The sequence below is a fragment of the Pseudomonas protegens genome (genome assembly GCF_013407925.2).
GTDB lineage: Bacteria > Pseudomonadota > Gammaproteobacteria > Pseudomonadales > Pseudomonadaceae > Aquipseudomonas > Aquipseudomonas fluorescens_AP.
Genome location: NZ_CP060201.1, coordinates 4,184,586 through 5,090,759, shown reverse-complemented (window position 1 = coordinate 5,090,759; position 906,174 = coordinate 4,184,586). Strand labels below are relative to the sequence as shown.

Annotated in this window: 838 protein-coding genes, 16 tRNA genes, 6 rRNA genes, 1 other RNA gene, 19 pseudogenes and 2 riboswitches (2 of these 882 running past the window's edge); of the genes and pseudogenes, 416 read left to right on the top strand and 464 right to left on the bottom strand. The window is 62.4% G+C overall.

All coding sequences use genetic code 11. From position 1 onward, the window contains the following. Positions 1 to 235, top strand: partial view of a DUF3108 domain-containing protein gene (locus tag GGI48_RS23735; RefSeq protein WP_047305628.1) — the final stretch only. Its footprint begins 479 nt before the window's first position; the window shows 235 of its 714 coding nt (coding positions 480-714); the start codon falls outside the window, past its left edge; it ends in the stop codon at positions 233 to 235. A 284-nt stretch (positions 236 to 519) separates the two neighbouring features. Next, complete coding sequence (locus tag GGI48_RS23730; RefSeq protein ID WP_016966217.1) at positions 520 to 708, top strand: hypothetical protein; 189 nt, start codon at positions 520 to 522, stop codon at positions 706 to 708. A gap of 96 nt (positions 709 to 804) precedes the next feature. On the opposite strand, the gene GGI48_RS23725 is transcribed toward GGI48_RS23730, so the two are convergent. From GGI48_RS23725 to GGI48_RS23695, 7 genes are all read right to left on the bottom strand, one after another. Further along, entirely contained in the window at positions 805 to 1,344 is a 540-nt protein-coding gene (locus tag GGI48_RS23725; RefSeq protein ID WP_016966216.1) for a DUF2058 domain-containing protein, read from the bottom strand. 26 nt (positions 1,345 to 1,370) lie between these two features. Then, positions 1,371 to 2,204, bottom strand: a complete 834-nt coding sequence (gene mazG, locus GGI48_RS23720) for a nucleoside triphosphate pyrophosphohydrolase (protein WP_042941670.1) — start codon at positions 2,202 to 2,204, stop codon at positions 1,371 to 1,373. A 24-nt stretch (positions 2,205 to 2,228) separates the two neighbouring features. After that, on the bottom strand, positions 2,229 to 4,472 hold the full coding sequence (relA, locus tag GGI48_RS23715) for a GTP diphosphokinase (protein ID WP_016966214.1): 2,244 nt from the start codon (positions 4,470 to 4,472) through the stop codon (positions 2,229 to 2,231). Between the two features lie 122 nt (positions 4,473 to 4,594). Then, the gene (gene rlmD / locus GGI48_RS23710; protein WP_047305629.1) at positions 4,595 to 5,947 is read right to left on the bottom strand and encodes a 23S rRNA (uracil(1939)-C(5))-methyltransferase RlmD; all 1,353 of its coding nucleotides are present in this window, start codon (positions 5,945 to 5,947) and stop codon (positions 4,595 to 4,597) included. Beyond that, entirely contained in the window at positions 5,947 to 6,849 is a 903-nt protein-coding gene (gene cysM / locus GGI48_RS23705; protein ID WP_016965669.1) for a cysteine synthase CysM, read from the bottom strand. The genes rlmD and cysM overlap by 1 nt, the downstream gene beginning before the upstream one ends. A 118-nt stretch (positions 6,850 to 6,967) precedes the next feature. Further along, entirely contained in the window at positions 6,968 to 8,323 is a 1,356-nt protein-coding gene (locus GGI48_RS23700; RefSeq protein ID WP_179600289.1) for a sensor histidine kinase, read from the bottom strand. Next, positions 8,310 to 9,032, bottom strand: coding sequence for a response regulator transcription factor (locus tag GGI48_RS23695; RefSeq protein WP_179600287.1), 723 nt, complete (start codon positions 9,030 to 9,032; stop codon positions 8,310 to 8,312). The genes GGI48_RS23700 and GGI48_RS23695 overlap by 14 nt, the downstream gene beginning before the upstream one ends. 219 nt (positions 9,033 to 9,251) lie before the next feature. Between GGI48_RS23695 and GGI48_RS23690 the strand changes: the two genes are divergently transcribed. The 4 genes from GGI48_RS23690 to GGI48_RS23675 all read left to right on the top strand — a co-directional run bounded on the left by GGI48_RS23690 (position 9,252) and on the right by GGI48_RS23675 (position 13,984). Continuing rightward, positions 9,252 to 12,005, top strand: a complete 2,754-nt coding sequence (locus tag GGI48_RS23690) for a response regulator (protein WP_016965672.1) — start codon at positions 9,252 to 9,254, stop codon at positions 12,003 to 12,005. Positions 12,006 to 12,068: 63 nt separating this feature from the next. Further along, complete coding sequence (locus tag GGI48_RS23685; RefSeq protein WP_016965673.1) at positions 12,069 to 13,058, top strand: 2-hydroxyacid dehydrogenase; 990 nt, start codon at positions 12,069 to 12,071, stop codon at positions 13,056 to 13,058. A gap of 87 nt (positions 13,059 to 13,145) precedes the next feature. Beyond that, entirely contained in the window at positions 13,146 to 13,583 is a 438-nt protein-coding gene (locus GGI48_RS23680; protein WP_047305633.1) for a hypothetical protein, read from the top strand. Next, on the top strand, positions 13,580 to 13,984 hold the full coding sequence (locus GGI48_RS23675) for an META domain-containing protein (protein WP_179600285.1): 405 nt from the start codon (positions 13,580 to 13,582) through the stop codon (positions 13,982 to 13,984). Before GGI48_RS23680 ends, GGI48_RS23675 begins: the two co-directional genes overlap by 4 nt. Before the next feature lie 133 nt (positions 13,985 to 14,117). Here GGI48_RS23675 and GGI48_RS23670 read toward each other — a convergent pair whose 3' ends face one another. Continuing rightward, positions 14,118 to 14,582 (bottom strand): TlpA disulfide reductase family protein, encoded by a 465-nt coding sequence (locus tag GGI48_RS23670; RefSeq protein WP_103742436.1) that lies wholly within the window; start codon positions 14,580 to 14,582, stop codon positions 14,118 to 14,120. Between the two features lie 138 nt (positions 14,583 to 14,720). Here GGI48_RS23670 and arsC point away from each other — a divergent pair, with 138 nt between their 5' ends. The 7 genes from arsC to GGI48_RS23635 all read left to right on the top strand — a co-directional run bounded on the left by arsC (position 14,721) and on the right by GGI48_RS23635 (position 21,644). Beyond that, entirely contained in the window at positions 14,721 to 15,074 is a 354-nt protein-coding gene (gene arsC, locus GGI48_RS23665) for an arsenate reductase (glutaredoxin) (protein ID WP_179600283.1), read from the top strand. Continuing rightward, on the top strand, positions 15,071 to 15,676 hold the full coding sequence (wrbA, locus tag GGI48_RS23660) for an NAD(P)H:quinone oxidoreductase (protein ID WP_179600281.1): 606 nt from the start codon (positions 15,071 to 15,073) through the stop codon (positions 15,674 to 15,676). Before arsC ends, wrbA begins: the two co-directional genes overlap by 4 nt. Then, positions 15,669 to 16,091 carry a DUF2069 domain-containing protein gene (locus tag GGI48_RS23655; RefSeq protein WP_179600279.1) on the top strand — a complete coding sequence of 141 codons (423 nt, stop codon included), beginning with the start codon at positions 15,669 to 15,671 and terminating at the stop codon, positions 16,089 to 16,091. The genes wrbA and GGI48_RS23655 overlap by 8 nt, the downstream gene beginning before the upstream one ends. A gap of 98 nt (positions 16,092 to 16,189) precedes the next feature. Continuing rightward, positions 16,190 to 16,861: a DNA-3-methyladenine glycosylase I gene (locus tag GGI48_RS23650; RefSeq protein ID WP_016965680.1), complete on the top strand. Its 672-nt coding sequence runs from the start codon at positions 16,190 to 16,192 to the stop codon at positions 16,859 to 16,861. Between the two features lie 620 nt (positions 16,862 to 17,481). Continuing rightward, entirely contained in the window at positions 17,482 to 18,003 is a 522-nt protein-coding gene (locus GGI48_RS23645) for a histidine phosphatase family protein (protein ID WP_016965681.1), read from the top strand. Positions 18,004 to 18,343: 340 nt separating this feature from the next. Next, complete coding sequence (arnT, locus tag GGI48_RS23640; protein ID WP_047305638.1) at positions 18,344 to 19,996, top strand: lipid IV(A) 4-amino-4-deoxy-L-arabinosyltransferase; 1,653 nt, start codon at positions 18,344 to 18,346, stop codon at positions 19,994 to 19,996. Positions 19,997 to 20,108: 112 nt separating this feature from the next. Next, positions 20,109 to 21,644: a glycosyltransferase family 39 protein gene (locus GGI48_RS23635; protein WP_179600277.1), complete on the top strand. Its 1,536-nt coding sequence runs from the start codon at positions 20,109 to 20,111 to the stop codon at positions 21,642 to 21,644. 59 nt (positions 21,645 to 21,703) lie between these two features. Here GGI48_RS23635 and ttcA read toward each other — a convergent pair whose 3' ends face one another. Beyond that, on the bottom strand, positions 21,704 to 22,528 hold the full coding sequence (gene ttcA / locus GGI48_RS23630) for a tRNA 2-thiocytidine(32) synthetase TtcA (RefSeq protein WP_179600275.1): 825 nt from the start codon (positions 22,526 to 22,528) through the stop codon (positions 21,704 to 21,706). A gap of 291 nt (positions 22,529 to 22,819) precedes the next feature. On the opposite strand from ttcA, the gene GGI48_RS23625 reads away from it, so the two are divergent. Beyond that, positions 22,820 to 23,422: a Yip1 family protein gene (locus GGI48_RS23625; RefSeq protein WP_016967577.1), complete on the top strand. Its 603-nt coding sequence runs from the start codon at positions 22,820 to 22,822 to the stop codon at positions 23,420 to 23,422. A gap of 149 nt (positions 23,423 to 23,571) precedes the next feature. After that, entirely contained in the window at positions 23,572 to 24,066 is a 495-nt protein-coding gene (locus tag GGI48_RS23620; RefSeq protein ID WP_179600273.1) for a SprT family zinc-dependent metalloprotease, read from the top strand. Positions 24,067 to 24,100: 34 nt separating this feature from the next. On the opposite strand, the gene GGI48_RS23615 is transcribed toward GGI48_RS23620, so the two are convergent. Then, positions 24,101 to 25,282 (bottom strand): CaiB/BaiF CoA-transferase family protein, encoded by a 1,182-nt coding sequence (locus GGI48_RS23615; protein ID WP_179600271.1) that lies wholly within the window; start codon positions 25,280 to 25,282, stop codon positions 24,101 to 24,103. A gap of 147 nt (positions 25,283 to 25,429) precedes the next feature. After that, complete coding sequence (locus tag GGI48_RS23610) at positions 25,430 to 26,761, bottom strand: dicarboxylate/amino acid:cation symporter (RefSeq protein WP_179600269.1); 1,332 nt, start codon at positions 26,759 to 26,761, stop codon at positions 25,430 to 25,432. Between the two features lie 333 nt (positions 26,762 to 27,094). Between GGI48_RS23610 and GGI48_RS23605 the strand changes: the two genes are divergently transcribed. Continuing rightward, complete coding sequence (locus GGI48_RS23605; protein ID WP_179600267.1) at positions 27,095 to 28,093, top strand: AraC family transcriptional regulator; 999 nt, start codon at positions 27,095 to 27,097, stop codon at positions 28,091 to 28,093. Between the two features lie 14 nt (positions 28,094 to 28,107). Here the strand turns inward: GGI48_RS23605 and GGI48_RS23600 are convergent, their stop codons facing one another. The 3 genes from GGI48_RS23600 to GGI48_RS23590 all read right to left on the bottom strand — a co-directional run bounded on the left by GGI48_RS23600 (position 28,108) and on the right by GGI48_RS23590 (position 30,850). Further along, positions 28,108 to 29,454, bottom strand: coding sequence for an ATP-binding protein (locus GGI48_RS23600; protein ID WP_016967572.1), 1,347 nt, complete (start codon positions 29,452 to 29,454; stop codon positions 28,108 to 28,110). Then, positions 29,451 to 30,128, bottom strand: coding sequence for a response regulator (locus tag GGI48_RS23595; protein WP_016967571.1), 678 nt, complete (start codon positions 30,126 to 30,128; stop codon positions 29,451 to 29,453). Before GGI48_RS23595 ends, GGI48_RS23600 begins: the two co-directional genes overlap by 4 nt. 119 nt (positions 30,129 to 30,247) lie before the next feature. Next, entirely contained in the window at positions 30,248 to 30,850 is a 603-nt protein-coding gene (locus tag GGI48_RS23590; RefSeq protein WP_016967570.1) for a membrane protein, read from the bottom strand. A gap of 223 nt (positions 30,851 to 31,073) precedes the next feature. On the opposite strand from GGI48_RS23590, the gene GGI48_RS23585 reads away from it, so the two are divergent. Next, positions 31,074 to 31,799 carry a 4'-phosphopantetheinyl transferase gene (locus GGI48_RS23585; RefSeq protein ID WP_179600265.1) on the top strand — a complete coding sequence of 242 codons (726 nt, stop codon included), beginning with the start codon at positions 31,074 to 31,076 and terminating at the stop codon, positions 31,797 to 31,799. A gap of 36 nt (positions 31,800 to 31,835) precedes the next feature. On the opposite strand, the gene GGI48_RS23580 is transcribed toward GGI48_RS23585, so the two are convergent. Beyond that, positions 31,836 to 33,446: an ATP-binding protein gene (locus GGI48_RS23580; RefSeq protein WP_016967568.1), complete on the bottom strand. Its 1,611-nt coding sequence runs from the start codon at positions 33,444 to 33,446 to the stop codon at positions 31,836 to 31,838. Beyond that, positions 33,443 to 34,165, bottom strand: a complete 723-nt coding sequence (locus GGI48_RS23575; protein ID WP_179602101.1) for a response regulator — start codon at positions 34,163 to 34,165, stop codon at positions 33,443 to 33,445. The genes GGI48_RS23580 and GGI48_RS23575 overlap by 4 nt, the downstream gene beginning before the upstream one ends. Before the next feature lie 756 nt (positions 34,166 to 34,921). Between GGI48_RS23575 and GGI48_RS23570 the strand changes: the two genes are divergently transcribed. Continuing rightward, positions 34,922 to 37,813 carry a ribonucleoside-diphosphate reductase subunit alpha gene (locus GGI48_RS23570; RefSeq protein WP_016967565.1) on the top strand — a complete coding sequence of 964 codons (2,892 nt, stop codon included), beginning with the start codon at positions 34,922 to 34,924 and terminating at the stop codon, positions 37,811 to 37,813. A 264-nt stretch (positions 37,814 to 38,077) separates the two neighbouring features. On the opposite strand, the gene flgE is transcribed toward GGI48_RS23570, so the two are convergent. The 6 genes from flgE to GGI48_RS23540 all read right to left on the bottom strand — a co-directional run bounded on the left by flgE (position 38,078) and on the right by GGI48_RS23540 (position 43,107). Continuing rightward, entirely contained in the window at positions 38,078 to 39,421 is a 1,344-nt protein-coding gene (flgE, locus tag GGI48_RS23565; protein WP_047305646.1) for a flagellar hook protein FlgE, read from the bottom strand. A gap of 29 nt (positions 39,422 to 39,450) precedes the next feature. Next, positions 39,451 to 40,182 (bottom strand): flagellar hook assembly protein FlgD, encoded by a 732-nt coding sequence (gene flgD, locus GGI48_RS23560; protein ID WP_047305647.1) that lies wholly within the window; start codon positions 40,180 to 40,182, stop codon positions 39,451 to 39,453. Positions 40,183 to 40,197: 15 nt separating this feature from the next. Next, the gene (flgC, locus tag GGI48_RS23555; RefSeq protein WP_011062742.1) at positions 40,198 to 40,641 is read right to left on the bottom strand and encodes a flagellar basal body rod protein FlgC; all 444 of its coding nucleotides are present in this window, start codon (positions 40,639 to 40,641) and stop codon (positions 40,198 to 40,200) included. Positions 40,642 to 40,644: 3 nt separating this feature from the next. Continuing rightward, positions 40,645 to 41,052 (bottom strand): flagellar basal body rod protein FlgB, encoded by a 408-nt coding sequence (gene flgB / locus GGI48_RS23550; RefSeq protein ID WP_016967562.1) that lies wholly within the window; start codon positions 41,050 to 41,052, stop codon positions 40,645 to 40,647. A 250-nt stretch (positions 41,053 to 41,302) separates the two neighbouring features. Next, positions 41,303 to 42,130, bottom strand: coding sequence for a protein-glutamate O-methyltransferase CheR (gene cheR, locus GGI48_RS23545; RefSeq protein WP_016967561.1), 828 nt, complete (start codon positions 42,128 to 42,130; stop codon positions 41,303 to 41,305). A gap of 44 nt (positions 42,131 to 42,174) precedes the next feature. Next, positions 42,175 to 43,107, bottom strand: a complete 933-nt coding sequence (locus GGI48_RS23540) for a chemotaxis protein CheV (RefSeq protein WP_016967560.1) — start codon at positions 43,105 to 43,107, stop codon at positions 42,175 to 42,177. Positions 43,108 to 43,182: 75 nt separating this feature from the next. Between GGI48_RS23540 and flgA the strand changes: the two genes are divergently transcribed. From flgA to GGI48_RS23520, 4 genes are all read left to right on the top strand, one after another. Beyond that, on the top strand, positions 43,183 to 43,944 hold the full coding sequence (gene flgA / locus GGI48_RS23535) for a flagellar basal body P-ring formation chaperone FlgA (RefSeq protein ID WP_179600263.1): 762 nt from the start codon (positions 43,183 to 43,185) through the stop codon (positions 43,942 to 43,944). Positions 43,945 to 44,095: 151 nt separating this feature from the next. Beyond that, positions 44,096 to 44,413 carry a flagellar biosynthesis anti-sigma factor FlgM gene (gene flgM, locus GGI48_RS23530; RefSeq protein WP_179602099.1) on the top strand — a complete coding sequence of 106 codons (318 nt, stop codon included), beginning with the start codon at positions 44,096 to 44,098 and terminating at the stop codon, positions 44,411 to 44,413. A 48-nt stretch (positions 44,414 to 44,461) separates the two neighbouring features. Continuing rightward, positions 44,462 to 44,929 (top strand): flagella synthesis protein FlgN, encoded by a 468-nt coding sequence (locus GGI48_RS23525; protein ID WP_016967557.1) that lies wholly within the window; start codon positions 44,462 to 44,464, stop codon positions 44,927 to 44,929. A 96-nt stretch (positions 44,930 to 45,025) separates the two neighbouring features. Continuing rightward, a complete protein-coding gene (locus GGI48_RS23520) occupies positions 45,026 to 45,772 on the top strand; it encodes a flagellar brake protein (protein WP_016967556.1) in 747 nt (248 codons plus the stop codon). A 58-nt stretch (positions 45,773 to 45,830) separates the two neighbouring features. Here the strand turns inward: GGI48_RS23520 and GGI48_RS23515 are convergent, their stop codons facing one another. The 4 genes from GGI48_RS23515 to GGI48_RS23500 all read right to left on the bottom strand — a co-directional run bounded on the left by GGI48_RS23515 (position 45,831) and on the right by GGI48_RS23500 (position 51,146). Then, entirely contained in the window at positions 45,831 to 47,201 is a 1,371-nt protein-coding gene (locus GGI48_RS23515) for an MFS transporter (protein ID WP_016967555.1), read from the bottom strand. A 74-nt stretch (positions 47,202 to 47,275) separates the two neighbouring features. Then, positions 47,276 to 48,517, bottom strand: a complete 1,242-nt coding sequence (locus GGI48_RS23510; RefSeq protein ID WP_177435190.1) for a glutamine synthetase family protein — start codon at positions 48,515 to 48,517, stop codon at positions 47,276 to 47,278. A 338-nt stretch (positions 48,518 to 48,855) separates the two neighbouring features. After that, entirely contained in the window at positions 48,856 to 49,545 is a 690-nt protein-coding gene (locus GGI48_RS23505; RefSeq protein WP_016967553.1) for a sensor histidine kinase, read from the bottom strand. Further along, the gene (locus GGI48_RS23500; RefSeq protein ID WP_016967551.1) at positions 49,542 to 51,146 is read right to left on the bottom strand and encodes a tetratricopeptide repeat-containing response regulator; all 1,605 of its coding nucleotides are present in this window, start codon (positions 51,144 to 51,146) and stop codon (positions 49,542 to 49,544) included. Before GGI48_RS23500 ends, GGI48_RS23505 begins: the two co-directional genes overlap by 4 nt. A 522-nt stretch (positions 51,147 to 51,668) precedes the next feature. Between GGI48_RS23500 and GGI48_RS23495 the strand changes: the two genes are divergently transcribed. The 3 genes from GGI48_RS23495 to GGI48_RS23485 are packed head-to-tail and all read left to right on the top strand — an operon-like array spanning position 51,669 to position 55,898. Then, on the top strand, positions 51,669 to 53,999 hold the full coding sequence (locus GGI48_RS23495) for a hypothetical protein (protein ID WP_179600261.1): 2,331 nt from the start codon (positions 51,669 to 51,671) through the stop codon (positions 53,997 to 53,999). Beyond that, the gene (locus tag GGI48_RS23490) at positions 53,990 to 55,231 is read left to right on the top strand and encodes a hypothetical protein (RefSeq protein WP_179600259.1); all 1,242 of its coding nucleotides are present in this window, start codon (positions 53,990 to 53,992) and stop codon (positions 55,229 to 55,231) included. Before GGI48_RS23495 ends, GGI48_RS23490 begins: the two co-directional genes overlap by 10 nt. A 7-nt stretch (positions 55,232 to 55,238) precedes the next feature. Beyond that, a complete protein-coding gene (locus GGI48_RS23485) occupies positions 55,239 to 55,898 on the top strand; it encodes a DUF1266 domain-containing protein (RefSeq protein ID WP_179600257.1) in 660 nt (219 codons plus the stop codon). A gap of 507 nt (positions 55,899 to 56,405) precedes the next feature. On the opposite strand, the gene rrf (GGI48_RS23480) is transcribed toward GGI48_RS23485, so the two are convergent. From rrf (GGI48_RS23480) to GGI48_RS23455, 6 genes are all read right to left on the bottom strand, one after another. Next, a 5S ribosomal RNA gene (gene rrf / locus GGI48_RS23480) occupies positions 56,406 to 56,521 on the bottom strand. A gap of 155 nt (positions 56,522 to 56,676) precedes the next feature. After that, a 23S ribosomal RNA gene (locus GGI48_RS23475) occupies positions 56,677 to 59,568 on the bottom strand. A 230-nt stretch (positions 59,569 to 59,798) separates the two neighbouring features. Then, positions 59,799 to 59,874: transfer RNA gene (locus tag GGI48_RS23470), tRNA-Ala, on the bottom strand. 10 nt (positions 59,875 to 59,884) lie between these two features. Beyond that, positions 59,885 to 59,961: transfer RNA gene (locus GGI48_RS23465), tRNA-Ile, on the bottom strand. 123 nt (positions 59,962 to 60,084) lie between these two features. After that, positions 60,085 to 61,623: ribosomal RNA gene (locus tag GGI48_RS23460) — 16S ribosomal RNA — on the bottom strand. Together the 16S, 23S and 5S rRNA genes with 2 tRNA genes alongside form the textbook arrangement of a ribosomal RNA operon. Before the next feature lie 631 nt (positions 61,624 to 62,254). Then, positions 62,255 to 62,331, bottom strand: a tRNA-Arg gene (locus GGI48_RS23455). A gap of 45 nt (positions 62,332 to 62,376) precedes the next feature. On the opposite strand from GGI48_RS23455, the gene GGI48_RS23450 reads away from it, so the two are divergent. Both GGI48_RS23450 and GGI48_RS23445 read left to right on the top strand, forming a co-directional pair. Then, a complete protein-coding gene (locus GGI48_RS23450) occupies positions 62,377 to 62,724 on the top strand; it encodes a hypothetical protein (RefSeq protein ID WP_179600255.1) in 348 nt (115 codons plus the stop codon). Positions 62,725 to 62,876: 152 nt separating this feature from the next. Continuing rightward, the gene (locus tag GGI48_RS23445; protein WP_179600253.1) at positions 62,877 to 63,056 is read left to right on the top strand and encodes a PA3371 family protein; all 180 of its coding nucleotides are present in this window, start codon (positions 62,877 to 62,879) and stop codon (positions 63,054 to 63,056) included. Here GGI48_RS23445 and phnN read toward each other — a convergent pair. Further along, entirely contained in the window at positions 63,031 to 63,612 is a 582-nt protein-coding gene (gene phnN, locus GGI48_RS23440; RefSeq protein ID WP_179600251.1) for a phosphonate metabolism protein/1,5-bisphosphokinase (PRPP-forming) PhnN, read from the bottom strand. The genes GGI48_RS23445 and phnN overlap by 26 nt on opposite strands. 378 nt (positions 63,613 to 63,990) lie before the next feature. Between phnN and GGI48_RS23435 the strand changes: the two genes are divergently transcribed. Then, on the top strand, positions 63,991 to 64,317 hold the full coding sequence (locus GGI48_RS23435) for an Arc family DNA-binding protein (RefSeq protein ID WP_016968184.1): 327 nt from the start codon (positions 63,991 to 63,993) through the stop codon (positions 64,315 to 64,317). Positions 64,318 to 64,428: 111 nt separating this feature from the next. Here GGI48_RS23435 and mgtE read toward each other — a convergent pair whose 3' ends face one another. From mgtE to ltaE, 8 genes are all read right to left on the bottom strand, one after another. After that, complete coding sequence (gene mgtE / locus GGI48_RS23430; protein WP_016968183.1) at positions 64,429 to 65,871, bottom strand: magnesium transporter; 1,443 nt, start codon at positions 65,869 to 65,871, stop codon at positions 64,429 to 64,431. 409 nt (positions 65,872 to 66,280) lie between these two features. After that, positions 66,281 to 66,357, bottom strand: a tRNA-Arg gene (locus tag GGI48_RS23425). A gap of 72 nt (positions 66,358 to 66,429) precedes the next feature. Continuing rightward, positions 66,430 to 66,506, bottom strand: a tRNA-Arg gene (locus tag GGI48_RS23420). Positions 66,507 to 66,613: 107 nt separating this feature from the next. Continuing rightward, positions 66,614 to 66,704: transfer RNA gene (locus GGI48_RS23415), tRNA-Ser, on the bottom strand. 62 nt (positions 66,705 to 66,766) lie between these two features. Beyond that, positions 66,767 to 66,955 (bottom strand): carbon storage regulator CsrA, encoded by a 189-nt coding sequence (gene csrA / locus GGI48_RS23410; protein ID WP_002554426.1) that lies wholly within the window; start codon positions 66,953 to 66,955, stop codon positions 66,767 to 66,769. Between the two features lie 188 nt (positions 66,956 to 67,143). Further along, on the bottom strand, positions 67,144 to 68,385 hold the full coding sequence (locus GGI48_RS23405; RefSeq protein ID WP_016968182.1) for an aspartate kinase: 1,242 nt from the start codon (positions 68,383 to 68,385) through the stop codon (positions 67,144 to 67,146). A gap of 97 nt (positions 68,386 to 68,482) precedes the next feature. Further along, positions 68,483 to 71,107, bottom strand: a complete 2,625-nt coding sequence (gene alaS / locus GGI48_RS23400) for an alanine--tRNA ligase (RefSeq protein WP_047305664.1) — start codon at positions 71,105 to 71,107, stop codon at positions 68,483 to 68,485. A 146-nt stretch (positions 71,108 to 71,253) separates the two neighbouring features. Continuing rightward, complete coding sequence (gene ltaE, locus GGI48_RS23395) at positions 71,254 to 72,258, bottom strand: low-specificity L-threonine aldolase (protein ID WP_179600249.1); 1,005 nt, start codon at positions 72,256 to 72,258, stop codon at positions 71,254 to 71,256. Positions 72,259 to 72,480: 222 nt separating this feature from the next. Beyond that, positions 72,481 to 72,651, top strand: a riboswitch (FMN riboswitch). Between the two features lie 120 nt (positions 72,652 to 72,771). Here ltaE and GGI48_RS23390 point away from each other — a divergent pair. Next, positions 72,772 to 73,281: a 6,7-dimethyl-8-ribityllumazine synthase gene (locus tag GGI48_RS23390; protein WP_016968180.1), complete on the top strand. Its 510-nt coding sequence runs from the start codon at positions 72,772 to 72,774 to the stop codon at positions 73,279 to 73,281. Positions 73,282 to 73,338: 57 nt separating this feature from the next. Here the strand turns inward: GGI48_RS23390 and astE are convergent, their stop codons facing one another. From astE to acs (GGI48_RS23320), 14 genes are all read right to left on the bottom strand, one after another. Then, complete coding sequence (gene astE / locus GGI48_RS23385; RefSeq protein WP_179600247.1) at positions 73,339 to 74,349, bottom strand: succinylglutamate desuccinylase; 1,011 nt, start codon at positions 74,347 to 74,349, stop codon at positions 73,339 to 73,341. A gap of 13 nt (positions 74,350 to 74,362) precedes the next feature. Continuing rightward, positions 74,363 to 74,650, bottom strand: coding sequence for a hypothetical protein (locus GGI48_RS23380; protein ID WP_016968178.1), 288 nt, complete (start codon positions 74,648 to 74,650; stop codon positions 74,363 to 74,365). Between the two features lie 61 nt (positions 74,651 to 74,711). After that, positions 74,712 to 76,058 (bottom strand): N-succinylarginine dihydrolase, encoded by a 1,347-nt coding sequence (astB, locus tag GGI48_RS23375; protein ID WP_016968177.1) that lies wholly within the window; start codon positions 76,056 to 76,058, stop codon positions 74,712 to 74,714. 136 nt (positions 76,059 to 76,194) lie between these two features. Next, positions 76,195 to 77,664 carry a succinylglutamate-semialdehyde dehydrogenase gene (gene astD, locus GGI48_RS23370; protein WP_179602097.1) on the bottom strand — a complete coding sequence of 490 codons (1,470 nt, stop codon included), beginning with the start codon at positions 77,662 to 77,664 and terminating at the stop codon, positions 76,195 to 76,197. Then, positions 77,661 to 78,686 (bottom strand): arginine N-succinyltransferase, encoded by a 1,026-nt coding sequence (gene astA / locus GGI48_RS23365; protein WP_016968175.1) that lies wholly within the window; start codon positions 78,684 to 78,686, stop codon positions 77,661 to 77,663. Before astA ends, astD begins: the two co-directional genes overlap by 4 nt. A gap of 85 nt (positions 78,687 to 78,771) precedes the next feature. Continuing rightward, complete coding sequence (gene aruF, locus GGI48_RS23360; protein ID WP_016968174.1) at positions 78,772 to 79,791, bottom strand: arginine/ornithine succinyltransferase subunit alpha; 1,020 nt, start codon at positions 79,789 to 79,791, stop codon at positions 78,772 to 78,774. Between the two features lie 132 nt (positions 79,792 to 79,923). Beyond that, a complete protein-coding gene (locus GGI48_RS23355; RefSeq protein ID WP_047305667.1) occupies positions 79,924 to 81,144 on the bottom strand; it encodes an aspartate aminotransferase family protein in 1,221 nt (406 codons plus the stop codon). A 352-nt stretch (positions 81,145 to 81,496) separates the two neighbouring features. Continuing rightward, positions 81,497 to 82,477, bottom strand: a complete 981-nt coding sequence (argR, locus tag GGI48_RS23350; protein WP_016968172.1) for a transcriptional regulator ArgR — start codon at positions 82,475 to 82,477, stop codon at positions 81,497 to 81,499. 112 nt (positions 82,478 to 82,589) lie between these two features. Then, positions 82,590 to 83,354: an ABC transporter ATP-binding protein gene (locus tag GGI48_RS23345; protein ID WP_011062773.1), complete on the bottom strand. Its 765-nt coding sequence runs from the start codon at positions 83,352 to 83,354 to the stop codon at positions 82,590 to 82,592. 23 nt (positions 83,355 to 83,377) lie between these two features. Beyond that, positions 83,378 to 84,490 carry a succinylglutamate desuccinylase/aspartoacylase family protein gene (locus tag GGI48_RS23340; RefSeq protein WP_179600245.1) on the bottom strand — a complete coding sequence of 371 codons (1,113 nt, stop codon included), beginning with the start codon at positions 84,488 to 84,490 and terminating at the stop codon, positions 83,378 to 83,380. A 1-nt stretch (position 84,491) separates the two neighbouring features. Beyond that, positions 84,492 to 85,190, bottom strand: coding sequence for an ABC transporter permease (locus GGI48_RS23335; RefSeq protein ID WP_016968103.1), 699 nt, complete (start codon positions 85,188 to 85,190; stop codon positions 84,492 to 84,494). After that, positions 85,187 to 85,876, bottom strand: a complete 690-nt coding sequence (locus tag GGI48_RS23330; protein ID WP_016968104.1) for an ABC transporter permease — start codon at positions 85,874 to 85,876, stop codon at positions 85,187 to 85,189. The genes GGI48_RS23335 and GGI48_RS23330 overlap by 4 nt, the downstream gene beginning before the upstream one ends. Positions 85,877 to 85,968: 92 nt before the next feature. Continuing rightward, positions 85,969 to 86,745 (bottom strand): ABC transporter substrate-binding protein, encoded by a 777-nt coding sequence (locus GGI48_RS23325; RefSeq protein ID WP_016968105.1) that lies wholly within the window; start codon positions 86,743 to 86,745, stop codon positions 85,969 to 85,971. A 613-nt stretch (positions 86,746 to 87,358) separates the two neighbouring features. Beyond that, positions 87,359 to 89,314 (bottom strand): acetate--CoA ligase, encoded by a 1,956-nt coding sequence (acs, locus tag GGI48_RS23320; RefSeq protein ID WP_016968106.1) that lies wholly within the window; start codon positions 89,312 to 89,314, stop codon positions 87,359 to 87,361. 411 nt (positions 89,315 to 89,725) lie between these two features. Here acs (GGI48_RS23320) and GGI48_RS23315 point away from each other — a divergent pair, with 411 nt between their 5' ends. The 3 genes from GGI48_RS23315 (at position 89,726) to GGI48_RS23305 (ending at position 93,049) form a co-directional block, all read left to right on the top strand. Continuing rightward, a complete protein-coding gene (locus GGI48_RS23315) occupies positions 89,726 to 89,989 on the top strand; it encodes a DUF2790 domain-containing protein (RefSeq protein ID WP_016968107.1) in 264 nt (87 codons plus the stop codon). A gap of 675 nt (positions 89,990 to 90,664) precedes the next feature. Further along, positions 90,665 to 91,912: a ribonucleotide-diphosphate reductase subunit beta gene (locus GGI48_RS23310; RefSeq protein WP_011062780.1), complete on the top strand. Its 1,248-nt coding sequence runs from the start codon at positions 90,665 to 90,667 to the stop codon at positions 91,910 to 91,912. A gap of 156 nt (positions 91,913 to 92,068) precedes the next feature. After that, positions 92,069 to 93,049 (top strand): hypothetical protein, encoded by a 981-nt coding sequence (locus GGI48_RS23305; protein WP_179600242.1) that lies wholly within the window; start codon positions 92,069 to 92,071, stop codon positions 93,047 to 93,049. Positions 93,050 to 93,089: 40 nt separating this feature from the next. Here GGI48_RS23305 and GGI48_RS23300 read toward each other — a convergent pair whose 3' ends face one another. Then, positions 93,090 to 93,905, bottom strand: coding sequence for a sulfite exporter TauE/SafE family protein (locus tag GGI48_RS23300; protein WP_179600240.1), 816 nt, complete (start codon positions 93,903 to 93,905; stop codon positions 93,090 to 93,092). A gap of 113 nt (positions 93,906 to 94,018) precedes the next feature. On the opposite strand from GGI48_RS23300, the gene GGI48_RS23295 reads away from it, so the two are divergent. Continuing rightward, entirely contained in the window at positions 94,019 to 94,810 is a 792-nt protein-coding gene (locus tag GGI48_RS23295; protein ID WP_179600238.1) for an AraC family transcriptional regulator, read from the top strand. Between the two features lie 106 nt (positions 94,811 to 94,916). Next, the gene (locus tag GGI48_RS23290) at positions 94,917 to 95,234 is read left to right on the top strand and encodes an XRE family transcriptional regulator (RefSeq protein WP_016968111.1); all 318 of its coding nucleotides are present in this window, start codon (positions 94,917 to 94,919) and stop codon (positions 95,232 to 95,234) included. 99 nt (positions 95,235 to 95,333) lie between these two features. Here GGI48_RS23290 and GGI48_RS23285 read toward each other — a convergent pair whose 3' ends face one another. Then, positions 95,334 to 96,392: an MBL fold metallo-hydrolase gene (locus tag GGI48_RS23285; protein ID WP_179600236.1), complete on the bottom strand. Its 1,059-nt coding sequence runs from the start codon at positions 96,390 to 96,392 to the stop codon at positions 95,334 to 95,336. A 203-nt stretch (positions 96,393 to 96,595) separates the two neighbouring features. On the opposite strand from GGI48_RS23285, the gene GGI48_RS23280 reads away from it, so the two are divergent. The 5 genes and pseudogenes from GGI48_RS23280 (at position 96,596) to GGI48_RS23265 (ending at position 100,751) form a co-directional block, all read left to right on the top strand. Continuing rightward, complete coding sequence (locus GGI48_RS23280; RefSeq protein ID WP_179600234.1) at positions 96,596 to 97,204, top strand: TetR/AcrR family transcriptional regulator; 609 nt, start codon at positions 96,596 to 96,598, stop codon at positions 97,202 to 97,204. 170 nt (positions 97,205 to 97,374) lie between these two features. Then, entirely contained in the window at positions 97,375 to 98,445 is a 1,071-nt protein-coding gene (locus GGI48_RS23275; protein ID WP_016968114.1) for a diguanylate cyclase, read from the top strand. A 356-nt stretch (positions 98,446 to 98,801) separates the two neighbouring features. Then, positions 98,802 to 99,527: pseudogene (locus tag GGI48_RS31640) on the top strand (PAS domain-containing protein); the annotation flags it as partial. A 12-nt stretch (positions 99,528 to 99,539) separates the two neighbouring features. Then, positions 99,540 to 100,121 carry a methyl-accepting chemotaxis protein gene (locus GGI48_RS31635; RefSeq protein ID WP_409565413.1) on the top strand — a complete coding sequence of 194 codons (582 nt, stop codon included), beginning with the start codon at positions 99,540 to 99,542 and terminating at the stop codon, positions 100,119 to 100,121. Between the two features lie 90 nt (positions 100,122 to 100,211). Next, entirely contained in the window at positions 100,212 to 100,751 is a 540-nt protein-coding gene (locus tag GGI48_RS23265) for a DUF1003 domain-containing protein (protein WP_016968116.1), read from the top strand. A gap of 5 nt (positions 100,752 to 100,756) precedes the next feature. On the opposite strand, the gene GGI48_RS23260 is transcribed toward GGI48_RS23265, so the two are convergent. Then, positions 100,757 to 101,725 (bottom strand): LysR family transcriptional regulator, encoded by a 969-nt coding sequence (locus GGI48_RS23260; protein WP_181956998.1) that lies wholly within the window; start codon positions 101,723 to 101,725, stop codon positions 100,757 to 100,759. Here GGI48_RS23260 and GGI48_RS23255 point away from each other — a divergent pair. After that, positions 101,724 to 102,443 carry a CTP synthase gene (locus GGI48_RS23255; RefSeq protein WP_179600230.1) on the top strand — a complete coding sequence of 240 codons (720 nt, stop codon included), beginning with the start codon at positions 101,724 to 101,726 and terminating at the stop codon, positions 102,441 to 102,443. The two genes, GGI48_RS23260 and GGI48_RS23255, sit on opposite strands and share 2 nt — an antisense overlap. After that, positions 102,440 to 102,820: an antibiotic biosynthesis monooxygenase family protein gene (locus tag GGI48_RS23250; RefSeq protein WP_179600228.1), complete on the top strand. Its 381-nt coding sequence runs from the start codon at positions 102,440 to 102,442 to the stop codon at positions 102,818 to 102,820. The genes GGI48_RS23255 and GGI48_RS23250 overlap by 4 nt, the downstream gene beginning before the upstream one ends. Here GGI48_RS23250 and GGI48_RS23245 read toward each other — a convergent pair. Then, on the bottom strand, positions 102,811 to 103,146 hold the full coding sequence (locus tag GGI48_RS23245; RefSeq protein ID WP_016968120.1) for a DUF2025 family protein: 336 nt from the start codon (positions 103,144 to 103,146) through the stop codon (positions 102,811 to 102,813). The genes GGI48_RS23250 and GGI48_RS23245 overlap by 10 nt on opposite strands. A 245-nt stretch (positions 103,147 to 103,391) precedes the next feature. Here GGI48_RS23245 and GGI48_RS23240 point away from each other — a divergent pair, with 245 nt between their 5' ends. Together GGI48_RS23240 and GGI48_RS23235 are read left to right on the top strand one after the other, a co-directional pair. Next, a complete protein-coding gene (locus tag GGI48_RS23240) occupies positions 103,392 to 104,519 on the top strand; it encodes a glycerophosphodiester phosphodiesterase (protein ID WP_179600226.1) in 1,128 nt (375 codons plus the stop codon). Then, positions 104,520 to 105,200 (top strand): helix-turn-helix domain-containing protein, encoded by a 681-nt coding sequence (locus GGI48_RS23235; protein WP_179600224.1) that lies wholly within the window; start codon positions 104,520 to 104,522, stop codon positions 105,198 to 105,200. Here GGI48_RS23235 and GGI48_RS23230 read toward each other — a convergent pair. Further along, positions 105,178 to 106,089, bottom strand: a complete 912-nt coding sequence (locus GGI48_RS23230; protein ID WP_016968122.1) for a sterol desaturase family protein — start codon at positions 106,087 to 106,089, stop codon at positions 105,178 to 105,180. The two genes, GGI48_RS23235 and GGI48_RS23230, sit on opposite strands and share 23 nt — an antisense overlap. A gap of 158 nt (positions 106,090 to 106,247) precedes the next feature. Here GGI48_RS23230 and GGI48_RS23225 point away from each other — a divergent pair, with 158 nt between their 5' ends. Continuing rightward, on the top strand, positions 106,248 to 106,565 hold the full coding sequence (locus tag GGI48_RS23225; protein ID WP_103740075.1) for a PepSY domain-containing protein: 318 nt from the start codon (positions 106,248 to 106,250) through the stop codon (positions 106,563 to 106,565). A gap of 71 nt (positions 106,566 to 106,636) precedes the next feature. Here GGI48_RS23225 and GGI48_RS23220 read toward each other — a convergent pair whose 3' ends face one another. The 3 genes and pseudogenes from GGI48_RS23220 to GGI48_RS31625 form a co-directional block, all read right to left on the bottom strand. Beyond that, positions 106,637 to 107,080 (bottom strand): hypothetical protein, encoded by a 444-nt coding sequence (locus GGI48_RS23220; protein WP_016968124.1) that lies wholly within the window; start codon positions 107,078 to 107,080, stop codon positions 106,637 to 106,639. Between the two features lie 109 nt (positions 107,081 to 107,189). Beyond that, the gene (locus GGI48_RS31630) at positions 107,190 to 107,894 is read right to left on the bottom strand and encodes a methyl-accepting chemotaxis protein (RefSeq protein WP_409283939.1); all 705 of its coding nucleotides are present in this window, start codon (positions 107,892 to 107,894) and stop codon (positions 107,190 to 107,192) included. 228 nt (positions 107,895 to 108,122) lie between these two features. Further along, positions 108,123 to 108,233 (bottom strand): annotated as a pseudogene (locus GGI48_RS31625) (hypothetical protein); the annotation flags it as partial. A gap of 855 nt (positions 108,234 to 109,088) precedes the next feature. Between GGI48_RS31625 and GGI48_RS23210 the strand changes: the two are divergent. Next, a complete protein-coding gene (locus tag GGI48_RS23210) occupies positions 109,089 to 110,111 on the top strand; it encodes a transporter (RefSeq protein WP_016968126.1) in 1,023 nt (340 codons plus the stop codon). 135 nt (positions 110,112 to 110,246) lie between these two features. Beyond that, on the top strand, positions 110,247 to 111,857 hold the full coding sequence (locus GGI48_RS23205) for an inorganic phosphate transporter (RefSeq protein WP_047305681.1): 1,611 nt from the start codon (positions 110,247 to 110,249) through the stop codon (positions 111,855 to 111,857). Between the two features lie 27 nt (positions 111,858 to 111,884). Here the strand turns inward: GGI48_RS23205 and GGI48_RS23200 are convergent, their stop codons facing one another. The 6 genes from GGI48_RS23200 to GGI48_RS23175 all read right to left on the bottom strand — a co-directional run bounded on the left by GGI48_RS23200 (position 111,885) and on the right by GGI48_RS23175 (position 117,653). Next, complete coding sequence (locus GGI48_RS23200) at positions 111,885 to 113,207, bottom strand: purine-cytosine permease family protein (protein WP_179600220.1); 1,323 nt, start codon at positions 113,205 to 113,207, stop codon at positions 111,885 to 111,887. Between the two features lie 111 nt (positions 113,208 to 113,318). Next, complete coding sequence (locus GGI48_RS23195) at positions 113,319 to 114,293, bottom strand: biotin-dependent carboxyltransferase family protein (RefSeq protein ID WP_179600218.1); 975 nt, start codon at positions 114,291 to 114,293, stop codon at positions 113,319 to 113,321. Continuing rightward, on the bottom strand, positions 114,290 to 115,162 hold the full coding sequence (locus GGI48_RS23190) for a 5-oxoprolinase subunit B family protein (RefSeq protein WP_179600216.1): 873 nt from the start codon (positions 115,160 to 115,162) through the stop codon (positions 114,290 to 114,292). The genes GGI48_RS23195 and GGI48_RS23190 overlap by 4 nt, the downstream gene beginning before the upstream one ends. Next, positions 115,159 to 116,532, bottom strand: a complete 1,374-nt coding sequence (locus tag GGI48_RS23185; protein WP_179600214.1) for an acetyl-CoA carboxylase biotin carboxylase subunit — start codon at positions 116,530 to 116,532, stop codon at positions 115,159 to 115,161. The genes GGI48_RS23190 and GGI48_RS23185 overlap by 4 nt, the downstream gene beginning before the upstream one ends. A 10-nt stretch (positions 116,533 to 116,542) precedes the next feature. Beyond that, positions 116,543 to 116,785 carry an acetyl-CoA carboxylase gene (locus GGI48_RS23180; protein ID WP_179600212.1) on the bottom strand — a complete coding sequence of 81 codons (243 nt, stop codon included), beginning with the start codon at positions 116,783 to 116,785 and terminating at the stop codon, positions 116,543 to 116,545. Between the two features lie 109 nt (positions 116,786 to 116,894). Further along, complete coding sequence (locus GGI48_RS23175; RefSeq protein WP_179600210.1) at positions 116,895 to 117,653, bottom strand: 5-oxoprolinase subunit PxpA; 759 nt, start codon at positions 117,651 to 117,653, stop codon at positions 116,895 to 116,897. 199 nt (positions 117,654 to 117,852) lie between these two features. Between GGI48_RS23175 and GGI48_RS23170 the strand changes: the two genes are divergently transcribed. After that, a complete protein-coding gene (locus tag GGI48_RS23170; protein ID WP_016968132.1) occupies positions 117,853 to 118,770 on the top strand; it encodes a LysR family transcriptional regulator in 918 nt (305 codons plus the stop codon). A 103-nt stretch (positions 118,771 to 118,873) separates the two neighbouring features. Here GGI48_RS23170 and GGI48_RS23165 read toward each other — a convergent pair whose 3' ends face one another. The 5 genes from GGI48_RS23165 to GGI48_RS23145 form a co-directional block, all read right to left on the bottom strand. Continuing rightward, positions 118,874 to 119,458 (bottom strand): membrane integrity-associated transporter subunit PqiC, encoded by a 585-nt coding sequence (locus GGI48_RS23165; RefSeq protein ID WP_179600208.1) that lies wholly within the window; start codon positions 119,456 to 119,458, stop codon positions 118,874 to 118,876. Further along, positions 119,455 to 121,146: an intermembrane transport protein PqiB gene (locus tag GGI48_RS23160; protein WP_179600206.1), complete on the bottom strand. Its 1,692-nt coding sequence runs from the start codon at positions 121,144 to 121,146 to the stop codon at positions 119,455 to 119,457. Before GGI48_RS23160 ends, GGI48_RS23165 begins: the two co-directional genes overlap by 4 nt. Beyond that, a complete protein-coding gene (locus GGI48_RS23155) occupies positions 121,139 to 121,753 on the bottom strand; it encodes a paraquat-inducible protein A (RefSeq protein ID WP_016968135.1) in 615 nt (204 codons plus the stop codon). The genes GGI48_RS23160 and GGI48_RS23155 overlap by 8 nt, the downstream gene beginning before the upstream one ends. Beyond that, a complete protein-coding gene (locus tag GGI48_RS23150; RefSeq protein WP_016968136.1) occupies positions 121,753 to 122,361 on the bottom strand; it encodes a paraquat-inducible protein A in 609 nt (202 codons plus the stop codon). Before GGI48_RS23150 ends, GGI48_RS23155 begins: the two co-directional genes overlap by 1 nt. Positions 122,362 to 122,549: 188 nt before the next feature. Further along, complete coding sequence (locus GGI48_RS23145; protein ID WP_179600204.1) at positions 122,550 to 122,984, bottom strand: multidrug/biocide efflux PACE transporter; 435 nt, start codon at positions 122,982 to 122,984, stop codon at positions 122,550 to 122,552. 90 nt (positions 122,985 to 123,074) lie between these two features. On the opposite strand from GGI48_RS23145, the gene GGI48_RS23140 reads away from it, so the two are divergent. Beyond that, positions 123,075 to 123,929: a LysR family transcriptional regulator gene (locus GGI48_RS23140; protein ID WP_016968139.1), complete on the top strand. Its 855-nt coding sequence runs from the start codon at positions 123,075 to 123,077 to the stop codon at positions 123,927 to 123,929. Between the two features lie 54 nt (positions 123,930 to 123,983). On the opposite strand, the gene GGI48_RS23135 is transcribed toward GGI48_RS23140, so the two are convergent. From GGI48_RS23135 to GGI48_RS23120, 4 genes are all read right to left on the bottom strand, one after another. Beyond that, entirely contained in the window at positions 123,984 to 125,234 is a 1,251-nt protein-coding gene (locus GGI48_RS23135) for an RNA polymerase sigma factor (RefSeq protein WP_179600202.1), read from the bottom strand. After that, positions 125,234 to 125,716, bottom strand: a complete 483-nt coding sequence (locus GGI48_RS23130; RefSeq protein WP_179600200.1) for an SRPBCC family protein — start codon at positions 125,714 to 125,716, stop codon at positions 125,234 to 125,236. Before GGI48_RS23130 ends, GGI48_RS23135 begins: the two co-directional genes overlap by 1 nt. Before the next feature lie 26 nt (positions 125,717 to 125,742). After that, on the bottom strand, positions 125,743 to 126,087 hold the full coding sequence (locus GGI48_RS23125; RefSeq protein WP_016968142.1) for a YciI family protein: 345 nt from the start codon (positions 126,085 to 126,087) through the stop codon (positions 125,743 to 125,745). Positions 126,088 to 126,154: 67 nt separating this feature from the next. Then, positions 126,155 to 126,589: a YybH family protein gene (locus GGI48_RS23120; protein ID WP_047305692.1), complete on the bottom strand. Its 435-nt coding sequence runs from the start codon at positions 126,587 to 126,589 to the stop codon at positions 126,155 to 126,157. 183 nt (positions 126,590 to 126,772) lie between these two features. Between GGI48_RS23120 and GGI48_RS23115 the strand changes: the two genes are divergently transcribed. After that, entirely contained in the window at positions 126,773 to 127,258 is a 486-nt protein-coding gene (locus GGI48_RS23115; RefSeq protein WP_047305693.1) for a GNAT family N-acetyltransferase, read from the top strand. A gap of 3 nt (positions 127,259 to 127,261) precedes the next feature. Here GGI48_RS23115 and GGI48_RS23110 read toward each other — a convergent pair whose 3' ends face one another. From GGI48_RS23110 to GGI48_RS23100, 3 genes are all read right to left on the bottom strand, one after another. Further along, positions 127,262 to 127,603 carry a type II toxin-antitoxin system RelE/ParE family toxin gene (locus GGI48_RS23110; protein WP_047305694.1) on the bottom strand — a complete coding sequence of 114 codons (342 nt, stop codon included), beginning with the start codon at positions 127,601 to 127,603 and terminating at the stop codon, positions 127,262 to 127,264. Beyond that, positions 127,587 to 127,856: a prevent-host-death protein gene (locus GGI48_RS23105; protein ID WP_047305695.1), complete on the bottom strand. Its 270-nt coding sequence runs from the start codon at positions 127,854 to 127,856 to the stop codon at positions 127,587 to 127,589. The genes GGI48_RS23110 and GGI48_RS23105 overlap by 17 nt, the downstream gene beginning before the upstream one ends. Before the next feature lie 93 nt (positions 127,857 to 127,949). After that, entirely contained in the window at positions 127,950 to 128,453 is a 504-nt protein-coding gene (locus GGI48_RS23100; RefSeq protein WP_179600198.1) for a GNAT family N-acetyltransferase, read from the bottom strand. A gap of 222 nt (positions 128,454 to 128,675) precedes the next feature. On the opposite strand from GGI48_RS23100, the gene GGI48_RS23095 reads away from it, so the two are divergent. Beyond that, entirely contained in the window at positions 128,676 to 128,828 is a 153-nt protein-coding gene (locus GGI48_RS23095) for a hypothetical protein (protein WP_016968146.1), read from the top strand. Here the strand turns inward: GGI48_RS23095 and GGI48_RS23090 are convergent. The 9 genes from GGI48_RS23090 to GGI48_RS23050 form a co-directional block, all read right to left on the bottom strand. Next, positions 128,807 to 129,499: a response regulator gene (locus tag GGI48_RS23090; RefSeq protein ID WP_060840642.1), complete on the bottom strand. Its 693-nt coding sequence runs from the start codon at positions 129,497 to 129,499 to the stop codon at positions 128,807 to 128,809. The genes GGI48_RS23095 and GGI48_RS23090 overlap by 22 nt on opposite strands. After that, positions 129,496 to 132,189, bottom strand: a complete 2,694-nt coding sequence (locus GGI48_RS23085) for a sensor histidine kinase KdpD (RefSeq protein ID WP_179600196.1) — start codon at positions 132,187 to 132,189, stop codon at positions 129,496 to 129,498. Before GGI48_RS23085 ends, GGI48_RS23090 begins: the two co-directional genes overlap by 4 nt. Positions 132,190 to 132,248: 59 nt before the next feature. Next, positions 132,249 to 134,321, bottom strand: a complete 2,073-nt coding sequence (gene kdpB / locus GGI48_RS23080; protein WP_016968149.1) for a potassium-transporting ATPase subunit KdpB — start codon at positions 134,319 to 134,321, stop codon at positions 132,249 to 132,251. Between the two features lie 12 nt (positions 134,322 to 134,333). Beyond that, positions 134,334 to 135,017 (bottom strand): potassium-transporting ATPase subunit KdpC, encoded by a 684-nt coding sequence (gene kdpC / locus GGI48_RS23075; RefSeq protein ID WP_016968150.1) that lies wholly within the window; start codon positions 135,015 to 135,017, stop codon positions 134,334 to 134,336. A 9-nt stretch (positions 135,018 to 135,026) separates the two neighbouring features. After that, entirely contained in the window at positions 135,027 to 136,733 is a 1,707-nt protein-coding gene (gene kdpA / locus GGI48_RS23070) for a potassium-transporting ATPase subunit KdpA (RefSeq protein WP_179600194.1), read from the bottom strand. Positions 136,734 to 136,746: 13 nt separating this feature from the next. Then, positions 136,747 to 136,917, bottom strand: coding sequence for a hypothetical protein (locus GGI48_RS23065; protein WP_162884082.1), 171 nt, complete (start codon positions 136,915 to 136,917; stop codon positions 136,747 to 136,749). Then, positions 136,901 to 136,999, bottom strand: coding sequence for a K(+)-transporting ATPase subunit F (kdpF, locus tag GGI48_RS23060; protein ID WP_016968152.1), 99 nt, complete (start codon positions 136,997 to 136,999; stop codon positions 136,901 to 136,903). The genes GGI48_RS23065 and kdpF overlap by 17 nt, the downstream gene beginning before the upstream one ends. Positions 137,000 to 137,252: 253 nt before the next feature. Next, positions 137,253 to 137,741: a GyrI-like domain-containing protein gene (locus GGI48_RS23055; RefSeq protein WP_103742200.1), complete on the bottom strand. Its 489-nt coding sequence runs from the start codon at positions 137,739 to 137,741 to the stop codon at positions 137,253 to 137,255. Between the two features lie 69 nt (positions 137,742 to 137,810). Next, positions 137,811 to 138,473: a LysE family translocator gene (locus tag GGI48_RS23050; RefSeq protein ID WP_179600192.1), complete on the bottom strand. Its 663-nt coding sequence runs from the start codon at positions 138,471 to 138,473 to the stop codon at positions 137,811 to 137,813. A 278-nt stretch (positions 138,474 to 138,751) separates the two neighbouring features. Here GGI48_RS23050 and alaC point away from each other — a divergent pair, with 278 nt between their 5' ends. Further along, on the top strand, positions 138,752 to 139,963 hold the full coding sequence (gene alaC / locus GGI48_RS23045) for an alanine transaminase (RefSeq protein WP_060840648.1): 1,212 nt from the start codon (positions 138,752 to 138,754) through the stop codon (positions 139,961 to 139,963). A gap of 96 nt (positions 139,964 to 140,059) precedes the next feature. Here the strand turns inward: alaC and GGI48_RS23040 are convergent, their stop codons facing one another. Further along, positions 140,060 to 141,412, bottom strand: a complete 1,353-nt coding sequence (locus GGI48_RS23040; protein ID WP_047305702.1) for a GntP family permease — start codon at positions 141,410 to 141,412, stop codon at positions 140,060 to 140,062. An 84-nt stretch (positions 141,413 to 141,496) separates the two neighbouring features. Next, positions 141,497 to 142,030 carry a gluconokinase gene (locus GGI48_RS23035; RefSeq protein WP_047305703.1) on the bottom strand — a complete coding sequence of 178 codons (534 nt, stop codon included), beginning with the start codon at positions 142,028 to 142,030 and terminating at the stop codon, positions 141,497 to 141,499. Between the two features lie 215 nt (positions 142,031 to 142,245). Here GGI48_RS23035 and GGI48_RS23030 point away from each other — a divergent pair, with 215 nt between their 5' ends. Continuing rightward, the gene (locus GGI48_RS23030) at positions 142,246 to 143,277 is read left to right on the top strand and encodes a LacI family DNA-binding transcriptional regulator (protein WP_016967276.1); all 1,032 of its coding nucleotides are present in this window, start codon (positions 142,246 to 142,248) and stop codon (positions 143,275 to 143,277) included. 4 nt (positions 143,278 to 143,281) lie between these two features. Here the strand turns inward: GGI48_RS23030 and GGI48_RS23025 are convergent, their stop codons facing one another. Continuing rightward, positions 143,282 to 143,899, bottom strand: a complete 618-nt coding sequence (locus tag GGI48_RS23025; protein WP_047305705.1) for a LysE family translocator — start codon at positions 143,897 to 143,899, stop codon at positions 143,282 to 143,284. A 66-nt stretch (positions 143,900 to 143,965) separates the two neighbouring features. On the opposite strand from GGI48_RS23025, the gene GGI48_RS23020 reads away from it, so the two are divergent. After that, a complete protein-coding gene (locus tag GGI48_RS23020) occupies positions 143,966 to 144,895 on the top strand; it encodes a LysR family transcriptional regulator (protein ID WP_179600190.1) in 930 nt (309 codons plus the stop codon). Here GGI48_RS23020 and GGI48_RS23015 read toward each other — a convergent pair. Then, positions 144,892 to 145,809: a LysR family transcriptional regulator gene (locus tag GGI48_RS23015; RefSeq protein ID WP_179600188.1), complete on the bottom strand. Its 918-nt coding sequence runs from the start codon at positions 145,807 to 145,809 to the stop codon at positions 144,892 to 144,894. The genes GGI48_RS23020 and GGI48_RS23015 overlap by 4 nt on opposite strands. A 122-nt stretch (positions 145,810 to 145,931) precedes the next feature. On the opposite strand from GGI48_RS23015, the gene GGI48_RS23010 reads away from it, so the two are divergent. From GGI48_RS23010 to GGI48_RS22995, 4 genes are all read left to right on the top strand, one after another. After that, on the top strand, positions 145,932 to 146,363 hold the full coding sequence (locus tag GGI48_RS23010) for a PACE efflux transporter (protein WP_016967280.1): 432 nt from the start codon (positions 145,932 to 145,934) through the stop codon (positions 146,361 to 146,363). A 98-nt stretch (positions 146,364 to 146,461) separates the two neighbouring features. Further along, the gene (locus GGI48_RS23005; RefSeq protein ID WP_179600186.1) at positions 146,462 to 147,094 is read left to right on the top strand and encodes a glutathione S-transferase family protein; all 633 of its coding nucleotides are present in this window, start codon (positions 146,462 to 146,464) and stop codon (positions 147,092 to 147,094) included. Beyond that, positions 147,072 to 147,404: a hypothetical protein gene (locus tag GGI48_RS31620; RefSeq protein WP_260620514.1), complete on the top strand. Its 333-nt coding sequence runs from the start codon at positions 147,072 to 147,074 to the stop codon at positions 147,402 to 147,404. The genes GGI48_RS23005 and GGI48_RS31620 overlap by 23 nt, the downstream gene beginning before the upstream one ends. Before the next feature lie 74 nt (positions 147,405 to 147,478). Beyond that, positions 147,479 to 147,985 carry a hypothetical protein gene (locus GGI48_RS22995; protein ID WP_179600184.1) on the top strand — a complete coding sequence of 169 codons (507 nt, stop codon included), beginning with the start codon at positions 147,479 to 147,481 and terminating at the stop codon, positions 147,983 to 147,985. Between the two features lie 60 nt (positions 147,986 to 148,045). Here the strand turns inward: GGI48_RS22995 and GGI48_RS31615 are convergent. The 3 genes and pseudogenes from GGI48_RS31615 to GGI48_RS22985 all read right to left on the bottom strand — a co-directional run. Further along, a pseudogene (locus tag GGI48_RS31615) lies at positions 148,046 to 148,474 on the bottom strand (methyl-accepting chemotaxis protein); the annotation flags it as partial. 171 nt (positions 148,475 to 148,645) lie between these two features. Then, positions 148,646 to 149,260, bottom strand: a pseudogene (locus GGI48_RS31610) (PAS domain-containing protein); the annotation flags it as partial. 627 nt (positions 149,261 to 149,887) lie between these two features. After that, positions 149,888 to 150,742, bottom strand: a complete 855-nt coding sequence (locus tag GGI48_RS22985) for a LysR family transcriptional regulator (protein WP_179600182.1) — start codon at positions 150,740 to 150,742, stop codon at positions 149,888 to 149,890. Between the two features lie 98 nt (positions 150,743 to 150,840). Here GGI48_RS22985 and gstA point away from each other — a divergent pair, with 98 nt between their 5' ends. Together gstA and GGI48_RS22975 are read left to right on the top strand one after the other, a co-directional pair. After that, positions 150,841 to 151,443: a glutathione transferase GstA gene (gstA, locus tag GGI48_RS22980; RefSeq protein ID WP_179600180.1), complete on the top strand. Its 603-nt coding sequence runs from the start codon at positions 150,841 to 150,843 to the stop codon at positions 151,441 to 151,443. Positions 151,444 to 151,738: 295 nt separating this feature from the next. Continuing rightward, on the top strand, positions 151,739 to 152,164 hold the full coding sequence (locus GGI48_RS22975) for a GNAT family N-acetyltransferase (RefSeq protein ID WP_179600178.1): 426 nt from the start codon (positions 151,739 to 151,741) through the stop codon (positions 152,162 to 152,164). A 16-nt stretch (positions 152,165 to 152,180) separates the two neighbouring features. On the opposite strand, the gene def is transcribed toward GGI48_RS22975, so the two are convergent. The 3 genes from def to GGI48_RS22960 form a co-directional block, all read right to left on the bottom strand. Then, on the bottom strand, positions 152,181 to 152,720 hold the full coding sequence (gene def, locus GGI48_RS22970; protein ID WP_047305712.1) for a peptide deformylase: 540 nt from the start codon (positions 152,718 to 152,720) through the stop codon (positions 152,181 to 152,183). Positions 152,721 to 152,722: 2 nt separating this feature from the next. After that, positions 152,723 to 153,667, bottom strand: coding sequence for a YihY/virulence factor BrkB family protein (locus tag GGI48_RS22965; protein WP_016967812.1), 945 nt, complete (start codon positions 153,665 to 153,667; stop codon positions 152,723 to 152,725). A gap of 189 nt (positions 153,668 to 153,856) precedes the next feature. After that, positions 153,857 to 154,048: a CsbD family protein gene (locus GGI48_RS22960; RefSeq protein ID WP_016967813.1), complete on the bottom strand. Its 192-nt coding sequence runs from the start codon at positions 154,046 to 154,048 to the stop codon at positions 153,857 to 153,859. 212 nt (positions 154,049 to 154,260) lie between these two features. On the opposite strand from GGI48_RS22960, the gene GGI48_RS22955 reads away from it, so the two are divergent. Beyond that, the gene (locus tag GGI48_RS22955) at positions 154,261 to 154,638 is read left to right on the top strand and encodes a hypothetical protein (protein WP_047305713.1); all 378 of its coding nucleotides are present in this window, start codon (positions 154,261 to 154,263) and stop codon (positions 154,636 to 154,638) included. 63 nt (positions 154,639 to 154,701) lie between these two features. On the opposite strand, the gene fadD1 is transcribed toward GGI48_RS22955, so the two are convergent. Next, positions 154,702 to 156,393, bottom strand: coding sequence for a long-chain-fatty-acid--CoA ligase FadD1 (gene fadD1 / locus GGI48_RS22950; protein WP_047305714.1), 1,692 nt, complete (start codon positions 156,391 to 156,393; stop codon positions 154,702 to 154,704). A gap of 340 nt (positions 156,394 to 156,733) precedes the next feature. Further along, positions 156,734 to 158,422: a long-chain-fatty-acid--CoA ligase FadD2 gene (fadD2, locus tag GGI48_RS22945; protein WP_016963048.1), complete on the bottom strand. Its 1,689-nt coding sequence runs from the start codon at positions 158,420 to 158,422 to the stop codon at positions 156,734 to 156,736. Between the two features lie 213 nt (positions 158,423 to 158,635). On the opposite strand from fadD2, the gene GGI48_RS22940 reads away from it, so the two are divergent. After that, positions 158,636 to 159,580 carry an alpha/beta hydrolase gene (locus GGI48_RS22940; RefSeq protein WP_016963047.1) on the top strand — a complete coding sequence of 315 codons (945 nt, stop codon included), beginning with the start codon at positions 158,636 to 158,638 and terminating at the stop codon, positions 159,578 to 159,580. Positions 159,581 to 159,630: 50 nt separating this feature from the next. Beyond that, entirely contained in the window at positions 159,631 to 160,101 is a 471-nt protein-coding gene (locus GGI48_RS22935; protein ID WP_011062855.1) for a MaoC family dehydratase, read from the top strand. An 85-nt stretch (positions 160,102 to 160,186) separates the two neighbouring features. On the opposite strand, the gene GGI48_RS22930 is transcribed toward GGI48_RS22935, so the two are convergent. The 4 genes from GGI48_RS22930 to GGI48_RS22915 all read right to left on the bottom strand — a co-directional run bounded on the left by GGI48_RS22930 (position 160,187) and on the right by GGI48_RS22915 (position 163,869). Continuing rightward, a complete protein-coding gene (locus GGI48_RS22930; RefSeq protein WP_016963046.1) occupies positions 160,187 to 161,053 on the bottom strand; it encodes an HlyD family secretion protein in 867 nt (288 codons plus the stop codon). A gap of 10 nt (positions 161,054 to 161,063) precedes the next feature. Continuing rightward, positions 161,064 to 161,270 carry a DUF1656 domain-containing protein gene (locus GGI48_RS22925; protein ID WP_179600176.1) on the bottom strand — a complete coding sequence of 69 codons (207 nt, stop codon included), beginning with the start codon at positions 161,268 to 161,270 and terminating at the stop codon, positions 161,064 to 161,066. Next, a complete protein-coding gene (locus tag GGI48_RS22920) occupies positions 161,257 to 163,245 on the bottom strand; it encodes an FUSC family protein (RefSeq protein WP_179600174.1) in 1,989 nt (662 codons plus the stop codon). The genes GGI48_RS22925 and GGI48_RS22920 overlap by 14 nt, the downstream gene beginning before the upstream one ends. A gap of 156 nt (positions 163,246 to 163,401) precedes the next feature. Beyond that, positions 163,402 to 163,869 carry a PA2169 family four-helix-bundle protein gene (locus GGI48_RS22915; protein ID WP_179600172.1) on the bottom strand — a complete coding sequence of 156 codons (468 nt, stop codon included), beginning with the start codon at positions 163,867 to 163,869 and terminating at the stop codon, positions 163,402 to 163,404. A 230-nt stretch (positions 163,870 to 164,099) separates the two neighbouring features. On the opposite strand from GGI48_RS22915, the gene GGI48_RS22910 reads away from it, so the two are divergent. Beyond that, entirely contained in the window at positions 164,100 to 164,336 is a 237-nt protein-coding gene (locus GGI48_RS22910) for a DUF3820 family protein (protein WP_042940571.1), read from the top strand. Positions 164,337 to 164,563: 227 nt separating this feature from the next. Here the strand turns inward: GGI48_RS22910 and GGI48_RS22905 are convergent, their stop codons facing one another. Genes GGI48_RS22905 through zwf form a run of 3 tightly spaced genes read right to left on the bottom strand, consistent with a single transcriptional unit; the run spans position 164,564 to position 167,416 of the window. Further along, positions 164,564 to 165,229: a bifunctional 4-hydroxy-2-oxoglutarate aldolase/2-dehydro-3-deoxy-phosphogluconate aldolase gene (locus GGI48_RS22905; protein ID WP_042940567.1), complete on the bottom strand. Its 666-nt coding sequence runs from the start codon at positions 165,227 to 165,229 to the stop codon at positions 164,564 to 164,566. A 17-nt stretch (positions 165,230 to 165,246) separates the two neighbouring features. Next, the gene (gene pgl / locus GGI48_RS22900) at positions 165,247 to 165,960 is read right to left on the bottom strand and encodes a 6-phosphogluconolactonase (protein ID WP_016963040.1); all 714 of its coding nucleotides are present in this window, start codon (positions 165,958 to 165,960) and stop codon (positions 165,247 to 165,249) included. Further along, entirely contained in the window at positions 165,947 to 167,416 is a 1,470-nt protein-coding gene (zwf, locus tag GGI48_RS22895; protein ID WP_179600170.1) for a glucose-6-phosphate dehydrogenase, read from the bottom strand. Before zwf ends, pgl begins: the two co-directional genes overlap by 14 nt. Positions 167,417 to 167,642: 226 nt before the next feature. Between zwf and GGI48_RS22890 the strand changes: the two genes are divergently transcribed. Beyond that, positions 167,643 to 168,503, top strand: a complete 861-nt coding sequence (locus GGI48_RS22890) for a MurR/RpiR family transcriptional regulator (protein WP_170001736.1) — start codon at positions 167,643 to 167,645, stop codon at positions 168,501 to 168,503. A 13-nt stretch (positions 168,504 to 168,516) separates the two neighbouring features. On the opposite strand, the gene GGI48_RS22885 is transcribed toward GGI48_RS22890, so the two are convergent. From GGI48_RS22885 to edd, 11 genes are all read right to left on the bottom strand, one after another. Then, positions 168,517 to 169,371: a D-hexose-6-phosphate mutarotase gene (locus GGI48_RS22885; protein WP_016963037.1), complete on the bottom strand. Its 855-nt coding sequence runs from the start codon at positions 169,369 to 169,371 to the stop codon at positions 168,517 to 168,519. Positions 169,372 to 169,501: 130 nt separating this feature from the next. Then, complete coding sequence (locus GGI48_RS22880) at positions 169,502 to 170,851, bottom strand: carbohydrate porin (RefSeq protein WP_179600168.1); 1,350 nt, start codon at positions 170,849 to 170,851, stop codon at positions 169,502 to 169,504. An 88-nt stretch (positions 170,852 to 170,939) separates the two neighbouring features. Further along, on the bottom strand, positions 170,940 to 172,097 hold the full coding sequence (locus GGI48_RS22875; protein WP_016963035.1) for an ABC transporter ATP-binding protein: 1,158 nt from the start codon (positions 172,095 to 172,097) through the stop codon (positions 170,940 to 170,942). A 3-nt stretch (positions 172,098 to 172,100) separates the two neighbouring features. Further along, entirely contained in the window at positions 172,101 to 172,946 is an 846-nt protein-coding gene (locus GGI48_RS22870; RefSeq protein WP_047305723.1) for a carbohydrate ABC transporter permease, read from the bottom strand. Then, a complete protein-coding gene (locus tag GGI48_RS22865; protein WP_011062870.1) occupies positions 172,939 to 173,847 on the bottom strand; it encodes a carbohydrate ABC transporter permease in 909 nt (302 codons plus the stop codon). The genes GGI48_RS22870 and GGI48_RS22865 overlap by 8 nt, the downstream gene beginning before the upstream one ends. A 187-nt stretch (positions 173,848 to 174,034) precedes the next feature. Next, positions 174,035 to 175,327 carry an ABC transporter substrate-binding protein gene (locus GGI48_RS22860; RefSeq protein WP_016962964.1) on the bottom strand — a complete coding sequence of 431 codons (1,293 nt, stop codon included), beginning with the start codon at positions 175,325 to 175,327 and terminating at the stop codon, positions 174,035 to 174,037. Positions 175,328 to 175,443: 116 nt separating this feature from the next. Next, on the bottom strand, positions 175,444 to 176,703 hold the full coding sequence (locus tag GGI48_RS22855) for an AGE family epimerase/isomerase (protein ID WP_179600166.1): 1,260 nt from the start codon (positions 176,701 to 176,703) through the stop codon (positions 175,444 to 175,446). 225 nt (positions 176,704 to 176,928) lie between these two features. After that, a complete protein-coding gene (locus tag GGI48_RS22850; protein WP_409284740.1) occupies positions 176,929 to 178,356 on the bottom strand; it encodes an ATP-binding protein in 1,428 nt (475 codons plus the stop codon). Positions 178,357 to 178,387: 31 nt separating this feature from the next. Continuing rightward, positions 178,388 to 179,134, bottom strand: a complete 747-nt coding sequence (locus GGI48_RS22845; RefSeq protein ID WP_181956995.1) for a response regulator transcription factor — start codon at positions 179,132 to 179,134, stop codon at positions 178,388 to 178,390. Positions 179,135 to 179,226: 92 nt separating this feature from the next. Next, positions 179,227 to 180,183, bottom strand: coding sequence for a glucokinase (locus GGI48_RS22840; RefSeq protein ID WP_179600162.1), 957 nt, complete (start codon positions 180,181 to 180,183; stop codon positions 179,227 to 179,229). Continuing rightward, complete coding sequence (gene edd / locus GGI48_RS22835; protein WP_103742182.1) at positions 180,180 to 182,006, bottom strand: phosphogluconate dehydratase; 1,827 nt, start codon at positions 182,004 to 182,006, stop codon at positions 180,180 to 180,182. The genes GGI48_RS22840 and edd overlap by 4 nt, the downstream gene beginning before the upstream one ends. Positions 182,007 to 182,228: 222 nt before the next feature. Here edd and gap point away from each other — a divergent pair, with 222 nt between their 5' ends. The 10 genes and pseudogenes from gap (at position 182,229) to GGI48_RS22790 (ending at position 193,161) form a co-directional block, all read left to right on the top strand. After that, the gene (gap, locus tag GGI48_RS22830) at positions 182,229 to 183,233 is read left to right on the top strand and encodes a type I glyceraldehyde-3-phosphate dehydrogenase (RefSeq protein WP_060844423.1); all 1,005 of its coding nucleotides are present in this window, start codon (positions 182,229 to 182,231) and stop codon (positions 183,231 to 183,233) included. A gap of 15 nt (positions 183,234 to 183,248) precedes the next feature. Next, positions 183,249 to 183,713 carry a methylglyoxal synthase gene (locus tag GGI48_RS22825; protein WP_016962957.1) on the top strand — a complete coding sequence of 155 codons (465 nt, stop codon included), beginning with the start codon at positions 183,249 to 183,251 and terminating at the stop codon, positions 183,711 to 183,713. Positions 183,714 to 183,786: 73 nt separating this feature from the next. Next, positions 183,787 to 184,305 (top strand): RNA polymerase sigma factor, encoded by a 519-nt coding sequence (locus GGI48_RS22820; protein WP_179600160.1) that lies wholly within the window; start codon positions 183,787 to 183,789, stop codon positions 184,303 to 184,305. 113 nt (positions 184,306 to 184,418) lie between these two features. Continuing rightward, on the top strand, positions 184,419 to 185,387 hold the full coding sequence (locus tag GGI48_RS22815; RefSeq protein WP_179600159.1) for a FecR family protein: 969 nt from the start codon (positions 184,419 to 184,421) through the stop codon (positions 185,385 to 185,387). Between the two features lie 122 nt (positions 185,388 to 185,509). Then, on the top strand, positions 185,510 to 188,128 hold the full coding sequence (locus tag GGI48_RS22810; protein ID WP_179600156.1) for a TonB-dependent receptor: 2,619 nt from the start codon (positions 185,510 to 185,512) through the stop codon (positions 188,126 to 188,128). Positions 188,129 to 188,240: 112 nt separating this feature from the next. Continuing rightward, positions 188,241 to 188,849, top strand: a complete 609-nt coding sequence (locus tag GGI48_RS22805) for a biliverdin-producing heme oxygenase (RefSeq protein WP_103742178.1) — start codon at positions 188,241 to 188,243, stop codon at positions 188,847 to 188,849. Positions 188,850 to 188,964: 115 nt separating this feature from the next. Beyond that, positions 188,965 to 189,366, top strand: coding sequence for a YbaN family protein (locus GGI48_RS22800; protein ID WP_042940538.1), 402 nt, complete (start codon positions 188,965 to 188,967; stop codon positions 189,364 to 189,366). A 119-nt stretch (positions 189,367 to 189,485) separates the two neighbouring features. Beyond that, a pseudogene (locus tag GGI48_RS31605) lies at positions 189,486 to 190,790 on the top strand (cache domain-containing protein); the annotation flags it as partial. 150 nt (positions 190,791 to 190,940) lie between these two features. Further along, a complete protein-coding gene (locus tag GGI48_RS31600) occupies positions 190,941 to 191,696 on the top strand; it encodes a methyl-accepting chemotaxis protein (RefSeq protein ID WP_409565412.1) in 756 nt (251 codons plus the stop codon). 109 nt (positions 191,697 to 191,805) lie between these two features. Next, the gene (locus tag GGI48_RS22790) at positions 191,806 to 193,161 is read left to right on the top strand and encodes a CoA transferase (protein ID WP_179600152.1); all 1,356 of its coding nucleotides are present in this window, start codon (positions 191,806 to 191,808) and stop codon (positions 193,159 to 193,161) included. Positions 193,162 to 193,169: 8 nt separating this feature from the next. On the opposite strand, the gene arcD (GGI48_RS22785) is transcribed toward GGI48_RS22790, so the two are convergent. Further along, positions 193,170 to 194,597, bottom strand: coding sequence for an arginine-ornithine antiporter (arcD, locus tag GGI48_RS22785; protein ID WP_047305733.1), 1,428 nt, complete (start codon positions 194,595 to 194,597; stop codon positions 193,170 to 193,172). 449 nt (positions 194,598 to 195,046) lie between these two features. On the opposite strand from arcD (GGI48_RS22785), the gene arcD (GGI48_RS22780) reads away from it, so the two are divergent. From arcD (GGI48_RS22780) to GGI48_RS22725, 12 genes are all read left to right on the top strand, one after another. After that, a complete protein-coding gene (gene arcD / locus GGI48_RS22780) occupies positions 195,047 to 196,474 on the top strand; it encodes an arginine-ornithine antiporter (RefSeq protein ID WP_179600150.1) in 1,428 nt (475 codons plus the stop codon). A gap of 52 nt (positions 196,475 to 196,526) precedes the next feature. Continuing rightward, entirely contained in the window at positions 196,527 to 197,783 is a 1,257-nt protein-coding gene (arcA, locus tag GGI48_RS22775; RefSeq protein WP_047305740.1) for an arginine deiminase, read from the top strand. Between the two features lie 77 nt (positions 197,784 to 197,860). Further along, positions 197,861 to 198,871 carry an ornithine carbamoyltransferase gene (locus GGI48_RS22770; protein ID WP_179600148.1) on the top strand — a complete coding sequence of 337 codons (1,011 nt, stop codon included), beginning with the start codon at positions 197,861 to 197,863 and terminating at the stop codon, positions 198,869 to 198,871. A gap of 62 nt (positions 198,872 to 198,933) precedes the next feature. Beyond that, positions 198,934 to 199,863, top strand: coding sequence for a carbamate kinase (gene arcC, locus GGI48_RS22765; RefSeq protein ID WP_016967334.1), 930 nt, complete (start codon positions 198,934 to 198,936; stop codon positions 199,861 to 199,863). Positions 199,864 to 199,935: 72 nt separating this feature from the next. Beyond that, complete coding sequence (locus GGI48_RS22760; RefSeq protein ID WP_016967335.1) at positions 199,936 to 200,295, top strand: DUF5064 family protein; 360 nt, start codon at positions 199,936 to 199,938, stop codon at positions 200,293 to 200,295. A 171-nt stretch (positions 200,296 to 200,466) separates the two neighbouring features. Beyond that, positions 200,467 to 201,975, top strand: a complete 1,509-nt coding sequence (locus GGI48_RS22755) for a sigma-54-dependent transcriptional regulator (RefSeq protein ID WP_016967336.1) — start codon at positions 200,467 to 200,469, stop codon at positions 201,973 to 201,975. Between the two features lie 413 nt (positions 201,976 to 202,388). Then, positions 202,389 to 202,772, top strand: coding sequence for a glycine cleavage system protein GcvH (gene gcvH / locus GGI48_RS22750; protein WP_016967337.1), 384 nt, complete (start codon positions 202,389 to 202,391; stop codon positions 202,770 to 202,772). Between the two features lie 10 nt (positions 202,773 to 202,782). After that, the gene (gcvP, locus tag GGI48_RS22745) at positions 202,783 to 205,632 is read left to right on the top strand and encodes an aminomethyl-transferring glycine dehydrogenase (RefSeq protein ID WP_179600146.1); all 2,850 of its coding nucleotides are present in this window, start codon (positions 202,783 to 202,785) and stop codon (positions 205,630 to 205,632) included. A gap of 107 nt (positions 205,633 to 205,739) precedes the next feature. Next, positions 205,740 to 207,116 (top strand): L-serine ammonia-lyase, encoded by a 1,377-nt coding sequence (locus tag GGI48_RS22740; protein WP_179600144.1) that lies wholly within the window; start codon positions 205,740 to 205,742, stop codon positions 207,114 to 207,116. Positions 207,117 to 207,154: 38 nt separating this feature from the next. Then, positions 207,155 to 208,279: a glycine cleavage system aminomethyltransferase GcvT gene (gene gcvT / locus GGI48_RS22735; RefSeq protein WP_179600142.1), complete on the top strand. Its 1,125-nt coding sequence runs from the start codon at positions 207,155 to 207,157 to the stop codon at positions 208,277 to 208,279. Between the two features lie 392 nt (positions 208,280 to 208,671). Beyond that, entirely contained in the window at positions 208,672 to 208,884 is a 213-nt protein-coding gene (locus tag GGI48_RS22730; protein ID WP_007977299.1) for a cold-shock protein, read from the top strand. 96 nt (positions 208,885 to 208,980) lie between these two features. Next, positions 208,981 to 209,472, top strand: coding sequence for an RDD family protein (locus tag GGI48_RS22725; RefSeq protein WP_016967341.1), 492 nt, complete (start codon positions 208,981 to 208,983; stop codon positions 209,470 to 209,472). Positions 209,473 to 209,535: 63 nt separating this feature from the next. On the opposite strand, the gene nadA is transcribed toward GGI48_RS22725, so the two are convergent. The 5 genes from nadA to GGI48_RS22700 form a co-directional block, all read right to left on the bottom strand. Beyond that, the gene (gene nadA / locus GGI48_RS22720) at positions 209,536 to 210,594 is read right to left on the bottom strand and encodes a quinolinate synthase NadA (RefSeq protein ID WP_016967342.1); all 1,059 of its coding nucleotides are present in this window, start codon (positions 210,592 to 210,594) and stop codon (positions 209,536 to 209,538) included. 165 nt (positions 210,595 to 210,759) lie between these two features. Next, positions 210,760 to 212,130: an ATP-binding protein gene (locus GGI48_RS22715; protein ID WP_179600140.1), complete on the bottom strand. Its 1,371-nt coding sequence runs from the start codon at positions 212,128 to 212,130 to the stop codon at positions 210,760 to 210,762. Then, entirely contained in the window at positions 212,106 to 212,771 is a 666-nt protein-coding gene (locus GGI48_RS22710; protein ID WP_047305749.1) for a response regulator, read from the bottom strand. The genes GGI48_RS22715 and GGI48_RS22710 overlap by 25 nt, the downstream gene beginning before the upstream one ends. Before the next feature lie 126 nt (positions 212,772 to 212,897). Beyond that, positions 212,898 to 213,332: a hypothetical protein gene (locus GGI48_RS22705; RefSeq protein ID WP_016967345.1), complete on the bottom strand. Its 435-nt coding sequence runs from the start codon at positions 213,330 to 213,332 to the stop codon at positions 212,898 to 212,900. A gap of 29 nt (positions 213,333 to 213,361) precedes the next feature. Continuing rightward, positions 213,362 to 214,129, bottom strand: coding sequence for a membrane protein (locus tag GGI48_RS22700; protein ID WP_016967346.1), 768 nt, complete (start codon positions 214,127 to 214,129; stop codon positions 213,362 to 213,364). Between the two features lie 371 nt (positions 214,130 to 214,500). Between GGI48_RS22700 and GGI48_RS22695 the strand changes: the two genes are divergently transcribed. The 3 genes from GGI48_RS22695 to GGI48_RS22685 all read left to right on the top strand — a co-directional run bounded on the left by GGI48_RS22695 (position 214,501) and on the right by GGI48_RS22685 (position 216,835). Further along, positions 214,501 to 215,742: a type II and III secretion system protein family protein gene (locus GGI48_RS22695; protein ID WP_179600138.1), complete on the top strand. Its 1,242-nt coding sequence runs from the start codon at positions 214,501 to 214,503 to the stop codon at positions 215,740 to 215,742. A gap of 107 nt (positions 215,743 to 215,849) precedes the next feature. Next, on the top strand, positions 215,850 to 216,575 hold the full coding sequence (locus GGI48_RS22690; RefSeq protein ID WP_179600136.1) for a tetratricopeptide repeat protein: 726 nt from the start codon (positions 215,850 to 215,852) through the stop codon (positions 216,573 to 216,575). A 2-nt stretch (positions 216,576 to 216,577) separates the two neighbouring features. Then, positions 216,578 to 216,835, top strand: coding sequence for a DUF3613 domain-containing protein (locus GGI48_RS22685; protein ID WP_179600134.1), 258 nt, complete (start codon positions 216,578 to 216,580; stop codon positions 216,833 to 216,835). A 269-nt stretch (positions 216,836 to 217,104) separates the two neighbouring features. On the opposite strand, the gene GGI48_RS22680 is transcribed toward GGI48_RS22685, so the two are convergent. From GGI48_RS22680 to GGI48_RS22600, 17 genes are all read right to left on the bottom strand, one after another. Beyond that, positions 217,105 to 217,180 (bottom strand) — tRNA-Lys (locus GGI48_RS22680). A 63-nt stretch (positions 217,181 to 217,243) separates the two neighbouring features. Continuing rightward, positions 217,244 to 217,945 (bottom strand): 7-cyano-7-deazaguanine synthase QueC, encoded by a 702-nt coding sequence (gene queC, locus GGI48_RS22675; RefSeq protein ID WP_042940611.1) that lies wholly within the window; start codon positions 217,943 to 217,945, stop codon positions 217,244 to 217,246. Position 217,946: 1 nt separating this feature from the next. Beyond that, positions 217,947 to 218,594 (bottom strand): 7-carboxy-7-deazaguanine synthase QueE, encoded by a 648-nt coding sequence (gene queE / locus GGI48_RS22670; RefSeq protein ID WP_016963208.1) that lies wholly within the window; start codon positions 218,592 to 218,594, stop codon positions 217,947 to 217,949. 165 nt (positions 218,595 to 218,759) lie between these two features. Continuing rightward, positions 218,760 to 219,584: a tol-pal system protein YbgF gene (ybgF, locus tag GGI48_RS22665; RefSeq protein WP_016963209.1), complete on the bottom strand. Its 825-nt coding sequence runs from the start codon at positions 219,582 to 219,584 to the stop codon at positions 218,760 to 218,762. 6 nt (positions 219,585 to 219,590) lie between these two features. Next, positions 219,591 to 220,088 (bottom strand): peptidoglycan-associated lipoprotein Pal, encoded by a 498-nt coding sequence (gene pal, locus GGI48_RS22660; RefSeq protein ID WP_003227510.1) that lies wholly within the window; start codon positions 220,086 to 220,088, stop codon positions 219,591 to 219,593. A gap of 53 nt (positions 220,089 to 220,141) precedes the next feature. After that, complete coding sequence (gene tolB, locus GGI48_RS22655) at positions 220,142 to 221,422, bottom strand: Tol-Pal system beta propeller repeat protein TolB (RefSeq protein WP_015636767.1); 1,281 nt, start codon at positions 221,420 to 221,422, stop codon at positions 220,142 to 220,144. A 17-nt stretch (positions 221,423 to 221,439) separates the two neighbouring features. Continuing rightward, positions 221,440 to 222,501, bottom strand: coding sequence for a cell envelope integrity protein TolA (tolA, locus tag GGI48_RS22650; protein WP_179600132.1), 1,062 nt, complete (start codon positions 222,499 to 222,501; stop codon positions 221,440 to 221,442). Then, positions 222,501 to 222,953: a protein TolR gene (gene tolR / locus GGI48_RS22645; RefSeq protein ID WP_011063015.1), complete on the bottom strand. Its 453-nt coding sequence runs from the start codon at positions 222,951 to 222,953 to the stop codon at positions 222,501 to 222,503. Before tolR ends, tolA begins: the two co-directional genes overlap by 1 nt. 13 nt (positions 222,954 to 222,966) lie before the next feature. Then, positions 222,967 to 223,662: a protein TolQ gene (tolQ, locus tag GGI48_RS22640; RefSeq protein ID WP_016963211.1), complete on the bottom strand. Its 696-nt coding sequence runs from the start codon at positions 223,660 to 223,662 to the stop codon at positions 222,967 to 222,969. Next, positions 223,652 to 224,119: a tol-pal system-associated acyl-CoA thioesterase gene (ybgC, locus tag GGI48_RS22635; protein WP_047305814.1), complete on the bottom strand. Its 468-nt coding sequence runs from the start codon at positions 224,117 to 224,119 to the stop codon at positions 223,652 to 223,654. Before ybgC ends, tolQ begins: the two co-directional genes overlap by 11 nt. Positions 224,120 to 224,257: 138 nt before the next feature. Continuing rightward, complete coding sequence (ruvB, locus tag GGI48_RS22630) at positions 224,258 to 225,316, bottom strand: Holliday junction branch migration DNA helicase RuvB (protein ID WP_016963213.1); 1,059 nt, start codon at positions 225,314 to 225,316, stop codon at positions 224,258 to 224,260. Continuing rightward, the gene (gene ruvA / locus GGI48_RS22625; protein WP_016963214.1) at positions 225,317 to 225,925 is read right to left on the bottom strand and encodes a Holliday junction branch migration protein RuvA; all 609 of its coding nucleotides are present in this window, start codon (positions 225,923 to 225,925) and stop codon (positions 225,317 to 225,319) included. It lies immediately after the preceding gene. A 114-nt stretch (positions 225,926 to 226,039) separates the two neighbouring features. After that, positions 226,040 to 226,564: a crossover junction endodeoxyribonuclease RuvC gene (ruvC, locus tag GGI48_RS22620; protein ID WP_016963215.1), complete on the bottom strand. Its 525-nt coding sequence runs from the start codon at positions 226,562 to 226,564 to the stop codon at positions 226,040 to 226,042. Between the two features lie 129 nt (positions 226,565 to 226,693). Beyond that, positions 226,694 to 227,440, bottom strand: a complete 747-nt coding sequence (locus tag GGI48_RS22615) for a YebC/PmpR family DNA-binding transcriptional regulator (RefSeq protein WP_016963216.1) — start codon at positions 227,438 to 227,440, stop codon at positions 226,694 to 226,696. Positions 227,441 to 227,550: 110 nt separating this feature from the next. After that, the gene (gene aspS, locus GGI48_RS22610; protein ID WP_011063022.1) at positions 227,551 to 229,326 is read right to left on the bottom strand and encodes an aspartate--tRNA ligase; all 1,776 of its coding nucleotides are present in this window, start codon (positions 229,324 to 229,326) and stop codon (positions 227,551 to 227,553) included. A gap of 95 nt (positions 229,327 to 229,421) precedes the next feature. Further along, on the bottom strand, positions 229,422 to 229,643 hold the full coding sequence (locus GGI48_RS22605) for an FmdB family zinc ribbon protein (protein WP_010457489.1): 222 nt from the start codon (positions 229,641 to 229,643) through the stop codon (positions 229,422 to 229,424). A gap of 187 nt (positions 229,644 to 229,830) precedes the next feature. Then, entirely contained in the window at positions 229,831 to 230,304 is a 474-nt protein-coding gene (locus tag GGI48_RS22600) for a Dps family protein (protein WP_016963217.1), read from the bottom strand. A 454-nt stretch (positions 230,305 to 230,758) separates the two neighbouring features. Between GGI48_RS22600 and GGI48_RS31345 the strand changes: the two genes are divergently transcribed. Continuing rightward, a complete protein-coding gene (locus GGI48_RS31345) occupies positions 230,759 to 231,364 on the top strand; it encodes a cold-shock protein (RefSeq protein WP_047305815.1) in 606 nt (201 codons plus the stop codon). A 65-nt stretch (positions 231,365 to 231,429) separates the two neighbouring features. Here GGI48_RS31345 and GGI48_RS22590 read toward each other — a convergent pair whose 3' ends face one another. Together GGI48_RS22590 and GGI48_RS22585 are read right to left on the bottom strand one after the other, a co-directional pair. Continuing rightward, positions 231,430 to 231,636, bottom strand: a complete 207-nt coding sequence (locus tag GGI48_RS22590; RefSeq protein WP_047305816.1) for a SlyX family protein — start codon at positions 231,634 to 231,636, stop codon at positions 231,430 to 231,432. A gap of 3 nt (positions 231,637 to 231,639) precedes the next feature. Then, a complete protein-coding gene (locus tag GGI48_RS22585; protein WP_016963220.1) occupies positions 231,640 to 232,065 on the bottom strand; it encodes an HIT domain-containing protein in 426 nt (141 codons plus the stop codon). A 933-nt stretch (positions 232,066 to 232,998) separates the two neighbouring features. Between GGI48_RS22585 and GGI48_RS22580 the strand changes: the two genes are divergently transcribed. After that, positions 232,999 to 234,318 (top strand): OprD family porin, encoded by a 1,320-nt coding sequence (locus tag GGI48_RS22580; protein ID WP_047305817.1) that lies wholly within the window; start codon positions 232,999 to 233,001, stop codon positions 234,316 to 234,318. 276 nt (positions 234,319 to 234,594) lie between these two features. On the opposite strand, the gene GGI48_RS22575 is transcribed toward GGI48_RS22580, so the two are convergent. Both GGI48_RS22575 and GGI48_RS22570 read right to left on the bottom strand, forming a co-directional pair. Further along, positions 234,595 to 235,437: a mechanosensitive ion channel family protein gene (locus tag GGI48_RS22575; RefSeq protein ID WP_016963222.1), complete on the bottom strand. Its 843-nt coding sequence runs from the start codon at positions 235,435 to 235,437 to the stop codon at positions 234,595 to 234,597. Positions 235,438 to 235,575: 138 nt separating this feature from the next. Beyond that, positions 235,576 to 236,061 carry a YajQ family cyclic di-GMP-binding protein gene (locus GGI48_RS22570; RefSeq protein WP_011063029.1) on the bottom strand — a complete coding sequence of 162 codons (486 nt, stop codon included), beginning with the start codon at positions 236,059 to 236,061 and terminating at the stop codon, positions 235,576 to 235,578. A gap of 143 nt (positions 236,062 to 236,204) precedes the next feature. Here GGI48_RS22570 and GGI48_RS22565 point away from each other — a divergent pair, with 143 nt between their 5' ends. From GGI48_RS22565 to GGI48_RS22555, 3 genes are read left to right on the top strand one after another with little or no spacing between them, the layout of a single operon-like run. Beyond that, positions 236,205 to 237,122, top strand: coding sequence for a putative 2-dehydropantoate 2-reductase (locus tag GGI48_RS22565; protein WP_179600130.1), 918 nt, complete (start codon positions 236,205 to 236,207; stop codon positions 237,120 to 237,122). A 45-nt stretch (positions 237,123 to 237,167) separates the two neighbouring features. Then, entirely contained in the window at positions 237,168 to 239,204 is a 2,037-nt protein-coding gene (locus GGI48_RS22560) for a HAMP domain-containing sensor histidine kinase (RefSeq protein ID WP_047305818.1), read from the top strand. A gap of 2 nt (positions 239,205 to 239,206) precedes the next feature. Beyond that, positions 239,207 to 239,794: a cob(I)yrinic acid a,c-diamide adenosyltransferase gene (locus tag GGI48_RS22555; protein ID WP_179600128.1), complete on the top strand. Its 588-nt coding sequence runs from the start codon at positions 239,207 to 239,209 to the stop codon at positions 239,792 to 239,794. A 99-nt stretch (positions 239,795 to 239,893) separates the two neighbouring features. On the opposite strand, the gene GGI48_RS22550 is transcribed toward GGI48_RS22555, so the two are convergent. The 3 genes from GGI48_RS22550 to secA form a co-directional block, all read right to left on the bottom strand. Then, on the bottom strand, positions 239,894 to 240,838 hold the full coding sequence (locus tag GGI48_RS22550; protein ID WP_047305820.1) for a Nudix family hydrolase: 945 nt from the start codon (positions 240,836 to 240,838) through the stop codon (positions 239,894 to 239,896). Between the two features lie 115 nt (positions 240,839 to 240,953). Continuing rightward, the gene (gene argJ, locus GGI48_RS22545; RefSeq protein ID WP_179600126.1) at positions 240,954 to 242,171 is read right to left on the bottom strand and encodes a bifunctional glutamate N-acetyltransferase/amino-acid acetyltransferase ArgJ; all 1,218 of its coding nucleotides are present in this window, start codon (positions 242,169 to 242,171) and stop codon (positions 240,954 to 240,956) included. 120 nt (positions 242,172 to 242,291) lie between these two features. Continuing rightward, complete coding sequence (gene secA, locus GGI48_RS22540; RefSeq protein WP_103741265.1) at positions 242,292 to 245,033, bottom strand: preprotein translocase subunit SecA; 2,742 nt, start codon at positions 245,031 to 245,033, stop codon at positions 242,292 to 242,294. Between the two features lie 322 nt (positions 245,034 to 245,355). Between secA and GGI48_RS22535 the strand changes: the two genes are divergently transcribed. After that, complete coding sequence (locus tag GGI48_RS22535) at positions 245,356 to 245,811, top strand: DUF721 domain-containing protein (RefSeq protein ID WP_016963228.1); 456 nt, start codon at positions 245,356 to 245,358, stop codon at positions 245,809 to 245,811. 15 nt (positions 245,812 to 245,826) lie between these two features. Here the strand turns inward: GGI48_RS22535 and GGI48_RS22530 are convergent, their stop codons facing one another. Continuing rightward, a complete protein-coding gene (locus GGI48_RS22530) occupies positions 245,827 to 247,314 on the bottom strand; it encodes a helicase HerA-like domain-containing protein (RefSeq protein ID WP_179600123.1) in 1,488 nt (495 codons plus the stop codon). 194 nt (positions 247,315 to 247,508) lie between these two features. Between GGI48_RS22530 and GGI48_RS31595 the strand changes: the two are divergent. Together GGI48_RS31595 and GGI48_RS31590 are read left to right on the top strand one after the other, a co-directional pair. Further along, positions 247,509 to 248,492: pseudogene (locus tag GGI48_RS31595) on the top strand (cache domain-containing protein); the annotation flags it as partial. 141 nt (positions 248,493 to 248,633) lie between these two features. Continuing rightward, positions 248,634 to 249,398, top strand: a complete 765-nt coding sequence (locus tag GGI48_RS31590) for a methyl-accepting chemotaxis protein (RefSeq protein ID WP_372840673.1) — start codon at positions 248,634 to 248,636, stop codon at positions 249,396 to 249,398. Positions 249,399 to 249,407: 9 nt separating this feature from the next. Here GGI48_RS31590 and GGI48_RS22520 read toward each other — a convergent pair whose 3' ends face one another. After that, positions 249,408 to 249,608 carry a hypothetical protein gene (locus tag GGI48_RS22520; protein ID WP_179600121.1) on the bottom strand — a complete coding sequence of 67 codons (201 nt, stop codon included), beginning with the start codon at positions 249,606 to 249,608 and terminating at the stop codon, positions 249,408 to 249,410. 67 nt (positions 249,609 to 249,675) lie between these two features. Beyond that, the gene (gene purU / locus GGI48_RS22515; protein WP_047305937.1) at positions 249,676 to 250,524 is read right to left on the bottom strand and encodes a formyltetrahydrofolate deformylase; all 849 of its coding nucleotides are present in this window, start codon (positions 250,522 to 250,524) and stop codon (positions 249,676 to 249,678) included. Between the two features lie 347 nt (positions 250,525 to 250,871). Between purU and mvaT the strand changes: the two genes are divergently transcribed. Next, entirely contained in the window at positions 250,872 to 251,246 is a 375-nt protein-coding gene (gene mvaT / locus GGI48_RS22510; protein WP_016963232.1) for a histone-like nucleoid-structuring protein MvaT, read from the top strand. A 104-nt stretch (positions 251,247 to 251,350) separates the two neighbouring features. Here mvaT and sbcB read toward each other — a convergent pair whose 3' ends face one another. Continuing rightward, a complete protein-coding gene (sbcB, locus tag GGI48_RS22505; RefSeq protein WP_179600119.1) occupies positions 251,351 to 252,778 on the bottom strand; it encodes an exodeoxyribonuclease I in 1,428 nt (475 codons plus the stop codon). Positions 252,779 to 252,963: 185 nt separating this feature from the next. Here sbcB and GGI48_RS22500 point away from each other — a divergent pair, with 185 nt between their 5' ends. Genes GGI48_RS22500 through GGI48_RS22475 form a run of 6 tightly spaced genes read left to right on the top strand, consistent with a single transcriptional unit; the run spans position 252,964 to position 259,730 of the window. After that, on the top strand, positions 252,964 to 253,689 hold the full coding sequence (locus GGI48_RS22500; protein WP_047305826.1) for an RDD family protein: 726 nt from the start codon (positions 252,964 to 252,966) through the stop codon (positions 253,687 to 253,689). After that, entirely contained in the window at positions 253,686 to 254,666 is a 981-nt protein-coding gene (locus GGI48_RS22495; protein WP_047305938.1) for a stage II sporulation protein M, read from the top strand. Before GGI48_RS22500 ends, GGI48_RS22495 begins: the two co-directional genes overlap by 4 nt. After that, positions 254,653 to 256,203, top strand: a complete 1,551-nt coding sequence (locus GGI48_RS22490) for a DUF4129 domain-containing protein (RefSeq protein ID WP_179600117.1) — start codon at positions 254,653 to 254,655, stop codon at positions 256,201 to 256,203. The genes GGI48_RS22495 and GGI48_RS22490 overlap by 14 nt, the downstream gene beginning before the upstream one ends. Continuing rightward, complete coding sequence (locus GGI48_RS22485; protein ID WP_179600115.1) at positions 256,200 to 257,363, top strand: DUF4350 domain-containing protein; 1,164 nt, start codon at positions 256,200 to 256,202, stop codon at positions 257,361 to 257,363. The genes GGI48_RS22490 and GGI48_RS22485 overlap by 4 nt, the downstream gene beginning before the upstream one ends. Beyond that, entirely contained in the window at positions 257,360 to 258,385 is a 1,026-nt protein-coding gene (locus GGI48_RS22480; protein WP_047305829.1) for an AAA family ATPase, read from the top strand. The genes GGI48_RS22485 and GGI48_RS22480 overlap by 4 nt, the downstream gene beginning before the upstream one ends. 13 nt (positions 258,386 to 258,398) lie before the next feature. Next, positions 258,399 to 259,730: a DUF58 domain-containing protein gene (locus GGI48_RS22475; RefSeq protein WP_016963239.1), complete on the top strand. Its 1,332-nt coding sequence runs from the start codon at positions 258,399 to 258,401 to the stop codon at positions 259,728 to 259,730. A 15-nt stretch (positions 259,731 to 259,745) separates the two neighbouring features. On the opposite strand, the gene GGI48_RS22470 is transcribed toward GGI48_RS22475, so the two are convergent. Beyond that, the gene (locus tag GGI48_RS22470; RefSeq protein ID WP_016963240.1) at positions 259,746 to 260,105 is read right to left on the bottom strand and encodes a PilZ domain-containing protein; all 360 of its coding nucleotides are present in this window, start codon (positions 260,103 to 260,105) and stop codon (positions 259,746 to 259,748) included. Between the two features lie 219 nt (positions 260,106 to 260,324). Beyond that, the gene (locus GGI48_RS22465) at positions 260,325 to 260,699 is read right to left on the bottom strand and encodes a hypothetical protein (protein WP_016963241.1); all 375 of its coding nucleotides are present in this window, start codon (positions 260,697 to 260,699) and stop codon (positions 260,325 to 260,327) included. A gap of 157 nt (positions 260,700 to 260,856) precedes the next feature. On the opposite strand from GGI48_RS22465, the gene pyk reads away from it, so the two are divergent. Beyond that, a complete protein-coding gene (gene pyk, locus GGI48_RS22460; protein WP_016963242.1) occupies positions 260,857 to 262,308 on the top strand; it encodes a pyruvate kinase in 1,452 nt (483 codons plus the stop codon). Positions 262,309 to 262,390: 82 nt separating this feature from the next. On the opposite strand, the gene GGI48_RS22455 is transcribed toward pyk, so the two are convergent. The 3 genes from GGI48_RS22455 to GGI48_RS22445 are packed head-to-tail and all read right to left on the bottom strand — an operon-like array spanning position 262,391 to position 265,206. Then, on the bottom strand, positions 262,391 to 263,140 hold the full coding sequence (locus tag GGI48_RS22455) for an enoyl-CoA hydratase-related protein (protein ID WP_179600113.1): 750 nt from the start codon (positions 263,138 to 263,140) through the stop codon (positions 262,391 to 262,393). Positions 263,141 to 263,168: 28 nt separating this feature from the next. Next, complete coding sequence (locus GGI48_RS22450; RefSeq protein ID WP_179600111.1) at positions 263,169 to 264,107, bottom strand: iron-sulfur-binding ferredoxin reductase; 939 nt, start codon at positions 264,105 to 264,107, stop codon at positions 263,169 to 263,171. After that, a complete protein-coding gene (locus GGI48_RS22445; protein WP_016963245.1) occupies positions 264,100 to 265,206 on the bottom strand; it encodes a sensor domain-containing diguanylate cyclase in 1,107 nt (368 codons plus the stop codon). The genes GGI48_RS22450 and GGI48_RS22445 overlap by 8 nt, the downstream gene beginning before the upstream one ends. 338 nt (positions 265,207 to 265,544) lie before the next feature. Between GGI48_RS22445 and GGI48_RS22440 the strand changes: the two genes are divergently transcribed. The 4 genes from GGI48_RS22440 (at position 265,545) to GGI48_RS22425 (ending at position 271,915) form a co-directional block, all read left to right on the top strand. After that, a complete protein-coding gene (locus GGI48_RS22440; protein ID WP_016963246.1) occupies positions 265,545 to 267,068 on the top strand; it encodes a fumarate hydratase in 1,524 nt (507 codons plus the stop codon). A 153-nt stretch (positions 267,069 to 267,221) separates the two neighbouring features. Then, on the top strand, positions 267,222 to 268,988 hold the full coding sequence (locus tag GGI48_RS22435; RefSeq protein WP_103741259.1) for an ATP-binding protein: 1,767 nt from the start codon (positions 267,222 to 267,224) through the stop codon (positions 268,986 to 268,988). Further along, entirely contained in the window at positions 268,982 to 270,316 is a 1,335-nt protein-coding gene (locus GGI48_RS22430; protein ID WP_047305836.1) for a sigma-54-dependent transcriptional regulator, read from the top strand. The genes GGI48_RS22435 and GGI48_RS22430 overlap by 7 nt, the downstream gene beginning before the upstream one ends. 276 nt (positions 270,317 to 270,592) lie before the next feature. Next, positions 270,593 to 271,915 (top strand): MFS transporter, encoded by a 1,323-nt coding sequence (locus tag GGI48_RS22425; protein ID WP_047305837.1) that lies wholly within the window; start codon positions 270,593 to 270,595, stop codon positions 271,913 to 271,915. An 83-nt stretch (positions 271,916 to 271,998) separates the two neighbouring features. Here the strand turns inward: GGI48_RS22425 and GGI48_RS22420 are convergent, their stop codons facing one another. Further along, positions 271,999 to 272,754 carry a hypothetical protein gene (locus GGI48_RS22420; protein ID WP_103741257.1) on the bottom strand — a complete coding sequence of 252 codons (756 nt, stop codon included), beginning with the start codon at positions 272,752 to 272,754 and terminating at the stop codon, positions 271,999 to 272,001. 385 nt (positions 272,755 to 273,139) lie between these two features. On the opposite strand from GGI48_RS22420, the gene GGI48_RS22415 reads away from it, so the two are divergent. Both GGI48_RS22415 and GGI48_RS22410 read left to right on the top strand, forming a co-directional pair. Continuing rightward, positions 273,140 to 273,631 (top strand): heme utilization protein, encoded by a 492-nt coding sequence (locus tag GGI48_RS22415; RefSeq protein ID WP_179600109.1) that lies wholly within the window; start codon positions 273,140 to 273,142, stop codon positions 273,629 to 273,631. A 164-nt stretch (positions 273,632 to 273,795) separates the two neighbouring features. Next, complete coding sequence (locus tag GGI48_RS22410) at positions 273,796 to 274,425, top strand: flavin reductase family protein (RefSeq protein ID WP_016968430.1); 630 nt, start codon at positions 273,796 to 273,798, stop codon at positions 274,423 to 274,425. 9 nt (positions 274,426 to 274,434) lie between these two features. On the opposite strand, the gene GGI48_RS22405 is transcribed toward GGI48_RS22410, so the two are convergent. Both GGI48_RS22405 and GGI48_RS22400 read right to left on the bottom strand, forming a co-directional pair. Continuing rightward, complete coding sequence (locus GGI48_RS22405) at positions 274,435 to 274,707, bottom strand: hypothetical protein (RefSeq protein ID WP_179600108.1); 273 nt, start codon at positions 274,705 to 274,707, stop codon at positions 274,435 to 274,437. A 9-nt stretch (positions 274,708 to 274,716) separates the two neighbouring features. Further along, positions 274,717 to 275,082, bottom strand: a complete 366-nt coding sequence (locus tag GGI48_RS22400) for a putative quinol monooxygenase (protein WP_016968428.1) — start codon at positions 275,080 to 275,082, stop codon at positions 274,717 to 274,719. 327 nt (positions 275,083 to 275,409) lie between these two features. On the opposite strand from GGI48_RS22400, the gene GGI48_RS22395 reads away from it, so the two are divergent. After that, a complete protein-coding gene (locus GGI48_RS22395) occupies positions 275,410 to 276,339 on the top strand; it encodes an AraC family transcriptional regulator (protein ID WP_179600104.1) in 930 nt (309 codons plus the stop codon). Positions 276,340 to 276,364: 25 nt separating this feature from the next. Here the strand turns inward: GGI48_RS22395 and GGI48_RS22390 are convergent, their stop codons facing one another. Then, the gene (locus GGI48_RS22390) at positions 276,365 to 277,813 is read right to left on the bottom strand and encodes an aldehyde dehydrogenase family protein (protein ID WP_179600102.1); all 1,449 of its coding nucleotides are present in this window, start codon (positions 277,811 to 277,813) and stop codon (positions 276,365 to 276,367) included. After that, positions 277,810 to 279,447: a 5-guanidino-2-oxopentanoate decarboxylase gene (locus tag GGI48_RS22385; protein ID WP_179600100.1), complete on the bottom strand. Its 1,638-nt coding sequence runs from the start codon at positions 279,445 to 279,447 to the stop codon at positions 277,810 to 277,812. The genes GGI48_RS22390 and GGI48_RS22385 overlap by 4 nt, the downstream gene beginning before the upstream one ends. A gap of 144 nt (positions 279,448 to 279,591) precedes the next feature. On the opposite strand from GGI48_RS22385, the gene GGI48_RS22380 reads away from it, so the two are divergent. Beyond that, entirely contained in the window at positions 279,592 to 280,473 is an 882-nt protein-coding gene (locus GGI48_RS22380; protein ID WP_042942233.1) for a LysR substrate-binding domain-containing protein, read from the top strand. A gap of 117 nt (positions 280,474 to 280,590) precedes the next feature. Here the strand turns inward: GGI48_RS22380 and GGI48_RS22375 are convergent, their stop codons facing one another. Both GGI48_RS22375 and GGI48_RS22370 read right to left on the bottom strand, forming a co-directional pair. Beyond that, complete coding sequence (locus GGI48_RS22375) at positions 280,591 to 281,205, bottom strand: NAD(P)-dependent oxidoreductase (RefSeq protein ID WP_179600098.1); 615 nt, start codon at positions 281,203 to 281,205, stop codon at positions 280,591 to 280,593. A 69-nt stretch (positions 281,206 to 281,274) separates the two neighbouring features. Next, on the bottom strand, positions 281,275 to 282,159 hold the full coding sequence (locus GGI48_RS22370) for an MBL fold metallo-hydrolase (RefSeq protein WP_016968422.1): 885 nt from the start codon (positions 282,157 to 282,159) through the stop codon (positions 281,275 to 281,277). A 114-nt stretch (positions 282,160 to 282,273) separates the two neighbouring features. Between GGI48_RS22370 and GGI48_RS22365 the strand changes: the two genes are divergently transcribed. After that, a complete protein-coding gene (locus GGI48_RS22365; protein WP_016968421.1) occupies positions 282,274 to 283,179 on the top strand; it encodes a LysR family transcriptional regulator in 906 nt (301 codons plus the stop codon). A 129-nt stretch (positions 283,180 to 283,308) separates the two neighbouring features. Continuing rightward, entirely contained in the window at positions 283,309 to 283,485 is a 177-nt protein-coding gene (locus GGI48_RS22360) for a hypothetical protein (RefSeq protein ID WP_016968420.1), read from the top strand. Here GGI48_RS22360 and GGI48_RS22355 read toward each other — a convergent pair. After that, on the bottom strand, positions 283,478 to 284,392 hold the full coding sequence (locus GGI48_RS22355) for a helix-turn-helix domain-containing protein (RefSeq protein ID WP_103741459.1): 915 nt from the start codon (positions 284,390 to 284,392) through the stop codon (positions 283,478 to 283,480). The two genes, GGI48_RS22360 and GGI48_RS22355, sit on opposite strands and share 8 nt — an antisense overlap. A gap of 467 nt (positions 284,393 to 284,859) precedes the next feature. Between GGI48_RS22355 and GGI48_RS22350 the strand changes: the two genes are divergently transcribed. Then, positions 284,860 to 286,311 (top strand): MDR family MFS transporter, encoded by a 1,452-nt coding sequence (locus GGI48_RS22350; RefSeq protein WP_409565410.1) that lies wholly within the window; start codon positions 284,860 to 284,862, stop codon positions 286,309 to 286,311. Between the two features lie 39 nt (positions 286,312 to 286,350). Here GGI48_RS22350 and GGI48_RS22345 read toward each other — a convergent pair whose 3' ends face one another. The 4 genes from GGI48_RS22345 to GGI48_RS22330 form a co-directional block, all read right to left on the bottom strand. After that, a complete protein-coding gene (locus GGI48_RS22345; RefSeq protein WP_103741457.1) occupies positions 286,351 to 287,199 on the bottom strand; it encodes a cache domain-containing protein in 849 nt (282 codons plus the stop codon). Positions 287,200 to 287,320: 121 nt separating this feature from the next. Further along, positions 287,321 to 288,160, bottom strand: coding sequence for an ATPase (locus GGI48_RS22340; RefSeq protein ID WP_016966200.1), 840 nt, complete (start codon positions 288,158 to 288,160; stop codon positions 287,321 to 287,323). 107 nt (positions 288,161 to 288,267) lie between these two features. Continuing rightward, entirely contained in the window at positions 288,268 to 289,260 is a 993-nt protein-coding gene (locus tag GGI48_RS22335) for an NAD-dependent epimerase/dehydratase family protein (RefSeq protein ID WP_179600094.1), read from the bottom strand. Between the two features lie 107 nt (positions 289,261 to 289,367). Further along, positions 289,368 to 290,267 (bottom strand): LysR family transcriptional regulator ArgP, encoded by a 900-nt coding sequence (locus tag GGI48_RS22330; RefSeq protein ID WP_047305851.1) that lies wholly within the window; start codon positions 290,265 to 290,267, stop codon positions 289,368 to 289,370. A gap of 110 nt (positions 290,268 to 290,377) precedes the next feature. Between GGI48_RS22330 and GGI48_RS22325 the strand changes: the two genes are divergently transcribed. The 8 genes from GGI48_RS22325 to GGI48_RS22290 all read left to right on the top strand — a co-directional run bounded on the left by GGI48_RS22325 (position 290,378) and on the right by GGI48_RS22290 (position 299,841). Beyond that, entirely contained in the window at positions 290,378 to 290,782 is a 405-nt protein-coding gene (locus GGI48_RS22325; RefSeq protein WP_016966197.1) for an ACT domain-containing protein, read from the top strand. A 2-nt stretch (positions 290,783 to 290,784) separates the two neighbouring features. Next, complete coding sequence (locus GGI48_RS22320) at positions 290,785 to 291,387, top strand: LysE/ArgO family amino acid transporter (protein WP_179600092.1); 603 nt, start codon at positions 290,785 to 290,787, stop codon at positions 291,385 to 291,387. A gap of 176 nt (positions 291,388 to 291,563) precedes the next feature. Further along, positions 291,564 to 292,160 (top strand): superoxide dismutase, encoded by a 597-nt coding sequence (locus GGI48_RS22315; protein ID WP_016966196.1) that lies wholly within the window; start codon positions 291,564 to 291,566, stop codon positions 292,158 to 292,160. Positions 292,161 to 292,464: 304 nt separating this feature from the next. Continuing rightward, positions 292,465 to 294,516 carry a putative bifunctional diguanylate cyclase/phosphodiesterase gene (locus GGI48_RS22310; RefSeq protein WP_016966195.1) on the top strand — a complete coding sequence of 684 codons (2,052 nt, stop codon included), beginning with the start codon at positions 292,465 to 292,467 and terminating at the stop codon, positions 294,514 to 294,516. A 161-nt stretch (positions 294,517 to 294,677) separates the two neighbouring features. Beyond that, positions 294,678 to 296,018, top strand: a complete 1,341-nt coding sequence (locus tag GGI48_RS22305; protein ID WP_179600090.1) for an imelysin family protein — start codon at positions 294,678 to 294,680, stop codon at positions 296,016 to 296,018. A 190-nt stretch (positions 296,019 to 296,208) separates the two neighbouring features. Next, positions 296,209 to 297,633, top strand: a complete 1,425-nt coding sequence (locus tag GGI48_RS22300; protein WP_179600088.1) for a di-heme oxidoredictase family protein — start codon at positions 296,209 to 296,211, stop codon at positions 297,631 to 297,633. 43 nt (positions 297,634 to 297,676) lie between these two features. Next, a complete protein-coding gene (locus GGI48_RS22295) occupies positions 297,677 to 298,741 on the top strand; it encodes an imelysin family protein (protein ID WP_016966192.1) in 1,065 nt (354 codons plus the stop codon). Positions 298,742 to 298,743: 2 nt separating this feature from the next. Continuing rightward, the gene (locus tag GGI48_RS22290; protein WP_179602095.1) at positions 298,744 to 299,841 is read left to right on the top strand and encodes a DUF1513 domain-containing protein; all 1,098 of its coding nucleotides are present in this window, start codon (positions 298,744 to 298,746) and stop codon (positions 299,839 to 299,841) included. A gap of 87 nt (positions 299,842 to 299,928) precedes the next feature. Here GGI48_RS22290 and GGI48_RS22285 read toward each other — a convergent pair whose 3' ends face one another. The 5 genes from GGI48_RS22285 to colR all read right to left on the bottom strand — a co-directional run bounded on the left by GGI48_RS22285 (position 299,929) and on the right by colR (position 303,705). After that, a complete protein-coding gene (locus GGI48_RS22285) occupies positions 299,929 to 300,153 on the bottom strand; it encodes a hypothetical protein (protein WP_016965555.1) in 225 nt (74 codons plus the stop codon). A gap of 2 nt (positions 300,154 to 300,155) precedes the next feature. After that, a complete protein-coding gene (locus GGI48_RS22280; protein ID WP_179600086.1) occupies positions 300,156 to 300,869 on the bottom strand; it encodes a lipopolysaccharide kinase InaA family protein in 714 nt (237 codons plus the stop codon). A 3-nt stretch (positions 300,870 to 300,872) separates the two neighbouring features. Further along, a complete protein-coding gene (locus tag GGI48_RS22275; RefSeq protein ID WP_042941222.1) occupies positions 300,873 to 301,553 on the bottom strand; it encodes a class I SAM-dependent methyltransferase in 681 nt (226 codons plus the stop codon). Positions 301,554 to 301,751: 198 nt separating this feature from the next. Further along, positions 301,752 to 303,032, bottom strand: a complete 1,281-nt coding sequence (locus GGI48_RS22270; protein ID WP_179600084.1) for a sensor histidine kinase — start codon at positions 303,030 to 303,032, stop codon at positions 301,752 to 301,754. Continuing rightward, on the bottom strand, positions 303,022 to 303,705 hold the full coding sequence (gene colR, locus GGI48_RS22265; RefSeq protein WP_047305857.1) for a two-component system response regulator ColR: 684 nt from the start codon (positions 303,703 to 303,705) through the stop codon (positions 303,022 to 303,024). The genes GGI48_RS22270 and colR overlap by 11 nt, the downstream gene beginning before the upstream one ends. 204 nt (positions 303,706 to 303,909) lie before the next feature. On the opposite strand from colR, the gene GGI48_RS22260 reads away from it, so the two are divergent. Continuing rightward, positions 303,910 to 305,859, top strand: a complete 1,950-nt coding sequence (locus GGI48_RS22260) for an LTA synthase family protein (RefSeq protein WP_179600082.1) — start codon at positions 303,910 to 303,912, stop codon at positions 305,857 to 305,859. Positions 305,860 to 306,011: 152 nt separating this feature from the next. Here GGI48_RS22260 and groL read toward each other — a convergent pair whose 3' ends face one another. The 4 genes from groL to GGI48_RS22240 all read right to left on the bottom strand — a co-directional run bounded on the left by groL (position 306,012) and on the right by GGI48_RS22240 (position 309,524). Continuing rightward, positions 306,012 to 307,655, bottom strand: coding sequence for a chaperonin GroEL (gene groL, locus GGI48_RS22255; protein WP_016965560.1), 1,644 nt, complete (start codon positions 307,653 to 307,655; stop codon positions 306,012 to 306,014). Between the two features lie 49 nt (positions 307,656 to 307,704). Further along, entirely contained in the window at positions 307,705 to 307,998 is a 294-nt protein-coding gene (locus tag GGI48_RS22250) for a co-chaperone GroES (protein WP_011063093.1), read from the bottom strand. A 251-nt stretch (positions 307,999 to 308,249) separates the two neighbouring features. Continuing rightward, positions 308,250 to 308,726: an FxsA family protein gene (locus GGI48_RS22245; RefSeq protein ID WP_016965561.1), complete on the bottom strand. Its 477-nt coding sequence runs from the start codon at positions 308,724 to 308,726 to the stop codon at positions 308,250 to 308,252. Positions 308,727 to 308,792: 66 nt separating this feature from the next. After that, on the bottom strand, positions 308,793 to 309,524 hold the full coding sequence (locus GGI48_RS22240) for a HugZ family protein (protein WP_016965562.1): 732 nt from the start codon (positions 309,522 to 309,524) through the stop codon (positions 308,793 to 308,795). Between the two features lie 165 nt (positions 309,525 to 309,689). On the opposite strand from GGI48_RS22240, the gene GGI48_RS22235 reads away from it, so the two are divergent. Beyond that, the gene (locus tag GGI48_RS22235; RefSeq protein WP_179600080.1) at positions 309,690 to 310,448 is read left to right on the top strand and encodes an SDR family oxidoreductase; all 759 of its coding nucleotides are present in this window, start codon (positions 309,690 to 309,692) and stop codon (positions 310,446 to 310,448) included. A gap of 82 nt (positions 310,449 to 310,530) precedes the next feature. Here GGI48_RS22235 and apbC read toward each other — a convergent pair whose 3' ends face one another. Next, positions 310,531 to 311,625 carry an iron-sulfur cluster carrier protein ApbC gene (gene apbC, locus GGI48_RS22230; RefSeq protein ID WP_047305860.1) on the bottom strand — a complete coding sequence of 365 codons (1,095 nt, stop codon included), beginning with the start codon at positions 311,623 to 311,625 and terminating at the stop codon, positions 310,531 to 310,533. 162 nt (positions 311,626 to 311,787) lie between these two features. Here apbC and metG point away from each other — a divergent pair, with 162 nt between their 5' ends. From metG to GGI48_RS22190, 8 genes are all read left to right on the top strand, one after another. After that, positions 311,788 to 313,839, top strand: coding sequence for a methionine--tRNA ligase (gene metG, locus GGI48_RS22225; protein WP_179600078.1), 2,052 nt, complete (start codon positions 311,788 to 311,790; stop codon positions 313,837 to 313,839). A gap of 131 nt (positions 313,840 to 313,970) precedes the next feature. Further along, a complete protein-coding gene (locus GGI48_RS22220; RefSeq protein WP_047305862.1) occupies positions 313,971 to 314,546 on the top strand; it encodes an Rnf-Nqr domain containing protein in 576 nt (191 codons plus the stop codon). Next, positions 314,543 to 315,748, top strand: a complete 1,206-nt coding sequence (rsxB, locus tag GGI48_RS22215) for an electron transport complex subunit RsxB (protein ID WP_179600076.1) — start codon at positions 314,543 to 314,545, stop codon at positions 315,746 to 315,748. Before GGI48_RS22220 ends, rsxB begins: the two co-directional genes overlap by 4 nt. Continuing rightward, complete coding sequence (locus GGI48_RS22210; protein ID WP_179600074.1) at positions 315,735 to 316,721, top strand: RnfABCDGE type electron transport complex subunit D; 987 nt, start codon at positions 315,735 to 315,737, stop codon at positions 316,719 to 316,721. The genes rsxB and GGI48_RS22210 overlap by 14 nt, the downstream gene beginning before the upstream one ends. Positions 316,722 to 316,723: 2 nt before the next feature. After that, the gene (locus tag GGI48_RS22205) at positions 316,724 to 317,335 is read left to right on the top strand and encodes an RnfABCDGE type electron transport complex subunit G (RefSeq protein ID WP_047305941.1); all 612 of its coding nucleotides are present in this window, start codon (positions 316,724 to 316,726) and stop codon (positions 317,333 to 317,335) included. Continuing rightward, entirely contained in the window at positions 317,328 to 317,924 is a 597-nt protein-coding gene (locus GGI48_RS22200; protein ID WP_179600072.1) for an Rnf-Nqr domain containing protein, read from the top strand. The genes GGI48_RS22205 and GGI48_RS22200 overlap by 8 nt, the downstream gene beginning before the upstream one ends. A gap of 7 nt (positions 317,925 to 317,931) precedes the next feature. Then, positions 317,932 to 318,570 (top strand): endonuclease III, encoded by a 639-nt coding sequence (nth, locus tag GGI48_RS22195; RefSeq protein WP_016965326.1) that lies wholly within the window; start codon positions 317,932 to 317,934, stop codon positions 318,568 to 318,570. A gap of 107 nt (positions 318,571 to 318,677) precedes the next feature. Next, positions 318,678 to 318,857, top strand: a complete 180-nt coding sequence (locus tag GGI48_RS22190) for a PA3496 family putative envelope integrity protein (protein ID WP_016965325.1) — start codon at positions 318,678 to 318,680, stop codon at positions 318,855 to 318,857. Positions 318,858 to 318,993: 136 nt separating this feature from the next. On the opposite strand, the gene GGI48_RS22185 is transcribed toward GGI48_RS22190, so the two are convergent. From GGI48_RS22185 to GGI48_RS22175, 3 genes are all read right to left on the bottom strand, one after another. Further along, positions 318,994 to 319,620 carry a response regulator transcription factor gene (locus GGI48_RS22185; RefSeq protein WP_016965324.1) on the bottom strand — a complete coding sequence of 209 codons (627 nt, stop codon included), beginning with the start codon at positions 319,618 to 319,620 and terminating at the stop codon, positions 318,994 to 318,996. Positions 319,621 to 320,008: 388 nt separating this feature from the next. Beyond that, positions 320,009 to 321,226, bottom strand: a complete 1,218-nt coding sequence (locus tag GGI48_RS22180) for an argininosuccinate synthase (protein ID WP_016965323.1) — start codon at positions 321,224 to 321,226, stop codon at positions 320,009 to 320,011. Positions 321,227 to 321,355: 129 nt separating this feature from the next. Continuing rightward, complete coding sequence (locus tag GGI48_RS22175) at positions 321,356 to 322,270, bottom strand: OmpA family protein (RefSeq protein WP_179600070.1); 915 nt, start codon at positions 322,268 to 322,270, stop codon at positions 321,356 to 321,358. Between the two features lie 156 nt (positions 322,271 to 322,426). Here GGI48_RS22175 and pyrC point away from each other — a divergent pair, with 156 nt between their 5' ends. Beyond that, on the top strand, positions 322,427 to 323,473 hold the full coding sequence (gene pyrC, locus GGI48_RS22170) for a dihydroorotase (RefSeq protein WP_179600068.1): 1,047 nt from the start codon (positions 322,427 to 322,429) through the stop codon (positions 323,471 to 323,473). After that, on the top strand, positions 323,470 to 324,141 hold the full coding sequence (gene rnt / locus GGI48_RS22165; RefSeq protein WP_179600065.1) for a ribonuclease T: 672 nt from the start codon (positions 323,470 to 323,472) through the stop codon (positions 324,139 to 324,141). The genes pyrC and rnt overlap by 4 nt, the downstream gene beginning before the upstream one ends. 69 nt (positions 324,142 to 324,210) lie before the next feature. Here rnt and GGI48_RS22160 read toward each other — a convergent pair whose 3' ends face one another. Continuing rightward, positions 324,211 to 324,813, bottom strand: a complete 603-nt coding sequence (locus GGI48_RS22160; RefSeq protein WP_011063111.1) for a peroxiredoxin — start codon at positions 324,811 to 324,813, stop codon at positions 324,211 to 324,213. A gap of 322 nt (positions 324,814 to 325,135) precedes the next feature. Between GGI48_RS22160 and GGI48_RS22155 the strand changes: the two genes are divergently transcribed. Together GGI48_RS22155 and bfr are read left to right on the top strand one after the other, a co-directional pair. Next, entirely contained in the window at positions 325,136 to 325,354 is a 219-nt protein-coding gene (locus GGI48_RS22155) for a bacterioferritin-associated ferredoxin (RefSeq protein WP_011063112.1), read from the top strand. 212 nt (positions 325,355 to 325,566) lie between these two features. Then, the gene (gene bfr / locus GGI48_RS22150) at positions 325,567 to 326,040 is read left to right on the top strand and encodes a bacterioferritin (protein ID WP_179600063.1); all 474 of its coding nucleotides are present in this window, start codon (positions 325,567 to 325,569) and stop codon (positions 326,038 to 326,040) included. Between the two features lie 84 nt (positions 326,041 to 326,124). Here bfr and grxD read toward each other — a convergent pair whose 3' ends face one another. After that, entirely contained in the window at positions 326,125 to 326,463 is a 339-nt protein-coding gene (gene grxD / locus GGI48_RS22145) for a Grx4 family monothiol glutaredoxin (RefSeq protein ID WP_011063114.1), read from the bottom strand. A gap of 96 nt (positions 326,464 to 326,559) precedes the next feature. Beyond that, complete coding sequence (locus GGI48_RS22140; RefSeq protein ID WP_179600061.1) at positions 326,560 to 328,668, bottom strand: molybdopterin oxidoreductase family protein; 2,109 nt, start codon at positions 328,666 to 328,668, stop codon at positions 326,560 to 326,562. 452 nt (positions 328,669 to 329,120) lie between these two features. On the opposite strand from GGI48_RS22140, the gene argF reads away from it, so the two are divergent. Together argF and GGI48_RS22130 are read left to right on the top strand one after the other, a co-directional pair. Next, on the top strand, positions 329,121 to 330,041 hold the full coding sequence (argF, locus tag GGI48_RS22135; RefSeq protein ID WP_020372525.1) for an ornithine carbamoyltransferase: 921 nt from the start codon (positions 329,121 to 329,123) through the stop codon (positions 330,039 to 330,041). After that, on the top strand, positions 330,038 to 331,147 hold the full coding sequence (locus GGI48_RS22130) for an ABC transporter ATP-binding protein (protein WP_016963979.1): 1,110 nt from the start codon (positions 330,038 to 330,040) through the stop codon (positions 331,145 to 331,147). The genes argF and GGI48_RS22130 overlap by 4 nt, the downstream gene beginning before the upstream one ends. A gap of 76 nt (positions 331,148 to 331,223) precedes the next feature. On the opposite strand, the gene GGI48_RS22125 is transcribed toward GGI48_RS22130, so the two are convergent. Together GGI48_RS22125 and ybaK are read right to left on the bottom strand one after the other, a co-directional pair. Next, positions 331,224 to 332,006 carry a PhzF family phenazine biosynthesis protein gene (locus GGI48_RS22125; RefSeq protein ID WP_179600059.1) on the bottom strand — a complete coding sequence of 261 codons (783 nt, stop codon included), beginning with the start codon at positions 332,004 to 332,006 and terminating at the stop codon, positions 331,224 to 331,226. A gap of 120 nt (positions 332,007 to 332,126) precedes the next feature. Further along, positions 332,127 to 332,597, bottom strand: coding sequence for a Cys-tRNA(Pro) deacylase (gene ybaK / locus GGI48_RS22120; RefSeq protein WP_047305870.1), 471 nt, complete (start codon positions 332,595 to 332,597; stop codon positions 332,127 to 332,129). Between the two features lie 370 nt (positions 332,598 to 332,967). Here ybaK and GGI48_RS22115 point away from each other — a divergent pair, with 370 nt between their 5' ends. The 14 genes from GGI48_RS22115 (at position 332,968) to GGI48_RS22050 (ending at position 347,335) form a co-directional block, all read left to right on the top strand. Beyond that, positions 332,968 to 333,816, top strand: coding sequence for an MIP/aquaporin family protein (locus GGI48_RS22115; protein ID WP_179600057.1), 849 nt, complete (start codon positions 332,968 to 332,970; stop codon positions 333,814 to 333,816). A gap of 76 nt (positions 333,817 to 333,892) precedes the next feature. Next, on the top strand, positions 333,893 to 335,398 hold the full coding sequence (gene glpK, locus GGI48_RS22110; RefSeq protein WP_016963983.1) for a glycerol kinase GlpK: 1,506 nt from the start codon (positions 333,893 to 333,895) through the stop codon (positions 335,396 to 335,398). Between the two features lie 95 nt (positions 335,399 to 335,493). Then, positions 335,494 to 336,249: a DeoR/GlpR family transcriptional regulator gene (locus GGI48_RS22105; RefSeq protein WP_011063123.1), complete on the top strand. Its 756-nt coding sequence runs from the start codon at positions 335,494 to 335,496 to the stop codon at positions 336,247 to 336,249. A 279-nt stretch (positions 336,250 to 336,528) separates the two neighbouring features. After that, positions 336,529 to 338,067, top strand: a complete 1,539-nt coding sequence (gene glpD, locus GGI48_RS22100) for a glycerol-3-phosphate dehydrogenase (RefSeq protein ID WP_179600055.1) — start codon at positions 336,529 to 336,531, stop codon at positions 338,065 to 338,067. Positions 338,068 to 338,432: 365 nt separating this feature from the next. Continuing rightward, entirely contained in the window at positions 338,433 to 339,347 is a 915-nt protein-coding gene (locus GGI48_RS22095; RefSeq protein WP_103741437.1) for a glutamate/aspartate ABC transporter substrate-binding protein, read from the top strand. 192 nt (positions 339,348 to 339,539) lie between these two features. Continuing rightward, positions 339,540 to 340,286 carry an amino acid ABC transporter permease gene (locus GGI48_RS22090; RefSeq protein WP_092310977.1) on the top strand — a complete coding sequence of 249 codons (747 nt, stop codon included), beginning with the start codon at positions 339,540 to 339,542 and terminating at the stop codon, positions 340,284 to 340,286. Continuing rightward, positions 340,286 to 340,957 (top strand): amino acid ABC transporter permease, encoded by a 672-nt coding sequence (locus GGI48_RS22085; RefSeq protein WP_011063127.1) that lies wholly within the window; start codon positions 340,286 to 340,288, stop codon positions 340,955 to 340,957. The genes GGI48_RS22090 and GGI48_RS22085 overlap by 1 nt, the downstream gene beginning before the upstream one ends. Further along, positions 340,954 to 341,688: an amino acid ABC transporter ATP-binding protein gene (locus GGI48_RS22080; RefSeq protein ID WP_016964662.1), complete on the top strand. Its 735-nt coding sequence runs from the start codon at positions 340,954 to 340,956 to the stop codon at positions 341,686 to 341,688. The genes GGI48_RS22085 and GGI48_RS22080 overlap by 4 nt, the downstream gene beginning before the upstream one ends. Positions 341,689 to 341,864: 176 nt before the next feature. Next, positions 341,865 to 343,766, top strand: a complete 1,902-nt coding sequence (locus tag GGI48_RS22075; protein WP_047305874.1) for a sensor histidine kinase — start codon at positions 341,865 to 341,867, stop codon at positions 343,764 to 343,766. A 44-nt stretch (positions 343,767 to 343,810) separates the two neighbouring features. Further along, positions 343,811 to 345,088, top strand: coding sequence for a sigma-54 dependent transcriptional regulator (locus GGI48_RS22070; RefSeq protein WP_233172441.1), 1,278 nt, complete (start codon positions 343,811 to 343,813; stop codon positions 345,086 to 345,088). Between the two features lie 28 nt (positions 345,089 to 345,116). Beyond that, positions 345,117 to 345,446 (top strand): GlpM family protein, encoded by a 330-nt coding sequence (locus GGI48_RS22065; RefSeq protein ID WP_169892259.1) that lies wholly within the window; start codon positions 345,117 to 345,119, stop codon positions 345,444 to 345,446. 164 nt (positions 345,447 to 345,610) lie between these two features. Continuing rightward, complete coding sequence (locus tag GGI48_RS22060) at positions 345,611 to 346,531, top strand: arginase (protein ID WP_016964656.1); 921 nt, start codon at positions 345,611 to 345,613, stop codon at positions 346,529 to 346,531. Then, positions 346,528 to 346,902, top strand: coding sequence for a transporter (locus GGI48_RS22055; protein ID WP_011063133.1), 375 nt, complete (start codon positions 346,528 to 346,530; stop codon positions 346,900 to 346,902). The genes GGI48_RS22060 and GGI48_RS22055 overlap by 4 nt, the downstream gene beginning before the upstream one ends. 31 nt (positions 346,903 to 346,933) lie before the next feature. Next, on the top strand, positions 346,934 to 347,335 hold the full coding sequence (locus tag GGI48_RS22050; RefSeq protein ID WP_016964655.1) for an EamA family transporter: 402 nt from the start codon (positions 346,934 to 346,936) through the stop codon (positions 347,333 to 347,335). A gap of 268 nt (positions 347,336 to 347,603) precedes the next feature. On the opposite strand, the gene GGI48_RS22045 is transcribed toward GGI48_RS22050, so the two are convergent. Next, entirely contained in the window at positions 347,604 to 348,470 is an 867-nt protein-coding gene (locus GGI48_RS22045) for a fatty acid desaturase family protein (RefSeq protein ID WP_016964654.1), read from the bottom strand. A 102-nt stretch (positions 348,471 to 348,572) separates the two neighbouring features. After that, positions 348,573 to 349,343: a MipA/OmpV family protein gene (locus GGI48_RS22040; protein ID WP_042940923.1), complete on the bottom strand. Its 771-nt coding sequence runs from the start codon at positions 349,341 to 349,343 to the stop codon at positions 348,573 to 348,575. 229 nt (positions 349,344 to 349,572) lie between these two features. Between GGI48_RS22040 and GGI48_RS22035 the strand changes: the two genes are divergently transcribed. Genes GGI48_RS22035 through GGI48_RS22010 form a run of 6 tightly spaced genes read left to right on the top strand, consistent with a single transcriptional unit; the run spans position 349,573 to position 356,813 of the window. Beyond that, positions 349,573 to 350,268: an HAD-IB family phosphatase gene (locus GGI48_RS22035; RefSeq protein ID WP_011063137.1), complete on the top strand. Its 696-nt coding sequence runs from the start codon at positions 349,573 to 349,575 to the stop codon at positions 350,266 to 350,268. Beyond that, complete coding sequence (locus GGI48_RS22030) at positions 350,261 to 351,655, top strand: aspartate aminotransferase family protein (protein ID WP_016964652.1); 1,395 nt, start codon at positions 350,261 to 350,263, stop codon at positions 351,653 to 351,655. Before GGI48_RS22035 ends, GGI48_RS22030 begins: the two co-directional genes overlap by 8 nt. Further along, entirely contained in the window at positions 351,652 to 352,518 is an 867-nt protein-coding gene (locus GGI48_RS22025) for an alpha/beta hydrolase (protein WP_103741435.1), read from the top strand. Before GGI48_RS22030 ends, GGI48_RS22025 begins: the two co-directional genes overlap by 4 nt. 14 nt (positions 352,519 to 352,532) lie before the next feature. Next, positions 352,533 to 353,660: a GNAT family N-acetyltransferase gene (locus tag GGI48_RS22020; protein ID WP_016964650.1), complete on the top strand. Its 1,128-nt coding sequence runs from the start codon at positions 352,533 to 352,535 to the stop codon at positions 353,658 to 353,660. After that, positions 353,657 to 355,429 (top strand): sensor histidine kinase, encoded by a 1,773-nt coding sequence (locus GGI48_RS22015; protein ID WP_016964649.1) that lies wholly within the window; start codon positions 353,657 to 353,659, stop codon positions 355,427 to 355,429. The genes GGI48_RS22020 and GGI48_RS22015 overlap by 4 nt, the downstream gene beginning before the upstream one ends. Further along, positions 355,419 to 356,813, top strand: coding sequence for a sigma-54-dependent transcriptional regulator (locus GGI48_RS22010; RefSeq protein ID WP_179600053.1), 1,395 nt, complete (start codon positions 355,419 to 355,421; stop codon positions 356,811 to 356,813). The genes GGI48_RS22015 and GGI48_RS22010 overlap by 11 nt, the downstream gene beginning before the upstream one ends. A 64-nt stretch (positions 356,814 to 356,877) precedes the next feature. On the opposite strand, the gene GGI48_RS22005 is transcribed toward GGI48_RS22010, so the two are convergent. Then, a complete protein-coding gene (locus tag GGI48_RS22005; protein ID WP_042940929.1) occupies positions 356,878 to 357,912 on the bottom strand; it encodes an alpha/beta fold hydrolase in 1,035 nt (344 codons plus the stop codon). Between the two features lie 183 nt (positions 357,913 to 358,095). Next, on the bottom strand, positions 358,096 to 360,405 hold the full coding sequence (gene metE / locus GGI48_RS22000; protein WP_179600051.1) for a 5-methyltetrahydropteroyltriglutamate--homocysteine S-methyltransferase: 2,310 nt from the start codon (positions 360,403 to 360,405) through the stop codon (positions 358,096 to 358,098). Between the two features lie 108 nt (positions 360,406 to 360,513). Between metE and metR the strand changes: the two genes are divergently transcribed. After that, entirely contained in the window at positions 360,514 to 361,431 is a 918-nt protein-coding gene (gene metR / locus GGI48_RS21995; RefSeq protein ID WP_092317061.1) for a transcriptional regulator MetR, read from the top strand. Positions 361,432 to 361,476: 45 nt separating this feature from the next. Here metR and GGI48_RS21990 read toward each other — a convergent pair whose 3' ends face one another. From GGI48_RS21990 to GGI48_RS21960, 7 genes are all read right to left on the bottom strand, one after another. Then, the gene (locus tag GGI48_RS21990) at positions 361,477 to 361,986 is read right to left on the bottom strand and encodes an N-acetyltransferase family protein (protein WP_409565408.1); all 510 of its coding nucleotides are present in this window, start codon (positions 361,984 to 361,986) and stop codon (positions 361,477 to 361,479) included. Between the two features lie 29 nt (positions 361,987 to 362,015). Then, positions 362,016 to 362,654 carry a LysE family translocator gene (locus GGI48_RS21985; RefSeq protein WP_103741432.1) on the bottom strand — a complete coding sequence of 213 codons (639 nt, stop codon included), beginning with the start codon at positions 362,652 to 362,654 and terminating at the stop codon, positions 362,016 to 362,018. Between the two features lie 30 nt (positions 362,655 to 362,684). After that, the gene (locus GGI48_RS21980; RefSeq protein ID WP_047305882.1) at positions 362,685 to 363,119 is read right to left on the bottom strand and encodes an NUDIX hydrolase; all 435 of its coding nucleotides are present in this window, start codon (positions 363,117 to 363,119) and stop codon (positions 362,685 to 362,687) included. Between the two features lie 100 nt (positions 363,120 to 363,219). Then, on the bottom strand, positions 363,220 to 364,566 hold the full coding sequence (locus GGI48_RS21975; protein WP_179600047.1) for an HD domain-containing phosphohydrolase: 1,347 nt from the start codon (positions 364,564 to 364,566) through the stop codon (positions 363,220 to 363,222). Positions 364,567 to 364,742: 176 nt separating this feature from the next. Further along, positions 364,743 to 365,015: a type B 50S ribosomal protein L31 gene (locus GGI48_RS21970; RefSeq protein WP_047305884.1), complete on the bottom strand. Its 273-nt coding sequence runs from the start codon at positions 365,013 to 365,015 to the stop codon at positions 364,743 to 364,745. Between the two features lie 101 nt (positions 365,016 to 365,116). Beyond that, positions 365,117 to 366,442: an APC family permease gene (locus tag GGI48_RS21965; RefSeq protein ID WP_047305885.1), complete on the bottom strand. Its 1,326-nt coding sequence runs from the start codon at positions 366,440 to 366,442 to the stop codon at positions 365,117 to 365,119. Positions 366,443 to 366,540: 98 nt separating this feature from the next. Next, positions 366,541 to 367,359 (bottom strand): carbon-nitrogen hydrolase family protein, encoded by an 819-nt coding sequence (locus GGI48_RS21960; RefSeq protein ID WP_047305886.1) that lies wholly within the window; start codon positions 367,357 to 367,359, stop codon positions 366,541 to 366,543. 93 nt (positions 367,360 to 367,452) lie between these two features. On the opposite strand from GGI48_RS21960, the gene GGI48_RS21955 reads away from it, so the two are divergent. The 7 genes from GGI48_RS21955 to GGI48_RS21925 all read left to right on the top strand — a co-directional run bounded on the left by GGI48_RS21955 (position 367,453) and on the right by GGI48_RS21925 (position 373,079). After that, positions 367,453 to 368,253 (top strand): helix-turn-helix transcriptional regulator, encoded by an 801-nt coding sequence (locus GGI48_RS21955; protein WP_047305887.1) that lies wholly within the window; start codon positions 367,453 to 367,455, stop codon positions 368,251 to 368,253. A 110-nt stretch (positions 368,254 to 368,363) separates the two neighbouring features. Next, the gene (locus GGI48_RS21950; protein ID WP_016968546.1) at positions 368,364 to 369,983 is read left to right on the top strand and encodes an FMN-binding glutamate synthase family protein; all 1,620 of its coding nucleotides are present in this window, start codon (positions 368,364 to 368,366) and stop codon (positions 369,981 to 369,983) included. A gap of 63 nt (positions 369,984 to 370,046) precedes the next feature. Then, positions 370,047 to 370,331: a putative quinol monooxygenase gene (locus GGI48_RS21945; RefSeq protein WP_179600045.1), complete on the top strand. Its 285-nt coding sequence runs from the start codon at positions 370,047 to 370,049 to the stop codon at positions 370,329 to 370,331. A 76-nt stretch (positions 370,332 to 370,407) separates the two neighbouring features. Further along, entirely contained in the window at positions 370,408 to 370,704 is a 297-nt protein-coding gene (locus GGI48_RS21940; protein WP_047305889.1) for a cupin domain-containing protein, read from the top strand. 80 nt (positions 370,705 to 370,784) lie between these two features. Next, positions 370,785 to 371,627 (top strand): alpha/beta fold hydrolase, encoded by an 843-nt coding sequence (locus GGI48_RS21935; RefSeq protein ID WP_179600043.1) that lies wholly within the window; start codon positions 370,785 to 370,787, stop codon positions 371,625 to 371,627. Between the two features lie 253 nt (positions 371,628 to 371,880). Continuing rightward, positions 371,881 to 372,471, top strand: coding sequence for a papain-like cysteine protease family protein (locus GGI48_RS21930; RefSeq protein ID WP_179600041.1), 591 nt, complete (start codon positions 371,881 to 371,883; stop codon positions 372,469 to 372,471). Between the two features lie 8 nt (positions 372,472 to 372,479). Next, the gene (locus GGI48_RS21925; protein WP_179600039.1) at positions 372,480 to 373,079 is read left to right on the top strand and encodes a hypothetical protein; all 600 of its coding nucleotides are present in this window, start codon (positions 372,480 to 372,482) and stop codon (positions 373,077 to 373,079) included. Between the two features lie 101 nt (positions 373,080 to 373,180). On the opposite strand, the gene GGI48_RS21920 is transcribed toward GGI48_RS21925, so the two are convergent. Then, positions 373,181 to 374,602 (bottom strand): amino acid permease, encoded by a 1,422-nt coding sequence (locus GGI48_RS21920; RefSeq protein WP_179600037.1) that lies wholly within the window; start codon positions 374,600 to 374,602, stop codon positions 373,181 to 373,183. Positions 374,603 to 375,183: 581 nt separating this feature from the next. On the opposite strand from GGI48_RS21920, the gene GGI48_RS21915 reads away from it, so the two are divergent. The 4 genes from GGI48_RS21915 (at position 375,184) to GGI48_RS21900 (ending at position 380,477) form a co-directional block, all read left to right on the top strand. Next, entirely contained in the window at positions 375,184 to 375,645 is a 462-nt protein-coding gene (locus GGI48_RS21915) for an REP-associated tyrosine transposase (protein WP_016966709.1), read from the top strand. Positions 375,646 to 375,885: 240 nt separating this feature from the next. Then, positions 375,886 to 378,993, top strand: a complete 3,108-nt coding sequence (locus tag GGI48_RS21910; RefSeq protein ID WP_179600035.1) for a transglycosylase domain-containing protein — start codon at positions 375,886 to 375,888, stop codon at positions 378,991 to 378,993. 123 nt (positions 378,994 to 379,116) lie between these two features. After that, positions 379,117 to 379,695, top strand: a complete 579-nt coding sequence (locus tag GGI48_RS21905) for a PadR family transcriptional regulator (RefSeq protein WP_179600033.1) — start codon at positions 379,117 to 379,119, stop codon at positions 379,693 to 379,695. Next, positions 379,692 to 380,477 carry a siderophore-interacting protein gene (locus tag GGI48_RS21900; RefSeq protein WP_179600031.1) on the top strand — a complete coding sequence of 262 codons (786 nt, stop codon included), beginning with the start codon at positions 379,692 to 379,694 and terminating at the stop codon, positions 380,475 to 380,477. Before GGI48_RS21905 ends, GGI48_RS21900 begins: the two co-directional genes overlap by 4 nt. A 72-nt stretch (positions 380,478 to 380,549) precedes the next feature. Here the strand turns inward: GGI48_RS21900 and GGI48_RS21895 are convergent, their stop codons facing one another. Both GGI48_RS21895 and GGI48_RS21890 read right to left on the bottom strand, forming a co-directional pair. Then, positions 380,550 to 381,218, bottom strand: a complete 669-nt coding sequence (locus GGI48_RS21895) for a Pr6Pr family membrane protein (protein ID WP_179600029.1) — start codon at positions 381,216 to 381,218, stop codon at positions 380,550 to 380,552. Between the two features lie 8 nt (positions 381,219 to 381,226). Next, entirely contained in the window at positions 381,227 to 381,457 is a 231-nt protein-coding gene (locus GGI48_RS21890; RefSeq protein ID WP_016966714.1) for a VF530 family DNA-binding protein, read from the bottom strand. Between the two features lie 265 nt (positions 381,458 to 381,722). On the opposite strand from GGI48_RS21890, the gene GGI48_RS21885 reads away from it, so the two are divergent. Then, positions 381,723 to 383,762 carry a TonB-dependent receptor gene (locus tag GGI48_RS21885; protein WP_179600027.1) on the top strand — a complete coding sequence of 680 codons (2,040 nt, stop codon included), beginning with the start codon at positions 381,723 to 381,725 and terminating at the stop codon, positions 383,760 to 383,762. A 65-nt stretch (positions 383,763 to 383,827) separates the two neighbouring features. Here GGI48_RS21885 and GGI48_RS21880 read toward each other — a convergent pair whose 3' ends face one another. Beyond that, the gene (locus GGI48_RS21880; protein WP_016964366.1) at positions 383,828 to 385,216 is read right to left on the bottom strand and encodes a PLP-dependent aminotransferase family protein; all 1,389 of its coding nucleotides are present in this window, start codon (positions 385,214 to 385,216) and stop codon (positions 383,828 to 383,830) included. 307 nt (positions 385,217 to 385,523) lie between these two features. On the opposite strand from GGI48_RS21880, the gene GGI48_RS21875 reads away from it, so the two are divergent. From GGI48_RS21875 to GGI48_RS21865, 3 genes are all read left to right on the top strand, one after another. After that, the gene (locus GGI48_RS21875; RefSeq protein ID WP_179600025.1) at positions 385,524 to 386,726 is read left to right on the top strand and encodes a benzoate/H(+) symporter BenE family transporter; all 1,203 of its coding nucleotides are present in this window, start codon (positions 385,524 to 385,526) and stop codon (positions 386,724 to 386,726) included. 225 nt (positions 386,727 to 386,951) lie between these two features. Further along, the gene (locus GGI48_RS21870; RefSeq protein ID WP_103742547.1) at positions 386,952 to 388,325 is read left to right on the top strand and encodes a carbohydrate porin; all 1,374 of its coding nucleotides are present in this window, start codon (positions 386,952 to 386,954) and stop codon (positions 388,323 to 388,325) included. Between the two features lie 117 nt (positions 388,326 to 388,442). Next, a complete protein-coding gene (locus GGI48_RS21865) occupies positions 388,443 to 390,863 on the top strand; it encodes a glucose/quinate/shikimate family membrane-bound PQQ-dependent dehydrogenase (RefSeq protein ID WP_179600023.1) in 2,421 nt (806 codons plus the stop codon). 32 nt (positions 390,864 to 390,895) lie between these two features. On the opposite strand, the gene GGI48_RS31585 is transcribed toward GGI48_RS21865, so the two are convergent. Further along, positions 390,896 to 391,147: a phospholipase D-like domain-containing protein gene (locus tag GGI48_RS31585; protein ID WP_409565327.1), complete on the bottom strand. Its 252-nt coding sequence runs from the start codon at positions 391,145 to 391,147 to the stop codon at positions 390,896 to 390,898. Between the two features lie 248 nt (positions 391,148 to 391,395). Here GGI48_RS31585 and GGI48_RS21855 point away from each other — a divergent pair. Further along, positions 391,396 to 392,233, top strand: a pseudogene (locus GGI48_RS21855) (IS5 family transposase). A gap of 238 nt (positions 392,234 to 392,471) precedes the next feature. Here the strand turns inward: GGI48_RS21855 and GGI48_RS21850 are convergent. From GGI48_RS21850 to tssI (GGI48_RS21840), 3 genes are read right to left on the bottom strand one after another with little or no spacing between them, the layout of a single operon-like run. Further along, positions 392,472 to 392,975, bottom strand: coding sequence for a hypothetical protein (locus tag GGI48_RS21850; protein ID WP_080963143.1), 504 nt, complete (start codon positions 392,973 to 392,975; stop codon positions 392,472 to 392,474). 2 nt (positions 392,976 to 392,977) lie between these two features. Beyond that, positions 392,978 to 394,735 carry a peptidoglycan-binding protein gene (locus GGI48_RS21845; RefSeq protein ID WP_179600021.1) on the bottom strand — a complete coding sequence of 586 codons (1,758 nt, stop codon included), beginning with the start codon at positions 394,733 to 394,735 and terminating at the stop codon, positions 392,978 to 392,980. 11 nt (positions 394,736 to 394,746) lie between these two features. Then, the gene (gene tssI / locus GGI48_RS21840; protein ID WP_179600019.1) at positions 394,747 to 397,179 is read right to left on the bottom strand and encodes a type VI secretion system tip protein TssI/VgrG; all 2,433 of its coding nucleotides are present in this window, start codon (positions 397,177 to 397,179) and stop codon (positions 394,747 to 394,749) included. 638 nt (positions 397,180 to 397,817) lie between these two features. Here tssI (GGI48_RS21840) and GGI48_RS21835 point away from each other — a divergent pair. The 3 genes from GGI48_RS21835 (at position 397,818) to GGI48_RS21825 (ending at position 399,354) form a co-directional block, all read left to right on the top strand. Continuing rightward, the gene (locus GGI48_RS21835) at positions 397,818 to 398,078 is read left to right on the top strand and encodes a hypothetical protein (protein WP_015636855.1); all 261 of its coding nucleotides are present in this window, start codon (positions 397,818 to 397,820) and stop codon (positions 398,076 to 398,078) included. 229 nt (positions 398,079 to 398,307) lie between these two features. Continuing rightward, entirely contained in the window at positions 398,308 to 398,601 is a 294-nt protein-coding gene (locus tag GGI48_RS21830) for a hypothetical protein (RefSeq protein ID WP_047305906.1), read from the top strand. A 105-nt stretch (positions 398,602 to 398,706) separates the two neighbouring features. Further along, positions 398,707 to 399,354 (top strand): carboxypeptidase-like regulatory domain-containing protein, encoded by a 648-nt coding sequence (locus GGI48_RS21825; protein ID WP_092310871.1) that lies wholly within the window; start codon positions 398,707 to 398,709, stop codon positions 399,352 to 399,354. Here the strand turns inward: GGI48_RS21825 and GGI48_RS21820 are convergent. After that, complete coding sequence (locus GGI48_RS21820; protein ID WP_179600017.1) at positions 399,332 to 400,990, bottom strand: hybrid sensor histidine kinase/response regulator; 1,659 nt, start codon at positions 400,988 to 400,990, stop codon at positions 399,332 to 399,334. The genes GGI48_RS21825 and GGI48_RS21820 overlap by 23 nt on opposite strands. Positions 400,991 to 401,136: 146 nt before the next feature. On the opposite strand from GGI48_RS21820, the gene GGI48_RS21815 reads away from it, so the two are divergent. Both GGI48_RS21815 and GGI48_RS21810 read left to right on the top strand, forming a co-directional pair. Further along, positions 401,137 to 401,754: a LuxR C-terminal-related transcriptional regulator gene (locus GGI48_RS21815; RefSeq protein WP_016965538.1), complete on the top strand. Its 618-nt coding sequence runs from the start codon at positions 401,137 to 401,139 to the stop codon at positions 401,752 to 401,754. 174 nt (positions 401,755 to 401,928) lie between these two features. Further along, positions 401,929 to 402,360, top strand: coding sequence for a HEAT repeat domain-containing protein (locus GGI48_RS21810; protein WP_179600015.1), 432 nt, complete (start codon positions 401,929 to 401,931; stop codon positions 402,358 to 402,360). Between the two features lie 42 nt (positions 402,361 to 402,402). Here GGI48_RS21810 and GGI48_RS21805 read toward each other — a convergent pair whose 3' ends face one another. Next, positions 402,403 to 404,745, bottom strand: a complete 2,343-nt coding sequence (locus GGI48_RS21805) for a bifunctional diguanylate cyclase/phosphodiesterase (RefSeq protein ID WP_179602090.1) — start codon at positions 404,743 to 404,745, stop codon at positions 402,403 to 402,405. 401 nt (positions 404,746 to 405,146) lie between these two features. Here GGI48_RS21805 and lon point away from each other — a divergent pair, with 401 nt between their 5' ends. From lon to cmoB, 5 genes are all read left to right on the top strand, one after another. Beyond that, positions 405,147 to 407,567, top strand: coding sequence for an endopeptidase La (gene lon, locus GGI48_RS21800; RefSeq protein ID WP_260620499.1), 2,421 nt, complete (start codon positions 405,147 to 405,149; stop codon positions 407,565 to 407,567). A gap of 159 nt (positions 407,568 to 407,726) precedes the next feature. Beyond that, positions 407,727 to 408,119 (top strand): protease inhibitor I42 family protein, encoded by a 393-nt coding sequence (locus GGI48_RS21795; protein ID WP_016965542.1) that lies wholly within the window; start codon positions 407,727 to 407,729, stop codon positions 408,117 to 408,119. 1 nt (position 408,120) lies between these two features. Then, positions 408,121 to 408,756 (top strand): lysoplasmalogenase, encoded by a 636-nt coding sequence (locus GGI48_RS21790; protein WP_179600013.1) that lies wholly within the window; start codon positions 408,121 to 408,123, stop codon positions 408,754 to 408,756. A gap of 171 nt (positions 408,757 to 408,927) precedes the next feature. After that, positions 408,928 to 409,671 (top strand): carboxy-S-adenosyl-L-methionine synthase CmoA, encoded by a 744-nt coding sequence (gene cmoA, locus GGI48_RS21785; protein ID WP_179600011.1) that lies wholly within the window; start codon positions 408,928 to 408,930, stop codon positions 409,669 to 409,671. Beyond that, a complete protein-coding gene (cmoB, locus tag GGI48_RS21780) occupies positions 409,668 to 410,624 on the top strand; it encodes a tRNA 5-methoxyuridine(34)/uridine 5-oxyacetic acid(34) synthase CmoB (RefSeq protein ID WP_179600009.1) in 957 nt (318 codons plus the stop codon). Before cmoA ends, cmoB begins: the two co-directional genes overlap by 4 nt. A 162-nt stretch (positions 410,625 to 410,786) precedes the next feature. Here the strand turns inward: cmoB and tadA are convergent, their stop codons facing one another. The 7 genes from tadA to treP all read right to left on the bottom strand — a co-directional run bounded on the left by tadA (position 410,787) and on the right by treP (position 420,195). Next, the gene (tadA, locus tag GGI48_RS21775) at positions 410,787 to 411,275 is read right to left on the bottom strand and encodes a tRNA adenosine(34) deaminase TadA (RefSeq protein ID WP_047305914.1); all 489 of its coding nucleotides are present in this window, start codon (positions 411,273 to 411,275) and stop codon (positions 410,787 to 410,789) included. After that, positions 411,275 to 412,651: a multicopper oxidase family protein gene (locus tag GGI48_RS21770; protein ID WP_103741931.1), complete on the bottom strand. Its 1,377-nt coding sequence runs from the start codon at positions 412,649 to 412,651 to the stop codon at positions 411,275 to 411,277. The genes tadA and GGI48_RS21770 overlap by 1 nt, the downstream gene beginning before the upstream one ends. Before the next feature lie 199 nt (positions 412,652 to 412,850). Further along, positions 412,851 to 413,141 (bottom strand): PTS transporter subunit EIIB, encoded by a 291-nt coding sequence (locus GGI48_RS21765; RefSeq protein WP_103741930.1) that lies wholly within the window; start codon positions 413,139 to 413,141, stop codon positions 412,851 to 412,853. Between the two features lie 2 nt (positions 413,142 to 413,143). Continuing rightward, positions 413,144 to 415,672, bottom strand: a complete 2,529-nt coding sequence (gene ptsP, locus GGI48_RS21760) for a phosphoenolpyruvate--protein phosphotransferase (RefSeq protein WP_179600007.1) — start codon at positions 415,670 to 415,672, stop codon at positions 413,144 to 413,146. 60 nt (positions 415,673 to 415,732) lie between these two features. Continuing rightward, positions 415,733 to 416,956, bottom strand: a complete 1,224-nt coding sequence (locus tag GGI48_RS21755) for a maltoporin (RefSeq protein WP_179600005.1) — start codon at positions 416,954 to 416,956, stop codon at positions 415,733 to 415,735. 89 nt (positions 416,957 to 417,045) lie between these two features. After that, on the bottom strand, positions 417,046 to 418,692 hold the full coding sequence (gene treC, locus GGI48_RS21750) for an alpha,alpha-phosphotrehalase (protein WP_179600003.1): 1,647 nt from the start codon (positions 418,690 to 418,692) through the stop codon (positions 417,046 to 417,048). Positions 418,693 to 418,752: 60 nt separating this feature from the next. Next, positions 418,753 to 420,195, bottom strand: coding sequence for a PTS system trehalose-specific EIIBC component (gene treP / locus GGI48_RS21745; protein ID WP_103741926.1), 1,443 nt, complete (start codon positions 420,193 to 420,195; stop codon positions 418,753 to 418,755). A 230-nt stretch (positions 420,196 to 420,425) separates the two neighbouring features. Between treP and treR the strand changes: the two genes are divergently transcribed. Beyond that, on the top strand, positions 420,426 to 421,130 hold the full coding sequence (treR, locus tag GGI48_RS21740; protein WP_016968314.1) for a trehalose operon repressor: 705 nt from the start codon (positions 420,426 to 420,428) through the stop codon (positions 421,128 to 421,130). 16 nt (positions 421,131 to 421,146) lie between these two features. Here the strand turns inward: treR and GGI48_RS21735 are convergent, their stop codons facing one another. The 7 genes from GGI48_RS21735 to GGI48_RS21705 form a co-directional block, all read right to left on the bottom strand. Further along, positions 421,147 to 421,668, bottom strand: a complete 522-nt coding sequence (locus tag GGI48_RS21735; RefSeq protein WP_016968315.1) for a helix-turn-helix transcriptional regulator — start codon at positions 421,666 to 421,668, stop codon at positions 421,147 to 421,149. A 5-nt stretch (positions 421,669 to 421,673) separates the two neighbouring features. Beyond that, on the bottom strand, positions 421,674 to 421,952 hold the full coding sequence (locus GGI48_RS21730) for a hypothetical protein (protein WP_042942202.1): 279 nt from the start codon (positions 421,950 to 421,952) through the stop codon (positions 421,674 to 421,676). 262 nt (positions 421,953 to 422,214) lie between these two features. Beyond that, on the bottom strand, positions 422,215 to 423,099 hold the full coding sequence (locus GGI48_RS21725) for a M24 family metallopeptidase (RefSeq protein ID WP_179599988.1): 885 nt from the start codon (positions 423,097 to 423,099) through the stop codon (positions 422,215 to 422,217). A 148-nt stretch (positions 423,100 to 423,247) separates the two neighbouring features. Then, complete coding sequence (gene guaA, locus GGI48_RS21720) at positions 423,248 to 424,825, bottom strand: glutamine-hydrolyzing GMP synthase (RefSeq protein ID WP_103741924.1); 1,578 nt, start codon at positions 424,823 to 424,825, stop codon at positions 423,248 to 423,250. A gap of 104 nt (positions 424,826 to 424,929) precedes the next feature. Further along, a complete protein-coding gene (gene guaB, locus GGI48_RS21715) occupies positions 424,930 to 426,399 on the bottom strand; it encodes an IMP dehydrogenase (RefSeq protein ID WP_179599986.1) in 1,470 nt (489 codons plus the stop codon). Positions 426,400 to 426,515: 116 nt separating this feature from the next. Continuing rightward, positions 426,516 to 427,064 carry a hypothetical protein gene (locus GGI48_RS21710; protein ID WP_016968319.1) on the bottom strand — a complete coding sequence of 183 codons (549 nt, stop codon included), beginning with the start codon at positions 427,062 to 427,064 and terminating at the stop codon, positions 426,516 to 426,518. Positions 427,065 to 427,196: 132 nt separating this feature from the next. Further along, positions 427,197 to 427,967, bottom strand: a complete 771-nt coding sequence (locus GGI48_RS21705) for a sulfite exporter TauE/SafE family protein (RefSeq protein ID WP_179599984.1) — start codon at positions 427,965 to 427,967, stop codon at positions 427,197 to 427,199. Between the two features lie 102 nt (positions 427,968 to 428,069). Between GGI48_RS21705 and GGI48_RS21700 the strand changes: the two genes are divergently transcribed. The 4 genes from GGI48_RS21700 to leuA all read left to right on the top strand — a co-directional run bounded on the left by GGI48_RS21700 (position 428,070) and on the right by leuA (position 433,254). Beyond that, positions 428,070 to 429,017: a LysR family transcriptional regulator gene (locus GGI48_RS21700; RefSeq protein ID WP_260620498.1), complete on the top strand. Its 948-nt coding sequence runs from the start codon at positions 428,070 to 428,072 to the stop codon at positions 429,015 to 429,017. Continuing rightward, the gene (gene xseA, locus GGI48_RS21695; RefSeq protein ID WP_179599982.1) at positions 429,014 to 430,393 is read left to right on the top strand and encodes an exodeoxyribonuclease VII large subunit; all 1,380 of its coding nucleotides are present in this window, start codon (positions 429,014 to 429,016) and stop codon (positions 430,391 to 430,393) included. Before GGI48_RS21700 ends, xseA begins: the two co-directional genes overlap by 4 nt. A 3-nt stretch (positions 430,394 to 430,396) precedes the next feature. Then, entirely contained in the window at positions 430,397 to 431,218 is an 822-nt protein-coding gene (locus GGI48_RS21690) for a peptidoglycan DD-metalloendopeptidase family protein (protein WP_047305957.1), read from the top strand. Between the two features lie 356 nt (positions 431,219 to 431,574). Beyond that, complete coding sequence (gene leuA, locus GGI48_RS21685; RefSeq protein ID WP_016968325.1) at positions 431,575 to 433,254, top strand: 2-isopropylmalate synthase; 1,680 nt, start codon at positions 431,575 to 431,577, stop codon at positions 433,252 to 433,254. An 88-nt stretch (positions 433,255 to 433,342) separates the two neighbouring features. On the opposite strand, the gene GGI48_RS21680 is transcribed toward leuA, so the two are convergent. The 22 genes from GGI48_RS21680 to trmJ form a co-directional block, all read right to left on the bottom strand. Continuing rightward, on the bottom strand, positions 433,343 to 433,744 hold the full coding sequence (locus GGI48_RS21680; RefSeq protein WP_179599980.1) for a hypothetical protein: 402 nt from the start codon (positions 433,742 to 433,744) through the stop codon (positions 433,343 to 433,345). Between the two features lie 89 nt (positions 433,745 to 433,833). After that, a complete protein-coding gene (locus tag GGI48_RS21675) occupies positions 433,834 to 434,625 on the bottom strand; it encodes an amidohydrolase (protein ID WP_016968327.1) in 792 nt (263 codons plus the stop codon). Next, the gene (locus GGI48_RS21670) at positions 434,613 to 435,761 is read right to left on the bottom strand and encodes a pyridoxal phosphate-dependent aminotransferase (protein ID WP_179599978.1); all 1,149 of its coding nucleotides are present in this window, start codon (positions 435,759 to 435,761) and stop codon (positions 434,613 to 434,615) included. The genes GGI48_RS21675 and GGI48_RS21670 overlap by 13 nt, the downstream gene beginning before the upstream one ends. A 187-nt stretch (positions 435,762 to 435,948) precedes the next feature. Further along, positions 435,949 to 437,421: a ribosome biogenesis GTPase Der gene (gene der / locus GGI48_RS21665; RefSeq protein WP_179599976.1), complete on the bottom strand. Its 1,473-nt coding sequence runs from the start codon at positions 437,419 to 437,421 to the stop codon at positions 435,949 to 435,951. 141 nt (positions 437,422 to 437,562) lie between these two features. Beyond that, on the bottom strand, positions 437,563 to 438,714 hold the full coding sequence (gene bamB, locus GGI48_RS21660) for an outer membrane protein assembly factor BamB (protein WP_016968330.1): 1,152 nt from the start codon (positions 438,712 to 438,714) through the stop codon (positions 437,563 to 437,565). Further along, positions 438,707 to 439,348 (bottom strand): tetratricopeptide repeat protein, encoded by a 642-nt coding sequence (locus tag GGI48_RS21655; RefSeq protein WP_016968331.1) that lies wholly within the window; start codon positions 439,346 to 439,348, stop codon positions 438,707 to 438,709. The genes bamB and GGI48_RS21655 overlap by 8 nt, the downstream gene beginning before the upstream one ends. A gap of 40 nt (positions 439,349 to 439,388) precedes the next feature. Next, a complete protein-coding gene (hisS, locus tag GGI48_RS21650; protein ID WP_016968332.1) occupies positions 439,389 to 440,678 on the bottom strand; it encodes a histidine--tRNA ligase in 1,290 nt (429 codons plus the stop codon). 23 nt (positions 440,679 to 440,701) lie between these two features. Continuing rightward, the gene (ispG, locus tag GGI48_RS21645) at positions 440,702 to 441,811 is read right to left on the bottom strand and encodes a flavodoxin-dependent (E)-4-hydroxy-3-methylbut-2-enyl-diphosphate synthase (protein ID WP_016968333.1); all 1,110 of its coding nucleotides are present in this window, start codon (positions 441,809 to 441,811) and stop codon (positions 440,702 to 440,704) included. 3 nt (positions 441,812 to 441,814) lie between these two features. Further along, complete coding sequence (locus tag GGI48_RS21640; RefSeq protein WP_179599974.1) at positions 441,815 to 442,837, bottom strand: RodZ domain-containing protein; 1,023 nt, start codon at positions 442,835 to 442,837, stop codon at positions 441,815 to 441,817. Next, positions 442,837 to 443,595, bottom strand: coding sequence for a type IV pilus biogenesis/stability protein PilW (gene pilW / locus GGI48_RS21635; protein ID WP_016968335.1), 759 nt, complete (start codon positions 443,593 to 443,595; stop codon positions 442,837 to 442,839). The genes GGI48_RS21640 and pilW overlap by 1 nt, the downstream gene beginning before the upstream one ends. Positions 443,596 to 443,607: 12 nt before the next feature. Next, positions 443,608 to 444,756, bottom strand: a complete 1,149-nt coding sequence (gene rlmN / locus GGI48_RS21630) for a 23S rRNA (adenine(2503)-C(2))-methyltransferase RlmN (protein ID WP_016968336.1) — start codon at positions 444,754 to 444,756, stop codon at positions 443,608 to 443,610. Between the two features lie 28 nt (positions 444,757 to 444,784). Beyond that, positions 444,785 to 445,210 (bottom strand): nucleoside-diphosphate kinase, encoded by a 426-nt coding sequence (gene ndk, locus GGI48_RS21625; protein WP_025129556.1) that lies wholly within the window; start codon positions 445,208 to 445,210, stop codon positions 444,785 to 444,787. Between the two features lie 94 nt (positions 445,211 to 445,304). Further along, positions 445,305 to 445,505 carry a Fe-S cluster assembly protein IscX gene (gene iscX / locus GGI48_RS21620; protein ID WP_011063212.1) on the bottom strand — a complete coding sequence of 67 codons (201 nt, stop codon included), beginning with the start codon at positions 445,503 to 445,505 and terminating at the stop codon, positions 445,305 to 445,307. A 14-nt stretch (positions 445,506 to 445,519) separates the two neighbouring features. Further along, entirely contained in the window at positions 445,520 to 445,861 is a 342-nt protein-coding gene (fdx, locus tag GGI48_RS21615; RefSeq protein ID WP_011063213.1) for an ISC system 2Fe-2S type ferredoxin, read from the bottom strand. A gap of 3 nt (positions 445,862 to 445,864) precedes the next feature. Then, positions 445,865 to 447,727 (bottom strand): Fe-S protein assembly chaperone HscA, encoded by a 1,863-nt coding sequence (hscA, locus tag GGI48_RS21610; protein ID WP_179599973.1) that lies wholly within the window; start codon positions 447,725 to 447,727, stop codon positions 445,865 to 445,867. A 51-nt stretch (positions 447,728 to 447,778) separates the two neighbouring features. Further along, positions 447,779 to 448,300 carry a co-chaperone HscB gene (gene hscB / locus GGI48_RS21605; protein ID WP_016968339.1) on the bottom strand — a complete coding sequence of 174 codons (522 nt, stop codon included), beginning with the start codon at positions 448,298 to 448,300 and terminating at the stop codon, positions 447,779 to 447,781. Positions 448,301 to 448,309: 9 nt separating this feature from the next. Then, positions 448,310 to 448,633 carry an iron-sulfur cluster assembly protein IscA gene (gene iscA, locus GGI48_RS21600; RefSeq protein ID WP_007929524.1) on the bottom strand — a complete coding sequence of 108 codons (324 nt, stop codon included), beginning with the start codon at positions 448,631 to 448,633 and terminating at the stop codon, positions 448,310 to 448,312. Positions 448,634 to 448,675: 42 nt separating this feature from the next. Next, positions 448,676 to 449,062, bottom strand: a complete 387-nt coding sequence (iscU, locus tag GGI48_RS21595) for a Fe-S cluster assembly scaffold IscU (RefSeq protein WP_003443374.1) — start codon at positions 449,060 to 449,062, stop codon at positions 448,676 to 448,678. Positions 449,063 to 449,156: 94 nt separating this feature from the next. Beyond that, positions 449,157 to 450,371: an IscS subfamily cysteine desulfurase gene (locus GGI48_RS21590; protein ID WP_016968340.1), complete on the bottom strand. Its 1,215-nt coding sequence runs from the start codon at positions 450,369 to 450,371 to the stop codon at positions 449,157 to 449,159. Positions 450,372 to 450,421: 50 nt separating this feature from the next. Further along, positions 450,422 to 450,913 carry a Fe-S cluster assembly transcriptional regulator IscR gene (iscR, locus tag GGI48_RS21585; RefSeq protein WP_011063217.1) on the bottom strand — a complete coding sequence of 164 codons (492 nt, stop codon included), beginning with the start codon at positions 450,911 to 450,913 and terminating at the stop codon, positions 450,422 to 450,424. Between the two features lie 239 nt (positions 450,914 to 451,152). Next, the gene (gene cysE, locus GGI48_RS21580; protein WP_016968341.1) at positions 451,153 to 451,929 is read right to left on the bottom strand and encodes a serine O-acetyltransferase; all 777 of its coding nucleotides are present in this window, start codon (positions 451,927 to 451,929) and stop codon (positions 451,153 to 451,155) included. Next, the gene (trmJ, locus tag GGI48_RS21575) at positions 451,929 to 452,702 is read right to left on the bottom strand and encodes a tRNA (cytosine(32)/uridine(32)-2'-O)-methyltransferase TrmJ (RefSeq protein ID WP_047305964.1); all 774 of its coding nucleotides are present in this window, start codon (positions 452,700 to 452,702) and stop codon (positions 451,929 to 451,931) included. Before trmJ ends, cysE begins: the two co-directional genes overlap by 1 nt. 246 nt (positions 452,703 to 452,948) lie before the next feature. Here trmJ and suhB point away from each other — a divergent pair, with 246 nt between their 5' ends. Continuing rightward, entirely contained in the window at positions 452,949 to 453,764 is an 816-nt protein-coding gene (gene suhB, locus GGI48_RS21570; protein WP_011063220.1) for an inositol-phosphate phosphatase, read from the top strand. Between the two features lie 134 nt (positions 453,765 to 453,898). On the opposite strand, the gene GGI48_RS21565 is transcribed toward suhB, so the two are convergent. The 6 genes from GGI48_RS21565 to queA all read right to left on the bottom strand — a co-directional run bounded on the left by GGI48_RS21565 (position 453,899) and on the right by queA (position 460,011). After that, positions 453,899 to 454,453, bottom strand: a complete 555-nt coding sequence (locus GGI48_RS21565; RefSeq protein ID WP_016968343.1) for a glycine zipper 2TM domain-containing protein — start codon at positions 454,451 to 454,453, stop codon at positions 453,899 to 453,901. Positions 454,454 to 454,575: 122 nt separating this feature from the next. Then, complete coding sequence (secF, locus tag GGI48_RS21560; RefSeq protein ID WP_016968344.1) at positions 454,576 to 455,490, bottom strand: protein translocase subunit SecF; 915 nt, start codon at positions 455,488 to 455,490, stop codon at positions 454,576 to 454,578. A 9-nt stretch (positions 455,491 to 455,499) separates the two neighbouring features. Next, positions 455,500 to 457,368, bottom strand: a complete 1,869-nt coding sequence (gene secD, locus GGI48_RS21555; protein ID WP_016968345.1) for a protein translocase subunit SecD — start codon at positions 457,366 to 457,368, stop codon at positions 455,500 to 455,502. A 62-nt stretch (positions 457,369 to 457,430) separates the two neighbouring features. Then, positions 457,431 to 457,769, bottom strand: a complete 339-nt coding sequence (yajC, locus tag GGI48_RS21550; RefSeq protein WP_016968346.1) for a preprotein translocase subunit YajC — start codon at positions 457,767 to 457,769, stop codon at positions 457,431 to 457,433. Between the two features lie 47 nt (positions 457,770 to 457,816). Beyond that, positions 457,817 to 458,932: a tRNA guanosine(34) transglycosylase Tgt gene (gene tgt / locus GGI48_RS21545; protein WP_179602086.1), complete on the bottom strand. Its 1,116-nt coding sequence runs from the start codon at positions 458,930 to 458,932 to the stop codon at positions 457,817 to 457,819. Positions 458,933 to 458,946: 14 nt separating this feature from the next. Continuing rightward, positions 458,947 to 460,011: a tRNA preQ1(34) S-adenosylmethionine ribosyltransferase-isomerase QueA gene (gene queA, locus GGI48_RS21540; RefSeq protein ID WP_179599971.1), complete on the bottom strand. Its 1,065-nt coding sequence runs from the start codon at positions 460,009 to 460,011 to the stop codon at positions 458,947 to 458,949. Between the two features lie 108 nt (positions 460,012 to 460,119). On the opposite strand from queA, the gene GGI48_RS21535 reads away from it, so the two are divergent. Then, positions 460,120 to 460,204: transfer RNA gene (locus tag GGI48_RS21535), tRNA-Leu, on the top strand. 615 nt (positions 460,205 to 460,819) lie between these two features. Then, positions 460,820 to 461,716: a polyphosphate kinase 2 gene (gene ppk2, locus GGI48_RS21530; protein ID WP_179602084.1), complete on the top strand. Its 897-nt coding sequence runs from the start codon at positions 460,820 to 460,822 to the stop codon at positions 461,714 to 461,716. Between the two features lie 95 nt (positions 461,717 to 461,811). Here ppk2 and GGI48_RS21525 read toward each other — a convergent pair whose 3' ends face one another. Both GGI48_RS21525 and GGI48_RS21520 read right to left on the bottom strand, forming a co-directional pair. After that, on the bottom strand, positions 461,812 to 462,711 hold the full coding sequence (locus GGI48_RS21525; protein WP_179599969.1) for a DMT family transporter: 900 nt from the start codon (positions 462,709 to 462,711) through the stop codon (positions 461,812 to 461,814). Between the two features lie 49 nt (positions 462,712 to 462,760). Beyond that, complete coding sequence (locus tag GGI48_RS21520; protein ID WP_179599967.1) at positions 462,761 to 463,387, bottom strand: glutathione S-transferase family protein; 627 nt, start codon at positions 463,385 to 463,387, stop codon at positions 462,761 to 462,763. Between the two features lie 80 nt (positions 463,388 to 463,467). On the opposite strand from GGI48_RS21520, the gene GGI48_RS21515 reads away from it, so the two are divergent. Both GGI48_RS21515 and GGI48_RS21510 read left to right on the top strand, forming a co-directional pair. Continuing rightward, the gene (locus tag GGI48_RS21515; protein ID WP_179599965.1) at positions 463,468 to 464,310 is read left to right on the top strand and encodes an AraC family transcriptional regulator; all 843 of its coding nucleotides are present in this window, start codon (positions 463,468 to 463,470) and stop codon (positions 464,308 to 464,310) included. Between the two features lie 51 nt (positions 464,311 to 464,361). Beyond that, positions 464,362 to 465,090 carry a hypothetical protein gene (locus GGI48_RS21510; protein WP_179599963.1) on the top strand — a complete coding sequence of 243 codons (729 nt, stop codon included), beginning with the start codon at positions 464,362 to 464,364 and terminating at the stop codon, positions 465,088 to 465,090. A 99-nt stretch (positions 465,091 to 465,189) separates the two neighbouring features. On the opposite strand, the gene GGI48_RS21505 is transcribed toward GGI48_RS21510, so the two are convergent. Both GGI48_RS21505 and GGI48_RS21500 read right to left on the bottom strand, forming a co-directional pair. Further along, complete coding sequence (locus GGI48_RS21505) at positions 465,190 to 466,530, bottom strand: ATP-binding protein (protein ID WP_260620497.1); 1,341 nt, start codon at positions 466,528 to 466,530, stop codon at positions 465,190 to 465,192. After that, on the bottom strand, positions 466,527 to 467,237 hold the full coding sequence (locus GGI48_RS21500) for a response regulator (RefSeq protein WP_016968354.1): 711 nt from the start codon (positions 467,235 to 467,237) through the stop codon (positions 466,527 to 466,529). Before GGI48_RS21500 ends, GGI48_RS21505 begins: the two co-directional genes overlap by 4 nt. 167 nt (positions 467,238 to 467,404) lie before the next feature. Between GGI48_RS21500 and GGI48_RS21495 the strand changes: the two genes are divergently transcribed. Then, on the top strand, positions 467,405 to 467,728 hold the full coding sequence (locus GGI48_RS21495; protein ID WP_047305972.1) for a hypothetical protein: 324 nt from the start codon (positions 467,405 to 467,407) through the stop codon (positions 467,726 to 467,728). A gap of 148 nt (positions 467,729 to 467,876) precedes the next feature. On the opposite strand, the gene GGI48_RS21490 is transcribed toward GGI48_RS21495, so the two are convergent. Next, on the bottom strand, positions 467,877 to 468,155 hold the full coding sequence (locus tag GGI48_RS21490; RefSeq protein ID WP_179599961.1) for a DUF3077 domain-containing protein: 279 nt from the start codon (positions 468,153 to 468,155) through the stop codon (positions 467,877 to 467,879). Positions 468,156 to 468,662: 507 nt separating this feature from the next. Here GGI48_RS21490 and GGI48_RS21485 point away from each other — a divergent pair. Together GGI48_RS21485 and GGI48_RS21480 are read left to right on the top strand one after the other, a co-directional pair. Then, entirely contained in the window at positions 468,663 to 470,591 is a 1,929-nt protein-coding gene (locus tag GGI48_RS21485) for an alkaline phosphatase D family protein (protein ID WP_179599959.1), read from the top strand. 52 nt (positions 470,592 to 470,643) lie between these two features. After that, positions 470,644 to 471,006, top strand: a complete 363-nt coding sequence (locus GGI48_RS21480) for a hypothetical protein (protein ID WP_179599957.1) — start codon at positions 470,644 to 470,646, stop codon at positions 471,004 to 471,006. Between the two features lie 9 nt (positions 471,007 to 471,015). Here GGI48_RS21480 and GGI48_RS21475 read toward each other — a convergent pair whose 3' ends face one another. The 3 genes from GGI48_RS21475 to GGI48_RS21465 all read right to left on the bottom strand — a co-directional run bounded on the left by GGI48_RS21475 (position 471,016) and on the right by GGI48_RS21465 (position 474,720). After that, positions 471,016 to 471,585: a hypothetical protein gene (locus GGI48_RS21475; protein WP_016968359.1), complete on the bottom strand. Its 570-nt coding sequence runs from the start codon at positions 471,583 to 471,585 to the stop codon at positions 471,016 to 471,018. Positions 471,586 to 471,791: 206 nt separating this feature from the next. Next, positions 471,792 to 473,840: a c-type cytochrome gene (locus GGI48_RS21470; RefSeq protein WP_179599955.1), complete on the bottom strand. Its 2,049-nt coding sequence runs from the start codon at positions 473,838 to 473,840 to the stop codon at positions 471,792 to 471,794. 214 nt (positions 473,841 to 474,054) lie between these two features. After that, positions 474,055 to 474,720 carry an ArsR/SmtB family transcription factor gene (locus tag GGI48_RS21465; protein ID WP_016968361.1) on the bottom strand — a complete coding sequence of 222 codons (666 nt, stop codon included), beginning with the start codon at positions 474,718 to 474,720 and terminating at the stop codon, positions 474,055 to 474,057. A gap of 109 nt (positions 474,721 to 474,829) precedes the next feature. Here GGI48_RS21465 and GGI48_RS21460 point away from each other — a divergent pair, with 109 nt between their 5' ends. From GGI48_RS21460 to GGI48_RS21445, 4 genes are all read left to right on the top strand, one after another. After that, a complete protein-coding gene (locus tag GGI48_RS21460; protein ID WP_179599953.1) occupies positions 474,830 to 475,339 on the top strand; it encodes a DUF2938 domain-containing protein in 510 nt (169 codons plus the stop codon). A gap of 40 nt (positions 475,340 to 475,379) precedes the next feature. After that, entirely contained in the window at positions 475,380 to 475,898 is a 519-nt protein-coding gene (locus GGI48_RS21455; protein ID WP_042942207.1) for a hypothetical protein, read from the top strand. A gap of 266 nt (positions 475,899 to 476,164) precedes the next feature. After that, positions 476,165 to 476,737, top strand: coding sequence for a DedA family protein (locus GGI48_RS21450; RefSeq protein ID WP_042942208.1), 573 nt, complete (start codon positions 476,165 to 476,167; stop codon positions 476,735 to 476,737). Between the two features lie 129 nt (positions 476,738 to 476,866). Continuing rightward, complete coding sequence (locus GGI48_RS21445) at positions 476,867 to 478,114, top strand: aspartate aminotransferase family protein (RefSeq protein WP_179599951.1); 1,248 nt, start codon at positions 476,867 to 476,869, stop codon at positions 478,112 to 478,114. A gap of 24 nt (positions 478,115 to 478,138) precedes the next feature. Here GGI48_RS21445 and GGI48_RS21440 read toward each other — a convergent pair whose 3' ends face one another. The 3 genes from GGI48_RS21440 to GGI48_RS21430 form a co-directional block, all read right to left on the bottom strand. Further along, the gene (locus tag GGI48_RS21440) at positions 478,139 to 478,723 is read right to left on the bottom strand and encodes a hypothetical protein (RefSeq protein WP_016968364.1); all 585 of its coding nucleotides are present in this window, start codon (positions 478,721 to 478,723) and stop codon (positions 478,139 to 478,141) included. A gap of 4 nt (positions 478,724 to 478,727) precedes the next feature. Next, a complete protein-coding gene (locus GGI48_RS21435; protein WP_179599949.1) occupies positions 478,728 to 479,168 on the bottom strand; it encodes a DUF3592 domain-containing protein in 441 nt (146 codons plus the stop codon). A gap of 134 nt (positions 479,169 to 479,302) precedes the next feature. Continuing rightward, the gene (locus GGI48_RS21430) at positions 479,303 to 480,133 is read right to left on the bottom strand and encodes an amidohydrolase family protein (protein WP_179599947.1); all 831 of its coding nucleotides are present in this window, start codon (positions 480,131 to 480,133) and stop codon (positions 479,303 to 479,305) included. 153 nt (positions 480,134 to 480,286) lie between these two features. On the opposite strand from GGI48_RS21430, the gene GGI48_RS21425 reads away from it, so the two are divergent. After that, a complete protein-coding gene (locus tag GGI48_RS21425; RefSeq protein ID WP_179599945.1) occupies positions 480,287 to 480,913 on the top strand; it encodes an SMI1/KNR4 family protein in 627 nt (208 codons plus the stop codon). Between the two features lie 10 nt (positions 480,914 to 480,923). Here the strand turns inward: GGI48_RS21425 and GGI48_RS21420 are convergent, their stop codons facing one another. Further along, on the bottom strand, positions 480,924 to 481,628 hold the full coding sequence (locus GGI48_RS21420; RefSeq protein WP_179599943.1) for a hypothetical protein: 705 nt from the start codon (positions 481,626 to 481,628) through the stop codon (positions 480,924 to 480,926). A gap of 246 nt (positions 481,629 to 481,874) precedes the next feature. On the opposite strand from GGI48_RS21420, the gene GGI48_RS21415 reads away from it, so the two are divergent. Then, entirely contained in the window at positions 481,875 to 482,732 is an 858-nt protein-coding gene (locus GGI48_RS21415; protein WP_179599941.1) for a DUF4087 domain-containing protein, read from the top strand. Positions 482,733 to 482,925: 193 nt separating this feature from the next. Here GGI48_RS21415 and GGI48_RS21410 read toward each other — a convergent pair whose 3' ends face one another. The 3 genes from GGI48_RS21410 to GGI48_RS21400 all read right to left on the bottom strand — a co-directional run bounded on the left by GGI48_RS21410 (position 482,926) and on the right by GGI48_RS21400 (position 486,166). Next, the gene (locus tag GGI48_RS21410) at positions 482,926 to 483,402 is read right to left on the bottom strand and encodes an HIT family protein (RefSeq protein ID WP_016966684.1); all 477 of its coding nucleotides are present in this window, start codon (positions 483,400 to 483,402) and stop codon (positions 482,926 to 482,928) included. A 111-nt stretch (positions 483,403 to 483,513) separates the two neighbouring features. Continuing rightward, positions 483,514 to 485,121: a 5-guanidino-2-oxopentanoate decarboxylase gene (locus GGI48_RS21405; protein WP_179599940.1), complete on the bottom strand. Its 1,608-nt coding sequence runs from the start codon at positions 485,119 to 485,121 to the stop codon at positions 483,514 to 483,516. Between the two features lie 124 nt (positions 485,122 to 485,245). Further along, entirely contained in the window at positions 485,246 to 486,166 is a 921-nt protein-coding gene (locus GGI48_RS21400; RefSeq protein ID WP_042941776.1) for a LysR substrate-binding domain-containing protein, read from the bottom strand. 225 nt (positions 486,167 to 486,391) lie between these two features. On the opposite strand from GGI48_RS21400, the gene GGI48_RS21395 reads away from it, so the two are divergent. The 9 genes from GGI48_RS21395 (at position 486,392) to GGI48_RS21355 (ending at position 495,119) form a co-directional block, all read left to right on the top strand. Further along, the gene (locus GGI48_RS21395) at positions 486,392 to 487,186 is read left to right on the top strand and encodes an ABC transporter ATP-binding protein (protein WP_179599938.1); all 795 of its coding nucleotides are present in this window, start codon (positions 486,392 to 486,394) and stop codon (positions 487,184 to 487,186) included. 49 nt (positions 487,187 to 487,235) lie between these two features. After that, positions 487,236 to 488,009 (top strand): transporter substrate-binding domain-containing protein, encoded by a 774-nt coding sequence (locus tag GGI48_RS21390; RefSeq protein ID WP_016966680.1) that lies wholly within the window; start codon positions 487,236 to 487,238, stop codon positions 488,007 to 488,009. A gap of 51 nt (positions 488,010 to 488,060) precedes the next feature. Continuing rightward, positions 488,061 to 488,774 carry an ABC transporter permease gene (locus GGI48_RS21385; RefSeq protein WP_047305985.1) on the top strand — a complete coding sequence of 238 codons (714 nt, stop codon included), beginning with the start codon at positions 488,061 to 488,063 and terminating at the stop codon, positions 488,772 to 488,774. A 9-nt stretch (positions 488,775 to 488,783) separates the two neighbouring features. Further along, a complete protein-coding gene (locus tag GGI48_RS21380; protein WP_016966679.1) occupies positions 488,784 to 489,488 on the top strand; it encodes an ABC transporter permease in 705 nt (234 codons plus the stop codon). A gap of 43 nt (positions 489,489 to 489,531) precedes the next feature. Beyond that, positions 489,532 to 490,713, top strand: coding sequence for a pyridoxal phosphate-dependent aminotransferase (locus tag GGI48_RS21375; RefSeq protein WP_179599936.1), 1,182 nt, complete (start codon positions 489,532 to 489,534; stop codon positions 490,711 to 490,713). Positions 490,714 to 490,930: 217 nt separating this feature from the next. Further along, positions 490,931 to 492,679 carry an amidohydrolase gene (locus tag GGI48_RS21370; RefSeq protein WP_179599935.1) on the top strand — a complete coding sequence of 583 codons (1,749 nt, stop codon included), beginning with the start codon at positions 490,931 to 490,933 and terminating at the stop codon, positions 492,677 to 492,679. Beyond that, the gene (locus GGI48_RS21365) at positions 492,676 to 493,602 is read left to right on the top strand and encodes a CobW family GTP-binding protein (RefSeq protein WP_179599933.1); all 927 of its coding nucleotides are present in this window, start codon (positions 492,676 to 492,678) and stop codon (positions 493,600 to 493,602) included. Before GGI48_RS21370 ends, GGI48_RS21365 begins: the two co-directional genes overlap by 4 nt. A gap of 127 nt (positions 493,603 to 493,729) precedes the next feature. Then, positions 493,730 to 494,227, top strand: coding sequence for a DUF6622 family protein (locus tag GGI48_RS21360; protein WP_179599931.1), 498 nt, complete (start codon positions 493,730 to 493,732; stop codon positions 494,225 to 494,227). A 190-nt stretch (positions 494,228 to 494,417) separates the two neighbouring features. Beyond that, the gene (locus tag GGI48_RS21355) at positions 494,418 to 495,119 is read left to right on the top strand and encodes a hypothetical protein (RefSeq protein WP_047305989.1); all 702 of its coding nucleotides are present in this window, start codon (positions 494,418 to 494,420) and stop codon (positions 495,117 to 495,119) included. 96 nt (positions 495,120 to 495,215) lie between these two features. On the opposite strand, the gene glyA (GGI48_RS21350) is transcribed toward GGI48_RS21355, so the two are convergent. Next, the gene (gene glyA / locus GGI48_RS21350) at positions 495,216 to 496,571 is read right to left on the bottom strand and encodes a serine hydroxymethyltransferase (protein ID WP_179599930.1); all 1,356 of its coding nucleotides are present in this window, start codon (positions 496,569 to 496,571) and stop codon (positions 495,216 to 495,218) included. A gap of 472 nt (positions 496,572 to 497,043) precedes the next feature. Here glyA (GGI48_RS21350) and GGI48_RS21345 point away from each other — a divergent pair, with 472 nt between their 5' ends. Both GGI48_RS21345 and GGI48_RS21340 read left to right on the top strand, forming a co-directional pair. After that, positions 497,044 to 497,646, top strand: coding sequence for a helix-turn-helix transcriptional regulator (locus GGI48_RS21345; protein ID WP_047305991.1), 603 nt, complete (start codon positions 497,044 to 497,046; stop codon positions 497,644 to 497,646). Continuing rightward, a complete protein-coding gene (locus GGI48_RS21340; protein ID WP_047305992.1) occupies positions 497,633 to 498,514 on the top strand; it encodes a queuosine precursor transporter in 882 nt (293 codons plus the stop codon). Before GGI48_RS21345 ends, GGI48_RS21340 begins: the two co-directional genes overlap by 14 nt. A gap of 98 nt (positions 498,515 to 498,612) precedes the next feature. Here GGI48_RS21340 and GGI48_RS21335 read toward each other — a convergent pair whose 3' ends face one another. Beyond that, the gene (locus tag GGI48_RS21335) at positions 498,613 to 499,167 is read right to left on the bottom strand and encodes a cytochrome b (RefSeq protein ID WP_047305993.1); all 555 of its coding nucleotides are present in this window, start codon (positions 499,165 to 499,167) and stop codon (positions 498,613 to 498,615) included. Between the two features lie 283 nt (positions 499,168 to 499,450). On the opposite strand from GGI48_RS21335, the gene tssI (GGI48_RS21330) reads away from it, so the two are divergent. From tssI (GGI48_RS21330) to GGI48_RS21300, 7 genes are all read left to right on the top strand, one after another. Beyond that, positions 499,451 to 501,535: a type VI secretion system tip protein VgrG gene (gene tssI, locus GGI48_RS21330; RefSeq protein WP_047305994.1), complete on the top strand. Its 2,085-nt coding sequence runs from the start codon at positions 499,451 to 499,453 to the stop codon at positions 501,533 to 501,535. Then, positions 501,532 to 502,110 carry a DUF4123 domain-containing protein gene (locus tag GGI48_RS21325; protein ID WP_047305995.1) on the top strand — a complete coding sequence of 193 codons (579 nt, stop codon included), beginning with the start codon at positions 501,532 to 501,534 and terminating at the stop codon, positions 502,108 to 502,110. The genes tssI (GGI48_RS21330) and GGI48_RS21325 overlap by 4 nt, the downstream gene beginning before the upstream one ends. Continuing rightward, the gene (locus GGI48_RS21320; RefSeq protein WP_179599928.1) at positions 502,110 to 502,952 is read left to right on the top strand and encodes a hypothetical protein; all 843 of its coding nucleotides are present in this window, start codon (positions 502,110 to 502,112) and stop codon (positions 502,950 to 502,952) included. The genes GGI48_RS21325 and GGI48_RS21320 overlap by 1 nt, the downstream gene beginning before the upstream one ends. Further along, on the top strand, positions 502,945 to 504,864 hold the full coding sequence (locus GGI48_RS21315) for a hypothetical protein (RefSeq protein ID WP_179599926.1): 1,920 nt from the start codon (positions 502,945 to 502,947) through the stop codon (positions 504,862 to 504,864). Before GGI48_RS21320 ends, GGI48_RS21315 begins: the two co-directional genes overlap by 8 nt. A 6-nt stretch (positions 504,865 to 504,870) precedes the next feature. After that, on the top strand, positions 504,871 to 505,785 hold the full coding sequence (locus GGI48_RS31205; protein ID WP_260620496.1) for a hypothetical protein: 915 nt from the start codon (positions 504,871 to 504,873) through the stop codon (positions 505,783 to 505,785). Between the two features lie 97 nt (positions 505,786 to 505,882). Further along, on the top strand, positions 505,883 to 506,098 hold the full coding sequence (locus tag GGI48_RS21305) for a PAAR domain-containing protein (RefSeq protein ID WP_233172535.1): 216 nt from the start codon (positions 505,883 to 505,885) through the stop codon (positions 506,096 to 506,098). A gap of 397 nt (positions 506,099 to 506,495) precedes the next feature. Next, positions 506,496 to 506,768 (top strand): hypothetical protein, encoded by a 273-nt coding sequence (locus GGI48_RS21300; protein WP_103740492.1) that lies wholly within the window; start codon positions 506,496 to 506,498, stop codon positions 506,766 to 506,768. 140 nt (positions 506,769 to 506,908) lie between these two features. Here GGI48_RS21300 and cyoE read toward each other — a convergent pair whose 3' ends face one another. The 7 genes from cyoE to hmpA all read right to left on the bottom strand — a co-directional run bounded on the left by cyoE (position 506,909) and on the right by hmpA (position 514,525). Further along, on the bottom strand, positions 506,909 to 507,796 hold the full coding sequence (cyoE, locus tag GGI48_RS21295; protein ID WP_016964602.1) for a heme o synthase: 888 nt from the start codon (positions 507,794 to 507,796) through the stop codon (positions 506,909 to 506,911). Positions 507,797 to 507,806: 10 nt separating this feature from the next. Next, a complete protein-coding gene (cyoD, locus tag GGI48_RS21290) occupies positions 507,807 to 508,136 on the bottom strand; it encodes a cytochrome o ubiquinol oxidase subunit IV (protein ID WP_016964601.1) in 330 nt (109 codons plus the stop codon). Next, a complete protein-coding gene (locus tag GGI48_RS21285; RefSeq protein WP_011063285.1) occupies positions 508,137 to 508,763 on the bottom strand; it encodes a cytochrome o ubiquinol oxidase subunit III in 627 nt (208 codons plus the stop codon). Between the two features lie 3 nt (positions 508,764 to 508,766). Then, positions 508,767 to 510,785 carry a cytochrome o ubiquinol oxidase subunit I gene (gene cyoB, locus GGI48_RS21280; protein WP_016964600.1) on the bottom strand — a complete coding sequence of 673 codons (2,019 nt, stop codon included), beginning with the start codon at positions 510,783 to 510,785 and terminating at the stop codon, positions 508,767 to 508,769. Positions 510,786 to 510,788: 3 nt separating this feature from the next. After that, positions 510,789 to 511,733, bottom strand: a complete 945-nt coding sequence (cyoA, locus tag GGI48_RS21275; RefSeq protein ID WP_016964599.1) for a ubiquinol oxidase subunit II — start codon at positions 511,731 to 511,733, stop codon at positions 510,789 to 510,791. Between the two features lie 795 nt (positions 511,734 to 512,528). Beyond that, positions 512,529 to 513,038 carry a disulfide bond formation protein B gene (locus GGI48_RS21270; RefSeq protein ID WP_016964597.1) on the bottom strand — a complete coding sequence of 170 codons (510 nt, stop codon included), beginning with the start codon at positions 513,036 to 513,038 and terminating at the stop codon, positions 512,529 to 512,531. Between the two features lie 305 nt (positions 513,039 to 513,343). Continuing rightward, the gene (gene hmpA / locus GGI48_RS21265) at positions 513,344 to 514,525 is read right to left on the bottom strand and encodes an NO-inducible flavohemoprotein (protein WP_179599923.1); all 1,182 of its coding nucleotides are present in this window, start codon (positions 514,523 to 514,525) and stop codon (positions 513,344 to 513,346) included. Positions 514,526 to 514,681: 156 nt separating this feature from the next. Between hmpA and norR the strand changes: the two genes are divergently transcribed. The 4 genes from norR to GGI48_RS21245 all read left to right on the top strand — a co-directional run bounded on the left by norR (position 514,682) and on the right by GGI48_RS21245 (position 518,717). Beyond that, entirely contained in the window at positions 514,682 to 516,262 is a 1,581-nt protein-coding gene (gene norR / locus GGI48_RS21260; RefSeq protein WP_179599922.1) for a nitric oxide reductase transcriptional regulator NorR, read from the top strand. Positions 516,263 to 516,446: 184 nt separating this feature from the next. Then, positions 516,447 to 517,349: a chemotaxis protein CheV gene (locus GGI48_RS21255; RefSeq protein ID WP_179599920.1), complete on the top strand. Its 903-nt coding sequence runs from the start codon at positions 516,447 to 516,449 to the stop codon at positions 517,347 to 517,349. Positions 517,350 to 517,352: 3 nt separating this feature from the next. Further along, complete coding sequence (locus GGI48_RS21250) at positions 517,353 to 517,841, top strand: GNAT family N-acetyltransferase (protein ID WP_103740496.1); 489 nt, start codon at positions 517,353 to 517,355, stop codon at positions 517,839 to 517,841. A 126-nt stretch (positions 517,842 to 517,967) separates the two neighbouring features. Then, positions 517,968 to 518,717 carry a YkgJ family cysteine cluster protein gene (locus tag GGI48_RS21245; RefSeq protein ID WP_047306003.1) on the top strand — a complete coding sequence of 250 codons (750 nt, stop codon included), beginning with the start codon at positions 517,968 to 517,970 and terminating at the stop codon, positions 518,715 to 518,717. A 38-nt stretch (positions 518,718 to 518,755) separates the two neighbouring features. On the opposite strand, the gene GGI48_RS21240 is transcribed toward GGI48_RS21245, so the two are convergent. From GGI48_RS21240 to GGI48_RS21235, 3 genes and pseudogenes are all read right to left on the bottom strand, one after another. After that, positions 518,756 to 519,811: a methyl-accepting chemotaxis protein gene (locus GGI48_RS21240; RefSeq protein WP_372840895.1), complete on the bottom strand. Its 1,056-nt coding sequence runs from the start codon at positions 519,809 to 519,811 to the stop codon at positions 518,756 to 518,758. Positions 519,812 to 520,057: 246 nt separating this feature from the next. Then, positions 520,058 to 520,339: pseudogene (locus tag GGI48_RS31580) on the bottom strand (PAS domain-containing protein); the annotation flags it as partial. A 157-nt stretch (positions 520,340 to 520,496) separates the two neighbouring features. Further along, positions 520,497 to 520,742 carry a hypothetical protein gene (locus tag GGI48_RS21235; protein WP_016964590.1) on the bottom strand — a complete coding sequence of 82 codons (246 nt, stop codon included), beginning with the start codon at positions 520,740 to 520,742 and terminating at the stop codon, positions 520,497 to 520,499. 224 nt (positions 520,743 to 520,966) lie between these two features. Between GGI48_RS21235 and GGI48_RS21230 the strand changes: the two genes are divergently transcribed. The 7 genes from GGI48_RS21230 (at position 520,967) to GGI48_RS21200 (ending at position 530,840) form a co-directional block, all read left to right on the top strand. After that, complete coding sequence (locus tag GGI48_RS21230) at positions 520,967 to 522,124, top strand: efflux RND transporter periplasmic adaptor subunit (RefSeq protein WP_179599918.1); 1,158 nt, start codon at positions 520,967 to 520,969, stop codon at positions 522,122 to 522,124. Then, positions 522,121 to 525,216, top strand: coding sequence for a multidrug efflux RND transporter permease subunit (locus tag GGI48_RS21225; RefSeq protein WP_179599917.1), 3,096 nt, complete (start codon positions 522,121 to 522,123; stop codon positions 525,214 to 525,216). Before GGI48_RS21230 ends, GGI48_RS21225 begins: the two co-directional genes overlap by 4 nt. An 8-nt stretch (positions 525,217 to 525,224) precedes the next feature. After that, entirely contained in the window at positions 525,225 to 525,902 is a 678-nt protein-coding gene (locus tag GGI48_RS21220; protein WP_179599915.1) for a heavy metal response regulator transcription factor, read from the top strand. Next, the gene (locus GGI48_RS21215) at positions 525,892 to 527,256 is read left to right on the top strand and encodes a heavy metal sensor histidine kinase (RefSeq protein ID WP_016963264.1); all 1,365 of its coding nucleotides are present in this window, start codon (positions 525,892 to 525,894) and stop codon (positions 527,254 to 527,256) included. Before GGI48_RS21220 ends, GGI48_RS21215 begins: the two co-directional genes overlap by 11 nt. 179 nt (positions 527,257 to 527,435) lie before the next feature. Continuing rightward, entirely contained in the window at positions 527,436 to 527,660 is a 225-nt protein-coding gene (locus GGI48_RS21210; RefSeq protein WP_047306008.1) for a hypothetical protein, read from the top strand. 190 nt (positions 527,661 to 527,850) lie between these two features. Then, positions 527,851 to 529,173: an OprD family porin gene (locus tag GGI48_RS21205; RefSeq protein WP_179599913.1), complete on the top strand. Its 1,323-nt coding sequence runs from the start codon at positions 527,851 to 527,853 to the stop codon at positions 529,171 to 529,173. Positions 529,174 to 529,316: 143 nt separating this feature from the next. Then, complete coding sequence (locus GGI48_RS21200; protein ID WP_179599911.1) at positions 529,317 to 530,840, top strand: diguanylate cyclase; 1,524 nt, start codon at positions 529,317 to 529,319, stop codon at positions 530,838 to 530,840. A 67-nt stretch (positions 530,841 to 530,907) separates the two neighbouring features. On the opposite strand, the gene lpxC is transcribed toward GGI48_RS21200, so the two are convergent. From lpxC to rsmI, 18 genes are all read right to left on the bottom strand, one after another. Further along, positions 530,908 to 531,819 (bottom strand): UDP-3-O-acyl-N-acetylglucosamine deacetylase, encoded by a 912-nt coding sequence (lpxC, locus tag GGI48_RS21195; RefSeq protein ID WP_011063304.1) that lies wholly within the window; start codon positions 531,817 to 531,819, stop codon positions 530,908 to 530,910. Between the two features lie 112 nt (positions 531,820 to 531,931). Next, positions 531,932 to 533,125 (bottom strand): cell division protein FtsZ, encoded by a 1,194-nt coding sequence (ftsZ, locus tag GGI48_RS21190; protein ID WP_011063305.1) that lies wholly within the window; start codon positions 533,123 to 533,125, stop codon positions 531,932 to 531,934. A gap of 72 nt (positions 533,126 to 533,197) precedes the next feature. Further along, on the bottom strand, positions 533,198 to 534,457 hold the full coding sequence (ftsA, locus tag GGI48_RS21185; RefSeq protein ID WP_011063306.1) for a cell division protein FtsA: 1,260 nt from the start codon (positions 534,455 to 534,457) through the stop codon (positions 533,198 to 533,200). A 14-nt stretch (positions 534,458 to 534,471) separates the two neighbouring features. Beyond that, entirely contained in the window at positions 534,472 to 535,338 is an 867-nt protein-coding gene (locus GGI48_RS21180) for a cell division protein FtsQ/DivIB (RefSeq protein ID WP_016966667.1), read from the bottom strand. Between the two features lie 4 nt (positions 535,339 to 535,342). Continuing rightward, positions 535,343 to 536,299: a D-alanine--D-alanine ligase gene (locus tag GGI48_RS21175; RefSeq protein ID WP_047306011.1), complete on the bottom strand. Its 957-nt coding sequence runs from the start codon at positions 536,297 to 536,299 to the stop codon at positions 535,343 to 535,345. Beyond that, positions 536,296 to 537,753, bottom strand: a complete 1,458-nt coding sequence (gene murC, locus GGI48_RS21170) for a UDP-N-acetylmuramate--L-alanine ligase (RefSeq protein ID WP_179599909.1) — start codon at positions 537,751 to 537,753, stop codon at positions 536,296 to 536,298. The genes GGI48_RS21175 and murC overlap by 4 nt, the downstream gene beginning before the upstream one ends. Then, entirely contained in the window at positions 537,746 to 538,816 is a 1,071-nt protein-coding gene (gene murG, locus GGI48_RS21165) for an undecaprenyldiphospho-muramoylpentapeptide beta-N-acetylglucosaminyltransferase (protein ID WP_179599907.1), read from the bottom strand. Before murG ends, murC begins: the two co-directional genes overlap by 8 nt. After that, positions 538,806 to 540,023 carry a putative lipid II flippase FtsW gene (ftsW, locus tag GGI48_RS21160; RefSeq protein WP_016966663.1) on the bottom strand — a complete coding sequence of 406 codons (1,218 nt, stop codon included), beginning with the start codon at positions 540,021 to 540,023 and terminating at the stop codon, positions 538,806 to 538,808. Before ftsW ends, murG begins: the two co-directional genes overlap by 11 nt. Next, complete coding sequence (gene murD / locus GGI48_RS21155; RefSeq protein WP_016966662.1) at positions 540,020 to 541,366, bottom strand: UDP-N-acetylmuramoyl-L-alanine--D-glutamate ligase; 1,347 nt, start codon at positions 541,364 to 541,366, stop codon at positions 540,020 to 540,022. Before murD ends, ftsW begins: the two co-directional genes overlap by 4 nt. A gap of 5 nt (positions 541,367 to 541,371) precedes the next feature. After that, entirely contained in the window at positions 541,372 to 542,454 is a 1,083-nt protein-coding gene (mraY, locus tag GGI48_RS21150; protein ID WP_016966661.1) for a phospho-N-acetylmuramoyl-pentapeptide-transferase, read from the bottom strand. Further along, complete coding sequence (gene murF, locus GGI48_RS21145; protein ID WP_016966660.1) at positions 542,454 to 543,821, bottom strand: UDP-N-acetylmuramoyl-tripeptide--D-alanyl-D-alanine ligase; 1,368 nt, start codon at positions 543,819 to 543,821, stop codon at positions 542,454 to 542,456. The genes mraY and murF overlap by 1 nt, the downstream gene beginning before the upstream one ends. Then, positions 543,814 to 545,277: a UDP-N-acetylmuramoyl-L-alanyl-D-glutamate--2,6-diaminopimelate ligase gene (locus tag GGI48_RS21140; protein WP_179599905.1), complete on the bottom strand. Its 1,464-nt coding sequence runs from the start codon at positions 545,275 to 545,277 to the stop codon at positions 543,814 to 543,816. The genes murF and GGI48_RS21140 overlap by 8 nt, the downstream gene beginning before the upstream one ends. Beyond that, on the bottom strand, positions 545,277 to 547,016 hold the full coding sequence (locus GGI48_RS21135) for a peptidoglycan D,D-transpeptidase FtsI family protein (RefSeq protein ID WP_016966658.1): 1,740 nt from the start codon (positions 547,014 to 547,016) through the stop codon (positions 545,277 to 545,279). The genes GGI48_RS21140 and GGI48_RS21135 overlap by 1 nt, the downstream gene beginning before the upstream one ends. After that, positions 547,013 to 547,306 carry a cell division protein FtsL gene (gene ftsL, locus GGI48_RS21130; RefSeq protein ID WP_016966657.1) on the bottom strand — a complete coding sequence of 98 codons (294 nt, stop codon included), beginning with the start codon at positions 547,304 to 547,306 and terminating at the stop codon, positions 547,013 to 547,015. Before ftsL ends, GGI48_RS21135 begins: the two co-directional genes overlap by 4 nt. Next, on the bottom strand, positions 547,303 to 548,250 hold the full coding sequence (rsmH, locus tag GGI48_RS21125; RefSeq protein ID WP_016966656.1) for a 16S rRNA (cytosine(1402)-N(4))-methyltransferase RsmH: 948 nt from the start codon (positions 548,248 to 548,250) through the stop codon (positions 547,303 to 547,305). Before rsmH ends, ftsL begins: the two co-directional genes overlap by 4 nt. Further along, positions 548,247 to 548,702 (bottom strand): division/cell wall cluster transcriptional repressor MraZ, encoded by a 456-nt coding sequence (gene mraZ, locus GGI48_RS21120; protein ID WP_011063319.1) that lies wholly within the window; start codon positions 548,700 to 548,702, stop codon positions 548,247 to 548,249. The genes rsmH and mraZ overlap by 4 nt, the downstream gene beginning before the upstream one ends. 308 nt (positions 548,703 to 549,010) lie before the next feature. Continuing rightward, positions 549,011 to 549,364: RNase P RNA component class A (gene rnpB / locus GGI48_RS21115), an RNA gene on the bottom strand. Positions 549,365 to 549,436: 72 nt separating this feature from the next. After that, a complete protein-coding gene (gene rsmI, locus GGI48_RS21110; protein WP_179602078.1) occupies positions 549,437 to 550,291 on the bottom strand; it encodes a 16S rRNA (cytidine(1402)-2'-O)-methyltransferase in 855 nt (284 codons plus the stop codon). 237 nt (positions 550,292 to 550,528) lie between these two features. Between rsmI and GGI48_RS21105 the strand changes: the two genes are divergently transcribed. The 4 genes from GGI48_RS21105 (at position 550,529) to GGI48_RS21090 (ending at position 553,987) form a co-directional block, all read left to right on the top strand. After that, entirely contained in the window at positions 550,529 to 552,343 is a 1,815-nt protein-coding gene (locus GGI48_RS21105) for a penicillin-binding protein activator (RefSeq protein WP_179599903.1), read from the top strand. Then, positions 552,343 to 552,714: a YraN family protein gene (locus tag GGI48_RS21100; RefSeq protein ID WP_060844575.1), complete on the top strand. Its 372-nt coding sequence runs from the start codon at positions 552,343 to 552,345 to the stop codon at positions 552,712 to 552,714. Before GGI48_RS21105 ends, GGI48_RS21100 begins: the two co-directional genes overlap by 1 nt. A 104-nt stretch (positions 552,715 to 552,818) precedes the next feature. Further along, the gene (locus GGI48_RS21095) at positions 552,819 to 553,412 is read left to right on the top strand and encodes a phosphoheptose isomerase (protein WP_007928463.1); all 594 of its coding nucleotides are present in this window, start codon (positions 552,819 to 552,821) and stop codon (positions 553,410 to 553,412) included. Further along, positions 553,409 to 553,987, top strand: a complete 579-nt coding sequence (locus GGI48_RS21090; protein ID WP_016966669.1) for a BON domain-containing protein — start codon at positions 553,409 to 553,411, stop codon at positions 553,985 to 553,987. Before GGI48_RS21095 ends, GGI48_RS21090 begins: the two co-directional genes overlap by 4 nt. A gap of 53 nt (positions 553,988 to 554,040) precedes the next feature. On the opposite strand, the gene GGI48_RS21085 is transcribed toward GGI48_RS21090, so the two are convergent. The 7 genes from GGI48_RS21085 to rplM all read right to left on the bottom strand — a co-directional run bounded on the left by GGI48_RS21085 (position 554,041) and on the right by rplM (position 558,912). Beyond that, the gene (locus GGI48_RS21085) at positions 554,041 to 554,454 is read right to left on the bottom strand and encodes a ClpXP protease specificity-enhancing factor (protein ID WP_016966670.1); all 414 of its coding nucleotides are present in this window, start codon (positions 554,452 to 554,454) and stop codon (positions 554,041 to 554,043) included. Positions 554,455 to 554,470: 16 nt separating this feature from the next. Further along, positions 554,471 to 555,088, bottom strand: a complete 618-nt coding sequence (locus tag GGI48_RS21080; protein WP_103740510.1) for a glutathione S-transferase N-terminal domain-containing protein — start codon at positions 555,086 to 555,088, stop codon at positions 554,471 to 554,473. Between the two features lie 151 nt (positions 555,089 to 555,239). Then, positions 555,240 to 556,019 carry a cytochrome c1 gene (locus GGI48_RS21075; protein ID WP_179599901.1) on the bottom strand — a complete coding sequence of 260 codons (780 nt, stop codon included), beginning with the start codon at positions 556,017 to 556,019 and terminating at the stop codon, positions 555,240 to 555,242. After that, complete coding sequence (locus tag GGI48_RS21070) at positions 556,019 to 557,230, bottom strand: cytochrome b (protein WP_016966673.1); 1,212 nt, start codon at positions 557,228 to 557,230, stop codon at positions 556,019 to 556,021. The genes GGI48_RS21075 and GGI48_RS21070 overlap by 1 nt, the downstream gene beginning before the upstream one ends. Then, positions 557,230 to 557,823 (bottom strand): ubiquinol-cytochrome c reductase iron-sulfur subunit, encoded by a 594-nt coding sequence (gene petA, locus GGI48_RS21065; RefSeq protein WP_047306018.1) that lies wholly within the window; start codon positions 557,821 to 557,823, stop codon positions 557,230 to 557,232. The genes GGI48_RS21070 and petA overlap by 1 nt, the downstream gene beginning before the upstream one ends. Positions 557,824 to 558,076: 253 nt before the next feature. Next, the gene (gene rpsI, locus GGI48_RS21060; protein WP_003228056.1) at positions 558,077 to 558,469 is read right to left on the bottom strand and encodes a 30S ribosomal protein S9; all 393 of its coding nucleotides are present in this window, start codon (positions 558,467 to 558,469) and stop codon (positions 558,077 to 558,079) included. A gap of 14 nt (positions 558,470 to 558,483) precedes the next feature. Beyond that, a complete protein-coding gene (rplM, locus tag GGI48_RS21055) occupies positions 558,484 to 558,912 on the bottom strand; it encodes a 50S ribosomal protein L13 (RefSeq protein WP_007928449.1) in 429 nt (142 codons plus the stop codon). Positions 558,913 to 559,159: 247 nt separating this feature from the next. Here rplM and GGI48_RS21050 point away from each other — a divergent pair, with 247 nt between their 5' ends. Further along, the gene (locus GGI48_RS21050) at positions 559,160 to 560,200 is read left to right on the top strand and encodes an NADP(H)-dependent aldo-keto reductase (protein ID WP_179599899.1); all 1,041 of its coding nucleotides are present in this window, start codon (positions 559,160 to 559,162) and stop codon (positions 560,198 to 560,200) included. 60 nt (positions 560,201 to 560,260) lie between these two features. Here the strand turns inward: GGI48_RS21050 and GGI48_RS21045 are convergent, their stop codons facing one another. After that, positions 560,261 to 561,397: an acyl-CoA dehydrogenase family protein gene (locus tag GGI48_RS21045; RefSeq protein WP_179599897.1), complete on the bottom strand. Its 1,137-nt coding sequence runs from the start codon at positions 561,395 to 561,397 to the stop codon at positions 560,261 to 560,263. Between the two features lie 243 nt (positions 561,398 to 561,640). On the opposite strand from GGI48_RS21045, the gene GGI48_RS21040 reads away from it, so the two are divergent. Further along, positions 561,641 to 562,540, top strand: coding sequence for a GlxA family transcriptional regulator (locus tag GGI48_RS21040; RefSeq protein ID WP_179602076.1), 900 nt, complete (start codon positions 561,641 to 561,643; stop codon positions 562,538 to 562,540). Positions 562,541 to 562,583: 43 nt separating this feature from the next. On the opposite strand, the gene zapE is transcribed toward GGI48_RS21040, so the two are convergent. From zapE to GGI48_RS21025, 3 genes are all read right to left on the bottom strand, one after another. After that, positions 562,584 to 563,678 carry a cell division protein ZapE gene (gene zapE, locus GGI48_RS21035; protein WP_047306022.1) on the bottom strand — a complete coding sequence of 365 codons (1,095 nt, stop codon included), beginning with the start codon at positions 563,676 to 563,678 and terminating at the stop codon, positions 562,584 to 562,586. An 88-nt stretch (positions 563,679 to 563,766) separates the two neighbouring features. Next, on the bottom strand, positions 563,767 to 565,122 hold the full coding sequence (locus tag GGI48_RS21030; protein ID WP_047306023.1) for a tryptophan--tRNA ligase: 1,356 nt from the start codon (positions 565,120 to 565,122) through the stop codon (positions 563,767 to 563,769). A gap of 24 nt (positions 565,123 to 565,146) precedes the next feature. Beyond that, entirely contained in the window at positions 565,147 to 565,776 is a 630-nt protein-coding gene (locus tag GGI48_RS21025; protein ID WP_179602074.1) for an alpha/beta hydrolase, read from the bottom strand. Positions 565,777 to 565,920: 144 nt separating this feature from the next. Between GGI48_RS21025 and GGI48_RS21020 the strand changes: the two genes are divergently transcribed. Further along, a complete protein-coding gene (locus GGI48_RS21020; protein ID WP_011063336.1) occupies positions 565,921 to 566,355 on the top strand; it encodes a YhcB family protein in 435 nt (144 codons plus the stop codon). Between the two features lie 88 nt (positions 566,356 to 566,443). Here the strand turns inward: GGI48_RS21020 and GGI48_RS21015 are convergent, their stop codons facing one another. The 4 genes from GGI48_RS21015 to GGI48_RS21000 all read right to left on the bottom strand — a co-directional run bounded on the left by GGI48_RS21015 (position 566,444) and on the right by GGI48_RS21000 (position 568,923). After that, complete coding sequence (locus GGI48_RS21015; RefSeq protein ID WP_047306025.1) at positions 566,444 to 567,190, bottom strand: OmpA family protein; 747 nt, start codon at positions 567,188 to 567,190, stop codon at positions 566,444 to 566,446. 111 nt (positions 567,191 to 567,301) lie between these two features. Continuing rightward, entirely contained in the window at positions 567,302 to 567,946 is a 645-nt protein-coding gene (locus tag GGI48_RS21010; protein ID WP_103740514.1) for an MBL fold metallo-hydrolase, read from the bottom strand. A 58-nt stretch (positions 567,947 to 568,004) separates the two neighbouring features. Then, positions 568,005 to 568,505: a methylated-DNA--[protein]-cysteine S-methyltransferase gene (locus GGI48_RS21005; protein ID WP_016963920.1), complete on the bottom strand. Its 501-nt coding sequence runs from the start codon at positions 568,503 to 568,505 to the stop codon at positions 568,005 to 568,007. A 163-nt stretch (positions 568,506 to 568,668) separates the two neighbouring features. Next, positions 568,669 to 568,923: a hypothetical protein gene (locus GGI48_RS21000; protein WP_047306027.1), complete on the bottom strand. Its 255-nt coding sequence runs from the start codon at positions 568,921 to 568,923 to the stop codon at positions 568,669 to 568,671. A 298-nt stretch (positions 568,924 to 569,221) separates the two neighbouring features. Between GGI48_RS21000 and GGI48_RS20995 the strand changes: the two genes are divergently transcribed. The 3 genes from GGI48_RS20995 to GGI48_RS20985 all read left to right on the top strand — a co-directional run bounded on the left by GGI48_RS20995 (position 569,222) and on the right by GGI48_RS20985 (position 572,382). After that, positions 569,222 to 569,896, top strand: a complete 675-nt coding sequence (locus GGI48_RS20995) for a response regulator transcription factor (protein ID WP_016963924.1) — start codon at positions 569,222 to 569,224, stop codon at positions 569,894 to 569,896. After that, entirely contained in the window at positions 569,889 to 571,226 is a 1,338-nt protein-coding gene (locus tag GGI48_RS20990; protein ID WP_179599895.1) for a HAMP domain-containing sensor histidine kinase, read from the top strand. The genes GGI48_RS20995 and GGI48_RS20990 overlap by 8 nt, the downstream gene beginning before the upstream one ends. Before the next feature lie 253 nt (positions 571,227 to 571,479). Then, on the top strand, positions 571,480 to 572,382 hold the full coding sequence (locus GGI48_RS20985; RefSeq protein ID WP_016964394.1) for a LysR family transcriptional regulator: 903 nt from the start codon (positions 571,480 to 571,482) through the stop codon (positions 572,380 to 572,382). Between the two features lie 37 nt (positions 572,383 to 572,419). On the opposite strand, the gene GGI48_RS20980 is transcribed toward GGI48_RS20985, so the two are convergent. The 5 genes from GGI48_RS20980 to GGI48_RS20960 form a co-directional block, all read right to left on the bottom strand. Next, positions 572,420 to 575,155 carry a LuxR C-terminal-related transcriptional regulator gene (locus tag GGI48_RS20980; RefSeq protein ID WP_179599893.1) on the bottom strand — a complete coding sequence of 912 codons (2,736 nt, stop codon included), beginning with the start codon at positions 575,153 to 575,155 and terminating at the stop codon, positions 572,420 to 572,422. A 308-nt stretch (positions 575,156 to 575,463) separates the two neighbouring features. Beyond that, the gene (locus GGI48_RS20975) at positions 575,464 to 576,828 is read right to left on the bottom strand and encodes a DUF1329 domain-containing protein (RefSeq protein WP_047306030.1); all 1,365 of its coding nucleotides are present in this window, start codon (positions 576,826 to 576,828) and stop codon (positions 575,464 to 575,466) included. 30 nt (positions 576,829 to 576,858) lie between these two features. Continuing rightward, positions 576,859 to 578,721: a DUF1302 domain-containing protein gene (locus GGI48_RS20970; RefSeq protein ID WP_179599891.1), complete on the bottom strand. Its 1,863-nt coding sequence runs from the start codon at positions 578,719 to 578,721 to the stop codon at positions 576,859 to 576,861. Between the two features lie 337 nt (positions 578,722 to 579,058). After that, on the bottom strand, positions 579,059 to 580,741 hold the full coding sequence (locus tag GGI48_RS20965; protein ID WP_179599889.1) for a fatty acid--CoA ligase: 1,683 nt from the start codon (positions 580,739 to 580,741) through the stop codon (positions 579,059 to 579,061). A gap of 146 nt (positions 580,742 to 580,887) precedes the next feature. Next, complete coding sequence (locus GGI48_RS20960) at positions 580,888 to 582,072, bottom strand: MFS transporter (RefSeq protein WP_047306033.1); 1,185 nt, start codon at positions 582,070 to 582,072, stop codon at positions 580,888 to 580,890. Between the two features lie 85 nt (positions 582,073 to 582,157). Here GGI48_RS20960 and GGI48_RS20955 point away from each other — a divergent pair, with 85 nt between their 5' ends. Beyond that, positions 582,158 to 582,931, top strand: a complete 774-nt coding sequence (locus GGI48_RS20955) for an AraC family transcriptional regulator (RefSeq protein ID WP_179599887.1) — start codon at positions 582,158 to 582,160, stop codon at positions 582,929 to 582,931. Here the strand turns inward: GGI48_RS20955 and GGI48_RS20950 are convergent. After that, positions 582,915 to 583,544, bottom strand: coding sequence for a LysE family translocator (locus GGI48_RS20950; RefSeq protein WP_179599885.1), 630 nt, complete (start codon positions 583,542 to 583,544; stop codon positions 582,915 to 582,917). The two genes, GGI48_RS20955 and GGI48_RS20950, sit on opposite strands and share 17 nt — an antisense overlap. An 84-nt stretch (positions 583,545 to 583,628) precedes the next feature. Between GGI48_RS20950 and GGI48_RS20945 the strand changes: the two genes are divergently transcribed. The 3 genes from GGI48_RS20945 (at position 583,629) to GGI48_RS20935 (ending at position 586,474) form a co-directional block, all read left to right on the top strand. Continuing rightward, on the top strand, positions 583,629 to 584,594 hold the full coding sequence (locus tag GGI48_RS20945; protein WP_179599884.1) for a 2-hydroxyacid dehydrogenase: 966 nt from the start codon (positions 583,629 to 583,631) through the stop codon (positions 584,592 to 584,594). 31 nt (positions 584,595 to 584,625) lie between these two features. Then, positions 584,626 to 585,624: a class I SAM-dependent methyltransferase gene (locus tag GGI48_RS20940; protein ID WP_179599882.1), complete on the top strand. Its 999-nt coding sequence runs from the start codon at positions 584,626 to 584,628 to the stop codon at positions 585,622 to 585,624. Between the two features lie 51 nt (positions 585,625 to 585,675). Continuing rightward, positions 585,676 to 585,797: riboswitch (yybP-ykoY riboswitch) on the top strand. Positions 585,798 to 585,889: 92 nt separating this feature from the next. Then, positions 585,890 to 586,474: a TMEM165/GDT1 family protein gene (locus tag GGI48_RS20935; protein WP_042940848.1), complete on the top strand. Its 585-nt coding sequence runs from the start codon at positions 585,890 to 585,892 to the stop codon at positions 586,472 to 586,474. An 84-nt stretch (positions 586,475 to 586,558) separates the two neighbouring features. Here GGI48_RS20935 and GGI48_RS20930 read toward each other — a convergent pair whose 3' ends face one another. Further along, complete coding sequence (locus GGI48_RS20930) at positions 586,559 to 587,377, bottom strand: M48 family metallopeptidase (protein WP_103741274.1); 819 nt, start codon at positions 587,375 to 587,377, stop codon at positions 586,559 to 586,561. Between the two features lie 211 nt (positions 587,378 to 587,588). Between GGI48_RS20930 and GGI48_RS31575 the strand changes: the two are divergent. Together GGI48_RS31575 and GGI48_RS31570 are read left to right on the top strand one after the other, a co-directional pair. Next, a pseudogene (locus GGI48_RS31575) lies at positions 587,589 to 588,890 on the top strand (methyl-accepting chemotaxis protein); the annotation flags it as partial. 60 nt (positions 588,891 to 588,950) lie between these two features. Further along, complete coding sequence (locus GGI48_RS31570; RefSeq protein ID WP_371261320.1) at positions 588,951 to 589,793, top strand: methyl-accepting chemotaxis protein; 843 nt, start codon at positions 588,951 to 588,953, stop codon at positions 589,791 to 589,793. A 121-nt stretch (positions 589,794 to 589,914) separates the two neighbouring features. On the opposite strand, the gene GGI48_RS20920 is transcribed toward GGI48_RS31570, so the two are convergent. Genes GGI48_RS20920 through GGI48_RS20910 form a run of 3 tightly spaced genes read right to left on the bottom strand, consistent with a single transcriptional unit; the run spans position 589,915 to position 591,029 of the window. Next, positions 589,915 to 590,535: an SOS response-associated peptidase gene (locus GGI48_RS20920; protein ID WP_047306035.1), complete on the bottom strand. Its 621-nt coding sequence runs from the start codon at positions 590,533 to 590,535 to the stop codon at positions 589,915 to 589,917. A 35-nt stretch (positions 590,536 to 590,570) separates the two neighbouring features. Further along, the gene (locus GGI48_RS20915; protein ID WP_179599878.1) at positions 590,571 to 590,831 is read right to left on the bottom strand and encodes a putative signal transducing protein; all 261 of its coding nucleotides are present in this window, start codon (positions 590,829 to 590,831) and stop codon (positions 590,571 to 590,573) included. A 15-nt stretch (positions 590,832 to 590,846) separates the two neighbouring features. Continuing rightward, complete coding sequence (locus tag GGI48_RS20910; protein ID WP_016967048.1) at positions 590,847 to 591,029, bottom strand: CPXCG motif-containing cysteine-rich protein; 183 nt, start codon at positions 591,027 to 591,029, stop codon at positions 590,847 to 590,849. A gap of 140 nt (positions 591,030 to 591,169) precedes the next feature. Between GGI48_RS20910 and GGI48_RS20905 the strand changes: the two genes are divergently transcribed. Then, complete coding sequence (locus tag GGI48_RS20905) at positions 591,170 to 592,336, top strand: 1-acyl-sn-glycerol-3-phosphate acyltransferase (RefSeq protein WP_047306037.1); 1,167 nt, start codon at positions 591,170 to 591,172, stop codon at positions 592,334 to 592,336. A gap of 66 nt (positions 592,337 to 592,402) precedes the next feature. On the opposite strand, the gene GGI48_RS20900 is transcribed toward GGI48_RS20905, so the two are convergent. Then, positions 592,403 to 592,690, bottom strand: a complete 288-nt coding sequence (locus tag GGI48_RS20900; protein WP_177431187.1) for a hypothetical protein — start codon at positions 592,688 to 592,690, stop codon at positions 592,403 to 592,405. A gap of 188 nt (positions 592,691 to 592,878) precedes the next feature. On the opposite strand from GGI48_RS20900, the gene GGI48_RS20895 reads away from it, so the two are divergent. Beyond that, positions 592,879 to 593,085, top strand: a complete 207-nt coding sequence (locus GGI48_RS20895; protein ID WP_016964398.1) for a hypothetical protein — start codon at positions 592,879 to 592,881, stop codon at positions 593,083 to 593,085. A gap of 88 nt (positions 593,086 to 593,173) precedes the next feature. Here the strand turns inward: GGI48_RS20895 and GGI48_RS20890 are convergent, their stop codons facing one another. After that, complete coding sequence (locus GGI48_RS20890; RefSeq protein WP_179599876.1) at positions 593,174 to 593,758, bottom strand: YajG family lipoprotein; 585 nt, start codon at positions 593,756 to 593,758, stop codon at positions 593,174 to 593,176. A gap of 206 nt (positions 593,759 to 593,964) precedes the next feature. Between GGI48_RS20890 and GGI48_RS20885 the strand changes: the two genes are divergently transcribed. Both GGI48_RS20885 and mqo read left to right on the top strand, forming a co-directional pair. Continuing rightward, complete coding sequence (locus GGI48_RS20885; RefSeq protein ID WP_179599874.1) at positions 593,965 to 594,198, top strand: hypothetical protein; 234 nt, start codon at positions 593,965 to 593,967, stop codon at positions 594,196 to 594,198. A gap of 736 nt (positions 594,199 to 594,934) precedes the next feature. Continuing rightward, entirely contained in the window at positions 594,935 to 596,446 is a 1,512-nt protein-coding gene (gene mqo / locus GGI48_RS20880; protein WP_047306039.1) for a malate dehydrogenase (quinone), read from the top strand. A gap of 68 nt (positions 596,447 to 596,514) precedes the next feature. On the opposite strand, the gene GGI48_RS20875 is transcribed toward mqo, so the two are convergent. From GGI48_RS20875 to GGI48_RS20860, 4 genes are all read right to left on the bottom strand, one after another. Then, positions 596,515 to 596,802, bottom strand: coding sequence for a PA4642 family protein (locus GGI48_RS20875; protein WP_060841006.1), 288 nt, complete (start codon positions 596,800 to 596,802; stop codon positions 596,515 to 596,517). A 63-nt stretch (positions 596,803 to 596,865) separates the two neighbouring features. Further along, positions 596,866 to 597,351 (bottom strand): hypothetical protein, encoded by a 486-nt coding sequence (locus tag GGI48_RS20870; RefSeq protein WP_016965965.1) that lies wholly within the window; start codon positions 597,349 to 597,351, stop codon positions 596,866 to 596,868. A 94-nt stretch (positions 597,352 to 597,445) separates the two neighbouring features. After that, the gene (locus GGI48_RS20865) at positions 597,446 to 597,919 is read right to left on the bottom strand and encodes a WbuC family cupin fold metalloprotein (RefSeq protein ID WP_016965964.1); all 474 of its coding nucleotides are present in this window, start codon (positions 597,917 to 597,919) and stop codon (positions 597,446 to 597,448) included. A 3-nt stretch (positions 597,920 to 597,922) separates the two neighbouring features. Next, entirely contained in the window at positions 597,923 to 598,480 is a 558-nt protein-coding gene (locus GGI48_RS20860) for a hypoxanthine-guanine phosphoribosyltransferase (protein WP_042941423.1), read from the bottom strand. 165 nt (positions 598,481 to 598,645) lie between these two features. Here GGI48_RS20860 and upp point away from each other — a divergent pair, with 165 nt between their 5' ends. Then, positions 598,646 to 599,284: a uracil phosphoribosyltransferase gene (gene upp / locus GGI48_RS20855; RefSeq protein WP_011063386.1), complete on the top strand. Its 639-nt coding sequence runs from the start codon at positions 598,646 to 598,648 to the stop codon at positions 599,282 to 599,284. 2 nt (positions 599,285 to 599,286) lie between these two features. Beyond that, a complete protein-coding gene (locus tag GGI48_RS20850; RefSeq protein WP_047306042.1) occupies positions 599,287 to 600,561 on the top strand; it encodes a uracil-xanthine permease family protein in 1,275 nt (424 codons plus the stop codon). Positions 600,562 to 600,620: 59 nt separating this feature from the next. Here the strand turns inward: GGI48_RS20850 and hemH are convergent, their stop codons facing one another. Together hemH and GGI48_RS20840 are read right to left on the bottom strand one after the other, a co-directional pair. After that, entirely contained in the window at positions 600,621 to 601,646 is a 1,026-nt protein-coding gene (hemH, locus tag GGI48_RS20845) for a ferrochelatase (RefSeq protein WP_016965961.1), read from the bottom strand. Positions 601,647 to 601,659: 13 nt separating this feature from the next. Then, entirely contained in the window at positions 601,660 to 602,562 is a 903-nt protein-coding gene (locus tag GGI48_RS20840) for a TIGR01777 family oxidoreductase (RefSeq protein WP_016965960.1), read from the bottom strand. Positions 602,563 to 602,756: 194 nt separating this feature from the next. Here GGI48_RS20840 and GGI48_RS20835 point away from each other — a divergent pair, with 194 nt between their 5' ends. The 12 genes from GGI48_RS20835 to GGI48_RS20780 all read left to right on the top strand — a co-directional run bounded on the left by GGI48_RS20835 (position 602,757) and on the right by GGI48_RS20780 (position 612,792). Next, a complete protein-coding gene (locus GGI48_RS20835; RefSeq protein ID WP_016965959.1) occupies positions 602,757 to 603,743 on the top strand; it encodes an NAD(P)/FAD-dependent oxidoreductase in 987 nt (328 codons plus the stop codon). Further along, complete coding sequence (locus GGI48_RS20830; protein ID WP_016965958.1) at positions 603,740 to 603,955, top strand: TIGR02450 family Trp-rich protein; 216 nt, start codon at positions 603,740 to 603,742, stop codon at positions 603,953 to 603,955. The genes GGI48_RS20835 and GGI48_RS20830 overlap by 4 nt, the downstream gene beginning before the upstream one ends. A 120-nt stretch (positions 603,956 to 604,075) precedes the next feature. Next, complete coding sequence (locus GGI48_RS20825) at positions 604,076 to 605,026, top strand: DUF523 and DUF1722 domain-containing protein (RefSeq protein ID WP_179599872.1); 951 nt, start codon at positions 604,076 to 604,078, stop codon at positions 605,024 to 605,026. Between the two features lie 3 nt (positions 605,027 to 605,029). Then, the gene (locus GGI48_RS20820) at positions 605,030 to 605,965 is read left to right on the top strand and encodes a MerR family transcriptional regulator (protein ID WP_179599870.1); all 936 of its coding nucleotides are present in this window, start codon (positions 605,030 to 605,032) and stop codon (positions 605,963 to 605,965) included. A gap of 13 nt (positions 605,966 to 605,978) precedes the next feature. Continuing rightward, positions 605,979 to 607,421 carry a deoxyribodipyrimidine photo-lyase gene (gene phrB, locus GGI48_RS20815; RefSeq protein WP_179599868.1) on the top strand — a complete coding sequence of 481 codons (1,443 nt, stop codon included), beginning with the start codon at positions 605,979 to 605,981 and terminating at the stop codon, positions 607,419 to 607,421. Then, positions 607,418 to 607,843, top strand: a complete 426-nt coding sequence (locus tag GGI48_RS20810) for a nuclear transport factor 2 family protein (protein WP_016965954.1) — start codon at positions 607,418 to 607,420, stop codon at positions 607,841 to 607,843. Before phrB ends, GGI48_RS20810 begins: the two co-directional genes overlap by 4 nt. Further along, on the top strand, positions 607,840 to 608,610 hold the full coding sequence (locus tag GGI48_RS20805; protein ID WP_047306047.1) for an SDR family NAD(P)-dependent oxidoreductase: 771 nt from the start codon (positions 607,840 to 607,842) through the stop codon (positions 608,608 to 608,610). Before GGI48_RS20810 ends, GGI48_RS20805 begins: the two co-directional genes overlap by 4 nt. Next, entirely contained in the window at positions 608,607 to 609,854 is a 1,248-nt protein-coding gene (locus tag GGI48_RS20800) for an NAD(P)/FAD-dependent oxidoreductase (RefSeq protein ID WP_179599866.1), read from the top strand. Before GGI48_RS20805 ends, GGI48_RS20800 begins: the two co-directional genes overlap by 4 nt. Further along, positions 609,851 to 610,666 (top strand): DUF1365 domain-containing protein, encoded by an 816-nt coding sequence (locus tag GGI48_RS20795; protein WP_047306049.1) that lies wholly within the window; start codon positions 609,851 to 609,853, stop codon positions 610,664 to 610,666. The genes GGI48_RS20800 and GGI48_RS20795 overlap by 4 nt, the downstream gene beginning before the upstream one ends. Then, positions 610,653 to 611,924 carry a cyclopropane-fatty-acyl-phospholipid synthase family protein gene (locus GGI48_RS20790; RefSeq protein ID WP_179599864.1) on the top strand — a complete coding sequence of 424 codons (1,272 nt, stop codon included), beginning with the start codon at positions 610,653 to 610,655 and terminating at the stop codon, positions 611,922 to 611,924. The genes GGI48_RS20795 and GGI48_RS20790 overlap by 14 nt, the downstream gene beginning before the upstream one ends. After that, complete coding sequence (locus GGI48_RS20785; protein WP_016965511.1) at positions 611,917 to 612,432, top strand: DUF2878 domain-containing protein; 516 nt, start codon at positions 611,917 to 611,919, stop codon at positions 612,430 to 612,432. Before GGI48_RS20790 ends, GGI48_RS20785 begins: the two co-directional genes overlap by 8 nt. Before the next feature lie 54 nt (positions 612,433 to 612,486). Then, positions 612,487 to 612,792, top strand: a complete 306-nt coding sequence (locus GGI48_RS20780; RefSeq protein ID WP_047306050.1) for a YkgJ family cysteine cluster protein — start codon at positions 612,487 to 612,489, stop codon at positions 612,790 to 612,792. A gap of 8 nt (positions 612,793 to 612,800) precedes the next feature. Here the strand turns inward: GGI48_RS20780 and GGI48_RS20775 are convergent, their stop codons facing one another. From GGI48_RS20775 to hemA, 6 genes are all read right to left on the bottom strand, one after another. Further along, on the bottom strand, positions 612,801 to 613,319 hold the full coding sequence (locus GGI48_RS20775) for an acyloxyacyl hydrolase (RefSeq protein ID WP_047306051.1): 519 nt from the start codon (positions 613,317 to 613,319) through the stop codon (positions 612,801 to 612,803). 113 nt (positions 613,320 to 613,432) lie between these two features. Beyond that, positions 613,433 to 614,224, bottom strand: coding sequence for a glutamate racemase (gene murI / locus GGI48_RS20770; RefSeq protein WP_179599862.1), 792 nt, complete (start codon positions 614,222 to 614,224; stop codon positions 613,433 to 613,435). After that, complete coding sequence (gene moeB, locus GGI48_RS20765) at positions 614,217 to 614,972, bottom strand: molybdopterin-synthase adenylyltransferase MoeB (protein WP_047306124.1); 756 nt, start codon at positions 614,970 to 614,972, stop codon at positions 614,217 to 614,219. The genes murI and moeB overlap by 8 nt, the downstream gene beginning before the upstream one ends. Beyond that, positions 614,966 to 615,796, bottom strand: a complete 831-nt coding sequence (prmC, locus tag GGI48_RS20760) for a peptide chain release factor N(5)-glutamine methyltransferase (protein WP_179599860.1) — start codon at positions 615,794 to 615,796, stop codon at positions 614,966 to 614,968. The genes moeB and prmC overlap by 7 nt, the downstream gene beginning before the upstream one ends. Further along, positions 615,797 to 616,879 carry a peptide chain release factor 1 gene (prfA, locus tag GGI48_RS20755; protein ID WP_016965521.1) on the bottom strand — a complete coding sequence of 361 codons (1,083 nt, stop codon included), beginning with the start codon at positions 616,877 to 616,879 and terminating at the stop codon, positions 615,797 to 615,799. It abuts the gene before it with no gap. Then, the gene (hemA, locus tag GGI48_RS20750; protein ID WP_016965522.1) at positions 616,879 to 618,153 is read right to left on the bottom strand and encodes a glutamyl-tRNA reductase; all 1,275 of its coding nucleotides are present in this window, start codon (positions 618,151 to 618,153) and stop codon (positions 616,879 to 616,881) included. The genes prfA and hemA overlap by 1 nt, the downstream gene beginning before the upstream one ends. Before the next feature lie 183 nt (positions 618,154 to 618,336). Between hemA and GGI48_RS20745 the strand changes: the two genes are divergently transcribed. The 8 genes from GGI48_RS20745 to ychF all read left to right on the top strand — a co-directional run bounded on the left by GGI48_RS20745 (position 618,337) and on the right by ychF (position 625,252). Further along, positions 618,337 to 620,061 (top strand): tetratricopeptide repeat protein, encoded by a 1,725-nt coding sequence (locus GGI48_RS20745; protein WP_179599858.1) that lies wholly within the window; start codon positions 618,337 to 618,339, stop codon positions 620,059 to 620,061. Between the two features lie 4 nt (positions 620,062 to 620,065). Continuing rightward, positions 620,066 to 620,683 carry a lipoprotein insertase outer membrane protein LolB gene (lolB, locus tag GGI48_RS20740; RefSeq protein ID WP_047306055.1) on the top strand — a complete coding sequence of 206 codons (618 nt, stop codon included), beginning with the start codon at positions 620,066 to 620,068 and terminating at the stop codon, positions 620,681 to 620,683. 6 nt (positions 620,684 to 620,689) lie between these two features. Next, on the top strand, positions 620,690 to 621,535 hold the full coding sequence (ispE, locus tag GGI48_RS20735; protein WP_179599856.1) for a 4-(cytidine 5'-diphospho)-2-C-methyl-D-erythritol kinase: 846 nt from the start codon (positions 620,690 to 620,692) through the stop codon (positions 621,533 to 621,535). Between the two features lie 37 nt (positions 621,536 to 621,572). Further along, a tRNA-Gln gene (locus GGI48_RS20730) sits at positions 621,573 to 621,647 on the top strand. 48 nt (positions 621,648 to 621,695) lie between these two features. After that, a complete protein-coding gene (locus GGI48_RS20725; RefSeq protein ID WP_003171603.1) occupies positions 621,696 to 622,637 on the top strand; it encodes a ribose-phosphate pyrophosphokinase in 942 nt (313 codons plus the stop codon). Between the two features lie 138 nt (positions 622,638 to 622,775). After that, positions 622,776 to 623,375 carry a 50S ribosomal protein L25/general stress protein Ctc gene (locus GGI48_RS20720; protein WP_016967416.1) on the top strand — a complete coding sequence of 200 codons (600 nt, stop codon included), beginning with the start codon at positions 622,776 to 622,778 and terminating at the stop codon, positions 623,373 to 623,375. A gap of 168 nt (positions 623,376 to 623,543) precedes the next feature. Continuing rightward, on the top strand, positions 623,544 to 624,128 hold the full coding sequence (gene pth, locus GGI48_RS20715; RefSeq protein ID WP_179599854.1) for an aminoacyl-tRNA hydrolase: 585 nt from the start codon (positions 623,544 to 623,546) through the stop codon (positions 624,126 to 624,128). Positions 624,129 to 624,151: 23 nt separating this feature from the next. Further along, positions 624,152 to 625,252 (top strand): redox-regulated ATPase YchF, encoded by a 1,101-nt coding sequence (gene ychF / locus GGI48_RS20710; protein WP_016967414.1) that lies wholly within the window; start codon positions 624,152 to 624,154, stop codon positions 625,250 to 625,252. A gap of 59 nt (positions 625,253 to 625,311) precedes the next feature. Here ychF and GGI48_RS20705 read toward each other — a convergent pair whose 3' ends face one another. Together GGI48_RS20705 and pobA are read right to left on the bottom strand one after the other, a co-directional pair. Then, positions 625,312 to 627,366 carry a TonB-dependent receptor domain-containing protein gene (locus tag GGI48_RS20705; RefSeq protein ID WP_179599852.1) on the bottom strand — a complete coding sequence of 685 codons (2,055 nt, stop codon included), beginning with the start codon at positions 627,364 to 627,366 and terminating at the stop codon, positions 625,312 to 625,314. Between the two features lie 202 nt (positions 627,367 to 627,568). Beyond that, positions 627,569 to 628,756, bottom strand: coding sequence for a 4-hydroxybenzoate 3-monooxygenase (pobA, locus tag GGI48_RS20700; RefSeq protein WP_179599850.1), 1,188 nt, complete (start codon positions 628,754 to 628,756; stop codon positions 627,569 to 627,571). A 191-nt stretch (positions 628,757 to 628,947) separates the two neighbouring features. Between pobA and GGI48_RS20695 the strand changes: the two genes are divergently transcribed. Further along, entirely contained in the window at positions 628,948 to 629,838 is an 891-nt protein-coding gene (locus GGI48_RS20695) for a helix-turn-helix domain-containing protein (RefSeq protein ID WP_016967411.1), read from the top strand. 68 nt (positions 629,839 to 629,906) lie between these two features. Here the strand turns inward: GGI48_RS20695 and GGI48_RS20690 are convergent, their stop codons facing one another. After that, on the bottom strand, positions 629,907 to 631,124 hold the full coding sequence (locus tag GGI48_RS20690) for an MFS transporter (RefSeq protein WP_179599848.1): 1,218 nt from the start codon (positions 631,122 to 631,124) through the stop codon (positions 629,907 to 629,909). A 326-nt stretch (positions 631,125 to 631,450) separates the two neighbouring features. On the opposite strand from GGI48_RS20690, the gene GGI48_RS20685 reads away from it, so the two are divergent. Continuing rightward, positions 631,451 to 633,508, top strand: coding sequence for a methyl-accepting chemotaxis protein (locus GGI48_RS20685; protein WP_016967409.1), 2,058 nt, complete (start codon positions 631,451 to 631,453; stop codon positions 633,506 to 633,508). 12 nt (positions 633,509 to 633,520) lie between these two features. On the opposite strand, the gene GGI48_RS20680 is transcribed toward GGI48_RS20685, so the two are convergent. After that, positions 633,521 to 634,426: a LysR substrate-binding domain-containing protein gene (locus GGI48_RS20680; RefSeq protein ID WP_179599846.1), complete on the bottom strand. Its 906-nt coding sequence runs from the start codon at positions 634,424 to 634,426 to the stop codon at positions 633,521 to 633,523. A gap of 227 nt (positions 634,427 to 634,653) precedes the next feature. On the opposite strand from GGI48_RS20680, the gene GGI48_RS20675 reads away from it, so the two are divergent. From GGI48_RS20675 to mobV, 18 genes and pseudogenes are all read left to right on the top strand, one after another. Continuing rightward, positions 634,654 to 635,772 (top strand): ABC transporter ATP-binding protein, encoded by a 1,119-nt coding sequence (locus GGI48_RS20675; RefSeq protein ID WP_179599844.1) that lies wholly within the window; start codon positions 634,654 to 634,656, stop codon positions 635,770 to 635,772. Positions 635,773 to 635,787: 15 nt separating this feature from the next. Beyond that, the gene (locus GGI48_RS20670; RefSeq protein ID WP_103741952.1) at positions 635,788 to 636,708 is read left to right on the top strand and encodes an ABC transporter permease; all 921 of its coding nucleotides are present in this window, start codon (positions 635,788 to 635,790) and stop codon (positions 636,706 to 636,708) included. Next, positions 636,705 to 637,514 carry an ABC transporter permease gene (locus GGI48_RS20665; RefSeq protein WP_016967405.1) on the top strand — a complete coding sequence of 270 codons (810 nt, stop codon included), beginning with the start codon at positions 636,705 to 636,707 and terminating at the stop codon, positions 637,512 to 637,514. Before GGI48_RS20670 ends, GGI48_RS20665 begins: the two co-directional genes overlap by 4 nt. Positions 637,515 to 637,541: 27 nt before the next feature. Continuing rightward, positions 637,542 to 638,576, top strand: a complete 1,035-nt coding sequence (locus GGI48_RS20660; RefSeq protein ID WP_179599842.1) for an extracellular solute-binding protein — start codon at positions 637,542 to 637,544, stop codon at positions 638,574 to 638,576. 70 nt (positions 638,577 to 638,646) lie between these two features. Next, positions 638,647 to 640,110, top strand: a complete 1,464-nt coding sequence (locus GGI48_RS20655; RefSeq protein ID WP_179599840.1) for an amidase — start codon at positions 638,647 to 638,649, stop codon at positions 640,108 to 640,110. Positions 640,111 to 640,187: 77 nt separating this feature from the next. After that, positions 640,188 to 640,264 (top strand) — tRNA-Met (locus tag GGI48_RS20650). Positions 640,265 to 640,432: 168 nt separating this feature from the next. Further along, positions 640,433 to 641,674, top strand: a pseudogene (locus GGI48_RS20645) (tyrosine-type recombinase/integrase). Positions 641,675 to 642,009: 335 nt separating this feature from the next. After that, on the top strand, positions 642,010 to 642,702 hold the full coding sequence (locus GGI48_RS20640) for a hypothetical protein (protein WP_179599838.1): 693 nt from the start codon (positions 642,010 to 642,012) through the stop codon (positions 642,700 to 642,702). A gap of 64 nt (positions 642,703 to 642,766) precedes the next feature. Beyond that, positions 642,767 to 643,048 carry a helix-turn-helix domain-containing protein gene (locus GGI48_RS20635; protein ID WP_260620491.1) on the top strand — a complete coding sequence of 94 codons (282 nt, stop codon included), beginning with the start codon at positions 642,767 to 642,769 and terminating at the stop codon, positions 643,046 to 643,048. 146 nt (positions 643,049 to 643,194) lie between these two features. Then, a complete protein-coding gene (locus tag GGI48_RS20630; RefSeq protein ID WP_179602070.1) occupies positions 643,195 to 643,386 on the top strand; it encodes a helix-turn-helix transcriptional regulator in 192 nt (63 codons plus the stop codon). After that, positions 643,383 to 644,063, top strand: a complete 681-nt coding sequence (locus tag GGI48_RS20625) for a hypothetical protein (protein WP_179599836.1) — start codon at positions 643,383 to 643,385, stop codon at positions 644,061 to 644,063. The genes GGI48_RS20630 and GGI48_RS20625 overlap by 4 nt, the downstream gene beginning before the upstream one ends. Then, positions 644,060 to 644,401 carry a hypothetical protein gene (locus GGI48_RS20620; RefSeq protein ID WP_179599834.1) on the top strand — a complete coding sequence of 114 codons (342 nt, stop codon included), beginning with the start codon at positions 644,060 to 644,062 and terminating at the stop codon, positions 644,399 to 644,401. The genes GGI48_RS20625 and GGI48_RS20620 overlap by 4 nt, the downstream gene beginning before the upstream one ends. A gap of 535 nt (positions 644,402 to 644,936) precedes the next feature. Then, positions 644,937 to 645,227: a DUF3077 domain-containing protein gene (locus tag GGI48_RS20615; RefSeq protein ID WP_179599832.1), complete on the top strand. Its 291-nt coding sequence runs from the start codon at positions 644,937 to 644,939 to the stop codon at positions 645,225 to 645,227. After that, positions 645,224 to 648,112, top strand: coding sequence for a DUF927 domain-containing protein (locus GGI48_RS20610; protein ID WP_179599830.1), 2,889 nt, complete (start codon positions 645,224 to 645,226; stop codon positions 648,110 to 648,112). The genes GGI48_RS20615 and GGI48_RS20610 overlap by 4 nt, the downstream gene beginning before the upstream one ends. A 146-nt stretch (positions 648,113 to 648,258) precedes the next feature. Continuing rightward, positions 648,259 to 648,447, top strand: coding sequence for a hypothetical protein (locus tag GGI48_RS20605; RefSeq protein WP_179599828.1), 189 nt, complete (start codon positions 648,259 to 648,261; stop codon positions 648,445 to 648,447). Positions 648,448 to 648,451: 4 nt separating this feature from the next. Then, complete coding sequence (locus tag GGI48_RS20600) at positions 648,452 to 649,411, top strand: RimK-like protein (RefSeq protein ID WP_179599826.1); 960 nt, start codon at positions 648,452 to 648,454, stop codon at positions 649,409 to 649,411. Beyond that, entirely contained in the window at positions 649,396 to 650,274 is an 879-nt protein-coding gene (locus GGI48_RS20595) for a hypothetical protein (RefSeq protein ID WP_179599824.1), read from the top strand. Before GGI48_RS20600 ends, GGI48_RS20595 begins: the two co-directional genes overlap by 16 nt. Positions 650,275 to 650,488: 214 nt before the next feature. After that, positions 650,489 to 651,439 carry a MobV family relaxase gene (gene mobV / locus GGI48_RS20590; RefSeq protein ID WP_179599822.1) on the top strand — a complete coding sequence of 317 codons (951 nt, stop codon included), beginning with the start codon at positions 650,489 to 650,491 and terminating at the stop codon, positions 651,437 to 651,439. Here mobV and GGI48_RS31200 read toward each other — a convergent pair. Further along, positions 651,429 to 651,650, bottom strand: a pseudogene (locus GGI48_RS31200) (RNA helicase); the annotation flags it as partial. The gene mobV and the pseudogene GGI48_RS31200 sit on opposite strands and share 11 nt — an antisense overlap. A 776-nt stretch (positions 651,651 to 652,426) precedes the next feature. Further along, a complete protein-coding gene (locus GGI48_RS20585) occupies positions 652,427 to 653,362 on the bottom strand; it encodes a helix-turn-helix domain-containing protein (protein WP_179599820.1) in 936 nt (311 codons plus the stop codon). A gap of 555 nt (positions 653,363 to 653,917) precedes the next feature. Here GGI48_RS20585 and GGI48_RS20580 point away from each other — a divergent pair. The 8 genes and pseudogenes from GGI48_RS20580 to GGI48_RS31565 form a co-directional block, all read left to right on the top strand. Then, positions 653,918 to 654,976, top strand: a complete 1,059-nt coding sequence (locus GGI48_RS20580) for a phenylacetaldoxime dehydratase family protein (protein WP_179599818.1) — start codon at positions 653,918 to 653,920, stop codon at positions 654,974 to 654,976. A 91-nt stretch (positions 654,977 to 655,067) separates the two neighbouring features. Beyond that, positions 655,068 to 655,934, top strand: a complete 867-nt coding sequence (locus tag GGI48_RS20575) for a transporter (protein WP_179599816.1) — start codon at positions 655,068 to 655,070, stop codon at positions 655,932 to 655,934. A gap of 191 nt (positions 655,935 to 656,125) precedes the next feature. Beyond that, the gene (locus GGI48_RS20570; RefSeq protein WP_179602068.1) at positions 656,126 to 657,640 is read left to right on the top strand and encodes an amidase; all 1,515 of its coding nucleotides are present in this window, start codon (positions 656,126 to 656,128) and stop codon (positions 657,638 to 657,640) included. Between the two features lie 76 nt (positions 657,641 to 657,716). Continuing rightward, positions 657,717 to 658,310, top strand: coding sequence for a nitrile hydratase subunit alpha (gene nthA / locus GGI48_RS20565; RefSeq protein WP_179599814.1), 594 nt, complete (start codon positions 657,717 to 657,719; stop codon positions 658,308 to 658,310). A gap of 41 nt (positions 658,311 to 658,351) precedes the next feature. After that, a complete protein-coding gene (gene nthB / locus GGI48_RS20560) occupies positions 658,352 to 659,014 on the top strand; it encodes a nitrile hydratase subunit beta (RefSeq protein ID WP_179599812.1) in 663 nt (220 codons plus the stop codon). Beyond that, complete coding sequence (locus GGI48_RS20555; RefSeq protein WP_179599810.1) at positions 659,011 to 660,291, top strand: GTP-binding protein; 1,281 nt, start codon at positions 659,011 to 659,013, stop codon at positions 660,289 to 660,291. Before nthB ends, GGI48_RS20555 begins: the two co-directional genes overlap by 4 nt. Beyond that, positions 660,288 to 661,238, top strand: a pseudogene (locus GGI48_RS31335) (PAS domain-containing protein); the annotation flags it as partial. The gene GGI48_RS20555 and the pseudogene GGI48_RS31335, both read left to right, overlap by 4 nt. Before the next feature lie 48 nt (positions 661,239 to 661,286). After that, positions 661,287 to 661,556, top strand: a pseudogene (locus GGI48_RS31565) (methyl-accepting chemotaxis protein); the annotation flags it as partial. Between the two features lie 69 nt (positions 661,557 to 661,625). Here GGI48_RS31565 and GGI48_RS20545 read toward each other — a convergent pair. Then, positions 661,626 to 662,618, bottom strand: coding sequence for a cytochrome-c peroxidase (locus GGI48_RS20545; protein WP_016967395.1), 993 nt, complete (start codon positions 662,616 to 662,618; stop codon positions 661,626 to 661,628). Positions 662,619 to 662,865: 247 nt separating this feature from the next. Here GGI48_RS20545 and ggt point away from each other — a divergent pair, with 247 nt between their 5' ends. The 9 genes from ggt (at position 662,866) to GGI48_RS20500 (ending at position 669,793) form a co-directional block, all read left to right on the top strand. Beyond that, positions 662,866 to 664,701 (top strand): gamma-glutamyltransferase, encoded by a 1,836-nt coding sequence (gene ggt / locus GGI48_RS20540; RefSeq protein WP_179599806.1) that lies wholly within the window; start codon positions 662,866 to 662,868, stop codon positions 664,699 to 664,701. Positions 664,702 to 664,854: 153 nt separating this feature from the next. Next, the gene (locus GGI48_RS20535) at positions 664,855 to 665,349 is read left to right on the top strand and encodes a GNAT family N-acetyltransferase (RefSeq protein WP_179599804.1); all 495 of its coding nucleotides are present in this window, start codon (positions 664,855 to 664,857) and stop codon (positions 665,347 to 665,349) included. Positions 665,350 to 665,539: 190 nt separating this feature from the next. Next, positions 665,540 to 665,857 carry a helix-turn-helix domain-containing protein gene (locus GGI48_RS20530; RefSeq protein ID WP_103741752.1) on the top strand — a complete coding sequence of 106 codons (318 nt, stop codon included), beginning with the start codon at positions 665,540 to 665,542 and terminating at the stop codon, positions 665,855 to 665,857. Positions 665,858 to 666,333: 476 nt separating this feature from the next. Continuing rightward, positions 666,334 to 666,600, top strand: coding sequence for a DUF3077 domain-containing protein (locus tag GGI48_RS20525; protein WP_016967392.1), 267 nt, complete (start codon positions 666,334 to 666,336; stop codon positions 666,598 to 666,600). Positions 666,601 to 666,715: 115 nt separating this feature from the next. Then, the gene (locus tag GGI48_RS20520) at positions 666,716 to 667,018 is read left to right on the top strand and encodes a type II toxin-antitoxin system HigB family toxin (protein WP_016967391.1); all 303 of its coding nucleotides are present in this window, start codon (positions 666,716 to 666,718) and stop codon (positions 667,016 to 667,018) included. A 5-nt stretch (positions 667,019 to 667,023) separates the two neighbouring features. Beyond that, the gene (locus GGI48_RS20515; protein ID WP_103741754.1) at positions 667,024 to 667,395 is read left to right on the top strand and encodes a type II toxin-antitoxin system HigA family antitoxin; all 372 of its coding nucleotides are present in this window, start codon (positions 667,024 to 667,026) and stop codon (positions 667,393 to 667,395) included. Between the two features lie 78 nt (positions 667,396 to 667,473). Beyond that, complete coding sequence (locus tag GGI48_RS20510; RefSeq protein WP_179599802.1) at positions 667,474 to 668,286, top strand: MerR family transcriptional regulator; 813 nt, start codon at positions 667,474 to 667,476, stop codon at positions 668,284 to 668,286. Positions 668,287 to 668,419: 133 nt separating this feature from the next. After that, the gene (locus tag GGI48_RS20505) at positions 668,420 to 669,145 is read left to right on the top strand and encodes a polyphenol oxidase family protein (protein ID WP_179599800.1); all 726 of its coding nucleotides are present in this window, start codon (positions 668,420 to 668,422) and stop codon (positions 669,143 to 669,145) included. Positions 669,146 to 669,211: 66 nt separating this feature from the next. Further along, entirely contained in the window at positions 669,212 to 669,793 is a 582-nt protein-coding gene (locus tag GGI48_RS20500; protein WP_179599798.1) for a hypothetical protein, read from the top strand. A 9-nt stretch (positions 669,794 to 669,802) separates the two neighbouring features. On the opposite strand, the pseudogene GGI48_RS31185 reads toward GGI48_RS20500, so the two are convergent. Together GGI48_RS31185 and GGI48_RS20495 are read right to left on the bottom strand one after the other, a co-directional pair. Then, positions 669,803 to 670,115 (bottom strand): annotated as a pseudogene (locus GGI48_RS31185) (gamma-glutamylcyclotransferase). Between the two features lie 100 nt (positions 670,116 to 670,215). Next, positions 670,216 to 670,695 carry a GNAT family N-acetyltransferase gene (locus tag GGI48_RS20495; RefSeq protein ID WP_179599797.1) on the bottom strand — a complete coding sequence of 160 codons (480 nt, stop codon included), beginning with the start codon at positions 670,693 to 670,695 and terminating at the stop codon, positions 670,216 to 670,218. A gap of 194 nt (positions 670,696 to 670,889) precedes the next feature. On the opposite strand from GGI48_RS20495, the gene GGI48_RS20490 reads away from it, so the two are divergent. From GGI48_RS20490 to GGI48_RS20475, 4 genes are all read left to right on the top strand, one after another. Continuing rightward, positions 670,890 to 671,699: an AraC family transcriptional regulator gene (locus GGI48_RS20490; RefSeq protein ID WP_179599795.1), complete on the top strand. Its 810-nt coding sequence runs from the start codon at positions 670,890 to 670,892 to the stop codon at positions 671,697 to 671,699. A gap of 80 nt (positions 671,700 to 671,779) precedes the next feature. Then, the gene (locus GGI48_RS20485) at positions 671,780 to 672,166 is read left to right on the top strand and encodes a cupin domain-containing protein (protein WP_016967385.1); all 387 of its coding nucleotides are present in this window, start codon (positions 671,780 to 671,782) and stop codon (positions 672,164 to 672,166) included. Positions 672,167 to 672,423: 257 nt separating this feature from the next. Further along, positions 672,424 to 673,038, top strand: coding sequence for a biliverdin-producing heme oxygenase (locus tag GGI48_RS20480; protein WP_179599793.1), 615 nt, complete (start codon positions 672,424 to 672,426; stop codon positions 673,036 to 673,038). Beyond that, entirely contained in the window at positions 673,035 to 675,269 is a 2,235-nt protein-coding gene (locus tag GGI48_RS20475; RefSeq protein WP_179599791.1) for an ATP-binding protein, read from the top strand. Before GGI48_RS20480 ends, GGI48_RS20475 begins: the two co-directional genes overlap by 4 nt. Positions 675,270 to 675,302: 33 nt before the next feature. Here the strand turns inward: GGI48_RS20475 and GGI48_RS20470 are convergent, their stop codons facing one another. Continuing rightward, positions 675,303 to 676,202 (bottom strand): LysR substrate-binding domain-containing protein, encoded by a 900-nt coding sequence (locus GGI48_RS20470; protein WP_179599789.1) that lies wholly within the window; start codon positions 676,200 to 676,202, stop codon positions 675,303 to 675,305. A gap of 102 nt (positions 676,203 to 676,304) precedes the next feature. Here GGI48_RS20470 and GGI48_RS20465 point away from each other — a divergent pair, with 102 nt between their 5' ends. Then, positions 676,305 to 677,234, top strand: a complete 930-nt coding sequence (locus GGI48_RS20465; RefSeq protein ID WP_179599787.1) for a DMT family transporter — start codon at positions 676,305 to 676,307, stop codon at positions 677,232 to 677,234. Between the two features lie 115 nt (positions 677,235 to 677,349). Here GGI48_RS20465 and GGI48_RS20460 read toward each other — a convergent pair whose 3' ends face one another. After that, complete coding sequence (locus tag GGI48_RS20460) at positions 677,350 to 677,955, bottom strand: flavin reductase family protein (protein ID WP_179599785.1); 606 nt, start codon at positions 677,953 to 677,955, stop codon at positions 677,350 to 677,352. 163 nt (positions 677,956 to 678,118) lie between these two features. On the opposite strand from GGI48_RS20460, the gene GGI48_RS20455 reads away from it, so the two are divergent. The 3 genes from GGI48_RS20455 to GGI48_RS20445 all read left to right on the top strand — a co-directional run bounded on the left by GGI48_RS20455 (position 678,119) and on the right by GGI48_RS20445 (position 680,500). Further along, on the top strand, positions 678,119 to 678,892 hold the full coding sequence (locus GGI48_RS20455) for an SDR family oxidoreductase (protein ID WP_179599783.1): 774 nt from the start codon (positions 678,119 to 678,121) through the stop codon (positions 678,890 to 678,892). A 110-nt stretch (positions 678,893 to 679,002) separates the two neighbouring features. Further along, positions 679,003 to 679,908 (top strand): LysR family transcriptional regulator, encoded by a 906-nt coding sequence (locus GGI48_RS20450; protein WP_047306094.1) that lies wholly within the window; start codon positions 679,003 to 679,005, stop codon positions 679,906 to 679,908. A gap of 58 nt (positions 679,909 to 679,966) precedes the next feature. After that, positions 679,967 to 680,500, top strand: coding sequence for a GNAT family N-acetyltransferase (locus tag GGI48_RS20445; protein ID WP_103742591.1), 534 nt, complete (start codon positions 679,967 to 679,969; stop codon positions 680,498 to 680,500). A gap of 16 nt (positions 680,501 to 680,516) precedes the next feature. On the opposite strand, the pseudogene GGI48_RS31560 reads toward GGI48_RS20445, so the two are convergent. The 4 pseudogenes from GGI48_RS31560 to GGI48_RS31545 form a co-directional block, all read right to left on the bottom strand. Continuing rightward, positions 680,517 to 680,951, bottom strand: a pseudogene (locus tag GGI48_RS31560) (methyl-accepting chemotaxis protein); the annotation flags it as partial. Between the two features lie 156 nt (positions 680,952 to 681,107). Further along, positions 681,108 to 681,833: pseudogene (locus GGI48_RS31555) on the bottom strand (PAS domain-containing protein); the annotation flags it as partial. Between the two features lie 185 nt (positions 681,834 to 682,018). Continuing rightward, positions 682,019 to 682,450 (bottom strand): annotated as a pseudogene (locus tag GGI48_RS31550) (methyl-accepting chemotaxis protein); the annotation flags it as partial. A gap of 162 nt (positions 682,451 to 682,612) precedes the next feature. Beyond that, positions 682,613 to 683,245 (bottom strand): annotated as a pseudogene (locus GGI48_RS31545) (PAS domain-containing protein); the annotation flags it as partial. Positions 683,246 to 683,549: 304 nt separating this feature from the next. Between GGI48_RS31545 and GGI48_RS20430 the strand changes: the two are divergent. Beyond that, complete coding sequence (locus GGI48_RS20430; RefSeq protein ID WP_047306098.1) at positions 683,550 to 684,044, top strand: RidA family protein; 495 nt, start codon at positions 683,550 to 683,552, stop codon at positions 684,042 to 684,044. A 22-nt stretch (positions 684,045 to 684,066) separates the two neighbouring features. On the opposite strand, the gene GGI48_RS20425 is transcribed toward GGI48_RS20430, so the two are convergent. Continuing rightward, positions 684,067 to 684,399 carry a DUF2790 domain-containing protein gene (locus tag GGI48_RS20425; protein WP_103741506.1) on the bottom strand — a complete coding sequence of 111 codons (333 nt, stop codon included), beginning with the start codon at positions 684,397 to 684,399 and terminating at the stop codon, positions 684,067 to 684,069. 331 nt (positions 684,400 to 684,730) lie between these two features. Between GGI48_RS20425 and GGI48_RS20420 the strand changes: the two genes are divergently transcribed. After that, positions 684,731 to 686,059, top strand: a complete 1,329-nt coding sequence (locus GGI48_RS20420; protein WP_016963584.1) for an OprD family porin — start codon at positions 684,731 to 684,733, stop codon at positions 686,057 to 686,059. A 176-nt stretch (positions 686,060 to 686,235) separates the two neighbouring features. Next, complete coding sequence (locus tag GGI48_RS20415; protein ID WP_179599777.1) at positions 686,236 to 686,454, top strand: hypothetical protein; 219 nt, start codon at positions 686,236 to 686,238, stop codon at positions 686,452 to 686,454. A 285-nt stretch (positions 686,455 to 686,739) separates the two neighbouring features. Here GGI48_RS20415 and GGI48_RS20410 read toward each other — a convergent pair whose 3' ends face one another. The 3 genes from GGI48_RS20410 to GGI48_RS20400 all read right to left on the bottom strand — a co-directional run bounded on the left by GGI48_RS20410 (position 686,740) and on the right by GGI48_RS20400 (position 692,536). Next, on the bottom strand, positions 686,740 to 689,877 hold the full coding sequence (locus GGI48_RS20410) for a CusA/CzcA family heavy metal efflux RND transporter (RefSeq protein WP_179599775.1): 3,138 nt from the start codon (positions 689,875 to 689,877) through the stop codon (positions 686,740 to 686,742). A 26-nt stretch (positions 689,878 to 689,903) separates the two neighbouring features. Beyond that, positions 689,904 to 691,088 carry an efflux RND transporter periplasmic adaptor subunit gene (locus tag GGI48_RS20405; RefSeq protein WP_103741503.1) on the bottom strand — a complete coding sequence of 395 codons (1,185 nt, stop codon included), beginning with the start codon at positions 691,086 to 691,088 and terminating at the stop codon, positions 689,904 to 689,906. Between the two features lie 197 nt (positions 691,089 to 691,285). Then, a complete protein-coding gene (locus GGI48_RS20400; protein WP_179599773.1) occupies positions 691,286 to 692,536 on the bottom strand; it encodes a TolC family protein in 1,251 nt (416 codons plus the stop codon). A 385-nt stretch (positions 692,537 to 692,921) separates the two neighbouring features. On the opposite strand from GGI48_RS20400, the gene GGI48_RS20395 reads away from it, so the two are divergent. Both GGI48_RS20395 and GGI48_RS20390 read left to right on the top strand, forming a co-directional pair. Next, positions 692,922 to 693,596, top strand: a complete 675-nt coding sequence (locus GGI48_RS20395; RefSeq protein ID WP_060841091.1) for a heavy metal response regulator transcription factor — start codon at positions 692,922 to 692,924, stop codon at positions 693,594 to 693,596. Positions 693,597 to 693,742: 146 nt separating this feature from the next. Next, positions 693,743 to 694,162 (top strand): lysozyme inhibitor LprI family protein, encoded by a 420-nt coding sequence (locus GGI48_RS20390; protein ID WP_179599771.1) that lies wholly within the window; start codon positions 693,743 to 693,745, stop codon positions 694,160 to 694,162. 100 nt (positions 694,163 to 694,262) lie between these two features. Here GGI48_RS20390 and GGI48_RS20385 read toward each other — a convergent pair whose 3' ends face one another. Beyond that, on the bottom strand, positions 694,263 to 694,781 hold the full coding sequence (locus tag GGI48_RS20385) for a hypothetical protein (RefSeq protein WP_016963579.1): 519 nt from the start codon (positions 694,779 to 694,781) through the stop codon (positions 694,263 to 694,265). A 168-nt stretch (positions 694,782 to 694,949) separates the two neighbouring features. Next, positions 694,950 to 696,275, bottom strand: a complete 1,326-nt coding sequence (locus GGI48_RS20380) for an MFS transporter (RefSeq protein ID WP_179599769.1) — start codon at positions 696,273 to 696,275, stop codon at positions 694,950 to 694,952. Between the two features lie 176 nt (positions 696,276 to 696,451). Here GGI48_RS20380 and panB (GGI48_RS20375) point away from each other — a divergent pair, with 176 nt between their 5' ends. Beyond that, positions 696,452 to 697,279 carry a 3-methyl-2-oxobutanoate hydroxymethyltransferase gene (panB, locus tag GGI48_RS20375; RefSeq protein WP_179599767.1) on the top strand — a complete coding sequence of 276 codons (828 nt, stop codon included), beginning with the start codon at positions 696,452 to 696,454 and terminating at the stop codon, positions 697,277 to 697,279. On the opposite strand, the gene GGI48_RS20370 is transcribed toward panB (GGI48_RS20375), so the two are convergent. Further along, entirely contained in the window at positions 697,267 to 698,652 is a 1,386-nt protein-coding gene (locus GGI48_RS20370) for a PLP-dependent aminotransferase family protein (protein ID WP_179599766.1), read from the bottom strand. The genes panB (GGI48_RS20375) and GGI48_RS20370 overlap by 13 nt on opposite strands. Positions 698,653 to 698,656: 4 nt before the next feature. Continuing rightward, the gene (locus tag GGI48_RS20365) at positions 698,657 to 698,890 is read right to left on the bottom strand and encodes a Pathogenicity locus (RefSeq protein ID WP_042940702.1); all 234 of its coding nucleotides are present in this window, start codon (positions 698,888 to 698,890) and stop codon (positions 698,657 to 698,659) included. Between the two features lie 114 nt (positions 698,891 to 699,004). On the opposite strand from GGI48_RS20365, the gene GGI48_RS20360 reads away from it, so the two are divergent. The 5 genes from GGI48_RS20360 (at position 699,005) to GGI48_RS20340 (ending at position 707,074) form a co-directional block, all read left to right on the top strand. Continuing rightward, a complete protein-coding gene (locus tag GGI48_RS20360) occupies positions 699,005 to 700,423 on the top strand; it encodes a short-chain fatty acid transporter (protein WP_016963573.1) in 1,419 nt (472 codons plus the stop codon). A gap of 195 nt (positions 700,424 to 700,618) precedes the next feature. Further along, the gene (locus tag GGI48_RS20355) at positions 700,619 to 702,319 is read left to right on the top strand and encodes an acid phosphatase (RefSeq protein ID WP_179599764.1); all 1,701 of its coding nucleotides are present in this window, start codon (positions 700,619 to 700,621) and stop codon (positions 702,317 to 702,319) included. A 191-nt stretch (positions 702,320 to 702,510) separates the two neighbouring features. Next, positions 702,511 to 704,208: a molecular chaperone HscC gene (locus GGI48_RS20350; protein ID WP_016963571.1), complete on the top strand. Its 1,698-nt coding sequence runs from the start codon at positions 702,511 to 702,513 to the stop codon at positions 704,206 to 704,208. Between the two features lie 11 nt (positions 704,209 to 704,219). Continuing rightward, a complete protein-coding gene (locus tag GGI48_RS20345; RefSeq protein WP_179599762.1) occupies positions 704,220 to 705,815 on the top strand; it encodes a J domain-containing protein in 1,596 nt (531 codons plus the stop codon). Positions 705,816 to 705,901: 86 nt separating this feature from the next. Further along, entirely contained in the window at positions 705,902 to 707,074 is a 1,173-nt protein-coding gene (locus GGI48_RS20340) for a hypothetical protein (protein WP_179599760.1), read from the top strand. A gap of 46 nt (positions 707,075 to 707,120) precedes the next feature. Here GGI48_RS20340 and can read toward each other — a convergent pair whose 3' ends face one another. Continuing rightward, the gene (gene can / locus GGI48_RS20335; RefSeq protein WP_016963568.1) at positions 707,121 to 707,765 is read right to left on the bottom strand and encodes a carbonate dehydratase; all 645 of its coding nucleotides are present in this window, start codon (positions 707,763 to 707,765) and stop codon (positions 707,121 to 707,123) included. A gap of 152 nt (positions 707,766 to 707,917) precedes the next feature. Between can and GGI48_RS20330 the strand changes: the two genes are divergently transcribed. Continuing rightward, positions 707,918 to 708,250 (top strand): serine kinase/phosphatase, encoded by a 333-nt coding sequence (locus GGI48_RS20330; protein ID WP_179599758.1) that lies wholly within the window; start codon positions 707,918 to 707,920, stop codon positions 708,248 to 708,250. Positions 708,251 to 708,353: 103 nt separating this feature from the next. On the opposite strand, the gene rimI is transcribed toward GGI48_RS20330, so the two are convergent. Next, positions 708,354 to 708,806 carry a ribosomal protein S18-alanine N-acetyltransferase gene (gene rimI, locus GGI48_RS20325; RefSeq protein ID WP_179599756.1) on the bottom strand — a complete coding sequence of 151 codons (453 nt, stop codon included), beginning with the start codon at positions 708,804 to 708,806 and terminating at the stop codon, positions 708,354 to 708,356. After that, positions 708,803 to 709,600, bottom strand: coding sequence for an energy transducer TonB (locus tag GGI48_RS20320; RefSeq protein WP_103741493.1), 798 nt, complete (start codon positions 709,598 to 709,600; stop codon positions 708,803 to 708,805). The genes rimI and GGI48_RS20320 overlap by 4 nt, the downstream gene beginning before the upstream one ends. Before the next feature lie 179 nt (positions 709,601 to 709,779). Between GGI48_RS20320 and mksB the strand changes: the two genes are divergently transcribed. Genes mksB through mksF form a run of 3 tightly spaced genes read left to right on the top strand, consistent with a single transcriptional unit; the run spans position 709,780 to position 714,594 of the window. Then, entirely contained in the window at positions 709,780 to 711,057 is a 1,278-nt protein-coding gene (mksB, locus tag GGI48_RS20315; RefSeq protein ID WP_177435206.1) for an Mks condensin complex protein MksB, read from the top strand. Next, entirely contained in the window at positions 711,047 to 711,754 is a 708-nt protein-coding gene (mksE, locus tag GGI48_RS20310; RefSeq protein ID WP_015637041.1) for an Mks condensin complex protein MksE, read from the top strand. Before mksB ends, mksE begins: the two co-directional genes overlap by 11 nt. Beyond that, a complete protein-coding gene (gene mksF / locus GGI48_RS20305; RefSeq protein WP_016963563.1) occupies positions 711,751 to 714,594 on the top strand; it encodes an Mks condensin complex protein MksF in 2,844 nt (947 codons plus the stop codon). Before mksE ends, mksF begins: the two co-directional genes overlap by 4 nt. A 152-nt stretch (positions 714,595 to 714,746) precedes the next feature. On the opposite strand, the gene GGI48_RS20300 is transcribed toward mksF, so the two are convergent. The 17 genes from GGI48_RS20300 to mrcB all read right to left on the bottom strand — a co-directional run bounded on the left by GGI48_RS20300 (position 714,747) and on the right by mrcB (position 734,177). Then, positions 714,747 to 717,050, bottom strand: coding sequence for a PqiB family protein (locus tag GGI48_RS20300; RefSeq protein ID WP_179599754.1), 2,304 nt, complete (start codon positions 717,048 to 717,050; stop codon positions 714,747 to 714,749). Next, positions 717,043 to 717,666, bottom strand: coding sequence for a paraquat-inducible protein A (locus GGI48_RS20295; RefSeq protein ID WP_103741491.1), 624 nt, complete (start codon positions 717,664 to 717,666; stop codon positions 717,043 to 717,045). Before GGI48_RS20295 ends, GGI48_RS20300 begins: the two co-directional genes overlap by 8 nt. Continuing rightward, positions 717,653 to 718,312 (bottom strand): paraquat-inducible protein A, encoded by a 660-nt coding sequence (locus tag GGI48_RS20290; RefSeq protein WP_016963560.1) that lies wholly within the window; start codon positions 718,310 to 718,312, stop codon positions 717,653 to 717,655. The genes GGI48_RS20295 and GGI48_RS20290 overlap by 14 nt, the downstream gene beginning before the upstream one ends. Positions 718,313 to 718,460: 148 nt before the next feature. Then, positions 718,461 to 718,576: ribosomal RNA gene (rrf, locus tag GGI48_RS20285) — 5S ribosomal RNA — on the bottom strand. Between the two features lie 155 nt (positions 718,577 to 718,731). Then, positions 718,732 to 721,623, bottom strand: a 23S ribosomal RNA gene (locus tag GGI48_RS20280). A 230-nt stretch (positions 721,624 to 721,853) separates the two neighbouring features. Next, a tRNA-Ala gene (locus GGI48_RS20275) sits at positions 721,854 to 721,929 on the bottom strand. Between the two features lie 10 nt (positions 721,930 to 721,939). Then, positions 721,940 to 722,016, bottom strand: a tRNA-Ile gene (locus GGI48_RS20270). Between the two features lie 123 nt (positions 722,017 to 722,139). Continuing rightward, positions 722,140 to 723,678, bottom strand: a 16S ribosomal RNA gene (locus GGI48_RS20265). A gap of 544 nt (positions 723,679 to 724,222) precedes the next feature. Beyond that, the gene (msrQ, locus tag GGI48_RS20260) at positions 724,223 to 724,843 is read right to left on the bottom strand and encodes a protein-methionine-sulfoxide reductase heme-binding subunit MsrQ (RefSeq protein ID WP_179599752.1); all 621 of its coding nucleotides are present in this window, start codon (positions 724,841 to 724,843) and stop codon (positions 724,223 to 724,225) included. Next, the gene (gene msrP, locus GGI48_RS20255) at positions 724,843 to 725,856 is read right to left on the bottom strand and encodes a protein-methionine-sulfoxide reductase catalytic subunit MsrP (protein ID WP_103741786.1); all 1,014 of its coding nucleotides are present in this window, start codon (positions 725,854 to 725,856) and stop codon (positions 724,843 to 724,845) included. The genes msrQ and msrP overlap by 1 nt, the downstream gene beginning before the upstream one ends. Before the next feature lie 63 nt (positions 725,857 to 725,919). Next, a complete protein-coding gene (gene pssA, locus GGI48_RS20250) occupies positions 725,920 to 726,777 on the bottom strand; it encodes a CDP-diacylglycerol--serine O-phosphatidyltransferase (protein ID WP_047306129.1) in 858 nt (285 codons plus the stop codon). Between the two features lie 146 nt (positions 726,778 to 726,923). After that, on the bottom strand, positions 726,924 to 727,940 hold the full coding sequence (gene ilvC, locus GGI48_RS20245; RefSeq protein WP_007959661.1) for a ketol-acid reductoisomerase: 1,017 nt from the start codon (positions 727,938 to 727,940) through the stop codon (positions 726,924 to 726,926). A 45-nt stretch (positions 727,941 to 727,985) separates the two neighbouring features. Next, positions 727,986 to 728,477: an acetolactate synthase small subunit gene (ilvN, locus tag GGI48_RS20240; RefSeq protein ID WP_016964842.1), complete on the bottom strand. Its 492-nt coding sequence runs from the start codon at positions 728,475 to 728,477 to the stop codon at positions 727,986 to 727,988. Positions 728,478 to 728,479: 2 nt separating this feature from the next. Further along, a complete protein-coding gene (locus GGI48_RS20235; protein ID WP_042940970.1) occupies positions 728,480 to 730,204 on the bottom strand; it encodes an acetolactate synthase 3 large subunit in 1,725 nt (574 codons plus the stop codon). Positions 730,205 to 730,754: 550 nt separating this feature from the next. Next, positions 730,755 to 731,090 carry a YqcC family protein gene (locus GGI48_RS20230; RefSeq protein WP_016964844.1) on the bottom strand — a complete coding sequence of 112 codons (336 nt, stop codon included), beginning with the start codon at positions 731,088 to 731,090 and terminating at the stop codon, positions 730,755 to 730,757. After that, positions 731,090 to 731,836: a tetratricopeptide repeat protein gene (locus GGI48_RS20225; protein ID WP_047289227.1), complete on the bottom strand. Its 747-nt coding sequence runs from the start codon at positions 731,834 to 731,836 to the stop codon at positions 731,090 to 731,092. The genes GGI48_RS20230 and GGI48_RS20225 overlap by 1 nt, the downstream gene beginning before the upstream one ends. Before the next feature lie 16 nt (positions 731,837 to 731,852). Beyond that, positions 731,853 to 734,177, bottom strand: a complete 2,325-nt coding sequence (mrcB, locus tag GGI48_RS20220) for a penicillin-binding protein 1B (protein WP_179599750.1) — start codon at positions 734,175 to 734,177, stop codon at positions 731,853 to 731,855. A 115-nt stretch (positions 734,178 to 734,292) separates the two neighbouring features. On the opposite strand from mrcB, the gene GGI48_RS20215 reads away from it, so the two are divergent. The 4 genes from GGI48_RS20215 (at position 734,293) to GGI48_RS20200 (ending at position 737,608) form a co-directional block, all read left to right on the top strand. Beyond that, positions 734,293 to 735,849, top strand: coding sequence for an AAA family ATPase (locus GGI48_RS20215; RefSeq protein WP_179599747.1), 1,557 nt, complete (start codon positions 734,293 to 734,295; stop codon positions 735,847 to 735,849). 92 nt (positions 735,850 to 735,941) lie between these two features. Then, positions 735,942 to 736,286, top strand: a complete 345-nt coding sequence (locus GGI48_RS20210) for a pentapeptide repeat-containing protein (protein WP_016964848.1) — start codon at positions 735,942 to 735,944, stop codon at positions 736,284 to 736,286. A gap of 229 nt (positions 736,287 to 736,515) precedes the next feature. After that, positions 736,516 to 736,788, top strand: a complete 273-nt coding sequence (locus tag GGI48_RS20205) for a TfoX/Sxy family protein (protein WP_016964849.1) — start codon at positions 736,516 to 736,518, stop codon at positions 736,786 to 736,788. Positions 736,789 to 736,801: 13 nt separating this feature from the next. Continuing rightward, positions 736,802 to 737,608, top strand: coding sequence for a Crp/Fnr family transcriptional regulator (locus tag GGI48_RS20200; RefSeq protein ID WP_179599745.1), 807 nt, complete (start codon positions 736,802 to 736,804; stop codon positions 737,606 to 737,608). Positions 737,609 to 737,837: 229 nt separating this feature from the next. On the opposite strand, the gene GGI48_RS20195 is transcribed toward GGI48_RS20200, so the two are convergent. Genes GGI48_RS20195 through GGI48_RS20180 form a run of 4 tightly spaced genes read right to left on the bottom strand, consistent with a single transcriptional unit; the run spans position 737,838 to position 741,399 of the window. Continuing rightward, entirely contained in the window at positions 737,838 to 738,701 is an 864-nt protein-coding gene (locus tag GGI48_RS20195) for a ChaN family lipoprotein (protein ID WP_179599743.1), read from the bottom strand. Positions 738,702 to 738,722: 21 nt separating this feature from the next. Continuing rightward, a complete protein-coding gene (locus GGI48_RS20190) occupies positions 738,723 to 739,490 on the bottom strand; it encodes a heme ABC transporter ATP-binding protein (protein WP_179599741.1) in 768 nt (255 codons plus the stop codon). After that, positions 739,490 to 740,473 carry an iron ABC transporter permease gene (locus GGI48_RS20185; protein ID WP_177435199.1) on the bottom strand — a complete coding sequence of 328 codons (984 nt, stop codon included), beginning with the start codon at positions 740,471 to 740,473 and terminating at the stop codon, positions 739,490 to 739,492. The genes GGI48_RS20190 and GGI48_RS20185 overlap by 1 nt, the downstream gene beginning before the upstream one ends. A 50-nt stretch (positions 740,474 to 740,523) precedes the next feature. Next, positions 740,524 to 741,399 carry a hemin ABC transporter substrate-binding protein gene (locus tag GGI48_RS20180; RefSeq protein WP_179599739.1) on the bottom strand — a complete coding sequence of 292 codons (876 nt, stop codon included), beginning with the start codon at positions 741,397 to 741,399 and terminating at the stop codon, positions 740,524 to 740,526. A 219-nt stretch (positions 741,400 to 741,618) separates the two neighbouring features. On the opposite strand from GGI48_RS20180, the gene GGI48_RS20175 reads away from it, so the two are divergent. Continuing rightward, a complete protein-coding gene (locus GGI48_RS20175) occupies positions 741,619 to 741,936 on the top strand; it encodes a Rieske (2Fe-2S) protein (RefSeq protein ID WP_103741793.1) in 318 nt (105 codons plus the stop codon). On the opposite strand, the gene sfsA is transcribed toward GGI48_RS20175, so the two are convergent. Continuing rightward, positions 741,933 to 742,646, bottom strand: coding sequence for a DNA/RNA nuclease SfsA (gene sfsA / locus GGI48_RS20170; protein ID WP_179599737.1), 714 nt, complete (start codon positions 742,644 to 742,646; stop codon positions 741,933 to 741,935). The two genes, GGI48_RS20175 and sfsA, sit on opposite strands and share 4 nt — an antisense overlap. Further along, positions 742,646 to 743,818, bottom strand: coding sequence for a pyridoxal phosphate-dependent aminotransferase (locus GGI48_RS20165; RefSeq protein WP_179599736.1), 1,173 nt, complete (start codon positions 743,816 to 743,818; stop codon positions 742,646 to 742,648). Before GGI48_RS20165 ends, sfsA begins: the two co-directional genes overlap by 1 nt. Positions 743,819 to 744,160: 342 nt before the next feature. On the opposite strand from GGI48_RS20165, the gene dksA reads away from it, so the two are divergent. From dksA to GGI48_RS20095, 14 genes are all read left to right on the top strand, one after another. Continuing rightward, complete coding sequence (gene dksA / locus GGI48_RS20160; RefSeq protein ID WP_011063504.1) at positions 744,161 to 744,601, top strand: RNA polymerase-binding protein DksA; 441 nt, start codon at positions 744,161 to 744,163, stop codon at positions 744,599 to 744,601. Between the two features lie 110 nt (positions 744,602 to 744,711). Beyond that, positions 744,712 to 745,608, top strand: coding sequence for a tRNA glutamyl-Q(34) synthetase GluQRS (gene gluQRS, locus GGI48_RS20155; protein ID WP_179599734.1), 897 nt, complete (start codon positions 744,712 to 744,714; stop codon positions 745,606 to 745,608). 77 nt (positions 745,609 to 745,685) lie between these two features. Continuing rightward, the gene (locus GGI48_RS20150) at positions 745,686 to 745,862 is read left to right on the top strand and encodes a hypothetical protein (RefSeq protein ID WP_003176118.1); all 177 of its coding nucleotides are present in this window, start codon (positions 745,686 to 745,688) and stop codon (positions 745,860 to 745,862) included. Continuing rightward, complete coding sequence (locus GGI48_RS20145; protein ID WP_161799193.1) at positions 745,846 to 748,800, top strand: sensor histidine kinase; 2,955 nt, start codon at positions 745,846 to 745,848, stop codon at positions 748,798 to 748,800. The genes GGI48_RS20150 and GGI48_RS20145 overlap by 17 nt, the downstream gene beginning before the upstream one ends. Before the next feature lie 22 nt (positions 748,801 to 748,822). Next, on the top strand, positions 748,823 to 750,250 hold the full coding sequence (locus GGI48_RS20140) for a sigma-54-dependent transcriptional regulator (RefSeq protein WP_060844656.1): 1,428 nt from the start codon (positions 748,823 to 748,825) through the stop codon (positions 750,248 to 750,250). Between the two features lie 744 nt (positions 750,251 to 750,994). Continuing rightward, positions 750,995 to 752,392: a polynucleotide adenylyltransferase PcnB gene (locus tag GGI48_RS20135; protein ID WP_047306141.1), complete on the top strand. Its 1,398-nt coding sequence runs from the start codon at positions 750,995 to 750,997 to the stop codon at positions 752,390 to 752,392. 3 nt (positions 752,393 to 752,395) lie between these two features. Next, positions 752,396 to 752,875, top strand: coding sequence for a 2-amino-4-hydroxy-6-hydroxymethyldihydropteridine diphosphokinase (folK, locus tag GGI48_RS20130; protein ID WP_179599732.1), 480 nt, complete (start codon positions 752,396 to 752,398; stop codon positions 752,873 to 752,875). 395 nt (positions 752,876 to 753,270) lie between these two features. Beyond that, complete coding sequence (gene panB / locus GGI48_RS20125) at positions 753,271 to 754,071, top strand: 3-methyl-2-oxobutanoate hydroxymethyltransferase (RefSeq protein WP_016967443.1); 801 nt, start codon at positions 753,271 to 753,273, stop codon at positions 754,069 to 754,071. After that, the gene (gene panC / locus GGI48_RS20120) at positions 754,068 to 754,928 is read left to right on the top strand and encodes a pantoate--beta-alanine ligase (RefSeq protein ID WP_179599730.1); all 861 of its coding nucleotides are present in this window, start codon (positions 754,068 to 754,070) and stop codon (positions 754,926 to 754,928) included. Before panB (GGI48_RS20125) ends, panC begins: the two co-directional genes overlap by 4 nt. Positions 754,929 to 755,397: 469 nt before the next feature. Further along, positions 755,398 to 757,062 (top strand): glucose-6-phosphate isomerase, encoded by a 1,665-nt coding sequence (gene pgi, locus GGI48_RS20115; RefSeq protein ID WP_179599728.1) that lies wholly within the window; start codon positions 755,398 to 755,400, stop codon positions 757,060 to 757,062. A 126-nt stretch (positions 757,063 to 757,188) separates the two neighbouring features. Further along, the gene (gene acs / locus GGI48_RS20110) at positions 757,189 to 759,126 is read left to right on the top strand and encodes an acetate--CoA ligase (RefSeq protein WP_179599726.1); all 1,938 of its coding nucleotides are present in this window, start codon (positions 757,189 to 757,191) and stop codon (positions 759,124 to 759,126) included. Positions 759,127 to 759,177: 51 nt separating this feature from the next. Further along, the gene (locus GGI48_RS20105) at positions 759,178 to 760,044 is read left to right on the top strand and encodes an oxygenase MpaB family protein (RefSeq protein ID WP_016968168.1); all 867 of its coding nucleotides are present in this window, start codon (positions 759,178 to 759,180) and stop codon (positions 760,042 to 760,044) included. Positions 760,045 to 760,260: 216 nt separating this feature from the next. Continuing rightward, positions 760,261 to 761,277 carry a class I SAM-dependent rRNA methyltransferase gene (locus tag GGI48_RS20100; RefSeq protein ID WP_103741797.1) on the top strand — a complete coding sequence of 339 codons (1,017 nt, stop codon included), beginning with the start codon at positions 760,261 to 760,263 and terminating at the stop codon, positions 761,275 to 761,277. A gap of 105 nt (positions 761,278 to 761,382) precedes the next feature. Beyond that, positions 761,383 to 764,301 (top strand): DUF748 domain-containing protein, encoded by a 2,919-nt coding sequence (locus tag GGI48_RS20095; RefSeq protein ID WP_047306147.1) that lies wholly within the window; start codon positions 761,383 to 761,385, stop codon positions 764,299 to 764,301. A gap of 188 nt (positions 764,302 to 764,489) precedes the next feature. On the opposite strand, the gene GGI48_RS20090 is transcribed toward GGI48_RS20095, so the two are convergent. Beyond that, positions 764,490 to 764,846, bottom strand: a complete 357-nt coding sequence (locus tag GGI48_RS20090; RefSeq protein ID WP_016968166.1) for a BON domain-containing protein — start codon at positions 764,844 to 764,846, stop codon at positions 764,490 to 764,492. A 241-nt stretch (positions 764,847 to 765,087) separates the two neighbouring features. Further along, entirely contained in the window at positions 765,088 to 765,504 is a 417-nt protein-coding gene (locus tag GGI48_RS20085) for a pilin (protein ID WP_179599724.1), read from the bottom strand. 322 nt (positions 765,505 to 765,826) lie between these two features. Here GGI48_RS20085 and GGI48_RS20080 point away from each other — a divergent pair, with 322 nt between their 5' ends. Genes GGI48_RS20080 through yacG form a run of 4 tightly spaced genes read left to right on the top strand, consistent with a single transcriptional unit; the run spans position 765,827 to position 768,739 of the window. Beyond that, positions 765,827 to 767,044, top strand: coding sequence for a type II secretion system F family protein (locus GGI48_RS20080; protein ID WP_179599722.1), 1,218 nt, complete (start codon positions 765,827 to 765,829; stop codon positions 767,042 to 767,044). 2 nt (positions 767,045 to 767,046) lie between these two features. Continuing rightward, positions 767,047 to 767,919, top strand: a complete 873-nt coding sequence (locus GGI48_RS20075) for a prepilin peptidase (RefSeq protein WP_047306150.1) — start codon at positions 767,047 to 767,049, stop codon at positions 767,917 to 767,919. Continuing rightward, complete coding sequence (gene coaE, locus GGI48_RS20070) at positions 767,916 to 768,539, top strand: dephospho-CoA kinase (protein WP_179599720.1); 624 nt, start codon at positions 767,916 to 767,918, stop codon at positions 768,537 to 768,539. The genes GGI48_RS20075 and coaE overlap by 4 nt, the downstream gene beginning before the upstream one ends. After that, on the top strand, positions 768,536 to 768,739 hold the full coding sequence (gene yacG / locus GGI48_RS20065; RefSeq protein ID WP_016968162.1) for a DNA gyrase inhibitor YacG: 204 nt from the start codon (positions 768,536 to 768,538) through the stop codon (positions 768,737 to 768,739). The genes coaE and yacG overlap by 4 nt, the downstream gene beginning before the upstream one ends. A gap of 16 nt (positions 768,740 to 768,755) precedes the next feature. Here yacG and GGI48_RS20060 read toward each other — a convergent pair whose 3' ends face one another. From GGI48_RS20060 to GGI48_RS20050, 3 genes are all read right to left on the bottom strand, one after another. After that, on the bottom strand, positions 768,756 to 768,971 hold the full coding sequence (locus GGI48_RS20060) for a hypothetical protein (RefSeq protein ID WP_016968161.1): 216 nt from the start codon (positions 768,969 to 768,971) through the stop codon (positions 768,756 to 768,758). Positions 768,972 to 769,034: 63 nt separating this feature from the next. Beyond that, the gene (locus tag GGI48_RS20055; protein ID WP_179599718.1) at positions 769,035 to 769,724 is read right to left on the bottom strand and encodes an energy-coupling factor ABC transporter permease; all 690 of its coding nucleotides are present in this window, start codon (positions 769,722 to 769,724) and stop codon (positions 769,035 to 769,037) included. After that, on the bottom strand, positions 769,721 to 770,188 hold the full coding sequence (locus GGI48_RS20050) for an FAD/FMN-containing dehydrogenase (RefSeq protein ID WP_179599716.1): 468 nt from the start codon (positions 770,186 to 770,188) through the stop codon (positions 769,721 to 769,723). Before GGI48_RS20050 ends, GGI48_RS20055 begins: the two co-directional genes overlap by 4 nt. Positions 770,189 to 770,333: 145 nt before the next feature. Between GGI48_RS20050 and GGI48_RS20045 the strand changes: the two genes are divergently transcribed. The 3 genes from GGI48_RS20045 (at position 770,334) to GGI48_RS20035 (ending at position 772,683) form a co-directional block, all read left to right on the top strand. After that, a complete protein-coding gene (locus GGI48_RS20045; RefSeq protein WP_016968159.1) occupies positions 770,334 to 770,963 on the top strand; it encodes a DUF1780 domain-containing protein in 630 nt (209 codons plus the stop codon). A 187-nt stretch (positions 770,964 to 771,150) separates the two neighbouring features. Beyond that, positions 771,151 to 771,324: a DUF3094 family protein gene (locus tag GGI48_RS20040; protein WP_016968158.1), complete on the top strand. Its 174-nt coding sequence runs from the start codon at positions 771,151 to 771,153 to the stop codon at positions 771,322 to 771,324. A 60-nt stretch (positions 771,325 to 771,384) separates the two neighbouring features. Continuing rightward, positions 771,385 to 772,683, top strand: coding sequence for an NAD(P)/FAD-dependent oxidoreductase (locus GGI48_RS20035; RefSeq protein WP_016968157.1), 1,299 nt, complete (start codon positions 771,385 to 771,387; stop codon positions 772,681 to 772,683). A gap of 62 nt (positions 772,684 to 772,745) precedes the next feature. Here GGI48_RS20035 and GGI48_RS20030 read toward each other — a convergent pair whose 3' ends face one another. Beyond that, positions 772,746 to 773,648, bottom strand: coding sequence for a proline iminopeptidase-family hydrolase (locus tag GGI48_RS20030; protein WP_047306153.1), 903 nt, complete (start codon positions 773,646 to 773,648; stop codon positions 772,746 to 772,748). Between the two features lie 89 nt (positions 773,649 to 773,737). Continuing rightward, positions 773,738 to 774,499, bottom strand: a complete 762-nt coding sequence (locus GGI48_RS20025) for a LuxR family transcriptional regulator (RefSeq protein ID WP_047306154.1) — start codon at positions 774,497 to 774,499, stop codon at positions 773,738 to 773,740. A 326-nt stretch (positions 774,500 to 774,825) separates the two neighbouring features. On the opposite strand from GGI48_RS20025, the gene GGI48_RS20020 reads away from it, so the two are divergent. From GGI48_RS20020 to GGI48_RS20000, 5 genes are read left to right on the top strand one after another with little or no spacing between them, the layout of a single operon-like run. Beyond that, a complete protein-coding gene (locus GGI48_RS20020; RefSeq protein WP_047306155.1) occupies positions 774,826 to 775,773 on the top strand; it encodes an ABC transporter permease in 948 nt (315 codons plus the stop codon). Beyond that, positions 775,770 to 776,621, top strand: a complete 852-nt coding sequence (locus GGI48_RS20015) for an ABC transporter permease (RefSeq protein ID WP_179599714.1) — start codon at positions 775,770 to 775,772, stop codon at positions 776,619 to 776,621. Before GGI48_RS20020 ends, GGI48_RS20015 begins: the two co-directional genes overlap by 4 nt. Next, positions 776,618 to 777,604: an ABC transporter ATP-binding protein gene (locus GGI48_RS20010; RefSeq protein WP_179599712.1), complete on the top strand. Its 987-nt coding sequence runs from the start codon at positions 776,618 to 776,620 to the stop codon at positions 777,602 to 777,604. Before GGI48_RS20015 ends, GGI48_RS20010 begins: the two co-directional genes overlap by 4 nt. After that, on the top strand, positions 777,601 to 778,602 hold the full coding sequence (locus tag GGI48_RS20005) for an ABC transporter ATP-binding protein (RefSeq protein ID WP_179599710.1): 1,002 nt from the start codon (positions 777,601 to 777,603) through the stop codon (positions 778,600 to 778,602). Before GGI48_RS20010 ends, GGI48_RS20005 begins: the two co-directional genes overlap by 4 nt. A 2-nt stretch (positions 778,603 to 778,604) precedes the next feature. Next, a complete protein-coding gene (locus GGI48_RS20000) occupies positions 778,605 to 780,119 on the top strand; it encodes an ABC transporter substrate-binding protein (RefSeq protein ID WP_179599708.1) in 1,515 nt (504 codons plus the stop codon). 630 nt (positions 780,120 to 780,749) lie between these two features. Here GGI48_RS20000 and GGI48_RS19995 read toward each other — a convergent pair. Further along, the gene (locus GGI48_RS19995) at positions 780,750 to 781,379 is read right to left on the bottom strand and encodes a response regulator transcription factor (RefSeq protein ID WP_016967365.1); all 630 of its coding nucleotides are present in this window, start codon (positions 781,377 to 781,379) and stop codon (positions 780,750 to 780,752) included. A gap of 330 nt (positions 781,380 to 781,709) precedes the next feature. On the opposite strand from GGI48_RS19995, the gene GGI48_RS31180 reads away from it, so the two are divergent. Both GGI48_RS31180 and GGI48_RS19990 read left to right on the top strand, forming a co-directional pair. Then, the gene (locus GGI48_RS31180) at positions 781,710 to 781,832 is read left to right on the top strand and encodes a hypothetical protein (RefSeq protein ID WP_260620487.1); all 123 of its coding nucleotides are present in this window, start codon (positions 781,710 to 781,712) and stop codon (positions 781,830 to 781,832) included. Positions 781,833 to 781,954: 122 nt separating this feature from the next. Beyond that, on the top strand, positions 781,955 to 785,260 hold the full coding sequence (locus tag GGI48_RS19990; protein ID WP_179602066.1) for a transporter substrate-binding domain-containing protein: 3,306 nt from the start codon (positions 781,955 to 781,957) through the stop codon (positions 785,258 to 785,260). 48 nt (positions 785,261 to 785,308) lie between these two features. Here GGI48_RS19990 and GGI48_RS19985 read toward each other — a convergent pair. The 7 genes from GGI48_RS19985 to rluD form a co-directional block, all read right to left on the bottom strand. Continuing rightward, positions 785,309 to 785,385: transfer RNA gene (locus GGI48_RS19985), tRNA-Pro, on the bottom strand. A 93-nt stretch (positions 785,386 to 785,478) separates the two neighbouring features. Further along, a tRNA-Lys gene (locus GGI48_RS19980) sits at positions 785,479 to 785,554 on the bottom strand. 5 nt (positions 785,555 to 785,559) lie between these two features. Beyond that, positions 785,560 to 785,636, bottom strand: a tRNA-Pro gene (locus GGI48_RS19975). 9 nt (positions 785,637 to 785,645) lie between these two features. Beyond that, a tRNA-Asn gene (locus GGI48_RS19970) sits at positions 785,646 to 785,721 on the bottom strand. A gap of 294 nt (positions 785,722 to 786,015) precedes the next feature. After that, positions 786,016 to 788,580: an ATP-dependent chaperone ClpB gene (gene clpB / locus GGI48_RS19965; protein WP_016964310.1), complete on the bottom strand. Its 2,565-nt coding sequence runs from the start codon at positions 788,578 to 788,580 to the stop codon at positions 786,016 to 786,018. A 130-nt stretch (positions 788,581 to 788,710) separates the two neighbouring features. Further along, positions 788,711 to 789,436 (bottom strand): peptidoglycan editing factor PgeF, encoded by a 726-nt coding sequence (gene pgeF, locus GGI48_RS19960; RefSeq protein ID WP_016964309.1) that lies wholly within the window; start codon positions 789,434 to 789,436, stop codon positions 788,711 to 788,713. Beyond that, on the bottom strand, positions 789,433 to 790,395 hold the full coding sequence (gene rluD, locus GGI48_RS19955; RefSeq protein ID WP_016964308.1) for a 23S rRNA pseudouridine(1911/1915/1917) synthase RluD: 963 nt from the start codon (positions 790,393 to 790,395) through the stop codon (positions 789,433 to 789,435). The genes pgeF and rluD overlap by 4 nt, the downstream gene beginning before the upstream one ends. Before the next feature lie 150 nt (positions 790,396 to 790,545). On the opposite strand from rluD, the gene GGI48_RS19950 reads away from it, so the two are divergent. The 3 genes from GGI48_RS19950 to GGI48_RS19940 all read left to right on the top strand — a co-directional run bounded on the left by GGI48_RS19950 (position 790,546) and on the right by GGI48_RS19940 (position 793,480). Beyond that, positions 790,546 to 791,568: an outer membrane protein assembly factor BamD gene (locus tag GGI48_RS19950; protein ID WP_016964307.1), complete on the top strand. Its 1,023-nt coding sequence runs from the start codon at positions 790,546 to 790,548 to the stop codon at positions 791,566 to 791,568. Between the two features lie 126 nt (positions 791,569 to 791,694). Continuing rightward, positions 791,695 to 791,928 carry a PP0621 family protein gene (locus GGI48_RS19945; RefSeq protein WP_016964306.1) on the top strand — a complete coding sequence of 78 codons (234 nt, stop codon included), beginning with the start codon at positions 791,695 to 791,697 and terminating at the stop codon, positions 791,926 to 791,928. Between the two features lie 223 nt (positions 791,929 to 792,151). Continuing rightward, positions 792,152 to 793,480: a sigma-54 dependent transcriptional regulator gene (locus GGI48_RS19940; protein ID WP_179599706.1), complete on the top strand. Its 1,329-nt coding sequence runs from the start codon at positions 792,152 to 792,154 to the stop codon at positions 793,478 to 793,480. On the opposite strand, the gene thiO is transcribed toward GGI48_RS19940, so the two are convergent. The 6 genes from thiO to pilV all read right to left on the bottom strand — a co-directional run bounded on the left by thiO (position 793,477) and on the right by pilV (position 797,139). Then, the gene (thiO, locus tag GGI48_RS19935) at positions 793,477 to 794,577 is read right to left on the bottom strand and encodes a glycine oxidase ThiO (RefSeq protein WP_179599704.1); all 1,101 of its coding nucleotides are present in this window, start codon (positions 794,575 to 794,577) and stop codon (positions 793,477 to 793,479) included. The two genes, GGI48_RS19940 and thiO, sit on opposite strands and share 4 nt — an antisense overlap. A gap of 55 nt (positions 794,578 to 794,632) precedes the next feature. Continuing rightward, positions 794,633 to 795,034, bottom strand: coding sequence for a type IV pilin protein (locus GGI48_RS19930; RefSeq protein ID WP_179599702.1), 402 nt, complete (start codon positions 795,032 to 795,034; stop codon positions 794,633 to 794,635). Positions 795,035 to 795,049: 15 nt separating this feature from the next. Further along, positions 795,050 to 795,316, bottom strand: a complete 267-nt coding sequence (locus GGI48_RS19925; protein ID WP_179599700.1) for a hypothetical protein — start codon at positions 795,314 to 795,316, stop codon at positions 795,050 to 795,052. 190 nt (positions 795,317 to 795,506) lie between these two features. Further along, positions 795,507 to 795,947, bottom strand: a complete 441-nt coding sequence (locus GGI48_RS19920) for a PilX N-terminal domain-containing pilus assembly protein (protein ID WP_179599698.1) — start codon at positions 795,945 to 795,947, stop codon at positions 795,507 to 795,509. 41 nt (positions 795,948 to 795,988) lie between these two features. Next, positions 795,989 to 796,699, bottom strand: coding sequence for a PilW family protein (locus GGI48_RS19915; protein ID WP_409565326.1), 711 nt, complete (start codon positions 796,697 to 796,699; stop codon positions 795,989 to 795,991). Further along, positions 796,696 to 797,139: a type IV pilus modification protein PilV gene (gene pilV / locus GGI48_RS19910; protein ID WP_179599696.1), complete on the bottom strand. Its 444-nt coding sequence runs from the start codon at positions 797,137 to 797,139 to the stop codon at positions 796,696 to 796,698. Before pilV ends, GGI48_RS19915 begins: the two co-directional genes overlap by 4 nt. A 386-nt stretch (positions 797,140 to 797,525) precedes the next feature. On the opposite strand from pilV, the gene GGI48_RS19905 reads away from it, so the two are divergent. After that, entirely contained in the window at positions 797,526 to 798,050 is a 525-nt protein-coding gene (locus GGI48_RS19905; RefSeq protein WP_179599694.1) for a GspH/FimT family protein, read from the top strand. Here the strand turns inward: GGI48_RS19905 and ispH are convergent, their stop codons facing one another. The 6 genes from ispH to murJ form a co-directional block, all read right to left on the bottom strand. Continuing rightward, positions 798,051 to 798,998 (bottom strand): 4-hydroxy-3-methylbut-2-enyl diphosphate reductase, encoded by a 948-nt coding sequence (ispH, locus tag GGI48_RS19900; protein ID WP_047306167.1) that lies wholly within the window; start codon positions 798,996 to 798,998, stop codon positions 798,051 to 798,053. A gap of 103 nt (positions 798,999 to 799,101) precedes the next feature. Then, a complete protein-coding gene (fkpB, locus tag GGI48_RS19895) occupies positions 799,102 to 799,554 on the bottom strand; it encodes an FKBP-type peptidyl-prolyl cis-trans isomerase (RefSeq protein ID WP_016964297.1) in 453 nt (150 codons plus the stop codon). Further along, entirely contained in the window at positions 799,547 to 800,059 is a 513-nt protein-coding gene (gene lspA / locus GGI48_RS19890; RefSeq protein WP_016964296.1) for a signal peptidase II, read from the bottom strand. The genes fkpB and lspA overlap by 8 nt, the downstream gene beginning before the upstream one ends. Then, entirely contained in the window at positions 800,052 to 802,883 is a 2,832-nt protein-coding gene (ileS, locus tag GGI48_RS19885) for an isoleucine--tRNA ligase (protein ID WP_179599692.1), read from the bottom strand. Before ileS ends, lspA begins: the two co-directional genes overlap by 8 nt. A gap of 13 nt (positions 802,884 to 802,896) precedes the next feature. Continuing rightward, a complete protein-coding gene (ribF, locus tag GGI48_RS19880; RefSeq protein WP_179599690.1) occupies positions 802,897 to 803,841 on the bottom strand; it encodes a bifunctional riboflavin kinase/FAD synthetase in 945 nt (314 codons plus the stop codon). 129 nt (positions 803,842 to 803,970) lie between these two features. Continuing rightward, a complete protein-coding gene (gene murJ / locus GGI48_RS19875) occupies positions 803,971 to 805,509 on the bottom strand; it encodes a murein biosynthesis integral membrane protein MurJ (protein WP_047306169.1) in 1,539 nt (512 codons plus the stop codon). A 251-nt stretch (positions 805,510 to 805,760) separates the two neighbouring features. On the opposite strand from murJ, the gene rpsT reads away from it, so the two are divergent. Then, positions 805,761 to 806,039: a 30S ribosomal protein S20 gene (gene rpsT, locus GGI48_RS19870; protein ID WP_016967023.1), complete on the top strand. Its 279-nt coding sequence runs from the start codon at positions 805,761 to 805,763 to the stop codon at positions 806,037 to 806,039. Between the two features lie 109 nt (positions 806,040 to 806,148). Here the strand turns inward: rpsT and GGI48_RS19865 are convergent, their stop codons facing one another. The 5 genes from GGI48_RS19865 to rplU all read right to left on the bottom strand — a co-directional run bounded on the left by GGI48_RS19865 (position 806,149) and on the right by rplU (position 809,956). Then, positions 806,149 to 806,610, bottom strand: coding sequence for a CreA family protein (locus GGI48_RS19865; RefSeq protein WP_016967024.1), 462 nt, complete (start codon positions 806,608 to 806,610; stop codon positions 806,149 to 806,151). Positions 806,611 to 806,629: 19 nt separating this feature from the next. Beyond that, positions 806,630 to 807,748 (bottom strand): glutamate 5-kinase, encoded by a 1,119-nt coding sequence (proB, locus tag GGI48_RS19860; RefSeq protein WP_016967025.1) that lies wholly within the window; start codon positions 807,746 to 807,748, stop codon positions 806,630 to 806,632. 185 nt (positions 807,749 to 807,933) lie between these two features. Continuing rightward, on the bottom strand, positions 807,934 to 809,157 hold the full coding sequence (cgtA, locus tag GGI48_RS19855) for an Obg family GTPase CgtA (RefSeq protein WP_179599688.1): 1,224 nt from the start codon (positions 809,155 to 809,157) through the stop codon (positions 807,934 to 807,936). 194 nt (positions 809,158 to 809,351) lie between these two features. Continuing rightward, positions 809,352 to 809,609 carry a 50S ribosomal protein L27 gene (rpmA, locus tag GGI48_RS19850; protein WP_003228360.1) on the bottom strand — a complete coding sequence of 86 codons (258 nt, stop codon included), beginning with the start codon at positions 809,607 to 809,609 and terminating at the stop codon, positions 809,352 to 809,354. Between the two features lie 35 nt (positions 809,610 to 809,644). Continuing rightward, positions 809,645 to 809,956, bottom strand: coding sequence for a 50S ribosomal protein L21 (gene rplU, locus GGI48_RS19845; protein WP_003228361.1), 312 nt, complete (start codon positions 809,954 to 809,956; stop codon positions 809,645 to 809,647). A 263-nt stretch (positions 809,957 to 810,219) separates the two neighbouring features. Here rplU and GGI48_RS19840 point away from each other — a divergent pair, with 263 nt between their 5' ends. From GGI48_RS19840 to GGI48_RS19830, 3 genes are all read left to right on the top strand, one after another. After that, positions 810,220 to 811,188, top strand: a complete 969-nt coding sequence (locus tag GGI48_RS19840; protein ID WP_016967027.1) for a polyprenyl synthetase family protein — start codon at positions 810,220 to 810,222, stop codon at positions 811,186 to 811,188. 123 nt (positions 811,189 to 811,311) lie between these two features. After that, positions 811,312 to 811,653 carry a zinc ribbon domain-containing protein YjdM gene (locus tag GGI48_RS19835; protein ID WP_016967028.1) on the top strand — a complete coding sequence of 114 codons (342 nt, stop codon included), beginning with the start codon at positions 811,312 to 811,314 and terminating at the stop codon, positions 811,651 to 811,653. A 204-nt stretch (positions 811,654 to 811,857) separates the two neighbouring features. Then, complete coding sequence (locus GGI48_RS19830; RefSeq protein ID WP_016967029.1) at positions 811,858 to 812,127, top strand: hypothetical protein; 270 nt, start codon at positions 811,858 to 811,860, stop codon at positions 812,125 to 812,127. A gap of 90 nt (positions 812,128 to 812,217) precedes the next feature. Here the strand turns inward: GGI48_RS19830 and GGI48_RS19825 are convergent, their stop codons facing one another. The 3 genes from GGI48_RS19825 to GGI48_RS19815 all read right to left on the bottom strand — a co-directional run bounded on the left by GGI48_RS19825 (position 812,218) and on the right by GGI48_RS19815 (position 813,891). Then, a complete protein-coding gene (locus GGI48_RS19825; RefSeq protein WP_016967030.1) occupies positions 812,218 to 812,835 on the bottom strand; it encodes an FKBP-type peptidyl-prolyl cis-trans isomerase in 618 nt (205 codons plus the stop codon). A gap of 127 nt (positions 812,836 to 812,962) precedes the next feature. Continuing rightward, complete coding sequence (locus GGI48_RS19820) at positions 812,963 to 813,268, bottom strand: DUF6482 family protein (RefSeq protein WP_016967031.1); 306 nt, start codon at positions 813,266 to 813,268, stop codon at positions 812,963 to 812,965. A gap of 134 nt (positions 813,269 to 813,402) precedes the next feature. Further along, the gene (locus tag GGI48_RS19815; protein WP_015637095.1) at positions 813,403 to 813,891 is read right to left on the bottom strand and encodes a TIGR00645 family protein; all 489 of its coding nucleotides are present in this window, start codon (positions 813,889 to 813,891) and stop codon (positions 813,403 to 813,405) included. Between the two features lie 162 nt (positions 813,892 to 814,053). Between GGI48_RS19815 and GGI48_RS19810 the strand changes: the two genes are divergently transcribed. Then, positions 814,054 to 815,886 (top strand): hypothetical protein, encoded by a 1,833-nt coding sequence (locus GGI48_RS19810; protein ID WP_179599686.1) that lies wholly within the window; start codon positions 814,054 to 814,056, stop codon positions 815,884 to 815,886. 21 nt (positions 815,887 to 815,907) lie between these two features. Here the strand turns inward: GGI48_RS19810 and GGI48_RS19805 are convergent, their stop codons facing one another. Together GGI48_RS19805 and GGI48_RS19800 are read right to left on the bottom strand one after the other, a co-directional pair. Further along, positions 815,908 to 816,231, bottom strand: a complete 324-nt coding sequence (locus tag GGI48_RS19805) for a hypothetical protein (RefSeq protein ID WP_179599684.1) — start codon at positions 816,229 to 816,231, stop codon at positions 815,908 to 815,910. 213 nt (positions 816,232 to 816,444) lie between these two features. Then, positions 816,445 to 818,883, bottom strand: a complete 2,439-nt coding sequence (locus GGI48_RS19800; protein WP_047306171.1) for a Lon protease family protein — start codon at positions 818,881 to 818,883, stop codon at positions 816,445 to 816,447. A gap of 276 nt (positions 818,884 to 819,159) precedes the next feature. Here GGI48_RS19800 and GGI48_RS19795 point away from each other — a divergent pair, with 276 nt between their 5' ends. The 4 genes from GGI48_RS19795 to GGI48_RS19780 all read left to right on the top strand — a co-directional run bounded on the left by GGI48_RS19795 (position 819,160) and on the right by GGI48_RS19780 (position 822,616). Continuing rightward, positions 819,160 to 819,648: a DUF3015 domain-containing protein gene (locus GGI48_RS19795; protein ID WP_016967017.1), complete on the top strand. Its 489-nt coding sequence runs from the start codon at positions 819,160 to 819,162 to the stop codon at positions 819,646 to 819,648. A 92-nt stretch (positions 819,649 to 819,740) separates the two neighbouring features. Beyond that, positions 819,741 to 821,594, top strand: coding sequence for a DUF4105 domain-containing protein (locus GGI48_RS19790; RefSeq protein ID WP_042941840.1), 1,854 nt, complete (start codon positions 819,741 to 819,743; stop codon positions 821,592 to 821,594). Between the two features lie 99 nt (positions 821,595 to 821,693). Beyond that, on the top strand, positions 821,694 to 822,050 hold the full coding sequence (locus GGI48_RS19785) for a hypothetical protein (protein ID WP_016967015.1): 357 nt from the start codon (positions 821,694 to 821,696) through the stop codon (positions 822,048 to 822,050). Between the two features lie 71 nt (positions 822,051 to 822,121). After that, positions 822,122 to 822,616 (top strand): GreA/GreB family elongation factor, encoded by a 495-nt coding sequence (locus GGI48_RS19780; RefSeq protein ID WP_179599682.1) that lies wholly within the window; start codon positions 822,122 to 822,124, stop codon positions 822,614 to 822,616. Between the two features lie 6 nt (positions 822,617 to 822,622). Here GGI48_RS19780 and gdhA read toward each other — a convergent pair whose 3' ends face one another. Together gdhA and ettA are read right to left on the bottom strand one after the other, a co-directional pair. Beyond that, positions 822,623 to 823,960 carry an NADP-specific glutamate dehydrogenase gene (gene gdhA, locus GGI48_RS19775; protein WP_016967013.1) on the bottom strand — a complete coding sequence of 446 codons (1,338 nt, stop codon included), beginning with the start codon at positions 823,958 to 823,960 and terminating at the stop codon, positions 822,623 to 822,625. A gap of 323 nt (positions 823,961 to 824,283) precedes the next feature. Further along, a complete protein-coding gene (gene ettA, locus GGI48_RS19770) occupies positions 824,284 to 825,948 on the bottom strand; it encodes an energy-dependent translational throttle protein EttA (RefSeq protein WP_016967012.1) in 1,665 nt (554 codons plus the stop codon). Between the two features lie 282 nt (positions 825,949 to 826,230). Between ettA and GGI48_RS19765 the strand changes: the two genes are divergently transcribed. The 5 genes from GGI48_RS19765 (at position 826,231) to GGI48_RS19745 (ending at position 834,720) form a co-directional block, all read left to right on the top strand. Continuing rightward, on the top strand, positions 826,231 to 830,079 hold the full coding sequence (locus tag GGI48_RS19765) for a bifunctional diguanylate cyclase/phosphodiesterase (protein WP_179599680.1): 3,849 nt from the start codon (positions 826,231 to 826,233) through the stop codon (positions 830,077 to 830,079). A 179-nt stretch (positions 830,080 to 830,258) separates the two neighbouring features. Further along, positions 830,259 to 831,512 carry a serine hydroxymethyltransferase gene (glyA, locus tag GGI48_RS19760; protein WP_016967010.1) on the top strand — a complete coding sequence of 418 codons (1,254 nt, stop codon included), beginning with the start codon at positions 830,259 to 830,261 and terminating at the stop codon, positions 831,510 to 831,512. Between the two features lie 354 nt (positions 831,513 to 831,866). Further along, positions 831,867 to 833,180: a C4-dicarboxylate transporter DctA gene (locus GGI48_RS19755; RefSeq protein WP_016967007.1), complete on the top strand. Its 1,314-nt coding sequence runs from the start codon at positions 831,867 to 831,869 to the stop codon at positions 833,178 to 833,180. 81 nt (positions 833,181 to 833,261) lie between these two features. Next, positions 833,262 to 833,975, top strand: coding sequence for a FadR/GntR family transcriptional regulator (locus tag GGI48_RS19750; RefSeq protein ID WP_016967006.1), 714 nt, complete (start codon positions 833,262 to 833,264; stop codon positions 833,973 to 833,975). 37 nt (positions 833,976 to 834,012) lie between these two features. Beyond that, the gene (locus tag GGI48_RS19745) at positions 834,013 to 834,720 is read left to right on the top strand and encodes a GntR family transcriptional regulator (protein WP_016967005.1); all 708 of its coding nucleotides are present in this window, start codon (positions 834,013 to 834,015) and stop codon (positions 834,718 to 834,720) included. A 23-nt stretch (positions 834,721 to 834,743) separates the two neighbouring features. On the opposite strand, the gene yjiA is transcribed toward GGI48_RS19745, so the two are convergent. From yjiA to GGI48_RS19730, 3 genes are all read right to left on the bottom strand, one after another. Then, positions 834,744 to 835,715 carry a GTPase gene (gene yjiA / locus GGI48_RS19740; protein ID WP_179599678.1) on the bottom strand — a complete coding sequence of 324 codons (972 nt, stop codon included), beginning with the start codon at positions 835,713 to 835,715 and terminating at the stop codon, positions 834,744 to 834,746. A 113-nt stretch (positions 835,716 to 835,828) separates the two neighbouring features. After that, the gene (locus tag GGI48_RS19735; protein ID WP_007937254.1) at positions 835,829 to 836,026 is read right to left on the bottom strand and encodes a YbdD/YjiX family protein; all 198 of its coding nucleotides are present in this window, start codon (positions 836,024 to 836,026) and stop codon (positions 835,829 to 835,831) included. 15 nt (positions 836,027 to 836,041) lie between these two features. Next, positions 836,042 to 838,108, bottom strand: a complete 2,067-nt coding sequence (locus tag GGI48_RS19730; protein WP_047306180.1) for a carbon starvation CstA family protein — start codon at positions 838,106 to 838,108, stop codon at positions 836,042 to 836,044. 239 nt (positions 838,109 to 838,347) lie between these two features. Here GGI48_RS19730 and GGI48_RS19725 point away from each other — a divergent pair, with 239 nt between their 5' ends. Continuing rightward, positions 838,348 to 838,716, top strand: coding sequence for a PilZ domain-containing protein (locus GGI48_RS19725; protein ID WP_016968601.1), 369 nt, complete (start codon positions 838,348 to 838,350; stop codon positions 838,714 to 838,716). Positions 838,717 to 838,732: 16 nt separating this feature from the next. Here GGI48_RS19725 and GGI48_RS19720 read toward each other — a convergent pair whose 3' ends face one another. From GGI48_RS19720 to GGI48_RS19705, 4 genes are all read right to left on the bottom strand, one after another. Continuing rightward, positions 838,733 to 839,461, bottom strand: coding sequence for a hypothetical protein (locus GGI48_RS19720; protein ID WP_409283883.1), 729 nt, complete (start codon positions 839,459 to 839,461; stop codon positions 838,733 to 838,735). A 33-nt stretch (positions 839,462 to 839,494) separates the two neighbouring features. Continuing rightward, on the bottom strand, positions 839,495 to 840,862 hold the full coding sequence (gene radA / locus GGI48_RS19715; protein WP_016968603.1) for a DNA repair protein RadA: 1,368 nt from the start codon (positions 840,860 to 840,862) through the stop codon (positions 839,495 to 839,497). A gap of 45 nt (positions 840,863 to 840,907) precedes the next feature. Continuing rightward, complete coding sequence (locus GGI48_RS19710) at positions 840,908 to 841,447, bottom strand: ankyrin repeat domain-containing protein (protein ID WP_016968604.1); 540 nt, start codon at positions 841,445 to 841,447, stop codon at positions 840,908 to 840,910. Positions 841,448 to 841,591: 144 nt separating this feature from the next. Next, on the bottom strand, positions 841,592 to 843,133 hold the full coding sequence (locus GGI48_RS19705) for a catalase (RefSeq protein WP_179599676.1): 1,542 nt from the start codon (positions 843,131 to 843,133) through the stop codon (positions 841,592 to 841,594). A gap of 287 nt (positions 843,134 to 843,420) precedes the next feature. On the opposite strand from GGI48_RS19705, the gene mscL reads away from it, so the two are divergent. Then, positions 843,421 to 843,834, top strand: a complete 414-nt coding sequence (gene mscL / locus GGI48_RS19700; RefSeq protein WP_016968606.1) for a large-conductance mechanosensitive channel protein MscL — start codon at positions 843,421 to 843,423, stop codon at positions 843,832 to 843,834. 49 nt (positions 843,835 to 843,883) lie between these two features. Here mscL and GGI48_RS19695 read toward each other — a convergent pair whose 3' ends face one another. Further along, entirely contained in the window at positions 843,884 to 844,660 is a 777-nt protein-coding gene (locus GGI48_RS19695; protein WP_179599674.1) for a ferredoxin--NADP reductase, read from the bottom strand. A gap of 214 nt (positions 844,661 to 844,874) precedes the next feature. Here GGI48_RS19695 and GGI48_RS19690 point away from each other — a divergent pair, with 214 nt between their 5' ends. Then, positions 844,875 to 845,999 carry a methyltransferase gene (locus GGI48_RS19690; RefSeq protein WP_179599672.1) on the top strand — a complete coding sequence of 375 codons (1,125 nt, stop codon included), beginning with the start codon at positions 844,875 to 844,877 and terminating at the stop codon, positions 845,997 to 845,999. 66 nt (positions 846,000 to 846,065) lie between these two features. On the opposite strand, the gene GGI48_RS19685 is transcribed toward GGI48_RS19690, so the two are convergent. From GGI48_RS19685 to GGI48_RS19675, 3 genes are all read right to left on the bottom strand, one after another. Continuing rightward, on the bottom strand, positions 846,066 to 846,233 hold the full coding sequence (locus GGI48_RS19685; protein ID WP_080963156.1) for a DUF2474 domain-containing protein: 168 nt from the start codon (positions 846,231 to 846,233) through the stop codon (positions 846,066 to 846,068). Positions 846,234 to 846,328: 95 nt separating this feature from the next. Beyond that, the gene (gene cydB, locus GGI48_RS19680; RefSeq protein WP_016965403.1) at positions 846,329 to 847,336 is read right to left on the bottom strand and encodes a cytochrome d ubiquinol oxidase subunit II; all 1,008 of its coding nucleotides are present in this window, start codon (positions 847,334 to 847,336) and stop codon (positions 846,329 to 846,331) included. Between the two features lie 3 nt (positions 847,337 to 847,339). Further along, positions 847,340 to 848,776, bottom strand: a complete 1,437-nt coding sequence (locus tag GGI48_RS19675) for a cytochrome ubiquinol oxidase subunit I (protein WP_016965402.1) — start codon at positions 848,774 to 848,776, stop codon at positions 847,340 to 847,342. Positions 848,777 to 849,339: 563 nt separating this feature from the next. Between GGI48_RS19675 and GGI48_RS19670 the strand changes: the two genes are divergently transcribed. The 3 genes from GGI48_RS19670 to GGI48_RS19660 all read left to right on the top strand — a co-directional run bounded on the left by GGI48_RS19670 (position 849,340) and on the right by GGI48_RS19660 (position 851,261). Continuing rightward, a complete protein-coding gene (locus GGI48_RS19670) occupies positions 849,340 to 850,578 on the top strand; it encodes an MFS transporter (protein WP_179599670.1) in 1,239 nt (412 codons plus the stop codon). 98 nt (positions 850,579 to 850,676) lie between these two features. Next, entirely contained in the window at positions 850,677 to 850,919 is a 243-nt protein-coding gene (locus GGI48_RS19665) for a type II toxin-antitoxin system RelE/ParE family toxin (RefSeq protein ID WP_179599668.1), read from the top strand. Between the two features lie 51 nt (positions 850,920 to 850,970). Beyond that, the gene (locus GGI48_RS19660; protein WP_016966170.1) at positions 850,971 to 851,261 is read left to right on the top strand and encodes a HigA family addiction module antitoxin; all 291 of its coding nucleotides are present in this window, start codon (positions 850,971 to 850,973) and stop codon (positions 851,259 to 851,261) included. Between the two features lie 3 nt (positions 851,262 to 851,264). Here the strand turns inward: GGI48_RS19660 and GGI48_RS19655 are convergent, their stop codons facing one another. Then, complete coding sequence (locus GGI48_RS19655; protein WP_179599666.1) at positions 851,265 to 851,816, bottom strand: DJ-1 family glyoxalase III; 552 nt, start codon at positions 851,814 to 851,816, stop codon at positions 851,265 to 851,267. A gap of 62 nt (positions 851,817 to 851,878) precedes the next feature. Further along, entirely contained in the window at positions 851,879 to 852,328 is a 450-nt protein-coding gene (locus GGI48_RS19650; RefSeq protein ID WP_016966168.1) for a DUF4879 domain-containing protein, read from the bottom strand. A 207-nt stretch (positions 852,329 to 852,535) separates the two neighbouring features. On the opposite strand from GGI48_RS19650, the gene GGI48_RS19645 reads away from it, so the two are divergent. Together GGI48_RS19645 and trmA are read left to right on the top strand one after the other, a co-directional pair. After that, on the top strand, positions 852,536 to 853,831 hold the full coding sequence (locus tag GGI48_RS19645; RefSeq protein ID WP_016966167.1) for an NCS2 family permease: 1,296 nt from the start codon (positions 852,536 to 852,538) through the stop codon (positions 853,829 to 853,831). Beyond that, positions 853,828 to 854,907 carry a tRNA (uridine(54)-C5)-methyltransferase TrmA gene (gene trmA / locus GGI48_RS19640; RefSeq protein ID WP_179599664.1) on the top strand — a complete coding sequence of 360 codons (1,080 nt, stop codon included), beginning with the start codon at positions 853,828 to 853,830 and terminating at the stop codon, positions 854,905 to 854,907. The genes GGI48_RS19645 and trmA overlap by 4 nt, the downstream gene beginning before the upstream one ends. A 233-nt stretch (positions 854,908 to 855,140) precedes the next feature. Here the strand turns inward: trmA and GGI48_RS19635 are convergent, their stop codons facing one another. The 5 genes from GGI48_RS19635 to GGI48_RS19615 all read right to left on the bottom strand — a co-directional run bounded on the left by GGI48_RS19635 (position 855,141) and on the right by GGI48_RS19615 (position 860,731). Continuing rightward, positions 855,141 to 855,758, bottom strand: a complete 618-nt coding sequence (locus tag GGI48_RS19635) for a heme acquisition protein HasA (RefSeq protein WP_179599662.1) — start codon at positions 855,756 to 855,758, stop codon at positions 855,141 to 855,143. 82 nt (positions 855,759 to 855,840) lie between these two features. After that, on the bottom strand, positions 855,841 to 858,546 hold the full coding sequence (locus GGI48_RS19630; RefSeq protein WP_179599660.1) for a TonB-dependent receptor: 2,706 nt from the start codon (positions 858,544 to 858,546) through the stop codon (positions 855,841 to 855,843). Positions 858,547 to 858,677: 131 nt separating this feature from the next. Next, complete coding sequence (locus GGI48_RS19625; protein WP_179599658.1) at positions 858,678 to 859,691, bottom strand: FecR family protein; 1,014 nt, start codon at positions 859,689 to 859,691, stop codon at positions 858,678 to 858,680. Positions 859,692 to 859,754: 63 nt separating this feature from the next. Then, positions 859,755 to 860,276: an RNA polymerase sigma factor gene (locus GGI48_RS19620; protein WP_179599656.1), complete on the bottom strand. Its 522-nt coding sequence runs from the start codon at positions 860,274 to 860,276 to the stop codon at positions 859,755 to 859,757. 122 nt (positions 860,277 to 860,398) lie between these two features. Beyond that, positions 860,399 to 860,731, bottom strand: a complete 333-nt coding sequence (locus GGI48_RS19615) for a DUF2442 domain-containing protein (RefSeq protein ID WP_313771299.1) — start codon at positions 860,729 to 860,731, stop codon at positions 860,399 to 860,401. A 288-nt stretch (positions 860,732 to 861,019) separates the two neighbouring features. On the opposite strand from GGI48_RS19615, the gene aroQ reads away from it, so the two are divergent. Together aroQ and GGI48_RS19605 are read left to right on the top strand one after the other, a co-directional pair. Next, positions 861,020 to 861,469: a type II 3-dehydroquinate dehydratase gene (aroQ, locus tag GGI48_RS19610; RefSeq protein ID WP_016967261.1), complete on the top strand. Its 450-nt coding sequence runs from the start codon at positions 861,020 to 861,022 to the stop codon at positions 861,467 to 861,469. Beyond that, entirely contained in the window at positions 861,466 to 862,320 is an 855-nt protein-coding gene (locus GGI48_RS19605; protein ID WP_179599654.1) for a shikimate dehydrogenase, read from the top strand. Before aroQ ends, GGI48_RS19605 begins: the two co-directional genes overlap by 4 nt. 121 nt (positions 862,321 to 862,441) lie before the next feature. Here the strand turns inward: GGI48_RS19605 and GGI48_RS19600 are convergent, their stop codons facing one another. The 3 genes from GGI48_RS19600 to quiC all read right to left on the bottom strand — a co-directional run bounded on the left by GGI48_RS19600 (position 862,442) and on the right by quiC (position 865,458). Then, a complete protein-coding gene (locus tag GGI48_RS19600; RefSeq protein ID WP_016967259.1) occupies positions 862,442 to 862,666 on the bottom strand; it encodes a hypothetical protein in 225 nt (74 codons plus the stop codon). Between the two features lie 99 nt (positions 862,667 to 862,765). Continuing rightward, on the bottom strand, positions 862,766 to 863,443 hold the full coding sequence (locus tag GGI48_RS19595; RefSeq protein ID WP_016967258.1) for a TetR/AcrR family transcriptional regulator: 678 nt from the start codon (positions 863,441 to 863,443) through the stop codon (positions 862,766 to 862,768). 104 nt (positions 863,444 to 863,547) lie between these two features. Continuing rightward, positions 863,548 to 865,458, bottom strand: a complete 1,911-nt coding sequence (gene quiC, locus GGI48_RS19590; protein ID WP_179599652.1) for a 3-dehydroshikimate dehydratase QuiC — start codon at positions 865,456 to 865,458, stop codon at positions 863,548 to 863,550. 526 nt (positions 865,459 to 865,984) lie between these two features. On the opposite strand from quiC, the gene GGI48_RS19585 reads away from it, so the two are divergent. From GGI48_RS19585 to GGI48_RS31535, 3 genes and pseudogenes are all read left to right on the top strand, one after another. Further along, positions 865,985 to 867,319 carry an MFS transporter gene (locus GGI48_RS19585; protein WP_047306195.1) on the top strand — a complete coding sequence of 445 codons (1,335 nt, stop codon included), beginning with the start codon at positions 865,985 to 865,987 and terminating at the stop codon, positions 867,317 to 867,319. A gap of 85 nt (positions 867,320 to 867,404) precedes the next feature. After that, a pseudogene (locus GGI48_RS31540) lies at positions 867,405 to 868,124 on the top strand (MCP four helix bundle domain-containing protein); the annotation flags it as partial. Between the two features lie 39 nt (positions 868,125 to 868,163). Next, on the top strand, positions 868,164 to 869,027 hold the full coding sequence (locus GGI48_RS31535) for a methyl-accepting chemotaxis protein (protein WP_409565406.1): 864 nt from the start codon (positions 868,164 to 868,166) through the stop codon (positions 869,025 to 869,027). 6 nt (positions 869,028 to 869,033) lie between these two features. Here GGI48_RS31535 and GGI48_RS19575 read toward each other — a convergent pair whose 3' ends face one another. The 4 genes from GGI48_RS19575 to GGI48_RS19560 form a co-directional block, all read right to left on the bottom strand. After that, entirely contained in the window at positions 869,034 to 869,912 is an 879-nt protein-coding gene (locus GGI48_RS19575; protein ID WP_016966405.1) for a DMT family transporter, read from the bottom strand. Between the two features lie 101 nt (positions 869,913 to 870,013). Continuing rightward, a complete protein-coding gene (locus tag GGI48_RS19570) occupies positions 870,014 to 870,829 on the bottom strand; it encodes a sugar phosphate isomerase/epimerase family protein (protein ID WP_179599648.1) in 816 nt (271 codons plus the stop codon). Between the two features lie 7 nt (positions 870,830 to 870,836). Beyond that, entirely contained in the window at positions 870,837 to 871,889 is a 1,053-nt protein-coding gene (locus GGI48_RS19565) for a Gfo/Idh/MocA family protein (RefSeq protein ID WP_179599646.1), read from the bottom strand. A 261-nt stretch (positions 871,890 to 872,150) separates the two neighbouring features. Then, positions 872,151 to 872,930 carry an IclR family transcriptional regulator gene (locus tag GGI48_RS19560; protein ID WP_016966407.1) on the bottom strand — a complete coding sequence of 260 codons (780 nt, stop codon included), beginning with the start codon at positions 872,928 to 872,930 and terminating at the stop codon, positions 872,151 to 872,153. 300 nt (positions 872,931 to 873,230) lie between these two features. On the opposite strand from GGI48_RS19560, the gene GGI48_RS19555 reads away from it, so the two are divergent. Continuing rightward, positions 873,231 to 874,079 carry an aldo/keto reductase gene (locus GGI48_RS19555; RefSeq protein ID WP_047306200.1) on the top strand — a complete coding sequence of 283 codons (849 nt, stop codon included), beginning with the start codon at positions 873,231 to 873,233 and terminating at the stop codon, positions 874,077 to 874,079. Positions 874,080 to 874,159: 80 nt separating this feature from the next. Here GGI48_RS19555 and pcaG read toward each other — a convergent pair whose 3' ends face one another. From pcaG to pcaQ, 3 genes are all read right to left on the bottom strand, one after another. Beyond that, a complete protein-coding gene (gene pcaG / locus GGI48_RS19550) occupies positions 874,160 to 874,765 on the bottom strand; it encodes a protocatechuate 3,4-dioxygenase subunit alpha (RefSeq protein WP_103739985.1) in 606 nt (201 codons plus the stop codon). Between the two features lie 10 nt (positions 874,766 to 874,775). Continuing rightward, complete coding sequence (gene pcaH / locus GGI48_RS19545; protein ID WP_016963847.1) at positions 874,776 to 875,495, bottom strand: protocatechuate 3,4-dioxygenase subunit beta; 720 nt, start codon at positions 875,493 to 875,495, stop codon at positions 874,776 to 874,778. A gap of 103 nt (positions 875,496 to 875,598) precedes the next feature. After that, positions 875,599 to 876,528 (bottom strand): pca operon transcription factor PcaQ, encoded by a 930-nt coding sequence (pcaQ, locus tag GGI48_RS19540; protein WP_179599644.1) that lies wholly within the window; start codon positions 876,526 to 876,528, stop codon positions 875,599 to 875,601. A 139-nt stretch (positions 876,529 to 876,667) separates the two neighbouring features. On the opposite strand from pcaQ, the gene GGI48_RS19535 reads away from it, so the two are divergent. Then, positions 876,668 to 877,558 (top strand): neutral zinc metallopeptidase, encoded by an 891-nt coding sequence (locus GGI48_RS19535; protein WP_179599642.1) that lies wholly within the window; start codon positions 876,668 to 876,670, stop codon positions 877,556 to 877,558. Further along, positions 877,559 to 878,530 (top strand): alpha/beta hydrolase, encoded by a 972-nt coding sequence (locus GGI48_RS19530; protein ID WP_179599640.1) that lies wholly within the window; start codon positions 877,559 to 877,561, stop codon positions 878,528 to 878,530. It abuts the gene before it with no gap. A 31-nt stretch (positions 878,531 to 878,561) separates the two neighbouring features. Here GGI48_RS19530 and GGI48_RS19525 read toward each other — a convergent pair whose 3' ends face one another. The 3 genes from GGI48_RS19525 to GGI48_RS19515 all read right to left on the bottom strand — a co-directional run bounded on the left by GGI48_RS19525 (position 878,562) and on the right by GGI48_RS19515 (position 880,694). Beyond that, positions 878,562 to 879,155 (bottom strand): HAD family hydrolase, encoded by a 594-nt coding sequence (locus tag GGI48_RS19525; protein ID WP_179599638.1) that lies wholly within the window; start codon positions 879,153 to 879,155, stop codon positions 878,562 to 878,564. Next, positions 879,152 to 880,021 (bottom strand): acyl-CoA thioesterase II, encoded by an 870-nt coding sequence (tesB, locus tag GGI48_RS19520; protein WP_016963843.1) that lies wholly within the window; start codon positions 880,019 to 880,021, stop codon positions 879,152 to 879,154. The genes GGI48_RS19525 and tesB overlap by 4 nt, the downstream gene beginning before the upstream one ends. Positions 880,022 to 880,124: 103 nt before the next feature. Then, positions 880,125 to 880,694: a GNAT family N-acetyltransferase gene (locus GGI48_RS19515; protein WP_016963842.1), complete on the bottom strand. Its 570-nt coding sequence runs from the start codon at positions 880,692 to 880,694 to the stop codon at positions 880,125 to 880,127. A gap of 74 nt (positions 880,695 to 880,768) precedes the next feature. On the opposite strand from GGI48_RS19515, the gene GGI48_RS19510 reads away from it, so the two are divergent. After that, positions 880,769 to 881,689 carry a histone deacetylase gene (locus GGI48_RS19510; protein WP_179599636.1) on the top strand — a complete coding sequence of 307 codons (921 nt, stop codon included), beginning with the start codon at positions 880,769 to 880,771 and terminating at the stop codon, positions 881,687 to 881,689. A gap of 587 nt (positions 881,690 to 882,276) precedes the next feature. Then, positions 882,277 to 883,524, top strand: coding sequence for a TIGR03862 family flavoprotein (locus tag GGI48_RS19505; protein ID WP_179599634.1), 1,248 nt, complete (start codon positions 882,277 to 882,279; stop codon positions 883,522 to 883,524). Between the two features lie 59 nt (positions 883,525 to 883,583). On the opposite strand, the gene GGI48_RS19500 is transcribed toward GGI48_RS19505, so the two are convergent. After that, positions 883,584 to 884,918 (bottom strand): DEAD/DEAH box helicase, encoded by a 1,335-nt coding sequence (locus GGI48_RS19500; RefSeq protein ID WP_016963839.1) that lies wholly within the window; start codon positions 884,916 to 884,918, stop codon positions 883,584 to 883,586. A gap of 273 nt (positions 884,919 to 885,191) precedes the next feature. Here GGI48_RS19500 and GGI48_RS19495 point away from each other — a divergent pair, with 273 nt between their 5' ends. The 3 genes from GGI48_RS19495 (at position 885,192) to GGI48_RS19485 (ending at position 892,388) form a co-directional block, all read left to right on the top strand. Continuing rightward, complete coding sequence (locus GGI48_RS19495; protein WP_179599632.1) at positions 885,192 to 887,621, top strand: discoidin domain-containing protein; 2,430 nt, start codon at positions 885,192 to 885,194, stop codon at positions 887,619 to 887,621. 323 nt (positions 887,622 to 887,944) lie between these two features. Continuing rightward, positions 887,945 to 891,154 (top strand): discoidin domain-containing protein, encoded by a 3,210-nt coding sequence (locus GGI48_RS19490; protein WP_179599630.1) that lies wholly within the window; start codon positions 887,945 to 887,947, stop codon positions 891,152 to 891,154. Between the two features lie 178 nt (positions 891,155 to 891,332). Continuing rightward, positions 891,333 to 892,388: an alpha/beta hydrolase family protein gene (locus GGI48_RS19485; RefSeq protein WP_179599628.1), complete on the top strand. Its 1,056-nt coding sequence runs from the start codon at positions 891,333 to 891,335 to the stop codon at positions 892,386 to 892,388. On the opposite strand, the gene yedA is transcribed toward GGI48_RS19485, so the two are convergent. After that, on the bottom strand, positions 892,389 to 893,297 hold the full coding sequence (yedA, locus tag GGI48_RS19480) for a drug/metabolite exporter YedA (RefSeq protein WP_179599626.1): 909 nt from the start codon (positions 893,295 to 893,297) through the stop codon (positions 892,389 to 892,391). A 160-nt stretch (positions 893,298 to 893,457) separates the two neighbouring features. On the opposite strand from yedA, the gene GGI48_RS19475 reads away from it, so the two are divergent. Continuing rightward, positions 893,458 to 893,910 carry an Lrp/AsnC family transcriptional regulator gene (locus GGI48_RS19475; protein ID WP_016963834.1) on the top strand — a complete coding sequence of 151 codons (453 nt, stop codon included), beginning with the start codon at positions 893,458 to 893,460 and terminating at the stop codon, positions 893,908 to 893,910. 14 nt (positions 893,911 to 893,924) lie between these two features. On the opposite strand, the gene GGI48_RS19470 is transcribed toward GGI48_RS19475, so the two are convergent. From GGI48_RS19470 to GGI48_RS19460, 3 genes are all read right to left on the bottom strand, one after another. Beyond that, a complete protein-coding gene (locus GGI48_RS19470) occupies positions 893,925 to 894,536 on the bottom strand; it encodes a PolC-type DNA polymerase III (protein WP_047306211.1) in 612 nt (203 codons plus the stop codon). A 27-nt stretch (positions 894,537 to 894,563) separates the two neighbouring features. After that, positions 894,564 to 895,043 carry an NYN domain-containing protein gene (locus GGI48_RS19465; RefSeq protein WP_016963832.1) on the bottom strand — a complete coding sequence of 160 codons (480 nt, stop codon included), beginning with the start codon at positions 895,041 to 895,043 and terminating at the stop codon, positions 894,564 to 894,566. A gap of 139 nt (positions 895,044 to 895,182) precedes the next feature. Beyond that, a complete protein-coding gene (locus GGI48_RS19460; protein ID WP_179599624.1) occupies positions 895,183 to 895,932 on the bottom strand; it encodes a DUF2076 domain-containing protein in 750 nt (249 codons plus the stop codon). A 180-nt stretch (positions 895,933 to 896,112) separates the two neighbouring features. Here GGI48_RS19460 and GGI48_RS19455 point away from each other — a divergent pair, with 180 nt between their 5' ends. Continuing rightward, on the top strand, positions 896,113 to 896,775 hold the full coding sequence (locus GGI48_RS19455) for a YciC family protein (protein ID WP_179599622.1): 663 nt from the start codon (positions 896,113 to 896,115) through the stop codon (positions 896,773 to 896,775). 87 nt (positions 896,776 to 896,862) lie between these two features. Then, a complete protein-coding gene (locus GGI48_RS19450) occupies positions 896,863 to 897,939 on the top strand; it encodes an endonuclease/exonuclease/phosphatase family protein (protein ID WP_179599620.1) in 1,077 nt (358 codons plus the stop codon). A gap of 13 nt (positions 897,940 to 897,952) precedes the next feature. Here the strand turns inward: GGI48_RS19450 and hrpB are convergent, their stop codons facing one another. After that, a complete protein-coding gene (gene hrpB / locus GGI48_RS19445) occupies positions 897,953 to 900,472 on the bottom strand; it encodes an ATP-dependent helicase HrpB (protein WP_179599618.1) in 2,520 nt (839 codons plus the stop codon). Between the two features lie 130 nt (positions 900,473 to 900,602). Here hrpB and GGI48_RS19440 point away from each other — a divergent pair, with 130 nt between their 5' ends. Beyond that, on the top strand, positions 900,603 to 901,022 hold the full coding sequence (locus GGI48_RS19440) for a hypothetical protein (RefSeq protein ID WP_047306214.1): 420 nt from the start codon (positions 900,603 to 900,605) through the stop codon (positions 901,020 to 901,022). Positions 901,023 to 901,049: 27 nt separating this feature from the next. After that, positions 901,050 to 901,946 (top strand): cation diffusion facilitator family transporter, encoded by an 897-nt coding sequence (locus GGI48_RS19435; protein WP_016963827.1) that lies wholly within the window; start codon positions 901,050 to 901,052, stop codon positions 901,944 to 901,946. Here GGI48_RS19435 and GGI48_RS19430 read toward each other — a convergent pair. After that, entirely contained in the window at positions 901,940 to 903,034 is a 1,095-nt protein-coding gene (locus GGI48_RS19430; RefSeq protein ID WP_179599616.1) for a DUF6515 family protein, read from the bottom strand. The two genes, GGI48_RS19435 and GGI48_RS19430, sit on opposite strands and share 7 nt — an antisense overlap. 413 nt (positions 903,035 to 903,447) lie before the next feature. Here GGI48_RS19430 and GGI48_RS19425 point away from each other — a divergent pair, with 413 nt between their 5' ends. Next, positions 903,448 to 903,927, top strand: a complete 480-nt coding sequence (locus tag GGI48_RS19425) for an Lrp/AsnC family transcriptional regulator (RefSeq protein WP_016963825.1) — start codon at positions 903,448 to 903,450, stop codon at positions 903,925 to 903,927. 185 nt (positions 903,928 to 904,112) lie between these two features. Then, the gene (locus GGI48_RS19420) at positions 904,113 to 904,322 is read left to right on the top strand and encodes a DUF2788 domain-containing protein (RefSeq protein WP_003228500.1); all 210 of its coding nucleotides are present in this window, start codon (positions 904,113 to 904,115) and stop codon (positions 904,320 to 904,322) included. Here GGI48_RS19420 and GGI48_RS19415 read toward each other — a convergent pair. Continuing rightward, complete coding sequence (locus tag GGI48_RS19415; protein WP_179602060.1) at positions 904,317 to 904,883, bottom strand: pseudouridine synthase; 567 nt, start codon at positions 904,881 to 904,883, stop codon at positions 904,317 to 904,319. The genes GGI48_RS19420 and GGI48_RS19415 overlap by 6 nt on opposite strands. 146 nt (positions 904,884 to 905,029) lie before the next feature. After that, positions 905,030 to 906,174, bottom strand: the 3' portion of a protein-coding gene (amn, locus tag GGI48_RS19410) for an AMP nucleosidase (RefSeq protein WP_161799194.1). 328 nt of this gene lie beyond the right edge of the window; 1,145 of the gene's 1,473 nt are visible here — the last part of the coding sequence; its start codon lies off the right edge, out of view; the stop codon is at positions 905,030 to 905,032.

Genomic DNA, 906,174 nt, shown 5'->3' with positions numbered 1-906,174 from the left:
CGATTTCCGCGTCCTGGGCTCGGAAAAAGTCGACACCAAGGCCGGCCAGATCGATGCCATCAAGGTTGAGCGCGTGCGCGACCCGACACAGAGCAAACGCATCACCGTGATGTGGTTCGCCAAGGACTGGGATTACCTGCTGGTCCGCCTGCAGCAGGTGGAAACCGACGGCAAGGAGTACAACATCATGCTCCTCAACGGCACCGTCAACGGCAAGACAGTCAAAGGCAGTTAAGCCGCAGCACGATCAAAGCCTCGCGAAAGCGGGGCTTTTTTTTGCTCGAAATGCCACTCCATGTCCGCTTGCCAGACGCCGAGGCAAGCCCTCCAAGATGAAACTTTTGTCATGAAACTTCGCCGACTGCGGCGAAATGTCACGGTTTTCGCGGGCTGCAGGATTGTCGCCAATCCTGCAAAGGTCTGTTGCAGATCCAGGCAATTTACTTAGCAAGCTAACAAAACATATAACAGAGGCCTGCACACGCCTTGCTGCAGATCAACCGAGATTGGAGCTAGCAGATGACTGTAAAAGTAACTGAACGCGACGATTCACATATGTCCCATGAAGGCGTAGCCGCGGGTGTACGGATCTGGGATGTGCATCAACAAGGCATGCTGGTGGGCATGTTCCACTCCGAGAGCGACGCCCACAGCTACAAGGCCGAACTGGAAAAACTCGAGCAGAACCGCGCGCCCCAGAGTTCCTGATTAAACCTCGACACAGCGGTGCCGGGATTCCACGCCAATCCCCCCACCCAAAAACCACCAACCCCGCCATGAGCGGGGTTGGTGGTTACTGGATGCTTACCACATCAGATCATCAGGGATCTGGTAGGCCGCGTATGGATCGTCCTCATCCGGCGCCTCGGTGGGCGTGTTCAGTTGCACGATGCGCCGCGGGTCACGCTCCTGGATCTTCAGCGCCGCCTCCCGCGGAATCACCTCATAGCCACCAGCGTGGTGGACGATGGCCAGGGAACCGCTGCTGAGCTTGTTGCGCATCAGGGTGTTCACCGACAGACGCTTGACCTTCTTGTCGTCGACGAAGTTGTAGTAGTCCTCGGTGTTCAGCTTGGGCAGGCGCGAGACTTCGATCAGTTGCTTGATCTGCGCCGCACGGGCCTTCTGCTCGGCCTTCTCCTGCTGCTGACGGTTGAGCTCCTGGTCACGCTTGACCTTCTCGGCCATGGCTTCCTGGGCTGCGCGCTGCTGGGAATCATCGAGTTCGATCTGGCCTTTATGGGCCAGTCGCTGCTGCTTCTGCTTGTCTTTGCTGACCTGCTTGGCCTGCTTTTGGTTGACCAGCCCTGCTTTGAGCAACTGGTCGCGAAGGGAAAGGCTCATGGTGCTTACTCACTTAGGCAACGGCCTCAGCCGCAGCTGGGCAAATTCTTTTCCTGACGTTTGGCTTCACCCCACAGGGCATCCAAGTCTTCGAGGGTGCAATCTTCCACGGGACGACCGGTGTCGCGCAATGCCTGCTCGATAAATCGGAAGCGCCGATCGAACTTGGCATTGGCACCGCGCAAGGCGGTTTCCGGGTCGACCTTCAAGTGCCTGGCCAGGTTGACCACGACAAACAGCAAGTCACCGATTTCCTCAGTGATGGCCGCCGAGTCGTTGTCGGCCATGGCCTCCAGCACCTCGTCCAGTTCTTCACGAACCTTGTCCACCACCGGCAGGGCGTCCGGCCAGTCGAAGCCGACCTGCGCCGCGCGCTTTTGCAACTTGGCCGCGCGGGACAGCGCCGGCAGGGCCACCGGCACATCGTCGAGCAGGGACAACTGCTGCGGAGCGTCGGACTTCTCTGCCCGCTCCTCGGCCTTGATCTGCTCCCAGCGCGCCTTGACCTGTTCTTCATCGAGCCGCGGGATATCCAGCGGCGCGTACAGATCCCCGGTAGGGAACACGTGGGGATGCCGACGGATCAACTTGCGGGTGATGCCGTCCACCACCGCGTCGAATTCGAACCGCCCCTCCTCCCGGGCCAGTTGGCTGTAATACACCACCTGGAACAACAGATCGCCCAGCTCGCCTTGCAAGTGGTCGAAGTCGCCGCGCTCGATGGCGTCGGCGACCTCATAGGCCTCTTCCAGGGTATGGGGAACGATGCTGGCGTAGTTCTGCTTGATATCCCACGGGCAGCCGTATTGCGGGTCCCGCAGGCGCGCCATCAGGTGGAGCAGGTCTTCAAGGCTGTACATCAGTTCATCCATTTCATGCGGGCATCACGGGGTTCGATTGCGCCGGGTCTCGATGATGTTCGGCAGCTGGGAGATGCGCCCCAGCAAACGCCCCAATGCATCCAGGCCCGGAATCTCGATGGTCAGGGACATCAACGCGGTGTTGTCCTCCTTGTTCGAGCGCGTATTGACGGCCAACACGTTGATCCGCTCGTTGAGCAGTACCTGGGACACGTCACGCAGCAGACCGGAACGATCGTAGGCGCGGATGATGATGTCCACCGGATAGGTGAGCACCGGCACCGGCCCCCAGCTGACCTGGATGATCCGCTCCGGCTCGCGCCCGGCCAGTTGCAGCACCGAGGCACAGTCCTGGCGGTGAATGCTCACGCCACGGCCCTGGGTGATGTAGCCGACGATCGCGTCCCCCGGCAGTGGCTGGCAGCAGCCGGCCATCTGGGTCATCAGGTTGCCGACGCCCTGGATCTGGATATCGCCACGCTTGCCTGGCTTGTAGCCGGCGGCCTTGCGCGGGATCAGCTCCAGTTGTTCGTTGCCGCGCTCGGGCTCCACCAGTTGCTGGGCCAGGTTGACCAGCTGCGCCAGGCGCAGGTCACCCGCGCCCAGGGCGGCGAACATGTCCTCGGCGGTCTTCATGTTGGCCTTGTCGGCAAGCTTGTCGAAGTCCACCTGAGGCAGGTCGAGACGGTTCAGCTCGCGTTCCAGCAGGGTCTTGCCGGCGGCGACGTTCTGATCGCGAGCCTGCAGCTTGAACCAGTGGACGATCTTCGCCCGCGCCCGGGACGTGGTGACGTAGCCCAGGTTCGGGTTCAGCCAGTCACGGCTCGGCGTGCCGTGCTTGCTGGTGATGATCTCCACCTGCTCGCCGGTCTGCAGGCTGTAGTTGAGCGGCACGATGCGCCCGTTGATCTTGGCGCCCCGGCAGTTGTGGCCGATCTCGGTGTGCACCCGGTAGGCGAAGTCCAGCGGTGTAGCGCCTTTGGGCAGGTCGATGGCGTGGCCGTCGGGGGTGAAGATGTACACCCGGTCCGGCTCGATATCCACCCGCAACTGTTCGGCCAGGCCGCCGATATCCCCCAGCTCTTCGTGCCATTCCAGCACTTGGCGCAGCCAGGAGATCTTCTCTTCGTAATGGTTGGAGCCGGACTTGACGTCGGTGCCCTTGTATTTCCAGTGGGCGCAAACCCCGAGCTCCGCTTCCTCGTGCATCGCGTGGGTACGGATCTGCACTTCCAGCACCTTGCCCTCGGGGCCGATCACCGCGGTGTGCAGCGAGCGATAGCCGTTTTCCTTGGGGTTGGCGATGTAGTCGTCGAATTCCTTGGGGATGTGCCGCCACAAGGTGTGCACGATGCCCAGCGCGGTGTAGCAGTCGCGCATTTCCGGCACCAGCACACGCACCGCGCGCACATCGTAGATCTGGCTGAACTCCAGGCCCTTGCGCTGCATTTTGCGCCAGATGGAATAGATGTGCTTGGCCCGCCCACTGATGTCGGCGTTGACCCCGGTGGCCTTCAGTTCGTTCTGCAACTGGTTCATCACGTCGCTGATGAAGCGCTCGCGATCCAGGCGCCGCTCATGCAGGAGCTTGGCGATCTGCTTGTATTGCTCAGGCTCCAGGTAACGGAAGGACAGGTCCTCCAGCTCCCACTTGATATGGCCGATGCCGAGGCGGTGAGCCAAAGGCGCATAGATGTCGAAAACCTCGCGGGCGACCCGGTTGCGCTTCTCTTCGTCGGCGCTTTTCACCGCGCGAATGGCGCAGGTCCGCTCGGCCAGCTTGATCAGTGCCACGCGCACGTCATCGACCATGGCCACCAGCATCTTGCGCAGGTTTTCCACCTGCGCCTGAGTGCCGAGTACCAGGGATTGACGAGGGCTGAGACTGGCCGTGATCGCGGCCATGCGCAGCACGCCGTCGATCAGCTTGGCCACCACCGGGCCAAAACGCTGGCTGACCGCCGGCAACTGGATCTGGCCCTCGCGGACGCCGCGGTACAGCACTGCGGCGACCAGGGAATCCTGGTCCAGCTTGAGGTCGGCAAGGATCTCCGCAATCTCCAGGCCCGTGCTGAAACTCGACACGTCCTCGGCGCTCAGACCCTTGGCGGCAATGTGTTTTAACTCTGCCTCGCGAGCGAACTCGCAGGCTTCTTTCAAGGCCTCACGGTCCAATGCCATATCGACGCTGACCGTATGATCGAGCCATGCCTCGAGATTGATACTGCCGTCGGTGTTGATCGGCTGGTGCGCTCTCACCTGTACCATCTTGCTTTACCTTCCCTACGACGCACATTCAATGCGTCAAATCGCTGACCTTCAACGCTCAGGGGCAGCTCGCGGGGCCAGCGAACCACACCTGAAGGATCAGTCGGATTAGACAAGCCATCCTAGCTCGCTTCGAATAACGCCATGGCCTCGACATGCGCCGTCTGAGGAAACATATCGAGGATCCCGGCACGTTTTAACCTGTAGCCCTGCTTGATCAATTCGACCGTGTCACGGGCCAAAGTTGCCGGATTGCATGACACGTAAACCAACCGTTTGGCACCCAGGCTCGCCAAGTGGCGAACCACCTCGAAAGCACCGTCACGGGGTGGGTCCAAGAGTACCGCAGAAAAGCCTTCATCAACCCACTCGGCAGCACTCAGAGGCTGGGATAAATCGGCTTGAAAAAAGCGCGTGTTATGCAAATTGTTGCTGGCGGCGTTGTCAGCGGCGCGCGCCACCATGGCCGCCACGCCTTCCACCGCCACCACTTCCCGCACCTGCCGGGCCAGCGGCAGGGCAAAGTTGCCCAGGCCGCAGAACAGGTCCAGCACCCGCTCCTGAGGTTGCGGCGCCAGCCACTCCAGCGCCTGGGCCACCATCGCTTCGTTGACCGCGGCGTTGACCTGGACAAAGTCCCCCGGCCGATAGGCCAGGTGCAGATCCCAGGTTTCCAGGCGATAGCCCAGCGACTGCGACGGATCAAAGGGTTGCGGCTCGCCTTCAGCGTGCAGCCACAATTGCGCCTGATGGAAATCGCAGAAGTCCTTGAGGATCGTCAGGTCGCTCTCGGACAACGGCGCCATATGACGCAACAGCACCGCCAGCGCCGAACCACTGAACAACTCCACATGCCCCAGTGCCTGAGGCTTGCTCAAGCGTCGCAGCATGGCGGGCAAGCGGCTCATGATGGGCTGCAAGGCCTGTACCAGCACCGGGCAATCGTCGATGGCGACAATGTCCTGGCTACCAGCGGCACGCAAACCCACCTCCAGTTGCTTGCCCTTGGCGTCCCAGCGCACCGCCACCCGGGCGCGACGCCGATAGCCGAACTCGGGACCGCTCAACGGCGCCGCCCAGACCTCGGGTTCAACCCCCGCGACCTTGGACAACTGCTCGGCGAGCATGCGCTGTTTCAGGGCAAGCTGTTCGGCATGGGGCAGGTGCTGCACGCTGCAACCGCCACAACGCCCGGCGTGGGCACAGGCCGCCGGGCGACGCAGTTCACTGGCGTTGAAGATGCGCTCGGTACGGGCCTCCACCACCTTGCCATGGCTGCCCAATACCCGAGCTTCGACGTCTTCACCGGCCAGAGCACCGCTGACAAACCAGGTGCGGCCATCGACAAAGGCGATGCCACGACCGTCATTGGCCAGGCGCTGGATGTTCAGGCGCTGCTTCTTGCCCACGGGAATCTGTGGAGCCCGAGTGCCGCCCGCCGGCTGGAAGCGCAGGCCTCTCTCTTGCTTAGCCATCAGTTGGGCGCATCGAAGATGCCGGTCGACAAGTAACGATCGCCACGGTCACAGATGATCGCGACCATGACCGCGTTTTCCACTTCCCGGGACAGGCGCAGCATCGCTGCCACCGCACCACCGGAAGACACGCCACAGAAAATGCCCTCTTCCCGGGCCAGACGCCGGGTCACGTCTTCGGCTTCGCTCTGGGCCATGTCGACGATGCGGTCGACCCGACTGGCCTGATAGATCTTCGGCAGGTATTGCTCGGGCCAGCGGCGGATGCCGGGAATGGCCGAGCCTTCCATGGGTTGCAGACCGACGATCTGCACCTCGGGGTTCTGTTCTTTCAAATAGCGCGAAGTGCCCATGATGGTGCCGGTGGTGCCCATCGAGCTGATGAAGTGGGTGATGCTGCCCTGGGTCTGGCGCCAGATTTCCGGACCAGTGCCGGTGTAGTGGGCCTCGGGGTTGTCGCCGTTGGCGAACTGATCCAGCACCTTGCCACGGCCTTCGGCCTGCATGCGTTCGGCCAGGTCGCGGGCACCTTCCATGCCCTCTTCCTGGCTAACCAGGATCAGCTCGGCGCCATAGGCAGTCATTGCCGCCTTGCGCTCGGCGCTGGAGTTGTCGGGCATGATCAGGATCATCTTGTAGCCCTTGATCGCCGCAGCCATGGCCAGGGCGATGCCGGTGTTGCCCGACGTCGCTTCGATCAGGGTATCGCCGGCCTGGATCTGCCCGCGCAGTTCGGCGCGAGTGATCATCGACAGTGCCGGACGGTCCTTGACCGAACCCGCTGGGTTATTGCCCTCAAGCTTGAGCAGCAAGGTATTGCTGGTGGCGCCAGGCAGGCGCTGCAAACGGACCAGCGGGGTGTTGCCGACGCAATCGGCGATGGTTGGGTACTGCAAGGTCATGGCGTATTCGCAATCCAGACTGCGGGGGCGCCTATCATACCGGCAAACGTCCAAGCGCCATATCACGCAAAGTGCGGGACTTATGGCTGATTGATCTAAGGCCGGCCAGGGCCCGCGTTCAGGCTCCCGGCAAGCGCAGATGAAGACGCAAGCCATGCGCGGTGTTCTGCGCCCACAACTGCCCGCCCTGACGCACCACCGCATTGCGCGCAATGCTCAGGCCCAGGCCAAAGCCGCCATCCCCCGGCCGCGATCCATCCAGACGGATGAACGGCGCGAAGATCCGCTCCAGATCCTCTTCGGCCACACCCGGTCCCTGGTCGTCCAGCCACAGGTGCCAATACTCGCCTTCCCGTTGCCCCGCGAGCGTGATCCGGGCGCCGGCCGGAGAATGCCGAATGGCATTGCGCAGGATGTTTTCCAGGGCCTGGGCCAGGGTATTGAGGTGGCCGCGCACCCAGCAATCGGCGTCCAGTTCACAGCGCAACTGCGCCGCCGACCAGCCGCTTTCGAAGCAGGCGTTCTCGCTGAGCATCTCCCACAGCGCCTGGACCTGGATCTGCTCCGCGGGCAATGGCCCGCGTTCGGTGTCCAGCCAGGCCAGTTGCAGGCTGTCTTCCACCAGGCGCTGCATGCCATCGACCTCCCGAGCCAGGCGCTCGCGCAATGCCCAAAGGTTCTGCTCGCTGTCACACGCCACCCGCAGACGACTCAGGGGCGTGCGCAACTCGTGGGACAGATCGCGCAGCAATTGCTGCTGCACCGCTACGGTGCTCTGCAAGCGTTCGGACATCTGATCGAAGGCCCGCCCCAGCTCTCCCAGTTCATCCTTGCGCTCAGTGGTTGCGCTGGACAGACGCACACTCAGTTGCCCGGCGCGCCAGGCATTGGCCTGCTCGCGCAGTTGGTTGAGCGGCACCACCAGCAAGCGGTACAGACCAACACACAACAAAAGGGTGAACAGGCCAGGGATCACACCATTGGTGATCACCTGCCAGAACACCCGATAGCGCCCGGGCATGAAGCGCTGCGGCAGCTCGATCACCAGGCTGCCCAGGGACGGATCCTCGGGGAATGGAATTTTCAGCCACGGCAGACCACGGCCATGCCGGCTCACCGGCCAGTGCGCGCCGCGCAGAAAGGTCAGGCGCTGGGCCTCGGCCGATGTCAGCGGCTGACTGCCCAGCGACTGCAGGTCGCTGCCAATGACGCCGACCCAGGTCTGCTCACGACCGGCCATCTGCGCAAGCCAGGCATCGACGCCGGCACTCTGGCCGCTCTTCCAGGCTTGCTCGGCCTCGACGGCGTAATGCTCCAGGGTCGCCCGGGCTTCATCGGACAGGTACAGGTTCCTCTGCTCCACATAGCGCCCCCAGGACCAGCTCAGCCAGATCATCAGCAGACAGAACGCCACCAGCAGGCAGGCCAGTTTCCAGAACAGCGAATGCCGGCCGGGCAGTTCAGGCCAGCTCATCGGCGGCACTCAAGACGTAGCCCTTGCCCCACACGGTGCGCAACTCCCGCTCGCTGTAGCCCAGCGCCTTGAGCTTGCGGCGAATCTGGCTGACGTGCATGTCCAGGCTGCGGTCATGGGCCGCGTAGCCACGCTGCAGGACATGCTGATAAAGGAAGGCCTTGCTCAGCACCTCATCGAGGTTGCGATGCAGGGTTTCCAGCAGGCGATACTCGCTGCGGGTCAACCCGGCCCACTGCCCGGCAAACAGCACATCGCACAGCTCGTCGTCGAAAACCAGGCTCTGTGCGTTGCTGTTCAGCAGCGGCGACATCGGCCGCCGATCCAGGGCCACCCGTCGCAGGATCGCCTCGATGCGCACCCGCAACTCGGCCATGCTGAAGGGCTTGGGCAAGTAGTCGTCGGCTCCGAGGCGAAAACCGCTGATGCGATCGGCCTCCGCCCCCAGGGCCGACATCAGCAGCACCGGCGTGGAATGACTCTGGCGCAAGTGGGTCAGCAGGGTGAGCCCATCCATGCCGGGCAGCAGGATGTCCATCAGCACCACATCGAAGTTCTGGCTGCGGGCCATCCCCAAGCCTTGCTGGCCGTTGCGGCACCAGGTCACGGCGAAACCGCAGCGACCCAGTTGCTCATGCACATAGGCGCCGAGCACCGGGTCATCTTCAATGGTCAGGATACGGGGGGGCTCAACAGCTACGGGAGTCATTAGCTTCTGCAAGTCATTCTCAGTTGGGCAATTATTCAAGATTGCCCGGAGCGCGGCAACCAATGCCTTGGTCGCAGCCTGGCCGCAGGCATTCGCGCCGCCGACCGCCAGGGCGCAATTTGCCAAGATCAGCCTCCGGCAAATCGTTACACTGCGCGGGTGGCGCATCACGGACGTGCCCGTAGACCTTTCAAAACAGCGTGGAAGCAGGAGAGTGGCGTGCTCAAGAAACTGGGAATCAAAGGCCGCGTACTGTTGCTGACCTTGTTGCCCACCAGCCTCATGGCGCTGGTGCTGGGTGGCTATTTCACCTGGATGCAGCTCTCGGAACTGCAGGCCCAGCTCCTGCAGCGCGGCGAAATGATTGCCGAACAACTGGCCTCGCTGGTGGCACCGGCGATGGGCAACCACAACGCGCCGATGCTCGAACGCATCGCCACCCAGGCCCTGGAACAGCAGGACGTGCGCGCGGTGTCTTTCCTGGCTCCTGATCGCACGCTGGTGGCCCACGCGGGACCGAGCATGCTCAACCCGCCACCCAGCGGCAACGGCACGCAGATGATGCAACGCAGTGGCAATGACGCGACCCGCTACCAACTGCCGGTGTTCGGCCGCCATCGCAACCTGGCCGGCGACCTGATCCCCGATGAGTCCGACCGCCTGCTGGGCTGGGTGGAACTGGAGCTGTCCCACAGCGGCATGCTGCTGCGTGGCTACCGCAGCCTGTTCGCCAGCCTGCTGTTGATTGCCGCCGGCCTGGCCGGTGCTGCCCTGCTGGCGGTGCGCATGGGCCGCACCATCAACAACCCGCTGACCCAGATCAAGCAGGCGGTGGCGCAACTCAAGGATGGCAACCTGGAAACCCGCCTGCCACCCCTGGGCAGCCATGAACTGGATGAACTGGCCTCGGGCATCAATCGCATGGCCAGCACCCTGCAGAATGCCCAGGAAGAACTGCAGCACAGCATCGACCAGGCCACCGAAGACGTGCGCCAGAACCTGGAAACCATCGAGATCCAGAACATCGAACTGGACCTGGCGCGCAAGGAAGCCCTGGAAGCCAGCCGGATCAAGTCGGAGTTCCTGGCCAACATGAGCCATGAAATCCGTACACCCCTCAATGGCATTCTCGGCTTCACCCACCTGCTGCAGAAAAGCGAGCTGACGCCGCGCCAGCTGGATTACCTGGGCACCATCGAAAAATCCGCCGACAGCCTGCTGGGGATCATCAACGAAATCCTCGACTTCTCGAAAATCGAAGCCGGCAAGCTGGTGCTCGACAGCATTCCCTTCAACCTGCGGGACTTGCTGCAGGACACCCTGACCATCCTCGCCCCGGCCGCCCACGCCAAGCAGTTGGAACTGGTGAGCCTGGTCTATCGCGACACGCCGTTGTCGCTGGTCGGTGACCCGCTGCGGCTCAAGCAGATCCTCACCAACCTGGTGAGCAACGCCATCAAGTTCACCCGCGAAGGCACCATCGTCGCCCGGGCCATGCTCGAAGAAGAGCACGAGGACAGCGTGCAACTGCGCATCAGCATCCAGGACACCGGCATCGGCCTGTCGAACCAGGATGTGCGTGCCCTGTTCCAGGCCTTCAGCCAGGCCGATAACTCGCTGTCGCGCCAACCCGGCGGCACCGGGCTGGGGCTGGTGATCTCCAAGCGCCTGATCGAACAGATGGGCGGCGAGATCGGGGTCGACAGCACCCCGGGTGAAGGCTCGGAGTTCTGGATCAGCCTGAACCTGCCCAAGACCCGCGACGACGCCGAGGACCTGCCCGGCCCGCCGCTGCTGGGACGGCGGGTGGCGGTCCTGGAGAATCACGAACTGGCCCGCCAGGCCCTGCAGCACCAGTTGGAAGACTGCGGCCTGGAAGTGACCCCGTTCAACACCCTGGAAGCCCTGACCAATGGCATTACCGGGGTGCACCAGAGCGATCAGGCCATTGACCTGGCGGTGCTCGGCATCACCAGCAACGACATGTCTCCCGAGCGCCTGAGCCAGCACATCTGGGACCTGGAACATCTGGGCTGCAAGGTCCTGGTGCTGTGCCCGACCACCGAACAGACGCTGTTCCACCTCTCGGTGCCCAACCCCCACAGTCAGTTGCAGGCCAAGCCGGCCTGCACCCGCAAACTGCGCCGGGCCCTGTCCGATCTGGTCACCCCGCGCCGGCCCCGCAGCGAACCGGAAGAAACTCTCTCCAGCCGCGCACCACGGGTGCTGTGTGTCGATGACAACCCGGCCAACCTGCTGCTGATCCAGACCTTGCTGGAAGACATGGGCGCCAAGGTGCTGGCGGTGGACAACGGCTACGCCGCGCTGAACGCGATCCAGAACGAGCCTTTCGACCTGGTGATGATGGACGTGCAGATGCCCGGCATGGACGGCCGGCAAAGTACCGAGGCAATCCGCCAATGGGAAAGCGAGCGCCACGGGACACCGCTGCCGATCGTCGCCCTGACCGCCCACGCCATGGCCAACGAAAAACGCGCCCTGCTGCAAAGCGGCATGGACGACTACCTGACCAAGCCCATCAGCGAACGGCAACTGGCCCAGGTGGTGCTGAAATGGACCGGCCTGGCGCTGCGCAACCAGGGCCCGGAACGGGCCAGCGAGCGCTCTGAAGTGAGCCTGGAGCTGCAGGTGCTGGATCAGGACGAAGGCCTGCGCCTGGCCGCCGGCAAGGCCGATCTGGCGGCGGACATGCTGGCCATGTTGCTGGCATCTCTTGAAGCCGATCGCGAGGCGATCAACGCCGCCCGGGCGGCCAACGACCATAGCGCCTTGATCGAGCGGGTACACCGTCTGCACGGCGCCACTCGTTATTGCGGGGTGCCGCAGTTGCGTGCCGCCTGCCAACGCAGCGAAACCCTGCTCAAACAGGAGGACGCCAAGGCCTTTGCCGCCCTTGACGAGCTGGACCACGCAATCGGCCGCCTGGCCGCCGAGGCGCGGATCAACGCCTGACCCAGGGCAAGACCCGAACACTGCCCGGCAGGCATGCTGGGCGCCCCGAACAAGGATGCAAGCATGCGCACGATTCTATTCAGCAGCCAGAACTACGACCGTGAGAGCTTTCTCGGCGCCAACCTGCCGGCGGGTATCGAACTGCAGTTCCAGGCCGCCCGCCTGAGCCTGGACACCGTGGCCCTGGCCGAGCGCCATGAAGTGGTCTGTGCCTTCATCAACGACGACCTGAGCGCCCCGGTGCTGGAACAACTGGCCGCCGGCGGCACCCGCCTGATCGCCCTGCGCTCGGCCGGCTACAACCACGTCGACCTGCCTGCGGCGCAGCGCCTGGGCCTGGACGTGGTGCGAGTCCCGGCCTATTCCCCGCATGCGGTGGCCGAACATGCGGTGGCCCTGATCCTGGCGCTCAACCGACGCCTGCATCGCGCCTACAACCGCACCCGCGAGGGCGACTTCACCCTGCACGGCCTGACCGGCTTCGACCTGGTGGGCAAGACCGTGGGCATTGTCGGCACCGGGCAGATCGGTGCCACCTTCGCCCGGATCATGGCGGGTTTTGGCTGCCAACTGCTGGCTTACGACCCTTTCCCCAATCCGGCCGTGGTAGCCCTCGGTGCCCGTTATCTGGAGCTGCCGCAACTGCTGGCTCAGGCGCAGATCATCAGCCTGCACTGCCCGCTCAATGACCACAGTCGCTACCTGATCAACCAGGAAACGCTGGCCCACATGCAGCCCGGGGCCATGCTGATCAATACCGGGCGCGGCGGCCTGGTGGACACCCCGGCGCTGATCGAGGCGCTGAAAAGCGGCCAACTGGGCTACCTGGGGCTGGATGTCTATGAAGAGGAAGCGCAGCTGTTCTTCGAGGACCGCTCCGACCTGCCCCTGCAGGACGACGTGCTGGCCCGGCTGCTGACCTTCCCCAACGTGATAGTGACTGCGCACCAGGCGTTCCTGACCCACGAAGCCCTGGCCGCCATCGCCGAGACCACCCTGCACAACATCGCCAGCTGGGCCGCGGGGCAAGCGCAGAATCGGGTCCTGGGCTGAAATCCGCACGGGCTGATCGAAGGTCGCCTGCCCGTAACCTGCGGCGCAGGGGCCCGTGCTAGCATACGCGGCAGATTTGGAGGACCCATGGTCGAACACGATTTCCGCTACAACCTGATGAACCCGCAACACACCCTGACCGAATGCCGCGCCCTGGTGCCCGGCCGCTATCAAGTCACCGGCAACGGTGGCTCCATCCGCACCGACGACGTGCTGCTGGTCACCCTCAAAGGCAGCAAGGACCTGTCAATGCGCCTGACGGTGGAGACTGTGCGCCACCTGATCAATCCCGTCGGCCAATGGGTCGCCGTGGCCCGCGGCCCGGTATTCGGCGAACTGGCGATTCACCAGTGGCAGGTCAACTGCGACAGCTGCGCCGCCACCCTCGACTTCGAATTCGCGGTGGATGCCAAGCTGGGCAACAAGGCCCAGAAACCCGCCGCCAGCGCGCGGATCGCCGAGCTTGGCTGGCGCAGCGAGGGTGAGCAGCACCGCTGCCCGAAATGCCAGAAGGTAGGCCAATGAAACGCCTGATGCTGGCCGCGGCACTGGGGGCCGGCCTGCTGGGCTGCGCCGCCGAGCCGCTGAAGCTGCAGCAGGACCGCAGCTATGTTCTGGAATGGATCGGTGAGCGTCCGCTGATCGATTACAGCCACCTGACCATCACCCTGGGCGAGGATGGCCGCGCCTACGGCAATGGCGGCTGCAACCATTGGTTCGCGCCGTACACCCTGGACGGCGAGAAGCTCAGCTTCGGCAAGGTCGGCAGCACGCGCAAACTCTGTGCCCCGGCCTTGATGGAGCAGGAACGCCGCTTTCTGCAGGCCCTGGAAAACGTCGAACGCTGGGATGTCTCGCCGATCGAGCAAGTGCGTTTCTGGCCTGCCGAAGGCAAGCCGTTGCGCTGGTGGCCGGAAGAAGGCTGATATTTCTATCGCGGCTGTCGAGCCTGCAGGCTGCGAACAACACCCGGGGGCCTGACTCTCCAGCGAGCTTCAGGCCCCCAGCACGCCTTCAGGGCCTTCGCAGCCTGCGACAGCCGCTACAGCCCCCACGCCCTCAATGCCCGCGCAGGGCCTGCAATTTGGCCAGCACGCCGGCGGCGGTCTGCTCGCCCAGCAATTGCTCACGCACCTTGCCCTTGTCGTCGATGATGTAGGTCACCGGCAGCGCCTCGCTGCGCGGCAGTTCGAAGCGTTCTGCGGGGTTCTGCGCCAGCACGGTGAACTTGATCCCCAGCTTCTCGCTGGCGCCCTTGAGCTCCTCTCCCTGCACATTGTCGAAATTGACCCCCAGCACGGTGGCCGACTGGCCCTTGAGCTGCTCGTTCAGGCTGTTCAATTCAGGGATCTCGGTGCGGCAAGGCCCACACCACTCGGCCCAGTAATTGAGCACCAGCCACTGCTTGTCGATACGCTCGGCGGCGACTTTCTGGCCATATTGGTCGACCCCGTAGTCATTGCCGCAGCCACCCAGCAGCAGAGTTGTAATGATCGCCAATGCCGCCGCCAATTGCCTTGCCATGCGCTGTGTCCTGTATTGAAAGATGTCTTGAATAACGCTGCCGACCCCAGGTCGCTGCGACCTATCGACTCCCAAGGTTCAGGAGAGCCCGTCGCGCGGGTAGAATAGCCGCCACCTTACGCAAGATGCGACCCGCACATGACCGATCTGACGCTTTATCACAACCCGCGCTGCTCGAAATCCCGCGGTGCGCTGGAACTCCTGGAACAACGCGGCCTGGCTCCGACCGTGGTCCGCTACCTGGAAACTCCCCTGGACGCTGCCCAGTTGCAGCGCCTGCTGGGCAAGCTCGGCATCAGTGCGCGCCAGCTGCTGCGCACCGGCGAGGAGGAGTACCAAGCGCTCAACCTGGCCGACGGCAGCCTCAGCGAAGAGCAATTGATTGCCGCCATCGCCGAACACCCGAAACTCATGGAACGGCCGATTCTCGAAACCGCCGACAAGGCCATCATCGGTCGTCCACCGGAACATGTGCTGGAGATTCTGCCTTGAGCGCGCCGTACATCCTGGTCCTCTATTACAGCCGCAACGGTTCGACCAACGAGATGGCCCGGCAGATTGCCCGCGGCGTCGAACAGGCCGGCATGGAAGCCCGCCTGCGCACCGTCCCGGGGGTTTCCACCGAATGCGAAGCCGTGGCCCCGAGCATCCCCGAAAGCGGCGCCTTGTATGCCAGCCTCGACGACCTGAAGCACTGCTCGGGCCTGGCCCTGGGCAGCCCGACGCGCTTTGGCAACATGGCGGCGCCCTTGAAGTACTTTCTCGACGGCACCAGCAACCTCTGGCTGACCGGCGCCCTGGTGGGCAAACCCGCCGGTGTCTTTACCTCCACCGCCAGCTTGCACGGCGGCCAGGAAGCCACCCTGTTGTCGATGATGCTGCCGCTGCTGCATCACGGCATGCTGATCACCGGCCTGCCCTACAGCGAATCGGCCCTGTTGGAAACCCGCGGCGGCGGCACCCCTTACGGGGCCAGCCATCACGCCGGAGCTGACGGCAAGAGCCCGCTGGACGAGCATGAAATCGCCCTGTGCCGAGCCTTGGGCCTGCGCCTGGCGAAAACCGCCCTGCAGTTGGAGAACGGCCGTGGCTAAGAAGCCGAAGATCCTGCCGACGGTGCAATGGCTGGAACCCCGGGTCCGCGGGGCCCGGGTCCTCAGCCTGGTCTGTTTCTTCGGCCTGGTGGGGCTGCTCTGCGGGTATTACCTGCTGGTGGCCGACCTGCACGGTGCCCGGCCCTGGGTGATCCTGCTGATCGAGTTGGTGCCACTGCTGCTGATGGCGCCCGGCATGCTCAGCGGCAGCGCCCGGGGACACGCGTGGATGTGCTTCGTGGTCAACCTGTACTTCATCAAGGGCGCGCTGGCGGCCTATGATCCGAATCGCCAGCTGTTCGGCCTGCTGGAAATGTTCGCCAGCCTGGCGGTGTTCACCTCGGCGCTGCTCTACGTGCGCTGGCGCTTCCAGCTCAACCGCCGGCTCGCCGGCGAAGGCGCTACCCCGGCCTGACACAGGCGCAAGTTCCCCGCCCCACGGGGAACTTGTATCGCCACCCAAGACCCCAACCCTGTTCAACCGACTCTCCGACCGCCCCTCCAGGAGCAGGCATGCACGATTACAAATGGCTGAATGAATACTGTCTCAACCGCTTCGGCTCCGCCGCAGCCCTGGAAGCCCAACTGCCAACCCCGGCAAGCAACGAGTATCTGCGTGGATTGAGCGCTGATCGCTACCTGTCGACACTGGCATTGCGGGTCTTTCGCGCAGGGCTGAAACACAGCCTGGTGGACGCCAAATGGCCAGCGTTCGAACAGGTGTTCTTCGGCTTCGATCCGGACAAGGTGGTGCTCATGGGCGCCGAACATCTGGAACGGCTGATGCAGGACACACGGATCATTCGTCACCTGGGCAAGCTCAAGAGCGTGCCGCGCAATGCGCAGATGATCCTCGACGTGCAACAACAGCACGGCAGTTTCGGCGCCTTCATTGCCGACTGGCCGGTGCAGGACATCACCGGGCTCTGGCAGTACCTGGCCAAGCACGGCAACCAGATGGGCGGCCTGTCGGCTCCACGCTTCCTGCGCATGGTGGGCAAGGACACCTTCATCCCCACCTGGGACGTAGTGGCTGCCCTGAATGCCCAGAACATCATCGACAAGGTGCCCAGCAGCAAGCGCGACCAGGCCCTGGTGCAGTCGGTGTTCAACCAGTGGCAAGAGGAAAGCGGGCGTCCCCTGTGCCAGCTTTCAGCGATGCTGGCCTATACCGTCAACCACTGATCCCCTCTCCCTCTGCCGCTCCTCCTTGACTGCTTCTGCCACGGACCGTGGCTGGAAGCAGTCTTGCATCGCCCTTCTCCCTCCTTTGGCTGACAGAACGCTGAACTGATGTGTAGTTTTTCCACACGGTTTTTTTTCTCAGCTACAGTTTCATCGGCTTGTCATAAACACCCGGAACAGCAGCGTTAAATAACCGCCATGCGCAGGTTCCCCAAGCCCGTCGGCTAGCGAATAACAACGTTTTTTCAAGCCAACAGGCTGAACAATTGCGGTCTGCTCTTAAACAGGCACGCGTCGCGCCATTCGTTTTTTTCACATTGCTTTCACCAATCCGCCACCTGGACTCCCTTAACTTGAGGCCAGTGACCACTCTGGTGCCGGTGCGCATGTCGGTCTGCTGCAGAACACTAGTTCCAACCCGAATTAAAAGTACTTCTCAAAAATAGATTCAGGTAAGCGACGTGCACAACAACAAACCAAGCAGCCCCCGAGCTGATACTGCCCGCATTCGACGCTCCAGAAAGATCATCATCGGTGCGGTCACTACTACCCTGATCGTCCTGATAAGCGGTTTTGTCTTGTGGCCGGCGACGCCTCTGGATCTCGCTGACAATCAGCAGATGCAACGCAGCGGAATCTATCAACACTGGCGGGCCGGAGAAGTCATCGCCCTGGTGCGTCACGCCGAGCGCTGTGACCGGTCGGCCAACCCCTGCCTGGGCCCCGCAGATGGCATCACCCGATTGGGCAATGCCACCGCAGCCGACCTGGGCAAGGCCTTCAGGACCATCGGCATGGAGCGGACCGATGTCATCAGCAGCCCCATGACCCGCACCCTGCAAACCGCACAGGCCATGTTCAATCAGGCCACCAGCACCCAGGATTGGTTGCTGAACTGCGCAGACAACTTCGAGAACGATATAAAGGCCCACAAGCTTCAGGGGCGCAATCTGATCCTGGTCACCCACAGCGGCTGCATCAGTGATCTGGAGAGCCGCATGGGCTTCGCCCATGCCCTGGCCACCGAGTACACCAGCTCGTTATTCCTGACACTGGGTGCCGATGGAAAACTGCAGATACTGGGAATACTGAACGCAAAGAGCTGGCCACAAGTACTTAAAGAAGCGCCGAACAATTTGTAACTTTTTTTGACAACAAAACAACAGACTTCATTCAGCCAATGGACAGACTAACAGCCCGCATTTAGTTGACTTTATTGCAACTTGCACTATTAGAGAGCAGTGCTTTTTATTAAAAGCGTTATAAAAAATGCAGCTATTAAAAGCCGGACAGACCTCATAGCTTCTCAAGCGATTTGCCGATGCCGTTATCGGCTGACCATCAATCCGCCCCGGCAACAAGACTTGCACGTTGAAATCCTTACCTGACTTCGAGGACAGAAATGCACCGCACTTTACCCACCCGGCTTATGGAACGAGCGCCACACCTTCAGGCAACACTGTGCGTGGGAGTAGCAACGGCATGATCAAGCGTTGGGCGTTGCCATTTCTGCTGTTGGCCTTCGGCCTGTTCTATCTGCTACCGCTGGCCAGCCATGGTCTGTGGATTCCCGATGAAACCCGCTACGCGCAAATCAGCCAGGAAATGCTGCTCAGCGGCGACTGGGTGGCGCCGCACTTCATGGGTGTCCGTTATTTCGAAAAACCCATTGCCGGCTACTGGATGATCGCCATCGGCCAGGCGGTGTTTGGCGACAACCTGTTCGGGGTGCGCATCGCCTCGGCCCTGAGCACCGGCTTGAGCGTGCTGCTGGCTTATCTCATCACTCGCCGGATGTGGAACGATCCGCGCAAGAGCTTCGCGGCGGCGCTGCTGTACATGAGCTTCGGCCTGATCGCCGGGCAAGCCGGATACTCCAACCTCGACCCGCAATTCACTCTGTGGGTCAACCTGAGTCTGGTGGCCCTGTGGTTCGCCCTGGACAGCCCAACCACTCGCGCGCGCCTCCTGGCCTGGGCGGTGCTCGGGGCGGCTTGCGGCATGGGCTTCATGACCAAGGGCTTTCTGGCCTGGCTGCTGCCGGTACTGATCGCCCTGCCCTATATGCTCTGGCAACGTCGCTTGGGCGAACTGCTGCGCTACGGGCCAATAGCGGTACTGGTGGCCATCGGCATCAGCCTGCCCTGGGTGCTCAGCGTTCACGCCCACGAGCCGGACTTCTGGCGCTTTTTCTTCTGGCACGAGCACATTCGGCGCTTTGCCGCCGAAAATGCCCAACACACCCGCCCCTGGTGGTTCTACCTGCCTCTGCTGGTCGTCTCCTGCCTGCCCTGGGCACTGCTGCTGCCCGGCACACTGATGCAGGCCTGGAAGGACAAGCGCCAGGCAAACAGCGGCTTTCTGCTGCTGTGGTTGCTGCTGCCGCTGGTGTTTTTCAGCCTGAGCCGGGGCAAGCTGCCGACCTACATCATGCCGTGCCTGCTGCCATTGGCGGTGCTCATGGGTAGCGCCCTGATCGACCGCATCGGTCAGCGCCAGGGCCGAGCCATTCGCCTCAACAGCCTGCTCAATCTGCTGATCGGCGCAGGGGCACTGGTGGCGTTGCTGGTGATCCAGCTCACCCGGCCGGTTTACGGTCACAACGAAATGCTCAGCCTGTCCCTGGTGTTCATCATGCTGATGGGCTGGATCATCGCCAACCTGCTGCCGGCCTCCAGGCCGCTGCAATACTGGCCCGCGCCGGCACTGGGGATCTGGCTGCTGGTGGCGCTGCTGCCCGCCGGCATGCCCGCGATGATCGTGCACAACGAGATGCCCGACCAGTTCATCAAGGAACACCTGGAAGAGCTCAAGCAGACCAAGACCCTGCTCAGCAATGACCTGGGAGCGGCCTCGGCCCTGGCCTGGCGCCTGCAACGTCCGCAGGTGTCGCTGTACAACACCGAGGGCGAACTGAAATACGGCCTGGCCTACCCTGATTCGCAGCAGCGCAAAGTGAGCATGGCCGACGTCGGCCAATGGATGACCGAGGCTCGCAAGCAGGGCTCCGTGGGCGTGGTCATGCGGGTCAAGAACGTGGTGGAGAACGAGGAAGTCGCACTGCTGCCACCCGGGGGCAAGCGCTATGAAGAGGGCAACCTGCTGATCCTGATCGTGCCACAGAGCCAGCCTTAGCCTGCCCGGTGAGCCAGCGTCAGCGTCGAGCCGTTCGGCGCTGACGTTTTTTTAGCTGTCCGGCCCTCCGGGCCACTGCAATCTTTTCGAGTCAGTCCATGGAAATCCGTCTATGAATCTCGACCACAGCGAGCGCAAGGCCCTGATCCTGCTTCTGGGCGTATCGGCCCTGATCCTGCTACTGGGCCTGGGCTCCCGCGAGCTGTGGGGCCCGGAAACCCGCTGGGCCAATATCGCGCTGCAGATGCTGCAGAGCGGCAACTACTTCGACCCGTATCTCAAAGGCGCGCCTTATTACGACAAGCCCCTGCCGTCCTACTGGCTGATCACCGCCAGTGCCTGGCTGATGGGCGGACTGGGGCACTGGTCATTGCGCCTGTCGTCGGTCCTCGCCGCCTGGCTGAGCATCTGGCTGGTGTACCTGATCGGCGAGCGACTGTTGCACAAAGGCACCGGCCTGATCGCCGGCTGGATGCTGGCCACCACCTTCTATTTCGCGTTCTGGGCGCGGGTGGCCACCGCCGACATTCTCACCGTATGCGGCGTACTGGCCTCTGTCTGGTGGTACTGGCGAGATCCGGACGACACCCGCCTGCGTCGTTACACGGTGTTCTTCCTGTTGCTGGCGGCCACATCGCTGCTCAAGGGGCTGATCGGTTTCGTCTTGCCGGGACTGATCCTGCTGCCTCACCTGCTCAGCCAGGGCCGCTGGAAACGCCACCTGAATCTGCGTCTATGCCTGGCCGTGGTGGTGTCCGGCCTGGTGTACATGGTGCCGTTCCTGCTGTCGCACCTGTACGGCGCACCGACCTACGGCCAAAGCGGCCTGGGCCTGGTGTTTCGGGAAAACGTCGTGCGCTTCTTCGACCCCTTCGACCATCAGGGGCCGATCTATACCTACCTGATCTACCTGCCGGCCTATACCTTGCCCTGGGTTCCCTGCTGGCTGCTCGGTCTGTGGGTTGCGGTGCGCCACTGGCGCCAGTTGCAGCCCAATGAGCGCTGGCTGGTCTGGGCCCTGGGCCTGCTGTTCCTGTTCTTCACCGCCAGCGGCAGCCGACGCAGCTATTACGTCTTGCCGCTGGTGCCCTTCGCCCAGCTATTGGGGGCCTGGTGGCTGAACCGGCATCTGCAGCAAAAACGCGCCAGCGGCAAGCCGAGCGATCGGCGCTGGGCCCTGGGCTTTGCCAGCGCGGCGGTGGTCCTGCTGTTGGTGCTGGGGGTCGCCTATCCCTGGAGCAATGGCGGCGGCGGCGTGATGCAGTTCGGCGCCCAGGTGAAAACCGAGGCCAGCCGGATAGCGCCCTGGAATCAATGGCGCATGGTGCTGGTAGAGGCGGACAACAAATTGCCGATGTACCTGCAGAACCAGGGAGATGCTTTCTACTACGTGCCGCAAACCGCGGATTTTCCGCGAACCGGCACTAGCGCCGACTTCATGGCCTGGCTGGACCAGACCAGCGGCCAGCACTGGGATCCACAGCGCACCTTGATATTCGTGCAGCAGGACAAGGATCAGCCCGTGCTCCTGGAATACCTGGGCCAGGACCATCAACTGATCCGCACACTGCCCACCCACGGTGAGCGCCTGGCGAAGAAATCCGCAGAGGGCAGCGTGGCCTTCGTGCCGCGGGTGCCGAGCGCCTGAAGGCCGGCCGCGGCGCCCCGGTATGGATGGCGCCGCCACCTTGGTTCAGCGATTACGGATCAGAGGTTCAGCACATTGACGAAGCGCGGCGTGGCGTTGTCATCGATGCGCAGGTTGGTGAAGTCGAACAGGTTGCGATCCGCCAGTTGCGACGGAATCACGTTCTGCAGGCCACGGAAGATGCTCTCGGTACGCCCCGGGCTCTTGCGCTCCCACTCCTGAAGCATCTCCTTGACCACCTGGCGCTGCAGGTTCTCCTGGGAGCCGCAGAGGTTGCACGGGATGATCGGGAACTGCTTGAGGTCGGAATAGGCCTGAATGTCCTTTTCGCTGCAGTAGGCCAGCGGACGGATCACCACGTTGCGCCCGTCGTCGGCCAGCAGCTTGGGCGGCATGGCCTTGAGCGAGCCGTTGTAGAACATGTTGAGGAAGAAAGTCTCGACGATGTCGTCACGGTGGTGACCCAGGGCCATCTTGGTCGCGCCGATTTCATCGGCGAAGGTGTACAGAGTGCCGCGGCGCAGGCGCGAGCACAGCGAGCAGGTGGTCTTGCCTTCCGGGATCAGCTCCTTGACCACCGAATAGGTGTCCTTCTCGACGATGTGGTACTCGATCCCCAATGCCTTGAGGTAGGCCGGCAGCACATGCTCGGGAAAGCCGGGCTGCTTCTGGTCCATGTTCACCGCGACGATATCGAACTTGATCGGCGCCACCTTCTGCAGGTGCAGCAGCACATCGAGCATGGTGTAGCTGTCCTTGCCGCCGGACAGGCAGACCATGACCTTGTCGCCCTCTTCGATCATGTTGAAATCGGCGACCGCTTCGCCCGCCAGGCGGCGAAGGCGTTTCTGCAGTTTGTTCTGGTTGACCGTAAGAGTGCCCATGGCGCTTGGAATCCGCGAGGTATGTGACGAAAAGCCGGGCATTTTAAGCAAAACCCCGGCCCCGTGAAAGCGCCGCAAGGGGCTATCCGGCCAGACGGGGGTAACAGACACGACCGCGATTACCCCAGTGTTTTACAGCGCAATTTGCTCTAAAGCCGCGCACATCTGAGGAGAACTCCTTCCTATACTGCGACATAAGGTCGCACACCCGCATAGACCTATACTGACCGTGCCAATTGGCTGTAAGCGCTCCGTTGGGGGGCGATGGCAACATTTAAGGAGTGACTGACCATGATTCATCATGTCGTAGGACTCTTCACCCACCCCGATCAGGAATGGCGAGAAATCCGTGGCGATGCCGAGGAAAGCATCAGTCACATGTACCTCACTCACACGCTGATTCTGGCGGCGATCCCCGCTGTCTCGGCCTTTATCGGCACCACCCAGGTCGGCTGGGTCATCGGCAACCGCGCGCCGGTGATGCTGACCATGGAAAGCGCCCTGTGGATGACCATCATGTCGTACCTGGCCATGCTCTGCGGCGTGGCGGTGATGGGCGCGTTCATTCACTGGATGGCCCGGACCTATGATGCCAGCCCGAGCCTGGCGCGCTGCGTGGCCTTTGCCACCTACACCGCGACTCCGCTGTTCGTCGGCGGCCTGGCGGCCCTGTATCCACACATGTGGCTGGGGATGATCATCGGCACCGCGGCAATCTGCTACACCGTGTACCTGCTCTACGTCGGACTGCCGACCTTCATGAACATCCCGTCCGACGAGGGCTTCCTGTTTTCCAGCTCGGTCCTGGCGGTGGGACTGGTGGTGCTGGTCGCGATCATGGCCTTCACCGTGATTGTCTGGGGCCTGGGCGTCGGCCCCGTGTACACCAACTGACGCCGCACCAATAATAATCCTCCATCTGCCAACACAGGCCGCCGCAAGGCGGCCTTCTTAATGGTCGATCCTGCGACCATTCGGCACCTGGACGATTCGGATTCGCCGGTCTTTGCGGCATACTCAGCCACTCTGGAGAGCCGTTAAGCATGCCCGAGCAACTCAATACCCGCGTCGAAGACTGTTTCCTACTCGCTGAATCCTTTTTCAAACGTCCTTTCAAACGCCCGGTGGTCAGCCTCAAGTTGCGCGGCCAGAAAGCCGGGGTCGCTCATTTGTATGAAAACCTGCTGCGCTTCAATCCGCAGCTGTACCGGGAAAACACCGAAGACTTCCTCAAGCAGACGGTGGCCCATGAAGTCGCGCACCTGATCGCTCACCAGTTGTTCGGCGAGCGCATCCAGCCCCATGGCGAGGAATGGCAACTGATCATGCGCGGGGTCTATGAACTGCCGCCCAACCGTTGCCACACCTATGCGATCAAACGCCGCAGCGTGACCCGCTACATCTATCGCTGTCCCTGCGCCGAGAGCGATTTCCCGTTTTCCGCCCAGCGCCACAAGCTGGTGGCGCAGGGGCGCCGCTACCTGTGCCGGCGCTGCCGGCACACCCTGGTTTACAGCGGGGAAACCCGAGTCGAATGACCGTGGGTGAAGAGCTTCGCCGGCAAGCCCGCGCCTAGCCGACGATCCCCTCGCGTCGAAGCGCCTCGATGCGCTCGGCGCTGTAGCCCAGCTCTGTCAGTACCTGCGTGGAGTGGGCCCCCAGTCGGGCGCCGATATGCCGCGGTTCGGGCAAGCCCTCGGAGAACTTCAGCGGACAGGCCATCTGCGCCTGGAGACTGCCGTCCTCACGGGGCACCTGACTGACCAGTCGCCGGGCCTGCAACTGCGGGTGCTGCACCGCCTCGGCCAGACTCAGGACCGGTTCGACACAGGCATCGAGCCCGGCGAACAGTTGGCAGAGCTCGGCGAAGTCGCGCTGTTCAAACTCGCTCTGCAAGGCCCGCTTGAGGGCCTGTTGCTGCTCCGCAACGGGCGACAAGCCCTGGGCCGCCAGCTCCGGTCGCTCCAGGGCCTGACACAACTGCTGCATGAACACCGGCTCCAGGCTGCCCACTGACAGCCAGCGACCATCCCGACTGCGGTAGTAGTCATAGAAACTGCCGCCGTTGAGCGCCTGCTGCTCCATCCCCGGCTCGACCCCACACGCCAGATAACCGGCGCCGGCCATGGCGTTCAGGCTGAACACACAGTCGGTCATGCTGATATCCAGGTGCTGGCCCTGGCCACTGTGCTGACGAGCGATCACCGCCGCCAAGAGGCCAATCACCCCGTGCAGCGAGCCACCGGCGATGTCCGCCGCCTGAATGCCCAGAGGCAAGGGCCCCTGATCGCGACGCCCGGTCTGGCTGGCCAGCCCGGCCAGGGCCAGGTAATTGATGTCGTGCCCGGCGCGGTCCTTGTAGGGCCCGGTCTGGCCATAACCGGTGATGGACACGTAAATCAGCCGCGGGTTGATCGCCTTCAAGGCTTCGTACCCCAGCCCCAGGCGCTCCATCACCCCCGGACGAAACTGTTCGAGGACAATGTCATGCTCCTGCAGCAGTTGCCGCACCACCTCCAGCGCTTCGGGCCGCTTGAGGTCCAGGGCCAGGCTGCGTTTGTTGCGATTGAGATAGGCGTGGCTGGCGGATACCCCCTGATCGTGGGGCGGCAGCACCCGCAACAGGTCCATGCGGGTCGGCGACTCGATGCGCAGCACCTCGGCGCCCATGTCCGCCAGCAGCAGCGAGGCGAACGGCCCCGGCAGCAGGGTGGAGAAATCCAGTACCTTGAGTGACGCCAACGGCCCTTGCATGTGCCCGCTCCTCTTGATCGACCGCCAGAGAGTAGGCAGCCGCAAGCCGTGCAACAATTACCACAACGCTCAGCCGGACTGACCGTTGCGCTCATGCACCAGGCAATAAAAAACCCGCCGCAGCGGGTTTCTTATGTTGAGCCAGGCTTACTTGATGCTTGGCGCCGGACCTTCGGCCACACCCAGATCATCCGTTTCGCGGGTGTCGCTGATACCGCGACCACCGGAAGCCAGTTCGACTTGCAGCTTGTCTTCGTCCAGCTCCTTGACCCACTTGGCGACCACCAGGGTGGCCACAGCGTTGCCTACCAGGTTGGTCAGGGCGCGAGCCTCGGACATGAAGCGGTCGATACCCAGGATCAGCGCCAGGCCGGCCACCGGCAGGTGACCCACGGCCGACAGAGTGGCGGCCAGCACGATGAAGCCACTGCCAGTCACGCCCGCAGCGCCTTTGGAGGACAGCAGCAGCACCAGCAGCAGGGTGATCTGGTGGGTGATGTCCATGTGGGTATCAGTGGCCTGGGCAATGAACACCGCGGCCATGGTCAGGTAGATCGAAGTACCGTCGAGGTTGAACGAGTAGCCGGTAGGGATCACCAGGCCGACCACCGACTTCTTGGCACCCAGGCGCTCCATCTTGATCAGCATGCGCGGCAGCGCCGACTCCGAAGAGGAAGTACCCAGCACGATCAGCAGTTCTTCGCGGATGTAGCGGATCAGCTTGATCACGCTGAAGCCGTGGGCGCGGCAGATCGCCCCCAGGACCACCAGCACGAACACCACGCAGGTGATGTAGAAGCAGATCATCAGTTGGCCCAGCTGCACCAGGGAGCCGACGCCGTAGGCACCGATGGTGAAGGCCATGGCGCCCAGCGCACCCAGGGGCGCCAGCTTCATGATCATGTTGATGATGTTGAACATCACGTGGGCGAAACGGTCGATGAAGTCCAGCACCGGCTTGCCATAGGCGCCCAGGCGATGCAGGGCGAAACCGAAGATCACCGAGAACATCAGCACTTGCAGGATGTCGCCGTTGGCAAAGGCACCGACGATGGTGGTCGGAATCACGTTGAGGATGAAGCCGACGATGCTCTGGTCATTGCCCGCAGTCACATAGGCCGCGACTTTCGAGGCATCCAGGGTCGAAGCGTCGATATGCATGCCGGCACCCGGCTGCACCACGTTGACCACGATCAGGCCGATCAGCAGGGCGATGGTGGAAACGATTTCGAAGTACAGCAGCGCATAGCCGCCGGTCTTGCCGACCGACTTCATGTTCTGCATGCCGGCGATACCACTCACCACGGTGCAGAAAATGATGGGGGCAATGACCATCTTGATCAGTTTGATAAACCCGTCACCCAGGGGCTTGAGGGCCACGCCGGTCTGAGGATAGAAGTGACCGAGCAGGATGCCGATGGCGATGGCAACGATCACCTGGAAATACAGGGATTTGTACAGTGGCTGACGAGTCGTCATTGCAAAGTTCCTCAAGAGCCCCGGCATGCAGCTTCCATCGATGCATGCGGTGCCTAAAGTGCGAACCCTCCTGCACTGGAGGGATTTGTTGTGTCGAGCTGCGTGCTGGCAGATCTTCCGGCTCTATCGCAAAGCCCGTGCCACCTTGCCCAAAAGCCCTGCAGGCCTTTAGACATCAAGGGGGCGGGCCGATCCTTGCATTGATTGCACCCGGCAAAGCTGGCGGATATCCGCCCATTCACCAGGTTTCGTCCTACAATTTGGCGGATATCCGCCTTGTTCCCTCATCAGGGGGCTGGCTAACATCCGCCACTCAATGGACGGACCAGCCTCATGCGCGAACGCACCATCGCCAGCCACTTTGCCCGCGCCGCCCTGGGCGGGGCGCGCCGTCGCGGTCACGATTGCGAGCCGCTGCTGCAGCGACTGGGCATCAGCCCGGAGCTGTTGAACCAACCCAAGGCACGCATCGCTCCCGAGCAGTTCACCAGCCTGCTGCAACACCTGTGGCTGGAACTGGACGACGAATACCTCGGCTTCGCCAATGGCCCCAGCAAACGCGGGACATTCGCCATGATGTGCCACGCCCTGATCCACTGCCGCACCTTGGAAAAAGCACTGCAGCGCGGCTTATTGTTTTATAGCTTGTTTCCGGAAGCTCCGCGCCTGAGTCTGACGCGTGAAGGAGAAATGGCTCGACTGAGCCTGGATGATTCTGAGTTGTGGGATCCCGAGCACTTTCTCAGCGAAAGCCTGCTGGTGATCTGGCACCGCCTGGGCAGTTGGTTGATCGGCCAGCGCATTCGCCTGGAGCAGGCCGGGTTCAGCTATCCGAAACCCGAACACGCCGCGGAATACGACCTGCTTTTCCCCTGCCCCCTGGTATTCGCCCAGCAACGCAGCAGCCTGCTGTTACACAGCCGCTACCTGGGCATGCCGCTGCTGCAGGATGAACGCACCCTCAAGCACTTCCTCGCACGCTCCCCCGCCGACCTGCTGTCGCGACCGGACGAGGGCGACAGCCTCAGCAGCCAACTGCGCCGCCTGCTCAGCCACGACCGCAAGCGCTGGCCCGACCTGGAAAGCGTCGCGCAGCACCTGCACGTCAGCCCGCAGACCCTGCGCCGACACTTGCGCGAGGAAGGCTCGAGCTTTCAGGGGTTGAAGGATGAACTGCGCCGCGACATTGCCATCTTCCACCTGGGCCGCGCCGACCTGTCGTTGCAACAGATCGCCGAGCACCTGGGTTTTTCCGAACCTTCGGCGTTTCATCGGGCGTTCAAGAAATGGACCGGCCTGACCCCGGGCGCCTATCGAGCCCAGGACCGCTAGCCCAGCGCTTCGCGCTAGAGGGCCGGGAAGTGAATGCGAAATGCCGCCCCGCCCAGGGCCGAGTCCCCGAGGGTCAACTGCGCGCCGTAACTCTCGATGATGTCCTTGACCACCGCCAGGCCAATGCCCTGCCCCGGGTGCTGGCGATCCAGACGCTCACCGCGCTGGAGAATCCGCGCCCGCTGATCCGGCGGCACGCCGGGACCGTCGTCCTCCACGCACAATTCGGCGCCGTCGAGAGTCTCGCGCACGCTGATGCGCACCGAGCCCAGGCACAGGCGGTAGGCGTTCTCCAGCAGATTGCCGAGCAACTCCAGCAAGGCACCCTGTTCGATCGGCACATAGCAGTGCTCGGGCAAATCGAATGACACCCGCACCTGTTTGTCGCGATAGACCTTGTCCAGGGTGTCGCACAGGCTTTGCAGCACCGGCCGCAGCCGCACCTGATGGCGCACCAGGCCGCTCTTGCGCAGGCTGGCCCGTTGCAACTGATAGCTGATCTGCTGGCTCATGCGCTCGATCTGCGCTTGCAGGACCCAGGCCTGCTCCCGGTCCTGAGGCCGCTGCGCCATGTCCTCGCTCACCCCTTGCAACACCGTCAGCGGGGTTTTCAGGCTGTGGGCCAGATCATCCAGGGAGTCCCGATAGCGGCTGCGCTGTTCGCGCTCGCTTTGCAGCAAACGGTTCAAGGAGCCGGTCAGGCGCAACAGCTCCCGTGGGTGTTCCTCGCTCAGGCTCTGGCGGGTGCCGCTTTCGATCTGGTCCAGCTCCTGACTCAGGCGTCGCAGGGCCTGCAAGCCCCAGGTCAGGCCCATCCAGAGCAGCGCCAGAAGCACCAGCAATGCCGCGCCAAATCCCAGGTAGAGGTTCTCCCGCACGCCTTCGAGAGTCTGCTGGTACTCGCGCACCGGCTGCAGCGCGACAATGCTGAAGGCCGCGTTCTTGCCCCCCAGCAGCTTGATCTCGACGTCGTAGACGAAGAACTCCTGGCCATTGGCTTCGCGGATCCTGGCGAACTCGTTGCCACGCCCGTCGTACCGCGGACGGTAGTTGATGTTCTCTTCCTGGGTGGCCCGGGAGCGCCAGACCAGGTGCCCCTCGCGATCAAAGATGTAGCCCAGCAGGCGGCTGTCGGCGAGATTGAAGCGCTCGTCGGGCAGCTGGGCAGGCATCTGCAGGCGATTGTTTTCGATCCGCGCCGCCGAAATCAGGGTGGTGACGTCGGAGGCCAGGCGCTGTTCGATGGAGTCCTGCAGCGCCAGGCTGAACGCGCCCTGCATGGCCGGCAGCAACGCCAGCATGAACAGCACCGCCAGGGTGGTGGCGGCCAGCATCAGCCGCAGGCGCAGCGATCGAATCATCGGCAGCGCTCGTTGAACAGGTAGCCCAGGCCACGCACCGTATCGATGGGCTTGAAGCCCGAAGGCGCTTCCAGCTTGCGCCGCAGGCGCCCCACCAGCACCTCGATGACATTCGGATCGCGCTCGTCGTCGTCCGGGTACAACTGCTCCATCAAACGGTCCTTGGCCACCACCTGCTGGTGATGGCGCATCAGGTATTCGAGGATCCGGTACTCATAGGCGGTCAGCGCCAGGGGCTGCTCATCCAGGGACGCCTGTTTGCGGTTCAGGTCCAGCAACAGCGGCCCGGCCACGATGGTCGACTGGGTAAAGCCGCTGGAGCGCCGCAGCAACGCATTGAGGCGCGCGTCCAGCTCCTCGAACTGGAAGGGCTTGACCACATAGTCGTCGGCACCGGCGGCCAGACCTTCGACCTTGTCCTGCCAGTTGCCGCGAGCGGTGAGGATGAGGATCGGAAATGCCTTGCCCCGGGCGCGCAGCTGGCGGATCAGATCCAGCCCGCCCATGCCGGGCAGGCCCAGGTCGATCACCGCCAGGTCGTGATTGAACTGCTCGGTCTGGTACAACGCCTCCTCGGCGTTCGCCACGGACTCGACCACATGACCGCTGTCGGTGAGGCGGGTTTGCAAATGATGGCGCAACAGCGCCTCATCTTCGACGACCAGCAATTTCATAACGCTCTCCCAGGCAAAATTCGACATCTCCAGGGGCGCCCCTGCGCCCTGATGATCAATGCACCAACGCCGGACCCTGCCCAAGGCATGGTCCGGCGCGGTTCAGGCCAGGCTGCTTATCAGAAAGCGTAGTTGGCCGACAGATAGGTCTGGGCGCTGCTGGTCAGGCTCAGTGAACCTTGCTTGCTGCCGCCCCGTTCGCTCATCTCGGTCCCGGCATTACTGCGCAGGTAGCGGTAGCCGAGCTCCACCGAGGTGTTCTGTGAAATCTGTTGCAGGACACCGGCCTGCACACCGACCGCGTAGCCGATGTCACTGTCGCGGCTGAAGCCCGGGGACTCCTGGGTCAGCTTGGTCAGGCCGGCCGTGCCGCCACCAAAGAGCTTGGTGGTATGGGTCACCGGCAGGAACATATCGTAACTGCCCAGCAGGTTCTGCTGACGCAACTTAATGCCGTTGTGAGAGCCGGAAACATAATCGTAAGTGGCGTAGTAGCGGCCCTGGTCGTTCTGTTGACCCAGGCGCAGGCCCCAGGTGTTGTCCTTGCCGATCACGCCATCGGCATTCGGATGACCGAGGTTGCTGTTGAGCTGGCTGGACTTTTTAACCTTGTCGCTGGTCTGGCCGAACGTCAGGCTGGCGAAGTTGCTGTCAGCGGCTTGAACGGCGGCGCTGGCGCCGAGCACGGTAAAGGCGAGGATCAGTTTTTTCAATGAAGTCATAGGAAGTTTCCTTTGCGCTATTGGCTTTTTGGGTGCCGGGCCAGAGTAAACAGCCCGCCCTGAACTCCCCCTGAACACCTCCTTAACCTCGCCTGAACCAGATCCATCCGCCTGTTTTTTACCGGTGCTTAACCCCAACAAGCGTTCCCCACAGAGCTGCACCTCCTCGCTCGGCGCCACGCAGCGCTACCCTCGAACCCGCCAACCCGGCAAACTAGCGGCCATGAATACACGCCCTTCTCTCCCCCTCTGTTGCAGCCCCCCGGAGGCCTCCTGGCCTTTGCCGGAAGCCTTGCCCGACACCCGCTGGTTGAGCACCCGGTTCGACCCCGGGCAGTTGGCCGCGGACGATTTCCAGCGCAGCGGCATTGCCGCACCGCCCAGCATCCAGCGCTCGGTCGCCAAGCGCCAGGCGGAATTTCTCGCCGGGCGCCTGTGTGCCCGGGAGGCCCTGCGACAACTGCAACAGCTGGACTGGGTCCCGCCGATCGGCGCCGACCGAGCCCCGGTCTGGCCGGAACATATCTGCGGCTCGATCACCCACAGCACCGGCCGGGCTGCCGCCATCGTCGCCGACAAGCAGCACTGGCGAGCCCTGGGCATGGATCTGGAAAAGCTCCTCGGCGACGAACGTGCAGCCAATCTGGCCGGGCAGATTCTTACTCCGGCGGAGCTGCAACGTCGCGACCGCTTGCCGGCCGACCAGCACGCCCTGGCCGTGACCCTGACCTTCTCGATCAAGGAAAGCCTATACAAGGCGCTGTATCCGCTGGTGCAGAAAAGCTTCTATTTCGAACACGCCGAAGTACTGGAGTGGACTCCCACAGGCCAGGTGCGCATGCGTCTGCTGACCGACCTGTCCGAGGAATGGCACCATGGCCGCGAATTGCTGGGGCAGTTCGTCGTCGAGGCGGGTCAGTTACTCAGCCTGATCGCCATCAGGCCCTGAACGGCGCCCCTCAACGGGGCTCCTCAACAGAGCTCCTCAACGGGGCTCTTGATGCCGCGGCCAGCTCAGGCTAAAGCAGGCGCCCCCCAGGCTGATGCTCTTGCTGATCAGGGCCCGGCCGTCGTGCCAGTGAATGATCCGCCGCACGATGGACAGCCCCAGTCCATGCCCACCAGAAGCCCGGGTGCGACTGTCGTCCAGACGCAGGAAAGGCGTGAAGATCTTTTCCCAGGCACTTTCCGGTACACCGGGCCCGTCATCCTCCACATCCACCCGGCATCGCAACTGCCCCACCTGATAACTGATGGTCACCTGGGAATGGGCGTGGCGCATGGCGTTGCTCACCAGATTCTGCAGCGCCCGATGCAGATAGCGTGGCTCGGCTTCGACCCAGGCACCGTCGCACTCGGCGGCGGACAGACACAAGCCACGATGGACCTTGAGATTGGCCCGCAACGGCGCCAGTTCGTCGATCACCTGATTGATCAGGGCATCGAGGTCGATGCGCTGGAAGTTCAGGGCCGGCGAACCCTGCTCCAGGCGGGCGTAGGTGAGCATCTCGTCCACCAGCCGATCGAGGTCCTGAATATCGTTGTCCATGCCGTCCAGGTACTTTTGCCGGGCCTGATCGGTGCTCGCCGAGGCGATCATCTCCAGGCCGAAACGCAGGCGCGCCACCGGAGTACGCAATTCGTGGGACACCGCCCGCACCAGCTCGCGCTGGATCGCCAGCAGCCGTTGCAGGTGTTCGGCCATGCCATTGAAGGCGGCCGCCAGACGCCCCACCGAATCCGCACCCCGAGCCGGCACCCGGGTTTCCAGGCTGCCCTTGGCAATCCGCGTGGCCGCCGACTCCAGACCGCTGAGGCGGCGCTCCAACTGGCGCACCAATAGATAGACGATCAACCCGATCAGGCTCAGGCCGAGCACGGCAATCAGCACCAGCCATTGCGGCGGATAGGGGTTCATCTGATACAGGGGGCCGATTTCCAGTACCCAGGGCGTGCCCACCAAACCGGCAAAGACCCGGATCGAGTCGCCGCCCTTGCCCAGGGCCATCACCGTATCGCCTTCGGCAACCCGGCGGCGCTGGTCCTCGTCCATATCCGCGGCATCCAGGGTCGCCAGGTGCATGTCGAAGCCAAACCCCTTGGCCTGCTTGAGCGCCGCCAGACGCTGTGGCTGCTCGGCCACCGGATAGCGCACCAGTTCGTCCGCCAGCAGGTAGATGGTGGCCCGGGCCAGTTGTTCGCTGATCTGCTGCACCTCGGCGCTGAGCAGCAGTTGCTCCCGCTCGCTGACCAGGCGGTAGACCCGGGCCGCGAAGGGCCCGGTCTGTTCCACCAGTGCCTGCCCGCGCAGCACCCGGCCACGCTGGCTGCTGTCCAGGTCGGTCTGGCTGAACGTCTTCAGGCTCAGCGGAATGCCTAGCAAGCGCTGCCACACCAGCAACGCCCGGCGCCGTTCGATCTCGCTCATCGGCTGCAGGTTGTCCGCCATCAGCGAGAAGGTGCCGTGGGCCAGCCGCTCGCGGTACTGCTCGCTGCGCACTTGGTTGAGCAGGTGCAGGGCCAGCACCCCCAGCAGCGCCACCAGAATCAGCGCGGCACACATGCCGCCATAGATGCGCAGGAAGATCGAGTTCACGAGGGCATGTCGGCGGCAGCTTCAGGGACGAACAGGTAACCCTTGCTGCGAATGGTCTTGATCAGCCGCGGGTGTTCCGGGTCATCGCCGATCTTGGGACGGATGCGCGAAATGCGCACATCGATGGAGCGGTCCTGGCCGTCATAACCAATCCCCCGCAGGGCATTGAAGATTTCCTCGCGGGACAGAATCCGCCCGGCGTTGACCACCAGCAGCCACAGCAGATCGAATTCGGCGCTGGTCAACTCGATACCCACGTCGCTCAGCCAGGCTTCGCGCAGGGCGCTGTCTACCAGCAAAGGTCCGAAGCGCAGGCGCCGGCTTTTCTCCGGGGCGGGCTGAGGCGCCTCGCTGCGCCGTAGCAAGGCCTGGATCCTGGCCAGCAACAGGCGTGGACGCACCGGCTTGCAGACGTAGTCATCGGCCCCCAGATCCAGCCCCATGACCTGATCCATATCATCGGTGCGGGCGGTGAGCATGAGGATCGGCCCATCGTAGCGATCGCGGACCTTGCGACAGATGCTCAGGCCGTCTTCGCCGGGCAGCATCAGGTCGAGAATCACCAGGTCCGGCTGCTCGGCGATGATCCTCTCGGCAGCCAGGGCACCATTGCCTTCGATCGCCACCTGCAGACCGTTGCTCTCCAGATATTCACGGGTCAACTCAGCCAGACGCTGGTCATCCTCAACAATCAGTACCTGCCAGGCTTCTTGCTCCACGCTCGACCTCTTCATTGCCAGCACTCATTGAAAACAAGACACCCGTCTTTTTGTCATGAAAACGGCGGATAACTTGTCGTGGAAAACGCAGTCATCGCTGCAAGGACAGCGGCGGATTGTAGCAACCGGCATGCGCCCCCGGACAAGCGACTAAAACGACTCGGTCAGGGCGATTTTTTGTGATAGGGTTCGCGCCCGCAAAAATCCGCCCAAGGCAATTTCCAGGGATAAAAAACAGTGACAAACGGTTGCATGCACTGGGACTGCGGGCTGCATGAGTTTTACCCAGTCCATACACAATTTACGCACAACCTTATCCACAGGCAGTACGTTGCAATCAGTCCCCAAAACGCATTATCTTGTAGCCCGGCGGCTAAAAATCCCTATATCTAGGGTTTTACACCAAAAACCAAACACAATTCAGACGAGAAACTCAAGCCCTTTTCTTGCCCCGTTTGGTGGAACCAATCGCTGTTTCAAAAGACCAACACCGCGCGTGCGGATGGCATCGTTTTCCACCCTGCCCAGGAGAAAGCGGTACGGGTGTTGCAGCCACAATACTGTCACCCACCAGGAATAAGGTGCCGAGCCTCTGGCTCGACGCCCAAGACTTCGGCATGGAAGCGGCGCCCATAGCCCCCTTCCTGAACTGTCCCGAAGTCGTTATGCCCGGCCTCTGCCGGCTGTAGTGCTTCAGGACGGAACGGTGGGCACCTCATTGGTGCCCAAACAAACATAGAGAACGTGGAGACACCCATGCAAACCGACACAACTCGCGAGAACCCGCAGGCCAATGCGCCGCAGGCCGCCGATTCCAATCTGGATCTGTCTGCTACCGCCCCTGGCCAATTGCGCGTGATCAAGCGTAACGGCACTGTCGTTGCCTACACCGACGACAAGATCACCGTCGCTATCACCAAAGCGTTCCTCGCAGTTGAAGGCGGCACCGCCGCTGCCTCGTCGCGAATCCACGACACCGTGGCGCGCCTGACCGAACAGGTCACCGCAACCTTCAAGCGTCGCATGCCTTCGGGCGGCACCATCCACATCGAAGAGATCCAGGATCAGGTCGAACTGGCCCTGATGCGTGCCGGCGAACAGAAAGTGGCCCGCGACTACGTGATCTACCGCGACTCCCGCGCCAAGGAACGCGCCACCCGCTCCAGCAGCGAAGAGCCGGTACAAGCCCACCCATCGATCCGCATCACTCGCGCCGATGGCAGCCTCGCGCCCCTGGACATGGGCCGCCTGAACACCATCGTCAGCGAAGCCTGCGAAGGCCTGGAAGAGGTCGACGGCGACCTGATCCAGCGCGAAACCCTGAAGAACCTCTACGACGGCGTGGCCCTGAAAGACGTCAACACCGCCCTGGTCATGACCGCCCGCACCCTGGTCGAGCGCGAGCCGAACTACTCGTTCGTCACCGCCCGCCTGCTGATGGACACCCTGCGCGCCGAAGGCCTGGGCTTCCTCGAAGTCGCCGAAAGCGCCACCCACCACGAAATGGCCGACCTGTACGCCAAGGCGCTGCCGGCCTACGTCGCCAAGGGCATCGAGTTCGAACTGCTGAACCCGGTACTGGCTGAGTTCGACCTGGAGAAACTCGGCAAGGCGATCAACCACGAACGCGACCAGCAGTTCACCTACCTGGGCCTGCAGACCCTGTACGACCGCTACTTCATCCACAAGGATGGCGTGCGTTTCGAACTGCCGCAGATCTTCTTCATGCGCGTGGCCATGGGCCTGGCGATCGAAGAGAAACAGCGTGAAGACCGCGCCATCGAGTTCTACAACCTGTTGTCGTCCTTCGACTACATGGCTTCGACTCCGACTCTGTTCAACGCCGGCACCCTGCGTCCACAGCTGTCGAGCTGCTACCTGACCACCGTTCCGGACGACCTGTCGGGCATCTACGGCGCCATCCACGACAACGCCATGCTGTCGAAATTCGCCGGTGGCCTGGGCAACGACTGGACTCCGGTTCGTGCGCTGGGCTCCTACATCAAGGGCACCAACGGCAAGTCCCAGGGCGTCGTGCCTTTCCTGAAAGTGGTCAACGACACAGCAGTAGCCGTGAACCAGGGTGGCAAGCGCAAGGGCGCTGTCTGTGCCTACCTGGAAACCTGGCACATGGACATCGAAGAGTTCATCGAGCTGCGCAAGAACACCGGTGATGACCGTCGTCGTACCCACGACATGAACACCGCCAACTGGATCCCCGACCTGTTCATGAAGCGCGTCTTCGACGACGGCAAGTGGACCCTGTTCTCGCCATCGGAAGTGCCGGATCTGCACGACCTGACCGGCAAGGCCTTCGAAGAGCGCTACGAGTACTACGAAGCCCTGACCGAGTACAACAAGATCAAGCTGTTCAAGACCGTCCAGGCCAAAGACCTGTGGCGCAAGATGCTGTCCATGCTGTTCGAAACCGGCCACCCATGGCTGACCTTCAAGGACCCGTGCAACCTGCGCAGCCCGCAGCAGCACGTGGGCGTGGTCCACAGCTCGAACCTGTGCACCGAGATCACCTTGAACACCAACAAGGACGAGATCGCGGTCTGCAACCTGGGCTCGATCAACCTGCCGAACCACATCAAGGACGGCAAGCTCGACACCGCCAAGCTGCAACGCACCGTGAACACCGCCGTGCGCATGCTCGACAACGTGATCGACATCAACTACTACTCGGTGCCGCAAGCGAAGAACTCCAACTTCAAGCACCGCCCGGTCGGCCTGGGCATCATGGGCTTCCAGGACGCCTTGTACCTGCAGCACATCCCTTACGGTTCCGACGCGGCCGTCGAGTTCGCCGACAAGTCCATGGAAGCGGTCAGCTACTACGCGATCCAGGCTTCCTGCGACCTGGCCGATGAGCGCGGCGCCTACGAGACCTTCCAGGGCTCGCTGTGGTCCAAGGGCATCCTGCCACTGGACTCGCAACAGATCCTGATCGAGGCCCGTGGCCAGAAGTACATCGATGTGGACCTCAACGAAACCCTGGACTGGGCGCCGGTACGTGCCCGCGTGCAGAAAGGCATTCGTAACTCCAACATCATGGCCATCGCCCCGACCGCGACCATCGCCAACATCACCGGCGTGTCGCAGTCGATCGAGCCGACCTATCAGAACCTGTATGTGAAATCCAACCTGTCGGGCGAATTCACCGTGATCAACCCGTACCTGGTACGCGACCTGAAAGCTCGCGGCCTGTGGGACTCGGTGATGATCAACGACCTGAAGTACTACGACGGTTCGGTACAGCAGATCGAGCGCATCCCGCAGGAGCTCAAGGAGCTCTACGCGACCGCCTTCGAAGTGGAAACCAAGTGGATCGTCGACGCCGCCAGCCGTCGCCAGAAGTGGATCGACCAGGCTCAGTCGCTTAACCTGTACATCGCCGGCGCCTCGGGCAAGAAGCTCGACGTGACCTACCGCATGGCTTGGTACCGTGGCCTGAAAACCACTTACTACCTCCGTGCCCTGGCCGCTACCAGCACCGAGAAGTCGACCATCAACACCGGTAAGCTGAACGCTGTTTCCAGCGGCGGCAACCACGGTGACGACTCGGTCCTGGCGGCTCCTGCCGGTCCTGCGCCAGTGCCGAAGGCTTGCGCCATCGACGAGCCGGATTGCGAAGCTTGCCAATAAGCTGAGCTGACAGGTGCCCGCGGGCACCTGCCACAACCCCCGATAGACCTCCGGTTTATCGGGGGTTTTCTTTTGCCCGCAACACAGTGCAGGAAGCGGCTTGCCGGCGAATAGCTCCGAAGCCTTGCACGGCTTCAGAGAGCGCCTTCGCTGGCAAGCCAGCTCCTGCGGCAGAGGCTCCTGCAGGGTAAACAGCGCCATCGAACAGGCACAAAAAAGCCCCTCAAGGAGGGGCTTTTCGTACAGCGTGTCAGCCAACCCGCATCAGGTCATCTGGATGATGGTCTGCATGATGGTGCTCTGGGTGGAGATGGTCTTGGCGTTCGCCTGATAGTTGCTCTGGGCCTTGATCAGGTTCACCAGTTCGTTGGTCAGGTTGACGTTGGACTCTTCTAGGGAGTTGGACACTACCGCGCCCAGGGTTCCGGTCTTCGGTGCGTCATAACCTGGAATACCCGACGAGTAGGTTTCTTTCCACTGGGTGCCGCCTACCGGCTGCAAGCCTTGCTCGTTGGTGAAGCTGGCCAGGGAGATCTGACCGATCGGCTTGGTCTGCTCGTTGCTGAAGTTGGCCAGCATGACGCCGGTGCCGTCGATGGTCAGGCTAGAGATCTGGCCAGTGGAGTAACCGTTCTGCGCGATTACCGAACGGTTGGTATCGCCGAATACCGAACCGGTCTTGGTCATATCGATCTTCACGCCGCCCGGTGCAGGCGCTGCACCATTGGGAACGAAGACACCATTGACCACATCACCCGGAGTCCAGGCGGTCATGGCGATATTGTTGCCATTGACGGTGAACTGGCTGACGGCCGGTGCAGCAGGCGGCGTCAGGGTCTGAAGCTTGCCCGAGGAGTCAAACTTGATAGTGATCGGCGCCTGGTTGGCCATGGTGAAAGCCGAACCATCTGGGTTGCGACCATCGATCAGGGTGTAGGTCTGCCATTCGTTGGGGTTCTGCGTCTTGATCATGTACTGATCCATGACGTGCTTGTTGCCCTGGGTGTCATACACCGGGGTACTGAACTGCTTGGTGTAGGTGGTGTTCTTGGTCGGATCGAACACATAAGCCGGAGCCGGCGCCACTGGGTTGACGTTGATCGGATCGGCATCGGAGTTCAGGTTGATCGTCGAGGAGATCGAGTCGGTTGGCTTGGGTGCCAGGTTCGAAGTATCGATCCGCAGGTCGGTCAACACACCGTTGATGATCTTGCCATTGGCATCCACGGCATAACCTTGCAGACGCGCAGTGCCGTCACTGTTGGTGATGAAGCCATCCTTGTCGGTCTTGAAAGTACCGGCACGGGTGTAGGTCAGGGAGCCATTGGTGCTGAGCACGAAGAAACCCTGGCCCTGGATGCCCATGTCCAGCACGTTGCCGGTGTTGTTGATATCACCGTTGGTGAACTGCTGGGAAACGTTGGCCAGGCGCACGCCGTTACCAATCACCTGAGTGCCGCTGCCCAGCTTGGTGGCCGAATAGACGTCGGCGAATTCCGCACGGGAGGATTTGAAACCGGTGGTGGCGACGTTGGCGATGTTGTTGCCGGTAACGTCCAGCTGTTTGTTGGCAGCGTAGAGACCGCTAAGGCCGATATTGAAAGACATATTCCACTCCTTTTGCCGGTTAGTCGGCTCTAGATACCAATGGTTTGTACTTTGGACAGGCCAATCGGACTGCTCATGCCGGCAAGGTTCAACATCAACTCGCCGCCGGTCTGGCTGATGGTGACGCTGTTGACCGTCGCTGGCAGGTAGGTGATCAGATCAGTCCCCTTGCCGTCGATGGTAGTGCTGGCCTTGAAGTTGTAGGTGCCCGGATCCGCCTTGGTGCCATCCGTCTTGGTGCCATCCCAGACAAAGCTGGCGTTACCGGCCTTCTGACTGCCCATGTCGATGGTCTTGACGGTGTTTCCATCCTTGTCGGTGATGGTCACGCTGACCGAACTCACACTGGAAGGTACGGTCACGGAACCGGTCATGCTCTTGCTGGTGTCCACCTGGGTAGAGCCGGTCTGGACGATCACCGAACGCCCCACTAGGGACGAAGCCTGCAATGCCTGAGACGACTTGTAGTTGCCCGTGATGGAGTTCACCGAGGTATTGAGGGTGGTAATCCCCTCCAGGGTGGAGAACTGCGCCAGCTGGGCAACGAATGCACTGTTGTCCTGAGGATCCAGCGGGTTCTGGTTGTTCAGCTGGGTCACCAGCAGCTTGAGGAACGCGTCCTTGCCCAGGGACTGCTTGCCAGTGGCGCTGTTGGTAGCAGCCGCCAGGCCGTCGGCACTGGACGTGGTCGTGGTTTTCTTTGACGAGTTGGCCAATACGTCCTTGAGGGACGGGCCGCTGGTGGTATCAGTAACGCTCATTGGCTTCGCCCCTTATCACTGACCGAGGGTCAGGACCTTCTGCATCATGGTTTTGGCGGTGTTCATCATTTCAGCGTTGGTCTGGAACGAGCGGCTGGCGGAAATCATGTCGGCCATTTCCTCCACCACGTTGACGTTGGGGTAGTAGACATAACCCTTGGCGTCCGCGGCCGGATGGTTAGGCTCATAGCGAGCTTCCAGATTGCTCTGGTCTTCCACCACACCCAGCACCTGCACGCCCTGGCCTGCGGCGTCCTGGTTCTGGAACAGCGAATCGCTACCGCCGCTCTGGGCACCCTGGAACATGGTGGCGAATACCGGGTGACGCGCACGATAGGTCTGATCGATGCTCGACGACACGCTCTCGGCGTTGGCGATGTTACTGGCGACGGTGTTCAGACGCGTGGTCTGAGCGCTCATGCCACTACCGGCAATATTGAAAACACTGGCGAGGGACATGGATTACTCTCCGCGCAGGGCTGCTACCAACCCTTTGAATTTGCTGTTGAGCAGCGTGAAGCTGGCCTGGAAGTCCACCGAGTTCTGCGCATAGCTCGATTGCTCCAGCTGGGCGTCCACGGTGTTCTGGTCGATCGAAGGCTGCATCGGGGTCCGATACAGCAGCGACTCGTCGCCACTGCTCAGGCCCTGGGCTTCGATGTGCCGGGTATTGGTCATGTTCAACGCGAAGGTGCCGTTCTTGACCTTTTCATTCTGCTCGGCGAGCACGGCGGAAAAGTCCAGATCCCGAGCCTTGTAGTTCGGGGTGTCGGCGTTGGCGATGTTGTTGGCCAGCACTTCGGCGCGCTTGGCGCGAAAGCCAAGAGCCTGTTCGTGGATACCGAGCGCTTTATCGAAGCTGATGCTCATGTCGGAAACCTTTGGGTGACCTGATTTTTCGTAATCTGGATATAGCAAGCTACGTGCCAAGTCCTGAAGCCCCGTAAATCAAGGCTTTGCCGACAGCGGCAAGCCGGCAATGCCAGAAAAGCGGCAATGGCCTTCCGCGAATCGCCGACAAAGCGGCAAGGGTCCTGCCGCATTTGCCACTGCGTGCAAGAAACTGACGCGTACAAAAAAGGAGGCCCTATGGCCTCCTTTTCATTGTTGCAACTGTCGATCACTTCGCCTGGTAGATGATCCCCGGACTGCATTGCACCATCTGATAATGGTCCGGCAGGCCATTGAGCGCTTCGGAAGCCCCCAGAAACAGATAACCGCCAGGTTTCAGAGTGCTATGAATGCGCATCAGGATGTCCTTCTTGACCTCGGCCGAGAAGTAGATCAGCACATTGCGGCAAAACACGACATCGAACTTGCCCAGACTGGCATAGCTGTCCAGCAGGTTGAACGAGCGAAACTCCACTCGACTCTTGATCGGTGCCTTGACCACCCAGCGTCCCGGCCCCTTGGGATCGAAATAACGCTGCAGGCGCTCGGCAGAAAGGCCACGCCCAATTGCCAGGCTGTCATATTCGCCGGTCTTGCAGTTGTTGAGCATGGTTCCGGACAGGTCGGTGGCAACGATCTGCACCCCCATCTTCAACTGGCCCATGTTGCTGCGCTCGAACTCGTCGATGGACATCGACAACGAATAGGGTTCCTGCCCTGACGAGCAAGCCGCCGACCAGATCCGCAAACGCTGGTTGGGGCTGGCCTTGATCGCTTCGGGAAGCACCTTGTTCTTCAACACTTCGAAGGGATAGGTGTCACGAAACCACAAGGTTTCGTTGGTGGTCATCGCGTCCACCACCATCTCGCGCAATCCGCTGCGCGGCTGGGTCTGAATCCGCTGAACCAGCTCACCCAAGGTTTTGAGACCTTGCTGCTCCATCAGTTTGTTGAGACGGCTCGAGACGAGATATTGCTTATTTTCCCCGAGCAAAATACCACAGGCTTTTTCCAGGAAGACCCGGAACTGTTCAAAATCCAAATTACCCGTAGACAATGCTGCCGCCTCTTAAATCTAATGTCCGCCAAGGGCTGATACCCTCAGCTGTGGTCTGCTGCTTTGATCCGGTCAACTACCCGGGAAGCCAGGTCATCAGGACGGAACTTGGCAAGGAAGTCATCGGCACCGACCTTCTTCACCATCGCCTGATTGAACACCCCTGACAACGAAGTATGCAGGATGATATGCAGCTTTTGCATGCGTGGATCGTTACGTATCTCGGCCGTGAGGGTGTAACCGTCCATTTCGGGCATCTCGATGTCGGAAATCATCATGAGGAACTCCTCTTCCGGCTTCTTGCCCTCATCCACCAGCTTGCGCAGGTAATCCAACGCTTGCCGGCCATCATTCAACGCCACGACTTCGACCCCCACCGTCTGCAGGCAGCGGGTAACCTGTTTGCGCGCCACCGACGAATCGTCGACGGTCAGCACTCGCAGGGAAACGGCCTTGTGCTGGGTTTCAAGATCCACCACGCCCGCCGAAATCGACTCCGAGGTCGGCGCAACTTCCGCCAATATCTTTTCCACGTCGATGATTTCGACTAACTGGTTGTCCACCCGGGTCACCGCGGTCAGGTAGTGATCGCGACCGGTCCCCTTGGGTGGCGGATGAATTTCTTCCCAGTTCATATTGACGATGCGTTCCACCGAGCGCACCAGAAACCCTTGGGTCTTGGTGTTGTACTCAGTGATGATCACAAACGGGCTGCTCTGATCCTTCAGTCCACCAGCACCGGTGGCCATTGCCAGATCCAGGATCGGAATGGTCGCCCCTCGAATATTCGCGACACCGCACACCACAGGATTGGATTTGGGCATCAGGGTCAGCTTGGGGCATTGCAGCACCTCGCGAACCTTGAAGACGTTGATCCCGTAGAGCTGCTCACCGTCCAGACGGAACAGCAGCAGTTCCAGGCGATTCTGCCCAACCAATTGCGTGCGCTGGTTTACCGAATCCATTACACCAGCCATGCCCAGACTCCCCAAAGCTTTAAGATCCGACGCACGCTCATTGCTAAACGGCACGGCGCTTGCTTTTTAACTGTTATGAACGCCAAAACGACATTTTCCCGACGCCTGACATCCCCCTACCGCACATTGCTCTGCGGGCTGTCGGCCTTGTGTATCTTAAACCCTGGCGGCCCTGCCGTTGCTGATTCGGTCACCCTGCCTGATCTGCTTATCGGCGTCACTCAAGGGTTTCTTGAATTCACGGTAGAAGACTACCTGGCTACCAGTCAAACGGAAGGACGCTACGAAATTCAGGTCAACCAACTGGATCCCCGTATGCGCATGCCGGCGTGCGACAAGGAATTGACAGCGAGCCTGGAAAGCCCTGCCCAGCCACTGGGCAGGGTCACGGTCAAGGTGCGCTGCGAAGGCGGCTCGCCCTGGACCGTGTTCGTCCCGGCGCAGGTCAAACTGTTCCGCGAAGTGGTTACCAGCTCACGGCCACTCAAGCGCGCCGGCATCATTGAGCCCGAAGACGTCGTGCTGCGCGAACGGGACATCAGCCAGAGCAATCAGGGCTACCTGACCTCGGTGGATCAGGCCATTGGTCAGAAACTTGTCCGACCAATGGTCGCCGACCAACTGATTACCCTGGGTCATCTGGAGCAGGCAGAGGTGGTGCGCAAAGGCGATCACGTAGTGATCTCGGCACGCAGCGGCACCTTGAATGTACGAATGCCGGGGGAAGCACTGTCCAACGGCGGCATGAGCGAGCAGATTCGGGTCAAGAACCTGAACTCGCAACGGGTGATCAAGGCTCGCGTCACCGCCCCTGGCCAAGTGGAAGTGGCCATGTAGATAACTGGCGCTCGACCCGGTCGTTCCCTAAACTGTGGCCAATCAAAGGTCGCAGATACCTGCGTTGGCTTATCGACAATCGAGCCTAAAGTTTTTCAGGGTATGGCCGAAAACATGGCAAGCGTCCAAATACCCAGAGGTTTTCTTCATCATGGTCATCGACTTCAGCCGTTTAAACAGCTCCCCTTTACTGACAGGCAGTACGCGTACCGGCACCAGCAAGGAAACCGGCGATGCCGGCACGTCCGCGCCGCCGGCAACTGCAGCCGAGACCAGCAAAAGCGGGGAATCGGTACACCTCAGCAATGAGGCTCAACAGTTGCAGAAAATCACCGACAAGCTGCGCGATCAGCCTGCTGTCGACAAGGCCCGGGTGGCCGAGTTGAAGCAAGCCATTGCCGATGGCAGCTACAAGGTCGACAGCAACCGTGTAGCCAGCAAACTGCTCAACTTCGAAGCCCAGCGCTAGCCCCAGGCTTGCGCCAGGCTTTTGGACGCTTAATCCCCAAGGCCAGCCATGCACGACACCAATCTACTGCAACTGATCAACGATGACCTTGCTCCAGCGCAACAACTGCTGGAACTGCTCAGAGCCGAATCCGTAGCCCTGCACGGCCGTGATATGCCGCTGCTGGAGGATATTCTGGCGCAGAAGCAGGCCCTGGTCATTTTGCTGGAACAGCATGGCCGCAAACGTACAGAGATCCTCGCCAGCCTGAACCTGCCAACCAATCGTGCCGGCCTCGAACAACTGGCCAGTCACTCGAGTGTGGGCGATCAGTTGCTTGAACAGGGCAGCCTGCTGACCCAACTGCTCGCCGACTGCCAGGCCACCAATGAACTCAATGGCCGCTCGATCCAGATTCAGCAGGCCACCACTGCCAACCAGTTGAAAATCCTCAACGGCGGCGAACCCCCAGCCCTTTATGACGCCCGCGGCTCTACCTCTATGCTTGCGAAGCCCCGCCCACTCAGTCAGGCTTAAACTCCAAAAATGAGCGCGTGCTACCAAGCCGTGAAACATGCTGGCAGAATGCCAGCTCCTGCGTGTAGTTGTATTTTGTCTGGAGATTGATGAACCGTGTTCAACGCCTCAAACGCGGAAGATGCTCCGCAGCCACCCAAGGTGTTCACCACTGCGTTGGAAATTTCCTCCAACTTGCGGTTGCTGCAAGAGAGCCACGACCCGCTGATCATCACTTTCCATGAGCGCAGCCAGCGTTTCCAGAGCTATCTGGTGGAAGTGGACCGCGACAGCAACATGATTGCTCTCGATGAAATGATTCCCCGCGACGGTGAGCGCTTCCTGCTGGCAGGCGAGCCATTTCGTGTTGAAGGCTTTCATGAAGGCGTGCGCATCGCCTGGGACAGCAATGGCACTCCGACCCTAGACGATTCCAATGGCGGCCGCTGCTACCGCACCACGCTGCCGGACGAAGTGGTTTACCACCAGCGCCGCAACGCTTTCCGTGCCGCACTGAAACTGGCGCAGTTGGTGGATATCGAACTGAGCGGCGAAAAACTCAAATCCCCGCTGACCGGCAAGCTGCTGGATATCTCCGCCACCGGCTGCAAACTGCGCTTCGATGGTGATATTTCCTCGCGCCTGCAACTGGGTCAGGTGTACGAACGCTTCATTGCTGCCCTGCCCTTCGGCAACATGACCGCCCCGGTCGAACTGCGTTACCTGCATCACGAAGAACGCATCGACACCACCTTTGCCGGCGTGCGCTTTCATAACATGAGCGGCCTGGTCCAGCGCCAGGTAGAGCGCTTCGTCTATCAGCTGCAGCGCGAAGCACGGCGCTTCGACAAAGACGACCTCTGATTCAACAGACACCCATGAAAACGGGCAGTGCCTTGCGGCAACTGCCCGTTTTGCGTTTCTAGGGCCTGGCCCCGCTCAGGTGATCCCGAGCACACTCCTCGGGCGGCACCTCATCCGAAGCTTGCGGCGTATCGGGCTCCGCAGCCGGCGCAGCGTCCGGCGCGGGAGCGGTCTGCATCTGGTCCTGGACCACCTGCTCGTCTACCCGCGGATCGAGAGCAGCAACCAGTGGCGAACTGGACATACTGTCCGGCATCGCCACGTGATGCAGCGGTGCATCGTCCACCTGATGCAGATTGGTCACCGCCTTCGGCCGAATCCGCCAGACCAGCACCAAGGCAAAGAAACTGAAGAAGGCATAGAGCATCTGGCTGCCGAACAACTTCATCAGCACCCCCGCCACCAACGGGCCGACGCTCGCCCCAACGCCATAGGTGACCAACAGCATCGCCGTCAGCGACACCCGTCGATCGCTTTCCACATGGTCATTGGAAAAAGCCACCGCCAGCGGATAGAGGCAGAACTGCACCAGCGAACAGAGGAATCCGAGAACGAACAGCAGCTCCAGAGGCACTGCTGGCAGGACCGCCAAGGGCAAGGCCACCACCGCCAGGAACAAGGCAAAGCAACGAATCAACAGCGCCCGATCATAACGATCGGACAACCAGCCCAGCGGCCATTGCACCACCAGCCCGGCAAAGATACAGCTGCCCATGAACAGGCCCACCTGCTCGGTGCTCAGCCCCTGCTGCGAGGCGTAGAGCGGCGCAAGACCGTAGAACGAGCCGACGATCAGGCCCGAGCCCAACACGGTACTCAAGGACTGCGGCACCCGCTTGATAAAGAAGCGCGGCTCCATCGGCGCCGGATGCAGAGGCGCCGGGTGAATACGCCGGGTCATGGCCACCGGCACCAGACACAGGGCAAAGCACAGGGCCACCAGCATCAACAGCTCCGGTCCCAGCGCCGGGTGCATGACCAGTATCAACTGCCCCAGCACCAGCCCCAGGTAAGAAGCGATCATGTAGCCGCTGAACACAAGTCCTCGCTGATTGGCGTCGGCCTGCTCATTGAGCCAGCTTTCGATGACCATGTACTGGCACATCATCCCCAGGCCGACGATCATCCGCAGCACCAGCCAGGCAGGCAGCCAATCCACCAGACCGTGCCCAAGCACGGCCGCACCGACGATCCCGGCACAGGTGGCGTAAGCACGAATGTGCCCGACCCGGGCAATCAGCCGATGCCCCAGCTTGCCCCCCAATACCAGACCGAAATAGTTAGCCGCCATCAGGGCCCCCACCCACAGGCCATCGACATGGTCGGCAGCCAGGCGCAGGGCCAGATAAGTGCTGAGCAGGCCCGAACCGATCAACATCATCAGCGAGGCGAAATAAAGCGCTCGAAAGGATTTCCAGATTTGGCGCATCGGCGTTCCGAGCGGCTCCTTGAATGAGGTGACGGGCCCCAGACAGATCGGGGCCCGTCCAGCGACGGGTGAGGTTACGCCTGGGCCGCTAACACACGCCGCTCCCAGGGAGTGATTTCATCAAAGAAGCTGGTCAACTCCATGGTCTTCGAAGCGATGTAGCCTTCGATGAACTCGGTGCCGAACAGTTCCCTGGCCAACTGACTACGTTTCAGACGCTCCAGCGCCGCATGCAAGGTACAAGGCAGGGACAAATTGTCCGGCACTTCGAACTCACCCTGGATCGCCGCGGTGGGCTCCAGCTCGTTCTCGATCCCATGCAAGCCCGCTGCAAGGCTCGCGGCAATCGCCAGATACGGGTTGGCATCCGCGCCCGGCAGGCGGTTTTCCACCCGCCGCGCCACCGGTGAGCTGGCCGGAATGCGCAACCCCGCAGCCCGATTGTCATGGGACCAGCAGGCATTGTTCGGCGAAGCGTAAGGATGGCACAGGCGCTGATAGGAGTTCACGTTAGGCGCGAACAACGCGGTGAAGTCCGCCAGGCCGGCCTGCAAGCCGCCGATGAAATGACGGAACATCGCCGTCGGTTGCCCAGCCTCGTCACTGAAGACATTACGCCCACTGCCAATCTCCACCAGACTCTGGTGGATGTGCATGGAGCTGCCGGGAGTGCGAGCCAGCGGCTTGGCCATGCAGACCACGATCAACCCATGCTTGAGCGCCACTTCCTTGAGCAGGTGCTTGAACAGGAACGTCTGATCCGCCAGCAGCAACGGGTCGCCATGCAGAAGATTGATCTCGAACTGACTCACACCCATCTCATGCATGAACGTATCGCGGGGCAGGCCCAGGGCCGCCATGCATTCGTAGACTTCCTTGAAGAATGGCCGCAAGCCGTTGTTGGAGCTGACACTGAATGCCGAATACCCCTCTTCCCGTCGACCATCCAGGCCAACCGGCGGCCGGAAGGCCTGGGAGGGATCGTCATTGGCCGCAAACACAAAGAACTCAAGCTCAGTGGCCACCACAGGCGCCAGGCCCAGGGCCGCATAACGCGAGATCACTTGCTTGAGCTGGCCCCGGGTGGACAGACGCGAGCTTTCGCCACTGAGCTCGTCCGCATCACAGATGGCCAGTGCGCGCGGCGTCTGGCTCCAGGGCAGGCGATGAATCTGCCGAGGATCGGCATTGAGCGCCAGGTCGCCGTCGTCGCTGCCGTAAAAACGCGCCGGCGGATACCCGCCCATGATGCATTGCAGCAGCACCCCCCGAGCCATCTGCAAGCGCCGCCCTTCGAGGAAGCCCTCGGCGGTCATCACCTTGCCCCGCGGCACGCCATTGAGATCCGCAGTGACGCATTCAATCTCATCAATGCCCGTCAATCGCTCGGCGAGTGAACTGTGGCCATCGGTTGTCATGACTCAATCCTTGTTGTTATACGAGCCGCGAACGGCGACCCGTACAAAATACGCATCACCCGTTCAGGATTTCAAGCAGGCAAGAATAAAATCCCGGGAGGGAACCAGCCCCCGGCGAACAACCGATAAAGTCAGGTTCGGCACGAACCCATAGAACAAAGAAAGCAGCCCCCTGCAAGCGCTACCTCCCGAGTTCATGCCTTTCAGAACGTCTTCTGCCCCGACGGACAAGACACTCAAGGCAGATAAAGCTTGAACAGCCCGCCGCCCAACGGGCCTCCGTTGCTGATCCGGGTGTGTCCGCAGACACCGTTGCGCTGGTGCAGCTGGGCGATGCGCCCGGCAAAATACAGCCCCAGCCCGGTACTGCCGCTGCTCTGGTTGATGCCCTGCACATAATCGTCCTGGCGCTCGATCAGCGCCGGCGGGTAGCCATCGCCGTCATCGTTGATGGACAGCACCACCTGCCCCTCTTCGTCGCTGACCGTGATCAACAGCGCTTGACGGGCATAACGCAACGCATTGTTGATGCAATTGGCCAGCACCGAAGCGATCAATTCTCGATCGAAAAAGCCCAGGGGGCTCAAGGGATCGACCTCATAAGTGGCCGAGATGCCGCGGCTCTTGAACACCTCCTGGTGACTCACCAACTGCGCCTCGATGAAGTCGTCCAGCTCATGGTAGGCCGGTTGCAACGGCAATTGATTGACACCCAGCTTGTACAGCCCCAGGAGCTGCACCAGCATGCCGTTGAGGTGGGCGAAGTGGTAGTCGATCACGCCCTGCTCGGGCGCCGGCTGCGCCTCGGACAGTCGAGCCTGCCACTGGTCGTGGGCCTGCATCAGCATGGCCAGGGAGTTTTTCATGTCGTGTACGGTGGAGGCGATCACCGTGGAAAAATCCAGCGCCTGTTGCTCTTCGTTCATTCGCCAAACGCCTTGCTTCGCAGCTTCTGGTAGCGCGGATAACGCGCATCGGTATCGGGCATCATGCCGACCATTTTCAGGCACGCCTGGCATTCTTCCAGGAGTGCCGCGTCTGTATTCGGGTCTGTGCCGTGCAACAGCGACTGCGCCATGTTCAGGGCAATACTGATGTTCTTGGGCTGCATGGCCAGGGCCTTGCGGAACAACTCGCGAGCCTCGCTCAGATTGCCGGCCTTGTAACTGCGCACGCCCTGGCGGTTGATGTCGGCCGCCGCATTGGACGAACTGAGAATAGTCGGATCGTCGGTGAGCTTGGCGATGTTCTGCATGACCTTCGGATCGTCGCCGTAGATCTCCGCACAGTTCTTCAACATCGTCGCGCCGGCACTGGCCTGCCCGAGCATCTGCAACTGCTTGGCCACCAGCAATGCCGCTTCCGGACTCATGAACTGCTCCATGCCGTCCAGACGCATCAGCGCCTGCTCGGTGAGCTTCTCCGCGGTTTCCGCGTCATTGAGCAGCAGACTGGTGGCTTTCATCAGACGTGCACGAATCTGCAGACCCGGGTCGGTGGGATTTTCCTTGGCCACCGCACTCAGGGTCTGATTGATCTCCAGGCGGGTGCGGGTATCCAGGCCCTTTTCGCTGCCCTTGCTGATCAGCGCATGGGCCAGGCCAAGGTTGCTTTCCGGGTCCTTGAAGCGCGATTGCGCGCCTTGGGAGACAGCCTGGCGATAGGCCCTGGAAGCACTGTCAAAATCTTCGTTGGCCATGGCCAGCTTGCCCAGCAACGCCTGACGGCGCACCGCCAGCGGCGACAGGCGCACGGCCTCTTCAAGCACGCTCTGGGCGCGCTTGGTATCACCTTCGGCCACCAGCACATCGGCCAATCCGTCGTACAGCCCCGGCATCATCGGGAATGCCTTCAGGGCTTTTTCGTACACCGCCTTGGCTTCACCTATCTGCCCACGCTTGAACAGCAAGCGGCCCAGGCCGACATAGGCCCAAGGCAGCGGCCGATCGGCCAGGATGCTGTTGTACAGACGCTCCAGGGCTTCGTTCTGATGCATGTCGCGCAGGGCATCGGCCCGGTAGCGCAGGCACAGTGGCGCGTAACGCGGGTCTTGCTTGCACAGGGCGATGCAGGCGTTGAGCACCTCCACCGGCTTGCCGCGGTCAAGGGCCTGGAGAATGGGTTTGAGCAGGGTCTTGCGCTGTTGCAGACGCTCCAGGCGCTGGGCCAGGCCGGAACGGTTGAACGGTTTGGTCAGGTAGGCGTCAGGTTCGTGCTCCAGGGCACTGAGCACCATCGCCTGACTGCTCTCGGCAGTCACCATGAGAAATACGCTCTCGTGACTGATGAGCTTTTCCAGCATCAAGTCTTCCAGCACCTGCTGGCCGTTTTTCTTGCCGTCGCCCAGGTGGTAATCCTGAAGAATGAAGTCGTAGCGCTTCTGCGCGCACATGCGCAGGGCCTGTTCGCCGGTGTCGGCGGTGTCCACGTCCTTGACGCCCAGCTCACGCAACATCGAACGCACCGAACTGCGGAAGTCCGAGAAATCATCGACGATCAAAAAGCTCTTTTGGTGGTACGCCAGCATCGAAGATTCCAGGCAAGTAAGAAGATCAATCCAGGGACAGCACGACCCGCCCGGCTTCGCAGCCTGTTTTTGGCGCGCAGATAATAGCTGCTGGCCACAGGCTATCAAGCACTTTCAAGTCGACCTGTGATGCAGGTCGCCGCTTGGGAACACAATTGTCCACTGAAGTTATCGGCCGGACTTGCCAATCCCTTATAGAGGCCCGAGAGGATTTAACAGCTGCCAGCCTAGACTGCTCCGCGCAGAAAAACAGCGTGGCTGCATGGGCAAACCTTGGATTCCGAAACACCACCTGATAGCGTGCAGCGCCTTGAAGCCTCGATCGTTTTTGGCCTGGAATACCGACGCTGCCCACAGGGTCGGCCAGAGGCAGAGGGTCTATCAGTAGCAGGCACTAACGGCAGGCTACCCGGGTGTCGAAGGATCGGCATGACACCCCAAGACAGTACCCAAGACGAGGCAATGCCGGCCCCCAGGCAGTGCATCACGGGATGCGCAGGTCATTATCAAATGGAGTTAAAGATGGCGCATGACAGCAGCGTGATAACCGGCATCGAACTGGAACAGTTCATGGACCGCCTTGAGGCGCAACAGCAGGAACAGGACAGCGATACCCTGTTGGCCCAACTGCAGGCACAGGCTCTGCGGGCCGATTCTCTGGCGTCCATCGACCGCCTGCACACCCTGTGGATGCAGGCCGGCGACTCAGCGGCGGCCCGGGCGGTGATCGAGAACGACGGCAACGCCCTGCTGCAAGCCTCGCCCGAACCGGCCCGCGCCGAGCTGCTGATGAACCTGGCCATCCTGCGCCTGCGGGTCGCCAGTTATCTGGACGACGAAGCAACCCTGCTTGAGGTCCTCGAACAGCTCAAGCAGATGGCCACGCAAACCCTGGACTTCAATGTCGAGCATTACCGTCGCTTTCGGATCTTCGACGAACTGGAGGGCGGCAACCTCGAAATCGCCTTGAAAACCATCGAAGTGCGCTACGCCCTGACCCTGGGCAACCCTGCTCGTGTGGCACTGCGCGCCTGGGATGCCGCCGATCAGTTTCAGCGCCGCGCCCGCGTCCTGGCCTATCACCAGCGTGACGAAGAAGCCCGCAGCGCCGCCCTGGAAGCGATCAATGCGCTGCGCAGCGCCGGACCTGATCAGGACGTCGACGAAGGCGACTGGCTGTGGCTGGGCAATGCGCTGATCGAGATCATCCCGTTGCGCCTGGCACTGTTCGAGCAACCCATTGCCCAGCTGACCGCCCACCTCTCCCTGCCAAGGCGTCGCGAATGGGAGGTGCGCACCGCACGCCTGGCCGCACGCGCGCTGCACGCCCAGGGTGACCTGGCCGGAGCCTTGAAGATCTGTAACGCCGCCGCCCTGAGCCTGGACTCTGACGGCGGTAGCAACTTCATCGAATACGAACTGCCCTGGCTGATGGAGGCCGGACGCATCGAGGAAGCCGGGCATCGCGCCTTCATCGATGTCTACGAGCGCCAAACCGAAATGTGGCCGGCTACCGCGCGCCTGATCCTCAACCGCTTGCAGGATCCCGAGGATCACAACCCCTGGTGGCCCATTTGCGTGATGCGCGCCTGCATCAATGAAGAGGTCCTGCAGAGCTTTCTCTCGGCACTGCCAGAGCTGGATGCCGGCGAGGCCGACGCCTCCCCGCTGCTCGCGGCACTGCAGGCAGCCATGGATGATCCGCAGCCGCTGGAAGCACTGTTTGCCGCAGCACGGGCCGAAGCCCTGCGCCGCGCCCCCGAGCACCCGTGGATCCGCCGTCTGGCCGCGGTGCATGATGCTGAACGCGGCCTGATCGACGCCGCCAGCGAAGTCAGCCAACTGCAGGCGGCCATCCAGGCCGGCCGGATGCAGGACAACCGCAGCGCCTTTTCGCTGTTTGCGGCGCAGGTCAAGAGCCTGGGTGTGATCGAGGCCCTGAAGCAGCCTAAGCCGATCCTCGCCAGTGGCATGTATGGCTACAACTACGCGGCGTTCATCGACGACCTGGTGGAAGCCGAGGCCGACAAACTGCCCAAAGAAGCCCGCGACCAGGCCTACTGGTTGCTGCGCGAAGCACAGAGAGATGCCTACGAGCAGGGCCAGGCCCATATGGAGCGCTACTTTGCCAGCGGCAGCGGTCATCCGTTCGATGCCTGTGCCCACCTGTACTCCATGCTCTGCAACAACCTGGCGATCAACTATCGCTACTACAACGAACAGAACCGCTACGAGGAGGCGATTGACCTGCACCTGCGGGGCCTCGCCGCCAGCTCGTTCGCCGAGCACTACAACGGCCTGCTCAGCGCGCGCATTCGCATGGACGACAAGCCCGGCATCGTCGAAGCCGCAGAACAGCTGTGGCACTACTCGGCGCAGTTCGGCTACAGCCGCCACGATCCAAACGACTACATCGCCTCGGTGGCCTACGCCCTGTACTCGCTGGATCGCGACAGCGAAATCCTCATCTGGCTCGAACGCCTGCTCACATGGCAGGAAGAACAAGGCGTCAGCGACCAGCAACTGGACAGCTCGGCCCTGTTTGCCCGCGTCAAGGTGGCGCGCTACCTGGCCCATGCCCACCCGGATAATGCCGACAGCCTCTGGCAGCGCTATGAGCCACTGGTGCTGGCCATGAACGAAGTCTCGGTGATGTCCTCCTCGGTGGACTTCCACCACGCCCGGGGACGCACCGCCGAAGCCATCGACTACTGCACGCGCACCCTGGCCCTGTGCAATGACGAAGACGACTACGACATCAAGTGCCGGGCCCGCACCGAGCAGCTCCTGGCGCAGCTCCAGGCTCCGGCGCAAGCCGTCGGCAAGAAAAGCTGGTGGCAGATATGGAAATAGGCACTGACCCACGCACCTCCAGCTATGCCCCGCGCAATCTGCTCAATGCCGACCAGCTCAAGGCCGGCATCGCCCAGCGCAGTCAGGGCCGGGGCGATGAAGGACCGGTGCAGAGCTGGTTGCTCAATCACTTCTACCGGCATCTGGTCGGCAACTTTGAGCCGGCACGGCGCATTTTCAGCCTGGAGCAAGCCGCTGGCGCCCTGGGCAGCGATACCTTGCCCGCCTGGGTAGCCGGGCACTTCAAGGCCGCGGCCAAAGCGCTGAGCGAAGAAAGCCCAAATGCAGTGGCGCCCTTGGTATGGATCGATCCACTGGAACCACAGCTGCTGCACCAGGAGGCTGTGCTCGTGGAGTTCCTGACGTCGCGCAGAGGCACGGCACTGGAAGGCAAACTCGATCGCATCACCTGCCCCCAGGCCCTGGCACTGTGGGAAAAAGAGCATGCGCAGATGGCCGCCCGGGTCGAACAGGGCTGGCGTCAAAGCTCGGCCGACGCCCTGGACCTGACCCTGGCCTGCGCCGATCACAACTGGGTCGAGCTGCGCCCGCAAAGCCCGTTGCTGCGGGCGGAGATGGCCTTCGAAAGCTATGTGATGCGTCACTGCCTGGGACAGTTTGCCAACCGCCGAGCCTTGACCGGCGGCTACGGCGAGCGTTACGCCGAAGCCGTGGAACAACAGAGCATGCGCGTGTTCAGCCTGCGTGATGCCCAAGGCCAGCCCCACATCACTGTCAGCCTGATCGTTCAGGAAGATGGCGCATTGACCGTCGAGCAAGTCAAAGGCAAGCAGAACCGTCCCCCCATCGAACGCTACTTTCAGGACCTGCTGCGGTTCCTCAACACACTGGACACCGACCTGCAGACCCCGGCCGACTGTATTGCCATCGGCATCGTGCGCACCGAAGCCGGCTGGCTGCGCATTGAGGAAGTCAGCGACGCCCAGACCCAGACGCGCCTGGTGGCGCGTTACCCGCAACTCTTCTACCGGCTGGATGCTCCGTCGGCCATGGTCGAATGGCTGGTGGCGGCCCGTCAGTCGGACCTGCTGCTGGAGGTGGCGCCCCAGACGCCGTCGGTCAAGTACGCCACCCGGCATATCTACAAGAAGAGCCCCTGGCCACAACCCCACGTCGACGCCCCGCCATACCGGACCGAAGGCGTGACATGGACAGATATGTCCCCGCTCCAGGCGGAGGAAATAGCGGCCTGGCAGGCCAGGAATCGGTGAACCGCAAATGATGACAGTCATAGCAGTAGCCTTCGGCGCCTGGCTGGTCTGGCGCTACTACCGAAACCAATCGCCTACCTCCCTGGTGGTGTTCACTCCGCGTAAACGCTGGGCATTGACGCTGGCGCAACCCATGGTCGACGCAACGGGGATGACGGGCTTCTTCGACCCCGAGACCACCCACTTCATGGATCAAGCGAAAAGCACGCTCAGGGCGCCACTGCTGCATCAGATCGGCTTTCGCAGCAATGCCACAGATGACGAAGTCCGTGAGCACTTGAACAACACTCTGGAACGCCAGTGGTTTCGGGTTGACCTGCACGGCCTGAACGCCAGCGACGATCCGCGAGCAGCCATGGCCTTTGCTTGCGTGCGCAGCGCCTTCTTCGTCCGCTGCGCAATGCTGATGGGCTGGATCGAAACCGAGAGCGGTTGGCGGATCCTGCTCCTCAACGCCCAGCGAGCCCAGGACTGCTTCAACGACTGGGAGGACTTCGGCCAAGCCTTCATGCTCGGACGCAGCCAGTGGGTAGCAGCATTCAGGGCCGACTCACTGGGGCAGGCGTTCAACGAAGCAAGCCTTGGCCGACTGCTGACGCCGGGTAGCGGCGCCTGGGTCGGGGTCGCCTGGCCGGGGTTGCCGGCGTTTTCGCCAGTGGCGGATTGAAATCACTCAAGTGGGCAGAGGCCCTGCCCACGCGTCATTGAATGGCATGGCAGGTCTGTTGAGTATCCTAGGGGGCGTCAGGGCGAACTCCACGCTGCTCGGAACCTTGTAGTTGGCGATGTGCTGGCGAAAACAACCGCTCAGCGCACCAGCCGCCAGGGTGGTTCCGGGGCCAGCATCACATAGGCCGCCTCCATCTTCCCCGTCGAGTATCAGCAACAACACCGCTCACCGCGACCTGAACAATCGTGGGTGACTCCATGAGTGCGTGCTGGGTGGCAATCGTCTGATCGGCCACCTGCTCGATGCGAGCGAGAAAAGCGACTCTGGTGCACTCAGTCGACCGCGCCCCTTCCTGCATCACCATGTACCTCAGTGACGGCAGAACTCGCCCCCAGTAGGGGTAGGCCGCAGTCTTGTGGCCGTCGCCTGAACCAGCAGCGCAGCTTTTCTGCGACGGAAAAACAAAACCCCAACTGCTTTCGCAATTGGGGTTTCGGAATTTAATCTTGACGATGACCTACTCTCACATGGGGAAACCCCACACTACCATCGGCGATGCATCGTTTCACTTCTGAGTTCGGGATGGGATCAGGTGGTTCCAACGCTCTATGGTCGTCAAGAAATTCGGTAGCCAGTCCGTTGCATGTGCAACGTGCCAGCGAATGGGTATGTAATAGATTTTAGTGTTTTGTGAGCCATGCAAACTTTCGGTTCGTTTCGTCTTCACACACCGCAATCTGGTCTCTTTCGAGTTCGCAAATTGCTTGGGTGTTATATGGTCAAGCCTCACGGGCAATTAGTATTGGTTAGCTCAACGCCTCACAGCGCTTACACACCCAACCTATCAACGTCGTAGTCTTCGACGGCCCTTTAGGGAACTCAAGGTTCCAGTGAGATCTCATCTTGAGGCAAGTTTCCCGCTTAGATGCTTTCAGCGGTTATCTTTTCCGAACATAGCTACCCGGCAATGCCACTGGCGTGACAACCGGAACACCAGAGGTTCGTCCACTCCGGTCCTCTCGTACTAGGAGCAGCCCCTCTCAAATCTCAAACGTCCACGGCAGATAGGGACCGAACTGTCTCACGACGTTCTAAACCCAGCTCGCGTACCACTTTAAATGGCGAACAGCCATACCCTTGGGACCGGCTTCAGCCCCAGGATGTGATGAGCCGACATCGAGGTGCCAAACACCGCCGTCGATATGAACTCTTGGGCGGTATCAGCCTGTTATCCCCGGAGTACCTTTTATCCGTTGAGCGATGGCCCTTCCATACAGAACCACCGGATCACTAAGACCTACTTTCGTACCTGCTCGACGTGTCTGTCTCGCAGTCAAGCGCGCTTTTGCCTTTATACTCTACGACCGATTTCCGACCGGTCTGAGCGCACCTTCGTACTCCTCCGTTACTCTTTAGGAGGAGACCGCCCCAGTCAAACTACCCACCATACACTGTCCTCGATCCGGATAACGGACCTGAGTTAGAACCTCAAAGTTGCCAGGGTGGTATTTCAAGGATGGCTCCACGCAAACTGGCGTTCACGCTTCAAAGCCTCCCACCTATCCTACACAAGCAAATTCAAAGTCCAGTGCAAAGCTATAGTAAAGGTTCACGGGGTCTTTCCGTCTAGCCGCGGATACACTGCATCTTCACAGCGATTTCAATTTCACTGAGTCTCGGGTGGAGACAGCGCCGCCATCGTTACGCCATTCGTGCAGGTCGGAACTTACCCGACAAGGAATTTCGCTACCTTAGGACCGTTATAGTTACGGCCGCCGTTTACCGGGGCTTCGATCAAGAGCTTCGCGTTAGCTAACCCCATCAATTAACCTTCCGGCACCGGGCAGGCGTCACACCCTATACGTCCACTTTCGTGTTTGCAGAGTGCTGTGTTTTTAATAAACAGTCGCAGCGGCCTGGTATCTTCGACCGGCATGAGCTTACGGAGCAAGTCCTTCACCCTCACCGGCGCACCTTCTCCCGAAGTTACGGTGCCATTTTGCCTAGTTCCTTCACCCGAGTTCTCTCAAGCGCCTTGGTATTCTCTACCCAACCACCTGTGTCGGTTTGGGGTACGGTTCCTAGTTATCTGAAGCTTAGAAGCTTTTCTTGGAAGCATGGCATCAACCACTTCGTCACCTAAAAGGTAACTCGTCATCAGCTCTCGGCCTTAGAACCCCGGATTTACCTAAGATTCCAGCCTACCACCTTAAACTTGGACAACCAACGCCAAGCTGGCCTAGCCTTCTCCGTCCCTCCATCGCAATAACTAGAAGTACAGGAATATTAACCTGTTTTCCATCGACTACGCTTTTCAGCCTCGCCTTAGGGACCGACTAACCCTGCGTCGATTAACGTTGCGCAGGAAACCTTGGTCTTTCGGCGTGGGTGTTTTTCACACCCATTGTCGTTACTCATGTCAGCATTCGCACTTCTGATACCTCCAGCAAGCTTCTCAACTCACCTTCACAGGCTTACAGAACGCTCCTCTACCGCATCACTTACGTGATACCCGTAGCTTCGGTGTATGGTTTGAGCCCCGTTACATCTTCCGCGCAGGCCGACTCGACTAGTGAGCTATTACGCTTTCTTTAAAGGGTGGCTGCTTCTAAGCCAACCTCCTAGCTGTCTAAGCCTTCCCACATCGTTTCCCACTTAACCATAACTTTGGGACCTTAGCTGACGGTCTGGGTTGTTTCCCTTTTCACGACGGACGTTAGCACCCGCCGTGTGTCTCCCATGCTCGGCACTTGTAGGTATTCGGAGTTTGCATCGGTTTGGTAAGTCGGGATGACCCCCTAGCCGAAACAGTGCTCTACCCCCTACAGTGATACATGAGGCGCTACCTAAATAGCTTTCGAGGAGAACCAGCTATCTCCGAGCTTGATTAGCCTTTCACTCCGATCCACAGGTCATCCGCTAACTTTTCAACGGTAGTCGGTTCGGTCCTCCAGTCAGTGTTACCTAACCTTCAACCTGCCCATGGATAGATCGCCCGGTTTCGGGTCTATTCCCAGCGACTAGACGCCCTATTAAGACTCGCTTTCGCTACGCCTCCCCTATTCGGTTAAGCTCGCCACTGAAAATAAGTCGCTGACCCATTATACAAAAGGTACGCAGTCACAGAACAAAGTCTGCTCCCACTGCTTGTACGCATACGGTTTCAGGATCTATTTCACTCCCCTCTCCGGGGTTCTTTTCGCCTTTCCCTCACGGTACTAGTTCACTATCGGTCAGTCAGTAGTATTTAGCCTTGGAGGATGGTCCCCCCATATTCAGACAAGGTTTCTCGTGCCCCGTCCTACTCGATTTCATGACTAAGAGATTTTCGCGTACAGGGCTATCACCCACTATGGCCGCACTTTCCAGAGCGTTCCGCTAATCTCAAAGCCACTTAAGGGCTAGTCCCCGTTCGCTCGCCACTACTAAGGGAATCTCGGTTGATTTCTTTTCCTCAGGGTACTTAGATGTTTCAGTTCCCCTGGTTCGCCTCTTGCACCTATGTATTCAGTACAAGATAACCATCTTATGATGGCTGGGTTCCCCCATTCAGAGATCTCCGGATCAAAGTCTGTTTGCCGACTCCCCGAAGCTTATCGCAGGCTACCACGTCTTTCATCGCCTCTGACTGCCAAGGCATCCACCGTATGCGCTTCTTCACTTGACCATATAACCCCAAGCAATCTGGTTATACTATGAAGACGACATTCGCCGAAAATTCGCAAAACTCTTAAGAGTACTCACAAATTTTACCTTAGCCTGATCCGTTACCAGTGAAAGTAACGTTCAGTCTATCTTTCTATCACATACCCAAATTTTTAAAGAACGATCTAATCAAAAGACTAGAAATCAACATTCAATGTGAATGCTCATTTCTAAGCTTTCAGAAGCAGTTTATGGTGGAGCCAAGCGGGATCGAACCGCTGACCTCCTGCGTGCAAGGCAGGCGCTCTCCCAGCTGAGCTATGGCCCCATAACAAAATTGGTGGGTCTGGGCAGATTCGAACTGCCGACCTCACCCTTATCAGGGGTGCGCTCTAACCAACTGAGCTACAGACCCAATTTCGAGCTTGTAACTGTTAGCTTGGAGCTATCAGCTTGGAGCTTAAAGCTGCTTCTATCGTCTTCTTCAATGAATCAAGCAATTCGTGTGGGAGCTTATGAAGCAGCTGATGTCGTCGATTAAGGAGGTGATCCAGCCGCAGGTTCCCCTACGGCTACCTTGTTACGACTTCACCCCAGTCATGAATCACACCGTGGTAACCGTCCCCCCGAAGGTTAGACTAGCTACTTCTGGTGCAACCCACTCCCATGGTGTGACGGGCGGTGTGTACAAGGCCCGGGAACGTATTCACCGCGACATTCTGATTCGCGATTACTAGCGATTCCGACTTCACGCAGTCGAGTTGCAGACTGCGATCCGGACTACGATCGGTTTTATGGGATTAGCTCCACCTCGCGGCTTGGCAACCCTTTGTACCGACCATTGTAGCACGTGTGTAGCCCAGGCCGTAAGGGCCATGATGACTTGACGTCATCCCCACCTTCCTCCGGTTTGTCACCGGCAGTCTCCTTAGAGTGCCCACCATAACGTGCTGGTAACTAAGGACAAGGGTTGCGCTCGTTACGGGACTTAACCCAACATCTCACGACACGAGCTGACGACAGCCATGCAGCACCTGTCTCAATGTTCCCGAAGGCACCAATCCATCTCTGGAAAGTTCATTGGATGTCAAGGCCTGGTAAGGTTCTTCGCGTTGCTTCGAATTAAACCACATGCTCCACCGCTTGTGCGGGCCCCCGTCAATTCATTTGAGTTTTAACCTTGCGGCCGTACTCCCCAGGCGGTCAACTTAATGCGTTAGCTGCGCCACTAAGAGCTCAAGGCTCCCAACGGCTAGTTGACATCGTTTACGGCGTGGACTACCAGGGTATCTAATCCTGTTTGCTCCCCACGCTTTCGCACCTCAGTGTCAGTATCAGTCCAGGTGGTCGCCTTCGCCACTGGTGTTCCTTCCTATATCTACGCATTTCACCGCTACACAGGAAATTCCACCACCCTCTACCATACTCTAGCTTGCCAGTTTTGGATGCAGTTCCCAGGTTGAGCCCGGGGCTTTCACATCCAACTTAACAAACCACCTACGCGCGCTTTACGCCCAGTAATTCCGATTAACGCTTGCACCCTCTGTATTACCGCGGCTGCTGGCACAGAGTTAGCCGGTGCTTATTCTGTCGGTAACGTCAAAACAATCACGTATTAGGTAACTGCCCTTCCTCCCAACTTAAAGTGCTTTACAATCCGAAGACCTTCTTCACACACGCGGCATGGCTGGATCAGGCTTTCGCCCATTGTCCAATATTCCCCACTGCTGCCTCCCGTAGGAGTCTGGACCGTGTCTCAGTTCCAGTGTGACTGATCATCCTCTCAGACCAGTTACGGATCGTCGCCTTGGTGAGCCATTACCTCACCAACTAGCTAATCCGACCTAGGCTCATCTGATAGCGTGAGGTCCGAAGATCCCCCACTTTCTCCCGTAGGACGTATGCGGTATTAGCGCCCGTTTCCGGACGTTATCCCCCACTACCAGGCAGATTCCTAGGCATTACTCACCCGTCCGCCGCTCGCCACCAGGTACAAGTACCCGTGCTGCCGCTCGACTTGCATGTGTTAGGCCTGCCGCCAGCGTTCAATCTGAGCCATGATCAAACTCTTCAGTTCAAACATCTTTGGGTTTTGAGAAAACCCTAAACTTGGCTCAGCAATCGTTGGTTACATCTTTGATTTCTCGCGGAGTAACTTGCGATGCTGATAATCTTTTTGACTATCAGTCTGACTCCACAAGCACCCACACGAATTGCTTGATTCAGTTGTTAAAGAGCGGTTGGTTAAGATCTTTCGTCTCAACCGAGGCGCGCATTCTACAGCAGCCTCATTTACTGTCAAGCGATTTTTTAAGAAGTTTTCGAAGATTTTCTCAACAACTTCAACCACTTGCGCTTCCGATCTCTCGTTAGCGGGAGGCGAATTCTACAGCGTTACACGCTGCTGTCAACACCTCTTTTCAACCGCTTTCGACCGAGACGATCGAATCGTTAATAAGGGGAAAAAAGCGGCCTTAATTCCACGCCCCTCGCAGCGCTCAAGAAATGAAACCAGGCTATTACGCAGGTAGCCCGCTCAAAGCAGCAACCCGATAATGACGCCCAAACCATAACATCGGGCAACATACGTGCCGCAGACATCAGGCCTGGAGAAGATAATCAGGAGGCTGGCTACAACGAGAAGCGGCGACCAACCTTAATAAAGGCGGCAGCTATAGATAGGCAGAGGGAGGGAGTCTCGGAGAATATGGTGTCCCAGGGCAGGTTCGAACTGCCAACCTTCCCCTTAGGAGGGGGATGCTCTATCCAATTGAGCTACTGAGACAAAACAGCGAGTGCCCGAGGCCGTCAGGCGCAACGAGCGGCGAGCATGTTAACGGCCAAGGCCGCGTTTGTCATGTCATCCATTGGGCTTTTTGTACGAACTGCCAGAAGCGATTTGTTAGCTGAGGATCCCCGCGTGCAAATTGCATCACCACCAAAAGCCATCCTTGCAATATGCAATGAATCGCCCTCTCACCATCAAGACAAGCCTTTATTTTTAAGGGACTTTTTTCAAGATAGACTCCTGGCACGCGAGCTGCTTGAGCAAGCGGACGAGGACTACGGAGATAACGCCCATACACAGCGCTCCACTTCTATTAAATGTGATCGCCATCATCGTGCTTGCGACTTTTCACTTTCAACCCGCAGACAACGCCAGACCTGCCGCCCTTGATTACCAAAACGGTCTTAAACCGCATCTGGCGATAATGAACACCCAGCCCGCCTTTTAGATGCGAGCCGCCCACCAATAGACAGCATCAGCAGCAACCCAGAACCACTCAAAATGTACGCTGGGCCATTTAAGAACACGCTCCAGAAGCCATCATGTCCAATGCAGCCAAAAGCCTGCTCTGTCTAACGCTACTCAGCGGCATTTCCGTCTTGCTACTACCTGACGACCCGATAGGAAATGCTGCGCTGATCATCTGCGGCTCGATGTTCGGCCTGTTCCTGCTGGCACTTCTGGTCGGGCGCAAGATCAAGTTTGACCCGGTACTGCGTTGACAACCTGCTCACGGAGTATGTCCAACAGACGCACCAGAGTGGCCTCAAGCTCACCCGAATTATCCAAGCGTATGACACGCTCTTCACCCAGCCAGGTAGCACTGACAAACTGCTGGTTGCGCTGCAGACGACGCTCAATCTCCGGCAGACTTTCCCTGGCACGACGCAGCAAACGCCGGCGCAGCACTTCGTTATCGACCGTCAGAACTATAGGAATCAGATCGGGATAGCGTTTTCGCGCCTGACGCAAATACCCTCGGGAACCATTGACCAGAACATTTTGCCCCTGTGCCAACCAAGTATCAATCTGCCTGGGAATGCCATAACCCAGACCATTGGCACGCCAGAACAAAGCAAACTCACCCAACGCCACACGCCGCTCAAATTCCTCGACCGTAACTTCGAGCGCTTCCTCGCCCACAGACTCAGCCGAGCGGGTAATGACTCTTTTTGCCACCTCACACCCCAATGTGCTGATAGGCTGCCTGGCCGCGTCAATCAAACTATCTTTGCCAGCCCCTGAGGGGCCCATCAGATAAATCACTCTACCCGGCACTGGTCGCCACCCTGGATAGCCCAACTAGTAAATCGGCCATTTGCCACTACCCTCTAACAGGTAGGGATTACGCTCTCACCCGCATAGCATGCACGTTCGCCCGTGCACTGACACTCCCCTCGGATGGGAGAATGCGGCCCACAATGCGGAGTCGGCGATCTTTTCAAACCAGTCCGCATTTCTGATAATTGGTGCTGGCATAACGCCTTTATCCAGTTCAATATTTGTCACAGAATTGACGCCAAGGATCTGGCAATTTTGAGGCATGATGCGGGCCTCTTAACAATTCAGGTTGAACATTTGGCAATACGGCTTGTCCTAAAAGACAGCCCGCGGCCAATTCCGAGAACCGCTCCCCTGAACTAACCGGTTAAATATATGCGCCCATTGAAACAGGCAATTTATTCCAGCCGTACGGCTGACAAGTTCGTCGTACGTCTACCCGACGGGATGCGTGAACGCATTGCCGAGGTGGCTCGCAATCATCACCGCAGCATGAACTCCGAAATCATCGCGCGCCTGGAACAGAGTCTTATTCAGGAAGGCGCCTTGGGTGAAGAGTTAAGCATGCGCCTGGACAGCCCAGAGCTGTCCTTGCATGAGCGCGAACTACTTCAACGTTTCCGCCAACTTTCACATCGCCAGCAAAACGCTTTGGTTTCGCTGATAGCCCACGACGCTGAAATGGCCGCAGACGCCAACTGACTATTCCCAGAATGCTCAAGCCAGCCTAGTTGCTGGCTTTTTTTTGCCTGCAATAAAAACAACGAAGCGCCATAAAGGCGCTTCGCGGGTTACCTATGCATAAAGGAAGAGTCAAAGCAGGAAGATCGTCGCCAGGCCGAGGAAGATAAAGAAACCGCCACTGTCGGTCATGGCAGTAATCATTACGCTGGCACCCATTGCCGGATCACGCCCCAGACGCGCCAGAGTCATGGGAATCAAAACCCCCATCAAGGCCGCCAATAACAGGTTCAGAGTCATCGCGGCAGTCATCACCACTCCCAACGACCAACTCCCGTAGAGCATGTAGGCAACAACACCGATCACCCCTCCCCAGACCAGGCCATTGATCAGGGCCACTGCCAGCTCCTTACGCATCAGGCGCGAAGTATTACCAGTGCTCACCTGATCCAAGGCCATGGCCCGAACGATCATGGTGATAGTCTGATTACCCGAGTTGCCGCCAATACCGGCAACAATCGGCATCAAGGCCGCCAGGGCTACCAATTTCTCGATGGAGCCTTCAAACAGGCCAATCACGCGCGACGCGACGAACGCCGTGATCAGATTGATGGCCAGCCAGGCCCAACGGTTGCGCAAGGACTTCCAGACCGAGGCGAAGATATCTTCCTCCTCGCGCAAACCCGCCATATTGAGGACTTCGGTTTCACTTTCCTCACGAATCAGGTCGACCATTTCGTCGATGGTCAAGCGACCGATCAACTTGTCATTCTTGTCGACCACAGGAGCCGAAATCAGGTCATAGCGCTCAAATGCCTGAGCCGCGTCATAGGCATCCTCATCAGGATGAAAGCTCACCGGATCGCTGGCCATCACTTCCGAGACTTGCTTATCCGGATCATTGACCAACAGCCGCTTGATCGGCAGCACACCCTTGAGCACGCCGTCATAATCCACCACGAACAGCTTGTCGGTATGACTTGGCAGCTCCTTGAGCCGACGCAAGTAACGCAGCACCACCTCAAGACTGACATCCTCGCGGATCGTCACCATCTCGAAGTCCATCAACGCACCGACCTGCTCCTCGTCATAGGACAGCGCAGAGCGAACACGCTCACGCTGCTGGCCATCGAGAGTCTCCATCAGCTCATGGACAACGTCTCGCGGCAGCTCGGGAGCCAGGTCAGCGAGTTCGTCAGCGTCCATCTCCTTGGCGGCGGCCAGGAGCTCGTGATCATCCATGTCGGCGATCAGGGTTTCACGAACGGAATCGGATACTTCAAGAAGAATGTCGCCATCGCGCTCGGCCTTGACCAATTGCCAGACGGTCAGGCGCTCTTCCAGCGGTAAGGCTTCAAGGATGTAGGCAACGTCGGCAGAGTGCAGATCATCAAGCTTGCGCTGCAACTCGACGAGATTTTGCCGGTGGACCAGGTTCTCGACCCGATCGTGGTGGTGACCTTCCTGACGATGTGTCAGGTCTTCGACCACCCGCTGGCGCTGCAGCAGCTCAACGACTTGAGCGAGGCGGTCTTGCAGGCTTTCCTGCGTTTTCTTTACTTCTACTTCGGTCATAGGCGAACTCCACTCCCAGCAGAGGAGCACGCCGGAAGGATCAATCAGTCAGTTCATGATTGTGAAAACGGGATACTGAATAACTACTGGGTAAGTCCATGGAGGTATTCCACAAGCCCCGGCGGGGCTGACGGGCGCAATGATACACCCCTTGGCAGCTTTAAACGTTAAAAAATCGTGGCAAGAACAAGCGCTTGCGACACAAACCTAAGCAGCGCCCGAGTCTATGAAACTGCGACGCCCCCGCAGAAAAAGAAAACACATGCCAAAAGAAAAAAGCTGGAGGCAGCACGCCATTTGACTGCCAGCAAACTAAGCCGTTCCAGCCACAGACCATAAGAAGAGAGATAGATGGATAAATCGCAGAAAGCAAAAAGCCCGCATCTTTCGATGCGGGCTTTCTGTTGTATGGTGCACTCGACAGGATTCGAACCTGTGACCGCTCGGTTCGTAGCCGAGTACTCTATCCAGCTGAGCTACGAGTGCATTTTGTGTTTTTAGACCAGACCACAACTGGTTGAAGCCAAGTTAACTACATCGCTGCAACTAACTCTTAAATGGTGCACTCGACAGGATTCGAACCTGTGACCGCTCGGTTCGTAGCCGAGTACTCTATCCAGCTGAGCTACGAGTGCATTTGTTGCCGCGCATTATAGGCCGTTAAATCTTTTTGTCAAGCACTTTTTCTAGTAATTTCAACAACTTACAGAAGAAGCCAGATTACAACGTACTAAGCAAATAATGGCGGAGAACGGGGGATTCGAACCCCCGACACCCTTTTGAGGTGTACTCCCTTAGCAGGGGAGCGCCTTCGGCCACTCGGCCAGCTCTCCGCAACACGGGGCGTATATTAACCAGCTTTCTCCCCGTTTGCAAACAAAAAAAACGATAAAAATTAATGGCTTGGTTCTTCGTCCTTCTCTTTCTTGATCCGCAGGTAAATTTCCTCACGATGAACCGCCACTTCTTTGGGGGCGTTGACACCAATACGCACTTGATTACCTTTGACGCCGAGCACGGTCACAGTGATCTCGCCATCACCAATGATCAGGCTTTCTGCGCACCGACGAGTCAGAATCAGCATACCTATCTCCTCACGCATTACATTTTCAGGGACTACAGTCTGCAAAAAAAAGGGTGTCGGCCTACAACCAGGGCGGCTGCAGTCCTACACGCCTAAGTATTGACTAGCACGGGCAAAAGAACAGCTTTCTCCCGCGCCGATCAAAAACACAAAGGGCGCGGTCAGACCGCGCCCCTTTCAAACACGCATTACTCGCCCTGTCGGGCCGGAGCGTCGAGCTCGAACGCAGTGTGCAGCGCACGTACCGCCAACTCCAGGTACTTCTCTTCAATCACCACCGACACCTTGATTTCAGAAGTGGAGATCATCTGGATGTTGATGCTTTCCTTCGCCAGGGCTTCAAACATACGGCTGGCTACGCCCGCATGGGAGCGCATGCCGACACCAACGATCGAAACCTTGGCAATGTCGGTATCACCGACCACTTCACGGGCACCGATTTCACGTGCGGTGTTTTCCAGCACGGTCTGGGCAGCCAGGTAGTCATTGCGGTGCACGGTGAAGGTGAAGTCGGTGGTGTTATCGTGCGAAACGTTCTGCACGATCATGTCGACTTCAATATTCGACGCGCTGATCGGGCCGAGAATCTTGAAGGCCACGCCAGGATTGTCTGGCACGCCACGGATAGTCAGCTTGGCTTCATCGCGGTTAAAAGCGATGCCGGAAATGATCGGCTGTTCCATGGATTCCTCTTCATCAATAGTAATGAGGGTGCCCGGACCCTCCTGAAAGCTGTGCAACACGCGCAGCGGAACGTTGTACTTGCCAGCAAACTCGACCGCGCGGATCTGCAGCACCTTGGAACCGAGGCTGGCCATTTCCAGCATCTCTTCGAAGGTGATCTTGTCCAGGCGCTGAGCCTTGGGTACCACACGCGGATCGGTGGTGTAGACACCGTCCACATCGGTGTAGATCTGGCACTCGTCAGCCTTCAGGGCCGCGGCCAGCGCCACCCCGGTGGTATCGGAACCGCCACGCCCCAACGTGGTGATGTTGCCGTGCTCGTCTACGCCCTGGAAACCGGCAACCACGACCACACGACCAGCCTTCAGATCGCTGCGAATCTTCTGATCATCGATCTGCAGGATTCGCGCTTTATTGTGAGCACTGTCGGTGAGGATGCGCACCTGATTCCCGGTGTAAGACACCGCAGGAATACCGCGCTTGATCAACGCCATGGCCAGCAAAGCGATGGTCACTTGCTCACCGGTGGACACGATCACATCCAGCTCACGGGGAACCGGTATGGCTTCGCCGCTGATCTGCTTGGCCAGATCGATCAGGCGGTTGGTTTCGCCACTCATCGCCGACAGCACAATCACCAGGTCATCGCCGGCTTCGCGGAACTTCTTAACCTTGTCGGCGACCTGCTCGATCCGCTCCACAGAGCCGACCGAAGTGCCTCCAAATTTCTGTACGATCAAAGCCATTTTCTAAGCCGCCTCAGCCCGTAAAGGGGCGCCCGTTAAACAATCAAACTGCACAGCGCAAGGACCCGCCACTAGACGACGGGCCCGGCTCGGCGCCTTAAATGCCCTGCTCGACAAATGGCACGGTCAGGGCCAGCGCGGCATCCAGCGCAGCAGCATCAACACCACCGCCCTGGGCCATGTCTGGACGACCACCGCCCTTACCGCCCACTGCCGCAGCGGCTTGCTTCATCAAATCACCGGCTTTGAGTTGGCCAGTCAGGTCCTTGGTTACACCGGCAACCAGTACGACCTTTTCCTCATGGACACTGCCGAGCAGGATCACTGCGCGGCCGAGTTTGTTTTTCAACTGATCCACCAGCGCCAGCAGCGCCTTGCCGTCCTGGCCGTCGAGGCGCGCAGCCAGCACCTTCACGCCCTTGACGTCTGCCGCCTGAGCGGACAGATCGTCACCGGCAGCGCTGGCAGCCTTGGCCTGCAACTGCTCGAGCTGCTTCTCCAGCAGACGATTGCGCTCCAGCACCGCCGACAGCTTGTCGATCAGATTGTCGCGGCTGCCCTTGACCAGGGTCGCCGCTTCCTTGAGTTGTTCTTCCGCAGCATTCAGATACGCCAGGGCCGCAGCACCGGTAACGGCTTCAATACGCCGCACGCCCGACGCCACGCCGCCTTCGCTGGTGATCTTCAGCAAGCCGATGTCGCCGGTACGATTGGCGTGGATACCACCGCACAGCTCCACCGAAAAATCGCCGCCCATGCTCAGCACGCGCACGCTGTCGCCGTACTTCTCGCCGAACAGCGCCATGGCGCCTTTCTTCTTGGCGGTGTCGATGTCGGTTTCTTCGGTTTCCACCGCCGTATTCTTGCGAATCTCGGCGTTGACGATGTCTTCAAGGGCCTTGATCTGCTCAGGCTTGATCGCCTCAAAGTGGCTGAAGTCGAAACGCAGACGCTGACTGTCCACCAGCGAGCCCTTCTGCTGGACGTGCTCGCCCAGCACCTGGCGCAGGGCGGCGTGCAGCAAGTGGGTGGCCGAGTGGTTCAGCGAGGTGGCGTGACGCACGTCGGCGTCGACCTGGGTTTCAACCGGAGCGCCTACGATCAGGCTGCCCTTGGCCAGCACGCCGTGATGCAGGAACGCGCCGCCGGTCTTGGTGGTGTCGCGCACATCAAACCGTGCGCCGCCGGCCTGCAGGTAACCGCAGTCGCCGATCTGACCGCCGGACTCAGCGTAGAACGGGGTCCGGTCGAGGACCACAACGCCTTCTTCGCCTTCATTGAGGATGTCTACCGACTGCCCTTCCTTATAGAGGGCAACCACTTTGGCCGAACCGCTGGTGGCCTGGTAGCCGGTGAATTCAGTGGCCACATCAACCTTGACCAGGCTGTTGTAGTCCATGCCGAAGGAGCTGGCAGAGCGGGCACGCACACGCTGGGCTTCCATCTCGCGTTCGAAACCTTCCTCATCGAGGGTCAGGTTGCGCTCACGGGCGATGTCGCCGGTCAGGTCCATCGGGAAACCATAGGTGTCGTAGAGCTTGAACACCACGTCGCCCGGGACCACCGAGCCTTCCAGCGCAGCCAGATCCTGCTCGAGGATCTTCAGGCCCTGCTCCAGGGTCTTGGCGAACTGTTCTTCTTCGGCCTTGAGCACGCGCTCGATATGCGCCTGCTGGGATTTAAGCTCAGGGAAGGCTTCACCCATCTCGGCAACCAGGGCGGCAACGATCTGATAGAAGAAGCTGCCCTTGGCCCCCAGCTTGTTGCCGTGGCGGCAAGCGCGGCGAATGATCCGACGCAGCACATAACCGCGGCCTTCATTGGACGGCAGCACACCGTCGGCAATCAGGAAGCCGCAGGAACGGATATGGTCGGCCACCACTTTCAGCGACGCCTGGGCATCGTTGGTGCAGCCAATGGCCTTGGCCGCGGCATCCAGCAGGCTCTGGAACAGATCGATTTCATAGTTCGAGTGCACGTGCTGCAGCACCGCACTGATCCGCTCCAGGCCCATGCCGGTGTCCACCGACGGTGCTGGCAGCGGATGCAGCACGCCATCGGCGGTGCGGTTGAACTGCATGAACACGTTGTTCCAGATTTCGATGTAGCGGTCACCGTCTTCTTCCGGCGAGCCGGGTGGGCCGCCCCAGATGTCGGCGCCGTGATCGTAGAAAATCTCGGTGCAAGGACCGCAAGGGCCGGTATCGCCCATGGTCCAGAAGTTGTCCGAAGCGTAAGGCGCGCCTTTGTTGTCTCCGATGCGCACCATGCGCTCGGCCGGCACCCCGACCTCTTTGGTCCAGATGTCGTAGGCCTCGTCATCGCTGGCGTAAACCGTGACCCAGAGCTTCTCTTTCGGCAGGTTCAGCCACTTGTCGGACGTCAGGAAGGTCCAGGCGAAGGTGATGGCATCGCGCTTGAAGTAGTCACCGAAGCTGAAGTTGCCCAGCATTTCGAAGAAGGTGTGGTGACGAGCGGTGTAACCGACGTTTTCCAGGTCGTTGTGCTTGCCACCGGCGCGGACGCACTTCTGGCTGCTGACAGCGCGGGTATAGGCGCGCTTTTCCTGGCCCAGGAAGCAGTCCTTGAACTGGTTCATCCCCGCGTTGGTGAACAGCAGGGTAGGGTCGTTGCCTGGGATCAAAGAGCTGGAGGCTACACGGGTGTGGCCTTGCTCTTCGAAGAAGCGAAGGAAGGCTTCACGGATTTCTGCGCTTTTCATTAGGTTCTTCCACGGAGACTGCGGCCAAAGGCCTGTGCGCAACGTCAACAGACGAAACGACGGCAAAGGGCCGCATTATATCGGCGTTAATCACTTGGTACAGCGTGTTTGTACGATACAAACAGTCAATTGGACGGAGAACACTGTCAGTTACGGGAAAACTCGGCAAAAGTGCTCACCACCTGCTCGATTTGCCCGGCATCGACATCCAGATGAGTCACCAGACGCAAGCGTGGCGCCGCGCTGAGCTTGATCCCCCGCTCGGCGGCGAACGCCTTGAGGGCTTCGGCCCTGTCCCCCATCTGCACGTACACCATATTGGTCTGCACCGGCTCGACACTGAAGCCCGCCTGGCTGAGCCCCTGTGCCAGCAACTGCGCATTGGCATGGTCATCCGCCAGGCGCTGCACCTGATGCTCCAGGGCATACAGCCCCGCCGCCGCCAGCCCACCGGCCTGGCGCATGCCACCGCCGAGCATCTTGCGCAGGCGCCGCGCCTTGCCGATCAGTTCTCGGGAGCCGCACAACACCGAGCCCACTGGCGCGCCGAGCCCCTTGGACAAGCACACCGATACCGAATCGAAGTGTTGGGTAATCATCCGGGCATCCACCCCCAGCTTCACCGCTGCGTTATACAGCCGCGCGCCATCCAGGTGCAGGGCCAGACCCCGCTCACGGGTGAAAGCTCGGGCCTGGGCCAGGTAGGCCAGGGGCAGCACTTTGCCCTGCATGGTGTTTTCCAAGGCCAGCAGGCGCGTGCGGGCAAAATGAAAGTCATCCGGCTTGATCGCCGCCGCCACCTGCTCCAGATCGAGGGAGCCATCGGCCTGCAGCTCCAGCGGCTGGGGCTGGATCGAGCCCAACACCGCGGCGCCGCCGCCTTCATATTTATAGGTGTGGGCCTGCTGGCCGACGATGTACTCCTCGCCCCGCTCGCAGTGGGCCATCAAGGCCAGCAGATTGCTCATGGTGCCGGAAGGCACGAACAGGGCCGCGGCAAACCCCAGACGCCGGGCCAGTTCGGCCTCCAACTGATTGACCGTCGGGTCTTCGCCGTAGACGTCGTCTCCGGTACGGGCGCGCGCCATGGCATCGAGCATGCCCGGGGTCGGCTGGGTCACGGTGTCACTACGAAGATCGATCACGCTCATCACATCAGGCTCCGGCTACAGGGGGACACCAGGGTCCACGCTGGGACAGGGGGAATTCCCTTTCGAAGCGAATTACTGCGGCCCCGTGGACGATTAATCAAGCAGCAACTGTAGAAAATCTCGAATCGTAGCGAGAAAAATCCGATGAACATTATCCAAAAGGCGCGATGCTTCCCCGTCAGATCTGTGTTAAAAACTCACCGCCCGGGAAAACACTCGGGCAATCGTTCTCAGGGCGGGGTGCAATTCCCCACCGGCGGTAATTGCGCGCAATGCGCATAGCCCGCGAGCGCTTGATGACACCCGTGGCGGTTCCACAGGTGCCGACAAGGTCAGCAGACCCGGTGTGATCCCGGGGCCGACGGTCATAGTCCGGATGAAGAGAGAACGGGATTGGCGCCAAAGGGCCGTTGCCGGGCAGACGTGGACTATCCACGCGGGCTCTGCGCGTACCCTTAAATCCCATTCGATTCATATACGCCCTGTTTTTCATACAAACAGGAGTCAGAACAGATGCAACCCACCGCAATCGATAGCAAAGGCAAACACCACCCCAACGAGCGCGTCGCCTTTATCCAGGCTTGCTGGCACAAGGAAATCGTCGATCAGAGCCGTCAGGGCTTTGTCGCCGAGATGCTCGCTCAGGGCTACCAGGAATCCGATATCGACTTCTTCGAAGTCGGTGGCGCCTTCGAAATTCCGCTGCACGCCAAGCTGCTGGCCAAGACCGGTCGCTACAGCGGCATCGTGGCGGCAGGCCTGGTGGTGGACGGCGGCATCTACCGCCATGAATTCGTCGCCCAGTCGGTGATCAGCGGCCTGATGCAAGTGCAACTGGAAACCGAAGTGCCGGTGTTCTCGGTCGTGCTGACCCCGCATCACTTCCATGCCGGTGAAGAGCATCAGAAGTTCTTCTTCGAGCACTTCGTGCACAAGGGTCAGGAAGCGGCGAAGACCTGCGCCGACACCCTGCACAAGCTGCGTGCCCTGCGCCGAAATGAGCAGCGTGCGGTTGCGGTTTAAGCGTTAAGCGCATTGCCAGCAAGCCGGCTCCCGCGGGGCCCGGCTTGCCGGCGAACCTCAGGCCAGGCCGTCGGCCGTGGTCGGCACGATCAGAATCCCCGCGCGCAGGCCGTTCTTCACCTTGGGATTGGGAAAAATGATCCGTGCCCCCTCCTCCTCGATCACCCAACGGGTCTGGGCGATGTCCTCGGCCAGCAGGTAACCCACTTCCAGCTCGGAAAAGTTCTCCACGTCCGCCGGCAGGTGCAGGTGGAAGCTGTCGCTGTGCTTGATGACTTCCCGCGCCACGCTGAACAGCTGCAAGCCATCGAGGCTGTCCTGCTCTTGCCCGGGCTCGCTGCCGTCGATGATCTGCTTGAGACGGGTTTCCAGGCGCTCGACATTGACCCCCTGGTTCTGCCCGAACGGCCGTGCCTTGCCCAGCTCCAGGGTGAAGGATTCAGCCCCCAGCTGATCGTAGGTGTAGGCGCTGAAGACAATGGAAGGCTTGTTCTGCAGCAGCACCGCCTCCATGCCCGCCGCCCGCAGGCGCGCCAGTTCACGGCGCGAATGCTGGCGCCCGTCTTTCCACGGATACAGGGCGAACTGTTCGATCTTCGAGCCGCGGATCGCGGTGTGCAGGTCGTAGTGCAAGCGCTGGCGATCCGGCAGGCTGAAGAAACTCGCCGCCAGACGCTCCAGCTCACAGGCACGCAGGGCTTCGACCCCACTGCTCGATTCATGCCGACCATTGAACAGCCGGTTGACGTCCTGCTCGACAAAACGCTCGCCGCGACGCATGGCCTCGGGGTTGCCGAACAGGAACAGAATGCGTGCGCGAGGCTTCAGGTCGCCCCGGGCAATGTCATGCAACAGACGGTCGAGCAGCTCGATGGGAGCCGTCTCGTTGCCATGGATACCAGCTGACAGCAGCAGGTCCAGACCGTTATCGCGAGCGTCGGGCGGCCGCACTTCCAGCGCGCCCTCGCTCAGCCAGCGCATGCGCACGCCGTCGACAGTCAGTTGAGTCTTCTCCGCCGGTTCACGGCCGGCGAGGGTCAGTTCAAGCAGTTTGCCGAGGGCAAGCATAGTGCGGACTTCCTTAGTGAGCGTGGCCGCAGTCAGGACCGTGCACGTGATCATCGTCACCGGCGTCGGCCGGCTCCATTTCCAGTTGCAGGCTGACCAGGTTGGTCGCCAATGGACGCAGCAGCAGGCTGGCGTATTCGTCATCACCCTCCTCCACGTCCACGCCGATCAGCAGTTGGCCGCGGCCGTCCTGCTGAATCCACACTTCCTTGCCCTGCCACAGCACCGCGAAACGGGTGCAGGAGGTTTGCAGTTGGGTGCCGTCGCTGTCTTCAAGGATCAGCTGCAGGGTATCGCTCATGGGGGTCGTTCTCATCTGGGGTGAAGCGGCACGCCCGGTCGAATGCGCCGGGCGCGGGCTTTCAATTGATCTGGAAGGGATAAACCGCGCCCAGTTTAAGGATTTGCGTCAGTTCATCCAGTGCCGTCCGGCACTCAAGCAGCAGCTGCGGGTCCGCCAGATCGCTTTCGCACAGGCGGTCGCGGTAGTGCTTGCCGACCCATTGGGTCAGGGTGTCGTACAACGGCGCGGTCATGATAACCCCAGGATTGACCGCCGCCAGCTCAGTTTCATTCAGCGCCACCCGCAAGCGCAGACAAGCCGGGCCGCCGCCGTTCTGCATGCTCTGCTTGAGATCGAAAACCTTCACTTCGCGGATCAGCCCGCCGGAGCTGGTGAGGCTTTGCAGGTACTGCCAGACACGCTCGTTGCCGCGGCACTCTTCCGGCACGATCAGCAGCATCGAACCATCGGCGCGGGACAGCAGCTGGCTGTTGAACAGGTAGGAGCGCACGGCGTCTTCCACCGTCACCTGCGAGCGCGGCACGCAGATCGACTGGAAGTTGCCGCCGCGTTTACCCAGCTTGCCCTGCAGTTCGGCGAGCATCTTCTCGGTCTCGAGGAAGGCGTCCTCGTGATAGAACAGCACCTCACCATTGCCCACCGCGATCACGTCGTTGTGGAACACGCCCTGATCGATCACCGCTGGATTCTGCTGGGCATAGACCACGCCCTCCTCGCTCAGGCCATGCAGACGCGCCACGGCTTGGGAGGCTTCCAGGGTCTGGCGCGCCGGGTATTTCTGCGGCGCCGGGTAACGGGTATCGAATGCGCTGCGACCGAAGACGAAGAACTCGACCCCGGCCTCGCCATAGTCACGGCAGAAGCGGGTGTGGTTGGCCGCGCCTTCATCGCCGAACTGCGCCACCGCCGGCAAGGCGGCGTGATGAGCAAAGTGCTTGTGGTCGGCGAACATCGCGCCCAGCACGCGGCTGGTGGTCGGGTGCTCGATGCTGCGGTGGTATTTGCAGTTCAAGTTGGCGGCGGTGAAATGCACGCGGCCATCGGCGGTGTCGGCACTCGGACTGACGGTCGCGGCGTTGGCCACCCACATGCTCGATGCCGAGCAACTGGCGACCAGCAAGGGCATGGCCTGCTGGGCGGCTTGCTGGATGACCTGGGCATCAGTCCCGGCAAACCCCAGGTTGCGCAGGGCTGCCACGTCGGGGCGCTCTTGCGGGGCGAGCACGCCTTGCTGAAAGCCCATTTCCATCAGCGCTTTCATTTTCGCCAGGCCTTGCAGCGCCGCTTCCTTGGGGTTGGAGCCCTGCTGGCTGTTGCTCTGGGAGGCCACGTTGCCGTAGGACAGGCCGCCATAGTTATGGGTCGGCCCCACTAGACCGTCAAAATTGACTTCATAGGATTTCATCAGCGAGGCTCCACGAATCTGTTTGTTATAGGCAATCGATATCTACACAGGGCGAACGCGGTACGCTCGTCCGTCGGCCAGCCGACTCCTATCCAAATCTGTAGGAGCCGGCTGGCCGGCGAAAAGGCCCCGCAAATCAGGACAAGCGCACACCCGGCGTCAACGCGCTCGGCAGCACCAGGCTCGGGGTTTCCAGGGACGCCACCGGGTACGCGCAATAATCCGCCGCGTAATAGGCGCTGGCCCGGTGGTTGCCCGAAGCCCCCACGCCACCAAACGGCGCGCTGCTGGCAGCGCCGGTCAACTGCTTGTTCCAGTTGACGATGCCCGCCCGGCTTTCCAGCCAGAACTGCTGGTAACGCTCGGCGGAATCCGACAACAGACCGGCAGCCAGGCCGTACTGAGTGTTGTTGGCCTCGGCGATCGCCGCATCGAAATCAGCGTAGCGGATCACTTGCAGCAACGGCCCGAACAGCTCTTCATCGGGACGCTCAGCCACCGCCGTGACGTCCAGAATCCCTGGGGTCAGCAAGGCGGCCTGAGCCTGGGGCTGAGTCATTTCCAGCAAGGCCACGGCGCCATTGGCCAACAGTTGCTGCTGTGCATCCATCAGCGCGCGAGCGGCGCCCAGGGAAATCACCGAGCCCATGAACGGCGCGGGCTGCTGGTCATAAGCACCGACATCGATGCTCGCGCTGACCGCCACCAGGCGCGCCAGCAACGCATCACCCCAGGCGCCTTGTGGCACCAGCAGGCGGCGGGCACAGGTGCAGCGCTGGCCGGCCGAAATGAAGGCCGACTGGATGATGGTGTACACCGCCGCATCCAGATCAGCGACCTGATCCACCACCAGCGGGTTGTTGCCGCCCATTTCCAGGGCCAGGATCTTGTCCGGACGCCCGGCGAACTGCTGGTGCAGATGATTGCCGGTGCGGCTGGAGCCGGTGAAGAACAACCCGTCGATCCCTGGATTGGCGGCCAGGGCGATGCCGGTTTCCCGGGCACCTTGCAGCAGGTTCAACACACCCGCCGGCAAGCCGGCTTCGATCCAGCACTGGACCGTCAACTCGGCGACTTTCGGCGTCAGCTCGCTGGGCTTGAACAGCACGCTGTTACCGGCCAGCAATGCAGGAACGATGTGCCCGTTGGGCAAGTGCCCAGGGAAGTTGTAAGGGCCGAACACCGCCACCACGCCGTGGGGCTTGTGGCGCAGCACAGCGGTGGCGTCGCCCAAGGGGCCGCTCTTCTCGCCGGTACGCTCGCGGTAGCTCTGCACCGAGATGGCGATCTTGTTGACCATGCTGGTGACTTCGGTGGCAGCTTCCCACAGCGGTTTGCCGGTTTCCTCACCGATGCAGCGGGCCAATTCGTCGGCCCGCGCCTTGAGGCTGGCGGCAAAGGCTTCGAGCACGCCGACGCGCTCTTCCAGGGAACGCTTGGCCCAGGCCGGAAACGCCTGGCGGGCGGCCTGCACGGCGCTCTCCACTTGCGCGGCCGTGGCGCCATTACCGGACCAGATGACCGCCTGCGTCACCGGATTGACCGAGGTGAAGGCTTCGCCCTGGCCAGCCAGCCATTGGCCTGCGATGTACAGCGTGCTCATTATTTCGACTCCCGAGAAGCAGACAGCGGAACCGCGCGGACCTGGTCGCCGGCGTTGAGTTGCAGGCGCTTGGCGGTCAGGGGATCGACCACCAGGGTGCCCGCGGCAAAGCGTGCGGGCGCCGCGGTGATGCGGCAGTCCTCGCGCTTGCGGTTGTGGATCAGGAACGGCGTGGCGTCGTCGCCCGGGGTGCCGATGGCCAGCACCAGCGCCTGGCTGTCACGTACCGCGCGGATCTTGCTGGTTTCGCACTCCACCGCCGGACCGGCATCGAAGATGTCGACGTAACCCTGATAGCTGAAACCTTCGCTCTTGAGCATGGCCAGGGCCGGCTCGGTGTCGGTGTGGACCTTGCCGATCACGTTGCGCGCATCCTCGGACAAAAAGCAGGTGTACAGCGGGAACTTGGGCATCAGCTCGGCGATGAAGGCCTTGTTGCCAACCCCGGTCAGGTAGTCGGCCTGGCTGAACTCCATCTTGAAGAAGTGCCGGCCCAGGCTTTCCCAGAACGGCGAGCGGCCATTCTCATCGGACATGCCGCGCATCTCGGCAATGATCTTGTTGCCGAACAGCTGCGGGAATTCGGCGATGAACAGCATCCGCGCCTTGGCCAGCATGCGGCCGTTGAGGCCGGTGCGGTAATCGGCGTGGAGGAACAGCGAGCACAGCTCGGAGTTGCCGGTCAGGTCGTTGGCCAGGAACAGCGTGGGGATCTCGCGGTAGATGTTCAGCTCCTGGGAGGCACTGACCGTCAGGCCGACCCGGAAGTTGTACCAGGGCTCACGCAAGCCGACCGCGCCGGCGATGGCGGAAATGCCCACCACCCGACCATTGTCGTCTTCCAGCACGAACAGGTAGTCCGCATCGCCACGTTCGGCTTCGCCGCGAAAGGTCTTTTCCGCCCAGCCAACCCTGTGGGTCAGGCGTTCTTCGTTGGCCGGCAAGGTGGTGAGGCCGGTGCCAGTGCTGCGGGCCAGGTCGATCAGCGCGGGTAAATCGCTGCTGCGTACGGGACGAACGATCATGCTATCTCCTCAGACGCAGGCCGCTGATGGCCTGCGCGAAACTCGCTGCTTTCCAGGCATGCTTTCCAGGTCGTGGAAGCAGGCTTTAAACCGCCACCAGACGCACGCTGGCACCTTCGCCGACGCCCAGGGCCTCGGCGGCTTGCAGATCCAGGGTCACCGGTTTGCCCGGTGCGTAATCCAGCTCCAGCAGCACCGCGCGGTAATCCTGCAACTGGCCGTTGGACACCAGGTACTGACGACCACCGCCCTTGAGCGCCTCGCCGATCTTCACCGGCACCACGCGGCTCTGGGCAATGGAGCGAATCCCCGAAACCCGTGCATGCAAGGTCGGACCACCGTCGAAGATGTCGATGTAGTGATCGGTTTCAAAACCTTCGCGCATCAGGATGTCAAAGGTGATCTGCGCCCGCGGGTGCACCTGGCCCATGGCTTCCTGGGCGGCGTCCGGCAGCAGCGGCACGTAGATCGGGTAATGCGGCATCAGTTCGGCGAGAAAGGTCCGGCTCTTCAGGCCGCACAGGCGCTCGGCCTCGGCGTAGTTGAGGTCGAAGAAGTTGCGCCCGATGGCGTCCCAGAACGGCGAATCACCGTGCTCGTCGCTGTAACCGACGATCTCGGTCACCACCGAATCGGCGAAACGCTCCGGGTGGCTGGCAACGAACAGCAGGCGGCCGCGGGAGTTGAGTTCCGACCAGGGCGAGCCCACCAGCTCCGGCACCACATAGAAACTGGTCAACAGGCTGTTGCCGGTCAGGTCGTGGCACTGGGACAGGACATGAATCTTGTTGTGGATCTTCAGCTCGCGGGACGCGTGAACGAAGGTTTCATTGCGAAAGCTGTAGAACGGCTCGGAATATCCGGCGGACGCGACGATGGCCGAACAGCCCACCAGCTTGCCGTTGTCGGTGTCTTCGAGGACGAAGAAATAGCTTTCCTCACCGTTGAAGCTCACTTCGGCGGCAAACGAAGCCTCGCTCGCGGCGATCTTGTCGCGCAGGCGATCCACATCATCCGGCAAGGAGGTGACACCAATCGGGCTGTCTGCAGCCAGACGCTGTACCTCGCCCAGATCAGCCATTTGCGCGGGGCGCATCACCAGCATGGTGTCACTCCTTACTCTAAAACAGGTCGGAAACCGTCCGACTCAGGGAAAAAAATGCCGGGACAGCCCGGCACAGGAATTAGGCTCGACGCCGGCCACTAAAGCCGGCGCCGAGAAGTACTGCAACCTGGATCAGGCTTGAGTCAGTTTCGCCACGGCGCGCTCGAAGCGGTCCAGGCCCTCATCGATATCGGCGTCTTCGATCACCAGGCTCGGGGCGAAACGCACCACGTCCGGACCGGCCTGCAGAATCATCAGGCCTTCTTTCTCGGCGGCGTTGAACACGTCCTTGGCCTTGCCCTTCCAGGCTTCGCTGAGCACGCAACCGAGCAACAGGCCCAGGCCGCGGACTTCGCCGAACAGGCCGTACTTCTCGCCGATCTGCAGCAGACGGGTCTTGAAGCGATCGTGCTTGGCTTTCACGCCATTGAGCACTTGCGGGGTGTTGATCACGTCGACCACCGCCTCGGCCACCGCACAGGCCAGCGGGTTGCCGCCGTAGGTGGTGCCGTGGGTGCCAACCACCAGGTGCTTGGCCAACGCTTCGGTGGTCAGCATCGCCGCGATCGGGAAACCACCGCCCAGGCTCTTGGCGCTGGTGAGGATGTCCGGGGTCACGCCGTAATACTGGTAGGCGAACAGCTCGCCGCTGCGGCCCATGCCGGTCTGTACTTCGTCGAACACCAGCAGCGCGTTGTGCTGGTCGCACAGCTCGCGGGCGCCTTGCAGGTAGGCCAGCTCGGCCGGCAACACGCCGCCCTCGCCCTGGACCGGTTCCAGCACCACTGCGCAGGTCTTGTCGGAAACCGCGGCTTTCAGTGCCGCCAGGTCGTTGTACGGCACATGGGTGATGCCGGTGATTTTCGGACCGAAGCCGTCGGAGTACTTCGACTGGCCACCGACGTTCACGGTGAACAGAGTCCGGCCGTGGAAGCTGTTCAATGCGGCGATGATTTCGTACTTCTCGGCACCGAAACGATCATGAGCCACGCGACGGGCCAGCTTGAAGGCGGCCTCGTTGGCTTCTGCACCGGAGTTACAGAAGAACGCGCGCTCGGCGAAGGTGGCGTCGACCAACTTGTGGGCCAGGCGCAGGGCCGGCTCGTTGGTGAACACGTTGGACACATGCCACAGCTTGTTGGCTTGCTCGGTCAGTGCCCCCACCAGCGCTGGATGGGCGTGGCCCAGTACGTTGACCGCAATGCCGCCGGCGAAATCGATCAGCTCCCGTCCCGACTGATCCCAGACTCGGGACCCCGCGCCACGCACAGGAATGAAAGCCGCAGGTGCGTAATTGGGAACCATCACCTGGTCGAAATCGGCGCGTTGCACCGGAGCTTGCTCAACGGACATCGGAGTCTCCTGAAGAGGAACACCCGCCTGGAACTGGCGAGCGATGGAGGGATTGTAAGGACAGTTTTATGCCCGGCCTTGTCGCCAAGCGACAACTTCTTATAGCGCCAACCCCGGTTTTACGCGGGTTTATGGCAATGCGACAAATAGCGTCGCAAAGGCGCAGTTTAAACTGCGCAGGGCTCTAGCGGCAGATTCACCGGGCATTTTGCCCAAGGTAATTATCCAGGTAGTTAGGCGACAACCTGTCGCATTTCTGTAGCGGCTATCGGGATCAGGCAGGCGCGGTGCACTGGGCAAATAGCGAGCGGCCGGCGCGATTGGCCGACAAGCCGGCTCCTACAGGAGCGGGTCAACCGCGTTCGGAGGGGACCGAGGAGAGTTCGAATGGGCTGCTGCTGCGCCGTTGATTGCGATCTTCGCGCGGGGTAGCGCCAAAGAAGTTGCGGTAGGCGCTGGAGAAGTGCGGGCCGGAGGAGAAGCCACAGGACAGGCCGATCTGAATGATCGACTTGCTGGTCTGCATCAGCATCTGCCGGGCCTTGTTCAGGCGCAGCTCCAGGTAGTACTGGCTGGGCACACGGTTCAGGTACTGCTTGAAGATCCGCTCCAACTGACGACGGGATACACAGACATGCTGGGCAATCTCGTCAGTGGTCAGCGGCTCCTCGATATTGGCCTCCATCAGCAGCACCGCCTGGGTCAGCTTTGGATGGCTGGAGCCCAGGCGATTTTGCAACGGGATGCGCTGGCGCTCGCCGCCTTCGCGGATGCGCTCCACCACCAGTTCTTCCGAAACCGCACCCGCCAGCTCGGCGCCGTGATCCCGCGCCAGCACCGCCAGCAACAGGTCCAGCACCGACATGCCGCCACAGGCGGTCAGGCGATCGCGGTCCCAGTCAAACAGGTGGCTGGTAGCGATGACCTTGGGAAAGCGCTCGGCGAAATCGTCCTGCCAGCGCCAGTGCACCGCCGCCCGATACCCATCGAGCAGGCCCAACTGCGCCAGCGGATACACCCCGGCCGACAGCCCGCCAATCACGCAGCCGGCACGCACCAGTTGCTTGAGCGCACTACTCAGCCCGGAGCTCATTGGCGCGGGCGGTTCGTCTGCCAGCAGGAACAGTTTCTGACAGCCCTCAAGCTTGCCCGCCCAGGGTTCGCCCGGCAGCTGCCAGGCCCCTTCGCCCGGCGCCTCGGCCTGCAGGAACGCCAACTCGTAAACCACTTCCGGATGCACCCGCTGAGCGACACGCAAGGCCTCCTCGGCCAGCGCCAGCGTCAAGGCTTTAGTGCTGGGCCAAATCAGGAAACCAATTCGATGGGCAGTCATGGCGGGCAATCCGAAACGAAAACAGTGTTAGAAGCCAAGGGCGGCAGCACCAAGTTAGACCATCTGGCGCGCGGTGCGCAGCATGACCTAATTTGGTGCATAACGGCAGTGATTACTTGAGGCTACCAGAGAGGAATTGTTGCAAACGTTCTGATTGCGGGTTCACCAGCACTTCCCGCGGGTTGCCACTCTCTTCCACCACACCCTTGTGCAGGAACACCAGCTGGTTCGACACCTCACGGGCAAAGCCCATTTCGTGGGTCACCACCACCATGGTCCGGCCTTCCTGGGCCAGGGCCTGCATGACTTTCAGCACGTCGCCCACCAGCTCCGGGTCCAGGGCCGAGGTCGGCTCGTCGAACAGCATGACTTCCGGCTCCATGGCCAGGGCCCGGGCAATCGCCACACGCTGCTGCTCACCACCGGACATGTGCCCCGGGTAGGCATCCTTGCGGTGCGCCACACCGACCTTGGCCAGGTAGTGCTCGGCCTTCTCGCGAGCCTCGGCCTTGGACACGCCCAGCACGTGCACTGGTGCTTCCATGATGTTTTCAATCGCAGTCATGTGCGACCACAGGTTGAAATGCTGGAACACCATCGACAGGCGCGAACGCATGCGCTGCAACTGCTTGGGATCGGCAGCCTTGAGCGCGCCGTCCTTGTTGGCCACCAGCTTCAACTCTTCGTTGTTCAGCAGGATCTTGCCGGCGTGAGGCTGCTCCAGCAGGTTGATGCAGCGCAAAAAGGTGCTCTTGCCCGAGCCACTGGAGCCGATGATGCTGATCACATCGCCAGCCGCGGCCTTCAGGGACACGCCCTTGAGCACTTCGTGACTGCCATAGCGCTTATGCAGGTCTTGGACTTCAAGTTTGTACATGCGGTCGGTTCTCACAAAAACAGTCAGTCGTTGAGCAAGCGCCCGTGACGCAGCGCTTCGCGCCCCGCCACCTTGGCCAGCCAGAAACCGGGTTGGGCATAACGCAGCCGCTCAACGGCGAACAACACGCCGCTGGTGCCAGCACACACCGTACTGACCCGATCGGATAGGGGATCAATCACTTCAAAAATCGGCTCGCCCACGCCCACCCAGCTCCCGGCCGGACGCAGAAAGCTCACCACACCGGGATGCGGCGCATACAGCAATTCGGTGCCTTCAAAGGGCATGGCCTCGCAGGCGTCACGCCCCGGCGCCGGCCACTCACCGGCAATCAGCCCCTGCTCGGCCAGAAACGCCAGGATGCCTTCGGCACAAGCCTCGGCCTGGGGGCGCCCGGTGTCGGCCTGACCACCCAATTCCAAGGTGGTCGCCAGGCACGCCAGGGGAATCGACGCTTCGGGAAACTGCCGCGACAGGCGCAGCCACGGCAGCGAGCAGGCTTCGTCGAACGAACTGCCGCCGGAATCTTCCGCCAGCAGGCCAACCTTCACATCCAGGTGCGCCGCCAGGGAACGCCACTGCGGCCAGTGCTGCGGCAAGGCGTACATGTGCAGCGCTGCCTCGGCATCGCAATGCAGGTCCAGCACCACATCGGCGTCGCAGGCGTGGCTCAACAGCACCCGCTGCATGCCCTGCAACTGGCTGGCTGCCGGCGGCAACTCAGCCAGCACCTCGGCCATGGCCTGACGAATCAAGCGCACATTGGCGTGCGAATCATCCCCCAGGCGCCCTTGCAGGCGCAGCGCCACGGGCGCGCTGAGCTCAACGAAATCGCGGTTGAAGTTCTTGCCGCTGCCGGCCTCGAAACGACCCTGGTGATTGCCTTGCAGCAACTGCCCCAGACCCAGCGGATTGGCCACCGGCACCAGTTCGACAACGCCGTTGAGCGCGCCCTGGGCCTCCAGCTCGGCCAGGCGCTTTTTCAGCTCCCAGGCGGTGCGCATGCCTGGCAGTTCGTCAGCGTGCAGGCTGGCCTGGATATAGGCCTTGCGCTCGCCGCTGCCGAAACGGAACACCGAGATATGCCGCTCGCTACCCAGGTGACTCCAGGGCAATGGATGATCGATGCGTTCCATATCAGTGCTTCCGCGGCGCCAGGTAGCGCAGCCAGCGGCCTTCGGCCAGCTTGAACAGGCGCACCAGGATAAAGGTCAGGCACAGGTAGAACACGCCGGCGGTGATGTAGGCCTCGAACGGCAGGTAGTACTGCGCGTTGACCGTGCGCGCCGCGCCGGTGATATCGATCAGGGTCACGATGGACGCCAGACTGGTGGTCTGCAGCATCATGATCACTTCGTTGCTGTACTGCGGCAGCGCCCGGCGCAGGGCCGATGGCAAGAGAATGCGGCGGTACATCTTGTAGCGCGACATGCCCATGGCCTTGGCCGCCTCGATCTCGCCATTGGGCGTGGCCCGCAGGCTGCCGGCGATGATTTCCGCGGTATAGGCGCTGGTGTTGATGGCAAAGGCCAGGCAGGCGCAGAAGGTTGCGCTGGACAGCCAGGGCCAGAGGAAACTCTCGCGCACCGCTTCGAACTGGGCCAGGCCGTAGTAGATCAGGAACAGCTGCACCAGCATCGGCGTGCCGCGGATCACGTAGGTGTAGAGCCAGGCCGTCATGTTCACCAGCGGTTGCTTGGAGACCCGCATCAGCCCAAGGGGCAAGGCCACCAGCAAGCCGAAGAACAACGACAGTGCCAGCAGTTTCAAGGTGGTCAGCAAGCCGCTGAAGTACAGCGGCAAGGCGTCATAGATGACGTTGTAGTCGAAGATCATAGATCAGCCGCCCTTACGCCTACCGAGTAGCGCTTCTCAAGGTGACGCAATGCCAGCAACGAGACACTGGTGATCACCAGGTACATGGCCGCCACTGCGAGGAAGAAGGTGAAAGGCTCACGGGTGGCATCCGCCGCCTGCTTGGCCTTGAACATCATGTCTTGCAGGCCCACCACGGAAATCAGCGCGGTGGCCTTGGTCAGCACCAGCCAGTTGTTGGTGAAGCCGGGAATCGCCAGGCGAATCATCTGCGGCACCATGACCCGGAAGAACACCTGGAAGCTGCTCATGCCGTAAGCCATGCCCGCCTCTGCCTGCCCCTTGGGAATCGCCATGAAGGCGCCACGGAAGGTTTCCGACAGGTAGGCCCCGAAGATGAAGCCCAGGGTGCCGATACCGGCCGCCAGCGGATTGAGGTCGATGTAATCGTCGTAGCCCAGCAGCGGGGCCACGCGGTTCAACAAGTCCTGGCCGCCGTAGAAGATCAGCAGGATCAGCACCAGATCGGGAATGCCACGGATCACCGTGGAATACAGATCGCCAAGCCAGGCCAGCCAGCGCACCGGCGAGAGACGCAGCGCGACCCCGATCAGACCCAGAACAATGGCCAGGGCCATGGACGACAAGGCGAGCTGAAGCGTCAGCCAAGCGCCATCGAGGATGACAGCCCCGTAGCCTTTCAACATGATTCAGGTCCTCGAAAATTGGGATGAAAAAATGGCGCAAACTTCAGAGATTCTGCTGCTTGCGCCATCTCGGACTGACTGTTTCGACGGTCTTACTTGCCGTAGATGTCGAAGTCGAAGTACTTGTCCTGGATTTGCTTGTACTTGCCGTTCTCGCGAATGGCAGCGATGGCAGCGTTGATCTTGTCCAGCTCGGCCTTGTCGCCCTTGCGCACTGCGATCCCTACGCCGTCGCCGAAGTACTTGACGTCGGTGAAGGCCGGACCAACGAAGGCAAAACCCTTGCCCGCATCGGTTTTCAGGAAGCCGTCATTCAACAGCGTAGCGTCGGCCACGGTGCCGTCGAGACGGCCGGCGGCCACATCCAGGTAGATTTCGTTCTGCGAGCCGTAAGGCTTGATCTGCGCGCCCAGGGGAGCCAGCACTTCGCGGGCGAAACGTTCGTGGATCGAACCACGCTGCACGCCGATGTTCTTGCCCTTGAGCTCGGCCAGGCCGTCGCTGACCTGGGTGCCGGCCTTCATCACCAGACGTGCCGGGGTGTTGTAGTACTTGTTGGTGAAGTCCACGGACTTCTTGCGATCGTCGGTGATCGACATCGACGAGAGGATGGCGTCGATCTTGCGCACCTTCAGCGCCGGGATCAGGCCATCGAACTCTTGCTCGACCCATACGCACTTGACCTTCATCTCTTCGCACAGCGCGTTGCCGATGTCGTAGTCGAAACCGACGATGCTGCCGTCCGGCGCCTTGGAGGCAAACGGAGGGTAGGCCGCTTCGATACCAATTTTCAGGGGCTTTTCATCGGCGAAAGTCGGCAGGGAGAGCACGGACAGTGCCAGGGCGCCAAGAAGCACGAGTTTCTTCATCTTAGAACTCCATCGGTAAAGGGCGAAAACGGCAGAGTGAGCGACAGCCCAATATGCGAATGGGTAAAACAGCAAAGGCGGCGCTGCGTCCTGAGAAGCCCGGAAGAGGACTCACACACAGGCAACGACGAGCGAGTGACCGGCATTCTAACGACAGGCTGGAAGCCGATATTTCCTCAATGCGACAACAAATTACAGAAGCATCGAGAATACCGGAGGAGCACATTGACAGCTCTTCAAAACTATGCAAGAGCAAATGATAGGGAACCGATCTATGCTGCAAATTGCGGGCCTATTATTGGCAAAGCCTTCTATTCCGGCAAGCGCAGCGTGATGACTTATTTTTTATAGGGATATAAACAGCCCTGAAATGGGGCTCGGCGTTTCCCATTGCCCCGAAAATGGGCGCCGGGTTACATCTTCGACGGCATCGGTAACATTCGAACCCGGCAGATGGATAAATCCGATATTTATTCGCTCGCCTGCAGTGGCAAGCGGGCCTCACAACTGGCGCGCGGAGGCTGTAGCGAGCGGCTTGCCGGCGAATCGCCCCGGCACAAAAAAGCCCCGCCCGGCGCAAGGCCGGGCGGGGCTGGATGACTCGGAACCCGCCTCAGGCGACGTTCATGGTCTTGTGGGTATCGATCAGGTGCTGCACCACGCTTGGGTCGGCCAAGGTCGAGATATCGCCCAGACCGTCGTACTCCGCGGTCGCGATCTTGCGCAGAATCCGCCGCATGATCTTCCCGGAACGGGTCTTAGGCAGGCCCGGCGCCCATTGGATGACATCCGGCGAGGCGATCGGACCGATTTCCTTGCGCACCCAGTTCTTCAGTTCCAGACGCAGGGCTTCGCTCGGCTCCTCGCCACCGTTGAGGGTCACGTAGACATAGATGCCCTGGCCCTTGATGTCGTGAGGCACGCCCACCACCGCCGCTTCGGCGACTTTCGGGTGCGCCACCATGGCGCTTTCGATCTCGGCGGTGCCCATGCGGTGCCCGGACACGTTGAGCACGTCATCCACCCGGCCGGTGATCCAGTAGTAGCCGTCCTCGTCGCGACGAGCACCGTCACCGGTGAAGTACATGCCGCGGAAGGTCTTGAAGTAGGTATCGACGAAGCGGTCGTGGTCGCGGTACAGGGTCCGCGCCTGACCTGGCCACGAATCGAGGATCACCAGGTTGCCTTCGGCGGCGCCCTCGATGATGTTGCCCAGGTTGTCCACCAGGGCCGGCACCACACCGAAGAACGGACGCGCGGCAGAACCCGGCTTCAGGGCATGCGCCCCCGGCAGCGGGCTCATCAGGGTGGCGCCGGTTTCGGTCTGCCACCAGGTGTCGACAATCGGGCAACGGGATTGGCCGACGTTCTTGTAGTACCAGTCCCAGGCTTCCGGGTTGATCGGCTCGCCCACCGAGCCCAGCAGGCGCAGGCTGCTGCCATCGGCGCCTTCGCAGGCGGCAGTGCCCGAGGCCATCATGGCGCGGATCGCGGTCGGCGCGGTGTAGAGGATGTTGACCTTGTGCTTGTCGACGATCTTCGCCACCCGGGTCACGTCCGGGTAGTTGGGCACGCCTTCGAACAGCACGGTGGTGGCGCCGTTGGCCAGCGGGCCATAGACGATATAAGTGTGGCCGGTGACCCAGCCGACGTCGGCGGTGCACCAGTAGACTTCGCCCGGACGGTAGTCGAACACCCGCTCATGGGTCAGCGATGCATAGAGCAGGTAGCCGCCGGTTGTGTGCTGCACGCCCTTGGGCTTGCCGGTGGAACCGGAGGTATAGAGGATGAACAGCGCTTCTTCGGCCCCCATCTCTTTCGGGGCGCAGACGCTGCCGGCGACCTTCATCAGGTCTTCGTACCAGATGTCGCGATGCTGGTTCCACTTGATGTCGCCACCGGTGCGCTTGCACACGATGACCTTCTGGATGCTGCTGGTTTCCGGGTTGGTCAGGGCGTCGTCGACATTGGCCTTGAGCGGCACCTTCTTGCCGGCACGGATGCCTTCGTCGGCGGTGATCACCACTTTCGAGCGGCAGTCGATGATGCGCCCGGCCAAAGCCTCAGGGGAGAACCCACCGAACACTACCGAGTGGATCGCGCCGATACGGGTACAGGCCAGCATGGCCACCACCGCCTCGGGAATCATCGGCATATAGATAGTCACCACGTCGCCACGGTGCACGTCCTGGCCACGCAAGGCGTTGGCGAACTTGCAGACTTCTTCATGCAATTCGCGGTAGGTGATGTTGCGGCTTTCGGAAGGATCGTCGCCTTCCCAGATGATCGCGATCTGATCGCCGCGCTCGGCGAGATGGCGATCCAGGCAGTTGTAGGAGACGTTCAAGGTGCCATCGGCAAACCACTTGATATCGACATGGTGATCGTCGAAGGAAGTCTGCTTCACCGTGGTAAAAGGCTTGATCCAGTCGAGACGCTTGGCCTGTTCACGCCAGAAACCGTCCGGGTTCACGACCGACTGCTGGTACATGGCCTTGTAGGTCGCCTCGTCAGTCAGCGTATTGGCCAAAACCTCGGGACGAACGGGATACAGAGAAGCCGCACTCATCTTTCTTACCTCGGTGACATAGTTGTTTTTGTATGACCCCGTTGTAGCCGGGGGGCGCCTATAGAACCATTCGACGATGGTAGTAACAACCCCCTGCGAAATACCCTGCTATTTGTCGCAACCCCTCAAAAACGCTGGTTACAGCAGCATTCACCCTCAGCAAAAATATTCAAACAGGCATCCGGACAGGCCTTTTTCGGCGATTGTTACAAAAACTGTCAAAGGTGTTTATCAAAAGTACACCTATATGACACGCAACCCCGGGCCTAAAATCTGTCTCGCCAAACAGGCAATCTGATTAACCCAGTTGCAGCCCCCACGAAGGCAGTTAATCAAACGTTTACTCAAGCTCCACACGCAGCCTCATAAAGGCTGCGTGACCCCACACGACCTTAGAAAGGTAAAACGCAAATGAAAGCTTTATTAGTTCTGGCCCTCAGCAGTCTGTGCGTTACCGCGATGGCTGATGAGATCCCGACTGATGTCGCACAGCAACAAGTACCGGTAGAGGAATACACTTACTCCACTGATCTGGATATCGCCAAAGTTATCTCCATGAGCGAAGTTCCAGAAGTATGCGAAGTTGTACCAGCGCGTATGGAATATGAAGACTCTCACGGTCAACGGCATATTCTTCAATACCGCGTAATGGGCAACGGTTGCTCTAACGGTTAATTGCCAAGTTCATTGCATAATCCTTGATGACTGCCGGCCGCAAGAAATCCCTCTTGCGGCAAAGATGCCTCGCCAGCCGCCCACTGTTCTGGAGCCGGCCAAAAGCATCGCTCCCTCGACGTGCGACCACGGCAATCGCACGCAACCTTTTCGCCCCCGCAGGGGCCAGCAACCCGCCCCTGAAGTGGCCCAATCCAGGTCGATTCGAGTTGTGTTCAAAACAGCGAAATGGCTTGCAAAAACACAACATCTAGTAAAATTGGCTATTTTTTGGCCATTTCCGGCTGATTTTTTCGAGCCCGAAAAAAAATCTTTCGCGGTCAAAGCCTTGTAAACCCGCGCTTTGCTCTCGGTCCCCTGCCTTCCTCGGCCTGCCTGCGCCCATCGGTCACCCCACGACCCGGAAAATATCCTTATAATGCGTCCTCAAAACGGGCCCGCAACATTCCCTTACCGGATGAAAACGACCTGCTGAATCCCGCGCCGGAACCGACACCCTCAGTTCCGCCCGACAGCAGCCTCAAGGCACCCGGACATATATTTCTGTTTATTGCCTGCGTTCACAGCTGCAACAAACGATTTCTATTGATTTAACGCGGCCAGTAGCGCCGTGTGAAAAGCCAACCCTTTTGTTTTCACACGGGCATCTGGCCCTCGAGCAGGAGACGACACGTCATGCTGAGCTGGGACGAATTCGACAAAGAAGAAGGCGAAGTTGCAGTCAAAGGCGCCAACGCCGGCCACGCCACTGAAGCCAACATGGACCGCCTCGACAGCGCCGGTGGTGCCGCCGCCCTGGAAGCCCGCGCCGTGACCGCCAGCGACTCCGCTGCCGTTGCCCGTGCCAAGGCGTCCCTGGACCAGCTCGACATCGCCGAAGGCCTGGCAGAACTGGAAGGCTCTTCCGCCCGCGTCGCGGTCGACGAAAAGCGCATGATCAACTGCCGCGCCGACCTCAACCAGCTGGTGCCGTTCAAATACGACTGGGCCTGGCAGAAGTACCTCGACGGCTGCGCCAACCACTGGATGCCGCAAGAGGTCAACATGACCGCCGACATCGCCCTGTGGAAAAACCCGGAAGGCCTGACCGACGACGAGCGCCGCATCGTCATGCGCAACCTGGGCTTCTTCTCAACCGCCGACTCCCTGGTTGCCAACAACCTGGTACTGGCCGTGTACCGCCTGATCACCAACCCGGAATGCCGCCAGTACATCCTGCGCCAGGCATTCGAAGAGGCGATCCACACCCACGCCTACCAGTACTGCATCGAATCGCTGGCCATGGATGAAGGCGAGATCTTCAACATGTACCACGAGATTCCATCGGTCGCGAAGAAAGCCGCCTGGGGCCTGAAGTACACCCGTTCGATCTCCGATCCGAAGTTCGAAACCGGCACCGTCGACACCGACAAGGAACTGCTGCGCAACCTGATCGCCTACTACTGCGTGCTGGAAGGCATCTTCTTCTACTGCGGCTTCACCCAGATCCTGTCCATGGGCCGGCGCAACAAGATGACCGGTGTCGCCGAGCAGTTCCAATACATCCTGCGCGACGAATCCATGCACCTGAACTTCGGCATCGACGTGATCAACCAGATCAAGATCGAAAACCCGCACCTGTGGGATGCCGAGATGAAGGAAGAAGCCACCCAGATGATCCTCCAGGGCACCCAACTGGAAATCGAATACGCTCGCGACACCATGCCGCGCGGCGTGCTGGGCATGAACGCGGCGATGATGGAGGACTACCTCAAGTTCATCGCCAACCGTCGCCTGTCGCAGATCGGCCTGAAGGAAGAATACCCAGGCACCACCAACCCGTTCCCATGGATGAGCGAGATCATGGACTTGAAGAAAGAGAAGAACTTCTTCGAGACCCGCGTGATCGAGTATCAAACTGGCGGTGCTCTGAGCTGGGATTGATTCCCGGATCAATGCGACAAACAAGAAGCCCTGACCTGTTCAGGGCTTTTTTATGGGCAATGGAAACAGACAGCGCAGCGGGCTCGTTAAAATGCGTGCAGGCTGCAAGACCTGCCGTTATAAAGACCCCTCCCCCGCTTAAGGATCAAAGCGCCCATGAAATTCGATACCGCCTACTGCATCAGCCTCGACGACAAATTGTCGATCTATGACGTGCGGGATCTGAATTTCGATGAAACCGTGGCTTTCGATTCCGCCCAGGAAAGCTTCCAGTGCCCCAACGATGACTGTCGCGCAGCGTTCGATGCCGCCAATCAGCTGGGCACCTTCAATGCCAAGAACGTCAATTACCTGCGCACCCCGCACTTCAAGAACCTGCCCGGCACGCTGCATATAGAAAGCTGCCCTTACCGGCTCGGCAAGGGTGCCGGCAGCCTCGAAGGCACATCAGCCGAGGATGAACGCGAGGAACACTTCCCTTCGGAACTGCTGCTGACCCGCCGCGAATACACGCGTCGACCCAGCAGCCCGACCGCGGCGACACAGACGCCCAGGGACAATCCGCCAGTGGCCTCGGCCCGCTCACAAAACCAGCGCGCCGAGGGCGACACCACTGCGGACAAGACCTGCGTCTTCGCCCACCCGGTGGAATGTTTCGTGTCGAATATCGACGACAAGGAACTGCTCAAGCGCATGCCGCTGAAAATCGGCGAGCACACCGCGTCCTACGCCTCGTTCTTCAAGAAGATCGAGTACCTGCTGGACAACAAGGGGCTGATCTACTGGGGCAAGATCAAGGAAATCAAGGACTACACCCAGAGCTTTCGCATCGATTTCGAGCAGAAGGTCTGGTTCAAGGCCGCTGACGAATCGAAGAAGAAGCCCTACTCGGTCAACGTCTACCTGAGCAAGAAGCTGATCGACAACTATCGCAAGCGCAAAGCCTTCCTCGAGGAGATCAAGAGCGCCATCGACAGCCAGCGCGATTTGTACTGTTTCTTCTACGGCGTCACCCCGACACTCAAGCAAGTACCGAGCAAGAAAAATCCCGAGGCGACCTTCGGGGTCTTCAGCGCCAACATCGAGAACCTCGACCACTTCCTGATCCGCGAAGCACCGGGGCTTCACGCACAGTAGTTTCAGACCCCGCCAGGTTCTGCCCGCAGCGATGCGTCTGTCACTTCAGGCACAGGCTGATCAGTACCAACAGCAGCAGGCCGATATACACCCGCGCATGCACCCGATCCGGGATACGGCCGATCCACGGCGTGGCCAGACGGATGCCCAGCAACGAGCCCAGGGACAATACCGAGAACGCCAGCAGATCCACATAGCCGATGAACCCGGGACCAAAATCGGATGGACTGAAGCGCGCCAAGGCCAGGTAGGTGGCGGTTCCGGCCAGGGCCACCGGGACGCTCAGGGGATTGGCCATGGAGGTGGCCTGGGTCATGCTCAGGCCGCAACGGCGTAACAGAGGTACAGTCATGACGCTGCCTCCCACCCCGAGAAAAGTCGCAATTACGCCTATTCCTACACCCCCCAATAGCGTTTCACCGCCCCCCAGGCGCCGAGCCTGAGCCTGGTTCACCTGCTCAAGAAAGCCGCGCCGCAGCAGGCAATCGGCAATGGTGATGCCCAGGTAGGCAATGAAGGCATAACGAATCACCTCGCCACTGACCCACATCGCCGCGGCCGCGCCGAACATTGCCCCCAGGGCGATGTAAGCGCCCAGGGGCCACAGGTAATGGCGGACCAGAGTACCGGCCCGCTGATGCCGCCAGCTGGCCACCAGAGCATTGACGATCATCACGCAGGTCGAAGTGGCCACAGCGATATGCATGGCCGAATGCCCCGCCGCCGAGTCGGCGCCCTGGCTGCTCAACAGCATCCAGTACAACAGCGGCACCACCACAAAACCGCCGCCGAAGCCGAACAGCACCGCGCTGACGCCAGTCATGCAACCAAAAACTGCCAGCAGTAGATAGAACATCGAGCCGCATCCGTCTGGGAGAGAAGCTGCGGACAATAGAAGATCGAGCCCTGGCCAACTTCAGCAGGTCAGCCAATAATGTTTGCGTTTACGCCAGCCAGGAACCTCGTCGCATGCGCAATATCTCCATCGACTCACTGGACCAAACCCCGCGTCCGGTCGTGGCCATCGGCACCGACTATGCCGACGGCCAGCTCCTGCCGCGTCACAGTCATCGCCGGACGCAACTGCTGTATGGCGCCACCGGAGTGATGCAGGTGAGCACCGCCCAGGGGAACTGGGTGGTGCCGCCGCAGCGGGCGGTGTGGATTCCACCAGGGGTAGAACATGAAGTACTGATGCTTGGGGTCAGCACTCGCAGCCTTTATATAGAACCTGGCGCCGCGCCCCTGGACAGCCACGACTGTCGGGTCGTCGGCATCTCGCCACTGCTGCGCCAACTGCTGCTGGAGGCCGTGGACATGCCCCTGGAATACGATCAGCACGGGCGTGACGGGTTGCTGGTCGGCCTGCTGCTGCACGAAATCCAGCGCTGCCCTCGCTTACCGCTGCACATTCCCTTGCCGGCCAATGGCCCACTGCTGGAATTGTGCCGGGCTTTTCTCGCTCACCCCAATGTCCATCAATCTCCCCAGCAGTGGGCTGACCGACTGCATATCAGCCTGCGCACCTTCAACCGCTGGTTTCGCCAAGAGACCGACATGAGCTTCGTGCAGTGGCGCCAACGGGCCTGCGTCATTCAGGCCCTGGCACGGTTGGCGAGCGCCGAACCGGTAACCCGGATTGCGCTGGACCTTGGCTATGACAGCCCCGGGGCGTTCTCCACCATGTTCCGCCGGGTACTGGGGCAATCCCCCAGCACCTACCTGACTCAGCAGGCTGCGTTGCCAGGTAAAACCTTGTGACCAAAGGCTCGGGGGTTGGCAGAAATTGAGTTTGATCAGTCAGCAAAACAACTGTACAAATAACCAGTATCAAGCCAACACACTGCCTAACCTCCCGGAGAAAACCATGGCCTCTGTAGCGATGAAAATAACCCTGGAACGTATCGCCCTTTATCAGTTCACTCCGCAGCACTGTGCCCAGGCCCGCGACATGCTGGGTTGGGACATGGACCGACTGTCCCGTGAGTCCAGCGTCTCGGTGCAAGCCATTCAGCGCTTTGAGGCCGGCTACGAGGTGCGTGATGTCACTCGGCTGGCCCTGGCGTTCTGCCTTGAAGCACAAGGCCTGGTGTTCTTCCCCGGCTTCACCCCTGGTCGCGGCATGAACATCCGCGGAGCAACCCCCAATCCGATGGAGCGCCCCGACTACGCCATGATCGAATGATCCACGGCCCGGGACAGCTACCGACACCGCGCCGGCACTCGCCACCGAGTCCAAAGCAGATGAATCAGGAAACTGGCCACCCTCGTGGCCAGTCCTGGTTCACGCGGACTCGATGCCCATCGGCTCCGGAACGCCATCCACCTCCAGCCACCAGGCGGCGCCCCGCTGAGGTTGCGCCAGGCTGAAGGCTTCGCCCATCTGTGGCGTGGTGATGTGGATGCTGCGTTCCCAGGCCAGGGCCAGGATACGGTCGAAGGGTTCGTGCCAGGCATGCATGGCCAGGTCGAAGGTGCCGTTATGGATCGGCAGCAGCCAACGGCCACGCAGATCGATATGGGCCTGCAGGGTTTGCTCCGGCTGCATGTGCACGTGGGGCCATTCGACGTTGTAGGCCCCAGTTTCCATCAGCGTCAGGTCGAAGGGACCGTACTGCTGGCCAATGCGCTTGAAGCCGTCGAAGTAGCCCGTATCACCGCTGAAGAAGATCCGCGTCGGCCCATCGATCATCACCCAGGAGGCCCACAGGGTCCGGTTGCCGTCGAACAGGCCACGACCGGAAAAATGCTGCGACGGCGTGGCGACAAAACGGATGCCCTCGACGTCGCACCCCTGCCACCAATCCAACTGCCGGACCTTGGTCGCCGGTACGCCCCATTTGATCAGGGTGTCGCCTACGCCCAGCGGGGTCAGAAAGTGTCGGGTCTTGTCGGCCAGGGTCAGCACCGTCTGGTGGTCCAGGTGGTCGTAATGATCGTGGGACAGAATCACCGCCTCGATCTCCGGCAGCGCCTCCAGGCTGATGGGCGGTTGATGAAAGCGCTTCGGCCCGGCCCATTGCACCGGCGAGGCCCGCTCGGCAAACACCGGGTCGGTGATCCAGAACTTGTCGCGCATCTTCAGCAGCACAGTGGAGTGCCCCAGGCGAAACACGCTGTGATTGGGCGCTGCCAGCAATTGCTCAGGGGTCAACGGCTGTACCGGAATCGCCCCGGCCGGGCGGGTATTGCGCGGTTTGTGGAACAGCATGTTCCAGAAGATCTGCAGGGTTTTGCCGAAGCCGGCACGTCGCACCGGTGCATGGTTGCGAAAGGCGCCCTGCTCCTGACGAGAAGTTGGCTGACCAGAAGCGCGGATCAGGCTGGACGAGACATTGGCCATGATTGAAAGGACTCCGTGGAACGCGGCAAGGTTCCGAGGTGGCTCTACGGGACGATCTACTGGCCAAGGCACGCAAGCATCAGCCGCCAATCATCGTTCTGAAGGAGAACTACACTACACAGTGTAGTTTCTACATTGCAACAGGATTAAGACGAAGTAGACTGCCGATTGATTTAGCCGCCCACCCTGATCGAACCCAACTTATGACAGCTCCGAAGCGCCTCACCGACCTTAAACGCAATGCCATCATCCAGGCGGCGATCAGCGAATTCCGCGCCAGCGGCTTCGACATCACCAGCATGGACAAGATTGCCGCCACGGCCGGAGTATCCAAGCGCACGGTGTACAACCACTTTCCGAGCAAGGAAGAGTTGTTCGCCGAGATCCTGCACAAGCTCTGGGCCAGTATCAGCGCCCAAGCGGAAGTCGCCTACCGCCCCGACCGGCCCCTGCGCGAGCAACTGCAAACCCTGTTGCGGGCCAAGCTGCAACTGCTGGCCGACGACAACTTCCTGGACCTGGCCCGAGTGGCCATTGCTGCCGCCATCCATTCCCCGGAGCGGGCTCAGGACATGGTGGCGCGGCTCGGTGAACGGGAGGAAGGCCTGACCCTGTGGATTCGTAGCGCCCTGGCCGACGGTCGCCTCAAGCCGCTGGACCCGGAGTTCGCAGCCCAGCAGGTGCACGGGCTGCTCAAGAGCTTCGCTTTCTGGCCGCAGATCACCCTGGGCCAACCGCCCCTGACAGCGGACATGCAGACCCGGGTCATCGAATCGGCACTGGACATGTTTCTCAGCCACTACCAGGCCTGATTCAGGTCGACCTAGCAGCATGCCCTGCCCCGGCCACCGTGAAATGGCTTCGAAGGACACTGATTATTCCTAGTGGAATAAATGACAATATTCACCAGACTGATCCGATAAACGGCAATGCCGCAAAAACACCACACGGTGTTTCAGTGCAAAATCTGGTGCAGGAATTTATGGAAAACCAACGCGGCAAAGGGCTGTCATTTGCCCGACGCATCTATTGGCCAAGGATCATCGGCCTGGGCATCGGTGGCATCAGTGTCCTCGCGGCACTCGCCCCCCTGGCGCTGCCCGACTGGATATGGGCCCTGCTGTTGTTCAACGGCCTGATCTGGCCCCACCTGGCCTATCAACTGTCCGCCCGTTCGGCGTTTCCCTACCGGGCAGAGCGGCGCAATCTGCTGTATGACTCGCTGCTCGGCGGTTTCTGGGCAGCGACCATGCAGTTCAACCCACTGCCGGCGGTAACCATCCTCTCGATGATGGCCATGAACAACGTGGCTGCTGGTGGCCTGCGCCTGTTCATTCGCGGCAGCCTGGCCCAGTGCACCGGGGTGCTGCTGTCCTGGGCCCTGTTCGGGGCCCACTTCACCGCAATTATCAGCCCGCTGCAGATCTACGCCTGCCTGCCGATGCTGACCCTCTATCCCCTGGCTGTAGGAATGGTCTGCTATCGCCTGGCGATCAAACTGTCCGAACACAAGCGCGCCCTGAGCGCCCTGAGTCGTACCGACAGCCTCACCGGCCTGCTCAACCACGGTTCCTGGAAGGACCTGCTGCACATCAAGTTCCACAAGTGCCGACAGCAGCAGATGCAAGCCTGCATCGCCCTGATCGACATCGACCACTTCAAGGCGATCAACGACACCTACGGCCACATCGTTGGCGATACCGTCCTGCGTCACTTGAGCAACGAACTGCGACGCAACCTGCGCCACGACGACCTCGCCGGTCGCTACGGTGGCGACGAGTTCTGCGTGATCCTGCCGCGCATGAGCCCGCAGCAGGCACTCGATATCATGGAACGCCTGCGCCGGGTCTTCAGCCAGTACCGGCACCCGCAAGTGAGCGAACTGAATGTCAGCCTGAGTATTGGCCTGGCCGCATTCGACGCGGGTTTCGAGGATCCGGCCACCTGGCTCAATGCCGCGGACCAAGCCCTGTACCAGGCGAAAAAAACCGGACGCAACCGGATAGCCAGCAACGATGCCAACGGCTATGCGCCACAAACGCAATTGGCATAAAATCCAAAAAACTTATACAAAAAGGGAGTAAAAAATATTTTTGTACAAGTTTATTTGGATTTATCCAGGCAATTGCCATCATAATGCCGCCACTTCGCAGTAACGAGTGCCCTCAACCGCAACCGCCGCCACCGAAGCCAATCAATCCAACTAAATCGATTCGCAGCCGCTACGTCTCCCTTGACGCGGCCACCGACACGCGCACGAAACGTGACCCGTTGCATCACTGCGAACGTATCTGTCAGTCATGGAACGCTGACATTGAGCAGATAATGCCGAGCGCCGGGGAGCATTCGGCGTACCGGCGCACTCAATAGGGATCGACGCAACGTTTCTCCCACAGAGCACCTGCCCACATGCTATTCAACCGCCACAACAAGACCATCGACTCCCTGAACCGCACCGTGGCCGAACAATCGAGCCTGCTGGAGGCCATCGAGCGCTCCATGGCGGTGATCGAGTTCGATCTGCAAGGCTGCGTATTGCGTGCCAACCAAAACTTCCTCAAGACCCTGGGCTATCGCGAAGACCAGGTAATCGGCCAGCCTCACCGCCTGTTCTGTACCCCGGAATACGCCCGCAGCAGCGACTACCAGCAATGGTGGGCGCGCCTCAGAGAAGGTCAGTTCCAGTCCGGAACCTTTGAACGAATCGGCAGCGCCGGGCAGAGCCTGTGGCTGGAGGCCAGCTACAACCCGATCCGCGACGCCTCGGGCGCGGTGTACAAAGTGGTCAAGTACGCCCTGGATGTCACCGCCCGGATCCAGGAAGAGACTGAAGCACGCAACAAGCTGGATGCCATCGACCGGGCCATGGCAGTGATCGAATTCAACCTCGATGGCAGCATCATCAACGCCAACGCCAACTTCCTCAGCCGCATGGGCTACAGCCTGGCGCAGGTCCAGGGCAAGCATCACCGGATGTTCTGCAAGCCCGAACTGGTCAACAGCAGCGCCTACCAGGACTTCTGGAATCGCCTGAACAAGGGCGAATTCTTCAACGGCCGTTTCGAACGGATCGACAAGCACGGCCGCACGCTGTGGCTGGAAGCCAACTACAACCCGGTCTACGACGCCAGCGGACGCCTGTGCAAAGTGGTCAAGTACGCCGCCGACGTTACCCAGCAAGTGGAGAAACACGAGCAGGACGCCCACAGCGCGAGCCAGGCGTATCACATCTCGGTGCAGACCCGCAAAGTCGCCGAGCAAGGCACCGACGTGATCCAGCAGGCCGCCAGTGAAATGCGCCAGATCGCCCATAACATCGAGGACTCTTCAACCCTGATCGCCCGCCTGGGCGAACGTTCCGAGCAGATTACCGCCATCGTCAACACCATCCGCGGGATTGCCGACCAGACCAACCTGCTGGCCCTCAATGCCGCCATCGAGGCCGCTCGGGCCGGAGAACAGGGTCGCGGCTTTGCCGTGGTGGCCGATGAGGTTCGCCAGCTGGCGGCGCGCACCAGCGGCTCGACCGCGGAAATCGCCAGCATGATCGACATGATCCAGAACGAAACCCTGCAAGCCATCAAGAGCATGGACGGCACCCGGGAACGGGCGGCCAAGGGCGTGCAACTGGCGGATCAGGCCGGCACCGCGATCCTGCAGATTCGCGATGGCGCCAGTGACGCGGTGCAAGCGGTGAGCATGTTCGCCAACGAACGCGATGCGTTGTGAGGGCAGGTGTTCCCGGCGTCGATAATGACGTCGGGGCACAGCCTTGAAGACTATAGTGGCCTCACGTCCCAGAGCCTGGCGGAGGCCATCATGAGTTCCAGCGACACGCCGAAGAAAACCACCCCGGTCCCCGATCACCTGCGCTTTCACCGCGCCCACGCGCACCTGGCCCCCACCTTCGGCAACGATGCCTTCGCCTTGAAGGCCGAGGCCTTTGCCCGCTTCTTCGGCACCCCGACCTTTCTCGGGGCACAAACCCTGATCGTGGTGATCTGGATCGCCCTCAACCTCAGCGGCGTCACGCAGTTCGACGTCTACCCCTTCATCCTTCTGAACCTGGCCTTCAGCCTGCAGGCGGCCTATGCCGCGCCACTGATCCTGCTGGCCCAGACCCGCCAGGCCGCCCGCGACAAGGCCCAGTCCGACGCCGACGCCCAGCACCGCGAAGCCCTGGCCATCGCCAACAGCGAACGCCAGGCCCAGGCCGAGCAAACCACCGGGCAGTTGCTGGCACTGCTGGAGCAGAACACCCGCCTCACGGAAATGACCAAGCAACTGAGCGAACGCATCGAGAACCTCACCAGCGAGATGCACGCGCACTTTGTCGGCAAGGAGCCGCCGGCCGCCTGAGGTGTTCAGGACCTGCGCAGATGACGCCCCAGCTCATCGAACAGCGTCACCACCGAACGCAGGGCCCGACAGTCCGGGCGGGTCAGCAGCCACAAGGCGGTTTGATGCTCCAGGGGTTCGCCCAGCGCCTCCAGGTCGCCACCGCCCATGACAAAGTCCGGCAAGGCCGCCACCCCCAGGCCGGCCCGCACCAGCTCGGTCGCCGCCAGCATGCTGTTGCAGCGATAACTGGGTTGCACACCGGGCCACTGCTGACGGCGCCAAACCACCGTGGGGTGGTCCGGCAGAAAGTCATCCGGGGCAATCCAGGCCACTCGCGCCAGATCGGTGCAATCGACCCGCTGCCGGTACGCCGGGCTGGTGCACACCCGATACGTCACCGCCCCCAGGCAGCGCCCCACCAGATGCTGCGCAGGCGTCGCGGTGAGGCGCACGGCGATGTCCGCATCGCGGCGGTTGAGGTTGGCGAAATCATTCGAGGTGCACAGTTCGATGACCAGCGCCGGGTACTTGGGCATGAACTGCGCCAGGGCCGGCAGCAACAGGCCCTGCAACACCGAGTCGGTACAGGTCAGGCGCACCGTGCCGCTGATCACCTCGCCGCCCTGGGCCACACCGATCCGCGCCGCCTCCAGGGCCTGTTCCGCCTGTTCCGCCTGCCGCGCCAGGGCCTGGGCCAGGCTGGTGGGCAGGTAGCCGGCACGGCTCTTGTCGAACAGTTGCTGACCGAGCCCGGCTTCCAGGCGACGCACGGCACGAAACACCGTAGAAACATCCACCTTGAGCAGGGCCGCGGCACGGGCCAGGGAGCCGCCACGGACCAGGGCCAGGACCAGCGACAGATCGGGGTATTCCAGCTGATAGTGCGCTGCTGCATTGATCACTTGGGTAAACGCCAATATTGATTGCGTGGACGCCAATCTATAGTGGCCCCAGGCAATCGACAAGCCAGCCCCCTGACCGGAGAAGCCCATGCAAGCACCCGCCTCGCCACCCACCCTGCGCATTGCCCTGGTGGGGGATCACGACCCACAGATCACCGCGCACCAGGCCATTCCCCTGGCCCTGGCTCGGGCCGCAGCCGACGCCGCCATCACCCTCGACGTGCAATGGCTGGCCACTCCTGAGTTGACCGACGAGCAGCGGCTGCAAGGCTTCGACGCCATCTGGTGCGTGCCCGGCAGCCCGTACCTGAATATCCATGGCGCGCTGCTGGCGATCCGCGTGGCCCGGGAGCAACGGCGCCCCTTCCTCGGCACCTGCGGCGGCTTTCAGCATGCGGTCCTGGAGTACGCGCGTAACGTGCTGGGCTGGGCCGATGCCGAACACGGCGAAATCGCCCCCGATGCCCAGCGCGCACTGCTCACCCCCTTGAGCTGCGCCCTGGTGGAGACCCGGAAGGGCATCGAACTGCAAGACGGCAGTCGGATCGCCGAGGCCTATGGCACCCAACGCATCGAGGAAGGCTATCGCTGCCGCTACGGCGTCAATCCGGACTTTGCCGGGCCCCTGCTCGCTGGCGCCCTGCGCGCCAGCGGCCATGACCGCCTGGGGGACCTGCGCGCCGTGGAGCTCGACGATCATCCATTTTTCGTCGCCACCCTGTTCCAGCCCGAGCGCGCGGCTCTCAAGGGCCAGACCCCGCCCCTGGTCCGCGCCCTGCTCAATGCCTGCCTGGAGGCCCGAGGATGATCGGCCAGACACCCGCCCCGCCCTACTACGCGGTGATCTTCAGCTCCCAACGCGGCGCCGCAGACCCCGACTACGATCAGGCCGCCGAGCGCATGCTGCAACTGGCGCGTCGGCAACCGGGTTTTCTCGGGGTCGAATCGGCCCGGGGCGCGGACGGTTTCGGCATCACCGTGTCCTACTGGAACAGTGAGGCGGCCATCCTGGCGTGGAAGCACCACGCCGAACACAGCGCCATCCGCGAGCGCGGACGCAACGACTGGTACCAGTACGCTCATACCCGGGTCGGCAAGGTCGAACGGGCCTACGCTGTGCGCCCTCAAGCACAGGCCCGAACCGCGGTCCACAGCGGTCCAGGCCTGCCGCCGGATCAATCCTGAGCCGTCGGCAACAGGCTGCGCACGGCCTGGATTTCCGGCAGATCGCTACGGCGCATATAGACCCGTAGCGGTTCACTGATGTTGATCCGGTCGTCGATGTTCTGGTCCAGCAACAACTGGATCTGCTCGCGTTTCAGACTCATGGCCTGATCGGACACCGGCGCCCAGACAAATTCGCTGGCCGGCACTATGGCGTCGTCGGCCACATCCATGCCGAAGGAGTCTTCGCTGAAACGCACGATGTAACGCCCGGTCTTGCGATTGAAACCGACAAAACCCTTGAGCTGGTCGGCGGCCTGGCAGATGAGTTCAGAGGTGATGCTCATGGTAAACCTCACGGTAAGTCCCGCAGGACTGGGTGATCGATGGTCTACACGCGAGGCAAGGAAAGGACTGTGTTGAGGCTTCCCTCTGCTGGGGAAACTGCGCGCCCAAGAGTACTGCAAAGCGCCGGAAAAAACCCTGACTGATGCGCATGAGAAGGATTTATATCGCCCGGGAGATAGCACAAGCGTCATTGTGTTGCTAAAAGATAGGTCCTTGTCCCCGCCTCCACGAAAGGATTTCGAGCATGCCTGCGACCTTCACTCCTTGCGCCCTGATGTTGGGCCTGATGCTCGGTTGCGGCCTGGCCCAGGCCGCTGAACAGTCGGATCCGAATGCCCTGGCGGCGCGCCTGGGCATCCCCCAGCCAGCGGTGATCGCCCACCGTGGCGCCTCGTTCGATGCCCCCGAGTCCACGGCGGCGGCCTACCGCCTGGCCCGGGATCTGGGGGCGGACTATCTGGAGCTGGACCTGCAGCGCAGCAAGGACGGCGTGCTCTTCGCCCTGCACGACAACAACCTGCTACGCACCACCGACGTGGCGCAGAAATTCCCCGAGCGCAAGGACAGCCCGCCCAATGCCTTCACCCTGGCCGAGCTCAAAAGCCTCGACGCCGGCAGCTGGTTCAACCAGGCCCACCCGGATCGCGCCCGGCCGGGCTTTGCCGGCCTGAAGATCCTGACCCTGGACGAGATCATCGACATCGCCCAAGGCAGCGCGCAGCACAAACCCGGGCTGTACATCGAAACCAAGGAGCCGCAGCTGTTCCCCGGCATCGAGCACGAACTCAAGGAAAAGCTCCAGGATCGCGGCTGGCTGAGCCCGGCGGGCTCCAAGCTGGCCAAGAGCGAGCTGGCCGTGGGCCAGGGCCAAGGCAAGGTGGTGCTGCAGACCTTCGACAAGCACAGCCTGCAACTGCTGCACAAGGAAATGCCCCAGGTGCCCAAGGTGCTGTTGCTGTGGGTCGGGGCCGGCAGCATCGAACCGGCGTCCAGCGTGACCTTCGCCGACAGCGGCGAAACCGACAAGGCGGCCTACTACGCCAAGCAGCAACCCAAGGACCCGGGCGAATTCAAGCGCTGGATCGACTACGCCAAGGCCCAGGGCGCCATTGGCACCGGTCCCTCCACGGCCCTGACGGCGGGCGGCGAGCAAAGCTACGCGGATCTGGTGCAACCCTGGATGAATCAGTACACCCACGATCAGGGCCTGCTGGTGCACGCCTACACCCTCGATGAACCGGTGGACTTCAAGAAAGCCATGGACGCCGGGGTCGACGGTATCTTCACCAACCGCAGCGCCGAGCTGCTCAAGTACTTCAAGCGTCCGGCCAACGCCAGCGTGACCCAACTGCTGGAGGCCAGCGGTTACTGAATGTCGGTCTTGCACTGGAGCGGCGAGCTCTGGCTGGGGCGTGACTTCGGCCTGATTCAAGGCGCCATGGGGCGCACCGCGCCCCATGCCCACTACGCCCATCAGTTGATCATCGCCCCCGAGCAACCGGTGACGCTGGAGCTCGACGGCATGCCCCACAGCGGGCACTTCCTGGTGATCCAGGCCCTGCAGCGGCATGCCATTGTGCAGGCGCCCAGCAACGCCTTCACGGTCTATGCCGAGCCGTTGTCGATTGCGGCCGCAGACCTGCTGGCCTGTGTCCACAAGGTGCGTCCCTCGTTGCCCACGCTTGAGGCGGCGCTGCGCGCCTGCCCGCGCCAGCCCCTGGCCGACCGGCGTGTGGCGCGGGCCCTGCAGGCCCTGGATGCCGCGCTCGCAGGCAGGGTGGTGGCGACGCAACTGGCGGCCCAGGCCCACGTCTCCCTGAGCCAGCTGGAGCGCCTGTTTGCCCGCGATGTCGGCTTGCCGGTGCGGCGCCTGGTGCTCTGGCGGCGTCTGCGCCTGGCCATGGCCCTGCTGCTCGACGGCCAACCCGTGGCCCAGGCCGCCCATGGCGCCGGCTTTGCCGACAGCGCGCACTTCTCCCGCACCCTGAAAGCGCTGTTCGGAGTCACCGCCGGTCAGGCCCTGAAAACCCTCAGGCCTCGCCTGCTGGATTGACCGACCGCCGCAACGCGGCAGGCACCTTGGGCTCGACCGCATAACGCTGGACCTTGAACGGCTCCAGCAACTGCGGCCAATACGCCAGCGGGTAGTCGGGCCTACTGCCAATACCCAGATCGCCCTGGCGCATCGAGTAGTCGTCGCGATAGAACCCGGTGCCCAACAGCCCGTCCCAGAGGTTGAAGAACAGCCCGAAATTCACATCGCCGGCGCGGCCATACTTCATATGGTGAAAGCGATGCACCGGAGCCCAGGCAAACACCCGCCGCAGCGGCCCCATGCGCATATCGACGTTGGAATGCTGCAACAGCAAGGCAATGCCGATGGCCAGGGCCAGCAGCTGCGCCACCGGCAGCGGAATGCCCAGCAGCACCAGCGGCAGCAACCCCGCCGAGGCCTCCAGCATCTGGTGCAGAGGGTGCTTGAGCAGACCGTTGAAACCGTACAGGCGCTGCACGCTGTGGTGCACCGCATGCAGGCGCCAGAGCCAGGCCCAGCGATGACTGGCGTAATGGGCCAGGCTGATCCCGCCATCGGCGATCACTATCGCCAGCAGCAACTGCCCCCAGAGCGGCCAGTCCCGGGGCCACAGGCCATCGCAGCCCAGCCATGCCACCCACCCCGGCAAGGCCAGCAACCCCAGGGCATTCAGGCTTTCATTGACCAGTGCGTGCAAGCCATCGCGCAACCGGTCGCCCTGAGAGCGGTTCCAGGCCGGCTCGTAAGGCAATGCCCATTCCGCCAGGAACGACACCAGCAGCGCCCCGGCGAACAGCACCAGCAAACCCAGCGCAGACGCCTGCCCGTCACCCATCCAATACACCCCGCCGGCGATGAATCCGCCCAGCATCAAGGGGCCATACAACCATGCCAGCATGCGTTTCATTCAAGGTGTCTCCTTAACAAGGGAGAAACCAGCTTGCCGGTGTCGCCCGGCCCCCGGCTTGAACAAACGACGCAAACACTGCGCTGAATTAAGGGTGAATTAAGTTGCACTGGCTAACCTGTGCCCATCGAAAGCCATCACGCCAAGGAATCAACACCATGAACCAGTTCTCTGCCCTGTTCGCCGCTGCCGCCCTGACCCTGACCGCCGGCCTGGCCCAGGCCGATGTCCGCCCGGACCTGATCCCGGGCCTGCTCAAGTCCGGCGCCATCATGGACCTGGAAAAACTCAACCAGGCCGCCCTGGCCCAGCACCCCGGCACCACCGCCGCCAGCATCACCGACACCGAGCTGGAACAGACCGCCACCGGCGCCTACGTCTACCAGGTGGAACTGCGCGACAGCAAAGGCATCGAGTGGGACGTGGACCTGGACGCCAAGACCGGCCAGGTCCTGAGCAACAAGCAAGATCACTAACCCGCCATACGGCACAAGGCCGCGCCCCGTTTCGGGAGCGCGGCCTTGTGCCATGGGGCATGAAAAAACAATCAGGCCGTGGTGCTGAGCAGCGACCCCGAAGCACCGCTCTCCGACTCCTGCAACGCCTGCAGCAGGGCCGCCGTCGCGGTTTGCAGGGAGGCGCTGGTGGTGGCCACCTGAGCCTGGGCCGCCGCCACCGCCGCTGCCTTGGCGTCGGCACTGTCCTGGCTGTTCTGCGCCGCTTGCAGCTGCTGTTGCTGCTCCTGCAACTGCTTTTGCAGCTCCGCGATCTGCTTGCGCAGCTCCTTCACCGTATCGCTGCTGGAATCTTCGCTGCTGGTGCTGTCCCCGCCCGCCGCGGCACCGCCCGCAGCCGGCGCCTTGTCGGCAGCGCCGACGTCGGTGGCGCTGCCGGTAGTGGTGGCGCTGCTGTCGCTGGCGCTGGCGTCAATCCGGGTCTTGCTCGGGGTGACCGGGGTCTGGCTGATGGAAATCGACGTGATGCTGACCATGGCGTGCGTCCTGGTTCGGGAAAGATAACCGGTCATCGACACCGCCCACCGCCACTTGAGAGTGATCGTGTATCGGCCTGGTAAGCCGGCCGATACAGGATGACCGGCGTCAGGCACTCAGACGCGAGGTGACCTCGTTCAACTGACCCGACAGACCATGCAGGTCACGGCTCGCCGCCTCGGTGCGCTGGACATTGTCGAGATTGGTACTGGCAATCGAGGTGATCTCGGTGAGGTTGCGCGAGATGTCCTCGGCCACCGAGGTCTGCTCCTCGGCGGCGGTGGCGATCTGCCGGTTCATGTCGCGGATTGCCTCCACGGCCTGGGTGATGCGTTCGAGCATGGCCCCGGCCTCGGTCACTTGCTGCACACTCTGCTCGCTGCGGGACTGGCCGCTCTCGATGGCCTGGGCCGCGTCCACCGCGCCGGTCTGCACGCTGTGGATGATCTGGTTGATCTCGATGATCGACGCCGCGGTGCGTTGCGCCAGGCTGCGCACTTCGTCGGCGACCACGGCGAATCCACGCCCGGCCTCACCGGCCCGGGCCGCTTCGATGGCGGCATTGAGCGCCAGCAGATTGGTCTGCTCGGCAATCCCCTGGATCACTTCCAGCACCTTGCCGATACGCCCGCTGTCGGCTTCCAGGCGACGGATCACCGTCGCGGTGTTGGCGATCTCGCTGCGCATCTGGGTGATGCTGTGGATGGTGCTCTGCATCACCTGCTCGCCCTGCTGCGCCGACTGGTCGGCATCATCCGCGGCGCGCGCGGCGTCGGCGGCGTGGCGCGCCACTTCCTGGGCAGTGGCGGACATTTCGTTCATCGCCGTGGCCACCTGATCGGTGCGGCTGAACTGTTCGTTGGTGCCCTGGGACATCAGCGTGGCGATGGCGTTGAGCTCGCCGCTGGAGCTGTCCAGGTCCGAGGCGCTGCGCTGCAGGCTGCTGAAGGTCTGAGCCAGGAAGTCGCGCAGGGTGTTGGCGGCGGCCGCCAGCTTGCCCAACTCGTCCTGACGCTCGCTGGCCACGCGCTCGGCGAACTGGCCACGGCTGAGCTGGGCCACGTAGTCGATCAATTGGCGAATCGGCTGGACCAGGCTGCGGTTGACCAGCCACAGGCTGAGCAGGCCGATCAGCAGACCCGAGCCCAGCATCACCAGAATGCCCAGCCACACCGTGCGGTCGGCGGCGGCGCTGATGTCCCGCGACTGCTGCTCACCATGCTTGCGCAATTGGGTTACCAACTCGCTCATCTGCTCGCTGGCGGCGCGGTCCACGCCCTTGACCGCGGCGTCCCCGGCACTCGGATCAGCACCACCGGCCACGAAGGCATCGCGGCCTTTCTGGTAGGCCGCACCCAACTGCCGGTGCTCATCCGCCAAGCGCTGTACCCGGCTCTTGAGGGCCGAATCCAGACCAGGAGTCTGGGCCAATTGGCCGAGAATGTTCTGCACATCCCGCTGACGATCTTCGAACTGCTGCCAGTACTTGTTCAGTTCCTGGGGCTGCTTGCCCCGCAGCAGCACGTTCTTCCATTCCTGCACCTGGCTCTTGAACTGCAGGTTGGCCTCGTCGATCAGCTGCGAACTGCGCAGCGGGCCGTCGATCAGCTCGCGGTAGCTCTGCACGCCACCGGACAGCAATTGAAAACACGCCAGGGCGATCAACAGCATCGCAATCAGGCTACCGCTCAGCAGGGCAAGAATTTGCGCTCTCAGGGATTTTTGCAAAAACATCGAGAAGATCTCATGACAGGGATAGAGCAGGCCCACCAAGGGCATGCGTAGGTCCGAACTTCCCTGTCAGGCACATTCAAAGCGGGTCGAATGCGTATTGCATGTGAGCGTGATCGGCATGCGCAATCCATTCTTGAGCGCTGCCGACCACCGGTATGGCGCCGCGGATTGTGCACGTTGAAACGTCACAAAACTGTCAAAAAGCCTTGCCATGATAGGGCCCAAGTGAACCTGTGAAATCCGCGCCAGGCACTGTCCCTCCTGCGAGACCCCATGAACCACAGCCTCGACCAGAGTCACCGCGATTCCGATCTGTTTGGCCTGCTCTACGGTTTCAGCTTTCGCCCCGGCGAACGCGGTCATGAACTGGATTCGGCCAAGGCCCTGCAAGCCCTGCAACACCCCCAGGACAGCGATGAATTCCTCTGGCTGCACCTGAACCTGGCCCACGCCGCCTGCGAGCGCTGGATGAAGGCCCACCTGCAACTGCCCGAGGAGTTCTTCGAAGCCCTGCACGAAGGCTCGCGCTCGACCCGCATCGAACATGTCGACTCGGCCCTGCTGGCGGTGGTCAACGACGTGGTGTTCAACTTCAGCAGCATGGTGTCCTCGGACATCTCCACCCTGTGGGTCTGCGTGCGCAGCAACCTGATCATCAGCGCGCGCCTGCAACCCCTGCACTCGGTGGACAAGCTGCGCTCCTCGGTCAAGGCCGGCGAACGCTTTCGCTCGCCCCTGGAACTGCTGGTGCACCTGCTGCGCGACCAGGGCGAGGTGCTGACCCAGATCGTGCGCAAGACCAGCCTCAGCGTCGACCAGATCGAAGACCAGCTCCTGGCCGCCCGGGTTTCCAGCAACCGCGCCGAACTGGGGGCCATGCGCCGGGTGCTGGTGCGCCTGCAACGCCTGCTGGCCCTGGAGCCGGGCTCCCTGCTGCGCCTGCTCAACCGCCCGCCGCAGTGGCTGCAGAAGGAAGACGTCAAGGAACTGCGCAAATCCACCGAAGAGTTCGCCCTGATCATCAACGACCTCACGGCCCTCGGGGAGCGGATCAAACTGCTGCAGGAAGAGATCGCCGCCAACCTCAACGAACAGACCAACCGCACCCTGTTCACCCTGACGGTGGTCACGGTGCTGGCGCTGCCGATCAACATTATTGCCGGTTTTTTCGGCATGAACGTCGGCGGCATTCCGTTTTCCGGCGACCCGGAGGGTTTCTGGATCCTGGTGGCGCTGGTGGCCACCTTCACCCTGATCGCCGGGCGCTGGGCCTTCCGCAAACGCCAGGACTACTGAGCACGACGACGGCGCGGGCTGGATCGGATCAACGGAACGCCTCAATCGCGCAAACCATGATCTGAGGCAGTCTGTCTGTAACATTTGGCTACGATCATGGGCGACACTCCTCTTCCGCCACAGGATTGTCCGGCAATGGCCACCCCGTCACTGACTGCCGCGTCTCCCAGCCCCGACGTCAAACCGCAACTGGATAAGAAACCCAGCCCCTTCACCCTGGTGATCTTCTTCGCCGTGCTGGCCATGGGCTTGCTGTTCACCGCCTACAGCCTGGTGCACGACATGCACGAGCTGGGCACCACGGTCACCACCTGGACCCCGTTCCTGCTGCTGGGGGTGGCGCTGCTGATCGCCCTGGGCTTCGAGTTCGTCAACGGCTTCCATGACACCGCCAACGCCGTGGCCACGGTGATCTACACCCACTCCCTGCCGCCGCAGTTCGCGGTGGTCTGGTCCGGCCTGTTCAACTTCCTCGGGGTGCTGCTGTCCAGCGGCGCGGTGGCCTTCGGCATCATCGCCCTGCTGCCGGTGGAGCTGATCCTGCAAGTGGGCTCCTCCGCCGGCTTTGCGATGATCTTCGCCCTGCTGATCGCCGCCATCCTGTGGAACCTCGGTACCTGGTGGCTGGGGCTGCCGGCCTCCTCGTCCCACACCCTGATCGGCTCGATCATCGGCGTCGGCGTGGCCAACGCACTGATGCACGGCCGCGACGGCACCAGCGGGGTGGACTGGAGCCAGGCCACCAAGGTCGGCTACGCCCTGCTGTTCTCGCCACTGATCGGCTTCGTGTTTGCCGCCCTGCTGCTGTTGGCCCTGCGCCTGTTCGTCAAGAACCGCGCCCTGTACAAGGCGCCCAAGGGTGACGCGCCGCCACCGTGGTGGATTCGCGGCCTGCTGATCCTGACCTGCACCGGGGTGTCCTTCGCCCACGGCTCCAACGACGGCCAGAAAGGCATGGGCCTGATCATGCTGATCCTGGTGGGCACCCTGCCCATGGCCTATGCGCTGAACCGCACCATGCCCGCCGACCAGTCGCTGCAATTTGCCGCGGTGGCCGAAGTCACCCAGCAAGCCCTGATCAAGAGCGCCCCGCAACCGGCCCCGGCCGATCCTCGCGCGGTGCTCTCGGAGTACATGCGCAGCAAGCAAGCGACGCCGGAGCTGATCCCCGCGCTGGCCGCCCTGACCGGCGCCATCGGTGCCGAGGTCAAGGGCTACGGCTCGCTGGCCAAGGTGCCTGCCGAAGCCATGGGCAACGTGCGCAACGACATGTACCTGACCAGCGAAGCCATCCGCCTGATGGACAAGAACCAGGTCGGCCACTTCGACCAGGACACCCGGGACAAGCTGCAACTGTTCAAGCAACAGATCGACAACGCCACCCGCTTCATCCCGCTGTGGGTGAAGATCGCCGTGGCCATCGCCCTCGGCCTGGGCACCATGGTCGGCTGGAAGCGCATCGTCGTGACCGTCGGCGAGAAGATCGGCAAGACCCACCTGACCTATGCCCAGGGCGCCTCGGCGGAAACCGTGGCCATGCTGACCATCGGCGCGGCGGACATGTTCGGCCTGCCGGTGTCGACCACCCACGTGCTGTCCTCGGGGGTGGCCGGGACCATGGTGGCCAATGGCGGCGGGTTGCAGATGCGCACCATCCGCAACCTGGCCATGGCCTGGGTCTTGACCCTGCCGGCGGCGATCCTGCTGTCCGGCAGCCTGTACTGGCTGTTCACTCAGCTGTTCTGATCAGCCAGCGCCTGCCCGGTCGCCCGCTCAGCCGGCGGCGGGCAGGCGGCTGTGCAAGCGACTGGCGAGCCCGGCCTGCAAGGCAAACGCCAGGACCCCGGTCAGCGGCGCCGAGAAACTCGCCAGGCCGCCCCCCGCCCCCATCAGCATCAGGCCCAGTGCCGTACCGCCGAACCAGGCCGTCAGCCCCACCGGGTTGAAGGCCGCCACACGATCAATCGCCGCCACATCGGTACGCCCCAGCAGGATCTGCGCCAAGGCCACGCCGACCCAGGCCACCACGAAGATCCCCTGATAGGCCAGGGCCTTGAGCAGGTAGGCGAACACATCCGCCAGCATCAGGCCGTAGACGATGATCCCCACCGCCAGCGCCCACATCAGGTAGGAACCCCGCAGGCCGAAGCGGCCGAAGAACGCCTGCATGTTCAGGGTCGCCAGGTAGTAGTTGGCGGTGTTGATCCGGGTTTGCGTGGCCCAGACGAACAACAGCCCCCAGAGCCCCATCAACTGCAGGATCGCCATCACCACCGAGACTTCATTGAGCGCGCCCTCATGGGGAATGCTGCTCACCAGGTAGATCCCCGCAGCACCGTTGAGCAGAAAGGTCACCGCGTAGAACGGCATGCCGAAGTTCCAGCGACCGTGGTAGCCGGCGTCCTCGGGCTTGCCGAAACGCGCGTAGTCGAAGGTGAACAGCATCAGGATCCACACCCCCATGTAGGCCACGAAGCAATCCCACCAGCCGGTATTGCCGGGATTGGCCGGGCCGAAATCCACCCATTGCGGCTGGTAGCCATAACGGCTGATGGACAGGCCCACGGCGAACAGCAAGCCCCCCAGGTACACCGGCAGCAGCACGCCGTTGAGCTTGTCCAGCCAGTGCTGCACGCTGCCCAGGATCAGCGGCACGCTGTACAGCACCACCAGTAAGGCCGCCAGCGGGTACAGCAATTGCGGGTACAGGTGATGGAGCGCCACGGCGATCACCGAACCTTCGAACACTGCGTAGTAGATGGCCGTGGAGAAAAAGATCAGGGTCGCCAGGCAAGCCCCGGTGCTGCCGAACAGCAACCGCGAGAACAGCGCCACCGAGAGCCCGCTGCGCATGGCGAAGCGGCTGAGCACGCTGTTCACCAGGCCATAGCTGAGCACCGACAGGAGCATGCCGATCAAGGCATTGCGGGTGCCGTAGGACAAGGCCAGGGAGGCGCCGACGACGATGTAGAACATCGCGCTGCACACCGCCCACCAGGCCATGGTCAGGGACAGTCGGCCCATGCGGGCCTCGCTGGGAAGGGCCACGTTGGCCGGGGTCTGCCCGGTTTGATTCGCTTGCGATAAAGCTGCCATATGCGTGAACTCCAGAACCGATCAAGGGTTGAAGCGCGGGCAGCCGTCACCGCACCGAAGTGCGGCGTTGGCCTACCGTTTGGCATGGCCCGCGCGATGCGGCGGGCAGAATCAGGAAGGAAACAGTTTGCTCAGACAGCTGAGCTTTTTCTTGTAGGAGCGCCGAGCCTCCAGCGCTTCTTCGAGGGTCACCGCGACAAAGCGGGCCTTCTGGTTGGGCTGCATCTGGCCGATCAGGTCAAGGTCGGCGCTGATCACCGTGCCGATCATGGCGTAGCCGCCACCGGACACCGCGTCCCGGTGCAGGACGATGGGTTCCAGCCCCGCCGGCACCTGGATCGAGCCAATCGGGTAGCAACTGTCGACGATGTTCGAAGGGTCGGAACCAGCACCGAACGGCTGCTCCCGGGGCTGGAAGCTCAAGGCGCTGCCACCCTTGAAGCGATAGCCGATGCGGTCCGCCTCCGAACCCACGGTCCAGGGTTCGGCGAAGAAGCTGGCCTTGGCCGCCTCGCTCAAGCGTTCGTAGTACAGGCCCGGCACCACCCGCAAGGTGATTTCGCCGCCCAGGGATTGGCGCAGCGCCATGGGCAGGCTGGCACCGGGTCGGCCCTTGCCGCTGGCGACGCCCACCGGCAGTTCATCTCCGGCCGCCAGACGCCGGCCCTGGAAACCACCGAGGGCGCCCAGGGCATAGGTCGAACGACTGCCCAGCACCAGCGGCACATCGATGCCACCGGCCACCGCCAGATAGGCCCGGGCCCCGGCCTTGGGAAAGTCGAAACGCAGCACTTGCCCGGCCTTGACCGCAAAGGCGGTGTCCAGGTGCATGTCCACGCCATCGAGCTTGGGGGTCATGTGGGCGCCGCAGACCGCCACCAGGGCGTCGGCGCTGAACGCAAGCTCCGGCCCGAGCAAGGTGCATTCCAGCCCGGCCGCGCCTGCCGGGTTGCCCACCAGCTGGTTGGCCGCGCTCAGGGCGTACTGGTCCAGGGCCCCGGACGGCGGAATCCCCAGGTGATAGAAACCTTCGCGACCCAGATCCTGCACCGATGTGGCCAGGCCCGGTTTGATGACCTTGATCATGCCAGCACCTCCTGCAGCGATTTGGGATAGCCGACCGGGTCGGCGAGAAAGGCATCCAGGGAAAACTCCACCTCGCGGATGCGCAGATCGAAGCGCCCGGCCTCGACCTCGACCACCGCCAGGTCATAGGTCTCACGGTCGATGGGCTTGAACTGCACGATATCCCCAGGCCGGAAGAACACCATGTGCTGCTTGAGGTAAGCCAGTTGCTGCTGCGGGTCGTAGATCGGCGCCGGAGTAACGCCGAACATCTGGTAGCCGCCGGCGCCGCGTACCGAGTAGATGCAGCCGAAACAGCCGCCATGACCCAGGGTCAGTTTCGGCGTATCGGTGCGTGGCCGCAGGTACTTGGGCACCTGCAGTTGCCGTTCACGTTCGACCATCTGGAACATGAACGGCAACCCGGCGACGAAGCCCACCATGGAGACGAACCAGGGCGCGCCGCTGTGGGCGGCAATGAACGCCTCGACGTCCGCCAGACCGTTGATCCGCGCCGCGTACTCCAGGTCCGTGGCGCTGGGGTCCTGGTGCCGGTCACGAAAGCGCATCAGGGTTTCATGGGTCCAAGGGTCGTTGTAGAGCACCGGGATCTCGATGATCCGGGTGTGCAGGCTGCGCTCGGCCACCGCCCCGGCCTCGGCCTGCTGCACCGCCTCCAGCAGGGTGTGCGGGGCGATGCGGTCCGGGTCGAAGCGGATCTGGAACGAGGCGTTGGCCAGGCACACATCCAGCACCCCGTCCAATTCCAGGCGCTGCACCGCGCGGGTCACCGCCATGCCCTTGAAGAAGGCCTCCAGGGACATGCTGTCGCTGACTTCGGCGAACAGGTGCTCGTCGGCACCAAAGCTGTAGCGGATCGGCTGGCTCATGCGACACCTCCGGCGCGGCGCGCGGCCAGCCAGGTTTCCAGGGTTCCCGTGTGAAAATCGGCCTGCTGCAACCAGGGTTCGGCCAGCAGTTCACGGTGCAGCGACAAGGTACTGGCCATGCCGGTCAGGGTGGTCTGCTCCACGACCAGCCTTGCCCGGGCCAGGGCCTCGTCGCGATCAGCTCCGTGCACGATCAGCTTGGCCAGCAGCGAGTCGTAGTAAGGCGGCACAGCATAGCCCGGGTACAGGTGGCTATCGACCCGCACTCCCGGCCCTTGCGGCCAGATCAGTTGCTCGACCCGGCCCGGGCTGGGGAAGAAATCCCGCGCCGGGTCTTCGGCGTTCAGGCGCATCTGCAAGGCCGCGCCATTGAGCTGGATATCACTCTGGCGCAACCCCAGGGGCTCGCCCCCGGCAATGCGCAACATGGCCTGGACCAGATCGATGCCGGTGATCAGCTCGCTGATCGGGTGCTCGACCTGGATCCGCGTGTTCATCTCGATAAAGAAGAACTCGCCGGTGCTGTCGTCATACAGGTATTCCAGGGTGCCAGCGCCCTGATAGCCCAGAGCTTGGGTCAGACGCACCGCGCTGCTGCACAACTGCTCGCGCTGCGCGGCGCTGAGCACCGGCGACGGCGCTTCTTCGAAGATTTTCTGCCGCCGCCGCTGCAACGAGCACTCGCGCTCGAACAGGTGCACCGCGTGCTGGCCATCACCCAGTACCTGGACTTCGATATGCCGGGCACGGCCGATGAAACGCTCCAGGTACAGCGCACCATTGCCGAAAGCGGTCTGGGCTTCGCGCTGCGCCCGAGGGAATTCCTCGGCCAATTGCGCCGCGTCCTGAGCCAGGCGGATCCCGCGCCCGCCGCCACCGGCACTGGCCTTGATCAGCAGCGGAAAGCCCACGCTTTCAGCGGCCTTGAGCGCGGCCTCCAAATCGAAGAGTTCACCTGGAGAACCCGGAACCACCGGCACCCCGGCCGCCTGCGCCGTGCGCCGGGCTTCAGCCTTGTCGCCCATGCGGCGAATGGTTTCGGCGCTGGGACCGACGAAAATCGCCCCGGCCGCGACCACCGCCTCGGCAAAACCGGCGTTCTCGGAAAGAAAGCCATAGCCCGGATGTACCGCGTTGGCACCGCTGGCCTGCAAGGCACCGAGCAGGGCCTGGACGTTCAGGTAGCTCTTGTCGGCCCGCGCCGGGCCGATGATCTGCACTTCATCGGCCAAACGTGCAGCCATGGAGTCGGCATCCGCCTCACTGCAGGCGGCAACGGTGGGAATCCCCAGGGCTTTCGCCGCACGGATGATGCGCACGGCGATCTCGCCGCGGTTGGCCACCAGCAACTTGTTGATTGCTTGAGTCATGCCCCGGCCCTCACTCTTCGAGCGTCGCGACGACCTGACCCGGTTCCACCGGATCACCGTCTTCCACCAAAAAGGCGCTGACTTGGCCCGCGCTCCCGGCGGTCAGTTCGGAAAACTGCTTCATGACTTCGATCAGGCCGATCACGGTATCGGCGCTGACGCGGTCGCCGACCTCGACGAAAGGCGCCGACTCGGGGGTGGCCTTGCGATAGAAGGTGCCCGGCAAGGGGGTGATAACACTGTGTTCGGCCATGTCTGTTCCTTTTGGAATAGTTGTAGAAAGGCAGGCAAAAATTCAAAAACCGGATGAGGCCCGCGTCTGTGCGCGGTGCTTGTTGTCGATGTGCAGGCTTTCGATGCGCTCAGCGCGGTGCGCGCACCTCGATGCCGGCCTGATCCAGCGCCGTGCGGGTGGCCTCCACCAGATCCAGGGCGCCGGGGGTGTCGCTGTGCAGGCAGATGGAGTCGAATTCGATGCTCAAGTCCTCGCCTTCGACGGTGCGCACCAGGCCGGTCTGGCAGGCGCGCAGCACCTTGGCCGCCACCGCGGCCGGGTCCAGGGCGCGTACCTGACGGGTGAAGACGATGGAACCGCTGAGGTCGTAGTCGCGGTCGGCGTAGAACTCGCGGATCACTGGCTGGCCCAGCTCCCGGGCCACCTGCCAGATCACCGAGTTGGGCATGCAATACAGCAGCAGCTCGGGCTCCAGCTGGCGCAGGTTTTCCACCAACAGCCGCGCCGCTTCCTCGTCCCTGGCCAAATGCATGTAGAGCGCGCCGTGGGGCTTGATGTGTTGCAGCTTCACGCCTTGTACCCGGGCCAGCTCACGCAGGGCGCCGAGCTGATAGAGCATGTCGTCCACCAGTTCCTGGGCCGGGGCATTGATATGCCGGCGCCCGAAACCCACCAGATCGCGAAACCCCGGGTGCGCACCGATGGCCACGCCCCGGCGCTTGGCCTGCTCGATGGTGCGGCGCATGGTGCTGGGGTCGCCGGCGTGAAAGCCGGTGGCGATATTGGCCGAACTGATAAAACCCATCAGCTCGTTGTCGACGCCATCGCCGATGGTCCAGGGGCCGAAGCTCTCGCCCATGTCCGAATTGAAATCCACTGCCTGCATCACTGTTGCTCCAACTCTTGTGACTTCGTGTCACGGAAATTAGAGCGGCCTTGACCCCTTGGGAAGATCTATTATCAGATAGAGCTTCTTCTGAAAAACAGATAAAGCTAAAGAGCAATGCCGGGTTTGGCGGCAGCGGCGTTCGCACCATCGCTTTCGCCGGCAAGCCGGCTCCTACAGGACAAGGGGGGAATGGGCCATGTCGTTGACCTTGCGCCAGGTGCGCTATTTCGTGGCCACGGCCGAGATCGGGCAGATCTCCCAGGCGGCGATTCACTTGAATATCTCGCAGTCGGCGGTGACCACCGCGATCAAGGAACTGGAGGCCATGCTCGCGGTGCAGTTGTTTGTGCGCTCGGCCCAGGGCATGAACCTGACCGATGCCGGGCGGCACTTTCTCAACCGCGCCTACGTGATTCTGCGCAGCGTCGAGGATGCGCTGAACAGCCCGTTGCCGGACTACCGGGCCAGCGGTGTGCTGCACCTGGCGGCCAGCTACACGGTGATCGGCTACTTCCTGCCGCACCACCTGCAACGCCTGGAGCACTGGCACCCGGACGTCACCATCGAGCTGCATGAACAGGAACGCCAGGCCATCGAACAAGGCTTGCTGGAAGGCCGCTTCGACATGGCGGTGGTGCTCACCGCCAACCTGACCCACCCGGACATCGTCTCGCAGACCCTGTTCAACTCCGAGCGCCGGCTGTGGCTGCCGGCCCACCATCCGCTGTGCGAGCGCACCAGCATCAGCCTGGCGGACGTGGCCCAGGAGCCGTTCATCCTGCTCACCGTCGACGAGGCCGAACAGAGCGCCATGCGCTATTGGGAACAGGCCGGCCAGCAGCCCAACGTGCGGGTGCGCACCAGCTCGGTGGAGGCGGTGCGCAGCATGGTGGCCAACGGCAGCGGCGTGGCGATTCTTTCGGACCTGGTGCACCGGCCCTGGTCCCTGGAGGGCAAGCGCATCGAGACCCTGAGCCTGAGCGACGCGGTGACGCCGATGAGCGTGGGGCTGGCCTGGCACCGCGAACGGGCCTTCACCCCGGCGATGCAGGCCTTGCGTGCCTACTTCCACGACGCCTTCCTCGCGCCCCAGCAACTCAGCGCCCGGCGCTGAACACCTTGCTTGGCGATCTCTTGCCGAACCTCCAGCGGCCTCAAGATCCACGCGTCTCCTACGGAGCCGTTCGCAGCCTGCGGCAGCGGCTACACAAACCTAGTCAGGGGCAGGTCCAGCTACGCGCCGCGCCAGCAATCTGCCCGGCCAGCAGGGCGATGGCCTGCTGGTGGGCCTGGACCAGGCTGCTCAGTTCAACACCCGCCGGCTGGCGGATCTGGCTGCTGCAGGTCAGGTTGCGGGCCGGACCGCCCTCGCCCCGCAGGCGCAGGCTCCAGACCACGTCGATCAGCGCATAGCGCCCGGGAAGCGATTCGAAACGCCGCACATCGGTCTGCAACGACAGCAGCGGACGCCCGGGCTGCTTGGGCAAGCCTTCAAGGTTGCGGGTGCCGAGCTTGTGCTCCATCTGGCTGGCCAGGGCATCGTGGAATTCGTCCACCAGCGGCGCGCTCCAGCGTTGGGTTTCGAGGATCGCCAGGCTGCCGCTGTCCTGGCGTACCACCAGTTGCGGCTGATCCACCTGCACCGGAATGCGCACCGTGGACATCTCGAACTGCAGGTCGCCAGTGCGCGCCGCAGCGCTGCCTTCGGCCACGGGCGGCATCAGGGTGTAGTAACGGGTGGGCGCCGAACTGCAGGCGGCCAGCCCCAGGGTCAGGCAGAGCAACAGGGCACGGGTTTTCATGGCTGGGCTTCCGGTACGGATTCGCGAACAGAGGAGGATGGCGACTGGTAGGCATCCGGTTGGTTGTCTTTGAGGCGCCCGCGGATCAGCGCTTCCGGATGACGCCCGAGGAAGTCGCTGAGGACCCGCACCGAACGCGCGGTACGCTGCACTTCTTCCATGGCCTGGCTGAGTTTCTGGCGCTGTGGCGAGTCCTCGGAGAAGCTCTCGTTGGCGCTGGCCAGGGTCTTCTTCGATTGCTCCAGGGTGTCGCGCATCTGCGGCAGCACCTCGCCGTTGACCTGCTTCAGGGTCTTCTGCATCTCCACCAGGCTGCCATTGAGGTTGGCGGCAATCGAGTCGATCGGCAGCTTGCTGATCTTGTCCACCACGGCCTGCAGTTGTTCCTGCAACTTGTCCATGCTGCCGGGGATGGTGGGGATTTCCAGCGGCCGCGCCGTAGCGTCATAGGCCACCGGCTTGGCGTTGGCGACAAAGTCCAGGGAGATGTACAGCTGGCCGGTCAGCAGGTTGCCGCTGCGGGGCTGGGCCCGCAGGCCGTTCTTGACGAAGGCGCCGATCAGCTGGGCCGAGCGCGCATCGTCTTCGCCGCCGGTCTGCTTCACCAGCTTTTCGTGGGCCTTGCCCAGGCGCTCGGGATAGATCACCGCGCCGACCAGGGTCGGGAAATACTTGCGCTGTTCGTCGTAGTCCAGGTCCATCGACACCACCTTGCCGATGTTCACCCCGAGGAACTCCACCGGTGCATTGATCGACAGCCCGCGCAGGGCCTGGTCGAAGCGCATGCGGATGTAATAGGGCGCGCCGTCCGGCGGCGCCAGGGCGGTGTCCTGGTCGCCGAACAGGGTGTACTCGGCGTTCTCCTCGGCCGGCTTGGCATTGGGGCTGTACTTGGGCTCGACGAAGGCAATGCCGCCGGCGAGGATCGACGACACCGACTCGGTGTTGACCTTCAGGCCATTGGCGCCGAGGGTCACGTCGACGCCGCTGGCGTTCCAGAAGCGGGTGTCGGTGGTGACGTACTTGTCGTTGGGCGCGTTGACGAAGATCTTCACGTCCACGCCCTTGCCGCCGTTGGCCAACTGGTAGGACACCACCTGCCCCACTTCGATGCGCCGGTAGTAGACCGGCGAACCGATATCCAGCGAACCCAGGTCATCGGTGTGCAGGGTGAAGCGCTTGCCCTTTTGCCCGTAGGTGATCGGCGGCGGGGTTTCCAGGCCCTTGAAGCTGTCCTTGCGCTTTTCCGACTTGCCGGCGTCGGCGCCGATAAAGGCCCCGGAGAGCAAGGTGTCGACCCCGGAAACGCCGTTGGCGCCGATCCGCGGACGCACCACCCAGAACATCGAGTCGTCGGCGGTGAAGGGTTCGGCGGACTGATCCAGCTCGACCTTGGCCAGCACCTTCTTGCGGTCGTCGCTCAAGGCGATGGCGGTCACCTTGCCGATCACCACGTTCTTGTACTTGACCTGGGTCTTGTTGGCCTCCAGGCCTTCGGCGGTCTGGAAGCTGATGGTGATTTCCGGCCCCGCCGACAGCGACTTGTGCACCACCATCGACAACCCCACCAGGGCCGCGACGATCGGCACCAGCCACACCAGCGAGACATTGAAACGCCGCGTGCGCAGCGCCGGAGCACCAGGCGCGGGCCGGGGATTTGCTGCGTTGGAACCTGGATGCTCAGACATCTTCAACCTCTGCGTCCCAGATAAGCCGGGGATCGAAACTCATGGCGGCCAACATCGTCAGCACCACCACCAAACCAAAAAACAGAATGCCCATGCGCGGATCGATCGAGCTCAGGGCACGGAACTGCACCAGCGCCGCCACCAGGGCTACCACCAGTACGTCGAGCATCGACCAGTAGCCGATCAACTCGATAAAGCGGTACAGCTTGGCCCGCTCGCGCCGGGCCCAGAGGCTGCGGCGCTGGCAGGTCACCAGCAGGGTGCCGAGGACCAAGAACTTGCTGCAGGGCACCACCACGCTGGCAATGAAGATCAGCAGGGCGATGTCCCAGGAGCCGTGTTTCCAGAACTCCACCACGCCGCTCATGATGGTGTTTTCACTGGCGCTGCCAAAGATGCTGGTGTGCATCACCGGCAGCAGATTGGCCGGGATGTAGAAGATCAGGCTGGCCAGGAGAAAGGCCCAGGTGCGCGCCAGGCTGTTGGGCTTGCGCGCATGCACCACGCTATCGCAGCGCGGGCAGCGGTGCTCGAAGTCCTGGCAGACCTGGCCGCAGGTGTGGCACAGCATCAGTTGATAGTCGCGGGCGTAGGGCGGCGCACTCATCAGTAGCGGCCCTCCAGGTCATCCCAGAGGTAGCGGATGTCCTTGCCGGAAATCAGGATGATCAGCACCGTGAGCATCGCCAGGGCCCACAGGCCCATCCCCGGGTGCACATCGAGCATGCCCGCCAGCTTGACGATGGCCACCAGGATGCCCAGCAGGCACACCTCGAGCATGCTCCAGGGGCGCAGGTGTTCCAGGGCGCGCATGCAGGCCTTGAAGCCCGGCGCCGCGCGGCCGACGTTGGCAAAGCCCAGCACCCAGCACAGCAGGATGATCTGCAGGCACGGCGCGAGAATGATGGTCAGGCCGGTGATCGCCGCGATCAGGCTGATGCGGCCCTGGGCCAGGGCCTCCACCGATTGCCAGAGGGTCGCCTCGTTGCTCAGGCCTTCGAGGCTGATCTTGATCACCGGAAACAGATTGGCGAAGACGAACAGCAACCCGGCGCTGATCGACAGGGCGAACAGCTGCTGCACGCTCAGGTGGCGGGCGCGGGCCAGCAGCGCGCCACAGCGCGAACACTGGGCGGCCTGGCCCTTGCGGAGCGGCACGGACTCGTACAGCGAATCGCAGTGCTCGCAGATGATCCAGTTGCGGGGAATAGTCATGGTCTTCAGATAGTCGGGAGGGCGGCAGGTTCAGTCACCGGAACCGGCTGGCGCATATTTTCAGAAAAACACCGGGACAGTGTCCAGTTTTGTCTGCTGCGTCGCCGCCAGCGTCTACGCCATGATAGGCGCCCCGGAGATTTTCGCCGCCCGCAGGCGAAGGCGCTCCCCCCGGAGCGCCTTGCCGTTCAATGGACCAGACGCGTTTGCAGCCACTTGTCCCGCAGCACGTCGTAGGCCCAGTGGTAGAGGCAGGTGTAGGGCAGGAAGAACAACAACACGCCGATGTCCAGGAGGAAGGCCTGCAGCAGGCTGATATCCAGCCACCAGGCAATCAGCGGCACACAGAACGCCACCAGCCCGCCTTCGAACAGCAAGGCATGCAGGACCCGGGTCCTGCCGTTGTGCTCAAGGCCCAGACGCTTGAGCAAACGATCGAACAGACCGTTGAACAGCACGTTCCAGCCCAGGGCCAGAAGGCCGATGGCGAGGGTCACCAGGCCCATGTCGGCCATGGGTTTGTCCATGATCCAGGACAGCAGCGGAGTACAGATCGACACCGCCAGCAGCTCGAAGGCTACCGCCTGGAAAATACGTTCGGTCAGGGATTTAGGCAGGCTCATTGGCGTACTCCTGGAGTGAAAGTGTTGGCGATCATCCAGGAGCAGGCCGATACTTCATAACCAATAACCATCGATCAAGGCGATAGTTTCATGGCCTCACATGAAGTGCTGCTGGCGTTCGTCCAGGCCGCCACCCAAGGCTCCTTTTCCGCTGCCGCGCGCAAGCTGGGCAAGAGTCAGTCCACCATCAGCGCGGCGGTGGCCAGCCTGGAGATCGACCTCGATGTCCAGCTGTTCGACCGCAGCAGCCGCAAGCCCGGGCTGACACCGGCCGGGCATGTCCTTCTGCAGCGCGCCGAAGAGATCCTCGCCGCCACCAGCCGCCTGGAAATGGCCGCCAGCCAACTGTCCCGGGGGATCGAGGCGAAGCTCACCATCGCCCTATCCGACACCTACCAGTCGGACCGTTTTGAAAGCGGCCTCGGCGCCTTCGAGCAGCGCTACCCGGACCTGGAGCTGGAATGCCTGATCGCCGAATGCGATGACCTGATCGCCCTGGTGCAAAGTGGCCGGGCGCAGATCGCCTTTGCCGAAAAGCAGGACGATTACCCGGCGGACCTGGAACACAAGACCCTGGATGAACGGGGTGAAATGTCGCTCTACGTGTCGCGCAACCATCCCCTGGCGGCCCTGGATCGGGTCGACGAACAAGCCCTGCGCCAGCACCGGGAACTGCGCCTGGCCACCGTGCTCAACCCCTACGAGAGCCGGAGCCAGGGCCGGGTCTGGTCGGCCCCCAGCTACCTGATGCTGCTGGAGATGGCCCAGGGCGGCTTTGGCTGGGCGCCCCTGCCACGCTGGCTGGTGGAGGGCTTCGGCGCCGGCAAGTTGCAAGAGCTGCAGGTCCGTGGCTGGCCGCGCACCGTGGCGGTGGACGCGCTCTGGTCACGCCTGCATCCGCCGGGGCCGGCAGGCAGCTGGTTACTGGCGCGGATGCTGCAATGACCGCGTTCACCGGCTCCTGACCAGCCCCCGCCGGCCACCCTGAATCGCCAGCCTCTACAAGGCGTCGAGCTGGGCCAGGCGCTGTTCGAGAAAGCGCCGCTCGGGGCCTTGCCGGACCAGGGCCAAGGCGAGTTGGTAGGATTCGCGCGCCGCACCGACCTGCCCCAGTTGCCGACAGAAATCGGCACGCGCGGCATGGGCCAAGTGGTAATCCTGCAAGTCGCCGCGGCTCAGAATGGCCTCCACTTGCGCCAGCCCGGCAGCTGGCCCATCGCGCTGAGCCAGGGCCACGGCACGGTTGAGCCGGATCACCGGTGAAGGCTGCAAGCGCAGCAGGATGTCATACAGGCCGACGATCTGCGCCCAGTCGGTCTGTTCGGCGCTCGCGGCTTCGGCATGCACCGCGGCAATCGCCGCTTGCAGGCAATAAGGCCCGGCGTGTCCGCTGCGCAGGCCGCGCTCCACCAGGGCGCAACCTTCCTCGATCATGTCCTGCTGCCACAACGAACGGTCCTGCTCGTCCAGCAGGATCAACTCGCCAGTGGCAGAGATCCGCGCCGTGCGCCGGGACTCGTGCAACAGCATCAGCGCCAGCAGGCCCATCACCTCCGCCTCGGGCAGCAGCTCCAGCAACAGGTAGCCCAGGCGGATGGCTTCGCGGGTCAGCTCATCTCGGGTCAGTTCGGCGCCCATGGAGGCCGAGTAACCCTCGTTGAATACCAGGTAGATCACCCGCAGCACGCTCTCCAGGCGCTCGGGCAATTCACTCAGCTCCGGCACCTGATAGGGAATCCCGGCGTCGCGGATTTTCGCCTTGGCGCGCACGATGCGCTGGGCGATGGTGGCCGGGCTGACCAGGAAGGCCCGGGCGATTTCCTCGGTGCTCAGGTCGCAGATCTCGCGCAGGGTCAACGGCACCTGGGCATCGGCCGCCAATGCCGGGTGGCAGCAGGTGAAGATCAGGCGCAGGCGGTCATCCTGCACATCCTCGACGCTCCAGTCGTCCTGTTCCAGTTGCTCCAACTGGCTGAGCAGCGCCGCCTGGGAAGCCGCGAAACGCGCCCGTCGGCGCAAGGCGTCGATGGCCTTGAAGCGGCCGACCGACACCAGCCAGGCCCGGGGATTGTCGGGCACGCCAGCGTCCTGCCAGCGCTCGACGGCCACGAAGAAGGCCTCGTGCAGCGCCTCCTCGGCCAGGTCGAAATCCCCCAGCAGGCGGATCAGGGTGGCGAGGATCCGCCGCGACTGCTCGCGGTAGACCTGCGCCACCTGCGCCGCTAGCGCTTCCCGGGCTGGCTCGGCCATCAGTCCGGCAGGCCCCGGGTCACCAGACGCTCCAGGCTCTGCCCCCAACCCTCATGAAACCCCATGGCTTCGTGCGCCTTGCGGTCGGCTTCGGTCCAGTGCATGGCCCGGGCGGTGTAGAGGGTCTTGTCGCCCTGCTCCTCGAAGGTCACTTCAGCGGTCATGAACGGCTTGCCCGAAGGAATCCAGCCCGGCAGGTAGGCATCGGTAAACACCAGCCGCGACGGGGCGTCGATCTCCAGGAACACCCCCATGGTCGGGTACTCGCTGCCGTCCGGGGCGCGCATCAGGGTGCGAAACTGGCCGCCGACCCACAAATCCATTTCACACTCCGGGGTGGTCATGCCGTGGGGTCCCCACCATTGCGCCAGCAAGGCCGGCTCGGTCCAGGCGCGAAACACCCGGTTGCGCGGCGCGTCGATCAATCGGCTGATGGACAGTTCATGCTCGGCGGGCTGGCGGCCCGTGGTTTGGAAAGTCATCGCCACACTCCTGCTTATCGTGGTTTTCAGGGATTCAACTCACGCACCGGCCGCACTTCGACGCTGCCGACCCGGGCGGCCGGAATATGCCCGGCAACCTGGATCGCTTCATTCAGGTCCCTGGCCTCGATCAGGTAGAAACCGGCCAGCTGTTCCTTGGTTTCGGCGAACGGGCCGTCGGTGATCGACAGCTTGCCGCCGCGCATGCGCACCGTGGTGGCGCACTGCACCGATTGCAGCGCCTCGGCGGCCAGCATCCGCCCGCTACCTTGCACCGACTCGGCATAGGCCAGGCATTCGGCGTCCTCGGGGCTGTCGGGCAGGCTGTGCAGCAAGCGCTCGTCGCTGTAGACCAGGCATAGGTATTTCATGGGCACCTCCGGACTCGGGCTGAGCAACTATGGTCGCTGTTTTGCGCTTTGGCGAACCGCTCGCTGTTCAGGGCTGCAAGTCGAACAGGGTGCTCCCGGTGCGCATGTCGAACGGCGCCGACCAGTGCTCGTGCACCACCTGCCACTGGCCCTCGCGACGTTGATAGGCCGCGCTGACGCGCATCCAGCAGGCCTTGGTCACGCCCTCGGCGTCGGTGCCGCCGCAATGGGCCAGCCAATGGGCGCAGGCCAGCTCTGCATCGGCACGCACCTGCAGTTGGTGGAACTCGAAAATGCCCGGGCCGGGGCAGACCTGCATGCATGCCTCCCAGTGCGCGCGATAGGCCGCCTTGCCCTTGAACTGCAAGGCCCCGACCGCGTCGAAGGAGGTGATGTCGTCGGCGTAATAGCTGACGATGCGTTCGATATCCCGGGCCAGCACCGCCTGCTGCCAGAGATCGATCAGGCTGCGGATCTGCGCTTCATTGGATGGATTGAGCATGGCCAAACTCCTCAAGAGTGAAATCAACCGCGGCCGAACAGCCCCTGCACACGGAGCGTTGACTGTTCGCTTCACCCTTAGTCGCCTGGCCACTCGCGCAATCGACAAGCCGCGGAAAAAATTTTACCCGCTGGGCAAAATCGCTAGAATCCGCCCCCTCCTCCCGACCGGATCGCCCTGCCCGTGACCACCCGCCTCGTGCCTTACGAACAGCTCGACAGTCAGCAGCACGCGCGTTTGCTGGAGCTTGAAGTGCGGCCCGCACAGAAGACCTTTAGCGGCGACATTCACGGCGCGCTGCACGCCCTGGTCAATGCGCCCCAGGGTGCGATCAAGGGCTTTGCCCTGCTCAGCGACGAGTGGCCGGTGGCCTTCGTGCTGCTCAAGCGCCCGCCGTGCCTGCCGGCCTGGGCCGACGCCGACAGCGCCAGCCTGCACGCCCTGCAAGTGGACCAGCGGTTCCAGGGCCGGGGCTTCGGCCAGGCCTGCCTGCAAGCCATCCCCGCCGCCGCGCGCCGACAGTGGCCCGGGCTCAGGGGCCTGAACCTGGCGGTGGACAGTGACAACCAGCCGGCCCTCAAGCTGTACCGCAAGCTGGGTTGGGTGGAGAACGGCGAGGCCTGCAAGGGCCGGATCGGTTATGAACGGCGGATGGTGCTGGCGTTCTGAGGCTCAGAGCATCAGGCAGTAGTCGATCAGTTGCTTTTCGACACTTTGACGCTGGCCGATGATCAAGGCCACAACCACCCGTTGCTCATCCGGATAGACCTCATAAAGTACCCGCTGCCCCATGCACAGGAATTCGCGAAAGTGAGTGACGCCCAACGAGGCCGCTTGTTGGCAAACCGCAAAGGTGTATGCCTGCTCACTCAAGGTCGAGGCGATCTGCCTGATCAATTGATCGACAAACTGTCCCGCCTGCTGCGGGCCGCACTGCTGGATCAGATAGTGTTCCAACGCCACTACGCCATGTTCGGCTGCCGTGGCGAACTCAACCCTATAAGTCTTCTGCATCGTCTTTCGACACTTGGCGACGCTGGGCCAGACGTTGCAGCAGATTGTCGGCGCTCACTAGCTTGCCCTGCTGCTTGTCTCGATCCGCGAACGACAACAGCTTGATCAGAGCGATGGCTTCGTCACGGCGCTTGCGCTCTTCGTAAGATTCGATCACATAGGCGGGAACACCGTTCTGGGTCACCAGCATGGGCTCGGAAAGATCCAGATCCGCAGCGTTTTTCTTCACGAAACTGATGGTTTGAATACGCATGACACATGTCCTCGGGAATGCTGGACAGGGATAGCCCGGGCCAGCAGCAGCCTAAATTTAGACTACATAAAGCCCACTCACAAGGATGGAGTGTTACGGCGCAAGACCCAACACCATCTCATGCCAGGCCATGCCGCCGTGGTCCGACTCCGACGCCTTGACGTAGACAAAACCAAAGCGCTGGTACAGCGGCACGTGGCGTTCCTTGCACATCAGGTGGATGCGCGCCTTGCCCAGCTCGCCCATGCGCGCGATGAAGGCGTGCAGCAGTTGCCGGGCCAGGCCCAGGCCCTGGAAGTCCGGGTGCACCACCACCGACATGATCACCACTTCCGAACCGGCCGGGTCGTGGCCGATCAGTTCCTTGAAGGCTTCATCGGCCATCTGCACCTCGAAGGTGGCGCCGGCGTTGATGAAGCCGGCCACCACACCGTCCACCTCGGCGACGATAAACCCCTCCGGCCAGGTGGCGATGCGGGTGGCGATCTTGTCCCGGGTCGCGGCTTCGTCGCCTTCGTAGGCCAGGGTTTCGATGGCGAAGCAGCGGTCCAGGTCGGTGGGCAGTACGGTGCGGATCAGCGGGGTCGAAGCGGTCATGGGGCAGCAACCTGAAGTCGGTGAAGGATGGCGGATTCTAGCAAGAGCGGCGCCGCGCAAAGCCTGGCGTATGCCGGGCATAGGGATCATCGGCGACGCCGTAAAGCTTTCATATAAACCCTGGCAAGCGCGGCGCCCAGGGATTATCTATCAGCTCCCCGACGCTTGCTGACTGGCCCTGTCGAGCCGGTCGTGCCGCGTCTTGCCCACAGGACCTTCCCCATGAGCAACATCCAGATCGGCCTTCTTCTGCTGTTCGGCATCGCCACCTTCGGCTGCATCACCCTGTACATCGACTTTGTGCATGAACGGCGCCGCGGCGAGAAACCCCTGAGCGGCGCCACGCGCCGGGATCAGAGCCCCACCAGGCGATAACCCACCTGCAACTCGGTGATCAGGTGCTGGGGCTGAGCCGGATCGGCCTCCAGCTTCTGCCGCAGATGGGCCATGTGCACCCGCAGGTAATGGGCGCGGTCGACATAATCCAGGCCCCAAACCTCCAGCAGCAGCTGGCGATGGGTCAGCACCCGGCTCTGGCCGCGGATCAACGCACAGAGCAGGCGGTATTCAATCGGCGTGAGGTGCACCAGTTGCCCTTCGCGGCGCACTTCATGGGTCGCCAGGTCGACCTCGATCACGCCGAAGTTGACCTTGCTGGTGGCCGCCGCCGCGCCGCTCTGGCCATGGCGGCGCAACTGCGCGCGAATCCGCGCCAGCAGCTCCGGCACGCCGAACGGCTTGACCAGGTAGTCGTCGGCCCCGGCGTCCAGGGCGGCGACTTTCTCGTCTTCCCGATCCCGGGCCGAGAGCACCAGGATCGGCACCGCCAGCCAGCCACGCAGCTCGCTGATCAACTGCTTGCCGTCGCCGTCCGGCAGGCCCAGGTCGACGATCACCAGGTCCGGCTGGCGGCTGGCGGCATGGATCAGCGCGCGCTTGACGCTGTCGGCCTCGAACACCTGGAAGCCTTCGTCCTCCAGGGCTATGCCGACAAAGCGGCGGATGTTGGCTTCGTCCTCGACGATCAGGATGCGTGGGCTGCTCATAGGGCTTCCAGGGAAGGCGGTTGTCCCGCCGGCAAGGTGATGACAAAACTCAGCCCGGCGTCGGCGTGAGGCTGGGCCTCGATCCGCCCGCCATGGGCTTCGACAATACGTTTGGCCAGGGCCAGGCCCAGGCCGATCCCGGCCACGGCGGACTCCTGCTGGCCACGGCTGAAGGCTTCGAACAGGCTGTCCGGGGAGCTGCCCTTGGGACAGCCGGGGCCGGAGTCGCTGACCTGCAGAATGATCTGCTGGTCGACCTGACGGGCGCTGATCTGCACCAGGGTGCCGGCCGGAGTGTACTTGGCGGCGTTGTCCAAGAGGTTCACCAGCACCCGTTCCAGCAGCAGCGCGTCCACTTCCACCAGGGGCAACTGCGGCGCCATGGTCACTCGCAACTGATGCTTGGCCAGGGGCTCGCGCAACTGGCGCAGGGCGCTGCCGACAATTTCCTCCAGGGAGTTCCACTGGCGCTTGAGGCGCACTCCGCGCTCCTGCATGCGCGCCATGTCCAGCAGGTTCTCGATCAGGCGCTGCATGGACGAGGCCTGATCGTGGATACCCGCCAGCAGTTGCTTGAGCGGGCCCTCGGTGGCATGGGGCAAGGCAGCGTCGGCGGCGCCGATGATGGTGGTCAAGGGCGTGCGCAGGTCGTGGGAAATCGCCGCCAGCAAGGTGTTGCGCATGCGTTCGCCTTCCATCTGCACCACAGTGCTCTGGGCCACTTCGACGTAATGCACCCGTTCCAGGGCAATCGCCAGCTGGCTCATGCAGGCTTCCAGCAGGCGCCGCTCCTCGGGTTCGGCCAGGCGTTCGGCATCCGCCAGTTCCAGCACCAGCACCCCGCGCACCCGCATCGGCGCCTTGAGCGGCAGGTAGCAGCCCTTGGCGGCCGCCAGGGTATCGGTGCCGCGCCCCGCCGGCTGGGCGTGATCATAAGCCCACTGGGCGATGCTCTCGTCGATGACCAGGACATTGGCGTTCAGGGCGCGCACTCGATTGTCGGCGTCCGGCAGCGCCAGCCCGACCCGGGCCTCGAACACTCCGCTGAAGGTGCGCAGGGCCACGGCGCAGATCTGCTCCTCGGTCAGCGCCGCCGACAGCTCCCGGGCCAGCCCGGCCAGGGAAGTGGCGCGGCGTTCGCCCTCGGCGGCGGTGCGCGCCTGATGGCGCAGGCGCGCGGTGAGCTGGCCGGTGATCAGGGCAATGCCGAGCATCAGGGCGAAGGTGAAGAAGTACTGGGTGTCGTTGACCGTGAACGACCACACCGGCTGGACGAAAAAAAAGTCGAAGCACAACACCGCCAGCATCGCCGCCCAGACGCCCGGGCCGCGTCCAAAACGCAGGGCCACCAGGACCACGGTGAGCAGGAACAGCATGACCACGTTGGCCGGGTCGAACACCTTGAGCAGCAGCGCCGCCACCGCGGTGGCGGCAAAGCACGCCAGGCTGGCCCACAGGTAGGCCGGCGCGCGGCTCGGCGGCAGCCCGGCCTCGGGCTTGTCCGCCGGCACCGGGCGCCGGCTCAAGGGGCCGTTGGCGATCACGATCTGATCGATTTCCGGGTGCTGGCGGCTGATCCGGTCGCTCACCGACTGGTGCCAGAACTGCCAGACCTTGCGCGGGTAATGGCCCAGCACCAGGCGATTGGCATTGTGCTCGCGGGCACAGGCCACCAGCGCCTCGGCCACGTCCAGGCCGGGCAGGGTCGCGGTTTCGGCGCCGAACTCGGCGGCCAGGGCCAGGGTCTTCATCGCCGCCGCATAACGGCTGGCGCCGTGGCCGCGGCGCTGCGCCGAGGCCACGTGCACCACCATCCAGTCGGCTTCGAGCTTCTGCGCCAGGCGCGCGGCCTCACGCACCAGGCGTTCGTCCGCCGGATCACCGGCCACCCCCACCAGCAAACGCTCGCGGGCCGGCCACAGGGCATTGATCGAACGTTCGCGGCGGTAGTCGCGCATCTGCGCATCGACCCGGTCGGCGGTGCGGCGCAGGGTCAGTTCGCGCAGGGCCAGCAGGTTGCCCTTGCGAAAGAAATGCCGTGAAGCCCGCTCGGCCTGCGGCCCCATGTAGACCTTGCCGTCCTTGAGGCGGCGCAGCAGGTCGTCCGGCGGCAGGTCGATCACCAGCACTTCATGGGCTTCGTCGAACAGGTGATCGGGCACCGTCTCGCGCACGCGGATGCCGATGATGCCGCTGACGATGTCGTTGAGGCTTTCCAGGTGCTGGACGTTGAGAGTGGTCCAGACATCGATCCCGGCCCGCAGCAGTTCTTCCACGTCCTGCCAGCGCTTGGGGTGACGCGAACCGGGGACGTTGCTGTGGGCCAGCTCGTCCACCAGCAGCACCGAAGGACGCCGCGCCAGGGCCGCGTCCAGGTCGAATTCGGGCAAGGCGTAGTCGCGGTGCATCAGGCGGTGACGCTCCAGCACTTCCAGGCCTTGCAAGAGCTCGGCGGTTTCCCGCCGGCCGTGGGTTTCCACCACCCCGGCCACCACGTCGCGGCCCTGGGCCACTTCATTGCGGGCGGCGGTGAGCATGGCGCAGGTCTTGCCGACCCCGGCGTTGGAACCGAAATAGATCCGCAGCTTGCCGCGCTGGGCGGCCTGTTCATCCTGTTGCAGCTTTTCCAGCAGCGCATCAGGGTCGGGACGCCCGTCGCGGGGCGGGGAACTCGCATCGAGCACAGTCATGAGCTTCCTTAAATGAACAATGCGGCGCTCCGGGGAGCGCCGCATTGTCAGTCCTTGCCTCAGACCAGGCCAAGCCCGGCCAGCAGCATGTCGATCAGCTTGATCCCGGCAAAGGGCACCAGCACCCCGCCCAGGCCATAGATCAGCAGGTTGCGGTTAAGCAGGGCCGCCGCGCCGATGGAGCGGTACTTCACCCCCTTGAGCGCCAGGGGGATGAGGAACACGATGATCAGCGCATTGAAGATCACCGCACTGAGAATCGCCGAGTTCGGGCTGGTCAGTTGCATCACGTTCAACGCGCCCAATTGCGGGTAAGTGGCGACGAACGCGGCCGGTACGATAGCAAAATACTTGGCCACGTCGTTGGCCACGCTGAAGGTGGTCAGGGCGCCACGGGTCATGAGCATCTGCTTGCCGACTTCCACCACCTCGATCAGCTTGGTCGGGTTGCTGTCCAGGTCGACCATGTTGCCGGCCTCCTTTGCCGCCTGGGTGCCGCTGTTCATCGCCACCGCCACGTCGGCCTGGGCCAGGGCCGGGGCGTCGTTGGTGCCGTCGCCGGTCATGGCCACCAGCTTGCCCTTGGCCTGGTAGTCGCGGATCAGTTGCAGCTTGTCCTCAGGACGGGCCTCGGCGAGGAAATCATCGACCCCGGCCTCCACCGCAATCGCCGCCGCGGTCAGGCGGTTGTCGCCGGTGATCATCACGGTCTTGATGCCCATGCGCCGCAGTTCGGCGAAGCGCTCCTTCATCCCGCCCTTGACCACGTCCTTGAGTTCCACCACGCCCAGGGCCTGAGCGCCGTCGCTGACCACCAGCGGCGTGCTGCCGCGCCGGGAGACTTCATCGACCTTGGCCTGCAAGGCCGGCGGGAAGCTGCCCCCCAGGGCTTCGATGTGCCGGCGAATGGCATCGGCCGCACCCTTGCGGATGCTGCGCCCCTCCGGCAGGTCGACGCCGCTCATGCGGGTCTGCGCGGTGAACTGCACGAAGCTGGCGCCCAGGGCCTCGATGTCGCGGCCACGGATGTCGAACTTCTGCTTGGCCAGCACCACGATGCTCCGCCCTTCCGGGGTTTCGTCCGCCAGGGAGGCCAGTTGCGCGGCGTCCGCCAGTTCGCTGTCCTTGATTCCCGGGGCCGGCAGAAAGGCGCTGGCCTGACGGTTGCCCAGGGTGATGGTGCCGGTCTTGTCCAGCAGCAACACGTCGACGTCCCCCGCCGCTTCCACAGCGCGCCCGGACGTGGCGATGACGTTGGCCGACATCATCCGGCTCATGCCCGCCACGCCGATCGCCGAGAGCAGGCCGCCGATGGTGGTGGGAATCAGGCACACCAGCAACGCCACCATCACCGTGGCGCTGATCACGCTGCCGGTGCCGCTCATGGCCACGGCGAAGATCGAGTACGGGCTCAGGGTGACGATCACCAGCAGGAACAGCAGGGTCAGGCCCACTAGGAGAATGGTCAGGGCCACCTCGTTGGGGGTCTTCTGGCGCTTGGCCGATTCCACCATGGAGATCATGCGGTCCAGGAACGACTCGCCGGGGTTGACGCTGATGCGCACCACCAGCCAGTCCGACAGCACCTTGGTGCCGCCGGTGACCGAGGAGAAGTCGCCCCCGGCCTCGCGGATCACCGGCGCCGATTCACCGGTGATGGCGCTCTCGTCCACCGTGGCCACGCCTTCGATGACCTCGCCATCCAGCGGCACCAGGTCGCCGGCTTCGATCAGCACCACCATGTCCTTGCGCAGCTCGCTGGCGGCCATGGGCAACCAGGCAGCGCCATGCTTGGGCTGCTGCAACAGCTTGGCCAGGGTCTGGCGCTTCATGCCCTTGAGGCTCGCGGCCTGGGCCCGGCTGCGGCCCTCGGCCAGGGCTTCGGCGAAGTTGGCGAACAGCACGGTGAACCACAGCCACAGGGTGATGCTGAGGATGAAGCCGCTGGAGGCCTCGCCTTCACCGCCCAGGGACTGGAACCACAGCAGAGTGGTGAGAATGCTGCCCAGGTAGACCACGAACATCACCGGGTTCTTCCACTGCGCCTGGGGCAGCAGCTTCTTCACCGCATCCAGGCACGCCGTCAGCAACAGCCCACGGTCGAACAACGCTATACGAGGGTTCTTACTCATGATCGGTATCTCTTACTCACTGACCGCAAGGGGCGAGGCAGGCACGGGTGCCAGGGCATCCAGCGCGAGATTGAGTTGCAGCACATTGACCCGGGGCTCGCCGAGCAGGCCGAAGGTGCGGCTTTCGCTGTGGTCCTGCAGCAGCGCCTGCAGCTCGGCCAGCGGCAGGTTGCGCAGGCGGGCCACCCGGTTCAGTTGCAGTTGGGCGTTGGCCAGGGAGATGTGCGGGTCCAGGCCGGAAGCCGAAGCGGTCACCGCGTCCACCGGCACCGGAATATCCGCCGCCAGACCGTTGAGCTGGCGATAGGCGCTGACCCGCGCGCTCACGCTGTCCACCAGCTTCTGGCTGGTGGGGCCCAGGTTGCTGGCACCGCTGGCCCCGGCGTTGTAGGGCTGGGGCACGCTCTTGCTCGGGTCCAGCGGATCGCTGCCCAGGGTCATGCTTGGCCGACCCTGGAAATACTCCGGGCGACTGAAGGACTGGCCGATCAGTGCCGAGCCCACCACCAGGCCGTCACGCTGCACCAGGCTGCCCTGGGCCTGGAACGGGAACAGCAGGTTGGCCAGCAACGTGGTCGCCAGCGGATAGGCCAGCCCGGTCAGCAGCATGAAGAACACCGCCGCCACCAGCACCGGGCGCAACAGGCCCTTGAACAGCACCACGGTGGTGCCTTGGGTTTGCATTTGCGTCGTCATCACAACCCCTTACTTGTAAGTCTGGCCGGCCAGCAACTGCAGTTGCTCCACCAGCGGGCCGAGCGCGAGGGCCGGCAGGAAAGTCAGGCCACCGACCACCAGCACCACGAACACCACCAGGAACATGAACAGCGGCGTGGCAGTGGGAATGGTGCCGGCACCGGCCGGGATGTTCTTTTTCGCCGCCAGGGAACCGGCCACGGCCAGCATCGGCAGCATGGTGAAGAAACGCCCCATGAGCATCGCCAGACCGATGGTGGTGTTGAAGAACGGCGTGTTGGCATTAAGACCGGCAAACGCCGAACCGTTGTTGGCGGTACCTGAGGCGTAGGCGTAGAGCACCTCGCTGAAACCATGGGGGCCAAGGTTGTTGAGGCTGTTCAGGGTGTCCGGCCACAGCGCCGCCAGGGCGGTGAAACCGAGGATGCAGATCGGGTGCGCGAGCACCGAGAGCATCACCAGCTTGATCTCCCGGGCCTCGATCTTCTTGCCGAGGAATTCCGGGCTGCGGCCGATCATCATGCCCACCAGGAACACCGTCAGCAGGGCGTACTGGATCAGGTTGATAAAGCCCACGCCGTCGCCACCGAACACGCAGTTGAGCATCATCTGCGCCAGGGGCACGAAGCCGCCCATGGGGGTCAGCGAGTCATGCATGGCGTTCACCGAACCGGTGGTGGCGCCGGTGGTGGTGGTGACGAACAGCGCGGTGTCGGCGATGCCGAAGCGCAGTTCCTTGCCTTCCATGTTGCCGCCACTCTGGGTTGCCGACAGTTGCTGGTCGGCGCCGGCCTGGGTCAGCAGCGGATTGCCGCCCTGTTCCGCGGTGAAGACGATGGCCAGGAAGCCGACGAACATCACCAGGAAAGTGCCGAAGAACACCCAGCCCTGACGCCGGCGCAGGAGCATGCTGCCGAAGGTGTAGGTCAGCGCCGAAGGGATCAGCAACATGCTGAGGATGTGCAGGACGTTGGTCAGCGGGGTCGGGTTCTCGAACGGGTGGGCGGCGTTCATGCTGAAGAAGCCACCGCCGTTGGTGCCGATGTGCTTGATCGACTCGAAGCTGGCCACGGCGCCGACGATCAACTGCTGCTGGGCGCCTTCCAGGGTGGTGGCCAGGGCTTGGGAGTTGAGGGTCTGGGGCATGCCCTGCCAGACATAGACCAGGGCCATGACCAGGCACAAAGGCAGCATCACCCGGTACAGGGTGCGGGTGAAGTCGACCCAGTAGTTGCCGATATCCGCCGAGCTGGAACGGCTCAGGCCGCGAATGAAACCCGCCGCGGCGACAACACCGGCGGTGGCGCCGACGAACATCAGGAAGGTGATCACCGCCATCTGGCTGAAGTTCGACAGGCTGCTTTCCCCGGAGTACGCCTGCCAGTTGGTGTTGGTGATAAAGGACACGGCGGTGTTGAACGCCAGGTCCGGGGTTTGCGCCGCCAGCCCCAGGGGGTTGAGGGGCATGACGGTTTGCAGGCGCAGCACCAGGTAGCCCAGGAGCATCATCGCCGCGTTGGACAGCAGCAGCGCCGAGCCATAGCGGGCCCAGCCCATGGTTTCGCCGGGATCGATCCCCAGCAGGCGGTAGGTGGCCCGCTCGGGCAAGGCGTGGCCGCGGCCGCTGAAGACCCGGGTCAGCCATTTGCCCATGAGTACGGCGAGCCCGGTCATTACCCCGAGGATCACCGCGTATTCCAGCACAGTACTCAACATGTCGATGCTCCGTTCAAATCTTGCCCATGGCGACGATGACCAGGGCCGTCAGTACAAAGAACCCCAGGGACAGGCCCACGAAGATCAGGTCGTACATGGCTGGTTTCCTTTCTCGAGAATGCCCGGACGGGCGAATGAAAATGCCGGGGTAGCGCTGAGTGCGGTCATCAGAATTTCTCGGCACGGATCAGCGCGTAACCCAGGTAGACAAACAGCAGCACGGCGCAGAAACCGCTGGCGCCGTAGATGAATTCCAGTGTCAGCAAGGCTTTTCCCCTTAATCCATTGAGGCCGCGCCGCAACCGCAGACAGCGGCCCGGGGCGCGACCGGTCAGGCGCCCGGCAATGGGCACCGGCAGGGAGTCGGGAACGAGTCGTCCGCCGCTCTCCTCTGCGCCACGCAGGTTAGGTGAGGGCGTATCAAGGTCGGACACTGATTGCGGGGGGCGGTATTAAGACGGCGTATAGATTGCGGCCAAGGCCGGGGGAATCGGGGGCCGGCCAGCGCCCCCGAGGGGATCATGCACTTTTGAGCGGTAGCCAGACCTCCACCACGCCGCTGCCGGTATCGGGGTTGAAATCGGCGCTGTAGCGCTCGAATTCCGGGGCATCGGCGGCCTCGCGACCGGACTGGGGCAGCCAGGTCTTCCAGATGTAGTTGAAGGTCTGGGGAAGCTCCTGCAAGGAGCCGCCGTGCTCGAACACCGCATAGTTCTGCGGCTGCACTTCGATCCAGCGATAGCGCTCGGGCAGATCGTCGAGCTTGCTGATCTCGACCCCGGCCAGGTATTCGAAGCTGCCCTGGCCATCGGGGTTGCAGCAGACGCCGTAAGTCACCTCATCCACCTGCCCCGGCACTTTGCCGATGTGGGGGATGAAGCGCTGCCAGAGCTGGCCGATGTCCTGACCGGCGCCTGGGGTAAACCGCTCGCTGAAGCCGGCGATCAGCAGAAAACGCTCTCTTTCGAAGCGCGGTTCGGGACCTGCGCCCTGTTTTTGCTCATCCATGAATGCCACTCCTGCCGCAGAAATGATGGGTACGGCAGCAAGTATAGAAGCCAATCGCCAGGGCCAGGATCAGAGCGCCGGAAGGTCGACCGACCCGGCGCCAACGATGAACTCCTGATAACCGGAGAGGATCACGTACACCGCGAAATAGCAGAAGATCGCCGCAGATGCCAGGTAGGAGTAGCGCAACAGCTTGTCGCCCAGCAACTTGCCGCCCTGGGTCGCGGCCAGGCACAGGCCCAGGGTCCAGACCAGCCCGGCGCAAAAGAAGCCGGCCAGGAACAACCCGGAATCGGCGATCGTACCGCCCCCGGATCGGGCAATCAGGGTGCCGCCCACGGCGGCGAACCAGAGGATCGCGCTGGGGGAAGACATGGCCAGGAAGATCCCGCGCAGGAACTCCTTGCGCGGCGAACCGCGGTCCGCCTCCCCGGCGGTGACCAGTGTGGCGCTGTGATGAATGGCGGCGTAGATCATCTTCGCCGCGAAATACACCAACAGCGCCGAACCGCCGAGCCACAGCACCCAGCGCACGCTTTCGTACTGCAGCAGCACGGTCATCCCGGCCAGGGCCAGCAGCGCGTAGATCAGGTCCCCCACGCAGGTCCCGAGGCCCAGGCAGAAGCCCTGGAAATAGCCGCGCTGCATGGCCAGGGTGATCATCGCGATATTGGCCACGCCAATGTCCAGGCACAGCGAAAGGCTCAGCAAAAAGCCGCTGGTAAACTCCATCATTCATCCCGTTTGATGCTGTTGTTCGAAGAGGTGCCGAGCGGCGTCAGATCCGCCCGAACGGATCAGGCAGAGGCCGGGCGCCGTCCTTGCAGGCAAAAAGCGTGCACGTTATAGCGGCAAACCCGACAGCCCGGCAAACCGCCGGCAGCGCAAAAATAATTTTTCGCGCCTCTGGACAAGCCCGCGCCAGCGCCTTTATCGTCTGCCCCGCAGGCCACCGCAGTGGCCAACGTCGCTCGGACGGTTCCGGGCGCTTACGTCTTTTCGAGGCAACAATGGCCGAACAAGGTTCGCCGCGCCGCTTTGCGCGCATCGATCGTCTCCCCCCTTACGTGTTCAATATCACTGCCGAGCTGAAGATGGCTGCGCGTCGGCGCGGCGAAGACATCATCGACTTGAGCATGGGCAACCCCGACGGCGCGACTCCGCCGCACATCGTCGAAAAACTGGTCACCGTTGCACAGCGCGAGGACACCCACGGCTACTCCACCTCCAAAGGCATTCCACGGCTGCGCCGGGCGATTTCCCGCTGGTACAAGGATCGCTACGAGGTCGACATCGACCCGGAAAGCGAAGCCATCGTCACCATCGGTTCCAAGGAAGGCCTGGCGCACCTGATGCTGGCCACCCTGGACCAGGGCGACACGGTGCTGGTGCCCAACCCCAGCTACCCGATCCACATCTACGGCGCGGTGATCGCCGGCGCCCAGGTGCGCTCGGTGCCGCTGGTGCCCGGGGTGGACTTCTTCGCCGAGCTGGAGCGGGCCATTCGCGGTTCGATCCCCAAGCCGAAGATGATGATCCTGGGCTTTCCTTCCAACCCCACTGCGCAGTGCGTGGAGCTGGATTTCTTCGAGCGGGTGATCGCCCTGGCCAAGCAGTACGACGTGCTGGTGATCCACGACCTGGCCTACGCCGACATCGTCTACGACGGCTGGAAAGCCCCGTCGATCATGCAGGTGCCGGGGGCCAAGGACATCGCGGTGGAGTTCTTCACCCTGTCCAAGAGCTACAACATGGCCGGTTGGCGCATCGGCTTCATGGTCGGCAACCCGGAGCTGGTCAGCGCCCTGGCGCGGATCAAGAGCTACCACGACTACGGCACCTTCACCCCGTTGCAGGTGGCGGCGATTGCCGCCCTGGAAGGCGACCAGCAGTGCGTGAAAGACATTGCCGAGCAATACCGGCAGCGGCGCAATGTGCTGGTCAAGGGCCTGCACGAACTGGGCTGGATGGTGGAGAACCCCAAGGCCTCGATGTACGTCTGGGCCAAGATTCCCGAGGCCTACGCGCACCTGGGCTCCCTGGAGTTCGCCAAGAAGCTGCTGGCCGAAGCCAAGGTCTGCGTGTCGCCGGGGGTGGGTTTCGGTGAGTACGGCGACGATCACGTGCGCTTCGCCCTGATCGAGAACCAGGACCGGATTCGCCAGGCGGTGCGCGGCATTCGCAGCATGTTCCGCGCCGACGGGCTGGTGCAGAAAAGCTGAGACGCCTTCAGGCACAAAAAAACCGCAGTGATGCGGTTTTTTTGTGGCCGTGCTGGCGGTTTTTCGCGGGCAAGCCCGCTCCTACAGGCGAAGCTCTTAAACCACCAGCGACAACAACAGGATAAAGATCAGGCCCACCACCGAGAGGATGGTTTCCATCGCCGTCCAGGTCTTGAACGTCTCGGCCACGGTCATGTTGAAGTACTGCTTGACCAGCCAGAACCCGGCGTCGTTGACGTGGGACAGGATCAAGGAGCCGGCACCGGTGGCCAGCACCAGCAGTTCGCGGTTGACCCCGGGAATCATCCCCACCACCGGCACCACGATGCCGGCGCCGGTGATGGTGGCCACGGTGGCCGAACCGGTGGCAATACGAATCACCGCCGCCACCAGCCAGGCCAGGAGGATCGGCGAGATCTGCGCGTTGACCGCCATATGGCCGATCACGTCACCCACGCCGCTGGTCACCAGCATCTGCTTGAAACCGCCGCCGGCACCGATGATCAGGATGATCGCCGCGGTAGGCGCCAGGCTGGCGTCGAGCAGGCCGAGGATCTGCTTGGAGCCGATGCCCTGCTTGTAGCCGAAGGTGTAGAGCGACAGCAGCAGGGCCAGCAGCAAGGCACTGATCGGGTGGCCGATCATGTCCATCCAGATGCGGAAGAAATGCCCGTCCGGCAACGCCACGTCGGCGAAGGTCTTGAGCAGCATCAGGAACACCGGCAGCAGCACGGTCAGCAGGGTCACGCTGAAGCTGGGCAGGTTCTGCGAGGTGTTTTCACGGGCCAGCTGGTCCACCAGTTCCTGGGACGGGTGGCCCGGGATGTACTTGGCGATGAATGTGCCGTAGATCGGACCGGCAATGATGGCGGTCGGCAGGGCAACGATCAGGCCGTAGAGAATGGTCTTGCCGATGTCGGCGCCGAACACGCCGATGGCCAGCAGCGGCCCCGGATGCGGCGGCACCAGGCCGTGCACCGCCGACAGGCCGGCGAGCAGCGGAATGCCGATCTTGATCAGCGACACCCCGGTACGCCGGGCGACGATGAACACCAGCGGGATCAGCAGCACGAAGCCGATCTCGAAGAACAGCGGGATGCCCACCAGGAACGCGGCGAACATCATCGCCCACTGCACCCGCTCCTTGCCGAACGAGCGGATCAGGGTCTGGGCGATCTGATCGGCGCCGCCGGACTCGGCCATCATCTTGCCGAGCATGGTGCCCAGGGCCAGGATGATGCCGACAAAACCGAGCACGCCACCAAAGCCGTCCTGGAACGCCTTGATGATCTTGTCCACTGGCATGCCCGAGGTCAGGCCGAGGAACCCCGCGGCGATGGTCAGGGCAATAAAGGGATGCAGCTTGAATCGGGTGATCAACACGATCAGGCCGATGATAGTGACCACTGCATCAACCAGCAGATAGGTCTCTTGGGACATGCCAAACATGGGATTGCCTCCGGTTTGTTGTTTTTATTTAAGCGTTAAAAACAAGGGCCGAGTGGGATAGCGCTACCTATTTCGAGCCAGCACTCAATGTGAAGGTTCAAGGCCGTGCTCCAGCCACCATTGATTGGCCAGTTCGGCCAGGCGCTGGACGCTCAGGGTGCTGGCATCCAGGGCCAGGGTGAGCGGCTCCCCCACCGGGGATTCGAGGGTGGCGAACTGACTGTCGATCAGGGTCGAAGGCATGAAATGCCCTGGCCGGTGCGCCACGCGATCGGCGGCGACTGCTGGAGTCAGTTCGAGAAAGATGAAACCCAGGCCGGGGGTGGCGGCGCGCAGGCGTTCACGGTATTTGCGCTTCAGCGCCGAGCAGGTCAGCACCGGACGCTGACCGGCGGCCAGGGTCCGACGCAACTCCTCGCAGAGGCTGTCGAGCCAGCCGGCGCGGTCGTCGTCGTCGAGAGGAATGCCGGCACTCATCTTGGCGATATTGGCGGCAGGGTGGAACGTATCGCCTTCAATGGCCGTGGCGCCGCTGCGCTGGCACAGGGCCTGACTGACGCTGGATTTGCCACAGCCGGCAACACCCATGATGACCAGGGCGGTAATTGGTTGACTCATGTAACACCTCAGCGCGCAGACAGCGCTACCTTCGCTAGTTCTAGTTCTAGTACAAAAACAGTGTCTGCCGACGCCTTCTTGTCATTTTTGTGGGTTGCCGCGTATATAGTCCGCCAAACCAAAGAGCGAGGGTCAGGCACACCTCGCTCACGCATTGCAGCTGTTTCAGGACAGCGCTACCTTAGTGACTTGAATTTTGTTTGGCAAGCCGTCTGATGACCCCTCATAAAAACGATAAAAGCTCCCGTACCACGGGGCGCCCTACCCTCAACGAAGTGGCGCGACTGGCCGGTGTCAGTCCGATCACCGCCTCCCGGGCGTTGCGCGGCGTCAGCAGCGTGGCCACCGAGCTGGTTGAGAAAGTGCAGAAGGCCGCGCAAGAGCTGAACTACGTGGTCAACTCCGCCGCCCGTGCCCTGGCCTCGGCCCAGAGCCAGTCGGTGGTGGTGCTGGTGCCGTCGCTGTCCAACCTGCTGTTCATCGAAACCCTGGAAGCCATTCATCAGGTCCTGCGGCCCAAGGGCTTCGAAGTGCTGATCGGCAACTACCACTATTCCCGGGACGAAGAAGAGAACCTGCTGCGCAACTACATGACCTACCAGCCGCGCGGGCTGCTGCTGACCGGTTTCGACCGCACCGAAAGCTCCCGGCGGATGATCGAGGCCAACAACATTCCCTGCGTCTACATGATGGATCTGGACTCCGGCGCCGGGCTCAACTGCGTGGGCTTCTCCCAGTTGAACGCGGGCGAGACTGCCGCCCGGCACCTGATTTCCCGTGGTCGCAAGCACCTGGCCTACGTCGGCGCACAGCTGGATCAACGCACCCTGCTGCGCGGCGAAGGTTTCCGCCGCGCCCTGCAGGAAGCCGGGCTGTACAACCCCGATCTGGAACTGCTGACCCCGCGTCCGTCCTCGGTCGGCCTGGGCGGTGAACTGTTCCTGCAATTGATGCAGAGCCAGCCGCAAGTGGACGCCATCTTCTTCGGCAACGACGACCTGGCCCAGGGCGCCCTGCTGGAAGCCATGCGCTGCGGGATCAAGGTCCCCGAACAAGTCGCGGTACTGGGGTTCAACGACCTGCCGTCCTCGGAGCACATGGTGCCGCGCCTGAGCAGCATCAGCACTCCCAGGGAAGCCATCGGCCGCCGCGCCGCCGAGCAGATGCTGACCCTGCTGGCCGGTAACAGCGTGACCGAGCCCGTGGTGGACATGGGCTTCGAACTGCGAATCCGGGAAAGCACCTGAGGGCTCAGGGCTGCACGCCCAGCACACTGAGCAGCAGTCCAAAGCCGATCAGCACCAGCCCGAACAGCTGATCGATACGGCGCTTGTAGCCCATCAGCCGGTCGGCAATGGCCGGCGCCGAAAAGAACAGCGCCACGGCCACGAACCACAGAACGTGGGCCAGGACGATGATCGCCCCGTAGCCGATCTGCAGCGACAACCCGGTGCCCGGCTGGATCACCTGCATGAACAGGCTGAGGACGAAAATCATCGTCTTCGGATTCAGCGCATTGGTCAGGAAACCGCTGCGCAGGGCCGCCCAGGACGACACCTGGCCACGCCCCGCCACTTCCTGCGGCCCCTGGGCGGGACTGCGCAACAAGCGGATGCCCAGGTAGATCAGGTACAGCGCCCCGGCGAGCTTCAGCCCGGTGAACCACAGCGGCGACTGCTGCAACAGCAGCCCCACCCCCAGCAGGCTGTAGCCGATATGCAGCATGACCCCGAGTCCGATTCCCACCGCGGTCAGCACGCCGTGACGGCGCGAGAGCATCAGGCTGTTACGGGTAACCAGGGCAAAATCGGCCCCGGGACTGAGTACCGCGAGAATGGTGATGGTGATTACGACTAACAGTTCTGTCACGTTGCCTACGCCTCGGTTATACAATCTGGCGCTACTGTATGGGGATCTTCAGGGGTAGGGCCAACGATGAAAACTGACACTCTTGGTGATAAAAACTCACAGACATCGCGCCGACGCCTGCCGCCCCTCGGCGCCCTGCGCTGCTTCGAAGCCGCCGCGCGCCTGGAGAGTTTCACCCTGGCCGGCACCGCCCTGCACCTGACCCACGGCGCCATCAGCCGCGCCGTGCGCAGCCTGGAAGAAGACCTGGGCACCGCTTTGTTCGAACGCCGCAGTCACCGGGTGTTTCTCACCTCGGCCGGGGCCGAACTGCTGCACAGCGTGACCCAGGCCCTGGACCTGATCGAAAACACCAGCCGCCGCCTGCGGGCACCGGACCCCGAGGCGCCGCTGGTGCTGTCCTGCGAACCGACCCTGCTGATGCGCTGGCTGATTCCACGCCTGCCGGAGTTCCAGGCCGCTCACCCGGAAATATCGATCCAGTTGCTGGCGGGTGGCGGGCCCTTCTCGTTCAACGCCGGCATCGACCTGGCGATCCGCCGCAATGATTTCGCCTGGGACCACCAGACCCAGGCCCACTGGCTGTTCGACGAAGCCATTGGCCCGGTGTGCCGCCCGGACAAACAGGCTGACTGGACGCCAGAGTCGAACCAGCAGCCGGTCCTCGCGGAGCACGCCCCGCGCCTGCACAGCGCCACCCGGCCGCAAGCCTGGGAACAATGGCTGCAATTGCGTCAGCTGCCGCTGTCGCAGGCTCCTCAGGAGCAAGTCTTCGAGCATTTCTACTTCAGCCTGCAAGCGGCGGTGGCGGGCTTGGGACTGGCCATCGCCCCCTGGCAACTGGTGCGCGACGACCTGCGCGACGGACTGCTGTGCGCCCCTTGCGGCTTCGTCGCCGACGGCAGCGCCTACTACCTGCTCTCGACCCAGGCGATCAGCGACGACTCGGCGGCCGGCCAACTGCTGCGCTGGTTGCGCCAGCAGGCCCTGGCCTAGAACCCGGGGCCGGGCGGCGGCCCCAGCGCCGGATCTTCGCCACTGAGCAACTGCACCAGGGCCAGGGCGCCCTTCTGCAGTGGCCGGCTCTTGAGCCACACCGCATGCACCGGCAACGACAGGCCGTTGTCGAGATTCTTGAACGTCAAGCGCTGCAAGCGACCTGCCGCCAGCAGCGGCTGGATCACCGACAGCGGGAAATTGCCCCAGCCGATCCCCGCCTCCACCATGTGCAGGGCCATGGCCAGGCTGTCGGTGCGCCACAGCGACTCGCCCACCAGGGGCCGGGTATCGCTGATGGGCAGGTCGCGGCTGGCCACCACCACCTGGCGAACCCGGATCAACTCCTCCAGATACAGCGCCCCCTCGCTGGCCAGGAACAGCGGATGCCGGGGTGAAATGCAGGCGATGATCCGTTCACTGCCGGCGTACTGGAAGTACTCCAGGGCATTCACGCTCAGGCCGGCAAAGGCCACGCCAACGCTGACCCGTCCGCTGTGCAGCAACTGCAGCACGTCATCCTGCGGAGCGCTGAGGACTTCCACGTCCAGCAACGGATAGAGCTCGGCCAGCAGCTTGATGGCCGCCAGCAGCCGCTGCTTGTCGATGTCATCCACCACCGCGATCGAGAGTGTGCTTTCCAGCCCCAGGGACAGCTCGATGGCATGCACCTGCAACTGCTTGAGCTGATCGGCAATCAGCCGGGCATGGGGCGCGAGCGACAACGCCAGGGGCGTCGGCACCGGCTCGCGATGACTGCGATCGAACAGGGCGTACCCCAGTTCGGCCTCAAGGTTGGCAATGCCCATGCTCACCGCCGAGGGCACCTTGCCCAGCGCGCGGGCCGCCGCGGAAAAGGAACCGCGCTCAAGCACGGCGAGAAACAACTGGATGCTGTCGCTGGAAAAATTCATGGGCGCAACCTATCAGTAAAACTGAAAGCTTCCGACTTTTTCTGTCATGGATATTGAAGCTATCTTTTGCGCCCCGTGCCAGCCCAGCCCTGGCCAGCTGCATTCAATACCGAGGAATTCCCATGCAAGGCGTGAAACGCAAACTGCTCTACGTATCCCTGTTCGAGGTGTTCGGCATGACCTTCTCGGCCCTCGGCCTGGCCCTGCTGTCCGGCACCTCGCCCAGCAGCACCGGGCCGCTGGCGGTGGTGATCACCAGCATCGCGGTGACCTGGAACTTCATCTACACCAGCCTCTTCGAGCGCTGGGAAAGCCGCCAGCCGTCGCGCACCCGCACCGTCAAGCGCCGCATCGCCCACGCCGTGGGCTTCCAATTGACCCTGATCGTGTTCCTGATCCCGCTGATTGCCTGGTGGATGGGCATCAGCCTGGTGCAGGCCTTCCTCCTGGACCTGGCACTGATCCTGTTCATCCCTTGCTACACCTTCGTCTTCAACTGGTTGTTCGACCGGGTCTTCGGTCTGCCGGCCTCGGCCTTGCCCGACCCGGCCTGAGGCGCGGACAAACACCCGCAGGCCCATTGGCCATCGCCGGGAACCAAACACACTGATAGATTCCCATGGCCCGTCTGAGCCACGAACAAGGAAGCGTCATGGGAGCCCCGTACAGAATTCTCGGCAAAGCCTCGTCCATCAACGTCAGAAAAGTCTTGTGGACCTGTGAGGAGCTGGGCCTTGCCTACCAACAGGAAGATTGGGGCAGCGGCTTCCAATCGACCCACACTCCTGAGCTTCTCGCCCTCAACCCCAATGCCCAGGTTCCGGTGCTGATCGATGACGCCGGCGCCCTGTGGGAGTCCAACAGCATCTGCCGCTACCTGGCCAACCTGCATCCCGGCAGCAGCCTGTTGCCGCTCGCCCCACGGGCCCGGGCCCTGGTGGAACAGTGGATGGACTGGCAGGCCACTGAGCTCAATCCGGCCTGGAGCTACGCCTTCATGGGCCTGGTGCGCCAGCATCCGGATTGCCAGGACAGTCGGCGCATCGACGCCAGCCTGCTGGCCTGGAACGGCAAGATGGCGATCCTTGAACGGCAGCTTGAGAGCACCGGGAACTATGTTCTCGGTGAAGACTTCAGCCTGGCGGATATCGTCCTCGGGCTCTCGGTCAATCGCTGGAAGATGACCCCGATGGCACACCCGGACTTCCCCGCCGTGGCCGCCTACTACGAACGCCTCAGCCTGCGTCCGGGCTTTCGCCTGCATGGACGCAACGGCATCCCCTAGCCTGATCTACAGCTTTAACTGCTACCGGAGATTGGGCACGGATGGCCTCAACCTATTGCTGAGCGGCGCCTGTGGCCGGACCGGCCAGGTATTCTTCCTGGGCTCGCAGGAGCGCTACCGCTTCACCCGGACCGAGCGCGTCGAACCGGACGTCGAGATTCCGGTGGACGACGCCTTCCGGGAAGCACTCGGCATCCCCATCACCTACGGAGCGCCGCCCTCGGCAAACCCGGGCGGCGCTTGCCAGAAAGCGGCAAGACTTGTCCGCCGGCGGACAGCCCGGCAGCGCCCGGCGACGCCAATCCTTTGATATTAAAGGGTGATTTTATTCGGCATGGATCTTGCTGAACTACTCGCCTAGTTCTCTCACACAGGTTCCCGATCATGTTGGTCAACGCCCAGAAATCCGTTTCGGTGCAGCCCACCTCGCGCACCGATATGGACCCGACCACTGCAGCCGCCAGCGCGCTGTACAGTGGCATGCTGCAGCAGGCCCAGAACTCCGTCACCGTGCCGACGTCCCAGTCCAGCCTGCAAGGCAATACCGTGGACGACAACGTCAATGCCGCGTTCGCCAAGACCCGCGTCCTGCTCCAGGCCACGCCGCCGACCGCGAGCACGCCACAGGCCAATAGCGCCACCGAGTCCGGCGCCCTGAGCGAATTCAAGGACTACATGAGCAAGACGCCCGAACAGCGTCTGCGCGACAGCATCCTCAAGGATATGGGCCTGACCGAAGAAGACCTGAAAGACCTGCCGCCGGAGCGCCAGCTGGCCATCAACCAGGAAATCGCCCAGCGCCTGAAAGACAAGATGCAACTGGCCAAGGAAGAGGCTGACACCAAGACCAGCGCCAAACCGATCGACGAGAAATTCCTCGCCTCGCTGTAATGGCACACGACGAAAAAGGGTTCCCAACGGGAACCCTTTTTTGTGCCTGGCCTGAGCGAGTCACTGCAACTGCAAGGTCGAATTGAACTGGCTGATGGCATCCACCACATGTCGCGAGCCTTGCTGGATCTCCAGAATCACCTCTCCGGCCTCATTGGCCAGTTCGACCCCGACACCGGTGCGACTCAGGCTCGATTGCATGCTGGTGACCGCGCTCATCGACAGGTCGTGGTTCTTGCGCACCACTTCGACGATTTCCACCGTGGCCTGACTGGTTCGCGCCGCCAGGCTGCGCACTTCGTCCGCCACCACCGCAAAGCCTCGCCCGTGCTCGCCGGCCCGAGCCGCCTCGATGGCCGCATTGAGCGCCAGCAGGTTGGTCTGGTCGGCGATTCCGCGAATGGTCTGGACAATGCTGCCGATGATCTCCGACTGCTTGCTCACCGCATCGATGCTGCGCGCCGCTTCGTTCAGATCGTGAGAAATCTGCTGGATGATCTGCACCGTCTGCTGCACCACCTGCGAGCCCTTCTGGGCGCAGGCGTCGTTCTGAACCGAGGTGCTGTGGGCGGATTCGGCGGCCGATTGCAGGCTGGTCATCTGCTGGGTGATATCGCTGGCGAACTTGACCACCTTGTACAAGCGGCCCTTGGTGTCGAACAGGGGGTTGTAGGAAGCCTCGAGGAACACCGTCTGACCGTACTTGTTTTCCCGCTCGAAACGATGGGAGTGATACTCGCCACGGTTCAACGAAGCCCAGAACTGCTTGTACTCCGATGACTCGGCTTCAGCCCGGTGACAGAACATGCTGTGGTGCTGGCCAAGGATTTCGTTCAAGGGGTACTGCATGGTCTTGAGGAAGTTGTCGTTGGCCTTGAGGATCGTGCCGTCCGGACTGAACTCGATGATCGCCATGGAACGGCCGATGGCATTCAGCAGGCTCTGGTTTTCATGTTCGACATGGATGCGTTCGGAGATGTCCGAAGCCACCTTGATCACACTCTTGACCCGGCGATCGGCATCGAACACCGGCATGTAGCTGGCTTCGAGCCAGATCTCCTCGCCGCGCTTGTTCAGCCGCAGGAAGGTGCCGCTGACCGGTTCGCCGCGCCCCAGGTCGCGCCAGAGCTTGGCGTATTCCTCGCTGCGGTAGAACTCTTCCTCGCAAAAGATCCGGTGATGCTTGCCACGTATCTCTTCAGCGGAATAGCCCATGGTCTGGCAGAAGTTGTCGTTGGCATCGAGCACGATGCCATCGGGAGAAAACTCGATCATCGCCATGGAGCGGCTGATTGCCGCCAGCTTGGCGTTGGCCTCGGCCAGCGCACAATTGAAACGTTCGATCTCTTGCAGGTCAGCCTTGTGATGTAGGTTAAACATGGTTGTATCACCTTCAACGCTGTCTTTTGATTGACGGAAGTTCCTAGTCTTTCAACTGAGCCACTACAACGTTCGATAAAACACGGCAAACACCCCCCTTCACATGAGAGAGGAATTGTCAGGTGATCAATGATGTTCAATCGGAGAGTTCATATTGCAACGCTCTTATCAAGCCATCCTTTTCTTGATGCCCTATAAACGGGCCAACCTAACAAAGAAAAGAAACTCCATCTAATTAATAACTCCCGAACCTCTGGTGCCTCTGGTTGCGCACTCTCGTCTTTGTTCATGTTCTTGGTGCCGCCCGCGGATAAACATTGCGCAATCACTCGGTACAAGGGCAAACATCGCGGGGTGAGAGGCAATGCCTGACAACGCAATCCATAGTTTTTTCACAACTGAGCATAGACAGCCGCGCCCCCTATGCAAGACCACCAGTCAGTCGGTTTTCACAACTTTTAAAATCATTGGAAGCATTCTCAATAAGTGTCCAACAAGACTTTAAGAATGTTCTGACTAACCTCACTCAAGTATCTGCACGAACGCCTGAACCATACCGCTCTGCTCACGACCCGGCGCCGCTACCAGGGCGAACCGACGCTCGATAGGGCGACTCAATGGCAACACCCGCAAGCCCTGGCGCTGCTCCGGCAAGGTGCTTTCCGGGACCAGGGTCACCCCCAGCCCTTCACGCACCAGACTGAACGCGCTGTTCCACTCCCGCACTTCGATCCGCACCTGCGCCAGGGACAAGCCGGCGTCGGCCGCCAGACTGCGGGCGTTCACCGAGCAACCGCCAGTGGCCAGGACAAAGGGCTGTGCCAGCAAGGTCGCAAGATCGATGCTCGCCGCCTGCCAGGGATGCTCCCGGGGCAATACCGCTACCCACGAGTCCAGCCCCAGCAACCACGAGCGACGCTCGGCCGCGGGGTTCAGCACCACCCCCAGGTCCACCAGTTGCGCCTCCAGCAGGGCTTCGACCTCATCGTCGCTGACCTCCAGCTGCACCACCTCGATTCCCGGGTGCAACTGCCTGAAGCGCCGCAGCAAGGGCGGCAGAACGTGCGCCAGGACCATGGGAAACCCCGCCAGGCGCAGGCTGCCGTGAGACACGCCCCGGGCCGCGTCCACCTGGCGCCGCACCTGGGCCAGCGCACCGAGCATCACCCGCGCCTGCTCCAGCACCTGCTGACCGATCGCCGTAGGCAGCGCCTGGCGACGCTCGCGGATGAACACCTGAACGCCAAGCATGTCCTCCATCTGCGCCAGGGCCTGGCTGGCCCCGGACTGGGTCATCCCCACTTGCTCGGCGGCACGGGTGATGGTGCCGCATTCGGCGATCGCCACCAGCAGCCGCCAGTGCATCAGGTTCATCATGGCAGTAGCTGTCCTTATGGCCGTTTTCTGAAAAATGAATTTTACCCATGCCAGCAGCCTCGCCGACACTGCAGCGAACCTTCACTGGAGAGCCGTCGATGAAACTCTACTACGCCCCTCAAGCCTGCTCCCTGGCCTGCCATATCGTGCTGCGGGAACTGCAACTGCCGTTCGAAGCGATCCGTGTCGACAATCGCAGCAAGCGCACGGCCCAGGGTGAGGATTTCCTCGCCATCAACCCCAAGGGCTACGTTGCCGCCCTGCAACTGGACAACGGCGACGTGCTGACCGAGGGTCCGGCGATCCTGCAGTACCTCGCCGACCTCAAGCCCGAGGCCGGTCTGGCGGCGCCCCAGGGCAGCTGGCAGCGGGTACGGCTGCAGGAAACCCTGAACTTCATCAGCAGCGAGGTTCACGGGATCATGGGCTGGCTGTTCAACTCAGCGCTGGATGACAAGGCCAAGGAGCTGTTCCGGCAAAAGCTGTTCAAGCGCCTGGCCCTGCTGGAACAGATCCTGGCGCAACAGGACTACCTGCAAGGTGGACAGTTCACCATTGCCGATGCCTATCTGTTCACCGTGCTGCGCTGGACCGCAGTGTTTGCCATCGACCTGGCCGCCTGGCCAGCCTTGCTGCAGTTCCAGGCACGCATCGAGCAGCGCCCGACGGTGCGCGAGGCACTGGCGCTAGAGCTGGCATAGAGGCGCTGGAGAGACGTCGGGACGTGCCCGAGAGCAGACAAAACCAAGCCCGCAATGCGGGCTTGGTCAAAGCGATCAATGGCCGAAGATGTTCACTTCGGTTTTCTTGGCCTTTTTCTCGGCGCGTTTCTCGTCCGCGCTCTTGGCCGGTTTCTTCTTGGCGTTTTTCTTGGCGTTCATACCTTTGGACATGACAACGACTCCACTGATGCGGGATAGGCTTCAGGTATAGCACCTATGGACCGCCAGGGTTCCTTTATAATCCGCCGCGCCCAGTCGCAACCCCGGAAACGCCATGCCCAGCCTGCAGATCGGCCCGCTCGACGAGGCCTCTCGCCCCTTGCTGAACAAGTTCTATCGCCAGCACCGCTCGTCCATGCGCGCCTCGTCCGAGGGCCAGCTGTGGGTGGTCAAACAGGGCGAGGTGATTGCCGGGATGAGCCTGGCCCCGCTGGCTCAGGGGCATTGGCTGACGGGTTTGTTCGTCGCCCCGTCCCACCGTGGCCGGGGGCTGGCGACGCAGTTGGTGCAGCGAGCCCGACAGGTGGTGCCAGGCCCGCTCTGGCTGTTCTGCCACCCGGACCTGGAAACTTTGTATCAACGCATGAGTTTCACCCGCGCGCCCCACCTGCCAGCGGCCCTGGCCGAACGCCTGGCCCGCTACCAGCGCAGCAAGCCGCTGCTGGCCATGGGCGCCCCCGCGCTCGACCCGCCCCCGTGAGCCGGGGGCTGCAAGATCAGTCGTCGGCGTTGGGATCCAGATCGGGAAACAGCACCTCAGTGAAGCCGAATTTGCTGAAATCACTGATCCGCGACGGGTACAGCCGACCGATCAGGTGATCGCATTCATGCTGCACCACCCGGGCGTGAAAGCCCGACGCCACGCGCACCACCGGCTCGCCCTTGGGGTCGAAGCCTTCGTAGCGAATGTGCTGGTAGCGCTGCACCGCTCCGCGCAGTCCGGGGACCGAGAGGCAGCCCTCCCAGCCTTCTTCCAGCACCGGGCTCAGCGGGGTGATCAGGGGATTGATGAGAATGGTCTGGGGCACGGCTTCGGCGTCCGGGTAGCGTTCGCTGTGCTCGAAGCCGAAGATCACCAGTTGCAGGTCGACACCGATCTGCGGCGCTGCCAGCCCTACGCCACCGACACTTTCCATGGTCTGGAACATATCGTCGATCAGCTCCCACAACTGCGGACTGTCGAACATCTCGGGCGGCACCGGCGGGGCAATGCGCAGCAGGCGTTCATCGCCCATTTTGAGGATTTCACGGATCATGTTCAGGCTTCGTCAGTAGAGGGACGGAGCGAGTGGTCCCGGCCCAGTCCAGAAACGTGTTGTTTATCGCCGGGCCCGTCAAAGTCCTTTTCGCCAGGTTCCTTGCCTTCGGCCGACATGTGTTCGATCACCGCGTTCATCTCCGCCCCCAGCAACAGCACGGCCGAAGAGATATAGAAGTACAGCAGCAGCACGATGATCGCGCCGATACTGCCATACATGGCGTTGTAGTTAGCAAAGGTTTTCACGTAGTAGGCGAACCCCAGGGACGCCACGATCCACACCACCACCGCCAGCACCGAACCGGGGGTGATAAAGCGGAATTTCTGCTTCACATCGGGCATCACGTAATACATCAGGGCCACGGCCACCATCATCAGCAGCACGATCACCGGCCAGCGCAGGATGGTCCACAGGGTGACGATGAACTCTTCCAGGCCCACCTGCCCGGCCAGCCAGGTCATCACCTGCGGCCCCAGCACCATCAGCGCCGCCGCGGCCAGGAGCATGCCGGCGATACCCACGGTGTAGAAGATCGACAGCGGAAAACGCTTCCAGATCGGCCGCCCCTCGACCACATCGTAGGCCGCGTTCATCGCGCTCATCATCAGGCGCACGCCCGCCGAGGCGGTCCACAGCGCGATGACGATACCCACGGAGAGCAGCCCGCCCTTGGACTGCTGCAGTTGGTCGATCACCGGGTTGACCTGCTCCAGCGCCTGGGGCGGCAACACCAGCTCCGATTGCAGGCGCAGCCAGCTGAAGAAGTCCGGCAAGTGCAAGAAACCGATCAGGGCAATGAGAAACAGGATGAAGGGGAACAGCGAGAACAGCATCTGGTAGGCCAGTGCCGAGGCGTAGGTGGACATCTCGTCCGCAATGAATTCATGCACCGTGCGAATCAGCACCCGGTGCAAGGGCAAACCTTTGAGGTCCGGAAAAATCATAGCGTCTCCTTTCGCCGCAAAAAGGTTGAAGTCGAAAGCGACTCAGGGGGCGTTTTCTACAACAAATTAGCTCAGTTGGCGAACCGCAACCATGACAACACGTGGATTGGCTGACCGCCCCACTGGGCCTGAACATAAAAACGGCCATCCTTGGATGGCCGCTGCGGTGCATCATCGATCCCGGGAGTTTCAGGCCTTGTCGATGGTTTTCTTCACAGCATCCTTGGCTTTGCCCAAGGCTTGCTGGGCTTCACCCTTCTTCTCCTGCAGCTTGCCCTCTACCTGCAGCTTGGTGTTGTCGGTGGCCTTGCCGACACCTTGCTTGACGTTGCCGATGGCTTCGTTGACCAGACCTTTTGCCTTATCTGCTGTGCTGCCCATGGTATTTCTCCGTAGAACATTCATTGATCAAACAAAGAGGATTTGCGTCGTTACCCAAGGTTGACTCGTGGCCGTTGCGCAGAGTTTCAATTATTTTTCATCGGGCATTTCATCAGCGGTGCCAGGTTGCGCTTTATGTTTGCCGGGCAACCCGGGAGAATGCTCGACCTGTTCAGGCCACGCACTGAAGATCCAATCCCCGTAGGAATGTTATGAAACTCGATAAAAAGCAGGCCATCGCCCGCAGAAACCAGGAACTGGGCGGTGCGGTGCTGGGCGTCAACAACTGCCATTTCGCGGAGCTGAACCGCAATCGCAATATCTGGTGGTTCGATATCCTGGTCACCCGCCTGGCCATCGGCCAGTACGAATGGGTCCACCTGCTGCTGCACACCCCGGACACCGACCAACTGCTGCACCTGAAGGTGCCGACGGCGTTCCTGCGGGAAAAACTCGAAGGTCTGGTGATCCGCAACCAAGGCAAGCGCAAGGCCGCCCTGAGCCTGGAGCTGAGCGCCGACAAGGACTCCTTCCTCAAGGACGTGCGCCCCGCCGGCACCGGCGTGAGTTTTGCCCAGTTCCAGCAATAAGCCGCTCCTGGCGCGAACCCATAAAAAAGCCCCGCACTGGCGGGGCTTTTTTGTGGGCGCGGCTTACTTCTTCACGCCGAGCTTCTTCAGCTCTTCGTCACGCAGTTCGCGGCGCAGGATCTTGCCGACGTTGGTGGTCGGCAGGGCATCGCGGAACTCCACGGCCTTGGGCACCTTGTAGCCGGTGACGTTGGCGCGCATGTGCTCCATCACCTGCTCCTTGGTCAGGGTCACCCCTGGCTTGGCGACGATGAAGATCTTGATGATCTCGCCGGACTTTTCATCCGGTATGCCGATGGCCGCGCACTGCAGCACGCCCGGCAGCGAGGCCAGCACGTCTTCCAGTTCGTTGGGGTAAACGTTGAAGCCCGAAACCAGGATCATGTCCTTCTTGCGGTCGACGATGCGGATATAGCCGTCCGGCTGGATCAGGGCGATGTCACCGGTCTTGAGCCAGCCTTCGCTGCTGAGGACTTCATCGGTGGCGTCCTGGCGCTGCCAGTAGCCCTTCATCACTTGCGGGCCCTTCACGCACAACTCGCCGACTTCGCCCAACGGCAGTTCGTCGCCGGCGTCGTTGATCACCCGGCACAGGGTCGAAGGCACCGGAATGCCGATGGTGCCGATCTGGATGTTCTGGATCGGGTTGACCGTTGCCACCGGGCTGGTTTCGGTCATGCCGTAGCCTTCGCAGATCGGGCAGTTGGTCACCGACTTCCAGCGCTCGGCCGCCGCCAGCTGCAGGGCCATGCCCCCGGACAGGGTGACTTTCAGCGCGGAGAAATCCAGCTTGCGGAAGGCTTCGTTGTTGCACAGGGCCACGAACAGGGTGTTGAGGCCGACGAAACCGCTGAACTTCCACTTCGACAGTTCCTTGACCATCGCCGGCAAGTCCCGCGGGTTGCTGATCAGGATGTTGTGGTTGCCCATGAGCATGATGGCCATGCAATGGAAGGTGAACGCATAGATGTGGTACAGCGGCAGCGGCGTGATGAGGATCTCGCACCCCTCATTGAGGTTGGAGCCCATCAGCGCCTTGCACTGCAGCATGTTGGCCACCAGGTTGCGGTGGGTCAGCATCGCGCCCTTGGCCACACCGGTGGTACCGCCGGTGTACTGCAGCACGGCGACATCGCCGCTGGCAGGATTGGCTTCCTGCACCGGCTGGCCGCGGCCCTTGCTCAAGGCGTCATTGAATTTGACCGCCTGGGGCAAGTGGTAGGCCGGCACCATCTTCTTCACGTACTTGACCACACTGTTGATCAGCAGGCGCTTGAGGGGCGGCAACAGGTCCGCCACTTCGGTGACGATCACATGCTTGACCCCGGTCTTGGGCACCACGCTCTCTGCCAGATGGGCCATGTTGGCCAGGCAGACCAGGGCCTTGGCCCCGGAGTCATTGAATTGGTGTTCCATTTCCCGCGCGGTGTACAGCGGGTTGGTGTTGACCACGATCAGGCCGGCGCGGATCGCACCGAATACCGCGATCGGGTATTGCAGCAGGTTGGGCAGTTGCAGCGCGATTCGATCGCCGGGCCGCAAATCGGTATGCTGCTGCAGGTACGCGGCAAAGGCACCGGACAATTCATACAACTCACCATAGGTGATTGTCTTGCCAAGGTTGCTAAAGGCCGGTTTGTCAGCGAAACGTTGGCAGGATTGTTTCAATACCGCCTGAATATTCGGATACTCGTCTGGATTGATATCGGCAGCAATCCCAGTTGGGTACTTATCCTTCCAAAAGTCTTCGATCATGGAAGCCCACTCCTCAGCAACGCGAATTCATCACCGCAGTTGATGCGATTATTATTTGTCTGTGTTTTTTATTGGTGTCTATTGTTGGTGAGTCTGGCTGTTTACTTAGGCCGAGAAGTCACAAAGCGCGCCGAGAGTAGCAGCTTTGAAAAAGGCCGCCTAGAGCCAAAGAAGGCCTGAATAGTCACCTTTATGACTCAAGACCATTTAATGGTCACTTTTAGAGTAAAAATTCTACCCCTGCGAATTCCGCTCTAGCTCGGGGCTTTGCGCCCCTGAAACGACTCGGGGGCCAGCCCGTTGCGTCAACCGGCTGGCCCCCGAGGGAGGAACTCACGAATCAGGCGATGTCACGCAACTCGCGGCGCAGGATCTTGCCCACGGGCGTCATCGGCAGCGACTCACGCAGGACAATGTGCTTGGGCACCTTGTAGGCGGTGAAGTTCTCCTTGCAGTAGGCCTTGAGCTCTTCCAGGCTGACCCCCGCTTCACGGGGCACCACAAACAGCTTCACCGCCTCGCCGGAACGCTCGTCCGGCACGCCGATCACCGCGCAGTTGGCGACCTTGGGGTGAGCCATGACCACATCTTCGATCTCATTGGGATACACGTTGAAACCCGAGACGATGATCATGTCCTTCTTGCGATCGACAATGCGCACGAAACCGTCCGGATCGATCACCGCGATATCCCCGGACTTGAACCAGCCTTCGGCGTCCAGCACCTCCGCGGTGGCTTCGGGCTTGTTCCAGTAGCCCTTCATGATCTGCGGTCCCTTGATGCACAGCTCGCCGCGCTCGCCCAGCGGCAACTCGGTGCCCTGGTCATCGATGACCTTCAAGGTGGTGCCCGGCACCGGCAGGCCGACCGTGCCCAACCGCGAGCGGTCGCCATAGGGGTTGGTGCAGGCCACCGGCGAGGTTTCGGTGAGGCCATAGCCTTCGGTGATCCGGCAGCCGGTGAGCTGCTGCCAGCGTTCCGCCGTGGCCTTGACCAGGGCCGTGCCGCCGGAGTTGGTCAGCTTGAGATTGGAAAAATCCAGGTGCTTGAATTCCGGATGATCCATCAGCGCCACGAACAGCGTGTTCAGCCCCAGCAGCGCGGAGAACCGCCACTTCTTCAGCTCCTTGATGAAGCCGCCGATGTCTCGCGGGTTGGTGATCAGCACGTTGTGGTTGCCGGTCACCATCATGCACATGCAGTTCGCGGTGAAGGCATAGATGTGGTACAGCGGCAGCGGCGCGATCATCACTTCCTGGCCTTCGCGCCACTGGGTATGGCCATCGGGCCCGTGCTGGCCGAGGCAGGCCCGGGCCTGCTGCATGTTGGCCACCAGGTTGCCGTGGGTCAGCATCGCCCCCTTGGCCAGGCCGGTGGTGCCACCGGTGTACTGCAGCACGGCGACATCCTCCAGCCCGGCCTGCAGCGGCTTGATCCCCAGGCCACGCCCGAGGCGCAAGGCACTCTTGAAGGAAATGGCCTGGGGCAGGTGATAGGCCGGCACCATCTTCTTGACCTTGTCCACCACGGTATTGACCAGCCACCCCTTGGCACTGGGCAGCATGTCGCCCATCTTGGCTTCGATCAGGAACTGGATGTCGGTGTCGCCCAGCACTTCCTGAACCTTCTGCCCGAAGATGTTCAGGTAGACCAGGGCCCGGGCCCCGGAATCCTTGAATTGATGACGCATCTCCCGCGCGGTGTACAGCGGGTTGGTGTTGACCACCACCAGGCCGGCCCGCAACGCGCCAAACACCGCGATCGGGTACTGCAGGACATTGGGCATCTGCACCGCGATACGATCCCCCGGAACCAGGTCGGTACGGCTTTGCAGATAACCGGCGAAGGCCGCGCTGTAGCGTTCCAGCTCGGCGTAGGTGAGGGTCACCCCCATGTTGCTGAACGCCGGGCGGTCAGCAAACTTCTTGCAGGAACGCTCAAACACCTCGATCACCGACTTGTAGGCCCCCAGATCGATCTCGTTGGGGACGCCGGCGGGGCGCTTATCATTCCAGAAATCAGGTTGCATTATTCTTGTCCTCTTATTGCCTGAACGGTCCGGGCCGCCACTGTAACGCTATCAGCGGCGGGGCTCCTCGGACGTTAGCAGCTATGACGATTCAGGCAAATATGCGCAAGTGTGTCATTAACTGTGTGAATCTTGCGTCCAACAGGCCGACGAATCGGACGCACACCCATTGATGCGCTATAAAGTGCAGCGTCTCCGAGCAAAGGAATCGCCATGACCCACGACACCTTCTGGTTGACCACAAGCGACCACCAACGCCTCTTCGTCAACCAGTGGCTGCCCGAGCCCCCGCTCAAGGCGGTGATCTTGCTGTCCCACGGCATGGCCGAGCACAGTGGGCGCTATGCCCGGTTGGCGGCGGCCCTGTGTGCCGCAGGTTATGGCCTCTATGCGCCAGATCAGCGCGGCCACGGCAACACCGCGCAGCACGGCGTACTCGGCCACTACGCGGACCACGGCGGCTGGAACAAGGTGGTCGGCGACCTGGCCAGCCTCAACCAGTACATCGGCCAGCAGCACCCGGGCACCCCCATCGTGCTGCTGGGCCACAGCATGGGCAGCTACATCGCCCAGGCCTACCTGCTGCACCACAGCGCCAGCCTGCATGGGGCGATCCTCAGCGGCTCGAACTTCCAGCCCGTGGCCCTGTACCGCATCGCCAGCCTGATCGCCCGTTTCGAGCGCTGGCGCCAAGGCGCAACGGGACGCAGCGCGCTGATCGAGTGGCTGTCCTTCGGATCGTTCAACAAGGCCTTCAAACCCAATCGCACCGCCTTCGACTGGCTCAGCCGCGACCCGGCGGAAGTCGACAAGTACGTGAATGACCCCTTGTGCGGCTTCCGCTGCAGCAACCAGTTATGGATCGACCTGCTGGGCGGCCTGCAGCAGATCAGCAAGATTTCCAACCTGGCGCAGATCGATCCGGGCCTGCCGTTGCTGGTGATCGGCGGTGAATGTGATCCGGTGAGCGCCGGCAAGCGTCTCAAGGATCTGGCCAGCGCGCTGCGCGAGGCCGGCAGCCAGTGCCTGCAACTCACTATCTACCCGCAAGCGCGTCATGAGCTGTTCAACGAAAGCAACCGTGACCAAGTGACCCACGACGTCCTGGCCTGGCTCGATCAGGCCCTGCTACACCGTCGCCCGCCCCGCGCGGAGTAAGGGCTGGCGCAGTCGCTACGTTCATTTATCTGTCAGAGGATTTCAGCAACATGACCCAGGTTACCAACACCCCTTACGAAGCCCTGGAAGTCGGCCAGACCGCCCAGTACAGCAAGACCGTCGAAGAGCGTGACATCCAGCTGTTCGCCGCCATGTCCGGCGACCACAACCCGGTGCACCTGGACCCCGAGTTCGCCGCCGCCACCATGTTCAAGGAGCGCATCGCCCACGGCATGTTCAGCGGCGCACTGATCAGCGCCGCGGTGGCCTGCGAACTGCCCGGCCCGGGCACCATCTACATCGGCCAGCAGATGAGCTTCCAGAAGCCGGTGAAGATTGGCGACACCCTGACCGTGCGCCTGGAAATCCTCGAAAAACTGCCAAAATTCCGCGTGCGCATCGCCACCCGCGTATTCAACCAGCGCGATGAGCTGGTGGTGGACGGCGAAGCCGAGATCCTCGCCCCGCGCAAGCAACAGACCGTCACCCTGCCGACCCTGCCCGCCATCACCATCGGCTAAGTCTCGCGCCCCCTGGAAGCCGGCTTGCCGGCGAAGGCGTTCCACGCGTCATGGCTTGCCAGTGCATTCGCCGGCAAGCCGGCTCCTAGCGCTTGCCACCCTCCTCCACCTGCACGCTGGCGGTCATCCCGGCACTCAGATTGATGCCTTCAGGCACCTTGTCGAGCTGGATCCGCACCGGTATCCGCTGGGCCAGACGCACCCAGTTGAAGGTCGGTTCGACTTCCGCCAGCAGTTGCCCGTCGGGGGTCGCGTTGCGATCGGTAATGCCCCGGCTGATGCTTTGCACGTGCCCCTGCAAGGCGTCGCCGGCGCTCATCAGCCAGACCTTCACCGGATCGCCGACGCGGATCCGCGGCAGCTTGGTTTCCTCGAAGTAGGCCTGCACGTAGAACGTCGAATCATCGATCAGCGCCATCACCGGCTGCCCGGCGTTGACATAGTTGCCCTCGGCCAGACGCAGGTTGGTGATGTGCCCATCGCGGGGCGCGCGCACCTGGCTGCGGGCCAGGTTGAGCTCCGCCACCTTGGCCTCGGCCTGGGCCTGGCGCAGTTCGCCACGGGCGATCCCGGCGTTGATCTGGGCGTTCTCCCGCAGTTCGGCACTGATGGCCTGGGGCCCCAGGGCGGCGCGGCGGCTGGCCTCGTGCTCGCGCAGGCTCAGTTGCTGCTGGCGGGTCTGCACCACCGCCTGGGCCTTCTCCAGCGCGGCCTCGAAACGCTCGCGATCAATGCTCAGCAACAACTCACCAGCCTTGACCTGCTGGTTGTCCGCCACCTTGAGCTCGCGCACCCAACCGGACACATCCGGGGCCACGATCACCACATCGGCACGGATCCGCGCATCCCGGGTCCAGGGCGTGAGCATGTAGTACTGCCACAGGTGATACCCGGCGAAGATCGCCACCGCCACCAGGCACAAGGTCACTACGACACGTACAGGTGTACGCATAATCAACTCCTTATAAAGGTCCCAGGACCGCAGTGATCAGGGTCAGGACACACACGTACAGGGCGCAATCGAACAGGGCTTCATGCCAGATCCAGCGCCCCAGTCCGGTGACTCGCACCAGCATCCGCAGGCCGGTGGTGACCACCAGGGCCAGCACCACATAAATCAGAAACGGGCTGAGCAGCACCCCGCCCAACGACCACTCACGCAGCCCCATGGCTGTCCTCCTGCTGCCGGCACCAACTGCGCCAGCTGTTGTGCAATTGCACCACCGCGCCCTTGGCCAGCTTCAAGGCGTCGCTGGGCGGCTGTTGCTCCAGGGCGGCGAGCAAGCTGGCGCTGGGCTGCGCCAGCGCTTCCTGGCGGGGGCCCGCCGGGCCCTGTTCCAGAACCCGTTGCAGCTGTTCGAAATATTCACGCTGCGCGGCACTGACCGGCACCTGGGCCACCGCCAGACTCAGGCGCAGGTGCAGCAGTTCGTCGCCGATATCCAGGCCCAGCAAACCATCGTCCCAGCGGCTGCGGGCCGGTTCCGGCAGTTCCGGATAATGCCGCGCCAGTTGCAGCAGGCGGTCGGCCATGCGCCCGCCGAACCAGCTTTCCGCGCCCCGCAGGTTACGCCGGGTCAGACGCACCAGATCGCTCAGGGTCGCGCCCAACAGCCGCCGGCCATGCCAGGCCGGGTTGCGCAGGATCAGCAGGTGAAAGGCCAGCACCGCAGCCCCCACCCCCAGCACCATGGCCTGGGCGTTATTGAAGAAACTGGCGACATCGAAACTCATGTGGTTCATCGGCGAGATCAACACGATGAAGTGCAGACAGAACGAGGTGGCCGTGGCGCCGATCTGCGGCTTGGCCATGCCCAGTGCCCCGAAGAACAGCGGCACGCCCATGGCCATGGCCAACATCGCAAAACCGCTCCACTGCGGCAGCAGGATCTGCCCCACCAGGAACGCCGCCGGAATCGCCAGGAAGATCCCGCGCATGAAACTCATGCCGATCTGCGCGCCGTTTTCACGACTGGCAAACAGGCTGCAGACCACGCAGGTCAGGAGCATGGCCCCGGAGGCGGCAGGCCAGGCCGTGGCCAGCCAGAAGCTGGCCACGGTCAGGAACGCCAAGGCACTGCGCGCACCGAACACCAGGGCCAGCGACAGGTCGCGATGAGGCGTGAGGGTCGCCGGCTGCTCCTGCGGCGCCCGCCCCTCCTGCACCGCTTCCAGTGCATTGCTGGCCGCCAGGGCGGTATCCAGCAGCAGCGCCAGACGCGCCAGGCAAAAGCTCTGCGCCGCGCTGAGCCGGGCATCATGGGAGGCCTCCAGCAGGCGCGGACGCAACGCCTGCAAGGCCTGCTTGTCGGTGCCGCCCAGGGCCTCCTGCACCGGCTCCATCCAGGGCTGCAGCTGCCGGGCCTCGTCGGCGTCCAACTGTTTCCACTGGCGGCGTACCGAACGGGAAATCCGCAACAGCATCAGCAGCTTCTGGCTCAGGCCACTGATGGCCCGGGCTCGCTGGCGACCCATCGGGCCTTCGAACCAGGCGTGTTCACGCTGGGAATCCACGGCGACAATGCGCCCGAGTATCTCCAGCAAGCCCTGGCGGGCCAGCGCATCGCCGGCCAGGGTCGCGCGGGCCGCCTGCATGCCACTGTGCCAAGCGCTGCGGGCCTGATCCGCCAATTGCCGCTCAACCCGCATCGGCCAGATCAGGGCACTGCTGGCGGTGGCGCAGATGATCCCCAGGGAGATTTCCGTGCAACGGGCCACGGCCTGATCGAACACGGTCAACGGGTGACTGATGGCGGGCAAGGCGATGATCGCCACGGTGTAGCCCGCCAGCACGAAGGAATAGGACCAGGCACTGCGCAGCAGCGTGGAACTGGCGGTGCACAAGCCCAGCCACAGGGCCAGGGCCAGCAGGAACAACCAGGGCGTCTGGGCGAACAGGCCCATGAACAGCACCGACATCAGGGTACCGACCAGGGTCCCCAACAGCCGGGCCAGCCCCTTTTGCAGGACCATTCCGGACAACGGCTGAGCGACGATGAACGCGGTCATCAGCGCCCAGGCCGGCTGCTCCAGGCCCCAGCGCAAGGCCAGCCACAGCGCCAGACCACCGCCCAACAGGGTCTTGATCGCGAACTGCAACGCGGGAAGGCTGGGAGCAAGCAACGCCTGCAAGGTAATAGGCACGAAGCGGGACTCTCGAAGGGATGAATTAACCATAGTCGGGATCGCCACAAGCGGGCGCGAGCTAATTATTAGCTAGCTAACTAAATCCCGTCCAGCATTAAATCCAAGGCATAAAAAAACGCCAGACTGGCTGGCGTTTTTGACAGGCTTTACGACTTACGAACGGGCACGGGCTTGGTTGCGCAGGGCTTTGACCTGATCGTGATTGCGTTGCACGCCGTGGTACTGGCGCTCCACCACATCACGAATCCCCACCAGGTTGTGCTTGTTGATTTTCTCCAGGGCTTCCTTGTAGGACTTCAGCGCATGATCTTCGCCGCGTTCGGCCTCGTTGAGCACCGACTCCTCGTCCTTGCCGGTCACCAGCGACTTGAGGTCGACCCAACGGCGGTGCAGGTCGCCGCTGACGCTGGTGGAGGTTTCCGGTTCGCCGCCCATGGAACGCACCACGGACTGCAGTTCGGCGGCGGCAGTCGCGCAATCGCTGGAGCGTTTGATGAACAGCGCCTTAAGCTCCGGATGCTTGATGTCTTCGGCACAGGTCTTGAACCCCTCCTGACCGTCCTTGCTGGTCTCGATCAGGCTGTTGAGTACCGAAATAGCTTCTTTATTCAAGTCAGTCATTTTCTGGTTCCTTACGGGTTGGGAGAGTTGAGTCAACGGCTGAGTTAACTGCTGAAGTAACCTTTGCACCCGTCATGCCAGACTTTGAATTTACATTTTTTTGTTATTTTTCAATAAGTTAGTAATTAGCTAAAAATCTGTCTCCGCGTTATTTGCATGATCTGTCATTTGGCCTGCATGCAGAATGCCTGTATTTTCACAGGCGTTCGAACCACCGCCAGGCGACCCCCATGACTCCTGAAACACTTGAACTGCTGGTCACCCGGGAAATGCCCTTCGGCAAATACAAGGGTCGCATCCTCGCCGACCTGCCCGGCCCCTACCTGAACTGGTTCGCCCGCGAAGGCTTCCCCAAGGGCGAACTCGGCGGCCTGCTGGCCCTAATGCAGGAAATCGATCACAACGGCCTGTCCGACCTGCTGGACCCGCTGCGCGCCAAACACGGCAAACCCAAGCCCAGGTACTGAAATACAGGCCCCCGCGCCGGAGGGTGAAGGTCCAGCACATGCTTACAGTCACTTTTGACAGCCTTTTGCACTGCCAACTCCCCCCCTGGCAGCGCCACCCACGCCGCTAGCCGATGCCCCTGCCCCTTCGGCCCGAAAGGCAACCGATTTTCTCCAGGCAAAAAAAACGGTGCACCGACCAAGCGCACCGTAAAGCCGTAGAACACACCAACGAATCAGGTAAAACGTCAGTCCAGCAGAGACAGGGCCTCGGCCGTGCACTCTTGAATCCGCGCCCAGTCGCCGTTCTTGATCCACTCGGGATCGAGCATCCAGCTACCGCCCACGCACATCACATTCTTCAAGGCCATGTAGCTCTTGATGTTGGCCGGGCCGACGCCGCCGGTCGGGCAGAATTTAACTTCGCCGAACGGGCCGCCCAGGGCCTTGATCGCCGCCACGCCACCGCTGACTTCCGCCGGAAACAGCTTGAAGCGGCGGTAACCCAGGGCATAACCCTCCATGATTCCGGAGGCGTTGCTGATCCCCGGCAACAGCGGGATCGGGCTGGCCACGCTGGCTTGCAGCAGGTCACGGGTAATCCCCGGGGTGACGATGAACTGCGAGCCGGCCGCCTCCGCCGCGGCGAGCATCTGCGGATCGAGCACGGTGCCGGCACCGGTCACCAGCTCCGGACGCTGCTCACGCAGGATCTGGATCGCCTTGAGGCCGAACTGCGAACGCAGGGTCACTTCCAGGGCCGTCAGGCCACCGGCGGCCAGGGCATCGGCCAGGGGCAGCACGTCCTGCTCCCGGGCGATGGTGATCACCGGCAGGATCCGCGCCTTGGCGCAGAGGCTGTCGATCAGGGCAACTTTGTCCGCCATGGAAACGGTCGGGGGTAGGTTTGTCATAGCGGCTGATCCTTGGCTCATGGGCACCAGTAAATCTCTAACGGGGTTTGCAGGAAGGCGCGAATCGGCATCTCGGCGACAGCGTCACCAGCCAGTGCGGCACTCAGGGTGGCCAGCTTGGACTGACCGGAAATCGACAACAGCGAATGCCGGGCCGAGGCCAGCAAGGCCCGGCTCATGCTCAGGCGCTGGTGGGGCACGCTCGGCGCCAGCATCGGCCAGCAGCGGCGAGTGCCGTCGGCCTGCAGCGCTTCGGCCAGGTTCGGGCTGTTGGGAAACAGCGACGCGGTGTGCCCGTCATCGCCCATGCCCAGTACCAGCACATCGATGCCCGGCAGTTCGGCCAGCAGGCTGTCCGCTTGCTGCGCCGCCTCTTCAAGATTGGCCGCGGCACTGTAGAGGCCGAGGAAACGCGCCTTGGCCACCGGCCCCTGGAGCAGGTAACGCTTGAGCAGACCGGCATTGCTGTCGGCATGTTCCACCGGCACCCAACGCTCGTCCGCCAGGGTGATCAACACCTTGGACCAGTCCAGTTCCTGCTTGACCAGGGCCTGGAAAAACGCCACCGGGCTGCGGCCGCCGGACACCACCAGGGTCGCCTGGCCGCGAGCGGCAATGGCCTCGCGCAGCAGCTCGGCCACGCGCAATGCCTGGCCTTCGGCCAACAGGGTCGGGCTGCGGAATTCGTGGGCCGCTACAGCCGCCGGCAGTTGCAAATCAGATATCGCCATACCAAGACCTCCCGTCCCGCGTGATCAGTGCAATGGAGCTCATCGGCCCCCAGGACCCGGCCGCATAGGGCTTGGGCGCATCACCGGATTTTTTCCACCCGGCGATCAACTGGTCACACCACTTCCACGCGGCTTCGATTTCATCTTTGCGGACAAACAGGTTCTGATTGCCGCGCATCACTTCCAGCAACAACCGCTCGTAGGCATCGGGAATCCGCGCGCTGCGATAGGTATCGGAAAAATTCAGTTGCAGCGGACCGCTGCGCAGCTGCATGCCCTTGTCCAGGCCCTGCTCCTTGGTCATCACCCGCAGCGAAATGCCTTCGTCCGGCTGCAGACGGATGATCAGCTTGTTGCTGATCTGCAGGCGCTGCTCGGGGGCGAAGATATAGTGCGACGGCTCTTTGAAGTGGATGACGATCTGCGACAGTTTTTGCGGCATGCGCTTGCCGGTACGCAGGTAGAACGGCACCCCGGCCCAACGCCAGTTGCGGATATCGGCGCGCAGGGCGACGAAGGTTTCGGTGTCGCTCTGGGTGTTGGAGTTTTCTTCCTCCAGGTAACCCGGCACCGACTGGCCCTCGCTGTGACCGGCAATGTACTGGCCGCGCACCACCTGGGTGGTCAGGCCTTCCGGGCTGATGGGCGCCAGGGCCTTGAGCACCTTGACCTTCTCGTCGCGAATGCTGTCGGCGGACAGGTCGGCCGGCGGATCCATGGCGATCAGGCACAGCAGTTGCAGCAGGTGGTTCTGGATCATGTCCCGCAGCTGGCCGGCCTTGTCGAAGTAACCCCAGCGGCCTTCGATGCCGACCTTCTCGGCCACGGTGATTTCCACGTGGGAGATGTAGTTCTGGTTCCACTGGGTTTCGAACAGGCTGTTGGCGAAACGCAGGGCGATCAGGTTCTGCACCGTTTCCTTGCCCAGGTAGTGGTCGATCCGGTAGATGCGGTTTTCCGGGAAGAACTGGGCCACCGCGTCGTTGACCTTGCGAGAGGAATCCAGGTCCGAACCTATGGGTTTTTCCAGGACCACGCGGGTGTGCTGGTTGAGCCCGACCTTCGACAGGTTCTCGCAGATCGCGCCATACACCGCGGCCGGAGTGGCGAAGTAGGCAATCAGCCGCTGTTCGCTGCCGACGCGTTCGGCCAGGGCCACGTAGTCCTCGGCCTTGAGGAAATCCACATGCAGGTAGCTCAGGCGGGCCAGGAAGGTCTTGAGAACTTCGGCATCGATGTCCTTGTCGCCGACGTACTTGCGCAGCTCGGTTTCGATGTTCGCCAGGTGCTCCTGCTCGCTGCCCGGCTCACGGGCCAGGGCCAGGATCCGCGTATCGTCGTGCAACAGACCGGCGGCATCGAGTTGGTACAAGGCAGGAAACAGCTTACGCAGCGCCAGATCGCCCAGCGCGCCGAACAAGGCAAAGGTGCAGGGTTCAACCGTAATCGAAGGCATGATGTTTGTTCTTTTATCAAGTTAAGCTACAAATACCTTTTTTCAAGGCATCACTCAAGGAAAAATGTAGTAATAAACACAACATTTTTACAAAATACAGATTCCAGGTGGTGGTCGTTCCGAGCCATCAGTAGGATAGGCCTCCTCTCAACTTCGCATTGCGGGCGCTTGTCGCGGCTCTGCCGCGGCGCCTGTCTAGCCGATCTAGGAAACTTTAATGGACCGAGTGCGAAATCTTCTGGAGCAGATCCAGAACCGCCTTGAAGAACTGAACAAAGCGGAACGTAAAGTCGCCGAAGTCATCCTGCTCAACCCGCAGCAGGCGACTCGCTTCAGCATCGCCGCCCTGGCCCAGGCCGCCTCGGTCAGCGAGCCGACGGTCAATCGCTTCTGCCGCTCCTTCGGCGTCAGCGGCTACCCGGAACTCAAGCTGCAACTGGCCCAGAGCCTGGCCAGCGGCGCGGCCTACGTCAGCCGCGCGGTGGAGGCCGACGACAACCCCGAAGCCTACACGCAAAAGATCTTCGGCAGCGCCATCGCTTCCCTGGACAGCGCCTGCCAGGCCCTGGACCCGAACCTGATCAGCAAGGCCGTCGACCTGTTGATTCAAGCCCGGCAGATCCACTTCTTCGGCCTCGGTGCCTCGGCCCCGGTGGCCATGGATGCGCTGCACAAGTTTTTCCGCTTCAACCTGGCCGTCACCGCCCACGCCGACGTGCTGATGCAGCGCATGATCGCCTCGGTGGCCCACACCGGCGAGTTGTTCGTGATCATTTCCTACACCGGCCGCACCCGCGAACTGGTGGAAGTGGCACGCATTGCCCGGGAAAACGGCGCCTCGGTGCTGGGGCTGACCGCGGAAAACTCGCCCCTGGCCAAGGCCAGTACCCTGAGCCTGAATATCCCGCTGCCGGAAGACACCGACATCTACATGCCGATGACCTCGCGGATCATCCAGCTCACCGTGCTCGACGTGCTGGCCACCGGCATGACCCTGCGCCGTGGCGTGGACTTCCAGCCGCACCTGCGCAAGATCAAGGAAAGCCTCAACGCCAGCCGCTACCCGGTGGGCGACGAGTTCAACTGAGGCCAGCCGGCACCTACCCCGCAGCCCGCGCCTGCAAGCTCAGGTGCGCCTGCTCCCCCGGCGCCAAGCACAGGCTGTCGGTGCCCCCGACAGCCGCTTCGACGCAGACAAACCGCGACACCTCATTCCAGCTCACCCCCAGCAGCGGCCGGGTGCCCGGATGCCAGACCACGGTGTCGGCGTCGTCACCGGTATCGATGCACAGCTCGCGCTGCCAGGCGTGGTCCTTGAGCTGCAATTCGCCCTCGTGCTGGAACACCCGCTGGCAACCGCCTTCGACCCGCAACTCGCCCTGCTGCTGGCAAACCTGGCGATTCAACTGGTCGTAACCCTGGGCGCCATCAAGCCCAGACAGCGCTACCTCGCCGACGTCGCCAATACGCCAGTAGGCGTGCAAAGCCTGGCTCAACTGGCAGGGTTCACTGTCTTGGTGCTCGGTGCTCAGGCGCAGGTCCATGCTCTGGCCCAGGTGCGCATGCAGGTCGACCTTCCAGTCGCACAGCTGCAATTGCCAGTGCAGGCGCACACCGTCCTCGTCGTTGCTGCTGTCCAGCAGTTTCCAGTCCAGCAGCCGCGCCCAACCGTGGGACGGCCAGGCATTTTCGCTGGGATGGCGACCGTACCAGGGCCAGCACACCGGCACCCCGCCGCGGATCGCCCCCACTTGCGGCCACTTCGAGGCGCACCACAACCAGGGCTTCTGCCCGGCCGGCTGGAAGTGCAGCAGTTGAGCGCCCTGGCGACTGAACACCGCCTGGCACAGCGGGTGATCGATCACCAGCACATCGCGCATCTGATAGCGCTCCCAGGCGAACACCGGGCGTTCGCGCAGGGATTTGAAAAAGCGTTGTAGCGGATGCTCATGCATGGGCCGCGGTCCTGAAAATCACTGCTGTCTCGATATTCATGAGGGGGCTGCGCCGACCCCACAAAAAAAAGCGGACGGCACAGGCCATCCGCAAAATGCGCACATGGAGGAGGAGCTTATCGCAACAGCTCTAGAACACCGACTGAATTTTCAGCCCGGCCACCAACGCGTTATCCACCTCATCCACACCGCCCGGATGGGTGATGTATTGCAGGTTGGGGCGCACGGTCAGCCAGTTGGTCACGTGGAAACCGTAGTTGATCTCGTAGTTGTATTCGGTGTCGCGCAGCGGCATGTACAGCGGGTTGTCGTAGTTGCTGATGCCGTTGTCCTCGTTGATCAGCTGGGCGTTCTTGCGCACATCGTCGTTGACGTGGATCCGCGCAAAACCGATGCCCACGTCATCCTTCGGACGCGCGTCGAACGGGCCCTTGTAGACGAACATCAACGACTGGTAGTTGTCGACGACGTTGGTGTCCTTGTCGTGGAAGGTGGCGTTGGCGGCGATGTTCAGGCCGCGGGAAGCATCACCGTTGTGGGTGGTGAGCTGCTGCTGCCCGACGAACCAGTAGCCGTGCTTGCTGTTGTGTACGCGATAGGCGTCGCCGCTGTCCGCGGCGTCCAGACCGTTGACGTCCTTGCGCACATCATTGGCATCGGCCGTGCTCTTGTAGTAACCGACGCGGTACTCGCCCGGCAGGCTGTTGAGCTTGGGCGACCAGACCAGTTCCACCGGCAATACCGTGCCCTTGGTGCCGCTGCCACTGAGCTTGAAGCCGTTGCCATGTTCCAGCTGCGACGGGTTCTGGTTGTAGGCGCCGATCTGCGCATACAGCTCGGGGGTGATGTGGTACTTGATGCGCAACGCCGCCTGGCTGACCGGCCAGTTGTACCAGATGCCAGTGGCCCAGTTGCCCACCTGGGAGCCGCAGAACGCCAGGTTCTGGAAGTCGCAGGGGAAGGTGTTGAAGTCTTCGCCTTCACCGAAATAACCGGCCTTGACGTCCAGCTTGCCGTCGAGGAACTGGTGCTGCACCCACAACTGGGTCAGACGCACCATGTGGCCGCGACCATAGACTTCCTGGGAGGAACTCAGGGTGCCGGCACGCGGGTCGCCGATGCGGTCGTTGGAGATGTTCTGACCGTTGCGGTTGGTCAGCTGGATCTTGGCCTGGGTGTTGTCCCAGCCCAGCAGTTTCTGCAGATCGAAGGCCACGCCCAGGCCGAACTGATCGCTGTAGCGCCCGGTCTTGTCGTCGTTGTAGCCACCCCGCAGGTTGGCGCCCATTTCCCCGACGTAGTCGGCCTTGATGTCGATCCCCTGCTCGATCAGCTTGGTGCGCTCACCGCCCCAGTCGCCGGTCATCCACTTGGAGTCGACGCTGAACGCCTCGTCGGCCATGGCATTGGCCGACAGGACCAGTGCCGCAGCCGCTGACAACTGGCAAAGCAGCCGGGTGTTGCTGTGTCGCTTTTTCATCCCTACATCCTCGTCTTTATTGTTATTAACGATCTATCCAACGTGGTTTACAGCGGGTGCGACGGATGACAGGCCATCCGCCATGGATTCAACGCCCCTTGAACTGCGCAACGTTGCCGAGGGTTTGCGTCGGCGACGCTGCGGCCGTCCCCAGGCGCTCGCCGCTCTGGGCATCGAACAGCAGCACCCGGGCCGGATCGAACTGCAGGGTCAGGGTTTGCCCGGCATCGGGCGCCTGATCCGGAGCCAGACGGCAGCAGACCTTGGTGCCATTGAGGGTGACGAACACCAGGGTGTCGGGACCGGTGGGCTCGACCACCTGGACCTCGGCGCGCAGGGTCGGCAAGCCATTGGCTTCAGTGGCGGCCAGGGCAATCTGCTCCGGACGGATGCCGAGGATCACCTCGCGGTCTTCCAGGCCCGCATCCTGCGGCCCCAGGGGCAGTTCGCAGCGAGCCTGGCCACTGTCCAGCAGCGCCAGCAGGCGGCCGTCCTTGCGTTGCAGGCGCAGGGGAATGAAGTTCATCGGCGGCGAACCGATGAAGCTCGCCACGAACAGGTTGGCCGGGTCGTTGTAGATCTGCTTCGGCGTACCGAACTGCTGGATGATCCCGTCCTTCATCACCGCCACCTTGTCGCCCAGGGTCATGGCTTCGATCTGGTCGTGGGTGACGTAGACCGTGGTGGTCTTCAGGCGCTGGTGCATCAGTTTCATTTCGGTGCGCATCTCGACCCGCAGCTTGGCGTCGAGGTTGGACAGCGGTTCGTCGAACAGGTAGATCTTCGGCCGCCGCGCCAGGGCCCGGCCCATGGCCACCCGCTGTTGCTGACCACCGGAGAGCTGGCCCGGCTTGCGGGTCAGCAGGTGTTCGATCTGCAACAGCTTGGCCACCCGCGCCACTTCCGCGTCGATCTCGGCGCTGGGCATCTTGCGGATCTTCAGGCCGAAGGCGATGTTGTCGCGCACGCTCATGGTCGGGTACAGCGCGTAGGACTGGAACACCATGGCGATGTCACGATCCTTGGGGCTCATGCCGCTGATGTCGGCGTCGTCCACCAGGATCGCCCCGCCGCTGATGTTCTCAAGGCCCGCGATGCAGTTCATCAGGGTGGATTTGCCGCAGCCGGACGGGCCGACGAGGATCAGGAACTCACCGTCGTCGATCTTCAGCTCGATGTTCTTCAGGGTGTCCGGCAGGCCGGCACCGTAGGTCTTGTTGACGTTGCGTAATTCGAGAGTGGCCATGCTTTACCCCTTGACTGCGCCGGACGTCAGCCCGCGCAGGAAATACTTGCCGGCGAAGATGTAGACCAGCAGTGTCGGCAGCCCGGCGATCATCGCCGCCGCCATATCAACGTTGTATTCCTTGGCCCCGGTGCTGGTGTTGACCAGGTTGTTCAGGGCCACGGTGATCGGTTGCGCGTCGCCGCTGGCGAACACCACGCCGAACAGGAAATCGTTCCAGATCTGGGTGAACTGCCAGATCAGGCAGACCATGATGATCGGCACCGACATCGGCAGCAGGATCTTGCCGAAGATGGTGAAGAACCCGGCGCCATCCAGGCGCGCGGCCTTGACCAGGGCATCGGGGATACTCACGTAGTAGTTGCGGAAAAACAGCGTGGTGAAGGCCAGGCCGTAGACCACGTGCACCAGCACCAGGCCGGTGGTGGTGTTGGCCAGGCCGAACTTGCCGAGGGTGAACGAGGCCGGCAGCAGCACCGTCTGGAACGGCAGGAAGCAGCCGAACAGCAGCAGGCCGAAGAACAGCTGGGAGCCGCGAAAGCGCCACATCGACAGCACGTAGCCGTTCATCGCACCGATGAAGGTGGAGATCAGCACCGCCGGCACGGTGATCTTCACCGAGTTCCAGAAGTAGCCGCCCACGGTGTCCCAGGCCTTGATCCAGCCGATGCCGTCCACCACCTGAGGCCAGCTCAGCAGGTTGCCGGTGCGGATGTCTTCCGGGGTCTTGAAGCTGGTCAGCAGCATCACCACCAGGGGAATCAGGTACACCGCCGCCGCCAGCAGCAAGGTGGCGTAGATGGCGATCCGGCTGAAATTCAGGGTCGGCTTGGCGAGGGAGTTAGTCATGGCGCTTGCCCCGCAGTTCGGAGTACAGGTACGGCACCAGGATGGTCAGCACGGCACCGAGCATCAGCATCGCGCTGGCGGAACCGATGCCCATCTGGCCGCGGCTGAAGGTGAAGGAATACATGAACATCGCCGGCAGATCGGAGGAGTAGCCCGGGCCGCCCGCGGTCATCGCCGCCACCAGGTCGAAGCTCTTGATGGCGATGTGGGCGAGGATCATGAAGGCGCTGAAGAACACCGGACGCAGGCTCGGCAGGACGATCTTCAGGTAGATGGTCGGCAGGCTCGCACCGTCCACCTGGGCGGCACGGATGATCGACTGGTCGACACCGCGCAGGCCGGCGAGGAACATCGCCATGACAAAGCCCGAAGCCTGCCAGACGGCGGCGATCACCAGGCAGTAGACCACCCGGTCCTGATCCACCAGCCAGTCCAGGCGAAAGCCTTCCCAGCCCCAGTCGCGGAGCATCTTGTCCAGGCCCAGGCCGGGGTTGAGCAGCCACTTCCAGGCGGTGCCGGTGACGATCATCGACAGCGCCATGGGGTACAGGTACACGGTGCGGATGAAGCCTTCCTTGCGGATGCGCTGGTCCAGCAGCACCGCCAGGAATACCCCCAGCACCAGGCTGATGGCGATGAACATGCCGCCGAAGACCGCGAGGTTCTTGCTCGCCACCCACCAGCGGTCGTTGTCCATCAAGCGCAGGTACTGCTGCAGGCCGACCCACTTGTAGCTCGGCATGAAGCTGGAATTGGTAAAGGACAGAATGAACGTCCAGATGATGTAGCCGTAGAAACCCACCAGCACGATCACCATGCTCGGCGCCAGCACCAGCTTGGGTAGCCAGCGCTGCAATGCGTCCAGGGGTGAGGCTTTGCTGAAAACCGCGACAGAGCTCATCGGGATAATCCAGTTGAAGGAATGAAGTCCGACGCGCCCTCCGTAGGAGCGAGCTTGCTCGCGATAGCGATCCAACCGTCGACACCCAGGGTGAATGTCAGGCCGTCATCGCGAGCAAGCTCGCTCCTACAGAAGGGGGGAAGCATCGTCAGATAAATCGCCGCAGGCAAGCCTGCGGCGTGCGCAGTCACTGCGCGGCTTTGACCGCCGAGGCCAGTTGCGCACTGGCCTTGGCCGGGTCCGCATCCTTGTCGTTCATGAAGTTGGTGACCACGTCGAAGATCGCGCCCTGCACCGCCAGGGAAGTGGCCATGTTGTGCGCCATGCTCGGCTGCAGGCCGCCGGTCTTCTCGTCCGCCAGGAAGTCCTTGGCCGAAGCCTGGGCACAGGAGTCGAAGCCCTCGGCGCTCATGTCATTGAGCATGTCGGTACGCACCGGGATCGAGCCCTTGTTGATGCTGAAGACCTTCTGGAAGTCCTTGCCCAACGCCACCTTGGCCAGGTCCTGCTGGGCGGCAATGTCACCCTTGCGATCGGCCTTGAGCTTGAACACCGCCAGCGAATCGATGTTGTAGGTGAAGGCCTTGTCAGTACCCGGGAACGGCACGCACTGGTAGTCCTTGCCGGCGATTTTCTTCGCCGCCGTCCACTCGCTCTTGGCCCAGTCACCCATCATCTGCATGCCGGCCTTGCCGCCGATCACGTCGGCGGCGGCGATGTTCCAGTCACGCCCGGCACGGTTGGGGTCCATGTAGCCGGTGATCTTCTTCAGCTCGGTGAAGGCCTTGGTCATTTCCGCGCCGGCGAGGGTTTTCTGGTCCAGGTCCACCAGGGCTTTCTTGTAGCCTTCAGGGCCCATGACCGAGAGCACCACGTCTTCGAACACGGTGCTGTCCTGCCACGGCTGGCCACCGTGGGCCAGGGCGATGAAGCCCGCGGCCTTGAGCTTGTCGCCAGCGGCATAGAACTCTTCGAGGGTGGTCGGGGCCTTGTCGATCCCGGCCTTCTTGAACACTTCAGGGTTGATCCACAGCCAGTTGACCCGGTGGATGTTCACCGGCACCGCTACGTAATCACCTTCGTACTTGACGGTATTGGCCACCTTGGACGAGAGCAGGCCGTCCCAGTTTTCCGCCTTGGCCACGTCCTTGAGGGTGTCGGTGCTGAGCAGGCCGGTGCTGCCCCATTCCTGGATGTCCGGGCCCTTGATCTGGGCTACGCCCGGAGGGTTGCCGGCCACGGCGCGGCTTTTCAGCACGGTCATTGCGGTGGAGCCGCCACCGCCGGCCACGGCACCGTCCTTCCAGGTGAAACCGTCTTTTTCCACTTGGGCCTTGAGCACATCGACAGCGGCTTTTTCACCACCCGAGGTCCACCAGTGGACAACTTCCACGGAACCTTTGGAGTCGGCGGCGAGGGCGCTCAGGGGAAACAGAGAGGCAAGGGAAATGACAGTGGCGAGGCGAGAAATCGCATTCATTTGAAGTACCTTTCTTGTTGTTATGCATGCAAGTCTGGTGCTTGCGCTGCACACGAGTCTAAACAGCCTAGTCGAACGTTCGGGTAACGAAGCGACGGTGAAATGTCACGACATGGTTACACAAGGCCCGGAACAGACGCCTGAGCCAAAGCCGAGGCCATGCTCGGCGCCAGCGGCAGGCGCGGAATCAGCACGGCTTGCCAGGCGTGATAGAGGTCCGGCTTGCCGCCCCAGATCTCGGCAGCAGGGCGATTGTCGCGACCCAGTTCGTGATGCCAACTGCCCTGTTGGCGATCGATGAAATGGGCTTCGCAGAACTCCCAGAAACGCCGGTACCAGACCTCGTACTGCTCCTGGCCGGTGCGCTTGAGCAAGGCACTGGCAGCGGCGCTGGCCTCGGCGTGGGTCCAGTGCAGGCGCTGGCGCACCACTGGCCGGTTGTCCCAGTCCAGGGTGTAGACAATGCCCGGGGCGCCATCCACGTCCCAGCCGTGGCGGCAGTTGCTGGCAAACAGACGTTGCGCATCCAGCGCCAGCCAGCCCGGGGTCAGCATCCCGGCCAGGCCGCGCGACGCCTCCAGGTGCAACAGCAGGCGCGCCCACTCGAAACCGTGGCCCGGCGTGGTGCCGAAGGGCCGGAAACCATCGGCGGGAAAGGCCCGGTTGTAGTCGCGCAGGGGCTGCCAGTCAGGGTCGAAATGCTCGATCACCATGAAGTCGTTGGCGGCGGCGTGCTGATGGATCACCCGCTCGACGATGCGCAGGGCGCGGTTGAGCCAGCGCGGGTCCTGGGTGACATCGGCCAGGGCCAGAAAGGCCTCGGTGGCGTGCATGTTGCTGTTGGCGCCGCGATAGGCTTCCTGCTCGCTCCAGTCGCGGTTGAAGGATTCGCCCATGGCGCCCTCCTCCTCGCTCCAGAAATACCCGTCGATGATGCGGATCGCCTCCTCAAGCAGCGCCTCGGCACCCGGCCGCCGGGCCACCACCGCAGAGCTGGCGGCCAGGGCGACAAAGGCGTGCAGGTAGGCGGCCTTGGCGCTGTTGCCATCCGCCTGCCCGGCCACGGCGAACCAGCCGCCGTGCTCGGCATCGCGCAACGGCCCCATGAGCGCGGCGATACCGTGATCCACCAGCCCGGCATTACCCGGCAAGCCCTGGATATGCGCCATGGCGAAGCTGTGGGTCATGCGCGCGGTGTTCATGGTTTCGGCCTGGGCACCAGTAGGCAGGCCGCCCCGCGCATCGAGGTTGCCGAAGCCCTGGGGGAGTCGTGAAGCCTTGGCGAAATCCAGCAGGCGCAGGCCTTCGGCGGCGAGCCAGGAATGGTGAGCGGGCGCGTTCAGCCAACTGCTCAATGGCAGGGAAAGACGGTTCATGGGTGACCTGTTGTTGTTTTTATCGAAGGCCTGAGTCTAATCAAGCCGCGCACAACCGCAGGTAACGAAGGACCCGCACAATGTCACCAAACCGTGACATTGCACGGCTCCACCCGTAGGAGCCGGCTTGCCGGCGAAGAGGCCCTTGGGTCCTGTGGTGCCCTTGAGGACGCCTTCGCTGGCAAGCCAGCTCCTACACAAGCCAGCGCTTACAACGGCGGCAGGTCAGTCGAAGGTCCGGGGCAGGTACAGGGTCACGCGCAGGCCGCCTTCGCGCAGGTTCTGCAGGCTGACTTCGCCACCGTGGCTGTGGGCGATGTTGCGCGCGATGCCCAGGCCCAGGCCATAGCCCTGCTGCTGGCCGGCCAGGCGAAAGTGCGGTTCGAACACCTGCTCCAGGCGCTGCTCCGGCACGCCCGGGCCTTCGTCGTCCACGTGCAGGACGAAGGCGTTGTCGTCGTCTTCGATGTACAGGTGGGCGTTCTGCCCGTACTTCAAGGCGTTGTCGATCAGGTTGCCCATGCAGCGCTTGAGCGCCAGGGGCTTGCCGGGATAGCTGGCCTGCGCCCGGCCCTGCTGGGTCACTCGGCCATTGCCGTGGGGCGCCAGGTAAGGCTCCACCAGGCAGTCGAGCACCTGGTTGAGGTCCACCGGCTCGATGTTCTCGTGTATGTCGGTGTCCTTGACGCATTGCAACGCGCCCTTGACCAGCAGTTCCAGCTCGTCCAGGTCGCGGCCGAACTTGGCTTGCAGTTGTTCGTCCTCCAGCAGTTCGACCCGCAGGCGCAGGCGGGTGATGGGGGTGCGCAGGTCGTGGGAAATGGCACTGAACAGCTGGCTGCGCTCGGTCAGGTAGCGGCTGATGCGTTCGCGCATGCTGTTGAAGGCCCGCCCCACTTCCACCACTTCACTGCCGCCGCCCTCCGCCACCGGCTCGACGTCGGCGCCCAGGGACATGTCCCGCGCGGCCCGGGCCAGGCGCTTGAGGGGCCGGCTCTGCCAGTGCACCAAGAGGCCGATGAACAGCAGCAGAAAACCGCTGGTGAGGAGGATGAACCACACCTGCTGCGCCGGCAGGCCCTGCTCTTCGAGACTGGTGTAGGGCTCGGGCAGCAGCGAAGCGATATACAGCCATTCCCCCGGGGCCATCTGGATCTGGGTCACCAGCACCGGCGGGTTCACCGGCTCCAGGGTCAGGGCGTAATGGGCCCAGGAGCGCGGCAACTCGTCGAGCTTGAGGCCGCCATTGAAGATCCGCAGGTCATCGGGGCTGACAAAGGTCACCGAGAGATCCGCGTCGTTGCCCAGGGACTGGCGCAGCACCTGTTCCACCGCCTGCAGCACCGCTTCTTTGCGTGGGGTGGCGGGCAGCACCTGCATGCCCAGGGGCTTGTCGTTGAGGGTCACGACAAAACGGGTGCCGCCCATGCTGCGCAACTGGTCGAGCACCAGGGGCCGGTACGCCACCGGCAACGAACGCAGGTAACTGACGCTGGCGGTCATCGAATGGGCCAGGCTGCGGGCGCTGGTCACCAGGCCTTCGAGCTGGGTGGCGCGCAACTGCGAAACCCAGATCACGCTGGACAGCGCCTGGGCGAACAACACCGCGAGCAAGGTCAACAGCAGCATGCGGCCCAGCAGGGAACGGGGCACCGGCATCCGTCGCAGCAGACCGCGCACGGCCTCAGAGAGCATTGCCGGCAACCACATTGGCTGCCAACTGATAGCCGCTGCCACGCACGGTGCGGATCAGCCGCGGCGGTTTTTCCGTGTCCCGCAGGCGCTGACGCAGACGGCTGACCGCCATGTCGACGATGCGGTCCAGGGGCATCAGCTCGCGGCCGCGGGTGGCATTGCCGATGGTGTCGCGGTCGAGGATTTCCTGGGGATGGTCGAGGAACAGCTTGAGCAGGGCGAAGTCGGCACCGGAGAGAATCACCTCCTCGCCGTCGTTGTGGAACAACCGGTGACTGATCACGTCCAGGCGCCATTCGTCGAAGCACAACACTTCACCGGCGACCCGCTCCTGGGCGAACTGCACCCGGCGCAGCAGCGCCTTGATCCGCGCCTGCAACTCCCGGGGGCTGAAGGGCTTGCCCAGGTAGTCGTCGGCCCCCAGCTCCAGGCCGATGACCCGGTCGGCTTCGTCGGAGCTGGCGGTGAGCATGATGATCGGCACCTGGCTGCGCCGTGGATGCTGGCGAATCCAGCGGCACAGGCTGAAGCCGTCTTCGTCGGGCAGCATCACGTCGAGGATCACCAGGTCGCTGGGCGCCTCGTTCAGGGCCTGACGAAAGCCGGCGCCATCGGCGGTCGTGCGCACCTGGAAGCCGCAACGGCTGAGGTAGGTTTCCAGCAGCTCGCGAATTTCCTGATCGTCGTCAACCAACAAGATCGACTTACTGACTGAACTCACCGGGGCCGTCCTCATTGTTGGGCAGGGAGCGCGATTATGCCTGATGGCGGGAGGCCTGTTACGGCCTCTTCGCCGGCAAGCCGGCTCCTGCGCCATGCGGCTCGGTGTCAGCCCTGGGCTTGCTCCAGGGCCACGCCGGCACCGGTCAGCCCGGAGTAGGGCGCGGTAACCAGCCATACCGGAATGCCCTTGAAGTAATCGCTCATGCAGCCCTTGTCGGCAAAACTCTTGGCAAAGCCACTCTGGATGAAGAAATCGGCAAAGCGCGGAATCACCCCACCGACGATGTACACCCCGCCCCGCGCGCCCGTGGTCAGCACGTTGTTGCCCGCCACCCGACCCAGCCAGCAGCTGAACTGCTCCAGCACTTCCCGGGCAATCGGATCGCCGGCCAGCCCGGCCGCGGTGATGGCTTCAGGGGTGTCCAGACGCGGTTCATGGCCGTCCACCGTGCAGATCGCCCGGTACACCCGGGGCAAGCCGCTGCCGCTCAAGGCCGTCTCGGCGCTGACATGGCCGATCTCGGCGTGGATGTGTTGCCAGAGTTGGGTTTCCCGCGGGCTGCTCAAGGGCAGGTCGACGTGGCCGCCCTCCCCCGGCAAGGCCATGTAGCGGCCGTCGCCGAAGTTCAACAGGGTGCCGACGCCAAGGCCGGTGCCCGGGCCGATCACCACCGCCGGACGCAAGGGCTCGGCGACGCCTTCGCAAACCACGCGAAACTCATCGGGCTGCAGACGGGTCATGCCCAGGGCCATGGCCGAGAAATCGTTGACCAGCAGCAGGCGCTCCACTTGCAGCGCCTGGCAGAACGCCTGGCGGCTCAGGCGCCAGTGGTTGTTGGTGAAACGGAACTCATCGCCGCTGACCGGACCGGCCACCGACAGGCACACCGAACCGATGGCGCCCAGGGCCAGGCCCTGGGCGTGCAGATAGGCCAGGATGGCGTCTTCCGGGCAGCGGTAGTCCGCCGTTGCCAGCACCTGAATCGCGTCCAGCTGCTGATCCTTCCACAACGCGAACCGCGCGTTGGTCCCACCGATGTCACCGACCAGGGCCAGTTTCAATTAAGCGTCTCCAGTGCAGAGGTAAAGGCGCTGGCGCCCTGCTCTGCCGAGCTGAAGGCCATGCGCATGAAAGCGAAGAGTTCGCGGCCGGTGCCGACGTTGTTGCCCAGCAGCCCCTTGGCCGGTTCCCGGGCGGCGAATTCGGCGGCGTCGACCTTGAGTTCCAGGGTGCCCTTGACCCCGTCCACGCGGATGATGTCGCCGTCCAGCACCCGGGCCAGCGCACCGCCGACCTGGGCCTCGGGGCTGACATGGATCGCCGCCGGAATCTTGCCTGAGGCACCGGACATACGTCCATCGGTCACCAGCGCCACCTTGAAGCCGCGGTCCTGCAGCACCCCGAGGAAGGGGGTCATCTTGTGCAGCTCGGGCATGCCGTTGGAGCGCGGGCCCTGGAAGCGCATCACCGCGACGAAGTCTTTCTCCAGCAGACCGGCCTTGAACGCATCGGCCAGGTCCTGCTGGTCCTGGAACACCACCGCCGGGGCTTCGACGATCTGATGTTCGGGGGCCACGGCGGAGACTTTCATCACCCCACGGCCGAGGTTGCCTTGCATGACCCGCAAGCCGCCTTCCGGGGAGAACGCCCGGGCCACCGGCCGCAGGATGTTTTCGTCGAGGCTTTCGATCGGGCCGTCGCGCCATACCAGCTTGCCGTTGTCGAGGAACGGCTCCTGGGTGTAGCGGCTCAGGCCGCGGCCGGCCACGGTGTTGACGTCTTCATGCAGCAGGCCGGCTTCCAGCAGTTCGCGGATCAGGAACGACATGCCCCCTGCGGCCTGGAAGTGGTTGATGTCGGCCTTGCCGTTGGGATAGACGTGGGACAGGGTCGGCACCACCTCGGACAGGTCGGCCATGTCCTGCCAGGTCAACTGGATGCCCGCCGCCTGGGCGATGGCCGGCATGTGCAGGGTGTGGTTGGTGGAACCGCCGGTGGCGTGCAGGGCGACGATGGAGTTGACCAGGCAACGCTCGTCGACGATTTCGCCGATGGGCATGAAGCTGCCGCTCTGCTTGGTCAGGCGCGTGACCTGCTGCGCCGCCTCATGGGTCAGGGCGTCGCGCAGCGGCGTGTTGGGGTTGACGAAGGAGGCGCCCGGCAGGTGTAGGCCCATGACTTCCATCAGCAACTGGTTGGTGTTGGCGGTGCCGTAGAAGGTGCAGGTGCCGGGGCTGTGGTAGGACTTCATTTCCGACTCCAGCAGCTCCTCGCGGCTGGCCTTGCCTTCGGCATAGCGCTGGCGCACATCGGCCTTCTGCTTGTTGGAAATCCCCGACACCATCGGCCCGCCCGGGACGAAGACCATCGGCAGATGACCAAAGCGCAGGGCGCCCATCATCAGCCCCGGAACGATCTTGTCGCAGATCCCCAGCATCAGCGCGGCGTCGAACATGTTGTGCGACAGCGCCACAGCGGTGGACAGCGCGATCACCTCACGGCTCGGCAGGCTCAGTTCCATGCCGGCCTCGCCCTGGGTCACGCCATCGCACATGGCCGGGGTGCCACCGGCGAACTGCCCCACCGAACCGATCTCGCGCAGGGCTTTCTTGATCTGCTCGGGAAAACGTTCGTAAGGCTGGTGGGCCGACAACATGTCGTTATATGACGAAACAATTGCCACGTTGGCCGCGTTCATCATCCGCAGGCTGTGCTTGTCTTCGGCGCCGCAACCGGCCACGCCGTGGGCGAAGTTCGCGCACTGCAGCTTGCCGCGCTGCGGCCCATCGCTGGCGGCACCGCGGATCAACGCCAGATAGGCCTGGCGAGTGGCGCGACTGCGAGCGATAAGCCGTTCGGTGACCTCAAGAACGCGGGGATGCATATGTAGAACTCCAGGCTAACGGATGTGGCGACCTGTTTGTCTATGCTGATCAGACGCACCGCCACTCAGAGACAGCGGAGGAGTTTCTGACCATTTGGACCAGTTGATTCAGGTCACTCGTTGTAGATAAAACAAAATATTGCCACTAAAAAGGCTTGTTTTCTATTTCTATGCGAATAATCTTGTAATTCCAACAACAAATTCAACGACAGGCGCTTGCACATGACTCTTCGAATCGCAATCAACGGTTTTGGCCGTATTGGCCGTAACGTCCTGCGCGCACTCTATACCCAAGGCTATCGTCAGGATCTGCAGATCGTCGCCATCAACGATCTGGGGGACAGCGCGATCAATGCCCACCTGCTGAAATACGACACCGTGCACGGCACTTTCGACGCCGAGGTCCAGCACGATCAGGAAAGCCTGACCGTCAATGGCGACCGCATCGCCGTCAGCGCCATCCGCAACCCGGCCGAACTGCCCTGGGCCGCGGAAAAGATCGACGTAGTCTTCGAATGCACCGGCCTGTTCACCGACCGCGCCAAGGCCGCCGCCCATCTTACTGCCGGCGCCCGCAAAGTGATCATCTCGGCCCCGGCCAAGGGCGCCGACGCCACCGTGGTCTACGGGGTCAACCACGACATTCTGCGCCAGTCGCACCAGATCATTTCCAACGCCTCGTGCACCACCAACTGCCTGGCCCCGGTGGCCCAGGTGCTGCACCGCGAGCTGGGCATCGACAACGGCCTGATGACCACCATCCACGCCTACACCAACGACCAGAACCTCACCGACGTCTACCACAGCGACCCGTACCGCGCCCGTTCGGCCACCCAGAACATGATCCCGAGCAAGACCGGCGCCGCCGAAGCCGTGGGCCTGGTGCTGCCGGAACTGGCGGGCAAGCTGACCGGCATGGCGGTGCGCGTGCCGGTGATCAACGTATCCCTGGTGGACCTGACCGTGACCCTCAAGCGCGACACCACCGCCGAAGAGGTCAACGCCCTGCTCAAGAGCGCCAGCCAGCATTCGAAGATCCTCGGCTACAACACCCTGCCGCTGGTTTCCAGCGACTTCAATCACAACCCGCTGTCGTCGATCTTCGACGCCAACCACACCAAGGTCAGCGGCGGTCGCTTGCTCAAGGTGCTGGCCTGGTACGACAACGAGTGGGGCTTCTCCAACCGCATGCTGGATAACTGCCTGGCCCTGTGCAACGCGGAATAAAACGGATATTCGTCGATGATCGGTATCAGTTTCACGCAAAAGACCATGGCGGCGCGCAAGCGCATCGCCCTGGTCGCCCACGACCACTGCAAGGTCTTTCTGCTGGACTGGGCCGAGCGGCAGAAGTCACGCCTGGCCGAACATGAACTGCTGGCCACCGGCACCACCGGGCTGCTGCTGAGCAAACGCCTGGGGCTGCCGGTGCAAAGCATGATCAGCGGCCCTCTGGGCGGCGATCAGCAACTGGGGGCGCAGATCGCCGAACAACGGGTCGACCTGCTGGTGTTCTTCTGGGACCCCTTCGAACCCCAGCCTCACGATCCGGATATCAAGGCCCTGCTGCGGGTGGCGGCGGTGTGGAACATTCCCGTGGCCTGCAACGAGTGCAGCGCCGACTACCTGCTCAGCAGTCCGCTGATGAACCAGGCCCACGAGCACCGGATTCCCGACTACCAGGCCTACCTGGCCGGCCGGGGATAATTCACACAAGGCTTGACCACTGACGCAGATGACAATCATTATCATCCGCTGAAAAAATGGATCAGGCCTTGCCGTGAGTCAATCGCACTTCAACCACGTCTTCCTCACCCAGCGCATTTCCCTGCTGCGGACCCTGGAGCGGATGGTCAACAACCACAGCACCGCCGAAGACCTGCTGCAGGAAACCTACCTGCGGGTGACCCGGGCCCTCAGCGAGCGGCCGATCACCCACCTCGAACCCTTCGTGTTCCAGACCGCACGCAACCTCGCCCTCGATCACCTGCGGGCCCGGCGCATCCAGGGCCGCACCCTGCTCGAAGACGTGCCTGCCGAGGTGCTGGAGAGCATCGCCGCCCCTGTCAGCAGCGCCGAGGACGCGGCCCACGCCGAGCAACTGCTCGAACGCCTGAACCTCAGCCTCGGCCAGCTCAGCCCGCGCCAGCAGCAGATCTTCATCCTCAGTCGCTTGCACGGCCACAGCTATCAGGAGATCGCCGACGAGCTCGGGGTTTCGCTGAGCACGGTACAAAAGGAATTGAAATTGATCATGGCCATCTGCATCGGCGTCGCCGAACGTCTCGACGGCCAGTGAGTCTCAACCGCTGAGCACAATGACTGCGTCAGCCCCGGGCCTTTGTTAACCTTGGCCGGCTTTCGCTCTCTCTTGAAAAAACAGCTGCGCACAGACGCCGCCGAGGAACACCCGTGACGGATTTTCACAGCGCCGAGCCGCCCACCCCCGCCGGCCCGCACTCAAGCACCCTGGCCATGGATCAGGCACTGGATTGGCTGATCGAGCTGGAACATCCGAACGAAGAACAACTGCGCCGGTTTCATCATTGGCTGGCGGCTTCACCGCTCAATGCCCAGGCCTTTGAAAAGGCCCGGGCGATCTGGGACGGGCCGCAAGTGGCGCAATGCGCCCTGACCCTGGCGACACCGCCGAAAGTCTCGCGCCTGGCACGCCTGCGCCCGCACTGGAAACCCCTGGCCACCGCCGCAGTGCTGCTGCTCGGGCTGTTCAGCTTCAGCAACCTGCCGCTGCGCCTGCAGGCCGACCACCTGACCCAGGTCGGCGAACGCCAGCGCCTGCAACTGGAAGACGGCTCCAAGGTGCTGCTCAACACCAACTCGGCGTTTTCCAGCGACATCAACGATCACCGGCGCGTGGCGCGGCTGTACCAGGGCGAAGCCTTCTTCGAGATCCCCGGCACCCCGGGCCTGCCCCTGGAGCTGGACGCCGGCCCGGTCAAGGCCAGCGTGGCCGACACCGCCTTCGCCGTGCGCTACCTGGACGGCATTGCCCAGGTCCAGGTGCAGCGCGGCGATATCGACCTGCGCGCCACCCACGCCGATCAGCGCATTCGCCTGAGCGCCGGCGAGAGCGTTCGCGTCGGCCCCGAAGGCTTCGGCCCACCGGCCCGACTCGATGCCGGCAAGGACCTGGCCTGGATCGACGGCCGCCTGGTGTTCGAGAACTGCCCCCTGAGCCAGGTGCTGGCGGAACTGCGGCGCTATTACCCGGGCTGGATCGTCAACAACAACCAGCAGTTGGCGAATGTCGCGGTCACCGGCAACTACCGCCTGGACCAGCCCCTGGACGTGCTGCGCTCCCTGGCCCACATCACCTCGGCACGCCTCTCGGAATACCCGGCCCTGGTCATTCTCAACTGAGAATAATTATTTTTACGCGATTGCCGCAGGTCGAACGTCTCGTTATAGCCAATGCAACTGATTCGCATTTTTGAATGCGCATCTGCACCTATAAAAGATTCGTGCGACCCGGAGCGCTCTCGATGTCCCCTCGCCTCAACAGCCGATCCTCTGTTCCCTGTGCCCGCCTGCAACACTGCACCCTGTCGCTGCTGACCGCGGCGATCCTGCTGGCCGGCGCCCAAGCCACGCCAGTGATGGCCGCCGACGCCCCGGCCTCCTCCAGCCAGCGCATGGGCCACTACAACTTCGCCATCGCCCAGCAACCGCTGGTCTCGGCGCTCAACGCCTTTACCGCGGTCACCGGTTGGCAAGTCGGGCTGCCGGCCGAGCTGGGCAGCGGGGTTTCGTCACCGGGCGTGCGCGGCTCGCTGCCCCCGGAACAGGCCCTGGAGCGCCTGCTCGGCGGCACCCAACTGAGCTACCGCAAACTGGGCAACCACAACATCGTCCTGGAACGACGCAGCGCCGCCAATGCGGTGAACCTGCAACAGGTGACCGTCAGCGCCACCCGTCAGGAGCAGAACATCAATGCGGTGCCCAGCACCGTGAGCGTGCAGACCCGGGAAGAACTGGACCGCCAGAACGTCAACACCATCAAGGAACTGGTGCGCTACGAGCCCGGCGTTTCCGTTGGCGGTGCCGGCCAGCGCGCGGGACTCAGCGGCTACAACATCCGCGGCATCGACAGCGACCGGATTCTCACCCAGGTCGATGGCGTGGAAGTGCCGGATCACTTCTTCAGCGGCCCCTACGCCAAGACCAACCGCAACTATGTCGACCCGGAAATCGTCAAGCGCGTGGAAATCCTCCGTGGCCCGGCCTCGGTGCTCTACGGCAGCAGCGCCATCGGCGGCGCCGTCAGCTACTACACCCTGGACGCCGACGACATCATCAAGCCCGGGCAGGACGTTGGCGCGCGCCTGAAGAGCGGCTACAGCTCGGCTGACGAAAGCTGGCTGAAATCCGCCACCGTCGCCGGACGGGCCAGCGACTTCGACGCCCTGCTGCACCTGAGCCGGCGTGACGGCCACGAAACCGAGTCCTACGGCAGCAACAACGGCACCGGCCTCAACCGCACCGCCGCCAACCCGGAAGACGCCCGCACCACCAACGTCCTGGCCAAGCTCGGCTGGAACTATGCGCCGGATGCCCGCCTGGGCCTGACCTACGACAAGTACAAGGACGACCGCGACACCAACCAGAAAAGCGCGGTAGGCGGCCTGTTTCTCAACGGCGTCGGGCAGAACTGGTATCGCTCCCGTGTCGGCAACGACACCATCACCCGCGAACGCTTCGGCCTGGAAAACAGCTTTGCCCTGGAGTCGCCGATCGCCGATCGGATCAAGTGGAGCCTGAACTACCAGATCGCCAAGACCGACCAGACCACCTCCGAGCGCTACAACCCGGTCTCGGCGTTCTCGCCCAACGCCCGCGACGTGCTGCGTGAACGGCAAACCCTGTACCAGGAAAAACAATGGGTCTTGGACGCGCAACTGGACAAGGCTTTCACCCTCGGTGAAACCGAGCATCAGTTGACCTACGGCACCACCCTCAAGCAGCAGAAGGTCACCGGCTCACGCTATGGCACCGCCACCTGCCTGAAGGTCGGCGCCGGTTGCACCGCCATCGGCGCGCCAAGCCCTAACGCCGGCGACAGCGTGAAAAAATCCAGCGACTTCCCGGATCCCACCGTCAGCACCTACAGCCTGTTCGCCCAGGACCAGATCAGCTGGAACGCCTGGACCTTCACCCCAGGCCTGCGCTACGACTACACCCAGCTCAAGCCGAAACTGACCCAGGAATTCCTCAATGTCGCCAACCCCAACGGCACCTTTCCCGTCAGCGACGACAAGAAGACCTGGCACCGGGTTTCGCCCAAGTTCGGCCTGACCTACGCCTTCGACGAGCACTACACGGCCTACGGTCAATACTCCGAGGGCTTCCGCACGCCGTCGGCCAAGGCGCTCTACGGCCGCTTCGAAAACCTCGCCACCGGCTACGTGGTCGAGCCCAACTCCAACCTCAAGCCGGAAACCAGCAAAGGCTATGAAACCGGCCTGCGCGGCAACTTCGACGCGGGCTCCTTCGATGTCTCGGTGTTCTACAACCAGTACCGCGACTTCATCAACGAAGACGCCATCACCGCCGGCGCGCTGCAGTCGGTGATCCAGAGCAACAACATCAAGCACGCCACCATCAAGGGCGCCGAAGCCCGCGGCCGTCTGAACCTCGATGCCTTCGGCGCGCCCCAGGGCCTGTACAGCATCGGCTCGCTGGCCTACGCCTACGGTCGCAACAATGACAACGGCGAACCGATCAACAGCGTCAACCCGCTCAAGGGCGTGTTCGGCCTCGGCTACGACCAGGACACCTACGGCGCGCTGCTGAGCTGGACCCTGGTCAAGCGCAAGGACCGGGTCGACGACAGCACCTTCAAGGCTCCGGACGGCCGCACCACCAGCGGCCAGTTCAAGACCCCGGGCTACGGCATCCTCGACCTCAGCGGCTTCTACAAGGTCACCGACGACCTGACCCTGAACGCCGGCCTGTACAACCTGACCGACAAGAAATACTGGAACTGGGACGACGTGCGCGGCTACGACAGTGTCGGCGAGGCCGGGCAGACCGCACCCGCCAACCTCGACCGCCTGACCCAGCCGGGCCGCAACTTCTCGGTCAATCTGGTCTGGGATATCTGACGCCCAAGCACCTCACTGCCCTTTTTCAGCCGGGGCAGTGAGGATTTTTTACGGTGTCGCGTCTTCTTGTTCGTCTAGTTACTAACTGCCTCTCATTCTCAAGGACATCAGCATGAGCTCCCAGGATTCCTCCCAGCGTCATCACCTGCGTTCGCAACGCCTGAACCAGATCACCCACGAACCCCATGCCAAGCTCGACGCCCTGGTCAAGGCCCACGCACCGTTCGAGACGCAGGGCGCGTTCGCCCGCTTCGTGGTCGCCCAGTACCTGTTCCAGTCGGAACTGGTGGACCTGTACAACGACGCCGAACTGAACCAGATCGTGCCTGACCTGGCCCAGCGCTGCCGCGCCGAAGCGGCCAAGGCCGACCTCGCCGACCTGGACACCGAAGTCCCGGCCCCGGTGGCCGGCGCGGTGCGCAACCCGAGCCAGGCCGAAGCCCTGGGCTGGATCTTCGTTTCCGAGGGTTCCAAGCTCGGCGCCGCGTTCCTGATCAAGCGCGCCGTGGGCCTGGGCCTGAGCGAAACCTTCGGCGCCCGACACCTGGGCGAACCGGCCGGTGGCCGCGCCGAAGGCTGGAAGACCTTCACCCGCATCCTCGATGGCCTGGAGTTCACCGCCGAAGAAGAAGCCGCGGCGGAAAAAGGCGCGCTGGATGCCTTCAACCGCTTCACCGTGTTGCTGGAACAGGCTTACGCCAGCGCCGCACAACCAGCCTGACCCCGTCGTTGCGGGCCCGTGGCGAGCGTTTGCGCCGCGGGCCCGCAACGGTATTTTGTCGGCCGACGTGCTCTGCAGATTGAGCCGCAAGGCGTGTTACCTCATCATCGAAACCATGACCCCCACTCGCCCCTCCTCGTCGAAAATTTCCCGCCTGCTGTTCGGCGCGCTGGCCTATGTCAGCCTGGCCATCGGCCTGATCGCCATCGTCGTACCGGGCTTGCCGACCACCGAGTTCATCCTCCTGGCCGCCTGGGCCGCCACCAAGAGCTCGCCCCGCCTCAGCGCCTGGATGGAGAACCATCGCCTGTTCGGCCCGATCCTCTGCAACTGGCGCAATGGCCGGATCATCAGCCGCAAGGCCAAGATCAGCGCCACCGTCAGCATGCTGCTGTGCGCCGGGCTGATGCTTGGTCTGCTCAACCATCACTGGACCATGTATGCGGCGATTGCCGGCATGGCCTTGGGCAACCTGTGGATCTGGTCGCGCCCCGAAGCCCTGCCGCAAACCTCCTGATTGACGTTCTCTGGCAGCTATGCCCTCGACCCTGAGGCCATATATGTCAAGCACATGACCGTTCGTCGCCCCCCCTCACGCAAAGGCCGCCCAAGCCGATGTTCCGGGCATAGCGCTGAATGGACTTGGCGAACGGAGTCATCCGATTCCGTGCTTTCCATCCGTCCTTTAGTGAGATCGCCCCCATGCTCGACTCTCTCTCCATTCGCCTGAAAATAGTGCTGTTGTCCGGACTGTGCCTGTTGGGCGTGGTGGCCTTGATCGTCGGCATGAACCTGTATCAGAGCCAGCAGAACAATCAGTTGGTCAACACCTCCAGCACGCGGATGCTGACTGCCGGGGTCGAGGACCTGCTGCAGGCCAAGGCCGCCGAACAGGCGGCGCGCGTCCAGAAGACCTTCGGCGAAAGCCAGCTGGTGATCACCGCCCTGGCAGATCAGGTCCGGGACCTGCGGGAGATGGCCGCAAAACGCGGACTGGACGCATCGGCCCTGCGCGAAGAGCTCAATCACAGCCTGAAAACCGCCTTCGAGCGCAATCCCAAGGTGCTCGGCATCTGGCTGGCCTACGAACTCAACGCCCTGGACGGCAAGGACAGCGAATTCGCCAACGATGCTAGCCGCGCCTCCAACGAACAAGGACGTTTCGCCAGCTACTGGAGCCGTCCCGCAGGCAAGCCACTGAACACGGTGATGGTCGAGGAGGACATGAACAAGACCACCCTCAACCTCAGCGGCACGCCCTACAACATCTGGTACACCTGCCCTCGTGATACCCGCCGTACCTGCCTGCTCGACCCCTACGCCGACACCATCGGCGAGGACAAGAAGCAAGTGCTGATGACCACCATCTCCGTGCCCCTGCTGGTGGACGGCAAGGCCATCGGGGTGATCGGCGTCGACATCGCTCTGGACTCCCTGCAAGCCGCCGCCGTCGAAGCACAGCAGGACCTGTTCGATGGCGCCGGGCACATGATGATCCTGGCCGGCAGTGGGCTGCTGGCCGCGGTCGGCAGCGATCCCGCTCAAGTGGGCAAGAACATCGGTGAAAGCCTGGGCGCCAAGGGCAAGGACATCCTCGCGACGCTCTCCGGCAGCCAATCGAAAGTCCTGCAACAGGGCGATCTGATCCGTGCGGTCTACCCCTTCAGCCCGATTGCCGATGCCAAGCCCTGGGGCGTGACCATCGACCTGCCGCAACAGGTGCTGCTGGCAGACTCGGTCAAACTGCAGAACCTGCTGGATGAGGCCCAGACCAGCGGCACGCTGAAAACCGTGCTGGTGGCCATCGGCGCCGGCCTGCTGGGCCTGCTGCTGATCTGGCTCAGCGCCTCGGGCGTGACCCGGCCGATCAACAGCGTGGCGCAGATGCTCAAGGCCATCGCCAGCGGCGACGGCGACCTGACCCAGCGCCTGAACTACAGCAAGAAGGATGAACTGGGCGAGCTGGTGAGCTGGTTCAACCGCTTCCTCGACAAGCTGCAACCGACCATCGCCCAGATCAAGCAGAGCATCATCGAGGCCCGCGGCACCGCCGACCAGTCTTCGGAAATCGCCCGCCAGACCAGTGAAGGCATGCAGGTGCAGTTCCGCGAGATCGATCAGGTGGCCACCGCTTCCAACGAAATGAGCGCCACTGCCCATGACGTCGCCAACAGTGCCTCCAACGCCGCGCAGGCCGCCCGTGGCGCCGACCAGTCGGCCAAGGAAGGCATGACCATCATCGAACGCAGCACCCGGGACATCAGCCTGCTGGCCGATGAAGTGAGCAAGGCGGTAAGCGAAGTCGAAGCCCTGGCAGTGAACAGCGAGCAGATCGGCTCGGTGCTGGAAGTGATCCGCAGCATCGCCGAGCAGACCAACCTGCTGGCCCTCAACGCCGCCATCGAAGCGGCCCGTGCCGGCGAAAGCGGTCGCGGCTTCGCAGTGGTCGCCGATGAAGTGCGCAACCTGGCCAAGCGCACCCAGGACTCGGTGGAGGAAATTCGCGTGGTGATCGAGCGCATCCAGAGCGGCACCCGCGATGTGGTCACCACCATGCACGCCAGCCAGAACCAGGCGCAGAACAATGCCGGGCAGATCCATCAGGCGGTCCAGGCCCTGGGCAAGATCAGCGACGCGGTCACCGTGATCAGCGACATGAACCTGCAGATCGCCAGCGCCGCCGAACAGCAGAGCGCCGTGGCCGAAGAGGTCAACCGCAACGTCTCGGCGATCCGTAGCGTGACCGAAACCCTCACCGAGCAAGCCAGCGAGTCGGCCCAGGTCAGCAGCCAGCTCAATGCCCTGGCCACCCAGCAGATGAAACTGATGGACCAGTTCCGGGTATAAGCGCAGGTTCTCGCCACCCCGGCCGCTCGCCGCGGCCGATGACCGGAGGTGATCGACAGGGGCGGCGCTTTCAAGGTGCAATGCCCTCCTCTGAACCGGGGAGTGCGTCATGACCGAACTACTGGCAACCCTCCAGGCCGCGCTGGGCCTGGCGCCCGCAAGCGTCCGACAAACCGGCCAGGGCGCCCTGCCCTCGGCCTTCGCCGTGACCGACCTGGCCTGCGCCAGCATCGCCGCCGCCGGGCAAGCCCTGGCCGAACTCCTGTACAGCCAGACCGGACGCCGGCCAGAGGTCAGCGTCGACCGGCGCCTGGCCTCGTTCTGGTTCGCCGGTTCAATCCGCCCGCAAGGCTGGAGCCTGCCCTCTCCCTGGGACCCGATTGCCGGGGATTACCCCAGCCGCGACGGCTGGATTCGCCTGCACACCAACGCGCCGCACCACCGCGCCGCCGCCGAACGGGTGCTGGGCGCGGTGACCGGGCGCGACGCCATGGCCGCCCGAGTGGCCACCTGGGACGCGCTGGAGCTGGAACAGGCCATCGTCGATCAAGGCGGTTGCGCCGCGCAGATGCGCAGTTGGGCACAGTGGCAGGCGCACCCGCAGGGTCAGGCGGTCAACGCCGAACCCCTGGTGCACTGGCTGCCGCACAGCGGCTCGCGGCCGAGCACCTGGAGCGGTTCCAGCGCCCGGCCCCTGGCCGGACTGAAGGTGCTGGACCTGACCCGGGTCCTGGCCGGCCCCGTGGCCAGCCGCCTGCTGGCGGGGCTGGGCGCCGAGGTACTGCGCATCGACCCGCCGGGCTGGAACGAACCGGCCCTGGAGCCCGAGGTGACCCTGGGCAAGCGCTGCGCACGCCTGGACCTGCACGACCTTGAACAGCGCGCGGTATTCGAGGACCTGCTGGCCGACGCCGACCTGCTGCTGCACGGCTATCGAGCCGATGCCCTGGAACACCTGGGTTACCACGCCGAGGCACGCCAGCGCATCGCCCCGGGGCTGATCGAGGTCAGCCTCAACGCCTATGGCTGGAGCGGCCCCTGGCGCAACCGCCGGGGCTTCGACAGCCTGGTACAGATGAGCGCCGGCATCGCCGCAGCCGGCATGCACTGGAAAGCTGCGGACCAACCGCTGCCGCTGCCGGTCCAGGCCCTGGATCACGCCACCGGCTACCTGATGGCCGCCAGCGCTCTGCGCGCCCTGAACCTGTCCTTGAGCGGCGGCCAGGGCCGCTCGGCGCGCCTGTCCCTGGCGCGCACCGCCAAGCTGCTGGTTGAGCATCGCCCGTCAGCGGCAAACGCAACGCCGCTGCGCCCGGAAGAGGCTGACGATCAGGGGCTGGTTCAGGAACAGACCCCCTGGGGACCGGCCCGACGCCTGCGGGTGCCGTTGCATATCGCAGGAACCCCCGTGCAGTGGGATTGCCCCGCCGGCACCCTGGGCGCCCATCGCGCCCGATGGTGGTGAGCCCTCGATCACAGCGCCAGCAGACCGCTGTACAGGCCATAAGCCGCCAGCGAGGCACCGATGATCACGGCACTGAAGATCAGTTTTTCCAGCGGGGTGAACAGCGGCTGGCCCTGCTCGCGCTTGGCCTGGGCAAACAGAATCACCCCGGGCGCATAGAGCAGCGCCGAAAGCAGCAGGTACTTCAAGCCACCGGCGTACAACAGCCAGATGGCGTAGCTCAGGGCCACCACCGCGATGCACAGGTCCTTCAGTCGCTCCCGGGACGCCTGCTCGTAGGTTTCCCCTCGGCCGCTGAGCAGCACCGCATAGGCCGCCGACCACAGGTAGGGCACCAGGATCATCGACGAGGCGAGGTAGATCAGGTTGGTGTAGGTGCCGGCGGAGAACAGGGTGATCAGCAGGAAGATCTGGATCATCACGTTGGTCAGCCACAAGGCATTGACCGGCACATGGTTGGCGTTTTCCTTCTTCAGGAAAGCCGGCATGGTCCGGTCCCGGGCGGTGGCGTAGAGAATCTCCGCGCACAGCAGGGCCCAGGACAGCAAGGCGCCCAACAGCGAAACCGCCAGTCCAATGCTGATCAGCAAGGCGCCCCAGGGGCCGACGATATGCTCCAGCACCGCCGCCAGGGACGGGTTCTGCAGCTTGGCCAGCTCCGGCTGGCTCATGATCCCCAGGGACAAGACGTTGACCAGCACCAGCAGCGCCAGCACCCCGAGAAAACCGATCACCGTGGCCCGCCCGACATCCGCGCGCTTCTGCGCCCGGGCCGAGTAGACGCTGGCGCCCTCGATGCCGATGAACACGAACACCGTGACCAGCATCATGTTGCGCACCTGGTCCATCACCCCGCCGAAGTTCGGGTTGCTGCGGCCCCAGATATCCCGGGTAAAGATCTCCGCCTTGAATGCCACGGCGGCGATGACGATGAACATCACCAGCGGCACGATCTTCGCCACCGTGGTCAGCTGGTTGATGAAGGTGGCCTCCTTGATCCCCCGCAGCACCAGAAAATGCACGGCCCACAGCAGCAAGGACGCGCAGCCGATGGCGACCGGGGTATTGCCCTGGCCGAACACCGGAAAGAAATAGCCCAGGGTGCTGAACAGCAGGACGAAGTAGCCGACGTTGCCCAGCCAGGCACTGATCCAGTAGCCCCAGGCCGATGAAAAACCCATGTAGTCGCCGAAGCCGGCCTTGGCATAGGCATAGACCCCGGAGTCCAGCTCCGGCTTGCGGTTGGCCAGGGTCTGGAAGACGAACGCCAGGGTCAGCATGCCCACCGCCGTGATGCCCCAGCCAATGAGCACGGCCCCGGCATCGGCCCGGGCCGCCATGTTCTGCGGCAGCGAGAAAATCCCGCCACCAATCATCGAGCCCACGACCAGAGCGATCAGTGCACCGAGTTGAAGCTTCTGCGCCGGTTGTGACATTCCTACCTCTGCTTCAGTGAGTCGATGGGGCAATAAGACGATAGGCCATTAATCAACTTCCAGAAATGTGCATCCAATAGTAACAGTCAATTAAACAGCCTTTATGAACGGATCTCGGAATAGTCTTCAGAAGGCACTGAATAACCGACTATTTTGTTAAATATATGTACTAAGTGCCATCACTGACTGGTTATTAGTTAACCACCTTAGTGGATTTGCACATTCGTCAAAAGGGTCTAGTTTCAAACGACACCAACAATCCAAACAATCACTAAAAATTAGTTAAAAGCCTCTGGAATGGGCCTCTCAGGGCCGCATTCTACCTTCCGCAATAAATCTTAAGTCATTCATTCACAACGGAATACCGCAATGAACTGATCTAAGTCAGCTGTTCGGATTGCCAGCGGATTTACTCTGACGTCTCTCTTCTCCTGCATTGGAGTCATGCAATGTCTGAATCTCCCGGAAAACTAAGACTGGGCGCCTTAGTCGCCCTGGTAGTGGGTTCCATGATTGGCGGAGGGATCTTTTCCTTACCGCAAAACATGGCGGCCAGCGCCGATGTTGGTGCAGTTCTTATTGGTTGGGCGATTACCGCTGTCGGCATGTTGACCTTGGCATTCGTCTTTCAAACCCTGGCCAATCGCAAACCGGATCTGGACGGCGGCGTCTACGCCTACGCCAAGGCCGGTTTCGGCGACTACATGGGTTTTTCATCGGCCTGGGGCTACTGGATCAGCGCCTGGCTGGGCAACGTCGGCTACTTCGTCCTGCTGTTCAGCACCCTGGGCTATTTCTTTCCGATCTTCGGTGAGGGCAACACCCCGGCCGCGGTGATCGGTGCCTCGGTGCTGCTCTGGGCCGTGCATTTTCTGGTGCTGCGCGGCATCAAGGAAGCCGCCTTCATCAACCTGGTGACCACGGTCGCCAAGGTCGTGCCGCTGCTGCTGTTCGTGCTGATTGCCCTGTTCGCCTTCAAGCTGGACATCTTCACCGCCGACATCTGGGGCGTGAAAAACCCGGACCTGGGCAGCGTGATGAACCAGGTGCGCAACATGATGCTGGTCACCGTCTGGGTGTTCATCGGCATCGAGGGCGCGAGCATCTTCTCCTCCCGGGCGGAAAAACGCTCGGATGTGGGCAAGGCCACCGTCATCGGCTTCATCACCGTGCTGCTGTTCCTGGTACTGGTCAACGTCCTGTCCCTGGGGATCATGACCCAACCGGAACTGGCCAAGCTGCAGAACCCATCCATGGCGGCCGTGCTGGAGCATGTGGTGGGTCACTGGGGCGCGGTGCTGATCAGCGTCGGCCTGATCATCTCGCTGCTGGGAGCGCTGCTGTCCTGGGTGCTGCTGTGTGCGGAGATCATGTTCGCCGCGGCCAAGGACCACACCATGCCGGAGTTCCTGCGCCGCGAGAACGCCAACCACGTACCGGCCAACGCCCTGTGGCTGACCAACGCCATGGTGCAGATCTTCCTGATCATCACCCTGTTCTCGGCCAGCACCTACCTGTCACTGATCTACCTCGCCACCTCGATGATCCTGGTGCCCTACCTGTGGTCGGCGGCCTATGCGGTGCTGCTGGCGGTGCGCGGCGAAAGCTACGAACAGGCCCTGGCCGAACGCAAGAAGGACCTGATCATCGGCGGCATCGCCCTGCTCTACGCGATCTGGCTGCTGTACGCCGGCGGGGTCAAGTACCTGCTGCTCTCGGCGCTGCTCTACGCCCCCGGCGTGGTGCTGTTCGCCAAGGCCAAGATGGAACTGCACAAACCGATTTTCACCAACGTCGAGAAGCTGATTTTTGCCGCGGTGGTCATAGGCGCCCTGGTGGCGGCCTACGGACTCTACGACGGCTTCCTGACCCTGTAGCACTGCCTTTGAAGCAACACCCCGATTGTTTTGTCTCTGGAGGATCACAGTAATGACCACGGAAAAAGTTAAGTACGGCGTCCATTCCGAAGCCGGCAAACTGCGCAAAGTCATGGTTTGCTCCCCAGGCCTGGCCCATCAGCGGCTGACCCCGAACAACTGCGATGAACTGCTGTTCGATGATGTGCTGTGGGTGGCCCAGGCCAAACGCGACCACTTCGACTTCGTCACCAAGATGCGCGAGCGGGATATTGATGTGCTGGAAATGCACAACCTGCTGACCGACATCGTCGCCATGCCCGAAGCCCTGGACTGGATCCTGGAGCGCAAGATCACCGCCAACCAGGTCGGCCTGGGCCTGGTCAACGAAGTCGGTTCGTGGCTGCGCAGCCTGGAGCCGCGCAAGGTCGCCGAGTACCTGATCGGCGGCGTATCCGCCGATGACCTGCCCACCAGCTTCGGTGGCAAGACCATCGAGATGTTCCGCGATTTCCTCGGCCACTCCAGCTTCATCCTGCCGCCGCTGCCCAACACCCAGTTCACCCGCGACACCACTTGCTGGATCTACGGCGGCGTAACCCTGAACCCGATGTACTGGCCGGCGCGACGCCAGGAAACCCTGCTGACCACCGCCATCTACAAGTTCCACCCCGAGTTCACCCAGGCCGACTTCCAGATCTGGTACGGCGACCCGGACCAGGAACACGGCAACGCCACCCTCGAAGGCGGCGACGTGATGCCGATCGGCAACGGTGTGGTGCTGATCGGCATGGGCGAGCGCTCCTCGCGCCAGGCCATCGGCCAACTGGCACTGAACCTGTTCAAGCACAAGGCCGTGGAACGAGTGATCGTCGCCGGCCTGCCGAAATCCCGCGCGGCGATGCACCTGGACACCGTGTTCAGCTTCTGCGACCGCGACCTGGTGACGATCTTCCCGGAAGTGGTGAGCCAGATCGTCGCCTTCAGCCTGCGCCCTGACGAAAGCAAGCCCGGCGGCATCGACGTGCGCCGCGAGGAAAGCAGCTTCCTCGACACCGTGGCCAAGGCCCTCAACCTCAAGGCCCTGCGCGTGGTGGAAACCGGTGGCAACAGCTTCGCCGCCGAGCGCGAGCAATGGGACGACGGCAACAACGTGGTGGCCGTGGAGCCGGGCGTGGTCATCGGCTACGACCGCAACACCTATACCAACACCCTGCTGCGCAAGGCCGGGGTCGAGGTCATCACCATCAGCGCCGGCGAACTGGGCCGGGGCCGCGGCGGCGGCCACTGCATGACCTGCCCGATCATCCGCGACCCGATCGACTACTAAGCCTTTAGACGACCAGCAGTCCGACCGCGCCTATCCGGCGCCGGTCGGGCCGATTACCGAATCCAAGGAGAATCATCATGGCGTTCAACATCCACAACCGTAACCTGCTGAGCCTGGAACACCACACCCCACGTGAGCTGCGCTACCTGCTGGACCTGTCCCGCGACCTCAAGCGCGCCAAGTACACCGGCACCGAGCAGCAGCATCTCAAGGGCAACAACATCGCCCTGATCTTCGAAAAGACCTCGACCCGTACCCGTTGCGCCTTCGAAGTGGCGGCCTATGACCAGGGCGCCAACGTCACCTACATCGACCCCAACTCGTCGCAGATCGGCCACAAGGAGAGCATGAAGGACACCGCCCGGGTGCTGGGGCGCATGTACGACGCCATCGAGTACCGCGGCTTCAAGCAGGAAATCGTCGAAGAACTGGCGAAATTCGCAGGCGTCCCGGTGTTCAACGGCCTGACCGATGAATACCACCCAACCCAGATGATCGCCGACGTGCTGACCATGCGTGAGCATGCCGACAAGCCGATCCACGAGATCAGCTACGCCTACCTGGGCGACGCCCGCAACAACATGGGCAACTCGCTGCTGTTGGTGGGCGCCAAGCTCGGCATGGACGTGCGCATCTGCGCGCCCAAGGCGCTGTGGCCCCATGACGACCTGGTGGGCCGCTGCAAGCAATACGCCGAGGAAAGCGGCGCCCGCATCACCCTCACCGAAGATCCGAAGGCCGCGGTCAAGGGCGTGGACTTCATCCACACCGACGTCTGGGTGTCCATGGGCGAGCCGGTGGAAGCCTGGGCCGAGCGCATCGAGCAACTGCTGCCGTACCAGGTCAACGCCGAGCTGATGAAAGCCACCGGCAACCCACGGACCAAGTTCATGCACTGCCTGCCGGCGTTCCACAACAGCGATACCAAGGTCGGCAAGCAGATCGCCGAGCAGTATCCGCACCTGGCCAACGGCATTGAAGTGACCGACGACGTGTTCGAGTCGCCGGCCTGCATCGCCTTCGAGCAAGCGGAAAACCGCATGCACACCATCAAGGCGATCCTGGTTTCGACCCTGGCCGACCTCTAACCCGCCTCCCCCTGCAGGTGCTGGCTTGCCAGCGCCTGCAGCGCCTCTAGAAGGACTGCATTATGCGTATCGTCGTTGCACTGGGCGGTAACGCCCTGCTCCGCCGTGGTGAACCCATGACCGCGGACAACCAACGCGCCAACATCCGCATCGCCACCGAACAGATCGCCAAGATCCATCCCGGCAACCAGTTGGTGATTGCTCACGGCAATGGCCCGCAGGTGGGCCTGCTGTCGCTGCAGGCGGCGGCCTATACCCAGGTTTCGCCCTACCCGCTGGATGTGCTCGGTGCCGAAACCGAAGGCATGATCGGCTACATCATCGAACAGGAACTGGGCAATCTGCTGGACTTCGAAGTGCCCTTCGCCACCTTGCTGACCCAGGTGGAAGTGGACGCCAAGGACCCGGCCTTCAAGAACCCGACCAAGCCCATCGGCCCGGTCTACAGCCAGGCAGAAGCCGAGAAACTGGCCAAGGAAAAAGGCTGGGCCATCGCCCCGGATGGCGACAAGTACCGCCGGGTGGTGGCCAGCCCGAAACCCAAGCGCATCTTCGAGATCCGCCCGATCAAGTGGCTGCTGGAAAAGAGCAGCATCGTGATCTGCGCCGGCGGTGGCGGCATTCCGACCATGTACGGCGAGGACGGCAAGCTCAAGGGCATCGAGGCGGTGATCGACAAGGACCTGTGTTCGGCGCTGCTGGCCGAGCAACTGGAGGCGGACCTGCTGGTGATCGCCACCGACGTCAACGCGGCGTTCATCGACTTCGGCAAGCCGACCCAGAAGGCCATTGCCCAGGCCCATCCGGATGAAATGGACAAGCTGGGTTTTGCCGCCGGCTCCATGGGCCCCAAGGTCCAGGCCGCCTGCGAATTTGCCCGGCACACTGGCAAAGTCGCGGTGATCGGTTCACTCTCGGACATCGAAGCGATCGTCCAGGGCAAGGCCGGCACCCGCATCAGCACGGCACAGCCCGGCATCCGCTACCTGTAAGACGCTTGCTGTAAGAACTCGGGGCAGGCCCGGCGCCTGCCCTCCCGTCAAAGCCCTGGAGGAGAGACGCCTATGGCCATGTTTGAGCCCGGTCACCTGCATATCGAGCGCCATGCGCTGAGCAAGGACGACTTCAGCTACAACCTGTGCATCGACTACGAACTGGCCCAGGACCCCAAGGAGGGTCACGGCATGCTGTTCACCCTGCACGGCACCATCGAAGGCAAATCCTTGAAAGAGCAGTTCTTCCTGGCCAAGGACCTGGCCTTCGACTTTGCCCGCCACGCCACCCGCATCGCCCAGCAGTACGGTTTGCCCAAGAGCGCCAGCATTGCCTCCATGCACAAGTACTACGACGAGATGTTCGAAGACGTGCGCAAGCAACTGAACGTCAAGCCCGGCGACCCGATCAACCCCGAACACCTGGCATGACCCCTCTTCTGTAGGAGCCGGCCGGCCGGCGAAATGACCACCGCCGTGCCCGGGTGCCTGGTCCGCCTTCGCCGGCAAGCCGGCTCCTACGACAGCTCCAGCGATTTCGACTAAGGCTCTCGCCCAAGGCATACTGGCGCCCTTCAGTGTTCCAGAAGCCTCTGTCGCCTCATGCGTATCCACGTCAGCTTCATCGACCGCGTCGGCATCACCCAGGAAGTCCTGGCCCTGCTGGGCGGACGCAATCTCAACCTGGATGCGGTGGAAATGGTGCCGCCCAACGTCTATATCGATGCACCGACCCTGAGCCCCCAAGTTCTGGAAGAGTTGCGCGACGCGCTGTTCAACGTGCGCGGCGTGCAGGCGGTGACGGTGGTCGACATCCTCCCCGGCCAGCGCCGGCACTTGCAGTTGGACGCCTTGCTGGCGGCCATGACCGATCCGGTGCTGGCCCTGGACAGCGCCGGCAAGGTGCTGCTGGCCAACCCGGCGCTGATCGCCCTGTATGGCCGCGAGCCGGCCGGGGAAAGCGTCGCCGAACTGTTTGCCGATCCCGCGCTGCTGGAGGCCCTGCTGGAAAACGGCTTTCGCCTGCCACTGCGGGAAATCATGGTCAATGGCCAGACCCTGCTGCTGGACGCCACGCCCATTACCGATGCCGGCGCGCTGCTGACCCTGTACCAGCCCAACCGCATCGGCGAGCGGCTGTCGGCCCTGCACCACGATCACGCCGAGGGCTTCGATGCCCTGCTCGGCGAATCCCCGGCGATCCGCACCCTCAAGGCCCGGGCGCAACGGGTGGCAGCGCTGGATGCGCCGCTGCTGATCCAGGGTGAAACCGGCACCGGCAAGGAGCTGGTGGCCCGCGCCTGCCACGCCATCAGCGCCCGGCACAGCGCGCCATTCCTGGCCCTGAACTGCGCGGCGCTGCCAGAGAACCTGGCCGAGAGCGAACTGTTCGGCTACGCCCCCGGCGCCTTTACCGGGGCCCAGCGCGGCGGCAAGCCGGGGCTGATGGAGTTGGCCAACCAGGGCACGGTGTTTCTCGATGAAATCGGCGAGATGTCGCCTTACCTGCAAGCCAAGCTGCTGCGCTTTCTCAATGACGGCAGCTTTCGCCGGGTCGGTGGTGATCGCGAGATCAAGGTCAATGTGCGCATCCTCAGCGCCACCCACCGCGACCTGGAGAAAATGGTCAGCGAAGGCAGCTTTCGTGAAGACCTGTTCTATCGCCTCAATGTCCTGAACGTGGAAGTGCCGCCGCTGCGCGAGCGCGGCCAGGACATCCTGCTGCTGGCCCGCTACTTCATGCAGCAGGCCTGCGCGCAGATCCAGCGCCCGGTGTGCCGCCTGACCCCGGGCACCTACCCGGCGCTGTTGAGCAACCGCTGGCCGGGCAACGTGCGCCAGTTGCAGAACGTGATCTTTCGCGCGGCGGCCATCTGCGAAAGCAACCTGGTGGACATCGGCGACCTGGACATCGCCGGCACCTCGGTGGCGCGGCAGAACGACACCGAAGTCGAAAGCCTGGAACAGGCCGTGGAAGCCTTCGAGAAACAGCTGCTGGAAAACCTCTACGTCCACTACCCTTCGACCCGGCAACTGGCCAACCGCCTGCAGACCTCCCACACCGCCATCGCCCATCGCCTGCGCAAGTACGGCATTCCGGGCAAGGCCTGAGCTGCCCGCTGATCCGTAGGAGCCGGCTCGCCCTTGAGAGCCCCTCAAGCCCTGTGTCGCTCTTGAGGGCGCTTTCGCTGGCAAGCCAGCGCCTACTTCCCGCCGCGCCTACCGTTCCAGAAGCGACCTGCAACTGTACTGAAAGCGCTACAGCGGAACGATTTCGCTACACCTCCTTGTAATCGCTGCCGTGCAAGGCTTTGATCCTCAAAGCCTTTTCTCCACGCTGTCAGCTGTAGCGATTTCGCTACAGGCGAACATCGCCAGCACTCGGGAAAGATACTCAAGCTATTGATTTTAAAGGATTAACTATTTATTGGCCGCATTCTTGCTATGGGTATTGCCATCCGGCTCGGCCCCGCACGAGCATTCAATCGCGTCCACCAGACGAGTCTGGCCCCTGAGGAGTTTCCATGAGCGAGTTGCGTTTTACTGAAGATCACGAATGGCTGCGTAGCGAAGCGGATGGCAGTGTCACCGTCGGCATCACGGCTTTCGCCCAGAACGCCCTGGGTGATGTGGTGTTTGTGCAACTGCCGGAGCTGCAGAGCTACGAAAAGGGTGCCGAAGCCGCCACCGTGGAATCGGTCAAGGCCGCCAGCGGCGTGTACATGCCGCTGGACGGTGAAGTGGTCGCCACCAACCCGGCCCTGGAAGACAGCCCGGAGCTGGTCAACGAAGACCCGCTGGGCGAAGGCTGGTTCTTCCGCTTCATTCCCGCCGATGCCGCCGCCGTTGGCCAACTGCTGGATCAGGACGCCTACGATCGCCTGATCAAAGCCAGCGCAGAAGCCTGAGGAGCCCGTCATGACCGTCAACCTGACTACCGCCAACGAATTCATCGCGCGCCACATCGGCCCGCGCCAGGCCGATGAGCAAGCCATGCTCAACAGCCTGGGCTTCGACTCCCTGGAAGCCCTGAGCGCCAGCGTGATTCCCGAGAGCATCAAGGGCACCAGCGTGCTGGACCTGGGCCAGGGCCAGAGCGAAGCCCAGGCCCTGGCCTCGATCAAGGCCATCGCCGCCAAGAACCAGCTGTTCAAGACCTACATCGGCCAGGGCTACTACAGCTGTCACACGCCTTCGCCGATTCTGCGCAACCTTCTGGAAAACCCGGCCTGGTACACCGCCTACACCCCCTACCAGCCGGAAATCTCCCAGGGCCGCCTGGAAGCCCTGCTGAACTTCCAGACCCTGATCAGCGACCTGACCGGCCTGCCGATCGCCAACGCCTCGCTGCTCGACGAAGGCACCGCCGCCGCCGAAGCCATGACCTTCTGCAAGCGCCTGAGCAAGAACAAGGGCAGCCATGCCTTCTTCGCCTCCGTGCATTGCCACCCGCAAACCCTGGACGTACTGCGCACCCGTGCCGAACCCTTGGGAATCAACGTGGTGGTGGGCGATGAGCGCCAGCTGACCGACGTCAGCCCGTTCTTCGGTGCCCTGCTGCAATACCCGGCGAGCAACGGCGATCTGTTCGACTACCGCGAACTGGCCGAGCGCTTCCACGCCGCCAACGCCCTGGTGGCCGTGGCCGCCGACCTGCTGGCCCTGACCCTGCTGACCCCGCCGGGCGAATTCGGCGCCGACGTGGCCATCGGCAGCGCCCAGCGCTTCGGTGTACCGCTGGGCTTCGGTGGCCCGCATGCGGCCTATTTCTCCACCCGCGATGCGTTCAAGCGCGACATGCCGGGCCGTCTGGTCGGCGTCTCGGTAGACCGTTTCGGCAAGCCGGCCCTGCGCCTGGCCATGCAGACCCGCGAGCAGCATATCCGCCGCGAAAAGGCCACCAGCAACATCTGTACCGCCCAGGTCCTGCTGGCCAACATCGCCAGCATGTATGCCGTGTATCACGGTCCCAAGGGCCTGATTCAGATTGCCCAGCGCATCCACCAGCTGACCGCGATCCTGGCCAAGGGCCTGAAGGATCTGGGGCTGGTCGTGGAGCAGGACAACTTCTTCGACACCCTGAGCCTGCGCACCGGTGCCAGCACCGCCGCGCTGCACGACAAGGCACGCGCCCAGGGCGTCAACCTGCGGGTGATCGACGCCGAGCGCCTCGGTCTGTCCCTGGACGAAACCACCACCCAGGCCGACGTTGAAGGCCTGTGGAACCTGCTGGGCGAAGGCAAGGCCGCGCCGGACTTCGCCGCACTGGCGGCTGCGGTCAGCAGCAGCATCCCTGCGGCCCTGGTACGCCAGTCGGCGATCCTCAGCCACCCGGTGTTCAACCGCTATCACTCGGAAACCGAGCTGATGCGATACCTGCGCAAGCTGGCGGACAAGGACCTGGCCCTGGATCGCACCATGATCCCGCTGGGCTCCTGCACCATGAAGCTCAACGCCGCCAGCGAAATGATCCCGATCACCTGGGCCGAGTTCGGTGCGCTGCACCCCTTCGCCCCGGCCGAACAAAGCGCCGGCTACCAGCAACTGACCACCGAGCTGGAGGCGATGCTCTGCGCCGCTACCGGCTACGACGCCGTCTCCCTGCAGCCCAACGCCGGCTCCCAGGGTGAATACGCCGGCCTGCTGGCCATTCGTGCCTATCACCAGAGCCGTGGCGACGAGCGCCGCGACATCTGCTTGATTCCTTCGTCGGCCCACGGCACCAACCCGGCCACCGCCAACATGGCCGGCATGCGCGTGGTGGTCACCGCCTGCGACGCCCGCGGCAACGTGGATATCGAAGACCTGCGAGCCAAGGCCATCGAGCACCGCGAGCACCTCGCCGCGCTGATGATCACCTACCCGTCGACCCACGGCGTGTTCGAGGAAGGCATCCGCGAAATCTGCGGCATCATTCATGACAACGGCGGCCAGGTGTACATCGACGGCGCCAATATGAACGCCATGGTCGGCCTCTGCGCGCCGGGCAAGTTCGGTGGCGACGTGTCGCACTTGAACCTGCACAAGACCTTCTGCATTCCCCACGGCGGTGGCGGTCCGGGCGTTGGCCCGATCGGCGTCAAGTCGCACCTGGCGCCCTTCCTGCCCGGCCACGCCGCGCTGGAAAACAAGAAGGGCGCGGTGTGTGCCGCACCGTTCGGCAGCGCCAGCATCCTGCCGATCACCTGGATGTACATCCGCATGATGGGCGGCGCCGGCCTCAAGCGCGCCTCGCAGCTGGCGATCCTCAACGCCAACTACATTTCGCGGCGCCTGGAAGAGCACTACCCCGTGCTCTACACCGGCAGCAACGGCCTGGTGGCCCATGAATGCATCCTCGACCTGCGTCCTTTGAAAGACAGCAGCGGCATCAGCGTCGATGACGTGGCCAAGCGCCTGATCGATTTCGGCTTCCACGCCCCGACCATGTCCTTCCCGGTGGCCGGCACCCTGATGATCGAGCCGACCGAAAGCGAATCCAAGGAAGAACTGGACCGCTTCTGCGACGCCATGATCCGCATCCGCGAGGAAATCCGCGCGGTGGAAAACGGCAGCCTGGACAAGGACGACAACCCACTGAAGAACGCTCCGCACACCGCGGCCGAACTGGTGGGCGAGTGGTCCCATCCGTATAGCCGTGAACAGGCCGTGTACCCAGTGGCCTCGCTGATCGAAGGCAAGTACTGGCCGCCGGTTGGCCGGGTCGACAACGTGTTCGGCGACCGCAACCTGGTGTGTGCCTGCCCGTCGATCGAAAGCTACGCCTAAGGCAGCCACAAGCTAGTAGCCTCAAGCTGCAAGAAAGAGCCGATCGGCGTCTGACTTGCAGCTTGTCGCTTGCCGCTGCCTCCATAACAAGAAACCGGAGAACCAACATGTCCCTGAGCGTGTTCGACCTGTTCAAGATTGGCATCGGCCCCTCCAGCTCCCACACCGTTGGCCCGATGCGCGCGGCCGCGCGCTTTGTCGAAGGCCTGCGCCGCGATGACCTGCTGGCGGCCACCGTTTGCGTCAAGGTCGAGCTGTACGGCTCGCTGGGCGCCACCGGCAAGGGCCACGGCAGCGACAAGGCGGTGTTGCTGGGCCTGGAAGGCGAACAACCGGACAGCGTGAATACCGAGAACATCGGCGCTCGCCTGCAGGCCATACGCAGCAGCGGACGAATCAACCTGCTCGGTGAACACAGCATTGCGTTCAACGAGAAAGAACACCTGGCAATGATCCGCAAACCCCTGGCCTATCACCCCAATGGCATGATTTTCCGTGCCTTCGATAGCGCCGGCCTGCAGATCCGCAGCCGTGAGTACTACTCCGTTGGCGGCGGTTTCGTGGTCGACGAAGACGCCGCCGGCGCCGACCGTATCGTCGAAGACACCACTCGCCTGACCTTCCCCTTCAAGACCGCCAAGGAGCTGCTGCAACATTGCAGCACCTATGGCCTGTCCATCAGCCAGGTGATGCTGACCAACGAAAGCGCCTGGCGCCCGGAAGCGGAAACCCGCGCCGGCCTGCTGAAGATCTGGCAGGTGATGCAGGACTGCGTGGCCGCCGGTTGTCGCAACGAGGGCATCCTGCCGGGCGGGCTCAAGGTCAAGCGCCGCGCCGCCGCCCTGCACCGCCAGTTGTGCCAGCACCCAGAAGCGGCGCTGCGTGATGCGCTGTCGGTGCTGGACTGGGTCAATCTCTACGCCCTGGCGGTCAACGAGGAAAACGCCAACGGCGGACGCGTGGTCACTGCGCCCACCAATGGTGCGGCCGGGATCATCCCGGCGGTGTTGCACTACTACATGCGCTTCATTCCCGGGGCCAACGAAGACGGGGTGGTGCGTTTTCTCCTCACGGCTGCGGCCATCGGCATTCTGTACAAGGAAAACGCCTCGATCTCCGGCGCCGAAGTCGGCTGCCAGGGTGAAGTGGGCGTGGCCTGCTCGATGGCCGCCGGGGCCTTGTGCGAAGTCCTCGGCGGCAGCGTGCAGCAGGTGGAGAACGCCGCGGAAATCGGTATGGAACACAACCTCGGGCTGACCTGCGACCCGATCGGCGGCCTGGTGCAGGTGCCCTGTATCGAGCGCAATGCCATGGGTTCGGTGAAAGCCATCAATGCGGTGCGCATGGCACTGCGCGGCGACGGCCAGCATTTCGTCTCCCTCGACAAGGTCATCCGCACCATGCGCCAGACCGGCGCCGACATGAAAAGCAAATACAAGGAGACCGCCCGTGGCGGTCTGGCCGTGAACATTATCGAGTGCTGATACGTCGCCCGTATCCGCAGTTTTTTCAGGAGTTGCCCATGTCCACCGAAACACTGTTGAAAACCCCATTGCACAGCCTGCACCTGGAACTCGGCGCCCGCATGGTGCCGTTCGCCGGCTACGACATGCCGGTGCAGTACCCGCTGGGGGTGATGAAGGAACACCAGCACACCCGTGAGCAGGCCGGGCTGTTCGATGTGTCCCACATGGGGCAGATTCTGTTGCGCGGCGCCAATGCCGCCCAGGCCCTGGAAACCCTGGTGCCGGTGGACATCATCGACCTGCCGGTGGGCATGCAACGCTATGCCATGTTCACCAATGACCAAGGCGGCATCCTCGACGACCTGATGGTCGCCAATCTGGGCGACGACCAGCTGTTCCTGGTGGTCAACGCCGCCTGCAAGGAGCAGGACCTGGCCCACCTGCGCCAGCACATCGGCAAGCAGTGCGACATTCAGCCGCTGTTCGAAGAACGCGCCCTGCTGGCCCTGCAAGGCCCGGCGGCGGTCACAGTGCTGGCGCGCCTGGCGCCGGAAGTAGCGAAGATGACCTTCATGCAGTTCAAGCCGGTGACCGTGCTGGGCCTGGACTGTTTTGTCAGCCGTTCGGGCTACACCGGCGAAGACGGTTTCGAAATCTCGGTCCCTGCCGAGCACGCGGAAAAACTCGCCCGTGCCCTGCTGGCCGAACCGGAAGTGGCGGCCATCGGCCTCGGCGCCCGCGACTCCCTGCGCCTGGAAGCCGGCCTGTGCCTGTACGGCCACGACATGAACAGCGACACCACGCCGATTCAGGCCAGCCTGCTGTGGGCCATCTCCAAGGCCCGGCGCGCGGATGGCCCACGCGCCGGCGGTTTCCCTGGTGCCGAGGTGATCTTTGCCCAACAACAGGGCGGCGTCGCTCGCAAACGTGTCGGCCTGCTGCCTCAGGAACGTACCCCCGTGCGTGAAGGCGCGGAAATCGTCGACGCCGAAGGGAACATCATCGGCAGCGTTTGCAGCGGTGGCTTCGGTCCGACACTCGGCGGTCCATTGGCGATGGGTTACCTCGATATCCAGCACTGCGCACTTGATACGCCAGTTGCAGCGATAGTACGTGGGAAAAAGGTGCCAATGCTTGTAAGCAAAATGCCATTCGTACCCCAACGCTACTATCGAGGCTGAGGGACTGTTTCTATAAGTAACGCGGTTGCGTTAAAAGTGCACTAATCTGTAACGCAACCGCCATAAAACAGTGCATATTTTCGATACTGAATTTCACTTATAACGTCTGAAAACAATTGAACAACTCTATCGAATAAGCCCTGCACGCTAGTTGCGCCAAACCTCGGCAAGCTGAGTAAAACCGGGGCTTCGCGGGGCTTGTTTTTTCTCCCGTAGTTGGCGTAGAGTTTCCCCACTGTGTTTGCATGGGTCGCTTGGAATCGTGACCTGGGCAGTAGCTAACAAGTTTGCTACAACCCGTTCGACGTCTCTTACTTTCCTGCAACCCAGCCCAGTACTCTTCCATGAGGAAGAGACTGTCATTAATTTTTTAGCGTCAAAGGAAATAAGAAATGTCCCAACGTCAGAGCGGTACCGTCAAGTGGTTTAACGACGAGAAAGGTTTTGGTTTTATCACTCCAGAAAGCGGTCCGGATCTGTTCGTACACTTCCGCGCTATTCAGGGCAACGGCTTCAAGAGCCTGAAAGAAGGCCAAAAAGTGACCTTCATCGCTGTGCAAGGCCAGAAAGGCATGCAAGCTGACGAAGTACAAGCAGAAGCTTAATCGTCTGTAACGAAAAAGCCCCTGATGCTGACATCAGGGGCTTTTTTGTGCGCGCAATTCCGTAAAATGGCTTCTTTTTTCAGTCGAGAGCCTGTCATGTCGAAACATCTGCTAAGCCCCCAAGGCGAGTTTCCCGCCGCCGGCCTGGGTCGTCGCCTGGCAGCGATGTTCTATGATTTTCTGCTGTGCGTCGCCCTGCTGATCGTCACGGGCGGCCTCTACAAGCTGATCCAGATGCAGATCATCGGCGAAGCGCGGATGCGTGCCTTGACCGAATCCGGCGCTCTGGATGGCGACCCGCTTTACTCCACCGTCCTGCTGTTTGTGCTGTTCGGCTTCTTCGCCAAATTCTGGACCCATTCAGGGCAGACCCTGGGCATGCAGGTCTGGGGCATCCGTGTACAGAATGCCGATGGCAGCCGTATCAGCTTGTGGCAGGCGCTGTTGCGCTTCATGGTGTCCATTGCCTCCTGGCTCTGCGCTGGCCTGGGCTTCTTCTGGGTGCTGGTGGACAAGCAGAAACGCAGCTGGCACGACATTTACTCCAACACCCAGCTGGTGCGCATTCCCAAGCAGAAGAAAAAGTAATACGCCACACACAAAAACGCCCCGACCAATCGGGGCGTTTTTGCTTGCACACGAGACAACCGATCAGGCATTGCCCGCCAGTTTCATCCGCGCCGCCTGAGTGAAGTCCAGCATGCGCTTGAGCGGCCGAACGGCATTGGGGATCAGTGCCGGGTCCACCTGAATCTCGTTGCTGCCCTGTTGCAGGCACTGCAGGGTGCGCTCCAGGGTATTCATCGCCATCCACGGGCAATGGGCGCAACTGCGGCACGCTGCGCCGTTACCGGCCGTAGGCGCCTCGATGAACACCTTGTCCGGGCACAGCTGCTGCATCTTGTAGAAGATGCCGCGGTCGGTGGCGACGATGAAGGTCTTGTTCGGCAGACGCTGTGCGGCGGCGATCAGCTGGCTGGTGGAACCGACCGCATCCGCCAGTTCGATCACCGAGCTGGGGGACTCGGGGTGCACCAGGATGGCCGCATCCGGGTACAGCGCCTTCATGTCTTCCAGTTGCTTGGACTTGAACTCTTCGTGAACGATGCAGGCCCCATCCCAGAGCAGCATGTCAGCCCCGGTCTGGCGCTGGATGTAGGTGCCCAGGTGCTTGTCCGGGCCCCAGATGATCTTCTCGCCGTTATCCATCAGGCTTTCGACGATCTCCAGCGCGCAGCTGGACGTCACCACCCAGTCGGCACGGGCTTTGACCGCCGCCGAGGTATTGGCATAAACCACTACGGTGCGCTCGGGGTGCTGATCGCAGAAGGCCGAGAACTCGTCCACCGGGCAACCCAGATCGAGCGAGCAAGTGGCCTCCAGCGTCGGCATCAGCACGCGTTTTTCAGGGTTGAGAATCTTCGCCGTCTCACCCATGAAGCGCACCCCGGCCACCACCACGGTCTTGGCCGGATGCGCGTTGCCGAAACGGGCCATTTCCAGGGAGTCGGAAACACAGCCACCGGTCTCTTCAGCCAGGGCCTGAATCACCGGATCACAATAGAAATGCGCAACCAGCACCGCGTCCTGAGCCTTGAGCTCGGCAGCGATGGCAGCACGAAAATGGGCCTCTTGCTCAGCACTCAAGGGTTTGGGCTGTTTGGCGTCGAGGTGGGCTTGAACCAGAAGGCGTTCGGAAATTTGCGTCATGTTCGCAAGACCTGCAGGCGCTTGGGCGCGAAAGTCGAGTATACCACCGGCTCCGGACCGCTTAGGGCCCCGCCGGGAGAGTGAGTTCATCAGGTACGGACAGCATTGGAGCCGCGCAAGGCTACAGAATATCCGGGGCATTCAAAAGCCAATTCTGCCCCGCGTCTAATCCTCGCGACCCGGCTCGACCCGTGCAAACTCCACCCAGACGCACAACCCGGTCCTGGCCTGCTCATCGGTGTAAGCGAAACGGATCCGGGCGCCATAACGCTCGGCGATGACCTTGACGATGGAAAGCCCCAGCCCCGAACCCAGTTCCTCGCTCCCCAGGCAGCGATAGAACGGGTCGAACACCCGATCACGCTCCTCCGGCGCGATACCCGGGCCCGTGTCGCAGACCTTCAGCCGCACCGCGCCGCGCTCCAGGCTCACCGACAAATCCACCTTGCCCCCCGGCGGGGTATAGCGAATGGCGTTGTCCACCAGGTTCTTCACCAGCACCTGCAAGTCCACCTCGCTGATGCGCACCTGGCCGTCCTGCCCACCCTCCACGCCGATATCGATCGCCTTTTCTTCCGCCAGCGGCAGCAGGTCCTCCAGTACCTGCCGATAGACCCCGTGCACTGAAACCAGGGCCACACCGACCCCGGCACCGGACTGCGCAAACGCCAGGCTCAACAGCTGATCGATCAACTTCTTGCTGCGCTCGATGCCCCGCCGCAACAACAGCAGACGCTCCATGGCCTGGCTCGACATTTCCACAGTGGCCAGCCGCTCGGCCTGCAGGGACAGGGCCGTCATCGGCGAACGCAGCTCATGGGCCGCATCCGCAACAAAACGTCGCTGCACCTCCATGGAACGGGTGACCCGGGCCAGCAGTCGATTGATCGCCCGCACAAAGGGGCGGACTTCCGTAGGCAAATGCCCTTCATCGATCGGATGCAACTCCTGCTCGCCTCGCTGATCGATCTCCGCCGCCAGGACCTCGATCGGACGAAACAACGTGCGCACCAGGTTGGCCAGCACCAGCAACAGCACGGGGAGCAAAAACAGGAACGGAAGCAGGCTGCGCGCGGCACTCTCGCGCGCTTCTTTGTCCCGGGCGCCCATTTCCTGAGCCACGGCAATGCGCTGCCCCTGGGCAGTGGTCTTGACCAGTACCCGGAACGGCTCGTCCCCCACTTTCTGCGTCGACCAACCATCGGCCAGCGTGGTCGGCAAGGGCAAAGGCGCACTGCTGTCGTCATCTGCGCTCGCCCTGGCGCCATCGGCCAGGTACTGGATGACCACCCGGGACTCCTCGTTGTCGCCCTCGATCGGTTGCTCAGGCTCGGAGTACCTCAGGCTCATCTGCTGGCGCTCGAACAAGGCCGCGACCTGGCGCAGGGTGTTGTCCTGCATTTCCCGAGCCTCGTCGAATGCCGTAACAAAGGCGAAGACCGCCGCCAGCAGGGCAACGATCAGGATCGCCGTCGACAGCACGATGGACAGCCGGAGCTGGACCGACTCGCTCAGACGCTTTTTGAAACCATCCATCCCATCCCCCTGACGTTCTTGATCACCTGGCTGCCCAGCTTGCGGCGCAAGGCGTGGATCAGAAACTCCACGGCGTTGCTTTCCACTTCGTCGCCCCAACCGTAGATGCGGTCCTCGAGCTCACTGCGCGAGAGAATCGCCCCGGGCCGGATCAACAGCGCCTGCAACAGGGCAAACTCCCGGTTCGACAGCTGCACATCGGCCTGCTGCGCGGTGCTCGCCTGCTTCGAGACCGGGTCCAGCGACACCACGCCATTGCTCAACAGCGGCGCCGCACTTCCGCCCTTGCGGCGCATCACCGCACGCATGCGCGCCAACAGCTCGGCCATGGCAAAGGGCTTGGATAGGTAGTCATCCGCACCGCCGTCGAGGCCGCGCAAACGCTCATCCAGGCTGTCGCGGGCGGTGATGATCAACAGCGGCACCGGGTTACCGCCGCGGCGCAGGGTGTCGAGGACTTGCAGCCCGTCCTTGCCCGGCAGCCCGAGATCCAGCAGCACCTGGTCATAATGCTGGGTGTCCAGGGCGGCCAGAGCGCTGCCCCCATTGCGCACCCAATCGGCGGCGTGGCCCGCGTCCTTGAGCGCTCCGACAATGGCCTCGCCGATCATGACATCGTCTTCCACCAGCAAGATCCGCATAGCACCTCCACAATCAATCAAGCGCGGCATCCCCCGGAGGGATGCCGCGCCCAGCATGAATCACCTTGATCGGCCATCACCCAGCCTGTTACACACAGCGGCGCACCGACCTCGCGGCAGCGGGCTTCATTGCTTGCCCTGCAATGAATTGAACGTCTTGAGCAGCTCATCCATGGCCAGTTTGCAGTCGGCTTGCCGTGGACTGCCGGCGCGCAACGCGTCGAGTGCGCGATCGATTGCCTTGTCCAGCACGTGCCAGTCAGCTGCGGCTCGGGGTTTCAATCCTGCTTCGGCGCTATCCCAGGAGAGCTCCAAATCCTTGATCCGGCTCTTGGCCGCGCTCAGATCATTGTTGTCCACCAGGGCCGCCACCTCGGCACTGATGCCTTGGAACGCCGACAGATCCCCCAGCTTGGATACCGTGCCCTGGCCGGCCACAACCTGAGCTGGCGCTGGGGACTTTGGTTCATCGCCAGTCTTGGAGCATCCGGCGGCGCCCCCCAGCAGGACGATTGCGGAGAGGATCATGAGCTTACGAGTAACAGAATGGAAATGAGCCATCATTGATTCCTTGATTGAAAATGAGCGAATCACTCGGTAACACGCTGGCGACCAGCCACGCTGATCTGCGCAGCCGTCACCAGCAGGAAAATCACGCACAGGAAGATCCCGCTGGTCCAGGTCGCCCCCAGGCCAAGGCCGCCGTAGGTCTTGGCCTGAGTCAGAAGGTCGCCCAAGGAGGCGCCGAAAGGGCGCGTGAGGATGTAGGCGATCCAGAAGGTCAGTACCGCGTTGCCCCCCAATCGCCAGGCGGCAAAGGCCACGCAGATCAGTACGGCAAAGATCACCACTCCCAAGGTGAACCCCAATCCCAGCGCCTCGGTGGCCAGATCACCGGCGGCGGTCCCCAGGGCAAAGGTGCACAGCACTGTCGCCCAGTAGAACAATTCACGCCGGGGAGTCACGATCTGTCGGATCGAAAGACTGCGTTCAACGCCATACCAGACAGCCAGGTTGATCGCCAACAGCAAGGCAAACAGTGCCGTGCTGAGATACAGACTGACGCCCAACTGATCGGTCAGCACATCGGTGACCTGGGTGCCGACGATGCTCACCAGCACCACGCTCAACCAGTAGATCCAGGGCGTGTAGGCCCGGGTACGCAACTGCGCGAACAACGCCAGCGCCAACAGCAGCGCCATGCCGATGCTGGTCACCCCCTGCCCCAGGCCGGCATCGACAGCCAGGTAATCGGCACAGGTTTCCCCGACCGTGGTGGACATGATCTTGATCACCCAGAAGGACAGCGTCACTTCGGGCACTTTGTTCAGCCAATTGGCCGGGCTCAATGGCTTCATCTAGGACCTCTCCCTAACGTCGCCTGAATTGGCGCGGGGGCAGAGGTTACGAGGGAAAACTTAGCTGAAACTGAGCGGCCCCCAAATGGCCAGTCAGATCTGGATGCCGGGCTCCTGAAACACCTCTCCAAAGCCATTCCCAGAGTTGCTGCTGGCTACAGCGAGGCCCCTTTCTACAAGGGGTTGCGGGGGGCGGATGATGGACAGTTTTTTTGCATTTAATAGCATTTTGGACTTTCTACGCTAACGTCAGATAACGATGCAGTTATCTGGGATCAGCAAGGAAAAGCCTATTTCAGAATGCTCTGACGAATGATTCGTGGCGCCCGACTGTCCCGGCTGACTCTCCCAGCCAATCAAGGAAGCAGTAAATGAACAGTGACTACTTGCAGATACTCAGGCGAGTGACATGGACACTCATTTTTGCCGGTTTACCTACAGGAGTGACCCTGGCAGCAGCGAACAATTGTGCAGGGCTGGAACCATTACCGGCAGTGCTTGAGGTCGGCGAGGGCATGCAGACCGCCATACACTCTTCCGTGGCCATCACCCGACTGGCAGTGGGTGATCCGAAAATCGTCGATGTACACGTCAATGGCAATGACTCCTACCTGCTGACCGGCATGGCGCCCGGCGCCACCAGCCTGATGGTCTGGAGCGCCTGTTCCAGCTCACCGCGGCAAAGCATGGTCTTCGTCCAGGGCAAAGCCGCCCAGTCGCTGGCGGGTTCGCTGGCCCCCTCCTCTGAAAGCCCCCTGCTGCCCAGCCAGGTGCAGACCGACATCCGCTTTGTCGAGGTCAGCCGTACCAAGCTGAAGGAAGCCAGCACCTCGATCTTCGGCAAGAGCGGCAACTTTCTGTTTGGCTCGCCCGGATCCGTTCCCGGCGTCACCGTGACACCCGGGCAGATCGGTAGCCTGGCGCCCCGCATCCCACTGGATAACGGCAGCTTCAATATCGGCTTTGGCGGCGGCAATGTGCTGGGGATGATCAATGCACTTGAAGGCAGCGGCTTCGCCTATACCCTGGCACGTCCCAGCCTGGTGGCCCTGAGCGGGCAGAGTGCGAGCTTCCTCGCCGGTGGCGAGGTGCCGATCCCGGTGCCGAGCTCTGGCAGCGACAACATTTCCATCGAATACAAGGAATTCGGTATCCGCCTGACCCTGACCCCCACGGTCATCAGCAACAACCGCATCACCCTGAAAGTGGCGCCGGAAGTCAGCGAACTCGATTACAACAACGGAGTGACAATCTCCAGTACCCGAGTACCGGCGCTGATTGTTCGGCGAACCGACACCAGCATTTCCCTGGCTGACGGCGAGAGCTTCGTGATCAGCGGCCTGATCAGCACCAACAACAGCTCCAGCGTGAGCAAGTTGCCGGGCCTGGGCAACATTCCCATCATCGGCGCGTTTTTTCGCGACTCCTCGATAAAGCGTGAGGAGAAGGAACTGCTGATGGTGGTCACCCCCCATCTGGTGCAACCACTGGCCGCCAACGCTCAGTTGCCTTCGCTGCCAGGTGAACCGTTGCGCAATTACGATCCGAACTGGTTCCGCATGTACTTCCTGGAAGACGGCGACTTTGATCAGCGCAGTGGACTATCGCAATGAACCAGCACCTTGGCTCCTCTCTGGTGATGAAACTGAGCAATCAGAACCTCGACAGGCCGTGCCTGGGGGTCATGACCCGAGCATCGCGCGCATTACGGGAACGGAAAATGAAAACCATGATGGTGGCGATAGGGCTGGCGATGCTCAGTGGCTGCGCATCACCTGGAGACGCATCCTGGTCGTCGCTGAGCGCTCCGCAAGACTGCGCCAAGATCAACTCCGACCAGGAGTTGTCACTCAGCCTGGCAGACCAAATGATCAACAGCGGCAAACTGCACGCTGGCCTGGCCAATTTGCAACGCCTGCCGGATGACCTTCCGGCAGTGCGCCTGCGCAAGGCCAAGATCTACCGCCTGCTGGGTCAAGGCGAGGCCGACCCGCTGTACCGCAGCCTGCTCGGTGGTTGCCTGGCCGCCGAAGGCGAGCAGGGCCTGGGGCAACTGGCCGCAGAGCGCAGCGATAACCTGCAGGCTCTGGTGCATCTGCAACGTGCAGCCCGGCTATCGCCCACCGACGAGAAAATCCGCAACGATCTAGGCGTGGTCTACCTCAATCAACGGCGCCTGAAAGAAGCCCGTTTCGAGTTCATCACCGCCATGGAGCTCAAGCCGTCGGGTCAATTGCCGGCCCTCAATCTGGTGACCTTGCTGATCTATCAAGGGAACTGGAAACAAGCCTCGGAAGTGGTCAGCCGCGTCGGCCTGAGCCCGGGGCAAGTCACCGAAGCCAAGGCCCGCGCAGAAAAACTCGGAACCACGGCGCCCAATGATCGGGTAGCAAGCGCCGGCGATCCGGCACAACCCGAAGCCATCCCCTCGACAACGCAGAGGTAGTGATGAAACACACCATGCTCAGTTGCCTGGGCCTCTTGCTGCTTCCCCTCGCGGCGCAGGCCATCGAACCCGGTCCATCCTCCCCGCAGCAGCAGGTCACCGAAGTCTGGTTGCAACTGCAGAGCCGCAATCAGGTAGCGTCGCGCACTCCGCAACCGGCATCCCCCGGCGAACGGGAGTTGAGCCTGCAGCGCTGGATGGAGAGCTACAAACACGCGATCCCCGAGTACTACAAGGAATACTCGGGCAAAGGAAAATAAGCCGTTACTGTCAACGGCGCGCCTGAAGCTCGGCGGCCATTGTTCGCCACGCCAAGTGGTTGAGCACTTCGGCGCGGGGAATACCGCCAGGCACGCCGCACACCGCTGCCTCAGGACAAACCGCAAGACGAGCAGTTGTCGCAAGTCATTGATAGCCTTCCTGAGCGCATCGAACTTTGATGCCCCACATCCGGGTTTATTGCAGGCAAAAAAAACCCGGAAATCCTCACTTTCGTGGGCCTTCCGGATTTTCTAAACCGCCAAAAATATGGTGGGTCGTGTGGGATTCGAACCTACGACCAATTGGTTAAAAGCCAACTGCTCTACCAACTGAGCTAACGACCCGCTGTGTGGTGGCGCGTATAATACTGATTTCTAACGGGAATTCAACACCCTAAATGAAAAAAATCAAAAATAAACGGTTGGATCGCTGACACCGGCCGCGTCGAAACCTTCTGCGCGCAGGCGGCAGCTGTCGCATTTGCCACATGCACGGCCATTGTCGTCCGCCTGATAGCAGGAAACGGTCAGGCCATAATCGACGCCCAAACCCACACCGGCCTTGATGATTTCAGCCTTGCTGAGGTTCTGCAGGGGTGCCTGGATACGGAAGCCCTGCCCTTCGATACCGGCCTTGGTGGCCAGGTTGGCCATGCGCTCGAAGGCTGCGACGAACTCGGGACGGCAATCCGGGTAACCGGAATAATCCACTGCATTGACGCCGATGAAGATATCGCGCGCTTGCAGAACTTCCGCCCAGCCCAGGGCCAAGGACAGAAACACGGTGTTGCGTGCCGGCACATAGGTCACCGGAATTCCCTCACCGGGCGCTTCCGGCACATCGATGGAGCTGTCGGTCAGGGCCGATCCGCCAATGCCATTGAGATTCAGGCCGATCACCTTGTGCTCCACCACGCCCAGGTCCCGCGCCACGCGCTCGGCAGCGTGCAATTCGGCGCGATGGCGTTGGCCATAATCGAAGCTCATGGTGTAGCAACGGTAGCCTTCGGCGCGGGCCATGGCCACTACGGTGGCCGAGTCCAGTCCACCGGAGAGCAGGATCACTGCACGTTTCTCGGTCGAAGATTGGTTCTGTACTTGCTCAGTCATTTCAGCGCCCCGGCTCATCATTCCAAAGGTATTTATGCAGCTGCAGTTGCAGTCGCACCGGCAGGTTGTCAGCCACGATCCAGTCAGCCAGATCCCGTGCGCTGAGATCATGGTGGCTGGGCGAGAACAAGACTTCGCCCGCACGCCGCTCAAGGCCGTACTGGATCAGTTTGGACACCGCCCAGTCGTAGTCCTCACGGGAACAGATGACAAACTTGACCTGATCGTTGGCGGTCAGCAGTTCGATGTTCTCGTAGCGATTGCGATGCGCTTCCTTGGAACCCGGGGTCTTGAGGTCAAGAACCCGGCTGACGCGCTGATCGACTTCGGAAATATCCAGCGCGCCACTGGTCTCCAGCGAGACTTCATAGCCGGCATCGCACAACTGCTTGAGCAAGGGAATGGCATTAGGTTGCGCCAACGGCTCGCCGCCGGTGACACAGACATAACGCGGACGGAAACCGGCAACCTGCTCCAGCAGGCTGTCGAGGGTACGCTGGGTGCCGCCGCTGAAGGCGTAGGCGCTGTCGCAGTATTGGCAACGCAACGGACATCCGGTCAGGCGCACGAAAACCGTGGGCAGCCCGGCAGTCCGAGTTTCCCCCTGCAACGAGTAGAAAACTTCGGTAATTCTCAATGTGTCTTGCATAGTCGCCACGGGCGTAACAGCTAAACAGGCTGTCCGCCTCCGTCAGGCACTTCCAGGAACCCCGCCATCGCGCAGATCCCAGGAAGCGTGTTTCAAAAAAGGGGGTGAATTCTAACGAAAAAACCCGCGACAAGCGCGGGTTTCTTGTAACGGCTGCCAACACGCTTACATGCGCTGCAGATCCCGTTGTGCCAACTGAGCGGCGGAAGTACCCGGATATTGGGCGACCACCTGCTGCAGAATGCCTTTGACCCGGTCGGTATGACCCAGGCGGCGCTCCACATCAGCCAGCTTGTACAACGAATCCGGCACCTTGGCGTGCTTGGGATACAGCTGGGAAACCTTGGCAAATGCCTGGCCGGCACCTTGCAGATCGCCCTTGGCCAGGTTCACTTCACCCAGCCAGTACTGGGCGTTGCCAGCGTACTGGCTGTTGGGGTACTTGCGCAGGAATGCCGAGAAAGCCTGGCTGGCCTTGTCGAAATCCTTGGCTTTGATCAGGTCGAAGGCAGCATCGTAATAGAGCTTTTCCTTGGCCGGATCACCGGGTTCGCTGCTGGCGGCTGGGGCCTGGGCAGCAGCGCCGGCTGCGGCTCCGGCGGCATTGCTATCGCCACCGGCAGAAGAATTCTCAGGAGTCGCGGCAGGTGCAACACCGCTTCCTATGCGCCGATCAAGATCCTGGTATCGCTCCAGGCTTTCTTGCTTCATGCGCGCTACATCATTTTGCAGAACTTCGATCACACCCTGTTGGCGTGCAATCTGCTCCTGCATTTGCTGCAGTTGCTGGAACAGCTCGCCCTGTGCCGAGACAGGGGTCGAAACCCCTCCCCCGGCATAGGCGCCGTTCGTGCCATAACCCGCTGGCGGATAACTGCTCCCGCTATTGTTATAGCCGGAGTTGTTATCGACCACAGGAACCGCAGACCACGCCGCAAGCGGCGTGAGACTGAGAGCCAAAATAGTTACAGCACGACGGCACGTTCGCATGACGAATTACTTACGCAGTTCGACGCGACGGTTTTGAGCCCAGGACTGCTCGTCGTGGCCAGTAGCAACTGGACGCTCTTTACCGTAGGAAACCAGCTCCAGCTGAGCTGGGGAAACGCCCTGCAGAACCAGGTAGCGCTGAACGGCTTTCGCACGACGCTCGCCCAGTGCCATGTTGTACTCACGAGTACCACGTTCGTCGGTGTTGCCTTCCAGAACAACGCGAGCGCCGTTTGCTTTCAGGTCTTTGGCGTGAACGTCCAGAGCGCGCATGGCTTCTGGCTTCAGGTCCGAGCTGTCGTATTCGAAGTAGAAGGTGGTGATTGCGCGCAGAGCAGCTTCTTCGCTCAGGGAGCCATCAACAGCACCAGTGTTAGCGCCGTAACCAGCGTTTGGATCAACAGCGCCTTCGCCGGCGTTGTCGCCACCTTTGGAGGAGCAACCTACAGCTACGGCCATGGCCAGAGCCAGCGCAGCAAACTTACCAAACTTCAACATTTCCATCGTGAAACTCCTAATGAACCCCAGTGTGTTAAGTGAAACTTTGTAGCGCCGCGTCAGTTCAGGTAAGGGGACCAGGACGGTTCTCTGACTTCGCCTTGAGCGGTAGGAAGCGGGAGCCTCACACGTCCATTAATGGACACGAGCATCAAGACTCCCCGGCCCTGCTGGCGGGTGGCGTAGATTACCATGGTGCCGTTGGGCGCAACAGTAGCTGACTCATCTAGGTTGGTGTCTGTAAGGATTTTTACGCTACCGCGCTGCAAATCCTGAGCCGCTACCCGGAAGTTGGTGAAACCATCCTGGCGGTGAATCATTACCAGGGTCTTTTCGTCAGCAGAAAGTTTCGGGTTGGCGTTGTAGTTACCAATAAAGGTCACACGCTCAGCGCCACCACCATTGATGTTGCTTTTATAAACCTGCGGCTTGCCGCCACGGTCGGAAGTGAAATAGATGGTGGAACCATCCTTGCCCCAGAACGGCTCGGTGTTGATACCCGGGCCACTGGTGACACGACTGATCTGCCGGGACGCCATGTTCATCACATAGATATCCGGATTGCCATCCTTGGACAGCACGAAGGCCAGGCGGGTGCCATCCGGCGACCAGGCAGGAGCGCCGTTCAGGCCTTCGAAGTTGGTGATCTGCTCACGACGACCCGTGTCGATGTGTTGCACGAAGATCCGCGGACGCTTCTGCTCGAACGACACATAGGCGATGCGCTTGCCATCGGGTGCAAAACGCGGCGACAGGATCGGCTCGCGGGACTGCAGCAGGGTAACTGCACGCGCACCGTCGTAGTCCGAACGCTGCAGGGTGTAACGGGTGTTGTTCACCGAGAAACGCTCGGCCGTCACGTACAACAGGCGAGTCGAGAACGCGCCCTTGATACCGGTGAGCTTTTCAAAGGACTGGTCGGAAATGTAGTGCGACATGTCCCGCAGTTGATCAACGCTGCCCGACACGCTGCCGGTCAGCACTTGCTGCTCGGTGGCGACGTTGAACAGGGCGTATTGCACCTGCAGGCGACCGCCCGCCGGAACAATGCTGCCGACCATCACGTACTGGGCACCCAGGGCTTTCCAGTCGCGGAAAATGACTTCACTGGCCTGGGTCGGCAGGCTGATCATGTTCTGCTTGGGGATAGGTGCGTAGTAACCCGAGTTGCGCAGGTCATCACCGATGATCTGCGCCATGTCGTCCGGCAGCACGCTGCCGCCTTGCCAACCGAACGGCACTACCGCGATGGGAGTTGCCCGGTCACTGCCACTGGTGACCAGAATGTTTTTTTCATCCGCTGCCGCTATCCCTGCCATACAGCAAATAACGACAAGCATTCCTCGAAGAAGGTTTCTCACAAGGCTAGATCCTCAGGTGTGAATGTCATCTTGAATGAACGATAGGGAGCAAAATCCTTCGGACTCAACCCCTGCATTTCTGTCAAACGCCCAATGTTCTTGACTGCCGCTACCGCCGAGGCATCGAACGGACCATCACCACTGGACTTGATCACGCTGACCGTGGTCACCGTGCCATCCGGCAACATGCCGATCCGCAGTTCCACTGTCATGCCCTTGCGTGCCGAAGGAGGACGAGCCCAGCCTTCCGCTGCACGGATACGAATCAGGTCATCGAAGCTGCCAGCGACACTGTCACCGACCTCATCCGACTTGGTGGCTTCACGCTCCGGCTTGTCGGACAGCAAGTCCGCCAGGGCCTGAGCCTTCTTCTCTTCGGCAGATTTACGCGCTGCTTCCTGGGCCTTTTTCTTCGCGGCATCGGCAGCAGCTTTCTTCTTCGCGTCTTCGGCGATCTTTTTCTTCGCCTCTTCAGCTTCAGCTTTCTTCTTCGCGTCTTCCGCGGCTTTCTTCTTCGCGTCTTCGACGATTTTCTTCTTGGCCTCTTCAGCGGCCTTTTTCTTGGCGTCTTCTTCAGCGGCTTTCTTGGCTTCTTCTTCGGCTTTCTTCTTGGCTACATCAGCCAATTGCTTCTCTTCGGCCTTCTTGGCTTCCGCAGCTTTCTTGGCTTCATCAGCCTTCTTCGCCTCGTCAGCTTTCTTGGCTTCATCGGCCTTTTTCGCTTCCGCGGCCTTTTGAGCAGCCTCTTCTTTCTTTTGTTCCGCAGCCTTGATCTCTTCCTGCTCGACCTTCTTCTGCTCCAACTGCTCGGCTTCGGTCTGACGCGCGGCGGATTTCTTCGCCTCACCCGCAATCTTGTGATTGGTCTGGGTCGTCGCCGAGCTCTTGGATTTCAGCTGATACAGGGTCGCCTGGACGATCGGCTTGGCCGGAGGCAATTCCGGGGTCATGGCGAAGCTGACAAACAGCATGCCAAACACCAGCACGTGCAGGGCGATCGCCCAGACGCTAGGCCAGAAGTAGCTTTCCGAGGCGGACGGCTCTCGCTGTTGGTGCATCAGGGCGCCTCGGTAATCAAGCCAACGTTACCGACTCCGGCTTTCTGCAGGCCGCCCATGGCACCCATCACGGCGCCGTAGTCGACGGATTTATCACCGCGAATGAACACCTGGGTGTGTTTGCCGCCTTCATTGCCGGCACGGATGATCTTGGTCACCGCGTCGGTCATCTGCGGCAAGGTCATCGCCTTGTCCTGTTGCTTTTCGGTGTCGACTTCGCTGCCAAGGTTCCAGTAGTAGGTCTTGTCAGCCTTGATCGAAATGGTCAGTACCTGGGTGTTGTTGTCCTGGGGCAAGGCTTCACTGGAAACCTTGGGCAGATCAACTTTCACGCCCTGGTTGAGCATCGGCGCGGTCACCATGAAGATAACCAGCAGTACCAACATCACGTCGATGTAGGGCACCACGTTCATCTCGGCAACCGGCTTGCGTTTGTGGCGAACTCGGGCCATTGGGTTTACCTGCTCACTCTTCGCTGGTGTGCACTTTACGGTGCAGGATCGCCTGGAACTCGTCGGCGAAGGTGTAGTAACGGCTGATCAGCGTCTCGCCACGAGCGGCGAAGCGGTTGTAGGCGATAACCGCCGGAATGGCCGCGAACAGACCGATGGCCGTAGCGATCAGGGCTTCGGCGATGCCGGGAGCCACAGTGGCCAGGGTCGCTTGCTGGGCCTGGGCCAGGCCGCGGAAGGAGTTCATGATCCCCCACACGGTGCCGAACAGACCGATGTACGGGCTGACCGAACCGACGGTGGCAAGGAACGGCAGGCTCTGCTCGAGCTTCTCTTCCTCACGGGAGATGGCGACACGCATGGCCCGGGACACGCCTTCCATCACGGCTTCAGGATCAACACCCGGCTGTTGACGCAGACGGGAGAACTCCTTGAAACCAGCCCGGAAAATCTGCTCGACCCCGGAATCCGGGTCCGGGTTGCTGCCCGCCTGACGGTAGAGTTTGGACAGGTCGATACCGGACCAGAAGCGCTCTTCGAAGCTCTCCAGGGCACGTCGACCGGCGCGCAGCAGGTTGCTGCGCTGAAAGATCATGATCCATGAAGTCACCGATGCGGCAACCAGGGTCAGCATTACCAACTGCACTACAACGCTGGCATTGCTGACCAGGCTCCACATGGAGGAATGGTCGACGACGTTAGCTTCCACGCTTTATCTCCTGCTCTGAGTGTGTACCCGCGCTGCTCTCGTCGGCAAAGGCCGTACGCAGAGCGTCTGGAATGGCGCGGGGTTTGAAAGTGTCGGCGCGCACACAGGCCACCAGGAACTGCCCCTCACAGAGCAGCGCATTATCCGCGGCTCGCCTGACCTGCTGAGTGAAGCGCAGGCTGACCCGGTTCAATTCGGTGACATGGGCACTGACCAGAAGCTCGTCGTCCAGTCGCGCCGGCGCGTGATAACGCGCTTCGCTGGAATGCACGACGAATAACAGGTTCTCCCCTGCCAGCTGCGATTGGGCAAAGCCCAGGTGTCGTAGCCGCTCGGTTCGAGCCCGCTCCATAAACTTAAGGTAATTAACGTAATACACGATGCCGCCGGCATCGGTGTCCTCGTAATAAACGCGACAACGATGTGCGAACGGCTCAAGCCCGTTTTGCGCGCGCATACTCTAGTGCTTACTCCTCAGGTTGCCAATCCGGCCAGGCAACTGTTTTTTCATTCTTGAACGACTTTTCATGCAGTTTGGGCAATGCCAGTCCCTAGGACAGCACAAACCCCGAATAAATCGACAAGACGCGGGTGATTAATCGTCCACAGCATCAAGGAATTCGTCTACCACAGGCATGTCACCCAATCGTGACGGAATGTTTAGACCGAAGTGCAGATACGCATGCCGGGTCACCACACGACCACGGGGAGTGCGCATGATGTAGCCCTGCTGGATCAGGTACGGCTCCAGCACGTCTTCGATGGTGTGACGCTCTTCGCTGATCGCCGCGGCCAGACTGTCGACCCCCACCGGACCACCGTCGAACTTCTCGATCATGGTCAGTAACAGACGCCGGTCCTGATGATCGAAGCCACGTTCGTCGACATCCAGCAGGTTCAATGCCAGGTCGGCGATCGGCTTGGTGATGTGCCCCTTGGCCCGCACTTCGGCAAAATCCCGCACCCGGCGCAACAGGCGGTTGGCAATCCGCGGAGTACCACGGGCCCGCCGCGCGACCTCGAAGGCGCCTTCCGGATCCAGCGGCAAACCGAGAATGTTGGCGGAACGACTGACAATGGTCGCCAGATCCGCCGTGCTGTAGAACTCCAGGCGCTGGACGATACCGAAACGGTCCCGCAGCGGGTTGGTCAGCATGCCCGCGCGAGTGGTGGCGCCCACCAGGGTGAACGGCGGCAGGTCCAGCTTGATCGAGCGCGCAGCGGGCCCCTCGCCGATCATGATGTCGAGCTGAAAATCCTCCATGGCCGGGTACAGCACTTCCTCGACGATCGGCGACAGCCGGTGAATCTCGTCGATGAACAACACGTCATGGGGCTCAAGATTGGTCAGCAGCGCCGCCAGATCGCCAGGGCGCTCCAGCACCGGCCCCGAGGTGCTCTTGATCGAGACGCCCATTTCCTCGGCAATGATGTTGGCCAGGGTGGTCTTGCCCAGCCCCGGAGGGCCAAAGATCAAGGTGTGATCCAGGGACTCGTTGCGCCCACGGGCGGCCTGGATGAACAGCTCCATCTGCTCGCGCACGCTGGGCTGGCCGATGTAGTCGGCCAGGCTGACCGGACGAATCGCCCGGTCCTGGATTTCCTCGCGCTCACGGGGGCCCGTGGCGGCGATCAGACGATCAGCTTCAATCACTTAAATCATTCCCTTCAAGGCTCTGCGGATCATGTCTTCACTGCTCAAGCCTTTTTCTTTGATCGCGGACACCGCCTTGCTGGCTTCCTGAGGCTTGTAGCCCAGGGAAATCAGCGCACTGACCGCATCGGACTCGGCGCTGGCCACCGGCACCGGGGCATCCGGCTGGTTCGGCACCAGGGCGAACATGCTCGGCACCGCCTCCCAGGCCTTGAAGCGATCCTTGAGTTCCACCAGCAGGCGCTCGGCGGTCTTCTTGCCGACTCCGGGCACCTTGGTCAGGGCCGAGGTGTCCTGGGCCTGCACGCAACGCACCAGTTCATCCACCTCAAGACTGGACATCAGCGCCAGGGCCAGCTTGGGGCCCACGCCATTGAGACGGATCAACTCGCGAAAAAAGTCTCGCTCGCGCTTGCCGGCGAAGCCGTAGAGTAACTGCGCGTCCTCGCGCACGACCAAATGGGTGTGCAAGGTCAGGGGTTCGCCGACCGACGGCAGCCTGTACAAGGTGGTCATGGGCACTTCGACTTCATAGCCCAGCCCGTTTACATCAAGAATCAGGTGCGGCGGCTGTTTCTCAGCCAGGGTGCCGCGCAAGCGTCCGATCACGTTTCAGATCCTTAAGCGATGGCCAGCTCGCAGCTGGCGACTCGTTGAGCGAGCGTTCGCGCCGACTGCCCAGGCGCACAACGCTCCACTCCTAAAATGACTGCGCTGATGCTATCAGAGACGCAGGCGCCCGCCACGACTGCGTGCCGTTCCCAGACCATGGGGCAACAGGCTGGAGCGGGTGTGAGCGTGACAAATGGCAATGGCCAGGGCATCCGAGGCGTCGATCTGCGGTTTGGTGGTGAGCTTGAGCAAGTGCATGACCATCATCTGCACCTGCTCCTTGTTGGCCCCGCCGGTGCCGGCCACAGCCTGCTTGACCTGGGTCGCGGTGTATTCGGCGATCTCCAGGCCTTCCTCGGCTCCTGCAACAATCGCTGCGCCCCGGGCCTGGCCGAGCTTGAGCGCCGAATCGGCATTGCGCGCCATGAACACTTTCTCGATGCCCATGGTCACTGGACCGTAGGTCTGAATCACCTCACGCACACCGCGATAGACAATCTGCAAGCGCTCGGGCAGCTCGCCGGCACCGGTGCGAATACAGCCGGACGCCACGTACACGCAGCCACGCCCGGTGTCTCGAACCACGCCATAACCGGTAATGCGTGAGCCGGGGTCGATGCCAAGAATTAGAGTCATAAAGCCTGCTGCTTGAGTAAGAATGCCGGCCGGCCAGGACCGGAAACGCAAAAAGGCAGAAGCCGGAAGCGCCCTGCCGCGCAATCATCGCGGCGTAGCGCATCCGGCTTCAAGGGTAGTGCAGTGGGATCAGCCGAGCTGCTCGGCCACCGATTCCGGAATATCCGCATTGGAGTAGACGTTCTGCACGTCATCCAGGTCTTCCAGCATGTCGATCAGCTTGAGGACCTTCTCCGCCCCCTCCAGGTCCAGTTCGGCACTGGTGGTGGGCAGCATGACGATTTCCGCGTCCGCAGCGGTGAAGCCCGCCGCTTCCAGGGCATTGCGCACGCCGTAGAAACCGGCGAACGAAGTGAACACGTCGACGGTGCCGTCTTCGTTGCTCACCACATCGTCGGCGTCAGCCTCCATCGCCGCCTCGATGAGCGCATCTTCGTCGACACCTTCGGCGAAGGTGATCTGGCCCTTGCGCTCGAACAGATAGGCCACCGAACCATCGGTCCCCAGGTTGCCGCCGCACTTGCTGAAGGCATGACGAACCGCCGCCGCGGTGCGGTTGCGGTTGTCGGTCATGCATTCGACCATCACCGCCACGCCGTTGGGGCCGTAGCCTTCATAGGTCAGTTCGACCACGTCGTCGCTACCGGCCGCGCCGGTGCCACGGGCGATGGCACGATCGATGATGTCGCGGCTCATGTTGGCGCCCAGGGCCTTGTCCAGGGCCAGGCGCAAACGTGGGTTGGAGCCGGGCTCGCCGCCGCCCTGACGGGCCGCGACGGTCAGCTCACGAATCCACTTGGTGAAGATCTTGCCTCTCTTGGCATCCTGACGCTCTTTGCGGTGCTTGATGTTCGCCCACTTGGAATGACCTGCCATAACTTGCTCCAAATTCTCTTTGAAACATTGCCCACGCCGCTTGGCGGGCGGGGCAACAAAACTCGACCCATAGAAAAAGCGCACCCGAGGGTGCGCCTAATCGGGCCGGCTTATTCAGCCTTGGGCTGTTCGCGCAGGCGGATGTGCAGCTCGCGCAGCGCCTTGGCATCCACCAGACCCGGTGCCTGAGTCATGACGCAGGCCGCGCTCTGGGTTTTCGGGAAGGCGATCACTTCACGGATCGACTGGGCGCCGGTCATCAGCATCACCAGACGGTCCAGACCGAAGGCCAGGCCACCGTGGGGCGGCGCGCCGTACTTCAGGGCGTCCAGCAGGAAGCCGAACTTCTCTTCCTGCTCGGCTTCGCTGATGCCCAGCAGACGGAAGACCGCTTGCTGCATTTCCTTGCGGTGGATACGGATCGAACCGCCACCCAGCTCGGTGCCGTTCAGAACCATGTCGTAGGCGCGCGACAGAGCGGTAGCCGGGTTGGCTTCCAGCTCTTCAGGCGAGCACTTGGGCGCGGTGAACGGGTGGTGCAAGGCGGTGAAGCTGCCGTCGTCGTTCTCTTCGAACATCGGGAAGTCGACCACCCACATCGGCGCCCATTCGCAGGTCAGCAGGTTCAGGTCGTGACCGAGCTTGATGCGCAGGGCACCCAGGGCCTCGCTGACGATCTTGGCCTTGTCGGCACCGAAGAACACGATGTCGCCGTCGACCGCACCCACGCGATCGAGGATCACGTTGAGGTTGGCTTCCGGGATGTTCTTGACGATCGGCGATTGCAGACCTTCGACACCCTTGGCGCGCTCGTTGACCTTGATGTAGGCCAGGCCCTTGGCACCGTAGATGCCGACAAACTTGGTGTAGTCGTCGATCTGCTTGCGCGGCATGCTCGCCCCGCCAGGAACGCGCAACGCGGCGATACGGCATTTCGGATCGTTGGCCGGACCGCTGAAGACCTTGAATTCCACTTCTTTCAGTTGGTCGGCAACGTCTACCAGTTCCAGCGGGTTGCGCAGGTCCGGCTTGTCGGAACCGTAGCGACGCATGGCCTCTTCAAAGGTCATGTGCGGGAATTCGCCGAATTCCAGACCCAGCACTTCCTTGAACAGGTTGCGGATCATGCCTTCGGTCAGGCCCATGATGTCTTTTTCGTCGAGGAAGCTGGTTTCGATGTCGATCTGAGTGAACTCAGGCTGACGGTCGGCACGCAGGTCTTCGTCGCGGAAGCACTTGGCGATCTGGTAGTAGCGGTCGAAGCCGGCCACCATCAGCAGTTGCTTGAACAGCTGTGGCGATTGCGGCAAGGCGAAGAAGCTACCGGCGTGGGTACGGCTCGGCACCAGATAGTCGCGAGCACCTTCAGGGGTGGCGCGAGTCAGGATCGGAGTTTCCACGTCGAGGAAACCGTTCTCGTCCAGGTAGCGACGGATGCTGGTGGTCATGCGCGAGCGCAGGCGCAGCTTCTCGGCCATTTCCGGACGGCGCAGGTCGATAAAGCGATAGCGCAGACGGGTTTCTTCACCCACGTCGGAGTATTCGTTGAGCGGGAACGGCGGGGTTTCCGCTTCGTTCAGCACTTCCAGCTCGTAGCCCAGGACTTCGATCATGCCCGAAGCCATGTTGGCGTTGCCGGCACCGGCCGGGCGCAGACGCACCTTGCCGGTGATCTTGACTACGTATTCGCTGCGCACGCGGTCGGCGGCGGCGAAGGTTTCAGCGCGGTCCGGATCGAACACCACCTGGGCCAGACCTTCACGATCACGGATATCGAGGAAAATCACCCCGCCGTGGTCACGGCGACGGTGGACCCATCCGCAAAGGGTTACTTCCTGACCTTCCAGGCTTTCGTTCAGTTGGCCGCAATAATGGCTGCGCATCATGGTAGTGGTTTCACTTCTCGTAATTCGAAATTCGATGGAGGCCTTGCGCACCATGAGGTGCCGGATAGTGCAAGAACTCGCGCGTGTCGTTCAACTTAGTCAGCTTTGTCGCCACCGGCCAGGTTCTTCTTGGAGCCGGTCTTGAAGTCGGTTTCATACCAGCCGGTGCCGCTGAGGCGGAAGCCGGGCATGGACAGCATCTTTTTCAGTTCAGGTGCCTGGCAGGCAGGGCAGTCGACCAGTGGCGCAGCACTGATCTTTTGAATGGCTTCCAACTGATGACCACAGGAAGCGCATTGGTAATCGTACATGGGCATGGGGGCGTCTCGGCAATCCAGATTACTGCTTGAACTACAGCCAGAGCCCACGCCAAAGCCCGGGCTACTTAGCAAAGAGCGGGATTATATCCATTAAATCGGCCCTGTGCAGCCGTATGACCATATAGATGGCGGAGCGTGTCAAAAGGCGCGGATGGCGTCCGGGACGCCATCGGCCATGAGCGACTTAGCGGTTTTCCAGCAGGGAACGCAGCATCCACGCGGTTTTCTCATGCACCTGCATGCGCTGGGTCAGCAGATCCGCCGTTGGCTCGTCGCTGACCTTGTCCAGCAACGGGAAGATGCCGCGGGCAGTACGGGTGACCGCTTCCTGACCGGCGACCAACTGCTTGATCATTTCTTCCGCGGCCGGCACCCCCTCCTCCTCCTTGATCGAAGACAGCCGGGCGTAGATGGAGTAGGCACCCGGCGCCGGAAAGCCCAGGGCGCGGATACGTTCGGCGATCAGGTCGACCGCCAGGGCCAGTTCGTTGTACTGCTCTTCAAACATCAAGTGCAGGGTGCGAAATTGCGGGCCGGTGACATTCCAATGGAAGTTATGGGTTTTCAGGTACAACACGTAGGTGTCCGAAAGCAGACGGGACAGGCCGTCGACAATGGATTTACGATCTTCTTCGCTGATACCGATATCAATTGTCATGTTTCTCTCCGTTAACGGGATGGATTCACCCAATCAGTTGCCGGACCACTCTAGCAAGAGTGTCGCTGCCCCGCCGACCCGGATCGTCAATCGACCCGCGGTGGATTGCCCAATGGCCCGGCCATGGCTTGCAAACACTGAGTTGCAGGCAGTGTCTGACCTCTGGAAAAAACCGGCGTTCCTCGGAAAGCCACAGCCATCTGTCTAGAACGCGCCTTTGCCTGAAGTTTCGATGACCAAGCGCGGCATACCCCATTTCCAATCGCCCGCTGCTGATTTGAGAAGGCCAGGGCTTTGCTGTTAAATAGACTCCGTGTCGCTGATGCCTATTTCTTCGGCCAGCGCGCATAGGCTGACACTGCGTACGTAACCACCGCCTCACCCCTTTATTCAGAAGCGAACCGTGCGTGATCAGCTCTTCCTTGTGCTTCCTTCTTAACGTGAGTTAATCAAAATGTTGAAAATCGTCCACCTGCTGACAGGCATTGCAGCTTTGCTGCTGTCTTTGATTCCGAGTCTTAGATCTGACGCGGTTCCCTACCTGCAACAACCCGATGCTATTTACCTGGCCCTGTTCGGCCTGCTCAACCTGATCCTCGCTCCAGTTATCCCGCACTGGAACAAAGGCTCGCGTCATCACCTGCAGAACCTGGTCAGCGCCCTGCTGGTACTGGTTGTCGTCCTGCAAACCCTCACCTTGCTGGCGCCAATGCCAGTGATTGGTGGTCAACCAGCCGTCCTGGTGAGCTTGCTTACCGCCCTGATCGCCGTGGCTCTGCACCTGGGCATCAGCTTTTACAAATCCTCACCCGCCGCGTCCGCCGCTCCCAGCTACGACATGAGCAACCGCGATACCGGCACCGTGAAATGGTTCAACACATCCAAGGGTTTCGGCTTCATTTCCCGCGACTCCGGCGATGATATCTTCGTGCACTTTCGCGCCATTCGCGGAGAAGGTCACCGCGTTCTGGTGGAAGGCCAGCGCGTGGAGTTCTCGGTCATGAACCGCGATAAAGGCCTGCAAGCCGAAGACGTGATCGCCGCACTGCCGCGCCGCTGATCAACGCCAACAAAAAACCGCGCCATGGCGCGGTTTTTTTGTGCCTCAAGAATGCCGAGCTTCCTTTAATAGTGCGGGGGCGGCGCCTCTTCCTCGAAAGACTCGAACTGCCCCACCATTTCTTCCTGACGCTTGAGCAAGGCACTCATCTGCAGTTGCAGGCGCTCCAGCACCTTCTGCTGCGCTACCAGCACATCGTTCAAGGCTTGAATGGTGTCGTCCTGAAACGCCAGACGGCTTTCTAGGTCGGTAACACGCGCTTCCAGACTCATGGCTCAAACCTCCAGAAATTGGAAATCGTCGGTCAGTACTACCCGCAGCCGATTGCGAATCGCCACAACCTCCTGCGCGGTGTAAGGCTTGGCCGGGTGCTTGCCCCACACTGGCGCCGGCCACGCGGCGTCATCCCGCTTGCGCACTATTACATGCATATGCAACTGACTCACCACATTACCCAACGTCGCCACATTCAACTTATCGGCATCGAAGGAATCCTTGAGCACTTCAGCCAACGCTGTGGTTTCCCGCCATAGCTGCAGTTGGTCGGTGACATCCAGTTGAAACAACTCACTGATATCTTCACGACGGGGCACGAGGATGAACCAGGGATAGTTCGCGTCATTGGACAGCAGCAGCCGACAGAGGGGGAAATCCCCAATGGGCAATGTGTCTTGTTGCAGCCGTGAATCTAAAGTGAACACTGCATTTACTCCCGCTCAGCTCATTTCAGCCTGGCCCACAGCATCATCGACACTGACCAGGCGACAGACGCGCAGCATACCTGCGAATGCACAGGGCTTCATGACCAAAGCGCTAAGCCCGGACATCGCCCGTTAACCAGCCGGCAAGGAGCCAGCCTCAATGCAGCGCAAACGCCCCACGACAGGACATTTTTTGAGGCTTTGCACCATTTATGTACGAAGCATCAAAAGCGCCCTGAATATGACTCGCCGCGCCTTCGTCGTCGCCGAGCGTAAACCGCACATGACTGTATGAACCCTGCACAGCATTACAAAAGTTTTGCACCAGAATCGCACAGACGGTCTACGCTGAAATCCTCAAGCATCCGCCGTCTACTCACTTTGCGGTGTGAACCGGTAACATTTTGGCGCGCTGTGCGACTTATTGCACAGTCCTGCACCAGGGCGGACTTGGCGTCAAGCCAAACAAAAAGACGCTTTGCATGGCGGTTTTATGCGGTTTTTACAGGTCGGCACACCGTCCAGAAGAAAAAAGTGCGGACAACTTTGGTTTGTGCACGCTTGTTGCATTCACCCCCGACATCGTTTGCGACGGAGCACCGGAAGTGGCTCGTCACAGACTCATAATAATAGTGGCAAGGCTGCCCTGCGGTGCTTTTTAGAGTGTGTATGTCGGGAGCTCAATGGCTCGTGATGTTCCTTCGAAGAACACAACCTAAGTTGTTGGTTCGGATACAGACTGGCTGCAGAATTGCGACACCGACCGAGCAAATTGCGACAGGGTCGTAAAGAAGCTGAAAGGATAGATAGGCAAGTATCGCCAACATTGTCAGCGTGATATAAGTTTGCGCCGACACAAAAAGAAAGAGCCGCCCAGATAAAAAAACAGGTGGGACGGCAGTACTCTTCTAAAAACCAAAGGAGCAAATCACGATGCGCGTGATGAAGTGGAGCATGATCGCCCTGGCTGTATCAGCAGGCACCTCGCAGTTCGCAATCGCGTCCTCCCAGGACGACGCAAAGGGCTTTATCGAAGATAGCACCCTGACTGCGAAATCCCGTCTTGAGTACATGAACCGTGACTACAAGAGCGGTGCAGGTAACCATGAACGTGCCGATGGCACTTACAAAAGCGGCTATCGCCAAGACACCGGCCTGAGTGAGCTGCTGCAGTACAGCTCTGGCTTCACCCAAGGCACCGTAGGTGTAGGCGTTGACGCTTTCGCCATGGGCGTGGTCAAGCTGGACGGTGGCGCTGGCCGCTCTGGCAACGGTCTGGCAGCCAACAACAGCCGGGGCGAACCAGAAAAAGATTCGTCCGCTGTAGGTGGCGCGGTCAAGTTCCGTATCTCCGATACCGTACTGAAATACGGTAACCAAATGGTTGCCAGCCCGGTATTCACTACAGACGACAGTCGCCTGCTGCCTGAAGTTGCCACCGGTACCTTGATCACCAGCAACGAGATCAAAGGCCTGGAGCTGAATGCGGGTCACTTCACCGCCCTGCGTTCGCAGACCGGTCAGTACAACGACAGCATCAACGGTCGTAACAGCGAAACCGGCCTGAAAAACCCAGGCCTAAGCTCTGCCGACTTCGCAGGTGCAACCTACAAGTTCACCGACAACTTCGTCGGCGGCGTGGCAGCGTCCAAGGTTGATGACTACTTCAAGAAGCAATACATCAACCTGAACTACACCTTCCCGATCGCCAATAACCAGTCGCTGAACGTCGACTTCAACGGCTATCGCAGCAAGGATGACGGGAAGAAACTGGCAGGCGATCTGGACAACCGTGTATGGAGTCTGGCAACCGCTTACAGCATCGACGCCCACAAGTTCACCGTGGCATACCAGCAATCCAGCGGTAAAACCGGCTACAAGTACGGTGTTGACGGTAACGGCACTATCTACGTAGCCAACTCGGTGCAGATCTCCGACTTCGTTGGCGAAGATGAAAAATCCTGGCAGGCTCGTTACGACCTGAACATGGCCTCCTTCGGCGTTCCTGGCCTGAGCTTCATGACCCGTTACATTCGCGGCACCAACGTCACTGTTGCCGACTCCAGCGATGGCAAGGAGCACGAATGGGACGTAGAAGCCAAGTACGTACTGCAAGAAGGCCCAGCCAAGGACCTGTCCTTCCGTCTGCGTAACGCCATCTATCGTGGCAGCAACGCCGACTACCGCGCGACCAACTACGACAACCTGAACGACCTGCGTCTGATCGTAGAGTACCCACTGAGCATCTTGTAATTTAACTGCTCAGCTGATTGCGTTAACGCGCAACTCAAATAAAAGCCGCCGACCTGGATCAGGTCGGCGGCTTTTTTTTGTGCGTGATAACAGCAACCCGAACAAGCGAATCTTAAATAGCAAGCTAACTAAAGAAGTTACCAGCACCCGTTATGTCCCCTCGTTTTCGAATGGAACTTGATAGTTGCCAAGAAACCCTGAAAACAAACAAGGGGCCTAAAAGCCCCTTGTCTTGAACAACATTAGTTGACCACTTGGCCAAGTCTTGCAAGCAAGTTATGACACAGCCGCTTCCTGAACCACACGAATCACTCGCTGCGGAAAGGGAATATCGATTCCCGCCGCCTTCAAGCGATCGCGCGACAGCTCGTTGAACTGGAACATCACGTCCCAGTAGTCCGCAGTCTTGACCCAAACCCGCAGAGACAAGGTAATCGCGCTGTCACCCAGGGTGGACACTACAGCTACCGGTGCTGGATCGGCCAACACGCGCTCGTCTTTCGCCAGCTCCAGCAGCACTTCACGGGCCTTCTGCAGATCTGCGTCGTAATCCACACCCACGTCGAACACCACCTTGCGAGTGGGTTGACGGTTGTAGTTGGTAATGATGCCGTTGGACAGGTTGCCGTTGGGCACGATCACCGTCTTGTTGTCACCGGTACGCAACACCGTGTGAAAAATCTGAATGCTGTCCACGCTGCCGCTGATGCCTTGGGCTTCAATGAAGTCGCCAATGCGAAACGGACGGAACAACAGGATCAACACCCCTCCGGCGAAGTTCGCCAGGCTGCCCTGCAGGGCCAGGCCGATAGCCAGCCCGGCGGCACCAATGGCGGCCACGAACGAGGTCGTCTCGACACCGATCATCGAGGCCACGCTGACAATCAGCAGCACCTTGAGAATGATGTTGGCCAGGCTGCTGATAAAGCCTTGCAGCGCCAGGTCGGCATTGCGCAGCGCCAGTAACTTGCCCACTTTGTGGGTCAGCTTGTTGATCAGCCACCAGCCGATGGCCAGGGTGATCACTGCCAGCAGCACCCGGCTGCCGTATTCCATGATCATTGGAATCCAGGCTTGGGAAGCCCGGACCAGGTTGTCTACTTCAGCGTTCAAATCCATCTATCTCTCCAGATTCCCCGGGGTGGCGGCGTGCATGACTGACCGGCAGAACGACCGGCTCCGCTGGAGCGCAATCGTTTCTGCCATTGCTCCGGCCTCGGACGCCAAAAAGCTCTAGAGGTTCCCGGAGACTGGGGGTCAGTCGCGGAAGTTGTTGAACTGCAGCGGCATGCCGAACTCTTTGGCACGCAGGGCGGCGATGGCCTCTTGCAGGTCATCACGCTTCTTGCCAGTGACCCGTACCTGCTCGCCCTGAATGGCGGCCTGCACTTTCAACTTGGCATCCTTGATATGCGCGACGATCTTTTTCGCCAGCTCTTTGTCGATACCTTCCTTGAGCACCGCTTCCTGCTTCATCACCTTGCCCGAGGCATAAGCGTCCTTGACCTCCAGGCACTGCACATCGATCTTGCGCTTGACCAGAGCCAGCTTGAGAATCTCGATCATCGCTTCCAGCTGGAATTCAGCTTCCGCGGTCAGGTTGACGGTCAGTTCCTTGTCCTTGAACTCGAAGCTGCCCTTGCCCTTGAGGTCATAGCGGCGATCCAGTTCCTTGACGGCGTTTTCCACCGCGTTGGTGACTTCGTGCTTGTCCAGTTCGGATACCACGTCAAACGACGGCATGTAATCTCTCCAAATAAAAAGGGGCGCTGTTCAAAACATCGAACACGCCCGGCTTGCGGTTAAAATCCGCGCTCATTATAACGGGTCTTTCCCCTCCTTCACTGCGCCGCCTCCCTGAGGCGGCCAAACAGAGCGAAAACCGAATGTCCACCACCTGGCATGTGCTCGGCGCCGGCAGCCTCGGCACCCTGTGGGCCACCCGCCTGGCTCGCGCCGGCTTGCCGGTGCGCCTGATCCTGCGCAATCAGGCCCGCTTGCAGGCGTATCAAGCGGCGGGCGGCCTGATCCTGGTGGAGCAGGGCCAGAGCAGCCTGCTGGCGATTCCCGGGGAAACCGTCGACAGCACGACGCCCATCAGCCGGCTGCTGTTGGCGTGCAAGGCCTATGACGCCGAAGCGGCGGTGTCCAGCATCGCCCGGCGCCTGACCCAAGGTGCCGAGCTGATCCTGCTGCAGAACGGTCTCGGCAGCCAGGACGCCGTGGCCGCCAAGGTGCCCCAGGCACGCTGCATTGCCGCCTCCAGTACCGAAGGGGCCTTTCGCGACGGTGATTGGCGCGTGGTCTTCGCCGGCCATGGCTATACCTGGCTCGGCGACTCCGGCCACCCGACCCCGCCGATCTGGCTCGACGATCTGGTCGCCAGTGGCATCCCCCACGAATGGAGCACCCAGATCCTCACCCGACTGTGGCGCAAACTGGCCCTCAACTGTGCGATCAATCCATTGACCGTGCTGCACGACTGCCGCAACGGCGGTCTGCAGCAGCACCAATGCGAGGTGGCCACGCTGTGTGCCGAGCTGAGCGAGCTACTGCACTGCTGCGGACAACCGGCCGCCGCGCAAAACCTGCAACAGGAAGTGGAACGGGTGATCCAGGCCACCGCCGCCAACTATTCCTCCATGCATCAGGACGTGGCCAGTCAACGCCGCACCGAGATCAGCTACTTGCTGGGCTATGCCTGCCAGGCAGCCGCCCGCCATCGCTTGCAACTGCCCCATCTGCAACAGTTGCAGCAACGCCTGGTCAGCCACCTGCAACGGCGCGGATTGCCCAGCGCCTGAGCAGCGGCTACGCTGCCCACTTGCTCATTTCCAGCGATATAGCCGATGCCATTGCGCCAGCGTCTCGAAAACCTGCCCGTGGGCCAAAAGCTCCTGGCCGCCCTGCTCGTCTTGCTGACCACCGTACTGCTGGTCGCCAACCTGACCTTTATCAGCGCCGCCTACTGGATCTCCCAGGAAAGCATGGCGCCCCAGGCCCTGCAGACCATCGGCCGGCTGGTGTCCAACCCGACCCTGGCGGCCCAGGCCCTGAACTCCCCGGAGGACGCAAAAAAACTGCTGGATGAACTCGACAGCTACACCCCGCTGCGGGCAGCGGCCCTGTATGACGGCAAGGGTGTACGCCTGGCGCAGCTGCAACACGGCGAACACCTCAAGCTGCCCGAGCGTTACCGCCATATCGAAGCCTGGCAATTGACCGAGTTCCGCAGCAACCAGGTCATCACCCTGCCGCGCCCGGGCCAGGCCCCGGGGCATCTGCTGCTGGTCGCCACCAGCGAACTGCCGATGGCGTTCTATACCGGCACCCTCACCGCCAGCCTGGGGATCCTGATCTTCAGCGTCTTGCTCTGGCTGATCATCGCCCGGCAGATCAAGCGCCTGATCACCCAGCCGATCCACCAGCTCGAAGAGCTGTCGCGCCAGGTGACCCGCGAGGAGAACTACGCTCTGCGCGCTGCCCGCGGCAACCACGATGAAATCGGCAGCCTGGCGGAAGCCTTCAACACCATGCTGTCGCGCATCGAGGCGCGGGAGCAGCAGCTCAAGCGTGCCCGCGACGACTCCCAGGCCGCCTACGATCAGGCCCAGGGACTGGCCGAAGAAACCCGCCACACCAACCGCAAGCTGGAGTTGGAAGTCCAGGTGCGCAGCAAGATCGAGAAGAAGCTCACCGGCTTTCAGAACTACCTCAATAGCATCATCGACTCCATGCCCTCGGCCCTGATCGCCCTGGACGAGCAACTGTACGTCACCCAGTGGAACCAGGAAGCCAGCGCCCTGTCCGGCACTCGCCTGGACGAAGCCCTGAACCAGCCGATCTTCCTTGCTTTCGAACCGCTCAAGCCGTTTTTGCCGCAACTCAAGGAAACCGTCGAGCAACACACAGTGACCAAGGTCGAACGGGTGACCTGGGTCAAGGACGATGAGGCCCGGCACTACGCCCTGACCTTCTACCCGCTGATGGGCGGCGCCGGCCGCGGCGTGGTGATCCGCATCGACGACATCACCCAGCGCCTGTCCCTGGAAGAAATGATGGTGCAGTCGGAGAAGATGCTCTCGGTGGGCGGCCTGGCCGCCGGCATGGCCCACGAGATCAACAACCCCTTGGGCGCCATCCTGCACAACGTGCAGAACATTCGCCGCCGGCTGTCCCCGGACCTGCCGAAGAACCTCGAACACGCACAACAGATCGGCGTCGAGCTGCAAACCGTCAACCGTTACCTGGAAAGCCGCGAAGTGCCGCAGCTGCTCGACGGCATTCAACAAGCCGGGGCCAGGGCCGCCAAGATCGTCACCCACATGCTCAGTTTCAGCCGCCGCAGCAATCGCCAGATGGCCCCCTGCGACCTGCCGGCGCTGATTGACCAGGCGGTGGAAATCGCCAGCAACGACTTCGACCTGGCCATCGGCTTCGACTTCAAGGGGCAAGCGATCATCCGCCAGTTCGACCCGAACCTGGGCCCCGTACCCGGCACCGCCAACGAACTGGAGCAAGTGCTGCTCAACCTGCTGAAGAACGCCGCCCAAGCCATTCACCAGCGTGAGGACGACAGCGAACCCGGTCGCATCATCCTGCGCACCAAGCTGAATCCGCCCTGGGCAGAAATCCAGGTGGAAGACAACGGCATCGGCATGAGCGAAAGCGTGCGCAAACGCACCTTCGAGCCCTTCTTCACCACCAAGGAGATCGGCCAGGGCACCGGACTCGGCCTTTCGGTGTCGTACTTCATCATCACCAACAACCACAAGGGGCAAATGGAAGTGCAATCGACCCGGGGCCAAGGCACCTGCTTTACCTTGCGCCTGCCCCTGTCGAGCAACCAGCCCCCGGTTCAAGAACCGCTACCACTGGAGAACTAAGCATGGGTTTTCGCTTGTCGAAGATTTACACCCGCACCGGCGACAAAGGCGAAACCGGACTCGGAGACGGCCGCCGGGTCGCCAAGGATCACCCACGAGTGGAAGCCATCGGTGAAGTCGACACCTTGAACAGCCAGTTGGGACTGCTTCTGGCCGGCCTGGAGGAACAGGTTGATGCCTGCCCGGGGTTCAAGGACATCATCGAGGTGCTGGCTCCCTGTCAGCACCGGCTGTTCGACCTGGGGGGCGAACTGGCCATGCCGGTGTATCAGGCACTCAACGAGGCCGAGGTGGAGCGCCTTGAGGCGGCCATCGATACCTGGAATGAGGAGTTGGGGCCTCTGGAGAATTTCATCCTGCCCGGTGGTTCGTCGCTGATCGCCCAGGCTCACGTATGCCGCAGTCTGGCGCGCAGCGCCGAGCGTCGCTGCCAACACCTGAATGCCGTGGAACCCTTGCAGGGCGTGGGGCTGGCCTACATCAATCGCCTGTCGGACCTGCTGTTTGTCGCGGCGCGGCTGATTGCCAAGCGCCAAGGCATCGCGGAAATCCTCTGGCAGGCCGCCGCCAAGCCCGCCCCCTCTGTATAAAAGGGCTCACGAGTCTTGGGCAACGGCTGACGACGCCTTCGCTAGCAAGCAGGCGGCTGCATGGACCGCTGCTCGCCAGCGCTGACGCAGCGGCTGTCTTCAGTCCTGCGGCCAGAAGGCGCGGATTCCGGCAACGCCCTGAGCACCGGCGTCCCAGGCTTGCTGACACTCGGCAGGCCCAACACCGCCCAGCAGATACACCGGCTTATTGAAAGCGTTGATCAACTGCTGCGCCTGCTGCCAGCCCAGGGGCTGGGCGTCGGGGTGAGTCTGAGTTGGCTGCACAGGGGACAGGGTCACGAAGTCCACATCCATCTGCTGGGCCAGGGACAGCTCCTCGGCGCTGTGACAGGAAGCCGCCAACCAGCGGTCCTTGCCGAACGGGCGCCCGGCGCTGGCGTACTTGCGCAGTTGCGCCGAGGTGATGTGCCAACCCGCCGACGGAAAGTCCCCCAGCCATTCGAAGGGGCCCTTGAGCATCAACTGCGCCTTGCCGGCACACAGGCCTACTGCGTCCACCGCCAGATCGCGGTACTGCGGGTCGTAACCGCCGGGCGCACGCAACTGGATCAGCTTGCTGCCCTGGGCAATGGCCTTCTGCATGCCCCGCAGCAAGGCCGGGGTTTCCAGACCTTCAGGGGTAATCAGGTAGTGGGCCGGCAGACGGGCCGCGGCGACGATCGGCTGATTCGCCGCGGGGAACTCATAGTCGGCCAATTCACGAGCAGTCACCCAAGCCAGGGGCTGCCCTTCAGCGCCATGGGCTTGGCCGTTGAACGCCGAGACTTCCCAGACATCCAGCAGTACCTGTTTGTCCGGGTAATCGTGCTGCACCTTGATCAGTGGGCGGGCCGCTGTCACAGCAATCCCCAGTTCTTCCAGCAGCTCTCGGGCCAGCGCGGCCTCGACCGCCTCCCCAGTCTCGACCTTGCCGCCGGGGAACTCCCACAGGCCACCTTGATGTTGAGTGTCGGCACGCCGGGCAATCAGGATCTTGCCGCTGGCATCCCGGATAACGGCCGCAGCCACATGGACTCGTTTCACCGCGCTGTTTCCTCTGATCAGGCATTGGGCCAGGCCCTCACGGGCCGGGCGTTATATCTGCGTTTCGCCGGCAAGCCGGCTCCTACAGAGCGGAGCGGGGTTGCCGGCGAGGTTCTTAGGTGCGGTATTCCGCGTTGATCTTCACGTACTCGTGGGACAGATCGGTGGTCCAGATGGTTTCGCTGCAAGCACCACGACCCAGCTCGATGCGGATGGTGATTTCTTCCTGCTGCATCACCGCCGCGCCCTGGGCTTCGGTGTAGCTGGCAGCCCGCGCGCCACGGCTGGCAATGCAAACCTCGCCGAGGAACACATCGATCTTGCTGACGTCCAGGTCCGGCACGCCGGCGCGGCCCACCGCCGCGAGGATGCGGCCCCAGTTCGGGTCGGAGGCGAATAGCGCGGTCTTGATCAGCGGCGAATGCGCCACGGTGTAGCCCACGTCCAGGCATTCCTGGTGAGTAGCGCCGCCGTTGACTTCAACGGTGACGAACTTGGTCGCGCCTTCGCCGTCACGGACGATGGCCTGGGCCACCTCCATGCACACCTCGAACACTGCCTGCTTGAGGGCAGCGAACAGCGCCCCCTCGGCCTGGGTGATTTCCGGCAGATCGGCCTGACCGGTAGCGATCAGCATGCAGCAGTCGTTGGTGGAGGTATCGCCGTCGATGGTGATGCGGTTGAAGGACTTGTTGGCTCCGTCCAGCAACAGGTTCTGCAGCACTTCGCGGGAGACTTTGGCGTCGGTGGCGATGTAGCCAAGCATGGTGGCCATGTTCGGACGGATCATCCCCGCGCCCTTGCTGATACCGGTCACGGTGACGGTCACGCCCTCGTGCTGGAACTGGCGGCTGGCGCCCTTGGGCAGGGTGTCGGTGGTCATGATCCCGGTGGCGGCGGCGGCCCAGTTGTCCACGGACAGGTCATCCAGCGCGGCTTGCAGGGCGCCTTCGATTTTCTCTACCGGCAGCGGCTCGCCGATCACCCCGGTGGAGTACGGCAGCACGGCGCTGGCATCGACGCCGGCCAGCTCCGCCAGCTTGGCGCAAGTGCGCTTGGCTGCGGCCAGGCCAGGCTCGCCGGTCCCCGCGTTGGCATTGCCGGTATTGGTCAACAGGTAACGCACCGGGCCTTGTACCCGTTGCTTGGCCAGGATCACCGGCGCGGCGCAGAACGCGTTGAGGGTGAACACGCCCGCCACCGTGGAGCCTTCGACGCAGCGCATGACCACCACATCCTTGCGCCCCGGGCGCTTGATGCCGGCCGAAGCGATACCGAGTTCGAAACCGGCAACCGGGTGCAACGTAGGCAAAGGACCAAGACCAACAGCCATGAATGCGCTCCTCTTATCAGGTGTCTGCACCGTCGTCTCAAAAGACGGTGTCGCAAATGGAAAAACGCCGCGACGGCTGATGCCGTCACGGCGTGGGTGTTTCAGTGTCTGGCGGGGATCTTAGTTGATCTGGCCGTGACAGTGTTTGAACTTCTTGCCCGAACCGCAGTAGCACAGCTCGTTGCGGCCCAGCTTCTGCTCGTTGCGCACCGGCGCGGAGGCCAGGGCGACATCCACATCAACCCCTTCTTCCAGGGCTTCAGGCTGGTCCAGACCCGGCGCTTCGGCGTGTTCGAACTGCATGCGCTGAGCCAGGGCCTCGGCTTCCTGGCGCAGGCGCGCCTCCTCTTCGGCCGGGTCTTCGCGACGCACCTGGACGTGGGACAGTACACGGATCGAGTCGCGCTTGATGGAGTCCAGCAACTCGGAGAACAGGGTGAAGGACTCGCGCTTGTATTCCTGCTTCGGGTTCTTCTGCGCATAACCACGCAGGTGGATACCGTGACGCAGGTGATCCATGGTCGACAGGTGGTCTTTCCACAAATCGTCCAGTACCCGCAGCACGATCTGCTTCTCGAAGGTGCGCAGCGCTTCGGCGCCGGCCTGATCTTCCTTCTCGTTGTACGCAGCGATCAGTTCGTTGAGCAGCTTCTCGCGCAGGGTTTCTTCGTACAGATGGTCGTCTTCATCGAGCCATTGCTGGATCGGCAGGCTGACACCGAAGCCGCTCTGGATGGATTCTTCCAGGCCTGCCACGTCCCACTGCTCAGGCAGCGATTGCGGCGGGATATGGGCGCTGACGGTCGCGTTGAGCACGTCCTGGCGGAAGTCGGCGATGGTTTCGCCAATGTTGTCGGCGGCCAACAAGGTGTTGCGCATGTGATAGATCACTTTACGCTGCTCGTTGTTGACGTCGTCGAACTCCAGCAATTGCTTGCGGATGTCGAAGTTGCGGCCTTCAACCTTGCGCTGGGCCTTCTCGATGGCGTTGGTCACCATGCGGTGCTCGATCGCCTCGCCGGACTGCATGCCCAGGGCCTTCATGAAGTTCTTCACCCGATCAGAGGCGAAGATGCGCATCAGGCTGTCTTCCAGGGACAGGTAGAAGCGGCTGGAGCCGGCATCACCCTGACGACCGGCACGGCCACGCAGCTGGTTGTCGATACGACGCGATTCGTGACGCTCGGACGCGATCACGTGCAGGCCACCGGACTCCAGCACCTGCTGGTGACGCTTCTGCCAGTCGGCCTTGATCTGGGCGATCTGCTCAGGCGTCGGGCTTTCCAGGGAAGCGACTTCCACTTCCCAGTTGCCGCCCAGCAGGATATCGGTACCACGACCGGCCATGTTGGTAGCGATGGTCAGGGCTCCCGGGCGACCGGCCTGGGCGATGATTTCCGCTTCCTTTTCGTGGAACTTGGCGTTCAGAACCTTGTGTTCGATGCCTTCTTTTTGCAGCAGGTTGGACATGTGCTCGGACGTTTCGATGGTCGCGGTACCTACCAGCACCGGACGCCCCTGAGCCATGCATTCCTTGATGTCGTTGATGATCGCGGTGTACTTCTCATCCGCGGTCAGGAACACCAGGTCGTTGTAGTCTTTACGGGCCAGCGGCTTGTTCGGTGGAATAACCATCACCTGCAGGCCGTAGATCTGATGGAATTCGAACGCTTCGGTGTCAGCGGTACCGGTCATGCCAGACAGCTTGGTGTACAGACGGAAGTAGTTCTGGAAAGTGGTCGATGCCAGGGTCTGGCTCTCGGCCTGGATGTTGAGGTTTTCCTTGGCTTCGATGGCCTGGTGCAGGCCTTCGGACAGACGACGACCGGGCATGGTACGACCGGTGTGTTCGTCGACCAGGACCACCTGGCCATCCTGAACGATGTACTCGACGTTGCGGTTGAACAGCTTGTGCGCGCGCAGACCGGCATAGACGTGAGTCAGCAAGCCCAGGTTGTGCGCCGAGTACAGGCTTTCGCCTTCCGCCAGCAGGCCGACCTGAGTCAGCATCTCTTCGATGAACTGGTGACCGGCTTCGTTGAGCTCAACCTGACGGGTCTTTTCGTCGACAGTGAAATGACCGGCCTTGGTGACCTGGCCTTCCACTTCCTCGATGTGCTGCTCCAGACGCGGGATCAGCTTGTTGATTTCGGTGTACAGGCGGGAACTGTCTTCGGCCTGACCGGAAATGATCAACGGGGTACGCGCTTCATCGATCAGGATCGAGTCGACTTCGTCGATCACGGCAAAATTGAGCTCGCGCTGGAACTTGTCTTCCATGCTGAAAGCCATGTTGTCGCGCAGGTAGTCGAAACCGAATTCGTTGTTGGTGCCGTAGGTGATGTCGGCGGCGTAGGCAGCACGCTTCTCTTCAGGCGGCTGGAATGGCGTGACCACGCCGACGGTCAGGCCGAGGAATTCGTACAGCGGACGCATCCAGTTGGCGTCACGGCGAGCCAGGTAGTCGTTCACCGTCACTACGTGCACGCCCTTGCCGGACAGTGCGTTGAGATAGACGCCCAGGGTTGCCACCAGGGTCTTGCCCTCACCGGTGCGCATTTCGGCGATCTTGCCTTCGTGCAAGGTCATGCCACCGATCAACTGCACGTCGAAGTGACGCATACCCATGACGCGCTTACCGGCTTCGCGGGCGACCGCGAAGGCTTCGGGAAGCAGTTTGTCGAGGGTTTCACCCTTGGCGATACGGGCCTTGAACTCGGCGGTCTTGGCGCGCAATTGATCGTCCGAAAGGGCCACCATTTGCTCTTCGAAGGCATTGACGATCTGTACCGTCTTGAGCATGCGTTTGACTTCACGCTCGTTCTTGCTTCCAAAAAGTTTCTTTAACAAAGGCGCAAACATATCGGCAGGATCTTCCACACATAGGGTTGGAGGGCGGCCCCGTGAGTCGCCCGAGCAGCCCTCATGGCCGCATGCGAACGAGCATTCTACCCGGAAACGATGGTGAGGAAAGTGGCGTTATTCCACGATGCTGGCACAGCGCTGTGACGGGGCTCACCTAAAATAAGGGCTTTTTGCCGAACTTCAAGCCCATTCCCCCCGGAAGTTAATGATTACGATCAGCAAAGCGCGAGAAAGTCGTCAGAGTACGAAAAAGCAATGAGCCCGGCGGCCCGAGTGCTTTCTGCTACCATGGCGCCTCTGTAACTTCAGGTGTCTGATCATGGCATTTCGCCCCCTTACGGCACGCGCCCCCGCCGTTCTTCTTCGCGAAGCCAAGCCTCTGAAAGCCATACTCGGCCACGCTCAGCGCCTGGCGCACCTGCAGCGCCTGCTGGAGAGCCAGTTGCAACCGGCGGCTCGTGAACATTGCCACGTCGCCTCATGGCGCGAAGGCAGCCTGTTGCTGATCGTCACCGACGGTCACTGGGCCACGCGCCTGCGCTATCAGCAAAAACGCCTGCAGCGCCAATTGCAGGCGTTCAACGAGTTCAGCAACCTGACGCGCATCCTGTTCAAGGTCCAGCCACCCACGGTCCAACGGGGCGCCGTCGGGCACACCATGGACCTGTCGAACAATGCCGCCGAAACCATCCAGGCCACCGCCGAAGGCATCAGCGATCCCAAGCTGCGCGCCGCCCTGGAGCGCCTGGCCAGCCACGCCAAGCCGCGCGACTGACACGGACACCCGGCCTCAGCGCCGCTTGCTGCCGCCCAGCAACGACCCCATCAGTCCCCTGACCAATTGCCGCCCCAACTGATTGGCCGCCTGACGCATGGCCGACTTCAAGGCCTGCCCGGCCGCGGTGCCGAGAAACCCACCGGCGCGATCCGCCAGACTCGGCTCTTGCGCCTGCGGCTTGTCTGCCGCTGCGGGTTCCTCGGGGGCCAGGCTCTTGCGCCCCATGAGCACTTCATAAGCCGACTCACGATCGATCGGCTGGTCATAACGCCCTTGCAGCGGCGAGCTGGCAATCAAGGCCTGACGTTCGGCGGCGGTCAGCGGCCCGATCCGTGATTGCGGCGGCGCCACCAGCACCCGCTGGACCTGTTCCGGGGTTCCCTTGTCTTGCAGGGTACCCACCAGCGCCTCGCCGATGCCCAGCTCGGTCAGCACCGACAGCGCGTCAAACGCCGGGTTGGGACGAAAACCATCGGCCACCGCACGCAACGACTTCTGCTCCTTGGCGGTAAAGGCCCGCAAGCCGTGTTGAATCCGCAGCCCCAACTGCGCCAGCACATCGTCCGGCAAATCCCCCGGCGACTGGGTCACGAAATACACCCCCACGCCCTTGGAGCGAATCAATCGCACCACCTGCTCCAGGCGATCCTGCAGCGCCTTGGGCGTACCGGAAAACAACAAGTGCGCCTCGTCAAAAAACAGCGCCAGCAGAGGCTTGTCCGCATCCCCGCGCTCCGGCAGTTGCTCGAACAGCTCGGCCAGCAGCCATAAAAGGAAGGTCGCATAGACTTTCGGCGCCTCGTGCACCAGACGACTCGCGTCCAACAGATGAATCCGCCCACGGCCATCGGCAGCCGGTTGCAGAATGTCTTCCAGTTGCAACGCCGGCTCGCCGAACAGAGCTTCCGCCCCTTGCTGCTCCAGGATCGCCAGACGCCGCAACAGCGCCTGACTGGAACCGGTGGTCATCAGCGCCGCGTCATCTCCCAGCAGTTGAGGGTGGTCCTTGAGGTGATTGAGCAGCGCCTTGAGATCCTTCAAGTCCAGCAACAACAGCCCTTCACGGTCCGCCACCTTGAACGCCGCGTACAGCGCCGACTGCTGACTGTCAGTGAGCTCAAGCAGGCTGCCCAGCAATAGCGGGCCCATTTCGCTCAAGGTGGTGCGCAAGGGATGACCGGACTGACCATGGATATCCCACAGCGTTACCGGATACGCCTGAGGCTTATGTTCAAGCCACGGCATCCCGGCGATCCGTTCGGCGATCTTGCCCTGTGGATTGCCCGCCGCCCCCAGCCCGCACAGGTCGCCTTTGATATCCGCGGCGAACACCGCGACCCCGGCGTCACTGAAGGCTTCCGCCAGGCGCTGCAGGGTCACGGTCTTGCCGGTACCGGTGGCGCCGGCCACCAGCCCGTGGCGATTGGCCAGGCGCATGGCCTGGGCGACCGGCTGGCCACCCAGGTCGGCACCGATAATCAGTTGCAAAGAGTCAGGCATTTTGTCACCTCAGGTTAATCTTTGGCCTTGGACGGTCGATATGAAAAATGATGGATCAGAAGTATCTGAAATAAAGGTCAGGTAATTCCTGTGGGATAGATGGAGATATCAGCTTACTTACAACACCGCCCCTTTTCGCGCGCTTTTCCAAGCAATGCCCCGGACTCAAAGACCTTAGCGGACACCCCCAAGCCATGAACAAAAATCTGCGCTTCAGCCACAAGATCCTGCTTGCCGCCTCGCTGATCGTCATAGCTGCCTTTGCACTATTCACGCTCTACAACGATTACCTGCAACGCAACGCCATTCGCAATGATCTGGACAACTATCTCCAGGAAATGGGCGACGTCACGGCAAAAAATATTCAGACCTGGCTCGCCGGCCGCGCCTTGCTGATCGAAAACATCTCCCAGTCAGTGGCCCTCAACCCCGACCCGGCCAATGTCAGCAACCTGCTGGAACAGAAGTCGGTGAGCTCGACCTTCATGGGGGCTTACCTGGGGAACAAGGACGGCACCTTCATCATCCGCCCGGACAGCAAGATGCCGGACGGCTACGACCCGCGCGCACGCCCCTGGTACAAGAGCGCCGAGAGCAGCAACGGCTCGGCCCTGACCGAACCCTATATCGACCTGGCTTCCGGCCAGTTGGTGATTTCCATCGTCGACAGCGTGATCAAGGCCGGCCAGCGCATCGGCGTGGTCGGTGGCGACCTGAGCCTGCAAGTGATTGCCGACAGCATCAACGCCCTGGACTTCGACGGCATGGGCTATGCGTTCCTGATCAGCGCCGACGGCAAGATCCTGGTGCACCCGGACAAGAACCTGGTAATGAAGACCCTCAAGGACGTCTACCCCCAGGACACTCCGCGCATCAGCAATGAACTCAGCGAGATCAGCGTCGACGGCAAGACCCGTATCGTCACCTTCACCCCGATCAAGGGCCTGTCTTCGGTGAACTGGTACATCGGCCTGTCAGTGGACAAGGACAAGGCATTCGCCATGCTCAGCGAGTTCCGCACCTCGGCCCTGATCGCCACCCTGACCGCCGTGGCCCTGACCATCGCCCTGCTGGGCCTGCTGATCCGCCTGCTGATGCAGCCCCTGCATGTGATGACCCGGGCCATGCAGGACATCGCCGACGGCGAAGGCGACCTGACCCGCCGCCTGAGCATCCACAACCAGGACGAGTTCGGCATTCTCGGTAACGCCTTCAACCGTTTCGTCGAGCGCATCCACAACTCGATCCGCGAAGTTTCCTCGGCCACCGAGCACGTCAACGAAGTGGCCCTGCGGGTGGTGAGCGCCTCCAACTCGTCCATGCTCAACTCCGACGAACAGGCCAGCCGCACCAACAGCGTGGCCGCGGCCATCAATCAGCTTGGCGCCGCCGCCCAGGAAATCGCGCGCAATGCCGCCCAGGCTTCGCAACAGGCCAGCGACGCTCGCAATCTGGCCGAAGACGGCCAGCAAGTGGTGGATCGCAGTATCCAGGCGATGAACCAGCTGTCGGAGATGATCAGTACCTCCAGCAGCAACATCGAGACCCTGAACAGCAAGACCGTGAACATCGGGCAGATTCTCGAAGTCATCACCAGCATTTCCCAGCAGACCAACCTGCTGGCGCTCAACGCCGCCATCGAAGCGGCCCGGGCTGGCGAGGCCGGCCGCGGATTCGCCGTGGTGGCCGACGAAGTGCGTAACCTGGCGCACCGCACCCAAGAATCGGCTCAGCAAGTGCAGACCATGATCGAAGAGCTGCAAGTGGGCGCCCGGGAGTCGGTCAGCACCATGAGCAACAGCCAGCGCCACAGCCAGGACAGCGTGGAGATCGCCAACCAGGCCGGGGAGCGGCTGAGCAGCGTGACCCAGCGCATTGGCGAGATCGACGGCATGAACCAGTCGGTGGCCACCGCCACTGAAGAACAGACTTCGGTGGTCGAGTCCATCAACATGGACATCACCGAAATCAACACGCTGAATCAGGAAGGCGTTGAAAACCTGCAGGCCACCCTGCGGGCCTGCTCCGATCTGGAACAGCAATCGGCGCGCTTGAAGCACCTGGTGGGCAGCTTCAGGATCTGACGCTGGGCCTCAGGGCCCTTTGGCCGGCGAGCCGGTGTCTACCGACGCCGGTGGCGTGGGCTCCTGCTGCAACTGCTCCCACAATTGGGCGGCACCCGGAAACTCGGTGCCGTCTTCAGCATCAAGCTCATCGGGGTCGTAACGGCTCAGGCATCCCTCGCCGAGGGTGGCGGGGGCCTTGGCAGTGGCTCTATCCAGTGGATCGGTCATCGGGCTGACCTCGCGATGTGAACAACCAGGACCGGGATCTCGCACCCGGCTCCTGGTTTTTTTTCGATCAGAACACCACGGTCTTGTTGCCGTGTACCAGCACCCGGTCTTCCAGGTGGTAGCGCAGGCCACGGGCCAGGACCATCTTCTCCACATCGCGACCGAAACGCACCATGTCCTCGATGCTGTCGCTGTGGCTGACCCGCACCACGTCCTGCTCGATGATCGGACCGGCGTCCAGCTCTTCGGTGACGTAGTGGCAAGTGGCGCCGATCAGCTTCACCCCACGCAGGGAGGCCTGGTGGTAAGGCTTGGCGCCGACGAAGGACGGCAGGAAGCTGTGGTGGATGTTGATCACCTTGTGCGCGTACTCGCGGCACAGCTCAGGCGGCAGGATCTGCATGTAGCGCGCCAGCACCACCACCTCGGCATCGTGCTGCTTGACCAGGCGCGACACCTCGGCAAACGCCGGCTCCTTGTCCTGGGGATTGACCGGCACATGGTAGTAAGGAATGCCATGCCACTCGACCATGCTGCGCAGGTCGTCGTGGTTGGAGATCACGCAGGCGATTTCACAATCGAGCTCGTCGCTGTGCCAGCGGTGCAACAGATCCGCCAGGCAATGGGACTCGCGGCTGGCCATCAGCACCACACGCTTTTTCTCCGCGGTATCGGTAATGCGCCAGTCCATCGAGAACTCTTCGGCAATCGGCGCAAAGGCCTGGCGAAAAGCCTCCAGACCAAAAGGCAGGGAGTCGGCACGAATCTCGTGGCGCATGAAGAACCAGCCACTGAGATTGTCCGAGTGGTGACTCGCTTCGGTGATCCAACCGTTATGGGAGGCCAGAAAGTTACTGACTTTGGCAACGATGCCAACGCGGTCAGGGCAAGAAATCACCAACCGAAAGGTGCGCATGAGGGGAAAACTCCAGAACTTCGCAAAGGTCGCCATTCTAGCCATTACGCGACAAAACTGCAGTATTCATTGCGCCGCAGGCCCGGATTAGATTGGCAACAACGCCCTGATCGGGCCTTATCGGACACCACTGCAAGCACTGCCGCAGACACTTGCCAATAGCGCACAACTAATTTGTGAATAGCGCAATCGAATCCGCCGATCTATTAAATAGCGAAATGTCTTTTGCGCCTAAACACACTAAGAGCGGCAAATAAAACAGCGTTATTATGTTTACTTGCACAAACTCCCTGACTATTATTGCGACACTGTCACCCAGTCACTCAGCGCTCAATAAGGTAGTCCTCATGTCCCTGATCAACGAATACCGTGCTACAGAAGAAGCCATTAAAGAACTGCAAGCACGTTTGAAGAACCTGTCCCAGGACGACAAACTGAAAACCGAACTGGAATTCGAAGGCAAACTGCGCAGCCTGATGGGCGAGTACTCCAAGTCCCTGCGCGACATCATTGCCCTGCTGGATCCGGAATCGAAAGTTAAAGCGCCTCGCGCTGCTGTAAAAACCACCGGCACCAAGCGTGCGCGCAAAGTTAAACAGTACAAAAACCCGCACAACGGTGAAGTCATCGAAACCAAAGGCGGCAACCACAAGACTCTGAAAGAGTGGAAAGCCAAGTGGGGCGGCGACGTGGTTGAAGGCTGGGCAACCCTGCTGGACTAAGTCCCGCCAGTGAGCGCCTAGGCTTTACTGCCGCAATCAAAAAACGCCAGCATGCTGGCGTTTTTTTATGTCCGGGCTTAATGCCCAAGAACCCGGCCCCTCTCTCAAACAGCCAGACGCCCGGTCAGCGCCTGAACATGGGCCTGCCACTCATCCAGCACCTGACGCTGCTTGGAGTCCGCACTTAACAACGATTGCTCCAGTCCCTGGGCAAAACTTTCCAGGGTATTGGGCGCGCCGAGTTTCGGCTCTAGCAAACGCTGGCGGCAAAATGTCCGCCAACGCTGTTGCTCGGCTTCATCCAATGTTTCCGGAAAGTTGCGAGCGCGGTAGCGAAAGAGCAATTCGGGCAAGCGCTCATCATCAAAGGGCCACTGTTGCCGAGCCAAATGCAGCGGATCGGCCTCACGCACTTGCTCACACAATCGCCGGTCGCGATCACCAATAAAGCCGTCGTACAACTGTTGCTCCGGATCCTCGCTGGCCGCGAACTCATCGGGGGCATAAATCAGCGAAAGTTTATCCCGCCAAACTTCCTGAGTTTCAGTCAAAAGCCCGACCCGGCGCTGGTACTGCTCCATATCCAAGTGCAATCGCTGTTGATCCTCGCCCCGCAAGACATTCAAGGGCGCCACTACCGGGCAGCGATTGATATGAATGAGTTTCAACGGCACCGGCAACTCGCCGTCCAGCAGATCATCACGCCGGGTATATAAACGCTGGCGCAAGGTTTCGGCGTCCAGGTCGAGCAATCCCTGAGGGTCCAGATGCAAGTCACAGACAATCAGTGCATTGCGATTACGCGGATGCCAGGCCAGGGGCAGGACCACGCCGAGGTAGTGGCGCGCGGCGGAAAAGCGCCCGGAAATATGCACCAGGGGCTGCAACAGGCGAATCTGATCCATCACTCGCTGCTTGCTGCGCAACTGGAACAGCCAGTCATAGAGCTTGGGTTGCCGGTCGCGAATCAGCCGCGCCAGGGCGATGGTCGCCCGGACATCGGACAGCGCATCGTGGGCCTGGCCATGATCGATGCCGTTGGCCGCGGTCAGCCGTTCCAGCTTGAGGGTCACCTGCCCCTGCTCCTCGGGCCAGACAATGCCCTCAGGGCGCAAGGCATAAGCGGTGCGCACCACATCGATCAGATCCCAGCGGCTGTTGCCGCCCTGCCACTCGCGGGCATAGGGATCGAAGAAATTGCGATACAGGCTGTAGCGGGTGACCTCATCGTCGAAGCGCAGGGTGTTGTAGCCCACGCCACAGGTGCCCGGACGCGCCAGCTGGGCGTGCACCCGGGTCATGAAGTCCGCCTCGCTCAAGCCCTGGGCCGCCAAGCGGCTGGGGGTGATGCCGGTGATCATGCAGGCCGCCGGGTGCGGCAGGATGTCATCGCTGGGCTGGCAATAGAGGTTGACCGGCTCGTCGATCTCGTTGAGCGCCAGGTCGGTGCGAATACCGGCCACTTGCAACGGGCGATCGCAGCGCGGATTGATGCCGGTGGTTTCGTAGTCGTACCAAAAGAGGGAAGTCACGGCCTGTTCCTGAGCTGAAAGACCGCCGCAGTCTAGGCGCTCAAGCGCCACCAGGGCCAGCCGCGCGAACGGGCGGCGCACAGAGCGCCGTGCTGAATTCGCAGTTAATGATGTCGTTTGCCCCTCGGACACTGCTAGCATCTGCGCTGGATTTTTTTCTACCAGGCCAAGCCCCCTAGTTGCCCATGCTTGAGACGACAGCAACGCCAAGGAACGCATCGCTGCACCCGCCACTGGATACGCGGTATCAGGTCGAAACCCCCGAGGGTATCGATCTGCCGCTACGACCGGCGGGGTTGCTGGTCCGTACCCTGGCGTTTTCCCTCGACCTGGGGATTCGCGGGCTGGTATTGGGCCTGTTGTTCATCGTGCTGGGCTTTTTCGGCGAGATCGGCATCGGCCTCGGCTCGATCCTGCTGTTCCTGATCAGCTGGTGGTACATGGTGCTGTTCGAGGTGCTGAACCAGGGCCGCTCTCCCGGCAAGCAACTGATGGGACTGCGCGTGGTTCAGGACGATGGCACGCCCATTGGCTGGAGCGCCTCCCTGACCCGCAACCTGCTGCGTTTTGCCGACATGTTGCCGTTCGGCTACTTCCTCGGCGCCATCAGTTGCCTGCAGCATCCGACCTTCAAGCGCCTCGGCGATCTGGCCGCCGGCACCCTGGTGATCTACCGCGAGCAAGCACTGACCCGGCCGCAACTGCCCGACGCCACGCCGCGCTTGGCGCCCTTCGCCCTGAGCCTGAATGAACAACGGGCGATCCTCGGCTTCGCCGAACGCCAGGGCCAGCTGTCCGCCGAAAGAACCCGGGAACTGGCGGCCATCCTCGCCCAACCGCTGCACGTGCCCGCAGCCCAGGCGACAGCCGAACTCAATGGCATCGCCCGCGGTTTTCTGGGAAGCACATGAAACAGAGCCTTTTCGAAAGCCGCCACCAGGCGCAATGGCAGCAGTTCGAGCAACTGCTCGACCAGCTAGAACGGGGACGCACCCGCGCCGAAGACTGCCAGAGCTTCGTCCAGGACTACCGCCGCCTGTGCCAGCACCTGGCCCTGGCCCAGGAGCGCGGCTACAGCAGCTACCTGATCGACCCGTTGCAGCAACTGGTGTTGCGCGGCCATCAGCAACTCTATCGGCAACGCACCGCCATCAGCGCCAATGTCCTGGCGTTCATGCTGGCCGGCTTTCCACGCCTGGTGCGCCAGGAGTGGCGCCTGGTACTGATCGCCAGCCTGCTGTTCTTCGGCAGCCTGCTGGGTATCGGCCTGTTGGTGTACCTGTACCCCGAACTGGTCTACAGCCTGGTGAGCCAGCAGCAGGTGGCCGAGATGCGGAGCATGTACGACCCCAGCGGCACACGCCTGGGGCGGGTCGCCGAGCGCGCCTCCAGCGAAGACTGGGTGATGTTCGGCTACTACATCATGCACAACATCGGCATCGCCTTTCAGACCTTCGCCAGCGGCCTGCTGTTTGGCCTGGGCAGTGTGTTCTTCCTGTTTTTCAACGGCCTGATGATTGGCGCCATCGCCGGCCATCTGACCCAGATCGGCTTCGGCCAGACCTTCTGGCCCTTCGTCATCGGCCATGGCGCCTTCGAACTGAGCGCCATTGCCCTGTCCGGTGCGGCCGGGCTGAAGCTGGGCTGGGCACTGATCGCCCCCGGTCGCCTGCGGCGCGGCGATGCGCTGTTGCAGGCCGCGCGGGTCAGCGTGCAACTGATCTACGGGGTAATCGTGTTTCTGCTGATCGCCGCCTTTATAGAAGCCTACTGGTCCTCCATGACCTGGCCGGCGGCCTGGATCAAATACAGCGTCGGCGCCGGCCTGTGGAGCCTGATGCTGGCGTACCTGACCCTGGCCGGACGAGAACCCCATGCGCCTGAGTGATGCCAGTGTGGTGATCCGCCCACGCACCACCTGGGAAGCCATGGACCTGGGAGTCCTGCTGAGCCAGCGCCATCGGCGCTTGCTGATGACCAGCTGGGCCCTGGTCAGCCTGCCGGTGTTCGCCCTGCTGAGCCTGCTGCTGTGGGAGTCGCCGTCCGTGGCGGTGCTGCTGTTCTGGTGGATCAAGCCGGCCTTCGAGCGCCTGCCGCTGTTTATCCTGTCCAAGGCCCTGTTCGGCGAAACCCCAACCCTGGGCCAGGCCCTGCGCCAGTGGCCGCGCCTGCTCAAACCGCAATTGCTGGCCAGCCTGACCTGGCGCCGCTTCAGCCTGAGCCGCAGTTTCGTCCTGCCGGTGGTGCAACTGGAGGGCCTCGACGGCGATGCCCGGCAGCAGCGCCTGGGCGTGCTGTTGCAGCGCAACGCCGGGGCTGCGCGCTGGCTGACGCTGATCGGCATGCACCTGGAGGGCGCCTTGTGGATCGGCCTGCTGATGCTGTTCTACCTGCTGTTGCCGCAACAGGTCGAACTGGACTGGAACTGGCAGAGCATGGTCATCGCCGCCCAGCAGGACTGGCTGTGGCTGGAACACCTGACCAACGCCTTCTACGCCCTGGTGCTGGTGATCTGGGAACCGATCTACGTGGCCTGCGGCTTCAGCCTGTACCTCAATCGCCGCACCGAGCTCGAGGCCTGGGACATCGAGCTGGTGTTTCGCCGCCTGCGTCAGCGCCTGAGCGGCGTCGCGGCGCTGCTGCTGGTGAGCGGCCTGCTCCTGGCGCTGCCGGGCCAGACGCCGTGGGCGGCCAACCCCAGCCGTTCCGTGGCCGGCCCCGAAGCGCCGCGCTTGTTGCAGCAACCCCTGACCAGCAAGGCCTCCAAAGACAGCATCCAGGGCATTCTGGATAAGCCACCGTTCAAGAATCAGGAATCGGTCACCCGCTACCGCTTCGGCGAGGAGCAGACCGCGAAAAAGGACGCCAAGGGCAAGCCTCCGGGCTGGCTCAAGAGCCTGCTGGACAACCTCGACCAGAATCGCTTCGGCAACTTCGCCAAGGGCCTGGAAATCCTCCTCTGGGGCTTGCTGCTCAGTGCGCTGGGCTGGCTGCTGTGGCGCTACCGCGACTGGCTGCGGGTCTTTGTCGGCCGCCGGCCGCTGCCGCGCAAAAAGCGCCCGGCGGCGATCCCCCAGCAACTGTTCGGCCTGGACGTCAGCAGCGAAACCCTGCCCGCCGATGTCGCCGCCCATGCCCAGGAACTGTGGGCCAGCCAGCCTCGGGAAGCGCTGGGCCTGTTGTATCGGGCCTTGCTCAGCCGCTTGCTGGAGGACTTTCAACTGCCTCTGAGCATGGCCGACACCGAAGGCCAGGTACTGGAGCGGATCAAGGCGCTGCAGCAACCGTCCCTGGAAGCCTTCAGCCGCGAGCTGACCACCCACTGGCAGAACATGGCCTACGGGCATCGCGTGCCTGGCGCCGACCTGCAAGCACGGCTGTGCGATGGCTGGCGTAGCCTGTTCGGCCCCGGAGCCTGCCCATGAAGCGCTATCTGTGGGGCGGCCTGGCGCTGCTGCTGATCCTGGTACTGGGCGCTGCCGGCTACGCCCTGTATCGCCAGGCCACGCCCTATCAGGAACTGATCGATCACGGCCCGTCGCCCGAGGCCCAGGCCAATCCCTATCTGGCCGCCGAGATGTTTTTGCGCGAGCGCGGCCTCAAGGTCGACCACGCCAACGGCCTGGACGTACTGGCCACCCTCAAGCCGGCCGGCAACAGCCTGCTGCTGCTCGGCGAGCGCTCCAACATGAGCCCGCGCCAGGTCGACCAGGTACTGGACTGGGCCCGTGCCGGTGGCCGGCTGATCTTTGTCGCCGAAGCCCTGTGGGACGAAGACACCGAGCAAAGCGGCGATTTGCTGCTGGACCGGGTACAGATCCATCAGCAGCTCAGCGCCGACCTGGAAGAACCGCCGGAACAGGACGCTGACGACCCGTTCCCGAAACTGACCAAGCTCTACCTGGAAGACGAACAGGCCCCGGCCTACGTCAGTTTCGATACCGCCTTTCACCTGGACGACCCGGACAGCCTGGCCCAGTCCTGGGCCAACAGCGGCGTGGCCACCCACATGATCCAGCTTGATTACGGCCAGGGTTCGGTCACCGTGCTGACCGATGCCGAGATCTGGAAAACCCCGGCCATCGGCCTTTACGACAACGCCTGGCTGCTGTGGTACCTGAATACCGATACGGCGGTAACCCTGTTGTTCAACACCGACCACCCAAGCCTCTGGCAATTGCTCTGGCGCTATTTCCCCCAGGCGCTGGTGGCCCTGGCACTGTTGATCGGCATGTGGCTGTGGCGGGCCGGCAGCCGCCAGGGTCCGTTGCAGGCACCGGCCCCCAAGGCCCGGCGTCAACTGCGCGAACACCTGCGGGCCAGCGCCGACTTTCTCCTGCGCCACGGCGGCCAGGCGCCGCTGCTGCAAGCCCTGCATCTGGATATCCGGCGCCGGGCGCGGCGTCGCCATCCGGGCTTCGAGCAATTACCGCCCCAAGCCCAGTGGGAAGTCCTCGCCCTGCTCAGCCAACAGCCTGTCAGCGCCGTACAACAGGCCCTGCAACCCTTGTCCGGGCAGCGCCTTTCCAGCGCTGATTTCAGCCACCAGGTCGCCCACCTGCAAACACTCAGGAATGCCCTATGAGCGAACAACCCGTCGAATCCCAAGACACCTCCGAGGCGCCAGCGCCCCAGGACCATGTGGCCCAGCAGCGCCAGCGCGCCAGCCAGCTGGCCCAGGCCGTGCGCCAGGAACTGCAAAAAGTGCTGATCGGCCAGACAGCGGTGATCGATGACGTGCTGACCGCCCTGATCGCCGGTGGCCACGTGCTGCTCGAAGGGGTTCCCGGCCTCGGCAAGACTCTGCTGGTGCGGGCCCTGGCCCGCTGCTTCGGCGGTGACTTCGCGCGGATCCAGTTCACCCCGGACCTGATGCCCAGCGATGTCACCGGCCACGCGGTGTACGACCTGCAGAGCGAACAGTTCAAGCTGCGCAAGGGCCCGCTGTTCACCAACCTGTTGCTGGCGGACGAGATCAACCGCGCGCCGGCCAAGACCCAGGCCGCCCTGCTGGAAGCCATGCAGGAACGCCAGGTCACCCTGGAAGGCCGGGCCCTGCCCATTGCCCAGCCGTTCATGGTCCTGGCCACCCAGAACCCCATCGAACAGGAAGGCACCTACCCGCTGCCGGAAGCCGAGCTGGACCGCTTCATGCTCAAGCTGCGCATGGACTACCCGGATGCCGACGAGGAGCTGGACATGGTCCGCCAGGTGGCGCGTTCGACCCGCGCCGACATGCTCGATGTGCAGCCCCTGCGCACCGTGCTCCAGGCCAAGGACGTGCTGGCCCTGCAGCGCATCGCCAGTGAACTGCCGCTGGACGATCAGGTGCTCGACTATGCCGTGCGCCTGGCCCGGGCCACCCGCAGCTGGCCGGGCCTGAGCCTCGGCGCCGGTCCTCGGGCCTCGATTGCCCTGGTTCGCGGGGCACGGGCCCGGGCCTTGTTGCGTGGCGGCGAATTCGTGGTTCCCGATGACATCAAGGGCTGCGCCATGGCCGTGCTGCGGCACCGGGTGCGGATCGCCCCGGAGCTGGATATCGAAGGGCTGTCGGTGGAGCAGGTGCTCAAGCAGATGCTCGAACAGATCCCGGCTCCGCGCTTGTGAGCCGTACAGCACGATGAAACCGACCCGTCTGTTGCTCATCTGGCTGGGCACGCTGGCCGGCCTGGACCTGCTCCTGGGCGCCATGCGCGCGCTGGGCATCCAGGCCATGCCGCGCCTGGACTCGATCGCCTGGGGCCTGTTGCTGGCGCTGTTGCTGCTGGCCCTGATCGATGCCCTGCGCCTGTCGCGCCTGGCCTCGCCCGAGGTCCGGCGCCAGTTGCCCGGCAGCCTGCCCCTGGGGCGCTGGAGCGAAGTGCAACTGGAGATCCGCCATGCCTACGGGCAGGCGCTGCACGTGCAACTGTTCGATCATCCGCCGCACGGCCTGGGCTTCGAGCATCTGCCGCAGTCCGTCGACCTGGAGCCCGGCCAGGTCAGCAAGGTCGGCTACAGCGTGCGGCCGCTGCAACGGGGGCATTTCGACTTCGATCAATGTGAAGTGGCGCTGCCCAGCCCTCTGGGCCTGTGGAGCGCCAGACGTTTGCTCAAGGTGCATGACAGCACCCGGGTCTATCCGGACTTCGCCCGCCTGTACGGCGCGCAATTGCTGGCGGTGGACAACTGGCTCAGCCAACTTGGGGTGCGCCAGTTGCAACGTCGCGGTCTGGGCCTGGAGTTCAATCAGTTGCGCGAGTTTCGCGAAGGCGACAGCCTGCGGCAGATCGACTGGAAAGCCACCGCCCGCCAGCGCACGCCCATCGCCCGGGAGTATCAGGACGAGCGCGACCAGCAGATCATTTTCATGCTCGACTGCGGACGCCGCATGCGCAGCCAGGACGACGAACTGGCGCATTTCGACCATGCTCTCAACGCCAGCCTGCTGCTCAGTTACGTGGCCCTGCGCCAGGGCGATGCCGTGGGTCTTCATGCTTTTGCCGGGGAGCGCTCGCGCTACGTGGCGCCGGTCAAGGGACAGGCCCATCTGAATGTGCTGCTCAACGGCGTCTACGATCTGCACACCAGCCAGCGCCCCGCCGACTACCAGGCCGCCGCCAGTGAACTGCTGGCCCGGCAGAAGCGCCGGGCCCTGGTGGTGCTGGTCACCAACCTGCGGGATGAAGACGATGAGGAGCTGCTGACCGCGGTCAAGCGCATCGGACGCCAGCATCGGGTGCTGGTGGCCAGCCTGCGCGAGGAAGTGCTCGACCAGTTGCGCCAGAACCCGGTGCAGACCTTGCCCGAAGCGCTGCTCTACAGCGCGACGGTGAACTACCTGAACGGTCGCGCCGAACTTCACGAACGACTCAGCGCTCACGGCATCGCCCTGCTCGACGTCCGCCCCGGAGAGCTTGGCGCGGAACTGGTCAGCCGTTACCTGAGCTGGAAGAAAGCCGGCAGCCTGTAACGGCGATCGGGCCTGTCAAGCCGATGTCGGCAAGGGGTGAAAGCTGAAGTAGTGCCGCAGGGCCTGCTCCAGTTCGGCGAAGTCGGCGTTCGCTCGCAGCAGGCTGAACCCGCTGTCGTACTGGCGCGGGGTCAGGTCCTCGTGACACCACAGGCACCAGGCGCTGAAGTCGATGAACTGCAGCTGTCCATCACCGCCGGGGACTTTCACCCGCAACTCGAACGCGGCACCGATCAGCATCGGCAACGGGCTGATCAGCATCAGCCCGTCCGCGGAAATATTGCCCAGGAAACCGACAGGCTTGTCGGTAAACCGATTGAAGACTCTCAAGTAGGACGGCAGTTGATGCCGCTCGATCCGCGGTTCAGTGAACATGCTGGGTATCGCTATGAAAGGCCATTAAGCATGACCGCACTAGTGCATCGGAACGGGCCTGCAAGAGCGGCTCGTTCGCCAGGATTCGAGGTGCGAGGAAAATCATCAGGAGGATTTCAACGCCACTGCCCCAGGCAGGAACCGGGGCGTGTTCGAACAACCTGAACAAATGTTAGCTCAAGCGCGAGGGGCAATTACACTGCCCCGCAGCGCTGTGACTTACAACGCAGTGTGGCGAACTTGCGCCGCACCGTTTGCCGGGTAGTGACCCAGTTGCTGCAACGTGTCCAGGCGCGCACGGGCACGGTAGGCGTACTCGCTGCTGGGGTACTGGGTAATGATGAACTGATAAGTCTGCGCCGCATCGACGAACAACTTCTGCCGCTCCAGGCATTGCCCGCGCAGCATCGACACTTCCGGCTGGATATAGCGCCGCGCACGGCTGTCACGGTCGACCTGGCTCAACTCGAGCATCACGCTCTCGCAATTACCGCGATCGTAAGCGCGATAGGCGTTATTCAAATGATGGTTCATGGACCAGCGGGTGCAGCCGACAACACTGACGGCCAAGATAGCAATGAGTACGAATCGCATGGGGTATCTCCTGTCTTGTGCAGTGTATCGACTCATCGGCAAAAATCTTCAAGGTTGTTGCGGTAAACAAACAAAGCAATAAGTAGTGCAAACGAACAATGACTACAACTTCGGAGCATAGTAGCCTCTCGTTGCGCTTGAACTCAGGAGTCCGTGCATGTCCGTTCGTCGTACCAAAATCGTTGCCACCCTTGGCCCGGCCAGTAACTCGCCGGAAGTTCTCGAACAGTTGATTCTTGCAGGCCTGGATGTCGCCCGCCTGAACTTCTCCCACGGCACGCCGGACGAGCACAAGGCTCGCGCCCAACTGGTCCGCGACCTGGCCGCCAAGCACGGCCGCTTCGTGGCCATCCTCGGTGACCTGCAAGGCCCGAAAATCCGCATCGCCAAATTCGCCAACAAGCGCATCGAACTGAAGATTGGTGACAAGTTCACCTTCTCCACCGTGCACCCGCTGACCGAAGGCAACCAGGACATCGTCGGCATCGACTACCCGGATCTGGTCAAGGACTGCGGGGTCAATGACGAGCTGCTGCTGGACGATGGCCGCGTGGTGATGCGCGTGGAAACCGCCACCGCCACCGAGCTGCATTGCGTGGTGACCGTCGGCGGCCCGCTGTCCGACCACAAAGGCATCAACCGTCGTGGCGGCGGCCTGACCGCTCCGGCCCTGACCGAAAAAGACAAGGCCGACATCAAGCTGGCCGCCGAAATGCAGGTCGACTACCTGGCCGTGTCCTTCCCTCGCGACGCCGCCGATATGGAGTACGCGCGCAAGCTGCGTGACGAGTCCGGCGGCACCGCCTGGCTGGTGGCCAAGATCGAACGCGCCGAAGCCGTGGCCGACGACGAAACCCTCGACGGCCTGATCAACGCCAGTGACGCGGTGATGGTGGCCCGTGGCGACCTGGGCGTGGAAATCGGCGATGCCGAGCTGGTGGGCATCCAGAAGAAAATCATTCTTCACGCCCGTCGCCACAACAAGGCGGTGATCGTCGCGACCCAGATGATGGAGTCGATGATCCAGAACCCGATGCCGACCCGCGCCGAAGTGTCCGACGTGGCCAACGCCGTGCTCGACTACACCGACGCCGTGATGCTCTCGGCGGAAAGCGCCGCCGGTGCCTACCCGCTGGAAGCGGTGCAGGCCATGGCGCGGATCTGTGTCGGTGCGGAAAAACACCCCACCAGCAAGACCTCCAGCCACCGCATGGGCAAGGTGTTCGAAAGCTGCGACCAGAGCATCGCCCTGGCCGCCATGTACACCGCCAACCACTTCCCGGGCGTCAAGGCGATCATCGCCCTGACCGAGAGTGGCTACACCCCGCTGATCATGTCGCGCATCCGTTCCTCGGTGCCGATCTACGCCTACTCCCCGCACCGTGAAACCCAGGCTCGCGCGGCGATGTTCCGTGGCGTGTACACCATCCCGTTCGACCCGGCCTCCCTGCCGCCCGAGCAGGTCAGCCAGGCCGCGATCGACGAGCTGCTCAAGCGCGGCGTGGTCGAGAAAGGCGATTGGGTGATCCTCACCAAGGGCGACAGCTACCACACCACCGGCGGCACCAACGGCATGAAGATCCTGCACGTTGGCGACCCGATGGTCTGATACTGGCCAGTTGAACAAAAAAGCCCCGGCGCCAGAAACGCCGGGGCTTTTTCATGCCCGCACACAATAGATGTCGAAGGCCTCAGCCCTTGGCGAGAAACCCGGACAGCGCGGCAATCGCTTCCGCGGACTGCAGGCGCCGGGTGAATTCCTCGCCCTCTTGCTCAATGACCTGGCGCAGTTGCTCGCGGTCCGGCGCCTGCATCAGGCGCTTGCTGATCTGCACCGCGTCGGGCGCCAGCTGACTGAAACGCAAGGCCGCCTCCCGGGCCTTGGCCAAGGTCGCTGCACCATCGCCCAGAGCCGCAGTGGCAATGCCCCAGGCCGCGGCCTGTTCGCCACTGAAGCCTTCGCCGAGCAGCAGCAACTCAGCGGCCTTGGCCCGCCCCAGCAGGCGCGGCAGGATCAGGCTCGAGCCGAATTCCGGACACAGCCCAAGGTTGACGAAGGGCATGCGCAAGCGCGCATCACGACTGACGTAGACCAGATCGCAATGCAGCAGCAAGGTGCTGCCAATGCCCACCGCCGCCCCCGCCACCGCGGCCACCACCGGCTTGCGGCAATCGAACAGGTTGCGCATGAAGTGGAACACCGGGCTGCCGAGATCCTGGGGAGGCTGTTCAAGGAAATCGGCGATGTCGTTGCCGGCGGTAAAGCATTCGCTGCTGCCGCAGATCAGCAGGGCATTGATTTGCGGATCGGCGTCCGCCTCGGCCAGGGCTTGCGCCAGACGACTGTACATGGCACGGGTCAGGGCGTTTTTCTTGTCGGGGCGGTTCAGGCGCAGGGTCAGCAGCCCACCTTCGCGGTGCAGCTCGATGGCATCGGTCATGGAGATCTCGCTTTGGAAAAGTCAGCGCTCAACCACGGGGCAGGAACACATCGGCCAGCAGTTGATTGCGCGGCAACCCCGCCAGGTACAGGCGCCGGGCAAAGGCTTCGACACTGTCGGGGTGCCCGCAGAGTAAGGCCAGGGTTTGCCGGGAAACAAGCCGTAGTTGCGCCAAAGCCGCCGTCAGCTCAGCCCCCTGCCACAACTCGACACTCAGTTGCGCACGGTTCGCCGCCAGCGCAGCCAAGGGTTTGGCCAGGTAATGTTCGGAACGGTCATGGGCCAGGTGAATGAGGCGGATAGGGCCTTGGTGATCCTGCCGCAAGGCCTCGCGCAAAATGCCAAACAGCGGCGCCAGCCCGGTGCCCGCCGCCAACAGCCAAAGGGGCCGTTGCTGCCAGTCCGGGTCGTAGTGCAAGGCGCCACCGCGCAACTCGCCCAGGGAGAGCGTATCGCCCAGCTGCAGCTGGCGCGCCGCATCACTGAATTGCCCCGGGTGCCGACAGTCCAGGTGAAACTCCAGAAAGCGATCTTCTTCCGGCAGGCTGGCCAGGGAATAAGGCCGGGCCACCTGACCGGCCGTCCACAGCACCAGGTGCTGGCCGGCGCGATAACGCAATGGCCGCTCAGGCTGCAGACGCAAGCGCAGGACTGTGGGCGATAGCCAGTCGAGCCCGACCACCTGGGCCGGCAGGCCATCGCGCAACGGATCGAAGGTTTCGACCTGCAGGTCCTCCACCACCTGGCACTGGCAGGCCAGGCGCCAGCCGCGACGGCGCTGCTCATCGCTCAGGGCATCCGGCCGGCTGTCGCTGGGCAGTCCTTTGACACACTGCACCAGACAGGCGTGACAACTGCCGGCGCGGCAACTGTAGGGCACCGCCACACCGGCCTGATTCAAGGCATCCAGCAGATTGCTTGCCGGCGCCACCGACCAGCGCCGACTACCGACGGTCAATTCAGGCATCGAGGTTTTCCCAGGCCGCCGAGCAACGATTGCGGCCATCGCGCTTGGCCCGGTACAGCGCCTGATCGGCCCGTTGCAGCGCCATGTCCAGGTCATCGCCGGCCCGCAGCAGGGTCATCCCCGCGGACAGACTCAGGTCACGCACATTCAGGCCCACCAGTTGCACCTCCATGAAGGCCAAGCGCAGCCGTTCGCAGCAGGCTGTCAGGCGCTCGGCATCACATTCGGGCAACAGGACCACAAACTCCTCACCGCCGTAGCGCGCCAGCACATCGCCGTCCCGCAGGCAGGCGCTGGCCACCCCGGCGAAGGCCTGCAGCACCTGATCCCCCGCCGCGTGACCATGCAGATCGTTGATGCGTTTGAAATGATCCAGATCGATCAGCGCCAACCCATGCACCTGCTCCTGGCCCATGGCCTGCAGTTCGCGGCTGGCGTTACGCAGGAAGTGCCGGCGATTGAACAGACCGGTCAGCTCATCGGTGGCCACCAGATCCTCCAGCTGCCGCATCATTCCGCGCAGCGTGTCCTGGTGAGCCTGCAAGGCAAAACGCCGCTGCCGCATGCGCGAGCGCGAGGCTTGCACATAGGCGGCGTACAGGCACATCCACACCAGCATCACCAGCAACACACAGACTTGCAGCGCCGCCAGTTGCGGATCCTCGAGGGCAAAGCGAAAGCCGTCCCACAGATTGACCCCGGCAAAGCAGAAGAAGATCAGCGCCGCGCAGCGCAGGTAGGCGCGACGGGACAAGTGAAACAGCCCAAACAGCAGCGGCAGGATATAGAACACCAGGAAAGCGCCGCGGGCCTGATCCAGGTGGGCAATCAGCCAGGTCTGCCAGGCGATGCCCAACACCACCTGGACCTCGGTCAGGCTGGGGTCGGCAAAGCGCAGGTTGCGGCCACTGATGAAGACCCAGTACAGCAGTCCCTGGCTGGCCAGCACCAATGCGCTGCCCATCAGTGCACTGCTGATGGAGGCGCGATAGTGCCCCGTAAGAACCGCCAGCCAGAACAGCAGCAGGATCAGTCCGTAGGTGCCCACGGCAATGCTGAAGCGCTTGAGTAGCAAGCTCTGGATGGCTTTATGGGTCAATCGTCGATTCACCGTGAGAAAGGAGGCTTAAAGAGTGTCTCTACCCTGCAGGCCAGTTGCCACTTTAGTGCCGCGCCCTGCAAATGACTATCCAAATTTTAAGCCGTGTTCCGCGGTTTCGCCGCCGATCCAGGCAAGAACAATGCCCATCCGATAGGCGACTTTCGTTTGCCCGGCTGGCGGGTGTGCCGGGCCCCCAGGCGCGGTATACTGCCGCGCCTTTTTAGCGTCGCGCCAGTTGTCTGTCCGGCGTGCCTTAGAAGGTGTCTGCAACCGACCGATGTACCCTGCTGCAGCCACCTTATTAAATGTTCCCGTCTTTTAGAGGAGCGCGACTCATGACCGTGATCAAGCAAGACGACCTGATTCAGAGCGTTGCCGACGCCCTGCAGTTCATTTCCTACTACCACCCCGTGGACTTCATCCAGGCGATGCACGAGGCCTACCTGCGCGAAGAATCGCCGGCCGCCCGTGACTCCATGGCGCAGATCCTGATCAACTCGCGCATGTGCGCCACCGGCCACCGGCCGATCTGCCAGGACACCGGCATCGTCACCGTGTTCGTTCGCGTGGGCATGGACGTGCGCTGGGACGGCGCCACCATGAGCCTGGACGACATGATCAACGAAGGCGTGCGTCGCGCCTACAACCTGCCGGAAAACGTCCTGCGCGCTTCCATCCTGGCCGACCCGGCAGGCGCCCGGAAGAACACCAAGGACAACACCCCGGCGGTCATCCACTACTCCATCGTTCCCGGCAACACCGTGGAAGTGGACGTGGCGGCCAAGGGCGGCGGCTCCGAGAACAAATCGAAAATGGCCATGCTCAACCCGTCCGACTCGATCGTCGACTGGGTCCTGAAGACCGTGCCGACCATGGGCGCCGGCTGGTGCCCACCGGGCATGCTGGGCATCGGCATCGGCGGCACCGCCGAGAAAGCCGCGGTGATGGCCAAGGAAGTGTTGATGGAATCCATCGACATCCACGAGCTCAAGGCTCGCGGCCCGTCCAACCGCATTGAAGAAATGCGCCTGGAGCTGTTCGAGAAGGTCAACCAGCTGGGCATCGGCGCCCAGGGCCTGGGCGGCCTGACCACCGTGCTCGACGTGAAGATCATGGACTACCCGACCCACGCCGCCTCCCTGCCGGTGTGCATGATCCCCAACTGCGCCGCCACCCGCCACGCGCACTTCGTGCTCGACGGCTCGGGCCCGGCCGCACTGGAAGCGCCACCACTGGACGCCTACCCGGAAATCGTCTGGGAAGCCGGTCCGTCGGCGCGTCGGGTCAACCTCGACACCCTGACCCCGGAAGAAGTGCAGAGCTGGAAACCGGGCGAAACCGTGCTGCTCAACGGCAAGATGCTCACCGGCCGCGACGCCGCGCACAAGCGCATGGTGGAGATGCTGAACAAGGGCGAAACCCTGCCGGTGGACCTCAAGGGTCGCTTCATCTACTACGTTGGCCCGGTTGATCCAGTGGGCGACGAAGTGGTGGGCCCGGCCGGACCGACCACCGCCACGCGGATGGACAAGTTCACCCGGCAGATCCTCGAACAGACCGGCCTTCTGGGCATGATCGGCAAGTCCGAGCGTGGTCCAACCGCCATCGAGGCGATCAAGGACAGCAAGGCCGTGTACCTGATGGCCGTCGGCGGCGCTGCCTACCTGGTGGCCCAGGCGATCAAGAAGTCCAAGGTCCTGGCCTTTGCCGAACTGGGCATGGAAGCGATCTACGAGTTCGAGGTCAAGGACATGCCGGTGACCGTCGCGGTCGACAGCAAGGGCGAATCGGTGCACATCACCGGTCCCGCCATCTGGCAGAAGAAGATCAGTGACAGCCTGGCGGTAGAAGTGCAGTAAGCCCTTCCTCCGTTTGGCCAAGGCGGCGGCGCTGTTCATTGAACGGCCCGCCGCTTTTTTTATGCCGCGCCCTTTCGCGACACTGTCGGCGATCAACGTTCCACCCGGCGCTCATGCTATCGTTCCCGCCCCCATTGCAGCCTGCCCCGACTCATGGCCCAGATCTCTCGCCCTCTCCGCTTGACGTTCTACATCCTGGTGATTCTCGCTGGCACCGTACTCAGCGCCGGCCTGGCCATGCGCCACGCCGAACGCCTGGCGCTGGTGGACGAAGCGGCTCGCGCCAATGAGCAGTTGGGGCTGTATGCCAACTCCCTGCACACCCTGATCGAGCGCTATCGCGCGCTGCCGGCGGTGCTGGCCCTGGACCCGGAGTTGCGTGCGGCACTGCAAGGCCCGGTGACGGCACAGACCCAGGATGCCCTGAACCGCAAGCTGGAGAAGATCAACGGCGCCGCCCGCTCCTCGACCCTGGAGCTGCTCAACCATGAAGGCCTGGCGGTGGCCGCCAGCAACTGGCAGTTGCCCAGCAGCTACGTCGGGCACAACTACGGATTCCGCCCCTACTTCAAGCAGACCCGCAGCCAGGGCAGCGGACGCTTCTACGCCGTGGGCGTGACCAGCGGCATTCCGGGGTATTTCCTCTCCAGCGCGGTCAAGGCCGACAACGAGGACTTCCTCGGGGCCATGGTGGTCAAGCTGGAGTTCCCCGAGCTGGAACATGAATGGAGCCAGGGCAATGACACCCTGCTGGTCAGCGACTCGCGAGGCATCATCTTTATCGCCAACCAGCCCGGCTGGCGCTATCGGCAGTTGCAACCGCTGTCCGAAAACGATCTGGCGGACATCCGGCTGACCCGCCAGTACGACAAGCAACCCCTGACTCCGCTGCAGCACACGGCCCTGCAACGGTTTGACGCCAACAGCAGCCTGGTCCGGGTCGACGGCCCCGACGGGGTCGCCAATTACCTGTGGGAATCCCTGCCGCTGAGCGCCGAAGGCTGGACCCTGCACCTGCTGCGCAAACCGGCGGGCGTCTTCGAGGAAAGCCGCAATGCCGGCCTCGCCGCCGCCGGCGCCTGGCTGACCCTGGTGTTCCTGTTGCTGTTCCTCAGCCAGCGCTGGCGCCTGGGGAAAATTCGCCAGCGCAACCGTGAAGAACTGGAGCAGTTGGTCCAGGAACGTACCCGGGACCTGCGCACCGCCCAGGAAGGCCTGGTGCAATCGGCCAAGCTGGCCGCCCTGGGGCAGATGTCCGCGGCCCTGGCCCATGAAATCAACCAGCCCCTGACCGCCCAGCGCATGCAGCTTGCCACCCTGCGGCTGCTGCTGGATCACGGCCGGGTGGATGAAGCCTACAAAGCCCTGCGGCCCCTGGACGACATGCTGACACGCATGGCCGCCCTCACCAGCCATCTCAAGACCTTCGCCCGCAAGAGCCCCAGCGGCCTGCGCGAACGCCTGGATCTGGCCGCGGTGGTGGACCAGTCACTGCACCTCTTGGAAACCCGCCTGCGTGCCGAAAACATCCAGATCGAGCTGCACCTGACCCGCCCGGCCTGGGTTCGCGGCGATGCCATCCGCCTGGAGCAGGTGCTGATCAACCTGCTGCGCAACGCCCTCGACGCCATGCAGGACAAGCCCGAAAAACACCTGCAGATCAGCCTCGAAGCCGAGGACCAGCTGTGGCAACTGCGGGTGGCCGACACCGGCGGCGGGATCGCCGAAGAGCACCTGCTGAGCGTGTTCGACCCGTTCTTCACCACCAAGCCGGTGGGCGATGGCCTGGGCCTGGGCCTGGCGGTGTCCTACGCCATCGTCCATGAACTGGGGGGCCGCTTGAGTGCCGCCAACCGCGACCAGGGCGCCGTGTTCACCCTGAGCCTGCCCATCGACCTGGAGGCCCATATCCAATGCTGAACTCGGTGATCGTGGTGGATGACGAAGCCAGTATCCGCACCGCCGTCGAACAGTGGCTGAGCCTCTCGGGGTTCAGCGTGCAGCTGTTCAGCCGTGGCGAGGACTGCCTGGCGCAACTGCCGAAGAACTTTCCCGGGGTGATCCTCAGCGACGTGCGCATGCCCGGTATCAGCGGCCTGGAACTGCTGGCCCAGGTCCAGCGCCTGGACCCTGATCTGCCGATCATCCTGCTCACCGGCCACGGCGACGTGCCCATGGCGGTGGAGGCCATGCGCGACGGCGCCTATGACTTCCTGGAAAAACCCTTCAGCCCCGATACCCTGCTCAGCAGCCTGCGCCGGGCCCTGGACAAGCGGCGCCTGGTCCTGGAAAACCGCCACCTGCACCAGCAGGCCGACAGCCGGGCCAAGCTCGATGCCACCTTGCTTGGGGTTTCCAAAGCCTTGCAGACCCTGCGCCGCCAGGTGCTGGACCTGGCTGCCCTGCCAGTCAATGTGCTGATCCGTGGCGAAACCGGCAGCGGCAAGGAGCTGGTTGCCCGCTGCCTGCACGACTTCGGCCCCCGGGCCGGCAAGCCCTTCGTCGCCCTGAACTGCGCGGCGATCCCCGAGCAGCTGTTCGAAGCCGAACTGTTCGGCCATGAAAGTGGCGCCTTCACCGGCGCCCAGGGCAAGCGCATCGGCAAGCTGGAATACGCCGACGGCGGCACGCTGTTTCTCGACGAGATCGAAAGCATGCCCCTGGCCCAACAGGTCAAGCTGCTGCGGGTGTTGCAGGAACAGAAGCTGGAACGCCTGGGCGCCAACCAGAGCATCAAGGTCGACCTGCGGGTGATCGCCGCCACCAAGCCGGACCTGCTGGAAGAGGCTCGGGCCGGACGTTTCCGCGAAGACCTGGCCTATCGCCTGACCGTGGCCGAATTGCGCCTGCCGCCCTTGCGCGAACGCCGCGAAGACATTCCGCAACTCTACGAACACTTCGCCCAGTCCGCCGCCGAACGCCTGGGACGCAGCGTCGCGCCCTTGAGTGGCGCCCAGTTGAGCCGCCTGCTCAGTCACGACTGGCCAGGCAACGTGCGCGAACTGGCCAACGCCGCCGAGCGTCAGGTGCTGGGCCTCGGGGAGCCGCAGGCCGAAGTCCTCGAAGCCGGCCAATCCCTGGCCGCGCAGCAAGAAGCCTTCGAAGCCCAATGCCTGCGCGCCGCCCTGACCCGCCACAAGGGCGAGATCAAGGCCGTGCTCAACGAACTGCAACTGCCGCGCCGAACCCTGAATGAAAAAATGCAGCGTCACCGCCTGACCCGGGAAATGTTCCTCAAAGACCAATGACCCACGCCTTTAGGCACCGGCTTGCCGGCGAGCAGGCGCTCAAGCCAGGTACTGCCAAAGCCACATCCTCACCCGCCCGAACGCCTGTCCCGGAGGCCGCGCGCCTTTCGGCAACTTCCCGCCTACCCCAAAGCCCTTGATAGGCGGATTTCCGCTTATCCACCCCAGTCAACCCCCTCTAGCCCGGGCTTCTCGCCCTTGGCACAGGTCCTGCTATAGCCCCAGCAGGCTGCGCTTGCGCGCGCTCCACAAAAACAATGAATAGAAGGGTCCGTCATGGATATCTCTAATACCCTGCCTGCCGGGTCGGCGGCCGCATCCGCCACCGAAAAGACCACCGCCAGCCGTCTGAAGTCGATCTTCAGCGGTTCCGTGGGCAACATGGTCGAGTGGTACGACTGGTACGTCTACGCCGCCTTCTCGCTGTACTTCGCCAAGGTCTTCTTCCCCAAGGGCGACACCACCGCACAACTGCTGAACACTGCGGCGATCTTCGCCGTGGGCTTCCTGATGCGCCCGATCGGTGGCTGGCTGATGGGCCTGTACGCCGACCGCAAGGGCCGCAAGGCCGCCTTGATGGCCTCGGTGCTGCTGATGTGCTTCGGCTCGCTGATCATCGCCCTGACTCCGGGTTACGAAACCATCGGCGTCGGCGCTCCCATCCTGCTGGTGCTGGCGCGCCTGATGCAGGGCCTGTCGGTGGGCGGTGAATACGGCACCTCGGCCACCTACCTCAGCGAGATGGCGACCAAGGAGCGTCGCGGCTTCTTCTCCAGCTTCCAGTACGTGACCCTGATCTCCGGCCAGCTCATCGCCCTGGGCGTACTGATCGTGCTGCAGAACATTCTGACCACCGAGGAGCTGCAATCCTGGGGCTGGCGGATTCCGTTCGGCATCGGCGCCCTGTGTGCGGTCGTGGCCCTGTACCTGCGTCGCGGCATGGAAGAAACCGAATCCTTCACCAAGAAGAAGGAAAAGCCGAAAGAAAGCCTGATGCGCACCCTGATGCGTCATCCCAAGGAGTTGATGACCGTGGTCGGCCTGACCATGGGCGGCACCCTGGCCTTCTACACCTACACCACCTACATGCAGAAATACCTGGTGAACACCGTCGGCATGAGCATCTCCGACTCCACCACCATTTCCGCCGCCACGCTGTTCCTGTTCATGTGCCTGCAACCGGTGATCGGCGCGCTCTCGGACAAGGTCGGCCGGCGCCCGATCCTGATTGCCTTCGGCATCCTCGGCACCCTGTTCACCGTGCCGATCCTCACCACCCTGCACACCATCCAGACCTGGTGGGGCGCGTTCTTCCTGATCATGGCCGCGCTGATCATCGTCAGCGGCTACACCTCGATCAACGCAGTGGTCAAGGCCGAGCTGTTCCCCACGGAAATCCGCGCCCTGGGCGTGGGCCTGCCCTACGCACTGACCGTGTCGATCTTCGGCGGCACCGCGGAATACATCGCCCTGTGGTTCAAGAGCATCGGCATGGAAACCGGCTACTACTGGTACGTCACCGCCTGTATCGCCTGTTCGCTGCTGGTCTACGCGACCATGAAGGACACCCGCAAGCATTCGCGGATCGAAACCGACTGAAAACGACAGCGCCCGGGTGCAAGGCCCGGGCGCTGTTTCGCGATCTGTGGGGAGGCTTGCGCCGGCAAGCCGGCTGCTACAGATCAGGAGAGTTCGGCGGCACCCTGGCGCGCGTAGCGGTTCTGCGCCCAGGACGCACCGACGATCATCACCAGCAGGATCCCCGCCAGTACCGCCGACGAGCCGATGGTGCCGAAGTCCAGGCCACCCTTTTCATGGGGTTTGGTGAGGAAGTCGCCCAGGGTCGCGCCGAACGGCCGGGTCAGCACGAAGGCCACCCAGAACAGCAGCACCGACGAGAGCCTGGTGCAGTACTTGAGCAGGACCACCAGGGCAATGGTCGAGCCGATCAGCAACGCCCCGCCGGCAAAGCCCAGCCCCGAATCGTCTGCCAGGTAATCGCCCAGAGCGGTGCCCAGGGTGTTGGAAAACAGGATTGCCATCCAGTAGAACAGCTCGCCGCGAAAGGTCTGGATCTTGTCGACGTTCAGCGAGTCGCCACTCAGGCGCCAGGCGGCGAAGATCGCCAGCAGCATCCCGATCAGGATCAACGAGCCACTGGCATAGCCCAGGCCCAGGGTGCGGTCCATGAAGTCCGACAGGGTGGTGCCGGCGGTACTGGTGGAGAGAATCACGATCCAGTACAGCACCGGGTTGTAGGTCTTGGACCGCAGTTGGGTGATCAGCGTCAGCAGGAACACGCTGATCAGGATCATCGAGCTGATGGCGTAACCGACATTCAGGGTCATCGACAGCAGGTCACCGGCGGTTTCCCCCAAGGTTGTCGCGCAGATTTTCATGACCCAGAAGGCCAGGGTGATCTGGGGAAGTTTGTTCATTGATCAAGGAGCTCCAAGGGTCGCATTCGAAATGGCCTGTCGTGGGTTGCAGGCCTGCGCGAAGGCTGAACGCTCGGGAGTGAAAAATAGGTCGGGGCCGAATGAAAAAACCGTTGATGGTTTTTTTGATCCTTTGCTGCCCGTGGACTGAGCCATTAACGGTCAGTTAATGCCGGCTCCTTAGGCTGCTACTGAATCCAAGTTGCGACTTGGTGCGTATCTGTAGTGAGGCCTGAATGCGCTGATCGGCGGTGAGTGACGCCCTTATACACATCGATAAATTCGATTTTAATAAGCATTTATTTGCGCTTTTTAATCAACTTTATCGGAGTAGGATTCACATCAAGCCCAACGCAAACACCTCAACGAACCCGGAGACACCGCCATGAAAACCAAACTGATCCTCGCCCTGACCCTGTCGGTACTGGCCGCCAACACCTTCGCTGCCGACAGTTACGACCGCACCGGTTCCGCCACCCTCGCTGAAGATGGCTACAACCGCACCGGTTCCGCTACCTTCGCCGCCGATGGCTATGACCGCACTGGTTCCGCCACCCTCGCTGAAGATGGCTACGACCGCACCGGTTCGGCTACCTTCGCCGCCGATGGCTATGACCGCACTGGTTCCGCCACCCTCGCTGAAGACGGCTACGACCGCACCGGTTCCGCCACCTTCGCCGCCGATGGCTATGACCGCACTGGTTCCGCCACCCTCGCTGAAGACGGCTACGACCGTACCGGTTCGGCTACCTTCGCCGCCGATGGCTACGACCGCACCGGTTCCGCCACCCTCGCTGAAGATGGCTACGACCGCACCGGCTCCGCCACCTTCGCCGCCGATGGCTATGACCGCACCGGTTCCGCCACCATCAGCTGATCGATTCACCTGACATCACAGCCCGGCTTCGGCCGGGCTTAGTCTTTTGTGCTCCGCCAACCGGCTCCACCAGCGGCCTCAACCAGGGGCGCAACGCTGGAATTCGCGCATGACGCACTGCACTATGGCGCCCTTCACTCGCCCCACAGCAGGAACCTTGAGCCATGTCCGACGATATCCACTTCTACCAACCCGCTCTGGGCCACGGTCTGCCCCACGACCCGTTCAATGCCATCGTCGGCCCGCGTCCCATCGGCTGGATCTCCTCCCAGGATGCACAAGGCCGCCTGAACCTGGCGCCTTACAGCTTCTTCAATGCCTTCAACTACATTCCGCCGATCATCGGGTTCTCCAGCGTCGGGCGCAAAGACAGCCTGAACAACATCGAAGCCACCGGTGAATTCGCCTGGAACCTGGCCACCCGTCCCCTGGCCGAGCAGATGAACCAGAGCTGCGCCGCGGTTGCGCCCGAGGTCGACGAGTTCGCCCTGGCCGGCCTGACACCGGTGGCCTCGAAGATCATCAGTGTGCCGCGGGTAGCCGAGAGCCCGGTGTCCTTCGAGTGCAAGGTCACCCAGATCATTCAATTGCAGCGGGCGGACAAGGAGCTGGTGCCGAGCTGGCTGATCCTCGGCGAAGTGGTCGCCGTGCATATCGCCCAGTGGCTGCTCAAGGACGGGATCTACGACACCGCCGCCGCAGAGCCGATTCTGCGCGGCGGCGGGCCGGCGGATTACTTCCAGCTGGGGCCGGAAGCGTTGTTCAAGATGCACCGCCCGGGGGCGGTCAAGTAGCGCGGCGAATCAGTCGGCTTTCCAGCTCAATTCGCCGTCCTGATCGACGTCGGCCAACTGTTCGAGTTGTTGTGCGGCAGCCTGGTCGGCGTCATGGGCGGTCTTGAACTTCTGCTCGTTCAGGACTTTATGAAAACGCGGGGCGCCCGATGCTCCGAGGGCTTTGACGGCGATGGCGGCGCTGTAGCCGCCCTCCCCGGGAACCACAGCGGAAACGGCTTCGTAATGTGCAAACTCTTTGCGTGCCATGTTGCAAGTCCTGGCCAATGAAAAGTCGGCCATTCTAAACCTTCAACTGGCCAGCTTGTGCAGCGGTGCGCGCTGCAGTTGCGCGTATTCGCCTTGGGCTTGCAGCGCCGATACCGTGCTGAAGGTATGAAAATCCAGGCTGTTGACCACCAGGTCCTGCACCAGCTCGGCAAAGATCGCCATGGCCGGCGAGCTGAAATAGGCGGTCATCGCCTGCTGGCTGCTCCAGAAGCCGGACACCAGCCACAGCTCGGCATCGCACTGCGAATGCTGCAAGGCGAAGTGCAGGCAACCACTGGCCTGGCGCGACGGTTCGATCAGGCTGCTCAAGCGCGCACCCAACTCCTTGGAACGCCCGGCCCGGGCTCGGACAAAGGCCATGTGACTGACCGGAATATGCGTGGACATGTGCGACCCTCCCAGGGTGTTGTCGAGGCAGCCAGGGACGGGCTGCGACAGGATCAACGATACGGGGCGGACCCTTTCGCGCGTTAGTCGATTTCTGCCGTTGATTTGCCCAATCCTGCGACAAGCAGGTTTCCCCATGGCTTGGGCAGCGGCATGGGACAAAAGCGTTACAACGGTGTTTCAAGCAAGTGAAGCCCCCGAGCCTCGGCTCATCTTGTCTATCGCGCGCGCAAGCAGCAGGATCAGGCAAGTTTTACGCAGGATTCGCCTACCCGCGACTCTTGCACAAACTTAAGCTGTGCCGACTGCAAACACCCGAGGCGCCCCATGTCATCACTGGATACCCTGCCACCGCCCCTGGCTCCGGAGATGGAACGCCAGCGCGTGGAACTGGCTGCGATCATTGCGCGCAACACCGCCGAAGACGGCAGCTACGCCACTGCCATCGACTCACTGTTCGTCTCGCGCCACAGCAGCTCCCATCACTTCGGCTCGGTGCTGGCGCAGCCGGCGCTGTGCATCATGGCCCAGGGCCGCAAGGAAGTGCGCCTGGCCGATGAAAGCTACAACTACGACCCGCTGAATTACCTAGTAGTCTCGGTTTCCGTGCCGCTGAGCGGCAAGGTGGCGATCGTCTCTCTGCAAGAGCCGATCCTGGCCCTGCGCCTGGACATCGACCCCGGCGAGATCAATGCGCTGATCGCCGATGCCGGCCCCCTGGGCGTACCCACCCGGCCCACCGGGCGCGGCCTCTATGTGGAACGCCTGGATGCGGCCATGCTCGACGCCGTGCTGCGCCTGACCCGCCTGCTGGACACCCCGAAAGACATCGCCATGCTCGCGCCGCTGGTGCGCCGGGAAATTCTCTATCGCCTGCTGCGCAGCCCCCAGGGCCACCGCCTGTATGAGATCGCCACCGCCAACAGCCAGGGCCACCGGGTCAACCAGGCCATCAAGTGGCTCAACGGCAATTTCGTCCACCCGTTGCGCATCGATGACCTGGCCCGGGAAGTCAACCTGAGCGTGTCGACCCTGCACCACCGCTTCAAGGCCATGACCGCCATGAGCCCGTTGCAGTACCAGAAACAGCTGCGCCTGCAGGAAGCCCGACGCCTGATGCTGGCCGAGGGGCTGGAGGCTTCGGCGGCGGGTTACCGGGTCGGCTATGAAAGCCCGTCGCAGTTCAGCCGCGAATACAGCCGACTGTTTGGCGCGCCGCCGTTGCGGGACATGGCGCGCCTGCGGGTTGGCGGGTAACCCGGGTTCGCCGGCAAGCCGGCTCCTACAGGGCGCGGATTACGTGTTTGAGCTCCTGGAAGGCCTGCAGGCCCCAGGGGCCCAGTTCGCGGCCGATGCTGCTCTGCTTGTAGCCGCCCCAGGCGGTCTGGGGAAAGATCACCTGGGGCGCGTTGATCCACACCAGGCCGGCCTGTAGGGCATTGGCGACCCGTTCGGCATTCTCCACGTCCGCCCCCACCACACTGGCCACCAAACCAAACTCACTGTCATTGGCCAGCGCGATCGCCTCCTCTTCGCTGCTCACGCTGCGCACGCAAAGCACCGGGCCAAAGATCTCTTCGCGCCACAGGGCGCTGTCCAGCGGCACTTCGGTGAACACCGTGGGCCGGATGAAAAAGCCCTGGGCCAACCCCGCCGGACGACCGCCGCCACACACCAGCTTGGCGCCGACATTCAAGCCGCGCTCGATGTGCGCCAGCACGCGCCGGTACTGCGCCTGATTGACCAGGGAGCCCATGGTCACCTGCGGGTCGCACGGGTCGCCCACCCGAACAGCCTCGGTCCGGGCCTTGAGCCGCAAGAGGAATTCATCGGCCAATTCGTCGGCGACCAGCACCCGGCTGGTGGCCGAGCACATCTGCCCGGCATTGAAGAAACCGCCGCCACAGGCCAGCTCCACCGCCAGCTCCAGGTCGGCATCGGCCAGCACCAGCAAGGATGACTTGCCGCCCAGCTCCAGGCTCACGCCCTTGACGGTTTCCGCCGCCCGCTGCATGACCTGGACCCCCACCGCATTGCTGCCGGTGAACGAGATCTTCGCCACTCGCGGGTCCGCCGCCAACGGCGCGCCCACTGCCAGACCGGTGCCGCACACCAGGTTGAACACGCCATCGGGCAAGCCGCTGTCGGCAATGATCGCCGCCAGTTCCAGCTCCGCCAGCGGAGTCACTTCCGACGGCTTGAGCACCACGCAGCAGCCCGCCGCCAGCGCGGGGGCGAGCTTCCAGGCGGTGGTAACCATGGGGAAGTTCCACGGCACGATCAGCCCGACCACGCCACAGGGCTCGCGCCGCAAGCGGGCGCTGAAGTCGGCGCTGGGCAGCGCCACCGCGGCGTCCTGGGCCTGGTCCAGGCCCTCGGCCAGCCCGGCGTAGTAATCGAAGGTGGCGATCACATCGTCCACGTCCATCGCCGCTTCGAACTGCGGCTTGCCGTTGTTGCTCGACTGCAAGTGCATCAGGCGCTCACGGCGCTCGGCCACGCCGCGGGCAATCGTGCGCAGTACCGTGGCACGCTCGGCGCCGCTGCTCTGCGACCAGCGCGCAAAACTCCGGGTGGCGGCCCCCAGGGCCTGATCCACCGCCTCGGCACCGGCCCCCGCCACCTGCGCCAGCGGGGCCTCAGTGACGGGGTTGATGACCTGCAACAGTGCGTCGCCCGCCGACCATTGGCCGTCGATGTACACCCCGTTCAACACCGCTTGCGCGCTCATGCCGTGACTCCCTGGGTCCAGCGGTTCTGGTCGATCTCGATCAGGGTCGGGCCCTGGCGATCCACCGCCGTGCGCAACGCCGCACGCAGTTGCTCGGCCGTGTCGATGCGCTCGGCGGCGCACCCCAGGCCCTTGGCCACGGCGATGAAATCCGGGGTGTAGATGTCGACGCCCACCGGCTCGATGGCGCGGTTGACCATGTATTTCTTGATCTCTTCGTAGCCCTGGTTATTCCACAGCAGGACGATGACCGGGGTCCGCGCCTCCACTGCACAGGCCAGCTCCGCGAGGGTGAACTGCAAGCCGCCGTCGCCGATCAGGCAGGCCACCGGCCGGCGCTGGCTGGGCTGCGCGCCGCCGCCGAGCCAGGCGCCAATTGCCGCCGGCAAGGCATAACCCAGGGTGCCGTAGCCGGTGGAGGCATTGAACCAGCGTCGTGGCCGCTCGGGATTGAAAGTCAGGTTGCCGCTGTACACCGGCTGGGTGGAGTCGCCCACCACCACGATTTCCGGCAACTCTTCGAGCACGGTTTCCAGCAAGCGGGTCTGGGCCCGGGTCGGAGCATCCCAGAGGCGCTCAAGTTCGCTGCGCAGGGCCGCAGCCCGCACCGGGCCCCAATCGCTGCCCCGGGCACTCAAGGGCTGCCGGGACAACTCTGCCAGCAGCGCTTGGGCTGCAATCTGCGCGTCGGCCACCAGTGCCACTTTCGGCGGGTAGTTACGCACGGTCTGGTCGGGGTCGATATCGATGCGCAGCAAGGTGCCGGGAATTTCAAAGCCACCGGCGAAGGTCACGTCGTAATCGGTTTCCGCCAGTTCGGTGCCGATGGCCAGCACCACGTCGGCCTCCGCCACCAGGGCCCGGGTCGCCACCAGCGACTGGGTGGAGCCGATCAGCAGCGGGTGCGCCGACGGCAACAGGCCCTTGGCATTGATGGTCAGGGCCACCGGCGCTTGCAGCAGCTCGGCCAGCAGCGTCAGGGATTGCGCCGCCTCGATGGCGCCACCGCCGGCGAGGATCAGCGGACGCTTGGCGTTGGCCAGCAACTGGCTCATCTGCGCGACAGCCGCCGGGGCGGCCCCGGCACGGGCGATCTGCACCGGCTCGCTGGCCAGCAGGTGATCGGCGGGTTGGACCAGTACATCGAGGGGAATCTCGATGTGCACCGGCCGCGGACGCCCGGCCTGGAACAGGGCGAAGGCCCGGGCCAGCACCGCCGGCAGCTCGTCGGCGCTCATCAGGGTGTGGGAAAACGCCGCGACGCCACTGACCAGCGCGCTCTGGTTGGGCAACTCGTGCAGCTTGCCACGCCCGCCGCCCAGCTGGCTGCGGGTCTGCACGCTGGAGATCACCAGCATGGGGATCGAGTCGGCGTAGGCCTGGCCCATGGCGGTGGTGATGTTGGTCATGCCGGGGCCGGTGATGATGAAGCACACGCCGGGCTTGCCGCTGGTGCGGGCGTAGCCGTCGGCCATGAAACCGGCCCCCTGTTCATGCCGCGGGGTGACGTGATTGATCGACGAACGGGCCAGCCCACGATACAGCTCGACCGTATGCACCCCCGGAATGCCGAACACCTGTTCGACGCCATAACCCTCGAGTAACTTGACTAGTACTTCGCCGCACGTCGCCATTTCATCGCCCTTCTTGTTGATTGGATACCCGGCGGGCACGCGTGCCGGGCGCCGGGAGAGGGCTATTGGAACGGCGCGCCGGTAGCCGCAACAATGGATAAAAAGTCATACTAGCCATGTCCCCACGTCATGCCTTGGCTGCCCATGAAACGCCTGCCTCCCCTGCCCGCCCTGCATACCTTTCTGGTCACCGCCCAGTGCTGCAACTTCACTCGCGCCGCCGAGCAGTTGCACATCACCCAAGGCGCCGTGAGCCGGCAGATCGCCGGGCTGGAAAGTCACCTGGGTTATCCCTTGTTCCAGCGTCACGCCCGTGGCCTGAGCCTCACGGCCGAAGGCCAGGAATGGCTGCCGCGGGTGCAGCAGGTGTTCGAACTGATCAATGGCGCGGTGGACGAGATTGGCGGGCGCAATCGCCACCTGCGGCTCAAGGCCCCGACCTGCGTGATGCGCTGGCTGCTGCCGCGCTTGCTGCAATGGCAGAAGGAGCGCCCGGAGGTGCCGGTGCAACTGACCACGACCATTGCCCACGGGGTGGATTTCGGCCGCGAGCCGTTTGACGCGGCGGTGATGTACGGCGCGCCGCCGGCCCCGACCCTGGGTTCGCGGCACCTGTTCAATGAACAGCTGACTCCGGTCTGTTCCCGGCCGCTGCTGGAGGGCCCAGTGCCGCTCAAGAGCCCCGCCGACCTGCAACAGCATTTGCTGTTGCACCCGTCCCACGATCAACGGGACTGGCAGACCTGGCTCAAGGCCGCAGGCACGCCACTGGACACCCTGGGCAAGGGCCAGCACTTCGAAACCCTGGACCTGGCGATGTCCGTAGCGTCCCAGGGCACGGGCGTGGCGATTGGCGACTGGGCGTTGATTGGCGATGACCTGAGTGCCGGGCGGCTGGTCATGCCCTTTGAATTGAAGGTGCCGACGGGGCAGGCGTATTACCTGGTGTACCCGGAGCGCCCGGGGCCTTCGGCGGCCCTGCAGGAACTGCTGGACTGGCTGGTGGAGCAGGCCCGACAGCGCTGAAAGAGCAAAAACTGATACCGGTAGAACGCAAAAAGGCCCGCGAGGGGCCTTCGGCACTGAGGGCAACACCCCGGTAGCCGCCCAGAGCGGGCGGCTGCCGGGGCAATCGGCCGCTAATCAGTAACCAACAGTGAAACGCTGACGGCTATGGGCCGGCTTTTCCACCTCATCAAGCATGGCGATGGCGTAGTCGGCGAAGCTGATCCAGCTGCGGCCTTCGGCGCTGACCAGCAGATCGTCCTGGCCCAGACGGAAGTGCCCGGTTCGCTCAGCCTCGACGAACTCCGCCGACGGCGAGAGGAAGGTCCAGTCCAGGTCCTGCTCCTTGCGCAAGGTGTCCAGGTACACGCCACCGGCGCTGGCCTCGGCCTTGTATTCCTCCGGGAAGCCCGGGCTGTCGATGACCTTGCCGCCGCCGGGCAGCAGCAGGGAACCGGCACCGCCCACCACCAGCAGGCGCTTGACCCCGGCCTTCTTCACCGGATCGATGATGGCTTGGGCCGGGATGGTGGAAAAATGCGCGGCACTGATCACCACGTCGTGGCCGGCCACCGCCGCTTGCAGGGCGGCGCTGTCGGCCACATCCACGGCGCGGCTGAGCACGCCGGCACGCTGGCCGAGCTTTGCCGTGTTGCGAGCGATGGCGGTGACGCTATGACCGCGGCGCAGGGCTTCTTCCAGCAGTTGGCTACCGGCACGGCCGGTGGCACCAATGATTGCGATCTTGCTCATGACATGTCTCCAGTTGGCTAAGAGAGTACAGAGGCATCCGCTCCCGAAAGGGAGCGGGTCAAACCGGTTTCACCACTTCATTTCGCCCTTGGCGACCTTGGCGCTCAGCTCCAGGGAGCTGTCTTCGCCCAGGTCCGGGTAACGCTGCTTCATGGCCGCGATCAGTGCGGCGGAATCCTTGGCCTTGGCCGTCTCTTCATCGAAGGCCTTGATGTAGTCCGCGGTGAAGTGCACCGGGGCCAGGGTACGTGCGCTGTCACCAAGGAAGTGCCCGGGAATCACGGTCTTGGGCTGCAGGCCCTCGATGGTTTTCAGGGTGCTCAGCCAGTCCGCATGGGACTGTGGCGTCTGGGTATCGGCCATCCACACATGGATGTTTTCCGCGACCACCACGCCACCGACCACCGCCTTGATCGACGGGATCCAGACAAAGCTGCGGTCCGGCTGCTTGCCGTCCAGGCCGATGACGTCGAGCTTCTGCCCTTCCAGGGTCAGGCTGTGGCCCTTGAGCACGCCCGGCACGATGGTCTTGGCCGGCACGTCAGCGCCCATTTTCGGGCCCCAGAACGCCAGCTTGCCGTCCACCGTGGCCTTGATGTGATCCACGGTCGGCTGCGAAGCCACGACCTTGGCGTCGGGGAAGGCGGCGGTCAGGGTGTCGAGGCCGAAGTAGTAATCCGGGTCGCCGTGGCTGATGTAGATGGTGGTCAGGTGCTTGCCGCTGGCGCGAATCTTGTCCACCAGTTGCTGGGCCTGGGACTTGCCGAACTGGGCGTCCACCAGGATCGCGTCCTTCTTGCCGCTGACCAGCACCGACGTCACCGGGAAGATGGCGTTGGCGCCCGGGTTGTAGACATCCAGCTGCAGGCTGGGCTCAGCGGCCGCGGCATGGGCGGCAAAACCCAGGGTGGCGGTGGCCAGCAGCAGGCGTTTGAGTGAGGTGAATCCGATCATTGGGGCAGCTCCGGAATCTGTTGACTGGGTGAGAAGTGGAGCAAGCTTAGTTGCCAGACTCGTTACAAAAAATGCGATGCTTGAACATAGTTTGTTTCTGAAAGCGGGCAAATCATGGATCGTCTTCAAGCAATGCGGGTCTTCGTCACCGTCGTCGACCTGGGCAGCCAGTCGGCCGCCGCCGACCACCTGGATCTCTCGCGACCGGTGGTTTCACGCTATCTGGCGGAACTGGAGGACTGGGTCGGCGCCCGATTGATGCACCGCACCACGCGCAAGCTGAGCCTGACTGCCGCCGGCGGCGAGATCCTGCCCCGCTGCCGACAGATGCTGGAGCTGTCCAGCGACATGCAGGCCGCGGTCGGCGAGCCTGATGACGCGCCCCGCGGGCTACTGCGCATCAGCGTCAGCACCTCGTTCGGCCAGTCGCAACTGGCGGACGCCATGGCCGAGTACGTCAAGCGCTACCCGGGGGTCAGCATCGACCTGCAGATGCTCGATCGCACGGTGAATCTGGTGGACGAGCGCATCGACCTGGCGATCCGCACCAGCAACGACCTGGACCCGAACCTGATCGCTCGCCGCCTCACCGTCTGCCGCTCGGTGATCTGTGCATCGCCTGCCTATCTGCGTGAACACCCGGCGCCGCAACGGGTGGAAGACCTGAGCCGGCACAACTGTCTGACTCACTCCTACTTCGGCAAGAGCCTGTGGCATTTCGAACAGGACGGCGAGCAGGTGTCAGTCCCGGTCCAGGGCAACATCAGTGCCAATGAAGCCAGCACCCTGTTGCGCACCACGGTGGCCGGCGCCGGTATCGCCATGCTCCCCAGCTATCAGGCCGGCGAATACATCAAGCGCGCAGAGCTGGTGCGCCTGCTGCCCCATGCCGAACCGCGCAAGATGAACATGTATGCGGTCTACGCCTCGCGCAAGCACATGCCCGCAACCCTGCGCAGCATGCTGGACTTCCTGGTCCTGAGGTTCCCCCAGGAACCGCTCTGGGACGAGGGGCTCTAGCCACCCGATCGATCCCCTGAATACCTCGCCAAACAGACCGGCCAGCGGTCTGGCAGACCCCGGCAACTGACCTATGCTGATAACAGTACCCCCTCAAATGACGGGGGTATTGCTTCAGAGGTCTTAGCCATGAACGTCAAGACAAGAAGGTACCTGGCCATCTTCATGACCTGCACCGTGACCCTGGCGCTATACGGTACCGCGGCTTATCGCGTCGAGCAGGCCCGCATGCAGCCGCGCAACTACGCCAGTTGCAACCTGGAACGCTGCATCCCTCACAACGCCACCCTGAACGCCCTCAGGTGAGCGGCGAGGCCACGCCGTCTGCGGCCTGATCGGCCTTGAGCCGGTCGCGGAACACCTTGGGCGAGATGCCTTCGCGGCGCCGGAACAGCCGGGTGAAGTTGGTGGGATCGGAAAACCCCAGCTCATCGGAAATCTCGTAGATGGTCATTCCGGTGTAGGTCAGCAGGCGCTTGGCCTCCAGCAACTGGCGCTGGTGGATGATCTGCAGCGCCGGTTGCCCAGCCAGCTCGCGACAGGTGCCATTGAGGTGCGACACCGAGATGCCGAGTTTCTGCGCCAGATCCTCGACCTTCAGATGCTCGCGGTAATGGGCTTCGACCAACTGGATGAAGCCATTGAAATATTCCCGGGCGCGCTGCGGACGCTGACTGGCGCTGCTGCACTGCAGGGCCCGGCGCCCGACCCAGACTACGATCGTGCTCACCAGCGCGTGCATGAGCATTTCCCGGGCAGGTTGCTGTCCCTGGTATTCGTTCTGCAGGGCGGCGAACTGGGCGTTCAGGTAGTGCGCATCCGCCCCGGCCGGGTAGCTGCCCGACTTCGCCAGGGCGCTTGCCGAGGCCCCCAACTGAGCTTGCAAGTGGCTGACCAACGGCGCGGCCAGGGTCACGACAAAGCCTTCGATGTCCTCGGAAAAACGAAAGCCATGCACCGACAGCGGTGGCAACACCTGGACCAGCGGCTCGTCCAGCAGCCGTTGCTGGCCTTCAACCTGCAACTGCGCCTGCCCGCGACTGATAAACAGCAACTGGCAGAGGTCGGCGTGTCGATGGGGCTTTATTTCCCAATGGTGCTCGCGACTGCGCTGGCTGATGGGTTCGCAATGCAGCAGGTCCGGGGTGGGCCAGCCCAGGCTTTCGCCATAGAGTTTGAACACGGGGATGGGCGCAAGGGCAGGCTTGTTCATCACTACAGTCCAGGCCTCAGAGTAACGGGGGGGACATTTGCCCCAATGGGCGAAATGCTCGGGTAACCGCCAGGTTCCACCGGTCAATTGACAGGTTCACCCAGGAAAAATGCAAGCACCGCCAACACGAATCAACATTCGTACAGTCAAGGTTCAGGCTGCTGGCAGAGGGCCGACACTATACAGAATGCGTCCCATTACCAGGCATCAGCAAGTGCCACAAAGCGTTTCGCAAACGCGCCGGCCCAGACTGCCTGACGCGACACCCCGAGTTGAAAAAACCTGCATGAAAATCGCCTGGCGCCGGGTTTTCCGAGCTATCCGATAGCTTCCTATCGAGTACACTGGCGCCTAACCCCGCCGGCCTTGCCGCACCGGGTCAATTACCGCCCGCAGGTTCTTTCGTGACTCATTTCCAACAACCCGGCCCGACCAAGCCGGCCATCCGCAGCGTGCTGATCGCCCTGATGCTGGCGATCTTTCTCGGCGCCCTGGACCAGACCATCGTCGCTGTGTCCATGCCGGCCATTTCCGCCCAATTCAAGGACGTCAGCCTGCTGGCCTGGGTCATCTCCGGCTACATGGTGGCGATGACCGTGGCGGTGCCGATCTACGGCAAGCTCGGCGATCTGTATGGCCGGCGACGGCTGATGCTGTTCGGCATGGGCCTGTTCACCCTCGCGTCGCTGTTCTGCGGCCTGGCGCAGAACATGGAGCAACTGGTGCTGGCGCGGATCTTCCAGGGCATCGGTGCCGGCGGCATGATCTCGGTGAGCCAGGCGATCATCGGCGACATCGTCCCGCCCCGGGAACGCGGCCGCTACCAGGGCTACTTCAGCAGCATGTACGCGGTGGCCAGTGTCGCCGGCCCGGTGCTGGGCGGCTACATGACCGAGTTTCTCTCATGGCGCTGGGTGTTTCTGATCAACCTGCCCCTGGGTCTGGGCGCCTGGTGGGTGGCCTATCGCACCCTGGTGGGGCTGCCGGTGCCCCAGCGCAAACCGATCATCGACTACCTCGGCACCGTGCTGCTGATCATCGGCCTGAGTGCCCTGCTGCTGGGCATCACGCAGGTGGGCCAGGGCCATTCCTGGCGCAGTGCCGAGGTGCTCGACCTGCTGGCCATCGCCGTCATCGTCCTGGCCCTGTTCGTCTGGCATGAGCGCCGGACCCGCGAGCCCCTGCTGCCGATGCACCTGTTCGCCAACCGCAATGCGCTGCTGTGCTGGTGCACGATCTTCTTCACCAGCTTCCAGGCCATCTCGCTGATCGTGCTGATGCCGCTGCGCTTCCAGAGCATCACCGGCGCCGGGGCCGACAGCGCCGCCCTGCATCTGCTGCCCCTGGCCATGGGCTTGCCCATGGGCGCCTACTGCGCCGGCCGCCTGACGTCGGTGACCGGGCGCTATAAACCCATGATCCTGGGCGGCGCGCTGCTGATGCCGGTGGCCATTCTCGGCATGGCCCTGGTGCCGCCCCAGGCGCTGCTGGCCAGCGGCCTGTGCATGTTGCTCTGCGGAATCGCCAGTGGCATGCAGTTCCCCACCTCCCTGGTGGGCAGCCAGAATTCGGTGGAGCAGCGGGACATCGGCGTCGCCACCAGCACCACCAACCTGTTCCGCGCCCTGGGCGGTGCGGTGGGCGTGGCGCTGATGTCGGCGCTGCTGCTGGCCTTGCTGCAGGACTCCAGCCTGGCCCACCTCAGTGGCGCCGGGCTGGTGGCCGAAGGTCAGTCCGGCAACGCTCTGCTGGACGGCCTGAATGCCGCCCCCGGTCCCGCGCGGGAGGCCTTGCGCAGCGAACTGCTGCTGACCTTCCGGCACCTGCTGCTGGTCAGTGCCGGGGTTTCCCTGCTGGGTCTGGCGGCGGCCATTGCCATGCCCAACCGGCTGCTGCGCGGGCGTGAAGACAAGGCCTGAGGGACCAGCCGCTGCTCGCCAACGGCCCGGAACCGCGATTCAGGGGCTGTAGTACCCCACCGCAACCAGCACCCGGCCCACCTTGCGCAGATAGGCGTGCTTGTCCTCGACCTTGCCGGTCACCGGGTTCTTCCAGCGGTACTGGTATTCCCCTTGGTCCTGGCGAGCCATGAGCGCCAGGATCGGTTCCCCCACCGGCTTGCCCTGCGGATCCCTGACCTTGGCGAAATCGGTGTTGAGCAGCCGCAGGTTGGTGCCGTGGGCCAGGTAGCGCCGGCTGTCGAGGTCCACCACGAACACATACAGATCGTCTTCGAGAAACCCGCCGCGCAGATCATTGATGGCTTTGAGGGTGCCGGCGCGGTCGCGCTCCAAGGCCGTGGCCGCCCGTTCCAGCAAGGCCTTGGCCTGGTCGGCCGAGGCCCGTGGCAGGTAATACCCCACTGCCAGGATGCGCTCGCCGACACGCTGGAAATACACATGCTTGCGCTCGATCTTGCCGTCGGCCCAGTTCTGCCAGCGGTATTCGGCCTGCTGGATGCCATTGGCCTCAGGAGTCTTCAGCGCGTCCTTGAACGCCTTGCGCAGGTCCGGCCCGAGGACCTCGGAGACATCACGGCCAATCAGCGCCGACGAAGGACCGCCACTGGCCAGCATCACGCCCCGGGTATCGACCACGAACACATAGCGATCACGATCGACGAACTCGCCCTGGCGACTGAACGCCGCGAACGCCTTGTCACCCTGGTCGTGGTAATAACGCAGGGCCTTCTCCAGCAGCGCGCGGGCCGCCACCCCATCATCGGCCGCCGGTAGCGCCGCCTGCAGCGATCCCATGCATAGGCACAACAACCATCCCAGCCAGGTGGTTTTCTGTACTCGCCTCATCGCTCACTCCTCGTTCCGGTTGGCGTGTGAAGAGCGTAGACGGCGGCAGGAAAGGGTCGAGTATTCAGCAAACCCGGGCTGGCCCTCCGCCGACGCTACCGGCGGCGGGAGGGCTGAGCCTTCAAGGACGGTTGTTGATCTGTTGCTGCAGGTTCTGGATCTGGCTTTGCAGGGTGTTGATGTTGCGGGTGACCTGGCCACGGAAGGCATCAAACTCGGCGGTGCTGGCGCCGCTCTGCGCGGCGGCGGGACGATTGTCCTGTTCGCTCTTGAGCACCACCAGTTCCTGCTCCAGGCGCTCGATGGCGGCGCTCGGGTTGCCTTGCTTTTTCAACGCGGCCAGATCGGCATTCAGACTCTTGAGCTGGGCGTCGAGCTTGCCGGTATCGGTCTGGGCGCCTTTGAGGCTCGCCAGCTCCGCGCTCAGGGCTTTGACCTGGGCCTGCAACTGGCTGTTGGCCGCCTGCTGTTCAGTGGTCTGGGCACTCATCTGCGCCAGGCGCTTGTCCAGGTCGGTGGCCTGGCCTGCAACGCCCTGCTGCTGTCGACTCTGGTCCTGCAAGCGGTTTTCCAGCTGCTTGATCTGCAGCTTCAACGCTTCGCTGTCGGTGGTGACATTGGTCTGGCTGGCCACCACCTTGCCGGAAATGTCCTGCAAGCGTCCGGCGGCCTCTTCGCTGATCCTGGCGAAGCTTTCCTGGGTCGCCACCAGTTGCTGCTCCATCAGCGAGATCTGCTGGAAGCTCCACCAGGCCAAGCCGATGAAGGCAAAGAACAGCGCGCCGACCAATGCCCACAAAGGACCGGTGCCGGGCCCCTTGACCTTGACCACCGGGGTGCTGCGCGAATGCACGGTGGTGCGTTCGCGGGCAGCGTGGGTGGTGGGGAAGACATCGTCGTCGAGAGGATCGGCGCGCAGGCTTGGAACGTCATCGAACTCATCGTGTGCATCGTTACGCATGGGGCAACCTTATATGGACCGCGGTGATGGCTGAGTGCGGCGAGTATAAACCGCTAATCAGCCCGGCCAATGGACCGGACCGGGCAAACGGGGTTCAGTCTTTGATTTCAGCTGATGTCCTGGGCCTTCCACCAGGTGCAGAACTCATCCAGGGCGCTCCACAGACTGACCTTGGGCTCATAGCCCAGGTAATGCCGGGCGCGACTGATGTCCAGGGTGAAGTTCTTGTCCATGACCTGCATGCCCAGGCGCGACAGCGTCGGCTCCGGGCGCCCGGGCCAGAGTTTGCAGAACCCCTCGTTGAGCGCCGCGACGCTGTAGGCCAGGCCAAAGGAGCGATAGCGGGTGACTTGTGGCACCTGCATCTGGCGCATCACGTAGTTGACCACGTCCCACAACGGCACCGGCGCGCCGTTGCTGATGTTGTAGACCTTACCCAGGGCCGAGCCGCCGGCATGCAGGCAACTGAACAGGGCCTCGTTGAGGTTGTGCACACTGGTGAAGTCGACCTTGTTCAGGCCATTGCCGACGATGGCCAGACGGCCTTTGCGCTGCATCTTCAGCAGCCGCGGAAAGATGCTCATGTCGCCGGCGCCGGTGACGAAACGCGGGCGCAAGGCAATCACCTCCAGCCCGAACTCCTGGGCACCGAAGACCTTCTGTTCGGCCAGGTACTTGGTGGCCGCATACGGGTGCTTGAAGCGCTTGGGCACTTGTTCCTCGGTCAGCCCCAGATGATCGCGACCATCAAAATAGACCGACGGCGAAGACAGATGCACCAGGCGTTGCACCCGCTGCTTGAGGCAGGCTTCGACCACGTTCTCGGTGACCAGCACATTGCCCAGATGGAAATCCTGATAGCGTCCCCACAGGCCAACAGCACCAGCGCAATGCACCACGGTGTCGACGTCGCGGCACAAATCGCGGACCAGATCGGCATCGCTCAAGTCGCCCGGGATGAACTCCGCGCCACGGCGCACCAGATGCTCCACCGCTTCGGCACGCCGGCCATTGACCCGCACCTCCAGGCCCTGCTCAAGGGCAAAGCGAGCAAAGCGCCCGCCGATGAAGCCGCTTGCGCCGGTAACCAGAATCTTCATGAAATATTCCTAAGAAAAGCAGTGACGAACTACAGAAAAGCAGGGGCAAGCTGCGAGCGACAAGCTGCACGTTAGCCGTTGTCCAGTTGCAGCTTGTCGCTTGACGCTTATGGCTGCTCCCAGGGCACCAACCATTGTGCAGATAAACGGGCCAGGTGCTCGGTCAACAAGCCGAGCAACTGCCCGCCGTTGCGCCAATGATGCCAGTACAACGGCACGTCGATGGGCTTATCCGGCAAAAGCTCCACCAGCGAACCGCGCTGCAGTTGCTCGCGAACCTGCAGCTCGGGCACCAGGCCCCAGCCCAGGCCGGCTTCGGTGAGGCGGATAAAGCCCTCGGACGACGGGCACAGATGATGCTCGAAACCGCCGTTGACGCCCAGGGAGGCGAGGTAGCGATGCTGCAGGAAGTCGTCGGGGCCGAACACCAGCGCCGGGGTCCGGGCCAGTTGCTCGGCACGCACGCCCTGGGGAAAGTGCCGAGCGATGAATGCCGGACTGGCCAGGGCCCGGTAGCGCATGGCCCCCAGCAACAGGCTGCGGGCCCCCGCCACTGGCCGCTCGCTGGCGCAGACACAGGCGGCCACTTCCCCGGCACGCATGCGCTTGAGACCCACGGTCTGGTCTTCCACCACCAGGTCCAGCAGCAGGTGATGCTCGGCGCAGAAGTCCCCAACCGCCTCGGCCCACCAAGTGGCCAGGCTGTCGGCGTTGAGGGCGATGCGCAAGCGCTCCGGCAGCCCTTCTTCATCCAGGGCCGGCACCAGGCTTTGCAGGTCCCGCTCCAGCAGGCGCACCTGCTGCACATGATTGAGCAGGCGCCGGCCGATTTCCGTGGGCGCCGGCGGTGTCGCCCGCACCAGCACCGGCTGCCCGACCCGGGCCTCCAGCAGTTTGATGCGCTGGGAAATCGCCGACTGCGACAACCCCAGCACCTGGGCCGCCCGTTCGAAGCCGGCCTGTTCGATCACCGCAGCCAGGGCAGAAAGCAGCTTATAGTCAAACATCAGTTTTCCTAATGAGCGATCAGCAATATTGGTTTTTCTTATACGGCATGCAACCGGAAAATAGCCAGCCTCAAGCTTCGGTAATACCTCTTCGTTCAAGGATCCTGTTCATGGCCGGTGAAACTTCCCTCGCAACCCTGCTACGCAGCATGAGCCCGCAGCTCAACGACGGCGAATACGTGTTCTGTTCCCTCGCTGACCAGCGCCTGTTGCAGGGCGCCGAGGTGCTGGGCAGCTTTCGCGAACAGGAAGGCCTGACGGTGATCATCCAGCGCCAGGAGGCCGAACGCCTGGGACTGGTCTTCGATTACGTCGCCGCCTGGATCACCCTCAATGTGCATTCGGCACTCGAAGCGGTGGGCCTGACGGCGGCTTTTGCCGGCGCGCTGGGCCGGGCCGGGATCAGTTGCAACGTGATCGCCGGCTACTACCACGATCACCTGTTTGTCGGTCAGGCGGATGCCCGGCGGGCCATGCAGGTCCTGCAACAACTGGCCGCCGGCGAGGAGCAGTAATCATGTGGCAAAGCTATGTAAACGGCCTGTTGGTGGCCGCCGGCCTGATCATGGCCATCGGTACGCAAAATGCCTTCGTCCTGGCCCAGAGTCTGCGCCGTGAGCACCACCTGCCGGTGGCGGCACTGTGCGTCACCTGCGACGCACTGCTGGTGGCCGCCGGCGTATTCGGCCTGGCCACCGTGCTCGCCCAGAGTCCGATGTTGCTGGCCGTGGCGCGCTGGGGCGGCGCGGCGTTCCTGATCTGGTACGGCGCCCAGGCGCTGCGCCGGGCCTGCTCCAAACAAAGCCTGCAACAGGGCGAAGGCCAGACCGTGCGCTCGCTGCGGGCGGTGATGCTCAGCGCCCTGGCGGTGACCCTGCTCAACCCCCATGTGTACCTGGACACCGTGCTGCTGATCGGCTCGCTGGGGGCGCAGCAGACTGAACCGGGCGCCTATGTGGTCGGCGCGGCGAGCGCTTCGCTGCTGTGGTTCTTCACCCTGGCCCTGGGCGCCGCCTGGCTGGCGCCCTGGCTCGCCCGCCCGAGCACCTGGAGGATGCTCGACCTGCTGGTGGCGCTGATGATGTTCAGCGTGGCGTTGCAGTTGATCAGCGCCGCGTGACTTATTCCAAAAGGCTCTGGAACCTCTATCCCACACAGTTGTTGCGTGGTTAAGCCGCACCCCCGGTGCTATGATCCGGTCCCTGCGCCGCAAAGAGTACAAACTCCCCGGCGCATGTCCGGCCGCCCGTGATCGGCCTTGCGCTCACCGCAACTGACCTGATTAGGAGAATCATCATGGCTTTCGAATTGCCGCCGCTGCCTTATGCACACGACGCCCTGCAGCCGCACATTTCCAAGGAAACCCTGGAATACCACCACGACAAGCACCACAACACCTATGTCGTGAACCTGAACAACCTGGTGCCAGGCACCGAGTTCGAAGGCAAGACTCTGGAAGAGATCGTCAAAACCTCTTCGGGCGGCATCTTCAACAACGCAGCCCAGGTCTGGAACCACACTTTCTACTGGAACTGCCTGGCCCCCAACGCCGGCGGCCAACCTACCGGCGCACTGGCCGACGCCATCAACGCGGCGTTCGGTTCGTTCGACAAGTTCAAAGAAGAATTCACCAAGACTTCGGTTGGCACCTTCGGTTCCGGCTGGGGCTGGCTGGTGAAGAAGGCTGACGGTTCCCTGGCCCTGGCCAGCACCATCGGCGCCGGCAACCCGCTGACCAGCGGCGACACCCCGCTGCTGACCTGCGACGTCTGGGAACACGCCTACTACATCGACTACCGCAACGTTCGTCCCAAGTACGTCGAAGCGTTCTGGAACCTGGTCAACTGGAAATTCGTGGCTGAGCAGTTCGAAGGCAAGAACTTCGTCGCTTAAGTCCGTTTGCAGTGCAAAAAACCCGGCCTGGCCGGGTTTTTTTTTGCCTCTGACAAAGCTGGCATCTTGTCCCGCGCAGCCGAGACGCTAAGATTCATCTGATGTAAAAAACAACGCCGCCCCTCAAGTTGCAAGGCGTCGCTACCGACACACTATCCACAGCTATAGCAATCCTGAATCTGATCTCCCGGGCCTGGCCCGCAGACGTCCCGTTTTCGGCGCTGATGTCACTTTGACGGCTATCACGGGATTGCCAATACTCATGGCAACTTGACGCTACACGCACGGAACAAGGAATAGCCCTTTGAAGCTGGAACTCAAAAACAGCTTGTCGGTGAAGTTGCTCCGGGTTGTGCTGCTGTCGGCACTCATCGTCGGCGTGGTTCTGAGCTGCGCCCAGATCGTCTTCGACGCCTACAAGACGCGGCAGGCGGTCGCTAACGATGCCCAGCGCATTCTCGACATGTTTCGCGACCCATCGACACAGGCGGTCTACAGCCTGGATCGGGAAATGGGCATGCAAGTCATAGAAGGCCTGTTCCAGGATGACGCGGTGCGCATGGCCTCCATTGGCCACCCCAACGAAACCATGCTGGCGGAGAAATCCCGCGAGCTGCAGCATTCCCCCAGTCGCTGGCTCACGGATCTGATCCTTGGCCAGGAACGCACCTTCACCACCCAACTGGTTGGCCGTGGCCCCTACAGCGAGTATTACGGCGACCTGAGCATTACCCTCGACACCGCCACCTACGGCCAGGATTTCATCATCAGTTCGGTGATCATCTTTATCTCCGGAGTCCTGCGCGCCCTGGCCATGGGCCTGGTGCTGTACCTGGTCTATCACTGGCTGCTGACCAAGCCGCTGTCACGGATCATCGAGCACCTGACCACCATCAACCCCGACCGCCCCAGCGAACACCAACTGCCCCTGCTCAAGGGCCACGAAAAGAACGAGCTGGGCATCTGGATCAATACCGCCAACCAGCTGCTGGCCTCCATCGAGCGCAACACCCACTTGCGCCATGAGGCGGAAAACAGCCTGCTGCGCATGGCCCAATACGACTTCCTCACCGGCCTGCCCAATCGCCAGCAACTGCAACAGCAACTGGACAAGATCCTGGTGGACGCCGGCCGCCTGCAACGCCGGGTCGCCGTACTTTGTGTGGGCCTGGACGACTTCAAGGGCATCAACGAACAGTTCAGTTACCAGACCGGTGACCAGTTGCTGCTGGCCCTGGCCGACCGCTTGCGTGGTCACAGCGGCCGTCTCGGTGCCCTGGCGCGGTTGGGCGGCGACCAGTTCGCCCTGGTCCAGGCCGATATCGAACAGCCCTATGAAGCGGCGGAACTGGCGCAAAGCATCCTCGACGACCTGGAAGCCACCTTTGCTCTGGATCATCAGGAAATCCGCCTGCGCGCCACCATCGGCATCACCCTGTTCCCGGAAGACGGCGACAGCACGGAAAAACTCCTGCAGAAAGCCGAACAGACCATGACCCTGGCCAAGAGCCGCTCACGCAACCGTTATCAGTTCTACATCGCCAGCGTCGACAGCGAGATGCGCCGGCGCCGGGAACTGGAAAAGGACCTGCGCGAGGCCCTGATCCGGGAACAGTTCTTCCTGGTCTATCAACCGCAGATCAGCTATCGCGACCATCGGGTAGTGGGGGTCGAGGCCCTGATCCGCTGGCAGCACCCCGAGCACGGCCTGGTGCCGCCGGACCTGTTCATTCCCCTGGCAGAGCAGAACGGCACCATCATCGCCATCGGCGAATGGGTACTGGACCAGGCCTGTCGGCAACTGCGGGAATGGCACGACATGGGCTTCACCGACCTGCGCATGGCGGTCAACCTGTCGACGGTGCAACTGCACCACGCCGAGCTGCCGCGGGTGGTCAACAACCTGCTGCAGATCTATCGCCTGCCGCCGCGCAGCCTGGAACTGGAAGTCACCGAAACCGGCCTGATGGAAGACATCAGCACCGCCGCCCAGCACCTGCTGAGCCTGCGCCGCTCCGGGGCGCTGATCGCCATCGACGACTTCGGCACCGGCTATTCGTCCCTGAGCTACCTCAAAAGCCTGCCGCTGGACAAGATCAAGATCGACAAGAGCTTCGTCCAGGACCTGCTGGATGACGACGACGATGCCACCATCGTGCGCGCCATCATCCAACTGGGCAAAAGCCTGGGCATGCAAGTGATTGCCGAAGGCGTGGAAACCGCCGAACAGGAGGCCTACATCATCTCCGAAGGCTGTCATGAAGGTCAGGGCTACCACTACAGCAAACCCCTGCCGGCCCGGGAGTTGAGCGCCTACCTGAAACAGGCGCAGCGCAGTAACGCGGCCATCCTCTGAACAGGCATTGCGCCGGCCCCTCGGTTGACGCAATCCCCCGCTGAATAAGAAATATTTACAGGCACGACCCTTTACACATAATGCAAATCTTTCGCATTATGTCGCAGTTTTGCGCGCCCCCACGCGCCGTCCATTCCCCCTCTCGAAGCAGGATGTTCGCCATGATTCGTATGCCTCTGGCTACCGCCAGTCTGTTGGCCATCGCTATTTCCCTCGCCGGCTGTGGCGAAGGTAAAGACGACAAGGCTGCCGCTCAAGCGCCGACCCCGGCTGCCAGCACTGCCACCCCGGCCAACGACGCCGCGGGCAAGGTCGACGAAGCCGCGGCCAAGGCTGTGGTCGCGCATTACGCCGACATGGTATTTGCCGTTTACAGCGACGCCGAATCCACCGCGAAAACCCTGCAAACCACCATCGATGCCTTCCTCGCCAAGCCCAACGACGAAACCCTGAAGGCCGCCAAGGCTGCCTGGGTGGCCGCACGCGTGCCTTACCTGCAGAGCGAAGTGTTCCGCTTCGGCAACACCATCATCGATGACTGGGAAGGCCAGGTGAACGCCTGGCCGCTGGACGAAGGCCTGATCGACTACGTCGACAAGAGCTATGAACACGCCCTGGGCAACCCCGGCGCCACTGCCAATATCATCGCCAACACCGAGATCCAGGTCGGCGAAGACAAGATCGACGTGAAGGACATCACCCCGGAAACCCTGGCCAGCCTGAACGAGCTGGGCGGTGCCGAGGCCAACGTCGCCACCGGCTACCACGCCATCGAATTCCTGCTCTGGGGCCAGGACCTCAACGGCACCGGTCCCGGCGCCGGCGCGCGTCCGGCGTCCGACTATCTGGAGGGCGCAGGTGCTACCGGCGGCCACAACGATCGTCGTCGCGCCTATCTGAAAGCCGTGACCCAACTGCTGGTCAACGACCTGGAAGAAATGGTCGGCAACTGGAAACCGGACGTGGCCGACAACTACCGCGCCACCCTGGAAGCGGAACCGGCCGAAACCGGCCTGCGCAAAATGCTCTTCGGCATGGGCAGCCTGTCTCTGGGCGAATTGGCCGGCGAGCGGATGAAAGTGTCCCTGGAAGCCAACTCGCCTGAAGACGAGCAGGACTGCTTCAGCGACAACACCCACAACTCGCACTTCTACGACGCCAAGGGCATCCGCAACGTCTACCTGGGCGAATACACCCGTGTCGACGGCACCAAGATGACCGGCGCCAGCCTGTCGTCCCTGGTGGCCAAGGCCGACCCCGCCGCCGACGCCGCCCTGAAAGCCGATCTGGCCGCGACCGAAGCCAAGATCCAGATCATGGTCGACCACGCCAACAAGGGTGAGCACTACGACCAACTGATCGCCGCCGGCAACGAATCCGGCAACCAGATCGTGCGCGACGCCATCGCCGCCCTGGTCAAGCAGACCGGTTCGATCGAACAGGCCGCCGGCAAACTGGGCATCAGCGACCTGAACCCGGACAACGCCGATCACGAGTTCTGATCAGCGCCGCTGGCGCCAAAAGGCGACCTTCGGGTCGCCTTTTTTTGTCGCAGCGAGACTGCAGTGCCTTGGGTGAGCCGTCCCTTGGCAAGCTTGTCTTGAGTCAAACCAAACGATAATTCCTCTTATTCAAACTTCAGCACCCTGTTAGACTTTGCGCCCTTGTTTTGCTCGTCTTGCAGGATGTCCGATGCCTTCGTCGCTGCTTCGCTGGTTCGCTCTGCTCATGGCCCTGGGCCTGAGTGCCTGCGATGACGCTCCACGCTTTACCCGGGCCGAACCGGGTGAAGCCCACGCCGGCGGCGCCACCACGGTCAACAAGGCTGATCGCAACGCCTTTTCTTTGCCCTCGGCCAATCTGCCGGCCACCCGACGCCTGGACTTCAGCGTGGGCAACAGTTTCTTTCGCAACCCCTGGGTCATCGCCCCCTCCACCACCACCGCCCGCGACGGCCTGGGCCCGCTGTTCAACACCAACGCCTGCCAGAACTGCCACATCAAGGACGGCCGCGGCCATCCGCCCGCACCGGAGGCCCTGAACGCGGTGTCCATGCTGGTGCGCCTGTCGATCCCGGATGCCCCGGCCTACGCCAAGGTCATCGAACAGCTCGGCGTGGTGCCCGAACCGGTATACGGTGGCCAGTTGCAGGACATGGCGATTCCCGGCGTCGCTCCCGAAGGCCGAGTCCGAGTCGATTACGACAGCGTGCCGGTACGGTTCAAGGACGGCACCCAGGTGGAGCTGCGCAAGCCCAGGCTGCAGATCACCGACCTGGGTTACGGCCCGATGCACCCCGAGACGCAGTTCTCCGCCCGAGTGGCGCCGCCGATGATCGGCCTGGGGCTGCTGGAAGCCATTCCCGAAGCGGCGATCCTGGCCAACGCTCAGCCCACCACCGGCAACAACCGGATTGCCGGACGGCCCAACTGGGTCTGGGATGACGCCCAGCAAAAGACCGTGCTCGGACGCTTTGGCTGGAAAGCCGGACAACCCAATCTCAATCAACAGAATGTTCACGCGTTTTCCGGCGACATGGGCCTGACCACCAGCCTGCGCCCCTTCGACGACTGCACCGAGGCGCAAACCGCGTGCAAGCAGGCGCCCAACGGCAATGGCCCGGACGGCGAGCCGGAGGTCAGTGACAACATCCTGCGCCTGGTGCTGTTCTATACCCGCAACCTGGCGGTACCGGCGCGCCGCGACGTCGACTCGCCCCAGGTCCTGGCCGGCAAGAACCTGTTCTTCAAGGCCGGTTGCCAGTCCTGCCACACCCCGAGTTTCACCACGGCAGCCGATGCCGCCGAACCCGAATTGGCCAACCAGGTCATCCGCCCCTACAGCGACCTGCTGCTGCATGACATGGGGGAAGGCCTCGCCGACCACCGCACCGAGTTCAAGGCCAGTGGCCGCGACTGGCGCACCGCGCCGCTGTGGGGCATCGGCCTGACGGAAACCGTCAGTGGCCACACCCAGTTCCTGCATGACGGCCGCGCCCGCAACCTGATGGAAGCGGTGCTCTGGCATGGCGGCGAGGCCGAGGGCGCGAAGCAACAGGTGCTCGCGTTCAACGCCGAGCAGCGCGCCGCGTTGCTGGCCTTCCTGAATTCTCTATAACGCTCGACTCAACCGTTTTCTCCACCATAAAGGGAGCCCGAACATGTTCCGCCCCAAACTGCTGTTCACCAGCCTGGCCGCACTCGCTCTGGGCGCCTGCGCGCCCCAGGACCCACAAGCCGTGACCTCGGCGGCCATCGCCAAGCAGGTCATCCTGCCGACCTACAGCCGCTGGGTCGATGCCGACCGCCAGCTGGCCATCAGCGCCCTGGCCTTCTGTGAAGGCAAGCAAAGCCTGGACACCGCCCGTGCCGATTTCCTCCACGCGCAAAAGGCCTGGGCCGAGCTGCAGCCGCTGCTGATCGGTCCGCTGGCCGAGGGCAACCGCTCCTGGCAGGTGCAGTTCTGGCCGGACAAGAAGAACCTGGTGGGCCGTCAGGTCGAGCAACTGGTCAGCGCCACCCCGCAGATCGACGCCGCGACCCTGGCCAAGTCCAGCGTGGTGGTACAAGGCCTGTCGGCCTACGAATACATCCTCTTCGACAGCAAGATCGACATGGCCGACAGCGCGCAGAAAGCCCGCTACTGCCCGCTGCTGACCGCCATCGGTGAACGCCAGAAGCAACTGGCCGAAGAGATCCTGTCGAGCTGGAACACCAACGACGGCATGCTCGCGCAGATGAGCAAGTTCCCCAACCAGCGCTACGCCGACTCCCACGAAGCCATCGCCGACCTGCTGCGGGTCCAGGTCACCGCCCTGGATACCCTGAAGAAGAAACTCGGCACGCCGATGGGCCGCCAGACCAAGGGCATCCCCCAGCCGTTCCAGGCCGACGCCTGGCGCAGCCAGTCGTCCCTGCAAGGCCTGGAAGCCAGCCTCAGCGCCGCCCAGACGGTCTGGGCCGGGGTCGACAACAAGGGCCTGCGTGGCCTGCTACCCGCCGAGCAGAAGCCGTTGGCCGACAAGATCGACGCCGCCTACGCCGCCTCGCTGAAACTCTTTGCCAGCACCCAGCGCTCGCTCACTGAAATGCTCAATGACGACGCCGGGCGCCAGCAACTCAACGACCTGTACGACAGCCTCAACGTGGTCCATCGCCTGCACGAAGGCGAACTGGCCAAGGCGCTGGGGATCCAACTGGGCTTCAACGCCAACGACGGTGACTGATGATGCTGCGACGTCAGGCTTTGGCACTGGGCAGCCTGCTGCTCAGTGCGGTGACCTTGGGCGGCTGGACGCTGTTCAAGCAAAAGGGCAAGCAGCCCTTGCTGCTGTCGGCCAGGGACGATGGGGACGGCAAGCATTACGCCGTCGGTTATCAGCTGGACGGTAAACAGCTGTTTGCCACCCAGGTCGGCCAGCGTTGCCACGACATCATCAATCACCCGCAACTGCCGATCGCGCTGTTCGTGGCCCGACGCCCGGGTACCGAGAGCTACCTGATCGACCTGCGGGACGGCACCTTGCTGCAAACCCTGAACTCGCAGCCTGACCGGCATTACTATGGCCACGCGGTGATCCACAAGGACGGCCAGTGGCTGTACGCCACCGAGAACGACACCCGTGATCCGGGGCGCGGCCTGCTGGGGGTCTACCGTTTTCAAGGCGAACGCCTGGTGCACAGCGGCGAGCTGTCCACCCATGGCATCGGCCCGCACCAGGTGTCGTGGATGCCCGACGGCGAAACCCTGGTGGTGGCCAACGGCGGTATCCGCACCGAAGCCGAAAGCCGGGTGGAGATGAACCTCGACGCCATGGAGCCGAGCCTGGTGCTGATGCAGCGCGACGGCACTCTGTTGAGCAAGGAAACCCTGGCCCAGCAGATGAACAGCGTGCGCCACATGGGCATCGCCAGCGACGGCACCATCGTCACCGGTCAGCAGTTCATGGGCGCCGCCCACGAGTCCTCGGAGCTGTTGGCGATCAAGCGTCCGGGCCAGCCCTTCACGGCTTTCCCGGTCCCCGAACAGCAACTGCAGGCCATGGGGCACTACACCGCCAGCGTCGCCGTGCACAGCGACCTGCGCCTGGTGGCCCTGACCGCCCCACGGGGCAACCGCTTCTTCATCTGGGATCTGGACAGCGGTGCGGTGCGGGTCGATGCCCCGCTGCCGGACTGCGCCGGGGTCGGCGCCGTGGCCGATGGCTTCGTGGTGACCTCTGGCCAAGGCCGCTGCCGCTTCTATGACTGTCGCCAGCAGCAGATTGTGGCAAAACCCCTGGAACTGCCTGCCGGGCTCTGGGACAACCATTTGCATCTGGTCTGACCAGCCCGCGGCCGGCGCCAATGCCCAAGCGTCAGAAAAGCCAAAGGCCTCGCATGGCGAGGCCTTTGGCTGGGCGGGAGAATAGGTTCAGCTCTGGGGTTTCAAGCCCTGGCTCATGCCGAACATGAACAACAGCAAGTCATGATCGGGCCGGGCGGCGACTGTCGATTTGGCGACCCGTGGCAAAGGGCAATGTTCCCCTTGAGCGGCACTGAGCACCTGCGTTCGCGGCTGCTCCCAGACAACCAGGGCCAAGGAAGCAACTGCCAAGGCTCCTGCCAGGAAAACACCTCGTGCAATTTCTAGCTTCATAGCTATAAACCTTTGATGGGGCTGCCAAACGCCGTTTTGTAAAAGTAGTAGAGCTTTTGCCAATCCGTGTCGTTCCACGACGAATGGCGGCGCAGTTGCTTGAGGTCGTGGGCGGCTGCTCGTTGGCTGCTCAAGCGCTGCCGGCACTTCTCGAAATCCAGCAAGGCGATCTGTGGCCGGGCCTGCTCGCCCTCGCCCAGCACCCGCACGAAAATATGCTTGGCGTACAGGCAGCCATGCTGCCAGCGCCCCTTGTGCATGCGTGCCAGGGTCCCCGCCAGTGCCTCCAGCAACCGCTCATGGAACGCTTCACCATGGCGCTCACGCTCACCGGCGGCGTACCAGTTGTCGATTTCCACAAAGCCATCGAGCGCCGCCGTGACCAGCAAGGCTTGCCAGCGATTCTGCGGATCGCGCCGGGCACCGCAGAACACCAGTTCCGGAACCCCCACATCGAGCAACCGCAGGCCTTGCAACGCGGCGAGTTCGCGCAAGACGGTCGGTCGCCCGAAAGGATGCAGCACGCTGCGATAGGTGTGTCCGATCTGTCGCTTGGCATAGAGCAGACGGCCGCTGCTGCTCACAATGCGCTGTACCCCGCTTTCACCGCCTCGACGCTGATTGGGTTCCTCGACCCATTCACCTTGCCTGTTCCAGAAGTCATCGAAGCGATCCGAGGGTGCAACATCCATTTGCGAAGCAGATTCAACAGCCATCCGTTACCTCTTGCGTAATACGTACACTCGCCACATGGCGTAGAGCGGAACAAAATCCAGGTGCTCCTGGACACGAAAACCGGCTTGCCTGAACTCTTTTTCGACGGTGGCGGCCGGTAACACGAAGCGATTCTGGTAAGCCTCTGGCCCCGATTCGGACAAACGCTTGCGCTCCAGGCGCTTGCGTTTCCAGGCCTTGAAATTGCCATCAACCCACAGCGAGATAATCACGCTGTCGCGGGTCACTCGCTGAAACTCCCGTAACAGCGCCATCCGATGCTCGGCCTGGCCCACATGGTGCAACAGCCGCATGGAAAAAATGCAGTCCACGGCGTTGTCCGGCAAATCGATGGCAAAGGCTGACGTTTGCAAAGGCCGTACCCGACTCACCACGTCGGCGGGCTGGGCCGCCATGGCGGTGCTCAGCATAGCCGAAGAATTGTCCGCGCCAATGATGACCCGGTTGGCCTTCTGCGCCAGCAACGGCCAGAAGCGACCCGCACCACAGGGCAGGTCCAGCACCAGACCGGGCTCACCGGCAGCGGCCAGGGCCGCGCGGGCCAGGTGTTCGTCACGCCAGTGGGACAACCGACGCGCCAGGCCATCCTGATGCTTCAGCAGGTATTCCTGGGCATGTTGGGCATCGTATTTGTCGGAAAATTCCAGCTTGATCGGCTTGGCCATCATCAAGGTCTCCTGTAGCTGATGGCCCCACCTTAAGCAGCGGCATGTCAGCGACAGGTCATCCCTTTGTGAAAACTTCGTACCGTCCAAGGGGAAAATATTTCAGACTTTTACAGCCAGCGGGCAATGGCCTAGGGCCACAGCAGGCCAAAAAACGACAAGTGACAGGCCCTGCAGAGCAGGGCCGGATCAAGATACTCAGCTCTTGGCTGGTTGCAGCAGAACGTGAAAACGACAGCCATTGGGGATCATGGTACTGAGACTGACGCTCCAGCCCTGGTTTTCACAGATGCGCTGAACCAGGGACAAGCCCAACCCCAGGCCTTCACCGCGCTTTTCGTCGCCGCGCACGAAGGGCTGGAACATCGCCTCGCGTTTCTCCTCGGGAATGCCCACGCCGCTGTCTTCCACCACAAACCCGCCCGGCTCGAGGCTCAGGCGGATAAAGCCCCGCTCGGTGTAGTGCAAGGCGTTGCGCAGAAGATTGCCCATCACCGCATGCAGGAAGGTGGCGTTGTAGCGCTCGTCGCCGGGCTGGCCGGGCTCGAAGATCAACTCGATGCCTTTGTCCTCGATGGACTCGCGCCACAGGCCGATCAAATCAGTGGCGGCTTGCGTCAGGGTCAGTTGCGGCGACATGCCGGCGTCTTCCCGCTGGGCACGCGCGAGCATCAGGAAGGTCTGCACCAGCTCGCGCATCTCCTCGCAGGCCCGGGCAATGCGTTCAACCTGGGCCCGTCCGCGCTGGTCCAGCCCGGGGTTTTCCAGGAGCAACTCACAGGAGGTGGCCAACACCATCAACGGTGTGCGCAGTTCATGGCTGACATCACTGGTGAACAGCCGCTCGCGGCTCAAGGCCTGGCGCAAGCGCCCCAGGGTGGCGTCGAAGGCGATGGCCAATTCGCCCACCTCATCGGCGGCATAATCCGGCGCCAACGGCGGCGCCAGCCCCAGCAACTGATCGCGATGCCGTACCTGACGGGCCAGACGCACCACCGGCGCCATCACCCGACGCGCCAGGATCCAGCCCAGGAACACCGCCAGCGCCAGGCTCAGGACGAACCCCACCAGCACCACGGCAAACAGCACCCGCTCACGCTCTTCGAAATCGCTCTGATCCTGCAGCAGCACGTAACGCCGGCCATCCACCACTTCGACCATGGCGTGGTAGGACAGCTGCTCGCGAAACACTTCATGGAAGCCCGGGTCCAGGTGGCGCAGGTCCTTGGGCAACTCGAAATCGCCACGACCGCCGCTGTAGTAGAACAGTTGGTCGGGCTCGGGACGGTGGCTCCAGTCGGCCACGTTGTCCATCAACAACAAGCGTTGCAGGTCGCCCCCAAGGCCAGCGGAGATGAGTTTTTCCTCCACCAGGTGCACGGTCGCCACGATGCCCATGGCGAATGCCCCCGCCACCAATGCGCTCATCAAGGCAAAGGCGATGATGATGCGCTGGGCAAGGCTTTGCTTAAACTCCATCACGGCCCTCGGCCAGCCGGTAGCCGACACCGTGCACGGTGTGCAGCAGCGGCTTGGCGAATGGCTTGTCGATCACCTGGCGCAGTTGGTGAACATGGCTGCGCAGGCTGTCACTGTCCGGGCAATCATCGCCCCACAGGGCCTCTTCGAGAATTTCCCGGCGCAGGACATGAGGGCTCTTCTGCATCAACACCGCCAACAGCTTGAGGCCCACCGGGTTGAGCTTGAGCAGGCGCCCTTCGCGGGTGACTTCGAGGGTGTCGAGGTCATAGCTCAGATCGCCCACCTGCAACGCACGCCGACCACCGCCCTGGGTACGGCGCATCACCGCCTCGATTCGCGCCGCCAGTTCCGAGAGGGCAAACGGCTTGAGCAGGTAGTCGTCGGCACCGGACTTGAAGCCCTGCAGCCGGTCATCCAGCTGGTCACGAGCCGTGAGCATGATCACCGGGGTGTCGCGCCGGGCATCTTCGCGCAGACGCTTGCACAGGGTGTAGCCATCGATTCCTGGCAGCATGATGTCGAGCACGATCAGGTCATAATGCTCGGTGGCCGCCAGGTGCAGCCCGGACAAACCATCCTGGGCGCAGTCCACGGTGTAGCCCTTGAGCCCCAGGTAGTCAGCCAGGTTGGCGAGAATATCGCGGTTGTCTTCAACCAGTAGAATTCGCATCGGAACTCTCTCCCTACACAGTTACGGCCGTCTTGGCTCGCGCAGCTTAAGGCCAAGTCCGACTCGCCGCCAGCCTTGTCTGACCGCTGCCGCAGCCCTGTTGCCCGATCAATGTCTTAACGAGTTTTTCACTGAGGGCTCACAACCTGACTACAGCGACAACCTCAAACTACGAAGCATTTGCCCACAAGGAACACCCCCTCGATGGACCTTCTCAAGACCGCGCCCGCGCGCCTAGTGCTGCTGCTGACCGGCACCTGGCTGGCGATTTTCCTGCTGACCCGCAGCATCCTCCTGCTGACCCACCTCAACGAAGCCGGTAACGGCTGGCTGCCGGTGTTCGGCGTCGGCCTGCTCTATGACCTGGGATTCCTGGCCTACGCCGCCCTGCCCCTGGGGCTGGGCCTGTTGCTGTGCCCGGCAAGCCTTTGGCGCCGACGCGGCTTGCGCTGGCTGGTGCAGGGCCTGTTCAGCATCAGCCTGTTCGCCATGCTCTTCACCGCTGTGGCGGAATGGCTGTTCTGGGACGAGTTCGGCGTGCGTTTCAACTTCATCGCCGTCGATTACCTGGTGTACTCCGACGAAGTCCTCAACAACATTCTCGAGTCCTATCCGATCGGATGGTTCATGGGCCTGCTGGCCCTGGCAGCAATCGTCCTGAGCCTGGCGCTACGCAAGCCGCTTGAGGCCGCCCTGGATGCGCCCTTGCCGCCCCTGCGCGGCCGCCTGCTCAGCGCCCTGGGACTGTTGCTGGTGGCCGCGGCCAGTCTGCAACTGCTCAGCCAGGACAGCCCGCGCGCCCAGGGCGGCAACGCCTATCAGAATGAGCTGGCAAGCAATGGCCCATATCAATTCTTTGCCGCCTTTCGCAACAACGAGCTGGACTACTCGCAGTTCTATCGCAGCCTGCCAGCCGAGGTCGTGGCGCGACAGATGCGCGCCGAGTTGAACGAGCCCAATGCCCGCTTCATTGGCCAGGACCCGCTGGATATTCGCCGCGCCATCGATAACCCGGGCACCCCACGCACCCCGAATATCGTCCTGGTGACCCTGGAAAGCTTCAGCGCCAAGTACATGGGTAGCAACGGCGACGACCGCAACCTGACCCCGAACCTGGATGCGTTGCGCGCACAGAGCCTGTACTTCAATAACTTCTACGCCACCGGCACCCGCACCGACCGTGGCCTGGAAGCCATCACCCTGGCGATCCCGCCCACTCCGGGGCGCTCGATCGTCAAACGCATCGGCCGTGAAAGCGGCTTCGCCAGCCTGGGCCAGCAACTGCGCGCCGTGGGCTACGACAGCGTGTTCGTCTACGGCGGGCGCGGTTACTTCGACAACATGAACGCCTTTTTCAGCGGCAACGGCTACCGGGTGGTGGACCAGAGCAGCGTCGAGGAATCCGAGATCCACTTCAAGAACGCCTGGGGCATGGCCGACGAAGACCTCTATAGCCAGACCCTGAAGCTGGCCGATGCCGACTACGCCCAGCAACGGCCCTTTTTGCTGCAACTGATGACCACCTCCAACCATCGGCCGTACACCTACCCCGATGGCCGGATCGACATCAAGTCCGGCAATGGCCGTGACGGCGCGGTGAAATACACCGACTACGCCATCGGCGAGTTCCTCAAGGCCGCGCGGCAAAAGCCCTGGTTCGACAACACCATTTTCGTGTTCGTCGCCGACCACACGGCGGGCAGCGCGGGCAAGGAAGACCTGCCCATCAGCAACTATCAGATTCCGTTGTTCATCTATTCACCCAAGCTGATTCCAGCGCGGGAAAGTGCACAGCTGGCCAGTCAGATCGACCTGGCGCCGACCCTGCTGGGGCTGTTGAACCTGGACTACGAGTCGACCTTCTTCGGGCGCAACCTGCTGCAGGACAACCCACTGCCGCCTCGCGTGCTGGTGGGCAACTATCAGCACCTGGGGCTGTTCGACGGACAGGACCTGGCGATTCTCAGCCCGCGCCAGGGGCTGCGCCGCCATGACCAGGCCCTGGGCGTCAGCCAGGAATCCCGAGTGCCGGACAGCGACCCGCTGATCCAGCGCGGCATCAGCTACTACCAGAGCGCCAGTTATGGCTTCAAGCAGCAGTTGCTGGGCTGGAAGGCGCCCAAGGCAGCAGCGGATGAACTGAGCCAGCGCTGAAGTCATTCGCGGGCCAGCCCGCTCCTACACAGGTGCATCGTTGTAGGAGCGGGCTGGCCCGCGAAGATCCAGGCGCCTCCCATATCCCAGGCATAAAAAAGCCCCGCCGGCTTTCACCGGCGGGGCTTTTTCAGTACAGGGGTAAGGCTGGCTTACATCATGCCGCCCATGCCACCCATGCCGCCCATGTCTGGCATGCCGCCAGCTGCAGGCTTGTCTTCCACGATTTCAGCAACAGCGGCTTCGGTGGTCAGGATCAGACCGCCGATGGACGATGCGGCTTGCAGCGCGGAACGGGTCACCTTGGTTGGGTCCAGGATGCCCATTTCGATCATGTCGCCGTATTCGCTGGTAGCAGCGTTGTAGCCGAAGTTGCCGGCACCTTGCTTGACCTTGTCCACCACCACGCTTGGCTCGTCACCGGAGTTGGCAACGATCTGGCGCAGTGGAGCTTCGATCGCGCGACGCAGAACAGCGATACCCACGTCCTGATCGGCGTTGTCGCCCTTCAGGTCCTTGATGCCTTGCAGAGCACGGATCAGGGCTACGCCACCGCCAGGTACCACGCCTTCTTCAACGGCTGCACGGGTCGCGTGCAGGGCGTCTTCAACGCGGGCTTTCTTCTCTTTCATTTCAACTTCGGAGCCAGCGCCAACCTTGATCACTGCAACGCCGCCGGACAGCTTGGCCAGACGCTCTTGCAGTTTTTCACGGTCGTAGTCGGACGAAGTGTCGGCCACTTGCTGACGGATCTGGGTCACACGAGCCTGGATGTCCGCTTCAACGCCAGCACCGTCGATGATGGTGGTGTTTTCTTTGGACAGGATCACGCGCTTGGCGTTACCCAGGTGCTCCAGGGTGGTGCTTTCCAGGCTCAGGCCGATCTCTTCGGAGATCACGGTACCGCCGGTCAGGACGGCGATGTCCTGCAGCATGGCCTTGCGACGGTCGCCGAAGCCCGGAGCCTTGACGGCAGCGACTTTGACGATGCCACGCATGTTGTTCACAACCAGAGTCGCCAGGGCTTCGCCTTCAACGTCTTCAGCCACGATCAGCAGTGGGCGGCCGGCTTTGGCAACGGCTTCCAGCACGGGCAGCATTTCGCGGATGTTGGAGATCTTCTTGTCCACCAGCAGGATCAGCGGGCCGTCGAGTTCGGCGACCATGGTGTCCGGCTTGTTGATGAAGTAAGGGGACAGGTAGCCACGGTCGAACTGCATGCCTTCTACAACCGACAGTTCGTTTTCCAGGCCCGAGCCTTCTTCAACGGTGATCACGCCTTCTTTGCCGACTTTTTCCATGGCTTCGGCAATGATGTCGCCGATGGAGTTGTCGGAGTTGGCGGAGATGGTGCCGACCTGAGCGATGGCGCGGGAATCAGCGCATGGCTTGGACAGACCTTTCAGCTCTTTGACGATGGCGATGGTGGCCTTGTCGATACCGCGTTTCAGGTCCATCGGGTTCATGCCGGCAGCGACGGCTTTCAGGCCTTCGTTGACGATCGACTGAGCCAGAACGGTAGCGGTGGTGGTGCCGTCGCCAGCGTCATCGTTGGCACGGGAGGCAACGTCTTTGACCAGCTGCGCGCCCATGTTTTCGAAGCGATCTTTCAGCTCGATTTCTTTGGCTACGGAAACGCCGTCCTTGGTGATGGTCGGAGCGCCGAAGCTCTTCTCGATGATCACGTTACGGCCTTTCGGGCCGAGGGTCGCTTTTACCGCGTCAGCCAGAACGTTGACACCGGTGAGCATTTTCTTGCGGGCGGAATCGCCGAATTTAACTTCTTTAGCAGCCATGATCGATATTCCTTAAATACTGTGTAGTAGCGGGAAAATACGCGGGAAATCAGCCTTCGATAACAGCGAGAATCTCGTTCTCGGCCATTACCAGCAGATCTTCGCCATCGACTTTCACGGTGTTGCTGCCGGAGTACGGGCCAAACACCACTTTGTCACCCACTTTCACGGCCAGCGCACGTACTTCACCGTTGTCCAGCACACGGCCGGTACCTACAGCGACGATTTCGCCACGGTTAGGTTTTTCAGCAGCCGAACCAGGCAGAACGATGCCGCCGGCAGTTTTCGATTCTTCTTCGCTGCGACGGATGACGACGCGGTCATGCAGAGGACGAAGCTTCATTGTCGATCTCTCCTAATTGTGGTTTTCAACGGCCGGTGTCGACACCGGCGGGTTAACAAATCCGGCTTTGCCGGGTGCGACTCGACAAGCGAGCCGCGGAAGTCTGTCTGGTGTAAGCACCAGAAACCTTGCGGTGACCGTTACATAAGGGCGCATAAGGTTATTACAAGGGCTGGTCGGAGATTTTTTTACAGGGCTTGCGCCAAAAACGAACACGGCACCCGAAGGTGCCGTGCAGTGGAGCCGCTGAGTTATGAGTCGCGATGCTCGAACTCGCCCTCGATGACATTGGGCTCACGGCCCAATGGCTGTTGCGGCGCAGGGCCGCCGCGGGCCGCGCGCATGTCATCGGCAAAAGCGCGTTGGCGCAGGGCCTGCTCCTCGGCGCGCTGGCGCATCTTGTTGGCCAGCAGGCGACGACTGATCGGCAACAGCATCAACAGACCGAACACATCACTGACGAAACCGGGCAGGATCAACAGGCCGCCGCCCAGGGCCAGCATCAAGCCTTCGAGCATCTGCTGGGCCGGCAGCTCGCCGCGATTGAGGCTTTCACGGGCACGCAGTGCCGTGGCCAGGCCGGCCACGCGCAATACCAGCACACCGAGCATCGAACCGAGAATGATCAGCAGCAGCGCCGGGAAAAACCCGATGGCCGCGCTGACCTTGACGAAGACGAACAGCTCCAGCACCGGGAACAGCAAAAAGAGCAACAGAAAAGGGCGCATCAAATGGTTTCCTCTGCGGAAGAATGCCTTCCAGTAGACCGTAAATGACGTCGCCAATTCGTGAATTCAAGCGCCAACGGCTGGTTTTTTCGGCCATTGATCGGCGTGAGCCAGGAAAACCAGGGCTTCGCGTACTTGTGTCGGCGTGTTGCAAGGCGCCTGGAATGGCAACCAGTACAGCGCCTGAGCAATGCGCAGATGCATGCCCTCGGCATCGATCCCGACCAGTTGCGCCGGCACGCTGTCAGGCAGCCCGGTGAGCTGGACGTAATGGGCGATGGCCTTGGCATGATCGCTGTTCATGTGTTCCACCATGCTCGACTCGGCCTTGCCGGCGAACGGGTTGGCCAGGGTCACCTGATCGACCCAGTGAATCGCCCCGAAACCGCCGATGTAGCGATGACGCACCGGCTTGAGCACCCAGAAATCAAAATCGTGGGCCTTGTGATAGTTCTGCGATTCGGGGAAGTAACGGTAGTAGCGCTCGGCAGCAGCGGCGATTGCCTGCTCATCCGCGAGTTTCTCGGCCTCGGCCAGGTAGGTCAGGCGCCCTACCGCTTGCACGTCGTCGGCATCACGCTCGCCCACCAGCAGCGAACACTTGGAATCCTTCTGCAGATTGTGAGTGTGCTGGGCAATGCGACTGATCAGAATCAGCGGCCGCCCCTCGGCATCCAGGCAATAGGGCACCACGGAGCCAAAGGGAAAACCCGGCATGGCCTTGGAGTGCGTCGACAACACGCCGCGGTATTCCTTGAGCAGCAATTCTCGTGCATTCTTCGCAGCTTCAACGCTCACTTTATGACTCCTTCTGTAAAATCCGTCGAAAACGGACGGGCGCCTGGAGCATTGTTCCAGCTACGCCAATGGGGCAATTCTCGTCTGCAGCCAGATCAGGTCCGGCGGTCGGTCGAGGCTCTGCCAAAAGGACAACCTTTCAAGACCTGCTAGCGGGACATGCGAATGCAACTCACTGACAAAGTAATCATGATCACCGGCGGTTGCCAAGGTCTGGGCCGCTCCATGGCCGAGTATTTCGCCGCCAAGGGCGCGCGACTGGCCCTGGTCGACCTCAACCCGGAAAAACTCGACCAGGCCGTCGCCGCCTGCAAGGCCCACGGCGTCGAAGCCCGTGCCTACCTGTGCAATGTCGCCAATGAAGAACAGGTGAGCCACATGGTGGCCCAGGTGGCCGAGGACTTCGGCGCCATCCACGGCCTGATCAACAATGCCGGGATCCTGCGCGACGGCCTGCTGGTCAAGGTCAAGGACGGCGAGATGACCAAGATGAGCCTGGCCCAGTGGCAAGCGGTGATCGACGTCAACCTGACCGGCGTCTTCCTCTGCACCCGTGAAGTGGCGGCAAAAATGATCGAGCTGAACAACAGCGGCACGATCATCAACATCTCGTCGATCTCCCGCGCCGGCAATATCGGCCAGACCAACTATTCCGCGGCCAAGGCCGGGGTCGCTGCGGCCACCGTGACCTGGGCCAAGGAGCTGGCGCGCTATGGCATCCGCGTGGCCGGTATTGCCCCGGGCTTTATCGAAACCGAGATGACCTTGGGCATGAAGCCTGAAGCCCTGGAGAAGATGACTTCCGGCATTCCGCTCAAGCGCATGGGCAAGCCGGAAGAGATCGCCCACTCGGCGGCGTACATCTTCGAGAACGACTACTACACCGGACGCATCCTGGAGTTGGATGGCGGCCTGCGGGTCTGAGTCGACGCCAACGAAAAAGCCCGATGCTTGCACATCGGGCTTTTTCGTTGTGGCCTGTAACGCTTAGAAGCGCTGCGCTGAATCAGTCATCGCTGACGGTAATGCTGGGCATCGCCGGCGCCGCGGCCTCCTGCAGCACGATGCGCGCACCGACATGCCGCGCCAGTTCCTGATAGACCATGGCAATCTGGCTTTCCGGCTCGGCGATCACCGTCGGCTTGCCGCCGTCGGCCTGCTCGCGGATCAGCATCGACAGCGGCAGCGAGGCCAGCAGCTCGACGTCGTACTGGCTGGCCAGCTTCTCGCCGCCGCCTTCGCCAAACAGATGCTCGGCATGGCCGCAGTTGGAGCAGATGTGCACCGCCATGTTCTCCACCACGCCCAGCACCGGGATGTTGACCTTGCGGAACATCTCCACGCCCTTGCGCGCATCCAGCAGCGCCAGGTCCTGGGGCGTGGTGACGATCACCGCGCCGGCCACCGGGACTTTCTGCGCCAGGGTCAGCTGGATGTCGCCGGTGCCTGGCGGCATGTCGATCACCAGGTAATCGAGATTGCCCCAGTCGGTCTGGGTCACCAGTTGCAGCAAGGCACCGGAAACCATTGGCCCGCGCCAGACCATCGGCGTGTTGTCGTCGGTCAGGAAGGCCATGGACATGACCTCGACCCCATGGGACTCAATAGGCACGAACCACTTCTGGTCCTTGATCTTCGGCCGGGTGCCTTCGGCGATGCCGAACATGATGCCCTGGCTCGGGCCATAGATATCGGCATCGAGAATCCCCACCTTGGCGCCTTCGCGGGCCAGGGCCAGGGCCAGGTTGGCCGCGGTGGTGGACTTGCCCACGCCGCCCTTGCCAGACGCCACCGCCACCACGTTCTTGACGTTGGCCAGGCCGGGGATCTGCGCCTGGGCCTTGTGCGCGGCGATCACGCTGGTGATCTCGACCTTGGCCGAGCTGACACCGTCCAGGCCTTCGATGGCCAGTTGCAGCATCTGTGCCCAGCCGCTCTTGAACAGACCGGCGGCATAACCCAGTTCCATGCGGACCGTGACCCGGTCGCCCTGGACATCGATGTCCCGCACGCAGCCGGCGCTGACCGGGTCCTGGTTCAGGTAAGGGTCGGTGTATTGGCGAAGGACGGCTTCCACCGCTGCGCGATTGACGGCGCTCATGGGCAACTCCGATAACAAGACTGGAAAATCAGCCGGCTATCCTACGCCGCCGACTCCTTCGTGGCGAGGGAGCCTGCTGCGCACAATCTGTCCGGAAGGGTGAAAAATCCGCGCTGGCGCTTTATAGTGGCCGACCTCCGTTTCATCAAGTAGCCGAGCCCCATGTCCGAGCCACGCAAGATCCTCGTCACCAGCGCCCTGCCCTATGCCAATGGTTCCATCCACCTTGGCCACATGCTTGAGTACATCCAGACCGACATGTGGGTGCGCTTCCAGAAGCATCGCGGCAACCAATGCATCTATGTCTGCGCCGACGACGCACACGGCTCGGCCATCATGTTGCGCGCGGAAAAGGAAGGCATCACCCCGGAACAACTGATCGCCAACGTCCAGGCCGAACACAGCGCCGACTTTGCCGACTTCCTGGTGGACTTCGACAACTTCCACTCGACCCACGCCGAAGAAAACCGCGAGCTGTCGAGCCAGATCTACCTCAAGCTGCGGGACGCCGGGCACATCGCCACGCGCTCCATCACCCAGTATTTCGACCCGGAAAAGAAAATGTTCCTGGCCGACCGCTTCATCAAGGGCACCTGCCCGAAATGCGGCACTGAGGACCAGTACGGCGACAACTGCGAAAAATGCGGCGCCACCTATGCCCCGACCGATCTGAAGGATCCGAAGTCGGCGATCTCCGGCGCCACCCCGGTGCTCAAGGATTCCCAGCACTTCTTCTTCAAGCTGCCGGACTTCCAGCAGATGCTGCAAAGCTGGACCCGCAGCGGCACCTTGCAGGACGCCGTGGCCAACAAGATCGCCGAGTGGCTGGATGCCGGCCTGCAGCAGTGGGACATCTCCCGCGACGCGCCGTACTTCGGCTTCGAGATCCCGGATGAGCCGGGCAAGTATTTCTACGTGTGGCTGGACGCGCCGATCGGCTACATGGCCAGCTTCAAGAACCTCTGCGCCCGTCGTCCGGAACTGGATTTCGACGCGTTCTGGGGCAAGGACTCCACTGCCGAGCTGTACCACTTCATCGGCAAGGACATCGTCAACTTCCACGCCCTGTTCTGGCCCGCCATGCTCGAAGGCGCCGGCTACCGCAAGCCGAGCGGCATCAACGTCCACGGTTACCTGACCGTCAACGGCCAGAAGATGTCCAAGTCCCGCGGCACCTTCATCAAGGCCCGCACCTACCTGGAGCACCTGTCGCCGGAATACCTGCGCTACTACTACGCCTCCAAGCTGGGCCGTGGCGTCGACGACCTGGACCTGAACCTCGAAGACTTCGTGCAGAAGGTCAACTCCGACCTGGTGGGCAAGGTGGTGAACATCGCCAGCCGTTGCGCCGGCTTCATTCACAAAGGCAATGCCGGGCTGATGGTCGACAGCAATGCCGCTCCCGAGCTAACCGAGGCCTTCCTGGCGGCCGCGCCCAGCATCGCCGACGCCTATGAAGCCCGCGACTTTGCCCGTGCCATGCGCGAAATCATGGCCCTGGCCGACCGCGCCAACGCCTGGATCGCCGATAAGGCCCCGTGGTCGTTGAACAAGCAGGAAGGCAAGCAGGCCGAGGTGCAGGCCATCTGCGCCACCGGTATCAACCTGTTCCGCCAACTGGTGATCTTCCTCAAGCCGGTGCTGCCGCTGCTGGCCGCCGACGCCGAGGCCTTCCTCAACGTTGCCCCGCTGACCTGGAATGACCACCAACAGCTGCTGGCCAACCATCAGCTCAATGAATTCAAGCCGCTGATGACGCGGATCGACCCGGTAAAAGTCCAAGCCATGACCGACGCCTCGAAAGAAGACCTGACCGCCAGCCAGACCGACACCGGTGCCGCCACGCCAGCAGGCAACGGCGAACTGGCCAAGGATCCACTGTCGCCGGAAATCGACTTCGACACCTTCGCCGCCGTTGATTTGCGCGTCGCCTTGATCGTCAAGGCCGAAGCCGTGGAAGGCGCCGACAAGCTGCTGCGCCTGACCCTGGATATCGGTGATGAGCAACGCAACGTGTTCTCCGGAATCAAGAGCGCCTACCCGGATCCGTCCAAGCTCGATGGTCGCCTGACCATGATGATCGCCAACCTCAAGCCGCGGAAAATGAAGTTCGGCATCTCCGAAGGCATGGTGATGGCTGCCGGCCCTGGCGGCGAAGAGATCTACCTGCTGAGCCCGGACAGCGGCGCCAAGCCAGGCCAGCGGATCAAGTAAGCCTCCACGCTGCCTCCCCTATCCCCCCGTCGCGCTCAGGCGCAACGGGGGGATTTGCATATCTGGCGACCCTGCGTGCGCGCAGAGTTTGCCTACTCTTGAGGGATAGCCTGCTCGCACCGGCCGCCACCATGACCCACTTCCTGCTCGCCCTTTTCAGCACCGTCCTGATCAACAACTTCGTGTTGCAATGGCCGCTGGGCGTCGATCCGCTGTTGCAGGCGGACAGCAACCGGCAACGGGTCCATGCGCTGGGGCTGGCAACCACGGGGTTGATGCTGCTCAGCAGCGTGCTGGGGCATGTTCTTTATCGTGGGTTGCTGCAGCCCTGGGGGCTGGAGGCGCTGCAACTGTTCATCTGGCTGCCATTGAGCCTGTTGCTGATCAAGCCGCTGCTGAGGCTGCTGTCCCGCGCCCTGCCGCGCTTGCCATTCGACGGCCTCTGGCCCTTGCTTCTGGGCAATGCCGGCATGCTCGGCCTGCTGCTGATCGGCACCCGGGACGATCTGGACCTGGCCACCCTCAGCGCCATGAGCCTGGGGGCCGGACTGGGTTTCTGGCTGGTGCTGAGCCTGTTCAACGACCTGCGCCAGCGTATTTCCACCAACGATATTCCCCTGCCCTGGCGCGGCCTGCCGATCGACCTGATCAGCGCCGGCCTGATGGCAGTGGCGTTTTTCGGCTTCAACGGACTGATCAAAACATGAGTCTGATTCAACGCATCGATGCCCTGCTGCCCCAGACCCAGTGCGGCAAATGTGGCCATCCCGGATGCAAGCCCTACGCCCAGGGCATCGCCAATGGCGAGGCCATCAACAAGTGTCCGCCCGGAGGCCAGGAAACCATTGCCGGCCTGGCGCAACTGCTCAAGTTGCCGGTGCTGGAGCTGGACCACAGCCGCGGCCAGGCGCCGGCACAGATCGCCCATATCCGCGAAGCGGAGTGCATTGGCTGCACCAAGTGCATCCAGGCCTGCCCGGTGGACGCCATCGTCGGCGCGGCCAAATGGATGCACAGCGTACTGATCGACCAATGCACCGGTTGCGACCTGTGCGTGGCGCCTTGTCCGGTGGACTGCATCGATATGCTGCCGCTGCCCGAGGCCAAGGTGGTGCCGATCGTTGGCGGCCTGGCCACCAGCCCCGAGCAACTGCAGGCCCGCAACCACAAGCGCGAGCAGGCGCGACGGCGCTTCGAACAGCGCAACGAGCGCTTGCAACGCGAAGAAGCCCGGCGCCTGGCCGAGCGTCAGGCGCGCGCGCAGAAAGCCGCGCAGGCGGTCGACGACAGCCAGAATCCGCTGCAGGCGGCCATCGAGCGGGTCCGCGCGCAGAAAGCCGAGGCCGCCGACGCGGCGTTGAAAAAAGCCAAGATCGAGCTGGCCATGAGCCGCGCTCAATTGCACAAATCCCTCAAGGCCTTCGGTCATCCACCGACCTTCGAGCAGCAAACGCAGCTCATCGTTCTGCAGCGTCAGTTCGAAGCCGCCGAACAGGCCCTGGCTCAGTTGCAGTCGGCGGCGCCCGCCCCGGCGGCCCCCGTGGCCAAGGACGCCGAACTCAAGCGGGCCAAGATCCAACTGGCCAGCCGCCGCGCCGAACTGAAAAAAGCCCAGGCCGCGCCAGCCTCCGACGCCGAGCTGCAAGCCTTGAGCGCCGCCTTGGCGGCCGCCGAACAAGCGCTGCACGCCGCCGAGGACGCCTGCGGCAAACCGGCCCCGGTCCTGGCGCGTATCGAGAAGCGCCCGATCGATCCCCAACTGCGGCAACTGAAAACCGAACTGGCCTACGCCCGCGCCGAACTGAACAAACTGCAGCGCCAACCTGATACCCAAGCCGAGCAACTGGCTGAGGCTCAGGCGCGCCTGCAGGAAGCCGAACGCCAGGTGCAGGCCCATGCTGACCGCTGACGGCGTCGATCCGCGCCTGCGCCAGGCCATGCAGCGCGTGCTGCTGGCCACATTGCCCGGGCTGCTGGTGTTGCTCTGGTGGTTCGGCTGGGGCGTGCTGCTCAACCTGTTGCTGGCGGCGTGCGGCGCCCTGGCCATGGAAGCCCTGGCGCTGCGTCTGAGAAAGCGTGCGCTGCCAAGCGGCCTTGGCGATGGCAGCGCCTTGGTCAGCGCCACGTTGCTGGCCCTGGCCTTGCCACCTTACTGCCCCTGGTGGCTGCCGCTCAGCGCCGCGGCCGCGGCCATTGCCCTGGGCAAGCAGGTGTACGGCGGAGTCGGCCAGAATCCATTCAATCCGGCGATGCTTGGATACGCCCTGGCCTTGCTGTGCTTTCCCCAATCGATGACCCATTGGCCCGCGCCCCACGCCATGGATCTGCTCGCTGGACTGCAACAGGTCTTCGGCCTCACTGACGGTCTGCACGTGGATGCCTGGGCCCAAGCCACGGCGCTGGACAGTCTGCGCATCAACAAGAGCCTGACCCTCGACGAACTCTTTGCCAGCAACCCCGCCTTCGGCCACTTCGGCGGACGTGCCGCGCAATGGATCAATCTGGGTTTTCTTGCCGGAGGCCTGTTCCTGCTGCAGCAGCGGGTCATCGGCTGGCAGGCGCCGGTGGGCATGCTGGGCAGCCTCTTGGTCATCAGCCTGCTGTGCTGGAACGGCACGGGCTCAGACTCCCATGGCTCGCCGCTGTTTCATCTGCTCAGCGGCGCCAGCATGCTCGGCGCCTTCTTCATCGTCACCGAACCGGTATCCGGGCCCAAGACGGAAAAAGCCAGGCTGCTGTTTGGCGTCGGCGTCGGCCTGCTGACCTACCTGATCCGGACATGGGGCGGCTACCCCGACGGCGTCGCCTTCGCCGTGCTGCTGATGAATCTGACGGTGCCGGCACTGGAACGCCTGTGCGCCGCAAAACCGGAGAACGCCTGAGCATGAAAAAATCCAGCGGCCTGCTTCTGCTGATCCTGCTCGGTTTCCTGGGCGTGGGGGCGACCTTGTGGCTGCACTCGGTTGCGGCGCCGCGTATCGCCGCCGAGCAACGGGCCCTGCAGGCGCGCAAGCTGCTCGACCTGCTGCCCGTCGCCAGTTACGACAACCAACCCCTGGACCAGCCGCTGTCCCTGAAGGATGTGCAGCTGGACAACAGCCGCTTGCTGCAGGGCTACCTGGCCACCCGCCAAGGTCAGCCCAGCGCCGTGCTGTTACGCAGCCAGGTCAGCGGCTATGCCGGCCCCATCGAGCTGTTGATCGCCATCGACAGCCAGGGCCGCCTGCTGGGCAGCAAGACCCTCAGGCAGGATGAAACACCCGGCTTGGGCGGACGGATCGCTGATTGGCCCAACCCCTGGTTGCAAGGCTTTTCCGGCAAGTCCCGCAGCGATCCGGGCGATGCCGCCTGGGCCTTGAAGAAGGACAGCGGCCAGTTCGATCAGATTGCCGGCGCCACCATCACCTCGCGCGCGGTGATCAGCGCCTTGCACGACGCCTTGCGCTACTTCGACGAACATCGCCAGCAACTGCTGGCGGGGGCCGCCCATGAGTAAGCCGCTGACCTTGCCGGGCCTGCTGATGCTGACACCGTTGATCGGGGCCACCGACTCCTGGGTCAAGGCCCTGGGCCTGGCCCTGGCATCCGCGCTGCTGCTCGGCTTGTTTGGGGCTGGCATGGGCCTGCTGCGAACCCACCTGCAACGCCAGCAGCAGTGGTTCGCCAGCCTACTGCTTGGTGCATCCCTCGGCAGTTGCCTGTGGCTGGCGCTGCAAACCTTGAGTTATGAACTGCACCAGCAGTTGAGCCTGTACCTGGGCCTGCTGCCCCTGCAATGCGTGATGCTGGAACAGGCGGGATTCTTCCAGCACCGCGACCGACTGCGCCTGGCCGTCGGCTTCTGTGGCGCACTGGTACTGCTGGGCGCGCTGCGCGAGCTGCTGGGCACCGGCGCCTTGGGCAGCCATCTGGGCTGGCTGGTCGGCCAGAGCGGCGACAGCAGCGGCTGGGTGCTGCTGCCCCAGGGCGGCGTGCGCCTGCTGACTCTGGGCCCCGGGGGCTTTATCCTGCTGGGCCTGTTGCTGGCGGCAAAGCGGGCCTGGACCGCCTCATCGCCCTTCAAACGACAGTCTTCGAGGAAATGAACCCCCCATGAATGCCGCCAAACGCCTGGAAATATTTCGCCGACTTCATGAAGACAACCCCGAGCCCAAGACCGAACTGGCCTATTCCTCGCCGTTCGAGCTGCTGATCGCGGTGATTCTTTCGGCGCAATCGACCGACGTCGGGGTCAACAAGGCGACCGCCAAACTCTTCCCTGTGGCCAATACCCCCGCGGCGATCCATGCCCTGGGAGTCGAAGGCCTGTCCGAGTACATCAAGACCATCGGCCTGTACAACAGCAAGGCCAAGAACGTCATCGAAACCTGCCGCCTGCTGGTGGAACGCCACAACGGCGAAGTGCCGCAGACCCGCGAAGAGCTGGAAGCCCTGCCCGGCGTCGGGCGCAAGACCGCCAACGTGGTCCTCAACACCGCCTTCCGGCAGTTGACCATGGCGGTGGACACCCACATCTTCCGGGTCAGCAACCGCACCGGCCTGGCCCCGGGCAAGAACGTGGTGGAAGTGGAAAAAAAGCTGCTCAAGTTCGTGCCCAAGGAGTTCCTGCTGGACTCCCATCACTGGCTGATCCTGCATGGGCGCTATGTCTGCCTGGCCCGCAAGCCACGTTGCGGCAGCTGCCGAATCGAAGACCTGTGCGAATACAAGCAGAAGACTTCCGACGATTGAGGAAGCATTGATTTTGTCGATCAGTCGATTGAAAAAATCTTTTTTACCCGCCAGGAGAATATCGATATAAGGAGCGCCAATGGCAGTCTTAGCCTGGAGTTGACCTTATGAGCACTGGCAAAGAACAACTGGACGTAGAAGAAGACTTCATCGCCGCGGAAACAGACGATGTCGAACCGGTGGTCGAAGTGGCGAAAACCAATCTGAGCAAGCGCCGCACCATCGACAATCTTCTGGAAGAGCGGCGTCTGCAGAAACAACTGGCCGATTACGACTTTGACCTTTAAGTCGCAAAAGAACCTCCACAAGGAGGTTTTTTTGTGCCTGTCTTGCCGTCACGTCCGGCCGATCAGCCTGCGGGCATGACCGGCCCTATTCGTACTTTCAGAGCTGGCAGTCCAGCATCGTCTTGAACGGCAAGACTCACGCCAACTGATGGCGCTGGGCAAACTCGATCAGGTCAACCAATGAGCGCGCATTGAGCTTGGCCAATAACCGCCGTTTATAAGTACTGACCGTCTTGTTGCTCAGACACAGACCTTCAGCGATCTCCTTGTTACTCATGCCGTTGGTGAGCTGTTTCAATACGATCAACTCACGCCCTGAAAGAAGCTCGATCATTTCTTCCTCACTGCTGATGCCCTGGCTGGAACGGAAAGTGTGCAAGGCCTCGTTGGGAAAGTAGCTGTAACCCGCCAACACGGCCCGCACCGCACTGATCAGTTCGGTAATGTCCTGCTGCTTGCACACGTAACCGGCGGCACCGGCCTGCATGCAGCGCATGGAAAAGGGCCCGGGCGCTTGCAGCGTCAACACCAGGATCTTGATCGGCAAACTTCTGAACATGAGGCGCGCTATAACTTCAAGTCCATCAAGTTGCGGTATGCCAATATCCAGAATCAAGATATCGGGAACATATTCAAGAGCCAACTTTAATGCGTCCGTACCGTTATCCGCCTCCGCCACTACTTCAAAGCCATGACGTTCCATCAACATGCGAACAGCGAGGCGAACAACAGGATGATCGTCCACGATCAATACTCTTTTCATAGGTCCATCCACGTACTTAGAGTTTTTTAGAGCCCGCACAATACCCCAGAGAATTGACTCTGGCACCGTGCCAAAAGGGGCTACGACCCTACGAGGACGATCCTTACAAACAATACCGATTTGCCTTACAAAATAAATTAGATAAAGGTCGTTTAACGGAAAATACGCTTAGGATTAATCTTCAAATGAGCTACTTTTCGTACTAAAAAATCACACACCCAAGTATCTTTTCCAACGACAAGCGTTGATAAATCCGCCATCCATAGTTTGGTTTTGTCTCATCGACGTCTCTATCCAAGCATTGGCCTGCAGCAACAAGCGGTTGAATTAATCAATGAAGCAAAAAAAGCCCCGCATAAGGCGGGGCTCTTTTTTCAACCACTCAGGATCAGATCAGAGTCCGTCCCTTGTTGGCAGCAATGCGCATGCGCAGGGCATTGAGCTTGATGAAGCCTGCTGCGTCAGCCTGGTTGTAGGCACCGCCGTCTTCTTCGAAGGTGGCGATGTTGGCGTCGAACAGCGACTCATCGGACTTGCGACCGGTCACGATCACGTTGCCCTTGTACAGCTTCAGGCGCACCACGCCGTTCACGTGGGCCTGGGAGGCGTCGATCATCTGTTGCAGCATCAGACGCTCAGGGCTCCACCAGTAGCCGGTGTAGATCAGACTGGCGTACTTGGGCATCAACTCGTCTTTGAGGTGAGCCACTTCGCGGTCCAGGGTGATGGACTCGATGGCGCGGTGGGCGCGCAGCATGATGGTGCCGCCCGGAGTCTCGTAGCAGCCACGGGACTTCATGCCGACGTAACGGTTCTCGACGATGTCCAGACGACCGATGCCATGTTCGCCACCGATGCGGTTCAGGGTCGCCAGCACGGTAGCCGGAGTCATTTCCACGCCGTCGATGGCGACGATGTCACCGTTGCGGTAGGTCAGTTCCAGGTACTGCGGGGTATCGGGAGCCTTCTCCGGGGAGACGGTCCAGCGCCACATGTCTTCTTCGTGCTCGGTCCAGGTGTCTTCCAGCACGCCGCCTTCATAGGAGATGTGCAGCAGGTTGGCGTCCATCGAGTACGGCGACTTCTTCTTGCCGTGACGCTCGATTGGAATGCCATGCTTCTCGGCGTAGTCCATCAGCTTCTCGCGGGACAGCAGGTCCCACTCGCGCCAGGGAGCGATCACTTTCACGCCCGGCTTGAGGGCATAGGCCCCCAGTTCGAAACGCACCTGGTCATTGCCCTTGCCGGTGGCGCCATGGGAAATGGCGTCGGCGCCGGTTTCGTTGGCGATCTCGATCAGACGCTTGGCGATCAACGGACGAGCGATGGAAGTACCCAGCAGGTACTCGCCTTCGTAGACGGTGTTGGCGCGGAACATCGGGAAAACGAAATCACGCACGAACTCTTCGCGCAGATCGTCGATGTAGATCTCTTTGACGCCCATGGCTTGCGCCTTGGCGCGGGCCGGCTCGACCTCTTCGCCTTGGCCCAGGTCAGCAGTGAAAGTCACTACTTCACAGTTGTAAGTATCCTGCAGCCACTTGAGGATCACCGAAGTGTCCAGGCCGCCCGAATACGCCAGAACGACCTTGTTAACGTCCGCCATGCCATCACTCCACGGGGTTGTACGGAAAGCCGCCAAGTCTACCGATCCACGCCGATAATTTACAGAGGCGCGACAGCTTATGACGACCAAGCGACAGATTATGTCGAGCGCGCGACGATGACAGCCGTATCAGGAAGTCGCCGCAGCGCTGGTACCGGAGGCGGCCTGAGGCGCCGGAGCCGGCTTTTCGGTGGGGGCGACCCGCTCCAGATGCACATTGACCCGACGGTTCTTCGCCCGGTTGGCGGCATTGGTGTTGGGCGCCAGCGGGTAACGCTCGCCATGGAAGCGCACCACGATCTGGTTTTCCGCCAGGCCGTTGGCCTTGAAGAACTCCATCACCGCCAGGGCCCGGCGACGGGACAGGTCACGGTTGGTCAAGCGATTGCCGCTGTTGTCCGAGTGGCCATCGAGCTCGACATGGTTGACCGTCGGGTCGGCCTTGATGAAGTCGACCATCACTTGCAGCTTGGCCTTGGCCCGGGCATCCAGGTCAATGCCGCCACCGGGGAAACCGATCTCGGCCTGCTTGACCTGCTCGTAGTTCATCGGCAGCAACTTGGCCATGCAGCTTTGATAGTCGCCATAGGCCTTGCTGAACTTCACGGGCAACAAGCGCACTTCGGAAACCCCGCCCTCGCGGGAGAAATGCCGGACCACCGGGCTGCGCCCTTCCAGCAAGCCAACGATCAAGCGTCCGGCCTGCATCTGGTTGCTGTTGAACAGCACCCCATCGCTGCCGGCCTTGACCGCTCCGAGGTTGATGTCGCCACGCCCCGGCTGCCAGGGAGCGGCGGCCGCGAGCAAAGTCGCCGAGCCTCCGGCCTGCATCGGGTTGAAGCTCTTGAGACGGAAAATCGCTTGCTCACCGGCGCGGCGAACGAACTCGCCGGAACCGAAATCGGTCACCGGTTGGATCAAGCGGCACTCGAATTTGTCGCCTTCGACCGTCCACTCAATGCTCTCCAGACGAGTCTGGAAAGTGAGAGCCATCGCGGGCAGGCTGGCAAACACACTGAGCAAGGCTAGATAACGCTGGCGCACGGGAGGCTCCACTGACGTGTACAACAGAAAAATCGACAGGCGTTAATACGCCATACCTTCGGGATATCGGTTGCTCGTCGCAAAACTTGATAGCGAGTGCCTGGAAGAGTCTTTTCCGGTAGCATTCCCCCGAGTTTTACCCGCCTGGAACCTCCCATGTCCGACCGCCTGACCCTGCTGCGTCCCGACGACTGGCATATTCATCTTCGCGATGGTGCCGTGTTGCCCAATACAGTCGCAGATGTCGCGCGCACCTTTGGCCGCGCCATCATCATGCCCAACCTGGTACCTCCGGTGCGCAACGCCGTGGAAGCCGACGCCTATCGCCAGCGTATTCTCGCTGCGCGCCCGGCCGGCAGCCGCTTCGAGCCGCTGATGGTGCTCTACCTGACCGACCGCACCCAGCCGGACGAGATCCGCGCGGCCAAGGCCTGTGGCTTCGTGCACGCCGCCAAGCTGTATCCGGCCGGTGCGACCACCAACTCGGATTCGGGCGTGACCAGCATCGACAAGATCTTCCCGGTGCTCGAAACCATGGCCGAAGTCGGCCTGCCGCTGCTGATCCACGGTGAGGTGACCCGCGGCGAGGTCGACGTCTTCGACCGCGAGAAACTCTTCATCGATGAACACATGCGTCGTGTGGTCGAGCGCTTCCCCAGCCTGAAAGTGGTGTTCGAGCACATCACCACCGCTGAAGCCGTGCAGTTCGTCAAGGAGGCTTCGGCCAACGTTGGCGCCACCATCACCGCGCACCACCTGCTGTACAACCGCAACCACATGCTGGTGGGCGGTATTCGCCCGCACTTCTATTGCCTGCCGATCCTCAAGCGCAACACCCACCAGGAAGCCCTGCTGGATGCGGCCACCAGCGGCAGCGAGAAGTTCTTCCTCGGCACAGACTCCGCGCCCCACGCCCAGCATGCCAAGGAAGCCGCTTGCGGTTGTGCCGGCTGCTACAGCGCCTACGCCGCGATCGAGCTGTATGCCGAAGCGTTCGAACAGCACAATGCCCTGGACAAGCTGGAAGCCTTTGCCAGCCTCAACGGTCCGCGCTTCTACGGCCTGCCGGCCAACACCGATCGCATCACCCTGGTTCGTGAAGAATGGACCGCCCCCGCCAGCCTGCCGTTCGGCGAGCTGACTGTCATTCCGCTGCGCGCCGGTGAAAAACTGCGCTGGCGCCTGCTGGAGGATCACTCGTGAGTGACGACCATTTCGACGACGAACAAGACGGCAGCAGCAGCGGCCCTCGCCACCCGATGGCGGCGCGCTTTCGCGGTTACCTGCCGGTAGTCGTCGACGTAGAAACCGGTGGCTTCAACTCGGCCACCGACGCCCTGCTGGAGATTGCCGCTACCACCATCGGCATGGACGAAAAGGGCTTTGTGTTCCCCGAACACACCTACTTCTTCCGTGTCGAGCCTTTTGAAGGCGCGAACATCGAAGCCGCAGCCCTGGAGTTCACCGGGATCAAGCTCGACCATCCGCTGCGCATGGCCGTCAGCGAAGAAGCCGCCCTCACCGATATTTTCCGCGGCGTGCGCAAGGCCCTGAAAGCCAACGGCTGCAAACGCGCGATCCTGGTGGGCCACAACAGCAGCTTCGACCTGGGCTTCCTCAACGCCGCCGTGGCGCGCCTGGACATGAAGCGCAACCCGTTCCACCCGTTCTCCAGCTTCGACACCGCCACCCTGGCGGGCCTGGCTTACGGCCAGACCGTTCTGGCCAAGGCCTGTCAGAGCGCCGGCATCGACTTCGACGGTCGCGAGGCCCACTCGGCCCGCTACGACACCGAGAAAACCGCCGAGCTGTTCTGCGGCATCGTCAACCGCTGGAAGCAAATGGGCGGCTGGCAGGATTTCGACGACTGAATGTCGAATTTCACAGCCCCATAAAAAAACCGGCCCTGAGGCCGGTTTTTTTATGCGTGACGCCAAGCCTTACAGCTTGCCGGCGTTCTCGCTCAGGTAAGCAGCAACGCCTTCTGGCGAAGCGGTCATGCCCTTGTCGCCTTTCTTCCAGTTGGCAGGGCAGACTTCGCCGTGCTCTTCGTGGAATTGCAGAGCGTCGACCAGACGGATCAGCTCTTCCATGTTACGGCCCAGCGGCAGGTCGTTGACGATCTGCGAGCGGACAACGCCTTTGTCGTCGATCAGGAACGCGCCACGGAAAGCCACGCCGCCTTCGGACTCAACGTCGTAGGCCTTGGCGATTTCATGCTTCATGTCAGCGGCCATGATGTATTGAACCTGACCGATGCCGCCGGCATTGATCGGGGTGTTGCGCCAGGCGTTGTGGGTGAAGTGCGAGTCGATGGAAACAGCGATCACTTCGACGTTGCGCGCCTTGAAGTCGGCCATGCGGTGGTCCAGAGCGATCAGCTCGGACGGGCAAACGAAGGTGAAGTCCAGTGGGTAGAAGAACACCAGGCCGTATTTGCCTTTGATGGCCGAGGACAGGGTGAAGCTGTCGACGATTTCGCCATTGCCGAGAACGGCCGGTACGGTGAAGTCAGGGGCTTGTTTGCCTACGAGTACGCTCATTGGATATCTCCTGGTGTGGACGTAGTAATGAAGAAGGGGATTGGCCTTGAGCCTGCCACGCTGATGCGACAGCTCTGTGACCCGACCCCGCTTCGCAAGGACCGGCCATCATACACCGCGTCTTTGAGCTGTCCTTAACGGTTTTTCATCTGCCCGGCTCACAAAGCGCAAAATGCGAATCATCTGTCACTATCGCGAACAAAACCGTTCGTCACCCCGGTAGGAAACTGCAACAAAGGTCGCCGAAACCACTTTGACAATCATTCTCGTTAACATTAAGATCCATCGCAATTGAGCCCTAACCAGCGACGGTTCTCATCCCATGTATGTCTGCCTCTGCACCGGTGTCACCGACGGACAAATTCGCGAAGCAATCTACGAAGGCTGCTGCAGCTACCGTGAAGTGCGCCAGGCCACCGGCGTCGCCAGCCAATGCGGCAAATGCGCCTGCCTGGCCAAGCAAGTGGTTCGCGAAACCCTGACCGAATTGCAGAGCAGCCAAGCGGCCATTCCCTATCCAGTGGAATTTAATGTTGCTTGATGTGCCGAATAAATAGCCGCATTTGAAACAACCGGACCTAGCGTCCGGTTTTTTTATGTCTGTAATTCAATCGCTTAGGCGCAAAACGCGGAACACAAACATTCTTATTCCGATTAATTTTCATATATTATTCAATAACTTAGGTTTGACAGTAATGTGTGTGCGGCTCAGACTCTGCCCTTATTTCACTAATTAAAGGGCAGGACCCCAACATGAAAGGCGACATTACAGTCATCCAGCATCTCAATAAAATCCTTGCCAATGAACTGGTCGCGATCAATCAGTACTTCCTGCATGCGCGCATGTATGAAGACTGGGGCCTGAACAAGTTGGGCAAGCACGAGTACCACGAGTCCATCGACGAGATGAAGCATGCGGACAAGCTGATCAAGCGCATCCTCTTCCTCGAAGGCCTGCCCAACGTCCAGGACCTGGGCAAGTTGCACATCGGCGAACACACCAAGGAAATGCTCGAGTGCGACCTGCGTATCGAACGCAGCGGCCACGCCGACCTCAAGGCCGCCATCGCTCACTGCGAGTCGGTGGGTGACTTCGGCAGCCGTGAACTGCTGGAAGACATTCTGGAATCCGAAGAAGAACACATCGACTGGCTGGAAACCCAACTGGGCCTGATCGATAAAGTGGGTATCGAGAACTACCTGCAATCGCAAATGGGCGACGAATAACCAACGTCCGATCCCAAGCAATAAAAAACCCCGCCCTCGTAAGAGAGGCGGGGCTTTTTATTGACCGCGAATAAGAAGTTCGCGTCAGGCTTCGGTCTTGGCAGCCGCTTTTTCGGCAGCAGCCTTGATCAGGCTCTGCAGCTCACCATTGGCGAACATCTCAGCCATGATGTCGCTGCCGCCGACCAACTCACCGGCCACCCACAGTTGCGGGAAAGTTGGCCAGTTGGCGTACTTGGGCAGGTTGGCGCGAATCTCAGGGTTTTGCAGGATGTCCACGTAAGCGAACTTCTCACCACAGCCCATTACGGCCTGAGCGGCTTTTGCGGAGAAGCCACACTGCGGGGCATTCGGCGAGCCTTTCATGTAGAGCAGAATGGTGTTGTTGGCAATCTGCTCTTTAATAGTTTCGATGATATCCATGGAACACCTCGGCTGAACTTTCCGACTCTGTTGTCGGCACGGTGGCGCATTGTAACGGAATCCTGAGCGCCCTGCTCGGCCTCTCCGACAGACACCTCAGGCCGCTTCCACGGTCACCGGCACCCCATTCAATGCCGCATTCCCGGACAACGCATCGAGCTGACGCTCATCGGTTAGATCATTAGCGCTGCATCCGGGCTGCTCCATGGCGATGCTCATCTGCACACCGGGACGCCGATGCCCCCAGCCATGGGGCAGACTCACCACGCCCGGCATCATCTCGCTGCTCGCCAGCACCTCCACCTCCACCGCGCCCACCCGGGAACTGACTCGCACCCGCTGGCCATCACTCAGGCCCCGCCGGGCCAGGTCATCGGGATTCATCAATAGCTGATGACGAGGCTTGCCCTTCACCAGGCGGTGATAGTTGTGCATCCAGGAGTTATTGCTGCGCACATGACGACGCCCGATCAGCAACAACTCGCCCGGCGCTGGCGCACTCAACGCGGCAAAGCGCTGCAGATCGGCCATGATCGGCGCCGGTGCGGCCTGGATCCGCCGATTCTCGGTTTTCAAGCGGGCCGCCAGGTTCGGCTGCAACGCCCCAAGATCAATACCGTGGGGATGCTGATCCAGAGTCGCCAGGGACAGCTTGAGCGGCGAGGCGTCGCCGTAAGGCCCGGCGCGCAAGCCCATGTCGATCATCTGTGCGGGTGCCAGGGTCGGCTTCAACGGGCTGGCGGTCTGCGCGGCAAATGCCTTGGCCAGGCCGACGAAAATCTCCCAGTCATGCAGCGCCCCTTCAGGCTTGGGCAGGATCGCCCGATTGAAGCGACTGACATTGCGCACCGCGAACAGATTGAAGGTGGTGTCGTAGTGATCATTCTCCAGAGCCGAGGTGGACGGCAGGATCAGGTCGGCATAACGGGTGGTTTCATTGATGTACAGATCGATGCTGAGCATGAACTCCAGCCCTTCCAGGGCCTGCTCCAGCTGTCGGCCATTGGGCGTAGACAACACCGGGTTGCCGGCCACGGTGATCAGGGCCCGCACCTGCCCTTCGCCCTCGGTGAGCATCTCTTCGGCCAGGGCCGATACCGGCAGCTCGCCAGCGTACTCGGGAAGCCCGGAAACCCGACTCTGCCAGACATTGAAATGACCGCCCGAGGTCGCCGCCACCAGGTCCACCGCCGGCTGGGTACACAAGGCACCGCCGACCCGGTCGAGGTTGCCGGTGACCAGATTGAGCAACTGCAGCAGCCAGTGGCACAGCGTGCCGAAGGCCTGGGTCGACACGCCCATGCGCCCGTAACAGACCGCCTTGTCCGCCGAAGCGAAATCCCGCGCCAGCTGACGAATCTGCGCTGCCGGAATGGCGCACAACGGGCTCATGGCTTCGGCAGTGAACCGCGAAATCGCCTGGCGCACCTCGGCCAGCCCATCCACCGGCAAATGGCTGTCGCGGGTCAGCCCCGCGTCTAAAAGGCTGTTGAGCAGACCGAACAGCAGCGCCACATCGCCCCCCGGCCGGATAAACAGGTGCTGGTCGGCCATCGCCGCGGTTTCGCTGCGCCGCGGGTCGACCACGACCACCTTGCCGCCCCGGGCCTGAATGGCCTTGAGGCGCTTCTCCACATCCGGCACGGTCATGATGCTGCCATTGGAGGCCAGGGGATTGCCGCCCAGGATCAGCATGAAATCGGTGTGATCGATATCCGGAATCGGCAACAGCAGGCCGTGGCCATACATCAGGTAGCTGGTCAGGTGATGGGGCAATTGATCGACCGATGTGGCCGAGAAGCGGTTGCGAGTCTTGAGCTGGCCGAGAAAGTAGTTGCTGTGGGTCATCAGCCCATAGTTGTGCACGCTGGGATTGCCCTGGTAGGTCGCCACGGCATTGTTGCCATGGCGCTGCTGGATGCCCGCCAGCCGCTCGGCCACCAGGGCAAAGGCCTCGTCCCAGCCGATGGGCTGCCATTGGTTGCCCACACGGCGCACCGGCTGGCGCAGGCGGTCGGGATCATTCTGGATATCCTGCAGGGCCACGGCCTTGGGGCACACATGGCCACGGCTGAAACTGTCCAGGGGGTCGCCCTTGATCGAGGTGATGCGCGGAGCGCTGCCCGGCTCTTCAGTGATTTCCAGGGTCAGGCCGCAGATGGCTTCACACAGGTGGCAGGCACGGTGATGGAGAGTCTTGGTCATGGCCAGTCTCTATTGTTTGAAGGCGCCCCGCACAGGGCCGCAGGAAGCCAAAACTATGGCGGCTGGGCTCTGCCGACACCAGCGACGTTCGCCCCATGAATTCACGGCCATCAGCCCAGGTCATGATCAATGCTGTCAGTCCGGCGCCACGAATCACCGGGTTTGCGCCGCACAACGGGCGTCACACTCGATTGCCAAGCCGCGTCGGGGCAGTGTACAAATGCCCGGCTGCTGTCTGAAAAACGGTCTCAAAAGCGCCAGCGCATTCGCGTCCTGGCCTCTCTGAATGCCCATGAACGCCGTAGCACTATTGGTAAGACGCGACATTTAATTATAAGATCGCGCCTTCCCCTATTTCGTCGCCCCGTGCGGCTTTCGCCGCAGGTCCAGCCCGTTGTTCGATTAAACAAGGCTTTGAGAATCTGCGGTCCGTTGCAAAAAGGTAGTTAATGATGAGCGCAAGGCACTTTCTCTCCCTGATGGATTGCACGCCCGAAGAGCTGGTCAGTGTGATTCGTCGAGGCATCGAGCTGAAGGACCTGCGTAACCGCGGCGTACTCTTCGAGCCTTTGAAAAATCGTGTACTGGGCATGATTTTCGAGAAGTCGTCGACCCGTACTCGACTGTCTTTCGAAGCCGGCATGATCCAACTGGGCGGCCAAGCCATCTTCCTTTCGCCACGGGACACCCAGCTGGGTCGCGGCGAACCGATCGGCGACTGCGCCATCGTCATGTCGCGCATGCTCGATGCGGTGATGATCCGCACCTTTGCCCACAGCACCCTGACCGAGTTCGCGGCCAATTCCCGGGTACCGGTGATCAACGGCCTGTCCGATGACCTTCACCCCTGCCAACTGCTGGCGGACATGCAGACCTTCCTCGAACACCGCGGCTCGATCCAGGGCAAGACCGTGGCCTGGATCGGTGACGGCAACAACATGTGCAACAGCTATATAGAAGCGGCCATCCAGTTCGACTTCCAGCTGCGCATCGCCTGTCCCGAGGGCTACGAGCCCAACGCGGAATTTGTCGCCAGGGCCGGCGATCGCGTGACCATCGTCCGCGACCCTCGCGAGGCCGTGATCGGCGCCCATCTGGTGAGCACCGACGTCTGGACCTCCATGGGCCAGGAAGAAGAGACCGCCAAGCGCCTGCAACTGTTTGCGCCCTTCCAGGTCAGCCGCGCGCTGCTCGACCTGGCCGCCCCGGACGTACTGTTCATGCACTGCCTGCCCGCCCACCGCGGCGAGGAAATCAGCCTCGACCTGCTGGACGACCCTCGCTCAGTGGCTTGGGACCAGGCGGAAAACCGTCTGCACGCGCAAAAGGCCCTGCTCGAGTTTCTCGTCGAGCCGGCGTACCACCACGCATGAGCCAGCCATTACTGCTGAACCTGCGCAATCTGGCCTGCGGCTACCAGGACCAACGCGTGGTGCAGAACCTCAATCTGCACCTCAACGCCGGGGACATCGGCTGCCTGCTGGGCTCGTCCGGCTGCGGCAAGACCACCACCCTGCGTGCCATCGCCGGGTTCGAGCCGGTGCACGAAGGCGAGATCCAACTGGCCGGGGAAACCATTTCCAGCGCCGGTTTCACCCTGGCCCCGGAGAAACGCCGGATAGGCATGGTGTTTCAGGACTATGCGCTGTTCCCGCACCTGAGCGTGGCGGACAACATCGCATTCGGCATCCGCAAGCATCCGCACAAAGAGCGAGTGGTCGCCGAACTGCTGGAGCTGGTCAACCTGAAAAACCTCGGCCAGCGCTTTCCCCACGAACTGTCCGGCGGCCAGCAGCAACGCGTGGCCCTGGCTCGCGCCCTGGCGCCAGAACCGCAATTGCTGCTGCTGGACGAGCCCTTCTCCAACCTCGACGGCGAACTGCGGCGCAAGCTCAGCCATGAGGTGCGCGACATTCTCAAGGCCCGTGGCACCAGCGCGATCCTGGTCACCCACGACCAGGAAGAAGCCTTTGCCGTGAGCGATCAGGTCGGCGTGTTCAAGGAAGGTCGCCTGGAGCAGTGGGACACCCCCTACAACCTCTATCACGAACCACAGACGCCCTTCGTCGCCAGCTTCATTGGCCAGGGCTACTTCATTCGTGGCCAGTTGCACACGCCGGAATCGGTGCAGACCGAACTGGGCGTACTGCAGGGCAACCGGGCTTATACCTGGCCGACCGGTGGCGCGGTGGACGTCCTGCTGCGCCCGGACGACATCGTCCACGCGCCGGACAGTGACCTGAAAGCCCGAGTCGTCGGCAAGACCTTCCTCGGCGCTTCGACCCTGTATCGCCTGCAATTGCCCACCGGCAGCCAACTGGAATCGATCTTCCCCAGCCACGCCGACCATCAGGTCGGAGCGGATGTGGGCATTCGGGTCGCGGCGGAACACCTGGTGCTATTCCAGGCCTCGGGTAGCACAGCGGCGCAGATCCCCCATAGCGACTCAGGGGTAAGGCGCTACAGCAGCGCTCATTGAGCCGCCTTCGCCGGCAAGCCAGCGCCTACAACAACACACTGTAGGAGCCGGCTTGCCGGCGAAACCCCCACCGCAGTCATTTCAGGTGCAAATGCCCGCTGGCAATCAGCCGGGCATGCCCGCCGATCTTCACCCGCTCGCCCTCCAAACGACAGAACAACGCCCCACCTCGCGCCGAACACTGATACGCGCTCAACTGCTGTTTATCCAATTGCTGCGCCCAGTAAGGCGTCAGGCAGCAATGGGTCGAGCCCGTCACCGGGTCCTCGTCGATGCCGATGGCCGGGGCAAAATACCGCGAGACAAAGTCATGCCGCTCACCCCGCGCGGTGACAATCACCCCCGGCCAGGGCAACTTCGCCAGCGCCGCCATATCCGGCCGGCAATCACGCACCGCCTGCTCCGACTCCAGTACCGCCAACAGCTCATTGGCACCTTGCAGATCGATGACCCTGGCGCCGAGTATCTGCGCCACCTGCTCCGTGTCGGGCTGGCGACGGGGGCTGCGCAGAGGAAAGTCCAGCCACAACAGGCTGCCTTCACGGGTAACGCTCAGGGGCCCCGAGCGACTGAGAAACTCAATGCGCGGCCCAGGCTCGCCATGCACCTCGAACAGCACGTAGGCACTGGCCAGCGTGGCGTGCCCGCACAAGGGCACCTCGGTGGCCGGGGTAAACCAGCGAATCCGCCAGCCTTGGGCTTCACGCACCACAAACGCGGTTTCCGCCAGATTGTGCTCGGCGGCGATCTGCTGCATCAGTGCGTCGTCAAGCCATGCATCAAGCCGGTAAACCATGGCCGGATTGCCGGCAAAGGGTTGATCACTGAACGCATCGATCTGTTGAAACTCAAGCTGCATAGCCTTTCTCCCTGATCAGTCGGCGGCCAGCATGGCCTGCGTGACCGGGGGCGCGACAGACACAGACGAGAAGATTTTCCGGCATACAGCAGCGGCCTGTTCAACCGCCAACGCCTGGGCTCAAGGGCGACCGATGTCGGCGAACTTGCCCTGGGTCTGCTCGGCCAGCACGGTTGCAGCCAACTCCACTTCCAGGCCACGACGACCGGCACTGACAAAAATACTGGCCAAAGGTTGAGCACTGCTGTCGATGAAGGTCCGCAGACGCTTCTTCTGCCCCAGCGGGCTGATGCCTCCCAACAGATAGCCGGTGGCGCGCTGGGCCGCGGCCGGATCGGCCATTTCAGCCTTCTTCACCCCGGCCGCGTGGGCCAGGGCCTTGAGGTCGAGGCTGCCGGCGACCGGCACCACCGCCACCAGCAACTCCCCCTTCTCGCTGCTGGCCAGCAGCGTCTTGAACACCCGCGCCGGATCGAGACTGAGCTTCTCCGCCGCCTCCAGACCGTAGGAGGCCGCCTTGGGATCATGTTCGTAACTGTGGATGCGATGTTCGGCGCGAACTTTTTTTAGCAGATCCAGTGCAGGGGTCATGGCAGCTCCAAGGGGGACGAAAAGGCAAAACCGAGCGCGCGAATTTTAGGCCATTAATCGGCAAAAGGCTCTATTCCAGGCCTTGATAAGCCCTGGCCACGGACAGCAGCGCAGCACCACCTGTCACTCCCGGGACTATCACCCTGGATCATTCATTTGATTGATATCTATAAAATGACCAGCCGTTCACTTTCGACCTTTGACAGCGGTGTTTCTTGTCTATATTTTTTCGTTTCTGAATATCATGCAGTAGATGCACCGTTGCACCCAGCAGCAAGACGAGGCCGGAATGGGGATTCCGTCTTCGTTGGAAGTCGCGCTCCATGCCTTTTGCAGCAGCGCCAGACAACAACAAAAAACGAGGTTCACAATGACAACTGCTCTGCAACAACCGTCACTATCGGGCCAATGCATGGCCGAGTTCCTGGGTACTGCGCTGCTGATCTTCTTCGGCACCGGCTGCGTCGCGGCGCTCAAGGTCGCGGGAGCCAGCTTCGGCCTGTGGGAAATCAGCATCATTTGGGGGATCGGCGTGAGCATGGCGATCTACCTCACCGCCGGCGTTTCCGGCGCGCACCTCAATCCTGCCGTGAGCATCGCCCTGTGCCTGTTCGCCGACTTTGAAAAACGCAAACTGCCGTTCTACATCCTGGCCCAGGTCGCTGGCGCCTTCTGCGCGGCGCTGTTGGTTTACACGCTGTACAGCAACCTGTTCTTCGATTTCGAACAGGCTCACCAGATGATCCGCGGCTCCCAGGCCAGCCTGGAACTGGCCTCGGTGTTCTCCACCTTTCCCAACCCGGCGCTGTCCACGGCCCAGGCGTTCCTGGTGGAAGTGGTGATCACTGCGATCCTGATGGGCGTGATCATGTCCCTGACCGACGACAACAACGGCTTGCCTCGCGGCGCGATGGCGCCCCTGCTGATCGGCCTGCTGATCGCCGTGATCGGCAGCGCCATGGGCCCGCTGACCGGCTTCGCGATGAACCCGGCGCGGGACTTCGGACCTAAACTGATGACGTTCGTGATGGGTTGGGGTGAAATCTCCTTCACCGGCGGCCGTGACATTCCGTACTTCCTGGTGCCGGTCTTCGCCCCGATCCTCGGCGCCTGCCTGGGTGCGGCCGCTTATCGCGGACTGATTGCCCGGCACCTGCCCAACGCCGTCGTTGCTCCCGAGAGCGCATCGGCCGCCGATGGCAAAGTCAAAGTTTCTTGAATCTCGCGGCGCGTGATCCTGCCCAAATCGATCACGCGCCTGTTTCCACTCCCTTATTTCGTCCAAGGCAATCGACATGACCGACATTCAGAATAAGAACTACATCATTGCCCTCGATCAGGGTACGACCAGCTCCCGGGCGATCATTTTCGACCGCGACGCCAACGTGGTGTGCACCGCTCAGCGCGAGTTCGCCCAGCACTACCCACAAGCCGGCTGGGTCGAACACGACCCGATGGAAATCTTCGCCACCCAGAGCGCGGTAATGGTCGAGGCCCTGGCGCAAGCCGGCCTGCATCACGACCAGGTGGCCGCCATCGGCATCACCAACCAGCGGGAAACCACCGTGGTCTGGGACAAGACCACCGGCCGGCCAATCTACAACGCCATCGTCTGGCAGTGCCGCCGCAGCACCGAAATCTGCCAGCAGCTCAAGCGCGACGGCCTGGAAGACTACATCCGTGAAACCACCGGCCTGGTCACCGACCCCTACTTCTCCGGTACCAAGCTCAAGTGGATCCTCGACAACGTCGAAGGCAGCCGCGAACGCGCGCGTAGCGGCGAGTTGCTGTTCGGCACCATCGACAGCTGGCTGATCTGGAAATTCACCGGCGGCAAGACCCACGTCACCGACTACACCAACGCCTCGCGCACCATGCTCTTCAACATCCACACCCTGGAGTGGGACGCGAAGATGCTGGAGGTCCTGGATATCCCGCGGGAAATGCTCCCCGAGGTGAAGTCCTCGTCGGAAATCTACGGCCGCACCAAGAGCGGTATCGCCATCGGCGGCATCGCCGGCGACCAGCAAGCGGCGCTGTTCGGCCAGATGTGCGTCGAACCGGGCCAGGCCAAGAACACCTACGGCACCGGCTGCTTCCTGCTGATGAACACCGGCGACAAGGCGGTCAAATCCCAGCACGGCATGCTCACCACCATCGCTTGCGGCCCACGCGGCGAAGTGGCCTACGCCCTGGAAGGCGCGGTGTTCAACGGCGGCTCCACGGTGCAGTGGCTGCGAGATGAGCTGAAGATCATCAACGACGCCCACGACACCGAATACTTCGCCAACAAGGTCAAGGACAGCAACGGCGTGTACCTGGTGCCCGCCTTCACCGGCCTGGGCGCGCCCTACTGGGATCCCTACGCCCGTGGCGCGCTGTTCGGCCTGACCCGTGGCGTGCGCGTGGATCACATCATCCGCGCCGCCCTGGAATCCATCGCCTACCAGACCCGCGACGTGCTCGACGCCATGCAGCAGGATTCCGGCGAACGCCTCAAAGCCCTGCGCGTGGACGGTGGCGCCGTGGCCAACAACTTCCTCATGCAGTTCCAGGCCGACATCCTCGGTACTCAGGTGGAGCGCCCGCAAATGCGCGAAACCACCGCCCTGGGCGCCGCCTACCTGGCAGGCCTGGCCTGCGGTTTCTGGGGCAGCCTGGAAGAGCTGCGGGGCAAGGCGGTGATCGAGCGCGAGTTTGAACCGCAACTGGCCGAAGCGGAAAAAGAAGGCTTGTACGCGGGCTGGAAGAAGGCGGTCAGCCGCACCCGCGACTGGGAACCCCACGAAGAGGCCAAATAAGCCAAGCCGTGGATAGGTAACCGCTTGTAACTGGTCGGGAGGGGATTCCTGCGGCATCATGGGCAAATTTTGCACGGCAGCCCAAAGGAAGCCCCATGAATCTGCCTCCCCGTCAGCAGCAAATCCTCGATCTGGTCCGCGAACGCGGCTACGTCAGCATCGAGGAATTGGCCCAGCTGTTCGTTGTGACCCCGCAAACCATCCGCCGCGACATCAACCAGCTGGCGGAAGCCAATCTGCTGCGCCGCTACCATGGCGGCGCGGCCTATGACTCCAGCGTCGAAAACACCGCCTACGCCATGCGCGCCGACCAGATGCGCGATGAAAAGCAGCGCATCGGCGAAGCCGTTGCCGCGCAGATCCCCGATCACGCCTCGCTGTTCATCAACATCGGCACCACCACCGAATCCATCGCCCGCGCCCTGCTCAACCACAGCCACCTGAAGATCATCACCAACAACCTGCACGTGGCCTCGATGCTCAGTGCCAAGGATGATTTCGACGTGCTGCTCACCGGCGGCAATGTGCGCCGTGACGGTGGCGTGGTGGGCCAGGCCAGCGTCGACTTCATCAATCAGTTCAAGGTCGACTTCGCCCTGGTGGGCATCAGCGGCATCGACGAGGACGGCAGCCTGCTGGACTTCGACTACCAGGAAGTGCGGGTATCCCAGGCGATCATCGCCAACGCCCGGCAAGTGATCCTGGCCGCCGACTCCAGCAAGTTCGGGCGCAACGCCATGATCCGCCTCGGCCCCATCAGCCTGATCGACTGCCTGGTCACCGACCAGCAACCGGTCCCGGCCCTGACCCAACTGCTCAACCAGCACAAGATCCGCCTCGAAGTGGTCTGAGCCCTCCCCTCCCTGCCCCAAAGGATCGAGCCGCGCGCCAAGGCCCCCACCCCGGGAGTCCGGCATTGTCGAAAACGCGCGGCCGACCACCCGCCCCTCGCCCATCGACGCCCATCACGCCCACCATCCTGGTTAATGTTCGAAAACTTTCCTTTCAGAGCCCTTCGATCAGTTTTTTCAATCGAAGCGCGCTGGATACGCGCCTGCTTATGCGCTAGTATTTTCGAAAATGAACATTAATGTTCGAATTCAAATACCAAAGCAACACGAGGCCCGTCGATGCCCACTTCTACCTTGCCCGCGCGCCCTCTCTCCGAGGTTTACGATATCGCCGTCATCGGCGGTGGGATCAACGGTGTTGGAATTGCCGCGGATGCGGCAGGTCGCGGCTTGTCCGTGTTCCTTTGCGAAAAGGACGATCTGGCCAGCCACACCTCGTCGGCCAGCAGCAAGCTGATCCACGGTGGCCTGCGCTACCTCGAACATTACGAATTCCGCCTGGTACGCGAAGCCCTGGCCGAGCGCGAAGTGCTGCTGGCCAAGGCCCCGCATATCGTCAAGCCCATGCGTTTTGTCCTGCCACACCGGCCACACCTGCGCCCGGCCTGGATGATTCGCGCCGGCCTGTTCCTGTATGACCACCTGGGCAAGCGGGAAAAACTCGCCGGTTCGCGCAGCCTGAAATTCGCTGCCGACAGCCCCCTGAAGGCCGAAATCAGCAAAGGTTTCGAATACTCCGACTGCTGGGTCGACGATGCGCGCCTGGTGGTGCTCAACGCCATGGCCGCCCGCGAGCACGGCGCCCACGTGCACACCCAGACCCGTTGCGTCAGCGCCCGGCGCAGCAAGGGCCTGTGGCAACTGGAACTGGAGCGCGCCGACGGCAGCCTGTTCTCCATCAGCGCCAAGGCCCTGGTGAACGCGGCCGGCCCCTGGGTCGCCAAGTTCATCAAGGACGACCTCAAGCTGGAGTCGCCTTACGGCATCCGTCTGATCCAGGGCAGCCACCTGATCGTGCCCAAGCTGTACGAAGGCGAGCACGCGCACATTCTGCAGAACGAAGACCAGCGCATTGTCTTCACCATTCCCTACCTCGATCAGTTCACCCTGATCGGCACCACCGACCGCGAATACACCGGCGATCCGGCCAAGGTCGCAATCACCGAAGGCGAAACCGACTACCTGCTGCAAGTGGTCAACGCGCACTTCAAGAAGCAGCTGAGCCGCAGCGACATCCTGCACAGCTACTCCGGTGTTCGCCCGCTGTGCAACGACGAATCCGACAACCCTTCGGCGGTGACTCGCGACTACACCCTGGCCCTTTCCGGCACTGGCGAGGAAGCTCCGCTGCTCTCGGTGTTCGGCGGCAAGCTGACCACCTACCGCAAACTGGCGGAATCGGCCATGGCGCAACTGGCACCCTACTTCAAGCAGGCCAAGCCCAGCTGGACCGCCCAGGCCACCCTGCCCGGCGGCGAAAACATGAGCACGCCCCAAGCCCTGGCGGAGGCCATCCGCAAGAAGTTCGACTGGGTGCCCAGCCAGATCGCCCGCCGCTGGGCCACCACCTATGGCAGCCGCACCTGGCGCCTGCTGGAAGGCGTGCACAACCTCAACGACCTGGGTGAACACCTGGGGGGCGGCCTGTACACCCGCGAAGTGGACTACCTGTGCGCCGAGGAATGGGCACTGAAGGCCGAGGATATTCTCTGGCGCCGGAGCAAGCTGGGCCTGTTCACCACCGCCGCCGAACAACGGCAGTTGCAGGATTATCTGCAAAAGGTCGAGGACAATCGCGGCAAGATCAAGGCGGCCTGAACCCCCGGCATCACGCAAAGCCCCTGCACCGCAAGGTCCAGGGGCTTTTTTGTGGGTCATCGCAAGCCGCTCGCCTCGGGCTGGCCGCCCCACCAACGGCGAAGTACCGCGTTCGGTTTTCCGAATGCCCGACCGAAAGGGATTCGGATAACCGGATAAAAGTGCGGTAACTCATGCCCCGATAATATTTTATGACCTTTAAAATCAATGACTTGAGCATGATCAATGGGTCTGGCACGACTCATGCTCTACACTGTGCGACGAATGCCTGTCGTGCCAACACAACAGGAGCCGTCAAGGCATTCGCTGTATAAAAGAGCCGTCGAACTGGCTTCATAAAAAAAACAAATGTCGAGGAAATATTGATGCGCATCGTTCCCCATCTGTTGGGCGCAGCTATCGCTGCCGCTCTGATTAGCACTCCAGTTTTCGCTGCCGAGCTCACCGGCACACTGAAGAAAATCAAAGAGTCCGGCACCATCACCCTCGGACATCGCGACGCTTCCATCCCGTTTTCCTACATCGCTGACGCTTCCGGCGTGCCAGTGGGCTACTCCCACGACATCCAGCTGAAAATCGTCGAAGCGATCAAGAAAGACCTCGACATGCCTGACCTGAAGGTCAAGTACAACCTGGTCACCTCCCAGACCCGTATCCCACTGGTGCAGAACGGCACCGTCGACGTCGAGTGCGGCTCCACCACCAACAACGTCGAGCGTCAGCAACAGGTCGACTTCTCGGTCGGCATCTTCGAAATCGGTACCCGCCTGCTGTCCAAAAAGGACTCGGCCTACAAGGATTTCGCTGACCTCAAAGGCAAGAACGTGGTGACCACCGCCGGCACCACTTCCGAGCGCATCCTCAAGGCGATGAACGCCGACAAGCAGATGGGCATGAACGTGATCTCCGCCAAGGACCACGGTGAGTCGTTCCAGATGCTGGAATCGGGCCGCGCCGTTGCGTTCATGATGGACGACGCGCTGCTGGCCGGTGAAATGGCCAAGGCCAAGAAGCCGACCGACTGGGCCGTGACCGGTACTCCACAGTCCTACGAAATCTACGGCTGCATGGTGCGCAAGGGCGATGCCCCGTTCAAGAAAGCCGTGGACGACGCCATCGTTGCCACCTACAAGTCGGGCGAAATCAACAAGATCTACGACAAGTGGTTCCAGTCGCCGATTCCGCCAAAAGGCCTGAACCTGATGTTCCCGATGAGCGACGAGCTCAAGGCCCTGATCGCCAACCCGACCGACAAAGCGGCTGACGATAAAAAGTCCTGATTCCTGACTAACCTTATCTCCTGAAGGGGCGCCGCCCCTTCGGGAGTCTGTCACTACCTGCTGGCATTTTTTTGGAAACACTCGAACCGGTGGTTGTCGAGCCGATCGCGTGTGCCTGATCGTCATGATCAGGCGGGAACGGACGTCCCCAGGCGGGTGCTTGTACATCGAACGATCTGAGGGGTAACCCTAATGAATTACAACTGGGACTGGGGCGTGTTCTTCAAGTCCACCGGCGTGGGCAGCGAGACCTATCTCGACTGGTTCATCTCCGGCCTGGGCTGGACCATCGCCATCGCCGTGGTGGCCTGGATCATTGCGCTGCTGCTGGGCTCGATCCTGGGCGTCATGCGCACCGTGCCGAACCGTCTGGTGTCGGGCATTGCCACGGTCTACGTGGAGATCTTCCGTAACGTGCCGCTGCTGGTGCAGCTGTTCATCTGGTACTTCCTGGTACCGGACCTGCTGCCGGCCAACCTCCAGGAGTGGTACAAGCAGGACCTCAATCCGACCACCTCGGCCTACCTGAGCGTCGTCGTGTGCCTGGGCCTGTTCACCGCTGCGCGGGTTTGCGAACAGGTTCGTACCGGCATCCAGGCGCTGCCCCGCGGCCAGGAATCCGCCGCCCGCGCCATGGGCTTCTCGCTGCCGCAGATCTACTGGAACGTGCTGCTGCCCCAGGCCTACCGGATCATCATTCCGCCGCTCACCTCGGAATTTCTCAACGTCTTCAAGAACTCCTCCGTGGCGTCCCTGATCGGCTTGATGGAATTGCTGGCCCAGACCAAACAGACCGCCGAGTTCTCGGCCAACCTGTTCGAAGCCTTCACCCTGGCCACCCTGATCTACTTCACCTTGAACATGAGCCTGATGCTGCTGATGCGCCTGGTGGAGAAGAAAGTCTCGGTCCCCGGCCTGATCTCCGTGGGAGGTAAATAATGGAATTCGACTTCTCGGGCATCATCCCGGCCATTCCCGGTCTGTGGAACGGCATGCTGATGACCCTCAAGCTGATGGTCATGGGCGTGGTTGGCGGGATCATCCTCGGCACCTTGCTGGCCTTGATGCGCTTGTCCCACAACAAGCTGCTGTCGAACCTGGCCGGCGCCTACGTCAACTACTTCCGCTCGATCCCGCTGCTGCTGGTGATCACCTGGTTCTACCTGGCGGTGCCGTTCGTGCTGCGCTGGATCACCGGCGAAGACACGCCGATCGGCGCGTTCACCTCGTGCATCGTGGCCTTCATGATGTTCGAAGCGGCGTACTTCTGCGAAATCGTCCGCGCCGGCGTGCAGTCCATTCCCAAGGGCCAGATGGGCGCCGCCCAGGCACTGGGCATGAGCTACGGCCAGACCATGCGCCTGATCATCCTGCCCCAGGCGTTCCGCAAGATGACCCCGCTGCTGCTGCAGCAGAGCATCATCCTGTTCCAGGACACCTCCCTGGTGTACACCGTGGGCCTGGTGGACTTCCTCAACGCCTCGCGTTCCAGCGGCGACATCATCGGCCGCTCCAATGAATTCCTGATCATCGCTGGTCTGGTCTATTTCACAATCAGCTTTGCCGCCTCGCTGCTGGTCAAGCGTCTGCAAAAAAGGTTCGCCGTATGATCTCTATCAAGAACATCAACAAGTGGTATGGGGACTTCCAGGTGCTGACTGATTGCAGCACCGAGGTCAAAAAGGGTGAAGTGGTGGTGGTCTGCGGGCCATCCGGCTCCGGCAAGTCGACCCTGATCAAGTGCGTCAACGCCCTGGAACCCTTCCAGAAGGGCGACATCGTGGTCGATGGCACCTCGATTGCCGACCCGAAGACCAACCTGCCGAAACTGCGCTCTCGCGTCGGCATGGTGTTCCAGCATTTCGAGCTGTTCCCGCACCTGACCATCACCGAAAACCTGACCATCGCGCAGATCAAGGTCCTGGGCCGCAGCAAGGAAGAGGCCACCAAGAAAGGCCTGCAACTGCTGGATCGGGTTGGCCTCGCCGCCCATGCCCACAAGCACCCGGGCCAGCTCTCCGGTGGCCAGCAACAGCGTGTGGCCATCGCCCGCGCCCTGGCCATGGACCCGATCGTCATGCTGTTCGACGAACCGACCTCGGCCCTGGACCCGGAAATGGTCAATGAAGTGCTGGACGTGATGGTGCAACTGGCCCAGGAAGGCATGACCATGATGTGCGTGACCCACGAAATGGGCTTTGCCCGCAAAGTGGCGAACCGGGTGATCTTCATGGACAAGGGCCAGATCATCGAAGACTGCCAGAAAGAAGAATTCTTCGGCGATATCAGCGCCCGTTCCGAACGTGCCCAGCACTTCCTCGAGAAGATCCTGCAGCACTAAGCCGCTAGCGCTGTGCTGACCCTTGTGGCCAGGGAGCTTGCTCCCGCAGGGTCGCGCAGCGACCGCAAAACCGCCCCATGCGTGCTACCCGAGACACGCATGGGCGGTCCGCGACTGCTTCGCAGCCGAGCGGGAGCAAGCTCCCTCGCCACGCTGGTTGACCCAAGGCATCTGTGATGAAATGCGACCCCTCTCTCTATCGCGCCGCGCCGCCATCACTTGCCGTGAAACCCCGTCTGATCCGCCAACTGTTCCTGCCGCCCCTGGTCATCCTGCTGATGATCGGCCTGGGCTACATCGGCTTCTGGGTCAGCGAACACAACGGCATCCGCACCCTCAGCGAAAATGGCGAACGCCAGCTGGAACTGCACGCCCGCGCCGTAGAAAGCGAGATCAGCAAATACACCTATCTGCCCAGCCTGCTGGAACTGGAATCCAGTGTCTCGCGCTTGCTGGACGATCCCTCGCCGGAACACCGGCAAACCGTCAATCAGTACCTCGAAGGCCTGAACCGCCGCAGTCGCAGCCGGGCCATCTATGTCATGGACACCACCGGCCGGGTGCTGGCCACCAGCAACTGGCGCGACGTCGACAGCTACCTGGGTGAGGACCTGTCGTTTCGCGCCTACTTCCAGAACGCCGTGCGCGGCCAGCCCGGACGCTTCTACGGCATCGGCAGCACCAACGGCGAGCCCGGCTATTACCTGGCCCACGGCCTGGAAGAGCAAGGCAAGATCATCGGCGTGGCGGTGGTCAAGGTGCGCCTGGAAGCCCTGGAGGAACGCTGGCAGCGCGCCCGCCTGGAAGCCTTCGTCAGCGACGAGAACGGCATCATCATTCTCTCCAGCGATCCGGCGCGCCGACTCAAGTCGGTCCGCCCGCTCAGCGACGACACCAAGGAACGCCTGGCCCGCAGCCTGCAGTACTACTGGTTCCCGCTCAACGAACTCGAACCCCTGGCCCGCGAGCGCCTGGCCGAAGGCGTGGAGAAACTGACCTTCCCCGCCAACACCGAACTCGAATCCGACGGCAAGGCCATCAGCTACCTGTCCCAGACCCGGCCCCTGAGCGACACCCCGTGGAATTTCACCCTGCTCACGCCGCTGCAGGACCTGCGCCGCGAAGCCATCAACCAGGGCATCCTGGTGGCCGTGGCCTTTGCCCTGGTGGCCTTCTTGCTGATCGCCTGGAACGAGCGGCGCAAGGTCATCGCCACGCGCCTGGCCGCCCGTGAAGCCCTGCAGGAAGCCAACAGCCAGCTGGAGCGACGAATCACCGAGCGCACCGCCGACCTGCGGGCCAGCAACGAGCGGCTCAAGAGCCAGATCCGCGAACGCCGCCAGGCCGAGGAAACCCTGCGCCGGGCCCAGGACGAGCTGGTCCAGGCCGGCAAGCTGGCGGCCATCGGCCAGATGTCCACCAGCATCGCCCACGAACTCAACCAGCCCCTGGCGGCGCTGCGCACCTTGTCCGGCAACACCGTGCGCTTTCTTGAGCGCGGCGCCCTGGACACCGCCAGCGCCAACCTCAAGACCATCAACGAACTGATCGACCGCATGGGGCGCATCACCGCCAGCCTGCGCGCCTTCGCCCGCCGTGGCGACGACCAGGGCCAGGCCAGCCTGGACAAGGCGGTGGACGCCGCGCTGCAGATTCTCAACGCCCGTATCGAACCCCTGCCCCTGCAACTGCACCGCGACTTCAGCGAACAGACCCTGCAGATCGACCAGACCCGCCTGGAACAGATCCTGGTCAACCTGATCGGCAACGCCCTGGACGCCATGCAGGCCCAGCCGGCGCCGGAACTGTGGCTGGAAGGCGAACCCGGCGACGGCAAGTACCGCCTGCGGGTCCGCGACAACGGCCACGGCATTGATCTTGAGGCGCGCAAGCACCTGTTCGAACCCTTCTTCACCACCAAACCCGGCGAGCAAGGCCTGGGCCTCGGCCTGACCCTGTCCGCGAGCCTCGCCGCCGCCACCGGCGGCAGCCTGGGGGTGGAACACCCGGCAAGCGGCGGCACCGCCTTTGTCCTCAGCTTGCCCCTGGCAAGCCCCACTCAAGCCGAGCCGATATGAACAACGAGCTGACCGTGCTGATAGTCGAAGACGACCCCCATGTCCTGCTGGGTTGCCAGCAGGCCCTGGCCCTGGAAGACATTCCCTGCATTGGCGTGGGCAGCGCCGAAGAGGCCCTGGCCCAGGTCGGCGACAACTTCCCCGGCATCGTGGTCAGTGATATCCGCCTGCCGGGCATCGATGGCCTGGAACTGCTGAACCGCCTCAAGGCCCGGGATCGCAGCCTGCCGGTGGTGCTGATCACCGGCCACGGCGACATCTCCATGGCCGTCGGCGCCATGCAGCAAGGCGCCTACGACTTCATGGAAAAACCCTTCTCCCCCGAGCGTCTGGTGGACGTGGCCCGCCGCGCCCTGGAACAGCGGGGCCTGGCCCGGGAAGTGAGCTCCCTGCGCCGCCAACTGGCCGAACGCAGTTCCCTGGAAGGGCGGATCATCGGCCGCTCGCCGGCCATGCAGAACCTGCGCGAGTTGATCGCCAACGTCGCCGATACCTCGGCCAACGTGCTGATCGAAGGCGAAACCGGCACCGGCAAGGAACTGGTCGCCCGCTGCCTGCACGACTTCAGCCGGCGCCACCAGCAACAGTTCGTTGCGTTGAACTGCGGCGGCCTGCCGGAAAACCTCTTCGAAAGCGAAATCTTCGGCCACGAGGCCAATGCCTTCACCGGTGCCGGCAAGCGCCGGATCGGCAAGATCGAGCACGCTCACCAGGGCACGCTGTTCCTCGACGAAGTGGAAAGCATGCCGATCAACCTGCAGATCAAGCTTTTGCGGGTGTTGCAGGAGCGCACCCTGGAACGCCTGGGTTCGAACCAGAGCGTGGCCGTCGACTGCCGGGTGATCGCCGCCACCAAGTCGGACCTGGACGAGATGAGCCGGGCCAAGGCATTTCGCAGCGACCTGTATTACCGCCTCAACGTGGTGACCCTGGAACTGCCGCCCCTGCGCGAGCGCCGCGAGGACATCCTGCAACTGTTCGAACACTTTCTGCAGCAGTCGTCCCTGCGCTTCGACCGCGCCGTGCCGGAGCTGGACAACCAGACCCTGTCGAGCCTGATGAGCCACGACTGGCCGGGCAACGTGCGCGAACTGCGCAACGTCGCCGAGCGCTTCGCCCTGGGCCTGCCGGCGTTCAAGAAGAGCGGCGCCAGCGCAGCCCAGGGCCTGGGGTTTGCCGAGGCGGTGGAAGCCTTCGAACGCAACCTGCTGAACGACGCCTTGCAGCGCAGCGGCGGCAACCTGACCCAGGCCAGCCAGGAGCTGGGCATGGCCAAGACCACGCTGTTCGACAAGGTCAAGAAGTACGGCCTGAACCACTAACCGAAAGGCGCGCATACCCATGGATCTATTGTTGAAGGCCGCCCTGGGCGCGGCAGTGGTGGTGATCCTGGCGGCCCTGGCCAAGACCCGGAACTACTACATCGCCGGGCTGGTGCCGCTGTTCCCGACCTTTGCCCTGATCGCCCACTACATCGTCGGCAAGGGCCGCTCCCTCGACGACCTGAAGACCACCATCCTGTTCGGCATGTGGTCGATCATTCCCTACTTCGTCTACTTGGCGACCCTGTATGTGATGGTCGACCGCCTGCGCCTGGAAGCCTCCCTGGCGGTGGCCGCCGTGGCCTGGCTGATCGCCGCGACGATCCTGGTCAGCGTCTGGGTGCGCCTGCACGCCTGAGCCGCCCTCCATTCCCGGAGCGAGCTTGCTCGCGAAGCCGGCGCCGCGGTCTGTCGCCGGCCACCCTGGCCCAACCCTTGCATTTACCCGCTAAAGCCCGTCCAGCCTGCGTTTGAGCGGTATCACGCAGTTTCTGGAGGGCGCTGCCATGGGTAAAGAACGCCTTGAATATTTTAGATCTCGACCACAGCCTGACCGCCCAGGAGCCCATCCTCCGGCGCCTGAAAAGCGGCCAGGCGCGACGCCTGGACCTGCTGGACCTGGGCCCCAAGCTGCGCCTCTGGTCCACCGAGCGCACCTATCGCCATTTTCGCGAGCGCCTGGGTCAACGTCCCCGGCACAGCGGCCCGCAACCGGAAATCTTCTTTGTCGGCTCCGGCGACTATCATCACCTGACTCCGGCCTTTCTGTGCGACCTGCCCGAGCCGGTGAGCCTGATCCACTTCGACAATCACCCCGACTGGGTGCGCTTCGCCCCGCGCCGGCACTGCGGTTCCTGGGTCAACCGGGCGTTGCAGCTGCCCAATATCCAGCGCATCGTCACCTTGGGCCCGTGCAGTGAGGACTTGCACAATCCGCAGCTGCGCGGCGGCAACCTCGGCGCCCTGAAGCACGGCAAGCTGCAGCTGTTTCCCTGGCAGCACGCGCCGTCCAAGGTCTGGGGCCGGGTCGGCGACGGCGCCGGTCATCAACAGCAGGAAAACCACCTGCACTGGCGCAATCTGGCGGACCTGGACTGGGCCACCTTCCTCGCGCAGATGATCGACAGCCTGCCCACCGAAGCGGTGTGGATCACCATCGACAAGGACGTGCTGGCCAGCGAAGACGCTGCCACCAACTGGGACCAGGGCGGCATGCGCCTGACCCACCTGCTGCAGGCACTGCGCGCACTGGCGGCGCGCAAGCGCATCCTGGGCATCGACGTCTGCGGCGAGTTCGCCCAGCCGGCCTTCAGCAACGCCTTCAAACGCTGGGAAGCCAAGTCCGACCAGCCCCCGGCCGAACGCTGGAGCCAGGACGACCTGCTGCGCAACTCAGTGACCAATGAAGCCCTGATATCGCTGTTCGAGGAGCTGTTTCCGTGACCCTGACCGTAGTTCTGCTGGTGGCCTTTTCGATTGTCCTGGACGTGGTCGGCCAACTCTGTTTCAAGCTAGGCCTCGACCGCCTGCCAGAGCTGGAAGGCGGCTTTCGCCTGAATGCCTTCTGGGGCCAGGTGTTCAACGCACCCCTGCTGTGGTGCGGCATCGGCGCCTACGCCATCGAGTTCTTCGTCTGGCTCGAAGCCCTGTCCCGGGCGCCCCTGAGCCTGTTGTTCCCGGCCGCGGCCCTGGCCTATTGCGGGGTGGTCCTGGCGGGCAAGGTGGTGCTGGGCGAGACCGTCAGCCGCCGGCGCTGGCTGGGCACCCTGGTGATCACCGCCGGGGTGATGCTGGTCTGCGTGGCCAGTACCTGAGCCTTATTCAACGAATAGAAGGAAGCGTTTCATGAGTTCGAACACCTCCCACGGCTGGCTGCACGAGCGTCTGGGCACCATCGTGCTCTGGGCCCTGCTGATCGGCTTCGAGAGCGCCGGGCAGATCGCCACCAAGGTCGGCGGCGACCAATTGGGGCAGATGGATTTCAACCTGCAATGGCTGGCGGCGGTGGCGGTCAATCCGGGCGTGCTGCTGGCGATTGCCTGCTACATCGGCGCGTTTTTCGTGTGGATGCTGATCCTGCGTCGCAGCAGCCTGTCCCTGGCCTTCCCCTTGAGTTCCCTGGTGTTTGTCGTGGTGCTGCTGGGCTCGTGGCTGGGCCTGGGTGAACAGATCAGCCTGCTGCACTGGATCGGCGTCTTCGTGATCATCGGCGGGATTGCCCTGCTGGCGGAAGGTGAAGAGGCCTGACGGCACCTTCGCTGGCGAGCCAGCTCATACGGCGGGGATTGGCGTCATGCGCTGGTGGGAGACGGCTGGCCGGCGAAGGCGATCTTGCGGGCCCCTTCGCTGGCAAGCCAGCTCCTACGGCGAGGGATTGGCGTAGTGCCTTGGTAGTAATCGGCTGGCCGGCGAAGACGATCTTGCGGGCCTCTTCGCTGGCAAGCCAGCTCCTACGGCGGGGGATTGGCGTCGTGCCTTGGTAGGAGTCGGCTTGCCGACGAAGGCGATCTTGCGGTCAGGCCTTGCGGTGGGCTACCAGGAAGCCCAGGCCATGGGACACGGGAATCACTTTTACCCCCGCCGCCTGCTGCTGCTCGCGAATCTCGCGGTGGAAGGCCTTGACCTTGGTCCAGTGCATTTTCGGCCGGTAGTGATGCTCGGCGTGGTAGCCGTTGTTCATCCAGATCAGGTTGTACAGCGGGCTGTAGGAGCTCACGCCCCAGGCAATCGGCAGGTCGGGGTTGCCCCCCAGGTGCTCGTAGTAGCCGTTGAGGGACGACAGCGATTGCCCCAGGTACCAGAACGGCAGCAGCACCAGCACCGCGTGCCAGTCATACAGCGCCAGGGCCAGGTAGAAGGCCACGGTGACGCCGATTTCCACCTTGACCCAGCGTGCATCGTCAGGCCGCTTGCGCTGCATTTCCTGGTAGATCTCCTTGGGATCGTCGCGAAAGAAGCTCAGGAAGGTGTAGGCCCAGGGATTGTCCGGCTGGCCATTCTTGCCGTGCAGGTAGATCGACAGCGGGTCCACGGTCTTGCCCTGGGCATCGGGACGATCGGAGTTGCCACGGTGGTGGCGGTTGTGGATGTCGCGGTACAGGGTCTGGGAAAAACCGATGGTCACCGACAGCAGCAGATCGAAGGCGCGGTTCATCCATCCCGGGGTGAAGTAGGCGTTATGGATCTGATTGTGGGAAATGCTGTTGATGCTCCACGACAGGCTGACCGCGTACAGCAGCGCCGCCGGGAGAATGACCCACCAGGACAGGGCGTGAAAGTCCAGCACCAGCCACAGGACAAAGGCGAAATGCGCCAGGGCCATGGCAATCGGGATCAGGTCCCAGAGGGAATGGGCAAGCAGACGGTAGGCGGGTCGGGCCATGAAGCACTTCCTGAGAAATTGAATTCATGAGCGCCTTTGCAAAGGCCAGACCAGTTTCACCGGGACCACCGCAGGCCGGGGCGTGGCCTGCGGTAGCACACGTCAGAACTTGTAGCTGATGGCGGTCTGCACTTGGCCCTGGTTGACCTCGCCCCGATCGCGAACGATGGTGCTGTCCGCGGCGGAATTGACCAGACGGATCCAGCTGGCGCTGGCCACCAGCGACCAGTTGTCCCCCAAGGGGAACTGGAAGCTCTGGCTCAGGGTGAAGTTCTGCAGGCCAGCGCCAGCGTTGTAGCGGTCGATACCGGAGGCCAGGGACTCTTTGGCGCTGACGCCATAGAAGGTATTGGCCTGACGGTCGTCGGCAAAGTGCAGGGTCAATTCGTTGCTGCCGATGATGCCCATGCCCAGGGGATAGCCGATCTCGCCGCCGAGCTTGCCCAGCAGGCCGCCCTGGCCACCGGCCCCGCCGACCGCCTGGCCGAGGGTGGCGAACAGTCGCCAGAAGTCATCCGGAGCGTACTCGACGAATCCGCCGATATCGGCCATGTCGCGCACGTCCCGCAAGCCGCGCAGCTTGCCGTCGGCGTTGCGCCCCTGCAGGTAATTGACATAGGGACCGACGCTCAAGCCATTGGCCTTGAAGGCACTCCAGGTCAGGCCGTCGTCGGTGCTCAGGCTGACATCGCCCCATTCCAGATCCATATAAGGCAGCGGCACCGTGTCGTAGCTGCTGCCGGTCGGGTCGTGGGGCTGGTAACCGAGGCCAAGGCCCAGTTCACCGGTGATGCCGGAGTCGGCGGCGGCGCCCATTGCCGCGCCCAGCGAGAGCAGGCCGGCCAGTATGGCGGGAAGAGAAAGCCTAGGCATGCGTGAGTTTCCTTGTCTGAACAGCCGCGCATCAATCACCAGAGCGCCCTTGCGACGCAAGCACTGATGTTGGTTGTAGCAAGCTACAAAAATTGTAGCCAGAAAGCTACAAATCACTTCCCCCTGCGGCCAGAGCCCCGGCCCTGCTGGGTTTTCCCCACTTGGCACAGTCCCTGCTCTACCCCTGCCACAAGCGCAAGCAGCGCTCTTATTCAACAGGTAACAGCAGATGATGCACTGGCATATCGTATGTGACTTCGACGGGACCATCTCCCGCGCCGACGTGATCGATAACGTTCTCCAACGCTTCGCCGACCCGAGCTGGGAAGGCATCGAGCAGGAATGGCTGGACGGTCACATCGGCTCCCGTGAATGCCTCAGCCGCCAACTGGCCCTGGTCAAGGCTTCGCCCGCCGAACTGCTGGGCTACTTCGACAGTGTCGAAATCGACCCCGACTTCCCCGACTTCGTCGATCACGTGATCGGCCTGGGCGCTTCCATCGAAGTGGTCAGCGACGGCATCGAACAAGGCATCGCCCGCATCCTGGCACGCAACTACGTGACCCTGCTGCCGATCCTCGCCAACCGCCTGCGCCAGGTTGACCACAACAGCTGGCGCATCGACTTCCCCTACGCCAGCGACGCCTGCCGCGCTGCTTCCGGCAACTGCAAATGCAAGTCCACCCCGCGCGGCAAGCGCGTGCTGGTGATCGGCGACGGCCAGTCGGATATGTGCGTGGCGTCCACCGCCGACTTCGTGTTCGCCAAGGACCGCCTGGCCGACTACTGCGAACGCAACAAGATTCCCCATGCGCGGTTCGACTCCTTCGCCGAACTGCCGGCGCTGCTGGCCAAGCTGCCGAACAACGCCGCCAACGCGACCAATTTCTCTCTTGAAACCCAGGAACTCTTCCACCATGTCTGATATCCGCATCGCGACCCCAGAAGACCAGATCCTTCTGGAAAAAGAAGCCAAGTACTGCTCCTACGGCGATACCGTTCACTACATCGAACCACCGCGCATTTTCAGCCGCTGCGAAGGCTCCTATGTCTGGGACACCAGCGACCAGGCTTACCTCGACCTGCAGATGTGGTACTCGGCGGTGAACTTCGGCTACGCCAACCCGCGCCTGAACAATGCCCTCAAGCAACAGATCGACACCCTGCCGCAGATCGCCAGCCAGTACCTGCACAAAGGCAAGATCGAACTGTCGGAAATGATCGCCGTGGACGCCAAGAAGAAGTTCGGCCTGGACGGTCGCGTGCACTTCAACGTCGGCGGTTCGCAGTCGGTCGAGGACTCACTGAAAGTGGTGCGTAACGCCACCAACGGCAAGAGCTTGATGTTCGCCTTCGAAGGCGGCTACCACGGTCGTACCCTGGGCGCCTCGTCGATCACCTCCAGCTACCGCTACCGTCGCCGCTACGGCCACTTCGGCGAGCGCGCGCAGTTCATCCCGTTCCCGTACCACTTCCGCGGTCCTAAAGGCATGACCAAGGAAGAGTACGGCAGCCATTGCGTGCAGCAGTTCGCCCGCCTGTTCGAAACCGAATACAACGGCGTATGGGACCCGAAAGTCGGCCAGAGCGAATACGCCGCCTTCTATGTCGAGCCGATCCAGGGCACCGGCGGCTACGTGATCCCGCCGATGAACTTCTACAGCGAGCTCAAGCATGTGCTGGACCAGCACGGCATCCTGCTGGTGGTGGACGAAATCCAGATGGGCTTCTACCGCACCGGCAAGCTGTGGTCGATCGAGCACTTCGACGTCAAACCCGACGTGATCGTGTTCGGCAAGGCGCTGACCAACGGCCTCAACCCGCTGGGCGGCATCTGGGCCCGTGAAGAGCTGATCAACCCGGGCGTGTTCCCGCCAGGTTCGACCCACTCCACCTTCGCCTCCAACCCGCTGGGCACCGCCGTGGGCCTGGAAATGTTCAAGATGACCAGCGAGATCGACTACGGCGCGATGGTCATGGAAAAGGGCAAGTACTTCCTGGCCGGCCTGCAAGACCTGCAGAAGCGCTACCCGATCATCGGCGACGTCGACGGCCTGGGCCTGGCCCTGCGCTGCGAAATCTGCACCACCGACGGCTTCACCCCGGACAAGGCGACCCTGGACTTCATGGTCGAGGAAGGCATGAAGGGCGACATCGAAATCAACGGCCAGCGCCTGGGCCTGATCCTCGATGTGGGCGGCTACTACAAGAACGTCATCACCCTGGCCCCGTCGCTGGAAATCAGCTACGCGGAAATCGACCTGGGCATCGCTCTGCTGGACCGCCTGCTGGATCGGGCCATGAAGCGATGAGCGCCGCTGAGATCGATCTGGGCGAAGGCGACGCCGGCTTCGTTCTCGGCACGGGTCCGGTCGGGGTCTTGTTGATCCACGGCCTGACCGGCACCCCGACGGAACTCCGTCGGGTGGCCCAGGGCCTGGCCAAGGACGGGACGTGCACGGTGTACGTTCCGACCCTGCCCGGGCACTGCGGGGACAACAGCGACCTGCAGGCCACCGGCTGGCAGGACTGGTACGAAGGCGTGCGCCAAACCTTTGTCGGCGTGCAGCAGCGTCACGAGCAGGTGTTCGTCGGCGGCCTGTCCATGGGCGCGGTGATGTCCATGTACCTGGCCTCCGAGCATCCGGGGCAGATCAGCGGCCTGCTGATGTACTCCACCACCCTCAAGTACGACGGCTGGAGCATCAACAAGCTGGCGTTCCTCACGCCGCTGCTGATGAAGATTCCCTTTGGCGTGCACATCTGCCGTTTCGAAGAGAAACCGCCCTACGGCATCAAGAACGAACGCCTGCGGGCCATCGTCGAGAAGCAGATGAAAGCCGGCCAGAGCAGCGACGCGGGCCTCTTGACCATGGAGGGCGTGACGGTGCGCGAGTTGCATCGGATGAACGCCGTAGTCAAGAAACGCATGCCCTCGATCATGACCCCGGCCCTGGTGCTGCACTCCAGCGAGGACGACATCACCAGTCCCTGGAACGCCAACTACGTGGAGCGCAAGCTCGGCGGACCGGTGACCAAGATCCTCCTCGACAACTGCTATCACATGATCACCGTGGACCTGCAGTACCAGCGGGTGATCGAGCTAAGCGTCGACTTCATCCAGCAACGAGTGACCCAACCCGCCGAACGTGAAGACTACCGACAGCTGGCGTGACTTAAGGAAGAGACGTGATTACCGCCCAAGCCTTTTCAACCATACAGGCCATCGAACGCAGTGCCTGGAATGACTGTTTTCCGGGGGCCCTGGAGGATTGGGATTACTACCTGGCCGTGGAAAAAGCCGCCATTGCCGACTTTCAGTGGCGCTACCTGGCGGTCTTCGAGGGCTCGACCCTGGTGGCGGTGGCCCCGGCCTTCACCACCCAGTACCGGCTCGACACCACGGTGTCAGGGCTGGCCAAACGCTTTACCGAACGCCTGGAGCGCCAGTGGCCCGGTGTCCTGCAACTGCGCCTGTACGCCATCGGCTCGCCGGTGGCCGAACAGTGCAACGCCGGCACCGCCAGCCACGTCCCGCCCCAGCGTCGTCAGGCCTTGCTCGAAGAACTGCTGAAACTGGCCCGGCGCGACGCCGACAGCTTTGGCATCGGCCTGTTGGCGGTCAAGGATGCCCCCAGCCACGACCAGCAATGGGCCGACAGCTGCCTGGCCGCCGGCCTGCAAGCCATGCCCAGCCTGCCCACCGCGTTGCTGCCCGTGCCCTTCGCCTCGATCGACGCGTACCTGGGCACCCTGGGCAAATCCACCCGCAAGGACCTGCGGCGCAAGCTCCGGGCTCCGGCACCGCGCATCGAATGGCGGCGGCAGATCGACGACGTGCTGCCGGACATCATGCGCCTGTACGAAGCCACCCTGAATCGCAGCGACCTGCAGTTCGAACGCCTGCCGGCGGACTACTTCACGGCGATCCTCGAGCAGTTGGGCGAGCGTGCCGCCTGCGTCCTGTACTGGGTCGGCGAGCAGTTGGTGGCGTTCAACCTGATCCTCATCGACCAGCATCGGCTGATCGACAAGTTCTTTGCCCACGACCTCAATGTCAGTCGCGAGCACAACCTGTATTTCCGCAGCTGGCTGGCCAATGTCGACTTCTGCATCCAGCAACGGATTCCGCTCTACGAGTGCGGCCAGGCGGGCTATGCCAGCAAACTGCGCCTGGGTTGCCGCTTCACCGGTAACATGCTGTTTTTCCGCCACCGCAATCCGTTGCTCAACGCCCTGCTCAAAGTGATAAAACGCTTTGTCCGCCCGGATCGCTCCGACCCCGCCATGGCTGCTGCAATAAGCGAAAGTACATGACCAGAAAAGATCGTCGCTCGCCTCGCCCCTTCGCCATCTCCCGCTGGAGCCTGCAGCGCAAGCTGGTGCTGGCCTTCTGGTTGGTCAGTGTGATCCCGACCATGATCGCGGCTGAGCTGGCGGCCACCACGCTGTCGGAAATCTTCGACAGCAACGTGCGGATCTGGCTGCAGGAATCCACCAAGATCGTCGAGGACGAGATCACCGAGATCCTGCGTGACAACGCACGGATCGCCCAGCTGTTCCTGCGCTACACCCGCCCGCCCACCGATCGCAATGCGGCCAAGCACGACAAGCTCACCGCCGACATCGCCGACTCCATGGGCATCGACGTGGTGGCACTGATTCGCAAGAACGACCACAAAGTGATGTTCACCACCGCCGCCGACGACGTGGTGGGGCAGATCAGCACCGCCTCCAATGCCGTGCTGCAGACCATCCAGGTTGGCGGTGTCGCCACCGGGGCGGTGGTCTCGACCTTCCAGACCCAGTTGGACGGCGTCGACTATCAGCTGTTGATCGCCACCTACCTGGACGCCAGCTTCCTCACCAGCGTGGCCGATGTGCATTCCCTGGACCTGCGCCTGTACCTGGCCAAGGCCGATGACTTCTCCGAGATCTTCGCCACCCAGCGCTTCGAGGATCACCCTGCGCGGGTGCCGCACAAGATCGAAGACATCCTGCGCGCCACGCGCCAGCCCACCGAACAGTTCACCAGCCGCTACAGCGGCCTGTACCGACCGATCTTCAATGACAGCGGTGACCTGGTGGGGGTGATTTTCAGCGGCTTGCTGCGTCACAGCAGCCTGGTGGGCCTGGTCAACCAGAGCAACCTGTTCATCCTGATCTTTCTCCTCAGCTCGGCGGCCTCGCTGTGCGTCGGCTGGCTGGTGTCGCAACGCTTGACCCGGCCGCTGCGGGGCCTGTCCAAGGGCGTCCAGGCGGTGATTGCCGGCGACTACCGGCAACGGGTGCCGGTGATCGGCGGCGACGAACTGGCGGAGCTGAGCAGCACCTTCAACCACATGACCGAACGCCTCGGCGAACTGCAGCACCTGGAAGCCCAACTGCGTCGCCGGGACCGCCTGCACGCCCTGGGCGAAGTGGCCATGGGCCTGGCCCACGAGATCCGCAACCCCCTGGGCATCATCAAGACCGCCACCCAACTGCTGCACCGCCGGGCCAACCTGCCGGAAAACGACAAGCGCCACCTGGAATACGTGATCAGCGAAGTCAGCCGGATCAATGACCTGATCACCGAGTTCCTCGACTTCGCCAAGCCCAGCGCGCCGATCCGCGCCACCCAGCCGGCGCGCCCTTTGCTGGAGGAATTGCTGGGCTTCTGCACCCCGGAACTGGCGACCCACAACATCGATGCGCGCATCGACGACCAGGCCCCCGGCGCGACCATCCACGCCGACGCCCGGCAGCTCAAGCAGGCCTGCCTGAACCTGATCCTCAATGCCATCGACGCCATGCCCGAAGGCGGCCGCCTGACCCTGGGCATCGCCCAGCAGAACGACGAAACCATCATCAGCGTCAGCGACACCGGCCAGGGCATCGAGCCGGACATGCTGGAGCGCATTTTCACCCCATTCGTCACCACCAAGGCCTCGGGCACCGGCCTGGGCTTGGCTAAAGTCTTCTCGATCATGGAAAGCCATGACGGCCATATCGAGTGCGTCAGCGAAAAAGATGCCGGCGCCACCTTCAGCCTGTACATTCCGGCCAACGGTGAAGAGGACGACGAGGACAGTGATGACGCATAACCTGCTGGTGGTCGACGACGAACCGAAACTCTGCGACCTGCTGTCCTCGGCCCTGAGCCAGGACGGCATTCAGGTGTTCACCGCAAGCAACGGCCTGCACGCCCTCAAGGTGCTGGAGCAGGAGGACATCGACCTGGTGATCAGCGACTGGCGCATGCCGGGCATGGACGGGCCGCAGTTGCTGGGGGAAATCAAGCAGCGCTACCCGAACCTGCCGGTGATCGTGATGACCGCCTACAGCACGGTGAAGAACGCCGTGCAGTCCATGCGCAACGGCGCCTACGACTACATCGCCAAGCCGTTCGATATCGACGAGCTGGACATCACCGTCAGCAAGGCCCTGCAGTTTCGCGACATTCTCAAAGACAACCAGCGCATGCGCGCCGAACTCGACGAACACCAGCAGTTCGACAGCCTGGTGGGCGACAGCCCGACCTTTCGCCGGGTGCTGCAGGCGGTGGACTCGGTGCGCGACAGCAATGCCACCATTCTCCTGACCGGCGAAAGCGGCACCGGCAAGGAAATGGTCGCCCGGGCCATCCACAAGCACGGCAATCGCGCCGACAAGCCGTTTGTCGCGGTCAACTGCGCGGCGATTCCCGAGGGCCTGCTGGAAAGCGAGATGTTCGGCCATCGCAAGGGCGCCTTCACCGGCGCCGTGGCCGACCGCATCGGGCGCTTTCAGCAGGCCGACAAGGGCACCCTGTTCCTCGACGAAGTGGGCGACATGCCCCTGGCCCTGCAGGCCAAGATTCTCCGCGCCCTGCAGGAGCGGGTGATCGAGCCGGTGGGCGATCCGCGGGAGCGCAAGGTCGACGTGCGGGTGATCGCCGCGACCAACAAGAACCTGCTGGAAGCGGTGGCCAACAAGGAGTTCCGCGAAGACCTGTACTACCGCCTCAACGTGTTTCCCATTCCCCTGCCGGCGCTGCGCGAACGGGTCGAAGACATCGCCCCGCTGGCCCGCCACTTCGCCCACAGCTTGGGCGCCGCCGGCAAGCGCATCACCGGCTTCAGCCCGCAGGCGCTGCAGGCCATGGCCAGCTACGCCTGGCCGGGCAACATTCGCGAACTGCAGAACTGCGTGGAGCGCGCCACCATCGTCGCTCGCGCCTCGGTCATCGAGGAGAGCGACCTGCCAGGCTATCTGTTCGACACCCCGCCGGCGGGAGCCGAAGGCCGCCCCCTCCTCGGCGTCAATGCGCCTGTGCCCAGCGACCTGGACGCAGCCCTGGCGGAGGTGGAACGCAGCTACATCCTCGCGGCCCTTCAGCAGAGCAATGGCGTTCAGGCCGCGGCGGCGCAGATGATCGGCATTTCCGAGCGCAGCTTCTGGTACCGCCTGAAAAAGCTCGGCATTCAGGTGGACAAGATCGTTCGCTGACGCGACAAGCTGCAAGCTGCAAGCTGCAAGCTGCAAGCGAAAATCTATCCGTTTGAGGCTTGGCTCAGAGCATGCGCCCCACTTCCAGCGGCTCGATCTGGGCCCAGTGGGACCTATCCTCGCGATGGCTTTGCAGGTACGGCAGCACGGCCGCCAGCAAGGGTGCCTTGAAAGCTTCCTGGAAACGATGGGCCAGGCCCGGGATCAGTTTCAACTGGCTGCCCTGGATCTGCGCCGCTAGGTGCACGCCGTGCATCACCGGCAACAGCGGATCGGCGGTGCCATGCACCACCAGGGTCGGCACCCGCAGTTGCTTGAGCAGCGCCACCCGGCTCGGTTCGGCGAGGATCGCCATGATCTGGCGCTGAACCCCTTGCGGGTTGAACGCCCGGTCATAGGCCAGGGCCGCCTGATGCAGCAGGACCCGACGATCATCCGCGACCCTGGGGCTGCCCAGCGCCGCCAACAGGTCGGCCTGTTGCTCCAGGGCCACTTCGCGGTTTGGCGCATTGCGCCGGGACAGCAACTGCACCAGGGCCGCATTCGGCGCGGGCAGGCCTTCGGCGCCGGAGCTGGTCATGATCAGGGTCAGGCTCTCGACCCGTTGTGGCGCCATGGCCGCCAGGTGCTGGGCAATCATCCCGCCCATGCTCGCCCCCAGCACATGGAACTGCTCGATGTGCAGGGCATTCATCAGCCCCAGGGCATCGTCGGCCATGTCGGTCAGGGTGTAGGGCGCCGATACCGGCAGGCCCAGCTTGTAGCGCAGCACCTCGAAGGTCAGGTTGGCGCTGTCCGGCGTCTCACGCCACGTGGACAGGCCGACGTCGCGATTGTCATAGCGAATCACCCGAAAGCCCTGCTGACACAAGGCCATGACCACCTCGTCCGGCCAGTGGATCAATTGCCCGCCCAGGCCCATGACCAGCAGCAAGGCCGGATCAGAAGTCCGGCCAATGCTCTGATAAGCCAGGCTCACCTGTGGCAGGTCGACCCGTTGCGTGGGTACGTTGACATCGCAGCGCGCAGCCGCAAAGGACAGCTGGCCGAGCAATAGCCCGGCCAGCAGGATGACAGTGGAAAACAATCTTGCCCGCATGGAAAACACCGAAACGCAGAACCCCAGTGGAGCGCGAGTCTGATGAACTTCGATGATTCGCGCTGCCACAGTTGCGTGACAGTTTGATGAAGATTGCCCAGCGGTTATCCGACAGGGGACGGTCGGGCGCCGCTTGCCGGGCCGACCAAGAGGATCCGATGATCGCCTTCGCCGGCCAGGGCCTCAGGCCAGCTGGCTGCGCAGCTGCCGCGCGGCGGCCACCATGTTCACCAGGGCCGCTTCGGTTTCCGGCCAGGCCCGGGTCTTCAGGCCGCAGTCGGGGTTGACCCACAGACGCTCGGCGGGAATGCGCCGGGCGGCCTTGCTGATCAGCTTGACCATCTCGGCGGTATCCGGCACCCGTGGCGAATGGATGTCGTACACCCCGGGGCCGATGTCGTTGGGGTAATCGAAGGCCTCGAAAGCTTGCAGCAACTCCATGTCCGAGCGGGATGTCTCGATGGTGATCACGTCGGCATCCATGGCGGCGATGGCGGCGATCACGTCGTTGAACTCGCTGTAGCACATGTGGGTATGGATCTGGGTTGCGTCCTTCACCCCAGAGGCGCTCAGGCGGAAGGCCTGCACCGCCCAATCCAGGTACTCCTGCCATTGCGCCCGGCGCAGGGGCAGGCCCTCGCGGAACGCCGCCTCGTCGATCTGCACGATCTTGATCCCGGCCTGCTCCAGGTCCTGCACTTCATCGCGCAGGGCCAGGGCCAACTGCTGGGCCTGGACCTGGCGTGACACATCCTCCCGGGGGAAGGACCACATGAGCATGGTCACAGGGCCGGTGAGCATGCCTTTCATGACCTTGTCGGTGAGGCTCTGGGCGTACTGGATCCAGTCCACGGTCATGGCCCGGGGCCGGCTCAGGTCGCCGTAGATGATCGCCGGCTTGACGCAGCGTGAACCGTAGCTCTGGACCCAGCCGAAGCGGGTGAACAGGTAACCGTCCAGCTGCTCGGCAAAGTACTCCACCATGTCGTTGCGCTCGGCTTCGCCGTGGACCAGCACGTCCAGGCCCAGGCGCTCCTGAATCTCTACCGCGTGACGGATCTCACGGTGCATGGCGTCGGTGTAGTCATTGAGCGACAGCTTGCCTTGCTTGTAGGCCTGGCGCGCCAGGCGGATCGATGACGTCTGCGGGAACGAGCCGATGGTGGTGGTGGGAAAGGCCGGCAGTTGCAGGCGCGCCCGCTGCTGCTCGATACGTTGGGCAAAGGGCGAGCGGCGCTGGCTGTCGGCGGCGCTGATGGCCTCGACCCGCGCCTGGACCTGGGGCTTGTGAATCCGTGGCGACCGCGCGCGACTGGCCTGGACCGCCCGGCTTTGCGCCAGGGCCGCCTGCACCGCCGGGGCCTGGGGGTCGTTCAGGGCATCGCGCAGGACCGAGATCTCGCCACACTTCTGCACGGCGAAGGCCAGCCAGCTTTTCAGTTCGGCATCCAGCTGATCCTCCCGGGACAGGTCCACCGGGCTGTGCAGCAGGGAGCAGGAACTGCTGACCCAGAGGTTGTCGCCAAAACGCTCCTGGGCCACCTGCAACTGTTGCAGGGCCTGCTCCAGTTCGCAGCGCCAGACATTGCGTCCGTTGACCAGGCCCACCGAAAGAATCTTGTAGGTCGGCAGCCGGTCCAGGACCTGGCCCAGTTGTTCCGGGGCACGCACCGCGTCGATGTGCAAGCCGTCCACCGGCAGGCCCACCGCCAGGCCCAGGTTGTCTTCCAAACCGCTGAAGTAAGTTGCCACCAGCTTTTTCAGCGGCGAGTACTGAAGGATGTGGTAGGCCCGCTCGAAGGCGCTCTTCCATTCCTGGGGCAGGTCGAGGGTCAGGATCGGCTCGTCGATCTGTACCCATTCCACGCCCTGGGCCTTGAGCCGGTTGAGGATCTCGCCGTACAGCGGCAACAGGCGCTCCAGCAGGTCGAGCTTGTTGAAGGCGTTGCCCTTGGCCTTGCCCAGCCACAGGTAGGTCAAGGGACCAATGATCACCGGCTTGACCTGATGCCCCAGGGCATGGGCCTCCGCGACCTCGTCGAACAGCTGCTCCCAGCTCAGCTTGAAGCTCTGTTCGGCGCTGAATTCGGGGACCAGATAGTGGTAGTTGGTGTCGAACCACTTGGTCAGTTCCTGGGCATATTGCGCCTGCCCCTGCTCGCCGCAGCAACCGCTGGACGCGCCGCGGGCCATGGCGAACAGGGTGTCCAGGGTCGGGCGGCCCTGGGCATCGCGGTGGCTGTCGAAGCGCTCGGGAATCACGCCGAAGGTCAGGGAGTGGGTAAGTACCTGGTCGTACCAGGCGAAATCGCCCACCGGCAGCAGGTCGATGCCGGCGTCTTTCTGCAACTGCCAGTGCCGGGCCCGCAGCTCGCGGCCAATCCCCTGCAAGGCGGCCTGATCGAGGTCGCCCTTCCAGTGGGATTCAAGGGCTTTTTTCAGTTCGCGGTCAGCGCCGATGCGGGGAAAACCGAGGGTGTGGGCCAGTGCCATGGAAAAGTGCCTCCTTGTAAAAGATGGCGCTATTGTCGACAGCCCAAGCAACATGAGACAAACTCAACCTTTTCGTGTTGATCACAAAATTTACTCATGGAGAACCTGGTGCTCGAAATCCGTCACCTGAAGACCCTGCACGCCCTGCGCGAAGCCGACAGCCTGGTTGAAGCCGCCGAACGCCTGCACCTGACCCAGTCCGCCCTGTCCCACCAGTTCAAGGAACTTGAAGAGCGCCTGGGCATGCCGTTGTTCGTGCGCAAGACCAAGCCGGTGCGTTTCACCAGCGCCGGCCTGCGCCTGCTGCAACTGGCGGACGCGACACTGCCCCTGCTGCGCGCCGCCGAACGGGACATCGCCCGCCTGGCCGGCGGCACCGCCGGCCGCCTGCACATGGCCATCGAATGCCACAGCTGCTTCCAGTGGCTGATGCCGACCATCGACCAGTTTCGCGACGCCTGGCCGGAAGTGGAGCTGGACCTGGCCTCGGGGTTCTCCTTTGCCCCGCTGCCCGCCCTGGCCCGGGGCGACCTGGACCTGGTGGTGACCTCCGACCCCGTGGAATTGACCGGCATCACCTATGTGCCGCTGTTCACCTACGAAGCCATGCTCGCCGTAGCCAACCAGCACGCCCTGGCGAACAAGCCCTACATAGTTCCCGAAGACCTGCTCAACGAAACCCTGATCACCTACCCGGTGGAACGGGACCGCCTGGACATCTTCACCCGCTTCCTGGAACCGGCGGACATCGAGCCGGCGCAGGTGCGCACCTCGGAACTGACGGTGATGATGATGCAGTTGGTGGCCAGCGGCCGCGGGGTGTGCGGCATGCCCCACTGGGCCCTGCATGAATACAGCTCACGTGGCTATGTGAAGGCCAAGCGCCTGGGGGAAAAGGGCCTGTTCGCCACACTGTACGCCGCGGTTCGCGCCGACATGCTGGACGCGCCCTACATGCGTGACTTCCTGCTGACCGCCAAGGACACCTCGTTCTCGACCCTGGATGGGGTCAGCGCGGTACGCTGATCCGCCAGGCGCCGGCTGGCCAGCGACCGGGCCCCACGGCCCGGGTCAAGCGTCGACCGGCACTTCCCGCCACATGTGGATCTTGTCGAAATAGTCCTCCCCCACGCGCACCGCCTGGGGTTCCAGACCGAACTGGACAAAGCCGCAGCGCCGGTACAAGGACAGCGCTGGGTCATTGCCCGCCGTCACTGTCAGTTGCACCAGGCGCAGTCCTTCGTAGAGTGCCGCCTCGGCCAGCAGGTGCTGCACCAGTTGCCGGCCCAGGCCGCTGCCACGTTGTTCGGCGGTGACATAGAGGCCGAACAGGGTCGCCTTGTGCCGGGCCTTTTCCCGCAGCTCGAAGGCCAGGCCGACGATCCCCAGCAACCGCCCTTGGGAAAACGCCCCCAGCAACAGGTCGAGCTCGCCGTCCAGGCGTGCAGCCCACCAGGCCAGAGGCAGTTTTTCCCGCTCTTTGACGCTGGAGGTGAAAGCCTGGGGATGGCGCGCATAGGCTTCGAGCATCAAGGCGCGGTATTGCTCGGCATCGTCAGGCGTCAGTTGCTGGATCTGCAGGCTCATGGGGGATCGTCAGTGGCTGCCGCTTAGTTGGTGCGGCGCTGTTCGAACATCAGGCGCACCGCCAGCCCCGCCAGCACGAAGCCCATGAAGTAACGCTGAACCGCGAGCCAGGTGGGGTTGTGGGCGAACCAGGAGGCAATGCCCGCGGCAAACAGCGCGATCAGCAGGTTCACCGAAAAGCTCACGCTGATCTGGGTCAGGCCGAGAATCAGGCTCTGGGAAAACACCGAACCGTGCTCGGGGTTGATGAACTGGGGAAAGATCGACAGGTAGAACATCGCGATCTTGGGGTTCAGGGCGCTGGTGAGAAAGCCCATGGTCACCAGTTTGCGCGGCGAATCCGCCGGCAGCTGCTGGGCTTCGAACGGCGAACGGGCGCCCGGCTTGAGCGCCTGCCAGGCCAGCCACAACAGGTACAGGGCACCGGCCCATTTGAGCACTTCATAGGCCAGGGGCACCGCCATGAACACCGCAGTCAGCCCCAGGGCGGCGGCGAACAGGTGGACAAAGAAACCCGCCACGACCCCCAACAGCGAAGTGACGCCGGCCTTGCGTCCCTGGCAGATCGAACGGGATATCAGGTAGATCATGTTCGGCCCGGGCGTCAGCACCATCAACAAGGACGCGGCGGCGAAAATCAGGTAGTCGTGCAGTGGGATCATGGCAGTCCTTGGCAAACGGGGGGGAGCCGGTCAGGCGAGATTGGCCTGGGCCTGGCGATAAAACGGCAAGATCAGATCCCGTGTCAACGGCGCCAGGAATAAATCGCCATCGCCGGCCGGATCGATCCAGCGCACCTCCTCGATCTCTGCCGCCGGCGTCACCGGGCTGTCGATGTGGACCAGGAACACCTCGGCCTCCACCACATGCCCCGGCTCGTTGGCCGCCGCTGCCGAGAATTGTTGCAGGTAGCGGGCCTGGGCCGGATCGATGCGCAGCCCCAGTTCCTCCTCCAGTTCGCGGGCCAGGGCGTGCACCGGCAGCTCGCCGGGCTCGATCTTGCCACCGGGCTGCATAAAGGCCTGGGTGCCGCGCTTGCGCACCAGCAGGGTGTGGCCGTCGGCACCGATCAACAGCGCGGCGGCAATACGAATGAGGGAGGGTGCAACAACAGGAGACAGCGACATGGGAACCCGCAAGCCTTGAGAGTGAAGGCGCAAGGATCACATGTCCGGCGGTGGGCCGTCATCCGCCGCCGGCACTTTACGACGCTCCCAGCACCTGGCTTCAGGCCCGCGCCGGCTGCTCCTGGGGCAGTTTGACGAATACGCTGTAGCGGCCGCCTTCCATGGTTTCAAAGGCAATCAGCTTGTCCACCAGGGGCGCGCTCAATACCTTGCCGGCGTTGAGCAGCAGCATGCCGTTGTCGGCATTCAGGTTGCGCGCCAGGATCATGCCCGCCTGCAGTTCCCGGGTGCTCAGCACCTTGACCGAAGGGTCGCCCAGGGTCACATCGCTCAGGTACACCGAACACACCTGGATAAAGCCTTCCACCAGGTCCGGATCGTACAGTCGGCCGGCGTACTTGCGAATGAACACCAGGGCTTCGTCGCTGTTCATGTGCCGCTCCAGGATCAGCCCGCACTGCAACTCGATGAAGTCCACCGCCAGCTTGAGCAGCCGCGAACCGAGGGGAATCGCCTCGCCCTTGAGGTGATCGGGAAAGCCAGTGCCGTCCCAGTGCTCCTGATGGTGACGGATCAGCCGCGCGGCATCCTGCACCGGTTCCAGGGTCATCAGCAGGGATTCGCTCTGCGCCGGATAGGCCCGATAACGCTCGCGCTCATGGTGATGCAGCAAGTCCACCGGGGTGACCATCATGCTGTCGCTCCAGCTCAGCTTGCCGATGTTGTGCAGGGCCGCGGCCATGGCCAGGTCGCGCTGGTCCACGGCGTCGATGCCCTGGACCTTGCAGTAGGCGCGCACCAGTTCGATGATCCGGCGGTTGGTCTGCTTGTCGCTGGGCAGACGCTGGTTCACCAGCAGCGAGAACAGCTCGGCGCCGGTGGCATAACTGTGCTTGAGCTCTTCATAGGCCAGGTCGAGCATGTCGGCGGTTTGCTGCAACTCGGCGGTGCGCGCGGCGACCCGTTTTTCCAGCAGGGCATTGACCGCCTTGAGCTCGCGATTCTGCTGCTGGGCCAGGGCCTCCAGGCGCTGGCGCTCGCGTTCGGAATGCTGATGGTCCAGGGCCTGGCGCAAGGCCAGCAGCAACTCCTGGTCATCCCAGGGCTTGCTCAGGTAACGGTAGATTTCCCCCTCGTTGATGGCCTTGGCGATCAGCTTCAAGTCCGGATCACCGGTCAGCAGGATGCGCGTGGTGCCCGGATACTGCTGGTGCATGTGGGCCAGCAGGGTCGCTCCGTCCATCTGCGGCAGACGGGCGGCGCTGATCACCAGGTCCACTTCCTCGCGGGCCATCACCTGCAACGCCTCGCTGGCATCGTGGGCCAGGTACAGGCGGTAGTCATGGGCGCTGAGCAGTTGATGCAGGCGTTGCAGAATAGTGTCCTGGCTATCCACCAGCAGGACCCCGGGCAAGCGTGTGACTGTGGCAACGTTTAGTTCACCCATGAGACACCTCGGGTCACCATCGATGCACATGTCCTTCATTCTTTTCACTGGCAACACTGATCCTTGTTGCCTGATTCAAGCGTAGAAGCATTTCCGAGGGAAATGATGGCTTTTTAATACCATCCGTCCGCTGAAAGAGCTCCAACGGACGGCGGCGAGAATGGAGGCCAATGACCTCACTTGGCAGCGGCTTTACCGCTGGAACCGAAGGAGGCAAAACGTTTGTTGAAGCCTGCGATACGGCCTTCGGACTGGGTCTTGCGTTGCTGGCCGGTGTACACCGGGTGCGAAGCGCTGGACACATCCAGGGTCACGTAGGGATAGGTCTGGCCATCACTGTGCTGGTAAGTGCGGTCGGTATCGACGGTAGAGCCAATGAGGAAAAACACGTCGGCAGCAGTATCGTGAAACAGCACGGGGCGGTAGTCAGGGTGGATACCAGGTTTCATGAAGCCTCCAGAAGCATTGGGGTGGACTTTAATAGTTATACAGTAACATATTAGACCCACCCAAACGAGAACCTATTGCAACAACCGACCCGTCGGCGCTTCTATGTCGCTTCCTTGAAATCCATCTCTGGAGGCTGGCGGGAAAAGCCACGCGTAAGGAACCCCAAATACAACAGGCCGATGACCAGCCAGCTCGTCCCCAGGTAGATCGCCAGATGATCGAGGCTGGACATCAGCCACAGATCGGCCACCAAGCCTATGAGGGGGAAGATCAGAAACAGGATCGTTTCACGCAAACCACGCCGTGACGCCCCCACCCAGTAATGAAAGATCACCGACAGGTTGACCAGACTGAAGGCCAGGAAAGCGCCAAAGTTGATGAAGGAGGTCGAGGTGGAGACATCTAACTTCAGCGCCAGCAGCGCAACCACGGCGCACAGCAGGATGCTGTTGACCGGCGTGCCAAAGCGTCGGTGCAGGTGGCCAAACAGGCGCTTGGGCAAGACCCCGTCGCGGCCCATGGCGAACAGCAGCCGCGAACCGCTGGCCTGGGCCGAAAGCCCCGAGGCGAACTGGCCGACGATCAGCCCAATTAGGAAGATCGTGACAAACAGATCGCCACCGATATTGCGCGCGATCTCATACGCCGCAGAATCCACATCGGCGAACTCGAAGGACGGATGAGCCAGCTGCACGAAATAGGACACCCCGACGAAGATCAACCCGCCGATCAGAGTGATCAGCATGATCGCCCGGGGAATGGTCCGCCGTGGATCACGGGTTTCCTCGGTCAGGGTGCTGACTGCGTCAAAGCCCAGGAACGAATAGCAGGCGAGCGCCGCCCCGCTCATGATCAGCGGCAGGTGCATCTGCCCGTTGAAGAACGGTGCCAGGGTGAACAGCGGCGCGCTGGACTCACCGCCGAGGTAGTGAATGCACAAGCCAACAAACGCCACCAGCACCAGGAATTGCACCAGCATCAGAAGGCCGTTGATGCCGTTGGCCAGTTTCAGGCCAATGACATTGATCACGCTGGTCACGCCGATGAAGGCCAGCACCCAGACCCACTGTGACACCGCTGGAAACGCTGAATGCAGGTAGGCCGCCCCGATCAGCCAGATGGCCATGGGCAGGAACAGGTAATCGAGCAGCACCGCCCAGCCGGCGATAAACCCCAACTTCGGGCTGATCGCCTTGCGCACGTAGCTGTAGGCCGAACCGGCGACGGGAAATGCCGCGGCCATGCGCCCGTAGCTCATGGCAGTGAAAAACATCGCCACCAGCGCCGCAAGATAAGCGGCCGGCACACTGCCAGCGGTGGATTGCGCGAGGATGCCAAAGGTGCCCAGAACAATGATCGGTGTCATGTAGGCGATGCCGAACAGCACCACCGCGCCCAATGAAAGGGTGCGTTGCAAACGAGCCATGAACGACTACTCCGGAATTATTAGATTTATGGCAGAACTGAAGTCGGTGCAGCAGGAAGTTTTCTTACGGGGTGGCCGTCTTCGGGACGGCCCTTTCATCACGCCGGAATCAGCAGTTCACGGATGCCATCTTCGTGCTCAAGCACTGTACCCGGCAGTTTCAACCGCTGGTCATCCAGGTAGCGGTAGTCCTGCCGCGCCACCTGCAGTTGCGCAAGATCCAGCTCGACCTTGAACTGGCCTTCCTCGCGTCCTGCCTCGAACAGCAGACTGCCGTGCGGGTCCACCAAGGCGCTGCCGCCGGCGAACAGCAGGTCGCCATCGCCCTCTTCGACGCGGTTAACCATTAATGCAAATGCCTGGTTTTCCTGGGCCCGGGCCATGATCGCTGTGCGATGAGTCGGCCCGTAGGGGTCCATGTTGCCGTTGGTCACGATCAGCAGTTCGGCTCCCAGCTGCGCCAAGGCCCGGGCACTTTCCGGAAACTCGATGTCGTAGCAGATCAGTAGACCGACCCGTACTCCGTTCCACAGACAGGTGGCGTACCGGTCACCGTGGCTGAACACGCCACGATCGGAAGCCCACAAATGAGTCTTGCGATAACGCAAGGCAATCCCCTCTGGGGTGATCAGCAAGGTGGTGTTATAGAATCGGCCGTTGTCGTTTTCGGCCATGCCGATCACAACCGCGACATCGCGTCTTCGCGCGGCCTGGATCACCGCCTGCACGCTCGGACCGTGCAACGGTTCGGCCACGGCGGCCACGGTCTGGGCCGTGGGGAAGCCCATCAACTGGGTTTCCGGAAACACAATCAACTGGGTATCGGCGGCGCAAGCGGCAATCGCCGCCAAGGCGCGTTCCAGGTTGTAAGCTGTGGCGTTATCACGGCCCGCCAACTGGGCCAGTTCAACCTTCATGGGTATTCCTTCTTCTTTGCCTGTGCCGCAGTATGCGCAGCCGAAACCGCCCCGCAAATGACGCAGCCGGGGTAACCCGATAGAGGTAGATGCATGACATTGTCGCTGGATGACATCGCCTGGCACCGCTCGGTAGGACACATGATCGAAGCCCTGGACCAGGCCAATTTCTGGAGCCAACTGGTGCGCCTGCTGGAGCAATACGTCAGCTTCGACAGCTGGGTGGCCCTGCTGTTTCGCAATGAACACAAGCCCCTGGTGTTCGCCGAGTGCCCGGGCGAGGACGGCAGTCCCGACCAGTTGTTCCAGGACTACCTCAACGGTCTCTATCTGCTCGACCCTTTCTACATCGCCACCCGCGAGCAGTCGCGCAGCGGCCTGCTGCGCCTCTCGGAAGTGGCCCCAGAGCACTTCCAACTGACCGAGTACTATCAGCGCTACTTTCGACTGAATGTGGTGGCCGATGAAATCCAGTTCAATTGCCACCTGGCTGACGGTCGCACCTTGTGCCTGTCCCTGGGCTCCCGGCAGGGCTTCGCCCCGCCACAGATTGCCCTGCTGTCGCTGATCACGCCCTGGGTCGTGGCCCTGCTGCGTCAGCGCCTGCCCTATGAAAACAGCGACGAGGACAACTCCGCGCCAGAACATTCGCCGTCCGATTGGCGCAGCCAGCTAGACCATTCGATGCAACAGCTGCGGGGCGCGCAACTCACCGCCCGAGAGCTGGATGTGGGGCGCCTGATGCTCAGCGGTTGCTCTAACAAGGAGATCGCTCGTAAGCTGGAAATCTCCGCCGAAACCGTGAAAGTTCATAAGAAACACATCTACAGCAAGCTGGGCATCAAATCCCAGTCCGAGCTGTTTTCGATTTTTCTCCAGGCACAAAGCACCTGATCCCCGTTCAGGCTCGTAGTGTATGTTCCCCCACAACAACAAGATCCAGCGCCCCAATAAGAATGAGTACTGACTAAACGACTTTGATGAGTCCGAACCAAGGAAACCGTATGAGCCTGTCACTTCTGAGCCGCTACGCCTTCTTTGCCGCCTGCGTGATTTTCACCCTCGCCAGCCTGCCCTTTCTCGAACACGACTGGCTCTGGCCATTCACCCTGGTCACCGGCCTGCTGAGCCTGCTGGGGATCTTCGATCTGCTGCAAAGCCCCCACGCGGTGCGGCGCAACTACCCGATCCTGGGCAATATCCGTTACCTGGTGGAAGGCATCCGTCCGGAGATCCGTCAATACCTGCTGGAATCCGACAGCGACGCCCTGCCCTTTTCCCGCGCCCAGCGCTCGCTGGTGTACTCCCGGGCCAAGAACGAAAGCGCCGACAAACCCTTCGGCACCCTGATCGACGTTTACCAGTCGGGCTTCGAGTTCATCGGCCACTCCATGCGCCCGGCGCCCCTGAGCGACCCCAGCAGCTTTCGCGTGACCGTCGGCGGCCCGCAATGCACCCAGCCTTACTCGGCCTCGGTATTCAACATCTCAGCGATGAGCTTCGGCTCCCTCAGCGCCAACGCCATCCGCGCCCTGAACCAGGGCGCCAAGCTCGGCAACTTCGCCCACGACACCGGTGAAGGCAGCATCAGCCCCTACCACCGCGAACACGGCGGCGACCTGACCTGGGAACTGGGCAGCGGCTACTTCGGCTGCCGCACCGCCGACGGTCGCTTCGACCCCGAGCGCTTCGCCGCCCAGGCGCAGAACCCGCAAGTACGGATGATCGAGATCAAGATGAGCCAGGGCGCCAAGCCGGGCCACGGCGGCATCCTGCCCAAGCACAAGGTGACCCAGGAAATTGCCGACACCCGCGGCATCCGCATGGGCGAGGACTGCATTTCACCGTCGAGCCACAGCGCCTTTTCCACCCCGATCGAGATGATGCATTTCATCCAGCAGCTGCGTGAGCTGTCCGGCGGCAAGCCGGTGGGCTTCAAGTTCTGCCTGGGCCACCCCTGGGAATTCATGGGCATCGCCAAGGCCATGCTGGAAACCGGCATCCTGCCGGACTTCATCGTGGTCGACGGCAAGGAAGGCGGCACAGGCGCAGCACCGGTGGAATTCACCGACCACATCGGCGCACCGATGCGCGAAGGGCTGCTGTTCGTGCACAACACCCTGGTGGGCCTGAACCTGCGGGACAAGATCAAGCTCGGCGCCAGCGGCAAGATCGTCAGCGCCTTCGACATCGCCAGCGTGCTGGCCATTGGCGCCGACTGGGCCAACTCGGCCCGCGGCTTCATGTTCGCCATCGGTTGCATCCAGTCGCAAAGCTGCCACACCAACAAGTGCCCCACGGGCGTCGCCACCCAGGACAACCTGCGCCAGCGCGCCCTGGTGGTGCCGGACAAGGCCCAGCGGGTGTACAGCTTCCACCGCAACACCCTCAAGGCCCTGGCGGAAATGCTCGCCGCCGCCGGCCTGCAGCACCCCTCGCAACTGGAAGCCAAGCACCTGGTACGGCGCATGTCGGCCACCGAGATCAAGTTGTTCTCCCAGCTGCACGTGTTCCTCAAGCCCGGCGAATTGCTCACCGGCGAGGTCAACGGCGAGTTCTACTCGCGCATGTGGCAACTGGCCCGGGCCGACAGCTTCGAACCCAACACCGAAGCCGCCGCTTAACCCCCATGGCCCGACGCTGCCCGGTTGCCGGGGAGCGCCGGGCGACAACCAAGGACGATTGCCATGCTCAAGGTCATCGCTGAAGACTTCATCCCCCCCGAACACCTGGACACGGTGCGCCCGTGGTACGCCGAACTGGTGGAAAAAACCCGCCAGGAACCACTGTGCATCGCTTACGATCTGTTCGTTGATCAGAAAGACCCCGGGCACTTCATCTTCGTCGAACAGTGGCCGGACCGCGCCGCCCTCGACGCCCACTGCCAGACCGAGCACTTCACCCGCCTGGTGCCGCAGATCAACGCCTTCCAGTGCCGCGAATGCCGCGTGCTGCTGATGGACGAATTCTAGAAAACCCGACCCAGCCCTTGCTTGACCGGACCACCGAAAGCAGCCCCAAGCCCCACTGACTTTTCGGAGATCCGCCATGCCCCTGTTGTCATTCGAACACCTGTCCCGCCAGCTGCCGGCCCCCTGGCAATCCTCGCGGGTGGGCCAGGTCGGCCCGGCCCGCATCAAGGTGCTGCGCATGGACGAGCAGCCCTACCCGGAAGAAACCCACGACTACAACGAAGGCCTGCTGGTGACCCAGGGCTGCCTGCGCCTGGGCATCGGCCAGGCCAGCGTGGATGTCGTGGCGGGCCAGATGTACCTGGTGGAGGCTGGCCAGGCCCACCGCGTGCTGCCCGGCAGCCATGGCACCCTGGTGATCATCGACGTCTAGCCTGTCTCGCATCGACTCAATCGCGGTAACCACCTGCCCCAAGGTCGGTCCGACCGGAGGGCCCATGCACGGAGAAGCCCATGCCTCGTCGTCTGTTTGCAGTGATCGCTCTACTGATGTCCTTCAACAGCGCCTTTGCCAGTGAACGCTGGCAGAACCTGCCACCCACACCGGCCCCGGTGGCCGGGGCGCAAGCCGGGTATGCCGAGGTCAACGGCATTCGCCTCTACTACAGCAAGCTCGGCCACGGCTCGCCGGTGGTGCTGCTGCACGGCGGCCTGGGCAATGCCGACTATTGGGGGCTACAGGCCAAGGCCCTGGCCGCCCAGCACACGGTGATCAGCGTCGACAGCCGCGGCCACGGGCGCAGCACGCGAGATGCCCGGCCCTACGGCTACGACCTGATGGCCGACGACGTGATTGCCCTGCTGGATCAACTGAAGATCCCTCGCGCCGATTTCGTCGGCTGGAGCGACGGCGCGATACTCGGCCTGGACCTGGCCATGCGTTACCCGCAGCGGGTCGGCAAGGTCTTCGCCTACGCCGCCAACACCCAGACCTCCGGGGTCAAGGAAGGCGTGGAGAACAACCCGACCTTCGCCGCCTACATCGCGCGCGCTGGCCAGGAATACACCCGCCTGTCACCAACGCCCAAGGAGTACCCGGCCTTTGTCGAGCAGATCGGCCACATGTGGGCCAGCCAGCCGAACTGGAGCGACGCCGACCTGGCGCGGATCAAGACGCCGGTGCTGATCGTCGATGGCGACCACGATGAAGCCATCAAGCGCGAGCACACCGAATACATGGCCCAGGCGATTCCCGGCGCCGGGCTGCTGATTCTGCCGAACGTCAGCCACTTCGCCTTCCTCCAGGACCCAGGCCTGTTCAACGCGGCCCTGGAGCACTTCCTCGACGAAAAATAGCCCGGCACTCATCTTCGAGTACGGCCACGGATGCCCCCTTTAGCGGGGACATCCATGGCCGCAATTATGCATTAACGCATAATGATAATTGCATTGACGCATAAAGCCTCTAAGGTTGTTTTCAGGCCCGGTCAGCGCCGGCCATCGAGGCTGGCCCAGCGCAGCAACACGTCCCCGGGCCCGGCTACTGGCAGTAGCCCGACAGGTAACCACCACCCAGCCGGAGGCTGGTTTTCATTCATGGAGGATGAACATGCCCACTAGCAACTTGACCCCAAGCAGCCCCTCACAGGCCCTGCCCCAGTGCCTGGCCGGTACGCTGCTGGACCCGCAACTGAGCGAAGCCGATCCCCACGCCGAAGCGGCGCCCCAGGCCGCTGCCCGGTTGAATTTCAGCGTGCAGCCACAAACCCAGAGCAACTGGTGCTGGGCCGCCCTGTCCGCTTCGGTCGGCAACTACTACGGCACCGGCTCCTGGACCCAGTGCGGGGTGGCCAATGCAGAATTGGGCCGCCACTCCTGCTGCAGCCAGCCCGGGCCGTGCAACGTCTACGGCTACCTGGACTCGGCCCTGCGCACCACCCGCTGCTACGGCGGCATGCGCGAGGACCGGATGCAGATGCCGGCCATCGACAACCAGCTGGGCATGGGCCGCCCCGTCGGCCTGCGCTGCGCCTGGTATGGCGGCGGCGCGCATTTCCTGGCGATCTATGGCAGCGACGGCGGCTACGTCCTGGTGGCGGACTCGATCTACGGCTACTCGACCCGCGCCCTCAATAGCTTCCCCGCCTCCTACAACGGCGGCGGCTACTGGACCCACACCTACTTCACCCGGAAAAACTAGGAGGCGTCATGCAACTGACTTACCCCAAGGCGCCCGTCGATGGCGTCCAGCACCTGCGCCCGGCACTCCAGGCGGCCCTGCAGACCCAGGGCTTCGGCATCAACCGCGGATTGGCCCAGGCCCGCGCCGGCAACCTGAACCTGTCCCAGGCCTTTCGCGGCTACAGCCTGGGCCTGGAGGACCTGGCCCGGGGCAAAGGGCTGGCCGAGGCCAAGGCCGGTGACTGGCATTACCTGGTGTTCGACGCCGGGGTGGCGATCGCCGATGCGCAACTGAACGAGGTGGCCGGCAAGCTCGGCTTCTCGGCGCTGAACCACGGTGCCCTGGCGACGTCCGCGGTCAGTGCCCTGGAGCTTGCCGAACAGGCTCCTCAGTTGCAGGGCAAAAGCTACGAGCTGCGCTTGCTGTTCGTCCCGGCCCTGCAAATGACCGCGATCTGGCTGCACGGCAACGATGAAGATCAGCTGATTCCCATCGAACCCACGCCGAAAACCCTGGCCGCCCGGCAGCTCTACAGCGAGGCCGCGTTGCTGGCTCTGCTGACGGCCCCGGCGCAACAGGCCAAGGCCCTCTTCGACGCCGACAGCAGCGGCACCCTGGGCGGCTGACCCGGGCAAAAAAAATCCGGCGGCCTTTGCAGGTCGCCGGATTGCGTGTTTCAGCGTTTCAGCCGGGGATGCTCAAGCCAGCCGCAGCACCGGAGCGCCCCTCAGGACGCCGAACGCACCGCCCCTTGCTGGACATTGGTCGGTTGCAGCTTGAACAGGTAGAACAGAACGGTCAGCAGCACCAGGAACGCCGGGCCGACGTACAGCGCCACGCGGGTGTCCGGGAAGTAGGCCATCAGCCCCACCACCAGCACCAGGAACGCCAGGGCCAGGTAGGAACTGACCGGGTACAGCCACATGCGGTACTTCAGCGCCGCACGCTCGCTCGCGCTCAGGCCCTTGCGGAACTTGAGCTGGGCCAGCAGGATCATCACCCAGGTCCAGATCGCACCGAAGGTGGCGATCGAGGTCACCCAGACGAACACTTTCTCCGGCACCAGATAGTTCAGCAGCACGCCCAGCAGCAAGGCGAAGATCGACAGCAACAGCGCGCGACGCGGCACGCCGTTGTTCGAGGTCTTGGCGAAGCCGGCCGGGGCCTGGCCGTTCTGCGCCAGGCTGTAGAGCATGCGCCCGGTGCTGAAGATGCCGCCGTTGCAGGACGACAGCGCGGCGGTGATCACCACGAAGTTGATGATGCCGGCGGCGGTCTTGATGCCCAGGCGCTCGAAGGTCATCACGAACGGGCTGCCCTGGGTGCCGATTTCGTTCCACGGGTAGATCGACAGGATCACGAACAGCGCGCCCACGTAGAACAGCAGGATGCGCCAGAACACCGAGCCGATGGCGTTGGGGATGGTCTTCTGCGGGTTGCGCGCTTCACCGGCGGTGAGGCCGATCATCTCTACGCCCAGGTAGGCGAACATCACCATCTGCAGCGACATCAGCACGCCGGTCACGCCGTTGGGCATGAAGCCGCCGTGGGTCCACAGGTTGGAGATGCCCAGGGCCACGCCATCGTTGCCGAAGCCGAAGGCAATGATGCCGACGCCGCCGATGACCATGGCGATGATGGTGACGATCTTGATCAGGGCGAACCAGAACTCGAACTCACCGAAGGCCTTGACCGCGATCAGGTTGATCGAACCCATGCTCACCAGGGCCGCCAGGGCCCAGATCCAGCGCGGCACATCGGGGAACCAGATGCCCATGTACACCGCCACCGCGGTGATTTCCGCGACACAGGTCACCAGCCACAGGAACCAGTAGTTCCAGCCGGTGAGAAAACCCGCCAACGGGCCCAGGTAGTCTTGTGCGTACCGGCTGAAGGAGCCGGCCACCGGGTTGTGCACCGCCATCTCGCCGAGGGCGCGCATGATCACCAGAATCGCCAGGCCGCCGATGATGTAGGACAGCATGATGGCCGGGCCGGCCATTTCGATGGCCTTGGCCGAGCCCAGGAACAGGCCGACACCAATGCAGGCGCCCAGGGCCATCAAGCGAATATGCCGTTCACCCAGTTCGCGTTTCAGCGGACCGCCCTGAGCGGACTCGCCGTGGGGCAGTTGGTTGCCAACTGACATAGAGATACAACCTCATTTTGTTATTGGATTGAACCACCGAGTCTGCGAAGCCATCGCGGATAGCCACGGCTTGCTCAACCGCACCGGCCTTGTGGGACGGTGCGTCTGGTAGGACAAGACCTGCCAGATCAGCGGGGTGCGCAGTATAAAAAGCTCCCGACAGGGCTTTTCACTCTATAAGTAGCTAAATTCAGAGATAAATCTCGGCAAAAAGCGCTTTCACAAAGAAGCATTACCTGCTTTTTGCCTCAATACCTCATTCCGAAAGGGGCCGGAGTATTGCACAGCCCTGGTGCATCGTCATGCCCCTACCTAGGGCGTATTTACCTACGCAAAGGCTCTCCCCTGTGGCGAGGGAGCTTGCTCCCGCTGGGCCGCGCAGCGGCCCTGAAGCCGGCCAGCATGATCTCCCTGCCGGAACACATGCTCAGGTTCCGCGGCTGCTGCGCAGCCGGACGGGAGCAAGCTCCCTCGCCACAATCCGGAACAGAGCTGAAATAACTGCAAACCATCGCAGCCTTCAGTTCGGGGGCAACCATGCTAGCGTCCGGCATTCACTCGCTGACCTCGCAGGCAAAGGAATGCCTTCTCGCCCAAAATCCCATCGTTTACGCCGCGGCCGCTATTCCGAAAGCGGACGCGCCTACCTCATCACCACCGTGGTTCATCAACGCCGGCCGCTATTTTCCGATTGGAGCCTGGGGCGGCTGGTGGTGACCGAACTCAAAGAGGTCCAGGACCTGGAGCTCGCCGACTCGCTGGCCTGGGTCCTGATGCCGGATCACCTGCATTGGCTGCTCCAACTGCGCACCGCAACACTGCCCCAGGTGATGCAAAGGGTGAAATCGCGCAGCACCCGCCAGCTCAATCAACACCTGGGGCTGTGCGGCGCCCTCTGGCAAAGCGGCTATCACGACAGGGCAGTCCGTGACGGCGAGGATATTCGGCCCATTGCCCGCTACATCATCGCCAATCCCCTGCGCGCGGGCCTGGTGCAACGCATTGGCGATTACCCTCTGTGGGACGCCTGCTGGCTCCAATGACTCTGTATGTGGCGAGGGAGCTTGCTCCCGCTGGGCCGCGCAGCGGCCCTGAAGCCGGCCAGCGTGATCTCCCTGACAGAACACATGCTCAGGTTCCACGGCTGTTGCGCAGTCGGACGGGAGCAAGCTCCCTCGCCACTGCAGCGCGGGCGAGTCGTTTTCACAATTTCCTCACCCATGGCCACCACCGACTAAGCTTCAGGCAAGTCCGATCAATCTGCGTGAATGGATCAATCGACTATGGGCGCTCTGTGGCAGACCGATTCGCGTAATACCGCAGTGCCAGGCCACAGCGAGGACGAAGCGCCTTTACCCAAAAAGCCCCGAGCGCGCCGCTATGCCTGGCGCCTGTTCTGGTTGTTGCTGCTGATGGCCCTGATTGCCCTGGGGGTGGCCGCGTCCCGGGAGATGCGCACCTCCAAGCTCCAGGCCCGGGAGTTCAGCAAGCTGGCCAACGACTTGAGCTACTCCTTGCAACCCGGGCCCAGCGATGCCGTGCTCTATCCAGGCGCCGGCCCCTTCGACCGCCGCCTGGGCTACAGCGCCCTGGGGGAATTCCTGCCGCGCCTGCTCAAGCGCGGCTACCAGATCGACGCGCAGACGCGGTTTTCCGCAGCGTTGATGGACTACAGCAAAAACGGCTTTTTCGTGCCCTACACCGAAAAGATCCAGGCCGGGCTGTCCATCACCGATTGCCGCGCCGCGCCCTTGTACCGGTTCGATTATCCGCAACAGCTGTATGCCAGTTTCGCCAGCATTCCCCCGCTGATGGTGCGCAGCCTGCTGTTCATCGAGAACCGCGACCTGCTCGATCCCAAGCTGGCCCAGGCCAATCCGGCGGTGGACTGGCCACGCTTCGCCAAGGCCGCCTGGTCCCAGGTGGCCAAGCTCATGCACCTGCCGGGACAGACCGCCGGCGGCAGCACCCTGGCCACTCAGTTGGAAAAATACCGCCACTCCCCCGATGGCCTGACGCTGTCCGGGGGCGAGAAGATCCGGCAGATGATTTCCGCCAGCGTGCGCGCCTATCAGGATGGCCCGCAAACCCTGGAAGCCCGGCGCCGGATCGTCCGCGACTACCTCAACAGCGTGCCGCTGTCGGCGGTGCCCGGCCACGGTGAGGTGCATGGCATGGCCGAAGGATTGCGGGTCTGGTACGGCGCCGATTTCGATCAGGTCAACCGGGCGTTGAGCAGCACCGCCAACGATGCGCAAAGCCTGGCCCAGCGCGGGCTGGCCCTGCGCCAGGTGCTGTCGCTGATGATCGCGCAACGCCGCCCTTCCCATTACCTGGCCAAGGGTCGCGCAGAGCTGGCGGAACTGACCGACAGCCATATCCGACTGCTGGCCCAGAACGAGGTCATCGACCCCGCCCTGAGTGCCGCCGCCCTGGCCAGCAAGGTCAGCTACCGCGACTGGCAGCAACAGCCGACGATCCAGCCGATCGAAACCAACAAGGGCATCAGCGTGGCCCGCAGCCGGCTGGCGGCGCTGCTCAACCGGCCTCTGTACGATCTGGACCGCCTCGACCTGTCCGCCACCAGTACCCTGCAAAGCGACCTGCAACGCCAGGCCACCGAGTACCTCAAGCACCTGGCCGACCCGGCCTTCGCCGCAGAGATCGGCGTGCTCGGCGAGCGCCTTTTGACGCCCACCAGCACCACCCAGGTGCGCTACAGCTTCACCCTGTTCGAGCTGACCCCGGACGGCTCACGGGTACGAGTGCAGACCGACAGCACCGACCAGCCGTTCGACATCAACGAAGGCAGCAAGCTGGAACTGGGCTCCACCGCCAAGCTGCGGGTGCTGACCACTTACCTGCAGATCATCGCCGAGCTGCACGACAAGCACGCCGGAAAAACCCCGGCCGAATTGAGGAAGGTTGCGGTCAACGAGCAGGACCGGCTGAGCCGATGGGCCCTCGACTACCTGCTGCAGAACAGCGACCGCAGCCTGCCGAAGATGCTCGACGCGGCCCTGGACCGCACCTATTCCGCCAGCCCCGGCGAAGCCTTCTTCACCGGCGGCGGGGTGCATCACTTCCACAACTTCCGCAACGAGGACAACGGCCGCAGCCCGACCCTGCGCGATGCCCTGCGCGAATCCATCAACCTGCCGTTCATCCGCCTGATGCGTGATCTGGTGCGCTACAGCACCTACGGCGGCGACAGCGCCAGCGCCGAACTGCTCAGCGACGACGCCAACCCGCGGCGCCAGGAGTACCTGGCACGCTTTGCCGACCGTGAGGGCACCTCTTTCCTGCTGCGGTTCTGGAAAAAGTACCGCAACAAGGACACCCAATCGCGCCTGGACACCTTTCTCGATGGCATGCACCCGACGGCGATCCGCCTCGCCGCCGTGCACCGCTACCTGCTGCCGGACGCCAGCCAGGAAAGCTTCAAGCGCTTTGTCCGGGCCCACATGAAGAACGCCAAGACCAGTGAAAAACTCACCGATGACCGCCTGGACAAGCTCTACGCCAGCTATGGCCCGGGGGCCTACGACCTGCCGGACCAGGGTTACATCGCCAAGGTCCATCCTCTGGACCTGTGGCTGCTGGGCTACCTGATGAACAACCCCGACGCGAACTTCAGCCAGATCGTCAAGGCCAGCGAATTCGAGCGCCAGGAGGTGTACAGCTGGCTGTTCAAGAGTCGCCATCGCAGCGCCCGGGACAGCCGCATCCGCACCATGCTGGAGGTCGAAGCGTTTCTGGATATTCACCAGCGCTGGCAGAGCGTCGGTTATCCGTTCGACCATCTGGTGCCGTCCCTGGCCACCGCCATCGGCAGCTCCGGCGACCGCCCGGCGGCCCTGGCGGAACTGGTGGGCACCATCCTCAATGACGGCGTGCGCCTGCCGACCCTGCGCATCGACAGCCTGCACTTCGCCGCCGGCACGCCCTACGAAACCCGCCTGAGCAATGACCCGGGCAAGGGCAAGCGGGTCATGCCGTCGGAAGTCGCCACGGCCCTGCGCGGCGCCCTGTCCCAGGTGGTGGATGCCGGCACCGCGAAACGGGTGTCCGGCAGCTTCAAACTGGCGGATGGCACGCCGCTGGCCATGGGTGGCAAGACCGGCACCGGCGACAACCGCATCGAAGCCATCGGCGCCGGCGGCCGGGTGCTGAGCTCCAAGTCCATCAACCGCACCGCGACCTTCGTGTTCTATATCGGCGAGCACCACTTCGGCACCCTCACCGCCTACGTGCCGGGCGCCTCGGCACAAGCCTTCAAGTTCACCTCGGCCTTGCCGGTGCAGGTGCTCAAGGGCATGGCGCCGATCCTCATGCCGTACCTGCAGCCGGGCAGCAGTACCCAGTGCCAGGGCAGCCTCGCCCAACGCTGAATCCGGACCCGCTGTTCACTCCTTCCTCCCCGACAAACGGCCGCTGCGTCGCGAGCAGAAATGCTTGCGCGCCACTTAAGATATATCTTAAGTTATGTCTAAATCGAAACGGAGAAAGAGAAAATGAGCGAGCGTCACCACCCTCCCCATCGCGAACACGGGGACAGCCATGAGATTTTCGAACGTCGTCCCGGCCGCGAGCGCGGAGGCCGCGGGCCCCGGGTCTTCGCCCCCGGCGACCTGAAACTGCTGCTGTTGGCACTGATCGCCGAGCAGCCGTGCCACGGCTACGACCTGATCCGCCAGATCGAAAGCATGTTCGATGGCGCCTACAGCCCCAGTCCCGGGGTGATCTACCCGACCCTGACCTTTCTCGAAGAAAGCGAAATGATCCAGGGCGATGCCGAAGGCGGCAAAAAACGCTACAGCGTGACCGACGCCGGACGTCTGTCCTTACAGGAGCAAGCCATCGCCCTGGACGGCGTGCGCATGCGCATCGAAGTCAGCAAGCGTTCCCTGCGCGGGCATGATCGCCCCGCGGAAATCCACGAGGCGGTGCACAACCTGCGCCACGCCCTGCAAATGCACCACGGCCGCTGGAGCCCGGAAGAAATCCTTCGGGTGCGCGACCTGCTGAACAACACCGCCAAGGCCATTGTCGATGGTCCTGTGCGCCACCCTGCCCCGGAGAAAAGCCAATGACTGCCCGCCCAGAACTGTCCATCCATCGGGTCATGCACGAGATCAAGCGCCGACGCCTGGAGGTCCTGCGCGTTGTCGACCTGACCCCGCGAATGCGCCGCATCACCCTCGGCGGGCCCGAGCTGGCCGGCTTCATCAGCCTGGGCAGCGACGACCATGTGAAGCTGTTGTTCCCGCAGAACGCCGAACAGCAAGCCGCCCTGGAAACCCTGGTGCTGGGCCCGGGCAAGGACAGCGGACCGATGCCCGCCATGCGCGACTACACCCCACGTCGCTATGACCTGGAGTTGGGCGAACTGGACATCGACTTCGTGCTCCACGGCGACGGCCCGGCCTCGACCTGGGCCGAACAGGCCCGGCCGGGGCAGTTCCTGCACATCGGCGGCCCCCGGGGCTCAATGATCGTGCCGGACATCTTCGACAGTTACTTGCTGATCGGCGACGAAACCGCCTTGCCGGCCATTGCCCGGCGCCTGGAAGAACTGCCAGCCGGGCGCCAGGTGCTGGCGGTGATCGAGGTGCAGGACGCCGCCGAACGTCAGGCCCTGGACAGCGCCGCCGAGGTGCAGGTGATCTGGGTCGAACGCGACGGCGGTGGGCAGGATCTGCTCAGCACCGTGCGGCAGTTGCAGATGCCGCACGGCAAGCTGTACGCCTGGGTGGCTACCGAGAGCAAGGTGTCGCGCCAGGTTCGTCGAATCTTGCTGGATGAACACCGGCTCAACGACGAGTTCGTCAAGGCCGCCGGTTATTGGCGCCTGGACAGTAGCGAAGCGGAATAACCCCGCCAGACCGGAGGCGCTGGCTTGCCAGCGAAAACGATCTCAAGTGCCCTTTCGCCGGCAAGCCGGCTCCTACAGAGGCCGGGATTGGCGCCTGCCCAGCCAGCGGTCCAGGCCCAGCAACAGCAGGGACACCCCAACGAATCCGGCCAATATCCCCAGGGCATTGAGCAACACCTGGGGATACCCCAGCTTGTCCACGGCAATGAAGGGATAGGGGTACAGCCCCAGCAGATTCCCGCGCAAGAGCAGGTAGGCGAAATACAGCACCGGATAGAGCATCCACAGACCGATGTGCTTGAGTCGCAACTCGCCCTTAGGCACGCAACACCACCAATAGAGCAAAAACAGCAGCGGCATCACATCGTGCAGCAGCTCATCGGCCAGCCATTGCCAGCCCTGGGGATGCCACAGGTGACGCAGCAACAGGCTGTAGGCCAAGCCCACCACCGCAATGCTCGCCGCCACCGCGCCACTGACCGCGGGCCTGAGCATGAACGCCTGCCCTCGGGATATCCGCAGGTTCAGGGCGCAGGTCAGCACACTGGCCGCCAGGGTGTTGCTGAGCACGGTGAAGAAGCTGAAGAAATTCACCAGGCCGCCCAACAGACTGGCGCCCACCTCCCAGCGCAGCAACAGGATCAGGTACAACTGGACGCTCAGCCCGAACCAGCCAAGGATCGCCGCCACGGCAATCAGGCCGCGCCGAGTGAACAGCCCCCGCAGCGAGAAGCCAGCCATACGGCTCCTTAAAGCGGGCGCTTGGTGCGTTGCAACTTGACGTAGAGCTTCTCGACCTTCTCCCGCGCCCAGGGCGTCTTGCGCAGGAAGGTCAGGCTCGACTTGATGCTCGGATCGCTCTTGAAGCAGCGGATATCGATGCGCTCGGCCAGCCCTGACCATTCGTAGTGTTCCACCAGCGCCTTGAGGATTTGTTCCAGGGTCACGCCATGCAGCGGGTCGGTTTGGGTGTCGGTCATGCCAGGCCTTTGCGGGAAGAAAAGAGGGAAAGCCGCGCACCTTAGCCGAGGGCATGCGCCCGCGCCAGCGCGCTGTTTTAACTGTAGACGCCGCAGGCAAGCGCAGCGATTGCGCATGAAAAGGCAAAAGTTCCTGGCTTTTTGAAATAAAAGAGTTGTTATATTGTATCAATAAACAGACCCTGAACCCCACCCAGGGCACCCACGTGTCCCGCCTGTTTTCTGACTCAAAGCGCGCTGCGCCCTGCTTGCCAAGGAATGACCGATGTCCCTCTCAATCCCACGCCCTTCTCGCTCTTTACTGTGGCGCTTGTCGCCCCTGTCCGCCGCACTGCTGCTCGCCTCCCAGGCCCATGCCGTGGAACTGCCCCCGCAGGTCATCACCGCCAACCCCCTGGGCAGCAGCGAACTGGCCGCGCCCACCACCGTGCTGGAAGGCGACCAATTGACCCTGCAACAGAAAGGCAGCCTCGGTGAAACCCTGAACAAACAGCCGGGCGTGTCTTCGTCCTACTTCGGCCCCGGCGCCAGCCGCCCGGTGATTCGCGGCCTGGATGGCGACCGCATCCGCATCCTGCAAAACGGCGTCGGTGCCCTGGATGCTTCGTCACTGTCCTACGACCACGCAGTGCCCCTGGACCCGGTGAACGTCGAGCGCATTGAAATCGTCCGCGGCCCGGCGGCCCTGCTGTACGGCGGCAACGCCATTGGCGGGGTGATCAACAGCTTCGACAACCGCATTCCCACCCAAGCCATCGAAGGGATTCACGGCGCCGGCGAGCTGCGCTACGGCGGCGCCGACACCACCCGCAGCAGCGCCGGCAAACTGGAGGCCGGCGACGGCACTTTCGCCCTGCACCTGGACGCCAACTCGCGGCAGTTCAACGACCTGAAGATTCCCGGCTACGCCCGCAGCCGCCACGCCCCGGAAAGCGAAGATGGCGATGGCAAGAAAGGCCGCCTGGGCAACAGCGACGGGCGCCAGGACGGCGGCGCCATCGGCGGTTCCTACACCTGGGACGACGGTTATGCCGGCCTGTCCTACAGCAACTACGACGCCAACTACGGCTCCCCCGCCGAAGACGACGTGCGCATCCGCATGAGGCAGGACCACTACGCCTTCGCTTCGGAACTGCGCAACCTGCAGGGGCCGTTCAGTTCGCTCAAGTTCAACGCCGGCTACACCGACTACCAACACCGCGAGATCGAGGGTGGCGAAACCGGCACCACCTTCAAGAACAAGGGCTACGAAGCCCGGGTCGAGGCCCGGCACCAGCCGCTGGGCCCACTGGAAGGGGTGATCGGCGCCCAGGTCAATCGCAACGAATTCTCCGCCCTGGGCGAAGAAGCCTTCGTCCCGCAGACCGATACCAACAGCGGCGCGCTGTTCATCCTCGAAGAACTGCAAGCCACCGAGCGCCTGCGCCTGAGCCTCGGCGGCCGCCTGGAACACACCACCGTGGACCCGGACAGCAAGGGCAACCAACGCTTCGCCCAGGCCGACAAGTCCAGCAGCTTCACCGCCGGCAGCCTGTCCTCCGGCGCGGTATACACCCTGACCCCGGTCTGGTCCCTGGCCGCGACCCTGGGCTACACCGAACGCGCCCCGACCTTCTATGAGCTGTATGCCAACGGCGCCCACGTCGCCACCGGCACCTATGAGCTGGGCAACGCCAAGCTGTCCAAGGAAAAGGCCGTCTCCAGCGACCTGGCCCTGCGCTTCGACAACGGCATCCACAAAGGCAGCGTCGGGGTGTTCTACAGCCACTTCTCCAACTACATCGGCCTGCTGGGCACGGGGCGCACCCTGAACGATGAAGGCGAAGAAGAGGCCGGCGGCCTGCCGGAATACGCCTATTCCGGGGTACGGGCACGTTTTGCCGGGATCGAGGCCCAGGATCGCTGGAGCCTGGGGGAAAGCGCCTACGGCAAGTTCGCCCTGGAACTGTCCGGCGACTACACCCGGGCCAAGAACCTCGACAACGGCCAGGACCTGCCGCGCATTGCTCCATTGCGCCTGAACAGCGGCCTGTTGTGGGAACTGGACCGCTGGCAGGCACGCCTGGATGTGCAACATGCCGCCAGCCAGGGTCGGGTGCCGGACCACGAAAGCGGCACCGATGGCTACACCACTTTTGGCGCCAGTGCCGGTTATCGCTTCGATATCGGCCATAGCCATTGGCTGGCCTTCGTCAAGGGCGAGAACCTGACCAACCAGACCGTGCGCTACGCCAGCTCGATCCTGCGGGATATCGCCCCGGCCGCCGGGCGCAGTGTGGAAGTGGGCTTGCGTACTACCTTCTAAGGCCCTGTTCGCCGGCAAGCCGGCTCCTACAGATCCGTGTAGGAGCCGGCTTGCCGGCGAAGGGCTTAGCGATAACGCCGCGGATCGGCCTCGATCAGGCTGGCCAGCTGAGTCAGGGCAAAACGCAACTCGTCGCGGGTGGTGGGCGACATCAGCACCACCCGCACACAACGGGAGCTGACGCCGCGTTCCACCTGGAACTGGTTGCCGCTCATCACCAGCACCCCATTGGCCCGGGCCAGGGTGGCGAACTCATCGCCCGTCCACGGCTCCGGCAAGGTCAGCCACAGGTGATAGCTGTGGGGCTGGGTCCGGATCTCCAAGCCGGCAAACACTTCCCGGGCAATCGCCTGGCGCACCGCCGCTTCGCTGCGCTGGGTCTGCACCAGCTTGCGATCCAAGCCCTCGACAATCACGTTGCTGGCCAATTGCGCGGTCAGCGGCGACGGCATCCACACACTGCTGCGGACCATCGAGCTCAGGCGCGACAGCAGCTTCGGCGGGCTGTAGAGATAGCCCACGCGCAACGCCGGCATGATCGCCTTGGACAGGCTGGTGAGGTACACCGAACGCTGCGGCGCGTAGCTCGACAGCGGCTTGATCGACGGATCGGTGGCCAGAAAGCCGTAGATATCGTCGTCGATGATCAAAAAGTCGAACTCTTCGGCAATCGCCGCAATCTGCGCCCGGCGCTGGGGCGACATGATCGCCGTGGTGGGGTTCTGGCAACTGGCGACGCACACCAGCAGCGCCGGTTTTTCCCGCAGGCACTGCTCGCGCAGGGCTTCGGGCAGCATCCCCTCTTCGTCCATCGCCACGCCCCGCAGACGCCGCTCCAGGCCATGGGCCACGGAAATGATGCCCGGGTAGGTCAGCGACTCGCAGAGCAGCAGATCACCGGCATTGCTCAAGGCGCTGATGGCCACCATCAGGCCGTGCTGGGCGCCGGCCGTCAGCACCACCTGTTGCCAATGGACCTCGGACAAGGAGTGGCGCAACCACTGGGCACCGGCTTCGCGATGGGCCGGGTGGCCACCGTCGGGGGCGTAGTCCAGGGCCCGGCCGAAGTCGCTGCTGTGGGCCATGCCCACCAGGGCGCCGCGCAACCAGTATTCCAGGGTTTCGCTGTAGGGCTTGATGATCGACAGGTCCAGGACTTCGGACTGGCCCAGGGACAGCGACGGCGCGCTGGAGCCTTCCGGCAACCCCAGCGGCGGCTGCGCCAGCACGTAGGTGCCACGCCCGACTTCACCTTGCACCAGCCCGCGCCGCTGGGCTTCGCTGTAGGCGCGGCTGATGGTGCCGGGGGTGACATTGAGGATCACCGCCAGCTCGCGCAGGGTCGGCAGACGATCACCGTCATTCAACAAGCCGCTGCCGATATCCCGCGCCAGGGCATCGGCAATGGACAGGTAGACCGGTTGATTGAACTCGCTTAACTGAGGAACCCACATGGAGGCTGATGACCATCGGTTGCGTTGAGATGGACCGCAGCATATCACAGGCGCGCATCGACTCTTAGCATCGACTCATTCGACAAATTGATTCGACTCATAGAGCGATCCGCCGCTTAGAAACCGCTTATAAAGTTTTTCAAATCCAATAAATACTTATAAATCAATAGTTTAACCACTGATCACAGTCGATTTGGCGGCAACCGCACCGAGAACCAATTGAATCGATTCAATTTATTGAAATACACTCAGCCAGCGCCAACTCAATCGACTCAACTACTTCCACCCCATGCCCAGTCGAGATGCCATGCACAGTCTCAGCAAGGACCTGTCCCTCTCCGCCGTGATCGCCGGCCTGATCGCCGTGATCATTTCCTACGCTGGCCCCTTGATCATCGTGTTCCAGGCCGCCCGCGAAGCCCATATGCCCAGTGACCAGGTGTCGTCCTGGATCTGGGCCATCTCCATCGGCAGCGGCCTCACCGGCCTGCTGCTGAGCTGGCGCCTGAAAGTGCCGGTGATCACCGCCTGGTCCACGCCCGGCGCGGCGCTGCTGGTATCGATGCTGCCCACGGTGTCGCTGCCCCAGGCCATCGGCACCTATATCGTGGCCTCGCTGATCATCGCCGCGCTCGGGCTGTCCGGAGCCTTCGACAAGCTCATGAGCCGCCTGCCCAAGGCCATTGCCGCGGCCATGCTGGCGGGCATCCTGTTCCGCTTCGGCGCCGGGCTGTTCACTTCGGTCACCCTGCAACCGGCCCTGGTGCTGGCGATGATCGCCGCCTATCTGCTGGGCAAACGCTTCTCGCCACGCTACGCGATCCTCGCGGTACTGCTGGTGGGCTGCGCGGTGGCCGCCGGCCTCGGCGAGTTCAATGGCGGCTCCATCACCCTGGCGCTGGCCGAACCGATCTTCATCGCCCCCGAGTGGAACTGGCACGCCATCGTCAACATCGGCCTGCCCCTGGCCCTGGTGACCCTGACCGGGCAATACGTGCCGGGCATGGCGGTGATGCGCAGCGCCGGCTACACCACCCCGGCGCGCTCGATCGTGTCCTGGACCGCCATCACCTCGGTACTGCTGGCGCCCTTCGGCTCCCATGGCATTAACCTCGCCGCCATCACCGCCGCCATCTGCACCGGTCGCGAAGCCCACGAAGACCCGAACAAACGCTACGTCGCGGGGATCGCCTGCGGCCTGTTCTACATCCTCATGGGGATTTTCGGCGCGACCCTGGCCTCGGTGTTCGCCGCCCTGCCCAAGGAACTGATCGCGGCCCTGGCCGGCCTGGCCCTGTTCGGCGCCATCAGCGCCGGGCTCAGCGGCGCCATGGCCGATGAGAAACAGCGTGAGGCGGCGCTGATCACCTTCCTGGTCACCGCCTCGGGCATGAGCTTCCTCGGTCTGGCCGCGGCGTTCTGGGGGTTGATCTTCGGCCTGGTGGCGCACTTCGCCCTGAGCTACACCCGACAGAAACAATCCCTCGCCGCGGCCACCGCGCCGCGCTGAACCTGCCCGGGCCCGGTGACTGTTACCGAATCCGAAAGGGTTCATGTCAATAAAAGCGCTTTCTCTTGATGAGAGGGCGCTTTATCCTTCGCACCCTGAAGCTGAAACGCTTCATCTTTCCTTTTGAAATCAGCGGCCTGCCGTCCTCGATCAACCTGTATCGATGCCACGTGCCGCGCCCTTGCTTCTGCCTATTCCTAGAAAAAAGACCTGACTCGAATGCCTATGCCCGTTTTTCAGCGCTTAAAAGACAGCGCTGTCCTGACTCCCGTTGCCCTGCCCAAGACCCTGAGCCTGCTCGGTGCCCTGGGGTTTGCCGCCTGCGCCCAGGCCGCCCCGGCCTTCGACAGCGACTCGCCCTGGATGCTCGGCGACTGGAACGGCACCCGCACGGAACTGGCGAACAAGGGCTACGACTTCAAGGTCGACTACGTCGGCGAGATGGGGTCGAACCTGCACGGTGGCTACGACCACGACCGCACCGCGCGCTACAGCGACCAGTTCGCCTTCGGCAGCCACCTGGACCTGCAGAAGATCCTCGGCTGGGATGACGCCGAGTTCCAACTGACCGTGACCAAGCGCGACGGCGACAACATCAGCAACGACCGGATCAACGACCCACGGGTCGGCGGCTTCACCTCGGCCCAGGAAGTCTGGGGCCGCGGCCAGACCTGGCGCCTGACCCAGATGTGGTACCAGCAGAAATTCTTCGACCAGAAGCTCGACATCAAGGCCGGCCGCTTCGGCCAGGGCGAAGACTTCAACAGCTTTCCCTGCGACTTCCAGAACCTGGCGTTCTGCGGCTCCCAGGTGGGCAACTGGGCCGGCAGCGTCTGGTACAACTGGCCGGTCAGCCAGTGGGCCCTGCGGGTCAAATACCACCTGACCCCCGAGGTCTACGCGCAGATCGGCGCCTATGAGCAAAACCCGTCGAACCTGGACCGCGACAACGGCTTCAAGCTCAGCGGCAGCGGCACCCAGGGCACCCTGTTGCCGGTGGAACTGGTGTGGACACCGAAACTCAACGGCCTGGCCGGTGAGTACCGCGCCGGCTACTACTACAGCAGCGCCAAGGCCAGCGACGTGTACAAGGACGGCAACGGCCAGAGCGCGGCCCTGAGCGGCGAAGCCTATCGCAGCAGTTCGAGCAAGCACGGCCTGTGGTTCGGCGCGCAACAGCAAGTCACCAGCGTGGCCAGCGACCACTCCCGCGGCCTGAGCCTGTTCGCCAACGTCACCGCCCATGACAAGAAGACCAACGCCATCGACAACTACGTCCAGGCCGGCCTGGTCTACAAGGGCCTGTTCGATGCCCGGGCCAAGGACGACATCGGCTTTGCCCTGGCCCGGGTCCACGTCAACCCGGCGTACCGCAAGAACGCCCAGGCCAGCAACCAGGCCCGCGCGATCTACGACTACGACAACCCCGGCTACCTGCCGCCCCAGGACACCGAATACAGCGCCGAGTTGTACTACGGCGTGCACCTGGCCAACTGGCTGACCGTGCGCCCCAACCTGCAATACATCCGCCATCCCGGTGGCGTGAGCCAGGTGGACGACGCGCTGATCGGCGGGATCAAGATCCAGAGTTCGTTCTAAAGCCGCGCGGCAAAAAACCACGCCATTCACAGTTTTCAGCTGAACCAAGCCCGCGCCTGATCGTCATCTACAGTGAACAAGCGCGGGTCCACTCTTAACGTCACGGAGAACCACACTATGAGCACTGAGGGTGCTTCAAGTCCGAGCCGCCTGCTGCCAGGCCTGCTCGGGATCTTGCTGCTGCTAATGGGCCTGGCCTTGCTGGCCGGGGGGATCAAGCTGAGCATGCTCGGCGGCTCGTTGTACTACGTCCTGGCCGGTATCGGCCTGACGCTGACCGGCCTCTTGCTGCTGGCCGGCAAACGCGCGGCGCTGGGCCTTTACGCTCTGGTGCTGTTCGCCAGTACCGTCTGGTCGCTGTGGGAAATCGGCCTGGACTGGTGGCAACTGGTGCCACGCCTGTCGCTGTGGTTCGCCCTCGGCGTGGTCCTGCTGCTGCCCTGGTTCCGCCGCCCGTTGCTGCGCGATGGCCCGGCCCCGCTGGGCACCGCCGCCCTGAGCGTGGCCGTGGTCCTGGCCGGTGGCGCCGCCATTGGCAGCCAGTTCACCAACCCTGGGGAAATCTCCGGCGACCTGGGTCGCGACAGCACCGACATGGCCAGCACCGCCCCGGCCATGCCCGAGGGTGAATGGCAGGCCTACGGCCGCACCGAGTTCGGTGACCGCTACTCGCCGCTGAAGCAGATCACCCCGGGCAACATCGGCAAGCTGCAGGAAGCCTGGCGCATCCGCACCGGCGACATGCCGACCGCCAAGGACCCGGTGGAGATCACCAACCAGAACACCCCGCTGAAGGTCAACGGCATGCTCTATGCCTGCACCGCCCACAGCAAGGTGCTGGCACTGGACCCGGATACCGGCAAGGAAATCTGGCGCTTCGACCCGCAGATCCAGGGCCCCAACGGCGATGATTTCCGCGGCTGGGCACACATGACCTGCCGTGGCGTGTCGTACTACGACGAAGCCAACTTCAAGAACAGCGATGCCATCAGCCAGCCGGCCACCCTGTCCCCTGCGGGCCAGGCCATCGCCGCCAGCTGCCCGCGTCGCCTGTTCCTGCCTACCGCCGATGCGCGCCTGATCGCCATCAACGCCGACACCGGCAAGGTCTGTGAAGACTTCGGCAACAAGGGCGCCGTGGACCTCAAGGCCGGTATCGGCCCGTTCACCCCGGGTGGCTACTACTCCACCTCGCCGGCGGCCATCACCCGCAACCTGGTGATCATCGGCGGCCACGTCACCGACAACGAATCGACCAACGAGCCGTCCGGCGTGATTCGCGCCTTCGACGTGCACGACGGTCACCTGGTGTGGAACTGGGATTCGGGCAACCCCGACGAAACCGCTCCGCTGCCGGAAGGCAAGACCTACACCCGCAACTCGCCGAACATGTGGTCCCTGGCCAGCGTCGACGAGAAGCTGGGCATGGTCTACCTGCCACTGGGCAACCAGATGCCTGACCAATGGGGCGGCAACCGCAGCGCGGGCGCCGAGAAGTTCAGCGCCGGCACCGTGGCCCTGGACATCGACACCGGCAAGCTGCGCTGGAACTACCAGTTCACCCACCACGACCTGTGGGACATGGACGTGGGCAGCCAGCCGACCCTGCTCGACATGAAGACCGCGGACGGCGTCAAGCCGGCGCTGATCCAGCCGACCAAGCAAGGCAGCCTGTACGTGCTGGACCGTCGTGACGGCACCCCGATCGTGCCGATCCGTGAAGTACCGGCCCCCACCGGCGCAGTCGAAGGCGACCACACCGCCCCGACCCAGGCCCGCTCGGACCTGAACCTGCTGAACCCGCCTCTGGATGAAAAAGCCATGTGGGGCGCCACGCCGTTCGACCAGATGCTGTGCCGCATCCAGTTCAAGCAACTGCGCTACGACGGCCAGTACACCCCGCCGTCGGTGCAGGGCAGCCTGATCTACCCGGGCAACGTCGGCGTGTTCAACTGGGGCAGCGTCTCGCTGGACCCGGTCCGTCAGTTGCTGTTCACCAGCCCGAACTACATGGCTTTCGTTTCCAAGCTGGTGCCGCGCGCCGAAGTCGCCGCAGACAGCAAGCGCGAAAGCGAAACCTCGGGCGTGCAACCCAACACCGGCGCGCCTTACGCGGTGATCATGCACCCGTTCATGTCGCCTCTGGGCGTACCTTGCCAGGCCCCGGCCTGGGGTTATGTGGCCGGTATCGACCTGACCACCAACAAAGTGGTGTGGAAGCACAAGAACGGCACCAGCCGCGACAGCTCGCCGATCCCGATCGGCCTGCCAATCGGCGTACCGAGCATGGGCGGCTCCATGGTCACCGGCGGTGGCGTGGGCTTCCTCAGCGGCACCCTGGACCAGTACATCCGCGCCTATGACGTGAAAAACGGCAAGGAACTGTGGAAATCCCGCCTGCCCGCGGGCGGCCAGGCCACGCCGATGAGCTACACCGGCAAGGACGGCAAGCAGTACGTCCTGGTGGTCGTGGGCGGCCACGGCTCCCTGGGTACCAAGATGGGCGACTACATCATTGCCTACAAACTGGCGGAATAAGCTGTACCGGCAGGGATGAAAAAGGCGGCTACCTACGGGTAGCCGCCTTTTTTTGTGCGCACCAGGCATAACGCGTGGCGCGCAAGCGCAACCAGCTTGGCTGTAACAGCCTCTAGGGGGACGTGGAGGTGAAGGTTCCACAACTCATCTCGCCAGTTCTTCGCCAACTCCGCATCCGGCGCAGCCAGCCCCAGTTCCGAGTCGGTGTGCATACTGCGCGTATTGATATTCGCCGAACTGAGCAGGCTGAACACATCGTCCACCACCAGCAGTTTCGAGTGCACGTAGATGTATCGGAAGTCAGCTTGTTCGCGTTCGGCCAGAGGGGCTGCCGGGTCCCAGGGCGAGCGTTATGCCTGGCCGGCTGACTCACTGTGCGAGAGGGGAAAGATCGTGGTGAATGATTTGCGCCAAGCCATGTCACCCACAACCACCGCCTAATTAGGAATTTCTCCGATCAAGTCAGCACAGGCCATCTGACCTGTGCTGAAGTAGCCCTCCGTCCAACTGCCCTCTACAAGCCCGCCACCCCATGAGTCAGATGAGTTTTTTCGATTTCGAGTACGCCGGTAAGCGCAAGCAAACCCGTCGTGAGTGTTTCCTGGCCGAGATGGAACAGGCACTGTACGAGATCACTTCGATGCGCCAGTTTGCTCGTCTGACGCTCAGCGCTCCGATCCCCGAAGACACGACAATCATGAATTTCCGGCACCTGCTGGAGAAGCATCAGTTGGCGGCGGGGCATTCTGGAAACCATCAACAATGACCTGCGAGACAAGGGCCTGTCGTTGCGCCAGGGCACCATTGTCGACGCCACCATCATCCACGCACCCAGCTCGACCAAGAACAAGGAAGGCAAACGCGATTCCGAGATGCATCAGACGAAGTAAGGTAACCAATATTTCTTTGGCATGAAGGCGCCTATCGGTGCAGATGCCGAGTCGGGTCTGGTGCACCACGTCCACGGCACAGCGGCGAATGTGACCGATGTAACGGAGGTCGCTCAGCTGTTGCATGGCGATGAAAATGTTATCTGTGCCGACGCGGGTTATACCGGCGTTGAGAAGCGGCCGGAGCATGAAGGAAGGCCGGTGATCTGGCAGATTGCGGCTCGTCGTAGCACCTACAAGCACTTGAGCAAACGCAGCGTGCTCTACAAAGCCAGACGCAAGATCGAGAAGGTCAAGGCGCAGGCACGAGCGAAGGTCGAACATCCATTCAGTGTGATCAAGCACCAATTCGGCTACGTGAAAACCCGCTTGCGTGGCTTGGCCAAGAACACAGCGCAACTGACTACGCTATTTGCCCTGTCGAATCTGTGGATGATGCGCCGGCAATTGTTGCCTGCTGCGGGAGAGGTGCGCCCGTGAGGGCAGAAAACCAAGGCTGTGCCTTGGTGATCCAATAATCAGCGGCTGAAAATCGGGATGTTCGGCATCTCCAAACCGTCCATTTCCGGCTGATGGGTAACTTGTTCGGCGTTTCCCTAACAGAATAGCTGCGCTTCATTCTCCTCAGAAACTCTCGACATAACAGACCTGGCTTTTCAACAGCCACCAAAGCCAGCTAAAAACACATGAGCACCTCAGTTACCCAAGTCACAAAAACTCACTCTGACTCGCCTTCATACCTCTGAGCATTTTGATTAAAACTCCACACATGCGACTTGGTAAGCGCTTCCTGCCCCTTGTACAAAACGCCTCCTTCTCGATCTCTTTGGTAGGAATATATTTCAATTTTCTTATACTTATCTTTACCACCAAGGGAAGCATCTAGAACCTTAACACCCGCAAAATAATCTCCACCTACAAACCTCAAATACCCTCGACACTGAATAAAAAAACCATAAACCCTATCCTTACTTGACCCCTCACTACCGACATAAGAAAAAATAAAATCTCTTACCCCGTCATCATTAAGGTCATCACTATAGACAACCTTGACTCTTTCAACGGAGAATCTTGGCCCATCAACTTTTGAAAGCATCTGGATCGGCTCGCCCTCTTCTGCCCACTGCGAAATAAAGTATCTCGAACCATCGACATCACAAACTTCCACTGCTGTAGCACAAGCCATCGGAAAGAACAGTAAAATCGCCAGAAAAAATTTCATATTCACTCATCCAAAATAAAAGTATTACGGCCAGTCCGGACTGCTCCCTGGGGTTGGGTGAAACCAAAAACTATACTGGTCGCCACAGTGGGGTTTATGGCTGCGGCCGCAGATAGAAGCCTTCTCGACAACGCGGTCTCATGTGCATCACCCCAGTTTGATACCGGTAATTGCCAATTCACTGTAACTGTCTCATTTATTACTTGCTGTATGATTGGCACAATTCTTTGGTGCTCATCATGAACCACATGTGACGGCCGATATACGTGCCATCTCAAAAGTATTGCAACACTCTTCTCCGATGTAAAAACCCTACCGAGGGTACTAACTACAGTCGTAGCACCAACACGAAACTGAACCTCTTTATTCAAAACATCCCTAATCCTAACCTTGGCCATAGACCACATTGCCTCTCTATAGCCCGATAAGGTTCGGCCGGCCATGCTGAGTCGATAGAACCAATGCCACGTTTTTAAGTAATGAGCTTCTTCTTTAGTTCTCGGCAAATCATCAAATTCACTCTCGGCATGTAACTGCTGAGCGGGATTATATGTATCGTTTGTCAGCCTCACCCATCCAGAATATTTTTTGAGATCCTCGGCATACAACCTCGAATCTCCCCAATCATATTTTGGATAAACCCCAAAACCACCGAAGACCTTCATAAAAGTCTCGTTATCTCTTTGTTTCAGGTAAGAAATAAATCCGGCAAACTCACCCCTTTCGTATTGACCACTATCGAACAGCCCCATAGTCCAGTGGCATGGACCTGCAGACATAAGTGCGTTATCCCATGCGTTGAGAACATCAAAACGCCCAAAACACTCTGCTTCAGCCACCACTCGAATTGCGCGATATGTTGATAGAGCTGGACTATTGATTTCTACGGGATTGACTGGCGATCCAATTATATTTTTCACTGTCATTTCAGCGTCAGGCGACCAGCTATGTCTTTTAGTTGAATTAGGCCCACCAAAACCTCGAGACTCGTAATAACCTACAGCGTGATAATGGTTTTGCGCTCGCCCAACCGGAAATTCAAAACAACTCGAAAAATCTCTAACAAAAACCCTAGGAACCCCCTCAGTAAAACTATCATGCGCCCAAATATTACACCCAGAATCAGCAATATCACTCCTGATGCCTTGGACCATCTTCCAAGCTTCAAAGACCACCGGACATCTGTAGTCATTATCCAGCCAGTGATCTATCGCCAATCTGGTTTTTGCATTCATAACTCCACTTATAGGACCAGAGTACCGAGCCGAGTTGACAATCGACTGCAAACTATCAACATAGCAACTAACAGGACCTGCAGTCGTCCCACCCACCACCGCTGCCTTCCCTGCTTTGGCCAAGATCGCTGCCGAACCATCAAAATACACCTCTAAATTATCTACCTTCACAGGAGATCCCGTCTCACTCAATAAGAGCTGGCCTTTTCTACCTTGTCTAATACATGCCACTTGGGCCATAGAGGCGTAAATTTGAAACTCCCTAACCCCCCAACCAGTACGGATCCCGAACTCGCCATCAGGCTTCCCAACTACAGAAAACCCTAGAAAAACCAGGTCTTCCTGAAGTTTTCTTACGTGCTCATAAATAGCTAAAGCTGCACTATTTCCTGAAATTGAACTAGCTGTTTCAGCAGAAATACTGGAAAGACTTGGATTATCAATCCCTCCCCACCGCGGAGGTAAATTTTGCGCCGGCTTACCATCATGATCACCAAGACGAAGATCAAACCCTCCATAACTCATCACTCACGTCCTTATGCAATATGTTGTTTTTCCAACCGCTTGACATCATTAAAAGATAGATAGTCTTTATCTGTCAGCCCACATGACCGAAAGAAGCAGCGAGTGGCATACTTTGTTTTCGGGCCGTTTTCTCCATCAATTTTTCCTTGATAAAAGCCCAGGTTTTTCAGCCGCGACTGGGTTCCTTTGATATCCGATGCAGGTGGTTGCGAATTCAGATCAAGCTCCCATATCCACGGCTGCGCCTCAATCCCAAATGCATAGAAGGTTAAGACTCCTTTTTTAGCCTTTAGTGGAACATGCTGATCTAAAAATCCATCAACAGATGTTATTCCTTTATAAGTAACGCCATCGACTTCCAATATATAAGGCTGTCCAGAGATCCCTTTCTTGTCATAGGGGCGTTTCATTTGAATTCGAAAGTTTTTGCGAAGGCTTTCAGATGGTGAGGATTGCACTGCGTTCACCAAGGCCTTCTCCATCAAGCTCCCGGCCTTATCCTTATCCGCCACGCCGGGTAGCACCGGCGGCTGGATTCCAATGCCCGAGCCAGCCCCCGCCGCACCTCCCGCATTCACCTTGAGCAACGCCCCACTCACGCTGACGCCGCTGGCGTCGAGCTTGATAAAGCTGCCCCCGGCTTGCACCGTCAGTTCACTGGCCGCTTCGATCACCATTTTCTGGCCCGCTTGCAGGTGGATTTCGCGGCCGGCCTGGAGCAGTTGTGCGCTGCCCAGCTTGATGTGCTGGTTTTGCGCCACGTTCAGGTGGTCGTCGGCGCGGATTTCGGTTTTGCGTTCGCCGTGGACGGTGCGGTGTTCCTCGGCCTTGAGTTCGCTGTAGCTGTTGCCTTCGACGCTGTCGTGACGTTCGTGGCCGACGCGAATCTTCTGGTCGTGCTGGATGTTTTCATCCCAGTCGCGCTGGGCGTGGACGAAGATCTGTTCGGCGCCTTGCTTGTCTTCGATGCGCACTTCGTTGAAGCCGGCGCCACCCGGCGAACTCAGGGTCTTGAACAGGCTGCGGGTCTTGTTGGCCGGCAGTTCGTAGGGGACGGGGTGTTCCTGGTGGTAGAGGCAACCGCTGATCAGCGGCTGGTCGGGGTCGCCTTCGAGAAAGTCCACCAGCACTTCCATGCCGATGCGCGGGATGGCGAGGGCGCCGTAGCGGTCGCCGGCCCAGCTGGAGGCGACCCGCAGCCAGCAGCTGGTCCGGTCGTCGCCCTGGCCTTCGCGGTCCCAGTGGAACTGCACCTTGACCCGGCCGTACTGGTCGGTGTGGATTTCCTCTCCTGGCGGGCCGGTGACCACTGCGGTCTGGCTGCCGAGGACCCGGGGTTTCGGATGGTCCAGCGCTGGGCGAAAGAACACATCCCAGGGGGTGGCGAGGAAGCGGTTGCGGTAGCCCTGCTGGAAGCCATCGCTCGACTCGGTGTCGCTGGTGATCGATTCCTCCAGCACCTGGGGCTGTTTGCCTTCATGGCTGACCTGGGTCAGCAGCCAGAGGTCGTTCCACGCCTGGCGCGGGTGACCGGACAATTGCAGCAAATGTCCGCTGACCAGTCGCGGTTCATCGCCCCAGCCCTCCGCTTGCCGGTAGTCGGCGCGGTGGCGTTCCAGGGCGCGCTGGCTGAGCAACTTGCCCCGTTCGCGATCGGTGAAGCGCCCGGGATAGTCGTAGTCCTCCAGGTCCGGTTGCTGGGTCTGGCCGTCGGGCTTGTAGGCGGCCTCCATTTGCAGGCGTGGCTTTTCGAAGTCGTAGTCGCGTCGGGTGACGCGGCTGCTGCGGGTTTCCAGGCGCACATTGAAGCCCTTGATCACCGGCTCATCGGCCACCAACCCGCTGCCGCGCACATAGGCGGTGGGTCGGCCGAGCTTGCGGAACACGCTCTGGTTGTCGCTGAACACCAGTAAATGCGCCTCGCGGCTGTGCTGGAAGTGGTAGTGCAGGCCTTCTTCTTCACACAAGCGCTGGATGAAGTGCAGGTCGCTCTCGTCGTACTGCACGCAGTAGTTGCGCGCGGGGCACGGCTGCTGGATCTGGAACTGGTAGGCATTGCCGAGGATGCCGTGCTCTTCGAGGATCAGGGCGATGATCTGCGGCGCCGAGAGCTGCTGGAAAATCCGCTGGTTGCTGCGGTGGCGCAGGTAATCCAGCTGCGGCTGCAGTGACAGGCTGTAGCGGCTCAGGCGTTTGCCGGCATCACCCTGGGCGATGCGCTGGATCAGTCCATGGATGCCGTGGCCCTGGGGATCGAAGGCGAGAAAGGCTGGTTGGTGCAGCAGGGGTTCGAGGTCGATGAAGGGGCGCTCGCTGACCAGTTGCAGGTCGAAGCGAAACGGCTGGCTGATGGCTTCGCTGCCCTGGAAGGCGAGCACCTGGAAGTCGTGCTGGATGCCTTGGATGTCCAGGCTGAAGTGGGTCTGGTCGGCCGGGCTGAACATGGGTCGCTCCTTGACGTGTTGCGGCTAAGTCCATTAGCCGAAGCGCTGCGGGGCCGAGGCCACGCTGCGGACGCGCAGTAACGTAGCAAGTTGCAACTCGTCACGTTTGTAGGAAGTGTCTGAAATACCGACCGATCAGCCCGTTCCATGACCTCCTTTATCTCACCGCCATCCGGGTGCTGAGGGTGCTGGAAGGACAGTTGCGAATGCTCATGTGGCGACTGATCGGTGGGAGCCCTCGGCATACCTGCCCCTCAAATCGCGGTCACCGAAAATTCCTACAACTCGCGTCCACTTGCATCACCTTGTCCCCCCAAGGCGATGCCCTTAAGGTCTGGGGGTCATTGCAAATTCAGTGACAGGGCGTAGGAACCCTTCGATAACCCTTGGCGCATAAGCGCCCGTCTGATTGCGGAGCATCTGTCGCATCCGTAAGATCAGCCGCGGCGGCCGTGCGCGGGCACGCTTCGGCGTGGCCGAGTCCAAGGGTATTCGGTATTCCTACCCCGCGCGCGGCTGCCACCCAAGCCCGTAGGAAGGCCGTTGGCAGCTCTCATGCCTACCCGGAGCTCGATCAAATGAAAAAGGTCAAACCCAACAAACCTGACACATCTACGACGGAGCGCAGCTCTCGTCACATGCCATTGACCAGCAACGACTACAACATCCCCGCCCTGCTGGTGGACACCCAGGCCCCGCTGGACGCGCTCCACGAGGCCGCCGCCCACCGCATCCGCGCGGCCACCCAGTTGCTGGAGAACATCGCCAGCCACGACAACCTGCAGAGCAACCCGGCCCTGCTTCAGGACTTCGCCCAGCTGTGCGTCATCCCCCTGCGCGACGGCTGCGACCTGCTGGACGTGCTCGGCCGGCGCCTGCAGGAACAACTGCTCACCTGAGCCTGATCCGGGACCGGCAGCGCCTCGCCGGTCCCATCCGGCGGCCCTGTGCGGCTCCCCCGCAGCCCCGTAATTGCAAAGCGACATTAGCCCATTTGTGCTAATCGACCCTCCCCCAGCCCGGGGCTATAGTGCCGAGCAACCACCCGCTCTCCCCCAACACCGCCGTTCTGCGGTGTCGGGAGCGGCTGCGCCGTTGAAAACACAACAACACCAAGGAAGAGTCATCATGAAACTCCAGTCCAGCCTCCGCCCCCTTGCCCTGCTCAGCGCCCTGGCCCTCGCCTTGGGCGGTTGCGCCATCGCCAAGCCGAGCAACGACGATCTGAAGAACCGCGCCCAGATCACCCTCGGCAAGCCGGTTTCCACAGTCTCGAATGTGCGCAGCGACGCGTCCCAGACCTACTTCACCGCCAGCACCAGCGCCGGCGAATACAACTGCGTATTGCCCAGCGGCGGCATGGTCGCCTTCGCCACCATGGGCGGAGCGGTCGCGCTGCCGGCCGAGTGCAGCAAGCAATAAAGCGCTAGCCCCTGAGCAACCAGGTTCGCCGCGACGGGCTGCCCCGGTGTAGCAGCGGGACAGCGTCGGGCGAGCACCGTTCCTTCCTGAAAAGGTTCTGAGTTGATGAAACCCCGTCTCTTCATGGTGACAGGCCTGGCCCTGCTCGCCTGTACCCTGATGGCCTGTGCGCCGCGCCAAGGGCGAACCCTGGACGAATACCCGCCGGTCAAGATCCCAACCGTGCAGTACCCCGAGGTCCCCTTCGACACCCAGGCCGCCCGCGCCGCCCTGCAACCGGGCACCGCCACGCTCACCGGCAAGTTCTGCATCGTCGGCAACGACGGCATCGAGGACAGCCGCGACGTCAAGATCTATCTCTACCCGGTCACCCCGCACTTGCAGGCCTGGCACAAGTTGCGTGCGTCCAAGCCCGAAGGCGCGCCGGTGAGCATGGCCCCCGAGGCCGTGGCCGTGCACCGGGTGACCCGCACCGACGGCAACGGCATCTTCCAGTTCACGGGCCTGCAACCGGGTCGCTACTTCGTCCAGGGCCAAGACATGGTGTACGGCACCAGCCGCTGGAACGAGTACGTGGGCACTGGCCAGAGCAACACCAACTACGGACCGGTGACCACCCACTACTACACCGAGCGCAGTTCGATCTCTTCGTACTCGGGCATGCTGGATGACTTCGTCGAACTCGCCAGCGGCGAGAACAAGAAGCTGACCATGACCAACTACCCCCTGCTTATCCCGTGCCGGACCTGGTAACCGCCGCTGGCGCCGAAGCCCTGTGGGCCGACGCCAGCGGCGTCTCGCGCAGGGCTCGCAAGGTGCCCCGCAGTTCCACCGGGCGCACCGGCTTGGAGAGGATGGCGATATTGCGGTCGTGCAGGGCGGCGTGGATTTTCTCGATGTCGTGTCCGGTGATGATCAGCGCCGGCACTTCCCAGCCGCGCTGCCGGCGGATGCTGTCGATGCATTCGAGGCCCGAGGCCCGGGTGCCCAGGTCATAGTCGGCGACGATGATGTCGCAGTCGGTCAGCAGGTCTTCTCCGCTCGACTCGGCCTGGACCACGCAGCCCCAGCGTTCCAGCAACGCCGAGGTGGCCAGCAAGACGTTGCGGTCATCTTCCACCAGACACACCCGCAACCCGGTCAGCAAGCCGCTCTGCAACGCCTCGTCACGACCGTGCAAGCGCTGTGGCGCGGCCAGTTGCAGGCCGTGCAGGCTGACCGTGGTGCCGTGATCGACCCGCGAACGAATGGTCACCTGCAGGTCGGTCAATTGCCCCAGGCGCTTGACGATGGACAGGCCCAGGCCGACGCCTTCGACGTCCTTGTCCCGTACCTGGCGAACCCGATAGAACTCCTCGAAGATCTTCGGCAGGTGCTCCTCGGCAATCCCCCGGCCCTGGTCATAAATGACGATGGCCAGGCCCGTGCCGCGCCGGCGCACGCCAATCAGCACCGGCCGCTCGGCGGCGTACTTGAAGCAGTTGGACAGCACGTTCTGCACCATGGTCGCCAACAACCCCGGATCGACCCGCACCCAATGGGCGCAAGGCCGCAAGCGCAGTTCGACACCGGCCCAGCGCGCCGCTTCGGTGTTCTGGCGCACCAGGTCGCGCAGCAGCTCGCCCAGGTGCACGGTGTCGTACTTGGGCTGCACCCGCCCGTTGTCCAGGGTGTAGAGGTCGAGGATCGAACGGAACAATTGCGAAACGTTGAGCAGCGAACGGTCGATGTTGTCCACCAGCCGCCGCTCGTCCGCCCCCAGGTTGGCTTCGCGCAGGCAGGCGGTGAACAGGCCGATGGAGTGGATCGGCTGGCGCAGGTCATGGCTGGCCTGGGCCAGGAAGCGGGATTTTTCCAGGTTGGCGGCAATCGCCTGTTCGGAAGCCAGGCGGGTGCGCTTGAGCAGGATATGGGCGTACACCGGAATCACCGTGCTGGTGATCATCAGCATCAGCACCATGTAGGGCTGGGCCTGCCAGTAAGGGGTCAGCAGATAGACCATGAACAGCGCGACCTGCGCCAGCACGGTGGCGATCGCCAGGTAGCGCGAGCCGAAGCGCATGCCATTGCCCAGGTTGACCCAGACCATCACCGCATAGATCGGCAGCGCCCCCTCGCCGCCCACCACCAGGCCGTAACAGGTGCCGGTGTAGTCGTAGACCATGCCCAGGATGCGCCGCGTCGGGTAGTGCCCGGGCCAGCGGGCAATGGCCATGCGCAGGATGATCGAACCGAGCATGAACAGGGCAATGTAGATCATCACCGGCACATAGGGCTCGACCTGCTGCCCCGGCAGAAAGCCGATCACGCTAAACCAGACCAGGGCGCAAGCGGCGACGATGATCCGCAGGGTGGCCTGGTCGAGTTCGCTGTCCTTCTCAACGTTCATGCAATCACCTCCTTGTGCAATCTGTGTGGCCGTGGTCTTTTGCCGCTCGGCCAAACCGCGTTTCGAACACGACCAGCGGCCCGTTACAACGCCGCGCGTCAAGTTAGCATGCGCGCAGGACTGGATGTTTCAAGGAGTTTCACGACATGACCTGCCGGATTATCGTCGCCGACGACCACCCGCTGTTTCGCGAAGGCATGCTGCGCACCCTTCAGCGCCTGCTGCCCGGGGCCCTGCTCGAAGAGGCCGGCGACCTGGCGGCAGTGCTGGCCCTGGCCCAGACCGGCGAGGAGCCGGACTCGCTGATTCTCGACCTGCGCTTTCCCGGCCTGACCTCGGTGAGCCTGATTGCCGACCTGCGCCGCCAACTGCCGCGGACCTCGATCATCGTGGTGTCGATGGTCGACAACCAGGACCTGATCGGCGAGGTCATGGCCGCCGGGGCCGACGGCTTCATCGGCAAGAGCATCAGCCCGGAGGAGATCGGCCAGGCGATCCAGGCCATCCGCGAAGGCGAGGTGGTGGTCAAGTACGCGCCTTCCGGCCTGCTGCTGCCGCTGGACGCCGGCGCCGAAGTGAGCCAGCTGACCACCCGGCAACAGGAAGTCCTGCGGCTGATCGCCCAGGGCAAGACCAACAAGGAAATCGCCCGGGAACTGGAGATCTCGCCGTTCACCGTGCGCATCCATGTGTCGTCCCTGCTGCATGCCCTCAAGGTGCCCTCGCGCGCAGCCGCCGCGGTGAAGTTCGCCGGAACCTGGTAAAGCGCGCCCCGGAATCGACCGCGGCCATTGGTCCCGGTAGCCCCTTTAATGCTGGGAAGCCCTGCGCAAATAAGGCAGCATCGGTCCTGGCACGCCTGAATAAACACCATGGCATTGGGTGGCAGACCAGGAACAGCGTGCTGGCGCCGCCGCCCTAAGCAGGAGAAAGACATCATGAATACGGATAAACGTGATGAATTGTTTGACCGGTTACAGCACTGGTTCGGTGACTCGGAAGCCGCCAACTGGAACGAATACGCCACCGAGCAGGTGGCCAAGGGCGTGCTTAGCGCCTTTACCCCGGCGCAATGGCAACGACTCGGCGAGACGCTGCTGTCCCGGCCCGAGTACTGGCAGCACCGCTGCGCGGTATCCCTGGGCGAGTTGCGAACCCCACCGGCCATCGCCTTGTTGAAACGCCTGCTGGCGGACTCGCCCTACCTGGATGTAAGGATCATGGCGATCTATGAGCTGGACTGGGCCGAAGCCGCCATCGAACCGCGCTACGCGCCCTGCATCCAGGAAATCATGGACAACCTCAGCGCCGAAGACATCGAACCGGAACTGCACAGCCTGCTGACCAAGGCCGAATCGGCCCGCCTCTGACGCCCCACCCCGGATGCCGGCCGCGGCAGGCATCCAACGCCCTCAACTGGGCACCCGCGACCTCAACGCCCAGCGCTCGAAAGCCTCGGTGACCAGGGGCCGACTGATCAGGTACCCCTGCAGCGTGTCGCAGCCCCAGCTTTCCAGCAGGCGCAGGCAATGCTCGAACTCCACCCCTTCGGCCACCACCTTGAGCCCCAGCTTGTGGCTCATTTCAATGGTCGAGCGCACGATCACCGCGTCACCACTGGTTTCGTTCAGGTTGCGGATAAAGGACTGGTCGATCTTCAGCTCCTGCACCGGCAGGCGCTGCAACTGCGCCAGGGATGAATAGCCGGTGCCGAAATCGTCCACCGACAGGCTGATGCCGCAACCCCGCAAGCGCTGCAGCACGGCCAGGGCCTGCTGCGGATTGCGCATGATGGCGCTCTCGGTGATTTCGAAGACCAGCTGTTCGGCCGCCACCTGGTAGCGCTCCAGGCATTCGCTGACCCGGACTTCCAGGCCGTCGTCCTCCAGGTCACTGGCGGAAATGTTCAACGATAGGCGCACCGGCAAGGCCCGGCGGTTCCATTCGGCCAGTTGGCCGATGCAGGCCTCGATGACCCAGGACGTCAGGCTGTGCATGCTGCCGGTCCGCTCGGCCAGGGGAATGAACTCCGCCGGCGACACCACGCCGAACACCGGGTGCTGCCAACGCAGCAGGGCTTCGGCCTGGTGCCGGTCATCCCGCTGCCGATCGAGCTTGGGCTGATACAGCAAGAACAGCTCGTCTTCGGCCGCGGCACGGCGCAAATCGCGGATCAGGCTGATCTGCCGCTGATGGGCCAGGTCGCGGTCCTGCTGGTAGACCTGCAGGTAGCCGGGGTTGAGCGAGGCGTCGTGGCGCGCGATGGCCGCGCGGCTGATCAACTCCTCGGCGCACTGGCCGTCGGCGGGGTACACCGCCATGCCCATGCAGATCTGCCGCCGGACCTCGTCGCCGTGGATCCGTTGCGGCTGGCTCAACAGCTCATGCAGGCGATCGGCCACGGCAATGGCGCCGTCCAGTTCGGTGTTCTCCAGCAGCAGGAGAAACTCGCTGGCGGTGATCCGCGCGGCGGTATCGCCCTGGGTCAGGACCTCCGGCAACCGCCGGCTGAGTTCGCCCATCATCTGTTCCAGCCCTTCGCTGCCGAAGCCTTCGTGGATCGCCCGGTGATTGTCGATGCCCAGGTACAGCAGGACCACCTTGCGCCGGGCGGCGATGGCCTGGCCCAGGCGTTCGATGGCCAGGGCCCGATTGGGCAGACCGGTCAGGGGATCGTGCAGGGCATTGTGGGCCAGTTGCCGCTCACGGGTGGCAATGGCGCTCTGCATGGCGTTGAAGGCATCCGCCAGGACCCCGAATTCATCGCTGCGCTTGATGGCGACCGCGGCCTGATAGTTGCCGGCGCCGATGCGCCGGGCGGCTTCGGCCAGGTCCTCCAGAGGCCGCGAAACCCGCCGCGCCATCAACAGCGCGCAGACCAGGGACACCACCAGGGCCACCAGGGCGATCCACAGGAACTCCCGGTCCAGTGGCGCGAAGGCTTGCAGGGCCTGCTCCAGGGGGCTTTGCAGCAAGACCATGACCCGTGGATCGGCGGGGTCCCCGGTATTGGCCAGTTGCAGGGCCTGGTTGAGAAAACGCTGGCCATGGGCGTCGCTCAACGGCGGCAGCGACTGCCACAGCGGATCGCCGAGGGCGTTGATGATGGGTGACCAGAAGAACTCCGGCTGGGTGCTGAACAGCTCGCCGGGGCGCTGGGCGTCGACGGTCAGGAACGACACTTCCAGGTTGCTCATGGAGCGCAGCTCCCGGGCGAACAGCTCGTCCATGGGAAACCCCATGACCACCCGGGCCAGGGGCGAGGAGGCCTGCACCTGCCCTTGCACCAGCAGGTAGGGACGGCCCTGGATCGCGACGAACAGCATGTGGGTGTCATGACGCCAGGCCCGGCGCAGGGCCTGGTCATAGAGAAAAGGCCGGTCCCGGGCCACCGCCGGCAGGGTGCTGGCGATGACCCGGCCGTCGGGACTGAGCACGAACATCTCGCTGGAACGGATGCCGCCGCGGTGCTGGGCCAGGGCCGCGAGAATATCCACCGGCTTGCCACTGAGCACGGCCCGGCGGAACTCCGAGTCCAGCACCAGCCAGTCGACCCCGTATTGCAGCGTGCGCCCCCGCAGGTCCAACAGGCGCTCGAAGACCCGGGTGCCGATTTTCAATTGCTGCTGCGCCTGCTTTTCCACCGCTTGCGTGGTCGCGGTCTTGACTGCGAAATACACCGCCCCGATCAGCACCAACAGCAACAGCGCCAGCACCCCGACAATCCTTGCCTGAAAGGTCCGGCGCCACCTCATAGGGTCGTGCACAGCGGTGTCGATCGCCCCTCGGGCCGGGAACCTGGCGACACGGGTGACCACCGCCGAGCGCTGAAAAATCCATTCTTCATACCCATCCCTCTGAAAAGCTGAATGTGTGCGTCAAATAAATGCCAGTATCGATCCGACATTCCGGTCGTTCAGATTAATCCTCAAGTTGCGGAAGATCACGCAATAAAATCGGTGGTTACACAGTCATTTTATTGACAATCAATCTCCGTCAGAGTGGGCAAGAGTGCCATCGGTTCCCCCTCGACACGACTGAACGCGGCCCCCGGGGCGGTTTCCCCCGGGCTGAAAAAAGCTGAAACCTGTTGCCCATTGAAACCCGTCATGACCTGCCCCATCTAAGCTGCATAGCCCATCGCGCAGGAGCCTCCATGAGCGACCAGCAAGAATTCCCCGAAGATCCCCGCGACTACGTCGATCCGCAGCAGACCGAACAATCGAGTGCCCATGGCACCGGCCTGGCCCTGCCCGGACAGAACCTGCCGGACAAGGTCTACATCATCCCGATCCACAATCGGCCGTTCTTTCCGGCCCAAGTGCTGCCGGTCATCGTCAACGACGAACCCTGGGCCGAAACCCTGGAACTGGTGAGCCAGTCCGAGCACCACTCCCTTGCCCTGTTCTACATGGACACCCCCCCGGAAGATCCGCGGCACTTCAATACCTCGTCGCTGCCGGAGTACGGCACCCTGGTCAAGGTCCACCACGCCAGCCGCGAAAACGGCAAGCTGCAATTTGTCGCCCAGGGCCTGAGCCGGGTGCGCATCCGTACCTGGCTCAAGCACCATCGTCCGCCGTACCTGGTGGAAGTCGAATACCCGCACCAGCCCAGCGAGCCCACCGACGAGGTCAAGGCCTACGGCATGGCGCTGATCAACGCGATCAAGGAGCTGCTGCCGCTCAATCCGCTGTACAGCGAAGAGCTGAAGAACTACCTCAACCGCTTCAGCCCCAACGATCCGTCGCCGCTGACCGACTTCGCCGCGGCCCTGACCTCCGCCACCGGCAACGAGTTGCAGGAAGTGCTGGACTGCGTGCCGATGCTCAAGCGCATGGAAAAAGTCCTGCCGATGCTGCGCAAGGAAGTCGAAGTGGCGCGCCTGCAGAAAGAGATTTCCGCCGAGGTCAACCGCAAGATCGGCGAGCACCAGCGCGAATTCTTCCTCAAGGAACAGCTCAAGGTGATCCAGCAGGAGCTGGGGCTGACCAAGGATGACCGCAGCGCCGACCTGGAGCAGTTCGAGCAGCGGCTGAGCGGCAAGGTGCTGCCGCCCCAGGCGCAGAAACGCATCACCGAGGAAATGAACAAGCTGTCGATCCTCGAAACCGGCTCGCCGGAATACGCCGTGACCCGCAACTACCTGGAATGGGCCACCGCCGTGCCCTGGGGCATCTACGGCGAGGACAAGCTCGACCTCAAGCACGCGCGCAAAGTGCTCGACCAGCACCACGCCGGGCTCGATGACATCAAGAACCGCATCCTCGAATTCCTCGCGGTGGGCGCCTACAAAGGCGAGATCAGCGGCTCCATCGTGCTGCTGGTGGGCCCGCCGGGCGTGGGCAAGACCAGCGTCGGCAAGTCCATTGCCGAATCCCTGGGGCGGCCGTTCTACCGCTTCAGCGTCGGTGGCATGCGCGACGAAGCCGAGATCAAGGGCCACCGCCGCACCTACATCGGCGCCCAGCCGGGCAAGCTGGTGCAGGCCCTCAAGGAAGTGGAGGTGATGAACCCGGTGATCATGCTCGACGAGATCGACAAGATGGGCCAGAGCTACCAGGGCGACCCGGCCTCGGCGCTGCTGGAGACCCTCGATCCGGAGCAGAACGTCGACTTCCTCGACCATTACCTGGACCTGCGCATGGACCTGTCCAAGGTGCTGTTCGTGTGCACCGCCAACACCCTGGATTCGATCCCCGGCCCGTTGCTGGACCGCATGGAAGTGATTCGCCTGTCGGGCTATATCACCGAAGAAAAACTCGCCATCGCCAAACGCCACCTGTGGCCCAAGCAGCTGGAAAAGGCCGGCGTGGCCAAGACCAGCCTGAGCATCAGCGACAGCGCCTTGCGCTCGGTGATCGACGGCTACGCCCGGGAAGCCGGGGTGCGCCAGCTGGAGAAACAACTGGGCAAGCTGGTCCGCAAGGCAGTGGTCAAGCTGCTGGACCAGCCGGACGCCAGGATCAAGATCGGCCCCAAGGACCTGGAAGCCTCTCTGGGCATGCCGGTGTTCCGCAACGAGCAGGTCCTGAGCGGCACCGGGGTCATCACCGGCCTGGCCTGGACCAGCATGGGCGGCGCCACCTTGCCGATCGAGGCCACGCGGATCCACACCCACAACCGCGGCTTCAAGCTCACCGGGCAATTGGGTGATGTGATGAAAGAGTCGGCGGAGATCGCCTACAGCTACGTCAGCTCGCACCTCAAGCAGTTCGGCGGCGACAGCAAGTTCTTCGACGAAGCCTTCGTTCACCTGCACGTACCGGAAGGCGCCACGCCCAAGGACGGCCCGAGTGCCGGGGTGACCATGGCCAGCGCCCTGTTGTCTCTGGCACGCAACCAGCCGCCGAAAAAAGGCGTGGCCATGACCGGCGAGCTGACCCTCACCGGGCACGTGCTGCCGATTGGCGGGGTGCGCGAGAAAGTCATTGCCGCGCGGCGGCAGAAGATCTTTGAGCTGATCCTGCCCGAGCCCAACCGTGGGCATTTCGAGGAACTGCCGGAGTACCTCAAGGAAGGCCTCACCGTGCACTTCGCCAAGCGCTTTGCCGACGTGGCCAAGGTACTGTTCTAAATCCCTTCGCCGGCCAGCCGGCTCCTACAGGTTGTCCCTTGTAGGAGCCGGTTGGCCGGCGAACAGGCCATAACCGCCAACCTCCATCCCTGCCCCACACCGCCCATCATCTTCAGTTATGCTCGCCGTTCGTCACGAATGATCGGAGCTTCCTGACCCATGCCTGCACACCGCCTTCTTGCCTTGTTCAGTCTTGCCCTGCTGAGCGCTTGCGCCAGCCAACCCAAGCAAAACGTCAGCGTGGACAACCAGAACCAATGCCCTCTGCACCTGCACAACGGGCAAACCCTGACCCTGACCCTGCCGAGCAACCCCACCACCGGCTATCGCTGGGCCATCCAGGATTCGGCCGGCGGCATCCTGCGCAAGGTCAGCCCCGAGGTCTACAGCAACCCCGAGGACACCGGCCTGGTAGGCAGCGGCGGGCAGTCGACCTGGCGCTTCCAGGCCTTCGCCACTGGCCAGGGCCGACTGTTGCTGACCTACCAGCAACCCTGGGCACCGGAAGAAGCCCCGGTAAAGGCCTTCGACTGCTCGATCACGGTCAACTGACATGGGCTGGCTGATTCTTGCGCTGATGGGCGCCGCCACCTTCATCTACGGGGTCAGCGTGCATGCCACGCTGCTCTGCCTGCTGGTCAAGCCGCTACCGGTGCTGGCCCTGCTGGGCTGGCTGCACGATGCGCCGCCCGGGGACTACCGCCGCTGGATCATCCTCGGCCTGCTGTTCTCGGTGCTGGGGGACGTGCTGCTGGCCTGGCCTTCGGACCTGTTCGTGTTCGGCCTCGGGGCCTTCCTGGTGGCCCACCTGGCCTACCTCAAGGCTTACCTCAGCGATTGCCGACGCCCGGCGCTGTTGCCGCTGGCGGTGGCCCTGGCCATTGGCGCGGGGCTGTTGAGCATTCTGATTTCCCACGGCCTGGGCCCGCTGCTGATCCCGGTGATCGTCTACGCCCTGACCATCAGCGCCATGCTCTGGCGGGCCCTGGCGCGCCTCGGCTCGGCGGTGCCCAAACGCTCGGCGGCACTGGCGGCGGCGGGGGCCTTGAGTTTCGCCTTCTCCGACAGCCTGATCGGTATCAGCCGCTTCGTGCTGGCCTTCGATGCCGCGCCCTACCTGATCATCATTTTCTACTGGCTGGGCCAGTGGGGCATCGCCGCTTCGGCATTCAGCCAGAAGCCGCGCTGACCTGCCTTCGCCCACAGGCCGGTCCCTACAATCTGTAGGAGCCGGCCTGCCGGCGAACAGCATCACACCTTGTGTCGCCCTTGCCCCCCTGAAGGCCCTGCGGGCCTTATCGCAGCCTGCGCCAGCGGCTACAATGCCGCCCTCTTTTTTATCTCCATCGCCGGAACCGCCGTGAGCAAAGAACCCGACCGCCTATTCGCCCAGCCCCTGGCCCAGGTGCCCAACTTCGCCTTCAACGAGGATGTGGTGCGGGTGTTCCCGGACATGATCAAGCGCTCGGTGCCGGGTTACCCGACCATTGTCGAGAACCTCGGGGTGCTGGCGGCGCAGTTCGCCCAGCCCCACAGCGTGCTCTATGACCTGGGCGCCTCCCTGGGCGCAGTGACCCAGGCCCTGCGCCGCCATGTGCGCACCGACGGTTGCCGGGTCATCGCCGTGGACAACTCGGCGGCCATGGTCGAGCGCTGCCGGGAATACCTCAACGGCCAGGATTCGATGTTCCAGGAGCTGCTGCCGGTGCAGGTGGTCGAAGGCGACATCCTGGCCCTGGAGTTCCAGCCGGCCTCGGTGGTGGCCTTGAACTTCACCCTGCAATTCATCGCCCCGGAGCAGCGTCTGGCCCTGCTCGGGCGCATCCGCCAGTCGTTGCTGCCCGGCGGCGCGCTGATCCTCTCGGAGAAGCTGCGCTTCAACGACACCGAGGAGCACGCCCTGCTCACCGACCTGCACATCGCCTTCAAGCGCGCCAACGGCTACAGCGAACTGGAAATTGCCCAGAAGCGCAGCGCCATCGAAAACGTCATGAAGCCCGACAGCCTCGAAGAACACCGCGAACGCCTGCTGGCGGCTGGGTTCTCGAAAGTCGTGCCGTGGTTCCAGTGTCTTAACTTTGCCTCGTTGATTGCCCTGCCATGATTGATCTGTCCCCCCTCGCCCGCCGTCTGGCGGGCACGCCCCTGGCCGCCTGGGCTGCCGGTCTGCAAGCCCAGCTCGATGCCAAGATGGAGAAGGGCCATGGCGACCTGGAACGCTGGCAAAGCGCCCTGGATGCGCTGCCGAAGATCCAGCCCAGCGAAGTCGACCTGGTCAACGGCCTGCGCCTGGACACCGACTGCGACGACGCTACCCGGGCGCAGATGCGCACCGCCCTGATGGGCCTGTCGCCGTGGCGCAAAGGGCCGTTCGATCTGTTCGGCGTGCACGTGGACACCGAATGGCGCTCGGACTGGAAATGGTCGCGGGTGGCCCCGCACCTGAACCTTGAAGGCAAACGCATCCTCGATGTCGGCTGCGGCAATGGCTACTACATGTGGCGCATGCTCGGCGCCGGCGCCCACAGCGTGATTGGCGTCGACCCCAACTGGCTGTTCTTCTGCCAGTTCCAGGCAGTGCAGCGCTACCTGTCGGAGCCCTCGGTGTGGCACCTGCCGTTCCCCTTCGAAGACCTGCCGGCCAACCTGGAAGGTTTCGACACGGTGTTTTCCATGGGTGTGTTCTACCACCGCCGTTCGCCCATCGAGCACCTGCTGGCGCTCAAGGACTGCCTGGTCAAGGGCGGTGAACTGGTGCTGGAAACCCTGGTAGTGGAAGGCGATCAGCATCAGGTGCTGGTGCCGGAAGACCGCTATGCGCAGATGCGCAACGTGTGGTTCCTGCCCTCGGTGCCGGCCCTGGAACTGTGGCTGCGACGCGCCGGATTCAGCGACGTGCGCTGCGTGGACGTGAGCGTGACCAGCGTCGAGGAGCAACGCGGCACCGAGTGGATGAAGTACCAGTCCCTGAGCGACTTCCTGGACCCCAACGATCACAGCAAGACCATCGAAGGCCTGCCGGCGCCGATGCGCGCGGTGATTGTCGCCAGAAAATAACGCCGCCTTCCCCCCGTAGCAGCTGGCCGGGCGGCGTTCCGCTTGCCAGCGAAGGCGCCCGCCAGAGCGGCGCAAGGCTCAAGGGCCTGTTCGCCGGCAAGCCGGCTCCTACGCTTTTTGTAGGAGCGAGCTTGCTCGCGAAAACCGCAGACGCGTTTGCGCTCAGCGCGCTCGACGCGCCTTGAAGAACTCGCTCAACACCGTGCCGCACTCTTCGGCCAGCACCCCGCCTTCGTACAGCACCCGATGATTGAGAAACCCCTGGGTAAAGAACTGGCCCTGGCTCTGCACTATGCCCGCCTTGGGCTCCAGGGCGCCGTACACCACCCGGGCAATGCGCGAATGGACAATCAGCCCGGCGCACATGCTGCAAGGTTCCAGGGTCACGTACAGGGTGCTGCCGGGCAGGCGATAGTTGCTCACCGCCTGGGCCGCCGCGCGGATCGCCACCATTTCGGCGTGGGCGCTGGGGTCGCTGCCGCTGATCGGGCAGTTGTAGCCGCGGCCGATGATCTGGCCATCCAGCACCAGCACCGCGCCCACCGGCACTTCTCCCAAGGCGGCGCCTTGGGCGGCCAGGGCCAGGGCTTCGCGCATGAAGTCCTGGTCGCGGCTGCGGTCGATGATCGGCGCCGGGCGTATCTGACGCATCACGCCACCTCGATGGCGGCCATCAGACCGGTTTCCATGTGGTCGATCACGTGGCAATGGAACATCCAGACCCCGGGGTTATCCGCCACCAGCGCCACGCGGGCACGCTCGTTCTTGCCCAGCAGGTAGGTGTCGGTGAAATAGGGGGTGATCTTCTTGCGGTTCGAGGCGATGACTTTGAAGCTCATGCCGTGCAAGTGGATCGGGTGCTGGTACTGAGTCATGTTCTTCAATTCGAAAATGTAGCTCTTGCCCTTTTTCAGGGTGGCGATCGGCCGATCGGCGCAAGTCTTGTCGGTGATGTCCCAGGCTTGGCCGTTGATCTGCCACAGGCTCGGCGGCTGGCCATTGTCCACGTTCACCGAGACCGAGCCAACCCACTCGAAATTGAAGTTGAGCTTCTCGGCGTTGTCGAGATCCGGCTCGGCCACCGGGTTGGCCGGCAACGCTGGCGGCCACTGGGTCGGCGCGTCGTTGTTGGCCACCGAACGCAAAGTGCCCAGGCGCACCGGCCCGTTGCGCAGGGCCAGCTCCTGCCCCGCCGCCGGGGCCTTGATCGCCAGGCAGATGCGCATGCCCGGGCCCAGCCAGTATTCCTTGCCCAAGGGCCGCGGCTCGATGGGGTTGCCGTCCAGCGCGTAGATCTGCGCTTCGACATCGGGAATGTTGATGCGGTAGGTCAGGGTGTTGTCCAGGTTGAGCAGGCGCACCCGGGTGATCTGCCCCGCCGGCAGGTCGATCACCGCCTGGGACACGCCGTTGATGGTGGACAGGCGCCCGGCGGTGCCGCCCCGCGCCGCTTCCCGCGGGACGCTGAAGGACGTGAAGGCGCCCTCTTCATCCACGTGCCAGCTTTTCAGGCTCAGGGTGCGTTCGTACTGGAAGCCGGTGGGTTCGCGCTCTTCGACGATCAGCGGGCCCACCAGGCCGCGGCCCAGTTCCTCGCTGCTGTTGACGTGGGGGTGATACCAGTAGCTGCCGGCATCCGGCACGCGGAACTTGTAGTCGAAGTATTCCCCCGGCAGCACCGGCAGTTGCGAGACGTAAGGCACGCCGTCCATTTCCAGGGGCAGGCGGATGCCGTGCCAGTGGATGGTGGTGGCCACCGGCAAGTGGTTGATAAAGCGCACCCGCAGCCACTCGCCCTGGCGCACCCGCAGTTCGGTGCCCGGTGCCGATGGGCCGAACGCCCAGGCTTGGGTCTTGTGCCCCGGCACCAGTTCCACATCCAGCGGCGCGGCGATCAGCTCATAGTCGTGGCCCGCTTCGGCGTCGGCCCTCTTTCCCAGCCAGTAACGCGAGGCGCCGCCCGCTCCCACGCCCACCACTACCAGACCGGCCAGACCACCGAGTATTTGTCGACGGGTAAAGGACATGGACTCAACTACCTCACGTATCCGCGGCGGGCCCAGGCCCGCAAAAGGCGAATACGATACACCCGCAGTTGAGAAACAGTAAGGCCGGCGCGGCGACCGGACGCAGGCGGGACGGGGAAACGATGGGTGTTTTCGAGAGTCTGCTAGCTGGCAAGCCCGTTGCTCTTGTAGGAGCCGGCTTGCCGGCGAACAAGCCCCCTCAGCCCTGCAAGCCCAACAGCAGATGCACCACGCCACCGGCCAGAGGCATCACCGCCGGCACCCCGGCCACCCGCAGGGCACTGGCATCGAGCAACTGCGGATCATGCAGTTCCAGGCGCAGACGGGTCAGGGCCAAGGGTTGCTGGCTCTTGATGTTGGCGCTGCCGCCCAAGGCCTGCAGCATCGCGGCATTGAGCCGGCTGGCGCTGGCCGTCGGGGCCTTCGGCTGATCAGGGATCAGGTCTGGAGTCAGGGCCTTCCAGAACGCCCGTTGCAATTTCTCGAACATCTTCAGTTCTCCAGAACCAGTGAGTCGGCGGCGACTTGCTGCTGTTGCAGGCATTCACGTACCTGAACCGCGTCTTCCAGATCGATGATCCGCGCAGCCAAGGCCTGGCACTGGCTCAGGTCCAGCTCCCGTACCCGGGCCTTGATGGCAGGGATCAGCGGCACGCTCACCGACAATTCATCCACCCCCAGGCCCAGCAACAGCGGCACCGCCAGCGGCTCGGAAGCCAGCGCGCCACAGACCCCGACCCACTTGCCGTGGGCATGGGCGGCCTGCACCGTGCGCGCGATCAGGCGCAGCACCGATGGATGGAAGCTGTCGGCCTGACCGGCCAGGCGCGGATGATCGCGGTCCATGGCCAGGGTGTACTGGGTCAAATCGTTGGTGCCGATGGAGAAGAAATCCACTTCCGGGGCAAAACGATCCGCCATCAAGGCCGCCGAAGGCACCTCGATCATGATGCCCAGCTTGGGTCGCTGCGCGAGGCCCAGGGCCTGGACCTCTTCATCCAGTAGCTGGCGCGCCTGACGCAGCTCCGCCAGTTGGCTGACCATCGGCAGCATGATGTGCAGGCGGGCCTCTCCAGCGCAGGCGAGCATCGCCCGCAACTGCTCACGCAATAGTTCGGGACGCTCCAGGCACAGGCGGATGCCGCGCAGGCCGAGAAAGGGGTTGGCTTCACGGTCCATGGGCACATAGGCCAGGGGCTTGTCGCCGCCGACGTCCAGGGTCCGCACCACCAGATTGCGCGTCGGCCCCAGGGCCCGGGCAATGGCTCGATAGGTTTCGGCCTGCTCCTCGGGGCTCGGGGCCTGGCTGCGGTCCTGGTAGAGAAACTCCGAACGCAACAGGCCGACGCCTTCACCGCCCAGGCTCATGGCCTGCTCGGCCTCCGCCAGGGAGGCAATATTGGCCGTGACTTCCAGGTGATGGCCGTCGCGGGTCACCGCGGGATGCGCGGCCTGGGCCAGGTCCTGCTGCTGGCGCTGGCGCTGCTGCTGACGCAGGGCCTGCAATTGCTGCACCCGCTGCGGGTCCGGGTCCGTATGCAGTTCGCCGCGATCGGCATCCAGCAGGACCCGGGTGCCATTGACCAGCGATAGCACCCGCGGCGACAGGCCACAGATCGCCGGCAGGCCCAAGGCCCGGGCCAGAATCGCCACATGGCTGGTGGCGCCGCCGCCAACGGTGACAAACCCCAGCACCTTGGTCGTGTCCAGGCTCGCGGTCTGCGAAGGGGTCAGTTGCTCGGCAATCAGGATCGCCTGATCCGGCAGGTTCAGGGCCTGCTCCTGCACCCCGAGCAGCAGCTTGAGCACCCGTTGGCCGACGTCCGCCAGATCCACCGCGCGCTCGGCCAGCAGGCTGCTGCCCAGGCCCTTGAACAACTCGGCGGTGAGTTCAATGGCGCTGTTCCAGGCAAAGGCCGCGCTCTTGCCGGTGGCGATCAGGGCGTCGGCCTGCTCCAGCAGGCTCGGGTCGTCGAGTAGCTCCTGATGGGCGCGGAAGATCTCCTGCTGGGCGTCACCGCTGGCGCTGTCCCGCAGCAGTTGCAGAGCCTCCCGGGCCTGGGCCAGGGCCCGCCCCAGAGACTCGCGCTCCTGCTGCGGGCTGGTTGCCGCTTCGCGTATCTGCAGGCGCTGCTCGGCCACTTGCAACACCTGACCGAATGCCGAGCCCGGTGACGCGCAGACGCCTCGCCACAACGGATCCAGCGCATCATCAAGCACCACCCGTGGTTCGGGGCTTGCTGCGGCGCTGATCGTTTCGCCACAACCGGACGCCAGCAGCGCCACCAGCGCCTGGATCGCCTGCTCGGCATCCGCGCCCACGGCGCTGACCTGCAAGGCATCGCCCTGCACGGTCTGCAAGGCCATGATCGACACCAGGGACTTGGCATTGGCCGAATCCTCGCGCCGATGCAGGTAGATATTCGCGGCAAAGCCCTTGGCCGCCTGGGCCAGCAGCGCCGCCGGACGCGCATGCAGGCCCTGGGGGTTGCCGAGGATCAGCGGTTCGGAAAACAGCGCCGGCCCTGCGACCTCCGGGGTGTGCGCGGCTGCGGCGCCAGGGTCGAGGCGCAGCACCGGCTGCCCTGTTTCCACCAGCACGCTGTCGCCGACCAGCCCGGTCACCGCTTCGCCACTGACCACCAGCATCAGGGTCAGCAGGCTGCGGGCGTGCAGGGCCAGGTAGTCGGCGTCGAACTCGATCAGCGGCTGGCCTGCCGTGACCTGCTGACCTTCCTCGATCAGGCAGGTGAAGCCCTTGCCCGCCAGATTCACCGTATCCAGCCCGATGTGCAGCAGCACCTGCTGGCCCTGTTCACCGGTGATGCTCACTGCATGGCCGCTGTGTTGCAGGTTGCTGACCACCCCGGACAGCGGTGCGCAGAGGGTCTGGGAAGTCGGGTCGATGCACAGCCCGTCACCGATCACCCGGCTGGAAAACACCGGGTCCGGAACCTGCTCCAGGGGCAGCAGCACCCCGGACAGAGGCGCGAGCAATTGCAAGGGTTGGGTTATGGCCATGACGTCACCTGCTAATGATTCCTTGAAGTGCCGATGGAGCGCGAGCCCCGACAGCATCGCTTATTTCCACCAGTACTCGACCTGCAAGCCGACGTTCGCGCCGTGCCGGGCGTTGCCGAACACGCCGCTGTCGGACAGCGCGGAACCGGCCGCCAACTCATTGGCCGCGCGTTTGGCGGCCTCGTTCCAGCTGGCGTAGGTGTAGTACAGGCGCACCTCCGGCCGGGCCCAGAAGTCCGGGCCCTTGGGTGACCAGGTCGGCGCGAAGGTGAACTTGCTGAGTTTGCGTGTGCCCCCGGGCGCTTCCACCTGATCGTGGCCAAACTCGGTCACCAGCTTGAACTGCTCGGTGATGGCATAGGCCGGGCGCACGCCCAGGGAGATCCAGTTCTGGTCCTGGCCGTCGGGGCGGATGTCCTTCTGATAGACCGCCTCGACCTGGCCGCCGAAACGCGGGGTGACCTGCCAGTCGAAGAACTCCACCAGGCGATAGCTCTTGTTGCCGTCATCCAGGTAGGGATTGCCGGTATAGCCCAGGCCGGTGCCGGGGCCTTCGCCGTATTGCAGGGCGAGTTTGTTCTTGCCGCCGAAGAAGTCCTTCTGCACATGCTGGGTGGTGAGCGCCCAGCCATTGTGGGCACCCCGGCGATCGGGCTTTTCCAGGTAGCTCAGGCCCAGCTCCAGCTCGCCGCCGGGGTTGGTCTGAAAGCCGGCGACGTTGAAGTCGTGACGGCTCACCGCCTGCTTCTGGTAGAGGTTGTCCTTGCGGGAAAAGGCGTAGCTGTATTTCAGATCGCCGATGCGCACGTCCTCGACCCCGCCGCCGGTAGCGCTCTGGTTCCAGTAGTAGAAGTCGGAAATATGGATGTCGTTACGCTTGTAGTAACGGCGCCCGGCCCACAGCGAGCCGCCATTGAGGCTGGGCAGGTTCGACCACTGGGCGTACAGCTGCGGCATGCGCGCCGAACCGTTTTCGCCCTGGAAGCTCAGGTTGCGGTCGTAGCGGTTGTAGAGCGAGGCCATGCCGTCGACGCTGAGCACCGAGCCGTCATCCAGGGTGTACAGGTCCTGGCGCAACTCCAGCTCGGCGTACTGCTCGCACTCGTTGCCCAGGCGGTACTTGGACTGCGCGCCGGGCAACTGGAAGCAGGACTGCGAGCCGCTGTTGACCGAGGTGCCCAGGCCACTGCGCAGGTAACCGGCAAACTCCAGGGCCTGGGCCGGAAAGGGCAAGGCCAGGCACAGGCAGGACGCCGCCAGAGCACGATTTATGGTTGTTCTCATAAGCCACCGATTATTTTTATTGTGTTGTTCGAATTCGTAGGCGCCGGGCCAAAAAGCTGCCCTGGCCCGGTTCGCCGGCAAGCCGGCTGCTACAGGGTCAGGTGCAGGACGAAGGATTCGTAGGGCCGCAGGTGCAAGTGCTGGCTGCGCGGCTCGTGGTCCGGGTAGTTGCTGATCAGCAGGCGCTGTTGCATACCGGTGCTGATCACTGCTTCCGGCAACTCGACCTCGCACGGCGCGCCATAGAAGTTGTTCACCACCAACAGACGCTCGCCGTCGCCCTCACGCACATAGGCCCAGACTTGCCGATGCTCGGGCAGCAACTGGCGATAGAGGCCGTGCTGGATCAGCGCCTCCTGGCGGCGCAAGGCGATCAGCCGACGATAGTGATGCAGCACCGAATCCTGGTCATCGAGCTGGGCCGCGACATTGATCTGGCTGGCGTTGGCCGGTATCCCGATCCACGGCTCGGCGCTGCTGAAACCGGCATTCACCCCGGCATCCCACTGCATCGGCGTGCGTCCGTTGTCCCGGGATTTTTGCTGGATCGCCGCCATGATGGCCTGCGGGTCTTCACCGGCCTCGCGCTTGAGACGGTGGATGTTCAGGGTCTCGACATCGCGATACTGCTCGATGCGCTCGAAATGCGGATTGGTCATGCCCAGCTCTTCGCCCTGGTAGACAAAAGGCGTGCCCTGGAGCAGGTGCAGAGCGGTGGCCAGCATCTTCGCCGACACCACCCGGTGTTCGCCGTCGTCGCCAAAGCGCGACACCACTCGCGGCTGGTCGTGGTTACACCAGAACAGCGCATTCCAGCCGCCACCGGCCTGCATGCCGGTTTGCCAGTCGGAGAGGATGCGCTTGAGTTCGAGGAAGTCGAAATCGGCCCGCAGCCACTTCTGCTGGTTGGGGTAATCCACTTTCAGGTGATGGAAGTTGAAGGTCATCGACAGCTCCTTCGACTCCGGATGGGAATAGCGGATGCAGTGCTCCAGACACGTGGAGGACATCTCGCCGACATTCACCAGATCGTGCCCGGCGAACACTTCCCGATGCATTTCCTGCAAGTACTCATGAACGTTCGGGCCATCGGTGTAGAAGCGGCGGCCGTCGCTCTGGTCCTCGGGGAAATCCGCCGGTTTGGAGATCAGGTTGATCACGTCGAGGCGGAAGCCGCCGACGCCCTTGTCGCGCCAGAAGCGCATCATCTTGAACACCTCGGCGCGCACCTGGGGGTTGTCCCAGTTGAGATCGGCCTGGGTGTGATCGAACAGGTGCAGGTAGTACTGCCCGGTCTGAGCCTCGTACTCCCAGGCCGAGCCGCCGAACTTGGACTCCCAGTTGTTGGGCGCGTCACGCCAGATGTAGAAGTCCCGGTACGGGTTGTCCAGGCTGCTGCGGGCCTGCTGGAACCAGGCGTGCTCGATGGAGGTGTGGTTGACCACGATATCCAGCATCAGCTTGATCCCGCGCTTGCCGGCTTCGGCGATCAGCAACTCGCAGTCGGCCATGCTGCCGTAGCTGGGATCGATGGCGTAATAGTCGCTGATGTCATAACCGTTGTCCCGTTGCGGCGAGCGCAGGAACGGGGTCAGCCACAGGCAGTCGACCCCCAGCCATTGCAGGTAGTCGAGCTTGTCCACCACGCCCAGCAGGTCGCCGGTGGGCTGGCCTTGGTGGCTGTGAAAACTCTTCGGGTAGATCTGGTAGATCACCGAACGCTGCCAGTCTTGCATGGGGGAATCCTTTGGAAAGTGCGAGGACATTCGCCGGCGAGCCGGCGCCTACAGGGCCGGTCAGGCCACGCGATAGCCGGGGCGGATGATCTTCAGGCTCAGGCCGCAGGTGAGGACAAAAGGCACCACCAGGGCGATGAGCATGCCAATGACGAACATCGGGATGTACTGGGGAATGATCGAGATGAACCCCGGCAGCCCGCCGACGCCAATGGCCGAGGCCTGGACCTTGTTCAGCGACAGGAACACGCTGCCCAGGGCCGAGCCGATCAGCGCGGCGTAGAAGGGAAACTTGTAGCGCAGGTTGACGCCGAACATCGCCGGCTCGGTGATGCCGAAGTAGGCGGAAATCGCCGAGGTCGAGGCCATGCTGCGGTCCCGGGCATTGCGGCTCATGATGAACACCGCCAGGGCCGCGCTGCCCTGGGCCAGGTTGGACATGACGATCATCGGCCAGATGAAGGTGCCGCCCTGGGTGGCGATCAGTTGCAGGTCGACGGCCAGGAACATGTGGTGCATGCCGGTGATCACCAGCGGCGCATAGAGCAGGCCGAAGATCGCGCCGCCGAGCATGGGCGCCAGCTCGAACAGGGTGACCACGCCTTCGGTGATCAGAATCCCCAGGTGCCGGGTTACCGGACCGATGATCGCCAGGGCCAGCACGCCGGTGACCACGATGGTGGTGATGGGCACCACCAGCAGGGTGATGGCGTTGGGCACCCGGGCCCGCAGCCACTTTTCGATCACGCTCATCACGTAAGCCGCCAGCAGGATCGGCAGGATCTGCCCCTGGTAGCCGACCTTCTCGATCTGGAACAGGCCGAAGATATCGAAGTACGGCAGGCTCTGGCCGTCCAGCCCGGCCACCGCCTTGCCATAGTTCCAGGCATTGAGCAGGTCCGGGTGCACCAGCATCAGGCCGAGGACGATGCCGAGGATCTCGCTACCGCCAAAGCGCTTGGCCGCCGACCAGCCCACCAGGGCCGGAAGGAACACGAAGGAGGTGTTGGCCATCAGGTTGATCAGGCTCCAGAGCCCGTCGAGGCCCGGGTAGGCCTCAAGCAGGGTCTTGCCCTCGATGAACATGCCCTTGGCCCCCAGCAGGTTGTTCACCCCCATCAGCAGGCCGGCGATGATCAGCGCCGGCAGGATCGGCATGAACACATCGGAGAACACCCGCACCAGACGCTGCATGGCGTGGGTCTTTTGCGCGCCCTTGTCCTTCACATCGGCAATGGTCGAGGCCGCCAGGCCGGTCTGCTGGCGCAAGGCGGCATAGACCTTTTCCACCTCGCCGGGGCCAATCACCACCTGGAACAGGCCACCGGTGAAAAACGAGCCTTTGACCAGATCGATCTGGTTGAGGGTGGCGCTGTCGACCAGGCTCGCATCCTTCAGGGCCAGGCGCAGGCGGGTCACGCAGTGGGCCGCCTGTTCGAGGTTGTCGGCGCCACCGAGGCTGTGCAGCAACTCGCTGGCGATCGTTGAATAGTCGTGGCTCATGCTTGTTCTTCCACCTGAGATTTTTGTTATTGGCAGCACGCCGAGGGGCAAATTACTCGTCTGTACGAGTTAAATCAACAACTCGTACAGACGAGTTTGGAATTTTCTACCAAGACGCCCTTGGGCCCGGCCTTTTCCAGCCGCGCAGCCCTTGCCCGGGCGCATGGACAAATGCCCCGTCCAGCCCTTAAGGTGCCTGCCTTGAGCACAGTCCGGCACAGAGCCATCCCATGAGTAAGTACAACCAGATCTACAGCGATCTGCTTGCCAGCATCACCACCGAACGCCTGGAGCGCGGCGCCCGCCTGCCTTCGGAAACAGAGTTGATGGACAGCTACCAGGCCAGTCGCGGCACCGTGCGCAAGGCCATCGAATTGCTGCAGGAGCGCGGCTTCGCGCAGAAGATCCATGGCAAGGGCACTTTCGTGCTCTCGCCGACGCCCATCGAATTCCAGCTGGGTGGCATCGTCAGCTTCCAGGAAACCTATCCGCGCCTGGGGGATGACGTCAGCACCGAGGTGGTGGAGTTCAGCCAGTTCCCCCTGCAAGGCGCCCTGCGCAACCATCTGCAGGCGGAAGAAGGCAGCCTGATCACGCGGATCAAGCGCGTGCGGCGAATCGACGGCAAGCGGGTGATTCTCGACATCAACCATTTTGTCGCCGAGCTGATTCCGGGGCTGGACCGGCAGATCGCCGAGCACTCGATCTACGCCTACATCGAACAGACCCTGCAACTGAACATCAGCTATGCCCAGCGCACCATCGAGGCCAGCCCGCGGAGCAAGGACGACCAGCAGTTGCTCGACCTGGACGGCCAGAGCCATGTGATCGTGGTGAGCAACCAGACCTTTCTCCAGGACGGGCGGCAGTTCGAGTACACCGAATCACGGCACACCCTGGACAAGTTCTACTTCTCCGACGTGGCCCGGCGCTAAGCCCCACCCTGCCCCGTCAGCCCAGCAGTGCCACCAGTTCACCGCTCAAGGGGCCGATGCGCTTGGACTCCTTGGCGGTGTTCACCTGCTGCGCCACCCGCGCCACCTCGATCACCGGGTGCTTGAGGGGGTAGCCGCCCTTGCTGTCCAGCCAGCTCAGGACCTCCGCCAGATGCCACAGCGAAGTGCTGCCTTCATGGATCGCCAGGGGAAAACTGTCGGCGTGGCCGAGCATCAGCTTGCGCATGTTCTGCCGTGATACGCCGACGATCTCGGCGATCTCGCTGAGGCCGACGAAATCCGGGCTGGCCTCCACCAGCCGCGCCTCGGGGATGATCCGTTTGATATCGCCCAGGGCGCTGAGCAGCGCCGCCTCGGCACTCTCGGCCTCGCGGCTGAACTCCAGGGCCAGACGCCCGGCCAGGCCGGTGCCGACCAGAACGTCGGTGCACCCCGCCGCACCGAGGCGCTCCACCAGTTGCAGCGGATCGCAGCCCTCCAGCGGCAGCAGATAGTTGAGGGTGAACAGGTATTCCATGGTGCTTACTCCTGACGGGCTGCCGGCGCCTGGGCCCCGCGCAGCTGATTCACGGTGCAGTTGTCGATCACCCGGCAAAGCGCCCGGGCGTGCTGGGTCGGGTTCTTCGGTGTACGCCAGACACTGGTGATGCAGAACTCGCCACAGCGACACACTTCGTTGTTGTACGGGCAGTAGATACGCCCCCAGGCATGACCACCGCCGACCTCGATGCGCCAGCCCTGCCATTCGGCGTAGCGCAGGGCCATTTCAATGTCCTTCTTGGGATGAGTTGCACGAGCCATCCATAGCCTCCAGTATCGTCAGGAATACAAGGTTGTCAACTGACAACCAAAAACAATCTGATCAACGTCGCTCAGCGGATAATTCGCTGCCAAGGCAAAACAGTGAGGTGCAGACTCGAAGGGTAGACCGCGCCCCTGAGGCTAAACGGGGCAATATCTTTCCCGGTATTGCGCGCATACGAAAAAGCCGGGGTTTCCAATACCTGGACATACAAATGGCGATCCACCCAAGGCGTGATCGCCATTTTTTGTAACACAGACTTCAATCGACAAATCGGCTGAAACGCTCTACTCCCTCCTCCGTTACTCGGACCATGGCACTGACCACCACCCCATCGCATCGATCACCAGCGACCACATTCCAGCCGTTGGGCATCACCCGGACGTGAGCGGAGCCGGCCTTGGCCAACACCTGAATATTCAGCACCTGCCCGGCCACCATGAGCTCGGAATTATCCTTTACGCGGTACCCCAGTACCTGGGGCGCCTGGATTCGTTGCCTGCCCATGCCATAGCCGCAATATTCAGCCACCGCGCTGAATCCCTGGACGTCCAGCACATCCTGGATGGCACCACCGATAGCCCCCAGAGGCTCACCACTGCGGACCTGTTGCAAGCCCTGTTCCAGAGCATCCTTGGCACAACTCAGCAGACGCAACTGTTCCGCGCTGGCCCCAGGCGTGGCAAAGGTCCAGGACTGGGCGCCATACCCCTTGTGGGATGACACCACGACCTCGACCTTGACCAATGCACTGGCCGGCAAGAGTTTCTCCGAGGGCAGGCAACTGATCAGCTCCGCATTCACCGAGACAGGAACGGCTGCGGGGTACCCCTTGTAGCCCACCAGCGCAGGCAGCAACTGCCGGCTATCAAGCTGCTGGAGCACATGCTCCTGAATCTCCAGGCGCGACACCCCCTCCACCATAAACGGCTTGAGCGACAGCAGAATGTCCGTCACCTCGGCCGCGAGACGCCTCTCTTCAGCCACAATCTCCGGCTCCGGCAAGGTGCCGATCAGCGCAAAGGCTTCGCGATTGGCCGCGGCAAAACGATCAAAACGCGACAATGGCTGCGCTGTCGCGCTCGGCAGTTCAGGCGCTTCTGCCGCCAGGCCCAAGGTTCGCAGCAACTTGCCAAACACACTCATCTCAACATCCCTATCCGATGACCCGCCTCGCAGGGCGGCCCGTTTTCTTTAGCAAAAAAGCCCCTGATCTCGCGATCAGGGGCCTTCTTAGCGGACTAGAAAATACTCGTCCCTTTCACCCAAGCCTGACTAGCGTGAGGCTGCGGGATCACTCCCACTCAATTGTCGCCGGCGGCTTGCTCGACACGTCGTAAGTGACGCGGGAGATGCCTTCGATCTCGTTGATGATCCGGCCGCTGACGGTTTCCAGCAGTTCGTAAGGCAGGTGCGCCCAACGTGCGGTCATGAAGTCGATGGTTTCCACGGCGCGCAGGGCCACGACCCAGGCGTAACGACGGCCATCACCCACCACGCCCACCGATTTCACCGGCTGGAACACCACGAATGCCTGGCTGACCTTGTGGTACCAGTCGGCCTTGCGCAGTTCTTCGATGAAGATGTGGTCGGCGCGACGCAGCAGGTCGGCGTATTCCTTCTTCACTTCACCCAAGATGCGCACGCCCAGGCCCGGGCCCGGGAACGGGTGACGGTAGACCATGTCGTACGGCAGGCCCAGTTCCAGGCCCAGACGGCGGACTTCGTCCTTGAACAGCTCGCGCAGCGGTTCAACCAGCTTGAGGTTCATTTCTTCCGGCAGGCCGCCCACGTTGTGGTGCGACTTGATCACATGGGCCTTGCCGCTTTTTGCGCCAGCCGACTCGATGACGTCCGGGTAGATGGTGCCCTGGGCCAGGTACTTGATGTTTTCCAGCTTGCAGGATTCGGCATCGAACACGTCGATGAAGGTACGGCCGATGATCTTGCGCTTCTTCTCCGGGTCCGACTCGCCGGCCAGGTTGTTGAGGAACTGCTCCTCGGCGTTGGCGCGAATCACTTTGACGCCCATGTTCTCGGCGAACATGGCCATCACTTGCTCGCCTTCGTGCAGGCGCAGCAGGCCGTTGTCGACGAAGACGCAGGTCAGTTGGTCGCCGATGGCCTTGTGCAGCAGGGCCGCGACCACCGAGGAGTCGACGCCGCCGGACAGGCCCAGCAGGACGTTGTCGCTGCCGACCTGGGCGCGGATCTGGGCAATCGCGTCTTCGGCGATCTTCGACGGGGTCCACAGCGCTTCGCAACCGCAGATGTCGAGGATGAAGCGCGACAGAATGCGGCCGCCCTGCTTGGTGTGGGTCACTTCCGGGTGGAACTGCACGCCGTAGTAGCGCAGGTCATCGTTGAACATGCCGGCAATCGGGCAGCTCGGGGTGCTGGCCAGGATGTGGAAGTCCTTGGGCATCTTGGTGACCTTGTCACCGTGGCTCATCCACACATCGAGACCGAACAGGCCGTCGGCGTCGACGTGGTCTTCGATGCCGTCCAGCAGGCGGCTCTTGCCCACCACGTCAACCCGGGCGTAACCGAATTCGCGCAGTTCGGAACCTTCGACCTTGCCGCCCATTTGCTCGGCCATGGTCTGCATGCCGTAGCAGATGCCGAAGACCGGAACGCCCAGATCGAACACCGCTTGCGGGCAGCGAGGGCTGTTGGCTTCGTGCACGGACTCGGGACCGCCGGCGAGGATGACGCCTTTGGGAGCGAATTCGCGGATCGCTTCGTCGTCCATGTCGAACGGATGCAGTTCGCAGTAGACCCCGATTTCACGCACGCGGCGGGCGATCAATTGGGTGTACTGGGAACCGAAGTCGAGGATCAGAATGCGGTGGGCGTGAATGTCGAGGGCCATGGTCAGTCTCGTCTAATTTCAGAAACGACACGGGGCTGAAAAACACAGCCCCGGTTACTAAATTCGTCAATCGCCTCCGGGCCTGGGCCTGGAGGCGATCACTATCAACCTACGCGATAGTTTGGCGCTTCCTTGGTGATCTGCACGTCGTGGACGTGGGATTCAGCCATGCCGGCGCCGGTGATGCGGACAAACTCCGGCTTGGTGCGCATTTCTTCGATGTTGGCGCTACCGGTGTAGCCCATGGAAGAACGCAGGCCGCCCATCAGCTGATGGATGATTGCAGTCAGGGAGCCCTTGTACGGCACGCGACCTTCGATCCCTTCCGGCACCAGCTTCTCGGCACCCGCGGAGGAGTCCTGGAAGTAGCGGTCGGAAGAGCCCTGGGCCTGGGACATGGCGCCCAGGGAACCCATGCCGCGGTAAGCCTTGTAGGAACGGCCCTGGAACAGTTCGATCTCGCCCGGAGCCTCTTCGGTACCGGCGAACATCGAACCCATCATCACGCAGGAGGCACCGGCCACGATGGCCTTGGACAGGTCACCGGAGAAACGGATGCCGCCGTCGGCGATCAGCGGAACGCCTGTGCCGACCAGCGCCGCTGCAACATTGGCGATCGCGCTGATTTGCGGCACGCCCACACCAGCCACGATACGGGTGGTGCAGATCGAGCCTGGGCCGATACCGACCTTGACCGCGTCGGCGCCGGCTTCGGCCAGGGCCTTGGCGGCAGCGCCAGTGGCGATGTTGCCGCCGATCACCTGCACTTGCGGGAAGTTCTCTTTGACCCAGCGAACGCGGTCGATCACGCCTTTGGAGTGACCGTGGGCGGTGTCGACCACCACCACGTCGACGCCGGCGTTGACCAGCGCAGCAACGCGATCGCCGGTGTCTTTACCGGTACCGACCGCAGCGCCTACACGCAGACGACCTTGATCATCCTTGCTGGCCAGTGGGTAGGCCTTGGCTTTCTCGATGTCGTTGACGGTCATCATGCCCTTGAGGGTGAAGGCGTCGTCGACGATCAGCACGCGCTCGATGCGATGCTTGTGCAGCAGCTCGCGGACGGCGGTCTTGTCGGCGCCCTCCTTGACGGTGACCAGACGCTCTTTAGGCGTCATCACTTCGCGAACGCTGACGTCCAGACGGCTTTCGAATCGCACGTCGCGGGAAGTCACGATGCCCACCAGGTCGCCGTTGTGCAGCACCGGCACACCGGAGATGTTGTGCATGTTGGTCAGGTCGAGCAGGTCACGCACGGTGGCGTCGGCTTCGATGGTGATGGGGTCTTTGACCACACCGGCTTCGAAACGCTTGACCTTGCGCACTTCGGCAGCTTGCTGCTCGATGGTCATGTTCTTGTGGATGATGCCGATGCCGCCTTCCTGAGCCATGGCGATTGCCAGACGGGCTTCAGTGACGGTGTCCATGGCGGCGGAAACCAGTGGAATATTCAGCTCGATGCCACGGGTCAAACGGGTCTTTAGACTGACTTCATTAGGCAGTACTTCGGAATAACCGGGCACTAAGAGGATGTCGTCGAAGGTGAGGGCTTCTTGGCTGATACGCAGCATCGCGGGGGCTCCCGGGCGGGAAAATGGAAGCGCGCCATTATACTCAGACACCTACCCGGGCTCAATGTAAAACTCTGTCTAATATCGCTGGAGTGATAGATGGAGATATCAGCGCGCTACAACTCGACCTTGACCCAACTTATCGGTTGATCCAGCCAGTCGGCGAACTCGTCGATAAAGCTCTGTTTGAAACCCGCTTCGGCCCAGTTGTTGAAGATAAAGCCCAAGTTGGAAAAGCCGCATTCCTGAAGAAACAGAAAGCCGTTGATGTCATCTTCATGACCGCATTCGGGACAGGTGAAGTTATCGGTGCGCCCCGGCATCCAGTCTTCCAGGCTCTCGAACAGCGCCTCACCGATTTCCTGCCGGCATTCGGCACAGCCGGCTTCTTCGAGAAAGCCCTTGGCCGGGGTATAGATGCAGCGTTTGGTGATGATCTCCAGGCCATTGATCGGCTCGCCGAAGGGCAGCGCCTCCGGCCGCAGCACCACCTCCCGTGCCCCCGGCGCAATCGCATGGCCCATGCGATTGCCGGTGCGCCCGCAAGTGCTCAGGGTTTCCTCGACGATGTTCTTGCGCACCAGCCAGCGCACGATGGCCCGGGCTCGGGGCTCGTGCACCGGCAGGGTGGAAATTTTCGGGACGAGGATGCTTTGCGAGTTCATGGATAAGCCTGGAACATGCTGGGACGGTACGAACGCTTGCGCCGGCAAGCCGGCTCCTACCATCAATTGTAGGAGCCGGCTGGCCGGCGAACGGATTGAAAGGCCCGCAGCTTAATCCCTGAACCCCGAAGGTCAAGTGCTCAGGTAACGCCCGATCAAGGCAACACCACTGGCCAGCACCAGCCAGGTCACCAGGCGCACAAAAGCCTCCCGGGACAACTTCATGGTCAAGCGCCGTCCCACCCATAAACCCAACGCCATCGCCGGCAACAAGCAGCCGGCCAACAGCAGCAGCGGCAACTCGGCATACACCCCGGCCAGTGCGAAGAGGCTCAGACGCACCACGGTACTGCAACTGATCAACGCACTCTGAGTGGCCCGGGCCGGGTCCTTGGGCAAACGGCTGTTCAGGTAAATGGCATATAGAAAGCCGCCACTGCCGAACAACGCGCCAAACATCCCTCCCACTATGCCCATCGGCACTGCCCAGCCGGCCGCCAGCTGAGTCGGGCGTACCTTCACCCACAAGCTGTAGATGGCGTAGGCACTGATAAACAGCCCCATCAATAGAAGCAGCAGATCGGACTTGAGGTTGAGCAGGAAAATCACCCCCAAGGTGCAACCCAGTGCCATGCAGGGCAGCAGCCGCAACAGCTCGGGTTTGGCCACGTCCCGGCGCGAAGGCAGCAGATTGCCAAAGGCGGCGACGAAATCCAGCAGTACCAGCAACGGCACGATCTTCGACAGTGGCATGAACAGGATCAGGATCGGTCCCGCCACCAGCGCCGTGCCGAAACCGGCAATGCCAAACACGATGTACGCCAGCGCGATGCCCTGGCCAATCGCCAACCAACCACCCGGGCCGAAAGACCACTGGTTCAAACCTTCGATTACCACACTCATCACAGCAACTTCCCCAACCGAATCAGCCATGACTTTAGCCAGCGGCGAGCCTTGCGACTAATATCGTCAAAGCCTTCAACCCATCGCAAAAAGGCATGCCTTGTGATTTCAACCCGTCAACTGCGCTATTTCGTGGAAATTGCCGAGAGCGGAAGCTTCGGCGCGGCGGCAGAACGCCTGTTCGTTGCCCAGTCAGCCCTCAGCCGGCAGATCAAGGAACTGGAAAGCCAGCTGCAAACCCCACTTTTCCAACGCACTGCCCGCCAGCCTCGGCTGACCGCCGCCGGCGAAGCCTTCCTGCCCAAGGCCCGCAACCTGCTGAGCGAACTGCACAAGGCCGCCGAGCTGGCCACCCAGGTCGGCCAGGGACAACTGGGCACTCTGCGCCTCAGTCACTCAAGCACCGTGCCCATGAGCGGTCGTCTGCTGGGGGGCATCGGTGAGTATCTGCAGGCGTGCCCCGGAGCTTCGATGGACATCGTCAAGCTGTCGTCCGAGGCGCAGTTGCAAGAGCTCGCCGAAGGCCGGCTGGATGCTGGCCTGCTGCGCCTGCCGGTACTGCGCCAACGCGAGGGAGTGCAAATCGTGCCCTTGTTCAGCGAACCTCTGCTACTGGCATTGCCGCCGCAACATCCCCTGGCCCTTGATCCGCCGGCCCACGGGGTGGAACTGGCCCAACTGCGCAACGAAGCCTTTATCTCCATCCCCCATCCCCAGCGCGGGGGCTTGAGCTACCTGTCGGCCGAGCTGTGCATGCGCCAGGGTTTCTTTCCCAAGGCGGCGCGAGTGATGTCCCGCAAGACCACTCAATTACAGTTGATCCAGGCCGGTTTCGGCGTTGCCCTGCTGCCCGAATCGATGCAGGACATCGCCCCGGCCAGCGTGCGTTTCCTGCCTCTGGCCGATAGCGATTGCCAGAGCACCGTCGCCCTCGCCTATCGGCAAGACCCCACGCCGCTGGTGGCGCAGTTTGTCGAACAGCTGCGCAATCATTGGCAATCGAATTGCGTTGTTCCATGGACTGACAGCCCCTTAAACTGCGCCCCATGATTAAAGATCCCTTTGCACGACTCGGCCTGGACCGCGAGGTCCTCACCGTAACCCAGCTCAACGGCCGCGCCCGGGTGCTGCTCGAGGACGTGTTCAGCAATATCTGGGTCGAAGGCGAGATCTCCAACCTCGCTCGCCCGGCTTCCGGCCATGTCTACTTCACCCTCAAGGACAGCGGCGCCCAGGTGCGCTGTGCACTGTTCCGGCAGAATGCCGCGCGGGTCCGCCAGGCGCTGAAGGACGGCCTGGCGGTCAAGGTCCGGGGCAAGGTTTCGCTGTTCGAGGGGCGTGGCGACTACCAACTGATCCTCGACACCGTGGAGCCCGCCGGTGATGGCGCCCTGCGCCTGGCCTTCGATGCATTGAAGGAAAAGCTCAGCGCCGAAGGGCTGTTCAGTGCCGAGCGCAAGCTGCCGCTGCCGACCCATCCACAACGCATCGGCATCATCAGCTCCCCCACTGGCGCGGTGATCCGCGACATCATCAGCGTGTTCCGCCGCCGCGCGCCCCAGGTGTCCCTGACCCTGATCCCCACGGCGGTACAGGGCCGCGAGGCCACGGCGCAGATCGTCCGCGCCTTGCAGCTGGCCGATGCCCGAGGCTTCGACGCGCTGATCCTGGCCCGTGGCGGCGGCTCGCTGGAAGACCTCTGGTGCTTCAACGAAGAAGCCGTGGCCCGGGCGGTGGATGCCTGCGTGACGCCAATCGTCAGCGCCGTCGGCCATGAAACCGACGTGTCCATCAGCGATTTCGTGGCCGACGTTCGCGCCCCCACGCCTTCTGCCGCCGCCGAACTGCTGGCCCCCGACTCCAGCGACCTGCAACGCCGCATCGACAGCCTGCATCGGCGCCTGGTGATGCGCATCCGCGACCGGCTGATGCGCGATCGCCTGCGTCTGGACGGCCTGGCCCGGCGCCTGCGCCATCCCGGCGAACGCCTGCGCCAGCAAGCACAGCGCCTGGATGACCTGGACATGCGCCTGCGCCGGGCCTTCGAACGCAGCCTCAATACCCGGCGTGAACGCTTGATCCGCCTGGAAACCCGCCTCGGCGCCCAGCATCCAGGTCGACAACTGACGCTGCTGCGCCAGCGCCTGGACAGCCTGGCCGAACGACTGCCCCGCGCCATGCGTGAAGGCCTCAAGGCTCGGCGCCTGCAGTTACACAGCCAGATGCAGACCCTGCACGTGGTCAGCCCCCTGGCAACGCTAGGCCGCGGCTACAGCATCCTGCTGGATGATCGTGGCCAGGCCATTCGCAGCGCCGAGCAGACCCGCAATGGCCAGCGCCTCACCGCCCGCCTGGGCGAAGGCGAGTTGCAAGTGCGGGTCGAAGACAACCACCTGACGCCCGTCACCCTTTCTCTACTGGATTGATCCATGCCGCGTTTTCTCTGCTCCCTGCTGTTGCTGTGCCTGGCCTGCAATGCTCACGCCGACAGCTACATCACCCGCCTGTTGAACAAACCTGTGCCCGGTGGCGTCGCGGTGGTCGACCTGGGCAACGCCGCCCAGGCGCCCAAGGCCAGCTATCAGGGCAAGCCGGTGCTGGTGGTCAAGGAGCAGAACAACTGGCTGGCGATCGTCGGTATTCCGCTGACGGTCAAGCCCGGTCCTCAGCAGATCAGCGCCGGCAACCGTAGCCTGAACTTCGTGGTGGGCAGCAAGAAGTACCCCGAACAGCACATCACCCTGAAGAACCAGCGCCAGGTCAACCCGAACCCGGCGGACCTCAAGCGCATCGATGGCGAACTGGCAGAGCAGATCCGCGCCTATCGCAGCTTCAGCCCCAACACTCCGAGCAACCTGCTGCTGGACAAGCCGGTGAACGGTCCGCTGTCGAGCAAGTTCGGCGTGCGGCGTTTCTTCAATGGCGAAGAGCGCAATCCCCATGCTGGCCTGGACTTCGCCGTACCGGCAGGCACGCCGATCAAGACTCCGGCGGCTGGCAAGGTGATCCTGACCGGCAACTACTTCTTCAACGGCAACACGGTGTTCGTCGACCACGGCCAGGGCTTTATCAGCATGTTCTGCCACATGTCGAAGATCGACGTGAAGGTTGGCCAATCGCTGGCGCGCGGCGCGGTGGTGGGCAAGGTCGGATCGACCGGACGCGCCACGGGCCCGCATATGCACTGGAACGTCAGCCTGAATGATGCGCGGGTTGATCCGGCGATATTTATCGGGGCGTTTCAGCCCTGATCCCCGGGCCTGATCGCCGGCAAGCCGGCCCCCACGAGGATTGCGCAGGCCTGGACGACTGCGCAATCGTTAATATTCTTTACAAGAATAGCCAGCATAAAATCTCGATATAGCTTCAATTTCGAGTATTCCTCTCAATTTTTTTCGACTGCTTGCCATCTCTCATCTCAGTGGTTAGGGTTGAGCGCATGAAAACCTCTCACACCCTCATTCAGCGTCGTCAACACCGGAGCCTCTGCCTCGTCAGCGCACGACTGCCAGGCTGAATCGCGGTGCCTCATCCCCCTGCGTCAACACTGCACTCTTGACTCACCGGCAGGCCGCCTCTTCTCGGCCCGGACCATAAGGATTTCTCCATGACCATGCTCAAAGACCCATCCTCCAAGTACCGCGCGTTTCCGACCATCAACTTGCCGGACCGCACCTGGCCGTCGAAGACCATCACCCGCGCGCCGATCTGGTGCAGCTCGGACTTGCGTGACGGCAACCAGTCGCTGATCGAGCCCATGGATGCGGTCAAGAAGCTGCGCTTCTGGAAAACCCTGGTGGCCGTGGGCGTGAAGGAAATCGAAGCTTCGTTCCCCGCCGCTTCGCAAACCGACTTCGACTTCGTTCGTACCCTGATCGAAGGCGGCCACATCCCGGACGACACCACCATCCAGGTATTGACCCAGGCCCGTGAAGACCTGATTGCCCGTACCTTCGAATCCTTGCGTGGGGCGAAGAAAGCCATCGTCCACCTGTACAACGCCACCAGCCCATCGTTCCGCCGCATCGTCTTCAACCAGGACAAAGCCGGGGTGAAGGAAATCGCGGTAAACGCCGCCAAGCTGTTCGTCAAATACGCCGCCCAGCAGCCGGAAACCCAGTGGCAGTTCGAGTACTCGCCAGAAACCTTCAGCGCCACCGAGCTGGAGTTCGCCAAGGAAGTCTGCGACGCCGTGGTGGAAGTCTGGAACGCGACGCCGACCAACAAGGTGATCCTCAACCTGCCGGCCACCGTTGAAGTGGCGACACCGAACATCTACGCCGACCAGATCGAGTGGTTCTGCCGCCACATCAACCGTCGCGACAGCGTGCTCATCAGCCTGCACACCCACAACGACCGTGGCACTGGCGTAGCCGCCACCGAGTTGGGCCTGATGGCCGGCGCCGACCGTGTCGAAGGCTGCCTGTTCGGCAACGGCGAGCGTACCGGCAACGTCGACCTGGTCACCGTGGCCTTGAATCTCTACACCCAGGGCGTCGACCCTGAGCTGGACTTCTCCGACATCGACGGCGTGCGCAAAGTGGTGGAAGAGTGCAACCAGATTGCCGTGCACCCGCGTCACCCGTATGTCGGTGACCTGGTCCACACCGCCTTCTCCGGCTCCCACCAGGACGCGATCCGCAAGGGCTTCGCCCAGCAGAAGGCCGATGGCTTGTGGGAAGTGCCGTACTTGCCGATCGACCCCGCCGACATCGGTCGCAGCTACGAGGCGGTCATCCGCGTCAACAGTCAGTCGGGCAAGGGCGGTATCGCCTACCTGCTGGAGCAGGAATACGGCATCAGCTTGCCGCGCCGCATGCAGATCGAATTCAGCCAGGTTGTGCAGCGGGAAACCGATCGCCTGGGCCTGGAAATGACCGCCCAGCAAATCCACGCGCTGTTGCACAGCGAGTACTTGCAGGCCAACACCCCTTACGCGCTGGTCAGCCATCGCCTGCAGGAAGAGAACGGCCACAGCGCCGTGGAAGTGGAAGTGTCGAGCAAGGGCCAGGGCGAAACCAACCTGCACTGGCGTGGCAAGGGCAACGGCGCCCTGGAAGCGCTGGTGGCCGGGCTGCCGGTTCCGGTGGAGATCATGGACTACAACGAACACGCCATCGGCGCTGGCACCAACGCCAAGGCGGCGGCCTACATCGAACTGCGGGTCAACGGTGAGCGTGCGGTCCACGGCGTGGGCATCGACGAAAACATCACCACGGCCAGCTTCAAGGCGCTGTTCAGTGCCCTGAACCGCTCCCTGAGCGAGCAGGAAGCCAAGGCGGCTTAAACAGCGCGGATCAAAAAGGCCCCGGGGAGCTCTGCTCCTCGGGGCCTTTTTGCTTCCGGCGCCACGTTAAATGGGCGCGGCACTGGGTTCAGGCATGAACATCGACGCTGAACATGGCTTGCAGCAAAGCGGCCTGCAATACCTGCAAAGTGCTGTTGGTCACGGCAATCTGCGCCTGAATCTCCATGACCTGCTGGGCCTTCTGCTCATCACTGGCCTGTCCCTTCTCGGTACTGGTCAATTGCGCCTGTTGTTGCTCCAGAATCTTCTGGGTCTGCTCAATCTGCTTTTGCAACTGTCGGACCGGATCGCCACCACTGCGCACCGCATCGATGCTGGCACCGGCAGAGTTGACCCGCAGCTCCTTGTCCTCGCCCTCCTTGCTCTGGACCGCTGGCGCCAGCGGGCTGGTGTCTTCAGCTTCCCCGGTCACGACTTTCGGCGCGGACAATGGATAAGGATTGACGGCATTGGCGTTGATGGTGGTCATGCTTGATTCCTCCTGAATGTCCGTCCTATCGGCGCTCGTCCCTGAAGCTTGATATCGGCAATCTGTAAAAAAGTGTGGCGCAACCTGCCCTAGGTGAACATGAACGTGTCGGCATCGAGGTTCGCTGGAAAGCGTGCGCGGTAGGCCGCCAGCTCGCCGGCATTCAGGCGCACCTGAAACACCCCATCCGCTTCACCGGCGCTGAGCAGGGTTTCGCCCTGATAATCCAGCACCTGGCTATCACCGGTGTAGGCAAAGCCTTTGCCGTCAGTGCCGACCCGGTTTACCGCGGCCACGTAGCAAAGATTTTCAATGGCCCGGGCCGGCAGCAATCGGTTCCAGTGCAAACGCCGGGCGCCCGGCCAATTGGCGGTGTACAGCAGCAGATCGGTGTCCTGGGCATCGCGGCTCCACACCGGAAAGCGCAGGTCGTAGCAAATCAGCGGGCGAATGCGCCAGCCCTTGAGCTCGAACTGCACCTGGCGCTCGCCCGGAGTGAAGTGATTGTGCTCGCCGGCCATGCGGAACAGATGGCGCTTGTCGTAATGCCAGACTTCGCCGTCGGGACGCGCCCACAGCAGGCGGTTACGGTGGCTGCCATCCGCCGCCTGGATGATCACGCTACCGGTGATCACCGCATCGAGCTTCTTCGCCTGGCAGCGCAGCCACTTGCTGGTGGGGCCGTTCTCAGCCTCCGCCAGGGTGCTGGACTCCATGGAAAATCCAGTGGTGAACATCTCCGGCAGGATGATCAGATCCGCACCGCGGGCCTGCTCCAGCAACTGCTCGAAGTGTTCGAAGTTGGCCTGGCGGTCATGCCAGGCCAGGGTGGTCTGAATCAACGCCAGATTCAGATCGGGTAATGCACTCAGATCACGCATAGCTTCTCCGCTGCCTGACGCAGCGTCTCCTCGCGTTTGGCGAAACACAGTCGTACCAGACGCTGCCCCTGGGGCGGCTGCCGATAGAACACCGACACCGGAATGGCGGCCACGCCATGTTCGCGGGTCATCCATCGCGCCATGTCGACATCATTCAAGTCCGGACGAATCTGCGCATAGTCCACCAGTTGAAAGTAAGTACCGGCCGCTCGGCTGAAGCGCAAACGCGAAGCGCTCAGCAAGTCGCAAAACAGATCACGCTTGGCCTGATAGAAGGCCGGCAGCTCCTCGACATGTTCCGGGCAATGGGCCATGAAATCCGCCAGAGCGTACTGCAAAGGGGTTACGCCGCAGAAGCTGACATATTGATGCACCTTGCGCAGTTCGGCGCTCAGGGCCGGTGGCGCGACCACATATCCCGTCTTCCAGCCAGTCACGTGGTAGGTCTTGCCGAAGGAGCTGACGACGAAAGCCCGTTTATACAGCTCCTCGTGAGCCAATACGCTGACATGGGGCACACCGTCGAATACCAGGTGTTCATAAACCTCGTCGCTGACCAGGTAGATGTCGCGATCACGGATCAACGCTGCCAGCTGGTCCAGCTCGGCCCGGCTGATCAAGGCCCCACTGGGATTGTGCGGTGAGTTGAGGATGATCATCCGGGTGCGCGGGCTCAGGGCTTCACCCAGTTGCTGCCAGTCGATGGCAAAGTCCTCAAGACCTAGTTGCACATGCACACAACGGCCGCCAGCCAGCTCAACCGCCGGCTCATAACTGTCGTAACAAGGATCGAAAACGATGACCTCGTCGCCACGCTGAATCACCGTCTGGATGGCACAGAAAATGGCCTGGGTCGCGCCCGGAGTAATGGTCACCTCGCTGTCGGCATTGACCTCGACGCCATAGCTGCGAGCGATTTTCGCCGCCACCTGTTGGCGCAGAGCCGGCAAACCGGTCATGGGAGCGTATTGGTTATGGCCATTGGCGACATGCCGCCCAACCGCGTCGCGCAAGGCTTGGGGGCCGTCGAAATCAGGAAAGCCCTGGGACAGGTTGAGCGCTCCGGTTTCCACCGCGAGCTGAGACATTTGCGTGAAGATGGTGGTGCCGACATGCGGCAGCTTACTGGTGATCATGAGGGTTCCCTGCTGAACACCCGGCACTACGGCGGCGCGGGAGGTCCCGAGAATAGCCCAAAGCGCGGCGATTAAAAAAGGGGCCACAAGGCCCCTTCTTCTGTCGCTACTTCAAGCTGCAAGCCACGAGCGGCAAGACTTCCCTACCCTCACTTGCAGCTCGTCACTTGCAGCTTGCCGCTGCTTTTTAGCGCTTGTCGCGGCGTTTCTTGTCGGCCTTCTTGTGGTGCGACATCAAACGACGCTTCTTGTTGACCTGGCGGTCGGTGAGCGTGTTCTTGTTGCCTTCGTATGGGTTCTCGCCACCTTTGAACTCGATACGGATCGGCGTGCCCACCAGCTTCAGCACCCGACGGTAGGTGTTTTCCAGGTAACGCACGTAGGACTTGGGCACCCTCTCCACCTGGTTGCCGTGAATCACGATCAGCGGCGGGTTGGCACCGCCCAAGTGGGCGTAGCGCAGCTTGATCCGACGGTTGTTGACCATGGGCGGCGCGTGCTCGCCAACGGCGTCTTCGAGGATCTGGGTCAGGCGGCTGGTCGGCCAGCGGGTCACCGCCGACTTGAAGGAGTTCTGCACCGACTGGTAGAGGTTGCCCACACCCGTGCCGTGCAGTGCCGAGATGAAGTGGATATCGGCGAAGTCGACGAAGAACAACCGGCGTTGCAGCTCGGTCTTCACGTAGTCGCGCTCGCTCGGCTGCATGCCGTCCCACTTGTTCAGGGCGATCACCAAGGCCCGACCGGCTTCCAGGGCAAAGCCCAGCAGGTTCAGGTCGTGATCCACCACGCCTTCGCGGGCGTCCATGACGAAGATCACCACGTTGGCGTCTTTGATTGCCTGCAGGGTTTTGACCACCGAGAACTTTTCGACTTCCTCGTGGATCTTGCCGCGCTTGCGCACACCGGCGGTGTCGATCAGCGTGTACTTCTCGTCGTTACGCTCGAACGGAATGTAGATGCTGTCGCGGGTGGTGCCGGGTTGGTCGTAGACGATGACCCGGTCTTCACCGAGCATGCGGTTGACCAGCGTGGATTTACCCACGTTAGGGCGACCGATGATGGCGATCTTGATCCCGTCTTTCTCGCTCGGACCCGGAATGCGCTTGGCTTCCTCGCCTTCGGCGACGATCTCTTCCTCGCCTTCTTCCGGCTCGTCGGCGTCATCCTTGGGGAATTCGCGCAGGGCGATTTCCAGCATCTGGGTGATGCCGCGGCCATGGGCACCGGCGATCGGAATCGCGTCGCCCATGCCCAATGGCGCGAACTCGGCGCGGGCCATGTCAGGGTCGATGTTGTCGACCTTGTTGGCGATCACGTAGGAGGTCTTGTTACGTTTGCGCAGGTGCTCGCCAATCATCTGGTCGGCCGCGGTAAACCCGGCCTTGGCGTCCACCAGGAACAACACCACATCAGCTTCTTCAATGGCCAGCAGCGACTGCTCGGCCATCTTTTCGTCCATGCCATGCTCGTCACCGGAGATACCACCGGTGTCGATCAGAATATAGGTACGCCCTTGCCACTTGGCCTCACCGTATTGGCGATCACGGGTCAGACCGGACAGGTCGCCGACAATGGCGTCGCGAGTCCGAGTCAGGCGGTTGAACAAGGTGGACTTGCCGACGTTAGGTCGGCCCACCAGGGCGATTACGGGAACCATGCGGCTCTCCACTGCGTTAATTGCGAAAATACAAAAGCCGCTGCGTGGCAGCGGCTGGTGCTCGGGGCAGCACCTTGACGTGCTGCGAACCTTGTCGAGACAAGGCCGCTTGGGGAATTAACCCCAAGCATAGTCAAACCATTACTTGATGGTCAGGGCTTCCAGTTTGCCGCTGTTGCCATACACATAAATCATGTCGCCCACCACCAGCGGACGGGCGCGCAGGCCATCGCTGTCGATGCGCGTGCGGCCGACGAAACGACCGTCAACCTGACTCAGCAGGTGCAGGTAACCTTCCAGGTCACCTACAGCCACGTAGCTGGAGAAGACTTCCGGGGCCGACAGTTGACGACGAGCCAGGGAGTCGTTGCTCCACAGGGCCGTGGTCGAACGCTCGTCCACGCCTTCCACGGTGCCCGAGGACAGGCTGACATAGACGCTGCCAAAGCCTTGAGCCACACCGGCATAGCTGGACGCATCACGCTGCCACAGCGGGCGACCGCTCTCCAGGTCCAGGGCCACCACACGCCCCTGGTAACTGGCGACATACAGCGTGCCACCGGACAGCAGCAGGCCGCCGTCGATGTCCACTACGCGATCCAGTTCGGAACGACCTTGTGGAATAGCGATGCGCTGCTCCCACACCGGCACGCCGTTGCGGATATCCAGGGCCACCACCTTGCCGGTGGAAAGACCGGCCAGGGCCAGACGGTTGGTCGCCAAGGGGGCACTGGTGCCCCGCAGGGTCAGTACCGCCGGGGTGCTGTCGTACAACCAGATCTGATGACCGGTGCTGGCTTCAAGGCCAATCACCCGATCGTCCTGGGTCTGCACCACTACCACGTCACCGTTGGTGGCAGGCGGAGCCAGTACTTCACTGGTCACGCGGGTACGCCACTTCTCTTCACCGCTGGAAGCATCCAGGGCAACCACTTCGCCTTTCAGGGTGCCGATCATGACCAGGCCATAACCCACGCCCACGGCGCCGGAAACAGGCAGTTCGAGATCTTTCTTCCATTTGACGTCGCCGTTCATGCGATCCATGGAAACCACCACACCGGTGACGTCGGCGGCATAGATGGTGTCACCATCGATGGCCGGTACCAGCATGTTGTAGGTTTCGCCCTGACCGTCACCGATCGAACGGCTCCACTGCTTCTGCAGGACCACTTCTTCTTTGAAGTCGACCAGCTCAGCCGGCGGCAGTTCTTTCTTGCTGTTGCTGCTGCAACCCGCGGCCAACAAGGCCAGAGCCAGCAATGCTGCATGTTTCCAACGGATCACGTCATGCATCCCCTTTGGCCAGGTCGTCCAGCTTGATTTGTAAGCCACCGACCGCCGCTTCATCCGAGAGCGCTGCCTTGGCTTTTTGATATGCCGCATGAGCTTCATCGACACGGCCCAACTGCACCAGCAGATCGCCCTTGAGCTCTTCGCGGGTTGCCAGGAAGGCCTTGTCGGCATCGCCGTCGAGCAGTTTCAGGGCTTCGTCGGCCTTGTTCTGCGCCGCCAGCACCTGGGCCAGACGCTGACGCGCCACTTCACCCAGGGTCGGGTTCGCCGGCTTGTCGGCGATGGCCTTCAGTTGCGCCGCTGCATCATCCAGCTTGCCGGTGTCTACCGCCACCTTGGCAACGAACAGGCTGCCGTACTGCGCGTAGGCGGTACCGCCGAACTCGCTGTTGAGCTTGCCGGCCAGGTCCGCAACACGGGCGGCATCAGGCTTGCCATCCGGCGTCAGAGTGGTTTCCAGCAGTTGCTGATAGAGCACCGAAGCGCCTTGCGACTGATTGTTCTGATACTTGTGCCAGGCCTGCCAGCCAAACACGATGACCAGAGCCAGCAGACCGCCGGTCACCAGAGGTTTGCCGTTGCGCTGCCACCAGTCTTTCAATTCCGCCAGCTGTTCGTCTTCGGTACTCGACACCCCAATACTCCTTATTCGCTAATTCGGCTGTTTGACAGCTTCAACCCTGCACGACGCAGGTGGCCAGGTGCGCCGCGAGCGCATCCCAGGCAATGCTTTGTTGTTCGCCCTGGCCACGCAGGGGCTTGAAACCTACCACTTGCTGGGCCAGTTCGTCGTCACCGAGGATCAGCGCGTACAACGCACCGCTCTTGTCGGCCTTCTTGAATTGGCTCTTGAAGCTGCCAGCACCGGCATTGATCTGCAGACGCAGGTTCGGTAACTGGTCACGAACCCGTTCACTCAACGCCAGCGCGGCCAGTTCAGCCGCCTCACCGAAGGCGCAGAGATAAACGTCGACCTGACGCGAGATTTCTTCCGGGATCTGCTCCAGGGTTTCCAGCAGCAGCACCAGACGCTCGATCCCCATGGCGAAGCCAACACCCGGTGTAGGTTTGCCACCCATTTGCTCGACCAGTCCGTCGTAACGGCCGCCAGCACACACTGTGCCCTGGGCGCCGAGCTTGTCGGTGACCCATTCGAAAACGGTCTTGCTGTAGTAATCCAGCCCGCGCACCAGCTTTGGGTTGATCACATAAGGGATACCCGCGGCGTCCAGACGGGCCTTGAGGCCTTCGAAGTGCACACGGGACTCTTCGTCCAAGTAGTCGGCCAGCTTGGGCGCGTCCACCAGTACAGCTTGAGTGTCCGGATTCTTGGTATCGAGCACGCGCAGCGGATTGGTCTTCAGGCGACGCTGGCTGTCTTCGTCCAGCTTGTCCATGCGCGCCGACAGGAACGCCACCAACGCGTCGCGATAACGTGCGCGAGCCTCAGCAGTGCCCAGGCTGTTCAGTTCGAGCTTGACCGCATCGCGGATGCCCAGCTCGCCCCACAGGCGCCAGGTCAGCACGATCAGCTCGGCATCGATGTCCGGACCGTCGAGGTTGAAAACCTCGCAACCGATCTGGTGGAACTGGCGATAACGGCCTTTCTGCGGGCGCTCGTGACGGAACATAGGGCCGATGTACCAGAGCTTCTGCACCTGGCCACCGCCAGTGATGCCGTGCTCGAGTACAGCGCGTACGCACGCCGCAGTGCCTTCCGGACGCAGGGTCAGGGAATCACCGTTGCGGTCTTCGAAGGTATACATCTCTTTTTCGACGATATCGGTCACTTCACCGATGGAGCGTTTGAACAGCTCGGTGAACTCGACGATCGGCATGCGGATCTGCTTGTAGCCGTAGTTATCCAGCAGACGCGCCACAGTGCCCTCGAAATAACGCCACAGGGGCGTCTGCTCGGGCAGGATGTCATTCATGCCACGAATGGCTTGCAGAGACTTGCTCACAAAAAATCCTTAAATACGTTCGGTTAGCCGCGAGCGATCAGCGCTGCGTCGGCTTCGACCTTTTCGGCCGCCTTCTGCCGGATCAGCTTTTCAAGCTCGTCCACCAGATTGTCATTGGTCAGTTTCTGTGCCGGCTTGCCGTCGATGTAGATCAGGTTCGGCGTACCGCCGGTCAGACCGATGTGCGCCTCTTTGGCTTCACCCGGACCGTTGACCACGCAACCGATCACGGCGACATCCAACGGCACCAGCAGGTCTTCAAGGCGCCCTTCCAGCTCGTTCATGGTTTTCACCACATCGAAATTCTGCCGCGAGCAGCTCGGGCAGGCGATGAAGTTGATGCCACGGGAACGCAGGTGCAGGGACTTGAGAATGTCGTAGCCGACCTTCACTTCCTCGACCGGGTCGGCCGCCAACGAGATGCGAATGGTATCGCCAATCCCTTCGGCCAGCAGCATACCGAGGCCGACAGCGGATTTCACCGTGCCGGAACGCAATCCACCAGCTTCGGTGATGCCCAGGTGCAACGGCTGGATGATTTCCTTGGCCAGCAAACGGTAGGCTTCGACCGCCATGAACACGTCGGACGCCTTCACGCTGACCTTGAAGTCCTGGAAATTCAGGCGTTCGAGGTGCTCGACATGACGCAGCGCCGACTCTACCAGCGCAGCGGGAGTCGGCTCGCCGTATTTCTTCTGCAGGTCCTTTTCCAGGGAGCCGGCGTTGACCCCGATACGGATCGGGATCCCGCGATCACGAGCGGCATCCACCACCGCGCGAACCCGGTCTTCGCGACCGATGTTGCCGGGGTTGATCCGCAGGCAATCGACACCCAGCTCGGCTACGCGCAAGGCGATCTTGTAGTCGAAGTGAATGTCGGCCACCAAGGGCACCTTGACCTGCTGCTTGATCCGGCCGAACGCCTCGGCGGCGTCCATGTCCGGCACCGAAACCCGCACGATGTCGACACCGGCGGCTTCCAGGCGGTTGATCTGGGCGACGGTTGCCGCTACGTCGTTGGTGTCGCTGTTGGTCATGCTCTGCACCGCGATCGGCGCATCGCCGCCGACCGGTACCGAGCCGACCCAGATCTTGCGGGACTCGCGACGTTTGATTGGAGATTCGCCGTGCATGACTTATTGACCTAACTTCAGGCGAGCAGTCTCGCCACTGGTGAACGGGGCGATATCCACCGCCTGACCGTTGTAAGTGATTTGTGCGCCGCGGGCATACCCCAGACGCACGGCAAAAGGCGGCTTGCCGCTGACATCAACGTTCTCGCCCTTGCGCTTGAGGGCGCTGAGCAGAATCTTGCCATTGCCATCGATGACCTGGGCCCAGCAATCGGCGCTGAACTGGATCTGTACCTGACCTGAACCGGCGACCGCAGAGCTTGGCGCAGCAGCACTGCCAGCATTTGCCGGCACAGCGGCCGCGGCGGCCGGAACCTGAGCCGGTGCTACCGGCGCGCTGACAACAGGCGCGACGGTTGGGGCGGCATGCGCAGCAGCAGTCGGTACCGCAGGCGGCGCAACGGGAGCCGGGGTTGCAGGAACTGGCGGATTGGCCGGCGCCTCGGCGCTCGCCTGGCTCTGGGTCTGTGCGGCGTTGTCCAGGGCTTCGCTCTGACCTTCGGCAACGGCCTGGTCTTCGGGCTCGTCGATCGGATGAATCTGCGTGGTGCCGTCAGCCCCTTCGACCTCGACATGCTCGGGACTCAGGGATACCGGCTCCTTGCCACGCTGGGAGGATTGATCCTGCCACCAGATGAAACCGCCACCGACCACCGCCACCAGCAGCAACAGGCTGACAATGCGCAGGATGGTGTGGGAAACCCGTACCGGCTCCTCGATCCGTCCCAGAGCATGAACGTTGCTGCCCTGAGAGTCGGTACCGGTGTATTGATCGAATTCCTGAACCAGGATGGCCTGGTCCATGCCCAGCAACTTGGCATAGGCGCGGATATAGCCGCGAGCAAAGGTATGCCCCGGCAGCTTGTCGAAAGCGCCGGCTTCCAGGTTGCTCAGGGAGCTCACGGTGAGGTTGAGCTTGTGGGCCACTTCTGCCAGCGACCAACCATTGCTTTCGCGGGCCTGACGCAGGGTCTCACCGGGGTTTACGCGAGTCACTGCTTGAACTTCGGGATGCGCCGCTTTCATCATTGCTCCGACAGGTATTGCTGATATTCCGGCGTACCGGGATAAAGTCGTTTTAGTTGCAGACCGTAACTGGCGGCCTTGTCGCGATCTTCGAACACCGTTGCCAGCCGAACGCCGAGCAATAGACTACGTGCATTTTGCTCGGCGAGCAGGCTAAAACGATCGTAATAGTCGCGGGCGGGCACATAATGCCTGTCTTCGTAAGACAACTCAGCCATTTCCAGCAACGCGCGGGGCTGTTGGTGATTCAGGCGCAGGGCTTTTTCCAGTTGCAACCGGGCCAGCTCACGCTGGCCCAGCTTCGAAGCGGTCATCCCGAGGCTTTCAAACACCCGGGAACGTTCGGGGTACAGAGTATCAGCCGCGGCTTGCTCAAAACGCTGATAGGCCTCTTTGTAACGTTTTTCTTCGAACAGGAAACTGCCGTAGTTATTGAGGATTCGCGCACTGTCCGGACGCGCCGCCAGGGCCCGACGAAAATGCTCGTCGGCCAGGGCCGGTTCCATCTCGGCCTGAAATACCAACGCCAGGGCGGCATTGGCATCGGCATCGGCAGGAGCCAGTTCCAGCGCCTTGCGCAACGGAACCTTGGCGCGTTCGCTCATGCCTTGCTGCAGATAACCCAAGCCCAACTGCACATAGGCCGCACGCGCCTCATCGCGGCCCTTGCTGGTGTTCAGCGGATTGGAATCACCCGACAGAACACAGCCAGCACAGAGACTGGCAATCAGCAGGAGCAGCGCGAAGCGCAGGGCCATGGAGTTCCTCTCTCAGGTACGGGTCGCGGCGCTTTGCGGCATATCGGCGTCGGCGCTCAACTCACGCACGGCGATATAGCGTTCGCTGCGACGGGTGCGGTCCAGCACCTGCCCGACCAATTGCCCGCAGGCGGCGTCGATGTCTTCACCGCGAGTGGTGCGCACGGTGACATTGAAGCCGGCGTGGTGCAGCTGGTCCTGGAAACGGCGAATGGCATTGTTGCTCGGACGTTCGTAGCCGGAGTGGGGGAACGGGTTGAACGGAATCAGGTTGATCTTGCAAGGAACGTCCTTGAGCAACTCGATCATTTCAACGGCGTGTTCCAGCTTGTCGTTGACGTCCTTGAGCAGGGTGTACTCGATGGTCAGCACGCGCTTCTCGCCCAGGGAGGACATGTAGCGCTGGCAGGACTCAAGCAGCATCTTCAGCGGGTACTTCTTGTTGATCGGCACCAGCTGATTACGCAGCGCATCGTTGGGTGCGTGCAGCGACAACGCCAGGGAGACGTCGATGTGCTTGGCCAGCTCATCGATCATCGGCACCACGCCGGAGGTGGACAGGGTCACCCGGCGCTTGGAAATGCCGTAGCCCAGGTCGTCCATCATCAGGTGCATGGCGGCGATGACGTTGTCGAAGTTCAGCAGCGGCTCACCCATGCCCATCATCACCACGTTGGTGATGGCACGGTCGACGGTCGCCGGGACGCTGCCAAAGGATTTGTTGGCAATCCACACCTGGCCGATGACTTCGGCGGCGGTGAGGTTGCTATTGAAGCCTTGCTTGCCGGTGGAGCAGAAACTGCAATCCAGGGCACAGCCTGCCTGGGACGAAACGCACAGAGTGCCGCGCTTGCCCTGGGGAATGTACACGGTCTCGACGCAGCTGCCGGACGCCACGCGCACCACCCACTTACGGGTGCCGTCGCTGGAGATGTCCTCGCTGACCACTTCCGGACCGCGAATCTCGGCAACGGCCTTGAGCTTTTCGCGCAAGGCCTTGCCGACATTCGTCATGGCGTCGAAATCATCGACGCCAAAGTGGTGAATCCATTTCATTACCTGACCGGCACGGAAACGCTTCTCCCCGATTGAGTCGAAGAATTTCTCCATTTCCGGTTGAGTCAGCCCCAACAGGTTAGTTTTGCCGATCGATGTAGTCATGGTCTCACCCCTCACGCGCAAGCCTTACTCAGCGAGCGGTTACTTCAGTAGCTGCGAAGAAGTAAGCGATTTCGCGAGCAGCGGCAGCTTCGGAGTCCGAACCGTGAACGGCGTTGGCGTCGATGGACTCGGCGAAGTCAGCACGGATGGTGCCGGCAGCAGCTTCTTTAGGGTTGGTAGCGCCCATCAGCTCACGGTTGCGAGCGATGGCGTTTTCGCCTTCCAGAACCTGAACAACAACTGGACCGGAAGTCATGAAGGCAACCAGTTCGCCGAAGAAGCCACGCTCGCTGTGCTCAGCGTAGAAGCCTTCAGCTTCAGCCTTGGACAGTTGCTTCATTTTCGAAGCTACAACGCGCAGGCCGGCTTCTTCAAAACGGGAAACGATCTTGCCGATAACGTTTTTTGCAACAGCGTCAGGCTTGATGATGGAGAAAGTACGTTGAACAGCCATGGTGTAACTCCAGAAACGGTGATTAAAGCGAAAAATTAAACCCGCGAATTATACGCGGGTTTATAGGGATTGCCTAACTGCGTAGCCCGCGGATTCAGTCCGCTTCGTCGATCCAGGCGGCCTGAATTGCTTCAAGAACCTTCTCGCCTCCGCGAGCCGGATCGTCGCTGAACTCTGGCAGTGCCAGAACCCATTGGTGCAGATCGACAAAGTTCACATAACGCGGATCCACATCCGGCTTGGACTCAGCCAGCTGGATCGCGATTTCCAGTACATCAACCCACTTCAGACTCATGACGACTCCTTGAATCAGTGCGGCGCTTCGGCGGCATGGTTGAGCGAGTACTTGGGAATTTCCACGGTCAGGTCTTCATCGCCAACGATGGCCTGGCACGACAGGCGCGACTGTGCTTCCAGGCCCCAGGCCTTGTCCAGCAAGTCTTCTTCCAGCTCGTCGGCTTCGTTCAGCGAGTCAAACCCTTCACGAATGATGCAGTGGCAGGTCGTGCAGGCGCAGACGCCGCCGCAGGCGCTCTCGATCTCGATGTGGTTGTCGTGGGCCACCTCGAGCACCGAAACACCGGGCTCGACCTCGACAACCAGACCGTCCGGGCAGAACACGGCGTGTGGCAGAAAAATGATCTGCGGCATCAGTTATTCCTCGATTTCATTCAGGTTGCGCCCCGCCAGAGCGGCTTTCACCGTCGAATCCAGGCGGCGGGCAGCAAAGGCATCGGTCACTTGCGACAGACGCTTGGTCTGCTGCTCGATGGCGTAACCATCGGTGCCACGCATCAATTCACTCAGTTCCTGCATCTGCAACTCGATGACCATGCGCTCTTCAGCGTCCAGCAGACGGTCACCGTCAGCGTCCAGGGCGCCCTGCACAGCCTCGATCAGGCGCTGGGCATCAACCTGCTGCTCACGCAGCACGCGGGCCACCTTGTCGTCGCCGGCGTACTGGAAGGAATCCTTGAGCATCTTGGCGATTTCGCCGTCGGTCAGACCGTAGGACGGCTTGACCTGAATGCTGGCTTCAACACCCGAACCCAGCTCTCGAGCCGAGACGCTGAGCAGGCCATCGGCGTCGACCTGGAAGGTCACGCGGATCTTCGCCGCACCGGCCACCATCGGTGGAATGCCACGCAGTTCGAAGCGCGCCAGGGAGCGACAGTCGCTGATCAGCTCACGCTCACCCTGCAGCACATGAATCATCATGGCCGTCTGGCCATCCTTGTAGGTGGTGAAGTCCTGGGCACGGGCAACCGGGATGGTGGTGTTACGCGGAATCACCTTCTCCATCAGCCCGCCCATGGTTTCCAGCCCCAAGGACAGCGGAATCACGTCCAGCAGCAGCAATTCACCGCCTTCACGCTTGTTGCCGGCCAGGGTATCGGCCTGGATCGCGGCACCAATGGCCACCACTTGATCCGGATCGATCTCGGTCAACGGCTGGCGACCGAACATTTCGGCGACCGCTTCACGCACACGCGGCACCCGGGTCGAACCGCCGACCATGACCACTGCCTGTACTTCGTCCAGCTCGACATTGGAGTCGCGAACGGCGCGACGGCAGGCCTTGAGGCTGCGAGCCACCATGGGCTCGATCAGCACGTCAAAGGTTTCGCGGGTCAACGCCGCGCGCCAGTCACCGTAAACCACCTCCACCGAATCGGCATGGGTCAGGGCTTCCTTGGCCGCGCAGGCGGTTTGCAACAGGTTGCGCTGAGTCCCCGGATCCAGGTCGGCGGACAGGCCCGCACCCTCGATGATCCAGCCAGCGATGGCGTGATCGAAGTCATCGCCACCCAGGGCGGTATCGCCACCAGTGGCCAGCACTTCAAAGACACCGCCGGTCAGGCGCAGGATGGAAATATCGAAAGTACCGCCGCCCAGGTCATAGATCGCCACCACACCCTCGGCGTGCTGGTCCAGACCATAGGCCACGGCAGCCGCGGTCGGCTCGTTGAGCAAGCGCAGCACATTCAGACCAGCCAGCTTGGCCGCATCCTTGGTGGCTTGACGCTGGGCATCGTCGAAATAGGCCGGAACAGTAATCACCGCCCCCACCAGCTCGCCGCCCAGGGTCGCTTCAGCGCGCTGACGCAATACCTTGAGCACTTCAGCCGATACTTCCACCGGGCTTTTCGGCCCCTGGATGGTCTCGATGAACGGCATGTGCGACTCGCCGTCAACGAAGCGATAAGGCAGTTGCTCGCCCAGCTGCTTGACGTCGGCCAGGCCGCGCCCCATCAGGCGCTTGACCGAAAGCACGGTGTTCAAGGGATCGGTGGGCGCGGCCAGGCGGGCGGACTCGCCCACTTCGACGCGGTCGGCGTGATAGCGCACGGCGGACGGCAGAATCACCTGACCCTGCGCATCGGCCAGAGGCTCGGAAAGACCACTGCGCAAGGCAGCGACCAGCGAATTGGTAGTGCCCAAGTCGATCCCCACAGCCAGGCGACGCTGGTGCGGTTGAGGACTTTGGCCGGGTTCGGCGATCTGCAGTAGGGCCATGCTTATCTGGACTTATCTGTATATCAGGCGTGCGACCGGAGCGGCACTGGGTTAATCGTCGAGGCGCTCTTCTAACTGGCGCACTTCGTAGGTGAGCTTGTCGAGGAACTGCATGCGCCGCATCAGGCGTTCGGCCTGTTCGCGCTGCGCTGCATCATCCCAACAGGCTGCGAAGCTTTCGTTCAGTTCATCCTGGGCGGTCTTCAGCCGACGCTTGAATGCCGCCACACCGGCCAGGTCGGCGCTGTCCTGCAGGTCTTCGAGCTCTTCGCGCCACTGCATCTGCTGCAGAAGAAACTCGGGATCATGCACCGTGACTTCAAGCGGCAACTCGCCGCCCTTCAACGCCAACAGATAACGGGCACGCTTGGGCGGACTCTTGAGCGTCTGGTAAGCCTCATTGAGGCTCGCCGACTGCTCCAGGGCCAGGCGCTGCTCGCGCTCGGACGCATCGGCAAAACGGTCAGGATGAACCCCGCGCGCCAACTCACGGTAGCGCGCGGCCAGCTGCTCGAGATCCAGGCGGAAGCTCGGTTGCAGCTCAAATAAAGCGAAATGACAAGGAGTACCCACTGGAAAGCCTCAAATGTTGAAGCTTTCGCCGCAGCCACATTCACCGCGAACGTTGGGGTTGTTGAACTTAAAGCCTTCGTTCAACCCTTCCTTGACGAAATCAAGCTCGGTGCCGTCCAGATAGGTCAGGCTTTTCGGGTCGATGATCACTTTCTCGCCGTGACTCTCGAACACCTGATCGTCCTCGCCGATCTCGTCGACGAACTCCAGCACATAGGCAAGGCCGGAACAGCCCGTGGTGCGAACACCCAGACGAATCCCATCACCCTTGCCGCGCCCGTTGAGGGAGCGTCGCACGTGTTGAGCAGCCGCTTCTGTCATGCTGATAGCCATCGTGACTCCTTACTTGTCGCCAAATCTGTGAAAGCCGATCGATCAGATCAGGCCTTTCTTCTGCTTGTAATCGCGAACGGCGGCCTTGATGGCGTCTTCGGCGAGTACCGAGCAGTGAATCTTCACTGGAGGCAGGGCCAGCTCTTCAGCCAGCTGGGTGTTCTTGATGGTTTCGGCTTCATCCAGGGTCTTGCCCTTCATCCACTCAGTGGCCAGGGAACTGGACGCAATGGCGGAACCGCAGCCATAGGTCTTGAACTTGGCGTCTTCGATGATGCCCTGCTCGTTGACCTTGATCTGCAGGCGCATTACGTCGCCGCAGGCGGGAGCGCCGACCATGCCGGTGCCGACATCCGGATCTTCCGCGTCCATCTTGCCGACGTTACGCGGGTTCTCGTAGTGGTCGATGACCTTTTCGCTGTAAGCCATGATTCTTAATCCTCACTCATCAGAGAGTCGCTCTCGGGTTCTGCAAATCGCCGTTATCGGCACGTTCTACAGAACCCTGTGCGGCGACTTATATTCAGTGCGCCGCCCACTCGATCTTCGAGATATCGACGCCATCTTTGTACATGTCCCACAGCGGCGACAGAGCGCGCAGCTTGGTGACGGCTTCGCAGACTTTCTGCGCCGCGTAATCGATTTCTTCTTCGGTGGTGAAACGGCCGAAGGTGAAGCGGATCGAGCTGTGGGCCAACTCGTCGTTGCGGCCCAGGGCGCGCAGAACATACGAAGGCTCAAGCGAAGCCGAAGTACAAGCCGAACCGGAAGACACTGCCAGGTCCTTGAGGGCCATGATCAGCGACTCGCCTTCAACGTAGTTGAAGCTCAGGTTCAGGTTGTGCGGCACGCGGGCCGTCATGCTGCCGTTGATGTACAGCTCTTCCAGATGCTCGACCTGCTTGTAGAAGCGGTCGCTCAGGGCCTTGATGCGAGCATTTTCGGCAGCCATGTCTTCCTTGGCGACGCGGAAGGCTTCGCCCATGCCGACGATCTGGTGAGTCGCCAGGGTGCCGGAGCGCATGCCGCGCTCATGACCGCCGCCGTGCATGGTGGCTTCAAGACGCACGCGAGGCTTGCGGCTGACGTACAGCGCGCCAATGCCTTTGGGACCGTAGGTCTTGTGGGCAGAGAACGACATCAGGTCGACTTTCAGGGCCTGCAGGTCGATTTCGACCTTGCCGGTGGACTGAGCCCCGTCAACGTGGAACAGGACGCCTTTGGAGCGGGTCAACTCGCCGATGGCGGCGATATCGTTGATGGTGCCGATTTCGTTGTTCACATGCATGATCGAAACCAGGATGGTGTCGTCACGCAGGGCTGCTTCAACCATGGCCGGAGTGATCAGACCGTCTTCGCCCGGCTCGATGTAGGTCACTTCGAAGCCTTCACGCTCGAGTTGGCGCATGGTGTCCAGGACAGCCTTGTGCTCGATCTTCGAGGTGATCAGGTGCTTGCCCTTGGTATGATAGAAATGCGCGACGCCCTTGATTGCCAGGTTGTCGGACTCGGTGGCACCGGAAGTCCAGACGATTTCACGCGGGTCGGCGTTGACCAGGTCCGCCACTTGGCGACGGGCATTTTCCACCGACTCTTCGGCCTTCCAGCCGAACACGTGGGAGCGGGACGCCGGGTTACCGAAGTTTCCGTCGACCAGCAGGCATTCACTCATCTTCTGCGCCACGCGCGGATCAACCGGGGTGGTTGCAGAGTAATCAAGGTAAATCGGCAATTTCATGGACTCTCTCCTAAATCAGGCTGGCTGGCGTGCCGCTAGCTCTTTGGCTGTCATTCGACGGCTGACGCTTCAATCTTGTCCAGGCGCGGCGCCTTGCCATTACAACGGCGCTGATCCTGACGCTGGGCAACTTCTTGTACCTCACGGCGAGTGACAAGGTCTGCCAAGCTGATACCGCTCAGAAATTCGTGGATCTGCAGGCTCAGGTCGCACCACAGGTGATGGGTCAGGCAGGTGTCGCCGGCATGGCAATCACCCAGCCCCTGGCATTTGGTGGCATCGACCGATTCGTTCACGGCATCAATCACCTGGGCCACCTGGATCCCCTGCATGTCGCGGGACAGCTGATAGCCGCCACCCGGACCACGGACGCTGGACACCAGATTACTGCGGCGCAGCTTGGCGAAAAGCTGTTCGAGATAGGACAGGGAAATGCCTTGGCGCTCAGAGATATCGGCCAGGGAGACCGGGCCATGTTGCGCGTGCAACGCCAGATCAAGCATGGCGGTCACCGCGTATCGGCCTTTAGTAGTCAGTCGCATGGACAAGTACCACGGAGTTTCGGAATGGAGGCGAGTATGCAATACCCGAGTAATCAGGTCAACTATAAGACCAACTACTTTAGTCGGGTTTACCCGCAAAAGAGCGCGCGAATCATAGCAAAGTCTGCGACGTAATGGCACAGCGGGTTGCCAGCAACTGACCCGCGGGGCACTCAGGTGGCATCAGCCCCCTTTCGCCGGCAAGCCGGCTCCTACATTAGGAGCCGCTTGGTGGGTCATCAGCCGGTCTGGCTGTCGCTCTTGCCCTTGACCTCTGCGAAGTCCTCCTCGCGCAGGGCCGGCAGATCCTTGGCGCAGTAGTCACTGCCCAGATCCTTCAGAGCGCCGCACACCCCCTCCAGGCGAGCGTCCACCGCCTGCAGATGGTCAAGCAACTGACCAATGGCCCGCGCCACCGGATCAGGCATGTCTTCGCTGACGCCATATGCATCGAAACCGAGCTTTTCCGCCATGGCCTTGCGCTTGGCTTCCTGCTCGTCACTGGACTTCATGATGATCCGCCCCGGAATGCCGACCACTGTCGCACCCGCCGGCACCGCCTTGGTCACCACCGCATTGGAACCGACCTTGGCCCCCGCACCAACCGTGAAAGGCCCCAGCACCTTGGCGCCCGCGCCCACCACCACGCCGTCCTCCAGGGTCGGATGGCGCTTGCCCTTGTTCCAGCTGGTCCCACCCAGGGTCACGCCCTGATAAAGCGTCACGTCGTCACCGATCTCGGCGGTTTCACCAATGACGATGCCCATGCCATGGTCGATAAAGAAACGCCGCCCCACCTTGGCCCCCGGATGAATCTCGATCCCGGTCAACCAGCGGCCGAAGTTCGACACCAGCCGCGCCAGCCATTTCCAGCCCATGCCCCACAGGGCGGCGGACAAGCGGTGAATCCAGATCGCGTGCATCCCCGGGTAGCAGGTCAGCACCTCGAAGGCGTTACGCGCCGCCGGGTCACGATGAAATACGCTTTGGATATCTTCACGCAAACGCTCGAACATCACTGATCCTTCCGCTTCTGTAGCTCCCCACGGGCCGCTTTCTGGGTTTCCGTGAGAATGCCACGCAATATATTCATTTCCGCCCGGCTGACCGAGCTGCGACCGTACAACCGACGCAGGCGCGCCATCAAGTGCCGCGGCTTTTCCGGATCGAGGAAGTCGATGGCCACCAGCGTCTGCTGCAGATGCTCGTAAAACCGCTCCAGCTCATCCATGGTCGCCAGCTCTTCGCTGCGCGGCGAGGCCACTTCATCCTTCTCGACCTTGGTCGGCTGGCCTTGAGCCACGAGCCAGGACATGCGCACCTCATAGGCCAGCACCTGCACCGCCGTGGCCAGGTTCAGCGAGCTGAACGCCGGGTCCGACGGGATATGCACGTGGAAATGACATCGCTGCAGCTCGTCATTGGTCAGGCCGGAATCTTCACGACCGAACACCAGGGCGATCTGCGCGCCCTGCCCGGCCTCTTCCACCACTTTCAGGCCGGATTCACGAGGATCCAGCAGCGGCCAGGGAATGCGTCGATCACGAGCACTGGTACCGAACACCAGAGTGCAACCGGCCAGGGCCTCCTCCAGGGTGGCGACCACCTGAGCGCTCTCAAGGATGTCGGTGGCGCCGGAGGCCCGCGCATCGGCTTCATGGGACGGAAACACCCGGGGTTCCACCAGCACCAGCCGCGACAGGCCCATGTTCTTCATGGCACGCGCAGCCCCGCCGATATTGCCGGGATGACTGGTATTGACCAGGACGACACGAATGTTCTGCAGCAAGGGAGGCGCTCTCGGACACGGGAAAGGGGAGCAAATCTTACAGAACAGGCAAGACTCCCGCCTCAAAAATAACCATCTGCAACTGACGACGCATCAATCAGGAACCCCCGACCAGCGAGGCGGCCCCACACCTTCCAACGGCGCCACACAGCGGATCAATGCAATCAAAGCGAACACCGACCTTCATCTGCAAAAGTTTTCTGCTAGAATGCTCGGCTTTCTTTAACAACCTTAGGTGACCTATCCATGCAGCCAATGCTGAATATCGCGCTGCGCGCCGCCCGCAGCGCCAGTGAATTGATTTTCCGCTCCATCGAGCGCCTGGATACCATCAAGGTCGACGAAAAAGACGCCAAAGACTACGTATCCGAAGTTGATCGTGCCGCCGAGCAGAAGATCATCGACGCATTGCGCAAGGCCTACCCGACCCACGCCATCCTCGGCGAAGAAACCGGCCTGCATGCCGGTAGCGGCGAAGGCGAAGACTACCTGTGGATCATCGATCCACTGGACGGCACCACCAACTTCCTGCGCGGCATCCCGCACTTTGCCGTAAGCATTGCCTGCAAATACCGTGGCCGCCTGGAACACGCCGTGGTTCTGGATCCGGTTCGCCAGGAAGAATTCACCGCCAGCCGTGGCCGTGGCGCCCAGTTGAACGGTCGTCGCCTGCGGGTCAGCGGTCGCACCAGCCTCGACGGCGCCCTGCTGGGCACCGGCTTCCCGTTCCGTGACGATCAGATGGACAACCTGGACAACTACCTGGGCATGTTCCGCGCTCTGGTAGGCCAGACCGCCGGCATTCGTCGCGCTGGCGCCGCAAGCCTGGACCTGGCCTACGTGGCCGCCGGTCGTTTCGATGCCTTCTGGGAATCGGGCCTGTCGGAGTGGGACATGGCCGCAGGCGCCCTGCTGATTCAAGAAGCCGGCGGCCTGGTGAGCGACTTCACCGGCGGTCACGACTTCCTGGAAAAAGGCCATGTGGTTGCCGGCAACACCAAATGCTTCAAGGCGGTCCTGACCGCCATCCAGCCGCACCTGCCGGCCTCGCTGAAGCGCTAAGCGCCAGCGACAAAAAAAGCACCCTTCGGGGTGCTTTTTTTTATATCCGCTAAACCCGACCTGTAGGAGCCGTCTTGCCGGCGAAGGCGATCTCAAAGCCCATTCGCCGGCAAGCCTCCCCCTACAAGCGAGGGTTATTGGCCGGGTTGATTCTGGTTCTGACCCAGAATCAGACGACCCTCTTTATCCACCGGAATCTGGTTGCCCGGGTCACGATCCATGCGCACCTGGCCTTGCTTGCCGCCCAGGTCGTACTTCACGTCATAACCCACGACCTTCTCACTGATGTCATTGACCGTGTTACAGCGAGTCTGTGTGGTGGTGTAGGTATCACGCTCCTGCATGCCTTCCTGCACCTTGTTGCCCGCATAACCACCACCCACGGCACCGGCCACAGTGGCGAGCTTCTTGCCATTGCCATTGCCGATCATGCTGCCCAGCAAACCACCACCCACCGCACCGGCCACAGTACCGAGGATCTGATGCTCATCCTTGACCGGGCGTTGACGGGTGACCGCGACATCCTTGCAGACTTCACGCGGGGTCTTGATCTGTTGTTTGACCGGCTGCACAGCCAGCACTTGCGCATACTCAGGGCCGCTTTTAACCAGGCTGTAGGTGGCAACAGCACCCCCGGCGGTGACACCGACAGCACCCAATACCGCACCAACCAGCAACGACTTGTTCACGTGAACCTCCTGACCATACAAACGGGACTTGGCCCGCGCTTCTCCCAGCGTTGGAGCAATAAAAAAGGCGCGAGTTCAACACTCGCGCCTTTTTAACTGACAGCCGGAAAAGGGCTAGATCCTCACGGACGGTCGTCCACTTCCTTCTCGGTATTGGCCGGAGGAATCAGATCCTCGCTGTTCAGGTTCAGCCAGATCAGCACCACGTTGGCGATGTAGATCGACGAGTAGGTACCCGCCAGAACACCGACAAACAGGGCGATGGAGAAGCCGTGCAGGTTGTCACCGCCGAAGAACAGCAGCGCAATGATCGCCAGCAAGGTGGAGATCGACGTGGCCATGGTCCGCAACAGAGTCTGCGTGGTCGAGATGTTGATGTTCTCGATCAGGCTGGCCTTGCGCAGCACACGGAAGTTCTCCCGCACCCGGTCGAACACCACGATGGTGTCGTTGAGCGAGTAACCAATGATCGCCAGCACCGCCGCCAGCACCGTCAGGTCGAAGGTGATCTGGAAGAACGAGAGGATACCCACGGTCACGATCACGTCGTGGATCAGCGAGACGATGGCACCGACGGCGAACTTCCACTGGAAGCGGAAGGCCAGGTAGATGAGGATGCCACCCAGCGCCATGAGCATGCCCAGGCCGCCCTGGTCGCGCAGCTCTTCACCCACTTGCGGGCCAACGAACTCGACGCGCTTGACCTGCGCCGGGTTGTCACTGCCTGCCTTCTGCAGCGCCTCGGCCACCTGGTGACCCAGTTGCGGATCTTCACCCGGCATCCGCACCAGCAGATCAGTGGTCGCACCAAAGCTCTGCACGATGGCTTCGTGATAACCGGCATCGTTCAGTTGCGAACGCACCTTCATCACATCCGCCGGACGCTCGTAGGTCAGCTCGATGAGCGTACCGCCGGTAAAGTCCAGACCATAGTTCAACCCCTTGTGGAACCAGCTGAACAACGCCAGAACGGTAAGGAGCACAGTGACGCCGAACGCAAAGTTGCGCACGCCCATGAAGTTGATAGTACGTAACATGGCAGCCCCTTAAATCCACAACTTCTTGAAGTCACGACCGCCGAAGATCAGGTTGACCATCGCGCGGGTCAGCCAGATGGCCGTGAACATCGAGGTAAAGATCCCGAGGGACATGGTCACCGCAAAGCCCTTGACCGGGCCGGTGCCCATGGCGAAGAGGATGCCGCCCACCAGCAAGGTGGTCAGGTTGGCATCGAGAATCGCAGTGAATGCCCGGCCGAAGCCTTCGTTGATTGCTCGCTGCACCGTCATGCCGGCGGCGAGCTCTTCACGTATCCGCGAGAAGATCAGTACGTTGGCGTCCACCGCCATACCCATGGTCAGCACGATACCGGCGATACCCGGCAGGGTCAGCGTCGCCCCCAGCAAGGACATCAGGGCCAGCAGCAGCACCATGTTCAGCGCCAGCGCCACCGTGGCAATCACACCGAAGAAACGGTAGATGGCAATGATGAACAGCGACACGAACAACATGCCCCACAGCGACGCATCGATACCCTTGGTGATGTTGTCAGCACCCAGGCTCGGACCGATTGTGCGCTCTTCGGCGAAGTACATCGGCGCCGCCAGACCACCGGCACGCAGCAGCAGCGCCAGTTCGGAGGACTCACCCTGGCCATTGAGGCCGGTGATGCGGAACTGGCTGCCCAGTGGCGACTGAATGGTCGCCAGGCTGATGATCTTCTTCTCTTCCTTGAACGCCTGGACCGGTACGTCTTTCTCGACGCCGTCGACCATCTGCTTGGTGTAGGTGGTGACCGGCTTCTGCTCGATGAAGATCACCGCCATGCTGCGGCCGACGTTGCTGCGGGTCGAACGATTCATCAGCTCGCCACCGTGACCATCAAGCTTGATGTTCACCTGTGGACGACCATGTTCGTCGTAGCCGGCCTGGGCATCGGTCACCTGGTCACCAGTGATGATCAGGCCACGCTCGATCAGCGCTGGAGGACGATTGCCCTCACGGAATTCGAAGGACTCGGAAGTCGCCTTGGAAGCACCCGGCTCAGCGGCCAGACGGAATTCCAGGTTGGCGGTCTTGCCCAGGATCCGCTTGGCTTCAGCGGTGTCCTGCACGCCCGGCAGCTCAACCACGATACGGTTGGCACCCTGACGCTGAACCAGAGGCTCGGCCACACCCAGCTCGTTGACCCGGTTACGCACGGTGGTCAAGTTCTGCTTGATGGAGTATTCGCGGATTTCCGCCAGCTTGGCCGGGGTCATCGCCAGACGCAGCACCGGTTGGCCATTGAGGTCGGCCGGTACGATATCGAAATCATTGAAGTTCTTGCGGATCAGCGAACGGGCCTGTTCACGGCTGTCTTCATCGCTGAAGCCCAGCTGGATGGCACCATTGAGCTGCGGCAGGCTGCGATAGCGCAGACGCTCTTTGCGCAGCAGGCTCTTGACGTCGCCTTCATAGACTTTCAGGCGGGCATCGAGGGCTTTGTCCATGTCCACTTCCAGCAGGAAGTGCACACCACCGGACAAGTCCAGACCCAGTTTCATCGGGTGCGCACCGAGGTTGCGCAGCCATTGCGGGGTGGTTTGCGCCAGGTTCAACGCCACCACATAGTCATCGCCCAGCGCCTTGCGCACTACATCCTTGGCCGGAAGCTGATCTTCCTTGTTGATCAAGCGCAGCAGGCCACCCTTGCCGTTGGCGGCAATGGAAGAAGCCTTGACCTTGATACCGGCGTCGGTGAGCGCTTTGCTCGCATGATCCAGATCCGCCTGAGTGACCTGCAACGCGGTGCTCGCACCGCTGACCTGAATGGCCGGATCATCAGGGTATAGATTGGGAGCGGAATAAATAAAACCGATCGCCAGCACCGCCAGGATCAGTAGGTACTTCCACAGAGGATATTTGTTCAGCATCACGCCGCCCGTTTATGACGCGGGGCGCCTTGCGCGCCCCGTCGATTGGTAAAAGATGAAACTTAGATCGCTTTCAGCGTGCCTTTTGGCAGCGTGGCAGCGATCGCGCCCTTCTGGAACTTCAGCTCAACGGAGTCCGACACTTCCAGAACCACGAAGTCGTCGGTCACTTTGTTGATCTTGCCGGCGATACCGCCAGTGGTCACAACTTCGTCGCCTTTCTGCAGGTTGCTCAGCAGGTTTTTCTGCTCTTTGGCGCGCTTGGCCTGTGGACGCCAGATCATCAGATAGAAGATAGCCAGGAAGCCGATCAGGAAAATCCACTCGAAACCAGTGCCAGCAGGACCGGCAGCAGCAGGTGCAGCGGCGTCCGCATACGCGGCAGGGATCAAAAAGCTCATTTAACACTCCGATAATTGCAGAATTGGTGGCTTAACGTCTTTAGAACTTACTCTAAAGGCGGCACGGGTAACCCGCGTTTGGCATAGAAGGAATCGACAAAGGCGGCCAATGTACCTTGTTGAATAGCCTCGCGCAAACCAGCCATAAGACGCTGGTAATGGCGCAAATTATGGATGGTATTGAGCATACTCCCGAGCATTTCCCCGCACTTGTCCAAGTGATGCAGATAGGCACGGGAGAAGTTCTGACAGGTGTAGCAATCACAAGTTGGGTCCAGCGGCGAATCATCATGGCGATGGAACGCGTTACGGATTTTCAGCACGCCTGTATCGATGAACAGATGCCCATTGCGGGCATTGCGGGTTGGCATCACGCAATCGAACATGTCCACACCGCGGCGCACACCCTCAACCAGATCTTCCGGCTTGCCAACTCCCATAAGGTAACGAGGTTTGTCGACAGGCATCTGGCCCGGCAGGTAGTCCAGCACCTTGATCATTTCATGCTTGGGCTCGCCCACCGACAGACCGCCGATGGCCAGGCCGTCGAAGCCGATCTTGTCCAGGCCTTCCAGGGAACGCATGCGCAGGTCCTGGTGCATGCCGCCCTGGACGATGCCGAACAGCGCCGCAGTGTTGTCGCCGTGGGCGTTCTTCGAGCGCTGAGCCCAGCGCAGGGACAGCTCCATGGAGATCCGCGCCACGTCCTCATCGGCCGGGTACGGCGTGCATTCGTCGAAGATCATCACGATGTCCGAGCCTAGGTCGCGCTGCACTTGCATCGACTCTTCCGGGCCCATGAACACCTTGGCGCCGTCCACCGGCGAGGCGAAGGTCACGCCCTCTTCCTTGATCTTGCGCATCGCCCCCAGGCTGAACACCTGGAAACCACCGGAGTCAGTGAGAATCGGACCGTTCCACTGCATGAAATCATGCAGGTCGCCGTGGGCCTTGATCACTTCCGTGCCTGGGCGCAGCCACAGGTGGAAGGTGTTGCCGAGAATGATCTCGGCGCCAGTGGCGACGATATCCCGCGGCAACATGCCCTTGACCGTGCCGTAGGTGCCCACCGGCATGAAGGCCGGGGTTTCCACCGTACCGCGGGGGAAGGTCAGGCGACCGCGACGAGCCTTGCCATCAGTGGCCAGAAGCTCGAAGGACATACGACAAGTGCGACTCATACAGTTTCCTCGGGGGCCGGATCCTTGGGAGCGGTCGGCGCGGGATTACGGGTGATGAACATCGCATCACCGTAGCTGAAAAAGCGGTACCCATTTTCCACCGCGGCGCGATAGGCGGCCATGGTCTCGGGATAACCGGCGAACGCCGAAACCAGCATCAACAGCGTGGATTCCGGCAGGTGGAAGTTGGTCACCAGGGCATCGACCACATGGAACGGCCGGCCCGGGTAGATAAAGATGTCGGTGTCGCCGCTGAACGGCTTGAGCACGCCATCGCGGGCGGCGCTTTCCAGGGAGCGCACGCTGGTGGTGCCCACCGCCACCACCCGGCCACCGCGAGCCCGGCACGCGGCCACTGCATCCACCACGTCCTGGCCGACTTCCAGCCACTCGCGATGCATATGGTGATCTTCGATGCGCTCGACCCGCACCGGCTGGAAGGTCCCGGCACCGACATGCAGGGTCACGAACGCCGTCTCCACCCCCTTGGCAGCTATCGCCTCCAGCAGCGGCTGGTCGAAATGCAGCCCCGCGGTCGGCGCTGCCACGGCGCCCAGGCGCTGGGCGTACACGGTCTGATAGCGCTCGCGATCGGCGCCTTCGTCCGGGCGGTCTATATAAGGAGGCAACGGCATGTGCCCGACCCGGTCCAGCAGCGGCAGCACCTCCTCGGCGAAGCCCAGCTCGAACAGCGTGTCGTGGCGAGCCAGCATCTCGGCCTCGCCACCGCCCTCGATCAGGATCTTCGACCCCGGCTTGGGCGACTTGCTGGAGCGCACATGGGCCAGCACACGATGGCTGTCCAGCACCCGCTCGATAAGGATCTCCAGCTTGCCGCCGGAGGCCTTCTGGCCGAACAGACGGGCCGGAATCACCCGGGTATTGTTGAACACCATCAGATCGCCAGGGCGCAAATGCTCAAGCAGATCGGTGAATTGACAGTGGGCCAAGGCGCCGGTTGGCCCATCCAGGGTCAACAGACGGCTGCCGCGACGCTCGGCCAACGGATGGCGGGCGATCAGCGAATCAGGAAGCTCGAAGGTAAAGTCAGCAACGCGCATGATGGGGTTCGTCTAGCAGGGCCGGAAAGTTTAGCGGAATAACTAAAAATTGACCACGAAAGCCGATTGACCAACGGTAACCGCCTCTCTATACTTCGCCGCCATTGAGCCCTGATGGCGGAATTGGTAGACGCGGCGGATTCAAAATCCGTTTTCGCAAGAAGTGGGAGTTCGAGTCTCCCTCGGGGCACCAAGCACATAGCTCAAGACGTTGCTCAATACGTCTTGAACCCAAAGAAACCGGCCACTTGAGCCGGTTTTTTTGTGCCTGACTTTTCGCCCGGCACCGACCAGAAACCTGTGTATCCCGGCTTGTACCCTGAGCTATTCAGCGAACTGCGGGATACAAAGACACCTGGCTTGTTCAGTCTGGATCAGCCCCTGATTCCCCCATCTTCCAGGCTTGCGTCTGGTTGTCCGACGCCACTCGACCGTCGCATTACGCTGCGCCACCCCGGCATTCCAGCCCCACAGATAAATCCGAAGCTATCGCCAGAAAAAATCTCAACTGACTACCGACTTTTCCTTATTGCAAACTTGATCGAGATCAACGGCCCCTAGCCCCCCAACCCTAAAAATGACCGGAGGACATTGAACGCAACTACAGGCCCCTCCCATGAGTGAAGAATCCACCGCCCTGCCCCTGCCTCCCGCCCCGGTGCAAAAGGCCCCGGCCAGCACCAGCCCCGCCAGCACCAAGGCCGCTCCACGCAAAGCCGCCACGCCGCGCCCACGCCGCCCCCGGACCACCAAGGCCGCCCCGGTGAAAGCCGCCGAAGCCGAAATCAGCGCCATCAGCCAGAAGCCCATGGCCCTGCAAGTGGCCAGCGCGCCTCGCGGTTCCAATGAAGACAGCGTGTCCGCTGCGCTGCCGGGCAACTATCCGTATCGCAACCGCATGCGCCGCGCCGAGTACGAAAAGGCCAAGAACGAGCTGCAGATCGAGCTGCTCAAGGTGCAGAGCTGGGTCAAGGAAACCGGGCAGCGCATCGTGGTGCTGTTCGAAGGCCGTGATGCGGCCGGTAAAGGCGGCACCATCAAGCGCTTCATGGAACACCTCAACCCCCGTGGCGCGCGGATCGTGGCCCTGGAAAAGCCCTCGGAACAGGAAAAGGGCCAGTGGTATTTCCAGCGCTACATCCAGCATTTGCCCACCGCCGGGGAAATGGTCTTCTTCGACCGCTCCTGGTACAACCGCGCCGGGGTGGAGCGCGTGATGGAGTTCTGCTCGCCCCTGCAATACCTGGAGTTCATGCGCCAGACCCCAGAGCTGGAACGCATGCTGTGCAACAGCGGCATCCTGATGTTCAAGTTCTGGTTCTCGGTGAACCGCGAAGAACAGTTGCGGCGCTTCATCTCGCGCCGGGACGACCCGCTCAAGCACTGGAAGCTCTCGCCCATCGACATCAAGTCTCTGGACAAGTGGGACGAATACACCGCCGCCAAGCAGGCGATGTTCTTCCACACCGACACCGCCGATGCACCGTGGACGGTGATCAAGTCTGACGACAAGAAGCGCGCGCGGATCAACTGCATCCGCCATTTCCTGCATGAGCTGGACTACCCGGGCAAGGACCTGAAAGTCGCCCACGCCCCGGACCCACTGCTGGTCGGCCGCGCCTCCCGAGGGCTGGAAGAAGACGAGCGCACCCAGGCCCAGGCTGCGACAGATGCCGGCGCTACAAAGCTGGCCCTGTCGGCCTGACGGGCAGGTAAAAAAACTGCGCACAGACAGGCGGGTCTGGGCGCAGTAAAGGTTCAGCACAACGCTGAATCAGAACGCTGCATCAGATCGGGGCCTCAAGCGGCCTCGGTCACCGGTGTCACCTTGACCGGCGGTTTGATCGAACCGATGTACACGGCAAAGATCGTCAGCAACGCGCCGGCGATCTGCAACGCCGAGCTGGCCTTGCCGAGAAACGCCACGTCGACGAAGTAGGTGATCACCGGCTCCAGCAACAGGATCAATCCCGCCAGTCCGAGGCTGATGGCACCGATGGAGCGGTTGACCAATAGCCAGCCCACGAACTGCACCATCACCCCATAGATGATCAGCATCACCAAGGTCTGCCCATCAACGATGGCCAGGCTTTCTCCCATGGCCAGGGCGTAGGCCAGCAGCACCAGCGCGGCCCACAGGCTCAGGTTGAGCATCTGTGCGATCTTGTCGCCACCGCCGTCAGGCAACTGCGTGTTGACCTTGAGGAAATACACACAGACGGCGTAAGCCAAGCCCGACAGCACGCCATACACCACGCCCTTGATACCCAGAGCACTGCTCATTTCCGGCAGCAGCAACAGATACAGTCCGACAAACGCCAGGGTGATGGAGATCAAAAAGTAGAGCGAAGGCTTTTCCTTGAGCAGATAAAAGCCCAGCAGGGTCATGAAGAACACCTGGCAGTTGGTCAGGATCGAGCCGATACCCGGGCCGACGATGTAGATGCTCTGGTGCCAGAGCACCAGGTCGATGGCCAGGAACACCCCGGCCAGGGCCGTGTACAGCCTAGCCTTGGCACTCTTGAGCCGCACCGGGATGCGGCGCACCTTGAGCAGCACAAAGAACAGGATCGAAGCGAACAGCATGCGGTAGAACCCCGCCCCGCCCGCGCCGATATGGGCAAAGGCCACCGCCAGGGCCGACAGGCTGAGCATCAGCCCCCCCAGGGTCAGCTCCACTACCGCTCTATTGCTCGACATAGATTTCCCCACCCTGATTGACCTTGCAGTTGCCTTGCTCGCTGCACATTCAAGTTTCCTGCATCGCCAGTTTCAGCCACTGCAACACCGGAGGGTGCAGCAACACCGCATCGGCGTAGGGTTTCAGATCCTCGGGAATGGCGATGCCATAGCGCATGAAGCGCAACAGCACCGGCGCAAACATGGCATCCACCACCCCAAAGGTTCCGCACAGGAACGCCTCGGACTGGCTCCTGGCCAGCAACTGGCGCCAGATCGAAAACACCCGTTGGATCTCGGCCTCAGCCGCCTGGCTCAACACCTGGGCAGGCTCGTCGCGGTTGACCCCGAACGGCAGTTGGGTGCGCAACTGAATGAAACCGGCATGCATTTCGGCGCAGGCCGAGCGCGCCAGTGCCTTGAGTCCGGCATCCGCAGGCCATAGCTGAGCCTGGGGCCAGTGTTCCGCAACGTATTCACAGATCGCCAGGCTGTCGTTGATCGACAGGTCGTCCTGCAACAGCACCGGCACCTTGCCCGACGCTGAATAGGCAAGGATTCGCTCGCCGGTCTGCGGCGCCTCCAACTTGATCTGGATGACCTCAAAAGGCACATCCGCAGTGACCAGGACCAACCAGGCCCGCAATGACCAGGAGGACTTCTTGTAGTCGCCGATCACCAGTTTCATCACACTCATCGCGTCTAGCTCGCAGGATTCAAGGAGTGGTAAATTTAGCGGCCGGCAATCTCTGCGTATTGCACAAAACTGGACATGGAATGGATGCCCACCAGAACCTCCCTACACCTCCGCCCGAGGATTTCTCCCGCTTCTGGCGCATTCCGGAAGGTGACTGCGAGCTGCTGGCGGCCCGCTACAGTCGGCAGTCGTTTGGCCGTCACAGCCATGACCGCTATGCCCTAGGCGTCATCAGCGGCGGCGTGGAAAAACTCTTCTATCGCGGCAGCCACCACCTGGCGACCCAGGGCTGCGTGGTGACCATCAGCCCCGGCGAAATCCACGACGGGGTCCAGGCCTGCGACCAGGGCTGGGTCTATCGCATGCTGTACATCGACCCGCAATGGCTGAACCAGGCGGTCTTCGGTAACCGCTTCGGCAGCGAACACATCCACCTGTTCCGCGAAGTGCTGGGCGAAGATCCGGCGTTCGCGCGATGGTTCCTGGCGCAGCATCAACTGATCGAACAGGCCGACAGCCCCCTTGAGCGCGAAACCATCCTGCTGGAACTGCTGGAGCAGCTGTTCCAGAGAAACGGGGTGCGCCTGTCGACCCGTGATGCCAATGAGCGGGTGGCGGTGCAGCGTATCCGCCAGCGCCTGGACGAGCACTGCGAGCAGAACATCCCCCTGGAACAACTGGCAGCCCAGGTGAACCTGGAACCGCTGTACATGATCCGGGTATTCAAGAACAGCCTGGGCATCTCGCCCCACAGCTATCAGATCCAACGCCGCATCGCCCGGGTCCAGAGCCTGTTGCGCAGCGGCACAAGCCTCAGCGAAGCCTCGATCCACTGTGGTTTCTTCGATCAGAGCCACATGACCCGCGCCTTCAAGAAAGTCGTCGGCATCACCCCCGGTCACTTTCGCCATCGCCACACCTGACCCCAGTGCCGCTTGCCCCGAGCACCGGCCCATTCCTCAAAGGATTGCTCCATGCCCACAGTTGCCGCCCCGAACCTGACCCAACTACCTGAAGGCGCCACCGCCTACCCCGACGCCCGCGAGCTGTTCGTCGCCGACCAGCAGGAGCTGGCCGAACACCTGCTACCGCTGCTGTCCTTCGACGCCAGCCTGATCAATCCCGAGTGGTCCGGCCGCCTGCATCTGCTGAGCCCTATCGAGCCCGACGAGGGGCTGGTGGGCGAATTGACCGACGATTACGAATTCGGCAGCGAGCTGCTGAAAACCAACTGGATCGGCTTCAAGATCGAGAACGGCCGCTATCGCCTGTGCGGCAGCCCACGCTATTTCTTCCTCCACGGCGACAACGCCGAGTTGCCCGAATCCCGGCGTAACCAGCGCGCCAACCTGCAACACCACTACCGCAAGCAGCACGCCGCCTACCTCACCGCGCGCCAGCGCCATCAGGAACTGGGCTACCTGACCTGGCCCAAGAACGACAAGGAGCGCCTGACCTATATCGAGGAAATGGGCGGTGTGGCCGAGGGCTACGGCAACTGGGTGGAAACCGTGGAGTTCCCCATGGACGTCGAAGAGTCGGACGACAGCTGCAATATCTGGCCCCTGAGCCCGGCGGGCCGGCGCTTTCAGCACGTGCTCAGCGTGCCGGCCTACCACTACGGCATCAGCGGCGCCGACCGGGTGGTGATGCTCTACGAACCGGTGGAAGGCCTGGTGCTGTTCAGCTTCGACTGGTCCTGAGCCGCAACGGATCACCGAGCCCAGGCCGGGATCGGCCGGCCAGGGCGCTCGAAGGGCTTCGCAAGGCCCTTCGGGCCTTGTCGCAGGCTGCGCCAGCGCCTACAGCGGCAACTCCACCCGCGCTTCCAAGCCACCGCCGTCACGGTTGAACAGACGCAACTCGCCGCCATGCTCGCGAACGATGGCCCGCGCCGCCGACAGCCCCAGGCCCACGCCACCGGTGCTCTTGTTGCGCGAACTCTCCAGCCGGTAGAACGGCGCAAATACCTGCTCCAAGGCCTCGGGCGGGATTCCCGGGCCACGGTCCAGCACCCGCACCCGCAGTTGATCGGCGCCCTGCTCCAGCACGATGGCCGGCTCGCCCCCGTACTTGATCGCGTTATCCAGCAGGTTGGTCATCACCCGCTTGAGCCCCAGGGGCCGGCCGCAATACACCAGACGCGGCGGGCCGCTGAAAAGGATCTCCATGGACTGGTCGCGATAGTCGTCCACCAGGGTCTGCAGCAGCTCGGCCAGATCGAAATGGGTGGCCTGTTCCAGCCGCGCATCGTCGCGAAAGAACTCCAGGGCCGAATTGATCATGGCCTGCATTTCGTCCACATCACGAAACAGGCGCTGCTGCTGATCGGCATCCTCGATGAACTCGCCGCGCAGGCGCATGCGGGTCAGCGGCGTGCGCAGGTCATGGGAAATGGCCGCGAGCATCTGCGTGCGGTCCTTGATGAAGTGCTGCAACTGCGCCTGCATGGCGTTGAAAGCGAGGATGGCCTGACGGATCTCATGGGGGCCCACCGGATCGATGGGCGGCGCGCGAAAGTCCACGGCAAAGCGCCGCGCGCCCTGGGCGAACTGCTGCAGCGGCTTGGCCAGCCGGCGCGTGGCGATCAAGGCCACAAGACCAGTGGAGATCAGCACCAGGGCGATCACGATCAGATTGCGCGTACCCTCTTCCAGGCCCCAACTGCGCGACGCCGAGGAAAACATCAGCCAGCTTTGGTCGCTCAACTGCACCAACAACGCATAGCGGCCTTTATCGCTTTGCCAGTCGCTGGGCTGATAGGCCTCGATATGCCGCTGCGGCGGGCCGAGCAAGGCGCGAAACGCTTCGGAGCCATCGCGGTATTCCGAGTCCTCCAGCAAAGGCAGATCCAGGCCTTCGCGCGTGGCCTGCCAGACGATGCTCAAGTGATCGTTGCTGACCGACGCCGCCAGCCGCGAGCGCTGGCCCGGCTCCGAGGCTTCGATCATGCGCACGATGGCCGCGGACTTTTCCAGCAACCCGGTTTCCGCCAGCGGTGGATAGGCCCATACCCCGGCCAACTGCACGAACAACGCATTGAACGCCAGGGCGGTGAGCATGGCCATGATGATGGTCAGGGCGATCCAGCGCGCCACGGTGTCGCGCAGGCGATAGCGCCACAGGGGCTTGATCAGCTTCACTGGCGGGTCACGCTGGGGGTGAACAGGTAGCCGCCGTTGCGCACGGTGCGAATCATCGCCGGGCGCTTGGTGTCGAACTCCAGCTTGCGCCGCAGGCGGCTGACCTGGACATCGATGCTGCGATCGAAAGCGTCATGGGCCTGGCCCCGGGCCAGGTCCAGCAACTGCTCGCGGGTGAGGATGCGCTGCGGGTGCTCGACAAACACCAGCAGCAGGTCGAATTCCCCCGCCGACAACGGAATCATCACCTGGTCCGGCGAGCGCAGTTCGCGACGGGTCAGGTCCAGCTGCCAGTCGGCGAACTTGATCAACGGCCGTGGCACCTCGCCGCTCACCGGCCGGCTTTCCCCGGCCCGGCGCAGCACCGCCCGCACCCGGGCCAGCAGCTCACGGGCATCGAAGGGCTTGCTCAGGTAATCGTCGGCGCCCATCTCCAGGCCCACCACCCGGTCGCTCAACTCGCCCATGGCGGTGAGCATGATCACCGGCGTGGCGTGCTGCTGGCGCAAGCGCTGGCACAGGGTCAGGCCGTTGTCGCCGGGGAGCATCAGATCGAGGATGATCAGGTCCGGCAGCTCGCGCTCCAGTGCCGCCCACAGCGACGCGCCATCGGTGGCCACGGCCACCTGATAGCCCTGTTGGACAAAGAATTTCTTCAGCAGCGCGAGGACTTCAATGTCGTCGTCCACGATCAAGAGACGGCTCACCAGCGGACATCACTTCAACTCGGAATGAGCGGTTATCTAAAACCATTCGCCGCCCGGCGTCATATATTTCAACGCCGTAATAAACCTTCAGCGGCGCAATAAAGCAGACATCTTTGCGCAAGGTTTGCCTGCCAGCATCGGCCTCCCCTTGCTGGAGAACCCTGACCATGCGCCTGATCAACCCCGCCCCGGCCCCTCTCGTCGCGCAGGATCTGCCCCTGCCCACCTCCGATCAACACGCCCTGATGCTGCTGCAACGGGTGACCAAACTCGCCGACGCCAGCCTGCATTGCCGCGAAGTCAGCCTGCGCCTGTCCGACGACCAGCACCACCTGGTGCTGACCCGCTACAGCGAGCACTACAGCCCCGAAGGCATGGAATGGGTCGAGCGCAAGCACCGGGTGTCGGTGACCGAGCTGTTGCGCTGGGTGATCGAGCAAGGCCAGCCGCAGAGCATTGAACGCGGCGAAGAGCACAAAGCTTCGGCCTGAGGCCTGTAGGAGCGAGCTTGCTCGCGATGCACGTCAACGATAACGCGCGTTCACAGGGAAGAATGCGGCGCTCTCAGCATCATCGCGAGCAAGCTCGCTCCTACACCTCCGGACTCCCCTGCGCCTGCACAGACCTCTAAAGCTCACCTCAACCGGCGCGCGGCCCTTCCCCGGCAGCCGGCCAGCTCCCCAGGCACAAATCATCGACAATCGCCTTGCCCATCTCGCTGAAGTAATGAGCGGCCCAGGCATAGCGGTCATCCCGCTCCAGCGCCGCGTCCCGAGCCAGATGCTTGGCGTGGAACAGCAATTGCGACACCTGCTCCAGGGCTTCACGCAGCGGCACGTCCGGATTGACCCGGAACAGCGAATGCTGGGCTTCGCCACTGGCGGCGAAAGTGACATGGCCGAGGGTCTTGATGGTCATTGCGCACCTCCGGCGTGGGCCTTAGTGCAAGGGGTAGGGTGAAGATACTGAGTAGAAACGTCCATGGAACTCACTCCTATTTGAAGTGCTGCCACGTTCGTTTCCAGGCGAAAGGGTGGCAGCTGTGCGCAGGCTGGAAACCGGGACAATAGGAAACCCGGCAGGCCCGAAGACCTCCCGCGCACAGCCGCCATGACAAGAAATGCGTGTGCAAAAAAACGCCAGCAGTCTAATGCATGGTGGCGCCTGTGCGCCTATTGTTTCCTCGGATTTCCAGGCCCGGTCGCTGGATTGGCAGCGACAGTACAAGCCTAGCGAGATACCCGAAGTGTTCAATCAAGGCTTTGGCGCGAGATGTTTCGTGAGCATGAAGGTTCACGCTGCGAGCCAGCGCCCATAAATAATCGGATACAAAAGCCTTGCTGCCGCCCCCACAGCCGACGTTTCTTCGACATCGGCTGCGCTACCATTGCGCCCCCTTTGCAACCGCTAGAGCCCCCGCTGCAGATGCCACTGACTAAGCCCGCCCCTGCCCTGCCCCCCGTTCTTGCCGGCCCGCTGCTGCGCCGCCTGGAGCCAACGCGGCTGGTGCTGTGGCTGGTGGGGTCCAGGGCGTTGCCGCTGACCCTGCGCCTGCAACCCACGGGCGGCCCGGCCCTGGAACGGCCCCTCGATCAGCAGCAATGCCAGGTCATCCCCGTCGGGCGCCAGGCCTTTATCCACCTGATCGATGTGCCCCTGGACGACGGCTTGCCCCAGGACGTGACGATTGCCTATGACCTGTTGATCAATGACGCCGAAGACGGCGCCCGATCCATTGCCGACTGGGCGCCGCACCTGCTGTATGGCGATGCCAGGACTCCGGAGTTCGTGCTCCACAGCCGCATCGACAACCTGCTCCACGGCTCCTGCCGCAAGCCCCATCACCCGTCCAACGACGGCCTGCTCTGCGTCGACCGCCTGCTGGCGCAACAGCCCGAGCCCGCGCAGCGCCCGGCCTTGCTGATGATGAGTGGCGACCAGATCTACGCCGACGATGTGGCCGGGCCCATGTTGCGGGCCATTCACGCCCTGATCGAGCGCCTCGGGCTGTTCGATGAAGCGTTGGAGGGCGCGGTAGTGGCCGACAGCCAGGCGCTGTACCGCCATGGCGCCAGCTACTACCGACGGGCCGAATTGCTCCCGGCGCTGAAGAGCAATGAAACCCTGCGCGAGCGGTTTTTCGGCGGAGTGAAAAAGCCGATCTTCACCAGCAGCAATGCCGACAACCACCTGGTGACCTTCGCCGAGGTGCTGGCCATGTACCTGCTGGCGTGGTCACCGCTGCCCTGGACCCTGATCGCGCCACAGCCACCGCAACTGACGCCGGAACAGCAAGCGCGCTACACCCGGGAACAGCAGCGCATCGATGATTTTGTCCAGGGTCTGAAGAGCGCCGCGCGGGTCTTCGCCCACCTGTCATGCCTGATGATCTTCGACGACCACGACATCACCGACGACTGGAACCTCAGCGCCCAGTGGGAAGAAACCGCCTACGGTCACCCCTTCTCCAAACGCATCATCGGTAACGCGCTGCTGGCTTACATGCTGTGCCAGGGCTGGGGCAACAACCCGGATGCCTTTACCCAACTGCTGGAACACACCCAGGCCTTGAGCGCCACGCCACAAGGTCCGGAAAACCTGTTGCAGCATCAAGCCCAGGACGACTTGATCGACCAGTTGCTGCGCTTTGCGCAATGGCAATACGTCTTGCCCAGCACCCCGGCCCTGGTGGTGCTGGACACCCGCACCCGGCGCTGGCGCAGCGAGTCCAACCTGGGCCAGCCCTCCGGCCTGCTGGACTGGGAAGCCCTGTGCGAACTGCAACACGAACTGCTGGACCACCCCTCGGCGATCATCGTCTCACCGGCGCCGATCTTCGGCGTCAAGCTGATCGAGGCGGTGCAGAAGGTCTTCAGCTGGTGCGGCTATCCGCTGCTGGTGGACGCGGAAAGCTGGATGGCCCATCGCGGCTCGGCCCAGGTGATCCTGAACATCTTCCGCCACTCGCGAACCCCGGGCAGCTACGTGATTCTCTCCGGCGATGTGCATTACTCCTTCGTCTACGAAGTGCTGATCCGTCACCGCCAGGGCGGCCCGCGCATCTGGCAGATCACCAGCAGCGGCATCAAGAATGAATTCCCCGCCGCCCTGCTGGAATGGTTCGACCGCCTCAACCGCTGGCTCTACTCGCCGCGCTCGCCGTTGAACTGGTTCACCAAACGCCGACGCATGAAGGTCATTCCCCATGTGCCCGAGCATGCCCAAGCCGGAGAACGGCTGTGGAATTCCTCGGGGATAGGCCAGGTGTTTTTCAATCAGCAGGGCCGGCCGGTGACCATCCTCCAGCACAATGCCAATGGCGCGGCGCCGACCCGGATGATCGCCCCAAAATAGAATCCGCCAGCGCGCCAGGCAGATCCCCGAAAGCCCAAGGAAGGAGCACCGCGTGTCATCAGACATCACCCCGAAGCAGCGGGACGATATTCGCTACGTGCTGTCGGACGCCTTTGTCGATAACGAGGTGGACTACGCCTACATCGCCCGCGAAACCCAGGCCTATGACCGGGCCGAGGTCGAGCGCATTCTCTACGAAGAGGTGGCGCCGGTGTGCTACATCAACCTGATGGCGGTGATCCCGGAAATCTGGATGGGCTTCGCACGCGAGCCCTTGCTGGAGGAGATCGAGGCAAGCCTGGCGCTAAGGCGTAACAGCCGCTGGCAGGCGTTTCGCGGGCGCTTGTTCATCCGCTGGATCCGCTTTCGCGGCGCCTACATCTGGGAAGAGATCTGCAAGCACTACGCGCCCTAGATTCACGCCCTATGGCGCTTTAGCGCTGCACAGATCGGTGGGGCGCAGAACCACCAGGTCCGGCAGCGCCTCGCCATGCTCATCGATCTTGCGCAGCCTCGCGGTGCACATCTGGTCCTGGAGAAATTCCATCTGATAGGTCGCGCCGGCTTCGGGCACGAAGGTCACGCTTTGTTCGCACACGGCGCGGTAGTCCTTATCCATCCCCGGTTCCGTGTTGTAGAACATGAAGGCGAACGGACGATTGGCCGGGATCTTCAGCTCGTTGGCGCCAAAGCCCTCCTGGCGCCGCATACGGTCGGTGGCGGCGGTCATGGGAATGCCCAGGTTGCGGAAGTTGGGATGGGCGATGCCGCGATGGGGCCGAACCATCAGCCCCGACGCGGGCTTGCTCCAGTCGATGCAATCGCTGTAGGGCACGCCCCGCACCAGCCCCTGGGCGACGATGCGGATCAGCGCGGTTTCACCGGCATCGGCCGGCACCCGATAACTCACGGTGGTGGCTTTGAGGGCAGAGACAAAAGCACAACCACCCAGGCCCAGGGAGAGGCTGAGCAACAGGATCGAACGAAGCCGCATGATTCATCCTTGATGGGAACGCCCGCGCAGGCGGCGGGCAAAGGATGGCGATCTTACTCCGGCGCCACGATGCCGCCACAGACTTTTCTGCGATTTCGGGAGCAGCCACCGAAGCCCCTGAGCGGCCCCCGAAGAGCGCGAGCGCTTGAGGGCTGCTCAGGGCTTTTTCGCAGCCTGCGGCAGCGGCTACAGAGCCGTTGCAGCGGTCAGTAGCGGGCGTCGGCCGGGCGGCCGCCGTTCGGCCAGTCCTTGACCTTGTCCGGAAAGTCCGGCCGTGGCTGGTGGGAGAAGTATTCGGCCACGTCCAGGGCCTCCTGGTCCGACAGGCCGCCTTGGCCCAGGGGGAATTTCTCGTGGAAGCCAATCGGCATGTTGCGTTTGACGAAGGCCGCCGCGGTGTAGGTGCGAGCCATGCCGGCGCCGATGTTAAAGGATTGATCGCCCCACAGCGGCGGGAAGATCAGGCTGCCGTCGGCCCGTTTCAGGCCTTCGCCATCCACCCCGTGGCACACCGCGCATTGCTTGGCGTACACCTGCTTGCCGTTGTCGGCGTTGGGCTTGAGGGCCGGGTCGATCTTGCCCACGCCGCGCCCGGCTACCTTGTCTTCGGGACGGGTGTTCATCTTCATCCACTCGAAGTAGGCCACCATGGCTTGCATGTCGGCGCCGTTCACCGGCAGCGGCTTGCCGTGCATGGAACGGCGGAAGCAGCCGTTGATGCGCTCTTCCAGGGTGATGGTCTTGCCCGCCCGCGGCGCGTAGCCGGGGAAGAACGCCGAGACGCCGACAAAGGGAGAACCGTCGGCCACGGTGCCGGCGTTGAGGTGGCAACTGGTGCAGTTCAGCGAGTTGCCGACGTTGTCCGGCAACAGGGCCTTGGTTTCCAGGTGCAGACGCATGCCGCGCACCACTTGCTCGGCATTCGGCGCCGCCAGCAGGTTGGCCAGGCGCGGGGTTTCGAACAGAGTGTTTTCCACTTGTGGGCTCAGTTGCGCACGCATCTTTTGCACTTGCTCGGCGCTGATGGCCGAACCGTTGTTGCCCCAACTGCTGCGGATAAAACTGAGGATCTCGGCGATCTCGCCGTCCGCCAGCTGAGCAAACCCGGGCATGGTGTAGACCCGTGGATGAGCCGCGGTCTGCGCGGTCTGCCAGCCGGTCAGGGTGATGTGCAGCAGGGAGGTCGGGTTGGCCGAAGCGACGCTGGGGTTGCCCGCCAGGGACGGGAACATCTGCGGCACGCCGGCGCCGTCCTGGCGGTGGCAGTCGGAACAGAATTGCGCGTAGCCCAGGCCACCGCGAGAGGTGAACAGGTTGCTCGGCGGTGCCGCCGGGGTCAGGGCCACCGAAGGCATGGGCAGGTCATCCTTGCCGGCCGGCAGGGACTTGAGGTACGCGGCGATGGCGGTCAGGTCGGCGTCGGTGAAATGCTGGGTGCTGTGGTGGATCACATCGGCCATGTTGCCGGACACCGTGGCGAAGCGGTTCTGCCCGGTCTTGAGCAATTGCACCGTGTCTTCCACGGTCCACAGGTTGCGCAGGCTCAGGGCCCGCCACTCTTCCACCGTCTCGCCGGCCAGGTAATGCTGGCCGCCGGACTCGGTGTCGCTCATGGCCTTCTCCTGGAAGGCAATGCCCCGTGGCGTATGGCAGGAGCCGCAGTGGCCCAGGCCCTGGACCAGGTAGGCGCCGCGATTGAGCTGCTCGTCCTTGGCCGGATCGGGCTTGAACGGCTGCTTGTCGACGAAGGCCAGGTTCCAGAACCACAGGCCCCAGCGCTGGTTGAAGGGGAAGCCCATGTCGGCTTCCAGGTTGCCCTGGGCCACCGGCTCCACGCCGTGCATCAGGTAGGCGTAGAGAGCGCGCATGTCCGCTTCGGTCATCTTGGCGTACGACGGATAGGGCATGGCTGGGTAAAGATGGCTGCCGTCAGGGGTGACGCCTTCGCGCATGGCGCGGTCGAACTCTTCAAAACTGTAGCGGCCGATACCGGTGGTTTTATCCGGGGTGATGTTGCTGGAGTAAATGGTGCCCATGGGCGTCTTCAGCTCCAGGCCACCGGCCATGGTGGCTCCGCCCTTGGCGGTGTGGCAGGCGATGCAGTCACCCAGTTGGGCCACGTACAGGCCACGCTGGATCAACTCGGAGTCGGGGGTGGAAACCGCCGCTGCCGGGGTCGGCTCGCTGGCATGCAATAGGGGTACGCAGAGCAACGCAGCGCCCAGCAGGCACAGGCGCGACAGAGAAAAAGCCATCAGGTTATTCCTTTAAAATCCGCCTGGGGTGGTCCCCTCGGCCGATATCCACAAAGGTTCTTATTGGTTATCCCGGCCCTCAGGGTACGGGCCCGGAGCTCGATACCTTGTGGGTCCGAGCCTGCTGCCCTTGTAGCGGATTTTTCTGAAAACCCTGTTGATATGGATCATGGCGCTGTAGGCAATGTCCTGTATGCCGGCCCAGGTGGCGCTTTTACTCGCGGGTTTCCACCCTCAATCCCGCCGCTTGCCAATCGGTGAACCCCTGGTCCAGGCGCCGCACCTTGAAGCCCTTGGCCCGCAGCAAGGCAGCGGCATTCTGTGACAGCACGCAGTAGGGGCCGCGGCAATACGCCACCAGCTCCTGATCAGCGGCCAATTCGGCCAGACGCTGTTCCAGCTCCTCCAGCGGGATGTTGATTGCCCCGGGCAAATGCCCTTGGGCGAACTCCTGCGGCGAACGCACGTCCAGCAGGGTCATGGCGCCTTCCTGCAAGCGTTGACGCAATTCCTCACGGGAGATGCCCTCTAGTCGCATGGGTTGCTGCTCACTGTCGGCCAGCAGTTGGCGAATCTGCCCATGGTTGTAATCGACGTACTGACGCAAGGCACCCAGCAAACTGGCCAGTGGCCCCTGGCTGAGGCTGTAGAGCACCCGCTTGCCATCGCGCCGGGTCTGCACGAAACCGCCCCGCCGCAACTGCTGCAGATGCTGGGAGGTATTGGCCACCGACAAGCCCGAGGCCTCCACCAGACGCTCCACCGGCAGCTCGCCGCGAGCCATGTGCTCCAGCAGGATCAGACGATGGTGGTGGCCCAGGACACGCGCCAACTCAGCCATATCGGCCAGAGGCTGCTGGGGGGAAATCGAATCGCTCATTGACAGTTCCTGCTGCTTTATTAATCATTCAATCACTTAATTGAATGAAAACTTATCACACCCGTGCGCAAGGCTGAAGCACAGCCCGTCGCACTTCAAGGAGTCCTTAATGCATGAATTCGTCGCGTTGATGTTACAGGCGCTGCTGTTGGGCATCGGCGCCACTTTGATCCTCGATCTGTGGACGCTGTTTCTGGCGCGAGTGCTGAACATTCCTGGCGCCAACTGGGCCATGGTCGGCCGCTGGATCGGGTATTTTCCTCGTGGGAAGTTTGTGCACCAAAGCATCGCCCAGGCCGATGCAGTACCCGGAGAGCGGGCACTGGGTTGGCTGGCTCACTACCTGATCGGCGTCGTCTTTGCCGCCCTGTTGCTGCTGATCTGCGGCCTGGAGTGGGCGCGGCAACCGACCCTGGCACCGGCTCTGATCATCGGCGTATTGACGGTGGCTGCGCCGTTCCTGCTGATGCAACCGGGCATGGGCGCCGGGATCGCGGCGAGCAAGATGCCCAAGCCGAATGTGGCCCGGCTGCGCAGCCTGATGGCGCATTCGGTGTTCGGGCTGGGGTTGTACATGGCGGGGATGTTCTGGGCGTGGGTGTTGGGGCAGACTGCGTGACCTCAGCCCAGAGGCCGAGCATGCCCAGAGAGATCGATCGATGAAGCCACCCGTATGCGACCTGTGCCACAACGATTTTTCCTCGGAGATGTGCCATGCCGGAACTGGCGGCGGCATGGTGCAGTTCGCCGATTATCGCCCGCTGGGCCAAGGGTGCGCGGGGCACCCTCATGGCTACGAGTGGTTCTGCGATGAACATCTGGCCAGTGCCCGGGCCCTGGCTTCGCTGAGCTATAGCGATGCCAGGGCAGTGCTGACCCGGCAGTATGCTCCGCTTGCGGACTACCCGCCCCTCGCCTCCAGTGATCCAGCACTCTGGATCACCGAGGTGGGCCCCAACCCCGCGAAGATCTTCGCGCTGATCAGGCAAGCCATGGGCGTCAGCCCCAACGTGGCCAGAAACTTGCTGACCGGCGTCCCCTTCAAGGTGATCCAGGCCTGGCCGCAACAGTTCAGGGTCTGGCAGGAGGCCCTGATTCAAGCCGGCGCCCAGGTTGAAGTACGCTATCCCTCGTCCAAGTCCGCCTGGGCCGAGCAAGCCGACGCAGATAACGACTGATCCTGCTTGCGCATCCGGCCTGCACTCACAGTGGCTTTCACACACCCGCCGAACCCAGTTTGCTCCACGCAAGCAATGGCCCGTAGGCCCACCCGTGTCCGCCGCCTAGGCTGGCGTCTACGCTGGGTTCTGATGGACTGGCCGGCGCCCTGGCGGTACCTGCGCTGGAAGATCCCGGGCACTTGTGCCGGTGAAAGGAATCAGAGCCATGTGTAACCTGATCATCGCCCGGCTTGTTTTCATGCCCCCTGCGGAAGCCCTTGCCCATGCTCGAACACCTCGACCTCAACGCGCTGATCGCCGCCTACGGCTACTGGGTGATCTTCATCGGCTGCCTGCTGGAAGGCGAAACCGTGTTGATTCTCGGCGGCATGGCGGCGCATCAGGGTAGCCTGCAGTGGCCGCAAGTGATCGGCTGGGCCACCCTCGGCGGCATCCTCGGCGATCAGTTGCTGTTCTGGACCGGCCGTTATTCCGGGGCGCGCCTGCTGCCCAGGCTCAAGCGCCATCAGGCGGCCATCGAGCGGGTCCAGGGGCTGATCCAGCGCTACCCTTCGACCTCGGTGTTCGCCGTGCGTTTTCTCTACGGCATGCGCCTGGTCGGCCCCATGGTGATCGGCGCCAGCGGCCTGGCGCCCTGGCGTTTCGCCCTGCTCAATGTGCTGGGCGCGGCGGTCTGGGCCATCCTGTTCGTCAGCGCCGGTTACTGGGCCGGCGAAGCCTTGCAGCATTTCCTCGGTGACCTGAAACCCTACCGCCTGCCGATCTTCCTCGGGGTGCTGGCGCTGGTGGCCCTGGCGGCGCTGGTGCGGCATCTGCGCAACCGGCGCAAGGCGTAACAGCACTGAGATAGAGGCCACAGCACATCGGGAATTTTCATACTGACCCGGCGACTTTATTTCGTTTGTCCCGGCCCCCCGGCCCCGGCTTAGATAACGGCTCGTTTCCGGCACCCAGAGCCCGCATCCATGAGCCACGAGAACATCAGCCGTTCAATTTCCACCGTCCACCCGATCCGCCTCAGCCACGGGCGCAACGCCGAGGTCTGGGACAGCGACGGCAAACGCTACATCGACTTCGTCGGCGGTATCGGCGTGCTCAACCTGGGGCATTGCCATCCACGGATCGTCGCGGCCATTCAGCAGCAGGCCACCCGGCTTACGCACTACGCCTTCAACGCCGCGCAGCACCAACCCTATATCGAGTTCATGCAACGCCTGGCGGCCTTTATCCCGGTGCGTTACCCGGTCAGCGGCATGCTCACCAACAGCGGCGCCGAAGCCGCGGAAAATGCCCTGAAGATTGTGCGCGGGGCCACCGGACGCAGCGCGGTGATCGCCTTCGACGGCGGATTCCACGGGCGCACCCTGGCCACCCTCAACCTCAACGGCAAGGTAGCGCCCTACAAGCAGAAGGTCGGAGTACTACCCGGGCCGGTGTACCACCTGCCCTACCCCAGCGCCGACAACGGCGTCACCTGCGCCGAAGCGCTGAAGGCCATGCAACGCCTGTTCAGTGTGGAAATCGATGTCGAGGAAGTGGCCTGTTTCATCCTCGAACCGGTGCAGGGCGAAGGCGGCTTCCTGGCCCTGGATGCGACCTTCGCCCAGGTCTTGCGCCGCTTCTGCGACGAACATGGCATTTTGCTGATCGCCGATGAGATCCAGTCCGGCTTCGGCCGCACCGGGCAGCGTTTCGCCTTCTCACGGCTGGATATCGAGCCGGACCTGATCCTGCTGGGCAAGAGCATTGGCGGCGGGGTGCCGCTGGGCGCCGTGGTGGGGCGCAAGGAATTGCTCGACGTGCTGCCCAAGGGCGGCCTGGGCGGCACCTACTCGGGCAACCCGATTGCCTGCGCGGCGGCGCTCGCGACCCTGGAGGAAATGACCGACGAGCACCTGCAAACCTGGGGCGAGCGTCAGGAACAGGCGATCGTGCAACGTTATGCAAGCTGGAAAGCGGATCGGCTGAGCCCCTATCTGGGCCGCTTGACCGGAGTCGGCGCGATGCGCGGCATCGAGCTGGTCAACGCCGCAGGCGAACCGGCGCCGGAACAGTTGAGCGCTCTGCTCGGCAGTGCTCGGGAGGCCGGGCTGCTGCTGATGCCCAGCGGCAAATCGCGGCACATCATTCGCCTGCTGGCGCCCTTGACCACCGAGCCTGAAATCTTCGAGGAGGGCCTGGATATTCTCCAGGAGTGCCTGGCGCGCCTGTGATTCCCGGCGCGCCTCAGGGCGAGGCTAGAACAGGTAGCCCATGTAGGTGGCAATGCCGCCACCGGCCTGTGGTCCGACGTTCATGCCCGCCATGACCACTGCGCCCTTGGCCGAACGCAGCAACTGCTCGTTGACCTTGATCGAAGCCATCATGGTCGCCGGGTTGCTTCCCAAAACGGCGGCCAGGGCCAGTAGCTTGGGGTCCAGGCCGAACAGCAGGGCCGTGGCCGAGCCGCCCACCACCAGTCCGCCACCGACTTCGGTATAGAAGCAGGGCCCGGTGATGTCGTCCTCGGTCAGGTCCCGGCTGCGAAGGGCATCGCTGACAAAGACCTTGCCGGTGCTGGGAAAAGCCTCCGCCGCACCGGCACCACTGACGCTCTTGCCCTTGACCTGGATATTGACCTTGCCGAAACGCGGCAGGCGCCCACCAAAGCCGGCGCCCACCCCCAGGCCGCCGTAGCGATAGCTGACGTCCTTGCCCTGAGGCGAACGCAGGGTGATCGATCCACCACCGCCGGCCACGAGGGCGATGGTCAGGCCGCCGCCGCTGGCGGTCTGGTACAGCCATTTACTTTCGTTGACCGGAATCGGAATGCTGAGGTTCATGGGGTCAAAGTCCTTTTGCTCTTTGTGTGGCTCGTCCGCGCTGGCTGATGACACCCACCAGGCCGGCCAGGGTAAATACCAAACCGATCAGGCCGAGCACACCCGGGGTGGCCCAGAGTGCTGCAGGATCGTCGATGACTGCGCTGTTGGCCGGCCGCTCAGGCTGGTAGTACACCCGCACCGGCTGATCCTTCTGGTAACCGAAGATAAAGCCGCCCTGGGGGTAGGAAATTTTCTCACCGCTGCCGGTGGTAAAGGCGATCTCGGGGTGCGAGCCACCGGCGTTCAGGTCGCTGACGATACCGTCGGCGGTCTGGGCACTGGCGATGAATTCGCGACGCTCGAGGGTGAGGTTGCCGGCGATGACCAACAGGCCGATGCCGATCAGAACAAACAGCAGACCCTGGAGGATCTTGCCGAGGCGTGACGGGGTGGAGTTAGCCATGGGCTGTCTCGATATTCGTCCGTGAAAGAGGGAGGCCACGATAGCAAGAAACCTCCGACCAAAAAAACCGCTGCCGCGCGCGGCAACGGCGCTCAGGCGCCCGGGCCAGGCTGGTGAGCGACTGTTGCCGACGCCTACAAACCGAATACCCGACGGGCATTGCCCTGGAGGAATTTGTCCGCAATGGCCGGCGGAAGTTCCAGGGCGCGCACCTGTTCCAGGCATTTTTTCAGTGACAGCTGGGGGAAGTTGCTGCCGAACAACACCTTGTCCTGGCCATACGTGCGCATGAAGTGCAGCAACTGCGGAGGGTAATAGGCCGGCAGGTAGGCGGAGGTATCGATGTGGATGTTGTCGTGCTTCCAGGCCAGACCGATCATCTCGTCGGTCCAGGGATGACCGATGTGCCCGCCGACAATCACCAGTTCGGGAAAGTCCAGGGCCACCTCGTCCAGGTACGGCACGGGCCGCCCGGTTTCCGACGGCATCAGCGGCCCGGTATGACCAACCTGGGTACAAAAGGGAATGCCCAATTCGATGCACTTCACATACAGCGGGTAATACCAGCGGTGATTGGGCGGCAGTTTCCATAACCAGGGCACGATGCGCAGGGCCTTGCAGCCCAGTTCCTTGACTGCCCGCTCCAATTCGGCCACCGTCGCCATCGGCCGGCTCAGGTCCACCGTGGCCACGCCGACGAAACGTTCGGGAAAGGCCCGGGTATAAACCGCAATCTCGTCGTTGCTGAACACCCAGCCCTCGGGCCGGCACCAGGCCGACAGCATGAGTTTCTCCACACCTGCCTGGTCCATCTGTTCCACGGTGTGTTCAATGCTCAGGGCCTGGTCGAGCAAATGCGCGGACCCGGACTTCTCGAACAACCGCGCCACTTCCGGCAACAGCGCCCGGGCACGGCCGTTGGCCGGCTGCGCCCAGGCATCGATGGCGCCCCGTTTCAAGGTCATTGGGCGGTTCTCCCCTGTGTATTCAAGATCGAAACCACAGGCTAGATCCGCACCTTGCCGCCAACAATGTCCGCAACGCTCATCAGGCTTGACCCATGTGTTCAAGCCATGGATAAAGCCTTCCCCTTCCCGATACCCTCGCAAGGAAGCTCCATGACCGATCAAACCACCCCCGAGCAATGGCCCCCTGCCGACTGCCCGCCCCTGGCCTGGCCGGACCTGCCCGATCAAGCCGCGCGGCTGAGCTGGTACCTCGCGGTCATCGGCGCCTACGGTGCGCTGTGGGAAGGCCACGTCAACGAGCCGGAATTAACCCCCGTCAGCGAGGAAGCCCTGCTGGCCCTGGAGCAGCGCCTGGGCTGCGCCTTGCCGCCCTCGCTGCGTGACTATCACCGACAGCTGGGGGTCTTGTCCCTGGCGGAAGTCCTGTGCAGCGTCGGCCCCGGCCACACGCCGATCCAGCCGTTGCTGGAAGCCTACCCCGGCATCGTCGATATTCCCGACAGCGATCTGGACCTGGCGCTGGCGCACCAGTTGATCGCGTTCGGCGACTACCTGGGCAACGGCAACCTGTTCTGTTTCCACCGGGAAAGCGGCGCGGTCTACTACTTCGACCACGACACAGGCACAGCGCTGACGCGCTTCTTCGACTCGCCCGAGGAGTACCTGGATGCGCTGATGCTGCTGTGCCTGGCCGAGGTGTACGAGGACGACGACGGCGCCGAAGCGCTGCTCAGCCAGCGCTACGGCGAGGATCTGGTGCGCAAGTGGCGCTATTGACCCCAGCGCCTTATCTGCCTGTGCCTGCGCGCTGCCGGGCGCAGTAGCCGTCGCCATTGGGCTGCGACTGCAGATCGGTGCAACCGCCTCCCATGAACGCGGCCAGGGCGGCAAAGGGCAGCAGGAGCACCACCTGCGCGATGCCCCGGGCCTGGGCATGCGGGTCCTCGACCTTGCGCTGGAAGTCGCGCTCATGGGCCGCGGTCTCGGTTTGCAGGGTGGTCCAGAGGGTGTAGCGAAAGGCTTGTGCTCCAGGCCCCTGGCCACCGACACGCTGACAGGCGTCCAGCGCCTGGGCGGCATAAACATCCCCCACCTGACGCGGCGCTCCCGCCGGGCGGGCCAGACGGGCGTTGAAGTCATCGATCAGAGTGGTGAGCTGCAACTGGTCAGCCTGCTGGGCCGCCAGGCAATCGCTCTCGGCGGGGAACTCCCGGCTGGTGCGGGCCAGCGTGTCCAGCCAGTTCTGGTAATTGGTGTAGAAGCCGAACTGGCTGCCGTCCGGCAACTCCTGCTGATACAGCTTGATGGCCCCGACAAAGTGCTTGCCGGTGTCGGTCAGCCGCTGCACCTGCTCGCGGCTCAGTGGCTGATTGAGGGTATAGCCATACACCTGCGGACCCTCGACCGCCGGCCTGACCGGCGCTGCGGTACAACCGCCCAGCGAAGACAGGATGATCGTCAGGCTTAAAACACTGCACAGCATCCGTTGCATGACATGCCCCAGGGCGGGTGGACGGCTCGTTGACCAGGCGCGAGATTACGCCATTTCCCAACCGCTGTTTCGGCCAGAATTGTCGGAGCCTTAGCTGCACAGAACTTAAGTCAGCCACAAGGGCACAGCCAGCAGACTGACGCCATCCTCGCCCTACCGCGTAGCCAGTCCGACGCCCCTATCGGGTTGACGCGCCTGAACCGGCGCCCCATTGTTCCCGCCCTGCCTCTCGAACAAGGATGCTCCATGCTTCAGCGCGTCATGCTCTGCACCCTACTGACAGTATTCGCCCTGCCCGCGTTCGCCGCACCCGCCAAGGTCGAACGCCGTTGCGGCTGGTTCAAGAACCCGACGCCGGCCAACGCCACCCTGACCGACCGCGACGGCGTCTGGGAAATTGCCAGCCAGGGCGGTTATCAGGCCGAGGGCGACTGGCCCACCTTCAACGACCAGCAATGGGTGCGCACCAACAACCACTACGGCTACGGCTGTGCCTGCGTCAGCGCCAGTGCTGATCCACAGACACATCGCCTCGACCAATTGCACAAGGCCAAGGCCCGCCCGCTGTCTGCCTGTCGCAACGATCCCAGCCTGTACGAACCCTTGCGCGAGGAAGCCGGAGTTCCGGTATTGCCCATGGATTCGCCACGCTTCAAGGGCCAGGGCTTCAGCCTGCAATACCCCAAAGGTTGGAAGCTTGGCCAGGCGCAGAACTGCCTCACCCTGGACCACCCGAAAAAACGCCCCCAGGAGGAGTACACCCTGCACCTGTGCCTGCAGCAGGGCAGCCTGGAACAGGCCGCCGAAGGTTTGTTTTTCTATCAGGAAAACGGCGTGTGGATGCGCAGCGCCGGAAGGGATGAACCCAGCCCGGTGCAAGAGATGTCAGGCCCCGGCTGGAAAGGCCTGCAGGCCTATCAGACCTGCGGCATCAGCGATGGGGACACCGGCTTCCACGCCTATGGCGGCACCTGCCTGATGGCGCTGATCGACAGCGGCCAGCGTCAGGTGGTGGCTGACAGCGTCGGGTTCTTTCAGGACTTCGCCACCCTGAGGGCGATTCTGTACTCGATCCGCTTCGACCCGGCGCCAGCGGGGCAATAAAGCCCGCGCTAAGATACGGCCCGATACAAGGTTTGCCGGTGAGACAGGTGCAAGCCGCAGTGTTCGAGGCTTGGCTGCCCCTACGACAAAGACTCCTCAACCCTGATCACCCTAGAACTGCGCCTCCATGCCCCGGGACCGCAGGTATGGGTGCCCCGCCTACTCAAGCACCGGCGCACGGCGGCGATGCATATCAGCGGTTACCCACCGGGGTTTCACTGACCCAGGGCACGCGCACCTGCTCGGCGATGCTGGCAGCCTGCTGCTGCAGGACCTCCAGCTTGGCGCGCCGCCCAAAGATCCCAGTGAAATGCAGCAGCAAGCGCCCGGCAAACCCCAGGCCGTCGCCACGCTTGCGCGGGATCAGGTGCAGATGGGCATGGGGAATGTGCTGGTTGGTGGCCCGGCCATCGTTGACCAGCAGATGAGTGCCTTCAACGCCGAAGCCGGCACGCCGCTGGGCGGCCAGCAGGCCGTCAAACACCTGGTACAGGTGCTGGCGGACGAAGCCGGGCAGTTGCTCGAGCTTTTCCACATGAGACTGGGGAATCAGCAGCACATGCCCTTGCCCCAACGGGTGCACGTCCATGAAGGCCATGCAGTGTTCATCACGGTAGACCACGGCCGCCGGCAGGGTGCCGGCGACGATCTGGCAGAAAATACAGTTCATCCCTGAATCCTCAAGTGACAAGGTGCGTCCTGGCGAGCGCGGCCAATGTAACCCACCTTGTGCCTTGAAGGCCCGCTCCTTGTCAGCCCGGGTGCCGAACCGGCCGGGGCATCAGTCCAGGGCCAGATAGGCCCGTGCGTCGACCTCGATCATCACCGGCTGCCGGGTGTCCTTCAGGGTCTGCAACAGCTCCTGCAGTTGCCCTGGCGTGTCGGCGCGATGGTGCGCCACGTGGAAGCTCTGGGCCATGGCCTGGAAGTTCGGGGTGAGGATGTCCACCCCCAGCGGGGCGATGTCCCGGGCCTGCATGTAGTCGCGGATCTCGCCATAGCACTGGTTGTTCCACACCAGCAGGATCACGCCGATCTGCGCTTCCTTGGCGGCAATCAGTTCGCTGCTGGCGAACTGCAAGCCGCCGTCCCCCACCAGCGCCACCACCGGACACTCCGGCCGTGCCAGCTTGGCCCCCATGGCTGCCGGCAGTCCGTAGCCCAGAGTGCCGTAGCCACTGCCGGCATTGAACCAGCTGGCTGGGGCCGGGGCCTGGTAGCCGCAGGCGCCCTGGTACACCGGCTGGGTCGAGTCGCCCACCAGGATCGGGCTGTCCAGGGTGTCGCGCAGTAGATCGAGCAAGCCTTGCAGGCCTTGTTGCTTGGGCGTCCAGCCAGCGCGTTCGGCCTGGTTGACCCGCTGCACGCTGTCCACGGCCCAACGACCGCGCGAGCTGGGTTGCACCACTTTGCCCAGCAAAGCCTGCAAGCCTTCCAGGGCATCGCCCACCAGGCCGACATGGGCCCGTTGCACGCCCATGACCTGCATCGGGTCGATGTCCAGGCGGATCAGCGAGCCCTTGAAACGCAGCGGCCCCAGGCCGAAGAAGTCGTAGTCGGTTTCCCCCAGTTCGGTGCCCACGGCCAGCACCACGTCGGCCTCGTCGATCAATGCCCGGCCATGGGCCGAGGACTGTACGCCGTCAAGCAACAGAGGGTGAGCACAAGGCAGCAAACCGCGGGCGTTGGTGGTCAAGGCCACCGGCGCTTGCAGGCGTTCGGCCAATTGCCGCAGGACATCGGCGCAACCCCGGGCGCCGCCGCCGGCCAGGATCAGCGGCCGGTGGGCACTGTTGAGCAAGGTCGCGGCCGCCTCGATCGAAGCCCCGGCAGGCGCCGGCGCACCGGGCAGGCTGCGGGGCATCAGGTTGAGGTCAGCGGCGGGCATCTCCAGCACATCCAGGGGAATCTCGATGTGCACCGGCCGTGGCCGCGCGCACTTGAACACGGCAAAGGCCCGGGCCAGCAGTTCGGGCAGTTCGGCTGGCGCTTGCAGGGTGTGGCTGAAGGCACAGACCCCGGCGACCATCGCCCGCTGGTCCGGCAGCTCATGCAAATGACCATGGCCCAGGCGCAGGTGCTCGCGACGGTTGACTGTGGAAATCACCAGCATCGGCACCGAATCGGCGTAGGCCTGGCCCATGGCGGTGAGGATGTTGGTCATGCCCGGGCCGGTGATGATGAAGCACACCCCGGGCTTGCCGCTGGCCCGGGCGTAGCCGTCGGCCATGAACCCGGCGCCCTGTTCGTGCCGCGGGCTGACATGACGCAGGCGGCTGCCGTGCAGGCCGCGATACAGCTCGACGGTGTGCACGCCGGGAATCCCGAACACCGTGTCCACGCCATAACCTTCCAGCAAACGAACCAGGGACTGGGCACAGGTGGTCATCGACTACTCCTCTTGTTCTTATGCGTCCGGACGACACCCTGCGCCCGGCTGATGTCGAGGGACATTAGTCGCTGCACCCGCGGGGCAACAATCGAAAAAAATCGCCGCGATTGCTCAATAAAATTCACGCTTTGCCATTGCGCCGGGGTTCCGGGTGCAGGCGGGTGATGCCCTGCAACTGCGACTTGACCCACTCGCTGAAGGCCAGCACCACCGGGCGCTCGGCCTTGAGCAGATCAGCCACCAGGTAGTAGCCGCGGTTGGATTCGATCTCGGTATCAAAGGGCTGCACCAACTGCCCCCTGGCCAGTGCCTCGCCGCTGATCAGGTTGTCGCCCATGGCAATGCCCTGGCCGGCAATACAGGCCGACTGCACGAAATGCGCGTCGGCGAACACGATGCCCCGACGCACATCGACATTCGGCGCCCCGGCCGCCGCCAGCCAGACCCGCCAGTCGGAGTAGTCGATCATGTGCAGGAGCAAGGCATGGTCCAGGCTGTCGAGCGTTTTCAGACCGCCCATGGCATTGACCAGGCTCGGGCTGCACACCGGGAAATAGCGCAGGGAGACAATCTTCTGCACATGCTGGTTGGGCCAGTCGCCCATGCCGTAGGCGACAAACAGATCGACGCTGCTGTCGCTGGTGTCGCCTGGCGTGCGCGGTGAAACCAGCTGCAACTCGACCTGGGGATACAGCGCCTGGAACTCGGCGATATGGGTGCACAGCCAATAGGTGGCGAACCCCGGCGGGCTGCTGATGCACAGCCGCCCGCTGACCTGCTGGCCGTCGGAGCGCTGGCCGGCCTCGAGGATATTGGCCAGCAGCAGGTGAATGTCCCGGGCATAGCGCTCGCCCTGGTAGGTGATGCGAATGCTGCGGCCCTGGCGCTCGGTCAGGGCAAAACCCAGGGTCTGCTCCAGGCTCTTGATCTGGTGACTGATGGCGCTGGGGGTCAGGTTCAGCTCATTGGCGGCTTCGGCGACACTGCCCAGGCGGGCCACCGCGTCCAGCGCGCGCAGGGCGGTCATGGAGGGATAACGCATACCGATCAGGCCTCGACTGCAAAAAAACGAGTGCCAGCACCATAACGGCAATCGCGGCCCGGCAATAGCCTTGTCCGTCGCTGAAAAAATCCCCGACTGCTGAAAAAAATTACCGCATCGGGCTAAAAATGCTCGATTGACCCCAGGCCATCGATGGCTAATTCTCCAGCCCTACCCTGTGCCGGGTACTGCCCGGCCATCGCACAATAACAAGAGGGTCGACCCTTGCAATCGCAGCCCAACTCCATCAATCCCGTGGTGGCGATCGATGATCTGCACAAGAGCTACGCCGATCACCACGTGCTCAAGGGCATTGCCCTGCGCGCCAATGAAGGTGAAGTGGTGTCGCTGATCGGCTCCAGCGGCTCGGGCAAAAGCACCCTGCTGCGCTGCATCAACCTGTTGGAAATTCCCTGCAGCGGCAGCTTGCGCATCAATGGCGAGGAAGTGCGTCTGAAGACCGATCGCGCCGGCAACCCGCAGGTCGCCGACCCGGCCCAGGTGGCGCGCCTGCGCACGCAATTGAGCATGGTGTTCCAGAGCTTCAACCTGTGGCCCCATCGCAGCGTGCTGGAAAACGTCATCGAGGCGCCGGTGTATGTCCTCGGTGAAGACCGCAAAGACGCCATCGCCCACGCCGAGCACCTGCTGGAAAAGGTCGGCCTGGCCAACAAGCGCGACGCCTTCCCGTCCTTTCTCTCCGGCGGCCAGCAACAACGGGTGGCCATCGCCCGGGCCCTGGCCATGCGCCCCCAGGTGCTGTTGATGGACGAACCGACCTCGGCCCTGGACCCGGAACTGGTGGGCGAAGTGCTCAAGGTCATCCAGGGCATCGCCGAGGAAGGCCGCACCATGATCCTGGTGACCCACGAAATGGCCTTCGCCCGCGATGTGTCGAGCAAGGTGATGTTCCTCCACCAGGGGCTGGTGGAAGAGGAAGGCCCACCGCAGCAAGTGTTCCTCAACCCGGTCAGCGAACGCTGCCGGCAATTCGTCATGGCCCAGGAAAACCGCGTCTGACGTCCCGCTTCAATCCTTGAAAACAACAACTTCGATAAAGGGTAAAGCCATGAAAAACCTGCTCAAGGTGCTCGCCACCGGTTGCCTGTTCAGTGCATTGGCCAGCCACGCCGTGGCCGCCGACAAGATCGTCTTCGGCATCGCCCTGGAACCCTACCCGCCGTTCTCGATGAAAAGCGGCAACGGCGACTGGAGCGGCTTCGAACCGGAGCTGATCAAGGCCCTGTGCGAGCGCATGCAGGCCCAGTGCCCGCTCAAGGAAGTGGCCTGGGACGGGCTGATTCCGGCCCTGCAATCGAGCCAGATCGACGCCATCCTCAACTCCCTGAGCATCACCGAGGAACGGGAGAAGGTCATCGATTTCTCCGCGCCCTACTACCAGACCCCAGCCATGTGGGTCGCCGACCAGAGCCTGGAACTGGTCACCACGCCCGAGGGCCTCAAGGGCAAGCTGATCGGCGTGCAGGGCTCGACCTCTAACGCCACCTTCGCCAAGACCTACTACGGCAAGACCTCGACCCTGCGCTACTACACCACTCAGGACGACATGATCGCCGACCTGCAGAGCGGGCGAATCGACGTGATGCTGGCCGACGCGCTGACCATCGAGCCGATCCTCAAGACCGCCACCGGTGCTGGCCTCGCGGACAAGGGCCTGGCGCCGAAAGACCCGCTGTTCGGTTCCGGTATCGGCGTCGGCCTGCGCAAAGGTGACAGCGCCCTGCAGCAGCGGATCAACAGCGCCCTGGCCTCGCTCAAGGCCGATGGCACCTACGACAAGATCCGCAGCCGCTACTTCAGCGTCGACATCTCTGCCAACTAAGCCGTCCGGCGCGCCCGTTTGCGCGGGCCGCCGGCGTTGACTGGATACGTCATGATTTCTCTGTCCGACCTTTCCCAACTGTTCGTCGCCGACGGCTGGCTCGGTGCCCTGGCCCAGGGCGCGCTGGTGTCCCTGCAGATTTCCGCCGGGGCCTTCGTCCTCGGCCTGGGCATCGGCCTGCTGGTGGCGATGATCAAGCTCAAGGGCCCGCGCTGGCTGGTGAAACTGGCCAACGTCTACACCACCTTGTACCGGGCCATGCCCGAGCTGCTGCTGATCCTGCTGCTGTACTACGCCGGCACCGACCTGTTGAACATGGCCATGGCGGCCATGGACCGGCCGAGTGTCACGGTCAACGGCTTTATCGCGGCGGTACTGGTGCTGGGGATTGTCCAGGGCGCCTATTCGGCGGAGATCATCCGTGGCGCGATCCAGGCCATCCCCCACGGCCAGATCGAAGCGGCACGGGCCTACGGCATCGAGCGCTGGCTGCTGGTGCGGCGCATCCTGCTGCCGAGCATGCTGCCCTACGCCATGGCCGGGCTGTCGAACCTGTGGCTGGTGCTGGTCAAGGACAGCGCGCTGATCAGTATCGTCGGCTACAGCGAACTGCTTTCGGTAGGCAAACAGGCGGCCGGTTCCACCAAGCATTACCTGGTGTTCTACCTGGCGGTCGCGGCCTTCTATTTCGTCATCACCCTGGTGTCCGGCAGCCTGTTCCGTGTGCTCGAACGTCGCACCAACCGCTGGCTGCCCCAGCACTAGGAGGCTCGGATGGACTTTTCCTGGATCAACGGTTTTTCCGCCGAGCTGCTGCGCGGCCTGGGCATCACCCTCAAGCTCCTGCTGCTGAGCGGGGTCTGCGGCTTTGCCCTGGCGGTGGTGGTGGGCCTGGGCCGGGTGTCGCGCAACCCACTGCTGCGCGCGCCCATGCAGTTCTACATCAGTGTGTTTCGCGGCACGCCGCTGCTGGTGCAGATCTACATCCTCTATTACGGGGTCGGCAGCCTGTTCGCCGCCTACCCGCCGATCCGCGGCAGCTTTCTCTGGCCCTACCTGCGCGAAGGCTTCTGGTACGTGGCCCTGGCCCTGACCCTGAGCGTCGGCGCCTATGTCGGTGAAGTGCTGCGCGGCGGCCTGCGGGCCGTGCCCCGCGGCGAACTGGAAGCCGCCCGCGCCTATGGCATGGGCTACTGGCTGACCTTGCGCCGGGTCTGGCTGCCCCGGGCCCTGGAGCTGGTGCGCCCGACCCTGGTGGGGGAATGCGTGCTGCTGCTCAAGGCCACCGCATTGGCGTCCACCGTGGCGGTCACCGACCTGCTGGGCGCGGCCAACCTGGTGCGGGCCCAGACCCTGAAGGTCTACGAACCGCTGCTGGCGGTGGCGCTGATCTACATCGTCCTGGCCTTTGTCATCGAACACCTGTGCGCACGCCTGGGCAACGCCTCGCAGCATCAGCGGCCCCAGCGTCAGGCCTGAACCCATTTATTGCGCGGGCAACCACGCCCGTGAGGAGAACAGCATGCGTTACTCACCTTTCGTTCAGCGCATCAGCGGCGAATCCGTCAGCGCCTGGGACATCCACTACGCGGCCATCGAGGCCCGCGGGCGTGGCGAGGATGTGATCGTCCTCAGCGTCGGTGATCCGGACTTCGCCACCGACGAACGCATCAGCGCCGCCGCCAGCGCCGCCCTGGAGCAAGGCGACACCCACTACACCCACGTCCTCGGCCGCCCGGCCCTGCGTGAGGCGATTGCCGCCAAGCAGCGGCGCCTGCTGGGCATCGACGTCAGCGCCGACAACGTGGCCCTGGTGGCCGGTGCGCAGAACGGCCTGTTCGCCACCTGCCTGTGCCTGTTCGGCAGTGGCGACGAAGTGCTGGTGCCCGAGCCCATGTACCTGACCTACGAGGCCTGCGTGCATGCCTCCGGTGCGCAGATCGCCTGCGTCCAGCAGCCGGCGGCCAACGGCTTTCGCCTGACCGCCGCCGCGCTGGAAGCCGCGCTCACCGACAAGACCCGGGGCATCGCCCTGGCTACCCCGTGCAACCCCACCGGCAACGTCTACAGCCGCGAGGAGCTGGAAGCGGTGGCCGAAGTGGCGCGCAAGCACGACCTATGGGTGATCTCCGATGAGGTCTACGGGCAACTGACCTATGACCGCGAACACCTGAGCATCGCCTCAATGCCAGGCATGGCCGAACGCACGGTGATCCTCAACAGCCTGTCGAAAACCCACGCCATGACTGGCTGGCGCGTGGGCTGGGTAATCGCCCCGCCCGCCCTGGTCGGGCACCTGGACAACCTGCTGCTGTGCATGCTCTACGGCCTGCCCGGGTTTATCCAGGAAGCCGCGCTCAAGGCCCTGGAGCTGGATGAAGAAGTGATCGGCAGTGCCCGCGAAGTCTATCGCCGGCGCCGCGACCTGGTGGTGGCCGGACTCAAGCCAGTGCAACTGCTCGATTGCCGCGAGCCGGAAGCCGGGATGTTCATGCTGGTGGACGTGCGTCGTACCGGGCTGTCGAGCATGGATTTCGCCTGGCAGCTGTTCCGTGCCACCGGCGTCTCGGTGCTCGACGCCCAAGCCTTTGGCGCCAGCGCCGAGGGCTTTGTGCGGATCTCCTTCACCGTCGCCGACGAGGTGCTCAAGGACGCCTGCCAGCGCATCGCCGGCTTTGTCGAAACCATGGGTGCACAACGCTAAACAACAGCCCGATTGTGGTGAGGGAGCTTGCTCCCGTTCGGCTGCGAAGCAGTCGTAAAGGCCTGGCCATCGCGGTCGCGGCCATTGGGGTGGCTACGCCACCCAGCGGGAGCAAGCTCCCTCGCCACAGTAGCCCGCACAACAAGAATGCAACTGAGCTTGTCGCCCACTTTTCTGCCCACCTTTGAAGGGCTCCCCTGCTTGAGAGGTTGACCCCGTGACCGCTTCCGACCAATTCAACTCCACCCATAGCGCCGTCGATCAATACGCCGAACTGGTGCTGCACAACGGCCGGATGTACACCCTCGACCCGGCCCAGCCCTGGGCCGACGCCGTGGCCATCCGCCAGGGCAAGCTGATCGCGGTGGGCAGCCTCGCCTCCCTGGCCTCGCTGATCGGGCCCAACACCCGCCAACACGATCTGGACGGGGCCTTCTGCATGCCCGGCCTGCACGACATGCACACCCACCCGGACCTGGCCCTGGCGCCGCGCTACGCCGACGACCTGGACGTGGGCATCGAGGACCCGACTCCCGAGCAACTGGCGGCGGCGATTCATGCCTACGCCGACAGTCACCCCGGCGACGGCTGGATCTACGGCCAGTACTGGGTGCGCTACACCTTCCGCGAAGCCGGCCTGACGCCGGGCCGCGAGTGGCTCGACAGCGTCATGCCGGACCGTCCGGTAGCCCTGCTGGACCGCATGTGGGGCACCATGATGGTCAACTCCAAAGCCCTGGAACTGGCCGGTATCGACCGCCACACCAGCGATCCGCGCAACGGCTATCTGGAGCGCGATGAACTGACCGGCGAGCCCAACGGCCTGCTGATCGACGGTGCCTACGCCCTGATCCACGCCGCCATGCCGCCGACTCCGGTGTCGGTGCTGCGCCGTGCCTATCGCGATGGCGTGCACTTCCAGACCTCTCGCGGGGTCACCGCCACCAAGTACGTGCACGTCTGCGAGAACCGCCTGCAAGCCCTCAAGGAACTGGACGATGCCGGTGAGCTGACCCTGCGGGTGGAGGCGGCCATCAGTTGGCAGGACGATATCTTCCCGGTGCGTCGGCGCTGGGAGCTGCTCAGCGGCGAGCGGCATTTCTATCGCAGCGCGCGCCTGAATGCCAACGCGGTGAAGTTCCACTTCGACGGCACCGTGGAGCCCAAGTCGTCCTACCTGCTGACCCCCTGGCCGGAAGAGTCGAGCTGGCGCGGCAAGCTCAACCTGACCCCGGAACACATCACCGACATGGTGGTGGACATGGACAAGCGCGGTCTGCGGGTGATCGCCCACTGCACCGGCGACGGCGCCTCCGACGTGTTCCTCGACGCCGTGGCCGAAGCCCGGCGGCGCAACGGCAACAGTGGCATCCGCCACCAATGCGCCCACAGCACCCTGCTGCACCCGGGCAACCTCAAGCGCTTCCAGAGCCTGGACGTGATTGCCGAGTTCTCCCCGGCGGCCTGGTACCCGACGCCCTTCGCCAGTGGCGCGCGCTCCGGCTATGGCCAGGAACGCCTCAAGCGCATCTATGACTTCAAGGGCGTGCTGGCGGCCGGTGGCATCGCGGTGTTCGGCACCGACTGGCCGGTGGCCTCGATCGACCCGTGGCTGGCCCTGGAAACCATGGTCACCCGGCAGAACCCGTGGAACCAGGAACCCGACACCTTCGGCGACCCCATCAGCCTGGAACAGGCCCTGCAAGTGGCGACCCTCAACGGCGCCCACGCCATGGGCCTGGAACACCTGACCGGCAGCCTGGAGGCCGGCAAGTCGGCGGACCTGATCGTCCTCGACCGCGACCTGTTTGCCCAGGGCGCGCGCAACTACATCCACCACACCCAGGTACAACTGACCTTCGTCGAAGGGCAACTGGTCTACGACCGCCAGGGCACCTTCAGCGACACGCCAATGCAAGCGGTGTGGGAAGGCCTGCCGCCGGTGATCGAGGGCAAGGAACAATGAACAGCACCCCGAGCATTCCGGTCACCGTGGTTGCAGGCTTTCTTGGCGCCGGCAAGACCACCCTGCTCAACCGCATGGTGCAGCGCGCCGACAGCGGCCGACTGGCGGTGATCGTCAACGACTTCGGCGAACTGAACATCGATGCGGCGATCATTGCCGAGGTTACCGACGCGGTGTACAGCCTGCAGAACGGCTGCATCTGCTGCACCGTGCAGGAGGACCTGCTGGCGCAACTGGTGAGCCTGTCCAAGCTGCGCCCGGCCCTGGAGCGGATCGTCATCGAGTGCAGCGGCGTCTCCGATCCGCAGCGCATCGTGCAGACCATCGGCTACCCGCAACTGCGCAACCGCCTGCACCTGGACGCGGTGATCACCCTGGTGGACGCCAGCGGCTACCAGGACCTGGAAGGGGAAATGGCCCGGCTATCCCGGGCCCAGGTGGCCTGCGCCGACTGGGTGCTGCTGAACAAGGCCGACCTGGTGAGCGCCGAGCAGTTGCAGAGCATTCGCGCCAGCCTCGGCCATCGTGCCCCGGTGTTCGACACGGTGCAGGCCGAACTGCCCCCCGAGCTGCTGCTGGCGCCGCCGGTGCGCTCCACCGAAGTGCTGTTCAAGGCCCTGCCCCAGGCCCACGACGAACTGTTCGAAAGCTGGGTGTGGAAAAGCTCGCGACCGCTGCAGCCCAAGGCCCTGCGCGACTGGCTGGCGCGCCTGCCCGCCGACCTGCTGCGCCTCAAGGGCCTGGTGCGCCTGGAGGGCAATGAACAACCCTACTGGTTGCAGCATGTGGGCAACCGCAGTCAGTTCACCCTGGCCGCCGACCAGCCCACCGAGCATGCCGCGCAATTGGTGTTCATCGCCCGTCGGGGCAGCGATCTGCGCCAGGAACTGGAGGCTGGGGTCAGCGATACGCAGGTGCGCTGAGCTTGGAGCAGCAAGTTTTCAGCCGCAAGCGGCTGCGGTGAGCTGTGCAGAGGGTTGAGGCTTCACGTGGGCGGGTACAAAGCGCACCATGGATCGCTCATTTTCCGCTGAAGCAAGGACGCTACAGATGCTCGATATCCTTCAAGGCACCCCCATGTGGGTGTATGCGGTCTTCGCCCTGATCGGCTACTACGGCCTGCGCGCCCTCGCCACCACTCGCGAGAGCCGCCGTTCGCTGCTGCTGACACCGGCGATCCTGCTGGTCTGGTCGCTGTGTTCGGTGAACCTTGGTGAGCATCCATTGCTGGCGCTGGGCGCCTGGGCCAGCGGCGCGACACTCGGCAGCCTGCTAGCGATGCTGTTGTTCTCCAGCGCCGGCGTGCTACTGGAGTCCGGCGGCGAGGCGATCCTGGTGCCCGGCACCGTGAAGATCCTCGCCATCTCGCTGCTGTTCTTCGCGGTGAAATACTGGATCGGCTATCAAACCGCCGTGCACCCCGAACAGGCCGCCAGCGTGCAGATGCTCGCTATCAGTGGCGCCGCCGCAGGCTTTACCGTTGGTCTGTTCTGCGGGCGAGCACTCAAGCTGTACCGCAACTTCCGGCAACCGCGGCTCAACGCCTGAAAGCCGCGCGGCCATGCCCTTCGAGCACTGGGGAATCTTCGCTGTGCAAACCGGTCTGTAGGGACCGTCCTGTTGGGCGGGTCGCTTGGTCCGTGACATTAGGGGCCGGGTCCAATAGATTAGGCGCCCCCGAAAATGCCCCCCGGGCCTTTCGCGCCTCAAACCTGTTAAACCAAGTAGTGGATGTTCAATGCCTGATTCCAACACCGAAGAATCCGTGATCGCCCTGTCCAACAAGGCCGAATACGAAAACGCCATTCATCTTTCCCAGCACGTGTCCCAGGCCAAGACCATCAGCGAGATGGTGCTCGACGCCTTCCACAGCTCGAAAGAAAGTGACCAGATTCGCGAACTGCGTGCTGCGATTCGCCAGGCCCACGACCGCTTTGACGACGACACCGCCTATGAACTCATGGGCCAGCTCAAGCAACTCAAAGACGCCGAGGCCGCCGACCTGGCCGCCCTGGAAGACCTGAGCAAGAAATTCCCCATCAGCCGGATTCTCTCCAGCTACAAGGACGACCCGGACTTCCAGGAACTGGTCTACGGCCTGGCCCTGAAAGTGCTGAACCAGACGCACCAGGCCATCAGCAACCCCAGCGGTGGCAAGAGCAAGGCGCGGCCGAAGAAGGAAATGGAAGTGTTCGCCATCAGCAAGGACGGCATCAGCGTCACCCTGCCGATGCGCCCGCGCTCCAAGGCCAACGTCGACCGTGAAGCCTTCGAATTCCTCGGTTTCAGCTTTGTCGGCGAAGGCGATGAGGCGGAACTGGAAAGCGAAATGTTCCTCGACAAGAACGGCAACGAGCAGCAAGCGACCCGCAAGAACATCATCACCGCGATCCAGCAACAGACCGCATTCGAAGGCTACAGCGCGCAACAACAGCTGTAACCCGGCCCTGTAGGAGCGAGCTTGCTCGCGAAGCCTCCCCCAGCCGCCAAGAAAAAGCCCCGTACTTCACAGCGAAGTCGGGGCTTGGCCTGCTCCTCAGCTATCCCGGTAATCCGCAATCGGATACCTCAAGCACAAAGCCTCCACCTCCAGACGGAACTGCTCCTGCAGCACGGGATCCAGCTGGTACCTCTGCTCGCCAAGGGGCGTCACTTTGTCCAGTATCCGGCACACCAGATCGACGACCTGGCGACAGCCTTGGGGATCGAGGCCACGCTGGGCGACGGAGCCGCTGCCGATGCACAGCCCATTGCCGACAAAGGACGAGCGGGTTTCCCCCCGAGCGCGCAGTTTGTTGACGATGATGCCGCAGGCTTCCAGCGCCGACTCGGCGATGGCCCCGGTGATGCCGCCCCGCAACCGCAACAGAATCGAATGGTTCTCCGTGCCCCCGCCCACGACCTCGTAGTCCCGAGCCATGAACGCGCTGGCCATTTCATCCGCCGCGTCGCGAACCCGCCCCATGTAGGCATCGAACTGGGGAGACATGGCATGCCCCAGGGCGGCCGCCTTGGCGGCGATCATGTTCACCATGGGCGCTCCCTGCATGCCCGGGAAAACCGCCTGATCGAGGATGCGGCGCAAGGTCGAGCGCAGCCCGGGCACCTTGGTGTCGGCGTCCCGTCCGGAAAGAATCAGCCCTGAACGAGGCCCTCCGAGTTGCCTGTGGGTGCAGGTGATGGTCACGTGCGCCGCGTCGATCGGGCTCGGGTGGCGCCCGGTGGCCACCAGCCCGGCGATGTGCGAAATGTCCGCCAGCAGCAGCGCCCCGGCTTCATCGGCGATGGCCCGCAAACGCTGGAAATCCAGAACTCGTGAGTAGGCCGTCGCACCACAGAGGATGATCCGCGGACGATGGGCCAACGCCAGTTGCCGTACTTCTTGGTAATCGATGTTGCCCAGGGACGTGGTGCCGTAGCGGATGGCCTTGTAATGGGCCTCCGTGAAAGCCAGCGCACTGCCGTGAGTCAGCTGCCCACCGTGGTCGAGGGCCATGCCGAGAATCGTATCCCCGGGCTCGGCCAGGGCCGTGAGCACCTGGTAAACGGCACTGGAGGCCGAATGCGATTGCACACTGGCGTATTGCGCACCGAACAGTGTTTGGGCCCGCCGAATCGCCAGCGACTCGACCCGGTCGGCGTTCCCGCACCCGGGGTGATGACGCCGGCCAAGGGTGCCTTCCAGAGTGACGTTGACCAGGGCCGAGGCCGAAGCGGCCAAGGTCCGCGGGCCGGCGGCACAGGAGGATGAAACCAACGACAGCGTGTGATGTTGACGCGTGACTTCCGCATCGAGGATGTTTGCCAGCTCGGCATCTTCGGTTCGCAGATCGGCCAAACCGCGTCGCAGCAGGTCGGCCTGGGTCCTGAGTGGTTCAGTGTCAGCTGCCATTGTTCTGTGTCCCTTCCTTGAGTGTTGCGCGCCACGAACGACAGCACGCTTCCTGGATATCACGTTCGTTTGCCTGCATCGGGCTTATCCAAGCCTCGGCGTCAGACTCTATAAGGCGCAACAAAATTAATCAAAGAATTAAACATTTTCCAAATTAAATGATGCTTTTCTTATCAAGGAAGGGCAGCCTCGGCCATGCATTACCGAGAACCTTCACTGTCGGGCGCCATGACGCCAAGCCTACGGGACTGTATTGTCATGGTCGGCGCATGCGACAATTTTTCCTCAGTGACGCTGATCCAGCACCTGTCGGAGAACTTGATCACTTAGTAAATCGACAGCGAAATGTCCCGGGATGGAGGCGGCAATCTGGCCTATCTCGCCTCGGCGTCGGGTGACTGGATGCCTGATACGGCTCTGTCACTGTTGAAGATTCAATGGGTTACGGCCAAAAGGAAGTGGTGAGTATCAGATGCACAAGAGAGAAAGAACCGAGCATTTAAAAAGCAACATCAAGTACCTGATCAAAAGCCGTGGTGAGACACAACTGTCTTTGTGCAATGCCAGTGGCCTGACCAGAACGACCATCTACAACATTCTGGAAGGCAAGGTCACCAACGTACAGCAGTCCACCATTCGAAAAATCTCCGACTTTTTCGGCGTCTCCTACGAAGAAATAGAGACTGTCGACTTTGAAGAAAAGGAGATCATCGAGAGCAGCATTTCCCCTCAAGGCAACATGAACCCTGCGGCCGTTCCGATCATCAAGGAGAGCCTGCTGATCGCCAACATGGACAAACGAATTGGAGAGTTGGCGATACTCTATCCGCTGACTTACTACTTCGGTGCTTCCCACAACTTGATAGCGGTGCTGTTGGAGAGCGAGATCGATGGCATGAATGAACCCGGCGATCTATTGATCGTACAAAAGGGCTCATCGAGTGACGACAAAGAGAAACTGGTTTACGACAAACTGACAGGCAAGCTGCTTATCTTGAATGATGTTTGTTCCGACTCAGATCGCATGATTCTAGTGGGCGATATCATTGAGGAGCGGTTCAATGACGGCCCATGAAAGCGAAATCGAAAATAGCAAATACAAACTTCTGGGTTTCGAGAACAATAAAAAACTTGCCGTGATCATGATCATCGCCACGGGCAAGGTCATCAGAATCAAGCTAAGAGAGGTATTGAACAGTGAAATAATGGACAACCTGAACAAAACGGAAATCAAGAATCTGTATCGAAAGCTCTATTCACAGGGAGACACGCTGACCGCATACGACCTGAATGATCGCCATGAGAATTCATGGATGATCTATATCATCCTGAACTTACTGCTCGTGACATTCTATATATTCACCAGTATTGCAGCGACAAAACCCATTTATCTGGAGTCGCTGGACATCATCATTACTCCTGGCACTTTCCTTTACTCCATAACTTTTTTGATCGTCGACTTGCTAAACGAGAACTTTGGACTACGACTGGCCAGAAGAGCCATTTTCTTTGCATTCGCTAGCACATCCACGGTTTTCATCCTGCTCTATGGTTCTACCTTCCTACCAGGAATGCCCGGTTGGAAGCTTGAAACACCCTACAACGATGTGATCATTCAAGTGTCATCCGTGCTGGTAGCATCCTCTGTTTCATTTCTCGTTTCTGAAAACATAAACTCATACTTGCTATGCAAGATAAAAGAGCTGACAAACTCCAGATTTCTGTTCCTGCGAATATTCTTGAGCACCTTCTTCGCGGTCATAATCGACAGCTTTCTGTTTTGCTATATCGCCTTCTATGGATTGATGAAGAACAGCGACATTCTGAACATGATCTTCTTTCAGATTGCGATTAAAGTTTTTTTTGCGCTCTTCAATATCTTGCCAGCTTATGGCGCAAGATCACTGTTCAAGAGATACATGAGCAGCAACCAGACAAAATGATCTGGCACTGAAGATCGTCCAGAATCCCCCCAAGACGCTCTAAATAAAAAACCCCGCCCTTCTCTCGAAGACGGGGTTTTCTCTGCTCGGACGATCACTCAAGCCGAGGTCGTGCGACCGGCCATGCGCCGCAGGATATGCCCCTGGCCTTTGACGCAATGCAGGATCACCGCCGCCACATGACCGGCGATCAGTACCAGCAAGGTCCAGCCCAGCAGGCTATGGAAGCTGTTGCCCAGGTCGGTCATCCACTGGATCTTCGGCCCTTCGAAGCCGCTCATCACCGGCAGCCCGAAGGCGGAAAACGCTCGCCCGGAGCCGTACTGGCGCAGCAGCCCGAGAAACGGAATGGCGAACATCCCGACATACAGCAGCCCATGCCCCAGACGCGCGGCCAGGTTCAGGCTCGGCGGCCGACGATGGCGGTTCAACAGGCTCCAGATAAGCCGCACCAGCAACAGCCCCATCAATAGCAGCCCGACTTGCTTGTGGGTCGGCCAGAGGAACTTGTCCAGTGCCGAATCCTCCAGCAGGTAATGGGCGGCGGTCGAGCAATAGATCCAGGCAAAGGCCAGCGCCATGGCCCAGTGCAACCCACGACTGACCGCGCCGTAGCGCAGCTTGGAGTCGTTCATTTCAATACGGCTTTGCATGACATCCACTCAGGCTAAATCAACGAACCGGCAATTTTACCCGGCCAAGGGATCGTACTGGGCCGAAAAACTTTAAGGAATGTGTGACTCCACATTTGGTGGGGCGATTGCTCCACACGAGGCTTCGTCATCGAAAACGTCAACATCAAGCCAGAAATTTCAAATAATTTTCCAGACCAGTCCCATATAAACCTCGTTGCACCCTTTGCTAGGTTGAGCGCCACTTTGCACCCGGGCCAGGTACGGCGCGGGTCTGGCCTCTCTCACGCTTAAGGATGAGCCTATGTTCGCGCCGGCCGACACTGCGCATTTCGTGCTGTCCATCCCAGCCGTTCGCCACGACTTCAAGGTGCTGGCCTTCAAGGGTCGCGAAGCCATCAGCGAGCTCTATGCCATCCACATCGAACTGGTTTCGGACAACCCCCGTGTCGATCTGGAGAGCCTGCTCAACCAGCCGGCGTTCCTGCAGTTCGGTCTCAAGGGCGAAGGCATCCATGGCCTGATCGACGACATCGAAATCGGCGACAGCGGCAAGCGCATGACCCGCTATCAACTGATCCTGCGCCCTCACCTGTACCAGTTGCAGCACCGCCACAACCAGCGGGTCTACCAGAACCTGACGGTGCCGCAGATCATTGCCAAGGTGCTCAAGGAGCACGGCATACTCGCCGACCAATACCGCTTCAACATCGCCCCCAAGCCTTCAGTACCCAGGGTGTATTGCGTGCAATACGGGGAGACGGATTTCCAGTTTCTGCAACGCCTGTGCTTTGAAGACGGCATTCACTGGCACCACGAACACAGCCTCGACCAGCACCTGCTGGTGTTTTCCGACAACCAGACCGACTACCCGATCCTGCCCACCGCGCGCTATCAGCAAGACAGCGGCCTGGCCGCCGAAGACCCGGTGGTCAGCCATTTCGCGGTGCGTTTCAGCACCCGCACCAGCCAGGTGGTGCGTCGCGACTACAACCTGAAAAAACCCGATCCGCGCAGCGCCTCAAGCGGCGCTCCACTCGATCCGGTGCCCAGCACCTTGCATACCGGGGCACGCAGCGAAGCCATCCCGGTGCTGGAAGACTATCGCTACCCCGGCCGCTACAGCACCGGCGCGGTGGGCAAGCAGTTGAGCCAGATCGCCCTCGAAGGTCACCGCGCCGACTACCAGTTGGCCAAGGGACAAAGTGATCTGTCGAACTTGCGCTGCGGCCATCTGGTCTCCCTCAGCGAACACCCACGCAGCGAATACAACCAGATGTGGCTGCTGGTGAGCGTTGAACATGAGGGTCGCCAACCGCAGGTGCTGGAGGAGTCGGTCACCAGCGACGAGCGCCACGGCGGCTTCACCCAGGGCTACCGCAACCGCTTCAGCGCCATCCCCAGCGAAACATTCTTCCGCCCCCAAGAGCCGACCCCCAAGCCGCGACTGAGCAGCCAGACCGCGCTGGTGACCGGTCCTGCGGGCGAAGAAATCTGGTGTGACGAATTCTCGCGGATAAAGATTCAGTTTCATTGGGACCGCGAAGGCGAACGCAACGACTTCTCCAGTTGCTGGGTGAGGGTCGCCACCAGCTGGGCCGGTGAAGGCTTTGGCCACGTGGTGATCCCGCGGATCGGCATGGAAGTGCTGGTGAGCTTTATCGGTGGTGATCCCGAGCAGCCCCTGGTGACCGGCTGCGTACCGAATCAGCACACTCCCGTGCCCTATCCGCTGCCAGCGAACAAAACGCGCAGCGTGTTCAAAAGCAACAGTAGTCCAGGCGGAGGCGGCTACAACGAGTTGCGCATCGAAGACCGCAAAGGCCAGGAAGAGATCTACGTTCACGCACAGAAAGACCAGACCATCCATGTCAATAACGACGAGACAGTCTCTATTGGCAATGACCAGACTATTGGTGTGGTGCGTGATCGCATCACTTCCATCGGTCAAGACGAAACCAATACGGTCAGCCGTAATCGCAAGGAGCACATCCGTCAGGATGTGTTCGTCACCATCGATCGCAACGAAGTCCGCAAGATCGGAAACACCCTCAATGAAGACATCACCGCCAGCCATTGGGTGACTGTCGGTGAAAACGAAAAAATCGTGATCGAGGGCGTGCAGTCCATCGAAGCCAGGACGGCCCTGCGCACCTTGACCCGGGAATATCAACTGCAAGGTACCGAGCGCATTCTGATTCGTGGGCCGGCAGGAAAGATCGTGCTCGATGCCAGCGGTATCACCCTGGAGGCGCCCAACATCCGGCTCAAGGGCAACGTGAGCATCGTCGCCCCCGCCGGTGACCAGGTCCAAGCCATTGAGGCCGCGATCAACCAAGGTTCTGCGTTGATCGAAGAGTGCCCCTTCGCCAGGGGGGACAAAGCATGAGTGCCTATCAACACCTCGATGACCTTGGCCTGCTCAGGCCTGCAAACAGCCCATCCGCTTTCGTTCTGGTCGAAGCATCGGCCGAGCGCAATCTGCTCGCCCGCCTGGAGTTCCATGGCGTCGCCCACCGTTCACTGTGGCGTCTGGAATCGCTCAGTGGCCTGGAGCAACATGCGCCGTACCTGTGCCAGGTCGAGCGGGGCAGCGATTTTGATGACTGGCTGGGCGAACACTACGACAGGCTGGCCTTGACCTGGCTGTTCAGCCGACGGCCTTTCCCGGAGCTCTGGCAACACCTGCGACGCTTCAGCAAGTTCGAAGATCAGGGCCGTTTCTTTTTCCTGCGCCTGGGCCATCCGGACGCGCTGCACACCTACGTGGCCTCGCTCTCTCACGCCCCAGAACCCCTGGCACGACTGTTTGCCGAGGGCGGCATTGAAGCACTGTATTTTCATGGGCCACACAGCGGCTTGTCGCGGCGGGTGCAACCCCTGTTCGAACAGCAAGGCGACAGCGCTGCCACATTCGATGGTTGTCTGGTCTGGCATGAAGTGACGGCGAAGGGGGAAAGCTGATGCCCCTGAACACCTTGAACCTAAGCGCGATGGAGCGCATCAAGCGCGAACAGGCGAACCGCAGGCTGACGTGCTATTTGTGCGAGACCCTGGCAGCCGTCATACCCCGCATCCCCAGCAAGCCGGACTGCATACAAGGTTTGGTCAACCAGGCTGGCGTTGATGCCACAGCCGCCGGCTACGATCAGGGTAAGCCGTACAGCAGCCACATCACCTTGAGTGTCCTGCTGGGGCTGCACTGGGAACGTGATCCGACCTACGCACAGGTTGCTCTCATCCTCGAAGACCCAGGCATGGAACAGGACGTGCGCCTGGACATGGCGGTCAATACCGCGATCAAGCTGCGTCGGCAGCTTGAGTCCGTGCAGTGCTCGATGCATGAGGTGACCCTCGACATCCTGTCCATTCCCAGCGAAAAACTCGGTCACGACGCTATCTGGTCGGCGTTTCAGCGACTAGCGGCCTTGCGCGGCGTGCTAAAGGCAGCGGAGGTTCTGCAACTGTTCATGCTGTACGAAGCCGATGCCTGCGAGTTTCTCGGATTGGCTCCCATCAAGCGCAAGGTGCTTACCACCTATGAGTACCGGATCTACCAGGAGATGGGGCTGCCCGTGCCGCTGCCTACCGAGGACCTGCATGGCGTGGCGCGTACCAGCCTGGTGCTGTTGACCCACCACCTGTTATTAGCGGCGAGCTTCGGTCGCTTCTACCACCTCAATCCGCTGCTGCAAACCCTGCATCGCGCACTCGAGGAAGTCACCAACCTGCCTGCCCGAAGCCATGCCTTGGCGACCTTCCTGCGCCAGCACCAGAACGTTCTGATGGAGGCCGACCATGGCTGAGAACCCCGTCAACGCCAGCTACGAAAAACTCGCCCAGGACGCGATGGATAACCAGGCACCGCGCCCCAGGATCGTGTGCGCAGCTTGCACCGAACTGGGGGTTCCATTCGCCCTCAACGGCCCATCGGGACCCCGAGATGCGGACCTGCTGTTGGGCATTCCGTCCCACGAGAAGGCGGCCACCAGCGACTGGTTTACCCACAACCCGTGGATTAAGGACAAGGTTCAGAACTTCCGGGATGCCTACTTGTTGCAGGTCATCGACAGCCTGGGAGCGACCCGTGGCGATGCCTATCTGGCCGAGCTCTATGCCTTTGTCGCAGCCAAGGGTTACGAGTTCGTCTGCCTGGACGACGAGATGGACACCGAGGACTACGTCACCCCGCACTTCTGGGCGCAAGTCCTCGGCATCCGTCCAACGCCGCCGAACATCGCTTGCGGCAATGGCAACTTCGTCTTCCATGATCGGCGGATCTATTTCTGGACCTTTACCAGCGCCCGCTACGCCGACGACCGTGCCATCGGTGCCTATGGCGAACGCTCTGTGCTGCCCAGTTTCAACTGGACTATCAGCGGTCAGTACGACCCGGCCAAAGCGGCAGAGGATCTGGCCCGGCACCTGCAGCGAGCCAAGGACATCGACAAGACCTGGATGAAGGTCTTCGCCGTTACCGAGATCGTCTTTGGCGTCCTGGCCTTGATTCCGGTGGTGGGTATCGCGACCCGCGGTCTGTTCGGAGGCTACAAGGCCATTCGCTACACCATCGCCGCCATCGACACGGCGCTGGCCTTGAATGCCATCGGCAGCGGCAGCACCAAGCTCATTACCGGCGAAGACATCGACGTTGGGGAAAAGCTCTTCGCCAGCCTGGGACAGCTTGCCGACCCCAAGGACGGCGCAGAGCGCGGGCGCCAGGTGTTCATGTTCATCAACCTGGTCATGTTGACCCCCGCCGCCTTTGGCGGGGCGCGTTGGATCTTGCGCAAGATACGCCGCGACGCTCCGGCCTCGGCCGCACTCGATGTCCAGGTCCTGAACGAGGAGCAACGCAAGCGCCTGGGCGGCCACACCTCGGCCGAGCCCCTGGCCATCGAACTGCGCGGCAGCAAACGCGAAGGCGGCTACAGCGCCAGGAACAGCGATCACCAGACGGGCGGCGGCGACTGGTTCGACCGCCCCTCGCTGGACACCAACAGCAGCCAGATTGGCTACAGCTCCCCCATGGGCAAAGCCAACTACGCGGTCATGTCCAACACCTTGCGCAACCGACTCACCATGTTGATCGTGCAGCACTGCGGCAGCCTCAAGGTGGTTGGCAGAATTGGCAAGATCGTCGGTGATGCCGGCGAAGAAGCCTTTGCCGCGGCCCTGATCGAAAAATGGGGCGTGCAGCCCAAACGCATTCTTGGCTACAGCGACAACGCCCAAGTCCCCAACCGCTTCGGCCTATCCAATAAGAGCGGCCATGGACTCGACATGCTGGTGTGGGTCCCGCCACCGCCCTCGATCACCGTACGCGTACCCACGAATGCCGAGCGGCATTTGATTGATGGGGTCAAAGGTACGGCGCCGACCAAGACCTTGACGTTCACCGAGAATACGCTGCTGGTGATTGAAACCAAGGCGACTTTGGGTGGGGTGAAGACGCCGGGGTTTAATAAGACGCAGAAGGGAGGGGGGGCGCAAAAAATGAAGGAAATGATGAAGAAAATTCGGTTAACCCGAGAAGGATGGACACCCGAAAAAATGGTCGAAGTTGATCCAAATGTGGACAAAAAAATGAAAGCCATCAGGGACGCAGAGCGCAACGGCAAGATTGAGTACCTTCATGCACAAATATTTTTCGACTCGCAGGGAGGCTTGAACAGGCTCGTTGATAATGGCTCAGGCATACAACTTAATACGTGGTGAAAAACAATGACAAAAAACGCGATGAACAGGCTGGAAAAGAGCCTGCGCAAAACGAAGGAGTGGGCATCAGGGCGTTCTTTTCCGACAACTGACTTTGAGGAATACCTTAAAGGCCAGGGGGATATTGGAGCTGCCGTTGACGGCATCTTCGGACTCTTTGCCTTGGGAATGCAGAAAATAAAACAAAGCCTGTTAGCTGCCGGGACAGGACAATGGAGCCTAGCTAACCAGCATATGGCCCATGGTTTTGCACGCATGTTGTATGCTGAAACAATCGATATAAAAAGATTGAAAGGTACTAATCGTGAGTCTGCTGGCGATCTAGATGGTGCTGCTCATCTGATGCTAGGTGCTATTGCGACGGGCCGCCACGAACTCGTTAAACCCTATCATGAGGTGTTGTTTGCTGGCATTGAAGAAGGTTATGGCATCCGCAATGGTCACAACTTACCCCTCAGTTCCAATCTGCGTTACGCAGCCTTCGGCCTGAGCATCATCGGCGACTGGCTGGCCCCCCCCCTCGACCTGGAGAAGCACGCCTTGCCCCGTGACTTGGCCTGGGGACAATTGGTTGCCAACTGGCGCAATCCCGATCCCGAAGTGCTGCTACCTGCGCTACTGCTGGCTTGCGATACTCATGTGGAGCGCATCGCTCTGACCGAGCGTGAGGATGACAGCGGAAAGTTTGAATTCGGTTCGGTTTTCCTGGCTGTTCATCCCACTGAAATCCTCGCTGTCTTGCGTCTGCGTGATTTGCTTGGCCTGCCTAACCCCAAAGAAATCGATCACCCCTTGATGAAGACGCCTTACGCCGCGATCACTTGCCTGCCGGGGGCCGTCACTGAGCGCGACGAGTTGCTGGAGCAGTTTCTAGCTGTTGTACGTCAGCGTGATCCGCAGGTTTTGCCGGCGGGGTTGTGAGCGATGGGTACACGACAACACCTTCAATGAAAAGGAGGCAAACATGTCCGGACGAGGCGCAATCCGCTTGGGCGACAATCACTCAGGCGGGGGAGCCATGATTGAGGCCAGCGGCTTTCCGGTGAATGGCATTGCCCAATGCCTGCTCGGCGATAAAGCCCTTTGCCCGACCCACCTGGGTACTTATGCCCTGGTGTCCGGTGGTGACGGTAGCGCGATCCATAATGGCCGCCCGATGGCATTTGAACCCGCGACGCTCGCCTGTGGCTGCAGCGTCACGTCCTCTTGTACAGCCCAATATGCGAAGGCCTGAGGGAGCCCACCCATTGATGAGAAATACAGTCGATGCCCGCTGCGAAAACGTGGCTCAAGACAAGGTATCGCACTCAGTTCCACGGACGTCCTGCTTTTACATTTCGGAAAAACACGGCTCTTGCGGTGACGAACTGGCATCCATAAAGTGACGCCCGTCGCTGCCAATTCAGCGACCTGACTTGGCCGTCAGCATTCCCGTAACGCACAGGCGCTCACCAAACGAAAGGCAAGCGCTTTTTTTGCGCCTGCGCGTTTGTGTTATGGCGACTGTGCGTGGGACACCTTCGGGTGTGCCGGGATGTTTCGGGCCCGGTCGGCCAACCCGCGTACAGTTGCCACCCTCCTTTGCTTGGCCGCGAACGGTGGTAACTCCCGAAACGATGGAGTGTTACCCAATGGATTACCAAGCTTTCACCTCCTCCAACACCACCAACCACGCCGTTGCCTTTATCAACCCTCAAGCGCCCTTGCTTGATCTGCTGACCTACGCCGGCTTGCGCATCCGCGCTGCCCGCGACCTGCTGGACAGTGTCTCCGGCATGACCCGCCGCAACGCCGACGACCTCGATCTGATGCGTTTCTCCAGTGTGGCCACCTTGTTGTTGCAGGACGGATGCGACGTGTTGCACGTAGCAGAACAACAAGCAATGGACTTACCTGAGCCTTAACGCCGGTGGCCTTGCGACAGTGGCGATGAAAAGTGCGGCAGCGTAAACCTTAATCGTCACCCAGAATGAGTTACTCGTTCACGTATGTAAAAAGCCCCGCGCTCCTTACGAAGGCGGGGCTTTTCTGTGGCCTGGACAGCTTAGTGTGCGTAGGTCAGCAATAGCTCGGTCGGGGCCTTGAAGTCCACCGACATCATCACGCTCAGCGCGGTGATGGTGAAGATCGAGAACACGAACAGCTTGCGCGCCCACACGGTGTCATCCACCGCCTTGTAGCCGGTCCAGGCCATGTACAGCCAGTACATGCCCATCGCCGCCGCTACCGCCAGGTAGCTCATGCCGGCGTAACCGCTGAAGGTCAGCATCAGGGTCGCCACCAGGAACGCCAGGATGTAGAGCAGGATGTGCTTCTTGGCCACGCGAATCCCGCGTTTTACCGGCAGCACCGGAATCGATGCGGCCAGGTAATCGTTGAAGCGGAAGATTGCGATGGCGTAGGAGTGCGGCATCTGCCACAGGCTGAACATCACCAGCAGGGTCAGCGCGGCCATGTCGAAGGTGTTGCTCACGGCCACATAACCGATCACCGGCGGCATGGCCCCGGACAGACTGCCCACCAGCGTGCCGTGAACCGACTTGCGCTTGAGGTACAGGCTGTACAGGCCGACGTAGATGACAAAGCCGATTACCGCGAACAACGCGGCCAACGGGTTGGCCACGTAGTACAGCAGGGCGACGCCGGCGATCCCGAGGAGGGAGGCATAAACCAGGGCCGCTTCCAGGGAGATCAGGCCCTGGACCAGCACGCGGTTCTTGGTGCGCTCCATCTTCAGGTCGATGTCACGGTCGATGCAGTTGTTGAACACGCAACCGGACGCTACCACCAGCGAGGTGCCGATCATGGCGGCCAGGAAAATGGCCAGATCGACATGCCCTTTCGAGGCCAGGAAAAACCCGCCTGCCACAGAAAGCACGTTACCGAAAATGATCCCCGGTTTGGTGATTTGGATAAAGTGCTTGAGCGACATCGGGTTTACCTCACTTGGCCATCATGACGGTGTGGATGCTGAACATGATCCACAACGACAGACCAACCAGCAGAACAATGACCAGCGCCGCGAAGATAAACGCGATGACGTTGTTACGCTGCGCCGCGGAACGGTCCAGATGGAGGAAGTACACCAGGTGAACGATCACCTGGATGACCGCGAACGCCAGGACGATCCACAGGGTCACGTCTTTAGGCAGCGACGGGTACATCACCAGGCCGAACGGGATCAGTGTCAGGATGACCGACAGGATGAAGCCGATGGCGTAGGACTTGACGCTGCCGTGACCGGCTTCGTCGTGGGAGTGTGTGTTGGCCATTTACATAGTCCCCATCAGGTAAACAACGGTGAATACGCAGATCCACACCACGTCCAGGAAGTGCCAGAACAGGCTCAGGCAGCTCAGACGGGTCTTGTTGGTCGCCGTCAGGCCGTTTTTCTGCACCTGGTACATCATGATCGCCATCCAGATCAGACCGCTGGTCACGTGCAGACCGTGGGTGCCGACCAGGGTGAAGAACCCGGACAGGAAGCCGGAACGGCTAGGGCCGTAGCCTTCGGAAATCAGCAGGTGGAACTCGTTGATCTCCATGCCGATGAAGCCCAGGCCGAACAGGAAGGTCATGGCCAGCCAGCCCAGTACCTGCTTCTTGTTGCCCCGGAAGAACGCCAGCATGGCGAAGCCGTAGGTGATCGAACTGAACAGCAGCAGAGCGGTTTCGCCCAGTACATAAGGCAGTTCGAAGATGTCGTGGCCCGACGGGCCACCCGCTACGTTGTTAACCAGTACCGCGTATACCGCGAAGATCGACGCAAACAGAATGCAGTCGGTCATCAGGTAGAGCCAGAAACCGAATACGGTCATCTCGCCCGAGTCGTGGTGATGGTCATCGTGCCCATGGTCATCGACATGGGCGTGTCCAGCATTGGTCACTAAGTTCGACATGGATTAAGCCTGTTCCAACGAGGTTTCAACACGGGTAGCCGGGATCTTGTTCTCCGATACCAGACGCTTGTGCTGCTCGGCTTCGATGCGTTCGATCGTCTCGACCGGCACCATGTAGCCTTGATCATCACGGGCAGCGTGGATCGCGAAATAGATCACGGTGCCGGCCAGGCTTGCGATGGCCAGCCACCAGATGTGCCAGATCATGGCGAAACCGAACACGGTCAGCAGAGCCCCCATGACCACACCGGTAGCGGTGTTGTTGGGCATGTGGATCGGCTGGTAGCGGCCAGGCTGCGCGTAGGCAGTGCCGTTTTCCTTGGCTTCGGTGAACGGGTCGATGCCTTCGGCTTTCGGCAGTACCGCGAAGTTGTAGAACGGCGGTGGCGACGAAGTCGACCATTCCAGGGTATGGGCGTTCCAAGGGTCGCCGGACACACACATGTTCTGCTTGCGGTCACGCACGCTGACGTACAGCTGGATCAGCTGGCAGGCGATGCCCACGGCGATCATCAGCGCACCCACCATGGCCACGTACAGGTATGGCACCCACTCAGGGTTGGTGGTGGCGTTCAGACGACGGGTCATGCCCATGAAGCCCAGTGCGTAGAGCGGCATGAAGGCAACGAAGAAGCCCGAGATCCAGAACCAGAACGCAGCCTTGCCCCAACCTTCATGCAGCTTGAAGCCGAAGGCTTTCGGGAAGTAGAAGCTGAAGCCGGCGATGTAGCCGAATACCGCGCCGCCGATGATCACGTTATGGAAGTGCGCGATCACGAACAGGCTGTTGTGCAGCACGAAGTCCGCACCCGGGATGGCCAGCAGTACGCCGGTCATGCCGCCGATGGCGAAGGTCACCATGAAGCCCAGGGTCCACAGAACCTGGCTGGTGATGCGCAGACGGCCGTGGTAGATGGTGAACAGCCAGTTGAACAGCTTCACCCCGGTCGGGATCGAGATCAGCATGGTCGCCAGGCCGAAGAAGGCGTTGACGCTGGCCCCCGAACCCATGGTGAAGAAGTGGTGCAGCCAGACCATGAAGCCCAGGATCGAGATCGCGCCGGAGGCGTAGATCATCGAGTGGTGGCCGAACAGGCGCTTGCCGGAGAAGGTCGAGATCACTTCGGAGAAGATACCGAACGCCGGCAGGATCAGGATGTACACCTCGGGGTGACCCCAGGCCCAGAACAGGTTCACGTACATCATTGGATTGCCACCAAGTTCATTGGTGAAAATGTGGAAATCCATGTAACGGTCAAGCGTCAGCAGTGCCAGGGTGGCGGTGAGGATCGGGAACGAAGCCACGATCAGCACGTTGGCCCAGGTGCAGGTCCAGGTGAAGATCGGCATGTCCATCATCTTCATGCCAGGGGTACGCATTTTCAGCACGGTGGCCAGGAAGTTGACCCCCGTCAGCGTTGTCCCCAGACCCGATAGCTGCAGCGCCCAGATGTAGTAGTCCACACCCACGCCCGGACTGTATTGCAGGCCCGACAGCGGCGGATAGGCAACCCAGCCGGTCTTGGCGAATTCGCCAACGCCCAGGGACAGGTTGATCAGCACCACGCCCGATACCAGCAGCCAGAAGCTCAGGGAGTTGAGGAACGGATAGGCCACGTCACGCGCGCCGATCTGCAGCGGCACGACCAGGTTCATCAGGCCGGTGAAGAAAGGCATCGCCATGAAGATGATCATGATCACACCGTGGGCGGTGAAGATCTGGTCATAGTGTTCAGGTGGCAGGTAGCCAGGCGAACCCTCGGTGGCCATGGCCAGCTGGGTACGCATCATGATGGCGTCGGCGAAGCCACGCAGCAGCATGACCATGGCGACGATGATGTACATCACACCGATTTTCTTGTGGTCGACGGACGTCAGCCACTCGGTCCACAGGTAGGTCCACTTCTTGAAGTAGGTGATTGCCGCGAACAGCGCCAGACCACCGAGCAGAATCATGGCAACGGTCACCATGACGATCGGCTCGTGGAACGGTATCGCTTCCAGACTTAATTTACCAAACATCGTTTACTCCTCTGCCCCGGCAGCTGAATGCGAACTCACGTCCATCCCTTCGGTTGCGGCCACTTCCTTTTCTTTCTTCTCGTGCTTGAGCGGCTTGCCCGGTTTCATGCCTTCATACTTGTCGATGACGGTCTGGAACAGGTTTGGCGCGTAAGCGGAGTAGAGCTCGACAGGATTGTTCTGGCTCGGCTTGGAAAGGGCTTCGTATTCAGCGGTATCCAGCTGTTTAGGTGCCTTCTTGACTTCGTTTACCCAGGCGTCGAAATCTTCCTGACTGGTAGCGATCGCTTTGAACTTCATGCCGGTAAAACCCGCGCCGCTGTAGTTGGCGGAGATACCTTCAAGTTCGGTGTTCTGGTTGGCAATCAGGTGCAGCTTGGTGGTCATGCCCGCCATGGCGTAGATCTGGCCGCCCAGGCCCGGGATGAAGAACGAGTTCATCACGGTGTCGGAGGTGACACGGAAGTTCACCGGGGTATGAGCCGGGAACACGATCTTGTTGACGGTGGCGATGCCTTGGTCGGGGTAGATGAACAGCCACTTCCAGTCCATGGCCACCACCTCGATGGTCACCGGCTTGACGTCGGATTCGATCGGGCGATAAGGGTCCAGGGCGTGGGTCGACTTGTAGGTGACATAACCCAGGGCAATGATGATCAGCACCGGAACCAGCCACACCGCGATCTCGATCTTGGTGGAGTGGGACCACTTCGGCGCGTAGGTCGCGTCCTTGTTCGAGGCGCGGTATTTCCAGGCGAAGGCGAAGGTCATGAGAATGACCGGCACAACCACCAGCAGCATCAGAATGGTTGCCGTGATGATCAGGTTTCGTTCATCCAGACCAACCTGACCTTTGGGATCAAGCAAGGTCCATTTGCAGCCTCCCAGCATTAACATGCCGAGCAGCGGCAATAAGCCTAGTAATCTGGGGTACCTGTTTTTACTCATCTCACGACCTCTAAAGCAGCTTGCGCAATGCAGTTGGGTTTTGATCGCCAACACTTCACCCTGCCAAGGGTTGGCATTTTTCTTCAATTGAATAAGGGCCTGCCCGTTGCGTTAAACGCTCAACGACACATCCCGGGCTAGCAGTGGTTCTTATTCGATCTCGTGGTCAAAGGCCTTGTTACAGACCAATTCCATTTGGTGCGGAAGTTTGGAAGGCGCCGACACCCGCAGTCGCACGGAGCGCTCAATCCGCCCCTCGACCGTCCTCGTGTGCTCAGGGATGAGCAGCGTCGGAAATTCAGTGCGTGCGATTGTAGATATGTCGCGTTTCATAAACCATGTCTTATCCCGAAATAATTTTTATCCCGGGACGCAACAATCCCTCACGATTATTGCGAGGGATCGCAACCATATCGATTTTCATTCTCAATAAAAAGCCGCAAAAGGGACTCCCAGCGCCCCCTTTCAACCGGCTGAACAAGCCGCTGAAAGCCGCCTTGGATGGGGCTTCAACCCCCGTAAAACGGGCTTTGTGAAGAGATGTATAGATAGCAGGCTATGGATTTAACCCAGCCTGGCGATTTACACAAAATGACAGACTTCAGGGGAACCGACAGCCCGCTCAGCAGTCTGTTATCGGCCTCCCTCCGGCCCTGTGCGACCGCGACAGTGTGACAACATGTCGCACTTTTACCGCCCCTTCCCTTGCCGCACATCACGGACTTTTCAAGCGCTGGATGAGCGACATGAAAAAGCCCCGGCCCCTGTTGAGGGACCGGGGCTTTTCCGGGTGAATCAGTAGGTTTTCTTGCGGTTGCGAACCACGCCCAGGGGCACCAGGATCACCGTCAGCACGAATGCCAGCAGTGCCCATTGCGCCAGGGACAGGCCCAGGATCGGCGGATAGGGCGTAGAGCAGAAACCGTCCACCTGGAAGACCAGGGGAAAGATGCTCGCCAGCGGCAGACTGTCGACAAAGGGCTGCAGCACATCGATGCCGCAACTCACCGCCGGGTAGAACTGGGTGTACACATGGTGCCCGGCCACCCCGGCCCCCGCGATGGCGCTGATGACCACCAGGGTCTCCATCACCGTCACCCCACGTCGCGAACTCAGGGCCGCCCCGATAAAGGCGAACAGAGCGATCAGCAGCAAGGCATAGCGTTGCAGGATACACAGCGGGCAAGGCGCCTCGCCCAGCACCACCTGCAGGTACAGGGCCCCGCCGATCAGCGCCAGGCAGATAATCCCCAGCAGTACCAGGAAGCGCCGTTCACGTCCTAAACGCAGTCTGTCGTCACTCATCCCTATTCCTTTTTCTGTTGTCTGCTCAACCGGCGTGGCCGTGCTTGTCACGCGGGTTGAATTGCGAAGTTGATCTGATTGCCATCGGGTGCCCGGAAGTCTACACGCTGATCATGACCTTTGAATGCATGGCATCGCAGGCAACACCCAAGGTTTACGGGCCTGGGGGACACATGAATGAAAGGGCCGGCATGGCAGCGCCATCCCGGCATCGAGGGGGAATTAACGTCAGGCAGGTTAAGCAAGGATTAACAAGCCAGCCCCGTTGCAGGGCCGGCTTGTGTTGGCAGGCGCCGATGGTTGGGTTATTCCAGGGCCGCCGCCGGGCCGAAGAACTCATAACGGCTCTGTTGCTCGGGAATGCCCAGGGCCTTGAGGTGACGCTTGATGGCCGCCATGAAGCCCTTGGGACCGAGGAAGTAGGCGTCCAGATCTCGCTGCTGCGGCAACCAGTCGGCCAACTGCTCCCGGGTCAGCAGCCCCAGTTTGTCCGCCGCCGGGCTGACGCCGTCGTCCTCGGCATAACAGTAGAAGCGCTTGAGCTGTGGATAACGCTGGGCCAGTTCGTCGACCCAGTCACGGAACGCATGCACCTGGCCATTGCGCGCGCAGTGGATGAAATGCACCGGGCACTCGGTGGCCAGCGCCGCCTCCAGCATCGGCAGGGTTGGGGTGATGCCCACGCCGCCACTGATCAGCACCAGTGGCTTGTCGCTGGGCTGCAAGGTGAACTCGCCGGCCGGCGGGAACAGCATGATGCTCGTGCCCACCACGCATTGGTCGTGCAGGTAGTTGGACACCACGCCCCCGGGTTCGCGCTTGACGCTGATGCGGTACTGCCCCTGGTTGGAAAGTGCCGACAGGGAGTAGTTGCGCCGCACCTCCTGCCCGTCGATGAACAGCTGCAAGCCGATGTACTGGCCCGGCTCGGCGGCGAGGATCGGCCCCTGATCCAGCGGCTCCAAATACAAGGAAGTGATTTCCGCGCTCTCCTGCACCTTCTGCACCAGCTTGAATGCCCGCGCGCCGCGCCAGCCGCCCGGAGCCTGGGCCTTCTGCTCGTAGATCGCCGACTCGGCACCGATCAGGATATCCGCCAACTGGTTATAGGCCGCGCCCCAGGCAGCGATCACTTCAGGAGTGGCAATCTCGCTGCCCAGCACTTCGGAAATGGCCCGCAACAGGCAGCCCCCCACAATGGGGTAATGCTCCGGCAGGATCTGCAGGGCCACATGCTTGTTGATGATCTTGGCCACCAGATCCCCCAGTTGATCCAACTGGTCGATGTGCCGGGCATACATCAGTACCCCGTTGGCCAGGGCGCGAGGCTGATCGCCACTGGCCTGGTGGGCCTGATTGAACAGCGGGCGCACCTGGGGGTACTCGGACAGCATCATCCGGTAGAAATGGGTAATCAGGGCTTCGCCACCGCTTTCCAGCAGGGGCACAGTGGCTTTGATGATGGCGCGATCTTGAACGCTTAGCATAAGGACAACTCCTGGACTTTATGACTGCTTGCAGGTTTCCCTTATCCAGTCAGTTTTCATGCCAAGATTAAAATCGTTATAAATCAACAATTTAAAATTAATTTAGTCATAAAGACAGCAATGCACTTATAGTCATTAAGACTAGACGGAGTCATTATGACCGCAAAATCCCTGCTCACGACCCTGCTCCCCCTGGTGACCGACCTGTCCCGGGAACTGCCCGAGGGCGAACGTTACCGCCGCCTGCTGGAAGCCTTGCGCGCCCTGCTGCCCTGCGACGCCGCCGCGCTGCTGCGCCTGGATGGTGAATGGCTGGTGCCGCTGGCGGTGGACGGCCTGAGCACCGACACCCTGGGCCGCCGCTTCAAGGTCAGCGAGCACCCACGCTTTGCCGCCCTGCTCGCCAGCCCGGGCCCGACCCGTTTTGCCAGCGACAGTGAGCTGCCCGATCCCTATGACGGCCTGGTGGAAGGTCTTGACGACCACCTGGAAGTGCATGACTGCATGGGCTGCCCGCTGTTCGTCGATGAGCGGCCCTGGGGCCTGCTGACCCTCGATGCCCTGGACCCGCAGCGTTTCGAGCCCATCGAGCTGGACGCCCTGCAAGCCTTCGCCAGCCTCGCCGCGGCCACCGTCAGTGCCGCCGAGCGCATCGAACGCCTGGCGCTGCGGGCCGAAAACGAGCATCAACGGGCCGAGGTCTATCGCCAGGCCAGTGGACAGCAGCGCGAGATGATCGGCCAGAGCAAGGCCCACAAGCGCCTGCTGGAAGAAATCAGCCTGGTGGGCGGCAGCGACCTGACGGTACTGATCACCGGTGAAACCGGCGTCGGCAAGGAGTTGGTGGCCCAGGCCATTCACGCCGCCTCGCCCCGGGCCGAACAGCCGATCATCAGCCTCAACTGCGCGGCCCTGCCCGACACCCTGGTGGAAAGCGAACTGTTCGGCCATGTGCGCGGCGCCTTCACCGGCGCCACCCAGGATCGGCGAGGCAAATTCGAGCTGGCCAATGGCGGCACGCTGTTTCTCGATGAGGTGGGCGAACTGTCGCTCACGGTCCAGGCCAAACTGTTGCGGGTGTTGCAGAGCGGACAATTGCAGCGCCTGGGTTCGGACAAGGAGCATCAGGTGGACGTGCGCCTGATCGCCGCCACCAACCGCGACCTGGCCGAAGAAGTGCGCAGCGGACGCTATCGCGCCGACTTCTACCACCGCCTCAGCGTCTACCCGCTGCGGGTGCCGGCCCTGCGCGAGCGGGGTCGCGACGTGCTGCTGCTCAGCGGTTACTTCCTGGAGCAGAACCGTTCGCGCATGGGCCTGGGCAGCCTGCGGCTGAGCGCCGATGCGCAGCAGGCGCTGCTGGGCTACCACTGGCCGGGCAACGTTCGCGAGCTTGAGCACCTGATCGGCCGCAGCGCCCTCAAGGCCTTGGGCAACTGCCGCGAACGACCGAGGATTCTCAGCCTGGATGCCGCCGACCTGGACCTGCCCAGGATCAGCGAGAAAGCGCCGGACATCGCCGAGCTAACCCTTGACAGCACCCTTGACACCACCCTTGACACCGCCCCATCGGCGCCCCTCAACGGTGACCTCCGCCAGGCCACCGAGCACTATCAACGCCAACTGATCAACGCCTGCCTGGAACGGCACCAGCACAACTGGGCCAGTGCTGCCCGTGAGCTAGGCTTGGACAGAGCCAACCTCAGCCGTCTGGCCAAGCGCCTGGGCCTGCGCTAGAACACCAGGGTTGGGTCGCAGGAGCTGGCTTGCCAGCGAAGGGCAGAGCACGGATCCACTGCCCCGCCCTGCGCCGACGGAAAGCAGGAACACCGCTAAAGCCTGCCCTGAATACGTCGATAACCCGTTATCAATGGTGTTGCGTGGGTCGAGCCACACGCCAACTTTTTCAGAGAAGGTTTTTATGTCCTCCAACAAAGCCCGCGCAGATTCGCTTTCGCTTCTGCTGTTTACCTTGCGCAGCGGCAAGCTGATGGCAATCAACCTGCTTAAAGTCAGTGAAATCATTCCCTGCCCGCCGCTGACCAAGCTGCCGGAATCCCACCCCCATGTGAAAGGCATCGCCACCCTGCGCGGCAACTCGCTGTCGGTGATCGACCTGAGCCGAGCCATTGGCGAACGCCCTCTGGCCGACCCCGACAGCGGCTGCCTGATCGTCACCGACGTCAGCCGCTCCAAGCAGGGCCTGCACGTGCAGGCGGTGAGCAAGATCGTGCATTGCCTGACCACCGATATCCGCCCGCCGCCCTTTGGTTCCGGCGGTATCAAGTCCTACATCACCGGCGTGACCCAGGTGGACGGCACCCTGGTGCAGGTGCTGGACATCGAGAAGGTGATCCACGGCATTGCCCCGGCCCAGATCGAGCTGGCGCCCACCGAGCTGAGCATGGAAGACGCCGAAGTCCTGGGCAACGCGCGGATCCTGGTGGTGGACGACAGCCAGGTGGCGCTGCAGCAATCGGTGCACACCCTGCGCAACCTCGGCCTGCAGTGCCACACCGCCCGCAGTGCCAAGGAGGCTATCGACTGCCTGCTGGAACTGCAGGGCACGGCCAACGAAATCAACCTGATCGTCTCGGACATCGAGATGTCGGAAATGGACGGCTACGCCCTGACCCGGACCCTGCGGGAAACCCCGGACTTCGCTCACCTCTACGTGTTGCTGCACACCTCCCTGGACAGCGCCATGAACAGTGAAAAAGCGCGTCTGGCCGGGGCCAATGCGGTACTCACCAAGTTCTCCTCGCCGGAACTGACCCGCTGCCTGATCGACGCCGCCAAAACCATCGCCACCCAGGCGGCCTGAGCCATGAGCGAGATCCACTGCCTGCTGCTGCGTCGCGATCTCTCCCGCCCGCAGGCCGTCCCGCAGTGGCCGCCCGGGGTCACGGTGCTGCACTACCAGCCCGAGCTGGCCGCCCAAGTGCATCAGCTGATGCACCTGGGCTACCAGGACGGCGGCGGCAGCGTGCCGACCCTGGACCGCTGGCGCCAGTCATTCGAGAACGATGCCGAATACGATCCGCAACTCTGTCTGCTGGCCCGCGATGCCAGCGGACTGATCGGGGTCGCCCAATGCTGGACCAGTGCCTACATCAAGGATCTGGTGGTGCATCCCCGCGCCCGTGGCCAGGGCGTGGGCCGGGCCCTGCTGGAGCAGGCCTTCGTGATGTTCGCCGAACGCAGGGAAGGCTTCGTCGATCTGCGGGTTCTGGAAGACAACCGGCGAGCCCGCCGTTTGTATGAAAGCGCCGGCATGCAGATCCTGCGTCGCGAGCGCGTGCCACAGGGTTCCTGAACATCGGCACGGCCCACCCCGCCAGCCGCGGAGGGTGGCGTGCAACTTGCTTGGCCCCCTGCTCCAGCCGCGCCGACGTGTTTTTTTCGACGCCATCCCCATCGCCCCAGAAGGGTTCCCCGATCCATGAACACCCAGTTTTCCTGCGTTGGTTGCGGCAAGTGCTGCAGCGATCACCACGTGCCCCTGACCCTCACGGAAGCCCGGGCCTGGGCGGCTGACGGCGGTCAGGTGATCGTCCTGGTGGAAGCCTTTCTCGGCAATGGCCTGGGCCTGCCGGTAGCGCAGCGCGAACATGCGCAACGCCGTTCCTGCCGGGTGCTCAGTGGCAGCGCCGAGGCCTATGTGGCGATCACTTTCGCCGCCTACAACGTCGGCCCCTGCCGGAATCTTGACGAAGAGTCGCGCTGTCGCATCTACGAGCGGCGACCGCTGGTGTGTCGCATCTATCCGATGGAAATCAACCCGCACATTCCGCTCAACCCACTGGCCAAGGAGTGCCCGCCGCACTCATGGGAACAGGGCCCGCCACTGATCCTCGGCGGGGAACTGGTGGACCAGGAGCTGGCGGAGCTGATCGCGCGCTCGCGCCAGGCCGACCGTGACGACATCCACACCAAGGAAGCCATCTGCGCCTTGCTGGGGATACGCACCACGGCTCTCAAGGGCGACGGTTTCACTGCTTACCTGCCCGACATGAACGCCCTGGCCGACGCCATCGACCAGGTCCGCGCCGCTCCCCCGCAGAGCGCGAGCCAGCCTTGGCGCTTTCACCTGTCCGGCGACGACATCGCCAGCCAGGTGCTGGCCGCCGGTGCCCAGGTGGTCAGCACTGCCGGCCAGGACTACGCCTTCATCTCCCTGCGCGCCGCCTGAACCAACGGCGCCGGCTGGCGGGCGATCCGCGCAGCGGCCTAGCCACGCTTATGCCAGAACTCCTGGGCCAGCTGGCGCAGATCACCCGCCAGCCCGGCCACGTCGCCTGAATTGACGTGGCTGAGCTGGCCGGCATTGACCGTGACCTCGCAGGCATGGCGGATGCCCATGATGTTGCGGTTGATGTCCTCGCTGACCGCGCTCTGCTCTTCCACCGCCGCGGCAATCTGCAGGCTCATCTCGGTGATCTGGTTGACCCGCTGGCTGATCCCGTCCAGGGCCACCGCCGCGCGCTGGGCCTGGTCGACGCTGCTTTCCACATGCGCGCTGCTGTGCTGCATGGCCTCCACCGCATGGCGCGCGGCGTTTTGCAGGGTGCTGATCATGCGCTGGATCTCGTTGGTGGAATCCTGGGTCCGCTGGGCCAGGCCACGCACCTCATCGGCCACCACGGCAAAGCCGCGCCCCTGCTCGCCGGCCCGCGCCGCCTCGATGGCCGCATTCAGGGCCAGCAGGTTGGTCTGTTCGGCAATGCTGCGAATCACCTCCAGCACCCCGGAAATATCCGTGCTGTGGCCCTCCAGCTGATGGATGACCTCGGTGGCCCGCTCCAGCTCGCTGGCCAGGCGCAGCACCGCGCTGCGGCTTTCGCCCACCAGTTGATGACCTTCGCGGGTTTCGCTTTCCGCCTGATCGGCCGCCACCGATGCCTGTTGGGCATGGGTGGCGACCTCGGCCACGCTGGCGGCCATCTGATGAATGGCGGCCGCCACCTGATCGGTTTCCGCCTGCTGCTCCAGGGTGCTGTTATGACTGCTGTGCAGATGCTCCACCAGCTCCGCGGCATGCCCGGCCAGACGCTGGGAGGCGTCGCCAATGCGCCCCACCACGGCTCCAACCTGGGCTTCGAGCATCTGCAAGGCGAACTCGATACGGCCGAACTCGTCCGCACGACCGGTGTAGATGCCCTGGCTCAGTGGGTTGTCGCCGATCTGCCGGGCGCGCTCGGCGAGGCGATCCAGCGGACGCATTTGCACACCGACCGCCACCAGGCTCAGGCACCAGCCCATGGCCATCACCGCGCCCTGGAGCATCCAGGACTCGGGCAGCAGCCACGCTGAAACCCCGAAGCAGCCGATAAAACCGGCGCTGATGGCGGCCCACAGGCGCAAGCGCAGGCTCACCACCGGCAGCAGGCTCCAGCCTGAACGCCCGCCCTCCCTGAGCCGGGCATAGGCCCGCTCCGCGGCGTCGATCTGTTGCGCGCTGGGCTTGGTGCGCACCGATTGGTACTCCACCGCCTGACCGTCCCGCGTCACCGGCGTGACGTAGGCGCTGACCCAGTAGTGGTCGCCGTTCTTGCAGCGGTTCTTGACCATGCCCATCCACGAGCGGCCGCTCTTGAGGGTGCGCCACATATGGCCGAACGCCGCGGAAGGCATGTCCGGGTGACGCAGCAGGTTGTGCGGCGAACCCAGCAGTTCCTCGCGGGTGTAGCCGCTGATCTTGATGAAATCAGGATTGGCGTAGGTGATCGCGCTGGTCAGATCGGTGGTCGAAAGGATGTTCGCATCAGGGGCAAAGTCCACGTTTCGCCCAGTAACCGGCAGGTTGATCTTCATGGCAAGCGCGCTCGTAATTGTTAGGAGGAGTCGGCAGGGCTGCTGACTCTAAGCGCACTGATGCCACGAATACTGATCCAGCTCAGGTTTAAAGCAATTAGCCATCATTGCGCTTAAAAAGCGCAAATCGAGGCAATGTCTGCGATTGTCGGCGATATCAACGTTTGCCCATGGAGCGACGGGTGCCGGGCGGCGCGGCGCCAGGGGTCTTGGTGTGGCCGTTGCTGGCGCCGTTCTTGTACCAGGGCTGCTGGGCATTCTTGGCCGGGGCGAACTCGGACGGCTTGAACGGAAACTTGAACGCCGGAATTGCCGCTTTGGCCTCGGATTCAGGAGTGGCCGGGGCGGCCGCGGGATCGACGTTCAGGCCGTCATCCGCTGCGGGTTGTGCAGGGGCAGTCATGGAAGCTCCAGGGGAGAAAGATAATCCGCGCCAGGGAACAGGCTGCGGTGGCCGGCAGTATACCTGTGCGCCCGCGATCTTTGACCTGGGGCGCGGCGCCCGGGCCGTACTTTTCTGACAGCGCTGACAGCTGGCGGTCACGGTGCTGACCGGGTTGCCGGACTATAACTGTCAACAGATCATGGCCATCCTTCCGACACTATTGACCCCGGCGCTCGACCTCTATGCCCATTGCCAAGAAAACCGTCGTGTCCGCCGCGCTGCTGGTGGCTCTCATCGCTGGCGCGGCCTGGTTCCTCAACAAGCCGGCGACCGCCAGACTGGCCGCGCCCACGGCGATTCCGGTGCGGGTGGTGCAGGTGGTCCAGCAGGATGTGCCGCGCTACGTCAGCGGCATCGGTACGGTGCTTTCGCTGCACAGCGTGATCATCCGTCCCCAGGTGGATGGCATCCTCACTCGCTTGCTGGTCAAGGAGGGCCAACTGGTCAAGGCCGGGGACCTGCTGGCCACCCTCGATGACCGCTCGATCCGCGCCAACCTGGACCAGGCCAAGGCCCAGCTGGCGCAGAACCAGGCCCAGTTGCAGGTGGCGCAGATCAACCTCAAGCGCTACAAGCTGCTGTCGGTGGATGACGGCGTCTCGAAACAGACCTACGACCAGCAAGCGGCCCTGGTCAATCAGCTCAACGCCACGGCCCAGGGCAATCAGGCCGCCATCGATGCCGCGCAGGTCCAACTGTCCTACACCCAGATCCGCTCGCCCGTCACTGGCCGGGTGGGTATTCGCACCGTGGACGAAGGCAACTTCCTGCGCATGAGCGACGCCCAAGGCCTGTTCTCGGTGACCCAGATCGACCCCATCGCCGTCGAGTTCTCCCTGCCCCAGCAGATGCTGCCCACCCTGCAGCAACTGGTTCGCGCCCAGGACCCGGCAGCGGTCCAGGCTTACCTGGGCACCGACAGCAACAAGGCCGACGCCCTGCTGGGCAATGGCCATCTGAGCCTGATCGACAACCAGATCGATACCGGCACCGGCACCCTGCGCGCCAAGGCAGAGTTCGCCAACCCCCAGCAAAAGCTCTGGCCCGGTCAACTGGTGACCGTGAAGATCCAGACCGCGCTGGACCAGGGCGCGCTGACCGTGCCGCCCACGGTGGTCCAGCGCGGCCTGGATCAGCACTTCGTGTTCCGGGTCAAGGGCCAGCAGGTGGAACGCGTGCCGGTGCAGCTGCTGTACCAGGACAGCGAGCTGAACATCATTGCCGGGGTCCAGGCCGGGGACATATTGGTCAGTGACGGCCAGTCGCGGCTCAAGCCCGGCTCCCAGGTCCAGGTGCTGGATGCCCCGCCGTCTGCGCCTGCCCAGGAGCCCAAGCCATGAAGGGGCGCGGCTCCCTGTCCGCCTGGTGCGTCGACCATCCGGTCGCCACCGTGCTCTTGACCCTGGCCCTGGTGTTGCTGGGGGCGATCGCCTTTCCACGCCTGCCGGTGGCGCCGCTGCCGGAAGCCGAGTTCCCCACCATCCAGGTCTCCGCCTCCCTGCCCGGGGCCAGCCCGGACACCATGGCGTCCTCGGTGGCCACGCCCCTGGAAGTGCAGTTCAGCGCCATCCCCGGCATGACCCAGATGACTTCCAGCAGCGCCCTGGGCTCGACCCTGCTGACCCTGCAGTTCACCCTGAACAAGAGCATCGACACCGCCGCCCAGGAAGTGCAGGCGGCGATCAACACCGCCGCTGGCAAACTGCCCAAGGACATGCCCACCCTGCCCACCTGGAGGAAGGTCAACCCGGCCGACAGCCCGGTGCTGATCCTCAGCATCAGTTCGACGCAGATGCCCGGCACCGAGCTCAGCGACTACGCGGAAACCCTGCTGGCCCGGCAGATCAGCCAGATCGACGGCGTCGGCCAGATCAACATCACCGGCCAGCAACGCCCGGCGATCCGGATCCAGGCCGCGGCGGACAAACTGGCGGCCATCGGCCTGACCCTGGCCGACATCCGCCTGGCGATCCAGCAAACCAGCCTCAACCTGGCCAAGGGCGCGCTGTACGGCGAGTCGAGCATCTCCACCCTGTCCACCAACGACCAGCTGTTTCATCCCGAGGAATACGCTCAGCTGATCGTTTCCTACAAGAACGGCGCACCGGTGCACCTGCAGGACGTGGCCCGGGTGGTCAATGGCCCGGAAGACGCCTACGTCCAGGCCTGGTCCGGCGATCAGCCGGGGGTCAACCTGGTGATCTCGCGTCAGCCCGGGGCCAATATCGTCGACACCGTGGACCGCATCCAGGCCGCCCTGCCGGGGCTTGAGGCCATGCTGCCGGCGTCGGTGCAGGTCAAGGTGCTGGTGGACCGCACCCAGACCATCCGCGCCTCGCTGCACGAGGTGGAGATCACCCTGCTGATCGCGGTGCTGCTGGTGGTGGCGGTGATGGCGCTGTTCCTGCGCCAGTGGTCGGCGACCCTGATCGTCTCCGCGGTACTCGGCGTATCGCTGACCGCCAGCTTCGCCCTGATGTACCTGATGGGCTTCAGCCTGAACAACCTGACCCTCGTGGCCATCGTCATCGCCGTGGGTTTTGTGGTCGACGACGCCATCGTCGTGGTGGAAAACATCCACCGCCACCTGGAAGCCGGCGACGGCATGCGCGAGGCGGCGATCAAGGGCGCCGGCGAGATCGGCTTCACCGTGGTCTCCATCAGTTTCTCCCTGGTGGCGGCGTTCATTCCCCTGCTGTTCATGGGCGGCGTGGTCGGTCGGCTGTTCAAGGAGTTCGCCCTGACCGCCACCTCCACCATCATGATTTCGGTGCTGGTCTCGCTGACGCTAGCGCCCACCCTGGCCGCCCTGTTCATGCGCGCCCCGGTGCACCCGGTCCACGCCAAGCCGGGCTTCGGCGAGCGCCTGCTGGCACTCTACGAGCGCGCGCTGCGCCGGGCCCTGGCCCACCAGAAACTGATGCTGGGCATTTTCGGCCTGACCCTGAGCATGGCCATTGCCGGCTATATCCTGATTCCCAAGGGCTTCTTCCCGGTGCAGGACACCGGTTTCGTGCTCGGCACCACCGAAGCCGCCGCCGACATTTCCTACCCGGACATGGTGAAAAAACACCAGGCCCTGGCCGAGATCGTCGCCGCCGACCCGGCGGTGCAGGCCTTCTCCCATTCGGTGGGAGTTTCCGGCAGCAACCAGACCATTGCCAACGGCCGTTTCTGGATTTCCCTCAAGGACCGTGGCGACCGGGATGTCTCGGCCAGCGCCTTCATCGACCGCATCCGCCCGCAACTGATGCAGGTGCCCGGTATCGTCCTGTACCTGCGAGCCGGGCAGGACATCAACCTCAGTTCCGGCCCCAGCCGCGCCCAGTACCAGTACGTGCTGAAAAGCAACGACGGCCCGACCCTGACCACCTGGACCCAGCGCCTGACCGAGAAGCTACGCAGCAACCCGGCGTTCCGCGACGTCTCCAACGACCTGCAACTGGGCGGCAGCATCACCCATATCAATATCGATCGGACCGCCGCCGCGCGCTTCGGCCTCACCGCCAGCGATGTCGACCAAGCGCTGTACGACGCCTTCGGCCAGCGCCAGATCAACGAGTTCCAGACCGAGATCAACCAGTACAACGTGATCCTCGAACTCGACACCCAGCAACGGGGCAAGGCCGAGAGCCTCAACTACTTCTACCTGCGTTCGCCGTTGACCGGGGACATGGTCCCGCTGTCGGCCCTGGCGCGTTTCGATGCGCCCAGCATCGGCCCGCTGTCGATCGCTCACGACGGCATGTTCCCGGCCGCCAACCTGTCGTTCAACCTGGCCCCCGGCGTGGCCCTGGGGGACGCGGTGATCCTGCTGCAACAGGCCAAGAACGAGATCGGCATGCCAGCGGCCATCAGCGGCAATTTCCAGGGCGCGGCCCAGGCCTTCCAGAGCTCCCTGGCCAGCCAGCCGTACCTGATCCTCGCCGCGCTGGTGGCCGTGTACATCATTCTCGGGGTGCTGTACGAAAGCTTCGTGCATCCGCTGACGATCATTTCCACCCTGCCTTCGGCGGGGCTCGGCGCCCTGCTGATGCTCTGGCTCTGTGGCCAGGACTTTTCCATCATGGCGCTGATCGGCCTGGTGCTGCTGATCGGCATCGTCAAGAAGAACGGCATCCTGATGATCGACTTCGCCCTGGAAGCCCAGCGCAACGGCGGCCTGCCTCCTGAAGAGGCCATCTACCAGGCCTGTATCACCCGCTTCCGGCCGATCATCATGACCACCCTGGCCGCCTTGCTCGGCGCCCTGCCGCTGATGCTCGGCTACGGCACCGGCGCCGAACTGCGCCAGCCCCTGGGTATCGCCGTGGTCGGCGGTTTGCTGGTGAGCCAGGCGCTGACGCTGTTCACCACGCCGGTCATATACTTGTGGCTCAAGCGGCTGTTCCACCGGCCCCGGCCGGCCCTTTCGCCGGCCACCAACACCTGAGGCGGGTCATGCGCGTTCTGATTATCGAAGACGAAGAAAAAACCGCGGACTATCTGCATCGCGGATTGACCGAACAGGGCTACACCGTCGACCTGGCCCGGGATGGCATCGAGGGGCTGCACCTGGCGCTGGAAAGCGACTACGCGGTGATCGTGCTGGATGTCATGCTCCCCGGCCTGGACGGCTTTGGCTTATTGCGCGCCCTGCGTGCGCGCAAGCAGACCCCGGTGATCATGCTCACCGCCCGCGAACGCGTCGAGGACCGGATTCGCGGCCTGCGCGATGGCGCCGACGACTACCTGGGCAAGCCTTTCTCCTTCCTTGAGCTGGTGGCCCGCCTGCAGGCCCTGACCCGCCGCAGCGGTGGTCACGAGCCGGTACAGATCAGCATCGCCGACCTGTGGATCGACCTCATCAGCCGCAAGGCCAGTCGCGCCGGCACCCGTCTGGACCTGACCGCCAAGGAGTTTTCCCTGCTCAGCGTACTGGCCCGGCGCCAGGGCGAAATCCTGTCCAAGACCTCGATTGCCGAGATGGTCTGGGACATCAATTTCGACAGCGACGCAAATGTCGTCGAAGTGGCGATCAAGCGCCTGCGGGCCAAGCTCGACGGGCCGTTCGAGCACAAGCTGCTGCACACCATCCGCGGTATGGGCTATGTGCTGGAGAACCGCAGTGGCGAGTAACTCCATCGCCCTGCGCCTGAGCGGGCTGTTCACCCTGGTGGCCCTGCTGATCTTCCTGCTGATTGGCGGCGCCCTTTATCAACAGGTGGACAAGGGCCTGGGGCTGCTGCCGGAAGCCGAGCTGGATGCGCGCTACAGCGTGCTGGAGTCGGCCCTGAACCGCTACGGCAATCCGGAACACTGGGCCAAGATCAACGCCAAGCTCAAGCTGCTCAGCGAGGAAGACAAACGCATCCGCTTCTGGGCGGTGAGCGGCGACCCCGGTTATGAGTACGGCAACCCGGACCCGCAGATCCGCGCTTTCGCCGCAGGACCGCTGGGCATGCGCGACCTGAACCTGAGCGACCACCCCTATCCGTTGAAGGTGCTGGTCAGCCAGTTGCCGGCCAAGGAACAACGCCCGGCCCTGCGCTTTCTGATCGCCATCGAGACCGACACCTTTCACCAGACCCAGCACCAGTTGCTGATGGCGCTGATCGGCCTGGCCATTGTCGGCGTCGTGCTGGCCTCGGCCCTGGGTTACTGGGTGGCGCGGATCGGCCTCAAGCCGCTGATCAAGCTGTCCCAGGAGGCCCAGCGCCTGGCACCGCCACGGCTGTCCGGGCGCCTGCAGCTCTCGCCCCTGCCGCCGGAGCTGAGCCAGTTCGTCAATTCCTTCAACTCCACCCTGGAACGGGTCGAGCATGCCTACTCGCGCCTGGAATCGTTCAACGCCGACGTGGCCCATGAACTGCGCTCGCCGCTGACCAACCTGATCGGCCAGACCCAGGTAGCCCTGACCCGGGGCCGCTCGGCGGAGCATTACTTCGAGGTGCTGCAATCCAACCTGGAAGAACTGGAACGCTTGCGCTCGATCGTCAACGACATGCTGTTCCTGGCCAGTGCCGACCAGGGCAGCAAGGCCACCAAGCTCACCAGCACCTCCCTGGCGGCGGAAGTGGCCACCACCCTGGACTACCTGGATTTCATCCTCGAAGACGCCCAGGTCCGGGTCGAGGTCCAGGGCGATGCCCAGGTGCAGATCGAGATTGCCCACCTGCGCCGGGCCCTGATCAACCTGTTGAGCAATGCCGTGCAGCACACGGCGGCGGGAGAAGTGATCCGGGTGCGGATCGAGGTGCAGGACCATCAGGCGACGATCGCCGTGAGCAATCCGGGGCAGAGCATTGCCAGTGAACACCTGCCCAGGCTGTTCGAACGCTTCTACCGGGTCGACGCCTCGCGCAGCAACAGCGGCGCCAACCATGGCCTGGGGCTGGCCATCGTCAAGGCCATCGCCCTGATGCACGGTGGCGACGTTTTCGTCAGCAGCGACCGCGGCGTCAATACCTTTGGGCTTTACCTGCCTCTCTGACTCGCGGATTCTCGGACGCTCGGATTCTGTAGGCGCAGGCCAGCCAGTGCCCACAAGTTCGCGCCGACTGTTGTTTTTTTGGTAACAGTCCTTATCCTGTTCGGCTCTTTTTCCTGGCACCCACTGGATATATTTTTGTCGCACCGAATTGAACTTGCTCTGCAAGAAGGTCTTCAGAAATGTCCAACAGTATGGGTATCGCCAGCGCCTTTGTTTTGTCTTCCCTGTTCGTGGCACCGATGGCCATGGCCGAGGAATCCCAGGGATTCGTGGCCAGAAATGCCGCACGCGCCGCCGCCTTCGAACAAGCACAGATCGCCCAGGCCACCCAGCAGCAAAACAATCAGCAAGCCCAGAAAGTCACGGCCGAGCAAAGCAAGAGCGACGCTCGGAAAGACAGCTGATCCGCGATACCGACTCGTTTCCCTCGACAACTTCTCTGCTTTCAACCCCGGAGTAAGTTGTCTTAAAGCCGCTGACTTCAGCGGCTTTTTTTTGCCATGCAAGAACCCGCGCCCCAGGCGTCGGGCCCAGAGCAAGCAACTCGCGAATTCACAATAAAAAACCAAGTTCACCCACCAAAGGAGCTACACGTTGTTCAGGATCACGCTGAGAATCAGCCCACTCTTCATTGCAATCGCTGCAACTATTCCCACCTTGGGCCAGGCTGCCGAAGAGAGCGACAAACAGGGCTTCGTCGCAGGCTCCAGCCTCAAGCTCAACGCCCGCAACTACTACATGAATCGCAACCGGCAGCAGCAGGCGGATGACAACATCGAGTGGGGCCAGGGCTTCCTCGGAGTCTTCGAGTCCGGCTACACCCAGGGCACCGTGGGTTTCGGCCTGGATGCCAATGCCATGCTCGGCCTCAAGCTCGATGGCGGTGGCGGCACCGACAGTTCGAGCATCCTGCCCATCAGCGATGGCAACGGAAAAGCGCCCGGAGCCTTCTCCAGCGCTGGGGCCACCTTGAAGATGCGAGCCTTCGACACCGAGCTCAAGGCCGGCGACCTGTTCCTCAACAACCCGGTGATCGCCGGGGGCATGAGCCGCATGCTGCCGCAGACGTTCCGTGGCGTCAGCCTGACCAACCGCAGCTTCGACGGCTGGATGTTCGAGGGCGGCCAGGCCAGCTTCACCAAACCCTACAACCAGAGCGGTCGCCAGCGCATCGGCAGTTCCTACGGGAGTCTGCGCGATGGCGACGAGAGCCGGCACCTGAACTGGGCCGGGGTGGCCTGGAGCGGCGTTCCGGGGCTGACCAGCAGCCTCTACGCCTCCGAACTCAAGGACGTCTGGAACCAGTACTACTACGACCTGGACTACACCTACGCGGTCAATGATCTGGTCAGCCTCAACCCTGGCCTGCACTTCTATCACACCCAGGACACCGGTCAGGCCCTGCTGGGCAACATCGACAACAACACCTACAGCCTGCACTTCACCGTCGGCGTGGGCAGTCACAGCGTCACTGCGGCCTACCAGCGGGTCAACGGCAACACACCGTTCGACTACATCGCTCAAGGCGACAGCATCTACCTGGACAACTCCCAGCAATACTCGGACTTCAACGGCCCCAACGAGCGCTCGTGGAAGCTCAAGTACGCCTATGATTTCGCCGGCCTCGGCCTGCCGGGCCTGACCTCGTCGCTGTCCTATTCCCGCGGCGAACTGGACCTGACCAAGGTCGATCCGGACAGCCGTGGCTACGCCTCCTGGTACAGCGCCGACGGCAAGAACGCCAAGCACTGGGAACGCGACCTGGACCTCAAGTACGTGGTCCAGGGCGGCACCGCCAAGGACCTCGCCGTGCGCCTGCAATGGGCGACCAACCGTGGCGGCAACGGTTACGGCGCGCTGGATAACGACACCGATGAATACCGCGTGATCGTCGACTACCCGATCAACGTCTTCTAAGGCGCGTCAGGCAAAAAGGCCGGCATGTTTTGCTGGCCTTTTTTGCATTCGGGATTTATACAGGCGCGACGGCGTGACCGACTTCTGTAGCCCACGTCCACACTAGCCTGACACCTGTCGACGACGTAGCAGAAATCAAAATCATGAACGTGAGCAGTGCGCCCCCTCGCACAGGGAAAATCGCGTCAAACACGGAACGCCTGGTGGTCCTGGCCAGCTCGCTGATCGTCGTGGCCATTCTCAGCATCGTCACTTACCTGTTGATCCGCGAACGCGCGGCCGCCGAGCAGGCAGCGACCCGTGCCGCGAACAACATCGTGCAATTGATCGATGCCGATGTCTTGCGCAACGTCGAACTCTACGACCTGTCCCTCAAGGGCCTGATCAGTGCCACGCAACGCAACGACCTGCAGCAGGTTTCGGCGCCCATTCGTCACCTGGCATTGTTCGACCGGGCCACCGCCGCGCCCTACAAGGGCGACATCCTGCTGCTGGACAAGCAGGGCGACGTGCTGGCCGACTCGGCATCGGTAGTGCCACGCCAAGGCAACTTCGCCGATCGCGAGTATTTTCGCGCGCATATCGACAACCCGGACCCGGGAATGATGATCAGCCCGCCATTCCGCGCCCGTAACGCCGATCACGACTGGCGGATCAGCTTCAGCCGTCGCCTCAGCGATGAACAGGGCCAGTTCATCGGGGTTGCCGAAGCGGCCATGCGCCTGAGCTACTTCAACGAGCTGTTCAAGAATCTGGATATCGGGCGCAACGGCTCGATCAACCTGGTGAGTCGCGACGGGGTTCTGCTGGCCCAACAACCACCTCTGGCGGACGATCTGATTGGCAAAAACTTCAGCAATCGCCCCAACTTCGTACGCATCCTGCGCGAAGGCAATGGCAGCTTCAGCGGCGTCTCCAGCGTTGATCAGATGCACCGGCTGTACACCTTCTCCCAGGTGGGCGATCTGCCGCTGATCGTGATTGTCGCGCTGTCCATCGACGAGGTCTTCGCGGCCTGGCAACGCACTGCGCTGCTGATCAGCGGCGCCACCGGGGTACTGTGCATCGCTCTGTTCTGGCTGACCTGGCAACTGTGTCGCGAACTGCGGCGCCGGCAGAACGCCGAGCTGGAGCTGGCACGACTGGCCGCTGTCGATGCCCTCACCGGCCTGGCCAATCGCCGTACTCTGGACCAGGTGCTGAGCAACGAATGGGCACGGGCCCGACGCACCCATCTGCCGTTGTCGCTATTGATGATCGATGTCGATCACTTCAAATCCTTCAACGACCGCTTCGGCCATCCGCTGGGGGATCAGGCCCTGCGTGCGGTGGCGCAGTGCATCGACGCTTGCGCCGGGCGGCCGTCGGACCTGACAGCGCGCTATGGCGGCGAGGAGTTTGCGGTCATCCTGCCAGGGACCGACAGTGCCGGCGCCGCCGTCCTGGCGGAGAAGATCCGCGCCAGCATCGCCGCCTTGCCGGCCATCAGCGCACAGGCCACGTCCCTGACCGTGAGCATCGGCATCAACACCTGGTCGGGCCAACCCGATGTCGCTCTGGAACAATGGGTAAGCGACGCCGACAAGGCCCTGTATCAGGCCAAGTACAGCGGTCGCAATCGGGTGGTTTCCAACATGTCCTACAGCGGCTACCCGCGCAGCGCCTGAAACCTGGGGCATAAAAAAAGGCCATCCGGGGGGATGGCCTTCAAAAACAAAAGGAAAGAGAGAGTACTTACACGGCCGCGACCGGACGCATGTAAGAGATCGGTGCAGTACTGGCGTCTTCGAAGGTCACGACTTCCCAGGCATCTTTCTGCTCAATCAACTTGCGCAGTAGCTGGTTGTTCAGTGCGTGGCCCGACTTGAAGCCTTTGAACTCGCCTATCAGGCTATTGCCCAGCAGGTAGAGGTCACCAATTGCATCCAGAATCTTGTGCTTGACGAATTCGTCTTCGTAGCGAAGACCGTCTTCGTTCAGCACGCCATCCGAATCGACCACAATGGCGTTTTCCACGCTGCCGCCGAGTGCGAGGTTGTGCTTGCGCAGGTACTCGATGTCACTCATGAAACCAAAGGTACGGGCGCGGCTGACTTCTTTTACAAACGAAGTGCTGGAGAAGTCCACGCTTGCACTCTGGGTGCGGTCACGGAAAACCGGGTGATCGAAATCGATCTCGAAGCTCACTTTAAAACCATCGAAAGGCACGAAAGTGGCGCGCTTGTCGCCGTCTTCCACGGTCACTTCACGAAGGATGCGGATGAACTTTTTAGCTGCGTCCTGTTCTTCGAGGCCAGCAGATTGAATCAGGAATACGAAGGGTCCGGCACTGCCATCCATGATCGGGACTTCGGACGCGGAGAGCTCGACGTAGGCGTTATCGATGCCCAGGCCAGCCATGGCCGAGAGCAAGTGCTCCACCGTGTCCACTTTGACGTCACCGTTGACCAGAGTGGTCGACATCGTGGTTTCGCCAACATTTTCCGCGCGAGCAGGAATCTGCACCACAGGGTCCAGGTCGGCACGACAAAACACAATGCCGGTGTCGACAGGCGCAGGCTTGAGGGTCAGGTATACCTTCTCCCCGGAATGCAGGCCTACACCTGTGGCACGGATAATATTCTTCAGGGTGCGTTGTTTAATCATGGCTTGGGCCGCTTCAGCGCAAATTGCGAACTGGTATCAACAAAGGCTGGCGATAATAGCAGACCATGCCTTTGCTGAACACCAATCACCCTAATACCCCTGATACATTCCATCAATCGGCCTGGCGACGCAGGAATGCCGGGATGTCCAGGTAATCCAGATCATCTTGCGGATTCAGCTTCGCCGCGGTCGCCGCGTTCGACTGCGCCTGATTGCGCATGACGGTCGGACGGTCCAGGTCGCGGTAGTTCACCGACGGCAGTTCCTGACGAGCAGGGGCTGGCGCTTGCGACTGTGCGGACATGGAAGTCTGAACGGTGTTGTCGATGACCTTTACCGGCTTCTCGATTTTCGCGCCCAGGCCGGTGGCCACTACGGTTACATGCAGCTCGTCACGCATGTCCGGATCGATAACGGTACCGACCTTGACCATGGCGTGCTCGGAAGCGAAGGCTTCGATGATGCTACCCACGTCGGAGTACTCACCCAGGGACAGGTCAGGACCGGCGGTGATATTCACCAGGATGCCGCGTGCACCTTCCAGGTTCACGTCTTCCAGCAGCGGGTTGCGGATCGCCGCTTCAGTGGCTTCACGTGCACGGTTCGGACCGCTGGCGCAGCCAGTGCCCATCATCGCCATGCCCATTTCGCTCATCACGGTGCGTACGTCGGCAAAGTCGACGTTGATCATGCCCGGACGCTTGATGATGTCGGAGATACCGCGAACGGCACCGGCCAACACGTCGTCAGCCTTGGCGAAAGCCGACAGCAGGCTGGCGTCCTTGCCGAGGATGGTCAGCAGCTTCTCGTTGGGGATGGTGATCAACGAGTCGACACTTTCGCTCAGCGCGCGGATGCCCTCATCGGCGATCTGCATGCGCTTGCGGCCTTCGAACGGGAACGGACGGGTCACCACCGCAACGGTGAGGATGCCCATTTCCTTGGCCACTTCAGCGATGATCGGCGCCGCACCGGTACCGGTACCGCCGCCCATGCCGGTGGTGATGAACACCATGTTGGTGCCCGCCAGTACTTCGGCGATACGCTCGCGGTCTTCCAGAGCGGCTTGACGGCCGACTTCCGGATTGGCGCCAGCACCCAGGCCCTTGGTCACGCCGGTGCCCAGTTGCAGGATGGTCCGCGCGCCGATGTTTTTCAGTGCTTGAGCATCAGTGTTGGCGCAGATGAACTCGACGCCTTCGATGTTGCTCTTGACCATGTGATTGACCGCGTTGCCGCCGCCACCGCCAACACCGATAACCTTGATTACCGGACTCTGCGGGATGTTGTCTACGAGTTCGAACATTTTCCCTCTCCTTTCATTTCTCTAGTTTTTCGCCTACTGCCTACTGCTTTGAAACGGTGTTGCGGTAAATCTTTAGAAGTTGCCCTGGACCCAGCTCTTGATGCGGTCCAGCAAAGCAGCCTTGGGTTCGTCGCTGCTGTAGCTGTCGCGGCTGCCGATGCCGGAGAACGAGATGCCGTCGGACTGCTTTTGCAGCCCGTACAGCAGCAAGCCGACACCGGTGGAATAGATCGGGTTACGCACCACGTCGGACAGGCCCTTGACACTGTGGGGCACGCCCAGGCGAACCGGCATGTGGAAAATTTCCTCGGCCAGTTCCACCGCGCCTTCCATCTTCGACGTGCCACCGGTGAGCACGATGCCCGCCGGGATCAGGTCTTCGTAGCCGCTGCGACGCAGCTCGGCCTGGATCAGGGTGAACAGTTCGTCGTAACGCGGTTCGACCACCTCGGCCAAGGCCTGGCGCGAAAGCTCGCGTGGTGGGCGGTCGCCAACGCTTGGCACCTTGATGGTTTCGCCGGCACCGGCCAGCTTGGCCAGGGCGCAGGCGTAACGGATCTTGATCTCTTCGGCGTACTGAGTTGGCGTACGCAAGGCCATGGCGATGTCGTTGGTCACCTGGTCGCCGGCAATCGGGATCACCGCGGTGTGACGGATCGCGCCTTCGGTGAAGATCGCCATGTCGGTGGTGCCGCCGCCGATGTCCACCAGGCACACGCCCAGCTCTTTCTCGTCGTCGGTGAGTACCGAGTAGGCCGAGGCCAGTTGCTCAAGGATGATGTCGTCGATTTCCAGGCCGCAGCGACGCACGCACTTCTCGATGTTCTGCGCGGCATTCACCGCGCAGGTCACCACGTGCACCTTGGCTTCCAGACGCACGCCGGACATGCCCAGGGGCTCACGCACGCCTTCCTGGTTATCGATCACGTAATCCTGCGGCAGGGTGTGCAGGACCCGCTGGTCAGCCGGGATCGCCACGGCCTGGGCCGCATCCAGTACCCGCTCCAGGTCCGCCGAGCTGACTTCACGGTCGCGGATCGCCACGATGCCGTGGGAGTTCAGGCTACGGATGTGATTGCCCGCCACGCCGACGAACGCCGAGTGGATACGGCAGCCCGCCATCAGTTGCGCCTCTTCCACCGCGCGCTGGATCGACTGCACGGTGGACTCGATATTCACCACCACGCCCTTCTTCAGTCCGCGGGAAGGATGGGTGCCGATGCCGACGATTTCCAGCGAGCCATCGGCCGCGACTTCGCCCACCAGCGCCACCACCTTGGAGGTGCCGATATCCAGGCCGACGATCATTTTGCCGCTTTGCACATTTGCCATGGTCCTGCCTCTTCTTAATTCTTCGCGACGGCAGGTTGCGCCGTCGTGGGTGCCGCCGGATCGCGCCAGCCCACGGCCAGGCCGTTGGCGTAGCGCAGATCGATGCGCGCGATGTTCGTGATCTGTTCTTTCAGCGTTTTTTCATAAATGGCAATGAAGCGGCGCATCTTCTCCACCAGATGATCGCGACCCAGGAGCAACTCGATACCGGGACCGGCACTGCCGGCGCCGGTGGTCAGGAACCAACTGCCACGCTCGCGCAGCTCCAGACGGGCGATCGAAAAGCCCAGCGGCCGCAGCATCTGGCTCAACACCTGATACTGCTGCATCACTTGCTGCTGGGCCCGCTGCGGCCCGAACAACTGCGGCAAGTGTTCGTAGTTCGCCAGCTCACGTGGAGTGAAGGCCTGGCCCTGGTTGTTCAACAGTGCCTCGTCGCCCCAACGGGCTACCGGCAGTTGCTCTTCCAGGCGAATCACAACCTGGTCCGGCCACACCCGACGTACTTCGGCGTGGGCGATCCAGGGCATCTGTTCCAGCTCGGTGCGCATGCTCGCCAGGTCGATGGTGAAGAAGCTCGCCGCGACATAGGGCGCGATCCGCTGCTGCACCGCCTGCTGGCTGATGTAGCTCAAGTCCCCCTGCACCGCGATCTTGGTGATCGGCCGGTCGGCGTATGGCAGCAAACGCTGGGCACCTTCATAGGTGCCAAACCCCAGCGCCACCAGCAGCACCGGCCAGAACAGGCTTTTCAGAAAGCCAAAGTTGGCTTTCGGCAGGCGCACCGACATCGGCTCTTTGGCCACCATCCGGCTGGCACCCCGCGGCACCGGCTTGCGGCCGGGTGCGGGTTGCTGATGACGAAGCGACGCGCCTTGCATGGACTTAACCTCTCGCCTCAAGACTGGCCGCCAGGATGGCCAGGACCAACTGCTGGAAATCCAGACCGGCCGCACGGGCGGCCATCGGCACCAGACTGTGGTCGGTCATCCCGGGAGCGGTGTTCACTTCCAGGAACCAGAACTGCCCCTGGGCATCCTGCATCACATCGGCACGCGCCCAACCGGCAATACCGAGTGCCTCACAGGCTTTCGCCGTGAGGTCCATCAGTTCCTGTTCCTTGGTGCTATCGAGGCCGCACGGAATCCGGTACTGGGTATCGGAAGCCAGGTACTTGGCGTCGTAGTCGTAAAACGTGTGGGGAGTGCCCAGGGCGATCGGTGGCAGCACCTGGCCACGCAGGGTTGCGATGGTGAACTCCGGACCCTGGATCCATTGCTCGACCAACACTTGCGAATCGTAGGTACTGGCCGCCTTCCATGCGTCGATCAACTCGGGCGCGGAAGTCACCTTAGCCATACCGATACTGGAGCCTTCATGAGCCGGTTTGACGATCAAAGGCAGGCCCAGTTCCGCCACTGCGGAAATACAGTCGGCTTCCGAACTCAGCACCGCATGGCGTGGCGTCGGAATACCCAGGCTGTGCCAGACCTGCTTGGTGCGCAGCTTGTCCATGGCCAGGGCCGAAGCCAGGATGCCACTGCCGGTATAAGGAATGCCCAGGCACTCCAGCAGACCTTGCATGCTGCCGTCTTCACCGCCACGGCCGTGAAGGATGATGAAGGCACGATCGATCTTCTCGCTCAGGAGACGCTGCAGCAGGTCATCACCGACGTCGATACCGAAAGCGTTCACGCCTGCGCTCTGCAAGGCTTCAAGCACAGCCTTGCCGGATTTCAGCGAAACCTCGCGCTCGGCACTCTTGCCGCCATACAGCACGGCAACGCGGCCGAAATCGCTCGGTTTCACGGTGGAGAACAACTTGGTGTAGGCAGCCGTCATTTCGACACTCCCTTGCCAGCGGCCACAGCCCCGGCGAACAGCGGGCTGTTGAGCAGTTTTGGCGCCAGACCGCCGATATCACCGGCGCCTTGGCACAGCAGAATGTCACCGGCACGCAGCAGTGGCTTGACGATGGGCGCCAGGTCCACACCACGTTCGATATAGATCGGGTCCAACTGGCCACGCTGACGGATGCTGTGGCACAGCTGGCGACTGTCCGCGCCGGGGATCGGTTCTTCACCGGCCGGGTAGACCTCCATCAACAGCAAGACGTTGGCATCGGCCAGCACCTGCACGAAATCGTCGTACAGATCGCGGGTACGGCTGAAGCGATGTGGCTGGTAGACCATCACCAGACGGCGCTCCGGCCAACCACCACGCACGGCCTTGATCACCGCGGCAACCTCGGTCGGGTGGTGACCGTAGTCGTCCACCAGCATGACGTTGCCGCCTTCCACCGGCAGCTCGCCGTAGACCTGGAAGCGCCGGCCCACACCCTGGAAGCCTGACAGGCCCTGGACAATGGCTTCGTCGCTGATGCCTTCGTCGGTGGCGATACAGATGGTCGCCAGGGAGTTCAGCACGTTGTGGTTGCCCGGCATGTTTACCGACACGTCCAGCGGCTCGCGGTCACGACGCAGCACGGTGAAGAAGGTCTGCATGCCTTGCTGGCGTACATTGATGGCCCGCACGTCGGCTTCTTCGCTGAAGCCGTAGGTCACGGTCGGACGCTTCACCAGCGGCAGGATATCGCGCACCACCGGATCGTCCAGGCACATCACCGCCAAACCGTAGAACGGCAGGTTGTGCAGGAAGTCGACGAAGGTCTTCTTCAGTTTGTTGAAGTCGCCGTCGTAGGTCGCCATATGGTCGGCGTCGATATTGGTGACCACGGCCACCAGCGGCTGCAGATGCAGGAAGCTGGCATCGCTTTCGTCGGCTTCGGCAATCAGGTAACGACTGGTGCCCAGCTGTGCATTGGTGCCTGCGGCATTGAGCCGGCCACCGATGACGAAGGTCGGGTCCAGACCGCCGGCGGCGAACACCGAAGCCAGCAAGCTGGTGGTGGTGGTCTTGCCGTGGGTGCCGGCCACGGCAACGCCGTGACGGTAGCGCATCAGCTCAGCGAGCATCTCCGCCCGCGGCACCACCGGAATACGCCGTTCCAGAGCGGTGGCGACTTCCGGGTTGGAGGTGTTCACGGCGCTGGAAACCACCAGCACATCGGCGTTGGCGGCGTTCTCGGCGCGGTGGCCGATAAAAATCTGTGCGCCAAAGGATTCCAGGCGCTCGGTGACCGGCGACGCCTTGAGATCGGAACCCGAGACTTGGTAACCCAGGTTGAGCAGCACTTCGGCGATCCCGCACATGCCCACGCCACCGATGCCGACGAAGTGGATACGGCGGATGCGACGCATTTCCGGCTGCGGCATGGCTTTCTGGTTCTCAACCATGGGCCACCTCCAGGCAGATATTCACCACATCCAGGGTGGCATCGGGTTTGGCCAGGCGGCGTGCGGCCTGGGCCATGTTGTCGAGTCGTTCTGGTTGCATCAAAACCTCTGTCAGGCGAGCGGCAAGGTCCGCTGCACCAGTCGTTCTTTGCGGCATCAGGAAAGCGGCGCCTTCACGAGCCAAATATTCGGCGTTGCGGGTCTGGTGATCGTCGATCGCATGGGGCAGCGGCACCAGCATCGAGGGCAGACCGGCGGCGGCCAGTTCGCTGACGGTCAGCGCGCCTGCGCGACAGACCACCAGGTCGGCCCAGCCATAGGCTTGGGCCATGTCTTTGATAAAGGGCTGCACTTGCGCGTCGACGCCGGCGGCGCGATAGCGCTCTGCAGTGACTTCATCGTGGTTTTTACCGGCCTGGTGGAACACCTCCGGGCGCAGCTCGGGGGCGACCTGTGCCAGGGCTTCCGGCAATAACTTGTTCAACGGCTCTGCCCCCAGGCTTCCGCCGAGGATCAGCAAACGCGCCTTGCGTCCGGCCAGGGCCTCGCGCGGTGTTTCGAGGAACAGTTCGGTGCGTACCGGATTGCCCGTGGTGCGGCGGCTGCCGGAGGCCCCGAAGGTGTCCGGGAAAGCTTCGCAGACTCGCGCGGCCAACGGCACCAGCAGCCGATTGGCGGTACCGGCAACCGCGTTCTGTTCGTGAACGATGACCGGCACTCCGGACAACTTGGCGGCAACTCCGCCAGGGCCGGTCACATAACCACCAAAACCCAACACGCAGACCGGATTGAGCTGGCGAATGATCCGCCGCGCCTGAAGCACCGCCTTGATCAGGACGAACGGCGCCTTGAGCAGGGACAGCTTGCCCTTGCCCCGCAAGCCGGTGACGTTGATCAGGTGCAGCGGCAGGCCCGCAGCCGGAACCAGCTCGTTCTCGATTCCCCGCGGGGTGCCCAGCCAGTGCACGCTGTAGCCACGGGCCTGGAACTCGCGGGCACAAGCCAGCGCCGGGAACACGTGGCCACCGGTGCCGCCGGCCATGATCAGCACGTTAGCGCCCATGGAGCGGCTCCTCGGCAAAGTCACTTTCACTGAACTCCATCTCTTCGCTGCCCAGGTGAGTCCTGCTCTCCCACTCGATGCGCAGCAACAAGCCGAGACAGGCGCAGCAGATCACCAACGAACTGCCGCCATAACTGAGAAACGGCAGGGTCAGACCCTTGGTCGGCAACAGGCCGACGTTCACGCCGATATTGATCAGGAACTGGCCGATCCACAGGAACGACAGGCCATAGGCCACGTAAGCGGCAAAAAACTGCTTGGCCTTCTCGGCCCACAGACCGATGTACATACCGCGAATACAGACGAATACGAACAGCGCCACCGTGCACAGGGAACCCACGGCGCCCAGCTCTTCGGCCAGGACCGAGAACACGAAGTCGGTGTGGGCTTCCGGCAGGTAGAACTGTTTCTGCACACTGTTGCCCAGGCCGACACCCAGCCACTCACCGCGACCAAAAGCGATCAGCGCCTGGGACAATTGATAACCGGCACCGAACTGGTCGGCCCAAGGGTCGGCAAAGTTGGTCAGACGCGCCATCCGATAGGGTTGCATCTGAATCAGCAGGACCACCGCCGCCACAGCCAGGACCACCATCAGGGAAAAACGGAACAGTCCGACACCGCCCAGGAACAGCATGGCCGCAGCGGCTCCCATCATGACCACAGTGGCGCCGAAGTCCGGCTCCATCAGCAACAGCCCGGCCATCGGCAACAGCACGATGAACGGCTTGAAGAAGCCCATCCAGCTTTCACGCACTTCCTTCTGCCGTCGCACCAGGTAGCCGGCGAGGTAGATCACCACAAAGACCTTGGCGATTTCCGAAGGCTGGACGTTGAAGAAGCTGAAGCCGATCCAGCGCATCGAACCGTTCACTTCGCGACCGATCCCCGGGATGATCACCATCACCAGCAGGCCGAACGCGCCGATCAGCATCATCCAGCCCAGGCGCTGCCAGGTAGCGATTGGAATCATCATGGTGACGATGCAGGCACCCAGCCCCAGCACGATGTAGATCAGGTGGCGAATCATGTAGTACAGGGCACTGCCCGACTGCGCCGCCGCCACTTCGGTGGAGGCCGAGGCAATCATCACCAGCCCCAGCCCCAGCAGGGTCAGGCAGCCGGCGAGCATCGGAAAGTCGAGGTCGATGCCACGCCCGGTAATCAACGGAGACGGATAGGGCTTGATGATGTTTCTCAGGTTCATGCCAGCTCCTCCACGACACGGACGAACTGCTGACCACGGTCTTCGTAATTCTTGAACATGTCGAAACTGGCGCAGGCGGGCGACAACAGCACCACGTCGCCAGGCTGTGCAGCGGCGCGGCATTGCGCTACCGCCTCGACCAGCGAACTGGCGCGAATCAGCGGCACGGCATCACCGATAGCGGCGCCGATCTTGTCGGAGTCGCGGCCCATCAGGATCACGGCGCGGCAGTTGGCCGCCACCGGATCACGCAGGTCCTTGAACTCGGCGCCCTTGCCGTCCCCGCCGGCAATCAGCACGATCTTGCCGTCGATGTCGGCGCCCAGGCCTTCGATGGCGGCCAATGCGGCACCCACGTTGGTGGCCTTGGAGTCGTTGTAATAACCCACGCCGTCCACATCCCGTACCCACTGGCAACGGTGTTCAAGGCCGGCGAAAGCGCGCAGGGCCGACAGCATGGCGTCGAACGGCAAGCCAACCGCATGCCCCAGGGCCAAGGCCGCGAGGGCGTTGGACTGGTTGTGGGCACCGCGGATCTTCAGTTCGCGCACCGGCAGCAGATTCTGGAATTCGAAGGCCAGGTACTTCTCGCCATTCTCTTCCCGCAGGCCGAAGCCCTTGAAGTCCGGCTTGCCCAGGCCGAAGCTCCAGCACGGCAGGTTCTCGCTCAGCAGCGGTCGGGTCAGGGCGTCCTGACGATTGACCACCACTTGCCGCGCGCCCCGGAAGATCCGGTGCTTGGCCAGGTGATAGGCCGGCAGGCCGCTGTAGCGGTCCATATGGTCTTCGCTGATGTTCAGCACAGTGGCCACTTCGGCGCCCAGCTGATCGGTGGTTTCCAGCTGGAAGCTGGACAGCTCCATCACGTACAGCTCGACGTCGTCGCTGAGCAGGTCCAGGGCCGGAGTACCCAGGTTGCCGCCCACAGCAACACGTTTGCCTGCCGCAGCAGCCATCTCGCCCACCAGAGTGGTCACGGTGCTTTTCGCGTTGGAGCCGCTGATGGCCACGATCGGCGCCTTCGCGTTACGCGCGAACAGCTCGATGTCGCCGGACAATTTCACGCCACGGGCAGCCGCGGCCTGCAGGGCCGGAGTCGCCAGGGCCAGACCGGGGCTCACGTAGAGCTCGTCGGCGCGGCACAGGAAATCGACATCCAGCTCGCCACAACGCACTTCCACCTGGGGATAGTCACGACGCAACGTGGCCAGCTCAGGTGGATTTTCCCGCGTATCGGCCACCGCAAAAGCAACGCCCCGGCGCGCCAGAAAGCGAACCAGGGACATGCCGCTCTTGCCGAGGCCGACAACGATGCGGAAGTGGTCAGAAGCGATCAGAGACACTCGTTCTACCTCAGCTTCAGGGTGGCAAGGCCGATCAACACGAGGATCACGGTGATGATCCAGAAACGGACGATCACGCGAGGCTCGGGCCAGCCCTTGAGTTCAAAGTGGTGGTGGATCGGTGCCATGCGAAATACCCGGCGACCGGTCAATTTGAAGGAGGCAACCTGGATCACCACCGACAGGGTCTCCATCACGAACACGCCGCCCATGATGAACAGGACGATTTCCTGACGGACGATCACCGCAATGGTGCCCAGGGCCGCGCCCAGCGCCAGTGCGCCGACGTCGCCCATGAAGACTTGTGCCGGATAGGTGTTGAACCACAGGAAGCCCAGGCCGGCACCGATCAGCGCGCCGCAGAAGACAATCAGTTCCCCCGCACCCGGCACATAGGGAATCAGCAGGTATTCGGCGAACTTCACGTTACCCGACAGGTAGCAGAAGATCCCCAGCGCGCCACCGACCATCACGGTCGGCATGATCGCCAGGCCGTCGAGGCCGTCGGTCAGGTTGACGGCGTTACTCGAACCGACGATGACGAAGTAGGTCAGGACCACGAAACCGACACCCAAAGGAATGCTCACATCCTTGAGCATCGGGATCAGCAGGGTGGTTTCCACCGGGCTCTGGGCGGTCATATAAAGGAAGATCGCAGCACCAAGACCGAACACCGATTGCCAGAAATACTTCCAGCGACTAGGCAGGCCACGGGAGTTCTTCTCGATCACCTTGCGGTAGTCATCCACCCAGCCGATGGCGCCAAACGCCAGGGTCACCACCAGCACCACCCACACATAGTGGTTGCGCAGGTCGGCCCAGAGCAGGGTGCTGATGCCGATCGCGGAAAGGATCAGCGCGCCACCCATGGTCGGTGTACCCGATTTGGACAGGTGGGACTGTGGGCCGTCGTTACGCACGGCCTGGCCAATCTGCCGGTTTTGCAGAGTACGGATCATCCACGGACCCAGGCACAGCGCCAAAGACAGCGCAGTCAGTACCCCGAGAATCCCGCGCAGGGTCAGGTACTGAAAGACCGCGAAGCCTTTGTAGAACTGTTGCAGGTACTCCGCTAGCAGCAGCAGCATCAATGTTTCTCCGTACTGGAACCGCACAAAGCCGCGACGATGTTTTCCATCACCGCGCTGCGCGATCCCTTGATCAAAATGGTGGTATTGGGGTCTTGCTCGACGTTCAGGGCGGCAATCAGGTCAGCCTGGCTGGCGAAGTGACGCGCATGCTCGCCAAAGGCGGCGACGGCATGCGCCATCATCGGGCCTACGGCGTAGAGGGCCGAAACCTTGCCAGCGGCATATGCACCTACTTCGCGGTGCCCCTGCTCCGCCCACTCGCCCAACTCGCCGATGTCTCCGAGCACCAGGACGGTGCGGCCGGAAAAGCCGGCGAGTATATCAACGGCGGCACACATTGAGGTGGGGTTCGCGTTGTAAGTGTCATCGATCACCCGCATGCCATTCTTGGCCAGCTGGGCGACGGTACGGCCCTTGACCGGTTGCACTGCATTCAAGCCAGTGGCAATGCCGAACAACGACACACCCATGGCATGGGCGGCCGCAGCGGCGGCCAGGGCGTTGGCCACGTTATGGGTGCCCAACAGGTTCAATTGCACCGTCTCCACGCCCTTGGGGCTATGCAATTTGAAGGACGGGCAGCCTCGGGCATCGCGTCCTATATCAGAGGCATGGAAATCCGCAGCGCTATTGTTCAGGGCAAAGCTCAGAACTTGTCGCCCGGCAGCGCGAGCCTTCCAGATCGAAAATGCCTTGTCATCCAGGTTGAGGACAGCGATCCCGGTGCTATCAAGTCCCTCGAGAATTTCGCCCTTGGCCTCGACAATCTTCTCCGGACCACCGAACTCACCGACGTGAGCAGTACCGGCATTGTTGATAATCGCCACATGGGGACGAGTCATCGCCACGGTGTAGGCGATTTCACCAATACGTGACGCGCCAAGCTCGATCACCGCGGCGCTGTGCTCGGGAGCCAGTTCCAGCAGGGTAAGGGGGGCACCCAGGTCATTATTGAGATTGCCTCGGGTGGCCAACACCGGACCACGAGTGCGCAGGATGCTGGCCAGCATTTCCTTGACCGTCGTCTTGCCGCTGGAACCGGTCACCGCGGCCACCGGCCGGGTAAAGGCACCACGATTCAGAGCACCCAGTTGTCCCAGCGCCAGGCGCGTGTCCTTGACCAGCAACTGCGGCAGGGTGCTGTCGGGAACTTCACGCTCGACCAACGCGGCTACCGCGCCCTTGGCGGCAACTTCATTCAAGTAGTCGTGGCCGTCGAAACGCGGGCCGGTCAAGGCCACGAACAGTTGCCCGGCCTGAATGGCCCGGCTATCAATACTGACGCCATTAAAACGCGCGTCGCCCGCGATCAAGCGGGCGTCCAGCGGGGCCATGACTTCACTGAGCTGCAGGGGTTTAAGCATGTGCCACCTCCCATGCGGTCAGAGCCTTGTCGGCTTCGGCAAGATCGGAGAAATCATGGCGCTGGCCATTGATCTCCTGATAATCCTCATGCCCCTTGCCCGCTAGCAGCACCACATCGTCTGCGGCAGCGTCAGCGATCAGACGGGCGATGGCCAGGCCGCGACCGGGGACAAAGTCGACCTTGTCCACAGCGCTAAAGCCGACACGGATGTCATCGAAGATCTGTGCCGGGTCTTCGCTGCGCGGATTGTCATCAGTGACCAACACGCCGTCGGCCAGGCGCTCGACCACTTCGGCCATCAACGGACGCTTGCCGCGGTCGCGGTCGCCCCCACAGCCGAACAGGCACAGCAGGCGACCCTTGGCGTGAGGACGCAGGGCCAGCAGTACTTTTTCCAGGGCATCCGGGGTATGGGCGTAATCCACCACCACCAACGGTTGGTTGCCTCCGCCCAGGCGCTGCATGCGTCCGACGGGGCCTTCCAGCTTGGGCAACACGGCGAGGATTTCATCCAGGGCATACTCCAGGCCCAGCAAAGCGCCGACCGCGGCCAGCACATTGCTCAGGTTGAAGCGCCCGAGCAGCGAGCTGCGCAGGTGGTGTTCACCCTGTGGAGTCACCAGTGTTGCGCGCACGCCGTCATCGTCAAAGTTCGCTTCACGGCAGTACAGATAAGCAGAGGCATCCTCAAGGCTATAGGTAATCAACCGCGATTCGTGCTTGTCGGCAGCCAGTTGCCGGCCGAACTCGTCGTCGAGATTGATCACCCGGCAACGCAGGTCGGTCCAATTGAACAGCTTGGCCTTGGCTGCGCCATAGGCCTGCATGGTTCCGTGATAGTCCAGATGATCTCGGGACAGATTGGTCAGCACTGCTACATCGAACGCCAGGGCTGCCACACGTCCTTGATCCAGGCCATGGGACGAGACTTCCATCGCCACGGCTTTGGCACCGGCATTCTTCAGGTCAGCCAGGGTTGCCTGCACGGCGATAGGGTTCGGCGTGGTGTGCAAACCGCTTTCCAGCGCGCCGTAGAATCCTGTGCCCAAGGTGCCCACCAGGCCGCAACGCTGGCCCAGCAGGTCCAGCGCCTGAGCCACCAACTGGGTGACGCTGGTCTTGCCGTTGGTACCGGTCACGCCCACCAGGTTCAACTGGCGGCTCGGATCACCGTAAAAACGTCCGGCAATGTCCGACAGCTGCGCTGCCAGGCCCTTGACCGGAATCAGCGGCACATCGGTCAGCGGCAAAACGGTTGCCCCTTCTGCCTCATAGGCCACAGCCGCAGCACCGCGCTGCAAGGCATCGGCAATGTGCGCCCGGCCATCGAACTTGGCGCCGGGCACGGCCAGAAACAGATCACCAGCGCGCACGTTGCGGCTGTCCAGGGTCAGCTCACGGATCAGCAGATCGCGACCAGCGTGGGCAAAAATCTTGTTCAGGCTAAGAGGCATTAGCCGCGCCCTCCATTGGCTCGTACTGGGGTGACAGGAGCCGCGTTGGCCTGTTGTGTGGTCGGCAGGTTATCCGGAGTGATGTTCATCAAACGCAGGGTGCCGGACATCACTTTGCTGAACACCGGTGCCGATACCAGACCACCGAAGTAGCCGGCCTTGCTCGGTTCGTCGATCACCACCACGATGGCGTAGCGCGGATCGCTCATCGGGCCAAAGCCGGCAAACAGCGAGCGATAGGAGTTCTCGGCGTAGCCCTTGGTGCCCACCGAAGTCTTGCGCGCAGTACCACTCTTGCCGGCCACGTGATAAGCCGGGACCTGGGCACGGAACACACCACGCGGCGCCTCGATCACCTGCTGCAGCATGCCCTGCATGGTTTTGGCGACGTTTTCCGGAATCACCTGGGTGGTTTGCGGCGCTTTGTCGGATTTGATCAGGGTCAGGGGAGCAATACGCCCATTGTTGGCCAATGCGGAGAACGCATGGACCAACTGGATCGCCGTCACGGAAATACCGTAGCCATAGGACAGAGTCGCGGTCTCGGCCTTGCGCCATTCCCGGTAGTTGGGCAGGTTGCCGACCCGCTCACCAGGAAAGCCCAGCCCAGTGTCCTGACCCAGACCGATTTTCTGCGCCAGGCGGAAAATAGTCTCGCCGCCAATGTCGAAGGCGATCTTGCTCATGCCCACGTTACTGGAATTGATCAGAATCCCGGTCAGGTCGAGTACCGGCCCTTCGGTCTTGGATACGTCACGAATGGTGTACTTGCCCAACTGCAGGGTGCCCGGATAAACCTCGACGGTATCGCTGGGCTTCCAGCGCCCGGTTTCCAGCGCCGCGCTCATGGAGATCGCCTTCATGGTCGAGCCGGGCTCGAACACGTCGATCATCGCGCGATTGCGCATCATTGCCGGCTGCAGGTTGCGACGGTTGTTCGGGTTATAGGTCGGCTGGTTGACCATGGCGAGGATCTCGCCCGTCTTCACGTCCATGATCACCAGGCTGCCGGCCTTGGCACCGTTCTCGACGATGGCATTGCGCAACTCACGGTTGGCCAGATACTGCAGGCGCAGGTCAATCGACAACGCCAAGGGCTTGCCGGCCTTGGCGTTCTTGGTGACCTGGACGTCCTTGATCAATCTGCCGCGCCGGTCCTTGATCACCTGGCGCTTGCCAGGAACACCTGCGAGCCATTCGTCATAGGCCAGCTCGACGCCTTCGCGACCACGATCGTCAATGTCGGTGAAGCCCACCATGTGCGCAGTCACTTCGCCGGCGGGATAGAAACGGCGGAACTCCTCGATGCCATAGACACCCGGCACCTTGAGGTCGAGCACAGCCTGTCCCTGCTCCGGAGTGAGCCCCCGGACCAGGTAGATGAATTCTTTATTGGCCTGGGCTTCGAGACGCTCGGCCAGCGCCTTGGGGTCCTGACCGAGGGCCATGGCCAATGCTGGCCAACGATCCTTGGCCACCTGCATTTCCTTGGCGTTGGCCCACAGGGTAGTCACTGGCGTACTCACCGCCAGAGGCTCGCCATTGCGATCGGTGATCAGGCCACGGTGCGCAGGAATAGGGATATGACGAACGCTGCGGGCGTCGCCCTGCCCTTTAAGGAAGTCACGATCGACCACCTGCAGATCGATGATGCGCCAGCCAATCGCCGACACCATGACCGCCAGCAAGCCCAGCACCACGCGAAAACGCCAGGGATAGAGCGCGCCTTCAAGCTTCATGGCGCCACCATTCGAACTTCGGCCGCACCCGGGATGTGCATCTTCAACTGTTCGGTGGCCAGTACTTCAATCCGGCTATGCGCGGTCCAGGTGCTTTGCTCAAGGATCAGCCGGCCCCATTCAGCCTGGGCCTTGTCGCGCACGCTCAGCTCGCCGTACAGCGTATTGAGCAGCAAACGGTTCCAGTGGGCGCTATAGGAAACCGCGATCGCGGACACCAGCACCCCTACGAATAGCAGCAGCATGAAAAAGCTTCCGCCTGGAAGCGGCTTGGCGAAGAGCTTGCTCACCGAAGCTTCTCCGCAACACGCATGACGGCACTACGAGCACGCGGGTTGGCCTTGAGTTCGGCCTCGGAGGCGAACTGCGCTTTGCCATGGACCTTGATTTTCGGCACGAAGGCTTCGAAACGTACCGGCAGGTTACGCGGCAGATTGTCAGACTCGCCTTTTACCAGACGACGCATGAACAATTTGACGATGCGATCTTCCAGGGAATGGAAACTGATGACCACCAGACGGCCACCGACTTCCAGGGCGTCCAGCGCGGCTTCCAGGCCCGCCTCCAGATCGCCCAGCTCGTTGTTCACATGAATGCGCAAGCCCTGGAAAGCGCGGGTCGCCGGATTCTTGCCCTTTTCCCAGGCCGGGTTGGCGACCTTGAGCACTTCAGCCAGGTCGGCAGTGCGTTCGAAAGGCTGGATCTCACGACGCTCGACCACTGCCCGCGCCATACGACCGGAGAAGCGCTCTTCGCCGTACTCCTTGAATACGCGGGCAATTTCCTCCACTGGCGCGGTGGCGATGAACTCAGCGGCGCTGATGCCGCGAGTCGGGTCCATACGCATGTCAAGGGGGCCGTCATTGAGAAAACTGAAGCCACGCTCAGGATCGTCCAGTTGAGGTGACGACACGCCCAAATCGAGCAGTACGCCACTGACTTTTCCGGCCAGTCCGCGCTCGGCGACTTCCGAACCCAGCTCGGCAAAACTGCGCTGCACAACGACAAAGCGGCCGTCTTCGGCCGCTAGCGCTTGCCCGGTGGCAATCGCTTGGGGGTCTTTGTCGAATCCGAGGAGCCGGCCCTGAGCGCCGAGCTTGCTGAGAATCAGCCGGCTATGCCCGCCACGACCAAAGGTGCCATCCAGATAGCAGCCATCAGGCCGCACGGCGAGAGCCTCGACGGCTTCGTCAAGCAGCACGGTGATGTGGTTAAAGCCGCTATCAATAGTCACAGGATCAAATCACGCAGTTCATCAGGCATGGCGCCCGGTTGTTGAATAGCCGCCAGGTCCGCTGCGGAAACAGCATTCCAGGCATCCTCGTCCCACAGTTGGAACTTGTTCAGTTGGCCCACCAACATTGCGCGTTTATCCAACTTGGCATATTCACGCAGGCGCGGCGGTACCAGAAAACGACCACTGCCATCGAGCTCAAGATCGACGGCATTACCAATCAGCAAACGCTGCAAACGACGGTTCTCTTCGCGTAGCGAAGGCAGTGCGCGCAGTTTGGTTTCTATCAGCTCCCACTCGTCGAGAGGGTAAACACACAAACAAGGATCAACAGCATCGATAGTGACGATTAACTGCCCAGAACTTCGCGAAACGAGCTCGTCACGATACCGGCTCGGCATGGCGAGACGGCCTTTTGCATCGAGACTGATAGCGTTGGCTCCGCGAAACACGTCAGCGTTTCTCCAAATTTTAGCGTTTTGCGCTCATAAAACCCACTTCATGCCACTTTCCGCCACTTGCGCACACTATAGGAATGCGCCCACACCACCGTCAAGGCGCGCGGCGACGGAAAAGCCTTATAGAACGGAGATTTAGGACACTAAGAGGAGAGGTAACGAGAATTCGAGGGGCATTCCAGAGCATCAACTTCAAACAGCTCAATAAGCTGCACAACGAAGTTAAAGTGATTTATTAAGAGTAAGATTTTTTCGGTATTACAAAAACGCTTCTGCTATTGATTCAAGCAGGGAGGGAAAAGGTGGAGAGTCGATCTGTAAGCCGGGTTCTGTCGAGGACAGTCATTCCTCTACGATGGCCATCACTGGACATCTTTAGCAACCTACCCGGTTCCAGCGCGGGCCACGCCTTGGAACCCTATTTGGTCTTGCTCCGAGTGGGGTTTACCTAGCCACGAACTGTTACCAGACGTGCGGTGCGCTCTTACCGCACCTTTTCACCCTTACCGGCACCGAAGTGCTTAGGCGGTTATTTTCTGTGGCACTTTCCGTAGGCTCACGCCCCCCAGGCATTACCTGGCACTCCGCCCTATGGAGCCCGGACTTTCCTCCCCCCTCTAATTTTCATAGAGGGCAGCGACTGTCCAATCGACTCTCCGCCGCGCAGGTTAACGGCAGAGCGGCCCGAGAACAAGCGCTAAAAGCCATTGGCCACCCAGGCGTGCCATTTATTGCTCTTTCTGCTTATTCAAGGCGACCTGATACAACACGTTCTTGCGCTCACCAGTGATCTCGGCCGCCAGCGCCGCCGCCCTCTTGAGAGGAATTTCCTTGAGTAACAGATCAAGCACGCGCATCGACTCACTGCTGATCGCCTCATCACCTTCCGGCGCCGTCCATCCCGCAACCAGCACGACGCACTCGCCACGCTGCTGATTGCTGTCGGACTCAACGAACTGGCGCAACTCAGAAAGCGGCAAGCCCTTGAGAGTCTCGAAAGTCTTGGTCAGCTCCCGAGCCAGCAACGCAGGCCGATCGCCACCAAATATCGCCTCCATATCCTGCAGACACTCAAGAATCCGATGCGGAGCCTCATAGAAAATCAACGTACGCGGCTCTTCCTTGACCGACTCCAGGCGCCCACGACGCCCAACCGCCTTGGCCGGTAGAAAACCTTCGAAGATGAACCGGTCCGATGGCAGGCCGGCCGCCGACAATGCAGCGACCAAAGCACAGGCTCCCGGCACAGGAACCACATTGATACCTGCTGCTCGCGCCTGACGCACCAAGTGATAACCCGGATCGGAAATCAGCGGCGTGCCCGCATCGGAGATCAACGCAACATCATCTCCGGCGAGTAAACGGGTGATGAAACGACTGCCCTCGTCACGCTCATTGTGCTCATGACAAGCCGCCAGGGGCGTAGCAATGCCGAAGTGCTGCATCAGGCGCTGAGAGTGCCGGGTATCCTCGGCTGCAATGAGCGACACCTCACGCAACAACTTCAGAGCCCGGGCGCTGATATCGTCCAGGTTACCGATGGGCGTCGCCACCACATAAAGCGAGCCAGCAGCGGAATTCAAAGGACCCGGAACAGTCAAAGCGCACACCTCTTGATCGGCAAAAGCGCCATTGTAGCGCGTTGAAGCCCTCTCAATAGGCCCGACAATCGCTCAATACTCCGATCCTTTGCAGGCTTTTGTGCCGCTCAGCAACATTTGCACCAGCAAATTGGACGGTTTATCACCAGTAACATCGCGCCCCAGCCAGCGCTTGGGTACAATTCCACGCTCATTTGATCGAGTATCAGGAACACTTACATGATCGCTTGCCTGCGGCTGTTTCTCGCCCTCTGCCTGGCTACCCTTTTGGTGGCTTGCGCCAGCTCGCCCTCCTCCAGCCTTGGCGAACTTCCACGGACACCGGATGCCAGCATCGAGCAATTGCTCGAACAGGCCGCCACCAGCAAAAGCCCGGACAAAGCCGCCCTGCTGCGTCTGAGCGCGGCGGATATGGCGTATCGCCAAGGCAACGCCGGACGCGCCGGACAGATTCTGCAGCAAGTACCGCTGGATCAGCTCAAACCTGCCCAGCAAATCTTCGCCAGCACACTGTCCGCAGAGCTGGCCATGGTACGCAACCAGCCAAAATCGGCTTTGACCGCCCTAAGCCATCCAAGCCTGCAGCACCTGAGCGAGCTGCCCGCCCCCCAGCAGATTCGTACCGGCACTGTTCATGCTCGCGCCCTTGAGGCCGACGGCCAGACATTGGCGGCCGCCAAGGAACGCATCTTTATTGCCCCCTTGCTCAAGGACGACGCCGCAGCAAAGAACCACGAGGCCATTTGGGCGCTGATCGCCGCCCTACCGACCGACCAACTGCAGCCTGTGGGCAATGACGATCTGGCCGGATGGCTGAGCCTGGCCCTGGCAGTCAAGAGCGCCGGAACCCTGGAGCAACAACAGGCCGCCATTGATCAGTGGCGCGCGCAGAATCCAAAACACCCTGCCGCCCTCCAATTGCCGCAACCGCTGATCAAACTCAAAGAGCTGGCCAGCCAACCCGTGTCGAAAATCGCCCTGCTGCTGCCACAGGACGGCCCGCTGGCCTCCGTAGCCAAAGCCCTGCGCGAAGGCTTCATGGCGGCTCACTATCAAGCCCAGCAAGCCGGACAGAAACCACCCAGCATCGAGTTCTACGACAGCTCGCGCCTGAGCTCTCTGGATGATTTCTATCGCAAGGCCCAAGCCGCCGGCGTGCAGCTGGTAGTCGGCCCACTGGAAAAACCCCTGGTCAAACAGCTGGCCGCGCGCCCGCAACTGCCGATTACCACCCTGGCACTGAATTACAGCGAGGGCGGTGAACAGGGCCCCGCGCAGTTGTTCCAGTTTGGCCTGGCAGCCGAAGACGAAGCCCGTGAAGTTTCTCGTCGCGCCCGCGCCGACGGCCTGCACCGCGCCGCCGCGCTGGTGCCCAAGGGTGAGTGGGGCGATCGCGTACTCAAGGCCTTCCGCCAGGATTGGGAAGCCAACGGTGGCAGCATGATTGGCATCGAACGCATCGATCAGCCCGTCGCCCTGGCACAGCAGATTGCCGACTTGTTCCAACTGCGCCAAAGCGAGGGTCGCGCCAAGAGCCTGCAAAGCACCGTAGGCACTCAAGTCGCCGCGCAACCAGCACGCCGCCAGGACATCGAGTTCATTTTCCTTGCTGCAACGCCACAGCAGGCACAACAGATCAAGCCGACCCTGAACTTCCAGTACGCCGGCGATGTTCCGGTGTACGCCACCTCCAACGTATTCAGCGCCAGCGGTGATCAGAACCAATACAACGACATGAACGGGGTAATGTTCTGCGAGACGCCCTGGCTGCTGGACGCCAACGGCCTTCTGCGGCGCCAGGTCACGGCACAATGGCCACAAGCCGGAGGCAGCCTAGGTCGCCTGTACGCCATGGGCGTCGATGCCTATCGTCTTGCACCACGCCTGGGCCAGCTCAAGGCCCTGCCTGACAGCCGGATCGAAGGTGAGTCCGGCAGCCTGGGCATGGCCACAGGCCAGCGCATCGAGCGCCAGTTGCCATGGGCCAAGTTCGTCAACGGCCAGGTCACCCGCCTGCCCGATACGCCGCGCTGATGCTCCAAGGATCACGCCAGCAAAGCGGAAGAGATGCCGAAAGCCAAGCGCTCAGGCATCTCCAACAGCAAGGGCTGCGCCTGCTGGCGCAGAACTGGCTGTGCAAACGCGGCGAGCTTGATCTGGTCATGCTCGACGGCGATACAGTAGTATTCGTCGAAGTCCGCTACAGACAACACACGCAATGGGGTGGCGCTCTGGGCAGTATTGATGGGCGCAAGCGTCAGAAACTCATTCTTGCCGCGCAGATTTTTCTGCAAAAAGAATCACGCTGGTCCAACCACCCCTGCCGTTTCGATGTGGTCGCCATTGACGGCGCCCCAGGTGCAGAAGCCCGCCTGAACTGGCTGCGCAATGCCTTTGACAGCTGAAAGAAGCCATCAGGCAGCACCCATTTTCACTCAACTTTTTTGCTCTTTGCTTTGCGGGCTGCACATTCACGTGCCACCAAGCCGCGCTACTTAAGGTCACACAGATGGACATGCAATCCCGAATTCGCCAGCTTTTTCAGGCCAGTATCGACACCAAGCAACAGGCGATGGACGTACTTGCACCGCACATCGAGCAAGCCAGCCAAGTCATGGTCAACGCCCTGCTCAATGAGGGCAAAATGCTCTCCTGTGGCAACGGCGGTTCCGCGGGCGACGCCCAGCACTTTTCCTCCGAACTGCTGAACCGCTTCGAACGTGAACGCCCCAGCCTGCCAGCCATCGCCCTGACCACCGATAGCTCGACCATCACTTCGATCGCCAACGACTACAGCTATAACGAAGTCTTTTCCAAGCAGATCCGCGCCCTAGGACAACCCGGGGACGTATTGCTGGCGATTTCCACCAGCGGCAACTCGGCCAACATTATTCAAGCCATCCAGGCCGCACATGATCGAGAAATGATTGTCGTAGCATTGACCGGTCGCGATGGTGGAGGCATGGCTTCCCTGCTTTTGCCTGAAGATGTTGAAATTCGTGTACCGGCCAACGTCACCGCACGTATTCAAGAAGTCCACCTGCTGGCGATCCATTGCCTTTGCGACTTGATCGACAGCCAATTGTTCGGGAGTGAAGAATGACCCCTAATCGCCTTGGCCTCCTGGCCTTGACCTTGTGCCTCGGCATCACTGGTTGCAGCTCGGTGATTACCGCCACCCGCGACAAACCCATTGATGATGATCGTGGCACTCGCACCTTTGGCAGCAAGATCGACGACTCACTGATTGAAACCAAAGTCGCCGTCAACGTTGCCAAGGCCAACCCGGACCTGGAAAACAACTCGCACATCGTCGTCACCAGCTTCAACGGCATTGTCCTGCTGGCAGGCCAGACACCGCGCCCCGACCTCAAGGCAGCAGCCGAACAGGCTGCCAGCGAAGTGCAGCGAGTCAAGAAGGTACATAACGAACTGCAAGTACTGCCGCCCTCCGGCTTTCTGGCACGGCAGAACGATGGCTGGCTGACCACCAAGATCAAGACTCAGATGCTGACTGACGCCAGCATTCCCGGATCGCGGATCAAGGTTGTCACCGAGAATGGCATCGTCTACCTGCTGGGCCTGCTGACCCAACAGGAAGCCGCACAAGCCACCAGTCTGGTGCAGGGCGTCTCCGGCGTGCAAAAAATCGTCAAGCTGTTCGAATACATCGACTGACACAGCACTGCGTCAGGCACAAAAAAGGCGATCCATCCGGATCGCCTTTTTTATTACTTGACCACTTTCAAGCTGGGCCGACCGCTGGGGCGCGGCGGCTCACTGTCCGGTGGCGGCAAATCGTCATCCGGCTCGAGGTCATCCTCTTCATCCAGAGGCGATTCCAGATCAAAAACCATGCCTTGACCATTCTCACGCGCATAGATTCCGAGGATCGCCGATACCGGCACGTGCAAGCTATGGGGCACACCGCCGAAGCGCCCTTCAAAGGTCACGGCGTCGTTATCCATATGCAGATGACGTACGGCACTGGGAGAAATATTCAGGACAATTTGCCCATCACTGGCAAAACCCTGAGGCACCTGCACGGCCGGATAGTCGGAATTGACCAGCAGATGGGGGGTGCAATCGTTGTCCACAATCCACTCATAGAGCGCGCGGACCAAATAAGGTCGACTGGAGTTCATAGCGGCTCCTTAAGCCTCAGCGCATATCACGTTCGACACCAGACAGACTCGCCTGGAAAGCCTCGCGTGCAAATTGGCGGTCCATATAATCAAGCAGCGGCTTGGCCTGCCGCGGCAATTCGATACCCAGGATTGGCAATCTCCAGAGTATGGGCAGTAGGCAGCAGTCCACCAGACTTTGTTCCTCACTGAGGAAAAATGGCTTGTCAGCGAACAGCGGAGACACTCCGGTCAGGCTTTCCCGCAATTCCTTACGCGCCTGCACCCGCGCCGCCTCCTTGGTCCGCGAATCCAGAATCAGGTCCACTTGCCCACACCAGTCACGCTGGATTCGGTGCATCAGCAAACGGCTGTTGGCACGCGCCACAGGGTAAACCGGCAACAGCGGCGGATGAGGATAACGCTCATCCAGGTACTCCATTACCACTGTCGATTCCCACAACGCCAGGTCACGATCAACCAGCGTTGGCAAGCTCCCGTAAGGATTCACTTCGATCAGCTTCGGCGGCTGACGTCCCGCCTCCACACTGATGATCTCGGCGCTGACACCCTTCTCCGCGAGCACAATGCGCACCCGGTGGGAATAGTGGTCGGCGGGGTCGGAGTAACAGGCCAACCGATTGGTCACGCCCATGGCGATCCTCCTCGCTTGTTGAAATTATCGGAAGCAGAAAAAACGAGCGCGCCCTCAGGGCGCCTCTGGTAACCCCCGAATGATACAGGGTTGTTACTGTTCAGAGACGCCCTTGGGCGCGCACGCTCAACAACTGATGCTTAAAACGTTATTAATGCACATCCTTCCAGTATTCGCGCTTGAGCAGATAGGCGAACACGAAGAAGAAGGCCAGATACAAGAGCACATAAGTGCCGATGCGCTGGTGTTGCAGTTTGACCGGGTTGGACGAGTAGGCAAGGAAAGTCACCAGATTCTTGACCTTCTCGTCGAACTGAGCCTCATTGAGGGTTCCGGTACCCTCTTTGATTGTCAGTTGATCGCACGCCTCGTGAGTCAGGGGCGTACCAGTCAGCGGATCGTATTGTTTCTTACCATCCTCAACGATCTGCACCTGCTTGCAACCGACAACCTGACGCCCTTGCAGGCCGACCAGGACGTTAGGCATACCAACGTTCGGGAAGACCTTGTTGTTCACACCCCAGGGGCGTGCAGGATCTTCATAGAAGGACTTGAGGTAGCCATAAAGCCAGTCAGTGCCACGAACACGAGCCACCAGGGTCAGATCTGGCGGCGCAGCGCCAAACCAGGTCTTGGCATCCGCAGGCTGCATGCCGATGTTCATGTGGTCACCGATCTTGGCACCGGTGAAGACCAGCTTGCTCAACATCAGGTCATGAGGAATACCCAAGTCATCGGCCACTCGCTCATAACGCTGGAACTTGGCGCTGTGGCAGCCCATGCAGTAGTTGGCGAAAGTACGCGCGCCGTCTTGCAGGGCAACCTTGTCGGACAGGTCGATATCAACCTTCTCCAATTCAGGACCCGCGGTATTCGCGAAAGACAACACAGGCATAGCAGCAAGAATCAGTACAGCAAATAGCTTTTTCATCAGCCAGTCACCCTTTCCGGAACCGGTTTGGTCTTCTCGAGCCTGGTGTAGAACGGCATCAGAATGAAGTAGGCGAAGTACAGGAAGGTACATACCTGCGACAGCAGCGTACGGCCCGGAGTTGGTGCCAAGACACCCAGCACACCCAGGATCACGAACGAGATGCAGAACACCAGCAGCCAGATCTTGCTCAGCCAGCCCTTGTAACGCATGGACTTGACCGGGCTACGGTCGAGCCAAGGCAGTACGAACAGGACCGCAATTGCAGCGCCCATGGCGATAACACCCAAGAGCTTGTCCGGCACCGCACGCAGGATCGCGTAGAACGGCGTGAAGTACCAAACTGGGGCAATGTGCTCGGGGGTCTTGAACGGGTTGGCTTGCTCGAAGTTCGGCTTCTCAAGGAAGTAACCGCCCATTTCCGGGAAGAAGAACACGATCGAGCAGAAGATGAACAGGAACACCACTACGCCGACAATGTCTTTCACGGTGTAGTAAGGGTGGAAAGGAATGCCATCCAGCGGGATGCCGTTCTCGTCCTTGTTCTTCTTGATATCGACGCCATCCGGGTTGTTCGAACCCACTTCGTGCAACGCCAGGATGTGCAGCACCACCAGACCAAGAATCACGATCGGCAGAGCCACTACGTGGAGGGCGAAGAAGCGGTTCAGGGTAATCCCGGAAATCAGGTAGTCACCACGGATCCACTGGGTCAGGTCGTCACCAATCACGGGGATCGCACCGAACAGCGAGATGATCACCTGGGCACCCCAGTAGGACATCTGCCCCCAAGGCAACAGGTAGCCCATGAAGGCTTCAGCCATCAGCGCCAGGTAGATCAGCATGCCGAACAGCCACACCAGCTCACGAGGCTTCTGGTAGGAACCGTAGAGCAAGCCACGGAACATGTGCAGATAGACCACGATGAAGAACGCCGAAGCGCCGGTGGAGTGAAGCAGACGCAAGATCGCGCCGTACTCTACGTCGCGCATGATGTATTCAACAGAAGCGAAAGCCTCTTCTGCCGAAGGGGTGTAGCTCATGGTCAGCCAGACACCGGTAACGATCTGGTTGACCAGAACCAGCAGCGCCAGGGAGCCAAAGAAATAGAAGAAGTTGAAGTTCTTCGGAGCGTAATACTTGCTGAGATGGTCTTCCCACATCTTGGTCGCGGGGAAGCGCGCATCAACCCAATCCATGAACTTGCTCATCACGCTTTCTCCGTGTCGACGCCAATGACGATGATGTCATCCGACTCATAGGAATGCGGGGGTACTGGCAGGTTCAGGGGCGCAGGCTGCGCCTTGTAGACGCGACCAGCCAGATCGTAGTGGGAGCCGTGGCAAGGGCAGAAATAGCCACCTACCCAGTCCTTGCCCAGATCGGCGGGCGCCACTTCAGGACGGAAGGTCGGAGAACAACCCAGGTGGGTGCAGATCCCGATCAGCAGCAGAATCTCTGGCTTGATCGAACGCACTTCCGGATCGACGTAGGTTGGTTGTACCGAGTTCTTGGAGTCAGGGTCAGACAGCTGGCCCTCGATCTTTTTAAGATTCCCCAGGATTTCCTCTGTACGGCGGACGATGAACACCGGCTGACCACGCCACTCAGCAATCATCTGCTGACCTGGATCGATCTTGCTGATATTCACTTTCACCGGTGCACCTGCGGCTTTCGCCTTGGCACTGGGAAACCATGACCCCACGAACGGGACCGCAGCCCCCACCGCTCCTGCAGCACCCACCACGGATGTGGCTGCTACTAAGAAGCGACGCCGGCCTGCATTCACGCCGTCATTGCTCATTCAGTCCTCTCCCATCAGCTTTGTGGCCTGTTAAATCAGGCATCTACTAAGTAAAAATCTGAACTTATAAAAATTTTGCCGAATGGTAATGAAAAGCCCCTATTCTGACAAGGTAATTACCGAGCCAAGCCAGCCCGAAGCCTTGTAGTATAGGGCCTCCGTGGATGTGGCAAGTTGTCACAGCGCAAATTTCAGACAATAAAAAACGCCCAGCTCCGCAAGGAGACTGGGCGTTTTTGAACGCAGTAGCGAATTAACGCTTGGAGTATTGCGGACGCTTACGCGCTTTACGCAGACCCACTTTCTTACGTTCAACTTCACGTGCGTCACGGGTTACGAAACCGGCTTTACGCAGAGCGCTGCGCAGAGTTTCGTCGTAATCCATCAGAGCGCGAGTGATACCGTGGCGGATCGCGCCAGCTTGACCACTTACACCGCCGCCGATAACGGTAACGTAGATATCGAACTTCTCAACAGTCTCGGTCAGCTCCAGCGGCTGACGAACTACCATGCGGGCAGTTTCGCGACCGAAGAAGTTATCCAGGGAGCGGTTGTTGATCGAGATGTTGCCAGTGCCCGGACGCAGGAAAACGCGTGCGGTTGCAGTCTTGCGACGGCCAGTGCCGTAATTTTGAGTCGCCGACATAATGAACTATTCCGTTAAATCTTCAGTTCTTGGGGCTGCTGAGCAGTATGAGGGTGAGCAGCGCCCGCATAGACTTTCAGCTTACGGTACATGTCGCGACCCAGCGGGTTCTTAGGCAGCATGCCTTTTACCGCGGTCTCGATCACGCGCTCAGGGGCCTTGGCGATCAGCTTTTCAAAGTTGATCGACTTGATGCCGCCCGGGAAACCGGAGTGGGAGTAGTACATTTTGTCAGTGGTTTTAGCGCCAGTAACACGTACCTGCTCGGCATTGATAACGACGATGTAGTCGCCGGTGTCAACGTGAGGAGTGTACTCAGGCTTGTGCTTGCCACGCAGACGGCTCGCGATTTCGGTGGCCAGACGACCCAGGGTCTGACCAGCAGCGTCGACGACGAACCAGTCGCGCTTTACTGTTTCCGGTTTAGCAGTAAAAGTTTTCATTCTTTATAGCCTCAGGGGCCGCCCAGCAAAATAGACGGCGGATCTTACTGAATAGTGCGTACTTTGACAAGGTCAAAGGCAGCCGGACACAGACGCTATCGGGGGCTCGGGTCAGCGCGTCTGAGATACGGCAAGATTCTTCGGCAGGCGGCGCATCACTTCCACTGCAGAAAGAGCTGCCGAATTATGCAGATTGCGAAAAAAATTTCAACCTGCTTTTATGATTGTTTTGCCAAGGGAGCACCCGATGGACTACCGCCAACTGGGCCGAACCGACCTCAACGTGAGCGCAATTTGCCTGGGCACCATGACCTGGGGCGAACAGAATACCGAGGCTGAAGCCTTCGCTCAGATCGAGCGAGCCAAACACGCCGGAATCAACTTCATCGACACCGCCGAGATGTACCCGGTGCCGCCCAAGGCCGACACCTACGCCACCACCGAGCGCTACATAGGCAACTGGTTCAAACAGCGCGGCGACCGCGCCGACTGGATCCTGGCCAGCAAGATCGCCGGCCCCGGCAACACCATCGACTACATCCGCGACAAACAGCTCAAGCACAACCGCAAACACATAGTCCAAGCCGTGGATGCCAGCCTCAAGCGCCTGCAGACCGACTGGATCGACCTTTATCAATTGCACTGGCCCGAGCGCAGCACCAACTTCTTCGGCCAACTGGGCTACAAGCACCAGGCCGACGAAGACTTCACCCCGCTGGAAGAAACCCTCGAAGCCCTGGACGAGCAGGTCAAGGCCGGCAAGATCCGCCATATCGGCCTGTCCAATGAAACGCCCTGGGGCACCATGAAGTTCCTCGCCCTGGCCGAAAGCCGTGGCTGGCCTCGCGCGGTTTCGATCCAGAACCCCTACAACCTGCTCAATCGCAGCTTTGAAGTGGGCCTGGCGGAAATTGCCATTCGCGAGCAATGCGGCCTGCTGGCCTACTCGCCATTAGCCTTTGGCTACCTGTCCGGTAAATACGAAGGCGGCGCGCGGCCAGCCAAGGCTCGACTGAGCCTCTACAGCCGCTTCAGCCGCTACTTCAATCCGCAGTCGGAAGCGGCCTGCAGCCGCTACGTCGCCCTGGCCCGAGAACACGGGCTGGACCCAGCGCAAATGGCCCTGGCCTTCGTCAACCAGCAGCCGTTCGTGACCAGCAACATCATCGGCGCCACAACCCTGGAACAGTTGGACAGCAACATCGCCAGTGCCGAACTGAAATTGCCGCAAGAAGTCCTGGCCGGAATCGAGGCGATTCACAAGGACCACCCCAACCCCGCCCCTTGAACACTTCAAGAGCCGGCTCGCCGGCGAATGTGCGCCGCCCATTCGCCAGCAAGCCGACCACTACAGTGAACGGGCGATGATTTCCTTCATGATCTCGTTGGTCCCGGCATAAATGCGCTGCACCCGGGCATCGGCCCAGGCTCGGGCTACCGGGTACTCCCACATGAAGCCGTAGCCACCGTGCAACTGCACGCACTCATCCAGCACCGTGCACTGCAGGTCGGTGCCCCAGTACTTGGCCATCGCCGCCGTGGGTACATCGAGTTTGCCTTGCAGATGCAACTCCAGGCAGCGGTCGACAAACACCCGGCCAATCTGGATTTCCGTGGCCATTTCCGCCAGCTTGAAACGAGTGTTCTGAAAATCGGCAATCGCCTTGCCGAACGCCGTGCGTTCACGGGTGTATTCCAGGGTCCACTGCAACGCGGCCTCCGCGCTGGCCAGACCGCCAATGGCAACTGTCAGACGTTCCTGAGGCAACTCCTGCATCAGATAGGCGAACCCCATTCCAGCCTGCCCCAACAGGTTTTCCTTGGGCACGCGCACATCCTGGAAAAACAATTCCGACGTGTCCTGCGCCTTCATCCCGACTTTTTCCAGACGCTTGCCCTTGGAGAACCCCGGCGTATCGGCCTCCACCAGAAACAAGCTGGTGCCCTTGGCCCCGGCCTTGGGATCGGTCTTGGCCACCACAATCACCAGCTCGGCCAGGTAGCCGTTGGTGATAAAGGTCTTGGAACCATTGATCACATACTCGTCGCCATCGAGCACCGCCGTGGTCTTCACCCCTTGCAGGTCGGAACCGGCACCCGGCTCGGTCATGGCAATGGCGGTGACCATTTCCCCCGACACCAGCCTGGGCAGGTACTTCTGCTTCAAGGCCTCACTGCCGTAATGCAGGATGTAGGGGGCGACGATATCCGAATGCAGGGAAAAACCGATGCCGGTCAAGCCCAGCCGGCCGATTTCCTCGATCACCACCGCGCTGTACAGAAAGTCCGCTCCCAGGCCGCCATACTGCTCGGGAATATGCGAACACAGCATCCCCGCCTCCCCCGCCTTGCTCCACAGCTGACGGTCGATATAGCCCTGTTTTTCCCAATCGCCATGAAAGGGCACCGCCTCCTTCTCAAGAAAGCTGCGTACGCTGTCGCGGAAGAGCTCATGCTCGGAACTGAACAAGGTTCTGGGAATCATGCGGCCACCTGTGGTCGTTATTGATCGGGATTGGCCGTCTGAGCCTAAGCCCAGCCCCGCGCACAGGACACTGGACACATCCGACAAAAAATAAGACGATCCAGCCGTCTGGTGACCACTTTCCCCTATAAGAACAATTGAATTATGTCTAACCAAACCTCCACGCCCTTGCGGCGCGTCAGCATCCTGGCCATCGACCGGGTTTTCGCCTCCACCCTCATGCAAGCCAAGGATTTCTTCCATCTGGCAAGCCTGCGCTACGGCAAACAACTGGGCCAAGGCCTGACCCCGGCCTTCGAAACCCGCCTGGTCAGCCCCGATGGCCAGCCGGTTTGCAGCTTCAGCAATGTGATCATGCCCGTGGACGGCCCGCTGGAAGACACTGACGTGATCATCCTCCCGGCGTTCTGGGACGACTTCGACACCCTGTGCCAGCGTTATCCACAGATACTGCCCTGGCTGCGTGCCCAGCACGCTCGCGGCGCCGTGCTCTGCGGCGAGGCCACCGGCGTGTTCTGGCTGGCCGAAACCGGACTGCTCAACGGCAAGGAGGCCACCACCTACTGGCGCTTCTTCAGCGCCTTCAGCGAACGCTTCCCCCAGGTCCAACTCAATCAGGACAAGCACCTGACCGACGCCGACAACCTCTACTGCGCTGGCGGCACCACCTCGGCCTGCGACCTGTACATCTACCTGATCGAGCGCTTCTGCGGGGCCAACGTCGCCCAGGCCGTAGCCCGGGACATCCTCTATGAAGTGCAACGCAGTTACGCCCCGGGACGCATCGGCTTTGGCGGCCAGAAACTGCATCAGGACGTGATCATCCTGCAGATCCAGCACTGGCTCGAAGAACACTTCGCCGACAAGTTCCGCTTCGAAGACGTGGCCCGCGAGCACGGCATGAGCATTCGCAACTTCATGCGCCGCTTCCAGACCGCCACCGGCGACAAACCCCTGCATTACCTGCAACGGCTGCGTATCGAAACCGCCAAAGGCCTGCTCTCGGGAACGCGCAAGAGCATCAAGACCATCAGCTACGAAGTCGGCTACGACGACGCCAGCTTCTTTGCCCGGCTGTTCCGCCAGCACACCGAACTTTCGCCCAACCAGTACCGCCAGCAATTCCAGCAACAGGCGGCATAAAAAAAAGGGCCTGCAATGCAGGCCCTTTTTTATTGGATGACGATTACGGCTTGTGCGCCCGCGACAGGAACTCGTGGGACTGCATCTCCAGCAACCGGCTGAGGGTCCGCTGGAACTCGAACGTCAGTCGCCCACCGGTGTAGAGATCCTTGAGTTCAACCTCGGCAGAGATGATCAGCTTGACGTTACGGTCATAGAACTCGTCGACCATATTGATAAAGCGCCGGGCAATGTCGTCGGTGGTGACGCTCATCTGCTCCACGCCGCTGAGCAGCACCGCGTGGAAGATCTTGCCCAGTTCGATGTAGTCGTTCTGGCTGCGGGGACCGTCGCACAGCTCGCGGAAGTCGAACCAGGCCACATCATCACAGGTACGCAGCGCACGAATTTCGCGGTTCTCGATGATCAACACATCGTTTTCCACCGCCTGAGTGCATTCAGGCGTCAGCGCCCGGAAGCTCTTGCGCAGGCTTTCGTGAGCCGCTTCATTCAGGGGGTAATGAAACAGCTCGGCCTGTTCCAGATGCCGCAGACGGTAATCGACACCGCTGTCGACGTTGACGATCTCGGTATTCTGCTTGATCAGAGCAATGGCCGGCAGGAAACGCGCACGCTGCAAACCATCCTTGTACAGACCGTCCGGAACGATGTTCGAGGTGGCGACCAGGGTCACGCCATTCTTGAACAGCTCCTCCATCAGGGTGCCGAGAATCATCGCATCGGTAATGTCGGAGACGAAGAACTCGTCGAAGCAGATCACCCGCGCTTCTTGCGAGAAGCGCTTGGCGATGATGGTCAGCGGATTCTTCTCGCCCCCCAGCGTCTTCATCTCTTCGTGGACGCGCTTCATAAAGCGGTGAAAGTGCGTCCGAACCTTTTCCTTGAACGGCAAGGCTTCGAAGAAGGTATCCACCAGGTAGGTCTTGCCGCGCCCCACTCCCCCCCAGAAATACAGGCCCTTGACCGGCACCTGATCCTTTTTGCCGAACAGCTTGCCGAGCAGCCCCGGCTTGTTTTGCTCGGCTGCAATCAGATCGTCGTACAGACGCTGCAGATGACGCACAGCGGTTTCCTGTGCCGCGTCATGAAAGAAGTCCGGGCGTTTCAGATCTGCTTGATATCGTTCTAGGGGCGTCATAATTCGTTAGCAAGGCAACAAAAACGGGCCGTCACTTTAGCGACGGCCCTGGGGAATGGCAATCAGCCCTTGGTCGGGAAGATTCCGATTAGTCCTGCGCCGGGGTCAACGCAATGCGCAGTGCCTCAATGGCCGCATCACGCGCGGCAGCGTCGGCGAACTCGGGGCTGTCAGCGACACAGGCGCCATCCAGCCAGACGCTGAAACTGCCGGCTTCGCTGCGCAGATCCAGCGCCTGCCCGGACTGCAGCTGTTTGCTCGCCGCACCGGCAGCCTTGCCGTCGGCGAAATGGCGCGACAGCAGCAACTGCTCGCCATCGGCAGACAGCAGGCGGAAACGGAAGCTGCCATCGTCTTCGCGGAAGCTGATGAAGCGTGCAGCCTTGGCGGCTTTTTTCTTGGTCGTGGCGGCAACCTGCACCTGGCTGGCAAAGGAGCGCAGGCCCACGGCTTCGCGCAACTCGGCGAGGAACGGCGTGGCCACAGCACGGGCCTTGACGGCGCCGGCACGCAGGATGTCTTCCAGGTCCGCCGGGCGTGCGATCAACTGGTGATAACGCTCGCGGGCTTCGCCCAGCTCGGCATCCAGCAATTGGAACAGGCGGTTCTTGGCCTCGCCCCAACCCAGGCCCTGGAGCAGTTCGCCGCGGAACTCGGCAGCCTGCGCCGGGGTGGAGAAGGCCTGGAACAGGGTGAACAAATGAGAGTTGTCCGGATCCTTGGCCTCGCCCGGCGCCTTGGAGTCAGTGACGATGCGCGAGATCGCATCCTTCATGTCCTTGGCGCTGGTGAACAATGGGATGGTGTTGTCGTAACTCTTGGACATCTTGCGCCCGTCCAGCCCCGGCAGGGTGGCGACGCTTTCCTCGATCAGCGCCTCGGGCATGGCGAAGAACTCCTTGCCCTGACCGAACAGGTGGTTGAAGCGCTGGCCGATATCACGGGCCATCTCCACGTGCTGAATCTGATCCCGGCCAACCGGCACCTTGTGGGCGTTGAACATCAGGATGTCCGCGGCCATCAGCACCGGGTAGCTGTACAGCCCCATGGTGATGCCGGCATCCGGGTCTTCGCCGGCTTCCAGGTTCTTGTCCACCGAAGCCTTGTAGGCATGCGCGCGATTGAGCAGCCCCTTGGCTGCGACGCAGGTCAGCAGCCAGGTCAGTTCCGGGATTTCCGGAATGTCCGACTGGCGATAGAAAGTCACGCGCTCCACATCCAGGCCACCGGCCAGCCAGGTGGCGGCGATCTCCTGACGCGAGCGCTGGATGCGCAACGGGTCGTCGCACTTGATCAGCGCGTGGTAGTCGGCCAGGAAGTAGAAGGAGTCGGCATTGCTGTCGCGACTGGCAAGGATCGCCGGGCGAATCGCGCCGGCGTAGTTGCCCAGGTGCGGGGTGCCGGTGGTGGTGATGCCGGTGAGGATACGCGTACGAGTAGTCATGGGTAATCGCTTATCAGACTGCTATCAATTCGAAAGTCGCGGCAGCACCAGATCCTTGAGGTCGGTGAGCTTGCCATGAAAAAAGTGCCCGCATTCTGCCACTTTCAGCAGCTCATGGGGGCGAACAAGCGCGTCGGACCAGTCGTAGACCGCCTGTGGGTCGATGACTTCATCGGTTTCCGGCTGGATCAGGGTCAGCGGGCAGTTCTCCGGCAACTGGTCGCTGTCTCGCAGCCGGGTCACCGCCGCCGCCACCATGAACAGGTGCTTGAGTTGCACGCCCTGAGCTTCCAGGCGGCCGCCCAGACTGGCGGCGACAAAACCACCGAAGGAGAACCCCAGCAGCGTCAATGGCAGCCCCGGGTGCCGGGCCAGCAGCCACTGAGCAGCGGCCTGGGCGTCATCGACTTCGCCAGTGCCCATGTCGTGACTGCCCTCACTGGCGCCCACGCCCCGATAGTTGAAGCGCAAGGTAATCAGCCCGGCATCCCGCGCAGTACGCTGCAAGGTGGACACCACCTTGTTGAGCATGGTGCCACCCTGCACCGGATTGGGGTGACAGATCAGCGCCACGCCGCGAGCGTCGGGCACCTCCAGATACAGGGCTTCCAGTTGGCCCACCGGGCCGGCAATCACTACAGGGGTTTCACGCATTAGCAAGGAAGGAACTCCGTGACCTCGAAGGGGGTCGACTCGTCTAGCAAATGGTCTGTGCCAATCTATTGCGAGTGAATCGCGGTATACAGCGCAGGTTCGAGCCGTTAACGTAAAGCAAAGCCGTTTATAGAGGAAGGACTCGTGGAACACTCGCTCTTAGTTTGGTTGTTGCCGACTCTTGCCCTGGTCGCGGGTGTCGCCATTGGATTCCTGGTTGCTCGCCTGCTGCCCAATGCCGCGCCTAACCGCACGCAGCGTCAGTTGGACGATATTCAGGAACGTTTCGACAATTATCAGAACGAAGTGGTCACCCACTTCAACAGCACCGCCACCCTGGTGAAAAAACTCACCCAGAGTTATCAGGAAGTGCAGGACCATCTCGCCGAGGGCGCCAACCGCCTGGCCCTGGATGAACTGACCCGCCAGCGCCTGCTGGCCGCTCTGCACTCGGAGTCGGTGCAGGCTCCGCGTGAACGCCTGACACCACCGCGGGACCAGGAGCCACCACGGGACTACGCGCCAAAGACGCCGAATGCCCCCGGCATGCTCGATGAGCAATACGGCCTGAAGAAGTAATACGCCTCAGCCACTAAAAAGCCCGCCCGATCTGCATCGGGCGGGCTTTTTTGTGCCTGGGGTTCAGCCAGCTCGGTCAGGGATGCTCTTAGTACTGCTGACCTTGCTGCTGGTAGGGCTGCTGGTACTGCTGGTTCGGCTGTTGATACTGCTGGCCCGGAATCGCCTTGAGGTTGACCTCCACCCGACGGTTCTGCGCGCGACCATTGACGTCGGCATTGCTGGCAATCGGGTTGTCCGGGCCGGCGCCGCGAGCGGACAGATTGGCACTGCTCACGCCCTGGGACGTCAAGTAGGTCGCCACGCTCTGGGCACGGCGCTGGGACAGGTCCATGTTGTGCTGGCGGCTGCCGGTGCTGTCGGTGTAGCCGACGATCTCGATCTGGTTCTGGTTGAACTCGCGCAGGGAGTTGGCCAGGTTGTTCAGCGGCTGATAGAAGCTGGGAGCGATGTTCGCCGAGTCGGTGGCGAAGGTGATGTTGCCCGGCATGATCAGCTTGATCTGATCGCCCTGACGCTGCACTTCAACTCCGGTATTGGCCATGCTGGCGCGCAGCTTCTTCTCCTGCTGGTCGGCGTAGTAACCGTAACCGGCGGCGGACGCACCCACCACGGCGGCGCCGATCAGCGCCCCCTTGCCACGGTTGTTGTGGTCGATGGCGGCACCCGCCAAGGCACCGGCCAGGGCACCCAGGCCACCGTATTTTGCAGTTTTGCTCATGCCCGACGAGCCGCCGTCGGCCTGCCCCTGATTGTCATAGGGGTTAGGCGAAGCGCAGCCGGACAACAAGGCCACAGCAGTAGCGACAACAATCAAACGACGCGAGGTGAACATGGAAAGCTCCTACTTTTTGCATTCTGTGGTGCAGCGGACGTTGGCAACAGACCTTTGCTGGCGTTGGAACACGCGAAACGGCAAAAATTCCGTGAACAGCAGAGCAAATCCTCAGGCCCTCACGAACGGATTCTGACGCATCTCATCCCCCAGGCGGGTGTCTGGACCGTGCCCGGCAACCACCGTGGCGTCTTCGTCGAGGGTATACAGACGCTGCTTGATCGAACGCACCAGGGTGGCCTGATCTCCGCCCCACAAGTCAGTGCGCCCGACCCCACGCTTGAACAGTGTGTCGCCGGCAATCAGAAGCTTAGCTTCAGAAAACCAAAAGCTCATGGAACCCGGGGTATGCCCGGGGGTATGCAAGGCCACGCCGCATCCACAGGCCAACTCTTCCTCATGATCCAGCCAACGGTCCGGTGACGGCACCGGGGTAAAGGGCACGCCGAACATGCTGCATTGCATCTCCAGGTTGTCCCAGAGGAACTGGTCGTCCTTGTGCAGATGCAAGGTGGCACCGGTCTTTTCCTTCATCTGCCCCGAGGCCAGGAAATGGTCCAGGTGAGCATGGGTATGAATGATGCTCACCACCTTCAGCCCCAGGGCATCGAGGCGGGCCATGATCAAGTCCGGATTGCCGCCCGGATCGACCACTATGGCTTTCTTGGTCAGCGGGTCGCCGATGATGGTGCAGTTGCACTGCAATGGACCGACGGGAAAGGTCTCGCGGATCAGGCTGGGTAGGACGGCGCTCATGGCAAGGCTCCAGAAAAAACGATCGGCCATTCTGGCACAGCTCGCCGTCACTGCTGACTCAGAACCTCAGTGGCAACGTCTCTTCGCCTTCCAGGGCCAGCAGATACTGCTTGGCTTGCAGCCCACCGGCAAAGCCGGTCAGGCTTCCCGATGCGCCAATCACTCGATGACAGGGCGCAACAATCGAAATCGGGTTACGGCCATTGGCCGCCCCGACTGCCCGTACCGCCTTGGGGTGGCCGATCTGTCGGGCAATCTGGCCGTAGCTGCGGGTTTCACCGAAAGGAATGGTCAACAGCGCCTGCCAGACCTGACACTGAAACTCGGTGCCGACAAAATCCAGCTCCAGCTCGAAACGCTCACGGTCGCCGGCAAAGTACTCCTGCAACTGACGCTCGGTTTCCCGCAACAGCGGATCATCAGGCGCCTCCTGCAACGGCCCGAGACGAACCCGATTCTGCCGTTCGTGCTCCCAGAGAATCGCCGCCAACTTGCGCCCTCTGGCCACCAGCGTCAGTTGGCCAACAGGGGACGCCATAGATTTGAATACGCAGGACATCTCAGCTCTCCTTCAGTGCGCCAGAGGAGTCAGGCGGGCCTGTCGCGCCGGCCGCACCGCCCTCTCGATAGCCTGCACTGTAAAGGGAGATTCAAGCGCAAGAACCACGTTTCTTGCGTTTGAATCTCACGGCGCAGATTCCGCGCACCGAGCGGGCCCGAGGCTAGTCGTCCTCATCCACCAGATAACAATTGTCACTGCTGCTGCGCTGACCATAAGGATCGACGATAAAGGCTCCACGGCCCTGGCCACATTCGAGCAAGCGCACCGGCGCCAATTCGCGCTGACTGTCGATCTGCGCATTCAGGCGCACGATGTATACCCCGAGGGAAATCGATACACAGAGAATCAGCACCAGACACCCCACCAACTGATCGGTGTAACGGGCGCCGGCGTCATCAGAAAGCACTGGCGACATAATCCGACCCTATTTGCTCCTTGCCCTGCCCAATCACCAACCAATTCAATGGGCCACCCTGCCCCAGGCGCACCAAAGGCACCCTGGAGGGTAGTACACAGGCCATCAGGACCAGGACAATCATGAGCAACAATAGACCTTTGACCACTGAAGACAGGTTCATGGCAGATGGCGCTCCAGATGAGTTGAACCCCAGCCTAGGCCGCGCGGGGTTAACACTGGGTAAACATCGGTAGAACCCTACCCGACTCCGCTATCCTTCCTCCCCTGAGCGCCTAGGGTCCAGGGGGACATACCCGTGCATATCAACCTGCTGCTGGTCGAGGACAACCTCGACCTGGCAAATACCATCATCGAATACCTGGAAATCAGCGGCATCGTCTGCGACCACGCCAGCAACGGCCAGACCGGCCTTAACCTGGCTCTGAACCAGCACTACGACGTGATCCTCCTCGACATCATGCTGCCGCGACTGGACGGCCAGCAGTTGTGCCAACAGTTGCGCCAGCACGGCAGCCAGACGCCGATCCTGATGCTCACCTCACTGGACGCCCTTTCCGACAAGCTCGCCAGCTTTGCCGCCGGGGCCGACGACTACCTGGTCAAACCCTTCGAGCTGGCGGAGCTGGTCGCTCGCATCCGCGCCCTGAGCATGCGCCGCAGCGGCCAGGCCAGCCGCCTGCAAGTGGCCGACCTGATCATGGACCTGACCACCCGCAAGGTCAGCCGCGCGGGCCAGGAACTGCACCTGTCACCCATTTGCTGGACATTGCTGGAATGCCTGATGCGCGCCAGCCCGGAACCCGTGACCCGGGAACGCCTGGAAGCGACCATCTGGGGCGATGAGCCGCCGGACAGCAACACCCTCAAGGTGCACATGCACCGGCTGCGCAAGACCGTGGACAAATCCTTCGGCCAACCGCTGATCCACACCCTCCCCGGTATTGGCATACAGCTGAGGTCACATGCGTAACGGTCTGGGCCTGAAATGGGTGATCAGCGGCAGCTTCCTGCTGCTGATCGCCGTCGTCTTGCTGATCTACAGCCTGCTGCTGCCCGAATACAGCGTGCGCGGCCTGCTCTACACCGCCAGCGCCATGATGGAAGAGGAAGCCCAGTACTTCGCCAGGCACTACAAGAAGGACCCCACCACCCCGCCGCCGCACAACTACTTCTATACCAGCGTCATCGGCAAGGAAGCCCTGCCGGAGAAAATCCGTCAGATGCTGGATACCCCGCCCAGCCTGTCCTTCGGCGCGGTGCAAGTGTTCGGCGACCTGGATTCCGATAACGAGGATGAAGGGCGGGCGGTGCTGGCCCAGCCGCTTAGCGACGGCAAGACCCTGTACATGTACGACGTCGACCACGATCAGGAAGAGGGCGGCGAAGTGGAAACGCCGCTGTCCGACGCCTACCTCGACCGCGAGCTGCGCGGCGTCAACTTCATCAGCCTGGCGGTATTCGTCCCGGCACTGATCATCATTGCCCTGCTGGTGTGGTGGCTGGTTCGGCCACTGGAGCGCCTGGCCCAATGGTCCTCGACTCTCAAGGATGCGGATGCGGTGTCCAGCCAGCGGCCGAATTTCGGTTTCAAGGAGTTCAACGTGCTGGCCGGTGCCCTGGCCCAAAGCGTGCAGCAGGTGCAGGCCGCCAGCCTGCGCGAAGGTCGCCTGCTGCGCTACACCAGCCATGAACTGCGCACCCCGCTGGCGGTGCTCAAGGCCAATATCGAACTGCTGACCCTGCAATCCGGCGGCGTCCTGCCGCCGCCCCTGCAGCGGATCGAGCGCTCGGTATTGAACATGCAGCGCATCGCCGAAACCCTCCTCTGGATGAGCCGGGAACTGCCTGAAGCCTTGCCAGAAGAAGCCATCGACATGAGCGGCCTGGTCACGGAGTTGATCGAGGAACACCGCTACTTGATCGGTACGCGGGACATCGAACTGCTGCTGGACATCAGCAGCGACCCCTGCCGCCTGCCCCTCACCGCCTGTCGCATCGTGGTGGGCAACTTCCTGCGCAATGCCCTGCAATACGCCGATGAAGGCCGCGTCGAAATCAATTTCCAATACCCACAACTGCGCATCGTCAACCTGATCCGCGAAACCAAGCAGCTGGAGCCCTCCAGCGACTTCGGATACGGCTTGGGGCTGGAACTGATGCGCCAGCTGTGCGCCCGACTCGGCTGGCACATTGAAGTCCTGGTGGAACAACAACGCTTCAGCGTCACCCTGGACTTCGACGCGGCTGCGTCCGTCGAGGAACCTCCTGCTGCGCAGAGCGCCCCAGAGGTACAGCGTTGAACACCACAGTCCTGGTCGACATCGGCCAAGGCCAGGAAATACCTGCTCACAAACGATGAAAAAGCTGCCTAAACCTCGCCCTCTCCGGCAGCGCTTGTGAGTATCGTTGACCGACAAAAAAACCACGCCCGGGGGCCTGGCCGGTGCATAACTTGCTTGCAGAAAGCGGACTGCCTCTTTCGCACTGCACTCAAGAGGCGGGTCAGCACGACCCAATCCGCCCCCCGCGCCAAGGCAAAGAACGAGGTTCGCTGTGGCCACCTACAATCTGCGTCAACTCAAGTACTTCATCACCACCGTCGAGTGCGGCAGCGTCGCCGAGGCGTCGCGCAAGCTGTATATCGCCCAGCCGTCGATCTCCACCGCCATCAAGGGCCTGGAGGACAGCTTCGGTGTGCAGTTGCTGATTCGTCATCACGCCCTGGGCGTGTCCCTGACCCCAAGCGGTGCACGCTTCTATCGCAAGGCCCAGGAACTGCTGCGCATGGCCAAGGAGTTCGAACAGAACGCCCTGGCCGACAATGATGTGGTGTCCGGACAGATCGACATCGGCTGCTTTGAAACCGTGGCGCCGCTGTACCTGCCGCAGTTGATCGCCGGTTTCAGCGCGCTCTATCCCGGCGTGGAGATCCGCATCCGCGACGGTGAGCAACAGGAACTGGTGCAAGGCCTGACCGGCGGCGCCTTCGATCTGGTGATCCTGTATGAACATGAGTTGGACGGCACCATCGAGACCGAACCGCTGATGCCGCCGCAACGCCCCTATGCGCTGTTGCCGGCCGATCATCGCTACGCCCAACAGGCCCAAGTTTCGCTGCGGGACCTGAGCCTGGAGCCAATGATCCTGCTGGATGTGCAACCCAGCCGGACCTACTTTGTCAGCCTGTTCGAGGAGTTGGGGCTGACACCGCAGATCGCCTTCAGCTCGCCTTCCATCGAGATGGTGCGGGGCATGGTGGGCCAGGGCTTCGGCTTTTCGATCCTGGTGACCCGCCCCCACTCCCAGTGCTCCTACGACGGCAAGCCGGTGGTGTGCGTGGATATCGTCGAGGACGTGACCGGCTCCGGCCTGGTCGCCGCCTGGCTCAAGCGTGGCCAGTTGACCAAGCCGGCGCGCCTGTTTGCCGACTATTGCAAGGAACACCTGGCTCGCTGAACGCACCTTGCGGCCAACTCGCCCCGCGTCCGGGCGCCTAGCCCAGCAGCCCCAGCTCCTGGGCCCGGGCCACCGCCTGGGTGCGGCGCTCCACCCCCAGCTTGCTGTTGATATGGCTGGCGTGGGTCTTGACCGTATGCAGGGAAATGAACAGTCGCTCACTGATCTCCTGGTTGGAGCAGCCCTGAGCGATCAACTGCAGCACCGACAACTCCCTGGAGCTCAAGGATTCGCTGGACGCCGCCACTTCGGCAAGCTCCCGAGGAGCGGCGGGCAACCGCTCCAACAGCGCCTGGGTCAAGGCAGTCGGCACGCCATGCTGCAACTGCTCGCGCATCCAGCCGGGATGCTCGGCAATCAGCCCCTCGAAAGGCTGCAACGCGCCACCCACCGCCGCTTCCAGAGCCTGGAGCAAATCCTGGCGGGCCTCGGGGCCACGCCCGAGCGCCAACAGCAACTGAGCCTTCTGGGTCAGGGCCATCACGCTCAACAGCTGCCGACCACTCTGCCGACCATGCTCCTCCAGCCGCCGCAAACGTTGTTCGGCCCTGGCGACGTCGCCCTTGATGGCGTCCAGCCGGGCCTGCTGCAGCTCGATATGCAACGGCAGTTGCGGGTGAAACTCAGGCGGTGCCGCCGCCTGTTCGCCGGTGTAGGTCTGGCCCAGGCGGCCCAGCCAGGCTTCGGCCAGGTCGGTGCGTCCCTGAGTCAGCCAGAGCTCGCATTTGACCAGGGTAATCATTGCCAGATAGTAGATCGGCGGCACGTCCCAGATGTGCATCAGGCGCTCGGCTTCGGCGAGCTCGGCAAAGGCCCGGGCAAACTCGCCTCGCAAGCCCTCCTGCTTGGCGATCACGCAGTGGGCGATCAGCACGCTGATATCGCGACAGGCCCGGGCCTCCACCAGCCCGGCCTGAAGTCGCAGCAGACCGGTTTCCGGCTGAGCCCGCAGCGTCAACAGATAACCTTCATACAGGGTCAGCCGGGCCCGCACCGCGTACAGCCGTTGAGCCGACAGCCCCTGCAACCGTCGCAGCCCCTGGTGCACCTCCTCCAGGGCTCTGAGCACCTCGCCTCGCGCCTGCAGAACCCGGGCCCGATCGTAATGGGCCAGGGCCTCGAACAGCGGATTGCCAACCCGTTGCGCCAGCTCCAGGGATTCGCGATTGAGACTGCGGGCGCGCCACAGGTCGGCGTCGGTAATCGCCAGATTGGACAGGGTCGACAGGCACATCAGGCGTTGCCCGTAACGCTTGTGCGGCAGGCTCTCCAGAGCTTCACCGCAATAGGCCAGGGTTCTTTCCCGCTGCCCGCGACCACGGGCGATGATCCCGCTCAGGGCCAGCCATTGCGCCAGCATCGACTTCTGCGCGGTGGCCGAAGGCGCCGGCAAGAAACGACTCAAGTGATCGGCCAGCTCTTCCGCGGCATCCAGCTGGCAGGCCAGGCCCAGGGCCCAGCTGTAAAGCACGATCAGGCGCGGCGTGCTGATCAACAGGCTGTCGGGCAGGTCCATCTTCCAGCGCAGCAGCATGCCGACATTCTGCTCCGCCAGCAGTTGCTCCTCCGACAGGTTCTGCACCAGGTTGGCCGCCACATCCAGGTGCCCGGCACGCAGCGCCTGTTCCACCGCTTCATCCAGCAGCCCCTGGGCATTGAACCAGCGACAGGCCCGCAGATGCAGAGTGGCGGCCGGCACCAGGGCATTGGCCGTGGGGCGGGTGCGCAACAGATCGGAAAACAGGTGGTGATAGCGATACCAGTGCCCGTGTTCGTCCAGCGGCACCAGAAACACCTGGTGGGCCTGCAGAAACCCGAGGATGTCGGCACTGTCATGGGCCTCGCGCAGGGCGTCGCAGAGTTCGGCGCAAAAACGCTCCTGGGGCGCCGTGTCATAGAGGAACGCCTGGACCTCGGCGGGCAGACAATCGATGACCTCCTCCAGTAGGTAATCGCGGATCAGCCCTTCGCCGCCATGCAGCCTCTGGGGCAAGGTGCCCAGCGCACCGGCCTCGGACGCCGCCAGCAGCCAGAAACGCAACCCCGCCACCCAGCCCTCGCTGCGCTGGATCAGGCTTTCCAGGGCCTCGCCACGCAAGGCGCTGCTGTGCCGATCCAACAGGCTCAGGGATTCGTCATGGGTCAGGCGCAGGTCCTGTTCATTGAGTTCCAGCAACTGTCGCGACAGCCGCAGCCGCGCCAGATGCCAGTCCGGACGCTGGCGACTGGTGACCAGCACCACCAGGCCATCGGGCAGGTGATTGAGAAAGAACTGCAAGCAGCGGTCCAGCACCGGGCCCTGGGCCAGGTGATAGTCATCCAGCACCAGCAGCAGCGGTGTACTGCCGCACAGATGCTGTGCCAGCTCGTCCAGCAGGCCGTCGAGCCACTCTTCAAAGGCGAAGGGCTGATGGCGCTGGCGCATTTTCAACAGCCCGAGAGACTGCCGGCCCAGTTGGGGAAAGTATTGCTGCAAGCCTGCCAGCAGACGCTCCAGGAAGCGCCCGGGATCGCTGTCCCGGCGGCTCAACCCCAGCCACAGGCTCTGCCAGTCCCCCGGCAAACCCTGACAGAACTCCACCGCCAGCGAGCTCTTGCCGAATCCGGCCGGCGCGCTGACCAGCAACAGCCTGCCCTTCAACCCGGCGCTCAAGCGTTCGCAAAGACGCGGCCGCTGCACGTATCCGTCGGGCAGGGGGGGTCGATAGAAACGCCCTTCCAACGCGGGAATCACCGCGCTGGCAGACCGTTGAAGGGAGGACAGCTCAGTCATGGCCAACTCTTATTGATGTAGGGTTGTCGGCGTAGCAGATGCCCGCAGACTAGCGGTAAAAAGCGACCTGTTGAAGATTTTTGCGACCATTCAGGTAAAAAAGACTATGTCCAAATGGGTCGGATATATCTGACTGATCAGTCGATATTTCAGTTGTTTATTAGGCAACTTACTCATTCACTTGGAGAAAACCAGCCTAGCCCACCTGGATTGTTGTGCACTTCCCCGAGTGCAGGATTGTTCAGGCAAAAAAAAGCCCCGAACCAGTCGGGGCAATTTCCGAGGATGCGGCCTCTATTCAAAGCGGATCAGCGAACTCCGTCCTGACGCAAAGCGGCAGGAGTGAAATCGCTGGTGGTTGCGGTGAAGCCAAAGTCATACGCCTGCTTCTCTTCGTTCTTCATGCCCAGCGCCAGGTAGCGACCGGACTGCAGGTCGTAGAGGGTTTCCAGGGCGTACCACGGCACTTGCTTGTCGTAGTAGTTCTCGGCATGGGCTTCGGCCACGCGCCACAGTTGGCCACGCCCGTCGTAATGGTCGATTACCGCGGCCTGCCAGGTGTCCTCGTCGATATAGAAGTCACGCTTGGCGTAGATGTGGCGCTGGCCTTCCTTCAGGGTCGCGACCACATGCCAGACCCGGCGCAGCTCGTAGCGAGCCAGATCCTGGTTGATGTGCCCGGCCTTGATGATGTCGGCGTACTTCAGGCTCGGCGAATCGAGCTTGTAGCTGTCGGAGGCGATGTACATCTCCTTCTTGCCTTCCAGCTTCCAGTCGTAGCGATCCGGCGCACCGTTGTACATGTCCAGGTTGTCCGAGGTACGCAGGCCGTCGGCAGCAGTACCCGGGCCGTCATAGGACACTTGCGGGGCACGGCGCACACGCCGCTGGCCGGCGTTGTAGACCCAGGCCGAACGCGGCTCCTTCACTTGGTCGAGGGTTTCGTGGACCAGCAGCACACCACCGGCCAGGCGCGCAGGGGCGGTCACTTTCTGCTTGAAGTAGAACAGGATGTTGCCCGGGTTCTTCGGGTCGTAATCCTTCATCTTGTCGCGGAACACGAACTGGTCCTGGAAATACACCAGGCTGTAGGAGCCGTTGGCCTGTGGCGTGGCCTGGGTCACCAGACGGGTCACGCTGCCACCGCGATAGCGGGTGATGTGGTTCCAGATGACTTCCACGCCGCTTTTCGGGATCGGGAACGGAATCGCGGTTTCGAAGTTCTCCAGGCCGTTGCCGCCGGACACCAGATTGGTTTTGGTGGCGTTGCGCTTGATGGCGGCGAACACGTCAGCCGGCACCGTGGCCCCACGGTGGGACGGGTAGACCGGCATCTTGAAGGTTTCCGGGTAACGCTTGAACATCGCGTACTGCCCCGGCGCCAGCTTGTCCTTGTACTGCTCGACGTTCTGCGCAGTGATGGTGAACAGCGGCTGCTCGCTGCCGTAAGGGTTGGACAAGAAGCCCTTGCTGTCCACGGTGCCGGCGTTGGTCGCCATGGGCTTCCAGGCCGGGATGGTGCCGGCGGCGTTACCGGCCATTTCCGCGCCCATCGGCGTCAGGCTGGTGCCCAGCTTGGCGGCTTCATCGGCCGAAACCGCGGCCATGACCCCGGTGGCCAGCAGTGACAGTCCCAGCACACCGATGTGCAACAGACTCTTGGTGATTTTCATAGTGTTGTTCTTCCTGAAAATGCAGTGTGCTTAGAAGTTCACGCCAACGCTCAAGGCGAGGAAGTCCCGGTCATCCACGGTGCTGAAGTCGCCACCAAAGAAGTTGGTGTAGGCCAGGCTCGCGGTGTAGGTGTTCTGGTACTCGGCATCCAGTCCCAGGCTGATGGCCTTGCGGCCTTCTTCGAAGTTGCCGCCAGGGCCTGGCGAGTAACCCTTGACGTCATGGGACCAGGCCACGTTGGGCTTGAGGTTCACACCGGCGAACACATCCGGGTATTCCCAGATGGCACGACCGCGGTAGCCCCAGGAAGTGGCGGTGGTGAAACCGTCGTTGTTGCAGTTGGTGGTGCGGTTGCTGGCGTCAGTACCCGGACCGGCTCCGGCGATGGTGCTGCTGTTGAGGGTGGCGCAGAAACCGTTCGGCAATGTGCCTGGCCCAAAGACCGGATCGCGGCCATAACGAGCTTTAGTCTTGCTCTCCAGGCCTCCGACATAAGTCATGCCGACTTCACCCACCAGAGTCAGGCGGCTGGCGCCCATGACCTGATCGAAGAAGTGGGTAAAGGTGGTCTGCAGCTGGGTAATTTCCTTGCGGTTATAGCCGTGCAGGTCCTGCCCGGGAGTGCCTTTCAAGACAGAGGCGTTGCCAAAGCCGGCAATGGGCGTCACACCGGCAAACAGGATGTCGGTGGAGTTCAGCTGGACCGGCGCATTGGGGCGGTAGCTCAGTTCGCCGCTCCAGGCCGTGCCGGTAGGCAAGGTGGTGGAGAAGCTAAGGCCATACAGGCGGATATCTTCCGGATACTCGACGAAGTAGTTGGAGTTGCCGGCCACGATCAGCGGCCTGGCGCTAGCCAACGGCCCCAACGGCATCGTGTAGTAGCGCGACGCAGCGCCCTGAGCACTGAAGATCGGCGCGCGACTGTGGTAATTCATGAAGTAGGCGCCGAACTCGGTATCCAGCGGCTCGTAGTTGTAGCGAAAGGCCACGCCGAACTGGCCACTGTCGCGGGCATCACGATCTGCGCCACGACGAACCAGAACACCTTCGTTGTTAACGTCCACCCCTAGGGCGTTCAGGGTCGGGAACGCTGCCGGGTTGATGGTCGAACGCTTGTTCAGCACCCGCAGGTTATTGTCGCAACCATCGGAAATGATGTCCGGCTGCGAGAAGAAGGTGCCGCAGTTATCGGTAACGGTCTGGTCCCACTCCAGCTGGTAGAAGGCTTCGGCCGAGAGGTTCTCGGTGAGGGCCTGGGAGATGTAGAACATGTTGACCGGAATCAGGCCTTCCTTGACCTCCGCGCCAGGACGGCGGAACGCCGATACGTCGATGGGGTTGATCGAGTTGATACCGCCACCGATAAAGGTACTTTCACCCCAGCTCACGACTTGCTTGCCGAAACGCACCGAACCCGGCTCATCGGCAATGGAGTAGTTGTGGTAGATGAAGGCATCGAGGATCTGCCCGCCGGAAGACTTGGCGCCTTCCTTGCGGTTGTTGTCACTGATGTTCTTGAAGTCCAGGTCTTCGTCTTTGAGCTTGAAGTCATACCAGTACTTGCCACGGACAAACACACCGGTATCGCCGTACTTCAACTCCAGGTCATGGATACCCTTGAAGATCTTCGAGAAGGTCTGGCCCTTGTTGAAGTTCAAGTGACCATCGTCAGAGGTCTGGGACAGGCCCTTGCCGCCGTTGTTGACCCCGATCAGGTTCTTGTTGCGCTCGGCGGTGGACCAACTGGCTCCCAGGGAAAGGGACGAATCGAAGCTGCCTTCGATTTCACCAATATTGAAGCTGACGCCGAATGCCGGCCCGGCGAGCGTGGAGGCGAGACCGACGGCCAGGGGCAGTTTCGCCCGGCGCCAGAACTGGTTTGCTGATGTCATCGACGCTACTCCATGTGCATTATTGTTATGGCAGTACGCTCTTCTGAAGACGCTGCGGATACCGGGTCGAGCAACACCGCCCCAGGCCCGAAGTTGCGTGGCGCGAGCACCCCACAATGCTCCGTACTTCAGAAAAATCCGTGAACGGACTATATCCAGCGGGGATTACTGCTTGATCCCTCTAAAGTGTGATTTGCAGCCACCCACCGCGCTGGAACAACCCTTTGCCACAGCCGTTGAAAGACGGCGCGCTAAGAATGGCTGAAAATCTCGTGAGCACAAGGCAAAGGCTTGCCGGGTGGGCATGCCGTGCCCGGGCGGGCACGGCAAGGGGCGCTCAAAGCGTGGAGAGGAAGGTGCTGTTACTGGCTTGCCATTCGCTGATGTCGATGCGAATGCGCTTCTTGTCCAACTTGCCAACGCTGGTCTTGGGAATTTCAGTAACAAGGGCGATCTGACTGGGGATCGCCCACTTGCTCAAGTGCCCCAACTCCACGAATGGCTTGAGGTGTTCCTTGAGCTCGCGGGCACCAATGGCATGACCTTCGCGGATCACCAGCAAGGCGAACGGGCGCTCGCCCCACTGCGGATCGGCAATGCCCACCACTGCTACTTCACGTACCGCCGCGTGGCGACTGATGAGGTCTTCCAGGTCCAGGGAGGAGATCCACTCGCCGCCGGTCTTGATCACGTCCTTGATCCGGTCGCGGATGTCGATCACCCCCATGCTGTCCAGGGTCGCCACGTCGCCGGTGTGCAGCCAGCCGCCTTCCCACAGCTCGGCGCCCTTCTGCGGCTCGTTGAAATAGCCTTCGGTCAGCCAGGGCGCGCGCAGCACCAACTCGCCCTGGGACTCGCCGTCCGCCGGCAGGAACTTGCCCTCGGCATCGATGATCGCCGCTTCCACCAGCGGGCCCGGCACCCCGGCCTTGATCCGGTAGGTGGTGCGCTCGTCTTCGCTGCTCGCCATCAGTTCGTCATTGAGATGGGCGCAGGACACCAGCGGGCCGGTCTCCGACATGCCGTAAGCGGCAGTCAGTTGAATGCCCCGGGCCTTGGCTGCCTCATATAGCGCTCGGTTCAGCGCGCTGCCGCCGATGACGATCTTCCAGCCGCCGAAATCGGTGCCCTGGGCCGCCTTGGCGTTGAGCACCATCTGCAGGATGGTCGGCACACAGTGGGAGAAGGTGACCTTTTCCCGGCGCCACAACTCCACCAGGTACTCAGGGTCGTAGCGTCCCGGGTAGACCTGCTTGAGCCCGAGCATCGTGGCCACGTAGGGCAGGCCCCAGGCATGCACGTGGAACATCGGGGTGATGGGCATGTACACGTCGTTGGTGCCCAACAGCCGCACACTGTCGATGCAGCCCATGATGGTGGACACCCCCAGGGTGTGCAGCACCAGTTGCCGGTGGGTGAAATACACGCCCTTGGGATTGCCGGTGGTGCCGGTGGTGTAGAAGGTGGTGGCCACCGAGTTCTCGTCGAAATCCTCGAAGCTGTACTGGGGGCTGGCGGCGGCCAGCAACGTCTCGTACTCCCCCACCAGGTTCGGCAGCTCGGCGGTTTTCTCCGGGGCATCGGTGAGCAGCAGGGTTTTCTCCACCGTGGTCAGGTGCCCGGCGATGGCTTGGTACAGACCGACAAACTCGCTGTTGACCAGCACGAAGCGGTCCTCGGCGTGGTTCATGGTGTAGAGGATCTGCTCCGGCGACAGACGCACGTTGATGGTGTGGATCACCGCGCCAATCATCGGGATGGCGAACATGCACTCCAGGTAGCGATGGCTGTCCCAGTCCATGACAGCCACGGTGTCGCCAGCCTTGACCCCGGCGGCGGTCAGTACGTTGGCCAGGCGCGCCACGCGCTCGATCAGGGTCGGATAGGTGTAGCGCAACTGGTCGCGGTAGACGATCTCGCGGGTTTTCTCGTAACGACTGCCGGACATCAGCAGCCGCTTGATCAAGAGCGGGTATTGATAGGCGCCTTCGGCGGGGGGGATAACACGAGTCTGCAACATAAGAATCCCTTTTCTGACGGCTCGGTCGTAGCTGGAGAATACTCACTCTAGAGTGCCTGTGCGCCTGCTAAATCAGCCAAAGGGATGATTTGCAGAGCCGTACAAATACTAGCTCCAAGCCAGCATTGGTGCGGCTCCGCGTGAGTTCAAGCGTTCTGTCCCACCGCCGCCTCGGCCGGAGTCCGGGGAAACGCCAGCGCGGCCGCAAAGGTCAGCGCGGCAAACCCGGCAAGGATCAGGTACAGGCCGCTCAACCCCTGGCGCGGCTCCACCAGGGCAATCAACGGAATGGCCGTGGCGCTGGCACCGAACGACAAGCAGTAACGCAAGGCGAAGACCCGCGACTGCCACTGCGGCGCGACGAAGTTGGCGACCATGGCGTCATTCACCGTGACCTGACCAAACACCACGAACATGAAGGCCGCCCCCAGCAGGATCACACTCCAGCCCTCGCTGTGGGCCATGGCCAGCAGCAGCGGCGCCTGGAACAGGGTCAAGACGATGAATGGCCACTTCAGGCTGAAGCGATGCAACACCCGGCCGATGGTCAACTGCGCCACCGCACCGAAGGCATAGGCCAGGCTGACCACCAGGCCCAGGGTCTGCGGCGAGGTGAACAGCGCGTGCAGGCGTTCCTGGAACAGCTTGGGGTAGGTCATGGTGGTGGCGTTGAACACCACCCCGCCGGTGGCCGTGGCCAGGGCCAAGACACCGAACACCAGGAACATGGAGATCTGCTGCCCGCCCTTGCCCTTCAAGCCGACGTGGGGCCGAACCGGCACCGGCTCCTCACGCACCTGCAAGGCAAAACCGATTCCCAGCAGGATCGCCACCGCCCCCGGCAGGATAAAGGCCGAACGCCAGCCGAACCGGGCCACCAGAAAACCGCTGATCAGCGCCGAAAAAGCCACGCCGAGATTGCCCCACATGCCGTTGATGCCAATCTCCCGTCCACGATTCTGGGCATAGGCCACCAGCATGGCCGTACCCACCGGGTGGTAGATCGCAGCGAACACCCCCATCAGGGTCAGGCCGATCACCAACAGGGTCGGGCTGTTGCTCAGGCCGGTAAGGATCGACGCCGCGCCAATGCCAAAGAAGAACAGCAACATCATCTGTCGTCGGCTCCAGTGGTCCCCCAGCCAACCGGCGGGTAGCGAACAGGCGCCAAAGGCGATGAATCCGCCCAGGGACAGGCCGATCAGCGCCGCATAGTCCAGGGCAAAGGCCTGGGTCATGCCCAGCACGGCGGCGGGAAAGATCAGCATGAACATGTGATCGATGACATGGGCAGCATTGACGTAGCGGATAACGTTTCGAGCTTGATTCATGGCGGCACACAAGGTTGGTTGTTGTGTCGCCTATGCTAAGTTGGCTGTTTACAGCATTCCTGACAACAAAGTCATTGGATCGGACATGTTAATCAGCCACTTCCACCACGGCCCGGTGAGCGCCTATCCCCGCGACTATCCCGATGCCGCCCACCAGCCCTCCCATCGCCATCGCGAAGCGCAGTTTCTCTACGCCGCCTGCGGCACCATGCGCGTGGTCACCGCCCAAGGCGCCTGGGTGATTCCGCCAACCCGCGCGGTGTGGATTCCGCCCCTGGTGGAACATGAGATCTTCATGGTCGGCGAGGTCCGCATGCGCTCCTTGTTCATTGCTGCCCATCTATCTCCGCCATCCTTGCAACAGTGCTGTGTGCTGGCGGTGACGCCCTTGCTGCGGGAGCTGATCCTGCGGGCGGTGCAAGGGCCGGAGCAGGCGGAAAATCCGCTGATCCAGCAACTGATGCTGGAAGAGATCGCCGGCCTGGAAAACCTGCCCCTGCACATTCCCATGCCCCAGGACCGGCGCCTGCAGAGCATCTGCCGGCCCCTGCTGCAGACTCCGGACCATCCCCACACCCTGGAAGACTGGGCACAGCAGGTCGGCGCCAGCTCGCGGACCCTGGCACGGCTGTTTCAACAGCAGGTGCAGATGAACTTCAATGCCTGGCGCCAGCAACTGCGCCTGATGGAAGCCCTGCCACGCCTGCTCGCCGGGGAAAGCGTGCACAGCGTGGCCGACTCATTGGGATATGGCAGTGCCCGGGCCTTCAGCGCGATGTTCTACCGCTTGCTGGGGGATACGCCACGGCATTACGTGGCGACCCTGAACCAGCTCAGCGCACTCAATGCATCTCGGTGAAGGCCAGTTTCACGCCGATGGCGATCAGCACCGCGCCCATGGTGCGGTCGAACCAGTGGCCCATGCGGGCGAAGCCGGCACGCACCCGCTGCTGGCTGAATAGCAGCGCCACCAGGCAGAACCAGAGCGCAGTAGCCGCCGCCAGGTACACCCCGTAACCGGCCTGGATCGCCAGCGGTGTGTGCGGGTTGATCACCACGGTGAACAGCGAGAGGAAGAACAGCGTTGCCTTGGGGTTCAGGCCATTGGTCACGAAGCCTGAAGTAAAGGCCCCGCGAGCGGTACGAATGCCCTCCTCCTGGTGCAGATCATCCGCCGCCGGCTTGGCCGGTTGGGCGCGCAGGGCCTTGAAGCCGATGTACAGCAAGTAGGCGGCCGCCAGCCACTTCAGGGCGTTGAACAGCACGATGGATTGGGAAACGATCAGGCCGATTCCCAGCAGTGAATAACCCACGTGCAGGAAGATCGCGCAGCCCACGCCCAGGGCGGTCCAGGTGCCGGCGCGACGGCCGTGGGTCACGCTTTCGCGCACCACCACGGCGAAATCCGGGCCGGGGCTGGCCACCGCCAGCAAGTGGATCAGGGCAACGGTCAAGAACTCGGTGAGGTACATGCAGGCTCCTGTGTATGTCTAATTATTTCATCTGTTAGGCTCGGCAGATTACGCCTTAGATCCCCCGTGCAAAAGGTACAGTTCATGATCAACAATCGCCGCGCCGTCTTCCTCGATCACAGCTCGCTGGACCTGGGCGACCTGGACCTGAGTGCGCTGCACCACTGCTTCAGCCCCCTGCAACTGCATGCCCACACCCCCGCGGAGCAGGTGATCGAGCGCCTGCAAGGCGCCCAGGTGGTCATCAGCAACAAGGTCGCCCTGAGCGCCGAAACCCTGGCGGCCTGCCCCGATCTGCGACTGATCCTGGTGGCTGCCACCGGCACCAACAATGTCGATCTGAGCGCGGCCCGCCAGCAAGGCATCTGTGTCAGCAACTGCCAGGGCTACGGCACGCCATCGGTGGCCCAGCACACCCTGATGCTGCTGCTCAATCTCGCCACTCGGGTTGCCGACTACCAACAAGCCGTGGCCGCCGGCCGCTGGCAGCAAGCCAAGCAGTTCTGCCTGCTGGACTTCCCCATCATCGAACTGGCGGGCAAGACCCTCGGCCTGCTGGGCAATGGCGAACTGGGCAGCGCCGTGGCGCGCCTGGCCGAAGCCTTTGGCATGCGCGTGGTATTGGGGCAGATCCCCGGACGCCCGGCTCGGCCGGATCGCCTGCCGCTGGAGGAATTGCTGCCACAGGTGGATGCCCTGACCCTGCACTGCCCACTCAACGAACACACCCGCCACTTCATCGGTGCCCGGGAACTGGCCCTGCTCAAGCCCGGCGCCCTGGTGGTCAACACCGCCCGCGGTGGCCTGATCGACGAACAGGCCCTGGCCGACGCACTGCGCAGCGGCCATCTGGGCGGCGCGGCCACCGACGTGCTGAGCGTCGAACCGCCGGTGAACGGCAATCCGCTGCTGGCCGGTGATATCCCGCGCCTGATCGTCACCCCGCACAACGCCTGGGGCAGCCGCGAGGCGCGCCAGCGAATCGTCGGCCAACTGACGGAAAACGCCCGCGCCTTCTTCAGCGGCGCCCCGCTGCGGGTCGTGAGTTGATAAACTTCGCCACTTTTTTCGGGGGCGGATCATGGACACACGCAGTGAAGTACTGTTGCGTCAGGCTGAATTGTTTCAAGGCTCACTGCTGCTGGCCGGCCTGGCCGCCGACGACCTGCTGGGCCGCCTGCCCAACGCCCGGGGCTGGAGCTGGCACGCTGGCGATCAGGCAGCCCTGGAGGCGCGTTTTCCAGGCCGCAGTCACTTTGGTGTAGAAGCACCGGCCGAGCCCTTCGACAGCGCGGTACTGTTCCTGCCCAAGTCCAAGGACCTGACCGACTACCTGCTCAATGCCCTGGCCTCACGCCTGGCCGGGCGCGAGTTGTACCTGGTGGGCGAGAAACGCAGCGGCGTGGAAAGCGCCGCCAAGCAACTCAACCCCTTCGGCAAGCCGCGCAAGCTCGACAGCGCGCGCCACTGCCAGCTGTGGCAGGTCACGGTCGCCAACGCTCCCGAACCGGTGGCGCTGGAGAGCCTGGCCCAGGAATACGAGCTGCCCCTGGCTGAAGGTCCGTTGACAGTCGTCAGCCTGCCGGGCGTGTTCAGCCATGGACGCCTGGATCGCGGCACCGCGTTGCTGCTGGAGCATCTGGATCACCTGCCCGCCGGTCATCTGCTGGACTTCGGCTGTGGCGCCGGGGTGCTGGGCGCCACCGTCAAACGCCGTTACCCGGACAACCGCGTGACCCTGCTGGATGTGGACGCCTTTGCCGCCGCCAGCAGCCGCCTGACCCTGGCCGCCAACGGTCTGCTGGCCGAGGTTCTGACCGGTGATGGCATCGACGCCGCGCCCATGGAATTGAACGGCATCCTGACCAACCCGCCCTTCCATACCGGGGTCCACACCGATTACCAAGCCACAGAAAACCTGCTGCGAAAAGCGGCCAAACATCTGCAAAAAGGCGGCGAACTACGGGTAGTTGCCAACAGCTTCCTGCGCTACCAGCCGCTGATCGAAGAGCACCTGGGGCCGTGCGCGATCAAAGCCGAAGGCCAGGGTTTCCGGATTTACCGGGCCAAGCGCGGCTGAGATGGTTTTCGCAAACAAGGCTTGCCGAATGGATTTTGCCTAGGCAGAATCCGCTCCGTCCTAGGGGAGTAGTCTCCCACGAGCGCCACGCTCGTCCGGCATGCGTCAACATACTTGGTCCTCAGACCATGGCGCATGCGACCCAAGAGTCCGCACAGACGGACCGCAGGGTTTGACAAGACCTATGACACGCACACCTTACCCGGGGCGGGAAGGCTGTACGTGTCATAGCCGTGTCGACCCGCCCCTTAGGAAAACCCTGATGATGCTGGATTCTCTCCTCGTTCCCACCGCAATCGTTGCCTTGGCCGAAATCGGCGACAAGACGCAACTGCTCGCCCTGATTCTTGCCGCGCGCTTTCGCAAACCCTGGCCGATCATCGCCGGCATCGTCGCCGCGACCCTGGCCAACCACGCGGCCGCCGGTGCGGTAGGTGCCTGGTTCGGCAGTTTCTTCTCGGATGCGACCCTGCACTGGATCCTGGCCGCCAGCTTCACCGCCACCGCCCTGTGGACCCTGGTGCCGGACAAGATGGATGACGATGAAGCCACAACTGCACGCAAGTTCGGGCCTTTCCTCACGACCCTGATCGCTTTCTTCCTGGCGGAAATCGGTGACAAGACCCAGGTCGCTACCGTCATGCTGGCGGCGCAGTATCCGGACCTGTGGCTGGTGATCATCGGCACCACCCTGGGCATGCTGATTGCCAACGTGCCGGTGGTGCTGGCGGGCAACTTCGCCGCGGACAAACTGCCCCTGACCCTGATTCGTCGCCTGGCGGCGTCGGCCTTCTTCATCCTCGCCGTGGTGGCGGTGTACAAGGCCATGCAGATCAGCGGCTGGCTATAAACGAAATCGCCGGCAAACCGGCTCCTACACAACCTGTAGGAGCCGGCTTGCCGGCGAAAGCGTCAGCGAAAATGCAGCGATGGATCAGGACTTCTTGGCCTGCTCATACAGAGGCATCACCTTCGGAATCGCCGCCTGCAAGGAAGCGATTCGGCTGGTGGAAGCCGGGTGAGTGCTCATGAACTCGGGCGGCGCGGAACCACCGGCAGCCTGGCCCATCTTGTTCCACAGGCTGATAGCCGCGTTCGGGTTGTAGCCGGCACGCGCGGCCAGCTCCAGGCCGATCAGGTCCGCCTCGTTTTCATTCTCGCGACTGTTGGGCAGGGTCATCAGCAGGTTCACCCCGTTGTCACCCAGGGCCACGGTTTCCTGCGAGACACCGAACAGGGTTGCGATCTGCTTGCCAGCACCCACTGCATATTGCTTGGACATCGCTTCACGACCGTGCTCGCGCAGGGCGTGGGCGATCTCATGGCCCATGACCGCGGCGATTTCATCGTCGGTCAGCTTCAGTTTTTCGATCAGGCCGGAGTAGAAAATGATCTTGCCGCCAGGACCGCAGTTGGCGTTGAGCTCATCGCTCTTGATCAGGTTGACCTCCCACTTCCACTGCGCGCAGTCGGGGCGAAAGGTCGGCGCCTGTGCGATCAGGCGGTTGGCAATGACCTGCAGGCGCTTGGCATTGGCACTGGTCTTGTCCAGCACGCCCTGGCTGCTGGCCTCACCCAGAGTCTGTTGATAGGACTGGGCATAGGACTGGTTGACTTCAGCACTGGACACCATGCTGAACATGGACTGCTTGCGATCCACCCCCACCACGCCACCGCTGGTGGTATTGACCGTTTCACAACCGGTCAGGAGAACGGCAGCGCTCAGCGCACACACCAGTAACGACTTCTTCATCATGAAACCTCCCTGAAAACATGGCGCGTATCCTAAGGGCGGAACTGTATCCGCGCCAGATGCAAAACACGCATTCAGTCGCAATTCAGATACATCCAGAGCCTGACGAAAAAACTTCACATTTCGCCCGAGGCCGCCAACGGCCTGCATCACACCCCCATCAATAACGACCTTTAACCCTCTGAAACAGTCATTTCTCCTCTCCAGGCTAATGACCGGTGAGGCTGCGGCCGATACAGCACGGCAGACCTCAATTCCTGCGCCCGGAGCCTCTATGAAGTTCAAGTCGATCCAGTTTTCCGTGGCCGCCCTGGCCGGAACCATCGTCCTCAGCGTGGTTGCAGCCCTGGTGCTGTACGCCCTGTTCTCCGGGGCCAGGACCCAGCACATGGTGCAAGAGCGCACCCAGACCCAGTTCGAGCAAGTGATCGAGCAGCGCCTGAGCGGCCTGGCCCAGACCCAGGTCAGCCAGATCCAGCGAGAACTCGAAGCGCCACTGCTGATTGCCGGCGGCCTGGTGCGGGTCAATGCCCTGCTGGGCACTGCGGATGCGCAAGGCCACGCTGGCCTCAGCCTGAGCCGCGAACAACTGATCGCACTGGTCAAGGAAAACGTCACCCAGAACCCGAAGATCCTCGGCGCCTACATCGGCTGGGAGCCCAACGCCATCGACCACAACGACGCGGCCTATGTCGGCACCTCGATGGTGGGCATCGACGCGGCCAATGGCCGCTTCCTGCCCTGGTGGTTCCGCAACGAAGACGGCAGCCTGGGCCTGGACAAACTGGCCGACGTCAACGATCGGACCCTGCTCTCCACCGGCGTGCGCACCAGCGAGTACTACCTGTGCTCCAAGGACAGCCTCAAGCCGTGCGTCATCGACCCCGCCCCGTACAAGGTCGGCGACAAGGTGGTGATGCTCGCCTCCTTTATTCAGCCGATTCTGCTCAACGGCAAGTTCCAGGGCATTGTCGGCGCCGACCTGTCGGTGAACTTCATCCAGGACATGCTGGTGGGCGCCAATCAGAAGCTCTACAGCGGTGCCGGTGAGATGGCACTGATCGGCGGCAACGCTCGCTTGGTGGCCTACACCAAGGATTCGAGCAAGTTCGGCGAGAAGGTCAGCGATGTACTGCCCCCAGACGCGGTGGCCAGGCTGTCCAGCCTCAAGCGCGGCGAAGTGACCTACAACGTCGACCAGGCCAATGGCAAGATCGCCCTGTACCTGCCGTTCGGCATCGGCCAGACCGACGCCAACTGGACCCTGATGCTGCAACTGCCCCTGGGGGCGGTGATGGCCGATCTGAACGCCCTGCAGAACGATCTGGCGCAACAGCGCAAGGCCGATACATTCGGCATGGCCATGGTCGGCCTGCTGATTGCCGGCCTCGGCCTGCTGGTGATCTGGCTGGTGGGCCATGGCATCGCCCGGCCGCTGCGGCAGATGGTGGCCATGCTCGACGACATCGCCCAGGGCGAAGGCGACCTGACCCGGCGCCTGACCAGCGACCGCGCCGACGAGCTGGGTTCGATCGCCAAGGGCTTCAATACCTTCCTGGCCAAGCTGCAGGCGATGATCAGCCAGGTGGTGACCTCGGTGCAGAGCGTCAGCGACTCCTCGGAACACACCGCCGACATCGCCATTCGCACCAACCAGGGCGTGCACAAGCAAATGGTGGAAATCGATCAGGTGGCCACCGCGGTGCATGAAATGACCGCCACCGCCCAGGACGTCGCACGCAATGCGACCCAGGCCGCACAAGCCGCCAGCCATGCCGACCAGGCCGCCAGCCAGGGCATGCAGATCGTGCGCGACACCTCCAGCGCCATTGGCGCCCTGGCCGAGGAAATCGGCCGCGCGGTGGGCGTGGTGCAAACCCTGGCCAAGGACAGCGAGAACATCAACGCCATCCTCATCGCCATTCGCGGCATCGCCGAACAGACCAATCTGCTGGCCCTCAACGCGGCGATCGAGGCAGCCCGAGCCGGCGAACAGGGTCGCGGCTTTGCCGTGGTCGCCGACGAGGTACGCAACCTGGCGCAGAAGACCCAGCAGGCCACGGAAGAAATCCAGTCGATGATCCAGCAACTGCAGCAGGGCACCCGGGAAGTGGTGCGGGTCATGGAGGACAGCCAGCACAAGACCGACCAGAGCGTGGAGCATGCGGCCAAGGCTGCCCAGGCCCTGGAAACCATCACTCAGGCCGTGTCGGTGATCAACGACATGAACACCCAGATCGCCAGCGCCGCCGAGGAGCAGAGCGCCGTGGCCGAAGACATCAACCGCAATGTGATCAACATCGGCCAGGTGGCCAATGAAGTGGCCGGCGGTGCCGACGAGTCCAGCGCGGCCAGCGCCGGGCTGACCAAGCTGGCGGAACAGCAACGGCGCCTGATCAATCAGTTCAAGGTGTAACCCGGCGACACGCCTCCCCGCGCAGAATCTGGCCGCTCGGCGAAGACGCTCTCAAGGGCCTCTTCGCTGGCCTGCACGCTCCTACAGCCAGCTCCTGCAATCAGCGCCCTTGGCCGGCCAGTCAGGCAGGGGTCAGGCACTCGGGGCCGTTGAGCTTGGGGTCGTTGACCAGATTGGCCAGGACCCGCTCGCGCAAGGCGGCGGGCGGGCTGGCGAGCAAGGCTTGCAGGGCATGCAATGGGGTTTCGGGATCGAGCCAGGCGTCCTGGCCGGCGGCATCGAGGATCAGCGGGCGGCGCAGATTGGCCGCCGCCTGGGTCACCACCGCGGTGCTCAGCCAGACCTGCTCCTGCACCGGGTAGGCCTCCCAGATCGCGGCAAAGAAGATCGACGAACCCTCCCCCGGCGTCAGCCAGTAAGGCCGCTTGCGGCTGCCACCCCGCCACTCATAGAAACCGTTGGCCGGCAGCAGGCAACGCCGCTCGCGAAACGCCTGGCGAAACATCGGCTGCTCGGCCAGGGTTTCCGCCCGGGCATGGGCCGGGGTACGCGACAGGTCGGTCAGCCAGGCCGGGGTCAGCCCCCAACGGGCCCGGGCCAGGGTGCGCTGGCCGTTTTCCGCGCGCTGGATCAGCACCGAATCATTGGGCGAGATATTCCACTGCGCGCGCTGATCCTCGGGAAATCCCGGCAAGGCGGCGAAGGCGGGGTTCCAGCGAAACAGGGCATAACGTCCACACATTGGGCAATACAACTCTCGGCAAATCGGCGCTCAGCCTAACAGACCAGCACCCCGGCAAAATTGTCCGGCTCGTCAAAGGGCAATGGCAGGGCCGCATTGTACGCAGCGATCAGCGCACGCGCCTGCTGCGCCTGATGGTCGTGTACCGACAGCCCCAGCAACCCGAACAACGGCAGCTCCCCGGCCCCGCCGAGCAGGTCGCGCCCCTGGAGGTGGGACTCGATGCCCTCGCTGGCCAGCATGCTCTGGAGCAACTCGCCTTCCATCAGGTTTTCCGGCTCGTAGATGCGCTGCATGAGAGCCTCTCCCCGTCAGTCGTTTTCACTGTGCACGTCGAGCATCCATTCCCGGCCATCGGTCTGCAGCGTAAAGACTATCGGCCGGCAGCAGACCGGGCAGTCTTCAATGTAGGTCTGGTCGCCCGCGGACAGGTCCAGAACCGCTTCCGCCTGTTCGCCACAGTAAGGGCACTGATAATGGTCGGTTTCCAGCATCGCCGTCTCCAGAGTGACTTATGCGTATAATCGCCGGTCTATTTGCAGGGCTTTTTTTGTCTGAGCCGAGTTTTCAGACCGCGCCCGGCCTTTTTTCGATCCGAACCTTTACTTACCCTAGCCGTTTCTAACAAGAGAGCATGATGGGCGAATTCGATGCCATCCGACCTTACCACGACAGCGAAGTACCAGCGGTGCTGGCCCGGCTGCTCAGCGACAAGGCGTTTCTAGATATCCTCACCCACTTTCGCTTCCCGCGTTTTGCCAACACGTTCGGCTGGCTGCTCAAACCCCTGATCGCCCATCGCCTGCGCCGCGAGTTCGCCGGGGTCACTTCCGTGGCCACGTTGCAGGACAAGGTCGAGTTCTACGTCGACCACACCATCGAACGCGCTACCGACGGCGTGACCTACACCGGCGTCGAGCAGCTCAAGTCGGGCACCGCCTATGTGTTCCTGGCCAACCATCGCGACATCGTCATGGACCCGGCCTTCGTCAACTACGCGGTTTACCACGCCGGCCTGCCGACGCCACGCATCGCCATTGGCGACAACCTGCTGCAGAAGCCGTTTGTCAGCGACCTGATGCGCCTGAACAAGAGTTTCATCGTGCACCGCTCCATCAGCGGTCGTCGGGAAAAACTCGCGGCCTATCAATTGCTCTCGGCCTATATCAACCACTCGATCCGCAACGACGGCCAGTCGATCTGGATCGCCCAGGCCGAAGGCCGGGCCAAGGATGGCGATGACCGCACCGAGTCGGCCATCCTCAAGATGTTCCACATGAGCCGCAAGGACGAGCCGTTTGCCGAGGTGATCCGCTCGCTGAACCTGACCCCGGTGTCCATCAGCTACGAATACGACCCTTGCGATCAGGCCAAGGCTCGCGAGCTGTATATCCGCGCCACCACCGGCAGCTACACCAAGGCCCCCGGCGAGGACGACGTGAGCATCGCCAAGGGCATCACCGGCTACAAGGGGCGGGTCCATGTGAACTTCGCCGCCCCCATCAGCGCCCTGTTCGACGACACCAAGCAACTGGCGGTGGAAATGGACCGGCAGATTCTCGGCGGCTACCGCCTGTTCCCGGTGCACTACCTGGCCTACGCCCAGTGGAGCGACGCCGATCCGCAACTGCAGGTTCCGGCCGCCGCCGAGGTGTTCCCGGCGCAGGAACTGGCCAAGGCCAAGGAAGAATGGCAGCGCCGACTGGATGCCTGCCCGCCGGAGCACCGCCCTTATCTGGTGCTGCAATACGCCAATCCGGTACGCAACCAGTACCGGGTCAAGGCCGGCCTGCCGCTGTAAGCGCGGCCCCGCAACGCACAACGGCGCCCATGGGCGCCGTTGTCGTCTCTGCAGCTGCGGGCTGGATCAGAAACGCGTGCTGATCCAGGACACCAGCAGTGCCAGCCCCAGGCAGGCGAAGCCGAAACGATAGAAGAAGCGATTGATGCGCAAAGTGGCGGGGTCCAGCATCAGCAGCGGCTGATCCACGGCCCGGTCTTCACTCTGGGTGGCCAGGTTGGCCAGGGCTCGCTGCTCGCGGCGGCGGGTGGCATGCAGCAACCAGCTGCCCGGACAGGCGAACAACAGGGCCAGCAGATTGATCAATTTGGCGGGATGGGCGTTGAACATCGACCAGATCAGTTGCAGCGACATCATGAACCTCGAAGGAAAAGCGTATTCGGGTCGCCGAGTGCACCCGCGCGCGGATTCTACTCAATCCCCATCGAATCGCGGGGGCCTTTCCGACCAGTAACGAGGCACGGGGCAATTAATTTAAAGCGTCATCTTTTCGTCATCCAAACAAGCCAGTCTGTCGCCCCTCGAAACCCACGGAGCTTGTCATGCTGCACGCCGAAAACCAGGATCGCCTCTACCTGATCACCCCCAGCGAAGAACAGCAGGCGCTGGTGGGCGCCCTGGCCTTCAATGTTCAGGACCGGCACTGGCTGGTGTATTGCGCACTGGGTGGGCATCAGCACGCGGATCTCCCGGAAACCGACCTGCTGACGGGCATCAGCATGCTGGACTTCTACGTCGAAGCGGCCTGAGACACGACCAGCAAAAAGCCCGGCTGCCTGAAGGGCAACCGGGCTTCTGTCGACCGGGTGGCAACGGATCCAGGTCCGTTGCGATGCCTTATTCGCCGAGGATCTGACCGATGGTCGGGTCCTTGAACAGGCGGGTCAGCGCATCGCTCAACACATCGCCCACCAGCTTGGTATTGGTGTCCTGGTTCGGCGCCATGCCGAAACGCTGGTCCAGGGACGCGCCATAGCGACCGCTGTAGCGGCGGTTGGCGTTTTGCACATCGGAACGGAAGGTCGCGCCAATGGTGGCCTCGGTCACGTACAGGCCTTCTTTAGGCGACTGGTACTTGAGCTCGGCCAGGGTCACGGTCAACTGCGGAGCATTGCTGCCACCGGCTGTCGGGGTGAAGCCCAGCAGACGCACCGCCGCTTCGGCCTGGGCCTGCAGCTTCGGCAGGATCTGCGCGCTCTGCACGGTAATGGCGCTGGTTTCCGGATACAGGCCGCCACGGGTGCCCAGGGTCGGCGACGGACGTCCATCGACCACCCTCACCACCACCGGCTGACCGTGGCCGACAGGCGCCAGCTGAGTGGTGAGCTTAGGCTCCGGGCTCAGTTGTTGCGGGCTGTGGGCGCAACCCACCAGCGACAGACTGGTCACAGTGATCAAACCGAACAACAGGCGTTGCAACATGCTCATCTCTCCAGGAATCAGGCACAAACAGGCCCGCAGTATAGCGGTGCACAACCGCGACGAACCAGCGTCGGGCATGAGTTAGTCAGGACTCAGACAGGTGCCGTACAAGCGGGTTCCTGTAACCTGCCGTTCACCTGCCATACACCATGATGTAACGACTCAAATACATTCTTGTCGTCATTGACACAATCAGGTGCCTGGTCATGAACTTCCTTCGCTCCCTGTTCGCCCCGCGTCAGTCATTTCGCAGCTTCGCCTTGCTGGACAGCCAGGGACGCTGCCAGGCCTTCAAGCATTGTCTCGCCGCCCCGGTGGGCGACGGCTGGGTGGAAATCAGGGAGGTTCGCCTGAACTGGTTGCACCAGCCATTGCCCGCCAGCGCCCGGATCAGCCCACGCAGCACAGGCCCCGCGGTGCAACCGATACTGGCCACCTGACCAACAGCCTAATAAAAGTCACGAAACAGGATCATTTCTGCGCATTTCTTCGTTACAATCTCCCCCCGATTATAAGGACGTCTCCTGATCGGGCCTCGCAGTACCGCCAACGCCACTGCATTGGCACCCCGCACCGCCCACAGAGAGCCGCCCACACAGATCGAGTGAAGCTGGCGTGCTTGCTGTACCACCTTGCAAACCTCCACTTTTCGCGAATCTGCAGAGCTGCCGTTGCTCGGCCACTTAAAGCTGTTTGCCCGTTGTGCCTGCACCTTGTGCCGGCATCACCGCTCGGGCCAGGTGCCAGGCTGAGGCAGCCCTTTTTTGAGGTTCACGTCTTCAAAAGAGCGTGAAAAAACGGGTTTTCACAACTTCACAAGAGTGTGGCGAGCAAATGAATAGTTTTGCGTCTGAACTGGCACCATTGGCCTCTACAACAGCCCGATTACACAGGACCGAGCACTCCTCAAGAACTGGTGCTTGAAGCCTGTCCGCTGACGGATTTGGTTGCACGAGCGGATGTATCGACCATAAGTCGAATTGCCCGAGGCGCCCCGAGATGCGTTCATATGCACCTTGAGGCCCGGTTGGCAGCGTCCGCAGTAGTTGCAAAGAATTGCGAAGATTCGGACATGGCGATCCTGGCCATGGGTAACCTGGGGCATTACGTGAACCGCCCCGTCACTCCTGGCAGCCATGCCGTCAATTTGGTGCTGCAGATTTTGGAGACGCGTTAATGGCGCATAACGAAGCAGTAGACGTCGTATTGGTTGGGGCCGGCATCATGAGTGCCACCCTCGCTGTACTGCTCAAAGAGCTCGACCCCGCAATCAAGCTGGAAGTCGTCGAGCTGATGGATTCGGGTGCCGCGGAGAGTTCCAACCCGTGGAACAACGCCGGTACCGGCCACGCTGGCCTCTGTGAGCTGAACTACACGCCACAGGCCGCCGATGGCAGCATCGACATCAAGAAAGCCGTGCACATCAATACCCAGTTCGAAGTGTCGAAACAGTTCTGGTCCTACCTGACCAAGAAAGGCACCTTCGGCTCGTCCAAGTCCTTCATCAGCCCGGTGCCGCACCTGAGCTTCGTGCAGGGCGACAAGGGTGTGTCCTTCCTCAAGAAGCGCTTTGAAGTGCTGAGCCAGCACCATGCCTTCGCGGACATGGAATACACCGAAGACAAGGCCAAGATGGCCGAGTGGATGCCGCTGATGATGCCGGGCCGCCCGGCGGACGAAACCATCGCCGCGACCCGGGTGATCAACGGCACCGACGTCAACTTCGGCGCCCTGACCAACCAGCTGCTCAAGCACCTGACCAGCGCCCCCGATGCCCAGGTCAAGTACTGCAAGCGCGTGACCGGCCTCAAGCGCAACAAGGACAACGGCTGGACCGTGAGCATCAAGGACGTCAACAGCGGCAACAGCCGCGAAGTCGACGCCAAGTTCGTGTTCCTCGGCGCCGGTGGCGCGGCGCTGCCGCTGCTGCAGGCTTCCGGCATTGAAGAAAGCAAGGGCTTTGGCGGCTTCCCGGTGAGCGGCCAGTGGCTGCGTTGCGACAACCCGGAAGTGGTCAAGCAGCACCAGGCCAAGGTCTACAGCCAGGCCGCCGTGGGTTCGCCGCCGATGTCGGTGCCGCACCTGGACACCCGCGTGGTCGACGGCAAGAAGTCCCTGCTGTTCGGACCTTATGCCGGCTTCACCACCAAGTTCCTCAAGCACGGTTCGTTCCTTGACCTGCCGATGTCAGTACGCGCTGGCAACATCGGCCCGATGCTGGCCGTGGCCCGGGACAACATGGACCTGACCAAGTACCTGGTCAGCGAAGTCATGCAGTCCATGGAGCAGCGCCTGGAGTCCCTGCGTCGTTTCTATCCACAGGCCAAGGCCGAAGACTGGCGCCTGGAAGTGGCCGGGCAACGGGTGCAGATCATCAAGAAAGACCCGAAGAAAGGCGGCATCCTGCAGTTCGGCACCGAACTGGTGGCGGCCAAGGACGGCTCCCTGGCCGCCCTGCTCGGCGCCTCTCCGGGCGCTTCGGTAACCGTGTCGATCATGCTGGAACTGATCGAACGCTGCTTCCCGGCCAAGGCCAGCGGCGAATGGGCCGCCAAGCTCAAGGAGATTTTCCCGGCGCGGGAGAAGGCCCTGGAAACCGACGCGGCGCTGTATCACAAGATCAACAGCGAAAATAACCTGAGCCTGGAGCTGGTCGAGCCCAACAAGGAAACCGAAAGCTGCGCCTGATCCGCCGCCCATAAAAAACGCCCCGTCCTTTGCAGGACGGGGCGTTTTTTTTATGGGTCTTGAACGACTCAGCCGCGGGCGTTGTTCATCAGCTCGATGTAGTCGGCGGCGTTGCGCTGATCCTTGATCAGGTCGACGAAGGTCTGGCCGTGCTCATCCTTGCCATCCAGATCCAGGCCGGCTTCGAGGAAGAACACCAGGAAGCGCTCGAAGTCGTCGATGCGCAGACCACGATAGGCCTTGATCAGCTTGTGCAGGGACGGCGAAGTGGCGTCGACCGGCTCGAAATCGAGGAACAATTTGATCTGCTCGTCGCTGATCTCGTCACCAATCACTTGTTTCTTATCTTTACGCATCGCCGACTCCAGCTCGCAGACATTACACGGGGCCGGCAGTTTACCCTCAGCCCGCCTCGGGCCTCAACGCGGACGCACGCTGCCGGTGTGCAAGTCGGCCCAGATATGGCCATTGGCGTAGCTGAGGAACTGACAATACACCGTGTCGTTACGCAACAGGTCCATCACCGCCCGATACTGGGCCAGGGGGTAATAGAGTGTCAGGGTCCGTGTCTTGGCGTCGTACTGGGGCTTTTTCAGGCTTTTGCTCTCACCGTCGAAATTCACCAGCACCTGGCTGATGGTGGCGCCCTTGTTCAGCGGCTTGCCCTTGAGCCGCACCCACACCGGCGATGTCACCGGAATCGGCTGCTGATTGGATTGTCGCTGGCTGCCGATCACCACCGAGTACTCGGTGACCTGCAACAGCTGCTGCTGTTCAGGGACCGAGTCGCGCAGAGTCAGGTCATCAGGCGGCAGAAATTGCCCGTGCAAGGGCGCCGGGGCAGCTGCCAGGGGCAGGCTCAAGCTCAGAAGAAGGGCCGCGCTAGTGCGAATCAACAGGCTCATGACAGGCTCCAATCAAGGGCTGAGCACTCTAGCACGGGTTTTTGCTGCAAATCCTCACAGCCTGTGACAGCTGCCCCAGGCTAGGGGTACGCCGTCAGTCGAATTGAGCGCGCATCCAGGCCTGGTATTCGGCCACGCCAGGCTCGCCTTCCCGAGGCGCCCAACTGGCCTGTTCGCCCTCGCCCACCGGACGATAAGGACCGGCCTTGCATTCGAACATCAGGCTGTCGGCTTCAAGCGCCACCAGGCCGTGGAAGACTCCGGCCGGCAGATCAACACCGACACAGTCACCACCGGCCTGCAAGACGCGCTTGCCCTTGACCTGGCCCGCCTCATCGAAAATCAGCACGCCCAGTCGCCCCTTGAGCACCAGCAGAGTCTCGGCCTTGTCGGCGCTCAGGTGCCGGTGCGGCGGAACATAGGTCGAGGGTTGCAGCGCCACCGCCATGCGATGGCAAGGCTCTTCCATGGCATGGAAGTTGTGATGCTGACGACCACGGGGATTGGCCGCCGCCTTCTCAGCCAGGTCGCTGAACAACGCTTGATCGAGAAAGCTCGGCCCGGTCATGTCTTACATCCCTTTCACGGCATAGATGCCGGCGGCGTTGCGCCAGTAGCCTTTGTAGTCCATGCCGTAGCCGAAGACGTAACGGTCGACACAAGGCAGGCCCATGTAATCGGCCTTCAGGTCCGGACGGGCCTTGCGATCGTGCTCCTTGTCGATCAGCACCGCGGTGTGCACCGCACGGGCACCGGCGTGTTTGCAGAAGTCGATGATCGCGCCCAGGGTGTGCCCTTCATCGAGGATGTCGTCGATGATCAGCACGTCGCGGTCAATAAAGGAGACTTCCGGCTTGGACTTCCAGAACAGCTCGCCGCCGCTGGTTTCGTTGCGGTAGCGAGTGGCGTGCAGGTAGGAGGCTTCCAGGGGGAACTGCAGGTGAGTCAGCAGTTTGCCGGCGAAGATCAGGCCGCCGTTCATGACGCAGAACACCACCGGATTGCGCTCAGCCAGTTCTTCAGTGATTTGTGCACCGACACGGGCGATGGCCGCCTCGACTTCAGCTTCGGTGTACAGGCAGTCAGCCTCGCGCATGATTTGACGGATATGCTCGAGATCAGCGGACATGGCGCTCTCCAAGGGGGTGGCAGTTTCGGAAAAGCGGGCAAAGGTACGCATCCGGCCCGATCAGATCAAGCGTTTCTGGACTAACGTACTTTATGTCTATAGGACAACCACCCCGGATAGATTAATCTAGGCCGTTTTTTTTGCCCGCCGCCGGAGCCTTTCCCTATGCCCATCCGTGAGATCCGCCATCCGCTGATCCGACACAAACTTGGCCTTATGCGCCGCGCAGACATTAGCACGAAGAACTTTCGCGAGCTCGCTCAGGAAGTCGGTGCCCTGCTGACGTACGAAGCCACCAAAGACCTGCCCCTGGAAAGCTATGAGATTCCAGGCTGGTGCGGCCCTGTCCAGGTCGAGAAGATCGCCGGCAAGAAGATTACCGTGGTACCGATCTTGCGCGCCGGTATCGGCATGCTCGAAGGCGTGCTGAGCCTGATCCCGGGCGCCAAGGTCAGCGCCGTGGGTGTGGCCCGCAACGAAGAAACCCTGCAGGCCCACACCTACCTGGAAAAACTGGTTCCGGAGATCGACGAGCGCCTGGCGATGATCATCGACCCGATGCTGGCCACCGGCAGCTCCATGGTCGCCACCATCGACCTGCTGAAAAAAGCCGGCTGCCGTGACATCCGCGCCATGGTCCTGGTGGCCGCCCCGGAAGGCATCGCCGCCGTCGAGCAGGCGCACCCGGACGTGACCATCTACACCGCGTCCATCGATCAGAAGCTCAACGAACATGGCTACATCATTCCAGGCCTGGGTGATGCCGGTGACAAGATCTTCGGCACCAAGCAGAAGGACTCCTGATCATGCAGGATGAGTTCAACGATCCGCTCTGGCGCCAGGTGCTGTCTGGCGCGCAGATGCTTTTCGTGGCCTTTGGCGCCCTGGTGTTGATGCCGCTGATTACCGGTCTCGACCCGAACGTGGCGCTGTTCACGGCGGGTCTCGGGACTCTGTTGTTCCAGGTAGTGACCGGGCGCCAGGTGCCGGTGTTCCTGGCGTCGAGCTTTGCCTTCATCACCCCGATCATTCTCGCCAAGGGCCAGTTCGGCCTGGCGGCGACCATGGGCGGGGTGATGGCGGCGGGCTTCGTCTACACCTTTCTCGGCCTGGCGGTGAAGATCAAGGGCACCGGTTTCATCGACCGCCTGCTGCCGCCGGTGGTCATCGGCCCGGTGATCATCTCCATCGGCCTGGCCATGGCCCCGATCGCCGCCAACATGGCCATGGGCAAGGCCGGCGACGGCAGCGAGCTGATCCATTACCAGACGGCGATGATGATCTCGATGCCGGCGCTGCTGACCACGCTGATTGTCGCGGTGTTCGGCAAAGGCATCTTCCGCCTGGTGCCTATCATTTCCGGAGTGCTGGTGGGCTTCGCCCTGTCCTTCTACTTCGGCGTGGTGGACACCGCGAAGATCGCCGCCGCCCCTTGGCTGGCCCTGCCGCACTTCACCGCACCTGAGTTCAACTGGCAGGCGATCCTGTTCATTGTCCCGGTCGCCCTGGCCCCGGCCATCGAACACATCGGCGGGGTGATTGCCGTCGGCAGCGTGACCGGTCGCGACTACCTGAAGAAGCCCGGCCTGCATCGCACCCTGTTCGGTGACGGCATCGCCACCACCGCGGCCGGCCTGTTCGGCGGCCCGCCCAACACCACCTACGCCGAAGTCACTGGCGCGGTGATGCTGACCAAGAACTACAACCCGAAAATCATGACCTGGGCGGCGATCTTCGCCATCACCCTGGCCTTTATCGGCAAGTTCGGCGCCCTGCTGCAAAGCATCCCGGTGCCAGTGATGGGCGGGATTCTCTGCCTGCTGTTCGGTTCGATTGCCGCGGTGGGCATGAACACCCTGATCCGCCACAAGATCGACCTGGGCGAAGCCCGCAATCTGGTGATCGTCTCGGTGACCCTGGTGTTCGGCATTGGCGGCGTGCTGGTGGGCACCGGTACCGGTCCGGACGACTTCGGCCTCAAGGGCATCGCCCTGTGCGCCATCGTCGCCATCGTGCTGAATCTGGTGCTGCCGGGTAATGACGGCTGGAAGAACAAGAAGGCCGACGAGCCTCTGATCTGAAGAACCCTTCGCCGCCAAGCCGTCCCCTCTCGCAGGAGCCGGCTTGCCGGCGAAGCCGCTTACAACGCCAACGGCGCCCGCGCGCACAAGGTGTTCAAGGCCTGCGCCCATTGCGGGTCGTCATTCAGGCACGGGATCAACCGCAGATCCTCGCCTCCCGCCTCGCGGAACTGCTCGCGTCCGCGATCACCGATCTCTTCCAGCGTCTCGATGCAATCGGCGACGAACGCCGGGCACATCACCATAAGCTTCTTCACGCCCTGCTTGGCCAGCTCGTCAAGGCGCGTCTCGGTGTAGGGCTCGATCCATTTGGCCCGGCCCAAGCGCGACTGGAACGACACCGACCAAGTGCCATCCGCCAACCCCAAGTGCTCGGCCAAGGCCGATGCCGTTCGCAGGCACTGCGCGCGATAACAGGTGGCCAGCACCGCGGGAGAGGCGTTGCGGCAACAGTCGGCATCCTTGAAGCAATGCTGGCCGGTAGGGTCGAGCTTGGTCAGGTGCCGCTCCGGCAGACCGTGAAAGCTCAGCAGCAGATGATCATGCTCCTGGGCCAGGTAGGGTCTGGCGCTGGCCGCCAGGGCCTCGATGTACTCGGGCTGATCGTAGAAGGGTTGCAGCACGCTGAACTGCACATCCAGCTGGCGCTCGCGCACCACACGCCTGGCCTCTTCGATCACCGTGGTCACGGTGCTGTCGGCGAACTGAGGATAGAGCGGCGCCAGGGTGATTTTTTTCTGCCCCTGGGCCACCAGCTTGAGCAGCGCCGATTCGATCGAAGGCTCGCCGTAACGCATGGCCAGCTCTACCGGGCCCTGCTTCCACTGCTCGCTCATCACCTGCTGCAGGCGCCGGCTGAGCACCACCAGCGGCGAACCGTCCTCCCACCAGATCGAGGCGTAGGCATGGGCCGACTGTTCCGGACGCTTGATCAGGATCAGCGACACCAATAGCCGCCGCACCGGCCAGGGCAGGTCGATGACATAGGGGTCCATGAGGAACTGGTTGAGGTAGCGGCGCACATCCGCCACCGAAGTGGAGGCCGGCGAACCGAGATTGACCAGGAGCAACGCGTGATCGGTCATGCAACGTCCTATTTCAGAGGCGGCTGGCAATATCGTCCAGGGCCGCGGACAAATCAGTGAACTGGAAAGTGAATCCCGCCTCCAGCAAACGCGCGGGAACGGCACGCTGGCCACCCAGCAACAGCAACGACAACTCACCCAGGGCCAGGCGCAAGACAAAGGCCGGCAGCGGCATCAGCGCTGGCCGGTGCAGCACCCGCCCCAGGCTTTTGGCGAATTCGCGGTTGCGCACCGGCTTTGGCGCGCAGGCATTATAAGGACCCCGTGCCTCATCCTGATGCACAAGAAAATCAATCAGGGCAATTTGGTCGTCGATATGAATCCACGGCATCCACTGCCGACCGCTACCGATCGGCCCGCCCAGTCCCAGCTTGAACGGCAGCAGCAGGCGCGACAAAAAACCGCCCTCGGCAGACAGCACCAAACCGGTGCGCACCAACGCCACACGCACCCCCATGGCCTCGGCACGCTGGGCCGTTTCTTCCCAGGCAATGCACAGCTGGCTGGCAAAGTCTTCATTGACCGGAGGCGAATCCTCGCTCAGTTCCCGTTCCCCGCCGTCGCCGTACCAACCTACCGCCGATCCCGAAACCAGAACCCTGGGCTTGTGCTCGCGACTTTCGAGCCAGGCCAGCAGGGTTTCGGTGAGGGCAATACGGCTGCTCCACAGCAGCGCCTTGCGCTTGTGGGTCCAGGGCCGGTCGGCGATCGGGGCGCCGGCCAGATTGATCACCGCATCCAGCGGCGTCTGGTCCAGCTCTTGCAAAGTTCTGATGGCCCGCACTTGGGGACCACACAGAGCGGCCACTTTTTCGGGATGGCGCGTCCATACACTCAATTGGTGACCCTGGGCCTGCCAGTAACGACACAGCGCACGCCCGATCAACCCAGTACCGCCGGTCAGCAATATATGCATGACATCTTCCTCGCGTGGCGTTTTACCCGAATCACTAGTCTATTTTTATAAGCAGGGATCTTTTCAATCGGACAGGCTGTGACTTAACGATAGACAACCTGCACAACCGATGACGCCGAAAGCTATACCAAAAAACAATATTGTACAGGTTTTAGTAGCGGCGTAATCTGTACAGACTGGTAAACGAGGCCCCTATGACAGTACCCATCGCAATCATTGGTACCGGCATCGCCGGACTCTCCGCCGCCCAGGCACTTCGAGATGCCGGGCACAGCATCCAACTCTTCGACAAGAGCCGCGGCAGCGGCGGGCGCATGTCGAGCAAACGCAGCGATGCCGGCAGCCTGGATCTGGGGGCCCAGTACTTTACCGCCCGCGACCGTCGTTTCGTCACCGAAGTCCAGCGCTGGCAAGCCAAGGGCTGGGTCGCCGAATGGGCACCGCAACTCTACAACTCCCAAGGTGGCCAGCTCAGCCCCTCACCCGATGAGCAGACCCGCTGGGTCGGCACGCCGCGCATGAGCGCCATCACCCGCGCCCTGATCGGTGACCTCGAAGTGCACTTCGCCTGCCGCATCACCGAGGTCTTCCGTGGCGAACAACACTGGCACCTGCAGGACGCCGAAGGCTTTACCCACGGCCCCTTCAGCCACGTGGTGATTGCCACGCCGGCGCCGCAAGCCACCGCCTTGCTGGCCGCCGCGCCGAAGCTCGCCGGGGTGGCCGCCGGGGTAAAAATGGACCCCACCTGGGCCGTGGCCCTGGCCTTCGATACCCCCCTGGAAACCCCGATGCAAGGCTGCTTCGTTCAGGACAGCCCGCTGGACTGGCTGGCCCGCAACCGCAGCAAGCCCGGACGCGACAGCCACCTCGACACCTGGATCCTGCATGCCACCAGCGCCTGGAGCCGGCAGCACATCGACCTCTCCAAAGAGGCGGTGATTGAACAATTGCACGGGGCCTTCGCCGAGCTGCTGCACAGCGTCATGCCCGCCCCGACCTTCAGCCTGGCCCACCGCTGGCTCTATGCCCGCCCGGCCACCAGCCATGAATGGGGCGCCCTGGCCGACGCCGACCTGGGCCTGTATGCCTGTGGCGACTGGTGCCTCTCCGGTCGGGTCGAAGGCGCCTGGCTCAGTGGCCAGGAGGCCGCACGCCGGCTGCACGAGAGCCTGCAGTGAATCGCCTCAACCCACGCAAGCTGCTGCTGTCGAAGTGGACGGCAGCCCACCCGCAACGCCGCGAAAAGCACTTTCTGGTCACCGAACTTTTCTGCGATGAAGAAGGCACCGTGCTGGACATCGAACTGCAAGCGGTGCTCACCCGACGCTGCCAGCGATTGAACTGGCAAACCCTGCAGAACGACAGCGAGTGGCAAATGGGCTGGCGGTAACCGGCCCAACCACCAGGCAATACCTGTACAAATAATTTGACTTGTACAACTTTAATTCTATGATGAAGACAAGTTGTACAACGCTACGTTTTTGTACAGGTAAGCCCTGGAGGTTGCACCATGTCCGCCAAGCCGAAAATTGCCATCAGCGCCTGCCTGATGGGTGTGGAAGTCCGCTACAACGGTGGACACAAAGAATTCCGCCTATGCAGCCGAGTCCTCAGCGAGCACTTCGACTTCGTGCCCCTGTGCCCGGAAGTCGCCATCGGCATGGGCACCCCCCGCGAACCCATCCGCCTGGTGGGCGACCCCGAGCAACCACGAGCCGTAGGCACCGTGGACGCCAGCCTGGATGTCACCCTGCCCCTGGCCGAATATGGCCAACGCATGGCGGCCGAGGTCGGTGACATCTGCGGCTACATCTTCATGCAGAACTCGCCCTCCTGCGGTCTGGAGCGGGTCAAGGTGTACCAGGCCAACGGTATTCCCCATCGCAACGGCGGCCGCGGCATCTACGCCCAGGCGTTCTGTCAGAAACACCCTGATCTGCCAGTGGAGGAAGCCGGGCGCTTGAACGATCCCGTGCTGCGGGAAAACTTCCTGACCCGGGTCTACGTCTATCGCGACTGGCAGGCGCTGCTCAAGCAGGGCCTGACTCGCCGCGCCCTCACCGACTTCCACTCGCGCTGCAAATACCTGCTGATGGCCCATCACCCGGTGCAGTACAAGACCCTGGGCAATCTGCTGGGCAGCATGGGCAAGAGCGACCCGAACCTGATCGGCCCGCGCTATTTCAGCGAACTGATGGCAGCGCTGAGCAAATGCGCGACCCGCGGCACCCACAGCAATGTGCTGCTGCACCTGAGCGGCTACCTCAAGCAAGCCATCAGCAGCGCGGACAAGCAGGAAGTGCAGCATGTCATTGGTCAATATCGTCACGGCATCGTGCCACTGGTGGTGCCCCTGACCCTGCTCAAGCACCACTTCCGCCAGCACCCCGATCCCTACATCGCCCAGCAGCTGTATCTGCAGCCGCACCCGGAAAACCTCAGCCTGCGCAACGCGATCTGAGCCATGAAAGGACTCGATCAACAGGCCGAAGACAACAGCGCCCATTACCGGCGCGCCCTGGATGAAGGCTGGCTGCCGATTCGTGAAGTGGCGCGCCAGACCGGGGTCAACGCCGTCACCCTGCGCGCCTGGGAGCGCCGTTACGGGCTGATCGTGCCCCTGCGCACCCCCAAGGGCCACCGCCTGTACTCCCGGGAGCAAGTGCAGGAAATCCTCACCATCCTCACCTGGCTCAATCGCGGGGTGGCGGTCAGCCAGGTCAAGCACCTGCTGGACAGCGCCCCGAGCACCAGTACGCCGGCCGAGAATGACTGGCAGCGGCTGCGCCAGACCCTGAGTCTGGCGATCAGCCAACTGGCCGAGCGCAAGGTCGATGACACCTTCAACCAGGCCATGGCCCTGTATCCGCCGCGCACCCTGTGCGAGCACCTGCTGATGCCCTTGCTGGCGGAACTGGAGCAGCGCTGGCAAGGCCAGTTCGGCAACCAGATGGAGCAGGTGTTCTTCTATTCCTGGCTGCGCAGCAAGCTGGGGGCACGGATCTACCACAACAACCGGCAACTGCAAGATCCACCGCTGCTGCTGGTCAACCAGTCGGACCTGGCACTGGAACCCCACCTGTGGCTGACCGCCTGGCTGGCCAGCAGCGCCGACTGTCCGGTGGAAGTCTTCGACTGGCCGCTGCCCGGCGCCGAACTGGCCCTGGCCGTCGAACGCCTGCAGGCCAGGGGCCTGCTGCTGTATTCGAGCAAGGCCCTGAACCCTGCGCAGTTGCCCAGGCTGCTCAACGGCATTGCCTGTAAAAAATTCATCGCCGGACCCGCGGTGTGCATCCACCCCGCCGAATGGTCCGTATGTCTTTCTGAAATCGCCGATCTGCACCTGGCCCAGGACCCGATAACGGCCTGCCAGGCGCTGCTTGAGCGAGGACTCTTCTGAACCGGGAATCAGCATGCAATTGATCTGGCTGCGCAGCGACCTGCGCCTACATGACAACACCGCCCTGAGCGCCGCCGCCCGGCGTGGCCCGACCGTGGCGGTGTACCTGCTGAGCCCGGAGCAGTGGCAAGCCCACGACGACGCACCGTGCAAGGTCGACTTCTGGCTGCGCAATCTGCAGCAATTGAGCACGGCCCTGGGCCGCCTGAACATCCCCCTGCTGATCCGCAGCGCCACCACCTGGGACCAGGCGCCACAGGTCCTGCTGGAACTGTGCCGGCAACTGCAGGTACGCATGCTGCACTTCAACCAGGAATACGGGATCCACGAGAGCCGGCGCGATGCCGCGGTGACCCGGGTCCTGGAAGAAGCCGATATCAGCGTCCAGGGCTACCTCGATCAACTGCTGTTCCAGCCCGGTAGCGTGCTGACCAAGAGCGGCGGCTACTTCCAGGTCTTCAGCCAGTTCCGCAAGGTCTGCTACAGCCGCCTGCACAGCGCGCTGCCGGCCCTGATCGACCTCCCCAAGGCGCAATTGCCGCTGTCGATCCAGGCCGATCCCGTGCCCCAGCATATCGACGGCTTCCCGCGCCCCAGCCAGACACTGCGCGACCTCTGGCCGGCCGGTGAAGACCAGGCCCTGGGCCGCCTGGAACAGTTCACCGACGAGCAGATCAACTACTACCAGAGCGAACGCGACTTCCCGGCCAAGCCCGGCACCAGCCAGCTCTCGCCGTACCTCGCCGCCGGGGTGATCTCGCCGCGGCAGTGCCTGCACGCGGCCTTGCGCTGCAATCAGGGAGAGTTCGAGAGCGGCAACCCCGGCGCCGTCACCTGGATCAACGAGCTGCTGTGGCGCGAGTTCTACAAACACATCCTGGTGGGTTACCCACGGGTTTCCCGGCACCGCGCCTTCCGCCCGGAAACCGAAGCCGTGGCCTGGCGCGACGCCCCCGAAGACCTGGCGGCCTGGCAAGAGGGCCGCACCGGCCTGCCGCTGATCGACGCCGCCATGCGCCAACTGCTGGAGACGGGCTGGATGCACAACCGCCTGCGAATGGTGGTGGCGATGTTCCTGACCAAGAACCTGCTGATCGACTGGCGCGAAGGCGAGCGTTTCTTCATGCGCCACCTGATCGACGGCGACCTGGCGGCGAACAATGGCGGCTGGCAATGGAGTTCCTCCACCGGCACCGACGCCGCACCGTACTTCCGCATTTTCAACCCGATCAGCCAATCGGAACGCTTCGACCCCGAGGGGCGCTTCATCAAGCACTGGCTGCCGCAACTGGCGGGGTTGAACAAAAGGGATATCCACAACCCCGGCGCCATGGGCGGCCTGTTCGCGGTCGCCGGATATCCGGCGCCCATGGTCGACCTGTCGATGTCACGAGATCGTGCCTTGGCCGCCTTCAAGGCCCTGCCGTCGCGGCCGGACCTGGGAGATGCCCCATGAGTGATTTCCTTGAGCGCTTTGCCCGAGACTTCGCCAGCCTCGACAAGCACAACCTGCAGCGCCTGGATCAGCTCTACAGCGAGGACATCCAGTTCACCGACCCGCTGCACGAAGTCAATGGCTTGCCGCGCCTGCGGCACTATTTCGCCGAGCTGTACGCCAATGTCAGCGAGCTACGCTTCGACTTCCACGGCATCGACAGCTGCGGCGAAGGCCAGGGCTACTTGCGCTGGACCATGAGCTACCGCCACCCGCGCCTGCGCGGGGGCCAACTGATCCGGGTCGCCGGTTGCTCGCACCTGCACTGGCGCGACGCCAAGGTCTATCGGCATCGCGACTATTTCGACGCCGGCGCGCTGCTCTATGAACACCTGCCGCTACTGGGCGCGGTGATCGCCTGGTTGAAAAGGAGACTCGGATGAACCCAGCAATGCCACGGCGGATCTGGCTCACCGGTGCCAGCAGCGGCATCGGTGCGGCGCTGGCCGAAGAACTGCTCAAGGCCGGCGCCCAGGTGGCCGTCAGTGCCCGTTCGCGCGAGCCCCTGGAGGCCCTGGCCCAGCGTTATCCGGGGCGGGTGCTGGTGGTGCCCGGCGATCTCACCGACGCCCTGCAGGTGCGCGAGATCGGCAAGCGCATCGCCCAGGCCTGGGGCGCCCTGGACACGGCGATTGTCAATGCCGGCACCTGTGAATACATCGACGTGCAGCAATTCGACGCGGCGCTGATCGAGCGTGTGCTGAGCAGCAACCTGCTGTCCGCCGGCTATTGCATCGAGGCCGCGCTGCCCTTGCTGCGCGCCGGCAATCGCCCCCATCTGGTGGGCGTGGCCAGTTCCGTGACTTATCTGCCGCTGCCCCGGGCCGGTGCCTATGGCGCCTCCAAGGCCGCCCTGCGTTACCTGCTGCAATCCTTGCGCATCGACCTGGCCGCCGAGGGCATCGACGTCACCGTGGTCAGCCCGGGGTTCGTCGATACCCCGCTGACCGCGCGCAACGACTTTGCCATGCCCATGAGCTGGCCCGCCGCCAAGGCCGCCCGGCATATCCACAAGCGTCTGTCACACCGGGATCTGGAGATCGCTTTCCCCGCCCCGTTCATCTTCGGCCTCAAGCTGCTGTCCTGGCTGCCCGGCCGCCTGCAACTGGCCATCGCCAAACGCCTGGCCCGCACGGGGAGTGCATCGTGAAAATCGCCATCATCGGTAGCGGCATCGCAGGGCTGACCTGTGCCTACGTTCTCAACCGTCGCCATGACATCCGGGTCTTTGAGGCCAGCAGTTGGATCGGCGGTCACACCCACACCGTGGAGGTCAGCCACAACGGCGAAACCCAGTCCGTGGACACCGGCTTCATCGTCTTCAACGACTGGACCTACCCCAACTTCATCCGCCTGCTGGGCCAGATCGGGGTCAAGTTCAAACCCACCGAGATGAGCTTCTCGGTGTGCGATCCGGCCTCGGGCCTGGAGTACAACGGCAACAACCTCAACAGCCTGTTCGCCCAGCGGCGCAACCTGCTGTCGCCCGGGTTCTGGGGCATGCTGCGGGACATCCTGCGCTTCAACAAAGCCGCCTTGCTCGATCTGCAGCAACAGCGGATCGCCGCCGACACCACCCTGGGCCAATACCTGAAAGACCAGGGCTACGGCGAGCGTTTCATCCAGCACTACATCGTGCCCATGGGCTCGGCGATCTGGTCGATGTCACGGGTGCAGATGCTCGGTTTCCCCTTGCAGTTCTTTGTGCGCTTCTTCAAGAACCACGGCTTGCTGTCGGTGAACAACCGTCCGCAGTGGTGCGTGATCGAAGGCGGCTCAAGCCGCTACATCGAACCCCTGACCGCTTCGTTCCGCGAGCACATCCGTCTCGACTGCCCGGTGCAACGGGTCGAGCGCGACGAAACCGGCGTGCTGATCCACAGCGCCGCCGGCAGCGAGCGCTTCGACAAGGTGGTGTTCGCCTGTCACAGCGACCAGGCCCTGCAACTGCTGGCCAGCCCCAGCCGGGCCGAGCGGGAGATTCTCCAGGCCCTGCCCTACGCCGACAACGACGTGGTGCTGCACACCGATACCCGGCTGCTGCCGCGCCGGCGCCTGGCCTGGGCCAGCTGGAACTACCGCCTGGACGCCAGCGGCGACAAAGCCGCCGCCGTGACCTACGACATGAACATCCTCCAAGGCCTGAAGAGCGACACCACTTTCTGCGTCAGCCTCAACCAGACCGCGGTCATCGACCCGACGCAGATCCTGGCCCGCTTCACCTATGCCCATCCGCAGTACAGCCTCGAAGCGGTGGCGGCCCAGGCCCGCTGGGGCGAACTGCAAGGCGCCCAGCACAGCTTCTACTGCGGCGCCTACTGGGCCAACGGCTTTCACGAAGACGGCGTGGTCAGTGCCTTGCGCGTGGCCCAGTCCTTTGGTGAACAACTGTGAACAGTGCCCTGTACAGCGGCTGGATCAGCCACCGGCGCTTCGCCCCCAAGGACCATGCCTTCCGCTACCGGATCGGCCTTCTGTACCTGGACCTGGACGAGCAGGACGCGGTGCTGGGGCTCTCGCCCCTGGCGGGCCGCAGCCGTTTCGCCGCCTTCGCCTTCCGCGAAAGCGACTACCTGAAAGACTTCACCGGCCAGGGCATGCGCCTGATCGACGCGGTACGCCAGCAAGTGGCCGCGGCCATCGGCCATGCACCGGGCGGCGCGGTGCGCCTGCTGACCCAGGTGCGCAGCTGGGGCCTGGCGTTCAACCCGGTGAGCTTCTTCTACTGCTTCGAGGCCGACGGGCAACTGGCGGCGATTCTCTGCGAAGTCACCAACACCCCGTGGCGCGAGCGCTATCACTATGTGCTGCCGGCCCGCCCGGACAGTGCCAGCGCGCCCGAGCACCAGCACTTCGCCGTGGCCAAGGCCTTTCACGTCTCGCCGTTTTTGCCCCGTGACCTTGAATACCGCATGAGCTTCAGCCCGCCGGCCGACCGCCTGGGCGTGCACATGGCCGACTGGCAAGGTGATCTCAAGGTGTTCGACGCCACCCTCAGCCTGCAGCGCCAGGCCCTGGATCGCCGCAGCCTGCACCAGTACCTGCGCAGTTTTCCATGGATGACCGCCAAGACCTGCCTGGCCATCTACTGGCAGGCCCTGCGCCTGGCCGCCAAGGGCATCACGTTTTTTCCCCATGAGGCCGCCGACGGCGCCTATCGCACAGCCGCTGTACAACCCAAGGATCGCCGCCATGAAATCCTCTAGCGTATCGGCCAGAAATACCCTGTTCAGCACCCACAGCCTGACCGCCAACCTGTTGCGTCGCGGCGTGCTGCGGCAACTGGCGCAACTCAAGCACGGACAACTGCTGGTCATCGAAAACGCCGAGCGCCTGGTCTTCGGCGACCGCAGCGCGGCCTTGCTTGGGGAAATCCATATCCACGACAGCAGCGCCTGGGGGCTGGTGGCCAGCAGTGGCTCGATCGGTGCCGGCGAGGCGTTCATCCATGGCTACTGGAGCACCCCGGACCTGACGGCGGTGATCCGCGTCTTCGTCAGCAACCTGGAGGTGCTGGATGCCATGGAAGGCGGCCTGGCGCGACTGGGGCGGCCGCTGGTACGTGGCCTGCACTGGCTCAATCGCAACACGCGCAAGGGCTCGCAGAAAAACATCGCCGCCCACTACGACCTCGGCAATGAGCTGTTCGAGCAGTTTCTCGACCCCACGATGATGTATTCCGCGGCGCAATTTCGCAGCGAGAACGACAGCCTGGAGCAGGCCCAGTTGAACAAACTGGAGCGCATCTGCCAGAAACTCGCACTCAAGCCCGAAGACCACCTGCTGGAGATCGGCACCGGCTGGGGCAGCATGGCGCTGTATGCGGCGCAGAATTACGGATGCCGCGTCACCACCACCACCTTGTCCAAGGAACAGTTCGTCTTTACCCGGCAGCGCATCGACGCCGCCGGCCTGCAGGACCGGGTCACCCTGTTGCTGGAGGACTATCGCGATCTGGACGGTCAGTACGACAAGCTGGTGTCCATCGAAATGATCGAAGCCGTGGGCCACCGTTTCCTGCCCACCTACTTCAAGCAGTGCGCAAGATTGCTCAAAAGCAACGGCCTGATGCTGCTGCAGGCCATCACCATCCGTGACCAGCGCTATGAACAGGCGAAGAAGGGCGTGGACTTCATCCAGCGCTACATCTTCCCCGGCGGCGCCCTGCCCAGCGTGCAGAAGATGCTCGAAGTGGTCAGCCGCGACACCGACATGAACCTGTTGCACATGGAGGATTTCGGCCTGCACTACGCCCGCACCCTGCGCCTGTGGCACGAGAACTTCCGCCGCGCCCACGGCCGCCTGAGCGAGCTGGGCTATGACGCGTACTTCCTGCGTCTGTGGGAGTTCTACCTGTGCTACTGCGAAGGCGGCTTCCTGGAACGCAGCATCGGCACCGCGCAGATGCTCCTGGCCAAACCTTCGGCGGTGCCGCAACCCCTGCTGGGACGTTTCGATGCGTAAGCAACTGGCCAACGCCCTGCTGTTCCAGCTGGGCTGGTTCATCTGTGTGCTGTCCGGCGACAGCGCCTGGCTGCTGCTGGGGGTGGCGATCCTGCTGGCGCATTTTCGCTGGATCGGCAGTTGGGCAGCGGAAGGCCGGATGATTTTCGGGGTCGCCCTGACCGGCATTACCCTGGACAGCTTCCTGCACTGGCTGGGGGTGTTCCAGTTCCAGCAAGTGAGCCTGTTGATTCCCCTGTGGCTGATCGTGCTCTGGGCCTTGCTGGGCACCACGCTGCGCCACTGCCTGGCGTGGACCGCCCGGCCCTGGTGGCTGACCTGCCTGGTCGGCGCGCTGTGCGGGCCGCTGTCCTATTACGCCGGGGGCCGCCTGGCCGGGGTGACCTTTGCCTATGGCCTGTGGCCGACCCTGCTGGGGCTGGGGCTGCTCTGGAGCTTGCTACTGCCGCTGCTGCACGTGCTCGCACGGCCCACCGCGGAAGAATCACAGGCGGCCATCCCGGACTGAGCGTCCGTCCGGGCTTTCCCACAGCAGGGGCCGACTGCCTTACACTGCGTGCCTATGATCACCATTCCCGTTGTCCCCGTCCCCGAACCCGCCATCAGTTGCTCGACCTGCGCCGCCTGCTGCTGCCAGCTGGAAGTGATGCTGATCACCGACACCGGGGTGCCCGAACGCTTTATCGACACCGATGACTGGGGCGGGGAAGTCATGCGCCGCCTGGACGACGGCTGGTGCGCGGCCCTGGACCGCGACAGCATGCGCTGCAGCATCTATGAGCTGCGGCCACTGATCTGTCGCGAATTCGAGCTGGGGGAAGCCGATTGCTTGAGCGAACGCCGGGGAATCGCCACGGCGTATCGCTGATAGCGGCCTCAGAGCGGCATCGTGTAATGCAGCGCGTAGCTTTCGATACCGTCGTTGGGGGTTTGAATGCCGGCGTTGGAGTAATGGGTGGCGCGGACACCGACTTCATGCCCACCGGCGAAACGCAGGCCGAAACCGATACGGTCTTCGAACTGGAAGGATGACCCGAGCTTGTTGTCCTCGACCTCGGTGTGGGCAAAGGCCGCTACCCCGATCCCCGCCTCGATGTACGGCTTGACGCTGGCCCCGGCGAATTCATAGACCAGCACCGGGGAGAACGACAGGCTGTGATTGCTCGACGTCTTGTCGCCATCCCAATAGGTGTAGGCGCCGCTCCAGTAACCGGTCAGTCGACCGACATCACTTTGCAGCCAGCTCTTGTCCCAGTCCCATTGCATACCCAGCCGGTAGGCCTGGGTCGAATCGCTGGTTTGTCCCACGGAGAACTCGACTCCGGCCGCCTGCGCGGAAAAACTGTGCCCCAACAACCCGGCCGCCAGCGCGGCCAAACACAACAGTCGCTTCATCAGGAACGTCCTTTTTCAACGGTTACGTGTGGTCTTGTACAACCTTCTGGAAAGGTTATAGAAGCTCGCGCGCGCTCAGAAGTTCAGCCGCGGCAGAGCGTTTATCAGTTTTTTCACCACTGGAAACGCTCAACGGTACCGGGACCTTTCCACAGCAGCGGCAGCACCTGGACAAAGTGCGGGACGTCGCCGCTGGTCCAGAAACGCGTCTCGCGGGCCGGGCCACAGGCCCGCAGCTCGCCCTCATCCAGCAGGCGTTGCAACTGCCGGGCAACGGCGCCGCCGGTGTCGATCAGGCTGATATGGGCCGGCAGCATCTGCAGCAGCACCGGCTTGAGAAATGGATAGTGGGTGCACCCCAGGATGATGGTGTCGCAACCGGCCGCCAGCAGCGGTTCAACATAGCCCTGCAACAGTTGCCGCAGGGCGTCGCTGTCGAGGTCGCCGTTTTCGATCATTTCCACCAGACCGGGACAGGGCTGGGTGACCACTTTCACATCCGCGGCGAAGCGATCGAGCAAGGCGGCGAACTTGGCACTCTGCAAGGTGCCGGTGGTGGCCAGCACCCCGACCACCCCGCTGCGGGTCGCCGCCGCCGCGGGCTTGACCGCAGGCTCCATGCCGACGATGGGCCAGTCCGGGTAATCACGGCGCAGGTCGGCCACTCCGGCCACGGTGGCGGTGTTGCAGGCCAGGACCAGAGCCTTGGCGCCCAGTTCGCGAAAGTACCGCGCCATCAGCGCACAACGCTGACGAATGAACTCCGGGGTCTTTTCGCCATAGGGAATATGCCCGCAATCACCCAGGTACAGCAGCGATTCGTTGGGCAGCCGTTGCTGTATTTCCGCCAGTACCGACAGGCCGCCGACACCGGAATCGAACACCGCAATGGGCGCTTCACTCATGCTGAACTCCGCAAACGCTGCAACCGGGATCACGCTTGACGCGCAGTTCACGAAAACGCGTACCCAGGGCATCGATCAATAACAGTCGGCCCACCAGAGGCTCGCCAAACCCGGCCAGCAGCTTCAGGGCTTCCAGCGCCTGCAAACTGCCCACGGTGCCCACCAGCGGACCGAGCACCCCGGCCTCGCTGCAGGTCAGTTCGGCTTCGCTGCCGTGCCCGTACAGGCAGTGGTAGCAAGGGCTTTCCGGGCGACGCGAATCGAACACCGACAACTGCCCTTCCAGGCGAATCGCCGCGCCACTGACCAGGGGCTTGGCGGCCGCCACGCAGGCGGCGTTCACCGCCTCACGGGTGCTGAAGTTGTCGGAGCAATCAAGCACCAGATCCACCGCGGCCACGGCGGCGGCCAGGCTGTCGACGTCCAGTGCCTGGCGATGGGGCACCAGGCGGATTTCCGGGTTGAGGGCGGACAGCCGGCTGATGGCCGAATCCACCTTGCCGACCCCGACACTCTGGCTGTCGTGGATGATCTGACGTTGCAGGTTGGTCAGGTCGACGCTGTCGAAGTCGGCCAGGTGCAGCTCGCCGACCCCGGCCGCTGCCAGGTACAGCGCCGCCGGGGCACCGAGGCCGCCGAGGCCGACAATCAGTACCCGGCTCTGCTTGAGGCGCAACTGGCCGTCGATGTCGATGTGCTGCAACAGAATCTGCCGGCTATAGCGCAACAGCTCCTGATCGGTCAGCACGGCAGGCACCCAAGGCTGATGCGTTCATGACCGCCCAGATCGACCCGGCTGTGGACTTCGATGAAGCCTTGCGCAGTCAGCAACTCGCGAACCGCCGCCGCCTGGTCGTAACCGTGTTCCAGCATCAGCCAGCCACCGGCGTGCAAATGTTGCGGGGCCTGGTTGAGGATCAGGCGCACATCGTCCAGACCGTCCTTGCCCGCCACCAGGGCGCTTTCGGGTTCGAAACGCACATCGCCGGCCGCCAGATGGGGGTCGGCCTCGGCGATGTAGGGGGGATTACTGACGATCAAATGAAAGCGCTGGGACTCGACCGCGCTGAACCAGTGGCTGCTGAGCACGGTGACGTTGTCCAGCTGCAGGCGCTGGCGGTTGCGTTCGGCCAGGGCCACGGCTTCCAGCACCCGATCCACGGCCGTGACCTTCCAGGCCGGGCGCTCGCTGGCCAGGGCCAGGGCGATCGCGCCGCTGCCGGTGCCCAGGTCGAGGACCTGGGCCGGGGTCGCGGGCAGCAGCTCCAGCGCCGCCTCCACCAGCAATTCGGTATCGGGGCGCGGGATCAGGGTATGGGGGGCCACTTCCAGATCCAGCTTCCAGAACCCCTGCTGGCCGAGGATGTAGGCCACCGGCTCGCCGGCACGGCGTCGTTGCAGGTATTCGGCGAACAGCAAAGCGGCTTCGCTGGGCACGATGCGTTCCGGCCAGGTGTGCAGGAAGCTGCGGGGCTTGCCCAGGGCCGCGGCCAGGAGCAGTTCGGCATCCAGGCGCGGCGTCGGCGAATCAGGTAATTGAGCTGCGCGCAGCAGGCTGGCGATGATGGTCATTTACTCACCCAATGCCGCAAGTTGATCGGCCTGATATTCGGCCAGCAGCGGTTCAATCACGGCCTCGACGCCCCCGGCAAGGATTTCGTCCAGGGAATACAGGGTCAGGTTGATCCGGTGATCGGTGACCCGGCCCTGGGGGAAGTTGTAGGTGCGAATGCGCTCGGAGCGATCCCCCGAGCCCACCAGCAGCTTGCGCTCGCTGGCGATGGCATTGGCCGCGGCGCTGGTCTGCTGGTCGTTGAGCTTGGCCGACAGCCAGGACATGGCCCGGGCCCGGTTCTTGTGCTGGGAACGCTCTTCCTGACACTCGACCACGATCCCCGAAGGAATGTGGGTGATGCGGATCGCCGAGTCGGTCTTGTTCACGTGCTGACCACCGGCGCCCGAGGAGCGATAGGTATCGATGCGCAGGTCCGCCGGGTTGATCTCGATGGCTTCCTGCTCGTCCGGCTCGGGCAGCACCGCCACGGTGCAGGCCGAGGTGTGGATGCGGCCCTGGGATTCGGTGGCCGGCACCCGCTGCACGCGGTGCGCGCCGGATTCGAACTTGAGCTTGCCGTAGACGTTCTCGCCTTCGACCCGGGCAATGACTTCTTTATAGCCGCCGTGCTCACCCTCGTTTTCCGAGAGGATCTCCAGCCGCCAGCCGCGCCGTTCGGCGTAGCGCGAATACATGCGAAACAGGTCGCCGGAAAAGATCGCCGCCTCGTCGCCGCCGGTGCCGGCGCGGATTTCCAGGAACACGTTGCGCCCGTCGTTCGGATCCTTGGGCAACAGCATGCGTTGCAACACGCTTTCCAGTTCGACCAATTGCTCCTTGGCCTCGCGCACTTCCTCGGCGGCCATTTCCCGAAGGTCCGGGTCGTTGTCCTTGAGCAGCGCCTGGGCGCCTTCGAGATCGGCCTGGACCTTGAGCACCTGTTTGTAGGAGGCGACGATCGGCTCGACTTCCGCGTATTCCTTGGAATAGGCGCGGAACTTGGCCTGATCGGAAATGACCTCAGCATCGCCGAGCAAGGCGGTCAGTTCCTCGAAACGATCCTGGAGAATGTCCAGCTTACTGAGCAGTGACGCTTTCATTACGGGGTTTTATCCGATGAGCCCTCACCGAGGGCAAAGAGTTCTTGGGCCATGGCCAGCGCATCGAGGCGGCCTTCGGCAGACAGCTTTTTCAGTTGCACGCTCGGCGCGTGCAGCAGTTTGTTGGTCAGGCCGCGGGCCAGTTGGGCCAGCACGTCCTCGGCGCTGGAGCCGTTGCTCAGCAGGCGCAGGGCTTTTTGCAGTTCTTCGTCGCGCAGGCGCTCGCTCTGTTGACGATAGGCCTTGAGCACGTCCACCGCCGCCAGTTCGCGCAGGCGCACCATGAAATCCTCGGCGCCAATGTTCACCAGCTCCTCGGCGGCCTGGGCCGCGCCCTGACGGCTCTTGAGGTTTTCCGCGACCACTTCGTGCAGGTCATCGACGGTGTAGAGGTAAACGTCGTCCAACTCGCCGACTTCAGGTTCGATATCCCGGGGAACGGCGATATCCACCATGAAAATCGGCTTGTGCTTGCGCAGCTTCAAAGCACTTTCGACCGCGCCCTTGCCAAGGATCGGCAACTGGCTGGCGGTGGAACTGATGACGATATCGCTGTGCACCAGCTCCTGGGGAATGTCCGATAGCAGCACCGCGTGGGCGCCGAACTGCTCGGCCAGGAGGCTGGCGCGTTCCAGGGTGCGGTTGGCCACGACGATGCGCTTGACCCCCAGGTCGTGCAGGTGCCGGGCCACCAGGGTAATGGTCTCGCCCGCGCCGATCAGCAACGCCTGGCTGCGCTGCAGATCGCTGAAAATCTGTTTCGCCAGGCTCACCGCGGCAAAGGCCACGGACACCGGGTTCTCGCCGATGGCGGTATCGGTGCGTACTTGCTTGGCGGCGCTGAAGGTCGCCTGGAACAGCCGGCCCAGCAGCGGGCCCACGGTGCCGGCCTCACGGGCCACGGCGTAGGCGGACTTCATCTGCCCGAGAATCTGCGGCTCGCCCAGCACCAGCGAATCGAGCCCCGAGGCCACCCGCATCATGTGACGAACTGCCGCATCGTCTTCGTGCACATAGGCACTGGCGCGAAGCTCGTCTAGGCTCAGGTGGTGATAGTCCGCCAGCCAGCGCAGTACCACATCCGCAGAAAGATGATCCTGTTCTACATAGAGCTCACTGCGATTGCAGGTGGAGAGGATCGCAGCTTCGCGGCTGTCGGTGAGTCGGCAGAGCTGCTGCAAGGCCTCAACCAACTGCTCAGGGGTAAAGGCCACGCGCTCGCGGACGTCTACAGAAGCAGTCTTGTGGTTAATACCGAGTGCAAGGAAGGCCATTCAAGGTCGCTGATGATGTCGAGAAGCCGGCAATTGTCCTACTTCGACCGACGCAGAACAACTACCGCCGACTATTGTCCTAATAGACTGCCTCTGTTCTGGCATCCCGTTGAGTCTCGGTTATGTTTGACCGAAGGCTTGTGTCATGATGATCCGACCGCAGGTTAGTCGCCCTCTTCCTATATGAATAGATCCTCCGCGTTGCTCCTCGCCTTTGTCTTCCTCAGCGGTTGCCAGTCACTGGCCCCCGTTTCATCGGACGCTACGTCGCCGGTGGAAGACAGCACCCCAGCCCCTGAAAAGCCCAAGGTTTATTCCTCGTTCAGTGAAGACACCATCTTCAGCCTGCTGAGCGCTGAACTGGCGGGTCAGCGCAATCGTTTCGACATTGCCCTGGACAATTACGTGACCCAGGCCATCAACACCCAGGATCCGGGTATTTCCGAGCGAGCCTTTCGCATCGCCGAATACCTGGGCGCCGATCAGGCGGCCCTGGACACGTCGCTGATCTGGGCCAAGAACGCCCCCGACGACCTGGAAGCACAACGGGCTGCCGCCATCCAGCTGGCCCGCGCGGGTCGTTATGACGACTCCTTGCTTTATATGGAGAAGGTCCTGCAGGGCAAGGGCGACACCCATTTCGACTTTCTTGCGCTGTCGGCGGCCGACACCGATCAGGACACCCGCAACGGCCTGATGAAAAGCTTCGACCGGCTGTTGCAGAAACACCCGCACAACAGCCAGCTGATCTTCGGCAAGGCCCTGCTGATGCAACAGGACGGTGACGCCAAGGACGCCCTGGCTCTGCTGGAGCAGAACCCGCCGGAAGACGGCGAAGTCGCTCCACTGCTGTTGCGTGCCCGCCTGTTGCAAAGCCTGAACCGCGGCAAGGAAGCCCTGCCGCTGCTGGAAAAAAGCATCCGCAAGTACCCGGACGACAAGCGCCTGCGCCTGACCTACGCCCGCATGCTGGTGGAGCAGGACCGCATGGAAGACGCCAAGACTCAGTTCTCCAGCCTGGTCCAGCAGTATCCGGAAGATGACGAACTGCGTTATTCCCTGGCGCTGGTGTGCCTGGAAGCCAAGGCCTGGGAAGAAGCCAAGGGCTACCTGGAAGACCTGATTGCCCGGGAAAGCCACGAAGACTCCGCCCACCTGAACCTGGGACGGATCGCCGAAGAGCTGAACGACCCGCAAGGGGCGCTGATCGAATACGCCCAGGTCGGCCCGGGCAACGATTACCTGCCAGCACAACTGCGTCAGGCCGACATCCTGATGAGCAACGGCCGCACCGACGAGGCGCAAAAACGCCTGGTAGCCGCCCGCGATGCCCAGCCCGACTACGCCATCCAGCTGTACCTGGTCGAAGTCGAAACCCTGTCGGCGAACAATCAGGGGGACCGCGCCTGGAAAGTCATCCAGCAAGCCCTGCAGCAATATCCCGATGACGTGAACCTGCTCTACACCCGCGCCATGCAGGCGGAAAAACGCAACGATCTGGCGCAACTGGAGAAAGACCTGCGCCTGATCATCCAGCGCGAGCCGGACAACGCCATGGCCTTGAACGCCCTGGGCTACACCTTGTCGGACCGCACCACCCGTTACGCCGAAGCCAAGGCGCTGATCGAACAGGCTCACCAATTGACCCCGGAAGACCCGGCGGTCATGGACAGCCTGGGCTGGGTGAACTTTCGCCTGGGCAACCTCGACGAGGCCGAGCGCCTGCTGCGCCAGGCCCTTGAGCGCTTCCCCGACCAGGAAGTCGCGGCGCATCTGGGCGAAGTACTGTGGAACAACGGCAAGCAGCGCGAGGCCAAGCAGATCTGGAGCAAGTTCATCAAGGACCAGCCAGACAGCCCTGTATTGCGCGACACCATCAAACGCCTGACCGGATCAGAGACTCTTTAAGACCATGTTTTTGCGCCACTTCATTGTTTTCAGTTTCATCGCCTTGCTGGCCGGCTGCGCCGGCTTTGGCGCCCGTGAATCGGTCCAGGGCCAGGGCAACCCTGCCCAATGGCGCCTGCACAAGGATCAACTGACCGGCCTCGATGGCTGGCAGATCAACGGCAAGATCGGCATCCGCGCGCCCAAGGATTCCGGTAGCGGCACGCTGTTCTGGCTGCAACGCCAGGACTATTACGACATCCGCCTGTCGGGCCCACTGGGTCGCGGCGCCGCGCGCCTGACCGGCCGCCCCGGCCAGGTCAGCCTGGAAGTGGCCAACCAGGGCCGCTATGAAGCCACCAGCCCGGAAACCCTGCTTGAAGAACAGCTCGGCTGGAAACTGCCGGTTTCCCACCTGGCCTGGTGGGTTCGCGGCCTGCCCGCCCCCGACAGCAAGAGCCGCCTGACCCTGGACGGCGACAGCCACCTGGCGAGCCTGGAACAGGATGGCTGGCAAGTGGAATACAGCAGCTATTCCGAGCAGAACGGCTACTGGCTGCCCGAGCGCATCAAGCTGCATGGCAGCGACCTTGACGTCACCCTGGTGATCAAAGAATGGCTGCCACGCAAGCTGGGGCAGTGACCGACCATGGAAAAACTGACCCTGCCTTCCCCGGCCAAGCTCAATCTGATGCTGCACATCCTCGGTCGCCGTGAAGACGGTTATCACGAGTTGCAGACCCTGTTTCAGTTCCTCGACTACGGCGATGAAATCACCTTCGCCCTGCGTGATGACGGTGTCATTTGCCTGCACACCGACTTCCCGGGGGTGCCCCACGACGCCAACCTGATCGTCCAGGCGGCCAAAAAACTGCAGGAACAATCCGGCTGCACCCAGGGCATCGATATCTGGATCGACAAGATCCTGCCCATGGGCGGCGGCATCGGCGGCGGCAGCTCCAACGCCGCCACGACCCTGCTGGGCCTGAATCTTCTCTGGCAACTGGGCTGGGATGAAGACCGCCTGGCGGCACTGGGCTTGACCCTGGGGGCCGACGTTCCGGTTTTTGTACGCGGCCGCGCGGCGTTCGCTGAAGGCGTTGGGGAAAAACTCAGCCCTGAATATCCCGAAGAACCCTGGTATCTGGTACTGGTCCCGCAAGTGTCTGTAAGTACAGCAGAAATTTTTTCAGATCCGCTGTTGACACGTGACACTCCGCCCATTAAAGTGCGCCCCGTTCCCAAGGGAAACAGCAGAAATGACTGCCTTCCGGTAGTCGCAAGGCGTTATCCAGAAGTACGTAACGCATTGAATTTGCTAGGTAAATTTACCGAAGCAAAACTGACTGGAACTGGAAGTTGTGTGTTTGGGGGCTTCCCAAGCAAAGCTGAAGCTGATAAAGTCTCGGCCCTTCTTACAGAGACCCTTACAGGGTTTGTGGCAAAAGGAAGCAACGTTTCGATGTTGCATCGCAAGCTGCAAGGTCTGCTCTAAAGGAATCGAGTATCAGGTACTCGAAAGCAACAGATACAGGGGCGTCGCCAAGCGGTAAGGCAGCAGGTTTTGATCCTGCCATGCGTTGGTTCGAATCCAGCCGCCCCTGCCATTTTCCTTATACTCATCCAGGTATACCCTCAGCCTTCAGGTACTGCGCGTGTCCAAGATGATGGTCTTTACGGGGAACGCTAACCCCGATCTGGCTCGGCGTGTAGTACGTCAGCTGCATATCCCTCTCGGTGACATCTCTGTTGGAAAATTTTCCGACGGCGAAATTACTGCCGAGATCAATGAAAATGTCCGCGGTAAAGACGTCTTCATTATTCAGCCGACTTGCGCTCCGACCAACGATAACCTGATGGAACTCGTCGTGATGGCTGATGCCTTCCGCCGCTCCTCAGCGACTCGTATCACTGCTGTTATTCCTTATTTTGGTTATGCCCGTCAGGATCGCCGTCCGCGTTCCGCACGTGTGGCTATCAGCGCGAAAGTCGTCGCTGACATGCTTACCGTAGTCGGCATCGACCGTGTTCTCACGGTTGATCTGCATGCTGACCAGATTCAGGGCTTCTTCGATATTCCGGTAGATAACATCTACGGCTCCCCGGTTCTGGTGGATGACATCGAAGACCAGCGTTTCGAAAACCTGATGATCGTGTCCCCGGACATTGGCGGCGTCGTGCGTGCACGTGCCGTGGCCAAGTCCCTGGGCGTGGATCTCGGGATCATCGACAAGCGTCGTGAGAAAGCCAATCACTCCGAAGTGATGCATATCATCGGCGACGTCGAAGGACGCACCTGCATTCTGGTCGATGACATGGTCGATACCGCCGGCACCCTGTGCCACGCGGCCAAGGCCCTGAAAGAGCATGGCGCAGCCAAGGTCTTTGCCTACTGCACACACCCTGTGCTGTCGGGTCGGGCCATCGAAAACATTGAAAATTCCGTGCTGGACGAGCTGGTGGTGACCAACACCATCCCGCTGTCCGCTGCAGCACAAGCCTGTGCGCGTATCCGTCAACTGGATATCGCACCGGTAGTTGCCGAAGCGGTTCGCCGTATTAGCAACGAAGAATCGATCAGCGCGATGTTCCGCTAGGGCTCGTCCCTGGCAAAACATCCCGATGACGAAAAGCGCCCCGTCCCAACCTGTGTTGGGACGGGGCTTTTTTGCCCATATCGCCTTTAGCGCTGGTCGCAAACGCTGGGGCGAGTGTGGTTATTTTGGAGATACAACATGAACGATTTTACTCTGAATGCTGAACTGCGTTCCGACCTGGGGAAAGGTGCGAGCCGCCGCCTGCGTCGTCTCGCAAGCCTGGTTCCAGCTGTAGTTTACGGTGGCGACAAAGCCCCTGAATCCATCAGCATGCTGGCCAAAGAAGTCGCCAAGCTGCTGGAAAACGAAGCTGCCTACAGCCACATCATCGAGCTGAACGTAGGTGGCACCAAGCAGAACGTCGTGATCAAGGCCCTGCAACGTCACCCAGCCAAAGGCCACGTGCTGCACGCTGACTTCGTTCGCGTAGTTGCCGGTCAGAAACTGACCGCCATGGTTCCAGTGCACCTGATCAACGAAGCTGCACCGATCAAGAAAGGCGGCGAGATCTTCCGCGCAGCCACCGAGATCGAAGTTTCCTGCCTGCCGAAAGACCTGCCTGAGTTCATCGAAGTCGACATGGCTGAGACCGACATCGGCACCGTGATCCACCTGTCCAACCTCACCGCTCCTAAAGGCGTTGAGTTTGTTGCTCTGGCACACGGCAACGACCTGGCAGTCGCCAACGTCTACGCACCACGTGTTGCTTCTGAGAAAGAAGAAGGCGCAGCAGAGTAATTCACTCTGACGCCGGAGTTGAGCGGAACACATCGCGGACTGGAACGTAGCGAGAAAGCGGGCGAGAACGCGAAGTTTGCCGCAAGGCAACCAAGCTCTTGTCGTCCACTTTCGCCGTAGCACCGGTTGCGGCGATGTTATTCACCACTCCAAAGAAGGGCCCCTATCGTGACTGCCATCAAACTGATCGTTGGCCTGGGTAATCCAGGCGCCGAATACGAACAGACCCGGCATAACGCAGGGGCCCTTTTTGTTGAGCGCATCGCCGAAAAACAAGGTGTCAGCCTTGTCGCCGATCGCAAATATTTCGGCCTGACCGGGCGCTTCAGTCACCAGGGTCAGGACATTCGTCTGTTGATTCCCACCACCTACATGAACCGCAGCGGCCAGGCCGTGGCGGCGCTTGCCGGCTTCTTCCGCATCAAGCCGGAAGAGATCCTGGTGGCCCACGACGAACTCGACTTGCCACCCGGCGTCGCCAAGCTCAAGACCGGCGGCGGGCATGGCGGGCACAACGGACTGCGGGACATCATCGCGCAGCTCGGCAATCAGAATACCTTTCACCGCCTGCGGCTCGGCATTGGCCACCCGGGTGTTGCCAGTATGGTTTCAAACTTTGTCCTGGGTCGTGCGCCACGCGCCGAACAGGAAAAACTCGATGCCAGCATCGATTTTGCCCTCGGCGTGCTGCCGGATATCTTCGCCGGTGAATGGAACCGCGCGATGAAAAACCTGCACAGCCAGAAGGCCTGACTCTACTCCTCGGGGAATACACCATGGGATTCAATTGCGGCATCGTCGGCCTGCCTAACGTCGGCAAGTCCACCCTGTTCAACGCCCTGACCAAATCCGGGATCGCGGCCGAGAACTTCCCCTTCTGCACCATCGAGCCCAACAGCGGCATCGTGCCGATGCCCGACCCGCGCCTGGACGCCCTGGCGGCGATCGTCGTGCCGGAGCGCGTGCTGCCGACCACCATGGAGTTCGTCGACATCGCCGGCCTGGTGGCCGGTGCCTCGAAAGGTGAAGGCCTGGGTAACAAGTTCCTGGCCAACATCCGCGAAACCGATGCCATCGCCCACGTGGTCCGCTGCTTCGAAGACGACAACGTGATCCACGTGTCCAACAGCGTCGATCCCAAGCGCGACATCGAAATCATCGACCTGGAACTGATCTTCGCCGACCTCGACAGCTGCGAGAAACAGCTGCAGAAAGTCGCCCGCAACGCCAAGGGCGGTGACAAGGATGCGGTGGCCCAGAAAGCCCTGCTGGAGCAGCTGATTGCCCACTTCACCGAAGGCAAGCCGGCCCGCAGCCTGATGAAGGACATGAGCAGCGACGAAAAGCTGATCATCCGCGGCTTCCACCTGCTGACCACCAAGCCGGTGATGTACATCGCCAACGTGGCCGAAGACGGCTTCGAGAACAACCCGCTGCTGGACGTGGTCAAGGCCATCGCCGAAGAAGAAGGCGCCATGGTGGTGCCGGTGTGCAACAAGATCGAAGCGGAAATCGCCGAGCTTGAAGACGGCGAGGAAAAGGACATGTTCCTTGAGGCCCTGGGTCTGGAAGAGCCTGGCCTGAACCGGGTGATCCGCGCTGGCTACGAAATGCTCAACCTGCAAACCTACTTCACCGCCGGGGTGAAGGAAGTTCGCGCCTGGACGGTGCGCGTCGGCGCCACCGCGCCACAAGCGGCCGCGGTGATCCACACCGACTTCGAGAAAGGCTTCATCCGTGCCGAGGTCATCGCCTACAACGACTTCATCCAGTTCAAGGGTGAAGCCGGAGCCAAGGAAGCCGGCAAATGGCGCCTGGAAGGCAAGGAATACATCGTCAAGGATGGCGACGTAATGCACTTCCGCTTCAACGTGTAAGCCTCTTCAGCCCCATTGCCACGCAATGGGGCTGACCTCCCCCGCTCTATCCAGCGCCCCTAGAAATAGGTGGTCGCCCCCGCGAAGAACGCCCGTCCGGGCACGTAGAAGTTGGTCGATCCGTCCCGCAGGTCCTTGTCCATCAGGTTCTGTACCCCACCGTTCAACGTCAGCCATTTGGTCAATGCCAGGTTCGCCGTCAGGTCATAGGTGGTGTAGGACTGCACGAAATCATTGCCCAGGCCCCGCTGTTTGCCGACGTGTTGCGCCGACAGTTCGGTGCTCAAACGGTCATTGATCTGCCAGTCCAACGCGCTGAATGCCGACAGCTTGGGTGAGCTGATCAGATCTTCGCCGGTGCTCAGGTTCCGGCTTTCCAGCATGTAGGTGGCGTTGGTGCGCCACGTCACCGAATCACCCAGCGGCACCCGGGCAGTACCTTCCCAACCACGAGTGCGGGCCTTGTCGACGTTTTCCAGCAGGGTCCACCAACGGCCCTGGTACTGGCCCAGCGGACCGTACTCGATCTTGTCGGTGAAATCGGTATGGAAGTAGGTCAGGCCCGCCTCCCAGCCGTCATGATCGAACGACAGGCCAATTTCCTTGTTGGTGCTGGTTTCCGGTGTCAGGTTCGGGTTACCCGCCATCCAGCAACTGCCGCCGCCATAACCTAGCGGACGCAACGAACCACAGCCCCGGCCACCGGACTCGGTCGCCGCTCCCGCACTGCCTTCCTTCAGGCTCGGCGCACGAAAGCCCTTGGAAACACCCCCACGCACGGTCCAGTCAGGATGCGGGTGATAGACCACATAAGCCCGCGGACTGTTGTGGTTGCCGTACTTGTCGCTGTGGTCGAAACGGTTGCCCAGGGTCAGGGACAGGTTGTCCAGCAGGAACAGTTCATCCTCGATAAAGGCTGCCGAATAATCGCCCTTCAAGGTCGAGCCATTGACCGGCGTGCCCTGGTAATCCACGGGCACGGTGCCCAGGGTGTTGGTGTTGGTCAGCTCCTCGCGTTTCCATTGCCCGCCCAGCGTCAGGCGCTGGTCCACCAGCAGCTCGAAGGGCAGGTTGAGGCTGCCTTCGACGATCTTCTCCTCGGAGTTGGCTTTGCCCCTATCCAGATCGTTGCGGTACTGGTTCAGGTAGGCATCGAGCTTCGTCGTGCCAAAGCTCCAGTCACCGTTGTGGGACAGGATGTAGCTGTCGCGGGTCAGGCGGCTGGGGCCGAAGGCGCCACCAATGGTTTCGTCCCAATCACCAAAGGTCTTCTTCGATGACCAGGAATGCTCGACGCCATGCACCGCCTCGAAGGACAGGCTCTGCTCCTCGTTGATCTGCCAGTCCAGCAGGGCATTCACGCTCTGGTCCTTGGAGCCGCCGGCGCCGTCGTCGTACATGAAGTCGCCTTGGGCATCGCGCCGCGCCTCGACTTCATCCGCTGCCCGCCGCGTGACGTTGGCGCCCAGGCGCAGGCCCAGGGACTCGGTCAATGGTCCCGACGCATTCACGCTGTACTGGGTGGTCTGGCCGCGATCGGAGTCCTTGGGCACGGTGATGTGGGTGCTGGCCGAACCGGTCCAGGTCCGCGAGACCTTGCGGGTGATGATGTTGATCACCCCGCCCATGGCGTCCGAGCCGTAGAGCGACGACATCGGCCCACGGACGATCTCGATGCGCTCGATCATGTTCGGCGAGATCCAGTTCAGGTCCTGGCGCGCCAGGTCGCGACGATAACTCAGGTCGGCGGAGCTACCGACACGCTTGCCGTCCACCAGAATCAGCGTGTACTTGTCGTCCAGGCCCCGCAGCTTGATCTTCGACTGCTCGCCCACCGGGCCGAAACCACCGGTCACTCCCGGCACCCGGCGCAACAGCGTATTGAGGTCATAGACCGGCTGGCGTTCGATTTCCTCACGGGTGATGACGCTGACGCTGGCCGGAGCATCCTTGAGATCCGTGGCGCCGCCGGTGGCGGTGACAAACGCGGTGTCCAGTTCCAACGGCGCCGGCTTGACCTCTTCTGAGGCCTCGCCGGCCTGCGCCAGCGGAGCCAGCAGGCCGACACCGGCGCTGAGCAGAAGCGAATTGAGCAGGCAGGAGCTGACTTTCATGACAAACGATCCTTGTCGATTCAATGCACCTTGGTGGTGCATCAAGGGAGAGGGGATCGAAGTGTAATGCTAATAAATATCATTTAGAAATAGGAATGTTTCTTGACTGATACCTTTCGGCCCGTGCCCATGTGCAAACACGGCCTCGCAACCACCCCCGTTCGCAAGCGGTTCCAAGGCCGATGCTTCCAAGGCCGAAGGCTCAGCAGATGTCTTCGTAAGGCAGGCCCACATAGTTCTCGGCAATGTTCACCAGGCCCGCGTGGGAGTTGAGGAAATACTCGCGATCGGCCTGCTGCATCTTGTGCTCCCAGGCGTCATGGTGCTCGCCGAAATCGTGCAGCAGGTTGGTCATGAACCAGCTGAAACGCTCGCCCTTCCACACCCGGCGCAAGGCCAGCTCGGAGTACTTGTCCAGCAGCTCGGTACGCCCCTCGCGGTAGACCTTGACCAGGATCCGGTACAGGTAGCACACGTCGGAAGCCGCAAGATTCAGGCCCTTGGCACCGGTGGGCGGGACGATATGCGCGGCGTCGCCGACCAGGAACAGCTTGCCGTACTGCATCGGCTCGACCACATAGCTGCGCAGCGGCGCGATGCTTTTCTCCAGCGCCGGCCCGGTGACCAGATCCGCCGCCACGTCCGCCGGCAGACGGGCCTTGAGCTCGTTCCAGAAACGCTCGTCGGACCAGTCTTCGACCTTGTCGCTCAGGGGCACTTGCAGGTAGTAACGGCTGCGGGTCAGGGAGCGCTGGCTGCACAGCACAAAGCCACGCTCGTGCTGGCCGTAGATCAATTCATGATTCACCGGCGGGGTGTCCGACAGCAGCCCCAGCCAGCCGAAGGGGTACTCGCGCTCGTAGTGAGTCAGCACCTCTTCGGGAATGCTCTTGCGCGCCACGCCATGGAAACCGTCGCAGCCAGCGATGTAATCGCAGTCGATGCGGTGCTGCCGGCCATCCTTTTCGTAGGTGATGTAGGGCTGCGCACCCTTCATGTCGTGGGGCTGCACCTGGTCCGCCGAGTAGATGATCGGCGCGCCACTGGCCGCGCGGGCCTGCATCAGGTCGCGGGTGACTTCGGTCTGACCGTAGACCATCACCGTCTTGCCGCCGGTCAGGGCCTTGAGGTCGATGCGCACGCGCTTGCCGCCCATCAACAGTTCCACCCCTTCATGAACCAGGCCCTCAGCGTCCATACGCTGGGCCACACCAGCCTCGCGCAGCATGTCCACGGTGCCCTGTTCGAGCACCCCGGCGCGGATGCGGCCGAGCACATATTCCGGGGTCTGGCGCTCGACAATCACCGTGTCGATGCCGGCCTTGTGCAGCAGTTGGCCCAGCAGAAGGCCGGAGGGACCGGCGCCGATAATCGCAACCTGAGTTTTCATTGTTGTCATCTCTCAAGGGCATTCCAGTCACCGTGCAGGCGAAATCCGGAATTTATGGTTATTGTTGTACCCCTGCATTTTTGCCGACAAAAATCGCAATAAATGGTGATAAACCCAGGTAAAAATGCACTTTTGCAAACAGCGTTCGATTATCGAGCACTCCAGCCACCCGTCTCGACAGGTCGCCTTCGATGAAAGCCAGCCGTTCCAGCATCCCGGTGTTCAAGCTCTATGGGGAAAACCAGGCCTGGCCGACCCCGGACCTGCTGCACTGTGAATCCATCCCCAAGCGCAGCAGCCTGCACCATTGGGAGATCAAGCCGCACCGTCACGCCGACCTCTACCAATTGCTCTACGTGCAGCGCGGTCAGGCCCTGGTGGAAGTCGAGGGGCGGCGCCAGGACGTGCGCCAAGCATCGATCCAGGTGGTGCCACCGCTGATGGTCCACGGCTTTCAGTTCTCGGAGAACATCCAGGGTTACGTGCTGACCCTGGGCGCGCCGCTGGTGGCCCAGCTGGAAGCGCAACTGGGGGCGCCGCTGGCGGTGCTGGCCAGCGCCGGCTGCTACCCGGTGGGCCGTGACCGCCACAGCCTCAACACCCTGTTCAAGGCGCTGATGGATGAATACGAAGGCAGCGCCGCCGCCCGCGACCTGTTGCTGCATTCGCTGGTCAACGTGCTGGTGGTGTGGATCAGTCGCCGTGGCCAGCAGAACACCCCACCGAGCAACCGCGGCGAGCGCAATCAGCAGCTGCTGGGGCATTTCATCAAGCTGGTGGAGCGCCACTATCAGCAACACCCCACGGTGGAATCCCTGGCCCATCGCATCGGCCTGTCCAGCGTCCACCTCAATACCCTGTGCCGGGAACTGGCCGGGCAGAGCGCGCTGCAGATGCTCCACCAGCGCCTGATGCTGGAAGCCAAGCGCGGCCTGATCTACACCAACATCAGCATCAGCCAGCTATCGGACAACCTGGGGTTCAGCGACCCCACCTACTTCTCGCGCTTCTTCAAGCGCCTCAGCGGGCAGACGCCCAACGCCTTTCGCCAGAGTGCCGGGCAGGCCCAGGCAGACACCTGAAGCCGCCGCAAAACAAAACGCCCGAGGCAATGCCCCGGGCGTTTCTGCTTCAGCGACTGCTCAAGCGGTCAGGCTTTGCGAGTACGCGGCAGGAAGATCGCCAGCACCCCGAACAGCGGCAGGAACGAGCACAGGAAGTACACGTACTCGATGCCATGGATGTCTGCCAGGTGCCCCAGCAGCGCCGCGCCGATCCCGCCAAAACCGAACATCAGGCCGAAGAACACCCCGGCGATCATGCCGACGTTGCCCGGCACCAGTTCCTGGGCGTAGACCACGATGGCGGAGAACGCCGAGGCCAGGATGAAGCCGATCACCACGCTGAGGACGCTGGTCCAGAACAGGTCGACATGGGGCAGCAACAGGGTGAACGGCGCCACCCCGAGGATCGAGAACCAGATCACCGCCTTGCGCCCGATCTTGTCGCCGATCGGCCCGCCGAAGAAGGTTCCCGCCGCCACCGCGCCGAGGAACAGGAACAGGTGCAGTTGCGAGCTGGCCACCGACAGGTCGAACTTTTCGATCAGGTAGAAGGTGAAGTAACTGGTGAAGCTGGCCATGTAGAAGTACTTGGAGAACACCAGCAGCCCGAGGACCACCAGGGCGCTGATCACCCGATTCCTCGACAAGCCATGGGTCGCCGCCTGGCCCTGCTTGAGCTTGTGCAGGCGCAGGTGGTTGGCGTACCAGCGGCTGATGCCGTAGAGCACCACCAGGGCAAACAGCGCGAACAGGCCGAACCAGGCCACATTGCCCTGGCCGTAGGGAATGATGATCGCCGCGGCCAGCAAGGGGCCGAACGCGGTGCCGGCATTGCCACCGACCTGGAAGCTCGACTGCGCCAGGCCATAGCGCCCGCCGGACGCCAGCCGGGCGACCCGCGAGGCTTCCGGGTGGAAGGTCGAGGAGCCGATGCCGATCAAGGCCGCGGCCAGCAGGATCAGGGCAAAACTGCCCACCTGGGACATCATCAGGATGCCGATCAGGGTGCAGACCATGCCCGCCGGCAGCAGGAACGGCAGAGGCCGCCGATCGGTGTAGAAACCGACCCAGGGCTGCAACAGCGAAGCGGTGAGCTGAAAGGTCAGGGTGATCAGCCCGACCTGGGTAAAGCTCAAGCCGTAGTTGCTCTTGAGCATCGGGTAGATCGCCGGCAACACCGCCTGGATCAGGTCATTGATCAAATGGGCCATGGCCACGGCACCAATGATGCGCAGGACCAGTGGGCTGCTTTGCGAAGCAGAAGAAGCCGTCGTTGCGACGGTCTGAGGGTTGCTGCTAGCCATAGGATTTTCCGTACAACGGGTGGGTGCACAGGGGCAGGTGCGCCAATGTGCCATTTTTCAGTGCGCCCGCGCCATCCCATTAGCTTGCTAACGACTTCAGCCAGCCGACTGATAGCCCATCGCCATGGTCTGAATCTTGCTCCTGCCGCCACACCAACCCGACGCCCTTACCCAGGGTGGCGAAAATGGGAAGTAACGCTACAGCGCCGGCATGATCCTGGCGCCGGTTGCACACTTTCCGAGGCGTTTTTACGAGGGCACAGGGTCCGGGCCAGCCGCCTCGACCGCACGCCAATGGTGCGTGGTGCCCAAAGGAGCAGTAGTGCATGCATCTATTTCTGGCACCGGGCATGGCGTTGTTGGGGCGTTTTGGCTTCGCTCGCAAATTCCAGCTGTTGTTTCTGCTGTTCATCCTGCCGCTGCTGGGCAGTCTGTGGATGATCGGCCAGGACTACCGCGACAGGCTTGGCCTGATGGCCACCGAACGCTCCGGAATCCGCCAACTGCAAGCCCTGGATACTCTGGACAACCTGCTGACCGCACAGCGTGATCGTGCCGCCCGCTGGCGCGCCACCGAGACCAACCGCCAGCCGACGCCGGCGACCCTCGCCGCGGTGGCGGCGTTCGATGCGGTCCAGCCCGGCCTGCTCCAGGCCAGCGAAGAGCTGGGCAATGCCCTGCACCAGGCCGGTGCCGAGGACGACACCCTCGCTCGCTACCGGGCGCTGCAAGGCAGCCTGCAAGGGTTGGACTCGAAAAGCCTGGCCAGTGTCGGCTGGTGGCCGGACGGCTACGAACGCTTCACTTCAGCCCTCGGCGCCCTGCAGGCGCTGCGTGAGCAGATCGCCATGGACACTCGCCTGACCCTGGCTCCCTGGCTGGAAACCTACCTGTTGACGCAGATTGCCACCCAACATGCCCCGGACCTGATCGAGCGGGTCGGACGCCTGGCAGCCGTTGGCCAAGCCTCGGTGGTATCGGGCCAGTTCACTCTGCAAAGCCGTCTGCAACTGCGGGACTTGCGCAGCCGCATCGGCGATGCCCGCGAACAATTGAGCAAGACCGGCAGCCTGCTGGAAGCCCGCCTGCCCAGCGAACTGCAGGCCTGGGCCGGGCGCTATCAGGACAGCCTGAAGCAGCTGGACGAGCAGTTGAAAGTGCTGGATGACGGGCTGTTCGCCGGCAACATCATCCTCAAGCCGCAAGCCTTCGAACAAGGCCTCGATACCCTGTTGGGCCAGCTGGCGACCTTGCGCCAGGACTCCCTGGCCACCCTCGACAGCCGTCTGGATCACTACCAGGGTTCAGCCCTGCGCCAGTTGATCCTGGTGGCTACGGTGCTCGGTTGCCTGGTGCTGGCAGCGCTGTACCTGTTCGTCTGCCTGCAAGCCTCGATCCGCCGCAGCGCCAGCGGCATCACCCTGCTGGCCGAAGCCCTGCGCGACGGCAATCTGTGCCTGCAAGTGCCGGTACAGGGCCGCGATGAGCTGGCACTGATCAGCACCGCGCTGAACGTGGCCGTGGTGCAACTGCGTGGCAGCCTGCAAGGGGTGGATCACGAAACCCTGCAACTGGGGGACGCGGTGCGCAGCCTCAACCAGCACGCCAGTGGTGCCTTGAGCGAAGTCGAGGCCCAGCAACAGCAGATCAGCCAGATTGCCGCAGCCGCCACACAACTGGCTGCCACGTCCCAAGGGGTCGCACAGAGCTGCGAACAGGCCTCCGGCAGCGCCCAGCAGACCCGAAGCATCGCCAGCGACAGCAGCCGCGACAGCCAGCGCACCACCGCCAGCATCCAGCAACTCAACCAGCGCCTGAACGACACCGCGGCCGCCCTGGGCCGGGTCAGCGAGCAAGGGCAGCAGATCCAGCTGGTGGTGGACACCATTCGCGGCGTGGCCGAGCAGACCAACCTGCTGGCGCTGAACGCCGCCATCGAAGCGGCCCGCGCCGGAGATCAGGGCCGGGGCTTTGCCGTGGTCGCCGACGAAGTGCGCAGCCTGTCCCAGCGCACCCAGTCGTCCACGGCGCAGATCGCCGCCACCGTGGACAGCCTGCGCAGCACGGTGAATGAAGCGGTGAGCCTGATGCAGGCCGCTTGTGACCAGGCCCAGAACGATGCCCAGTCGGTGACCGGCTTGGGCCTGCGCCTGGCGCAGATCGCCGATGCGGTGCAAGGGGTCAGCGACACCCTGGCGCAGATCGCCACCGCCGTGGAGGAACAGGCCTGCACCGCCGATGAAGTCAGCAGCAACATCCAGCACGTGGATCAGGCGGCGGTGCGTCTGCTGGAGGGGGCCCGGGCGGTGAACCTGGCGGCGGACAGCCTGAACCAGGGCAGTCGAGCCCTGAGCGTCAACACCGGGCGCTTCCGCTTGGCCTGAAGCCGACGGCCCTCAAGCCCTCAGCCGAGCCTCGGGGAAGTCCGCTTCGAGCTCGGCCTTGAGCCATTGGATAAACCATTCCACGTCCTCGGACCATTCAGCATCCGGGGTCAGTACGCGGTAGCTTTCCAGCTTCACCTGATCTTCCAGCACCCGCACCAGGGTCCCGGCCTTGAGCTCCTCGCGCACCAGCACTTCATTGGCCAGGGCAATCCCGCCGCCGCTTTCGGCCACCGACAGGGCGTGATCGTTGTTCACGTAGATCAGGTCGGAGGTGAGGTGGATATCCAGGCCATTGGCGGCGAACCACAGGTTCCACCACTCGCCGTCATCGAAATGGATCAACTCGTGGCGGGCCAGGTCCGCCGGGCCCTTGATCGGCTCGATGCCGGCCAGGTAGGCCGGGGTGCAGATGGGAAACACCCGGGGGCAGATCAGGCTGACCCGCGACTCGGGGTACTGCCCGTCCAGGCCGTAGGCGATCCCCAGGTCGGCGCTCTTGGCGTCCACTTCGGTGAAGGTCGAGTTCGGTTCGATGGCGAACTTCAGGCCCGGGCGCACATGGCGCAGCGCCTCCAGGCGCGGGGTCAGCCAGCGCTTGGCGAAGCCCGGCACCACCATGATCCGCAGCCAGCGCTCGGCGGCCTTGGGCTGGGCTTCGCGCCCGGCCTCGATGATCAGTTGCAGGGCGGCGGCGATCTTGCGGTGGTACTTCTCCCCCGCCGGAGTCAGGATCACCCCGCGCGAGGTGCGCTCGAACAGCTGCACTCCGAGCCAGTCCTCCAGCAGCTTCACATGACGGCCGATGGCCGGCTGGGTGACATGCAGCGACTTGGAGGCTTCGACATAACTGCCCAGGCGGGCCGCGGCATCAAAAGCCCGCACCGCATTCAACGGTGGCAAACGCTGTTCGGCCATGGTTTTGCCCGCTCCTTGCTATTAAATTATTTAACAACTGGCATGTTAAAATTGATGTTTCGCCCCTGCAACCCCTCACTGATAATCAGCCCCAGCAGAACAATAAGAACCCGCGCAAAGCCTTTAAAAACAGGCTTTGCACGCATCCGAACACATCTCGATCCTGCCCTAAGAAAAACAATATCCATGGCCTGCACGACAGCCCATGGGGGAATCGGAGGTAAGGCATGAATGCCCTGCATTCGCTGCAAACACTGGCGGTGTCGATCCGCTCGGTGCGCAAGGTCTACGGCGATCCACACAGCGGCCCGGTGGCCCTGAAGCACATCGACCTGGACATCCGCGACAACGAATTCTTCACCCTCCTGGGGCCCTCCGGCTGCGGCAAGACCACCTTGTTGCGGATGATCGCCGGCTTCGAATTTCCGACCCAGGGCGAGATCCTCCTCTACGGCGAGAACATCGCCGAGCGGCCGCCCTTCGAGCGCCCGGTGAACACCGTGTTCCAGCATTACGCGCTGTTCCCCCACATGACCCTGGCCGAGAACCTGGCCTTCGGCCTGGAGTCGCGGCCCATGGGCCAGGTGCTGAGCAAGGCGCAGATCGCCGAGCGGGTGCGCGAGATGCTGGCCCTGGTGCAGATGGAACGCTTCGCCGGGCGCAAGCCCAACCAACTGTCCGGCGGCCAGCAGCAACGCATTGCCCTGGCCCGGGCCCTGGCGCCCCATCCCAAGGTGCTGTTGCTGGACGAACCGCTGTCGGCCCTGGACCTCAAGCTGCGCCAGGCCATGCGCGAAGAACTCAAGGCGATCCAGGCCAAGACCGGCATCACCTTCATCTTCGTCACCCATGACCAGGAAGAAGCCCTGACCCTGTCCGACCGCATCGCCGTGCTCTCCGAAGGCGAAGTGCAGCAAGTGGGTCGCCCGGAAGAGATCTACGAGCAGCCGCGCAATCGCTTCGTCGCCGACTTCATCGGTGAAACCAACTTCATCCAGGCCCAGGTCAGCCGCATCGAGGCCGGCCTGGCCTGGTTCAGCGGCCCCGCCGGAGAGGCACTGCCGGCGCAACCGTGCAACACGGTCAAAGTCGGCCAGCAGGTCACCCTGTCCGTGCGCCCGGAGCGCCTGCACCTGCGTAGCGAGGCAGTGGAAGGCGCCCTGGCGTGCCGCATCGAGGCGCAGATCTACCTGGGCACCGACCTGCAATACCAGGTCAGCCTTGGCGACGGCACGCGCCTCACCGTGCGTGCGCCCAACAGCCTCGAACACCATCCGCGCCTGAGCGTGGGCAGCCACGCCGGGCTGGTGTTCGAGCGCGGCAGCGCCAGCGTCCTGCTGGATTGACCACGAGGATTCGCCATGCACGCCTCATCGATTTCCCAGCACCTGGAACGGCGCAAGGCCCTGCGCAGTTTTCTCGGGGTCAGCCCGGCGCTGATTGCCATCGGCCTGTTCCTGATCGTGCCAATCCTCATCGTCATCGGTTACTCGCTGATGGAAGCCAACCCCTACGGCGGGGTGAACAAGGTTTTCAGCAGCGACGCCTACACCGCCCTGCTGTTCGAACGGCAACTGGACGACAGCCTGGCCTTCACCGACTCCTACCTGCTGATCGCCCTGCGTTCGATCGGCATTGCCGGGCTGACCACGGTGATCACCCTGCTGATCGGTTTTCCGGTGGCGGTGTGGCTGGCCATGCAGCCGGTGCAGCGCCGCGGCCTGCTGATCTTCCTGATCACCGTACCGTTCTGGGCCAACCTGCTGATCCGCACCTACGCCTGGATCCTGCTGCTGCGCAACACCGGGGTGATCAACAACAGCCTGATGGACCTGGGGCTGATCCACGAACCGCTGCAACTGCTGTACACCGACGGCGCGGTGCTGCTGGGGCTGGTCTACACCTACGCGCCCTTCGTGGTGCTGCCGATCTACGCCACCCTGGAAAAGATGGACATCCGCCTGCTGGAAGCCGCCCAGGACCTCTACGCCGGACGCTGGCGCACCTTGCGCAAAGTGGTGCTGCCAATCGCCAAGCCGGGGATTTTCGCCGGGGCGATCCTCACCTTCGTGCCCTGCCTGGGGGCCATGATCGCCCCGGAACTGCTGGGCGGCGGCACTCGAATGATGCTCGGCAACCTGATCTTCCGGCAGTTCAGCGACGCCCGTAACTGGCCCTTCGGCGCCGCCCTGTCCCTGGTCCTGATGGCCGCGGTGATGCTGGTACTGACCGTCTACGCCTTGCGCGCCCAGCGCCAGCGAACCCTTCAGGAGGGTGCATGATGATCCGCCTGTTCAAACGCAACGGCCTCGGTGTTCAGGACTTTCCCGGCTTCGGCGGTTTCAGCTTCCTGTTCTACCTGTACCTCTACGCGCCGATCCTGGTGCTGGTGGTGTTCTCCTTCAACGCCAACCAGTCGGCCACGGTGTGGAGCGGCTTCAGCCTCGACTGGTACCGCGCGGCGTTCGCCAACCAGGCCCTGCGCCAGGCGGCGGGCAACAGCCTGCTGATCGCCGTGTGCGCCAGCATGGCGGCCACCGCCATTGCCACCCTGGCGGCCCTGGGCACCTCGCGCGGGGCCAGGTTCAAGGGCCTGCAACTGTCCATGGGCGCCATCATGCTGCCCCTGGTACTGCCGGAAATCGTCGTCGGCGTGGCGACCCTGGCGCTGTTCTCGACGCTGGGGCTGTCCCTGGGCTACGGCAACCTGATCATCGCCCATACGGTGTTCTGCATCCCCTTCGCCTACTTGCCGATCCGCGCCCGCCTCAACGACATGGACCTGTCCCTGGAGCATGCCGCCGCGGACCTGTACGCCGGTCCCTGGCGGACCTTTCGCAAGGTGACCCTGCCGCTGCTGATGCCGGGGATCGTCTCCGGGCTGATGCTGGCCTTCATCGTCTCCCTGGATAACTTCGTGATCTCGATGATGGTGTCCCAGGCCGGCACCACCACCCTGCCGATCTTCATCTTCGGCCTGTTGCGCATGGGCGTGACACCCGACGTCAACGCTGTGTCGACGCTGATCCTCGGCGTCTCGGTGCTGTTCGTCAGCCTCTCTTACCTGTTGAGCAAGAAACACCCTTGAACCGTCCACTGACCTTGGGGAAATGCCATGAGCAAGTTGATCGCAAGTCTGGGAACCTCGCTGCTGCTGAGCCTGCCACTGGCGGTGCAGGCCGCCGAGAAACTCAACGTCGTGAGCTGGAGCGGCTACTTTTCGCCGGAAATCCTCGCCAAGTTCCAGAAGCAGACCGGTATCGAGGTCACGGTGGATTCCTACGATTCCAACGAAACCCTGCTGGCCAAACTGAAACAGGGCGGCACCGGTTATGACGTGGCGATCCCCTCCCATCAGTTCATCCCGATCCTGATCAAGGAGCAGTTGCTGGAACGCTTCGACCCGGCCCAGCAGCCCTACTACACCGGTATCGTCGACAACCTGAAGCAGCCGACCTGGGACCCTGAAGGCGCCTACTCGGTGCCCTTCATCTGGGGCACCACCAGCGTGGTGCTCGACGGTGCGCGCTACCAGGGCCCGAGCGACAGCTACAAGGTGCTCTACGAGCCGCCGGCAGAGCTGCAGGGGCGGATCAACATGTTCGACTCGGTGAGCGAAGTGATCGACATGGCCAGCCTGTACCTGAACATTCCGCTGTGCAGCGAAGACCCCAAGCAGATGCAGCAGATCCTTGGCCTGCTCAAGGCGCAGAAACCCTTCGTCAAGACCTACAGCTCCAAGGCCGGGGCGATCCGCGAGAACCTGGCGGCCGGGGAAATCGACATGTCGATGTTCTGGGGCGGCTCGTCGATGCGTGCCCGGGAGATGAAGCCCAGCCTGAAATACCTCTACCCCAAAGAGGGCGTGCTGGCCTGGGTGGACAACATGGTCATCCCCAAGGGCAGCAAGCACCCGGCGAACGCCAAGGCCTTCATCGCCTTCCTCAGCCAGCCTGAGAACGCCGCCATGACCCAGAACTTCCTCAAGCACCAGAGCCCGATCAAGGGCGTCGAACCCTTCCTCGACGCGGGGCTCAAGGATGCCCCCGAGCTGCACATTCCCGAGGGCACCAAGGTGGTCTTCAGCCAGACCTGCGGCGAAGGCGCGATCCGCCTCGCCGACCGCCTGTGGACCAACCTGATGCGCTGATCGGCATCGATTTCTGCCGCCCCGGCCAGGAGGCCGGGGCGTTTTTCCAGCCGTTGAAAGGCCCCCTGCCATGACTGCCAATCCCCCCAGCGAACTGGTCCTGCTCCAGGCCCATGAACTCGCCGAGCGTATCCGCCTGCGTCAGGTTTCCTGCCGGGAAGTGATGCAGACCTACCTTGCCCACATCGAAGGCTACAACCCCCTGGTCAATGCCCTGGTCAGCCTGCAACCGGCCGACAGCCTGCTGGCCCAGGCCGACCAGCGCGATGCCGAACTGGCCCGTGGCGAGTACCGTGGCTGGATGCACGGCCTGCCCCACGCGATCAAGGACCTGTCCCTGACCCAGGGCATCCGCACCACCCTGGGCTCGCCGCTGTACCGGGATTTCATCTCCGAGCGCGACGGCATCATGGTGGAACGGATCAAGGCCGCCGGGGCAATCCTCATCGGCAAGAGCAACACCCCGGAGTTCGGCCTCGGCTCGCAGACCTACAACCCACTGTTCGGCGCCACAGGCTGCGCCTATGACCCAAGCAAGACCGCCGGTGGCAGCAGTGGCGGTGCCGCCGCGGCCCTGGCCCTGCACCTGGTGCCGGTGGCCGACGGCAGCGACATGATGGGCTCGCTGCGCAACCCGGCGGCCTTCAACAACATCTTCGGCTTCCGCCCGTCCCAGGGCCGGGTGCCGTTCGACGACAGCAGCGACCTGTTCATCGACCAGCTCGGCTACGAAGGCCCCATGGCCCGCAGCGTGCGCGACGCGGCCCTGCTGCTGTCGGTGCAAGCCGGTGGCGATGCGCGGGCGCCGCTGTCCATCAGTGAGTCCGGCCAGGGCTTCGCCGCGCCACTGGAACGCGACTTCAAGGGCACGCGCCTGGGTTGGCTGGGGGACTTCAACGGTTACCTGCCGATGGAGAAAGGAGTAATGGCGCTCTGCGAAAAGGCCTTGGGCGATTTCCGCAGCCTGGGCTGCAGCGTCGAGCCGGCCCGCCCAGAGTTTGCCCCCGAGCGCCTGTGGAGCAGTTGGCGCACCTTGCGCCACTGGATGGTCGCCGGCTCCCTGGGCAACGCCTATGCCGACCCGCACAAGCGTTCACAGCTCAAGGCAGAAGCCATCTGGGAAGTGGAGAACGGCCTCAAGCTGTCCGCCAGCCAGGTCTTCGACGCCTCGGTGATTCGCAGCGACTGGTACCGCGCCATTTCAAAGCTGTTCCAACGCTTCGATTACCTGTTGCTGCCCAGCGCCCAGGTCTTCCCCTTCGACAAGAACATCCCCTGGCCGCGCAGCATCGAAGGCGTGGCCATGGACACCTATCACCGCTGGATGGAGGTGGTGATTCCCGGCACCCTGTCCGGCTGCCCGGTGGCCAGCGTGCAGGCCGGCTTCAACGCCGACGGCCTGCCCATGGGCTTGCAGATCATCGGCAAACACCAGGCCGACTTCGCCGTCCTGCAACTGGCCCACGCCTACGAACAGGCCAGCCGCTGGTTCCAGCGCTGCCCATCGCCACTGATTTCGGGGGGGAAGGGATAAACGGTTGATAGCGTAGATAATTTTTTTATAAAAACGCTTGACGCATTGTCGTTCCGAGCGAATAATGCGCGCCACTTGGCTACATAGCTCAGTTGGTTAGAGCATAGCATTCATAATGCTGGGGTCCGGGGTTCAAGTCCCTGTGTAGCCACCAAGTACCTGTTTACAGATGTCTCCATGAGTCTCTAAACAACCTCAAGAAGCCCGCCTAGTGCGGGCTTTCTTGTTTCTGGCTGTATCTCCTTATCTACCCCTATACCTTCCCGCCGTGTATCCCCCTGTGTATCCTTGATGAAAAATCGAACCGAGGGGATACAAGCCAATGAAGCGCTCCGAAATCAAGCGCCGCCCGCTATCTGATACCGCCCTAGCGGGCCTGTAGCCCGACACCAAGGAATACCGGGAGCAGGATGGTAACGGCCTGTATTTCCGTGTGAAGCCTGACGGCCAGAAGTCCTGGCAACTGCGTTACAAGACGCCGGCAGGCAAGTGGAGTTGGCTTGGGTTAGGTGGTTATCCCGAGGTCGGTGGGGCGCTGGCCAGACAGAAGGCTGCCGAACTGCGCGCCGATGCCGCTGAGGGCAAGAATCCGATAGCAACCAAACAAGCCCGTCAGGCTGCCGATCTGGCGGCCAGCAATAACACCTTTGAATCACTGGCGCGGGAGTGGCACACCTCTCGGCTCAACTCTTGGGATGCTGGCACCGCCAAACGAGTTATGGGCGCATTAGAGCGCCACGTGTTCCCCTCGTTCGGTAAGCGGCTCTACACCGGCATTCTGTCAATGGAGTGGATGGAGCTGTTACGTGGTCTGGAACGGCAAGGCATCCTTGAGCAGATGAGCCGAGTTCGGGCCTACTGCAAGGATGTGTACGACCTGGCCCGCGTGACAGGCAGAGCAGTGAACAACCCGCTTGAAGGGGTGCATAAATTTCTGGCATCCGGCAAGGCAGAGAACTACGCGCACGTTAGTATTGATGAGTTGCCCACCCTGCTCCGGGCTATTCGCTCATACCCCCACGCACAGGACGTTCAGCTAGGCCTTCGTCTGCTGACCCTGATGGCTGTCCGCCCCAGTGAACTGCGGGAGGCACGCTGGGAAGAGTTCGACCTTGATAAGAAGCTGTGGACAATCCCAGTAGAGCGCAAGGGCCGCAAGAAAGGGCTTGAACACCTGGTGCCGCTCAGCCGTCAGGTCGTCGATATATTGAAAGAACTTCATATCCTGACCGGCGCCTACCCATTGCTGTTCCCTGGAAGGAGCGACCGCACCAAACCCCGTAGCGATACGGTGTTTCTGATGGCTCTGCGTCGTTTGGGATATGAGGGTCGACAAACCGGCCACGGTTTCCGCCATATCGCCAGTACCATCCTGAACGAACACGAGTTTGATGCCGACCATGTCGAGGCCCAACTCAGCCACAAAGCACCTGGTGTACGAGGGATCTATAACAAGGCCCAATACCTCGCTCAACGCACGACGATGATGCAGTGGTACGCCGACCACCTTGAAAAACTGGAAAAGGGCAATGTAGTGCAAGGCCAATTTGGTAAGGCGGTATAGACATGCATTTTCGTACCCCTCAAAAAAACGGTGTTCTAGGTGTTCCTCGTGTTCTTAAATCGCTGACAGCCCCGCCAAACAAGGCTTACAGCCTTGGAACACCAACTAAAAAAAGCCGGAACACCAAGCTACAAGAACACCAACGGTGTTCCGAACGAGCGACCTACCAAGCGGACGCTGTGCCCTGGCCCGACCGACACATACTTCGTGCCAGCGAGCCGACAACACAGCCCCAGCTCTCCTCTGTAGGCCGCTGTTCACACGACCATCACCAGCATTGGGCAGCGAGTTACGGCGCGGGCTTGGCGCGTGGACTCCGGGGCGAGGGGGTGTAAATGGACGACAGCCTGTTGCCCGAGCTTGAGTACATTGGTGTGCTGATCGACGGGATTAGGTGGCACTGGGATTACCTGAACACACCCTATGCCCCATTGGGCTTCGAGCCCGCCCCATTCTATCTGCCATGGTTAATCAATCTCATGGGTGAGAGCTTGAAGGATGATGAGTTCTTCCGTAGAGCAGCTTTGAAAAACCCAGCTTTGATGCCATTCCCTATCACAGGGTTTGTCCGGGTACTGCGTGACTTAAGTCATGAACAGCTGCCTGATTCCGGTGATCAGCCGCTTGTACGAGCCGGTATAAAACGAATGGCGGCGCGAACTGCGCATGATCTTGCAGAAAAGGCCAGCGTCGGGCCTTTGAGTGAAGCGGAGTTGAATGCACTTGGCTGGCACCTGACAACGTTGGTGGCACTAGGCAGTGATTCACTCAAGGCGGCGCTGCTGTCCCTTCAAGTCAAAGGTGGTGTTAAGTCAGGAGAGTCCCGGCGCGCAGAAAACGCTGACCGCGATAGGGCAATTTGTGACGCTGGTAAACGCCTAATTGCAGAAGGTCGCGCAGTTCGTAGCCTTGCAGGAATTATCAGCGACACCGCTGCCGCTGAGGGGCTGAGCGCCAAACAGGTTAGAACAATTCTAAGGGTTGGCGGAGTCGTGCCTGCGTCGAGCAAAAAAAGGGAAGTGAACTAAGCGCGCTTCCGGCTGGAAAAATAACGTGTGCCCTGTGGACTTACAGCAAACCCGGAGGCACTACATGCAATCCCAGCCACTCACGACGCCCATGGCAGCGATGCAGCACCAGCGAGCCAGCGTTGACGTAACTCTGAACCCTGCCGATCTACTCACGCCAGAGCAAGCAGCATTGGTGTTGGGGCTGTCCGCCAAAACCCTGGCTACCTGGCGCAGCACGGGGCGGCATTCGCTGCCCTTTATTCGCTGTGGTGCCCGCATACGCTACCATCGCAACGATCTGGCTCAATGGCTTCAAGATCGGCAGCGCACGCGCACCACGACGAATCAGCCGGGGGTGGTGTGATGCCTGAGACAAGCCAACACCAGATGCCATCGTCATCCTCTGCTTCCTCCAATCTGCCAGCCAACGTCGAGCCGTTGCGCACCAATTCCGGCGTAGGCGCTCTCTCACCTGCCCATCCGTTCGATCCCGCAACTACGCTCATTCGCATGCCAGAGCTTGAGGCATTGACGGGACTAGCTCGCGCCACTGTCTATAAACGCCTGAAAGATGATCCAAGCTTTCCAAAACCAGTACCACTGAGCAACAGCACCGCTCGTGGCGCCCCAGTGGGATTCGTACTCAGTGAGGTGCAGAACTGGATTCGTGGGCGCATCGCCGCCCGTGGGGTGGCCGCATGACTTACCGTCGCGCTCCGTTCAAGGGCCCTTTCTTCGATGCCTACCGCATCGGCTTCAGCCTGTATCAACCGAATCAAAACAACTGGCGCCAGCGCACCATTGCCGGTGTGAGCTGGAATGGTCGGGAGCGTGAAGCCTTCTTTTTCAATCCTGATGGCCTGGTGTTGCCCATTGAGGCCAATCCATGGGAACTGCCGCCACTGCTAGAACGCCACGGGATCCGGCGCGAATTCGCCATGGTGGTCGGCACCGGCATGTTCGCAATGAAGAAAGCGCAGAGAAACGCCCTAACCGCGACAGGACTTGGTGAATGGGTGACGTACTGGCTGGTTGATTCCGAAGCAGGTTATGCCAATGACTTAGCTAACTGGGCCGCCTATGTGGAAGCTGATTTGCTGGCTGAGCGTCGAGCTGCGGAGGCCAGTTATTCCGCAGCCCAAGACCTTCGCTCACGTGCAGATCAATCCATTGAACGGCCTTGGAACGAGCACGGCCTACAAGTGGACACGCCAACCGACGACTTGCCGGAGCAGATATTGGAAAACGTTGCGGCCCGGCGCAGCTTCCTGCAAGACGAATATGCCCGCCAGTACGCAGAAGATCGACGGATTGCCGCTTGGCTACGTGGCGAAGCTGGCGACCCACCATTGTTAACGCTGATGCAGGGGGCTGCATGATGCCGATATTCCTACCTCATAGCGTCCTTGATGAGCTCGAAGGTGCTGCTATTCCGGCCCTCCCAGTGATGGCAGCCAAGGGGCGTGAACGCCTGCGCGCCCTTCGTGACCGAGCGATTGCCGAAGGCGCCCATGTTCTGCTGTTGGCCTGGCCGACGCTGGAATGGGTGTTACTGGCCGTCGAGGTGCCAGCAGGTGTGATGATCGAGGATGCACAACAGCTTATTCCCAACCTGCTGGCTAACCCCATCGCCCTGGAGCACATGCGCTCAGAGTCCCGCAAAGGCCAGCACCTGAGCTGGTTGTCTCTGACTCGCCCTGTCACCGCCCTGCACTAACGAAAACGCCCCCGGCTGCAACCGGAGGCGTTAGAGGTAAATCAATATGTCGATTAAATTTAGGCCGTGCCGAACGGCAGCGCAAGCTTTGTCTGTGGTTGCGCGCAATCAATCGTCGCGCTACTCTCTGCACGTCGCTGCAAATTCAGCGACCGGGTTTGGCGACCCGAGTTTAAGAAGGCGCACAGGCGCCACCATATCGATTGCAGGCGCTTTTTTTGTGCCCGCATTTTCGCTCTATGGCGGCTGTGCGCGGGAGACCTTCGGGTCTGCCGGGTTCCTTCTTACCCGGTTCGCCAACCTGCGCACAGCTGCCACCCTAATTCGTTTGGCGACGAACCGTGGCAGCTCCCACTTAAGAAGGAGCTCCACCCATGCACGCCCTCAAACCGTCCAGCAACTCCAGTCGAGCCGCAGCGCACCGAGCCATGGCCATGTCTGCCCTTCACGCAAACTCGAGCCTAGCCACTCGACTGGCTCGCTACAACCAGCACATGAGCAAGGCGCGAGCCTTGGAAATCGCCGGGGGTGCGCAATGAAACAGCTTAGAGCTGAACCCGAAACAGCCGGGGTCACAAGCTTCTCAGGCTGCAATCTTGATGGGCAGAGCCTGTTCAAAGTAAACCCTGAAGTGCCTGTCAGTGATGCCTTAGAGCATGCGTCTTGCCTGATGGACTGCGCAAACAAGCTAGCCGTCATGGCCGCTTGCGAACTGGAGGATCCGGGGGCCGCATTATGGGCCGTACACTATTTGAATGAGATGGCTAAAGCCCTGGTTGATGATGTGACGACCGGTGTTTTTATCGCTAGCAAAGGTGCCAAATGAAGAATAAGCGCCCCAGCTTCGCAGATGTGAAAGCCGCCTCCCTGAAGGCCATTGACCGGGTATTGGCTCGCTGGCTGCCCAACGGAAAACGCGAAGACGGCGGTAAGGAATACACCGCCCCAAACCCAACCCGCGCAGACAAACACGCCGGATCGTTCAAGGTGAACCTGAGCAAAGGCACCTGGTCGGACTTCGCAACAGGTGATAAGGGTGGCGACCTGATTGACCTGGTGCGCTATCTGGATGGTGGCACCGACGTAGAGGCCTGCAATAAGCTCGCGGACTTCCTCAGCGTGACCGCGAGTAGCGGCCCCGAACCAGTCGCCTCCAGCAAAGCCAAGGCACCCGAGTGGGTACCGGTGCTACCGATCCCTGATGAAGCGATGCGCAAAGTTCCGGCCAGGCATCGTCAGCATGGGGCACCGTCAAAGGTGTGGATCTATAAAAGCGCCGAGTCCCTTCCCCTGATGGTGCTCTATCGCTTTGATCTGGGGCCAGATGAAAGCGGCATCCCGCGAAAAGTGTTCGCGCCGCTGACCTGGTGCAAGGGTGCGCCCGGCGCTCATCAGTGGCGCTGGCAAGGCTTGCCAGATCCGCGCCCCCTGTTACACCTCGATCAGTTGGCGCAACGCCCTAGCGCACCTGTCGTCGTGGTTGAGGGCGAGAAGTCCTCTGACGCCGCCGCTCAGCTACTTCCCGAGCACGTTGCTACCTGCTGGCCCAACGGCACGAACTCCTGGCGCAAAGCTGATTTTAGACCGCTGACCGGGCGTGACGTACTGCTCTGGCCTGATAACGACGCGCCGGGGCTTGGTTGCATGGATGAACTGGCTGAGCACCTTCAAAAGCTAGGCGCTCGCTCTGTTCGGATGCTGGCATTGACCGTGTTTAGTAAACGTCCCGGCCTTGATGGTGAGCAGCCTACCTTCGCCGAAGGTGGTGAATGGGCCGAAGGCGACGATGCCGCCGACGCACAAACAAAGGGCTGGACACCTGCTCACCTGGCCGAACTGGAGCGCACCGGGGAGCTGTTCGCCCTGGCGCCAATGGCCACCAGCACCAGCACCAAGGCAACAAAAGTCGAGCCCTCCAGCAGCCGCAAGCCCTCCCGTAAACCGAAAGCAGAAGCTTTGCCGGGCGGATTCCGACTTACACCCGAGGGCGTGTTCTATGCTGGCGACGATGGCGAAGCACGCCCGGTGTGTTCTCGCTTGGAGATTCTGGCCCGAACCCGTGATGACAAGGGCCAAAATTGGGGCTTGCTGGTTGAGTTTGACGACCCGGACAACGATAAGAAACGCTGGAATATTCCCCAGCGCAGCATGGCGGGCGACTTCGGCAAGGAAGTGCTAGGGCCATTGGTAGACATGGGGCTTCGCCTGGCGGGTAGCCGTTCAGGCCGGAACGCCCGCAACGATTTGCAAAGCTATCTGCAAGGCTTCGACAGCACCGAACGGGCACGCTTGGTTACACGCCTCGGCTGGCATGGAGACGCCTACCTGTTGCCAGGTGAGCAGGTTGGCACCAGTGCGGAACACCTTCACTTTTATGAGGCCGGCGCTCAGATGCCGCCAATAGAACAGTCAGGCACCCTGGAGCAATGGCAACAACAGATTGGCGCGCTCTGTGTCGGGAACCATCGGTTGACCTTTGTCACGTGCGCTGCCTTCGCTGGCCCCTTGCTGCACTTGCTGGGTCAAGAGTCGGGCGGTTTCCATCTGTACGGCGACAGCTCAGGCGGCAAGACCACACACTTGCAGGTCGCTGCCTCGGTGTATGGTGGGCCACGCTTGGTGCGTTCTTGGCGCTCGACGGACAATGCCCTGGAGTCCATCGCCGCCGCTCACTCGGACGGGTTGCTGGTGCTTGATGAAATTGGCATGTGTGACCCTCGGATCATCGGCGAAACGGTTTACATGCTCGGCAACGGTACAGGGAAAGCTCGTGCCAATGACCGAGGCCAGGCGGGCCGACAGGTTCAAGAGTGGCGTTTGTTGTTTCTCTCGACCGGTGAAAAGACGTTGGCGCAACACATGGCCGAGGCGCATAAGGAACTGAAAGCCGGCATGGAAGTACGCTTGCTGGCCGTGCCGGCTGACGCGGGGAGAGGGATGGGATTGTTTGAGGCCTTGCATGGCTTTGAAGATGCTGCGGCCCTGTCTGATGCCCTCAAGGCCAGAGTGGGAAAACACTACGGCACCCCGCTGGTTGCTTTCCTGTCGGCCCTCTGTGAGCCCGGAAAACTGGAAGGGTTCCGGGTGATACTCCGTCATACGCTGGAAAGCTTCGTTAGCCGTGCGCTCCCTGCCAACGCCAGCGGCCAGGCACAACGCGCAGCCGCTCGCTTCGGGTTGGCCGCTGCCGCTGGCGAACTGGCCACCGCGCTAGGTGTTACAGGCTGGCCGGACGGCACCGCCACGACCGCCGCCCGTGCGTGCCTTGATGCCTGGCTGGCTGAACGTGGTGGCGCGGGCAATCTGGAAGGTGACGCGATTATTGCCAGGCTGCGCGGCATGGTGGAACGCTACGGTGAAAGTCGGTTCACTCGTTGGGACGCCATCGCCGCGAAGACAGACGATCACGCCCCGCGCACCGCTGATCGTCTTGGGTTCCGTCGAACGATGGAACACGGCTTTGGCGACACCCTATATACCTCTGTGACTTACTATTTCCTAAGCACCACGTGGCGCGATGAAGTTTTCAAGGGGATGAACCTTCGCAACGTGAACCGGGAGCTGGTCGCACGGGGGATTCTGGAGCCTAGCGCCGATGGCAAGGCCGCTCAGTCCGTGACTTTACCTGGCATGCCTAAAGGCCGCGCTTATGTCGTAAATGCAAGGGCATTAACGCAGGAGGATGACGAATCATTTCGAGCAGCGGCTTGAGTGATGAGTGCGCTCGCTTGCATAAAAAACGAAACCATACGATAAATGCCGATAGCAGCAAACAACTACGTCCTCATAAGGCGACGTAGTTGTTTGAGCAGAACACACCATATGACTATTTAAAACATGAATAAGGATATCGAAAAATGCACATCCTACAACGTAAAGCAAAAACCACTGAGCACCGGGATATTTCTGGGCCAGAAGACGCAACCTACGATTTTGATTCAGGCGTTTGGCGCAACGAAGCAGGGCTTGTTGCGTACGATCCACGACATGCACAGAGCACTAAGAAAAACGATATAGAAACCGGTGAAGATCAGAAAGGCCAATAGTTTTATGTCAAACAACAAGCCAAGCGTTCTGATTCTTTCCTCTCTGTTAGATTTTCCTACTGATCGTATTTGCCACAACCTCACCAATCAGCGCATATCATTTCTGCGAATAAATCGTGATGCACTGGACGACCTCTCGATTACAGTAGACCCTGTAAAAGCCACTATGACATGCCGTCATAACCAGCACTCTTGGCATATTGACAGCTCTCTAAAAACAGTATGGTGGCGACAACCGACCTTCCTTAGAAACACCCCAAACAAAGCGTTGCTCCCAGAGGAGCAACTGAAGCAATCACAGTGGGGTGCTTTTATGCGAGGCTTAATGCTTTTTGATGAGGCAGCATGGTACAACCACCCCGCTGCAACATATCAAGCAGAATCAAAACCCTATCAATTACGCAGAGCAGCAAAATTAGGATTCTCAGTGCCCACCACTATCATCACAAATGATAGGCATGCAAAAATCCAAGAGCTTATAAGTGAAAACATCGCGATAAAAAGCATTGACACACTACTGCTTCGCGAAAACTCAAAACAACACTTCGGTTATACAACACTAACAACCTGGTCTGAATGCGCTGATGAATTTCTTCATTTAGCCCCACTCACCTGCCAATCGATAATCGCATCAAAAATCGACCTGAGAGTGACCATAATCGGAAATAAATTATGGTGCGATGAAATAAACATAGGCAACAATGGAATAGATGGTGACTGGCGCTTAATAAAAAAAGAAGATCTCAGCTTCCGTTCCTTCTCACTGCCACCAACAATTGAAGAAAAGTGCTTCCTCCTAACTAAGGACTTAGGTCTTCGCTATGGGGCAATTGACTTAGCCTATTCAGAAGGGGAGTTTTGGTTTATCGAGATCAACCCAACTGGCGAATGGGGCTGGCTAGACCGCCCAGGGCGCGGAATATCCGAAGCGATTGCTGGAGAACTCCAATGTCCATCCGTATAAAATTTGAAAACCTTCTATTAAAATTCGCTCCCGACGCAATTAAGTATCTAGTTGCCAACACCAGAATCCAAAAACAATTAGAGAACTGGGAGCACGCCCCCGAATTCAGTGACATCCGCCATCTTGAAGAAAGCACACTTAAAACATACATTGACAGCGAATGGACTCGTGCAAAGGAGCTAGACGAAAAACTCAACAAACTCACAGCCTCGCTATCTATCGCAGTCACTGTTGGAAGTGTAGTGACAAAGGCCATATTTGACGGATTAGAAAACTCCCCACTAAAAACAACCGCACTGATACTATCGTCGCTATCAATGGCACTATTTTTAGCTGGCGCCATTATCGGATTTAATGGATTACGCCCAAAAGAGCGATTCGGATATGGTGCAAAATATCTACGAACACTAGCAGAAGGCGGACAGGATGCGGTCAAGACAATGTGGCACGCCGCAAGTGGATTTCAAGTCACCAATAATATTCGTTCAAATCAAGCAACCGTAGCGATTACATTTATTCGCAACGGGGTAATTTTCTTTACCGCGTCTATATTTTTAAGCTTGTTCGCCAAAAGCACAAACACAGAACCTCAAATCAGCCCCTCAATAAACAATGAACTTACACATCCAGCACCTGAACAGCACAAGCTCCCAGCTCCAGATACGTCCACCAACTTTTTAGAGCCAAGGTCATTAACCTCTCCAGTACAAGACAGCGATCACACGGCGACATCTCGCAATCCGAATATAAAAGACCACGACACATATTGCCGCGCACTGAGTTCCTTTCGGTGCCCAGCACTGACCCTACAGTTTAAGACACACGCCTCAATCTTCCCTACCAAGTCCATACCCAGCATATAAGCCACCTGTTAACGTTTCATCTGGGCTCGCTCACTGATGGCAGATAAAGCCCGTGTTAGGCGAGGCGGCAGTTGGCTTTTGCTTTCTTCCGCAGGAAGCGAACGACAAACGCAGTTTGTGTAGTGAGTACACAAGCGGCGCTTGGGGGGACTTGTGCCACCCTTTGCTCCACCCGCACGCTGAAGATGAGAACACTCAGCACGGGGAGGCTGCCATGCCTTACACGATACTAAGAACAAAAAAGCTGAAGTCGGTCGCCGGGATTATTGGATCTGGCCGGCACACATTTCGAGAGATGCCCACACCGAACTCCAATGGCGCGGCCAATGTGCATGTTGGTGGCGCGTCGACCGCTGCCGGTCTTGCCAGTTCGGTCTTGGCCAAGTTGCCGGAACGCAGGCGCAAGGGGGCTGTGCTCTGCATTGAATATCTGATCACCGCCAGCCCTGAGGCATTCACCCGGCACGGCGGGACGATGCCCGACACAGGCGGCTACTTTGACCGGGCCATAGCTTGGCTGAAGGCTCGGCATGGAGCCACGAACATTGTCAGCGCCACCGTTCACCTGGATGAGAGAACACCCCACCTTGTCGCGTATGTCGTGCCGCTCACCAAGGACGAGAGACTGTCTGCGCGTGATTTCCTTGGTGGTGCCGCCAAGCTGCGCAAGATGCAGACTGACTTCCATCATTGGTGCGGGAAGCCGTTCGGGCTGTCTCGCGGCATCGAGAGATCGAAAGCCACCCATCAGAAGGTTGGCCAGTATTACCAAGCGCTCGCCGCTGCTGAGCCGGTAATTGAGCGATCAGACCTGGCTGCTGCGGTCGTCGGGATACAGACGCCCAACTATAAGGCGCTGCTGCTGAGGGCCAAGACTTCGGCCATACAGGACAAGCTTCAACGCTCAGCCACTGAGGCGCTACATGCGCGGCAGGCGGCTCTGGATCGGCAGGCGGTCGAACTTAGGCTGGCCCAGCGGGCGCTTGAGGATCTGGAGATCACATTAGAAAAGCGAGCCGACAGCCTGGCCGAGGTTGTTCAGGCATTAGAGATAGCGCTGCTGAAGGCAGGGCGACAACAGGAACGTGCCGACCGACTGGCCAAGCAGCTTGCCGACTTGACCAAGCGAATGCCCGAGGCAGACGTGGCAATAGCGCCATGCTAATGCATTCCAAGCTCAGTTTGGCCCTGCCGTCGCGCTCACGGGTCACGGTGACTTTGCCCTGATCGCTGGCCAGTGAGTGGGTCATTTGCTGCACAAGCTTGGGCTCCGCACGTTTGACTCCATGCAGCGGTAGTAGGATGTCATTGCGACCTGACGCCTCGATCTCAAGACCGCCCTTGATCATGTCCTACGATGCGGCAAGGATGCCGGGGGAAACTCAACCCATTACGTCCAGCCGGGTCTGATAGGTGTTCCCTCAATACGGCTCCATGGTTCCTGTTGGCCACTTCCCTGCGGGCCGACTCTCCATACATCCTGTCACCCCATCCCCTCACATCATCCTATGATCAGAGAACACCATTGGTGTTCTGGTTGCTTGGTGTTCTACGGTTCCCCCGTTGGTGTTCCATGGCTGGAAGCCTTATGGACTAAGGCTTACAGCGCTTTAGGAACACCAAGAACACCAAGAACACCGGGTTTGTGAGGGGTAAGGGTTAGCACTCCCCCCCGGCACCCCGTTTAGGGGTAATGCCACCAGCGACGGAGGTCTATCGGCATCCCTCCCGGCATGAACGGCCCGCCAAAAAAGACCACCCCAGGGGGTAGCAAAAAGTCTGGGGCTCTATGCGTCTAGACCGCTCGCCCCCCTTCGTTCGCAATGCCGGGAAAAATGGGAGGGGGGGGCTTTCGGCTGTGAGTAGTGACACTGTTCAAAAAACAATCAAAACAGGCCCAGCAGATAGCACTGTGTATCCCCTGTTGTATCCCCAACAAATACACATCAAATAAAATCCTTTAAATACAGTCACTTCACCACCCAGTTCAAATGACTGTGTACCACCAAGTACCGATCCATAGATGTCTACAGCAGTCTGTGAATCACCTCAAGAAGCCCGCCTAGTGCGGGCTTTCTTGTTTCTGGCTGTCTACCTCCCAGGCGAATCAACTCGTCGCTGCGTCAGTCACACATCTGCTTCGCAAGCCATCTCAATCTCGACGCAAGAGGGTATTGGGCGCAACGCCAAATCGTTTGCGAAATGCATGGCTGAAATGAGAGAAGTCAGAAAACCCGAAGTCCAGCGCGGCCTGGGACACACTGCGTACATGCCCGCGTTCAATCGCTTCACGGCTGGCATTCAGGCGCTCTTTCCAAATTTCCGCGACAGGGGTTTTCTGGTAGCGGGCGAAGGCGCGCGTGACGGTCCGGGTGGACACATTGTGGGCCTGCGCGATGAGTTCAATCGACAGATCCGGCTCGCTCAAGTGGCGTTGGATGTACTTCATGATGCGAGCGTAGAGGTCCAGCTCCTGATGAGTTGCATTCAGATCCTGAAGCTCCAGGCTCATCACCAGCAGGTCAAGCAATACACTTGAACACCGATTAGAAACGCGCTCCCCCTGCAGCGACGCCGGCGTGCTGGCCACCTGACGCAACATTTCACGAAGCGGGATAACGCCGGGGCGCCGGTCGTCGAGGACCATCGCGGTCTGTTCCGCAATACGCGGCAGAGGCTCGGTCAGCAAGGCTCGGGGAATGCGGATCAAGTGGTTTTCGGTACCACCCAGGCTGAATCGAAACGCTTGAGTTGCGTCATAAAGAAACAGATTGCCCGTGCTCAGGCTGGCTTTTCTTCCGCCTTGTTCAATCTGGCCATGGCCATTTCGGGCGAACCCCAACCATAAGTCCTCGGCCGGACCACTGCGCAGGTGCCGCTCGGAGCGCTCCCAGTAATGCAGTGGCGATGACAGGGAACAGATGTCCAGTTCGCCCAGGGTATTGATGCTGAGCGCACCGTCGAAACTGCCCTGAGACAAGGGTTTGCTATCTGCCGCCAAGCAATGGCGACAGACCACTTCTTTCCAGTAATCAAAGCGACGCGGTGCCGGAACGGCAAGGGTCGAATACTGAGTGCTTGGGTTCATGGCACGGACCTCGGTACAGCGGTGCAGTTAGAGCTCAAGAAGGTGTAAGCAATTCGCAACCCAAAGCAATTAGCAGGCCAAGCACTGTGGCGCGCATCCTTGAGGTCCAACCGCGGATGTCTCGTCGAGGTGGCCTCCCCGCCCGCGAGTTTTGAAGCCCTGGTCCCGCCCATTTAGAGGCACAGAACGCCAACCGTCGGCAGCGGCGCACCAAGGCAGGTCATGGGTAGAGCGTCAGTCGCCACCCTGTCTTTGCCAACCAAACGATTGTCTCGGCGAACCAAGCGCTCCCTCACCGCCCAGCCTAATTTCCACCTCACAGCAGCTCATATCCCGCTGATGAGGCATGCCATGCATCGACCGTGTTCACAACGATTGGCTGATTGCTCCTGGCTTCTGCAGAGGCGCGACCTCATGCCTGAAGAGTCGGCTTATTGGTTGATTGAGTGGGGAGCCATGAAGCTGCTGCACCGACGACAGGCCGCCAAGCGCGGCCCGTCGCCGAAGCACTGACGCCCACCCGTAGGCCTGAATGAAAATAACCAGGAGCTCAAGATGGAATCCGCAATCGACAGACATCTCAAATGCCCACGCAGCCTGTCGCGCCGCGTGCCCGAAGACTACCAACCGCCCTTTGCGATGTGGGTGGCACGGGCCGACGAGCAGTTGCAACAAGTGGTGATGGCCTACCTCGGCGTGCAGTATCGAGGCCAGGCCCAGCGCGAAGCCGCACTGCAGGCCATGCGTCACATTGTCGGCAGCTTCAGCCTGGCCGATGGCCCGCAGCACCATGATTTGACCCACCACACCGACAGCAGCGGCTTTGAGAATTTGATCGTGGTCGGGTACTGGAAAGACCCTGCTGCGCACTGTCGCTGGTTGCGCTCGGCGCCGGTGAACGACTGGTGGGCGTCAGCGGATCGCCTCAACGAAGGCCTTGGCTATTTTCGGGAAATCAGCGCACCACGCGCCGAGCAGTTCGAGACGCTGTACGCCTTTCAGGACAACCTGCCCGGTGTCGGCGCGGTCATGGATGCAACCAGCGGGGAAATCGAAGAACACGGTTACTGGGGCTCGATGCGCGACCGCTTCCCGATCTCCCAAACGGACTGGATGAAACCTACCGGTGAACTGCAAGTGATCGCCGGCGACCCGGCCAAAGGCGGACGGGTGGTGGTCCTGGGGCATGACAACCTGACGCTGATTCGTTCGGGCCAGGACTGGGCGGATGCCGAGGCGGACGAACGCTCGCTCTACCTCGACGAAATCTTGCCCACCTTGCAAGACGGCATGGACTTCCTGCGCGACAACGGCCAACCGTTGGGCTGCTACAGCAACAGGTTCGTGCGCAACATCGACCTGGACGGCAACTTTCTCGACGTCAGCTACAACATCGGTCACTGGCGCTCGGTTGAAAAACTCGAACGCTGGGCTGAATCCCACCCGACTCACCTGCGCATTTTCGTGACGTTCTTTCGCGTGGCCGCTGGCCTGAAGAAGCTGAGGCTATACCACGAAGTGTCCGTGTCGGACGCCAAGAGCCAGGTATTCGAGTACATCAACTGTCACTCGCAGACCGGCCTGTTGCGCGACGCGCGGGCGCCGGGCACCTGAGCGCCAACGACGTTTAACCCCCTCCCCCCAACTCATGCCTCCTCGCCACCCTTTCACGGGTGGCCGGGTCCGGCTGCGCGAGGAATAAACAATGAACAAGATCCGCCTGCTGCCCCTGTGCTCCCTGTTACCAGCGCTACACGCGAGCGCCGGTGAAGTTGCGCCCGGCGATTATGAGCAATACCCGGTCGGCGCCACCATCGGGGCGATTTATTACCAGCACGCCACCACAGACGCGGCTTATGCCAACGGACACAAGGTCAGCTCCGATTTCAAGGTGAGCTCGGACGTCGGCATCCTGCGGCTGATCCATGTCTACGCGCTCAGCGACACCGTCACCATCGACCCGCAATTTCTTTTGCCTTTCGGCCACGTCTCCAGCGCGGCTGACGCCTCAGCACTGGGCAGCACCCGTGGCGTTGGCGACCTGATCCTCACCGCCCCGGTCAAGTGGCGGCTCAACGAAGCCCGCGACACGCTCAGCATCGCCCCGTATCTGTACGTGCCCACGGGGACGTATGACAAGGACGATGCACTCAACATCGGCGAGAACCGCTGGAAATTCGAACTGCAGAGTGCCTACGTCAAACACTTCACAGAACAATGGGCCGTGGACCTGGTAGGCGGCGCCACCTGGTATGGAGACAACACTGATTACGCCGCCAATGCCGAGCGCATGAAGCAGGACGTCTCCTACGCAGCACAGATCATGGGGCGTTACATGCCGAACGCCAGCACCGCGTTCGGCATCGGCTTCGGACGCACCTGGGGAGGTGAGACGAACATCGAACACGTCAATCAGGATAACGAGTTGGGCACCACCAACTTGCGCCTTACCGCCACCCAATTCGTCACCCCCAAGGACCAGATCCAACTGCAATTGGGCAAGGACCTCTCGGTGGACAACGGCACCCAGGAAAACTTGCGGGTGAACCTGCGTTACGCGCGGATTTTTTGAAGCAAGGCCTCATCGGACCGCCAGCGCACACCACGGTGCGCCTGGATGCCGGGGTGTCCGGCTCAGCCAAGTCGATGTCTTTTTCAACCAAGCCTGCGCCAGCAGGCTCGGACTATCTTGAGCGCCAGGCCCCACTGATGTTGATGAGCACGCCGTGCTCTTCGGCCACTTACGATAAGGACAGCCCAACCATGGCAATCGTTCGTCCCACCCTCGAACAGCTATTGGACATCTCCAGCAACCTGCACATGCAGCTCAGTGCAGAGCAGGCCAGTGAATACCTGGCGCTTATGCAGTCAAGCTTCGACGCTTATGACCTGATAGACGAGCTGCCTGACTTCATCCCGCCGGTACGCTACGAACGCAGCTCGGGCTATCGCCCGTCCAGTGCACACAACCCGCTCAACGCCTGGTACTTCCGAACGCAAGTCAGCGGTGCTGGCGAAGGCAAACTGGCGGGCAAAACGGTCGCACTCAAGGACAATATTTCACTGGCTGGCGTCCCCATGATGAATGGCGCCAAGCCCCTTGAGGGCTTCATTCCATCCTTCGACGCCACCGTGGTCACTCGACTGCTGGATGCCGGCGCAACCATCCTCGGCAAGGCAACATGCGAGCACTACTGCCTGTCGGGCGGCAGTCACACCTCCGATCCCGCGCCGGTGCACAACCCCTATCGCCACGGGTTTGCCTCAGGTGGCTCGTCTTCCGGCAGCGCCGCACTGGTGGCCGCAGGCGAGGTCGACCTGGCCGTGGGCGGCGACCAGGGCGGGTCGATCCGGATTCCTTCCGCCTTCTGCGGCACTTACGGAATGAAGCCGACCCATGGGCTGGTGCCTTACACCGGGATCATGGCCATCGAGGCGACTATCGATCATGCCGGCCCCATCAGCGCAAACGTGCGGGACAACGCGTTGATGCTGGAGGTCATGGCGGGAGCCGATGGGCTCGATCCGCGCCAAGCCGCGCCCCAGGTCGACGCTTACAGCGATTACCTGGAGCGTGGTGTGAGCGGGCTGAGGATCGGCATCCTGCGCGAAGGCTTTGAGCTGGCCAACCAGGACCCGCGCGTGGCCGCCTGTGTACGCAATGCCATCGCGGCGTTTTCGCGGCTGGGCGCGCACGTCGAAGAGGTGTCGGTGCCCGAACACAAGATTGCCGGTTCGCTGTGGCACCCCATCGGCTGTGAAGGCCTGACGATGCAGATGATGCACGGCAATGGGGCCGGCTTTAACTGGAAAGGGCTGTATGACCTCGGGCTGCTGGACAAGCAAGCCCGATGGCGCGAGCAGGCCAATGACCTCAGCGCCTCTCTCAAACTGTGCATGTTCGTCGGGCAATACGGCCTGGACCGCTACCACGGTCATTTCTATGCCAAGGCGCAAAACCTCAGGCGCCTGGCACGCAGCGCGTATGACGCGGCATTGAGCCGTTACGACCTGCTGGTGATGCCCACCGTCCCGATCATTGCCCAACCCCACCCGGAGCCGGGTTGCTCGATCACCGAGTACGTGGCCCGCGCGCTGGAAATGATCGGCAATGCCTCCGCCCAGGACATCACCGGCCATCCGGCCATGTCGATTCCCTGCGGCCTGGTAGAGGGTTTGCCTGTCGGGCTGATGCTGGTGGGCAAGCACTATGCAGAAGGCACGATTTACCAGGCTGCCGCGGCGTTCGAAGCGGCGGTCGACTGGAAAACCAATTAGCCGGTGCGTCCCACGCAGCGCCAGAAGAACAAGCCGCCAGGCGCTGCCCAGAAGCTCAACGATGAGGAGTCAACTGATGACCACAGATGCAAAAAACACATCAACCCCAGGCGAGCGAGCACAGGCGTTACTGCAAGTGCTCAAGCAGAAGGACCTGATCCCCGACGGTTACATCGAGCACATGACACAACTGATGGCGCACCAATGGAGCCCGCAGAACGGTGCTCGGGTGGTGGCCAAGGCCTGGGTCGACCCGCAGTTTCGCGAACTGCTGCTCAAGGACGGCACCGCTGCCTGCGCCCAATTTGGCTATACCGGCCCGCAGGGTGAATACATCGTTGCCCTGGAAGACACGCCCAGCGTGAAAAACGTGATTGTGTGCAGCCTGTGCTCCTGCACCAACTGGCCGGTCCTGGGCTTGCCGCCGGAGTGGTACAAGGGCTTCGAGTTCCGCGCCCGACTGGTTCGCGAAGGGCGCACCGTCCTGCGGGAACTGGGCACCGAGCTGTCGGACGAAGTCACCATCAAGGTGTGGGACACCAGCGCCGAAAGCCGCTACCTGGTACTGCCTGTACGGCCGCAGGGCAGTGAGTCCATGGATGAAGAGGCCCTTCGACAATTGATCACCAAGGATGTCCTGATCGGCGTGGCGCTACCGCGCGTGGCCTGACCGGGACGCTGTCTTTCCTTCACTGTTCAGAGGTATTCACGATGGATGGCTTTCACGATCTCGGTGGGTTTCAAGGCTTTGGCAAAGTCCCGCACACCGTCAACAGCCTCAGCTACCAGCCTGTGTTCAAGCAAGACTGGGAGCACCTGGCCTACAGCTTGATGTTTATCGGTGCCGATCACTTGAAGAAGTTCAGCGTGGACGAGGTGCGCCACGCCGTCGAACGCCTGGATGTCCGCCAACATGTCGGCACCCAGTACTACGAACGCTACGTCATCGCGACCGCCACCCTGCTGGTGGAAACGGGCGTCATCACCCAGGCGGAGCTCGATCAGGCGCTGGGCTCTCACTTCAAGCTGGCGAACACCGCGCATGCTCAGGGTCGCCCGGCGATCACCGGCCGCCCGCCCTTTGAAGTCGGCGACCGGGTTGTCGTGCGCGACGAGCATGTGGCCGGGCATATCCGCATGCCGGCCTACGTGCGCGGCAAAGAAGGCGTGGTCCTGCACCGGACCTCGGAAAAATGGCCGTTCCCGGACGCGATAGGTCATGGCGACTTGACCGCAGCCCATCAACCGACCTACCACGTCGAGTTTCGCGTGAAAGACCTGTGGGGGGAGGCCGCCGATGATGGTTTCGTGGTGGTCGACCTGTTCGAAAGCTACCTGGACAAGGCCGCCAGCTCGCAAGCGGTGAACCTATGATTGACGGCGCCCAGGCGGGCCGACTGCCGGTGACCGTGCTTTCTGGCTTCCTCGGCGCCGGCAAGACCACCCTGCTCAACCACATCCTGCGCAATCGCGAAGGCCTGAGAGTGGCCGTCATCGTCAACGACATGAGCGAGGTCAATATCGATGCCGAAGAGGTGCAGCGCGACGTGATGCTGCACCGTGGTCGCGATGAGCTGATCGAAATGAGCAATGGCTGTATCTGCTGCACGCTGCGGGCCGACCTGCTCGAACAGATCAGCGCCCTGGCACGCCAGCAGCGCTTCGACTATCTGCTGATTGAGTCCACGGGGATCTCGGAGCCGATGCCGGTCGCCGAGACGTTCGCCTTCCTTGACGCCGAGGGCTTCAGCCTCAGCGAACTGGCGCGGCTCGACACCTTGGTCACGGTGGTCGACGGCAGTCGTTTTCAAGCGCTGCTGCAGTCACCGGACACCCTGCCCCTCGACGATGCCCAGAACAACGCGCCCCAACGCCAGCTGGCAGACCTGCTGATCGAGCAGGTGGAATACGCCAACGTCATTCTGGTCAACAAACTCGATCTGATCGACGAGCCTGGCTACCAGGCGGTGCATGCGATCCTCGCCGGCCTCAACCCCAGCGCACGGATCATGCCGATGACCCAGGGCGAGGTCGGGTTATCCAGCATCCTCGGCACGCACCTGTTTGATCTACCCAGCCTTGCCGCGTCGCCGGGCTGGATGCGCAAGATGGACACGGCGGACACACCGGCTTCCGAGTCCGACACCTATGGCGTGACATCCTGGGTGTACCGCGAGCGCGCCCCGTTTCACCCCCAGCGATTGTTCGACTTTCTCCAGCAGCCCTGGCGCAACGGGCGCCTGTTGCGCAGCAAGGGTTACTTCTGGCTCGCCAGCCGGCACCTGGAAACCGGCTTGCTGGTGCAAAGCGGCCAGCAGTTCCAGTGGGACTATGTCGGGCGCTGGTGGAACTTCATCGAGCAATCGAACTGGCCACGGGATGAATACCGCTTGCAGAGCATCATGGCCAAGTGGGACGGCATCGTCGGCGATTGCCGGCAGGAGTTGGTGTTCATCGGCCAGGACCTGGATACCGAGGCGCTGCAGCGCGAACTCGACGCCTGCCTGCTGAGTGTTCAGGAAATCGCCGCGGGCCCATCCACCTGGCAAACCCTGCCAGGGGCGACGGCGTTTGACGCCCATGCCTTGTCGACCCGCCAGACGCAATCCTTGCCGGCCGATCCATTGACCCCAGGTAGAGGTGTTGCATGAACTTTTTCAACCGAACCACCCGCTGGGTCTTGGCACCGCTCGCCGACAGGCTGGAACTGCCTGACCAGGACTGCACGCCGCTGTCGTCGAACAACCCGTTATTGCGCCGCATCCTGGCCGGGGTGGAACAACTGCTGCAGGAACGGCGAACCCTGAAGGACCAGGCACACGCCCTGAGCATGGACGTCGCCCGGTTGACTGAACAACTGGCCGAGCGCGACAGCCATTGGCACCAAGCGCACGCGCACTGGGCCCTGATCAGCCAAGGCGCAGGTGATTGGTTTTGGACGCTGGAACTGGATGCAGCCACCACCCCCACACCGGAATGCGCCATGCACTGGACCGGGCCGGCATCGCTCCAGGTCCAGGATGTCGATCAGCTGGGCCGTTGGAGCGAACGACTGCACCCGGCTGACCAGCAACTGCATCTGGAGGCGCTCACCCGGCATCTGGCCGATCGCAGCGGGCGCACGCCGTTTACGCTGGACGCGCGGATGAAGCCGACCGCCGACGGCGACTATCGCTGGTGCCAAATCAGGGGGGTATCGCGGCGCGACGAGCAAGGCGTGGCGCTGGCCATCGGCGGCAGCGTTCGTGACATTCACGAACAGTATCTGCACAACCAGCAGCTGGAACTGGCGGCCACCCGTTTCGACATTTCCCGGGAGATGCTGCACGACGGGCTCTGGGACATCGAGGTGGTAGCCGGCGACCCGGCGAACCCGAAAAACACCATCTGGTGGTCGTCGCAAATGCGTCGGCTATTGGGGTGCAACACGGTCGAGGAGTTTCCCAACACCCTGGAAAGCTGGACCTCACGCTTGCATCCCGACGATAGCGCACGAGCCATCGGTGCCTTTGTCGCCCACGTTAACGATCGCAGCGGCAAGACACCGTTCGATGTGGCCTATCGACTGAAGCACAAAAATGGCACATACCGCTGGTTTCGCGGCCGTGGACAAACGCGACGTGCCCAGGACGGCTCCGCGCAAAGAGTGGTGGGCGCCATCACCGATATCCATGCCCACCATGAAGAAAGCGCGATGCGCGAGGCTCAGGCCGAACAACATCGGGTGATGCAGGAAACCCTCAACAAACTGACGCAGATTGTCGCCACCATCCAGGGCATCGCCAGCCAGACCAACCTGTTGGCGTTGAACGCCGCCATCGAGGCAGCGCGTGCCGGCGAGGCCGGACGCGGCTTTGCGGTGGTCGCCGATGAGGTACGCAAGCTGGCCACCCGGACCAGCCAGGCGACCCAGCAAGCGGCAGAGATGATGGATAGCTAGCGGTACCCTCAGCCAACGGAGGGCGCACGCTGCGGTTCTTTTCGCTCAGTTGAACGGCTGCGGACGCGGCGTCTGCGCCGAGGACGGCGGCAGGATCGGCAGCTTGAAGTCCGGTTGATCGCCGGTCAGGGTCTCAAGGAAGGCCACGATCTGGCCGACCTCCTCGGTGCCCAGCTTGCGCCCCAATTGCAGGCGGGCCATCACGTCCACCGCCTCTTCCAGCTTCCAGTAGGCGCCGTCGTGGAAGTAGGGATAGGTCAGCGCCACGTTGCGCAGGGTCGGCACCTTGAACAGCATGCGGTCGGCGTCCTTGCCGGTCAGCCCGGCCACGCCCTGGGCCGGGTTCTGGGTGACGTAGGGCTCGATCATGCCCATTTTTTGGAACGAGCCGCCGCCCACCGCCTCGCCGTTGTGGCACGCCACGCAGCCGATGGACTTGAACAGTTGATAACCCTTGAGCGCAGTCGGGCTGATGGCCGCCTTGTCACCCTTGAGCCAGCGGTCGAACGGCGCATTGGGCGTCACCAGGGTGTCTTCGAAGGCGGCAATGGCGTTGGTGGCGTCTTCGAACCTGATCTCATCGTTGCCATACACGCGCTTGAACGAAGCCCGGTACTGCGGAATGGAGCGCAGCACCTCCACCGCCAGTTCATGGGTAAAGCCCATCTCCCCCGGGTTGGTGATCGGGCCGCTGGCCTGCTCCTGCAGCGTGGCCGCGCGGCCATCCCAGTATTGGGCAAAGCTCAGCCCGGAGTTGAGCACCGTCGGCGAGTTGATCGGCCCCTGATGCCAGTTGTGGCCGATGGAGGTAGGCAGGTTGTCGCTGCCGCCCATGCTCAGGTTGTGGCAGGAGTTGCAGGAAATGAAACCGGACTTGGACAAGCGCGGGTCGAAGAACAGCTGCTTGCCCAACTCCACCTTGGCCACATCGCTGATCTTCGCCGGCTGCACCGGCAGAATCGGCTCGCTTGGCGTCTCTCCCCGCACCTCGCTCCCCAGCAGCAATCCGAACACAAGTAACCACTTACAAGCGTGCATGGCGTCCTCTCATCAGGCTTATGGTTTGCTGAACCATGTGCCCAACCTCCCCCAGCCGCCCTGACTCAGATCAATCGGTGACCGGGTGCACGCCTGCCTGCGACCCTATGTACAGGGCTGCTGAGCAGCGCCTTGCCACTGGCCGAGCGCAGGGTCATGGCCACCTGCCGGCCCTGCTGGCGGCGCCACTGCTGTACATTCCCCTCCACGGACGACACCTCATTTCCCAGTGAACGGAGCTCAACGCGTGTTCTCGATCTTCCCTCCCCGTCACCCCTCACTCCTCAGCGTCGGCCTGCTGGCCGCCGCCCTCAGCCTCAGCGCCTGCCACAACCCGCCTTCTTCCACCGCCCTGCCCGCCGCCCCGGAAATCGCCTCGGGCTACCGCACCGACATGCAGACCCGGCACGCCGACAAACACATGGCCGCCGCCGCCAACCCGCTGGCCGCCGAGGCCGGGCGCGAGATGCTGCGCAAAGGCGGCTCGGCCATCGATGCGGCGATTGCCATGCAAGCGGTGCTGACCCTGGTGGAGCCGCAGTCCTCGGGGATTGGCGGCGGCGCGATGATCGTGCTCTGGGACGGCAAGGCCGTGCGCACCTATGACGGCCGGGAAACCGCGCCGGCGGGCGCCACCGAAAAGCTCTTCCTGCAGGCGGACGGCAAGCCCATGCCCTTTCCCCAGGCGCAGATCGGCGGCCGCTCGGTGGGCACCCCGGGCGTATTGCGCGCCCTGGAAATGGCCCACCAGAAGCACGGGCGCCTGCCTTGGGCGCAATTGTTCGAACCGGCAATCCGCCTGGCCGAGCAAGGCTTCGCCATCTCGCCACGCCTGCACAGCATGATCAGCGCCGATCCGTTCCTGGCGCGCTCGCCGGACATGGCCGCGTACTTCCTGAATGCCGACGGCACGCCGAAAGCCGTGGGCACCTTGCTGAAAAATCCGCCGTTGGCCGCCGTGCTCAAGCGCATCGCCCAGGAAGGCCCGGACGCCCTGTACACAGGCCCGGTGGCCGCGGAAATCGTCGCCAAGGTCCAGGGCCACGCCAACCCCGGCAGCCTGTCGCTCAACGACCTGCAAGGCTACCGCGCCAAGGAACGCGCGCCGCTGTGCAGCGACTACAAGCGCTGGCAGGTGTGCGGCATGCCGCCGCCTTCATCGGGCGGTGTGGCGGTGGCGCAGATCCTCGGCACCCTGCAGGCTCTGGAACAGCGCGACCCGCGCTACGCCCTGGCCCAGCTCAAGCCGCAGAAAACCAACCTGCCCGCCGGCCTTGAGCCCGCGCCGCAAGCGGTGCACCTGATCGCCGAAGCCGAGCGCCTGGCCTATGCCGACCGCGGCCTGTACGTGGCCGACAGCGACTTCGTACCGGTGCCCGTGGCCGGCCTGATCGCCCCGGACTACCTGGCTAAACGCGCTGCACTGATTGGCGAACGCAGCATGGGCAAGGCCGAACCGGGCAAGCCCCAGGGCATCCAGGTGGCCTACGCACCGGATCGCTCGCCGATGCGCATCTCCACCTCGCAAGTGGTGGCGGTGGATGACCTGGGCGGCGCCGTATCGATGACCACCACCGTGGAAGCGGCCTTTGGTTCACACCTGATGGTCCAGGGCTTCATGCTCAACAACCAGCTGACCGACTTCTCCTTCATCCCCGAGGAAAACGGCCAGAAGGTGGCCAACCGCGTCGAACCGGGCAAGCGCCCGCGCTCGTCCATGGCGCCGACCCTGGTCTTCGACCGCGCCAGCGGCGAACTGCTGGCCAGCGTTGGCTCCCCCGGCGGCTCACAGATCATCGAGTACGTGGCCAAGTCGCTGGTCGGCATGCTCGACTGGAACCTCGACCCACAAGCCGCCGTCGGCCTGCCCAACTTCGGCAGCCGCAACGGCCCCACCGAACTGGAGACCGGCCAATTCAGCCCGGCGCTGAAACAGGCGCTGAAAGCCCAGGGTCATGAACTGAACGAGATCGACATGACCAGCGGTACCCAGGCCATCGTTCGCGTGCGTGATGCCCAGGACAAAGCCTCCTGGGCCGGCGGCGCCGATCCATGGCGCGAAGGGGAAGCGCTGGGGGATTGAAGGCCCTGTGCTGAACCCGAGGGCTGGCCGTGAGGCTGGCCCTTTTTTGTGGGCGGGGCCCAGGGCGCTGTATGCAAGATTTTGCGGTGGTCTGTGTCTGACCCGGCCTGGGGATCTGCCCTAGCATCGTCCCTGTCCACCGAGGAACCGACGATGAACGAAATTGCCGCCAACCTTGATCTCCCGGGCCTGAGCCCACGCCGCCTGACGCCCCAGGACCTTGAACTGATCTGCCGCCATCGCCAGACGATGTTTCTCGATGCGGGTCAGGACCTCTGCACCTTGCAGCTGATGACCGAGCACTTTCGCCCCTGGTTGCATGAACGCCTGGAGGACGGCCGCTACTACGGCTTCGCCTTGATGGACGCCGAGCAGAGCGTGGCCAGCATCGGCCTGATGAGCATCGACTGGCCGCCCCACCCTTCCCATCCAACCCAGGATCAGCGCGGCTACGTGCTCAACGTCTACGTCGAACCGGCCTACCGGAAGCGCGGCCTCGCGTCGGCGCTGATGAAACTGGCAGAGGCCGAGTTCAGCCAGCGCGGGCTGGGCTTTGCCGTGCTGCATGCAACCGAGGCCGGCAAGCCGCTGTATCAGGGGCTGGGTTGGGCGGCGACCAGTGAGATGGCGAAAGTGCTGGTAGGTTGAGTGAGCGACTGAGTTTCAGGTCATGCAAAAGGTGACATCGAAGGCATGGATCACACACAAGAAAGCGAATGGGCTGACTGGAAATCAGGACTCCGCTCATTGGCGTTGCAACTCCACGTTCTTAATCTCCAAGGCGCTACCGAAAACATTCCAGCGCCCGTTCTGCGCAGAATCGCGAAGGAGATGAATCATGCCCCTTACTGAAGAAGAACTATTGGCACGTGATGCCAAGCGCAATATCGGCCAGGAGCTTCTGGACGCGATCATCGATGTCAAAGCCGGCCGGCAGGGCCATACCCATAGCATTCCGATCACCAAGGCCGCCGAAGCGCGGGGCAAAACCGGGTTGTCGCAACCCAAGTTTGCCCAACTGCTTGGCGTCTCGGTAAGGACCCTTCAGGAGTGGGAGCAAGGTCGGCGCTCGCCTTCCGGAGCGGCCCGTTCATTGCTGCATATCGCGATGCTCAGGCCCGATGTATTTCGTGAGGTGCTGGCACAACCTCTGTAGCCGCTGCCGCAGGCTGCGATAAGGACCGAAGGGCCTTCGGCGCCTGGGAGATCGCGGCGACCGTTCCGGTCGTTCGCAGCCTGCGGCAGCAGCTACAGGGTTGGTCAATCTCATAGTCATAAAATGTCGCGGCAATGCCGTTGCGACGCCCTCCCCTCCCGGCTATCCTTCGCCCGTCGCTGCAACATCAGCGAACGGGCTTGGCGGCCCGAACCACGAAAGGCGCAATAGCGCCCAAACACGAATGCAGGCGCTTTTTTTGTGCCCGCATTTCTGTGTCATGGCGGATTGCGCAGGGACCCCTTCGGGGGTGCCGGTTCCTTTCGTGCCGGTCCGCCAACCTTGTGCAATCCGCCACCCCAATCTGCTTGGCGGCAGACGGTGGTGGTTCCCCATACGAAAGGAGTCGTCACCATGCACCACACTCGAAATCCGTCCTCCCCACACCTCCCGTCACACAAAACCGGAGGTGCCCGATGACCACTCAATCGCCCCTGACCACCCTCGGTGAAATCCGCTTTTCCCAGTGCGGCGAGCACCCGCATCCGCTGTTTCGCGTGAATGCCGACGTGCCGATCAGCGACGCCCTCGAACACGCCTCGGCACTGTTGCATCTGGCAAAGCAATTCACCCTGGAGGCGGCCATGGAGCCGCGGTGCGACCGCTATGCTTGGGCGGCACACTACCTGGCAGAGATGGGCAAGGCACTGATGGACGACGTGCACGCCACGCTCTCTGCATGACCTGATCGTCCCTGAGCCGACGTCGCCTGCGCGGGCAGATCCAGCGATCTGCCCGTACGTCGCCTGACGCACTCAGTGACTTGTTTAAGTCCCAGGACGGGACTAGGATCGCGCCATGAGAATTATTGCAGTCAGTCAGTTGAAGGCCTTCTGGGAGCAGTACCCGGATGCAGAGCAGCCCTTGCTGGCCTGGATCGATGAAGCAAGGAAAGCCGAGTGGACCAACCCCGCGCAGATCAAGGACCAGTACCGCAGCGCAAGCGTTCTCAAAAGCCGCAGGGTGGTCTTCAACATCAAGGGCAACGAGTATCGACTGGTCGTTGCCGTGGCCTATCGTTTCGGCGCGCTCTACATCAAGTTCGTAGGTACCCACCAGCAGTACGACGCCATTGATGCCGACCGCGTAGACAGGGAGTAACCCACATGAACATCCGCCCCATCCACACCGACCAGGACTACCGTGCCGCGCTCAATAGCGTCTCGCCCCTGTTCGACAATGAGCCGCAGCCCGGGACGCCTGAAGGCGATTACTTCGATGTGATGATCACCCTGATCGAGGCATACGAAGCCAGGCAGTTTCCCCTGGACCTGCCCAACCCGATCGAGGCGATCAAGTTCCGCATGGAGCAATCCGGCTTGTCCGCCGCCGACCTGGCGCCGGCCATCGGCCGCACCAATCGCGTCTACGAGGTGCTCAACGGCAAGCGCGCGCTGACCCTGCCGATGATCTGGAAACTGCACCAGCTGTTCGGCATCCCGGCCGAAAGCCTGATCAAGCCGAGCAAATCGTCCTGAGCCACGCTGCCGGGCTTGAGCTTGCCCTTGGGTAAAGGCTCAACCTGCCTGGCAGCCCAACCACACCAAGGACGTTCCATGCTCACCATCGGCCAAATGGCTCGCTGCCACAGCCTCACCACCAAGACCCTGCGCCACTACGACAGCATCGGCCTGTTCACCCCGGCCCTCACCGGCCGCGACAACGGCTACCGCTACTACAGCCCGGAACAGATCGTGACCCTGGGGCGCATCGTCTGGCTGCGGCAACTGGGCATGTCCCTGGAAGACATCCGCACGCTGGCGGACCAGGGCGGCCTGGACAGCGTGCTGCACATGCAGCAATCACTGCAGGACCACGCCCGACAGCTGGAAAGCGAGATTGCCCGCAGCCAGAAAGTGCTCGACCACCTGCAACGCTATCTGGCGCAACCGCAACGCCAGATTCCGGCACCGCAAACGCCGGAAAAAGTGCTCCTGGCGCCGCTACGGATCATCGGCATGGCCTGGCAGCAGGGGGATCCAGGCTCCATCGCCGAACTCTGGCAGCGCTTCGAACCCCGTGAACAGGAGATCCAGCGACTGGCCGACCCCGTTGGCACTTACGGTATCTGCCAACCTCTGGACGACGGCCATTGGCGCTACATCGCCGGCCTGCCGGTGGCCGCCGACGCGCCCTTGGTGCCGGGCATGGTGGAGCTGGAAATCCCCGGCCGCCACTACGCCCGGGTCGAGCATCACGGCACGGTACAAACCCTGCCGGAAACCTTCCGCGCCGCCTACAGCGAATGGCTGCCCGCCGCCGGGCTGCGGCCCATCGAAGCCCTGGAGTTCGAGTACAGCGGCGAACGCTTTCTCGGCCCGCTGAATCCCCACAGCGTGGTGGAGCTGTATATCCCGTTGAGCGCCTGAAACGCCCGGCGCAGAGGCCGGCCATGGAACGACCGCTGGTCTGGGACCCTGTCCGGGCCGGCCGTTGTCAGCAAAAGTACCGCGGATGCCGTTATGCTCTGCAGCCATTCCCAGGCAACCGAGCGAAGGCGCGATGAGTTTCCAGGCAGGTGTGTTGCAGCAGATAACCGGCATCCGTCATGAGTTTTCCATCGTAGGCGCTGCCACGCCGGCCAATCTGTTCTTCTGCTCCCAGGTCCACAGCGGCGAAGTGGTGGAAGCCAGTACCACCCTGCCCAGCGGGATCATTCGTGGCGACGCGGTCCTGACCCATTCCAGCCGGCCCATCGCGGTGGTCACCGCCGATTGCCTGCCGCTGCTGATCAGCAGCCACGATGGCGCCTGGGTGGCAGCGGTGCACGGTGGCTGGAAAGGCCTGCGCAACGGGATCATCGCCCATGTGCTGGAGCACTTTGCCGCCCGCGGCGTCGGCGTGCCTCAACTGCGCGTGGCCATCGGCCCGTCGATCAAGCCTTGCTGCTATGAAGTCAGCGCCGATTTCGTCGACACCCTATCCGCCGCTCATGATCCGCTGTGGCCATCTGCGCAAGCCCCCTGGAGTCGCCAACAGCCGGCCCCGCTGCTGCCCCCGCAAATTCCCCCGCCACAGCCGACCCAGGCCGACTCCCTGTGGTTCGACCTGAGTCGCTACGCCGTGTACCTGCTGCATGCCGCCGGCATCCAGGATGAGCAGATCGAAATCAGCGAGCAGTGCACCTACTGCTCGACCCCGACCCTGGCCAGCTATCGCCGACGCTTGCATCGGGGTGAAGCCAAGGCCTTCCAGTACTCCTGGATCGGCCGGACAGCCGCTTCATGATCAACAGCGCCGCCCGACTGCGGTAGGCTTGCCCCCTTCCCCTCAGACCCAACCCAAGGAGTGCCCGTGTCTGACAATCTCTATGCCCCGCCCCAGGCGGATCTGGCCGCCCCTTCGGCGCAAGCAGCAGCGCAACCTTTCTATGTGGTGTCCAAGGCCAAGTTCCTGACCCTGTACATCCTCACCTTCGGTGTCTACCAGCTGTATTGGGCCTACAGGAACTGGCATCAGTTCAGGCACGCCAGCGGCCAGGAATTGTGGCCGCTGGTCCGTGCCTTTCTCTCGATTTTCTTCATCCATGCGCTGTACCGCGAAGCCGACGCGATACTCAAGCGCGACGGCCGCAGCCAGGACTGGCGGCACGACGAACTGGCCACCCTGTTTGTCGGTGGGGTGATCCTCAATGCCGTGCTGGATGGCCTGGCCCGCCAGCACATGGGCTACCCGTTCATCGACATCGCCAGCCTGGCGCTGCTGCCGGTGCTGGCGTGGGTCACCTGGCTGGGCCAGCGCGGCCTGAATGCCGCCGCCGGCGACCCCGAAGGCCGCAGCAACGCCCGTTTCACCCCGCTCAACTATGTGCTCTGCGCCCTTGGGGCCGTGGTGCTGGTGCTGGCTTGCATCGGGGTGATGCTGCCGCCGGAGTGACCCCGGAACTCAGGCGCTGACGTCGACCCAGGCCTGGATCCCCGAGGCCAGGGTCACGCGCAGCCGCCAGTTCCTCGGGAGAGATACGGAACACCGTGCCGGCAAGCGGCGCGCTGTTCGCCGTCCCAGGGCGCAGGATCGGGTGACGGATCTTGCCACTGGCGGCCAATACCTCAGGATCGGTGATCTGCACCCAGCCCTGCTGGTGACCGAGCATCGCCTCCTGGTGGCCCTGCAGCTCACGGCCGGAGTTGGCCAACTGCAGCGCCTTGTCCTGCAGGGGGCCGCAGAAAAACCCCGATGCGGGTGTTGCCCTGCTCATCCGCGACGCCCCTGGTCGATGCTGGTCCGCAATGGCGGGTGATGATCAAGACCGGTTCATGAATGATCTGCGCTCATCAATCCCGCAGCGGCCGCAGGCTTCAGCTCGGGCTGTAGCGCAGATGGATCAGCGCCAACCTTTCCTGCTGCTTGTTCTTGCGCTCTTCAATGGCAAAAGGCACAAACCCCAGCTTCGGATAAAGCAGCAAACCCGCCACATTGCTGTTGAAGCAGGACAGGGTCACCTCGCTGGCCTGGTGCTGGCTGCGGGCGATCTCGATCATCTGCCCGATCAACTGCGCACCCAGGCCCAGGCCGCGCGCTTCGGGGTCGACGATCACGTTGCCGATGGTGCAGGTGCCGTCCTTTTCCCAACGATAAAAATTGGCAAAACCCACCACCTGCCCATCCAACTCGATCACCGTCGAGTCGCTGCGCTGGGCGATGGAGTCGCGCAACTGGTCGTGGGTCAGCGGCCAGGTGGCGGCGGGAAAGAAGAAAAACAGCTCTTCGGGATTACGCGCAAAAGTGCAGATACGCGGGATGTCGGCGTCTTCTGCCGGGCGAAAGGCAACAGCCATGTGCAGTCTCCAGATACGGGGACATAACGTCCTTGTGAGGGGTAATCGTGCCTGCAGATTAGTCACCCGCCCGCGTGGCAATAGCAAGAGGCAGTTGCCGCACAGAGGCTTGTGCCAGCGGCCCCAGCCTTGCAGACAAGCGCCAAGCCCCTGGGTTAATGTGCGGCTCTCGCAAAATCCACCAGGAATGCCCCATGGCCAAGCCCACCGCTGTCACCGACTGGGTTCACCGCGCGCCGGCCACCCGGGGCCTGGAGCGCATCGAGGCGTATTTCGCCGGCCATGGCTATGACATGCACCGCCACGACACCTACGCCATCGGCCGCACCCTGCGCGGGGTGCAGAGCTTCCAGTACCGCGGCGGCTGGCGCCACAGCCTGCCGGGGGCAACCATGGTCCTGCACCCCGACGAAGCCCACGATGGCGAGGCCGGCACCCACGACGGTTTCCACTACCGCATGCTGTATGTCGAACCCGCGCTGATCCAGCGGATCCTCGGCGGCCAGCCCCTGCCCTTCATTGCCGGTGGCCTGTCCAACGATCCGCGGCTGTCCGCCGCCACCGACGCCTTGCTGCGCGGGCTCGACAGCCCCCTGGATCCGCTGGAACAGGAAGACGCCCTGTTCGACCTGGCCCACGCCCTGAACAGCGTGTCCGGCATCACCCGGTCGCGCCAGCGCCTGGACTATGCCGCCGCGCAACGGGCCCGGGACTACATCCACAGTGCCCTGGACCGGACCCTGACCCTGGACGAACTGGAGGCCCACAGCGGGCGCGACCGCTGGAGCCTGTCCCGGGACTTTCGCCTGCTGTTCGGCACCAGCCCCTATCGCTACCTGAGCATGCGCCGCCTGGACCTGGTCCGCGCCCTGCTGGTCCAGGGCCAGTCCCTGACCCAGGCGGCGCTGATCGCCGGGTTTTCCGACCAGAGCCACATGACCCGGCAGTTCCGCCAGGCTTACGGCCTGCCTCCGGCGCGCTGGCTGAAGATGCTCGGCCGCTGAGCCACACACGATCGTTCAAGAAACCACCGCCGCCGGCTGGTTACCCTCAGTGCTCATTCATCACTGATGTGGACCGCAACATGCCCAACCCAACCGCGCAAACCGCCTACCAGAGCATCAACTTCAAGCACAAGCTCGGCCTGTTCAGCGAACACTGGACCCCCAAAGTGATCGCCGAGATGAATGACTACCAGTTCAAGATCTCCAAGCTGCAAGGGGAATTCGTCTGGCACAGCCACGCCGACACCGACGAAACCTTCATCGTCCTCGACGGCCAGCTGTACATCGACTTTCGCGACGGCCGGGTGTCCATCGGCAGCGGCGAGATGTTCGTGGTGCCCAAGGGCGTCGAGCACAAGCCCTGGGCCGAGCAGGAGGTCAAGCTGCTGCTGATCGAGCCCAAGGGCGTGCTCAACACCGGCGACCAGGGCGGCGAACGCACGGCACAGAACGACGTCTGGATCTGACCCCGGCCTGAATCTGCAAGGTGGAAAAGGGAATTTCCACCGCGTCGGCGGGGTCAGACGCTTTGACACGCCACTCCAATAACCGCTGCTGACCGACCGACGGAGTGCCAAAAACCCTACGTCGGGGAAAAAGCACGGGTAAAGTGACGCTTCGATTTTTTCTGTGCGATGGCTCTATCGCGGGGATGCCAGCCTGGTCCCGGCCTTTGATGACGCCCATGGCGCGTCCACTACCTGTTGCGACCCATGATCCCTGCATGCCGACACCGCACCAAGCCAGCACCACGCCCACCCTGCTTCAAGACCTGCGCACCGGTACCGCGACCTTGCACGTAGCCCTGGAGAAACGCCTGCCGTTCTTCTGCGCGCAGCTTGATGCGCCCTGGTATCGACGCCTGATCCAGGCCTATTACGGTTTCTATCAGCCCCTGGAGGCGGCCCTGCAGGACAGCGGCCTGATCCCGCCGGGCTACGACCCCAGCCAACGCCTGAAGACCCCGACCCTGTTCGGGGATCTGCGTGCCCTGGGCCTGGATGCCGCCAGCATCCAGGCCCTGCCCCGCTGTGAGCAGCTGCCGTGCCTGACTGGCACCGGGGCCTGCCTGGGCGTGCTCTACGTACTGGAAGGCGCGACCCTGGGCGGACAGGTCCTGCGCCGGGAAATGGCCCTACGCCTGGATCTGGACGCCAACAACGGCGGCGCCTTTCTCGATGTCTATGGCGCTGCCACCGGGCGGCGCTGGAAGGACTTTCTCGACTACCTGGGGCGCATGCCCGAAGACGCGAGCACGCGCCGAGACGCGGTCAGCGCCGCGCAATCCACATTTGCCTGTTTCGAACGCTGGCTCGACCGCCGCGAGGTGCTGCTATGACCCCCCAAGATTCCCAAACCTTCGAACAGTTGCTGGCCAACTGCGCCAACGAGCCGATCCGCTCGCCGGGGGCAATCCAGCCCCATGGCGTGTTGCTGACCCTGTGCGAACCGCAACTGCACATCCAGCAGATCAGCGCCAACGTCGAGACGCTGCTGGGCCAGCCCGCCGAATCGCTGGTGGGCCAGCCCCTGGAGCAGTTGCTGGGGCCCGCGGACGGCCAACGCATCCGTGAGTTGCTGCAACTGCAGCAACTGGCCGATGCCCCTGCGCTGTACCTGTCGCTCAACGGCCGACGCTTCGAAGGCTTGCTGCATCGCCACCAGGGGGTGCTGATGCTGGAGCTGGAAATCCAGCCCGATCAGCCCCGGCCACACACGTGGCAGAACGACGACCTCGGGCGCCTGCTGCGGCGCCTGCAAGCGGCCAGGACCCTGCACGAGCTGTACGCCATCAGCGTCAGCGAGATCCAGGCCATGACCGGCTACGACCGGGTGCTGATCTACCGCTTCGAGGAGGAAGGCCACGGCCAGGTGATCGCCGAAGCCACTCGCCCCGAGATGGAGGTGTTCAACGGCCTGTTCTTCCCCGCCTCGGACATTCCCCAGCAGGCCCGCGAGCTGTACCGCAGCAACTGGCTGCGGATCATTCCCAACGCCGACTACCAGCCGGTGCCGCTGCTGCCGACCCTGCGCCCGGACACCCAGCAGCCCCTGGACCTGAGCTTCGCCACCCTGCGCAGCGTGTCGCCGATTCACTGCCAGTACATGAAGAACATGGGCGTGCTGTCGTCCATGAGCATTTCCCTGCTCAAGGACGATCAGCTCTGGGGCCTGATCAGCTGCGGCAACCGCCAGCCGCTGCTGGTGCCCCACGAACTGCGCATCGCCTGCCAGACCATTGGCCAGGTGCTGTCGTTGCAGATCAGCGCCATGGAAGCCCTGGACCTGAGCCGCCAGCGGGAAGAGAAAGTCGCGGCCCTGGCCAGCCTCGACCAGGCCATGCGCGACACCTGCGGCAGCGTTTTCGACGGTTTGACCCAGGCGCCGCAGGTGCTGCTGGACCTGACGCAAGCCGGCGGCGTGGCGATCATCGAGGACAAACAGCTGCACTGCTTCGGCCAGTGCCCGCCCCGGGACGAAATCCGCGCCCTGCACCGCTGGCTGCAAGGCACCGGGGAAGCGGTGTTCGCCAGCCATCAACTGGCCAGCGTGTATCCGCCGGCGGCGAGTTATCAACAGGTCGCCAGCGGCGTCCTGGCCATGAGCCTGCCCAAGCCTGTGGATAACGGCGTGCTGTGGTTTCGCCCGGAAGTGAAGGAAAACATCCACTGGAGCGGCAACCCGCAAAAGCCCCTGGACCTGGAAAACTCCGACGCTGGCCTGCGCCTGCGGCCGCGCACCTCGTTCGAGATCTGGAAGGTGGAAATGGCCGGGATCTCCAGCAAGTGGAGCCACGGCGACCGCTTCGCCGCCAACGACCTGCGCCGCTCGGCCCTGGAACACGACCTGGCGCGCCAGGTCCTGCGGGAACAACAGGCGGTGCGCGCCCGGGATGAGCTGGTGGCGGTGGTGTCCCACGACCTGCGCAACCCGATGACGGTGATTTCCATGCTCTGCGGCATGCTGCAGAAGGCCTTCAGCTCCGACGGCCCGCACACTTCGCGACGCATTTCCTCGGCCATCGACACCATGCAACAGGCCGCCAGTCGCATGAACAACCTGCTGGAGGACTTGCTCGACACCTCGAAGATCGAGGCCGGGCGCTACAGCATCGCGCCCCAGCCGCTGGAGGTCAGCCAGGTCTTTGAGGAGGCCTATTCGCTGCTGGCGCCCCTGGCCCTGGACAAGGCCATCGACATCAGCTTTCACGCCGAGCCGGAGCTGACCATTCATGCCGACCCCGAGCGCCTGTTCCAGGTGCTGTCGAACCTGGTGGGCAACGCCATCAAGTTCACCCCCATGCAGGGCAAGGTCGGGGTGGTGGCGATGTCCGACGGCGAGCAGATCGTCTTCAGCGTCCGCGACAGCGGGGAAGGCATTCCCGCCGACCAGTTGCCGTTCATCTTCGATCGCTACTGGACCCTGAAGGAAGGCAACCCCAACGGCACCGGCCTGGGGCTGTACATCACCCAGGGCATCATCCAGGCCCACGGCGGCAAGATCGAGGCCCACAGCGAGCCGGGCAAGGGCAGCGAGTTCCGCTTCAGCGTGCCCCGCGCCAGCCTCTGAAACCTGCCCCGGGGCCGCCGAGCCCCGGGGCGCTCATTCAAGCGCCTGGGCCACCAGCCAGTCGCGAAACAGCTGGCCGCTGGCGGACAGGCGCTTTTGCCGAGGGTGTACCAGGAAATCCGCCTGACCGGTGCGAAACGCCCACTCGCCAACCCGCTGCAACTCGCCCTGGGCCACCAACTCGCTGGCCATGAAATCCCAGCCCAAGCCCACCCCCATGCCCTGCTGCACGGCACTGAACATCAGCGTCAATTGGTTGAAGCCCATGGCGCCCGGCGGCGCGCTGTAATCCAGGCCGAAATGGCGGAACCAGTCGCGCCAGTCGATGCAGTTCCAGGCCGAGGCATCGAGCTGGATCAGTGGCAGCTCGGCCAGTTGCGCCAGCTCGTCAATGGCCGGCAACACCAGCTGTCGGCTGGCAATGGGGTAGACGATCTCGGCGAACAGCGGCGTGGTCACCAGGGATGACCAGTGCCCGGCGCCATACAGAATGGCCAAGTCGTGCTCGGCCACGCTGGATTCGTCCATGTCGTTGTTGGCGTGGATGCTCACGGTGATGTCCGGGTGCTGCTTGTTGAACGCCAGCAAGCGCGGAAACAGCCAGAACTGCGCCACTGCGTGGGTGCATTGCACGGTGATGGTGTTGGCGTCGCGCCCGGCCCGCAAACGGCTGACGCTGCGCAGCAAGGCTTCCAGCTGGGTGCTGACCTCGGCAAACAGCGACGCGCCGCTGGCGGTGAGCTTCACGCCCCGGGCCTGACGCTCGAACAACTCGGTCTTGAGCGACAGTTCCAGGGCACGGATCTGCTTGCTCACCGCGCTCTGGGTCAGGCACAGCTCGGTGGCGGCGCGGGTGAAGCTGGCGTTGCGCCCCACCGCCTCGAAGGTCACCAGGGTTTCCAACGGCGGTAAATGGCGCGCGAAACGACTCATCAGGCATTCCCCAGGAGAATAGGTAGGTGCCTATATATCCTTTGTCCAACCGGTCAGCAATGACTAGGCTGCGCGCTTTGATGAATCGCTGCGAGTATGTGCATGAAACGCGGAGTTGCTTATGCAGCCTTGGCCGGTGCGGTCTGGGGCCTGGCCATTGTGGTGCCCAGCCTGTTGCCGGAGTTCAGTCCGCTGATGCTCAGCTGTGCCCGTTTCACCCTGTATGGCGCATTCTCCCTGCTCCTGGCTGCACCCCAGGCCCGGGAGCTCTTGCAGCGCCTGACCTGGAGCGATGCGGCGCTACTGGTGAAGCTGGCGCTGACCGGCAACCTGATCTACTTCATGCTGCTGGCCAGCGCCATCCAGTGGGCCGGGGTAGCCAGCACCGCACTGATCGTCGGCCTGTTGCCGCTGACCATCACCCTGGCCGGACGCGGCGACGCCGACGCCCTGCCCCTGCGCCGCCTGCGCTGGCCGCTGCTGCTGGTGTTCGCCGGCATCTGCTGCATCAACCTCGACACCCTGCTCACCGCCGACAGCGGTTCCGTGGAACTGGGCCAACGCGCCCTGGGCCTGCTCTGCGCCTTCGGCGCCCTGCTCTGCTGGACCTGGTTCGCCACCGACAACGCCCGTTACCTGAAGAGCAGCCGCTTCAACAGCGGTCAGTGGTCGACCCTGTGGGGCATCACCACCGGTCTGATGAGCGCTGTGGTCTGGCTGCTGGCCCAGGGCTTGTCACTGCCGGGTACCCAGACCGCGGCCAGTGATCAACGCTGGATGCTGTTCTGGGGCCTGAGCCTGTCCAGCGCGGTGCTGGGCTCCTGGTTCGGCAATCGCATGTGGAATGCCTCGACCCGGCGCTTGCCCCTGACCCTGAGCGGCCAGTTGATCGTCTTCGAAACCCTGTTCGCCCTGCTCTACGGCTTCATCAGCCTGCAGCACCTGCCGAGCCTGCTGCAAAGCTCAGCGGCCCTGCTGTTGCTGGCCGGGGTGCTGTGGGCCGTGCGTCGCCACCTGCCGCGGCCCCACTGAACGCGCGCCCGGGCCGGATCAGCCGGTAGCGCGCCTGATGGCTGTCCAACAGGTCCACCAGATGCTGGAAAACGTCGTGCATGTTCAATCCTTGAAAGAGTGGCTGCGGCTTGCCTCAGGCCTCGCCGGCCTGGGGCAACTGACGACCGTCAACGGCGTCGCCAATGGTCAGGAAATGCCCACCCGCGACATGGTGCAGGGTGCGCAGCGAGTCCTGTCCGTCGAAGTGCCAACGCCCTTCGCTGAACACCCGCGTGTCGGCCTGGGCGGCGATCACTTCACCGAGGAACAGGTCGTACTGCTGGTGATTGTGCGGCTCGGGCAGCAGCCGGCATTCCAGCCAGGCCACGCAGCCTTGCAGCAGAGGCGCCTCAAGGGCCTGGCCGGTGAAGGTCGACAAACCATAGGCGGCGAACTTGTCGCTGCCGGCCTGCTGCAGTTCCAGTCCGGAGCTGTTGCCCAGGCTCTGCACGATGTCCACCTGAGCGGCGCAGGGCACGTTGAGGACAAAGCTGCCCGAAGCCTCCAGAAGCTGCCGGGTCCAGGTGGACTTGTCGAGCACCACCGCGACTTTCGGCGGCTGGAAATCCAGGGGCATGGCCCAGGCCGCCGCCATGATATTGCGCTGCCCGCCGTGGGCGGCGCTGACCAGCACGGTAGGGCCGTGGTTGAGCAGGCGGTAGGCTTTTTCCAATGGCACCGGACGACGAAATGCAGGCATGGCAGGCTCCTGAAAAAAAACCGATTGTAGACCTATCCGCAACCTCTGCAGCCACACTGATTGGGTGGATTTTCTGGACAGTCCGTCCAACCGCCGACGGCTGATCAACGCCATGGCAGACACTAGACTCAGCCTTCACCGCAAACCTCGAAGGAGCCATGCCATGGCCGATCATTCCCTGAACAACAAAGTCGTGCTGATCGCCGGCGGGGTGAAAAACCTCGGTGGCCTGATTGCCCGCGATCTGGCCAGCCACGGTGCCAGGGCCGTGGCCGTGCACTACAACAGCGATGCCAGTCAGGCCGACGCCGAGCGCACCCTGGAGGCGCTCAAGGCCCTGGGGGTCGAGGCTCACGCCTGGCAGGCCGACCTCACCCGCGCCGGTGCGGTGGAGCGTCTGTTCAGCGAGGTCAAGGCACGCTTCGGCAAGATCGACATCGCCATCAACACCGTGGGCAAGGTGCTGAAGAAACCCATCATCGAGATCAGCGAAGACGAGTACGACCAGATGTTCGCGGTCAATGCCAAGAGCGCGTTCTTCTTCATCAGGGAAGCCGGCAAGCACCTGGAGGACAACGGCAAGCTGGTGACCCTGGTGACGTCGCTGCTGGGAGCCTTCACCCCGTTCTATGCCGCCTACGGCGGCTCCAAGGCACCGGTGGAACACTTCACCCGGGCCGCGGCCAAGGAGTTCGGCGCCCGGGGCATCTCGGTGACCGCCGTCGGACCGGGCCCGATGGACACGCCGTTCTTCTACCCCGCCGAAGGCGCCGACGCCGTGGCCTACCACAAGAGCGCAGCGGCCCTGTCGCCGTCGAGCAAGACCGGGCTCACCGATATCAAGGACGTGGTGCCCTTCATTCGCCACCTGGTGACCGAAGGCTGGTGGATCACCGGCCAGACCTTACTGATCAACGGCGGCTACACCACCAAGTAATCCTGGCGCCCAAGGGGTAAATTGGCCTGCCGGGACGCTGCATCGATCGCCTCGGACGATGCAGCGTTCCATTGCCGTCAGGCGTCCCCCGAACCAGGATCGTTCCTACGATGGATAAGCTTGAGCAATACCGCGTGTTCATCCAGGTGGCCGACATGGGCAGCTTCATCAAGGCCGCCCATGCCCTGGAACTGCCACGGGCCACCGTCTCTTCCGCCGTGCAGCAACTGGAGAACGGCCTCGGCACCCGGCTGCTGCACCGGACCACCCGCCAGGTGCAGTTGACCGCCGATGGCACCATCCTCCTGGAGCGGGCACGGCGCCTGCTGGCGGATGCCTCGGAGCTCAACCAGTTGTTCCACCATCGCCTGGTGGATGTCAGCGGGCGCTTGAATATCGACGTGCCCAGCCGCATCGCCCGGCGCCTGATCGTGCCCGCCCTGCCCCAGTGGCTGACGCAGTACCCCGACCTGCAACTGGCCCTGGGCGCCAGCGACCGCAGCATCGATCTGGTCCAGGAAGGCATCGACTGCGCGATCCGCGTCGGCAGCCTGGCCGACAGCAGCCTGATCGCCCGGCCCCTGGGGCAACTGGCCATGATCAATTGCGCCAGCCCCGCCTACCTCGCCGAACACGGCGAGCCCCACACCCCCCAGGACTTGCAGAACGGCCAATGGATGATCGGATATGCCTCCCCGGACACCGGTCGCGAACAGCCCTGGGAGTACCTGCTGCAAGGACGCGAGCATCTGCTGGGGCTGCCCAGCCGGGTGATCGTCAACAACGTCGAGAACTACATCGCCTGCTGTCGCCAGGGCCTGGGGCTGATCCAGGTGCCGCGTTTCGACGTGCAGCACCTGCTCGATCGCGGCGAGCTGGTGCAGGTGCTCCAGCAGTTGCCGGTGGCGCCGATGGACATCTGCGCGCTGTACCCCGACCGCCGCCATCGCTCGCGCCGGTTGAACGTGTTCATCGAGTGGTTCGCCGAATTGATCGATCCGCATCTGCAGGCTTGATGCGCACAAGCCAATCGTGAGATGAAAGCGCCTTCAACGGATTGAGATCCCCCGGACCATGAGCCACCTGTACCTGTGCGCACCACAACTGGACGACCGGCACGAACTGCTGGCGTTCGAACAAGAAAACCGGGCTTTTTTCGAAGCCTCGATCAACGCCCGTCCCGCGGCCTACTACTGCGCCGAAGGGGTCGCCGAGGCCATCGTCCAGGCGCAACAGGACGCTGCGGCGGATCGCGGCTATCAGTTTCTGATTCGACAGGACTCACAGCTGGTGGGGCGCATCAACCTGCACCGGGTGCAGCGCCCCTACTTCAATTGCGCCGAACTGGGCTATCGCGTGGGCGCCCGATTCAATGGCCGGGGTATCGCCCGGGCGGCGGTGGCGCAGGTCCTGCAGCGGGCTTTCGGCGAGTTGCAGTTGAGCCGCGTCGAAGCCAACGCCCGCCCGGAAAACCTCGGTTCGGTCAGGGTCCTGGAGGCCTCCGGGTTCTCCTGCTACGGCCATTCACGCCGCAGCTTCCTGTTGCACGGACAGTGGTTCGACCGTCTGCACTACGAGTGCCATGCCCCCTCGCCGCGCGGAGCCTGAACCGGCGGCACGCCACTCAGGTGGACAGTTGACTGGCGAACTGCCCCACCGCGCCCACCACTTTCTGCGCACCGTCCTGGATCTCGACGATCACCGCACCGGCCTCCGCCGCCAGGGTCAGGCCCTGTTCGGCTTGCTGCCGACCTTCGGCCATCAGTTCCACCGCTGAGCGGGCCATGTCCTGGTTGTGCCGGACCACGCCGACGATCTCGTCGGTGGCGTTGCTGGTACGCGAGGCCAGTTGCCGGACCTCGTCGGCGACCACGGCGAAACCGCGGCCCTGTTCACCGGCCCGGGCTGCCTCGATCGCCGCGTTGAGGGCCAGCAGGTTGGTCTGCTCGGCAATCCCGCTGATGGTCTTGACGATGCTGCCAATCACTAGGGACTGCTCGTTCAGGGCCTCAATGCCGTCACCGGCCTCTTGCATGCACTTGGCCAGGTCACGCATCACGTCCAGGGTTTCGGTGACCACCGCGGAGCCGCGCTGGGCGCTGGTATCGGTTTGCCGGGAGATGCTGTAGGCAATGTCGGCGGCTTCGGCCACCGAGCGTTCCTGGTTCACCTGGTCGGTGATCACCGTGGCGAACTTCACCACTTTGTACAGCTGGCCGTTGGCATCCAGCACCGGGTTGTAAGAGGCATCGAGCCACACGACCCGGCCCTGGCTGTCGATCCGCTTGAAGCGGTCGGCGACATACTCGCCAGCGTTCAGGCGCGCCCAGAACTCCTGGTACGACGGCCCCTCGTATTCCTGGGGATCGCAAAACAGGCGGTGGTTCTGCCCCTGGACTTCATCCAGGCGGTAACCCATGCACGCCAGAAACCGCGGGTTGGCGGTCAACACCCGGCCTTGCAGATCGAACTCGATCACCGCGGTGGAACGCAGCAACGCCGCCATCAGGTTTTCATGCTCGCAGGCGCTTTCCACCGACGCCGTCTGGTCGGTGCAGATCAGCGAGTAGTGGTCGAGATGGCCGGCTGGGTCGTGGATCGGCTGGACACAGGTATGCAACCAGACGTCGCGACCGTCGCCACGCTGCAAGCGCAGTTGACCGATGTAGCCTTCGTTGCGCTCAAGGGCTGCCCTCAAGGAGCGATACAACTGCGCCGCCTGCGCATGGCTCGACACGATCTGCTCCAGGGGGTGCCCACAGAGCTCTTGGCCATCCAGGCCCAAGGTCCGCGTGAAGTTCTGGTTGACCCGACGGATCACCCCTTCGCTGTCCAGTTCGATGCTGAGCACCTGGGTTTCCAGACAGGCCTTGAATTGCTGCAGAGCGGCCAGCTCGTCGCTCAGTGAGGCAAGCTGTTGTTTCAGACGTTTATTGAACATGGATACACCGACAGACTAAGAGTGAATACAACGATCCCTCTAGCCATCGGCGCTGGCTGACCATTCTCCACGCCCTGCCCGACCTTTCAGAATAATCCTAAGACCATCTCGGAAAGATCCCGATAATTCCTGGCACTGAGCAGCGCCGCACCGGCGAGCGTGCCCCGTCACCGGGGCCTCCGGACTCAGCTGGACAGTTGATTGGCGAACTGCCCCACCGCGCTCACCACCTTCTGCGCGCCGTCCTGGATCTCGACGATCACCGTGCCGGCTTCCGCCGCCAGGGCCAGGCCCTGCTCGGCCTGCAGCTTGCCTTCGGCCATCAGTTCCACGGCTTCACGGGCCATGTCCTGGTTCTGCCGGACCACGCCGACGATTTCCTCGGTGGCCTTGCTGGTACGCGAGGCCAGTTGCCGGACCTCGTCGGCGACCACGGCGAAACCGCGCCCCTGCTCACCGGCCCGGGCCGCCTCGATCGCCGCGTTGAGGGCCAGCAGGTTGGTCTGCTCGGCAATCCCGCTGATGGTCTTGACGATGCTGCCAATCACCAGGGACTGCTCGTTCAGGGCGCCGATGCCCTCGCCGGCGTCCTGCATGTGTTTGGCCAGATCGCGCATCACGTTCACCGCCTCGGTGACCACCGTGGTGCCGCGCTGGGCGCTGTTGTCGGTCTGCAGCGAAGTGCTGTAGGCAATGTTGGCCGCTTCGGCCACGGCCAATTCCTGGTTCACCTGATCGGTGATCACGGTGGCGAACTTCACAATCTTGTAGAGCTTGTTGTTGGCGTCCAGCACCGGGTTGTAGGACGCCTCCAGCCAGACCGTGCGGCCGTGGGCATCGATGCGCTTGAAACGGTCGGCGATGAATTCCCCGGCATTCAGGCGTTTCCAGAACGCCTGATAGGCCGCGCTGTTGTACTCCTCGGGCTCACAGAACATGCGGTGATGCTTGCCCTTGATCTGCGCCAGGCTGTAGCCCATGCCGGAGAGAAAGCGCTCATTGGCCATCAGCACATGGCCATTGAGGTCGAACTCGATCAGCGCGGTGGAGCGCATCAGGGCGCCGATCAGGTTCTCGTGCTCCCGGGAGGCCTCGATGGTGCGGGTCAGGTCGCTGGAGAAGATCGCGAAGTACTTGATCCGCCCTTCGGAGTCATGGACCGGCTGGGAGATCGAGCGCAGCCAGGCCTCCTCGCCGTTGCCCCGCAGCAGGCGCACCGCTCCGGCAAAGTGCTCGCCCCGGGTCAGGGTCGCCTTGAAGCGCTGGTGAAACTCGTCGTGCTTGACGTGGGCCGGAACGATGTCTTCCAGGGAGCGCCCCAGCAGGTCGCCGCTCTTGTAGAGCATTTCCTGGGCGAAGTTGTGATTGACCGATTGAATCCGTCCATCGGCGCTCAAATTGATCACGAGCATCTCGCTTTCAAGGCTTTCCTTCACTTGCTGAAGGCTCGAGAGTTCTTCACGAAGAGCCGCCAGCTCTTGCTTCAAGCGTTTATTGAACATGGGGAGGCACCGGGAGGACTTAAAAAATAGGCTGCTGTGGGCCTAACATCGGCCCTGAAAGTCTTTTCTTAATAGCAACCCGGACTTGTCTGACAAAAATAATTCAACCGCGGGCAAAGCCCCTGCCTGCGGGCCTTTCACCGAAGATTTACCGGCGCCCGGGAGCGCGTATAGTCGGCATCGGGAAATCTCAGGCGATCGACGGAGTTGGACTATGGACGCATCACGCAAGGCGCTTTTTCAGCAAGAGGCTGCACGAGTCGGACACAGTTTCGAGGGCGAGATGCGCATTGGCGGCAACTATGTGCCGGCAGTGCGTAATGGCGATGAGGTGTATGTCAGCGGACAGATCCCGCGTATTGACGACAGGGTGATGGTGGTCGGCCGGGTGGGCGCCGAAACCAGCCTGGAGCAGGCCCGCCACGGGGCACAGATCTGTACCCTGCGGGCCCTGGCGATCCTTGAGCAGATGCTCGGCGACCTGCAACGGATCCAGCGCATCCTGCGGATCAACGTCTACGTACAGAGCGCGGCGGACTTTACCCAGCAGAGCGAGGTGGCGGACGGCGCCTCAGGGGTGCTCTATTCGATCTTCGCCGAAGCCGGGGTGCACACGCGCACATCGGTGGGGGTCTATCAGTTACCGAAAAACGCCTCGGTGGAAGTCGACATGATCGTCGCCCTGCACCCCGAAACCGGCGACGCCTGAAGGCCGCGCCAGCCCCCAGGGATCAGCTGCCGTTATTGCGACACTGACCCATGACCTGATACTCGATGGTCTTGAGCTGGCCGGCGGAGTCTTCGTAGGTCATGCGCGAGGGCACCACCTTACAGGACTTGATCGGCGGGGTGACGCTGACCACCCTGGCGATATCCAGGTCCATGCCGTAGCGGTAGTTCTGCACCACCGGCGCCGGCTTGCCCTGACTCGCCGCATAGCGCTCCATGGCCTTCTGGTTCTCCACCATGGCCCGGGCAAAGGTGCGATCACCACCGCCTTCGGCCAGGGCCAGGGAAGAGAGGGACAGCAGCAGCGCGGCGATACTCAGGTTGACGGTGTTCATGACAGTTTCCTCGTCCAGTTGACAGCGGCGAGGATAAGCAACCGACCCTTTCAGAATGATCGCGGGCACATTACTTATCTGTCATGCGCCTGCGCACGCCGCCCCGGTGCGCCATCCACCCCCCGGTTCAGCGGGGTTTCAGGGACGCCGCCGGCCTCTGTCGACGAGCCTTTCTTGCACAATTGTAATCAGCGGGTCACCGCGCCGTTATCTGCCGTTTGCAACTATCGACGCCGACTTGCAGGGCGTTACCGCGCCTGTTGGTCGAGCCCAATAAGAACGCCTCCGGCGATATAAAAGTTGATAGCTGCCAACACTCAGGAGCGACCCCATGCGTATCAATCCCCCCTTGTCCCTGTCCGTGCTCGCCGCGGTCCTGGGACTGTGTCCCGTGGCCGCGGTGGCCGCCGAGGAACGCCCCGAAGGCTTTATCGAAGGCAGCCGCCTCGACCTGCTGCTGCGCAACTACTACTTCAACCGCGACGACCGCAAAGGCCAGTCCAGCCCCACCGGCAACGGCTATTCCGAAGCCTGGGCCCAGGGCCTGATCGGCCGGTTCGAGTCCGGTTTCACCCAGGGCACAGTCGGCTTCGGCATCGACGCCTTTGCCATGTACGGCCTCAAGCTCGACTCCGGCAGCGGGCGCAGCGGCGGCCGTGGCTCCTTCGGCATGCTGCCGGTGAACCACGACAACGCGCCCGCCGACGGCTACGGCAAGGCCGGCGGCGCGGTGAAACTGCGGGCCCTGGACACCGTGGTGAAAGTCGGCGACGTGTTCCCCAAGACCCCGGTGGTGCACTACGGCGACTCGCGCCTGCTGCCGGAAAGCTTTCGCGGGGTGACCCTGGAAAACACCAGCCTCGACGGCCTCAACCTGCAGGGCGGGCGCCTGCACGCCATGAGCCAGCCCGACAGCAGCGGCATGCGCGACGGCTTCGCCACCTTCTACGCCGGCAAGGTCGACTCGCCCTGGGTCGGCTACTTCGGTGGCGACTACAAGCTCAACCCCAACCTCAGTTTCAGCCTCTACAGCAGCCGCCTGAAAGACGCCTGGGATCAGTACTACTTCGGCACGGCGGTGAACTACCCGGTGTCCGACGACCTGACCCTGTTCAGCGGCTTCAACTACTACAAGGCCGTGGACGAGGGCAAGAAACTGCTGGGCGAGTTCGACAACAACATCTGGAGCGCCAAGGTCGGCGCCACCTACGGCGCCCACACCCTGGCCCTGTCGCACCAGCGCAACAACGGCAATGACGACTTCGACTACCTGCGCCAGTCGGACTCGATCTTTCTCGACAACTCGATCCAGTACAGCGACTTCAACTCGCCCAAGGAACGCTCGTGGATGGTCCGCTACGACCTCGACATGCAGACCTTCGGCATTCCCGGTCTGTCGTTCATGAGCCGTTACGCCCGCGGTAGCGGCGCCGACTACAGCCACGCCAACTCGGTGTACATGCGCCGCGACGCCGCCGGTGATCCACTGACCGATCAACGTCGCTGGGAACGGGACATCGAAGCCAAGTACGTGTTCCAGGACGGCACGCTCAAGGACCTGTCCCTGCGCATCCGCCAGGCGACCATCCGTTCCAGCCAGTTCGAATCCGACCTGGAGGAATTCCGGCTGATCGTCGAGTACCCGCTGGCCCTGCTCTAGAGCGTCTGCCCGGGCAGGTTGCGGCCTGCCCGGTGTTAAAACTTCTTCACAGACTCACGCCTTTCAGAACTGTAATATCGGCCTCACCTTCTCGTTAGGTTGGCCTCCCTATACTCCCGAGCACACTCAAATCCGCCGTGTTTACCACGGTCCAAGAGCTTCTCGGGAGTCCATCCATGCGCCCAACCCAACTGTTGTTGATCGGCCTTCTGGCCAGCACCAGCTTCACCACCTTGGCCGACGACGGCAGCGAACGGCCGCAGCAAATGCGTGACGCCTTCCTGGCCAGCCAGGAACAGATTCACGGCGACGCCAACCAGCAAACCGCGGCCACGGGCGACACCGGCACAGCCCCTCGCGATGCTTCCACAGCAGCGGCCGAGGAAGATATTTAACGGCCCCTGCCCACCGAGCACATTCATCTCTTGAAGCGTTTTTTGGATGCTCCTTTGGAAAGAGATGAATTTTTAGCGTCCCGCATGGGGCGCTTTTTTTTGCCTGCCCATTGAGCACCATCCTGCAGGAGCCGACTTGCCGGCGAAGACATCCTCATGAACGCCTTCGCCGGCAAGCCGGCTGCCACAAGAATTGACCCGATGCACCTGCCCTCCGTAGGAGCTGGCTTGCCAGCGAAGGCGCCCGCAAGCGCACCTTCGCCAACACTCAGCCTACAGAGGGGGCTAATCCTCTTCCTTGCGGTGCGCCCATTGGTACAGGGCAGGCAGCACCAGCAAGGTGAGGACGGTGGACGACAGGATGCCGCCAATCACCACGGTCGCCAGGGGCCGTTGCACTTCGGCGCCGGTGCCGGTGGCCAGGGCCATGGGGATGAAGCCCAGGGACGCCACCAGAGCGGTCATCAGCACCGGGCGCAAACGGGTCAGGGCGCCTTCATGAATCGCCACGGACAGCGAACGCCCCTCCTCGCGCAGGTTGCGGATAAAGGCAATCATCACCAGGCCGTTGAGCACCGCAACACCCGACAAGGCAATGAACCCTACCCCCGCCGAGATCGATAGCGGGATGTCCCGCAGCCACAGGGCCATGATCCCACCGGTCAAGGCAAAGGGAATGCCGGTGAACACCAGCAGGCCGTCCTTGAGGTTGTTGAACATCATGAACAGCAAGCCGAACACCAGCAGCAGCGCCACCGGCACCACCACTTGCAGACGCTGGGAGGCCTCCTGCAACTGCTCGAACTGGCCGCCCCAGGTGGTCCAGTACCCCGCAGGCACTTTGACCTTGTCGGCAATCCGCGAGGTGGCCTCTTCGACAAAGGAGCCGATGTCGCGACCGCGCACGTTGGCGCTGACGATCACCAGGCGCTTGCCGTTTTCGCGGCTGACCTGATTGGGTCCCAGGACCAGGTCGAGGCTGGCCACTTCCGACAGGGCGATAAAGCCGATCTGCCCGTTGGCCGTGCCCGCGGTCGCCGGTATCGGGATCAGCAGCCGCGACAGGCCGTCGATGTCGGTGCGCAACTGGTCAGACAGACGCACCACCATGTCGAAGCGCCGGTCGCCTTCATACAGGGTGCCGGCCTGACGCCCGCCCACCGCCACCGCGATGGTGTCTTGCACATCGCCCACGTTGAGGCCGAAACGCGCGGCCTTGTCGCGGTCGATATTGATGGTCAGCACCGGCAGGCCGGAGGTCTGCTCGACCTTGACTTCCGAGGCGCCGGACAAACCCTGCAGGGCCGTGGCGATTTCATTGGCGGTCTTGTTCAGCACGGTCATGTCGTCACCGAACACCTTGACCGCGACATCGCTGCGCACCCCGGAAATCAGCTCGTTGAAACGCAGCTGGATCGGCTGCGACAGTTCGTAGGCACTGCCCGGCACCCGGGCGCTGGCGCGCTGGATATCGGCGATCAGGGCCTCGCGGGACTTGCCCGGGTCGGGCCACTGGGCCTTGGGCTTGAGCATCAGGTAGCTGTCGGAAATATTCGGCGGCATCGGGTCCGAGGCAATCTCCGCGGTGCCGGTGCGGGCAAACACCCGCTCGATCTCCGGCACCTGCGCCAGCAGGGTTTTCTCCAGGCGCTGCTGCATGTCCACCGACTGCGTGAGGCTGGTGCCGGGCACCCGCAAAGCCTGTTGGGCGAAGTCGCCTTCGCTGAGGCTGGGGATGAATTCGCTGCCCATGCGACTGGCCAGCACCGCGCTGCCCAGCAAGATCGCCGCCGCCAGGGCGAAGGTCGGCGCACGATGGCCCATGACCCAGTCCAGCACCGGCGCGTAGCCACGCTTGGCGCTGCGCACCAGCAGGTTTTCCTCTTCCTTGACCTTGCCGGTGACGAACAGCGCAATGGCCGCCGGGACAAAGGTCACCGACAGGATCATCGCCCCCAGCAACGCCATGACCACGGTGAAGGCCATGGGGTGGAACATCTTCCCGGCCACCCCGGTCAGGGCAAAGATCGGCAGGTACACCACCATGATGATCAGCTGGCCGAAGATCAGCGCGCGGCGTGCCTCCTTGGCCGCGGCGAAGACTTCATGCAGGCGTTCGGAGCGGGTCAGCATGCGCCCGTGGTGCTGCTGGGCATGGGCCAGGCGGCGGATGGCGTTCTCGACGATCACCACCGCGCCGTCGACGATGATGCCGAAATCCAGGGCGCCGAGGCTCATCAGGTTGGCACTGACCCTGTTGCTGAACATGCCGGTGAAGGTGAACAGCATCGACAGCGGGATCACCAGGGCGGTGATCAGCGCGGCGCGGATATTGCCCAGGAACAGGAACAGAATCACGATCACCAGCAGCGCGCCCTCGAAGAGGTTCTTCTTCACGGTGGCGATGGCTTTTTCCACCAGGTTGGTGCGGTCGTAGACGGTGACCGCCACCACCCCTTCGGGCAGTGAACGGTTGATCTCCTCAAGTTTCTTCGCCACCGCCTGGGACACGCTGCGGCTGTTCTCGCCGATCAGCATGAACACCGTGCCCAACACCACTTCCCGGCCATTCTCGGTGGCCGCGCCGGTGCGCAGTTCGCGGCCGATCTGCACCTGGGCGACGTTGCGCACGCGGATCGGCGTGCCGTCGCTGCTGCTGATGACGATGTTGGCGATGTCCTCGATGGACGCCAGTTGCCCCGGCGCGCGGATCAGCAACTGCTCGCCGCTGCGCTCGATGTAGCCGGCGCCGACGTTGGCGTTGTTGCGCTCCAGGGCCGTCACCAGGTCATTCAGGGTCAGCCGGTAAGCCGCCAGGCGCTTGGGATCGGGGGCGATCTGGTACTCCTTGGCGAAGCCGCCGATGGTGTTGATCTCGGCCACGCCCTGCACGTTGCGCAGTTGCGGCTTGATGATCCAGTCCTGGATCACCCGCAGGTCGGTGGGGGTGTAGGGCGTGCCGTCCTCCTTGCGCGCGCCGTCCTCGGCTTCCACGGTCCACAGGAAGATTTCCCCGAGGCCGGTGGAGATCGGCCCCATCACCGCCTCCACGCCTTCAGGCAATTGCTCGCGGGCCACCTGCAGCCGCTCGTTGACCAGTTGCCGGGCGAAGAACAGGTCGGTGCCGTCCTTGAAGATCACCGTGACCTGGGACAGGCCCGAGCGCGACAGCGAACGGGTCTGCTGCAAGCCCGGCAACCCGGCCATGGCGGTTTCGATGGGAAAGGTGATGCGCTGCTCGGTTTCCAGCGGCGAAAAACCCGGCGCCGCCGAGTTGATCTGCACCTGGACGTTGGTGATGTCCGGCACCGCGTCGATCGGCAGTTTCTGGTAGCTGGCGATGCCGACGCCGGCCATCAGCAGCACCGCCAACAAAACGATGATGCGCTGCTCGATGGCAAATTGAATGATGCGTTCAAACATGGGAAAGCACTCTCTGCTGTGACCGATCAATGGCCGTGGTCGGCCGCGCCTTTGCCCAGTTCGGACTTGAGGGTGAAACTGCCGCGGGTGGCCACCTGGGCCCCGGCCGCCAGCCCTTCGCGGACCTCGACGAAACCGTCCTGGGTGGCGCCGATGACTACCGGCGTGGCCTGGAAGCCCTCGGCCACCCGGACAAACACCGACGGCCGTTCCTCCACGGTCTGGATCGCGCTCTGCGGCACGCTGACCGGCGCCTCGAAGGTTTCGGTGGCCACCTGCACCGCGACGAACAACCCCGGACGCCAGGCGTCATTCGGGTTGGCCAGGGTCACCCGCACCGTGGCGGTTCGGGTCTGTTCCCCCAGCAGGCTGCCGACATAGGCCACCTGGCCCTGGACCTGGGTCCCCAGTTCGCTGGAGCTGACACTCACGGGCTGGCCGACCCGGACCTTGTCCAGATCCTTGGGGAATACCCCAAAAGTGGCCCAGACCCGGGACAGGTCCGAGAGGGTGAAGGCCGCGCTGTTCTCGCTCACCACCTCGCCGACGCTGAGGTGCTTTTCCACCACCACGGCGTCGAACGGCGCGCGCATTTCATAGCGGTTGCCCCCCGCCAGCTGGGCGCTGCCACTCAGGGCCTGGATCTTCTGTCGGGCGTTGTTGAGGGCGATTTGTGCTTCTTGCAGGTTCTGGCGCGCCAGCAGGTAATCCTGTTCGGCGGAGATCTGATCGATCCACAACTGCCGCTCGCGCTCGAAGGTGGTACGGGCCAGCTCCACCCGCCGCCCGGCGGCTGCCAGCTCGCTGCGCTGGTCGGACACCTGCGGGCTGGCGATCACCGCCAGCAGCTCGCCGCGCTTGACCGACTGCCCCAGATTGACCTGCACCGACTCCACGACCCCGGCGGCCCGGGGCACGATGTGGGAGGTGCGATCCTCGTCGAAACGGATTTCCCCCGGCAGGCTCAGCACTCGCTTGAGCTGCCGCGGACCGGCCTCGGCCAGCTCGATCCCGGCGGCCTGGATCTGCTCGGCGCTGAGCTCCAGGTGCCCCTCGGGCTCCTCGGCGCCGTGCCCGACCGGCTCGGCCACATCAGGAAGCTTGGCGCCGGCAGGCGCCGCAGGGGCGGACAGGCCCGGCAACAGCAGGGCCGCCGCTCCCAGACCAAATACCGCGGCAATGGCCATCATCAGGCTGCGTTTCTTATCCATGGGTACTCCTGAGAATCGAGGTGCGGCAGCGCACGAGGCGCCTTACGAGGTAGGCGAAAAGAAAAAGTCGTCGAGGGCCCGATGCCATTCATGGACACACCAGTGCCGGGGCGGCTCCTCAGGTGGCGTCCCGGGTACTGCGCTGCAATCGCTGACCAGCATGGCGAGCAGACAGACCAGGCCCCGCAGCCCGGTTTTCACCAGCGGCTGAGGTCGCCGTAGATGCGTTCGATCCGCACCCGGGCATCGGTGGTTTGCGCCACGGCGGCGAGGTACTGGCTGCGGGCGCCGATCAGCGTGCGTTGGGCGTCCAGCACTTCGAGGAAACTGAACTTGCCCATTTCGAAGCCCCGGGTGGCGCTGTCCACCGCGCGTTGGGCGGCGGGCAGGATGGTCTGATTGAAGGCCTGCACTTCGCCGCTGGCGGTGCTCCATTGCTCCAGGGCCTGGCGGGTTTCACTGCGCAGGCGCAGCTCGGTGGCATTGCGCAGGTCCCGGGCCTGATCGCTGCGACGGGCGGCGGACAGCACATTGCCCTGGTTGCGGTTGAACAGCGGCAGCGGCATGGACAGGCCCAGCAGATTGACCCGCTCACGGGCGCCGGCGTCGTACTGGCTGCCGATGCTGACGTCCAGATCGGGAATGCGCTGGGCCTTCTCCAACCCCAGGGACGCCTCGCGCTGAAGGATTTCCTGCTCCGCCAGGCGCAACTGCGCAGTCTCCGGCAAGCGGCTCAACAACTGCGCCGAGGCCGGCAGCGTGCTCAGCGCGCGGGGCGGTTCCTGCACCGCCGAGAACTCCGCGGCGGCGCTGCCAATGATCCTGGCCAACTGCCGATAGGCATCGCCCTGCTCCATCTGCCCCCGGCTGAGCTCCAGCCGAACCTCGGCCAGTTGCACCTGGGCCCGGGTGGCTTCCACCGGCGAGGCCTTGCCGGCCTTGACCCGCCCCTGGGCCACGCTGACCCCGCGTTCGGCCAGGGCCAGCGAACGCCCGGCCAGTTGGGTGCGCTCCTGGGCCCGCAGCGCGGCGTAGTAAGCCTGCAGAACATCGGCCCGCAGCTCGATACCGCGCCGCTCCAGCTCCAGGGCGGCCAGCTCCTGGCCACGGCTGGCCAGCTCCACCCGGGCGCCACGCTTGCCGCCCAGCTCCAGCGCCTGGCTGAGCTTGACCGCGGTGGTGCGCGAATCCCTGCGGGTGTCCTCGGCGTCCACCGACAGCACCGGGTTGGGCAGCAACCCGGCCTGCTGCCGTGCGCCTTGGGCGATGTCGATCTCCCAGCGCGCGGCGGCCAGTTCGGGGTTGTTGGCAAAGGCCTTGGCCAGGGCACTGTCCAGGCTCAAGACGGAGGCCTGGGCAACGCTCAGCGGCGCCGCTGCCAGGACCAGCCACAGCATCCAGCGGCAGGTCGGCGCAGCCCGGGCGGGTGTTCTCGGGAAAGTCGGCATAACAGGTTCCGGCCCCTGGTGAGGCAAAGTGTCTGCAACGCGGCGCGAAACATATCGAGGGATATACAAAGAGGCCCCGGCCGATATGAAACTGCAACACTGCGCCCATTGGCAGAAAGAGTTTCAAGTTCAACCCAGGGTAACTTTCAGCGCTTATCAGCAGGGTGGCGCAAAGATTACAAATCCGTTAGCCAAGGCTCTGGCTCAAGGTTCTGTATTAACATCCGGGCATTGAAAGCGAGTGCACCGCAGGTTTTAAAACAATCGCCGCTCAACTTTTAAGATCGTTTCAAGTGGATTGCAGCGAGCACACTTGCCGCGCATCTTCAGCACTGTTTCCAGCAACTTTCCCGACTGCCCGTTATTCACCGAGAACCTCACCCGCATGCGAATCCTGGTTATCGAAGACGAACTCAAAACTGCCGAGTACCTGCATCAGGGACTGACCGAAAGCGGTTACGTGGTGGATTGCGCCAATACCGGCGCGGATGGCCTGCACCTGACCCGCCAGCACGCCTACGATCTGGTGATCCTCGACGTCAACCTGCCGCAGATCGATGGCTGGGGAGTGCTGTCGCAGATCCGCCAGAACAGCAACACCCGGGTCATGATGCTGACCGCCCAGGGACGACTGGCGGACAAGATTCGCGGCCTGGACCTGGGCGCCGATGATTACCTGGTCAAGCCGTTCGAGTTTCCCGAGTTGCTGGCCCGGGTCCGCACCCTGATGCGCCGCAGCGAACAGAAGCCGGTGCCGGATGTGTTGCGCGTTGCCGACCTGGAACTGGATCAGAGCCGCCACCGGGCCTTTCGCGGCAAACAGCGCATCGACCTGACCACCAAGGAGTTCGCCCTGCTGCACCTGCTGATGCGCCAGAGCGGCGTGGTGCTGTCGCGCACCCAGATCATTTCCTTTGTCTGGGACATGAACTTCGACTGCGACACCAATGTGGTGGAAGTCTCGATCCGCCGCCTGCGAGCGAAGATCGACGACCCGTTCGAACGCAAGCTGATCCACACCTTGCGCGGCGTGGGCTACGTGCTCGAAGAGCGCGACTAAAAGCGCAAGGCGCCAGCAAGCCGACCAGGCTCCGCCCCACGCGGCCCGGCCCTGGCAGCACACGCCCTGAGCCCGCGGCGCCCCCCTTCTGCATTGACCGCGGCGCGGTAGAATGCCCGCTTCATTCTCAGCGCGAAGGGACCGCCATGCATCATCAGCCCTGGATCTTCGGCCTCGCCGTGGCCCTGCTGCTCGGGGTCGGCGGCGGCTCGTCTACCGCCCGGGCCGCCCCGCTGGACTGCAGCCACATCGAGGTCAGCGAACAGGTCGATCGCTGCGCCCAGCAGGACAAGGAACGGGCCGACGACGCCCTCAATCAGAGCTATCAGGCGCTCTTGGAGCGGGTTCACAACCTGTATCCCAGCAGCCTGCTGCAAGAGCAGGAATACCTCGGCAAGTTGAAGAACGCGCAGCGGGCCTGGATCAAGTACCGCGACAGCACCTGCGTGCTGGAGGCCTTCGAAGTGGCGCCGGGCAAACCGGCCCACGTTACCCTGATCAACCGTTGCGTGACCCGCCTGAGCAACGAACGCTCCCGCTACCTGGAGCAACTGCTGGCCCAATAGCCGCCTGCCGGGTCATGCGCAACGGGCCAGGCCCGGCGGCCGCTTCGCCGGTTCCGCCACGACGGCGCCGACAGCAGCGGGCTGGCCCGCGAAAGCGCCATCAAGACCCCGCACGCCGCCTGCACGGACGAAGACTGAGGCCATGGACCAGCAGGCACACCAGGCTGGCGAGCCAGGCAAACCCCAGCATGCCCAGGCAGGACTCACGCTCGCGCAGGCGCTGCTGGCACCGCTCGGCGCTGTCACACCGGGCGACGCACCAGGGCTGATCGTCGCGGGTACAGCCCAGCAGGTAACCCCGCAGGTGGCTCAGCACCAGAGGCTGTCCCGGGAGTTGTTCGAGTGGCACCTGGAACCGGGTCAATTCGGGGCTCAGGCGCAAGCGTTGGCGTTCGCCGCTGTCGAGGTCCTCGACCAGCAGCGCCCCCGCCTCCACCGCGACCACCCGGGCACTGAGGCTGTCGGGGCTGGCGCCTTCCAGGCCATAGTCCACCAGGGTGCTGGTCCAGGCCTCGATCAGGACAAACACCAGGCCCAGCACAAAGCTCACCAGCGCCACTTGCAGCAGTGGCGCGAGGGTGGAGAAATTTCGCAAGGAACACAGCGTCGAACGAATCAAGACAGCTCCCGGAAACTCAAGCGCGGACCGCGCATTCCGGGAGATTAGCGGGAAAAAACCAGGGGCTGAAAGGCATTTTTCAGCTCGTTTCCAGTGCGGATTCATCGGCCTTTTGGCGAAGGCTCTAGCTCGCTGTTTCGCTTGATCGGGAGCCTTTGAAGAAAGGTCTTAACGCTGATCCACGGCGCAGGGTCCTGGCGCCAGCGACCGCTCCTCGCCCACGCGCCCGCCGAAGTAACCGACACTGATCACCCCAACCGCGCCCATCAGCGCGCAATAGATCACGCAGATCCATGGGCTCCAGGGCATCAGGGCGATCAGCAGCAACGGGGTGGTACTGGCCCAGAGGGCGTAGGCGATGTTGTAGGTGAAGGAGATCCCCGAGACGCGAATCCGCGGCGGAAACAGGCTGACCATCACCGATGGCACCGCCCCCACCACGCCGCAACCCAGGCCGGCGATGGCGTAGGCCAGGCCGATCCACTCGCCGCCGCTGATCAGGCAGCCATAGAGCACGGCGATGCCCACGGGCAGCAGCAGGCTGTAGAGCATCACCGTGCGCCAGGCGCCAAGGCGGTCGACGATCAGCCCCGCCAGCACGCAGCCGATGTTGAGGAAGACGATGCCCAGGCTGCTCAGGGCAAAGGTGTGGCTGGCGCTCATGCCGAAGCTCTTCTGCATCATGGTCGGGGTGATGACCACGAACACCACCACCGCCGAGGTCAGCACGCAGGTCAGGATCAAGGCTGGCAGGATCGCCAGCCGGTGCTCGCGCAGCACCGTGCGCAGCGGCAGTTCGGCGGCGTTCTCGCGCTGCTCCTGAAACGCCACGAACACCGGGGTTTCGCTCAGCCAGCGGCGCAACCAGACGCCGATCACGCCAAACACCCCGCCCAGCAGGAAGGGATAGCGCCAGGCGTGGTCAAGGATGTCCTCGGGGCTGAAGACCCGCGCCAGCAGGGTCGCGGTCAGCGCCCCCAAGAGGTAGCCGAAGGTCAGCCCGGCCTGGAGAAAACCCAGGGCATAACCGCGATGGGCCCGTGGCGCGTGCTCGGCGACGAACACCCAGGCGCTGGGCACCTCACCGCCCACCGCGGCGCCCTGCAGAACCCGCAGCGCCAGCAACAGCAAGGGCGCGAAATAGCCGATCTGGGCGTAGGTCGGCATGATCCCGATCAGCAGGCAGGGCAGCGCCATCATCAGGATGCTCAGGCTGAAGACCTTCTTGCGCCCCAGGCGGTCGGCGAAGTGCGCCATGAGAATGCCGCCCAGGGGCCGGGCCAGGTAGCCGGTGACGAAGATCCCGAAGCTTTGCAGCAGGCGCAGCCATTCGGGCATTTCCGGGGGGAAGAACAACTGGCTCAGGGTCAGGGCGAAAAATACGAAGATGATGAAATCGTAGATTTCCAGGGCGCCGCCCAGGGCGGCCAGGCCCAGGGTCTTGTAGTCGGCGCGGGAAAAGCGCGCCGGCGACGACTCAGTGGATGGGGTCATGAAAGCAACTCAATGGCAGCACAAAGCGAAGGCGCTCATGGTCTACGCAAACGATCCGGGGAACAACCCGTCGCCTTCCCTGGGTTGGTTTTCCGCGGTTTTCTGTACCTTGAACGGCCGCGCGCCAGGCCAATAATCGGGCACTTTCCCACCCCAGCAGAATCAGGAAAGTCGTCATGAGCAGCCATACCCGCACCCAGCGCCTGAGCGTCCCGCAACTGGTGGCCATGAAAGGCCGGCAGAAGATCGTGTCCCTCACCGCCTATACCAGCCACATGGCACGGCTGATGGACCCCTTCGTGGATTTCATCCTGATCGGCGATTCCACCGCCATGGTCGGCTACGGCCGCACCTCGACCCTGGACATGAGCCTGACGGAAATCATCGCCCACACCCGCGCCGTGGTGGCCGGCAGCCGCCTGGCCTGCGTGATCGCCGACATGCCCTTCGGCAGCTACCAGGAATCCCCGCAGCAGGCCTACCGCAATGGCGCCGAAGTCATGGCCCGCACCGGCTGCGCCGCCCTCAAGCTGGAAGGCGGCCAGGCCCTGGCGCCCACCGTGGAGTTCCTGGTGCAGCGAGGCATTCCGGTGATGGCCCACATCGGCCTGATGCCGCAGTTCGTCAACCAGATGGGCGGGTTCAGGGCCCAGGGGCTCGACAGCGAGGCCGCCGCCAAGATCGAGGCTGATGCCCGGGCCCACCTTGAGGCCGGTGCCTTCAGCCTGTTGCTGGAAGGGGTGGCGGAACCCCTGGCCCGGCGCATCAGCGACTTTTCAGCGATGCCGACCATTGGCATCGGCGCCTCCCCGGCCTGCGACGGCCAGGTGCTGGTGACCGAGGACCTGCTGGGGCTGGGCGGGGCCCAGGTGCCGCGTTTCGTCAAGCAGTACGCCGATGCCGGCGCCCTGATCAGCCAGGCCTGCCAACGCTTTGCCGCAGAAGTCCGGGACCAGGCATTCCCGCAGTTGCAGCATTGCTACGGCGTGGCTCAGGACGCCTGATCCAGCGCCTGGGCCAGTTGCCCCAGGGCGCCCTGGATGTCCTTGCTCCAATCCAGGGTGAAGCTCAGGCGCAGGTGCTGCTGCCACAGGCCCTGCTGACTGAAGACAGTGCCCGGCGCAATGACGATGCCGGCGGCCAGCAGGCGCTCATAGACCCGGGTCATCTGTACCGGGCGCCTGGCTTCGACCCACAAGGTTGCGCCCCCGGCGGCCAGCGGCGCGTGCAATTGCCCACCGGCCTGCTGCTCCAGCAGCAGGTGCAGCTGTTGCATGCGCTGGCGCAGCAGGCCCCGCAGCTTCACCAGGTGCTGGTCGACCCGACCGGAACTGAAGAGCCGCGCCACCGCCTTCTGGCGGATCGGCGATAGGCGCAAGGAACGCTCGAGAAACAGGCGCTGCATTCGCGGGCCCAGGCTGCGGCTCAGCAAGTAGCTGAAAGGCGCCTCGGCACCGATGGCCTTGTCCAGGCTGGCAAACACCAACAGCCGCTCGGGGTCAGCAAAATCCCGATAGCGCGCGGCGTCCGGCACGAAGCTGAATTCACCGTAGCTGTCGTTCTCCAACAGCCAGATCCCTCGCTCACTGAACCAGCGGCACAGTTGCTGTTTGTCGGCGGCGGGCATCAGGCTGCCGTGGGGAATGTTCACCGTCGAGGAGAACACCGCCAGGCGCACCGGCTCACGCTGGAGCAGCGCCTGCCCCTGTTGCAGATCGAAGCGCCCGGCACTGTCCAGGGGCAGTTCGATGATCCGCAGGCGCGCCGCCCGCAGCTGACGCAGGATCGCCCAGGAACAGGGGGACTCCACCAGCACCACGCCACCGGCCAGGTCCAGGGCCTGCAACGCCAGCTCCAGCACACTGCGCAGATCGGGCCCCAGGTACACCTGGTCGGCCTGCCAGTAGTCGCCGCTGGAACGGGTGTAGCGCCGGGCCAGTTCGCTGCGCAGTTCCTGTTCGCCCAGGGGCTGGTACAGCGGCGCCTGGCTGCGCGGGTACTGGCGGGCCAGCTCGCGCTCGGTCATCAGCAACGGCTGCTCCAGGGACAGCAGCATCGCCGGGGCATCGCTGCACAAGGCCAGGTGTCCCGGCTGGCGCGCCTGGGCATAGAGGTTGTCGAGCAAGTCCGCCCCGGCCGTGGGCAAGGGAGCGGCGACGGCTCGAGTGAAGTAGCCCTGGCGCGGCCGCGAGTGGATGCGCCCTTCATCTTCCAGCAGGGCGTAGGCGTACTTGGTGGTGGACAGGGAAACCTTCAGGCGCAGCGCCAGTTCGCGCAGGGAGGGCAGGCGTTGCTCCTGGTCGCTGGCGGCATTGTCGATCCACTGCGACAGGTAGCGGTAGACCGCCTGATAGGCGAATGAAGGCTGGCGCTGCACCGCGTCAGTTGCCTTTGGCCAGGGCAATCGCCGCCTGGATCGCCGCGCGAGCCTGGGGGCTGTTTTTCCAGCAGCTGGAACCCACCAGAGCCGAGGCCTGGGTGACGATGTCCAGGGCATCGGCGGCGGCCAGCTGGGCCAGGGAGGTGATGCCCAGTTGCTCCAGGCGAGCGACCACCGTCGGGCCGACACCCTTGACCTTGAGCAGTGCGGCGCGTTCTTCAGGGGAAAATGACATGTGCGTTGAATCCTTTGCAGTCCGTGGCAATTGCCGCATTCTTGCACAGTTCTCGGCCGCCTCAGCCTGGGGCGGCCGTCGTCCTTATAAACATAAGAAATCCGAGGTACTGACGTGGCCGCTGATATTCAAGATAGCCGCTCCGCCCGTTTCGCCCTGCGCTGCTCGAACTGGGCCGAACGCTGGTTTCCCGATTCCTGGGTGTTCGCCGCGCTGGCGGTGATCATCGTCGCCCTGGCCACCCTGGCCATGGGCGCCAAGCCCACCGACGCCGCCATGGCCTTCGGTGACGGCTTCTGGAGCCTGATCCCCTTCACCATGCAGATGGCCTTCGTGGTCATCGGCGGCTATGTGGTGGCCAGCTCGCCGCCGGCGGTGAAGCTGATCGACAAGCTGGCGCGCATTCCCAGTAACGGCCGCTCGGCGGTGGCCTGGGTGGCGCTGATTTCCATGGTCGCCTCCTTGCTCAACTGGGGCCTGTCCCTGGTGTTCGGCGGCCTGCTGGTGCGGGCCCTGGCCCGGCGCACCGAACTGCGCATGGACTATCGCGCCGCCGGTGCGGCCGCCTACCTGGGCCTGGGCGCGGTGTGGGCCCTGGGGCTGTCGTCCTCGGCCGCGCAGTTGCAGGCCAACCCGGGCAGCCTGCCGCCGTCGATCCTGGCCATCACCGGGGTGATTCCCTTCACCCAGACCATCTTTCTCTGGCAGTCGGGGGTGTTGCTGCTGGCGCTGATCGTCGTCTCGCTGATCGTCGCCTACGCCACCGCCCCGGGCCCTAATAGCGCCCGGGATGCCCAGGCCTGCGGGGTCGACCCGAGCTTCAGCATGCCCAAGCCGCAACCCCGGACCCGCCCCGGCGAATGGCTGGAATACAGCCCGCTGCTGACCCTGCTCCTGGCGCTGCTGGCCGCCGGCTGGCTGTATCACGAGTTCGCCACCAAGCCGGCGATCACCGCGATCTCCGGGCTCAACACCTACAACTTCCTGTTCCTGATGACCGGCGCCCTGCTGCATTGGCGCCCGCGCAGCTTTCTCGATGCCGTGGCCCGGGCAGTGCCCACCACCACCGGGGTGCTGATCCAGTTCCCGCTGTATGGCTCGATCGCCGCGCTGATGACGGTGGTCAAGGGCGTGGACGGCCAGACCCTGGCCCACCACATCTCGACCTTCTTCGTGCAGATCGCCTCCCACGACACCTATGCCCTGCTGATGGGCCTGTACTCGGCGGTGCTGGGCTTCTTCATTCCCTCCGGCGGCGGCAAGTGGATCATCGAGGCGCCCTATGTGATGCAGGTGGCCAATGACCTGCAATACCACCTGGGTTGGGCGGTGCAGATCTACAACGCCGCCGAGGCCTTGCCGAACCTGATCAACCCCTTCTACATGCTGCCGCTGCTGGGGGTGCTGGGCTTGAAGGCCCGCGACCTGATCGGCTTCTCCTTCGTCCAGTTGCTGGTACACGCGCCTTTGGTGCTGGTGCTGCTCTGGGCCCTGGGCACCAGCCTGGCGTACCTGCCGCCGGTGCATCCCTGAGGGCGCCACAGGCCCGCTGCCGCCGAACGCAGCGGGCCTGTGGATAATCCTGTTTCGACGCAGATTTCAGACGTTTCCCCAGCGATCGCAGTGGACTCTTGAAGCATTCATGTAGTCTTTGCGTCATATTCGATTGCTACCGTGCGACCGAAATACTTTGTAACGAATTCTCAGAGCGACGAGCAAGGACCCGACATGAGCGACGATACCGATCAGCGCGACCTCCCCGAAACCACCCCCGACCAGCCCACCGATACCAGCCGCCGCCGCTTCCTTGGCGGCGTTGCCGTTCTGGGGGTTGGCGCCACCCTGAGCGCCTGCGCCAAGTCCGACGAGCCGGCGGGCAAACCGCAGGAGCGGCCGCTGTCTCCCGCGGAACTGGACAAGGCGCTGCGCGAGCAGGTGAAGAACGTGGTGGTGCTGTTCGCCGAGAACCGCAGCTTCAACAACCTGTTCGCCAATTTCCCCGGGGTGGAGAAACCCTTGTCGGCGCTCAAGCCCGAGGCGTTCCAGCAGCGCGACCGCGACGGCAGCCTGCTGTCGAAACTGCCACCGGTCTGGGGCGGCATTCTCCAGGTCGGCCCGCAAACCCTGGACGGCGTCACCTACCCGGTGGAAACCCAGTTCCAGGAAAACCTGCCCAACGCGCCGTTCGCCCTCGAGGGCCCCAGCGGCGAGGACCTGCCCCTGGGCCTGGTGACCCGCGACCTGTGGCACCTGTTCTACCAGAACCAGATGCAGATCAACGGCGGCAAGAACGATGGCTTCGTCGCCTGGGCCGACTCCGGCGCGCTGACCATGGGCCACTACGCCCAGAGCCGTTACTCCCTGCGCCTGTGGGATGTGGCGCGGGAGTTCGTGCTCTGCGACAACTTCTTCCAGGGCGCCTTCGGCGGCTCGTTCCTCAACCACCAGTACCTGATCAGCGCCAAGGTGCCGTTCTACCCGGATGCCGCCAACTCGGTGGCCAAGTCGCAGATCGCCACCTTGCAGGGCGACGACCCCAAGGGCACTCGCATCAAGCCCCTGGACAAGTCCCCGGCCAGTGCCATGGACGGTGCGCCACAGTTCGGACCCAGCGCCCTGACCCCGGACGGCTACGCGGTCAACACCATGGCCCCGCCCTACTGGCCGACCTGGATCCGCGACCCGGAGCGCCCGGACTACGCCAAGCCCGACCTGCCCAGCGTGCTGGTGCCGCAGACCCACGAGCACATCGGCGACAAGCTGTCGAAGAAGAACGTCGACTGGGCCTGGTACGGCGGCGCCTGGCAGGCGACCCTGGAGCAGTTCAAGGATTCCGGCGGGATTCCCAAGATCCCCAACTTCCAGTACCACCACCAGCCGTTCAACTATTTTGTGCGCCAGGGTCCGGAGAATCCGGCCGAGCGTGCCAAGCGCCTGCGCGACGGCGGCCTGGGGGATGAGTCGAGCACCAACAAGTTCTTCGCCGATGCCGAGGCCGGCAAGCTGCCGGCGGTGACCTTCTACAAGCCCCAAGGCAACCTCAACCTGCACGCTGGCTATGCCGACGTGGCCGCCGGCGACCGGCACATCGACCGCGCTCTGAAAGTGCTGCAGGAAAGCCCGCAATGGAAAAACATGGTGGTGATCGTCACCGTCGACGAAAACGGCGGCTGGTGGGACCACGTGGCGCCGCCCCAGGGCGATCGCTGGGGCCCGGGCACGCGGATTCCAGCGCTGGTGGTTTCACCGTTCGCCCGCAAGGGCACGGTGGATCACACGGTGTATGACACCGCCTCGATCCTGCGGCTGATCACCCGGGTGTTCCAGCTGGAAACCCTGGACGGCATCAAGGAACGTGACGAGGCCATGATCGCCCGGGGCCAGAAACCCATGGGCGACCTGACCAACGCCCTGCACTTCAGCGCCTGACCCCGGCGGGCCCGCAACGGGCCCGCCAGCCACCGCAGAACCGAAGCCCAAGACCGGCTTCGGCACTGCGGCACCGGCGCCAATAATAGCCATGTGACATCACGCACTTTACCCATCCACCCGACGGGTAATATCCTGCGCGCCACTTATTTGTTTCATCAGTTTTCCGATTGGAAAGGGAGTTCGTCGTCATGATCGTAGGCATCGACCTGGGGACCACCAACAGCCTGGTGGCGGTCTGGCGCGACACCGCCAGCGAGCTGGTGCCCAACGCCCTGGGCCAGTTCCTCACCCCCAGCGTGGTGGGCCTGGACGATGAGGGCCGGGTGCTGGTGGGCCAGGCCGCCAAGGAGCGCCTGCACACCCACCCGCAACTGACCACAGCCCTGTTCAAGCGCTACATGGGCAGCGCCACCGAAGTGCGCCTGGGAGATCGGCTGTTGCGTCCGGAAGAACTCTCGGCCCTGGTGCTCAAGAGCCTCAAGGAGGATGTCGAGCGCGCCTACGGCGAGCCGGTGGACGAAGCGGTGATCAGCGTGCCGGCCTATTTCAGCGACGCCCAGCGCAAGGCCACGCGGATCGCCGGCGAACTGGCCGGGCTCAAGGTGGAAAAGCTGATCAACGAACCCACCGCCGCGGCCCTGGCCTACGGCCTGCACCAGCGCGACAAGGAAACCTCGTTCCTGGTCTTCGACCTCGGTGGCGGCACCTTCGACGTGTCGATCCTGGAGCTGTTCGACGGGGTCATGGAAGTCCGCGCCAGCGCCGGTGACAACTTCCTCGGCGGCGAAGATTTCGACAGCCTGCTGCTGGAGCACTTCATCGAGCAACAAGGCCGGGCGGCGGACTTTCCCGAGCGCCAGAGCGTGCTCCAGGCCCTGCGCCGGGAAGCCGAACGGGTGCGCCGTGCCCTGGGCCAGGAACCCAGCGCCGAGTTCAGCCTGCGGGTCGATGGCCGGCAATGGACCCAGACCATCACCCAGGCGCAGTTGGCCAACCTCTACACGCCCCTGCTGGAACGCCTGCGGGCACCCATCGAGCGGGCCCTGCGCGATGCCCGGATCCGCGTCAGCGACCTGGATGAAATCCTCCTGGTGGGCGGCGCCACCCGCATGCCCCTGGTACGCAAGCTGGCGGCGGGGCTGTTCGGGCGCTTTCCGTCCATCAGCCTCGACCCCGACGAAGTGGTGGCCCAGGGCGCGGCGGTCCAGGCGGCGCTCAAGGCCCGCTCCGCGGCTCTGGAGGAAGTGGTCCTGACCGACGTCTGCTCCTACACCCTGGGCATCGAAACCTCCCAGCAGTACGGCAACCAGATCGAGGGCGGGCACTACCTGCCGATCATCGAGCGCAACAGCGTGGTGCCGGTGAGCCGGGTCAAGACCGTGCAGACCCTGCACGACAACCAGGAACAGGTGCTGCTGAAGATTTTCCAGGGCGAGAGCCGCCTGGTGCGCGACAACGTCGCCCTCGGCCAACTGGAAATGCAGGTGCCCAAGCGCCCGGCCGGCGAAGTCTCGCTGGACGTGCGCTTCACCTACGACATCAACGGCCTGCTGGAAGCCCAGGTGAGCATTCCCCTGACCGGTGAAAGCCGTTCCCTGGTGATCGAGAACAACCCCGGCGTGCTGACCCCGGAGGAAATCCAGCAGCGGCTCAAGGCCCTGGAGCAACTCAAGGTTCATCCCCGCGACCAGCAGGTCAACACCCTGCTCAGCGCCCGCCTGGAACGTCTGTATCAGGAAAGCCTGGGGGAATTGCGCGAACAGATCGGCTACTGGGCCGGGCAATTCCAGCAAGTGCTGGACACCCAGGACGAGCGCAAGATCCGCGAAGTGCGCAACCAACTCAGTGAACAGCTGCAGAGACTGGAAAACGGCCACTGGCACTGAGGAGCGGCGACATGGACTGTTGGACCCTGCTGGAGCTGCCGGACGACGCCGATGAGCGCAGCATCAAGCGCAGCTATGCCAAACGCCTGAAAACCACCCGTCCCGATGAAGATACCGAAGGCTTCCAGCGGTTGCGCGAGGCTTATGAAACAGCCTTGCTGCTGGCTCGAGAGCGCCAGCAGGCGCCGGAGCATGCTGGCGCGGCGACACCGGCGCCAGCTGAGTCGGAGAACCTGCGGCAGTGGTCGCAACTGCTGGATATGCGCTGCGAAAACCGCCCTGTGCAGCGGGCCGAGCCTCCCGAGCAGCGACTGTTGCTTGGCCTGACGCCGCGCAATGTGCCAGAGCGCTGGCAACAGGCACTGCAGCTCGATTGCCGGCAAGGCTTCGAGGCCGGCCTGCTGCGGTACTGCCTGAGCCACCCGGAACAGCGCACGGCGATTGCACTGTGGGCAGTGCAGCAGTTGGAATGGCTGGTGCCCTGGCAGCAGTTGAGCATGAGCCCGGCACAGCAGCAGATTTTGCGCGACGACCTGCTGCGCCATTACCTGAAAATCCTGGAGGCACACCTGCAGGCCGGCGACGAAGCGGCCTTCATCGAGCAGTTGCGCAGCTATGCCGAGCAGCCGTGGATGCAGGTGTTCGACCACCGCCAGCAGTATCAGTACGCCGTGCTGCAGTTGCTCAACCGCACCCGTTGGAGCCTGTCGTTGCTGGATCAGGTCTGCCATTGCTTCCAGTGGGACGACAAGACCGGCGCTCACCCAGGCCCCGCCGAGGATTGGGAGGCGCTGATGGAGCGCCGCCAGCAGGAGAGTTTCTACCAACAGCAACAACTGCGCAGCGCGGACGAGCGGGTGCGGGAACCCAGCATCCTGGCCGCTCATCTGCTGTTCAAGCCGATGACGGCCAAGCAGCAGAAAGACTTACTGCAAGATACCGACGCTCAGCACTGGCAGGCCTGCCAACATCTGGCACAGCTACTGACCTGGCGTTATCCACAGCTGATCGAGCGCCTGCCGCAGAAGGATCTGTATTTCTGGCTGCGTTTTCTGCGCCGCCCGACCTTTGAACAGTCCTGGGCCAGGCTCTGGGCCAGCCTCTCGTTGGCGATTGCCATGTACCTGCTGTTGCAGAACCACTATTCGCCGGGGTTCTGCATCACCCTGGCGCTGGTGCTGAGCTGTATTCCGGTGTGGTTCTCGATCCTGCTCATGAGCCAGTGGATACCGCTGGCGACCCGCCTGGTGCTCCAGGACCTGTGGTTGAGCGAACGCCTGATTCCCAAGCGCCTCGACCCGGATGGCAAGTACCTGGTGCTGCGCCATGGCCTGCCGCAGCTGGTGCTACTGGCCGCGTTCGGCGCCCTGCTGGGCGGCCTCGGCATGCTGACTTACCTGGGCATGATCCTGCTCAACTTGCTGCAGCGCAGAAGGCTGGGCCACATCGATCCGCAGTTGAGCGCCAGTCACCCCTGGCTGACCGCGCTGCACTGGGCCCACTGGAGCCCGTTGCAGGTGGTTTTCCTGCCACTGATGCTGGCGGCCAACGTGTTCTGCCAGCTGTACTATCCTGGCTTTCCACTGACCACTCTCCGGCCGTTCTGAAAGGCTGGCACAGCTGGCAGGCGGGTGCCGCCCGCCGACCCGTACCGTCTTCGCCCTTCGGGGTTCACGCTGAAAAGGATCTGAGCATGTTCAAATTCGCAGGAATCACCCTGGCCCTGGCGGCGGCCGCGCTGAGCAGCAGCGTCATGGCCGATGTCGAGGTCGATCTGGGCAGTCCGCAACGCGTCACCCAACTCTTCGCCTACCCCAACAACTGCAACGTGATCTGCTATCGCAACTGGACCCTGGAGCAGACGGTGGAGCACTACCTGACCCAGAGCGTGCAGCGCGACGGCTACAGCACGGCCAAGGTCAGCGTCAAAACCGCCAACGACAAGGTCGTCGCCTCCATCAGCGGCGTGCCCCAGGGCTACGACAAGCCCCTGAGCGCCCTGCTCGATGCCGGCGACCTGGCCTACAAAGGCGCCAGCCAGCTCAACAGCGACGGCCACTGGGAATACAGCTGGTACCTGTTCCTGCCCCTGGGCATGGCCCTGGAAAACCGCAAGAGCGTCGAGTTGCTGCACTTCCCGCCGGATTACTCGCTGACCCGCTACCAGGACTATCTGGAGTCGGCCACCACCGACCGCTGGGCCTCGTTGCTGACCGTCAACGGCATCGCCGCCGAGCAGACTCCGGCCTACCAGACCATCATCGATATTGCGCCAATCGCCGCGCCCTCCACGGCCGGCAAGAGCCTGGAAGGGGTCTACAGCTACTTCAACAGCTACCAGACCACCATGGTCAAGCAGGTCAGCCAGAACGCCAGCGGCGCGGCCCTGCCGATGGTGGCGTTCGGTGCGCCGGTGCGCAGCTGGCTCAAGCAGCAATACGGGGTGACGGTGAATGTGCTGGGCCTGGCGCAAATCAGCCCCAGCGAAGGCGTGAAGGTGCCGGTACTGGGCTCCAACCACCCGAGCTACATCTGGTACGCGGCGGACCCGGCCAACTATGACAACGACGAGGCCAAGGCCGACGCCGCCGGGTTGAAAGTCATGGGCCAGGATTTGAGTGCGGCCTGCTGGCAGGCCGGCATGGGCAGCAAGCCCGGAACCGATCCGAGCACCCTGCTCAGCAGTTGCACCCAGACCTGGCAAGTGACGCAGAAAGAGCAGACTTGCGAGTTGTTCTACACCTCGGTCCGCAAGCTGACCGAGCAGCAGGCCGTGGCCAAGTGCAGCAGCGCACCGGTCAAGACCCAGCTCAAGCAGCTTAAGGCACCGGCCCCGGCGCCAAGCACCGAGGTGCCACACCTCTGAAACCCGCCGCTGGCCGCTGCGCCTTCACGCAGCGGCCAGCGCGCATTCAGACGGCGCCGAGGGGACGCAGGCGATATTGCGGTGGCAGCTGTTCGAAACCGCTGATGGTCGTGTCCAGGCTCTTCCAGCGACCGTCCTTGATCCCGTAGATGCAACCGTGGATCGACAGGCTCTGCCCGCGATGCCAAGCGTTCTGCACGATGCTGGTGTGGCCGACGTTGGCCACTTGCTGGATCACGTTCAGTTCGCACAGGCGGTCGACTTGTTCTTCTTCAGTGGCCAGTTGTGCCAGCGCCTCGCGGTGCTCGTAGTACAGGTCACGGATCGAACGCAGCCAGCCATCGATCAGGCCAAACTGGCGATCCTGCATCGAGGCGCGCACGCCGCCGCAACCATAGTGGCCGGTGACCAGGATGTGTTTGACCTTGAGTACATCCACCGCGTACTGGATCACCGACAGGCAATTGAGGTCGGTGTGCAGCACGACGTTGGCCACGTTACGGTGCACAAACAGGTCGCCCGGCAACATGCCGACGATCTCGTTGGCTGGCACCCGGGCGTCCGAGCAGCCGATCCACAGGTACTCCGGAGTCTGCTGGCGGGCCAGCTTGGAGAAGAATTCCGGGTCCTCCTGCTTGATCGCTTCGGCCCAACGCGCGTTGTTATCAATCAGATCTTGTAGTTCGTTCATGCTGTGAAGCCTCAAGAATGATGCGCAGCTTTGACAGACGAGTGCCCGTCGGGGTCACGCCAATGACTGCAGATACCGGTTATCCCTGCCGGGGAATCTTCATCGGGGCTGTGGGTCCACCCTGCAAGCCCCTAAAAGTATGAGCAATCGCCATGACCGAATCACTACGCCCCTTCAACGCGCCCCAGCCCGAGCCGATCGACGATGATCAGGATCGCATGGGGTCCATGGAGGAACTGCATTTCGATGACGACGAACCCGGCCCCTTAGGCAGCACCGGCCTCACCAGCGACGGCTCCAGCGACGACGACCTGAGCCCGGAAACCCTGATCCGCGAGGATGGGGCCCGTTCTGCCCGGGAAGCCGGGGCCGATAAACCGGCGGACTGGGATCTGAGTATTGTCGATGCCACGGACATTGGGGGTGGCAGTGGTCTGGATGAAGCCGAACTGGCACGTCGCGACCCGCTGGACGGCAAACCCTGAGCCTGGCACCACATTTAATGAGGCCCTCAAGCCATGCATCGCCGCGAATGGCACCTTCGCTGGCAAGCCAGCTCCTACAGCGGCCTGGGTGCTGGTTGAAGGCTCAGTCGACCAGGGTGCAGGCCATCACCAGGGCGTCTTCGCGGCCACCCACGGCCGGGTAATAGTCGCGGCGGTGCCCGACTTCATTGAAGCCGTAACGCTCATACAGCCGATAGGCGGTCTGGTTGCTGGAGCGCACTTCGAGGAAACACTCCCGGGCATTCTTCTGGTAGGCACGCTTCATCAGCTCTTCCAGCAGGCGCAGGCCCAGGCCGCGGCCCTGGCTTTCCGGCTTGACGGTGATGTTCAGCAGATGGGCTTCGTCAATGATCACCTGGATCACGCCGTGGCCCACTTGCTGGCTGCCTTCGAACATCAGCCAGACTTCGTAGGACTTGAAGGCATCCATGAAAATGCCCCGGGTCCAGGGGTGACTGAACGCGGCATATTCGATTTTCAGGATGGCATCCAGGTCCGCCTCGGTGGCCAGGCGGAAGGTCAACGCGTCACTCATTGGTCATTGTGCTCATCAGTGCTTTTCCAGCGCGTCATCAAGCGACGCATGGCTTGCCAGACATCAGCCTTACGCTGTGGCTCTTCCATTAATAGTTCCAGGCCGGGCAAGGCCCAGGCCGAACCCAGGCCTTCGACCTGCAGTTCACGGTTGTAGGATTCAGCGTTGGCTTCCCCGGCGAAACGCACGGCCGGCAGACCGATCAGCCACAGGCAGACGCAGGGCTCTTCTTCGATTCGCACGCCGACAAAGGCCTGGACGAAGTCCCGGGCGGCTTCCGGCCCCTGGTCGAGGTTGCCCCGGGTCAGCATCGGCCAGCGCACCGGCTCGGCGAGGATCTGCGGGCTGTCCGGCAAGCCGGCGGCGCGCAGCATGTCCTTGAGCAGCAGATAGGCCGGATCGCGACTCTGGAAGGCTTCGCCTGTGGGTAACTCCACCAGCAGCAGGCAACGGCCGGCGCGCAACAGCTGCAGGGCGAAGCGCGGCGGAGGAACCACTGGCGCCTTGACCACCGGAGCCGGGGCTTCTTCGCCCTCGGCCACTGGCTTGCTGGCTGACTTTGCAGGCGCGGTGGAAGGACGCGGCACCTCGATCTTCGGCCGTTCGACGGTCCTTGCAGCCGCCGCCGGGGCCTTGGCCTCGACCACGGGGGCAGGTGGCGCCTGCACCTCGGGTTCCGGCAAGGCCAGCAATTCGGGGCGCGAAGGGGCGGCAAAGGGCAATTCGCTGCGCGGCAGCCAACTGACCACCTGCATGGCGGACAGATAAGCGCGACGACGGGACTCGATAAGCAAAGGTCGGCCACTTGTGGATAACTGAGGTGGGGGATTCTACCGTCCTTCGGCAAAGATCGCCTGCTGTTGATTGCCCACAAAAGCGACAGTCCGTCTCATAGCTGGGCCCGGGGATGAATCGTCGGCCGCCTGATGCAGTACAATCGCCGCCTTTCATTGCCAACCAGCCGGCCATTCCGATGATCGAACCCAAGCGCGTCTTGCGCGCCCTCGCCGAACACTGGGCACTTCTGGAGCCGCTGTGCGAGCACTTCGACCAAGGCACCCTGAGTCTTGCCGAACTGCGTTCACAGCTGGCTGCCCAACAACTGGACAGCACGCCCCAGGACATCACCCACCTGCTGGACGTATGGATACGCCTGGATATCCTGGTCCCGGTGGCGAAAAGCCCGAACCGTTTCGAGCTCAATGCGCAGATCCACGACTTCCTCGCCTATCTGCGCCGTGAACACCGCCTGGGCCTGTGCCTGGAGATCGAAGCCTACCTGCGCCACCTGGAGCGCCTGGCCGGTTACATCCAGGACGCCTTCGACGTGCGCGACGGCAACGACCTGGCGCGCCAGCTACGGCTGCTGGACATGCGCGTGCGCGATGTCCTGAAGAAGCTCGCCAACGACGAACAGGCCCTGGTGGCCGTGGCCGAGCGGGCCAAGACCAGCGACCGGCAGATCCCCCTGCGCCAGCGCTATGCCGAGGTGCTGGCCACCTGGGACGAATACGTCGAGCCGATGATCCAGCTGGTGAACGCCGACGGCGCCTTCGAACAGGGCGTGCGCAAGGTGGAAAACGTCCTGCTGCGCCTGCTCACCGAGCAACAGCGCCTGGGCCACCTGGTGGACGACGACATGCTGCTGCGCACCCACGCGCGCATCCTGGAAATGCAGACCAGCGCCCAGTTGACCCTGCGTCATGCCCGGGAACTGCTGCTACCCCTGCGTGAAGAAGCTCGCCGGCACAACGCCGTGACCCGTGGCGCGGCCCTGGCCCTGGCGGCGATCCGGCGCAAGGGCATCGACGCGGTGCCCCAGGCGGCGATGCCGCTGTTCACCCGTCCGCAGAGCACCTTCCTCGGCAGCTCCGGCCAGGTGGAAGCCTATGTCTATGCCCTGGCCCGCTTCGAGCCCAAGCCGGCGCGCTTCCCCAAGGCCCACAAGACCCACAAAGGAGTGGCCCCCAAGGCACCGCGCACGGTTCGGGAGATGCTCGAACGTTGCGAAGACGCCCTGCCGATGCCGGACCTGATGAGCTGGCTGCTGGACCAGGAACCGGATGGCGCCACCGACGAACTGCTGTACTGGTTCTCACGCCTGTCCCGGGAAAAACGCTTCAAGCGCGAGCGCCTCGAACGCCGCGACTACCACACCCAGGAGCACCAGGTCAGCCTGCGCTCCTTCGCCCTGCTCTCGGCCCGCGATGACGCCGCCGAGCATTCTGCGAGCAACGCCCATGCATCTTGATCTTTCCGAACTGTCCCAGCTGGCGCCGATCTTCCGCGAGCTGTTCAAGGGTTACCACGTCAGCCGCCGCGACCCGGAGCTGTACGCGCAATTGTCGAACTTCCAGGACCAGTACCGCACCCTGTTCAAGGCCCTGGGCTTCGAGCTGGTGTGCGATACCCGCGGCTTCTACTACTTTGTCCCCGACAACGCCGCCGCCCAGGTGAACAAGACCGCCCAGCGCCTGGCGCTGTTCACTTTCATCCTGGTGGAGCATCTGGCCGACCAGGGCCGCGACCCGATCGCCGTGCTCGACGGCGGCAGCCTGGGCCGTGACGAACTGCCGTCCTTGCTGGAAAAGTACCGCGACCTGTTTATCCAGGCCGAAGTGCAGACCCAGGAAGAGCTGGAAGAGAAAATCATGCGCCGCATGACCCAGCTGGGTTTTGCCGCCGAGGAGCCGGGCATCTACCGCTTCCTGCCGCCGATGCACCGCTTCCTCGATGTCTGCCTGTCGGTGCAGCAGGACCGCGACCTGGCCGCCAGCCTGCATAGCGTGCTGCCGTTGCCGACCCCGGTGCTGGTGGACAACGACAGCGACGAGAAACTGCTGCAGACCGATGACCCGCTGGACCTGAGCGAATTCGACGAGTCCGAAGAAAGTGAAGAAGACGCGCTGGCCCGGGCCATCGCCGAAGAACAGGAGCTCGACGCATGAGCAAGGAACGCTACGGCATCCGCCGCTTTGCCCTACTGAACACTGCCGGCTACAGCTTGGGCCTATTCCCGCTGGAGGAGCCGCTATCGGTCTACGGGGCCAACAACCTGGGCAAGTCGGCGTCGATCAACGCCCTGCAATTCCCGATTTTGGCGCGCATGTCGGACATGAGCTTCGGCAAGTACAGCCTGGAACAATCCCGGCGCTTCTACTTCGCCTCGGACACCAGTTACATCCTGGTGGAAGTCTCGCTGCCCCACGGCCCTCATGTGATTGGCGTAGTCGGGCGCGGCCCGGGTGGCGGTTTCGGCCACCAGTTCTTCGCCTACGCCGGCCAGCTGGACCTGGCGCATTACCAGAAGGACGACACCTGCCTGCGGCAGAAAGAGCTGTTCACCAACCTGGAGCGCCAGGGCCTGAAGGCCTATGAGCTCAAGCCGGATGAACTGCGCCGCTTGCTGGTGGGCGGCCATACGTCGATCCCCCTGGACCTGACCCTGATTCCGCTGCGCTCCACCAGCGAGCAGAGCCTGAAGACCTTCCGCGCGCTGTTCATCAACCTGCTGCACATGCGCGAGATCACCGCGGCCAAGCTCAAGCAGCTGTTCCTCGATGCCTTCGAGCACAGCCTGCGCTCCGGCAGCGTCGACTACATCGCCGCCTGCGACGAAGCCTTCCGCGATGTGCGGCGCATGGAACAGGACTACAACTCCCTGGTGGCCGCGGGCCCCCTGGTGGAAGCCTTGGCCAACGGCGTGAAGCAGCGGGACATTCTGCGGGGCAAACTGCATCGCCTGTCGCCCCTGCTGGATTCGCTGCTGGGCACTTGGTCGGACTACGCAGGTGCGCGCAAGGAAGAGCTGACCCTCCAGGCCGAGCACTACCGCAACGAGCAGGACGCGCTGCAGAACGACCAACGCAGCAGCACCCAGGAAATGATGCGCCTGGAACGGGAAATCACCGGCACCCAGCGCTGGCTCGGCGAGCTGTCGGTGCTCAAGCACCGCTTCGCCCTGGTGGACGACGTGAAGGTCCTGGAACAGCAACTGCTGGCGGCCAAGGATGCCCACGATGAACTGGCCGGCGCCCTGGCCCAGTCCCGGCAGTTCTCCGCCGAAGACCTGGAAGAGCGCCTGCGGGACCTGGAAAAACGCCTGAAGTCGGTGAAGCAGCAACTCGATCATGCCGACAACAACAGCTACGCCCGCCTGCGCGAGGAGTTCTCCCAGCAGGACGTGGAGCGCCTGATGCGTCTGTTCAACAGCGCGCTGTTCAGCCTGCCGCTGGGCGAGCACGGCATCGCCCTGGACGACAACGGCGAGTGGGTGAAGTCGGTGGAGCTGATCCTCGACGGCTTCAAGGGCGAGCGTTTCGAAGTGCCGGGGTTGACCATCGACATCTCCCACATCGAGCCGCCAGCCTTGCAGGCCCTGGCCGATCGCGCCGCCCTGCGGGATCAGAAAGAGCGCCTGGAAAAAGAACTCAAGCAGCTCAAGACCCAGGCCGCCGTGGCCGCCGACCGCGCCGCCAGCAAGACCCAGACCGAAGCCCTGTACCAGCAGGTGCTGGATGCGCAGAAGGCCCTGGAAGACTTCCGCCGCGCCCAGACCCTGAGCGCCGAGGAAGGCGAAAAGCTGGAACAGCTGGCGCAGATGGAAGCCGCCCAGGACGAACTCAAGCGTTCCAGCGATGCCTTCACCGAACGCGTCCAGCAGTTGTCCGCCAAGCTGCAACTGGTGGGCCGGCAGATCGCCGACATGGAAGCCAAGCAGCGCACCCTCGACGACGCCCTGCGCCGCCGTCAGCTGCTGCCGGCGGACCTGCCGTTCGGCACGCCGTTCATGGACCCGGTGGACGACTCCATGGACAACCTGCTGCCACTGCTCAACGACTATCAGGACAGCTGGCAGGGCCTGCAGCGGGTCGACGGGCAGATCGAGGCGCTGTATGCCCAGGTGCGTCTGAAGGGCGTGGCCAAGTTCGACAGCGAGGATGACGTCGAGCGCCGCCTGCAACTGCTGATCAATGCCTATGCCCACCGCACCGACGAAGCCTTGACCCTGGGCAAGGCACGCCGCGCGGCGGTGACCGATATCGCCCGGACCCTGCGCAATATCCGCAGCGACTACGACAGCCTGGAACACCAGCTGGCGCTGTTCAACCGCGAGATCAACAAGCGCCAGGTGTCCAACCTGCAGAGCTTCCGCATCGTCCTGGCGCCGAACAAGGAAGCCCTCAAGCACATCGATCAGATCATCCACAGCGCCGGCCAGTACGAGGAAGGCGAAACCCTGTCGGTGTTCGACCTGAGCCAGAGCGCCGAGCAGGACAACAAGAACGAAGAGGCCAAGGAGTACCTGGCGCGGCTGGTGGCGGCCAACCACAACCAGCTGGGCCTGAAGGACCTGTTCGAGCTGGCGTTCGAGATCACCAAGGTCAACGGCCAGCCGGTGATCCACACCGACATCGACGGCGCGGCGTCCAACGGCACCACCATGACCATCAAGGCGCTGACCAACATGTACCTGTTGCTGCACTTGATGGACCGTGACCAGGCCGGGCGCATTCGCCTGCCCTACTACCTCGACGAGGCGGCGGACATCGACGAACGCAACCAGGCGGCATTGCTGGAAACCAGCCTGCAACTGGGCTTCGTGCCGATCCTGGCCAGTGTGAAGCCGCAGGTGTCGGCCCAGGTGGCCATCGACCTGGAAGGCGGCAGCGGGCCGAACGGTATCTACATCGACGAGGCGGACTGGAAGTTCATCCGTCGTCACGATCAGGTCAAGGCGACGCTGAACGTGGAACCCGAAGCAGAAGCGGAACTGGACGAAGTCTGATTCCCTAACGCCGCAACGCAAAAGGCCGCACTCTTTCGAGTGCGGCCTTTTTTATTGGCTTTTGTAGGAGCTGGCTTGCCAGCGAAGGCGTTCTCTAGAGGAACGCCGGAATTGAGGGCCTCTTCGCCGGCAAGCCGGCTCCTACAACAGGGTTATTTGCCCAGGGGGATCTTGGGCGCCCAGGTCAGCCATTCATCCTCGAACTTATCGAACAGCGGGAAGGTCTGCTGGGGACGGGCCGGGTTGCCCATGCGCTCGCCATCCGGGGTAGCAAAAGCAATGCCGCCCTGGATCAGGGTTTCCAGGGATTCGGTACGCACCGTGGCGCCCTTGAACAGGCCGAAGTCCACGCCAAATCCACTGCTGTTCCAGAACCTTGTACCACCGCGAATCAGCGGCGCGTACTTGGGCTCGATGAGGATGTGGATCAGCACCCGGTCAGCGGTCTGGCCCAGTTCGTAGCCCGTCACTTTGCCCACCGTCACTTCGCGATAAGTCACGGGAACACCCACCTTCAACGAGCCGCGGCGAGCAGCGCTCAATACCAGACTCAGACCCGCTTCCTGGACGCTGGCTTCCGGCGGCTGCGGCAAGGCGACAAAGCTGGTTTGCACGCCCAAGTTCTTCGCCGCGGGCTGAACCTCGATGTATTGACCGGTGACCAGGGTTTCCAGGTTCGAGGTTTTCATCAGCCCCAGCTCCGGCTTGACCACCCAGAACTGGCTGCCGACCCGGGCGATACGCTCGGGCACTTCGGTAATCCGCGCCTTAAGCATCACCGATTGCAGGTCGGCGCTAAGGGTCACTGCTTCCAGCTTGCCCACATCCAGGCCCTTGAAGCGCACCGGCGTTCCGGCGCGCAGCCCATCGGCGCGATCCACCTTGATGTTGATCAGGGTGCCACGCTGCGCCGCCTCTTCCTGATTGGCGAACAGACGGAAACGCGGAATGCGCTTTTTCAGCGGCACGTTGGGCAGCGGCGTCTCGAAGGCGATACCACCGGCCATCAGGCTTTGCAGCGACTCGCTCTTGATCTGGATGCCGCCGGTGAGCCCGCCGGTGAGGGTGATGCCGCTGACGTTCCAGAAGCGGGTCGAGCCGTTGACCAGCGACTCGTACTCTTTCTCGATATGAACGCCGATCACCACTTGCTTGCGGGTGTGAGAGAACTGATAGCTCTGCACCGAGCCGACCTTGACCTGCTTGTAGAGGATCGGGCTGCCCACATCCAGGGAGCCGAGGTTGTCGGTGAACAGCACCATGTGCAGGCCGGGTGCGCGCAGGTCCAGGGGCGGGGCCTTGGCTCGGGCTTCGAACTCGCGCTGGGGCGCGGCGCCCTTGTCGCCGGGGCGAATGGCGATGTAGTTGCCTTTGACCAGCGCCTCAAGTCCAGTGATACCGGCCAGGGAGATGGAGGGTTTGACGGTCCAGAACTGGGTGCCCTGGACCAGGTAGTCCTCGGCCAGCGGATCGAGGGTCAGCTCGGCGGTGGCGCTGGTGAGATCGGAGTCGACCTTCAGGGCCTTCAGGCTGCCGACCTGGATGCCCTTGTACATCACCGGGGTACGTCCGGCCTGCAGGCCTTCGAAATCGGTGAGCTTGACCTTGACCCGGATGCCGGCCTGGGCAGCGTCGAAATCCTCATAGAGGCGGAACGGCAGGCTTGGGTCGGTAGGCGGGCTGTCCTTGCGGTTTTCCGGCGTGGCAAAGGCGATGCCGCCAGCAACGATGCTGGACAGGGACTCACTGCGCACTTTGACCCCGGACAGGTTGGCGTCGATGCTGATGCCGCTGGCGTTCCAGAAACGCGTGTGTTTGCGCACCAGGTTGGCGTAGGTCGGCTCGATATAGACCTTGAGCTCGACGGTGTTCTGGTCTTCGGAAAGCAGGAAGCTTTTGATCTGTCCGACCTGGATCTGCTTGTAGAACACCGGGCTGCCACGATTCAACGAGCCCAGGCGTTCGGCCTTGATGGTCAGGTGCAAGCCGGGCTTGGCGTCCGATAACGGCGGCTCTTCGGCCAGGGCCTTGAACTTGCGCGCAGGCTCGCCATCGCCGGGGTTGACCGCGATGTAGTTGCCGGAAACCAGGGTTTCCAATCCGGTGATGCCGGCCAGGCTGACACTGGGCTTGACCAGCCAGAAGCGGGTGTTGGTCTTGAGGTACTGCTCGACGTCCTTGTTCATCTCGACCGTGGCGATCACGCCCCGGGAGTTGCCTTCGTCGTCCAGAGCCAAGGTCTTGACCTTGCCCACGGGCATGCCTTTGTAGACCACCTCGGTCTTGTTGGCCTGGATCCCCTCACCGCTTTCGAAGCGCAACTGGATCTCGATGCCGGTCTGGCTGTACGCACGCCAGCCCAGCCAGCCACCGATGATCAGGGCAATCAGGGGCAGTACCCAGATGGCTGACCAATTGGAGGCCGGGCGGGTTTTGGCGGTAGGCAAATCAGTCATGGTCGTCGTCCGACTCCGTGTTATCCCAGATCAGTCGGGGATCGAAAGTTACTGCGGCCAGCATGGTCAGGATCACCACGCTGGCAAAGGCGACCGCACCGAGATTGGCTTCGATGCTGGCCAGCCGTCCAAAGTTGACCACCGCCACCAGGATGGCGATGACAAAGATATCCAGCATCGACCAGCGACCGATGAACTCGATAAAGCGGTACATGATGATTCGTTGTCGTGCCGACAGTGGCTGGTGGCGTTGCACCGAGAACAACAGCAAGGCTATGCCCACCAGCTTGAAGGTCGGCACCAGGATACTGGCGACAAAGACTACCGCGGCAATGGGAAACATGCCGTGCTGCACCAGTTGGATAACCCCCGACATGATGGTGCTGGGGTCACCCTGGCCCAGTGAGCTGACCGTCATGATCGGCAGCAGATTGGCCGGAACATAGAGAATGGCGGCGGTAAGCAACAGCGCCCAGGTGCGCAGGATGCTGTTGGGACGGCGGGGGTGGATCTGGGCTCCGCAGCGTGTGCAGGCCTGCTCATCGCTGTCGGCTGCCTGCCGGTTCAACTCGTGGCACTCACTGCAAATCAGAATGCCTGCATCAATCGCCCGCATGCACATCCTCTCCCGATAACGCTTGCCAGATCTGGTGAGGCGACATCACCACCTCCAGCCAGACCTGGACCAACAACAGACTGATAAAACACACCAGGCCCAGGCCCACTGTGATGGAGGCCATGTCAGCCAATTTGACGATGGCCACCAGCACCCCCATCAGGTAGACCTCGAGCATTCCCCAATCACGCAGGTGGTGATAGATGCGGTAGAGCAGCAGACCATAGCTGCGCCCGAAGTCCCAGCGAATACTCAACAGAACCAGGAGCTGACAAATCAACTTGATCAGGGGGATGCCCATGCTGCACAGGAACACCACCAGCGCCACGCCTTCCATACCGGTATCGAACAGGCCTTGCACGCCGCTCCAGACGGTATCTTCGGAAGACTGTCCCAATAGATTGAGCTGCATGATGGGAAGAAAGTTCGCCGGTACGTAGAGCAGCAAGGCGGCGATCACCAGAGCCAGGCTACGTTCAACGACATTGTGCCGGTGTGCGTAGAGCTCATAGCCACAACGCGGGCATTGGGCTTTTTCGCCGAGAGCAAGCTTTGGCTTGCGCATCAGCAGATCGCACTCATGGCAGGCAACCAGGTCGTCCAGTGGTAATTCTGACAACCCGGGGGCGTCAACCGGATCTGGCATAGAAGGCTCTGGAAGTGGAGAAAGTAGCGGCTATTCTAGTGTTCCAATTCGAAAATAACTGTGCAAATTTGTTTGCGAATAAGAGCGAGTTTTCCACGCGACAAAAAAAAACCCCAACTGCTTTCGCAATTGGGGTTTCGGAATTTAATCTTGACGATGACCTACTCTCACATGGGGAAACCCCACACTACCATCGGCGATGCATCGTTTCACTTCTGAGTTCGGGATGGGATCAGGTGGTTCCAACGCTCTATGGTCGTCAAGAAATTCGGTAGCCAGTCCGTTGCATGTGCAACGTGCCAGCGAATGGGTATGTAATAGATTTTGGTGTTTTGTGAGCCATGCAAACTTTCGGTTCGTTTCGTCTTCACACACCGCAATCTGGTCTCTTTCGAGTTCGCAAATTGCTTGGGTGTTATATGGTCAAGCCTCACGGGCAATTAGTATTGGTTAGCTCAACGCCTCACAGCGCTTACACACCCAACCTATCAACGTCGTAGTCTTCGACGGCCCTTTAGGGAACTCAAGGTTCCAGTGAGATCTCATCTTGAGGCAAGTTTCCCGCTTAGATGCTTTCAGCGGTTATCTTTTCCGAACATAGCTACCCGGCAATGCCACTGGCGTGACAACCGGAACACCAGAGGTTCGTCCACTCCGGTCCTCTCGTACTAGGAGCAGCCCCTCTCAAATCTCAAACGTCCACGGCAGATAGGGACCGAACTGTCTCACGACGTTCTAAACCCAGCTCGCGTACCACTTTAAATGGCGAACAGCCATACCCTTGGGACCGGCTTCAGCCCCAGGATGTGATGAGCCGACATCGAGGTGCCAAACACCGCCGTCGATATGAACTCTTGGGCGGTATCAGCCTGTTATCCCCGGAGTACCTTTTATCCGTTGAGCGATGGCCCTTCCATACAGAACCACCGGATCACTAAGACCTACTTTCGTACCTGCTCGACGTGTCTGTCTCGCAGTCAAGCGCGCTTTTGCCTTTATACTCTACGACCGATTTCCGACCGGTCTGAGCGCACCTTCGTACTCCTCCGTTACTCTTTAGGAGGAGACCGCCCCAGTCAAACTACCCACCATACACTGTCCTCGATCCGGATAACGGACCTGAGTTAGAACCTCAAAGTTGCCAGGGTGGTATTTCAAGGATGGCTCCACGCAAACTGGCGTTCACGCTTCAAAGCCTCCCACCTATCCTACACAAGCAAATTCAAAGTCCAGTGCAAAGCTATAGTAAAGGTTCACGGGGTCTTTCCGTCTAGCCGCGGATACACTGCATCTTCACAGCGATTTCAATTTCACTGAGTCTCGGGTGGAGACAGCGCCGCCATCGTTACGCCATTCGTGCAGGTCGGAACTTACCCGACAAGGAATTTCGCTACCTTAGGACCGTTATAGTTACGGCCGCCGTTTACCGGGGCTTCGATCAAGAGCTTCGCGTTAGCTAACCCCATCAATTAACCTTCCGGCACCGGGCAGGCGTCACACCCTATACGTCCACTTTCGTGTTTGCAGAGTGCTGTGTTTTTAATAAACAGTCGCAGCGGCCTGGTATCTTCGACCGGCATGAGCTTACGGAGCAAGTCCTTCACCCTCACCGGCGCACCTTCTCCCGAAGTTACGGTGCCATTTTGCCTAGTTCCTTCACCCGAGTTCTCTCAAGCGCCTTGGTATTCTCTACCCAACCACCTGTGTCGGTTTGGGGTACGGTTCCTAGTTATCTGAAGCTTAGAAGCTTTTCTTGGAAGCATGGCATCAACCACTTCGTCACCTAAAAGGTAACTCGTCATCAGCTCTCGGCCTTAGAACCCCGGATTTACCTAAGATTCCAGCCTACCACCTTAAACTTGGACAACCAACGCCAAGCTGGCCTAGCCTTCTCCGTCCCTCCATCGCAATAACTAGAAGTACAGGAATATTAACCTGTTTTCCATCGACTACGCTTTTCAGCCTCGCCTTAGGGACCGACTAACCCTGCGTCGATTAACGTTGCGCAGGAAACCTTGGTCTTTCGGCGTGGGTGTTTTTCACACCCATTGTCGTTACTCATGTCAGCATTCGCACTTCTGATACCTCCAGCAAGCTTCTCAACTCACCTTCACAGGCTTACAGAACGCTCCTCTACCGCATCACTTACGTGATACCCGTAGCTTCGGTGTATGGTTTGAGCCCCGTTACATCTTCCGCGCAGGCCGACTCGACTAGTGAGCTATTACGCTTTCTTTAAAGGGTGGCTGCTTCTAAGCCAACCTCCTAGCTGTCTAAGCCTTCCCACATCGTTTCCCACTTAACCATAACTTTGGGACCTTAGCTGACGGTCTGGGTTGTTTCCCTTTTCACGACGGACGTTAGCACCCGCCGTGTGTCTCCCATGCTCGGCACTTGTAGGTATTCGGAGTTTGCATCGGTTTGGTAAGTCGGGATGACCCCCTAGCCGAAACAGTGCTCTACCCCCTACAGTGATACATGAGGCGCTACCTAAATAGCTTTCGAGGAGAACCAGCTATCTCCGAGCTTGATTAGCCTTTCACTCCGATCCACAGGTCATCCGCTAACTTTTCAACGGTAGTCGGTTCGGTCCTCCAGTCAGTGTTACCTAACCTTCAACCTGCCCATGGATAGATCGCCCGGTTTCGGGTCTATTCCCAGCGACTAGACGCCCTATTAAGACTCGCTTTCGCTACGCCTCCCCTATTCGGTTAAGCTCGCCACTGAAAATAAGTCGCTGACCCATTATACAAAAGGTACGCAGTCACAGAACAAAGTCTGCTCCCACTGCTTGTACGCATACGGTTTCAGGATCTATTTCACTCCCCTCTCCGGGGTTCTTTTCGCCTTTCCCTCACGGTACTAGTTCACTATCGGTCAGTCAGTAGTATTTAGCCTTGGAGGATGGTCCCCCCATATTCAGACAAGGTTTCTCGTGCCCCGTCCTACTCGATTTCATGACTAAGAGATTTTCGCGTACAGGGCTATCACCCACTATGGCCGCACTTTCCAGAGCGTTCCGCTAATCTCAAAGCCACTTAAGGGCTAGTCCCCGTTCGCTCGCCACTACTAAGGGAATCTCGGTTGATTTCTTTTCCTCAGGGTACTTAGATGTTTCAGTTCCCCTGGTTCGCCTCTTGCACCTATGTATTCAGTACAAGATAACCATCTTATGATGGCTGGGTTCCCCCATTCAGAGATCTCCGGATCAAAGTCTGTTTGCCGACTCCCCGAAGCTTATCGCAGGCTACCACGTCTTTCATCGCCTCTGACTGCCAAGGCATCCACCGTATGCGCTTCTTCACTTGACCATATAACCCCAAGCAATCTGGTTATACTATGAAGACGACATTCGCCGAAAATTCGCAAAACTCTTAAGAGTACTCACAAATTTTACCTTAGCCTGATCCGTTACCAGTGAAAGTAACGTTCAGTCTATCTTTCTATCACATACCCAAATTTTTAAAGAACGATCTAATCAAAAGACTAGAAATCAACATTCAATGTGAATGCTCATTTCTAAGCTTTCAGAAGCAGTTTATGGTGGAGCCAAGCGGGATCGAACCGCTGACCTCCTGCGTGCAAGGCAGGCGCTCTCCCAGCTGAGCTATGGCCCCATAACAAAATTGGTGGGTCTGGGCAGATTCGAACTGCCGACCTCACCCTTATCAGGGGTGCGCTCTAACCAACTGAGCTACAGACCCAATTTCGAGCTTGTAACTGTTAGCTTGGAGCTATCAGCTTGGAGCTTAAAGCTGCTTCTATCGTCTTCTTCAATGAATCAAGCAATTCGTGTGGGAGCTTATGAAGCAGCTGATGTCGTCGATTAAGGAGGTGATCCAGCCGCAGGTTCCCCTACGGCTACCTTGTTACGACTTCACCCCAGTCATGAATCACACCGTGGTAACCGTCCCCCCGAAGGTTAGACTAGCTACTTCTGGTGCAACCCACTCCCATGGTGTGACGGGCGGTGTGTACAAGGCCCGGGAACGTATTCACCGCGACATTCTGATTCGCGATTACTAGCGATTCCGACTTCACGCAGTCGAGTTGCAGACTGCGATCCGGACTACGATCGGTTTTATGGGATTAGCTCCACCTCGCGGCTTGGCAACCCTTTGTACCGACCATTGTAGCACGTGTGTAGCCCAGGCCGTAAGGGCCATGATGACTTGACGTCATCCCCACCTTCCTCCGGTTTGTCACCGGCAGTCTCCTTAGAGTGCCCACCATAACGTGCTGGTAACTAAGGACAAGGGTTGCGCTCGTTACGGGACTTAACCCAACATCTCACGACACGAGCTGACGACAGCCATGCAGCACCTGTCTCAATGTTCCCGAAGGCACCAATCCATCTCTGGAAAGTTCATTGGATGTCAAGGCCTGGTAAGGTTCTTCGCGTTGCTTCGAATTAAACCACATGCTCCACCGCTTGTGCGGGCCCCCGTCAATTCATTTGAGTTTTAACCTTGCGGCCGTACTCCCCAGGCGGTCAACTTAATGCGTTAGCTGCGCCACTAAGAGCTCAAGGCTCCCAACGGCTAGTTGACATCGTTTACGGCGTGGACTACCAGGGTATCTAATCCTGTTTGCTCCCCACGCTTTCGCACCTCAGTGTCAGTATCAGTCCAGGTGGTCGCCTTCGCCACTGGTGTTCCTTCCTATATCTACGCATTTCACCGCTACACAGGAAATTCCACCACCCTCTACCATACTCTAGCTTGCCAGTTTTGGATGCAGTTCCCAGGTTGAGCCCGGGGCTTTCACATCCAACTTAACAAACCACCTACGCGCGCTTTACGCCCAGTAATTCCGATTAACGCTTGCACCCTCTGTATTACCGCGGCTGCTGGCACAGAGTTAGCCGGTGCTTATTCTGTCGGTAACGTCAAAACAATCACGTATTAGGTAACTGCCCTTCCTCCCAACTTAAAGTGCTTTACAATCCGAAGACCTTCTTCACACACGCGGCATGGCTGGATCAGGCTTTCGCCCATTGTCCAATATTCCCCACTGCTGCCTCCCGTAGGAGTCTGGACCGTGTCTCAGTTCCAGTGTGACTGATCATCCTCTCAGACCAGTTACGGATCGTCGCCTTGGTGAGCCATTACCTCACCAACTAGCTAATCCGACCTAGGCTCATCTGATAGCGTGAGGTCCGAAGATCCCCCACTTTCTCCCGTAGGACGTATGCGGTATTAGCGCCCGTTTCCGGACGTTATCCCCCACTACCAGGCAGATTCCTAGGCATTACTCACCCGTCCGCCGCTCGCCACCAGGTACAAGTACCCGTGCTGCCGCTCGACTTGCATGTGTTAGGCCTGCCGCCAGCGTTCAATCTGAGCCATGATCAAACTCTTCAGTTCAAACATCTTTGGGTTTTGAGAAAACCCTAAACTTGGCTCAGCAATCGTTGGTTACATCTTTGATTTCTCGCGGAGTAACTTGTGATGCTGATAATCTTTTTGACTATCAGTCTGACTCCACAAGCACCCACACGAATTGCTTGATTCAGTTGTTAAAGAGCGGTTGGTTAAGATCTTTCGTCTCAACCGAGGCGCGCATTCTACAGCAGCCTCATTTACTGTCAAGCGATTTTTTAAGAAGTTTTCGAAGATTTTCTCAACAACTTCAACCACTTGCGCTTCCGATCTCTCGTTAGCGGGAGGCGAATTCTACAGCGTTACACGCTGCTGTCAACACCTCTTTTCAACCGCTTTCGACCGAGACGATCGAATCGTTAACAAGGCGACCACACACTGCCTTATCAACTGCTTCTGGCTTCGATGAACTGAAGCGTAACCGCTGCCGAAAACTTGGTAACTCGTTGAATCTCAAGGAGTTTTCCGTTTCGACTGCGCCGGAAGTGGGGCGAATTATAGGCCTGTAGAATCTGCCGTCAACCTTTAATTACGTTTTTGTTGCAGACGGTTGTTTTTTAGCGACCAGGCGAGGAATACGACGCATCACCGCCGGCACACGCAGCAGCAACAGCAGCACACCTATAGAAGCGTAAACCACCCACTCCTTCAGATCTGCCCGAACGATCCAGAGCATATGCAGCAGCCCAAGCCCCAGGATGAGATAAACCAGGCGATGCAGCTTTTTCCAACGCGCCCCTAGACGACGCTGACTGTAGCGATTAGATGTCAGCGCCAATGCCAAAAGAAAAACGAACCCCAAGCTGCCGACAAAGATATAAGGCCGTTTGCGCAACTCCACACCCAACTGGGACAAGTCCAACCCCAGAATGAATACCCCATAGGCACTCAAGTGCAGCACTACATAGGCAAAGCACCACAACCCCAGTTGTCGGCGCACGGCGATCCAGCCCGGCCAGCCAGTGAGTTTCTGCATGGGAGTCATGGCCAAGGTAATCAACAGCAGCACCAAGGTGCCCAATCCCAGACGATCAACCAGTACCTTGCCCGGATCAGGCCCAAGGACCGAGCCCCAAGCTTCATACAGCCAATACAGCGGCCAGATAGCCGCAGCAATAAAGACTCCAATACGCCAGAACGAATAACGCATCAGTAGTTCTTCCGCAGATCCATGCCGCTATATAAGGAAGCGACCTCATCCGAGTAGCCATTGAACATCTGGGTTTCCCGTACATTGGGACTGAACAGGCTGCTGGGCAGACGCCGCTCGCGCGCTTGAGTCCATCGAGGATGATCAACTGTCGGATTCACATTCGCGTAAAAGCCATATTCATTGGCAGCAATACTCTGCCAAGTGGTCTTGGGCTGTGCGTCCACCAAGCTGATACGCACAATAGACTTCACACTTTTGAAGCCATATTTCCAGGGAACCACCAGGCGCAATGGCGCACCATTCTGATTGGGCAACTCACGCCCATACATCCCTACCGCAAGAATCGCCAATGGGTTCATCGCCTCATCAAGACGCAAGCCTTCAACATAGGGCCAATCGATCAAGGCAAAACCGGAACGCTGGCCCGGCATGCTCTTAGGATCCTGCAGCGTTTCAAAACGAATGAACTTAGCCTTGCTGGTTGGCTCCACTTGCTTGAGCAGCGCAGAGATAGGAAAGCCTATCCAGGGAATCACCATCGACCACGCCTCGACGCAGCGAAGCCGATAAATACGCTCCTCCAACGAGTAAGGCTTCATGAAATCTTCCAGGGCATAGCGCCCAGGCTTGGCCACCTCACCGTCCACGACCACACTCCATGGCTCGGTCTTGAGCGCACCCGCGTTGGCCGCCGGATCCCCCTTGTCAGTACCGAACTCGTAGAAGTTGTTGTAGTGGGTCGCGTCCTTGAAGGGCGTGATCGCCTCATCCTTGACGGTTACGGCTTGCCAGTGAGTGCTCGGCAATTTGTCGGAGAACCACGTCGGTGCACGGCCCGGCTCCACATCGGCATAACGCGTTGCATCCTGCGCAACCGCCCAACGAGGCAACCCAGCAACAGCCAGGCCTGCTGCCGCACCGCCCAGCAAACTGCGTCGAGAGAGATAAAGAGATTCTGGCGTGACATCCGACTCATGGCAGTCAGACGCTTTGGGGAATTTGAATAACATGGCAACTCCGCAGCATTGGAGGACAGATGTACCAATAGACTGCGGAGTATGGCGGAAATTACATCACTCGACGCTTTTGCGACGACGCAGGTGCAACAGGTACTGGATAGGGCCCGAAGCCGCATAAGCGAGGAACACTAACAGCAGGATACGTGGTGGATCGCTGAACACCACGGCAAACACCAGCACCACAGCCAGAATCGCCACAAAAGGCACCCGCCCTTTCAGATCCAGGTCCTTGAAGCTGTTGTACTTGATGTTGCTGACCATCAGCATGCCCGCCGCCGCGACCATCAACGCCACCAGGAACGACATCTTCGATCCCTGAATGCCGTAATCGCTGAAAGCCCAGACAATGCCCGCCACCACGCCGGCCGCCGCAGGGCTGGCCAGGCCGATGAAATAACGCTTGTCGGCGGTTCCCACCTGAGTGTTGAAACGTGCCAGACGCAACGCAGCCCCCGCCACATAGATGAAGGCGACCATCCAGCCAACCTTGCCCATGTCACCCAAGGCCCAGCCGAAGGCCAGCAAGGCCGGGGCAACGCCAAACGCCACCATGTCCGACAGCGAATCGTACTCGGCGCCAAAGGCGCTTTGTGTATTGGTCATGCGGGCTACACGCCCATCCAGACCGTCGAGGACCATGGCGACAAAGATCGCAATGGCGGCAAAGGCAAAGTACTTGCTCGCCCCTGCTGTATCCCCGGCACTCAACGCGCTCTGGGCACTCATGGAACTGATGATGGAATAGAACCCCGCGAACAGGTTCGCAGTGGTGAACAGATTCGGCAGAAGATAGATACCACGATGCCGGACTTTACGGCCTTCAGCGTCATGCCCTTCTTCGACATGCTCATCGATCGGTAGCAGGCTTTCGGCGTCAGAGGCCTGGTTTGGCTCTTCGGGACGTTCGCTCATGGACAATACCTTGCAACGGTGTGAAAAGTTTCGACAGATACCCAGGGCCGCGATTCGGCCACAAAGGATCCAGCTTTATACCAGAACCTACCCGTCCAAACGAAAAAACGCGGCCTAGGCCGCGTTTTTCCTGACAAGACTCGAACTTAGTTCTTGGCTTTGTCGACGATTTTGTTGGCACCGATCCACGGCATCATCGAACGCAGTTGCTCACCGATGATCTCGATACCGTGAGCGGCGTTGTTACGACGCTTGGCGGTCATCGATGGGTAGCCAGTAGCACCTTCGCTGATGAACATCTTGGCGTATTCGCCGTCCTGGATGCGCTTCAGAGCGTTGCGCATGGCCTGACGGGATTCCGCGTTGATGACTTCAGGGCCGGTCACGTACTCGCCGTACTCGGCGTTGTTGGAGATCGAGTAGTTCATGTTGGCGATACCGCCTTCGTACATGAGGTCAACGATCAGTTTCAGTTCGTGCAGGCACTCGAAGTAAGCCATTTCTGGCGCGTAGCCCGCTTCAACCAGGGTTTCGAAGCCAGCTTTAACCAGCTCAACGGTACCGCCGCACAGAACTGCCTGCTCGCCGAACAGGTCGGTTTCAGTCTCGTCCTTGAAGGTGGTTTCGATGATGCCGGTACGGCCGCCGCCCACGCCAGCCGCGTAGGACAGGGCTACGTTCTTGGCGTTGCCGGACGCGTCCTGGTAGATAGCGATCAGGTCAGGAATACCGCCGCCCTTGACGAACTCGGAACGCACGGTGTGACCCGGAGCCTTCGGCGCGATCATGATCACGTCGAGGTCGGCACGCGGAACAACCTGGTTGTAGTGGATCGCGAAGCCGTGGGAGAAGGCCAGGGTGGCGCCTTTCTTGATGTTCGGCTCGATCTCGTTCTTGTACAGCTGGGACTGGAACTCGTCCGGGGTCAGGATCATGACCAGGTCGGCGCCGGCAACGGCTGCAGCAACGTCGGTCACTTTCAGACCATGAGCCTCAGCCTTGGCAACAGTGGCCGAACCTTTGCGCAGGCCGACAGTCACGTCAACGCCGGAGTCTTTCAGGTTGCAAGCTTGAGCGTGGCCCTGGGAACCGTAACCGATGATGGCAACTTTCTTGCCCTGGATGATCGACAGGTCGCAGTCTTTATCGTAGAAAACTTTCATGAATTTCCCCTATATCAGGCCGTTCCGGCCATTCGCTAATTTGAGTTAGATGCTCAGTACTTTGTCGCCACGGGCAATCCCGGTGACACCACTGCGTACGGTTTCCAGAATCGACGCGGTGCCGATCGATTGAATGAAGCTGTCGAGCTTGTCGCTGGTACCGGTCAATTGAACGGTATACACGCTGGCGCTGACATCAACGATCTGCCCACGGTAAATATCGGTAGTGCGCTTGACCTCGGCGCGCTGGGCGCCGGTGGCCTTGATCTTGACCAACATCAGTTCGCGCTCGATGTGAGCACTTTCCGAAAGGTCCACCAGCTTCACCACCTCGATCAACTTGTTCAGGTTCTTGGTGATCTGCTCGATGATCTCATCATGACCAACCGTGGTGAGGGTCAGACGCGACAGGGTCGGATCTTCGGTCGGTGCCACGGTCAAGCTTTCAATGTTGTAGTTACGCTGCGAGAACAGGCCGACTACACGAGACAAAGCGCCCGGTTCGTTTTCCAGAAGCAAGGAAATGATGTGCCGCATGATTAAGTACGCTCCGTCTTGCTCAGCCACATATCGCGCATAGAGCCGTCTTTGATCTGCATCGGATAGACGTGCTCGCTGGTATCGACCTGGATATCGAGGAATACCAGACGATCCTTCATGGCGAACGCTTCTTCCATCTTCGGCTTCAAATCCTTCAGGTCCGTGATGCGCATGCCCACGTGACCGTAGGCCTCGACCAGCTTGACGAAGTCAGGCAGCGATTCCATGTAGGAGTGCGAGTGGCGGCTGCCGTAGCTCATGTCCTGCCATTGGCGCACCATACCCAGCACACCATTGTTCAGGTTGACGATCTTGACCGGCAGGCCGTACTGCAGGCAGGTGGACAGCTCCTGGATATTCATCTGGATACTGCCTTCGCCGGTGACACAGGCGACATCATTATCAGGGAAGCTCAACTTGACCCCCATGGCCGCCGGAAAACCGAAGCCCATGGTGCCCAGGCCGCCGGAGTTGATCCAGCGATTGGGCTTGTTGAACTTGTAATACTGCGCCGCGAACATCTGGTGCTGGCCCACGTCAGAGGTGACAAAGGCATCGCCCTTGGTCACTTCACACAGGGTCTCGATCACTGTCTGCGGCTTGATGATGCTGCCGTCGCCCTTGTCGTAAGGGAACAGGCCGCGATCACCACGCCACTCGTCGATCTGCTTCCACCAGCTGGCGACCGTATCCTTGTTAGGGGTCTCGCCGATTTCCTTGAGTGCCGCGACCATTTCCGTCAGGACACTTTCCACAGGACCGACGATAGGCACATCGGCCTTGATGGTCTTGGAGATGGACGCCGGGTCGATGTCCACATGGATAATCTTGGCGTTCGGGCAGAACTTCGGAGCACCGTTGATAACCCGGTCGTCGAAGCGCGCACCAACGGCCAGGATCACGTCAGCGTGGTGCATGGTCAGGTTGGCGGTGTAGCTGCCGTGCATGCCGAGCATGCCGACGAACTGCCGATCGGTACCAGGGTATGCACCCAGGCCCATCAGGGTATTGGTCACTGGCAGATTGAGCATCTTGGCCAGTTCGGTCAGCGGTGCGGAACCGCCACCCAGGATCACGCCGCCACCTGCATAGAGCACAGGACGCTTGGCCGCCAGAAGCATTTCTGCCGCCTTGCGGATTTGTCCGGAGTGACCGCGAACGGCTGGACTGTAGGAGCGCAGCTTGGCTTTCTTGGGAAAAACGTATTCGAACTTTTCAGCCGGGTTGGTCATGTCCTTGGGGATATCGACCACCACCGGACCAGGACGACCGGATTGCGCCAGGTAGAAGGCCTTCTTCATGACTTCCGGGATTTCCGAAGCGTGCTTGATCATGAAGCTGTGCTTCACGATCGGCCGGGAGATACCGATCATGTCGGTTTCCTGGAACGCGTCGGTGCCGACCATGGTGCTGGGCACCTGACCGGAAATGATCACCATTGGAATCGAGTCCATATAGGCGGTGGCAATGCCGGTAATGGCATTGGTCGCGCCCGGGCCGGAAGTCACCAGTACCACGCCGGCTTTACCGGTGGCACGGGCATATCCGTCAGCCATATGGGTTGCCGCTTGTTCGTGACGAACCAGGATGTGGGTCACTTCCGGTTCTTTGAACAGGGCATCGTAAACATGAAGGAGAGCACCGCCCGGGTACCCGTAGATATACTTGACACCTTCGTCACGCAAAAAGCGGACGAGCATCTCACCGCCAGATAAAAGCTCCACGTTGTTCACCTCTAAAACGCCAGAATACCGCCCTCAAAAAGGGAGCGGGTCTTAATAGGTTTACTTCTCAGCAGAGCATGAGCGACGGTGGTCGCCGACTACGTCAGCACTGACTGAGCAAGTATTGGGAGCGCCCCAAAGTGTTGCGGGGTTTTCCCACCCAGCGCGAGGTAACGCGTTGCGGGTGTAGCACTTCGGCGCGGATGTGCGCCTCATGATCTGCTGAGTGGGTCTGCTTCTGGCAGTCCCTCTACAGCGGACTTTGGATTCTTCTGTTTCGTCCTCTTCAAGTCAAGTCGTCTATGTAGTTAATTCGAACTAAGCGCATGAGAACGCAAGAAAAAACCCAAAAACAACCACTGCCTGCACTTCAATTGCGCAATATTCGACAAGCAACTCAGAAATGCGCACCTTGACTTTGGTCATCGACCTATAGACGGGGACGGATCAAGGCGGCCGGCAGAACGGCAGGAAGAGCGCGAGGAAGAGGTAGGGAGGACGCTGCCAGGCAGCTGGAGGCGACTGCCAGGACTCCCTGGCAGTCTCGGATTCAGCGGGTGGCCGTGATGAGTTGATCGAACTCTTTGAGCAACATTCGCAACTGCAGATCGCGCCCCTGCATCGGCCGGGTGGAGAACACCATGTCGGCCATCTCCTGGATACCGGAGGCATTGGGCAGCGGCAGATCCTGCTCCAGGATCACCTTCATGCGCGGCAGGAAGATCCACTGCAGCCACTGCTCGAAATCCAGCGTATCCACGGCAAAAGGCTGAGTACTGGCCAGAGCCTCGGCACTGGGTGCCACCTCGTCCCACAGCCCCTGCACGCGCAACTCGCGCTCGATCAGCAGCAACTGCTCGGCGATCTTGGGAAAACGCACATCCATCACAGCGAGACTCGGGCTTTCTGCCGTGCCTGGGCGGCACCGGCTGCATCACCCTGCTTCTCCCGTGCCTGGGCAATCAACTCCCACAAACTCGCCTGAAGATCGGGACGCCCATTGGCAAAACTCAGACCGCGACGGGCAAACTGTTCGGCTTGCGGAGCATCGCCCTGGGCCATGCGCACCTGCGCCAGACGGTAGAGCACCTGCGGCTCGCGCGGCGCGACACGCTGCGCGCGCTCAAGACTGGAGGAAGCACCGTTCAGATCGCCACTGGATTGCTGTTGCTGAGCCGTGGTCAGCAGCGCCAGCACGGGCCCGTCCAACTGCTCATCGGCCGACAAACCACCGGCCCGGGCCGACGGAATCCCGCTCGGAGTCGAAGGCATGTTGTAGGTGCCCTGATTGATCGGCGCCGACTGATAAGCGCCACCCTCCACCGGCCCAGGGGTAATAGGCCCGGACGTCACAGGCCCCGGAGTGATCGGCGAGCTGCTGATCGGTGCCGACGCCGTTGCGCCACCACCCGGGACCATCACCACCACACCGGAATCTTCCGGGATGGCCTGGGCCTGAGCTTGCGCCGGACGCTTGATGGTCGTCTGGCGAAAGCCACCGGAAGCGGAGATCCGCTCGCTGTTGGACACGGCAGTACCGGAGTCCACGACGGGAATGGAGCCGCGCTGCACGCTGGCGCAACCGTTGAGCAACGCCAGAGCTGTAATAGCTGGAACCCACCACTTGTTCACGTCAAACCCTCATCGCTTAGTTCATCCAGCCCTTGACCCAATCCATCACCGAATCGCTACCTGCCGGGGTTTCACCACCGCAAGAAGCGCCGGGAGGCGGTTCGCTGCCGCGAATATACGGCATCTGCACAGCACCCGGACAGTTGGCATCGGAGCCCTGCCCGGTACGCGAATCAACCCAGGCCTGCACCACGTTGTCCGGCTGCGGCATGTCCAGCGGCAGCGGATCGGCCTTGCGCATGAAACTGGTCCAGACCTGCAGGGCGCCCGTGGCACCGGTGAACGGCGTCTTGCCGTTATCGTCACGGCCCAACCAGACCACCGCCAGCAGATCCTGGCTGAACCCGGCGAACCAGCTGTCGCGCGAGTCATTGCTGGTGCCGGTCTTGCCCGCCAGCGCCAGGGTCTTGGGCAACACGTTGTATACCGAGCTGCCCGTGCCTTCGCGCATCACGCGCTGCATCGCACTCTGAATCAGATAGATCGACCCGGCATCGAAGCGCTGCTGGATCTGGAACGGATAGCGCTTGAGCGGCTCGCCCTCGGCTGTCAGCACACTGCGAATCCCACGCATCGGCGTATTGAAACCACCATTGGCCAGGGTCTGGTACATGGTCGCCACTTCCATCGGACTCATGCCCCCCGCCCCCAGCAACATCGATGGGAAGGCCGGGAACTCGCGGGTAACCCCCAAGCGTCCGAGGGTCTTCAGGACATTCGGCACCCCCACTTCCAGACCGAGCCGAGCGGTGGACAGGTTGTAGGAATGAGCCAGCCCCTGATACAGGAAAATCGTGCCGTGGGAGCGTCGATCGTAGTTCTGCGGTTTCCATACCTGGCCATCGGCGCCCTTCACCGAAAACGCCTCATCGGAGAGCCAACTGGTCAGGGTGTACTGGCTGGGCTTCTCCAAGGCCGTCAGGTAGACCGCCGGCTTGATCAACGAGCCGATCGGCCGCACCGCGTCCAATGCCCGGTTGAAGCCGGCGAAGCTGGCTTGTCGACTGCCAATCATGGCCTGGACTTCACCGGTTTCCGGATTGGTCACCACCATCGCGGCCTCGACATCCTCCGACCCCTTGCGTCCGGCCAGGCGTTTGAAGGTGTCGTTGACTGAGGCTTCGGCCTTCATCTGCAGGATCGGATCGAAACTGGTGAAGATTCGCAGGCCTTCCTCGGTCAAGTCTTCGTCGCGGTAGTCTTCGCGCAACTGACGCTTGACCAGGTCAAGGAAACCGGGGAACGAGCTGTCCGCCAGGCTGCCGCGCTTGGTCACGCCCAGCGGCATCTTCTTCGCCGCTTCCACCTGTTCGGGCGTGGCCACGCCCTGCTGCGCCAGCAAATCGAGCACCAGGTTGCGCCGCTCCAGCGCACGCTCCGGGTAGCGACGCGGGTTGTAATAGGAAGGGCCCTTGACCATGCCCACCAGCAGCGCCACCTGATGCAACTTGAGCTCGGACAACGGCTGGCTGAAGAAGAACTGGCTGGCCAGACCGAAACCGTGCACCGCACGCTGACCGTCCTGACCGACAAACACCTCGTTGAGATAGGCCTCGAGAATCTCCCGCTTGTCGTAATGCAGCTCCAACAGCAGCGCCATCATGGCTTCATTGAGCTTGCGCGACAGGCTGCGCTCGTTGGTCAGGAAGAAGTTCTTCACCAACTGCTGAGTCAGGGTGCTACCGCCCTGACGCATCTGCCCCGACGAGGTGTTGACCCAGATCGCCCGGGCAATCGACTTCGGCGACACGCCAAAGTGCGAGTAGAAATCACGGTCTTCCACCGCCACCAGGGTTTCCAGCAAATACGGCGGCACCTGATTGATCTTGATCAGGATCCGATCTTCGAGGTTTTTCGGATACAGGCCACCGATCAGCAACGGCTCCAGACGGACCACTGCGAGCTTGGCGCCCTTGCTGCCGGAAAGCTCCGCCACATAGTCGCCAGAGAAGCGCACACGGACCGCTTGCGCCTGCTCCAGCCCTTCGTAGAACTGGAAGCCGCGGGTGTTCAAGTCGACGGTATTGCCACTGACCGCCGCAGCGCCGGGACCGTTGGCAACACTCTCGCGGCGGTAGCCCAAGGCATCGAGTTCCGTCAGGAAGTCTTCCTTGCTGAGCTTTTGTCCGACGAACAGCTCCAGCGGCCGGGCATAGACCTTGGCCGGAATGGTCCAGCGCTTGCCGGAGAATTTTTCCTGGACCACGGCATCGAGGTAAACCGCAAAGCCGGCGAGCACCACCAGACCGACCAGACTGAGCTTGAGCGCCCAGCCCAGCCAGCGGCGCAGGCCACCAGAGGGAGTTTTTTTAGCGGAACGGGGGGATCGGGTACGAGTCATGGCGGCGGATTATACGCACTTTATTCATCCTCAACATGCGCCACCCGAGGTTTGCGTTACCCCTGCCAACCGCCATAATGACGCCCTCGATTTTCCCGCCTCTGAAGGATCGCCTGTGAGCCAGTCACTGATCGCCGCCCTGCAAAACCCCGCTCTGTTTCCTCATCCCGTTGAACGGTTTCAGGTCATCGAAACCCACATTTCCTGGGTACTGCTCACCGGCCCCTTTGCTTATAAAGTGAAAAAGCCGGTCAATTTCGGTTTCCTCGATTTCACCAGCCTCGAGTCCCGCGAGCACTTCTGTGGCGAAGAGCTGCGCCTGAACCAGCGCCTGACCCAAGACCTGTACCTGGAAGTCCTGCCGATCACCGGCAGCGCCGAAACCCCAGAGCTGGGCGGTAACGGCCCGGTCATCGAATACGCCCTGAAAATGCGCCAATTCCCACAAAGCCAGTTGCTCAGCACCTTGCAGGCCAACAGTGAACTGACCACGGCGCACATTGACGAGATGGCGCAACAGATCGCTCAGTTCCATCTCAACGCCCCGAAAGTCCCGGCGACACACGAAGCCGGCACACCAGAAAGCGTGATGGCCCCGGTGCGCCAGAACTTCGAACAGATCCGTCCGTTTCTCAGCGACAAGGCCGACCTGCTGCAACTGGAAGCCTTGCAAGCCTGGGCAGAAACCAGCTTCGAGCGCCTCAAGCCGCTGCTGGCGCAACGCAAGAGCGAAGGTTTCATCCGTGAGTGCCACGGTGATATCCACCTGGGCAACGCCACCCTGATCGATGACAAGGTGGTGATCTTCGACTGCATCGAGTTCAACGAGCCCTTCCGCTTCACCGATGTCTATGCCGACACCGGCTTCCTCGCCATGGACCTGGAAGACCGTGGCCTGAAAAGCCTGGCGCGGCGCTTCATCAGCCAGTATCTGGAACTGACCGGCGACTACCAGGGCCTGGAACTACTCAATTTCTACAAAGCCTATCGCGCCCTGGTGCGAGCCAAGGTCAGCCTGTTCAGCCTGCCTGCCGAGGCCACCCCCGTGCAGCGCGCTACCACCCTGCGTCAATACCGCAACTACGCCAACCTGGCGGAAAGCTACAGCACCATCCCATCGCGCTTCCTGGCCATCACCTCGGGCGTCTCGGCGGTGGGCAAAAGTCGCGTGGCCATGCGTTTGGTGGAAGCCCTGGGCGCCATCCGCCTGCGCTCCGACGTCGAGCGCAAGCGTCTGTTCGGCGAGCAGCAGGTGCCCAACGATCCCCACGCCGGCATCTACAGCAGCGAGGCCAGCAGCGCCACCTATGCGCGTCTGCATGAAATCGCCGAAACCATCCTGCGCGCCGGCTTCCCGGTGGTGATTGATGCGACCTACCTCAAGCGCGCCCAGCGGGATGCAGCGGCCAAGGTCGCCGAAGCCACCGGCACGCCTTGCCTGATCATCGACTGCAACGCGCCAGAAGCCGTGATTGCGAGCTGGCTGGCGCAACGCCAGGCCGACCAGAACGATCCGTCCGACGCGACCCTGGAAGTGATTGCCACCCAGCAAGCCACTCGCGAGGCCCTGACCGACGAAGAACTGCTGCGCAGCAAGCGCATTGAAACCAACGAAAGCGGCAGCCTGGATGCCCTGGTTGCCAACATCCGCCAGCGTCTGCCAGGCCTGTAACGACTAATTTCAGCCGTGAAGTGCAAAGACTTCACGGCTGAAAAACAGTGGCACTATACTGGCGTCATAAATCCAACACTGGTGACGTCGCCATGAGCCAACCGAAACTTCTGGATACTCCGCTTTACGCCCTGCTGCATAAAGATGACATCGTCGGCTTCAACCGCGAGCGTCCAAAGGATCGCCCCATCGACATGCGTGGCGGCGACTTCCGCGGCCTCGACCTGCGACAGCTGAACGCCCAGGGCATCGACTTCACCGACGCCTACTTCCGTTCCGCCGATCTGCGCGGCCTGGACCTGCGCGACGCCGCCATGGAAGGCGCCAGCCTGGCCCACGCACAGATCTCCGGTGCCTACTTCCCCGTCGAACTGACGGCTGATGAAATCCTCATGTCGGTCAACTTCGGCACCCGACTGCGCTACAACACCCGCTAAAGTCCCCTGCAATCGCTCTGTCCGGCGCCCTGCTGCGCGCCGGGCTGTGAATTTCCCCCGCTCTTTCCCTCCCCCCGCACAAGGTTCGCATACACCCGCTATCGCGCATTGACCGCCCTGCCTTAGAAGCATTTGCGCCAAACCCGACCAACGAACAGCGCATTTTCTGCTGAGCGCTACACTCCTGTGAGGCTGCCCACTCACCATTCGGCCATCGCCAGGAGGCTTGATGAATGATGAACTGCAACACCTGAAGAACCTTGGCAAGACATCGGCACAATGGCTGCATGCAGTGGGCATCCATAGCGCATCGGACCTGCGCCGCCTGGGCGCGGTGGACGCATACAGGGCGGTGCGCACCCGAGGTTTTCGGGCCTCGAAAGTGCTGCTGTACGCCATTGAAGGCGCGTTGATGGACATGCACTGGAACGAGCTTCCCGCCGAACGCAAGGAGGCGCTGAACAAGCAGTTGGACGCCATTTCCTCTCGTCACAAGAACTGACTGGCAGAACCTTATGTATCTGATGGGGGAGCAACCGGCCTACGCCGATGCCTTGATCAACCGACTGCAAAGTATCCCGGCCCAGTTGCTGGCGGGCCTTTCACCCTGCGGCGCAACCCTGGAAGTTGAACCTGTGGCGGACCTGTCGGGCCTCTTGCCCGCGCATCAGTTGTTCCTGCTGGACAGTGGCGTGATCCAGGCCAGCGTTGAAGAGCGTCCGCTGTTCTACCTGCATGAAGGCGATCTGGTAGGGCTGCGTCGAGGCCTCGAGCACCCGCAGTGCCAACTGAGCTGCGATGCGCCACTGAGCCTGACGCCCTACCTGCGGAGCGAGGTGTTCCGTCACATCTACGCCGACGAACAGCGCTCGGAATGGCTGCTGCAGTACCTGATCGGCCAGAGCGCCCTACTCTGCGATGCCATAGCCCGCCTGAAACCGCCCGAGTTGCGCAGCAACAACGGCTTCAAGCGGGTGGAGCCAGGAGAAGTACTGATTACCCAAGGGGATGAGGCCGATCACGTGTTCGTGATTCTCGAAGGCCATGCCGAGGCCTTTGTCGACGGGCACAAAGTGGGCGACGTGCCCAAGGATGAGATCTTTGGCGCCATGGCGGTCTTCACCGGGGAAAAACGCAGTGCCAGCGTCATTGCCAATGAACCAAGCACGATCATGCTGATCCCCAAGGAGCAGTTTCTCAGCCTGACCCAGAGCAATCCGCGCATCGCCCACAGCCTGATCGAAAGCATGGCCCGCCGCATTGACCTGCTGAACAAGGAAGTGACCCGCCTCATGGCCTTGAACAGCCAGGCCCAGGAATAGATTCACCGAGAATCCAAACGAGCGTTTGACAAAAATGCGCAGGAACCAGAAAAGCCTGGTTGACTTCGAAATGAGAATCGTTATGATTATCACAACTGGTCGCGAGATCAGTCGATAACCTGGAAGACCAGTGGTTCGGACTCTCAGATTATCTCCTCATCAGGCTAATCACGGTTATTTGACCCGGCTCTTGCCGGGTCTTTTTTTGCCCGTGAAACAGTACCGCCGATCAGGGTTTCAGTTGCGCGCAATAATCCTTGGCCGGCTGAGGCGGCGTATACCAGACGTAGTCCGCCGCGGCAGCGGGCACTTCGCTGCCCTGCTCCGCCAGGAGCAACACCACGACTGGCCGACGCAGATCCAGATCAGCCATGTGCAGGGGCACCCCAAGGTCACGGCGCCCATGAAAGGCCCCCGCCAGCAACATGGCCGGCTCTGGCGCCGCCAGCAATCGCTCGGCCATGCGCCGATCCCGTCGCTGCTGCACCGCCAACATCGCCGGCACCTGAGCCTCAGGCAGCAAGCCGCAGTGGGATTCACGAATCTGCGCCGACAACGCCTGGGTCACGGACAAGGCATTGCTCTGCCTTCCATCGAGAACCGGCACCTGGGCATAGATCCGACCTATCTCCTGACGATCCAGATTGGCTGCCAGCAAGGGATAAGGCTGTCTCAGGGCATAGCCCACCACCGGCCCATAGAGCCCCCAATCCCAACCCGGTTGCCAGGCCAACGCCTCGATCAGACCGTCAGGCAAGCGCTGCCCGACCACCTCACGCTTGACCTTGTCGACGCGGGGCTGTTGATCGGGATTGAGCATTTCCAGTAACAGGCTGCCCTGCGGGCGCTCCCTGGCCAGCGAGCGCAGCAGCCAGAGTTGCAAAAGATGATGATCGGCATTGTCGTGCTGCTCGCCGACGATCAGCCGGGGGGCTCGCGCCAGGCGCTCGACCAACGCCTCCGGACTCAGCGCCTGCCCCGTGCGCAGATCAAGGATGCTGCCCGAATCCGGCAGCACGGGCGGCGCTGGCACCGGGTTGCCCTGACAGGCCACAAGCAACAGTGCTGACAGCAGAAGCGGCAGGGTACGCATCAAGGTTCTCCGTGTTCCGGGTCAACGGGCAATGATCAGCGGATGCCCGCGTTCAGGGTGTTTCTGTACCAGAACCTCCAGGCCGAACACCGCCTTCAGCGGCTCGGGTCGCAGCACTTCGGCCGGCACGCCGAGGGAATGAGGGTGCCCGCCTTCCAGCAGCAACACCCGATCACAGTAGCGCGCCGCCAGATTCAGGTCATGGAGAATGATCAGCACCGCGACGCCCCGATCGGCAAATGCCCGAATGGCCTGCAAGGTCACGTGCTGGTGCAACGGATCGAGGGCCGAAGTGGGTTCGTCCAGCAGCAAATGATACCCGGCCTGGCCCGGCCACAATTGCGCCAGGACCCGTGCCAGGTGCACCCGCTGGCGCTCGCCCCCGGATAACGCCAGGTAGCTGCGCCCTCGCAGGTGAGCCACATCGGCGGCTTCCAGGGCCGCATCGACTATCTGCGCGTCACGCACGCGGCCGCTCTGATGAGGCAGGCGCCCCAGCGCCACAACCTCCTCGACCCGAAAGGCAAAATCCAGACTCGACGCCTGGGGCAATACCGCCAGACGTTGCGCCCGCTCCGCCCCCGGCCATTGCGCCATCTCCTGCTCATCCAGCAACACCCGCCCCTGATGCGCCACCAGCTCACCGCTCAAGACCCCAAGCAGGCTGCTTTTACCGGCACCATTGGGACCCAGCACCCCCAGCACTTGCCCGGGCAGCAGTTGCAGATCAATCCCCGCCAGCACCTCTTTACCCCCGCGCCGCACATGCAGGTTCTCGACTCGCAACATCAGGCACGTCCTCGCAGCAACAGGTAGAGAAAGAACGGCGCACCGATAAAGGCGGTGACGATACCGATGGGCAACTCGGCCGGCGCCAGCGCCAGGCGCGCCACCAGATCGGCCAGCAGCAACAGACTGGCCCCCGCCAGGATCGATGCCGGCAGCAGGGTTCGGTGATCCGGCCCCGACAACAGACGCACCAGATGGGGCACCACCAGGCCCACGAAACCGATCATGCCTGCCGCGGCCACGGCGGCGCCCACGCCCAGGGCGGTGCAGAACACCAGCTCCCGCTTGAGCCCCTCGACATCGATGCCCAGGTGCCTGGCTTCTGATTCGCCCAACAGCAGTGCATTCAACGCCTTGGCCCTGCGCGGCAACCACAGGGCCACCAGCACCGTCACCAGCAACAACGGCCACAGGCGCTGATAGCTGGCACCGTTGAGACTGCCCAGGTTCCAGAAGGTCAGGGTACGCAAGGTCGCGTCATCGGCCAGATAGGTGAACAAGCCCACCGTCGAACTGGCCAGGGCGGTCAGGGCGATTCCCGCCAGCAGCATGGTCGCCACGTGAGTCTGGCCATTGCGCCGGCCCAGGCGATAGACCAGCGCCGTGACCCCGAGCCCGCCGAGAAAGGCGCAGAGCGAGAGCAGGTAGGGAGCGATGGCTTCCGGCACGGCGCCGAACATCGAACCACCGACAATGGCGATGGCCGCCCCCAGGGCCGCCCCACTGGATACGCCCACCAACCCGGGATCAGCCAAGGGGTTGCGAAACAACCCCTGCATGGCCACGCCGGACAGCGCCAGCACCCCGCCCACCGCCAGACCGAGCAGGGTCCGTGGTAGGCGGATCTGGCCAAGGATCAACTCGGCCTGCTCCAGCCCCTGCCCATCGATAGGCGCGCCAAGCAGGCGCAAGGCGGCACGCAAGGTGTCGATCAAGGGCAGGCTGACCGGGCCCAGCGCCAGGGACAGCCAGATAGCCAGCACACACAGGGCGCCAAGCCCGAGAAACAGCGTTCGCGGTTTGACCAGGCGGTTCATTGGGCCAGCTTGGCCTGAGGGTAGAACGCCGCCGCCAGGCGTTTCAGGCTATCCGGCAGCCGCGGGCCCAGGCCGCCCACCAGCAAGGTCGGATCCAGCTCCACCACCCGCCCCGCCTTGGCCGCGGCAGTGGAGGCCAACACCGGACTTTCCTTGAACAGCGCAGCGCGGGCCGCGTCGCCACTCAGGCTGCGGTCGGAGAACACCAACACCTGAGGATTCAGTCCAGCCAGGGATTCCGCCGAGAACGGCTTGTAACCGCTATGGGTCGCCAGGTTGCGCGCCCCGGCCTGTTGCAACAGCCAGTCCGCGGCCGTGTCCTTGCCGGCGATCAGCGGCTTGCCTCCCGCGTGCCCCAGCAACAGCAGCACTCCGGGCGCCGCCTGCTGCTCCTGCGCCCGTGCAATCAAGGCCCGCTGCTGCTCAAGACGCTGCTGATAGGCGCTGAACAATTGTCCGGCCTGATCCTCGCGCCCCAGCAGTTGCCCCAACTGGCGCAAAGTACGCTGCAAGGTCGGCAGGTCGGCCTGTGCAGAAAACAGCTCGACCTTGACCCCGGCACTGCGGATCTGCGCCAGCACCGGCGGCGGGCCCATTTCTTCAGTACCCACCAGAATGTCCGGACGCAGGCTGAGAATGCCTTCCGCCGACAGCTGCCTTTGATAGCCGATGCTTGGCAACGACTTGAGCGACTCCGGGTGCTGGCTGGTGGTATCGACCCCCACCAGCTTCGGCTCCGCCCCCAGGGCCGTCACCCACTCGGACAAGGCGCCCCCGGCACTGACCCAACGCTGCGGCAACTCCTCGGCGGCGGCCCACGGGCTCAGCAGCAGTGCGACCCAGAACGCGAGGGCGCTGGCACTCAGGCGCATAAGTAGATTTCCTTTGATAGCAGTGGGGCCCGCGAAGCGACTGTCCATGTGACATGCCAGACCGAACTGGCATCGAAAGGAGCAAGTACCCCGTTCCGGGCGAGGCGGCCATTTGATAATTGTTTTCATTTAGCCGTCAAGCGCCGACATGTTTCATCCTGCCGTCAGCCAGAAACGGTGACCGCCCGAGCCCAGAGCCCCAGGAGCAAGAGGATAGCCATGAAATTTCTTTGCACCGGAAGCGAGCTGCCCGAGGCTGGCAGCCGCGGTTTCCAGCTGCAGGGCCTGAAGCTGTTTGCCGTGCGTCGAGCAGGCCAGGCTTACGTGTATGCCAACCGCTGCCCGCACCGCGGCGTCGCCCTGGAATGGCAGCCCGAGCAGTTTCTCGACCCCAGCGCCAGCCTGATCCAGTGCGCCACCCATGGCGCACTGTTTCTGATTGAAAGCGGCGAGTGCGTGGCCGGTCCTTGCGCCGGCCAGTTTCTGCAGGCCATCGACTGCCGGGAAGACAGCCAAGGTATCTGGGTCGATCTCTAGCCCTGCAACCGCACGTCCAAACGCCGGTCAATGCACACTTCCTGCGCGGTCAGGCGCACGCCGTAGGCCAGTACCTCGACCCCGGCCGCCACCGCTTCGCGCAATGCGGCGGCATACCCCGGATCAATCTCCTCGGCCGGACGCACGGCATCGATGCCCGACAGATTGACGCAGTACAGCAACACCGCACGTACCCCTTCCCGAGCCAGGCTTGCCAGCTCACGCAAGTGCTTGGCACCGCGCTGGGTCACCGCATCGGGAAACGCCGCCACGGGCGAACCGTCGAATCCCAAGGTGACACTCTTGACCTCGACATAGGCTGGGCCATGCGGGTAATCCAGGCGAAAGTCGATGCGGCTGTTCTCCTGACCGTAAGGCACCTCGCGCTTGAGGCCGGTAAAGCCGTTCAGCTCGCTGATCAGCCCGGCCCGCAGCGCCTCCTCGACCAGTCCGTTGGCCCGCCCGGTGTTGACGCAGGCCAGTCGCCCTTGCGGGGTTTCACTGATTTCCCAGGTCCCCGGCAGCTTGCGCTTGGGGTCATTGGAGCGGCTGAACCACACCTGCCCGCCCTCGACCATGCAATTGAACATCGAGCCCGTATTGGGACAGTGAATGGTCAGCAACTCACCCGTGGCGGTTTCGATGTCCGCCAGGAAACGCTTGTAGCGCCGCAACAGACGCCCTTGCTCCAGGGCCGGTTCGAAGCGCATCAGCCTTGCCAGCTCTGCAGGCCGCGGGCAATGCGCGCCACGGCCTCTTGCAGGCGCGCCAGGCTTTGGGTGTAGGCGAAACGCACATGGTGACCGGCCTGATGGCGTCCAAAATCCAGGCCCGGGGTGAAGGCCAGGTGCTCGGTTTCCAGGAAGTGCCGGCAGAAGGCAAAGGCATCCCCGCCAAAGGCGCTGATGTCGGCGTACAAGTAGAACGCGCCTTCCGGCTCCACGGCGATACCGAAGCCCAGCTCGCGCAAGGCGGGGAGCAGAAAGTCCCGACGGCGGCCGAACTCGGCGCGGCGCTCCTCCAGCAGGCTGATGGTCTCCGGCTCGAAACAAGCCAGGGCCGCGTACTGGGCCATGCTGGGAGCACTGATGTAGAGGTTCTGCGCCAGCTTCTCCAGCTCGCCCACCGCCGCCGGTGGTGCCACCAGCCACCCCAGGCGCCAGCCGGTCATGCCGAAGTACTTGGAGAAACTGTTCAGGACAAACGCGCTGTCATCGACTTCCAGAACACTGGCGGCGTCCGTGCCATAGGTCAGGCCGTGATAGATCTCGTCCACCACCAGATGCCCATTGCGCGCCTTGATCGCCGCGGACAGACCCGCCAACTCGTCGCGACTGAGAATGGTCCCGGTGGGGTTCGCCGGAGACGCCACCAGGGCTCCGACACTGTCCTGATCCCAATGGCGTTCCACCAGATCCGGGGTCAGTTGATAACGCACCTCCGGACCTACCGGCACCAATTGCGCCGCACCCTCCACCAGGCGCAGAAAGTGCCGGTTGCACGGATACCCCGGGTCTGCCAGCAGCCAGTGCTTGCCCGGGTCGACCAACAGGCTGCTGGTCAGCAACAGGGCGCCGGAGCCGCCGGGGGTGATCATGATCCGCTCGGGGTCGATATCCAGGCCATAGCGCTGCTGGTAGAACCCCGAGATGGCCCCGCGCAGCTCAGGAATGCCCCGGGCCGCGGTGTAGCGAGTCTTGCCGGCACTCAGCGCGGCCTGCCCGGCCTTGATGATCGGCTCGGCGGTGGTGAAGTCCGGCTCGCCGATCTCCAGGTGAATCACATCGTGTCCCGCCGCTTGCAGCTCATTGGCGCGGGCCAGCAGGGCCATGACATGGAAAGGTTCGATAGCGCGACTGCGCGCACTGTAGGGCAGAGCCATTAGCCTTCCTTCATTACAAGGTGGGGAAGCAAAAAGTCCGATTCTACCCATCCCGAGAAGCCAGGGAGAACCCGGAGCCATTCACGCGGTCTGCTACCTTAGCCAACCGGCGCCAACAGAACCCGCAGATTTGACTAAAATCAATGATTGAACGAACCGTTCAACGGGCCGTGTCAGACTTTTCTCATCTCTATGAGCGATACACGACATAGGCTCGACAACCGGGAGTAGCGCGCTCTGGTTTGATCTGGTAAGTTCGCCCGCTTGCAGCCGCAGGGCCGGCAAGTGTCGGAGATGGAGCAATCCTGCGCAATGGATTACAAGAGTAGAGGCGGTCCATTCATGCCCACCCAAGCAAAGCAACAGATTCAATCGATCAGCGGTTTTGAACCTTATGTTGAAACTGCGGGCGAAGAGTACATGGGCAAGCCCATGCGCGAACACTTCACCAAGATCCTGAACAAGTGGAAACAGGACTTGATGCAGGAAGTCGACCGCACTGTTGATCACATGAAAGACGAAGCGGCCAACTTCCCTGATCCGGCTGACCGTGCCAGCCAGGAAGAAGAGTTCAGCCTTGAACTGCGTGCCCGCGATCGCGAGCGCAAGTTGATCAAGAAGATCGACAAGACCCTGCAACTGATCGAAGACGAAGAATACGGCTGGTGTGAATCCTGTGGCGTCGAGATTGGCATCCGCCGTCTGGAAGCCCGCCCAACCGCCGACATGTGCGTCGACTGCAAGACCCTGGCGGAAATCAAGGAAAAACAGGTCGGCAAATAATCGCCGGCTTAACCTGAAACGGAGCGTACCCACGCTCCGTTTTCGTTTCCGCCGCCCTGTAGGAGCGAGCTCGCTCGCGCAAGCGATCCCCCGGAACATCGTCACCCTTCATGACTGCCTCCACATCCTCCGCGTACATCGGGCGCTTCGCCCCCACTCCCAGCGGCTATCTGCATTTCGGTTCTCTGGTTGCAGCGCTTGCCTCCTATCTTGATGCCCGCGCCGTCGGCGGCCGCTGGCTGCTGCGCATGGAGGACCTTGACCCGCCCCGAGAAGAGCCCGGTGCCCAGGCGGCGATCCTAAAGGCCCTGGAAAGCTACGGCTTCGAATGGGACGGGCAGATGATCCGCCAGAGCGATCGCCACGACGCCTATGCCGAGGTGCTCAACCGCCTGTTCAACCAGGGCCTGGCCTATGCCTGCACCTGCTCGCGCAAACAGCTGGAGCCCTATCACGGCATTTACCCGGGACTGTGCCGCAACCTCGGCCACGCCCAGGACGACGCCGCGATCCGTCTGCGGGTACCCGAACTGGAGTATCGCTTCGTCGACCGGGTCCAGGGCGAGTACCGCCAGCACCTGGGCCGGGAAGTCGGGGACTTCGTGATCCGCCGCCGCGACGGCCTCTACGCTTACCAACTGGCCGTAGTGCTCGACGATGCCTGGCAGGGCATCACCGATATCGTGCGCGGCGCCGACTTGCTGGACTCGACACCGCGCCAGCTGTACCTGCAGGAACTGCTGGGCCTTTCCCAGCCCCGCTACTTGCATGTGCCGCTGATCACCCAGCCGGACGGGCACAAACTGGGCAAGTCCTACCGCTCGCCGCCGCTGACCGAGGATCAGGCCCCGCCCCTGCTGCTGCGTGCCCTGCGGACACTGGGCCAGAAGCCACCGGCCGACCTCGATGGCGCCAGCGTCGCGCAGATAATGGCCTGGGGCATGGCCCACTGGGATGCCGCCCTGATTCCACGCACACTGAGCGTGCCGGAAGCGCAATTGAGCTGACGCCCCTTGCAGCTTGGCGCCCATCCGTTACCATCGCCGCACGTTTTCGGGCACGCACACAATAAAGAGAGGCCGAGATGTACATCTATCGCTTGGTCCTGCTCCTGGTAGTGGGGATCTATCTGTTTTCCCCCGCCATCATGGATTGGTGGATCGATGCTACTGGCGCCTGGTATCGCCCGTATCTGCTCTGGCTGATTCTGATCGTCGTGACCTTTATCCTGCAGAGCCAAAAAGATGCCGATGAGCTTTAGCCTGACCCAGATGATCCTGATCAGCGCCGCCTACTTGCTGGTGCTGTTCGGGGTGGCCTGGATCAGTGAGCGCGGCATGATTCCGCGCTCGATCATTCGCCACCCACTGACCTACACCCTGTCGCTGGGGGTCTATGCCAGCGCCTGGGCCTTCTACGGCACGGTGGGCCTGGCCTATCAATACGGCTACGGCTTTCTCTCCAGCTACCTGGGAGTGTCCGGGGCCTTCCTGCTGGCGCCGGTGCTGCTCTATCCGATCCTCAAGATCACCCGCACCTACCAGCTGTCATCCCTGGCGGATCTGTTCGCCTTCCGTTTCCGCAGCACCTGGGCCGGCGCCCTGACCACCATCTTCATGCTGGTGGGGGTCCTGCCCCTGCTGGCCTTGCAGATCCAGGCGGTGGCCGATTCCATCGGCATCCTTACCCATGAGCCGGTGCAACACCGCGTGGCGCTGAGCTTCTGCGCGCTGATCACCCTGTTCACGATTTTCTTCGGTTCCCGGCACATCGCGACCCGGGAAAAACACGAAGGCCTGGTGTTCGCCATTGCCTTTGAATCGGTGATCAAGCTGATCGCCATTGGCGGCGTCGGCCTCTATGCGCTGTACGGGGTCTTCGATGGGCCGCAACAGCTGGAGCTCTGGCTGCTGCAGAACCAGACCGCCCTGGCCGCGCTGCATACGCCACTGCAAGAAGGCCCATGGCGCACGCTGCTGCTGGTGTTCTTCGCCTCGGCCATCGTCATGCCGCACATGTACCACATGACCTTTACCGAAAACCTCAACCCCCGCGCCCTGGTCAGCGCCAGTTGGGGCCTGCCGCTGTTCCTGCTGCTGATGAGCCTGGCGGTGCCGCTTATTCTCTGGGCCGGACTCAAGCTCGGCGCCACCACCAATCCGGAATACTTCACCCTGGGCATCGGCATTGCCGCCAACAGCCCGGCCCTGGCCTTGCTGGCCTATGTCGGCGGCCTTTCCGCCGCCAGCGGCCTGATCATCGTCACCACCCTGGCCTTGTCGGGGATGGCCCTGAACCATCTGGTGCTGCCGCTCTATCAGCCGCCGGCGGAAGGCAACATCTATCGCTGGTTGAAATGGACCCGCCGCGCCCTGATCGTCGCCATCATCATGGCCGGCTACGCCTTCTACCTGCTGCTGGGGGCCGAGCAGGACCTGGCCAACCTGGGAATCGTCGCCTTCGTCGCCACTCTGCAGTTTCTGCCGGGGGTGCTGTCGGTGCTGTACTGGCCGACCGCCAACCGGCGCGGTTTCATCGCCGGGCTACTGGCCGGGATCCTGGTGTGGCTGGTGACCATGCTGCTGCCGTTGATCGGCAACCTGCAGGGTTTCTATATCCCGCTGCTGAACATGATCTATGTCCTCGACGACACCAGCTGGCACATGGCGGCCATCGCCTCGCTGGCCGCCAACGTGCTGATGTTCACCCTGATCTCGCTGTTCACCAATGCCAGCAGCGAGGAAGCCAGCGCCGCCGAAGCCTGCGCCGTGGACAACGTGCGTCGCCCGCAACGAAGGGAACTGCATGCCGCCTCGCCCCAGGAGTTCGCCACCCAACTGGCCAAGCCGCTGGGCGCCAAGGCCGCGCAAAAGGAAGTGGAACAGGCCCTGCGCGACCTCTACCTGCCCTTCGACGAGCGTCGGCCTTACGCCCTGCGGCGCCTGCGTGACCGCATCGAAGCCAACCTCTCGGGCCTGATGGGCCCCAGCGTTGCCCAGGACATGGTGGAAACCTTCCTGCCCTACAAGGCCGGCGGAGAAAACTACGTCACCGAGGATATCCACTTCATCGAAAGCCGGCTGGAGGACTACCACTCGCGCCTGACCGGCCTGGCAGCCGAACTCGATGCCCTGCGTCGCTACCACCGGCAAACCCTGCAGGAACTGCCGATGGGCGTCTGCTCCCTGGCCAAGGACCAAGAAATCCTCATGTGGAACAAGGCCATGGAGGAGCTGACCGGCATTCCCGCGCAACACGTGGTGGGCTCGCGCCTGAGCACCATCGCCAACCCATGGAAGGATTTGCTGCAAGGCTTCATCAATCTGCCGGACGAACACTTGCACAAGCAGCACCTGGCCCTCGACGGCCAGACCCGCTGGCTGAACCTGCACAAGGCCGCCATTGACGAGCCTCTGGCCCCGGGCAACAGCGGCCTGGTGCTGCTGGTGGAAGACCTGACCGAAACCCAGACCCTGGAAGACAAACTGGTGCACTCCGAACGCCTGGCCAGCATCGGGCGCCTGGCCGCCGGGGTCGCTCACGAGATCGGCAACCCGATCACCGGTATTGCCTGCCTGGCGCAGAACCTGCGGGAAGAGCGCGAGGAGGACGGCGAACTGACGGAAATCAGTGAGCAGATCCTCGAACAGACCAAGCGCATTTCGCGCATCGTGCAGTCATTGATGAGCTTTGCCCACGCCGGCAGTCACCAGCACAACGACGAAGCCGTGTGCCTGGCCGAAGTCGCCCAGGATGCCATCGGCCTGCTGGCCCTGAACCGGCGCAATTTCGAAGTGCAGTTCTTTAATCTGTGCGATCCCGACCACTGGGTCGACGGCGATCCTCAGCGCCTCGCCCAGGTCCTGATCAACCTGCTTTCCAACGCCCGCGACGCTTCCCCTCCCGGCAGCGCGGTACGCGTCAAGAGCGAGGCTTTCGAGCACACGGTCGACCTGATCGTAGAGGACGAAGGCAGCGGTATTCCGAAGAACATCATGGACCGATTGTTCGAACCGTTTTTCACCACCAAGGACCCTGGAGAAGGCACCGGACTGGGCCTTGCGCTGGTCTATTCCATCGTTGAAGAGCATTATGGACAAATCACCATCGACAGCCCGGCCGATCTACAGAGCCAGCGCGGCACCCGTATCCGGGTGACCTTGCCGCGTCATGTCGAAGCGACGTCCGCTGTGAACTGAGACCGTCGAGAGAATTGAATCAATGCCGCATATTCTGATCGTCGAAGACGAAACCATTATCCGCTCCGCCCTGCGCCGCCTGTTGGAACGCAACCAGTACCAGGTCAGCGAAGCCGGCTCAGTGCAGGAAGCCCAGGAACGCTTCAGCATCCCCACGTTCGATCTGATCGTCAGTGACCTGCGCCTGCCGGGTGCTCCAGGCACCGAACTGATCAAGCTCGGCCAGGGTACTCCGGTGCTGATCATGACCAGCTACGCCAGCCTGCGCTCAGCCGTGGACTCGATGAAAATGGGCGCGGTGGACTACATCGCCAAGCCTTTCGACCACGATGAGATGCTCCAGGCCGTGGCGCGGATCCTTCGGGATCGGCAAAGCGCCGAGAACGCCGCGCCAGATCGCCCGGCGGGCAAGGCCGGGGCGACGGCAGACAAGGCCGTGGCCGGCAACAGCAACGGGGAAATCGGCATCATCGGCTCCTGCCCGCCGATGCAGGACATGTACAGCAAGATTCGCAAGGTCGCGCCGACGGACTCCAATGTCCTGATCCAGGGCGAATCCGGCACTGGTAAAGAGCTGGTGGCCCGGGCGCTGCACAACCTGTCCAAGCGCGCCAAGGCGCCGATGATCTCGGTGAACTGCGCCGCCATTCCGGAAACCCTGATCGAATCCGAGCTGTTCGGCCACGAGAAAGGTGCATTCACCGGCGCCAGTGCCGGTCGTGCCGGCCTGGTGGAAGCGGCGGACGGCGGCACACTCTTCCTTGACGAAATTGGCGAACTGCCGCTGGAAGCCCAGGCCCGCCTGCTGCGCGTGCTGCAGGAAGGCGAGATCCGCCGTGTCGGTTCGGTGCAGTCGCAAAAAGTCGACGTGCGCCTGATAGCGGCGACTCACCGCGACCTCAAGAGCCTGTCGAAAATCGGCCAGTTCCGTGAAGACCTCTACTACCGCCTGCACGTGATTGCCTTGAAACTGCCAGCCCTGCGCGAGCGAGGTGCCGACGTCAATGAAATTGCCAACGCCTTCCTGGCCCGACAGAGTGCCCGCATCGGTCGTTCGGACCTGAGATTCGCCGCCGACGCCGAACAGGCGATCCGTCATTACTCCTGGCCGGGGAACGTGCGTGAGCTGGAGAACGCGGTCGAACGAGCGGTGATCTTGTGCGAAAGCCCGGAGATTTCCGCGGACCTGCTGGGCATCGATATCGAACTGAGCGACCTGGAAGACGACGACTTCGTCGGCCTGGCGCCACAGCCGGGTAACACCAGCCACGAACCCACAGAAGACCTGTCCCTGGAAGACTACTTCCAGCACTTCGTGCTTGAGCACCAGGACCACATGACCGAGACCGAGCTGGCACGCAAGCTTGGCGTCAGCCGCAAATGCCTGTGGGAGCGGCGCCAGCGTCTGGGCATCCCGCGCCGCAAGAGCGGGGTCGCCAGCGAAAGCTGAACCGAGGCTGTCGAATGTGCGGGTGACATTCGACAAAATGAAAAAAACTGTTACCCACACCATCAGACGTAACAAAAGCCGGGGCTAAAGGTAACGAAGCCCCGGTTTTTTTTCGTCTGAATAACAGTGCCATAGGCGCCTAACCCCTTGTTTTACTGGGGATCGTAAAAGTTGGCACGGCACCTGCTATATGTTTGGTACAAGAACAATAACAAGCAATGCACAAGACAATAAAAATAAGACGAATCGACTCACGCACAATAAAAACAACACGGCGGAGGCGCAGCTAACTGATTCTTTTGGAGAGGCGTTGTATTTGGGGCTTGCCCCGCAACCAGGCCGAGAACAACAAAAACTGCCCTAAGGCAGAGCCTGAACTGGTTGGATCGAAAGGTCATTGCAACTCAGCGATCAAAGCAATCCGTTTGCTCTTGGCTCCCGATTGGGAGCGTCACACTGGGTAAACCAGGTGACAAGGGCGATCAACAAAAACAAGAAGCCCAAAACCAATAATAAAAATAGAGCACGCAACTATTCTGGGGGAGCTTCGGCTCCCCTTGTGGTTTGCGCCATTCGTATTTTCCCCCGACAACACCCACGCAGCCCCAGCAACTCGCGGTTTTGCGCAGGCCGACACAAGTCGCGGCAGCTTCCTACACCATCCTTCGACTAAATGCTAGAATCCCGGCCCATCATGCGGTCATTCTTCGTTTTGGCCGAACATTCCTTCAAACAGTGCATCCCATGCTGAAGAAGCTGTTCCAGTCATTCCGTTCTCCCTTGCGTCGTACGCAACACCAACGCAGCACCCCTGAAGTGCTCAATAGCAGCCAACATTCGCTGCAACGCGCCCAGTTCAGCCGGTATGCGGTGAATATCGTCGAGCGCCTGCAGAACGCCGGCTACCAGGCTTACCTGGTGGGTGGTTGCGTGCGCGACATGCTGCTCAACATCACCCCCAAGGATTTCGACGTCGCCACCAGCGCCACACCGGAACAGGTCAAGGCCGAGTTTCGTAACGCGCGGATCATTGGCCGTCGTTTCAAGCTGGTGCACATTCACTTCGGTCGCGAAATCATCGAGGTCGCGACCTTCCGCGCCAACCACCCGCAAAACGATGACGATGAGGACAGCAACCAATCCTCGCGCAACGAAAGCGGGCGAATCCTGCGGGACAACGTCTACGGCACCCTGGAAGAAGATGCGCAGCGCCGTGACTTCACCATCAACGCCCTGTACTACGATCCGGTCAGCGAACGCATCCTCGACTACGCCAATGGCGTACACGACATTCGCAACAACCTGATCCGCCTGATTGGCGATCCCCGCCAGCGCTATCAGGAAGACCCGGTGCGGATGCTGCGGGCCGTGCGCTTCGCAGCAAAACTGAACTTCGGTATCGAAAAGCACACCGCCACGCCGATCCGTGAACTGGCCCCCATGCTGCGGGAGATCCCCTCGGCGCGCCTGTTCGAGGAAGTGCTCAAGCTGTTCCTCTCCGGCTACGCTGCCGACACCTTCGAAATGCTGGTGGACCTGCAACTGTTCGATCCGCTGTTCCCGGCCAGCGCCGAAGCCCTGGAATACAACCCGACCTACACCCACACGCTGATCAGCGAAGCCCTGATCAACACCGACTTGCGGATCAAGCAGAACAAGCCGGTGACCCCGGCCTTCCTGTTCGCCGCCCTGCTCTGGCCTGCCCTCCCGGCCCGAGTGCTGCGCCTGCAGGAACGCGGCATGCCGCCGATCCCGGCCATGCAGGAAGCGGCTCACGAGCTGATCGCCGAACAGTGCCAGCGCATCGCCATTCCCAAGCGCTTCACCATGCCGATCCGCGAGATCTGGGACATGCAAGAGCGCTTGCCACGCCGCAGCGGCAAGCGTGCCGACCTGCTGCTGGATAACCCGCGTTTCCGTGCCGGCTACGACTTCCTGCTGCTGCGGGAAAGCGCCGGTGAGCAGACCGATGGCCTGGGTGAATGGTGGACCGATTACCAGGACGCCAACGATGCCGAACGTCGCGACATGATCCGCGAGCTGAGCGGCAAGGAAGATGCCAGTGGCGCCCCGCGCAAACGCCGGCGCAGCAGCGGCGCCAAGCGCAAGCGTGCCGGCGGTTCCAACGCTTCGGGCGAATAGTGGATGGAACGTATCTACATCGGTATGGGCAGCAACCTGGCTGCCCCTGAAGCTCAACTGCGCAGCGCCATCGAGGCCCTGGCGCAGTTGCCAGCCAGCCAGCTGCACGGCGTCTCGGCCCTCTATCAAAGCGACTCCCTGCTTCCCGGCCAGCCGCGCTACACCAATGCCGTGGCGGCACTGGACAGCCACCTGGAGCCCCTGGCGCTGCTCGATGCCCTGCAGGCGATCGAAAACCAGCAGGGGCGCGAGCGCAACGAGCGCTGGGGCCCGCGCACCCTGGACCTGGACATCCTCCTGTTCGGTGACCGCCTGATCGACGAACCCCGTCTCAAGGTGCCGCATTACCACATGCACGCCCGCCCCTTTGTCCTCTATCCCCTGGCGGAACTGGCCCCTGCCGAGTTGCAACTGGCCGACGGGCGCACCCTCAAGGCGCTGCTCGATGCCTGCCCATTTGTCGGCCTGGAACGCCTGGGCTGATCGCTGAAACGGATCAGTAACGGCGGTAACACTCCCGGCGTAACAAGGCGGTAACACATCTAATTGACTTCCCGAGTCCTCATCACGACTATAGGCGTCCCGTTGCCGCCATCCCGGCGTTAAAGGGCGCAATTCAAGCGAGGCTTGTTCGCGGCGACCCCAGGAAACGTTAGGCCAAGGCGCTTGTGCAACGGCGGCGGCACCCGCTGGTACAGAGCACCTTCTGGGCACAGAATGATGTGCGCAACAGCGCCACGACGAGTCCTGGCAGCACTTTCAAATCGCTTGGAACCAGGCTGTATAAGCACGACAAAAGACCGTGCGCCTGAATAACGAAGAATCACGCGCGTTACTCGCAGTAGTTTCCAAAGCGCCTGAAATGAGGACCCCTTTTCATGCCAGACATCACTCTGACCACCCTGCAAAGCCTCAAGCAGAAAGGTGAAAAAATCACCATGCTGACCTGCTATGACGCGACCTTCGCCCACACCTGCTGTGAGGCCGGTGTCGAAGTCCTGCTGGTAGGCGACTCCCTGGGCATGGTCTTGCAAGGGCACGACAGCACCCTGCCCGTCAGCAACGCCGACATGGCCTACCACGTCGCAGCGGTCAAACGCGGCAACAACGGGGCACTGATCCTCGCCGACCTGCCGTTCATGTCCTACGCTACCCCCGAACAAGCGCTGAGCAGTTCCGCTCAGCTGATGCAGGCGGGCGCGCACATGGTCAAGATCGAAGGCGCGGCCTGGCTGGCCGAATCGGTTCGCCTGCTGAACGAACGCGGCGTTCCGGTGTGCGTGCACATGGGGCTGACGCCACAGACAGTGAATGTCCTGGGCGGCTACAAGGTCCAGGGGCGCAACGAGAGCCAGGCGCGGCAGATGCGTGCCGATGCCATCGCCCTGGAACAGGCCGGTGCGGCCATGTTGCTGCTGGAATGCGTGCCCAGTGAGCTGGCGACGGAAATTACCCAGGCAGTGAAAATCCCGGTGATCGGTATCGGTGCCGGCAGCGCCACCGACGGCCAGGTGTTGGTGCTCCACGACATGCTGGGCCTGTCCCTCAGCGGCCGCTCGCCCAAGTTCGTGAAAAACTTCATGGCTGGTAAAGACAGCATCCAGGCGGCCTTGAGTGCCTACGTCACAGAAGTCAAAGCCGTTACCTTCCCAGGCGCCGAACACGGGTTCTCTGCATGAATACAGTTAAAACCGTGCGCGAATTGCGCGCCGCGGTCGCGCGCGCGCGCAACGAAGGCAAGCGGATCGGTTTCGTGCCCACCATGGGCAACCTGCACAGCGGCCACGCCGCGCTGGTGACCAAGGCCGCTCAGCGCGTGGATTTCGTGGTGGCCAGCATCTTCGTCAACCCGCTGCAATTCGGCGCCGGCGAAGACCTGGACAAGTACCCGCGGACCCTGGCCGCCGATCAGGAAAAACTGCTCGAAGCCGGCTGCCATCTGCTGTTCGCACCCAGCGTCGAAGAAATGTACCCCGACGGCATGGCCGGACAGACCCGGGTCAGCGTGCCACAACTCTCCGAAGGCTTGTGCGGTGCCAGCCGTCCCGGGCATTTCGAGGGCGTGGCCACGGTGGTCAGCAAGCTGTTCAACATGGTCCAGCCCGATCTGGCGGTATTCGGCCAGAAGGACTACCAGCAACTGGCGGTCATTCGCGCCCTGGTGCATGACCTGAACATGCCGATCCAGATCATCGGCGAGCCGACCGTGCGCGCCGACGACGGCCTGGCCCTGTCCTCGCGCAACGGTTACCTGAGCCCAGAACAGCGTGCCATCGCCCCGGCGCTGTACCGGAGCCTGAACCAGATCGCCCAGGCCATCCGCGGCGGCGAACGCGACTATCCGAAGCTGCTGGCCGAACAACAGCAGCAACTGGAAGCCGCCGGTCTGCGCCGGGACTACCTGGAAATCCGTCATGCGAAAAACCTGCGTCCCGCCACCGACGAAGACCGTGATCTGGTGATTCTGGTCGCGGCGTACCTGGGCTCCACTCGCCTGATCGACAACCTGCATCTGGACCTCGATACACCGGCATAAGCCCCTGATTGCCCGAACCCCAACCTTCGGGCAAACTGCCGCCGGCTGGGGCCTGCAGCCATACTGCAAGCCCCGTTCGAGGACCCGACCGAGGAACGTCCATGCATGCCATCTTGCCCAAGGTGAAACCGAGCGGCCCAAGCCTCAACCGCACAGGTTGCATATGGCCCCCCGGGAATGCACGGGACCTTGCCAGAACCGGGCTCCCGACCCAGACCAGCCGATTCACCCCCTATTATTCCCACTGAAAGCCCCTTTGCCGCCCTGATTGGCTGCGCTCGTACAAAATAGTACCGGCCACAAGTCGGACAAAGCCAAGACAGAACAGCACGCCGGGGTTACTGTTATCGCCCTGGGTGATTAATCGAATCAGCACAGGGCTGAGCGAACGAGGTCCTTGGGACCACGCAGGACGTTCCAGGCTTTTCAGTGTCCAAAAGGCAGTTCAAGCAAAAGGAAAACCGCAGCGATGGCGTACTACCGCACTCCTCATGACGTTACCGCTCTGCCCGCCTGGCAAGCGTTGAAAGACCACCGCCAAGCCATGCAGGATTTCAGCATGCGCGAGGCGTTCAATGCCGATCCACAGCGCTTCAGCCAATTCACCCTGAGCAGCTGCGGACTGTTTCTCGATTACTCGAAGAACCTGATCACCAGCCAGACCCGCGACCTGTTGGTGAACCTGGCCAAGGAAGTCGGCCTGGCCGATGCCATCAAGTCCATGCTCACCGGCGAACTGGTCAACTCCTCCGAAGGCCGCCCGGCCCTGCACACCGCGCTGCGTCGCCCGGTTGGCGACAAACTGTCGGTGAACGGCGTCAACGTGATGCCGGAAGTGCACAAGGTCCTGAACCAGATCACCGAGCTGGTCGGGCGTATCCACGACGGCCTGTGGCGCGGCTACACCGAAAAGCCCATCACCGACGTGGTGAATATCGGCATCGGCGGTTCCTTCCTCGGCCCGGAACTGGTTTCCGAAGCCCTGCTGTCCTACGCCCAGAAAGGCGTGCGTTGCCACTACCTGGCGAACATCGACGGCAGTGAGTTCCATGAGCTTTCGGCGAAGATCCGCGCGGAAACCACGCTGTTCATCGTGTCTTCCAAGTCGTTCAATACCCTCGAAACCCTGAAGAACGCCCAGGCGGCACGGGCCTGGTATCTGGCGCAAGGCGGTTCCGAAGCCGAACTGCATCGCCACTTCATCGCCGTGTCGAGCAACAATGCCGCTGCGGTGGCCTTCGGCATTCGCGAAGAAAACATCTTCCCGATGTGGGACTGGGTCGGCGGGCGCTACTCGCTGTGGTCCGCCATCGGCCTGCCGATTGCCCTGGCCATCGGCATGTCCAACTTCAAGGAACTGCTGTCCGGCGCCTACACCATGGACCAGCACTTCCAGAGCGCGCCGTTCGAGCAGAACATGCCGGTGCTGCTGGCTCTGCTGGGCGTGTGGTACGGCAACTTCTGGGGCGCGCAAAGCCACGCGATCCTGCCTTACGACCACTACCTGCGCAACATCACCAAGCACTTGCAGCAGTTGGACATGGAATCCAACGGCAAGAGCGTGCGCCAGGACGGCACGCCGGTCGCCACTGACACTGGCCCGGTGATCTGGGGCGGCGTGGGTTGCAACGGTCAGCACGCCTATCACCAGTTGCTGCACCAGGGCACCCAGCTGATTCCGGCCGACTTCATCGTGCCGATCGTCAGCTTCAACCCGGTGGCCGACCACCATCAATGGCTGTACGCCAACTGCCTGTCCCAGAGCCAGGCGCTGATGCTGGGCAAGACCCGCGCCGAAGCCGAGAACGAATTGCGCGAGAAAGGCCTGAGCGAAGCCGACGTGGCCAGGCTGGCGCCGCACAAAGTCATCCCCGGCAACCGCCCGAGCAACACCCTGGTGGTGGAGCGCATCAGCCCACGGCGCCTGGGCGCCCTGGTGGCGCTGTACGAACACAAGGTCTTCGTGCAAAGCGTGGTCTGGGGCATCAACGCCTTCGACCAGTGGGGCGTGGAACTCGGCAAGGAGCTGGGCAAAGGCGTCTACAACCGCCTGGTTGGCAGCGATGAAACCCTGGCCGACGACGCATCGACCCAAGGCCTGATCAACTACTTCCGCGGCCGTCACCGCGGCTGATCGACCTTGCCTTCCCAGGAGCCGGCCAGTCCGGCTCCTGTCCGGGCCCCGGCCCTGGCTCTTGAACCTTCCTGGCACTTGTGCGCACCCTTATGACTTGTCGCAAAACAAGAATAAGGAACCGTCATGTTCGATATCAGCACTTTTCCCAAAGCCGATGCCGTCCGCCGGGCGGCACAAATGAGTCAGGACGACTACCAGCACCTCTACCGTCAATCCATAGAGCAGCCGGACCAATTCTGGGCCGAGCAGGCCAAGCGCTTCCTGCACTGGAGCAGCCCGTGGGACAGCGTGCACAGCCATGACATGCGCACCGGCGAAGCCAGCTGGTTCAGCGGCGGCCAGCTCAACGTCAGCTACAACTGCATCGATCGTCATCTGGAAAAACGCGGCGATCAGGCGGCCATCATCTGGGAAGGCGATAACCCCGCCGACTCGCAACGCATCACCTACAAAGAACTTCACGAGCACGTCTGCCGCCTGGCCAACGTGCTGAAAAGCCGCGGCGTGAAGAAAGGCGACCGGGTGTGCATCTACATGCCGATGATTCCCGAAGTGGCCTACGCCATGCTCGCCTGCACCCGCATCGGCGCCGTGCATTCGGTGGTGTTCGGCGGCTTCTCCCCGGAGGCTCTGCGCGACCGGATTCTCAACGCCGACTGCCGCACGGTGATCACCGCCGATGAAGGCGTGCGCGGCGGCAAATTGATCCCGCTGAAGAACAACGTCGACAAGGCCCTGCTCAGTTGCCCCGATGTCAGCAGCGTGCTGGTGGTCGAACGGACCGGCAGCGCGGTGAACTGGGTAGAAGGCCGCGACATTCACTACCAGCAGGCCATGGCCGCGGCCAGCGACCAGTGCGCGCCTGAGCCGATGGATGCCGAAGACCCGCTGTTCATCCTCTACACCTCGGGCAGCACCGGCAAACCCAAGGGCGTGCTGCACACCACGGGCGGCTATCTGCTGCAGGCGGCCATGACCTTCAAATACGTGCTGGACTACCGCGACGGCGAGGTTTTCTGGTGCACCGCCGACGTCGGCTGGGTCACCGGCCACAGCTACATTCTCTATGGCCCTCTGGCCAACGGCGCGACCACGCTGATCTTCGAAGGCGTGCCCAACTACCCGAGCACCTCGCGCTTCTGGGAAGTGGTGGACAAGCACCAGGTGAACATCTTCTACACCGCGCCTACTGCCTTGCGGGCTCTGATGCGCGAAGGCAGCGACCCGGTGCAGCGCACTTCCCGCAGCAGCCTGCGGCTCCTGGGCAGCGTCGGCGAGCCGATCAACCCGGAAGCCTGGGAGTGGTACTTCAATGTCGTGGGCGAGCAGCGCTGCCCGATTGTCGATACCTGGTGGCAGACCGAAACCGGCGGCATCATGCTCAGCCCCCTGGTCAGCGCCCGGCAGGTCAAACCCGGCTGTGCCTCGACCCCGATGTTCGGCGTGCAACCGGTGCTGCTGGACGACCAGGGCAAGGAAATACAGGGCGTCGGTAGCGGCATCCTGGCGATCAAGGCCAGCTGGCCGGCACAGATCCGCGGCGTCTACGGCGATCCCAAGCGCATGGTCGAAACCTACTTCGCACCTTACCCCGGCTACTACTTCACCGGCGACGGTGCCCGGCGCGACGAGGAAGGCAGCTACTGGATCACCGGACGCATCGACGACGTGATCAACGTCTCCGGGCACCGCATCGGCACCGCCGAAGTGGAAAGCGCCCTGGTGCTCCACGACAGCATCGCCGAGGCCGCCGTGGTCGGTTACCCCCACGACCTCAAGGGCCAGGGGATCTATGCCTTCGTCACGCCCATGCAGGGTGTCGAACCCAGCGAGGAATTGAAGAAGGAACTACTGGCCCTGGTCAGCCGCGAGATCGGCAGCTTTGCCAAGCCGGAGCTGATCCAGTGGGCCCCGGCCCTGCCGAAAACTCGCTCGGGCAAGATCATGCGGCGTATCCTGCGCAAGATCGCCTGCAACGAGCTGGACACCCTGGGCGACACTTCGACCCTGGCCGACCCCAGCGTGGTGCAAGGCCTGATCGACAAGCGCCTGAACGCTTGACACCGGCGCGGCCCCGGCCGCGCCTTTTTTCACTCTCCACACCGAGCTGTCATGGAATTCATTCGCAGCCGTATCGAAAGCCAGGTCATGAGCCTGTCCGGCCTCTCGCTGGGCCAACTCGATCTGGAAAACCCCAAGGGCGACCCCGGTCTGTTCGGGCCGGAATCGGTCAGTTGGCAGGTCCACGCCGACTTCAGCAGCATGCTGATCGGCGGCATCAGCGCCCTGCTGTTGCAAGCCCTGCATCCCCTGGCCCTGGCCGGTGTCTGGGACCACTCCAATTTTCGCCAGGACATGATTGGTCGCTTGCGCCGCACCGGGCAGTTCATTTCCGGCACTACCTTCGGCTCCCGTCAGGACGCCGAGTGGCTGATCGACAAAGTGCGCCGCATTCATTTGCACATCGTCGGCACCGCTCCGGATGGCCGCCCTTACGCCGCCAGCGATCCGGATCTGCTGACCTGGGTGCATGTGGCGGAAGTCAGCAGTTTTCTCGCCGCTCACCTGCGCTACCTCAACCCTCGCCTGTCTGGGGCCGACCAGGATCGCTATTACGACGAGATCGCCCTGATCGCCGAGCGCCTCGGGGCCCGGGACGTACCGCGCTCGCGGCGGGCAGTCGCCGACTACCTGCAAGCCATGCGTCCACAGCTGCTGTGCGACGAGCGCAGCCGCGAAGTGCTGCGTCTGCTCCAGGCCGCTCCCGCCCCCAGCCGACTGGCCAAGCCCTTTGGCGCACTGATGATGCAGGCGGGTATCGATCTGTTGCCGGACTGGGCCAGCGTCATGCTCAAGGTCAATCAGACGCCACTGCAGCGCCAGTTGATTCGCGCCAGTGTCAAACGCAGTACGCCGATGCTGCGCTGGGCGGTACGCGACAGTTCGGTGCACCGGGCAAAACGGCGCATGGGCCTGTAAAACGCCAACTCTCAAACACAACCCGACGGGCCGGTTTGCGATTGGCCGGTCCCCGGGCTTGTGCGCGGCAGACTGGCGCAGGAGTTGGCTTGCCAGCGCGCTGGCTCCTAAGGCGCAGGTGTCCGTGATATCGCTTTTGCCGGCAAGCCGGCTCCTCCAGCAGGCGGGACGCTGGTAGACTGCGGCGCCTTACTCCTCTCCTCCAAGGCGCCCTGCATGTCTTCCTTGAATCAGGCGCTGCGCGCCGCCCTCGCTCACCGCCAGGAACTGCTCGCCGAGCTGCATCAGCAAGGCACCGACTGCTACCGTCTGTTCCATGGCAGCCAGGAGGGCGCGGCGGGCCTGGCCATCGACCGCTACGGTCCGCAACTGCTGGTGCAAAGCTTTCACCAGACGCTGGAACGCGACGACCTGCTGCAATTGCACGACACCATCAATCAGCAGCTGAACCTGTCGACCCTGCTGGTCTACAACGACCGCTCCCGAGGCAATTCGCGCATCGATCGCGAAGACAGCGTGTACCGCGCCGAAGAGCCAGCCCTGGAAGACCTGATCGGACACGAGTGGGGGCTCAAGTACCGGGTCCGTGGTCGCCACGCCGGGCAAGACCCGTTGCTGTTTCTCGATCTGCGCAACGCCCGCGGTTGGGTCAAGCAGCACAGCGCCGGAAAGAGCGTGCTCAATCTGTTTGCCTATACCTGCGGCGTCGGCCTCAGTGCCGCCGCCGGTGGTGCCCGGGAGGTGTGCAACCTGGACTTCGCCGAAGGCAACCTGGCGGTCGGTCGGGAGAACGGCCAGCTCAACCCGCACCTGCCCGGCATGCAGTTCGTGCAGTCGGACTACTTCCCGGCGATCCGCCAGTTGGCAGGCCTGCCCATCACTCAGCGACGCGGGCAGAAACTGCCCAGCTACCCACGCCTTGAGCAGCGCCAATACGACCTGGTGCTGCTGGACCCGCCGGCCTGGGCCAAGAGTGCGTTCGGCACCGTCGACCTGCTGCGCGACTACCAGAGCCTGCTGAAGCCGGCGCTTTTGGCCACGGCCGAAGACGGCGTGTTGATCTGCTGTAACAACCTGGCCAAGGTGCCAATGCCGCAATGGCGCGAGCAAGTGTTGCGCTGTGCCGAAAAAGCCGGGCGCCCGGTGCGCGATTGCCAGGTCCTGACACCGGCCGCGGACTTCCCTTCCCATGACGGCCAGCCGCCGTTGAAAACCCTGATCCTGCAACTTTGATCGAGCGCAGCAAATCTGAATATTCCTGAAGACCGGAGTGGTTTCGGAACCGTAAACGCGTGCCATACTCCAAGGCACTTCCGATTCAGATAGATGAAGCCTCGCATGACCAAAGGATTGATTCGCGCTCTTTGCGCCTTGTTGACCGCTCTCGCCCTTTACAGTCTGCTGGGCTTTCTGATTCTGCCGGGCATTGCCTTGCGGGTGGCCAATCAGCAATTGGCCAATTACGCCACGACCCCGGCCCATATCCAACGCATCGAACTCAACCCCTTCAGCCTGGAGCTGACCGTCTGGGGCCTGAACATCGGGGAGCCAGGCAAGGAGCAGGTGGCCTTCGAACGCCTCTACGCCAACCTGCAACTGGACAGTCTGTGGACCCGCGCACTGCATCTGGCGGATGTCGAACTGGACCAGCCCAAGACCGAAATCCTCTTCGACAAGGACGGCAAGCTCAACCTCCTGGCGCTGTTCAAACTGCCCGCCAGCGAGCCGACCCCGAGCGATCCCAACGCCAAACCCTTTCCGCTGCGCATCGAGCGCATCAAGCTGGCCGGCGGCTACCTGCACTTTCGGGACCTGCGCCCCAGCGAGCCCATCGAGTTCATCTACAACAAGCTCGATTTCGAACTGAAGAACCTCAGCACCCTGCCGGACGACAGCGCCGACATGACCCTGGTGGCCACCGGCCCCGAAGGCGGACAGATCGACTGGAGCGGCAACTTCAGCGTCATCCCGCTGACCTCCGAAGGCACCTTGAAAGTCAGCGACGGCAAGATGAAAGCCTGGTGGCCCTACGTACGCGATGCACTGCCACTGGTGCTGGAAGACGGCGTGGTCAACCTCAGCACCCACTACACATTCAGCCTGGCCAAGGAAACCAAGCTGCTGCTGGACAACACCTCCATCAGCGTCGCGCCCTTCGCCATCAAGGCACCGGACGGCCGGCCGTTGGCGCGACTGGAGCGTCTGGACGTCAGCGAAACCACCGTGGATCTGGCCAAGCAGCAGGTGATCGTCGGCAAGATCCGCAGCCAGAAGCTGGAAACCTGGGCCGCCCTTGAAGCCGATGGCCAGCTCGACTGGCAGAAACTGTTTGCCAGCCAACCCGCCAAGCCGGCCCCCAAGCCACAACCGGCCGCCGCCGATTCCCCCAAGGCGCCTGCCACACCCAGCAAGCCCTGGCAGGTGCTGCTCAAGGACGTGGAGCTGCGCAATTACCAGGTGCACCTGGCCGACCGCAAGGCCAAGCCGGCCGTGGCCCTGGATGTGGGCCCGCTGAACCTCGACCTGAAGAACTTCGACAGCCTCAACCAATCGCCTTTCACCCTCAAGCTCGATACCGGCCTGGGCAAGCAAGGCAAGGTCAGCGCCAGTGGCGAGGTCAATCTCAACCCCATCACCGCCAAGCTCAAGGTGCAGACCAAGGACATCGACCTGCGGGTCGCCCAGTCCTACATCAGCCCCTTCATTCGCCTGGAACTGCGCAGCGGCATGCTCGGCAGCGACCTGGCCGTGGACCTGAAGAAGGTCGAGCCGCTGGCTTTCAGCATCACCGGCCGCGCCGAAGTGGATCAGTTGCACACCCTGGACACCCTCAAGACCCGCGACTTCGTCAAGTGGAAGCAAGTGGTGGTCGAAGGCCTGAACTATCAGCACGGTGACAGCCTGAGCATCAGCCGGGTCAACCTGATGCAGCCCTATGCGCGCTTCATCATCAACGATGACCGCACCACCAATATCGACGACCTGCTGATTCCCCAACCGGCCGGCGGTGGCGCAAAGCCTTCGGGTAAATCCGCCCCCAGCTCCAGCAAGCCGCTGGGCATTCACATTGGTGAAATCGCCATCAATGATGGTTCGGCCAACTTCGCCGACCTGAGCCTGACCCCGAACTTCGCCACCGCAGTCCAGCAACTCAACGGGCACGTCGGCACCATCGACAGCCGCCAGGCCAAGCCGGCGGAAGTCGACGTCAAGGGCAAGGTCGACCGTTACGCGCCGGTGACCATCAAGGGCAGCGTCAACCCGTTCGATCCAATGGCCGCCCTGGATATCGCCACCAGCTTCAAACGGGTGGAGTTGACCACCCTGACGCCCTACTCCGGCAAGTTCGCGGGTTTCCGCATTCGCAAGGGCCGGCTCAACCTCGACCTGCACTACATGATCACCAAGGGCCAACTCAAGGCCGAGAACAAGCTGGTGGTCGAGCAATTGCAGTTAGGCGAGAAGGTCGACAGCCCGGATGCCGTGGACCTGCCGATCCGTCTGGCGGTGGCGTTGCTCAAAGACACCGACGGCAAGATTTCCATCGAATTGCCGATCTCCGGCGACTTGAACAACCCGCAGTTCAGCGTCATGCCGATCGTCTGGCAGACCTTGCGCAATCTGGTGCTGCGCGCGGCCGAAGCACCCTTCAAGTTCATCGGCGGCCTGATCTCCGGCGGCGGTTCGGAAGACCTGAGCAATGTCGCCTTCGCCCCCGGTTCCAGCGAACTGAGCAAGGAGTCGGAATCGGCCCTGACCACCCTGGCCAAGGCCCTCAAGGAACGTCCGACCCTGCGCCTGGAAATCGAAGGCACCAGCGCCCAGAGCAGCGATGGGCCATTGATCGCCGAACAGCGTCTGGAGCGGGAATATCAGTACAACTACTACAAGATCCTCCAGCGGCGCGGCGACAAGGTTCCGGCCCAGGCGTCCCTGCTGCAGGTTCCCGAAGGCGAGAAGGCACCGTTGCTGGAAGGCATCTACCGTACCCGCCTGAAACAGCAGCCTCCGGCAGAATGGGCGCAGCTCAGCCGCGACGAACGCAGCGCCAAGCTGCGTGAAGGCCTGATCAAGTTCTGGAGCGGCAGCGACGTGTTGCTGCGCCAACTGGGCCAGGAACGGGCCAGCAGCATCAAGGACTTCCTGGTGGACAAGGGCCAGTTGGCCGACGACCGCGTGTACTTCATCGACGCCAACCTGGGCCAGGCCGAGAGCGACGGCAAGGTAGTTACGCCGCTGCATCTGGACAGCGAATAAGCTTCGCCCCGCGACGCCATCGATTCCGCAACAAGACCCCACAATAGAACAGGCCCCGACACGCAGTGTCGGGGCCTGTAATGATCACATCCTTGTGATCTTCCGCATGAACCCATGAAAGAAGCGGCAGATGTGTCATTGGACGCGTCTACCGCTTCCTCTCCCTGTCCAGGCGAGAAGTTGGAGCCTTACTCGGCTTTCAGACCGTCAGCGGAAACCGCCTTGACGCCTTTGATTTTCTTGGTGATAGCCACGGCAGTGGCTTTCTGCGATTCGGTGATCGCCACAGTGGACGACAGCGACACTACGCCCTTGTTGGTTTCGACCTTGATGTCGGTGCCAGGAATGCCTTTCTCGGTAACCAGATCGCTTTTCACTTTGGTGGTGATCCAGGTATCGGAGGTAGCCTCCTTGGCCTTGGTCACTTCACCGGCCGCCACAACCATGGGCGACTGGGTGCCTTGAGTAGTCTGCGCAAAAGCTGCGTTAGCCATGGTCAGGGTCAGAGCGGTAGCAGTTGCAGCAGCGATAGCAAACTTCTTCATACGAATAACTCCTGTTCTTTTAGAAAGCCTGCTCCGTGTCCTGGCAGCAGGGTTATCAGGGATATTGCAGGTGCTGTGCCAAGTCTAGACAACAAAATTATTACTTATAAAACAATGACTTATAGAAAAACCAAAAAATCAGCAGCATGCAAAATGCACGACCGCCCAACAATCTGCATGCAAGTTGCGGTTTTTCCCCGGGGCGATCCAAATGGCCAGCACCGAAACGCCAGGTCAGGCTTCAAGCGTCCTCAGCCCTGCAGCCCTTGGGCGCATAATCGGCCTCCACCGTGGTGCTGCAGGTCCATCCGGAAGCCGCCGAGCGGGTCAGCAATAGAGTCTTGTTCAGCACCGCTCCCGGAGCATTGAGGATGGTGCAACCAATGCTCCCCTCACCGGAGGCCGCCGTGCCACCGGTGCTTATCTGGCAGTTGGAGGTCTGGACCGAGCCGCCAATCAAGGCCAGGGTCGGATCGGTTCCCTGGTTCAGCAGGTCCTCGACATTCACCTTGAGCGCCGAGATCTCGGCCAACGCGGCAATCACCTTGGCCCGGGCCTGATACTGGCCGTACAGCGGCATCGCCACCATGGCGAGTACGCCGATGATGGCCACCACCACCAGTAATTCGATAAGGGTAAAAGCGGATTGATGTTTCATGGATTTGCCTCCTGGCAACAATGCTCTGTGGGTCGTCAGCAAAACCTAGAGCATTCCCTGTGCCAGGGTCCGGCCCCTGGGAATCCGTGGCCTGCAGAGGTGATAGCCCTTGGCCTTGAGCGCAAGAAGTCGCACAAACTGACAAATTTCGTCACCTCATGACCCTGTCCGGCAGGTGCCCGGCAGCTAGGCTTGAACAGGTGCGGCCGGCCCGAACGCCCCAACGGCGTTTGTGCCAAGGCCTCATCCGCGGTCGCGGATCATCGATCAGCCGTTCGATGGCGCTGGCGACCACACTCCTCCCCTGCCCAAGGATCGCAGCATGGCGGTAAAAGCGCCCACGACCAGTGTCTATCTCTGGCACGGCATTGACGGCCAGGGCCAGGTGATGCGTGGCGAACTCAGCGCTGCCAACCCGGCACTGATCAGGGCCCGGTTGCGCAAGCAGGGCATAACCCCGACCCGGGTGCGCCGCAAGCCAAGGGCCTGGTCCCGACTGGGGCAACGGATCCGCGCCAGGGAGATCGCCCTGTTCACTCGCCAACTGGCCACATTGATGCAGGCGGGTGTGCCGCTGCTGCAGTCCTTCGACATCATCGCCGAAAGCTTTGAACAGCCGCTGATGCGCCAACTGCTGGCCAGCCTCAAGCGCGACATCGAGGGCGGGGCCAGCCTGGCGACCGCGCTGCGCCACCATCCACGCCACTTTGATGCGCTGTACTGCAACCTGGTGGATGCCGGAGAACAGGCCGGGGCCCTGGACACGCTGCTCGAGCGTGTCGCCACCCACAAGGAAAAGAGCGAAAACCTCAAGGCCCGGATACAACACGCCATGGTCTATCCGCTGGCGGTGATCGCAGTGGCTGTCATCGTCAGCAGCATCCTGTTGCTCAAGGTGGTTCCCCAGTTCCAGAGCCTGTTCGCCGGGTTCGACGCCGAGCTGCCGCCGCTCACTCAATGGGTGATCAACCTCTCGCACCTGCTCCAGCGCCACGGTGGACTCTTGCTCGCCGCCAGCCTGCTGGTGGGGGTCTGCCTGATCCAGGCCTATCGACGCTCGGCACGCCTGCGGGACAAGGTGGATGTGGGGCTGCTGCGCATGCCCCTGGCTGGCCCCCTGCTGCAAAAATCCGCCGTGGCGCGCTATGCCCGGACCCTGGCCACCACCTTCGCTGCCGGGGTGCCCCTGGTACAGGCTCTGGACTCGGTGGCCGGAACCAGCGGCAATCAGGTCTTCAAGCACGCGGTGGAGCGCATTCGCCAACAGGTGGCCAGCGGCATGCAACTGCACTTTGCCATGCGCGCCAGCGGCGTCTTCCCTGGCATGGCGGTGCAGATGACCGCCATCGGTGAAGAGTCCGGAACCCTGGAGCACTTGCTGGAAAAGGTCGCGACCTACTATGAAAGCGAGGTGGACCACCTGGTGGATAGCCTGACCCGCCTGATGGAACCGTTGATCATGGTGCTCCTGGGCAGTATCGTCGGCGCCCTGGTGGTGGCCATGTACCTGCCTGTCTTTCAACTCGGTACAGCGATCTGAACATGTCCTTGACTGAAGTCCTGACCCTCTACCCCCTGGCTTTCGTGTCGCTCGCCCTGATCCTGGGGCTGCTGGTCGGCAGCTTTCTCAATGTGCTGGTGTGGCGCCTGCCGAAGATGCTCGAGCGCGACTGGCGAGCCCAGGCCCGCGAAGTGCTGGGGCTGCCACCGGAGCCCGCGGGTGCGCCCTATAACCTGCTGCTGCCCCATTCCCAGTGCCCGCATTGCGCACAGCCAATCCGCCCCTGGGAAAACATTCCCCTGCTCAGTTATCTGTTTCTGCGCGGTCGTTGCCACCATTGCAAGGCCGCCATCAGCCCGCGCTACCCGCTGACCGAGCTGGCCTGCGGGTTGATCTCGGCCTTCATTGCCTGGCACTTCGGTTTCGGCTGGCAGGCGGGCCTGCTGCTGATCCTCAGTTGGGGTTTGATCGCCATGAGCCTGATCGATGCCGATCACCAGTTGCTGCCCGATGTGCTGGTGTTGCCGTTGCTGTGGCTGGGACTGATCGCCAACAGCTTCGGGTTGCTGGTCAGCCTGGGCGATGCCCTGTGGGGGGCAGTGCTCGGCTACCTGAGCCTGTGGTCGGTGTTCTGGCTGTTCAAGCTGCTGACCGGCAAGGACGGCATGGGGCACGGCGACTTCAAGCTGCTGGCGATGCTGGGGGCCTGGGGCGGCTGGCAGGTGCTGCCGCTGACCCTGCTTCTCTCCTCATTGGTGGGCGCCATCCTCGGCACCCTCATGCTGCGCCTGAACCGGGCCAAAACCTCGACGCCGATCCCCTTTGGCCCCTTTCTGGCCATTGCCGGCTGGATTGCCTTGCTCTGGGGTGGTCAAATGACCGACTTCTATCTGCAGGCTGTCGGCTTCCAATGACTCGCTCCCCCAACACACCCTGGACACTCGGCCTGACCGGCGGCATCGGCAGCGGCAAAAGCGCCGCCGCCCAGCATTTCATCGACCTGGGCGTGCACGTGATCGATGCCGATCACGCCGCGCGCTGGGTGGTGGAGCCCGGACGCCCGGCCCTGGAACAGATTGCCCGGCACTTTGGCCAGGGCGTGCTACAGGCCGATGGCCAGCTGGATCGCGCGGCGCTGCGCAAGTTGATCTTCGAAGTCCCCGAACAGCGACGCTGGCTGGAAGCGTTGCTGCATCCGCTGATCGCCGAGGAGATCGTCAAGCATCTGGCCCGCGCCGAATCGCCCTACGCGATTCTGGTGTCGCCACTGCTGATCGAGTCAGGCCAGTCACGGATGACCCAACGGATTCTGGTGATCGATGTGCCGCAACCATTGCAGATCGAACGCACCTTGCAGCGCGACCAGATCAGCGAACAGCAGGTCCGGGCGATTCTCCAGGCCCAGGCCAGCCGGGAGGAGCGTCTGCGTCACGCCGACGATGTGCTGGTCAACGACCGCGATCAGGCCTGGTTGCGCAGCGAAGTCGAGCGCCTGCATCACTTTTACCTAACTTTGCGTGGAGGCCAGTCATGAGCCAACCCCTGACCGTCGAATGCCCAACCTGTGGCGCCCCCGTGGAATGGACCCCAGCCAACACCCATCGGCCGTTCTGTTCCGACCGTTGCAAACTGATTGATCTGGGGGCCTGGGCCGCCGAGGAACACAAGATCCCGGTGAGCCCGGATGCCGAGGACGAGCTGTTCTCGGAAGAACTGCCGCCCCGCGCGCACTGAGCGCTCAAACCGCCGGTCAGGGCCGCATGAAACTGTAGTCCTGATCGTCGTCGAGGTTCTCCGCGAGGAACTGCAACTCGTCCGCCAGATCCTCGATGCTGCGCACGCTCTTGCTCTGCTGCACCACCGCGCTGAGCAGCGCCCGCAGGCTCAAGCCCGGTTCAAACCCTTCCTGCTGGGCGCTGTGCAGACTGTCGCGCACTTCCTGCCGGGCCCACTGATAGACACTCATGACCGCACTCCTGGGATTTTTGCCGAGCATGCAGCGGGGCCCCAGGCGTGGCGTTGATATGGATCAAGAGCGCGGATCCTCGTCTTTCCAGGGCGCCGAGAGGTAGCGGGTGCGATTGAAGGTTTCCAGCCATTCCGGGCAAAACACCACCAGGGCACTGATCACTATGCCGTTGATGAACGCCTCGGGAAAGATGATCAGCCACAGGTAACCGACGAAATCCTCCAGCCACTCGGGCATGGCGAAACGCTCGTCGAACCACAACAGGCCCAGTGCGCAGAGCAGGCACAGCAGCGCCGACAAGGCCGCGGCGAAGAAGCCCGAACAGAAGATATAGACGAAGGGATTGCGCGGCTGGGCGCGCTCCACCAGCCAGGCACAGGCTTCGGTAACCGCCACCGGCAGCAGGATCAGCAAGACCCCATTGACCCCCAACGCCGCCAGATCCTGCCGGCCCAAGGCCAGCAGCCCCAGTTGCGCGATCAAGCCCCCCACGATCGCCAGCGGCCAATCCAGCAGCAGGGTCACCGCGGTCATGCCGATGAAGTGATAGGACACGCCGGTGTCAAAGTCTCGACGCACCAGCCACAGCAGAAACAGGGCAAACACCGTACCGAACAGCAGATGCTGGCGGCGGCTGTCGGTGAACAGCTCGACCCACGGCGCCCGCAGCACCGCCCAGGCCAGCACCGGGACATACAGGAGCCAGCCGATGCTCAAGCTTTCCGGCGACAGCAACGCCGAGCTGATCATGGCTGGACGTTCTCCAGCGCCGCCTGCAATTGCTCGACCGTGGCGAACTCTTGCCGGGACACCAGTTGGCCATCCTGCAATTGCAGCCACAGGACCTTGTCTTCGGCGGCGGGGTAACGCGAGGCCACACGCCCTTCCCGATCGAGCATCACCCGGTAGGGATAATCACGCATGGCAGGCACCGCGAACATCTTGGCGATCAGCGCCGGCATGCGCTGGATATCCGCGACAAAGACCCCATGACGCGCCTGCAGATAATCCTTGGGCTTGTCCTTGAGCGCGCCGTTCACCACCTTGGCCGCATCCATGCTGCGAGCCACCAGCAGGATCCGCGCCTGTGAATCGAGGCTGTAGGCTTGATCGTATTGATCCAGCAAGGTCCAGGGAGCCACACGCTCACCGATTTCCAGGGCCTGGGCCCACAGAGGCAACAGGCTCAGCAACAGAATTGACCAGGATTTCACTGCACGCTCCTAAATCGAGGGGGAGGACGGCAAACAGTCTACACCGCCCTCGGCCGGGCTCCAGCAAGCGCGTCTGCGGACCCAGGCCAAGGTTTTTCCGAGAGCCTGCTGCTAAAGGTCATATTTGGGCGCTAAGCTTGAGCTCATGGATGACTCAGATTTTTTGCGCCTGCTTACCATCCAGGCCGAACAAGCCAACGCATTTTTGTCCAATGCCCGCAAATGGGAGCGTGAGCGTTGGGTCTGCCAGCGCCTGCTGCAAGGCCTGAACATTCCCTATCGCAATGACGAATTCACCGCTGCCGGACAAGAGCCGCCCGATGTGTTGTTTCGCGATGCCAGCTTCGAGGTGTTCTTCGTCCTCGATGAGGGCCGCCGTCTCAACGACGAGTGGCGCGACGAACTGCAGCGACGGCGCAGTGCGTTTTCCCTGAGCCAACTGGTGCGGCGCGAAGCCAAGCCCAAACGCATCCCGGCCAACGAACTGTTGCTGCGCCTGGGACCGACCCTGCGCAAGAAGGCCCACAACTACCAGGAACGCGGGATGAACCTCGGTGAGCTGGATATCATCGCCTTCGCCGCCCTGAAACGTGAGGTGCTGGATCTGAACAGCCACTTCCCGCCGCCCACCGAATACCTGCGCCAGGGTTGGCGTTCACTGTCCCTGGTGGGGCCGACCTTTGCCCGGGTGCTGTTCGCCCATCCCGATGCACCGGAGTTCCTGCGCAGCAATCTGGGCCGCAGCATCCTCTTCGACGTCGGCATCAGTTTGTAACGGCCGTCAATCCGCCATGCGTGGGCATGGCGCACGCCCCCCAGCAATGGTAAAAAAGCCTCCTGCTTGCCAACGCCGGGACCTCGTCAGCGATCCCTGCACGGCAGCGGCTATGCTCGACTCATGCCCGATTGCATCGCGCTGTAACATTCCCTTGTGTTGCGACGTCTACCTGACGAGGCCCTATATGAGCAGCCGCCTGAACCCCGACGACCAACGCCATGTCGAAGAATATCTGCAACTGCCCCAGCACCAAGTCGAGCGCCGGCCCTTCCGGCCGTGGATGCTCCTTGTGGTGGTGGTTGCGGTGACTGTCGCCCTCGGCCTGTTGAGCCGTTTTATCAGTTACCTGACGCTATGAGCCGCTTCGCGCTCGCTCGGTTGACTGCACCGATTTCTTTTAGCCTTGCGAGATATCCCCATGACTCATCGTATTGTCATCGTTGGCGGCGGCGCCGGCGGCCTGGAGTTGGCGACCCGCCTGGGTAAGACCCTGGGCAAGCGCGGCACCGCCAGTGTGATGCTGGTGGACGCCAACCTGACCCATATCTGGAAACCCCTGCTGCACGAAGTGGCCGCCGGCTCGCTGAACTCCTCCGAAGACGAACTCAACTACGTCGCTCAAGCCAAATGGAACCACTTCGAGTTCCAGCTGGGGCGCATGAGCGGGCTCGATCGTCAACGCAAGAGAATCCAGCTGGCGGCGACCTATGACGAAGCCGGCGTGGAACTGCTGCCGGCCCGGGAACTGGGCTACGACACCCTGGTGATTGCCGTGGGCAGCACCACCAACGACTTCGGCACCCAGGGCGCGGCCCAGCACTGCCTGTTCCTCGACACCCGCAAGCAGGCCGAACGCTTCCACCAGCAGTTGCTCAACCACTACCTGCGCGCCCATGCCGGGCAGACCGATGCCGTGGAACAGATCAGCGTGGCCATCGTCGGCGCCGGAGCCACCGGCGTGGAACTGGCCGCCGAACTGCATAACGCGGCCCATGAGCTGGCGGCCTATGGCCTGGATCGTATCCAGCCGGAAAACATGCACATCACCCTGATCGAAGCCGGACCACGGGTGCTGCCGGCCCTGCCCGAGCGCATCAGCGGCCCGGTGCACAAGACCCTGGAGAAACTCGGGGTCAAGGTTCTGACCAATGCCGCGGTCAGCGAAGTGACCGCCGAGAGCCTGATCACCGCCGACGGCCAGACCATTCCCGCCAGCCTCAAGGTGTGGGCGGCCGGCATTCGCGCGCCAGGCTTTCTCAAGGACATCGACGGCCTGGAAACCAACCGCATCAATCAGCTCCAGGTCCTGCCCACCCTGCAGACCACCCGCGACGAAAACATCTTCGCCTTCGGTGACTGCGCCGCCTGCCCGCAACCTGGCAGCGACCGCAACGTGCCGCCCAGGGCCCAGGCCGCGCACCAGCAAGCGTCGTTGCTGGCCAAATCACTGAAACTGCGCATCGAAGGCAAGGCCCTGCCGACCTACAAGTACACCGATTACGGCTCGCTGATCTCGCTGTCACGCTTCTCGGCGGTGGGCAACCTAATGGGTAACCTCACCGGCAGCGTGATGCTCGAAGGCTGGCTGGCGCGGATGTTCTACATCTCGCTGTACCGCATGCACCAGATGGCGCTGTACGGCGTCTTCCGCACGGCGATGCTGATGCTCGGCAGCCGGATCGGACGGGGCACCGACCCACGCTTGAAGCTGCACTGAGTCCCTGAGTGTCCATGCGCCCCGCTACGCAATGTAGCGGGGCAACCGAGCAGGCGGGCCGACTACAGGCATTCGTCGAGAAAGCTCACCACGGTGCCCATGCAGGCGACCCGCTCTTCGACGTGAGGCATGTGGCTGGAGTTCTCGAACAAGGCCCAGCGAATGTCAGGAATGTTCTCCAGATAGGGTTTGACCACTGTGGGCGTGGCTTCGTCGTAGCGCCCGGAGATCAGCAGCGTTGGCACATTTACGCTCGGCAGACGCTCAACAATGCTCCAGTCCTTGAGACTGGCAATAATATGAAACTCATTAGGGCCATTCATTGCGCGATAGACCGTGGGATTGGCGTCAACCTTGGCGAAGGTCCGAGCAACATCGTCAGGCCAGGGCTTGATACGACAGACATGACGATCATAAAAGACTCGCGAAGCTGCAGCATATTCTACGGAGTCCGTTGTCCCCGCCCGCTCATGCCGTAGCAGAGTTTGCTGTACCTCTTCAGGCAAGGCCTCACGCAAGCGATTGGCCTCTGCGACCCACGTACGCATATCGGCAGGAGCGTTGGCGATAATCAGCGCCCGCAAACCTGCGGGGCGCAATACCGCATGCTCACTGGCCAGCATCCCACCCCAGGATTGCCCCAACAGCGCATAGTTATCGCTGATACCGAGGTGATCCAGAAGGTTGTCGAGCTCTTCAAGAAACAACTCCACCGTCCAGAATGAAGATGGCTTGTCTGTCAGGTGAGTGGAAAAACCATTGCCGATCTGATCATAGTGAATGACCGCACGGCCACTGGCTGCCACATCCTTGAAGGTGTCTACATAGTCATAGGTGCAACCTGGACCACCATGCAGAATCACCAATGGCGTATTGCCGTTGCGCAAATCGCCCGTAACGCGGTACCAGGTTTTATAAGAACCAAAGGAGGCATAGCTTTCGAGTGTTATCTTGTTCGAGTCCATTGTGTGCCACTCCCTGTATTACACATGGCACACAATATCGACGAGACGGAGTGGCTGTAACTAGAAGAAAGAATAGGTTTTACATCACCTCAGCTATCCAATAATCGGTAATGAACTGCACGGGCGACGGCCTGGACCCGATTCCTGGCGCCCAATTTATGCATGGCAGAGTTCAGATGGAGGGTCACGGTCGCCACAGAGCGGTGCAATCGTGCGGCGATTTCTAAAGCCGTAAAACCCTCTGCAGCCCACTTCATGCACTCACGCTCACGCTTAGTCAAAGGTGCCGATGAATGATTTCCCTCTTTCTTGCTAAGTACTGGATAGGCAGCCTCTTGCAGCGCATAGGCAATCAGACTGAACTCCCCGAGAACATGACGCATATCCTTGAGTGCGCTCTGAGTCCCACCGGAACGTAATCCCGCCAGGCTAGCAAAACCGCCTTTCGGGAGATGGATGGGGACTGAAACGCCATGAGCCATCTGAGCATTTTGCAGATAGCTCACCACCGGAGCATGACGTAAGCCGATTACTTGTTTCAGCACCGTCTCTGCCTCTGGCTGGTAGGACCAGAGGAACGGCGAGATAGAATTGAGTGCCACTTGCTGAACTGGATCAATCTGGTAGTAACCTTCACTACACCAGAGCTCTTGCCATTCTGTAGGCGTCTTACGCAGAAGCACCTCCGGCGTAATCAGCAAACCCTCATGATCAAATGGTACCGGGCTGTAGTCGTACACCAACGCATCGAAGCCCAGGTTGGAAGCCAGCAGCATAGCTTCATCCAGCTGCGCCTCCAGATTCCTTCCAGATAAAAGACAGTCGTTGTATTCAGACAGCTTGATCTGCATCCCTTCAGCTCCCTTATGGTTTTCATTCTTGACAACCAATCAGTAGAATGCCACGCCTCGGCGAGGGACAGCCAGAGTGAACCTATAAGATTTACTAGCTTACGGCGACGCTGCGCCCTCATTAAGTTTGTTCATCAAGTAGCAACTGACAGGATGTTAGTGATGCAGCAGGAAATGGCGACGGCCCTGCGACGAGATCAGGCGGCCTATGCCTTCAACGTGTTGACTCCCCTCCCAGCTCCGGCCACAAAGTCCCCCTGCCTACAAAACAGCCCACGCTCTTCCAGACACCAAGCGTCTATCCACAACACTATCGGGGCTGAATCATGAGCCTCGGACGATATCGCTTTGTACTGACCCGCCCTTTGCAATTGCTACCAGTGCTCTTCGGTATCAGCCTGATGACTTTTGTGATGGTACGTTCGATTCCAGGTGATCCTGCCCGAATTCTGCTGGGCAACCGCAGTACCCCGGATGCCTTACTAAAAATCAGAACCCAGTACGGTCTGGATCAACCTCTATGGCAACAGTACCTCTATTTTCTGAAGAATCTTTTCAACGGCGAACTCGGCCAATCCTTGCTGTACAAAGTCGATACGCTGAAACTCATAAACACCCGTATTGAGCCTACGCTGGCACTCGTCTTGGGCAGCGTAATGCTGGCGTTATTGATTACGCTGCCTCTGGCCACTTGGGCAGCACGCAATCAAGGCGGCTGGCCTGATCGATTAATCCGGCTGCTGACCACTGCGGGTCTGGGCATGCCGGCATTCTGGTTGGGAATCATGCTGATTCTATTGTTCAGCGTGCAATGGGGCCTTTTTCCGGTATCCGGTTACGGTCAAACCTGGCTAGAAAAACTGCACCACTTGGTACTCCCTTGTTTGACTGTTGCTCTGGCCTTGTCGTCATTGCTGATTCGAAATCTGCGCGCAAGCCTGATTGATGAAATGCAAGCCGAGCATATCGCCGCAGCCCGAGCGCGAGGTCTTGATGAGGGAGTCATCTTTCGTCGCCATGTCTTGCCCAACGCGCTGATCCCCACCGTGAACCTGTTAGCAGTGAACATAGGCTGGCTGATCAGCGGTACTGTCGTGATTGAAAGCCTGTTCGCAATTCCAGGCGTGGGCCAGCTGCTGGTGCGTGGAATATTCACCCGCGATTACATGGTGGTCCAGGGAGTAACGATGGTGCTGGCCTGCTCAACCGTAGCGGTGAACTTCCTTGCCGACATCCTGACAGTCGCCATCGACCCACGAGTCAAACTCCAATGAGCAGCATCACTACGATTGCCAATCAGAGGCAACACTTGAGGATCAATCGCGGCCAACTGAATCTGCTCCTGGGATTGGGAATTCTTTGCGTCTGGCTGTTGCTGGCAATACTTGCGCCGTGGGCCGCACCGTTCGACCCGCTTGAGCACAATATCGAGTCACGTTTGCACGCCCCGAGCCTCGTACATCTGTTCGGCACTGATAACTTCGGACGCGACATCCTCTCCCGAGTCATCTGGGGAGCTCGGGTAGATCTTCAGTTATCACTGTTAGGAGTCATCCTGCCGTTTCTGATTGGCACCTCGTTAGGAGCTTTGTCTGGCTACATAGGCGGATACTTCGACACCCTGTGCATGCGCACGACCGATATCATCCTGGCCTTTCCCTTTCTTGTGCTGATGCTGGCGATCATGATGCTGATAGGTCCCGGACTTGGCAGTTTCTACATTGCTATTGCACTTGTGGGATGGGTTTCTTACGCCCGTCTGACACGCTCACAAATTCTGGTTCTCAAGAAAAGCGACTTCGTCCTGGCAGCGCAAAGTCTGGGGTTCAGCCACATGAGAATCCTGTTCCGACACCTGCTACCCAATGCGCTTTTCAGTTCCATTGTGTTTTTCATGTCCGACGCAGTACTGATCCTACTCAACGGCGCAGCCGTCAGTTATCTCGGCCTCGGTGTTCAACCCCCTACTGCTGAGTGGGGAACAATGATTGCCGAAGGCCAGAGTTTTATTACTTCAGCCTGGTGGATCTGTACCTTTCCAGGGCTGGCGATCATTTCCTTGGCAATGGGCTTCAGTCTTATCGCAGACGGCATCGCCGACATGCTAGGAGAGCGCTCGTGAAGCCCCCTCTCTTGCAAGTCGACGAACTTAGCGTCATCGCACGCTCAGCCGAGAGTGAGACCACTTTGGTGGACCGCCTCTCATTCACTCTCGCGGAAGGAGAAATACTTGGCCTTGTGGGCGAAAGCGGTAGCGGCAAGACCCTTGCCTGTCGAGCCCTCATGCGCCTGTTACCAGCGCGTAACCTGCATGTTCAGGGGCGAGCCGTAAAACTTGGCGATACCAACTTATTGCAACTGAACGAGGATGAGATACGCGCAGTGCGAGGCCGGCAGCTAGGCATGGTGTTCCAAAACCCCACTAGTCACCTCGACCCACTGATGCGCATCGGCGAACAAATCAGTGAAGGTATTCAACTGCACTATGAAGTAACCAGACGAGAGGCACGCGCACTGGCCATCGACCTGCTGAGGCAGGTCGGTATCCCCGACCCACGAGTTAGAGCAGAACACTACCCCCATGAGTTCTCAGGCGGCATGCGACAACGGGCAATGATCGCTGTAGCCCTGGGTTGCAATCCAAAAGTACTGATTGCCGACGAACCGACTACCGCACTGGATGTGACTGTCCAAGCACAAATTCTGCGGCTGCTTCTGAACTTGCGAGATGAACGAGGCTTGTCACTGATCCTGATCAGCCACGACTTGGGAGTTGTGGCCCAAACCTGTGATTCGATAGCCGTGATGTACGCAGGCAGACTGTGTGAACGGGGCAGTAAACATGAGCTTCTAAGGTCTCCACAGCACCCTTATACAGCCGGATTGATTAGCTGCCAGCCAGCACACGGCAAAGGATTTGGCAGCTTGAAAACAATAGCCGGACAGCCGCCTTCATTCGACGCCCTTCCTCAAGGGTGCCGATTCGCGCCTCGTTGCCAACACTCTGTAACGCTGTGCGTCAATCAACAGCCAGAACCACAGCGAGCCAATGCAGAACAACTCGTCGCCTGCCACTTCCCAGTGAAGCTAGGAGTTTTGCAATGAGTCTGCTGCAAGTCAGAGATCTCCACGTACATTTTGCCTCCAGCACGAGTTGGTTAGGCATGCGTAGCCGATGGCTGAAAGCGGTCAATGGTGTCTCTCTGGATCTGGCCCAGGGAGAGATCATGGGGTTGGTGGGCGAATCCGGGAGTGGCAAAAGTAGTCTCGGCAGAGCAATTCTGTGTTTAAACGAGACCTGCGGAGGGAAAATACTTTTCGACGGCACAGATATCACTGCTGCCAATAAGCGCGATATTCAACGTCTGCGACACGAAACCGCAATGATTTTCCAAGATCCATACACCGCGCTCAATCCAAGAATGAGTGTTGGCGAAACGCTAAGAGAAGCCCTACGAGTACTCCGTAAATGGCCTTCGCAGCACATCGCTGAGAGGGTGGACGAGTTGCTCAGGCTGGTAGGACTACCCGTGGAGATAGCCTCTCGCAAACCTGGCTCTCTCAGTGGAGGCCAATGCCAGCGGGTAGGGATTGCACGAGCCCTCGCGGTCGAACCTAGATTGATTGTCGCCGATGAATGCCTCTCGGCTTTGGACGTCTCCATCCAAGGACAGATCATCAACCTACTACTGGAGTTGCGTCAGCAGATAAATCTGACACTTCTGTTTATCAGTCACGACCTGTCCGTCGTTCGTCGAATCTGCGATCGAGTAGCCATTATGTACATGGGACAGATCGTCGAAGAGGGTCCGGTAGAAGCCATATTCAACAACCCTTGCCATCCATACACGGCGGCCTTGATCAACTGCATTCCACAACTGGACCCAAGCCAGGCCTTGCCACCAGACCCATTACCAGGCGAACCACCCAGCCCGATGCTGCTACCCGCGGGCTGCGCCTTCCACTCGCGCTGCAAGTATGCGCAGTCCGTTTGCGCCAATACTCCACCCCCTACCCGGTTTCTGAAGAACCGGCGCTACAGCTGCGTACTAGAAGAAACGCAGTTCAAAAAACTAAAAACCACATATCAACAGGGAGTTTGATCATGAAGGCAAAACATCGAAAGATATTGGCAGCCGCCTCGCTTCTAGCCTGCACATTGACAACGGGTATTTCGCAAGCTGCAGGGGTCCTGACTATCGGCTGCCGAGAAGAAAGCACGACTTTCGACCCGATCAAAAGCGCACAGAATCGTGACAGTTGGGTATTTACCAACGTATATGACGTACTAGTGCGAGTAGACAAAGCGGGGACCAAGCTACTCCCCGGACTGGCAGAAAGCTGGAACATTTCCGACGACGGCCTGACCTACACCTTCAAACTGCGTCCGGCCAAATTCTCCGACGGCTCGCCTATCAGCGCCCAGGATGCGGTCTTCAGCCTGCTACGTATTCGCGATGATAAAACTTCGTTGTGGACTGACACCTACGCCATTCTTGACAAAGCCGAGGCGCCAGACCTCCAGACCTTGGTGCTAACGTTGAAAAGCCCTTCGGTTCCCTTTCTCGCGCAGTTGGCCTCGCCCAATGCATCGATCCTTTCAAAAGAAGCAATGGTCAAGATGGGTGACGAGGCCTACGCCCAGCGACCCGTTTCATCCGGCGCCTTCGTAGTCAAGGAGTGGTTGCACGGGGACAGGGTAATCCTGGAAAAGAACCCGCACTTCTGGCAAGCCGATACAGTAAGCCTGGATGGCGTTGAATGGATCTCCATCCCCGACGACAACACACGGATGCTAAAGGTCCAGGCAGGGGAACTGGACTCAGCGCTTTTCGTCCCCTTCTCACGAGTCGATGCGCTAAAGAAAGACCCAAATTTGGTTGTGCATCTGGATCCTTCCACACGGGAAGATCACCTGTTGATCAACCACGAACACAGTCTGCTGAGCAAACCACAAGTGCGTGAAGCCCTGGATCTAGCCATCAATAAAAAGTCTCTGGTTGATGCCGTTACCTTCGGGCATGGCGAAGTGGCCTATTCGTACATCCCAAAAGGCGCCATGTACCACTACGCCGATAACCTGCAGCGTCCCTACGATCCAGAAAAAGCCAAAAAGCTACTGGAGCAAGCCGGTGCCAAAGGGATGCAACTCAACTACGTGGTCAACGCTGGCAATGAGGCAGACGAACAGATCGCCGTGCTTGTACAGAATCAGTTGGCGGCCGTCGGGGTGACTGCCAATCTTCAAAAGGTCGACCCCAGCCAGAGCTGGCAGATGCTAGTGGATGGTGACTACGATCTGTCTGTCATGTATTGGACAGCAGACATCCTCGACCCCGACCAGAAGACCACCTTTGTCCTCGGACACGACACCAACATGAACTACATGACCCGCTACCATAACCCTAAGGTCAAAGCACTGGTAGCTGACGCACGAGTGGAAATGGACGCCTCCAAGCGTAAACAGATGTATCTGGACTTGCAAAAGCTCGCTAAACAGGACGTGAACTGGATCGACCTCTACTACAGTCCTTACATCAACATTTCACGCAAGAACATCGAAAACTTCCAGCAGAGCCCAATGGGCCGCTTCTCCCTGGAAGAAACCGTCAAGAACTGATCCAGCAAAGCCCCGCAACCAGCGCTATCGGCCTGGTTGCGCGAGGCTCTACCCCAGCAGCGCTGATGCCCCCCAAGGTCGGTACCACGCATGCCGGCTCCTGCCCTATCTGCTGCAACAGCAGTTCATGACCCAGCCGAATGTGGCGCCGTGCATCATTCATTGCAGACAAGGCCCCTTGTCATGCAGATGCCCCAGCCCCTTTTGCTCCGCAACGGTGAAAAGCCCCTCCACCTTCTCCCCAGAGGAATACGCTCGGCGCCTGAGCCCCCCCCTGCGCACCCATATGGCCCGGGAGGATACAGCCCGCGTCTGTTTTCCAATGAGCTTTAGATAAAAGACGCCTCTATAAAGACAAATAACCTGCAACCACAGAGCTCACTGCCCCAAGAAAGCTGTTACTGCACTTACACAATCAACAAGAAAAATCTCAAACGACAAGAAGTCCCAGCTGCCCATCCAAGATGGGCCGTGAAGTTCAACAAAAAACTGTAAACGACTTTTAGGACGGCTCCAGCACTTCTGGAGTTATTCACAGACAAGGAGGTGTTGTGTCGCTCAGCATCGAACAACACAACAGACACATTGCGCAATGAAGCAAAGAACTACAGATGGCCAGCCACATTCAACTCATGGAATCAACGCATTGCGTTTGGCAAACTCCGCCAGACTGACTTGTGAACCCAAGCCCAACTTCTGCAATAAACGGGTTTTGTAAGTACTCACGGTCTTGTTGCTCAAGAACAGTTTTTCACCAATGGCCTTGTTCGAATAACCCTGGGCCAGATACTGCAGCACGATCATTTCCCGGTCGGTCAACAAACCTATCTGTTCGCTCTCGGACTGTTGTTCCGCGGTGGGAGTGGATACATCCAGTGCCTGGGACGGGTAAAAGGTGTAGCCGGCCAGCACCGCATTAATGGCCACCACCAGATTACCCAGGTCCTCTTCCTTGTTGACGAATCCCCGAGCCCCGAGCTGAATGCAACGCCTGCAGAAGCTCTCGACAGGCTGCGAAGTCAACACCAGCACTTCGGTGGACATGCCCAGCGCCTTGATCCGTGACAGCACCTTGAGGCCATCCAGCTTGGGAATACCGATATCGAGGATCACCACCGCCGGTTCATGTTCACGAACCAGTTCCAGCGCATCCAGTCCATTGTCTGTTTCGGCCACCACCCGCATGTTGTTTTTTTCCAGCAAGACCTTAACGGCGAGCCGGACAACAGGATGATCGTCAACTATCAATACGCTGTGCATGTTGTCACTTCACCTTAAAAACCTGGCCTCAGGGCAGGACGTGTCGCTCGGAAGATAAACGCAATCGCACCTCGATCAGGTGCAACTTTGGTACTGGTGTAAACACTGTTGCCATGGGGACATCGCCTGCGCAACGTCCTGTTGACTCCCGGGAAATTTCAGATTCCCGGCAAATAAAGGACGATACAAGAGGTTAATCACTTCTCACAAAGGAATCAGACAGTCTGATTTTTCACTAGGAAATTTCCCAGTAATCACAGGGTTTTGCCTTATGGCCCCCGCTCCAGGTTATTAAGCAAGATGGTCGACAAGTAATGACGCGAGCCGGCCATGCAACACTTGAACGCCCTGGTTCTGGAAGATGAACCGCTGCAACGCCTGGTCACCGTGACGCCGCTGAAAAAAGTGTTGTCGGGGCAAGTGCTCGAGGCCCTGGCATTTTGCAGCCGCTAGCCCCGCACGACAGCCGTTCAAGGTGGCGCCCCATGGCCCTGTTTCACCAACCGTCCGCCCAGCGTGGATTGCGCCACGACTCTGGAACCAAGCCTTACGACCCGCCAACTTTCGACGCGATCATGCATTCACGATTTATCTGGCTGTTCGTCTGCTTGGCGCTCACCGCTGTGCAACCGGCAGCGGCCGAGCCCCCGACATTGCCCAATACCTTGCACAGTCGGGCTCACCTCGACCATCACCATCTGGCCCTGGAGGAAGAAGACTGGCATTGGCTGCGTCACAAGTCAGCGTTGACAATCGGCGCCGTCGCCACCGAGTCGGCACCGTTCAATGTCAGCTATGACGACCACCACTACGAAGGCATTTCCGCCGACGTCAGCGCCTTGATCGGGCAGATGCTCGGGGTGCGCATCAAGGTCGTGCCGTTTACCACCCGGGATGCCGCCTTGCAGGCCTTGCAAGCGGACAGTATCGATCTGCTGGGCAGCTACAGTTCCCGGCCAGCCACGGCCGACAGCCTCAGGTTCAGCCGCCCCTTCGCCGAGGCTCGCCTGGCCCTGTTCAGGCGCAACGACGACCCGAGGCCTGCGTCCGCCAACCTGGCCGGGCTGCGGGTGGCCGTCCCTCAGGAGCACAGCGCCGAACTGCTGGCACGCTTTCCTCTCGCCCACGCGATGATCTACCCCAGCCCCGACGAAGCCATTGCCGCGGCGGCCTTCGGCCATGCCGATCTGTACCTGGACGACGTGCTCAGCGCCTATTTCCGCATTAACCGCGCCTACTACAGCTACCTCAAGCTCGAAGGTTTCGCCGAGTTTTCCAAAGGGGACTATGGCTTTGCACTCAAGGGGAACAACCAGCGCCTGCAGCGCATTCTCGACCAGTGCATCGAAGCCATTGGCCGAGAACAACTCACCAGTCTCAGTCACCGCTGGGTAGGCAGTGGCTTGGTTGCGTCGGATGAGAAGGTGGTTCTGACGCCGGAGGAGTCGCGCTGGATCGCCCGCAACCCGTTGATCCGCCTGGTGATCAACGATGACCTGGCGCCTGTGGCGTTTTTCGACGCCAACGGCATTTTCTCCGGAGTCACCGCCGAACTGCTGGAACTGATTGCCCAGCGTAGCGGCCTGCGCTTCCAGGTGTCCGCCCGCAACGGCGGCTACCCGGAACAGATGGAAGCCCTGGGTAAATCGGAAGCGGACCTGGCCATCATGACCGCCAGCGCGCAACGCGAGCACACGCTGCGCTTCACCCGGCCCTTTCTGAGCAGCCCCTTTGTCCTCGTCAGCCCAACCGACCGGAACGGCAAGGCGCAGCTTGCGGGAGAACTGATCGGCAAGCGCCTGGCCATACCCCGCGGCCACGTCACGCTGCAACAGGTGCGCGAGCACTATCGGCAAACCCGGATCATCGAAACCGATACCTCGCTGGACGCCATGAACAGGGTCTATGAAGGCAGTGCCGATGCCGCGCTGGTGTCCCTTCCGGCCGCGCGTTACTACATTGTCCGTCTGTTTCAGAACCGCCTGGCCGTCGCCGACCTGATTCCCACCGCCCGGGCCACCACCCACTTTGCCTTGCGCCGCAGCGACCCGGAGTTGCAATCCATCCTCGATAAGGCCCTGCTCAGCCTCCCGGCGGACGACCTGAACGCCATCGCCAGCCACTGGCGCTCGCCGCCTGGGATGAGCAGCCAGACCTGGCGCGACTACGCCCTGATGATCGCCGAGATCATCGCCGGGGCCTCGCTGCTGCTCATGCTGTCACTGGCCTGGGTCGTCTACTTGCGTCGCCGGGTCAAGGCCGAGCAAACCCTCAACGGCCAATTGCGCTTTATCGAAACACTGGCGGAAAACATGCCGCCTGCGCTCTATATCCGCGATATCGACGGCCACATGCTGTCCTGCAACCGCAGTTACCTGGAGAGCGTCGGGCTCAGCGCCGAAGAGGTGCTCAACCGCTGCGTGCAGCCACTGCCGGCCGAGCACTTCGCGGCGCAACCCGATCTGCATCAGAACTACCTGCAGGCCATCAGCGACGACCAGACCATCACTTCGGTCCATGCGGTGAAGCTGCAGGGCAAGGAGGTCTGGATCGAGCACTGGATTCAGCCATTCAAGGATGCCAATGGCGTCACCAAGGGCGTGATCTGCGGCTGGCTGGACATTACCAGGCATCGCCATCTGGTCCAGGAGCTGAAGGAAGCCAAGAACCTCGCGGACCAGGCCAGCCGGGCCAAGACCACCTTCCTGGCCACCATGAGCCATGAAATCCGCACGCCGATGAACGCGATCATCGGCATTCTGGAACTGGCGCTCAAACGCGCCGACAGCGGCCGGATCGAACGCTCCAGCATTGAAATTGCCTACAGCTCGGCGCACAGCCTGCTGGAGCTGATTGGCGATATTCTGGATATCGCCCGTATCGAGTCGGGGCGCCTGAGTCTCTCGCCCAAACGGGCCAATTTGCGCGAGCTGGTGGAGTCGGTGGCGCGGGTGTTCGAGGGGCTGGCCCGGCAGAAATGCCTGAACCTGATCCTCGAGATCGATTCCAGCATCAACGGCGACGTACTGGTGGACGGCCTGCGTTTCAAACAGATCCTGTCCAATCTGGTGAGCAACGCCATCAAATTCACCGAGGCCGGGTTTATCAAGGTGAGCATCGGCGGCGATCTGCTGGACGACGCGGTGCTGCGGGTGCGGCTGTGTGTCGAGGACTCGGGGATCGGCATCTCGCCCGGCAGCCAGCAACGTCTGTTCCAGCCTTTCGCCCAGGTGGAGCGCAACGTGCAGAACCTCGAGGGCACGGGCCTGGGCCTGGTGATCTGCCGTTCCCTGTGCGAAATGATGGGGGGCCAGGTGTCGATGAGCAGCGCTGTCGGGCAAGGTACCCGAGTGAATGTGGAGTTGCGTCTGCAGACGCTGGAGAGCGTGGCCGCAGCCGAGCGCCTGCCACCGGTCAACAAGCGTCACATGTACCGCTTGCAGATCCTGGTGGTGGACGATCACCCGGTGAACCGCCAGGTCCTGCAGCAGCAACTGTGCTTCCTCGGACATGACGTGGTCGAGGCGGAAAACGGTCTGCAGGCCCTGCACATATGGCGTGAGCGGGGCTTCGACGTGATCATCACCGACTGCCACATGCCCGTCATGAACGGGGCCGAACTGACCCGCTCAATTCGCCAGGATGAGCGCGATACCCACAGCGAACCGATCGTGATCATCGGCCTGACCGCCGACGCCCAGCAGGAGGAGGTGGAGCGCTGCATCCAGGCGGGAATGAACGACTGCCTGATCAAACCCATCAGCCTGGATGAGCTGGAAGAGCGCCTGCTGGTCATGGGGCAGGCCGATGATGGCGAGCGCGAAAGCCTCGCCAGTTCGAAGCCCGCCAGCCCCTGCCCGCCCCGGGGCACGCCTTTTTAGCGGGCAAACGAAAAAGGGCACCTCAAGAGGTGCCCTTCTTCGTGAATATGGTCGGGGTAAGGGGATTCGAACTCCTGACATCCTGCTCCCAAAGCAGGCGCGCTACCGGACTGCGCTATACCCCGGTAAAAAAAAGGCACCTTTAAAAGGCGCCTTCTGCGAACAGAGCTTTTGGCGTCTGATCTTAAGATTCGATTCCAGCGAACTGGTCTCAAAAATGGTGGGTCGTGTGGGATTCGAACCTACGACCAATTGGTTAAAAGCCAACTGCTCTACCAACTGAGCTAACGACCCAAAAATGGTCGGGGTAAGGGGATTCGAACTCCTGACATCCTGCTCCCAAAGCAGGCGCGCTACCGGACTGCGCTATACCCCGATTTGAAATTGGCTCCGTGACCAGGACTCGAACCTGGGACCCAATGATTAACAGTCATTTGCTCTACCGACTGAGCTATCACGGAACTGCATATTTCAAGTTACAACTTTTTACCTCATCCTCTTCGGCTTTCCCGTATCGCTACGTTCATGCCTCTGAGGCGCGCTATTTTACAATCTTCAAACTACCTGTCAACCCCTTAAATTGCTTTTAAGACAATGATTTGCGACTTCATTGCCGGTTTCTTCTACATCAGAAAAAACCTGGGAGGTGACTGACTGCGGGGCGCACTTTACAAGCCTTTTCCTTACAGTTCAACACCCTAGTGAAAAAAAGGCCTCGCCGCGCGAGGCCTCATTACTCACCGGCCACCAAGGGTTCAGGCAAAGACGATTTCGTCGTCCTGCACCGAGGCGGTGACTGTAGCGCCCGGCAAGAAACCACCGGACAGAATCAACTGGGCCAACGGGTTTTCGATCCAGCGCTGAATCGCCCGCTTCAACGGCCGCGCGCCATACACCGGGTCGTAACCCACGGCGATCAGCTTGTCCAAGGCCTCGTCGCTCAATACCAGGCTCAGGTCGCGCTCCGCCAGACGACTGCGCAGGCGACCCAGCTGGATCTGCGTGATGCCAGCAATCTGATCCCGTGCCAAAGGCTCGAAGATCACCACTTCGTCGACCCGGTTGATGAATTCCGGCCGGAAGTGGGTGGACACCGCGTCCATCACCGCTGCCCGCTGTGCCTCACGATCGCCCACCAGTTCCTGGATCTGTGCCGAGCCCAGGTTGGACGTCATGACAATCACCGTGTTGCGGAAGTCCACGGTACGGCCGTGGCTGTCCGTCAGGCGACCATCTTCCAGCACCTGCAGCAGGATGTTGAACACATCCGGGTGCGCCTTCTCGACTTCGTCCAGCAGGATCACCGAGTACGGCTTGCGACGCACGGCTTCGGTCAGGTAGCCGCCCTCTTCATAACCGACATAGCCCGGTGGCGCACCGATCAGGCGAGCCACGGAATGTTTCTCCATGAACTCGGACATATCGATCCGCACCATGGCCTCTTCGGTGTCGAAGAGGAATTCCGCCAGAGCCTTGCACAGTTCGGTCTTACCCACACCGGTTGGGCCGAGGAACATGAACGAGCCGCTGGGACGATTCGGGTCGGACAAACCGGCCCGAGAGCGGCGTACCGCGTTGGATACCGCCACCACGGCTTCGTTCTGACCGATCACCCGTTGATGCAGCAGGCTTTCCATCTTCAACAGCTTGTCGCGCTCGCCTTCGAGCATTTTCGACACCGGGATGCCGGTCCACTTGGACACCACTTCGGCAATTTCTTCCTCGGTGACCTTGCTGCGCAGCAACTGGTTCTCACTGTGGCCGTGCTGATCGACCATCTGCAGGCTGCGCTCCAGATCGGGGATCACCCCGTACTGCAACTCGGCCATGCGATTGAGATCGCCTTTGCGTCGAGCCGCTTCCAGCTCCTGACGCGACTGCTCGATCTTCTGCTGGATCTGTGCGGAACCCTGCACTTCGGCTTTCTCCGAGGTCCAGACTTCTTCCAGGTCAGCGTATTCACGCTCCAGGCGGACAATCTCTTCCTGGAGTTTTTCCAGGCGCTTGATCGCCGCCTCATCGTCTTCTTTCTTCAGGGCCTGGGATTCAACCTTGAGCTGAATCAGACGCCGCTCCAGACGGTCCAGCACTTCCGGCTTGGAGTCGATCTCCATGCGGATACGGCTGGCGGCCTCGTCGATCAGGTCGATGGCCTTGTCCGGCAGTTGCCGATCGGTGATGTAACGATGGCTGAGCTTGGCCGCGGCGATGATCGCGCCGTCGGTGATCGCCACCTTGTGGTGCACCTCGTAGCGCTCTTTCAGGCCACGCAGGATGGCGATGGTGTCTTCCTCGCTCGGCTCGTCCACCAGCACTTTCTGGAAGCGCCGTTCGAGGGCCGCATCCTTCTCTATATATTGGCGGTACTCGTTGAGCGTGGTCGCACCTACGCAGTGCAACTCACCACGGGCCAATGCCGGCTTGAGCATGTTGCCCGCATCCATGGAGCCTTCGCCCTTACCGGCGCCGACCATGGTATGCAGCTCGTCGATGAACAGAATGATCTGACCTTCCTGTTTCGACAGTTCATTGAGCAGGGATTTCAGGCGCTCTTCGAACTCGCCACGGTACTTGGCACCAGCAATCAGTGCCCCCATGTCCAGGGACAGCAGACGCTTGCCTTTCAGGCCATCGGGCACTTCACCATTGATGATCCGCTGGGCCAGGCCTTCGGCGATGGCGGTCTTGCCGACGCCAGGCTCACCAATCAGCACCGGGTTGTTCTTGGTACGACGCTGCAGCACCTGGATGGTCCGGCGAATTTCGTCGTCACGGCCAATCACCGGATCGAGCTTGCCTTCTTCGGCGCGCTTGGTCAGGTCCACGGTGTATTTGTCCAGGGCCTGACGCGACTCTTCGACGTTGGCGTCATTGACCGCCTCGCCGCCGCGCAGGTTGTTGATGGCGTTCTCCAGGGCCTTCTTGCTCACGCCCTGGCCCAGCAGCAGTTTGCCGAGCTTGCTGTTTTCATCCATGGCCGCCAGCAGCACCAGTTCACTGGAAATGAACTGATCGCCTTTCTGCTGCGCCAGGCGATCGGCCTGGTTGAGCAGGCGCGCCAGATCCTGGGACATGTTGACGTCGCCCGTGGGGTTCTGGATTTTCGGCAGTTTATCGAGCTCTTTGCTCAATTCCTTGCGCAGGCTGTTGACGTCGAAGCCCACTTGCATCAGTAAGGGCTTGATCGAACCGCCCTGCTGTTCAAGCAGAGCCTGCATCAGGTGCGCTGGCTCGATGGCCGGATGATCCAGGCCAACCGCCAGAGATTGTGAATCGGATAAGGCCAGCTGAAGCTTGCTGGTTAATCGGTCTATACGCATTAGTCACCTTCCTTTTGAGCAGGCCGGAGCGATGGACACACCTAAATAGAGAAACCTGCCAGATGTATCTCTAGATGCGGTCGATTCTGGGAGATTCAAGCGCCGGCTGCTTGACGCAAGTCAGACTAGTCTAGCGCTCAAGCCAGATAAGGGAGGCAAAACGTCCGGTACGCGGACTGCGTCGGTAAGAGAAGAAGCGTGGATCGGTCACGGTGCAGTAGCCGCCACCATAGACCGCCGTCACTCCACGGGCCGCCAGGCGCAGGCGCGCCAGCTGGTAGATGTCGGCCATGAAGCGGCCGGCATTGACGCTCGGCACAAAGGCTTGCTCGGTGGCCGCCAACTGGCTGACGAAGGCTTCGCGCACTTCCGCCCCGACCTCAAAACGCTCAGGGCCAATAGCAGGGCCCAGCCATACCAGCACCTCGGCGGGTGCAGCATCCAGGCTGTCGAGGGTGGCTTCCAGCACACCGGCCGCCAGCCCGCGCCAACCGGCGTGAGCCGCCGCAACCCGGGTTCCGCTTCGGTTGCAGAACAGCGCCGGCAGACAGTCGGCCGTCATCACCGCACAGGCGATGCCCGGAGTGGCGGACCAACTGGCATCGGCCGTCGCCACCACCGAAGGATCAGCGTGGGCCACGGCTATCCCATGCACCTGTTGCAACCAGGCCGGCGCAATATCGAAACGCGCGGTCAGGCGCCGCCGGTTTTCGGCCACCGCTTCAGGTTGGTCTTCAACGTGATCGCCCAGATTGAGGCTGTCGAACGGCGCCAGGCTGACGCCGCCGCTGCGGGTGGTGACACAGGCTTTGACCCCGGCCGGCGCGGGCCAGTCAGGCATCAGCCAGTCACTCATCCGACAAACGCCTCACGGTCTTGCTTGAGCAGCGACAACAACCAGACGAAGTCATCCGGCAACGGCGACTCCCAGCTCATGCGTTCACCGGTGGTCGGATGGTCCAGCTCCAGGAAACGGGCATGCAGGGCCTGGCGCGGGAAGTTTTTCAGCGACTCGACCATGGTCTGGCTGGCTGCCGGCGGAATGCGGAAACGACCGCCATAGGCCGGATCGCCCACCAACGGGAAGTTGATATGGGCCATGTGCACGCGGATCTGGTGGGTACGACCGGTTTCCAGCTTGACCCGCACGTGGGTGTGGGAACGGAAACGCTCCAGTACCCGATAGTGGCTGACGGCCTGCTTGCCGCCTTCCATCACCGCCATGCGCTGGCGCTGCTGGCCGTGACGACCGATGGGCGCGTTGATCTTGCCGCCGGCGGTCACTACGCCAATCACGATGCATTCATAGATGCGGCTGACGCTGCGGCTCTGCAGCTGGGCGACCAGCTGGGTCTGCGCCTGGATGGTCTTGGCCACCACCATCAGGCCGGTGGTGTCCTTGTCCAGGCGATGGACGATACCGGCCCGAGGCACATTGATAATGTCGGGAACGTGATGCAGCAAAGCATTGAGCAAGGTGCCATCAGCATGGCCGGCAGCCGGGTGCACCACCAGGCCCGCGGGCTTGTTGATCACCAGGATGTCGTCGTCCTCGTAGACGATGTCCAGCTCGATGTCCTGGGCGATCCACTCGCCCTGGGCCTCCTGCTCGGCGGTCAGCTCGAGTACGGCACCGCCGTGCACGATGTCCCGCGGGCGGATCACCGCTCCGTCCACAGTCAGGCGGCCGTCTTTGATCCAGGCGGAAAGGCGCGAGCGCGAATGCTCAGCGAATAGTTGGGCGGCGACTTGATCGAGGCGTTGACCGCCCAGTTCGGACGGCACCTCTGCGCGAAGTTCAATTTTATCGGACATGCTCGGACTGGGCGTCGGCACAGCCTTTGGTTTCGGCTGCGCGCTTGTGGTTAAATACGGCGTCTTTTGCCCCGAGGCTTTCAACGGGGCGCTCATCATAACAGGACGGCCCCGCCCAAGACAGCGGCCGTCATAGGGACGCAAGCCGCCATGCAAGTGAAACACCTGCTGCTGATCGCCATCCTCGCACTGACCGCTGCTTGCTCATCGAAGGAAGTCGTTGACGAAAACCTGAGCGAAGTCGAGTTGTACCAGCAGGCGCAGACCGACCTGGACAACCACAGCTATACCAGCGCCACCGCCAAGCTCAAGGCCCTGGAATCGCGCTATCCCTTTGGTCGCTACGCCGATCAGGCACAGCTCGAGCTGATCTACGCCAACTACAAGAATGCCGAGCCCGAGGCCGCCAAGTCCGCCGCCGAGCGCTTCATTCGCCTGCATCCCCAACACCCGAACGTCGACTACGCCTACTACCTCAAGGGCCTGACCTCGTTCGACCAGGACGTCGGCCTGCTGGCGCGCTTCCTGCCTCTGGACATGACCAAGCGTGACCCGGGTGCCGCCCGCGACTCCTACAACGAGTTCGCCCAGCTCACCAGCCGCTTCCCCAACAGCCGCTACGCCCCGGACGCCAAGCAGCGCATGATCTACCTGCGCAACCTGCTGGCCGCCTACGAAATCCACGTGGCCGACTACTACCTGACCCGTCAGGCCTATGTCGCCGCTGCCAACCGTGGCCGCTACGTCGTGGAAAACTTCCAGGAAACCCCTTCCGTGGGTGATGGCCTGGCGGTGATGACCGAAGCCTACCAGCGCCTGCATCTGGACGAGCTGGCCGCCACCAGCCTGGAAACCCTCAAGCTCAACTACCCGAACCACCCAAGCCTGGTGGACGGTCAGTTCGTACCGCGCGTGGCTGAAGCCGACAACCGCTCGTGGCTGAGCAAGGCCACCCTGGGCCTGATCGAGTCCCGTCCACCGCTGCCGCCGGGAGAAACCCGCGCCAACCAGGACGTGATGAAGCAGTACCAGGACGCCAAGGACGCGATCCCGTCGGAGCTCAAGCCTAAAGACAGCAACGGCGATGCGGTCGAGGAAGAAAAGCACGAGGCCGCTGGCAACAACAGCGACCGCTCCTGGTTCAGCTACATGACCTTCGGCGTGTTCGACTGACCGCCATCGCAGTCAATAAAGGGAGACTTCAAGTCTCCCTTTTTCATGCCCGGCACTTCATGGGCCTGTGCGCCTGCCAGGCGCTTGGCTAAACTGCCGCCTCTATCCCCCACAAAGCGGGTCACCATGCTTCGTCTACTGTTCTGGATCGCCCTGATTGCCGCTGCGGTATGGTTCTGGCGCAAGTTCAAGCGCCCAGCGGCCACACCCCGCAGTCCCAACGAACCGGCCACTACCCCGATGGTGCGCTGTGCCCATTGCGGAGTGCACCTGCCTCAGGATCGAGCGCTGAGCCTGTCGCAACAGTGGTACTGCAGCCAGGCACATCTGGAACAAGGCCCCGCTCGCCAGGACCGCTGACTGCACCGACAAGGGCTCAAGTGCATGGCCATTCCCGGCACCCGCTTCCCGAGCCCTTGCCCTGCCAGCCCCAGACTGGCGACCACACCCCAAACAACTGGCGACAAAATAACCGTCGCCCAAGCCCCTGCGCGGGCCTCCCCACCGGCCTAGACTTCATCTCTCGCCTACAGCACGAGCGCTGTCACCCGCTGTTCACTCCCTGAGGAAGACGGCCGCCGCCATGAATCCACAGCACAGAGCGCTGGTGGTCGATGAGACCAGGGAAATCCGCTCCGTGCTGGAGATCACCCTGGGCCGCATGCGTCTGCACACCCAAAGCGCCCGCAGCCTGCAGGAAGCCCGCAGCCACCTGGCCCGGGAGCATTTCGACCTGTGCCTGACCGATCTGCATCTGCCGGACGGCAGCGGCCTGGAACTGCTGCAGCATATCCGCCGGCACCATCCCCAACTGCCGGTGGCCCTGCTCAGCCACGAGGCCGGCGCGCCAACCAGCGCCCTGAATGGTGGAACCTGCGACCTATTGCCAAAGCCTCTGGACCTCAAGCGCCTGCGGGACTGGGTGGCCACAGCTCTGAAACGACAACACGCCTGTGCTGCAACTCACGCCTCTGAGCAGTTGCCGGGGGATTCGCCGCCCATGGTCATGCTGCGCCGGCACATCGCCAAACTGGCCGCCAGCCTCGCCCCGGTCTATATCAGCGGCGAGTCCGGCAGCGGCAAGGAACGCGTCGCCCGATTGATCCACCAGTCCGGGCCCAGAGGCGCGCAGCCCTTTGTCCCGGTCAACTGCGGGGCGATTCCCAACGAACTGATGGAGAGCGAGTTTTTCGGTCACCGCAAGGGCAGCTTCAGCGGCGCGCTGATGGATCAGCCCGGACTGTTCCGGGCCGCTCATGGCGGCACCCTGTTCCTCGACGAGATCGCCGACCTGCCGCTGGTCATGCAGGTGAAACTGCTGCGAGCCCTGCAGGAAAAGTCGGTGCGTCCAGTGGGCACTCAGCAAGAACAGGCGGTGGATGTGCGAATCCTCTGCGCGACCCACAAGGATCTGAAAAGCGAGGTGCAAGCCGGACGCTTCCGCCAGGACCTGTTTTATCGGCTGAATGTCATCGAGTTGCGGGTTCCCGCCCTGCGCGAGCGTCGGGACGACATCGGGCTACTGGCGCGGCACATCCTCCAGCGTCTGGCCACCACCAGTGACCGGCCGGCCCTAGAGTTGCGCCCGCAAGCGCTGCAAGCCCTGGAGCGCTACGACTTTCCCGGCAATGTGCGTGAGCTGGAGAACCTGCTGGAGCGGGCCCTGGCCCTTTGCGAGAGTCCGTGGATCGAGGTGGCGGACCTGAATTTACCGGCCCCCGAACCCGACGACGAGCTCGCGCCCGGGCCCCTCCCCCACCTCGATCTGGCGCGGCATCTGCAGCAGGTGGAGCGCCAGTTGCTGCTGCAGACCCTGGAGCAAACCCGCTGGAACCGCACGGAGGCGGCCCGGCGGTTGAGCCTGTCGCTGCGCTCAATGCGCTATCGCATGAAGAAGCTCGGACTGGACTAGACCCGCCCTGCCGGGGCATAAGGCGTCGGATCGATAATCGGCGCCTGCCCCAGCAGCAGGTCGCAGAACAACCGGCAGGAAGCCGGTGCCAGCACCAGACCGTTGCGGTAATGCCCGCAGTTGAGCCACAGGCCGGCAAACCCGGGAACCGGTCCGATGTAGGGAATCCCCTCGGGTGAGCCGGGTCGCAGCCCGGCCCAATGCCCGAACACCTCGGCATCCGCCAAGGCCGGGATCAGCTCGACGGCCGAGGCCTTGAGGCTTTCCAATGCCGAGGCGGTTGGGGTCTTGTCGAAGCCTTCATGCTCCAGGGTGCTGCCCACCAGGATATGACCGTCACGGCGAGGGATGGCATAACGCCCCTTGGCCAGAACCATGCAGGACAGGAAATCGGCGGCGCACTTGTAGAGGATCATCTGCCCTTTGACCGGCTCCACGGGCAGCTCCAGCCCCAGGCTTGCGAGCAACTCGCCACTCCAGGCACCGGCGCAAAGCACCACCTGATCGGCGCGAATCTCTCCGAGCGAGCTATGCACCCCTGCCACGCGCTGGCCTTCGCGGATAAAACCACTGACCGCGCAGTGCTCGTCAATCCGCACATTGGGCAAGGCCTGCAAGGCCGCCTTGAGGGATTTGACCAGGCGCGGGTTACGCACATTGGCCACATTGGCCATGTAGATCGCCCGCTGGTAGCCGGCGCCCAGCACTGGCACCCCGTCATGCACCGCCGAAATATCCACGGCACTCAAGGGGCGACCCTCACGTTGCGCCCACTCCAGCGCCTGGGCCTGATCTTCGAGGTCCAGCCAGTAGAGCCCGGTGGTATGGACCTCGGGATCGATCCCGGTGGCGCTCAACAGTTGCTGCGCCAGCTGTGGATAAAAGTCCTGGGACCAGTGGGCCAAGGCCGTGACCGCCGGGCTGTAGCGCCAGGGATACAGTGGCGAGACGATCCCGCCACCGGCCCAGGACGACTCACGCCCCAGTTCCGAGCGCTCCACAAGTCGTACCTGCTGGCCCCGGGACGCCAGATTGAAGGCCGTGAGCAGGCCAATCACGCCGCCGCCCACCACCAGCACTTGCTGTTGCTCAACCATAGTCAGATCCATTCAAGAGAAAGACAGTGGGCGCCGCAGCCCCCGAAACCCGTGATCAACGCCCCCAGCAGTCCTTGGCCTTCAGCCCTTCGGCCTGACCGCTGACGCTGGTGGCACCGGTTTGATCGATGCTGAAACTGCCGCATTTGTCCCCCGCCATCAGCGTATCGGCCTTGGGTGTTGCGGTCAGCGAGAAGCCGGTGTCGGTCAGGGTCGGGGTGATGCTGTAGTAATCGTTGCCGGCACTCAGGTCGGCGGCGTTGCTGTAGACCCCGGCTTTGGAAAAGTGGCGTTCGAGCTGCTGTGCCTGCTCGGTCAGCAACGCAGCGATTTCACTGCGATGGGGCTTCTTCAAGTGTTCGGTGATGCTGGGAAGGCTCAAGGTCAGGACCAGACCTATGATCGCAATCACGATCATGATTTCGATCAGGGTAAAACCTTGGTTGGATCTGCGCATGGTCAAGAATCTCGCTTACTGAATTTGTCGCCACAGGATGCGCCGACTGCCACCGCTGGAGCTGTCCTCCAGGGAGCTGCTGGCGCCGCCAGGGTCGCTGACGGTCTTGCGCGGCTGATGGCTGGAAACACCTGCACGGCCAGGAACCGGATCGACAACCCCGAGGCCTTGGGACAGGGCTTCCTGGTCCGCCACGATGCCATCGCGATTGGCGTCCTGCAGCGCGGCGTCGAGCATCTTACCGCTGAACGCCTGCAACTCGATCAATTTCCCGCAGGCCATGTATGAGCAATACACGCCAGACCTGAACCAGCCAGCACTCAAGGTCAACCAAGCGGATACGCCAGAAGGCTCCGGAGCCTGATCAGCCACAGTGGCCAGCGACTGGACTTCACCCGCGACAACCCCTTCCCAACTGCCCAGCAGCACGACCGCAACCACGAACGGCCATCGACACAGAAACGAGTACGACTCAGTACTTGGCATAGATGCTCTCCAACACGCTGCGCGCCTGCCCCGCCAGCCCCACTGCGGTCACCCGGTACAACGTGGCCGAGGTGCCGGGGGGCAGGCCGACCGCATTCAGGACAACCCCCAGATTCTGCACCGCATAAAAACCCTCGCCGGTGGCGATCCAGGTCACGGCCGAAGCCTCATTGAAGCCGGCACCGCTGACCACCGTCGATTCAGCCGGAGGTGCGCAGCGCGCAGGATCTGCGCACGGCGGCAAAGAGTAATTCCCCTGGCGAACCGCGCTTTCCCCCAGGCGCAGCGCCGCCTCCGCGGCCTGGAAAGACCGATTGTGCCGGTCCAGGCTGGCGGCCATCTTTTCCTGCAAGGTGGCGTTTTGCAGGGATGACAGGCCAATCAGGCTCAGCACCAGCAGAAACACCAGACTCACCAACAGCGCCATGCCCCGCTCACCGGCGGGCCAGCATCCTGCCGGGCACAGCATCAGGGCAACCTGTTGCGCAAGGCCGCCACCACCGTGAAGCTCTGCGGGCTGACGCGGGCGTCGGGATCGGCCAGGGTCAGGCGCAATCGCACGCTGCGAATCCGCGCCGGATCACCCGGATGCGGGCTGTAGCCGGAAACCCCGCTCTCTGTTGCGGAACGGGCCATGCCGAAGCCGACATCAAAGGCTTCGACGTTGTCCAGCAGCACGGCTTGCTGCTTGCCCAGGCCACTGCCGAGCAACAGTTGATGGTTCTTGAAGCTGTAGAACACTCGTCGCAAGGCAAACACCTGCTGCCCGACACCCCCCTGATGAGCCCCTGAATAGGCCACCGCGTGGCGCTGACAGTCAGTCACCAGGCTCCAGGTCGGCGCCCCGCCATCCTCACCGACATCCGCAGTGATCAGGGTCAGCTTGTGCTCGGCGCTGTCCCACTGAATCGGGGTGGCCCTATAGCGCGAGAACTCCGTGGCGCTGCTCGCGTCCTCAACCTCTCGCAAACAACCGGCCAGCCCCGCCATGCGAATTTCCTGAAGCATCTTGCTCAGGACAAAACGCCCGTCCTCCTGCAGGTAGGCCGAGGCGTTCTGGCTGAGGTAGGTGTGCTTCGCCGCGATAAATACCTGGGCCGCGCCCAACACCAGCACCAGCCCCCAGAGCAGCGCCAGCATCATCTCCACCAGCGTAAAACCGCAATGGCCTTGCTTCACCGCGTGCCTCCCGGGTCCACGGCGACTCGGCTGCTGAGTTCCAAGCTGCGCTGGCCAGCGACTTGGCCGGCGGCGCGGGAGTCGTCCCAGGTGATGCGCACGGTGTAGACCTGCTGGCTGACGCTGATGCGGCCCTTGGCGCTGGGGCCGCCAAAACTGGCAACGTTGCTGGCGAAGTCCAGCAAGTCCTGATCCCGCGCATTGCCCGTGTTGCCCTCAGCGGGAGTGGCAAGGGTGTAATCGGCAGATGCATTGGCCCGGATCCGATCGAGCATGTCGTAGGCGATAAAGCTGGCCTGGGTGCTCATTCGCGCACTGTCGGTATGCTGCAGCGCCCGGATCTGCAGCGCCGCGGCTCCCAACAGGCCCACCGCCAAGATCGAAAGGGCCACCAGCACCTCGATCAGGGTCATGCCGTCCTGTGCCTGCCACGGGTTCATCCGTAACCTCCTCCCTGACGCCCCCTGCGTTGAAACCGACACCGGTCACTCGCTGCGGCGGCTTCTGCCCCCAGGCGATGGACTATCCAAGTCCCGCGATCCGCGCGTCAGGACAGCTGAAATCGATGCAGCCGCCTCCTGAGGTTAGCCTCGGCGTCGCCCCCAGACCGCTGGCTGGAACACCCCGCAATACATTGCCCTGTACCCCCACACAGCGCCGGCTGAAGGCAACAGCGAGCAGAAACCCTTTGTACGCAAATACTTGGCAAGCCTTGGCAGAGTCCTCGGCTATAACAGCGCAACGCCTGGCCGGTCGGAGACTGGCACTTTAGCTCAAGGGCACGCAGCTGTTGCGTGAAACAGGGCGCTCCACGGAGGGAGACCGCATGCACGAGAAAGGCTTCAGCCTGATTGAGCTGCTAACCGCACTGGCGGTGCTGGCGCTGTTGCTGCCACTGTCCAGCACCGCGCTCAGTGAGCTGCTGCGCGCCAATCGCCATCAGGACACGGCGCAAATGCTTGCCAGCGGCCTGCGCAATGCCCGGGCGGCGGCGATCCTGCATCAGCGCACCACGTTGATCCATGGTCTGGACAACGACTGGAGCCGAGGCTGGCGCATCATTCTGGATATCAGTGGCAGGGGGCCGGAGGACTTGGGGAATCCGCTGCTGGTCGAGCGGCGCAGCGGCGGGCAGGTACTGATTGTGGGCAATCGCCCCGTGCAGCACTACGTGCGCTTCAGCCCTCTGGGCAACCCGTTGCTGCCCAGTGGCGCCTTCCAGGCCGGCACCCTGCATATCTGCCGGGCCGACCAGGAGCACAGCCGTCATCAGGTGGTGCTGTCACGCAGCGGGCGGGTCAGCCTGCGCAGCGATCACGCCGAGCAGGCCTTGTGCGCGACAGCAGGCTGATCAGAGCAGGGAGCGAACCCGCAGCTCTTTGGGCATGGAGAAGGTGATGTTCTCTTCGCGTCCCGCCAGCTCGTCGGCCCCCGTGGCGCCCCAGGCTTGCAGTTGCTGGATCACGCCACGCACCAGAACTTCCGGCGCCGAAGCACCGGCGGTGATGCCAATACGCTCGACCCCATCGAACCAACTGCGCTGCAGATCCTCGGCACCGTCGATCAGGTAGGCCGGGGTGGCCATGCGCTCGGCCAGCTCGCGCAGGCGGTTGGAGTTGGAACTGTTGGGGCTGCCGACCACCAGCACCACGTCGCATTCGTCGGCCAGTTGCTTGACCGCGTCCTGGCGGTTTTGCGTGGCGTAGCAAATGTCGTCCTTGCGCGGCCCGCCAATGGCCGGGAAACGCGCACGCAGGGCGTCGATCACCCGGCTGGTGTCATCCATGGACAAGGTGGTCTGGGTCACGAAGGCCAGGCGCTCGGGGTTGCGCACCTGCAGCTCGGCCACGTCCTTCTCGTCTTCCACCAGGTAGATGGCGCCACCATTGCTGGCATCGTACTGGCCCATGGTGCCTTCGACTTCAGGGTGGCCGGCGTGGCCAATGAGGATGCATTCACGACCGTCGCGGCTGTAGCGCGCCACTTCGATATGCACCTTGGTCACCAGCGGGCAGGTGGCGTCGAACACCTTGAGACCACGACCGGCGGCCTCGTTGCGCACCGCCTGGGACACACCGTGGGCGCTGAAGATGACAATCACGTCATCCGGCACCTGGTCCAGCTCTTCGACGAAGATCGCTCCGCGATTGCGCAGGTCTTCGACGACAAATTTGTTGTGCACCACTTCATGCCGGACGTAGATCGGCGGCCCGAAGACTTCCAGGGCGCGATTGACGATTTCGATCGCCCGGTCCACACCGGCGCAGAAGCCACGGGGGTTGGCGAGTTTGATTTGCATGCTGTGCCTCGTGTCTTGCGCGCAAGAAGTTAGATCGTTGTAGACAGCGGATCGCCGGCAAGCCGGCTCCTACAGAATAGGAGACAGCTTGCCGGCGATGCTTTTAAAGCGCTTTGACGTCGATGATCTCGACATCAAAGGTCAGGGTCTTGCCGGCCAGCGGGTGGTTGAAGTCCACGGTGACCTGAGCGTCATCGAAGGCTTTGACCACACCGGGCAACTCGGTATTCGCCGCGTCATTGAAGATCACCAGCAAGCCTTCCGACAGCTCCATGTCCTGGAACTGCGAACGCGGGATGGTCTGCACGTTCTGCGGGTTGGGCTGGCCAAAGGCGTTTTCCGGCTCGATCGTCAGGTTGCGCTTGTCGCCGGCCTTGAAGCCGAACAGCGCGGCTTCGAACCCGGGCAACAGGTTGCCATCGCCAACCTTGAAGGTCGCCGGGGCCTTGTCGAAGGTGCTGTCCACGGTGTCGCCGTTCTCCAGGCGCAATGCGAAATGCAAAGTGACTTCCGTGTTCTGACCGATACGTTGTTCAGTCAATACCTGTTCAGTCATGAACGGCTTCTCCGGTTTTCTTGCTCTTGAACATATCCAGGGCCAGCATCACCGCGCCGACGGTAATGGCGCTGTCGGCGAAGTTGAATGCCGGGAAGTACCAGCGGTTCTGCCAGTGCACCAGGATGAAATCGATCACATGGCCTAGGGCGATACGGTCGTACAGGTTGCCCAAGGCACCGCCCAGCACCAGGGCCAGGGCGATGGCCAGCCAGGTTTCATTGCGCCCCAGGCGCTTGAGCCAGACCACCAGCACCGCACTGACCACGATCGCGATCAGGGCGAACAGCCAGCGCTGCCAGCCGGAGCTGTCGGCAAGGAAGCTGAAAGCCGCGCCAGTGTTGTAGGCCAGGGTCCAGCTGAAGTAATCCGGGATCACCACGATCTGCTGGTACATGCTCAACGAACTTTCGAAGTGCAGCTTGCTGACCTGGTCGATGACCAGGACCAGCACGCTCAACCACAGCCAGCCCAGACGGCCGAAACGGCCTGCGGCGTTAGGCATAGTGACGAACCTCGCCCGCGCCGCTGATGTTGTCCACGCAACGCCCGCAGATCTCCGGGTGCTCCGGGTGCACGCCAACGTCTTCGCGGCAGTGCCAGCAACGGGCGCACTTGACGAAGCTGGACTTGACCACTTTCAGCTTGAGGCCGCTGACTTCGGTTTCCACCGCGTCCGCCGGGGCCTGGGCCAGAGGCGCGACGCTGGCGGTGGAGGTGATCAGCACGAAGCGCAGTTCGTTGCTCAGCTTGGCCAGATCGGCCGACAGCGAGTCTTCGGCGTACAGCGTCACTTCGGCCTGCAGGTTGCCGCCCACGGCTTTCGCCGCGCGCTGGTTCTCCAGTTCCTTGTTGACCGCCGCCTTGACCGCCATGATCCGCTCCCAGAAGGCGCGGTCCAGCTCGAAGCCTTCCGGCAGCTCGCTCAATCCTTCGTACCAGGTGTTGAGCATTACCGATTCGTTGCGCTCGCCCGGCAGGTACTGCCACAGCTCGTCGGCGGTAAAGGCCAGGATCGGCGCGATCCAGCGCACCAGCGCCTCGGAGATGTGGAACAGCGCGGTCTGGCAGGAACGCCGAGCCTGGCTGTTGGCGCCGGTGGTGTACTGACGGTCCTTGATGATGTCCAGGTAGAAGCCGCCCAGCTCCTGCACACAGAAGTTGTGCACCTTGGAGTAGACGTTCCAGAAGCGGTATTCGCCGTAGTGCAGTTCCAGCTCGCGCTGCAGCAGCAGGGTACGGTCCACGGCCCAGCGGTCCAGGGCCAGCATGTCTTCAGCCGGCAGCAGATCGGTGGCCGGGTTGAAGCCGCTCAGGTTGGAGAGCAGGAAGCGCGCGGTGTTACGGATACGCCGGTAGGCGTCGGCGCTGCGCTGCAGGATCTGATCGGACACCGCCATCTCGCCGGAGTAGTCGGTGGCCGAAACCCACAGGCGCATGATGTCGGCGCCCAGGGTGTCGTTGACCTTCTGCGGAGCGATCACGTTGCCCAGGGACTTGGACATCTTGCGGCCGTTCTCGTCCACGGTGAAACCGTGGGTCAAGAGTTCGCGGTACGGCGCGTGGTTGTCGATGGCGCAACCGGTGAGCAAGGACGAGTGGAACCAGCCACGGTGCTGGTCGGAACCTTCCAGGTACAGGTCGGCCCGCGGACCGCTTTCGTGGCCCATCGGGTGCGAACCGCGCAGCACGTGCCAGTGAGTGGTGCCGGAATCGAACCAGACGTCCAGGGTGTCGCTGATCTTGTCGTACTGAGCGGCTTCGTCGCCCAGCAGTTCAGCGGCGTCCATCTTGAACCAGGCTTCGATGCCCTCCTGTTCGACGCGCTTGGCCACCTCTTCCATCAGCTCGACGGTGCGTGGGTGCAGCTCGCCGCTTTCCTTGTGCAGGAAGAACGGGATCGGCACGCCCCAGTTGCGCTGGCGGGAAATGCACCAGTCCGGACGGTTGGCGATCATCGAATGCAGGCGCGCCTGGCCCCAGGCCGGTACGAACTGGGTGTCTTCGATGGCTTGCAGGGCGCGCTGGCGCAGGCTGTCGCCGGCTTGCGGCTGCTTGTCCATGCCGACGAACCATTGCGCGGTGGCGCGATAGATCAGCGGGGTCTTGTGACGCCAGCAGTGCATGTAGCTGTGGCTGATGGTTTCGGTGTGCAGCAGCGCGCCGACTTCGCTCAGCTTGTCGACGATGGCCGGGTTGGCCTTCCAGATGAACTGGCCGCCGAAGAACTCCAGCGATGACGCGTAGACACCGTTGCTCTGTACCGGATTGAGGATGTCGTCGTTGACCATGCCGTAGCGCTTGCAGGTCACGAAGTCGTCTTCACCGTAGGCTGGCGAGGAGTGCACCACGCCGGTGCCGGCGCCCAGCTCCACGTATTCGGCCAGGTACACCGGCGACAGACGATCGTAGAACGGATGGCGGAAGTTGATCAGTTCCAGGGCCGAACCCGGGGCGGTGGCGATCACCGAGCCTTCCAGGTTGTAGCGGGCCAGGCAGGACTCCACCAGTTCCTCAGCCAGCACCAAGAGGCGCTCGCCGGCGTCGACCAGAGCGTAGTTGAACTCCGGATGGACGTTCAGCGCCTGGTTGGCCGGGATGGTCCACGGGGTGGTGGTCCAGATCACGATGGCCGCGGGCTTGGCCAGCTTGGCCAGGCCGAAGGCGCCAGCCAGCTTGTCTTCGTCGGCAATCGGGAAGGCCACGTCGATGGTGGCGGACTTCTTGTCCTGATATTCGACTTCCGCCTCGGCCAGGGCCGAACCGCAGTCGAAGCACCAGTTCACCGGCTTCAGGCCCTTGAACACGAAGCCGCCCTTGACCATCTCTGCCAGGGCACGGATCTCCCCGGCCTCGTTGGCGAAGTTCATGGTCTTGTAGGGGTTGGCCCAGTCACCCAGCACGCCCAGGCGGATGAACTCGGCCTTCTGCCCTTCGATCTGCTCGGAGGCGTAGGCGCGGCACAGCTCGCGGGTCTGGTCCGAGGACAGGTTCTTGCCGTGGGTCACCTCGACCTTGTGCTCGATCGGCAGGCCGTGGCAGTCCCAGCCCGGAACATAAGGCGCGTCGAAACCCGCCAGGGTTTTCGAGCGGATGATCATGTCCTTGAGAATCTTGTTGACCGCATGACCGATGTGAATCGAGCCGTTGGCATAGGGAGGGCCGTCGTGCAGGACGAATTTCGGACGATCCTTGCCAATCTCGCGCAACTTTCCGTACAGGCCAATGCTGTCCCAACGCTGCAGAATCTGTGGTTCGCGCTGAGGCAGGCCGGCCTTCATTGGGAAGGCGGTGTCCGGAAGGTTTAACGTGGCTTTATAGTCGGTCATTTAAGGCTCTTCATTAGCGATTGGCGCTATGGATACGTGCCACTTGGGCACGGGCGGCGGCAACATCCGCATTGATCGCCGTCTTCAACGCCTCCAGGGAGGCGAAACGCTGCTCTTCACGCAGCTTGTGGTGGAAAACCACCGTCAAACGCCGGTCATACAGATCGCCGGCAAAATCTAAAAGATGAACTTCCAGGTGGGCCTTGCCATCACCTGCAACCGTGGGCCGCACGCCAATGTTGGCGACGCCGGGCCAGGTCTTGCCATCGATATCGACGCTCACCAGGTAGACCCCGGAAAGCGGCACGCGGCGGCGCTTCAATTGCACGTTGGCGGTGGGCGTGCCCAACTGGCGCGCCAGTTTCTGCCCGTGCAGGACCCGTCCGGCAATCCGGTACGGACGACCGAGCAGCCGCTCGGCCAGATCAAAGTCGGCAGAGGCCAGGGCATTGCGGACCTGGGTGCTGCTGACGCGCAAGCCATCCAGCTCAACGGTCTGCGCGGCTTCCACGGTAAACCCGTGGCTGGCTCCGGCCTGCTGCAGGAACTCGAAATCGCCGACCCGATCGCAGCCGAAGCGGAAATCATCCCCCACTTCCAGGTGCTGCACACCCAGGCCGTCCACCAGGATCCGCTCGACGAACTCGCTGGCGCCCAGCTTGCTCAGGCGCTGATTGAAGGCCAGGCACAGGACCCGGTCGACGCCTGCCTGAGCCAGCAACTGCAGCTTGTCGCGCAAGCGGGCCAGGCGGGCCGGTGCGGTCTCCGGAGAGAAGAACTCCCGCGGCTGCGGCTCGAAAATCACCACGCAGCTGGGCACGCCCAACTCGAGCGCACGTTCACGCAGCCGCCCCAGAATAGCCTGGTGACCACGGTGAACACCGTCAAAGTTGCCAATAGTGGCGACGCAGCCCCGATGCTGGGGGCGCAGATTGTGGAGGCCTCGAACCAGCTGCATAACGCGCTTCTTGCTCATAAAGTGGCCGATTATAACCACACCCGGCGGCCGACGACAGGCAGCACCTTACGCCAATGTGGTTGAACCGACAAAACCGATGCCCGCCCCGCCCTGAAGACTAAACAGTCGTCAGTTCAAGGCCTTGCGATTGAAGTCCCGCAAACGGAAGCCCAATAGGGCCAACATGCCGAAATACGCCACCACTCCAGCCACCACCAGCACGCCCAGGCGCAGAAAACGCTGGAGCATGTGGCCTTGATCCCAGGCCGGCATGACATGCATCAGACCCAGCAATACCGCAGACATGACCGCCACGGCCAGCAGCAACTTCAAGGTAAACCGTCCCCAACCCGGCTGCGGCTGGAACATCTGCTGCTTGCGCAACTGATAAAACAAAAGGCCCGCATTGATACAGGCTCCGGCACTGATGGCCAGGGCCAGGCCGGCATGCTTCAAGGGACCGATAAATGCCAGGTTGAGCAACTGGGTCACGATCAGGGTGAAAATGGCGATTTTCACCGGCGTGCGGATGTTCTGCTGCGCATAGAAGCCCGGCGCCAGCACCTTGATCACGATGATCCCCAGCAAACCCACGGCATAAGCCACCAGCGCACGCTGGGTCATGGAGGCATCAAAGGCACTGAACTCGCCATACTGGAACAGCGAGACGGTCAGCGGCTCGGCGAGTATGCCCAGGGCCAGGGAGCACGGCAGCACCAGGATGAAACACAGGCGCAACCCCCAATCGAGAATCCGCGAGTACTCATGACGATCCTGGCTGGCGTAGGTCTTGGCCAGGGTCGGCAGCAGAATGGTCCCCAGAGCGACACCCAGCACGCCGGACGGCAGCTCCATGAGCCGGTCGGCGTAATACATCCAGGACACGGAGCCGGCCACCAGAAACGAGGCAAAGATGGTGTTGATGATCAGCGAGATCTGACTGACGGACACCCCGAGAATCGCCGGCAGCATCTGCTTCATCACTCGCCAGACACCGGTGTCCCGCAGATTCAGGCGCGGCAGCACCAGCATGCCGATCTTCTTCAGATGCGGCAGTTGGTAGAGCAACTGCGCCAGGCCACCGGCCAGTACCGCCCACCCCAACGCCATCACAGGCGGATCGAAATACGGCGTGAGGAACAGCGCGAAGATAATCATGCTGACGTTGAGCAGGGTCGGCACGAAAGCCGGCACCGAGAAGCGATTCCAGGTATTGAGAATCGCCCCGGCCAGAGAGGACAGCGAAATCAGCAATATATAAGGAAAGGTCACCCGCAACAGATCGGAGGTCAGGGCGAATTTTTCCGGCGAATCGACAAAACCCGGCGCCGTGGCCCAGATCACCCACGGCGCGGCAATGATGCCCAGGGCCGTGACCAACGCCAGGACCAGAGTCAGCAAACCCGAGACATAAGCAATAAAGGTGCGGGTCGCTTCCTCTCCCTGCTGGCTCTTGTACTCCGCGAGGATCGGCACAAAGGCCTGGGAGAAGGCTCCCTCGGCAAAGATCCGCCGCAGCAGGTTGGGCAGTTTGAAGGCGATGAAGAAAGCATCCGTCGCCATCCCGGCGCCGAACGTGCGCGCGATGATGGTGTCGCGGACAAATCCCAGCACCCGGGAAAGCATCGTGATAGAGCTGACCGCGGCCAGTGACTTGAGCAGGTTCATGAAAAGGTTGTTTGCCTGTAGATAAACAGCAGGCGAAAAGACGCCTACTTATGCGATACTCCGCGCCGCAACAGCACAGAGCCAAAGCTCGCGAGTTTACAGGTCAAGCGCCGGAAATAAATATCCCGCCTCTTCAGATCGACCACTCAGCGGAACGTATCACCCGCCCTTGACAAGACTTCAACTCATCGGCATGATTCGCGGCCTATTTTGTTTGCTATTTCCCCAAAAGTCTTTCGAGGAGCTCGACGGTGGCCAACACACCTTCCGCCAAAAAACGTGCAAAACAGGCTGAGAAGCGTCGCAGCCACAACGCCAGCCTGCGTTCCATGGTTCGTACCTACATCAAGAACGTAGTTAAGGCCATCGACGCCAAAGACGCCGCTAAAGCGCAAGCTGCTTATGTTCTGGCCGTGCCAGTTATCGACCGCATGGCCGATAAAGGCATCATCCACAAGAACAAAGCTGCTCGCCATAAAGGTCGTCTGAATGGCCACATCAAGGCGCTGAACCTTGCTGCTGCAGCCTAAGCGACACGCTTGTTAAAAAACCGACCCAAGGGTCGGTTTTTTATTGCCTGCCATTTAACAGCTCAACCAGCCAGCCCCTCCCGGAGCCGGCTCGCCAAGATTCAACATTTCACTGATGCGGCCAAGGCAGAATAGGAATCGCTGTCACCGCATTCTGCGGACTCCCCTCGATCACCCGATCGCTGTAGACCAGATACACCAGGGTATTGCGCTTCTTATCAAGGAAACGCACCACTTGCATGGTCTTGAACACCAGCGAAGTGCGTTCCTTGAACACCTCCTCACCGTCCTTGAGCTCGCCTTTGAACGCGATCGGCCCCACCTGGCGACAAGCGATCGACGCCTCGGCGCGATCCTCCGCCAGACCCAGGCCACCCTTGAGACCACCGGTCTTGGCTCGCGACAGATAACACGTCACACCGTCCACCTTGGGATCATCGAAGGCCTCGACCACGATGCGATCGTTCGGCCCGACAAACTTGAACACCGTGGATACCTGACCAATTTCCTCAGCCGACACCATGAACGGCATCGCCAAGAGCAAGCCCAACAATCCTTTTGCTACGCGCATTCGCTTTTCCTCAGATCGCTTACACCAGAATCAGGTTATCGCGGTGAACCAGTTCCGGCTCAGCCATGTAGCCCAGGACCCCCACAATGGCATCAGAGGGCTGACCGATGATCTTCTGCGCCTCAAGCGCACTGTAGTTGGCCAGGCCTCGGGCGATCTCGCGACCATCGGGCGCCACGCAAACCACCATTTCGCCACGCCGGAAACCGCCCTGGACCTGCTTGACCCCTACCGGCAACAAACTCTTGTTGCCCTGGGAAAGCGCCGCCACCGCCCCCTCATCCAGCACCAGAGTGCCACGGGTCTGCAGATGCCCGGCCAGCCACTGCTTGCGAGCCGCCAGCATGCCGCGCTCCGGCGACAACAAGGTGCCAATGCGCTCGCCAGCCTTGAGGCGATCCAGCACCCGCTCCAGACGCCCACCGACAATGATGGTGTGCGCACCGGAGCGCGCCGCCAGCCGCGCCGCTCGCAGTTTGGTCTGCATGCCACCGCGCCCCAGGGCGCCGCCGGTACCGCCAGCCACGGCATCCAGCGCCGGATCGTCGGCACGCGCCTCGTAAATCAACTGAGCATCGGGATTGCTGCGCGGATCAGCATCGAACATGCCATCGCGATCCGTGAGAATCACCAGCAGATCGGCCTCCACCAGGTTGGCAACCAGAGCCGCCAGGGTGTCGTTGTCGCCAAAGCGGATTTCATCAGTGACCACGGTGTCGTTTTCATTGATCACCGGAATCACCTTGAGCTCCACCAACGCCCGCAGGGTACTGCGCGCATTGAGGTAACGCTTGCGGTCCGACAGGTCGTCATGGGTCAGCAGAATCTGTGCGGTATGCCGGCCATGCTCGGCAAAACTCGACTCCCAGGCCTGCACCAGCCCCATCTGGCCAATGGCGGCGGCCGCCTGCAGCTCATGCATCGCACTCGGTCGTGCGGTCCAGCCCAAGCGGCTCATCCCGGCCGCCACTGCGCCCGAGGAAACCAATACCAATTCGACGCCAGCCTCATGCAAGGCCACCATCTGCTCGACCCATACACCCATTGCAGCGCGATCCAGCCCCTTGCCGTCCGCCGTCAGCAGCGCGCTACCGATCTTCACGACCCAGCGTTGCGCACCCGTCACCTTGCTCCGCATCTTATTCAACCTTTGCCAGCGAGCAGCGCGACCGAGCGCCACTCATGGGGTTATTCGTATTTACGCCTTGCAGATACCAAAACGCCGCTCGAATGAGCGGCGCCTTGAGAGCTGGCCGGCAGCGATGATAACACCGCGCCAGGCCAGATAAACCGTCTTCGCGGGGCCAGCCCGCCACGACAGGATCAGTCACGGACGTAGATGATTTCCGGACCATCCTCGTCATCCACATCCTCTTCATCCCAATCATCGTCACCGATGTCATGGACACTCTTGACGCCACTGCGACGCAGAGCACGCTGATCATCCAGCGCCTGCAACTGGGCGCGCGCCTCATCCTCGATGCGCTGATCCAGCTCGGCCAGCTCGTCGGCGTAGGCCGGGTCGGCCGCCAGACGATCGGCGCGATCTTCCAGGTAACGCATGATGTCGCGACTCAGGCGCTCGGTGCCATCCTTGGAGATGGCCGAAATCACATACACCGGACCAGTCCACTCCAGGCGATCAACGATCTCCTTGACGCGCTCCTCACGCTCCTCCTCAAGGATCTGGTCGCTCTTGTTCAGCACCAGCCAGCGCTCGCGCTCAGCCAGGGACGGACTGAACTTGACCAACTCATTGACGATCACCTCCGCAGCATCCGCCGGACTGCTCTCATCCAGCGGCGCCATATCCACCAGGTGCAGCAGGATGCGCGTGCGCGCCAAGTGCTTGAGGAAGCGAATCCCCAGGCCCGCACCATCGGAAGCCCCTTCGATCAGCCCCGGAATATCGGCAATGACGAAGCTCTTCCAGCGATCGACGCTGACCACGCCCAGGTTCGGCACCAGAGTGGTGAACGGGTAATCGGCGACCTTCGGCTTGGCCGCGGAAACCGAGCGAATAAAGGTACTTTTGCCAGCATTCGGCAAGCCCAGCAGACCGACGTCCGCCAGCACTTTCAGCTCCAGCTTGAGATCGCGCTGCTCACCCGGCTTGCCTGGAGTGGTCTGGCGCGGCGCACGGTTGGTACTGGACTTGAACCGGGTGTTACCCAGACCGTGCCAGCCGCCCTGCACTACCATCAGGCGCTGGCCGGCCTTGGTCAGGTCACCAATGACCTCCTGGGTGCCCGCATCGATGATGGTGGTGCCGACCGGAACCCGCAGCTCCAGATCTTCGCCCTTCTTGCCGGTGCAGTCGGTGCTGCCACCATTGGAACCGCGCTCGGCATCGAAATGCCGGGTGTAACGGTAGTCCACCAGCGTATTGAGGTTTTCGTCGGCAACCATATAGATCGAGCCGCCGTCACCACCGTCACCACCGTTGGGACCACCGTTCTCGATGAATTTTTCCCGACGGAAACTCATGCAGCCATTGCCGCCGTCGCCAGCTTTTACTCGGATCGAAACTTCATCAACAAACTTCATGATCAAACGCCTCTCGCCGCATGGGCGAGCTGAAGAAACCAAGACATAAGACTCTTGCAAAAATGAGCGCAGCGACCTCAATCAACGACCGAAACATCCAACGCTGCCAGCTCGTACAAACAGTTTTGCAAGAGACTCATCCCACAAACGAAAAAGCCCCGTCGCGAGACAGGGCTTTTCCAGCGATCGCGCAATTAAGCGGCGACAACGCTCACGTAACGACGACCGAAGGCGCCTTTTACTTCAAACTTGATCACGCCTTCGATTTTCGCGAACAGGGTGTGATCTTTACCCATGCCAACGCCGTAGCCAGCGTGGAATTGGGTGCCGCGCTGACGCACGATGATGTTGCCGGCCTTGATGACCTGGCCGCCATACATCTTCACGCCAAGGCGTTTGGCTTCTGAGTCGCGACCGTTACGGGTACTACCACCAGCTTTTTTGTGTGCCATGAGTTCAATTCTCCTAGTGAGGAATTAGGCTGAAATTAAGCCTGAATACCGGTGATTTTGATCTCGGTGAACCACTGGCGGTGGCCCATACGCTTCATGTGGTGCTTACGGCGACGGAACTTGATGATGCGGACCTTATCGTGACGACCTTGGGAGATCACTTCAGCCTTGACGGTTGCGCCAGCAACAACAGGTGCGCCGATGTTCACGTCGTCGCCGTTGGCGACCAACAGAACGCGGTCAAAAGTCACGGATTCGCCAGTGGCGACTTCCAGTTTTTCGATCTTCAGGTATTCACCTTCAGCGACCTTGTATTGCTTACCGCCGGTAACGATTACTGCGTACATGGTATTTCTCCGATAATCCTGCTCACCCAGCTCTTTATAAGAAGAGGTATTGGCTGGCATGGCTGCATGGGGCTGGAACGGCCCAAGTGCAATTGCGTAAGGCAGGTGCTGCCCAGGAAGTTCAGGGTGCGCGATTGTACGCAAGGCACAATAGCGATGCAAGTGCCGTTCAGACTGCGCAAGGCACCGCCGGGAGCGCGCCTTGACACCTGCGGACGCGGGTCCTAGCATGCCGCGCAACCCTTCTGGAGCACCTGTCGCTGATGCAACCCCAAGCTTTCTACCGCGCGGTGGCGGACGATTTTAGCGCCGTCGACGGCATCATCAAGAAACAGTTGACTTCCCGAGTACCGCTGGTTTCGAAAATCGGCGACTACATCACTTCGGCCGGAGGCAAGCGCCTGCGCCCGCTGTTGGTGTTGCTATGTGGCAAGGCCCTGGGCCGCGAAGGCGATGACCTGCGCCTGCTGGCCGCCACCATCGAGTTCCTGCACACCGCCACCCTGCTGCACGACGACGTGGTCGACATGTCCGGCATGCGCCGTGGCCGCTCCACCGCCAACGCCATGTGGGGCAATGCGCCCAGCGTCCTGGTCGGCGATTTTCTGTACTCCCGTTCCTTCGAGATGATGGTTGAGCTGGGCTCGATGCCGGTCATGCGCATTCTGTCCCAGGCCACGCGGATCATCGCCGAAGGCGAAGTGCTGCAACTGTCCAAGGTGCGTGACGCCAGCACCACCGAAGAAACCTATATGGAAGTCATTCGCGGCAAGACCGCGATGCTCTTCGAAGCCTCGACCCACAGCGCCGCCGCCCTGGCCGGCGCGACGCCGGAACAGGCCGAAGCCCTGCGCACCTTTGGCGATCATCTGGGCGTGGCCTTCCAACTGGTGGACGACCTGCTGGACTACCGTGGCGATGCCGAAACCCTGGGCAAGAACGTCGGTGACGACCTGGCGGAGGGCAAACCGACCCTGCCGCTGATCTACACCATGCGTGAAGGCACCCCGGAACAGGCAGCCCTGGTGCGCCAGGCGATCCAGAAAGGCGGTATCGAAGACCTGGAAAGCATCCGTGCCGCGGTTGAGGCCTCGGGCTCTCTGGACTACACCGCGCAATTGGCCCGCGACTACGTGGCTCGCGCCATTACCTGCCTGGAAGCCCTGCCACCCAGCGAATACCGCGACGCCCTGGTGGAATTGAGCGAATTCGCCGTCGCCCGCACCCACTAAACAGCCCCCCGGTTCCTGCTGCCCGCAGGAGCCGGCACGCCATCGAAGCGCCTCACAGCCCCCTCCCCGACAAAACCCTATACAATGTGCGCTTTTTAGCCATCCTGACTTTGAGGAGCTTAAGTGAGCACTTTGCCACCCTGCCCAAAATGCAATTCCGAATACACCTACGAGGACGGCACCCAGCTGATCTGCCCCGAGTGCGCCCACGAGTGGTCCGCCAGCGGCGAAGCCGAAGCCGCCTCCGATGAAGCCGTGAAGAAAGATTCGGTGGGCAACGTGCTGCAAGACGGCGACACCATCACCGTGATCAAGGACCTCAAGGTCAAGGGCACCTCCCTGGTGGTCAAGGTCGGCACCAAGGTCAAGAACATCCGCCTGTGCGATGGCGACCACGACATCGACTGCAAGATCGACGGCATTGGCCCAATGAAGCTCAAGTCCGAGTTCGTCCGCAAGGTCTGACGCCCGCACCCTCTCGCGCCTGCCGCGAGAGGGTATCCCGCCTACACCCCCGCCATGCTTGATCCACCCACCTGCTAGCGAAAAGCCAGCCGATTTGATCGAAAACAATTTCCACACAGAAAAAAGCACAAACCGCCAATAGGTACTTGCTATTCATTGAATAAGAATTATTCTCATTGAAACCCATTCAAGGAGATGACACCCATGACTTATTTGATTGATGCCTGGCTGGACCGCCCACACCCCTACCTGCGAATCCTGCATCGGGAAACCGGGGAAGTCTGTGCAGTGCTGGAAGAAGAAGCCCTGAGCGAGCTGCAGGACCAGGGGGATCTGGACCTGAACGGTTTGAGCTCCAGCGAGCCGCTGGTACTCAAGGAATTGGTGCGCAACCTGTTTTTGTTCTGCTACGCCAGAGCCTTGCGGCCAACCGGCGCCGATGGCCAGAGCCTGGGCGCAAAAATCCGTCTATGAAACCAAAGCCGATAAAGGGGCAAGCTTGCCGACGATGAACAGACTGCGCATGCACGGCCGTCATCGCCAGCAAGCTGGCTCCTACACGGGTTACAGAACGTCCAGCAGCTCGACGTCGAACACCAGGACGCTGTGCGGTGGGATGCTGCCCACGCCTTGTGCGCCGTAAGCCAGTTCGCTCGGCACGTACAGACGCCATTTGCTACCGGCGTTCATCAATTGCAGCGCTTCGGTCCAGCCGGCGATCACGCCACCAACCGGGAATTCGGCAGGCTGGCCACGCTCGTAGGAGCTGTCGAACACGGTGCCGTCGATCAGGGTGCCGTGATAGTGGGTGCGCACGCTGTCTTCACGGGATGGCTTGGCGCCGTCGCCCTGGGTCAGCACTTCAAATTGCAGGCCGGAAGCCAGGGTGGTGATGCCTTCACGCTTGGCGTTTTCCGCCAGGAAAGCCAGGCCGGCACCGGCAGCGGCTTCAGCCTTGGCAGCTGCTTCAGCCTGCATGACTTCACGAATCACCTTGAAGCTGGCGGACATCTCTTCCTGACCCACACGGCTTGGCTTACCGGCGAAAGCGTCGGTCAGGCCCGCCAGGATTGCGTCCAGGCTCACACCCGGTGGCGGGTTGTCACGCAGCTGGTCGCCCAACTGACGGCCAATACCGTAGCTGACGCGGGTTTCGTCGGTGGACAGATTTACTTCGGACATGACACTGCTCCGCTGTGCGGACGGCTCAGGAACAGCCACAGACACACCGGGCCTCCCGGAGCGCCCGGAATCAAAAGGGCGAGCAGACTAGCACAGAAGTCCGGCGATAATCAGCGCCACCCCAGCACTACCAACTGGAGCGCATGGTGATCGGCACCTTCAGGCTTTCTTCGGCGCTGGCGGACAAACCGCACATCTCATCGTGCACCGACGTGTGAATCAGGTGGAAAGGCAACTTGGGAAAAGACTGCAATACCTCACGTGCATGCTCCACCGAACGCAGATGAAACATCTGCCCCTGAGCATCGCTCAATGGATAAGCGGCTCCGTGCATGCGCGCCTCAAGCAGATAGATCCCGCCTTCCAGGGAGATCAGGTTCAATTCGTCGACTTTTCCGGCGATGGCGTAGGCATTCATTTCCTGCAGGTTCATGAGCGTACCTCGTGTATTAGAAACCCTCGACGCCTACATGGATATTCCTCGGCCAGGAAAAGCACAAGCCACAAACAACACCGCCCGTCCGTTTCGCAACGCACGGGCGGGCGGCACTCATCCAGCAGGTGCAATCAGTGCTTGGTCAGCTTGTCCAGGTAACCCATGGCAAACGCCGAGATCACGAACGTCATGTGAATCACCACGTACCACAGCAGGTACTCGGTCGGGGTGTTCTTGGCGTCCATGAACACCCGCAACAGGTGAATCGAGGAAATCGCCACGATGGACGCCGCCACCTTCATCTTCAGCGACGACGAATCCATCTTGCCCAGCCAGCTGAGCTTTTCCTTGTCTTCATCGATGTCCAGCTGCGAGACGAAGTTCTCATAGCCGGAGATCATCACCATCACCAGCAGACCGCCCACCAGTGCCATGTCGATCAACGACAGCAGGACCAGGATCAGATCCGACTCCGCCATGGAAAACACATTGGGAATGACGTGAAAGACTTCCTGGAAGAATTTCAATGCCAACGCCAGCAGGCCCAGTGACAAACCGAAGTAGATCGGCGCCAGCAGCCAGCGTGAGGCATACATTGCATTTTCGATAAAACGTTCCATTGAATCTCGCACCCGGAGTAAAAAACGGCGGCGAGTATATCAGCGCTCCAAATGCCCATAAACCACAGACAATCGCTGTTTCTACGGGTTTTTCCGCAGGTTTTTTCTGCTAGTGTCGAACCGTTCCTACCCCTCACCGACATTGGACAGGAAGACAGGAAAATGGATTTGCGATTGCCTTTGACAAGCATCGGCCTTGGCCTGGTTCTGCTGATCAGCGGCGGCTGTTCACCCAGCGACGAAAACAAACAGGCCAGCCTCGAAGAGAGAACCAGGCAGTTCGAAGCCTCCCTGGACGCTATCGAGGACCCCAAGCTCAAAGAAGCCATCAGCGATCTCGGGGGCTCGCTGCTGCTGTTGGAGCGCGCCCAAGGCAAGCTTGCCAGCAAGCCGATCGACACCGAATACGGCGAGGACAGCCTGGCCCTGCTCAAGCATTACCCCACGCCAAAAGCCCTGGTGGATACCTACGTCAATGGCCTGTTCGTGTTGCGCAAACCTTCCAGCTCGGACTACCTGACCGACCTGCAACCGGTGTTTCCCTTCAGCTTCGACATGTCCGCGCAGTTCCCCTTTCCCCACGGCCTGGAGTGGCAGTCGGTCACCCTGAGCAACAAGAAAGTCATCCCCTTCCAACCTGAATGGTCGGAGACCGACCCGGGGATTCAACTGAGTCCCTCAAGCTCCAACCTGACCAACCCGGATGACCTGACAGTGACCTACCCCTTTATCGAGGGCCTGGAAGTCGACAACCAGAACCAGCCGCAGCCCGTCTCCCTGCGGGGCAAGCTTGAAGTGATCGCCCCCAGTCGCGTGCTCACCTTCGAGCTGACCCAGGCCGATATCGGCAAGCCACGCCAGGACGGCAACATCCGCCTGACCCTGCTGTCGCTGGAGAAAAACCTCGCCGAAATCGAACTGAACAACAGCACCCCGCTCCCCGAAGAGGCCAACGACACGTCGCTCAACCCGCTGTTGGCGCAAGCCCGGGACAGCACCGGCCAGATCCTGTCCCGCTCCGGTTCGATCAACGAAAGCGCGGCACAAATTGCCTTTTACCAACAGCAGCTGGCCCAGATGCAGAAGCAGAAAAGCTGGAGTGACGACTTCGAGAAACAACTGGAGAACGAGCAGAAGGCCTTCGAGCAAAAGCACACCAGTCATTACGCCAAGGTGTATTTCAATGGTGTGGTGGACAAGCTCGAGGTGGCCGTACTCGACTTCGCTCAGGCCAACGTCACACGCAAGGACCTGGACCTGCCGGTGCGTCGTTTCGACCGCAGCACCACCGACAAGGACGTCCAGCCGCTGCCCATGCCGGTGGTGGTCTACGACGATCAGGCGGCCAACTACCTCAAGGGCGCCCAGCTGGATGAGGAAACACTGAAGAAATCCGTGACCATCAGCCAATCGGTGGAAGATGCCAGCGCAATGCGCATCGAGTTCAGCCATCCACGGACCTTCAATGACGAACTGCTGGGCTCGGAGTTCAGCACCGGCGCCCCCCCCTTGACCTTCTTCACCCAGAACGACAAGGGCCAGCGGGGCGAACCGATCGAACTGCCGGACGAAGCCTTCGAGATCGACCCGCTGCGCGGCGTCATCACCTACGACCTCAACCTGTTTCCGGAAACCCCGGCTTACGCCGTGGGCTCCATTCCACTGTTCCTGGCCAGCATCAAGAAGGACAGCATCAGCACCCGACAGCTGCCCAAAGGACTCGAACTCAAGGGCAATGCGCTGATCGTGGACCAGAAACTCTTTCCCGCGGACGCCTGGCGTTTTTATGCCAAGGACGACAGCGGCCAGTACCTGAAGGAGATTCTCGCGACCAGCCATACCGCGTCGGCCGATGGTCCGGCACTGTTCGACGTGCACTACTTCTATGGCCAGCCCAGCCAATTGGAAAGCTACACCCGCAGCGACCTCGAAACCGTGGAATACGGCTTCGAGGTCAAGCTTGAGAAAAGCGAATCGACGCCGCCGGCGTCATGAACACCAGGGCTCGGGCTGGAACTAGAAGTCGCCGGCGCCGCGTACCCGTTCGCCATTGATCTGACGCAGTTGGGCCTGCAGATGCAGGCACCAGATCTGCGGATCGTTGGCCAGTTGATAGCCGTGAGTGGTCAGGCTTTCAACGATCGAATCGAGGATCGATTCGGCGACCACGGGGCCACAAAACGGTCCCTGGGACTTGATCGCTGAGGGTTGTTCACCGGCCATTCCGGCGGCGAAGAGAAGAGTCCACATACCGTTGTCCCCCGCCAGTGGGCGGACACTGCATTCGATACGGGTAACCAGGCCAAGGCATTGGCGGGTGAGACAAAGGTTGCGCGACATGGCGGCGACCCTCGGTAGAACCACTATTCAGTCTTCAATTGAGGACTGTTTCGATCCAGCGACGACTGTCGTTCTCCTTGCCCTGAGAATAGAAGAAAAGCCTGATAAACAAAGTTGAGCGATCCAACAGGCGCCGAATGGTCTATTTTGTCAAATTGACGTCAGACTCCCGACGCCGACAGCGAGGGACACCGCCCTCGCCATCGACAGCCATCACGCGGGCTTGGTTTCGCTCAGCGCCTCTTGCGCCAACTCCTTTTCCGCCTCCTTGAGATCCTCTTCACTGATCATCTCGGCGATGACCCGCAGACGCTCCACCACCCGCGCATTGACGCTGCCTTCTGGGAACTGCCCTTCGGCATCCGGCTCACCGGCCGGCTCCCCCACCAGCAGGCTCAGGGCCTCATCGGCCTGACGCACCGCGTAGACGTGGAACTGCCCGGCACGCACCGCCTGCAGCACTTTCTCGTCGAGCATCAGGGTGGCCACGTTGGCCTGGGGAATGATCGCTCCCTGCTCCCCCGTCAGACCGCGAGCCTCGCACAGGCGGAAGAAGCCTTCGATCTTCTCGTTGACCCCGCCCACCGCCTGCACTTCACCGAACTGGTTGATCGAGCCGGTGATGGCGAAACACTGCTTGAGCGGAGTTTTCGACAGCGCCGAAATCAACGTGCAGGCCTCGCCCAGGGAAGCACTGTCGCCGTCCACATAGCCGTAGGACTGCTCCAGGGCAATGCTCGCGGAAATCGCCAGAGGGAACTCCTGGGCATAACGACTGCCCAGGTAACCGGTCAGGATCATCACCCCCTTGGAGTGGATCGGCTGGCCAAGATTGACCTCACGCTCGATGTCGACAATGCCGCTGCCACCGGGATACACCGTGGCGGAAATCCGCGCCGGCACCCCGAACGCCGAGTCCCCGACTTCCAGCACCGTCAGGCCGTTGCACTTGCCCACGGCCGCGCCGTCGGTGTCGATCAGGATGATCCCGGCCAGCATGTCGTCGAGAATCCGCGCCGACACCCGACCGGTACGCGTGGCCTTGGCCTTCAACGCTCGTTCGATGTGCCCGGCGTCGGTCATTTCGTCCGAGGCCAGGTGACGGATGAAGTCGGCCTCGCTGACCAGCTGGAACAGATCGCCAATCCGCGCCGAGAGGCGCCCCTGGTGTTCCGCCAGACGCGCACTGTAGGTGGCCAGGCGCGCCACGGCATCGGCCGTCAGCGGCGCCATGCCCTCTTCCGAGGTACGGGTTTTGAGCAGTTGGGCGAATTGCTCCAGGCTCTCGTCCACCATCGGAATGTCTTCGTCGAAATCCACCAGCACCCGGAACATCTCCTGGAAGTCCGGGTCCAGGTCCTGCAGCGTGTAATACAGCTGGCGGGCACCGATGATGATGACCTTGACCTGCAACGGGATCATCTGCGGCGTCAGGGTCACGGTGGCCAGGCGCCCCATCTCGCCCAGCGGCGACTCCATCTTCAGCTTGCGCGACTGCAAGGCACGCTTGAGGGCGTCCCAGACAAAGGGCTCGCTGAGCATCTTTTCGGCCTCCAGGATCAGGAAGCCGCCATTGGCCCGATGCAAGGCACCGGGACGCAGTTGCCGGTAGGTGGTGTAGAGCGCGCCCTGGTCGGTGCTGTACTCGATCCGGCCAAACAGATTGTCGTAGGTCGGATGCGGCTCGAACACCACCGGCGCGCCGCCACTGGCCGGGTGACCCACCACCAGGCTCGGGCAGTACTGCTCTTCCAGCAGCTTGCGCGCCACCGCGTCGGTCTTGCTGTCGTCCACCAACTGCTCGACCACGGTCTTCAGCAGATAGACCTGCATGGCCTGCAGGTATCCACAGACCGCGGCGTTTTCCGCGTACTTCTCGGACAGCGGCGCGAGCAAGGGCTGCAAGGCCAGGGTGATGGTTTCTTCGTTGAGCTGGCGCAACTGGTTGCTCGACTCGCGCTTCCATTGCGGCAGGCTCGCCAGTTCTTCGTTGAGGCGTTCTTCCAGGGCGGAAATGTCCTCGTGGAAGCGCTCGCGATCGGCCTCCGGCAACTGAGCGAACTCGGCTTCGTCCAGGGCCTTGCCATCGAACATCGGGGTAAAGGCGATGTTGCTGCTGTCGCGGTACAGCGCCACGTCCTTTTCCAGGGCCAGACGCTCGATCACATCCAGGGCGCGGTCATAACGCTGGTTGAAGGCGCGGTCGATGGCGCTCTTCTTCTGCTGATAGGACGGATGCTCGAAAACCGCCGGGAAGGTCGCCAGCAGGTTGTCGATCAGGCCGTTGATGTCGCTGATGAAGCTGCCGGCGGCACCGGCCGGCAACTCCAGCGCCCTAGGCTCCCTGGGCTCGTCGAAATTGTTGACGTAGACCCAGTCGGACGGGGTCTGCAAGCGTTTGCCTTCGGCTTTCAGGTAGCGTTTGACGAAGGAGAAGCGGCCGGTGCCCGGCTCGCCCATGACAAACACGTTGTAACCGGGGCGCGGCATGGCCACGCCAAACTGCAAGGCTTCGACCGCACGTTCCTGGCCAAGCACACCGCGAAAGGGCTCCAAATCATTGGTGGTCGAGAAGCTGAACTGTTCAGCAGAGAAAGGGCGGGTCAGCGCTTCAGGCGCGAGACGCAGGCTGGCAGCAACAGGATCAGGCATCGGGCTTCCTTACATCAGGCGGGGCAGATGGCGGCATTCTGGCGCCGGGTATGCCCGGCTGGCAAGGCGCGCCTCAGGGGAAAGCATAGACAAGCCGGATACGCCCACCCCCGGCAAATAAAACCAGCTGTTTCAGGCACTGTTTGTAAAAAATCACGGAACCCAGGGAACCTGCCTAAACTCCAAACTGCGCGGCTGGATAGATAACCGGCCCACTGGTGCCCCCACGGGCCAGTCTCCCCCGTCCATTGGTATGCACACAAAGAGAACAACGCTATGAAACGGATTCTTCTCGGTACTCTTTTCACCGCTGTATCCCTCAACGCCATGGCTCAAGCGCCCGGCGGTCCGGATTGCGGCTGGGGCAACATGCTGTTCCAAGGCCAGCGTGGCACTCCGGCGCACTTCCTGGCCTCCACCACCAACGGCACCTCCGGCAACGCCACCTTTGGCATGACCTCCGGCACCAACGGTTGCTCCACCAACGCATCGCTGACCTACGGCGGCAAGTCCTGGTTCGCCATGAACGGCATGATGAACGAGCTCTCCGAAGACATGGCCAAGGGGCAAGGCGAAGCCCTGACCACCTATGCCGTGGTACTCGGCGTAGCCCCTGAAGACCGTGCGCATTTTGCCGCGGTGACCCACGAACACTTCCAACAGATCTTCAGCAAGGCTGACGTGACCGCGGAAGATGTGCACACCAATACCCTGGCCGTGTTGAAGAACGATGCGCGCCTGGCGAAATACGCCACTCCCGCTTAAGCTCGACCCGCCCGCTTCCTCCGGGGAGCGGGTTTTGTTTTCCGGACCTTGCCCATCTTGGGTCTTTGTATTTCCGACTTAAGTTGCCCACCATGCTCAAACGCCTTGCCTACCTGGCGCTCTGTGTCTGCGCCCCGCTGTATGCCGCGCCCCAGATCGACCCTCAACGTTTGCAGCAACTGGCCCACGACCCCTTCTGGATTTCCATCGGCCATTACGAAACCGCCAAGCTCGGCGGCTGGCGCAGTTACGTCAGCGACCCGAAGTTCTTCCTCGCGGCCGACGGCGCCCACCACCCCGATGCCGAGCTGGCCGCCACCCTGAAAGCCCTCTACGCCCCGGCCGACGCGGGTGACCGGCATGCCCAGTGCGTCTACCCATCCCGCACCCGCTGGCTCAAGGCCCAACTGGGCCTGAACGATTTGCCGCGAGTGGAGTGCGCCGAATTCAACCAGTGGTTCAAGGATGTCTCGCCCCACAGCACGGTGATGATCTTTCCCGCCGCGTACTTGAACAGCCCGTCGTCGATGTTCGGCCACACCCTGCTGCGCATCGACCAGGCCGACGTGCAGAGCAACCACACCGCCCTGCTCAGCTACGCGATCAACTTCGGCGCTTACATCGAAGGGTCCGACAACAGCATTCTGTACGCCTGGAAAGGCCTGATGGGCGGCTACCCGGGACTGTTCGCCCTGGTGCCCTACCAGGAAAAGCTCTCGGAATACCGCAGCCTGGAAAACCGCGACCTGTGGGAATACCGGCTGAACCTGACACAAGCCGAAACCGAACGCATGGTGGAGCACGTCTGGGAACTCAAGCAGATCAAGTTCGACTACTTCTTCTTCGACGAGAACTGCTCCTACCGCCTGCTGGAACTGCTGCAGGTGGCTCGCCCCAGCCTGCGCCTGACCGGCCAGTTCCCCCTGACCGCCATTCCCACCGACACGGTCAAGGCAGTCAAGGACGCCGGCCTGGTGGAGAAGATCGACTATCGCCCGTCCCGTGAGCGGGAGCTGCTCAGCCGCGCCCAGCCCCTGAGCCACGACGAACAGCAGTGGGTCCTCAAGGTCAGCGCCGATCAGAAACAATTGCAGACAGGCCCATTCAAGGCCCTGCCCCGGGACCGCCAGGCCTTGATCGTCGATGCCGCCTACCGCCTTGAGCGCTACCGGGCCAACGGCCTGGAGCGCGATGCCGAGCGTTCCCAGCGCAGCTTCGAGCTGCTGCGGGCGATCAACCAGAACCCGGCGCCAGAGCTGCAAATAAAGCGGCCCGGCCTGCCGGAAGACGGCCACCAGTCCCGCACCTGGCAACTGGGGGTCGGCACCCGGGACGACAAGGCCTTTGCCGAGTACGGCCTGCGCATGGCCTATCACGACCTGAACGACAACGCCGAAGGCTTTCCCCTGGGGGCACAGATCGAAATCCTGCAGATGAAACTGCGCCAGTACGAAGGCAACCACTGGCAGCTGCAACAGCTGGACCTAGCCACCATCCGCTCCCTCACCCCACGCAACGAGCTGCTGCAACCCTGGTCCTGGCAGGTCACCGGTGGCCTGGAACGGGTGCCGGGCAAGCACGACGACGAAACCCTGGTCAGCCATGTCAACGGTGGTGCCGGTGGCACCTGGCAGCTGGGCGAAGACACGCTGGGTTTTGCCCTGGGCACCGTGCGGGTCGAGCACAACGCCGATTTCGCCGGTTTCATCGCCCCGGCGGCAGGCTTCAACTCCGGGCTGCTGTGGAAGAACCCGCTGGGCAACTTCAGCCTTGAAGCCAAGGGCGATTACTTCACCAATGGCGAAGTGCGCCGCAGCCTGAGCCTCAACCAGCAATGGGAACTGTCGCGCAACCTGGGCCTGCGTTTGAGCGCGCAACGGCAGTTCAGCCAGTTGGCGACCCCGGTCAACGAAGTGCTGCTCGAACTCAAGTGGTATCACTATTAAGCGCAGCCGCAAGCTTCGAGCTGTTAGCGACAAGGTTTTCACGCCTCGCCGACAATCGCCCTTCTAGACTTCACTCAGGTGAAGCCCGGGAGTTTCTGGATGTGGCGTTATGCTGGGGCGGTGCTGGCACTGGCCCTGATCGGTGGTTGTGAGTCGAACCACGAGTATTTGCTCAAGCAAGGCTATCCGCCGGCCTTTGTCGACGGCTTCGACGCGGGCTGCGTCAGTGGACGCCAGGCGGCGGGGTCGATACGCGGGGAGTTCCGCAAGGACGTGCCGCGCTACCTCAAGGAGCCGCAATACGCCGCAGGCTGGGACGACGGTTTCCGCCAATGCCAGGCGATGCTGGAGAATCAGGACCGCAACGACTATCGAACGCGGCACTGGGACGAGCGGGAACGGGCCTGGCAACAGGAAAAGGACCGCGACGCGGCCCGGGCCTATCGCTCGCAATAGGTCGCTTTCAGGCAACTGCCCGGTTCAAAAGCCTGCGACCATGGTCCAGCCCTCCACTCCAGGAGCACATCATGAGCCGCGCTTTCGTCAATGAAGATCAGGCCGCAGCCCAGGCCGAGCAACCGGTGGAACGCCAGATCAGCGACCAGCCCAACTACGTCACGCCCCAGGGCTTTGCCGAACTGCAGGCTAAAGTCGCCCTGCTGCACAGCCAGCACAGTGAGCAGCATGATCAGGGGGACGACGCGGACCAGCAGCGGCTGGCCGAGCTGGAGCGCGACCTGCGTTATTTCACCCAGCGCCTGCACAGCGCCCAGGTGGTCACGGCGGCCACTTCGACCAACAAGGTACAGATCGGCAGCCGCGTGACCTTCGCCGATGAACAGGATCATCAGCAAAGCGTGCAACTGGTCGGGGAGGATCAAGCCGATGCGGCTCGGGGTCTGATCAACTGGGCCTCGCCCCTGGGTCGTGCCCTGTTGGGAGCACAACCCGGTGACGAGGTTCTGTGGCAACGGCCGGCGGGCAATCAGCTGATCGAAATCATCCGCATCGAACCGGCCTGAGACGCCTCAGACCACGCCCTGGGCCAGCATGGCATCGGCCACTTTGACGAAACCGGCGATGTTCGCGCCCTTGACGTAGTTGATCCGGCCATTCTCTTCGCCGTAGTGCACGCAAGCGTGGTGGATCGACTGCATGATGTTGTGCAGCTTGCTGTCCACTTCTCCCGCGGTCCACAGCAGGCGCATGGCGTTCTGCGACATCTCCAGGCCGCTGACCGCGACGCCGCCGGCGTTGGAGGCCTTGCCCGGGGCGAACAGGATGCCCGCGTCGATAAAGATATCCACAGCCTCCAGGGTGGTCGGCATGTTGGCGCCTTCGGCGACACAGGTGCAGCCATTGCGCAACAGGTTGCGGGCGGCTTCGGCGTCCAGTTCGTTCTGCGTGGCGCAAGGCAGGGCAATATCGCAGGCCAGATCCCAAGGGGTCTTACCGGCACGGAACTCCAGGCCGAAGCGGGCCGCCAGCTCGCTGATCCGTCCACGCTGCACGTTCTTCAGCTCCAGTACCGCCAGCCACTGCTCCTCGCTCAGGCCCGACTCGCAGTACAGGGTGCCTTCGGAATCGGACAGGGAAATCACTTTGCCCCCCAGGTCCATGACTTTGCGGGCCGCGTACTGGGCCACATTGCCGGAGCCGGAGATCGCCACTCGCTTGCCTTCAACCCGGTCGCCGCGACGCTTGAGCATTTCCTCGGCGAAGTACACGCAACCGAATCCTGTGGCTTCCGGACGAATCAGGCTGCCGCCGTAGCTGATGCCCTTGCCAGTCAGCACGGACGTGAACTGATTGCTCAGGCGCTTGTACTGGCCAAAGAGGAAGCCGATCTCCCGGGCGCCAACGCCAATGTCGCCTGCTGGCACGTCCACATCAGCGCCGATATGCCGGTACAGCTCGGTCATGAACGCCTGGCAGAAGCGCATGACTTCGGCATCGCTCTTGCCTTTGGGGTTGAAGTCCGAGCCGCCCTTGCCGCCGCCCATGGGCAGGGAGGTCAGAGAGTTTTTGAAGGTCTGCTCGAAGGCGAGGAATTTCAGCACCCCCATGTTGACCGACGGATGGAAGCGCAAGCCGCCCTTGTAGGGGCCGATGGCGCTGTTCATCTGGATGCGGAAGCCGCGGTTGACCCTGACCTTGCCTTGATCGTCGACCCAGGACACACGAAACACCACGGTGCGCTCCGGCTCGCAGATTCGCTCGAGAATGCCGGAGCTCAGGTAGTGCGGATTGGCTTCGAGAAATGGCCAGAGGCTGCGCAAGACCTCTTCCACCGCCTGGTGAAACTCGGGCTGGTCCGGGTCGCGCTTTTTCAGGCGGGCGAGGAAGTCTTCGACGGATTCGATCATGGGAAGTCTCGGCAAATTTATTGTCGCTAAGGGGAGATTTGCCCGGGACTTTATCAATTCAACTCGCACCGCGACAGCGCAAAATGTCGCAGATATGAATTTAAATGGTGCATTAGATATAAATGGCGACGATTTTCAGGGGTTTTGTGCACGGATTTGGTGGCACAAATTGCAAGGTCCGCACGCTTTTGGGGAGTCGCAGAAAACCCTTCGCCGGCCAGCCAACGCCCAGCGCCACAGCCGTATTGCTCTAGGAATCGGCTGGCCGACGCACGAAAAAAAACGGAGCCCGAAGGCTCCGTTTGTTTCAAGCAGCGGGCCGATCAGGCCAGCTTCTTGTGCCGCACACGGTGCGGTTGCGCTGCGGCTTCGCCCAGGCGCTTCTTGCGATCGGCCTCGTACTCGGTGTAGTTGCCTTCGAAGAACACCGCTTGGGAATCGTCTTCGTAAGCCAGGATGTGCGTGGCCACCCGGTCCAGGAACCACCGGTCGTGGGAGATCACAATGGCGGCGCCCGGGAAGTCCAGCAGGGCTTCTTCCAGGGAACGCAGGGTTTCAACGTCGAGGTCGTTGGACGGTTCGTCGAGCAGCAGGACGTTGCCGCCCTCTTTCAAGGTCAGGGCCAGGTGCAGGCGGCCACGCTCACCACCGGACAGGTCCTTGACGAACTTCTGCTGGTCGCCGCCCTTGAAGTTGAAACGGCCGACGTAGGTGCGCGACGGGATCTCGTAGTTGCCGATGCGGATCTGGTCGGAACCGTCGGAAATCTGCTGGAACACGGTCTTGCTGCCGTCCAGGTCCTCACGGCTCTGGTCCACACAGGCAAGTTGCACGGTTTCGCCGATCTCGATGCTGCCCGAATCCGGGGTTTCCTTGCCCATGATCATGCGGAACAGGGTCGACTTACCGGCACCGTTGCCGCCGATCACGCCGACGATGGCGCCTTTGGGCATGGAGAACGACAGGTTGTCGATCAGCACGCGATCGCCATAGCCCTTGGTGACGTTCTTGAACTCGATGACCTTGTCACCCAGGCGCGGACCGGCCGGGATGTAGATCTCGTTGGTTTCGCTGCGCTTCTGGAATTCCTGGGACTGCATTTCCTCGAAGCGTTGCAGACGGGCCTTGGATTTCGACTGACGGGCCTTGGCGCCTTTGCGCACCCACTCCAGCTCTTCCTTCATGGCCTTTTCATGGGCCGACTGCTGCTTGGATTCCTGGGCCAGACGCGCGGACTTGGCTTCCAGCCAACCCGAGTAGTTGCCCTCGTATGGAATGCCCGCGCCGCGGTCGAGCTCGAGAATCCAGCCGGCGACGTTGTCGAGGAAGTAACGGTCGTGCGTGATCGCGACTACGGTGCCCGGGAAGTCGTGGAGGAAATGCTCCAGCCAGGCCACCGAGTCGGCATCCAGGTGGTTGGTCGGTTCGTCCAGCAGCAGCATGTCGGGGGCCGACAGCAGCAGGCGGCACAGGGCCACACGACGCTTTTCACCACCGGACAGGTGCTCGACCTTGGCGTCCCAAGCCGGCAGGCGCAGTGCGTCGGCGGCCACTTCCAGCTGGCGCTCCAGGTTATGGCCGTCGCTGGCTTGCAGGATGGCTTCCAGCTTGGCCTGCTCGGCGGCCAGCTTGTCGAAGTCGGCATCCGGCTCGGCGTAGGCGGCGTAGACTTCGTCCAGGCGTGCCTGGGCGTCCTTGATCACGCTCACCGCTTCCTCGACCACTTCACGCACGGTCTTGGTGGGATCGAGCTGTGGTTCCTGAGGCAGGTAGCCGATGTTCAGGTCCGGCATCGGACGGGCTTCACCTTCGAACTCGGTGTCGACGCCGGCCATGATTTTCAGCAGCGTGGACTTACCCGAACCGTTGAGGCCCAGCACGCCGATCTTGGCGCCGGGGAAAAAAGACAGGGAGATGTTTTTCAGGATTTCCCGCTTCGGCGGAACAACTTTGCCCAGCCGATGCATGGTGAAGACGTATTGAGCCATGGTGAACCTAGCGTCAGTGACTGATGAATAGAACGGGCCGGGCCCGGGCCAGGCCATGCGCAGCGCCGGCATTGACCATGATCAACACCGACGGGCGGAAAAAGCCTGATGGTCTGGAGCTGGAACGCTCCCGCGTAACCGGCAAAACTACCTCAATGCACGACCCAGGTCCAGCCAGGCGGGACTGGCACTTTGCCACAACTCAAGGCATGCTAGCCGCCCTTCGGGCGTCCGGCTTATAGTGCACGTCGCGCCAGCCCAGCCAAACCGCAGGATCACAGCTTGTCCAACGTCATTTCGCCACAGCCCGCGCGCGCTAAAGCCTCCGCGTCGGCCTATCCTTTGCGGGGCACACTCAAAGGCGCACTGGCAACGCTGGTGCTGCTGCTCCTGGCTCTGTTGTTCTGGCAACTGCTCGATCAACTGCAGCAGACCCGCAAGAACCAGCGTCAACAAGCAATCGACTACAGTGCCGAACTGGCCGACCACCTGAGCCTGAACCTGGCACTCAATGCGCAGATCGCCCTCAATCTGCTACCGATCGTCGAATCGCCCCAGGACAGCCAGCAACAGCAGCAATTGCTGCACAAGCTCCAGCGCTCCTTGCCGGATGTGCGCAGCTTTGCCTTGCTGGACGCCTCCGGCCAGATACTCAGCGACAGTGCCAGCGACAGCCATGACGCCCCCTGGCTCGCCGAGCTGATCCAGCGCAGCCACTTGCAGCGCTACTACTACAGCAACCCCGCCGACGGTTCGGTGGTGCATGTGCTGCTGCACCAGTCCAGCGGCGCCAGCCCCAGCTACTGGGTACTGCGCCTGGCGCCCAGCTTCCTGCAGACCCTGGTGCGCCAGAGCGAAGGGAGCTTCAAGCCGACCTGGGTGATCGAGAACCGCCTCAGCCGCCAGGTGATCAAGCGCGACGAGCACAGCACCCCGACCCCGGGCATGCTGGAACCCGATGAAATGGCCGACAGCGCACTGCTGGTGCCCCTGAGCAACAGTGACTGGCAACTGCGCGGCCTGTTCGACCAGCAGGCCGTGATCGAGGAACTGCTGCCGGCCTTTATTGGCAAATGCCTGTTGGGCCTGGCCTTCTCCCTGCTGCCGGTGATCGCCCTGTTGAACATGCGCCGGCGCCAGCGCCAGTTGCACGAGGGCCGGCGGCGCTACCAGGACATTTTCGAAGGCACCGGCGTGGCCCTGTGCGTCATGGATATCGCCGGGCTTCCGGAATTGCTCGACAAACACCATGTGCACAACAGCGACCAGCTCAAGCGCTGGCAGGCCAGCCATCCGGACCATCGCCAGCAACTGCTGCGCGAATTGCGCATCACCGAAGTCAATCAGGTGGCTCTGCGCCTGCTCAATGTCGAATCCAGCGACCAGGCCTGGCAACTGCTGATCGAAGGCTGCCCGAAGAACGGCAACGCGATCGGCAGCCAATTGCTGGAAGCGGTGGTCAACCAGCAGAAACAGCTGGAACTGGAAATCAAGCTCAGCGACGCCCAGGGCAATGACCAGCACCTGTGGCTGGTCCTGCGCCTGCCTGAGGCCGTCGAGGACTACAGCGCGGTGATCCTCAGCATCAGCGACATCACCAGTCGCAAGCTGATCGAGCTGTCGCTGCTGGAGCGCGAGGGGTTCTGGTCCGACGTGGTGCGCACCGTGCCCGATCACCTGTATGTGCAGGATGTGATCAGCCAACGGATGATCTTCAGCAACCACCACCTGGGCCAGACCCTGGGCTACAACAAGACCGAACTGCACCAGATGGGCGAGTACTTCTGGGAAATCCTCCTGCACCCGGAAGACGCCGACCTCTATCACCGCCTGCGCCAGGAACAGCGCCACTCGGCCTACGCCCAGCTCCTGCAATGCCAACTGCGCTTCCGCCACCGCAGCGGCCAGTGGCGGCGCTTCGAGATCCGCGAGCAGGCCCTGGCCCGGGATCGCTACGACCAGGTGACGCGAATCATCGGCGTGGCCAAGGACATCACCGACCAGATCGAGGCCAGCGAGTCGCTGCGTGACAGCGAGCAACGCTACCGCATGCTCGCCGAAAGCATCAGCGACGTGATCTTCTCCACCGACAGCAAGCTCTCGCTGAACTACGTCAGCCCTTCGGTGCATGCCGTACTGGGCTACGACGTGGAATGGATCTTCCAGAACGGCTGGCAATCGACCATCGCCAACCCGCAGCAACTGACCGGTATCTATGCCCTGATGGACCGGGTCAGCAAGGCCCTGGACAAACCCGAGCAACTGGCGCAATTGCGCAGTCAGGTGCAGACCCAGCTGTTCCTGTTCGACTGCCTGCGGGCCGACGGCCGCAAGATCCCCATCGAACTGCGCCTGGTCCTGGTGTGGGACGAGCACGGCGCGTTCGAAGGCGTGCTCGGGGTCGGCCGCGACATCAGCCAACAGCGCCGGGCGGAAAAGGACCTGCGCATGGCGGCCACGGTATTCGAACACTCGACCTCGGCGATCCTGATCACCGACCCGGCCGGCTACATCGTCCAGGCCAACGAAGCCTTCAGCCGGGTCAGCGGCTACGCCGTGTCCCAGGTGCTCGATCAGTTGCCCAACATGCTCACCGTCGACGAGCAGCAGGAAGCCCACCTGCGCTACGTGCTCAAGCAGTTGCACCAGCACAGCACCTGGGAAGGCGAGGTCTGGCTCAAGCGCCGCAATGGCGAACACTACCCGGCCTGGGTCGGCATCACCGCGGTGCTCGACGACGAAGGCGACCTGGCCAGCTACGTGTGCTTCTTCAGCGACATCAGCGAGCGCAAGGCCAGCGAACAGCGGATTCACCGCCTGGCCTACTACGACGCCCTGACCCACCTGCCCAACCGCACGCTGTTCCAGGATCGCCTGCATACCGCGCTGCAATCGGCGGAGCGGCAGAAGTCCTGGGTGGTGCTGATGTTCCTCGACCTGGACCGCTTCAAGCCGATCAACGACTCCCTGGGCCACGCCGCGGGGGATCGCATGCTCAAGGAAATGGCCACTCGCCTGCTCGGTTGTGTCGACGATGACGACACCGTGGCGCGCATGGGTGGCGACGAATTCACCCTGCTCCTGCAACCGCGCGCCAGCCGCGAGATCGCCCTGAACCGGGCCATCAATGTGGCCGAGAAAATCCTCGCCAGCCTGGTCAAGCCCTTCGTCCTCGAAGGCCGCGAGTTCTTTGTCACCGCCAGTATCGGCATCGCCCTGAGTCCGCAGGACGGCAACGAACTGAGCCAGTTGATGAAGAACGCCGACACCGCGATGTACCACGCCAAGGAGCGCGGCAAGAACAACTTCCAGTTCTACCAGGCCGACATGAACGCCAGCGCCCTGGAGCGCCTGGAGCTGGAAAGCGACCTGCGCCACGCCCTGGAGCAGGAAGAGTTCGTGCTCTATTACCAGCCGCAGTTCAGCGGCGATGGCAAGCGCCTGACCGGCGCCGAGGCGCTGCTGCGCTGGCGGCATCCGCGGCGCGGCCTGGTGCCGCCGGGGGATTTCATTCCGGTGCTCGAAGAACTGGGTCTGGTGGTGGATGTCGGCGACTGGGTGATCAGCGAAGCCTGCCGCCAGCTCAAGGCCTGGCACCAGGCCAAGGTGCGGGTGCCGAAGGTTTCAGTGAACATCTCCGCGCGGCAGTTCTCCGACGGCCAGCTGGGCATGCGCATTGCCACCATCCTCAAGGACACCGGCCTGCCGCCGGCGTGCCTGGAGCTGGAGCTGACCGAAAGTATCCTGATGCGCGAAGTCAGCGAGGCGATGCAGATTCTCGACGGCCTGAAGAACCTCGGCCTGAGCATCGCGGTGGACGACTTCGGCACCGGTTATTCGTCGCTCAACTACCTCAAGCAGTTCCCCATCGACGTGCTGAAGATCGACCGCACCTTCGTCGACGGCCTGCCGTCCGGCGAGCAGGATGCACAGATCGCCCGCGCCATCATCGCCATGGCCCACAGCCTGAACCTGGCGGTGATCGCCGAGGGCGTGGAAACCCACGAACAGCTGGAATTCCTGCGCGAACACGGCTGCGACGAGGTCCAGGGCTACCTGTTCGGCCGGCCGATGCCGGCCAATCGCTTCGAGGCGCAATTCAGCAACGACGCCCTGTTCATGTTCGACTAGAAGCAGTGGCAAGCTTCAAGCGACCAGCGGCAAGAAAGCATGGCGGTTTTCTGCCTGCGGCTTGCTGCTCGTCACTTGAACGCTGCTTCTATGCGACATGATGTCCTTTCATATGCCATCTAAAACCCATTGGGTTAGAATGCCTCCCTTTTCTGCCCCCCCGATCCTTGAGGACCGCCATGTTCAGCCGTGATTTGACTATTGCCAAGTACGACGCCGATCTCTTTGCCGCCATGGAGCAAGAAGCTCAGCGCCAGGAAGAGCACATTGAGCTGATCGCTTCGGAAAACTACACCAGCCCCGCGGTGATGGAAGCTCAAGGCTCGGTACTGACCAACAAGTACGCCGAAGGTTACCCGGGCAAGCGTTACTACGGCGGCTGCGAATACGTCGACGTGGTTGAACAGCTGGCCATCGACCGCGCCAAGGAGCTGTTCGGCGCCGACTACGCCAACGTCCAGCCACACGCCGGTTCCCAGGCCAACGCCGCGGTCTACCTGGCCCTGCTGCAAGGCGGCGACACCATCCTGGGCATGAGCCTGGCCCATGGCGGTCACCTGACCCACGGTGCTGCCGTGTCCTCCTCCGGCAAGCTGTACAACGCTGTTCAGTACGGCATCGACGCCAACGGCCTGATCGACTACGACGAAGTCGAGCGCCTGGCCCTTGAGCACAAGCCGAAGATGATCGTGGCCGGTTTCTCCGCCTACTCGCAGATCCTCGACTTCCCGCGTTTCCGCGAAATCGCTGACAAGGTCGGTGCCTACCTGTTCGTCGACATGGCCCACGTGGCCGGTCTGGTCGCCGCTGGCGTCTACCCGAACCCGGTGCCATTCGCCGACGTCGTGACCACCACCACCCACAAGACCCTGCGCGGTCCACGTGGCGGCCTGATCCTGGCTCGCGCCAACGCCGACATCGAGAAGAAGCTGAACTCCGCGGTGTTCCCGGGCGCCCAGGGCGGCCCGCTGGAGCACGTGATCGCCGCCAAAGCGATCTGCTTCAAGGAAGCCCTGCAGCCTGAGTTCAAGGCCTACCAGGAACAAGTGGTGAAAAACGCCCAGGCCATGGCCGAAGTGTTCATCGCCCGCGGTTTCGACGTGGTTTCCGGTGGCACCAAGAACCACCTGTTCCTGCTGTCGCTGATCAAGCAGGACATCTCCGGTAAAGACGCCGACGCCGCACTGGGCAAAGCGTTCATCACCGTGAACAAGAACTCCGTGCCAAACGACCCACGCTCCCCGTTCGTCACCTCCGGTCTGCGCTTCGGTACTCCGGCCGTGACCACCCGTGGCTTCAAGGAAGCCGAGTGCAAGGAACTGGCCGGCTGGATCTGCGACATCCTGGCGGACCTGAACAACGAAGCGGTGATCGATGCCGTGCGTGAGAAGGTCAAGGCCATCTGCAAGAAGCTGCCGGTATACGGCGCTTAATCAGCCCGCAGACCGCAGTACAAGAAGCCCGGCCTCAGCGCCGGGCTTTTTTATGCCTGGATGGCCGCTGCGCCAGGCGCTGAAAGGCGCCTGCGAGGTCTTGCGAACGCAAGATACCCGGGCGGCCGTTGCGGCCGATCGCAGCCTGCGGCGGCGGATACAGTAGCCAGGGGAGGAAAAACCACTGGTCAGACCGGTAAAGCCAATTTTCGTTGAGCCTCTTGTAAACCCGTAAAACCCGAGCGTAGACTGCGCCTGCACTGGACATACCGGTAAGACCACAATAATTAAGTCCTCCATCCGCTGCGCTCCCCATGCGCACGGCAGACAGGACACCGACCAGGATTTCTCCCCATGCTCAGATGGTGCTCGCGTTCGATTTTCCTCCAGGTTGTGCTCGGACTGATGCTCGGCATCGTCTGTGGCCTCACCCTCCCCGAATACTCCTCACAACTCAAACCCCTGGGCGACGGCTTCATCAAGCTGATCAAGATGCTCATCGGCCTGATCGTGTTCTGCGTGGTGGTCAGCGGCATCTCCGGCGCCGGCGATCTGAAGAAGGTCGGCCGCATCGGCCTCAAGTCGGTGATCTACTTCGAGATCCTCACCACCATCGCCCTGGTGATCGGCCTGGTCATGGCCTTCAGTACCGGCATCGGCAGCGGCGCCAATATTCACCTGGAACAGCTGTCCACCGCCGACATGGGCGATATCGCCCAGCGCGGCCAGCACATGCACACCACCACCCAGTTCCTCATGGACCTGATCCCCACCTCGGTGATCGGTGCCTTTGCCGAGAACAACATTCTCCAGGTGCTGCTGTTCTCGGTGCTGTTCGGCAGCGCCCTGAACCTGGTGGGCGAAGCTGCTTCGGGCATTTCCCGGCTGATCAATGAATTGAGCCACGTGATCTTCCGCATCATGGGCATGATCGTGCGCCTGGCGCCCATCGGCGTGTTCGGCGCCATCGCCTTCACCACCAGCAAGTACGGCCTGGATTCGCTGCAGCACCTGGGCAGCCTGGTGGGCCTGTTCTACCTGACCTGCCTGGCCTTCGTCGCGGTGATCCTCGGCCTGGTGATGCGCCTGTCGGGCCTGCGCATGCTGCCCTTCCTCAAGTACCTGCGCGAAGAGTTGCTGATCGTCCTCGGCACCGCCTCCTCCGACGCCGTCCTGCCGCAGATCATGCGCAAGCTGGAGCACCTGGGCATCGGCAGCTCCACCGTGGGCCTGGTGATTCCCACCGGCTATTCGTTCAACCTGGACGGTTTTTCCATCTACCTGACCCTGGCCATCGTCTTCATCGCCAACGCCACCGGCACGCCGCTGTCCATGTCGGACCTGTTGACCATCCTCCTGGTGTCGCTGATCACCTCCAAGGGCGCCCACGGCATTCCCGGTTCGGCCCTGGTGATCCTGGCTGCGACCCTGACCGCGATCCCGGCGATTCCGGTGGTGGGCCTGGTGCTGGTGCTGGCGGTGGACTGGTTCATGGGCATCGGCCGCGCGCTGACCAACCTGATCGGCAACTGCGTGGCCACCGTGGCCATCGCCCGCTGGGAAAAGGACATCGACGTGCAACGGGCCAACAAGGTGCTCAGTGGTCAACAGGGCTATACCTTCCAGGCCCGCAAGCCGGCGGCCGCGGCCCATCAGCAGGAATTTTGATCCGATCTTGTGCCGGCCCACGGCAGGCACAACAATCAGCGCGGCAAGACAGCGCGCTACCGATAGTTCATGGAGTCAACAGTGATCAGCTCGTCAACGGTTGTGAATTCAGTGGTAGAAAAGCTCCGGGCCGCCCTGGCCCGTGGCCAGTGGCGCTCCGGCGACATGCTGCCCGGGCAACGTGAACTGGCCGAGCAACTGGGTATCAGCCGCCCCAGCCTGCGTGAAGCGGTGATCGTCCTGGAGACCCTGGGCCTGGTGCGCTCCATGCCCGGCAAGGGCGTGGTGGTGCTGGACGCCCCTCAGGGCGAAGCCCAGGGCGCCGAAAGCAGCGTGGCCGGCGCCAGCCTGGAAGACGTGCTGCAACTGCGCTACACCCTGGAGCCGTTCATCGTCGGGCTGGTGGCGCAATCCATCAGCAGCAAGGAAGTCGGCCAGCTGCGCCTGACCCTGATGGACATGCGCGAGGCCCTGGAGGCCGGCGACAGCGAAGCCGGGGTCAACGCCTACATCGCCTTCCACGAGGAACTGTTCACCTTGACCAGCAACCCGATCTTCCAGAACGTGGTGCAACAGACCAGCAATGCCCTCAAGCAGAGTGCGCAGATCCTGCGCAACTCGCCCGAGCACCTGGCCGAACGCCTGGAAGAAAATGAAGCGGTGGTGCGGGCGATCCGTAACAAGAACAGCGCCCTGGCCAGCGCCGAAATGCGCCGGCATATCCTTCAGGAAGGCCAGCGCATGGGCATCGAACTGAACATTCCGGACGATCACCTGGGCGCCAACGCCCTGTAATCAACCCCCGAGTCAGCAACTGGACTGGAGACAGGCCATGGTCAGCTACGCCCTGAAAAACAATCCCTTCACCCTGGTGGCCAGCCTGCCGCGACGTCAGTGCGGCGAAAAAAAGCTGCTGGTGGATGATGTCTATCCGCAAATCTTCGACGCCATCCTCGAACAGCGCATCGCCCCCGGCAGCCGCTTCACCGAGGACAGCCTCGGCCAGGCCTTCGGCGTCAGCCGCAGCATCATCCGCCAGGTCCTGGCGCGCTTGTCCCATCAGCAAGTGGTAATCCTGCGACCCAATCACCGGCCCCAGGTCGCCGCCCCGGACCGGGAACAGACCCGGCAGATCCTGCACGCCCGGCGCCTGACAGAAATCACCCTGGTGCGCCTGGTCTGCCAGCAGCCTCGGCGCCCGTTGCAGTCCCTGCGCCAGTTGATCGCCCGGGAACGTGAAGCCATCGAGCGCGACCAGCGCGGGCCGGCCATCCGCCTGTCCGGCGAGTTCCACCTGCAACTGGCAGACGTGGCGGGCAACGCGCCGCTGGCGCAGTTTCTCGGCAGCCTGGTGCCCCTGACGTCCCTGGCCATCGCCCAGTTCGAAGGCCGGGCCCGCCACAACTGCGCCTGGCAAGAGCACGCGACGCTCATCGACGCGCTACAGGCAGCCGACGTCGAGCTGTCCGAAGCACTGATGCACCAGCATCTGGACCACCTGGAACGACGCCTGCTCGGCACGCCTCCCGCCGACCTGTAGCAGCCGGCCTGCCTGCGAAAACCTCAGCCCCCCAGCATTCTCTCGAAGCCCTGCCGGATCTTCGCTTCCGGCAGATCATCGGCAATGAACACCATCACACTCTCCCGCGCCTCGCCTTCGGCCCACTCGGTGTCCCAATCGAAGCCATAGAGCTTGAGCACGCCCTGGAACACCATGCGCCGCGGCTCGTCGATCACATTCAGCACGCCCTTGTAACGCAGTAGCTGCTTGCCGTGGTCCTCCAGCAGCTCATTCATGAACGCGCTCAGACGATCCAGATCCAGGGCCTGCTCGGTACGCAGCACCAGGCTGGAAATCCGGTCCACCGCAGGAGCCTGGCTCACCGGGCGCAGGCTGATGCCACCGCCCAGATCGGCATTCAAATTAAAGCCCCGCACATCCAGCAGTTCGGCCAGGTCGATCCGACCGTGCTCCACCACTCGGATCGGCGCCCGGCGGTTGATCCGTGTCAGGCGCTGGCTCAGGGCCTCGAAAGCCTGCTCATCCACCAGGTCGCGCTTGCTCACCAGCAGCCGGTCGGCAAAGCCGACCTGCGCCTGGGCGATGGTCTGGGTCAGGTGGAACTCGGCGTGCTTGGCATCCACCAAGGTGATGATGCCGTCGAGAATGTAGCGTTCACGCAGCTCTTCATCGATGAAGAAGGTCTGCGCCACCGGCGCCGGATCAGCCAGCCCGGTGCACTCGATCACCAGCCGGTCGAAGGCGATCTGGCCGCTGTCCAGACGCTCCAGCAACAGGTACAGGGCCTTGGTCAGGTCGGTGTGGATGGTGCAGCAGACGCAGCCGTTGGACAGGGTCATGACCTGGACCGGCTCGTTCCCCAACAGTTGAGTGTCGATGCCGGCATCACTGAATTCGTTCTCGATCACCGCGATCTTCAAGCCGTGCTCGGCCTTGAGCAGATGCCGCAGCAAGGTGGTCTTGCCGGCGCCCAGAAAGCCGCTGAGCACGGTGACGGGAATAGGATTTTGCAAAACAGGATCTCCCACGCAAAAAACGTAGAAGCCGGCGGGGCTGCGATGGCGTCCGAAGAGTCGCTATCGCCGGCCAGCCGGCTCCTACCTGGGTGTGACTTATACGCTGTGTTTCAACAGCACTTCGGACCGCCCTTGCCGCCGTAGCGGGCCTCCTGGCGTTCCCGGAAGAACGCCTCGTAGGACATCACCGGCTTGTCCGGGTGCTTGGTTTGCATATGCTCGACGTAGTTGTCGTAGTCGGGCATGCCGACCATCAGGCGCGCGGCCTGCCCGAGGTATTTACCGAGGCGACTCAGGTCGTTGAACATGCTTGCAATCCTCGATTACGCATCCGGCACCGCCTGATAGGGCGCTTCTTTATCCGTGCGTTCCTTGCTGCCCCAGGCCGCAACACCGACCTTGAGCGCATAGAACAGGATGCTGAACACCACCAGCAGGAACAGGGCGGTCAGGGTGGCATTGGTGTAGGCGTTGAAGATCACGTGCTGCATCTGCGTGATGTCCTTGGCCGGAGCGAGGATCTGACCACTGGCCAGGGCATCGCTGTATTTCTTCGCCAGCGACAGGAAGCCGATCGCCGGATTGGCATCGAACAGCTTGATGAAGCCTGCAGTGGTGGTGCAGATCAGCAACCAGACGGCCGGCAACAGGGTGACCCAGATGTAGCGCTGGCGCTTCATCTTGATCAGCACCACGGTGCCGAGCATCAGGGCGATACCGGCCAGCATCTGGTTGGAGATGCCGAACAGCGGCCACAAGGTGTTGATGCCGCCCAGCGGATCGATCACGCCCTGGTACAGCAGGTAACCCCACAGGGCCACGCAACCGGCGGTGGCGATCAGGTTGGCGGTCCAGGATTCAGTGCGTTTGAGCGCTGGAACGAAGGAACCCAGCAGGTCCTGGAGCATGAAACGACCGGCACGGGTACCGGCATCCACAGCGGTAAGGATGAACAGGGCTTCGAACAGGATCGCGAAGTGGTACCAGAACGCCATGGTGTTTTCACCCGGCAGTACATGGTGGAGGATCTGCGCGATACCCACCGCCAGGGTCGGTGCACCGCCGGCACGGGCCAGGATGGTGTTTTCACCGATGTCCTTGGCCACCGCCTGCAGTTGTTCCGGGCTGATGACAAAGCCCCAGCTGCTGACGGTCTGGGCCACGGCGACCACGTCGCCGCCGACGATGGCCGCCGGGCTGTTCATGGCGAAGTACACGCCCGGCTCGATCACCGAGGCCGCGACCATGGCCATGATCGCCACGAAGGACTCCATGAGCATGCCGCCGTAGCCGATGTAGCGGGCGTTGGCTTCGTTATCCAGCAGCTTGGGCGTGGTCCCCGAGGCGATCAGCGCATGAAAGCCCGACACCGCGCCACAGGCGATGGTGATGAACAGGAACGGGAACAGGCCGCCTTTCCACACCGGGCCGGTGCCATCGGTGAACTGGGTCAGGGCCGGCATCTTCAGCTCGGGCATGGTGATCAGGATGCCGATCGCCAGGGCGATGATGGTGCCGATCTTGAGGAAGGTCGACAGGTAGTCACGGGGCGCCAGGATCAGCCACACCGGCAGTACCGCGGCGACGAAACCGTAGCCGATCAGCATCCAGGTGATCTGGATACCGGTGAAGGTGAACATCTTGCCCCACACCGGATCGGCGGCCACCTGGCCGCCCAGCCAGATGGAGCCGAGCAACAGCAGCACGCCGATCAACGAGATCTCGCCGATGCGGCCCGGGCGGATGTAGCGCATGTAAACGCCCATGAACACCGCGATCGGGATGGTCGCCATGACCGTGAAGATGCCCCACGGGCTCTCGGCCAGGGCCTTGACCACGATCAGCGCCAGCACCGCGAGGATGATGATCATGATCAGGAAGCAGCCGAACAGGGCGATGGTCCCCGGGATGCGCCCCATCTCCTCACGGACCATGTCGCCCAGGGAGCGGCCGTTACGCCGGGTGGAGAGGAACAGCACCATGAAGTCCTGCACCGCACCGGCCAGGACCACCCCGGCAATCAGCCACAGGGTGCCGGGCAGGTAGCCCATCTGCGCCGCCAGGACCGGGCCCACCAGCGGGCCCGCGCCGGCAATGGCGGCGAAATGGTGACCGAAGAGAATGTGTTTGTTGGTCGGCACATAGTCCAGACCATCATTGTTGATCACTGCCGGAGTGGCCCGACGCGGGTCCAGCTGCATGACATTGTTGGCAATGAACAGACTGTAATACCGGTACGCCACCAGATAGATGGCCACCGCGGCCACCACAATCCACAAGGCGTTGATCGCCTCGCCGCGGCGCAATGCAACTACGCCGAGGGCGCACGCTCCTACGATTGCCAGCAGCAGCCAGGGGACATGGCGCAGCAGGCTATTATTATTTTTCATTTTTTTATCCCAGCCAGGGTGGACAGAAAGACAGCGTTTCGAGTGTAGCGCTACTGCTCTCAAAGACCACCCCCCACGTTGGTCTAGAGCCTTCTTTTAAAGAATGAGCAGGTTTTTTTTCGAAACTTTTTCAACTCAGACCAGCCTGACCGATAACGCCGTCGCACGCTGGCAGGCCGCCTGTGGCGACAGTCATAAACCGCGGTCTATAGTCAGTGCACCATGCAGAGGGCCAGCCCATGAGCGAGCAATACGCCGACCGTCGACGCTTCAAGCGCATCGCCTTCGATGCGAAGACCGAACTGAGCCAGGGCACCCACCGCTGGCCGGTGCAGCTGCTGGACCTGTCCCTCAAGGGCCTGCTGATCGAGCGCCCCGATCCTTGGCTGGGCAACCCCAATCGCGCCTTCGAAGCCGATATCCATCTGGGTCCCGATGCCGATGTGCGCATGGACGTGCAACTGGCCCATGACAATCACGGCCAGTTGGGCTTCGTCTGCCTGCACATCGGCCTGGAGTCCATCGAACACCTCAGGCGCCTGATCGAGCTGAACCTGGCAGACCCCGAGGAACTGGAGCGGGAGCTTGGGGCCTTGATCGATATCTGATCAACCCCATTGCTGTTCAGGGAAACAGCGCAGGCTCAGGAAACTCGCTTTCCATGTCCCAGTAACCCGCCTGTTGCCGCGAGGCAACGGTCCACTGGCCGTCGACATAACGAAAGGTGCGGTAGGTGGTGATGAACTCTTCGTTCTCCATCGACGACGCCGACGACACCTGCTGGATGCTTTCGGTGGCGCCCTTGTCCGAGGGCACGATCTGCCAGGCGGCCTTGCCGGTCTGGGCGAACACCAGCGGCTGGCGCTCGCCGCCCTCGCCCTGGCACAGCACCGGGTCCAGCTGACTCTGTTCCGGCATCAAGACTTCAGTGGCCGGACCGCTGTAGCTGCCCATGGGCGCGGTCTGGTCAATGGTCAGGAAAAACGCCGGTGACGGCAGGCCGTTCAAGGGAGCCTTTTCCACCGTGGCCATCGGGTAGCCCAGGGACTTCTGCGCCAGTACCTCGCCGCCATCGGACACCAGGCGCGCCAGCGCCCCCAGCGGCGCAACCGGGTGCTCGTCATCGGACTGGAGCAGGCTGTCAGCGTCCAGGCCACTGCCCCAGCTGTTGGCATGCAGTTCAGGGGTGATACGCAGGTCCTCCAGGACTTCCAGCACCGAGCCATCCCCCACCAGCACCTGCTGCGCGATCCGATAGCCTTCCGGCACCTCGGCCTGCTGGGCCATGGCCAGCGTCGAACAGCACAACAGCGCCGCCCCCAGCATCCAGCTCTTCAACCTTGTCATGCCCATCCGCTGCATCCTTCCCTGCGAGTCCCGCTCTGATTATTCGAAAAGCGCATCCAACGCCTGTTCCAGGCGGGTCACGGCAATGATCTGCAAGCCCGGCGGCGCCTCCTTCGGTGCATTGCCCTTGGGCACGATGGCCCGTTTGAAGCCATGCTTGGCCGCCTCTTTCAGGCGCTCCTGACCGCTGGGCACCGGACGCACTTCACCGGACAGCCCCACCTCGCCGAACACCAGCAAGTCGTGGGGCAGCGGTCGATTGCGCAGGCTCGACATCACCGCCGCCATCAGCGCCAGGTCGGAGGCGGTTTCCAGCACCTTGACCCCGCCCACCACGTTGAGGAACACGTCCTGGTCATGGGTCGGAATGCCGCCATGACGATGCAACACCGCCAGCAGCATGGCCAGGCGGTTCTGATCCAGGCCCAGGGTCACCCGGCGCGGATTGGCCAGATGGCTGTCATCCACCAGGGCCTGGACCTCCACCAGCATCGGCCGGGTGCCTTCCCAGGTGGCCATCACCACGCTACCCGGCACTTCTTCCTGGGCGCGGGTCAGGAAAATCGCCGAAGGGTTGGCGACTTCCTTCAAGCCGCGGTCGGTCATGCCGAACACGCCCAGTTCGTTGACCGCGCCGAAACGGTTCTTCACCGCCCGCAGCAAACGTAGGCGACCGTCGGACTCACCCTCGAAATACAGCACGGTGTCGACCATGTGCTCCAGCACCCGCGGCCCGGCCAGGGCGCCTTCCTTGGTCACGTGGCCCACCAGGAAGATCGCCGTGCCACTCTGCTTGGCGTAGCGCACCAGCAAGGCCGCGCTTTCGCGCACCTGGGACACGCCGCCCGGGGCCGATTGCAGTTGCTCGGTGAAGATGGTCTGGATCGAGTCGATCACCATGACCTTGGGTTTTTCCACCCGAGCGGTGGCGATGATGGTTTCGATGCAGGTTTCGGTCATCACCCGCAGTTGATCCTGGGGCAGGCCCAGGCGCCGGGCACGCATCGCCACCTGCTGCTGGGACTCTTCGCCGGTGACGTAGAGCGCCGGCATGCGCGTGGCGATGTTGCACAGGGTCTGCAAGAGGATGGTCGACTTGCCGATCCCCGGATCACCGCCGATCAGCACCACCGAACCGTCCACCAGGCCGCCGCCCAGGACTCGGTCGAGTTCGCCGGAAGCGGTGGAGAAACGCGGGATTTCCTCGACGCTGACCTCTGCCAGGGTCTTGATCTGCGCCTGCTGCCCGGCCCAGCCGGTACGCCCGGCAGGGGCCGCGGCGCCGCCGCTTTCGATCATGGTTTCGGTCAGGGTGTTCCAGGCCCCGCATTCGCCGCATTGCCCGGCCCATTTGGGAAAGGTGGAGCCGCACTCGGTGCAGCCGTACATGCGCTTGGCCTTGGCCATCTGAACCCCCGGCAAAAACCGCGATGATAGCTCAGCTGGAACGGATCAGCGCGACGGCGCGGTGCGTATCTGCCCGCTGGCCAGCCGCGTGGCGCTATTGCCCAGGGGATCCTCGGCATTCAGGTCCGCGCCTTTGGCCGCCAGGGCGTCCAACAACTCGACGCGTTTGAACAAACCGGCGTACATGGCGGCAGTCTGCCCGGCGCCGTTACGCTGGTCGGGGCTGCAATCGGCGGCCAGCAGGCGCCGGGCGATCTGCACTTCACCCTTGAAGATCGCCCCCATCAATGCGGTGTTGCCGCGTTTGTCCTGGGCGCAGGCATTGGCGCCGGCGTCCAGCAGGCGCTCCACCGCCGGGCCCTGGCCGTGATAGGCGGCGAGGATCAACGCGGTGTAGCCCTTTTCATCCTGGGTATCGAGGGAATAACCGGCCTCGATAAAGGTGTCGAGCATCTCCACGTCGCCCCGGCGGGCGGCATCGAAATAGTAGTGTTCCAGCTGCACCTTGACCGCCACCGGATCGGTTGGCTGCGCCTGGGCAGCCAGCGCCCAGGCCAGGGTCAGCAGTGAGATGAACAGGCGCATGGCGCACCTCCGTTTGTCCTGAGAAGCGTAGGAGCCAGGGTGTCGGCGAGGGCGCCGCCGGTGACAGCGCGGCGCCCATGCTCGCCAACAAGCGAAACATTCCTACAAGGTGCGTCACGTTTTCAGGCGTGACGCGGTGAACGATCAGTCGCTCAGCTTGGCCGCCAGCGCCTTGACCCGGGCCAGGTCGCCCTTGGCCACACGGGCCACGCCAGTGCCGTACTCCGGGTCAGCCTTATAAAGGAACGACAGGATGATGTGCTTGCTCTCATCGTCAGTGGTGGCCAGGGAGCCGCCGAAGCTGTCGATCAGGTCCTGCCGCTCTTTCTTGCTGAAGGAGCGATACAGATCCCCAGCCTGCTTGAAGTTCTGCTCGCGCTGGATCTTCGCCTGCTGAGTGCTGCCCGACAGCGCCATCTGGCTGTAGCGCGCGGTTTGCGGCTCTTCGCGCGGCATCAGGCGGCTCGGCTGGTAGTTGACCCCAGTGCTGGTGTGGCCCAGGTTCATCGCGCCGTCCTGGTTGCCGTTGTTCACCGGGCTCTTGGGCGCGTTGATCGGCAGTTGCAGGGCATTGGCGCCGAGGCGGTACATCTGGGTGTCGGCGTAGGAGAACACCCGGCCTTGCAGCAGGCGGTCTTCCGACGGTTCGACCCCTGGCACCAGGTTGGACGGGGCCATGGCCACTTGCTCGGTTTCCTGGAAGACGTTGGCCGGGTTGCGGTTCAGCACCATCTGCCCGACTTTGCGCTCGGGCACATTCGGCCAGATCTTGGTGGCGTCCAGCGGATCGAAATCAAACTTGGCCAAGTCTTCGGGTTTCAATACCTGGACATACAAGTCCCACTTGGGAAAGTCCCCCTTATTAATGTGGGTTACCAAGTCATTGCTCATATGGCTGTAATCACGCCCCTGGACCTCGACCACCTGTTTCGGATCGAGATTTTTCAGACCCTGCAGACTCTTCCAGTGAAACTTCACGTAATGCACTTCGCCCTTGGCATTGATCAACTTGTAGGCGTGCACGCCATTACCATCCATTTCCCGATAACTGGCCGGAGTTCCGGAGTTGGAATACAGCTCGGTCAATGTGCGAGTGGCTTCGGGAACATGAGAGAAGAAATCAAAACGTCGCGAATCATCATCCAGATTGGTCCGCGGATCAGGTTTGAACGCGTGCACCATATCCGGAAACTTGATGGCATCGCGGATGAAGAACGTCGGGAAGTTGTTGCCAACCAGGTCCCAGTTCCCCTCTGCGGTATAGAACTTGGTAGCGAAACCCCGTGGGTCGCGCAGGGTTTCCGGGGAGTGGTTGCCATGCACCACCGACGAGAAACGCACGAACACCGGGGTCGTCTCACCGGCGGCAAAGACCTTGGCACGGGTCAGATCACTGAGGCTGTCGGTGACGGTGAAGGTGCCGTGGGCGCCGGTGCCACGGGCGTGTACCACACGCTCTGGAATGCGCTCGCGGTCGAACCGCTGAAGCTTCTGGATCAGTTGCACGTCTTGCAGCAACACCGGACCGGTGGCGCCTGCGGTCTGTGAGTTCTGGTTATCGCCCACTGCCGCGCCATTGTCGCGGGTCAGCGTGGCGGCCTGTACGGAAAGGGAAAGCAGACTGGCGGCAAGCACGCCCAGTATGCGTCGCTGGGAAAGACTCCCAAGGCCAAGAGAAGCGGTCATGTTGAATTCCTCTAGTTATATGAGGCGCATCCCGATGCGCTCGCTAGAGGCTAGTGGCTAACTATTTGAATGATAAATAGAAAGCCCGCAACCACTCGATTGACAAAATGTTCTGGTTATCTCATCTGATGCGGGGTATATCGCGCGCGATTTGATGGCACTTTGAATAAACTCTTTGCCTGTTTATCGGTCGATAACCCCGCGAGCTGTAAAAAGTTGTGTCGGCAAAATGCTTTTTGCTGAATTACACTGCCGTAACCAACCTCATCTGTAACAAGGAATAACCTATGGGCGTGCTAAGTGAGTTCAAGGCCTTCGCGGTCAAAGGCAATGTGGTCGACATGGCCGTGGGTATCATCATTGGCGCCGCGTTCGGCAAGATCGTCTCGTCCTTTGTCGGCGACGTGGTCATGCCGCCCATCGGGCTGCTGATCGGTGGGGTGGACTTCGGTGATCTGGCCATCACCCTCAAGGCGGCCGAGGGCAATACCCCGGCCGTGGTCCTGGCCTATGGCAAGTTCATCCAGAGCATCATCGACTTCATCATCATTGCCTTCGCCATCTTCATGGGCGTCAAGGTGATCAACCGCCTGAAACGCGAAGAGGCCGTGGCCCCGACACTGCCACCGGTGCCGAGCAAGGAAGAAGAGCTGCTGGGGGAAATTCGCGACCTGCTCAAGGCGCAGAACAACAAGCCCTGACACAGGCTCAAGCCCTCGAAGAAACGGCGCCCTCAAGGCGCCGTTTTGGTTACCAGTAAGTCTCCACCGCCACCTGCCCAGGCCGCCGGCTCAGGCTCAGGTTCATGCCCCGCTGCTTGAGCAGGGCCCGGGTGTCATCGATCATCTGCGGGTTGCCGCAGAGCATCACCCGGGAGTGCTCGGGGGTCAGTTCTACGCCAGCGGCGCGTTCCAGCTCGCCGTTCTCGATCAGTTGGGTGATGCGCCCATTGAGGCTGCCCGGGTGCTGCTCGCGGGTCACGGTGCTGATGAACTGCAGCTTGTGGGCCACTTCCGCCAGGTACTCACGCTGGGGCAACTCGGCGAGCAACTGCTGATAAGCCAGCTCCCTGGCCTCGCGCACGCTGTAGACCAGGATGATGCGTTCGAATTTTTCCCAGACCTCGAAGTCCTGGAGGATCGACAGGAACGGCGCAATCCCGGTGCCTGTGGATAACAACCAGAGATCGCGACCGTCGACAAAACGATCCAGGGTCAGGTAGCCAAAGGCCTGACGATCCACCAGCAGGCGGTCCCCCACTTCCAGGCGGCTCAACTCACTGGTGAACTCGCCGCCGGGCACCACGATGGAGAAGAATTCGAGAAACTCGTCGAACGGCGACGACACCATGGAATAGGCGCGCCACACCGTGCTGCCATCGGCCTTGGTCACCCCGAGACGGGCAAACTGCCCGGCGCGAAAGCGAAAACCCGCATCCCGGGTGGTGCGCAAGGTGAACAGGCTGGAGGTCAGCGGCTGCACCTCGAGCAAGGTCTGGCGAGTGTACTTTTCTTCACTGGCGGTCATGACGGGCTCCACAAAAGCGATGCGCTAGTGTCCCGCAAAGCGCCGGACAGAAACACCGGCGGTTTGTAGTGGCATAGAGCGCGGGCAATCCCCGGTAAAAAAACGTACCATTTAGCCCCGCTTTGAACAGCCCGTGCCGCGGCTGTTCGAGGGTTCCCGTGCGCTCGACAGCCCCCACCGCCGGGACATTCACCGATTACCTAGAGTCCGCCCCATGCCCCTGCTTGCAAGCCCCTTCGCCCAGCTCGACCTGATCCGCCAGCCCGAACAGCAGAACGAGCCGCTGCAAGCCTTCGACGCGGCGGACGAATACCTGCTCAACCACCTGGCCGAACAGCAACCGGCCAGCGACACCCGGGTGCTGATCCTCAACGACAGCTTCGGCGCCCTGGCCGCAAGCCTGCTGGGCAAGGTCCAGGTCAGCAGCAGCGGCGACTCCTACCTGGGCGCCCTGGCCCTGGAAAAAAACCTGGTGCGCAACGGCCTGCCCTTCGACGCCCTGCGGGTGATACCGGCCAGCGAGCCGTTGCAGGGTTCCTTCGACCGGGTGCTGATTCGCGTGCCCAAGACCCTGGCCCTGCTGGAAGAACAGCTGATCCGCCTGCAGGGACAACTGGCCCCTGGCGCCCAGGTCGTGGCGGCGGCCATGGTCAAGCACCTGCCCCGCGCCGCCGGCGACTTGCTGGAGCGCTATATCGGCCCGGTGCAGGCCTCCCTGGCGGTGAAAAAGGCCCGCCTGCTGATCGCCACGCCAGAAGCCAAACCGCTTGCCGTGTCGCCCTACCCGACCCGCTATCGCCTGGAGCAGCCGGCCATCGAGCTGCTCAACCACGCCAACGTCTTCTGCCGCGAAGGCCTGGACATCGGCACCCGCGCGTTCCTTCCGCACTTGCCACAGAACCTGGGCAGCGCCCGGGTCGCGGACCTGGGCTGCGGCAACGGCGTACTGGCCATCGCCAGCGCCCTGGACAACCCCCAGGCCCACTACACGCTGGTGGACGAATCCTTCATGGCCGTGCAGTCGGCCCGGGACAACTGGCAGGCCGTACTGGGCGAGCGCGAAGCCCAGATGCGCGCCGGCGATGGCCTGGCCGGTCAGGCGCCGCAGTCCCTGGACGTGGTGCTGTGCAACCCGCCGTTCCACCAACAGCAGGTGGTGGGCGACTTCCTTGCCTGGCGCATGTTCCAGCAGGCCCGGGAAGCCCTGGTGGTAGGCGGCGCGCTGTATATCGTCGGCAACCGTCACCTGGGCTATCACAGCAAGCTGGCGCGGCTATTCCGCGGCGTCGAACAAGTGGCGGCCACGCCCAAGTTCGTGATCCTCAAGGCGCGCAAGTAACAGGCAAAAAAAACCCTCCGCAAGCGAAGGGTCGAAACCGTGCCGCAAGGCAACGGGATGGGATGATCAGTGGGTGGTCAGGCCGGCGGCGCTCATGAACATGCGCATCAGGCTGGCCGCCACGAACAGGGCCAGCACACTGCCGCCCCAGATCATCGCCAGCCAGCCCAGGCGCCGCCACAGTGGCTGTTTTTCCGCCTGTTCGATTTCCTGCAAAGAGTGTTTACCGCTCATGATTTCAACTCCTGCTTAACCCAAACCCTCGTCGGAGCTGGCTGGCCAGCGAACGCGCTGGCCAGCCAGGCACATGGCTCAAAGCCGGCTCCTACCTAGTGGTAACCGTCTTCGTGGGTGACCTTGCCGCGGAACACGTAGTAGCTCCAGAAGGTGTAGCCCAGGATGAACGGAATGATGAACAAGGTGCCCACCAGCATGAAGCCCTGGCTTTGCGGCGGCGCCGCGGCGTCCCAGATGGAGATCGACGGCGGCACGATGTTCGGCCACAGGCTGATGCCCAGGCCGCTGTAGCCGAGGAAGATCAGCACCAGGGTCAGCAGGAACGGCGTGTAATGCGCGTTGCGGGCCACGGCACGGAGCAGGCCGTACATGGTCACCAGCACCAGGATCGGCACCGGCAGGAACCAGAACAGATTGGGCAGGGTGAACCAGCGCGCCGCGATTTCGGCATGGGCCAGGGGCGTCCAGATACTGACGATGCCGATCACCGCCAGCACCACGTAAGCCAAGGGCCGCGCCAGGTCGTGCATCTGCTGCTGCAGCTTGCCTTCGGTCTTCATGATCAGCCAGGTGCAGCCGAGCAAGGCATAGGCCACCACCAGCGCCAGACCGCAGAACAGGGTGAAAGGCGTCAGCCAGTCCAGGGAGCCGCCGGCAAACTGGCGGTCCACCACCGGCAAGCCGTCGATGAACGCCCCCAGGGCCACGCCCTGGAAGAAGGTCGCCGCCGCCGAGCCGCCGATAAACGCCTTGTCCCAGATATGCCGCTTGTTTTCCTTGGCCTTGAAGCGGAACTCAAAGGCCACGCCGCGGAAGATCAGGCCGATCAGCATCAGGATCAGCGGCAGGTACAGCGCCGAGAGCACCACCGAATAGGCCAGCGGGAAGGCGCCGAACAAGGCCGCGCCCCCCAGCACCAGCCAGGTTTCGTTGCCGTCCCAGACCGGGGCGACGGTGTTCATCATCACGTCACGGTCGCGGTCGTCCTTGATGAACGGGAAGAGAATCCCGATCCCCAGGTCGAAGCCGTCCATGACCACGTACATCATGATGCCGAAGATGATAATCACGGCCCAGATCAGTGGAAGATCAATACCCATGACTCAATTCCCCTTGTTCAGGCTGATGCTGCGATCGTCTTCGTCATCGTCCGCGGCAGACAACGGACGCGCCGGGGTACGTTTCTGCCCGGGACCACCGTGGCTGGTTTCCGCCCCTTCGTTGGTCACCGGCCCTTTGCGCACCAGGCGCATCATGTAGCCCAGACCCACGCCGAACAGCGAGAAATACACCACCACGAACAACGCCAGGGTGATGCTCATCTGCACGAAACTGTGTGCGGACGAAGCATCCGCCGTGCGCATCAGGCCATAGACCACCCAGGGCTGACGGCCGATCTCGGTGGTGAACCAGCCCGCCAGGATCGCGATCAGGCCGGACGGCCCCATCCACAACGTCAGGTACAGGAACGGACGCGAGGTGTAGAGCGTGCCGCGCTTGCGCAGCCAGACGCTCCACAGGCCGGTGAAGATCATCAGCATGCCCAGGCCGACCATGACCCGGAACGACCAGAACACAATGGTCGAGTTGGGACGGTCCTCGGGCGGGAACTCCTTGAGCGCCGGCACCTGCTTGTCCAGCGAGTGGGTGAGGATCAGGCTGCCCAGGTAAGGGATTTCCACGGCGAAGCGGGTCTTCTCAGCCTTCATGTCCGGCCAGCCGAAGAGGATCAGCGGGGTCGGCTCGTTGCCGACGTTTTCCCAGTGACCTTCGATGGCGGCGATTTTCGCCGGCTGGTGCTTGAGGGTATTGAGCCCGTGGAAGTCACCGATCACCGCCTGCACCGGCGCCACGATCAGGGCCATCCACATGGCCATCGACAGCATGCGACGAATGGCCGGGTTGTCGCGGCCCCGCAGCAAGTGCCAGGCTGCGGACGAGCCGACGAAGAACGCCGTGGCGACGAACGCCGCCACCGCCATGTGCGCCAGGCGGTAAGGGAATGACGGGTTGAACACCACCGCCAGCCAGTCCACCGGAATCACTCGGCCGTCAACGATTTCGAAGCCTTGCGGGGTCTGCATCCAACTGTTGGAGGATAGAATCCAGAAGGTCGAAATCAGCGTGCCAATGGCCACCATCACCGTGGAGAAGAAGTGCAGCTTGCGTCCGACCTTGTTCCAGCCAAACAGCATGACCCCGAGGAAACCAGCCTCGAGGAAGAACGCGGTGAGCACTTCATAGGTGAGCAAGGGGCCGGTGACAGCGCCGGCAAAATCGGAGAAACGGCTCCAGTTGGTGCCGAACTGGTAGGACATCACCAGACCGGACACCACCCCCATGCCGAAGTTGACAGCGAAGATCTTCGACCAGAAGTGGTAAAGATCACGATAGGTATCGTCACGGGTCTTGAGCCACAGGCCTTCGAGTACCGCCAGGTAACTCGCCAGACCAATGGTGATGGCCGGGAACAGGATGTGGAACGAAACGGTGAATGCGAACTGAATTCGGGCGAGATCAAGCGCCTCTAAACCGAACATAAGCTTTCCTCTATCAGGTAAAACCGGCTGCGGGCCAAAGGCCAGCGCCTACTGCCCCCACGGATATGGAGTTCGGCGAATTCGGATTCGTTCTTTTTTAAACCATCGCAACGTAGGGATTCTGGCCCTTGGGCCTCCACATCAAACCACTGGAAAAGGTTTTGATCTGGGTCAAGCAACGTTAAAAGAGTAGTCCTATTTTCAGCGCGCAACTCTGTGGTTATTTGCCGCGTGACAGCTTGCCTCACCCCGCCAAACCCGGGGTTTTCCCGGTTTTTTCCCACACAAAATGCCGGTAGCCGCTGCTGAGCCTGCGAAGCGGCGAAAGGCCGGGCCGCGTTCGGTACGCTGGGTCTTGCCTGGCCATTTCCCGTCGAACCTGCGGCGTATTCAAGATCCTGGCGTCTCCCCCGCAGGCTGCGACAGCGGCTACAGGGTTCGCGAGCAGGTGTTCCAGCGAAAAACGAGATAGATGCGTGGCTAACGATTTTCCCCCGCCCCGCAACTATTGGTTACATCTTGGTGATAACCTCGTCGCACTCCCCGCTCAGATCGACCGCCCGATGCCCAGCCAAGACCCTCTGCTGCTCCGTCACCATCGTCCGTTCATTGCGTTCTGGCTGGCCCGGATCTTCACCGCCAGCGGTTTCCAGATGCTCACCGTGGCCATCGGCTGGAACCTCTACCAACTGACCGGCAATGTGCTCGACCTGGGGTTGGTGGGGCTGGTGGAGTTCGCCCCCCGCGTGCTGTTCATGCTGCACACCGGCCACGTGGCCGACCGCTACGACCGGCGCCGAGTGGCGGCCATCTGTCAGTCGCTGCAAGCCTTGATCGCCCTGGCCCTGGCCGTCGGCAGCCTGACCGACAGCGTGACCCGGGAAATGATCTTCATCCTGGCCTTCCTCCTCGGTGGCGCCCGCTCCTTCGAGATGCCCACCACCCAGGCCCTGCTGCCGAGCATCGTGCCCGCGACACTGTTTCCCCGGGCAGTGGCCGCCGCGCAATCGGCGCAACAGTCGGCGACCATCGTCGCCCCGGCCCTGGGCGGGCTGCTGTATGCCTTCGGCAGCGTCTGGGTCTACGGCCCCACCGTGGTCCTGTACCTGATCGCCTGCCTGCTGATGCTCAACCTGCCAGCCCGGCAGACGCCGCTGAACAAGGGCAAGGCCACCCTCGATTCGCTGCTGGCGGGGATTCGCTTCATCCGCAGCCGCCCGGACATCCTCGGCGCCATCTCCCTGGACCTGTTCGCGGTCTTGCTGGGCGGCGCCACAGCACTCTTGCCAGTGTTCGCCAAGGACATCCTGCTCACCGGCCCCTGGGGCCTCGGGCTGCTGCGCTCGGCACCGGCGGTGGGCGCCTTGCTGATGTCGCTGTGGCTGGCGCGCTTTAGCGTCGAGCGCAAGGTCGGACGGGTGATGTTCACCGCCGTCGGCGTATTCGGCGTGGCCACCATCGCCTTCGGCCTCTCGACTTCATTCTGGTTTTCCCTGGCGGTGCTGGTGCTGCTGGGGGCGGCGGACATGATCAGCATGGTGATCCGCGCGTCCTTCGTGCAGCTGGAAACTCCGGACGAAATGCGCGGCCGGGTCAGCGCGGTGAACGGCCTGTTCATCGGTGCTTCGAACCAGCTGGGGGAATTTGAATCCGGGCTGACCGCCCACTGGTTCGGCACCGTGCCGGCGGTGGTGCTGGGCGGGGTCGGCACGCTGGTCGTGACCGGGGTCTGGATCAAGCTGTTTCCGACCCTGGCCAAACGCGACCGGATGATCGAACGGGTGGAAGAGGCCAAGGTGTAAAACCTCAGGCGGTTCGCCCCTGTAACAGCTTGTTGATCATTCTCTGCAATACAAAACCGCTACGAAGAGTGTAAGGTATCGCCTTACACTCTCCCCCCATGATCAAGTCCTTTCAGCACAAAGGCCTGCGCGCCTTCTATGAAACCGGATCGACTCGTGGAATACGGGCTGAGCATGCACGCCGGCTGGCCCGCCAGCTGTCGTTCATGGATCACGCCAGCGAACCGGCAGACCTCAACCTGCCGGGTTGGCGGCTGCACCCACTCAAGGGCGACCTGCACGGCTATTGGTCTTTGGTGGTGTCCGGCAACTGGCGAGTGATCTTTCGTTTCGTAGGTTAGGATATCGAACTGGTCGATTATCTGGACTACCACTGAACAGGAGGCAGGATCATGCCCATCCACAACCCGCCCCACCCCGGTGACACCCTGCGCCTGGATGTCTTGCCCGAACTGGGCATCAGCGTGACGGAGCTGGCCCGGCATATCGGCTATGCCCGCCCGCACCTGTCCAAGGTGTTGAACGGCCATGCGCCGATCCGCGCGGAACTGGCGGTCCGCCTGGAACGCGCAGGAATCGGCAAGGCCAAGGTCTGGCTGGCGGTGCAGGCCGATTACGACATCTGGCACACCGAGCAGGAACTGCAACCGGTGATCGAGCCTATCGCGGCCCATGTCGGCTGAGCCCTAGACCAGCAACTCTCCAGCCACCTGGGCACGCTTGCCGCGCCCGCACAGCGCCTCCACCAGGGCCAGGGCAAACGCCAGGGCCGCGCCGGAACCCTGGGCGGTGATGCAGTTGCCGTCCACCACCACCGGCTGGTCGACAAAGTTGCAGCCCAGCAGCTGATGGCTGGCGCTGGGCAGGCAGGTCATGCGCCGCTGGCGCAGCACGCCATAGGCCTGCAAGGCCAGGGCCGGTGCTTCGGCGATGCCGGCGAACAGGCGCCCCGCCGCAGCCTGATCCTTGACCAGTTGCAGCAGCGGTTGATGGCTCGCCAGGTGCTGGGCGCCTACCGCGCCGCCGGGCAATACGATCAGGTCGAAGCGCTGGGCCAGCACATCCACCAGCATGGCGTCGGCGGTCAGTCGGGTGCCGCGGGCGCAGGTGAGCATGCGCCGGTTTTCGACGCTGGCCGCCAGCACCTCGATTTCGGCACGGCGCAGTACGTCGATCAGGGTCACGCTTTGCAGATCATCGATGCCTTCGGCAAGGGTGACCAAGGCTCTGAAGGTCATGGGGATGACTCCACCAGGAAGGTCTTTAGAGCTTAGTCAGCTTTGCCGAACGCCGTTCGGGGCTACCGGATGTAGATCTGCGCGCTCAGGGTATTGCCCGGCGCGTTGATCGAGGTGTTGCTGAAGCTGAAGGTGCCTTCCTGCTTGCCCGCCAGGTCGAAGACATAGATGTAGCCCACGGTGATCCCCGAGTTGCCGCAGGGCACATAGGCGGAACCGTCCTCGCACACGGCCGAGCGGGTGCCGTCGACCTCGAAGCCGTCCAGGTTCACATGGGGCTCGCGGCCGTAGCCGATCTCCAGCACGTAGACCTTGATGTTCGGGCCGTTGTGGTCGCACTGGGTGCGTTCGCGCCCATCGGAGACATCCTCCAGGCCACAGGAAGGTGACAGCACCTTGAGAATCTCCACTCGGCTCAACGGCGGTGCCGAGCGTGCCAGGGCCGGAGTCGCCAGCCAGCAGGCCGCTGCCCCCACCCACGCCAACGCGATCATTTTCACTGTGCTGCGCATAAATCCCCCCTTGAAAGCAGGGCGCAGTATGCGCTACTTGCCAGCGTGGCAAAACATCGCCGACGATCGCAGCCATTGGCCCACGCTGCTGGTATGATGCGCGGCTTTTTCCGACCCAGAGCAAATCCGCAGGCACCTCATAAAGTCTGTGCTTTGCTGTTGGAGTCGATACATTCACGGCGCCCGGCGGCGCCACGGGGAGCAGACATGCTGGAAAGGCTGTTTCAACTCAAGGCACACAACACCAACGTGCGCACCGAGATTCTTGCGGGCGTGACCACCTTCCTGGCCATGGCCTACATCCTTTTCGTCAACCCGAGCATTCTCGGCGAGACGGGCATGGACAAGGGCGCGGTGTTCGTTGCCACCTGCCTGGCCGCGGCCATTGGCTCCACCGTCATGGGCCTGATCGCCAACTACCCGATCGCCCTGGCGCCGGGCATGGGCCTGAACGCCTTCTTTACCTACACCGTGGTCCTGCACATGGGCCACACCTGGCAAGTGGCGCTGGGTGCGGTATTCATCTCGGCGGTATTGTTCTTCCTGCTGTCGATCTTCAAGATCCGCGAGTGGATCATCAACAGCATTCCCCTTCCGCTGCGCTCGGCGATTGCCGCCGGTATCGGCCTGTTCCTGGCGCTGATCGCCCTGCACAACGCCGAGATCGTGGTCAGCAACCAAGCGACCATGGTCGGCCTGGGTGATCTGAAAAAACCGGCGCCGATCCTCGCCACCCTGGGCTTTGCCCTGATCGTCGCCCTGGAAGCGCTGAAAGTGCGTGGTGCGGTGCTGATCGGCATCCTCGCGGTGACCATTGCCTCGATCATCATGGGCTTCACCCCGTTCGCCGGCGTGACCTCGATGCCACCGTCCCTGGCCCCGACCTTCCTGCAGCTGGACATCAAGGGCGCCCTGGATATCGGTCTGGTCAGCGTGATCTTCGCCTTCCTGTTCGTTGATCTGTTCGACAACTCCGGCACCCTGATCGGCGTCGCCAAGCGCGCCGGCCTGATGGGCAAGGACGGCCACATGCCGAAAATGGGCCGGGCACTGATCGCTGACAGCACCGCCGCCATGGCCGGCTCCCTGCTGGGTACTTCGACCACCACCAGCTACATCGAATCCGCCGCGGGCGTGAGCGCCGGCGGCCGCACCGGCCTGACCGCCATCGTGGTGGCGATTCTGTTCCTGCTGGCACTGTTCTTCTCGCCGCTGGCGGCCAGCGTGCCACCGTTCGCTACCGCGCCAGCCCTGCTGTTCGTCGCCGTGCTGATGACCTCGGGCCTGGCGGAAATCGACTGGGAAGACATCACCGTCGCCGCCCCAGTGGTGGTTACCGCCCTGGCCATGCCGTTCACCTACTCGATCGCCAACGGCATCGCCTTCGGCTTTATTGCCTGGACCGCGATCAAACTGCTGTCGGGCCGCGCCCGTGAGCTGAACGCGCCGCTGGTGATCCTGTCGATTCTGTTTGTCATCAAGCTGGGTTGGTTCGCCGCATGACTTTTGACGCCGCAAGCTACAACAGCCAGTTGAACGACAAGGTCGCGCGTCTGCGTGACCTGCTGGCGCCTTTCGATGCGCCCGAGCCCCAGGTCTTCGACTCGCCCCTGCAGCACTTCCGCCTGCGGGCCGAATTTCGCCTGTGGCGCGAGGCCGGGGAACGGCACTACGCGATGTTCTCCCAGGACGACAAGCGCACGCCGATCCTCATTGAGGAATTCCCCATCGCCAGCCAGCGCATCAACCAGTTGATGCCCCAGCTCAAGGCCGCCTGGCAAGCCAGCGCGCCTTTGAGCCACAAGCTGTTCCAGGTGGAGTTCCTCACCACCCTGGCCGGGGACGCGATGATCACCCTGTGCTACCACCGCCCGCTGGACGAGCACTGGCACAAGGCCGCGAGCCAACTGGCCGCCGACCTCAAGGTCAGCGTGATCGGTCGTTCCAAGGGCAAGCGCGAAGTCATCGGCCAGGACTACGTGGTGGAACAGCTCGACGTCGGCGGGCGTACCTTCAGCTACCGCCAGCCCGAAGGCGCCTTCACCCAGCCCAACGGCACGGTGAACCAGAAGATGCTCAACTGGGCCTTTGAAGCCCTGGGCGAACGCCAGGACGACCTGCTGGAACTGTACTGCGGCAACGGCAACTTCACCCTGCCCCTGGCCACCCGGGTGCGCAAGGTACTGGCCACCGAGATCAGCAAGACCTCGGTGAATGCCGCCTTGAGCAACCTCAGCGAAAACGCTGTGGATAACGTTACCCTGGTGCGTCTGTCCGCCGAAGAGCTGACCGAAGCCCTGAACGAAGTGCGTCCGTTCCGCCGCCTGCAGGGCGTGGACTTGAAGAGCTACGAATTCGGCAGCGTATTCGTCGACCCGCCCCGGGCCGGCATGGACCCGGACACCTGCGAACTGACCCGGCGCTTCGACAACATCCTGTACATCTCCTGCAACCCGGAAACCCTGGCAGCCAACATCGCCCAGTTGCACGACACCCACCGCATCACCCGCTGCGCGCTGTTCGACCAGTTCCCCTGGACCCACCACATGGAATCCGGGGTCCTGCTGACCCGCCGCTGATCCGCCCCGCTACCGCCAACAGCCGTCCTCGTGACGGCTGTTGGCATGCCAATGCCCGTCCTGTAGGAGCCGGCTCGCCGGCGAAGAGTCCCTTGAGAGCTGCGCCAATCCGGCCGGCGCCTTCGCTGGCAAGCCAGCTGCTACGAGGCCAGGCTGGACGCGACCCAGAATTGGCCACCAGCGCCGCCCTGGCTTTCTAAAACTCGGGCGACGCGGGTGAGTCAAGCCGCCACTCAGGCAACCATGGCCCAGTCCAGGCCCACGTCCTGCATGCCCACCAGGCCGATATCGGCCGCGACTGCGGCAGCCGGGGTGACGTGGGCAACGCCGGCGGAGGCCAGGTCATCGAAGGTCGAGTTCAGCGACAGGCTGGGGTCGATGGCCTTGAGCAGGGCATCGATTTCACCAGCCAGGGCCGAGCTGTCGCCGCTCATCAGGCCGAAGACCACCTTGTGCACTTCGCCCGCGCGGCCTTCGTCCTTCAGGCTGTTGAGGCCCAGGTTGCTGAAGCTGACTTCCTGGCTGACCAGGTGGTAGTTGCTGCCCGAGCCACCGGCGAGGGTGTCGCCCAGGGAGAGGGTGTCCACCGAACCCCATAGGGTATGGCTCGGGTTGCTGAACAGGGTGTAGTGCAGGTTGCCATCGGCGACGAAGGCGGCATCGCTGGCGGTGCTCTTGATGGCGTACTGGGTGCCGTCGAACGGGCCCGGGTTGAAGCCACCGGTGTTGGTGCCATCGACCACTTCGCCGGGACGGTGGTTGACGTCGCCGAAGTAGGCCGACCAGTCAGTCAGGTATTGCGCAACAGTATTACCGCCGTAGGTAGCGCTGTAAGAGATCGAAATGCTCATGCAAAACTCCAGTACATAGGTGGGTCATGGCCGCAGCACGCCAGTGCCTGCTGCGGTTTTGCCCATCAACGGGCAAAAGCGCTCAGAACTGATATTCCACGGTGCCCTGCAGGGTCCGGCCGCGGCCGAGGGTAAAGGCCAGGACATCGCCGAGAGGCACCAGGTAGGCGCGGTCGGTGACGTTTTCCATGGCCAGGCGCAGGGTCAGTTCTTCAGTGGCCCGGTAGCTGCCATACAGGTCGTAGACGGTGTAGGGCTTCCAGTCGGCCGGGTAGACGCCGGTCTGGCTCACGGTGCCGGTGGCGGAACCGGCGATCGAGTAGCCGGCGCTGTAACGGGCCCGGGCGCCGATATCCAGCTTGCGTTCGAAGAAGCGCGCGCCCAGGGTCAGGGTCCCGCGGTCCATGGGCATGTGCTCGGCCGAGCCGAGGATCGCCGCATTGCAGCGGCTGGCGTTGTTGGCCGCATCATCAGCACGCATGCCGGTGACGATCGCGCCACGCCCGCTGCCGCTCTTCACCGGCTGGGTCACGCCCCCCAGCCAGGCGACTTTGGTGCAGAAATCGTTGTCGCCGATCATGTGGGTGTAGTTCAGCTGGCCGTAGGCGCGGCCGGCGTCATAGTCCAGCTGGTACTCGACGCCCTTGAAGCGGGTACTGCTGAGGTCGTTGACGTAGGCGCTGTTGCCGATGCCGGGTGAGCCGTAGCCCGGGGGCTGCACGCCCATGGCCATATAGATGAAGTCGTCGACCCGGGTATCGAAGTAGGCCACCTTGATCCCCAGGCGGTCATCGTTGAACCAGAGGTTCTCCTTGAAGACGTTGACCCCCGCTTCCCAGGTGGTGGAGCGCTCCGGCTTCAAAAAGGGGTTGGGAAAGGTGCTCTCCGAGCCGCCACCGTGGGGCCGGCCGGTGATCATGGTTTCGGTCACCGCCGGGGGGCGCCAGCCCTTGCCATAGCTGGCGAACAGTTGCAGCCACTCGACACCGGGCTTGACCGACAGACCGAAGGTCGGCGAGAAGCGCCCTTGCTGGTTGTCGATGTCGTAGGCCACCGGCACCGAGACCTGTTGCGGCGTCTTGCCGATCACGAAGGTGCGGGTGTTGATCCCGGTCTCGCCGCGCAGGCGGTAGCGGTCATAACGCAGCCCGGCGTTGAGGTTCAGCCAGCCGTCGTAGTCGAAATCCAGCCGGGTGAACAGGCTGCCCAGGGCCCGGTCGCCCTCGGGGGTCATGCTCGCCGCCGGCGAGGCGCTGACCGCCGAGCCCTTGGGCACCGGCTGGCTGGAGTCGGGGCGGACCTTGTCGTAGAAGAACTCCAGGCCGTAGTTGGCCTTGAGCGTGGCCAGCTCGCCGAGCGCGAAGGTCGAGGTGTTCTGCGCCTGGGCGCCATAGGTGTCGGTCTGGTAGGTGATCGAGTAGCCGGGGCTGCTGCGCCGGGTCAGGGTGCTCTGGTCGTTGCGGGTATCGACGTAATAGAGCTTGGCCTTGAAATCGATCAGCGGGTTGTCCGGGGTGTAGCTGTAGTCGAGGCCGAAGTTCTGCGAATGCACCTGGCTGCTGCCGAGCTTTTCCCAGAGTCGATCCTGGTTCTCGGTGTTCATCATGTTGGCGTCGTCGTAGGACACCTCGGTGGTCAGGTAGCTCAGTTGCAGGCGCTGGTCCTGGGGCAGGTTGAGCCCCAGCTTGGCCAGACGCGAGCGCATCACCGAGGCGGAATAGGCCACCTTGGAATGCTTGACCCGCTCATTGATCGACGGGTCCATCCAGCCGCCGGTACGCAGTTCGCCGATGCCGCCACGGGTCCCCGGCTGGTAGTCGCCCAGGTGCCGTTCGCTGGCGGCCAGCAGCATGTCCCAGGCGTCGGTGCCGATGGCAAAGGCCGAGCTGCCGATGAAATGGGTGCCGTTGCTGCGGCCGCCCAGGCCGCTGGTCAGGCGGATCCGGCCACCGATCTCCTGGCCGGGCTTGAGCAGGTCGCGGGCTTCGAGGGTGCGAAAATTGGCGACTCCGCCGATCACTCCGGCGCCGCCCATGGTCGAGGTCGCGCCCTTCTCCACCACCACTTCGGAGAGCAGCTCGGGGTCGACGTAGAGGGTGCCGTTGCGCTGCTGGTGGCCGCTTTGCTGATAGTTCTGGCGCATGCCGTCCACCGACATGTTGACCCGGCCATAGTCCTGCAGGCCGCGGATGTTCACCGACAGGCCGGGGTCCTGCTGGCTGACGGCCGAGTACACGCCGGAGGTTTCCTCCAGCATCTCGGCGGCATGCCGCGGTGGATTGCGCTCCAGTTGCTCGCGGCCGACCATGCTCACCGAGCGCGGCGCGTTGTAGACCCAGTCGCTCTGGCGGCCTTCGAGGTCGGCGAAAACCGTGGTGGGGGCCAGGGCCAGGGCGCCATCACTTGCGGCTTCCACCCGGCTCAGGGTCACCTGGCGCTCACCAGTAAAGCGGTACGCCACCGGGGCATTGCCCAGCAGGCGGGCCAGCCCGTCCTCGGCGCCGTAACGCCCCTTGACTGGCGAACTGTGCAAGCCATGCAGGCGCAGGCTGTCGAACAGCACTTGCACCCCGGCCCGCTCGGCAAACACCAGCACCGCACTGCCGAGGGCCTGGGCGGGAATATCGAAATCCAGCGCGCGTTGCTGCCGGGCACTCTGCGGGGCGCTGCCCACAGGTTCCGCCGCGTGCAGTGAAGCGCTTCCCGCCAACAGTCCTGCTACGCCCAAGTGGATGGCCAGGGCCAACCGACTTGCGGCGTGAACTCCAGTGCGACTGCCTACCCTCATGTCCCTGATCCCTGCGCTGGCTATTTTTGTTTATGCGAATGCATCTCAATTAGCTAGACGTGCCAGGCCGGAAAACTCAGTAAGGTTTTTTCCAATTATTTTTCAGGGATAGGGAAAGAGGCCCGCAGGCCTCAGTAAATCAGGCTGACGCCGGCCAGGTCGAAACGTTGCACCTGCAGCTCCTGGGTCAGGGTGACCAGAGCGGCGTCGAGCATGTCCAGGCGAAAGACACCGCTGACCTGCCGCTGAGCCAGGGCACTGCTGGTCAGCACCACGCGCCCGGGGCGATAGCGATTGAGGCGCTCCACCACCAGGCCCAGGGGCTGGCGCTCGAACACCAGCACCCCGCGCCGCCAGCTGGTGGCCCGTTGCAGGTCGAGCCCGTCGAGGGCGACCACGCCCGACTGCGGGTCATAGCGCACGCTCTGCCCCTCTTGCAGCACCCGCTCGGAGGCACCGCGTTGCGCCGCAGCCTCCAGGCTCACCGCGACACTGTGCTGCAACACGCCGACCCAGGCTTGTTGAGCGCTCTCACGGCCGACCACGAAACGGGTGCCCAGGGCCCGGGTCTGGCCGCCGGCGCTGTGCACGATGAAGGGGCGCTTTTCCGCGCCGACCATGGGCGCCACGTCAAACACCGCTGAGCCGGCCAGCAGCTGGATCTGGCGTTTTTCATCGCTGAAATCCAGACGAATGGCACTCTCGGAATCCAGCTCCACGGTGCTGCCATCGGCCAGTTGCACGCTGCGCACCTGGCCCTTGCCGGTCAGGTAGTCGGCCTGCAGGTACAGCAGTGCCTGCGGCCCTTGCAGCCAGCCCAGGGCAGCCACCAGCACCAACATGGCCGCACTGGCAACTTGTGGCAGCAGACGTCGGCGGCGCGGCCGAGGCGCCGCCGTCGCCGGCCTTCCCGCCTGACGCCGTGACGACGCCGGGCCAGCCAGCTCCGGATCCAGGCGCAACTCGCCCAGGGCGTCCCAGGTCTGCCGGGCGAACACCAGGGCCTGGGGGTGACGCGGGTCGGCGGCCTGCCACTGGGCAAGCTGCGCCTGCTCGACGGCGCTCAGGCCTCCCGCGTGCAAACGCACCGCCCAGTCAGCGGCGGCCTCGGTGATACTGCGCTCTTGCGGACCCTGGCTATTCACGTGTGAATCTCGATTTCTCGTTATATATAAGCAGTGACGTCTGACCGCGACTTTTCCCGTAACTCACTGGTCGACCGGCCGACCGTCGGTAGCCTGCAGGCGTTGCATCACATAGGCCAGTGCCCGGGCCAGGTGCTTTTGCACCGAGCTGTCGGAAATGTTCAGGTGCCGCGCCACCTCGGCGTGGGTCAGGCCTTCGATACGGTTCAGGCGAAAGATTTCCCGGGTCCGCGGGGGCAGCTCGGTGATCGCCTGTTTCAGTGCCTTGCGCTGTTGCTGCGCCATCGCCTGAGCCTCCAGCCCGGCCGCCTCATCCTCGATGTCGGCCAGCACTTCATGGGGCACGGTCTGCGTCTTGCGCCGCGCTTCCTGGCGTACATGGTCGATCAGCAGGTTATTCGCCGTGCGGTAGAGATAGCCCTGGGAGTTGTCGATACGCTCGCCGCGCCGATGCTCGGCCAGCCGCAGGAAACTCTCCTGCACCAGATCAGCGGCCAACTGCGGGTCCCGTACCTTGCGCGCCAGATACCCACGCAAGGCAGTGGCATGCTTGAGAAACAGTCCCTTGAGATCCACGTCCGACAAACCGACTCCCTGGAACATGACGGAAATTGCCGGGCATCTTAAGGTCAGACGAGAATGACTTTCAATTGATATCAGTATTCATTAGCGAATGGTTCCAGCACCGACCGGCCTCACTCCGGCGTCTAGGCCGGCACCTCCACCTTGCGCGGCCGGCCGCCTTTCTTGCCATTTTGACGTGCCGCCCGGGCCTTGGCCGCGCTGCTTTGCCGACCGTTGCGAGAGGCGACCAACTGGGTCGCCAGCTTCATCAGCGGCTCGCTGGCAGACAGCAGCCCGACAATCGACACCTGCAGGTCCACGGCCTCATGGCACACCGCCGTGGCGGCAAAGCCCAACTGCAGTTGCTGCAACTGGGTGTCGCTCAGCGCCGCCAGCTCCGGATAGTTGTCCACCGGCAGATGAATCGAACTGCCATCGGCAAAGCCCAGGCACAGGCACCCGGCCGCATAGCTCAAGGTGCTGACTTACAAACCCGCGTCATGACGCGCTTCACCGCGTTCAATCGCTTGATCCAGCAACGCCTGGGTCAAGGGCACATCGACCGGCACCTCAGCATTTATTGCCGGGCAAGGCCTTGCCACGGCCATCGCCCATAACAGCGTTCGATTATCGAACACTTAATCAAGCTTCCTGGCCTAGGCTCTCGGCCATCAATTGACCAAATTAACCAGTTAGTACAATTTACCTCCCCAGCGCCTCGTACCTTCTCCCGAGGCTGACAATAACAACGGAGATCTACCCCCATGCGTCCTATCGTTCTGGTGCTCAACGGCCCGAACCTGAACCTGCTCGGCACCCGTGAACCGGCGACTTACGGCCACGAAACCCTGGCCGATGTCTCTGCCTTGTGCGGCCGTGCCGCCGAGGAATTCGGCCTGGCCGTGGAGTTTCGCCAGACCAACCACGAAGGCGAGCTGCTGGACTGGATCCACGCCGCCCGCGGGCGTTGCGCCGGCATCGTGATCAACCCCGCCGCCTGGACCCACACCTCGGTGGCGATCCGCGATGCGCTGGTGGCCAGCGAGCTGCCGGTGATCGAAGTGCACCTGTCCAACGTCCACGCCCGCGAACCCTTCCGCCATCACTCCTTTGTCTCGGGCATCGCCCTGGCGGTGATGTGCGGCTTCGGCAGCCACGGCTATCGCCTGGCGCTGGAACACTTCAGCCTGCGGTTCAAGGAGCAAGGTCTATGACAGGCCATACAGGCGTACTCGCCGGACTGATCGGTGCCGGCATCCAGGCTTCACGCACCCCGGCCCTGCACGAACACGAAGGCGACGCGCAAAACCTGCGCTACCTGTACCGGCTGATCGACCTGGACCAGTTGGGGCTCGACAGCAGCGCCCTGCCCGATCTGCTCCAAGCCGCCGAACGGATGAACTTCACCGGGCTGAACATCACCTTCCCCTGCAAGCAGAGCATCCTGCCGCTGCTGGATGAACTGTCCCCGGAAGCTCGCGGGATTGGCGCGGTCAACACCGTGGTCCTCAAGGACGGCAAGCGGGTCGGCCACAACACCGACTGCCTGGGGTTTGCCGAAGGATTCCGCCGTGGCCTGCCAGAGGTGGCCAGACGGCGCGTGGTGCAGATGGGCGCCGGCGGCGCCGGCGCGGCAGTGGCCCACGCCCTGCTCAGTGAAGGCGTGGAACACCTGAGCATTTTCGATGTGGAAAACCAGCGGGCGCAGAGTCTGGCGGACAATCTCAACCAGCACTTCGGTGCCGGCCGGGCCAAGGCCGGCAGCGACCTGTCCAGTACCCTGGCCAGCGCCGACGGTCTGGTGAACACCACGCCCATGGGCATGGCCAAGCTGCCGGGCATGCCGGTACCCGTGGAGCTGCTGCGGGCGGACCTGTGGGTGGCCGAGATCGTCTACTTCCCGCTGGAAACCGAGCTGTTGCGCAACGCCCGCGCCCTGGGTTGCCGGACCCTGGATGGCGGCACCATGGCGGTGTTCCAGGCGGTCAAGGCGTTCGAGCTGTTCAGCTGCCAGAGCGCCAACCCGCAACGGATGCTGGCGCACTTCCACAGCATGAACGGCTGAAATACGCCTGTAGCCGCTGCAGCAGGCTGCGACAGGCCCCGCAGGGGCCTCGGCATCCGTCAGGACGCTGGCGAGCCTGCGGCTCGTTCGCAGCCTTCGGCAGCGGCTACAGGAACTGCGTTTACTCGGGCTTGAGCTGCAGGCGCGCGAGCAGGCCGATCAACAGCACGTTGAAGAGAATCATCAGCAGACTGCCGAACAGGCCCACCAGATTGATCACCGAGCTCGGCAACCAGTCGAATACGCTGAACCCGGTCAGGGACAGCAGGCGCTCGCCGAACCAGAACGAGTCAACGACGATCATCAGGATCAGGATGATTTTCAGCGTGGGAACGGGGTTGCCCATGGTGCCTTCCTTGTCGAGGGGGATTGTTGTAGGAGCCGGGTGGCGATCGCGATCTTACGGGCGCTTGCGCCGGCAAGCCAGCGCCTGCGGGCAGCGGCGTCAGGCCTGCAGGTAGCGCAGTACCGACTCGCAGATCATTTCCCGATGCCGCTGCTTGATGGCTTCATCCGGCAGGTCGATCTGGAAGATCTCGCCAAAGGTATGGCGGTTCGACACCCGATAGAAACAGAACGAGCTGATCAGCAAATGCACGTCCAGCGGATCCAGGCCACTGCGGAACACCCCGTCCTGCGCGCCACGCTCAAGGATCTCGCCCAGGGCATGGAGGATGGTGTTGTTCATCGCCTTGATCACCCCGGACTGCTTGACGTACTCGGCCTTGTGGATGTTCTCGATGCTGACGATACGCACGAAATCCACATTGCGATCGTGGTGATCGAAGGTGAACTCCACCAGCCGGCGAATCGCCTCCTGCGGCGCCAGTTCCGCCAGGTGCAAGCGGCTCTCGGTACTGCGGATATCGCCGTAGAGTTTTTCCAGCACCTCGACGTACAGCTGCTCCTTGCTGCCGAAGTAGTAATAGATCATGCGCTTGGAGGTGTGGATGCGCTCGGCGATCGCATCCACCCGCGCGCCGGACAGGCCCTGCTGGACGAACTCGACAATCGCTTCTTGAAGGATGTTCTCGCGGGTCTTTTCCGGGTTGTTCTTGCGACTCTTGCGCGGTTCGAGAGCAGGCTCATCGGGCGCAATCGAGCGTTCACTGGTCATTGTCATTCTGGGCTCACGGCCATCACTGCACACGCGGGCGATTATGGGCCGCGTCCTGTCGCGAAAGAAAGCACAGAGGCGGTGGATTGCCGCCTCCGCTTACCAATGCGCTACAACTTGGCCTGGCGCACCGCGCCACTGCGGGACTTGGCCATGGCCGCCAGACGCACCGCCACGTTGGCCGCGCCATAGCCGGCGTAGCCGTTCTTGCGCTGGATGAGCTCGAAGAAAAAGCGCCCCTCGAAGGGTTCGGTGTAGACATGGAACAGCTCACCGCCCTGGGCATCGCGGTCATACAGGACGTTGTAGTAGGCCAGTTCGCTGAGAAATTCATCGTCGAAATCAAAGCGCGCGGCCAAATCGTCGTAGTAATTGAGCGGGATATCCAGCAGCGGCACCCCGGCCTGCTTGGCCCGGCTGACCTCGGTGAAGAGGTCGTCGCAATCAAAGGCGATGTGATGCACCCCCGAGCCGCGATAGCTGGACAGCGCGTGGGAGATTGCCGTGTTGCGGTTCTCCGAGATGTTCAGCGGCAAGCGGATCGAGCTGCAACGGCTGCGCAAGGCGCGGCTTTTCACCAGGCCATAGGGATCGGGCAGCACCACTTCGTCATCGGCCTCGAAATCCAGCAGGCTCTTGTAGAACAGCGCCCAGCTGTCGAGGCTGTCCGCCGGCAGGGCCATGGCCATGTGGTCGATGCGCTTGAGGCCGCCCTTGGCTTGCACATCGTCATGCATGTTGAAGTCGGTGTCGTACAGGTGCTGGCCGCCCTGCTGCGGGTCCACCAGGTAGATCAGGCTGCCATCGGGCTCGCGCACCGCCGCCAGCTCCAGCTCGTTAGGGCCCACCAGGCCGCGATAGGGCTGGCCCTTGTAGGCCACCGCCCGCTCCAGGGCCTTGGCGCTGTCCTTGACCCGGATCGCCGTGGCACACACCGAAGGGCCATGGGCCTCGAAGAAGCTGTGGGCGAAGGAATAGGGCTCGGAGTTGAGGATCAGGTTGATATCGCCCTGGCGCATCAGGCTCACGTTCTTGGAACGATGCTGTCCGGCCTTGGCAAACCCCAGGCGTTCCAGCCAGCTGCCCAGCTTGGCGCCCAGGGCATCGTCCACCGCGAACTCAAGGAACTCGGTGCCGCCATAGGCTTCAACCGCCGGCGGGGCGAACAGGATGTCCAGGTTGGGCACCGGCTGCGCTTCCTGCAACAGGCGCTCGCGGGTCTTCTCCTCCAGGTACAACAGGGAACGCAGGCCGTCGGCGGCATTGGCCCGCGGCGGCGCGGCGCGAAAACCGTCGTTGAAGATTTCCAGGGACAGCGGCCCGGTGTAGCCGCTCTTGATGATCGGCGCCAGGAACCCCGGCAGGTCGAATTCACCCTGGCCCGGGAAGCAGCGGAAATGCCGGCTCCACTCCTGCACGTCCATGGCCAGGATCGGCGCGTCGGCCATCTGCACGAAGAAGATCTTGTCCCCGGGAATCTCGGCAATCGCCGCCGGGTCGCCCTTGAGCGACAGGGTGTGGAAGCTGTCCAACAACACCCCCAGGCTTGGGTGATCGGCGCTGCGCACGATGTCCCAGACCTGTTGATAGGTATTCACATGGCGGCCCCAGGCCAGGGCCTCGTAGCCGATGCGCAAGCCACGGGCGCCGGCTCGCTCGGCCAGCAGGTGCAGGTCGTCGATGAGGATCTGCCGCTCGCCGAGGCTGTCGGCCTGGGCATTGCTGCACACCAGCACCAGGTCGGTGCCCAGTTCCTGCATCAGGTCGAATTTGCGTTCGGCACGTTCCAGGTTGCGTGCCAGGCGATCGCGGCGGCAACCCTCGAAATCCCGAAACGGCTGGAACAGGGTGATGGCGATCCCCAGATCGGCGCACATCTGCCTGATTTCCCGCGGGCTGCCGTCGTAATAGAGAAGGTCGTTCTCGAAAATCTCCACCCCGTCGAAGCCGGCGGCGGCGATGGCTTCGAGTTTTTCCGGCAGGGTGCCGCTCAAGGAAACGGTGGCAATGGAACGCTGCATGATTCAACTCCCGGGAAATGACGGCCGGTGGCGCCCGAGCCTTTTATTCGATGTGGCGGATTATTCCACAGCATGATTTAAAGTGTACGAACCAGTTAGTTTTGTGTTCGATTATCGAACAGAATGCCGATTGGCGAATTGACGATTTTTCGGCCACTGCGCACCATCGACAGCACATTGAGCCGCCCCGGAAACCGCGGCTTCAATCGCCCAGACCCAGAACACACCATAAAAATTTCAAAAATCGGGTACACCCTCATGCTTGCACTCAACGCCCCGCCCTGCTGCTCATCCCTTTGGCTTGCGCCTGGAACGACCTCAACCGGCCTCCTGGATCACGACGCGCTACAGCCCTGAGCTGCGCTCGACCCGATGACGTTCGTCCGCCTGCTGCAACGCCGCAACGACGAACCTACCCAGCCGATCAATCACCCAGTCCCTGGCTGACATGCCCCACTGACGATTGATCACGCGCCCTTGAGTTCCGACGAGCCCTGGCTCGTCAGTCACTGAACGGATGGCTTACATGACTCCTTCTCAAAGCTCTCGCATCGCCCCGAGCCTCGGTGCTGCCAGCGGCATCGGCGACAAGATCCGCGGCGCCATGGCCGTCGGCAAGACCCGCTGGGGCATGCTCGCCCTGGTGTTCTTCGCCACCACCCTGAACTACATCGATCGCGCCGCCCTGGGCGTGATGCAGCCGATCCTGGCCAAGGAAATGAGCTGGACGGCGATGGACTACGCCAACATCAACTTCTGGTTCCAGGTCGGCTACGCCGTGGGCTTCGTGCTCCAGGGCCGGCTGATCGACCGGATCGGCGTGAAGCGGGTGTTCTTCTTCGCCGTGCTGCTGTGGAGCCTGGCCACCGGCGCCCACGGCCTGGCCACTTCGGCGGCGGGCTTCATGGTCTGCCGGTTCATTCTCGGGCTCACCGAAGCCGCCAACTACCCGGCCTGCGTGAAGACCACGCGCCTGTGGTTCCCGGCCGGCGAACGCGCGGTGGCCACCGGGATCTTCAACGCCGGGACCAACGTCGGTGCGATGTTCACCCCGATGCTGCTGCCGCTGATCCTCCACGCCTGGGGCTGGCAAGCGGCGTTCCTGTGCATGGCCGCGCTGGGCGGCGTCTGGCTGCTGTTCTGGGGCCTGAAGTACTTCAACCCGGAAGACCACCCCAGCGTCAAAGCCTCGGAACTGGCCTACATCCAGCAACAAGTAGAACCCGAGCCGACCCGCGTGCCCTTCAGCCGCATCCTGCGCATGCGCGGCACCTGGGCCTTCGCCCTGGCCTACTCGCTGACCGCGCCGGTGTTCTGGTTCTACCTGTACTGGCTGCCGCCGTTCCTCAACCAGCAGTACAACCTGGGGATCAACGTGACCCAGATGGGCATCCCGCTGATCATCATCTACCTGACCGCCGACTTCGGCAGCGTCGGTGGCGGCATCCTCTCCTCGTTCCTCATCGGTCGCGGCATGAACCCGATCAAGGCGCGGCTGCTGTCAATGTTCCTGTTCGCCTGCTGCATCATCGGCGTGATCATGGCCGCCGGCACCGCCAACCTGTGGCTGGCCGTGTTCGCCATCTCCCTGGGGATCGGCGCCCACCAGGCCTGGACCGCCAACATCTGGAGCCTGGTGATGGACTACACGCCCAAGCACATGATGAGCACCGTGTTCGGCTTCGGCGGCATGTGCGCGGCCATCGGCGGCATGTTCATGACCCAGATCGTCGGCCACATCCTCACCGTCACCAACAACAACTACACCCTGCTGTTCACCCTGATCCCGGCCATGTACTTCATTGCCCTGACCTGGATGTACTTCATGGCCCCGCGCAAGATTCCCCACGTAGAAGACTGATGCTCCCCTCGCGCAGGTCCGGTCCCGGGCCTGCGCTTTTTTATCTGCACCCCTCCCTTTTTTTTCCACACTCGGAGTACGTCCCATGACGCTGGGTAACCTGAGCATCGCCAAACGCGCCGTGATCAGCTTCGGCGTGATTGCCCTGCTGGTCCTGCTGCAGGGGCTGTTCGCCCTCAAGCAAGTGGCCGAAGTCCGCGCCACCGGCCAGCACACCGAAAACATTTCCCTGCCCAGCACCCGCTACCTGGGTGAAGTGCGCGACTACGTGTTGAGCATCCGCGTGCTCAGCCTGCGCATGGCCCTCAACCGCGAACCCAAGGTGCTGGAAGCCACCGTGGCCCGCCTGCATCAGGTACAAGCCTGGCTCGACCAGGCCCTGGCCAGGTTCGCGCCGCTGGTGGGCGATCACAACCGGGCGCAATACCAGACATTCCTTGCCACGGTAAAAAGCTACCAACAGGCCCTGGCCCAGTACGAAGCCCTGTCCCAGGACAATCGCAGCAGCGAGATGACGGCCCTGCTCAACGGCAAGATCCAGGATTACTCGACCCAGACCGGCGACCAGTTCGCCGAACTGATGAACCTGACCGCCGAGGAAGTCAGCCAGTCGGCCCAGCACGCCGACGCGCTGTACACCCAGGTAAAAATCACGGTGATCGGCGCCCTGATCGCCGTCGCCCTGCTGACCCTGTGCCTGGCCTGGCTGTTGATTCGCAGCATCGTCGTGCCCATCCGCCAGGCCGTGGGCGTGGCCGAGCAAGTGGCCGCCGGCGATCTGGGCCGACCGATCCACAGCGAGGGCCGCGATGAAACCGCGCGCCTGCTCAAGGCCCTGGCCAGCATGCAGGCCAGCCTACGGGAAACCCTGCAACTGATCAGCAGCACCTCGACCCAACTGGCCGCCGCCGCGCAACAGATGAGCCAGAGCACCCACCAGGACTCCAGCCGCCTGCAGCAGCAACACAACGAAATCGAGCAAGCCGCCACAGCCGTCAACGAGATGACCGCGGCCGTCGAGGAAGTGGCGCGCAACGCGGTGTCCACCTCCGACACCACTCGCCAGTCCACCACCCAGGCGACCCAGGGGCAGGCCCGGGTGATCGAGACCCTGGATTCGATCCAGGCCATGAGCAGCGATGTCGGCACCGCTCTGCAGCAAGTGCAGACCCTGGCCGAGCAGTCACGGGAAATCGGCAAGGTGCTGGACGTGATCCGCGCCATTGCCGAACAGACCAACCTGCTGGCCCTGAACGCCGCCATCGAGGCCGCGCGGGCAGGGGAAGCCGGCCGTGGTTTTGCCGTGGTGGCAGACGAAGTGCGGGCCCTGGCCCATCGCACCCAGCAGTCGACCCAGGAAATCGAACAGATGATCGGCCGGGTCCAGGGCGACACCGACAGCGTGGTGCAGTCCATGCACGGCAACAGCCAGCGGGTGGCCCAGACCCTGTCCATCGCCGAACAGGCCGGGCTGGCCCTGGAGCAAATCACCCGGGCCATGGAGCAGATCCACGAGCGCAACCTGGTGATCGCCAGTGCCTCGGAAGAACAGGCCCAGGTGGCCCGTGAAGTGGACCGCAACCTGCTGAACATCCGCGACCTGTCCCTGGAAAGCGCCGACGCCGCCACGCGCACCAACGCCACCAGCCAGGAGCTGTCGCACCTGGCGGCCGGCCTGCAGAACCTGGTGGTGCGCTTCCGCTTCTGAATCGTCTCAGCGGCGGCGTTGCTGCCAGGCCGCCGCCAGCCCGCTGAGGCAGATCACGGCGATGCCCACCTGGGTGATCAGCGTCGGCGTATGGCCGAACAACAGCCAGCCCAGTAGCCCGGCAAAGACAATCTGGCAATAGCCGAAGGGCGCTAGCAGCGCCGGCGCCGCATGGCGAAAAGCCTGGGTCAGGAACAGGTGGGCGCTCATGCCACAGGCGCCCAGCGCCAGCATCAGCACGCCATGGAAGAACCCGGGGGTCTGCCAGAAGAACGGCACCAGCGCCGTCATCACCAGGGTGTTGCACAGCCCGGCGAAGAAGTTGCTGGTGGTGGGGCTGTCATGCTCGGCCAGCTTGCGGGTCAGCAGTTGATAGAAGCAGAAGAACAGCGCCGAGCAGAACGGCAGCAACACCGCCGGCGTGAACAGCTCGCCGCCCGGATGGACAATGATCAGCACCCCGACAAAGCCGCAGATCACCGCCAGCCATTGGCCGCGGGTCACCTGCTCGCCAAGCAAGGGCACCGACAACGCGGTAACCAGCACCGGCGCGAGAAAGTTGACCGCCGTGGCCTCGGCCAGGGGAATGAACAACAGCGCCGAAGTGAACAGCAAACTGGTGCTCAACAGGCATAAGGCCCGCAGCAGTTGCAGCAGCGGCCGCTTGCTGCGCAGCACCCGCAGGCCGGATTGCGGCAGGAAGATCCCTGCCATCAGCAAGGTATGGATCAGGTAGCGGGCCCAGACCACCATGATCACCGGGAAGAACCCCGAGAGGTATTTGGACAGGGCGTCGTGGCTGGCGAACAGGAAGGTCGCCAGGACGATCAGCAGAATGCCCTTGAAAGGCTGATTGATCCCGGAAAGGGGCGTGCTGCGGGTCATGGGCATTCCTTGAAGGTGATTGAAGACACAGCTTCGCGGTCCGCCAGCGCCTACCGGGTATTTGTAGGAGCCGGCTTGCCGGCGAAAGCCCTCCCGCCGACTCAGGTCCTGGCCAGCAGCGCGCGCGTTGCATCCAGCGCCATCTGCGCCCGCTGCAAGGCACTCACGCCCTGCTCCAGCAGCTGCACCGTGGGAATCTCCAGGCTCAGGGGCAGGTGCTGCGGCAGACACCGGAGCAACCCCGCCAGATCGCAGTCGCCCTGCCCCGGAAAGCGCCGCTCGTTACGGGCCTGACGCAGGATCTCCTGCATATCGTCCGGACGTGGCCCGGCAACGTCGCACAACTGTGCATAACGCAGGCGCGCCGGATCAACCTTGGCCAAGTCCGCCAGACGCGAACCCGAACGGTCGAAATGGAAGGCGTCCACCAGCACGCAGCCATTGTCACGACCGGCGTTTTCCACCACTCGCAGCGCCTGCTCCAGGTTGCGCGCGTCGGTCCAGGGCATGAACTCCAGATGGGGATGCAAGCCATACTGCCGCGCCAGATCGCACAAGGCGGCAAAGTTGTCGGTCAGGCGCGCCTCATCCGGGTCATTGCCCGCCACCAGCAACTCGCTGGCGGCAAACTCGGCGCCCACCGCCAGCAGCGCCTCGAAGTCGCCAACCCGGGTCTGCGGCTTGAGCCGCAGGATCTCCACATCCAGCACCCGCACGCCGCTATCGCGCAGGCGCGCCAGGGTCTGGCGGCGCAAGCCGGCATCCGCCACCAGCGGGAAGTGATGCTCCTCCGGGGTCGCCGGTTCCAGGCGTAGGCCGACATGGCTGTAGCCGGCACGGGCCGCCACCTCCACCATCTCCGGCGGCGACAGCTCCAGCACGGTCAGGCTGGCCAGGGAAAAAATCCGCTCACTCATCAGTCGTTCACTCAATAGGGGTGGGGGTGCAGGCGCGGCCCGTGGCGGCGGCCTGGCGAATCGCTTCAACCAGCGCCAGGGTACGCGCGGCATCGGCGGCGCTGACCAGCGGCGCGACTTCGCCGCGGGCGACTTGGACGAAGTGCTGCAATTGCAAGCACAGGGCCTCGCCCGGATCGAAGGCTTCCTGCTGCATCAGCAGGGGGTGATGCCAACCGGCCCCGGCCTCGGCGTAATGCCAACGCTTGAGCTGGGGAATGCTCAGCGCGCCCTCGGTGCCGGCCAGCAGGTAGCACGGCTGATCGGCCTGACGCGGATACACCGGGTTCTCCCCGGCATCCAGCTCCCAGCTCCAGGGCGCGGCCACCGCATCGGAACCGGTCAGGCTGCCCAGGGCGCCGTTGTCGAACTGCATCAGCACCGCGGCGCAGTCCTCGTTGGCGTAGCCGCGCACGCGGTTGCTGGTGATGGCCTGCACTTGTCGCACTTCGCCGCACAGGTGGCGCAGCAGGTCGAGGTCGTGGATCAGGTTGGTCAGCAACATCCCGGCCCCGGCCTCGCGGCGCCAGGGGATGTCGAAGTAGCTCTCGGGTTTTTGCAACTGCCAGAGCGCGGTGACCGTGGTCAGCCGGCCCAGGGCGCCACCGCGCACCAGTTCATGGGCCCGGGCGATCAGCGGGTTGTGGCGCCGATGATGGCCCACCAGCACCGGCACGCCCGTGGTGCGCGATGCCGCCACCAGCTCGCGCACTTCATCCAGGTTCACGCCCACCGGTTTTTCCAGCAGCACCGGCACGCCTGCCGCCAGACAATCCAGGGCGGTGCTGACATGGAGGTTGTTGGGATTGGCGACGATTACCGCATCCGGTCGCACCTCCTGGAGCAACGTCCGGTGATCGCGAAAATGCGGCACCTGCCATTGCCCGGCGATGGCTTGCGCCTGGGGCCCCGGATCGGCCACGGCGCACAGCCTGGCCTCGGCCAGGGTCTTGAGGTGCTGGTAATGCTGCTGCCCCATATTGCCGACGCCGATCAGGGCAATGCGCAGTGGCGGGTTCAATGGCGAATCCTCTTGTGATTGTTATTGGGAGGCTGAAATTCAATTATTTAGAACTCAGTTCCAATTTCACACAAGAGGGATAAAAAATACCGTCCGATTATCGAACGGCTTTGTGCCGAGCCGAAGCCTGTGTAGCCGCTGCCGCAGGCTGCGAACGGCTGTGCAACAGACGCGGCGATATCAAGGCCACCACCCGCCCGACGGTAGATCGACAAGCAAGGCCCTGCGGGCCTTTGCGCAGCCTCGCAGGCTCGGCAGCGGCTACAGGTTGAACAGTTCGGAAGCCTGGCTGGCGGCCGACAGTTCCTCGGCAAACTGCAACAACAGTGGCGCCAGCTCATGCAGCCGCGCCAACGGCAGGCGCGCGCTGGGACCGGCGATGCTGAGCACGCCCACCACCCGGCCATCGATGGGGTGGCGCACCACGGCGGCAATCGCCGAGGTGCCGACCGCCGAGCTTTCCTCGACCCAGGCATAGCCCTGCTCGCGGGCCAGGCGCAGGCGTTCGAGCAACTCGATGTTCGAGCGGGGGGCATTCGGTCCCAGGTCCGCCGGGGGTTCCACGCCCTGGCGCTCCACCAGCGACAAGGCCTCGGCATCGCTCAGGGTGGCCAGCCAGGCATGCCCGGAAGCGGTATAGAACAACGGCGCCTCGCGGCCCATGTCCGGGTCGTAGCGCAGGCCGGACCGGGCGCCCTGGGACTTGGCGATCCAGGTCTGGCGCTCGCCCTCGATCACCCCAAGGCGCACCAGCTCGCCGGACTCCTGGGCCAGGCGATCGAGCACCGGCTGGACAATGTCGGCGCCGCTGACCGAAAGGTAGCGAAAGCCCATGGCCACCAGCCGGGTGGACAGCTGGTAGCGCAGGTTGTCCGGGTTCTGGCGCACGTAGCCCAGGCGAATCAACTCCGCCAGCAGGCGATGGGTTGCACTCTTGGGAATCTCCAGCTGTTCCGCCAGGGTCTGCAATGGCAGGCCGCGGGGATCACCGGTAAGACGTTCGAGAACGCTGAAGACGCGTTCGATTTGACTGCCAGCCATGGTCGGGTCCCGACAAAATTTGGCCGATTCTAGTGACAACGGGCCGGTTGGGGAACTGCGCGGCAAGGTTCGATTACCGCCCAGAATCGACGCGACCGGACCTGGGAGCCCGGCACAACGCCTTGTGCGCAGGTTAGCCGAGTCCGTATATTTTTTGGAACCGGCTTCCACAAATCGACCATTCCATAGCCCTATTGGCCGGGCATCTTCTGCCCGCCCCTGCTGTCCAAGCCTCAACCATCCGCCATCGCCGCAGCCTGTCGTACCGGCAGCGCTGTTTTATCCACAGGGAGATTGCCCATGCCTCACACCGTAGATTGCCCGGTCCTGACCCACAGCGGCCTGCACATGCCCAAGCTCGGCCTGGGCACCTGGCCGATGCTCGACCAGGCATGTACCCGCGCCGTGGAACAAGCCCTGGAGCTGGGCTACCGGCACATCGACACGGCCCAGGCCTACCACAACGAAGAGGCCGTGGGCCTGGCCCTGGCCAACAGCGCAGTGCCCCGGGAGCAGATCCACGTCACCACCAAGGTCTGGTGGGACCAGTTGCAACCCGATGCCATGCGCCACTCGCTGGAACGCAGCCTGAAAGCCCTGCAAACCGACTACATCGACCTGTTCCACATTCACTGGCCGGCCAGCGACTGGGAGCTGGAGCGCAGCATCGACACCCTGGTGTCGTTCAAGGAACAGGGGCTGGTGAAGCACATTGGCGTGGCCAACTTTCCCCTGGCCCTGCTGCGCCGGGTGATCGAAGGGCTGGGCGCGCCGTTGTCGGCGATCCAGGTGGAATACCACGTGCTGCTGGGACAGAGCGGCCTGCTGGATTACGCCCGCGAACGCGATCTGGTGCTGACCGCCTATACCCCGCTGGCGCGCAACAAGGTGTCGGAGGTGGCCCAGATCCAGCAGATCGCCGCCAAGCACGGCGTGCTGCCGACCCAGGTGGCGCTCAAATGGTTGCTGGACCAGGACAACGTCGCGGCGATTCCCAAGGCCAGCAGCCGGGCCAACCAACTGGCCAACCTGGAATCCCTGAAGATTGACCTGGACGATGCCGACCGGGCGCTGATCGCCGCCCTGCCCAAGGATCAGCGTCAGGTCAGCCCGGACTTCGCTCCGGTGTGGGACCACTTCGACCACTGAAACGAAACGCCCCCTGACACCGCAGCGTGGCGTCAGGGGGCGGATTCTCGAACGCTGGCCATTCCTGGCTTGGCGATGCTTCAGAAATCGAAGAACACCGTCTCGCCTTCACCCTGGATGCGGATATCGAAACGGTAGGCACGTTGGCCATCGACCTCGCAAGGATGGGCCAGCAGGGTTTCCCGGCGCTGCGGCTGCTCGATCAGGTTCAGCACCGGGCACTGGGCGTTGGCCTCCGGCTCATCGGCAAAGTACAGCCGGGTGTGCAGGTGGATATTGATCCCCCGGGCAAACAGCGACAGGTTGATGTGCGGCGCCATGGGTACTCCGGCCGCGTTGTTCACCACCCCGGGCTTGACCGTGTTGAGGGTCCATTCCCCGGCATCGAAGGTGGTGGCGGTGCGGCCAAAGCAGTTGAACGGCTTTTCCGTGTCGAACACCGGGTCGTAGACCCCGGCATGGTCGGCCTGCCAGAACTCCAGAAAGGAGTCGCGCACCAGATGGCCGTTGCCGTCGTAGACATGGCCGATCAGCAGGATCCGCTCGCCCGGCGCATCGGGCTTGGCCATCTGGTTCCAGATTTCCTCGGGGCGGGTCGGGTTTCCCGCCGCCGCCAGGGCCAGGCCGATGTGCACGTAGGGGCCAGCCGTTTGCGAGGGGGTTTCAGGCAGCAGTTGAACAGGCATGGCAGGCTCCTCAGCAGTTCTCGAAGTGGGTCTTGCGCTGGCCGCGCAGCACGATGTCGAAGCGGTAGGCCAGGCAGTCCATGGGATTGGCGTTGCCCATGTCCAGGCGCGCGATCAGGCTTTGCACCGCATCCGGATTGGCGATGGACTTGACGATCGGGCACAGCGGAATCAAGGGGTCGCCTTCGAAATACAGCTGGGTGATCAGGCGCGTGGCAATCGACGGCCCGCTGATGGAGAAGTGGATATGCGCCGGACGCCAGTCATTGGGGCCGTTGCGCCATGGGTAAGGCCCGGGCTTGATGGTGCGGAAGCTGTAGTAGCCGTCGCGGTCGGTGAGGGCCCGGCCGACGCCGCCGAAGTTCGGGTCCAGGGGCGCCAGGTAGCGGTCGTTCTTGTGCCGGTAGCGGCCGCCGGCGTTGGCTTGCCACATCTCCACCAGGGTGTGGGGAATCGGTTTGCCGTACTGGTCGCAGACTCGCCCGGAAACGATGATCCGCTCGCCCACCGGCAAGCCGCCGTGGTTGAAGTTGAGCAGCAGGTCGTTGTCGAAGCGCCCGGTGCGCAGGTGGGAAAAGTCCGGGCCGCTGGTTTCGCTGAGCGATTGCGGAATGCTCACCAGCGCCTGGCGTGGCGAACGGGCAACCGAGGTCTTGTAGTCGGGGGTCAGGGCCTTGGGGTGCCAATTACGGTCGCGAATCACGAAGCGACTGCTGTCTGCATCAGACATGTCGTTCTCCTGTTGTTTGATTTATGGAGCGCAGCTGACGCAGTTTCAAACAAAGCAGGCGCGGGGAAAATTGAAAAGCCGCCCGCGATCTATAACCAAAAGGTTATGGATAACTGCCCTCGTGATAGGCCCGTCCCACTTCCCGGAGCACGTCCACCGCCCATTGCGCCGCCAGCGAGAGCGGCAAGCTGGCATTGCTGGAGATGCCCACCGAACCGCCGGGCTCGCGCAAGCCCAGGTCCAGTTCGCACAAGTCGCCATTGGCCAGATCCAGGCGCACCGCATCCAGCGGCGCGATCCACAGCGCATCGCTGGACAGGGTATAGCGCCGGCTCAGGGCCACCGACAGGGTTTCCAGGCGCTGTTGCGACGGGGCGATAGCGCACTGAATGAACAGGCTGTCGGCGTGCTTGCGGATGCTGGTGCCGGCCAAAGGCAGCACCAGGGGGTATTTGCTGACCGCGTCACGGGTGAAGGGACCGACCACCAGCGGATGCTCGGGGCGCGCCACCAGGGTCATGGATTCGCTGTACAGGTGCTCGAAGCTCAGGCCGTGGATCTCCGGACTCTCAGTCATGCGTCCCACCACCAGGTCCAGGTCGCCGACCCGCAGTTGCGAGAGCAGATGGGCGCTGGGGCCGGTCAGCACGCTCACGGTCAATGCCGAATGCCGCTGGTGCAGGCGCCGCATCACCTCCGGCAGCAGCAGGCTTTCCACGGTGGAGAGCACGCCGATGCGCACCAGCCCGGCGGCATATTCGCCGCCGCGCAAGCTGCTGACGCCCTCGCGCAGGGCCTGCACCGAAGGCCCGGCATAGCGCAGGAACGCCCGCCCGGCCTCGGTCAGGCTGAGGCCGGCCTTGCTCCTGGCAAACAGCCGGGTTTCCAGCAGGTCCTCCAGTTCCTTGAGGGTTTTCGACATTGCCGGCTGGCTCACCGCCAGCACATCGGCGGCTCGGGCCAGGCTGCCCTGGCGGGCCATTTCAAGAAAACACACCAGGTGACGGAATTTGATGCGGGTGTCGATGTTCAATAGCAAGCCCCGAATGAGTCTGGACCGGATCGATCCGGCGCCGGGCCATGGTAGCGTGCGCAAAAATCCCTGACGACCGGACTGGCGCCGGTCTGAGCCACCAGCAACACTGACCAGCAGAAAAAACGAGGACTCCCCCATGCTTTGGAAAAAAGGCCGGCGCAGCGACAACGTCGTCGACGTGCGAGATGACAGCAGTGGCGGTGGCGGCGGCATGCGTTTCGGCGGCGGCAAGGGGTTGAGCCTGACGGCGATCGTGCTGATCGTCGGCATCGGTTGGGCCACCGGCCAGGACCCGCTGCAGATCCTCGGGCAATTGCTCGGCCAGAGCAGCCAGACCTCGGCCCCGGCCACCCCCCAGGCGCGCAAGGCGCCACCGGCCAACGACGAGCAGGCGGAGTTCGTGCGCGCCATCCTTGGTGACACCGAAGACACCTGGGGCCAGATCTTCCAGCAGGCCGGTCGCCAGTATCAGGCGCCCAAGCTGATTCTGTTCCGTGGCCGGGTCAACTCGGCCTGCGGCGCCGCGACTTCCGCCAGCGGGCCGTTCTACTGCCCGGCCGACCGCCAGGTGTACCTGGACATGGACTTCTTCCGGGAAATGGCCCAGCGCTTTTCCGCCGCCGGCGACTTCGCCCAGGCCTATGTGATCGCCCACGAGGTCGGGCACCACGTGCAGACCCTGCTCGGCGTCTCGGCCAAAATGCAGACCGCGCGCCAGCAAGGGCGACAGATGGAAGGCGACGGCGGCTTGCTGGTGCGCCAGGAACTCCAGGCCGATTGCCTGGCCGGGGTCTGGGCCTACCACGCCCAGCAACGCCTGAACTGGCTGGAACCGGGGGATGTGGAAGAAGCCCTGAACGCCGCCAACGCCATCGGCGACGACCGCCTGCAGCAGCAAGGCCAGGGCCGGGTGGTGCCGGACTCCTTCACCCACGGCACCTCGGCGCAACGGGTGCGCTGGTTCAAGACCAGCTTCAGCCAGGGCCAGGTCGGTCAGTGCGACACTTTCGCCGCCAAGAGCCTGTAGATGGGCCGGCTGCTGATGGCGTTGCTGTGCCTGGGCTGCCTCGGCGCCCAGGCAGCGGAGCACGGAGTCAAGGTTGTCAGTCCCGAGCGCCTGGCCCTTGAGGGTGGGCAGCTGGCCCTGGGCCTGAGCCAGGACTGGCGCCAGCCGCTTCCCGGGGTACGGCGGGTGCTGATCATCGTCCATGGACGACTGCGCAATGCCCAGACCTATCTGCACAGTGGCGAAACTGCCGCCGAGCAGGCCGGGCAAGGCGTCGCGACCCTGGTGATCGCCCCACAGTTTCTCAATCAGAGCGATATCGCCCGCCATCAGTTGCCCGACGCGCTACTGCGCTGGAACGGCAATGACTGGATGGCCGGCGAGCCTGCTGCCGGTCCCGTGACCATCAGCGCCTATGCGGTGCTGGACGCCATCCTCCAGCGCCTGCAGGAGCGCAATCGCTTTCCGGCACTCAAGGAGGTGGTGATCGCCGGTCACTCCGGCGGCGCCCAGGTGGTGCAGCGTTATGCCCTGACCACCGGCAACCATCCCGAGCTGAAAGCACTCGGCATCGGCCTGCGCTTCGTGATCGCCAATCCGTCGTCCTACGCCTACTTCGATGCCACGCGCCCGGTGGCAGTCGAGCCGCTCAGTTGCCCGGGCTTCAACGACTGGAAATACGGCCTGAACCGGCTACCGGCTTATGCGGCCGGCCAGTCTCCGGCCCAGCTGGAACAGGGCTATGCGCAGCGCGACATCACCTACCTGTTGGGCCAGCAGGATATCGACCCCAACCACCCGGCCCTGGACAAGAGCTGCGCGGCCGAGGCCCAGGGCGCCTACCGGTTGATTCGCGGCCACCACTACTTCGACTACCTGATGCGGCGTCACCCGCAAGGCTTGCCACAACGGCTGGTGGAAGTGCCCGGCGTCGGGCACGACGGCGACAAGATGTTCACCTCAGCCGAAGGTCAGGCGGCGCTCTTCCAGTAGGCGCCGGCTTGCCGGCGAACGGGCCCGCCACTCAAACCGACAGCAATTCCCGCAACTGCGCGCAATCCCGGGCATGCCAATCGGTCAGCTCCGGCCAGGGGTTGTCCGGCAGGTTCACCAGCACCGTGCGCGCTCCCGCGGCGCGTCCGCAGTCCAGGTCGAAGCGGTAGTCACCGACCATGACCATGCGCTGCGGCGCCACATCCCAAGCCTCGGCCAGCTTCAGCAAACCACCGGGATGGGGTTTGGGCGGGGCCTCGTCGCGCCCCAGCACATCGGCTTCGGCAAAGCAGTCCGCCAGACCGATGGCCTCCAGGGTCACGTGGGCCAGCTCCCGGGCATTGCGGGTGAGGATGCCCAGGCGATAACCGCGCCCGGCCAGTTCCCGCACCAGTTCCACCGCCCCCGGCGCCGGGCGCGAACCCAGGGCCAGGTCGCGCTCGTGCTCCAGCAGCCAGGCGTGCTTGGCCGCGGACTCGTCCGCCGGCAAGGCCGCCAGGTGAGTGAGGATGTCGTCCTGCGGAGGAATCGACAGCGCCTGGCGAATCGCCGCGAAATCATGCACGGCGATGGTGAGGGTGCCGTCCATGTCGAACACCCAATGTTTTATTTCTGAAAGACTCATGCCCAATCCTTGCGATGACGGATCAACCCTTCCTGAGTCACCGAGGCTACCAGTTGCCCGGCACGGTTGAACACGCTGCCCCGGGAAAAGCCCCGGGAATTACCGGCCCAGGGGCTGTCCATGGCGTACAGCAGCCAGTCATCGGCCCGCAGGTCGGCGTGGAACCACAGGGCGTGATCGAGGCTCGCGACCTGCATGTCCTTCTGCCACACCGATTTGCCGTGGGGCAGCATCGAGGTGGTCAGCAGGCCGAAGTCGGAGGCGTAGGCCAGCAGGTACTTGTGCAACGCCGGGATGTCCGCCAGGGCGCCGTCGGCGCGGAACCAGACGTACTTCACCGGATCCATCGGCTGCGGGTTGTAGGGGTCCTTCTCGGTCACCGGGCGCACTTCGATGGGCTTGGGGCACAGCAGTTTCTCGCGCATGTGCTCGGGAATCAGGTGCGCGCGCTGGGTGGTGATCTCCAGCTCCGAGGGCAGGTTTTCCGGCCCGACCACCTCGGGCATGCGGCTCTGGTGCTCGAAGCCTTCTTCGTCGTACTGGAAGGAAGCGCTGCAGGTGAAGATCGGGTTGCCCTTCTGGATCGCCGTCACTCGCCGGGTGCTGAAGCTGCCGCCATCGCGGACCCGATCCACCTGGTAGACCACCGGCAAGGCGGCGTCGCCGGGACGCAGGAAGTAGCCGTGCATGGAATGCACGTGGCGTGCTTCCTCTACCGTCTGACTGGCCGCGGACAGCGACTGGCCGAGCACCTGACCACCAAACAGCTGGCGAAAACCCAAGTCCTGGCTGCGACCGCGAAACAGGTTTTCCTCGATGGCTTCCAGGGTCAACAGATCGACCAGATCATCCAGCACATGACTCATTCAGACTCTCCTCACACAAGGCAACACCGCGCAATCTCGGCTGCGGCGGTGATATCAATTGGGGCCAGGTATCTCGTCGGCACATTCTAAACGTGCGCGCCTGCTATCCATGCAAGGTTTCCAGCCATTGTTCGCGGGTAATGCGGTACAGCACATGCTCGCGCAGCGGGTGATCGGCGGCGAGTTTCGGGTGTTCGAAATCCTCCTGGGCAGCGTGATGCATGCCAATGGCCTGCATGACCTTCTGCGACGGCAGGTTGGCCCGGGTGGTAAAGGCCACGACTTCGTCCAGGGCCAGGCGGTCGAAAGCGCAACGCAAGGCAGTCCAGGCCGCCTCGCTGGCGTAACCCAGGCCCCAGTGTTCCCGGGCCAGGCGCCAGCCGATTTCCACCGCCGGGGTAAAGGGCGCTTCGAAGCCCACCTCCAGCAGCCCGGTAAAGCCGATAAAGGCGCCACTATCCTTACGCTCAAGCGCCCAGAGGCCAAAGCCATGTTCGGCGAAATGCCCGCGTATGCGCCCGATCAGCGCGGCACTTTCCAGGCGACTCAAGGGCGCGGGAAAGTAGCGCATGACCTGTGGATCGGCACACATCGCGGCAAACGCCGGCAAATCATCGTCACGCCACTGGCGCAGCAGCAGGCGCGCGCTTTCGAGTTGCAGTATTGGCTCCATCAGGCCCTCCGTTTCCGTGGGTGCAAGTCTACATCGCTGGTAGGATCCTTCACGGGTTCCTCTAAGAAAATGCCATGTCATTGCCACTGATCTATCACGACGACTACAGCCCGGAGTTCCCGCCGGAACACCGTTTCCCCATGGACAAGTTCCGCCTGCTGCGCGACCACCTGGTGGACAGCGGCCTGACCCGCAACGCCGATCTGCTGCGCCCCGAGCTGTGCCCGGCCGACATCCTCGCCCTGGCCCACGACCCGGCCTATATCGAACGCTACATGAGCGGCGAGTTGTCCCGGGAAGACCAGCGGCGCCTCGGCCTGCCCTGGAGCGAAGCCCTGGCCCGGCGCACGGTGCGCGCTGTCGGCGGCTCCCTGCTAACGGCCGAAAAGGCGCTGCAACATGGCCTGGCCTGTCACCTGGCCGGCGGCACCCATCACGCCCATTACGACTACCCGGCGGGGTTCTGCATCTTCAATGACCTGGCGGTGATCAGCCATTACCTGCTGCAAAGCGGCCGCGTGGGGCGGGTGCTGATCTTCGACTGCGACGTGCACCAGGGCGATGGCACCGCACGGATCCTGCAACATACCCCCGACGCGGTGACCGTCTCGCTGCACTGTGAAAAAAACTTCCCCGCGCGCAAGGCCCAGAGCGACTGGGACATCCCGCTGCCCATGGGCATGGGCGACGCCGACTACCTCAAGGTGGTGGACGACACCCTCAACTACCTGCTGCCGCTGTATCAGCCGGACCTGGTGCTGTACGACGCCGGGGTCGACGTGCACCAGGACGACGCCCTGGGCTACCTCAAGCTCACCGATGCCGGTGTGGCGGAACGCGACGAACGGGTCATGCGCCACTGCCTGGGCCGCGACATCCCGGTGCTCGGCGTGATCGGCGGCGGCTACAGCAAGGACCGCCAGGCCCTGGCCCGACGCCACGGCATCCTCCATCACAGCGCGCAGCGGGTCTGGGAGTCCTCAGGCTGCTACTGAACCCAGTGGCCTTACCCACATCCGCTGTGGAGCCGCTTGTGGATAACCTGGGAGAAAGCCTCGCCAGCCCCTGTTAATCGGGGGCTGCAAGCAATCGTCTGTTTTTTGATCAATGCCATCAGACGGTCACAGTGTTGTGGATCGCTTACCCCCAATCCCTGTGGAGCTGCCTGTGGATAAGCTGCGTGAAACACGCTACAGCCCTCTATCGGCGGGGCTTTCAGCGTGGTGTGTGTTTTTTGATCAGGCGCAGCGGGCGTTCGGCGACGCCGTAGCGCTTACCCCCAATCGCTGTGGAACCGCCTGTGGACAACCTGCGCGAAAGTCGCTACAGCCCACGCAGTGCAAGGCCTGCAGACAATCGACCAGTTTTTGATCAGTTTCATCAAGGTGTCATCCTGGCGTGGGCCGCTTACCCCCAATCCCTGTGGAGCCGACTGTGGACAACCTGCGCGAAAGTCGCGCCAGACCACGGGGCACAAGGCCCGCAGCCCGCTGTCTAGTTTTTGACCAGGCATCATCGACCCAGCAAGCCCCCTGCACCTCGGGTAGAATGCCCGGCCTATTTCCTCAGCCCCGCCCCTGCCATGACTGCATCGCTCTCTTCCACGCCCCACCACGTCGCGATCATCGGCGGCGGCCCCGCTGGCCTGATGGCCGCCGAGGTACTGAGCCAGGCCGGAATTCGGGTCGACCTGTACGACGGCATGCCATCGGTGGGCCGCAAGTTCCTCCTGGCCGGGGTCGGTGGCATGAACATCACCCACTCCGAAGCCTACCCGGCCTTCCTCTCGCGCTATGCCGAAAGGGCCCCGTACATCGCCCCGCTGCTGCGCGAATTCGGCGCCGAGGCCTTGTGCCAATGGATTCACGGCCTGGGTATCGACACCTTCGTCGGCAGCTCGGGGCGGGTATTTCCCACCGACATGAAGGCCGCGCCGCTGCTGCGCGCCTGGCTCAAGCGCCTGCGCGACGCCGGGGTGGTTATCCACACCCGGCACCGCTGGCTGGGCTGGAATACCGACGGCAGCCTGCGCATCCAGCATCCCGAGGGCGAACGCGCGGTAAAGGCCGATGCCACCCTGCTGGCGTTGGGTGGAGGCAGTTGGTCGCGCCTGGGTTCAGACGGTGCCTGGCTGCCCCTGCTGCAACAGCGCGGCGTGCAGGTCGCCCCCTTGCAACCGAGCAATTGCGGTTTCGAGGTCAGTGCCTGGAGCGAGTTGCTGCGCAGCAAATTCGCCGGGGCGCCGCTGAAGAACGTGGCCATCGGCCTCAATGACGACATCCCCCGGCTGGGTGAATGCGTGATCACCGCCAGCGGCATCGAAGGCAGCCTGATCTATGCCCTGTCGGCGCCGATCCGCGACAGCATCCACCGACACGGGCAAGCCACCGTTCATATCGACCTGCTGCCGGGCAAGCCTCGGGACAAGGTCCAGGCCGCCCTGGCCAAGCCGCGTGGCTCGCGCTCCATGGCCAAGCACCTGCAGAGTCAGTTGGGGATCGAGGGGGTAAAGGCCGGGTTGCTGCGGGAGCTGACAGGCGCCGACACCTTCAACGATCCGGCGCGCCTGGCGGCGGCGATCAAGGCACTGCCCTTGACCCTGGTACGCCCACGGCCCCTGGACGAAGCCATCAGCAGCGCCGGTGGCGTCACCTTCGAAGCGCTGGATGAACGACTGATGCTGGAGCACCTCCCCGGAGTGTTCTGCGCCGGGGAAATGCTCGACTGGGAAGCCCCCACTGGCGGTTACCTGCTGACCGCCTGCTTTGCCAGCGGCCGTCGGGCCGGGCTAGGAATGCTCGAATGGCTGAAAAGCAGCGGCAAGCGTTAAGCCACAAGCTTCAAGCCGACCTGAACTTGCAGCTTGCCGCTTGAGGCTTGTAGCTGCCTTCAAGGCTTGCGCTTGCGCGGCCCGGTGTTGAACGCCGGAACCTTGCGCACCGGTTTCACCGCTGGCGCTTCGGCCACTTCACCACTGTCCACCCACTTGCCCAGGTTGCGCTTGCCGCCACCGCCGGAGGTTTTCGGTTTCTTGGGCTTCTTCGGTTTTTTCACCACCTGGCCACTGGCGTCGGTTTCCGGCACCCGGTGCTCGGGTTCGAAGTCCTGCTCTTCATGGCGCTTCAAAGTCTGGCGAGTCAGCATCTCGATCGCCGACAGCAGGTTGACTTCATCGGCGCACACCAGGGAGATCGCCTCGCCGGTGGAGCCGGCCCGGCCAGTACGACCAATGCGATGGATGTAGTCCTCGGCGACGATCGGCAGGTCGAAGTTGACCACCAGCGGCAAGTCTTCGATGTCCAGGCCACGGGCCGCCACGTCGGTGGCCACCAGGATCTGGATCTCGCTGGCCTTGAACCGGTCCAGGGCACGCTGGCGCGTGGCCTGGGGCTTGTCGCCATGGATGCCGTCGGCATTCACGCCCTGGCCCTGAAGCTTTTCCACCAGCGCATCCACGCCGTTGCGGGTCTTGGCGAACACCAGCACCTGCTTCCAGCGGTTCTTGCGCAGCAGGTGGCTGAACAGCTCCGGCTTGCGCTTCTTGTCCACCGGCACCACCCATTGCTTGACCGTATTGGCGGCGACGTTGCGCGGGCTGACCTCGATGCTCAACGGGTCCTTGAGCATCTGCCCGGCCAGCAGGCGAATGGCGTCGGAGAAGGTCGCGGAAAACAGCAGGGTCTGGCGCTTTTTCGGCAACGCCGCGTAGATGTCCTTGAGCTCCTCGGAGAAGCCCAGGTCGAGCATGCGGTCGGCTTCGTCCAGCACCAGGGTCTGCAGCTGGCTGAACTTCACCGCGTTCTGCCGGTACAGGTCCAGCAGGCGCCCCGGGGTTGCCACCAACAGGTCCACGCCTTTGCGCAACTTCATCATCTGCGGGTTGATGCTGACCCCGCCGTACACCGCGTAGGTGCGCAGCGGCAGGTGTTCGGCGTACTGACGCACACTTTCGTGAACCTGCTCGGCCAGCTCGCGGGTCGGCACCAGGATCAGCGCACGCACCGAGTTGCTGTCGACCTTGGGCCCTTCCAGGGTCAGCAACTGCAGCAGCGGCAAGGCGAAACCAGCGGTCTTGCCGGTGCCGGTCTGGGCCGCGGCCATCAGGTCACGCCCGCCCAGCACCGCCGGGATGGCTTGCGCCTGTACCGGGGTCGGGGTCTGGTAGCCGAGGGTTTCAAGGGCGCGCAGCAAGGGTTCGATCAGGCCAAGAGTGGCGAATGTCATGGGGGTACCGTAGGAAAAAGTCAGCACTGGAAAGGCAATGGGCGGCAGTTTACCGCACTTTTAAGCGCTTGCTTTCCCTACCGCCGCTTGGCATTCCCGTGCATCCGCGGCTTCGTACATGACCGAAAAGGCCTGGCGGACATGTACAAGCACCAGGTCGATTCATAAGATTCAGCGCGCCGGCAAACCTCCCGAATTCATCTCATCAGCGCCCGTCATCCAGCGATTGCCAATACAGGTGTCGCACTGCGCTGTGCTTGTCCTGGAGTGGTTATGCCCCACCGCCAATTGCCTCACCTTTCCCTGGCCGACGCCATCCGCGCCGCCAGCCTGGGAGCCGTCCTGCTCATGCCCTTGGCCAGCCCGGCCCTGGCCCACGAGACATCACCCGCCACGCCTGCCATTGATAGTGCCGCGACGCTCGGCGGGCCGTTCATCGATATCCAGGCCTTGAACCCCGATCCCAGGCTGCGCAACGCGCCTGCCGCCAGCACCGAGCGCCTGACCCAGGCCACCGGCCTGAGCATCGGCGCCCTGCGCCTGGATCAGGACGATCGCTTCAAGGACATCAAGGTCCTGGTGGGCCGGGCCCAGGGACCCGCTCGCCAGGCATTCGGCGAAAGCAACGTCGTCGTCACCGCCCGCAGCGATGGCAGCTTCATCGCCCTGCTGCCCAATGCCACCATCCGCGGCGATGCCAATGGTCAGCAGACGCTGATCCCCGCCGAAACCCGGCACTCCCATGCGCCCGGCAACATCGACTATGTGCAGTCCGAGCAAGCCCAGGAGCCCAACCTGCTGCAGACCCGCGACGGCCAGCGCAGCTTTCAGGTCGATCGCAACGCCCAGGGCGAAACCGTGATCGACCTGCTGGCCGGTTTCTCCCAGGCCGCCGCCGACTATATCGGCGACCACGAAGCCTACGCCCTGGCCCAGGTCGCCTCGGTCAACCATGCGTTGCGCCAGTCACAGATCGAAGGGGTACGCCTGCGCCTGGTGGGCACCCAGGTGATTGCCGAGGATCACCCGATCACCGCCGGCTCCGACGGAACCCTGCGCAAGGTCAGCAGCCTGTTCGCCGAAGGCATGCGGCAATACAGCCCCGATCTGGTGACCGGGTTCTTCGTCGGCACCCCGGGGGTCGACACCATGCTCGGCTGGGGCAATGTCAATGGCCGTTACTCGATCAACAACATCAAGTCGCCCACCACCTTTCGCCACGAGGTGGGGCACAACATCGGCGGCGGTCATTGCCCGGACGGCAGCAGCGACCGTTTCGGCTACCACAACGGCCGGGTCGGCACGATCCTGTGTGGCAACCACGTGGGCTACTACTCCAACCCGGAGGTCAGGGACAACCAGGGCGTGCCCCTGGGCCAACTGGGCAGCGCCAACATGGCTCGCCTGTGGCGTGAAGGCGCCCAGCGCATGTCCGCCTACAGCCCGGCGGTGATCCCCATGGACCACGAACAGGTCAGACCGCTGCTGAGCAAGTCCATCGACCTGCAACAGAACGTCATCCACTACCAGGCCCTGGACATTCCCGAGGGCACCGAGCGCCTGGCGTTGTCGATCAACCACGGCCCGCGCCATGAACGGGCGGACAAGGTGCAACTGCTGCTCAAGCACGGCGCCCGCCCCACCGCCAGCGACTATGACTACCGCTCCCTGGAAAACCATGGCGTCGCCCTGGGGGTGAGCCATCCCAAGCCCGGGCGCTGGTACGTCGGGGTACGAGCCGAGAAGAACAAGAGCGCCAGCGACCAGTTGCTTGAAGGCCATGTCTTCGCCAAGACCCAGGAAACCAGCCAGGCTCGCTACCTGCGTTTTGTCGCCACGTCGTCGATCAACGGCAGCAAAGTTGCCAGCATCGCCGAACTGCTGCTGGCCGACGCCAAGGGCAAGCCGCTGCCCAGAGACGGCTGGCGCGTCCACTCGGTCAACGGCAAGACCTCCGGCATCGACAACAGCCTGTGGTTCGTCGATGGCAAACCAAACTCGTACTGGAGTTCGGGCAGTGCCAGCTATCCCCACGAGATCATCATCGACCTCGGAGCAGAGCGGGGCTTCTCTTCCTTGAACTACCTGCCGCGGCAAAACAACGATACCGCCGGCAACATCAAGGGCTACCAAGTGTATGGCGGGGACAGCCCGACCAGCGCCTGGGCGCTGCTGGCCAAAGGCGAGTTCAGTGCCGACAACGAGGTCAAGTCCGTTGCCCTCAAGCCGGTCGCGGCCAGCCTGCCACCTGTCGCCGTGATCAGCGGTCGCAGCCAGGCCAACGCCGGTGACCCGGTGCTGCTGGATGCCTCGGGCTCCAGCGACCCACAAGGCAAGGCCTTGAGCTTTGCCTGGCAAGTCACGCCGGCACTGGACTTCAGCTACGACGGCGCACGTATCAGCTTCACCGCCCCGCAGCTCAAGCAAGACACCCGCTATCGCTTCACCCTGAGCGTGGACAACGGCCAGAAAACCGCCACCGCCGAGCACAGCGTCACGGTCCTCGCCCCGGCGCAAACGGCGCCTGGCTGCACAGCTGCCTGGACGCGCAGCACGGCCTACCTGGGCGGTCAGAAAGTCAGCCACAACGGGCGCTTCTTCCTCGCCCGCTGGTGGACCCAAGGCCAGGAGCCGGGCAACCCGGCGTTCACCGGGCCGGACTTCAGCGGCAAGGTCTGGAACGACCTCGGCCCCTGTCACTGACAGCCGCCGGGGGCTTCACGCCCCCGGCAGCCAGCCCCCTTCCCACAGCGCAGGCGGCGGCCCCGATGGCCGCTGCCTGCATGACCTCGCCCCATTCTTTGTGGCAGCGCCCCCATGCCGTGGTGTGCCGGCCTGGACGCTCCGGCGATTGCGCCCGCTGCCTAGGACCGGTACGAAAAGCCCCCTGTTCGATGTACGCCCCGAGCGCCCCTGCCTATGATGCCCTCCGCCGGCAAAACTCCTTATCCACCTCCTCAGCGCGGACGCTTTAGCGGTCCTGTTCGCCAGGTATCGCACCGCGCTGAGACTACCCAGGAATAGTTATGTCGAGCTTCAGATTGACCGCCTTGTCCCGCGCGACTCGCCTTTGGGGCGCCAGCCTGGGCGCTGCCCTACTCTTGCCACTTGGCGGCATGGCGCAGGCCGATGTCGGCCAGCACAGCCCCGATTCCGCTCTCGGCGCGACGGTGATCCAGGGTCACTTCATCAACCTGCAATTGCCCGGTGCCAGGGCGATGCCATTCGGCGTCGCCGAAACCGGCACCGAGCAGTTGCAACAGGTCACCGGGATGCGCATCCGCAACCTGATCGGGCAACAGGACGATACCTTCAAGGACCTGCGGGTCATGACCGGCCAGCTGGAGGGCCGCGCCCGGACCCTGAGCGCCCCCGGAGAGATGACCCTCGCCGCGCGCCCCGACGGCAGCTTCATCGCCCTGTTGCCGGATGCCAATGCCATCATTCGCGGCGACGCCAACGGCCAGCAGTCGCTGATCCACTTCGACGCCGGAGCCGCCTTTGCCCCGTCGAGCGTCGACTACCTCACCGATGACGGCAGCGAAACCCCAGCCCTGAAGGAGTCGCAGAGCGGCCTGCGCAGTTTCCAGGTCAACCGCAACGTCCAGGGCGAAACCGTGATCGACCTGCTGGCCGGGTTCTCCCAGGCCGCCGCCGACTATATCGGCGACCACGAAGCCTACGCCCTGGTCCAGGTGGCCTCGGTCAACCGCGCCTTGCAACAGTCCAAGGTCCAGGGCGTGCGCCTGCGCCTGGTGGGCACCCAGGTGGTGCCCCAGGATGCGGCCATCACCGGCACCAACCTGGGCCAGGTCAGCAAGGTCTTCGCCGAAGGCATGCGTCGCTACAGCCCCGATGTGGTGGCCAGTTTCGTCGTGGGCACCCCCGGCCAGGACACCGCCGTAGGGTGGGGCTACGTCAACGGCCGCTACACCATCAACTCCATCAAGTCGGCCACGGTCTTCCGTCATGAGCTGGGCCACAACATCGGCGGCAACCACTGTTCCGATGGCAAGAGCTACCGCTTCGGCTACGACAATGGCCGGGTCGGCACCATCCTCTGCGGCAACCATGTGGGCTATTTCTCCAACCCGGACGTCAAGGACAGCCGGGGCGTGCCGCTGGGCAACGCGACAACCGCCAACATGGCCCGGGTCTGGCGGGAAAACGCGGCGCGGATGTCGGCCTACAGCCCTTCCGTGGTCCCGCTCGAACAGGAGCAAAGCACCTCGATCCTCAACCAGAAAGTCAGCCTGGCCAGCGGCCAGACGCGCTACTTCCCGGTGGATGTCCCCGAAGGCACCCGGCGCCTGGTGTTCACCGTGGTGGACGGCGAACTCACCGAGAAGGCCGGCCAGATCCAGTTACTGCTCAAGCGCGGCGCCCAGCCCAGCGGCTCAAGCTACGACTACCGCTCGGCACGCAGCCACAACGTGTCGCTGGGGGTGAACGACCCGCAGCCGGGGCGCTGGTACCTGGCGATCAACACCGACAACCGGGCCACCCAGGATCAGGTGCTTGAAGGCCACGCCTACGGTCTGACCCAGGACACGGCCCAGGGCCGCTACCTGAAGTTTGTCGCCACCTCCGCGGTGGACGGCAAGGACAACGCCAGCGTCGCCGAACTGCTGCTGGTGGATGCCAAGGGCAAGGCCCTGCCGCGCAATAGCTGGAAGGTCATGTCCACCAGCAGCGCGGTGCCTGGCGCAGCGGTGGGCAACCACGCCATCGACGGCAACCCCAATTCCTACTGGAGCACTGCAGCGGGGGCGCGCTACCCCCATGAAATACTGATCGACCTGGGAGCCGACAGCCGCTTCTCGCAACTGCACTACCTGCCGCGCCAGGACGCCGGCCTGAGCGGCAACATCAAGGGTTATCAGGTCTATGGCAGCAGCAGTGCGAACGGCGCCTGGACCCTGCTGGCCGACGGCGAATTCAGCGCCGACAACGAGGTCAAGGCCGCGTCCCTCAAGCCGGTGAATGCCGGTGAACCTCCGGTGGCGGTGATCAGCGGCAAGACCGAAGCCAACGCCGGGGACAGGATCGTCCTGGATGCCTCGGCCTCCAGCGATCCCCAGGGCAATGCCCTGAGCTTCGCCTGGGAAGCCTCGCCGCGCCTGGACTTCGACTACGACGGCGCGCGCATCAGCTTCACCGCGCCCGAGCTGCAGAGCGACACCCGCTACCGTTTCACCCTGATCCTGAGCAACGGCAAGCAGAGCAGCACCCGGACCCACGAGGTGCTGATCAAGGGCAAGGCCGCCGATGCCAGCTGCAAACCGGAATGGACGCTCAGAGGCACTTACGTCGGCAACGATGTGGTGCAGTGGAAAGGTCGTCAGTACCAGGCTCGCTGGTGGACCTCCGGCGCCGAGCCGGGCCTGGCCAGCACCACCGGCGCGGATGGCGCCGGCAAGGTCTGGCGTGACCTGGGCCCGTGCCAGAGCGAGGGCGAGAAACCGGTCGAGCCACCGGTGGAAGAAGTCAAACCGCCGGTGGCGGTGATCGGCGGCGCGAGCGAGGCCAAGCCAGGAGAAACCGTGTACCTCAACGCCACGGGCTCCAGCGACCCGGCGGGCCTGAAGCTCAGCTACAGCTGGAGCATCAGCCCCAGCGTCGCCTTTGACGCCGCAGGCCACCTGATGAAGTTCGTCGCCCCGAAGGCCGAGCAGGATGTCATCTACAACGTCAGCCTGACGGTGAACAACGGCAAGCACAGCGCCACCCGCAGCCATCAGGTCAAGGTCCTGGCCGAGAAGCCGGCGCCGGTCAAGCCGCCGCTGGCGAGCATCGCCGGCGCCAGTCAGGCCAAGGGCGGTGAAACCGTGACCCTGGACGCCGCCGGTTCCAGCGATCCGGCCGGTCTGGCGCTGAGCTACCAATGGACAGTGACGCCCAGCGTCGCCTTCCAGGCCTCGGGTTCGAAACTGACCTTTGTCGCGCCCAAGAGCGACAAGGACATCAGCTACCGCTTCACCCTGAACCTGGGCAACGGCAGCCATACGGTCAGCCGCGACCATAGCGTGACCGTGCTGGCCGACAGCGTGGAGTCGCCAGCCGGTTGCCTGGGCGCCTGGAGCCGTCAAGGCACCTACCTGGCCAACGACAAGGTCAGCCATAACGGCCGGTACTACATCGCCCGCTGGTGGACCAAAGGCAACGAGCCGTCTGCCGCCACCGTCGGTGGCGAAGGCAGCGGCAAGGTCTGGCGCGACGCCGGCGCCTGTAACTGATGCCTGAGGCGTGACCGCTTGCTCCGCAATCCGGTCACCCTTTCCCGGCCACTTCAGGTAAAAGGATGGACGGCGACTGCCATCAGTCGTCGTCCATCCTCTGCCGTTGAACGCCGTCGAATCCTCCAAGACGCGCCCCCACTGGCAGAACACCGATGCTTTGCCACTGGAGATCTGAATGCGCAAATTTGCCCTGTCCGCATGGATGCTAGCGGGCCTTTGCCTGCACCTGCCCCTGGTGCATGCCGCCGAACTCATCGGCTTTCGTGAAGTGACGCTGGCGGACGCCAGTCAGCAGCGCCCCCTGCATGTCGCCCTCTGGTATCCCACCACGGCCACCGCCCCCCTCCTGCCATCGGCTGAAAACCCGATTTTCCAGGGTGTAGCGACCATCAAGGATGCCGCGCCTAGCGGCTCTGCCCATCCGCTGGTGGTGCTGTCCCACGGCTATCGTGGCAACTGGCGCAATCTCAGCTGGCTGGTATCGAGCCTGGTGGACCAAGGCTATATCGTCGCGGCTCCCGACCATCCGGGCACCACCACATTCGACCAGCGCCCTGCAGAAGCCGCCAAGCTCTGGGAACGCCCGCGCGACCTGAGCCGGGTCATCGACAAGCTCACCCTCGATAACACCCTGGCCGGCCCGGTCGACCCGCAGCGCATCGCCGCCATCGGCCACTCCCTGGGCGGCTGGACGGTCACCGCGCTGGCCGGTGCCCGCTACAGCCCGCAACGTTACCTGGAGGAGTGCCGGCTGCATCCCAATCCACGCCTTTGCCACATAGCACCGGAACTGGGGATCACCGCGCACAATCAAGGCCCGCTGAGCGCCGATCTGCGGGACCCGCGAGTCAAGGCCGTCGTTGCGCTGGACCTGGGGTTCGCCCGTGGTTTTACCCCCGAGAGTTTGTCGACGCTGCACACACCGGTCCTGGTCCTGGGGGCCGGAGTGAACATCGCGGACATGCCCGTGGAGGAAGAGTCGGGCTATCTGAACGCCCATCTGGCGTCCCCGCCTTCGCACTATGAGGTCCTGGCCAATGCCAGCCACTTCAGCTTCATGCAAGTCTGCAAGCCAGGCGCCGTGGCCCTGCTCAAGGAAGAGGCACCTGGGGACGAGATTATCTGCCGCGATGGCGATGCCGGTGATCGCCAGGACATCCACCGGCAGGTGGCAAGGCTGATCAGCGACTTTCTGGATCAGAAGCTTGCCGGCCAACCACCGGCAGGCTGATCAGACAACCTCTTGCTGAGGAGCGGCTTTCGGCTTGCGCCACTGAGGCAGGCCGATCAGCACCACCGCGCTGATGATCACCAGCATGGCCAGGGCCTCCTCGATGCCGATGGTTTCACCGACAAAGACGATCCCCAGCAGCACCGCCACCGCCGGATTGACGTAGGCATAGCTGGTGGCCGCGGCCGGCCGCACGTGCTTGAGCAGGTACATGTAGGCGTTGAAGGCGATGATCGACCCGAAGCCGGCCAGATAGGCCAACGCCAACCAGCCTTCAAGGGGCGGCATGGCGTCCAGGTGCTCGCCGCTCAAGGCGCTGCCGATCATCAGCACCACGCCACCGACGAGCATTTCCGCGGCGCTGGCCATGGCCCCCTGGGGCAGCGGCAGGTGCCTGCTCCACACCGAACCGAAGGCCCAGGCCGCCGCGGCGAACAGCAGCAAGGCGGCGCCCAGCGGACTCGATTGCAGGTTGGAACCCAGGTTGAGCATGCCGATGCCGATCATCCCTAGGATGATCCCGGCCCACTCCAGACGGGTGTTGCGTGCGCCCCAGAAATAGCCGCAGAGCAAAGTGAACAAAGGCACCGTGGCCACCGCCAGGGCCGCCACTCCAGAGGTCACCCCGGAGTGTTCGGCCAGCGTCACCGCGCCGTTGCCGCAACTGAGCAGCAACACGCCGATGATCCCGGCGGCCTTCCATTGCGCCCAGGTCGGTGCCGGCACTCCGCGCCAGCGCAGGAAGGCGTACATCAGGCTGCCGGCGATGATGAAACGCACACCGCCGAGCATCAGCGGCGGCCAGTACTCGACGCCAATGCGGATCACCAGGTAGGTCGACCCCCAGATCACGTACAAGGCGAAAAAAGCGCTGATCAACGGCAAGGAAAAACGGCTTTGGCCGGGCATGGGAGGCAACTCGGAGCAGGCAGGGGGAGCACTATTCTAGAAAGGCCACCGGGGGAACTTAAGTTACAAAACCTGTTTATAACGGCAGTACACTTTCCAAAGCATGGAGTTCTGCGCTAAATACCGTGCTTTCGAAAGCCGGGCCAATGAGGAGCCTTCCATGGACAAATACGACCGCCTACTCCTGGCCAGCCTGCTGGAAAACGGCCGGGCGAGTTACGCCGAGCTGGCGCGCAAGGTCAACCTCTCGGCGCCGGCGGTGGCCGAGCGCGTGGCCAAGCTGGAGGCCAGCGGCGTGATCACCGGCTACCAGGCCAAGGTCGACATGGCCAAGGTCGGGCTGCCGATCCAATGCGTGATCGAACTGCGCCTGGCCCAGCACGGCAACCAGAAGAACTACGACGAGCTGATCAAGATCCCCCAGCTCACCGAATGCCATCGGGTGACCGGCGATCCCTGCGTGATCATGCAGGCTGCCGTGGGCTCGATGCCGGAGCTGGAGGAACTGATCAACCGTGTGGCCCAGTTCGGTTTCAGCAAGACCTCCATCGTGCTGTCCAGCGCCATCGAACGGCGTGTCCCTCTGGGGCAACTGGAAAACAACGGCAAGTAAGCCGCAGCTCCCACTCAGAAACCGCGCTGGCGCTTGAGGTGCTCGGGAATCTTGGCAGCCGGGACCTTCTGCAACTTGCAAAGGAAGTCGTGGGACAGTTCACGCACGCCATGCTTGTGGCGTAGCTCACCTGCCAGGTGCGCCACCAGGTTGGCGGCCATTTCCGCATCGGCCATGGCCCGGTGCGCCTGACCGGTGTGGGGCAAGCCGGCGAATGTGGTCAGGGTGCCCAGCTTGTGGTTCGGCGCCGCCGGCATCAGCCGCCGGGCCAGCAGCAGGGAACAGGCAAAGTTCTGCAAACGGGTGCGCTTGATCCGCCCCAGCTCGAAATCCCAGAACTTCTGGTCGAACGCCGCGTTATGCGCCAGCAACGGCGTGGTGCCGACGAATTCGTTGACCTCGTTCATCACCTGCTCCGCCGACGGCGCGCTGCGCAGCATGGCGTTGCTGATGCCGGTCAGCTGTTCGATAAAGCCCGGCACCCGCACCCCGGCATTCATCAGGCTCTGGTAACGCTCGACGATGCGCCCCTGTTCAAGGATAACCACGGCGATTTCCGTGGCCCGGCAACTGCTGCTCGGCGAGATCCCGGTGGTTTCAAAGTCGATGACGGCAATACGTTCCAAACCTGTGCAGCTCCGTATAAAAAATGATCAGCTCTTGAGCAGCAAAGCGCCTTCGATCGGCACATAGCGCGTGGCGGCGCGAATCAGCGAATTGGCGGTCAGGCCCGGCACGCCGTAAGCCACCGCGCTGACTCCGTGCTTGTGGATGATGCGTTCAAGCAGCAGGTCGAAGTCACCGTCGCCGGAGGCCAGCACCACTTCGTCGACCTGGGCGGCGGCGTCCATGATGTCGATGGTGATGCCCACGTCCCAGTCGCCCTTGGCCGAGCCGTCGCTGCGCTGGATGTAGGGTTTGAGTTTTACCGTGAAGCCAAGGTTGCGCAGGATCTGCTGAAACTGCTGCTGCTTGCTGTCACCGCGATCGATGGCATAGGCATAGGCTTGGACGATCTGCCCCTGCTTGCTGATATCCGCCCACAGCGCGGCGTAGTTGAAGTGACAACCATAGGCCTGGCGAACGGTGTAGTAGAGGTTCTGGACATCGGCGAACACAGCGATTTTTTTCACCGCTAATCCTCATGGCGCAGCAGCGCAGGGGCTGGAACGGGGCTCAAGACCCGAAAAAAGTCGCCCAGTATGCCAGCCACAAGGAATGTTCCGCGAATAATCGGTCCGGAGCAGGCACCTGCCCCGGACCGACGGTGGGTCAGACGAAGGAGTCGTCGTCGCTGTCGTAGTCGGCGTTGCTGAAGCCGCCCTGGTCGTTGTTGCCCCAGGAATCGTTGTTGGCCAGCCGCTGATCGTCATTGCCCCAGCCGCTGTTGTCGCTGGCCGGGGCCGGTTCTTCCTTGATGACTTCGACGATTTCCTGGGGTTGCTGATTGCTGTGGAACAGGCTGCTGATGCCCTGCGCCAGCATCACCCCGCCGGCCACGCCGGCCGCGGTTTTCAGGGCGCCACCCAGGAAGCCGCTACCGGCCGCGGCCGGGGCCGCCGGTGGTGGCGCATAGTTCTGCTGCGGGGCGCCAAAGTTCTGCTGGGCAGGGGCGCCAAAGGAAGAACGCGACGGCTCGCGCCAGCCGCCGCCGGAGGCTGGCGCCACGCTCGGGGCCGGCGCGGGAGCCGGCTGCGGCTCGCGGGAGCCACCGAAGATGCTCGACAGGAAACCGCCGCTCGCCGCCGGAGCCGGCGCGGCCGCCTGGGACCGGGCCTGTTGCAGTTCGGCCTGCAATTGCTGCACTTGCTGGGTCAGTTGCTTGTTCTGCTGGTCGAGGCTTTTCAGGGCAGCCTCCTGCACCAGGATCGCCTGGGTCATGAAATACCCGGCCGCAGGCTGGCGGGTCAGATGCTCCTTGATCCGCGCCTCGGCCTGGGCATCACGCGGGGCTGAATCCGTTTCGGCTTGCTGCAACCGTGAAAACAGTCCATCGATCAGGGTTTGCTCTTCGCTGTTCATGGCGACCTCTTTAGATTGCCGGTAAAAATCTGGTCCGTGCCCCCACAGGGCAGCGGTACGCACCAGTTATGGGGCTGAGGCGACGACTTTCAATGGTCTTTACTCAAGGTTTACGTTTGCTCCCGGGGGGCCTGCTTCGGTTAAAGTGTCCAACCGCTTGGTCAACTGCGATCCCCATCAATGACTCCGTTAGATGTTCTGCGCGACTCGTTCTATTTTTTCCAGCGCAACTTCGGCCGCATCGCCCAGCTGTGCCTGCCTCTGGTGTTTTTGGAGGCGCTGCTGCAGCAGGGCGTGAGCAGCGCCCTGGGCGAGAATGCCTTCCCTGGCTCCAGCGTGGTGGTGGGCCTCTTGCTGTATCCGCTGTACACCGGCGCGCTGATCCTGTTTCTCGATGCCCGCACCCGGGGGCTGTCGCCACGCAACCGCGACCTGTGGGCCATGGCCCTGAGCCTGTGGCCGCGCTTCGCCCTGCTGACCGCAGTCAGCACGCTGCTGATTCTGCTTGGGCTGTCGCTGTATTTCCTGCCGGGGCTGTGGCTGATGGTGGTGCTGGCCTTCGCCGAATACCTGCTGGTGCTCAAGGGCCTCGCGCCCCTGGCGGCGATCAAGGAAAGCCTGCGCCTGAGCCGCGGGCATTTCCTGCGCATCCTGTTGTGCATCATGGCGGTCATGGCGCCGTTGTGGCTGCTCAAGGGGGCGAGCGAGGCCGCCTATCCCGAACCGCACAACCCGATCCTGACCCTGGCCCTGGACAGTGCCTACAGCTTCCTGCAGCTGTTCACCAGCGTGGTGCTGTTCCGCCTGTTCATGCTGATCAGCGAGCAAGCGGACAAGCGCTGATCCAGCTTGCGGCCGCTCTACCGCTTGGGTGACGGCCGCGCACTCGGTTATGCTCCGGCCCATCCTGCAACGCCATAAGCCGAGCCGATGACCCGTCTACTGCGCATCACCCTGTTGAGCCTGATACTGATCGGCCTGGTGCTGGCCAGCCTGATCTACAGCCTGACCTGGCGCCCACAGCCCAAGGAAACCCTCGCGGTCAGTTGCAGCGCCCAGGCCGCTCCGCTGGTGCCGGGCCAGGCGCTCAAGGTGATGACCTGGAACCTGCAATACCTGGCCGGCAAGCGCTACGTGTTCTGGAACGACCAGGCCCGGGGCGAGGATGAACGCCCGACCTTGGAAGACATGGCCTTCAGCCTCGACGAGGTGGCCCGGGTGATCCGCGACGAACAGCCGGACCTGGTGCTGCTACAGGAAGTGGACAATGGCGCCAAGGCCAGCGCCTACCAGGATCAGCTGAAACTGCTGCAGGAGCGGGTCACCGATCTCTATCCCTGCAGCACCCAGGCTTACGACTGGAAGGCCGATTTCGTACCCTCCCCGCATATCTTCGGCAGCGTCGGCCGGCAACTGGCGACCCTCAGCCGCTACCGCATCGAACACGCCGAGCGCCTGCAATTGCCGGTTGCCCCACAGTCGCTCATCAGCCGGCAGTTCCAGCCCAAGGACGCCCTGCTCCTGAGCTACCTGCCCCTGAGCGACGGCGGCCAACTGGCGGTGCTCAATACCCACCTGGAGCGTGCACAGCAAGCCGACGACACACACCAGAAGCAGGTGACGGCCATTGCCAAGGTGCTGGACAAACTGGAGAGCCGCGGCACGCCCTGGCTGATTGGCGGCGACTTCAACCTGCTGCCCCTGGGCCAGTACCAACGCCTGAGCGACGCACAGCGCGCGCCCTACAACGTCGACAGTCCGCTGCACCTGCTGTGGGACAAGTACCCGATGATCCCCAGCAACACCCAGGCCAGCGGCGTCGACCGGGCGCGGTGGCTGACCCACTACCCCAACGACCCGAGCCTCGACGGCCCGGATCGCACGGTGGACTACCTGTTCTACAGCCCGCGCTTGAAACGGGTCGAATCCCGGGTGCGCCAGGACGATACCCTGCGCATCTCCGATCACTTGCCGGTGCTGGCCCGCTTCCTGCTGCCGGCCCAGTAAGCCTCGCGGCTGGCTATTTGCGCGGTTTGACCCGGGCCGTCGCCTCGGCGATCAGCGGGTCATCCGGCCAGTAGTGCTTGGGATAGCGCCCCTTGAGGTCCTTCTTGACCTCGGCGTAGGTGCTGCGCCAGAAGTTGGCCAGGTCCTGGGTGACCTGCACCGGACGCCGCGCCGGCGACAACAGGTGCAACTTGACCGCCTGGCGCCCCCCGGCGATCCGCGGGGTGTCCGACAGACCGAACAACTCCTGCAGGCGCACGGCCAGGATCGGCGGCTGCTCGCTGTAGTCCAGGCGGATCGAAGACCCCGAAGGCACCGTCAGGTGGTGCGGAGCGAGTTCGTCCAGGCGCTGGGGCAGCGGCCAGGGCAGCAGGTTGTGAACGATGCTGGCCAGCTCCAGGTTGGCAAAATGACTGAGGCGCGACACCTTGCCCAGGTAGGGTTGCAGCCATTGCTCCAGGCCTGCGAGCAAGGCGCCATCGCTGACATCCGGCCATTGGCTCTGGTCCTTGTCCGCCAGATCCAGTTGCCGCAACAACATCACCCGGGCCTGCCACTGGCGCAGTTCCGGGGTCCAGGGCAACAGCTCCAGTCCCTTGCGCCGCACCAGATGGACCAGGGCCCGGCAACGGGCCGACTCGTCCAGGCCGCTGAGGGGCTCGCGGCTGAGTACCAGTTCACCGACCTTGCGTTGGCGCTCGGCCCGCAGCACGCCTTCACGCTCGTCCCAATCCAGCTGGTCGACGTTGCGCACCTGCTCCGCCAGCACGCCATCGAACAGCGCCGGATCGAAATCCGCCGCCAGGTAGATGCGCTCCTCACGCTGGCCCTGACGACTGCCCAAGTCGGCGATCACCAGCCAGGGCTGCTTCATCAGGTTGTCGGTTTCGCTGAACAGCGCCGCGCGGCCGTTGGCCAGCCGATACTCGGCACCACCGGGACGCCGCTGCTGGGCCACGCGGTCGGGATAGGCCAGGGCCAGCAAGGCCCCGAGCCAGCGCGGATGCTCGGGATCGGCGACGGCCGCCTCGGGCTGCCCTCGCAGGTAGCCACGGTACTGCCGCGATAGCTGCCGTGCTCGCTGTACCCCGCCCTGGGCTCCGCGGGCCGCCCGCTCCTCTCCCGAAAGCAGCACCAGGCGACTGTGCAGATCGGCCCCGGCACCCCGCAGAATGTCCCGCTCCCCCAGTAGCGCCGCGACGTCACAGGCCATCTGCGCCAGCCCCAGGGACTGGCCGCGCAACAGCAAGTGGGCAATGCGCGGGTGGGCCGGCAACTCGGCCATGGCCTGGCCGTGGCGGGTCAATGTGCCGTCGTCGTTGAGCGCTCCCAGGCGCAGTAGCAGATCCTGGGCCTGTGCATAAGCGGCGCTGGGCGGTGCATCCAGCCAAACCAGCTGGTTCGGTGCCACGCCCCAGCGCGCCAATTGCAGGGCCAGGCCAGCCAGGTCGGCCTGGAGGATCTCCGCGCTGGCATAGGCGGCCAATTGCTCCTGTTGATCGGCGGACCACAAGCGATAACACACCCCAGGTTCCAGGCGCCCGGCCCGACCGGCACGCTGGGTGGCGCTGGCGCGAGAGATGCGCTGGGTGTCGAGACGGGTCATGCCGCTGCCGGGGTCGAAGCGCGGGACCCGGGCCAGTCCGGCGTCCACCACCACCCGTACACCGTTGATGGTCAGGCTGGTTTCGGCAATGTTGGTGGCCAGCACCACTTTGCGCTGGCCCGTCGGGGCCGGGTCGATGGCGGCGCGCTGGGCCGCCAGGTCCAGCTCGCCGTGCAACGGGCACAGCAGGATATCGCCGCGCGGACCCAGGGCATCGGCCAGTTGCTGATGGACCCGACGGATCTCCGCCTGCCCGGGGAGAAACACCAGCAGGCTGCCGCTTTCATCATGGAGGGCTTCCAGAACCGTCTGCACCACTCGCGGCTCGATGAACTCGCCGGGCTGGAACGGGCGGCCCCAGCGCTGGGTCACCGGGAACATGCGTCCTTCGCTGCGCAGGATCGGCGCATCGCCCAGCAGCGTGGACAGCCGCTCGCCCTCCAGGGTCGCCGACATCAACAGGATCTTCAGCGGCTGCTGGTCACGGAACAGCTCCCGGCCATTGAGGCTCAGTGCCAGGGCCAGATCGGCGTCCAGGCTGCGCTCGTGGAATTCGTCGAAGATCAGCAGCCCCACCCCTTCCAGGGCCGGATCGTCCTGCAGGCGGCGGGTGAGAATGCCTTCGGTGACCACTTCGATGCGGGTGCGCGGGCCGACCTTGCTGTCCAGGCGGATGCGGTAGCCCACGGTTTCCCCGACTTTTTCCCCCAGTTCACTGGCCAGGCGCTCGGCGGCGGCACGGGCCGCCAGGCGCCGGGGTTCGAGCATGAGGATGGTCTGTCCGGCCAGCCAGTCCTGGTCCAGAAGCGCCAGGGGCACGCGGGTAGTCTTGCCGGCCCCGGGCGGGGCTTCGAGCACCGCTTCGTGGCGCGCCGCCAAGGCCTCGCGCAGTGCAGGCAAAACTTCATCAATTGGCAAAGAATTCATGCTGGCTCCCAAACAGAGGCGCGAGTATAACGGCGAACTGCCTGGGGTTAATCATGGTCTGAGTGCTGATCGACAAGACTCAACACCCCGCTCCATCCTTCTTTGCTTTCGTGCTTGCTAGGAGATTTCCATGCGTATTCCCCACCGTGTCATTGGCGGCGTCCTGATCACCACCCTGCTGACCCAACTGACTGCCTGCGGTTCGATCTTCTTCCCCGACCGACGCGGCCAGATCGACGGCAAGATCGATCCGGTGGTCGTGGTCCTGGATGCCGTTGGCCTGCTGTTCTATGTGATCCCGGGGCTGATCGCCTTTGGCGTCGACTTCGCCACCGGGGCGATCTACCTGGAGCCGGGCAAGACCGCGCAGATTGCCCCGGAAAAACTCCAGCAGGCCATTGGCGCCGACGGTAAAGTCGACAACCGTAAACTGCAGGCCATTCTGGAAAGCGAACTGGGGGGCCATTTCCCCCTCGATGACCCGCGCCTGATCCAGCACAAGGGCAGCGTGCAGCAACTGGCCCTGTACGGCCTCCAGCCCGCCGCCTGAGCCCACGACCCAAGGAACCCGCCGTCGATGATTGGCAACCCGGAACATGCTCGCCTCCTGCGCCTGGCCACCCGCGCCTCGGTCACTGTCGCCGGCATCCTGATTGTGACCAAGGCGATCGCCTGGTGGCTCAGCGGCTCGGTGAGCATGCTGGCGGGCCTGACCGACTCGGTGCTCGACGGCTTCACCTCGCTGCTCAATCTGTTGGCGGTGCATTACGCCCTGCGTCCGGCCGATGATGATCACCGCTACGGCCACGGCAAGGCCGAGTCCCTGGCGGGCATGGCCCAGGCGCTGTTCATCGCCGGCAGTGCGGTGCTGATTGCCTTTCAGGCGTTCGAGCGCCTGCAGCACCCGGAACCGGTGGGCGCGCCCTGGCTGAGCATCGGGGTGATCGGGCTCTCACTGGTGCTGACCGTGGCGCTGCTGATCCTGCAGCATCGGGTGATCCGTGAAACCGGCTCCAACGCGGTTCGGGCCGATTCCCTGCACTACCGCTCCGACCTGCTGCTCAATGGCAGCATCCTCCTGGCCCTGGTACTGGCGGCCTTCGGCTGGCATCAGGTGGATGCCTGGTTCGGCCTGGGGATCGCCGTCTACATTCTCTGGAGCGCGATCCAGATCGCCCGGGAAAGCTTCTCGGTGCTGATGGACGAGGAGCTGCCCGCCGATGTCAGCCAGCACATGCTGGAGCTGGCCTGCGGTGTGCCGGGGGTGCTCGGTGCCCATGACTTGCGCACGCGGATTTCCGGCAGCCACTGGTTCGTCCAACTGCATCTGGAACTGCCCGGCGACCTGAGCCTGTCGGTGGCCCACGCCATCAGCGATCAGGCCGCCGACGCGATCCACCAGGCCTATCCCCGGGCCGAAGTGCTGGTACACGCCGATCCACAGGAAGTGGTCGAGGCCGCCAGGGCTCAGTAAGTGACCTGATACCCCCGTGAGCTCAGGCAGTTGCCCTGGGCCTGGCGGTAGGCCTGCACCACTTGCGGGGCGGGCTGATAGGTCGCGCTGGCCGGATCGAAGCCACTCTGCTGCACCGCCCAGCGATAGCAGTCGTAGCGATCCTGATCGATCTGCTGCGGCGACTGGCCATTGACCGGGTAAGCCAGAACGTCATAGCCATTGCCAGCCTGCTGTTGATCCGGCGGCGGCGCGCCCACGGGCGGTTCGACCACGACATACTGCTGGGTGTCCGCTTCGTAGCTGTAGTAGGCCCCGGCGGCAAGAAAGAACAGCGCGCTGCCGATCCAGATTTCCCGCGCGTAATCGGGCAGGTAACCCACTCGAATGCCATAGGGTGGATGCACCACCACATAGCGTGAGCCCTGTGGGCGATACCAGTAGCCCCCCGAGAAAAAGTAATCCTGGCCACGGTACGGCACCCGGTAATTGCGCTCGGGGAAACGGTCGATCACGTAGCCCGGGCGGTACTGCGGTCCCGGGCCCCAACCGTTGCCATGTCCATCGGGACGCCCTGGCCAGCGATGATCATTGGGGCGGCCATAATCCGGGCGCGAACCCGGCCCGCCGGCTTGCCAGTGCTGGTTGTAGTCGTTGCGCCGGGGAATGTCCTGGTAGTAGCCACGCTGGGGCTCCTGGGTCTGGCGCACGGTGTCGGGCCGCCCCTGGATCGGCAGGCTGGGCGCTGCCTGCGGCTGTTGTTGCGGCGCCGGTGCAGGCCGGCTTTGCGGGTTGGGATCATGCTGGGGGCGGTTCTGCCACTGCCCGCCCGGGTTCTGTCCATTGTGTTCGAACTGACGGCTGTTCTCGCCACGAATGATTTCATTCTGCGGCCGCGGCTGCGGAGCAGGTTGCGCGCGTTCCGCCGGGCTCTCCGGACGGCCCTGATTGCCTTCTCCACGGCCTTGCGGGGGATGCTCGTGCTGCCCGCCGGAAGGCGCTCCCTGCTGGGGCGGCCGTCTATCGTCTCGCTCATCGGCGAGCGCTTGCGCGCTGACGCTCACGCACAACACACCAACACCTGCCAAACGCCAGATGCGCGACTTCATGCTATTCCTCACTGCGGATTGGGGCCTGTAGATAAGACTGAAAAAGCCCAGGGCGGTTCTGCTAGAGATTATCAGTCACGAGACTTATTTCGCAGGCAATAAAAAAGGGCGGCCCGTCGGCCGCCCTTTGAGATTTTGTCCGTGCTCGGCGCTTTTGACGCCGGCTCACCTCACTCCGTCTTCTGGACAGGGTGTAGCCCGGGGGCCGGCTCAACCCTGTGGGATTGGCGGCCGCGGCAGGCCTGATTCGGCGGGCCGCAGTGGACTCTATGTCCGGGCAGTGATTCTGGTGATAAGAATAGGCCTGGGCCGACGACAGAGGATTGCGAAGATTGCTTGCAAAAACACCTCTTGCGCAATTTTTAACCCTAGATAGATAATTCGACGCAATACTTATGACAAAGGCCTGATTGATGAGCAAACTCGACCGCTATGACCTGAGTATTTTGGCGGAATTGCAACGCGACGCCCGCATCTCCAACCAGGAACTGGCCGAGCGCATCGGTCTGTCACCCTCGCCCTGTTCGCGCCGGGTCAAGCAATTGGAGGACGACGGCTACATTTCCCGCCAGGTCGCCTTGCTGGACCGCAAGATGCTCGGCTTGAGCCTCACCGCCTACGTGCTGATCGGCATGGACCGGCACACTCCGGAACGCTTCGAGAATTTCGAAGCGGCGATCCGCAGCCTGCCTCAGGTACTGGAATGCAGCCTGGTGACCGGAGTCGATGCCGACTACCAGCTCAAGGTCGTGGTGCCGGACATGGACCATTACCAGAAACTCCTGCTCGGTCACCTGACCCGCATCGACGGCGTCACCAGCGTGCGTTCCAGCTTCGTGCTCAACCAGGTACTCAACAGCACCGAGCTGCCCCTGACCCACCTGCGCAATTGACAGGCCATCTGTCGCAGCCGGCAGGCCGACGAAGAGCTTGCTGAGGCCAGTGCCGGTACGCCTGCGCCTAAAGCCAGGCCGGCCTGACGCTGTGGCGACATAACGCATGCAGATCAATGCTCGGCCGGCGAGCGTTGGCGTATACTCGCCCGGCATTTTTACCCTGCCTGCATTGGAGATAATCGATGGACCCAGCCGTATTCGAAGAATGGATGATGACCGGTCTGGTCAGCATCCTGATCATATTCATGGGTTTCATCGTCTGGGACCTGGCCAAGAAGTCCAAAGCCGGGCGCTTCGGCTCCTTTATCCTGTTCTTCGTGCTGGGCCTGGGCGTGGCCGCCTTCATCATCAAGAGCGTGGTGATCGGCCTGATCGAATCCGGGGCCTTATAAGCGCGCCGCGACTTCTTTCCACTGGCCCTGATCCAGGCCATCCAGGGTCCAGTCGCCAATCCTGACCCTTACCAGCCGCAAGGTTGGCAGGCCCACCGCCGCCGTCATGCGCCGTACCTGACGGTTACGCCCCTCGCGAATCACCAGCTCCAACCAACTGGTGGGCACACTCTTGCGAAAACGCACCGGCGGGTTGCGCGGCCACAGCTGCGGCTCATCCAACTGCCGCGCCTCGGCTGGCAGGGTCATGCCATCGTTGAGTTCCACGCCATCACGCAGCCGCTGCAACTGCTCGGCACTGGGCTGGCCCTCGACCTGCACCCAGTACGTCTTGGCCAGCTTGTGCTTGGGATCGGCAATGCGCGCCTGCAATTGCCCGTCATTGGTCAACAGCAGCAGCCCTTCGCTGTCGCGATCCAGGCGCCCGGCCGGGTAGACCCCGGGAATCGCGATGAAGTCCTTGAGCGTCGCCCGGCCTTCGCCATCACTGAACTGGGTCAGGACATCGAAAGGCTTGTTGAACAGGATCAGCTTCGACTCGGCCGGCGGCGCCTTGGCCACGCGCTTGCTGGAAGAAGGAGAAAACGGCTTGGCGCCAGGACGGCGGGAGGCGGGACGAGGTGCACGGGACATGGCAGCGGGAACATTCAGCGATCAGGACCGACAATGCTAGTGGCCTGATCGCCAAATGACCATGGATTAAACGCCTAGCGGAAAGGCGGCTCGTCGAAGCTGCGCAGTTTGCGCGAGTGCAGGGAGTTGAGTTCGCTGCGCATCAGGTCCACGGCTTCGATCCCGATCTTCAAGTGCTGGCTGACCGCCCGCTCGTAGAAGGCATTGGCCGCACCGGGCAACTTGATCTCGCTGTGCAGGGGTTTGTCCGAAACGCACAGCAACGTGCCATAAGGCACCCGCAGGCGATAACCCTGGGCTGCGATGGTGCCACTTTCCATGTCCACCGCCACCGCCCGGGACAGGTTGATGAACGGCCGTTCCTCGGCCCAGCGCAGCTCCCAGTTGCGGTCGTCGTAGGTCAGCACGGTGCCGGTGCGCAGGCGCTTCTTCAATTGCTCGCCCTTCTCCCCGGTGACATTGGCCGCCGCCTGTTGCAGCGCCAGCTGGACTTCGGCCAGGGCCGGGATCGGAATGTTCGGCGGCACCACGCGGTCGAGAATCCCGTCACGCCGCATGTAGGCGTGAGCCAGTACGTAGTCGCCGATCGTCTGCGACTGCCGCAGACCGCCGCAGTGGCCAATCATCAGCCAGCAGTGTGGGCGCAGCACCGCCAAGTGGTCGGTGATGTTCTTGGCATTGGACGGGCCGACGCCGATATTCACCAGGGTCACGCCGTGGCCATCGCTGGCCTGCAGGTGATAGGCCGGCATCTGATAGCGGTGCCAGACCACACCGGCGGCGATCGCCGAGGCCTCGCCGTGGTCCATGCCCTTGTCGATGATCACGTTGCCCGGCAGGACCATGCGCACGAAACGCGGATCGCTGCGCAGCTGCTCCAGGCCATGGACGATGAACTGGTCGACATAGCGGTGGTAGTTGGTCAGCAGGATCCACGGCTGCACATGGCGCCAGTCGCTGCCGGTGTAGTGCACCAGGCGTCGCAGGGAGAAATCCACTCGCGCGGCGTCGAACAGCGCCAGGGGCAGTGGATGGGTGTTTTCCCAGTCGTAGAGGCCGTCGGCGATACCGTCGGTGGCGGCGGACAGGTCAGTGCTGGGGAAGACCCGGGCCAGGGCCGCCGCGGTTACGCCGGAGCCAGCCAGTTCGTCGCCCTGCTCCACCACGTAGGGATAAGGAATGTTCTGCTCGCTGACACCCACTTCCACCGTGACGGTGA

What these genes read in the sequence shown, in the direction of transcription:
- GGI48_RS23730 (WP_016966217.1), top strand. Translation starts at nt 520, where the DNA reads ATGACTGTAAAAGTAACTGAACGCGACGATTCACATATGTCCCATGAA.
- GGI48_RS23725 (WP_016966216.1), bottom strand. Translation starts at nt 1,344, where the DNA reads ATGAGCCTTTCCCTTCGCGACCAGTTGCTCAAAGCAGGGCTGGTCAAC.
- mazG (WP_042941670.1), bottom strand. Translation starts at nt 2,204, where the DNA reads ATGTACAGCCTTGAAGACCTGCTCCACCTGATGGCGCGCCTGCGGGAC.
- relA (WP_016966214.1), bottom strand. Translation starts at nt 4,472, where the DNA reads ATGGTACAGGTGAGAGCGCACCAGCCGATCAACACCGACGGCAGTATC.
- rlmD (WP_047305629.1), bottom strand. Translation starts at nt 5,947, where the DNA reads ATGGCTAAGCAAGAGAGAGGCCTGCGCTTCCAGCCGGCGGGCGGCACT.
- cysM (WP_016965669.1), bottom strand. Translation starts at nt 6,849, where the DNA reads ATGACCTTGCAGTACCCAACCATCGCCGATTGCGTCGGCAACACCCCG.
- GGI48_RS23700 (WP_179600289.1), bottom strand. Translation starts at nt 8,323, where the DNA reads ATGAGCTGGCCTGAACTGCCCGGCCGGCATTCGCTGTTCTGGAAACTG.
- GGI48_RS23695 (WP_179600287.1), bottom strand. Translation starts at nt 9,032, where the DNA reads ATGACTCCCGTAGCTGTTGAGCCCCCCCGTATCCTGACCATTGAAGAT.
- GGI48_RS23685 (WP_016965673.1), top strand. Translation starts at nt 12,069, where the DNA reads ATGCGCACGATTCTATTCAGCAGCCAGAACTACGACCGTGAGAGCTTT.
- GGI48_RS23680 (WP_047305633.1), top strand. Translation starts at nt 13,146, where the DNA reads ATGGTCGAACACGATTTCCGCTACAACCTGATGAACCCGCAACACACC.
- GGI48_RS23675 (WP_179600285.1), top strand. Translation starts at nt 13,580, where the DNA reads ATGAAACGCCTGATGCTGGCCGCGGCACTGGGGGCCGGCCTGCTGGGC.
- GGI48_RS23670 (WP_103742436.1), bottom strand. Translation starts at nt 14,582, where the DNA reads ATGGCAAGGCAATTGGCGGCGGCATTGGCGATCATTACAACTCTGCTG.
- arsC (WP_179600283.1), top strand. Translation starts at nt 14,721, where the DNA reads ATGACCGATCTGACGCTTTATCACAACCCGCGCTGCTCGAAATCCCGC.
- GGI48_RS23650 (WP_016965680.1), top strand. Translation starts at nt 16,190, where the DNA reads ATGCACGATTACAAATGGCTGAATGAATACTGTCTCAACCGCTTCGGC.
- GGI48_RS23645 (WP_016965681.1), top strand. Translation starts at nt 17,482, where the DNA reads ATGCAACGCAGCGGAATCTATCAACACTGGCGGGCCGGAGAAGTCATC.
- arnT (WP_047305638.1), top strand. Translation starts at nt 18,344, where the DNA reads ATGATCAAGCGTTGGGCGTTGCCATTTCTGCTGTTGGCCTTCGGCCTG.
- GGI48_RS23635 (WP_179600277.1), top strand. Translation starts at nt 20,109, where the DNA reads ATGAATCTCGACCACAGCGAGCGCAAGGCCCTGATCCTGCTTCTGGGC.
- ttcA (WP_179600275.1), bottom strand. Translation starts at nt 22,528, where the DNA reads ATGGGCACTCTTACGGTCAACCAGAACAAACTGCAGAAACGCCTTCGC.
- GGI48_RS23625 (WP_016967577.1), top strand. Translation starts at nt 22,820, where the DNA reads ATGATTCATCATGTCGTAGGACTCTTCACCCACCCCGATCAGGAATGG.
- GGI48_RS23620 (WP_179600273.1), top strand. Translation starts at nt 23,572, where the DNA reads ATGCCCGAGCAACTCAATACCCGCGTCGAAGACTGTTTCCTACTCGCT.
- GGI48_RS23615 (WP_179600271.1), bottom strand. Translation starts at nt 25,282, where the DNA reads ATGCAAGGGCCGTTGGCGTCACTCAAGGTACTGGATTTCTCCACCCTG.
- GGI48_RS23610 (WP_179600269.1), bottom strand. Translation starts at nt 26,761, where the DNA reads ATGACGACTCGTCAGCCACTGTACAAATCCCTGTATTTCCAGGTGATC.
- GGI48_RS23605 (WP_179600267.1), top strand. Translation starts at nt 27,095, where the DNA reads ATGCGCGAACGCACCATCGCCAGCCACTTTGCCCGCGCCGCCCTGGGC.
- GGI48_RS23600 (WP_016967572.1), bottom strand. Translation starts at nt 29,454, where the DNA reads ATGATTCGATCGCTGCGCCTGCGGCTGATGCTGGCCGCCACCACCCTG.
- GGI48_RS23595 (WP_016967571.1), bottom strand. Translation starts at nt 30,128, where the DNA reads ATGAAATTGCTGGTCGTCGAAGATGAGGCGCTGTTGCGCCATCATTTG.
- GGI48_RS23590 (WP_016967570.1), bottom strand. Translation starts at nt 30,850, where the DNA reads ATGACTTCATTGAAAAAACTGATCCTCGCCTTTACCGTGCTCGGCGCC.
- GGI48_RS23585 (WP_179600265.1), top strand. Translation starts at nt 31,074, where the DNA reads ATGAATACACGCCCTTCTCTCCCCCTCTGTTGCAGCCCCCCGGAGGCC.
- GGI48_RS23570 (WP_016967565.1), top strand. Translation starts at nt 34,922, where the DNA reads ATGCAAACCGACACAACTCGCGAGAACCCGCAGGCCAATGCGCCGCAG.
- flgE (WP_047305646.1), bottom strand. Translation starts at nt 39,421, where the DNA reads ATGTCTTTCAATATCGGCCTTAGCGGTCTCTACGCTGCCAACAAACAG.
- flgD (WP_047305647.1), bottom strand. Translation starts at nt 40,182, where the DNA reads ATGAGCGTTACTGATACCACCAGCGGCCCGTCCCTCAAGGACGTATTG.
- flgC (WP_011062742.1), bottom strand. Translation starts at nt 40,641, where the DNA reads ATGTCCCTCGCCAGTGTTTTCAATATTGCCGGTAGTGGCATGAGCGCT.
- flgB (WP_016967562.1), bottom strand. Translation starts at nt 41,052, where the DNA reads ATGAGCATCAGCTTCGATAAAGCGCTCGGTATCCACGAACAGGCTCTT.
- GGI48_RS23540 (WP_016967560.1), bottom strand. Translation starts at nt 43,107, where the DNA reads ATGGCTGGTGTAATGGATTCGGTAAACCAGCGCACGCAATTGGTTGGG.
- flgA (WP_179600263.1), top strand. Translation starts at nt 43,183, where the DNA reads ATGAACGCCAAAACGACATTTTCCCGACGCCTGACATCCCCCTACCGC.
- flgM (WP_179602099.1), top strand. Translation starts at nt 44,096, where the DNA reads ATGGTCATCGACTTCAGCCGTTTAAACAGCTCCCCTTTACTGACAGGC.
- GGI48_RS23525 (WP_016967557.1), top strand. Translation starts at nt 44,462, where the DNA reads ATGCACGACACCAATCTACTGCAACTGATCAACGATGACCTTGCTCCA.
- GGI48_RS23515 (WP_016967555.1), bottom strand. Translation starts at nt 47,201, where the DNA reads ATGCGCCAAATCTGGAAATCCTTTCGAGCGCTTTATTTCGCCTCGCTG.
- GGI48_RS23510 (WP_177435190.1), bottom strand. Translation starts at nt 48,517, where the DNA reads ATGACCGCCGAGGGCTTCCTCGAAGGGCGGCGCTTGCAGATGGCTCGG.
- GGI48_RS23505 (WP_016967553.1), bottom strand. Translation starts at nt 49,545, where the DNA reads ATGAACGAAGAGCAACAGGCGCTGGATTTTTCCACGGTGATCGCCTCC.
- GGI48_RS23500 (WP_016967551.1), bottom strand. Translation starts at nt 51,146, where the DNA reads ATGCTGGCGTACCACCAAAAGAGCTTTTTGATCGTCGATGATTTCTCG.
- GGI48_RS23495 (WP_179600261.1), top strand. Translation starts at nt 51,669, where the DNA reads ATGGCGCATGACAGCAGCGTGATAACCGGCATCGAACTGGAACAGTTC.
- GGI48_RS23490 (WP_179600259.1), top strand. Translation starts at nt 53,990, where the DNA reads ATGGAAATAGGCACTGACCCACGCACCTCCAGCTATGCCCCGCGCAAT.
- GGI48_RS23485 (WP_179600257.1), top strand. Translation starts at nt 55,239, where the DNA reads ATGATGACAGTCATAGCAGTAGCCTTCGGCGCCTGGCTGGTCTGGCGC.
- GGI48_RS23450 (WP_179600255.1), top strand. Translation starts at nt 62,377, where the DNA reads ATGTTAACGGCCAAGGCCGCGTTTGTCATGTCATCCATTGGGCTTTTT.
- GGI48_RS23445 (WP_179600253.1), top strand. Translation starts at nt 62,877, where the DNA reads ATGTCCAATGCAGCCAAAAGCCTGCTCTGTCTAACGCTACTCAGCGGC.
- GGI48_RS23435 (WP_016968184.1), top strand. Translation starts at nt 63,991, where the DNA reads ATGCGCCCATTGAAACAGGCAATTTATTCCAGCCGTACGGCTGACAAG.
- mgtE (WP_016968183.1), bottom strand. Translation starts at nt 65,871, where the DNA reads ATGACCGAAGTAGAAGTAAAGAAAACGCAGGAAAGCCTGCAAGACCGC.
- csrA (WP_002554426.1), bottom strand. Translation starts at nt 66,955, where the DNA reads ATGCTGATTCTGACTCGTCGGTGCGCAGAAAGCCTGATCATTGGTGAT.
- GGI48_RS23405 (WP_016968182.1), bottom strand. Translation starts at nt 68,385, where the DNA reads ATGGCTTTGATCGTACAGAAATTTGGAGGCACTTCGGTCGGCTCTGTG.
- alaS (WP_047305664.1), bottom strand. Translation starts at nt 71,107, where the DNA reads ATGAAAAGCGCAGAAATCCGTGAAGCCTTCCTTCGCTTCTTCGAAGAG.
- ltaE (WP_179600249.1), bottom strand. Translation starts at nt 72,258, where the DNA reads ATGAGCGTGATCGATCTTCGTAGTGACACCGTGACCCAGCCGACCCCG.
- GGI48_RS23390 (WP_016968180.1), top strand. Translation starts at nt 72,772, where the DNA reads ATGCAACCCACCGCAATCGATAGCAAAGGCAAACACCACCCCAACGAG.
- astE (WP_179600247.1), bottom strand. Translation starts at nt 74,349, where the DNA reads ATGCTTGCCCTCGGCAAACTGCTTGAACTGACCCTCGCCGGCCGTGAA.
- GGI48_RS23380 (WP_016968178.1), bottom strand. Translation starts at nt 74,650, where the DNA reads ATGAGCGATACCCTGCAGCTGATCCTTGAAGACAGCGACGGCACCCAA.
- astB (WP_016968177.1), bottom strand. Translation starts at nt 76,058, where the DNA reads ATGAAATCCTATGAAGTCAATTTTGACGGTCTAGTGGGGCCGACCCAT.
- astA (WP_016968175.1), bottom strand. Translation starts at nt 78,686, where the DNA reads ATGATCGTTCGTCCCGTACGCAGCAGCGATTTACCCGCGCTGATCGAC.
- aruF (WP_016968174.1), bottom strand. Translation starts at nt 79,791, where the DNA reads ATGCTGGTGATGCGCCCCGCGCAAATGGCTGATCTGGGCGAGGTACAG.
- GGI48_RS23355 (WP_047305667.1), bottom strand. Translation starts at nt 81,144, where the DNA reads ATGTCCGTTGAGCAAGCTCCGGTGCAACGCGCCGATTTCGACCAGGTG.
- argR (WP_016968172.1), bottom strand. Translation starts at nt 82,477, where the DNA reads ATGACTGCCCATCGAATTGGTTTCCTGATTTGGCCCAGCACTAAAGCC.
- GGI48_RS23345 (WP_011062773.1), bottom strand. Translation starts at nt 83,354, where the DNA reads ATGTACAAACTTGAAGTCCAAGACCTGCATAAGCGCTATGGCAGTCAC.
- GGI48_RS23340 (WP_179600245.1), bottom strand. Translation starts at nt 84,490, where the DNA reads ATGGAACGCATCGATCATCCATTGCCCTGGAGTCACCTGGGTAGCGAG.
- GGI48_RS23335 (WP_016968103.1), bottom strand. Translation starts at nt 85,190, where the DNA reads ATGATCTTCGACTACAACGTCATCTATGACGCCTTGCCGCTGTACTTC.
- GGI48_RS23330 (WP_016968104.1), bottom strand. Translation starts at nt 85,876, where the DNA reads ATGTTGAAAGGCTACGGGGCTGTCATCCTCGATGGCGCTTGGCTGACG.
- GGI48_RS23325 (WP_016968105.1), bottom strand. Translation starts at nt 86,745, where the DNA reads ATGAAGAAACTCGTGCTTCTTGGCGCCCTGGCACTGTCCGTGCTCTCC.
- acs (WP_016968106.1), bottom strand. Translation starts at nt 89,314, where the DNA reads ATGAGTGCGGCTTCTCTGTATCCCGTTCGTCCCGAGGTTTTGGCCAAT.
- GGI48_RS23315 (WP_016968107.1), top strand. Translation starts at nt 89,726, where the DNA reads ATGAAAGCTTTATTAGTTCTGGCCCTCAGCAGTCTGTGCGTTACCGCG.
- GGI48_RS23310 (WP_011062780.1), top strand. Translation starts at nt 90,665, where the DNA reads ATGCTGAGCTGGGACGAATTCGACAAAGAAGAAGGCGAAGTTGCAGTC.
- GGI48_RS23305 (WP_179600242.1), top strand. Translation starts at nt 92,069, where the DNA reads ATGAAATTCGATACCGCCTACTGCATCAGCCTCGACGACAAATTGTCG.
- GGI48_RS23300 (WP_179600240.1), bottom strand. Translation starts at nt 93,905, where the DNA reads ATGTTCTATCTACTGCTGGCAGTTTTTGGTTGCATGACTGGCGTCAGC.
- GGI48_RS23295 (WP_179600238.1), top strand. Translation starts at nt 94,019, where the DNA reads ATGCGCAATATCTCCATCGACTCACTGGACCAAACCCCGCGTCCGGTC.
- GGI48_RS23290 (WP_016968111.1), top strand. Translation starts at nt 94,917, where the DNA reads ATGGCCTCTGTAGCGATGAAAATAACCCTGGAACGTATCGCCCTTTAT.
- GGI48_RS23285 (WP_179600236.1), bottom strand. Translation starts at nt 96,392, where the DNA reads ATGGCCAATGTCTCGTCCAGCCTGATCCGCGCTTCTGGTCAGCCAACT.
- GGI48_RS23280 (WP_179600234.1), top strand. Translation starts at nt 96,596, where the DNA reads ATGACAGCTCCGAAGCGCCTCACCGACCTTAAACGCAATGCCATCATC.
- GGI48_RS23275 (WP_016968114.1), top strand. Translation starts at nt 97,375, where the DNA reads ATGGAAAACCAACGCGGCAAAGGGCTGTCATTTGCCCGACGCATCTAT.
- GGI48_RS23265 (WP_016968116.1), top strand. Translation starts at nt 100,212, where the DNA reads ATGAGTTCCAGCGACACGCCGAAGAAAACCACCCCGGTCCCCGATCAC.
- GGI48_RS23255 (WP_179600230.1), top strand. Translation starts at nt 101,724, where the DNA reads ATGCAAGCACCCGCCTCGCCACCCACCCTGCGCATTGCCCTGGTGGGG.
- GGI48_RS23260 (WP_181956998.1), bottom strand. Translation starts at nt 101,725, where the DNA reads ATGGGCTTCTCCGGTCAGGGGGCTGGCTTGTCGATTGCCTGGGGCCAC.
- GGI48_RS23250 (WP_179600228.1), top strand. Translation starts at nt 102,440, where the DNA reads ATGATCGGCCAGACACCCGCCCCGCCCTACTACGCGGTGATCTTCAGC.
- GGI48_RS23245 (WP_016968120.1), bottom strand. Translation starts at nt 103,146, where the DNA reads ATGAGCATCACCTCTGAACTCATCTGCCAGGCCGCCGACCAGCTCAAG.
- GGI48_RS23240 (WP_179600226.1), top strand. Translation starts at nt 103,392, where the DNA reads ATGCCTGCGACCTTCACTCCTTGCGCCCTGATGTTGGGCCTGATGCTC.
- GGI48_RS23235 (WP_179600224.1), top strand. Translation starts at nt 104,520, where the DNA reads ATGTCGGTCTTGCACTGGAGCGGCGAGCTCTGGCTGGGGCGTGACTTC.
- GGI48_RS23230 (WP_016968122.1), bottom strand. Translation starts at nt 106,089, where the DNA reads ATGAAACGCATGCTGGCATGGTTGTATGGCCCCTTGATGCTGGGCGGA.
- GGI48_RS23225 (WP_103740075.1), top strand. Translation starts at nt 106,248, where the DNA reads ATGAACCAGTTCTCTGCCCTGTTCGCCGCTGCCGCCCTGACCCTGACC.
- GGI48_RS23220 (WP_016968124.1), bottom strand. Translation starts at nt 107,080, where the DNA reads ATGGTCAGCATCACGTCGATTTCCATCAGCCAGACCCCGGTCACCCCG.
- GGI48_RS31630 (WP_409283939.1), bottom strand. Translation starts at nt 107,894, where the DNA reads ATGTCCGCCACTGCCCAGGAAGTGGCGCGCCACGCCGCCGACGCCGCG.
- GGI48_RS23210 (WP_016968126.1), top strand. Translation starts at nt 109,089, where the DNA reads ATGAACCACAGCCTCGACCAGAGTCACCGCGATTCCGATCTGTTTGGC.
- GGI48_RS23205 (WP_047305681.1), top strand. Translation starts at nt 110,247, where the DNA reads ATGGCCACCCCGTCACTGACTGCCGCGTCTCCCAGCCCCGACGTCAAA.
- GGI48_RS23200 (WP_179600220.1), bottom strand. Translation starts at nt 113,207, where the DNA reads ATGGCAGCTTTATCGCAAGCGAATCAAACCGGGCAGACCCCGGCCAAC.
- GGI48_RS23195 (WP_179600218.1), bottom strand. Translation starts at nt 114,293, where the DNA reads ATGATCAAGGTCATCAAACCGGGCCTGGCCACATCGGTGCAGGATCTG.
- GGI48_RS23190 (WP_179600216.1), bottom strand. Translation starts at nt 115,162, where the DNA reads ATGAGCCAGCCGATCCGCTACAGCTTTGGTGCCGACGAGCACCTGTTC.
- GGI48_RS23185 (WP_179600214.1), bottom strand. Translation starts at nt 116,532, where the DNA reads ATGACTCAAGCAATCAACAAGTTGCTGGTGGCCAACCGCGGCGAGATC.
- GGI48_RS23180 (WP_179600212.1), bottom strand. Translation starts at nt 116,785, where the DNA reads ATGGCCGAACACAGTGTTATCACCCCCTTGCCGGGCACCTTCTATCGC.
- GGI48_RS23175 (WP_179600210.1), bottom strand. Translation starts at nt 117,653, where the DNA reads ATGCAGGCAGTGGATTTCAATTCGGACATGGGCGAGAGCTTCGGCCCC.
- GGI48_RS23170 (WP_016968132.1), top strand. Translation starts at nt 117,853, where the DNA reads ATGTCGTTGACCTTGCGCCAGGTGCGCTATTTCGTGGCCACGGCCGAG.
- GGI48_RS23165 (WP_179600208.1), bottom strand. Translation starts at nt 119,458, where the DNA reads ATGAAAACCCGTGCCCTGTTGCTCTGCCTGACCCTGGGGCTGGCCGCC.
- GGI48_RS23160 (WP_179600206.1), bottom strand. Translation starts at nt 121,146, where the DNA reads ATGTCTGAGCATCCAGGTTCCAACGCAGCAAATCCCCGGCCCGCGCCT.
- GGI48_RS23155 (WP_016968135.1), bottom strand. Translation starts at nt 121,753, where the DNA reads ATGAGTGCGCCGCCCTACGCCCGCGACTATCAACTGATGCTGTGCCAC.
- GGI48_RS23150 (WP_016968136.1), bottom strand. Translation starts at nt 122,361, where the DNA reads ATGACTATTCCCCGCAACTGGATCATCTGCGAGCACTGCGATTCGCTG.
- GGI48_RS23145 (WP_179600204.1), bottom strand. Translation starts at nt 122,984, where the DNA reads ATGAGCCTGCCTAAATCCCTGACCGAACGTATTTTCCAGGCGGTAGCC.
- GGI48_RS23140 (WP_016968139.1), top strand. Translation starts at nt 123,075, where the DNA reads ATGGCCTCACATGAAGTGCTGCTGGCGTTCGTCCAGGCCGCCACCCAA.
- GGI48_RS23135 (WP_179600202.1), bottom strand. Translation starts at nt 125,234, where the DNA reads ATGGCCGAGCCAGCCCGGGAAGCGCTAGCGGCGCAGGTGGCGCAGGTC.
- GGI48_RS23130 (WP_179600200.1), bottom strand. Translation starts at nt 125,716, where the DNA reads ATGACTTTCCAAACCACGGGCCGCCAGCCCGCCGAGCATGAACTGTCC.
- GGI48_RS23125 (WP_016968142.1), bottom strand. Translation starts at nt 126,087, where the DNA reads ATGAAATACCTATGCCTGGTCTACAGCGACGAGCGCTTGCTGCACAGC.
- GGI48_RS23120 (WP_047305692.1), bottom strand. Translation starts at nt 126,589, where the DNA reads ATGCTCAATCCATCCAATGAAGCGCAGATCCGCAGCCTGATCGATCTC.
- GGI48_RS23110 (WP_047305694.1), bottom strand. Translation starts at nt 127,603, where the DNA reads ATGCAGAAGACTTATAGGGTTGAGTTCGCCACGGCAGCCGAACATGGC.
- GGI48_RS23105 (WP_047305695.1), bottom strand. Translation starts at nt 127,856, where the DNA reads ATGCGTATTCAAACCATCAGTTTCGTGAAGAAAAACGCTGCGGATCTG.
- GGI48_RS23100 (WP_179600198.1), bottom strand. Translation starts at nt 128,453, where the DNA reads ATGACCGCTTCGACCCCGCTGATCCGCACCGTACTGCCCACCGACCTG.
- GGI48_RS23095 (WP_016968146.1), top strand. Translation starts at nt 128,676, where the DNA reads ATGAGCAACATCCAGATCGGCCTTCTTCTGCTGTTCGGCATCGCCACC.
- GGI48_RS23090 (WP_060840642.1), bottom strand. Translation starts at nt 129,499, where the DNA reads ATGAGCAGCCCACGCATCCTGATCGTCGAGGACGAAGCCAACATCCGC.
- GGI48_RS23085 (WP_179600196.1), bottom strand. Translation starts at nt 132,189, where the DNA reads ATGACTGTGCTCGATGCGAGTTCCCCGCCCCGCGACGGGCGTCCCGAC.
- kdpB (WP_016968149.1), bottom strand. Translation starts at nt 134,321, where the DNA reads ATGAGTAAGAACCCTCGTATAGCGTTGTTCGACCGTGGGCTGTTGCTG.
- kdpC (WP_016968150.1), bottom strand. Translation starts at nt 135,017, where the DNA reads ATGACGACGCAAATGCAAACCCAAGGCACCACCGTGGTGCTGTTCAAG.
- kdpA (WP_179600194.1), bottom strand. Translation starts at nt 136,733, where the DNA reads ATGTTGAGTACTGTGCTGGAATACGCGGTGATCCTCGGGGTAATGACC.
- GGI48_RS23055 (WP_103742200.1), bottom strand. Translation starts at nt 137,741, where the DNA reads ATGGATGAGCAAAAACAGGGCGCAGGTCCCGAACCGCGCTTCGAAAGA.
- GGI48_RS23050 (WP_179600192.1), bottom strand. Translation starts at nt 138,473, where the DNA reads ATGGAGTTTACCAGCGGCTTTTTGCTGAGCCTTTCGCTGTGCCTGGAC.
- alaC (WP_060840648.1), top strand. Translation starts at nt 138,752, where the DNA reads ATGGCCGAACAAGGTTCGCCGCGCCGCTTTGCGCGCATCGATCGTCTC.
- GGI48_RS23040 (WP_047305702.1), bottom strand. Translation starts at nt 141,412, where the DNA reads ATGTTTGGCATGTCCCAAGAGACCTATCTGCTGGTTGATGCAGTGGTC.
- GGI48_RS23035 (WP_047305703.1), bottom strand. Translation starts at nt 142,030, where the DNA reads ATGAGTCAACCAATTACCGCCCTGGTCATCATGGGTGTTGCCGGCTGT.
- GGI48_RS23030 (WP_016967276.1), top strand. Translation starts at nt 142,246, where the DNA reads ATGACCCCTCATAAAAACGATAAAAGCTCCCGTACCACGGGGCGCCCT.
- GGI48_RS23020 (WP_179600190.1), top strand. Translation starts at nt 143,966, where the DNA reads ATGAAAACTGACACTCTTGGTGATAAAAACTCACAGACATCGCGCCGA.
- GGI48_RS23015 (WP_179600188.1), bottom strand. Translation starts at nt 145,809, where the DNA reads ATGAATTTTTCCAGCGACAGCATCCAGTTGTTTCTCGCCGTGCTTGAG.
- GGI48_RS23010 (WP_016967280.1), top strand. Translation starts at nt 145,932, where the DNA reads ATGCAAGGCGTGAAACGCAAACTGCTCTACGTATCCCTGTTCGAGGTG.
- GGI48_RS23005 (WP_179600186.1), top strand. Translation starts at nt 146,462, where the DNA reads ATGGGAGCCCCGTACAGAATTCTCGGCAAAGCCTCGTCCATCAACGTC.
- GGI48_RS31620 (WP_260620514.1), top strand. Translation starts at nt 147,072, where the DNA reads ATGGACGCAACGGCATCCCCTAGCCTGATCTACAGCTTTAACTGCTAC.
- GGI48_RS22995 (WP_179600184.1), top strand. Translation starts at nt 147,479, where the DNA reads ATGTTGGTCAACGCCCAGAAATCCGTTTCGGTGCAGCCCACCTCGCGC.
- GGI48_RS22985 (WP_179600182.1), bottom strand. Translation starts at nt 150,742, where the DNA reads ATGATGAACCTGATGCACTGGCGGCTGCTGGTGGCGATCGCCGAATGC.
- gstA (WP_179600180.1), top strand. Translation starts at nt 150,841, where the DNA reads ATGAAACTCTACTACGCCCCTCAAGCCTGCTCCCTGGCCTGCCATATC.
- GGI48_RS22975 (WP_179600178.1), top strand. Translation starts at nt 151,739, where the DNA reads ATGCCCAGCCTGCAGATCGGCCCGCTCGACGAGGCCTCTCGCCCCTTG.
- def (WP_047305712.1), bottom strand. Translation starts at nt 152,720, where the DNA reads ATGATCCGTGAAATCCTCAAAATGGGCGATGAACGCCTGCTGCGCATT.
- GGI48_RS22965 (WP_016967812.1), bottom strand. Translation starts at nt 153,667, where the DNA reads ATGATTTTTCCGGACCTCAAAGGTTTGCCCTTGCACCGGGTGCTGATT.
- GGI48_RS22960 (WP_016967813.1), bottom strand. Translation starts at nt 154,048, where the DNA reads ATGGGCAGCACAGCAGATAAGGCAAAAGGTCTGGTCAACGAAGCCATC.
- GGI48_RS22955 (WP_047305713.1), top strand. Translation starts at nt 154,261, where the DNA reads ATGAAACTCGATAAAAAGCAGGCCATCGCCCGCAGAAACCAGGAACTG.
- fadD1 (WP_047305714.1), bottom strand. Translation starts at nt 156,393, where the DNA reads ATGATCGAAGACTTTTGGAAGGATAAGTACCCAACTGGGATTGCTGCC.
- fadD2 (WP_016963048.1), bottom strand. Translation starts at nt 158,422, where the DNA reads ATGCAACCTGATTTCTGGAATGATAAGCGCCCCGCCGGCGTCCCCAAC.
- GGI48_RS22940 (WP_016963047.1), top strand. Translation starts at nt 158,636, where the DNA reads ATGACCCACGACACCTTCTGGTTGACCACAAGCGACCACCAACGCCTC.
- GGI48_RS22935 (WP_011062855.1), top strand. Translation starts at nt 159,631, where the DNA reads ATGACCCAGGTTACCAACACCCCTTACGAAGCCCTGGAAGTCGGCCAG.
- GGI48_RS22930 (WP_016963046.1), bottom strand. Translation starts at nt 161,053, where the DNA reads ATGCGTACACCTGTACGTGTCGTAGTGACCTTGTGCCTGGTGGCGGTG.
- GGI48_RS22925 (WP_179600176.1), bottom strand. Translation starts at nt 161,270, where the DNA reads ATGGGGCTGCGTGAGTGGTCGTTGGGCGGGGTGCTGCTCAGCCCGTTT.
- GGI48_RS22915 (WP_179600172.1), bottom strand. Translation starts at nt 163,869, where the DNA reads ATGACTGACTTGAATAAAGAAGCTATTTCGGTACTCAACAGCCTGATC.
- GGI48_RS22910 (WP_042940571.1), top strand. Translation starts at nt 164,100, where the DNA reads ATGACTCCTGAAACACTTGAACTGCTGGTCACCCGGGAAATGCCCTTC.
- GGI48_RS22905 (WP_042940567.1), bottom strand. Translation starts at nt 165,229, where the DNA reads ATGACAAACCTACCCCCGACCGTTTCCATGGCGGACAAAGTTGCCCTG.
- pgl (WP_016963040.1), bottom strand. Translation starts at nt 165,960, where the DNA reads ATGGCGATATCTGATTTGCAACTGCCGGCGGCTGTAGCGGCCCACGAA.
- zwf (WP_179600170.1), bottom strand. Translation starts at nt 167,416, where the DNA reads ATGCCTTCGATTACGGTTGAACCCTGCACCTTTGCCTTGTTCGGCGCG.
- GGI48_RS22885 (WP_016963037.1), bottom strand. Translation starts at nt 169,371, where the DNA reads ATGCATGAGCATCCGCTACAACGCTTTTTCAAATCCCTGCGCGAACGC.
- GGI48_RS22880 (WP_179600168.1), bottom strand. Translation starts at nt 170,851, where the DNA reads ATGAAAAAGCGACACAGCAACACCCGGCTGCTTTGCCAGTTGTCAGCG.
- GGI48_RS22875 (WP_016963035.1), bottom strand. Translation starts at nt 172,097, where the DNA reads ATGGCCACTCTCGAATTACGCAACGTCAACAAGACCTACGGTGCCGGC.
- GGI48_RS22870 (WP_047305723.1), bottom strand. Translation starts at nt 172,946, where the DNA reads ATGACTAACTCCCTCGCCAAGCCGACCCTGAATTTCAGCCGGATCGCC.
- GGI48_RS22865 (WP_011062870.1), bottom strand. Translation starts at nt 173,847, where the DNA reads ATGAGCTCTGTCGCGGTTTTCAGCAAAGCCTCACCCCTGGACGCATTG.
- GGI48_RS22860 (WP_016962964.1), bottom strand. Translation starts at nt 175,327, where the DNA reads ATGAATGCGATTTCTCGCCTCGCCACTGTCATTTCCCTTGCCTCTCTG.
- GGI48_RS22855 (WP_179600166.1), bottom strand. Translation starts at nt 176,703, where the DNA reads ATGAACCGTCTTTCCCTGCCATTGAGCAGTTGGCTGAACGCGCCCGCT.
- GGI48_RS22845 (WP_181956995.1), bottom strand. Translation starts at nt 179,134, where the DNA reads ATGAGGACGGCCCCGGTGAGTTCAGTCAGTAAGTCGATCTTGTTGGTT.
- edd (WP_103742182.1), bottom strand. Translation starts at nt 182,006, where the DNA reads ATGCATCCCCGCGTTCTTGAGGTCACCGAACGGCTTATCGCTCGCAGT.
- gap (WP_060844423.1), top strand. Translation starts at nt 182,229, where the DNA reads ATGACTCTTCGAATCGCAATCAACGGTTTTGGCCGTATTGGCCGTAAC.
- GGI48_RS22825 (WP_016962957.1), top strand. Translation starts at nt 183,249, where the DNA reads ATGATCGGTATCAGTTTCACGCAAAAGACCATGGCGGCGCGCAAGCGC.
- GGI48_RS22810 (WP_179600156.1), top strand. Translation starts at nt 185,510, where the DNA reads ATGTCCCCTCGCCTCAACAGCCGATCCTCTGTTCCCTGTGCCCGCCTG.
- GGI48_RS22805 (WP_103742178.1), top strand. Translation starts at nt 188,241, where the DNA reads ATGAGCTCCCAGGATTCCTCCCAGCGTCATCACCTGCGTTCGCAACGC.
- GGI48_RS22800 (WP_042940538.1), top strand. Translation starts at nt 188,965, where the DNA reads ATGACCCCCACTCGCCCCTCCTCGTCGAAAATTTCCCGCCTGCTGTTC.
- GGI48_RS31600 (WP_409565412.1), top strand. Translation starts at nt 190,941, where the DNA reads ATGCAGGTGCAGTTCCGCGAGATCGATCAGGTGGCCACCGCTTCCAAC.
- GGI48_RS22790 (WP_179600152.1), top strand. Translation starts at nt 191,806, where the DNA reads ATGACCGAACTACTGGCAACCCTCCAGGCCGCGCTGGGCCTGGCGCCC.
- arcD (WP_047305733.1), bottom strand. Translation starts at nt 194,597, where the DNA reads ATGTCACAACCGGCGCAGAAGCTTCAACTCGGTGCACTGATCGCTCTG.
- arcD (WP_179600150.1), top strand. Translation starts at nt 195,047, where the DNA reads ATGTCTGAATCTCCCGGAAAACTAAGACTGGGCGCCTTAGTCGCCCTG.
- arcA (WP_047305740.1), top strand. Translation starts at nt 196,527, where the DNA reads ATGACCACGGAAAAAGTTAAGTACGGCGTCCATTCCGAAGCCGGCAAA.
- GGI48_RS22770 (WP_179600148.1), top strand. Translation starts at nt 197,861, where the DNA reads ATGGCGTTCAACATCCACAACCGTAACCTGCTGAGCCTGGAACACCAC.
- arcC (WP_016967334.1), top strand. Translation starts at nt 198,934, where the DNA reads ATGCGTATCGTCGTTGCACTGGGCGGTAACGCCCTGCTCCGCCGTGGT.
- GGI48_RS22760 (WP_016967335.1), top strand. Translation starts at nt 199,936, where the DNA reads ATGGCCATGTTTGAGCCCGGTCACCTGCATATCGAGCGCCATGCGCTG.
- GGI48_RS22755 (WP_016967336.1), top strand. Translation starts at nt 200,467, where the DNA reads ATGCGTATCCACGTCAGCTTCATCGACCGCGTCGGCATCACCCAGGAA.
- gcvH (WP_016967337.1), top strand. Translation starts at nt 202,389, where the DNA reads ATGAGCGAGTTGCGTTTTACTGAAGATCACGAATGGCTGCGTAGCGAA.
- gcvP (WP_179600146.1), top strand. Translation starts at nt 202,783, where the DNA reads ATGACCGTCAACCTGACTACCGCCAACGAATTCATCGCGCGCCACATC.
- GGI48_RS22740 (WP_179600144.1), top strand. Translation starts at nt 205,740, where the DNA reads ATGTCCCTGAGCGTGTTCGACCTGTTCAAGATTGGCATCGGCCCCTCC.
- gcvT (WP_179600142.1), top strand. Translation starts at nt 207,155, where the DNA reads ATGTCCACCGAAACACTGTTGAAAACCCCATTGCACAGCCTGCACCTG.
- GGI48_RS22730 (WP_007977299.1), top strand. Translation starts at nt 208,672, where the DNA reads ATGTCCCAACGTCAGAGCGGTACCGTCAAGTGGTTTAACGACGAGAAA.
- GGI48_RS22725 (WP_016967341.1), top strand. Translation starts at nt 208,981, where the DNA reads ATGTCGAAACATCTGCTAAGCCCCCAAGGCGAGTTTCCCGCCGCCGGC.
- nadA (WP_016967342.1), bottom strand. Translation starts at nt 210,594, where the DNA reads ATGACGCAAATTTCCGAACGCCTTCTGGTTCAAGCCCACCTCGACGCC.
- GGI48_RS22715 (WP_179600140.1), bottom strand. Translation starts at nt 212,130, where the DNA reads ATGGATGGTTTCAAAAAGCGTCTGAGCGAGTCGGTCCAGCTCCGGCTG.
- GGI48_RS22710 (WP_047305749.1), bottom strand. Translation starts at nt 212,771, where the DNA reads ATGCGGATCTTGCTGGTGGAAGACGATGTCATGATCGGCGAGGCCATT.
- GGI48_RS22705 (WP_016967345.1), bottom strand. Translation starts at nt 213,332, where the DNA reads ATGGCTCATTTCCATTCTGTTACTCGTAAGCTCATGATCCTCTCCGCA.
- GGI48_RS22700 (WP_016967346.1), bottom strand. Translation starts at nt 214,129, where the DNA reads ATGAAGCCATTGAGCCCGGCCAATTGGCTGAACAAAGTGCCCGAAGTG.
- GGI48_RS22695 (WP_179600138.1), top strand. Translation starts at nt 214,501, where the DNA reads ATGAACAGTGACTACTTGCAGATACTCAGGCGAGTGACATGGACACTC.
- GGI48_RS22690 (WP_179600136.1), top strand. Translation starts at nt 215,850, where the DNA reads ATGAAAACCATGATGGTGGCGATAGGGCTGGCGATGCTCAGTGGCTGC.
- GGI48_RS22685 (WP_179600134.1), top strand. Translation starts at nt 216,578, where the DNA reads ATGAAACACACCATGCTCAGTTGCCTGGGCCTCTTGCTGCTTCCCCTC.
- queC (WP_042940611.1), bottom strand. Translation starts at nt 217,945, where the DNA reads ATGACTGAGCAAGTACAGAACCAATCTTCGACCGAGAAACGTGCAGTG.
- queE (WP_016963208.1), bottom strand. Translation starts at nt 218,594, where the DNA reads ATGCAAGACACATTGAGAATTACCGAAGTTTTCTACTCGTTGCAGGGG.
- ybgF (WP_016963209.1), bottom strand. Translation starts at nt 219,584, where the DNA reads ATGCGAACGTGCCGTCGTGCTGTAACTATTTTGGCTCTCAGTCTCACG.
- pal (WP_003227510.1), bottom strand. Translation starts at nt 220,088, where the DNA reads ATGGAAATGTTGAAGTTTGGTAAGTTTGCTGCGCTGGCTCTGGCCATG.
- tolB (WP_015636767.1), bottom strand. Translation starts at nt 221,422, where the DNA reads ATGCTTGTCGTTATTTGCTGTATGGCAGGGATAGCGGCAGCGGATGAA.
- tolA (WP_179600132.1), bottom strand. Translation starts at nt 222,501, where the DNA reads ATGCACCAACAGCGAGAGCCGTCCGCCTCGGAAAGCTACTTCTGGCCT.
- tolR (WP_011063015.1), bottom strand. Translation starts at nt 222,953, where the DNA reads ATGGCCCGAGTTCGCCACAAACGCAAGCCGGTTGCCGAGATGAACGTG.
- ybgC (WP_047305814.1), bottom strand. Translation starts at nt 224,119, where the DNA reads ATGCGCGCGCAAAACGGGCTTGAGCCGTTCGCACATCGTTGTCGCGTT.
- ruvC (WP_016963215.1), bottom strand. Translation starts at nt 226,564, where the DNA reads ATGACTCTAATTCTTGGCATCGACCCCGGCTCACGCATTACCGGTTAT.
- GGI48_RS22615 (WP_016963216.1), bottom strand. Translation starts at nt 227,440, where the DNA reads ATGGCAGGTCATTCCAAGTGGGCGAACATCAAGCACCGCAAAGAGCGT.
- aspS (WP_011063022.1), bottom strand. Translation starts at nt 229,326, where the DNA reads ATGATGCGCAGCCATTATTGCGGCCAACTGAACGAAAGCCTGGAAGGT.
- GGI48_RS22605 (WP_010457489.1), bottom strand. Translation starts at nt 229,643, where the DNA reads ATGCCCATGTACGATTACCAATGCGCTTCCTGTGGTCATCAGTTGGAA.
- GGI48_RS22600 (WP_016963217.1), bottom strand. Translation starts at nt 230,304, where the DNA reads ATGACAATTGATATCGGTATCAGCGAAGAAGATCGTAAATCCATTGTC.
- GGI48_RS31345 (WP_047305815.1), top strand. Translation starts at nt 230,759, where the DNA reads ATGTTGAAAATCGTCCACCTGCTGACAGGCATTGCAGCTTTGCTGCTG.
- GGI48_RS22590 (WP_047305816.1), bottom strand. Translation starts at nt 231,636, where the DNA reads ATGAGTCTGGAAGCGCGTGTTACCGACCTAGAAAGCCGTCTGGCGTTT.
- GGI48_RS22580 (WP_047305817.1), top strand. Translation starts at nt 232,999, where the DNA reads ATGCGCGTGATGAAGTGGAGCATGATCGCCCTGGCTGTATCAGCAGGC.
- GGI48_RS22575 (WP_016963222.1), bottom strand. Translation starts at nt 235,437, where the DNA reads ATGGATTTGAACGCTGAAGTAGACAACCTGGTCCGGGCTTCCCAAGCC.
- GGI48_RS22570 (WP_011063029.1), bottom strand. Translation starts at nt 236,061, where the DNA reads ATGCCGTCGTTTGACGTGGTATCCGAACTGGACAAGCACGAAGTCACC.
- GGI48_RS22565 (WP_179600130.1), top strand. Translation starts at nt 236,205, where the DNA reads ATGTCCACCACCTGGCATGTGCTCGGCGCCGGCAGCCTCGGCACCCTG.
- GGI48_RS22560 (WP_047305818.1), top strand. Translation starts at nt 237,168, where the DNA reads ATGCCATTGCGCCAGCGTCTCGAAAACCTGCCCGTGGGCCAAAAGCTC.
- GGI48_RS22555 (WP_179600128.1), top strand. Translation starts at nt 239,207, where the DNA reads ATGGGTTTTCGCTTGTCGAAGATTTACACCCGCACCGGCGACAAAGGC.
- argJ (WP_179600126.1), bottom strand. Translation starts at nt 242,171, where the DNA reads ATGGCTGTTGGTCTTGGTCCTTTGCCTACGTTGCACCCGGTTGCCGGT.
- secA (WP_103741265.1), bottom strand. Translation starts at nt 245,033, where the DNA reads ATGTTTGCGCCTTTGTTAAAGAAACTTTTTGGAAGCAAGAACGAGCGT.
- GGI48_RS22535 (WP_016963228.1), top strand. Translation starts at nt 245,356, where the DNA reads ATGGCATTTCGCCCCCTTACGGCACGCGCCCCCGCCGTTCTTCTTCGC.
- GGI48_RS22530 (WP_179600123.1), bottom strand. Translation starts at nt 247,314, where the DNA reads ATGCCTGACTCTTTGCAACTGATTATCGGTGCCGACCTGGGTGGCCAG.
- GGI48_RS31590 (WP_372840673.1), top strand. Translation starts at nt 248,634, where the DNA reads ATGCTCAACTCCGACGAACAGGCCAGCCGCACCAACAGCGTGGCCGCG.
- GGI48_RS22520 (WP_179600121.1), bottom strand. Translation starts at nt 249,608, where the DNA reads ATGACCGATCCACTGGATAGAGCCACTGCCAAGGCCCCCGCCACCCTC.
- purU (WP_047305937.1), bottom strand. Translation starts at nt 250,524, where the DNA reads ATGCGCACCTTTCGGTTGGTGATTTCTTGCCCTGACCGCGTTGGCATC.
- mvaT (WP_016963232.1), top strand. Translation starts at nt 250,872, where the DNA reads ATGTCCCTGATCAACGAATACCGTGCTACAGAAGAAGCCATTAAAGAA.
- GGI48_RS22500 (WP_047305826.1), top strand. Translation starts at nt 252,964, where the DNA reads ATGCTTGAGACGACAGCAACGCCAAGGAACGCATCGCTGCACCCGCCA.
- GGI48_RS22495 (WP_047305938.1), top strand. Translation starts at nt 253,686, where the DNA reads ATGAAACAGAGCCTTTTCGAAAGCCGCCACCAGGCGCAATGGCAGCAG.
- GGI48_RS22490 (WP_179600117.1), top strand. Translation starts at nt 254,653, where the DNA reads ATGCGCCTGAGTGATGCCAGTGTGGTGATCCGCCCACGCACCACCTGG.
- GGI48_RS22485 (WP_179600115.1), top strand. Translation starts at nt 256,200, where the DNA reads ATGAAGCGCTATCTGTGGGGCGGCCTGGCGCTGCTGCTGATCCTGGTA.
- GGI48_RS22480 (WP_047305829.1), top strand. Translation starts at nt 257,360, where the DNA reads ATGAGCGAACAACCCGTCGAATCCCAAGACACCTCCGAGGCGCCAGCG.
- GGI48_RS22475 (WP_016963239.1), top strand. Translation starts at nt 258,399, where the DNA reads ATGAAACCGACCCGTCTGTTGCTCATCTGGCTGGGCACGCTGGCCGGC.
- GGI48_RS22470 (WP_016963240.1), bottom strand. Translation starts at nt 260,105, where the DNA reads ATGTTCACTGAACCGCGGATCGAGCGGCATCAACTGCCGTCCTACTTG.
- GGI48_RS22465 (WP_016963241.1), bottom strand. Translation starts at nt 260,699, where the DNA reads ATGCGATTCGTACTCATTGCTATCTTGGCCGTCAGTGTTGTCGGCTGC.
- pyk (WP_016963242.1), top strand. Translation starts at nt 260,857, where the DNA reads ATGTCCGTTCGTCGTACCAAAATCGTTGCCACCCTTGGCCCGGCCAGT.
- GGI48_RS22455 (WP_179600113.1), bottom strand. Translation starts at nt 263,140, where the DNA reads ATGACCGATGCCATCGAGCTGCACCGCGAAGGTGGGCTGCTGACCCTG.
- GGI48_RS22450 (WP_179600111.1), bottom strand. Translation starts at nt 264,107, where the DNA reads ATGCCTGAATTGACCGTCGGTAGTCGGCGCTGGTCGGTGGCGCCGGCA.
- GGI48_RS22440 (WP_016963246.1), top strand. Translation starts at nt 265,545, where the DNA reads ATGACCGTGATCAAGCAAGACGACCTGATTCAGAGCGTTGCCGACGCC.
- GGI48_RS22435 (WP_103741259.1), top strand. Translation starts at nt 267,222, where the DNA reads ATGGCCCAGATCTCTCGCCCTCTCCGCTTGACGTTCTACATCCTGGTG.
- GGI48_RS22430 (WP_047305836.1), top strand. Translation starts at nt 268,982, where the DNA reads ATGCTGAACTCGGTGATCGTGGTGGATGACGAAGCCAGTATCCGCACC.
- GGI48_RS22425 (WP_047305837.1), top strand. Translation starts at nt 270,593, where the DNA reads ATGGATATCTCTAATACCCTGCCTGCCGGGTCGGCGGCCGCATCCGCC.
- GGI48_RS22420 (WP_103741257.1), bottom strand. Translation starts at nt 272,754, where the DNA reads ATGAACAAACTTCCCCAGATCACCCTGGCCTTCTGGGTCATGAAAATC.
- GGI48_RS22415 (WP_179600109.1), top strand. Translation starts at nt 273,140, where the DNA reads ATGAAAACCAAACTGATCCTCGCCCTGACCCTGTCGGTACTGGCCGCC.
- GGI48_RS22410 (WP_016968430.1), top strand. Translation starts at nt 273,796, where the DNA reads ATGTCCGACGATATCCACTTCTACCAACCCGCTCTGGGCCACGGTCTG.
- GGI48_RS22405 (WP_179600108.1), bottom strand. Translation starts at nt 274,707, where the DNA reads ATGGCCGACTTTTCATTGGCCAGGACTTGCAACATGGCACGCAAAGAG.
- GGI48_RS22400 (WP_016968428.1), bottom strand. Translation starts at nt 275,082, where the DNA reads ATGTCCACGCATATTCCGGTCAGTCACATGGCCTTTGTCCGAGCCCGG.
- GGI48_RS22395 (WP_179600104.1), top strand. Translation starts at nt 275,410, where the DNA reads ATGTCATCACTGGATACCCTGCCACCGCCCCTGGCTCCGGAGATGGAA.
- GGI48_RS22390 (WP_179600102.1), bottom strand. Translation starts at nt 277,813, where the DNA reads ATGAGCGCGCAAGCGGTGTTGAACGGGGTGTACATCGACGGCCAATGG.
- GGI48_RS22385 (WP_179600100.1), bottom strand. Translation starts at nt 279,447, where the DNA reads ATGGCGACGTGCGGCGAAGTACTAGTCAAGTTACTCGAGGGTTATGGC.
- GGI48_RS22380 (WP_042942233.1), top strand. Translation starts at nt 279,592, where the DNA reads ATGAAACGCCTGCCTCCCCTGCCCGCCCTGCATACCTTTCTGGTCACC.
- GGI48_RS22375 (WP_179600098.1), bottom strand. Translation starts at nt 281,205, where the DNA reads ATGAGCAAGATCGCAATCATTGGTGCCACCGGCCGTGCCGGTAGCCAA.
- GGI48_RS22370 (WP_016968422.1), bottom strand. Translation starts at nt 282,159, where the DNA reads ATGATCGGATTCACCTCACTCAAACGCCTGCTGCTGGCCACCGCCACC.
- GGI48_RS22365 (WP_016968421.1), top strand. Translation starts at nt 282,274, where the DNA reads ATGGATCGTCTTCAAGCAATGCGGGTCTTCGTCACCGTCGTCGACCTG.
- GGI48_RS22360 (WP_016968420.1), top strand. Translation starts at nt 283,309, where the DNA reads ATGAACGTCAAGACAAGAAGGTACCTGGCCATCTTCATGACCTGCACC.
- GGI48_RS22355 (WP_103741459.1), bottom strand. Translation starts at nt 284,392, where the DNA reads ATGAACAAGCCTGCCCTTGCGCCCATCCCCGTGTTCAAACTCTATGGC.
- GGI48_RS22350 (WP_409565410.1), top strand. Translation starts at nt 284,860, where the DNA reads ATGCTGGCGATCTTTCTCGGCGCCCTGGACCAGACCATCGTCGCTGTG.
- GGI48_RS22345 (WP_103741457.1), bottom strand. Translation starts at nt 287,199, where the DNA reads ATGAGGCGAGTACAGAAAACCACCTGGCTGGGATGGTTGTTGTGCCTA.
- GGI48_RS22340 (WP_016966200.1), bottom strand. Translation starts at nt 288,160, where the DNA reads ATGCGTAACGATGCACACGATGAGTTCGATGACGTTCCAAGCCTGCGC.
- GGI48_RS22335 (WP_179600094.1), bottom strand. Translation starts at nt 289,260, where the DNA reads ATGAAGATTCTGGTTACCGGCGCAAGCGGCTTCATCGGCGGGCGCTTT.
- GGI48_RS22330 (WP_047305851.1), bottom strand. Translation starts at nt 290,267, where the DNA reads ATGTTTGACTATAAGCTGCTTTCTGCCCTGGCTGCGGTGATCGAACAG.
- GGI48_RS22325 (WP_016966197.1), top strand. Translation starts at nt 290,378, where the DNA reads ATGGCCGGTGAAACTTCCCTCGCAACCCTGCTACGCAGCATGAGCCCG.
- GGI48_RS22320 (WP_179600092.1), top strand. Translation starts at nt 290,785, where the DNA reads ATGTGGCAAAGCTATGTAAACGGCCTGTTGGTGGCCGCCGGCCTGATC.
- GGI48_RS22315 (WP_016966196.1), top strand. Translation starts at nt 291,564, where the DNA reads ATGGCTTTCGAATTGCCGCCGCTGCCTTATGCACACGACGCCCTGCAG.
- GGI48_RS22305 (WP_179600090.1), top strand. Translation starts at nt 294,678, where the DNA reads ATGATTCGTATGCCTCTGGCTACCGCCAGTCTGTTGGCCATCGCTATT.
- GGI48_RS22300 (WP_179600088.1), top strand. Translation starts at nt 296,209, where the DNA reads ATGCCTTCGTCGCTGCTTCGCTGGTTCGCTCTGCTCATGGCCCTGGGC.
- GGI48_RS22295 (WP_016966192.1), top strand. Translation starts at nt 297,677, where the DNA reads ATGTTCCGCCCCAAACTGCTGTTCACCAGCCTGGCCGCACTCGCTCTG.
- GGI48_RS22290 (WP_179602095.1), top strand. Translation starts at nt 298,744, where the DNA reads ATGCTGCGACGTCAGGCTTTGGCACTGGGCAGCCTGCTGCTCAGTGCG.
- GGI48_RS22285 (WP_016965555.1), bottom strand. Translation starts at nt 300,153, where the DNA reads ATGAAGCTAGAAATTGCACGAGGTGTTTTCCTGGCAGGAGCCTTGGCA.
- GGI48_RS22280 (WP_179600086.1), bottom strand. Translation starts at nt 300,869, where the DNA reads ATGGCTGTTGAATCTGCTTCGCAAATGGATGTTGCACCCTCGGATCGC.
- GGI48_RS22275 (WP_042941222.1), bottom strand. Translation starts at nt 301,553, where the DNA reads ATGGCCAAGCCGATCAAGCTGGAATTTTCCGACAAATACGATGCCCAA.
- GGI48_RS22270 (WP_179600084.1), bottom strand. Translation starts at nt 303,032, where the DNA reads ATGGAGTTTAAGCAAAGCCTTGCCCAGCGCATCATCATCGCCTTTGCC.
- colR (WP_047305857.1), bottom strand. Translation starts at nt 303,705, where the DNA reads ATGCGAATTCTACTGGTTGAAGACAACCGCGATATTCTCGCCAACCTG.
- GGI48_RS22260 (WP_179600082.1), top strand. Translation starts at nt 303,910, where the DNA reads ATGGACCTTCTCAAGACCGCGCCCGCGCGCCTAGTGCTGCTGCTGACC.
- groL (WP_016965560.1), bottom strand. Translation starts at nt 307,655, where the DNA reads ATGGCTGCTAAAGAAGTTAAATTCGGCGATTCCGCCCGCAAGAAAATG.
- GGI48_RS22250 (WP_011063093.1), bottom strand. Translation starts at nt 307,998, where the DNA reads ATGAAGCTTCGTCCTCTGCATGACCGCGTCGTCATCCGTCGCAGCGAA.
- GGI48_RS22245 (WP_016965561.1), bottom strand. Translation starts at nt 308,726, where the DNA reads ATGCGCCCTTTTCTGTTGCTCTTTTTGCTGTTCCCGGTGCTGGAGCTG.
- GGI48_RS22235 (WP_179600080.1), top strand. Translation starts at nt 309,690, where the DNA reads ATGCAACTCACTGACAAAGTAATCATGATCACCGGCGGTTGCCAAGGT.
- apbC (WP_047305860.1), bottom strand. Translation starts at nt 311,625, where the DNA reads ATGAGCGCCGTCAATCGCGCAGCGGTGGAAGCCGTCCTTCGCCAATAC.
- metG (WP_179600078.1), top strand. Translation starts at nt 311,788, where the DNA reads ATGTCCGAGCCACGCAAGATCCTCGTCACCAGCGCCCTGCCCTATGCC.
- GGI48_RS22220 (WP_047305862.1), top strand. Translation starts at nt 313,971, where the DNA reads ATGACCCACTTCCTGCTCGCCCTTTTCAGCACCGTCCTGATCAACAAC.
- rsxB (WP_179600076.1), top strand. Translation starts at nt 314,543, where the DNA reads ATGAGTCTGATTCAACGCATCGATGCCCTGCTGCCCCAGACCCAGTGC.
- GGI48_RS22210 (WP_179600074.1), top strand. Translation starts at nt 315,735, where the DNA reads ATGCTGACCGCTGACGGCGTCGATCCGCGCCTGCGCCAGGCCATGCAG.
- GGI48_RS22205 (WP_047305941.1), top strand. Translation starts at nt 316,724, where the DNA reads ATGAAAAAATCCAGCGGCCTGCTTCTGCTGATCCTGCTCGGTTTCCTG.
- GGI48_RS22200 (WP_179600072.1), top strand. Translation starts at nt 317,328, where the DNA reads ATGAGTAAGCCGCTGACCTTGCCGGGCCTGCTGATGCTGACACCGTTG.
- nth (WP_016965326.1), top strand. Translation starts at nt 317,932, where the DNA reads ATGAATGCCGCCAAACGCCTGGAAATATTTCGCCGACTTCATGAAGAC.
- GGI48_RS22190 (WP_016965325.1), top strand. Translation starts at nt 318,678, where the DNA reads ATGAGCACTGGCAAAGAACAACTGGACGTAGAAGAAGACTTCATCGCC.
- GGI48_RS22185 (WP_016965324.1), bottom strand. Translation starts at nt 319,620, where the DNA reads ATGAAAAGAGTATTGATCGTGGACGATCATCCTGTTGTTCGCCTCGCT.
- GGI48_RS22180 (WP_016965323.1), bottom strand. Translation starts at nt 321,226, where the DNA reads ATGGCGGACGTTAACAAGGTCGTTCTGGCGTATTCGGGCGGCCTGGAC.
- pyrC (WP_179600068.1), top strand. Translation starts at nt 322,427, where the DNA reads ATGTCCGACCGCCTGACCCTGCTGCGTCCCGACGACTGGCATATTCAT.
- GGI48_RS22160 (WP_011063111.1), bottom strand. Translation starts at nt 324,813, where the DNA reads ATGAGCGTACTCGTAGGCAAACAAGCCCCTGACTTCACCGTACCGGCC.
- GGI48_RS22155 (WP_011063112.1), top strand. Translation starts at nt 325,136, where the DNA reads ATGTATGTCTGCCTCTGCACCGGTGTCACCGACGGACAAATTCGCGAA.
- bfr (WP_179600063.1), top strand. Translation starts at nt 325,567, where the DNA reads ATGAAAGGCGACATTACAGTCATCCAGCATCTCAATAAAATCCTTGCC.
- grxD (WP_011063114.1), bottom strand. Translation starts at nt 326,463, where the DNA reads ATGGATATCATCGAAACTATTAAAGAGCAGATTGCCAACAACACCATT.
- GGI48_RS22140 (WP_179600061.1), bottom strand. Translation starts at nt 328,668, where the DNA reads ATGACCAAGACTCTCCATCACCGTGCCTGCCACCTGTGTGAAGCCATC.
- argF (WP_020372525.1), top strand. Translation starts at nt 329,121, where the DNA reads ATGAGCGCAAGGCACTTTCTCTCCCTGATGGATTGCACGCCCGAAGAG.
- GGI48_RS22130 (WP_016963979.1), top strand. Translation starts at nt 330,038, where the DNA reads ATGAGCCAGCCATTACTGCTGAACCTGCGCAATCTGGCCTGCGGCTAC.
- GGI48_RS22125 (WP_179600059.1), bottom strand. Translation starts at nt 332,006, where the DNA reads ATGCAGCTTGAGTTTCAACAGATCGATGCGTTCAGTGATCAACCCTTT.
- ybaK (WP_047305870.1), bottom strand. Translation starts at nt 332,597, where the DNA reads ATGACCCCTGCACTGGATCTGCTAAAAAAAGTTCGCGCCGAACATCGC.
- GGI48_RS22115 (WP_179600057.1), top strand. Translation starts at nt 332,968, where the DNA reads ATGACAACTGCTCTGCAACAACCGTCACTATCGGGCCAATGCATGGCC.
- glpK (WP_016963983.1), top strand. Translation starts at nt 333,893, where the DNA reads ATGACCGACATTCAGAATAAGAACTACATCATTGCCCTCGATCAGGGT.
- GGI48_RS22105 (WP_011063123.1), top strand. Translation starts at nt 335,494, where the DNA reads ATGAATCTGCCTCCCCGTCAGCAGCAAATCCTCGATCTGGTCCGCGAA.
- glpD (WP_179600055.1), top strand. Translation starts at nt 336,529, where the DNA reads ATGCCCACTTCTACCTTGCCCGCGCGCCCTCTCTCCGAGGTTTACGAT.
- GGI48_RS22095 (WP_103741437.1), top strand. Translation starts at nt 338,433, where the DNA reads ATGCGCATCGTTCCCCATCTGTTGGGCGCAGCTATCGCTGCCGCTCTG.
- GGI48_RS22090 (WP_092310977.1), top strand. Translation starts at nt 339,540, where the DNA reads ATGAATTACAACTGGGACTGGGGCGTGTTCTTCAAGTCCACCGGCGTG.
- GGI48_RS22085 (WP_011063127.1), top strand. Translation starts at nt 340,286, where the DNA reads ATGGAATTCGACTTCTCGGGCATCATCCCGGCCATTCCCGGTCTGTGG.
- GGI48_RS22080 (WP_016964662.1), top strand. Translation starts at nt 340,954, where the DNA reads ATGATCTCTATCAAGAACATCAACAAGTGGTATGGGGACTTCCAGGTG.
- GGI48_RS22075 (WP_047305874.1), top strand. Translation starts at nt 341,865, where the DNA reads ATGAAATGCGACCCCTCTCTCTATCGCGCCGCGCCGCCATCACTTGCC.
- GGI48_RS22050 (WP_016964655.1), top strand. Translation starts at nt 346,934, where the DNA reads ATGAGTTCGAACACCTCCCACGGCTGGCTGCACGAGCGTCTGGGCACC.
- GGI48_RS22045 (WP_016964654.1), bottom strand. Translation starts at nt 348,470, where the DNA reads ATGGCCCGACCCGCCTACCGTCTGCTTGCCCATTCCCTCTGGGACCTG.
- GGI48_RS22040 (WP_042940923.1), bottom strand. Translation starts at nt 349,343, where the DNA reads ATGCCTAGGCTTTCTCTTCCCGCCATACTGGCCGGCCTGCTCTCGCTG.
- GGI48_RS22035 (WP_011063137.1), top strand. Translation starts at nt 349,573, where the DNA reads ATGATGCACTGGCATATCGTATGTGACTTCGACGGGACCATCTCCCGC.
- GGI48_RS22030 (WP_016964652.1), top strand. Translation starts at nt 350,261, where the DNA reads ATGTCTGATATCCGCATCGCGACCCCAGAAGACCAGATCCTTCTGGAA.
- GGI48_RS22025 (WP_103741435.1), top strand. Translation starts at nt 351,652, where the DNA reads ATGAGCGCCGCTGAGATCGATCTGGGCGAAGGCGACGCCGGCTTCGTT.
- GGI48_RS22015 (WP_016964649.1), top strand. Translation starts at nt 353,657, where the DNA reads ATGACCAGAAAAGATCGTCGCTCGCCTCGCCCCTTCGCCATCTCCCGC.
- GGI48_RS22010 (WP_179600053.1), top strand. Translation starts at nt 355,419, where the DNA reads ATGACGCATAACCTGCTGGTGGTCGACGACGAACCGAAACTCTGCGAC.
- GGI48_RS22005 (WP_042940929.1), bottom strand. Translation starts at nt 357,912, where the DNA reads ATGCGGGCAAGATTGTTTTCCACTGTCATCCTGCTGGCCGGGCTATTG.
- metE (WP_179600051.1), bottom strand. Translation starts at nt 360,405, where the DNA reads ATGGCACTGGCCCACACCCTCGGTTTTCCCCGCATCGGCGCTGACCGC.
- GGI48_RS21985 (WP_103741432.1), bottom strand. Translation starts at nt 362,654, where the DNA reads ATGATCCCACTGCACGACTACCTGATTTTCGCCGCCGCGTCCTTGTTG.
- GGI48_RS21980 (WP_047305882.1), bottom strand. Translation starts at nt 363,119, where the DNA reads ATGTCGCTGTCTCCTGTTGTTGCACCCTCCCTCATTCGTATTGCCGCC.
- GGI48_RS21975 (WP_179600047.1), bottom strand. Translation starts at nt 364,566, where the DNA reads ATGGGTGAACTAAACGTTGCCACAGTCACACGCTTGCCCGGGGTCCTG.
- GGI48_RS21970 (WP_047305884.1), bottom strand. Translation starts at nt 365,015, where the DNA reads ATGAAACCTGGTATCCACCCTGACTACCGCCCCGTGCTGTTTCACGAT.
- GGI48_RS21965 (WP_047305885.1), bottom strand. Translation starts at nt 366,442, where the DNA reads ATGGCTCGTTTGCAACGCACCCTTTCATTGGGCGCGGTGGTGCTGTTC.
- GGI48_RS21960 (WP_047305886.1), bottom strand. Translation starts at nt 367,359, where the DNA reads ATGAAGGTTGAACTGGCCCAGTTGGCGGGCCGTGATAACGCCACAGCT.
- GGI48_RS21955 (WP_047305887.1), top strand. Translation starts at nt 367,453, where the DNA reads ATGACATTGTCGCTGGATGACATCGCCTGGCACCGCTCGGTAGGACAC.
- GGI48_RS21950 (WP_016968546.1), top strand. Translation starts at nt 368,364, where the DNA reads ATGAGCCTGTCACTTCTGAGCCGCTACGCCTTCTTTGCCGCCTGCGTG.
- GGI48_RS21945 (WP_179600045.1), top strand. Translation starts at nt 370,047, where the DNA reads ATGCTCAAGGTCATCGCTGAAGACTTCATCCCCCCCGAACACCTGGAC.
- GGI48_RS21940 (WP_047305889.1), top strand. Translation starts at nt 370,408, where the DNA reads ATGCCCCTGTTGTCATTCGAACACCTGTCCCGCCAGCTGCCGGCCCCC.
- GGI48_RS21935 (WP_179600043.1), top strand. Translation starts at nt 370,785, where the DNA reads ATGCCTCGTCGTCTGTTTGCAGTGATCGCTCTACTGATGTCCTTCAAC.
- GGI48_RS21930 (WP_179600041.1), top strand. Translation starts at nt 371,881, where the DNA reads ATGCCCACTAGCAACTTGACCCCAAGCAGCCCCTCACAGGCCCTGCCC.
- GGI48_RS21925 (WP_179600039.1), top strand. Translation starts at nt 372,480, where the DNA reads ATGCAACTGACTTACCCCAAGGCGCCCGTCGATGGCGTCCAGCACCTG.
- GGI48_RS21920 (WP_179600037.1), bottom strand. Translation starts at nt 374,602, where the DNA reads ATGTCAGTTGGCAACCAACTGCCCCACGGCGAGTCCGCTCAGGGCGGT.
- GGI48_RS21915 (WP_016966709.1), top strand. Translation starts at nt 375,184, where the DNA reads ATGCCTTCTCGCCCAAAATCCCATCGTTTACGCCGCGGCCGCTATTCC.
- GGI48_RS21910 (WP_179600035.1), top strand. Translation starts at nt 375,886, where the DNA reads ATGGGCGCTCTGTGGCAGACCGATTCGCGTAATACCGCAGTGCCAGGC.
- GGI48_RS21905 (WP_179600033.1), top strand. Translation starts at nt 379,117, where the DNA reads ATGAGCGAGCGTCACCACCCTCCCCATCGCGAACACGGGGACAGCCAT.
- GGI48_RS21900 (WP_179600031.1), top strand. Translation starts at nt 379,692, where the DNA reads ATGACTGCCCGCCCAGAACTGTCCATCCATCGGGTCATGCACGAGATC.
- GGI48_RS21895 (WP_179600029.1), bottom strand. Translation starts at nt 381,218, where the DNA reads ATGGCTGGCTTCTCGCTGCGGGGGCTGTTCACTCGGCGCGGCCTGATT.
- GGI48_RS21890 (WP_016966714.1), bottom strand. Translation starts at nt 381,457, where the DNA reads ATGACCGACACCCAAACCGACCCGCTGCATGGCGTGACCCTGGAACAA.
- GGI48_RS21885 (WP_179600027.1), top strand. Translation starts at nt 381,723, where the DNA reads ATGTCCCTCTCAATCCCACGCCCTTCTCGCTCTTTACTGTGGCGCTTG.
- GGI48_RS21880 (WP_016964366.1), bottom strand. Translation starts at nt 385,216, where the DNA reads ATGTGGGTTCCTCAGTTAAGCGAGTTCAATCAACCGGTCTACCTGTCC.
- GGI48_RS21875 (WP_179600025.1), top strand. Translation starts at nt 385,524, where the DNA reads ATGCACAGTCTCAGCAAGGACCTGTCCCTCTCCGCCGTGATCGCCGGC.
- GGI48_RS21870 (WP_103742547.1), top strand. Translation starts at nt 386,952, where the DNA reads ATGCCCGTTTTTCAGCGCTTAAAAGACAGCGCTGTCCTGACTCCCGTT.
- GGI48_RS21865 (WP_179600023.1), top strand. Translation starts at nt 388,443, where the DNA reads ATGAGCACTGAGGGTGCTTCAAGTCCGAGCCGCCTGCTGCCAGGCCTG.
- GGI48_RS21850 (WP_080963143.1), bottom strand. Translation starts at nt 392,975, where the DNA reads ATGAAATTTTTTCTGGCGATTTTACTGTTCTTTCCGATGGCTTGTGCT.
- GGI48_RS21845 (WP_179600021.1), bottom strand. Translation starts at nt 394,735, where the DNA reads ATGAGTTATGGAGGGTTTGATCTTCGTCTTGGTGATCATGATGGTAAG.
- tssI (WP_179600019.1), bottom strand. Translation starts at nt 397,179, where the DNA reads ATGTTCAGCCCGGCCGACCAGACCCACTTCAGCCTGGACATCCAAGGC.
- GGI48_RS21835 (WP_015636855.1), top strand. Translation starts at nt 397,818, where the DNA reads ATGCCATTGACCAGCAACGACTACAACATCCCCGCCCTGCTGGTGGAC.
- GGI48_RS21830 (WP_047305906.1), top strand. Translation starts at nt 398,308, where the DNA reads ATGAAACTCCAGTCCAGCCTCCGCCCCCTTGCCCTGCTCAGCGCCCTG.
- GGI48_RS21825 (WP_092310871.1), top strand. Translation starts at nt 398,707, where the DNA reads ATGAAACCCCGTCTCTTCATGGTGACAGGCCTGGCCCTGCTCGCCTGT.
- GGI48_RS21820 (WP_179600017.1), bottom strand. Translation starts at nt 400,990, where the DNA reads ATGAACGTTGAGAAGGACAGCGAACTCGACCAGGCCACCCTGCGGATC.
- GGI48_RS21815 (WP_016965538.1), top strand. Translation starts at nt 401,137, where the DNA reads ATGACCTGCCGGATTATCGTCGCCGACGACCACCCGCTGTTTCGCGAA.
- GGI48_RS21810 (WP_179600015.1), top strand. Translation starts at nt 401,929, where the DNA reads ATGAATACGGATAAACGTGATGAATTGTTTGACCGGTTACAGCACTGG.
- GGI48_RS21805 (WP_179602090.1), bottom strand. Translation starts at nt 404,745, where the DNA reads ATGAGGTGGCGCCGGACCTTTCAGGCAAGGATTGTCGGGGTGCTGGCG.
- lon (WP_260620499.1), top strand. Translation starts at nt 405,147, where the DNA reads ATGAGCGACCAGCAAGAATTCCCCGAAGATCCCCGCGACTACGTCGAT.
- GGI48_RS21795 (WP_016965542.1), top strand. Translation starts at nt 407,727, where the DNA reads ATGCCTGCACACCGCCTTCTTGCCTTGTTCAGTCTTGCCCTGCTGAGC.
- GGI48_RS21790 (WP_179600013.1), top strand. Translation starts at nt 408,121, where the DNA reads ATGGGCTGGCTGATTCTTGCGCTGATGGGCGCCGCCACCTTCATCTAC.
- cmoB (WP_179600009.1), top strand. Translation starts at nt 409,668, where the DNA reads ATGATTGATCTGTCCCCCCTCGCCCGCCGTCTGGCGGGCACGCCCCTG.
- tadA (WP_047305914.1), bottom strand. Translation starts at nt 411,275, where the DNA reads ATGCGTCAGATACGCCCGGCGCCGATCATCGACCGCAGCCGCGACCAG.
- GGI48_RS21770 (WP_103741931.1), bottom strand. Translation starts at nt 412,651, where the DNA reads ATGTCCTTTACCCGTCGACAAATACTCGGTGGTCTGGCCGGTCTGGTA.
- GGI48_RS21765 (WP_103741930.1), bottom strand. Translation starts at nt 413,141, where the DNA reads ATGTTCGAGAAATTGCAACGGGCGTTCTGGAAGGCCCTGACTCCAGAC.
- ptsP (WP_179600007.1), bottom strand. Translation starts at nt 415,672, where the DNA reads ATGGCCATAACCCAACCCTTGCAATTGCTCGCGCCTCTGTCCGGGGTG.
- GGI48_RS21755 (WP_179600005.1), bottom strand. Translation starts at nt 416,956, where the DNA reads ATGAGAACAACCATAAATCGTGCTCTGGCGGCGTCCTGCCTGTGCCTG.
- treC (WP_179600003.1), bottom strand. Translation starts at nt 418,692, where the DNA reads ATGCAAGACTGGCAGCGTTCGGTGATCTACCAGATCTACCCGAAGAGT.
- treP (WP_103741926.1), bottom strand. Translation starts at nt 420,195, where the DNA reads ATGAGCCACGACTATTCAACGATCGCCAGCGAGTTGCTGCACAGCCTC.
- treR (WP_016968314.1), top strand. Translation starts at nt 420,426, where the DNA reads ATGAGTAAGTACAACCAGATCTACAGCGATCTGCTTGCCAGCATCACC.
- GGI48_RS21735 (WP_016968315.1), bottom strand. Translation starts at nt 421,668, where the DNA reads ATGGAATACCTGTTCACCCTCAACTATCTGCTGCCGCTGGAGGGCTGC.
- GGI48_RS21730 (WP_042942202.1), bottom strand. Translation starts at nt 421,952, where the DNA reads ATGGCTCGTGCAACTCATCCCAAGAAGGACATTGAAATGGCCCTGCGC.
- GGI48_RS21725 (WP_179599988.1), bottom strand. Translation starts at nt 423,099, where the DNA reads ATGAGTGTGTTTGGCAAGTTGCTGCGAACCTTGGGCCTGGCGGCAGAA.
- guaA (WP_103741924.1), bottom strand. Translation starts at nt 424,825, where the DNA reads ATGGCCCTCGACATTCACGCCCACCGCATTCTGATCCTCGACTTCGGT.
- guaB (WP_179599986.1), bottom strand. Translation starts at nt 426,399, where the DNA reads ATGCTGCGTATCAGCCAAGAAGCCCTCACCTTCGACGACATCCTCTTA.
- GGI48_RS21710 (WP_016968319.1), bottom strand. Translation starts at nt 427,064, where the DNA reads ATGAACTCGCAAAGCATCCTCGTCCCGAAAATTTCCACCCTGCCGGTG.
- GGI48_RS21705 (WP_179599984.1), bottom strand. Translation starts at nt 427,967, where the DNA reads ATGAGTGTGGTAATCGAAGGTTTGAACCAGTGGTCTTTCGGCCCGGGT.
- xseA (WP_179599982.1), top strand. Translation starts at nt 429,014, where the DNA reads ATGATTAAAGATCCCTTTGCACGACTCGGCCTGGACCGCGAGGTCCTC.
- GGI48_RS21690 (WP_047305957.1), top strand. Translation starts at nt 430,397, where the DNA reads ATGCCGCGTTTTCTCTGCTCCCTGCTGTTGCTGTGCCTGGCCTGCAAT.
- leuA (WP_016968325.1), top strand. Translation starts at nt 431,575, where the DNA reads ATGACCATGCTCAAAGACCCATCCTCCAAGTACCGCGCGTTTCCGACC.
- GGI48_RS21680 (WP_179599980.1), bottom strand. Translation starts at nt 433,744, where the DNA reads ATGACCACCATCAACGCCAATGCCGTCAATCCTTATCCATTGTCCGCG.
- GGI48_RS21675 (WP_016968327.1), bottom strand. Translation starts at nt 434,625, where the DNA reads ATGCGTGATCTGAGTGCATTACCCGATCTGAATCTGGCGTTGATTCAG.
- GGI48_RS21670 (WP_179599978.1), bottom strand. Translation starts at nt 435,761, where the DNA reads ATGATCACCAGTAAGCTGCCGCATGTCGGCACCACCATCTTCACGCAA.
- der (WP_179599976.1), bottom strand. Translation starts at nt 437,421, where the DNA reads ATGGTTCCCGTAATCGCCCTGGTGGGCCGACCTAACGTCGGCAAGTCC.
- bamB (WP_016968330.1), bottom strand. Translation starts at nt 438,714, where the DNA reads ATGCATGACGTGATCCGTTGGAAACATGCAGCATTGCTGGCTCTGGCC.
- ispG (WP_016968333.1), bottom strand. Translation starts at nt 441,811, where the DNA reads ATGCACGGCGAATCTCCAATCAAACGTCGCGAGTCCCGCAAGATCTGG.
- GGI48_RS21640 (WP_179599974.1), bottom strand. Translation starts at nt 442,837, where the DNA reads ATGAAAGCGGCGCATCCCGAAGTTCAAGCAGTGACTCGCGTAAACCCC.
- pilW (WP_016968335.1), bottom strand. Translation starts at nt 443,595, where the DNA reads ATGGCCCTGCGCTTCGCGCTGCTCCTGCTGATTGCCAGTCTCTGTGCT.
- rlmN (WP_016968336.1), bottom strand. Translation starts at nt 444,756, where the DNA reads ATGACTACATCGATCGGCAAAACTAACCTGTTGGGGCTGACTCAACCG.
- ndk (WP_025129556.1), bottom strand. Translation starts at nt 445,210, where the DNA reads ATGGCTGTTCAACGTACTTTCTCCATCATCAAGCCTGACGCTGTTGCA.
- iscX (WP_011063212.1), bottom strand. Translation starts at nt 445,505, where the DNA reads ATGAGTCTGAAGTGGGTTGATGTACTGGAAATCGCGATCCAGCTGGCT.
- fdx (WP_011063213.1), bottom strand. Translation starts at nt 445,861, where the DNA reads ATGCCGCAGATCATTTTTCTGCCACACGCCGTGTTCTGCCCGGACGGT.
- hscA (WP_179599973.1), bottom strand. Translation starts at nt 447,727, where the DNA reads ATGGCCCTACTGCAGATCGCCGAACCCGGCCAAAGTCCTCAACCGCAC.
- iscA (WP_007929524.1), bottom strand. Translation starts at nt 448,633, where the DNA reads ATGGCTATCAGCATGACAGAAGCGGCTGCTCAACACGTGCGACGCTCC.
- iscU (WP_003443374.1), bottom strand. Translation starts at nt 449,062, where the DNA reads ATGGCTTACAGCGAAAAGGTCATCGACCACTACGAGAACCCGCGTAAC.
- GGI48_RS21590 (WP_016968340.1), bottom strand. Translation starts at nt 450,371, where the DNA reads ATGAAATTGCCGATTTACCTTGATTACTCTGCAACCACCCCGGTTGAT.
- iscR (WP_011063217.1), bottom strand. Translation starts at nt 450,913, where the DNA reads ATGCGACTGACTACTAAAGGCCGATACGCGGTGACCGCCATGCTTGAT.
- cysE (WP_016968341.1), bottom strand. Translation starts at nt 451,929, where the DNA reads ATGTTCGAGCGTTTGCGTGAAGATATCCAAAGCGTATTTCATCGTGAC.
- suhB (WP_011063220.1), top strand. Translation starts at nt 452,949, where the DNA reads ATGCAGCCAATGCTGAATATCGCGCTGCGCGCCGCCCGCAGCGCCAGT.
- secF (WP_016968344.1), bottom strand. Translation starts at nt 455,490, where the DNA reads ATGTTACGTACTATCAACTTCATGGGCGTGCGCAACTTTGCGTTCGGC.
- secD (WP_016968345.1), bottom strand. Translation starts at nt 457,368, where the DNA reads ATGCTGAACAAATATCCTCTGTGGAAGTACCTACTGATCCTGGCGGTG.
- yajC (WP_016968346.1), bottom strand. Translation starts at nt 457,769, where the DNA reads ATGAGCTTTTTGATCCCTGCCGCGTATGCGGACGCCGCTGCACCTGCT.
- tgt (WP_179602086.1), bottom strand. Translation starts at nt 458,932, where the DNA reads ATGTCCTTCGAGCTTCTGGCCACTGATGGCAAGGCTCGTCGCGGTCGC.
- queA (WP_179599971.1), bottom strand. Translation starts at nt 460,011, where the DNA reads ATGCGCGTTGCTGACTTTACCTTCGAGCTTCCTGATTCGCTGATCGCC.
- ppk2 (WP_179602084.1), top strand. Translation starts at nt 460,820, where the DNA reads ATGGCCCTGCAAGTGGCCAGCGCGCCTCGCGGTTCCAATGAAGACAGC.
- GGI48_RS21525 (WP_179599969.1), bottom strand. Translation starts at nt 462,711, where the DNA reads ATGTCGAGCAATAGAGCGGTAGTGGAGCTGACCCTGGGGGGGCTGATG.
- GGI48_RS21520 (WP_179599967.1), bottom strand. Translation starts at nt 463,387, where the DNA reads ATGAGTGTGATGAAACTGGTGATCGGCGACTACAAGAAGTCCTCCTGG.
- GGI48_RS21515 (WP_179599965.1), top strand. Translation starts at nt 463,468, where the DNA reads ATGGATGCCCACCAGAACCTCCCTACACCTCCGCCCGAGGATTTCTCC.
- GGI48_RS21510 (WP_179599963.1), top strand. Translation starts at nt 464,362, where the DNA reads ATGCCCACAGTTGCCGCCCCGAACCTGACCCAACTACCTGAAGGCGCC.
- GGI48_RS21495 (WP_047305972.1), top strand. Translation starts at nt 467,405, where the DNA reads ATGCGCCTGATCAACCCCGCCCCGGCCCCTCTCGTCGCGCAGGATCTG.
- GGI48_RS21490 (WP_179599961.1), bottom strand. Translation starts at nt 468,155, where the DNA reads ATGACCATCAAGACCCTCGGCCATGTCACTTTCGCCGCCAGTGGCGAA.
- GGI48_RS21485 (WP_179599959.1), top strand. Translation starts at nt 468,663, where the DNA reads ATGCCACTGACTAAGCCCGCCCCTGCCCTGCCCCCCGTTCTTGCCGGC.
- GGI48_RS21475 (WP_016968359.1), bottom strand. Translation starts at nt 471,585, where the DNA reads ATGCGGCTTCGTTCGATCCTGTTGCTCAGCCTCTCCCTGGGCCTGGGT.
- GGI48_RS21470 (WP_179599955.1), bottom strand. Translation starts at nt 473,840, where the DNA reads ATGGCTTTTTCTCTGTCGCGCCTGTGCCTGCTGGGCGCTGCGTTGCTC.
- GGI48_RS21465 (WP_016968361.1), bottom strand. Translation starts at nt 474,720, where the DNA reads ATGAGCGATTCGATTTCCCCCCAGCAGCCTCTGGCCGATATGGCTGAG.
- GGI48_RS21460 (WP_179599953.1), top strand. Translation starts at nt 474,830, where the DNA reads ATGCATGAATTCGTCGCGTTGATGTTACAGGCGCTGCTGTTGGGCATC.
- GGI48_RS21455 (WP_042942207.1), top strand. Translation starts at nt 475,380, where the DNA reads ATGAAGCCACCCGTATGCGACCTGTGCCACAACGATTTTTCCTCGGAG.
- GGI48_RS21450 (WP_042942208.1), top strand. Translation starts at nt 476,165, where the DNA reads ATGCTCGAACACCTCGACCTCAACGCGCTGATCGCCGCCTACGGCTAC.
- GGI48_RS21445 (WP_179599951.1), top strand. Translation starts at nt 476,867, where the DNA reads ATGAGCCACGAGAACATCAGCCGTTCAATTTCCACCGTCCACCCGATC.
- GGI48_RS21440 (WP_016968364.1), bottom strand. Translation starts at nt 478,723, where the DNA reads ATGAACCTCAGCATTCCGATTCCGGTCAACGAAAGTAAATGGCTGTAC.
- GGI48_RS21435 (WP_179599949.1), bottom strand. Translation starts at nt 479,168, where the DNA reads ATGGCTAACTCCACCCCGTCACGCCTCGGCAAGATCCTCCAGGGTCTG.
- GGI48_RS21430 (WP_179599947.1), bottom strand. Translation starts at nt 480,133, where the DNA reads ATGACCTTGAAACGGGGCGCCATCGATGCCTGGGCGCAGCCGGCCAAC.
- GGI48_RS21425 (WP_179599945.1), top strand. Translation starts at nt 480,287, where the DNA reads ATGACCGATCAAACCACCCCCGAGCAATGGCCCCCTGCCGACTGCCCG.
- GGI48_RS21420 (WP_179599943.1), bottom strand. Translation starts at nt 481,628, where the DNA reads ATGCAACGGATGCTGTGCAGTGTTTTAAGCCTGACGATCATCCTGTCT.
- GGI48_RS21415 (WP_179599941.1), top strand. Translation starts at nt 481,875, where the DNA reads ATGCTTCAGCGCGTCATGCTCTGCACCCTACTGACAGTATTCGCCCTG.
- GGI48_RS21410 (WP_016966684.1), bottom strand. Translation starts at nt 483,402, where the DNA reads ATGAACTGTATTTTCTGCCAGATCGTCGCCGGCACCCTGCCGGCGGCC.
- GGI48_RS21405 (WP_179599940.1), bottom strand. Translation starts at nt 485,121, where the DNA reads ATGACCACCTGTGCCCAGTCCCTGGTTCGTTTGCTGGAAGGTTATGGC.
- GGI48_RS21400 (WP_042941776.1), bottom strand. Translation starts at nt 486,166, where the DNA reads ATGCGTTATCCCTCCATGACCGCCCTGCGCGCGCTGGACGCGGTGGCC.
- GGI48_RS21390 (WP_016966680.1), top strand. Translation starts at nt 487,236, where the DNA reads ATGAAAAACCTGCTCAAGGTGCTCGCCACCGGTTGCCTGTTCAGTGCA.
- GGI48_RS21385 (WP_047305985.1), top strand. Translation starts at nt 488,061, where the DNA reads ATGATTTCTCTGTCCGACCTTTCCCAACTGTTCGTCGCCGACGGCTGG.
- GGI48_RS21380 (WP_016966679.1), top strand. Translation starts at nt 488,784, where the DNA reads ATGGACTTTTCCTGGATCAACGGTTTTTCCGCCGAGCTGCTGCGCGGC.
- GGI48_RS21375 (WP_179599936.1), top strand. Translation starts at nt 489,532, where the DNA reads ATGCGTTACTCACCTTTCGTTCAGCGCATCAGCGGCGAATCCGTCAGC.
- GGI48_RS21365 (WP_179599933.1), top strand. Translation starts at nt 492,676, where the DNA reads ATGAACAGCACCCCGAGCATTCCGGTCACCGTGGTTGCAGGCTTTCTT.
- GGI48_RS21360 (WP_179599931.1), top strand. Translation starts at nt 493,730, where the DNA reads ATGCTCGATATCCTTCAAGGCACCCCCATGTGGGTGTATGCGGTCTTC.
- GGI48_RS21355 (WP_047305989.1), top strand. Translation starts at nt 494,418, where the DNA reads ATGCCTGATTCCAACACCGAAGAATCCGTGATCGCCCTGTCCAACAAG.
- glyA (WP_179599930.1), bottom strand. Translation starts at nt 496,571, where the DNA reads ATGGCAGCTGACACTGAACCACTCAGGACCCAGGCCGACCTGCTGCGA.
- GGI48_RS21345 (WP_047305991.1), top strand. Translation starts at nt 497,044, where the DNA reads ATGCACAAGAGAGAAAGAACCGAGCATTTAAAAAGCAACATCAAGTAC.
- GGI48_RS21340 (WP_047305992.1), top strand. Translation starts at nt 497,633, where the DNA reads ATGACGGCCCATGAAAGCGAAATCGAAAATAGCAAATACAAACTTCTG.
- GGI48_RS21335 (WP_047305993.1), bottom strand. Translation starts at nt 499,167, where the DNA reads ATGCAAAGCCGTATTGAAATGAACGACTCCAAGCTGCGCTACGGCGCG.
- tssI (WP_047305994.1), top strand. Translation starts at nt 499,451, where the DNA reads ATGTTCGCGCCGGCCGACACTGCGCATTTCGTGCTGTCCATCCCAGCC.
- GGI48_RS21325 (WP_047305995.1), top strand. Translation starts at nt 501,532, where the DNA reads ATGAGTGCCTATCAACACCTCGATGACCTTGGCCTGCTCAGGCCTGCA.
- GGI48_RS21320 (WP_179599928.1), top strand. Translation starts at nt 502,110, where the DNA reads ATGCCCCTGAACACCTTGAACCTAAGCGCGATGGAGCGCATCAAGCGC.
- GGI48_RS21315 (WP_179599926.1), top strand. Translation starts at nt 502,945, where the DNA reads ATGGCTGAGAACCCCGTCAACGCCAGCTACGAAAAACTCGCCCAGGAC.
- GGI48_RS31205 (WP_260620496.1), top strand. Translation starts at nt 504,871, where the DNA reads ATGACAAAAAACGCGATGAACAGGCTGGAAAAGAGCCTGCGCAAAACG.
- GGI48_RS21305 (WP_233172535.1), top strand. Translation starts at nt 505,883, where the DNA reads ATGATTGAGGCCAGCGGCTTTCCGGTGAATGGCATTGCCCAATGCCTG.
- GGI48_RS21300 (WP_103740492.1), top strand. Translation starts at nt 506,496, where the DNA reads ATGGATTACCAAGCTTTCACCTCCTCCAACACCACCAACCACGCCGTT.
- cyoE (WP_016964602.1), bottom strand. Translation starts at nt 507,796, where the DNA reads ATGTCGCTCAAGCACTTTATCCAAATCACCAAACCGGGGATCATTTTC.
- cyoD (WP_016964601.1), bottom strand. Translation starts at nt 508,136, where the DNA reads ATGGCCAACACACACTCCCACGACGAAGCCGGTCACGGCAGCGTCAAG.
- GGI48_RS21285 (WP_011063285.1), bottom strand. Translation starts at nt 508,763, where the DNA reads ATGTCGAACTTAGTGACCAATGCTGGACACGCCCATGTCGATGACCAT.
- cyoB (WP_016964600.1), bottom strand. Translation starts at nt 510,785, where the DNA reads ATGTTTGGTAAATTAAGTCTGGAAGCGATACCGTTCCACGAGCCGATC.
- cyoA (WP_016964599.1), bottom strand. Translation starts at nt 511,733, where the DNA reads ATGAGTAAAAACAGGTACCCCAGATTACTAGGCTTATTGCCGCTGCTC.
- GGI48_RS21270 (WP_016964597.1), bottom strand. Translation starts at nt 513,038, where the DNA reads ATGAGTGACGACAGACTGCGTTTAGGACGTGAACGGCGCTTCCTGGTA.
- hmpA (WP_179599923.1), bottom strand. Translation starts at nt 514,525, where the DNA reads ATGCTAAGCGTTCAAGATCGCGCCATCATCAAAGCCACTGTGCCCCTG.
- norR (WP_179599922.1), top strand. Translation starts at nt 514,682, where the DNA reads ATGACCGCAAAATCCCTGCTCACGACCCTGCTCCCCCTGGTGACCGAC.
- GGI48_RS21255 (WP_179599920.1), top strand. Translation starts at nt 516,447, where the DNA reads ATGTCCTCCAACAAAGCCCGCGCAGATTCGCTTTCGCTTCTGCTGTTT.
- GGI48_RS21250 (WP_103740496.1), top strand. Translation starts at nt 517,353, where the DNA reads ATGAGCGAGATCCACTGCCTGCTGCTGCGTCGCGATCTCTCCCGCCCG.
- GGI48_RS21245 (WP_047306003.1), top strand. Translation starts at nt 517,968, where the DNA reads ATGAACACCCAGTTTTCCTGCGTTGGTTGCGGCAAGTGCTGCAGCGAT.
- GGI48_RS21240 (WP_372840895.1), bottom strand. Translation starts at nt 519,811, where the DNA reads ATGCTCCAGGGCGCGGTGATGGCCATGGGCTGGTGCCTGAGCCTGGTG.
- GGI48_RS21235 (WP_016964590.1), bottom strand. Translation starts at nt 520,742, where the DNA reads ATGACTGCCCCTGCACAACCCGCAGCGGATGACGGCCTGAACGTCGAT.
- GGI48_RS21230 (WP_179599918.1), top strand. Translation starts at nt 520,967, where the DNA reads ATGCCCATTGCCAAGAAAACCGTCGTGTCCGCCGCGCTGCTGGTGGCT.
- GGI48_RS21225 (WP_179599917.1), top strand. Translation starts at nt 522,121, where the DNA reads ATGAAGGGGCGCGGCTCCCTGTCCGCCTGGTGCGTCGACCATCCGGTC.
- GGI48_RS21220 (WP_179599915.1), top strand. Translation starts at nt 525,225, where the DNA reads ATGCGCGTTCTGATTATCGAAGACGAAGAAAAAACCGCGGACTATCTG.
- GGI48_RS21210 (WP_047306008.1), top strand. Translation starts at nt 527,436, where the DNA reads ATGTCCAACAGTATGGGTATCGCCAGCGCCTTTGTTTTGTCTTCCCTG.
- GGI48_RS21200 (WP_179599911.1), top strand. Translation starts at nt 529,317, where the DNA reads ATGAACGTGAGCAGTGCGCCCCCTCGCACAGGGAAAATCGCGTCAAAC.
- lpxC (WP_011063304.1), bottom strand. Translation starts at nt 531,819, where the DNA reads ATGATTAAACAACGCACCCTGAAGAATATTATCCGTGCCACAGGTGTA.
- ftsZ (WP_011063305.1), bottom strand. Translation starts at nt 533,125, where the DNA reads ATGTTCGAACTCGTAGACAACATCCCGCAGAGTCCGGTAATCAAGGTT.
- ftsA (WP_011063306.1), bottom strand. Translation starts at nt 534,457, where the DNA reads ATGGCAAATGTGCAAAGCGGCAAAATGATCGTCGGCCTGGATATCGGC.
- GGI48_RS21180 (WP_016966667.1), bottom strand. Translation starts at nt 535,338, where the DNA reads ATGCAAGGCGCGTCGCTTCGTCATCAGCAACCCGCACCCGGCCGCAAG.
- GGI48_RS21175 (WP_047306011.1), bottom strand. Translation starts at nt 536,299, where the DNA reads ATGACGGCTGCCTACACCAAGTTGTTCTCCACCGTGAAACCGAGCGAT.
- murC (WP_179599909.1), bottom strand. Translation starts at nt 537,753, where the DNA reads ATGGTTGAGAACCAGAAAGCCATGCCGCAGCCGGAAATGCGTCGCATC.
- murG (WP_179599907.1), bottom strand. Translation starts at nt 538,816, where the DNA reads ATGGGCGCTAACGTGCTGATCATGGCCGGCGGCACCGGTGGCCACGTG.
- ftsW (WP_016966663.1), bottom strand. Translation starts at nt 540,023, where the DNA reads ATGAACCTGAGAAACATCATCAAGCCCTATCCGTCTCCGTTGATTACC.
- mraY (WP_016966661.1), bottom strand. Translation starts at nt 542,454, where the DNA reads ATGCTGCTGCTGCTAGCGGAGTACCTGCAACAGTTCTACAAAGGCTTC.
- murF (WP_016966660.1), bottom strand. Translation starts at nt 543,821, where the DNA reads ATGCTTAAACCCCTGCAGCTCAGTGAAGTCATGGCCCCGCTGGACGCC.
- GGI48_RS21140 (WP_179599905.1), bottom strand. Translation starts at nt 545,277, where the DNA reads ATGCCTCTTAGCCTGAACAAGATTTTTGCCCACGCTGGTCGCGATCTG.
- GGI48_RS21135 (WP_016966658.1), bottom strand. Translation starts at nt 547,016, where the DNA reads ATGAAGCTTGAAGGCGCGCTCTATCCCTGGCGTTTTCGCGTGGTGCTG.
- GGI48_RS21105 (WP_179599903.1), top strand. Translation starts at nt 550,529, where the DNA reads ATGATCGCTTGCCTGCGGCTGTTTCTCGCCCTCTGCCTGGCTACCCTT.
- GGI48_RS21100 (WP_060844575.1), top strand. Translation starts at nt 552,343, where the DNA reads ATGCTCCAAGGATCACGCCAGCAAAGCGGAAGAGATGCCGAAAGCCAA.
- GGI48_RS21095 (WP_007928463.1), top strand. Translation starts at nt 552,819, where the DNA reads ATGGACATGCAATCCCGAATTCGCCAGCTTTTTCAGGCCAGTATCGAC.
- GGI48_RS21090 (WP_016966669.1), top strand. Translation starts at nt 553,409, where the DNA reads ATGACCCCTAATCGCCTTGGCCTCCTGGCCTTGACCTTGTGCCTCGGC.
- GGI48_RS21085 (WP_016966670.1), bottom strand. Translation starts at nt 554,454, where the DNA reads ATGAACTCCAGTCGACCTTATTTGGTCCGCGCGCTCTATGAGTGGATT.
- GGI48_RS21080 (WP_103740510.1), bottom strand. Translation starts at nt 555,088, where the DNA reads ATGGGCGTGACCAATCGGTTGGCCTGTTACTCCGACCCCGCCGACCAC.
- GGI48_RS21075 (WP_179599901.1), bottom strand. Translation starts at nt 556,019, where the DNA reads ATGAAAAAGCTATTTGCTGTACTGATTCTTGCTGCTATGCCTGTGTTG.
- GGI48_RS21070 (WP_016966673.1), bottom strand. Translation starts at nt 557,230, where the DNA reads ATGAGCAAGTTCATGGATTGGGTTGATGCGCGCTTCCCCGCGACCAAG.
- petA (WP_047306018.1), bottom strand. Translation starts at nt 557,823, where the DNA reads ATGAGCAATGACGGCGTGAATGCAGGCCGGCGTCGCTTCTTAGTAGCA.
- rpsI (WP_003228056.1), bottom strand. Translation starts at nt 558,469, where the DNA reads ATGTCGGCGACTCAAAATTACGGCACTGGCCGTCGCAAGACTGCAACC.
- rplM (WP_007928449.1), bottom strand. Translation starts at nt 558,912, where the DNA reads ATGAAAACTTTTACTGCTAAACCGGAAACAGTAAAGCGCGACTGGTTC.
- GGI48_RS21050 (WP_179599899.1), top strand. Translation starts at nt 559,160, where the DNA reads ATGGACTACCGCCAACTGGGCCGAACCGACCTCAACGTGAGCGCAATT.
- GGI48_RS21045 (WP_179599897.1), bottom strand. Translation starts at nt 561,397, where the DNA reads ATGATTCCCAGAACCTTGTTCAGTTCCGAGCATGAGCTCTTCCGCGAC.
- zapE (WP_047306022.1), bottom strand. Translation starts at nt 563,678, where the DNA reads ATGACGCCCCTAGAACGATATCAAGCAGATCTGAAACGCCCGGACTTC.
- GGI48_RS21030 (WP_047306023.1), bottom strand. Translation starts at nt 565,122, where the DNA reads ATGACTACTCGTACGCGTATCCTCACCGGCATCACCACCACCGGCACC.
- GGI48_RS21025 (WP_179602074.1), bottom strand. Translation starts at nt 565,776, where the DNA reads ATGCGTGAAACCCCTGTAGTGATTGCCGGCCCGGTGGGCCAACTGGAA.
- GGI48_RS21015 (WP_047306025.1), bottom strand. Translation starts at nt 567,190, where the DNA reads ATGTTCACCTCGCGTCGTTTGATTGTTGTCGCTACTGCTGTGGCCTTG.
- GGI48_RS21010 (WP_103740514.1), bottom strand. Translation starts at nt 567,946, where the DNA reads ATGAGCGCCGTCCTACCCAGCCTGATCCGCGAGACCTTTCCCGTCGGT.
- GGI48_RS21005 (WP_016963920.1), bottom strand. Translation starts at nt 568,505, where the DNA reads ATGTCCTGCGTATTCAAATCTATGGCGTCCCCTGTTGGCCAACTGACG.
- GGI48_RS21000 (WP_047306027.1), bottom strand. Translation starts at nt 568,923, where the DNA reads ATGTCGCCAGTGCTTTCTGATGACGCCGGCGCCCGTTACACCGATCAG.
- GGI48_RS20990 (WP_179599895.1), top strand. Translation starts at nt 569,889, where the DNA reads ATGCGTAACGGTCTGGGCCTGAAATGGGTGATCAGCGGCAGCTTCCTG.
- GGI48_RS20980 (WP_179599893.1), bottom strand. Translation starts at nt 575,155, where the DNA reads ATGACTGAGCTGTCCTCCCTTCAACGGTCTGCCAGCGCGGTGATTCCC.
- GGI48_RS20975 (WP_047306030.1), bottom strand. Translation starts at nt 576,828, where the DNA reads ATGAAAATCACCAAGAGTCTGTTGCACATCGGTGTGCTGGGACTGTCA.
- GGI48_RS20970 (WP_179599891.1), bottom strand. Translation starts at nt 578,721, where the DNA reads ATGACATCAGCAAACCAGTTCTGGCGCCGGGCGAAACTGCCCCTGGCC.
- GGI48_RS20965 (WP_179599889.1), bottom strand. Translation starts at nt 580,741, where the DNA reads ATGTTGCAGACTCGTGTTATCCCCCCCGCCGAAGGCGCCTATCAATAC.
- GGI48_RS20960 (WP_047306033.1), bottom strand. Translation starts at nt 582,072, where the DNA reads ATGAATCAAGCTCGAAACGTTATCCGCTACGTCAATGCTGCCCATGTC.
- GGI48_RS20955 (WP_179599887.1), top strand. Translation starts at nt 582,158, where the DNA reads ATGTTAATCAGCCACTTCCACCACGGCCCGGTGAGCGCCTATCCCCGC.
- GGI48_RS20950 (WP_179599885.1), bottom strand. Translation starts at nt 583,544, where the DNA reads ATGTACCTCACCGAGTTCTTGACCGTTGCCCTGATCCACTTGCTGGCG.
- GGI48_RS20945 (WP_179599884.1), top strand. Translation starts at nt 583,629, where the DNA reads ATGATCAACAATCGCCGCGCCGTCTTCCTCGATCACAGCTCGCTGGAC.
- GGI48_RS20940 (WP_179599882.1), top strand. Translation starts at nt 584,626, where the DNA reads ATGGACACACGCAGTGAAGTACTGTTGCGTCAGGCTGAATTGTTTCAA.
- GGI48_RS20935 (WP_042940848.1), top strand. Translation starts at nt 585,890, where the DNA reads ATGCTGGATTCTCTCCTCGTTCCCACCGCAATCGTTGCCTTGGCCGAA.
- GGI48_RS20930 (WP_103741274.1), bottom strand. Translation starts at nt 587,377, where the DNA reads ATGAAGAAGTCGTTACTGGTGTGTGCGCTGAGCGCTGCCGTTCTCCTG.
- GGI48_RS31570 (WP_371261320.1), top strand. Translation starts at nt 588,951, where the DNA reads ATGATCAGCCAGGTGGTGACCTCGGTGCAGAGCGTCAGCGACTCCTCG.
- GGI48_RS20920 (WP_047306035.1), bottom strand. Translation starts at nt 590,535, where the DNA reads ATGTGTGGACGTTATGCCCTGTTTCGCTGGAACCCCGCCTTCGCCGCC.
- GGI48_RS20915 (WP_179599878.1), bottom strand. Translation starts at nt 590,831, where the DNA reads ATGCAGCGCATCTACGAGCCGGAAAACCTGATGGAAGGCGAGTTGCTC.
- GGI48_RS20910 (WP_016967048.1), bottom strand. Translation starts at nt 591,029, where the DNA reads ATGCTGGAAACCGACCATTATCAGTGCCCTTACTGTGGCGAACAGGCG.
- GGI48_RS20905 (WP_047306037.1), top strand. Translation starts at nt 591,170, where the DNA reads ATGATGGGCGAATTCGATGCCATCCGACCTTACCACGACAGCGAAGTA.
- GGI48_RS20900 (WP_177431187.1), bottom strand. Translation starts at nt 592,690, where the DNA reads ATGTCGCTGCAACTGATCTGGTCGATGTTCAACGCCCATCCCGCCAAA.
- GGI48_RS20895 (WP_016964398.1), top strand. Translation starts at nt 592,879, where the DNA reads ATGCTGCACGCCGAAAACCAGGATCGCCTCTACCTGATCACCCCCAGC.
- GGI48_RS20890 (WP_179599876.1), bottom strand. Translation starts at nt 593,758, where the DNA reads ATGTTGCAACGCCTGTTGTTCGGTTTGATCACTGTGACCAGTCTGTCG.
- GGI48_RS20885 (WP_179599874.1), top strand. Translation starts at nt 593,965, where the DNA reads ATGAACTTCCTTCGCTCCCTGTTCGCCCCGCGTCAGTCATTTCGCAGC.
- mqo (WP_047306039.1), top strand. Translation starts at nt 594,935, where the DNA reads ATGGCGCATAACGAAGCAGTAGACGTCGTATTGGTTGGGGCCGGCATC.
- GGI48_RS20875 (WP_060841006.1), bottom strand. Translation starts at nt 596,802, where the DNA reads ATGCGTAAAGATAAGAAACAAGTGATTGGTGACGAGATCAGCGACGAG.
- GGI48_RS20870 (WP_016965965.1), bottom strand. Translation starts at nt 597,351, where the DNA reads ATGAGCCTGTTGATTCGCACTAGCGCGGCCCTTCTTCTGAGCTTGAGC.
- GGI48_RS20865 (WP_016965964.1), bottom strand. Translation starts at nt 597,919, where the DNA reads ATGACCGGGCCGAGCTTTCTCGATCAAGCGTTGTTCAGCGACCTGGCT.
- GGI48_RS20860 (WP_042941423.1), bottom strand. Translation starts at nt 598,480, where the DNA reads ATGTCCGCTGATCTCGAGCATATCCGTCAAATCATGCGCGAGGCTGAC.
- upp (WP_011063386.1), top strand. Translation starts at nt 598,646, where the DNA reads ATGCCCATCCGTGAGATCCGCCATCCGCTGATCCGACACAAACTTGGC.
- GGI48_RS20850 (WP_047306042.1), top strand. Translation starts at nt 599,287, where the DNA reads ATGCAGGATGAGTTCAACGATCCGCTCTGGCGCCAGGTGCTGTCTGGC.
- hemH (WP_016965961.1), bottom strand. Translation starts at nt 601,646, where the DNA reads ATGACCGATCACGCGTTGCTCCTGGTCAATCTCGGTTCGCCGGCCTCC.
- GGI48_RS20840 (WP_016965960.1), bottom strand. Translation starts at nt 602,562, where the DNA reads ATGCATATATTGCTGACCGGCGGTACTGGGTTGATCGGGCGTGCGCTG.
- GGI48_RS20835 (WP_016965959.1), top strand. Translation starts at nt 602,757, where the DNA reads ATGACAGTACCCATCGCAATCATTGGTACCGGCATCGCCGGACTCTCC.
- GGI48_RS20825 (WP_179599872.1), top strand. Translation starts at nt 604,076, where the DNA reads ATGTCCGCCAAGCCGAAAATTGCCATCAGCGCCTGCCTGATGGGTGTG.
- GGI48_RS20820 (WP_179599870.1), top strand. Translation starts at nt 605,030, where the DNA reads ATGAAAGGACTCGATCAACAGGCCGAAGACAACAGCGCCCATTACCGG.
- phrB (WP_179599868.1), top strand. Translation starts at nt 605,979, where the DNA reads ATGCAATTGATCTGGCTGCGCAGCGACCTGCGCCTACATGACAACACC.
- GGI48_RS20810 (WP_016965954.1), top strand. Translation starts at nt 607,418, where the DNA reads ATGAGTGATTTCCTTGAGCGCTTTGCCCGAGACTTCGCCAGCCTCGAC.
- GGI48_RS20805 (WP_047306047.1), top strand. Translation starts at nt 607,840, where the DNA reads ATGAACCCAGCAATGCCACGGCGGATCTGGCTCACCGGTGCCAGCAGC.
- GGI48_RS20790 (WP_179599864.1), top strand. Translation starts at nt 610,653, where the DNA reads ATGAAATCCTCTAGCGTATCGGCCAGAAATACCCTGTTCAGCACCCAC.
- GGI48_RS20785 (WP_016965511.1), top strand. Translation starts at nt 611,917, where the DNA reads ATGCGTAAGCAACTGGCCAACGCCCTGCTGTTCCAGCTGGGCTGGTTC.
- GGI48_RS20780 (WP_047306050.1), top strand. Translation starts at nt 612,487, where the DNA reads ATGATCACCATTCCCGTTGTCCCCGTCCCCGAACCCGCCATCAGTTGC.
- GGI48_RS20775 (WP_047306051.1), bottom strand. Translation starts at nt 613,319, where the DNA reads ATGAAGCGACTGTTGTGTTTGGCCGCGCTGGCGGCCGGGTTGTTGGGG.
- murI (WP_179599862.1), bottom strand. Translation starts at nt 614,224, where the DNA reads ATGAGTGAAGCGCCCATTGCGGTGTTCGATTCCGGTGTCGGCGGCCTG.
- prmC (WP_179599860.1), bottom strand. Translation starts at nt 615,796, where the DNA reads ATGACCATCATCGCCAGCCTGCTGCGCGCAGCTCAATTACCTGATTCG.
- prfA (WP_016965521.1), bottom strand. Translation starts at nt 616,879, where the DNA reads ATGAAAGCGTCACTGCTCAGTAAGCTGGACATTCTCCAGGATCGTTTC.
- hemA (WP_016965522.1), bottom strand. Translation starts at nt 618,153, where the DNA reads ATGGCCTTCCTTGCACTCGGTATTAACCACAAGACTGCTTCTGTAGAC.
- GGI48_RS20745 (WP_179599858.1), top strand. Translation starts at nt 618,337, where the DNA reads ATGAATAGATCCTCCGCGTTGCTCCTCGCCTTTGTCTTCCTCAGCGGT.
- lolB (WP_047306055.1), top strand. Translation starts at nt 620,066, where the DNA reads ATGTTTTTGCGCCACTTCATTGTTTTCAGTTTCATCGCCTTGCTGGCC.
- ispE (WP_179599856.1), top strand. Translation starts at nt 620,690, where the DNA reads ATGGAAAAACTGACCCTGCCTTCCCCGGCCAAGCTCAATCTGATGCTG.
- GGI48_RS20720 (WP_016967416.1), top strand. Translation starts at nt 622,776, where the DNA reads ATGAACGATTTTACTCTGAATGCTGAACTGCGTTCCGACCTGGGGAAA.
- ychF (WP_016967414.1), top strand. Translation starts at nt 624,152, where the DNA reads ATGGGATTCAATTGCGGCATCGTCGGCCTGCCTAACGTCGGCAAGTCC.
- GGI48_RS20705 (WP_179599852.1), bottom strand. Translation starts at nt 627,366, where the DNA reads ATGAAAGTCAGCTCCTGCCTGCTCAATTCGCTTCTGCTCAGCGCCGGT.
- pobA (WP_179599850.1), bottom strand. Translation starts at nt 628,756, where the DNA reads ATGAAAACTCAGGTTGCGATTATCGGCGCCGGTCCCTCCGGCCTTCTG.
- GGI48_RS20695 (WP_016967411.1), top strand. Translation starts at nt 628,948, where the DNA reads ATGAAAGCCAGCCGTTCCAGCATCCCGGTGTTCAAGCTCTATGGGGAA.
- GGI48_RS20690 (WP_179599848.1), bottom strand. Translation starts at nt 631,124, where the DNA reads ATGGCTAGCAGCAACCCTCAGACCGTCGCAACGACGGCTTCTTCTGCT.
- GGI48_RS20685 (WP_016967409.1), top strand. Translation starts at nt 631,451, where the DNA reads ATGCATCTATTTCTGGCACCGGGCATGGCGTTGTTGGGGCGTTTTGGC.
- GGI48_RS20680 (WP_179599846.1), bottom strand. Translation starts at nt 634,426, where the DNA reads ATGGCCGAACAGCGTTTGCCACCGTTGAATGCGGTGCGGGCTTTTGAT.
- GGI48_RS20675 (WP_179599844.1), top strand. Translation starts at nt 634,654, where the DNA reads ATGAATGCCCTGCATTCGCTGCAAACACTGGCGGTGTCGATCCGCTCG.
- GGI48_RS20670 (WP_103741952.1), top strand. Translation starts at nt 635,788, where the DNA reads ATGCACGCCTCATCGATTTCCCAGCACCTGGAACGGCGCAAGGCCCTG.
- GGI48_RS20665 (WP_016967405.1), top strand. Translation starts at nt 636,705, where the DNA reads ATGATGATCCGCCTGTTCAAACGCAACGGCCTCGGTGTTCAGGACTTT.
- GGI48_RS20660 (WP_179599842.1), top strand. Translation starts at nt 637,542, where the DNA reads ATGAGCAAGTTGATCGCAAGTCTGGGAACCTCGCTGCTGCTGAGCCTG.
- GGI48_RS20655 (WP_179599840.1), top strand. Translation starts at nt 638,647, where the DNA reads ATGACTGCCAATCCCCCCAGCGAACTGGTCCTGCTCCAGGCCCATGAA.
- GGI48_RS20640 (WP_179599838.1), top strand. Translation starts at nt 642,010, where the DNA reads ATGGACGACAGCCTGTTGCCCGAGCTTGAGTACATTGGTGTGCTGATC.
- GGI48_RS20635 (WP_260620491.1), top strand. Translation starts at nt 642,767, where the DNA reads ATGCAATCCCAGCCACTCACGACGCCCATGGCAGCGATGCAGCACCAG.
- GGI48_RS20630 (WP_179602070.1), top strand. Translation starts at nt 643,195, where the DNA reads ATGCCAGAGCTTGAGGCATTGACGGGACTAGCTCGCGCCACTGTCTAT.
- GGI48_RS20625 (WP_179599836.1), top strand. Translation starts at nt 643,383, where the DNA reads ATGACTTACCGTCGCGCTCCGTTCAAGGGCCCTTTCTTCGATGCCTAC.
- GGI48_RS20620 (WP_179599834.1), top strand. Translation starts at nt 644,060, where the DNA reads ATGATGCCGATATTCCTACCTCATAGCGTCCTTGATGAGCTCGAAGGT.
- GGI48_RS20615 (WP_179599832.1), top strand. Translation starts at nt 644,937, where the DNA reads ATGAAACAGCTTAGAGCTGAACCCGAAACAGCCGGGGTCACAAGCTTC.
- GGI48_RS20610 (WP_179599830.1), top strand. Translation starts at nt 645,224, where the DNA reads ATGAAGAATAAGCGCCCCAGCTTCGCAGATGTGAAAGCCGCCTCCCTG.
- GGI48_RS20605 (WP_179599828.1), top strand. Translation starts at nt 648,259, where the DNA reads ATGCACATCCTACAACGTAAAGCAAAAACCACTGAGCACCGGGATATT.
- GGI48_RS20600 (WP_179599826.1), top strand. Translation starts at nt 648,452, where the DNA reads ATGTCAAACAACAAGCCAAGCGTTCTGATTCTTTCCTCTCTGTTAGAT.
- GGI48_RS20595 (WP_179599824.1), top strand. Translation starts at nt 649,396, where the DNA reads ATGTCCATCCGTATAAAATTTGAAAACCTTCTATTAAAATTCGCTCCC.
- mobV (WP_179599822.1), top strand. Translation starts at nt 650,489, where the DNA reads ATGCCTTACACGATACTAAGAACAAAAAAGCTGAAGTCGGTCGCCGGG.
- GGI48_RS20585 (WP_179599820.1), bottom strand. Translation starts at nt 653,362, where the DNA reads ATGAACCCAAGCACTCAGTATTCGACCCTTGCCGTTCCGGCACCGCGT.
- GGI48_RS20580 (WP_179599818.1), top strand. Translation starts at nt 653,918, where the DNA reads ATGGAATCCGCAATCGACAGACATCTCAAATGCCCACGCAGCCTGTCG.
- GGI48_RS20575 (WP_179599816.1), top strand. Translation starts at nt 655,068, where the DNA reads ATGAACAAGATCCGCCTGCTGCCCCTGTGCTCCCTGTTACCAGCGCTA.
- GGI48_RS20570 (WP_179602068.1), top strand. Translation starts at nt 656,126, where the DNA reads ATGGCAATCGTTCGTCCCACCCTCGAACAGCTATTGGACATCTCCAGC.
- nthA (WP_179599814.1), top strand. Translation starts at nt 657,717, where the DNA reads ATGACCACAGATGCAAAAAACACATCAACCCCAGGCGAGCGAGCACAG.
- nthB (WP_179599812.1), top strand. Translation starts at nt 658,352, where the DNA reads ATGGATGGCTTTCACGATCTCGGTGGGTTTCAAGGCTTTGGCAAAGTC.
- GGI48_RS20555 (WP_179599810.1), top strand. Translation starts at nt 659,011, where the DNA reads ATGATTGACGGCGCCCAGGCGGGCCGACTGCCGGTGACCGTGCTTTCT.
- GGI48_RS20545 (WP_016967395.1), bottom strand. Translation starts at nt 662,618, where the DNA reads ATGCACGCTTGTAAGTGGTTACTTGTGTTCGGATTGCTGCTGGGGAGC.
- GGI48_RS20535 (WP_179599804.1), top strand. Translation starts at nt 664,855, where the DNA reads ATGAACGAAATTGCCGCCAACCTTGATCTCCCGGGCCTGAGCCCACGC.
- GGI48_RS20530 (WP_103741752.1), top strand. Translation starts at nt 665,540, where the DNA reads ATGCCCCTTACTGAAGAAGAACTATTGGCACGTGATGCCAAGCGCAAT.
- GGI48_RS20525 (WP_016967392.1), top strand. Translation starts at nt 666,334, where the DNA reads ATGACCACTCAATCGCCCCTGACCACCCTCGGTGAAATCCGCTTTTCC.
- GGI48_RS20520 (WP_016967391.1), top strand. Translation starts at nt 666,716, where the DNA reads ATGAGAATTATTGCAGTCAGTCAGTTGAAGGCCTTCTGGGAGCAGTAC.
- GGI48_RS20515 (WP_103741754.1), top strand. Translation starts at nt 667,024, where the DNA reads ATGAACATCCGCCCCATCCACACCGACCAGGACTACCGTGCCGCGCTC.
- GGI48_RS20510 (WP_179599802.1), top strand. Translation starts at nt 667,474, where the DNA reads ATGCTCACCATCGGCCAAATGGCTCGCTGCCACAGCCTCACCACCAAG.
- GGI48_RS20505 (WP_179599800.1), top strand. Translation starts at nt 668,420, where the DNA reads ATGAGTTTCCAGGCAGGTGTGTTGCAGCAGATAACCGGCATCCGTCAT.
- GGI48_RS20495 (WP_179599797.1), bottom strand. Translation starts at nt 670,695, where the DNA reads ATGGCTGTTGCCTTTCGCCCGGCAGAAGACGCCGACATCCCGCGTATC.
- GGI48_RS20490 (WP_179599795.1), top strand. Translation starts at nt 670,890, where the DNA reads ATGGCCAAGCCCACCGCTGTCACCGACTGGGTTCACCGCGCGCCGGCC.
- GGI48_RS20485 (WP_016967385.1), top strand. Translation starts at nt 671,780, where the DNA reads ATGCCCAACCCAACCGCGCAAACCGCCTACCAGAGCATCAACTTCAAG.
- GGI48_RS20480 (WP_179599793.1), top strand. Translation starts at nt 672,424, where the DNA reads ATGCCGACACCGCACCAAGCCAGCACCACGCCCACCCTGCTTCAAGAC.
- GGI48_RS20475 (WP_179599791.1), top strand. Translation starts at nt 673,035, where the DNA reads ATGACCCCCCAAGATTCCCAAACCTTCGAACAGTTGCTGGCCAACTGC.
- GGI48_RS20470 (WP_179599789.1), bottom strand. Translation starts at nt 676,202, where the DNA reads ATGAGTCGTTTCGCGCGCCATTTACCGCCGTTGGAAACCCTGGTGACC.
- GGI48_RS20465 (WP_179599787.1), top strand. Translation starts at nt 676,305, where the DNA reads ATGAAACGCGGAGTTGCTTATGCAGCCTTGGCCGGTGCGGTCTGGGGC.
- GGI48_RS20460 (WP_179599785.1), bottom strand. Translation starts at nt 677,955, where the DNA reads ATGCCTGCATTTCGTCGTCCGGTGCCATTGGAAAAAGCCTACCGCCTG.
- GGI48_RS20455 (WP_179599783.1), top strand. Translation starts at nt 678,119, where the DNA reads ATGGCCGATCATTCCCTGAACAACAAAGTCGTGCTGATCGCCGGCGGG.
- GGI48_RS20450 (WP_047306094.1), top strand. Translation starts at nt 679,003, where the DNA reads ATGGATAAGCTTGAGCAATACCGCGTGTTCATCCAGGTGGCCGACATG.
- GGI48_RS20445 (WP_103742591.1), top strand. Translation starts at nt 679,967, where the DNA reads ATGAGCCACCTGTACCTGTGCGCACCACAACTGGACGACCGGCACGAA.
- GGI48_RS20430 (WP_047306098.1), top strand. Translation starts at nt 683,550, where the DNA reads ATGGACGCATCACGCAAGGCGCTTTTTCAGCAAGAGGCTGCACGAGTC.
- GGI48_RS20425 (WP_103741506.1), bottom strand. Translation starts at nt 684,399, where the DNA reads ATGAACACCGTCAACCTGAGTATCGCCGCGCTGCTGCTGTCCCTCTCT.
- GGI48_RS20420 (WP_016963584.1), top strand. Translation starts at nt 684,731, where the DNA reads ATGCGTATCAATCCCCCCTTGTCCCTGTCCGTGCTCGCCGCGGTCCTG.
- GGI48_RS20415 (WP_179599777.1), top strand. Translation starts at nt 686,236, where the DNA reads ATGCGCCCAACCCAACTGTTGTTGATCGGCCTTCTGGCCAGCACCAGC.
- GGI48_RS20410 (WP_179599775.1), bottom strand. Translation starts at nt 689,877, where the DNA reads ATGTTTGAACGCATCATTCAATTTGCCATCGAGCAGCGCATCATCGTT.
- GGI48_RS20405 (WP_103741503.1), bottom strand. Translation starts at nt 691,088, where the DNA reads ATGGATAAGAAACGCAGCCTGATGATGGCCATTGCCGCGGTATTTGGT.
- GGI48_RS20400 (WP_179599773.1), bottom strand. Translation starts at nt 692,536, where the DNA reads ATGCCGACTTTCCCGAGAACACCCGCCCGGGCTGCGCCGACCTGCCGC.
- GGI48_RS20395 (WP_060841091.1), top strand. Translation starts at nt 692,922, where the DNA reads ATGCGAATCCTGGTTATCGAAGACGAACTCAAAACTGCCGAGTACCTG.
- GGI48_RS20390 (WP_179599771.1), top strand. Translation starts at nt 693,743, where the DNA reads ATGCATCATCAGCCCTGGATCTTCGGCCTCGCCGTGGCCCTGCTGCTC.
- GGI48_RS20380 (WP_179599769.1), bottom strand. Translation starts at nt 696,275, where the DNA reads ATGACCCCATCCACTGAGTCGTCGCCGGCGCGCTTTTCCCGCGCCGAC.
- panB (WP_179599767.1), top strand. Translation starts at nt 696,452, where the DNA reads ATGAGCAGCCATACCCGCACCCAGCGCCTGAGCGTCCCGCAACTGGTG.
- GGI48_RS20365 (WP_042940702.1), bottom strand. Translation starts at nt 698,890, where the DNA reads ATGTCATTTTCCCCTGAAGAACGCGCCGCACTGCTCAAGGTCAAGGGT.
- GGI48_RS20355 (WP_179599764.1), top strand. Translation starts at nt 700,619, where the DNA reads ATGAGCGACGATACCGATCAGCGCGACCTCCCCGAAACCACCCCCGAC.
- GGI48_RS20350 (WP_016963571.1), top strand. Translation starts at nt 702,511, where the DNA reads ATGATCGTAGGCATCGACCTGGGGACCACCAACAGCCTGGTGGCGGTC.
- GGI48_RS20345 (WP_179599762.1), top strand. Translation starts at nt 704,220, where the DNA reads ATGGACTGTTGGACCCTGCTGGAGCTGCCGGACGACGCCGATGAGCGC.
- GGI48_RS20340 (WP_179599760.1), top strand. Translation starts at nt 705,902, where the DNA reads ATGTTCAAATTCGCAGGAATCACCCTGGCCCTGGCGGCGGCCGCGCTG.
- can (WP_016963568.1), bottom strand. Translation starts at nt 707,765, where the DNA reads ATGAACGAACTACAAGATCTGATTGATAACAACGCGCGTTGGGCCGAA.
- GGI48_RS20330 (WP_179599758.1), top strand. Translation starts at nt 707,918, where the DNA reads ATGACCGAATCACTACGCCCCTTCAACGCGCCCCAGCCCGAGCCGATC.
- rimI (WP_179599756.1), bottom strand. Translation starts at nt 708,806, where the DNA reads ATGAGTGACGCGTTGACCTTCCGCCTGGCCACCGAGGCGGACCTGGAT.
- mksB (WP_177435206.1), top strand. Translation starts at nt 709,780, where the DNA reads ATGATCGAACCCAAGCGCGTCTTGCGCGCCCTCGCCGAACACTGGGCA.
- mksE (WP_015637041.1), top strand. Translation starts at nt 711,047, where the DNA reads ATGCATCTTGATCTTTCCGAACTGTCCCAGCTGGCGCCGATCTTCCGC.
- mksF (WP_016963563.1), top strand. Translation starts at nt 711,751, where the DNA reads ATGAGCAAGGAACGCTACGGCATCCGCCGCTTTGCCCTACTGAACACT.
- GGI48_RS20300 (WP_179599754.1), bottom strand. Translation starts at nt 717,050, where the DNA reads ATGACTGATTTGCCTACCGCCAAAACCCGCCCGGCCTCCAATTGGTCA.
- GGI48_RS20295 (WP_103741491.1), bottom strand. Translation starts at nt 717,666, where the DNA reads ATGCGGGCGATTGATGCAGGCATTCTGATTTGCAGTGAGTGCCACGAG.
- GGI48_RS20290 (WP_016963560.1), bottom strand. Translation starts at nt 718,312, where the DNA reads ATGCCAGATCCGGTTGACGCCCCCGGGTTGTCAGAATTACCACTGGAC.
- msrQ (WP_179599752.1), bottom strand. Translation starts at nt 724,843, where the DNA reads ATGCGTTATTCGTTCTGGCGTATTGGAGTCTTTATTGCTGCGGCTATC.
- msrP (WP_103741786.1), bottom strand. Translation starts at nt 725,856, where the DNA reads ATGTTATTCAAATTCCCCAAAGCGTCTGACTGCCATGAGTCGGATGTC.
- pssA (WP_047306129.1), bottom strand. Translation starts at nt 726,777, where the DNA reads ATGAGCGAACGTCCCGAAGAGCCAAACCAGGCCTCTGACGCCGAAAGC.
- ilvC (WP_007959661.1), bottom strand. Translation starts at nt 727,940, where the DNA reads ATGAAAGTTTTCTACGATAAAGACTGCGACCTGTCGATCATCCAGGGC.
- ilvN (WP_016964842.1), bottom strand. Translation starts at nt 728,477, where the DNA reads ATGCGGCACATCATTTCCTTGCTTCTGGAAAACGAACCGGGCGCTTTG.
- GGI48_RS20230 (WP_016964844.1), bottom strand. Translation starts at nt 731,090, where the DNA reads ATGGATGTGCGTTTTCCCAAGATCGCCGAGCAGTTGCTGCTGATCGAG.
- mrcB (WP_179599750.1), bottom strand. Translation starts at nt 734,177, where the DNA reads ATGACTCGTACCCGATCCCCCCGTTCCGCTAAAAAAACTCCCTCTGGT.
- GGI48_RS20210 (WP_016964848.1), top strand. Translation starts at nt 735,942, where the DNA reads ATGAGCCAACCGAAACTTCTGGATACTCCGCTTTACGCCCTGCTGCAT.
- GGI48_RS20205 (WP_016964849.1), top strand. Translation starts at nt 736,516, where the DNA reads ATGAATGATGAACTGCAACACCTGAAGAACCTTGGCAAGACATCGGCA.
- GGI48_RS20200 (WP_179599745.1), top strand. Translation starts at nt 736,802, where the DNA reads ATGTATCTGATGGGGGAGCAACCGGCCTACGCCGATGCCTTGATCAAC.
- GGI48_RS20195 (WP_179599743.1), bottom strand. Translation starts at nt 738,701, where the DNA reads ATGCGTACCCTGCCGCTTCTGCTGTCAGCACTGTTGCTTGTGGCCTGT.
- GGI48_RS20190 (WP_179599741.1), bottom strand. Translation starts at nt 739,490, where the DNA reads ATGTTGCGAGTCGAGAACCTGCATGTGCGGCGCGGGGGTAAAGAGGTG.
- GGI48_RS20180 (WP_179599739.1), bottom strand. Translation starts at nt 741,399, where the DNA reads ATGCGCCTGAGTGCCAGCGCCCTCGCGTTCTGGGTCGCACTGCTGCTG.
- GGI48_RS20175 (WP_103741793.1), top strand. Translation starts at nt 741,619, where the DNA reads ATGAAATTTCTTTGCACCGGAAGCGAGCTGCCCGAGGCTGGCAGCCGC.
- sfsA (WP_179599737.1), bottom strand. Translation starts at nt 742,646, where the DNA reads ATGCGCTTCGAACCGGCCCTGGAGCAAGGGCGTCTGTTGCGGCGCTAC.
- GGI48_RS20165 (WP_179599736.1), bottom strand. Translation starts at nt 743,818, where the DNA reads ATGGCTCTGCCCTACAGTGCGCGCAGTCGCGCTATCGAACCTTTCCAT.
- dksA (WP_011063504.1), top strand. Translation starts at nt 744,161, where the DNA reads ATGCCCACCCAAGCAAAGCAACAGATTCAATCGATCAGCGGTTTTGAA.
- gluQRS (WP_179599734.1), top strand. Translation starts at nt 744,712, where the DNA reads ATGACTGCCTCCACATCCTCCGCGTACATCGGGCGCTTCGCCCCCACT.
- GGI48_RS20150 (WP_003176118.1), top strand. Translation starts at nt 745,686, where the DNA reads ATGTACATCTATCGCTTGGTCCTGCTCCTGGTAGTGGGGATCTATCTG.
- GGI48_RS20145 (WP_161799193.1), top strand. Translation starts at nt 745,846, where the DNA reads ATGCCGATGAGCTTTAGCCTGACCCAGATGATCCTGATCAGCGCCGCC.
- GGI48_RS20140 (WP_060844656.1), top strand. Translation starts at nt 748,823, where the DNA reads ATGCCGCATATTCTGATCGTCGAAGACGAAACCATTATCCGCTCCGCC.
- GGI48_RS20135 (WP_047306141.1), top strand. Translation starts at nt 750,995, where the DNA reads ATGCTGAAGAAGCTGTTCCAGTCATTCCGTTCTCCCTTGCGTCGTACG.
- folK (WP_179599732.1), top strand. Translation starts at nt 752,396, where the DNA reads ATGGAACGTATCTACATCGGTATGGGCAGCAACCTGGCTGCCCCTGAA.
- panB (WP_016967443.1), top strand. Translation starts at nt 753,271, where the DNA reads ATGCCAGACATCACTCTGACCACCCTGCAAAGCCTCAAGCAGAAAGGT.
- panC (WP_179599730.1), top strand. Translation starts at nt 754,068, where the DNA reads ATGAATACAGTTAAAACCGTGCGCGAATTGCGCGCCGCGGTCGCGCGC.
- pgi (WP_179599728.1), top strand. Translation starts at nt 755,398, where the DNA reads ATGGCGTACTACCGCACTCCTCATGACGTTACCGCTCTGCCCGCCTGG.
- acs (WP_179599726.1), top strand. Translation starts at nt 757,189, where the DNA reads ATGTTCGATATCAGCACTTTTCCCAAAGCCGATGCCGTCCGCCGGGCG.
- GGI48_RS20105 (WP_016968168.1), top strand. Translation starts at nt 759,178, where the DNA reads ATGGAATTCATTCGCAGCCGTATCGAAAGCCAGGTCATGAGCCTGTCC.
- GGI48_RS20100 (WP_103741797.1), top strand. Translation starts at nt 760,261, where the DNA reads ATGTCTTCCTTGAATCAGGCGCTGCGCGCCGCCCTCGCTCACCGCCAG.
- GGI48_RS20095 (WP_047306147.1), top strand. Translation starts at nt 761,383, where the DNA reads ATGACCAAAGGATTGATTCGCGCTCTTTGCGCCTTGTTGACCGCTCTC.
- GGI48_RS20090 (WP_016968166.1), bottom strand. Translation starts at nt 764,846, where the DNA reads ATGAAGAAGTTTGCTATCGCTGCTGCAACTGCTACCGCTCTGACCCTG.
- GGI48_RS20085 (WP_179599724.1), bottom strand. Translation starts at nt 765,504, where the DNA reads ATGAAACATCAATCCGCTTTTACCCTTATCGAATTACTGGTGGTGGTG.
- GGI48_RS20080 (WP_179599722.1), top strand. Translation starts at nt 765,827, where the DNA reads ATGGCGGTAAAAGCGCCCACGACCAGTGTCTATCTCTGGCACGGCATT.
- GGI48_RS20075 (WP_047306150.1), top strand. Translation starts at nt 767,047, where the DNA reads ATGTCCTTGACTGAAGTCCTGACCCTCTACCCCCTGGCTTTCGTGTCG.
- coaE (WP_179599720.1), top strand. Translation starts at nt 767,916, where the DNA reads ATGACTCGCTCCCCCAACACACCCTGGACACTCGGCCTGACCGGCGGC.
- yacG (WP_016968162.1), top strand. Translation starts at nt 768,536, where the DNA reads ATGAGCCAACCCCTGACCGTCGAATGCCCAACCTGTGGCGCCCCCGTG.
- GGI48_RS20060 (WP_016968161.1), bottom strand. Translation starts at nt 768,971, where the DNA reads ATGAGTGTCTATCAGTGGGCCCGGCAGGAAGTGCGCGACAGTCTGCAC.
- GGI48_RS20055 (WP_179599718.1), bottom strand. Translation starts at nt 769,724, where the DNA reads ATGATCAGCTCGGCGTTGCTGTCGCCGGAAAGCTTGAGCATCGGCTGG.
- GGI48_RS20045 (WP_016968159.1), top strand. Translation starts at nt 770,334, where the DNA reads ATGGATGACTCAGATTTTTTGCGCCTGCTTACCATCCAGGCCGAACAA.
- GGI48_RS20040 (WP_016968158.1), top strand. Translation starts at nt 771,151, where the DNA reads ATGAGCAGCCGCCTGAACCCCGACGACCAACGCCATGTCGAAGAATAT.
- GGI48_RS20035 (WP_016968157.1), top strand. Translation starts at nt 771,385, where the DNA reads ATGACTCATCGTATTGTCATCGTTGGCGGCGGCGCCGGCGGCCTGGAG.
- GGI48_RS20030 (WP_047306153.1), bottom strand. Translation starts at nt 773,648, where the DNA reads ATGGACTCGAACAAGATAACACTCGAAAGCTATGCCTCCTTTGGTTCT.
- GGI48_RS20025 (WP_047306154.1), bottom strand. Translation starts at nt 774,499, where the DNA reads ATGCAGATCAAGCTGTCTGAATACAACGACTGTCTTTTATCTGGAAGG.
- GGI48_RS20020 (WP_047306155.1), top strand. Translation starts at nt 774,826, where the DNA reads ATGAGCCTCGGACGATATCGCTTTGTACTGACCCGCCCTTTGCAATTG.
- GGI48_RS20015 (WP_179599714.1), top strand. Translation starts at nt 775,770, where the DNA reads ATGAGCAGCATCACTACGATTGCCAATCAGAGGCAACACTTGAGGATC.
- GGI48_RS20005 (WP_179599710.1), top strand. Translation starts at nt 777,601, where the DNA reads ATGAGTCTGCTGCAAGTCAGAGATCTCCACGTACATTTTGCCTCCAGC.
- GGI48_RS20000 (WP_179599708.1), top strand. Translation starts at nt 778,605, where the DNA reads ATGAAGGCAAAACATCGAAAGATATTGGCAGCCGCCTCGCTTCTAGCC.
- GGI48_RS19995 (WP_016967365.1), bottom strand. Translation starts at nt 781,379, where the DNA reads ATGCACAGCGTATTGATAGTTGACGATCATCCTGTTGTCCGGCTCGCC.
- GGI48_RS31180 (WP_260620487.1), top strand. Translation starts at nt 781,710, where the DNA reads ATGCAACACTTGAACGCCCTGGTTCTGGAAGATGAACCGCTGCAACGC.
- GGI48_RS19990 (WP_179602066.1), top strand. Translation starts at nt 781,955, where the DNA reads ATGCATTCACGATTTATCTGGCTGTTCGTCTGCTTGGCGCTCACCGCT.
- clpB (WP_016964310.1), bottom strand. Translation starts at nt 788,580, where the DNA reads ATGCGTATAGACCGATTAACCAGCAAGCTTCAGCTGGCCTTATCCGAT.
- pgeF (WP_016964309.1), bottom strand. Translation starts at nt 789,436, where the DNA reads ATGAGTGACTGGCTGATGCCTGACTGGCCCGCGCCGGCCGGGGTCAAA.
- rluD (WP_016964308.1), bottom strand. Translation starts at nt 790,395, where the DNA reads ATGTCCGATAAAATTGAACTTCGCGCAGAGGTGCCGTCCGAACTGGGC.
- GGI48_RS19950 (WP_016964307.1), top strand. Translation starts at nt 790,546, where the DNA reads ATGCAAGTGAAACACCTGCTGCTGATCGCCATCCTCGCACTGACCGCT.
- GGI48_RS19945 (WP_016964306.1), top strand. Translation starts at nt 791,695, where the DNA reads ATGCTTCGTCTACTGTTCTGGATCGCCCTGATTGCCGCTGCGGTATGG.
- GGI48_RS19940 (WP_179599706.1), top strand. Translation starts at nt 792,152, where the DNA reads ATGAATCCACAGCACAGAGCGCTGGTGGTCGATGAGACCAGGGAAATC.
- thiO (WP_179599704.1), bottom strand. Translation starts at nt 794,577, where the DNA reads ATGGTTGAGCAACAGCAAGTGCTGGTGGTGGGCGGCGGCGTGATTGGC.
- GGI48_RS19930 (WP_179599702.1), bottom strand. Translation starts at nt 795,034, where the DNA reads ATGCGCAGATCCAACCAAGGTTTTACCCTGATCGAAATCATGATCGTG.
- GGI48_RS19925 (WP_179599700.1), bottom strand. Translation starts at nt 795,316, where the DNA reads ATGGCCTGCGGGAAATTGATCGAGTTGCAGGCGTTCAGCGGTAAGATG.
- GGI48_RS19920 (WP_179599698.1), bottom strand. Translation starts at nt 795,947, where the DNA reads ATGGCGCTGTTGGTGAGTCTGGTGTTTCTGCTGGTGCTGAGCCTGATT.
- pilV (WP_179599696.1), bottom strand. Translation starts at nt 797,139, where the DNA reads ATGAACCCGTGGCAGGCACAGGACGGCATGACCCTGATCGAGGTGCTG.
- GGI48_RS19905 (WP_179599694.1), top strand. Translation starts at nt 797,526, where the DNA reads ATGCACGAGAAAGGCTTCAGCCTGATTGAGCTGCTAACCGCACTGGCG.
- ispH (WP_047306167.1), bottom strand. Translation starts at nt 798,998, where the DNA reads ATGCAAATCAAACTCGCCAACCCCCGTGGCTTCTGCGCCGGTGTGGAC.
- fkpB (WP_016964297.1), bottom strand. Translation starts at nt 799,554, where the DNA reads ATGACTGAACAGGTATTGACTGAACAACGTATCGGTCAGAACACGGAA.
- lspA (WP_016964296.1), bottom strand. Translation starts at nt 800,059, where the DNA reads ATGCCTAACGCCGCAGGCCGTTTCGGCCGTCTGGGCTGGCTGTGGTTG.
- ileS (WP_179599692.1), bottom strand. Translation starts at nt 802,883, where the DNA reads ATGACCGACTATAAAGCCACGTTAAACCTTCCGGACACCGCCTTCCCA.
- ribF (WP_179599690.1), bottom strand. Translation starts at nt 803,841, where the DNA reads ATGCAGCTGGTTCGAGGCCTCCACAATCTGCGCCCCCAGCATCGGGGC.
- murJ (WP_047306169.1), bottom strand. Translation starts at nt 805,509, where the DNA reads ATGAACCTGCTCAAGTCACTGGCCGCGGTCAGCTCTATCACGATGCTT.
- GGI48_RS19865 (WP_016967024.1), bottom strand. Translation starts at nt 806,610, where the DNA reads ATGCGCGTAGCAAAAGGATTGTTGGGCTTGCTCTTGGCGATGCCGTTC.
- proB (WP_016967025.1), bottom strand. Translation starts at nt 807,748, where the DNA reads ATGCGGAGCAAGGTGACGGGTGCGCAACGCTGGGTCGTGAAGATCGGT.
- cgtA (WP_179599688.1), bottom strand. Translation starts at nt 809,157, where the DNA reads ATGAAGTTTGTTGATGAAGTTTCGATCCGAGTAAAAGCTGGCGACGGC.
- rpmA (WP_003228360.1), bottom strand. Translation starts at nt 809,609, where the DNA reads ATGGCACACAAAAAAGCTGGTGGTAGTACCCGTAACGGTCGCGACTCA.
- rplU (WP_003228361.1), bottom strand. Translation starts at nt 809,956, where the DNA reads ATGTACGCAGTAATCGTTACCGGCGGTAAGCAATACAAGGTCGCTGAA.
- GGI48_RS19840 (WP_016967027.1), top strand. Translation starts at nt 810,220, where the DNA reads ATGCAACCCCAAGCTTTCTACCGCGCGGTGGCGGACGATTTTAGCGCC.
- GGI48_RS19830 (WP_016967029.1), top strand. Translation starts at nt 811,858, where the DNA reads ATGACTTATTTGATTGATGCCTGGCTGGACCGCCCACACCCCTACCTG.
- GGI48_RS19825 (WP_016967030.1), bottom strand. Translation starts at nt 812,835, where the DNA reads ATGTCCGAAGTAAATCTGTCCACCGACGAAACCCGCGTCAGCTACGGT.
- GGI48_RS19820 (WP_016967031.1), bottom strand. Translation starts at nt 813,268, where the DNA reads ATGAACCTGCAGGAAATGAATGCCTACGCCATCGCCGGAAAAGTCGAC.
- GGI48_RS19815 (WP_015637095.1), bottom strand. Translation starts at nt 813,891, where the DNA reads ATGGAACGTTTTATCGAAAATGCAATGTATGCCTCACGCTGGCTGCTG.
- GGI48_RS19810 (WP_179599686.1), top strand. Translation starts at nt 814,054, where the DNA reads ATGGATTTGCGATTGCCTTTGACAAGCATCGGCCTTGGCCTGGTTCTG.
- GGI48_RS19805 (WP_179599684.1), bottom strand. Translation starts at nt 816,231, where the DNA reads ATGTCGCGCAACCTTTGTCTCACCCGCCAATGCCTTGGCCTGGTTACC.
- GGI48_RS19800 (WP_047306171.1), bottom strand. Translation starts at nt 818,883, where the DNA reads ATGCCTGATCCTGTTGCTGCCAGCCTGCGTCTCGCGCCTGAAGCGCTG.
- GGI48_RS19795 (WP_016967017.1), top strand. Translation starts at nt 819,160, where the DNA reads ATGAAACGGATTCTTCTCGGTACTCTTTTCACCGCTGTATCCCTCAAC.
- GGI48_RS19790 (WP_042941840.1), top strand. Translation starts at nt 819,741, where the DNA reads ATGCTCAAACGCCTTGCCTACCTGGCGCTCTGTGTCTGCGCCCCGCTG.
- GGI48_RS19785 (WP_016967015.1), top strand. Translation starts at nt 821,694, where the DNA reads ATGTGGCGTTATGCTGGGGCGGTGCTGGCACTGGCCCTGATCGGTGGT.
- GGI48_RS19780 (WP_179599682.1), top strand. Translation starts at nt 822,122, where the DNA reads ATGAGCCGCGCTTTCGTCAATGAAGATCAGGCCGCAGCCCAGGCCGAG.
- gdhA (WP_016967013.1), bottom strand. Translation starts at nt 823,960, where the DNA reads ATGATCGAATCCGTCGAAGACTTCCTCGCCCGCCTGAAAAAGCGCGAC.
- ettA (WP_016967012.1), bottom strand. Translation starts at nt 825,948, where the DNA reads ATGGCTCAATACGTCTTCACCATGCATCGGCTGGGCAAAGTTGTTCCG.
- glyA (WP_016967010.1), top strand. Translation starts at nt 830,259, where the DNA reads ATGTTCAGCCGTGATTTGACTATTGCCAAGTACGACGCCGATCTCTTT.
- GGI48_RS19755 (WP_016967007.1), top strand. Translation starts at nt 831,867, where the DNA reads ATGCTCAGATGGTGCTCGCGTTCGATTTTCCTCCAGGTTGTGCTCGGA.
- GGI48_RS19745 (WP_016967005.1), top strand. Translation starts at nt 834,013, where the DNA reads ATGGTCAGCTACGCCCTGAAAAACAATCCCTTCACCCTGGTGGCCAGC.
- GGI48_RS19735 (WP_007937254.1), bottom strand. Translation starts at nt 836,026, where the DNA reads ATGTTCAACGACCTGAGTCGCCTCGGTAAATACCTCGGGCAGGCCGCG.
- GGI48_RS19730 (WP_047306180.1), bottom strand. Translation starts at nt 838,108, where the DNA reads ATGAAAAATAATAATAGCCTGCTGCGCCATGTCCCCTGGCTGCTGCTG.
- GGI48_RS19725 (WP_016968601.1), top strand. Translation starts at nt 838,348, where the DNA reads ATGAGCGAGCAATACGCCGACCGTCGACGCTTCAAGCGCATCGCCTTC.
- GGI48_RS19720 (WP_409283883.1), bottom strand. Translation starts at nt 839,461, where the DNA reads ATGGGCATGACAAGGTTGAAGAGCTGGATGCTGGGGGCGGCGCTGTTG.
- radA (WP_016968603.1), bottom strand. Translation starts at nt 840,862, where the DNA reads ATGGCCAAGGCCAAGCGCATGTACGGCTGCACCGAGTGCGGCTCCACC.
- GGI48_RS19710 (WP_016968604.1), bottom strand. Translation starts at nt 841,447, where the DNA reads ATGCGCCTGTTCATCTCACTGCTGACCCTGGCCTGGGCGCTGGCTGCC.
- GGI48_RS19705 (WP_179599676.1), bottom strand. Translation starts at nt 843,133, where the DNA reads ATGACCGCTTCTCTTGGCCTTGGGAGTCTTTCCCAGCGACGCATACTG.
- mscL (WP_016968606.1), top strand. Translation starts at nt 843,421, where the DNA reads ATGGGCGTGCTAAGTGAGTTCAAGGCCTTCGCGGTCAAAGGCAATGTG.
- GGI48_RS19695 (WP_179599674.1), bottom strand. Translation starts at nt 844,660, where the DNA reads ATGACCGCCAGTGAAGAAAAGTACACTCGCCAGACCTTGCTCGAGGTG.
- GGI48_RS19690 (WP_179599672.1), top strand. Translation starts at nt 844,875, where the DNA reads ATGCCCCTGCTTGCAAGCCCCTTCGCCCAGCTCGACCTGATCCGCCAG.
- GGI48_RS19685 (WP_080963156.1), bottom strand. Translation starts at nt 846,233, where the DNA reads ATGAGCGGTAAACACTCTTTGCAGGAAATCGAACAGGCGGAAAAACAG.
- cydB (WP_016965403.1), bottom strand. Translation starts at nt 847,336, where the DNA reads ATGGGTATTGATCTTCCACTGATCTGGGCCGTGATTATCATCTTCGGC.
- GGI48_RS19675 (WP_016965402.1), bottom strand. Translation starts at nt 848,776, where the DNA reads ATGTTCGGTTTAGAGGCGCTTGATCTCGCCCGAATTCAGTTCGCATTC.
- GGI48_RS19670 (WP_179599670.1), top strand. Translation starts at nt 849,340, where the DNA reads ATGCCCAGCCAAGACCCTCTGCTGCTCCGTCACCATCGTCCGTTCATT.
- GGI48_RS19665 (WP_179599668.1), top strand. Translation starts at nt 850,677, where the DNA reads ATGATCAAGTCCTTTCAGCACAAAGGCCTGCGCGCCTTCTATGAAACC.
- GGI48_RS19660 (WP_016966170.1), top strand. Translation starts at nt 850,971, where the DNA reads ATGCCCATCCACAACCCGCCCCACCCCGGTGACACCCTGCGCCTGGAT.
- GGI48_RS19655 (WP_179599666.1), bottom strand. Translation starts at nt 851,816, where the DNA reads ATGACCTTCAGAGCCTTGGTCACCCTTGCCGAAGGCATCGATGATCTG.
- GGI48_RS19650 (WP_016966168.1), bottom strand. Translation starts at nt 852,328, where the DNA reads ATGCGCAGCACAGTGAAAATGATCGCGTTGGCGTGGGTGGGGGCAGCG.
- GGI48_RS19645 (WP_016966167.1), top strand. Translation starts at nt 852,536, where the DNA reads ATGCTGGAAAGGCTGTTTCAACTCAAGGCACACAACACCAACGTGCGC.
- trmA (WP_179599664.1), top strand. Translation starts at nt 853,828, where the DNA reads ATGACTTTTGACGCCGCAAGCTACAACAGCCAGTTGAACGACAAGGTC.
- GGI48_RS19635 (WP_179599662.1), bottom strand. Translation starts at nt 855,758, where the DNA reads ATGAGCATTTCGATCTCTTACAGCGCTACCTACGGCGGTAATACTGTT.
- GGI48_RS19630 (WP_179599660.1), bottom strand. Translation starts at nt 858,546, where the DNA reads ATGAGGGTAGGCAGTCGCACTGGAGTTCACGCCGCAAGTCGGTTGGCC.
- aroQ (WP_016967261.1), top strand. Translation starts at nt 861,020, where the DNA reads ATGCGTCCTATCGTTCTGGTGCTCAACGGCCCGAACCTGAACCTGCTC.
- GGI48_RS19605 (WP_179599654.1), top strand. Translation starts at nt 861,466, where the DNA reads ATGACAGGCCATACAGGCGTACTCGCCGGACTGATCGGTGCCGGCATC.
- GGI48_RS19600 (WP_016967259.1), bottom strand. Translation starts at nt 862,666, where the DNA reads ATGGGCAACCCCGTTCCCACGCTGAAAATCATCCTGATCCTGATGATC.
- GGI48_RS19595 (WP_016967258.1), bottom strand. Translation starts at nt 863,443, where the DNA reads ATGACAATGACCAGTGAACGCTCGATTGCGCCCGATGAGCCTGCTCTC.
- quiC (WP_179599652.1), bottom strand. Translation starts at nt 865,458, where the DNA reads ATGCAGCGTTCCATTGCCACCGTTTCCTTGAGCGGCACCCTGCCGGAA.
- GGI48_RS19585 (WP_047306195.1), top strand. Translation starts at nt 865,985, where the DNA reads ATGACTCCTTCTCAAAGCTCTCGCATCGCCCCGAGCCTCGGTGCTGCC.
- GGI48_RS31535 (WP_409565406.1), top strand. Translation starts at nt 868,164, where the DNA reads ATGCAGGCCAGCCTACGGGAAACCCTGCAACTGATCAGCAGCACCTCG.
- GGI48_RS19575 (WP_016966405.1), bottom strand. Translation starts at nt 869,912, where the DNA reads ATGACCCGCAGCACGCCCCTTTCCGGGATCAATCAGCCTTTCAAGGGC.
- GGI48_RS19570 (WP_179599648.1), bottom strand. Translation starts at nt 870,829, where the DNA reads ATGAGTGAGCGGATTTTTTCCCTGGCCAGCCTGACCGTGCTGGAGCTG.
- GGI48_RS19560 (WP_016966407.1), bottom strand. Translation starts at nt 872,930, where the DNA reads ATGGCTGGCAGTCAAATCGAACGCGTCTTCAGCGTTCTCGAACGTCTT.
- GGI48_RS19555 (WP_047306200.1), top strand. Translation starts at nt 873,231, where the DNA reads ATGCCTCACACCGTAGATTGCCCGGTCCTGACCCACAGCGGCCTGCAC.
- pcaG (WP_103739985.1), bottom strand. Translation starts at nt 874,765, where the DNA reads ATGCCTGTTCAACTGCTGCCTGAAACCCCCTCGCAAACGGCTGGCCCC.
- pcaH (WP_016963847.1), bottom strand. Translation starts at nt 875,495, where the DNA reads ATGTCTGATGCAGACAGCAGTCGCTTCGTGATTCGCGACCGTAATTGG.
- GGI48_RS19535 (WP_179599642.1), top strand. Translation starts at nt 876,668, where the DNA reads ATGCTTTGGAAAAAAGGCCGGCGCAGCGACAACGTCGTCGACGTGCGA.
- GGI48_RS19530 (WP_179599640.1), top strand. Translation starts at nt 877,559, where the DNA reads ATGGGCCGGCTGCTGATGGCGTTGCTGTGCCTGGGCTGCCTCGGCGCC.
- GGI48_RS19525 (WP_179599638.1), bottom strand. Translation starts at nt 879,155, where the DNA reads ATGAGTCTTTCAGAAATAAAACATTGGGTGTTCGACATGGACGGCACC.
- tesB (WP_016963843.1), bottom strand. Translation starts at nt 880,021, where the DNA reads ATGAGTCATGTGCTGGATGATCTGGTCGATCTGTTGACCCTGGAAGCC.
- GGI48_RS19515 (WP_016963842.1), bottom strand. Translation starts at nt 880,694, where the DNA reads ATGGAGCCAATACTGCAACTCGAAAGCGCGCGCCTGCTGCTGCGCCAG.
- GGI48_RS19510 (WP_179599636.1), top strand. Translation starts at nt 880,769, where the DNA reads ATGTCATTGCCACTGATCTATCACGACGACTACAGCCCGGAGTTCCCG.
- GGI48_RS19505 (WP_179599634.1), top strand. Translation starts at nt 882,277, where the DNA reads ATGACTGCATCGCTCTCTTCCACGCCCCACCACGTCGCGATCATCGGC.
- GGI48_RS19500 (WP_016963839.1), bottom strand. Translation starts at nt 884,918, where the DNA reads ATGACATTCGCCACTCTTGGCCTGATCGAACCCTTGCTGCGCGCCCTT.
- GGI48_RS19495 (WP_179599632.1), top strand. Translation starts at nt 885,192, where the DNA reads ATGCCCCACCGCCAATTGCCTCACCTTTCCCTGGCCGACGCCATCCGC.
- GGI48_RS19490 (WP_179599630.1), top strand. Translation starts at nt 887,945, where the DNA reads ATGTCGAGCTTCAGATTGACCGCCTTGTCCCGCGCGACTCGCCTTTGG.
- GGI48_RS19485 (WP_179599628.1), top strand. Translation starts at nt 891,333, where the DNA reads ATGCGCAAATTTGCCCTGTCCGCATGGATGCTAGCGGGCCTTTGCCTG.
- yedA (WP_179599626.1), bottom strand. Translation starts at nt 893,297, where the DNA reads ATGCCCGGCCAAAGCCGTTTTTCCTTGCCGTTGATCAGCGCTTTTTTC.
- GGI48_RS19475 (WP_016963834.1), top strand. Translation starts at nt 893,458, where the DNA reads ATGGACAAATACGACCGCCTACTCCTGGCCAGCCTGCTGGAAAACGGC.
- GGI48_RS19460 (WP_179599624.1), bottom strand. Translation starts at nt 895,932, where the DNA reads ATGAACAGCGAAGAGCAAACCCTGATCGATGGACTGTTTTCACGGTTG.
- GGI48_RS19455 (WP_179599622.1), top strand. Translation starts at nt 896,113, where the DNA reads ATGACTCCGTTAGATGTTCTGCGCGACTCGTTCTATTTTTTCCAGCGC.
- GGI48_RS19450 (WP_179599620.1), top strand. Translation starts at nt 896,863, where the DNA reads ATGACCCGTCTACTGCGCATCACCCTGTTGAGCCTGATACTGATCGGC.
- hrpB (WP_179599618.1), bottom strand. Translation starts at nt 900,472, where the DNA reads ATGAATTCTTTGCCAATTGATGAAGTTTTGCCTGCACTGCGCGAGGCC.
- GGI48_RS19440 (WP_047306214.1), top strand. Translation starts at nt 900,603, where the DNA reads ATGCGTATTCCCCACCGTGTCATTGGCGGCGTCCTGATCACCACCCTG.
- GGI48_RS19435 (WP_016963827.1), top strand. Translation starts at nt 901,050, where the DNA reads ATGATTGGCAACCCGGAACATGCTCGCCTCCTGCGCCTGGCCACCCGC.
- GGI48_RS19430 (WP_179599616.1), bottom strand. Translation starts at nt 903,034, where the DNA reads ATGAAGTCGCGCATCTGGCGTTTGGCAGGTGTTGGTGTGTTGTGCGTG.
- GGI48_RS19425 (WP_016963825.1), top strand. Translation starts at nt 903,448, where the DNA reads ATGAGCAAACTCGACCGCTATGACCTGAGTATTTTGGCGGAATTGCAA.
- GGI48_RS19420 (WP_003228500.1), top strand. Translation starts at nt 904,113, where the DNA reads ATGGACCCAGCCGTATTCGAAGAATGGATGATGACCGGTCTGGTCAGC.